The organism is Actinoplanes sp. L3-i22 (assembly GCF_019704555.1).
In the GTDB taxonomy this organism is placed as follows: Bacteria; Actinomycetota; Actinomycetes; order Mycobacteriales; family Micromonosporaceae; genus Actinoplanes.
On the sequence record NZ_AP024745.1, the window covers coordinates 7,018,535 to 7,937,979 of the forward strand.

Sequence of the window (919,445 nt, forward strand, 5' to 3'; positions counted from 1 at the left end):
CACTCAGTTTTCCACGCTCGACGGCGTGGTCTCCGACCCGGACGGGCGCGGCGGCACCGGATACGGCGGCTGGGCGTTCCGCTACGGGTCCGGGCCGGTCGCCGACGACAAGTTCCGGCTCGGCGACCGGATGGACCGGGGCGTCCAGCTGTACGGCCGGCGCACCTGGGAGGCGTTCGCCGCCCTGTGGCCGGGGCGCGACGGTGCTTTCGCCAAGCGGATGAACGACGTACCGAAGCATGTCGCGACCCGGACCGGCATCGACCCGCAGCGGTGGCAGCACTCCCGGGCGATCGGCGGCGACGCCGTCGCCTGGGTCGAGAAGACCCGGGAGAGCACCGACATCGTGGTGATCGGCAGCCTCAGCCTGATCCGGCAGCTCGCCGCGGCCGATCTGGTCGACGAGTACCGCCTGGTCACGTTCCCGCTGGTGACGGGCGAGGGCGACCGGCTGTTCAGCACGCCGGGAAGCTTCGAGATCACCATGGTCGAGCAGGTCGGCCCGACGGTCCTGACCCAGCTCCGGCGGGTCCGCGACTGATCATCGCATTTGCGGTGGCCGATATGGTCGGCGGCGTGACCAAGGCCTTCTCGGTGCTGCTGTTCATCCCGTTCCTGGCGGTGACCGTGCTGGCGTTCGCCGCGGTCATCCGGCGGCTGCTGGGGGTCCGCGTCGGTCCCGGGCGGACCCTGCTGGCCGGCGTCCTGGCGACGCTGGTGACCTCGCCGATCCTGGCCGCGCTCGCGCCGCCCGACCCGGGGAGCGTGACCGCGCTCGAGGGCACCCTGCTGGTCCTGGCGGCGGCCAGCATCGCCGCGCTGCTCGCGATGACCGCCCTGGTCGTGCTGGAGGTGCTGCTGCCGGCCGGGTCGCTGCCCGGGCCGGTGGAGACCTGGCGCGGGCTGCGGCGGCGGGTCGAGCGGACCCGGCGGTACTCGACGATCGTGCGGATCGCGCTGCGGCACGGGCTCGGCCGGTTCCTGCGCGGGCCGGCCCGGCCCGGGCCGACCTCGGCCGCCGCGCGCCGCAAGCTGGCCCGGTCGCTGCGGGAGGCGCTCGACGAGGGCGGGGTCACCTTCGTCAAGGTCGGGCAGCTGCTGTCGACCCGGCGGGACCTGCTGCCGGCCGAGTTCGTCGAGGAGCTGACCGCGCTGCAGGACCGGGCCGCGCCGGTGCCGTGGGCCGAGATCGCCCCGGCGCTGGCCGGGCTCGGCGCCGGCCTCGCCGAGGTCGACGAGCAGCCGCTGGCCGCCGCGTCGGTGGCGCAGGTGCACGCCGCCCGGCTGGCCGACGGCACCCCGGTGGTGGTCAAGGTGCGCCGGCCGGGAGTCGCCGCGGTCGTCGAACGGGACCTGGACATCCTGCTGCGGCTGGCCGGGGTGCTGGAGGCGCGCACCTCGTGGGGGCGGTCGCTCGGTGTGCGGCGGCTCGCCCTGGGCTTCGCCGACGCGCTGCGCGAGGAGCTCGACTTCACCGTCGAGCGCGACAACCTGCAGACCATGGCGGCGGCGCTGGCCACCTCACCCGGGCGCGGGGTCGAGGTGCCGTTCGCGTACGCCGAGCTCAGCTCCGAACGCGTGCTGGTGATGCGCCGGCTGCCCGGCACGCCGCTGGGTGCGGCCGGGACCGTCCTGGACGGGCTCGACGACGAGCGCCGGCACCGGATCGCCGCCGGACTGCTCGACAGCCTGCTCGACCAGGTGCTGGTGCACGGGATCTTCCACGCCGACCTGCACCCCGGGAACCTGCTGGTGGCGGCGGACGGGTCGCTGGGGATGCTCGACCTCGGCTCGGTCGGCCGCCTCGACGCGGTCACCCGGGCCGCGGTCGGCCGGCTGCTCGCCGCGGTCGGGCGCGGGGACGCGGTCGGGGCCAGCGACGCGCTGCTCGACCTCGCCGACCGGAACGAGGACGTGGACGAGCGGGACCTGCAGCGGGCGCTGGGCATGCTGCTGGTCCGCTACGCGGCCCCGGGCAGCAGCGCCGGGGTGGCGGCGGTCTCCGCGCTGCTGCGCACGTTCACGGCGTACGGCCTGGGGGTGCCCGCCCCGGTCGCCGCGGTCTTCCGGGCCTTCGCCACCCTGGAGGGCACGCTCGGGCTGCTGCGGCCCGGGTTCGACCTGATCGCCCAGGCCCGCGAGTCCGGCAGCCGGCGGATCCTCGGCACGTTCGCGCCGCGGGCGGTCGAGGAGGAGCTGGTCGCGCTGCTGCCGATGCTGCGCGGGCTGCCCCGCCGCCTGGACCGGCTCGGCGACGCGGCCGAGAACGGGCGGCTGCGGCTCAACGTCCGGCTGTTCTCCGACGACCAGGACCGGCGGGTGGTCACCGGGCTGGTCCACCAGGCCCTGCTCACGGTGATCGGCGCGGCCGCCGGGGTGATGGCCACGCTGCTGCTGGGCAGCGGCGACGGGCCGCGGGTGACGGCGTCGGTCGGGCTGTTCCCGGTCCTGGGCTACGGCCTGCTGGTCGTCTCGGTGGTGCTGGTCCTGCGCGTGCTGGCGATCATTCTGCGCCGGGACTGACACCCGGTATCCGCGTGGTCATCACGCGGGGGCCGGCGGGCCCGCGGGCGGCGGCACCGGGCCGGCGTCGGCGAACCAGCCGGCGTCCAGGGCCGGAGCGGTGTCGCGGACCACGTAGCGCTCCTGGACCTCCAGGATCTCGTGGCCGGCGGCGGCCAGCTCGCCGCGCAGCGCCATGAACCGGGCCAGCGCGGTGGTGCGGCCCGCGCGGTGGAAGCGTTGGGTCACGAACCGGTGGCCGGTTCCGCCGGCGCTGCGGGACAGGCGCGCGCGGTGCGGGGTGACCAGCGCGCCGAGCGCCGCGACCGGGCCGGGGTCCAGGCGGACCTTCACGTGCTGCTCGAAGTAGCGCTCGCCGGTGGCCTCGGCGTCGCGGACCGGCACGCCGCCGGCCTCGGGGCCGATCGCGATCTTCGTTCGCACCACGTCGAGGCCGGTGTCGCGGAGACGGGTCTGTTCGTCGTGGACGGCCTCCACGACGTACGCCCAAGGGCCGTTGATCTTGAAGTTGATCATGGGTTGGCCCGGATGCCGGCCGCGGTCGAGGACGATGTCGCGGAATCGCAGGCCGTCGCGGCGGGCGGTCGCCTCGGCTTCGCGGCGCTGGACGGCCGGCGTGGTCAGGTGCACGTCGAATTCCCCGTTCATGCCGGCAGATCCTATGGACGACCACCGACAAAAATTTCCTACGACGTGGTGACCGGGCGCGCCCGGCCGACGCCGTACCGGGAAAGGGTCTTAGATTGGTCTTGCGTAAAAGTTGAAGGAGCAAGCATGTCGAGTCCGGTTCTGCAGATCATCGCCGCCAGCACCCGGGACGGGCGCAAGGGCTTCGCGGTCGCCCAGTGGGTGCAGCGCGTCGCCGAGGCCCACGGCGGCTTCGACGTCGAGCTCGTCGACCTCGCCGAGGTCGGCCTCCCGCTGTTCGACGAGCCGAACCACCCTCGGCTGGGACAGTACAAGCACCAGCACACCAAGGACTGGAGCGCGATCGCCCGGCGGGCCGACGCCTACGTGTTCGTCACCCCGGAGTACAACCACTCCTTCCCTGCGTCGCTGAAGAACGCGCTCGACCACCTGTACGTGGAGTGGAACGACAAGCCGGCCGGGCTGGTCTCCTACGGCGGCGTCTCGGCCGGGCTGCGCGCCGCGACCGCGATCAAGCCGGTGCTCGCCTCGCTGAAGATCGTGCCGGTCACCGAGGCGGTGTCGGTGCCGATGTTCACCCAGTTCATCGGTGACGACGGCCGGTTCGCGCCGTCCGCGCAGGTCGAGGCGTCCGGCAAGGCGATGCTCGACGAGCTGGTGCGCCTCACCGGCGCGCTGCGCCCGCTGCGCGGCTAGACCGGGCGGTGCCGCGGTGACCAGCCGGCAGGCCGGCCACCGCGGCGGAACGGATCAGTGCTCCGGCCAGCTCCAGTGGGTGCCGGCCGGGGTCGTCGCCGGCTCCGCGGCCAGTGCGGTGGAGGCCGTCGCCGCCATCGCCGTCGCCGCCGTCGCCGTCGTGTCCGGCGGCGTCACCCCGGTGCAGCCGCCGGAGTCCGGGCGGCCGGTCAGGAAGTACGCCGCCAGGTGTTCGGTGCACTCCGGAACCCGCGCGACCGAGCCGTGGATGTCGTCCTGGACGGTGAACACCGTGCCGCCGATCGCCGCCTGGACCTGGGCGATCCACGGGTACGGCGTCGGGCTCTCCCACACGTGCCCGGACAACTGCAGCGACCCGTTCGAGCGGCGCAGCCGGAACGGCTCGTCCGCCGGGATCGGCCAGCCGGCGCACCGCTGCGTGGGGATGCTCAGGCTCCCGGCCACCGGGAAGTCCCGCTGCCAGCTCTGATAGGTCTTCCAGAAGGTCGGGAAGTCGTGCGGGCTGGTGTCGTCGTTGCACAGGATCGCGGTGCCGGCCACGTCGTTGAACTGCTCGGGCAGGTCGGCCGGCGGCTCGCTCGGATCGGTCGGTTCCGCCGGATCGGGCACGATGATCGGCCGGAGCGCGTCCGGCACCGGGTCACCGGACTTCGCCGTGGCCAGCGCGGCCAGGCCGGCCGCGGCGTCCGCCCACGCCGGGCTGGGCGCGACCGCCAGGAACGCGGCGAGGCTGCCGTCGATCTGCTCGTCCAGGTCGCTGAACACGATCGGCGACGCGTCGAGTCGCTTCTTCAGCCGCTTGACCAGGGCGACCACCTCGCCGGTGGTGTCGCCGAGGTGGTAGGTCGCGTCCCGCTGCGCGACCCAGGCGGCCCAGTGCGACACCTTGCGCTCGTCGGCGGCGGTCACGTCGTGGAACCGCGAGTCGAGCCGGTTGGCGGTCGGGCCGACCACGCTGTCCAGCCACATCCGGTCCACCGATCGCGGGTAGAGGCTGCGGAACACCTGGCCGAGCAGGGTGCCCCAGGAGACGCCGAAGTAGCTGATCCGCCGCAGCCCCAGCGCGGCGCGCACCCGGTCCAGGTCGCGGGCCACGTTGGCGGTGGTCAGCTGGGCGAGGAAGGTGGCGTTGCTCTGCCAGCAGGTCCGGTTCACGGTGGTCTGGAAGTCGTAGATCTGCTTGGCGGTCGCCTCGGTGAGCGGGCCGGGCGGGATCTCCGGCGGGACGACGTCGCCGCCGGGGTGGGCGCACTCGGCCCGGGTGCTGTAGCCGACGCCGCGCGGGTCGAAGCCGATCAGGTCGTACTTCTCGCTCAGCGTGGCGAACTGCGGGCTGGTCAGGGCCAGCTCGTGCGGCATCAGGTAGCCGCTGCCGCCCGGGCCGCCCGGGTTCACCGCGATGCTGCCCAGTTTGTGGCGCTGGTCGGTGGCCCGCAGGCGGCTGATCGCGACGGTGATCTGCCGGCCGTTCGGGTGGTGGTAGTCGAGGGGCACCTGGACGGTGCCGCAGTCGGTGCGGGCGAGCAGGGCGCGGAAGCGGGGTAGCTCCTCGGCCGGTACGCCCATCGCCTCCAGCGTCGCGTCCGGGTACGCCACGCACGTACCCCAGGTCACCTGTGGTGACGCCGTGCTGGATGACGCCGCGCCGGCTTGAGCGGCCGGTGCGGGCAGGACCATCGCACCGGCGGCGACGACGAGCACCCCGATCCCGGCGGCCAATCGCTTGTGTCGTGTCATGAGGAGATTGATACCGGTGTACGTGTCACGTCGCGGTCACCAAAATCGCCCAGGCTCCTCACAGCCGGAGCTCTGCTTTCGCACGGCCTGCGCTCGGGGCGGCCGAAAGTGAATAGACTGACATTCATCGATTCGATTGAGGTGGATGCGTGCCGGACCCGACCGCAGTGCGGCTGCGTGCCACCCCGTTGCGCCGGCCGGCCTTCCGCACGTTCCTGGCCGGGCACTTCGTCTCGCTGATCGGCGACCAGCTCTACTTCCTGGCGCTGCCGTGGACCGCGCTGCGGCTGGGCGCGTCGCCCGGCACGGTCGGCGTGCTGCTGGCCGCGGCCGCGGTGCCCCGGGCGGCGCTGATGCTCGGCGGCGGCGTGCTCGCCGACCGGCTCGGCGGGCGCCGGGTGATGCTCGGCAGCGACCTGTTGCGGGCCGCCGTGATGACCGTCGCCGCGCTCGCCGCGTTCGCCGGGACCGGTGGACTGCCCGGCCTGTTCGCGGTGGTGATCGTCTTCGGCGCGGTGGACGCGATGTTCCAGCCGGCGCTGGCCACCATGCTGCCGCACCTGCTGCCGGCCGAGGCGCTGCCGACCGGCAACGGGCTGCGCACCCTGGCGACCCGGTTCGCCCAGTTCCTCGGACCGCCGATCAGCGGCGTGCTGATCGGCTTCGGCGTGGGCTGGGTGTTCGCGGCCAACGCGGCGACCTTCCTGGTCTCGGTGCTGGCGCTGCGCGTCGTGCCGATCGCGCCGCCGGCCCGCGCTCCGGACGGCCCGGGCTTCACGGCGGAGCTTTCCGCCGGGCTGCGCTATGCGCGGGACCACCGTACGCTCGCCCGCCTGCTGCTCTTCACGATCCTGGTGGGCGCCGGGCTCACCGGGCCGCTCAACGTCGGCCTGCCGCTGCTGGCGCATGCCGTCGGGTGGGGCGCCGGCGGCCTGGGCCTGATGCTGGGGGCGCTGGGCGCGGGCGCCACCACCGGGGCGGCGCTGCTCGGGTTCGGTCTGCTGCCGGGGGCCGGCACCGGGTCGCTGATGATCGGCGCGACCGCCGGGCAGGCGCTGCTCACCACGGTCGCCGGGCTGGCGCTGCCGTTGCCGGCGACGGTGGCGGTGCTGGCCGGGCTGGGTTTCTTCCTCACCCTCGCGGGCGGCTCGGCGACGAGCCTGGTGCAGGCGGCCACCGCGCGGCCGATGCTGGGCCGGGTGGGCAGCCTGATGTCGTTCGCCATCTTCGGGCTTCTGCCGGTGACCTACGCGGTGTGCGGGGCGGTGGCCGGCTGGACCGGGGCGCGGCCGCTGCTGCTGGCCGGCGGTGTGATCCAGGGGGCCGCTACGGTGTGGGCGCTGTGCTCGCCGCCGCTGCGGCGCGTCTCGATCGCCTCCGGTGCGGACGCCTGACCGCTCTCCTCCGGCGCGGACGCCTGGCCGCTCTCAGGTGTCCTGGGCCAGCTCCCGCAGGACCTGGACCAGCGCCGCCACGCTGGGCCGCTGGTCCGCCGAGGTCCGGACCACCGCGGCGATGTGCCGCTCGAACGTCTCCGCCAACGGCAGGACGTCGAAACGCGACGGCCGCAGCCGCAGCATCAGCCCGGTCACCGTGCTCACCCCGATCCCGGCCTCGACCAGGGCGAGCGACGCGGCCGTGTCGTTCACCTCGTGCCGCAGCTCCGGCTCGATGCCGGCGCGCCGGCAGACCACCCGGATCGCCTGGCCGTAGTGGGTGTCCTCGGGCGGCAGGATCCAGCCGACCGGCGCCCCGGTCTCCGCCAGGCTCACCGCCCCGGACCGCGGCATCGACCCGGTCGGCACCGCCAGCGAGAACCGTTCCCGGTAGAGGCGCACCACCCGCAGCGCCGGGTCGCGGCGGATCGGCACGTCCGGGTACTCCAGGCCGATCGCCAGGTCCGCGGCGCCCGACGAGACCGCGTCGTAGACGTCGTCGACCACCATCTCCCGGCTGCGCACGACCAGGCCGGGATGCCGCTGCCGGACCCGGGCGAGCAGCACCGGCAGGATGTCCGCGGCCGCGGTGGCGAAGAGCGCGACCTGCAGCTCACCCGCGATCGCGCCGTGGCTGCGCTCCAGGGCGGCGGTCGCCGAGGCGTCGATGTCCAGGATCCGCTGGGCGTGCTCGACCAGGGCCAGGCCCGCCCCGGTCAGCTCCACGCGACGGCCGGCCCGGCGCAGCAACGGCACACCGGCCGCCCGCTCCAGCGCGCTGAGCTGCTGCGAGATCGCGCCGGGCGTGTAGCCGAGGGCGGCCGCGACGGCGGTCACCGTCCCGCGCCGGCGCAGCTCGACCAGCGATCGCAGCTGCACGCTCGACCAGTCCACGCCACCTCCGACCGTTCAGAGGAATTAAACATTTCCGCGTACGAATTGAGAATGGACCTGCACGAAAATCCCGCCCCATGATGGGTTCATGAACGTCCCCGGCTCCGCTGCAGTGGTCGTCATCGGTGGTGGCGCGATCGGCGTCAGCACCGCCTTTCACCTGGCCGAAGCCGGTGTCCGCGACGTCGTGCTGCTGGAGCGCGACGACCTCGGCGGCGGCTCGACGTGCAGGGCCGCGGGCGGCGTCCGCGCGCAGTTCTCCGACCGGATCAACATCGAGCTGGGCGCGCGCAGCCTGCGGGCGTTCGCCGACTTCACCCGGCGCCCGGGGCAGGAGATCGACCTGCACCGGTCCGGCTATCTGTTCCTGCTGTCCACCGCCGAGGATGTCGCCTCCTTCGAGCGTGACGTCGCCCTGCAGAACTCGCTCGGCGTGCGCAGTCGCATGATCAGTGCCGCCGAGGCGAAGGCGCTCTCCCCGCTGATCGAGACCGACGGGCTGCTCGGCGCGGCCTGGTCGCCCGACGACGGGCACTGCACGCCGGAGTCGGTGGTGCTCGGCTATTCCCGGGGCGCCCGGCGGCACGGGGCGACCCTGCTCACCGGGGTGGCGGTGACCGGGATCGACATGGCGGGTGGCACGGTCACCACCGATCGCGGGACGATCGCGGCGGGGGCGGTGGTCTGTGCCGCCGGGGCCTGGTCGGGGGCGCTCGGGGAGCTGGCCGGGACGTCGCTGCCGGTCACTCCGTTGCGGCGGCAGATCATTTTCACCGAGCCGATGCCGGAGTTGACCGGGGCGGTGCCGTTCACGATCGACTTCGCCAGCACGTTCTACTTCCATCGCGAGGGGCCGGGGCTGCTGATGGGGATGTCCGATCCGGATCAGGAGCCGGGCTTTCACCTGGACTACTCGGAGGAGTGGTTGCCGCGGTTCGGGGCGGCGATCGGGGTGCGGGCTCCGCGGCTGCTCGACGTCGGGCTGCGTAACGGGTGGGCCGGGCTCTACGAGGTGACGCCGGATCACAACGCGCTGATCGGCCGGGCGGCGAATTTCTTCTACGCGACCGGGTTCTCCGGGCATGGTTTCCTGCAGGCGCCGGCGGTCGGCGAGGTGATCCGGGATCTTTATCTGGACCGGGCGCCGGTGGTGGACGTCGGGCCGCTCACCGCGGAACGATTCGTCGCGGGGGCCGGCGGGCGGCCCGAGTCGCACATCGTCTGACGGCCGCCGGCGCACACGTCGTCTCGTGGTCTCCGTATCGGACATCGTCCGGTGGCTTTCGTCGAGCGGGTTTCGCCCGGCAGGTTTCGTGCGGTGGTTTCTTCCGGTGGTTTCTTCGGGTGGTTTCGTGCCGCAGGTTTCTTCCGGTGGTTTCGTGCGGTGGTTTCTTCCGGTGGTTTCGTGCGGTGGTTTCTTCCGGTGGTTTCGTGCCGCAGGTTTCTTCCGGTGGTTTTCGTCAGCACTTCCGGTGGTTTTCGTCAGCAGAAGGGGAACGGCAATGGTTCCGCAATGGCGGCTCCGGGCGAGGTTCGCCCAGGAGCTCTCCACGATGTACGGGCGGGAGGTTCCCGCCTACACCACGCTGGTCCAGGTCTCCGAACAGGTCAACACCGATGTGGTACGCCGGGACGGCCGCGCCGCCGAACGCCTGGGCTCGATCGGCCGGATCACCGCGGAGCGGCACGGCGCGATCCGGGTCGGCACGCCGGCCGAGCTCGGGCAGGTCGCCCGGATCTTCGGGGCGCTCGGCATGCATCCGGTCGGCTTCTACGACCTGCGCGACGCCGCGAGCAGTTCGGTGCCGGTAATTTCCACCGCGTTCCGGCCGATCGACGCCGGGGAGCTCGCGCGCAACCCGTTCCGGGTCTTCACCTCGATGCTGACCCCGGCCGACCCGCGGTTCTTCACGCCGGAACTCCGCAAGCGGCTGGAGACGTTCCTGGCCGGCCGGCAGCTGTTCGGGCCGGAGCTGCTGGAGCTCGCCGACCGGGCCGAACGCGAGGGCGGCCTGGCCGAGGACGACGCAGAAAACTTCCTTCGCCGCGCGGTGCAGGCTTTCGAGCTGTCTCCCGAGCCGGTCGACCGGGCCTGGTACGGCGAGCTGGAGAAAATTTCCGCCGTCGCCGCAGACATCGGGGGCGTCCGCAGCACGCACGTCAACCACCTGACGCCGCGTGTGCTGGACATCGACGAGCTCTACCGCCGGATGACCGGCCTGGGCATCTCGATGATCGACGAGATCCAGGGGCCGCCGCGCTGGCACGGCCCGGACGTGTTGCTGCGGCAGACGTCGTTCCGGGCGCTGGCCGAGGCTCGGACGATGCGCGAGGCCGACGGCACGATCGGCACCGGGGCGCTGCGGGTGCGCTTCGGCGAGGTGGAGGCGCGGGGCATCGCGCTCACGCCGGCTGGGCGGGCCCGCTACGACGCGCTGCTCACCGAGGTGGACCGGCGCCTCGCCGCTGCCGATCAGCGCCCGGCCACCTCCGATCGGCGCCCGCCTTCGTCCGACGGCGTGCGCGCCGAGGTCGCGGGCCAGCGCCCGGCTTCGTCCGACGGCATGCGCGCCGAGATTGCGGGCCGCCGCCTGGCGTCGTCCGACGGCGTGCGCGCTGAGATCGCGGCCCCGGGCTCGGCTTCGCCCGGGGGCCTGCGCGCCGAGATCGCGGCCGATGTCTGGGCGCAGGGCCTGCCGGACACCGAGGCGGGTCTGCGCGAGGCCGATCTCGCCTATTTCGCGTATACCGTGAGCCCGGTCCGGCCGAGCGCCGCCACCCCGCCGCGCAGCCTCGCCGAACTGGTCGACCAGGGCTGGGTGACCGCCACCCCGATCGTCTACGAGGACTTCCTGCCTCGCTCGGCCGCCGGGATCTTCCAGTCCAACCTCAGCGCGGAGGGCACCCGCGACACCACCCAGGCCGCCGTCGCCTACGACCAGGACTGGCTCGCCGGGGCGGTCGGCCGGGACATCCACGACCCGTTCACGCTCTACGCCCAGGAACAGGCCGCGTCGATCGCGGCGGTCGCCACCCAGCTCGGCACAGTCATCACCCAGCCCGGCGCAGGCGCCACCCAGCTCGGCACAGCCGTCACCCAGCCCGGCGCAGGCGCCACCCAGCTCGGCACAGCCGTCACCCAGCCCGGCGCAGGCGCCACCCAGCTCGGCACAGCCGTCACCCAGCCCGGCGCAGGCGCCACCCAGCTCGGCACAGCCGTCACCCAGCCCGGCACCCCGGAGGTAACCCGATGAACACCGACCAGCTGCGCGAACGCGCCCGGACCAGTCTTGCCCGGATCGGCGCCACCGTGCCCGACGGGACGGATCTTTTCGCCCGCTCCCCGATCACCGGTGACAATCTCTTCGGGCTCCGAGCCACCACCGCGGACGAGGCGATCCGGGCGATCGACGAGGCCGACGAGGCGTTCCGGACCTGGCGGACCACGCCGGCCCCATTGCGCGGCGAACTCGTCCGCATCCTCGGCGAGCTGCTGCGCGAGCACAAGGCCGACCTCGCCGACCTGATCACCATCGAGGTCGGCAAGATCCGCTCGGAGGCGCTCGGCGAGGTCCAGGAGATGATCGACATCTGCGACTTCGCAGTCGGATTGTCCCGGCAGCTCTACGGCAAGACGATCGCGTCCGAGCGGCCCGGTCACCGGCTCGCCGAGACCTGGCATCCGCTCGGCGTCGTCGGCGTGATCTCGGCGTTCAACTTCCCGGCCGCGGTCTGGTCCTGGAACACCGCGCTCGCGCTGGTCTGCGGCGACGCGGTGGTGTGGAAGCCCAGCGAACTGACCCCGCTGGTCTCGCTGGCCACCAGCCACCTGCTCGACCGGGCGATCGAGCGGGCCAGCGCGCCCGCCCACCTGCACCGGCTGCTGCTCGGCGACCGCGACCTCGGCTCCCTCCTCGTCGAGAGCCCGCGGGTCAGCCTGGTCAGCGCGACCGGCTCGACCCGGATGGGCCGGGAGGTCGGGCCGCGGGTCGCCGCCCGGTTCGGCCGGGTGCTGCTCGAACTCGGCGGCAACAACGCGGCGATCGTGGCCCCATCGGCGGACCTCGAGCTCACCCTGCGCGGTGTCGTGTTCGCGGCGGCCGGGACAGCCGGGCAGCGCTGCACCACCCTGCGCCGGCTGATAGTCCACCGGGACGTCGCCGACCAGTTCGTGGAGAAGCTGGCCGCGGTCTACGGACGGTTGCCGATCGGCGACCCGTTCGACGAGAACACCCTGGTCGGACCGGTGATCACCGAGGCCGCCGCGGCGTCGATGACGGCCGCGCTGGACCGTGCCCAGGCCGAGGGCGGCAAGATCGTAGCGGGCGGAGCACGCGTAGCCGCTGACGGCGGAGCACGCGTAACCACTGACAGCGGAGCACGCGTAGCCGCTGACAGCGGAGCGCACGTGGCCGCTGACGGCGGCACCTCCATCCAGCCCGCGAGCGGTGGCGGGGCTTATGTCCAGCCGGCGATCGTGCGGATGCCGCGGCAGACCGCGGTGGTCCGGGAGGAAACTTTCGCCCCGATCCTCTATGTGCTCACCTACGAGACATTCGAGGAGGCGGTGGCGCTGCACAACGACGTACCCCAAGGGTTGTCGTCCTCGATCTTCACCCGGGATGTGCAGGAGGCGGAGCGCTTCCTGGCCGCCGACGGATCCGACTGCGGGATCGCGAACGTCAACATCGGCACGTCCGGGGCGGAGATCGGCGGCGCGTTCGGCGGTGAGAAAGAAACCGGCGGCGGGCGCGAGTCGGGATCGGACGCGTGGCGCGCCTACATGCGACGGGCCACCAACACGATCAACTATTCGAGCGAGCTGTCCCTGGCCCAGAACGTAAGTTTCTTCAGCTGACCGGCTCCCGGCGCGGGTTCGCACGGCGCGGCCATGAAGGAAACTTCCTGCCGCGGTGGCGCCGTCGCGAAATGCACCGTCCGGACCGGGCCGACCGGGGAGAACATACTGCCGGGCGCCGAGGCCTTCAGCGCGCCCGGCTCGGCACCACGCAACTTCGTCGTGCGCGTCCACCGCGGTCACAGCGAGATCTACGTGCCGCTAGTCCCCCAGGAGGTCCCATCGGTTGCCGGCGATGTCCAGGAAGACCGCGACCTTGCCGTACGGCTCGGCGCGGGGCTCGCGCACGAACGTGACGTCGGCCTCGGACATCCGCCGGTAGGTTGCGTCGAAGTCGTCGACGCGAAGGAAAAAACCGACACGGCCGGCCGTCTGGTCGCCGACGGCGGCGCGCTGGTCCTCGTCGTCGGCGCGGGCGAGCAGGATCCCGGTCTGCGCGCCGGGCGGGCGGACCACCACCCAGCGCTTGGGCAGCCCGTCGGTGGTCAGCGACGGCGAGTCCTCGACCAGGTCGAACCCGAGCACGCCGGTGAAGAACGCGATGGCCGGGTCGTACTCGTCCACGATCAGCGCCACCAGGTCGATCCGCATACCACCAGCCTAGAGCCGTCGAGGGCCCGAACCCTGGCAATGCCCGTCCCGGCCCGGCCCCGCCTGGGCCCCTCATCGGGCCGCTCTCGGACGAGCCCATCAGCCGAGGCGGGCCAGTCACCCGCATCGCCATCGCCATCGCCACCGCCACCGCCACCGTCGCCGCCGCCACCGCCGCCGCCACCGCCGCCGCCGCCACCGCCGCCGCCACCGCCGCCGCCGCCGTCGCCGTCGCCGCCACCGTCGCCGTCGTCGCCGCCGCCACCGCCGTCGTTCCAGGATCAGGCCGTGATGGCGACTGCGTGGAGGTGGCCGACGACCTCGCGGACACCGTCGCTGTCCGGGACACCGAGAACCGTGCTGGCGGAGTTCTGGTCTCCACGCACGATCGGTGGTCGGCGTTCCTGGCCGGGGTCAAGCGGGGCGAATTCGGCGTGACCGGCTGACGCCGTACGGCGAAATGGGGAAGCCCGGCCGGAAGCGGCCCGGCGGCGGACCGCGTGATGGAGCGGCGTCCTGCCTGATGGGCTGTGATTGACTAGCACGCATGACCGCTGAGCCGACCGCGGCCACCCGCCCCCGCAACCGCAAGCAGTTGATCATCGAGGCGGCCGGACAGGTGTTCAGCGAGCGGGGCTACCACGCGGCCTCGATGGAGGAAATTGCCGCCGGGGTCGGGATCAGTGCCGCCGCTTTGTACCGGCACTTCCCGAACAAGTACGCGCTGTTCGCCGAGTGCGCGAACGTGATGGTGGATCGGCTGGTCGCGGCGGTCGCCGAAGCGCCTCCGGAGGCGAGCCTGGCCGACGTGTTCACCGCCGTCATCCGGGTGACGGTCGCGCACCGGGCCTCGGGCGGGCTGTACCGGTGGGAGGCCCGGTACCTGGAGCCGGCCGATCGGCGGACGCTGCGCGCGAAGTTCGGGCAGGTCGTCGAGCGGATGACCGAGATGGTGCGGCGCGAGCATCCGGGGCCCGACGACCGGCTGCGGGCGGTGGCGGCGCTCGGCGCGATCGGATCGATCGCCATGCATCACACCTCGATCGCCCAGCGGCGGATCGAGGATCTGTTGCTGACCTCGGCGCTGCGGGTGGTCACGGCGGATCCGGCGGCGGCCGCGGGCAGTGCCCTGGTGGTCCAGTTGCCCGAGCGGCCGGTGCCGCGGACCCGGCGGGCGGAGATCCTGGCGGCGGCGATCCCGCTGTTCGCGCGGGACGGGTTCGCCAATGTGACGAACGTGCAGATCGCGCAGGCGGTGGGGCTCGCGCCGTCGGCGATCTACCGGCACTATCCCGGGAAGGTCGACATCCTGGCGGCGGCGTGTCTGCAGGCGGCGGGGCTGCTGGCGCAGGCGGTGGACCGGAGCCTGGACCCGGCCGCCGGGCCGCGGGCGACCGTGGTGGCGCTGGCCGCGGCCTACGTCGCCTACAGCTTCGAGCACAACGCGCTGACCAGCGTCGCCGAGGCGGAGATCGCCGGGCTGCCGGCCGGGCTGCAGCGGCCGCTGATCCTCGCGCAGCGGGAGCACATCGCGGTCTGGGAGCAGCAGTTGCGCCGGGCGCGGCCGGATCTGGACGCGCGCCAGACCCGGCTGCTGGTGCATGCCGGGTTCGGCGTGGTGGTCGAGGCCGGGCGTGCCCTGCGCTGGCAGAACACGCCCGCCCATCGTGATGCGGTGACCGCGCTGGTGATCGGCGCGCTGACCCTGTAAGAAAGTTTCAGGGGCGGTTCCCGGTCGGGATGGTGATCGGGGTGTAGCTGGTCGACGTCCCGTTGTTCAGGAACAGCATCGCCAGACCGCGCACGAACTGGTCGAACAGCGAGAACCCGGTCGGGATGATCGGTGACAGGCCTTCGCGGAACGCGACGTACGCCGGCCACCCGACCTCGATCAACGTGCGGGAGGCGTAGTCGCGGGGCAGCTTCAGCCAGTCCCCGATCTTGTCACTGAGCACGTACCGCGCGAACTCGCGCTGGAAGCCCTGGGTGACGCCGAGGTCCACCTGCGAGACGAGTCCGAGCAGGACGTCGGCGAGATTCACCCCCTCCGGGGTGGCCGCCATGATCGGGGTCAGCACGTACGCGGACTGCTGTTTCGCCGCCGCCCAGCTGGCCGGGATGAAGTCGTCGCGCACCCCGAGCAGGTGCAGCGCGACCTGCCACATGTGCAGGAACGCGTCCGACTCGGCGGCCGAGATCCGGATGCCCCAGGAGCTGAGCTTGCCGTACACGTAGGTGCCGAGGCTGTGAAAGGTGACCAGGATGTCGCCGTTGCTGATCGGGATGAAGTCCTGGTCGTTGGTGACCGCCCGCCACGCCGGGGACTGCGGCAGCAGGTGCCGCACGGCGGCGTGGGTCAGGCGGGTCTTGTTCGACGTGACGACGAAGTGGCCGGTCGGCTTGAACGCGTCGATCGCGCTCAGGTCGTACCCGTAGGTAAAGGTTTTCGCCGCCCGGGACTGCATGTCGGCGCCGCCGGCCGAGTAGTAGACGTTGCGGGCCTCGCGCGGGATGACCGTGCTCATGATGCCGCTGCCCAGGCCGTACAGCAGGAACAGGTACATGCTCATGCGCTTGTTGAACTGGGCCGCGCGCTCCAGCTTGACCGGGTCGGCCCACGACGGCAGCGTGTTGACCTGCCGCAGGTAGGCGGCCAGGTTCGCGGGCAGGCCGGCCGGGAGCGCGTCGCCGTTGTTCACCCACGTCTCGAACGCCGTGTTGACCGCCGGGATCTGCCCGCTGTCCAGGAGCGAGGCGACGAGCGGGTCGGTGGCGTCGTCCCAGACGCTCCACGGATCGGTGATCGTGTCGGTCGCGGCGATCGAGTCCTTCGACGACCACGCCCAGGCCGCGGACGGCTCCGCGACGCCCGCCAGGCCCAGCGCTGCACCAAGGGTCAGGACGCGCCTTCTGCTGAGATTCTGCATTCGCTTACCTCTTTCCCGGTCGGCCCGTCATCGCCTTGAACACCGGCTCGTGGCTGCGATACGAGCGTGTTTCGGTGTTATCCGGTGTGTGATTTTCCATTAACATAGACGGGCCTGAGGGAACCGGCAAGGGTCGAAGTTTCTCGATCTCCGAAGCCAGGCCGCCGGCAGGGTCAGCGGGCGTTGAGCCGGGCCGCCTGCCGGTTCAGGTGATCACGTTCGGACGCGTTGGTGGCCTTGCGGGCGGCCTCGGCGTAGCGCCGCGCCGCCGTCGCCAGGTCGCCGTCGCGCTCGTGCAGATACGCCGCCACCGCCGTCCAGCGCGGGAGCGTCGCGTCCAGCTCGGCCAGGGCGGCCAGGCCGGCGCGCGGGCCGTCCGCCTCGCCGACCGCCACCGCGCGGTTGAGGCGGACCACCGGGCTGCCGGTCAGGCGGGCGAGCTCGTCGTACCACTCGACGATCTGCACCCAGTCGGTCTCCGCCGCGGTCTGCGCGTCCGCGTGCAGGGCCGCGATCGCGGCCTGCGCCTGGAACTCCCCCAGCCGGTCGCGGGACAGCGCCAGCTGCAGGACGTTCACGCCCTCGGCGATCAGCGCCGTGTCCCACCGGCTCCGGTCCTGTTCGGCGAGCGGCACCAGACTGCCGTCGGGCGCGGTCCGGGACGCGCGCCGGGCGTGGTGCAGCAGCATCAGGGCGAGCAGCCCGGCCACCTCCGGATGATCGATGACGGTCACCAGCTGCCGGGTCAGCCGGATCGCCTCGGCCGCCAGGTCGACGTCGCCGGAGTAGCCCTCGTTGAACACCAGGTAGAGCACCCGCAGCACGGTCGCCACGTCACCCTGCTTGTCGAAGCGGACCCCGGCGACGGTGCGCTTGGCGCGGCTGATCCGCTGCGCCATGGTCGCCTCGGGCACCAGGTACGCGTCGGCGATCTGCCGGGTGGTCAGCCCGCCGACGGCCCGCAGGGTGAGCGCGACCGCCGACGACGGACTCAGCGACGGGTGCGCGCACAGGAAGTACAGCCGCAGCGTGTCGTCGGCCGCGGCGGCCGGGCCGGCCGGTGGCTCCTGGTCGACGAGGTCCTCGCGCCGGCGACGGGCGGTGTCCGCCCGCGCCACGTCGAGGAACCGCCGCCAGGCGACCGTCACCAGCCAGCCCTTGGCGTCCCGCGGCGGGTCGTCCGGCCAGGCCCGGACCGCCTCGACCAGCGCGTCCTGGACGGCGTCCTCGGCCGCCGCGAAGTCGGCTCCGCGGCGGACGAGGACCCCGATCACGCTGGGCGTGAGACTCCGGAGGAGCTCCGCGTTCATTCCGTGATGGTAGGCGGCTCGGTCAGGAACGGGCGCAGCTCGAGCCACTCGTGGATCGGCTTGCCACCGGCGCCGGGCGCGGCCGACAGCTCGCCGGCGAGCTCGACGGCCCGCTCGTAGCTGTCCACGTCGATGATCATCCAGCCGGCGATCAGGTCCTTGGTCTCGGCGAACGGACCGTCGGTGACCGGCGGGCGCCCGGGGCCGTCGTAGGACACCCAGGTTCCCTCCGGCGCCAGGGCCTGACCGTCGACGAACTCCCCGTTCGCCTCCAGCCGGGCCGCGAAGTCGTTCATGTACTGGATGTGGGCGGTGATTTCCTCCGGCGCCCACTTGTCCATCGGCACGTCGTTGACCGGAGCCGGGGCGCCACGGTAGTGCTTGAGCAGCAGGTACTTGGCCATCTCGTTGTCTCCTCGGTGCTCGTCCTCGGTGGTTCTCTGCCCCGGGGACGGAGCCGCACACGGGTTCTCGACATCCCCCGGCAAAATCTTTTCAAGATTTTCCTTGACCCCGACCTGAGGGTACGGGTTTAGCGTCGCCCTCATGATCCGTGACTACCTGCGGGCGTTGCCGGTGTTCGCCGGCGAACTGCCCAGCTTCAACCCGTCCGGGGCTCCGGGCCGGCCCGACGAGCTGTTCGTGACCTGGTTGTATGCGGCGGTCTCGGCCGGGGTGCGGGAGCCGCACGCGACGACGCTGTCGACGGTCGGGGCTGATGGCATACCGTCGGCACGGATTTTGATCGTGAAGAATGTCGACGCGGACGGGTGGCAGTTCGCGGTGCACGGGGCCAGTCCGAAGGGTCAGGATCTGGTGCGTCACCCGGCTGCGGCGCTGACGTTCCACTGGCCGGCGCAGGCTCGGCAGATCCGGCTGCGTGGTCCGGTCCGGGCCGCATCTCCCGCCGAGAGCGCCGCCGATTTCCTGGCCCGGCCGCCGGCTTCCCGCGCGGAGGCGTCGCTGGGGCGCCAGAGTCAGCCGCTCGACGACCGTGCCGACCTCGACAAGGCGCTTGCCGCGGTTGACCTCCCGGCCGGGCGGGCCATTCCGGAGTGGACGCTCTACACGCTCGCCCCGAGCGAGGTCGAGTTCTGGCAGGGCGACAAGCAGCGCAAGCACACGCGCTTGCGCTACATCCGCGCTGCTGCCGGCTGGAGCCGTGAGCTCCTCTGGCCGTAGCCGTTGGAAATTTCCTCCGGCCTCAGCCGCCGCCAACTTCCTTCGGCCCCAGCCCCTGGTGACTTTCTTCGTTGCCAGCCGCAGGTAATTTCCTTCGTTGCCAGCCGCAGGTAATTTCCTTCGTTGCCAGTCGCAGGTGATTTTCTTCGCCGTCAGGCTCTGGTGAGGACTACGTGATCGTCGCGGACTTCGCCGACCATGGCGAACGGTGATCGGTCGACATCCCGGCAGAAGGCGAGATCCTCGGACAGGTCTACGCGTGCGCGCTCGGGCAGTAGCGCGTAGGCCCGCTCGTGCTCGGCGGCACCGGCCACGATGCCCGCGACCAAGTCGGCGCGTTCCGGCGCTCCACCGTCGAGAAGATCGTTCAGGTAGTTCGCACAGGCCCGATCCTCCGCGGTACGGCCGGTGCAGATCAGCGTCCGCGGAACTCCGGGATGGTGGCGCGCGATCCAGCCAGCGGTGGCGCTGACGTTGCGCGCCGACGCCGCGAGCAGGGCGACCGGCCTCTCGGCCCGGGCCAGGCCGACCGTGCCGTTCGACGTAGCCTGAATGAGACGCCGGCCGCGCAGTTCCGCCGCCGACATCTCGAGCGGCGAGTTCCCGAAGTCGAAGTCGGCCGGCTTGAGCCCGTCGACCTCCCCGACGAGCAACCGGTCCGGGTACCGCCGCCGGAGATCCCGGCCGCCCCGGACCGACGGGGCGCAGGAAATTTCCGTCACGCCGCGCTCGAAGGCGACCGCGGCCGTCGTGAAGGCCCGGATGACGTCGATGACGACGACGACCGTGCCGGCCGGAACGACCTCATCCATCCCCGTGATCGACACAGCAGTGATCGTTCGCCACCGAGGCCTCTCCCGCAACGGAGATCTCACAACGGTCGTTCATCAGCGGTTTCAACTTGTCGGTTGACATCGGCGAGCCCGCGACATACGTTGACTTTCAACTGCTGGGTTGAAAGATTTTCTACCCGGCGAGACACCGAGGAGATGGTCACCGATGGCACTGCCCGACGAGCCCGCTGAGCGGCACCGGCAGATCGGCCGAGGGTTCACCGAGCGGGTGCGCGGCGCCCAGTCGTGGGATGCGCCGGCCCCGGTCGCCGGGTGGACCGCCCGCGACGTCCCGCGTCACCTGATCGAGTGGTTGCCGGCGTTCCTGGCGGGCGGCTCCGACGTCCGGCTCCCGGCCGGGCCGTCGGTCGACGACGATCCGGTCGCCGCGTGGCAGGCCCACTGCGACGCGGTGCAGGCCGTGCTCGACGACCCGGCGACGGCCGGCCGCGTGCTGACCAACCCGCACCTCGGCGAGCTGCCGCTGGATCGGGCGATCGACCAGTTCTACACGTCCGACGTGTTCATGCACACCTGGGACCTGGCCCGCGCCACCGGCCAGGACGAGCACCTCGACCCGGAGTTCTGCGCGCAGCTGCTGGCCGGCATGGAGCCGATGGAGGAGATCATCCGCTCGTCGGGGCAGTACGGCCCGGCCGTGCCGGTGAAGGAAGGTTCCGACGCCCAGACCCGGATGCTGGGCTTCATCGGCCGCGATCCGGAGTGGACTCCCTGACCCGGTGCGGATCCTCCGGGGACAGCCAGGCGTCCGGGTCGTCGAGGCAGTGCCGGTCGACGGCCCGGGTCAGCGCCGCCACCGCGGCCCGGACCACCGGCCGCGGCTCGTCCCCCCGCGACACCAGTGACCAGGTCCAATAGGGTGCCGGGTGATGGATCGGGCGGGCCACCAGATCCGGCGGGACCGGCACGGTCTGGCTCTTCGGGTTGTTGACGACCGGGCGGCCCAGCCGCCGCACGTGGTGGTGGAACGCCGGCCCGGTCGACCCGCCCTCGGCGACATTTTCCACCGTCGCGCCGGTCTCGGCGGCCAGCGCCAGGGCCCAGCGGTTCCAGGACGACCAGCTGTTCTCGTCCGCGTCGACGATGATGACGGTGTCCCGGGCGCGGACCGGGCCGGTCTCGGAGCCGGTGCTGATCGCGTAGAGCCGGTCGGCACCGAGCAGCCGTGCTTCCAGCTTCTCCTGCGCCAGCACCGGCGCGGGAACCCAGCAGATCGCCAGGTCGAGGCCGCCCTCGACGACCCGGGCGGCCTGGGCGTGCGAGGGCAGCACCCACGCGTCCACGATCAGTTGCGCGGTCCCGGCGACCTGCTCCTCGAGGTCCGCGGGACGCCAATTGACGTAGCCCAGGCGCACCGGGCCCGAGGCGGACAGGCCCGTCGCCGTACGCCGCAGCTCGTCGGCCTGGTCGAGCAGGGCCTTGACGCGCGGCAGCAACAGCGCCCCGGCCGGGGTCAGCGCGACCGTCCGGCGGTCCCGGTCGAACAACCGCGTGCCGAGGTCCCGCTCCAGGGTCTTGATCTGCTGCGACAGCGACGGCCCGGCGATCCGCAGGCGCTCGGCCGCCCGCGCGTAGCTCAGCTCCTCGGCGACCGCGACGAAGTACCGCAGCTGACGTAGCTCCATCGGCCCAGCTTAAGACGCTGATAGGCCGGGCCTCTCAGCCGAGAGGAAGCCGGTCGTGCCGGACGTCCGTATCCCGAGAGATGGTCTTGGCAGAAAGGTTCTTCCAGCTCATCGAGGGAGCACGAAAATGTCGAAGGTTGTCGTCGTCACCGGGGCTTCGCAGGGCATCGGCGCCGCCACCGTCGCCGCCTACCGCAAGCTCGGCTGGAACGTGGTCGCGAACTCGCGGACCATTCCGGCATCGGACGACCCCGGGGTGCTCGCAGTGCCGGGTGACATCGCCGATCCGGCGGTCGGCGCCCGCGTCATCGAGGCCGGCCTGACGGAATTCGGCCGCATCGACACGGTCGTGAACAACGCCGGTGTCTTCATCGCGAAACCGTTCACCGATTACACGGCCGACGATTTCGACGCGGTGGCCGGCGTCAATCTGCGCGGATTCGTCAGCGTCACCCAGCCGGCGATCGCCGCGATGCTGGAACAGGGCGGCGGGCACGTCATCACGATCACCACCAGCCTGATCGATCACGCGCTGAGCAGCGTGCCGGCCTCGTTCGCGGCGCTCACCAAGGGCGGGCTGAACGCGGCGACCCGATCGCTCGCGGTCGAATACGCGGGCCAGGGCATCCGGTTCAACGCGGTCGCGCCCGGCATCGTGCGCACCCCGATGCACCCGGCGGAGACGCACGAGTTCCTCGCCGGGCTGCACCCGATCAGCCGCCTCGCCGAGCCGGACGAGATCACCGACGCCATTCTCTTCCTGGAGAACGCCACCTTCGTCACCGGCGAGATCCTGCACGTCGACGGCGGCCAGAGCGCGGGTCATTAATTCTTCTTCCGGTCGCGGCCACTTACCGGGCCGGGTTTTGGTTTGACCGCCACCAGCCACGGACGTCGCCCTTCCGGGCCTCGCGTTCTGGGCGCGCCAGCGCCCTGCGAGGCCCGGAAGGGTCCCCGCGGGAGCGACGATCTGTACCCCGGCGGACATAGGAAAAAGTGAATTAAAATCTGTTCTTTGGTTTGGAGACAATGATGTCCACTCGCACCTATGCCGAAAAGGCTCTGCGGGACGTACTCGACGCCTGGCAACAGGCGATCGGCGTGCACGACTTCGACCGGGTCGCCGCCCTGTTCACCGTGGACGCGGTCTTCCAGGGCCTGCGGCCCTACAGCGTCGGCCGCCCCGGGGTGGCCGCCTACTACGAGTCCCAGCCACTCGGCATGACCGTCGACTACCGCATCGTGACGGCGGAACAGCTCGCCGACGACGTCGTCCTGGGCTGGATCGCGGCGGACTTCAGTTTCGCCGAAGAATTCCGCCCGCCGCTCCCGGTCAGCCTGACCGTGGTCGTCCGCGCGGGCGCGATCGCCCACTACCACGTCTCCCCACGCATCGATGCCCACTGATGGCACCTAGGTGCTGCGGTCGCCCTGGGTGCGGGTGAGGGCGAGGAACTCGCGGATCGTCAGGGCCTCGCCGATGATCTTCTCGATCGGCAGGTCGACACCGAGCTCCCACTGCACCCGGACGATGAACCGGGACGCCGCGGTCACGTCGAAGTCCGGGAAGATCGTGGTCAGCGGGTCGTCGAGGATCCCCGGGCGGCCGTCGACGTGACCGCCGAGCTCGGTGGCGAGGCGCCGGATCCAGAGCGGGATCTGGAAGTGCTCCATCACGTCGTCCAGGAACTGGGCCCACGCCGCAGTCTGGTCGGTGGCGTGGTTGCCGGCGACGTCGAAGGTCCGCAGACCGTACCGTTGCTCAAGAAATCGTCTCTCCGGGAGTTCGAGGCCGTACCCGACGAAGTAGCCGTTCGGAGTGTCGTCGCCGAGCCGGAACCGCAGTTGGTGCAGGGCGTTCAGCAGGTCCCAGTCGGTCAGGGAGTAGCCGAGGAACAGCACCGGCCGGCGGGCGAGCAGTTCGCCGAGACCCCGCTCCACCTGCTCGTACGCGGTGCTGAACGACAGCAGGTCGTCCTCGGAGAGGATCAGCCGGTCCCGGCTGTGCCCGATGCACCCGTGCACCTTGAGTACCCACGGTTCGGCCGGTGACTCCGGAATGTAGCGCCACGGTCCGGGCTCGTGCAGGGACAACACCCGCGGGTCGGCGCCCCGGGTGGTCCGCAGCGACCGTTCGAGCAGCTGGTCGAAGTTGGTGGTGGCGAAGAGGCTGACCGGCAACTGGCTGATCTTGGTGTGCAGGATGCCGGGGTCCCGGACCCGGCCGATCTCCTTGGCGATCAGCTCGGTGAAGGCGCGCGCCCCGAGCACCTGCCGGCACAGGTCGGCGGTGCGCAGGTTGCTGTACTCCCGGGTGAGTCTCGCCCGGGCCCGCATCAGCCGGACCAGGTCGGCCCAGGACGGCAGCCCGGCCGCGATGGAGATCCCGGCGCCCAGGAACACCACGCATTTCCCGGTCTCGATCTCCTGGGCCAGAACCGTGAGATTCGGGTCCTGCGTGTAGTCCTCCGCCATCTGCCACCGGCCCGTCCGTCAGCGGTCCCGAATCTGCTCCAGGATGCCGGCGGTCCAGCTCGCCGCCAGCACACTGCGGTCGAAGGCGCGGCTCTTGCCCGCCCGGATCGCGTCCAGCCAGCGGTCCTGGGCGGCCGCCGGATCGGCCGGCAGCACCGCGCCGGGACGGAACGGGGCGGTGGCACCGGCGCCGTCCGGCTCGCTGGGATTCAGGGTGAGTTGCCCGGTCATCGAGACCGTGGCCGTGCCCCGCGAGCCCATCACCACGCACATCTCGCCGGACGGGTACTGGGACCAGCCGAGCTCGACCGAGCACAGGGCGCCCGAGTCCGGGAGGATCAGCGAGAGCAGGAACATGTGCTCCAGGGCCGGGGCGCTCTTCCGCACGCCGACCAGCTCGGCCGGGCCGAACAGGTGGTGGACCAGGGACAGGGCGTACGGCCCCATGTCGGCGGAACAGCCCATGCCGAGCGCGTACGCCGGGTCGAAGATGGAGCCGGGGTCGTCCACCGGCTCGTGGAAGAACCGCCGGACGTCGCGGTGGTAGTCGACCGGCCCGGGGATGCTGACCCGGACCCGGACGAAGCTGATCTCCCCGAGCGCGCTGCCGGCGAGGAGCCCGGCGAGCTCCTGGACGCCGGGGACGAACTCGACCAGCGGCAGCGTCAGCACGTTGCGGTCGCTCGCGGTCGCGGCCGCCACCAGCGTGGCGCCGTCCGCCGCGGTGAACGCCACCGGTTTCTGCACCATCACGTGCTTGCCGGCGGCGATCGCCGCCAGGGCCAGCCGCAGATGGCTCGCCGGCCAGGCCGCGATGATCACGCCGGCCACCTCGTCGTCGGCCAGAACCGTGTCGACGTCGGCGATCGCGGACGGCGGGATCCGGCACCGCAGCCGCAGCGCCTCGGCACGGGACCGGTCCGGATCACAGAGGTACCGGATGGTCAGGTCGTCGGGATTGCGCCAGAGGGCGGGGACGTGCGAGAGGGCCGCGATGCCGCCGCACCCGATGATCGCCACGTTGGTAGCCGGCACGATGCCCCCGTCCCCCAGATCTCTCTAGGGCTTACCACGTCCACCCCGGCGATCGAGAGAGTTGGACGTGCCATTACGCCGGACGGACGACATCACGTGCCACCCGCTCCGGCACACCGGCGGCCGGTTGATCCTGTCGTACGCTGCGAGGATGGACGTTGCCGGGCTGTGGGCCGAGATGGCCGATCGGGTCCTCCCGGAGCTGCGGGAGTGGCGGCGGCGACTGTCCGAGGTGGGCGTGCGCCGCAAACCCGACGACACCTTCCTGACCGATGCCGATCTCGCGGTGCAGGAAAGCATCGTCGCCCTGATCCGCGCCGCGGACCCCGGCGCCCCGATCGTCGCCGAAGAGGGGCGGGACGATCCCGAGCGGGCGTCCTGGGCCGGGCGGGTCTGGGTCGTCGACCCGATCGACGGGACCAGCCAGTTCATCCGGCCCGGGGCCACCGAGTTCTGCAGCGTGATCTGCCTGGTCGAGGACGGCATCCCGGTCGCCACGCTGGTACTGGCACCGGAGATCGGCCCGGACCGGTCGGCGGTGCGGATCCAGGTCGACGGTGACGGCGCGCCCGTCACCGTCAACGGCGGGCCGGCCGCGCCGGTGCCGCGCGGGATCCGCGAGGCGTCGGTCACCCGGAGCGCGTCGGCCGGCGCCCAGTTCGCCGACGAGCGGCTCGCCGCCGACCGCTGGACGATCAAGGAGAAGGCCACCTCGCAGACCCTCGACCTGGTCCGGACGTGCGTGGACCTGCGCGCGGTCACCGCGCCCGCGCTCACGCCGTTCGCCCTGTTCTACCGGGAACGCCAGAAGATCTGGGACGGCGCCGCCGGGATGTGCCTGGCCCGCGCCGCCGGCCTGCGCGTCACCGACCGGGACGGCCGGGACCAGCTCCCGCTCCGGCTCGGCCTGGACGTGCCCGAACCGGTCCTGGACAGCGTGCTCGTCGCCCCGGCCGACACGACCGATTGGCTCCTCGGCCGCTGATGATCGGCGGGGCGCGGGCTACGCGGGCAGGCGGACCTCGAAGCGGCAGCCCCCGGCGATGTTGCCGGCCCGGACCCGCCCGCCGTGCGCCTCCACCAGCCCGCGCACGATGGCCAGCCCGAGCCCACCCCCGCCGGCCCCGTCCGGGGTCCGCGCCCGCGTCCCCCGGAACGCCACGTCGAACAGCCGCGGCAGATCCTCCTCGGGGATCCCGCCGCAGCTGTCCGACACCGCGAACCACACCTCCCGGGTGTCCCGCCCGGCCTCGATGTGGATGGTCCCGTTGGCCGGCGTGTACCGCACCGAGTTGGTAAGTAAGTTACTGACGATCCGGTTCAGCTCGGCCGCCCCGCCGGACACGATCGGCCAGCTCCCGCCGGCCGCGACGACCCGGATGCCGCGCCCGAGCGCGATCGGCGTGACCGCGGCGACCGCGTCGGACACCAGGTCGCCGAGCGGCAGCACGGTCGGGGTCAGCACCAGCGCCCCGGCGTGGATCCGGGACAGCTCGAACAGGTCGTCGACCAGCCCGCTCATCCGGCCGGTCTCGGCGCCGATGCGCCGGTGGTACTCGGCGACGGTGGCCCGGTCGGTGACCACGCCGTCCTGCAGCGCCTCGGTCATCGCGCGCAGCCCGGCGAGCGGGGTGCGCAGGTCGTGCGACACCCAGGCGACCAGGTCGCGGCGGCCGGCCTCCATCCGCCGTTCCCGGTCGCGGGCCTCGGCGGCCCACATCGCGGCGGCCGCCAGCCGCCGCCCGAAAACGGTCCCGAGGCCCAGGCTGACCAACGCGGACGCGACCACGGTGAGCAGCACCACCTGCATGTCGTGGGCGGAAAGAAACATCGCCCGGGCGACCGTGACGACACCGGCGACGACCGCGGTGACGGTAATTACCAACAGCACACTGACGTGCACGGCGATCGACCGGCCGCGCAGCAGCCGCAGCACGCCGGCGCCGGCCAGCCCGACGAGAGCGCCGGCGGCCAGCGAGTACAGGCCGATCAGCAGGATGTCACGCATGGCCGGCCGTCTCGTACCGGTAGCCGACGCCCCACACGGTGACCAGCCGGGCGGGCGCCGCCGGATCGGTCTCGATCTTCTCCCGCAGCCGGCGGACGTGCACGGTGACCGTCGACTGGTCGCCGAACCGCCAGCCCCACACCTTGTCGAGAAGTTCCGCCCGGGAGAACGCCTGGGCGGGATTCCGCAGCAGGAACTCCAGCAGGTCGAACTCGCGCACGGTCAGCGCGAGGGTCTGCCCGCCGAGTTCGGCGGTCCGCCGCCCGGTGTCGGCGACCAGGTCACCGTCGCGCAGCAGCGCCGGGCGCGGCGGGACGGCCGGCGCGGTCCGCCGCAGCACCGACCGGACGCGCAGGGTCAGCTCGCGCGGGCTGAACGGCTTGGTCACGTAGTCGTCGGCGCCGACCTCCAGACCCAGCACCCGATCACTCTCCTCGCCCAGCGCGGTCAGCATCACCACCGGGAGTCCGGGCTGGTCACGCTGGAGACGGCGGCACACCTCGATGCCGTCGATGCCGCCGAGCATCAGGTCGAGGACGACCAGATCGGGGCGTTCGGCGTCGACGGCGGCGAGCGCGGCGAGGCCGTCGGCGGCCAGCCGCACCCGGCAGCCGTCCTGTTCGAGGTAGCGCCGCACGACGTCGCTGACGGTCGGATCGTCGTCGACGACGAGCACCTGGTGGGTCACCCTCGCAGGCTACCGACGCCGCGCCCCGCGGAACCTTTCGATTCCCTTACGGCACGTCAGAGCGACCAACGGCACCAAGATCAAAATCAAGAGCAGGCCTTTCCCGTACGGGCGGGGCAGCACCGTGGGATTGCCGGCGTCCCGCCCGAAGCCCAGCACGAGCGGCAGCGCCACCACGATCACCGCCAGGTCGGTGATCGCCGCGAGCCGGACGGTCGCCTGCCAGCGCGCCGGGACGAACCGGCGCAGCACCCGGCCCACGCCCGCGACCAGTGGAAGGAAAAATCCGTCGTGCAGCACCAGAAGCACGGCGCCGAACACCAGGACGCCGACGAGGTTGACGTCGGCGTCGAGGATCGCCCCGAGCACGCCGTACCCCATGATCAGTAACCCCGCGCCGATCAGCGGACGTCTCATGACGCCCTCCGCACGACGATCCGGCCGACCCATTTGGTCTGCAGGACGCCCGGCCGGTTCGGCGCGATCAGCCGCGCCGGGAAGCCGTGGTCGAGCGCGAGCGGCTCACCGCCGAGCCGCAGCGCGATCAGGGCCCGCGCGTCGGCCGGATCCTCCAGGACGGATGTCCGATAACGGCCGCCCGCCTGCAGCGACTCGACCTCCGCGGTGCAGTCGCCGGGGTCGGCTCCGAGTAAACCCAAAAGATCCTTCATCCGTACGCCGGTCCAGGTCCCGACCGAGCTCCAGCCCTCGACGCAGGCGATCGGCAGGACCGTGGTGTGCTGCGGCAGCGCCTGCAGGTCGGCGAGGCTAAGTGCGACAGTCCGTCCGAAACCGGTCACGGTGAGCCGGTAGTCCGGGTGCAGCGCGGCGTCGCGGACCCCGGCCGAGGCGGCGGTGCGGTTGACGGGCAGGCCCTGCGGTCCGGTGCCGGGGCGGCGGGGCGCGAGCAGGGCGATCGGGGACAGGAACCGGACGGTCTGGCCGAGCGTGGCCAGCGTGATCACCCCGGCCGCGACACCGATCGCCACCAGAAAGTTCCGGCGCTCGTTTGCGGGGTCCCGGCGGCTTTCGGCGATGCCCCGACTGCCGTCGGTAATGTCCTGGCTGTTTTCGACGACGCCCCGGCGGCTTTCTTCGACGGCGCCCCGGCGGTCTTCGACGCCGCGCTGACGGTTTCTTTCGACGGCGCCCCGGCGGTTCTCGGTGGCGCTTTGACGGTTCTTTTCTTCGACATGCTGGCGGTTTCTTTCGACCACGCTCGGGCGGCTTTCGGTGACGTCCTGGCGGCGCAGTGCCTCACGGACCACCGGCAGTTGCACCCCGATGTGGCTGACCAGCGCGCCGGTCACCACCCAGGCCACCCAGTAGTGGGCGTCGGTAAAGAAGAACGGCATCGGGCCGTACCAGTGGGCAATGTTCAACACGCCGCTGACCAGCTGGATCAGCGCCGCCCCGACCAGCGCCGCGACGCTGATCCGCTCGGCGGCGTGCAGAACGCCGCGGACCGGCGGCCAGGCGAACAGACGCGGATAGACCGACCAGAGTTTCGCGCCGAGCAGCGGCACGGTAGCCAGCCCGGTCGCGACGTGCAGGCCCTGCGTGAACCGGTACAGCCCAGCCGGCCGGGACGGCAGCCACAGCCAGGCGGGCGGATGCTGCAGCACGTGGCTGTACAGGCCGGTGACAAAGCAGATCCCGAACGCGATCCCCAGCGCGATCCCGAGTTGGCTGGTCAGCCGCGTGGACCGCAGCGGCGACGTAAACGACTCCGGACGCACCGGCGGTTGGTTCAGCCAACTCCCAAGCCGCCTCAACCGTTCCACGCGTCCCACGCCCGCAAGACGTCCCACCTTCCCAAGGCGTCTCACACGCTCGAGAGGTCCCGTGCTTCCAAGGCGTGCCACATTCCCGAGCCCTCTCATGTTCCAGAGACGTCTGACGCTCCCGAGGCCTCTCAAGCTCCCGAGACGGTTCAAGCGCCCGAGATGGCTCAAGCGGTCAGGCTGGCGAACCATCGCCCCTCCTCGGACCAGCTCGCGGCCAGGCGCAGGCCAGCCGCCCGCGCCGGGCGGACCACCTCATCGGCGGCGACCTGAGCCCAGCGCAACGGCGCCCCGGAAGCGGCACCCCCGGTGTGCAGAGTGGCCGGACCAGCCCAACTTCCGGCACCGGGCGGGGACAACTCGACGTGGACGCGACCGCCCACCGCGAGCAGTTCCCGGCAGCGCCGCAACAGCGCAACCGGGTCACCCCCGATACCGATGTTGCCGTCGGCCAGCAGCAGGTGCTCCCAACGGCCATGCCCCGGCAGCGGCCCGAACACGTCCCGGCGCAGGGCCAGAGCTCCGCGGTCCCGGGTGAGCCGCACGGCGGCGGCGCTGACGTCGATACCGAGCGCCGTCCGTCCCCGCTGCAGCAGCGCCGCAGTGAGCCGGCCGGGCCCGCAGCCAACGTCCAGGGTCGCGCCGGCGCACCGGTCGAGCAGACCGTCGTCGCCTGGCCGATGCGCGCCACACCAGTCAGCCGCGTCGATCCGGTACTCGCGCCCGCCGGCGTCCCGCAGGATCAGCGGACTCGGATACCCGGCCGCCGCCCGGTGCAGCGCCCGGTCGAAGGCATCGAGAGCGGCCCGGTCGCCAGGTGGGCAGACAACGGCAGGCGCGGTCACGAGCGGCTCCCGGCAACAATTGTCGTCGCCGCGCCCGCCCCGACGGCGATCGTTTTCGCCGCACCCACTCCCGCAGCGGTTGTTTCCGCCGCACGCGTTCCCGCGGCAGTTGTCTTCGCCGCACCCACTCCGGTGGCAGTTGTTTTCGCCGCCCCCACTCCCGTGGCGGTGGCGGTGGTCTCCGCCGCATCCGCTCTCGCGGTGGTTGTTTTTGCCCCGGCCGCTTCCACGGCGGTTGTCTTCGCCAGGTTCGCTCCCGCAGCGGTTGTTTTCGCACCGCTCGCTCTCGCGGTGGCTATTTTTGCCGCGCTCGCTGTTGTGGTGGTTGTTTTTGCGGCACTTGTTTTCGCTCCGGGGGCGGAATCACTTCTGTCCGGTATTGACCGGCCGATCGTGTCGGCGACGATTGCCGGGAAGCGGTGGCCGGGCTCGCATGCGGCTGCGACCGCGAGTGCGTCGGCGGCGGTGTCGACATCGCGCAGGCCGGGCAGCGGCGCCGGCCGTACTCCGCGTGCCCGGAGCGCCCGGAGAGTGCGCTCACCGGTGTCCGCGGCTGACATCGGCACGTCCGGCAACACCGCGGCATCAGCCGGGTCGCTCAGGCCCAGCGCCCACCATCCGCCGTCGTCGGCCGGTCCGAGCACGGACCCGGCGCGGCAAAGCGCCTCCGCCGCGTCGCGCAACAGGGCGACGGTCACCTGCGGGGTGTCCATGCCGATCAGCAGGCTCGGGACTCCGGGGAGCGCGGTGTCGGCGAACGCGTTCGCGAGCCGTTCGCCCAGTCCGTCCCCACGCTGCGGGACCAGCGCCCAGCCGCTCGGCGCCGGGTGGGCACCCTCGATGACCAGCGTATGCCGTACGAAAGAAAGTTTTTTTGCGGTTTTGAGGGTGTCCTCGAGGGCGGCCGCCGCGATCGCGGCCGCCTGCTCCGGGGTGCACGGCGGGCAGAGCCGCGTCTTGACCCGGCCCGGGACCGGCGCCTTCGCCATCACCAGCAGCTGGATCATCGGGCCAGCACCGCCCGCATGTCGGCGACGGCCCGCAGGGTGCCGCGCACCGTGCCGGTAACTTTCGACCGGGTGCCGGACGCCCGCGGGCGATAATCGACATCGGTCTCGGTGATCCGCCAACCGGTACGGGCCGCGGCCAGCAGCAGCTCCAACGGGTAGCCGAAGCGGCGATCGGTCAGGCCGAGCGCGAGCAGGGCGTCGCGGCGTGCGGCCCGCATCGGCGCGATGTCGTGCACCGGCACGCCGGTCTCGCGACGGATCCGGCGGGCCAGCACCGCGTTGCCGAGCCGGGCGTGCGGCGGCCAGGCGCCGGCCGTGGTCGGCCGGCGCCGCCCGCAGGCCAGGTCGACGTCGCCGGCCCGGACCGGGTCGGCGAGCAGCGGCAACTGGGCCGGGTCGAACGAGCCATCGGCATCCATCACGCACACCACGCCGTCGGCCGGGTCGGCGGCGAGCAGCCCGGCGTGCACGGCCGCCCCGTAACCGCGCCGCGGCACGTCGACGACCCGGGCACCGAACGAGCGGGCCACCTCGGGCGAGCCGTCGGACGAGCCGTTGTCGGCCAGGATCGGCCGGTAGCCGTCCGGCATCCGGGCCAGCAGCCACGGCAACGCCGCGGCCTCGTTCAGACAGGGCAACACCACATCGGTCATGAACGGCAAGTTATCCCTGGTCAGGAAGGAAAAATCTTACGAAGTACGGACGTCGGCGGCAGACCTTACGAACCGCTGACGGATCGGCCCGGACGGCTGCCGGGAGCCGTCCGCGGCCCTACGGTCGCTGTCGTGACTCATCTCCTCGTGACCGGCGGCGCCGGCTTCATCGGCTCGCACGTGACCGCCGCGCTGCTGGCGGCCGGCTATGACGTGTCCGTGCTGGACAGTGGCCATCCGGCGGTCTGGGACGCGCCGCCTCCGGTGCCGGACGGGGTGCGACTGCATCGGGCCGACGTGCGTGATGGCGCCGCGGTGCGGGCGGCGCTGCGCGGGGTCGACGCGGTGCTGCACCAGGCGGCGCTGGTCGGGCTCGGGGCCGGGCCGGACGACCTGCCGGAGTACGTGGGCTGCAACGACCTGGGCACCGCGGTGCTGCTCGCGGCGATGGGCGCGGCCGGGGTGAAGCGGCTGGTGCTGGCCAGCTCGATGGTGGTGTACGGGGAGGGCGCGTATCGGTGCGAGGTGCACGGGCCGGTGCGCCCGGGGCCGCGTACGCCGGATTCTCTGGAGGCGGGCCGGTTCGAGCCGCCCTGCCCGGAGTGCGGGCGGCCGCTCGGGACCGACCTGGTCGGCGAGGAGGCGCCGCTCGATCCGCGCAGCGTGTACGCCGCGACGAAGGTGGCGCAGGAGCACCTGGCGGCGGTGTGGGCGCGGGAGGCCGGCGGTTCGGTGGCGGCGCTGCGGTACCACAACGTGTACGGGCCGGGGATGCCCCGGGACACGCCGTACAGCGGGGTGGCGGCAATTTTCCGGTCCTCATTGGAAGGTGGGGCGGCACCGCAGGTGTTCGAGGACGGCGGGCAGCGACGGGACTTCGTGCATGTCACGGACGTGGCGGCGGCAAACCTGGCGGCGCTCTCGGCGGTGCCCGGCTTCCGCGCCTACAACGTCGCGTCCGGGGAGCCGGTGACCATCGGCGAGGTCGCCGGGATCCTCGCCGACGCGGTGGGTGGGCAGCGGCCGGTGGTGACCGGGAAGTTCCGGCTCGGCGACGTGCGGCACGTGGTGGCGTCGCCTGATCGGGCCGCGCGGGAGCTCGGGTTCCGGGCGGCGGTCGGGCCGGGTGCCGGGTTGAAGGAGTTCGCATGCGCCCCGCTGCGCGGCTGATCCCGGCCTTCCGGGCCGGCAGAGCTCGGCTGACAGCGGGCCGTCTTCGCCCGCGTACCGGTGGCCGTCTTCGCACGCGCCCTGCGGGGCGTATTCGCATGCGCCCCGCAGCGCGGCTGAGCCCCGACCGGTGGGCTGCCATAGCGGCGTTCGTGCTGGTCGGGGTCGCGGTGCTGGTCGGGGCGGCGTTCGGCTGGGCGGGGCATCCGGTGCACGCGCCGGCCGCTCCCCTGTTCGGGCACTTTTTGCCGCATGTGGGGCCGGGCACGCCGTTCGCGCTGGCCGTCGCGGTGGCGGTGATCCACTGGGGACCGGTGCTCGCCGATCGGATGCCGTGGCGGCGGCTGCTCCTGGCCGGGTGGGTGGCGTCGGTGGCGTGGACGTTCGCGCTCGCCCTGGTCGACGGCTGGCAGCGCGGGGTGGCCGGGCGGCTGACGACACCGTTCGAGTATCTGACCGAAGTGCCCGGGGTCACCGACGTCCACGCCATGCTGCGCGGATTCACCGGTCACATCCTGCTCTTCTCGCCGGACAACTGGACCACGCACGTGTCCGGGCACCCGCCGGGCGTACTGCTGGTCTTCGTCGGCCTGGATCGGCTCGGCCTGCACGGGGGAGGCTGGGCCGCGGTGCTCTGCGTCCTCGTCGGCTGCGTGGCGACGGTGGCGGTCGCGGTTACCCTGCGTGCCCTCGGTGACGAGGCGGCGGGCCGGGCCGCGTTGCCGTTCCTGGTGCTGTTCCCGGGTGCGGTGTGGGTCGGGGTGTCCGCGGACGGCCTGTTCATGGGGGTGGCGGCGACGGCGTTGGCGCTGCTCGCGGTGGGTCTGACCCGGCCGTCGTGGTGGTGCGCGGGGCTCGGCGGGGCCGGGCTGGCCGCCTGCGCGTATCTTTCCTACGGCCTGATCCTCCTGGCGCTGCCCGCGGCGGCGGTCACGGTCGCGGCATGGCAACGTCAGCGGCTCCCGGCCACCCCGGCCCCACAGCGGCTCACACCCACCCCGGCCGCGCCGGGGCCCTCGTCCGAACCGGCGCCGCCGCAGCCGGCCTCCGCGACAGCTGATCCGATGCGGCCAGGACCGGCAGCCACCGCTACGGCCAACCCAGCCCGGCCGGCAACTGCCACAACCGGCACTGCACCGCCGGCAACCGCCACAACCGGTCCGACACCGCCACAACCGGCAACCAACCCAGCCCAGCCGGCCCCGGCGACCACCACTCTCGACCCGGTTCGGCCGCGGCGGGCCTCCGGAACAACCGATGCGGCGCGAGCGCGGCGCCTGCCACGGGCAACGTCCCCGGCGGCCGGCACGACAACGGTGCGACAACTGTCGCGGCTCGCCTGCGCCGTTGTCGGAGCAGCGCTGGTGGTAGCCCTGATGACTGGGCTCGGGTTCGACTGGCTGGAGGGCTACCGCCTGGTCAAGGTGCGCTATTACCAGGGGCTGGCCAGCGCACGGCCGTACACATATTGGGTCTGGGGCAATCTCGCGGCACTCGCCGTCAGTGCCGGGCCGGCCGCCGCCGTGATCCTGCGCCGGGCGGTCGTGCAACTGCGGACGGCCCGGACACCCCCGGTGCTGCTGTGCCTGGGCGCGGTCGCCGCAGTCGTCGCGGCCGACCTGTCCGGGCTGAGCAAGGCCGAGGTGGAGCGCATCTGGCTACCGTTCGCGATCTGGCTACCGGCCGCGGCGGCTTTGCTGCCGGCCAGGGATCGCCGCACCTGGCTGTATTGGCAGGCAGCGACCGCGCTGGTGGTGAACCATCTGGTCCTGACGAGTTGGTAGATCCCCGTTCCCCCGCCAGGTCGGTCATCACCCTGATCAGCGCATCTCCGCGGGTACCCGACGGAGCTTCTCCTGAAGGAAGCCGATGATATGGGCGCGGGCCGGGCGGGCCTGCCGCACCAGGCCGGGCAGGCTGAGGAACCCGTGCGGGGCGCCGGGATATTCGACGAGCTTCGCCGGGGTGCCGGCATCACGGAGCCGCTCGGCGTAGGCGCGCCCCTGATCGGCAACCGGGTCGGCGGTGGGTACCACCACGAGCGCCGGCGCGAGACGGGTGTGGTCATCGGCGTACAGCGGCGAAATCTTTCTTCCGTCGGAAACCGCCATCCGGCGGAAGAAAACGATCTGCGGCACGGTGAGCATCGGGCTGTCGGTAAATTCCTTCATGGACGGGTAGTCGAGCGCCGTCTCCGTCAGGTCGGTGCACGGGTTGACCAGGACCTGCGCGCGCAGGTCGAGCCCTTCGTCCCGTGCGCGCAGCGCGGCCATCGCGGCGACCAGCGCGCCCGCGCTCTCGCCGAAGACCGCCACCCGGGCCGGGTCCACGCCCCACCGTGCGGCGTCTTGCACCACGTGGTGCAAGACGTCCCAGCCTTCGTCGACCGCGGCGGAGAGCGGCGTCCCGGCGCTGACCAGGCGATGCTCGACCGAGACGACGACGGCCGGCAGCCGCGCGGCGACGTGGCTGCTGATCCAGTCGCATTGCACGGCGGTCCCGACGAACCCACCGCCATGAACGTGCAGCACCAGCGGCAGATCGCCTGCCTTCACCCTCGGCCGATACACCCGAAGCGACACCGTCCGGCCAGGCACCGCTCCACCCCGCACCCTCCGGCTCGGCAGGTCGCCGCCCGGCACTACTCGGTCCGACAGGTCTCCGCCCGGCACGACTCCACCCGGCACCCTCCGGCCCGGCACCTCCTCGCGCGGCGTCACCCCATCCGCGAACTCCGCGCCCGGCAATGCCCAGTCCAGTGCCTCCCCGCTCGGCACCACCCGGTCCGGCACCTCCCCACCCGGCACCCTCCGATCCGGTAGCTCGCCATCTCCCAGGGTCAGCCGCTTCCAACCGATCGCGACTCGCCGGGCCGGGAATCCGCTGATCAAACGGGTCAGCGGGGCGGAGCGGCGCCGATTCTCCGCCTGCTGGAAGGTGATCAGTTCCGCCTCGGACATCGCCGACCAGTCCGGTTCCTTCCGTAGCGCCTTCAGCAATCGCACGCTCATGGACCCTCCCCGATCAAGTAACGCTACTTTAGGTATCGATACTAGAAGTAGCACAACTCGATAGGGTGTGACCATGCCTCGACCGCCCGGCCGTCCCCGCTCCGGCATCGACGCCGCCGTTTTTGCCGCGACCCTGGAGACGGTGCACTCGCTCGGCTACGCCCGGGCCACGGTGGACCGCATCGCCGCCGCGGCCGGCATCGCCAAGACGACGGTCTATCGCCGCTGGCCTACGAAGGGCGCCCTGATCACGGCATGCCTGGTGGACGCGTTCGGCCCGGCCCCACTGACCGGCGCCGACCGAGCGGAGATCCTGGCGTCGGCGATCCGGTGGATAGCCGGGAAGATCGGCGAGCCGGGTATCGGCGCCGCGTTCGCCGGTGTCTTCACGGACGCGGTGAACGACCCGGACCTACGCCAGATTCTTTCCACCCAGATGCAGGACCCTTACCGGCTGGCACTCCAGGAGGTCCTGAACGAGCCGGAGCAGAGGGTGCTTTTCTTCATCGACGTAGTAGTCGGCACCTTGCTCCACCGCCTGGGAATGACCGGCACCCCGATGTCCACCCCCGACGTAGACGCCCTGGTCAGCATGGTCCTCGCCACCCTCAGCCACGCACCCGGCTGACCCCGCCCCGCATCGCGCGAGGGTTGCCGTTCCACGCAGACTCCTTGCCGACCAGGACGGACCTCAGCTCCGCCAGGTGTGCTGGGGGTCGTAGCCGAGCAGCCGGCGCGCCTTGTCGATGGAGAGCAGAGTCTCGTGGTCGCCGAGTTCCCGGGTGACCGGGACCTCTGGGAAGTACTCGGCGGCAAGGTCGGCGGTCCGGCGGCTCATCACCGTGTCGGCGTTGGCGATGACGAAAATTTCCACCCCAGGGCGGTCATACCCGAGGGCGAGCCGGACTGCCTGGGCGCCGTCGCGAGCGTCGATGTAGCCCCACAGGTTCCAGATCCGCTGCGTCGGATCGGCGTCGAAGGCCGGGAAGGCGGCGTAGTCGGAAGGTTCCATCACGTTGGAGAAGCGCAGCCCGACCATCGTCAGCGAAGGATTCCACCGGCAGAACTGCGCGGCCATCTGCTCGTCCAGGTGCTTGGCGAGCGAGTACGACGTCTCCGGGCGCGCCGCGTACTCCTCGTCGACCGGCAGGTACGGCGGCGGCGTGTCGAACGGCAGCCCGAGCAGGGTCTCGCTGGATGCCCACACCACCCGATGGATCCCGGCGGCCCGCGCGGCGGCGAACACGTTGTAGCTCGCCGTGATGTTGTTGGCAAATGTCGCCGCGTTCGGCACGACGCCCGGCCCCGGGATCGCGGCGAGGTGCACGACGGCATCGATCCCGGTGTAGCGACTGTCGATCGCGGTCAGCGCCTCCACGACCTGGCCATAATCGGTCAGATCCACCCGGATGTACGGGCACGCCGGCTCGCGGGGCGCGACCAGGTCGAGGTTGACCACCTCGAACCCGTGGTCGACGAGTTCCTGGACCACGACGCGGCCGAGTTTGCCGCTGCCACCGGTCACCGCGATGCGCGCCATGTCACTTCCCACCCTCAAGATCGGATCCTCAGGCTACGCCAGATCCCCGCGCCCACGGGTGACGGAACCCCAGCCGCGAACAGCAAACAGCGAACCGCGCCGAAGCCCATGCCCACGGCCGCGAACAGCGCCCGGGCCCGCGCCCGCGCCCGCGTACAGCAAAAGCAAACCGCGCCCATGCCCACGGCCGCGAACAGCGCCCGGGCCCGCGCCCGCGAAAGCAAACCGCGCCCACGTCCGCGGCCGCGAACAGCACCCGCACCCACGCCCACGCCCGCACCCGCGAACAGCGACCAGGTCTGGACGTAACGCGGCGGCCGGTGCCGCCGACAACGACACCGGTCGGTGGCTGGACGAGGAGATCCGCTCCGTCAGCAACGAGCCCAGGACCCGTCGGCGCAGCAAGACCGCAGCACCGAGGACCTACTGCTCCTGCGGTCGACGCGATCGTCGACGTCGCGGTCAGCCGCTGCCCGCCGCAGCCCGCTGCTGACCGTCGGGCCGGGCGTGCGTGCGAACCCGGATCATCGGTGAGCGCCGAACACCGCCACAGGCCCGCTCCTCACACGTCGGCAATGACGGAGGCGCGCAACCGGCGGAGCGCCTCCGTGCGCACGCCGGCCCAGGCAGGAGATCCGGTCAGCGACGCCGCACGCACCGGCACCTGCCGGGGCATCCGCGCCATCGCCGCCCGGATCTCGCTGATCAGAAACGGCCCCCACGACCCACCGACAACAATTTCCTTCGGATCGGCGAGGGCAATGACGGCGGCGATCACCCCGCTCACGGCGATGGCGATCGTCTCTCGTTCGACGGTGGAACTTTCCTTCAGGCGTGCGACGTCGACGGCGGTCGAACCAGGTCGCCGCAGCCCCAGTTCCCCGAAGAGCTCGATGAACGGAATCGCCCGCCCGCCCGGCCCGACGGTCAGCAGATGCGAGATCTCCCCGGTCAGCCCGCTCGACCCACGCCGGATCTCGCCGTCGTCGACGATCGCCGCCCCGAGCCCCTCCCCGAGGTAAAGGTAAGCGAAGTCGCGCTGCCCCTCCGCGGCCGCCGCCCAGTTCACGTCGTTGTCGACAACAACCGGCCCGTCCACGTAGCCGGCAAGAATCGCCACCGGATCCAGCGCCCCCACCAGAAACGGCGAGTCCGGCAACTGCACAAGCCGCCCCGTAGCCCGATCCACCGGATCCGCAGCGCTGACCACCGCCAACCGAATCGGCTGCTCCCCGGCACCCCAGGAAGAACCGGCCAGCTCCGCCGGCCGAGCCTCAGCAAACTCTTCCCGCCGGACATCGGCGCCCAACGCACCTCCCACGCCTTCCCGCCGGACATCGGCGCCCAACGCACCTCCCACGCCTTCCCGCCGGACATCGGCGCCCAACGCACCTTCCACACCATCCCGCCGGACATCGGCGCCTCCTGCGCCTCCCCGCAGGACGCGGGCCATTCCTGCCTCTTCCGGCCGCAAACCGGCAGCGCCGCCGCGCAGGACCCCAGCCACCTCCGCCAGCACCGCCCCAACCCGGCTCGCCTCGGTCTGCCTGGTCACGGAGGCCACGCTGTCGCCGTACACGTTCAGGCACTCCGCGACGACACCCTCCGGAGCGATCGTGACGGCCAGTGCCACACCGACCGCCGGCGCCAGCGCGTAATACGACCCCACTCGCCCCCGCCCGCGCCCACCTTGGGTCCGCTCCCCGGTGTCGGTGACCAGCCCCCGCTCGACCAGGCGCCGCACACTCTCCCCCGCCGTCGGCTTGGAGATACCGATCTCCACCGCCAGTTCCGCCCGGGTCAGACGCCGATGCCGGGTCAACGCACGAAGCACGTGCTCGTCCGTGAGCGAACGAACCAGATCCTGCGAAGCCACTCGGCCAGTTTCACCCGCCCCTGAACGACCAGGGCCGTCCGGTGCCGGACGGCCGGCTTCACCCACCCCTGAACGACCACGGCCCTCCGGCGCCAAACGGCCGGCTTCACCCACCCCTGAACTACCAACGACCTCAGGCGCCGGGCGGCCCGGCTCCCCCACCTGCGACCCGGCCAGATCCTGCGCTGGCGCGCGCACGAGTTCCCCTGACCGCGGGCGACCCAGATCCTGCGACGGCTCGGCGGTATCCACACGACGATTCTAGTCAGGGCCCTTGCCTTGAAAGCTCTCGCAGCCCTATCGTCGTACAAGTAAAGGCATTTGACTTGAAAGGGATCACCATGGGACTGCCGCACTGGGAAGAGCCGCCAGCCGACCTGCAGGCGGCGACACGCGAGGTCAAGACGGCCCTGCGCGAGCAGATCGCCGCCTCCGGCCGCACCGTGGAGGAAGTTTTCGCCGTAGTCGAAAACCGCGTCCAAGCCGCGATCGACGACATCACCGCGACCCGCCACCGAGGCGAGGCGATCTGGCCGGTCATCGACTACGCCGACATCGCCGCGAAGAAAGTTTCCGCCGAGCAACTCGACCTGCTGCGCCGCCGCGGCTGCCTGGTCGTTCGCGGACACTTCGAGCGCGAACAGGCGCTGCAGTGGGACGCCGGCATCGTCGACTACGTCGAGAGCAACCAGTTCTTCGAGAACTATCGCGGCCCCGGCGACGACTTCTTCGGCAGCGTCGGCTCGAAGCCCGAGATCTACCCGATCTACTGGTCACCGGCGCAGATGCAGGCGCGGCAGAGCGAGCGGATGGCGGCCGTCCAGGCGTTCCTGAACAGTCAGTGGAAGCACGAGTCCGATGGTGTTCAGTGGTTCGACCCGACCCGCGACTCGCTCTACCCGGACCGGATCCGGCGCCGCCCGGCCGGTGCCGACTCGGCCGGCCTGGGCACGCACCTCGACCCCGGCACTCTCGACCTGTGGCTGACCAAGGCCTACCAGCAGGCCTTCCGGCACCTGTTCGACGGCAGCGTCGAGGAGTACGACCCGTGGGACGCAGCCCACCGCACGGCCGGCCCGCAGTACCCGGGCTCGACCATGTGCTCGGCGTTCCGGACGTTCCAGGGCTGGACCGCGCTGTCCGACATGGATCACGACCAGGGTGTGCTGCACACGGTCCCGATCCCCGAGGCGATGGCCTACCTGATGCTGCGGCCGCTGCTGTCCGACGTGCCGGATGACGACATGTGCGGCGTCACCGTCAACCAGGTCTTCCCGGCCGGCCACAAGTGGCACGCGCCGCTGATGGAGGCGCTCTCCGGCATCCCGGACGTCCGGGCCGGCGACTCCGTCTGGTGGCACTGCGACATGATCCACAGCGTCGCGCCGGTGGCGGATCAGCGGGGCTGGGGCAACGTCATGTACATCCCGGCCGCGCCGTGGTGCCCTCGCAACGAGCGGTATGCCGATTCCGTACGCAAGGCCTTCCTGTCGGGCGAAAGCCCGAGTGATTTTCCGGCGGAGCACTACGAGCGCGATTGGCCGAACCGCTTCCAGCCCGACGACCTGAACGACATCGGCCGCCGAGGCCTGGGTCTCGTCTGACGGGGCGCACCCCGAACACCGCCCTCGAAAGAAACCAGCGGCGGAGAAATCCAACGGCGGAAAGTACCCAGCGGCAAAAGCCAACGGCGGAAGAAATCGGCGGCGGAAAGAACCCTACGACGACCGCCCGACCACCTCACCCACCTCGGTGCGCGAGGAGACCCCCAGCTTGCGCAGGATGTTCGACACATGCACGGCAGCCGTCTTCGGCGAGATGTACAACCGCCGCGCCAGTTCGGTATTGGTCAGGCCATCACTGATCAGCACCGCCACCTCCCGCTCCCGCGGAGTCAGCGCCGCCACCCCGGTGACCGCCGGCCCCGCGTCCACCGGCGCCATCCCCAACCGGGCCCGCACCTGCGCAAGCTGAGCCGCCCGCCATCCACCCCAGCCCGCCAGCAACGACGCCGCCACCTCCACCTGCGCCGCCGCCTCCTCCCGCCGATCCCCGGCGAGGAGGCAGCGAGCCGCCCCGACCCGCACGGTCCCGCAGGTGGCCGGCCCGAGAATGTGGGCGTCGACGATGGACAGATATCCGGCGAGCGCCTCCGCCGGCCGCCCGTGCGCCTCCGCGAGCTGCGCACCGACAAGCGTCCGATACGCGTCCCAGACATCACTCTCGTTGATAAGTTCCGCCGCCATCGCGTCGAGCCGCGCAACCGGCAACCCGATCTCCACGGCGGCCGAGATCAGGTCGTGCGCCTGCTCCCCGCTGCGCCACGGCTGCGCGGCCAGCGCCGCGATGAACTCGTCCAGCGCCGCCTCGGCCCGCGGCAGGTCCCCGCGACGGCAGGCCACGTGGAACACCAGGCCGGGAAGGACGGTCGGCGGATTGTCCGGCACCGTCGCCAGGTCGGCGATGACCTGCTCGGCCAGGTCGAACTCCCCGGCCTCCAGGTAGAGCCCGGCAAGGAACACCCCGTGGTAGTCGGCCCAGCGCCCCGGACGCCGATAGCCCTGATCCTGCCCGCGCCCCTCTTCGAGGGCCACGATCGCGGCACGCAGATCCCCGGCCCGCAGCGCGAGCCGGGCCCGCCCCTGGAAGTACGAGGCCACCGCCAGCGACTCGAACCCGGCCCGCTCGGCGTCGACCCGCATCCGCTCCAGGTTCTCGGCGTGCTCGGCCGGCGAGGTGGGCGGCTCGCCGTGCACCAGCCGGTTGAGCGCCCGCGCGGCCAGCACCCACTCACCGGCCGCCTCGGCCTCACCGACCAGCCCCGAAAGAATCTTTCTGCCGTCAGCCGCGGTGTGCGGGCGTTCGCTGAGCGTCGAGCCCTTCTCCAGCAGCGCCGCCAGCCGCAGCACCGGCATGTCGAAATCTTCCGCCAACGCCAGCGCTCGGTCGGCCCAGATCAGCGCCGTGTCGAGCTCGTCCCGCAGGTACGCCGACTGGGCAATAGCGGTCATCGCCCGGGCCTGGCCGGCACCCGGCGGAAGCTGCTCGATGAGCGTCTCGATCTCCTGCGTCAGCGCCCACATCTCGGCCGGCTCCCGCGACTCCCACGCGCAGCGGACCAGCAGATACAGCGACTCGGCTCGATCCGTCGGGTCGACCGCCAGGTCACGCCAGCGCCGCCCGTACCGCAACGCGTCGTCGAGCAGACCGGCCAGCCAGGCCGCCCGGGCCGCCGCGCCGAGCAGCTCGGTGTCGTCGGGCGCCTCCCCCAGACCCATCTCGGCCAGCTGTAATGCCTGGTAGGCGGAGCCGATCGACAGGTACAACGCGGCCCCGCTGCGCGCGGCGGCGATCAGATCCTCGTACCGCCCGGCGCCGTGCGCGTGATGCGCCACCATCGCCGGATCCGACGCACCGCTGCCGAGCAGCACGTCCAGCGCCGCCTCGTGCAGACGCCGCCGCTGCCGCCCGAGCATCTGCGCGGCGATCGCCTCCCGCACCAGCGCATGCCGGAACGCGAACTCGTCCTCCCCGGACTCCACCAGCACACCCCGCGTGACCAGGTCACGCAGCACCGCGATCAACTCGTCCTCACCCGCGCCGGTCACCTCAGCGAGCAGGTCGAACGGAATCCGATGACCGAGCACGGTGGCCGCCTCGACGATCCGATGGCTCACCGGATCAAGATCGTCGACCTGCCGGCGCAACACGTCCGCAAGGCTCCACGGCAGCGGCTGATCCACCAGCTCATCGAGATCAAAATCGGGCAGCGCCCGCAGCAACTCCTCCAGGAAGAACGGGTTGCCGCCAGTGCGATGGTGCAGCGCCGTCGCGGCACGCAGGGAGGCGGGGGCACCGGTTGCGGCCGCGAGCAGGGCTGCGGTCTGCGCCGGACCAAGACGATTGAGACGTACGTGCGTGACCGCGTGCCGCCGTTCGAGCTGCGCCAGCAGACCGGCCACCGGACGCCGGCGGGTCACCTCGTCCGGCCGGTACGTCCCGATCAGCAGCCGTGATCCGTGCTGGTCGGCGATCCGCTCGAACAGGGCGGCGCTCTCCGAGTCGGCCCAGTGCAGGTCCTCGAAGACAATTACCGCCGGCGCCTCGCCGATCAGGTCGGAAACAATCGCCAGGCCGGTGTGCAGGCGCTCGACCGGGCTCCGCTTCGGGTCGGCGAGCGCCGCCAACTGCTCCTCGTCGACCTCGGGACGGCTGTCGATGGCGTCGAGCAACACCTCGTACGGCCGCGAGAGCGAGCCCGGCTCGGCCTGCCCGACCAGCACCACGGTGCCGGCCGGCACCGTCTCCAGCAGTTCCTGGACCAGGCGGGTCTTGCCGATGCCGGGCTCCCCCGCGATGATCGCGACCGCCGGCTCACGAGCGGCGGCGAGCCGCGCCAACCGGCGCAGCTCGCTGTCCCGCCCGATCATCACCGGGCTGGCACCGCCGCGGACGCTTCGCACCCCGCCAGGGTACCGGTGGGATGTCCCCGCACCGTGTCCCCTTTCCCACTCCTGAGGATCCGGCGCGCGGAGGCCAGCAGCCGCCCCTTCTCCGCTTCCGCGACAAGCTCCCGGTGCCGCTCGTTGGCGATGGCCAGCATCAGATCCGGATGCATCAACATGGTGTTCTCCTCGTCGATCGGTGATGTCCCAATCCTCGATCGACAAGGCCCGCGCCACATCGGACGCCTTTACCTATCTTCGCTGCTCAGAATGCTTTAGCCCGGCTCCGGGAACCGCCTAGGCATACCTAGATCCACCTAGCTGAACGCCGGTGCGTGGCGCCGTGCCCAGTCGAGGAATGACCGCGGTGGCCGCCCCAGAATCTGTTCGACGTGCGGGCTGATCCGCTGTTCCGCGGCGGTGGGCCGGCCGACGATGTCGAGAGTTCCGTCGACCACCGGCTCGGGCATGAATTGCAGCATCTGCGCGCGGGCCTCCTCGCGGGTCTGTTCCACGAAACGAACCGGCTCGCCCACCGCCTCGCCGATCATTGCGGCCCGCTGTCGCGGGGAGGTCAGCGCCGGCCCGGTCAACTCGTAGGTACCGCCGGAATGATTTCGCTCCCGCAGAATTGCCGCCGCGACTTCGGCGATGTCGCCCGGATCGACGATCGGCAAACCGATTTCGCCGTACGGCGCGAAGACCGTTCTCCGCGTCCGCACGGAATCCGCCCAGGCATAGGCGTTGGAGGCGAAGCCGCCCGGCCGCAGGATCGTCCAATCCGTACCGGACCGGCGCACCGCCTCCTCCAGGACACGCAGCGGCGCATGCGAGACCGAGTCCGGCCGGGTCGCCGCGGCCTGCGACGACAGCAGCACCACCCGGTCCACGCCACCGGCCTTGGCCACGTCGAGAACGGCGCCCGCGTTCACGTGGTCGCCGGCGCCCGAGACCATCAGGAACAACGCGCGTGCCCCGTCCAGCACCGGCCGCAGGCTCTCCGCGTCGGAGAGATCCGCCCGGCGATGCGGCACCCCGCCGGGCAGCGTGATCGGCCGCGTCCCCCGGGACACCGCGGTCACCTGCTCGCCCGCCGAGCTCAACGCCTCCACGAGCACGCGACCGACGTTTCCGGTGGCCCCCGTAACCACGATCATTGAATAGCTCCTTCTGCTGCGACGGCACGCTCCGCGCCGTACCGAAGGGAAGCTAACATCCTGGATATAGTAGGTACCTACAGGAAAGTGACTATCCCTGAGGAAGTCGATATGGCAGATGATCGGGCGTCCTGGACGCCGTCGGCAAGCGACGATCCGGAGCTGGCCTGCCCGGTCGCTCCGGTCGTCGATCTGGTGTTCAGCCGGTGGACCACGCCGATTCTGTGGACCTTGAACTATCGGGGCCGGCAACGTTTCGTGGAATTGCAGCGGCAGATCGGCGGCATCACGCCGAAAGTGCTGACCCAGCGGCTCCGGCAACTCGAACGCGACGGCCTCGTCGTGCGGACCTACTTTCCCGAGGTCCCGCCCCGGGTCGAATACGAGATCAGCGACCTCGGCCGCAGCCTGGCGCCGCTCTTCGCGCACCTGGCCGAATGGTCCTCGGCACATCTTCCCGATGTGGCGAAGGCCCGGCGCGCCCATGACGAGAAATCGCAAACGAGCGCCGCCACGCTTGGGCCGGGACAGTCCGGGTAAGGAGACATTGTTGCCCGATGCTGTGCTGAGGAGTACTGAGATGATTCCGAATCTGATTCGCCGCTTCGTCATCATGGCGATCGCCGTGCCTCTGGCGGCGGCGGGCGCCCGCAAGCTCAGCGACGGTCTCGAATCGAGGCGCGGCTCCAATCGCGCGAGCCGGCTGCTGCGGCAGGGCGCGGACGTCCTGCAGGGATTCAAGAAGCAGCCCAAGAAGCGCCGTTTCTCCTTCAGCCGCTGACGCCTACGTCATTTCCGGCCGCAGACGTCACTCCCCGTTCGCGGCCGTAGTTTCCGGCCGCAGACGTCACCGGCGTCCGCGGCCGTCATTGGGTTCGCCGGTTCCCCGGTAAAACCTTCCTTCGGCTGCCGGCACCGCTGTGCCCAGCCCTGGAGTCAGGCGTCCTACGTCGCCGGCTCGAGGACCGGCTCGAGGACCGGCTCGGCCGTCCGGGAGCGGACGATGGCCCAGCTGACCAGCGCCGCCGCGGCACCGGTGAGGATCACCGCGGCCAGGGTGACCGCCCCGTGGAACTGCGCGGTCTGGTGCGAGGTCCAGTTCGGCGCCGCGATGGTGCCGGTGAACATGGCGGCCAGGATGGTGCCGGTGACCGCGATCCCGGCGCCGGACGTCACCTCGGTGGCGGTGTCGACCAGTGCCGCGCCGATCGTGGTGCGGTTCTTCGGCAGGCCGCGGATCACGTTGACGGCCGCGACCACGCCGACCACGCGGAGCCCGGCGGCCACCAGCGCGAGGGCCACCGCGACCCACACGTAGCCGAGTCGGCCCAGCGCGCCGTAGACGGCGAGACCGGCCACCACCGACACGGCGCTGATCAGGGCGGCCCGTTCGAGGCCGACCCGCTGCACGAACGGATTGACGAACGCGCCACCGGCGACGAGCACGATGACCTGCGGCAACAGTCCGAGGGCGGCACGCACCGGCGACCAGCCCCAGTCGAGCTGCAGTTGCAGTGTGACCAGGTAACCGAGACCGGCGGTGGCCAGCCCGGCGGCCGCCTTGTACGCCAGGCCGCTGGCGACGAGCGGGCGGGCGACAAGTTTCAGGTCGAGCAGCGGGTACCGGGCCGAGCGCTCACGGCGTACGAAGAAAATTGCCGCCAGAATCGCCGCGACCGTCGCCGCCCAGGGCGCCCACGCGCCGGCGCCCTGATTGACGAACAGCGTCGGCGCGATCAGCGCGAAGACAATCGTCACCGTGCCCAGCAGCGCGCCGGAGACATCGACCGGATCACGGTGCAGGTCCGCCGGGTCGTCGGCGGCGATCCCGGCCCGGATACCGATCATCGCGAGTACCGCGATCGGCGCGTTCACCAGCAGCAGGACCTGCCACGGCGCGATGGCCAGCACGAAACCGCCGGTCGTCGGCCCGATCGCGAGCCCGATCAGCCCGACGGTCGAGATGAGCGTGGTCGCCCGTACCCGCAGGGTGTCGTCCTCGAACAGCCGGAAGGCCAGCGCCATCGACCCGGGGGTCGTCATCGCCGCGGCGACGCCCATCACCGCCCGGACGGCGATCAGTTGCTCGGCGGTGGTGACGAACGCGGTCGTCAGGCTGGCGAGGCCGAGCAGGAACAGGCCGATCAGCATGACCCGGCGGCGGCCGAACCGGTCGGCGACCGCGCCGAAGGCCAGCATCAGGCCGCCGAAGACGACCGCGTAGGCGCCGGTCACCCACTGCAGGGCGACGGTCGAGGCGTGCAGGTCGCGGCCGATGGTGGGCAGCGCGACGTTGAGGATCGAGTTGTCGAGCATCTCGAAGAGGAAGACGGCCGACAATCCGGCCAGGGCCACCCAGGCGGCCCTCAGTGAAGTGGCGCTCATGCGAGCTCCTTTCGCGAGGTCAGTAGATACGAACACCGTTCTACTCTGGTACGGCGTTCGTAGCAATACGAACGGTGTTCCGAGTGAACTAGAACACCGTTCGCCAGATCCGCTAAACTGCGCGTATGCCGCCGACTCCGCAGGACCGCCGCGCCGCACGACACCAGGCCGGGCCGGCCACACCCGCGGGTCGGCGCGGCCCGTCCGGCGGGCGCAAACAGCCGATCACGGTCGACCTGATCATCAGCACCGCGTTCGGCATCATCGAGACCGAGGGCTACGAGGCGCTGACGATGCGGCGCCTGGCGGTCGCGCTGGAGACCGGCCCGTCGTCGCTCTACGCCCACGTGGTCAACAAGGAAGACCTCGACGAGCTGCTCATCGGCCGGCTGTGCGCCGAGATCCCGCTGCCCGCGCCGGACCCGGCCGCCTGGCGGACCCAGATCGCCGGCGTCTGCACCCGGCTGCGCGATCAGTACCTGCGGTACCCGGGCATCTCCCAGGCCACCTTCGCCGCCGCCCCGTCCAATCTGGACACCCTGCGGGTGAGCGAGGGCATGCTCGCCATCCTGCTGGCCGGCGGCATCCCACCGCAGGTCGCGGCGTGGGCGATCGACTCACTGACGCTGTATGTCAACGCGTACAGCCTCGAAGTCTCCCTGGCTAACCGCCGCGCCGCCCGCAGCGACGACGGCTGGGTGATCAGCCGCGACGAGATGCTGCGGCGAATCGCCGCGCTGCCAGAAACTTTCCCCCAAACCAAGAGGTACGGCGCGGAGCTCACCGCCGGCACCACTCACGACCGCTTCGACTTCACCATCGCCCTGCTGCTCGACGGCCTCCCCGCCGCAAACCCCCACAGCACCGGCACCTGAGTCGCAGCTCGCCCTCGCCCTCGCCCTCGCCCTCGCCCTCGCCCTCGCCCTCGCCCTCGCCCTCGCCCTCGCCCTCGCCCTCGCCCTCGCCCTCGCCCTCGCCCTCGCCCTCGCCCTCGCCCTCGCCCTCGCCCTCGCCCTCGCCCTCGCCCTCGCCCTCGCCCTCGCCCTCGCCCTCGCCCTCGCCCTCGCCCTCGCCCTCGCCCTCGCCCTCGCCCTCGCCCTCGCCCTCGCCCTCGCCCTCGCCCTCGCCCTCGCCCTCGCCCTCGCCCTCGCCCTCGCCCTCGCCCTCGCCCTCGCCCTCGCCGACCGAGTAGGCCAGACCGGCGCGGCCGCTGCTTGTTGTGAAACGTTTCATTTCCGAAGAAAGTCTTCGCCTCGGAGGCGCGCAAGAACATGACACCCGGCACCTCGTGCAAGGCATCCTAGGAGGATAGGAAGTGACTGATGCCGTCGAATGACCTGCCTGTCTCCGGCACCGTTAGGGCACGCCTTCCGAGCACCGCACGTTGACAGGCTTCCCCTGGCCGAGACGGAGGAAGTCCGGGCAACGACGACTGCGGCCCGGCCACGACAAGCGTGACCGGGCCGTCAGCTACGGCAACGAAGGAAAGAAACCACCGGCGGGTCGGACTCAGCGGGCGCCGTATCGCCTGTTCGTCAATCCATTCAGCAAGGCCGCGAAAACAAGCACCGCGCCCAGTGCGAGCAGCTGATACTGCGAGCCCTCGTTCCCCACGAAGGCGAGCAGGATCCCGGCGTTGAGCCAGACGATCAGCAGCGTGGCCAGCACAACTCCGGCGACCCGGCCGATGCCGCCGGTGATCGCGACGCCGCCGAGCACCGCGATGGTGATCGCCGGCAACGCCATCCCGTTCCCGGACACCCCCGCATCCGGCCGGGCCGAGGCGAACTGGCCGACCGTCACGACGGCGACAAGACCCGAGATCAAACCCGCATAGACGTACGCCTTCATGCGCGTGTCGCGCACCGGCAGCCCGGCCCAGCGTCCGGCCACGTCGTTGGTGCCGATCGCGTACAGCCGGCGCCCGTAGGTCGTCCGGTTCAACAACAACCACACCGCCACGACCGTGGGCAGCAGGAACGTGAAAATACCCAGCGGCACGTTCGGCACGTATGCGCCGAACAGCGGCAACTCCACCGAGCGGGTGATCGAGTACAGGTCCTGAATCGGTTTCGTGCTGATCGGCTGCTGATTGTTGATCACGATGGCGATCGACTTGTACGCGTAGAACGTGGCCAGGGTCGCGATCAGCGCCGGGAACCCGACATACGACACCAGGAACCCGTTGACCGCCCCGAGCAGGGCCCCGAACACCGCGGTCAGCACGATCGCGGCCCACAACGGCCAGCCCCACTGCCCGTACGCGAACCCGAAGACCATGCCGGCCAGGGACACGATCGCCCCTACCGACAGATCGATGCCACCACGCCCGGAGAGGATGACGAAAAGCTCCGCCAGCCCGAGCATCGCCAGCGGCACCGCGTTGATCAGCGACGCCGACATGTAGTCGAAGTCGTAGGACGCGGTCAAATACCCACCCGCGTCCTGGATGAAGAAAATAACCACCACGGCGACGATCAGCACCGCGAGCAGCGCGATCCGCTGTGTGAGCAGGATCCGCAGGGCACGTGCGCCGAACGACTCGCGGGAGGTGGCGGAGCTTTCCTTCGACGGGGCGGGCTGTGCTTCGACGATGGTCATCGGCTTCTCCTGGCCCGGGCGCGCAGCAGGTCGGCGCCCACCGCGACGATGATGAACACGCCGACGAACAGGTCGGACAACTGCGATTTCCAGCCCAGTTGGGTGACGCCGGAGCTCACCGACTGCACCAGCAGGGCGCCGAGCAGGGTGCCGAGAACCGAGCCACGGCCACCCATGATCGAGGTGCCGCCGATGACGACTGCGGCGATGACGGCAAGTTCCTTCCCGGAGCCGACCGACTGGTCGAGTGTCGACGTGCCCTGCGCGATCAGGAAGCACGCGGCCAGGCCGACGAGCACGCCGGTGATCGTGTAGGCGAGCAGGATGCGGCGCTGCACCCGGACCCCGGCGAGCCGGGCCGCGACCGGGTCGCCGCCGATCGCGAAGAAGTGCCGCCCACCCGCGGTGTGCCGCAGGTACCACCAGACCGCGGCGGTGATCAGCACCGTGATCAGGAAGGCGTGCGGGATCCCGAGGGTGCGGCCCTCGGTGCCGCGGCCGAAGAACGCCAGAGTGCCGGGGATGCCGTTGACCGTGGTCGATCCGAAGATGCGCAGGCCGAGGAAGGTGAAAAGATTCGCCGTGCCGAACGTGATGATGATGGCGTGCACCCGCCCGTAGGCGATCAGCACTCCGTTGACCAGCCCGAGCACCGCACCGGCGACGACCGAGATCAGTACCGCCACGCCGAGGTTCACGCCCGAGTCGACCAGGGCCTTGGCGGTGAGGACGGAGCAGACCATCATCGCGCCGCCGACCGAGACGTCGATGCCGCCGGTGATGATGATGATCGTCATGCCGACGCCGACCAGAGCGACCGGCGCGGTCGCGACCAGCAGCGGCTGCAGCGATCCGGAGGTCAGGAACGCCGGGGTGGTCAGCGCGAGCGCGATCCACAGCAGGGCGATCACCGCGACCAGGACCAGTTCCTGGCCGGAGACCGGGGCGGGCAGTACCCGCCCGCGCGGTTTCGGTGGGTCGGTGGCGGCCGGCGGCCGCACAGCGGTGGTCGTCATCCGACCTTCTCCTTCACGGAATCATCGTCCTCACCAGCACCGATCTTCCCCCGGGCGTCCGTCACCGAGTCCCCCGCGGAACTCCCCGGGCCGTCTCCGTCAGAAATCTCAGCCACCGCCTCGCTGCCGGAAACCTCCGCCGAAGCCTCGCTGCCGGAATCGTCCGCCGCGGGCTGTGTGTCGGAAACCTCCGCCGTGGACTCGCTGGTGGCAACCTCCACCGCGGACTTGCTGTTGGGAAGTTCCGCCGCGACCTCGGTGGGGGAACTTTCCGAGACAGACGCCTCCGGATTGGTGGGGCTTGAAGTGGTTGCCGGGTCGTCCTTGGAGCCCGCGGCGGCGGCCAGCAACTCCACCTGGGTGGCGTCCGGGCCGAATTCGGCCGTCGTGGTGCCGCCGCGGACCACCTGGATGCGGTCGGCGATGCGCAGCGCCTCCGGCAGGTCGGAGGTCACCACCAGGACCGCGGTGCCCTCGTCGGCGAGCTCGGTGATGATCCGGTGGATCTCCTCCTTGGCGCCGACGTCCACGCCCTGGGTCGGCTCGGCCAGGATCAGCACGTCCGGCCGCTCGACCAGCTGCCGGGCGAGCACCACCTTCTGCGCGTTGCCGCCGGACATCGCGCTGATCGGCTGGCGCTCGTGCGGGGTCTTCACGGCCAGCCGCTTGATCAGGCCCAGCGCGACCTCACGCTCCCTACCGCGGTCCAGGAACGCGCCGAAGCGGGACAGCAGCTTCAGGTGCCCGGCGGAGATGTTGAACGCGATCGACTGGAAGCCGAACATGCCCTCCGCCTTGCGGTTGGCCGGCAGCAGCGCGATGCCGAGCCGCTGGGCTTCGCGGGGCGAGCGCGGGCTGACCGGCTTGCCGTGCAGTCGCAGGTCGCCGGCGGTAGCGCGGTCGATGCCGTAGACGCAGGCCGCGATCTCCGAGACACCGGAGCCGACCAGGCCGTAGAGAGCGACGATCTCACCCTTGCGGACGGCGACATCAACCGCATGAAACTTTCCGTCGCGGGCGAGGTTGCGCAGCTCCAGGACGGCCGGGCCATCGGGGACCGCTCGGTGCGGGCGTGCGTCGGAAAGGATCCCACCGACCATCAGCTCGGCGATCCTGCGGACGGTGAGGTCGCTGATGCCGTACGTCCCAATGGTTTGCCCGTCTCTCATCACCGTGACCTCGTCGGCGATGCGGAACAGCTCGTCCAGGCGGTGCGAGATGTAGACGACCGAGACGCCGGCGCTGGTCAGGCGGCGGACGACGTCGAAGAGCACCTCGATCTCGGCGTCGGTGAGGATGGCCGAGGGCTCGTCGAGGATCAGCACGCGAGCGTCGCCGGCCAGGGCCTTGGCGATGGAGATCTGCTGCTGCTCGGCGATCGAGAGCGTGCCGACCGGGACGGTGGCGACATGTGCGGGCAGGCCGAGCAGGTCGAGCAGCTCGACGACCTTGGCGTTCTGGGCGGACCAGTCGACGCGGCCGTGCTTCTTCAGTTCGCGGCCGAGGAAGATATTTTCCGCCACCGTGAGCTCGGCAAAAAGTTGCGGCTCCTGGTAGACCGTGGCGATACCCAGGGCGAGCGCGTCGGTGGTGGAACGGATGGCCACCTCGGCGCCGTCGAACTCGATCACGCCGGTGTCCGCGGCCTCCACCCCGGAGACGATCTTGATCATCGTCGACTTGCCGGCGCCGTTCTCCCCCACCAGGGCGTGCACCTGCCCCGGTCGTACCGTCAGATCTGCCTGGCGAATCGCGCGGACCGCGCCGAACCGCTTCGAAATGCCGGACAGCCGCAACCGCGGGGTTTCGTCTTCTTCTGCCACTGCTTGCTCTTCCGTTCGGCGGACCCGGGCGTGCCGGGGCTGCGATTTTACGCAGCCCCGGCGGGCGGCATCAGTAGTTGAACTGGTCGACGTTCTGGTCGGTGATCGCCAGCGCCGGGCCGAGCAGCAGCATCTTGCTCGACGCGTCGTAGGCGACGGCCGGCAGCTTGTCGCTGACGTTGTTGCTCGCCTGCAGCGGCTTGCCCTCGGCGATCTGCGCACCGGCCCACGCGGTCAGGTAGCCCAGGTTCTGCACGTCCCAGAGGATCGCGGCGGTCGACGACTTGTCGGTCAGGTACGGCTTCATCGCCTGCGGCGTGCCCAGCCCGACGGTAAAAACCTTCCCAATCTTGCCGGCGTCCTTGACCGCTTGGGCCACGCCCGGGGCGGAGGACGTGCACTCGCCGACCAGACCGGTCAGATCCGGGTGGGCGTTCATCAGGTCGGTCGCCATCTGCGTGGCCTTCGCCTGATCCTCACCGGCGTAGACGACATCCACGATGCTGGCATCCGGGTACTTGGTCTTGGTGTACGCCTGCTGCACCTTGATCCAGGCGTTGAGGTTCTCGGCGGTCTGGCCGCAGGAGACGATCGCGTACTTCCCCTTGCCGCCCATCGCGGTGAGCAGCGAGTCGGTGAGGCCCTGACCGATACCTTCCGCCGTGGCCTGGTTGACGAAAACCTCCCTCACCGAGTTCGGGGCGTCGGTGTCGGCGGTCGCCACGTGGATGCCGGCGTCCTTGGCCTGCTGCAGCAGCGGGGCCATCGAGTCCGGATCGTTCGGGGCGACGATCAGCGTGTCGACCTTCTGCTGGATGTAGGACCGGACGATGTCCGCCTGCGCCGCGGCGTCGGCCTGCGTCGGGCCCTGGTAGAGCCACTCGACGTTGCCGAGCGCGGCCGCGGCGGCCTTACCGCCCGCGTTCATCGCCTCGAAGTACGGAACGCCCTGGAGCTTCGGGACGAAAGCAATCTTGTACGTCTTCGTGCCGCCGCTGCTGGTGCCGCTCGCGGTGTCGTTGTCGTTCTTCTTCGTACAACCGGTCAGGGCGAGGGTCGCGGCGGTCGCCATGGCGACGGCGATCTTCACATTGGCGCGCATGGATTCCTCAAGAGTGAGTGGGTGAGGTAAGGGGATCGAGCCGTCATAATGAAACGTTTCACGGTGTGAATGCGCTCACGTTACGTCTTGGTAGCGGGAGTGTCAACAGTCACTACCGCCAGTGGATCTTGAGGTTTAAAACCTTTCACCCGGCGCGATCACGGCAGCCCGGGCGGCACTTCCACCAACGCGTCGCGCTGATCCGGGCGCGCGATCTCGACTGCCGCAGTGCGGCAGTCGCGCTCCACACGTCGGCGCGGCGCCCGGGCAGCCCGACACCAGGGAAGGCCATTCACGGCGCAAACCCAAACCCGGTCAAGGCGCGGCGCGACGCGGCACGGCACGGCACGACGCGGCACGACGAGGCACGACGCGGCACGACGCGGTTGGGATCAAGGGCAGGGCCAGGTGCTGTCAGGGCTCGGCGGTTAGGCGGCCCAGGAGGGCAACCAACTGTGCCAGATCGTCGGTGGACCAGTCTTCCGTGCGGGCGTAGAACTCCTTGCCACGCTCGCCCATCGTGGCGGCGACTCGGGTACGACCGTCGGGGGTGAGTTCGACGGTGATGCTGCGGCGGTCGCCCGGGGACTGTTCCGCGGCGAGCAGGCCCAGCGTGCGCATCTTTCCGATCAGCGTGCTGGTCGAGCTGCGGTCCATGCCGACGGCTTCGGCGATCACGCTGGGCTTCGCCGGGCCGTACGCATACAGCCAGCGCGCGATGTGGAACGCGGCCGGCTGGAGCTGCGGGTGGAAGTGGGCGGCGCTGCGCTCGCTGAGCGACCTCGTAGCGCTGAGCAGGGCATTGATCCGCTCACCTAACGCCAGCTGTAGATCATGGCGGTCAGGACTGGTTTGCATATCCACACTATATCCGCCTACCGTAGTGGGCATCAGCAAACTATTTTTGGAGCGGCTCGCCATGGGACCGACCATCGTCATCACCGGCGCCACCAGCGGGATCGGGCGCCTCGCCGCCGTCGAGCTGGCCCGGCGCGGCGCTCGGGTTCTGATCACTGCCCGGGACGCGGAACGGGGCGAGCAGGCTCGTCAGCAGATCGGTGCCGACCGCGTGTTCCTCGGGGATCTCGGCAGACTCGAGGACGTGCGCCGGATCGGGAAGGAAATCTCCGACGGCTATGGACGCATCGACGTGCTTGTCAACAACGCCGGTCTGCACGCGTTCGAGTCGCGTACTACGGTCGACGGCTTTCCGGAGATGGTGGCGGTCAACTACCTCGCGCCGTGGCTACTCACCCGGGCGCTGTTGCCCGCGCTGCGCCGGTCGCCGGCGGCACGGATCGTCAACGTCGCATCCGAGGCGTCCCGTCGGCACGGAACTTTCCACCTGCCGGACGACCTGACGACGACGGTGCCGTTCACGGCGAAAGGTTCCTCCGTGCACTACGGGCGGAGCAAGCTGCTCGACATCATGTTCACGATGGAACTGGGCCGCCGGCTGGGCGGGAGCACGGTCACCGCCAACTGCCTCGATCCCGGCTTCAATACGACGGGGCTTGGCCGTGAGCTGCGCCTTTCCGGCGTACTGAAGAAAGCTTTTACCGCCCTCCGCATTGGCGACCCTTCGCGTGGGGCGGACCTGATCGTCGCCCTCGCCACCGATCCGGCACTCGACGGACAGAGCAGCGGGTACTACAGCCGCCGGGTGTCGCGGCAGATTCGGCCAGCAGCGCCCGGAGACGACGCGGAGCGGCAGGCCGAGCTCTGGCTGCACACCGAGCGGCTTCTCGCCCCATGGTTCGCCCGCTGATGGCGAAAGTTTTCGCCATCAGCGGGCCGGTGGCGAACGGATACACCCAAGCGGTGTGAGCACGATGGGTTCGGCCGGAGGCGCTGGTAGTGATTGGACGGATAGCCGAGGTGCACGGGCCAGCCCGAAGGCGCGAAAGGCGGACAGGCCCCGGAACGAGGACGGCAAACGCAAAGCGACGGGCTGGGCACCAAAGCCGGCGGGCGAAGACGGGTGGGCCGACGCCGGCTGGGGCGGAGATGGCATGCCGGGCCGAGGTGGAAGCCGCGCCGAGTCCGGCGGCGAACCAAGGCGCGAACCGGGCCGAGGCAGGGCGCAGGCCGAGGCAGGGCGCAGGCCGAGGCAGGGCGCAGGCCGAGGCAGGGCGCAGGCCGAGGCAGGGCGCAGGCCGAGGCAGGGCGCAGGCCGAGGCAGGGCGCAGGCCGAGGCAGGGCGCAGGCCGAGGCAGGGCGCAGGCCGAGGCAGGGCGCAGGCCGAGGCAGGGCGCAGGCCGAGGCAGGGCGCAGGCCGAGGCAGGGCGCAGGCCGAGGCAGGGCGCAGGCCGAGGCAGGGCGCAGGCCGAGGCAGGGCGCAGGCCGAGGCAGGGCGCAGGCCGAGGCAGGGCGCAGGCCGAGGTGGGAGCAGGCCGAGGCAGGGCGCAGGCCGAGGTGGGAGCAGGCCGAGGTGGGAGCAGGCCGAGGTGGGAGCAGGCCGAGGTGGGAGCAGGCCGAGGTGGGAGCAGGCCGAGGTGGGAGCTGGGTGGGTTTGAGTATTTGTAACGGCTGGTTGATGTATGTGAAACGGTGGCCTTACAGTCGGCCGACTTGACTCCGCGGGTGGAAGGGGTGTCACGGTGTTTCTGGACTCGTCAGACTGGCAGGGCAAGATCTATGTCGGTGGCTCTTGGGTCGCCGGCTCCGGTGGGGCTCGGGATGTCGTCGAACCGGCGACCGGGCAGGTGCTCGGCAGCGTCGGGGTAGCCGGGCCGGACGACGTGGCGCGGGCTGCCGAGAGTGCGGCGAAGGCCCAGCGCGACTGGGCGGCCACCCCGCACACCGAACGGGCCGCGGTGCTGCGCCGGGCCGGGGCGCTGTGGGCGCGGCACGCCGACGACATCGCCTGGTGGAACATCCGCGAGGTGGGCGCGGTGCCCGGGATGGCCGGGTTCGCGGTGCACGTCGCCGAGCAGGAATGTTACGAGGCTTCCGGGCTGCCGGGGCGGCCGTACGGGGAGCTGCTGCCCAGCGAGCAGCCGCGGCTGTCGATGGCCCGTCGCGAGCCGGTCGGCGTCGTCGGCGTCATCTCGCCGTTCAACGTGCCGATCATCCTGGGCATCCGCTCGGTCGCGCCGGCCCTGGCCCTCGGCAACGCGGTCGTCCTCAAGCCGGACCCGCGCACCGCGGTGACCGGCGGCGTGACCATGGCCCGGATCTTCGAGGAGGCCGGGTTGCCGGCGGGCCTGCTGCAAGTCCTGCCCGGCGGCGCCGACGTGGGCGAGGCCATCGTCACCCATCCGCTGATCCGGGTCATCTCGTTCACCGGGTCGACCGCGGCCGGCCGGCGCGTCGGTGAGCTGGCCGGCAAACACCTGAAACGGGCCCACCTGGAGCTCGGCGGGAACTCGGCGCTGATCGTGCTCGACGACGCGGACGTGGACGAAGCCGTCAACCTCGCCGCCTGGGGTGGTTTCTTCCACCAGGGCCAGATCTGCATGACGACCGGCCGGCACCTGGTGCACGAGAGCATTTACGACGACTTCGTCGAGCGGCTCGCGGCCAAGGCGGCGAAACTTCCCGTCGGCGACCCGGCCCGGGATCAGGTGGCGCTCGGCCCGGTGATCGACGCCGGGCAGCGGGACAAGATCCACGCGCTGGTGGAGGCGAGCACCGCGGCCGGGGCACGGCTGGCGGCCGGTGGCACGTACGAGGAGCTTTTCTACGGCGCGACCGTGCTCGCCGACGCGACACCGGACACCCCTGCCTTTGCGCAGGAAATTTTCGGCCCGGTCGCGCCGGTGGCACGTTTCGCCACCACGGACGACGCGGCCCGGCTCGCCGCTCACAGCGAGTACGGGCTGTCGCTGGGCATCGTGACCCGGGACGTGATGCGCGGCCTGGCGCTGGCCGACCGGCTGCCGACCGGCATCGTGCACATCAACGACCAGACGGTGAACGACGAGGCCAACGCACCGTTCGGCGGCGTGGCAGCGTCCGGCACCGGCTCGCGCTTCGGCGGCGCGGGCGCCAACGTGGACGCGTTCACGGAGACGCGCTGGGTGACCGTTCGCGGACAGGCGCCGACCTACCCGTTCTGAGCCGGACCACGGCGCGCCGCGACATCCGGCCGCGGCGCGCCGCACCTGGAGTTCCGCTCCCGGAACGCCACGTCACGAGGCCGGACCGCATTTCGACAGAGCGCAGCGCGCGACCGGGCAGCGACGCCCGGCCGCGCCGCAGCGCGTGGCCGCGAGGCGACGTGAGACCGCGAGACCGCAGGTGATCGCCGGATAGCGGTCGACCACGAGCGACGGTTGGTGGTGCGGGGATGCGGTGGTGCGGCCATGCGGCGACGGTTGGTGGTGCGGCCATGCGATGGTGCGGCCATGCGGCGATACGCCGGCGCGGCGACGCGATGCGGTGCCGCGATGCGATGCGGCGACGCATCTCGGCGATCCGGCGGCGCGATCCGGCGGCGCGGCGCGATCCGGCGGCGCGGCGCGATCCGGCGGCGCGGCGCGATCCGGCGGCGCGGCGCGATCCGGCGGCGCGGCGCGATCCGGCGGCGCGGCGCGATCCGGCGGCGCGGCGCGGTCCGGCGGCGCGGCGCGATCCGGCGGCGCGGCGTTACCACCGACCGCGACGTGGGGCGCTTCCGCGGATGACCTAGTCTCCTCCCGGCGCATCGGGAGGGACGACTTATGGCCAACGAGTCCGAGAACGCATCATCCATACCCCCGCACCGGCCCCGGGACATGACGCCGGCGCAGCTGGGCTTCACCCCGGCCAAGCCGGTGGCCTGGCTGTCGCCGGTGCAACTGGCCGGGACCGGGCTGCGCGTGGCGCTCGCCTCGATCCAGGGCAGCTATCTGGACAAGCGCGAACTCCAGGGAGCATTTCCGGACGAGGTGGACCGCGAGGTCGGGCCGGACGGCGACTGCTGGATCGACTTCGTGGCCGACCTCGGCGACGGGTTCGACGCCACCTACTCGGTCGCCTACCTGCTCGCGCAGCCGCAGATCACGGTCGGTGACCACGTGTTGCCGCGGGGACGGGCGCTGGTGCTCGGTGGCGACGAGGTCTACCCGACGCCGAGCACCGAACGCTACGAGAACCGGCTGATCGGACCGTACCGGGCGGCGCTGCCGTCGGTGCCCGAGGGCGTCGACACCCCGCGGATGTACGCGCTGCCCGGCAACCACGACTGGTACGACGGGCTCACCGCGTTCCTGCGCCTGTTCACCGGCACCCGCCGTACCGAGATCGGGGGTTGGCATCTTCCGCAGAACCGCTCCTACTTCGCGGTGGAACTTCCCGGCGGCTGGTGGCTGCTGGCCGTCGACGACCAGGCGTCGACCTACATCGACGACCCGCAGTTGGAATATTTCAAACGGGTGGCGACCGGCTTCGGGCCGGACACCAAGGTGATCGTCGCGTCGGCGAGCCCGACCTGGGTGCAGGGCGCCGACCTGCCGGCGGTCTACGAGTCGTTGGATTATTTCCTTCGGTCGGTCATCGCCCCGACCGGCGCCAAGGTACGGCTGATGCTCTCCGGCGACTGGCACCACTACGCGCGCTACAGCGGACCGGACCGCGAGTTGATCACATGCGGCGGGGGCGGGGCGTACCTCTACCCCACCCATCAGCTGCCCGAGTCGATCGAGGTCCCGCCCGCGCCGCTGCAGACCACGTCGCCCCGGGAGACCTACACCCTCGAGTCGCGTTTTCCGAGCAAAAGACTTTCCCAGGCGTACGCCGCAAGCATTTTTGCTCGTCTCCCCAAACACAATCCGAGCTTCATCGGCATGCTGGGCGCCGTGCACACCGCCATTCTGCTGGCCGTCGGTGGAGTCATCAGCAGCGGATTCGGCAGTCCGTTGCAGAAGTTCGCGCTGGTGCCGCTCTTCATTCTGATCGCGACGGTAATGGCGGGGACCTATGCGTTCGCGCACCTGAGCGACTCGGAACTGGGCCGGACCCGGCGGCAGGTGCTCGGTGTGCTGCACGGCGTCGCGCAATTGGGGCTCGCCGCGCTGCTCAGCTGGGCCTGGTGGGAATTGCCGCTGCACGACTGGCGATGGCCCTGGTCGCTGCTCGCGACGCTGGTCGTCTACGGGGTGGTGTCCGGGCTCGCGGGCACCGAACTGGTGGCGGTCTATCTGCTGTTCGGCGCGCGATTCGGCGTCAATCTGAACGAGCTGTTCTCCGCGCAGGGAATCGTCGACTCGAAGTCGTTCCTGCGGATGCACATCGCCGCGGACGGCACGCTGACCATCTATCCGCTCGGGGTGCGGCGGACGGTCCGGAAATGGCGGACGGCGCCGGACGGTGGCCCGCATTCGTCGTGGATCGTGCCGGCGGATCGCCTGCACGCGCACCTGATCAGCGAGCCGATCGTCCTGGCGCCGACCCCGGCGCAACCCGCCGCCGAGCCGATCCGCTGATCGGCGACGCCTGATCTCCGAGGCAGAAAAACCCACAGATCAAAACACGATTTCGGCGTACGGACGGAGCCCCGTCCCGATCGAGCGAACGGGTTCGGTCACGACGGATAGCCGGGACGGGGCGGTCCCTGACGAGGCGGGTTGTAGGGATCGTCCGGGTCGTCGTCGATCGGCTCGCCGTATTCCGTGGTGCGCGGCGGCTGCTGGGCCGGTCCCGGCGTGGCGGGATAACCGGTGTCCGGGGTGGTGCCATGGGCGGGGCCCGAGGCGGACGACGGCGGGGCTCCGTAACCAGTGGTGGGCGGCGGCGTGGTTCCGTAACCAGTGGCGGATGGCGGCCTGGTTCCGTAACCGGTAGCGGACGGCGGCGGGGTTCCGTAACCGGTGGCGGTGTCAGTGCCGGTGGCGGACGACGGCGTGGTGGCGTAGACGGTGTCCGGGGTGGGTGCCGGTTCCAGGGCCGCGCTCAGGGCCGCGATGATCGCGTCCAGGCGGGGGCGCAGGAGCTGCCAGTTCCGGCCGGCGGCCATCGCCTCGTTCTCCGCGTCGACGGCGTTGACCAGGTCGCGCAGCATGCCGGCGACCTGGCTCGCGTAGGCATGCCGTTCGCCGTCCGGAGTGGTCTCCAACAGGGCCGCCCAGCGGGCCTCCAGAGCGGTGAGGTCGTCGCGGACCGGCGGCCAGGCCAGCCCTCGTTCGCCGGCATCCGTCATGGTCAGCAGCGGCGGAAGGCGGACACCGAGCACGGTCCGGGTCTCCCCCGCCAGGCCGCGCGCCGTGCCGTCCCACGTGGTGACCTTGCGGTTGCGGTTCAGCATCAGCAACGCGACCAGGCCGGTGAACAGCCCGATCAGCAGCAACCAGCCCCACGCGCCGCCGCTGTCCTCCTCGGCCACCGGCACCACCGCCACGGCGGAGGTGGACGTCGCGGTGGCGACAGGTTCCTGCGGCTGCGCCGGCTTGGTAGTGGTTTCTTTCGTCGGCTCGGTGGTGGTTTCCTTCGTCGGCTCGGTGGTGGTTTCTTTTGTCGGCTCGGTGGTCGGCTTGTTGGTGGTTTCCTTCGTCGTCTCCCGGGTGCGGGTAGGCTCGGGCCTCTCGGTCTTGGTGGTCTCGTCGTCGGTGGGCGTCGGCTGGGTGGTCCGGTCCGTGGTCCTTTCCACGGACGGCCGGTTCGACGGCAGACCTTCCGGAGTTCCTTCCCCGCTGCAGGCCGCGACTCCGCCGAGCAGCAGCAGCGCCGCGGCCGAGAGCCGGATTCGCACAGACACCATCGGTTGCTCACTCCTTGCGAGAACACTCGAGAAGCACTGAGAACTGTTGAAAAAAGTCTTCGTCGTGGGTAGGGCACCGGCCGGTACTGGTGGCGACAGTCCGGCCGGTGCCCCGCACGCCGCGGGCGACCCCCATCGGCCGCGGCGTTCCACTGCGGTGGAAAGTTTCATGCGGCGCCGGCGAAGGGCGGCGCCAACGAGGGGCGGCACAGGCAAAGGGCGATGTAGGTATGGATGACGGGGACGACGAACGGTGCGCATGGCGGGTGGGCCGTGGGCGGCGGGTGCCGCGCGTGACCAGCGCACCGCGGGACCGGTGCCGCGCGTGGCCCGCGTCGCACGTGGCCGGTGGACGCGTGGCGGCTGGCCGGCGGCCGGTGGATGCGCGAGTGGTGGACGCGCGAGTGGTGGACGCGCGAGTGGACACGAAACCGGTGAGCGCGCGGGCGAACCCGAAGCCGGTGGGCGCGCGAGTGCCAGGCGCGCGACCGGTAGACGCGCGGGTGGTGGACACGTGGGTGGTGGACACGTGGGTGGTGGACACGTGGGCAGTGGACACGTGGGTGGTGGACACGTGGGTGGTGGACACGTGGGTGGTGGACACGTGGGCAGTGGACGCGCGAGTGACAGGCGCGCGGCCGGTGGACACGTGGGTGGTGAGCGCGCGACCGGTGGGCGCTTGGGAGGTGGGCGCTTGGCGGGTGGGGGTGGTGGGGGGCATTGGCTTGGGTTCAGGTGACGATTTGCAGGGCGTGGCTGGTGTTGTTCAGGCGGCGGCCGCCGGTTTCGGTCACCGTGACGATGTCCTCGATTCGGACGCCGAAGCGGCCCGGTAGGTAGATTCCCGGTTCGATGGAGAAGCACATTCCGGGGACCAGGACCTGTGACTCGCCCTCCACCAGGTACGGCGGCTCGTGGGTGGTCAGGCCGATCCCGTGGCCGGTCCGGTGGATGAAGTACTCGCCGTAGCCGGCCTCCTCGATCACCCGCCGGGCCGCCCGGTCGATCTCCTGGCAGGGCACGCCGGGGCGGACCGCCGCGAACGCGGTTTCCTGGGCGCGGCGCACCACGTCGAAGATTTCCTGCTCGGCGGTGGTCGGCGGGCCGACGTGGACGGTCCGGGTGGTGTCCGAGCCGTAGCCGTCCTTGAGGCCGCCGAAGTCGAGGACCACCATGTCGCCGCGCTCGATGACCCGGTCGCCCATCTCGTGGTGCGGGTTCGCGCCGTTCGGGCCGGACCCGACCACGGTGAAGTCGACCTGTGAGTGACCGTGCCCGGTCAGCAGACCGGCGAGGTCGGTGCCGACCTGGTGTTCGGTGCGGCCTTCGAACCGTACCGAAATGATCTCTTGATAGGTCGCGTCAGCGGCCGCGCCGGCGGCCGCGAGCCGGTCCACCTCCTCGGCGCCCTTGATCGCCCGCAGCATCGGCAGGGCGCTCGACATCGCCAGGAACGACGCGCCGGGCAGCGCCTGCTGGAGCCCGAGCAGGTGCATCGCCCAGGCCGAGTCGGAGATCGCGTAACGCCCGGCCGGGTCCAGCAGGCGCGCCGCGGCCGGGTAGGGGTCGCTGCCGTCGGCCCAGTCGGTGATCGCCACCGGCACGCCGGCCGCGTCGCCGCGCTCGAGGACCGGGAGGATCAGGTGCGGGTCGTGGTCGGCGTCGAGGACCAGCATGGTGATCCGCTCGGTGATCGCGGTCGGCCGGTAGCCGGTGAAGTAGGTCAGGTCGGGTCCGGGCGTGACCAGCAGCCCGGTCAGTCCGGCGCCGGCGGCCTGGGCGACCGCGCGCTCCATCCGCTGAAGGTGTTCCTTGCTGCTGAACGGGATCACCGCGTACCTCCGAAGCCGGCGAAAGAAACCAACACGCGCCTCCCGCGGAGACACGCACTCCCGGGAGAGATCAACGGGCACCTCCGGAGGGCGGGACGGACCCGGCGACGGGCGGGGTGGCCCGGGTGGGGATGGTGTGGCTGGTGGCCGCCGCGGCCGCCGCCAGGTGCACGGCGGTGACCGGCTCGGACCGCTGCCGCCGCAGCAGCAGCACCAGGGCGACCCCGCCGGCCGACATCACCGCCAGCAGCACCGCGCCCCCGGCCAGCCCGGCGGTCAGCGCCTCGGCGGCGCCCGCCCCGGACGTGGTCCGCCCGTCGGTGACCGCGGTCGAGACGGTCGCCGCCGCGGCGACCGCGAGTGATCCCCCGACGTACCGCGCCATGTTGGAGATCCCGGAGGCCTGACCCACCTGGTCCTGGTCGACCGCGCTGGTCGACGCCGCCGACGCGGGGCCGTTGGCCAGCCCCAGCCCGATCGACAGCACGATCAGCGGGAGCACGAAGGCGCCGTACTCCCAGGACGGTGAGACGAACGCCAGGGCCACGAAGCCGGCCGTGGCGAGTCCGAATCCGATCGCCACGGCGTACCGCGGCCCGATCTTCACCGCGAGCGGCGTGATCAGCGGGGTGATCGCGATCATCGCGGCCGCCGCCGGGAGGGTGGCCAGGCCGGCCTGCAGGGCCGTCATGCCGAACCCGTCGGGGTCCTGGAAGTAGAGGCTGAGCAGGTACATCAGCGCGTTGATCACGCCGGCGACGAGCAGGATCGCGGTGGCCGAGCCGACCAGCACCCGGTTGCGCAGCAGGGTCAGGTCGACCAGCGGCGCGGTGGCGTGCCGTTCGGCCTGGACGAAGCCGATCCCGCCGAGCACCGACAGGACCAGGCAGGCGATCGTCGGGAAGGACAGCCAGCCCCAGCCGCCGCCCTCGCTGAGCGCCAGCACCAGCGGGACCAGTGCGACCGCGACCAGCACCGTGCCGAGCAGGTCGATCTCGCGGGGCCGGTCCGGGTCGCGGGACTCCTTGACCGTGAAGTAGGTGAGCGGCACGCAGAGCGCGGCGATGGCCGCGTCGATCCAGAACAGGCCCTGCCAGCCGGTGGAGCCGACCAGGACGCCGCCGATCAGTGGCCCGGCCGCCCCGCCGATCGCCGACGCCGCGCCCCACCGGGTGATCGCCTTCAGCTGTCCGGTGCCGGCGGAGCCGACCGAGAGCAGGCTCATCCCGCAGGCCAGGATGGTGGAGCCGGCCGCGCCCTGGATCATCCGCCCGGCGATCACCCCGGCGGCGGACGTGCTGAGCGCGATCAGGCCGCAGGAGAGCACGAACAGGACCAGGCCGGCCAGGAAGATCCGGCGGCGGCCGAAGACGTCGCCGAGCGCGCCGGAGGTGACGATCACCGCGGCGCCGACCAGCATGTACCCGGTCACCGCCCACTGCAGGGTGGCCACCGGGGCGCCGACGTCCTGGCTGATCGCCGGGAGCAGGATCGTCACCGCGGACGTGTTGGCGTTCACCACCAGCGCGGACACGCATGCCGCGAGCAGGACGCCGAGTCCCGCCGCGCGGTCGGCCTGGATCGGTGAGCCGGTCGCCGCCATCTGCCCTCCTTCGTGAAGATGCCGTCAGCCTGTCGGGCGGCGGGGTGATCGAGCATCGCTCGCGCCGGATGAATCGCCGGGCCGCCCGCTCCGCCTACGGTCCTCGCCATGGACGAGCAAGAGCTGCAGCAGTTCCTGCTCTATCTGGGCAGCGCGCTCACCGCGGCCGGGGAGGCCGTCAATCAGATCGAGGAACACCTGGTGAAGGTGGCGGCGGCCTACGGCGCGCCGCACGCCCGGGTCAGTGTCCTGCCGACGTACGTCGTGGTCTCGCTGGAGCCCGGGCGGCCGGCGACGCTGGAGCCGACCCGCCAGCTGCGCGGCGGGTTGCGGTTGGATCAGACCGCCGCGGTGTACGACGTCCTGCGCGTCGCCGAGCGCGGCGAGGTCACCCCGCGGGACGGCAGCGAGCAGGTGCTGGCGGCGGTGAACATGCCACCCCGGTTCAGCGCCGTGGTCCGGACCGCCGGGCACGCGGTGCTGATCGGCGGGATCTGCCTGATCCTCGCTCCGACCTGGGGGGACGTCCTGCTGGCCGTGCTGTTCGGGGTGGTGGTGGGGTTGATGCGGCTGTTCGGCGGGCGCTGGGCCAGCGCCCAGATGATCATGCCGGTGATCGCCGCGTTCACCGTCTCCGCGGCGACGTTCGTGCTGGCCGGCACCGGCTGGGCGGACGCCGACCTGCGGGCCATGGTCGCGCCGCTGGTGACGTTCCTGCCGGGGGCGATGCTGACGATGGGCGTCGTCGAGCTGTCCGCGTACGAGATGGTCACCGGCTCCAGTCGTCTGGTCGCCGGCGCCCTGCAGCTGCTGCTGCTGGCGTTCGGGATCATCGGTGCCGCCCACGTGGTCGGCGTGCCGACGCCGGCCGCCGCGGACCACGTCCCGAACACGATCGGCTGGTGGGCGCCCTGGCTGGGCCCGCTGGTCGTCGGGGTCGGCAACTACCTGCTGCTGGCCGGCCCACCGCGCTCACTGGGCTGGCTGCTGCTGGTGCTCTACGCCGGATGGATCAGCCAGTACCTGGGCAATCTGGTGCTCGGCGGCTATCTGAGCGGGTTCGTCGGCGCGCTGGTGCTGACGATCGTCGCGTACGAGGTGGAGCGGGTGCCCGGCGGGCCACCGGCGCTGGTCTCGTTCCTGCCCGGGTTCTGGCTGCTGGTGCCGGGCGCGCTGACGCTGATCGGGATGACCGAGTACCTCGGCCAGGACACCGTCCGCGGCGCCGAGGACCTGATCGGCGCGACCGCGTCGATGGTGTCGGTCGCGCTCGGCGTGCTGTGCGGGCATCCCCTGTTCCGGGCGGTGTCCCGGGTCGGCGAGAAGGCGGTGTCCCGGTGACCGGCGAGCGGGCGGTGTCCCGGTGACCGGCGAGCGGGCGGTGTCCCGGTGACCGGCGAGAAGGAGTTGCTGGGGCTGCTCGGGCCGCTGACCGAGTGGCTGCTCGGCTCCAGCTTCGAGGGGACCGTGCGGTGCGAGGCGATCGTCGAGGACCTCGGCCGGCACTACGGCCACCACGTGGAGGCGACGTTCCTGGCCGACGCGGCGCTGCTGACCGTGGGCGAGCGGACCCTGTCGTTCTCCCGGGCGCCCGGCGTGCCCCCGCTGCACCAGGTCACCCAGGTGAAGCAGCTCCTGCACCGGATCCATCGCGGCCTGCCGGCGGCGGCCGCCGCCGAGCGGCTGGCCGCGATCCGGGCGCTGCCGCCGCGCTGGTCGCGGCCGTGGCAGGTGCTCGGGCTGGTCGCGTTCACCGTCGGCTTCGGGATCTCGGTGCAGGCCACCTGGCAGCAGGTCGGGGTCTCCGCGCTGACCGGGCTGCTGATCGGGTTGCTGGTGGTGGCCGGCGGCGGGCACCGGCGACTGCTGCTGATCGAGCCGTTCGTGGCGTCCCTGCTGGTCTCGGTGGTGGTGCTGACGCTCGACCGGCACGGGGTGATCGCCGGCGGCCCGATCCAGCTGATCCTGCCGGCGCTGTTCTACTTCATCCCGGGTGACGCGATCAGCGCGGCCGCCCTGGAGCTGGCCGCGAACCGGATGACCGCGGGCGCCGCCCGGCTGGTCTACAGCACGGTGGTGCTGCTCGTGCTGGCGTTCGGCGCGCTGATGGCGACGGTGGTGCTGGGCGTGCCGCGCAGCGCGCTGTTCGACGTGAGCGTGCCCGGCAACCTGGGGCCGGTCGGCGTGTGGGGCGGCTGGGTGCTGTTCGCGCTCGGGGTGATGCTGACGTTCTCGATGGCGTTGCGGGACTTCCCGTGGGCGCTCGGGCTGGTGCTGCTGACCGCGGCGGTGACCGAGGTGGGCACCCGGGCGCTGGGTGATCCGGCCGGGACGTTCCTGGGCGCGGTGGTGATGATGACGGTGGCGCTGTGGCTCGGGCGCCGGCCCGGGTCGCCGCCCGCCTACGTGCTGTACCTGGGCGCGTTCTACGTGCTGACGCCGGGTTCGCACGGGTTGCGCGGGCTGGAGAGCTGGATCGGCGGGCACCCGATCCAGGGCGTCGGCGGGGTGGCCGACATGGTGTCGCTCCTGGTCGCGATCGCGGTCGGGATGCTCGTCGGGGCCGCGGCGGCCGCCCGTTTCATCCGTACCGGATGACGCTCTTGATCTTGATCGGAAGCACCGTCGGAAGGCATGCAGAGCCGCAACCCGGTGCAACCGGTGCTCCTGATGTTTCCGCTCGGGCTGTTCGCGGTGGCGATCATCCTGGACCTGGGCACGTTGCTCGGGGCGCCCGCGATCATCGGCACCCTGGCCTACTGGAACATCGTCGCCGGGCTGTTCGGCGGGATCTTCGGCGTGGTGGTGGGCCGGCCGCGGGTGGTGATCCTGCTGCTGGACATGGGGGTGCTGTTCTACTTCGCGACCCTGGCCCTGGTCCGGGTGCGTTCCGGGGACCGTCTGGCCGACCCCGGGCTGCTGCTGCTCGAGCTGCTCGGATTCGCCGCGGCGCTGACCGGTTCCTGGTTCGGCGGCCGCCTGGACCCGAACCATTCAGCAGGGATGAGACGCACCGCATCCAGATCAACCGATGATTCCGCCGGACTCTCGACTACCCGAAGAAGGGGGGCGGCGTGAGCGCAGAGGCGGAAAACCAGGCGAGCTCGCCACCGAAGACCGCGCAAACGATGAAGTACATCTCCTGGGTGGCGCTGGCACTGATGACCACCAGCTCGGTGGCCAGTCTGCGCCCGTCACCGACGATGGCCGTCTACGGGCTGGCCAGCATCTTCCTCTACATCGTGCCGGCCCTGGTGTTCCTGCTGCCGACCGCGCTGGTCTCCGCGGAGCTCGCCTCCGGGTGGGACGGCGGCGTCTTCAACTGGGTCAGCCAGGGCCTGTCGAAACCGATGGGCTTCCTGGCCGTCTGGTGCCAGTTCGCGATGACCATCTTCTACTACCCGAGCCTGCTCGGGTTCGTGGCCAGCACGCTCGCCTACGTGATCAACCCGGATCTGGCCTCCAGCGGGCTCTGGACGGCCATCGTGATCATGGTCTGCTACTGGGCCGGGGTCTGGGTGTCCTCCCGCGGCACCAGCGGCGTCGCCGGCCTGGCCAGCGGCGGCCTGATCATCGGCACCCTGATCCCCGGCGCGCTGCTGGTGATCCTGGGCATCGCGTTCCTGGGCCAGGGCAACGAGTCGGCCGCCCCGATGACCTCCGACCACCTGCTGCCGGCCTGGGCCGGGCTGTCCAGCCTGGTGCTGATCGTCAACAACTTCCTGTCGTACTCCGGCATGGAGATGAACGCGGTGCACGTCTCCTCGCTGCGCAAGCCGGGCAAGGAGTTCCCGCGGGCGATGTTCCTGGCGATGGGCCTGGTCCTGCTGATCTTCATCCTGCCGGCGCTGGCGATCAGCTGGATCGTGCCGGCCGAGGAGCTGTCCCTGACCGCGGGCGTGATGCAGGCGTTCGACGCGGTGTTCGCCGCGTTCGACTCGCAGTGGCTCACCCCGATCCTGGGCATCATGCTGGTCGCCGCGTCGCTGGGCGGCATGCTCACCTGGCTGGCCGGGCCGTCCCGCGGGCTGCTGCTGATCTCGCGCCGGGAGGGCTACCTGCCGCCGTTCCTGCAGAAGCTCAACAAGCACGGCGTGCAGCAGAACATCCTGGTCACCCAGGGTCTGGTCACCACGGTGATCGCGCTGGCGTACGCGTTCATCCCGGACGTGTCCAGCGTGTACTGGATCTTCTCGGTGATCACCACGCAGGTCTATCTGATCATGTACCTGCTGATGTTCGTGGCCGCCGTACGGCTGCGCCGCAGCCAGCCGGACCACCCGCGCGGCTACCGGGCGCCGATGCTGACCGGGCTGTGCGGCGTCGGCTTCGCCGCGTCGCTGGCCGCGCTGCTGATCGGCTTCGTCCCGTCGTCCCAGTTCGGCGGCGGCAGCGTGGGCGTCTACCTGGCGATCGTCGCCGGTGGCGCGCTCGGGCTGGGCCTGCTCGTGCCATGGCTGTTCTACCGATTCCGCAAGCCGTCCTGGAAGGAGGCCGCCGCGTGAACCGCTGGGTGTACCTCACCATCGGCATCGTGTTCCTGCTGCTCACCGGGGCTGCCCTGGTCTCGTACCACGGCAAGAAGGAGACCGAGCAGGCGAACGTCAAGGCGGAGCAGCTGCAGACGGCGCTGGCCACCGCCGGGTTGCGGGTGCCCTACAAGAGCAGCATCGTCCGGGTGCTCGGCGACGACGGCGGCGCGGTCTGCCACGACCCGCGTGACGCGCTGCGCCGCGGCGTGCTCTACGGGATGATCACGAACGGCGCGGCCGGCCCCGGCCAGCGCCCGGTGCTCATCGACAACAAGCTGCTGCAGGGCCAGGCGCTGATCATCAAGGTCTACTGCCCGCAGTACGCCGACGCCTTCCAGGACGTCATCGCCGACCTGAAGGACGCCTGACATGGACCTTCGTGAGCAGATCGACGAACTGATGCCACGGGCCCGGGCCGACCTGGCCGACCTGGTCGCGATCCGGTCGGTCGCCGACCCGCGGCAGTTCCCGGCCGTCGAGTGCGAGCGCGCGGCGACCTGGGTGGTGCGCAACTTCGCCCAGGTCGGCTTCACCGACCTGGGCACGCACCTCACCGCCGACGGGAGCAAGGCGGTCTTCGGCGTACGGCCGGCCGCCGACCCGGACGCGCCGACGGTCCTGCTGTACGCGCACTACGACGTGCAGCCGCCGCTCGACGAGAAGGCCTGGCGGACCCCGCCGTTCCAGCTCACCCCGGTCGGCGGGCGCTGGTACGGCCGGGGCGCCGCCGACTGCAAGGGCAACATCGTGATGCATCTGACCGCGCTGCGGGCGTTGGGAGACGACGTACCGGTCAATCTGAAGTTGATCGTCGAAGGGTCTGAGGAGCAGGGCACGGGCGGCCTCGAGGACTTCGTGACCCGCAACCCCGAGCTGCTGCGCGCCGACGCGATCCTGGTCTGCGACACCGGGAACGCGGCGGTCGGCGTGCCGGCCACCACGGTCACGCTGCGCGGCCTGGTCAACGTGGTGGTGAGCGTGTCGGCGCTCGGCGGCGAGCTGCACTCCGGGATGTTCGGCGGGGCGGCGCCGGACGCGCTCGCCGCGCTGATCCAGATCCTGTCGTCGCTGCGGGACCGGGCCGGGAACACCACGATCGCCGGGCTCGACAACGAGCAGACCTGGCTGGGCGCGCCGTATCCGCCGTCCCAGTTCCGCGCCGACGCCGGCCTGATCGACGAGGCACGGCTGCTCGGGGACGGCTCGGTCTCGGACATGATCTGGGCCCGGCCGGCGGTGACCGTGCTCGGCATCGACTGCCCGCCGGTGGTCGGCTCGGCCGCGGCGATCCAGCCGCGCGCCCGGGCCCGGCTCAACCTGCGGGTGCCGCCGGGGATGGACGCGGTGAAGGCGCAGGACGCGCTGATCGCCCAGCTGCACGCGGTGGCGCCGTGGGGGGTCCGGGTCGAGGTGACCCCGGAGGCGGTCGGGCAGCCGTTCGCGGCGCGCACCGGCGGGCCCGCCTACCAGGCGCTCGGCTCGGCGATGCGGGAGGCCTACGGCCGGGAGATGACCGCGCTCGGGCAGGGCGGGTCGATCCCGCTGTGCAACGTCCTCGCGGACACCTACCCGGCCGCGGAGATCATCCTGATGGGGGTCGAGGAGCCGCTCGCCCTGATCCACGCCCCGAACGAGAGCGTGCACCCCGGGGAGATCGCCCGGCTGGCGTACGCCGAGGCGCTGTTCCTGCAGCGCTACCGGGGCTGAACCACCCTTGTGACGGGCCCGGCACCGGTGTGCCGGGCCCGCCGCGTGTGCACCGGAAACGGGACGGACAGCGGGGCCGCACCGGGATTACGATCTTGCCGCCCGGTTCTCCAGGAGGCTTCGCGTGATCCGTCCGACCCCCGTCCTGCTTCTCGCCGTGCTCGCCCTCGGCGCGTGCCGGGCGCCGGCCCACCCGGTGGCCGCCCGCCCCTCCGCGAGCCTGTCGCCGTCCCCGTCGATCTCGGTGTTGCCGCCGACGACGGCCCCGGTCAAGCCGGTGATCAGCAAGGCCGGGCTCGCGTACTTCAACACCGTCGCGCTCGGCGTGGCGACCGGCGACAAGTACAGCGTCGTCACGAAGTGGACCCTGCCGGTGGTCACGGTCCGGGTCCAGGGCGGCGACGCGCGGGCCCGCACGTGCGTGAACACGGTCATCGCCGACTTCAACGCGCTCACCGCGACCAGCGACCTGCGGCTCAGCGCGAACCCGGCCGACATCGAGGTGCACCTCGCCCCGGTGTCGAAGTTCAAGTCGCTCCTGCCGCAGTACGAGTCCGGCAACGACGGCTGGGTCAACGTCCAGTGGTCCCGCCTGCACTACATCACCGGGGCGACCGTGCTGGTCCGCTCGACCGGCAACAACGCGACGGACCGGTGCCACCTGCTCCGGGAGCAGCTGACCGAGGGCATGGGGCTGCTGGGCGCCACCAAGAAGTACCGGAGCAGCATCTTCTACGGGGAGTACTACCCGACGGTGACGAAGTACTCGGCGATCGACAAGGAGGTCATCCGGCTGCTGTACAGCGAGGCGGTGCAGCCGGGCGACGACAAGGCGCGGGTCCGGGCCTCGGTCACCGTCAAATGACGACAATTCACACCCTTGCTTCGGTACGACCTCAGCCCGCGGCCCCGAAGTCTCCCGGCCAGGCCGCGTCAAGTCGTCTCGGAAGCGCCTCAGGTCAGGACCGTGACCGAGTCGCCGCGAGCAGGGTCGATACCGGCGGCCGTGCTGACCAGTCGCGCCACCTGGGCAGGGTCGACATCGCCGGCGACAGCGATGTTCATCCGAACGACGATGACGAGCCGCTTGACCACACCAGGCGCGCTGGTGCGGACCTCGTTGGCCTCACTGACCGCGTTGTCGATGGTCTCTCCCCGTCCGGCAGCCGCTGAACCGCTGCCGTCGGGAACCTGAATGTCGTCCGGGCCGAGCACCCCTGGGTCAACCGGAACGAAGTCGAGCGTGGCGGTCGTGGTGACCACGCTGTTTCCTGGGCCGAGCAGGCTGTCCAGCATGGTCTGCAGCGACTGGTCGAGCCGAGTTTGGAATGCGAGCGTCCGCGGGTCGGTGACGGTGACCGGCCCCGTGCTCGCTACCGGCTTCGTCGTCCGCGCCGTGAGGGCAGTCGGTCCAGACGGCCGGGTGGCCAGGAAGACACCCCCGGTGAGCAGGGCAAGGACTGCGACAATGGTGAGGATTTTCCACCTGAGCCGGCTGCGTGCCTGACCCGTGGGTGACTGAAGATCGCGGGGCGTGTCAGTCATCCACTCCTCGACCTCCATCGGCGCGTCAGCCAGATGAACTGTTTTCGCCCGCTCGCCGGGCTCCGGACTTGTCAACGGCACGAGCCCTCAGGCTATGACCGCTCGCGACGTTGCCATTGCGTGGTAATTTTCCTCAACCCACTGTCGCCTGAGCGTCGAGTGCTTCTCCGAGGCTGCCCCTTGTGCTGAACCGCCGATGAGCGGGCCCGGAATGACTGCTGCGGTCTCGATTCCGCGCCGGCACCGGTCCTGCCACCACAGGACCGTGTCGATCAGGGCTGACCACCGGCAGGGGCGCCGAGCGGCACGGCGACTGCCCCTGCCCTGGCCGGAGCGCACGACGGCGGGCCGCGTCCGGGGTGGACGCGGCCCGCTGGGTCGAACGCGGAACTCAGGCCGGGCGGGAGCGCAGCCCGGCGATGCCGATGAGGATGCCGGCGATCCCGACGAAGCACAGCGTCGTCGCGCCGATCAGCACGAACGTCGCCAGGCCCAGGCCCGGCCACACCAGGATCGCGATCGAGACCAGGACCACGCACAGGCCCAGCGCGATCCGCCAGCCCGCGCCCGGCTCCCGGTCCCCCACCGAGGTGAAGATCTCGGCCAGGCCGTCCAGCAGCCAGCCCAGCGCCACGATGAGCAGCAGCAGTTTCAGCGAGCCGGTCACGTTGCGCAGGCAGAGGATGCCGAGCAGCGCGACCAGCACGCCGAAGATCACGCCGAGGATCCGCCCGGTGACCGGGGCGTCCGGGACGAACAGGAACTGACATGCCCGGACCACGCCGAGCAGGAGCAGGTTCAGCCCGAACAGGAAGCCGACGACCTGCAGTGTCGCGGACGGCCAGGCGAACGCGACGATCCCCAGGATCAGCGCGAACACCCCGGCGACCAGACTGACCCAACCAGAGCTTCGCATCACGGACGCTCCCTAACGCTGACGGACCTCACGGCCGTGCACGGCCAGGGCGTAGATGACCAGGACGTCGGTGGCGATCACGATGGTGCACCAGACCGGGTACGCCGGCAGGAACATCATGTTCGCGAGCGCGCTGAGGGCCGCGGCGATGATGCCGAGGACCCGGGCCCACATCTGCCCGAGGAACACGCCGATGCCGGTCAGCACCAGGAGCAGGCCGAGCACCAGGTGGGTCCAGCCCCACGTGGTGTAGTCGAAGGTCAGCACCAGCCCGGACCGGGTGGTCACGTAGTAGTCGTCCCGGAGGATCGCGACGAACCCCTCGATCGCCTGGAACGCGCCGCCGAGCAGCAGCATCACCCCGGCGAACACGACCATGCCGATCCAGGCGGTGGGCTCCCCCACCCGCCCCGGCGGGACATAGGGCTGCTCGTCGGTGTACGCCGACCCCTGCTGTGTCTCAGACATGTCGAACTCCCTCGATTCAGTTCTCGTGGCGGCGCCGGACCGGCGCCTGTGGCAGGTCGATGCAGGCCGCCGCCAGGTACGGGCCGACCAGCTCGGTCCGGGACGCGGCCTCGGTGGCCATCTCGAGCACCTCGTGGGCGGTCCGGATCCGGACCGCGACCAGGAACCGCTTGCGGACCCGCCGGCGCCGTACGCCCTCCGGCAGCACCACGCCCGCCAGTCGCAGCGTCCGGTCGAACACCGGGCCGCGCCGGATCACCAGCAGCTCCCCGGACCAGCGCGCCCACATCCAGCGGGACCAGCGCCGCCCGCGGCGCCGGATCCGGCACCGGAACGTGCCGAGGTCCTCGGCGAACCGGCGGCGGTTCCGCCGTTCCCGGCCGGCCGCGACCAGCACCAGGCCGACCAGGAAGAACAGCACCAGCATGGTCATCGGACCTCCCGTGGACTCGCGTCATCCCCGGTGGATGAGCCCCGGGTCCAGTTCCGGGGCCGCCAGTTCTCGACCACCTTGGCGACCGCGGTGACCAGGAAGAGCTGGCCGGTGAGCGCCTCGAAGACGGCGATCGTCTGGGCCGGGTTGCCGGCCGGGACGAGGTCGCCGTACCCGGTGGTGGTCACCGTGACGAAGCTGAAGAACAACGCCTCGGACAGCGGCGGGTCACCGCGCTCGCCGAAGAGCGGGCCGGACTGGATCGCCGCCAGGCACTCGTAGGAGAACGCGAACGCCATCCCGATCAGCAGGTACGCGGCCAGCGCCCCGAGCATCGTCTGCAGGTCGACCCGCTCCCGGCGGCCCAGGTCGCGGACGATCGCGATCGGCGCCAGCAGGTACAGCACCGCGGCCGCGGAGAACGCGATCCCGGTCAGCGGGCCGATCCGCAGCGCGCTGGCCAGGCCCGCGGCCAGGGCCAGCACGAACACGACCGCGCCGGCCACCCGGAGCCCGGGCCGGGCCCGGGCCACCCGCAGCGACTGCCAGACCGTGGCGGTCTGCACGGTGAGCAGGACCGTCACCACCCAGCGCCGCTCGGCGAACAGCGCCAGCACGTAGGTGCTCACGATCAGGAGCAGGACGACGCCGTACCCGAAGCGGGGTTTCATCCGGCGGGATCGTCGTCCGCCGGCAGGCGGCGGACCTCGATCAGCCGCAGCCCCAGCCCGTGGATCCGGGAGATCAGGCCGACCACCGCGGACTGATCCGGGAGACTGCCGTGCAGCACGGTCTCCGGCGGCTCGACGCTGACGGTCAGGTCGCGCAGCTCGTCGAGCACCTCGTCGGGAATCACCCCGGAGACCCGGACCTGGTAGGTCGCGTCGGACATGGTGGCCACCTCCTAGTCAGCGGCGCGGAGCAGACCGAGCCGGAACAGCCGCTCGATGCGCCGGACGGTGTACGGGTGCGACTGCGGGAGCTGGGCCAGCTCGACCCAGAACCCGCGCAGCGCCTGGCCCTGCCGGATCAGCTGGTGCACGTCGGTGGTGTGCTCGGTGTGCCGCCCGGAGGCGAGCAGCACCAGCCCGGTGGCACCGGACGGGCACAGGTGCGCGCCCTGCCGGTCGCAGGAGTACTCCCGCAGCCGGGACAGGGTCGGCCCGAGCACCGGGATCCGTTCGGAGTAGGCGACCGAGAGCTGGTACCACAGCGAGACGTGGTGCAGCCGGATGTGCCCGAGCTCGTGGCCGAGGATGAACTTCAGGCCCTCCCGGTTGTTCTGCTGCAGGTTCGCGAACAGCTCGTTGGAGAGCACCACGTAGTCGTGGCCGGTGGCCTGGGCGGCGAACGCGTTCAGCGTGCCGTTGCCGTTGGCCAGGTAGAGGGTCGGCCGGCGGGGCAGCCCGAGCCGGTGGGCGAAGTCGTCGGCGGTCTTGTACAGCTCGCCGTACTGATGTGGACTCAACTCGACCGCGGTGCCGCGCACCGAGGCGCGCTGCGTCTCACGGATCACCACCAGGACCGGAACCAGCAGCAGCAGCCCGATGAAGGCGCTGCGCACGGCGGTCGCCCAGCCGGTGTCCACCAGCCGATCCGGCAGGTAGGGCAGGGTGATCGCGGCCTGCAGGATCAGCCAGATGATGATCAGGTTGAGCACCACCATGAACACGTAGAACGGCATCTCGGCCGGGTGCCGCAACCGTTGGGACACGGAGTCCTCCTTCCCCCCGCGGTCCGGGACGCCGCGGCTCGCTGCCGACTTTCCGCGTCGCCGCGCCGCGCCACCTCATCCCGCCGGAGTGAGGCCGGTGGATGGCGCCCCGGGGAGGCTTTCCAGAACACAAAGACCGGAGACCCTTTTTCGTACGTACGGACGGGAGGCCGCCATGGCCGGCGAGGGACGACCGTGGATGGCCCGTCTGGCGTTCGTCGCGGCGGCCGCCGCGACGGCGGTGCTCCTGCTGGCCGCCGGGCTGGCCGCCAGCCTCGCGCTGCTGCTCACCGCGGCGCTGGGCAGCGCGGTCACGCTGACCGGCGCGTGGTGGTTCCTGACCCACCGGGGGCCGGTGCGCTGGGCGGCCGGGGTGGTCGTGGTGCTCGCCCCGGTGGTGGTGGCGGTGCTCTACGCGCGCGCGAACCTGGTCGGCGAGGTGGTCCTGTTCGGCCTGCTGTGGGCCGGCGCGGTGGCCGCCGGGCGGCGCGCCCTGGCGGTCGCCGCCGAGCCGGTGGTGCTGCGGACCCCGCCGCCGGCCCGGCCGTTCCTGATCATGAATCCGCGGTCCGGCGGCGGGAAGGTCGCCCGGTTCCGGCTCGACGAGCGGGCGGCGGCGCTGGGCGCGGAGGTGTTCCTGCTGGACGGGCCGGCGGTCGACGTGGCCGCGGTCGCCCGGCAGGCCGTGCTGGACGGCGCGGACCTGCTCGGCGTGGCCGGCGGCGACGGGACCCAGGCGCTGGTCGCCGGGATCGCCGCGGAGCACGACGTCCCGTTCCTGGTGCTGGCGGCCGGCACCCGCAACCACTTCGCGCTGGATCTCGGGCTGGACCGGGACGACCCGGCGGCCGGGCTGGACGCGCTCACCGACGGCGAGGAGGTCCGGATCGACCTGGGGCTGATCGGCGACCGGACGTTCGTGAACAACGCGTCGTTCGGCGCGTACGCGGCGGTGGTGGGCAGCGCGGACTACCGCGACGCCAAGCTGAGCACCGCCCTGGACCTGCTGCCGGCCGTGCTGAACCGGCCCTCGCCGCTGCGGCTGACCGTCGGCGGCGCCACGCTGAGCGGGCCGCAGGCCGTGCTGATCAGCAACAACGCCTACCGGATGGATCTCGGGCGGCGGTCCGGGCTGGACCACGGGGAGCTGGGCGTGCTGGCCGTCGCGGTGCACCGCCGGCGCCCGCTGACCGTCCGGGCCGCCCGCGAGGTGGTCGTGGACGCGGACGGGCCGACGGTTCCGGTGGGGGTGGACGGCGAGGCACTGGCGCTGGCCACGCCCGTACATCTGCGAATCTGCCCCGGGGCTCTGCGGGTGCGGCTGCCCCGGCAGCGGCCGGGGGTGCCCGCCGCTCCCCCGCATCTGGACTGGAGACGGTTGCGGCGGCTGGCTTTCGCCGGCCGCCGCGGGACTCCGTCGATCAGCGGCGGCGTCCGACCCGCCGGGTGACGCGGCGGGCGGTACGACGGCCGGTACGGCGGGCGACCCTGCGTGATCCGAACATGATGAACTCCTTCCTCGGCCGGGTCCGACTAGGACCCGGCGTTCTCCAGGTCGTGCAGTTCCTTGGCCTGCTCGGCGCTGATCAGTCCGATCCCGATCAGGTCGAACGGGCTGATGAAGCCGTCCCCGATCCGGTATCCGCCGGCCCGGGCGATCGCGTCGCGCAGCGGCACCGCCCAGTGGTGCTCGATCATGATCAGGGCGGCCGCGCTGTCGTTCGGGATCTCCGCCAGGACGTCCCAGGCCTGCGCGTCGTTGAAGACCTCGACCTTGCCGGCGGCGTCGGCGGCGGCGGCCCCGAGGGCGGCGCCGGCCTCCATCCCGGTCTCGCCCTCGATGCCCAGGCCGACCAGGGCGCCGATCTTGCTGCCCAGCTCGATCGCCTCCTCCCGGGTGAGGTTGCTCAGGTGCTCGACCTCCATCGCACCTTCCGGGTCCTTGTAGACGGCGAGCGCGTCGATCACCCGCACGGTGTCGTTCTGCCGCAGGCGTTCCAGCTCGGCGATGACCTCGCCGTGGAAGTCCGGATTCCGGAAGCCCAGGACGATCAGCTGAACGGGTCCGATGGCCATGTGATGCCCCTTTCGTCGCCCTCGATCCTGGGTCGGGGCGGCCCGCGACCGCCTCATCCGGTGCGGGTGAGGACCGGGCACCGCGGGCGGGCGACGCTGACGCCATGAAGCGTTTCCTGGCCCTGCCCGTCCTGCTGATCCTGTCCGGCTGCACCACCACCGCCGAGGCCACGATCGCCCCGCCGCCGGTCTGCGAGAGCTGGGACGCCGTGCAGAACACCGTGGACCACATCCGTGACGTGAACGTGTCGGCGAACGGGCTGTCCGCGCTGGGCCCGTACCTGACCCAGCTGCGCGACGAGCTCAACCAGCTCGCCGCCGACGCGAGGGCGCAGTTCAGCACCGAGGCCGACGCGCTGCGGGCCGCCACCGACCAGCTCGGCGCCAGCCTGCGGGCCGCCAAGGACAACCCCGACAGGCAACACCTTTCCGCCGTACGGGCGTCGGTCGCGGACGTCCGGACCACCGCGAACACCCTGCACAACGTCATGCTGTCGACCTGCTGAGAGAGGAACAGGGCCATGGAGGTCGAGGAAAGCCGGGCCACCGGCTGGGTCGCCTGGGTGCTCTTCGGCGGGATCCTGCTGGTCCTGCTCGGCGCGCTGCACCTGTGCCTGGGCGTGGTCGCGCTGGTCCGGCCGGAGTTCATCGCCGGCGACCGCGCCGACCAGCTGACCGACCTGTCGCCGGCCGCGATCGGGTGGATCCACGTGGTGCTCGGGGCGCTCGCCCTGATCACCGGGCCGGCCCTGATCCGCGGCCTGGACTGGGCGCGCGCGGTGTCGGTCGGGCTCGCGGTGCTGGCCGCGCTGGTGAACTTCGTGTTCCTGGCCGTCTACCCGGCCTGGTCGGTGATCGGGATCGGGCTGGCCGGGCTGATCGCGTGGGCGGTCGCGGCGCACGGCCGCGAGGTCGCCGACGCGTACGGGTCGTGATCCGCGGTCTCGACGAGTGGCAGCGGCGGCACCGGGCGCCCGGCTTCGGCTGGGCCGTCGTCCGTAAGTACCTGGACGACGGCGGGCCCCGGGAGGCCGCGCTGATCACGTACTACGGGTTCCTCAGCCTCTTCCCCGCGCTGCTGCTCGGCGTGGTGGCGGTGTCCCGCGCCCTGACCACCCGGCCCGAGCTGCGCCAGGAGGTGGTCACCGCGATCGTGCCGCCGACGCTGCGGGCCGACGTCGACGCCGCGATCGCCGCGCTGCCGACGTCGACCGCGGCCCTGGTGATCGGGCTGGCCGGGCTCGCGTACACCGCCGCCGGGGTGGTCATGTCGGCCTACGCGACCCTCAACCACCTGGCCGCGGTCCCCCATCGGCGGCGCTCCGGCCTGCTCTCCTGGGCCCTGCGGGTGCTGGCCGGGCTGGCCGTCCTGCTGGTCGGCGTGGTGACCGCCGCGCTGCTGCCGCCGGTCGGCGCGTTCGGCACCGCGTTCGCCGTGCTGCTGCTGGTGGCGTGGCTGCTGCTGGACCGGCCGGCGCCGCTGCGGGCGCTCTGGCCGGCCGGGCTGCTCGGCGCCGCGGCGGTGACGCTGCTGCTCGAGGTGGGCTCCTCGGTGCTGCCCCGGCTGATCCGCCGGGCCGGACCGGTCTACGGCGGGTTCGCCACCGCGGCGGCCATCTTCACGCTGCTCTACCTGCTCAGCAACGCCCTGGTGCTGGCCGCCGAGGTGGCCGCCGTGCGGTGGGGCCGGCTCTGGCCGCGAGGCCTGGACACCGGCCGGCCGACGGCGGCCGACCTGCGCGCGTACGAGCTGCTCAGGCGGGAGCAGGAGCGGATCGATCCGGGCCCGCCCCGGCCGGCGCGGGAGCCGGCCGATCCGGCAGGAACCACGCCGCCACCAGGCCGATAGCGCCGGTCACCCCGACCGCCAGCATGGCCAGGACGTACGCGGTGCCCGGCTGGGTGCCGAGCCCGGCGACCAGGATCGTCCCGGCGACCGCGCCACCGAGCGCCGACCCCAGGTTCGAGACGCTGCGCGACAGCCCGGAGATCTCGCCCTGCAGGTTCTCGCCGAACGCCGACTGCACCACGTTCACCGACGGCGTCAGCATCCCGCCCAGACCGAAACCGATCACGAACAGCCCGGGGATGAACGCCCACACCGAGCCGGACGCGAAGACCAGCGTCAGCAGCAGCACCACCCCGACCACGGTGATCAGGAAGCCGGCCAGGATCAGCGTGCGCTGCGCCCGGCGCCGGGCGAACCGCTCCGCGGCCAGCGACGAGAGCAGCAGACCGGCGGTCGTCGCGGTGAACACCACGCCCGTCTCGATCGCGTTGTAGCCGCGCTCCACCTGCAGATAGGCCGAGACCACGAAGGACGTGCCCATCAGCATCAGCCACTGGGCGCACTGGGTGACCATGCCCAGGTTGGACATCCGGTTGCGGAACAGCTCGGTCGAGAGCAGCACCGGTTTCCCCACCCGTTCCTTCGCCCGGATCATGAAGAACAGCCAGGTCAGCACGGCCGCACCGGCCACCAGCAGGCCGAGCATCAGCCAGCCGTTGTTGTCCGCGGCGAGGATCCCGGAGACGACCAGGATCAGCCCGAGCGCGGAGAGCACGGCGCCGACCGGGTCGGTGGGCCGGGTCGGGTCCGGCGGCAGCGGGTCCCGCACCCAGCGGCGGCTGAGCACCGCGATCAGCAGCACCACCGCGGCCTGGAACACGAACGCGGCCCGCCAGCTGATCGCCGTGGTGATGAACCCGCCGATCAGCGGGCCGGCCGCCGCGCCGATCCCGCCGAGCGCGCTGATCGCCCCGAACGCCTTCGCCCGCGAGGTCACGTCGGTGAACAGCAGCGTGGTCAGGATGTAGACCGGCGGGATCAGCATCGCCGTGCCGATGCCCTCCAGGATCGAGTTGCCGATGATCAGCACGCCCAGCCCGGGGGCGGCGGCGCTGAGCAGGGCGCCGACCGCGTACACCAGCAGGCCGACGGTCAGGCAGCGCTTGCGGCCGACCCGGTCGGTCAGCTTCCCGCCCGGGATCATCAGGGCCGCCATCACCAGCAGGAAGATCGTGATGGCCAGCTGCACCCCGGCGACCGTGGTGTCCAGGTCCTCGCTGATGTCGTTGATCATCACGTTCATGTTGGAGCCGGCGAAGCTGCAGATGAACTGCGCCAGGGCGAACGGGATCAGCGCCCGGCGCAAACTCGACGTCTCAGTAGCGTCCACTGTCACGACTCCATCTCGGTCCGACCTCGAGCCATTCCCGCGTCCAGGCCCGCTCGCGCCGCCGGTCCAGCAGCGCCCGGGCGATCCGATGAAGACCGGCGAACGCGGCGGCCACGCACAGGAACACCGCGATCCCGATGGCCACCGCCTGCGCGGCCGGATCGTGGTGCACCGGCGGCGCCCGCAGCGCTCCCGACCGGTCCACCCAGATCGGGATCCGGGTCCCCGCCCGGTCACTGACCGTCGCCTGCACGATCCCGTTGCGGGACGAGCCGTCCGGCGCCGTCCAGATCGCCTTCGCGGTCTCCACCGCCGCGTTCTCCACCAGCACCGCGTCGACCGGGAACAGGTTGTCCCGCTCCCATTGCTGGGCCCGTAGATCGGAGCGGTAGCCGGCCTTCCCGGCCTGCCAGGCCAGCAGCGGCGCCCCGGCCAGAAACGTGAAGACCAGTACGAACACCAGCAGGCTCTCGAACCGATCCGAGGTCCGGCGCAGCCGGTTGCGTTCCCGTCGCCTGAACATGCCGTTGAGCGTGTCCGGGCCGGGCGGGCCCCGAATCATCCCGGCAGGGTGAGGGTCCGGGCAGGCGGTTCGGTGACGCTTCACCCCATGGCCGGTACGCGCATTCGTCTCACGCACGAGACCGAGGAGGCCACCGCCTCCGGCATCTACGGCATCATCGTGGGCGCGGCGGTGCTGGTCACCGCCCACGCGGTCGCCGCCTGGCGGGAGGTCCTGGCGGTCCTGGTGACCCTGATCGTCTACTGGGTGGCCGAGCGCTACGCCCGGATCGTGGCCGAACGCATCCACGAGGGCCACCGCCCGGCCTGGCACGTCGTCCGGGAACAGCTGACCAGCGGCTGGGAGATCGTCACCGCCTCGGTCCTGCCGCTACTGGTGCTGATCGCGGTCCGGGCGTCCGGCGCCCCGCTGCTGACCGCGGAGATCGTCTCGCTCTCCGTCAGCACGCTCCTGCTGTGCGTGGCCGGCTGGCGGATCGGCGCCGGCGGCCGCCTGTCCACCGCCGAGCGCATCGTCTCCACCCTGGTCGCCGGCACCTTCGGCGTCGCGCTGATCCTGCTCAAGACCCTCCTGCACTGACCCGGGGCCGGTACGGGAGGGGGACGGTGATCAGGCGGCCGGTGCGCCAGCCGTCCGGCAGGAAGTGGCGTTCGGTGACGGTGACCATGCCCTCGGCGACGCTGATCCGGCTCCACGAGCTGGGCGTGCCGCGTGTGCGGCGGCTGGTCGACGTGCCGGCGACGACGACCACGGTGCCGTGCATCGTCCGTACGTCGGGATGGTGGGTGTGCCCGGCCAGCAGCAGGTCGGCGCCGGTCCGCAGGAGCCCGCGCCCGTTGATCAGCATCCGCCCGAAGGGCGGGTGGTGCAGCGCGACCAGCCGCAGGTCGCCGGCCGGCGCCGCGGCGAACGTGGTGGTGACCGCGGTCAGCTGGGCGCGCCGGACCAGGCCGTCCTTCCAGCGCCAGCGCGGCATCGACTGCAGGCCGGCGGCGGTCAGGCCGGGGACCCGGACGACCGGGTCGAGGTCGGCGGAGATCCAGGTGCGGTAGCGGTCGTAGGGGTGGAACAGCCGCTGGGGGCTGTCCAGCGGCAGGTCGTGGTTGCCGGTGACCACCAGCACCGGGGACGGCAGCCGGTCGAGGAACGCCCGGGCCAGCTGGAACTCGCCGGCCCGGGCGCGCATCGTGAGATCTCCGGTGACCACGGTCAGGTCGGGCGGCGCCGCGACCACATCGGCCACCAGGGACGCGGCCGCGTCCTCGTCGTGCACCCCGAAGTGCAGGTCCGACAGGTGAGCGATGTTCACCTGGCGAGATGGTAGTCCCCGGCCGGGGTGACGACCGTGCCCGCCTTGCCGGCCAGGATCGCGGCGGCCTCGTCGAGGGCGCCGATCGCGGCCAGGCCGCCGGTCAGCTCGACGAACCGGCAGACCGCGTCCACCTTGGGGCCCATCGACCCGGCCGGGAACCGTTCCCGGCGCAGCTCGGCCGGGGTGGCCCGGGTGATCGGCGCCGGGGCCGGGCCGCCGAAGCCGCGCAGCACCGCCGGCACGTCGGTGAGCAGCAGCAGCGCGTCGGCGTCCAGCGACTCGGCGAGCACCGCGGTGGCCAGGTCCTTGTCGACGACGGCCTCGACGCCGCGCAGCCGGCCGTCCTCGTCGCGGACCACCGGGATGCCGCCGCCGCCGGCGCACACCACGACGGTCCGCTCGAACAGCAGGGACCGGATGATCCGGGTCTCCACGATCCGCTGCGGCCGCGGGGACGGCACGACGCGCCGCCATCGGGTGCCGTCCTGGGCCACCTGCCAGCCGCGTTCCCCGGCGTACTGTCGCGCGGTCTTCTCGTCGTAGACCGGCCCGACGAACTTGGTGGGTTTGCCGAAGGCCGGGTCGGCGGCCGAGACCAGGGTCTGGTCGAGGATCGCCGCGACCTGCCGGCCGGGCAGCGCGTTCTGCAACGCCTGCAGCAGCCAGTAGCCGATCATGCCCTGGGTCTGCGCGCCGAGCACGTCGAACGGGTACGGCATCCGCAGGCTGGCGTCCGCCGCCGACTGCAGCGCGAGCATCCCGACCTGCGGCCCGTTGCCGTGCGTGATGACCAGCTCGTGCTCGGCGGCGAGCGGCGCGAGCGCGTCGACGGCCCGGATCGCGTTGGCCCGCTGCACCTCGGCGTCCGGGCGCTGTCCGCGTTCGAGCAGCGCGTTGCCGCCGATCGCGACGACGATCCGCATCGTCAGACCCCCAGGGTGGCGACCATGATCGCCTTGATCGTGTGCATCCGGTTCTCGGCCTGGTCGAAGACGATCGAGTACGGCGACTCGAAGACGTCGTCGGTGATCTCCAGGGCGTCGAGTCCGGTGTGCTCGTAGATCTCCTCGCCGACCTTGGTGCGCCGGTCGTGGAAGGCCGGCAGGCAGTGCATCACCTTGACCGCCGGGTTGGCCGCGGCGCGGACCACGTCGGCGTTGATCTGGTACGGCTTGAGCAGCCGGATCCGCTCGTCCCAGGCCTCCTTCGGCTCGCCCATCGACAGCCACACGTCGGTGTAGAGGAAGTCCGCGCCGCGCACGCCGTCGCCGACGTCCTCGGTGTGGGTGATCCGGGCGCCGGTGGTCTCGGCGATCGCCTTCGCCGCCTTGATCACCTCGTCCGGGTTCCACCGCGACTCCGGGGCGACCATCCGCACGTCCATGCCCATCATCGCGCCGGCGATCAGCAGCGAGTTGCCCATGTTGTTGTGCGCGTCGCCGAGGAACGCGAACGCCACCTCGTTGTCGTGCTTGACCGTGTGCTCGCGCATGGTGAGCAGGTCGCAGAGGGTCTGGGTGGGGTGCCACTCGTCGGTGAGCCCGTTCCAGACCGGGACGCCGGCGTACCGGGCCAGGGTCTCCACGCCCTCCTGGCCGAAGCCGCGGTACTCCAGCGCGTCGTAGAAGCGGCCGAGCACCCGCGCGGTGTCCTTGACCGACTCCTTGTGGCCGAGCTGGGTGCTGCCCGGGTCCAGGAACGTGACGTGCGCGCCCTGGTCGTGGGCGGCCACCTCGAACGCGCAGCGGGTGCGGGTCGAGGTCTTCTCGAAGATCAGCGCGATGTTGCGGCCGGTCAGCCGGGGCACCTCGGTGCCGGTGTACTTGGCCGCCTTGAGCTGCGCGGCGAGCCGCAGCAGGAAGCGCCACTCGTCGGGGGTGAAGTCGAGTTCCTTGAGGAAGCTGCGGTTGCGCAGGTTCACTGACACGTCAAAAGCTCCTTATCCGGTACGGGCGTGAAGGGCGCGACGAGCTCAGACGGCGTCGCGCTCGATCGGACAGGTCATGCAGCGCGGCCCGCCGCGGCCCCGGCCCAGTTCGCTGCCCGCGATGGTGATCACCTCGATGCCGTGCCGGCGCAGGTACGTGTTGGTGGTGACGTTGCGCTCGTAGCCGACGATCACCCCGGGCTCGACGGCGAGGAAGTTGTTGCCGTCGTCCCACTGCTCGCGCTGGGCCGCCCGTACGTCCTCGTCGGTTTCCAAGATTTGGATCTTGTCGATCCCCAGGGTCTCGGCGATCGTGGCGAACAGGTCGTCGTTGCGGACCACGTCGAGCCCGTCCTCGTCGTCGCCGGGCCGCACGGTCCACGACCGCAGGGCGTCGTGCAGGTACGGGTACATCACGAAGGTGTCCCGGTCGATCATGGTCATCACCGTGTCGAGGTGCATCATGGCGTGCGAGTGCGGCAGCTCGATGGCGATCACCTTGGTGGCGGCCCCGGCCAGGAACAGGTTGCGGGCCAGGTTCTCCACGCCCATCGGGGTGGACCGCTCGCCCAGCCCGATCATCACCGCGCCGTTGCCGAGCACGTGGATGTCGCCGCCCTCCAGGGTGGCCGGCTGGTGCGGCTTGTCGTCGGCGCCGTACCACATGTCGAAGTCGGCCATCGTGAACATCGGGTGGAAGCGGTAGATGGCCGAGCTGTGCACCGACTCGCGGTGCCGGGGCGCCATCGCCATCGGGTTGACGCTGACCCCGCCGTAGATCCAGGCCGAGTTGTCCCGCTGGAACAGGTGGTTGGGCAGCGGGGTGAGCACGAAGTCGTCGGCGCCCATCAGCTCCCAGCGCAGGCTGTTCACGGTGAAGCCGGCCAGCTCCTGCTTGAGCACGCCGCCGATCAGGTACTCGGCGAGCTTCCCGCTCTCGGCCTGCTCGGCGAGCCGGCGCAGCGGCCCGGCCAGGGTCGGCCCGACGGTGTCCTCGGTGATGATCCGGTCCAGGATCCAGGCCCGGGCGTGCGGGATGTCCAGCACGTCGGCCAGCAGCTCGGCGAAGTAGTGCACCTTGATCCCGCGTTCGCGCAGCACCTCGGCGAACGCGTCGTGCTCCTCGCGGGCCTTGCGCGCCCAGAGGATGTCGTCGAAGAGCAGGTCCCTGACGTTGTCCGGGGTGAGACGGCTGAGCTCGACACCGGGGCGGTGCAGGATCACCTGGCGCAGCCGGCCGGTCTCGGAGTCGACGTGGAATGGCATGTGCTCTCCCGGGTCATTCGTGGGCGGGGACCGGCGGCGGCGCGGTCATGTGCTTGCGGACGGCGAGATAGACCGGCACGCCGAGCAGGAACGCGGCGCCGGCCATCAGGAACGGGCCCCAGACCACGTACCAGTGGTCGTGCCCGGTGTTGCGCGAGTACCAGACGAACAGGATCGAGAAGGCCAGGGCGAGCACGGCGATCACGGCGTCCCGGGTGAGCCGGCCCTTGACCCGCCACTTGAGCTGGGCGAGCGCGGAGAACGCGTACGGGATGGCGGCGGTGATCCCGGTCATCAGCACCAGCGTGTTGAAGACCGTGGCCCCGCTGGTGCCCATGTAGCTGACCGTCATGGCCAGGCTGCCGAACACGGTCGACGACAGGATCCCGGCGGTCGGCACCCCGCGCTTCGACAGCTTCCCGAAGAGCGCCGGGAACACCCCGTCCTTCGCCGCGGCCAGCGGCATCTCGGCGCAGATCATGGTCCAGCCGTTGAGCGCGCCGAGCCCGGAGACGATCACCGCGAGCGCGGTCAGGTCGCCGGCCCAGGTGCCACCGCCGGCCATGATGTTCGCGGCCGCCGAGTAGGACGCCTTGTCCTCGCCGAGCGTGGTCAGCGGCACGATGCCGAACACCGCGATCATCGAGAGCAGGTAGACCACGGCGCTGCCGAGCGTGCCGAGCACGGTGGCCCGGGGCACGTTGCGGGCCGGGTCGCGGACCTTGGCGGCGGCGACCGCGGCGCACTCCACGCCGAGGTAGCTGAACAGGCAGATGGCCATCGCGCTGCCGATCGCCTGCCAGTCGCTCTCGCCGCTGACGTTGGCCGGGTGGAAGTTGGCCGTGCTGATGAAGAACAGCCCCATCGTGGACATGATCAGCAGCGGGACGAACTTGATCACGGTGGTCCAGAGCTGGACCGCGCCCATGTTCTTCACGCCGGACAGGTTGATCATCGCCGGGACCCAGAGGCCGACCAGGGCGATCAGGATGGACCAGCCCTTCGCGCCGTCCTTGTTGACGAAGTGCTCGACGTAGAAGACCCAGCCGGTGACGATCGCGGCGTTGCCGGCCCACGCGGTGATCCAGTACGACCAGGCGTTGACGAAGCCGACCGTGTTGCCGAACGCCGCGCGGGCGTACGCGTACGGCCCGCCGTCGGCCGGCAGCCGCCGGGACAGCACCGCGAACATCAGCGCCAGGGCCAGCGCGCCGACCGTGGTCAGCGCCATCGCGACGATGCTGATCGGGCCGATCCCGGCCAGCGAGTACGGCAGGTTGAAGATCCCGACCCCGATGATCGTGCCGAGGATCAGCGCGGTGGCCTGCGGCAGGCCGAGGGTCCGGGTCTCGGCGCCCACGGCGCTGTCGGCGCTCACGGCGCGGCCGGTTCGAAGCGGCCCAGCTCGTCATCGCCCTTCTGGATGATGCCGTAGGACGACTCCGGGACCGGCTGCCAGGCGCCCTCCAGCTCGCCGAGCGGCTCGGAGACGACCAGCCGGGTCTCCTCGGAGAGCCGCTGGATCTGCTGGTTCTCCGGGTAGAGCGCGCGCAGCGCCCCGGTCTCGGTGCTGTAGTACAGCGACCGGCTGTGGCCCTCGCTGGAGTAGCGGAAGCACCAGACCCGGTCGCCGTCGGTGGTGGCCACGGTCATCTGCAGCGGGTCCGGCACCCCGTGGGTGCGGCCGACCGCCTCGACCAGCCCGGCCATCCGCTCGACCGCGGCGACCGGCCGGTCCCGCAGCCCGAACGTCAGCGCCAGGTGGAACATCACCTCGGAGTCGGTCGACCCCTCGATCGTCGGGAACAGCCGCGGGTCGACGGCGAGCAGCAGGTCCCGCCGGAGCTTGGCGAACTCGCGGATCGACCCGTTGTGCACCCACAACCAGTTCTGGTGCCGGAACGGGTGACAGTTGGTCTGCTGCACCGCGGTGCCGGTGCTGGCCCGGATGTGCGCCAGGAACAGCGGCGACGAGGTGGACCGGGCGATCTCCCGCAGGTTGGCGTCGTTCCAGGCCGGGCCGACCCCGCGGAACAGGGCCGGCTCGCCGGGACCGTCCACCGGGTACCAGCCGACGCCGACGCCGTCACCGTTGGTGGTCTCCACGCCGTACCGGGAGTGCAGGCTCTGGTCGATCAGCGAGAAACGCGGTCTGTAGAGCAGTTCTTCGAGGCGGATCGGCGTGCCCGAATAAGCCAGCCACCGGCACATCGCGGCTCCCTCTCTAGGTTGATGCCGGTCATCGTCATCGCCGTACCGGCCGGGGGGTTCACCCCGGCGGGGTGAGCTTGCCGAGACAGCCGCGCAGGTACCGGTAGACCTCGTCGGCGCCGGCCAGCTCGCCCGGCGGCGCCCAGTCCCGCGGGTGGATCAGCACCGGCCGGCTCTGCCCGCCGCCCAGCCCGCCGTGGCAGCCGATCAGCTCCTCGAACGCCGCGACCTCCTGGGTGACCGGGTCCCAGAGGCTGTTGACGACCAGGTCGCCGGTGTTCGCCAGCCGGTCGTGCCGGCGCAGGTCGCCGGCGGCGTGCGGCCCGAAGTCGAGCAGCGGGTCGACGCCCTCGACGTGGTCGTCGTCGAGCCAGCGGCGCCCGTCGCGACCGATCACGATCGGTCCCTCCCGCTCGGAGCGGACCAGCACCCAGCCGATCCCGGGATGCCCGGCCAGCCCCGGAATCAGTTCCGGGAAGGACTCCTCGATCGCCTCCAGCGTCACCCGTCCCTTTCGCTGCGCGAAATAGATCAGGGCGAGGTTTCCCGAGGCGGCCACGACGATCTCCGCCGGGTCCGCCGTGGCTCGCGGTGGTTCGTTTCCGGTACGGACCAGCCCCGCGACCAGCTCCTCGAAACCGGTCCCGTAGCGCTGGGCGAACGTCGCGCCCAGGCTCTGCCCGTGGTCGGAGAGCACCACGAACCGGTACGGCCGGGGCGCCGCCGCGGCCACCTCCTCGAGGATGGCCAGCGCCGCGTCGATGCCCTCCAGCGCGGCCAGCGCCTCCGGCCGGGCCGGCCCGGCGTGGTGCGCGATCTCGTCGTAGTCGACGAAGTCGCAGTACACCACGGGCGCGCCGCGCATCGTGTGCTCGGCGAGCACGGCCAGGTTGAGGTGGCGCAGCAGCACGTTGGTGGCGCCCCGCAGCAGCACGTAGGACCAGACGCGGCGCATCCGCGGCCGGACCCGGCGCAGCCGCTGCCGGCGGGCCTGGTGCAGCTCCTTGAGGATCTCGCCGCAGGTCAGGATCAGCGACCGGGTCAGCCCGAACGGGTCGAGCAGGTAGGTCGACACGTACCGCCGCGGCCCGGACCGGGCCCGGCGCGCGGTGCTCATGGTGAACAGCGAGGTCGGCGCGTCGCCGGAGAACACGTTGCTGACGCTCACCCCGCCGGCGGCGAGCAGCCCGTGCCCGTCCGAGCAGCGGGTCTCGACCAGGGCGGCGTCGCGCGGGCGGTTGGTGACGATCATCCGGCCGGTGTCCTTCTCGTACCAGCGGAAGGCCGGCACCTGGTCGCTCGCGCCGTGCAGGATCCCGGCCTGGCTGGCCGGCGTGGTCGCGGGCAGCCGGGCGTACCACTCGGCCATCGCGTGGCTGCCGTCGGCGAGCCAGCGGCCCAGCGTCGGCAGGTTCCCGGCCTCGATCGCCCAGCGGGCCAGCGGCGCGGACAGCCCGTCGATCTGGATGATCAGCAGACCGGGCTCGTCGGTGTGCGGCACGCTCGACCGGAAGTGCCGGTTGACCCGGAGCAGGTGCTGAGTGACCACGCCGTCCTGTCCCGCCGTGACCACCCAGAGCCCCGTGCTCGTCAACCCCGCGCCCAGCCAGGCCGCCCCGAACGCCGCCGCGAACCCGTCGACGTGCACGCCGGGGGTGAGCAGCAGCACCGCGTAGACCAGCAGCGCCTGGCAGAGCAGCCAGCCGCCGACCACCCCGATCCAGCCGACCGCCGAGAGCAGCCGGACCAGGGCCGGGCGCAGCGCGGCGCCGAGCAGCCCGATGGTGACCGCGGCGACGAGCACCGCCCGGCCGTCGTCCGCGCTGACGCCGGGCAGCAGGGCGATGGTGAGCCCCAGTGCGCCCGCGCCGAGCGCCACCGTGAACACCAGCGCCGTGACCCGCATCGCCCCAGCCTGGCGGCCGGGCGGCGGACGGGCGTCACTCCGGCCGGATGAACCGGGGGGCGGGCGCGGGGCTACGGCCGTACCCCCGAATGGGTCTCACCCGCCCGGGATGGGGCGGCCCGGCGCCGGATCGCGGAGATTGGCGCGGAAACCACGGCGGAGCTGGAGGTTACCGCGATGCCCGAGCCCGCTGGTCCGCTGGACCGGATTCCCCTGTGGCTGCGGCCGCGGGCCGCGCTGATCCTCGGCAGCCGCCTCGGCCGGGTGCTGCTGCACGGCGCCGGCGAGCTGGTCCGGGTGCAGATCTTCGACCGGTCGATGACCCTCGCCGCGCAGTCGTTCACGTCGATCTTCCCGCTGCTGATCATGCTGGCGGCGCTGCTCGGCCCGGCCTACCGGGAGCGGCTCACCCGGCTGCTGCAGCTGCCGGACACCAGCGAGCAACTGGTGCAGACGGCGCTGAGCGGCAGTCGCAGCAACGCGTTCGGCGTGGTCGGCTGCCTGATCGTGATCCTGTCGGCGACCGGGCTGAGCCGGGCGCTGGTCCGGTCCTACCGGGCGGTGTGGACGGTCGAGCGGGGGCCGGCCGGCGCGGCGGCGACCGGGCGGCAGATCGGGACGGTCCTGGCCCTGGTCGGGTTCCTGCTGTTCGCGCGCCTGCTGGGCTGGGTGGCGTCGCTGCTGCCGCTGCCGAACGTGACCGGGGTGGTGGTGAAGCTGGTCGCGGACGTGGCGCTGGCCGTCCTGCTGCCCTGGCTGCTGCTGGGCGCGGGCGCGCCGCGCGGGCCGCTGCTGGCCGGCGGGGTGGCGTTCGGGCTGATGATGGTCGCGGTGCGGGCCGGCGGAGCGATCTACCTGCCTCGGGCGCTGCAGTCCAGCACCGACCGGTACGGCACGATCGGGCTCGCCTTCAGCTACCTCGGCTGGCTCTACGTCCTCTCGTTCTGCCTGCTGCTGTCCGCCGTGATCGGCGGCATGGTGACCGGCGGCCGGTTCACAGATGGCCCAGCTGACGGGCGATGACGACGGCCTCGCGACGGCGACCGGCGCCCAGCTTGCGGTAGATCGAGCGCATGTGCGCCTTGACCGTGTTCACCGAGATCCCCAGGTTCTCGGCGATCTCCCCGGCGGTCAGCACGGTCGGCAGGTACTGCAGGACCTCGATCTCGCGTTCGCTGAGCGGGCCGGCGGTCGGCGGGGTGCCGATCGGGATCTCCCCGGTGATCTCGGCGAGGACGCTGTCGCCGGCCGGGCCGCGCGACTCGACCAGCCACTGCTGGCGCTCGGCCAGCGCCATGATCCGGCCGGCGTCGAAGCGGCGGAACGGCCGGCGGATCCGGTCCGGCTCGGCGGCGGCCAGGGCCCGGCCGAGCGCCTCGCCGGCCCGCGCGCCACGGCCCTGGGTGTCCGCGGCCAGGGCGGTGAGCAGCCACGCCGACACCGCGGCGATCCGGTCCGGGCCCTCGTGCAGCACCGACAGCACCGCCTCGGCCCGGCCCGGATGCCCGGCCATCTGGTACGCCTGGGCCAGCCGCAGCTGCTCGGGCGGGTAGAGGCCGTCCTGGTGGGCGTAGCGGGTGAGCACCGGCCACGGATCGTCCAGGGCCAGCTCGACGTCGCTCTGCGCCAGGTCGGCGATGCGCCGCAGGATCGGCGCGTCCAGTCGCGCCCCGGCCTCCTCCATCACCTTGCTCAGCACCGCCCGGGCGGTGTGCGGCTCACCGCGGTCGAGCAGCAGGTTGGCCCGCAGCGTCCCGGTCAGCACGGTCAGCGCGGCCTCCGGGTTGTCGCCGCTGGCGTGCAGGGCGTGCCGCAACGCCTCCTCGGTGCCGGCCTCGTTGCCCCGCTCCCGCTCGATCACCGCCTGGGCCAGGTACGCCGGGGCGGCCGTCATCCGGTTCTCCGCGTCGACCCGGCGGGCCACGCCGAGCGCCGCGGCCGCGTGGTCGCCGGCCTCGCCGAGGGCGCCCTGGACCGCGCCGAGCAGGGCCAGGTGGCCGAGCGCGTTGGCCTCGATCAGCGGGGTGCCGGCCGCGCGGGCGCCGGTGGCGGCGGCCCAGAGGTAGCGGTCGGCGTGGTCGAGCTGACCCGACCAGAGCAGACTGATGCCCTTGTTGGCCAGCGCGATCGCCCGGTACTGCGGCATCGCCGGCACCTGGTCCCAGCGCAGCCCGGCCAGCTGGGTGAGCACCCGGGTGGTGTGCTCCAGCAGCCGGGGCATGTCGCCCTGCCACCGGGCCACCATGGTCGCCTCCAGGATGTCCAGCGCCATCCCGACCGAGCGGCGGCAGGCGTCGTCGCGACCGTTCAGCAGGCGCCGGACCCGCAGGATCTGCCGCTGCACCCCGGCCACGTCGCCCATCGCGTAGGTGGACAGCGCCGCGCACAGGGCCAGCTCCGCGGTCTCCGGCAGCCGGTCGAACGGGATGCCGCGGATCAGCTCGGCCAGCTCCGCCCGGTCCGACGACACGAACAGCGGGATCCCGTAGTCGGCCACCAGCCGGCTGACCGCGGTCCAGTCGCCGGCCGAGGCGGTGTGCACGAGCGCGGTGAGCGGCCGGCCCTCCTTGGCGTGCCAGCCGGCGGCGAGCAGGTGCAGCCGGTTCAGGCCGTCGGTCTGCTCCTCGCCGAGGCGGCGGCGCAGCGCGGCGCGGAACTGCCGGTGGTAGCGGAACCAGCCGCCGCCGCCGGCCCGGTCGAGGAAGAGGTTGGCACGCTGCAGCTGATCCAGGACCTGCTGCCCGTCGCGCCGGCCGGTGAGCGCCTCGGCCAGGCTCGCCGAGATCCGGTCCGGCAGGCTGGTGGAGAGCAGGAACTCCCGGATCTGCGGCGGCTGCGCGGTCAGCACCTCGCGGATCAGGTAGTCGGCGGCCGCCTCGTCCGGGGCCACGCCCGGCGGCGCGTCCAGGGCCAGCCGCAGCCCGGCGCCCCAGCCCTCGGTGATCCGGACCAGCGCGGCCAGCTCGGCGGCCGGCATCCGGTCGCCGCGCAGTGCGACCAGCTCGGCCGCCTCCTCGACCCGGAACGCCAGGTCGGCCGCCCGGATCTCGGTGAGCTCGCCGGCCGCCCGCAACCGGTGCAGCGGCAGCTCCGGCTCGGTGCGGCTGATCAGGACCAGTCGCAGCCGCTCCGGCGGGTTGCGCAGCAGGCCGGCCAGGGCGCTCAGCACCCGCGGCTCGGTGATCTCCTGCAGGTCGTCGAGGACGATCACGACCGGGGCGGGCGCGCCGCCCAGACCGGAGCCGAGCCGGCGCAGGAAGGCCGGGCCGTCCACCCCGAGCAGCGGCCCGCGGTCCGGGACGACCTGGCCGGGACGCACCACGCCGCTGGTACGCAGCGCGCGCATCAGGTCGGACCAGAAGACGTACGGATCGTTGTGCCCCGCGTCCAGCTCGAGCCAGGCGATCGGCCCGGCGATCGAGCGGGCCCCGGCCCAGGCGGACACGCACGCGGTCTTGCCCCAGCCCGGGCCGGCGCAGACCAGCGTGACCGCGTGCCGGATCCCGGTGTCCAGCGCCTCGGCGGTCCGGGCCCGCCAGATGACTCCCCGTGGCAGCCGGGGACGGGCCACCCGGGCCGTCGCCATCACCGTCGGCGGGCCGTTGCCCCGGTGCTCACGCATGTACCCTCCCACCCCCGAATGAACAGAAACGGGCGGCATCACCCTCTGTCACTTGAAGCCGCAACTTACTGGTACGGAACACCACCCTCGTAACGCCACGGTGACGATCAGTGACGGACCGCCTGAACCACCCCGACACGCAATCACAGGGGGTGCACACTCAGCAACCCCCCGTATTCGCACGAGAGGAGCATTCCGTCGTGCAAGTTGCACGATCAAGCACGTTCACCCCTGACGTGTGAGGCGCCGATCCGCGCCACGACGTCTCCTGGAAACCATGTCGAACAGTTATGTGAGTGAACGTCCGGCCGGCGCCGACGCCCCGGCCCCGTCCGTCACCGGCTGGTCCGGTGTGGTGATCTTCGCCGGCATCATGATGTTGTGCCTGGGCGTGTTCCAGGTGACCGAGGGCGGAGTCGCCCTTTACCACGAGGAGTACTACCTGGTCACGTCGAGCGGCTCGCTGCTCCAGATGGACTACGCCGCCTGGGGCTGGACCCACCTGCTGTTCGGCCTGGTGTCGCTGGCCGCCGGCGCGGGGGTGCTGCTCGGCAAGCTGTGGGCCCGGATCATCGGCGTCCTGATCGCCTTCCTCGGCGCCCTGCTGCACTTCCTGTTCCTGGCCGCCGCCCCGGTGTGGTGCACGATACTGATCGGCATGGATGTGCTGATCATCACAGCGCTGTGCACACACGGCCGGGACGTCCGCCGCTCCTAGATCAGATTTTCCTAGATCAGATTGAGGGCCCGCGCCCGGCGCACCGCCTCGTTGCGCCGGGACGCGGACAGCTTGCGCAGGATGCTGCGGACGTGCGTCTTGACGGTGTTGACCGAGACGTACATCGAGGCGGCGATCTCCTCGGTGGGCAGCATCTCGGACATCCCGCGCAGCACGTCCAGCTCGCGCTTGCTGAGCGCCTCGACCACGACCGGGTCGGTGACCGGCTGGTGCTGGCCCCCGCCCAGCGCGGCCAGCTTCTCGTCGTCGCGCAACACCCGGCGCAGCGCGCCCCACGCCTGGTGCACCGGCCGCCGCAGGTGCTCCGGCCCGGCCACCCGCAGACCCCGGCGCAGCGCCTCCCGCGCGCCGGCCGCGTCGTCCGAACCGGCCGCCAGCATCGCCAGCAGCAGCCACGCGTCCAGGGCCACCGGCGCCGCCACCCCTGCGGCGTCGGCGACCGTCCGGGCGACCTCGTGCGCCCGGTGCGGCTCACCCCGGGCGAAGGCCAGCGCGGCGTCCAGCATGGCCACGTCGGCCGGGTACGGCATCGGCTGATCGGCGAGCACCACGGCGGCCTCCTCCGCCCGGCCCGCGCCGATCAGCAGCCGGGCCCGGCCCAGGTCGATCTCCCGGCGCAGCCACGGTGGCGCGTGCGGGATCGGCGCGAGGGCGTTCAGCGCGCCGCGCAGCTCGCCGCGCACCTGCAGGCGGCGGGAGCGCACGACGGCGTAGGCGGCGACCGCGAGCGGGTCCTCGCTGAGCTGGGCGCCGCGCAGATGCCGGTCGGCCGTCTCGATGTCGTAGCGCTCCAGGGCCACCCAGGCCAGCACCACCTCGGCCGCCACCGGCCGGTGCGCCCGGTCGAGACCGCACTGCCCGGCCAGGTCGAGCGCCTGCCGCGCCGCGCTCTCCGCGCGGGTCAGCCGGCCCCGGTACGCCTCCAGCACCGCGATCGTCCGCAGACAGTCCATGGTGAGCGTCTCGCACCCGGCCGGGGCCGCCGCCACGGCCCCGGTGAGCGTCTCCACCGCGCCCTCGACGTCGCCGCACGCACTGCGCGCGGCCCCCTCGGCGGCCAGCAGCAGCGCCCGCAGCTCGGGGTGCCGGGCCAGCTTCCGGCCCGGCGCCACCGCCAGGAACGCGTGCGCCACCGGCGCCAGCTCCTGGGCCCGCTCCGGCTCGGGGCCGCCGGCCAGCAGCAGCAGTTGCAGCAGGAAACAGGAGAGGGTCAGCCCCTCGCCGCAGTCGCTGCCCTGGATCGCCAGCAGGTTCCCGGAGAGCGCGAACAGCTCGCGGGCCTCGTCGACGCGGCCGTCGCCGTAGGCCAGCGCGGCCCGGACCATCACCACCTCGGGCAGGTCCAGGTGGTCCGGCAGCCCACCGAGCAGTCCTCCGAGCCGCCCGGCGCTGCCCTCGACGATCAGTCGCCCGATCGCGAAGTCCTCGACCACCATGGCCGCGGCGGTCGCCCAGTCCCCGGCGATCACGGCGTGGCCGACCGCGTCGTTGAGCCGGCCGTGCTCCGACAGCCAGCGTGCGGCCCGCTGGTGCAGCATCGCCACGTGCTCCGGCTCGGCCCAGGCCAGCTGGGCGCGCAGCAGCTCGGCGAACAGGCGGTGGTAACGGAACAGGTCGGCGCCGTCGCCGACCGGCTGGATGAACGCGTTCTCCCTGGTCAACGCGGCGAGCATGCGGGCCGCGTCGGGCCGGGCGGTGACCGCCGCGGCGAGGTCGGCGGAGAACGTGTCCAGCACGCTGGTCTCCAGCAGGAACCGCCGGATCGCCGGCGGCTGGGTGCGCAGCACCTCGCCGATGAAGTACTCGGCGATCGTCGACTCGTCACCGGAGATCGTGGTGACCATCCGCGTCACGTCCGCGCTGCCCTGCATCGCGCAGGCGCAGAGCCGGATCCCGGCCGCCCAGCCCTCGGTCCGGTCGAGCAGCGCGGCCACCTCCGGCCCGGCCAGCGGCACGCCGTGCAGCTCCATCAGCCGGGCCGTCTCGTCGGCGGTGAACGCCAGGTCGGCGGTGCGCACCTCACGCAACTGGCCGGCCAGCCGGTAGCGGTAGAGCGGCAGCGGCGGATCCCAGCGGCCGGTCAGGATCACCCGCAGGCCGTCCGAGTGCGCCAGCAGGAACTCCAGCCCGGCCGCCCACTCCCGGCCGGGCAGCTGGGCCGCGCCGTCCAGGATCAGGACGACCGGGGTGCGTTGCTGGTCGATGATCGCCGCGAGCCGGGCGAGGACCGCCCGGCTCGCGGCGGCGCCGGGAACGGCCGGTTCCGGGGCCGGCACGCCGGCGCGGCGCAGGCCCTCCAGAACGTACGACCACAGGGTGGCCGCCGGTTCGTCCCCGTTCTCGCAGGTGACCCACGCTATCGGCCAGTCCACCGGCCGAGCGCGCACCCACGAGGCCAGCAGCTGCGTCTTTCCGCTGCCGGCCAGCCCGGTCACCAGGGTGACCGGGCCGCGGACGCCCTCACTCAGCCGGGTCAGCAGGGCCGGCCGCGCCACCATGAACGGCGGAGCGGCCGGAACCGCGAACTTCGAGGCGAGCAGGGAACCGTCCGCGTCGCAATCAGATATGCCAGGTGAGTCAGCGATCAGTTCGATGGACACGTTTATCTACCTCCGAGGCCGACCCCATTTCGATCTCCTCGTTCAGACTCCCGGCACTAGCACCCCCGCGCATCGTCCGGATCGGATAATCCATAACCTTCAGTATCGAGAACGTCACCCGATGGAGAGGACATGCGTTCCCCAGGGCGGCAGGTCGACATACAGCCCCGAATCGGCCAAATCGGCGCCGGATCGCTCGAAGACCCGGCCGTCGAGCCGGTCGGTCAGCCGCCGGTCCCCGTGGCGCGGCCCGGTCCAGGGCATCTCGACCCGCCCCTGCACCGGGTGGTCCGAGAAATTGATCACCACGACGGCCGAGTCCCAGGCCCAGGCGAGCAGATCCTGATGGGACTGGTTGTCCGGCCAGCCCGTGGTGTTCAGCAGCCGCCACGTGCCCTGCCGCACCTGCTCGGCGGCGGCCACCAGCCGGCGGTAGAAGGCACGCAGCTCGAGATCGGCCGGCTCCTGCGGGAACCGGGCCAGCTGGACCGCCAGCCGGATGTGCCGCCCCTCGAACTGCCCGTCGTGCCACAGCGTCGCGCCGGGCAGCGTGGCGATCGCCACCGCCGCGGCCCGGGCCCGCCCGGCCGGGAACGTCGCGGCGGCCCGCGGCTCGTCGTGGTTCTCCAGGAAGCGGATCAGCTTGTCCTGGTACTCCAGCCCGGCGCCGAGGTGCTTGCGGATCGACCCGGCGTCCTCGTGCACCAGCCGGTCGTAGAGCCGTTTGTCGTAGCAGTGGTCGAAGCCCTGGCTCTGCAGCAGCCACTCGGTCTCCCAGTAGGCCTCGGCGACCAGCACCACGTCCGGGTGCCGCTCGCGCAGCCGCCCGATCACCAGCGGCCAGAACTCCTCCGCCGGCGGCGGGCCGGCCGAGTCGCCCCAGGTCCGCGCGAAGATCTCGTTGATCATCAGCATTGCCATGTCGCAGCGGATCCCGTCGCACTGCTCGGCGATCCCGGACAGCGCGGCCACCGTGGCGTCCCGCATCCCCGGCGCGAACGCGTTCAGCTGCAGCACGTCCGGCCACGGCGGGAAGTACGGGTCACGGCCGTGCGCGATCACCCCGTGCTCGTGGACGAACCACTCCGGATGCTCGGTCACCGCCGGATGGTCCGGGGCCACGTGGTTGGGCACGTAGTCCAGGAACAGCCGCACGCCCCGGCTGCGCAGCTGCTCGCGGGCCCGGGCCAGGCCCTCCGGCCCGCCGAGCCGCTCGTCGACCCGGTAGCCCCGCACGCAGTAGGGCGAGCCGGAGATCTCCTCCGGTGGCGTCTCCGGGGACCGGTCGCGGAAGATCGCGGTCCCGGCCGGGCTGCGCTCCCAGACGCCCATCAGCCAGACCGCGTCCACCCCGGGCGCGGCCACCTCGTCCCAGACCTCGTCGGGCACCTCGCCCAGCGTGACGCCCAGCCCGGCCAGCCAGGGCCAGGCGTTGATCTCGTAGATGACCGGTCCCATCACGCCTCCCCGGAGAACTTGTGGAAAACCCCGGCCATCCCCTGGGCCAGCAGGTCCCGGCCGTCCAGGCCGGCGAACAGGTTCGGGAACACCGCCACGAGGCCGGTCCAGCCGGTCTGGTGCGCGGCGCCGAGACCGGCCCCGTTGTCGCCGTGGAAGTACTCGGCGAACAGGATCATGTCCCGCCAGTGCTCCCGCGCGAACGTCTCCTGCCCGCCGTAGCAGGGCCGCTGCCCCCGGGCGTCGGGCAGGAAGATCCCGGTGAGCCGGTCGGAGATCTCCCGGGCCACCTCGAAGAGCGTCATCTGCCGGCCGGAGCCGGTCGGGCACTCCACGGTGAACTCGTCGCCGTAGGCCACGTACAGGTTCAGCAGGGCCCGGATCATCAGCGCGTTCACCGGGAACCAGACCGGGCCGCGCCAGTTCGAGTTGCCGCCGAACATGCCGCTGTCCGACTCGGCCGGCCGGTACGGCACCTCGTACACCTCGTCGCCGACCCGGAACTCGAACGGGTGCTCCTGGTGGAACTTCGACAGTGACCGGAGCCCGTACGGGCTGAGGAACTCCTGCTCGTCCAGCATCCGCGCGAGGATCCGGCGCAGCCGGTCCGCGTCGAAGAGCGCGAGCAGCCGCCCGTGCCCGTCGCTGACCCGGATCGTCTCGTGCCGGGCCAGGAACGCCCGCCCCTCGGTGATCATCTCCGGGTGCAGGGCGACCACCGCGGGGTCGTAGACGGTCGCCGCGGCCAGCGGCAGCAGCCCCACCATGGACCGCACCCGCAGCCGCTGCGACGACCCGTCGGGCAGCCGCAGCAGGTCGTAGTAGAAGCCGTCCTCCTCGTCCCACATCGTCGCGCTGCCGGTCGCGATGTACGCGAAGTGCTCGAAGTAGGTCTGCGCCTCCTCCACGTAGACCGGGTCCTCGACCGCCAGCTCCAGCGCGATCTGCAGCATGTTCTGGCAGTACAGGGCCATCCACGCGGTCCCGTCGGCCTGGTCCAGGTGGCCGCCGGTGGGCAGCGGCGCGCTGCGGTCGAACACCCCGATGTTGTCCAGGCCGAGGAAGCCGCCCTGGAACACGTTGCGCCCGTCGACGTCCTTGCGGTTGACCCACCAGGTGAAGTTCTTGGCCAGCTTGTGGAAGGCGCGCTCCAGCCAGTCGTGGTCACCGCTGCCGGTCCGCGCCTTCTCCAGCTCGTAGACCAGGTGGGTGGCCCAGGCGTGCACCGGTGGGTTGACGTCGCCGAAGTTCCACTCGTACGCCGGGATCTGCCCGTTCGGGTGCAGGTAGCGGCGGCTCAGCAGCAGGTCCAGCTGGCTCTTCGCGAACGCCAGGTCGACGACGCTGAGCGCGACCGCCTGGAACGCCAGGTCCCACGCGGCGAACCAGGGGTACTCCCAGGTGTCCGGCATCGAGATGATGTCGTGCGCGTCCAGGTGGAACCATTCGCCGTTGCGGATGCCGGGCGCGTGCAGCGGGTCCCGGCCGTGCTCGGTCAGCCACTGCTCGACGTCGTACCCGAAGTACTGCTTGGACCAGATCATCCCGGCCAGCGCCTGCCGGGCGACCTGGCGTTCCGGCTCGCCGAGCGCGGGGGCGAACAGGTCGCGGTAGAACTCGTCGGCCTCGGCGCGGCGGGCCTCGACGATCTCGTCGAAGGCGGCGGCATCCCGGTCACTCGCGCCGGGCTGCCGGTCACCGAGCCTCGTCCGTACGGAATGAGAACCGCCCGCCGGAATGGTCACCGTGACCACCGCGGCGGCCTTGGTCCCGGCGCCGCCGGGGTTGACCGCCTCCTTGTCCCCCTGGATCAGGTACCGGCCGAACGCGTCCTTGCGCCCGTCGGCGTTGTCGGTGAACAGCACCGTCGCGTCGTCCAGGCAGGTCCACCACCGCTCGCCGAGCCGCTCGTGGTTGGCGCGCACGGTGCCGTCCGCGCCGTCGGCGGACAGTCGCGCCTGGGCGCCGGTGTTGCGGAACCAGACCGTCGGCAGCACGTGCAGCTGGGCGTCCTCGGGCCCCCGGTTGTGCACGGTGACCCGGGTGAGGATCTCCTCCGGGCCGGCCTTGGCGTACTCGACGACCACGTCGAAGTACCGGTCGTCGGCGAAGATCCCGGTGTCCAGCAGCTCGTACTCGAAGTCGCCGCGGCCCCGCTCCCGGTTCGTGGCGACCAGGTCGTTGTAGGGGAACTCGGCATGCGGGTACTTGTAGACCATCCGCAGGTAGGAGTGCGTCGGCGTGGCGTCGACGTAGAAGTAGTACTCCTTCACGTCCTCGCCGTGGTTGCCCTCGGCGTTGGTCAGGCCGAAGAAACGTTCCTTCAGGATCGGGTCCCGCCCGTTCCACAGCGCGACCGCCAGGCAGAGCTGCTGCCGCTCGTCGCTGAACCCGGCGATCCCGTCCTCGCCCCACCGGTAGGCCCGCGACCGTGCCTGGTCGTGGGTCAGGTAGTCCCACGCGTCCCCGCCCGGGCTGTAGTCCTCCCGGACCGTCCCCCACTGCCGCTCGCTCAGATAGGGACCCCAGCGCCGCCAGTGCACGGCGCCGCTGTCGGCGTCCCGAAGGCGCCCCTGCTCGGCATTAGTCGTCATGCCGTCAGGCTCGGCAGCCGGGCGTCAGCCGGCATCCTCCCGCAGGGCTGAAACCGCGTCCCCGACCGTCGGGTAGAAGTGCGCCGGATCGATCGTGCCGGTCAGCTGGTACCGGTCCACCTTGGCCCGCACCGGCGTCTTCATCCCGGCGAAGACCAGCGAGATCCCGGCCGCGTTCAGCTCCTCGTCGAGGTCCTTGAGCATGTCCGCGGCGGTGGTGTCCACGTCGGTGATCGGCTCGGCGGCGATCACGATGAACCGCGGCGGCGCCGGGGCGTGCGCGAGCACGCGTACCTCGTCGCGGAACGTCCGGGCGTTCGCGAAGATCAGCGGCGCGTCGAACCGGAACACCACGATGCCCGGCACCTGTTCGGCGTCCGGGAAGACCTGCAGGTCGTGGTAGCCGTTGACGCCGGCCGGGCGGCCCAGCACGGTCCGGTACGGCCACCAGGTGCGCCGGAACACGTTGAGCACGGACAGGCTGACCGCGACCGCGATGCCGGCCAGCACGCCGGCCACCGCGACCCCGGCGAAGGCCGCCACCGCCAGGGCGAACTCCATCCGCCGCTGCCGCCACAGCCGCCGCATGCCGGCCACGTCGGCCAGCGACAGCGACGCGGCGATCACCACCGCGGCCAGGATCGGCTGCGGCAGGTTCCGCAGCAGATCCGGCGCGACGACCAGCAGCAGGGTGATCGCCGCCGCGCCGACCAGCCCGGTCAGCTGGCTGCGCGCCCCGGCCTGGAACGCGACCGCGGTCCGGGAGCCGCTGGTGCTGACCGGGAAGCCCTGGAAGAGCCCGGCCGCGAGGTTCGCCGCGCCGATGCCGAGCATCTCCCGGTTGCCGCGCAGCTCCTGCCCGGTCCGGGCGGCGAAGGCGGACGCCGTGGAGATCGTGTCGGTGACCGACACCAGCGTGATGCCCAGCGCGCCGATCGCGAGCGGCCCCAGCACGTCCCAGCCCACCGCCGGCAGCGTGAACGGCGGAAGACCCGGCGGCAGGGCGCCGACGACGTGGACGTCCAGATCGAACGCCGGCACCGCGACGGTCGCGCCGACCACGACGAGCAGAATGCCCGGGACCTTCGGGAACCAGTGCCGCAGCAGCAGGATCACCAGCAGCCCACCGGCGCCGATCGCCAGCGCGGCCGGCACGGTCTCCCCGGCGGCGACCCCGCGGGCGAACCCGGCGGCCTCGGCGAACAGCCCGTCGCCGTCCACCGAGAACCCGAACAGCTTGGGCAGCTGCCCGACCAGGATGGTCAGCGCCAGCCCGTTGAGGTAGCCCAGCTGGGTGGGGTGCGACAGCAGGTCGGCGACGAAGCCGAGCTTGGCGACCGCGGCGATGGTCATCATCGCCCCGGTCATCAGGGCCAGCGTCGACGCCAGCGCGACCGGGTCGTGGCCCCGCGCGACGATCGGCAGGAGCACCGCGGCGATCATCGGGCCGAGCGACGAGTCCGGGCCCAGGACCAGCACCTTCGACGGGCCGATCAGCGCGTAGGCGACCAGGCAGAGGATCGTGGTGTAGAGCCCGGTGATCGCGGGCAGCCCGGCCAGCTCGGCGTAGGCCATGCCCTGCGGGACCAGCAGCGTGGTCAGCACCAGCCCGGCGAGCAGATCCCGGCCGGGACGGGTGACGCCGCCCGGCCAGGCCGGGCGGCGTCGACTCGTCATGCGGGGAAACTTACTGGACCGGGGCGCCGTGCAGCGCCTCCTGCAGTTCCTCCTCGGTCTCCTTCGGCAGCGACGACTTGAGCACCGTGCCGCCGAACTTGCTCAACGACTCGACCGCTTTGTCGGGCGTGACCGATTCGACCACCAGGAACAGCGCCGATGTTCCCGGTTGGAGCTCCTCGCGGATCCGTTCCTGGAACTCCTTGTTGATCGCCCCCTTGGCGATCTTGCCGGTGAGCGCGCCCAGGCCGGCGCCGACCGCCATGCCCAGGACCGGGATGAAGAACAGCATCCCGAACAGCAGACCCCAGAACATGCCCCAGGTCGCGCCGCCGCCCACCGCGTGATGGTTGGTCGTCACGTGGAACTTGCCCTCGCGGTCCCGGATGATCACGGCGATCGCGTCCGGTTGGATGATCATGTCCTTGGCCAGCCGGTTTGCCTCCAGCGACGCTGCTGTCGCCGTGGTCTCGTCGGGATATCCGATGGCGACCAGTGTTGCCATGACGTGCTCCTTCCGATTGATGCCGATAGTCAGCCACGTCCCGCCGCCACGATCCTCATTCCACGCGGATGACTTCCCCGGCCGGCCGGGCGGGCTTTCCCCCCGGGCCACGACGCCGCTGCGGGTCGTTCATCCCCGGCGGGCGATGCCCCGGCCGGTCCCGGCCGCGAAGATCGAAAAACCATCTATTTCCGTACGACGGGAGCCGGTCATGTACGAGCGCTACGAGATCCGGGTCCGCGGCTTCCTGGGCCCGCTGCTCCGGCGGACGCTCGGCGACCTGCGGATCCGGACCATGCCACGGCAGAGCACGATCCGCGGCCGGCTCTCCGACGACGACCTGGAACGCCTGCTCACCCGCCTGGACCACTCCGGTGTCCAGGTGGTCTGCCTGACCTCGCTGGGAGAGAGACGATGACGTACGCCGAACGAACCCGGAACGTTCCCCCGCCGTCGCCGTGGGTCGGCATGGTGCTGTTCGCCGGGGTGATGCTGCTGATCAACGGCGGGTTCGAGGTGATGGAGGGGGTCGTCATGCTGGCCCGCGACGACCTCGCCCAGGCCACCGCGGACGCCCTCGCGATCCCGGCCGACTTCACCTTCTGGGGCTGGGCCCAGCTGATCCTCGGGACGATCACCGTACTGGCCGGCATCGGCGTGCTCTACGGGCAGGCCTGGGCCCGGATCATCGCGATCGTGATCGCCGTGTTCAGCGCGTTCTCGAACATGATCATGTTGCCGGCCTATCCGTTCTGGTGCTCCATCGTGATCGCCATCGACGTGCTCTGCATCTGGGCGATCGCGGCGCACGGCCGTGAGATCCGCGCCTGAGGCACGCCCGGGCAGCCCGCGGCCGAGCGCATTCGCGCCGGCCGCGGTGCTGCCGCGTGGCGTGCTGGTCCTGCTCGGCTGCGCCTGCCTGGTGATCGTGGTCGCCGGGCTGCGCTGGGTCGCCGACCTGGTCGGCCCGGTCTTCCTGGGCCTGATGCTGGTCGTGACGGTCAGCCCGCTCACCGAGTGGCTGCGCCGCCGCCGCACGCCCGGCTGGCTCGCCGCCGTGGCGACCGTGCTGGTCATCTACCTGATCCTGGCCGCGCTCGGCGGGGCCCTGGTGGTCTCGGTGGCCCGGCTGATCGACCTGATGCCGCAGTACCAGGCCCAGTTCGCGAACCTGCGCGAGGACGTGGTCAGCGGTCTCGGCACCCTCGGGATAAGCGCCGAACAGGTGCGCTCCGCGGTGTCCGGGGTCGACTCCGGCGCGGTCGCGCACGTGCTGGGATCGCTGGCCGGCGGACTGGCCGGGCTGCTGTCCAACACCGTGTTCGTGGTGGCCGTGCTGCTGTTCATGTGCCTGGACGCGGTCGGCTTCCCGGCCCGGCTCAACTCGATCGTCGGCGAGCGCCCGCAGGTGGTGGCGGCGCTCGGGTCGTTCGCCCGGGGCACCCGCCGCTACCTGGTGGTGTGCACGGTGTTCGGGCTGATCGTGGCGACCTTCGACACGCTGCTGCTGTGGGCGCTCGGCGTACCGCTGCCGTTGCTGTGGGGGTTGCTGTCGTTCATCACCAACTACATCCCGAACATCGGCTTCGTGATCGGGGTGATCCCGCCGGCGCTGCTCGGGCTGCTGCAGGGCGGGCCGGAGCTGATGCTCACCGTGATCGTGCTGTACTGCCTGGTCAACTTCGTGATCCAGTCGGTGATCCAGCCGAAGGTGGTCGGCGACGCGGTCGGCCTGTCGGCGACCGTGTCGTTCCTGGCGCTGATCTTCTGGGCCTGGGTGCTGGGCGGCCTCGGGGCGCTGCTGGCGATCCCGCTGACCCTGCTCGCCAAGGGGCTGCTGGTCGACATCGACCCGGGCACCCGCTGGATGAACGTGCTGCTGTCGGACTCGCCCGTACCGGATGGGCTGTCGGATTCGCCCGTACCGGATGAGGCCGTCGAGGCGCAGTAGTCGGCACGCTGACGCGATGACGACCTTCACTGTCTGGAAGTACGACGATCCCCAGGGCGCCGAGCAGGCCTTCGACGCCATCAAGTACGCCGCCGCGGACGATCTCGTGAAGATCGTCGACCATGCGATCGTCAGCTGGCCGGTCGGCGCGTCCAAGCCCGTCTCCCACCACGCACACGACACGAACTGGCGCGGCACCGGCTGGGGCGCGTTCTGGGGCGTGGTCCTCGGCAGCCTGTTCTTCATCCCGGTGATCGGTGGTGTGGTCGGCGCCGGGCTGGGCGCGCTCACCAAGGCCACCGAGGGCACCGGGATCACCCGCGAGCAGCTGGAACGGATCCGGACCGGGATCACCGAGGGCACGTCCGCGCTGTTCCTGGTCACCGACCACGGCAACCTGGACCGGCTCGGCGAGCGCTTCCACGGGCTGGGCAGCCGGCTGATCGAGACCAACCTGACCGAGGCCGAGCGGGACACCCTGCTCGAGACGTTCGGCGACCACCGCCCGTAGGTTCACCCCGCGACGGCCGGCTCGTGCGGGACGCGGCGGGCGATCAGCGTCACCGCGGCCTCGTAGGCGGCCAGCAGGATCACGATGACCAGCAACGATGTCCACGACGACAGGATCAGGGCGAGGATCGCGGCGACCACCACCCCGGCGATACGGACCGGGTCGAGGTGGGCCGCGATCCAGCCGGGCGCGTGCGCACCCACCACGCGGGCGCCGCGCCAGGTCGCCCGGCCGCCCCGGGCCACCTGCCCGCGCAGCCAGGCCGGGATGCGGCCGGGGCCGACCAGATACGCCGCCAGGGCGAGCAGCGCGCCGATCACGATGATCTGTACTCCGCGCTCGCGCAGCAGGCCGAAGACACTGGTCATCGCCGCGTCCACCCCGTCCCGGTAGGTACCGCCGGGCACCTGGGCGAGGATCTCCCGCCGGACGGCGCGCAGGATCGCGGTGATCGCGACCGCCGCCACCACCAGCCACAGACCGAGCTGGACCGTGGTGCGCCGGCGGCCCGGGGACACCAGGTACGCCGCGATCAGCAGCACGATCGTCGCCGCGACGAACAGGCCCAGGTCCCGCTTCGCGGTCGCCACCGCCTGCTGCGCGGCCCACAGCTTGCCCGCGTCGTAGACGGTGAACTGGGCGAAGTTCGCCGGCAGCGTCACCCCGAGCTGCTCCTGGATCCGGTCGCGCAGGTTCGCCGGGATCTCGCCGCTGCTCAGGTCGGGCAGCGTGATCTGCTTGCCGAACATCGTCGGCAGCTCCGCGCTCAGCTCCCGCAGGGCCTGGTTGATCAGCGGCAACATGTCGATGTCGATGCGGTCGGAGTGGGCCCGGATGACGTCGCTGTTCCCGTTGATCACCGCCAGCACCCGTTGATGGACGCGCCGGTTCAGCTCGACCCAGACGGTCTGGAAGCGGTCGCTCTGCAGCACCTCCCCGACGATCTTGCGGACCTGCTCGCGGATCTGCCCGGTCAGCGGGCCGGCCAGGAACGCCGCCTGTTGCGGCAGGACGGTCCGCAGCCGCTGCTCGACGTCGAGCACCTGCAGCAGCTGGGTGCTGGTGTACTCGGCGACGGCCGCGGACACCTTCGGGTCCTGCGGCAGCGGGGCCACCGTCGCCACCCAGCGGTCGGTGTTCAGCACGGTTCGTGCCCCCCACAGCCCGACGACGCTGGTGACCAGCGCGAACGCCGCGATCGCGGCCAGCACGGCGGCGAGCGTGCGCCGGACGGCCCCGCTGCCGGGGCGACGGCGCGGCGGCCGCTGCCCGAGCTCCGCGCGCAGCGACTGAACCTCGGCGCGCAGCCGAACCAGTTCGTCCGGCTCGGCCGGATGCGTTTCGTCCGGCTCGGCCGGATGCGTTTCGTCCGGCTCCGCCGGGTTGGTTCCGTCCGGCTGGTAGGGCTCCTGGCCGGGCGGCGCAGCGGGCGACGGCTGTGCGGAACTGGTCATGATGATCTCCCCCTCGGTCCACGGCCGGTGGTCCTGCCGACAGTGACCCGGCCGGGACGACCCGCGCGTCACCCGGCGCGGATGAGCCCCCGGCGGCCCGGCCGCCGACCGGCCGTTCACCCCCGGTGGATGAGGCTCGCCCGGGCCCGGGCCAGCAGGCTGTGGCCATGGCACTGGGGCCGCTCGAACTCATGATCATGTCCTTCCCCGCCGACCGGCTCAACGACGGCGTGCTGACCACCCTGGACCGGCTGACCCGGGCCGGGCAGCTGCGCGTCGTCGACGTCCTGGTGATGCGGACCGGCCCGGCGGGCGGGGCGTGCACCGTGGAGCTCTGCGACCTGCCGGGGCTGCCGGGCGACCTCGCCTGGGCACGGCTGGCGACCGGGCTGATCACCGAGACCGATCTCGACGAGGTTGCCAGGCTCGTCGACCGGGACACCGACGCGCTGGCGGTGCTGCTGGAGCACCGCTGGCTGAACGAACTGGCCGGCCGGGTCGCGGCGTCCGCGGGGACGATCGTGGCGCTGACCCACATTCCCGGGGCGCCCGGCCACGGACGAGTGCTGACCACGACGAGCTGAGGGGAATCATGACCAGGAGACAGATCGCCGAACGGCGGGCCGCCGTCGCCTACGACGTGCTGCGGGGACGTCCGATCCGTCCGGACTACGGGTATCTGCTGGTGCTGCCGCTGCTCGCGGCGGCCGGTGGCGCGCTGATCGCGTGGGGCATCGAGACCCTCGTGGTCCACCGCGGCGGCCGCGGCCGGCCCGCGCCCGGGCAGGAGCCGGCCGAGGACCGCCGGCTCGAGGCGGTGAGCGCCTGATGAGCGACCTCGACGAGATGGGACCGGTCGACTACCTGTGCATCGAGTTCCCGCGCGGCAGTCTCGACGGCAAATCGCTGCCGCTGCTGCTGGACCTGGTGGACCGGCGGATCATCCGGCTGCTGGACCTGCTGTTCGTCCGCAAGTCACCGGACGGCGCGGTGGTCGCCCTGGACGGCCGTGAGCTGGACCTGAACGGGCTCGGCGCGTTCCACGGCGCCGCCTCCGGCATGCTCGGCGGCGACGACCTGCGCGAGGCCGGCTCGATCCTGGAGCCGGGAGCGGCCGCGGTGCTGCTGGTCTACGAGAACCTGTGGGCCGCACCGCTGGCCCGGTCGCTGCGGCACGCCGGCGCGCACCTGGTCGCCGGCGGCCGGATCCCGATCCAGGAGCTGCTCGCCGCGCTCGACGCGACCGAGCCGGCCGCCGGAACCGGAACCGGACCGGCGGCCACGCCGGCCTCGGTCACCGGTGGGAGGTGAGGGGCGATGCCGGGTCTGCTCAGAGGAATCGCACGCACCGCGGTGATCGCCGGGACGGCGACCGCGGTGTCCAACCGGGTGTCCCGCCGGCAGGCCGGACGCTGGGCACGACAGGAGGACGAGCAGTACTACGACGAGCAACCGGTGGACGAGCCGGAGCCGGAGCCGGCCGTGGACCCGATGACGGCGAAGCTGGACCAGGTACGGCAGCTGGGTGAGCTGAAGTCGCAGGGCCTGATCACCGACGCGGAGTTCGAGGTACAGAAGTCGAAAATCTTCAACTCCTGATGACGCGACATTGACGTGTTGACTTGACATGACGGTCTGAGTCAACGATGACGCTGCGTCGATCCACAACGTCAAGTCAACACGTCAACATGTCGATGCGACAGGCGGGGCCGCTCGTACCTGAGCGGCCCCGCCTGTCGTGTCGTGTACCGGCCGTCGCTGGACGACGCCGGCAGCGTCCTCATCCCTCCCGGATGACCGCTCCCTCCCGGACGACCGCGGTCATGGCGATCTTGTCGGGCAGGCCCTGGTGCCGGCGGTCGACGATCAGCCACAGCGCGCCGACCGGGAAATACGCCAGCAGCAGCGCCCGCACCAGCGCGGCGAGCCACCGCACCGGCCCGCCGTCGGCGCGGACCACCCGGACGCCGACCACGGCCATCCCCGGCGTCCGCCCGGCCAGCACCCAGAACAGCGCGCAGTACACCGCGAGCAGCGCGGGCAGCACCACCAGATAGGACGAGAGGATCAGCCGGGCCAGCTCCCGGGCCTCGTGGCCGACGACCGAGGCGACCAGCCCGAAGGCGGTCGCCCCGGCCGCGGCGAGCACCGCGACGGTGAGAGTGTCGATCAGGTACGCCAAGGTCCGGCTGACCAGCCCGGCGTACCCGCTCATGGGGCGTCGCCGCGCCTCGACATCTTCAGGGTGAGCCGGTCGACCGCGCTGTCGCCGGCCGCCGCCCCGGACCGGACCCGGCCGAGGGCCTCGCCGACGATGCTCTCCCGCTGGCCGCGGATCAGCCCGCGGACCCGGTCCGGCTCGTTCTCCAGCAGCGTCAGGACCCGTTCCAGCTGGGCGTCGACGAGCCGTTCGACCAGCTCCGAGTGGGCCAGCCGGTCGACCGCCGTGTCGACGGCCCGCCGCGCGCCGCGCTGGCCGCGCTCGCGCTCCGCGGCGCCCCGCTCGGCGAGCACGGTCCACCGGGCCCAGACCTCCGCCGCCGTACGCAAACTCTCTTGATCCCACCGTGAGCGAAGAGCGGACAGCTTGTCGGCGCTCTTCTCCCCGGCGCGGAACACGGCGCCGATCGCGACGTCGCCGAGCTGGATCAACGCGATCATGATGGCCTCCCGGCCCGGCGCCGCAGCACCGCTTTGCGGATCTCGGTGGGCACGATGACGGTGAGCGCGGCGAGCAGGCAGATCCCCCACTGGCCGAGGTCGAGGCTGACCGTGCCGAGCAGTCTCTGGATCAGGCCGAGCTCGGTGGCCAGCACGATCGCGGCCAGCGACATCCCGCTGGTGATCAGGAACCGCCGGTCGTCGAAGGTGTCCCGGCTGAACACCGATCGGATGTCGCTGCGCACGGTGACCGAGAAGATCAGGTTCATCAGCGAGAACGCGGTCAGGCCCATGGTCCGGGCGACGTGGATGTCGTGGTCGCGTTCGGCGAACCAGAGCACGAGCAGCGTGATCGCGCCCATGAACACGCCCATCAGGCCGAGCCAGCCGAGCACCCGGTTGGTCAGCAGCGGCTCGTCGGAGCGGCGCGGCGGCCGGCGCATGATGTCCGGCTCGGCGGTGCCGTAGCCGAGGCCGACGGACTGGAAGACCTGCGTGGTGAAGTTCAGCCAGAGCGTCTGCAGCGGCAGGAACGGCACGCCGCCGGCGATGTTGCCGATGCTCGCCGCGAGGAACGTGACGATCATGGCGGCCAGCACGCCCATCTGGAAGAAGATATATTTCTTCAGGTTGGCGTAGAGCGCCCGGCCCAGCTCGACGGCCTTGACGATGGTGGCGAAGTCGTCGTCGGTGAGGATCATCGCGGCGGCTTCCTTGCTCACCTCGGTGCCGGTGATCCCCATCGCGATGCCGATGTCGGCCTTCTTCAGCGCCGGCGCGTCGTTCACCCCGTCGCCGGTCATCGCGACGATGTGGCCCTTGCGCCGGAGCACCTCGACCAGGCGCACCTTGTGCTCCGGGGTGACCCGGGCGATCACGCCGATGCCGTCGATCTCCCGGTCGGCCTCCTCGTCGCTCATCGCGCCGAACTCGGCGCCGGTGATCGCGCGGCCGCGGATGCCGAGCTTGCCGGCGATCGCGGCGGCGGTGATCGCGTGGTCCCCGGTGATCATGCGGACCTCGATGCCGGCCGCGTGGGCCTGCTCGATCGCGTCCTTCGCCTGCGGCCGGGGCGGGTCGACGATGCCGACCAGGGCCAGCGGCTCGAGGTTCTCCAGCATGCCGAGCAGGTCGTCCCCGACGGCGTCGGCGGTTCCGCGCGCGGTCGCCATCACCCGCAGGCCCTGCCGGGCCAGCCGCTCGTTCTCGGCCAGGTAGCGCTCGTGCTGTTCGGGAGTCACCGAGCAGCGGGCCAGGACCTGGTCCGGAGCCCCCTTGACGAAGAACTGCACCTTGCCCGAGATCTCATGGAAAGAAGCCATCATTTTGTACGCGGCGTCGAACGGCAACACGGCCACGCGGGGATATTTCTCCCGGGTCGCATCGGCGTCCAGTCCACCCTTCTCGGCGAGCACCACCAGGGCGAGCTCGGTCGGGTCCCCGATCAGCCGGCCGTCCTGGACCACCGCGTCCGACGCGAGGATCATCGGCAGCAGGTACTCGTCGAGCGGCACGTCCGGCTCGCCCGCGACCCGCTTGATCGTGCCCTCGGTGGAGTAACCGCCGCCGGAGATCACGTACCGCCGGCCCGGGATGGCCATCTCGGTCGCGGTCATCTGGTTCAGCGTCAGCGTGCCGGTCTTGTCCGAGTTGATCGCCGACGTGGAGCCGAGCGTCTCGGTCGAGCGCAGCCGCTTCACGATCGCGTTCGCCTTGGCGAGCAGCTGGGTGCCCATCGACAGGATCGTGGTGACCACCGCCGGCAGGCCGGTCGGGATCGCCGAGACGGCGAACGCGACCGCGGCGGTGAAGACCACGGTGAACTCGTTGCCACGGGCCAGGTTGATCAGCACCGAGGCCAGGAGCGCGAAGCCGGCGACGTACAAAATCTGGTTTGTCAGTTTGGCGAGTTGCCGGGTGAGCGGCGTCGCCGCGTCCTTGTCGGCCTGCAGCATTCCGGAGATCCGGCCGACCTCGGTCGTCATCCCGGTCGCGGTGACCAGCAACTCCCCGGCGCCGCGGGTGACGTTGGTGTTCATGTAGGCCATGTCGGACCGGTCGCCCAGGTCGGTGTCCGGCTCGGTCAGCGGGTCGACGTTCTTGGCGACCGGCAGGCTCTCCCCGGTCAGCGCCGACTCGTCGATCTCCAGGCTGGACGCGCGCAGCAGCCGCCCGTCCGCCGGGATCACGTCGCCGGCCTCGATCTCCACCACGTCGCCGGGGACCAGCTCCTCGGCGGGCAGCTCGGTGAGCTTGCCGCCGCGGCGCACCCGCGCCTTGACGATCATCATCTTCTGCAGCGCGTCGATCGCGGCGGCGGCCTTGCCCTCCTGGTGCAGGCCGAGCGCGGCGTTGAGCAGGGTCAGCGCGATCAGCATCACGCCGGTGCCCCACTGCTTCAACGGGTACAGGCTGCCCAGGCCCGCGATCAGCAGCACGATCTGCATCGGGTCGGCGTACTGGCGCACGAACGCCCGCCACCACGGCTCGCGTTTGGCCTGGGTGAAGCGGTTCGGGCCGTACTTCTCGCGGCGGGCAGCGGCTTCCGTGTCGCTCAGACCGTGCTGCTGGTCGACATTTTCGACTTCAAGCGCTTCCGGTACGGAGAGGGTGTGGAAGATCGGGGTCTCCGGCGGCGTGGTCATGGTCGCCATCGGGCGCCTACCGGTACTGGGGCGGGTAGGGGCGCGACGACGCCGGCCGGGTGTCGACGCGGACCAGGCGGGTCGCCGACCGGGCCACCCCGGCGATCAGCGAGCCGATCGCGATCCCGATGATCATGTTCAGCCCGGACGTGTAGAACTGGGCTGCCCGCTCCGCGTCGGTGACGAACGGCGCGAGCATCGCCGAGACCGTGGCCAGCCCGATCACCCAGCCGAAGAAGCGCATCGGCCGTGGTGTGGTCAGGATCAGCACGTGCACCAGGCCGGTGGCGAGCAGGGCGGCGAGGGCGGCGCCGAGCGCGTACCAGCCGGTGCTGGCGTCCCCCCAGGTCCCCTGGCCCTTGGGGGCGAGGACGTCGATGTCGAAGATCCCGCGCCCGAGCAGGATCCCGGCGACGGCGATCAGCGCGGCGACGGCCGCGGTCGCGCCGCCCCCGGCCCACAGTTTGCCGGCGTTGACGGTGGGTTTCACAGATTCGGTGGTCATCCGGTTCTCCTCGGTCGCACGGGAGGTGCCGCGCTGAGAATCGCCGGGGGCGGCGGTTGCCGCCTCATCCAGCCGGGATGAGTCTCGGTGGGGTGGGTGGTCCGGGTCGGGCGTGACCTGCGCGTCTTGCGTTCCGGAGCGGTGTTTCTTTCGTTTCGGGGGCGGCGGGATTCGCGTTCCGTCCGCTTCGCGCCTCGCCGCCGTGCGCGTCCTGGCGGCCTGCGTCCTGCCACCGTGCGCGTGCCGGCGGCCCGCGTCTTGCCCATCGTGCGCGTCCTGGTGGTCTGCGCCTTGCCACCTTGCGCGTCCTGGGGGCCCGCGTCTTGCCCATCGTGCGCGTCCTGGCGGTCTGCGCCTTGCCACCTTGCGCGTCCTGGGGGCCCGCGTCTTGCCGGCATGCGCCAAACTGTCGCCGTGAGCAGCGAGTTTGAGAGTTACCCCTGTCCGCATTGTGCGGCGATCGCATCGACGGTCAGCGGGTGCCCTCAGTGTGGGCGCGGGCCGGACACGGACGCCATCGGGGTGATCCGCCTGAACGCGGAGCTGACCGGGCTCGGTGAACGCCTCCGAGCGGCTCGGGCCGAGGTCAGCGCCGTGGAGACGGCGATCGGGAACGTGCGGGGCCGTCGGGACGCGCTCGCGTTCCGGGTGCGGTCTGCGGTCGAGGCCGCCCGCGCGGGATCGCCCGTTCCCGGCCCGATCCCGGCGCCGCCTCACGCCGGGCCGTTCCCCGGGCCGGGGCACTCCGGCCCTCTTCTCGGGCCGGGACATTCCCCGGTCGCTCCGTCCGCCGAGTCCTGGCCGATTCCCGGCTCGCCTCTCGCCACGCCGGGGCATGTTCCGGCCGCTCCCTTCGCCGGGCGTGGGTCCGGTCCGGCTTCGCCCTTCGGCGGGCCGACACCGGCGCAGGTTCCGCCCTTCGCCGGGCCGTTCGCCCCGGCCACCGAGCGGCGCCTGACCACGCTGACCGCGCAGAACGTGCTGTTCGCACTGGGCGGGTTGCTGCTCGTGGTAGCGGCGGCAGTTTTCACCGCGGTGGCCTGGGCCCAGGTCGGCGTGGTCGGCCGGGCGGCAATTCTCGCCGTGGCGACCGCCGCCGTGCTGGCGGTGCCGCCCTTCGCGGTACGACGTCAGCTGACCGGCGCGGCGGAAACTTTCGCCGCGGTGGGCGTGCTGATGATCCTGCTCGACGGCTATGCGGCCTGGACCGTCGATCTCCTGGGCGTGACGGATCTGCGGCCGTCGGCCTACGCAGCCGCGGTCGGGACGGCGACCGCGGGAATCGCGTTCGGTTACGGCCGGCTGGTCGGCCTGCCCGGCCCGAAAATTTCCGCCTTGGTGATCGCGCAGCCGGTGTTCCCGCTGGTGGCCGCGGCCGTCTCGGCCGGCGCGACCGGCTGGTCCCTCGCCCTGACCGCCGCGACCGTGGTGAACGTCGCCGCGCTGTGGCGGGTCCGCTTCACCGCGACCGCGGTCGGCGTGGTCGCGTACCTCTGCGGCAGTGTTTCCGCGTTCGTGGCGGCGATGCTGGCCCTCGCCGGCCTGGGATCCGCCGACACCGCAGGCCGGGCCGCGGCGGCAGGCGGCGCCTTGATGCTGCTCGCCGCGGTTGCCGCCACCGGCGCGGTACTCGCCCGGCACCCCGTCGCCCAGACCTGGACCACCGCCCTGCTCACCGTGGCAACCGCCGTCACGGCAGCCGGCTGGCTGCTGCAGCTGGGCGACGGCACCGAACTCCTACGGCTGTCCACCGTCGCCCTGGCCATCGCAGTCGCCACCGCAGCCGCAGCCGGCCGCTTCCCCAGCCTGGCAAAGCGCGCAGACCCGGCCGCTCCCGTCACGGAGCGCCCAGCCGGTAACCCCGCACAGCCCGCAACCCGCGAACCATCGGCCGATCCCCTCACCGCCGCCGCAGGCACAGGCCCCATTCACCCCGCAAGACGCGAACCATCGGCCGATCCCCTCACTGCGGCTGCGGAAGCACAGCCCTCGCCGCCGACAAGACGCGGGCCTTGGGCTCGCGTGCTTGCCGTGGTCGCCGATGGGCGCCTCCCCGAGCCGTTCCGGCGTGGATCGTGGGCCGGAGCGCTCGCCGTAGCCGGTGTGCCCACACTCGGGCTCGCCTGGAGTGTGCTGATAGCTGCGACGAACAGCATGGCAGCGGCACAACCAGTACTGGGAGCCGCGCTGACGGCCACCGTCGCCGGCCCGGGCAATTCCGCCGCCCGAACCGGCACGGGTCCCACGACCTCCTGGGTGGGAACGGGTGCGGATTCCGGAATCCCCTGGGTAGGAACCGGCCCGGGCTGGGACCTTCTTGTCGCGACGGTTGCCCTGCTCGCCGCATTCGTGATCCTGCTGCCCGCCCGATTCCGCCCGGATCTGTCCCTGTCCGCCCTCACCGCGGTATGCCTGCTGCTCCCCGCGGCATTCGGCCTCCCGTGGTGGACCGCCGCAGCTCTCGGAATCGCAGTTTCCGCACTCGCACTCGCCCTGGCAACCCGCACACCGAGCACCCTCCGCCTCACGATCACCGCGCTCGCCGCGACCCACGCCTTGATCACCAGCCTGGGCGACCCGGGCGTAGCCGCCGCCGTATGCGGCACCATCGCCACACTCGGCATCAGCGCAGCCCTGTTCCTCCAGCGCAACCACCTCACCGCAGCAAGTCTCGCCACCACCGGACCCACCACAGCCAGCCTCACCACCACCGGACCCACCACAGCCAGCCTCACCACCACCGAACCCACCACAGCCAGCCTCACCACCACCGAACCCGGCACCACCGGACCTGCCGCAGCTGGAGCCGCAACCAGCGCGGCTCCGCTTGCTGAATCCGCGAAGGAACCTTTCGCCGCGAGTCGGGCCCGGCTCCTCGGTGCGTGGGCCATGACCGTGGGCCTGCTCGCCATCGTGCCGACCGTCTGGCTCGGACTCCTGGCGGCGGAACTTTCCGTCACCACGCAGGTCCGCGCCTTGTTGGTAGTGACCGCGGTGCTGTGCCTGGTCGCTCGCCGGGTCCGCGGCTATGAATTGCAGGCATCCTCGGTCGCACTACTGCTGGCGGCCGCCACTCCCCTGTGGAGCCTGCCCGGCGACGATCCGGCGCAGCTCTACGTGGGCGCGGCCCTGATCCTGGTCGCCACGCTGAGGTCCGCGCCGGCCACTCCGTTCGCCGCGTCCGCGCTGGCCGTAGGCCTACTGGCCTGGACCGCCGACGACCTCGCAGCCCTCTTGACGTTCCAGGAACCCGTCACGCCAGCGGTTTCATGGGCGACAGTCGCCGCGACACTGATGGCCGCGGTCGCGACCTGGCTCTTCGCCACCAGGTGGATCGCGGCACCGTTCGTAGCCCTCGCTGTCCCGCTCACTCTGGCCGCCGCCCACGCACCCTGGCCGTCAGTACCCCTGTCCGAAGTCGTAGTCGGCCTCGCCGGCCTGACCACCCTCCTCTTGACCACGCGGCACCCCACCCCAGCGACCGCGTCCCGCCCTGTCACGCCTATCCCGGCCACACCTCTCTCACCCACGGGCCGCCCCGCGCCTGCGGCCGCGCCCTTCCCTGCCGCGCCCTTCCCTGCCGCGCCCTTCCCTGCCGCGCCCTTCCCTGCCGCGCCCCTCGATGCCGGACCCCTCACTGCCTCGCCCCTCACTGCCGGACCACTCACTGCCGCGCCCCTCACTGCCGCGCCCCTCACTGCCGCGCCCCTCACTGCCGCGCCCCTCACTGCCGCGCCCCTCCCCACCACGCCTGTCCCGGCTACACCTCTCTCGACCGCGGGCCGGCCCGCGCCTACGGCTGCACACACCTTCGACCCGGAACAACTGGCGGCTGCGGCCCTCCGCGCCCCTGACCAATCCGCGCATCCAGCCACACCGGCATCGGCATCGGCATCCGACCACACCCTGGACCCGGAGCGTCCCTCGGCCGCGGCCGCACCTCGCCCGGCCGTGGGGTCGCCTGTGCCGCCGCCGGTTTTCGCAGCGGCAGCCGGGCGGCCTGTGTCGGTGGGCCGGCCCGCCCTGGATCGACAGACATCCGGCGCGGGTGTCGTGGTTTCCGGATGGTCGGTGCTCGTGGCCGCGTTCGGCGGGCTTGCCGCGGCCGGCGTAGCCGGAACCAGTCCGCGAGCCGGGGCGCTGCTGGCGGCGTTTGCCCTGGTAGCCGTGGCCGGCGCGGTGGTCGGTGCCGCCGGGCTGGACCTGTCCGCCAGGATCGCCGGCTGGGTGGCCGGTTCCGGGGCAGTGGTCGTGGTGGCGTACCTCGGGGCAAGCAACCTCGCCCAACTCGAACCCGGCGGCGTCGCGCGGACCGTGCTCTGCGCCGCCGGGCTTGCCCAAGCCCTCGAATGGGTCCTGGCCACCCGTCGCCCGCGCGAAGCGCCGGCGGTGGCCGCGATCGCGCAGTCGGGTGCGCTGATCGCCCTCCTGACCGCCGGATCGCTCCGGCAGGCGGCCCTGATCGCCACACTGTGGGCGGCCGTTGTCGCGGTGCGCGCGCTGCGGCCGGACGAGACGTTGAAGGTCCGGTTCGGGTACGCGCTCGCCGCCGCCGGCTGTGCACTGCTCGGCTGGTGGTTGTTTCTTTCCGCCAGGCAGGCCGGCACCGTCGAGCTGTACACGGCGCCCGCCGCCGCGCTCGCCCTGCTGGCCGGTTGGTGGGCGCGCCGGAGCCGTGCTGAGCTGCCGTCCTGGACCGCCTACGGGCCGGCGTTGGCAGCCGGTTTCCTTCCGACCCTGGCGGTAATTTCCAACAGCAGTGCCGACGAGCCGCAGTACGCGCGGCGGTTGCTCCTCGGCGTTGCCGGACTGGCGGTGCTGATTTTCGGCGCGCTGGCGCGGCTGCAGGCGCCGGTGGTCTCCGGTGGGATCGTGGTGGTGCTGGTCGCCCTGTACGAGTTGGCGCAGGTGTGGGACCTGGTGCCGCGATGGGTGCCGCTCGCGGTCGGCGGTCTGCTCCTGGTCGGCATCGCCACCACCTTGGAGCAGCGGCGGCGCGACCTGCTGAGGCTGCGCGATGCGGTCGGGCGGATGGGCTGACCCCGGCATCGCTTGCCGGTACCGGTACGGCACCATCATCGGCACGGGTGCCGGTATCGGCCCAGCAACACCCATCGGCAGAGACGCCGGATCCGGTGGTCCACCGCCACCGCCATCGGCAACGGTTTGTGGGTGTCGGCCCGGCACCATCAATGGCCACGGTCTACCGGCGCCGGTCCAATCGGCACGTCCTTGCCACCGGCCCAGCCACCACCTGCGCTACCCGCGGAGACCGCATGTCGCCGCGGCTGCGGGAGGCGGCCGGCAGCGAAGGGCGTGCAGTATCTCTCGCCGGTGCTGCCCGGGTGGCCTCGCCAACGACGGCGTGATCTGGTGGGATGGCGCGACGCGGTGGCCCAAAAAGTTGAACCGCGACAAAAATCGGCCGATTGAACTGCGCGAACCAGAGCGCGTTGGATGGATGGTATGAGCGACACGGGTAATGGCATGCTGGCGCGGATCCGGGACGGTCTGGTCGGGGCGGGACAGGTCCTCGACGGGCCGTTCGGTCAGCGGCGGATCACCTACGCCGACTACACGGCCTCCGGGCAGGCGCTCGACTTCGTCGAAGATTTCCTTCGTGAGCAGGTGCTCACCCGGTACGCCAATACGCACACCGAGGCGTCCGCGACCGGCGCGCAGACCGGTGCGCTGCGCGAGGAGGCCCGGGAGATCATCCACCGCAGCGTGGGGGCCGGGCCGGAGCACGTGGTGATCTTCTGTGGCTCCGGCGCCACTGCCGCGGTGGCCAAGCTCGCCGGAATCCTCGGCCTCCGCGTTCCGGAGAACCTTGACGACCGGTACGGCTTGAGCGCGCGGATCCCCCGCGACGAGCGACCGGTGGTCTTCGTCGGGCCGTACGAGCACCACTCCAACGAACTGCCGTGGCGCGAGTCGGTCGCGGACGTCGTGGAGATCGAGTCCGACCACACCGGGCACGTGGACCTCGGCGCGCTGCGGGCGGCGCTGATCGCGTACGCCGACCGCCCGGTCCGGATCGGCAGTTTCTCCGCCGCCTCGAACGTCACCGGCATCCTCACCGACACCGCCGCGGTCTCGCAGGTGCTGCGCGAGCACGGCGCGCTGTCGGTCTGGGACTACGCGGCCGCCGGGCCGTACGTGCCGATCTCGATGGCCGACAAGGACGCCGTCTTCCTGTCGCCGCACAAGTTCGCCGGTGGGCCGCAGACCCCGGGCGTCCTCGTCCTCGACCGGCGGCTGATGACCAACCGGGTGCCGGTCACCCCGGGCGGTGGGACGGTCGCGTACGTCGATCCGACCGGTCACCGCTACCTCGAGGACCCGGTCATCCGGGAGGAGGGCGGCACCCCGGCGATCGTCGAGTCGATCCGGGCCGGGCTGGTCTTCGCGGTGAAGGAGTCCGTCGGTACCGACCTGATCGGCGCCCGGGAGCACGTGCTGTGGCAGCGCGCCAAGGAGCGCTGGACCGCCGAGCCGAGCATCGAGATCCTCGGTGACGTCGAAGCCGACCGCCTGTCGATTGTTTCCTTCCAGGTCCGGGCCGGCGAAAAGTACCTTCACCACAACTTTGTGGCGGCGCTGCTCAACGACCTGTTCGGGATCCAGGCGCGCAGCGGGTGCTCGTGTGCCGGGCCGTACGGGCACCGGCTGCTCGGCATCGACGAGGCCCACTCGCGGGAGTTCCGGGACGAGATCCTGGACGGCTGGGAGGGGATCAAGCCGGGCTGGTCGCGGCTCAACTTCAACTACTTCATCTCGGACACGGTCGCGGACTATCTGGTCGAGGCGGTGCTGCTGGTCGCCCGCTACGGCGCACGGATGCTGCCGGACTACCGGTTCGATCCGCGGACCGGGCGGTGGACGCACGTGCGACACGCTCCCCCGCTGGTGCGGCTCGCCGACCTGCGGCTGGGGGCCGATGGCACGGTGACGTCACCGCCCGCGCCGACGGTCACCGTCGGTGAGGACGTGCTGGCCGGCTACCTCGACTCGGCGCGCGCGGAGCTGACCGCCCGGGTGGACCCGGCTGACGGCGAACGCCTGAGTCTGCCCCTGGGTTTCGAGAAGCTCCGCTGGTTCCTGCTACCGGACGCCTGCCTACCGACCTGACCGCCGCACGGCCGGGCGTTGCCACGGAGGCGAGGCGGCAGGCCTGGAGCCCGAGGCAGAAGTCCGACCGGACCGCCACCGCCGTCGGTGGTTACTTTCCGACGGTGAGCGAAGGCCGGTCCAGGCCGCCGCTGCCGCCGGTGGTTAGTTTCCGGCGGCGAGCGGTAGGTGGATCCGGAACGCCGCGGCGACTGGTGGGTTAGTTCCCGGCGGTGAGCGGGAGAAGGAAGGCGTCGCCGGATTCCCAGGCGCAGCTGCCGGTGGGGGCACCGTCGGGCTGGTAGTACACGCGGATGTGGTAGCCGCCGTCCTTCGCCTCGTTCAGGACGAACCACCACGGGCAGTCGCCGGTCGGTTTGGTGGCCGAGAACAGGCCGGTCGGGCGCTGGTCGGCCTGCCAGCCCGAGCGGCGGGCCAGGTCGGTGTAGAAGGTGCGGACGTTGATGCCCGGCGGGCTGGAGAGCCGGGTGCCGACCACGCCGGCGGCAATTGCCTCGATGCCGGAGCTACCGGGCGAGGACGTGTCGCCGCAGCTCAGAGACTCCTCGGCGGCCTTGTCCAGGTCCGTCGAGGCCGGGTGCTGGGTGAGCATCGGGTCGGCGGTGATCGCCCGGATGGTGTCCGGCTTGGCGGTGCATCCGCCGATGCTGGCCGGGCCCGGCTTCGCGGCGAGCAGCGGGTAGATCACGGCTGCCAGCAGAAGTCCGGCCACCAGGGCCGGCCCGCCCCACCGCGCGATTCGGGATGGCGTGCTCATTGACGGCGATCATAAGGCTCCGCTGCTTTTCGGGGTATCCCCGCGCACCGCCGGAAGCGGTCGTCGAAGGCCCGGACGGCGCCGCACCGACGACCACGACCGACCCGCGGGTCCGTGCAATCAGGAACGATTGACGACGCCGTCCCCGCACACCGTCAGAGACGGCTGACCGGGTCACGAAGAAAAATGTTTTCGCGCGCGGTCACGGGCGGTTCTGGTGGACGAAGTCTCGGCCTCGGGTGAACGTCTCGACCGGGTCTCCGCAGTAGAGCCACGGCCACTCGGTGACCTGCTCGCCGAGCAGGTCGTGCGCCCGGCCGGCGATCTCGAACGCCTCGGTGAACTCGCAGGTCAGCGCGAACGTGGCGATCCGTGGCGCCCAACCAACCGCCCTGCGGTAGGACGGGTCCAGGAAGGACTTCTGAGCGGCGGCGACGAGCTCGTCGCGGATCTCCGGCGCCGAGATGTACGCCGCGTCCTCTCCGCTGGGCAGGGACATCCACTTCTCCAGGTGCGCTACCGCGATCAGCTCCGGGAGCAGGCTGCCGGGCGGCGCGGCGGCGGTGGCCTCGCGAGCGAAGGCGAACATCTTCTCGTCGCTGCCGGACCACTTGGCGCACAGGTGCTGCAGGCGCTGCTCATGGGCGATCACGTGCAGCGGGTACCGCTTGATCACCTCTTGGAAGCGCCGTTCCCCCTCGACCGGGCCGACCTGACGGCCGCGGGCCGACGTGACCAGCCACGCCCACGCGGTGACCTGTTCCGGATCGCGTTCGGTGACCTCGTCGAGGAGGTTCTCGGCGAGCCGCAGCCGGCGGGCGAACTCCTGGAACTGCTCCCGGCTGGTGTTGCGCGCCGACTTGGCGCCGCGGGCCTCCCACGCCCACTGCACCGCGTGGCAGCCGCGGACCAGGACCGGCAGGGTCGAGTCCGGCTCGGCGGCCACCCACTCCTCGATCCAGTCCTGTACGCCGTCCACGCCGGTCGCGGCCTCCATCAGGAAGGCGTGCGTGTCCGGGTCAGTGGCTTCGGCGAAGACGTCCCGGGCGGTCCGCCAGTCGCGCGCCGCGAGGGCGTCGATCAACCGGCGGGGCTGCTCGTCGCCGTATGCCGGGTCGATCGTGAAAGCCGGCTGACGGTTCTTTTTACCGAACGGCCACATCTGGAACGTCCTCCCCCTCGTTGGCGGAAGATTTTAACTACACCTCTATGTACCTTGCCGGGTATGTAACTGGGTGGGTACATTGGCGCGGTGGATGCGGTGCTTCAAGCGTTGACGGACCGGAGCCGGCGGACCGTCCTGGACGCGCTGGCGGACCGGCCCGCCACGGTGAACGAGCTGGCGGAGCTGCTGCCGATCGCCCGGCCCGGGGTGTCGCGACACCTGCGGGTGCTGCGCGAGGCCGGCCTGGTCGACGTGCGGCAGGACGCGCAGCGCCGGGTCTATTCGCTGCGGCCCGAGGCGCTCATCGACCTGGACCTCTGGCTGGGCCGGTACCGGGACCTGTGGCAACGCCGGCTCACCGACCTGCACGCCGAGATCGCCCGCCCGCGGACCACCAACAGCGGCCCCGGCACCGGCCCAGGCCGCGACACCGGCCCCGACACCGACACCGACACCGACACCGACACCGACACCGACACCGAAGGGTGACACATGACCAGCGCGAACCCTGGGAAACACCTGCTCGGCAGCCTGTATCGGCTGCCCGACGGGCGCGGCGGCGTCCGGGTCGAGGACGTGTACGACACCGGTATTGACGATCTCTGGTCAGCCGTCACCGACCCGGCCCGGCTCGTGAACTGGATCGCCGAGGTGACCGGCGACCTCACCGTCGGCGGCGCCGTGAAGACAATCTTTACCAGCGGCTGGTCCGGCCCGGGACGTATCGACGTGTGCGAGGTGCCGCACCGCCTGTTGGTCACTTTGGCGCCCGGCACCGACGAAGAGACCGTCATCGAGGCGGAGCTTTTCGCCGAAGGCGAGCGGACGCGATTGGTCGTTGAGGAACGCGGGCTGCCTGCGGAGGAAACTTTCTACCACGGCGCCGGGTGGCAGGCGCATCTTGAGGATCTCGCCGCCCACCTGGCCGGGCAGCCGGCCGGGCCCTGGAAGGAACGGTGGCAAGAGCTGACGCCGGCCTACCGCGAGCTGGCATAGGCGCGCGAGCAGCCGCAGAGCCGCGCGACCGGCCGCGAAGCCGCGCGAGCAGACGCAGATCCGCGCGAGCAGACGAGCAAGACGCCGATGGGCGCACCAGCCGCGGGCGGACGCCGACGTGAGCAACGTCCACCCGCGGCTGCCCGGCGGCGAGTCGCGAGCGGCGGGCGGGCCGCCGGCGAGCCGACTGCCGGGGCCGGGCAGCCAAGGGCGACCAAGTAGCCGAACAGCCGGGCGGCGACCGCGGGACCGGCTGGAGGCCGGACGACCGGGCTGCCGGCGAGCGGGCTGCCGGGCGGCGGCGAGCAGCGGGCGGCAGGGTCAGGGCTGCAGGTTCTCCAGGTCTTCCAGGAGGCTCGGGTGCACCGGCTTCCAGCCCAGCGCCTCCCGCGTGTGCACGCTCACCGACGGCTGATCCGTGGCGAAGATCTGCCCGAGCGGCCCGAACGTCTCCTCCGCCACGGAAGCGACCGGCAGGCCCAGCCGGCGGCCGATCACCTCGGCGATGTCGCGGACCGCGTCACCTTCGTCGGCCACCGCGTGCCAGGCCGTCCCGGCCGGGGCCTGCTCCAGCGCGAGCCGGAACAGGACCGCCGCGTCCAGGGCGTGGACGGCCGGCCAGCGCTGGGTGCCGTCGCCCGGGTAGCCCGACACGCCCGACCCGCGGGCGATCTGGGTGAGCAGGCCCGCGAAGCCGCCGGCGCCGTTGTTGTGCACGGTTCGCGGCAGCCGCACCGAGGTGCTGCGCACCCCGCGAGAGGCCAGGGTCAAAATCTCATTGACGGTACGGCCTCGGCCACCGACCGGGCCGTCGGTCGGCAGCGGGTCGGACTCGGTGGAGGCGGCGCCCGGCACCCACGGTGTGCCGGAAACCGTCACCAGCGGGCGGTCGCTGCCGATCAGGACCTCGCCGAGCGCGAGCAGGGCGGCGGTCTCCTCGGCGACCGAGCGGGCGACGGCCTCGGCGCTGCTGAAGTCGTTGCCGAACGCCAGGTGGATCACCCCGTCGGCCTGGGCGGCGCCGGCGCGCACGACGTCCAGGTCGGCGAGGCCACCGCGGATGGTGGTGGCGCCGGCCGCCTCGGCGGCCTGTGCGGACGCGTCGGAGCGGGCGAGCGCGAGGACGGTGTGACCGTTGGCGAGCAGCTCGGCGACGACGGCGGAACCGATCAGGCCGGTGCCGCCGGTGACGAATACGTGCATGGAACACTCCCGAAGTGATGGGACTCTTGTCCCGTCACAGTACCAGAGTGATGGGACAAGAGTCCCATCATCTATGATGGCCACATGGCTCGATGGGAACCCGGCGCACGCGAACGCCTGGTCATGGCGGCCGTCGAGCTCTTCACCGAGCAGGGGTACGACGCCACCACGGTCGCGCAGATCACCGAGCGGGCCGGGGTCACCAAGAGCACGTTCTTCCGGCACTTCCCGGACAAGCGGGAGCTGCTGGTCGCCGGGCAGGAGACACTGAGCCGGCTGCTGGCCGAGGGCATCGCGGAGGCGCCGGCCGGGGCGAGCCCGCTCGACGCGGTCGCCGCCGGGCTGGAGCGCGCGTCCGGCGCGATGGGCCCGATGAGCCGCGAGATCGCACCCCGAATGAAGGCCGCCGTCGCCGCCAGCGCCGAGCTCCGGGAGCGGGACGCGCTCAAGAGCGTCAGCCTCGCGGCGGCCATGACCGCCGCCCTGGTCGCCCGCGGCGTCCCGGACGCGACCGCGGCGCTCGCCGGCGAGCTGGGACTCCTCGCGTTCAAGCGCGCCTACGCCGCCTGGTCCGACGGGAACCCGGACGACGACATGGCGCCCTACGCACGGGCGGCCCTCGACGAACTCCGCGCGGCAAGCGCCGCCCTCAGCTAATCCCAAGCCCCCCGGGACAGCCAGCCGGGCACGGAAGGACGAAGCCGGACGCGGAAGGACGAAGCCGGGCCGGGATGGGCGCGACCGGGCCGGGATGGGCGCGGCCGGGGCACGGCCACGCTGGGGCGCGGCCAAGCCGGGCTGGGCCGGGGCACGGCTGGGCTTGGAGCGCGGCTGGGCCTGGAGCGGCCGCCGGCGGGCGTTGGTTCTTTTTACCGCAACCACCCTCGGACGTCGCCCTGGAGGGCTTCGCGTTCAGGGCGCGCCAGCGCCCTGCGAAGCCCGGAAGGGTCCCCGCGGGAGCGACGATCAGTTATCGGCCGCAGCCCAGGACATGAATTCAAAGATCTTGATCTGCCGCACTTGTTCTAGTTCACCTATAACAACTAGAGTCAGTTACATGCTCTGGAGGATCGACCCGGCGAGCGACGAGCCGCTGTATACGCAGCTCGTCGCGCAGGTGCATCTCGCCGCCGCCCGTCGCGATCTCGCGCCCGGCGATCGGCTTCCGGCGGCCCGCGAGCTCGCGGAATCGCTTGATCTCAATGTCCACACCGTCCTCAAGGCCTACCAGCAGCTGCGTGACGAAGGCCTGATCGAGCTGCGCCGGGGGCGCGGCGCGGTCGTCACCAGCCGCGCCGCCACCGACCTCTCGCCCGTCGAGAACGCGCTGTCCGCCCTGGTCAGCGCCGCGCGCGAGGCGAAACTTTCCCCCGAAACCCTGACCGTGCTCCTTAAGGAGGCGATGAGCCGATGACCAACCATCACTGGCGGACTCCACTGTGGTCCTCCGTTGCCGCGCTGGCACTTTTCTCCGCCGGTGCCGCGACCGTGCTGAGCTGGCGCGACACGCTGCCGGACCCGCTGGCCACGCACTGGCGGGCCGGCTCCTCCGTACCAAATGAATTCATGTCTTTGAATGCTCTGCTGCTCACCGCGGCAACCCTGGTGATCGCGGGGTGTGTCCTTTTCGGAGCGATCGCCTGGTTCTGGGGCAGCGCGGTGATCACCCGCCGCATGGTCGCCGCGTCCACCGTCTGGATGGGCGGGCTCGGCGCCGGCCTGCTGCTGGTCACGGCCGGTGCCCAGCGTCATTTGCAAGATCCGAACCAGGCTTCGGTACGGGGGTGGGCGGTCGCCGCCACCATCGTCCTCCCGCTGATCCCGGCCGTGGTCGCGGCGCTGCTCGTGCGGGACGACCCGCACGTGCCGGCCACCGAGCCGGTCGCCGCCGACGCCCCGCGCCTCGGCCTGGCCGACGGCGAGCGCGCGGTCTGGATCCGCCGCGCCGACGGTGGTCCCGGTCTGGTCGTCGGCGCGATCGCGACGGTGCTTACCTTCCTGCTTGCCGTCGCGCTGCGGGAGTGGGCGCTGCTGGTCGTCCCGGTCCTGCTCGCGGGCCTGTTCACGGCGATGTTCGCGTTCACCGTCCGGGTCGACACGACCGGTCTCACGGTGCGCTCGCTGGTCGGCTGGCCGGGCACGCACGTGCCGGCGGACGAGGTGGAGCGCGCGTCGGTGACCGAGGTCCGGCCGGTGCGCCAGTTCGGCGGCTGGGGCTGGCGGGTCGGCCGCGGCGGCCGGGTCGGGGTGGTGCTGCGCTCCGGTGACGGCCTGCTCGTCGAGCGCAGCGGGGGGCGCTCGTTCGTGGTGACCGTCGACGACGCCGCCACCGGCGCCGCCCTGCTGAACACGCTGGCGGACCGCGCACGACGGTGACCGTCCGGTTCGCCGGCGCCGCACGTCCGGGCGCCGGCGAACCGCGTTTTACCTGATCGTGCCGCGTGGAAGTGCCTTGCCGGAGGCCCCGCGAGCCTAGAGTCGGGGGCATGGCAACCGGCACCAAGGACGACCCGTGGGCGCTGCGGACCCCGCCCGGATCCTCGGCCTACACGATGTATCGCGACCCGGACGCCGACCCCGCCGCGCTCGTCTGCCAGGTCGGCGCGACGAAACTTTCCTACCTGGCGCGGGCCGTCGAGGACCTGCACGCCTGGCTGCGCGAACAGGGTGACTGGGTGCCACTCGGTGCCGCCGACGAGAACAAGCCGGTCACCGACGGCACCGTCGAGGCGTGGGGCCGCTCCCCCGGCAATCCGGTCGGCGGCTGGTACGGCCTGCGCAAGGGCTACCGCGGCCGGTTCGGCATGTACCTGCCCCCGCTGCTGGAGGAGTTGGGCCTGGCCGAGCTCACCCACGACGCCCGCAACAACCGCGTGCGAGCCGTCTGACTACTACTGGAGTGGTAGTCGCAATAACTGCTGCCGGTGGATGCCTCGGGCTCCCGGAAACGGCACGCTTGACGAGCCTGAGACGACATATCCGGGCTCGCGGACAACGGAATTCAGAATCGCCGGACAGCTGATTCACAGGCGATTCACACCATTCCCTGTTCACGGCTGCCGCCTCCCCGAGAGAGAGACCCCCACCATGGCACTGCGCAGGCGAACCCTCCTTCAAGGCGCCACCGCGGCCTCGGCGATCGGCGTGCTGGGCCTGGCCGGGTGCAGCGACGACAATGACTCGTCCCCGAGCGCTCCCGCCGGGTCCGGCACCGGGTCGCTGGCGTTCAGCGCGGCGACCTGGAGTTACGACGCGACGAACGACGTCTATTACCAGATCGGCCGGTATTACGTCACCAAGCCGGCCGCGACCGATTACGAATCACTCAGCGTCTTCGTGCCGGGAAAATTCTTCACCGGGACGAAGAACAGTGACGGCACGTACACGGTGAAGGTAAATTCCACCGGGACGGTCGGTGATTTCACCGCGGCGACCGCGCCGATCGTGCTGCCGGTCAACACGCCGGGCTACGCCGCGCAGAAGCCGCTGACCGAGTACAGCTTCGACACCGTCTCGGAGTACATGGCGGCCGGCTACGTCTACGTGCACCCGGGCCTGCGCGGCAAGGACAGCAACGGCGACGGCTACGCCGGCAACGCGCCGTGGGGGGTCACCGACCTGAAGGCCGCGGTGCGCTACGTGCGCTACAACGCCGCCACGATCCCGGGCAGCCGGGACCGGATCGTGGTGTTCGGGATGAGCGGTGGTGGGGCGCAGTCGGCGGTGATGGGGTCGTCCGGGGACAGCGAGCTGTACACGCCGTATCTCGAGAGCCTCGGTGCCGCCATGACGGACGCGAGCGGCGCGACGATCAGTGACGCGGTGGCCGGGGCGATGTGCTGGTGCCCGATCACCAGCCTGGACTACGCGAACGCGTCCTACGAGTGGAACCTCGGGCAGTTCTCGACGGCCGACACCCGGGCGGACGGGACCTGGACGAAGAGTTACTCGACCGAGTTGGCGAAAGCTTTCGCCGCGCACCAGAACAAGCTCGGCCTGAAGGATTCCGCTGGCAAGACGTTGTCGCTGGAGAAGAGTTCCGACGGCGTGTATCTGGCCGGCAGTTACTACGACTACCTGGTCAAGGTGATCAACGAGTCGCTGAACAACTTCCTGAAGGACACGAAGTTCCCGTACACGCCGTCGAACTCGTTCATGGCGGGGATGACGCCGGGCGGCGGCGGGGCTCCGGGCGGCGGGGCTCCGGGCGGCGCGGGGATGCCGAGTGGCGCCGCGCCCGGTGGTGCCGTCCCTGGTGGCGCGGGGCTGCCGAGCGGTGCGGCGGGTGGCGCGGTCCCTGGCGGTGCGGGGCTGCCGAGCGGGGCGGCGGGTGGCGCGGTTCCTGGCGGCGCGGGGCTGCCGAGCGGGGCGGCGGGTGGCGCGGTTCCTGGCGGCGCGGGGCTGCCGAGCGGTGCGGTGCCCGGTGGCGCCGGGATGCCGAGCGGGGCGGCGGGTGGCGGGATGCCCGGTGGCAACGGGCAGCAGACCGACACGACCACCTACAAGACGGTCGCGGAGTACTTCAAGCACCTGAACAGCACCGGCCAGTGGGCCACCTACGACGCGGCCACCAACACCGCGAAGGTGACCAGCCTGGCAGGTTTCGCCAAGAGCCAGAAAGTTCCTTCCAAGGCGGTCGGCGCGTTCGACGGCCCGGATCGCACCGTCGGCGAGAACGTCGTCTTCGGCAGCGGCACCGCCGGGCTGCACTTCTCCCCGGTCGCCGAGCAGGTCACCGCCGCCAACGAGGCCGCCTTCGCGAAGCTCTCCGGCTGGAAGGAAGATTTCGCCTCGTCGGCCTACACGACCGATTTCGCCAAGACCGACACCGTGGGTCAGGCGATGGCGGCCCGGGTCAACGCGTACACCCCGCTCTACTACCTGAACGCCGCCTACGCCGGTTACCAGAAGAGCACGGTCGCCAAGCACTGGCGGATCCGCACCGGCATCATGCAGGGCGACACCGCCAACACGACCGAGGTCAACCTGGCGCTCGCGCTGCAGAACTACGGCGTCGGCGACGTCGACTTCGCCACCGTCTGGGGGCTGGGCCACACCATGGCCGAGCGCACCGGCGAGGCGACGACCAACTTCATCGCCTGGGTAAAAAGCACCGTCGCAAAATAAAACCAACACCATTGCCGGGTACGGCGTGGGCGGTGCCCACGCCGTACCCGCAAAAGGTTTTTACCGATAGCCTCGCTGGCTTCGCCGGGCCCGGGCCTTCTCGATCTCCCGGATCCAGCTCTCCGACGCCCGCTGGGCGCTGCTGGTCCACCAGCCGGCCGCGCCGAGCGCGATCACGACCGCGCCGGTCACCAGGTCGTTCCAGGTCACCGCGGGTACGTGGGAGTAGCCGCGGACGAACGGCGACATCATCACCCAGGCGCCGATGACCGCGGCCACCAGGCTCAGCCGGGTGGTCCCGGCCGGGTGCACGGCGCGCAGGTAGCCGAGGGCCACCAAGGTCAGGCCGGCGAGGACGTCGCTCCAGGCGGCGTAGGTCGCCACCGCCACGTGATGGTCGAAGACCAGGGGTGCGACGGTCAGCCAGACCGCGGCCACCACGAGCAGTTCGCTGGGGGTGTGGCTCATCTCGGCCACCGCCCGCCGCCCGTCGCGGATCGGGTGCCAGTGTCGTAGAGGTGGACTGAGGTGCATGGCTCTCCCCGTTGCGATGCGGCCGCCGGACTCTGACGAGAGCTTCCCACGCGACGGCGCCCGTTCGGCGCGATTCCGCCACGCCGGTCGGCGACCCGCTTGGTCGCGGCCCTCTTTCGGCCCGGCCCGGATCCCGGCGCTTTGTCGCGGCCTTTCATCGCCCTCTGTCGTCGCGGCCCTGCCTTCCGTGGCGCGGATCGCGGCCCATCGTCGCGACCCGGCGTTCCGTGGCGCGGAACGCGGCCTGTCGTCGCCGCCCGGCGTTCGTGGCACGGATCGCGGCCTGTCGTCGCCGCCCGGCGTTCGTGGCACGGAACGCGGCCTGTCGTCGCCGCCCGGCGTTCGTGGCACGGAACGCGGCCTGTCGTCGCCGCCCGGCGTTCGTGGCGCGGATCGCAGCCTGTCGTCGCCGCCCGCATCGCGGCCTTTCGTGGTGACTCGGAGCGCGGCTGGGTGGTGGGCTCGCCGCGCCCTCTGCCCGAGCCGGCGCGGGCGGAACTAGGCTCTGGGGAATGACGACCCTTGCCGGCCGCACGATCGCGGCCCTGCGCAGTGAGCACGACACCCTCGCTGGCACGGTCCCCTCGCTCACCACCGATCAACTCACCGGGCCGTCCGCCGCCTCCGAGTGGACCGTCGCCGACGTCCTCTCGCACCTGGGCAGCGGCGCCGAGATCACCCTCGGCGGTCTCCGCGCGGCGCTGGGCGAGACCGAGAAGCCCGGGCCCGGCTTCAACCAGGGCATCTGGGACCGGTGGAACGCGCTCAGCCCGCAGGACCAGGCGGCCGGCTGGCTGGCCTCCGACGAGGCGCTGGTCGCCGCCCTGGAGTCCATTCCGGAGGACCGTCACGAGGACCTCAAGGTCGACATCGGGTTCCTGCCCGAGCCGCTGTCGCTCGCGTCGTTCGCGGCGATGCGGCTGAGCGAGGTCGTGCTGCACAACTGGGACGTCCGGGCCGGCGTCGACCCGGCGGCGGCGCTGTCCGACGAGTCCGCTCAGCTGCTCGCCGAGCACCTGAGCGCCGGGATCAGCTTCCTGCTCGGCTTCATCGGCAAGCCGGCGGCGGAGCGCGAGTCCGCGGTCGTCGAGGTCGCCAAGACGCCGTATCGGATCGTCCTCGACGACCAGGCCCGCCTCACGACCGAGGACGTTCCGGCGACCGCGACGTTCGACGGGCCGCTGGAGGCCGTGATCCGGCTCATCTACGGGCGCCTGGCGCCGCAGTACACCCCGGCTGGCACCGACACGACCGGCAACATCTCGCTCGACGAGCTGCGCACCACCTTCCCCGGCTTCTGACCGGTCGGCGTCAGGCGGGACCGTTCCCGCCTGACGCGGCCGGCGCGGGCGACGGAGGACAGCGGCGCGATGCTCGGCTCACGAGGTCACCACGACGGCACCGGGCGGCGCGGCGCGGCGCGGCTCGGCTCGGCTCGGCTCGGCTCGGCTCGGCTCACAAGGTCACCACGACGGCGCTGGCCGGGCCTACGGTCAGGGTGAGCGTGCCGGTGGTGACGTGGGCCGGGGACGGGGTCGGGTGGAAGCGGCCGGCCGCGTCGACGGTTGCGCCCTGGATTGCGGTGGGCTCCTGGTCGAGGGCGGGGCCGGTCATCGCCAGGACCGAGGCGGGGCGGTTCCGGCCGCCGACGGTCAGGGTGACGTCGACCGGGGCGGTGCTGTCCTTGTGGATCAGGGCGATGCGGGTGTGTCCGTCGTCGCCCCTCACCGCGTACGCCGAAATGTTCTTGTCGGTGTTGATCTTGATGGGCAGGAAGCGGCCCGGGCCCATCTGGCGGGCCATCCAGATGCCGTAGTAGATCGGCATCACCTTGTACTGCTGGGCCAGTTCGTAGGCTTTGCTCGAGGCGCAGATCGGGGTGTAGCGCTGGAACTTGCCGTTCCAGATCGGGTCGTTGCAGACGCCGAGGCCGCCGTGGATGTTGACGCCGGACATACCGGCCTGGGCCATCGACAGTCCGTAATCGATCACCCAGAGCGCGGAGGCGTATTTGTTGCTGACGCCGTCCACGCCGCCGCTGTACGCCGAGTTCGCCTCGTCCACCCGCATCGGCAGGCCGTTGGCGGTGGCCGCGGCCAGGTTGCCGGCGACCGCGTTGAGCTGCGACGTGATCTGGGCGGGGGCGAGCATCCGGTCGATGGTGAGGTCCGGGCCGGACGCGTACTGGTGGACGGTCAGCATGCTCATCCGGTCGTGCTCGTCGGCGGCGAGCGACGACGCCCACGACGACGAGGTGCCGGCGGTGTCCGGGCCGGCGATGCGGTCGCGGGCGGTGCCGTCGTGGGCGACGACGTCCGCGCAGGCTGACCAGTCCGCGTGGTACTGCGGGTACGCGTAGCCGGGCGGGCGCAGCGCCTTGCCCTCCCACTGGTCCGGCTCGTTGCCGCACTCGACCGCGAGCAGGCGTTTTCCGAGGATCCGGTCCATCGCGCGGACCTGGTCGGCGGCGAGCGCCGGATCCCAGCGGCCGACGTTGACGCCGACCTCGGCCTTCCAGCCGGTGGTGTCGAGCAGGCCGCGCAGGCGCTGGAGGTCGTTCGGGGTGACGACGTCCTCGACCCAGGTGGGCTTGGGGTCCGGGGGTGACTGGCCGGCCGGTACCCAGAGGGTGTCGCGGTCCAGGGTGTTGCCGCCGATCCGCAGGTTGCTGGGACCGAGCGTGCGCATCAGCTGGGCCATGTTGCCCCGGGCCGGGTCGAGGTTGCCGATGCCGAGCTCACGCATCTCGAACGACAGGCCGACGGCGTCGGCGGCCAGGCGCCCGGCGGGATGCGTGGCGTCGATGGTCACGACGGCGGTGCCGGCGGCGAGCGAAGTGCCACTGCCGGTGGCGGCGGTGCTGGCGGCGGCGAGCGCGGTGCCACTGCCGGTGGCGGTGGTGGTGGTGGTGGTGGCGGCGGAAGGGGAACCCGGAGCGGACGAGGCGGTGGGGGTGGAGGCGTGGACGGGGGAGGCGGCGAGGACGGTGAAGCCGACGGCGGCGAGGGCCGCTGCTTTGCGGAACACGGTGGACTCCGTCAGTCGAGGGCGGTGAAAAGTTCCTGACGCCAGGCGGGAGCGAGGCCCAGGTGGTACAGGCTCAGCCGGGTCGCGCCCGCGGCCCGCAGGGCCTGGACGTGCGGGCGGACCTCGTCGGGTGCCATGGGGTGCAGCAGGGTGACGTAGGCGTCGACGGGTTTGCCGTGCTGGGCCGCGGCGCGCACCAGATCCGCCGAGCCCGGTGGCCAGCACGGCACGAGCAGCGTGTCGACGCCGGAGGTCGCGGCGGCCGCGGCCGGGGTCAGGCCGGGCGAGGGGCCGGTCGCCCACGGGTCCGGGTGGGCATGCAGCGTGACCGGCAGCCCGGCGGTCCCGGCGAGAACCTGCGCGCGCAGCAGGTCGGTGTGCCGGTGCCGGATCTCCAGCACCGTCGACAACACCTCGTCGGACGGGTTCCCGGCACGCAGCGCGGCGACGACGGCGGACGGGTCGAGGCCGGCGTCCGTCCACGCGCGGCGGCAGGCGGTGCAGCAGCAGATCGACAGCAGGCGGGCGGTCTCCGCGGAGAAGGCGCCGTCGGTCTTCTCGTGGTGGCCGAGATGGCTGACGCCCAGTTGACCGCACGCTTCCAGGGAGACTCCGTCGAGGTCCAGGTCCAGGACGGCTTCCGCGGCGAGGGTGGCCGCGTGGTCGCGGACCTCCTGGTGGGCGGGGCACAGTGCGTACGGATAGATCTCGCCGAAGGAATTTTCCACCGCGACGTCGGGCCTCAGCGTCCCGAGCCGGGTGTTGTGCGTCAGCACGATCCACGCGCTGACCTCGCGCCCGGCCCGCTTGAGCAGCCGGGCCGCGTCGCCGAACGCGTCCGGCGAGGACACCCAGGTGGGTGGGAGGGGCCGCAAGTTCTGGCCCTTCCACGCCGCCTCGCGGACCGGGCGGTAGAGCGCCGCCCAGCGCGCGTCGACGATCCGGTGCGCGGGGTGCATCGGCGTCGCGGCCCGGGTCGAGTGGTAGGCGGCCGCGAGGGTGACGCGCTGCGGTGCCCGGTCGAGGAACCCTGGATCGCCGAGCACATCCCAGGGATACGCGTGGCCGCTCGCCGCAGGAAAGAAACCACCGCTCGCCGTAGGAAAGAAACCACCAGCCGCCGTGGGAAAGAAACCACCGGCCGCCGTGGGAAAAGAACCACCGCTCACCATCGGGGGCGCCGTTTTACGTAGTCCGGCTCGAACTGCTGCCGGTACTTGGTGTCGTCGCGTTCGGTGATGCCGCACCGCAGGTAATTTTCGTGCAGCCTCGCGAGTGCGTCCTCGTCGAGGGTCACGCCCAGCCCCGGCCGGTCGGGCACGGTCACCGCTCCCCCGGTGATCGGCAGCGGGTCCGCCACTACGTCCACCCCGGACTGCCATGGCGTGTGGGTGTCGACGGCGTATGTCAGCAACGGGGTCGACGCCGCCAGATGGACCATCGCGGCCAGGCTGATGCCGAGATGGCTGTTGGAATGCATGGATACGCCGATGCCCCAGGTGCGGCAGATCGCGGCGAGCTCGGCGCAGGCCCGCAGCCCGCCCCAGTAGTGATGGTCGGCGAGCACGACCTGGACCGAGTTCCGCCGGATCGCCTCGGGCAGGTCGGCGAAGGCGACCACGCACATGTTGGTGGCGAGCGGCATCGGCGCGAGCGCGGCGACCGTCGCCATGCCGGACAGCCCGCCGGTCGGGTCCTCCAGGTATTCGAGCAGGCCGGCGGTCTCCTCGGCGACCTTGATCGACGTCTCCGGGGTCCATGCGGCGTTCGGGTCGAGGCGCAGCGGCAGGCCGGGGAACGCGTCGCGGAGTGCCCGGATCGCCGCGATCTCCTCGTCTGGCGGGAACACGCCGCCCTTGAGCTTGATCGACTCGAAGCCGTACCGGTCGATCATGGTGCGGGCCTGAGCGACGATCCCGGCCGGGTCGAGCGCCGGTCCCCACGCGTCCGGCTCGGTGGCTGATCCCCACGCGCCCGGCTCGGAGGCTGATTCCCACGCGCCCGGCTCGGAGGCTGATTCCCACGCGCCCGGCTCGGAGGCCGGGCCCCGAGCGACGTCCGGGTCAGGGACCGGGCCTCGGGCGGCCGGGGCGGCGCTGGGATGGCCGGCCCACTTGTAGAACAGGTAGGCCGAAAACGGCACCCGGTCGCGGACCTTGCCGCCGAGCAGGTCGTACACCGGGCGCCCGATCGCTTGTCCCTGCAGGTCGAGCAGGGCGACCTCGAACGGCGAGACCACCCGGGCCAGGGTCTTGGCGGCGGTGGAGTCACCCGTGAGACCGTGCCGATCCGGAGCGTCGACGACTCCGAGAATCAAGCTGATTTTCCGGACAAGTCCCGCTAAATCGAAAATGTCCAGACGAGGCAACGCCGCCGCGGCTTGCGCCAACAACGCCAGGTGCGGCGCGTCGCCGTAGGTTTCTCCCAGCCCGACCGTCCCGTCGGTGGAAATTACCTGCACGATCGCGCGCAACGCCCACGGCTGGTGCACGCCGGCGGAATTCAACAACGGCGGGTCGGGGAACGCGACCGGGGTGACGGTCACCGAACGTACAAAAGTCATCCTTTGATCGCTCCTGAAGTCAGACCGCGCATGAACTGGCGCTGCAGCGCCAGGAAGACCACCACCGACGGCAACAACGCGAGCAGCGCCGACGCGATCAGCACGCCGGTGCCGACCTGCTCGTCGGCGCGCAGGCTGCGCAACGCCAGGGCCAGCGTGAACTGCTGCGCGTCGGAGGCGACCAGCAGCGGCAGGATGTACTGGTCCCAGATCATCGTGAAGCCGAAGATGCCGAGCACACCGAGCGCCGGCCGGCACACCGGCAGGATCACCGACCAGAAGATCCGCAGGTCACCGGCGCCGTCGATGCGGGCCGCCTCCTCCAGCTCGATCGGCACGTCGCGCATGAACTCGGTCATCACCAGGATCGCGAACGCCCACGCGCCGACCGGCACGATCATCCCGGCCAGGCTGCCGACCAGGTTGACGTGCACGATCGGCACGTCGGAAAGCACCAACGACAGCGGAATGGCAAGAATCTCCTCCGGCAACATCATGGTCGAGAGGATCAGAAACAGGATCAGGCGTACGCCCGGAAATTGCTTACGGGCCAGCGCATACGCAGCCGTGACACTGACCGCCATCTGCAGCAGCAGGCCGCCCCCGACCACGATCAGCGAGTTCGCCAGGTAGTGGAGCACCCCCTGGTCGACCGCGGTGCGGAAGTTGTCCAGGGTCAGGTCGTGCGGGATCAGCGACAGCTTCGTCGGATCGGTGACCCGGCCGAACGCGCTGACCAGCAACGCCAGCAGCGGCCCGGCGAAGACGAAGACCACCAGGGCGTACAGTCCGATTTTGATGATCCGGCCGAGCGGCCCGCGGACCGCGCCGAGCCCCAGCGCCGTGTCGAGCTGCCTCACGACCGCCGCCTCAGCAGCTGCGCCAGCAATGTCAGCCCGACCGTGGCCACCAGCAGCAACATCGAGCCGGCCGACGCGACGCCCAGCTCGTTGCGCTCCAGGCCGAGCTTGTAGACCAGCGTCATCACCACCTCGGTGGAGCCGTTCGGGCCACCGTTGGTGAGCAGGAAGATCTCGGTGAAGACGCGCAGGCCGCGGATCGCGGCGAGGGTGAGCACGATGCCGAACACCGCGCGCATCGCCGGGAACGCCACGTGCCAGAGGCGCCGCAGCGGCCCCGCGCCGTCGGCCGCGGCGGCCTCGTAGAGGGTGCGGTCGACGCCGGCCAGCCCGGCAATGAAGATCATCATGTCGTACGGGGCACCGCGCCAGATCCCGACCGCCATCACCGACCACAGTGACGTGTGCGGCGAGTCGAGGTACTGCCCGGGGCCGAGTCCGATCCAGCCCAGCACCGAGTTGAGCGCGCCGTCCGGCGCCGGGTAGTAGAGGATCCGCCAGAGCGCGGCGACCACCGCCATCGCGGTGACCGTGGGCAGGAAGACCACGGTGCGGACGAACCACAGGTGCCGGGCGGTGCCCTCGAGCAGCAGGGCCAGGGCGAGGCCGACGACGATCGAGCCGAGGGTCTCGCCGAGCGCGAGCACGACCGTGTGGCCGGCCGCGGCGCGGAACGCCTCGTCACCCAGGACGGTCCGGTAGTTGTCCAGGCCGACCCAGCGGTCGCCGAGGTACGGCCGGACCTCCTGGAAGCTCATGCTGATCGCCCGGGCCATCGGCACGAACTTGAACAGCGCGAACAGGATCAGCGCGGGGGCGAGCCAGAGCCATGCGCTCGTGTTGGTGGAAAGTTTCCTCCGGCGGGCCGCCGGGGCCGCTCGCACCCGGTCCGGCGGCGCGGCCAGGGTGGTGGTCACCCCTTGGCTCCCTGCTTGGTCAGTTCGTCGGAAAATGTCTTCGCGAGCTCGGCCAGGGCGGCCTTCGGGTCTTGCGAGCAGTCCGCGACCAGGGCGTTCAGGGTGTCGGCCGAGGACTGGCGGAACGGGGTCCAGTCCGGCACCACCGGGACGTAGCGGGCGCCGTTCTGGTAGATGCCGGCGAACAGCTGCCAGCGGGTGTCCTTGCGGACGGCGGCCATGTCGACCTTGCTGTTCACCGGCAGGCGCACCACGTTGCCGTCGGTGTCGCCGGCCATGCCCAGCGTCTGACCTTCGGGCGAAACGGCGTACGTCGCAAATCGGTTTTGACCCTCGGGGTTGGCGGAGCCTGCCATCAGGTAGACGTTCTCCCCCTCGGCGAGCGACACGCTCGTGCCGCCGGGGCCCGGTGGGAGCGCGACGACCTCGTATTTCTCCTTGCCGAGGTTTTTGTCGAACCGAGCCATGTTGTACGGCCCGGTCAGATAGATCCCGCCTTTGCCGGTCTCGAAGAGCGGGTGGGCCTGGGTGGTCTCGGCGGTCACCGAGCCGGGCACGACGCTCTTGTCCGTGCAGAACTGCTTCTGGAACTCGGTGGTCGCGGCGAGCGCCTGCGGACTGTCGATCGCCGGGGTGAGTTTGCCGGTCGTGCCGGTGAGGAAGTCGCCGCCGGCCGAGAAGAGGAAGCTCGCGAAGTACCACGAGGTGTAGCCGCGTTTGGTGGAGGCGGGGACGACGTAGCCGTAGGTGTCGGCCTTGCCGTTGCCGTCCGGATCCCCGGTGGTGAACGCCTTGGCCAGCGCGTCCAGGTCGGCCCAGCTCTTCGGCACCGGCAGGCCCAGCTTCTCGCGCCAGTCCTTGCGGAGGAACAAGGCGAACGACTGCGCCGAGAACGGGACGCCGTAGATCTTGCCGTCCGCGCCGGTCGCGGCCGACCAGGAGGCCGGGGTCAGGTCGGCCTGCCCGGCGATCGATTGCCGGTCGACCTCGCGGACCAGGCCCTGCTTGACCAGGCCGCCGAGCCGGTCGGTGTCGTTGATGACGATGTCCGGCAGCCTCTTCTGCGCGGCCGCCTGCTGCAGCTTGGTCTCGAAGTCGTCGAACAGCGCGGTCACCTTCGTGGGCACGCCGGTCTTGGCGGTGAACGCGGCGGCGAGCTGCTGGTCGGTCTTCTCGGTGTTGGAGCCGGGCGGCTTGCGGACCCAGATCTGCAGCTCGGCCTTGGCATCGGACCCAGCGCTGTCGTCGCCGCCGCACGCCACCAGGCAGCCGGCCGCGACGGCGGCGGTCACCGCCATCGCGAGCACTCTCCGACCAGTCACGTGCCTGCCTCCTGTCTACATATATGGACGCGTGTTTTGTGTGTGTCACGCGAGTAGGGACAAGCTAGCTGCCGGTATGATGACCGTCAACACTCTGGAAACAAACCTTCGTGATGGCGGGTATCAATGGCTTCGGTTCTCGACGGATCAACGGCGGCCAATGACGTCTCACCGGTGAAATCGGCCGAGCGGACCGTGAAGATCCTGGAGACGCTCGCCGCGTCGCCGACCCGGCTGACGCTCTCCGAGCTGCAGGAGCGGATGGGCTATCCGCGGTCCAGCCTGCACGCGCTGGTGCGGACGTTGCGCGAGCTCAAGTGGGTGGAGGCGGACGAGACCGGCTCGGCGTTCGGGGTGGGGCCGCACGCGCTGCTCTCCGGCACGGCCTATCTGGACCGCGACCCGGCGCTGCGGTTCGCCCAGGAGACCATCGAGGACCTGCGCGGCGAGGTGGGGTACACGTTCCACTACGCCCGGCGCGACGACGCGCACGTGTTGTACCTGGCCAGCCGGGAGGCGCGGGACTCCAGCGGGCGGGTGTCCCGGGTCGGCCGGCGGCTCCCGGCGCACGTGACCGCGCTCGGGCAGGCGCTGCTCGCCGAGCTGACCGAGGCCGAGGTCGACGCGCTGCTGCCGCCGGCCCTGGCGGGGATGCGGCCGGGCAGCATCACCGACCGGTCCGCCCTGCACGAGGAGCTGGACGCGGTCCGCAAGCGGGGCTGGGCGTTCGAGCGGGAGCAGAACACCGAGGGGGTGGCTTGTGTGGCGGTGGCGGTGGGCTACCGGATCCCGGCCAGCGACGCGGTGTCCTGCTCGATGCCGGCCGGCCGGGCCACCCCCGAACACGTGCAGCAGGTGGCTGACGCGGTGACCCGGCACGTCTCGGCCCTCGCGCGCACCCTGCGCCGCGAAGGAATCCGCTGAAAGATTTGCGGCCTCTGCAGCGGCTGCGGAGTGATCAGCCCATGCGCTGGGCCAGGGGCCAGTCGCACCACCACGATCCGACCCGGTTCAGCTCCGGGTTCTCGTCGAAGTCGGGCTCGCCGAACTCGGCGATCCGCTCGGCCGCGAACACCTCGGCGTCGTCCTTCGGGAAGTAGCCGATCGCCTCACCCTCCGCGAGCGACCACCAGCGGCGGGTGTTGCGACTGACGCCCCAGACGATCCGGAAGCCGGGGCTCGGCGCGGACAGGCACGCCTCGACCAGGCGGGCGCCGTCGTCCGGGGAGAGCCAGGTGGCCAGGCCGCGGTTCTGCGGCGGGGTCGGAAACCACAATCCGATGCGTACGCAGATCACGTCCAGGCCGAACCGGTCCACGTAGAGACTGGCCAGGGACTCGACGGCGGCCTTGCTCCAGCCGTACAGGGTGTCCGGGCGCGGCGGCAGATCGGCCGGCAACCCGTCCGGGTACGCCGCGACGTCGCGCACGTGGAACCCGGCGGCATGCGACGACGAGGCCAGCATCAGCCGGGTGATGCCCAGGCGGCGCGCGGTCTCCAGCAGGTGGTAGGTGCCGAGCGCGTTGGAGCGCAGCACCTCACCGGCGTCCGCCTCCTTGCTCTGGCCACCGAGGTGGACGATCGCGTCCACGTCGGCGCAGGCGGCGGCCACCGCGTCCGGGTCGGCGAGCGAGCCGAGCACGGCCTCCTCGGCGCCCGCGCCGTCGATCGCGGGCGGCCGGACCACGTCGAACAGCCGCAGCACCCGCCCGTCGGCGGCGAGCCGGGTCCGCAAGGACGTGGCGACCTTGCCGGCGCCGCCGGTGACCAGGATCCGCATCGATACTCCTCCATCTCGGTGGTCGCCGAGCCTAACAGACATCCTCGTACGTAAATGGCGCTTGACCGAAGCAGAGCTATTTCCTATGTTGGGCCGCATCCAACTACACGTTAGGCATCTACATATGTGGACGATCGGCTTCATCGGCCTCGGCGTGATGGGTGCGCCGATGGCGGACAACCTGGTGAAGGCCGGCTTCGACGTGGCCGGCCACACCCGCCGCCCCGGCGGCACCGACCGGCTGGTCGCCGCCGGCGGCCGGCACGCGGCGTCGGTCGCGGAAGCCGTGCGCGGCGCCGACGTGGTGATCACGATGCTGCCCGACTCCCCCGACGTGGAGGAGGTGGTGCTCGGCCCGGACGGGGTGATCGAGCACGCCGACCCGGGGGCGCTGGTGATCGACATGAGCACGGTCCGGCCGCAGACCGCCCGGGCGATCGAGAGCGCGGCCGGGGCGGCCAGCCTGCAGGCGCTCGACGCCCCGGTCTCCGGCGGGGAGCAGGGCGCGATCGACGCGGTGCTGTCGATCATGGTGGGTGGCGCGGCCGTCGCGTTCGAGCGGGCCCGGCCGGTGTTCGAGGCGCTCGGCACCACGATCACGCACGTCGGGCCGGCCGGCGCCGGGCAGCTCGTCAAGGCGGCCAACCAGCTGGTCGTCGGCGGCACCATCGAGCTGGTCGCCGAGGCGATCGTGCTGCTGGAGGCCAGCGGCGTCGACCCGGCCCGCGGGCTGCGGGTGCTCGGCGGCGGCCTGGCCGGCAGCACCGTCCTGGACCGCAAGGGCGCCGCGATGCTGGAGCGGCGCTTCCAGCCCGGCTTCCGGGTCGATCTGCATCACAAGGACTTCGGCATCGTGCTGGACGCGGCCCGCTCCGCGAAGGTGGCGCTGCCGGTCGGCGAGCTGGTCGCCCAGCTGATCGAGGCGGTCCGCGACCTGGGCCACGGCGACCTCGACCACGGGGTGCTGCTGCGCGGCGTCGAGCAGCTCTCCGGCCGTAACCGATGAGCGGCCCGCAGACCTCCGGCCCGCAGGTCTCCGGCCCGCCGTCGATGAGCGGGCTGCGGGCTCGGCTCGCCGCCGGGGACACCCTGTTCGGCACGTTTCTCGGCCTGGGCTCGGCGCTCGCGACCGAGGCGTGCGCGGTGGCCGGCTTCGACTGGCTGCTGGTCGACCTGGAACACGGCGGCGGCGACGAGCAGGCGCTGCTGCACCAGCAGCTCGCCGGCGAGGCCCGCCGCACCCCGATGCTGGCCCGGGTCGAGTCGGCCGAGCGGATCCGCACCGGGCGGCTGCTCGACGCCGGGGTGGCCGGCGTGATGTTCCCCCGCCTCGAATCGGCCGCCGAGGTCCGCGCCGCGGTGCGGCACCTGCGCTACCCACCCGAGGGCGACCGCGGCGTCGCCACCTACAACCGGGTGTACGACTTCGGCCTGCGCCCCGACCGCCTGGCGACCGCGAACGATCACGTCGTCGGAATCGTGCAGATCGAGAGCCGCGGCGCGCTGACCGCGGCCGCGGAGATCGCCGGCGTGCCCGGCGTCGACGTGCTCTTCGTCGGCCCGCGCGACCTCTCCACCGACCTGGGCTGCGCGGGTCGCTTCGACGCGCCGGAGTTCACCGCGGCCCTGGACCAGGTGCTCGCCGCCGCGAAGGACGCCGGGATCGCCGCCGGCATCCTGGCCGGGGACGCGCGGCAGGCGGCCGCCCACACCGCGCTGGGCTTCCGCTTCGTCGGCGTCGGCTCGGACGCCTCCCTGCTGGCCCGGGCCGCCTCCGACGTCGTCCGCGAGCTGCGCCCGTTCCACTGATGGCAGGATCGTCGTGTGCATCTGGACGACAACACGACCGCGCGGCCGGTCGCCCTGCCGCCGAGCCCACCCGGTGACCTGGCCGGCGGCATCCGCGACTGGATCACCTCGGCGCCGCTGCGGGAGCTCGTCGCGGCGTCCGGTGGCCGGCTGCCCGGCGGCGGAACCGCCGAGCTGCTCGCCTGGCTGGACGACTTCTCCGGCGCCCACTGGGACTTCCGCCGAGGCAGCCTGGAACGACACATGATGGACCCCCAGGATTTCGGTACGCCGGTGCTCGCCGCCATCGACCGCGCGGCGACCGCGCTCGGCCTGGTCACCGCCCACCCGCCGAGCCGGCGCGAGTACACCCACCTGCTGGTCCTCGGCGGTCTCGGCGCCACCTGCCTGCAGCGTGCCGACTACGCCGCCCGGCTGTGGCGTTCCGGGGCCGTCGGCTCGCCCCGGGTCGCCGGGCTCGGCAGCTTCCGGCCGCTGCACGAGACCGAGCTGGCCACGCCCGGACTGGCCGGCTGCGTCACCGAGGTGGACGCCATGCGGGCCGGGCTGCGGGCGAGCTTCGCGCTGGGCGAGCCGGTCGAGCACCGGGGCACCACCGGCCCGGCCGGCCACGACTCCTGGTCGATCACCGATTTCACCGCGCCCGGCGCGACAACGATCCAGGCCGCGGCCGGGGCGACAACGGTCCAGGTGCTGGCCGCGCCGTCGGCCGAGCCGGAGCTGCGCCGGGCGGACACTTCGGACACCTACCGCTTCTGGGCCGGCGAGCACCGCCCGGGCCCCGGTGACGCCGTCCTGATCGTCACGTCACCGATCTACGTGCCGTTCCAGCACGCCGACGCGATCCGGCTGCTGAACCTGCCGTACGGCTGCCCGGTCGACACGGTCGGCCTGGACTCCGAGCAGAGCTTCGGGCCGGAACGCTATCTGCAGGAGATCCGCTCGGCGGTCCGCTCCCTGCGCAAGCTGCACCAGACGTACGAGCCCCCGCCCCGCTGATCCGGGCACGTCCGTCGGCCGTGGACGGACCGGACGTCTTGCCGCGGGCCGGTCGGCCGGGAAGTATTGTCGCGATCACCCTGTGCTCATGAGGTGCGCTGCGACAAGGAGATGATCCGTGACCGATCGCCGGCTCGTCTGGGGTTCGGCAACCGGCGTGACGCTGGCCGCCGTCAACAGTGCGGTCATCAACGAGCTGCACGGCGGCCGGCTGTGGTGGGTCGCGGCCGCCGGTTGCACCGTCGCCGGCGCGGTGCTGGCCGGCTGGCTGGCGACCGGGTCCGCGGCCCGCCGGATCGGGCGCGGGGCCGTCGTGGCCGGCCGGGACATCGCCGGCAAGGTCCGGACGGACGGCTCGGCGCCGGCCGGCACCGGGGTCCAGCCGCCGCCCGAGGTGGATTCCGGAGCCGTGGTCGCCGGGCGGGACATCGCCGCCGGAGCCGAGATCGACACCACCGGGCGGGGTACGACCGGCCGATGAGAGCCGGCAACTGGCAGGTCGCGCCGGGCGCGGTGGTCGCCGGGCGGGACATCAGCGGGACGGTCCACACCGGGCCGATGTACGTGCGGGTCGTGGCCGGCACGTTCGACTCGGTGCAGGATGCGATCTTCGACCCCGCACCGCTGGCCGACCAGTTGGAGCTGTCCCGATTCCACGGCCGGAAGGCCCTGGTCGCGACGATCGAGGAGACGATCGGCCGACAGGACCGGGGATACATCGTGGTCCGCGGCGAGGCCGGCGTCGGCAAGAGCGCGCTGGCGGCCCACCTGGTCTGGACCCGCCCGTGCGTCCATCACTTCACCCGCATCGAGGGCGGCGCCCGTAACCCGGTCGAGGCGCGGAAGAGCCTCGCGGCCCAGCTCATCGGCGGCTGGGGTCTGGCCGACCGGTTCACCCCCGGGGACGCCTTTCCCGCCGCCGCCCTGCGCCCGGACTGGCTGGCCAAGGTGATCCGGGCGGCCGCGGCCGCGCGGGACGCGGCCTGCCCACCGGAGCAGCGGCCGCCGATCGTGCTGGTGATCGACGGCCTGGACGAGGCGGAGCCGGACGCGCCGGGCATGGGCACCGGAATCCCCCTGGGGCTACCGGCCCCGGACGCGCTGCCCTCCGGGGTGCACATCGTCGCGACCAGCCGATACGGACTGCCACTGGTCGCCCTGCGGGATCCGCTGCGGGTGGGCTGGTCCCAGATCGAGGTGGCGAGCGACAGCAACCTGGCCGACATGGCGGCCTACCTCCGGGCGGCCGCCGGACTCGACCGGGAGGCGCCGGCAGCGCACCGGGACGCCGCCCTGACCGCGGTCCTCGCCCGGCACGGCGTGAACGCTGAAGCGTTCACGTCGGCGCTGCTGCGGAGATGCGGCGGTGTGTGGATCTACCTCCGGTACGTGCTCGACGAGATCCGGGCGGGGATCCGGCCGCCGGCCGACGTGTCGTCCCTGCCGGGACGGCTGCGGGGCTTCTACGAGCTGCAGGTTCAGCGCTGGTCGGCCCACCCGGACTGGGACCGCGTCCACCTGCCCGCCCTGGCCCTGCTGACCTCGGCGACCCGCCCGTTGACCAGCGTCGAGCTGGCCGGGATCATGGGCGACCCGGCCGCCCGGGACCGGCTGACCGACTGGCTGAACGGGTCCGCCCGGGCGTTCCTCGACGTCCTCGCCGGACCTGATCGGGCACCGACCTATCAGGTCCGGCATCAGAGTCTCCGGGATCTGTTCGCCGGCGATCCGGACGGCGATGCCGCGCCCGTGGACGCCGGCCTCACGGAACGACTCGCCCTGGCGCGCGCGACGGCGCATCGGCTGCTCACCGCCTGGCTGGTGCCGGCGGCCTGCCCGGTCACCGGCCGCCGGGACTGGGACGCCACCGACGACTACACCCGCCTGGAACTCCCCGCCCACGCGGCGGGCGGTGGGGTTCTCGACGGGTTGATGACCGATCCCGGATTTCTCCTCACCTGCTCCCAGGGCCACATCCTGCGCTACCGGCACACCCTGTCCGATCGCGCCGCGATCGCCGCGGCCGCCGCGCTGGAGGCGGCGGCGACCAGCGACTGGCCCGCCTGGTCCCCGGACCGGCGGGCCTGGTGGTTGCACATCTGGGCCGGCAAGACCCGCTGCACGGACCTGGTGCGTGCCCTCGCCGCGGCCCACCCCGGATGGTCCTGGCATGTCGAGGCGGCGATCTGGTCCGGCACCACACATCGGACGCTCGCCGGCCATCAGGGCGGCGTGTCCGCCCTGACCGTGGTCCCGGCCGCGAACGGCGCCCGGCTGATCATCTCCGCTCACCAGCGGACTCTGAGTGCCAAAAATGCCGCGATCCGGGTCTGGGATGCCGACAGCGGCACCCGGCTCGCCGAGTTTCGCGAGCACCGCGCCACCGTGACGGCTCTGACGATGCTGCCCACCGCCGACGGCGGAAATCTCGTCGCCTCCGGCGACACCGACGGGATGGTGACCGTGTGGGATCCGGCCAGCGGCGCGCGGATCGCCGAGTTCACCGATAACCGTGGCGGGGTGACGGCGCTGACGACGTTGCCGGCGCCGGACGGGCGCCGACATCTGGTGTCCGGCCATGACGACGTGTGGTCCGAGGACGACGGGCCCATCCAGGTATGGGATCTCGAGGCAGGCGAGTGCGTCGCCGAGTTCACGGGCCACGGCCGGGTGACGGCGCTGGCGACGATTCCCGCACGGGACGGGCGGCATCACCTGGTGTCCGGGGACCGCGGCTCGGACTTCGGCGACGACGGCACGGTGCGGGTGTGGGACCCCGAACACGGCACCCAGGTGGCCGATCTGCCCGGGCACAAGGGTGGGGTGACCGCACTCGCGATCCTGCCCGGCCCGGATCCGCGGCACCGCATCGTGACCGGCGACGGCCGAGGTGACATCCGGATCTGGGAACCCGGCAGCGACGTCCCGCCGGTCACGTTCCACGCGCACGGCCGCGGGGTGGGTTTTCTCGCCTTCATGCCCGGCCCGGACGGCCGGCGATGGATCGTCTCCGGCGACGGCGAGGGATTCTCGGACCGGGACGGATCCGTCCGGGTCTGGGATCCGGAGACCGGCGTCCGGTCGGCCGAGCTGACCGGTCACCGGCTCGGCGTCGGCGCGCTGGCCGTGCTGCCGGCTCAGGACGGGCGGCACCGGGTGGTCTCCGGTGACGGTACCGGGTCGGTGCGGGTGTGGGATCCCGACAGCAGTGTCCAGGTCCGGGATCTGGTCGGCCACGACGGTGGGGTGACGGCCCTGGCTCTGCTGCCCGCCCCGGGCCACCGCTACCGGATCGTTTCCGGCGACGGTGGTGGGTCGGTGCGCGTGTGGGACCCCGACCGGCAGGTTCAGGTCGCCGCCCTGGCCCGGCACGATCATGGAATTTCGGCGCTGGTGGCGGCGATCGGGCCGGGCCGGAAGACCCATGTCGTCTCCGGCGACAGCAACGAGATCTTCGATGACATCGGCACCCTGACGGTCTGGAACGTCGATGACGACACCCACGTCGCCGAGTTCCCCGGCGAGGACGGCGGGATCATGGCCCTGACCGCGATCCCGGCCCCCGGCGACGGTTTCCGGATCGTGTCCGGGCAGGCGGGCCGATTCCAGTCCCGCCGTAGCTCGGTTCGCACGTGGGATCCGCATACCCAGACCGAGCCGGGCGAATACGCCTACGACCACGGCGGAGTGACGGCGCTGACCTCGGTCCTCGACGCGGACGGCCGCCGGTGGATCGTGTCCGGCGACAGCGAGGGAACGATCCGGATCGCCGACGCCGACCGGGGCGACGTGATCGAGGAGTTCGCGGGCCAGGCGGGCGGAGTGACGGCCCTGGCCGTGCTGCCCGGCGCCGACGGCCGGCACCGCATCGTTTCCGGGCACAGCGACGCCGGCGCCGACCGCGGTCACCTCAACGTCTGGGACCTCGACTGGGACTTCTGGGGTGACGGCTGCACCGCCCGGCTCGCTCGGTCCAGAGAATTTCGGTCCGGGGTGACCGCGCTCGCCCTGCTGCCCGGCATCGACGGGCTGTGCGGTGTCGTCGCCGGGGACTACCTGGGCTCGGTGCATGTCTGGGATCCCGAGGACGACACTCCGCTCGCCGAGTTCCACGGCCACATGGGGCCGGTCAGCGCGGTGCTGACCATGCCCCACCTGGACGGGCACCGCATCGTCACGGCGAGCTACGACAACACCCTGACCATCTGGGCGCCCAGCCCGGGTGCCGGGTTGTGGTAGCGATCGTCAGCGGTCCGGATCCGCAGCCCGGAACAGGTAGTTGTTGGCGTGGGCGCAGACCAGGTCGGTCGGTTTCCAGCCGCGGTGCCAGGCGTGCATGCGGTAGCCGCGGGCGGTGAGCCAGTCGACGATGTCGGCGGGGGTGTAGTCGTAGCGGTCGGTGTGCCGGGCCTCGATCTCGATGAAGATCGTCGGCCGGAACCGGTCCACGGTCGCGGACGCGCCGTGCAGGACGTGCAGTTCGCCGCCCTCGACGTCGATCTTCATGAAGTCCAGGCGGGTCAGGCCGGCCCCCTTCACCAGGCCGTCGATCGTCTCGACGTCGACCAGGATCTCCTCGTGCCGGTCGAACTCGGCGTTGGAGCCGACCCCGTGGCTCTGCCAGTCCAGGAAGGATCGGCTGGTGGCCGGGCCGTGCGGGGTGTACGGCACGCGCATCGCGGCCCGGCCGGGCCGCGCGCCCAGCGCCACCGCGTGGTGGTGCACGTTGGGCCGGCGCCGGGCGCCGAGGACCCGCGACCAGAACGGGTGCGAGAACGTCAGTGGTTCGACGGCGTGCACCACCCCGGTCGGCCCGGCCAGCCGGGACAGCGCCTGGGTGTAGAGGCCGGCGGCCGCGCCGGCGTCCAGGCAGACGTCGCCGGGGCGGACCAGGCCGCCGAGGGTGTGGAACTCGTCGTCGAGGTAGCGGGTGTGCCGGGACAGCGCCCGGGCGGCGGCATTGATCACCCTGAGCACGCTAGGCGGCGACGGCGCCCGGCGAATCGGCCCGCGGACGTAAGCCCACGGGCTAATCCGTGACCGCGACCAGGCCCATCTGGTACGCCAGGATCGCCAGGTGCACCCGGTCGCGGGCGTCCAGCTTGGTGAACAGGCGGGCCACGTGCGCCTTGGCGGTGGCCGGGCTGATGTGCAGGTCGGTGGCGATCTCGGCGTTCGACCGGCCGCGGCCGACCAGGGTCAGCACCTCGCGTTCCCGCCCGGTGATCCCGTCCGACGTCCGCCGGGGCACCGCGGTGGTGGCGGGCTCCGGTGGGCGGTCGACGAACTGCTCGATCAGGCGGCGGGTGACGCTCGGCGCGATCAGCGCGTCCCCGCCGGCGACGACCCGGACGGCGGCCAGGATGTCGTCCAGGGCCATGTCCTTGACCAGGAAACCGCTGGCGCCGGCGCGGAGGGCGCCGTACACGTACTCGTCGTCGTCGAACGTGGTCAGGATCAGCACCCGGGCCGGGTCCGGGCCGGCCAGGATGTGCCGGGTGGCCTCGATGCCGTCCATGATCGGCATCCGGATGTCCATCACCACCACGTCCGGCCGCAGCTCACGGGCCAGCCGGACGGCCTCGGCGCCGGTCGCCGCCTCGCCGATCACCAGGAGATCACCGGAGTCGCTGATCAGCACCCGCAGGGCGCTGCGGATCAGCGGCTGGTCGTCGGCCAGCACCACCCGGACGCTCACCAGGCCGGCATTTCCGCCGCGCGGAGGGTGGCCGGGCCGGTCGCGGGCAGCGGAATCGTCGCGGTGACCCCGAAGCCGCCGCCGTCGCGCGGCCCGGCGGCGAAATCCCCGCCCAGCAGGCTGACGCGTTCCCGCATGCCGGGGATGCCGTAGCCGGCGCCGAGCCCGGTCCCGCCGCGACCGTCGTCGGTGACCTCGATGGTGAGCACCCCGGCATCCTCCCGGACGGCGACGTCGCAGTGGCCGGTGCCGGCGTGCCGGATCACGTTGGTGACCGCTTCCTGGACGATCCGGAACGCGGACAGGTCGATGTCCGGCGGCAGCGCCGTCCGCTCGCCGAGCCGGCGCAGGTCGACCCGGACGCCGGCCTGCGCGGTCCGGGCGACGAGACCCTCGAGATCATCCAGCCCCGGCGCCGGCTCGCGGCTGGCCGGGGCCGCCTGCGCATCGGTACGCCGCAACGTGCCCAGCATCCGGCGCAGTGCCGCCGCGGTCTCCCGGCCGGTGTCCTCGATGTTGGCCAGGGCGGCGCGCGCCTCCGCCGGCTGGGTGTCGATCACCCGGCGGCCCATCCCGGCCTGCACGGCGATCACCCCGATGCTGTGCGCGATCATGTCGTGCAGCTCGCGGGCGATCCGCAGCCGCTCGGCCTGCACGGCGCGGGCCTCGGCCTGATCCCGCTGGGCGGCGGCGTACTGCCGGCGCTGCCGGACCGAGTTCCCGATCACCCACGCGGTGATGACCGCCAGGAACAGCGCGGTAGCCACGGTCAGCCCGGTGCCGGGCTGGTTGATCACGAAGAGCAGCAGCAACTCGGCGGCGGCCACCACCACCGCCGCCGGGATCGAGACCCGCCGCGACCTGGTGGCGGCCACCTTGCCGGCCATGATGTCGGCGGTGACCGCGAGGACGATCGCGAGCGCCAGGACGAAGGCCTCGTTGTGGACGGCCAGCAGCACGGCCGTCCCGCCGACCAGGAACAGCAGCAGCGCCGGGATCGGCGCCCGGCGCAGCAGGGGCATCGGCATCAGCAGGGCCAGCACGATCGCCGGCGCCTGCAGCACGATCGGGCCGGCCGGCACGACCACCGCGAGGAACAGGCCGGCCGGGAACAGCAGCGCGCCCAACCAGGCGAACACGCTGCCCAGGCACTTTCGAAGAGCGGGCATGCGGCCGATCGTATCGACGCGGAACGGCCCCGGCATCGGCCCACGGTCTTACATCCCCGGGCGTAGACCGGTGTGAACCACGAGCCGATGTGGACAGTGCGGTGGTTTCGGCACCTTGTGCGGCATGGTCCTGAACAAACGGCTCCGAGCCGTGCTGGCGATCACCGCGATCATCGTGACGCCGTCCGCCGGCACCGCGCTCGCCGCACCCACGACCGCCCCGGCCCTGCCTCCGGCGGGCACCGCCGCGTGGCGGGCCGACCGGCGCGCCCTGCCCGATCCGGTGACCGCCGAGCCGGCCGTGGTCCACGCCCGGCTGGCCGCGGCTTCCCCGGCCGAGCGGCGCGACCTGGTCGCGGAGTTCCCCGCGGTGCTGGGCAACCTGGACGGGGCGCCGGTCGAACTGCGGTACGCCGCGAACGAGCGGGCCATGCGAGCGTCCGGTTTCGATCATCCGGCCGGCGACTACCTGCTGTTCGATCCGCGCGGCCGGGGCCGGATCGCCCAGGTCTTCGGCGACCTGGCCACCGCGCGCCGGATCGTGGTGCTGGTGCCCGGCATGAGCAACCGGCTGGCGAACTTCTGGACCGGGGTGGGCGGCCGGTCGTATCGCTCCACCGCACTGCAGGCCGCCGATCTGCAACGGGCCGCGGGCAGCGGCGTCGCGGTGATCGCGTGGCTCGGCTACGACACCCCGCAGGGGGTCGCCGAGGGCGCCCGGGACGGCCTGGCCCGCGCCGGCGCCGCCGCGCTGATCCGGCTGGTCGACGGCCTGCTCGCGGTCCGGCCGGAGGCCACGGTCGCGCTGTTCGGGCACAGCTACGGCTCGACGGTGATCGGCCGCGCCGCCGCCCGGCTCCCGGCCCGGGTCACCGACATCGCCGTGTTCGCCAGCCCCGGGATGGGCGTGGACCGCGCCGCCGACCTGGGCACCGGGGCCCGGATCTGGGCCGGGCAGAGCGCGCGGGACTGGGTCCGGTGGGTGCCGGCGGTCCGGGTGGCCGGCCTCGGCCACGGGGCGCGACCGACCGCCGCCGGGTTCGGCGCCCGGGTGTTCGCCACCGCGGACGTGCCCGATCACGATCACTACCTGGCGCCCGGCACCGACTCCCTGGCCGCGCTGGCCGCGATCGCCGGTGGTGGGTCATGAGCCTGGTCGCGCGGATCGAGGCGGCCACCCCGGCGGGCCGGGACCGGACCGTGGACGCGCTGCGGGCGGTGGCGATCCTCGGCGTGGTCCTCGGGCACTGGCTGGTGTCCGCGGTGGTGAGCGACCCGTACCGGCCGGCGGTGTGGCACGGCGCCAGCCCGCTGCAGGACCGGCCGGCGCTGATCCCGGTCAGCTGGGTGCTGCAGACCCTGGGACTGTTCTTCTTCGCCGGCGGGTACGCGTCGGCGCGCGCCCGGCCCGGCCTGGTCGCCCGGCTCGCCCGGCTGGTCCGGCCGGTCGCGGTGCTGGCCGCGGTGTGGCTGCCGGCTCTCGGGTTGCTGCGGCTCAGCGGCGCTCCGGAGAGCACCCGGCGGCTGGTCACGGCGCTGCTCGTACATCCGCTCTGGTTTCTTCTGGTCTTCGTGTTCCTGACCGCGGTCGCCGGGCCGCTGCGGGCCGCCGTCGCCCGGTGGGGCCTCTGGCCGGTGCTGCCGCTCGTCGCGGTGGTCGCGGTCAGCGACGTGTGCCGCCACCACGGCATGACGTTCTCGCTGGTCACGGTGGTGGGGTGGGCCGTGCCGTACGTCCTGGGCATCGCCCTGGCCGAAGGCCGTCTCCCCCGGTGGACCGGCCCTGCCCTGGTGTTCGCCGGGGTCGCCGGGGGCATCGCCCTGGTCCGGCTGGCCGGCTACCCGGCGAGCGCGGTCGGCGTGCCCGGCGACGGCTGGTCCAACCTCGACCCGCCGTCGCTGTTCGCGCTGGCGCTGGCCGCGGCCCAGCTCGGCGTGTTCCTGCTGGTGCGGCCCCGGCTGGCCGGGTGGCTGCGGCGGCCGCGATGCTGGGCGCCGGCCGCCGGGCTGAACCTGGTCGCGATGACCGTCTACTGCTGGCATCAGAGCGCCCTGCTGCTGGTCACGTTCGCGGCTCAGCTCGCCGGCCGGCTGCCCGGACTGCTCGACGAGCCGACCGGCGACTGGCCGGTGCACCGCCTGCTCTGGCTGCCGGTCCTCGCCCTCACGCTGGCGGCGCTGGGCTCGGTCTTCCATCCCCGGGAGCACCGTCCGGCATCGGCTCGGCCAGCGCCGCCCGCCAGGCCGGCGCCTCGAACGGATCCGCGAAGTACTGCGTCTCGTGCACCACGTGACCACTCGCGAACTCCATGACGCTGACCGAGTGCGTCGGCACCCCGTCGTAGGTGATCACCACCTCGCTCACCCAGAGGTCGCCGCTGCCGGAGATCCGCCGCACGGTGAAGTGCCGGTCGGCCGGATGCCCGCCGCGCTGCGCCACGATCGCCGCCCGGCCCCGGTATCGCTCCCCGGACTGCGGATAGTCCAGGATCGCGTCCGCGGCGTAGATCGCGTGCTCGGCCTCGATCTCGCCGGCCTCCGAGGCCCGCCAGTGCGCCACGACAGCGGCCCGGATCGACGAATCGGCATCCATCACGGTGTCCCTCTGTTGGCCGGGCGTGGGTCACCACGACCCTAGCCCGGTCAGCCGGGCAGCAGGACCAGCTTGCCGGTGACCTCGTCGGCCTCCATCAGCCGGTGCGCCTCGACGACGTCGGCCAGGCGAAGGACCCGGTCGACCGCCGGGCGCAGGGTGCCGGCCTCGACCGCGGCGACCACCCGCCGCAGGGCCGCCGCGCCGGCCCGGCCGGTCATCGTGCCGCTGTGGAAGGCGGTCAGCCGGGTCCCGGACGGGATCGCCGCGATCGGCTCGAAGTCCGGCAACGCCCATCCGCTCAGGGAGCCGCTCACGCACACCGTCCCGCCGCGGCGGACCAGCCGCAGCGAGTCCGCCACGGTCCGTGCCCCGACCAGTTCGAGCACGTGGTCCGGGCCGCCGGGCCAGATCGCGTGCATCCGGCCGGCGAGCGAGCCGCCGTCGTCGATCAGGACGTGCCGGACGCCGGCCGCGGTCAGGGCCGCGGCCTTGCCGGGCTGCCGGGTGGTGGCCGCGACCTCGATCCCCTGGGCGGCGGCGAGCGCGGCGGCGGCCAGCCCGACCGACGAGGTCCCGCCCCGGATCAGCAGGCGTCCCGGCGCCTCGGGCAGGCCGAGCACGTCCAGCGAGCCGCGCGCGGTCAGGTAGGTCTCCGGCAGGGCGGCCAGCACCTCCCACGGCAGCCGGGTGCGGACCGGCATCAGCAGGGCGTTCGGCAGCAGCGCGTACTCGGCGTAGCCGCCGTCGAAGGCCCGGCCCATCTCCCCCATCACCGCGGCGACGGTCGTCCCGGCGGGCCGGTCCGGGTCGGTCGAGACCGCGACCACGCCCACGCACTCGATGCCGAGCACCCGGGGAAACGTCACGCCCGGCGAATGGCCCTGCCGCGTGCGCAGTTCAGACCGATTGAGACCGACACCCTTCACCTGTACGAGACTCCAGCCGTCCCGTACGTCGGGAATCTCCCGGTCTTGCATCTCCAGCACCTCCGGGCCGCCCGCCCGCACACAGACCGCCGCACGCATCGTCGTCATGGCGGCAACTCTTCGCCGGGCCGGGTGCGGCGGGCCACCGCTAGAATGCCAACCCATGCCCGTTGGCCGCCAAGCATCGGAGGACGGCCCGGTCTCGCGGATCTGGCCGTCCGGCGGCGCGCACCTGTGGCCGTCCGGCGCGATCAGCGCCGAGGACGCGCATCCGCGAGGGCACCTGGTCTACGCCGCGCGGGGCGTGCTGTCGGTGCACACCGCGCGCGGCACCTCGATCGTGCCGGCGAACCGGGTCGGGTGGACGCCGGCCGGCGTCGCGCACCGGCATCGCGCGCACGGCGAGACCGACATGCGGATCGTGTTCCTACCGGCGTCGCTCGCCCGGCTGATGCCGGAGCGGCCGGCCGTGTTCCTGGTCTCCGGCCTGGCCCGGGAGGTGCTGCTGGCGCTGACCGGGGCGGACGAGCGCGACCGCGCGGCGACCGGCCGGCTGCGCCGGGTGCTCATCGACGAGCTGCGCGAGGCCCGGGAGCAGCCCCTTCAGCTGCCGGAGCCGCGCGACGACCGGTTGCGGGCGATCGCCCGGCGGCTCTACGACGACCCGGCGGACACCACCGCGCTGGCCGGCCTCGGGCGGTCGGCCGGCGCGAGCGCCCGGACCCTCAGCCGGCTCTTCCACGACGAGCTCGGGATGACCTTCTACGAGTGGCGGACCCAGCTGCGGATCTGCCACGCGCTGGTGCTGCTCGCCGACGGGCACGACGTGGTGCGGGTCGCCGGGGCCTGCGGCTGGGCCAACCCGAGCGCGTTCATCGCCGCGTTCACCGCGCTGGTCGGCACCACGCCCGGCCGTTACCGCAGCGGGTCGGTGGTCGCGACGTAGACGGTGTTGGCCGACCGGCCGGCGGTCAGCGGGTTGGCGAACGTGACCACGTGCGCGGCCGCGGTCGCGAAGCACTGCCGCAGCAGGGCCAGGAAACCCTCGTCGGGCGCGTCGTCGGACCACAGGCCGAACACCCCGCCCGGGTGCAGCCGGGCGGCCAGCCGGGTCAGGCCGGTGGCGGTGTAGAGGTCGGCGTGCGCCGGGTTCAGCACGTTGACCGGCGAGTGGTCGATGTCGACCAGGATCGCGTCGAAGCGCCGGTCCCGGTCGGCCGGGTCGAAGCCGGCGCCGTCGCGCAGCAGGGCGAAGAAGTCGCCGTGCAGCATCGTGGCCCGGGGGTCGGTGGTCAGCGCCCGGCCGCCGGGGATCAGGTCCTCGCGGTGCCAGTCGATCACCGGTTCCAGGGCCTCGACCACGGTCAGCGACCGGGCCCGCGGGTCGGCGAGCACCGTGTGCGCGGTGTAGCCGAGGCCCAGGCCGCCGACGACCACGTCGCAGGGACGGTCCGGCAGGGCGCCCAGGCCGAGCCGGGCCAGCTCCTCCTCGGCGACGGTGAACATGCTGGACATCAGGTACTCGTCGCCGAGCTTGACCTCGTACACGTCGGTTTTCGTCATCGGCTCCAGGCGCCGGCGCAGGCTGATCTCGCCGATGTGGGTCGAGGCGAAGCCGAGTTCGGCGAATCGCATGGGTGTCCTTCCGGGGCGGTGGATCGCGCCGGCTGGCCGATGATGCGCGACGCCGCCGACCCTAGTCGTGCCGGGGCGCCGCGCATCCTCCGCCCGCCGGGTGATCCTCCGATCCGGGGACGGCAGGTGCCCAGGGACGACCGCTATCGGGGACGGTGCCAGCGCAGCCAGCCGGCCTGGCCGCCGTCGAGCAGCACGTCGGTCCCGGTCAGGTAGAGCGAGTCCGGACCGGTCAGGAACGCGACCACCTCGGCCAGCTCGCCCGGGGTGCCGGGCCGGCCGATGCCGCAGGCGTCCAGAGTGGCCAGCATGTGCGCGCCGGACTCGCCGTCCTGCTCGGCCCGGGCCATCGGGGTGGCGATGACGCCGGGGCTGACCGTGTTGATCCGGGCGCCGCGCCGGTTGTAGGCCAGCGCGGCGGCCTGCACCCGGACCTGGTTGGCGCGTTTGGCCAGGATGTACGCCTGCACCGGCGGCGCGTCGGCGGCCGCCGCGACCACGTCCAGGGCGAGCAGGTCCGCGGCCGGCGCGGTGGCCAGGCCCCGCTCCTGGTCCTCGGTCAGCCGGGCGACGTGCCCGGCCATGCTGGCGACGCAGACCACCGCGGTGCCCCGGGTCGCCACCGGCTCGAACGCGTCGATGACGTGGGCGGTGCCGAGCAGGTCCACGTCCAGGATCGTGCGGACGGTCGAGGTGGCCGCCGAGACGCCGGCGGTGTGCACGACCGCCGCCAGCCGGCCGGTGCCGGCCGCGGTCTCGGCCAGCGTCGCCACCGACCGGGCGTCGGAGACGTCGGTGAGCTGCCCGGTCGCGGCGTAGCCGGCGGCGCGCAGGTCGCCGACGGCCCGGTCCAGGGCGGCCGGGGCCGCGTCGGCCAGCAGGATCGTGCGCCCGCCGCCGAGGCGCCGGGCCACGGCCAGGCCCATGCCGCCGGCTCCGGTGATGACGACGACGTCCGGCCCGGTCATGACTCCTCCTGGGTGAGCAGGGCCTGCCGCCACGGGCGCAGGGCCTTGGGTGGCAGGCCGGCGGCGAGCACGCCGACCAACCGGCCGGCTCTGCGGTACGTGGCCAGGAACCGCCGCTCGCCGAGGTCGCCCTCGGTGATCTCGACGGTGTCGTGGCCGCGCAGGTAGCCGTACGCGTGGATCTTCAGGTCGTACTGGTCGGACCAGAAGTAGGGCACCGGCGCGAACGGCTTGCCGGCGCCCGGGTGCAGCAGGTTGCGGGCGGCGGCCAGGCCCTGCTCGGCGGCGTTGGTACGGTGCTCGATCCGCATCGCGACGCCGTAGCGCGGGTTGTGCCAGCGGGCCACGTCGCCGGCGGCGTAGACGTCCGGCGCGGCCCGGCTGTACTCGTCGCAGATCAGCCCGTCGTCGACCGGCAGGCCGCTGCTCTCGAGCCATTCGGTGTTGGGCCGCGAGCCGATCGCGACCAGCACCTCGTCGGCGGTCACCCGCTCGCCGCCGGCCAGCTGCACGCCGTCGCCGGTGATCGCCGTGACGGCGACGCCGGTCCGCAGGTCGACGCCGTGCTCGGTGTGCGCCGCGGACAGCACCCGGCCGACCCGCTCGCCGACCGCGTGGGCGAGCGGGACCGGGGCCGGTTCCAGCAGGACGACCTCGCAGCCCAGGCCGCGGGCCACGGCGGCGCACTCGGCGCCGAGGAAGCCGGCGCCGACCACGGCCAGGCGCACGCCCGGGGCGAGCCGTTCGCGCAGGGCGAGCGCGTCGGTCACCCGGCGCAGCACGTGTCCGCCGTCGCCGGCCAGGCGGCGGGGCCGGACGCCGGTGGCGACGATCAGCCCGTCGTAGGGGACCTCGGTGCCGTCGCCGAGCCGGACGATCCGGGCCGCCGGGTCCAGCCCGACGGCCCGCACGCCGAGGCGCAGGTCCAGCCGCAGGGCGGTGAGCTGGTCCAGGGTGCGCAGGGCGAGCCGCTCGGCGGCCCACTCACCGGCGAGGATCTGTTTGGAGAGCGGCGGACGGTCGTACGGTAATTCGATCTCCTCGCCGATCAGGGTGAGCGACGCGTCGTAGCCCTCCCGGCGCAGGGTTTCGGCGGCCGAGAGGCCGGCCGCCGACGCGCCCACCACGACGATCCGTCTCACGGCTCGACCAGGCGGATCGCCGCGGCCGGGCAGACCGCGGCGGCCTCGCGGACCTCGGCGGCGTGCTCCGGGCCGGGCTCGGCGTCCAGCACGATCGCGACGCCGTCCTCGTCGCGCTGGTCGAAGACGTCCGGGGCGATCATCGCGCACTGTCCGGCCGCGACACACTTCGGTTCGTCGAACTCGACTCGCATGATCGTCTCCCTTACCAGGTGACCGGAAGTGACTTGAGGCCGTAGGCGACGCCCTCCATCGCGAACGGCACCTCCTCGAACGGCACGGCCAGGGCCAGCGTGGGGATCCGCCGGTAGAGGGTGCCGTACGCGACCTGCAGCTCGACCCGGGCCAATGACTGGCCGAGGCACTGGTGCGGGCCGTAGCCGAACGCGTGGTGCGAGCGGGCCGGCCGGGTCAGGTCGAGCCGTTCGCCGTCCGGGAACTCGCGCTCGTCGTAGTTCGCCCCGGCCAGCTCGAAGATGATCCCGTCGCCGGCCCGGATCGTGGTGCCGCGCAGCTCGATGTCCTCGTCGGCGATCCGCCGGATCCCGGAGTGCACGATGGTCAGGTAGCGCAGCAGCTCCTCGACCGCGTTCGCGACGAACTTCGGGTCGTCGCTCCGCTCGCGCAGCAGGGCCAGTTGCTCCGGCTCGCGCAGCAGCGCCAGGGTGGCCAGGGAGATCATGCTGGCGCTGGTCTCGTGGCCGGCGATCAGGATCGCCGAGCTCATGATGACCGCCTCCTCGAAGGTCATCTCACCGGCTTTGACCCGGCCGCCCATCTCGGACATCACGTCGTCGGCCGGCTCGGCCATCTTCTTCTGCAACAGCGCCGCGAGGTAGCCGCCGAGCGCCCGGCTGGCCGCCTGCGTCTGCTCGGCGGTCGACTCGTGGCTGATCGCCGCGGTGCTGTTGGCCTGGAAGAACTCGTGGTCCTCGTACGGCGCGCCGAGGATCCGGGTGATCACCAGTGTCGGCACCGGCAGGCCGATCGCTCGTACCAAATCGGCGGGTTTAGGTCCTTCGAGCATGTCGTCGACCAGGCTGTCGAACGTCTCCTGGATCCGCGGGCGCAGCGCCTCGACGCGTTTGACCATGAACGGGCCGTTGACGGTACGGCGTAGCCGGGTGTGCTCCGGCGGATCGGTGTTGGTGATCAGATCCGGGTGGTGCGGCGCCCCCGCGGCCCGGCCCCGGGTCATGTGCGGGTACCCGGCGCGCTTCTCGTCGATGCTGATCCGCGGGTCGTTGAGCAGCGCGCGCTGGTCGGCGTGCCGGGTGACGAACCACGGCGTGCTGCCGTCCCAGATCCGCACCTTGCCGATCCCGTCCGCCCTGGTCATCGCGCGGATGACCGGGGCCGGCGCGAACGGGCAGCGGGACTCGCGGACGGCCGGGTACTCGGGTACGTCGACGGTGTCTGACATGGGTCTCCTCGGGCTGTGCCTGCGCCACGAAAACTGCTGAAAACCATGCAAACAAAGCTTCCGGACAAAACCCGGACAACGGTACGGCCTCAGCGGCCGAACCCGAGCCGATAGCCCAGCCCCCGATGCGTGAAGATCAGCGCCGGCCCGCTCCGGTCCACCTTGCGCCGCAGCCGGGACACCAGCCGGTCCACGGTGGCGTCGGCGCGCGGCTCGTCCCAGACCTGCCGGGCCAGTTGCCCCTTGGACAGCACCCGGCCCGCGTTGCGCAGCAGATGCCGCAGCAGCCGGTACTCGGCCGGGGTCAGCTCCAGGGCCCGCCCGCCGCGCCAGCCCTGCCGGGTGGCCCCGTCGAGCAGTAGGTCGCCGTGCCGCAGCACGTCCGCCGGGCCGCGGTCGCGCAGCAGGACCTGGGCGCGGGCCAGCAGTTCCGGGCCGCGCCACGGCTTGGTGACGTAGTCCTCCACCCGGGTGCCGAGCACCGGCACCAGCTCGCCGAGGAACTCGCAGGCGGTCACGCAGAGCACCGGCGGGCGCGCCGGGAACGCCGAGCGCTGGCGGCCCAGCCGGGCCAGATCCGGCGTGTCCCGGTCGACCACGACCAGATCGATCACCCGCTCGTCGAGGACCCGGACCGCCGCCGCGCCGGTGGCGAGCGCGGTGACCCGGTAGCCGCCGCCGGTCAGGTCCGCGACCAGCTCGGCCCGCAGGTCCGGCTCCGGCGCCACGACCAGCACGTCCGGCTCCGCCATCGCTGGGAAGGACACCCCGTCACCTCACTCCGGCCGCGACCCGTCCCCCGGCCGGCACCCGGTCGGCATCGGGGTATGTCGATACCATCATCCCCGTCACTCTTCGGCGCCGCCCGCCGCGGGTGGTCCGCGGGTAGACTGGGCCCGCGACTGACCGTAGCGCCGTGTCACGGCGTACGCCGCACCGGCCTTTTGCCGTCGGTCATCCGGTCCTCCTTCATCGCTTCCGGCCCCAGACCCGGCCTGGTGTTCCCGCCGTTTCTGCTCCCGGGCCATCGCACGCCCCCTTATCTGAAGGCAGACCACACACATGGCCACGCGTTACGGATTCCTCAGCACGCACCCGCCGACCTTCTGCGGCCTCGCCAGCTTCAACGCCGCCCTGGCCGCCGGGCTGCCCGACACCGGCGTGGTCCGCGTCGTCGAGCCCGGCGACACCAGCCCGGCCGGCCCCGAGGTGACGCACACCTGGGCGACCCGCGCCGAGGGCGGCTGGCGCGCCGCCGCCGACGCGCTGAACAGCTTCGACGTGGCGATCATCCAGCACGAGTACGGTATCTACCCGGGCGCCGACGGCGCGGACGTGCTGCGGCTGATGCGGCGGCTGTCCACGCCCAGCATCGTCGTGCTGCACACCGTGCTCAGCCGGCCGACGCCGCGGCAGAAGTCGCTGCTGGAGCAGATCGTCGCGGTCGCCGGGGCCGCGGTCACGATGACCGCCACCGCCCACGAGCGGCTGCTGGCCGGGTACTCCGTCGACCCGGCCAAGGTGTCGATCATCCCGCACGGCGCCGCCGAGCACACCGCGGAACCGGCCGCCCGCACGGCGCGGCCGCACATGCTGACCTGGGGTCTGCTCGGGCCGGGCAAGGGCATCGAGTGGGCCATCCGGGCGATGGCCCACCTGGGCAAGCTCGACCCGGTCTACACCGTCGCCGGGCGCACCCATCCCAAGGTGCTGGAGCGGCACGGCGAGACGTACCGGGCCGGCCTGCACCAGCTCGCCGCCCAGCTCGGGCTGGCGCAGTCGGTGCGCTTCGAGGCGGACTACCTCGACCCGGCCACGCTCAGCGGCCTGATCCGCTCGGCCGACGTGGTGGTGCTGCCGTACGACTCGGTCGAGCAGGTGACCTCCGGCGTGCTGATCGAGGCGGTCGCCGCCGGAGTCCCGGTGGTCGCCACCGCGTTCCCGCACGCGGTCGAGCTGCTCAGCGACGGGACCGGCCTGGTCGTGCCGCACCAGAACCCGCGCGCGCTCTCCGTCGCGCTGCGCAAGGTGCTGTCCCGGCCCACCCCGGCCGCCGAGCGCCCGGACGGCACCGTGCCGCGCTGGCCCGCCGTGACCGCCCGCTACGAGGCCCTGGCCGCCCGCCTGATCGCCGCGCGGACCCCGGTCCCGGTCGGCGCGCCCGCGTGACGGCAACCGTTCCCGTTCCGGTCGCGTCGGCGGGCTTCGCGCACCTGCGCCGGCTCACCGACGACACCGGCCTGCTGGAGCACGCGCGGCACGCCGTGCCCCGGCGCGCGCACGGCTACTGCGTCGACGACGTCGCCCGCGGCCTGGTGGTGACCTGCCGCGAACCCGACCCGGAGCCGGAGGTGCTCGAGCTCGCCGAGCGCTACCTGGCCTTCCTGACGCACGCGCAGGACGAGCACGGCGCGTTCCACAACCGGCTCAGCTACGACCGGCGCTGGACCGACCAGCCGCAGCTGGGTGACTGGTGGGGCCGCGCCCTGTGGGGGCTGGGCACCGCGGCCGCCCGTGGCCCGGCGCACCGGATCCGCGCGGACGCCCTGGTCGCGTTCACGGCCGGGGCCGCCCGGCGCTCCCCCGCGCCGCACGCGATGGCCTTCGCCGGCCTCGGCGCCGTCGAGGTGCTGCGCGCCGACCCGGGCAACGCGCTGGCCACCGGCCTGCTGATCGACGCCGCCGCGGCGATCGGCCGGCCCGGCGCCGACCCGCGCTGGCCCTGGCCGACGCCGTCACTGAGCTATGCCAGCGCCGCGCTCGCCGAGGTGGTCCTCGCGGCCGGGCACCTGACCGGCGACGACGGCCTGCGGGTCGCCGGCCTGCGGATGCTGAGCTGGCTGCGCGACATCCAGGTGGTCGACGGCCGGCTCTCGGCGCTGCCCGCGGCCGGTTGGCGGCAGGGCACCCCGCGGCTGCGGTACGACCAGCAGCCGATCGAGGTCGCCGCGTTCGCCGATGCCTGCGCGACCGCGGCCGAGCTGACCGGCGACGACCGCTGGCACCTGGGCGTCCGGCAGGCCGTCGACTGGTTCCTCGGCGCCAACGACGGCGGCGCGGTGATGTGGGACGAGGAGACCGGCGGCGGCTACGACGGGCTCACCCCGGACGGGCCGAACCTGAACCAGGGGGCCGAGTCGACGCTCGCGCTCGTCTCGACCCTGCAGCTCGCCCGTCGTCAGGCGCTGGTGGCCTGACGGATCCCGTCGGCGTCCCGGGCCACCGCTTTCGCGTCGTGCGCCAGGTCCGGGTCGGTCTCGGGTCGCGGAACACAGAGCAGAAGAGCCTTCGGCCGTACGGTGACCAGCAGTTCCGTGCCGGGATCGATCAGGTCGCCGTCGAGCTGCCGCGGCTGGGGCCGGCTGCTGCGGATCGCCACGGTGGCCGCGGTGAACGTCTCCATCCGCGGGACCGAGCTCCGGCGGCGCAGCACTCCCCAGGCCAGCGCGGCCCAGTGCCGCAGGCTGCGCGGGCTGAGCACGGCGACGTCGAGGCGCCCGTCGTCCGGCTCGGCCTCCTGCAGCAGCCGCATGCCGCCCTGGAGCCGGCCGACGTTCCCGACGATCACGGTCCGCGGCCGCCGGGTGAACGCCGGCCCGTCGTCCAATGAGATCGTCACCCGCATCGGCCGGTCCCGCAGGTGCTTGACCGCCCCGGCGACGTAGGCCAGCCAACCGACGTGCTTCTTCGCGGTGTCGTTGGTCGCGTCCAGCATCTGCGCGTCGAAGCCCATGCCGGCCATCACCGCGAAGCTCTGCTCGCCGACGCAGCCGACGTCGATCCGCCGCCGCCCGCCCTGGCGCACCACCTCGATGCCGGTGGCCAGGTCGGTGCCGAGCCCGAGGTTGGCGGCGAGCAGGTTGCCGGTGCCGGCCGGCAGCACGGCGAGCGCCACGTCGGTGCCGGCCAGCGCGCCGACGCAGGCCATCACGGTGCCGTCCCCGCCGCAGACGAAGACCAGCTCGGCACCGTCGCGGATCGCCTGGGCGGCCTGTCCGGCGCCGGGGTCCTCGGCGGTGGTCTCCAGCCAGATCGGCTCGGGCCAGCCGGGCAGGGACTCGGTGAGGGTCCGGCGCAGGTTGTCCAGATCGGGCACTTTCACCGGGTTGACGACGACAGCTGACCGCAGCGGGGTGTCCATGCCCTCGCCCTTACCCAGGACGGCCGCCGGGCAGTCCCGGTGTTAATCGACCGTGAGCGCCCGGTCCGCCGGGTCGGACGGCCGACGTGGCTTGCCGACCCGGACCCGGACCCGGCGCGGCCCGAACAGGTCGCCGTCGCCCTGCTCCACGCTGGAGCGTTCCACCGTCCGGCGGATCAGCGCGCGGGCCGGTGGCAGCAGCAGGACCAGGCCCAGCGCCGCGGTGAAGAATCCCGGCAGCGCGAGCAGGGCGGCGCCGGACAGGCCGACGACGAAGGTGACCACGGCCGGTCCCGGTGGCCGGCCCTGCGCCCCGGCGGTCCGCAGCCGCCGCCGGCCGGTGACCCCCTCGCGGACCAGGAGCAGCAGGCCGGCCGCACTGCAGGCGATCAGCGCCAGGAGCGCCCAGGTCACGCCGATCATGCGGACCACCGCGAGGAACGTCGAGATCTCGAGGAACCCGACCACCACGACCGTGCCGGCCGCGGTCAGCAGCACGGCCGGCCTCGACGAAACACCACTGTGCATGGTCGACATCCTGCCATCCCCGCCGGCATCGACGTTCGGTGATCATCGCATGACGCCGAGCGACCGCTCGGCCCGCCGCGACGACCGCTCGTCGACCTCGACCGACCGTTCGACCGTTCCGGTTATATCGACGTTGACAGATATAAGCGGGGACGACAGGCTTCGGGCACCGCAATCCATCACGAAGCAACAGATTCGATCGTGATCAAACGCGGTTCCCCCACCCCCTGCCCAAGGAGTGGCACATGCGTCTCCCAGCCATGGCCGCACTCGTCCTCGGCCTCGGCCTCCTGCTGATCCCGAACCCCGCCGCGGCGGCGCCCGTCACGTCCGTCGCGATCAACGGCGGCATCACCGGCCGCACGTTCGACGGGGTCGGCGCGATCAGCGGTGGCGGCGGCAACTCCCGTCTGCTCATCGACTACCCCGAGCCGCAACGCGCGCAGATCCTCGACTACCTGTTCAAGCCGGACTACGGCGCCGCGGTCCAGCTGCTCAAGCTGGAGATCGGCGGGGACGCCAACTCCACCGACGGCTCCGAGCCCAGCCACCAGCACGTGCGCGGCGACGTCGACTGCGACGCCGGCTACGAGTTCTGGCTCGGCGAGCAGGCCGTCGCCCGCAATCCGAACCTCCGGCTGGTCGCGCTGCCGTGGACCGCGCCGGGCTGGATCGGCGGCGGCAACTTCTGGTCGCAAGACATGATCGACTACGACGTCTCGTGGCTGACCTGCGCGAAGCGGCACGGGCTGACCATCAGCTACCTGGGCGGCTGGAACGAGCGCGGCCACGACAGCGCCTGGTACAAGAGCCTGCGGACCGGGCTGAACAACGCCGGCTTCGGCGCGGTGCAGATCGTCGGCGACGACAGCGGCTGGGGCATGGCCGACGAGTTCGCGGCCGATCCGGCGCTGAAGAGCGCGGTCGGCGTGCTCGGCAACCACTACGTGTGCGGGTACCTGTCGCAGGCCGACTCGTGCGGCGTCACGGCCAACGCGCGGTCGAGCGGGAAACCGTTGTGGGCCAGCGAGTTCGGGTCGCAGGACGACAACGCCGGGGTGGTGCCCTACATCCGTACCGTCAATCGGGGTTATCTCGACGCGGAGATCTCCGGCTACCTGAACTGGCCGCTGATCGCGGCGATCACCCCCAATCTGCCGTACGCCACGGTGGGGTTGATGGACGCCGGATCGCCCTGGTCCGGTGCCTATCGAGTGGGCAAGAACCTGTGGGCGAACGCGCACTACGCGCAGTTCACCCAGCCCGGCTGGCGCTACCTGAACAGCTCGGCCAGCGGCTATCTCGGCGGCAACCGGGCCAACGGCAGCTACGTGACGCTGAAGTCGCCGAACAACAGCGACTACAGCACGATCTACGAGACCAGCGGCAGCACCGAGGCGCAGACCGTCAACGTCACCGTCTCCGGCGGCCTGAGCACCGGCACCGTGCACGTCTGGTCGACCGCGATGGGCTCGGCGAACTCCGCCGACTGGTTCGTCAGGCAGGCCGACGTCACGACGTCCGGCGGGTCCTATTCGCTGACCCTGCAACCGAACCGGATCTACACCGTCACCACCACGACCGGCCAGGCCAAGGGCACCGCGACCAGCCCGGCCACGCACGGGCTGGCACTCCCCTACGCCGACACCTTCGACGGCTATCCGGCACGCAAGCTGCCGAAGTACACCGAGGACATGCAGGGCTCGTTCGAGACCCGGGCCTGCGCCGGCCGGTCCGGCACGTGCCTGCAGCAGGTCGCCCCGCAGCGCCCGATCAACTGGCAGGACGACAGCGACGCGTACACGCTGATCGGCGACGCCGGCTGGACCAACTACACGGTCAGCCTGGACGTGAACCTGCGGCAGGCCGGCACGGTCACCCTGCTCGGCCGGGCCAACCTGCAGCTGCGCCCGCAGAACCGGCAGGCCGCCTACCAGCTGCGGGTCAACGAGGCCGGCACCTGGTCGATCGTCCGGCATGCGAACACCAACACCGACACCACGCTCGCCACCGGCACCCGGGCCGCGCTCGGCCTGAACACCTGGCACAACCTCAAGCTGGCGTTCTCCGGCAGCCAGATCACCGCGTCGATCGACAACACCACCATCGGCACCGCGAACGACCTCGCCTTCGGCAGCGGCCAGGCCGGCATCGGGGTGATCGGCTACCAGACGAACCAGTTCGACAACCTGAGCATCACCGCCAACCCGGGCACCGTGTCCAGCTCGCTGCACGGCATCGCGTCCGGCCGCTGCGCCGACGTCCCCGGCGCGTCCCAGACCAACGGCACGCAACTCGCGCTCTGGGACTGCACCGGCGGCGCCAATCAGAGCTTCAACCCCACAAATTCACAAGAATTGCGGGTGTACGGCACCAAGTGTCTCGACGTCGACGGCGCCGCCACCACCGACGGCGCCAAGGTGCAGATCTGGGACTGCAACGGCGGCGCCAACCAGCAGTGGACGCTGAACGCCGACGGCACGATCGTCGGCGCCGGATCGGGGAAGTGCCTGGACGCCACCGCGAACGGCACCGTCAACGGCACGCTCCTGGAGATCTGGACGTGCCACGGCGGCGACAACCAGAAGTGGTACCGGTCGTGAGGGCGCTCGCGGCGCTGCTGCTGCTCACGCCGCCGGCCGTGGTCCTGGCCGGGGCACAACCGGCCGCGGCCGCCACCACCTGGACCGTGGCCGGGAACGGAACAGCCGCCGCCCAGGTCAGCCTGGACAACGGGGCGCTGACCTTCGCGGTGACCAGCTCGGGCCGGAGCGTGCTGTCGCCGGCCCCGATCGGGATCGTCACCGGCGCCGCGGACCTGACCCGCGGCCTGACCTTCACGTCCCGCGCCGACCGGAGCGTGACCGAGTCGTACACGATGACGACCGGGAAGCAGCGCAGCCGGCAGACGACCTACGCCGAGTCGACGCTCTCCTTCACCGGCACCGGCGGAGCCCGGCTCGACGTGGTGGTCCGCGCGTCCGGCACCGGCGTCGCCTACCGGTACGTGCTGCCCGGCAGCGGCCCGGTCAGCGTCACCCGGGAGGCGTCCTCGTGGTCGGTGCCGGCCGGCTCGAACGCCTGGCTGGCCCCGCCGCACGACGAGGACCAGGGCCGCTGGATCACGACCACCGCCGGGGGCGCGCCGACCGGAAGTGACTACCGGATCCCGGCGCTGTTCGAGGTCGGCGGGACGTTCGCGCTGGTCGCCGAGACCGATCTGGACGGCCGCTACGCCGCCGGGTACCTGACGCACCCGGCCGGCTCCGGCACCTACACCGTCGCGCTGGCCGGTGCGATCAGCACCGCGCTGCCGCTGCGGACGCCGTGGCGCACGGCCGTGGTCGGTGACCTGGCGAGCGTCACCGGCTCGACCATCGTCGACGACCTGGCCGGGCCGTCCCGGGTCGCCGACACCTCGTGGATCAAGCCCGGGACGGTCGCCTGGTCGTGGCTGACCGAGCACGCCAGTCCGTCGAACGAGGCACGGCAGCGACAGTACGTCGACTTCGCCGCCCGCCACGGATGGAGCGCCGTGCTGATCGACGAGGGGTGGTCGGCGAGCTGGGTTCCGGCCGTCACGACGTACGCGAAAGCCAAGGGTTTGAATGTTCTGCTCTGGTTCAACTCGGCCGATCTGCGCACGGCGCAACAACGGGAGAGCCGGCTGCCACAGCTCAAGGCCTGGGGCGTGGCCGGCGTCAAGATCGACTTCATCTACGCGGACACCCAGCCGACGCTGCAGTGGTACGACGCGCTGCTGGCCCGGACCGCCGACCTCGGCCTGATGGTCAACTTCCACGGCGCGGCCACCCCGCGCGGGCTGCAGCGCACCTGGCCGCACGTGCTGACCGCGGAGGCGGTGTTCGGGGCCGAGCAGTACCTGCGGGCCGACTTCAACACGATCCTGCCGTTCACCCGGAACGCCGTCGCGAGCATGGACTTCACGCCGACCGTGTTCAGCCTGGCGAACCGGGACACCACCGACGGGCACGAGCTGGCGACCGCGGTCGTCTTCGAGTCCGGTTGGCAGCACCTGGCCGACAACCCGGAGAGCTACGAGGCGCACCCCGAGGCGCTGCGGATCCTGGACCAGCTGCCGACCGCGTGGGACGAGAGCCGGCTGCTCGGCGGGCGGCCCGGGCAGGAGGCGTACTTCGCGCGCCGGGCCGGGAACCGCTGGTTCGCCGCCGGGATCTCGGCACTGGCCGCGAAGACGTTCACGGCGCCGCTGACCTTCCTGGGCGGTGGACAGTGGCTGGCCGAGACCGTGCGGGACGGCTCGGGCGGGTTGCTGCGCGAGACGCGGGTGGTCACCGGCGCGGACACCCTGAGCGTGCCGGTGGCCACCCGGGGTGGCTTCGTGACGGCGCTGTGCCCGTACGTCGAAGGCCTGTCGTCCTGCAACGCTCGCGGGAGCACCGGGTTCCTCAAGGGCAAGCAGTCCGGGATCTGCGTCGACGTGCCGGACAACTCGCAGGCCAACGGGGTCGCCGTGGCGCTGTGGGACTGCCACGGCGGGGCGAACCAGACCTGGGTCGAGACGCCGTCCGGGCAGCTGAGCGTCTACGGCGCCAAGTGCCTGACCGCAGCCGCCCAGATCGGGGACTGCACCTCGGCGACCGATCAGAAGTGGACGGTCAACACCGACGGCAGCGTCGTCAACCGGGGCACCGGCCGGTGTCTGGACGCCAACGGCACCGTCGTCCAGACGTGGCCCTGCAACGGCGGCGCCAACCAGCAGTGGTGGCGGTCGCCGGCGACCGGCGCCTTCCGCGGCACCGGATCCGGGCGCTGCCTGGACCTGCCGAACGGCAACCAGGCCAACGGCACCCGGCCGGCGCTCTGGGACTGCAACGGCGGCAGCAATCAGCAATGGACCTCCACCGCTACCAACCAGCTGACCGTGCTCGGCCGCTGCCTCGACGCGACCGGCAACGCCACCACCGACGGCACCCCGGTCGAGATCTTCGACTGCAACGCCAACGCCGGGCAGCAGTGGCGGGTCCGCTCCGACGGCAGCGTCGTCGGCGTCGGCTCCGGCAAGTGTCTCGACGCGATCGGCAACGGCACCACCAACGGCACGCTGCTCCAGCTCTGGCCCTGCACCGGAAACCCCAACCAGAAATGGATCCGGTCATGAGAAAACTGGCATTCGTCCTCCCCCTCGTCCTCGCCACGCTCGGCCTGCCCGCCGCCCCGGCGCAGGCGGCGGAATCCAACGGCGGCGTGCGGGTCATGCCGCTCGGCGACTCGATCACCGACGGCTACAACGTGCCCGGCGGCTACCGGATCGGGCTGTGGCAACGGCTCGCCGCCAACGGCACCCGGACCGACCTGGTCGGATCCGGCTCCAACGGGCCGTCGAACCTCGGCGACCACGACCACGAGGGACACTCCGGCTGGCGGATCGACCAGCTCGACGCGAACATCGTCGGCTGGATCCAGCAGGCGAACCCGCGCACGATCCTGCTGCACATCGGGACCAACGACATCGGGCAGAACTACGACGTCGCGAACGCCCCGGCCCGGCTCGGCGCGCTGATCGACAAGATCCGGGCGAACGCGCCGCAGGTGCAGCTGTTCGTCGCGCAGATCACGCCGACCGCGAACGCGGCCAACGAGCAGAAGACCCAGACGTTCAACGCGGCGCTGCCCGGCCTCGTCGCGGCGAAGGGCCCGCTGACCCACCTGGTCGACATGCACTCCGCGCTGACCACCGCCGACCTGGCCGACGGGCTGCACCCGAACGCCGGCGGCTACGACAAGATGGCCGCCCGGTGGTTCGCCGCCCTGCAGTCGGTGCCGGGCAGCCTGGCCACGCTGACCACGCCGCCGGTCGGGGGCACGGTCGTGCTGTCCAACCCGCAGTCGACGCGCTGCCTGGACGTCAGCGGTGGCTCCACCGCGGACGGCGCCACGGTCCTGACCTGGGACTGCCACGGCGGCGCCAACCAGAAGTGGACCCGGACCAGCGCCGGCGAGCTGCGCGGCGTCGGGGGCAAATGCCTCGACGTGTACGGCAACGGCACCGCCGACGGGACCCGGATCGTCACGTGGACCTGCAACGGCGGGGCGAACCAGCGGTTCACGTTCGCCGACTCCGGCGCGATCACCGGGGCCGGATCCGGCAAGTGTCTCGACGTCAGTGGCACGGCCGTGCGGTTGTGGGCCTGCAACGGCGGCGCGAACCAGGTGTGGTCCGCGCGCTGACCCGCGTCACCGGACCTGCGCGGCCGCTTTGTCTCAGGCCGCGCAGGTTCCGGGCGGGGCGGTGGGCTCGCCGAGGACCGCCAGGGACTGGTTGACCTCGGTGAACGTGGCGAGCTGGCGGTACTGGGCGCCGACCACGACGTCGACCACGTCGGTGGTCCGGGCCGGGTCGAACCGGGGTTCCGCCTCGCCCAGGAAGAACGCCCGGATCCACTGCGCGGCGCCGGCCGTCCTGGGTCCGTACTCGATGATCGCGGTCTGGTCCTTGACCGTGGTCTTGTTCTTCGCGGGCTTCTGCATGACGAAGCCGCGGTTCTCGAAGTCCGAGGTGACCCGGTCGGCCAGCCCGGCCGTGGCCGTCCCGTTGAGAACCCGCAGTTTCACCTGCCCGGCGCTGTCCGGCAGGGTGAGATCGACCTTGGTGCTGCAGCTCTCGCTGGCGATCGCGGCGCTCTGGGTGTCGTGCACCATCGCGATCGTCGCGACGACGGCCGCGCCCGCGGCCATGGCGCTGATGACGCGGTAGGCCCGCGTACGCGTGTCCGTCATGCCGCTCTTGTGCCCACTGATCGATCCGCTGAACCTCGGCGTGACGGTGCTCTCAGGTGACCAGGCCGCGGCGGTAGGCGTAGACCACGGCCTGGACCCGATCGCGCAGGTCCAGTTTGGTGAGGATCCGCGAGACGTACGTCTTCACCGTCTCGTGGCTGATCACCAGCGTCGCCGCGATCTCGCTGTTGGACAGGCCGTTCGCGATCAGGCGCAGCACCTCCAGCTCGCGGGCGCTCAGCGGCACCCCGGCCGGGACGTCGCCGGGCGGGCGGATCCGGGTCGCGTACCGGCCGACCAGCTGCCGGGTCACCTCCGGGGCGAGCAGCGCGGCGCCGGCCGCCACGGTCCGGATGCCGGCCAGCAGGTGGGCCGGCGGGGCGTCCTTGAGCAGGAAGCCGCTGGCGCCGGCGCGGAGCGACTCGTAGACGTACTCGTCGAGGTTGAACGTCGTCACGACCAGCACCTTGACCGGGTGCGGCACGCCGGCGCCGGCCAGCCGGGCGGTGGCCTCGATGCCGGTCAGGCCGGGCATCCGGATGTCCATCACCACCACGTCCGGGTCGAGCCGGGCGGCGAGCTCGACCGCGGTGTGGCCGTCGCCGCACTCGCCGGCCACCGCCATGTCCGGCTGGGCGTCGATGATGGTGGCGAAGCCGGTCCGGATCAGCGGCTGATCGTCACAGACCAGCACCCGGATCACGACGCCGCCCCGACCGGGCTCCGGGCGGTGACTCCGTCGCCGGTCAGCGCCCTGGTCATGACGCCGCCCCGACCGGGCTCCGGGCGGTGACTCCGTCGCCGGTCAGCGCCCTGGTCATGACGCCGCCCCGACCGGGATCCGGGCGGTGACCAGGAAGCCGCCGCCGGCGGCCGGGCCCGCGCTGAAGTCGCCGCCGAGCGTGCCGACCCGCTCGCGCAGCCCGGTCAGGCCGCGTCCGCCGCCGCCGGGCGACGCGCTGCTCGACCCGGTCCCGTCGGTGCTGATCCGCACGTCGATCTCCTCGGCTCGATAGTGGACGATCACGCTGGTCCGGGCACCGTGGTCATATTTCAGGGCGTTCGTCAGCCCCTCCCGCGCCACCCGGTAGACGGTGACGTCCGCACCGCCCGGCGGGCCGCCCCGCTCGACCAGGTCCACCGGCTGCCCGGCCCGCCGGGTCTGCTCGACCAGCGCCCGGAGCTCCCCACCGTGCCCGGGATCGAGCAGGTCGAGCAGGTGCCGCAGGTCGGTGATCGCCTGCCGCCCGGCCCCGGACACCGCGGTCAGCGCCCCGTCGAGCCGCTCGGGCGCGGCGGTCAGATAGCGTGCCGCCTCGGCCTGCACCACCATCGCGGTCACGTGGTGCGTCACCACGTCGTGCAGTTCGCGGGCGATCCGGGTGCGCTCGCCGGCCCGCGCCGCCTCCGCCACGTGCCACCGGTTGCGCCGCAGCCCGGCGCCGACCACCCACATCGAGCCCAGCACCAGGTAGAACAGCACGATCACGTCGAATCCGAGCTGCCCGGCCCGGGCCAGCGCGGCGGCGAGCCCGAGGAACCCGGCGGACGCCACGACCGCGAGGGCCGGCCGGCGCCGGGTCACGTGCGCGCCCGCGCTGACCAGCGCGATCGGCAGGGCGGTGCCGCCGAGCGTGTTCCAGCCGCACAGCTGATCGGCCGCGAACCCGGCGAACACCAGGACCAGCGCGGCGACCGGCCACCGGCGGCGGATCGCCAGCGGCAGGCACTCGACGGCGATCGCCAGCACGCCCCACCCGCCGAACGGCCGGACCGGCACCAGCTCGGCCAGCCGGGTGCCGTGCCGGTGCCAGTCCGGGACCAGGGCCAGGGCGGTGAGCAGGAGCGCGAGCGGAAGGTCCTGGACGGTGACGTCGTAGCGGCGCCACCGCTCCCGCACCCCGGCGAAGCTCATCACCGCGCGAGCGTAAGGGTTCGATCGGCGCGGCGCATCGGCACCAGGTGGCCGCGACGCCGGGCCAGCCACAGGAACGCGGCCGTCACCAGCACGCCGGCCGCCACGGTGTAGACGCTGGCCTCCGGGCCGAACCGCCCGCCGCTGATCCAGGCGTTGCCGGCCGACTCGGACGCGAGGAGGCCCTGCTGGGCGCCGTTGCCGGAGACCTCCGCGCCGAAGATCGCCGACTGCGCCCAGTTCCAGCCGAAGTGCAGGCCGATCGGCAACCACAGACCACGACCGGCGATGTACGCCGCGGTCAGCATGCCCCCACCGGCGATCGCCACGCAGAGCGCACCCCACAGCGTGGCGTCCTGGTTCAGCAGGTGCACGCCGCCGAACGCGCACGCGGACAGCACCAGCGCGAGCCAGGTGCCGGTGACCCGCTCCAGGTGCCGGAACAGCACGCCCCGGAAGAGCAGCTCCTCGGTCGTCGCGGCCGCGGCCATGAACCCGGCCAGGCCGACCGCGTTGACCGGGTCGGCACCGAGCCCGGTGATCCGGTAGCCGCCGTTGACCGCGATGTTCCCGATCACCGCCGCGAACAGCACGATCCCGAGCAGCGCGCCGCGCAGCAGCCCGGACGCGGCGGTCCGGCCGGCCACCTCGGTCACCTCGCGTTTCTCGGTGGCCCGGACCACCGCGTAGTAGACGAGCACGGCGATCGCGGCGGCCGCCACCCCCACGACGAGCGACAGCCAGACGTTGCCGTCGGCCAGACCGACCGCCTGACCGGCCCCGAACGAGACCGCGACGACCGCGACGAGCTGGAGAACGAACCGCATGACATCCCCTCCGCAGAACCCGCGGCAGCCCGCCGCGACTGCGGAGAAAACTACGGATCGGCGCGCCGGAAAACGTCCCCGCACAGTGGACATCCGGGTGTGGCTCGCGCGAGCTACAGCGCTGGCGGGGGGATGGAATGATCCGGGTTATGACGGACACCGCGCCACCAGCCATCCTTCCGCCCCGCGCCGCCGTGGTCGGGATCGTCACCGGGCTGTTCCTGATGGCGTTCTTCACGCTGTTGTGGGCCGGCAACACGTTCGCGGCCTGGTCGCCGGCGGTGGCCGGGCCGATCTGGGCGGTGTTCGCGGTGCTGGCCGTGGGTTTCATCGTGCAGGGGGTGCGGCTGCTGCGGGCGCGCGGGCGGTTCCCGGCCGCGCTCTCCGAGGCGGACAGCCGGCGTCAGCGCGGCACCGGCCGGGCGTACGGGATCACCTTCGGGCTCGAGGGCCTGGCGATCGGGATCGTGGCGGCGCTGCTCAACGTGACCGGTCATCCCGACTACGTGATGCCGGCCATCGCGCTCATCGTCGGCCTGCACTTCTATCCGATGGCGCGGATCTTCGGGCGCAGCCTCGACCTGTACATCGCCACCTGGACGACCCTGGCCGGACTGGCCGGGATCGTGGCCATCGCCGCGGGGGCGCCGGTCGAGCCGGTCACCGGGTTCGTCGCCGTGGGGGCGGCGCTGGCCACCAGCGCCTACGGCGTCTACATCGGCCGGGACGCCCAGCGGCTGCTGCACCGGTCCGCAGGGGACTAACTTTGGTCGATGCGTACGCGAATCGCGGTCTTGATCTTGATGGTTCTCGCCGGTGCGGGCCTGTTCGTGGCCGGCCGGGCGACGGCCGGCGACAAAGCGACCGCCGGCAGCGAAAAGACCGCTGGTGATTATGCGGCGGGGCATGCCGACGGGCTCCTCGAAGGGCGCGCCGAGCAGGCACCCGTCGCCGCCCGGGATGCCTTCGAGGACGGCTACCGGGCCGGCGCCGACGACGTCTTCGGCGGCTACGACGGCGGCTGGGGCTACTCCGCCTACGCGATCACGCTGGTCCGGGGGACGAACGGGATCACCTACCGGATCGCGAGCCGCACGGAGATGACCGCCGGGGCCGAATACCACCTGTGCCCCGACGGCAGGTCCGTCTGCCGGGGTTAGCCGGCCTTGGCGGCGGACGCCACGCTCAGCGCCTCGACGGCGTGCTCGTTCATGTCCAGCTCGCTGTGGATCACGTCGAGGATCGTGCGGTCGGTGCCGATCACGAACGTCATCCGCTTGGTGCTCAGCGGGCCGAGGGCCAGCTTGCGCTTCACGCCGTACGCCGCGATGGTGACCGACTCCGGGTCGGAGAGCAGCGGATAGTCGAACGTGTTGGTCTCGGCGAAGAGCTTCTGCTTCGCCACCGGGTCCTTGCTGATGCCGACCCGCTGCACGCCGGCCGCTTTGTATTCGGTGGCCAGGTCACGGAAGTGACAGGCCTCCGCGGTGCAGCCACGGGTCATCGCGCCGGGATAGAAGAACAGCACGACAGGCCCGTCGGCGAGCAGGTCGGTCAGCCGCCGGGGCGTGCCGTCCTGGTCGGGCAGTTCGAAATCGGGCGCGATGTCACCTTTACCGATGCTCACGCCACGAAGACTACGTCAACGAAAGAGGATTCACGTCCGCCGCGGCCTGGACGAACGCGCGGATCAGCGGGGTCGCCGCCGCGGTGCGCCACACCGGGGCGTACCGCAGGACCGGCCCGTCGGTGATCGGCACGAAGACGACGTCGCTGCGGCGCCGGGACGCGGCCGCGTACGCCCCGAGCGGCGTCACCACCTGCCCACCGGCCACCGCGGTGAGGGCCTCCTCGACGGTGGTCACCGCCGGGCCGCGCCGGATCGGCCGCCCGGCCGGGGTGGTCAGCGGCGTGTGCTCGTGCCAGACGTAGGCCGGCACCGGCCCCTCCAGGTCCACCACCGCGACGTCACCGAGGTCCTCCATGGTGACCCGCTCCCGGCCGGCCAGCGGGTGCCCGGCGGCGACCGCCAGCACCAGCTTCTCGGTGTGCAGCGGCGGCCCGGCGGTCAGATCCGGCTCGCGGACCGGCAGCCAGAGCAGCGCCACGTCGACCCGGCCGGCGCGCAGGCCGCCGAACGGGTCGGCCGGCAGGATCTCGCGCAGGTGCACCGGGTTGTCCGGATGCCGCTGCCGGAACAGGCCGAGGACGCCGGCGATCTCCTGGTGGTGGGTGTCGAACGTGCCGACGGTCAGGGCGCCGGTCAGTCCGCGCGCGGTCGCGGTGGCCTCGGCGATCCCGGCCCGGATCTCGGCGTAACCGGCGGCGAGCCGGTCGCGCAGGCGCTCGCCGAGCGGGGTGAGCCGGACGCTGCGGCTGGTCCGGTCGAACAGGGCGCCGCCGATCCGGCGCTCCTGCTGTTTGATCGACTGGCTGACCCGGGCCTGGGAGACGTGCAGGCGCTCGGCGGTCCGTCCGAAGTGCAGCTCGTCGGCGAGGGCCAGGAAGATCTCGATGTCCCGGAGCTCCACCCGGGCAGTGTACGGCGATCGATAACCCGTGGGTTATCCAGCGGCGCGATCCCGGGCGTTGTTCGGGGCGGGCGGCCACGCGATCGTGGGATCAACGCCGTACCCAAGGAGATTTTGATGTCTGAGAAGTTGCACGACGTGCTGGTGCGCCATGTCGAATCCGGGCGGATCCCCGGGCTGGTCGCCCTGGTCGGCATCGGTGACCGGACGCGGGTCGAGGTGCTCGGCACGATGCGGCACGAGGGCGGCGCCCCGATGCGCCGGGACACGATCTTCCGGATGGCCTCGACGTCGAAGCCGGTCACGGTCGCCGCCGCGATGATCCTGATCGACGAGTGCCGGCTGCGGTTCGACGACGTGGTCGAGCCGTGGCTGCCCGAGCTCGCCGACCGGCAGGTGCTGCGGCGGCCGGACGGGCCGCTCGACGACACCGTGCCGGCGCGCCGGCCGATTACCGTCCGGGACGTGCTGACCTCGACGTTCGGGCTCGGCATGGACATGACCGCGCTGGGCACGCCGATCATGAACGCGGTCTTCGCGCAGGGGCTCACCCCGGACCTGCCGGCGCCGATGCCCGCGCCGGACGAGTGGATGCGCCGGCTCGGCACGCTGCCGCTGATGCACCAGCCCGGCGAGCGCTGGCAGTACCAGATCAGCAGCGACCTGCTCGGCGTGCTCGTCGCCCGGGTCACCGGCCAGTCCTTCGGGACGTTCCTGCACGAGCGGCTCTTCGGCCCGCTGGGGATGACCGACACCGGGTTCGACCTGCCGGACAGCAAGATCGACCGGCTGCCGCCGCTGTACGCCCCGGACCCGAAGACCGGCGAGTTCCACGTCTGGGACGAGGCCGCGGGCGGGCGGCACAGCGCGCCGCCGGCGTTCGAGGGCGGGGGCGGCGGGCTGGTCTCGACGGCCGACGACTACCACGCGTACTTCCGGATGCTGCTCAACCACGGCATGCACGGGGGCGAGCGGATCCTGTCCCGGCCGGCCGTCGAGCTGATGACGAGCAACCGGCTGACGCCCGCGCAGCAGGCCGCCCGCACCGCGATGGCCAGCGAGAACGTGCACGTCTCCTACGGCCAGGGGCAGCACGGCGGGTGGGGGCTGGGCATGGCGGTGCGCACCTACCGGGGTGACTACGCGCCGATCGGGCAGTTCGGGTGGGACGGCGGCAGCGGCGTCTCCACCTACGCCGACCCGGCCAACCGGCTGACCGGGATCCTGCTCACCCAGGTCGGCATGTCCGTCCCCGACCCGGCCCGGCTGATCCACGACTTCTGGACCACGCTCTACCAGGAGGCCGGCTGAGGCGTCACGAGCCGAGGCTGCCGACGCCCTTCGCGATCACCAGCACCGAGATGACCAGCGCCGAGGTGGACTCGATGCCCATCAGGATCTTGGCGCGGGTGGAGAGCGGCATGGTGTCGGTCGGGCTGAACGCCGACGAGTTGCTCAGCGACACGTACAGGTAGTCGACGATCGCCGGCACCCAGTCGCTGACCTTGCTCGAGCCGGCCTGCACCTCGGCCACGGTGTCGTGGTCCTCGTCCTGCGGGAACCGGAAGTCGGCCCGGGGCAGGGCGTCCCGGTCGACGTGGGTGCGGGCCACCGGGCCGCCCCGGTCCAGCTCCCAGAACGCGAGGCCGTAGACGATCACGTTGGTCAGCCACACCTGCCCGGCGGCGATCAGCAGCTCGACGGCCCGCGAGTCGTCGGTGGTGACCAGCTGCCGCAGCAGCAGGACCAGCGCGACCGCGTTCGCCACCGCGATCAGCCCGACCAGGGTCAGCGCCGCGGCCCGCTCCCACGGACTGTCCCGGGTCATCCGGTACGGGTTGACGATCAGCAGGGCGACCAGCAGCAGCACCTCGAGCGCCGGGATGACCAGGCGGGGCCCGAGGATCAGCTGGTCGGGCAGCAGCGCGTAGAGGGCGATCGCCACGACGACCACCAGCGCGGACGGCAGCCGCGCCTCGCCGCGCCGGGCCTTCCCTGTCTTGGTCACCGCCGCGGCATGCCCCGGCCGCCAAAAGACCAAACCACAAAACCCGCGACGGTACGGCGTCAGCCCAGCTCACGCGGGTGGAGCACGATCCCGCCCGCCCGAGCGGCCGCGGCGTAGGACGCGGCCAGCACGTCGAGGCTCGCGTGCCGGTTGAGTCCGCTCGGGTTCGGCACCACCCACAGCTCGGCGCCGCCCAGCGGCTCGGGCTGCCGCCCGGTCACCGCCCCGGGCTGCCCGAACCCGACCCGGTACGCGCTGATCCCGAGGAACGCCACCACCGCGGGCCGGATCGCGGCGACCCGGGCCGCCAGGTCCACCGCCCCGGCCCGCAACTCGTCCGCGGTCAGCTCGTCGGCCCGGGCCGTCGCCCGCGCCACCAGGCTGGTGATCCCGATCCCGCGCCCGGTCAGGTACGCCACGTCCGCCGGATCGAACCCGCCCGACGCGTCGATCACCCGGTCGATGATCCCGGCCCGGTACAGCGCCGGATAGAACCGGTTCCCCCGCCGCCCGAAGTGGCTCTGCGTGGCCACGGTCAGCAGCCCCGGGTTGATCCCGACGAACAGCAGCCGCACGTCCGCGCCGAGCAGGTCGGGCAGCGTGCCCCCACGGTAGGTGGCCAACTCGGCCGGGGTGAATCGCATCAGGCGGCGGTATCCCGCTCCCGGGGCCGTTCACCGAGATCGCGGACCCAGGAGATGGTCGAGGACGCCATCGCGGCCTCCAGCTCGGCGCGCGCGTGCCGGGCCGACAGCACCGACTCGCGCCTGCGGGACCGGGGTCGTGGGCGCTGCGCCTCCAGCACGGCCAGGCAGGCGGCCACCACCGCGTCGAACGTGGCCCGCTCGCTCGCCACCATCGCCAGCAGCACCCGGTCGAGCACGTCCGGGGCGCTGCTGCCGGCCGGCACATCGAGGATCCAGGTGCGCTGCCGGGCCAGGCCGGCATCGGTCGGGGTGTACAGCCGGGGCGCCTTCGGCAGCGTCTTGCGGGTGCTGGTGCGCACGTGCCCGAGCCGCTCCTGGCGGTTCAGGGCGGCGACCACGCGGAGCACGTCGACGGAGCGGGCCGAGCCGAACGTCTGCGCGTGGCGCTGGGTGAGGTCGTACGCGGTCCCCGGCCGGTCGGCCAGGAAGACCAGCAGGATGTCGCCGAGTGTCGCCGTCATGACGATCCGCCGCCCTTCCGGTCGGCAGCAGCTTCTACAGACGAATAGAAGCTAACACGGCCTCCGCGATCGCCTCGTGCCCGGCCGCGTTCGGATGATCACCGTCCGCGGCGAGCAGCCCGGTCGGGTCGCCGGCCCGGTCCGCGCCCTTGAACAGCACGTCGGTGGCCAGGTACGACGCGCCCGTCGCAGCGGCGGCCGCCTGCAGTGCCGCGTTGCCGGCCCGGGTGGCCGCCGCGGCCGAGCGCACGCCGTCCGGGCCGTACTCGGCGCGTCCGACGGCGCCGTCCTTGACCACGTTCCAGTAGCCGAGCACCAGGATCCGGACCGGCGAGCCGTGCGCCTGCCGGATCCCGCCGACGATCGTGGTGACCGTCGCGCGCACCCGCTCGGCCGCCGCCGGATAGTCCCGGTCCTGGCCGAACACCGCGGCCATGTCGTTCGCGCCGACCATCACCAGCACCACCGACGCCTCGCGGAGACCGTCCACGACCTCGGAATCCAGAATCCCTTCGCGTACGTCGTCAGCCGTGAACCCGGGCTGCGCGAAGTTCAGCGACCGGGCCTCCGGGGACCGCATCCGGGCGTACCGATCGGGAAAGGGGGTGCAACCGCAAGCGGTGCCGGCCGGCACCGAATCGCCCAGGGTGACCACCAGCGGCGCGGCCGGCAGCGCCGCCGCGTGGCAGCCGCCCAGGCACAACACCATCAGGAGCCGGACCAACCGGCGGAGCAACACCGTCACACGGTAACCGGTTCGACGACCGCGATCGGGGCGGCGGCCCGGCCGATCGGCAGGAACGCCTCCGCGGTCAGCGCCGCCACCGCGATCCGCGGCAGGTCCCGCGCGGTCGGGAAGCACAGGTAGCGCGGCTGCCAGGTGGGCAGGTACTTGGCGTTGGCCCGGTACAGCGACTCGATCTGCCACAGCCGGGACAGCGCCCGCAGCAGCCGGTGCCACAGCCGCAGCACCGGCCCGGCCCCGAGCTCCTCGGCGCGGGCGAACACCGAGCGCAGCACGGCGAAGTTCAGCGACACCCGGCGCACGCCGAGCGCCGGCCCGGCCTCGACCGCGGTGACCACCATCAGCTCGGTCAGCCCGTTGCCGGCGCTGCGGTCGCCGCGCATCAGGTCCAGCGACAGCCCGTCGTCGCCCCACGGCACGAACTGCAGCACCCCGCGCAGCCGCCCGTCCCCGTCGTGGGCGAGCACCAGCAGGCAGTCGCCGTCGCGCGGGTCGCCGAGCCGGGACAGCGCCATCGAGAAGCCGCGCTCGACGTTGCCGTCCCGGAACACCTCGGCCGCGCGCAGCACCGCGGCCAGTTCGTCCGGCACCAGGTCGCGTTGCCGCGCGACCCGGCACGTGTAACCGGCCCGGCGCATCCGGCCGACCGCCTGCCGCACCCCGCGCATCGGCCGCCCCTGCAGGGTGAACGCGCCCACGTCGAGGACCGCCTCGTCGCCCAGCTCGATCACGTCCAGCCCGTGCCGCCGGTACGCGGTCCCCCCGGCCCGCCCGCAGCCCAGCACCGCCGGCGTCCAGCCGTGCGCCGCGCAGTCGGCCAGCCACGCGCCGATCGCCTCCGGCCAGGCCGCCTCCACGCCGATCGGGTCCCCGGCGGCCAGGCTGACCCCGCGGACCACCCGGTACGCGACGGCTGCCGACCCGGACGGCGCCCAGAGCAGCGCCTTGTCCTCGCGCAGCGCGAAGTAGCCCAGCGAGTCGTTGCCGCCGTAGCGTGCCAGCAGGTCCCGCAGCCGCCGCTCGTCCTCGCCGGTCCGGGACGGCCGGCGCTCCGCGGTCTGCAGCAGCAGGACCGCGGCGGCGAGCACGGCCAGCAGCCCGAACGTGCCGGTGGTGAGGCTGACCGTGTCGGCGGCCCACGGGCGGGCGAACCGGACCGGCCCGGTGACGCCGATCAGCCCGAGCGCGGACTGCTGCGCCCAGAGCCGGACGCCGGGCGCGCCGACCAGGCGGTCGGCCCGGATCGCGATCTCGGCGAGCCCGAGCACGAACCCGGTGGCGGCGAACCCGGTGAACGCGGTCACCGCCCGCCAGCGGCTGCGCGGGCCGGGCACCGCCCGGAACCGGCCGCGGACCGCGACCAGCAGGAGCAGCAGCGCCCCGGAGACCGCCGCCGCGTCGAAGTCCAAACCCTTGAGCACGTGCAGCGCCACGCCCACGCCGGCCAGCGCGACCGCGAGCTGCCAGGCCCGGCGCTTGCCGCGGCGCAGGCCGTTGCCCAGGTAGACGAGCAGGACACCGGCGGCCGCGGTGCCGGCCCGGGCGGACAGTATTCCGGCGGCCGGCATGAACTCGACCAGCTCCGCCATCCGCCCCCGCTGCTCCGGGAAGACGGCGGTCACCACGTCGAACAGCCCGGCCAGCTGCACCAGGCGGGCGACGGCCGCCCGGGACAGCGGCGGCCGGGACTTCCAGGCTGCGGTCATGCCCCGCAAGCTAAACCGCGACAGGTGAGAAAACGATGAGAACGCCTCTCACGGGTCTCTCATCGTCGCCGCGCGATGCTGGGCCCCATGAGCCTCACCGGTGTTCCGCTGATCGTCGTGGCGGTGCTGGCCACCGGGATGGCCGCGGCCGGCACGGTCGCCCTCTGGTCGCGCGGCGGCCGGGCCCGGATCCCGCTGCGCGCCGCCACGCTGCTGCTGACCGAGGTGCTGCTGCTGCTCGGCGTGGGTCTGGTGGTGAACCGGTCGGAACGGTTCTACCCGACCTGGGCGGCGCTGTCGCAGTCGGTACGGACCAGCGGGACGACGTACGCGGTGGCGCCCGGCGGGCTCGACGGCTGGGTCCGGGCGAACGGCACCACCTTCAGCTGGCAGCCGCCCGGCTGGACCGGATGGCATCTGGCCGGGGTGCCGACCGTGGTCGTACCGGCCGGCTACCTGGCGCACCCGCGCTGGCGGTACTCGGCGGTGCTCGTCCTCGACGGGGACGCGACGCCGCCGGCGCCGGACACCGTCGCCGTCTACGCCCGGACCACCGCGGCGACCGGTGTGGACACGCTCGCCCGGGCGATCCCGGCGGTGCTCGGGCACGACCTGCGGGTGACCGGGCGGCGGTGGGCGCTGGTCGCCGCCGCGTCCGCGACCGTCCTGGGCCGCCGGGTCGTGGCCGCCGCGCCGGACCGGTTCCCGGCGATCGCGACCGTCCCCGGGACCGGGCGGTATCCCCCGGTGCCCCGGGTGCGGCTGCCGGCCGGGGTCAGCGCCCGGGTGATGGGCCCGCTTCCGGACGCGTTGACCTGGGCGTGCGCGCAGACGCCGCCGCCGCTGGCCGCCTCTACGCCGACCGTCGGCCGGCTGCCGGTCCAGCACCGCCACCCGCATCCCCACCCTGGAGACAGTCATGGACCTGGACAGCGTCGGCACTGAGTGGACCGCGGTCGCCGTCGCGGTGGTCGCGGTCGTGGGGTTCAGCCTGGTCTGGGGCACGGGGCGGGTGCTCGTCCGTACCGTAGCCGGGTTTGTCTGTGTCCTTTCCGCGGCCGCGGCGGGACTGACCTGGGTGAATCGGCAGGTCGACGCGTATCCGACCTGGTCGAGCCTGGTCGGGTCGTCGGCGGCCGCGGACACGCCGGTGACGGCCGGGCGGGTCGGGGCCGGGCAGATCGTGACGCTGACCGTGAATGGTCAGGCGAGCGGTCTAAATTTGCCGGTCTACGCCTACCTGCCGCCCGGCTACTCCGATACCGGGAGCACGCGGTATCCGGTCGTCGAGGCGCTGCACGGGTATCCCGGGTCGCCGTCGCACTGGATCAAGCGGCTCGATGTGGCGACCGTTCTCAACCATGAGATCCGGGCCGGGCGGATGGCGCCGACCGTGGTGCTGTTCCCCTATCAGACGCCGGATCCGCTGATCGACACCGAGTGCGCGAATCTGGTCGGTGGGGCGCAGGCGGAGACGTTCCTGACCCGGGACGTGCCGGCGGCCGCGCGGGCCCGGTTCCAGGTCCGCACCGACGCGGCCGGGTGGGGGCTGATCGGCTACTCGGCGGGCGGGTACTGCGCCACTGACCTGGCGCTTCGTCATCCGGACGAGTACACGGCGGCGGCCAGCCTGTCCGGTGACGCGACGCCCGGCATCAAGATCGGGGACGGCAGCGAGAACACCACCTACAACGATCTCTGGCGGCTCGCGCATCTGCCGGTGCCGGCGGTCTCGCTCTACCTGGCCAGCGCGCGGACCGATCGGACGCCGCTGCGGGACACCCGGGCCCTCGTGCGGGCGGCTCGCGCGCCGCTGTCGGTGACCACCTCCTACATCGACGGCGGCGGGCACAACGTGCAGACCTGGCAGGCCATGGAGGCGCCCGCTTTCGACTGGCTCTCCACCCAACTCGCCCGCCCGCTCCCCTAACTTCCAGATCAAATTCTTGCTTGGGTACGGCGTCAGCTCCGCCCTCCGCCGCCGCCAACGCCCGCCCCGCTGCCCCGCCCTCGCCCCGCCTCGCCCCGCCTCGCCCCGCCTCGCCCCGCCTCGCCCCGCCTCGCCCCACCAACGCGACCATTTGCCCCGCCCGTGCCGCCAACGCGACCGGCAGCCGCGCCTGTGGTCGCCGCCTTGAGCGATCGCTCAAATTGTTCTACGCTGCCTTTTGAGCGACTGCTCAACCGACTTCGGAAGGCGACGACGATGAGAACTCCTCGGCTGGTGAGCGCCATCGAGCGCCGCCTCCTGATCAACTACCGCACCGACCCGGAGATCACCGCCCGGCTGCTGCCGGCACCGCTGCGGCCGCAGGTCGTCAACGGCTGGGCCGTCTCCGGCATCTGCCTGGTCCGCCTGGCCGGCGCCCGCCCGTCCTTCGTGCCCGCTGCGGTCGCCGGGCTCGGCTTTCGTAGCGAGAACGCGGCCCACCGGATCGCCGTCGAGTGGGACACCCCGGACGGCATCGCCCTCGGCGTCTACATCCCCCGCCGCGACACCGCCTCGCGGCTCAACTCCTGGGTCGGCGGCCGGCTGTTCCCCGGCCGGCACCACCACAGCCGGTTCGACGTCCGGGAGAACCGGGACGAGCTGCGCATCAGCGTCGACGGCCCCGGCGTGGACGTGCACGTCCGCACGGCCACCGACCTGCCCGCAAGTCAGCTCTTCCGGAACGTGGACCACGCCTTGGAGTTCTTCCGCCGCGGCGCGGCCGGCTTCTCCACCACCCCGGACCCGACCCGGCTCGACGGCCTGGAGCTGGTCACCGAGGACTGGAACGGCACGCCCGCGGAACTGCTCTCGGTCCGCTCCACGTTCTTCGAGGACCCGGCCCGCTTCCCGCCGGGATCCGCGATTCCCGACTGCGCCCTGCTGATGCGCGACCTCGCCGCCACCTGGAACCCCCTGCCCCCGATGACCGTGCGCCCCACCACCGGCCAGCTCACCCGCACAAACCGATGACGGCCGATCAGCCAACTCCCCCGCTCACCAGGGCGACCCGATGATTTTTTTTTTCCTCGCCCCGCCTCGCCCCGCCTCGCCCCGCCTCGCCCCGCCTCGCCCCACCAACGCGACCATTTGCCCCGCCCGTGCCGCCAACGCGACCGGCAGCCGCGCCTGTGGTCGCCGCCTTGAGCGATCGCTCAAATTGTTCTACGCTGCCTTTTGAGCGACTGCTCAACCGACTTCGGAAGGCGACGACGATGAGAACTCCTCGGCTGGTGAGCGCCATCGAGCGCCGCCTCCTGATCAACTACCGCACCGACCCGGAGATCACCGCCCGGCTGCTGCCGGCACCGCTGCGGCCGCAGGTCGTCAACGGCTGGGCCGTCTCCGGCATCTGCCTGGTCCGCCTGGCCGGCGCCCGCCCGTCCTTCGTGCCCGCTGCGGTCGCCGGGCTCGGCTTTCGTAGCGAGAACGCGGCCCACCGGATCGCCGTCGAGTGGGACACCCCGGACGGCATCGCCCTCGGCGTCTACATCCCCCGCCGCGACACCGCCTCGCGGCTCAACTCCTGGGTCGGCGGCCGGCTGTTCCCCGGCCGGCACCACCACAGCCGGTTCGACGTCCGGGAGAACCGGGACGAGCTGCGCATCAGCGTCGACGGCCCCGGCGTGGACGTGCACGTCCGCACGGCCACCGACCTGCCCGCAAGTCAGCTCTTCCGGAACGTGGACCACGCCTTGGAGTTCTTCCGCCGCGGCGCGGCCGGCTTCTCCACCACCCCGGACCCGACCCGGCTCGACGGCCTGGAGCTGGTCACCGAGGACTGGAACGGCACGCCCGCGGAACTGCTCTCGGTCCGCTCCACGTTCTTCGAGGACCCGGCCCGCTTCCCGCCGGGATCCGCGATTCCCGACTGCGCCCTGCTGATGCGCGACCTCGCCGCCACCTGGAACCCCCTGCCCCCGATGACCGTGCGCCCCACCACCGGCCAGCTCACCCGCACAAACCGATGACGGCCGATCAGCCAACTCCCCCGCTCACCAGGGCGACCCGATGACGGCCGGCGCGCCCGCGGTCCTCCGGCGTGGCGGCTCGCCCGGCCGGGGCAGCCGCCGCTGAGGTCGCGGTGTTAGCGTGCGAAGGCGAGCCGAGAGGCGCTGCGACGGACCGATGTCCGCCACGCTCGGCTCGTTCCCGACCGCAAGGGCGCCTCCCGCCGGAGGCTGCCCACGCACGCACCCCGGCGGATGACCCGCATCCAGGGGGACGCACATGACGACGGACCTGACCGAGTTCATCGCCGGCCTGCCCAAGGTGGAGTTGCACGTCCACCACGTCGGCTCGGCGACACCGCAGACCGTGGCCCGGCTGGCCGAACGCCACGCCGGCACCACCTCGGTACCGGCCGACCCGGACAAACTGGCCGAGTACTTCACGTTCACCGACTTCGCCCACTTCGTCGAGGTCTACCTGTCGGTCGTGGACCTGATCCGCGACGTCGACGACGTGGCCACCCTGACCTACGACATCGGCGCCGGCCTGGCCGCCCAGTCGGTGCGCTACGCCGAGGTGACGCTCACCCCGTACTCGTCGGTCACCCGCGGCATCCCTGCCGAGGCCTACTGCGAGGCGGTCGAGGACGCCCGCCGCCGGGTGGCCCGCGACCACGGCACCGAGTTGCGCTGGTGCTTCGACATCCCGGGCGAGCCCACCATGACCGGCGCCGACATCACCCTGGACGTGGCCCTGCGCCACCGCCCGGACGGCCTGATCAGTTTCGGCCTCGGCGGCCCGGAGGCCGGCATTCCCCGCGCGCGCTACGCCACCCACTTCGCGGCCGCCCGAGCCGCCGGCCTGCACAGCGTCCCGCACGCCGGCGAGTCCACCGGCCCGCAGACCGTCTGGGACGCCCTGCACCACCTCGGCGCCGAACGCATCGGCCACGGCATCGCCGCCGCCCAGGACCCGGCCCTGATGGCCCACCTACGCGACCACGACATCCCGTTGGAGATCTGCCCGACCTCCAACATCTGCACCCGCTCCGCCCCGTCCCTGGCCGAGCACCCGCTGCCCACCCTGGTAGCCGCCGGAGTCCCCGTCACCATCAACTCCGACGACCCCCCGATGTTCTCCACCACCCTCAACCACGAGTACCAGGTAGCCGCCGACCTGCTGGAACTCGACAAACACGGCGTAGCCGACCTGGCCCGCCAGGCCGTCCGCTACTCGTTCCTCGACCCCTCCGGCAAGTCCGCGATCCTCGCGGAGATCGACGCCCACGTCGCCGACCACACACCCGCCTGACCCACGCCGCCTGACCCGGCGGGCGAAAATCCGGCCGCTCCCGCCGGGCCAGGCCGTTAGCCTGGCCGCGTGTGCCGGTACTCCTCGATCGTCTACAAGGTTCACTACGTGTGCGTGCCGTGCCGCCGCAGCAGCAAGCTGCCGTGGGACGGGGTGACACACCCGTGCCCGCGATGCCGCGTACCCATGGCGTACGCGGGCCACGACTTCGCCGCACCCCGGCGCCGGAACACCTCCGCCTGGATCGCCGTGGCCGCGGTCCTCACCGCGGGCCTGCGCTACGACGGTTTCGAGACGTGCGGCTGTGGCCGGGACCCGAAGTTCCGCCCCCGCACCAGCGCCAGGTCCGCGTGCGACGCCAGCTGGCCGCCCGCCACGGCGTCCCGATCGCAAACCTGCTGTCCACCCGCGATCCCCACGCCGCGATCGGATCGGCATCGCCCTATCGGCGGCAGATCCGGATGCCGTCCGGAAGGTGCGATGATTGACGCGTGGATGATCGCCGCACATACTCGGCCGTCGACGTTGTGCCTCTGACTTTTCGCGAAGCCGTGGCGCGCCGGCCGGCGATGTATTTCGGGAGCTGTCCGGCCGAGGATTGGCCCTTGGTGATTGCCGCCCTGATGAGCATCGACATTCTGGATTACGCGATCGCGCCCGAGCCTCGTGCGACGGTGACGCTGCACCGAGACGGTGACGTCTCGGTCGCGGTCACCGACGCTCGGCTGCGCCGGCCGGTGAGCGCCAAGCCGTGGCCGGTGGAAGACTTGATCCGCCGGCGAATGTGGTGGCTCCAGCTCGGCTCCGCCATGACGGTGGCCGTACTCCGCGACGGCACGCCGCCGGAGACGGCCGAAGTCGTCCACGACGAACTGGTCTGGAACGACCTCGACATCGCGGTGCGGTTGACTTTCGATGCCGAATTCCTCCGTGTCCCGCCTCAATCATGGTGGCGGGATGGCGTGGCGAGGCTTCGAGCCGTCCTTGACAGCGGAAGCGTCCGATTGCCGCCCGGCCGGCGGCTTCTGGTCACTGACGAGGCCGCCGGGACTACGGTGTCCATACCCTGAGACAGGGCCACGAAACAGCGCATGCGGCAACGGCCCGGCACCACCTCTGATCAGTAACGGTCCCGCCGCACGACGTGCGCGTCGACCAGGTCGAGGAAGGCCCGCACCGCCGGACTCGGCGCGCCGCCGCCGAGGCTGGCCGCGGCCAGGGTCCACGACGCGGCCGGCGGATCCAGTTCGACGGACGCGACCCGATGACCGTCCTCGGCCGCCAGCGGCGGCACCAGCGCCAGGCCGATGCCCGACTCGACGTACCCAGGAATGGTGGTGATGTCGCTGACCTCAACCGCAATGGTCCGGGTGACCCCCGCCCGCCGGAAATCGTTGTCGGTGCGGATCCGATTGCAGAAGCCGGGCGGAAGATCGATGAACGGCTCATCCGCCAGCTCGGCCGGACTCACCGCCCCCCGCTCGGCCAGCGGATGCCCGACCGGCACGAGCAGCCGCGGCTGGAACTCGGCGATCGGATCCAGACGCAGGTCAGGCACGCTCGCGACCTGCACACCGACGAACGTCACGTCGAGCTCGCGAGCCCGCAGCGCGGCCAGCAGCCCGTCGGTCCCCCCGGCCGCCATGCTCAAGCTCAGCCGCACGCCGGGATGGCGGGCCCGGAAGTCACTGACCAGCCCCGGCAGGTCAACCGCGGTCAGCCCGGACAGCGTGCCGACGCGCAGGCTCCCGGTCAGCCCTTCGTGCAGGCCGGCGACCGCCGCCCGGGCCTGATCAAGGGCGTCGAGCGCCCGGCGCGCCTCGGGCAGCAGCGCCTTACCGGCCTCGGTCAACGCAACCCGGCTGGTGCTGCGTTCGAACAGCGGCGCACCCAGCTGCCGCTCAAGCGCCCGGATGCTCGCCGAGACCGTCGACTGCACGGCATGGCTGCGCTGGGCGGCACGGGTGAAGTTGAGTTCCTCGGCGACGGCCACGAAGTACTGCAGTTGACGCTGTTCCACCCCGCCGATGGTAATCGCCCAGGACGATAAGCCAAATCGGAACTATTCGTTGGCGGCGAATACCCGGCCCCGGCAGTCTTGGCCCCGACATCCGATCGTGAGCGAGGAGCTCGTCCCATGAACGTCTTCCTGACCGGCGCCACCGGCCACATCGGCTCGGCGGTCCTGCCCGCCCTGATCTCCGCGGGCCACTCGGTCACGGCGCTGGTGCGCTCCGCGGAGAAGGCGGCGACCGTCCGCGCCGCCGGCGCCGGGGCAGTCATCGGCGACATTCAAAACCATGATTTGGTACGCCGTCTGGCCGCCGATGCCGAAGCCGTGCTCGCCACCGCCTCGCCGGGCGACGCGACCAGCAGCACGGTCGAGACCGCGTTCGCCGAGGCCGTCCTCGACGGCCTGCGGCCGGGCGCCACGTTCCTGCGCACCGGTGGCGTCTGGGTGCACGGCGCCGGGCCGGACCTCACCGAGGACACCCCGCGCAACGCCCCGCCCCTGGTCGCGTGGCGCGAGGAGCTGGACTCGCGGGTCCTGACCGCGGCCGGGATCCGGTCGATCCTGATCGAGCCGGGCCTGGTCTACGGCAACGGCGCCGGCATCCCCACCCTGGTCTTCGCGGGCGAGCGGACCGGCGACCCGGCCGCGCTGCGCCTGGTCGGCCCGGGCACCCAGCACTGGACCAGCGTGCACGTCGACGACCTGGCCGAGCTGTACGTGGCGGCGCTCGACCAGGCCGAGAGCGGTTCGGTGTACCTCGGCGTCAGCGGCGACAACCCGACGGTCCGCGAGCTGGGCGAGGCCGCCTCCCGCCGGCTGGGTCTCGACGGCCGGGTGGTGCCCGAGGACGCCACCGCGCTGGTCGAGCGGCTCGGCGGCTTCGGCGCGGCCCTGCTGCTCGACCAGCAGGCCACCGGCGAGAAGGCCCGTCGCGAGCTGGCCTGGAAGCCGTCCCGCCGGTCGCTGATCGAGGAGTTCGCCGCCGGCGCCTACGACCCCGCCTGACCTTCGAGGGCGGAGTGGGCGATGGCGGCCAGGCCCGCTGACGCGATTCGTTCGTCGTCGCTCCAGTGGCCGCCGCTGACCCCGATCCCGCCGACCGTCTGCCGACCGGCGGTGATCGGAAGCCCGCCGCCGAACGTGACGATCCGCTGGATCTGGGCGGGCACGCCGAGCGCCAGCGGCGCGTCGCGCTCCAGCATCTCGTGCCAGGCCGCGGTGGACAGCCCGAATCCGGCCGCGGTGTACGCCTTGTCGGTCGCCACCTGCACGGTGATGACCGGCGCGCCGTCCATCCGGGCGAACGCGGTCAGGTGCCCACCGGCGTCGACCACGGCGATCGACGACGGGATGCCGCTGCGCTCGGCCGCGGCCAGGGCGGCGTCGAGCATGGCGCGGGCGGCATGCTCGGTCAGGGCGGGAACGGTACGGAAGGGGTTCATGACATCTCCAGGATCTGAGCGGACGAGGGTCAGGCGCGGGCGGTCACCGGCGTGCCGGGACTTACCGGTCGACGCGTGCCGGGGCGTGGCTCCACCGGGATGACGGCGGCGGCCAGCAGCGGAAAGATCAGGATGGTGGCGAACGCCGGCCCGTACCCGATCGCGCCGATCAGCGCGCCGATCGCCGGCGGGGTGGCCGTGCCGACCGCATTCTGGGCCGTGTTCTGGATGCCGAGCGCCCGGCCCGACCAGTCCCGTCCCGCGTACTCGGCGACCGCGGTGAACGCCAGACCGTTCGGACTGACCGTGAGGACCGCGGCGGCCAGCAGCACGGCGACCGAGAATCCGGTCGGCGCGGTGGCGGCCAGCAGGGCGACGACGGCGACGATCGCCAGCGCCACGGTCCGCATCGGACGCAGCCGGGAACCCGCCCGGTCGGACCACCAGCCCGCGGCCAGCCGGGCGACCGCGCCGCCGATCTGCCCCGCGGCGAGCACGCGTCCGGCCGCGGTGGCCGTGAAGTGGTGCTGGTCGACCAGGAAGACCAGCGCGAACGTGGCGACGGTGAACTGCGGCACGATCAGCAGCGCGCTGGCGGCGTGCACCCGCCACAGCACCGGTGTGCGGTAGGGCGAGCCGGTTCGTGCGGCGTCCCCGGTCGTCACCCGGGCCGGGTCGCGGACCAGCACGGCGACCAGCCCGGCCGAGGCCAGGCTCAGCACGGCGAGCAGCAGGATCGCGGGCGCCACCCCGGACCCGGAGAGCGCGGGCAGCGCCACGGCGGCGACCGCGACCCCCGCGGGCTGAGCGGTCTGCCGCAGGCCCATGGCCAGCCCGCGCTCCTCGGCCCGGAACCACCCCATGATCAGCCGGCCGCTGGAGGCGTGCACGGCGGCGCCCGCGGCGCCGGCCAGCAGGAAGCACAGCCCGAGCCGGACCGGGTCGTGCATCCGGGTGGCGACCAGCAGGATCGCGCCGGACCCGGCCAGCCCGGCGGAGAGCACGAGACGCTCGCCCCACCGGTCGGCCGCGGCGCCCCAGGCGATCAGCGTGGTGAGCAGCCCGGCGGTGGGCGCGGCGGCGATCAGTCCGGCGGTGGCCAGGGACAGGCCGTCGGCGCGCAGGGCGGGGATCAGATAGGCGAGGCCGAACTGGAAGGCGCAGCCGCTGGTCATGGCGATCATGCCGATCGCCAGGACGAGCCAGCGCCGCGGTGAGGGTTGCACGAGACTCTCCCGATGCCGATGGTTATCAGATGTCGAATAGCCAACAGCATGCTGATAGCAATGCGCAACCTGTTAAGGTGGGTGACGTGCACTACTCCGAGCGCCTGCTGGGCTACGTCAAACGCGCCGAGCAGACGACTCAGGCCGCCAAGGAACGGGTGCTGCGCGAGTTCGCGATGACCCCGGCCCAGCAGAGCGCGCTCGCCGTCCTGTCCGACAACGACGGCATCACGGCCGCCGAGCTGGCCCGCCGGTGCGCGGTCACGCCGCAGACGATGAACAGCACGCTCGGCCGCCTGGAGCAGCGAGGCCTGATCGAGCGCCGCCCGCACCCCGTGCACGGCACCCTCATCGAGATCCGCCTGACCCCCGCCGGCACCGACCTGTTCACCCGCGCCGACGCCCGAGTCGCCCACCTCGACGAACGACTCGCCCAGGCCCTGCACCCCCACGAGCTGGCCACCCTCAAGTCCCTGCTCGACAAGGTCACCGAAACAGCCCGCTCCGAACCAGAAACCCCCTGACCAAAACCCATTTCCGGGTACGGGCGCGGAACGAACGTACGGGAAAGCCTTTGGTCGTTTGATTTGCGAGATGGCACGCACGACACAGGGACTCAGCTTGTCGCCGACCCGCATCGCCTACCGGGAGCTGCCGGACTCCGTCCAGGAGCACGTCGGCGCGATCATCGGGCCCGTCATCGCCGCCGACTCGGCGGCTGAAGGGCTCAACAGCTCCGTCGCCGCCAGGCTGCACACTCCCGGCGGCCGCTACTTCGTCAAGGCCCTGCCGGTCGCGCATCGCTGGGCCTGGACCCAGCAACGCGAAGCAGAGGTCGCGCCGCACGTCGCCACCGTCGGAGCGGCCCTGATCGCGCGGATCGTCGAGGCCGGCTGGGACGTCCTCGTCTTCGAGGCCCTCGAAGGGCACCGCGCCGACTACACGCCGGGCTCGCCGGATCTCGGACACGTCGCCCGGCTCCTCGCCCGCATCGGCGAGCTGCGCTGCCCGGACACGACCCTGCGACTGGCCGAGCAGCGGCTCGCCGCCTACACCAGCAAGGATCTGCTGCACCACTTCGCCGGCGAGAGCCTGCTGCACACCGACCTGAACCCGGCCAACGTCCTCGTCACCGGCGAAGAGGCCCGCATCGTCGACTGGGGCTGGGCCACCCGCGGCGCTGCCTGGCTCGACGCCGCCTACTGGGTGAGCTGGCTGATCACCGCCGGCCACCGCCCCGCCCAAGCCGAACAGCAGGCCGGGCGGATCCCGTCCTGGCGGGCCGCGCCGGCCGCGGGGATCACGGCGTTCGCCGAGGCCAACGCGAACGTGTGGGCGGAGATCGGGACGGGAAGCACCGATCCCTGGACCCTCGGCATCATGGCAGCGGCCGAGACGTGGCGGCGGCATCGGCACGATGGACCCGCGGCCGGGCCACCAGCTGGGACCGGCGCGAGGCAGCCGGTCAGCTCGGGATCAGGCGGCGCCGAAGGACAGGGCCATCAGGGCAACGTCGTCGTCGATGTGGCCGAGGGTGGTGAGGAGGCCGGTCAGCGCGTCGACCGCAGCCGGAGCCGTGGTGGGCGCGAGCCCGGCCAGGAAGGCCTGTAACGCCTCCTCGCCGTACCGCTCCGGGCTCGGCCCGGCATGCGCTTCGAGCAGCCCGTCGCTGTAGAGGATCAGCGTGTCGCCGGGTGCCAGGTCGAGGGTCCGCGTCACGATGCGCGGCGTCCGCAGGCTGCCGATCAGGGTCCCACCGGTGGTCGGCTGGGCTTCGACCGTGCCGTCGGCGCGCAGCAGCATCGGGGCGGGATGCCCGCCCCCGGCGATGGTGATCGAGCAGCCGCCCGCGGTGGGGACCAGCGTCCCGAAGACGACCGTGCAGTGCCGGTGCGAGTCGCTGTCATAGCCCTGGCGCAGAACGGTGTTGAGGTGCGCCAGCACCGCGGCCGGCGCCGGCTCGTACGCCGCCGCGGTACGCAGGGTGTACCGGGCCGCCGCCGTGGTGGCCGCCGCCGCGAGCCCTTTGCCGCACACGTCGCCGAGGAAGAACCCCCATCGCCCGCCGTCGAGCGGGAACAGGTCGTAGAAGTCGCCGCCGATCCGATCCGCGGACGCCATGTGGTAGTACGCGGCGGCCCGCATCCCCGGCGGCGCGAGCAGCATGTCCGGCAGGAGACTGTGCTGCAGCCCGGCGATCAGCCCGCGCAGGCGTTCCCGCTCGGCGTCGGCCTCGCGCCGGGCGTGCAGCAGTTCCTGCTCGTACGCGCGACGTTCGCGCGCGTCGAAGACGGTGGTGCGGATCAGCATCGGCTGGCCGTCGATGCCGGTCTTGATCGCGGACGTGACGAGCACCGGCAGCCGGGAGCCGTCCGCGCGCCGGAGTTCGAGGGCGATCCCGTTGACCTCACCCCGCATCTGCAGCAGCGGCGCGAAGTGGGTCTCGTGGTAGAGCCGCCCGCCGACGGTGAGCAGGTCGCTGAAGCGCTTTTGCCCGACGAGTTCTTCGCGGGTGTACCCCAGCCAGCCCAGCAACGTCGTATTGATCTTGGCGATCGTGCCGTCCAGCAGCGTCGACAGGTTGCCGCACGGCGCGGTGTCGTACAGGTCGTCGATGTTGTCCTCCAGCATCGCCGGAAACGCCGACGCCTGCACCGGGATGCGGCGCGACCCGGTGCGCGGTGCGGGCTCGGTCACCGGCGCCCGGTCACGGAAGCCACGAAGGCGGCGATGGCCTGGGCGGTGGCCTGCGGCGCGCTCAGCTGCGGGCAGTGTCCGGTGGCGTCCAGGGTGACCAGCCGGCTGCCCGGGATCCGGGCGTGGACGTACGCGCCGACCTCGGGCGGCGCGATCGCGTCGTTCGCCGACTCCAGCACCAGCGTCGGCACGGTCACCCGGGACAGGTCGGCGCGCTGGTCGGACAGGAAGGTGACCCGGGCGAACGACCTGGCGACGGCCGGGTCGGTGCGGCAGAAGCTGTCGGTCAGCTCCTGGCCCAGCTCCGGCCGGTCCGGGTTCCCCATGATCACCGGGGCCATGGTGGCCGACCAGCCCAGGTAGTTGCTGTCCAGCGAGTCCAGCAGCTCGTCGATGTCCGCGCGGCTGAACCCGCCGCGGTAGTCGTCCTGGTCGATGTAACACGGCGACGGCGTCAGCAGGACCAGCCCGGCGAACCGGTCCGGCTCCGCGGCGGCGGCCAGCACCCCGATCATCGAGCTGACCGAGTGGCCGACGAAGATCACGTCACGCAGGTCGAGGTCCCGGCAGATCTCCAGGACGTCGCGGGCGTAGCCGTCGAGGGTCGAGTACCGCTCCGGGTCCCAGGCCGCCGGGTCGGAGCGGCCCGCGCCGACGTAGTCGAAGAGCAGCAGCCGGGACTGCTCGCCCAGGCGGGCGGTGACCTGCCGCCACATGTTCTGGTCGCATCCGAACCCGTGGGCGAGCATCACCACCGGACCGTCGGCCCGGCCCGCGAAGGTGATGTTGCTCCGTGCCCGAACGTCCATGCCGGTAAGTGTCGCACCCGGCCGGCCGGGGCGATGAATCCGATGATCCGCCCCGAGACGCCCCCGAATATCGGTAATGCGGCACTTAACCACCCGATACCACATAAATTGGGAGAAATATAGCCCTGAAGGTAGGAAAATGATCAAGACACGCAAGACTCTGCCGCTCCTCGCCACCCTGGTGGCGCTCACCGTGCCCGCGTCCGTGCTGCCCGCGAGCCCGGCCGGGGCCACGGCCGGCTCACCGTCCGCCGAGACCTCGCCGGAGAGCATCCTGGTCACCGGCACCGGCCAGGTGTCCGGCAAGCCCGACACCCTGACCGCGAACTTCGGGGTGGAGACCAGTGCGTCCACCGTCGGCGACGCGCTGAACCGGGCCAACGCCGCCACTGCCAGGATGCGCGACGCGCTGGTCCGCGGCGGACTGTCCACCGCCGACGCGCAGACCTCGGACATCGGCATCACCGCGCGGCGCGGCAAGGACGACCGGATCACCGGCTACACGGTGAACCAGGGCCTGGTGGCGAAGATCCGGAACCTGCCGAAGGCCGGGGCGCTCATCTCCGCGGCCGTCGCGGCGGGCGGGGACGCCGCGCGGCTCAACGGCGTCTCGTTCGCGATCGAGGACGACGCCGCGCTGCTCACCGAGGCCCGGAAGAAGGCGTTCGCCGACGCGCGCGCCAAGGCCGAGGTCTACGCCCACGCGGCGGGCCGCCCGCTCGGCCGGGTGGTCCGGGTCAGCGAGGACGCTCCCGGCTACAGCGGCCCGATGGGCCTGAAGAGCATGACGTACGCCGACGCGAGCGTCCCGATCGAGCCGGGCCGCCAGCAGCTGTCCGTCACCGTCACCGTGGAGTGGGCCCTGAACCCGGTCGCCCCGGCGCCGAAGCCGTAAGCCGCACGGTCACCACCGCGCCACCCAGCGGCGGCCCGTTGCGCAGCTCGACGGTGCCGCCGTGGCCGGTGACGACCGCCCGCACGATCGACAGCCCGAGCCCGGCCCCGCCGGTGGCCGACCGGGCCGCGTCCCCGCGGACGAACCGTTCGAACGCGGAGTCGAGCAGGCCGGGCGGGAAGCCGGGCCCGTCGTCGGCCCATTCCAGGTCGACGGCCCCGCCGCGGCCGGCGGTCACGGTCACCCGGACCTCGCCGGCGCCGGCCGCACCGCTGTTCGCGGCGAGGTTGCCCAGCACCTGACGCAGCCGGTCGGTGTCCGCCTCGGCGAGCGCCGGGTCGCCGTACACGGAGATCCGCAGTTGATTTATCGGCGCGAGGACGCGCGCCTCGGCCTGGGCAAGATCGGTCACGTCGGTCGGCGCGCGGTGCACCACTAGGGTGCCGGCCCGCTCCCGGGCGAGCAGCAGCAGGTCCTCGGCGAGCCGGCCCAGCCGGACCACCTGGCCCTGCGCGGCCAGCAGCGACTCGCGGACCTCGGCCGGGTCGTCGACCGCGGCGAGGGCCAGGTCGATCTCGCCGCGCAGCACCGCGATCGGGGTCCGCAGCTCGTGGCTGGCGTCGTCGACGAACGCGCGTTCCCGGTGGAAGGCGACCGACAGCCGGGACAGCATGCCGCTGAGCGTGGCGGCCAGCCGGGCGATCTCGTCGTCGCCGGGCACCGCCGGCAGCCGCCGGTCGGAGTCCAGGCTGGAGATCGCCGCGGCCTCCCGGGTGAGCGCGTCGACCGGGCGCAGCGCGGCCCGCAGCAGCAGCCGGCCGAGCGCGGCGAGGGCCACGATCAGCACCGGGGTGGCCAGCGCGAGGACGATCAACTGGCGGGTCCCGGCGCGATCGATCGCGGACAGCGGCAGGGCCACGGTGAGGACCTGGCCGGTGCTGCCGACCGGCCGGGACAGCAGCCGGACCGGCATCGGGACGCCGGTCGGCCGGGACGGCAGGGTCCCGTCGGTGAAGGTGCGGCCCCGCACCGCGCGGACCTGCTCGGGGGTCAGCAGGATCTGGTCGCGGATCGCGGCCGCGGTGGCGACCGGCGTGCCGTCGGCGGCGTAGAGCTGGGCGATCGGATCGCCGTGCACCGCGCCCAGGTCGTGACCGCGGACGCTGGCGAGCAGGTCGTCGCTGCGCGCGGTCAGGTCGGTGTCGACGGCGGCGTCGAGCTGGTGGGCGAGCGCGACGTAGAGCAGCGACAGCGAGACCAGGAGCACGGCGGAGGTGCCGAGCCCGAAGACCAGGGCCAGCCGGGCACGCAGGGACGTGGGGATCAGACGCCGCACAGGGTCGACCTTACGTGCCCCTATGCTGGCTGCTGTGCGCGTGCTGGTGGTCGAGGACGACGCGGCCATGGCGTCGATGGTGGTGCGCGGGCTGCGCCGGGCCGGCTATGCCGTGGACACCGTCGGGACCGGCGCGGACGCGGTCTGGTCGATCGTCGAGAACGACTTCGACGCGGTGATCCTGGACGCGATGATCCCGGCCCCGGACGGTTTCGAGGTCTGCCGGCGGATCCGGGAGCGGCAGCGCTGGGTCCCGGTGCTGATGCTGACCGCCCGCGACGGCACCGACGACAAGGTCCGCGGCCTGGACGCCGGCGCCGACGACTACCTGACCAAGCCGTTCGCGTTCGACGAGCTGCTGGCCCGGGTGCGGGCGCTGACCCGCCGGGAGCCGGCCCAGCGGCCGGTCGTGCTGCGCGTCGGCGATCTGGCGCTGGACCCGGCGACCCGCTCGGTGCACCGCGGCACGACGCCGATCCCGCTGTCGGCGAAGGAGTTCGCGCTGCTGCACGAGCTGATGCGGCGGGCCGGCGAGACGCTCACCCGGACCTATCTGATCGAGCACGTCTGGGACGTCGCGTACGACGGCGGCTCGAACGTCGTCGACGTGTACGTGCGCTACCTGCGCGACAAGGTCGACCGCCCGTTCGGCCGGGACACCATCCGCACCATCCGGGGCGCGGGCTACCTGCTGGACCCGGAGGCCTGATCAGGCCGCGGCCGGCGCGTGCCGCTCGGCCAGCCAGTCCCGGAACGCGGCGGCCGGGATCGGCCGGGACACCAGGTAGCCCTGGACCGCGTCACAGCCGTGCTGCCGCAGGTAGTCGAGCTCGGCCTGCTCCTCGACGCCCTCGGCGACCACGGTCAGGTCCAGCGCGCGGGCCAGCTGCAGCGCGGCGTCGGTGACCGCCCGCCGGTTCCGGTCGGTCACGATGTGCCGGATGAAGCTCTTGTCGATCTTCATCTCGTGGATCGGCAGGTGGGCGAGCCGGCCCAGCGACGAGTGCCCGGTGCCGAAGTCGTCGATCGACAGGGTGACACCGAGCGCGAACAGGGTGTCCAGGGTGCGACGGGCGTTCTCCGGGTCGGCCATGATGCCGTTCTCGGTGATCTCCAGGGTGAGCGCCCGGGCCGGCAGCCCGTGCCGGTCGAGCGCCTCCTGGACCTGGCCGGCCACGGTCTGGTCGGCGAGCAGGTCGGGGGACAGGTTGACCGCGACCGACATGTCGTGCCCGCCGGCGCGCCAGGACGCGCACTCGGCCAGCGCGGTGTCCAGCACGTGCCGGGTCAGCGGCCACATCAGCCCGGAGCGTTCGGCGAGCGGGATGAACTCGTCGGGCGGGACCGGGCGGCCCTCGTACTGCCAGCGGGTGAGCGCCTCGGCGCCCAGCACCCGCCCGGTGCTCGGCGAGACCTTGGGCTGGTAGACGACGGTCAGCGCGCCCGCGGCGACGTCGGCGCGCAGCGCGGTCATCAGGATCAGCCGGCGGGCGGTGTCCCGGTCGTCGTCCGGGTCGTAGATCCGCACTCCGCTGTGCGAGTCCTTGGCGGCGTACATCGCCAGGTCCGCGCGGCGCAGCAGCCGGTCCGGGTCGGTGCCGTGCTCCGGGGCGACGCAGACCCCGATGCTGGCCTGCGCGACCAGGCTGAGGCCGCCGACCGGGGCGGGCCGGGCGACGGTGCGCCGGACGTCCTCGGCCAGCGCGAGGATCTCCCGCTCCCCCGGCAGGTCCCGGATGATCAGGGCGAACTCGTCCCCGCCGAACCGGGCGACGGTGCCGTGCCGGGCATACCGCTCCCGCAGCCGCCGCCCGATCCGCCGCAGCAGGTCCTCGCCGATGTCGTGCCCGAGCGCGTCGTTGACGTCCTTGAACCGGTCCAGGTCGAGCAGCAGCACGCCGACCACGCCGCCGTGCTCCCGGGCCGCGTCGATCGCCTCCCGCAGGGCGGTCAGGAACAACTACCGGTTGGGCAGGCCGGTCAGCGGATCGTGCGAGGCGATGTGCTGCAGCCGCTCCAGCAGGCGCGCCTCGGAGAGCGCGGCGCCGGCGTGCGCCGACACCGCCTGCATGAGCTGCAGGTGCTCGGCGGTGAAGTACTCCGAGTCGGACAGGCTGCCCTTGACCATCAGCACCCCGACGGTCTGGCCGAGCCGCAGCGGCACCGCGATCGCCCCGGGCCACAGCACCGGCTCGCCGGCCCGGGCCGGCATCCACCACTGCAGGGCCAGGGTCACCGGTACGACCTCGCAGTCCTCCGGCCCGTGCAGCCGCATCAGCACCGGCTCGCCGTCCTCCGGGCCGGTCACCATCAGTGCCGCCTCCTGCGCCCGCAGCAGGTCCCGGGCCTGGCCGAGGACCGTGCGGGCCACCTCGTCGGCGCTGGTCAGCCCGTCCAGCGACCCGGTGAACCGGTACAGGTTCTCCACCTGCTGATGGGTGGTGGTCTGCTGGGCGTAGCGGTGGAACACCCGCTGGGCGGCGAAGGCGAGCACCGCGAGCAGCAGCGCCGCGTAGCCCTCCTGCCGCACCAGCAGCGCGGTGACCAGCGCGAGCGTGGTGGTGACCGCGACCAGCGGCATCTGGAACAACTGCTGGACGTCGGCGGTCAGCAGCCGGCGCCACTCCTGGCTGTCGTCGTGGATCGCGATCACCGCGGTGACCAGCACGATCGACACCAGGTCGGCGGCGAACGCGGCGGCGTAGGCGGCCAGCCAGCCGAGCGGGCCGTAGGGGTCGGCCGTGCCGTGGCAGACGTCGAAGACCACCGCGGCCACCGCCGCCTGGATCAGGTAGAGCGCGGTGTTGAACAGCAGCTTACTGCCGCGCTGACCGCGCAGCAGGGCCAGCCCGGCGAGCGCGCCGACCAGCCGGACCGGCACCAGCAGCACCGGGTGGATCATCAGCAGGGCGAGGATCAGCGGGATCTCGCTCAGGCTCATCGAGTGCGTGCCGCGCCGCACCGGGAACGTCACGTTGAACCGCTCCACCAGGGCGAACAGCACCGCGAGGGCGGCCAGTAGCGACACGTTCAGGTGGTGCGCCGCCGGGGTGCCGGCCACCCGCCAGATCATCACCTGCACGACCACGACGACCAGCACCAGGACCGCCGAGAGGATGCGGACCCGCGCCGTCGGCGTCAACCGCCGCCCGCGTGCCATGGCCCTCCCCTCTCCTGACCTTCCTGTCGGCCTGCGGCCGGAAAGATTGAGCGATCGGCTGCGGCCGCACCTCCCGGTTCACGACAAAACAAAATCGGATTGGGTACGGCACCAAGCGCGCCCGTGCGCGGCTACGCCCGTACGGAAAGAATGGTCTGGTGTGGGCTCGTGTCTCTTATGTCCTGCTCAGTGTCTGGGTGACCGGTCAGCTGTGGGCCGGCCCGTCCACCCGGCTGCTGGCCGGCAACCGTGGTGATCACGCGTTCTTCCTGTTCGTGATGGCGCACGGGGAACGCGTGGTGTTCCACGGCGCGGCGCCGCTGCACTCCGACCGGCTGAACGTCCCGGCCGGGGTGAACATGATGGCGAACACCTCGATGCTGGCGGTCAGCCTGCCGCTCGCCCCGGTCACGCACCTGTTCGGGCCGGGCGTGAGCGTCGCGGTGGTGGTCACCGGCGGGCTGGCCGGGACCGCGGCGGCCTGGCACTGGCTGCTGCGGCGGCGGCTGGGCGCGAGCCCGTGGGCGGCCTGGGCCGGCGGGCTGTGGGGCGGGTTCGCGCCGGGCTGGCTCGCGCACGCGGGCGGCCAGATCAACTTCACCTGCGGGTTCGTGCTGCCGTTCCTCGTCGACCAGGCGCTGCGGCTGCGCGAGCCCGGGCGGGTCCGGCGCGGCGGGATCATTCTCGGTCTGCTGATCGTGGTCCAGGTGTTCCTGCACGAGGAGCTGCTGCTGATGACCGCGATCGCGCTGGCCCTGTTCGTCGCGGCGTACGCCGTGCAGCGGCCCCGGACCGCGCGCGAGGCGGCCCCGCGGATGGCCGCCGGGCTGGGCGTCGCGGCCGGGCTGTCCGGGCTCCTGCTCAGCTATCCGCTCTACTACCAGTTCGCCGGACCGGGCCACTACCGCGGGCAGCCGTTCGTCCTCGACCAGTTCGCCACGTCGCTGGGCTCGCTGGTCACCCTGCCCCGCGGCGCGGTCTTCGGCTCGGCCGCGGACGCGGCGCGGGTCAGTCTCGCCCCCAGCGAGGAGGCCGCGTTCTGGGGCCCGGCCGCCACCGTGATGATCATTCTGGCGGCCGGGGTGCTGTGGCGCTCGGCCGCCGCCCGGGCCGGCGCGTTCGCCGGGCTGGTGCTGCTGGTGATGTCGTTCGGCTCGCACTTCCGCCCGGGCGGCGCGCCCGGCGGGCCGCCGTCGCCGCTGGCCTGGACCCTGCACGTGCCGATCCTCGACCTGGTCACGACGCCCCGCTACGCGCTGGGGGCGACCGCGATCGCCGGGCTCCTGCTGGCCCTCGCGGCCGGCCGGGCGCCCCGCGCGCTGGCCGTCGCGGGCCTGGCGGTGGCGCTCGTGCCGCTGTTCCCCCGGCCGCTGCCGACCTGGCCGGCCCCGCCCGTGCCGGCCTTCTTCGCCCAGCGGATGTGGCGGCCCTACCTGCACGGCGACGCGCGGAGCGTGGTGATCGTGCCGCTGCCGGACCGGACCACCGGGCGGGAGGCGATGCGGCTGGGCGCGATGAGCACCTCGGCGTACCCGATGCCGAACGGCTACTTCATGGGCCCGAAGGACCCGCCGGCCGACATCACCGCGGCCTGGACCTCGCCGCCGCGCTTCACGACCACGCTGCTGGACCAGGTCCGGGCGACCGGGACGGTACCCGAACTGACCCTGGCCCAGCGTGCCGACGTCCTCGAGGACCTCGGCCACTGGAAGGCCGCGATCGTGGTGCTGTTGCCCGGTTCCACCCACCCGGCGGCCCTGACGAAGCTGCTCAGCGCGGTGCTCGGCCCACCGGCGACGGTCGGCGGCGTGCCGGTCTGGAACACCTTGCGTGCGGATACGTGCCCAATCGGGTGCCCGCGCGTGAGCTGATCACGCTCCGGGCCGCATCCTGGGGACCGGGGGTGCGGGATGCGAATCTACTACCAGGACGCCGACGTGACGGTGGCCGCCTCCGGCCTCGAGGTGCACGGCCGGAAGTATCCGCTCGGCGAGATCGAGCAGGCCTGGCGCCGCGGTCGCCGCGCGGCCGGGCGCAAGGCCGTCATCGCCGGCGTGGTGCTGGCGGCGATGGTCGCGGTGGAGATCTCGGTCGGGCTGCTCACCAGCTGGATCTGGGCCGGCCCGGGCCTGCTGCTGGTCGCGGTCATCCTGCTGGTCCGGGTGGTCGCCCACCTGGCCGCCGGGTCGACCGGCTTACAGGCTCTGGAAGACCTTCGGAGGTACGGCCGTCTGCACGAGCTGTGGGTGACCGTCGCCCACGCCCCGATCCTGGTGCTGAGCACCGACGACGCGATCCGTTACGGACAGGTGTGCCGGGCGCTGTCCCGCGCCCTCAGCGATCACGAGGACGCCCTGGGAGGTTACCCGCGGCGATAAGCGGGCACAGGTACTGCACAGCGCCCGCCCGGGTTCGACGGCTGAGATCCCCGTTCCCGGTCGAGACAATGACAACGGCCCCGCCGCTTTCCGCGAGCGAGGGCCGTCGTCACGCCCGGCCCGATCAAGGAGACCCGACCGGCCCGGTCGAGGAGGCGCGCCCGGCCCGGTCGTGGAAACGCTGCGCCTTGCGCGGCCGGCCGCCACGACTCGCGCGGGCCCACGCCGGACCGCGGGCCACCGGATCCGAATCGTCAGCGCCGCGGCCCTCGCCGACGCCACCTGAATGGCCTCGGCGTGCGCGAGTGAGCCACCTGCGCGGCGCCGGGAACGTCACGCCCAGCGCCGGCAGGACAGGCCGTTTCACCGGTGGCTAACCGCCGAGGACCGAGACCTCGGCGCGGCCGCTCGCGGTGCCGCTCTTCTGCACCACCACGAGGTCCTGCTTGCCGTCGGTGTTGAAGTCGTCGACCAGCAGCTCGTGCCGGTCGTCGAGAGTCCCGGTCGCGGGACTGGCCTGGGTCAGCGACTTGCCGAGCCCGGCCGCCCCGTCCAGCACGTGCAGCGCCGCCGTCCCGGACGTCCGCAGCACGACCAGGTCCGGGTGCTTGTCGTTGTTCCAGTCGGTGACCGCGATCCGCAGGTTGTCGGCGGCCGGCTCCGCGGTGGTCAGCGTCGCCCCGATCGGCTGCTGGAAGTTGGTCGCCCCGTCCAGCACCTGGACCTCGACCTTCTTGCTGACCGTGCCGGCGGTGTGCGCGCTGACCAGGTCGAGCTTGCCGTCACCGTTCCAGTCGGCCACCGCGAACCGGGTGTGCTCGTCGGCCGGGGCGGCCCCCGTGGCGGTCGTGTCGAGCAGGAACTTCTGGAAGTACGACGCGCCGTCGGCGATCCGCACCTCGGGCCGCCCGCCGGCGGTGCCGGTCTTCTGCACCACGACCAGGTCGGGGCGGCCGTCGGCGTTGACATCGGCGACCTGGTACTCGTAGGTCGCGTCGGTCGGCCCGACCGCGGTCGCCGTGTTCAGCAGCAGCGACGAGAAGTTCCGGGCGCCGTCCATGATGCGCACCTCGGTCTGCCCGGTGACGGTGCCCGCGCCGCGCACGACGACCAGGTCGGCGTGCTTGTCGCCGTTCCAGTCGGCCATCAGCAGCGCGTGCGAGCCGTCGAGCGTGCCGAGCTCGGTGCCGGCGGTGGCCAGGGTGCGCTGGAACGGCCCGGCCGGCACGGCGGGCGCGGGGTCGCCGGGCTGCGCGGCGGCGGTCGCGGGCTGGGCCCACAGGCCGGCGACGATCAGCTGGGCGTCGTGCGCCTCCGGCGCGTAGGCGCCCGGGAAGCGGGAGGTCTGCACCTTCTGGACGATCGCCCCGATGTCACCGGACTGCCATTTTCCGCCCGGGTACTTGCGGACCATCGCGTTCAGGAACGCGTTGGTCGCGTACACCGGATTCACCAGCTGCCCGGGCGTGCCCCAGCCCTGCGACGGCCGCTGCTGGAACAGGCCGAGGCTGTCGTGGTCGGTCGCCTCGAGGTGGTTGTTCAGCGTGCTCTCGGCGATCGCCGCGGTCACCGCGATGATCGCGGCGCGCATCCCGAGCCCGCGCTTCTGCACGGTCCGCACGATGATCCGGGCGCAGGCGATGTTGACCCCGCCGATCAGCGAGCCGAGCCGCGGCCCGGTCATCGACGACCGCAACTGGGCGGCGAGCATCCGGTCGGCCGAGGTGACCTCGCCGGGACGACAGGTGACCGGCGTCGTCGACGTGCTGGTGTCGGGCTGGGCCTGCGCCGCGCCCGGCAGCAGCACCACCGCTCCGGCGGCCAGGGTCAGGGCGACGAACATCCGCCTGACGTACCGCGGACCTGACCCGTTGCTCTGCTCCAAAGCCGTTCCCCCCGCACACATCCAACGCGCCGCATCAATCTGCCACACGCCCCGGTATACGCGAAAGGCGGAAAGATGGATCATCGGCGAACATCGGCCGTCGTCGCCGTCATTCCTGCAGCGTGAGTGGCGGGAAGAAAAAATTCTTCCAGATCAAGAGCGAGGAGATTTCCGGGTACGGCGTGAGCCCGTCCACCCGATCGAAGACCCGGGTCGCCCGCTCCGCCTCGTCGAAGGCGGCCCAGCCGGGGTTCCCGCTCGTCGCGAACCCGGTCCACGCCGCCCGCATCCGCGCCGACAGCGCCACCGCGTCCGCCCCCGGATCGTCGCCGAGCAGCACCGCCGGCAGCCCCGTGCCCAGGTTGCCGAAGACCAGCGGAACGTCCAGCCCGTGACACGCCCCGAGCGTCCCGCCGAGCCCCGGCGCCGGCCAGGCCAGCTCGAACAGGTGCGCCCGCCCGCCCCCGGCGACCTGCGCCGCGGCCAGTTGCACGCTCGGCATCCGGAACGACCAGTCGGAGTTGACCAGCTCGTGCAGCGCGCCGGCGTCCGCGTCCGGGTAGGCCCGCCGATACCGCGCGGCCCCGTCCGGCCCGGGCGCGAGCGCGTCGAGCGCGGTCGCCGCCTGTTCCGCGGTGATCCGCCCGAGCTCCCCGCTGAGCATGCTGAACAGCCGATGTTCGTCGCGGGTGTGCCCGGCGAGCAGCGCGACGTCCCGGCCCGCGCCCGCGGCGAGCGCGGCCCACGGCGTCGCCGGCAGGACGTCCCCGTCGACGACCGGCGCGAAGAAGAGCGACCGGTATCCGGCCGCGCCCCACCGGCCGCGCGGCGTGATCGCCTGCCCGGCCGCGGCCAGCTCGGCCGGGCTCAGCGTGGCCAGGTCCGGCGCCACCGACGCGGCGATGTCCGCGGCCAGCTCCGGCGCGAAGAAACTTCCCTGCACACTCTGCGCGATCGCGGCCCGGAACAGTCCGGCCGCCCGCGGCATCGCCAGCAGCGCGGCCACCGAGCCGCCTCCGGCCGACTCGCCGAAGACGGTCACCCGGGCCGGGTCCCCGCCGAGCGCCGCGATGTTGTCCCGCACCCACTCCAGTGCGGCCACCTGGTCCAGCAGCCCCCGGTTGGCCGGCGCCCCGGCGACGTGCCCGAAGCCCTCCAGCCCGACCCGGTAGTTGAACGTCACCACCACCACGCCGCCGTCCCGGGCCAGCCGGGCGCCGTCGTACTCCGGCAGCGACGACCGGCCGATCGTGTAGCCGCCGCCGTGCACCCACACCATGACCGGCAGTCCCGCGCCCGGCCCGGGGTCGGGCGACCACACGTTGACCGTCAGCCAGTCGTCCCCGGACGCCACCGGCCCGCTGCCGAAAACGTCCGGCTGCGGTGGCGGCGGCCCGAACTCGTCCGCCGGCCGCACCCCGGCCCAGCCCGCGGCCGGTCGCGGCGCCGCGAACCGGTGCACCCCGACCGGCGGCGCCGCGAACGGGATCCCGCGGAACACCGCGACTCCCGACTCCCACCGGCCGCGCAGGGCGCCGGCGGAAACCCGTACGTCAGGCGGATTTTGATCCTCAGGCATTTCGGTCTCCTCGGCAGAGCGCGGGCAGCGGAATCGTCACGCAACCCGCGCCTGCCGCGCCACCGAATACCGCGGCGCCGAACCCCGGGTCAGGCCTCGAACCGGGTCCGGCGGCGGCGGGCCAGCATCAGCCCGAGCAGACCGAGCGCGACGACCAGGGCGCCGCCACCGGCGAGCAGGCCGGTCCGCGGGCCGGTGATCGGCAGGGTCGGACCGCCGCTCGCGCTCGGGCCGGCACTGACGCTGGGCTGGATCACGTGCACCCGGACGCCCTGGAAGCTCCGGCCGAACTGCTTGACGGCGCCCTCGGTGACCGGCGCCGCGGCCGGCGTCAGCTCCAGGACCGGGCCGGTGCCAGGGTGGGTCTCGGGGGTGGTCTCGCGCAGCTGCAGGGACTTGTCGTACTTCACGGTGCCGGCGGTCAGCCAGAGCCAGCTGACGACGGTCCGGAAGGTCGCGCCGTCGTCACCGGCGTCGGCGAGCACCTGGGCCGGCATGTCCGCCTTGACGGTCGCGCCCGGCTTCAGGTCGATGTCGAAGTGGCAGAGCACCAGGCCGCTCGTGTACGGCGGGGTGTCGGAGTACGTGCAGTTCGAGAAGCGCTCGGGGAACGTGACGGCCGAGTCGAAGCTGTTCACGACCTCGGGCTCGGCGGCCAGCACCAGCCCGTGCACGGTGGAGCCGGAGGTGTTGGTGATCGCCAGGTGCACGTCGAACCTGTCGCCCGGGTGCAGGGTGACCTCCGGCTGCGTGCCGCCCTTGAGGCCGATCCCCTCGGCCACCTCGAACGTGGTGCCGGCCGTCACCGGCGCCACGCCGTCGGCCGTGAACGTCGCCCGCACCGCGCCGCCGGGACCGGCCTTGGCGTTCTGGTCCGCGGCCACCTCGAGGACGACCGTGTTGGTGCCGATCCGCAGCGAGACGCCGGTGCAGGTCACCGTCGTCGCCGAGGTGTTCGTGCACTGGATCGGCGCGAAGTTCGGGCTACCGCTGACCTTGACGCCCGCGGCCAGGCCGCTCGCCTCGAAGGTCATCGTCGGATTGACGTAGGTTCCCGCGTCAGCGTCGATCTTGGCGAAAATCTTCGCCGTGGCTCCCTGGCCGACGACGGTCCCGGCCATGGTGAGCACCGGAGCGGCGGCGTGCGCGGGGGCGGCCAGGCCGAGGGTGGCGACGGCGGCCGCGGCCAGCGTGGCCAGCAGGCGCCGGACCGAACGGGATGGCATGAAAATTTCCTCCACGACAGGGATCGACAACGAGCGCCCACCGTAGATCACCCGTGATTCAGCCCGCGACCCCGTGGCTACGGCGGCAGGTAGGCGGCCGCGAGCGGCACCCGGACCGTCCAGCCCAGCCGTTGATAGAGCGCGCGCCCGTCATCGGTGGCGACCAGGACCCCGGCCGCCACGCCGGACGCGAGGGCATGGTTCGCGAGCGTCCGCATGACGACGCTGCCCAGCCCCCGCCGCCGGTGCCCGGCCACGGTCTCCACCCGGTCGACGATCCCGAACCCGCCGGCCAGCGCCAGCGTGGCCGACGCCGCCACCTGCCCTCCGTCGTCCAGGACCACCGCCGTCACCCGCTCGCCGGAGCCGTCCAGCCGGGCCGTATAGGGCGCGGGCGGCGTCACCTCCGGCGCCGGCCGCAACGTCGTGGTCATCACGTGCAGCGTCTCGGCCGGCTTCCATCCGGCCGGCAGGGCGGCGTGCAGCCGGTCCGCGTCCCCGACGGCCTTGATCCAGGTCCCGGGCGTGGCCTGCTCCCGCCCGAGCCGGGCCAGCAGGTCCGGACCCGGCTCGTCCAGCACGTACCGCCGCCGGTGCCAGGGCAGACCCACCTCGATCAGCCACCCGCCCTCCACCTCAGCGGGGGCCGGCACGCCCCGCGAGATCGCCCACCCGTGGACCCACGCGCGCAAGGTCGCCGGCCTCACTCCGGGCTCCGGCGCAGCCCGGCAACCAGAAGATCAACCATTCGGCGTACGTCGTAACGCGGTTTCCCCCCACCCGCGCAGAGGCTCCCCACCCCGCGCATCAACTCGTAGGGATCCTGCCCCGCCACGATCTCCCCCGCGTCCGCAGCCGCGTCGAGCAACCCCGCGCAGACCGGTTCGAGGCGTTCCAGGAAGTACGCGTGCAGCGGGTCGTAGCAGGGATCCTCCGACTGCAGGACCCGGGCCAGCCCCTGCTTGGTCACCACGAAGTCGACGAACAGGTCGATCCACGCCCGCAGCGCGGCATAGGGCCCGGCCGCCGACGCCGACAGCGCCGGCCCGGCCCCGGCCAGGTGCTCCACCTGGTGCCGGTAGACCGCCACGATCAGGTCCGCCCGGGTCGGGAAGTGCCGGTAGATCGTCGCCGTCCCCACGCCGGCCCGCACCGCGATGTCCCGGATCGGCACCTCCACGCCCGCGTCCACGAACACCGCCGCGGCCGCGTCGAGCAGCGCCTGCTCGTTGCGGCGCGCGTCCGCCCGCCGCGGTCGTTCCCCCTCGCCCATCAGCTCGGACTCCCGTCGTTGCTAAACGGGACAACGTCCCGTATACCTAATCGGGACAGCGTCCCGTTTCGAGGGATGCTACCGGAAGGACTGCGCCATGCCCCCGATCGTCTCGGTGAAACCGATCCTGCTGCCCGCGCCCGGCCGCGGCGCCGACCTGCCCGTGAAGGTCACCGCCCCGGTCACCGGCGAGGGCCTGCCGATCGTCGTGTTCTCGCACGGCCACGGGTCCTCGCTGGAGGGCTACGGCCCGCTCACCGACCACTGGGCCGCCCACGGATTCGCCGTCGTCCAGCCCACCCACCTGGACTCCCGCACGGTCGGGCTGGCCCCGGACGACCCGCGGATCCCCGGCCTGTGGCGGACCCGGGTCGAGGACCTGCGGCTGATCCTGGACTCGCTCGACGTGCTGGCGGCGGCGGTGCCCGGGCTCGGCGGGCGGCTCGACCACGCGCGGATCGCGGTGGCCGGGCACTCGTTCGGCGGGCAGACCGCCGGGAACCTGCTCGGCCTGCGCGTGGTCGACCCGGTCACCGGCGAGCGGACCGACTACGCCGATCCGCGGGTCACCGCGGGCGTGCTGCTGGCGACGGCCGGCACCGGCGGGGCCGACCTGACGCCGTACGCGGCCGAGCACTTCCCGTTCATGAACCCGGACTTCACCCGGATGCACAAGCCCGCCCTGGTCGTCATGGGCGACCGGGACGACCTGCCGCTGACCGTCCGCGGACCGGAGTGGACCGCCGACCCGTACCACCTGAGCCCCGGGCCGAAGAGCCTGCTCACGCTCTTCGGCGCGGAGCACTCGCTGGGCGGGATCGCCGGCTACGAGGCGGCCGAGACCACCGACGAGAACCCGGCGCGGGTGGCGCTGCTACGGCGGCTGACCACGGCGTACCTCCGCAATGCCGTTGATCTTGATCGTGGCCCCTGGGAAGAGCCGGTCGGCGCGCTGGGCCGCCTGGAGTCTCACTCGTAACGCAGCTCCTCGGTCCGGGTGACCCGGCGGATCGCCGGCAGCAGCACGACCACCGTGGTCACCAGCACCAGCGCGCCGCCGGCCGCCACCGGTCCGAGCACCGCCGACGCCCGGATCAGCACCGGCACCTGCGACATCCGCATCAGCAGCACGCCGAGGTAGGTGCCGGTGGCGACGGCCAGGGCCAGCCCGGTCAGCACCGGCACGACCGCCTGCAGCAGCACCGACCAGAGCACCGTGGACCGGCGGGCGCCGACCGCGCTCAGCACACCGAGCAGCCGGCGTCGCTCGTGCAGCCGGTCGGCGACGTCCAGCAGCAGGCCGGCGCCCATCATCAGCAGGATCAGCGCCGAACCGAGGTCCAGGGCGGTCCGCAGCGGCGCGAACTTGTCGGCCTCCGGGGCGAACGCGGTGAACATGGCGAGCGGGTCGACCTCGGCGGCGACCCCGCGCAGCCGCGGGGCCACGGTCGCCGGGGTGACCGTGGTGAACATCCGCGTCTCGACGAACCACGGCTCGATCCCGGCCAGGGTCGCGGGCGCGGCGCGCGGTGTCATCAGCACGGTCGGGCCGGTGTACGCCGCGTCCGACCCGATCAACCGGATGCGCCGGGCGGTGGCGGGGACCGGCACCTTCGTACCGTCGGTGCCGTCCAGGACGACCGCGCGGCCGACGTCCGCGGTGGTGAAGACGTCACCGTCGGCGCACGCACCGGTCGCCGCGATCTGGGCCAGCGCGGCGCAGTCGCCGACGATCAGATAGCCGTAGTAGCTCCCGGCGCCGTCCGGGGCCAGCGCGTACTTGGTGACGGTGCCGGCCCGTACCCCGGCGATCCGTTCGAACTGGGCCGTGCGCCGGCGCATCGCGTCGGCACTCTGCCGGCCCGGCGCCTGCAGCAGGAACGCCGGGTCGGCGGCGTCGTCGGGGGTGGCCCGGCGCACCGCCGCCGCGGCGAAGAAGCTGTGCAGCGCGATCGCCCCGGCGACCGCGACGACGATGCCGGTGACCGCCCGGGTCGAGCCGGTCGGATTGCGGCGCAGCTGCTGGGACGCGAGCTGCCAGGACGCCGGCCCGGCGGGCAGCGCCCGGGCCACCAGCGGCACCAGGTACGGCAACAGCGGGATCATGGCGACGACCAGGACCACCACGCCGAGGCCGGTCCGGTCCTCGCTGATCCCGGGGCCGCCGCGGATGGCCGGGTAGAGCAGCGCGAGGCTGGCCGCGAGCGGGATCAGCCGCCACCACAGCCGGCCACGCCAGACCGCCGAGCGGCGCAGCACGCCCAGCGGCTCGACCGTCACCCCGCGGAAACCGAGCAGCGCCGTCCCGGCCGACAGCGCCACCACGGCGGCGACGACGAGCGCGGCCAGGATCGGCACCGGGCGTACGTCGGCCGGGTAGACGCTCACGTCGAACAGTTGCAGGCGCGCGGCGAACCCGCGCACGACCAGGTACAACGCCGTACCGAGAAGAAGCCCGCAGGCGGCCGGGACCAGGCTCTCGCCGAGCGCGATGCGCAGTATCGCCCGGCGGTCCGCGCCGATCAGCCGGATCGCGGCCAGCCGCCGGTCCCGGACGTCCGCGCCGAACCGCAGCGCGGCGCCGATGAAGATCGCCACCGGCAGCAGCAGGGTCGCCAGCAGCGCCACGACCAGGACGTAGGTGCTGGTCGACGGGCCGTCCTCGATCACCACGAGCCCGAACCCGGCCACCCGCCAGGTGGTGCCGCCGACCAGCTCCTGAGCCCGCCGATACCCGGCGTAGTAGGCGAACTCCTTCGGCCCGGCCAGCCCCGCCGGCCCGATCTCGCCGATCACCCGGTAGGGCATCTGCCGGCGCAGGGCGTCGCCGTCCGGCCCGGCCAGCGCCGCCCGCAGGGCGGGCGACACATACATTTCCTGATCCGCGGGGAAGGCGGGCACACCGGGCGGCAGGGGCGCGTCCGGCGAGTCCGGCCACAACAACCTTCCGCGTACGGGGTCAGCCCCGGCCTGCGAGTCCACCGCGCCGATCGCCACCGTCCGCCCGACCGGCACCTCCTGCCCGCCGGTGCTGTCCGAGCGGGCGTCGACGCGCGCCTGGCGGGCGTCGAGCAGCACCGGCACGGACGCGCCGAGCAGCAGCGCGAGCGCCCCGATCGCGACCCCGATCGTCGCCATCGCCGTCCGGAGCCACCCGCGCCGCCCACCGGCGAACGCCAGCCGAACCCCGAGCCCCAGCTCGGCGAGGATCCGGCTCATCGCCGACCCACCCGAACCGCGACACGGACCCCGAGCGCCAGCTCGGCAAGCACCCGGCTCATCGGATACCCGCCCGCACCGCGGACCCCGACGGCCGGCCCGACAAACACCCGGCTCATCGGATGCCCGCCCGGACCGCGGTGCGGCCGTCGCGGACCACGACGCCGCGATCGGCGTATGCCGCGACCCGCGCATCGTGCGTGACCAGCACGACCGCCGCGCCGGCCGCCCGCGCCGCGCCGGTCAGCAGGTCCATCACCTGTTCCCCGGCGACCGAGTCGAGCGCACCGGTCGGCTCGTCCGCGAAGATCACCTTCGGGTCGGTGACCAGCGCCCGCGCCACCGCCGTCCGCTGCTGCTGCCCGCCGGACAGCTCGGTGGGCCGGGCGCCCGCCTTGTCGGCCAGCCCCAGCCGATCCATCAGCCCCGCCGCGCGACGCTCGGCCGCCCGCCGCGGCACCCCGTCCAGGCGCAGCGGCAGCGCCACGTTCTGCAGCGCGGTCAGCTCCGGCACCAGCTGCCCGAACTGGAACACGAACCCGAACTCGCGCCGCCGCAGCGCACTGCGCCGCCGGTCCCCGAGCCCGGCGAGCTCCTGCCCGGCATACGTCACCAGCCCCGCGTCGGGAGCGGTCAGCCCCGCCGCGCAGTGCAGCAGCGTCGACTTACCGGAACCGGACGGCCCCATCACCGACACGATCTCCCCGGCGTGCACCGCCAGATCCGCCCCGGCCAGGGCGGTCGTCGCCCCGTACACCTTGTGCAGTTGCTCAGCCACCAGCAGCGCACTCACCGCCGCACCTCCCCGGCCACCGGCAGCACACTCGCCACCGGACCTCCCCGGCCACCAGCAGCGCCCACGGCCGCGCCTCCTCGCCCACCAGCACCGCTCACCGCCGGACCTACTCGGCCACCAGAAGCACTCACCGCCGCACCTCCTCGGCCAGCTCGTCGAGAACCGTCGCCGTGTGCTCCAGCCAGCGCAGATCGGCCTCCAGGTGGAACAGCGCGTGGTCACAGATCAGCCGGTCGGCCAGATCCCCGCCACGCTTGCGCCGGGTCAGCTCCCGCATCGCGACCAGATGCTCCTCCCGCTGCACGTCCAGCACGTCAGCGGCGGGCCGCCCGGTCAGCAGCGCACCGATCACCTTGGCGTAGAGGGCGCTCTGCAGATACTGATCGGGCTTCTCCGGCTCATCGAGCCACCGCTGCACATCGGTCACCCCACTCGCGGTGATCGTGTACCGCTTCCGGTCCGGCCCGCCCTCCCCCTCGGCCCCGTCCACACTGACCAGTCCGTTCTTGAGCAGCTTCGCCAGCGTCGTGTAGACCTGCCCGTAGTGCAGCGGCCGCTCCCGGCCGAAGTGCTGGTCATAGGCCCGCTTCAGGTCATAGCCGTGCTGCGGCCGCCCCTCCAGCAGTGCCAGAAACGCCGTCCCGATCGTCATGGCGCGCCACTATACACACAGGTGAATAGCGCCAGCCCTCACTCGCCCGGCCTGGTCGCCCACCCGATCGCCCGCTCGACCAGACCCCAGGCCAGGAACCCGGCCACCGCCAGCCCCGTCAGCACATACCACCTCCCGAGCACCCCGAAATCCCCCGACCGCCCCATCGTGTGCAACACGCTGACCAGCACCAACGGCGCACAAGAAACCCCGATCACCACCCGCCGGACCCACATCTTCGCCATGCCGAAAAGTCTGGCAGCGAAACCCGATCGACGAATCTGGCTGAAGTCATATCCGCGCCTATAACTATCGGTATAGAACGGCGCGACGCCCGTCACACTTCCCCCATTTCGCCCATATACCCCCGCCCCGGGGATAGCGTGGAAAACGGAAACGCCCGTACAGAAAGAAAGCTGTTCCGTTGCCCCGTTCGCTCGCCGTCGTCGCCCTCAGCCTCCTCCTCTGCGCGATCACCGCAGCCCTGCTCCGCCGCACCGTCCGCCCCGCCGTCGAGTCCGCGACCCGCGCCGTCTACACCCGGATCAGGCCATTCATCCCGGCCCGGATCCGGCGCCTGGCCAGCCGTTGCCGGAACCGCGTCGACCCCGAGGTCGCCCGCTCGGCGGTCGTCACCTCGGCCGCCGCCGGCATCGCCTGGTCCGCGGCGAGCACGCTGCACCTGGCCGGCCCGGTCGTCGCGGCGATCTCGGCCACGCTGTCGGTGCAGCTCAGTTCGCACGCCTCGCTGCGCGAGGGCACCCAGCGCCTGGTCGGCACCCTGGCCGGCCTCGCGCTGACCGTGGCCGTCTGGGGAACGTTCGGCCTGACCCCGCTCTCGATCGCGGTGATCACCGGGTGCGGGCTGCTCGCCGGCCGCCTGCTGCGCCTGGGCGACAGCTCGGTCACCGTCCCGGCGACGTCGCTGGGCATCCTGGTCGCCGGCAGCGCCGTCACCGAGTCGTTCGTCTGGCAGCGCGTCGCCGCCACCGCCCTCGGCATCCTGGTCGGCGTGATCCTGTCACCGCTGGTCGGCGGCGCGACCCCGCTGGAACGGGCCCGCCGCGAGCTCGCCGATATGTCCACCGGGATCGCCCTTCTGCTCGGCCATCTGGGCGCCGGGGTCCGCGACGGCTACACCCGCGACCAGGCCGCCGAGTGGCTGGCCCGTTCCCGGGAGCTGAGCGAGGAGCTCGACGACGCGGTCACCGCGGTCGACGACCTGCTCCGCCAGGCCCGCTGGTCGCTGACCACCCCGGTGACCCGGGTCGCGCCGCTGCGGCAGACGCTGCGCGCGCTCGAACACGGCGTCCACCAGGTCAATTCGGTCGCGCGCTCGATGTTCGACGCGACCGCCACCCCGCACGCGCCGGGCGTGCCGGAGCAGATCGGCCAGGTCCTGACCGCGGCATCGGAGGCGTTCGCGGCCCACGCCGACCTCACCCAGGACACCGAAAAACTTCACCACCTTTTGGAAAACCTTCGCGACGTACGGCGTCAGACCCTGCGCAAGGTCCGCACCGAGGTCGACGACACGGGCGTCCTGGTGCTCACCGGTTCGATCATCACCGACATCGACCGGATGGCCGGAACGCTCGAACGCTCCGCCCCGGCCCTGACCGTCGGCGTCCGCGAACCGGGTCCCGGCATCCCGGCCGTCTCGGAGGTGCTGCCGGCCGTCAAGCTCATCTGGGAGAAGGCACTGACCACGAAGTCCGGCCGCTGAATCAGCGTTTTTGCCGCCCGGCCTCTTCCGCCACGCAAATGTGAATCTTGGTAGCACGGGAATATGCGGCGCGCATGGGTATAATGAGAATCGCTCCATGCATACCCCCGACGAGCCAGAGGGCCTCTCCGCAGCGCTTCTCCTCCGGCTGCGATGCCTCCGTAACCAGCCGGAGTTGATCCCGTGACTGCAACGATCGACCGCGCCCGCCCGGCTGAGGACTCCGACGACGACCAGCAGGAACCCTCGCCCGTCACGCAGGCCTATGTGGACGTCGACACCGTCAAGGCCTATCTGCGCGAGATCGGCCGGGTCCCCCTGCTCACCGCCGAGCAGGAGGTGGCGATCGCCAAGCGCATCGAGGCCGGGCTGTATGCGACCGAGCTGCTGCGCGCCCATGACGAGTCCGAGCAGAAAGTGGCCGCCGACCGCCTGCGGGACCTGCGATTCATCGCCCGTGACGGGGAGCGCGCGAAAAGCCATCTGCTGGAGGCGAACCTGCGTCTGGTCGTCAGCATCGCGAAACGCTACAGCGGCCGGAGCATGCCGTTTCTCGACCTGATCCAGGAGGGAAATGTCGGCCTGATCCGCGCGGCCGAGAAATTCGATTACACCAAGGGCTTCAAATTCTCCACCTATGCGACATGGTGGATCCGGCAGGCCATTTCCCGCGCGATGGCCGACCAGGGCCGCACGATCCGCATCCCGGTGCACATGGTCGAGCTGATCAACAAGCTGGTCCGCGTCCAGCGGGAGATGCTGCACCAGCTGGGCCGCGAGGCCACCCCGGTCGAGCTGGGCCAGGAGATGGACCTCCCGCCGGAGAAGGTGCTCGAGATCCAGCAGTACGCCCGCGAGCCGATCTCGCTCGACCAGGGCGTCGGCTCGGAGGGCGACGCCCAGTTCGGCGACTTCATCGAGGACACCGACGCGGTCGTCGCGCTGGACGCGGTGAGCTTCGCCCTGCTGCGTGACCAGTTGGAGACGATCCTGGCCACGCTCACCGAGCGCGAGGCCGGCGTGGTCCGGCTCCGCTTCGGCCTGAGCGACGGCGTGCCGCGCACCCTGGACGAGATCGGCCAGGTCTACGGCGTCACCCGCGAGCGCATCCGCCAGATCGAGATGAAGACCATGTCAAAACTGCGCCACCCGGCCCGCTCCGGCACCCTGCGCGACTACCTGGTCTAAAGGCCAAGGACAAAACCCTTCCGCCGTACGGCGTCAGCCCCGCCACGCCGCCACGCCGCCACGCCGCCACGCCGCCACGCCGCCACGCCGCCACGCCGCCACGCCGCCACGCCGCCACGCCGCCACGCCGCCACGCCGCCACGCCGCCACGCCGCCACGCCGCCACGCCGCCACGCCGCCACGCCGCCACGCCGCCACGCCGCCACGCCGCCACGCCGCCACGCCGCCACGCCGCCACGCCGCCACGCCGCCACGCCGCCACGCCGCCACGCCGCCACGCCGCCACGCCGCCACGCCGCCACGCCGCCACGCCGCCACGCCGCCACGCCGCCACGCCGCCACGCCGCCACGCCGCCACGCCGCCACGCCGCCACGCCGCCACGCCGCCACGCCGCCACGCCGCCACGCCGCCACGCCGCCACGGATCATTATGAAAAAACGATCGTGTGGTTACCGTCGCGGATCACCCGATCCTGGCTGTGCCACAGAACCGCTCGCGAGAGCACGTCCCGCTCCACGTCAGCACCACGTCGTTGCAGCTCAGCGACGGTATGCGCATGACTGACCCGGACCACGTCCTGCTCGATGATTGGCCCCTCGTCCAGATCCACGGTGACGTAGTGCGCGGTAGCACCGACGAGTTTGACACCCCGAGCCTTGGCCTTGGCATATGGACCGGCACCGATAAAAGCGGGCAGAAAGCTGTGATGGATATTGATGATCGGAACACCGACACGCTCGATGAAGTCGCCGGAAAGAATCTGCATGTACCGGGCGAGAACCACGAAGTCGACGTTCCCAGCAAGCAGCCGCAGATGCTCGGCCTCGGCGGCGGATTTATCCGGCCCCGCGGACGGCACATGAAAGAACGGAATACCGAAAGACCGAACCTCGTCAGCCGTGTCCGGATGGTTGGAAATTACCATCGCAACGCTGATCGGCAGCTCACCGCGACGGTGCCGCCAGAGCAGGTCCACCAGGCAGTGGTCGGCCTTGGAGGCGAAAATTGCCACCCGCTTCCGAGCCCCGGAGTCACGTAGCGTGAATTCGAGCTCCAAACCCTGCTCCAGCAGGTCCTTCTCGATCCTCGGCAGAACAGCTTTGAGCCCGTCGCAAGTGAAGACCGTGCGCTGAAAGAAAGCTCCGCCATGCGGATTGTCCGAGTACTGATCCAACGAAACGATGTTCGCCCCGCGCCGGGCGAGCACCGCGCTGACCGCCGCGACGATCCCAGTGCGGTCGCGGCCGTGCACGATCAGGACAGCCTGTTCCGCAGTGACCGGAGCGGGACCGACGAACCTGGCGCTACCGGCGGCGCCAACGGCCCCGGCGACGTCGGCGGCGTCGGCGGACCCCGCGCTGCCGGCTGACCCGGCGGTATCTGCGGACCCTGCAATACCTGCGGTGCCTACGGCGGCGGACCCCGCGGTGCCGTCAGACCCAGCGATACCTGCGGTGTCGGCGGACCCGGCGATACCTGCGGACCCAGGGATACTCGCAGTGCCAGCGGCAGACCCGGCGGCACCGACGGACCCGGCGACACTCGCAGTGCCGGCAGCAGACCCGGCGGCACCGACGGACCCGGCGACACTCGCAGTGCCCACGGCAGACCCGGCGGCGTCGGCGGATCCCGCGGTGCCGATGGACCCGGCGGAGCCAGCGGTGTCGGTGGGGCCGGTGGGGCCGGTGGGCTGGCTGGTGAGCGTCAACGTCAGCTCGCTTTCCGGAAGTCGTGGATCCAGTCCGAGGTCGCGCGCAGCCCACCGAAGGTGTAGAAGTGCAGCTTGACCTGGCCATGGACGTCGGGGTGGTAGTCGGTCGCCAGCGCGCGAAGGAATTTTTCGGGGCCGGCGGTGCCCATCAGGTTGGTAAGTGACAGGCCGTACTTCTTGGCGATCGACGCGCTGGTGCCGACACCGAATCGCGCCGCGTAGCGCATCAGGCGCCGGACTCCGGCCGGCCCGGGGACGCCGACCCGCACCGGCAGGTCGATGCCCAGCTCACGGACGCGGGCGATCCAGTCCAGCACCGGATCGACGTCGAAACCGAACTGGGTGATGATCTCCCCAGCCAGCCCGTGCGCCTGCAATGCGGTGGATTTTTCCTTCAAAGCCGACCACAGCGCGGAATCCGCGATGTCAGGGTGGCCTTCCGGGTAACCGGCGACGCTGACCCGCCGTACGGCGAAATCTTCCAACAACCCGGACTCGATCAGCGAGAGCGCGTCGGGAAATGGGCCGTGGGGTTCGGCGGGGTCGCCGCCGACGGCGAAAATTTCCTTCTGGGTGCCGTCCGCGCTCAGCGCGGCGAGAAATTCCTTCAGGTCTTCGCAGGAGGTCAGACGGCGGGCGGAGACGTGCGGTACCGGCACGAAGCCCTGTTCGCGGACCGTGCGGGCGGCGGCCCGGCGCATCGGCAGATCCTCGTTGCCGAGGAAGGTGACGTTGATCCTGGTACCGGGTGGGATGGCGCCGCGGGCGTCGATGACCTCGGCGGCGTCCTTGCCGGTCATCTCCAGGGAGAAGTCGCGCAGCAGCAGGGCCGGGCGCGTGATCGCTGTTGTCATTCCGCTCCTCAGAGGAGGGCTGCTCAGGGGTTGTTCTGGTCATCCGGGCCGTCGCGCAAGCCACGTCGACCGCGAGCTGTGGCCGTCCTCGCGGGGTGGCGGCGCGAGCTCGCCACCGAGAACTGACCGGAAACGCATATGGGCAAGCCAATCAGGAAGGCAGTCCGTCGAATCGCAGGGAGCAGGCGGGCCCGAGCCGGATGGACGGGGCTGGATGAACCGGTCGGACAGGCGCGGCCGGACAGGCGCGGGCAGATCGGCGCGGGCAGATCGGCGCGGGCAGATCGGCGCGGGTGGGGTCAATCCTGGCGGTAGCGGGTGCGGGCGTGCTCGTTGTAAGGGGCGGGCTGGACCGTGGCTCGGATGCGTGGGAACTCGGGGCTGCTGCCGTCGCCCGGATGCTCGCCCCAGACCACCTCCACCTGCGTGCCGGGAGTTGCGAACTCCGGGCTGACCAGCGATAGTGCCAGGACGGATCGGTACGGGTCGAGGGTGGCGAGGTGGTAGGTCGTGCCGGCCAGGCCGTGGTTCGTCTCGATCCGGTGCCGGGAGTAGCTGAGGACGAAGCCGGGGTCGTCGCCGAGCACCCGGCGGACGTCGTCGTTGTCGAGCACGAGGGTCACCTTCTGCCACCGCACGTTGTCGCGGGCCTTCAGTAGGGCGTCACGGCCGATGAAGTCGTGACCGAGATGGATCAGGCGGCCGTAGCCCAGTTCGTACGGAGTGACGTAGTAGTCCTCGATGTCGGCGGAGTGGAAACTTCCGTGCAGCGGCCGCTGTCCCTCGATGCCGAACAACGGGACCCACCGCCGGTAATCCTCGAGCGCCGGATCGGTGTAGATGCCCGGGGTCGGCGACGGGATCCAGCCGGACTCGACCGACGCGGTGGTGTAGGCGAGCGCGCCGACCCGGATCACGCCGAGCGGCTCACCGGCCGTGAGCAGCGATTCCAGGACGAAGTCGCCGTCGGCCCAGTCGCCGATGAACTCGTATCCAGCCTGGCCGGCCATCCCGTGCCGGAGTGCCTTGAAGGTCCGCCCGCCGAGTGCGACCGGTGTCCAGTGGAAAAATTTCGTCGGCTGGAGCGGACCGTCGAAGACGCTTTCCACCAACTGTTGGGCGAGCGGACCCTGCACCTGGTAGCGGAAGAGCCCGGGGTCCGCGTGGTCCCGGCGATAGGCCGACGACGGGTCGGTGGTGAAGCTGACGTCGTATCCGCCCTGCTCACCGTGGTACTGGACCCAGTGCTGCGAGGCCGGGATGCCGGAGAGCAGGTAACGCTGTTCGGCTTCGCGAGCCAGGATGCCGTCGGTGACGATGAATCCGCGTTCGGTGACCGGGACGATCTGCTTGGCCTGGCCGATCGCGAACGTCTCGTAGTTGTTGGCGCTGACCGCGGCGAGAAGTTTCGTCGCGTCCGGGCCCTCGATGACCATGTCGTACATGTGGTGGGACAGGTTCGAGACGGCGACGCCCTCGTGCCAGGCGCGCTGTTCGGTGCGCCAGCCGGCGTACTCGCGATCGACGACCTCCGGGGTCCAGGGCACGGCGCCCGGTTTCCACAGCAACCGGACCGGTGAACCGGCCTTGTCGATGCCGTCCTGAAGGGTGGGTGCGGTCATTTGCTTCGCCTCCTGCGGTCCTGGCCTGCGCTACTGAATCGAGCTAGCGCTAAACCGATCTAGTTGCGAAAGCTACAGCCGTGTTACGAGACGACGCAAGACACGCCTCGGGCCCCCGACCGCACCTCTGCCGCAAGCAAAGCTTGTGCGCCACGTCGGCCCCAAAACGGCGCGCCCAAGGCGGGCGGGGCGAGGGCGAGGCGGGGCGGCGCGGCAGAGGGGCGCGGCGCGGGGCGCAGGAATGCGGCGCTGCGCGGGGCGGCGCGGAGGAATGCGGCGCAGGGCGGGGACGGCGCGAGGCGGGGACGGCGCGGGGCGGGGCGGCGCGGGGCGGGGCGGGGCGGCGCGGGGCGGGGTGTCGCTGGGGTCAGGCGGTCTGGCGGATCAGGACCTGGGCGGGGGCAGAGGACAGGCCGGCCGCGTCCAGGCCGAGGAGCTCGCGGGCCGCCACCCGGCCGTGGGCCTCGGCGTCGATGTGGATCGTGGTCAGGGCCGGCGTGAACAGCGCCCCGTACTCGTTGTCGTCGAAGCCGATGACCGCGCAGTCCCCCGGGACCCGCAGTCCGAGATCGGTCAGTGCGGTCACCGCCCGCAACGCCACGTCGTCGTCGTGGGCGGCGATCGCGGTCACCGCCGGCTCCTGCTCGCGGAACGCCCGCACGGCGTCCACCGCCGCCGGGCGGGAACGCGGGATCACCAGGCAGCGCAGCGCGGGCAGGCCCAGCCGACCGGCCGCCAGCTGCGAGAACTCGAGGCGGATCTCGCGCAGCGGCGCCTCGTCGGGCAGCGCCAGCGCGACCTCGGTGTGCCCCTGTTCCGCGAGGTAGCCGATCTGCAGCGCGGTGTGCGCGGCGAGCCCGTCACGCCAGCCGCCGCTGAGGTCCTCCAGCGCGTGACCGGTCCGGTACACCTCCCCGAACCGCAGGACCGCCCGCGGACTGATCGCGTCGAGCACCTGCTCGGCGGCCTCCGGAGCAGTCGGCCCGTGCCGCACCACCAGCACGTAGCCGTGCGCGGAGAGCTCCTGGTCGAGGCCGCGGAGGTAGCTCCGGGAGTAGTTGCCCTCGAGCCCGCTCTCGATGAACAGCACCACGATCCGGGACGATCCCTCGCGCAGCGCCCGCGCGATCCCGTGCGGTTTGTACCCGAGTTCCCGCACCACTCGCAGCACTTTTTCCCGAGTCGCCGCGGAGATCGTCTGGTTCGGGGTGTCATTGAGCACGAAGCTGACCGTCGCGCGCGAGACCCCGCTCGCCGCCGCAACGTCCTTCAGCGTCGCCCGTCGCCCCTCTGCCACGCCCTGACAGTACCGACCACCACACCGCGCGAGGTCGGCGCACCGGAAATCAGGCATGCCACACATTACCCATTTGTTTCCACCAATTCCCCATTAAGAACTTACGTTGACCTTGGCAAATGCAAGGCCATAGGCTGCGGGGAATTTGACACTATTTTCGGGAAGGGAACGAGCACACGATGCGGATTCCGATAGCAGGCGCCGCGGCGGTCCTGATGGCCGTCGCCCTGGCACCGGCTCCAGCGAGCGCCACACCCCCGGGCGCCTCCTGCAGCACCGATCCGTCCGCCCACCTGAGCACGGTGCCGAGCCCCGAGAGCGTCCTCGGGTTCCCGCTCGGCGCGGGCCAGCAGCGGGTGGTCACCAACGGCGAGATCCGCGACTATCTGGGCGCGGTCGACAAGGCGTCCGACCGGGTGATCACCGGCACGATGGGAACCAGCGTGCTCGGCCAGCCGCTGCAGTACGCCGTGGTATCCAGCAGCAAACAGGCCAAGAAAAGCACCTTGAAGGAAATCTCCGACGAGATCCGCGGCCTGCGGGATCCCCGCACCCTCAAGGCGGACCGGGCGCGCCGGATCGCGGAGGGCCGGCCGGCCATCGTCTGGATCGCCGGGAACGTGCACGGCGGCGAGACCAGTGGTGCCGACGCCTCGCTCAAGACCCTGTACGAGCTGGCCGCCGGCCTGTCCTGCGCGGTGCAGCAGCGCAACGACAACCTGATCACGGTCATCCTGCCGACCCAGAACCCGGACGGGCGCGACGCGCTCCGCCGGCAGAACGAGTTCGGTTTCGACCTGAACCGGGACTGGTTCGCCCGTACGCAAAAAGAAACCGACAGCAAGATCGCGCTGCTGCGGCAATTTCCGCCGCAGGTTTTCGTCGACGCTCACGAGATGGGCGGGCAACGGTACTTCTTCCCGCCGAACGCGGATCCGATCCACCACGAGATCGCCGACGCGCCGGTCGACTGGATCAACCGGATCGGCGCCGCGAACAAGGCGGCCTTCGGCTACAACGGCGCCTGCACCGCGACCGTCACCACCGAGTGCTACTTCAACTACGACACCTATGACCTGTTCTACATGGGTTACGGCGACACCGTTCCGGCGACCGGGTTCGGGGCGGCCGGCATGACCTACGAGAAGGGCAGCGCCTCCGCGGTCCAGGACCGGGTCCAACAGCAGTTCAACACCCAGTGGGCGACGCTGGGCTGGGCGGCCGCCAACAAGCGTGAGGTGCTGACCAGCTACTACAAGATCTGGACGGACGCGCTCGCTGAGGGCCGGGCCGGCGCGCTCGAGCCCAACCAGGTGGTCCAGCCGGAGAACACGGTGCAGTTCCCGGTCCCGGACATCAAGATCAAGTCCTACTTCCTGCTGCCGGGCCGCCAGCTCGGTGACGTCCGGCGGCTCGTCGAGCGGCTGCGTGGGATGGACGTCGAGGTCTACGAGGTCACCAAACCGGTCACGGTGCGTAACGCCCGGATCTTCGGCGGCCGCACCGGCACGAACGTCACGGTGCCGTCCGGCGCGTACTGGATCCCGATGGAGCAACCGCAGAAGCACTGGATCCAGGCGATCATGGGCGAGGACCCGTACGTGCCGTTCCCGTACTTCTACGACGTGTCGTCCTGGAGCAACCCCCTGCTCATGGGCATCGACACCATCTACACCGGCGACGACGTACGGCCCAGGTCCGCTCTGGTCAAGCACATCGAGGGCGGCCGTACGGGGATCGCGCCGCGCACCGGCTCCTACTCGTTCCCGCTCGACTCGGCCTCCGCCGCCCAGCTGACGTTCCAGCTGCTCGGCCAGGGTGTCCCGGCGGTCCGCGACGGCAACCTGGTCCGGGTGCCGGCCGCCAGTGTCACGCCGGCCGTCGACCGGCTCGCGCGGTCACTCGGCGTCACGTTGGAAATTTCCTTCAAACCCGCCCGAGGTACGGCGATCACCCGGCCCGACGTCGGATTGTTCCGCGGCACCGGAGTCGCCACCACGTCCGGCTCCTACGGCGAGGCGCGCTACGTGCTCGGCGAGCGGTGGGGCCTGAACCTGACGCCGATCACCACCGCCGACATCAACGACAACACGGCCGCGTTCACCGGCCGGACCGTCCTGATGGTGCCGGACGGCAGCAGCGCCACCGGCGGGCTCACCGCGGCCGGCCAGACCAACCTGCGGAACTGGATCGCGCAGGGCCACACCTACATCGGGCTCCGCAACGAGGGCACCCGGGTGGCCCGCGCGGCCGGGCTGACCTCCACCACCGAGAAGCCCAAGCCGGCGGACTACCTGGTGATCGGCTCGCATCTGCGGGTCGACGTGGACACCAGCAGCCCGGTCGCGGCGGGCCGGCCCGCCGAGGACTTCCAGTTCAACAACGGCGACCCGATCCTCAACCCCAGCACCACCGGCACGAACGTCGTCGCTTATCCGTCGGATGAAACTTTCTGGCACAACGGCTATACGGTGCACGAGGACGTTCTCAAGGGGACGTCGGTGGTGGTCGACGAGCCGACCGGAGCCGGACGGGCGGTGCTTTTCGCCTTCAATCCGCTGTTCCGGGCGTACAACGAAAACGGTCTGCAGCTGGTCGCGAACGCGCTGCTCTACCCGGCGGGCACGCCGTCGGCGCGGCGCTCGGCCAGTGCCGATCCGGCCCGCGCGACGGCCGCGGCCCAGCCGGTGGCGCCGAACCTCGGCGGCGAGTGGCGCCCGGACCGCATCCAGGTGCCGGCCGCCGACCTGGCCCGGGCGCAGGCCGTGGTCAGCCGGTACACGAACACCGCGACGGCCGCGGTTGTGGGCGACTCGGCGTATCTGACCATTCCGAACCCGGAGGGTCTGCAGTTCGACGAGCACCCGTTCCTGCGTGACCTGATCGCCGACCTGAAGGCGACCGGAATCCCGCTGCGGTCAATCGTCGGCTGACGTTTCCGCACCACCGCGCCGGACCTGGACGAAAGTTCCCTGCCGCGTCCAGGTCCGGCCGGAGGTTTCCGCCCCACCGACCGGGGCCCGGACGAATGTTTCTCCACCGCCGCTCCGGCCCCGGAAGGAAATTTCCACCCCCACCGACCCCGACCCCGACCCCGACGAAAACATCAAACCCCACCAGTCGAAAACTTTCACCCGGACCAATCCGGGCCCAGACAAAAACCTTTTGCCCGCAACCGACCCGGGCGCAGGCGGAAACTTCTAACTGCGACCACCTGGGTGGCAATCGCCGCACCATCGACCGCGCGCCGCTGCTGCGGCAGCGGCAGCGGCGTGGGCCACGGCGTGCCCGCCGGCCCAGGCCACAGCATGCCCGCCAGCGCGGACTACGCCGTGCCCATCGGCGGGGGCCACGGCATGCCCGCCAGCGCGGACTACGCCGTGCCCATCGGCGGGGGCCACGGCATGCCCGCCAGCGCAGGTCACGGCATGCCCGCCAGCGCAGGTCACGGCATGCCCGCCAGCGCAGGTCACGGCATGCCCGCCAGCGCAGGTCACGGCATGCCCGCCAGCGCAGGTCACGGCATGCCCGCCAGCGCAGGTCACGGCATGCCCGCCAGCGCAGGTCACGGCATGCCCGCCAGCGCAGGTCACGGCATGCCCGCCAGCGCAGGTCACGGCATGCCCGCCAGCGCAGGTCACGGCATGCCCGTCAGCGCGGACTACGCAGTGCCCATCGGCGCGGGCCATGGTGTGCCCGTCGGCGCGTCCCAGCGGCGCACGGTCGAGCCGTCCACGCTGAACAGTGTCGGTCTGCCATCGATCACGGCGGCGGCGATGCCGCGGATCTCGCGCCGATGCCCGACCAGCGGCGATCCGGCCGCCTCGCCGGTCTCCGCGTCGAAGCGCAGAATCTGCCGACCGGAACTGATCGCCAGATACGGTCGCCCGCCCACCTCGTAGGCGCATGCCCCGTCGAGACGCGGCATCGGAATGGGCACACCGATCGGGGTGCCGGCCGCCGCGTCGATCCGGCGCACCCGGTCATCCGTCGTCTGCACCGCGAGGCAGGTCCGGCCGCGAAGCTGGAAGGTGCTCAGGACGGCATGGACACCCTCGATCGGTTCCTGAACGACGCCGCGGCCCAGATCCAGTCGGAGCAACGACCGACCATTGCCGAGCGCCACCATTCGACGATCGCCGATCCGATAGGGATGGAGTCCGTATTTCTCGCTGCCCGGCACCCGAACAGCGAGCCCGATCTGCTTCCCGGTACGACCGTCGAGACAACCGATGTCCCCACCCGACGTCCGCACATATATTTCGTCGCCGCTGACCGCCACCGCCGCGACCCGGAATCTGATCCGAGCCGATTTCCACACGCCGTCCCGATGACGCCACCGCCGCAGCCCACGCCAATTCGCGATGGTCAGCACACCCGGCCCGGCCGGGTCACCGAACGGCACCGACCGACCCTGTCGGTGATACTCCGGAAACGACGCCACGGTCTCGCCGGTGCCCGGATCCAGGAACCGCGCGGCCCCACCCCAGGAGGACACCACCACAAACCCAGGAACAACATCGATTTGGTACGCGGAATCGCGCGCGAACGGCCGCGCGACGCCCCGCCAGCGCGGTTCGTAAGCGCCGCCTCCGAGCCCGGCGAACAGCTGAGCGACGGTCGGCTCGACCACCGGGAACAGCCGAGCCACCTCGTCGAGCGCGCCTCGGCTGTCGACCAGCGCCGCCCGCACCCCGTCCACCGCGGCGTCCAGTTCCGCCTCGGTCGCCCCGTGCCGTTCGATCGGCGCGCCGACCATTTCCCCGATCAATTCGACAATGGACTCACTCGTACCCCGGGAAGGGTTTGATGCGGCAATCCGCGCAAGAAATCGGATTGCCGGGCCCAAGGCCGCCACATATCCACCGTCCTGCCCGTACTCGGTGTAGAAATAGTCGGCGTCCGCGTAGAGCAGATCCTCGATCCGGCCGAGGCCACCGTGCCCGGCGGCCAGATCCCGGAGCACGCCGACCAGAATCGCTCCGGTCGCGCCGGCTTCCGACGACCCGGCGAGCAGTTCGTCCCACGGCACGTCCTCGACGCCGTCCAGCGGCCGTTCCCACCCCATGATCAAGAAGATAGCCGCAGGTCCATTCCGCCGTCGCGACTATTACCTGTAGGCGATCGCCTAATGGGTGTAGGATGATGGCATGGAACGTGCCGCACTCACCTCCGCCGTGGTGGTCGCCGACGCCGCCGCCCTCGCCGACGAGGCCGGCTTCGAGGCCGTCACGCTGTCGGCCGTCGCGCGGCGGCTCGGCGTGCAGGCCCCCAGCCTGTATTCGCACGTCCGTGACCGGGAGGCGCTGCTCGACGGCGTCACCGCGCTGGCGCTCGGCGACCTGTCCCAGCGCATCGCCGCGGCGATCGCGGGCCGGGCCGGCCGGGCGGCGCTGGAGGGCTACACCGGGGCGTATCGGGAGTTCGCCCGCGACGCGCCCGGCCGCTGGCAGTCGCTGCAGCGGCGCTCCGGCGACATCGTCGTGCGATCGGACGCCGCCCGGCAGGTGGTCACCCTGACCCGGGCGGTGCTGCGCGGCTACCCGGTCCCGGAGGACCAGCACGTCCACGCCATCCGCGTCCTCGGCGCCACCATCAACGGCTATCTGGCGATCGAGCGGATCGGCGGTTTCGACCACAGCACCCCGTCGCCCGAGGTGTCCTGGCGCAAGACCGTCCAGGTCCTCGACGCACTCCTGAACAACTGGCCTGGAGACCCCCAATGATCACCACAGCAATCACCGCCGACCTGGTGCACGGCATCGCCGAGCTGGAGCGGACCGCCCGCGGCGTCCGGCCGCACCGGCTGCCGGCCGCGGCGCTCGCCCGGTTCACCGATCCGCAACTGTCGATGGTCGAGGCGCAGCCGTCCGGCGCCCGCGTCACCGTGGCGACCGCGGCCCGCACCCTGGAGCTGGTCCTGCACCCGAGCCGGGTCGGTTACCTGGGCGCCGTCCGGCCGCGCGGTCAGGTCGACCTGGTCATCGACGGCGAGCTGCTGCGCAGTGACCCGCTCGGCGGCGGTGACCTGGTCGAGGTGGACCTGCGGACCGGGGCGTCCGCGTTCCACCCCGGGGACGCGCACGTCGCCACCTTCCCGGACCTGCCCGCCGGCGACAAGGTCGTGGAGCTCTGGCTGCCGCACAACGAGTCGGTCGAGCTGGTCGAGCTGCGCTCGGACGAGCCGGTCCGTCCGGTCGTGACGACCGGCCGGCGGCTCTGGGTGCACCACGGCAGCTCGATCAGCCACGGGTCGAACGCGGCGAGCCCGGGCCGGATCTGGCCGGCCGTCGCCGCCCGCCGTGGCGGGGTCGACCTGCGCAACCTCGGGCTGGGCGGGAGCGCGCTAGTCGATCCGTTCACCGCCCGGGTGATCCGGGACGCGCCGGCCGACCTGATCAGCGTGAAGTTCGGGATCAACGTGGTGAACCTGGACGGGATGCGGCTGCGGACGTTCGTGCCGGCCGTGCACGGGTTCCTGGACACGATCCGGGACGGTCACCCCCGTACACCGCTGATGTTGATCTCGTCGATCTTCTGTGGCATCCACGAGGACACGCCCGGGCCCGGGGCGATCGATCCGGCGTCGCTGGGCACGGATCAGGTCCGGTTCACCGCGACCGGCCGGACCGGGGACCGTGAGCTGGGCCGGCTCTCGCTGCAGGTCATCCGCGAGGCGCTGGCCTCGCTGGCCGAGCGGCGCGCGGACGACCCGAACCTGCACTACCTGGACGGCACGCTGCTCTACGGCGAGAAGGACGCGGCCGAGCACCCGCTGCCCGACGCGCTGCACCCGGACACCGCGACGCACCAGCTGATCGGCGAACGGTTCGCCGAACACGCGTTCGGCGCCGACGGACCGTTCGCTCAGCGGCAGTAACTTTCCAACGGCCGTCCGACCTCGCGAGCAACGGCGGTAAGTTTCCAACGCCGCCGGACCTCGCGAGCAACGGCAGAAAGTTTCCGACCGCCGCCCGATCCCACGCTCAGCGGCAGAAAGTTTCCAACCGCAGCCCGGCTTGCCCCTCAGCGGCGGGAACTTTCCTACTGCCGCTCCGCACGGCGGCGGGCGGCAAGTTCCCAACCTCCGCGCCAGACCGCCCGCTCAGCGGCCGTAGGTTTCCAACAGCCGCGCCAGACCGCTCGGTCAGCGGCCGTAAGTTCCCAACAGCCCCGCCAGACCGCTCACTCAGCGGCCGTAGGTTTCCAACAGCCGCAACCAGACCTCGCTGACCGTCGGGTAGGCCGGAACCGCGTGCCACAGCCGATCGATCGGCACCTCCCCGACCACCGCGATCGTCGCCGCGTGCAACAGCTCGGCGACGTCCGGTCCGGCCAGGGTGCATCCGACGAGCACCCGGCGGTCCTCGTCGACGACCATCCGGGCGTGCCCGTGATAGTCGTCGGCGTGCAGCGCGGATCCGGCAACGGCGCCCAGGTCGTAGTCGACGACCCGGATGCGCAGTCCGGCGGCTTCGGCGGCAGCCGCGGTCAGGCCGACCGACGCGATCTCCGGTTCGGTGAAAATTACCTGCGGCACCGCCCGCTGGTCGGCGGTCGCCACGTGCCGGCCCCACCGGCCGTCGTCGACCGGCGCCCCCGTGGCCCGCGCCACGATCACGTCGCCGACCGCGCGAGCCTGGTATTTGCCCTGGTGGGTGAGGAGCACCCGATGGTTGACGTCCCCGGCGGCATAGAGCCCGTCGGCAACCTGCAGCGTGTCATCCACGGCAAGCCACTCCCCCGGCGTCAGGCCGACCGTCTCCAGTCCGATGTCCCGGGTGTTCGGCGTCCGCCCGATCGCGACCAGCACCTCATCCGCGATGACCTGCGCACCGTCGGTCAGCGTGATCCGCACGGTGCCGTCGGCCTCGCGGCGCACCGACGCGGCCTCCACGCCGGTCCGCACCGACACCCCGGCCTCACGCAACGCCTCGGCGACGAGTTCCCCGGCGAAAGTTTCCACCATCGGCAGGATCCCGTCGCGGGCCAGTACGGTGACCGACGAGCCCAGCGCCGCGTAGGCGGTCGCCATCTCGGTGGCCACCACGCCCCCGCCGATCACCGCGAGCCGCCCCGGCGCGACGCTCGCGGCGGCCGCCTCCCGGCTGGTCCACGGCGCCGCGTCACGCAGCCCGTCGATGTCCGGGACGAGCGCGCCGCTCCCAGTCGCGATCACGACCGCGTGCCGCGCGGTCAGGGTCACCGCGGGTTCGTTGTCCCGCACGACCGCGTGCCGCGCGGTCAGGGTCACCGTGGGTTCGCTTTCCCGCACGACCACGGACCGCGCGGTCAGGGTCACCGCGGGTTCGCTTTCCCGACCGATTTCGACGGTACGGGCGGAGGTCAGCCGACCATGCCCCCGGTACAGCGTGATCCCGGCCTTGCGCAGCCACTCGACCTGGCCGTCGTCCTTCCAGTCGGAGGCGAACGAGTCCCGGCGGCGGAACACGGCCGCCACGTCCAGGTCACCGGTCACCGCCTCGCGGGCGCCGGGCAGCCGCCGGGCCGCCCGCAGCGCGGCCCCGCTGCGCAGCAGGGCCTTGGTCGGCATGCACGCCCAGTAGGAGCACTCGCCGCCGACCAGTTCCCGCTCCACGATCGCGGCGGTCAGGCCGCCCTTGACCACCCGGTCGGCGACGTTCTCGCCGACCGGGCCCGCACCGATGACGATGACGTCGTAGGTCTCGCCGCTCATTCAACTCTCCTTGGCAGCGTGCGCCCGGGCGCAGCGCCGCGATGGTGGTGTCGCCGCTCATTCAGTTCCCCCCGGACAGCGCGCCTGAAGCGCCGCACCGGGACGTCAGTGTCGCCACTCAACCAGCCCCCGTGCGTAGCCCGCGTAAAGCGCCACCCCAGGACGTCAGTGTCGCCGTTCAAAAGGCGCCACGCCGGGACATCGGTGGCGCCCGCCGGCACCGAGATACCCCCACTGATGATCATCGGCCACCGGCCGCCGCGCGGCCGCCTCGCACGGCGGATCACCGCGCGTGGTTCGTCGGCCGGGGGAACCGCGCCTACGGATTCTCGACGTCGAACAGGCTGTCGTCGTGGGCGCTGCCGCCGGGCCCACGCTGCTCGGAACTCGGCACGATGTCCGCATAGCAGCCGAGCCGATTTCCCCACGGATCCTCGAAGTCGAGGAAGCTGACCACGCCCGGAAGGGTGGTCACCGGCGAGGGAATCACCCCGAGCTCGGACGCCACCCGCCGCGCGGCGGCCCGGACATCGTCGACCCGCAGTCTGACCCGCGTGGTCAACGGCGAAACCGGCCCGGCGATCGCGATCACCTGCCACCACAGTTCGACGCCGGGCAAGACCCGCCATTCGAGGAAATCCTCGTGCGGGGCGAAGTCCGGCTCTCGCGCGAACAGCGTCGCGTAGAACCGGCGGCCGGCGTCGATGTCGCCCACCGGAATCTGCAACGTCATCCCACTGGGCCGCATCCCGCCAGTCATAGGACCCAGTCGAGCAGAGATCCCGTCACCCCGCAACGCCCGCCGCTGCCGGTCCGGCCCGCTGCAGGTCGAGGGAACGGTCGCTGTTCTGCCGCGTCGCGAGTCCTGCCATCGTGGCCTCCGCAGTTCGATGCGACGCCACTGTAGCGAATACCACGCTGAGCTACCCAATGGTGGCTCTCCGTCTGCATCGGCTCCGGTCAGGACGACGTCCGGGCATCCGTCATGATTGGCGCGAATCACCTTGTCGACGGAGCGCGGCCCGGAAGAGGATCCATGACAGTTCTGCGGCATCTCGAGCGGCGGGCGGACGCGTTTCAGCAGCCGGTCGGGGCGGCGGAGATCCAGGCCGTCGGTGTCCGGGTCTTCGGGCCGGCGGCCCGGCTGGTCTCGGCCGTCGAGCTCGGTCTCGGGATGTACAACAACACGTACCGGCTGACCGTCGAGGGCCAGGAGCACGACGTCGTGTTGCGGGTCGCGCCGGAGCCGGGGCGGCAGTTCCGGTCCGAGCGGCAGCTCATGCGCAACGAGTACGCCACCCTGCCCTGGCTGTCGCCGATCGCGCCGCTGCTGCCGCGGGTGATCGCGGCCGACTGGTCGCACGAGGTGATCGGCCGGGACTGGATGGTCGAGACACTCGTCGCCGGGGTGCCGGCGGCCGGACCGGACGGCCTGGTCGCCTATCCGCGGGAGAGCTGGCGCGGCTTCTACCGGCAGATCGGGGCCGTCACCGCGAAGGTGCACGCCGTCCGGGGTCCGCATTTCGGCCCGATCGGCGGGCCGGGGTTCGCGAGCTGGAGCCAGGCGCTGGCCGCGGCCTTCGCCGACATCGTGGCCGATGTCGAGGGCTGCGGGCTGGACGCCGCCGACCTTCGCGCGGTCGCCGCGGCGGCGGCCGGCCGCGCCGAGGTCCTCGATCGGATCACCGAGCCACGCCTGCTGGCCGGTGACCTGTGGACGGTGAACCTGATGCTCGCCGAGGGGGCCCCGGAGCCGACGATCAGCGGGGTGCTCGACCTGGACCGGACGCTGTGGGGAGATCCGGCGGCGGACTGGACGATCCGGATGGCGCTGGCCAAGCCGGGTACCGACCGGGACGCGTTCTGGGCGGACGACAGCTACGGGCCGATGGACCGTTCGCCCGAGGCACGGTGGCGTGCGCAGGTCTACGAGGCACGGCACCTCGGCGCGATCCGGCTGGAGTGTCACCGGCTGGGTGATGCGGAGGGTGTGCAAAACACGTACCGCGAAATGGGTTTGATCTTCGGGTGAAAAAACGCGCCGCGCGGAGAAGAGCCTCCGCGCGGCGCGATCGATCCAGGATTACTTGGCGAAGCCGATGTTCTCGTAGATGTTGTCGGCGAAGCCCTTGGCACCGAAGTTGACCAGGTCCTTCTTGCTGGCGATCAGCTCCGGGCGCTGGTAGAGGGTCAGCGAGTGAACCTCCTGCCAGATCTGGGCGTCGGCCTGGTTGGCCAGCACGGCCGCCTTGGCCGGGTCGAGCTCGGCGGCGGCGTCGACGAGCAGCTTGTCGAGCTCGGGCGAGCCGATGCGGGCGTAGTTCTGCTGGATGTCCAGCTCGCCCTTGGCGTTCTTGGTCGGGTTGGCGTAGATCGACTTGACCGAGCTGACCGGGAACTGGGTGCCGAGCCAGGCGAAGACCGTCATGTCGAAGTTGCCGGGGGTGACGTACTTGTCGAAGAAGTCGTCGACCGGAACCGCGTTGATCTTCACCTTGACGCCGGCCTGGGCCAGCATGTTCTGGATCAGCTGCGACTCCTGCTCGGAGGACTTGACGCCGGTCGGGATCACGAAGTTGATCTCGAGGCTCTTGCCGTCCTTCTTGCGGACGTCGCCGTCCAGCTTCCAGCCCGCCGCGTCGAGGTCGGTCTTGGCCTTCTCCAGGTTGTACTTGCCGATGTCGCCGGAGTTGTCCTGGTAGCCGGTCTGGTTCGACATGTAGATGTGGTTGTCGAGCGACTTGGGCTCGATGCCCAGCGGACCGAGCAGCGCCTTGGAGATCGCGGTGCGGTCGATCGCCTCGGCGACGGCCTGACGGACCTTGACGTCCGAGAGGCTGGCGCTGGTGCCGTTGATCGTCAGGTGCCGGAAGTTCGGGCCGGCGGCCTGGCGGATCTCGGCGGTCGAGATCTGCTTCGCGCGCTGGTACGAGTCGACGTTGGAGCCGATGTCGACGAAGTCGATCTCACCGTTGGCGAGCGCGTCGACCTGCGCGTTCGGCTCGATCGCCCGGTAGACGATCTTGTCGAGCTTGGCCGGGTCGCCCCACCACTTCTCGTTGCGGACCAGCGTGATGGTCTTCGCGGTGGCGTCCGCGGAGTCGAACTTGAACGGGCCGGCCGTGGTCTTGAGCGGGGTCTTGGCCCAGCCCTCGTTGAAGACCTTCGGGTCCTTGTTCGTCGACGCCGGGTAGAACGGGACGAACAGCGACTTCCAGTCGGCGAACTTCGTCTTGAAGGTGACGACCGCTTCCTTGTCGTCCTTGCCCTTGACGATGCTCTCGATGTTCTCGTAGCCGTTGGACGCCGAGATGTTGTAGGCCTTGTCCGTGCCGCTGGTCGACTTCCACTGCCAGAGCAGGTCCTCCCAGGTGATGGGAGTGCCGTCGTCCCAGGTCGCCTTGGGGTTGAGGTCGTAGGTGACGACCTGCTTCGGGTCGGTCACCAGCGTCGGCTCGGCGGCGAGGTAGTTCTTGTTCACCACCGGGGTGGCGTCGGCCTCGAAGTTGTACAGCGCCGGCAGCGTGGCAAGCACGACGCTGCTGGCGTCGGCGTCCGTACCGTCGAGCTCGTAGTAGTTGAAGTTCGCCGGGTAGCCACTGAGAGCCCAGGTGAACGTGCCGCCGTCCTTGACCTGGTCGCGCGGCTTCGGGTTGATCTGGTTCTCGCTCGCCTTCGGCGGCGCGGAGGCCTGATCGGTGCCCTTGTCGCTCGTCCCACTGCACGCGGCGGTCGCGACGAGGGTCGCGACGACGACCGGGGCGAGGAGTGTCCTGACACTCCAGAACTTGCTCACGAATTCCTCCACAACTTGGCGTCTGATCCAGACGCGATTTCTTTCATTTCCACCGGTCCACGCGGACAAGGCGCGTGGACCGTCAGATCGCCGCGACGGGTGCCGGGTAGTGGCAGGCCGCCTCGTGATCCGAGCCCGGGGTTTCCCGGCCCGTCAGCACCGGGGACTCGTCGAGGCAGCGCCGTTGCCGGTCGTCGTCGAGCTGGTTGGCGAATTTGGGGCACCGGGTCCGGAATCGGCACCCGGAGGGGGGATCCGCCGGGCTCGGCAGGTCGCCGGTCAGCAGGATCCGCTTGCGCTGCCGCTCCTTGACCGGATCCGGCAGCGGGATCGCGGAGAGCAGCGCCTGGGTGTAGGGGTGCGTCGGCGCCTCGAAGACCTGGTCGGCGGTGCCGATCTCGACGATCCGCCCGAGGTACATCACGGCCACCCGGTCGGCGATGTGCCGGACCACCGAGAGGTCGTGCGCCACGAACAGGTAGGAGAGCCCCAGCTCGGCCTTGAGCCGGTCGAGCAGGTTGATCACGCCGGCCTGGATGGAGACGTCCAGGGCCGAGACCGGCTCGTCGAGCACCAGCACCTTCGGCTCCAGGGCGAGGGCCCGGGCGATGCCGATGCGCTGCCGCTGCCCGCCGGAGAACTTGGCCGGGTACCGGTCGGCGTGCTCGGGGCGAAGACCGACAAGGCGAAGAAGCTCCCGTACGCGTTTCTCGCGTTGCGCGGCCGGGACGCCGTGCGCCGCCATCGGCTCGGCCAGGATGTCGCTGATCGGCAGCCGGGGGTCGAGCGAGGCCATCGGGTCCTGGAACACCACCTGCAGGTCGCGGCGGATCGCGAACCGCTCCTTGGCGCTCATCGTGGCGGTGTCCTTGCCGAGCACCGCGATGGTGCCCGCGGTCGGCTTGGCCAGCTCGAGGATCTGCATGATGGTGGTGGTCTTGCCGCAACCCGACTCGCCGACCAGGCCGAGCGTCTCACCCTCGCGGATGTCGAAGCTGATCCCGGCGACCGCCTGCAGCGAGCCGACCCTGCGCCGCAGCACCGAGCCCGTGGTCAGCGGGAACTCCTTGACCAGGTCGCGCACCTGCAGCACGACCGGCCGCTGCTCCCGGGGGAGCCGCGCCGCGCCGGCCGGCTCCGGCACCGTGGTGGTGGGGAAGACGTCGGTGTTGCTCAGCCCGTCCCGGGCGATCTCCTCGCTGCGGTGGCAGGCGGCCAGGTGCCCGGCGTCGTCGGAGACCACGCCGAGCAGGGCGGGCTCGGTCTGCTCGCAGGTGTCGATCTTCATCGGGCAGCGCGGCGCGAACGGGCAGCCGACCGGCAGGGCCACCATGGACGGCGGAACCCCCTCGATCGGCGTCAGCGGCTGCCGCTCGCCCATGTCCAGGCGGGGAATGGACCCGAGCAGACCCATCGTGTACGGCATTCGCGGCTGCCCGTAGACGGTCTCGACCACGCCGGACTCGACGACGCGGCCGGCGTACATGACCATCATCCGGTCGGCGAAACCGGCGATCACCCCGAGGTCGTGGGTGATCATGACGATGGCCGCGCCGGTGGCCTCCCGGGCGGTCTGCAGCACCTCCAGGATCTGCGCCTGGATGGTGACGTCGAGCGCCGTCGTCGGCTCGTCCGCGATGATCAGCGCCGGGTCGTTCGCGATCGCCATCGCGATCATGACCCGCTGGCGCATGCCGCCGGAGAACTCGTGCGGGAAGCTCTTCGACCGCTGCCGCGGGTTCGGGATGCCGACCAGGTCGAGCAGCTCGATCGCCTTCTCGGCGGCGGCGTCCTTCTTGATCCCCTGGTGCACCCGGATCGTCTCGGCGATCTGGTCGCCGACCGTGTAGACCGGGGTCAGCGCGGAGAGCGGGTCCTGGAAGACCATCGCGAGCCGGCTGCCGCGGATCCGGGAGATCTGCTTGTCCCCCAGGCCGAGCAGCTGCTGGCCCTGGAACGTCGCCGAGCCGGTGATCTTGGCGTTGCCGGGCAGCAGGCCCATCACGGCCAGCGACGAGACCGACTTGCCGGAACCGGACTCGCCGACGATGCCGAGCACCTCGCCGGGGCGGACGTCGTAGCTGATCCCCCGGACGGCGGTCACCGGACCGGCCGGGCTGCGGAACGTCACCGTCAGGTCCTCGACCCGCAGCAGCGGCTCGACGACGGCGGGTCCGGGGCCCTCGGCGGGCTCGGGTGCGCCCTCCCGGGTCGCGATCGCGTCGATCACTTGGCACCTTCGATCTCGGAGTTCGGGTCCAGCGCGTCACGCAGGCCGTCGCCCACCAGGTTGACGGCGAGTACGAGCAGCACGAGGACCCCCGCGACGAAGTAGAACTGCCACCAGTTGGTCAGCGCCGCGCCGGAGCCGTCGGCGATCAGGGTGCCGAGCGAGACGTCCGGCGGTTGCACGCCGAAGCCGAAGAAGGAGAGCCCGACCTCGGCCAGGATGATGCTGCTGACCCCGACGGTCGCGTCGATGATCAGGAACGACGCCATGTTCGGCAGGATGTGCCGGAGGATGATCTTCCAGCCGGGCACCCCCATGAAGCGGGCCGCCTGGACGAACTCGCGCTCGCGCAGCGACTGGGTCATGCCGCGGACCACCCGGGCGGTGATCATCCACTGGAAGCCGGCCAGCAGCACGATGAACAGCAGCCAGCTGCCGTCGCGCAGGGCGGACGAGAAGATCGCGATGATCAGGAAGCCGGGCAGCACCAGCATCAGGTCGGTGACGATCCGGACGACCGCGTCGGTGGCGCCCCGGAAGTAGCCGGCGAAGGCGCCGGCCACCGCGGCCAGGGCGGTCGAGAGCAGCGCCCCGAGCAGGCCGATGACCAACGACTTCTGCAGACCGCGCAGGGTCCGGGCGAAGACGTCCCCACCGGTCTGGTAGGTGCCGAACCAGTGCTCCGGGGTCGGCGGCGACTGGAACGCCTCGAAGTCGAGCTGGTCGTACTTCCAGGAGTAGAACAGCGGTCCCAGGTAGGCGACGGCGATCATCAGCACGACCACCGCGAACCCGAGCACGGCCATCCGCTGGCGCAGGAAGCGCCGCAGCACCAGGCGGTTGCGCGAGACCGAGCGGCTCGGCTGGAGAACCTCGTCCACGACGAGGTCGGTGTTGACAGTCATCTCGGTCTCCTCAGCTCGCCCGGACCCGCGGGTCCAGCGCCGCGTAGACCACGTCGGAGAGCAGCCCGGCGATCAGGACCAGCACGGCGACGAAGAGGGTCACCCCGGCCGTCGAGTTGATGTCGTTCTTGGTGATGGAGTCGACGAAGTACTCCCCCATCCCGTGCCAGCCGAAGATCTTCTCGGTGAACGTGGCACCGACGAAGAGCAGCGCGAACTGGTACGAGAAGAAGGTCGCCATCGGGATCAGCGCGGTCCGCAGTCCGTGTTTGGTCAGCGCCGACCAGCGCCGCAGACCCTTCGCCTGAGCGGTCCGCAGGAAGTCGCTGCCCAGCACGTCGAGCATGGAGTTGCGCTGGTAGCGGCTGTAGAAGGCGAAGCCGTTGACGCCGATCGCGAGCACGATGGTCGGCAGGATCAGGTGCCCCATCCGGTCGCTGAGCCCGGCCCACGACCAGGTGTCCAGCCCGGGGGTGATCTCCCCGGTGGTGAACAGCAGCGGTGTCGATTCGTTCCCGGTCGCCTGGTTGAACCAGATGCCGCCGTTCTTCACCAGGACGGCCAGCACCACGGTGGGCACCGACAGCAGGACGAACGAGATGACGGTCAATGTCTGATCGGACCATTTGTGCTGTTTGATCGCGCCGTAAGCGCCGGCGATCACCCCCAGCAACGTGCCGAGAATCGAGCCGACCAGCATCAGCCGCAGGCTGACCCACATTCGCCGGCCCATCTCGGTGTTGACCGACTCGCCGTCCACGGTCCGGCCCAGGTCGCCGTGCGCGACGCCCTTGGCCCAGGTGGTGAATCGCTCGATCAGCGGCGTCTTGTCGTTCATATTCAGCTCGCTGAGCCGCTGATCGACGACGGCCTCCGCGGGTGCCGGGTTACGGCCCTCGTACCTGCTTCGCGGATGCAGCTGGGTTGCCGCCAGTACATACGCCACGATGGTCGCGACCATCGCGAGCAGCACGAGGTACCCCACCCTACGCAGGAGGAACTTGCCCATTACGCCTTTGCCTCCGGCCGGGTCTCCCAATATCTGGCGGGGACGCTAGCAGAGGGGCAGACGGCCGCCAAGATCGCAACCGAATTATTGTCCGGAACGACGCCTGAGCCTGCGCGAACCCACCCCGCGGCCGGAATGTTTCACTTATGAGACGCGACTATTAAATATTCAGAAGCGCCTACCCGGACGCCCGGCGCAGGATGATCGCACGGCCGGCGCCGTTTGATCAACGACAGCGTGGCGGGTGGCCGATTTGTCCGCGATCGACCGGGTATTTTGCCAGACCGATGAGCCTTCGCCCGTTATGCGCGCCCAATGCCGTCAATCGTAATGGCACGGATCACGACCCTTGGCGCCGACCGGCCCGGCCACCCCGGGGAGTCCGCGCCCTTCAATTCCCGGAAAGTCCGCAAAACGGTATTATCAAATCGACAGACATAAATCAAAGAATCGATTACGGTACGGCTCGGCAGGCGCTTCTGAGCGGCTGAATTCCCGAGCTGCCGAGCGAAGCTCCGAGCGGGCCCGGCGAGCGCGCCACCGCGTCCCGGCATGCCGCTCGAAGCCCGGAAAACGGGGATTTTTCCTGGACAAACCTCGACAAAGAGGGTCGCATCTCGCTCGTCATCGGCGTTCATCGACCGGCCCGGAGGAATTTGGCCGGTGAACCTTGACCACGACACAAAGGATTTCGGCGCTCGGCGTTCCGAACCTACGAAATTGCTGTGCGCCCGGCCCGGCGGACGGTACGGGTGCGGATTGACGGAATGGCTGACCGATTCTGATATCCCGGAGGGGCAGCCCCGGGATCACGGCCGGGCGGGTGCCTCGGCCGGCGCGTCGCCGACCGCCGCGGGCCGCGGGGCGCCGGCCGCGACGACCCGGTCCCGGCCGCTGTGCTTCGCCTCGTAGAGGGCGGCGTCGGCGCGGGCGATCAACTCCTCGGACGTCTCGGCCCGGTCCCAGGCCGCCACCCCGGCCGAGAACGTCTGCGCCCCGGGCGTGACCTGCCGGAGCCGCTGCATGATCGCGCCGGCGGCGTCCAGGTCGGTGTCCGGGAGCAGCACGATGAACTCCTCACCGCCGTACCGGGCCAGGATGTCGGACCGGCGCACCTGGTTCAGCCAGGCCGCGGCGGCCTCCTTGAGCAGCCGGTCGCCGGCCTGATGCCCGTGGGTGTCGTTGAACGCCTTGAAGTGGTCCAGGTCGACCATGCAGACGCTGACCGGCCGCTCGTTCTGCCGGGCCTGCTCCAGCACCCGGGGCAGCTCGTCGGTCCAGGCGCGCCGGTTGGGCAGGCCGGTCAGCTCGTCCCGGCGGGCCAGCTCGCGCACCTGCTCGGTCTGCCGGCCCACGAACCGCAGCAGCACCGTGAGCCGCGTGACGACCAGCACCGACATGATCGTGGAGCCGGTGGCGATCGCCGCGCCGTGCTGGAACGCCCCGTGCGACATCTCCAGGACCAGCACGGCCGGGGCCATCAGCAGCGCGAGCAGCAGCGTCAGCATCAGCGGGATGCCCGGCGGGCCGGGCACCGCGGTGGCGCGCTGCTCGTCGGTCGCGGTGGCGTGCCGCACCGCGTAGCCGAGGATCACGAACGCGGCGAAGTAGGCCGAGTCGGTGCCGCGCGACACCCAGCCGGGCACGGTGTTGTTGCCGACGATCAGCCAGAACAGGTCCCCGGCGAGGAACGTGATCAGGCCGGTGGCCAGCCACGGCGGCGAGAGACCCCAGCGGTCGCGGCGGGGGCCGGTGGAGCCTCCGCTGCGCACCAGGATCAGCGCCAAGAAGATCAACAACAGATCACCGACGAGGTACGCCACCCGGACCAGCTGCCCGAACCGGGAGTAGTCGGTGTCCCGCAGCGCCGGTTCGATGGCGTACACCCAGGCCAGCACCCCGATTCCGGAGGTGATGGTGGCCGCGTCGAGCAGCGCCGCCCGGATCAGCAGCGGCGGCCAGCGCCGGATCATCAGGCCGACACTGGTCAGCACGGCCGGATAGAACAGCAGGTAGAAGGCGTCGGCCACGGTCGGGTAGGCGTCGCTGCCGAGCACGTCGTAGACGATCGTGTTGGGCACCACCGCGGTGCCGTTGGCGAAGATGCCGAACGCCAGCAGGTACCAGGCGACCCGGGCGTTGCGCGGCAGCCGCCGGGCGGCGATCACGATCACCGCGGTCGGGCCGACGGTGTTGACCAGCGACCAGGCCAGCTCCACCCACTGGCCGATCGCCAGCAGCAGGTATCCGGCGATGGCGAGCGCCATCGCCGCGACGGACGTCCGCCACCAGTGCCGACCCACACCGCCAAGCGAATCGCATTCCGGGCGCGCGCACCGCCCGAATCGGGTGCAGAACGGGAGCGAACTCGCTCAGGGGGCGCCCTGGTCGTAGACCTGGATCAGGGCGTCGAGGAACTTGAGCACGGTCGCGCTCTCCTGCTCCGACAGGGAACCGACGAGCGTCTCGACGCCCCCGATCAGCGGCGCCACCAGGCGGTCGGCCGCGTCGACCGAGTCCTCGGCCGCGGTCACCACGAGCTTGCGGCCGTCGGTGGGGTGCCGTTCGCGCCGGATGTGCCCGGCGGCCTCGAGACGGTTCAGGACCAGGCTGGTCGCGGCGGTGGAGATGTCCAGCCGGCGGGCCAGCTCGGTCGGGCTGCTCGGGCCCGCGGAGATCAGATGGTCCAGCGCCTCCAGACCGGGCAGGTCGACGCCCAGGTCACGGGCGACCCGCCGCTCGAAGCGCTGCTGGCGCAGGGTCAGTTGCTGGATCCGGGCCCGGATGTCGCCATCCGCCGGCGGGCCGGCGTGGTGACGGTCGGCGACACGTTTGACGTCCACGCCGACCATGGTAATACTTGTTATTGCTAACATCGTTGATTATCAAGAAACGAGATGAAATGACGTACCGATGGCGGTGGCTGATCCTCGTGGTGATGCTCGCCGCGGAGATCATGGACCTGCTCGACGCGACGATCGTCAACGTGGCGGGTCCGTCGCTGGAGCAGTCCCTGGGCGCCACCCCGCTGGGCCTGCAGTGGGTGATCGGCGGGTACGCGCTCACCCTCGGCGCGGGCCTGGTGGTCGGCGGGCGCCTCGGTGACCGGTTCGGGCGGCGCCGGATGTTCCTGTTCGGCCTGGCCGCGTTCACCGTCGCCTCCGCGCTGTGCGCCGCCGCGCCGACGATCGAGCTGCTGATCGGGTTACGCCTGGCGCAGGGCCTGGCCGGCGCGATGCTGCTCCCGCAAGGGCTCGGCCTGCTGCGGGAGAACTTCTCCGGTAAAGAGCTCGCCCAGGTCTTCGGGGTCTTCGGGCCGGTGCTCGGGCTGGGTGGCATCGTCGGCCCGGTCCTCGGCGGCGGCCTGATCCAGGCCGACCTGTTCGGCTGGGGCTGGCGCACGGTGTTCCTGGTCAACGTGCCGATCGGGCTCGCCGCCCTGGTCGTGTCCTGGCGCATCCTGCCCCGGCGCCCCGGGGACCGGGCGGTGGGTGTCGACCTGCTCGGCGCGGCGCTCGTGGTGGCCTCGTCCGCGCTGCTGGTGCTGCCGCTGAACTTCGGTCAGGAACGGGACTGGCCGCTGTGGACCTGGCTGAGCATCGCCGCCGGGCTGGCCGGCTTCGCCGGGTTCGCCCTGCAGCAACGCCGGGCCGCGGCCGGTGGGCGTACCCCGCTGGTCCTCCCGGCCATCTTCGGCCGGGGCGCGTACACGGTCGGCCTGGCCGGGATCGCCCTGTTCTTCAGCGCGCTGATCGGCACGCAACTGGTGCTCACGCTGTTCCTGCAGATCGGCCACGACTTCACCGCCGGCCAGGCCGGGCTGGGCAACCTGCCGGTCGCGATCGGCACCGCGGTCGGCGGCGCGATCAGCGGCGCGATCCTCGCCGAGAAGCTCGGCCGGGTGGTGCTGCAACTGGGCGCGGTCGTCCAACTGGGCGGGGCGGCGCTGCTCTGGACCGAGCTCGGCCACGGCGGCGCGTTCTCGATCTGGCCGATCGTGCCCGGCATCGCCCTGATCGGGGTGGGCTCGGGCGCGGTCATCGCCGCCCTGTTCAGCGTGATCCTGGCGGCGGTCCGGGACGACGAGATCGGCTCGGCGTCCGGGGTGCTGACCGCGGTGCAGTCCATCGCGAGCTCGATCGGGGTGGCGATCTTCGGCTCGATCTTCTTCGACGGTGTCACCACCGGGACGGCTGAGCACGCTTTCCGCCGTACGTTAATCGCTTTGGCCTTGTTGCTCGTCGCCTTTCTCGCCCTCACCTTCGCCTTCCCGAGGAAGGCGCGGCCGGAGAACCACGGGGACGACCCGGTTGCGGCCGAGCCGGCGGCCGCGGCGGCGCCCATCGCCTGATCGCGGGGGTCCGCCGGGTTCGGGGTTCGGCCGATCCGTGCCCGATTCGGCTACCGGCTCACCCGCGCCGTCGGGGTGTGCCGGCCGCTCGGGCGCGGTGCCGAGGCGTGGTGCACGAACGCCGGCGGCAGGTTGCGCCACACCACCCGGCTGGTGCCGGTCACGCCGAAGCGCTGCCGTAGCTCGGCGGCGAACCGGCGCCCGGGCGGGGTCCAGGCCGCGTGGGCGTACGCGAAGGTGGTGAAGACGCCGCCCGGCGCGAGCACCGCGGTGACCGCGTCCAGGATCCGCAACCGGACCGGCTCGGCCATCACCGTCCACGGCAGACCGGACACCACCGCGTCCACCGGATACCGCACCAGTCTCGCCAGGTCGGCGGCGGAGCCGTGGACGATCTCGACCGGCTCCCCGCGGTACCGGCGGGTGAGCTGCTCGGCCAGGTGACCGTTGAGCTCGACGGCGACGATCCGGGTGCCCGGCGCCACCTCGCGCCGGATCGCGTCGGTGAAGACGCCGGTCCCCGGGCCGAGTTCGACCACGGTCCGGGCCCGCTCCAGACCGATGCCGCCGGTCATCATCCGGGCGAGTGCGGGTGAGCTGGCGGCGACCGCGCCGGTCAGCAACGGGTGGCGCAGGAACTCGGTGAGAATGGACATGACCGGGACGCTAGAAGCGAAGATCGTCGCCGCTCGTCCTGCCGCCGGGCCGCTGTCGTCCTCCTGGGGGAGGACCATTTCCGCCGTACGGAACGACGCCCGCACCCGCCGTGGTGGATAGCGTCGGGTCATGCGCCCCCTGGCAAATCCGCTGCTGGCCGCGGGTCTCGCCGCGCCCGCGATGGTGGCGCCGCCGGACGGCCGCCCGTTCTGGGTGCAGGCGCTCGTGCTGGCCGGGCTGGTCCTGCCGTTGCTCGGGCGGCACCGGCGCCCGGCGGCGATGACCGCGATCGTGCTCGCCGCCGCCGGGCTCGGCCTGCTCACCCGGGCCTGGGCCGGGCACCTCCCGCTGGCCCACCTGTCCCTGCAGGTCATGCTCTACACGCTGGTGGTGCGCGGCCGGCGGCGCGCGGCCCTGGTCGCCGCCCCGGCCGCCGCCGCGTTCTACGCCGTCTGGTCGGTGAGCGGCTGGAGCGCCCTGACCTACGGCCTGTCGATCGGCACGGCCTGGCTGCTCGGCGAGTACGTCCGGGTCCGGCGGGCCTACCTGCGCTCGCTCGAGACGCGGGCGGACCTGGCCGACTCCGAACGCCGGGCGCTGGCCCGGGCCGCGGCCGCCGAGGAACGCACCCGGATCGCCCGGGAACTGCACGACGTGCTCGCGCACAGCGTGAGCGTGATGGTCGTCAACGCCGAGGGCGCGCAGCTGATGCGGCATGCCGATCCGGCCGCGGTGGACCGGACGCTCGCCCTGGTCAGCAACGTCGGGCGGCAGGCGCTGACCGAACTGCGACGACTGCTGGCGATGCTGGGCACGGATGGTCCTGCGGCCGTACCCCAGCCGATTTTGACTGATCTGCATCGGCTGGCGGCATCGGTGGGCGGGACTGCGATGCGGGTCCTGGGACGCGGTGACGACGTGCCGCCCGGGGCCGTGGTGCAGACCTGCCGGATCGTTCAGGAGGCGCTGACCAACGTGGTCAAGCACGCCGGAACGGGCGCTGCCGTGCAGGTCACCGTGGATCTCGGCGAACCCGGACCGGGCCGGACGATCCGGATCGAGGTGGGTGACCGGGGTGGTGCCGCGCCGGCGCGGCTGCCCTCGTCCGGGCGCGGCCTGGCCGGGATGCGGGAACGGGTGGCGATGTTCGGCGGCACGCTCGACGTCGGCCCGCGACCGGGCGGCGGCTTCCGGGTGCTCGCCACGCTGCCCCTCGACCCGCCGGGCACAGCCCGCTCACAGCCGGTCCCCGGCAGCATCGGGGCATGCTTGCACGGGTGCTGATCTGTGACGACCAGGAGATGATGCGGGTCGGGCTGCGCATGGTGGTCGACAGCCAGCCCGATCTGACCGTCATCGGCGAGGCCGCCGACGGCTTCCAGGCCGTCGACGCCGCCGCCCGGCACCGCCCGGACGTGGTCCTGATGGACGTCCGGATGCCCGGGGTGGACGGGATCACCGCGGCCGGCCGGATCCGCGCCGAGCTGCCCGCCACCCGCATCCTGATGATCACCACGTTCGACCTGGACGAGCACGCGTTCGCGGCGCTGCGGGCCGGGGCGGACGGCTTCCTGGTCAAGGACGTGCCGGCGGCCGAGATGCTGGTGGCGATCCGCGGCGTGCTGCGCGGCGACCCGATGGTGTCGCCGTCGGTCACCCGGCGGCTGCTGGCCCGCTTCGTCACCGAGGGCACCGAGCCGCGGCCCGACCCGCGACTGGACCGGCTCACCGGGCGGGAGCGGGAGGTGCTGGGGCTGGTCGCGCGGGGGTTGAACAACGCCGAGATCGCCGGGCGGCTCTACCTCGGGGAGACCACGGTGAAGACGCACGTGAGCCGGATCCTCGGCAAGCTCGGCGTGCGGGACCGGATCGGGGCGGTCGTGATGGCCTACGAGAACGGCGTGAGCCGCCCCGGCGGGTGACCGGCTCGTGAACACGGCCACCGGCGAGGAAGGCGGCCGTACCGACCGAAGACCCGCAGCGCCACCCGGCGGAGCGAGCACGGATCCTCCTCGCCGCAGACCCCGCAGCGGCCGTCCTCGCTCGGCGCGACGTGCCGGTCGAGCTGCATTTGGGCGAAATCCGGTTCCTCGCGGACCACGGCAGACAGGAAGACGCTCACTTGCTGCTCCCCACGTTCGGCCGACCAGGTTGAGGGCGGTAAAGGCGCAGGCCCGCGCAACGAACGAAGATCTCCCGGCGCTCGTCTCGGATTTTGCCGCGGTTGCTATGCCTGGTGGTCACAGCTACTCGAAACCATCATGTGAGGCATGAGATTCGAGACCCTGGTTGTGCTGGACGTGGTAGGTCGGCCAGCAAGCTACTCCTCCACTGCGGAGAAGCCCTGGAAGACGGCCGTCCGTGGCGCGGGTCGGCACAGGCCGCTGATGACCGGGTGGATCACCTTGAGGCATGCAAGCGAACTGTCCGGGAGGGCGAAGTCCCCGGCGCCCGGATCGAGGTTCGGCGCGTAACCCTGTAGAACCCCATCGAAGGCCGTCGGTTGTCGACGACGCAATCCGTGGGTCACCACCGCATGGCTGCCGCGCCGCTTCGCGGCTTGCCGCTGGGAAGGGTGGTCGCCGTGGGCGGGACGCCGGCGGGCCGGCGAGGTGGGTGCGGGCGTGCCAGGAGCGTGCCATTGAGGCGTGCCGTCGGGGGCTCAAGCGGTCATGATCGGGCAGTGGTGATCATGGGCTGAGCAGGCAATCCGGGCGGATAGCGACAGGGCGCAGCGATCTTCCAGACTGATCAGAGCAGGTTCGCGGCGAGCAGGCCGGCCAGCCACTGCTCGTAGCGGGCACCGTCCCAGCCGCACCCCACGGTGAGGTCGGTGAACGGCCGCGGCCCGGTGAGCACCCACCAGCCGTCCGCGGCGGAAGCCGGGTCGACGCCGGCCCGCAGCACGCCGGTGTCCGCCAGGTGCGCGGTGAACGCGCCGACGCCGGCCCGCCGTTCCCGCTCGCTGTCGGCCAGCACCTCGGCCGCCTCCGGGCCGGCCTGCGCGAGAAGGGCGGCCAGGCCGGCCAGGCGCTCGTTGACACCGCGGACGAAACCCGCGTACCGCAGCATCTTCGCCTCGGGGTCCTCGGTTGCCCAGACCTCGCGCAACTGTTCGCGCTCCGCCATGACGACCGGCTCGTCGTCGCCGGCCACGGTGACGTCCCACAGGGCCTTGGTGAGCCCCGCCTTTCCGCCGAACGTCTTGTAGACGGTCTCGGGCGAGACCCCCGCGCGTGCGGCAACCGCCTGGATGGTGGTGCCGCGATAGCCCTCGGCGAACAGCAGCTCGCCGAACGCCGTCAGCACCGCGGCCCTGGTCTGGCGGGCGGCGTCCTGGCGGCGACGCGCGTCATACGGCCGACGGTCCTTGCCTGGCAATGACACGGCACACACTCCTCACGCTTTCGATACAGCGTACTGTACCGAATATGCCTCCTATTCACCGCCTCGGCGACGACTTCGTCGCCTTCTACCTGGTCGACCACCCCGACGGTCTCGTCCTCGTCGACGCCGGTCTGCCCGCGCACCTGCCGCGGTTGCGCGATCATCTGTCGCGGTCCGGCCGGTCGCTGCGCGACATCCGTTCGGTCCTGCTCACCCACGGGCATCCCGACCACACCGGCCTCGCCGCCGCCCTGAACGACGCCGGCGCCGACGTCTGGATCCATCGACTGGACGCGGCGATCCTGGCCGACGGCCCGCGCAGCGCGCTACGCCACGCGAAGCCGGAACGCTCGATGCTGCCGTACCTGCTGCGCCGGCCCGGCGCGATCGGCGCCCCGCTGCATCTGGCCCGCAAGGGCGGGTTCACCGCCAAGCCGGTGCGAACCGTGCGGACCTTCGACGGCGACCAGCGCCTCGACGACGTCCCCGGCCGGCCGCAGGCCATCAGCTTGGCCGGGCACACGCCGGGTAGCGCCGCCTACCACTTCGCCGATCTCGGCGTGCTGTTCACCGGCGACGCGCTGGTCACGCACGACGGCCTGACCGGGCGGACCGGCCCCACCCTCGTCTGCCGCGGTTTCACCCACGACAGCAAGGCCGCTCTCGCCTCGCTCGACCGGCTGGCCCGGGTGCCCGCGTCGCTGCTGCTGCCCGGGCACGGTGAGTCGTTCGACGGAGGCCCGCTAGCCGCGGCCGACCACGCCCGGCGGCTCGGCGTGCGGTGAGATCAGGCCGCGGCCGGGCGATGGGTCTTGGCGTGCTTGTGGTCGTACATGCGCCGGTCCGCGGTGCGCAGCAGGTCGGCGAAGGACGCGCCGACGCCCGGCGGCCGGTGCGCGACCCCGACGCTGACGCCGACGCGGGCGACGCCGTCGCCGACGTCCACCGGCTGCGTGACCGTTCGTGCCCAGTCCTCGACGGCTGCCGCGGCCTCCTCGGCCGGCATGCCCGGTAGCAGGACGGCGAACTCGTCGCCGCCGAGGCGGACCAGCAGGTCGCCGGGGCGCAGGCCGGCCCGCAGCCGGGCGGCCACCGTCGTCAGCAGCAGGTCCCCGGCGTGATGGCCATGGGTGTCGTTGACCTGCTTGAAGCCGTCCAGGTCGAACAGCACCACGCTCAACGGGCCGGGCTCGGCCCCGGCCAGTGCCGTCTCGTACTCGTCGAGCGCCGCGCGGTTCGCCAGCCCGGTCAGCAGATCGGTCCGGGCCTGACGGGTCATCGCCAGCCGGACGTCGTGCAGTTCGGTCACGTGGCGGTCCAGGCTGTTCGCCTGCACGCCGGACGTGGCCGCCGCGACCAGCAGCACGACGACGGCCAGCGCGATCCCGGCCCCGTGCGGGGAGTCCGGCGCCCCGTCGCCGAGGGCGACCCCGGCGACCAGCGCGGCCGCCACCACGCCCCAGGCGATCAGGACACCCGCCAGCCGGTGCCGGGTCGCCGCGGACAGCAGGGCGAGCACCGCGCTGGGCCACACCGGCACGCCGGCGACGCTGTCGATCACCAGCATCGGGCCGGCCACCGCGAGCACGTCCATCACGGTCTGCGCCGGCGCGACCCACCGGTACCGGCCGCTCGCGGCGTGCCGCAACTGGACGACGGCCAGCGCCATCGCCGCGATCAGCTGCACGCCGATCCCCGCGGACACCTGCCACAGGGCCGGGTGCCAGGCGGTGGTCCAGCGGACGTCGTCCGGGGCGCCCAGCACGACGGCGGCCACCATGGCCATCACGCAGACGCGCGACCACAGGGCGATCCGTTCCAGGCCGTGCCGGTGTGACGGTTCGGGGTGGGCCGCTGCTGTCCCGCCGCTCATCAAACGTCCTCCGCAGTGTCGACCTGGCGGTCAGATCGGCCGGCCGGGACGGAACGTGACGGAATGCGGCCGAGGTCTCCCCGACGAGGCGCACAGTTCCGGAACCGTGCCGCCCGGGCTCCCGGCCAGAAGCGATGGCCAAGGCTGTGAGCTGCACGGACGCGTGCGGCGACGGGTCTTGAGAGCGATTCTCGGGGCGGCCGGAGCCATTGACAGTCATTAACGGGACATTCACAGTGGCGACCAAGAGAGCGCTTTCACGCGCATCGCTGTAACAGCTCCGACACATCCCCCGCCCTGAGGAGCAGCTTCATGGATTCCCCCGTCCCCGCGACCTCGCACTCCCCTGCGCTCCGCCGGAACCGCGGTATGCGTCGCGCCGTTCTCGGTGCGGCGCTGACCGGTGCCCTCGTGGCCGCCGGCATCGCCGGCACCTCCGCCTCGGCCGCGACCCCGGTGACCGTCCAGGCCGAGTCGTACGCCGCCCAGTCCGGAGCGCAGCTCGAAGCGACCGCCGACACCGGTGGCGGGCAGAACGTCGCCTACCTGGCCAACGGTGACTGGCTGCGGTACGACAACGTGGACCTCGGCGCGGCCGGAGCGATCACGGTCGGCGCGCGTCTGGCCTCCGACAGCGCCACCACCGGCAGCATCCAGGTCCGGACCGGGTCGGCGACCGGAACCGTGCTGGCCAGCATCCCGGTGACCCGGACCGGTGGCTGGCAGACCTGGGTCACCACGTCCGCGGTGGCGAACACGCACCCGACCGGCGCGCAGACCGTCTTCCTCACCATGACCAGCGCGCAGGCGGACAACTTCGTCAACCTCAACTGGTTCTCGGTCGCCGCCGGCGGCAGCACGACGCCCTCCTCCCCCGCTCCCACCGGGACGTCCGGCGCCGGCTGGCCCACCGTCGACCCGGCGCAGCAGGCCGCCGACACGGCCGCGTTCTTCGCGCTCACCCCGCGGCCGATCACCGGCGACGTGGTGCGGGTGCCGGAGTTCAACGCCGGGTGCACGGTCAGCCATCACCTCAACGACGACCCGATCGTCTTCCCCGGGCTGGCCGGCGCGTCGCACGCGCACACCTTCCTCGGCAACACCAGCACCAACGCGAGCTCGACCAACCAGTCCCTGCTCGGGCACTCGGCGACCACCTGCACCCCGGCCGAGGACCTGTCCGCGTACTGGATCCCCTCGCTGCTGCAGAACGGCACGGTGATCGACCCCGCCGGGGTCACCGTCTACTACGGCTCGCGGCTCAAGGACCCGAGCCGGACCCAGCCGTTCCCGCCGGGCTTCCGGATGATCGCCGGTGACGCGAAGCTGCAGGTGCCCAGCAGCGGCAACCAGTTCTGGTGCGCCGGACCGGGCGGCCAGACCGGCCGCAGTGCCGACGGGAACTGGCCGATCTGCGCCCCGACCGCGAACCTGACCTACCAGCTCGTCTTCCCGGACTGCTGGGACGGCGTGCACCTGGACAGCCCCAACCACAAGGACCACGTCGGACCGGCCGGCCCGGACGGCACCTGCGCCAGTGGGAACTTCCCGGTGGCGATCCCGTCGCTGTCGTTCGTCATCGACTACCCCGTCCACGGCACCACGGCCGGGTTCGCGCCGGCCTCCGGGATGGCGTCGTCGATGCACGGCGACTTCATGAACGCCTGGCAGCCCGCCGCGCAGGCCGCCCGGGTCCGCAACTGCATCGACCAGTCCGTCAAGTGCAACTCCGCCGGCAACAACTGACCCACTGACCCTGGCCCCGGGTCAGCCGCCTGCGCCGAGGCGGTTGGCCCGGGCCAGCAGCCACAGCAGGTAGGGGGCGCCGACCACGCCGGTGATCACCCCCACCGGCAGCTCGGTCGGGGCGGCCACGGTCCGCGCCAGCAGGTCGGCGACCACCACCAGCAGTGCGCCCAGCAGCGCCGCCGGGATCAGCGTCACCGACGTCCGGACCAACTGGCGGGCGATCGCCGGGGCGACGAACGCGACGAACGGCACCGGCCCGGCCGCGGCGACACCGACCGCCGCCAGGCCGACGGCGGCCAAGATCAAGATCAACCGATTGACTTCCAGGGGTACGCCGAGGGCCCGCGCCGTGTCGTCGCCCAGTTGCATGACCCGCAGCGGCCGCGCCGCCCACACCGCCACCGGGGTCAGCACGGCCAGCGCCCCGACGACCGGCCACAGGTGCTCCCACCCACGTTCGTTGAGGCTGCCGACCAGCCAGATCATCGCCTGCTGCGCGTCCCAGATCTCCGAGCGGGTCAGCAGGTACGCGGTCACGCTGTTGAGCACCGCGCCGATCCCGATGCCGACCAGCACCAGCCGGTACGGCGACAGCCCGGCCCGGTAGGCTAGCAGGTACACGGCCGCCGCGGAGAGCACCGCCCCGATCGCCGCCGCTGACGACACCACCGCCAGCCCACCGGCCGTGGTGACGATCGCGGCCACCGCCACGGTCGACGCCCCGGCCGTCACCCCGAGCACGTCCGGGCTGGCCAGCGGGTTGCGGGCCAGGCCCTGGAACAGCGCGCCGGAGAGCCCGAACGCCGCGCCGACGACCGCCCCGGTGAGCACCCGCGGCAGCCGCAGCGTCTGCACGACGAACGTGGTGCCCGCGTCGCCCGTGCCGAACGCAGCAGCGGCCACGTCCCGCAGCGGGATCCGGTACTCCCCCACGCTGACCGCGACCGCGCAGGCCAGCGCCAGCAGCCCGGCGACGGTCACCGACAGCAGCAGCGCCCGCCGGCGCGCCACCCGGCCCGGGGCGGTGACCAGCGCGGTCACAGCTGGGCCAGCCGGCGCCGGCGGACCAGGGCGACGAACACCGGCGCCCCGATGACCGCCGTGACGATGCCGACCTGCAGCTCCGACGGCCGGGCCACGGCCCGCCCGAGGATGTCCGCGGACAGCAGCAGGATCGGGGCGAGGACCGCCGAGTAGGCCAGGATCCAGCGGTGGTCGGCGCCGACGATCGCGCGGGCGACGTGCGGCACGGTCAGCCCGACGAAGCCGATCGGCCCGGCCGCCGCGGTCGCCGCGCCGACCAGCAGGACGACCGCCGCCGCGCAGAGCGCCCGGGCCCGGCCGAGCCGCTGGCCCAGGCCCCGGGCGACGTCGTCGCCGAGCGCCAGGGTGTTCAGCGAGCGACCCGCCCACAGGGCCAGGATGGTGCCGGTCGCGAGGAACGGCAGCAGCGCCCCGACCACCGAACCGCCGCGCCCGGCGAGCGAGCCGACCACCCAGAACCGGTACTGGTCCATGGTGACCCGGTCGAGCAGCAGCACGCAGGTGGTCGCCGAGGCGAGCAGCGAGGTCACCGCGGCGCCGGCGATCGCCAGCTTGACCGGGGACGCGCCGTCGCGGCCCATCGAGCCGACGCCGTAGACCAGCACCGACGCGGCCAGCGCGCCGAGGAACGCGAACCAGACGTAGCCGTGGACGTCGCTGACGCCGAGCACGTGGATGCCGATCACGACGGCGAGGGCGGCGCCCGCGTTCACCCCGAGGATCCCCGGGTCGGCGATCGGGTTGCGGGTCAGGCCCTGCATGATCGCGCCGGCCAGACCCAGGGCAAGACCCACGACCAGACCGACGACGGTACGGGGCAGCCGCAGCGTCCGCACCACGAGATGGGCGTCCACAGTGGGGTCGAAGTGCCGGAACGCCGCGGCCACGGTCCGCAGCGGGATCGAGGTGGACCCGTAGGCGATGCTGGCCGCGGTCACGGCGACCAGCACCGCCACGGCCAGCAACCACCCCAGCAGCCGGGTTCGGTCACGCACGGGGCCGGTGCCAGTAACCCTGGAGGCTGACCTCGTCGCGGCCGAGCCCGCGCTCGGTCAGCAGGTGGGTGCGGATCACCTGGATGACTCGGGTCTCCGCGCCGCCGAAGACCTGGGCGCGCCCGGCCGGGAACTCCACCGACCGGACCACGCCTTCCAGGCCGCCGCGGGCGGTCCAGTGCACGGTCAGCCGCGAGGTGTCCAGGTACGCGCGGTCGGCCGGGTCGTCCACCTCGAGCACCGCGATGATCGGCTGATCCGCCGGGAGCGTCTCGACGATCGCGGCGACCGAGGGCAGCACGGTCTCGTCGCCGAGCAGCAGCGTCCAGGCCGCGCCCGGGTCGTGGACCCAGTGCACCCGGGTGCCGCCGAAGCCGAGCCGGTCGCCGGGCTGCGCGGCGGCGGCCCAGCGGGCGGCCGGGCCGTGCTCGCCGTGCAGGTAGAAGTCGACGGTCAGGGTCGCGGTGGCCGGGTCCCAGGCCCGGACGGTCAGGTTCGCGGTGTGCTGGCGGGGCGCGTCCGGCGGGAACTTCCAGCGGCCGACCTCGGGCAGGACGACCCGGTCGGCGCCCTCGGCGGGCCAGATCGCGGTGAGCGTCTCGGCGGGCTCGGACAGCGGCAGGGGCGCGGCTCCGTCCGTACGGAAATCGATCCTGCGCAGTTGGGGGGTTTGATCTTCGACGCGGACGACGTGGAGCTCGCCGACGGACAGCGGGAACGCGCGGACGGCGCCGCGCGGACGGGCGGGCGCGGCCTTCTCGGCGGGCAGCGGGCGGCGGGCAATCACCCGGACGTTGTGCGGGTTCAGCGCGCCGGCCTCGAGCAACGCCTGGATGACCTGGTCGATGAAGTCGTCGGCGTCGTCGCCGAGAACCTGGGCCTGGTCGTGGAAGGCCGCGGCGCGCAACGCCCGGCGCAGCGACACCAGGTCCTCGCCGCCCGGGACGCGCACGGCGTCGTCGGTGAGCAGCACTTCCAGACCCTCCGCGGTGAGCGTGGCGCACGTCTCGTCGAGCGGGTGGTGGTTCATCCGCAGCGGCACCGCGGCCAGGCGCTCGCGCCAGCGGGGCCGGTCCACGACGGACGCGGTGACGTCGCGCAGCGCGAAGCCGGCCGCGCGCGGCTGACCGCAGCTGTACTGCAGGACGACCAGGCCGCCGGGGGTGGTGGCGCGGGCCATCGCGCGCAGGGCCGGTCCGGCGTCGGCGAGCCAGTGCAGCATCCACGACGAGTGGACCACCTCGAAGCTGGTGGCGGGCAGGGTCAGCTCGTGCGCGTCCTGCACCTCGGCGGTGACCGGCAGGCCGGCGCAGCGTTCGCGGACGGCGTCGACCATGGACGGGGACGCGTCGTTGGCGGTCACCTCGAAGCCGCGCTGGGCCATCGCCGCGGCCAGCTCGCCCGATCCGCAGCCGATGTCGGCGAACCGGCCGCCGGTGTGCAGATGCGCTCCGGCCTGCATCAACGCTTCGAGCGCGGTCTCGAACTGGCCGGTGTTGTCGGCCTGGTAGGCGTCGGCCTTCCAGGTCGGCGTGGTCGCGGTCATCGTGCCTCCGGTTCGGCGATCCAGGTTTGACATCGTTGTAGATGTTAGGTGAGGCTAACCTATATGGACATCCTTCGACCGTCGCGCCGCGCCACGGCCGCCACCCTTCTCGCCCTCACCGTCGCGATCGGACTCACCGGTTGCGGCGGCGACGAACCCGCGACCACCACCGCCGAGGCCGGCGCCGCCGCCACCGGTTTCCCGTTGACCATCACGCACGCGTTCGGCAGCACCACGATCGCGAGGAAGCCGCAGCGCGTCGTGGCGCTGGGCTGGAACGACCTGGCCGTCGCGAACGCGCTCGGCGCCGACGTGGTCGGCGCGGTGAAGTACTTCGACCCGGCCAGCCCGAACCTGCCGTACATCAAGAAGCCTTTGCCGGAAGAGGCCCTCGGCCTCGACGCCGCGCAGATCAACCTGGAGAAGGTCGCGTCCTACAAGCCGGACGTGATCCTGGCGACCTCCAGCAACCAGCTCAAGCCGGAGACCTACGCGACGCTCAGCAAGATCGCGCCGGTGGTCGCCTACGCGAAGAGCCTGTACGGCTCCACGATGGAGGAGGACGCGCAGCTGATCGGCAAGGCGATCGGGGACGACGCCGGCGCCCAGAAGCTGATCGACGAGGCGCACGCGGCCATCGAGAAGACCAAGACCGACCTGCCCAACATCGCCGGGAAGACCTATCTGTACGGGCAGGCTCGCGGCGAAGTGATCCCGCTGGTCGTCGGCGCCGACAACCTGTCGACGAAGTTCATGGGCGCGCTCGGCCTCAAGGTGCCGGACAAGTTCGCGAACGCGCCGGCCAGCGACACCCTGGCGCCCGGCACGATCGGCATCAGCTACGAGCGGGTGCCCGACCTGGACACCGCGAACGTGCTGTTCATGACGTTCCCGAGCGCCGCCGACCAGCAGACCTTCGAGGGCAACGCGCTGGTCAAGAAGCTCAAGGTGGTCTCCGGCGGGCACTACCTGGCCACCCCGCTGCCGGCCGCGCAGCTGCTGCAGGGCCCGAACGTGGCCGGCGTCTCCTGGCTCGTCGAGCAGCTCAAGCCGACGCTGCAGAAGCTCTAGTCCTCCCTCCCCCAGGTGCGGCCGCGGCGACGCGGCCGCACCCCGGCACGCCCCCAAGGAGCTCCCGTTGGTGCAGACCGCCGATCGTCAGGAACTGCGGCGCAAGCTGCTGGCCCGGCGCGGGATGGCGGCCACCGCCGCCGTCGCGGCCGTCCCGGCCCGCCCGGACGGTGTGCCGCTGCCGCTGTCGCACGCCCAGGAGCGGATGTGGTTCTTCCACCGGTTCGACCCGGCCGCCTCGGCGTACAACGTCTGCGTGCTGTGGCGCCTGGACGGGCCGCTCGACGTCGAGGCGCTGCGCGGCGCGTTCGACCGGATCTGCGCCCGGCACGAGGTGCTGCGCACGCTGTACCCGGTCGACGACAACGGCGTCGCCCACCAGCTCGTCCTCGACCGTCTGCCGCCGCTGTGGTCCCGCACCGACCTCCGCGAACTCGCCGGTGAGCAGCAGGAGCAGGCGCTGCACCGGATCGCCGCGGAGACCGGGCGGGAGCCGTTCGACCTGACCGCGGCCAGCCCGCTGCGGCTGCGCCTGGTCGACCTCGGACCCGGCCGGCACGCGCTGGTCATGGTCGCCCAGCACATCAACTGGGACGGGCCGTCGTTCGGGATCTTCTCCCGGGAGCTGTCGGCCGCCTACGCCGACCTGCTCAGCGGCCGGCCCGACTCGCTGCCCGCGCTGCCCGCCCAGTACGGCGACTTCGCGGCCTGGCACCGCGACCGCTGGACCGGCCGCCGCGACGACCCGCAGCTCGACTTCTGGCGGCAGACCTTCGACCCGCTGCCGGAACCGCTCGACCTGCCGACCGACTTCGAGCGCCCGGCCACGCTCACCGAGGACGGCGGCTGGCGCACCCACTGGCTCGACGCCGGGCTCACCACCCGGCTCGCCGACCTGGGCGCCGCCGAGCACGCCACCCCGTTCATGGTGCTGATCGCCGGGATCGCCGCGCTGCTCGGCCGCTACGCGCAGGCCGACGAGGTGACCATCGGCACGGTCACCCAGAACCGCGACCACACCGGCCTGCAGTCGCTGATCGGCAACTTCGGCAACACCCTGCCGCTGCGGGTCGATCTTTCCGGCCGGCCCAGCTTCCGGCAGATCATTTCCCGGGTACGGGCGGTGTGCACGGACGCCTACAGCCACGCCGACGTGCCGTTCGACCTGATCCTCGACGCGCTGCGGGTGGAACGGCGCCTGGACCGCAGCCCGCTGTTCGACGTGAGCGTGATCTTCCTGGCCCAGGACCTGGCCGGGCCGACGCTGCCCGGCGTCGACGTGCGGTGGGAGAAGTTCCACAACCGGACCACGCAGACCGACCTGTCGTTCGACGCGCTGCTCAAGGACGGGCGGCTGGGGCTGCAGGCCACCTACCGCACCTCGCTGTTCCGCGACGACACGATCCGGCGGCTGCTGGAGCGGCTGGCCGGGGTCTACGCGCAGGCCGCCGACGATCCCGAGCTTCGGCTCGACGAGCTCGACCTGCTGCTCGACGACGAGCCGCGCGGGGTGGACCGGCCCGCGCTCGGTGCCGGCGGCACGGTTCTCGACCTGTTCGACGCGCAGGTCCGGCGCGATCCGGCCGCGCTCGCGCTCGTCTTCGGCGCCCGGAAATGGACGTTCGGCGAGGTGGACGTGGCGGCGAACCGGCTCGCGCGGCTGCTGCGCGAGCACGGCGCCGGGCCGGAGCGGCGGGTCGGGATCGCGCTGCCCCGGTCGGCGGACGTGCTGGTCACGATCCTCGCGGTGCTCAAGTCCGGGGCCGCCTACGTGCCGCTCGACCCGGCGTATCCGGCCGAGCACACCGCGCGCGTGCTGGCCGACGCCGCGCCCGACGTGGTGGTGTCCGATCGGGCGCTGCCGGACGGCGGGTGGACCGTGCTGCGCACCGACGATCCACGACTGCCCGAGCTCGACGACACCGCTCCTGAGATCGGCCTTCGGCAGGATCATCCGGCGTACGTCATCTACACCTCCGGGTCGACCGGACAGCCCAAGGGCGTGGTGGTGACGCACGCGAACCTGGTCAACCTGTTCCACAGTCACCGCGCCGACCTGTACGACGAGGCGCGCCGGCGGACCGGGCGGGAGCGGCTGCGGGTCGGGCACGCCTGGTCGTTCTCCTTCGACGCGTCGTGGCAGCCGCAGTTGTGGCTGCTGGACGGGCATGCGGTGCACGTGGTGCCGTACGAGACGTATGCGGATCCGCGGGCGCTGGCTGACGTCGTACGCCAAGAAGGGTTTGACTTCATTGAATTGACCCCGACTCTGCTGGACGAGACGCTGCGGTGGCTGGCGCCCGAGGACGTGCCGGCCGTGCTGGGGTTCGGGGGTGAGGCGGTCGCGCCGGCGCTGTGGAATCGGCTGGATGCGGGCTTCAACCTCTACGGCCCGACCGAGGCGACCGTGGACTCGCTGATCGCGCGGACCGATTCCGGTGGTGGGCCGGCCGTCGGTGGGCCGGTGGCCGGGGCTCGGGTCACGGTGCTCGATGCCGGGTTGCGGCCGGTGCCGCCGGGGGTGCCCGGGGAGCTGTACATCGGCGGGGCCGGGCTGGCTCGCGGGTATCTGAACCGGCCGGAGCTGACCGCGTCCCGGTTCGTGGCGGATCCGCACGGGCCGGCCGGATCGCGGGTCTACCGGACCGGTGACCTGGTGCGCCGGCGGGCCGACGGGCAGCTGGAGTTCCTCGGGCGGATCGACGACCAAGCCAAGATCCGCGGCTTCCGGGTGGAGCCGGCCGAGGTGGAGGCGGCGCTGCAGAAACTGGTCGGGGAGCGGCAGATCGCGGTCGTCGTGCGGGAGGACCGGCCGGGCCTTCGGCGGCTGGTGGCCTACGTGGTCGGCGAGGTCGACGTCGACGAGGTGCGGGCCGGGCTGGCCGGGCTGCTGCCCGAGCACATGGTGCCCAGTGCCGTCGTCGCGCTGGCGCGGCTGCCGCTGATGCCCAACGGGAAGCTCGACCGGAGGGCCCTGCCGGCGCCGACCCGGACCGGTGGTGGGCCGGCCCGGGCCCCGCGCAACCCGGCCGAGAAGCAGTTCTGTGCGCTCTACGCCGAGTTGCTGGGACTCGACGAGGTCGGGATCGACGACGGGTTCTTCGACCTGGGCGGGGACAGCATCCTCGCGATGCGGCTGGTCAGCCGGGCCGCCCGGGAAGGGTGGACGATCCGGCCCCGGGACGTGTTCACCTGCCGGACCGTCGCGGCGCTGGCGGAGGTCGCGACCGCGTCCACCGTTGCGGCGGCGGTCTTCGTGGACCCGGGTGGGCCGTTCCCGGCGACGCCGATGATGCGGTGGTTCGACGGGCACACCGGGCGGGCCGACCGGTATGCCCAGAGTGTGCAGGTCGCCGTGCCGGTCACGCTGGACGTGGCCACGTTGACCGCCGGGCTGCAGGTGCTGATCGACACGCACGACGCGCTGCGGATCCGCTGGGACGCGGACGGCCCGCGGATCGCCGCCACTGTGGACGCGGCCCGATGCGTCGCGCCGTCGGCGGCTTCCGCACTCGAACGGCTCGACCTGGCGGCCGGGATCGTGATCCAGGCGGCGCTGATCGAACCCGGTCAGCTGGTGCTGGCCGTCCACCATGTGGCGGTCGACGGGGTGTCGTGGCGGATCCTGCTGCCCGACCTGGCCGCGGCCTGCGCCGGGCAGCCCGTGGAGCGGCCGGCCGTGTCGATGCGGCAGTGGGCGCTCACGGTGGCTGACTCGCCGGCGCCCGTTCCCGGCACCATCGCGGACACCGTCGCGACCGCCCGGGTGCACACCGTCGAGCTCGGGGTGGCCGAGACGCGGGCGCTGCTCGGGGAGGTGCCGGCGGCATTCCGGACCGGGGTCGAGGACGTGCTGCTGGCCGGGCTGGCTCTCGCGCTCCGGGAGGAGACCCTGGTCGACGTCGAGGGTCACGGCCGCGACGGCGACCTGGACCTGTCCCGGACCGTCGGCTGGTTCACGAAGATCACCTCGGTTCGTCTGCCCGGCGGCCTGACCCACCCGGCCCGCGCTGTGGAGCAGGTGAAAGAGCAGGTGCGCACCACCGGCGAGCACGGGCACGTCGGGTTCAACTACCTCGGGCGGTTCGGGGCCTCGCAGCCTGATCAGATGTGGACACCGCGGCTGAACCTGGAGCGGGCCGCGTTCGACGCCGACCTGCCGCTGACCCATGCCATCGAGATCAACGCCGTGGTGCAGGACTCCCCCGGCGGTCCCCGGCTGACCGCCCACTGGACGTGGCCCGGCCGGCTCGATCTGGAGGTGCCCCGCCTGGCCGCGGAGTGGGTGCGGGCGCTCACGGCGATCGCCGACCCGGCCACCCGGGCCGCGGCCCGCGCGACGCCGTCGGACTTTCCCCTCGTCGCGCTGACCCCGGCGCGGCTGCGGGCGCTGCCGCCGGCCGAGGACGTGCTGCCGTTGACGCCGCTGCAGGCGGAGGTGCTGGCGGCGATGCGGTCCGATCCGGGGGCGCACCTCACGCACGTGTCGTTCGACCTGCCCGACGAGGTGGAGCCGGCGGCGCTGCGGGTCAACGCCGAGGCGCTGCTGCGGCGGTATCCGAACCTGCGAGCCGGCTTCGTCGACGGGGTGCAGGTCATCCCGGCCGAGGTGCGGGTGCCCTGGCGGGACGTGCGGGTGGACTCGCTGGCCGAGCTCGCGGCGCTGCAGGGCACCGACCAGACCCGGCCGTTCGATCCGGCGGCGGGGCCGCTGCTGCGGTTCACGCTGGTGCGGGTGCCCGGGCGGGCGCCGCGGCTGCTGCTGGCCAGTCACCACCTGCTGCTGGACGGGTGGTCGGTGCCGATCGTGCTGACCGAGCTGCTCGGCGGGGCCGGTGGGCCGGCGGTGGCGTTCCGGGACGTCCTGGCCTCGGACGCGGCGGCGGATCGGGCGGCGGCGCTGGCCGGCTGGCAGGAGGTGCTGGCCGGGGTCGACGGGCCGACACTGGTCGGCGGCGGGTCCGGGGCGCGGGCCGATCTGCACTGGGAACTTCCGCAGCGGCTGACGACGGATCTGCAGGGCTTCGCGCAGCGGGCCGGGGTGACCGTGAACAGCGTGGTGCAGGTGGCGTGGGCGATCGCGCTCGGCCGGGTCACCGGGCGTACCGATGTGGTGTTCGGGGCCAGCGTGTCCGGCCGGACGCGGCCGGTCGCCGGGATCGAGCGGGTGGTCGGGCTGTGCCTGATGACCGTGCCGGTCCGGGTGCGCCTCGGCGGGGTCTCCGCTCGTGACCTGGTCCGTGGGGTGCACGCCCGGCAGGGCACGATGCGCGACCTGCCGCCGATTCCGGCACCGCCCCTGTTCGACACGCTGCTGGTGTTCGAGAACTTCCCGGGCAGCACCGAGGTCTGGCCGGCCGGGGTGCCGCGGCCGCGCAACGTGGTGTGGCGGGACGCGCCCCATCACCCGGTGGTGCTGTTCGTCTACCCGGGCCGGCCGACCCGGATGCGCCTGGCGTACCGCGCCGGCCAGGCCGGTACGGCGACCGCGGAGCGGTTGAGGGCCGAGGTGACCGCCGCATTGACCGATTTGGTGCGCTGAGGCAGCGGGATGGGCGATCGCTTGGCTGGTCGGCTCTCGCCTCCTCGGCCGATCGTATATGCCCAACCTCGACGGTCGGTGACACACTGGACCGGCTTGCTAACGGAAGGTGATCTTCGTGTCTGAAGTCGAGCTCATCCTCACGGCGTTGATGACCGGCGCGGCCGCCGGCACAACGACGGCGGCCCAGTCCGCGGTTGCCGATGCCTATGCCGGGCTACGGCAGGTGCTGCGCCGGATGCTCACCCGTGAGGGCCGCCCGGCGACAGTTCTGGACACGGTCGAATCAGCGCCCGGCAGTTGGCAGGTGAAGCTGAGTGAGGTCCTCACCGCGGCTCGCGCCGACCACAACACACAGGTGCTGGCAGCGGCGCAAGCGGTCCTGGCCGCAGCCGACCCGGCAGGCAAAGGCGCGGGCATTCGGGCCGGCGACCATGTCATCCACATCGACGCCAACTACGGTGCCGCCGCCGGCACCATGACCGGGCCGGTAACGGTGTCCTACGGGCAGGTGCCGAACCCCCCATCGCCGCCGGGAGCATGACCAGGTCGACTGCTCCCGGCACGGCCGATCAGCCGACCAGCGCACGCGATAACTACGGTGCCACAGGAACCTTCCACGGCCCCGTCAATTTCGGTGGCCACCCATCGATCTCGTGGCCGCACCGGGTCGGTGTGGTTCCTCCGGTCGCCATCGGTCGGCTGGAGCGCCCCGCCGACACCGCTCTGGAGACAGCCGCTGCGGCGGGAAGCACGACCGCCGTCGTATATCAGGTGGTGGCCGGCTTCGGCGGAGTCGGCAAGACGCAGTTGGCGGCGACCCTGGCGCATCGCTGGTGGCAGGAGCACAGGGTCGATCTGCTGATCTGGGTGACCGCGACGTCCCGGACTGCGGTGATCACCCGCTACGCGCAGGCTGCCGCCGACGTCACCGGCGTGGAGGACCCGGATCCCCGCGATGGCGCACAGCGACTGCTGGCCTGGCTGGCCGGCACGACCAGGGCGTGGTTGCTCGTGCTCGACGATCTGACCGACCCGACCGACCTGCAAGGATTGTGGCCGCCGGTCACCACCTCCGGCCGCACCGTCCTCACCACCCGCCGCCGTGACTCCGCGCTGCTCGACGGCCGGGTCCTGATCGATGTCGGCCCGTTCACCGCTACAGAAGCCGTCGACTATCTGCATGGCAAGCTCGGCAACCACCCGCACCGGCTGGATGAGGCCGAAGACCTCGCCGCGGACCTCGGCCGGCTACCGCTCGCGCTGGCGCAGGCGGCCGTCTACATCGCCGATCAGGATCTGACCTGCTCCGCCTATCGACGCCGGCTGCATCGCCGCCGTCTACGGACCCTCAGGCCGCCGACTCTCCCCGACGATCAGCACACCGCCGTCGCCGACACCTGGGGCCTGTCGATCGACCTGGCCAACGCCGCCACGGGCGGCCTCGCCGAAATTCTGCTCCAGCTCACCGCGTTGTTGGACCCCAACGGCATACCGGCGCGCCTCTTCGCCACCACCGCCGTGACCCGGTATTGCACCGCCCAGGCTGGTCAACCGGTCGGCGACGACGATACCCACGACGCCCTGCGTGCCCTGCACCGTCTCAGCCTGATCACTGTCGCACCGACCGATTCCAACGGCGATGTCATCCGTGTGCACTCGTTGCTGCAACGTGTCGTGAGGGAGGACGTCCCGGCCGACCACGAGCAAGATCTTGCCCTCGCTGCCGCCGACGCCATCGATGAAGCCTGGCCGGCCCGCGAACCCCATGCCACCACCGCGCAATGGTTCCGCGCCAACACCATCATCCTGCACCGCCACACCGCGGCGCGCCTGTGGACAGCCTCCGGCGCCCGCCATCCCGTCCTGTTCCGCGTCGGCACCAGCCTCGGCAACACCGGACTCCCCGCGGCAGCCTTCGAGTACTACAACCGCCTTCACCTCACCGCAACCGGCCTGCTCGGCGCCGACCACCCCGACACCCTCGCCACCCGAAGCAATGTCGCCTCCTGGCAGGGGCACGCCGGCGACCCGGCCGGCGCGGCGGCAGCATTCGAACAGCTATTACCCGACCAGCTACGGGTGCTCGGCCCCGACCACCCCGGTATCCTCACCACTCGCACCGCGCTCACCAACTGGCGCGGACGGGCGGGAGACCCGGCGGGTGCCGCCGCCGCCCTCCAGCAACTACTCCCCGACCAGTTACGGATGCTCGGCCCCGATCACCCGGACACCCTCGCCACCCGGGCCAATCTCGCCAATTTCCGCGGCAACGCCGGGGATCCGGCGGCTGCCGCCGCTGCGCTCGGACAGCTTCTCGAGGAGCGCATGCGGATCCTGGGCCCCGACCATCCGCACAGCCTCAGCACCCGAAACGACCTTGCCTACTGGACCGGGCTCGCCGGGAACCCCGCCGGCGCGGCCGCCCAATTGCGGCGGCTGGTCGAGGACCGCCTGCGGGTCCTCGGACCGGACCACCCGGACACCTTCACCAGCCGCAACAACTTCGCCTACTGGCTCGGCGAAGCCGGAAATCCGGCGGAGGCCATAACCGCCCTCCGACATCTACTCGAAGATCGCCTACGAGTGTCCGGACCAGACGACCCCGGCACTCTGCAGACCCGTCACAATCTTGCCCGCAAGCTGGGGGACGCCGGCGATCCGGCCGCCGCTGCGGCAGCCCTCGAACAGGTTCTCGCAGATCGGCTACGAGTCCTCGGCCCCGACCATCCCCGCACCCTGCACGCTCGCCACCATCTGGCCTACTGGCGCGGCGAAGCCGGTGAGCCGACCAGCGCCGTCACCAGCTACCAGCAGCTTCTGGTGGATCGACGGCGAGTCCTTGGGCCGGATCACCCGCAGACCCTCACCACTCGCCACCACCTTGCCCACTATCAAGGGCTCACCGGCGACCCGGTCGGCGCGGCCGGCGCCTTCGAACAGCTACTGACCGACCAGATACGAGTACTCGGTCCCGACAACCCGGACACCATGCGTACCCGCAAGGATCTTGCCCGATCGCACGGATCGTCCGGCGATGCCGACAAGGCCGTCGCCGCATACCGACAACTGCTCGACGACCAGCTACGAGTACTTGACCGAAACCACCCACACCTTCTCAGCACACGCGGCGACCTCGCCCACTGGCAGGGAAAGGCCGGCGACCCGGCGGGTGCCGCAGCCGCACTCGAGCAACTACTCACCGACTCGTTGCGGATCCTCGGTACCGACCACCCGTATCTCCTCGCCACTCGCGGCGCACTCGCGTACTGGCAAAGCCGCAGCGCTACTCAACTCCGATAAGAGCCACGAGGTGGGTCAGGCGGATATCCGGGTGGCCAGGGCCTTCTTGTCGATCTTGCCGACTGCGGTGAGGGGCAGGTCGTCCAGGACGATCAGGCGGTCCGGGAGTTTGAAGCGGGCCAGGCCCCGCCCGCCCAGGAAGGCCTTCAAGGGCTTGAGGCGAGGCGCCTCCGGGCCGGTCACGGTGATCACCGCGCAGACGATTTCGCCGTGGGTGGGGTCGGGCAGGCCGATCACCGCCACCTGGGCGACCGCCGGATGGGCCAGCAGGTGCTCCTCCAGCTCCCCAGCGGCCACGTTCTCGCCGCCGCGGTTGATCACGTCCTTGCTGCGGCCCTCGACGATCAGGTGGCCGGACGGCAACTGCCGGACCAGGTCGCCGGTGCGGTAGAAGCCGTCGGCGCCGAAGGCCAGGGCGTTGTACTCCGGGACCCGGTAGTAGCCCCGGATCGTGTACGGCCCCCGGGTCCACAGTTCACCGACCTGCCCGGCGGCAACCGGTTCGCCGTGCGGGTCCACGATCCGGATCTCGTCGTCCGGCGAGAGCGGCCGCCCCTGCGTGGTCAGGATCAGCCCGTCCGGGTCGTCGAGCCGCGTGTAGTTGAGCAGCCCCTCGGCCATCCCGAAGACCTGCTGCAGCTGCCGCCCGACCGCGGGCCGCAGCCGCCCGGCCAGCGCGGCGTCCAGTTTCGCCCCGCCCACCTGCAGCAACCGCAGGCTGGACAGGTCCCGGGCGTCCCACCCGGTCGCGTCGCGCCACAGCCGGGCCAGCGGCGGCACCAGCGCGGTCACGGTCACCCGCTCCCGGGTGACGATCCCGAACGCGGCGTCCGGGCTGGGCGACGGCGCCATCACGACCCGGCCGCCGACGGCGAGGGTGCCGAGGATGCCCGGGCAGGCGAGCGGGAAGTTGTGCGCGGCCGGCAGCGCGACCAGGTAGACGTCGTCCGCCGTCAGTTCGCAGACCTCGGCGGAGGCGATCGCGTTGTAGAGGTAGTCGCGATGCGTACGCGGAATGAGTTTGGGTTTTCCGGTTGTCCCCCCGGAGATCAGCAGCAGCGCGACGTCCTCCGGATCGGCCACCGGCAGGTCGACGACGTCGGCGTCGGGCAGGGTGACCACGACGTGCCGCAGCGACGGCGCGTCCAGCTCCGCCGCCAGGTTCCGGTAGTCGAAGCCGCCGAACCGGTCCGGGATCACGTAGGCGACGGCCTCGGCGTGCCGGACGAAGTGCTCGATCTCGGTACGCCGGTGCGCCGGCAACGCCATCACCGGCACCGCCCCGGCCCGGATCAGCCCGAACAACGCGACCACGAAGTCGGCCGTGTTCGGCAGCTGCACCACGACCCGGTCCCCGGGCGAGATCCCGAGCGCCGCGAACCCGGCCGCGGTCCGGTCGGCGCGGGCGTCGAGTTCCGCGTAGCTGATCCGCAGCTCGCCGTCCACCAAAGCGATGTCGTCACCGGACCGGACGGCCCAGTCGTGCAGAAGTCCACCCAGGGTCGTCACGCCGATTCTCCTTCGAGCTGGGCGCGGACCTCGTCGTCGGACAGCCCCTCGATCTCCAGGAAGACCGCCGCCACGTCGCCGAGCCGCGGGTCGAGGTCGAGCAGGGCAGCCGCCAGCCCGGCCACCGTCGGCGCGTTCAGCAGCGCCCGCACCGACACGGCCTCGCTGTCGAGTCCTTCGCGCAGCCGGGCGACAATCGACGCGGCCAGCACCGAGTCCCCGCCGAGCGCGATGAAGTCGTCGTCCGCCCCGATCTTGGCGGCGGGCAGGTGCTCGGCCCAGACCAGCGCGATCGCCCGTTCCAGGTCGCTCGCCGGAAGCCGCCGCCGGTCGACAGGGACCGAGGAGGCACCCCCACCGGCAAGGAGGTGAACAAGGCCGTCAGGGTGGAGGAAGGCCCGCTGTCCGGTGTCGTGACCGTCGAGGAGCAGCGTCCCCGGCACCCACCAGGTGCGGTCGCGCCCCTGCGGGTCCACCACCCGCGCGGTCACCGTCACCGCGCCGGCAGCCGGAGCGACCACCGGCGAGTCCCACGCCGGCCCGTCGGAGACCAGGTCGTCGAGCAGCCGCCCGAACATCGCGAACATCGCGTCGAGCACCCCTTCGGCGAACTGCTCCTCCCGGCAGTCCCAGTTCACCAGGATCCCCCCGGACAGCTCGGTCACCTGCGCGTCGAGCAGCACCTGCGGCCCCTGCGAGATGATCCACACCGGATCGCCGAACGTCTCCCGGACCGACCCGTCGAACAGCTCGCCGAGGCTGAGCGCGCTGGTGAACACGACCGGCGCGAGCACCTGCTCCGCACGGTGCCGCGCCAGGTCGCGCAGCACGTCGAGCCCGGCGTGCCCGGCGTGCCCGACACCGGCGTGCAGCCGCGACTGGATCGCGGTGGCCCGTTCGGCGAAGGTCGCCGCCAAGCGCAGGTCCACGGCCAGCATCACCGAGCTGCTGAAGTCGCCGACCACCTCGCCGACCGCCGGGTGCAGCGGCGCCCGGTCGAACAGCGGCACATTCAACAAAAACCGAGGGCTTTCCGCGTACGCGCCCACCACCTCGGCAAACACAGTCGCGAGCGCGACCGCCGGGGTCAGCCCGCGCCGTTTCGCCGCGCCGCTGAAGGATTCCCGGCGCGCCGCGTCCAGGTGCAGGTGACGCCGGCGGACCTGCGGCGGACCCGCCGGGGCAAGCGCCAGCGGCAGCCGAGGGCCGTCCGGCAGGTCGGCGAGCCGCGAGCGCCACCACTCGGCGGCCACCGGATCGCCGGCCGGACGGTCGGCGCGGTACCGGCGGTAGCTGTACCCGACCGGCGCCAGCGTGCGCGACGGATCGGTGTAGCGCTGGGCCAGCTCGGCGAGCAGCAGCCGATAGCTGGCCGCGTCGGCCGCGACCATGTCGACGTCCAGGTGCAGCCGCCCGCGCCCACCCGGCAGCAGGCTCAGCTCGACGGTGAACACCTCGCCGGCCTCGACGTCGAGCTTCTGGTGGGACAGCCGCTCGCGGATCCGGTCGAGCGCGGCGGCCGGGTCGCCGGCGCGCAGGTCGTGCACGGTCAGGCCGCGCCAGCTCGCGGTGTCGCCGACGATCTGCTGACCGTTGTCGGTCAGCCGGACGCGCAGCATGTCGTGCCGGGCGGCCAGGCCGAGCACCGCCGCGGTCAGTCGCTCCGGGTCGAGGGCGGGGCCGTCGAACTCGGTGTACAGGTGGGCCGCCACGCCGCCGAGCCGGTGGGCGTCGTCGCGCCCGATCCAGTACGCGTGCTGCATGAGCCCCAACGGGAAGGGACCGGCTTCGTCCGTACCCTCAATCGGGTTTTCTGGTTTGAAGGAATTGCCGGTCAGTCGAGCCCAGGCGGCCAGGGTCGGCTCGGCGGCCAGCTCGGCGAAACCGACCGCGAGACCGGCCCGGCGCCACTCCCCCACGGCGGTCATCAGGTCGAGCGAGTCGAGGCCGAGCTCGAACAGGTTGGCGTCGTCGGCGATCGTGCCGGGCTCCTCGTCGAGCAGCCGGGCCACGGTCTCGCGCACATCAAAATCGGTCATCGGTGCTCCTGTCGAGCGAGCCGGCGGCGCAGCAGCTCGCGCCGCTCGACACGCCCGGCCGGGGTGGCGGGGATGGGCAGGGCGGCGGTGTCGAGCTTGCCGTTGACGGTCAGTGGCAGCGCTTCCAGCAGCACGAACTCGCCCGGCACCTCGTGGGCGGGCAGCCGGGCGGCGAGTCCGGCGCGCAGCACGGCCGGTTCGACGGCGGTGACCACGTAGGCGATCAGCGCGCCGTCCCGGGCGACGACCGCGCAGCCGCTGACGCCGGGCAGGGCGGCGAGCGCGGATTCGACGGCGCCGAGTTCGATCCGGAAACCGCGCACCTTGACCTGGCTGTCGGCCCGGCCGGCGAACTCCAGGGCACCGTCCGGGGTGCGGCGGGCCCGGTCGCCGCTGCGGTAGAGGCGGCCGCCGCCACCGGCCGGGTCGGCGACGAAGCGGCTCGCGGTCAGGGCCGGCCGGTTCAGGTAGCCGCGGGCGAGCTGCGGGCCGCCGACGTACATCTCGCCCTCGATGCCGGCCGGGACCGGCCGCAGCCGTTCGTCGAGCAGGTGGACGGTGAGGCCGGGCAGCGGCGTCCCGATCGGGGAGACGCCGGGCGTCGCCGTCGCCGGATCGACGAGCAGGTGCGTGACGTGCACGGTGGTCTCGGTGATCCCGTACATGTTGACCAGGTCCGGCGGGTCCGGATGCCGCCGCCACCACCCGGCGATCCGCGACACGTCCAGCGCCTCCCCACCGAAGACCACCGTCCGCAACGTCGATGGCGCCGGCTCCACCTGCGTGAGCTGGTAGAACGCCGACGGCGTCTGGCTGAGCACGGTGACACCCTGGTCATCGAGAAGCCGGGCGAAATCCGAAGAAGACCAACAAACCTTCTTGGGTACGACCACAATCCGCCCGCCCGTGAGCAGCGCCCCGAACATCTCCCAGACGGAGAAGTCGAAGGCGTACGAGTGGAACAGCGTCCACACGTCGTCCGGCCCGTGGTCGAACCGCCGCGCGCAGGCGTCCAGCAACGCGAGCACGTTCCCGTGGGTGACCTGCACGCCCTTCGGCGTCCCGGTCGAGCCGGAGGTGTAGATGACGTACGCGAGGTCCCGCGAATCGACGGTCACCGGCGCGGCGGGTTCCCCGAGGTCACGCAGGTGCGCGCCGGTCAGGGTGAAGACCGGCGCGGCGTCCTCGACCGTGAACCGGATCCGCTCGGCCGGGTAGTCCGGGTCGATCGGCAGGTAGGCGGCCCCCGCCGCGAGCACCCCGAGCACCGCCGCGACCAGGTCGGCGTCCCGCGGCAGCAGCAGCGCCACGAGATCACCGGGCCGGGTCCCGTGCCGGGCGAGCAGCCCGGCGACGCGCCGCGCCCGATCCGCCAGCTCCGCATAGGTGAGGTCGCCGACCGCGATCCGGTCCGGCGTGCGCCGGGCCTGCTCGGCGAAGGCCGCGAAGATCGTCACGCGGGCACCACGAACCGGCTGATGCTGCGCAGCTTCTCGCAGGTCTCCTCGAACTCGCGGTCCGGGGTGGACTGGTCGACGATGCCGGCGCCGGCCCGCAGCCAGGTCCGGCCGGCCTGCTGGAAGATCGACCGCAGCACCAGGGCGGCGTCGATCGAGCCGTCCGCGCCGACGGTGAGCACCGCGCCGCTGTAGAGCCCGCGCGGCTGCCGCTCGTAGCGGCGGATGGTCGCGCACGCCGCGGCCTTCGGCACGCCCGACGCGGTGATCGCCGGGAACAGCGCGGCCAGCGCGTGCCAGCCGTTGTTGCCGTCGGCGAGCCGCCCGCTGACCCGGGACGCGAGGTGCTGGACCGAGCCGCGTTCGGCGACGTCCATGAAGTCGTCGACCCGTACGGTGCCGGCCGCGCAGACCTGGCGCAGCTCGTCGCAGGCCAGCCGGACGCTGATCGCGTGCTCGAAGATCTCCTTGCTGTCGTCGAGCAGGTCGGCGCGCAGCCCGGCGTCGACGGCCGCGTCGCCGAAGAACGCGCGGGTGCCGGCCAGCGGCTGGGTCGAGACCCGGCCGTCCGCGCCGACCTCGACGACCGTCTCCGGGCTGAACCCGGCGCTGCGCAGCCCGCCGACGTCCAGCAGGAACGAGCGGGCCGGGGTGTTGGCGCGCCGCCCGGTCTCGTAGGTCGCCGGCAGGTCGACGTCGTGCCCGATCTCCACGACCCGGGACAGGATCACCTTCTGCAGGCGGCGGGCCCGGATGTCGGCGACCGCGCCGGCCACCGCGCGCCGGTACTCCCCACCGGGTTCGACGGTGTCCACGGCAACCGGCGCCGGCATCGAGCGCGCCGCGATCCCGTCGCCGGGGTCGGCCCCCTCGCTGATCATGACTTCCCGCTCGGGCACGAACAGGTGCAGCAGCGGCTCGTCGGTCTGCGGCACCGGCAGTCCGTGCAGCAAGAAGCTCAGATCAAAACCGATCCAGCCGTACGCGGTGAGCCCCGCGACCGCCGCCGCGACCTGTTGCAGGGGCTGGTCGCCCACCGGCTCGGTCCGTCGCGTCCCGTCGGCCGCGCGCACGGTCAGGCCGCGGGCGGTCAGCACCACCTCGCGGACCGCGCCGCTGGCCAGCGTCCAGGTGCCCGCGCGTTCGTAGAGCAGCGCCGGCTGCTCGGCGGCGGCGAACAGCTCGGTGGCCAGCCGCAGCGGGTCGGCCACCCGCCGGGCCGCGGGGGCGGTGATCGTGGTCTCGGTCACGACGCCTCCCGCAGACCGCGCGGGCGCTGGTCGGTCCAGGTCGCCTCGACCCAGGCGGCGCAGGCGGCGCGGTCGCCGTCGTGCACGATCCGCCATCCGCCGGGCACGTCGATCGCGGCCGGCCACAGCGAGTACTGCTCCTCGTCGTTGACGAGCACCTGGAACGGCGCGTCCTCATCGTCGAACGGGTTTTGGGGCACGTGGTCGCTCCTTGGTTCCGTGTCTCTCAGTCCGGGATCAGCTCGTGCGCGGTCCGGCGGGCGGCTATCGCGGCCACGATCTCGCCGGCCCGGACGGCCACGTTGGACAGCAGCGACGACGTGATGCCGTGGCTGTGCTCGGTGCCGCCCTGCAGATAAATCCCGGCGTGCAGGTCGTCGTCGCCGCCCCACCGGTAGTCCCGGCCGACCCGGGCCCGGCCCAGCTCGTCGGTCGCCAGGTACCGGCCCACCGGGCCGAGCAGGGCGAACGGGTCGGCCGGGCGGTAGCCGGTGGCGCAGACGACCACGTCGGCGTCGAGCACCTCGCGGCGGCCGGTGGCCAGCGCCTCGACGGTCACCTCGACCCGGTCGGCGCGCTCGCGCACGCCGGTGAGCCGGGAGACGTTGTGCATCCGCAGCCGTTCGGCGCCGAGCACCTTCTCCCGGTAGACGCGCTGGTAGAGCTCGCCGATCAGGTCGGCGTCGACCACCGAGTAGTTGGTGTTGGCGTGGTAGTTCACCAGCATCGCCTTGACCTCGGCGGGCGCGCCGAAGTACGCCTCGACCGCGGCCGGGTCGAAGATCCGGTTGGCGAACGGGGTGTCGTCGGCCGGGCTGTAGCCGTACCGGGCGAAGACCGCGCAGACCTCGGCGGCCGGGAACCGGTCGTGCAGGAACGCGGTCACCTCGGCGGCGCTCTGCCCGGCGCCGACCACGACGCAGCGGCGCGGCTCGGCGGTCAGCCCGGCGACGTTGCCGAGCAGGTCCGCGCTGTGCCAGACCCGGCCGGAGGGCCGCACGGTCGCCGGCAGCACCGGTTCGAGCCCGGTGGCCAGCACCAGGTTGCGGGTGCGCAGGACGCTGAGCGTGCCGCCCCGGCGCACGCTGACGTCGAGGGCCACCACGGCGTCGCCGTCGTGCACCGGCTCGACCCCGATCACCTCGCTGCCGTAGCGGACCAGGTGATCCAGTCGCGCGGCCACCCATTCCAGGTAGTCGTGGAATTCGACGCGCAGCGGAAAGAAACTCTTGTGATTGATGAAATCGAGCAACCGCCCGCGCTCGTGCAAATAGCACACGAAACTGAATGGGCTGGCCGGATTCCGCAGCGTGACGAGATCTTTCAGGAACGCGACCTGCATGGTCGCGTCCCGCAGCAGCATTCCGCGATGCCAGCCGAACTCGGCGCGGCGCTCCAGGAAGACCGCGGTCAGGTCGTCGCGCTCCTGCACGGCGATGGCCAGCGCCAGGTTCGACGGCCCGAAGCCGACCCCGATCACGTCGTAGACCGGCATCGTGTCCCGCAAATCGGACATCAGGTCGCCCGGATGGGTGGGCTGATACCTCGCAAAACACTCCCTCCTCGACGCTTGGATTAGGTTAGGCTACCCTAATCCAGTCCACTCAGGACTGACCCCGCGAAACGATGGGAATGAGGGCAGCACAATTGATCCGCGCGCTATTCCGGGGCACCCGAACGGCACCCCGCACACGCGGTCGGAAATGGCATCCCGGCGGGCCCGCAATAGGCTGCGAGCCTCGCTAAGGTATGCCTAACCTAACTACGAAGGGAGGCTACTTCTACATGCTTGTAGATGTCAACCGACACCGATGCCGGCGCAATGGCGCCGATCAGTCCGCGGATTCCTCGTTCAGCAGGCCGCGCAGTATCCGCTCGTCGTCGGGAGCGAGCGTGCTGATGAACCGGCGCAGCACCGACGCGCGGTCGGGCTGGCTGGTCAGCATGCGGTTCATCCGGTCGGCGACCAGACCGGCCGAGTCGCTGAACGCGCCGTACCGGAACGATCGGCCCTGCCGGTACCGCGCCACCAGGTTCTTCTCGAACAGCCGGGTGAGCACCGTCACCACCGTGCTGTACGACAGGCCGGCCGCCGGGCCCAGGGCGTCGCGGACCTCGTTGGGACTCATCAGATCGGACGATGCACTCAGGATGTTGATCACCTGAGCCTCGAGCTCGCCCGGACGCCTGCGCCCCGGACCACCCGGGCCCGTCGCGGAGTCCGTCCTGATCATCGCGTCACTCTACCCGCCCCGGAGGGATCCCCGTGTTCGACCATTTCCTCGTCTCCGTCGTCATCATCCCCCCGCTGCTGGTGCTCGCCGTCCGGCTGATCGCCGACCGGCTGACCCCGCAGACCGCCGCGGTCGCGGTGACCTGGTCGGCCGCCGGTGCCGCGTTGGCCGGCCTGCTCAACGTGCTGGTGTTCGCGCTCAAGGCGGTGGCCGAGATCCCGGCCGTGGGCCTGCTGTTCGGCTGGTCCGCGCGGATCGTGCGGGCCGACACCGGGCACGTGCCGTGGGTGTCCTGGCTCAGCGTGGCCCTGCTGGCGGCGATCGGCGTGCGGGTCATCGTGGTCCACCGCCGGCAGCACCGGCTGCTCGCGCTGGCCGGGATCGGCGCCGCGCCGGCCGGGCACGTGCAGGTCGTCCCGGACGACGTGCCGCGCGCCTTCGCGGTCCCCGGCGACCCGGGACACGTGGTGGTCACCACCGGCATGCGCGAGCTGCTCTCCCCCGAGCAGTTCGAGGCGCTGCTCGCCCACGAGCACGCGCACCTGGCCGCCCGGCACCACCGTCTCATCCAGCTCAGTGAGCTGGCCGCGGCCGCGCACCCGGCACTGTGGTGGGTCGCCCGGCACGTCGACTACCTGGTCGAACGAGCCGCCGACGAGTACGCCGCGACCCGGATCGGCTGCCGGCGGACGCTGGCCCGGGCGATCGGCACCGCGGCGCTGGCTGCGTCCGCCGCATCACCGGCCGGGCCCGGGCTGCACGCCGCGTCGCCGGGCGGGGTGGTGCCGCGCCGGGTGGCCCGGCTGCTGAAACCCCGCGCCGGGCGGGGCGCCGCGATCCTCTACCTGGCGCCGATCGGGCTGGCGGTGTTCTCGCTGGCCTGGACCGCGGAGGCGGCCTACGACCTGGGCGAGCTGATCCACGCCGCCTGGGACCGGCCCTGATCCGGGCGCGCTCCGGGCGTGCTCCGGTCAGGCCGCGGCGTCGCGCTCGCGTGGTTGCGCCGCCAGGTCGTGCAACCAGACGACCAACGACGTGCTCACCGCGTCGTCGAACTTCGCCCGCGCCCGCAGCGGCGACATCACCCGCACCGCCGGCAGGCCGCTGACGTCGCGGCGCTGCGCCGCCACCACCGCCAGGCACGCGGCGACGACCGCGTCGAACGTCTCCCGGTCGGTCGCCGTCATCGCCAGCAGCACCCGGGCCACCAGGTCGGCGCCGCCGGCGTTGCCGGGGACGTCGACGATCCACGCCCGCTGCCGCCGGCGGCCCGCCTCGGTCAGCGCGTAGACCCGCTGCTTGCCCGACCGCACCGGGGCGAGCCGCACGTTGCCCAGCCGCTCCTGCCGGGCCAGCGCCTGCATCACCCGGGTGACGTCCACGGCCTCCTGCGGGCCGAACGTCTGCCCGTGCCGTTGCTGCAGTTCGTACGGCGTACCGAACCGATCGGCCAGGAACACCAGCAGGATCTCCCCGAGGGTCGCCGCCATGATGATGCTGCTCCTCCCCGGATCAGCCCAACATCTACACGCTGTAGAAGTTAACATGAGGCCCGACCGGATCATGGGCCGCAGGCACGCGAAACAACCAGGGTGATCGATGAATGTCGTGACGGCATGGCTGGCCGACCGGTCGATGCGGACGAAGGTCCTCGCGCCCGTGCTGATCGCGGCCCTCGGCCTCGGCGCGGTCGCCTGGTACGCGACGACCGCGCTCAGCACCGCCGGCCAGCGCACCCGGGCGATGTACGCGAACACCGCCCGGCCGCTGGCCGACCTGGCCGCCCTCCGCGACGCCCAGGGTGACCTGCGGGTCGGGGTCCGCAACGCCATCCTGTTCGACCCGGGCCCGGCCCAGGAGGAGGCGATCGCCGGCTTCCAGGACACCGACACCGCGCTCGACGCCGCCCTGGCCGCGTTCGTCACGGACAGCGGCAGCCTCGACGCGCAGCGCGCCGACCTGGTCACCCAGGCCCGCGCGGGCATCGCCAGCTGGCGCGGCGCCCGCGACGACCAGCTGGTCCCGCTGGTCCGGGCGGGCAAGGCGGCCACCGCGGAGGCGCTGCTCACCGACGCCGGGGCGCTGGGCAAGGCCAACGCGACGTTCGGCGGGGCGCTGGACACGCTGCTCACCGCCGAGACGGACGCCGCCGCCCGGGTCGCCTCCGCCGCCGACGCGGCCCAGCGCCGGGCCGGCGTGATCCTGGTCGTGGTCGCCCTGATCTGCGTCCTGCTCGCCATCGTGATCGGCGTGCTGGTGGCCCGGATGGTGGTCCTCCCGCTGCGCCGCGTCCATCACGTCCTGGACCAGCTGGCCAGCGGGGACCTGACCGGGGATCCGCAGGTCAGCTCGCGCGACGAGGTCGGCCGGATGGCCTCGGCGCTGCTGGCCGCCGGGGCGTCGCTGCGCCGGACGGTCGGCACCGTGATCGACTCCGCCCGGACCCTGGACGACGCCGCGGACCGGCTGCAGGACAGCAGCACCCAGATCACCCGGCGGGTCGCCGACTCGGCCGACCGGGCGGCCCAGGTCGCCGACGCCGCCGGCACCGCGTCGAACAGCATCAACACGGTCACCGCGGGCGCCACCGAGATGACCTCGGCGATCGCCGAGATCGCCGAGCGGGCGGCCCGGGCCGCCGCGGTCGCCAGCGGCGCCGTGCAGGTGGTCACCAGCACCACCGCCACGGTGTCCGACCTCGGCCGCACGTCGGCCGACATCGAGCAGGTCCTGAAGGTCATCACGACGATCGCGGAGCAGACCAACCTGCTCGCGCTGAACGCCACCATCGAGGCGGCCCGGGCCGGCGAGACCGGCAAGGGCTTCGCGGTGGTCGCCGGCGAGGTCAAGGAGCTGGCCCAGCAGACCGCCGCGGCCACCGAGGACATCGCCCGGCGGATCACCGCCATCCAGGCCACCAGCCGCGAGGCGATCGGCGCGATCGCGCAGATCGGCGAGGTGATCGCCGAGATCAACGATCACCAGGGGGCGATCGCGGCCGCCGTCGAGGAGCAGACCGCGACCACCGGGGAGATGCGCCGCAACGTCACCGACGCGGCCGCCGCGAGCACGCAGATCGCCTCCACGGTGACCGAGGTGGCCCGGGCCGCGCGGGCCGCGGAGGCCGAGGCCGAGCAGTCCCAGCAGGTCATCGCGACGGTCGCGACGATGGCCCGGGACCTGCGCCGGACCATCGACCACTTCCAGCACTGAGCCGCTCCGCGGCCACCCGTCCGGCCGCGGCCTATCCGTTCGACCCGCGGCCGCGGCCTATCCGTTCGACCCGCGGCCGCGGCCTATCCGTTCGGGCGGCTGGCCGCGGCGAGCAGCAGGTAGCTGCTCGCGGTCCAGGTGTAGGCGCGGTCCCGCAGGCCGGCGCCGGTCTCGGCGTCGAAGTTCTCCGCGAAGCCGGACTTCTCGCACAGCGCCCGGAACCGCCGGCTGATGCGGTCGGCGAGCTCGACGTGGCCGGAGCGGCGCAGCCCGTCCTCGATCAGCACGGTGGCCGGCGCCCAGATCGGGCCGCGCCAGTAGCCGTCGGCGGCGTAGCCGGGTGAGTCGACCGGCTCGGTGGCCAGGCCGTGCTCGGTGAGATGGCCGGCGATCCGGGCGGCCAGCTGCGCGCTGATCTCCGGGGGCAGGTCGGCGCCGAGCACGATCGGCATCAGGTCGAGCAGGCTGCGGCTCTCGTGCGGGCGCCCGGTGGCCGCGGAGCGGGCCACGAACCGGCCGTCCTGCCAGAGTTCGCCGAGCAGGGCCGCGCGCATGGCGCCGGCGCCGTCCCGCCACTGCCGGGCCTCGTCCGGGCGGCCGAGCTCGGCGGCGAGGGCGCTCAGCTCGCGCAGTTGCAGGACCAGGAAGGCGGCGAGGTCACCGGTCTCCAGGACGCGGTCGCCGTCGAAGGTGGTGGCGTTGTCCCAGCCGCTGTCGTTGCCGTGCTGGTAGTGGGCGAGCCGGTGGCCGGGCACCCGCCGGTGGTCGAGCCAGAACCGGGTCCAGGCGGACAATCGGCCGTACCCCTCAAGCAGTTGATCTTGGTTTAGCGGTAGCTGTTCGCGCAGCCGGCGCAGCGCCCAGCCGTGGATCGGCGGCTTGACGAAGTTGTGGAGCACCTCGGAGTGGGTGACCGAGTCGGGCAGTGCGCCGGCCGGGTCCTGGTGGTCGAAGGGCAGCTGGAACTGGTCCCAGGCCAGCTCCGGTTCGCCGCCGGCCAGGGCCAGGGCGTTGAAGCAGTGGTCCCAGCTCCAGATCTTGTCCATCCAGTGCTTGGACATCAGCACGCCGGGGCGGGCCAGGAAGCCGGCCGGGCGGACGGTGGCCGACCAGAGCACGTAGGCGGCGAGCTCGGCGGCCGGTGTGGTGTCGTCGCGCCACGGCGCCACGGCGTCGGCGAAGGCCTGGAACCGGCGTGCGACCGCACCGACCGTGTCGTCGAAGGAGGTGGAGATGACGTACGGCGGGCGCGCGGTCTCGTACTCCTCGATCGCGATCTCCCAGACGCCGCCGGCCGGCAGGGTGAGATGGCGGTCGGCGGCGCCGAGCGCGCCCACGCCGGCGACCTCGGCGGGGGTCCCGGTGAGCACGGTGATCCGGTAGCGGCGGCCGGTCTCGTAGGAGGTGAGCACGTACGCGCCGTCGACCGGGTCGTGCAGCAGGTAGCTGCCGGTGAACGGGGTGAGCCGGCTTGCGGCGACCTCGACGCGCAGGCCGAGGCCGGTGCCGCGGACCCGGACGGTGCCGGCGTCCTGATACGCCAGCGCGATCCGCCCGTCGTCGTCGGCGTCCCAGGTCAGCACGGCCGGCGTGGCGGTGACCCGGGTCTCGGCGCGCCGGCCCCCGGACAGCGGGACGAACCGCAGCACCGGGTGCATGCCGGTCTGGTGGGAGACCAGGTGCAGGTCGTCGGCGTAGGTCTTCTCGGCGACGACCGGGGAGATGTCGAACCACGATCCGCGGTAGGAGAACGGAATGTCGTGGATGGAGAACACGGTGCCTGCCTTCATGGGTACGGGGCCGGGTCAGTCCTTGACCGCGCCGGCGGTGACCCCGGCCGCGACGTACCGCTGAGCGATGATCAGCAGGAGCGCGGCGGGGATGGAGGCGATCACGGCGGTGGCCATGATGGCGTTCCACTGCTGGTTGTTGTTGCCGATGTAGTGGTAGATGCCGAGGGTGACCGGTTGGTGGGCGCCACCGCCGTCGAGGGTGCTGGCGAAGACGAAGTCGGACCAGGCCCAGAGGAAGGCGAACAGCGAGACCGTGACGATCGCGTTGCGGGAGACCGGCAGGATCACCGAGACGAAGGTGCGCCACCGGGAGGCGCCGTCGATCAGGGCGGCCTCGCCGAGCTCGGCCGGGATGCCGGCCATGAACGCCGTGAAGATCAGTACGCCGAACGGGACCGCGATGGTCGAGTCCGCGACGATCAGGCCGGGCAGGGTGTTGAGCAGGCCGGCCTTGAGGTAGATGGCGTAGAAACCCATCGCCATGATGATGCCGGGGATCATCTGCGCGATCAGCAGAACGAAGCTGATCGCGGTCCCGCCCCGGGGCCGCAGCTTGGCCAGGGCGTACCCGGCGGGCGCGGCGAGCACGACGGTGAGCAGCACCGTGCCGGCCCCGATGAGCAGGCTCGTCCCGAGGTACGGCAGTTGCTGGTGCAACACGGCCCGGTAGCCGTCGAGCGTCCCGTGGACCGGGAACAGGTAGGGCGGGTCGTGGCGCATGTCGGTGTCCCGGGTGAAGGACACGTTGATCATCCAGTAGAGCGGGAACAGCATCACCGCGGTGAGCAGGATGCCGATCGTGGTCTTGAGCGGGCGGGTCATGCCGCCTCCTGCCGGCGTTGCACGCGGATGTAGATCAGGCCGAAGACCAGGGCCAGGACGATGAGCAGGTTGCCGACCGCGGCGCCGGGCCCGAACCGGGGCAGCAGGTTGCCGAAGCCGAGCCGGTAGGACCAGGTGGCCAGAGTGGTGGACGAGTCGACCGGGCCGCCCTTGGTCATGATCCAGATGATGTCGAAGACCTTGAGCGTGTAGACCAGCCCGAGCAGCACGGTGATCGCCGAGACCGGACGCAGCAGGGGAAACGTGACCCGCCAGAACCGCTGCCAGCCGTTCGCGCCGTCGAGCGCGGCGGCCTCGTCGATCGTGGCCGGGATGGCCTGCAGCCCGCTGTAGAGCACCACCAGGTTGAACGGGATGCCGATCCAGACGTTGGCGATGATCACCGAGACCAGCGACCAGTTCGGCGAGGTGAGCCAGTGCACCTGGTCGGCACCGGCCAGCCCGAGCGCCCAGTTCACCACGCCGGAGTCGCTGTTGAGCATCCAGGACCAGGTCGAGGCCGAGACGATCAAGGGCAGGAGCCACGGTACGAGAAACAACGCCCGCAGCGTCGACGAGAGCGGGAAGTGCTGGACGAAGAAGACCGCCAGGGCCATCCCGATGGCGAACTGGAACACGATCGACACGACCGTGAACACCAGCGTGTGGGTCAGCGCCGGCCAGAACGTGGGGTCGGCGACGACCCGCGTGTAGTTGTCCAGGCCGATGAACGGGGCGTCGCCCCGCACGAACGAGCGCACCGTGTAGTCGCGCAGGCTCAGGTCGAGGTTGCGGTAGAGGGGGTAGGCGTAGAACGCCACCAGGTAGACGACGACCGGGGCGACGAATGCCCAGGCCGCCGCCCGTCCGGAGAACCGGCGGCGGCCCGGGGCGGAATTCGATCGGGTCACTTGGCGGCGGCCGCGGTCTGCTGGGCGGCGTGGAGGGCGTCCTGCGGGGACTTCGATCCGCTGAGCGCCGCCTGCACGGCCCCCCACAGCGGTTCGGAGATCTTCGGGTACCGGGTGCCGAGGTTGTCGCCGGTGCGGCCCTTCGCCGCCTTTACCGCGTCGACCCAGACCGTGAGCTCGGGGTTCGCGGTGATCTGCTGCTGCTGGACGGCGTCGGTGGGCGCGACGTACGACAGGGTGGTGTCGGTGGCGAGCAGGTTGTCGCTGCCGGTCAGGCAGGTCACGATCTTCGCCGAGGTGGCGTAGCGGCCGGTCGCGGACTGGACCGGGACGGTGACGAACTCGCCGCCGGTCGGCGCGGGCGCGGTGGCGCCGGTGCCGGCCGGGATCGCGAGAACGCCGTACGCGAAGCCGGTTTTCTTGGCATTTGCCAGTTGCCAGGTGCCGTTCTCGGCGAAGGCGTAGTCGCCGGTCGCGAACTCCTGCCAGCTGGTGGTCTGGGTGTTGTTGAGGACCGAGTTGGGCGCGTAGCCGTCCTTGAGCCAGCCGGTCCACAGCTGCAACGCGGCGACGGCCTGGGCCGAGTCGAGCTGGGTCAGGTTCGCGCCGGAGCCCCAGTACCAGGGCAGGAACTGGAACGAGCCCTCCTCGGTGCCGATCGCCGAGAACGTGATGCCCTTCCTACCGGCCGCCTTGACCCGGCCGAGGGCCGCGGTCAGCGACGCCCAGTCCTTGATCGAGGCCGGGTCGACCTTCGCCGCGTCCAGCACCTTCTTGTTGTAGTACAGCGCCAGGGTGTTGGCGCCGATCGGCACGCCGTAGGTCTTGCCGCCGCTCTGGCCCGCGCCGAGCAGGTTGGGCAGCATCGCCGAGGTGTCGATCCTCGTGTCGTCGGTGGTGGCCAGCGAGCCCGCCTCGGCGAGCGTGGAGACCACCGGGTTGTCGACGACCAGCACGTCCGGCGAGTTGTTCTGCTGGGCGGCCAGCAGCGCCTTGCTGGTCAGGTCCGAGGTGTCGTAGCCGGTGCGCTTGACCGTCACGCCGGCGTCGGCGCCACACTTGGTCAGCAACTTCACCCAGGCCGAACCGTCGTCGAACTGCGGGTACGGGTCCCAGATCTGGTAGGTGCCGCCCGCGGTGTCCCCGGCGGGTGCCGAGCCGGTGGAACCGGACGAGCAGGCGGCCAAGGTGGTCAGCGCGACGGCCGCCGCGATGACCGCGACCTGCCTTCCCCGGCGGATGTTCTTCATGGCGTGGTTCCCCTTCGCTCTGGGGTTTCGAACCGATTCGACGAATCGGTTCGACGGGACAGTAGGACGCGGCGCTTTGCCCGGTCAAGCGTTTGAGCAACATCGTCCTTACCTGAGCGTCACGGTATTGACATCTTTCAGCGAACCGTTCACCGTTGCTAGCGAATCGGTTCGACGCCGAGGTCCGGCGGCGCGACCGGGCATGATGATCGCGGAGGTGGACGGATGAACATCGGCGAGATCGCCCGCCGGGCCGGGGTGTCCCGCAGCACCGTTTCGTACGCGCTCAGCGGCAAACGGTCGGTCACCGAGGAGACCAAGCGGCGCATCCAGGCCGTGATCGACGAGCTCGGCTACCGGCCGAACGCCGCCGCCCGCGCGCTCAAGGAGGGCCGCACCCGCACCATCGGGCTGGTCATCCCGCCGGCCAGCCTCCGCCTGACCGACATGCAGCTCGGCTTCGTGGCAAGCGTCGTCGACGCGGCCGCCCGGGCCGACCTCGACGTGCTGCTCTCCCCGTCCGGCGGCGACCACGACCGGTCGTTCGAACGGATGCTGTCCGGGCGCCGCGTCGACGGCGTCATCCTGATGGAGATCCGCCTGGAGGACGAGCGGGTCGCCCGGCTGGGCCAGGCCGGCCTGCCGTTCGTCACCATCGGGCACACCGCCCACCCGCACGGCACCTGCTGGGTCGACGTCGACTACGCCACCCTCGTGGCCCGCTGCGTGCACCACCTCGCCGACCTCGGCCACCGCCGGGTCGCCCTGATCAACCGCTCCCCCGAGCTGTTCGCCGCCGGCTACGGCCCCGCACACCGGGCCCTGGCCGGCTTCACCGAGGCCGCCACCCAGCGCGGGCTCACCGGTCTGCCGCTGACCTGCGGCGACGACGCCCGCGCGGGCGAGAGCTGCGTCGAGCGGCTCCGCGAGGAGCACCCCGAGATCACCGCCGCCGTCACCCTCAACGAGGCCGCCCTGCCCGGCATCCAGCGCGCCTTCGAACGCGCCGGCCTGGTCATCCCGCGCGACTTCTCGCTGGCCGGGGTCGCCGCCCAGCACTGGGCCGAGGACTTCCGGCCCCCGCTCACCGCCGCCGACGTACCGGCCCTGGAGATGGGCGCGAACGCGCTCGAGCTGCTCCTGGAACGCATCGCCGCCCCGGACACCCCGGCCCGGCACCTGCTGCTCACCCCGCCGATCTCGCTGCGCGCCAGCACCGGCCCGGTTCCCGCGGCCGGCTGACCGAACCGCTCCTCCCCAGCACACCGCCCGCGGTGTGCCGATGACCCCTGCCCGCGGCCCACCCCCGCACGCCCGCTCCCCGGCGTGCCGATGACCCCTGCCCGCGTCCGCTACCCGGGCAGGTCCGCCTCCGCACCGAACCGAAAGGTGATCCCCGATGAGAATCAGATCGAGACTCGGCCGGTATGCCGCGGTCCTCGCCCTCGCCACCCCACTGCTCGCCGCGCCCACCGGCCCCGCCAGCGCCGCCGCCGACGTGAAGGCGTTCAGCGTCGACCTGGCCGCCACCACCGGACCGGCCACCGGGGTCGGCCAAGGCCTGCTCTACGGCCTCACCGAGGACGGCAGCCAGCCCGACGACCAGTACCTCCGGCCGCTGCACATCAACGCGTTCCGCGGCGGCGGCTGGTTCTCCGGCGGCTGGATCAAGGACGGCTACCGGTACGGCGACGCCACCCGCGCCGACATCGACTCGATCGTCGCGCAGGCCAAGCGGCTGCGGGCCGCCTCCGACCGGCCGGTGCACTACCAGGTGCTGCTCAGCGACCTCTACGGCGCGAACGGCGGCCAGCCCGGCGACACCGTCTGGCCGTGCGCCGGCGGGGACTGCTCGAACTACGTCACGTTCCTGGACACCACGATCGGCGCGCTCGAAGCCTCCGGTGTGGACTTCGCCTACGACATCTGGAACGAGCCCGAGTTCGGCTTCTTCTGGGGCCCGGGCGTCAACACCACCCAGTACTTCCAGATGTGGGACACCGCCCACCGCGAACTGCGCCGTCTCGCCCCCCACGGCCACCGTCGCCGGCCCGTCGTTCGCCTACACCCCGCAGCGCATCCCCGAGGAGTGGACCACCTGGCTCGCCCACGTCAAGGCGGCCGGCACCGTGCCCGACGTGATCAGCAACCACCTCGAGGGCGACGTCGACGACCCGGTCGACGTCGGGCAGGCGATCGACGCCGACCTCACCGCGGCCGGACTGCCCCGGCTGCCGCTGTCGGCCAACGAGTACCAGCCGGCCGACCGGCAGACCGCCGGCGTCACCGCCTGGTACCTCGCCCGCTTCGCCCAGTCGCGCTACTCCACGGCGATGCGCGGCAACTGGCAGTGCTGCATGATCCCCAACCTCACCGGCCTCCTCAGCCAGACCGCCAGCGGCTGGGCCCCGAACGGCAACTGGTGGGCCATGCGCGCCTACGCCGACGCGACCGGCTCCCTGGTCCGGACCTCCGGCCAGGTCGGCACCAGCGCGATCACCGCCGCCAAGGACCGCGCCCACCAGCGCGCGGTCGCCGTCCTCGGGGACTCCGACGGCTGGACCGGCAGCGCCGCGGTCACCTTCACCGGGCTGGACTCCACCCCGTGGCTGCTGCGCGGCAACCAGGTGCGGGCCACCGTCTACCGCATCCCGGACCAGACGCCGCTCTACGCACCCCAGGTCGTCGCGACCCGGACCCTCACCGTCTCCGACGGCCGGGTCAGCGTGCCGCTCACGTTCCAGGACAGCCATGACGCGTTCGCCGTCTACCTGTCCTGGAGCGAGCCGCAGACCGTGACCGTGCGGGCCCCGGAGCAGCTCACCGCGGGCACCACGTACACCGTCCCGGTCACCCTCACCAACCGCAGCGGCGTCCTCGACCGCGACGTGAAGCTGGCCCTGACCGCCTCGGCCGGCGACCTGCTGACCGTCCGCTGCGCGGCGAACGGCGCCGCCACCTGTCCCACCCGGGCCGTACTGGCCCCGGGCGGCACGGCGACCGCCGTCTACCGGGTCACCGTCGAGTCCACGCTGCCGCAGGGCGGCTACCGGCTGACCGGAACCGCGACCGCCGCCCTGCCCACCGGGGCCCTCAGCACCAGCGACGCCGCCGACATCGTCGTGCCGTGCGGGCTCGGCTCGATCTGCGAGGCCGAGGCCGGCACCCTGGCCGGCGGCGCCTGCCCGGCCACCGACCACCCCGGATACACCGGCGCCGGCTTCGTCGCCTGCTTCACCTCGGCCGGCCCCAGCGCCACCCAGCAGATCGGCGCCCCGGCCGCCGGGACCTACACCCTCGACCTGCGCTACAGCGCCGGCCCGGACGGGCCGGCCGGCACCCGCACCGCCTCGGTCTCGGTCAACGGCACCGTCCAGCAGCAGATCGCCCTGCCGCTGACCGGCGACTGGAACACCTGGGCCGACGCCACCACCACGCTGCGGCTCGCCGCGGGAACCAACGCGATCACCGTCTCCTACGGGGCCGCCGACACCGGCTGGTTCAACCTCGACCACTTCGTGGTCACCGACTGATCCCGTCCGTCCCGGCCCGGCAACGGGCCGGGACGGCTCTTCAGGGATTCCTCAGGCCTCGATCGTCAACATTCTCGTCAGCATTTGCCCGCCGGACCGAGGAAGTTTGCGATGAATGACGGAAGAATCGTCGTCTCCGGGCTGACGAAGCAGTACAAGAGCCTGACCGCCGTCGACGACCTGTCGTTCACGGTCGAACCGGGACGGGTCACCGGATTCCTCGGCCCGAACGGCGCCGGCAAGACCACCACGCTGCGGATGCTGCTCGGGCTGGTGATGCCGACCGCCGGCACCGCCACCATCGGCGGGCAACGGTACGTCGACCTGCCCGAACCGGCCCGAGTGGTCGGCGCGGTCCTGGAGGCGTCGTCGGCGCACCGCGGGCGCACCGGCCGCAACCACCTGCGGGCCGGCTGCCTGACCAACGGGCTGCCGATGACCCGTACCGAAGAAGTTCTTGATCTGGTCGGCCTGATGCCGGCCGCGGACCGCAAGTTCAAGGGTTACTCGCTCGGCATGCGCCAGCGGCTCGGCATCGCCGCCGCCATGCTCGGCGATCCGAAGGTGCTGATCCTCGACGAGCCGGCCAACGGCCTCGACCCCGAGGGCATCCGCTGGATGCGTGAGCTGCTGCAACGGCTGGCCGCCGACGGCCGGACGGTGCTGGTCTCCAGCCACCTGCTCTCCGAGATGCAGGCGCTCGCCGACGACGTGGTGATCGTCGCCGCCGGGCAGCTCGTCCGGCAGGGCACGGTGACCGAGGTGCTCACCTCGATGGGCGGCGACGGCGTGGTCCAGGCCCGCACCCCGGAGCCGGAACGCCTGGCCACCGCCCTGCGCGCGATCGGCGCGACGGCCACCGCCGACGGGCCCGAACGGCTGCTGATCCTCGGCGTCACCCCCGCGCGGGTCGGCGAGACCGCGCTGGCCGCCGGCGTCGTCCTGCACCACCTCAGCGTCGACCAGCCGGATCTGGAAGACGTCTTCCTCGACCTCACCCACACGAAGGCGGCGATCCGATGACGCGCTTGATCCGCGCCGAGATCTTCAAACTGCGCACCACCAACATGTGGTGGCTCTTCGGGGTCGCCACCCTGATCAGCACCGCGGTCATGCTGACCGTCGACATGGTGGCCGCGCACTCGCTGCTCAAGCCGTTCGACCAGTACGTGAACACCGAGACGCACGGGCACGGCGGCACCATCCCGGCCGAGTTCCTCGCCCACCTGAAGTCCGACTGGGCGCTGGGCCACGACGTGGTCACCCAGGCGGCCACCATCTACACCGCCGGGCAGATGATCGGGGTGCTGCTGGCCTGCCTGCTCGGCATCGTCCTGATCACCAGCGAGTACCACGAGCAGACCGCGACCACCACGTTCCTGTGGACGCCGCACCGCAGCCGGGTGGTCGGCGGCAAGCTCGGCACCGCGGTCCTGATGGCCGGCCTGGCCTGGCTGATCTCCACGGTGCTCAGCGTGATCGCCGGCGCGGTGTTCCTGCACGGCGAGGGCTACGGCACGCAGCTCGGCCACTGGGGGGTGCTGCGGGCGATCCTGCTGAACCTGGCCGCGTACGCGATCTGGGCGGTCTTCGGGATCGGGTTCGGCGCGCTGATCCGCAACCAGCTCGGTGCGACCGTGTCGGCGACCGTGCTCTATCTGATCGGCACGACGGCCGGGGCGACGGTGTTCGAGCTGCTCAACACGTATGTTGTTCCGAAGGACTGGGTGTTGACGGCGCAGGTTGTCGTGCCGTCGATCGCGTCGGCTGTGATGATCTCGCCGACCAAGACGTTCGACCAGAGTCCGGCGCAGTGGGTCGGCGCGGCGGTCCTGATCGGGTACGGCATCGTCGCGGGCGTGGTCGGCACCGCGATCCTGCGCCGCCGCGACGTCGCCTGACCCGTTCCGACCTGTTCTGACCTGTTCTGATCTGTCCTGTCCTTCCGGCGAAACGGCCGGGGCGCGCTACGGCGTGTCCCGGCCGTTCTGTCGTCCGCCGCCCTTCCCACCCCGCACCACCAGGTCGCCGCCCTTCCCACCCCGCCACCACCCAGTGCGCATCAGGCCCAGCGCGCACCGCCCCGTCCACGTGTCGCCCGGCGAGCTCGCCGCCATGTGGGTGGTGGCACCGCCCGCCATCGAGCCCAGGATCAGCCGGCACACGGCCGAGATCCCCGGAGCCGAGCCGCACGATCCCGTCCCGGAGCCGGCCGCCCGACGCTCAACGGCCGGGCGCGGCGGCGCTCGCCGACGGCACGGGCGAGCTGATAGCGGCCGCCGGCCACAGCGGTCGCCGGTCACGCAGCGGCCGCCGACCACGGTCTGCGCAACGGCCCACACCCCACGGCACACGGAGAACGGCCCGTCCGCCCGGCATGGTGCCGGGCGGACGGGCCGCAGATGGTCCGCGGGTTGGCCGCAGACGGGCCGGTCAGAGGCCGTCGAACTGGTTCAGCGTCGCGATCAGGGCGGCCGTCGCGGCAGCGCAGTCCGCCTGGCTCGGGCTGCCGGCCCGCAGCGAGGTCAGCACCGTGTCGATCTCCCCGTCGAGCTGGTGCCACTTGCCGGCGTCGCGCGGCTTGAGGCCGGCCTCCGAGTCGTCCCAGGCGACCTCCAGGTCCTTGACCCGGGTCTTCGCCCCGGTCAGGTCGTTCTTTCCGACCTTGGCCTGAACGTCGGCGCCGATGGTCGCGAACTTCGTCAGGTTGCCCAGCGCCGTCGCCGGGTGCACCTGGCGGGTCACCGGTGCGACCGCGGCGGCACCGGAGCTCGCACCGGTGACCGGCGCGGCCTGATCGGCAACGGTCGCGGTGTCACTCGCCGGCGTCGACTGCAGGCTGCTGAAGCCGAACCCGAGCACCACCACCGCGGCGATCCCGGCGCCCGCCCAGGCGTAGTCGCCGCGGCGTCCGCCGAGCGGCCCGTCCCCCTTGAGCGCGACCCCGTGCCGGGCGGCGAGCACCTGCTCGCGGGTGACCAGCACCAGGATGACCGCGAAGAACAGCAGGCTGGTGGCGCTGGCGCCCAGGTTCAGCCCGCCGAAGTCCTTCGACTGGGTGAGCAGGTCACCGAGGGAGGCGCCGAGCGGACGGGTCAGCACGTAGGCGATCCAGAACGTCAGGACCAGGCTCGCGCCGGCCCGGCGGGCCAGGAAGGTCAGCAGGATCGCCCCGCCGAAGATCAGCACGCCGTTGCGGAAGCCCAGGCTCAGCGCCTCGGTGGCCAGGTCCCCGGCGGCGGTGCCGAGCGCGAACGTGGTCAGGATCGCCGCCCAGTAGAAGCCCTCGCGGCGCGGGGTGTCCACCGAGGTGATCGCGAGCGTGCCCTCCTGGCGGTACCAGACGGTGAAGACGATCGCGAGCACGACCGCGAACACCGAGGTGCTCACGTAGAGGCTGACGCCCAGGGTATCGGTGAAGAAGTCGGTGATCTGGGTGCCGACAATGCTCACCAGCACCACGCATGACCAGTAGATCCAGGGCGTGTACTTCGCGGTGCGGAATTGAATGACGAATGCGATGGCCAGCACGGTCAGCATCAGCCCGTCGGTCACCAGCGGGCCGAGTCCGACGTTCACCGACAGATAGTCGGCGAACGTCTCGCCGATGGTCGTGGACAGCACCTTGATGACCCAGAAGGTGGCGGTGATCGCCGGCACCTTGGTCAGCCAGGTGCGGGTCCGCACCGCGCTGGAAATCGACATCTGATTTTCTCCCGAGAATAGTGGGCGATTCGCGATGGGAATGTTTCCACCGAGGTCCTTAACGGCGGCTGAACCGGGATACCGACCTTTTCAGGGTTTCCTCAGGAATGGTCGCCAGAACGGCGACCAGCACGACGATGACCAGCGCCCAGCCGGCGGTGACCGGACCGGTCCCCCAGCCGAGGCCGCCGCGGGCGGTCGGCACGCCCATCCAGTCGGCGAACGAGGCGCCGAGCGGCCGGGTGATCACGTAGGCCGCCCAGAACGCGGCGATCGCGTTGAGCCGGCCCACCCGGAACAGCAGGGCCGGCACCGCGATCGCCACTCCGAAGACCAGCCCGGAGGCCAGGTAACCCCAGCCCAGGGTGGCCGCGGTCAGGTCGCCGACGGCGGTGCCCAGCGCGAACGTGACGAGCACGGTCGCCCAGTAGAACAGCTCCGGCCGCCCCCGTGTCACGGTGTGGATCGACAGCGTCCGCTCGGTGCGATACCAGACGCCGAGCACCAGGACCAGGGCAAAGGCGAAGAACAACACCGAGATGGCGTACGGGATCCCGAGCGCCACGTGCAGCACGTCCGCGGCCATCGTCCCGAAGATGCTGACCATCACCACCGCGATCCAGTACACGCCGGTCCGGTATCGATCGGAGCGCAGCTGCACGAGCAGCGCCCCGGCCAGCGCCAGCGCGGCGCCGGCCACCGCCACCGGCGGGTCGATGGTCCGCGCCAGGAAGTCCGAGGCGGTCTCGCCCATCCCGGTGGTCAGCACTTTGATCACCCAGAAGAGCGCGGTCACCTGGGGTACTTTCACGGCGAGCAGCGCCGGCCGGGTCTGTTCATGAACGGTCACGGCGGGAAGGCTCTCCACCCGCCGCTGAGAAACCGCTGAAACGCCGTCACCCGGGACCGGTGGTCCGGCGCGTGTAGAGCACCATGGTCCCCCGCTTGACCTGCCACTCGCCGCTGCGCTGGAAACCGCCGCGCGACAGCGCCTGCCGCAGGTCGGGGCGGACGGTCGTCGGGTCGGCGTGGCGGCCGTAGACGACCAGCCAGATCCGCGCGGCCCCGGCCAGGCGTACGTCCGGGTCGGGGTATTCGCCGGCCTTCAGGGTGGCGGTCTGGGCCGCCGAGTGCTGCATCAGCCGGTCCGCCGGCCGGGACCGGTCGCGACGCAGGTAGTAGCCGACGCCCGCGCGCATCGTGCGGTCCTTGCCGTAGACGATCACGTCGCCGGGCCGCTGGTCCCGGGTGATCACCGCGGCCAGGGTCCGGTAGTCGCTGCCGTTCTTCACCGTCGGCCGGCGCACCGCGGCCTGCCCGGGCAGCGCGGCCACCGCGATCACCGCCAGGGCCGCCACCGGCACGAGCCGGTGCGCACGGATCCGGGTGAGCGCCGCGGCCGCCACGATCATCGCCGGCAGCAGCGCGAACAGCAGGTACCGGTTGACCCAGAAGGACGTGCCGGCGAACGCGGCCACCGCGACCACCGCCGGCGGCAACAGCGCGACCGCGGCCAGCTCCAGCACCGGACGTGCGGGCCGGAACGCCGCGCTCAGCAGCACCACGGCCAGCAGCACGGCGACCAGCTTCGACCCGACCAGCCGGCCCGGAAAGGCGTAGACGGCGTGCGGCGTCATCGGCGCCACCCAGTACAACTGCGCGGCCCGCTGCTGCAGCCCCCACCAGATCAGCGGGGCCAGCAGCGGCAGGACCCCCAGCACCACGGCCAGCCAGGGCAGCAGCAGCCGGCGGCGCCGGATCAGCACGACCGCCAGATGCCCGGCCAGCGCGGTCATCGCGACCAGGCTGAACGCGCCGATCCCGAGCACCGCCGCGGCGTACGCCAGCCACCGGCCGGCGCCCGGGCGCTCGATCACCCGGTGCAGAAACAGCACCGACAAGATCGAGAACAGACAGACGATGGCGTACGGGCGGGCCTCCGCCGCGTATCGCGAGATGTTCGGAAGGAGGCAGAGCAGGACCCCGGCGACCAGCCCCGTGGTGGCGCCGAACAGCCGCCGGGCCAGCTCACCGGTGAGCGCGGCGGCGCCCGCCATCGCCAGGATCGACGGCAGGCGCAGACTCAGCACCGAGTCGCCGAACAGCGCCGTCCACCCGTGGATCGACAGGTAGTAGACGCCGAAGACGGCGTCGATGTGGTGCACGAGCTCCCAGATCTGCGCCGGGGTCCGGTGCGCCACGTCCGCGGTGGCGACCTCGTCCCAGCTCAGCACCGGGCGGGTGGCCCGGAACAGGCCGGCCACGAGCATCAGCAGGCCCGGCACGGCGGGCGGGAGCCAACGCCGTACCGAAGCCCGGGTTTGATCTTTCACCAGGGCACGATCTCCAGCCGGGGCTGAGAACGGGCTGAAACGGGGACGCGATTCAGCACACTGTCAGGTTCGGCGGCCTACCTTGCCCGGATGAGCGTTTGGCGAGGTGGGGTGCGGGTGCGCACGGCGCTCGCGGCGGCGATCGTGGTCGGGGTGGCCGGGCTCGCGGCGGCGGCCGGGTTCGTGCAGGTGACCGGGACGATCCTGACCCACAACGTGGACAGCACGGCGCGGCAGCGGGCCGCCGAGGTGACCGCGGGACTGCGCGACGACGAGGCCACCGACGTGCTGGAGACGATGTCCGGGAACGCCACCCTGGTGCAGGTGCTCGACGACACCGGCCGGGTGGTCGCCTCGTCGTTCCCGGCCCGGTCCGACCCGCCGCTGGCGAGCCGGGCGGTGGCGGCCGGCGCCGGCGTGTGGGCGACCCGTCCGTGGCCGGGCGCCGACGACGATCCGTACCGGATCTGGGCCACCGGGGTGACCACCCCGGCCGGGCCCCGCACGGTCGTGGTCGCCCAGTCGCTGCGGCCGGTGCGGGAGAGCACCGCGGCGATGACCCGCACCCTCGCCGTCGGCATGCCGGTGCTGGTGCTGGTCGTCGGCGTGGCGACGTTCGGGTTCGTCGGCCGGTCGCTGCGGCCGGTGGAGGCGATCCGGCGACAGGTCGCCTCGATCACCGCGCAGGACCTGCACGCCCGGGTGCCGCTGCCGCGCGGCCGGGACGAGGTGGCCGCGCTGGCGACGACCATGAACGCGATGCTGGATCGGCTCGAAGCGGCGGCGGCCGACCAGCGGCGATTCGTCGCGGACGCCGGGCACGAGCTGCGCAGCCCGCTCGCCACCATCCAGGTCGGCCTCGACCACCTGGCCACCCGGGCCACCGCCGAGACCGGCCTGCCGCAGCTCAAGCTGCTGCGCGGGGAGGCCGAACGGCTCGGCGCGCTGGTCGCCGACCTGCTGCTGCTGGCCCGCTCGGACGAGCACGGGCTCGCGCCGGGCCGCGCCGAGGTCGACCTGGACGACCTGGTGCTGGCCGAGCGGGACCGGTTCGCGGCCCGCTTCCCGGCCGTGCGGCTGGAGGCCCGGCTCGAACCGGTCCGGCTGACCGGCGACCCGGCACGGCTGCGGCGGGCGCTGCGCAACCTGCTGGACAACGCGGCCCGGCACGCCCGGTCCGCGGTGGCGGTCTCGGTGTGGGCCGACGACTGGGCGCACCTGGTGGTCACCGACGACGGCGACGGCATCGGCCCGGGCGACCGGGAGCGGGTCTTCGGCCGCTTCGTCCGCCTCGACGACAGCCGGGCCCGGCACGACGGCGGCTCGGGACTGGGCCTGCCGATCACCCGCGAGATCATCACCGGTCACGGCGGCGAGGTCCGCATCGACGACGGCCCCGGCGCCGTCTTCCACGTCCGCCTCCCCCTCGACCCCCACCCGGACCCGGTGCCCGATCAGCGCGGTTCGGGCCGCACACCGTCCTCGCCGAGGTAGCGGACCCCGACGGAGTTGAGAATTCGCTGAAGATGGCCCTGGGCGCGCCTCGCCCGGCCGGCCTCCCGCGCACCGACACGATGTGGCCATGAATCGGACAAAACGCTCGGCGGTCGGCGTGCTGCTCGCCGCCACCATCATCGCGGTGCCGGCGCCGGTCACGGCCGCGGCCCCGGGCCGGCCGGACCACGTCGTGATCGTGATGCTGGAGAACAAGCGGTACGACAGCGTGGTCGGCAACCGGGAGACGCCGTGGATCTCCGCGCTCGCCCGGAGCTCGGCGAACCTGCTCGACTTCTACGCCGAGACCCATCCCAGCCAGCCGAACTACCTGGCGCTGTTCTCCGGCTCGACGCAGGGCGTCACCGACAACAACTGCCCGCACGACCTGGGCGACCGGCCCAACCTGGCCCGGCAGCTGCTCGACGCGGGCTACACCTTCACCGGGTACGCCGAGGATCTGCCGGCCGCCGGCTTCCGGGGCTGCGGGCACCTCGGGTACGTCCGCCGGCACACCCCGTGGGTGAACTTCGCCAACGTGCCGGCCGCGGCGAGTCAGCCGTACACCGCCTTCCCCGCCGACTACCGGCGGCTGCCGGCCGTCTCGTTCGTGATCCCGAACCTGTGTCACGACATGCACGACTGCCCCAAGGCCAAGGCCGACGCCTGGTTGCGCGGGCAGTTCGCCGGCTACGTGGCCTGGGCGCGCACCCACAACAGCCGGTTCATCCTCACCTTCGACGAGGACAACAAGACCGATCACAACCACATCGCGGCCGTGCTCGCCGGCGCCGGCGTGGCACCCGGGCAGTACCACGGCCGGCGCGACCACTACGACCTGCTGCGCACCCTGCAGAGTTGGTACGGCCTCGCCCCGCTCGGCGCCGCCACGCACCGCACCGGCATCCCGGGCGTTCAGTCCAGGGGTGAGCGGGCGATCCCGGCCGGCTCGCGACCGGCGGCCAGCCAGCCGGCGACGACCGCCAGCAGCGGCAACCCGAGCAGCAGGCCGGCCAGCGGGACGATCGGCACCGGAACCAGCAGGTGAAGATCGTGGTGGTAGAGCGCGATCACCGCGGTGTACGCACCGACCACGCCGAGCACCGCCCCGAGCACCGCGAGAGCCGCGGCGGTGGCCGCGGTCAGCGTGCGCCGGGTCCCCGACGGTGCGCCGGCCGCGGTGAGGGTGCGCAGGTCACGCCCGGTCTCACTGCGGATCAGCCCGACCGTCATGGCGAGCACCCCGAGCGCGACCACGATCCCGGCCAGCACCGCCCAGAGCCGCAGCGCGGACAGGTCGGCCCTGGCCGGCCGGGTCTCCACGGTCAGCCCGGCGCCGCCGGCCACCGACCGCATCTGATCGACCTGGTCCGGGGTCAGCGGCCGCGGCGCCCGCAGCAGCCAGGCGGTCGGCATCGCCCGCACGCCCAGCGCACGCATCCCCTTCGGGGTGATCAGAACCGAAGGCCCCGAGGTGTACGCGGGCAGCGCCACCCGTTGCCGCACCGGCTGCCACCGGTCCTCGCGCCGACCGCGGCCGAGCAGGTCGTATCCGTCCAGCGATGCCCGGGACGTCAGCACCTCGGCCCCCGGGTCGACGGCGCCGATGCCGTAGTACCGCAGCAGCTCGGGCGTCGCCACGTAGACCGGGATCAACTCCTCCCCGCTGTACCTGGTGCGACCGCCGTCGACCCGGTGCGGCAGCCCGAACGTGAGCACCGGATGCCCGCCGTCCTGCAGCGGCGCGTCCGGCGAGTACGCCACCTGCAGCGGCAGCGCCGACCCCGCCCCGACGATCGCGGCGACCGCCGAGACCGCGCTGTCCGCGCTGTGCAGCCGATCGGCCGGCAGCTCGGGGACCGGCCCCTCGATCCGGGACGCCGAGGACCACACGATCACCTGGTCGGCGGCGAGGTTCCCGGCGGTCGCCGGGATCACCGCGGCCGCCTGGACGGCCGCGGAACCGAGGACGATCGCCGCGGCGATCCCGGCGGCGAGGCTGACCGCGGCCAGCGCGGCACCCGAGCGGGCCCGGTACCGCGCCAGGTCCCGCAGCGCCAGCCGGACCGCGACCGGCGCCACCCGGGCGACCAGGCCCAGCAGCGTGATCCCGAGCGGCGCGAGCAGCAGCATCCCGGCGACGATGGCGACCACGCCGGAGACGATGAACACCGGCTTCTCCCGCTGCGCCGCCGCGAGCAGGCCGAGCCCGGCCGGCAGCAGCACCAGCCCGGCGATCGCGAACCGGTGGGCCGGGCGCGGCCGGGCCGGCCGGGACGCCAGCGCCGCCACGATCGGCACCCGGGCCACCGCGCGGGCCGGCCACCAGGCGGCGACGACCGCGGTGAGCACGGCGAGACCGGCGGTCAGCCCGACCGCCCACCAGGGCAGGGCGAACCGGTCGATACGGTGCTCGACGACACCCTCCAGAGCGGGCGCCAGCAGGAACCAGGCGCCGAGGCCGAGCACCGTCCCGGCCAGCGCGGCGACCACGCCGGTGGCCGCGCCGTTGGCGATCGGGACCAGCCGGACGTGCCGCGGGCTGGCACCGACCGCGCCGAGCATGCCGAGCGCGCGCAGCCGCCGCTGGGCGAGCACGGTGAACCCGGCGACGGCCAGCAGCCCGACGAAGAGCAGACCGACCGTGGCCATCCCGAGGACGGCGGCGGTGGCGGCGGCCCGCTCACCGGCGGACCGGACCTCGACCGCGGCGCCGTCCGGCAGCGCGGCCCGGCTGAACTGCTGGTCGGTGGCGCTGAGCAGCACGATCACGTCGGTGAGCGGGCCGGCCTGCCCCGGCGCGACCAGGACGAACGTGTCGAGCAGGTCGTTCGGGTTCTCCACCGTGCCGACGATCGACCAGGTGTGCCCGTGCTCCGTCCAGGCGCCGCCCAGGTGCAGGCCGAACGCGCGGGCGGCCCGGGCCGTGACCGCGGCCTCGCCCGGGCCGGCCGGGAACCGCCCGGCGGTCAGCCGGAGCATCGGGGCGCTCAGCGGGCCGTGGGCGGCCTGACCGCGTACGTCGATCGGGGTGGCCGAACCCGGCACGGAGATCTGGCGGCGGTCGATGGTCTCGACCGTGCCGAACGTCGCCCGCAGGGCGGCGAGGTCGCCGGGCAGATCCGCGCTGCGGGCGTCGAGGGTGAGCCGGTGGTCGGCGGCGCCGAAGACCCCGGCCTGCCCGACCGCGAAACCGCTGACCACACCCAGGCCGGCGCAGGTGACCGCGACCGCGAGACCGAGCAGGACCAGCACGAGCAGCTGGCGGCGCCACTCCCGGCGGAACATCCGCCACGCCCAGCGGGTGACCGCGCGCCGGGCCGCCAGGCCGCCCTCGGCGGGGCGCTCCAGCACCGTCGCGCTCATCGCCCGAGCCCCGGCGTCATCGCCCGAAACCCGACGCCCATCGCCCGAGGCCCAGCGCTCACCACCCGGAACCCGGCGCTCACCACCCGGAACCCGGCGCTCACCGCCTGCGATCCGGCGCTCACCGCCCAGAATCCGGCGCTCACCGCCCGGAACCCGGCGCTCACCGCCCGCGATCCGGCGCTCATCGCCCGGAACCCGGGGTGAGCAGCGACTCCGGCCCGGACGGCGGCGCGGTCCGGTCGATCACCCGGCCGTCCCGCAGGAAGATCACCCGGTCCGCCCAGGACGCCAGCTGGGCGTCGTGGGTGACGACGACGGCCGCGACGCCGCGCCGGCTGGCCGCGTGGATCAGGCGCATCACCGCCTCGCCGTTGACCGAGTCGAGCGCGCCGGTCGGCTCGTCGGCGAGCAGCAGCCGGCGTTCACCGACGACGGCGCGGGCGATCGCGGCCCGCTGACGCTCGCCGCCGGAGAGCTGATCGGGGAACCAGCCGGCCCGATCGGCGAGATCCAGCAGCTCCAGGGCCTGCATCCCGGCGTCGCGGGCGGCGCGGGCGCCGGTGCCGTCCAGTTCCAGCGGCAGCGTCACGTTCTCCAGCGCGGTCAGCCCCGGAAGCAGGTTGAAGTCCTGGAACACGTAGCCGATCGACCGGCGGCGCACCCGGGCACGCTCGCGGGCCGGCATCGCCGCCACCCGCACGCCGGCGATCAGCACGTCACCGGTGGTCGGCTGCTCCAGCGTGCCGGCGATGGTGAGCAGGGTGCTCTTGCCCGAGCCGCTCGGACCCATCACCGCGACCATGCTGCCGGCCTCGACCGACAGGTCGACCTCGTGCAGGGCGGTGACCTGGGCCGCCCCCTCCCCGTGCACCTTGGACACCTGCCGCAGTTCGAGGACGCTCATCCCCACACCCCCACTCGCCAGGCCGAGGCAGCTTCGACGCCACTCATCGCCGCGCCCACCAGTCGCCAGACCAGGGCGGTCTCGAAGCCGCTCATCGCCGCGCCCCGCAGCCGCCGGGCCGGGGCGGTCTCGAAGCCGCTCATCGCCGTGCCCCCAAACGGCGGGCCAGCCGGGCCGGAGCGGTGGTGCCGGGCGTCGTCGCGGGCGGGTCGAGCTCGGCGCGACGGACCCGGCCCTCGGCCGCGTCCAGCCAGCGGATCACCGAGTCGAGCCGGAACAGCTCGGCATCGACGACCAGGGCCAGCCCCAGGTCGGTGCCCGCGTCCTCCTTGAGCCGGGTCCACTGCTGCATCAGCTCGACCAGCGCCCGCCGGTGCACCTGAATCACATCGCGAACGTCGACACCGGGCACCCGCAACGCGGCCAGCACCTTGATCACCAGCTCGTCCCGCGGCGGCGAGGACAGATCCGGCGGGGTCCGCAGCCAGTCGGCCAGCTCCCGGGTGCCCGGATCGGTGAGCCGATAGCCCCGCTGCGGCCCGGGCTCGGCGGTGTCATCGGCCTCGACCAGCCCGTCCCGCTCAAGACGCTGCAGCGTCGTATAGACCTGGCCGACGTTCAACGGCCACACCTCGCCGGTGCGGGCTTCGAACTCCTCCCGCAGCTGAAGCCCGTATTTGGGCCCCTCGGCGAGCAGGGCGAGCAAGGCGTGCCGGACGCTCATGACATGTCCCCCTCATGCGATTATGCCCAGTAGAATACTCAGTATATAGAGCACCGGCAACACCCGGATCCCGGCACGCCCGCGCCCTACCGCTCGGCGAGCCCGCACTCGTAGCCCAGGATCACCGCCTGCACCCGGTCCCGCAGGCCGAGCTTGGCCAGGATCCGCCCGAGATGCGTCTTGACCGTGCTCTCCGACAGCACCAGCGCCACGGCGATCTCCGGATTGGACAGCCCTCGCGTGACAAGCGTCAGCACCTCCCGCTCCCGCCCGGTCAGCGCGTCCAGCCGCCGGTCGGCGTCCGCCCGTGGCGGCGCGCTGCCCAGGTAGTGCGCGATCAGCCGCCGGGTCACGCTGGGCGCGGCCACCGACTCCCCGGCCGCGACGACCCGGACCGCGGAGATCAGGTCGGCCGCCAGCGCATCCTTGAGCAGGAACCCGCTGGCCCCGGCCCGCAGCCCGGCCAGCACATACTCGTCCAGGTCGAACGTGGTCAGAATGATCACCCGCGCCGGATGCGGCCCACCCCGGATCCGCCGGGTCGCCTCGATCCCGTCGAGGCCGGGCATCCGCACGTCCATCAGCACCACGTCCGGCCTGGTCAGCGCGACCACGGCCAGCGCCTGCGCCCCGTCGGCCGCCTCCCCGACGACCTCGATGTCCCCGGTCTCGTCCAGCACCAGCCGAAACCCGGTCCGCACCAGCGTCTGGTCATCCACCAGCACCACCCGGACGCTCATCCCGCGCCGCCCACCGCAAGCGCCACACCCACCTGCCCGCTCATCGCGCGCCGCCCACCGCAAGCGCCACACCCACCTGCTCGCTCATCGCGCGGCACCCACCGGCAGCGTCACGCCCAGCCGGAACCCACCCGGAAAGCCGGGCCCGGCCTCCAGCACCCCGCCCAGCATCGCCACCCGCTCGGCGATGCCCCGAAGCCCGTTGCCGTGCCCAGCCTCGAACGAGGCCGCGACCGAGGGCAGGTCCGACACCGAAGGCCAGCCCGGCGGCGAAGAGGAGTCCGACGGCGAAGAGGAGCCCGGCGTCGAGGACCAGCCCGGCGCCGCGGACGAGGGCGACAGCGCGCCAGAAGGCACAGCCGAGGACCAGCCCAGGGCCGAGGGCGAGGGCACCTGCGCGCCCGGCTGCAGGGCCACGAGGTGCGGGGCCGCCAGGTGCGGGGCCGCTGAGGGTGGGGCCGCTGAGGGTGGGGCCGCTGAGGGTGGGGCCGCTGAGGGTGGGGCCGCTGAGGGCGCGGCCGCTGAGGGTGGGGACGGGCCGCGGCCGTCGTCGACGACCTCCACGCGGAGACGCGAGGGGGAGAACTCCAGGCGGACCTGGGCCGACGCGCCCGCGCCGGCATGCTTGAGCGTGTTGGTCAGGGCCTCCTGCACGATCCGGTACGCCGAGAGGTCGACCGCGGCCGGGATCACGTCCGGCACGCCCTCGATCCGCAGGTCGATCCGCATCCCGGTGGCGCGCAGCTGGTCGACCAGGGCCGGCACCGCGCCGACCCCGGGCAGCGGGGCCAGCTCCACGTCGCCGGCCGGCTCGGTGCGCCCGGCGGCGATCAGCCGGCGCATCTCGGCCAGCGACGAGCGACCGGTCTCGATCACGTGCCGCAGCGCGGTGGCGGTGCGCTCCGGGTGCCGGTCGAGGGCCGCGGCCGCGCCCTGGGCCTGCACCACGATCACCGACATGCCGTGCGCGACCACGTCGTGCAGCTCGCGGGTGATCCTGGTGCGTTCGGCGGCGACGGCCAGCGCGGCCCGCTGGCGCTCCTCCCGGGCCAGGTCGGCGGTGCGCTGCTCGACGGCGGCCAGGTGGGCGCGGCGGCTGCGCATCCCGTCGCCGACCGCGAACGCGGCGACCAGCAGCAGCCACATCTCCAGCACGGCCTGGCTGGTGTCGACCAGGATGCTGACCGGGATCACCTTGTCCGGTGTCGCCTTGGTCCGCTGGACGACCGCGACCTCCTGCTCGATGCGCTGCTGCTCCTGTTTGACGGTCATCGCCGCCTTCTGATCGTCCTGCGTGTTGATCCGGCTGGTCAGGGTCGCGGCGTAGACCAGCGCCATGGTCACCACGAGCACGGCGATCGAGCGCCGCCGGTGCCGGGCGGTCGCGGCGACCGTGTAGACCACCAGCGGCAGGGCCAGGTCGAGCAGCTGCCACTTGGTCTGGATGAACAGGTGCCCCAGCGTGCCGGCGCCGACCAGGCCCAGCGCCACGGCCGGCCGGTGCTGGCGCAGCAGCAGGCCGCCGAGGATCAGCGTGGCGAACAGCCACCAGGGGAGGTCGACCGGAATGCCGGAGCGTTCCAGATAGGACTGCACGACCTCCGGTTTCGGCGTGACGAGCATCCCCGACGCGAGGCCGGGGCCCACGGTCAGCAGCATCAACGCCAGCGCGAGCGCGGCGTCGGTGAGCAGTCGGCGAAGCATCTGCCCATCGTAGAAAGCGAATCCGGCCACCGCGTCAGACTCAGGTCCTACATCGGGCGTACCACAGCGGGATGAAGGGCCGACCACGGTCCGACGAGATCGGCCGTCGCGACCGCCACCGTGGGACGCATGAGCAGAAAAGCAGCGCTTCTCGCCGTACTCCTGGTCGCCGGATGCCACTCCGGCGGCTCACCCACCGCCACGCCGAGCGCCTCGGCCAACCGTCAGCAGCTGCTCGCGCTCGGCCAGCAGTGGGTCCAGTGCCTGCGGGACAAGGGCCTGACCCGGATGCCGGACGCCCAGCTCAGCCAGGACGGCTACCTGGAATTCCCGGCCGTGGGCACCTTCAACTGGAAGGACGAGCTGCGCAAACACCAGAACATCATCACCGCCTGCCAGTCCATCGAGGACAGCTATCCGCCGAACGCGTTCCGCCCGAAGAACCAGTTCAGCGCCGACGACCTGCGCAAGCTCGCCGAGTACGCGAAGTGCGTGCGCGAGCACGGCCTGCCCGCCTTCCCCGACCCGAACGCGCTCGGCGAGTTCGACCTGAGCGGGACGTCCCTGGCCAACGGCATCCCGGCCAAGCTGCACGACCAGGCCGACGCCGCCTGCCACAGCGTCTGGTCCGGCGAGGTGCGGATCGCCGGCGTCAGCGGCGGCAAGAAGTGAGGCGCGCCGCCGGCACGGTGCTGGCCATCGCGGTGACCGCGCCGCTGGCCGCCGGGGTCGCCTGGGCCGCCCGGTCCGAGCCGGACGCCGCCGCGCCGCCGAGCGCCGGGGTGGCGACCGGGACGGCCACCGTCGCCACCGCCAAGTTAACGCAGACCGTGCAGGTCAGCGGCACATTGTCGTACGTCGGAAGCCGTTCTGTTGATTTTCAGGGTTTGCCGGGCATTCTTTCCGCCTCGACCGCGCCGGGCGCGGTCATCGGCCGCGGCGGCATTCTCTTCCGGGTGGCTGATCAGCCGGTTCGCTTGCTGCTGGGCGCCACTCCGGCCTACCGCGATTTCCGGTACGGCATGACCGACGGCCCCGACGTCCGCCAGTTGGAGGCGAACCTGGTCGCGATGGGTTTCGACCCGCATCGCCGGATGACCGTCGACCGGCACTTCAGCGCCGCCACCTCGGCCGCGATCCGGCGCTGGGAGGCCGCCCGGGGCCGCCCGTCCGGGCAGCGGACCGGGCGGATCCCGCTGGGGGAGGTGGTCTTCCTGCCGTCCGCGCTGCGGGTCACCGCGACGCCGGCCACGGTCGGCGCCTCGATCGGGCCGGGCGCCACGGTACTCACCGGCACCTCGCCGAACCGCGCGGTGACCGCCCAGCTGGACACCTCGGAGCGGAACACCGTGCACGTCGGTGACCGGGTCGAGGTCTCGTTCCCGGACCTGGATCCGGTGCCCGGCCGGGTCACCGGGATCGGCCGGGTGGCGAGTGCGCCGGCGGCACCGGACCCGGGCGTCCCGGCCGACGTGAACGCGGCGACCGTGCCGCTCACCATCGCGGTCACCCTGCCGCGCGGCTTCGGGCTGGACCAGGTCCCGGTCACCGTCGACATCACCACCGGCGCCGGGGAGGACGCGCTGCTCGCGCCGATCGCCGCGCTGCTCGCCCGGCCCGGCGGCGGGTATCAGGTCCGGCTGGCCGGCGGCGCGCTCGTCCCGGTCGAGCTGGGCCGGTTCGACGAGAGCACCGGCCGGGTCGAGATCGTCAGCGGGCTGACCGCCGGGCAGAGCGTGGAGGTGCCGATCTCATGACCGCCGTGCTGGAACTGCGGGACGTCCGGAAGGTCTATCCGGGCACGCCGCCGGTGGAGTCGCTGCGCGGCGTCACGCTCGCCGTGCACCAGGGTGACCTGGTCGCGGTGGCCGGGCCGTCCGGCTCGGGCAAGACGACGCTGCTCAACCTGGCCGCCGGGCTGGACCGGCCGTCCAGCGGGTCGGTGCGGATCGCCGGGGAGCCGGTCGAGCGGCTCAGCGACCGGCAGCTGTCCGGTGTCCGCGCGCACCGGCTCGGCGTGGTCTTCCAGCAGTTCGTGCTCCTCGAACGGCTGACCGCGGCCGACAACGTGGCGACCGGCCTGCTCTACCGGGGCGTGCCGGCCGGCGAGCGCCGCGCCGCCGCCCACGAGGCGCTGGACCGGGTGGGGCTCGGGCACCGCGCCGGCTTCCCGGCCGCGCACCTGTCCGGCGGCGAACGGCAGCGGGTGGCGATCGCCCGGGCGCTGGTCGGGCGGCCCGCGGTGGTGCTCGCCGACGAGCCGACCGGGAACCTGGACTCGGCCGCCGGCGAGGGCGTGGTGGCGCTGCTGCACGAGCTCAACGCGGACGGCGTCACGATCGTGGTGATCACCCACGACGCGCAGGTCGCCGGCGCGATGCGGCGCCGGATCGACCTGCGGGACGGGCTGGTCGTGCGGGACACGGCGGGTGCGGCATGAGGTCGCGGCTGCGTTTCGCGGATCTGCTGCCGGTCAGCACGGTCGGGCTGCGGTCGCGGCCCGGGCGCACCGCGCTGTCGGTGCTCGGGGTGGCGATCGGGATCGCGGCGATGGTGGCCGTGCTCGGCGTGACCCGGTCCAGTCAGGCCGACGTGCTCGCCCGGATCGACCGGGTGGGGACAAACCTGCTGACCGTCGCGAACGGGAAGACGTTGCGGGGCGGGGAGGCCGAGTTGCCGGTGACCGCGGGCGCGGGCATCGCCCGTACCGAAGGGGTGCTCTCCTCGGCCGCGACCGCGGCCCTGCCGGTCCGGGTCTATCGCAGCGACCGCATTCCCCCTGGTCGCACCGGCGGCCTCGCGGTGCGGGCGACCGATCCGGGGCTGCTCACCACGCTCGACGCCCGGCTGCTGCACGGGCGTTTCCTGGACGCGGCGCTGGTCCGCTATCCGGCGGTGGTGCTCGGCAACTACGCCGCCACGGTGCTCGGCATCGGCGACGTGCGCGACCAGCCCCGGATCTACCTCGGCGACCGCTGGTTCACCGTGGTCGGCATCCTCGCCCCGGTCGAGCTGGCGCCGGAGCTGGACACCGCCGCGCTGATCGGCGCCCCGATCGCCGCCGCCGACTTCGGCTATCAATTCAACCCCACCAGAATTTTCGTACGGGCCCAGACGTCCCGCACCACCGAGGTCGCCGCCCTGCTCGGCCGGGCCGCGAGCCCCGCCCACCCGGAGGAGGTGGCGGTCAGCCGCCCGTCGGAGGCGCTCACCGCCCGCCTCGCGGTCACCGGCGGCACCACCGTCCTGCTGCTCGGCCTCGGCGCGGTCGCGCTGCTGGTCGGCGGGATCGGGATCGCCAACGTGCTGGTCATCTCGGTGCTCGAACGCCGCGGCGAGATCGGGCTGCGGCGGGCCCTGGGCGCCACCCGCGGTCACGTCGGCGCCCAGTTCCTGACCGAGTCGCTGCTGCTGGGCGCGGGTGGCGGGGCGGCCGGGGTGCTGCTCGGCACGCTGATCACGTACGGGATGGCGGTCGCCCGTGGCTGGCAGCCGCTGGTCCCGGCGGCCGCGGTCGGGGCGGGGCTGGCCGCGGCCGTACTGATAGGTGGGTTTGCCGGTCTTTATCCGGCGCTGCGCGCGGCCCGCCTGTCCCCGACCGAGGCCCTGCGCACGATGTGACCCGGCCCGGCCCGTGGTTCAGGCGATCGCGGCGATCTGGATCGCGGGCCGGCGCCGCTCGCGGAGCGAGGCCCAGGCCATGAACCCGGCGAGGACGGCGAGCAGCACCGCGGAGGCGCCGTAGGTGCCCAGGCCCAGGCCGCCCTTGACGGCCGGCTTGGTGAAGAAGTCGCCGACGGTGGCGCCGAGCGGGCGGGTCAGCACGAACGCCAGCCAGAAGACCAGCACGTTCGGGATCCAGCGGACCTTGGTGCAGACGGCGAGGACGGCCAGGACCGAGGTGATCAGCACGGCGCCGCCGAGGTAGCCGAGGCCGGAGCTGTCGGCCAGGAAGTCGCCCATCGAGGTGCCCAGCGTGTTGGAGATCAGGATCGCGGTCCAGAACAGCGCCTCGCCCCGGAACGTGCTGATCCGGTTGATGTCGAACGGCAGGCCGCTGGCCTTCCACACCAGGAAGACGATGACCAGCAGCGAGCTCAGGATCGCGGCGCCGGCCGGGTAGCCCAGGCCCAGGCCCTGCGGTCCCCAGCCGAGCGAGGTGGTGCCGGCGGCCAGGTTGTGGGTGTCGCGGTTCATGAAGTCGGACAGCGTGGTGCCGGCCATGCTCGTGGAGAGGATCACCGTCCAGTAGTAGATCGGGTTGTACCGGCTCGACCGCAGCTGGACCACCAGGGTCACCACGAAGATCGCGAAGAGCGTGACCGTGCTGAGGAAGTACCCCAGCTTCAGGGTCTGGGAGATCATGTCGCCGGCGGTCTCGCCCAGCGTGGTCGCGGCGATCTTCATGACCCAGAACGCGAGCGTGATCTCCGGCAGCTTCTTCAGGACGGCCTTCGCGTGATCCGTAGCGGTCATCGGTCCTCCTCAGGGGTTCGGGCGGTGGGCTCGTTCGGTGCATAGCGTCGGCGACGAACCCTGAAGAATCCCTGAAGATACGGATATATCCGGGCAGTCCCGAATACTCAACGAGGGGCGGCCCGCGCCGACGACTTCTGGCATCCCCCGTCGGAAGGCAGGCACCATGCACCTACGCCGCATCGTTCTCAGCGCCGCAGCCGGCGCCGCCCTCCTGGCCACCGGCGCCTGCGGGACGAGCACCGCCACCCCCGCCGCCGCCGCTTCGCCCGCGCCGCTCTCCGCCGCCTGGTACGCCGGTGGCGCCGCGCCCGCCCCCAGCGTCGCGCCGGCCCAGGTCGCACCGGGCGCCTACCACCCGGTGGCCGTCTCGACCGGGCAGTACCTCGCGGTCTCCCCCGCCGCCACCCGGACGACCGTCCCGGCCTCGGTCGCCGCCACCGCCAACTGCTCCCCCGCGCTCGGGCCGGCCACCACCGTCCCGGTCACCGCGACCGCCGGAACCGGGACGATCACCGCGCGCTGGACCGAGCTGAGCGACCCGGCGGTGCTCACCTACCGGGTCGCCGCGATCCCGGACTACGGGCCGCCGACCCGGTGGCTGACCGTCGCCGCCACGCACACCTGCAACCCGATGAGCGTCGCGATCACCGGCCTGACCAAGGGTGCGCACTACCAGGTCTGGGTGGACGCGGTGCACACCGGCACCACGTACGGGACCAGCGGTGTCGTGCTGGAAACCATGATCGGCCGTTCGCTCACCGTCACCGTCAACTGAGGACTCCCCATGTCTGCTCCGCGCCTCGTCACCGCCGGTGTCATCGCCCTCGTCGCGCTCTCCGGCTGCGCCACCACCACGACCACGACCACCGCGGTCGCGGCCCCGGTCGCCGCCAAGGCCGCCCTGGTCAAGGCCGTTCCGGCCGCGCCGGTCGGCAAGCCGCCGGCGCTCGCCACCACCGGCAGCAACTGGCCCAAGGTCGTCGGCTCGCTGGTCACCTACGGTCAGTGGCTGCTGGCCAACCCGAACCCGGCGCTGGCGAGCGGCATCACGGTCGCCGGCTGCGCCGCCGACAACACCTTGACGGCGGAATTGCGGACGTACGTCGAACAGGGCGCCTACGTGCAGCCGACCGCGCCCGTCCTGACCAGCATCGTCGGACCCACCGGCACGATCGGCGGCCAGGTGACGGTCGACATCCAGGCGGTGCGCGGCAGTGAGCCGGTCTACGTCCGCACCAGCTCCGGCAGCACCACGCACGTGGTCGCCGCGCGGGCCGCGCTCGCGCCGACGAGCATGAGCCTCACCCTGATCCGGGGCGCGGACGCCCGCTGGCGGATCTGCACCGGCACGGACGCGGTCACCACCCTGCTCTGACGGTCACGCGTCGCGCCGCCGGAAGACCAGGAACGCCGCGCTCAGGAAGGCGAGCGGCCAGCACAGGTAGGCGAGCCAGGCCTCGGCGGCCGGCGGGTAGGTGTCCCCGAGGAACTGCGGCGGGCCGTACGCCTCGGTCAGCCGCTGCCAGGCGGACAGCACCATGGTGTGCCGGATCTCCGCGCCCGGATGCTGCTTGGCCGTGAAGAGCTGCGGCACGAGCACCAGCAGCACGATCGCGGCCACGTAGCTGGCGCCGCCGTGCCGCAGCAGCACCGCGATGCCCAGGCCGATCAGCGCCGCCACCGGCGCGACCAGGGTGGCGCCGGCCAGCGCGGTGAGCGTGCCCGGGTCGCTCAGGGCGGCGTTCGCGTCCCGGCCGGACAGGATCCACTGGGACACCGCGAACCCGCCCGCCGCGCCGCACACCCCGGTCACGGTCCAGGCCGCGGCGACCACGATCACCTTGGCCAGCAGCACCCGGGACCGGGCCGGGACCGCGACCAGGGTCACCCGGATCAGGCCCGAGCCGTACTCGCTGACCATCGTGGCCGCCCCGGAGCTCGCGGCGATCACCAGCAGGATCAGGTACGCCATCAACGGGAACGCGTCGCTGAGCGCGAAGCCGTGCTCCAGCTGCTGCTGCGGGCTCAGGCGCGGGAAGTTCGCGTACTCCTCCCGGGCCGACATCGCCGCGCCGACGATCACGGTGAGCGCCGTGAGGCCCAGCGTCCACCAGGTCGAGCGCAACGAGCGCAGCTTGAGCCACTCGGCGGCGATCAGCGCGGTCATCGGGCACCGCCGGCCCGGTAGTCGACGTTCGCCGCGGTCAGCTCCAGGAACGCGTCCTCCAGGGAGTCGTACGAGCCGGTCAGCCCGGCCACCGAGCCGGTCGCCAGCAGCCGGCCCTGACCGATCACGACCAGGTCGTCGGCGGTCGCGGCCAGCTCGCCGATCAGGTGGCTGGAGAGGAACACCGTCCGGCCCTCGGCGGCGAGCCGGCGGAACAGCAGGCGCACCCAGCGCACCCCCTCCGGGTCCATCCCGTTGACCGGCTCGTCGAAGATCAGCACCGGCGGGTCGCCGAGCAGCGCGGTGGCCACCCCGAGCCGCTGCCGCATGCCGAGCGAGAACGTGCCGACCCGGCGGCCGGCCACCTCGGTCAGGCCGACCTCGCCGAGCACCTCGTCCACCCGGCGCCGCGGCAGGTCGTTGCCGCGGGCGAGGGCGGCCAGGTGCACCGCGGCGCTGCGGCCCGGGTGCGCCTGCTGGGCGTCCAGCAGCGCGCCGGCGTGCCGTAGCCCGCGGCGGTGCCGGCCGAACGCCGTACCGCTGATCGTGGCGGTGCCGCCGTCCGGCCGGTCCAGGCCGAGCAGCACGCGCAGGGTGGTGGTCTTGCCGGCGCCGTTCGGCCCGAGGAACCCGGTGACCCGGCCCGGGCGGGCCACGAACGACAGTCCGGCCACCGCGGTGGTCCGGCCGTACCGTTTGACCAGCTCGTCGACTTCAATCATGGCGATACCGTGGCCCGCCCGGGCGGGTGTCGTCATCGGACCGCGGACCGGCCCGGGATCCGCCCGTGGACGGCATACCTTGGTCGGATGCCGGCCGGTCCGGCGGTCGATACGCTCGGCGCATGTCTGGCTCACCGCATCGCCGATCGATGCCGCTGGGCGCCTGGGTCGCGCTGCTCTGGTGCGCGGCGACGTTCTGGGTGCTGCGCGGCTTCTCCGGCGTGCCCGGCATGCCATCGGGGCTGCCGCAGCCGGCGGCCTGGGTCTGGGCGGTGACCGCGGTGTGCGCCGGGAGCGGGATCGTGGCCGGCGTGCTGGCCCGCCGCCGGCCGCTGACCGCGCTGTACCTGCTGGTCGCCGCCGGGACGGTGATGGTCCTGGCGCTGGGCCACCACGCGATGGCCGCCTCGCTGGACAGCTCGCTGGCGATGCTGCTGCTCTCCGCCGACGTGGTGATGGTGCATCTGGTGGCGAGCCGGCCCCGCTGGACCTGGCCGGCCGGGCTGCTGCCGGTGCTCGCCGTCGAGCCGGCCGGTGTCGCGCTGCGGACGTTCGCCGGCCACCCGGACGACCACGGGCAGCTCGGGCCGGATCTCGACTGGACCGCCTGGGTGGCGTTCGTGGTGCTGCCGCTGCTGGTGGCCGGCCTGGTCGGCTACTCGGTGCGCCAGGCCCGGGGCAACGCGCGCCGGCTCAGCGAGCAGGCCGCCACCCAGGCCGTGCTGGCCGAGCGGCTGCGCATCTCCCGGGAACTGCACGACCAGGTGGCGCACAGCATCGGGATCATCGCGCTGCAGGCCGGTGCCGCCGCCCGGGTCCTGGGCACCCAGCCCGAGCAGGCCCGGGCGGCGATGCGGGCGGTCGAGGCGACCGGCCGGGACACCCTGGCCGGCCTGCGCCGGATGGTCGGCACGCTGCGCGAGACGGACCAGCCGCGGCCGGCCCGGCTCGCCGACGTCGACCGGCTGATCGCGGCCGTCGTCGCGGCCGGGGTCGACGTCGATCTGAGCTGGCACGGCGCCCGGCGCCCGCTGCCGGAGGAGGTGGAGCTGTCGGCCTACCGGGTGATCCAGGAGTCGCTGACCAACGTGCTGCGGCACGCCGGGGTCACCGGCTGCCGGGTGTCGGTGGCCTACCATCCGGCCGAGCTGGCCATCGAGGTGCTCGACGACGGTCCGGGCGCCGCCGCCACGGCGCCCGCCGGGTTCGGCCTGATCGGGCTGCGGGAGCGGGTCGCCCTGCTCAACGGCACGTTCGCGGCGGGCACCCGGGCCGGCGGCGGCTTCCGGGTGGCGGTCCGCCTGCCCGCCGCCGCAGGAGCGAGCGGGTGATGCCGGAGCGCAGTGGAGGTGGCGGCGTGAACGGGCCGGTGGCGGCGTGAGCGCGGCGGAGGCGGCGGTGTGAGCGGGCGCGTGGCGGCGGAGGGCGGCGGAGGTGGCGTGAGTGGGCGGGTGGCGGCGGTGCGGGTGTTGCTCGCCGATGACCATGCGCTGGTCCGCACGGCGCTGCGGATGGTGCTGACCGACGCCGACGACATCGAGGTGGCCGGCGAGGCGGGGTCCGGCGCCGAGGCGGTCCGGCTCGCCGGTGAGCTGCGGCCGGACGTGGTGGTGATGGACATCCGGATGCCCGGGATGGACGGGATCGAGGCCACCCGCCGGATCAGCGCGATCCCCGACGCGCCGTGGGTGGTCGTGCTGACCACGTTCGACGACGACGAGTACGTCTACGGCGCGCTGCGGGCCGGCGCCTCCGGCTTCCTGGTCAAGGACATGGCGCTGGAGGAGATCGTGGCGGCGATCCGGGTGGTCGCGGCCGGTGACGCGCTGGTCGCCCCGAGCGTCACCCGCCGCCTGATCGCGCTGGTCGCCGCGCATCCCGAGCCGGCCGGTACGCCGCCCGCGCTGACCGGTGTCACCGACCGGGAGCGTGCGGTGCTGACCCTGGTCGGGCGGGGCGCCTCGAACGCCGAGATCGCCGTCGGCATGCACATCACCATGCCGACGGTGAAGAGCCACGTGAGCCGGTTGATGACCAAGCTGGGCGCCCGGGACCGGGTGCAACTGGTGATCATCGCCTACCGCACCGGCCTGGTCCTGCCCTGACTCCTCAGGAGGAGGCGGCCGGGACGGGCGCGGTCGCCGCAGGCGCTGTCGCTGCCGGCGCGGTCGCCGCAGGCGCTGTCGCTGCCGGGGCGGTGCTGCTGGAGGTCGACGGCGCCGGGGTGGACTGGTCGTCGCCCCGCTGGCCGTGGTTGCCGTTCCGCTCGCCGCGGCCGTTCTGGCCGTCGCGGTCGCGGCCGTTCCCGTTGGTCCCGCCGCGGCCGTTCTCGCTGTTCCCGCCGTTGTCGTCGTCGCTGTCTCGGCCGTCGGCTCGGGTGTCGCCGCCCTGGTGGTTGCCGCGGCCGTTGCCGTGGCCGTCGCCGAACTCGGCCGCCGCAGCGACCGCGCCGGCGCCGAGCACGACGCCGAGGAACAGGGCCGCGCCGGTGGTCACCAGCGGCAGTCGGCGCCGGTACCAGCGTTCGCGGGGAGCCGCGGCCACCGGAACGGCAAAGACCGGCCCCAGCGCGTGCGCCGTGGAGGGCTGGTGGGCCACGGAGGGCTGGTGGGCCACGGAGGGCTGGTGGGCCGCGGCCGGCTGGTCGGGCGACGCCGCGGGCTGATGCGCCGCAGCCGGTTGGGCGGGCGTCGCCGCGGGCTGGGCTGCCGCACCCGACTGGTCGGGCGCCGCCGCCGGCTGGGGCGCTGCGGCCGGGTGGGCGGGCGTCGCGGTGGGCTGGGCGGGCGTCGTGTCGGCCGGGGTGGTGGCGTTCGTGCCGGCGACGTGCTCGGCGCCGGGCGCTTCGTCGCTGTCGTGGGGCTGGCGCGGGGTCAGGTCGCTCATGGTCTTGCTCGCTCTCTCAGGTGAGTGGCCGACAGGGTGCGCTATCGATCCGTACCAAAAAATCGGGGTTGATCGTTGGTTTCGGGTCGGTGGGGGCGTGCGGCGGCGCTGTGTGGTTCACGATCGGCGGCGCGGCTAAGAACATCTGTCGGACCCGCCTAAGAGCGGCGTAAGAACGCCGTCACCCAGCGCAAACCCGTTCAGCGTCCACTCAGCATCGATGTGCTTCGACGCGACCTACCTCGCGGGTATATACGCGAGGTATACACCCGGTGTATGGTCGCCGCATGAGTGTTCCGCTGACCCTTCTCGGCCTGCTCGAGCGAGCCCCGAGCCACGGCTACGACCTCAAGCGCGACTACGACGCGTTCTTCGGCGTCGGCAAGTCGCTGCCGTTCGGGCAGGTCTACGCGACCCTGAGCCGGCTCTCGCGGGACGGCAAGGTGGTGATGGACGAGGTGGCCCCCGGCGACGGGCCCGAGCGCAAGCGCTACGTGATCACCGACCAGGGCGCGACCGAGGTGAACACCTGGCTGGCCGACCCGGTCGCGCCCGAGCCGCACCTGCAGAGCGTGCTGTTCACCAAGGTCGTCCTGGCCCTGATGCTGGACCGCCCGGCGGAGGCCTATCTGGACGCCCAGCGCGGCGCCCACGTCGCCCGGATGCGCGAGCTGACCGAGATCAGGCGCACCGGCGGCCTGATCGAGAAGATGCTCGCCGACCACGGCCTGTTCCACCTCGAGGCCGACCTGCGCTGGATCGACACCACGGCCGCCCGCCTGGACGCGCTGCGCACCGAGATCACCGGGGGGAAGCCGTGACCGCCGCGCTGTCCGCCACCGACGTCCGGCTGTCGTTCGGGGCGACGCCGGCGCTGCGCGGGGCCGACCTGGACGTCGCCGAGGGCGAGATCGTCGCGGTGATGGGCCCGAGCGGCTCCGGCAAGTCGACGCTGCTGCACTGCCTGGCCGGCATCCTGGTCCCGGATGCCGGGGAGATTCACTGCGATGGCGTACGGATCGACAACCTGACCGAGAAGGCCCGCAGCGAACTGCGCCGCGACCGGTTCGGGTTCGTGTTCCAGTTCGGACAGCTGGTCCCCGAGCTGACCGCGGTGGAGAACGTCGCCCTCCCCCTGCTGCTGGGCGGCACCCGCCGCGCCGCCGCGATCGAGCGGGCCCGCGCCTGGTTCACCCGCCTCGGCCTGGACGGCCTGGAGCTGCGGCGGTCCGGGGAGCTCTCCGGCGGCCAGGCGCAACGGGTCGCCCTGGCCCGCGGCCTGGTCGCCAGCCCGCGGGTGCTGTTCGCCGACGAGCCGACCGGCGCGCTCGACTCGCTCACCGGCGAGCAGGTGATGGACCTGCTGGTCGCGGCCGCGCGGGAGCAGGGCACGACGGTGGTGCTGGTGACCCACGAGGCCCGGGTCGCCGCGTACGCCGACCGCCTGGTGATGGTCCGCGACGGACGGGTGACCACGCCGGCCGGGGTGACCGCGGCATGATCACGCTCGGACTGAGGCTCGCCGTGGCGGGTGGCCGCGAGGCCGTGCTGCGCCTGGCCGTGCTGGCCGCCGCGGTCGCGATCGGGGTCGGCATGCTGCTCGCCGCCGTCGCCGGGGTCAACGCGGTGCACAGCCAGAACCTGCGGTATGCCTGGCTCAACAGCCAGGTCACCAGCGCCGCTACCGGGCCGGAGGCGCCCGACCCGGCGCTCTGGGCGGTCCGCGAGGGCTACTTCCACGGGCATCCGATGGCCCGGGTCGACGTGGCGATCTCCGGCCCGCACGGCGCGCTCCCGCCCGGGATGACCGCGCTGCCCGCGCCGGGCGAGTTCTACGTGTCCCCCGCGCTCGCCCGGCTGCTCCGCGACTACCCGGCCGACCAGCTGCGGGACCGGTTCCCGGGGCGGCAGGCCGGCCTGCTCGGCCGGGCCGCGCTGGCCTCGCCGGACTCGCTGGTCGTGGTCATCGGGCAGACCCGGGAGCAGGTCAGCCGGATCGAGGGCGCCGGCGAGGTCACCAGGCTCGTCACGATCTCGCCCGACGACTGCGACGGCTGCGTGATCGGGATCGGCTCCAACGGCATCGCGCTGACCCTGTCGGTGGTCGCCGCGGCGCTGCTCTTCCCGCTGGTGATCTTCATCGGGACGGCCACCCGGCTCTCCGCCGCCCGCCGCGAGCAGCGGTTCGCCGCGATGCGGCTGATCGGCGCCACCCCACGGCAGATCACCCTGTTCGCCACCGTCGAATCCGCGGCGGCCGCGGCCGCCGGCACCCTCGCCGGGTTCGGGGTGTTCTTCGCGATCCGCGCCGGGCTCGCCCAGATCCCGTTCACCGGTGAGCCGTTCTTCTCCGACGACCTGTCGCTGACGCTGACCGACGTGCTGGTGGTCGCGCTCGGAGTGCCGCTCGCCGCGGCCCTGGCCGCCCGGGTCGCGCTGCGCCGGGTCCGGATCTCCCCGCTCGGGGTCACCCGGCGGGTCACCCCGAAACCGCCGCGGGCCTGGCGGGTCCTGCCGCTGCTGGCCGGGCTGGGCGAACTCGCCTACCTGCTCGGCGACCGGCCGCGGACGACCCACGGGCAGATGATCGCGTACCTCTCCGGGATCTTCGCCGTGATGATCGGCCTGATGATCGCCGGGCCGTGGCTGGCGATGGCCGGGTCCCGGCTGCTGGCCCGCCGCGCGCAGCGGCCCGCGACGCTGATCGCCGGGCGGCGGCTCGCCGACGACCCGCGGGCCGGGTTCCGCGCGGTCAGCGGCCTGATGCTGGCCCTCTTCGTGACCAGCGCGGCGACCGGCGTGATCACCACGATCATGGCCGAGCGCGGGGGTGGCGCGGCCGGCGCGGCCGCGCACGACTTCGTGTCGATCAACGCCCTGCCCCGCGACCAGGGTGTCCCGGCGGACTCCCTGCGTCTGCCGCCCGGCCTGGCCGCGCACCTGATCCGGATCAACCCCGAGTCACGGCCGGGAAGCCTGAGCCTGCCCGGGCTGATCTCCTGCGCCGAGTTGGCCGCGATCCCGGCCGCCGGCACCTGCCCGTCCGGGGCGCGGGTCGCCGAGGTGTACCCGGGGCTGACCGGCCCGAAGAACCTCGCCGGCACGGCCACCGGCCCGGTCTGGCCGGCCGCGACGACGAGCGAGGACCGGTTGGCCGGGCTCAACGTGATCAGCGCGGTGGTGGCGACCGACGGCTCGCCGGCCGCGATCGAGCGGGCCCGGACCGCGCTCAACGGGATGCTCCCGGACAGCCGGACGGCCGCCACCGACGCCGAGCACTTCGGCGACTTCACCCGGCTGCTGGCCCAGTTCCAGCGGCTGGCCGACGTGGCGATCCTGTCCAGTCTGGTGATCGCCGGGTGCAGTCTGGCGGTCAGCGTCGTCGGCGGGCTCACCGAGCGGCGCCGGCCGTTCGCGATGTTGCGCCTGACCGGCGTGCGCCTGGCCGAGCTGCGCCGGGTGGTGGCGCTGGAGACGGCCGTACCGTTGCTGGTCGTCTCCGCCGTCGCCGTAGGCGTCGGATTTCTGGCCGCGCATCTGTTCCTGCGCTCCCAGATGCGGTACGACCTGCACGCCCCCGACCCGGTCTACTACCTGACCGTGGCCGGGGGCCTGCTCGCCTGCCTCGGCGTCGTCCTCGCCACGATGCCGCTGCTGGCCCGGATGACCGGCCCGGCCACGGCCCGCAACGAATAGCCGCCTCAGAGGTCGCGCAGCCGGGCGGCGTCGACCCGGTTCGCCCAGCGGGCCGAGCCCAGCGTGGCCAGCAGCGCCGTGGCGGTGACCGCCGCCGTGACCAGCGCGACGAACGTCCACGGGATCGCCGGCTGTTCCGGCGGCGGGTCGAAGATGCCGGTCAGCACCTTGATCAGCTCGGCGGCGAGCAGCGCCCCGGTGACCAGTCCGCCGAGCACCCCGGCGGCGGTCAGGATCCGCGCCTCGGTCCACAGCAGCCCGGCCCGCTGCCGGGCCGAGGCGCCGAGCACCGCCAGCGCGGTGATCGATCGGCGGCGCTGGGTGGCCCCGACCACCAGGACCAGGCCAGCGCTGGCCGCGGCCAGCAGCACCCCGAAGGCCAGGGTGAGCCCGGACAGCCCGGCGAGGCTGCCGGCGGCCAGGCCGGACGCGGACGGCACCGCGACCCGGGGCGCGGTGATGTCGTTGACCAGCGCGGCCTGCGGCGCGTGGATCGCCGCGGCCACCGCGGCCGGCGCCGGGGTGCGCACCAGCAGGGTCTGCACGGCGGTCAGGCCGGTCGCCGCGGCGACGTACGAGCGGTTCGCCAGCACGAAGCTGTCCCGGGGCGCGGTGGCGAACTCGGTGACCACGCCGACGACGTGGAACGACACCGCCCGATAGGCGCCGGTCGCGTCCTTGAGCCGTAGCCGCACCTGGTCGCCGGGGTGCAGCTGGTAGTCGTGCAGCGTCTCCTGGGACAGCAGCGCGCCGTCCGGGGTGGCGGCGAGACGGGCGAACACGTCGCGGATCGAGCTGCCCGGGGTGAACGCGTCCTGCAGCGGGGCGGCCCGGCCGACGGTGGCGGGGTCGATGCCGTACAGGTCCTGCAGGTCCGGTCCGACGTAGACGAGCCGGTGGCTGACCTGCTCGACGGCGCTGACCCCGGGCACCGCGGCGATCGCCGGGTCGAGGCCGGTGGTGCTGTCCGGGGCGACGGTGACGGCGACGTCCGAGCCGACGGTCAGCGCGGTGTCCAGGCGGGCCTGCTGGTCGTAGGTGTGGGTGAAGACCGCGGCCGAGACGGTCACCGCGACCGCGACCGCCAGCCCGGTCACCCCGCGGGCGATCAGCACCCGCCGGCGGCGGACCACGTCGTGGCGCAGGTCCCGGAACCGGCCGCCGGGGTCCGCGGCGGGTGTCCGCGCCGGGCGGTCGAGGATCAGCACGGTCACCCGCCAGATCAGCAGGGCCATGCCCGGCCAGGCCAGGGCCGGGGCGAGCAGCGCGGCGTAGTTGACCGAGGTGACCGGAACGCCCTCCGGGACCACCACCACCTGGTACTTGCCGCGGGCAGTCAGCCAGAAGACGATCGCCGAGCTTGCCAGCAGCAGCAGGTCGAGCCCGAGTCGCAGGGGCAGCGGCAGGCGGGTGGGTGGCATCCGGTGCACCGTGTCCGCGATGGTGGGCGCGGTGCCGCGCAGCGTGCCGGCGACCGGGGCCAGCTCGGTGCCGGCCGCGAGCAGCACCCCGGTGATCGCGCCGGCGGTCAGCCAGCCGGGCGTCACCGGCCCGAACGGCCCGGCCCGGGAGGCCACGATCGCGGCGGCGACCCCGAGACCGGCGCCGAGCAGCCCGTCGAGGACGGCGGTACCGCCGAGCAGCAGGGCCGCCCGGCGCGGGGTGACCCCGCGCAGCCGCAGCAGGGCGAGGTCGCGGCGCTGCCGGTCGTTGCGCAGCGAGACCACCAGCGCGGTGACCACCGCGGCGAGGACCAGGCCGGGCACGCCGAGCAGCAGCACGAGCAGACGGGCGTAGATCGCGTCCTCGCGCGCCGCGGACAGTGCGACCTGCAGGTTGTCGCCGATCAGGGCACCGCCGGCCACCGCCGCGGCGTAGTGGTTGGCCCGCTGGGTGTCCTCGGCCGCGGCCCGCGCCGGGTCGGCGGGCAGGGACGCGCGGTCCAGCCGGACGTGGAACTGGTGCACGACCGTGGCGCCGGCGGTCAGGGCCGCGAATCGCTCCGGGCCGACCAGCAGGACGTTGTCCGGCGGCGCGGTCGCGCCGGAGCCCGCCGGGGCGCCGACGACCTGGAAGAACGAGTCGGCGTTGGGCAGTTCGGCCACCCCGGTGACCGGGACGGGCCGGCCGGCGCCGAGCACGGTGACCGGGTCGCCGGGGGCGGCGCCGAGGTTGGACGCGGTCTGCTGTTGCAGCACCGCCCCACCGGCGCCGAGCAGCATCCGGATCTCGCTCGGGGCGAACGCCGGGTAGTCCGCGGGCAGGGCCACCACGTAGGCGGCGCCGGTGGTCCGGGTGCCGTTGCCGGGCGAGGTCGCGGTCAGGCCGGGGACCTTGGCGTAGTCGACGGCCCGGAAGCCGGTCAGCCCCGGCACCGCGGCGAGCGCGGTGCCGGGGCTCGCCGGGTCACCACCCGCGGTGACCTGCACCTGCCAGTCGACCGGCACCCGGGCGGCGGCGCGGTCGGTCAGCCGGGCGCCGGTCTGCGCGGTGAACGCGCCGAGCAGGACGAGGAAGGCGACGGTCAGCGCGACGGCGACGGCCGCCGCGACGGTCTCGGCCGGGCGGCGCAGCAACCCGCGCAGCACGTAGCGGAAGGTCATCGGAGCGCCTCCTGGGCGGCGATCGCGGTCCGGGCCGGGAAGCGCGCCGCCAGGGCCGGATCGTGGGTGGCGACGATCAGGGCGGCGCCGGAGTCCCGTGCGTACCCGGTCAGGACGTCGAGGGTGTGCGCGCCGGTGACCTGGTCCAGCGCGGCGGTGGGCTCGTCGGCGAGCAGCAGTCGCGGGCGCACGGCCAGGGCGCGGGCCAGTGCGACCCGCTGCTGCATGCCGCCGGACAGCTCGGCGGGCAGCGCGTCGTCCACGCCGTCCAGGCCGAAGTCGGTGAGCAGCGCGCGGGCCCGGTCCCGGGCCTCGGCCGGGGCGACGCCGCGGATCCGCAGCCCGAGAGTGGCGTTCTGCACCGCGGTCAGCTCCGGGACCAGGGACGGGGCCTGCGGTACGTACATCACCTCGGCCGCCCCGAGTCGCAGGTCGACGGTCCCGGTGGACGGCACGAGCAGCCCGGCCAGCACGAGCAGCAGGGTGGTCTTGCCGGAGCCGGAGCGGCCGGTCACCGCGTGCTGCTCGCCGGCGGCCACCTGGACGGACACGTCGTCGAGCACGATCCGGCCGGCCATCGCGACCGTGATGCCGGTGGCGGACAGGATCACGTCAGTCTCCCGTCGACCAGGTGCAGCACCCGGTCCGCGTGCTCGGCGACGGCCGCGGCGTGGGTGACGATCACGGTGGCGCCGTGCGCCGGGCGCCAGTGCGTGAGCAGGTCGAGAATGGTGCTCTCCTCGTCCCGGCTGACCTCGGCGGTGGGCTCGTCGGCGAGCAGCACGTCCGGGGCGCCGGCCAGGGCGACCGCGAGCCCGGCGCGGGCGGTCTCGCCGCCGGACAGGGTGCGGGGCAGGCTGTCCCGGACGGCGGTCAGCCCCAGCCCGTCGATCAGGTCGGCCGGCGACGGGCCGCCCGGGCCGCTCAGCGACGCGGCGAACCGGATGTTCTCCCGCACGCTCAGGTGCCCGAGCAGGCCGCTGCTCTGGGTGAGGACGCCGAGGTGCGCCGCCCGCAGCCGGGCGGCCCGGGCCGGGCGCTGATGGCTCAGCCGGTGCCCGGCGACGTCGATCCAGCCGCCGTCCGGGTCGTCGAGGCCGGCGAGCAGGTGCAGCAGCGTGGACTTGCCGGAGCCGGACGGGCCGGTGACGGCGACCGTCTCCCCGGCCGCGCAGGTGAGCGAGACGTCCCGCAGGGCGGCGATCTCGGTGCCGCCACGCCGGTAGAAGCGATGCAGGCCGTACGCAAGAAGGGGGGTCATGAGATCTTCAGGCTTTTGATCATCGTGCGGTACGCGTCGACGTTGTCGGCGCCGACCGGGCCGAACAGCTCGACGATCACCTCCCGGCCACCGGCGACGATCTCGTAGCGTTCCACCTCGTCGCGGTACTGCCGGCCGGTGACCGGGTCCGGGGCCGAGTTGCGGCGGTAGACGATCCGCACGCCCGCGCCGGCCGGCACGCTCACCTCGGTGATGCCGCGCAGCTCGAACGCGGCCTGACCGCTCCGCAGGGCGGGCACGTCCTGCTCGGTGGCGGAGGCGCCGGTCGGCGTGGTGGTGGCCGAGCCGACGGTGGCCTGGACGCCGTTGAGCTTGTCGGTGAAGGTGACCGTGGCGCCCTGGGTCTTCTCGGCCCAGCCCTCCGGATGGGTGAATCGGTACTTCCCGGCGGCGTTGGTGTATTCGACGAAGGCGATGTTGTCCGGGATGTCGCCGGGCGGGTTCTGCTCGGCCGGCACGGCCTTCTCCGGACCGGCCGGCGCGCCGCTGGACGCGGCCGGAGCTGCCGAAGCAGTGGTCGGAGCTGCCGGAGCGGTGGCCGGGGCGGTCGGTGTGCCGGAGTGGCCGCACGCGGCGAGGAGGAGCACGAGCGCGACCCAGGGGTTGATTCGTGGCATGCCGGCGACGCTAGGGAAGCCCCGGCCAGCGCCCGGTCAGCGAAAGGTAAAGGAGCATTTTGCCTGCCGCCTTCCTACAGTACGTAGGTGATGCGAACCCGGGTGCGCAACGCGATCCTGCTCGTCGTGGCGTTGTCCCTGATGCTGTTCGGCCTGCCGCTGGCGATCGTGCTGGACCAGTTGGTGACCAGTCAGGCCCTGGCCCGGCTGCAGCGCGACGCCACCCGCGCGGTCGCCGCCGTGCCGGACGACTTCCTCGGGCCCGGCACGTCGCTGCGGGTCCCGGCCGGCATCGCGGTCTACGACGCCCGGGGCGACCGGCTCGCGGGCACCGGGCCGGCCCGCTCGGCGCTGGCCGCGCAGGCCGTCGACGGGCACGAGCACGACGGGGACGACGGTGCCGACCTGGCCGTCGTGATGCCGGTCATCTCGGACACCACGGTCGCCGGCAGCGTCCGCGCGGCGGTACCGCTGGACCGGCTGCGGGCCAGCAGCTACCGGATCTGGGGGCTGCTCGCCGGCCTCGCCCTGCTGGTGATCGCGGTGGCGATCCTGCTGGCCCGGCACTCGGCCGCCCGGATCGCCCGGCCGTTCGAGATGCTCACCGGGGCGGCCCGTGGACTCGGCGACGGCCGCTACGACCTGCGGCTGCCACGCTGGGGCAGCACCGAGGCGGACGCCGCCGGGGACGCCCTGCGGGACAGCGCCGCCCAGATCGAGGAGCTGGTCCGGCACGAGCGCGAGTTCGTCCGGGACGCCTCCCACCAGCTGCGGACGCCGCTGGCCGGGCTGGTGCTCGCCCTGGACCGGCCGGAGCCGGACGTGCCGGCCGCGCTGTCCCGGGCCCGGGACCTGGAGACGACGATCGCGGACCTGGTCGCGCTGCGCGGCCGGACCGGGGCCGGGGCCGGCGACCCGGGCCGGATCGCCGCCGAGGCCGTGCGGCGGTGGCATGCCCCGGAGCGTCCGGTGCTGCTGCGCAGCGACGTCGACGACCTGGTCACGCTGAGCGGGCCGGCCCTGCGGCAGAGCCTGGACGTGCTGCTGGACAACGCGATCCGGCACGGGCGCGGGACGGTCACGGTGACCGTCGAACCGTACGGGAAATCGGTGTTGATCAGTGTCACCGACGAGGGTGACGGGTTCACGGACGGGGCGCCGCTGGGCAACGGCCTGACCATGGTGACCGGGATGGTGGAGCGGGTCGGCGGGTCCCTGCTGATCCGCCGCCGCGGGCCGCACCCGCGCGTCGCCCTGCTGGTCCCGTTTCAGTCCGTCTCGAACCGGTAGCCGTAGCCGCGCAGCGTCGCGATCCGGTCCCAGCGGTCCCCGGCGTCGGCGAGCTTGCGGCGCACACTGGCCACGTGCACGTCGAGGGTCTTGGTCGAGCGCGACCAGTGCTCGTCCCACACCACGTCCATCAGGTGCTCCCGGCGCACCGCCTCGCCGGCCGCGGCCACCAGCACCGCGAGCAGCTCGTGCTCCTTCGGCCGCAGCTCGATCTCCCGGCCACCGACCCAGGCCCGGCGGGCGCGCTGGTCCAGCCGCACCGGCCCGGCGGACAGCTCCGGCGGCCCGGTGTCGCCGCGGCGCCGCAGGTGGGCCCGGAGCCGGGCGCGCAGCTCGACCGGCCGGAACGGCTTCATCACGAAGTCGTCGGCGCCGCCGTCGAGGGCCCGGACCGCGTCGGCCTCGTCGGTGCGGGCGGTCACCACCACCACGACGACCTCGGCGGACCGTTCCCGGATCGACGCGCACAGCTCCAGGCCGTCACCGTCGGGCAAACCGAGATCCAACAGAATCAGATCCGGTACGCGGTCACCCACCAGCCGTGCCGCGTCCGCCGACGTGCGCGCCCACCGGACCTCGTAGCCGTCCAGGGCCAGCGCGCCGGCCAGTCCCGAGCCCACGTCCCGGTCGTCCTCGACGACCAGGACCCGGGGTGGTGCGTCCACGCTGTCGCTCACCGTCGCACCGTAGCGCCGTGGGCCGCGCCGCTCCTATCGACCCGATTCAGGGAATCCTCAGGAGCCCCCTGTCGCTATATCGCCCCGCGTAGTACGTTGGACGATATAGCGACGGACGGAGTAGAGATGGTGGACGACCTCGGCCGCTGGGCCGAACCGGGCCTGCTGATCCTGGCGAGCCTGGCCGACGGTGCGAAGCACGGCTACGCCATGACCACCGACATCGCCGAGCAGGTCGGCGTGACGCTCGGCCCCGGGACGCTCTACGCGGCGCTGACCCGGCTGGAGAAGAGCGGCCTGATCGAGGGCCTGCCCGCGGACGGGCGGCGCCGGCCGTACCGGCTGACCGCGGCCGGCGCCGCCGAGCTGTCCGCCCAGGCGACCCGGATGCAGCGGCTGGCCGCCCTGAGTCTGGGCCGGCTCGGGACGGCGCCGGCATGAGCGGCGACGGGCGTCTGGTGCGGACGCTGGTGGCCTGCTACCCGGCCGCCTGGCGCCGCCGCTACGGCGAGGAGTACGCGCAGCTGCTGCACGACCTGCGGATCCACCGGCGACCGGGACTGATCGCCGACTCGGTCCTCGGGGCCGCCCGAGCTCACGGAGGTGCACTGATGTCCGACGGAGTGGTGTGGGCGACCGGCCTGTTCACGGTCGCCGGGATCGGCTTCGCGAAGCTGGCCGAGGACTTCACCGGCCGGGCGACCGGCACGTACGCGCTGCTGGTGGCCGCGGCCGCGGTGGCCCTGCTCGCGCTGGCGCTGGCCGCCGCGCCCGCGCTCCGGCAGCCGGGCGCGTGGAAGTACCTGGCCGTCCCGCTCGCCGGCGCGGCCGCCTGGTACGGCGTCCTGCGGCTGGTCCTGGCCACCTCGGCCGGACACGCCGGTTTCCTGGTGCTCGCCGCGGCCGGGATCGCCGTGGTCGCCGCGACCGCCTGGGCCGCCACCCGGGCCCTGCGCCAGGCCGCGCCGGCCCGGATCGGCCTGCTCCGGACGGTCGCCGGCGCGATGGCGGTGGCCACCGTCGCGGTCGCGGCGTGGGGTCCGCAGGTGCACTCCGGCGTCCACGACCAGCACGGGTTCCTGGCCACGCCGTCGCTGTACAGCTGGGCCGCCGTCGTCGTCGCGCTGGGCGCGTCCACCGCGATGGCCACCCTCGGCCTGCGTCACCGGTCATGATCCGGGCGGACGGGCTGTCCAAACGGTACGGCCGGCGGCACGCCGTCGACCTGCTCACCTTCTCGGTGCGCGCCGGCCAGGTCTGCGCCCTGCTGGGGCCGAACGGAGCCGGCAAGACCTCGACCATGCGGATGCTGGTCGGCCTGGCCAGAGCCGACGCCGGCACGGTGCGGATCGCCGACCAGGCGGTCCACCTGGGCGCGCCGGTCCTGCACCGGGTCGGCGTGCTGATCGACGGTCCGGCGTTCGTCCCCCATCTGAGCGGGAACGCGAACCTGCGCCTGCTGTGGGGCGCGTCGCGCCGGGCCTGGCCGCCACCCGGGCTGACCGACGCGCTGGAGCTGGCCGGCCTCGGCTCGGCGCTCGATCGCAAGGTCAAGGGCTACTCGATGGGCATGAAGCAGCGCCTCATGCTGGCCGCCGCGCTGATGCGCGACCCGGACGTGCTGATCCTCGACGAGCCGGCCAACGGGCTCGACCCGGCCGAGGTCCGGGCCCTGCGCCGGCACCTGGCCGCCCGGGCCGGGGCCGGAGCCGCCGTCCTGATCTCCAGCCATCAGCTCGCCGAGGTCCAGCAGCTGGCCAGCCACATCGTGGTGCTCAACCACGGCCGGCTGGTGACCGCCGGCCCGCTCGACTCGTTCCTGACCGCGGACCGGTCCCTGGAGGACGTCTACCTGGCGATGACCGAAGGAGCCGGCGATGCTGCGCGGTGAGCTCCGGACCCAGATCCTGCGTCTGCGGACGATGATCGCGCTGGCCTGCCTGGCCGCCGTGCCGATCGCCGCGGGGTGGTCGTTCGCCTCGTCCGCCGGGCACCGCAACGGCACCGAGAGCGGCCTGTTCGGCGCGTCGCCGTTCTCCGCCCTCAACCACGCGATGGCCAGTCAGCAATTCATCGGCCCGCTGCAGCTGCCGATCGTGGTGGCCTTGCTGGCGGCCACGATCGCGTCCGCCGACCGCGACTGGGGCATCCTGCGCTACCTCTACGTCGCCCCGGTCACCCGCGGCCGGCTGCTGGCCACGAAACTGGCCGCCACCGCCGTCGCCACCACGCTCGCCGTGCTAACCGTGCCGGCGGCCGGCCTGGCCGCCGGCACGGTGCTGTTCGGCTGGCATCCGTTCCACGTCATCGGCGCCGCCGACCTCACCGCCGGGGGCGCGGCGGCCCGGTCGCTGGCGGCCACCGCGTACCTGCTGCTGTGCATGCTCGCGATGGCCGCCATCGCGTTCACCCTGGGCCTGCTGCTGCCCCGCGGCGCGGAGGCGCTCGCCGCCGCGATCGGCTTCGTCGTGCTCGCCGGTGTGCTCAACGGCCAGGACGCCCTGCACGCGGTCGCCGTCGTCCTGCCGGTCCACTACTGGCAGAACTGGGTGGGCCTGTTCGATCCGGCCGGGGCCACCGGCCTGGGGACGGGCGTCCTCGTCCAGACCGGCACGATCGCCCTGTGCGTGGCCGCGGGTTGGGTGATCCTGCTCCGCCGCGACCCGGCGGCCTGATCGTTCGCCAGGTTTACCGTGTCCGGCATCGGAAACCTACATCGTGTAGGTTTTTGCGTTCCAACCCCTGACGAAGGACGCCTCGATGCCGCAGTTCCTGGATCCGAACTGGCTGATCTCGACGTTCGGCCTGGCCGGCATCCTGGCGATCGTCTTCGCCGAGTCCGGGCTGCTGTTCGGTTTCTTCCTGCCCGGCGACTCGCTGCTGTTCACCGGCGGCCTGCTGATCGCCGACGGCACCTATCTGCACCAGCCGCTGTGGCTGATGTGCCTGCTGGTCTCGATCGCCGCGATCGCCGGTGACCAGTTCGGCTACCTGTTCGGCAGACGCTTCGGTCCCGCACTGTTCCGCCGCCCCGACTCCCGCCTGTTCAAGCAGGAGAATCTGACCAAGGCCCAGAACTTCTTCCAGAGGTACGGGGCCCGCTCGATCGCCCTGGCCCGCTTCGTACCCATCGTGCGCACGTTCACGCCGATCGTGGCCGGCGCGAGTCACATGCACTACCGCACGTTCCTGCTCTACAACGTGCTCGGCGGCACTCTCTGGGGCTGCGGGGTCACCACGCTGGGCTACTTCCTCGGCCAGATCCCGTTCGTGAAGAACAACATCGAGTTCATCCTGATCGGCATCGTCGCCGTCTCGGTCCTGCCGATCGGCATCGAACTGCTCCGCGCCCGCCGCCGCGACCGGGCCGAGCCCCGCTGATCGTCTCTCAGCGTGACCTCAGCGCCGGTTGACCAGGATCACCTGGTGACGATCGTCCTCGCCCTCCTGGCCGTGGCCGCGGCGCTGCTCTCGATGTGGGTCCGCCGGCCGCGCAGCTCACCGACCCAGCCCGGCATCAGGCACGGCCGGGCCCCGGCCCGATTCCGATCAAAACCTTCCCGGGGGTACGGCCGTACCCGGCGCCCCAGCTCTCCCCGTTCACCCAACCGGAGCCCCTGACCGCGCGTCGAGCAACCGCCGCAGCGCCAGGTCCAGGCCGCACACCATCGTCACCGTGAACAGCCAGGCCCCGACCACGTCGCTGGGCCAGTGCACGACCAGCGCGACCCGGCTCACCCCGACCGCCACCGCCCACGCCCCGGCGAGCACCGCCAGCGCGACCCGGGCCCGCCGGCCGCGCAGCATCGGCCCGCAGACCAGCACCAGGACCAGCGCCGCGGTCGCCGAGGCGGTGCTGTGCCCGGACGGGAACGACCAGCTCGACGCGGGAGCGAGCTGGTCGAGCGGGCGGGGCCGGGCGATCAGCGCGAGCACGATCAGCCGCACGCTCGGCACGACGGTCAGCGCCACGGCGACGAGGACGGCCTGCCGCCACCGGCCGGTGACCAGCAGGATCACGCAGCCGAGGACGGCCAGCGGGCCGAGCACCGACAGGCTGCCGGTCACCGTGATCGCCGACATGATCGCCCGCCAGAGCGGATGGGCGAGCGCCACGGTGTGCGCCCATTCGCTCACCCACGCGTCGAAGCTCAGCAACGGCCCGAACCCACCGGCCACCGCGAGGGCGAGCAGTGCGAACGCGGCGCCGGTGCAGCCAAGCAGGATCATGCCGTCGAGCCTATCTCCTACACCATGTAGGTGCTCATGTCTGGCTATCCTGACGGGGTGAAGGACAGACGACGGCCGGGCACCCTCGAGGCGGCGGCGATGGCCGCGTTGTGGGCGGCCGGCGCTCCGATGACGGCGGCCCAGGTGCAGCAGCAGGTCGGCGACGACCTGGCGTACAACACCGTGCAGACCATCCTGATCCGCCTGCACGAGAAGGGCCAGGTGCACCGCCGTCGCGCCGGCCGCGGCCATGAGTACTGGCCGGTCGAGGACGCGGCGACCGCCGCCGCCGCGCAGATGCGGGCGGCCCTGCCGGACGGCACCGACCGGCACGCCGTGCTCCAGCAGTTCGCCGCCTCGCTCGACGCCGCCGACGTCGCCATCCTGCGGGAGCTGCTCGAACAGCCGCCGGCATGACCTTCGCGGTCTACCTTCCGCTGCTGCTGGCGCTGCCCCTGGCGCTGGTCGCCCGGTGGGTCGCGGGCCGCGGCGCCCCCGGCCCGGCCGCCTGGACGCTGACGATCACCGCGGTCGTCGCGGCCGCCGCGTCCACCTGGTCGCTGACCATGCTGGCGCTGACCATGCTCGACGACGTCCCGCCGCTGTCCGCCCTGGACGACTCCCCCACCCTGGAGCTGCCCGAGCCGGTGCCCGGCCCGATCGCGCTGATCGCCGGGATCCTGCTGCTCGTGGGTGGTTTTCAACTGCTTGCCGAGGTACGACGAAGGGCCGTCACCCACCGTGCCCTGCGCGCGGTCGGCACCGTCCAGAACGGCATGGTCGTCGCCGACTGGACCAGGCCGATGGCGGTGGCCGTCCCCGGCACCCCCGGCCGCCCCGGCCACCTGCTCGTGACCACCGGCCTGCTCCGGCTGCTCGACGCGACCGAGCGCGAGGTGCTGTTCGCCCACGAGCAGGCCCACCTGCGGCACCGGCACCACCGCCTGACCACCGCCACCGCCGCAGCGGCCGCCCTGAACCCGCTGCTGATCCCGGTCCGCGACGCGGTCGCCTACCTGGTCGAGCGCTGGGCCGACGAGGAGGCCGCGGCCCAGGTCGGCGACCGCCGGCTGACCGCCGCGGCGGTGGCCCGGGCCGCCCTGGCCGCCTCCGGCCCGGGGCCGGCCACCGCGCTGGGCATCGACGGCGGCGCCGTGGTCCGCCGGGTCCGGGCCCTGCACCAGGCGACCCCGGCCCGCCTGCTGCGCCGCCTGATCCTGCCGGCCCTGCTCGGCACCGGCCTGATCGCGATCGCCGCGGTCGCCACCGAGGCCTTCGTGGACCTGGCCCGCGCCTGGCTCTGAGCTTCCACCATGGTCGGAGTTGACGAACACCTACAACTTGTAGGAGATTCGGGGAGTTAGGCAAGCCTTCCCTCAAGGAGTCCTCCCCATGCGTACCTCCCGGCTGCTCACGGCCGCCCTCGCCACCGGCACCACCGCCGCCTGCCTGACCGCCTGCTCCGGCACCGCCACCCCGGCCGACCCCGCCGCCACCGGCAAGATCGCGATTCACGCCGCCGACACCAGCTGCACCGCGGCCGCGAGCACCGCGCCCGCCGGCACCGCGGTCTTCGCGATCAGCAACGAGGGCTCCAAGGTCACCGAGTTCTACGTCTACGCCGAAGGCGACCGGGTGCTCGGCGAGGTGGAGAACATCCTGCCGGGCGTCACCCGGGACCTGCACGTCGAGCTGCCGGCCGGCGCCTACCAGCTGACCTGCAAGCCCGGCATGGTCGGCGCCGGCGTCCGCACCGCCCTGCACGTCACCGGCTCGTCGGCGCCGCTGACCGCGGACGCGGCCCTGGCCGAGGCCGCCGCGAGCTACCAGCGCTACGTCACCACCGAGAGCGCCGGCCTGCAACAGAAGACCAAGGAGTTCACCGACGCCGTCAAGGCCGGCGACCTCGCCAAGGCGAAGGCGCTCTACCCGGTCGCCCGCACCTACTGGGAGCGCATCGAACCGATCGCCTCCAGCTTCGGCGACCTCGACCCGAAGGTCGACGGCCGGGCGGACACGATCGAACCCGGCGCCGAGTTCACCGGCTTCCACCGCCTGGAGAAGGACCTCTGGCAGACCGGCGACATCAGCGACTCCGGACCCATCGCCGACCGGCTGACCACCGACATCGCCGAGATCGCCGCCCGCTCGACGGCCGTCCGGCTGTCCCCGCTGGCCCTGGCCAACGGCGCGAAGAGCCTGCTCGACGAGATCGCCACCGGCAAGATCACCGGCGAGGAGGACCGCTACTCGCACACCGACCTGTGGGACTTCGCGGCCAACATCGAGGGCTCCAAGGCCGCGATCGCCGCGCTCCGGCCGGTCCTGCAGCAGCGCTCCCCCGACCTGATCGCCCAGGTGGACGCCGGTTTCGCCACGGTCGACGCGGCCCTGGCCAAGCACCGCGCCGGCGACGGCTACCGGCTGCACACCGAGCTGTCCAAGGCCGACCTGAAGGAGCTGTCCGACGTGATCAACGCCCTGGCCGAGCCGGTCAGCCGGGTGGCGGCCGCGATCACCCGTCAGTGATCCGGGCGGCGCTTTCAGCGTTTTCTCACCTGGCGGCCGGAACGATGCCCGACCATGGCCGTGCCCTCACTCACGTACCCCGAAGCGGTGGTCATCGGACTGCTGCAGGGCGTCACCGAACTCTTCCCCGTCTCCAGCCTCGGGCACAGCGTCCTGCTGCCGGCCGCGATCGGCGGCAGCTGGGCGCGCGACCTCAGCCTGGGCGCCGACCAGTCGCCGTACCTGGCCTTCCTGGTCGCCGTCCACGTCGCCACCGCGGGCGCGCTGGTCTGGTTCTTCCGCGCCGACTGGGTCCGGATCGTCCGCGGCCTGTTCACCTCGGTCCGCGACCGCCGGATCAGCGACCCGGATCAGCGGCTGGCCTGGCTGCTGATCGTCGCCACCATCCCGGTCGGGATCGCCGGCCTGCTGCTCGAACACACCGTCCGCACCACCCTGGGCAAACCCCTCCCGGCCTCGGCCTTCCTGCTCCTCAACGGGCTCCTGCTGGCCACTGTCGAAAGAATCCGCCGACGTACGGCGGAGCGCCGCGTCCCGGTGCCGGCCGGCCACGGCGCGACCGGCGTGTACCTCGGGGCGTCGGCGCAGACCGGCGTGTCGGCCGGCCACGGCGACACCGAGTCCGACCACCGTCTGGCCCGCCTGACCTGGAAACAGGCCACGGTGATCGGCGCCGCGCAGATCCTCGCCCTGCTGCCCGGCATCAGCCGCTCGGGCGTGACCATGGGCGCCGGCCTGCTCCGCGGACTGTCCCACGAGGACGCCGCCCGCTTCGCCTTCCTGCTGGCCACCCCGGTGATCCTGGCGGCCGGCGTGCTGAAGCTCCCGGAGCTCGCCGGGCCGGCCGGCCACGGGGTCGCCGGGCCGGTGCTGGCCGGGAGCCTGGTCGCGGGGCTCGCCGCGTACGTCTCATTGAAGTTTTTGACCCGGTATTTCGAGACCAGAACCCTGAACCCGTTCGCCCTCTACTGCATCGCCGCCGGCCTCGCCGGCCTGGCCTGGTTCGGCACCCACTGAAGCCGGCCACCGGCGGCCGTCAGCCGGACCGAACCAGGTGGTCAGTGCCGGGATGAGGCCGTCGTCGCCGGTCTCGTGCGCCCAGGCGACGTAGCCGTCCGGGCGGACCAGCAGACCGGCCAGCGGCTCGGCGGCGGTGGCCGGGACGATGTCGACCCGGTCCTTCCAGCCCGCGGCGGCCTCCCCCAGCCGCCGGTCGGTGGTCAGGTCCAGCAGCACCGGCCGGCCGGCGTGCAGCAGGGTGCCGAGCGTCGTGCCGCCGTCCAGTTCCAGGTCGGGCGCCCAGCCGCCGATCAGCGGGTGGGGGCCGGGCCGGTAGCGGATGTCCAGGCCGGTCAGCCGGTCGGCGACGGTCCGCAGTGTGGTGGGCTCGGTGAGCAGCCCGGCGAAGACCTCGCGCAGCGCGTCGACGTGCGGGCCGGGCGAGAGCAGCAGGCCCTGGGCGCGGACGAAGGTGAGCATCCGCTCGGCGACCGGATGCCGTTCACCGTGGTAGGTGTCCAGCAACCCGGCCGGCGCGTCGCCGCGGACCCGGGCGGCGAGTTTCCAGCCGAGGTTGGCGGCGTCCTGAAGACCGGTCGTCATGCCCGGACCGCCGGCGGGCAACTGGATGTGCGCCGCGTCCCCGGCCAGCAGCACCCGTCCGGCTCGGTACCGGTCGGCCTGGCGGGCCGCGTCGGTGAACCGGGACAGCCAGCGGGGCGCGCTCATCCCCACCTCGGCACCGAGCACCCGGCGGACGGCCGCGCGCAGGTCGTCGAGGGTCACCGGGGCGTCCCGGTCGCCGTCGGTCCGCCATTCGGAGACGACCACCCGATGCACCCCGTCGCCGAGCGGGAACGCGGTGAACAGCCCGGTCGGGGTGCGCCGCATGCCGGGCGGCACCGCGTCCGGATCGGTCAGCGTGACGTCGCCGAAGCGGGAGATCTGGGTGGCCTCGGTGCCGGTGAAGCCGATGCCGGCCGCCCGGCGGACCAGGCTGCGGGCGCCGTCACAGCCGACCACGTAGCGGGCGTCCAGCCGGTAACCGCCGTCCGGGCCGTCGACCTGGAGGGTGACCCGCTCCTCGGTCTGGGTCAGCGCGGTCACCTGATGGCCGCGGCGCAGCTGCGCGCCGAGCTCGACCGCCCACTCCTGCAGCACACGCTCGACTTCCGCCTGCGGCGCCGTCAGGGTGAGTGCGCCCGACGCCGGCAGCGGGATGCCGCCGAAGTGGGCAAAGCGGGCCGAGCCCCGGGCCGCGCCGTCGAAACGGTCGAGCAGACCGCGATAGTGCAGCGTCTGCGCGCCGCGACCGGTCACGCCGGGCGCCTTGGAGAGCCCGGTCGGCGCGGCCAGCCGCTCCAGCACGATCACCTCGACGCCGCCGAGCCGCAACTCGCCGGCCAGCAGCAGGCCGGTGGGGCCGCCACCGACGATCACCACCTCGACCGGGCTCATCTGCCCAGCTCCGCCCGGATGGGCAGGCCGGCCGCGACCTGGCCGAGAGCGTCGCGCAGCACGGCCGCCAGGGGCTGGGCCGCTCCGGACTGCCGCCAGTGCTCCATCGTCACCCGGATCGCGCTCAGCACGGCGCCGGCGACCAGCCGTGGATAGAGGTCGCGGTCGGCATCCGCGCCGATCCGGGACGCGACGGCCGTGGCGACCCCGCTCTCGATCACCGCATACGTCTTGAGGTGCTCGTCGGTGAGCAGCGGGGCGCTCTGCAGCAGCACCATCTGGCGCATGTCGCTCTCGTCCACGACGAAGCCGGCCACGATCGCCTCGGTCAGCGCCGCCCACAGCGGCTCGCCGGCCGGGCGGGCGGCCAGCGCCTGGATGATCCGCTCGGCCCGCTGGTGGCCGGTGGCCAGCAGCGCTTCTTCCTTGGTGGCGAAGTAATTGCTGAACGTGCGAACGGAGACGCCCGCCTCGGCGGCGATGTCCTCGACCCGCACCTGGCCCCAGCCGTGCAGCCCGGCCAGCCGCAGGGCGGCCAGTCGCAGGGCGTCGCGGGTGGCCTGCTTCTTACGCTCACGCAGTCCGGGTTGACTCACACGTCGACCCTACTCAATATTGCATCCCTCTGCAATATTGCAGCCAACTGCACGATCAGCCGCGGGGTGGCACCGGGGCGGCCGGGCGGACCGCCGTGAACTGGCTGTGCTCGTAGCGGGTGGCGGCGAGCAGCAACAGCCATTCGTCGCAGCCCTGCCACGGGTACAGGTCGGCGGCACCGCCGCGGACGACCCGGGGGCCGTCGCCGAGGCGTGGACGAGCGTCCGCCGGGGCGTCCGCGAACCCGGGAATCCACACGTCGGCGCAGAGCTCGTTCGCGGAGCCCACCCCGGCCAGGCCGAAGGCGTTCTCGGCCGCGGCGATCCGGTCTTCAGCACCGAAGTCGTCGAGCAGCTGATCCTCGCCGGGTTTGCCGTCGCCGCGGAAGGTCAGGGTGGTCGTGCCGGCCCGCGCCGCGTACTCCCACTCGGCCTCGCTGGGCAGCCGGAACGGCAGCGCCGCCAGCAGCTCGTCCAGGTCGTCCTCGAGCCGGGCGGCGCTGGAGTCCGCGTCGGCGTAGTCGTCCTCGTAGTCGGGCAACCGGTGCTGGACCTGCTCGACCGTCAACGGGTGCCGGGCGATCAGGAACGGTTCGACCCGCACCTCCCGGACCGGCTGGGCCTCCGCGGCGGCGGCGAAGAACGGCTCGAGAGTGTCCTCGGCGTCTCCGCTGCGCTCGATGGCGCGCACTGCCGCCAGCTCCGCCTCGGACAGCCCCATGCGGTAGGTGCCACCCGGCACCTCGCGAAAGACCACGCCGGAGGCGGTATGCCGCCAAGCCGGTCGCCCGGCCACGACCTCTTCGTTCCACATGGCGCCGAACGCTACAACCGCGACACCCTCAACCGCCTGGCGGCATCGCGCTCGGCGCGCAGTAGCCGATCCGATCGCTCAGGGCAGATCGTCGAAGAATTGCGCTACCGGATAGTTGGCGATGAGGCGCGCCAATCCCACCGGTGTCATTCCGGAGGTGTTGACCGCGAACGGATCTGCCCCGTGCTGCCGCAGCAGCGTGATTACCGCGCCATCCCCGCCCGAGTTGAAGACTGCCGTGAACAAGGGTGTGTTGCCGTGAATGTTTACCGGATCCACCGCCGCACCGGCTTCGAGCAGGGCGACCGCCGCCTCCAGGGAACCCTGCTGGGCTGCGCAGTGCAACGGCGTGAAGCCTTGCTTGTCCGCGACGTCCGGATCGGCCCCTGCCTCCAGGAGTTGCCGAACCGCGGAGACTTCGTTCACCAGAGCCGCCTGGTGCAGAGGATGACGCCCGCCTCGGTCGCTCATCATTCTTGCCTCTCAGCAGGTCGTGCCCCGTGAGCACGAGTTCCGCCCGCGTTCAGGTGATCGGTGCGCTGGTCGTCAATCACGTCGCCGGAAGGTTCAGTCCCGGGTACCGGCGGCGGAACCAGCGCGGAAGCTTCTGCCGTGGGGCGAACGAGCCGACGTCGTCTGCGGCATGACCGGCATAGCCACGGATCTGAAAGCCGCCGACCCGGGTCCGGTCGGTCAAGGCGCGACTCAGCAACGCCATCAGGTCCGGGTCGACCGACGCGTGCAATCGGGCGTAGTGGCCCGTGCACTGCAACGCGTTGACCCTGGTCTGGGCGCGGGGCGAGACCAGGGCACGCTTGATCCGCGGAAGCGCGACGGCCGGATCAGGGTGGTTGAGCACGAGCGCGAGCAGAGCAACGCCCGCGTATTCGTCGACCCGGTCGAGGGCCTCGTCGACGATCTCCGGTCGGTCAACCACGTCCATCCAACTGCTGATGTGCCAGGGCTCCTCGATCGTCACATCCGAGATCCTGGCAGACGTTCAGCGGCAAACGGGGGCGACGCTATATCGGCCCGGTTCGGAGCTGAGGTAGGTGTTCGGCGCCGGACAGGAGCACCACCAGGAATTGCAGGAAGCCTGTCTCCAGTTCGCGATCCGGCAGGTGCGGCGCGGTGACCTTCAGGCCGCTCCACCGCGGGAACAGGATCGCGGACACCTCCGCCCCGTCCGAGGTGGTGGCCAGCGGCAGGGTCTGGTGCCAGCTGCCGGTGACCGTCAGCGGGCCGAACCGCGGCTTCGGTAGATCGGCTGGCGCGGTCAAGGTGAGGTAGCCGCCGAACGTGCCGGGTCCGTAGTTCTCCAACAGCCAGCGGTAGTCATCCGGCAGGTCGAGCCCGACATACGCCGAGATTCCCGCCCAGTCGACCGGATGGTGTCCGGACGGCGGCCCCACCAACTGCGCCAGCCGGCCGGGGAGGTCGGCGCCGTAGGCGAGGCTCACCTCCAGAATGATCGGCAGGTCAGGGTCCTCGTGTACGACGGCGACGGCCACCGCCCAATGCCCCGTCCGCAACAAGATCCGCTCGCCGTAGTCCGCACGCACGTCGATCGCGAGCGGATCGGCCGGCTGCAGGCCGAGCATCCCGGCCACGATCCGCATGGCCGTCTCCGCGTCGCGATAGAGCTGATCGCGGGCGGCATCGTAGGCCTCACCGGTGTCGTAGTCGTCGAAGTCCAGGTCCCCCGGACAGCCGAACTCGTCCAGATCGACGTGAATGGCGACGGTGCCCCAGTCGGCGAACACGGCGGCCGTGAGTCCGTCCACGGTGAAACGCCCCGGCCACCCGGCACCCCATCCCACCTCGGCAAAGATGTCGGCGAGCTGTCCCGCGGACGGGAGATCGACCACAGAGGCCAAACGCGACGCCAACGCACTGATCCGAGCCACAGCCGTCTGGTAGATGTCAACTCCGATCACGCCGGCTCATGACACCTCGCCCGGAAGACCCGTGTCGGGCAGGGCGAAGACGTCATCCGTGCGAAAACAATCCCCACGGGGCCGGGCAGAAAGAGGCCAAGGCTCATTTGGTACGACCTGAGCACGTGACCCACCCGCATCCAGCCCGTCACCCAGGTAGCCGGCGAGCCGGTCGTCCACCGCCTCGCCGAGCAGGCCCGCGTGTTCCAGGACGACGAAGAGCGCGTCCGCGGCACACGTCACCATCGCCTCGGCCTCACCGGCGCTCGCACCCGGGTCGAGCTCCTGGTAGAGGCGACGGGCCGCGGAGAGGAGACGGCCGGCGTCGGTCACCGAGAAGTCGTACCGCAGCCGCACGGACAGACGCATCCCGTCGACCAGCGGGTCGTCCCCGAGCACGCCATCGCTCTCAGCCACCCCGACACGATACGGCGCAGGACACCGTCTCGGGCGGCGCAATCCCGGGCACCGGCGGCGGAGCCCGACGACCCGGCCCCGCGAAGCGGGCGCGTCGCAGTGGGAGCAGGAGATCCGGGTGGTGTTCTCGCCGCTTCAGCTGATTCCGGGTCGGGCTGCCAATGCTTGTTCGACGGAATCAACCGGATGAAGTGGTCGCTCACGGAGCGAGCATGGCGGTCCACCCCAGCTTGATCAACTCGACGCACCACACTGTTCTTGGCACGGCGTGCGTCGGCCAGCCAGCAGCCGGGATGCTCCATCGGCCGTCGCTTCCGGCCTTGTCTCGCCAGGTCGCGGGTTGCCCGGCCCGAATAGGGTCGCCGGGTGCCCCATCTCCGCTTCGAAGCAGTGCAACCAGACGGCGACGACGCCCTTCGCGCGGATTGGCAGCACGCCCACAACCTGATCATCCCGACGAGTCCGCTCTCGGCCGATGAGATCCGCGTGCGCGCCCGCCGCAACCACCTGACCGTCACCTATCGCGGCGACATGCTGGTGGGCTGCTCGACGATCCGTCCGCCCAAGGACGACCGGGCCACGGCGACGGTCATCGTCCGCGTCCTGCCGGAGCATCGGCGACAAGGCTTCGGCGCGCAGATGTACGACAGGGCGCTCACCGCGGCGTACGAGATCGGCGCCCGGGTCATCGAGACGGTCGTCCTGGCCTCGAACGAGGAGGGTCTACGGTTCGCGGAACGGCACGGCTTCGTCGAGATCGACCGATACACGCTCGAAGGTGACACGATCCCGTTCATCGACCTCCGGCTGGCCGATGCCGCAGGATGATTTCCTTCGCACTCAACTCGGCAGTTCGGGACGACGGCGTGCAGAGGAGTGGCGGTAGCCGGGAGGCCAAGGTGTGGGTGTTCATCTCCCGGGTAGCAACTGGTGCGCGAAGGGCACCCGCCGGATTTCAACGGTGACGGCGAGAGTGGCAGCGACGGGCGGGAGGTGACGCTGTGACGGACGGTGAGCAGGAGATCGGACTTGGCCGGATCGGCGAGGAGATCGAGCGCTCCGGTGTCAGTCTGCAGTTCGTGCCGCAGCCGATTCCCTTGGAGACGTGCTGGTACACGATCGGCCTCACCGGCCACGGGCATCCTGAGATGATCCTGTTCGGGTTGCCTCCGGACATTTCCCGGCCCGCCCTGCGCGCCGTTGCCGCTGAGGTCATCGCGGGGCGACGGACATTCACCGCCGGCCAGTGCGTCGACGACGTTCTCGAAGGTCATCCGGTTCAGTTCGTCGCGGTGACCGAGCCGGACCGCCACCTGCCCGCTGCCGCGCAGTTCTACGCCGGCACCGGGTCCGCCGTGGCGGCCTTGCAGATCGTCTGGCCGGACCGGTACCTTCGCTGGCCCTGGCAGCCCGGCACACACCTGGACGACATGCCCGTGCTCGGCCGGCCGGCGTCATCCGGCTGACGGCCGTCGGCGGCGGGCCGCGAGCGCCGGGGTGCAGCGCGTGACCGTGACGGCTGAGCTGGAATCTTGACCGCTGGGGCCTGCTCGGCTCAGGTGTTCTGGGTCAGGGCGTATCGGTTCAGCGCGGCGGCCCACATCCGGCCGATCATCCGGTTCGGGACCAGGTGCAGCAGCGGGAGCAGGAGCCGCTGCCGGCGGGGCGAGGTGTTGGTCCACTCGGCGTGTACCCGGCTGCCTCCGCCGGCTCGGGGGACGATCCGGACGACGCCCTGGCCGCCGCCACCGTAGCTGCTCTCGACGACGGTCCAGCGGACCACGTACGGGTCGGTCCAGTCGTAGCGGGCGACGACCCAGAACGGCGACCGAGGGGTGCTCTCCCGCGCGACGGCCCAGCCGGGTCCGTGCGCACGCAACTCGTACGTCTTCGGGTCGAGAGTGCGATGCCAGATGCGCAACCGCTCGGCGGTGAAGTCCGTCAGGGCGCGGTGGACCTGCTCGGGGGCGGCCCGGGTCTCGATGTCGAAGCGCATGATCCCTCCCCTCAGGCGGCGGCCCGGCGGAGGGTGTCCGCGCCGGGGCCGTCCAGGTGCGCGATCCGCACGGTGCGGCCGGTGAGGAGCAGGAACAGGTCGGTCATCGTGCCGGTCACCGGCTCGCCGTCGCCCGTGCACCAGGGGTGGTCCGTCGCGGTGAGCTGGAACGTCGCCCACGGCAGCGAACGGAAGACCTTCGCGTTGCCGCGGCCGTGGTAGGAGACCACCCGGCCGGCCGCTTCGGCCACCTCGGCGGCGGGGATCGGGAGCTCGCGGCCCAGCGGGATGGCCATGTCGAAGGTGTGGCCGACGGCGTCGATGAGCGACTCGCGGCAGGTCAGACCGGGGAACGGGCGGTGCCGGCCGACCAGCAGGCCGAGGCGGTGGACGAGTTGCCCGGGGTCGTGGCGCCGGGCGAGGGCGATCGAGCCGTCCCGGATGAGGCGGTTGGTGCGGCCCGGATACCGGAGGGCGAGCAGCGCCAGCTGCGGCACGGTCAGCAGCGGCATGGTCAGGTGCGCCGCGACGTCCCGGACCGTCCAGCCGGCGCACAGCGACGGGGTGTCCCACTCGTCCGGGGACAGGCCGGACAGGAACTCCAGGATGGCGCGGCGGCGCCGGTCGACGGCCGACCAGACCTCGGTGTCGTCCATGACATTCGATCCCTCCACCCGACCGAATCAAGTACGAGGATGGTACTAAAATTTGGTCCTGATCGGGACTACCTGGAGGGTGATGGGTGGAACGTGACATCTCGTCCGGCTGGCTGATGTTCCTCGGCTTCCGGGCGGCCGAGGACCGGATCGTCGCCGCGGTCGCCGCGGCCGGCTATGCCGACATCACCCGGGCGCAGGCCCGGCTGCTGGCCGGTCTCGACCTGGACGGCACCCGGCTGGTCGTGCTCGCCGACCGCGCCCGGATCCCGAAGCAGACCGCCCTCGCCCTGGTCAACGGCCTGGCGGCGGCCGGCTACGTGGAGCGGGTCCCGGATCTCTCCGACGGGCGGGCGCGACTGATCCGGCTGACCGCACGCGGCCGGGGCGTCCTGCCCGTCGCGATCGCCGAGGAAGCGCGGATCGAGGCCGAGTGGCGGGCCGTGCTGGGTGCCCGGCGGATGCGGGCGTTCCGCAGCGCCCTGTGGGAGCTGGCCCTGAACGCCGACCCCCACCTGCGCCCGCCCGGAACGCCGGACCGGGAAGAACGCGACTGACCCGAGGCTGCCAGGGCAGCGTTTCAGGAGCGGTTCAGGTGCGGGGACGCATCGTGGGCGGCGTGCAGAATTCAACGCTGGTGGAAGGGTGGGGCCGGGCCACCCGCAGCCGGGCCACCGTCGTGACGCCCGGCCAGGGCGGTACTGACGAGGACTGGGCCGCGGTGTTCGCCGGGGCCGGGTCGCGGGGGCTGATCGCCCGCGGGGGTGGCCGCTCCTACGGGGACGCGGCGCAGAACGCCGGCGGGCTGGTCCTGGACATGCGCGGTCAGGGCGGCATCGGGACCGTGGATCCGGTGACCGCGACCGTCGAGGCCGGCGCCGGGGTCACCGTCGGGGAGCTGGTGCGCCATCTCGCCCCGCGCGGCTGGACGCTGCCGGTGGTGCCCGGCTCGGCCGGGGTCACCGTGGGCGGGGCGATCGCCGCCGACGTGCACGGCAAGAACCATCGGCGGCACGGGACGTTCGGGGCCCAGGTGGCCGCGATGTCCGTGCTGACCCCGGCGTACGGGCCGATGGAGATGAGCCTGACGGTCAACGCCGAGCAGTTCTGGGCGACCGTCGGCGGGCTGGGCCTGACCGGGATCATCCGGCGGGCACGGCTACGGCTGATCCCGCTCGGCTCGTGGTGGGTGACCACCGTGGACGACGAGCAGCCCAGCCTGGACCGGGTGCTGGAGCGGCTGCGCGCGGTGGCCGCGACCAGCGAGCACGCGGTCGCCTGGGTGGATCACGGCGGGGCGGGCGTGGTGACCGGGGCCCGGCCGGCCCGGCTCGGGGCGCTCGTTCCGGGGCGGGTCGCGGCGGGGCGGCGGACGCCGGTGCTGCCGGGGCGTGGGATCGCCTGGCCGCCGGTGAGCGCGGCCGCCGACCGGGTGCGCCGGTTCGCCGCGCGGATCCGGCCGCGCCACGAGCGGTCCCTGGCCGAGCTGCACTTCCCGCTGGACGCGCTGCCCGGCTGGGCGGGGCTGCACGGGCGGCGGGGGCTGGTCCAGTACCAGTTCACGGTGCCGTTCGGGGCCGAGGACGTGCTCGCCGAGGCGCTGCACGGGACGCGGTCGGCCGGGTTCGCGCCGTCGTTGTCCGTACTCAAATTGTTTGCCGAGGCGAACCCGGCGCCGCTGTCGTTCCCGGCACCGGGCTGGAGCCTCGCGATGGATTTTGCCGCGCGAGCGGCCCTGGCGCCGGTGCTGGACCGGTTGGACGAACGGGTCGCCGCGGCCGGCGGCCGGGTCTATCTGGTCAAGGACAGCCGGGTGCGGCCGGATCTGCTCGATGCGATGTATCCGGGACTGGCGCGCTGGCGGGCGGTCCGGTCGATGCTCGATCCGGAGCACCGGCTCGTCTCCGATCTGGCGCGCCGGCTGCGGCTGACCGATCAGCGGATCAGCGACCTGGTCGAGGCCGGCCATGCGTGACGGGCTGGGTCGTCCGCAGACCGTCCTGCTGCTCGGCGGCACGTCCGGCATCGGGCAGGCGATCGCCGGGGAGCTGCTGCCGTACGCCGGGAATCTGATTCTCGCCGGCCGCGATCCGGAGGCGCTGGCCGAGGCCGCGCAGCGGCTGGACGGGCCCCGGCGGCAGGTGTCGACGCTGCACTACGACGCGCTGGCCCCGGCCGCCGCGACGGTCGACGCGCTGGCCACGGCGGCGGCCCGGTACGGCGACCTGGACGTGATCGTGCTGGCCGTCGGGGTGCTCGCCGAGGAGGCCGCGCTGACCGACACACCGGCGGTCGAGCAGGCCATGCGCACCAACCTGCTCGGGCCGTTGCTCGCCGTGCACGCCGCCGCCGCCCGGCTGCGCGCGCAGGGGCACGGCACGCTGGTCGTGCTCTCCTCGGTGGCCGCGGTCCGCACCCGCGACGGCCTGTTCAGCTACGGCGTCGCCAAGTCCGCGCTGGACGTCTACGCCCGCCGGATCGGCCGGTCGCTGCGGGGCAGCGGCGCCCGGGTACTGGTGGTCCGGCCCGGCCACGTCCGGACCCGGATGACCGCCGGGCTGCCCGAGCCGCCGTTCACCACCGGGCCCGCCGAGGTCGCCGCCCGGGTCGGCCGGGCGCTGAACGGGCGGGCCTCGCTCATCCACTCCCCCGCCGTGCTGCGGCCGGTCACGACCGTGCTGCGCATGCTGCCCACCGCGCTGTACCGGCGCCTGCAGGAAGGAACAACGTCGTGATTCCACCGTTGACCATCGTCGACCCGCCGCGGGTGCTGAGGCTCGGCGACCCGGGCGTCGCCGGGCGCGGCGGGGCCGCGATCTGGGACCTCGACGGCACGCTGACCAGGACCGACACCCTGGTGCCGTTCCTGCGCCGGGTGGCCGGGACGGCCGCGGTGTTCCGGGCGCTGGCGGTCGGCACCGCCCGGGAGATGCCGCACCGGGACGCGGTCAAGGCGCTGGTGCTGCAGCGGCTGCTCGGCGGGCGGGACCTGGCCGAGGTGGACCGGGTGGCCCGGCGCTACGCCGAGCGGCTGATGGCCGCCCAGGTGCGCGCCGACTCGCTGCACCAGTGGCTCTGGCATCGCCGCAACCAGCACCGGATGGTCATCGCGTCCGCCTCGCCCGGCCTGTACGTCCGGCACCTGGGCCGGCTGCTCGGCGCGGACGAGGTGATCTGCACCGAGATGGCGGTGGTCAACGGGCGGCTCACCGGCGCGATCGCCGGCGGCAACTGCCGAGGGGCGGAGAAGGCCCGGCGGGTACGGGCGTACCTGGCCGCGCGTCCGGCCGGGCAGGTGTGGGCCTACGCGGACGGCGAGGTCGACCGGCCGTTGCTGGAACTCGCCGACGTCGGCGTCCGGGTCCGCCCGTACCGCCGGATCCGGACCGGGGAGGCGCGATGAGCCGGCGGCGGGTGCTCCGGATCGTGGCGGTCGTCCTGGTGCTGCTGCTCGTATGGCCGACCGTGTCGTACGCCCGGGCGCTGACCGCGCCGGGCAGCGCCACCTTCACGATGCGCACCGTCGACTGGATCCGGTCCAACAACGGCAACAGCGTGGTCAACGCGATCGAGAACTGGTGGTACACCCGGCACAAGCCGGCCACCGGGCCGCCGGACGTCAGCACGCTGCCGTCGGCCGGGACGAACGCCGTGCCGGTGGTCGGGCCGCCGACGTTGCCCCTGCTCAAGGGCGTTGCCCCGCTGCCGGGTGAGGGGACGTGGTCGGCCGGGCGCACCGGCGCGAACGGGCGGCCGCTGATCTACACCGGGTTCCTGCGGCCGGACCCGCAGCACCTGAGCATCGTGGCCGGGGTCGCCTGGATCCGGGCCGCCGGCACCGTCACGCACCTGGTCGCCGGGACCGCGCAGCCGGGCGGGGCGGCCTGGCCGGGCAACGCCGCGGTCCCGGACGGGGACGTCGGCAAGCTGGTCGCCACGTTCAACTCCGGGTTCAAGATGAAGGACACCCCGGGCGGGTTCTACCTGAACGGCCGGTACGCGCGGCAGCTGGTCGACGGGCAGGCGTCGCTGGTGATCGACCGGTCGGGGGCGGTGCGGATCGGCGCGTGGGGGCGGGACGTGTCGATGTCGGCGGCGGTCGTCGCCGTACGTCAGAATCTGCAGTTGATCGTCGAGAACGGCCGTCCGGTGAGCGGGCTGAGTGGCAACGCGAACGGGCGATGGGGCTCACCGCGCAACCAGTACCAGTACACCTGGCGGTCCGGGGCCGGACTCGACCGGAGCGGCAACCTGATCTACGTCGCCGGCGACAAGATGACCCTGAGCATGCTGGCCACCGCGATGGCCGACGCCGGGGTGGTCCGCGGCATGCAGCTGGACATCCACACCGGCATGTCGAGCTTCGCGTCCTGGCGGCCACCGGGGACGCCGACCAAGCTGCTGCCCGCGATGACCCGCTCGGCCAGTCGCTATCTGCAAGCCGACCAGCGCGACTTCTTCTACGTGACGGCGGGCTGAGATGGCGCTGACCACGTTCGCCACCCCGGCCGCGCCGCCGCTGCTGGTGACCGCCCGGCCCCGGCAGTGGATCAAGAACGTGCTGGTCTTCGCGGCGCCGCTGGCGGCCGGCGTGCTGGTGCGGCCGGGCAGTCTGGTGGCGCTGGCCGCGTTCATCCTGGCGTCGGCCGGCACCTACTTCGTCAACGACGCGTCGGACGTGGCCGCCGATCGGCGGCACCCGGTGAAGAGCCGGCGGCCGGTGGCGGCCGGACTGGTCCCGGTCCGGACGGCGTGGCTGATCGGGCTCGGCCTGTCCGCGGCGGCGCCGCTGGTCGCGGCCCTGGCCGGCCCGGCCACCGCCGGGTGCGTGGCGGCGTATCTGGCGCTGACGTTCGCGTACAGCTCGGGGCTCAAGCGGATCGCGGTGCTCGACATCCTGGCCGTGGCCGGCGGGTTCCTGCTGCGCACGATCGGTGGCGCGTACGCGGCCCGGGTGCCGATGTCGAGCTGGTTCCTGCTCACCGCGTTGCTCGGCTCGCTGTTCCTGGTCACCGGCAAACGGCTGAGCGAGCTGCGCCGCGACGGCACCGGGCGGGCCGTGCTGGCCGGCTACTCCACGTCCTGGCTGCAGCAGACGATGACGATGACGCTGACCGGGGCGGTCCTCGCGTACGCCGGATGGGCCTTCGACTTCGCCGGGGACGACTCGTCGCTGCCGCTGCTCGGGCTGTCGCTGGTGCCGTTCCTGGCCGCGCTGATGCGCTACAGCCTGCTGGTGTCCCGCGGGGACGGCGAGGCGCCGGAGAACCTGCTGGTCTCCGACCGGTTCCTGCTGGTCGCCGGGTTCGCGTGGGCGGTCCTGGTGACCGTCGCGATCTACTTCGGATAGGGACGGTCATGCGGATCCTGCTGGTCGAGGACGAGGCGGCGCTGGCCGCGATGCTGCGCGACGCGCTGGCGGCCGAGGGGCTCGCGGTGGACGTCGCCGGGACCGGGCCGGACGGGCTGTGGGCGGGGATCGAGCATCCGTACGACGTGATCGTGCTCGACATCATGCTGCCCGGACTGTCCGGCTACGAGGTGTGCCGGCGGCTGCGGGCCCGCGGGATCCGCACCCCGATCCTGATGCTGACCGCCAAGGACGGCGAACACGATCAGGGCGACGCCCTCGACCTGGGCGCCGACGACTACCTGACCAAGCCGTTCTCCCTGGTCGTCCTGCTGGCGCGGCTGCGTGCGGTGGTCCGGCGGGGCGGTGCGCAGCGCCCGGCCGTGCTGACCGCCGGGGACCTGAGCGTGGATCCGGCCACCCGGCGGGTCAGCCGGGCCGGGCAGGACGTCACCGTGACCAGCCGGGAGTTCGCGCTGCTGGAGTTCCTGATCCGGCACCGCGGCGAGGTGGTCTCCAAGCGCGCGATCATCGACGGGGTGTGGGACTGGAGCTTCGACGGGGACCACAACATCGTCGAGGTCTACATCCGCTACCTGCGCCGGAAGATCGACGAGCCGTTCGGCCGGGCCACGATCGAGACCGTGCGGGGCGCCGGCTACCGGCTGACGTGAGTTCACAGACGCCGCTCAGGACGGGCACAGGGCGTGGCGAACCGGGCCGCGCATCCTCGGTGACAAGCCGACCGAGGGGAGCACCGGATGAAGCGGGAAGCCGGACTGCGCAGGACATCGCTGATCACCGGCGTGCTGGTGGCCGCCAGTGTCGCCGGCACGGTGGCGATCGGGGTGGCCGCGCACGCGTCGGACTCGGTCACCACCGCGTCCTCGACCGCAACGAGCAGTACCACCAGCACCAATAGCGACAGCTCGCCGACGCTGTCCAGCGGAAGCAGCGACGACGCGCAGGCGACGTCGGGCGGGTCCTGAGATGCCACTCGTCGAATCCCTGCCGGTCCGCGCCGACACCGCCCAGTGGTCCGTGTGGGGCACGGTGGCCCGGATCGTGGTCACCGATCCGGCCCGGCTCGCCGAGGCGACCGACCTGGTCAAGGCCGAGCTCGCCGCGGTCGACCGGGCCTGCAGCCGGTTCCGGCCGGACTCCGAGTTGAGCCGGGCCGGCGGGCGGCCGGTACGGATCAGCCCCGTGCTCCGCGACCTGATGGCCGCGGCCCTGCGGGCGGCCGAGGAGACCGGCGGCGCGGTCGACCCGACGGTGGGCGGGGCGCTGTGCGGGCTCGGCTACGACCGGGACTTCGCGTCGCTGACCGGGCGGACGGCCCCGCCCTCGGTGCGGATCTTCCCGAGCCCGGACTGGCGGTCGGTCCGCCTCGACGAGGACGGTCTCGAGCTGACCGTGCCCGACGGCGTGCTGCTCGACCTGGGCGCGACGGCCAAGGCCGTGACGGCCGACCGGGCCGCCGCCCGGGTGGCGGCATCGCTGGACGTGGGTGTGCTGGTCGCGCTGGGCGGCGACATCGCCACCGCCGGGCCGGCCCCGGACGGCGGCTGGCAGGTGCTGGTGCGGGACCGGCCGGGTGACCCGTCGTGCACGGTACGGTTGCCGGCCGGGGCCGCGCTGGCCACGTCGAGCACCGCGGGCCGGGTCTGGGGGCGGACCGGCGAGCTGCTGCACCACATCGTCGATCCCCGCACCGGGCGCCCGGCCGAACGGGTCTGGCGGACCGTGTCGGTGGCCGCGTTCACCTGCCTGCGGGCCAACACGCTGAGCACGGCGGCGATCGTCGCCGGCCGGCGGGCCCCGGAGCTGCTGCGGGACGTGCCGAGCCGGCTGGTCGGCCGGGATCTCGACGTGCGCCGGCTGGGTGGGTGGCCGTCGTGACCGAGGCGCTCTGGTACTTCGCGCGGGGCAGCGGGGTCGTGTCGCTGGTGCTGCTCACCGTGGTGGTGGCGCTGGGCGTCGGCACCCGGTCCGGGCGGCCGGCGTTCGGGCTGCCCCGCTTCGCGGTCAGCCTGCTGCACCGCAACGCGGCCCTGCTCGCGGTGCTCTTTCTGACCGGTCACGTGCTGAGCCTGCTGTTCGATCCGTACGCCCAATTAAGGTTTTTCGATCTTTTTGTGCCCTTTGCCGGCAGCTACCGGCCGGTCTGGCTGGGGCTCGGGACGCTCGGCCTCGACCTGGTGCTGGCGCTGGTGGCGACCAGCCTGCTGCGGCACCGGATCGGCGTGCGCGCCTGGCGGGCCGTGCACTGGCTGGCCTATCTGTGCTGGCCGGTGGCGTTGACGCACGGCCTGGGCACCGGCACCGACCGAGGCACGTGGTGGCTCTGGACGCTCTCGCTGGGCTGCGCGGCGGTCGTCGCCGCGGCCGTGGTGTGGCGGCTCTCGGCCGGGTTCACCGGGTTCCCGCAGCGGGTGGAGCGCCGGGTCGCTCCGAAACTGCGCCAGATGGAGGAGGTTCGATGAACCGGCTGCTGGCAGGAGACAACGGTCCGATGCCGGACCTCGGCGCCGAGCGGATCGTCGCCCTGGCCCGGGACGCCGGGCTGACCGGCCGCGGCGGCGCGGGCTTCCCGGTGTGGCGCAAGCTGGCCGCGGTGGCCGGGGCCGGGCGACCCGCGGCGGTGATCGCCAACGCGGCCGAGGGCGAGCCGGCCAGCGGCAAGGACAAGGCGCTGATCGCGGGCCGGCCGGATCTGGTGCTGGACGGTCTGCAGCTCGCCGCCCGGGCGACCGGCGCGCGCTCGGCCCACCTCTATGCCTCGAACGCCGTGCTGGACCCGCTGCGTGCGCTGGTCCGGGCGCGCCGGGATCCGCTGCCGGTCAGCCTGCACCCGGCCCCGGAGGTCTTCGTCGCCGGGGAGGAGTCGGCGGTCGTCTCCGCGGTCGGCGGCCGGGGTGCGATCCCGGCGGACAAGCGGATCCGGATCACCGAGGCCGGCACCCTGGTGCAGAACGTGGAGACGCTGGCCCACCTGGCGCTGATCGCCCGGCGGGGAGCGGCCTGGTTCCGCGAGGCGGGCACCGGCGAGGAGCCGGGCACGTTCCTGGCCACGGTGAGCGGCGCGGTCAACCAGCCCGGCGTGGTGGAGGCCGGCTACGGAGTGCCGCTCGGCGAGCTGCTCGCCGCGGCCGGCGGGACCACCGCCCGGTTGCGGGCGGTGCTGGTCGGTGGGTACCACGGCGGCTGGGTGCCGGCCGACCCGCGGCTGCCGGTGAGCCGGGCCGGGCTCGCCCGGTACGGCGCCTCGCCGGGCGCTGGTGTCGTGGTGGCCCTGCCGGAGCGCGACTGCGGGCTGGTGGCGACCGCGCGGATCGCCGGCTACCTGGCCGGCGAGGTGGCCGGGCAGTGCGGGCCGTGCGTCAACGGGCTGCCCCGGCTGGCCGGGACCCTGTCCGACCTGGCCCTGCGCCGGAACCGGCCGGGCCTGCCGGCCGAGGTGGAACGGCTGGCCCGGCTGGTCACCGGCCGGGGCGCCTGCCGGCATCCGGACGGGACGGCCCGGATGGTGCTCAGCGGCCTGCGGGCCTTCGACGCGGACGTGCGGGCGCACCTGGCCGGCCGCTGCCTGGCCGCGGAGGCCATGCGATGACCCGCCGCCTGCACATCGACTGGACCGCCTGCGACGGGCGGGGCACCTGCACCGAGCTGCTGGCGGAGGTGCTGGTCGAGGACGACTGGGGGTTCCCGCTGGCCCGGGACGGCTCGCCGCGACCGGCCGTGCCGGCGGGCCTGGAGGCGGCCGCGCGGCAGGCCGTGGATCGGTGCCCGCTGCTGGCGTTGCGGCTGGTCCAGGACTGACGCGCGGTCACTGCGGCGACGCCGGGATGCGGATCCGCATGGCGGCGCCGTCGGCCAGGTCGTCGACGGTGAGCGTGCCCAGGTGGGTGGTGATGATGTCGCGGGCGATCGCCAGGCCCAGCCCCGCGCCGCCGCCGTCCCGGGAGCGGCTGTCGTCGAGCCGGACGAAGCGGTCGAAGATCCGCTCCCGGTCGGCCCGCGGGATCGGCGGGCCGTCGTTGCCGACCACGATCTCGCCCTGCCCGTCGCGGGTGGCGAGGCTGACGGTGACCCGGTCGCGGGCGTGCCGCACGGTGTTGTCGACCAGGTTGCGCAGCACCCGGGTGAGCTGGTCGCGGTCGCCGGTCACCCGCACCGGCGACACCCCGCCCTCGATCCGCAGCCGCGGGTGCTCCACCCCGATCCGCTCCCGCTCGGCGAAGACCAGATCGTCCAGGTCGACGTCCTCGCGACGGACCGCGATCTGCCCGTCGTCGACGCGGGCCAGCAGCAACAGGTCCTCGACCAGCCGGGACATCCGGGCGCTCTCGGCCTGGATGCGCTGCACCGAGGGCGACCGGTCGGTGCCGGCCAGCAGGTCGGCGTTGGCCCGGATGGTGGTCAGCGGGCTGCGCAGCTCGTGGCTGGCGTCCGCGACGAACCGGCGCTGCACCGCCGCCGACGCCTCGATCCGGTCCAGCATCGTGTTCATCGTGGTGGCCAGCGCCGAGATCTCGTCGTCGGCCTCCGGCAGCGGCAGCCGGGCGTGCAGGTTCGTGGCGGTGATCGTCGCGGCCTGCACCCGCATCGCCTCGACCGGGCGCAGCGTGCGCCCGACGAAGAAGAACGTGGCCACCCCCACCACCACGGCCAGCACCGGCAGCCCCAGCAGCAGCGCGGTGAGGATCGCCTCGGTGCTGTCGGTGACCGCGTCCATCGACTCGGCCACCAGCACGATCCGCTTGCCGTCGGCGGTGGCGACGCCGGTCGCCACGACACGCCACGGCTCGCCCTCGCCGACCGGCAGGTTCCGGGTCTCCTGCAGGCGGCGCCCGACCGCCGGGCGCAGCTTCGACATCGCGGGCAGGTCGGCGATCGTGGTGGACGCGCCGACCACCCGGCCGTCGGTGGTCACCACCTGGACCAGGCTGCGGCCGGCCTTCGAGGAGCGCAGGGCGACGTCGAGCGCGGCCGAGTTCTGCGCGGTGAGCGCCGCGGTCACCTGGGCGGTCCGGTCGCTGGCGGCCGAGTTGACGTTGTCGAGCAGGATGCCGCGGGCCACCACCAGCAGGATCGCGCCGGCGAAGACCGAGGCCAGCACGACCACGATCCCGGCGGCCAGGGCGGACCGCATCCGCACACCGAGCCGTTTCCGCAACAATCGGAGCATGAGCGTCACGTTAACCGGGCCTTTCCGAGGTCGTACCGGAAGCGGAGTTCAGCGGTTTCTCAGGTCTGACGAAGAAGGGTGCGCCCCATGCGGGTACTGGTGATCGAGGACGAAGTGGCGATGGCGGAGACGATCCGCGACGGGCTCGGTCCGGAGGGTTTCACGGTCGATCTGGTGCACGACGGGGCCGAGGGACTGTGGACCGCCACCGAGCGGCCGCACGGCTCCTACGACGCGATCGTGCTCGACATCATGCTGCCCGGCCTGTCCGGCTACGAGGTGTGCCGGCAGCTGCGCGCCCGCGAGGTGTGGACGCCGATCCTGATGCTGACCGCCAAGGACGGCGAGTACGACCAGGCCGATGCCCTGGACCTGGGCGCCGACGACTACCTGATCAAGCCGTTCTCGTTCGTGGTGCTGATCGCCCACCTGCGCGCGCTGATCCGCCGGGGCGCGCCGCAGCGGCCGGCCGTGCTGCGCGCCGGCGACCTGTCGCTGGATCCGGCCGAGCGGCGGGTGCTGCGCGGCGACACCGCGGTCTCGGTGACCCCGCGCGAGTTCGCGCTGCTGGAGTTCCTGATGCGGCACCGCGGGCAGGCGATGACCAAGACCGCGATCATCGAGAACGTCTGGGACGCGCACTTCGACGGCGATCCGAACATCGTCGAGGTGTACATCGGTTACCTCCGCAAGAAGATCGACCACCCGTTCGGCCGCACCGCGATCGAGACGGTGCGCGGCGCCGGTTACCGCCTGGCCGACGAGGGCTGAGCCTTCCGGGCCCGCAGCAGCTCGATCGCGACCGGGATCACCGACACCGCGACGATGCCGATCAGGATCAGTTCGATGTTCGATTTCACGAACGCGACCTGCCCCAGGAAATAGCCCAGCGTCGTCACCCCGCAACCCCAGAGCACACCCCCAAGAACATTGAAGACAAAGAATTTGCCGTACGGCATGAGCGCCGCCCCGGCCACCACCGGCGTGAACGTCCGGATCACCGGCACGAAGCGGGCCAGCACCAGCGACTTGGCCCCGTGCCGCTCGAAGAACGCGCCCGCCTTCGCCAGGTTCTCCTGCTTGAACACCCGCGAGTCCGGCCGCCGGAACAGCGCCGGCCCGACCTTGCGGCCGAACAGGTAGCCGGCCTGGTCGCCGAGCACCGCGGCGATCGACACCAGCAGGCAGACCAGCCACAGCGGCTGGTGCAGCAGCGTCCCGCCGGCGATCAGCAGCCCGGTGGTGAACAGCAGCGAGTCGCCCGGCAGGAAGAACCCGACGAGCAGGCCGGACTCGGCGAAGACGATCGCCAGGAGGCCGGCCAGGCCGACCGTGGTGATCAGCGACTGAGGATCGAGCAGCGAATGCATGTCCCGCAAGGTAGGAGCGGGAAGCTGAGAAACCGATGAAGGCGACGGCATTCAGGAAATCCTCAGTCCGTCGCGGCCATCGTTCCGGCCATGACAGCGCGACCGCCCCAGGTCACGATCTCCTTCTGGATCATCACGGTCCTGTCGACCACGGTCGGCGAGACGATCGCCGACGTGCTCAGCGGCACCCTGGGCTTCGGCCTGACCCGCACCACGATGGTGATGACCACCGTCCTGGCCTGCCTGCTGGTGATCCAGTACCGGGCCCGGCGGTACGTACCGGCGCTGTACTGGCCGCTGATCGTCCTGGTCAGCATCGTCGGCACGCTGATCACCGACAACCTCACCGAGCTCTTCGACGTCCCGCTGCCGGCCAGCACGACCGTGTTCGCGCTGCTGCTGGCCGCGACCCTCGGCCTCGGACACGCCCGGCACGCCCCGGCCGGGGAGGACTTCTACTGGCCGGCCGTGCTGTTCACGTTCGCGCTCGGCACGGCCGTCGGTGACCTGGCCGCCGACGAGCTGGGCCTGGGCTACGGGGTCGCCGCGCTCGGCTTCGCGGTGCTGGTCGCCGGGATCTGGGCGGCCCACCGGCACCTGGGACTGCCGGCGGTCGCCGCGTTCTGGGGCGCCTACGTCCTGCTCCGCCCACTCGGCATCGCCCTCGGTGACCTGCTCGCCCAGCCGGCCGACGCCGGCGGCCTGGGCGCCGGACCGTTCCTGACCAGCGCGCTGTTCCTCGCCGTCATCGTCGCCGTGGTCGCGCACCTGAGCGCCACCCGGGTCCGGCACCACCGCGACGCCCCGGCGTCGAACACCGAAACGAGGTCGTCATGTTGAACCCGGACCCCGCCCGCCCCGTCGTGATCTTCTCCGCGAGTATCGGGGCCGGTCATGACGGCGCGGCCCGGGAGCTCGCCCGCCGGCTCGCCGCGCGGGGCGTCCCGTCGGTCCGCCACGACTTCCTCGACATGCTCCCGGCCGGGCTGGGCGGCACGCTGCGCGACACCTACGCCCGCCAGCTGCGGACCGCGCCGGAGAGCTGGGGCTGGCTGCTCGACCGGATGGCCGGGCCGCGGCTGTCGGCGGGCGCGGCGGCGCTCTCGTCCGGGCTGGCCGCGTCCCGGATGCTCGCCGCGATCGGCGCCGACGCGTGCGCCGTCGTGTCGACGTATCCGCTGGCCAGCCAGGTGCTGGGCCGGCTGCGCCGGACCGGGCGGCTGAACGTGCCGGCCGCCGCCGTGATGACCGACCCCTCGGTGCACCCGCTCTGCGTCGCCGACGGCATCGACCTGCACCTGGCGCCCGGCCGGCACACCGCCGCGCAGATCCACGCGATGAACGCGCCGGTGCTGACCGTCTCGCCGATCGTCGACCCGGCGTTCCGGCCCGTCCGCGACCGCGACGAGAAGCAGGCGATCCGGCGGCGGCTGGGCCTGCCCGCCGACGAGCGCCTGGCCCTGGTGATCGCCGGATCGTGGGGCGTCGGCGACGTCGAGCGGACCGCGGCCGACATCGCGGCGACCGGGGTGGCGCTGCCGGTCGTCGTCTGCGGCCGCAACGAGACCTTGCGGCGGCGCCTGCACGAGACCGGCATCGCGGTCGCCCTGGGCTGGGTCGACGCGATGCCCGACCTGCTGCGCGCCGCCGACGTCGCGGTCACCAACGCCGGCGGGCTGTCCAGCACCGAGGCGATGGCCGGCGGCCTGCCGGTGATCAGCTACCGCTGCCTGCCCGGGCACGGCGCGGCCAACGCCGCGGTGCTCGCGGCGAGCGGTCTCGCCCCCTGGCCGCAGACCCCGGTCGAGCTCGCCGCAGAGTTGCGCGCCGCGCACGGCGGGCAGTCCGGCCGCCGGTTCGTGGCCGCGTGCGACGACCTCGACGCCGCCGACGTCGTCGCGCTGCGGGACCGCCGTACGTCGTCGTTGATTCTCGCCTGAAAGGCATCGCTATGAAGCTTGCCGTCACCGCCGGCGTCGTCGCCGCCCTCGCCGCCGCGCACGCCGGACCCGCGCTCGCCGCGATCGGGCCGCTGCGGCGCCGGCTCCTGCCCGGGCTGTCCGGGATCGGCTCCCCCGGCCACGTCGCGCTCACCTTCGACGACGGGCCGCACCCGGAGGCCACGCCGCGCCTGCTGCGGATGCTCGACGCGAACGGCGTCCGGGCGACGTTCTTCCTGCTCGGCCGGATGGCCGAGAAACATCCCGAGGTGGCGAGATCGGTCGCGGCCGCCGGCCACGAGATCGCGATCCACGGGTACGACCACCGCCTGCTGATCAAGCGCACCCCGGCCGAGACCGTCGAGGACCTGTCCCGGGCCACCGCCGCGATCACGGCGGTCACCGGGCAGGAGCCGCGCTGGTGGCGCCCGCCCTACGGGGTGGCCAGCACCGCCGCGCTGCTCGGCGCCCGCAGGCTCGGCCTGACGCCGGTGCTCTGGACGGCCTGGGGCCGGGACTGGACCCGCTCCGCCACGCCGGACTCGGTGTTCCGGGCGGTGCGGCGCGGGCTGACCGGCGGCGGCACGATCCTGCTGCACGACAGCGACCACTCGGCCGCGTCCCGCTCGTGGGAGTCGACGCTCGGCGCGCTGCCGGCGATCCTGGTGCACTGCCGGGCCCGGGGGTTCACGGTCGGGCCGCTGAGCGAGCACGGCTTGACAAACTCCTACGCAGTGTAGGAGCTTGTCGGAATAAGGTTAGCCTCACCTAGGAGCGTTACGTGGGCGGCGCGTTCTTCGCCAGCTATCTCATCGGCCTGCGTGACGGCCTGGAGGCCGCGCTCGTCGTGTCCATCCTGGTCACGTTGCTGGCCCGGTCCCAGCGCCGGGACGGCCTGCTCCCGCTCTGGGCCGGCGTCGCGCTGGCGATCGTCTGCGCGGCCGGGCTCGGCGCGATCCTGACCTACGTCGCCACCTCGGTGCTCTCCGGCGTGCGGCTGGAGCTGTTCGAGGCGATCACATCGCTGATCGCGGTCGCCATGGTCACCTGGATGATCTTCTGGATGCGGGCCAGCGCCCGCACCATCAAGACCGAGCTGACCGGCAAACTCACCGAGGCGCTCGGGCTGGGCCGGTTCGCCGTCGCCGCGCTCGCGTTCGTCGCGGTCATCCGGGAGAGCGTCGAGATGGTGCTGCTGGTCTTCTCGGCCGCCCAGGCCGCCAGCGAGACCGTCGCCCCGCTGCTCGGCATGCTCGCCGGGGTGGTCTCGGCGGTGCTGCTCGGCGTGCTGATGTACGCGGCGGTCGCCCGGGTCAACCTGGGCCGGCTGTTCACCGGCACGGGGGTGCTGCTGGTGCTGGTCGCGGCCGGGATCGCGAAGTACGCGGTGCACGGGTTCCAGGTCGCCGGGTACCTGCCCGGGTCGACGACGGTCGCCTACGACTGGTCGGCGACGATCGAACCGACGTCCTGGTACGGGACGTTGCTCGCCGCGACGATCAACGTCACTCCATCGGCGACGGTCCTTGAGGTCGGGGCTTTCACGGCGTACGTAATCGTGGTCTTGATCTTGTTCTTGCGTCCTGCCGGGAAGCGGACCGTGGTCGCCGCCTGAGCCTTTCCCCCTCCCCCGGAAAGGTCCGCCCCTGGAAGCAGCCTTCCGGGGGCGGACTCCTATGGGCGGCGTTCTTTCGGGGCGGACTCCTATGGGCGGCTGACCAGGCCGTTCGCGACGAGTTCGAGCATCAGCGCGGCGGCGATCGCCTCGGCGGCCAGCAGGCCGACCAGGACGAGCAGCTGGGTGGCGCCGGCCTGGACCGCGGAGCCGCCGCCGAGCAGCACCCCGACGAACGCGCCCGGCAGCGTGACCAGGCCGACCGTCCGGGTCTGATCCAAGGCGGGCATCAGGGCCTGGCCGGCGGTCGGCCGGCAGACTTCGAGCGCGGCGTCGCGCGGCAGGAAGCCCAGGGCCAGGGCGGCCTCGAACTCGCCGCGCCGATCCCGCAGCTCGTCCAGCGCGCGGCGGCCGGACAGCGACGTCGCGGTCATCGCACCGCCGACCAGGATGCCGGCGATCGGCAGGACCGCGATCTCGGTCGCCGGAACCGTGCCGGCGGCGACCACCACGACACCGGCCACCCCGGCACCGGCCACGATCGGGAGAATCGCCGGCCACCCGAGCCGCAACGTGCTGACCCGCCGGGCCGAGGTGAGCGCCGCGACCAGCACCATGAGCAGGATGAACGCGGCCGTCGACCACCACGACCGCAGCACGGCGGTGATCAGCAACGACACCAGCGCCAGCTGCGCGACAGCCCTGATCGACGCGGTGACCACGGCCCGCGACACCCCGAGCCGCCCGACCGCAGCCGCCGTCGCGGCGACCAGCACGAGCCCGGCGAGCACCACACCCAGAACGGGACCGATCGAGATCGTTGCCTGGTTCATTCAGGAACTCTCGCAGATCCGTTCAGGAAGATTCGCATCCAGCGGTACGCCCGGAATCTGCCCGCGGGCGGTCTTCCAGGTTCACTCCGAAGCGGTCCCGAACCTGGTCCTCCAGCGCCGCACTCTGCTCCGGGGTCAACTCCGCCGCCCAGCGCAGGTACCGCTCGACGCCCTCCGCCATCGGGTCGGCATACACCGAACTCGTGGCGAGGTCACGCAGCCGGATCCGGCCCGCCAACAGATCTCTCGCCATCTCCGCCATGCTCGGGCCGGCCGCACCGCCGGTCATCCGGGCCAGGGCTTCCTTGACCTCCCGGACCACCATGTCAGCGACGCTACCTCGCCCGGGTCGCCGACGTGATCCTGCTCGGCGCGGTCCCGCCGATCATGCTGCGGTCACCGGAGAACCCCGGAGAGCACGCCGCTGTCCGCGGCGTGCTCGCACCGGCCCGCCGTGCCTGCGGGTCAGGCGTCCGCGGTCAGGGTCCGGGCCACGTCCCGCCGCAGGGTCAGAGCCGTCGGCAGCAGCGTCGCGGTGAGTGTCAGCACGAGGCCCGCGCCGGTCACGGTCGCGACGGCGGCCGCCCCGAACGCCGGTGCGGTCCCCGCCGCCCACGCCCCGATCAGCGCGGTCGTCACCACCGCGGTCCCGCCGAGCAGGGCCGCGGTGCCCACCTGGATGACCGCCTCGGCGGCGGCCGCGGCGAGGACCGTCGCCGGGGTCCCGCCCGCGGCCAGGATCAGGGCGTACTCCCGCTCCCGGCGGCCGCCGGCCATGAAGCTGGTGGCCGCCGCGCCCACCAGGGACAGCAGCAGCGGCCCGCCGAGCAGCAGCCCCACCGAGCCGGCGCCCGGCGAGTCGCCGCCGGTGACGGTGGCGTCCGCCGCGTACAGGCCGCCGGTCAGGGCGATCGCCACCATCACCGGGGTGATCGCGGCGGTGCTCCGGGACGCCTGATGGGCGGCGCTGTTGCGGGCCAGGAACCAGGAGCTGGACGCGGTGGCCGGCACGAGACCGGTCCAGCCGCGCAGCAACGGCGTCAGCAGCAGCGGCCCGAACGCGGCGAAGACCGCGGCGATCAGCGGCGCGACCAGGCTCAGCGGGGTGACCAGCCGTTGCGGGTCGGTGCCCGGCAGCCCGGCGACGAGGGCCCCGGTGACCGCCACGGTGGCCAGGCCGGCGACCCAGCGGCCGGGGCTCATCCGGCGGCCGGGCGGCTCCGGCTCGCGCAGTGACCGGATCGGCGGCGTGCGGCTCGCCCGGGCCGCGCTGCGGGCGCCGCCCAGCGTCATGACCAGCACCACGACGGTGATCACCGGCGCGGCGGCCCACGCGTCGAACCGGACGTGTAACCCGGCCAGCGCGATCCGCAGCAGCGGCTGCAGCACCGGCACCGCCGCGACGCAGCCGAGCACCGCGCCGGCCACCGCGACGATCGCCAGCTGGGTCGTCACCACGGCCCGGACCAGGCCCGGGCCGACCCCGGCGAGCTGCCACAGCGCGTAGACGCGCTGCTGCAGGGCGACGGTGAGGTTGGCGACCGTGCCGGTCACGATCAGCGTGGTGACGGCGGTGAAGGCGAGGACGGTGCCGCTGATCCCGTACAGGGCGAGGGCGTCCTGACCACCGATGACGACGGCGGTCTCGATGCCGGCGGCCACCACCGCGCCGACCGCGGCGGTGGCGACGGCGACGAGCAGCGCGCCGACCCAGACCCGGAGGTTCGCGAGCAGGTCCGTGAAGATCAGTTTGAGCATGTCAGCCGGCCACCGCGGCGAAGACCGCACCGGCGGACGGGCTGACCAACTCCCGGTGCACGACGCCGTCGCGCAGCACGAGCACCCGGTCGGCGCGGGCCGCGGCCTGCAGGTCGTGGGTCACCATGACCACCGCCCGGCCCTCGCCCGCGAACGCGACCAGCAGCTCCAGCACCTGCACGCCGGCGGCGGTGTCGAGCGCGCCGGTCGGCTCGTCGGCGAACAGCACGTCGGGCCGCAGGGCCAGCGCCCGGGCGATCGCCACCCGCTGCTGCTGGCCGCCGGAGAGCGCGGACGGCAGCGCGGCGGCCCGGTCGGCCAGTCCGACCCGGTCCAGCGCCCGGTCGACGTCGGCGGCGCTGATGCCGCGCCGGGCCAGGCGCGCCGGCAGCGCCACGTTGTCCCGGGCGGACAGCGACGGGATCAGGTTGTAGGACTGGAACACGAAGCCCAGATGGTCGCGGCGCAGCCGGGCGAGCGCGCCGCGGCTCAGCGACCCGATCGGCGTGCCCAGCAGGCGCACCGTGCCGGTGGTGGCCGGCTCCAGGCCGGACATGCAGTAGAGCAGCGTCGACTTGCCCGAGCCGCTGGGGCCGACGATCGACAGGAACTCGCCGGGCGCGACGCCGAGGCTGACGCCGCGCAGCACCGGACCGTCGTCGAACGACTTGGTGAGACCCTCGACCGCCACGATCGGCGTGGTCGCGGGCGTACTAATGATCATGATCGCCAACCTATCCAGTGGTCCCGCCGGAACCGGGCCGGGCCCGCTGGTGTGCCCCGGCGGGCAACCGCCGGTTCCCTCTCGGGTGCGGCCCCGCGGGCAAGGCCGGTTGCCCGTGCGGGAACGGCCGCCGCGGACCTACCGGAGCCGGCCCTTCCCGGGTGCTTGACTCGGGCCCTGACTTGCACGAACTCCAGAAAGCGACACCCTCATGAGCGACCTCGCGAACGCGATCGAGATCCCGGCCGGGCACACCTTCGACATCGACTTCCAGATCTTCCGGTCGCGGATCACCTTCGGGTCGGCGTCCCGGCTGACCTTCGAGATCCTCGGCGGCAACGCCGGCGGTCTGGCCCAGACGGTCGACTTCCAGGTCGTCGTGCTGCGCCCGGGGCTGTTCGCGGTGACCTGGCAGGAGCCGGACAACACCACCGTGGTGCACCTCGAGGACTTCGCCGAGGGCCAGGTCCACGCGAGCATCACCCAGCCGGACGGAAAGTTCCTGCGCCTGTCCGGCAAGATCATTTCCTGAACCCGGGGACCGGGCTCACGCCGTACCAAATCAGCGATTTTGATCTTGAAGTTGGGGTGAGCCGGGCCGTCCGGCGACGGACGACCCGGCCACCATCGACGCTCAGCCTTAGCGGGCCGCGCCGCACGGGGAGCAGGACGGCCGGGTGCCGCGGACCTCGTAGCGCCAGTAGTGCTGCGCCACCGTCGCGCCGCTGGTCACGTAGACGTTCATCGTGCCGGCGATGTCCGGGCTGTTGTGCGACGCGCTCAGTGCCGGCGAGCCCCCGTAAAGCGCCTGCACCAGGCGCTTGCCGGAGGTGGTGGAGGCGTCGCCGAGGTCCCACACGTGGGTGTTCGAGCTGCTGGACACCGCGGTGTACGCCTTCGTCCCGTTCTGACTGAGCTCCCAGACCTTGCCGCCGAAGTTCTGGTAGTTCACCAGGTGGACGATGTCCGTGAAGGTCGACGAGGTGCGCTGCGAGTACCACCACTGGGCCGGCGTGTTGGCATTGCACACCGCCAGGTAGACCGCGTGCGTGTTGGAGCCGATGTCGTTCGCGTTGGTGCTCAGGCAGTACGTGTAGTCGTTGAAGCCGTCGTAGTAGTCATTGACGATCATGTACCAGCCGTTCGACGGGTACGCGGCCTGCGCCGGCGACGCCACCGCCAGCGTGGCCAGCGTGGCAACGGCGGCCAGAAGCCCGGCGAGCAGCGCTCGCAGTCTCCCGATACGTACGGTCATCATCATCCCCCATGTCGGTTACCAGTTGCGGGTCCATGATCGTCGATGGGTTGTCGATCATGTTGCCCCGATACGTGGCCGCCAGGTGAACAACGAGGGCCTATCCGACCAGCGGGCCGGCGGCCTTGACGCGAAGGCGGACCGCGGGGGTGGACAGGTAGCTCAGCGGCGTCTCGGTCACCTCGGTCACCCGCACCCGGGCCGGATCGGCGCCCGCCGCGACGGCCCGGGCCACCGCCTGGCGCTCCGCCGCCGCCATCGCCGGGCCGTGCCGGACGCCGAGCGGCACCACCGCCTCGGCCCGCCCGCCGGCCTCGGCGGTGGCCGCGCCGACCGCCGCCGCCACCCCGGCATGCTCCGGCCGGATCACCTCGCCGGCCGGGTCGGCGATCGGCGCACCCCCGCCGACCAGCACCAGCGGCAGCCGGCCGCGCCCCCCGCCGATGACGTCGACGGCCTCCGCGAGCCGCGCGTCCAGCAGCGGCAACGCACCCCGCAACAGGTCGTGGAACCGCCGGCCGGGGGTGGTGTGCCCGATCCCGGTGCGCCCCGCGTGCCGGGCCACGTCGGTGAGCGTCGGCGTGCCGCCGCCGAAGACCAGCGCCTGCGAGGTGATCGCGTGCGCCACCGACCGCGGACCCAGCCGGGGCTCGGCGGCGGTGCCGTGCACGATCGTGCCGCCGCCGATCGGGACGGAGAGGACGTCCGGCATCGGCACCGCGAGCCGGATGCCGCCGATCGTCACGCCGACCGTGCTCTGCCGGGGCTGGCCGCCGGTCAGCACGCACAGGTCGGTGGTGGTGCCGCCGATGTCGGCGACGATCGCGTCCCCGATCCCGGCCAGGATCGCGGCGCCGCGGACCGAGTTCGCCTGGCCGCTGCCGATGGTCAGCACCGGGAACCGGGCGGCGTGCGCGGCGTCCATCACGGTGCCGTCGTTCTGCGCCAGGTAGCAGGGAATTCCCGGGTGATGTCCGTCGACGGCCGCGGTCAGCATCCGCACGACCTGGGCGAGGGCGGCGTTCAGGATCGTCGCGTTCTCCCGTTCGAGCAGTCCCGGCCCGCCGATCTCATGGCTGAGCGAGACGGGCACCTCAGGACCACATCGGATCAACACCCTTTCGCGTACGGCGTTCTCCTGCGAACCGTCCGAGGTGGCGAAGACCCCGGTGACCGCGACCGCGTCCACCCCACCGCCGTCCGCGACCTTGTCCAGGAACCGGTCGATCGCGTCCTCGTCGAGCGGGGTGAGCGGCCGCCCGTCGAGCAGCACCCCGCCCCGCACGTGCGCCACCCCGCCGTCGACGCTCGCGCGCAGATCCGCCGGCCAGCCGGTGAACGGCGGGACCGAGGCGCCGGAGGGCGCGCCCAGCCGCAGCACCGCGACCCGCCCGAGCCCGCGCCGCTGGACCACCGCGTTGGTGGCGTGCGTGCTGCCGACCACGATCCGCGAGGCCCGGGTGACGTGCTCGCCGAGCGCGTCCAGGGCGGCCCGCACCCCGCCGGTCACGTCCTCGGTGGTGGGCCGCTTCACCGCGGCGAGCACCCGGCCGGCGGCGTCGAGCGCCACCGCGTCGGTGTTGGTGCCGCCGACGTCGACGCCGATCACCGTTTTCGGGCTCATGCCGGCTCCAGGTGGTATCCGAAGGCGGCCGGGCCGGCGATGGCCAGGCCGCGCGGGGTGCGCCAGATCGGGTCGCCGGGCCAGGCCAGGACGCTGACCCGCTGGCCGTAGCGCAGCGCCTCGGTGGCGATCGGCACCCCGCTGTCCGCGTCGACCACGGTGATCAGGTCGGGCACGGCGGCCAGCACCACGCCGTCGCGGCGGGCGATCAGGTTCTCGTTCTGCACGTCGATCACCACGTCGCCGACGGTCACCGTGCCGCGGACGAAGCCCCCGGCGGTCTGCCGTTCCACCGCGGTGACCTTGCCGGTGACCAGCAGGTCCGCGCCGAGCTCGGCGAGCAGCGCGGGCACCGGGTCGGTGGCGCCGGCCAGCCGGTGCCCGATCGCCAGGGCCCGGCTCACGCTGCCGGTCACCACTCCCCCGGCGGCCTGGCCGGCGGTCATCACGTAGTCGGCGAGGACCGCCGCCGAGCCGGAGGCCACGCAGAGCGCGCGGGCCCACTGCTCGGCCCAGCCCGGGTCGACGGTGTCCAGCGTGGCCACGTTGCCGACCACGTCGGCGAGCACCACGACGCTCGGCGGGATCTCGGCCACGTGCATCGCGACCATCTGCAGCTCGGGGTAGGCCCGGCCCATCCCGTCCGCGTCGAGCAGCGGCAGGCCGAGGCCGGCCGCCCAGCCGAGCGGGGCGACGCCGTTCGCGCCGCCGATCTCGGTCGGCATCACCGCGGTGACCGGCCGGCCGTACCGGGCCTCGACCGCCCGCCGGATCGCGGCCGGCTCGTCGCCGCTGGCCAGCAGTTCGTCGGCGACGGTCGGGGCGCCGATCGAGGAGAGCGGCAGGATCAGCGCGTCCGGGTCGAGGTCGTCGAGGGTGAGCAGCGGGACCGGCCCGTGCTCCCGCAGCGCGCGGGCGGTGGCGAGGATCTCCGGCTCGATGCCGCCACCGCCGCCGGTGCTGAGCACCGCGCAGCCCAGCGCGAGCGGCCGGACGTCGTCCTCGGTCAGCCGCCTCACCGGTATCGCCGCCCGGCCAGCAGGTAGGTCAGGCCGCCGACCAGCGGGCCGGCCAGCCAGGCGAGGTCGAGGCCACCGAGCGCGGTGGCGACCGGGCCGCTCCACTGGGTGGTGGTGACACAGAGCGTGCCGGCCACCGTGCCGGTGATCATCGCGGCCAGGCCGGCCAGGTTGACGCCGCCGTCGTACCAGAACGGGCCGCCGCGGGACTCGTCGTGCAGCTCGGCCGGGTGGTAACGGTTGCGCCGGACCAGGATGTCGACCACGTAGATCGCCATCGACGGGCCGAGGAAGGTCACCGTGAACTCCAGGACGCCGTTGAGGGTGTCCAGGAAGTTCGCCGCGAGCAGCGCGTAGACCGCGATCGCCCCGCCGACCGCGGCGTCGATCAGCACCGTCCAGGCCCGGCTGGCCCGGACGCCGAGCGCCTGCAGGCAGAACCCCGACGAGTACGCGGTCAGCACGTTGTTCGTGATCGAGCCGAGCACCACGACGGCCAGGAACAGCGGGTAGAACCAGCCCGGGACGAGCGCCGCGATCGCGGTCTGCGGCTCGGTCATGTCGATCCGGGTGCCGGCCAGCACGCCGAGGGCGGCGATCACCACGGCCGGCAGGAACCCGCCGAGCGCGGTCCAGCCCAGCACCCGGGCCGGCGAGACGTCCCGGGGCAGGTAGCGCGAGTAGTCGGCGCCGGTGGCCCAGGACAGCGGGATCGACGCGATGATGGTCAGCCCGGCGCCGGCCGTCGCGATCAGCGCGGTCCCGTGCAGCGGCTCGGCCGGCTGATAGCCGGGGTCCGCCCGGCCCAGGACGAAGACACCGAGCACGACCATGCAGACCGCGAGCAGGCCGGACAGGACCGGGCTGAACCGGGCGATGGTGGCGTGCCCGTAGACGCTCAGGCCGAACGTGGCGGCCGCGACCACCGCCACGATCACGGCCTTCACCGGCACCGACGCGGTCAGTCCGAGCTGCCCGGCGAGGGCGAAACCGGCCAGCGAGCCGATCGCGAGGTTGACGCCCTCGAAGGCGACCGCGATGACCCAGCCGACCCCGGCACTGAGCACCCGGTTGCCGCGCACGCCGAACATCGCCCGGGTGATCACCACCCCGGGCGCACCGGCCACCGGGCCGGTGACCGCCAGCGCGCCGACGCCCAGCCAGAAGAGGTTGCCGGCGACGACCACCGCGAGGGCCTGCCAGAGCGAGAGCCCGAGCAGGATCATCGTGCCGCCGAGCACGAAGTAGAGGTAGGTGATGTTGGCGGAGAGCCAGACCCAGAACAGCTCGCGGGGCCGGCCGTGCCGCTCGGATTCCTCGATGTGGTCGATGCCGCGGGTCTCGATCCGCCCGGGGACGTCGATGGGTGGCTGATGCGTGGTCAGGTTCAAGGCGACCCCTTATTGAGCAGGTGCTCGATAAGATGCCGGTGCGGGGCGCACCTGTCAAGATCCGTACCACGGCGTGGCCGATAGGGTCGGCACATGCGCGAACGCAAGGACCCGGCCGCCCGGCGCGCCGAAATCGTCGCGACGGCGGCCGGCGTGGCCCGCGCCGAGAGCCTGGAAGCCGTCACGCTGCGCCGGGTCGCCAACCTCCTCGGCGTGACGTCGAGCCTGGTCAGCCACTACTTCCCGGTGGCCGAGCAGCTCGTCGCGGAGGCCTTCGGCACGCTCGTCACGGCCGACCTGCAGGGCCACTTCGCGGTGGTCGAGCGGCAGGCCGGCGCGGTCGCGCGATTGCGCACGCTGCTGCGCCGCTGGGTCACCGCCGACACCGAGCCGTCCGCCGCCGTCTGGCTGGACGCGTGGGGGCAGGCCCGCACCAACACCGCGCTCCGCGAGGAGGTCAACCGCCGGATGCTGGCCGGGCACCGCCGGGTGGTGGACCTGCTCACCGCCGGTGTCGCCGAGGGCGCCTGGTCGCCGGCCGACCCGGACGCCACCGCCTGGCGGATGCTCACCCTGCTGGACGGCGTGATCGTGCACGTCACCCTGCGGGTCAACGTCGTGGTGGCGGACACCTACCGCGCGGTGGCGACCACCATGGAGACCGAGCTCGGGTTGCCACCGGGCACCCTCTGAGCGTTTTCGACAGGCTCCGCACCCACCGGGCCCCGCTGGGCGATGCGTATCCCGGTGTCCATTCTTCAATAACGAATTGATGATGGCGTGCGGGCCGAACGGACAGTTTCGTGTACCGTTCCAGCCATGTTCGATTTCGAGTACGAGTCCGATGTAACAATCCAAAGTGAACCCCGCTGGGGCCGAATAGGCTCGCTTTCCGGCACGCTGTTCGCCATGGTCGGAGCCACCTTGGCGGCGATGACACTGCCCAGCGTCGCGCTGGTCTGGGCGGTCCGGGTGATTAGCGGCTGACCATTGCGCACAATGGACGAGCGGTTCGCAGTCGAATAGTCACGGCCCGCAATTGCCGTGACCATTGAATGACTCGCCGTAATGAAACGGCAACGTTCGATCACGTCACATTCGGGTAGCGGTCGGCGCGTCGCCCGCTGTTCACCTCCGGCGTGTAGCAGGCTCTGCGGGTGCTGCCCGAGGAAGAGTTCGACACGTCCGTCCTGCCCGAACGCCTGCGCCGGATCCTCACCGTGATCCGCGACGCGGCGGTGAAGTACGGATACGCGCCCGCCACCCGGGAGATCGCCGACGCGCTCGGCATGTCCACGTCCTCGGTCAGCCGCCACATACGCACCCTGGAGGAGCACGGCTTCCTGCGCCGCGGGCGGAGCGTCGGCCGCCCGGTCGACATCCGGATGTTCCTGCGGCCGGCCGACGAGTCCCGGCCGCCGGCCGACACGGTCGGGGTGCCGCTGGTCGGCACGATCGCGGCCGGCTCCCCGATCCTGGCCGCCGAGTCGGCCGAGGAGCTGCTGAACCTGCCCCGCGAGCTGGTCGGCCGGGGCACCCTGTTCAGCCTGCGGGTCCGGGGCGACTCGATGGTCGACGCCGCGATCTGCGACGGCGACATCGTGGTGATCCGCCAGCAGGCCGAGGCGTGGAACGGGGACATCGTGGCCGCGATGATCGACGAGGAGGCCACCGTGAAGGTGTTCCAGCGCCGCGGCGGGCACGTCTTCCTCGACCCCCGCAACCCGGCCTACCAGCCGATCCCGGGCGACGACGCGGTCATCCTGGGCAAGGTCGTCTCGGTCCTGCGGCGGGTCTGATCCCCCGGCCCCGGGTCAGTCGACCAGGGCGTTCAGACGGGCGAGGGCGTCGTCGGGCAGCTCGACATCCGCGGCGGCGACGTTCTCGCGCAGGTGCGCCACCGACGACGTACCGGGAATGAGCAGGATGTTGAAAGATCGTCGCAGGAGCCAGGCCAGCGCGGTCTGCTGCACCGACGCGCCGACCGAGGCGGCCACCTCCGTCAGGACCCCGGACTGCACCGGGCTGAAGCCGCCGAGCGGGAAGAACGGCACGAACCCGATCCCGTCCGCGGCCAGCTCGTCGATCAGGGCGTCGTCGGTCCGCAGCACGATGTTGTAGAGGTTCTGCACGAAGACGATCGGCGCGATCGCCCGCGCCTCGGCGACCTGCTCCGGCGTCACATTCGACAGACCCAGATGGCGTACGAGGCCTTCGCGCCGCATCTCGACCAGCTCACCGAACCGATCGGCGAGCGACTCCGGCCCCGCGACGCGCAGGTTGACCGCGTCGAGCGTGTCCAGCCCGAGGTGCTTGAGGTTGTCCAGCACCTGCTCGCGCAGGTTGTCCGGCGACGGGTCCCAGCTGCCGTCCGGTCCCCGGCGGAAGCCGATCTTGGTGACAATCCGAAGATCATTACGGTACGGGTGCAGCGCCTCCCGGATGATCTCGTTGGTCTCCACCGGACCGTAGAAGTCGCTGGTGTCGATGTGCGTGATGCCCAGCTCGACGGCGGTCCGCAGGACCCGGACCGCCTCGGCCCGGTCCCGCACCGGGCCGAACGCGCCGGGGCCGGCGAGCTGCATGGCGCCGTAGCCCATCCGGGTCAGGACCAGGTCGTCGGCGAGAGTGAGTGCGTCGTGGTTCATGCCGACGATCCTGCTGCGCCGGACCCGATCCCGGCAGCTACGGATCATCCTGGTACCGGCCGTACCAGGATGATCCGGCCGGGCGGTGGCAGCATGGTGGCCATGGATCAACTCGGTGCGACGCTGCGCTCCTGGCGCGACCGCCTCGACCCGGCCGCCGCCGGGCTCGCGCACCACTCGCCGCGCCGCGTCCCCGGCCTGCGCCGCGAGGAGCTCGCGGTGCTGGCCGGCATCTCCGCCGAGTACGTGGTCCGCCTCGAGCAGGGCCGCGCCCCGACCCCGTCGGCGCAGGTCTGCTCGGCGCTGGCCCGCGCGCTGCGCCTCTCCGACGACGAGCAGGCCCACCTGATGCGCCTGGCCGGGCACGCCGCCGGCCCGGCCCGGGTCCCCCGGATCATCCCGAGCAGCCTGTACCGGATCATCGAGCGGCTCGACGGCCACCCGCTCGCGGTCTACGACGCGGCCTGGCAGCTGTTGCACTGGAACCCGCTGCTCGCGGCCACCTTCGGCGACCCGACCGTGCGCGGTGCGGACGGCCGCAACGTGCTGATCCTGCACTTCGAGGGCGCCATGGACCGGATCCGGCAGAGCCCCGCCGAGCGGGCCGCGTTCGAGGAGTCCCTGGTCGGCGACCTGCGCGCGACGACCAGCCGCTACCCGGACGACCCGGCCGTGACGGCCCTGGTCGCCCGGCTGCACCGCGGCGCCCGCTTCCGCGAGCTGTGGACCCGGCGGTCGGTCGCCCCGCACCGGAGCGCCAGCAAGATCGTCGAGCATCCGGCGGTCGGCGACATCGCCCTGGACTGCGACGTGCTCACCACCCAGGGCTCCGACCTGCACCTGGTGGTCTACACACCACGGCCGGGCACCGACGCCCGCGGCAAACTCGACCTGCTGGCCGCCATCGGCACCCAGGAGATGTCCGCCCGCTAACCGGCGAGTTCCGCTTCCAGCGCGCGCATGACGTGCGACCGCCAGCCGCCGCCCATGATCCGCAGGGCCTGCCGCTGGAACGGATCGCCCGGATCGAACCCGTCGTGGCGCAGGAACAGCCGGGTGCCTCGGCCCTCGGCCGTGAGCGTCCAGGTGACCGTGCTGTCCAGGGTGCCGCCCTGCCAGGCCCACCGCAGCAGCCGCTCCGGCTCCAACGCGAGCACCCGGCAGTGCACGATCCCGTCGAAGCCCGGCCGCGGGGTGGTCCGGAAGGTGAAGCGGTGGCCGAGGACCGGGGTGAAGTCGTTGGGCATCAGCCACCGCGCCAGCCGGTCGGGGTCGGTCAGCGCCCGCCACACCTTCGCCGGCGGATGCGGCAGGTACTGGTCGACCTCGATGCTGGTGGCCTCAGTCGTCATCGTCGGTTTCCAGGAAGTCGGCCAGGCCGTGCAGCCGGTCCCGCCAGAAGCGCTCGTAGGGCGCCAGCCAGTCGGCCAGGTCGTTCAGCGGTTCGGCACGCAGCGAGTACACCCGCTGGCGGCCGGCCCGGCGCTCGGTGACCAGTCCGGCGTCCTTGAGCAGCCGCAGGTGCTCCGAGAGGCTCGGCCGGCGCATGTCGAACCGTTCCGCCAGGGCCGCCACCGGGTGCGGCCCCTCGTCCCGGAGCAGCCGCAGCACCTCGCGCCGCGCCGGGTTGGCGATCGCGGTGAAGACGTCCACCTCAGGCACGGGCGGGCCGGCCGCGCAGGACGAGCCGGTTGCCGTCCGGGTCGGCGAAGACCGCGAACCGGCCCCACGGGGCGTCCTGGACGCCGTCGGGCACCGCCACCCCCTTGCCGGTGAGGTCGGCGACCTCGGCGTCCAGGTCGTCGGTGTGCAGGACCAGCCCCTGCAGTGATCCGGGCGGCATGGTGTCGAACCAGGTCACCAGCGTGATCGAGGTCTGGCCGCCCTTCGGCGCGACCTGGACCCACTGCTGCGCCGGACCCATCTCGTTCTGCCGGACGAGCTCGAAGCCGAGGGTGCCGACGTAGAAGTCGCGGGCCCGCTCCTGATCACGGACCGGCAGGGACAGCACGTCGATGTGAGTAATCGCCATGCCGCCAAGAATAGGTAGGGAAAAACCTACCGGTCAAGCGTCGTGGAACGGGGCCGGCTCCGCCGGGATGCGTTTGGACATCAGGCAGAACTCGTTGCCCTCGGGATCCTCCAGGACGATCCACGAGCCACTGCCGACGATGGCCGACCGGGTCGCGCCGAGATCGAGCAGCCGGGCGAGCTCCTCGTCCTGCTCACGGTCAGTGGGACACACGTCGAAGTGCAGCCGGTTCTTCCCCGTCTTGCCTTCCGGGATCCGGATGAACAGGATGTCGGGGCTGGTCGTCGCGCCGCGAATGGCGACGCCGGTCCGGTCCCGGGCGAAGATCCGGTAGCCGAGGGCCGCGCTCCAGAAGGCGGCCATCAACTCCGGGTCCGCGCAGTCGACGACGATGTCCCCGATCCGGCTGGTCATGCGCCGGATCATAGGCCGAGCGGCACTGGTAAGAAGATCACGGCCGAGGGGCGTCAAGGTCCCTAGAACGTCCTGAGCACAAGGAAGTTCCCGTGTCACGCTCACGCACAGCGCCTCGGTTCGCGAAGTCGACCGAGCCGGGCCGGGTCGGTTTGCCGGCCGCGGCCCTGGCCGGTGCCCTTGCCGTGCTTGCCGCCTGCAGCGCCGGACCGACCCGTCCGACCGCGAACACCACTGTCCCGGCTGCGACGCAGGCGGCAACGCCGGCGGGAAGCAGCGCCGCCACACCTCGCGCCACCTGCGCCGCCCCGGCCCCATCGGGCGGTGCCATCCAGGACGCGCCCGCTCCTGATCCGAGGGTGTGGAACTTCGATGCCATCCCCGGCGCCTGCGCCGAGCCGATCACCGGCGAGCTGGTGCCGAAGTGGGACCTCACCCGGTCGTACCGAAAGAAGAGAGGCCGATACGTGGAGTCCTTCTTCTACGCGGGCACGGCCGGTCCTCTCAAGGGTCGAACGATCAACGCGACCGTCGATGTCGGCGTGACGGACGGCCTTCCGCACTATGTCGCCTGCGCCGGCGGCGGCACAGGTGTGGACCGCTTCCAGGACGCGGCGCTGCGTGACTTCATCGTGGACTGCTGTCGGACGGTCGTGCCGCCGGCCGAGCTGGCGAAGTTCCAGGAGTGGTTCGACACGTCGTTCCGCAAGCTCGGCCTGTCCACCTATCAGTACAACGGCACGGGCTTCGGATCCCAGCTGGAACTGCACGACAACTGGATCAAGCTGGAGATGGTCGGCCACGATCCGAAGAACGTCCCCGGCCCGCCGCCCCTGTGAGACCTGAGCCGGGTGCGGGGAGGGCGAGAACCAGCAGGCGCTGCGTCGAGACGGCGTCGGCGAGGGCTTCGGCCCGCTCGCGGACCTGGTGGTCGAACGGGGTCTGCCGGTGCTCACCCTGGTCCAGGTAGTCCGCCCGGGACGCCACCCGGTACTGCTCGATCAGCAGGCCGGGCTCGGTCGCGTCGCTGAGCAGCGCCCAGTGCGTCGCGCCGGTGCGCAGACGGCTGGTCCGCAGGTCGTGCAGCGCGTCGAGGAAGGCGTCGCGGCGCTCGTCCGGAACCTGATAGCGGACGACGATCTCCATCGGGTCGTCGGGCCGGCCGGCGAGGGTGGCCTCGGGCAGCACGCCGTCCGGGATCGCGGTGCGGTCCCCGAGGTCGGTGCGGCGCAGCGGCAGCCGCGTGCCGGCCACCGCCGTCACCAGCAGCAGCACGCCGGCGACGGCGAAGGTCCGGCCGATCCCGGCCCAGGTGGCCACGGCACCCCAGGCGGCCGCGCTGCCGGCGAAGACACCGAACAGGACCATCTGGTAGACCGCCAGCGCCCGGGCCCGTACCCAGTCGGGCAGGAACGCCTGGGTGGTGGCGTTCAGGCCGGCGATCACGGCGATCCACGCCACGCCGACCGGTACCAGTACCGCCACCGCCACGGCCGGGTCGCGGGTGACCGCCAGGGCGAGCAGGCCCGCGCCGTAGACCAGCCCGGCGAGCGTCAGCTGACGCGACGCGGAGAGCCGGCCACGCAGCGCCGGCAGCAGGATCGCGCCGCCGACCGCGCCGGCCCCGGCCGCGCCGAGCAGGATCCCGTACCCGGTGGCGCCGAGCCCGAGGCGGCCCTCGGCCAGCGGTGCGAGCAGCGCCCACAGCACGTTGGCGGGCACCGCGAACAGCACCAGGCGCAGCAGGATCCGGCGGACCGCGGGGGCGTGCCGGACGTAGCGGGCGCCGGCCTCCAGACTCGCCCAGGACACCGCCCGGACCGCGGACGCGGCCGTCCGCCCGGCGGCGGGCGCGGCCAGCAGGGCGATCCCGAACAGCGCGAAGGAGACCGCGTTCAGCGCGAAGAGCCAGGCCACCCCGAGGTGGGCGAGCAGCAGGCCGGCGATCGCCGGGCCGACCGCCCGGGCCAGGTTGACCCCCAGCGAGCTGAGCGCGGCGCCCTGCCCCAGCTCGGCGCGGGGCAACAGATCAGAGACCATTGCCTGGTACGCGGGTAGTTGCGCGGCCGCCCCGCAGCCCAGCAGGAAGGTGAACAACAGCAGCACCCCGGGGGTGGTCTGCCCGGCCGCGGTCAGCAGCGCGAGCAGTCCGGCCAGGACGGTCTGCACCCCTTGCACGACCAGCAGCAGCCGCCGCCGGTCGAGGAAGTCGGCGACCACCCCGGCCGGGATCACCAGCAGCAGGACCGGAACGCTGGACGCGCTCTGCACGAGCGAGATCAGCAGGCTGGTGCTGTGGTGCTCGATCAGCAGCCACTGCCCGGCGACGGTCTGCATCCAGGTGCCGACGTTGGCGACGAACGCGGCGAGCCAGATGGTCCGGAACACCGGCCGGCGCAGCGGCGCCCACGCCCCGGGCGACGGCTCAGTGCCGGGTGGCGGCATGCGGTGCTCCCTCGGTGGTGGACGACCATGCCGACAGCCGATGACCGGGCTCGGTGCCGTCACCGGGAGCACGCCGGTCACGACGTACGTCGTCATCGTCTTGTTGTTGATCTTTGTTTCCTCGATGGAGAACCGCGGCCACTCGGACCGGACGCCGGCAGCGGAGTTTTCGCATGGGTCGAGCCTGCGGCCGCACCGGCGCGCTGCCATCGGTCGGTCGACTGACGGATGCCGGGCGGCGGGCCGGGCCACAGGCTGGGGCGATGGGAAACACACTCGCCGACGATCTCGTCGGTTTGCTGGTCCAGGCCGGCGTCACCCGGATCTACGGGCTGGTCGGGGACAGCCTCAACGCGTTCAGCGACGCCGTCCGGCGCAGCGGCGGCGCGGCGCACGGCGGCATCGACTGGATCCACGTGCACAACGAAGAGGCCGCCGCGTTCGCCGCGTCCGCCGAGGCGCAGCTCACCGGGCGGCTCGCGGTCTGCGCGGGCAGCTGCGGGCCGGGCAACACGCACCTGATCCAGGGGGTGCTGGATGCGCACCGCTCCGGGGCGCCGGTGCTGGCCCTGGCCTCGCACATCGCCGCCCGGCAGATCGGCTCCGGCTTCTTCCAGGAGACCCGGCCGGAGGACCTGTTCCGGCAGGCCAGCCACTACTGCGAGCTGGTGTCGACGCCGGCGCAGCTGAGCCGGTCGACCCGGCTGGCGATCCAGAACGCGGTGGGCAAGGCCGGCGCGTCCGTGCTGGTGCTGCCCGGCGACCTGCTGGCCGCGGAGAGCACCGGGGATCCGTTGCCCAGCGCCACGGTCACCGCCCGGCCGGCGACGCTGCCGACCAGCGACGGCATCCGGGAGCTGGCCGAGCGGTTGAACGCCGCGGACCGGGTGGCGATCTTCGCCGGCATCGGCTGTGCCGACGCTCGCGAGGAGGTGCTCGCGCTGGCCGGGCGGCTGAACGCGCCGGTCGGGCACACCCTGCGCGGCAAGGACGTGCTGCAGCACGACAATCCGTACGACGTCGGGATGACCGGGCTGCTCGGGTACGGGGCCTGTTATCAGGCGCTGCACGAGGCGGATCTGGTGCTGTTGCTGGGGACGGATTTTCCGTACGACGACTTCCTGCCGCAGCGGAACACCGTGCAGATCGACATCGACCCGGCGCGGCTGGGCCGGCGTACCCCGCTGGTGCAGGGCGTGGCCGCGGACGTCGGCGAGGCGGCGCGGGCCGTGCTGCCGCTGCTGCGCGAGCGGACCGACCGGTCGTTCCTGGACGCGATGCTGCGCAAGACCGAACGCGATCTGCGGACCAGCGTGGACGCGTACCGTACGGCCCGCCACCAGCAGACCCCGATCCACCCGGAGTACCTGGCCGGCCTGGTCGACGAGCTGGCCGACCCGGACGCGGTGTTCACCGTGGACACCGGCATGTGCTGCACGTGGGCGGCCCGCTACCTGACCCCGAACGGGCGGCGGCGGATCCTCGGCTCGTTCGTGCACGGCTCGATGGCCAACGCGCTGCCGATGGCGATCGGCGCGCAGATCGCCGCACCGGGCCGGCAGGTGGTCACGTTCTCCGGCGACGGCGGGCTGGCCATGCTGCTCGGCGAGCTGCTCACGGTCAAGACGCACCGGCTGCCGGTCAAGATCGTGGTGTTCAACAACTCCAGTCTCGGCATGGTGCGCCTGGAGATGCTGGTGGCCGGCGACCCGCCGTTCGAGACCGATCACGACCCGGTCGACTACGCGGCGATCGCCGCGCCGATGGGTTTCCACACCCGGCGGGTGACCGACCCGGGCGACCTGCGGGCGGCGATCACCGAGATGCTCGCCCACGACGGGCCCGCGCTGCTCGACGTGGTCACCACCAAGGACGCCCTGGAGGTGCCGTCGCACGTGACCTTCGCCGAGGCGCGCGGCTTCGCGCTGGCCCTGGGCCGGACCGTGCTCTCCGGCGGGGTCGGTGACGTGCTGCGCCTGGCCGAGACCAACGTCCGCAACATTCCGCGCCCCTGAGAAACGACCGTGCCCGCCGGTGGCGACCGGCGGGCACGGAGTCCTGCGACGTGCTCAGCTCTTCCAGAACTCCAGAAGATCAAGATCCAATTCTTGCTGGTACGGGCCGGCGATACCGTGCGGGGCTCCCGGGTAGACCTTGAGCGTCCCGTTCTTGACCAGGTCGATCGACTTGAGCGCGGCGTCGGCGATCGGCACGATCTGGTCGTCGTCCCCCTGCGCGATGAAGATCGGCACGTCGAGGGCCTTGAGGTCCTCGGTGAAGTCGGTCTCCGAGAACGCCTTCACGCAGTCGTAGACCGAGGTGAACCCGGCCTGCATCCCGAGCCGCCAGAACTGGTCGCGCTGCCCCTGCGAGATGGTCGAGCCGGGCCGGTTGGTGCCGAAGAACGGCCCGGACAGGTCCTGGAAGAACTGCGACCGGTCGGCGAGCACGCCGGCCCGGATGCCGTCGAAGACCTCGATCGGCGTGCCGTCCGGGTTGGTGTCCGACTTGACCATGACCGGCGGGACCGCGCCGACCGTGGCGACCTTCACGACCCGGCCGACGCCGTGCCGGGCCGCGAACCGGACCGCCTCGCCGCCGCCGGTCGAGTGCCCGACCAGGATGATGTCCCGCAGGTCCAGGGCGCGGACCAGGTCGTCCAGGTCGGCCGCGTAGGTGTCCATGTCGTTGCCGTGCCAGGTCGGCGTCGACCGGCCGTGGCCGCGCCGGTCGTGCGCGATGGCCCGGAAGCCGTTGTCGGCGGCGAGCTTCATCTCGACGTCCCAGGCGTCGCCGCTCAGCGGCCAGCCGTGACTGAAGATGATCGGCTGCCCGGTCCCCCAGTCCTTGTAGAAGATCTCGGTGCCGTCGGCGGTGGTGATGAAAGGCATGGAGGTGGTCCTTCTCAGAGAGCGACGGTGGCGAGGGCCTCGCGGATGATGTCCGCGACCTCTTTCGGGTGCGACAGCATCACCAGGTGCGACGAGTCGATCTCGGTGACCTTCGCGCCGGCCCGCTGGTAGCCGAACCGCTCCACGTCCGGGTTGATGGTGTGGTCGGAGCTGGCGACGACACCCCAGGACGGCTTGGTCCGCCAGGCCGCCACCGGCGCCGGCTCACCGAACGCGAGGCCGGTCAGCGGGCGCTGCGCGACGGCCAGCACCCGGGCCAGGGCCGGGTCGACGTCGTGGGCGAAGACGGCCGGGAACTTCTCGATGTCCACCGACACGTCGGTGCCGTCCTCGGCGCCGGGCACCGGGAACTTCGTGTAGACCAGCGCCTGCGCCAGGTCGGAGTCGGGGAACCCGCCCTGCAACTGCCCCAGGCTCTCGCCCTCGGCCAGCGCGTAACCGGCGAGGTAGACCAGGCCCGCGACGTTCTCCTCGGCGCCGGCCACGGTGATCACCGCGCCGCCGTAGGAGTGCCCGACCAGCAGCACCGGCCCGTCGATCTGCCGGACCACCGAGGCGATGTACTCCGCGTCGCCGGTCAGGCTGCGGTTCGGCACCGCCGGGGCGACGACCTTGACGCCGCTGTCCAGCAGCTCCGGAATCAGCTTCGCGAAACTGGACGCGTCCGCGAACGCGCCGTGCACGAGCACGAGCGTGGGTGTGGTGGACATCTGGATGCTCCTTCGTCGTAGAACAACTACGACGAGATCGTGTCCCGGAATCCGCCCGCTGCCGTCCGTCAGTCGACCGCTCCGCCGCTGCCGGCCGTCACATCAGGAGAGCTTCACGCACGGTGCGCCACCCTGCTGGTCGTCCTTTTCCCAGAAGAAGCCGCACAACCGCGTGCCCCGCGGGAAGTCGTAACCCAATTTCTTCCAGTTGAACCACCCGCGCCCGACCGCACAGCTGCTTCGGCTCTTTTTCGGCTCGATCCAGGCACGCGTACCGTCCGGGAATCGGGCCTCCATCTGGGCGCTGTAGTGGCACACCAGATCCCAACTTCCCTTGTCCCGGGAGATCTCGAATTCCCGGACGCGGGTCCGGGTCGCCCAGACGTGCACGCACACGATGCCGGCGGGGGCCGCGGTGCAGCCTTCCGTCCCGTGGGCCTGCGCCGGCGTGGCGGCGGAAATCGAAATCGAGACCCCGATGACCAACGCGGCGGCCACCGAGAGAGCACGCCTCATGATCCCCGATCCGGCGAGTTCTGCGCGCATTTCTGAATCATCTCCAGACCTGATTTCCTGCCCCTACTTCTGCTCCGCAAGAGCATCACGGAAACCGGTGCACGACAAGCCATTTCCCTCGAACGGGAAGATCCAATTCAATGCGCCGACACGCGTTTTATCCCGGCTGAATCAACGCTCGCAACTGGTGGCGATTTCCGACGCCCAGTTCCGCGTAGATCCGGTACAGGTGCGAGCCGACGGTCCGCGGTGACAGGCAGAAGCGGTCGGCGATGTCCCGGTTGCTCATCCCGGCCGCCGCCATCCGGGCGATCGTCTGCTTCTGCGCGGTCAGCGCGTGGAAGCCGGCCGTCTCCGGGGCCGGCTCACCGGCCGGGCGCAGCGCGACCGGCAGCGCGCGGTGCGCCTGGTCGGCGTGCCCCGCGGCGCCCACGCGCAGAAAGGTGTCCCGGGCCGCGAGCAGGTACGGCCGGGCGTCCAGCGGCCGCTTCCGCCGGCACAGCCAGATGCCCAGGTTGAGCTGCGCCTCGGCGAACTCCACCGGCCAGTGCAGCGCTCGTTGCGGATCGGCGAGCACGCGGCCGAACGACTCCTCGGCCCGGTCGGTGTCGTCCAGCAGCGCTTCGGCGTGCGCCAGCAGCATGATCATCCGCCCGGTCGGCTGGGTGCCGGCGGCCGTCCGGGCCCGCGCCAGGATCCGCGCGGCCTCCGGAACGTGCCCGGTACAAGCCGCGGTGAGGGCGAGTTGCGGCAGGCTGCGCGGCCCGAGGAAGTAGTGCCGGGGCTCGCCCTCGGCGTCGAAGAGCCCGCGGAAATGCCGGTAGGCCCGCTCATGGTCACCGGCGGCGAGCACCGACAGCCCGGCCGCGCGCAGCTGGACGCTGTCGGCGAACGCACTGGTACAGGACGGCGGCGGCAAGATGTCGAGGCCGGTGGCGTCGTGGCGCAGGGCCCGCACGGTGGCCCGCAGCGCCGGCACGAGGCTGTCCAGCAACGGGACCCGGCACACCGCCGCCAGCCGTTCGGCCCGGTCCAGCGTCCGATCGGCCTCGGCCCACCGGCCGCTGTCGATCAGGGCGAGCGCCAGCAGCGGGTACGCGGCCAGCGCGGAACCGGGCGCACCGGCCGCCCAGACCGCGCCCAGTCCGACCGCCGCCCTGGTCGACTCGTCCCGCAGGAACGCGACGGTTCCGGTGAGCAGCCCGGCCGCTCCCGGGGCCGCCGGCTCCGGGCCGCCGCCGGCCGGGTCGCCGATCGTCCGGACGACCCACCGGGCGAGACCGGCATCCGCGAGCGGGATCATGCTCGTCCCGAGCTCCCCCGCACCGCCCTCGCCGGCCGGCGCCAGCAACGCGGGCAGCTGCTCCCGGTGGGCCCGCACCCCGGACAGCAGCGCGGCCGACGCCGCGACCAGCACCGCGCTCAGCGTCACCAGCCCGTCCCGCGGCCCCCGCCGGACGGCCCGCGCGGCCGTCTCGAAGGCCCGCTCAGGTTGCTCGCGGTGCAGCAGGGCGAGCCCCGCGCTGCACGCGGCGACGGCGGTCAGATCGGCGTCGCCGGTGGCGGCGGTGACCTTCGCGGACAGTTCGAGCGCCCATTGTGGCCGGCCACCTCGGTGGGCGGCCAGGGACGCCCGGGCGTAGCGGCGGGCGGCGTCGAGGTCGCCGATGCTGTGCTCGGCGGCGGACTGCAGCGCGGCGGCCTCGGCCAGGTGGCCGCCCGCACCTTCCGCGGCCACCTCCAGTTCGGCGGCGACCCGCGCATCAGGGCCCGGGGTCACCGCCGCGCGATGCCACGCCCGGCGATACCGGTCGCCGGTGGCCGCGGCCAGGTCACGATGGGCCCGGGCGATCGCCGCCGGGGTCGCGCCGGTCACGCACGCGGCCCGCGACAGCGGATGCCGGAAGTGCACGGAGCCGTCCCGTACGACGACGATCCCGGCCCGCTCGGCCTCGGCCCAGTCGGCCACCCCGGCGGCCCGGTTGAGGATCCCGGGGTGCTCGGCGTCCCCGGCCAGCGCCGCGTGCAGCAGCAGCCGGCGGGTCGGCGGCGACAGCGCCCGGACCTGGGCCTCGAACTCGTACGGCAGCCGCTGACCGGGATCGCCGAACACCCGCAGGGCCAGCGGGTTCCCGGCGGCCCGGCGCAGGATCTCGTCCCGGGCCCGGGCGTCGCCGGGCGGCCGGCGGGCGTCGAGGAGCCGGGCGGCCGCGTCCTCGGCGAGCGGCCCGACGTCGTACCGGGGAATGCCGTTGATGAGCGGGCCGGGCAGGTCGCCGTCGCGGGCGGCGAGCAGCAGCGCGATCCGTTCGGTCGAGGTGTGCCGCAGCGCGGCGACGAGCAGCCGCAGCGACTGTTCGTCGGCGCGGTGCACGTCGTCGGCCACGATCAGCAGCGGTGCCCGGCGGGCCGGCCCGTCCAGCGCGAGCAGCAGCGCGGTCACCACCGCCGGCTCGTCGACCGTACGGCCCGGTGGCAGCGGCGCCCACAGCTCGGTCAGCCGTGGGCGCAGGTGCCCGGGGAGCCGGCCGAGGTCGGGCCCGAGCAGACGCCGGAGCAGGGCGAACGGGCGGGGACAGACCGGCGGGGTGGCGTGCCGGATCCGGTGGCCGCGGCGCCGAGCGTCGGCGGTGGCGGCGTCGAGCAGGGCGGTCCGGCCCACCCCGGCCGGGCCGCAGAGCAGCAGGGCGGCCGGGCCGAAGGCGGCGGCGTCCAGCACCGCGCCGAGGTCGGCCAGTTCCCGGGCCCGTCCGATGAGTGCCGTGTCCGCCGAGTTCACCACGCTCGGCAGTCCATCATCGGCGCCGGGGCGGCACCAGGAAGGAAGCATGAAGTTCGGCTACCCGGCGAGCAGGCTCTCGGCCGTCTCGACCCGGTCCTGGATCGCGCCGTACAACCCGAACGCGCTGTCCCCGGCGTTCTTGCGGATCTCGGCCAGCGCGTCCAGGTCCGCCCGGGCCTCGGTCGACCGGCCGAGCCGGGCGTAGACCAGCGCCCGCCGTGACAGCGTGACGAGTTCCCGGGTCGGCGCGTAGGCCAGCGGCGCCGCGGCCCGCACCGACGCCTCGACGTGGCCGAGCGCCGCGGGCCAGTCCTCGGCGGTGATCGCGATGTCGGCCAGGATGGCGTACGCGGTCACCTCGACGAACCGGGCGATGTGCTCGGGCGGCGCGGTCGCCGGGCCGGTCACCAGCTCGATGGCGTCGTGGAGCCCGGCCGCGGCCTCCTCGTCGCGGCCCAGGGTGTGCAGCATGATGGCGTGCAGGATGACCGCGTTCGGCCGCCCCTCGCGGTCGCCGGCCTGACGCATCAGGTCGGCCGCCGTCCGGGCGTAGGGCAGCGCCTCCACGTTGCGCCCGTCCTGCTCCAGGGCCCAGGCGAGGTAGTAGTTCGACCAGCCGGCCAGACCCGGATCCGCCGTCCGGCCGGCGAACTCGATCGCCTGCCGCGCGTAGGTCACCGCGGTGGCCGGATCGGCCAGGCAGACCAGGTGCACCCAGGCGAGGTAGCCCAGATGCACGGCCTGCAGCCGGTCGTCGCCGAGCCGCCGCGCGGCCTGTGCCGACAGCGTGTACACGTCCTCCCAGTGCGGCCAGAACGACCAGTTGTCGGAGAACCAGTGCACGGCCTCGGCGACGTCGATGACCCGCTGGTCCGATCCGTCAGCGGCCGCCTGCCGGAACGCCGGCAGCCAGTTCTCCGCCTCGGCGCGCAGCCAGGCGTCCGCGGCGGCCGGGGAGCTCAGCTCGGCCGGGACCGTCGCGCCCGGCGGTGGCGGGCCGTGGCCCGGCTCGAAGAACCGGCCGGCGAGGATCGCGGTGTCCAGCAGCCAGGCGTCGCGCCGGGCGGCGACCGCCGCCCGCTCCCCGGCGTCCTCGGCCCGCTCCAGTTCGGACGCCGCGTAGAGCCGCAGCAGGTCGTGGAACCGCAGCCGCCCGTCCGAGCCCTGCTGCAGCAGCCCCAGATCGACCAGTTCGTCGAGCGCGTCCTCGGTCGCCGGCAGCGGCTGCCGGACCAGGATCGCCGCCAGGCCGGCCCCGGTGGACGTGCCGGGGATCAGCGCCAGCCGCCGGAACAGCCGTTGCCCGGCGTCGGACAGCTGCTGGTAGGAGAGCGTGAACGCGGCCTTGATCTGCAGATCCTCGGTGGCCAGGGTGTCCAGCCGGCGTTCGTGCGAGGCGAGCCGGGCGATCAGGTCGTCGGCCGTCCACCGCGGGATGCTGACCAGCCGGTTGCCGGCGATCCGCAGCGCCAGCGGGACATGGACGCACAGGTCGGCGATGGCGCGCAGCCCGGCCGGGGCGATCGCCCGGTCGTCGACGATCGCGGCGAGCAGCGTCACCGCGTCCTCCGGCGGAAAAGCCGCCAACCGCAGCCGGCGTACGGACTCCAGCCCGCTGAGCGCCCGGCGACTGGTCACCAGCACGGCCGCCGGCCCCTCCCCCGGCAGCGCCGGGCGCACCTGGCCCTCGCTGATCGCGTTGTCCAGCACCACCACCACGGGCCGGTCGCGCACCAGCGAGCGCCACAGCGCGGACGCCTCCTCGACGTCGCGGGGCAGCGCCTTGGCGGCCGGGTCGATCGCGCGGATCAGTTCACCGAGGACCGCCGACGGGGTCAGCGGCTCGTCGTCGAGGCCGCGCAGATCCACGAACAACCGCTGGTCGACCGGCCAGGCCGCGGCGGCCTGGACCGCGAGGGCGGTCTTGCCGAAGCCCGGCGAGCCACTGATCACCACGACCGGGGACGGGGTGTGGGCGATCCACTCGCGGATCCGGGCGAGTTCCGGTGCGCGGCCGATGAAGTCGGCCAGCGGCACGAGCGCCGGCCGCCCGGCACCCCCGGCCCGGCCGGCCCGGGCCGCGGCGAGGAAGGCGGCCTGGTCGGCGCCGGTCAGGCGCAGGCCGTCGGCGAGCGCCTGCACGGTGCGCGCCCGCGGCCGCTTGCTGATCTCCCGTTCCATGTCGCTGATCGCCCGGTCGCTCACCCCGGACGCCGCGCAGAGCCCTTCGAGTGTCAGCCCGGCGGCGAGACGAAAATGCCGCAGCAGCACGCCGAAGGAGTCCATGCCCGCCAGCCTTGCACGCACGCTGGCCTGCGCGTTTCCTTCATGATGAAGCTCTCACCAGGTCGGCCCGCAGCTCGTGCCGGCCGGTGACGCCGATCTTGCGGTAGACCCGGGACAGGTGGGTGCCGACGGTCCGGGCCGAGAGGAACAGCCGCTCGGCGATCAGCCGGTTGTTCAGCCCGGCCGCGGCCAGCTCGGCCACCTGCCGCTCCTGGGCGGTCAGCGCGGTCACCGGCGTGTCAGGGCCGCCCGGCGCGCCGACGGCGATCTCCCGGTGGGCGAGCTCGGCGCTGCCGGTCGCACCGAGCCGGGTGAAGATCTCCGCGGCCGTGCTGAGCGCGGCCCGGGCGTCGCGGGTGCTGCGGTTGCGGCGCAGCCACACCCCGTGGTGCAGGTGGGCGAGCCCGTGCTCGTGCGGCCACCGCGCCCCGGCCGGGTCCCCGGCGGCCCGGCGGAACCCGTCCTCGTCCTCGCCCAGCAACGCCCCGCCGAGCGCCAGCAGGATCCGCATCCGAGGTCCGGGATCGGCCCCGGCCGCCCGCCGGACCTGGTCCAGCACGGGTCGTGCGTCGTCGTGCCGTCCGCTGCGCGCCGCCGCGGCCGCCAGGTCGGCCACGGCACGGGCGGACAGGTACGGATGCAACGGCCGCCCGTCCTGGCCGAACATCGACCGCAGGTACCGGTAGCCGCTGTCGTGATCCCCGTCGTTCCCGCAGGCCAGGCCGCAGGCGCGGAGCAGCCGGACGTGCGCCGGCCGGTTGCTCTGCGGGTCCAGCCGCCGCCAGGTCTCCCGCGCCAGCCGCAGCGCCTGCCCATTCTCGCCGCGCAAGGCGTGCAGCAACGCCCGCAGCGCGGCCAGGCCGACCGCCATGGTGGGCATCTCACCGGCCGTGGGCATACTGGCGTACCGGTGCGCGAGCTCCCACTCGCCGGTGTCGAGCAGCGCGTTGACCAGGGCGAGCTGCATCCCGAAGCCGGGCGACGGCGAGTCCTCGAACAGGTCGCCGGCGAGCGCGCGGCGCAACGCCGCGACGGCCGGCCGGCTGCGGTCCTCGGTCCAGGCGACCATGCCGAACAGCGCCAGGCGGTACCGGTCCCGCCGGCTCAGCGGCGCGCCGTCCGGAGGCAGGCCGGCGGCGTCGCCGAGGACCCGGCCCGGGTGATCCTCCGGGGCGATGATCTGCCGGACGTACGCCGTGGCGATCGGATCCGGTTCCGGCGCGACGGCGGCGAGCAGCGGGATCAGGCCGAGCCGATGCTCCTCGTCGCCGGTCAGCCAGGCGGCGGTCGCGGCGAGCGCGGCCAGGTCGAGCGCGTTGCGCGGGCCCGGCCCGCCGGGGCGCGGCACACCGGCGAGGATGCCGTAGGCCTCGTGCGGCCGGCCGCTCCACAACGTGGCCGCGGCCGCCGGCCAGGCCGCCTCGGCGAGCAGGTCGGGGTCGCCGGTCAGGTCCCGCACCCGGGCGTACAGCTCGGTGGCCCAGGCCGTGTCGCGCAGGTCGCGGGCGTCGGCGACGGCCCGGACCAGACGGCGCGCCGCCTCACCGGGCACCGGCGACCGGTCCGCCGACTGCTGCATGGCCGCGGTGGCCCGGTAGAGCTCCCCGCGGTCGCGGAAGATCCCCGCGGCGGCCTCCAGCCCGGCCGCGACCTGTTCGTCCGCGCCGGATCCGGCGGCGGCCAGCTGCCCGGCCCGCTGCTCCGGAACGGCGATCAGCACCGCCGCGAGGTCCCGGTGCGCCCGCACGCGCAGGTGGATCGACGCCGACCGATAGGCCGCCTCGGACACCAACGGATGAGAAAAAACCATGTCCTTTCCGGTACGGGCGACGAGCCCCGCCGACAGCGCCGCACGCCACCCGCCGGCATCGGTAACCCGCGCGGCACGGCCGATCAGCTCCGGGTCGGCCGGGACACCGGCGGCGGCCAGATACCGCAGCAGCACCCGGGCATCGGCCGGCAGCCGGCCGATCTCGGCGCCGAACACGGACAGCAGCCCACCCGCGAGCGAACCCGGATCGCCCAGCTCGATCAGCGCCGCCGGATTCCCGCCGGCCCGGTGCCGGACCGCCGCCCGGTCCGCAGCCGTCAGCGGGCGGCCACGCCCGGCGATCAGCCGGTCGGCGTCTTCGCGGCCCAGCGGCGACAACTCCAGGACCGGCAGGCCGGCCAGCGGACCCGGCAGCGGGGCCCGGCTCGCGGCCAGCACGGCCACCGACGGTACCGCCGACAACCGCGCCACCGTGGCGAGCACCCGCGGATCGAGGTGGTCCGCGTCGTCGACCACGATCAGCACCGGCGACCCGGCCGCGATCGCCGTGACGGCCGCCGCCACGACCGATGGCAGCTCGCTGTGGTGCGGCGCCCGGGTGCCCGGTTCGAGGCCGAGAAAGGCCAGCGCCGGCCCGCCGATCGCGGCCGGCAGCGCGGCGAGGTCGTGCCGCACCGCCAGGAGCAGGTGCAGATACGGCCGTTGCGCGGGGCCGGCCGACCCGGCCAGGGTGAGCACGCGATGCCGGCCGGCGCGACGGGCCGGCTGGATGCCGGCGGCGAGCAGACTCGACCGGCCGGAGCCACGGCCGCCGGTGATCACCAGCGCCGGGCGGTCACCGGGCGGGGCCGCCAGCAGGCGGGTGATCCTGGCGAGCTCGACATCGCGGCCGGTCAGCTGCTCGCCGGCCGATGACGACGTCATGGGGTGCATGAGCCCAGTCGATCACCAGGGCGGCAGGCCGCACCAGGAAGGAGCCATGAAGTTTCGTTGCGCGCGGGCGTGTTCGGCACCGGCGTACAGGCGCAGCAGCTCGGGAATCTCCAGGCGGCCGTCGGGCCGCCGGCGCACCAGGTTGAGCTCGGCCAACTCGTCCACCGAGGTCCGCTCCGCCGTCGGCGCCGGGTCCGGTTCGCCGCTCATCGCCAGCCGGTGCAGCAGTCGTCGCGCGGGCCCGGTGGCCTGCCGGTAGGAGAGCCGGAACGCGGCCGTGAGTCCCAGGTCGCCCGCGACCAGCGTGTCGAGTCGCCGCTCCGGCGCCGCCAGCCGGTTCAGCAGGTCCCGCGGCGTCCAGCCCGGCCGGCTGAGCAGCCGGTTCCCGGCGATCCGCAGGGCCAGCGGGAGGTTGCCGCACAGCCCCGCGATCCGCCGCAGCACGTCGTCGGCGGTGGCCTCGTGGTCCTCGACGATGGCGGCGAGCAGCCGGACCGCGTCGTCGGCGGGCAGCGCGTCGACGGTCAGCCGGCGCACGCCGTCGAGCCCGCTCAGCCTCCGGCGGCTGGTGACCAGCACGACGGCCGAACCCGCCGGGGGCAGGAGCGGCCGGACCTGGCTCTCGCCGGCGGCGTTGTCGAGGACGACGACCCACCGCTGCCCGTCGAGCATGCGGTGCCACAGCGCCGCCGCTTCGGCCGGGTTCCCGGGCACCGCGCGGATCCCCGGGTCGGCCGCCCGCAGCAGCCGCCCGAGGACGGTCACCGGCTCCGGCGGCGCGACGTCGAGGCCGTGCAGGTCGACGAAGAAGTACCGGTCGGCGGGGCAGGCCCGGGCGGCCCGGACGGCCAGCGTGGTCTTGCCCGTACCCGGCGCCCCGCTGATCAGTACGGCCGGCGCCGGCCGCTCCGCCGTCCAGCGGGCGAGCCGGTCGCGCTCGGCGGCGCGCCCGGTGAAGTCGAGGACCTGCCGGGGCAGCGGAAGGCCACCGGCGACCGCCGGGCCGGCCCGGGCCGCGGCCCGCAGCGCCGAGCGATCGTCGCCCACCAGGCCCAGCCCGTCGGCGAGCACCTCCACCGTGCGGGCCCGGGGGCTGCGGCTCACCCCGCGTTCCAGGTCGCTGATCGCCCGGTCGCTGACCCCGGACGCCGCGGCCAGTTGCGGCAGGGTCAGGTCAGCGGCCACCCGCAGCTGCCGCAGCAGCGCCCCGAACGTCCGATCCCCGGCCATGTCCCAGCAGCCTGACAGGTCCGCGGCAGCCGGTCGTCGGGTCGTGACGCACGGCTCAGCCGAGGGTCTGTTCCAGGTCCAGCTGCCATCGGTACGGGTTGGGCCCGGTCGGCGCGCGCGGCGGCAGGGCGGCCCCGGGCAGCGTGAAACTGATCCGGGTGCCGGCCCCGGCCGGGTTGTCGGTGGCCGCGATCGTGCCGCCGTGGCGTTCCACGATCCGCTTGCAGATGGCCAGCCCCAGCCCGGTCCCGGTGTAGCCGGCGTCCCGGTGGGCGCGGTGGAAGTTGCCGAAGACCGCGTCGTGCTGGCCGGCCGGGATGCCGATGCCGTTGTCGGTGATCTCGACCCGGACCAGCCCCGGCTCGGCCGGATCGGCGCCGGTGGTGACGGTGATCGCCGGCGTGACGCCCGGGGCGGTGTACTTGATGGCGTTGCCGATCAGGTTCTCCAGCAGTTGCCGGATCAGCACCGGATCGCCGTCGACCGGGGCCAGCCCGCCGAACTCGAACGACGGCACGGCGACCCCGGCGCTCTGCGCGTGGTCGGCCCGCCCGGCGGTGATGTCCTCGACCAGCGCGTCGAGGTCGCAGGGCATCCGGATCAGGGTGGCGTCGCGCGCGGTGGTGTAGGCGAGCAGGTCGTCGATGAGGGCGCGCATCCGGGTCGAGGCCCGCTGGATGCGGGTGATGCCGTCGACCAGGGCGTCCGGGTCGTCGAGGTCCTGCAGCAGGGCCTCGCTCCAGCCCTCGACGGTGGCCAGCGGGTTGAGCAGGTCGTGCGCGACGACACCGGCGAAGTTCGCCAGCTCGTCGCGGTGCCGCCGGTCCGCGGTGATGTCGTGCAGGGCCACCACGGCGTACTTGCGGTCGTAGATCTGCCCGGGCATCAGCACCGCGTTGACCTTGACGATCCGGCCCTCGGGGACGCCGTCGTTGCGGATCATGAGTTCGAGCGGGTCGAGGTGCTCCCCGGCGAGCACCCGCTTGTGCGGCAGGTCCTGCTCGGCGACCGGCGTGCCGTCCAGGTGGAAGACGCCGTAGTAGCTGGCCGCCTCGACGTGCGCGCCGGGGCTGGTGAAGCCGCCGAGCATCCGGGCGATGGCCGGGTTGCGCACCAGGAACTCGCCCTGCTCGTCGACGACGCCGATGCCCTCGCTGATCGACTCGATCACAGTGGTCAGCAGTTGCGCCTGTTCACGCAGCCGGGTGGTGAGGGCGTCGCGTTCCTCGCGCGACACCGCCAGCGCCAGGCCGACGACCGCGATGGTGCCGACGAACAACTGGGCGACCAGGGCCCGTACCGAATGGGAGGGAATTGATGCGAACGGACCGTCGCCGTTGAGCGTGAACAGCACCGCCACCGTGCCGAACACCAGGTCGTGCAGCACCACGAAGGTGACGCCCAGCCGCAGCCCGGCCCACACCGTCAGGGCGATCAGCGCGAACGCCGCGGGCAGCGAGTCCGCGACACCGAACATCAGGTAGTAGGCGAGCACGGACGAGACGATCAGCGCCGCGTACTCGATCCGCCGCCCGGCCGGCAGCGCGGGCCAGGGCATCCGCCGGTGCTGCCACGCCCGCCGGACGAGGTCGCCGACCCGCCGGCTCGCGATCCCGATCAGCAGGATGCTGACCACGTTGCGGATCAGCCAGATGACCGAGGCCAGCGCGGGCCAGCGCCCGTCGAGCAGCCACACCCCGGCCGGGCCGATCACCGCGCCGGGGCCGCTCGCGACGGCGGCCGCGGCGATCAGCCGCCACAGCTGCCGGGACCGGGACCGCCCCTGGCCGTCGTCGCCGCCGGCCGCGTCCTCCGGCAGCCAGCGCCGGAACAGGGCGGTGAACAGGTAGGCCTGGGTCAGGTTGGCGGCCAGGAAGAACGCCGCCAGGCCCACGCCCGTACCGGTGGCGAGGTTGACCGCCATGGTGATCGCGGCCAGGCTGAGCAGGTCCAGCCACCGCCATCGGGAGTCCCGCTGCACGACGAACCAGACGGCCAGCAGCCCGGCGGCCGGCCAGACCAGACTGAAGTTCGTCCAGTCCATCATCGTCAGCCGGCTCAGGCACGTCGCCGCCACGAACAAGATCGAAAATCCGACGGTACGGGCGGACGAACGGCGCAACGTCAGGCCGGTGTCGCCCAGCGAACGCGCCATCGCAGCTTCTCCCCTCGTCTGCCGTTCGGCCGCCCCCGCCCGAACCTGAGCGTTCCCGGCAACAAAACGATCAGCCGCAGAGTGCGGCGACGATGAACCGGGCGCGGGCCGCGGCGATGCCGGGCGCGGTGTACTGGATCAGGTTCTCGTCCAGGGTGACCTGCCGGGTCCCGTCGGCCAGGTGGAAGGTGTAGGTACTGTGCCCGATCACGGTCCCGGTGTGCCCCCAGGCCGGGCCGCAGGGCAGTGCCGCGTACGAGAGACCGAGCCCGTTGGGCGTGCCCGTCGTCATCTCGGCGAGCTGCGCCGGCGGCAGCAGTCGCCCGGCCAGCAGCGCCCGGTAGAACACGTTCACGTCGTGCGGCGTGGACACCATCGCGCCGGCCGCCCAGCCCCAGGACATGTCGTAGTCGGTGAAGTCGCGCGGGAGCCCGTCGGCCATCTGGACGTAGGCGCGATCGTGCGGCCCGCGCAGGCCGGCCCGCGTACCGGGAAAATAGGTGTGTCCCAGCCGCAGCGGCCGCAGGATGCGCCGGTCGACCTCGGCGGCGACGGTGTGCCCGGTGACCTTCTCCACGAGCATCCCGGCGAGGATGTAGTCGGTGTTCGAGTAGTGGTAGGCCGCGCCGGGCTCACCGGTGCGCGGCTGCGCGAGCCCGATGGCGGCCAGCTCTGCCGGTCGGAACGTCCGGTGGCGGTTCGCCTCGAAGTCGGCCTCGGTGCGGAAGATCCCGTCCGGGTAGTCGCCGATCCCGCTGTAGTGCCCCAGCAGCATCCGCACGGTCGTCCGGGCGCCCAGATCGGCCGGCAGGACACCGGGCAGGTAGTCGGCGACCGGCACGTCCAGCCCGACCCGGCGCTCGGCGACGAGTTGCAGCACGGTCGTCGCGACGAACGTCTTGGTGACGCTGCCGATCCGGTGCTCCAGCCCCGGTCGCGCCGGCCGTCCGGTCCGCAGGTCGGCGACCCCGGCGGCGCCGCCCCAGACCGCGGAGCCGACCCGGACCTCGGCCACCAGCCCCGGCATCCCCGCGGCGTGCTCAGCCTCCAGCAGCCCCTGCAACTCGGCGAACGAGCTGGTCACGGCCGCGGCGGGCGCGATGGTCGCACCGGTCGCGAGAAGTCCGGCCACGGCCCCGGCCAGGAGCCGATTGATGATCGTCATAGACATGGCCCGACCCTAGAAAAGCAGGGCCCAGCCGGAATCCGGTGAATCCCCGACCACACCCCCTAATGCCACTCCCCCGGGACGTGTCGATGACAGGCTGAGGAGAACCACTGTCCCGCTGATCATTAGGGGTGACGGCATCGCCAAAGCCCTGGTGATCGTGGCCGCGGCGGTGATCCTCGGGATCCTCACCGCGCTCGCCAACCACCTGCTTCTCGACGACGACACCCCGAAAGCGATGCGGTCCGGGGTGGTGACGGCGGTGGTGGCCGCTCTGGTCCTCGTCTGGCAGGACCGCCGAGGAAAGAACAAGCGGTAACCGGCACACCACGTCCGGGCCAGACCGCGCGGCACGGACCTTCCGAGGTGCTGTGTTCAGCCCCGCGGACGGCTCGCCCTGCGCCGCCGCACCGCTTTCCGCGCTCGGAAGTAGACACTCACCGCGACCGCGAACATCACGCACCCGCCGATGGTCTCCCTGGTGAATGACCAGTCCCCGGTGCCAACCCCGTACCCGACCGCCACGATCGAGACCAGGACCTGCGCGGCCAGCAGACTCTGCCAGGTGCCGTCGTCCTCCCCGGCGATCGCCGGCGGGTCCGCCGCGCCTGGAGCAGTTCCGGCCGGCTCCGCCGTCATGGCATTTCGCCCTTCTGCCCAGCTCGTTGATCAGAGTCGTCGAAGTGTTGCGACCGGTTCACAAAGTATTTCAGCGCGGCCGGGCGAGCGCCTTCGCCCGATCGTGGCCGCCGGGCCTCATCGGACAGCGCGCCTCGTCCGTTCGGGCTGGTATCTCTGTCGACTGGTTTGGCGACACAGGTATGTACCAGCACGATGGATCGCCATACATTCGGTGCCGTGACGGCGTGGCCCGTAGTGCCGCCCACCGCTCGCCTCGATCGTTCCCGCGCGACGATCACGTTGTTGCGTGCCGAGATCGGCCAGTGGTTCGACACGCGTGCCGCCGACGAGCGCTTTGCACTGTTCAAGCAGCATTTCGTCATTCTCCGGCAGGTGTTCGGGACGATCGTCGACCGCGTCGACGAGCAGTTCGACGCGCTGGCCGGCTCCGGTGGCACGGCCGGTGAGATCCACGCCGCCTGCCGGGACCTGGACCGGCGCCGGGACCTGGTAGCCCGCACCTTCCGGTGGTACCGGGCGAAGTACGACCAGCGCGACCGCCAGGACCTGCCGGGGAAGGTGATCCGGGCCGCCGACCAGCTGGTCCGCAGCTGCTGGGAGGAGCCGTTCACGGTGGCCGGGGTGGACCGTCCGTCCGGCCCGCTGGCCTATCTGGACGACCGCTTCGACGCGGTCTCCACCCCGCGCGTGTCCGTCCCGTCGGACCTGCGGGCCCCCGACGACGAGCTGATCGGCGAGTTCGTCCGCCAGCTGCCGATCCCGGTGGTGGCCCTGCCCGCGACCAGTGTCCACGAGCCCTGGTGGCTGGTGCTGTGCGCGCACGAGGTCGGGCACCACGTGCAGTTCGACCTCGATCCGGGCCTGGTCGGCCGGACCCGGGAGGCGATCTCCGGCGCCGTCCTCGACCGGGACGAGGACGTCCGGACGCTCTGGCCGTCGTGGTCGCTCGAGGTGTTCGCGGACGCGTTCGCGGTGCTCAGCGTCGGGACCGCCGCGGCGTACGCGGTGACCGATCTGGAATACGGTCCACCGGCCACCCTGGCCTACTGGCCCGGGGACGGCGACCGGTATCCGCCGCCGGCCGTCCGCCTCGCCCTGCACGGCGAGCTCGCCCGGGCGGCCGGGCTGAACGATCCCGGGCCGGGCGCCCAGGACGTCACCGGCTGGCTCGACCGGCTGCCGGCCGGTGGCGTGGTGCCGGCCGTCGCCGACCTGACCCGCCGGCTGCTCGCGGCCACCGCCGCGGTGGCCCGGGCCCTGCTCACGGTCGAGGTCGGCGGGCGCGACCTGCCCCGGCTCTGCGGCCTGTCGGCCGGGCAGTTCACCACCGCCGATCAGTGGCGGAACCTGCTCGTCCAGCAGCGGCCGGTCTTCGCCGGCCTCAAGACCCGGCCGGCCGCCCGGTCCGCGATCGCCGCCGGGGTCGCCGCGTTCGCCGGGGCCATCGACGATCCGGTACGCCGTGACCTGGCCGGCCGCAACCTCGTCGACCTGCTGGTCCGCTGCGGCCCGCCGGGCACCCTGGCCGCGAGCCGGGAGCCGGACCTCGTCGCGATCGGCGGCCGGCTCGCCGATCTCCTGGTCGGTGGGGTGCCGCGATGATCCGGGTGGTGGTCGAGGTCCGCCCGGCGGCGCCGGGGAGGAGCTCCGGGTACGCCTCGCCGAGCCCCCGATCGTCATCCGCCCGTTCTGACCGGGTGTCCCGCACCCCGGAAGGCGCGCCCTTCCCCGCCCTCGACCCGCCCGCCGAGCTCGGCGCATGAGCATCTCCGAACAGCAGGTGACGGACTGGGTCAACGGGTACGTCACCGCGTGGCGCAGCACCGACCCGACGGACATCCGCCCCCACCTGCAACTGCTGACCGGGCGCATCCCGTACGTCGAAGGTCTGATAGGTCAGATCGATGCGGCCGGCGTCCGGATGGTGGAAGGTCTTGTCCATCCGGGCGAGCGCGCCGACGCGCTGCCGCCCCCAGCGCTCGGCGAACTCCGGCTGGTCCGCGAGGCCGTCCAGCACGGCCAGCACCTCCGGGTCGGCCGGGAACAGCCCGGCGTTGAGGCGCAGCGCGTGCACCACGGCGTCGGCCGCCGCCGGCCAGTCGTCGAAGAACGTGCGGGCCCGCGGGTCGGTGAACACCACCCGCACCATGCTGGGCCGCGGCCCGAACGGGGCCAGCAGCGCCGCGCCGAGCGGGTTGGCCGCGAGCACGTCGAAGGCCGGGCCGAAGACATACGCCGCCGCCTGCGGGAAGCCGTCCATCAGGTCCCGCAGCGCCGGGTGCACGACGGCACCGGCCACGGCCGGGGTGCGGTCCGGATGGAGGCCCGCGAGCCGGTAGAGGTGCCCCCGGGTGTCTCACCTCTGCCATCACCCGATCCTGGAAAGCTCGTCCGGGTCCTGCCAGGGAGTGCCGCTCCCCGGCAGGACCGGCCCGATCAGTCCGACGGGCCGGCGTTCCCGGTCAGCCCCTGCTCGATCTTGTGCATGGTGTGCACGTACGCCTCGTTGATGTCGATGCCGAGCTTGTCGGCGAGCACGAACGTCCACCACAGCGACTCGGCGAGCTTGTGCTCGAGTTCCGCGTCCACGTCACCGTCGATCGGCCAGGTGCCGTCCTTGGCCAGCAGCAGCCGGCCGAGGTAGCCGACGTCGTTCGAGAAGCCGATCATGAGTTCGTGCATCGACCAGGTCTTGCCGTTGACGCGCTGCTCGATCGTCTCGTACAGCGCGCGGACGGCCAGCGCCTGCTTCCGTGCGTCGTCGAGGATGGGCCAGGCCTCTTTCATGGTGGTGTCCTTTCGCCGGTGTTCGCGCTGGATGGGGCGGGGTCAGACGCCGGCGAGCACGGACGGGTCGCCGTCCAGCCAGACGTTGTCGACGGTGAGCCGGTGCAGCACCCAGACGTCGCCCTCGCGGATCAGTTCGGCGTCGTACCGGTTCGTCATGAGCAGGTGCCGCGAATGGTCGGCCTTCGGCAGGTGCTGCGCGGACACCACCGCCTCCAGGTGGGCCTTGTCCCCGTCGATGGTGACCCGCGGGTTCGACACCAGGTGGGTCGTGTCGAACGGGGCGAGCGAACCCAGCACCGCCGAGACGATCGTGTCCCGGCCGTGCATGGCCGGGTAGTCGAGACCGATCTTGGCCGTGGCCGGGCTGTTGTCGGAGATCGCGTCGACGGCGAGCGACGAGGCGAACAGCGACTCGTCCTTGAGGTCGACCCCGGCGGCGTACCGGTAGAGGGCCTCGGTCACGGCAAGCTGGTCCGCGAGCAGGTGGAGAACGGTGTCTGTCATGCCTCGATCGTCGGCCGCCGGGCGCCCGGCGCCCATCCCGCGATCGCGGGGATTCCTAGAAAGCGGCCAGGCGGGCGGTGAGCTCGGGCCGCGTCCGCACCCCGACCTTGGCGTAGATCGCTTTGACGTGGTCCCGGACGGTGTGCAGCGACAGCGTCAGCTGCGTGGCCATCTCCTCCAGTGACCGGCCCTCGACGACCAGCTCGGCCACCGTCCGCTCCCGCGCCGTCAGGTCGTGCAACGCCAGCAGCAGCGGAAACAGCGACCGCGCGCCGGCCGGCTCCAGCGACATGACCACCTTCGGCGAGGCCGCCCCGTGCAGCGCCTCCGCCCGCACCGCGACCAGCCCGCCGGCCGTGGTGCCCAGCCGCGACCGGGCGGGCCGCTGAGCCCGGGCCGCGAGCGAGATCCACCGCAACGCGGTCGGCAGCGGCGCGCTCAGGTCGGCCATGCCCAGCCGGGCGAGCCAGGCCCGGGCCTCGGGCGTGTACCCCTCGATGGCATCGCCGTCACCCAGCACCAGCGTCCCGGCGCCCGGCGCGGACCGCCGATCGGCCTGTGCCGCCAGCGCCGTCCGCAGCAGATCGGCCCGCAGCGCGACGCCCACCTCCCGGGCGATGTCGCCCACGTAGCCGGCCTCCGCCGCGCTGAACGGCCGATCACCGGTGTCCCGGGTCAGGCACGCGGAACCCCAGGCGCTCTGCCCGCTGCGTGCCACCACCCGCAGATCATGCGGACCCGGCTGGTCCGGGTCGTCCAGACCGCGCAGCTCCCGCTCGACCGCTACCAGGTCGAAGTTCCCCGACTCGGTGGGCAGCATCGTCTCCGGATCAGAGGTCCACCAGGCGCCGAGGTCGAAGGAGATCACCCGCCGGAGCCGGGCCTCGACCGCGTCGAGCAGCTCCCGCGCCGGCGGCTCCTCGGCCGCCAGGTCACTGATCGCCCGGCGAACCGCCCGGGCCCGGGACCCGTGCACCGACAAACCGGACTCCGCCATGCGCGCAACGGTACGTCGCCCCACCGGCCCGGTCAGCCGGACTTTCCCGACAAGGGCCAGACAAAGATCAAAACCTCGATTACGGTACGACCGCAGCACCGTCCCCGCGCGGTCCCGAAGCCCCGGGGGCGAGCGTCCGGGGGGGACAAACTCAACCCCGCACCGCCCCTGGCCGGTGACGTAGCGTCGTCGGCATGGACCACCGAGCCGAGATCCGCGAGTTCCTCGCCACGAGGCGCGCCAAGATCACGCCGGAGCAGGTCGGCCTGCCCGCCGGCACCGGCCTGCGCCGGGTCCCCGGCCTGCGCCGGGAGGAGGTCGCCGTGCTCGCCGGCGTCTCCACCGACTGGTACGTCCGCCTGGAGAAGGGCCACATCGACGGCGTCTCCGACGACGTCCTGGACGCGGTCGCCCGGGCCCTGCGGCTCGACGACGCCGAGCGGCTGCACCTGTTCAACCTGGCCCGGACGGCGAAACCCCAGCGGGTGGCCCGCCGCCGCAAGGCCCCGCCCACGGTCCGCGACAGCGTGCGCCGGATCGTGGACTCGATGAGCACCCCGGCCTTCGTCCGCAACGGGCGCCTGGACGTGCTGGCCGTCAACCCGCTCGGCCGGGCGCTGTACGCGCCGGCCTTCGAGGACGCCGGCCGGCCGGTGAACATGGCCCGGTTCTGCTTCCTCGACCCGGCGGCGCAGACCTTCTACCCGGACTGGGCGGATGTCGCCCGGGCCACCGTCGCCGTGCTGCGCGCCGCGGCCGGGCGCGACCCGCACCACCGGGAGCTCACCGACCTGGTCGGCGAGCTGGCCACCCGCAGCGAGGTGTTCCGCACCGAGTGGGCCTCGCACAACGTCCTCCTGCACCAGCACGGCAGCAAGCACTTCCAGCACCCGCTGGTCGGGCTGATCGACGTCACGTTCGACTCGATGGATCTACCCGCGGACCCGGGGCTGACGCTGACCGCGTACAGCACCGAGCCCGGTTCCCCGTCCGAGGACGCGCTCCGGCTGCTCGCCAGCTGGACCGCCGCCCCGGCCGATCACCACTGAAGGAGCCCCATGATGCGGAAACGTGTCCTCGGCCGCAGCGGCCTCGAAGTCTCCGCCCTCGGCCTCGGCTGCATGACCATGACCGGCGGCTACAGCGGCACCCCGGACCGCAAGGACATGATCGCCCTGCTGCACCGGGCGGTGGACCTCGGTGTCACCCTCTTCGACACCGCCGAGATCTACGGGCCGCACGTCAACGAGGAGCTGGTCGGCGAGGCCCTCGCGCCGTACGCCGACCGGGTCGTCATCGCCACCAAGTTCGCGCAGGACATCGACCCGGTGAGCCGCGTGCCGCGCGGCCGGATGCTGCGCCCGGAGGATCTCCCGGCCGCCGTCGACGGGTCGCTCCGGCGCCTCGGCCTCGATGTGATCGGCCTGTACTACCAGCACCGGGTGAACCCCGACGTGCCGATCGAGGAGATCGCCGGCGCGGTCCGGGAGCTGATCACCGCGGGCAAGGTCAAGCACTTCGGGATGTCCGAGGCGGCCGAGGAGACCATCCGCCGCGCCCACGCCGTGCAGCCGGTGACCGCGGTGCAGAGCGAGTACAACCTGTGGTGGCGCCGCCCCGAGCAGGGGGTGCTCGCCGCCTGCGCCGAGCTGGGCATCGGCTTCGTGCCGTTCAGCCCGCTCGGCAAGGGCTTCCTGACCGGCACCGTGGACACCTCGACCGCCTTCGCCGCCGACGACCTGCGCGCCCGGATCCCCCGGTTCGCCGGGGAGGCGCTGGAGCACAACCTCGCCCTGGTCGACGCGGTCAAGGCGGTCGCCGCGGACCGGGGCGTCACGCCCGGCCAGATCGCCCTGGCCTGGCTGCTCGCCCGGCAGCCGTGGATCGTCCCGATCCCGGGCACCACCAAGGCGCACCGCCTCGAGGAGAACCTCGCCGCCGCCGACCTCACGCTCACCCCGGCCGAGGTCGAGCGGCTGGACGGGCTGTCGGCCGAGTTCGAGATCCGGGGCGGCCGGTACCCGGATGCCCTGGAGGCCCAGACCAACCTCTGACCGGCGACCGGTCAGAAGCGGAACCGCTGGACCAGGTTCTGCAGGCCGGTGGCGGCCACCGCGAGCTCCTCGGTGGCGGCCCGGGCCTGACGCATGCCGGTGCTGGTGGTGGTCGCTCCGGCGGCGACCTGGCCGATGGTGCCGGCGATGTCGGTGGTGCCGGCCGCGGCGTGGGCGATGTTCCGGCTGATCTCACCGGTGGTCGCGGTCTGCTCCTCGACCGCGGCGGCGATCGTGGTCTGGTACTGGTTGATCTCCTCGATCACCCGGGCGATCTCGTTGATCGACGTCGCCGCGGCCTGGGCGTCGGCCTGGATGGCGGCGACCCGCCCGGAGATGTCCTCGGTGGCCCGGGCGGTCTCCTGGGCCAGGTCCTTGACCTCGGAGGCGACCACCGCGAAGCCCTTGCCCATGTCGCCGGCCCGGGCCGCCTCGATGGTGGCGTTCAGGGCGAGCAGGTTGGTCTGCTCGGCGATCGAGGTGATCAGGTTCAGCACGTTGCCGATCTCGGCGCTGGACGTGTCGAGCTGGGCGACGGTGCGCGAGGCGCTGGTCGCGGCGGTGACGGCGGCCGCGGCGACCCGGGCGGCGTCGGACGCCGACTCGGCGATCTCGCGGATCGCGGCGGACATCTCCTCGGCGCCGGCGACGACCGACTGCACCCGCTCGGAGACGTCGGTCGCGGCGGCGGCGACCGTCTGGGTCTGCCCGGACGCCCCTTCGGCGGTGCCGGCGATCGTGATGGTGGTCTGCGCGAGCTCCGAGGCCGAGGTGGCGACGCCGGCCGCGGTCCGGGACACCTCCTGCACGGTGTCGCGCAGACTGGTCGTCGCCGTGTCGAGGGCGTCGGCCATCCGGCCGATCTCGTCGCGGGACCCGGTCGAGGCGACCCCGGTCAGGTCGCCGCCGGCCAGGCCGGTCAGCACCGCGCCGACCTGCCGCAGCGGCCCGACGATCCGCCGCACGGTGTACGCGGCCACGACCGCGCCGATCAGCACGCCGAGGCCGACCAGCAGGATGACCTGCAGGCGGGCCCGATGGTACTGGGCCTGCGCGTCGGCGATCTTCCGGTGCGCGTCGGTGGTCTCCGCCTCGCGGGCCGTGTCCAGCGCGGCGAAGGCCTTGTTGACCAGCGGGACCAGGGTGTTGGTGGCGAGATCCTCGAACAGCACGAGGTTGTCGGCGCGCGCGGCCGGGATCTGCTTGGCGTCGCGGATGCTCAGGTACTGCTGCCAGATCTGGCTGAACTCATCGATCGCGGCCGGATCGTTGGCGTGCGGCCGGTAGGTGGCGACCGCCGCGGTCACCGCGTCGTCGGCCTTCTGCAGCGCGGCCACCGCGGCCGCCTTGTCCGTCTTCAGGGCGACGTCCCGGACCGCGATCCGGGCCCCCAGCGCCGCGGTGTGCAGATCGGCCAGTTCCAGCGCGGGCGCCATGTTCTCCCGCACCACCGCCTCGCTGCTGGCGTACACCGTGGCCAGGCTGGCGACCGCCAGCACCCCGGCGGCGACGGCCGCCGCGGCGACCACACCGACCGCGGTGAAGATCTTCGCCGCGACCGGAAGGTCGCCGAACCATCCTGAGGCGCGACCCCGGCGCGGCCGAGCGCTACTCGTTGCGGACATCAGCACGGTCCTCCCGATCCCCGGCACCACGCCGAGGCCCTGCGATCACAGCGCCGACAGTCCTATCGGCCCGCGGCCGGAACTGCTGAACCCGTGGCTCACCGGACGGCGTCGCGCAGTCCCTCGACCTGCAGCAGCCGTTCCAGCAGGTTGACCCGGAACGCCACGGTCAGCAGCGCGAACCACAGCACCAGCGTCGGCAGCACGGTGGTGAAGACGATCGGCCCGGGTCCGGTGAGCTCGAAGTAGTCCGACAGCGCCGGGGTGAACAGCACCGCGATGAAGGCGAGCAGCAGCACGATCACGAGCAGCGCGGGCCGCCGGTCGGCGATCGGGGCCCGCCAGGCCGCGAAGAACCGGTTCGGCGGGGCGAGGAACAGCAGCAGGATGAACGAGGCCAGGCAGAAGAACGTGGTCAGGCCGGTCTGCGCGCCGATCGACGCGGCCGCCGCCACGAAGTCCGCGCCGCCGTAGGTCAGCCCGGTCAGGGCCTCGAAGTCGGCGATCCGGTCGGCCGGGGCGGTGCCGACGGTGAACAGCTGGGTGACCGATTCGTACAGAATGGCATAGATCGCCGTGCCGAACCCGGCGGTGACGATCGCGGCCGGCAGGACGAACCGGGCCAGGTTGGTCAGCGGGTGCCGGTCCGGCGGGGTGTCCGGGGCCCACATGGTGAGGAAGAACGTCGGCACGCCGACGGTCAGCAGGGTCAGGCCGACCTGCGCCGGGGCGTAGGGAAAGCCCAGGCCGAGCATGGTCACCGCGAGGATGACCAGCCCCTGCGAGGCGACCCGGGCGAGGAACACGTACATCGAGACGGTGATGCCGTTGACGATCCGCCGGCCCTCGTGCTGGGCGGGCAGCAGCGCGGCGAACGAGTCGTCGAGCAGCACGATGTCGGCGACGTCCCGGGTGACCGCGCTGCCGCTGCGCATCGCGACGCCGACGTGCGCGCCCTTGATCGCGCGGGCGTCGTTGACGCCGTCCCCGATCATCGCGACGTAGTGGCCCTGCCGGCGCAGCGAGGCGACGACGCGTTCCTTCTGCTCCGGCGCGACCCGTCCGAACACGGCCGTGCCGGCGACGATCCGGTCGAGGGCGGCGTCGTCGAGGCCGTCCAGGGCCGGGCCGGCGACCGGATCACCGGCGTCGAGTCCGGCGCGGGCGGCGAGCGCGGCGACGGTCCGCGGGTCGTCGCCGGAGAGCACCTTCACCGCCACCCCGCCGGCCCGGAACCGGTGGATGCTGTCGGCGACCTCGGGCCGCAACTGATCAGCGAGCGCGACCAGCCCGACCACCTCCAGCGGCGACAGCGCGGGCCCGCCGGCACCGTCGCGCAGCCCGGCGTCCGGGACGCGAGCCAGCAGCAACACCCGCAGGCCGCGCGCCGCCAGGTCCGCGACCACTTCCGCGAAAACCGGATTGCCGACGTACGGCGTGAGCGCGTCCGGCGCACCGAGCACCCAGCTGCCGTCCGCGACGGTCACCCCCGACCAGCGCAGCGAGGACGAGAACGGCACCTCGTCCCGGACCCCCGGCCAGGCCGTGCCGGGCAGGCCGGCCGCCAGTGCGACGGTGGTCAGGTTCGCGCTGGTCACGGTGCGGGCGAACGCCCCGAGCAGCGCCTCGGCATCGCACTCCCCGAACGCCCGGACCCGCTCGACGGTGAGCCGCCCGGTGGTCAGCGTGCCGGTCTTGTCGGTGCACACCACGTCGACGTTGCTGACCGACTCGACCGCGTTCACCTGCTGGACCAGCGCGCCGCACTTGGCGATCCGGGCCGCGCCCCCGGTGTAGGCGACCGCGATGAGCAGGAACAACCCGTACGGAATCAGCCCGGACAGCACCGCGGTGATCTGCACCGTCCGCAGCACGCTCAGCCCCTCGATCATCGCCTGGCCGAGGATCACGCCGCTCATCAGCACGGTCAGCGTGATCACCAGCCGGACGACGAACTCGACCCGCCGCTGCAGCGGGGTCCGGTCGGTGGTCGATCGGCGGGCCTCGGCGGTCAGCCGCCCGGCGTAGCTGTCCGCCCCGACGTCCCGGGCCAGCTGGTAGCCGTCCCCGGCCACGCAGAAGCTGCCCGAGCGCAGGTCGTCCCCGGGGTTCTTGAGCACCGGGTCGGACTCGCCGGTCAGCAGCGACTCGTCGGCCTCGACCCGGCCGCCGTCGAGCAGCGGGCCGTCCACCACGATCTGGTCGCCGGCCCGGACCCGCAGCAGGTCACCCCGGACCACCTCGGTCACGGCGGCCTCGACCTCCCGGCCGTCGCGGACCACCACCACGGCGGCCCGGTCCAGCAGTTGGAGCCGGTCCAGCTTGCGCTTGGCCCGGATCTCCTGAACGGCGCTGATCACCGCGTTGATCAGGCCGAGTCCGACACTGATCAGCGCGTCGCTGTACCGCCCGAGGGCCAGCAGCGCGGCGCCGATGACGAACAGAATCGTGTTGAAGAACGAGAAGACGTTGCTGCGCAGGATGTCGGCGTAACCGCGGGTACTCCCACCGGCGGCGACGTTGCCTTCCCCGCGCCGCCGCCGGGCCTCGGCCTCACCACTGGTCAGACCCGCTCGGACGTCCATTCGGCTCGCACTCCCGGGCTGCTCTCCGACACGCTGTAGGGCCATGGTCGCCCACCACCACCGCCCCCGGAGGTCATTTCCCCCGGCCCGGGGAGCGCGGCGTGCGGATCGGGGGCGCGGGCGTGGCGCTCAGTTCTTCTGCTCCAGGAAGGCCAGGGTGACTGCGGCGAACAGCGGTGAGTCGACGATGTTGTAGTGGGTCAGGCCGGGCAGGATGGCCAGCGCGTGCCCGCCGGCGGGCCGGCCCTCGTTCATCCAGCCGCCGTCCCGGAGCCCGCCGTCGAGCAGCTTGAACACCTCGACGAAGTGGCTCGGCGGCGCCATGTCGGCGTCGGCGGCGACCACCAGGGTCGGCACCCGCAGGTTGCGGACCTCGTCGGTGAAGTCGAAGTCCTTGGCCATCCACTCGCCGGCCTTGTCGAGCAGCTTCGGGAAGTCCTCCGGGCGCGGGGCGACCCGCTGGTAGAGCTCGTACATCGGCGTTTCTTTCATGAAGTCGGCCGCCGCGGCGGTGACCTGGCCCTGCTGCTGAAGGATCTCCGGATAGGTGGCGGCCCGGCTGATGTGCGCGGACGCCGCCACCAGCCGGCCCACCTTCGCCGGGTGCCGGAACGCGACGTGATAGGCCACCCCGCCGCCGAGCGAGAAACCGGCCACGGCCGGCTGGTCCAGGCCGAGGTGGTCGATCAGCGCGGCCACGTCGTCGGCCATCAGCCCGAGGTCCAGCGGCCGGTCGATGTCGGCGGTGCGGCCGTGCCCCTGCAGGTCGACCAGGATCACCCGGTGCTTCGCGGCCAGCGCGGGCAGGATCGGCCCGAACATCTCCCCCGAGCCGAGACCGCCGTGCAGCAGGACCAGCGGGCTGCCCTCGCCGTGCGTCTCGTAGTAGAGGTTGATGCCGTTGACCTCGGCGTACTGACCCGAACCAAAGCTCGTCATGATGTCTCCCTCGTTGCTCACGATCGACTGTTGCCGGTTCAGACCGGGCGTGTGCCGCAAACTCATCGGCGCGCGCTAGGTTTTCTCGCGTGGCCGACACGACGATGCAATCGCGGCAGCTGGAGGCGTTCCGGCCGGAGCTGACCGGGCACTGCTACCGGATGCTCGGCTCGGCCTTCGAGGCCGAGGACGCGGTCCAGGAGACGATGGTCCGGGCCTGGAAAGGGCTGGACCGGTTCGAGGGGCGCTCCGCGCTGCGGTCCTGGCTGTACCGGATCGCGACGAACGTCTGCCTGACCATGCTGACCAGCGCGCAGTTGCGGGTCCGGCCGATGGATCTCGGCCCGGCCGGGTCCGGGCACGCCACCGACCCGGGCGAGCCGCGGCCCGAGCAGATCTGGGTGGGCCCGGTGCCGGACGCCCGGGTGCTGGCCGCGGTCGCCGACCCGGCCGACGTGGTCGCCGGGCGGGAGTCGATCCGGCTGGCGTTCATCGCCGCGCTGCAGCACCTGCCGCCCCAGCAGCGGGCGGTGCTGATCCTGCGGGAGGTGCTGGCCTGGTCGGCGCAGGAGGTGGCCGACCTGCTCGACACGTCGGTGGCCGGCGTCAACAGCGCCCTGCAGCGGGCCCGCGCCACGATCGCCACGGCCGAGGTCACCGCCGACGTGCACGATCCGCTGGACAAGGAGCAGCAGGCGCTGCTCAGCAGCTATGTGCGGGCGTTCGAGGCGTACGACCTCGACGCGCTGACCACGCTGCTGCACGACGACGCGAAACTGTCGATGCCGCCGCTGCCGCTGTGGCTGCGCGGCCACGACGACATCTCGGCGTGGATGGCCGGCACCGGCAGCGGCTGCCGCGGCTCCCGGCTGGTGCCGGTGGTGGCCAGCGGCCTGCCGGCGTTCGGGCAGTACCGGCCGAGCCGGACCGGCGCCGGGCACGACCCGTGGGCGCTGATCGTGCTGGAGATCTCAGCCGGGCGCATCGCCGGGGTCAACAACTTCCTGGACACCGCCCGGCTGTTCCCGCTGTTCGGGCTCCCGGCCCACCTCGGGTAACTCGCCGGCCAGCCCGAGCAGGCGGATCAGGCCGCGCAGGTCCGGGCGGGCGCCGGCGAGCAGCAGGCGCCGGCCGTGCCGGCGCGCGGTCAGCCGGAGCCGGGCCAGGGCCTCGACCGTCACGACGGTCGGCCGGGTCACGCCGGACACGTCGCAGAGCACTACTCCGCGGTCCCCGGCGTCCAGCAGCGCGGACAGGCCGGCGCACAGGCCGGGGATGTCCGCTCGGGTGACCGTCGAACCGACGGCGAACAAGACCGCCACGTGATGAGGACCGACCGGGGCGCGCAAACTCATCGGCACTGCGTCACCAGTCGAGGGCCGCGGGAGTGAACGGCTCGTCCTCCGGGGCCGCCTTCCGCGCGGCGAGCTGGGCGACGGCGGCGTCGCCGACCGGGATACGCAGCGGAGTCCGCTCGTCCTCCAGCGCCGCCGCGACCGCCCGCGCGACCTCCGCCACGGTGATCGGCGCCGACCGGAACCTCGGCAGCTGATCGAGCAGCGGACGGTACGGATTGTCGTCGTCGAGGTACATCCGGGCCCGCTCCGCCCCGCCGGAGGCGACCGCGCCCGGCTGGAACACCTGCACCGCGACGCCGAAGTGCCGCGCCTCGATCGCGAGCGTCTCCGCGAACGCCTCCAGCGCCCACTTGCTGGCCGCATAGGTGCCGATCAGCGGGATCACCAGGCGGCCCTGAATGCTGGAGACGAACAGGATCCGCCCCGCCCCACGCTCGCGCATCCCGGGCAGGACGGCCTGCGCCACCCGGAGCGCGCCGAACGTGTTGAGCTCGAAGATCCGCTGGACCTCGGCCATCGGCACCGTCTCGACCGGGGCCCGGAGCGTGTCGCCGGCGTTGCTGATCAGCACGTCGACGCGGCCGGCGGCGGCCACGGCGGCCCCGACCGACTCCGGCACGGTCACGTCCAGCGCCAGCCGCAGCACCGCCGGCACGCCGGTGAGCGCGGTGACGTCGCGGGCGGTGGCGATCACCTCGTGGCCGCGCTCGGTCAGCTCCTCGGCCAGGCCTTTCCCGATGCCCCTGGATGCTCCGGTGATCAGAATCCGGCTCACGCTGTGCCCCGCCCTCTAGTCGGTTCGATTTCTGGACTCACCATAGGCCGCCCGGGGCGGCCGCACGCTAGGGTTGCGGGGTGAGTCACAAAATCGAACCGACCAACCTGGGTGGCCCGCGGGTGTGTTCGATCGCCGACGCGCTGCAGATCCTCGGCGACCGCTGGAGCCTGCTCGTGATGCGCGAGATCAGCTTCGGCGTCCACCGCTTCAGCGACATCAAGACCAACACCGGCGCCCCGCGCGAGACGCTGACCCAGCGGCTGCGCCGGCTCGAGGACGCCGGACTGCTCCGGCGCCGGCCCTATCAGCAGCGGCCGCCGCGCGACGAATACCTGCTGACGCCGGCCGGCGAGGACATCGTGCCGGTCCTGCAGGCGCTGCGGCGCTTCGGCGAGCGCCACGTCACGCCGCTGCTCCACACTCCCGCGGAGCGCTAGCCGGCGAGCAGCACGAGCTTGCCGCTCGCCGCGCCGGCCTCGATGGCCCGGTGCGCATCAGCGACCTCGGCCAGCGGGAAGCCGCGGACGGGCGGGAGCTGGAAGCGTCCCGATGCGATCAGCGGGCCGATCTCGGTGAGCGCGTGCAGGGCGCGCCCGGAGTCGCCCCTGCTGAACCGCACGCCGTACTGCTGCGCGCCCAGGAAATCCGCGACCGTCAGCACCTGCTGCGGACCACCGGCCAGGCCGATCAGTTCGGGCAGGATGCCGCTGCCGGCCACATCCAGCGCGAAGTCGACGCCGCCCGGAGCCAGCTCCCGGACCCGCCCGGACAGGCCTTCGCCGTAGACGACGGGCTCGGCGCCCAGCAAACCCAACAGCTGCTGGTTCGCCGCGGCCGCGGTGCCGATCACGCGAGCGCCCCGGGCCACGGCAAGCTGGACCGCGGCGCTGCCGATGCTCCCGGACGCGCCGCTGATCAGCACGCTGCTGCCCGCGCTGACGCCGAGCTGGTCGAGCGCCCGCATGGCCGTCTCGATCGCGGCCGGCAGCGCGGCGGCGGACGCGAAGCCGATCGACGACGGGATCGGCGCGTAGAACGACAGCACCGCCGACTCGGCCTGGGCCGCCCCGGCGCCGCAGAACCCGAACACCTGGTCGCCGACCGCCACGTCGGTGACGCCCTCGCCGAGCTCGTCGACGACGCCGGCCGCCTCGTAGCCCAGGGTCTGCGGTAGCTCCTGATCCATCAGCCCTTGGCGTTTGCGCGCGTCGCTGAGGCTGATGCCGGCCGCGCGCACCACGATGCGAACCTCACCGCTCTCGGGATGCGGCTCCGGAAGATCCGCGAGCTCGAGGACCTCCGGACCGCCGAACCTGCTGAATCGCACTGCTCTCATCGGGCGAGCATACCCATTTCTGGAGTGAGCTCCAAGTTTATGGTTTGCTACAGTTAACCGATGCCTGAACCGGGACTTCGTGAGCTCAAGCGGGCGCGCACCCGCCGACTGATCGCCGACACCGCGGCGCGGCTCTTCGCCGAGCGCGGGTACGAGCAGGTGACGGTCAGCGAGATCGCCCGCGCGGCCGAGGTGGCGGAGCAGACCCTCTACAACTACTTCCCTACCAAAGAGCAGTTGATCCTCGACCGCGAACAGGAGATCGAGCAGCGGCTGACCGACCTGATCCGCTCCCGGCCCGCGGGGGTCAGCCCGGCGGCCGCCATCCGCGACTACGTCCTGCAGACGGTGGCGAACATCCGCGACAGCCCGCCGGAGAGTGCCCGGGGAGCGCTCGGATATCTGGCCGCGATCAGCCCGGCGGTCAACCGGCTGGCCCTGGAGCTGACCGACCGTCAGGCCGGCGCCCTGGCCGCGGCGATCGCCGAGACCAGCCCGGTTCCCCCGGCGGTCGCCGGCTTGCAGGGCATCGCGGTGGCCGGCGTCTTCCGGCTGATCATGACCGAGGCGGGCCGGCGCACGCACGAGGGCCAGACCCCGGCCGCGATAGCCGACGCGCTGCAGCCCGAGATCGCGAACGTCCTCACCGAGCTCGACCGCTGGCTGACCCGATAGGCGAACTCGTAGTCGCACGTGAGCAGCACCAGCGAGCGTGCCGCACGGAACTCAACCGGCCTTGGCAGCGAACCGGCTCTCTCTGCCCTGCTCGGGTGTCGGGCCGAGTCACGGTGTTCGGTGGGCGATGGCGAGCCGGGTCCGGTACTGCTTGGTGATCGCTCCGTCGTAGACGTCGTCGATCAGCTCATGCGCACGTCGGGGTCAAGCCAGTGGAAAGCGGTCGCGGAGAGGATCGCGCCGAAGGTTCCGTTCGAGGGCTGCCAGTCCTCGAAGGCCGCCGCGACGACGGTGACCTTCGGGAACTGCGCGAGGTTGCGCCGGGCGATGGCGGCCTCGCCCGAGGATCGCTCCTCGGGCGAGCCTGGGCGGCCGCGCCTACGGGACCACCGTGACCGGCCAGCGGCCGCAACGGACCAGGCGGTGCGCGACCGAGCCGGCGATGCGGTGCAGCGGGCTCCGCGAGCGGCCGACGATCACCGCGTCCGCCCACATCCGCGTCGCCACCTGGCACAACTGGGCGAACGGGTCGCCGTGCCGGGTGAAGATCTCGCAGTCCACCCCGAACCGGGACAGCTGCAGCGTGTCGTGCAGCTCGGCCGGCAGGGTGTCCCCGTTCGCGAAGGACGCCGCGATCGAGGCCGCGAACGGATCGGCGAACGACAGCATGCCGCCCGCCACCGGTCGCACGTGCACGCCGACCAGCCGCCAGCCCTGCCGCCGGGCCATCCCGGCCGCGTAGGCGCCGGCGCGCATCGACGTCTCCGACTCGTCCAGACCCACGACGATCACGCCGGGCATGTCAGCGGTTCTTGCACGTCGACTCCCGGGGGACGAGCCGCAACGACAGGTGAGCTTGCTGCCGGGGACTGTAATCTCGCGGAAATCGTTCGGCAATACGCAGAGCCGACCGATGCCGCCCCGGCCCGCTGGATTCGCGGGCGGGGCAGCGGCGAGCGGCTCACCGATACAGGTAGGCGTGCCCGTCCCGGTTGGTCAGGATGAGAATCGTGTCGGTGATCTGGACCGGGTCGTCACCGGCGGTGAAGCCCTGCTCGGTCAGGTCCCGGACCTGCCCCAGGCTGTCCCACGCCACCGGAACCTCGGCCGGATCATGGTCGGTCCGCGCACGGCCGACGATCATGAAGCCGCCCGGCGAGACGTCACGGGCGATGCCCTGGGCACCACCGAGCACCGGCAGCTGGATCAGCGCGCCGTCATGCCAGAGGAACGGACGCGACGTGCCGCTCTGATCGATCGCCGCGGCGCCGACCACGTCACCGTCGTCGTTCGCACCCGACGGGCGGCTGACCGGATCCGGCACGCCGGTGACGAGCGCACCGAACGTGGTCACCGCCCCGTCGTGCAGGACGCCCGCCGAGACACCGCACTCGCACGGGTCGCCGGCCGGGACCGGGTACGTGCCGAGCACGTCACCGGCGTCGGTCAGCCCGGTCGTCTCGGTGCCGGGCGCACGGACACCCAGATCGGTGAACTCCCCGTCCTGCCAGAGGAATCGGTGGGTCTCCGTGCCGACCGGCCGCTCCACCAGGACCTGGCCAGGGTCGTTGACGGCGAACGCCACCCCAGGGCCGAGATCGGTCAGAAGGTGGTCGCGCCAGACGACGGCATGGCCCACCCCGGTCGCGTCGGTGCTGTTGCCGGCGATCAGCCCCGAGTCGTTGATGCCGACCGCCGCGGAGATGCCACCGTCGAGCGCGCCCAGGTCGACGATCCGGCCGTCCGACCAGCTGAAGGCATGCTCGCCGCTCGTGCCGACGACTGTTCCGCCGTCGTTGACCGCGACGCCCGTGGTGGCGGAGCCGTTCAGGCCGACGACCTCGGTCGGGGCGTATTGCACCTTCTGCGGAGTTCCCGGAGGTCCACCCGGGCCGGACGGCGCGGTGGGATGCACCGGCACGCCGGGCCCGCCGATCACCGGCGGATCATCGGCCAAAGCCGGCTCGGCGCCGGCGACCAGCACGGCACCAGCTATGACAGGCAGCAGGTAGTGATGGGATCTCATCTGGTCTCCCCCGTTGTCCGGCAGTACATTGTGGACTTTAGAACACTTGTACGGCCGGCGGGAAGCCCGGAACCTACTGAGGTCACCGTCCACAGTCGATTTGACGTGTCGATATCGGCTGGCGATTCATCGGTTTCCGGTGAGAAAGTCTCATCGATCGGTTCGATGATCTTGGATCTGGGCTGTTCTTGTCGATCGATCTTCACGGGGAAGGTTTCATGATCAACAAAAGCTCGTGGTCCGGAACGGCCCGCCGATTCGCGCTGGGCCTGGTCCTGACCGGTACGACCGCTCTGCTCCCACTCACTCCCGCCGCAGCCGCGGCGCCCGACATCGACCGGCTGACTCCCCCCTCGGCGAGGTGGCTGCTGCAGACGTTTCCCGGGATCGACCAGGCCGGGGCACTGGCCGACTCGCAGCCGGCCATCAACGACACCCCGCTGACCGGCACCAACATCAGCTGGGAGAACGACGTCCGATTCCTCGGCGGCCAGGCGGTGGCCTTCAACGGCACCTCGTCGTCGCTGTCGGCGTCGCCCTCGGCCCTGAACACCGCCGGGACGTTCTCGCTGGCGGCCTGGGTGCGACTCACCGACACCAGCGTCAGCCGGGTCTTCGCCAGCAAGGCCGGCGCGGGCCGGTCCACGTTCTCGGTCGGCTACGACAAGGCCGGCAACCGCTGGCAGGTGCAGCTGCCGGCGAAGTTCGGCAAGGGCAACAAGGCGTCGATCGCGCGGTCGGCCTCCGCCCCCAAGATCGGACTGTGGACGCACCTGGCCGTCGTGCACGACGCCGGCACGCAGACGCTCACGCTCCTGGTGAACGGGGTGGCCGAGGCCACCGTGCACAACGTGACCTCGATCGACGATCCGGCCGGCGAGGTCCGGCTGGGCCGCGGTGACACGTCCTGGTGGAAGGGCAACCTGGCCGAGGTCCGGCTCTACGACCAGCCGCTGGTCGCCCGGGACTTCACCGGCATCCCCGGCGAGCCGGGGCTGCTGCGGCCGTGGCTGATCGGGTCGTGGGACTTCCAGGCCGCGAGCCCGTGCTACGAGGAGGACCTCGACCCGACGTTGTGCTCCGCGCCCGACTCCACCACCGGTTTCGGACGCCGGCTCGCCCTGACCAAGGGCAGCTACGTCGACTCCTCCTCCCGCGGGTCCCAGGCCCTCGTCCTCGACGGGACGCACTGGATCGACGACCCGTCCGACCCGCACTTCGGTGAGGCGACCCAGGAGTACGGCCGCAGCCAGATCAACGTGGGCCCATGGAACAACCCGGTGTGGCAGGACGGGCCGGTGCTGCTCACCACCCAGTCGTTCACCATCGCAACGTGGGTACGCCTCGACCCGGCGCACGGCGCGCAGACGGTCGTCTCCCAGGACGGCGCCGGCCGCAGCGCCTTCCGGGTGGCCTACGACCCGGCCGACGGCGGCCAGTGGGTGTTCGCCGTGAGCGCCGGCACCGACGACTCGGCCACCACCACCGCGACCGCGCCCGCGACCGGCGCCGACCAGTGGCACTACGTCGTCGGCGTGCTCGACGCCACGAACCGTCAGACGCGGCTCTACGTCGACGGGACGTCGGCCGGGCCGGTGGCGCTCGACGCCACCTGGCAGCCCTACCAGACGTCCGGCGCCCTGCTCGTCGGCCGGGCGACCACCCCGGCCGGGCCGGCGGAATGGCTGTTCGGCCAGGTCGACGAGGTCGACGCGTACCAGGGCGTACTGAGCGACGCGGACGTGCAGAGCCTGTTCACCGCGTAGGCAGTGCGGTGACCGGCCCGTCCCGCCTCACCGGCGCGGCGGGCCGGTCGTCGTCATGGCGCCGAGCAGGGACAGCTTGCGTGAGGGGGCGGCTCACGGGTCGAGGTCGCGCACCGACCATCCTGGAGCGTCCAGCCGGATGGCCCCGTCGCCGACCAGGTTCTGCAGTGCGCCCTCGAGGCTCGCGACGACCCCCGCGCCCACCTGCCGCTCCCACTGGGCCCGCATCTCGTCGAAGATCGACTCCCCCTCGCGCAGCAGCGCCAGCCCCCGCTCGGTGACGATCAGCCGCATCCGCCGCCGGTCGACCGCGTCCGGCTCGCGGGCCACATAGCCGCGCTCCTCCAGGGTCGCGATCGTCTTGGCCGCCGACTGTTTGGTGACCGACATCCGCCGCCCGAGGTCCGAGGCGCTCTCCGCCCCGGACTGGATCGCCCGCATCGCGAAGTCGTGCACCGGCCGGAAGTCCTCGTACCCACGGTCGGCGAGTTCGGCGGTGGCGCGATCGGCCAGCGCACGAAACCCGCCGAGCAGCAACAGGGCCAGGTCGGCGCCGGATCGGGACACCCGCTCAGCCTAGTCACACCTTGACTTCGACAACCAAGCTGTCTATCTTTTTGGACAACCAAGTTGTCGATTTCAGGAGCGCTCCATGATCGCCACCATCCCCGAGGTCAGTCACCACACCGCGGACCTCGACGGCGCCCGGATCCACTACGTCACCGCCGGCGAGCAGGGATCCCCGATCCTGCTCGTGCACGGCTGGCCGGAGACCTGGTGGGCGTTCCGCAAGCTGATCCCGCTGCTCTCCCCCACGCACCGGGTCGTCGCGCTCGACCTGCGCGGCTTCGGCGACTCGAGCAACGCCCCCGGCGACTACCACGAGGCCGCCTCGGCCGAGGACCTGCACCGGCTCGTCGAGCACCTCGGCCTCGGTCCCGTGCACGTCCTCTGCCAGGACATCAGCGGTGGCCTGACCTTCCGGTTCGCCGCCACGCACCCGGCGGACGTGCTGAGCTTCACCGCGGTCGAGTCGACGATCGCCGGGTTCGGGCTCGAAGCCCTGGCCGACGTCAACCACGGCGGGTCCTGGCACGTCGGCTTCCTCGGCGCGCCGGGCATCCCGGAGATGCTGCTCCCCGGCCACGAGCGCGAACTGCTCGCCGGGTGGGCCTACCCGATGATGGGCGCGGCCGACGGCTCGGTCACCGACGCCGACTTCGACGAGCTCGTCCGCACGTACGCGCGGCCCGACGCCTGGCGCGGAACCGCGGGGCTGTACCGATCGCTGTTCTCCGACGGCGGCACGACGCGGGCGCTCGCCGAGCAGTACCCGCTACGGGTCCCGGTCCTCACCGTCGACGCCGCCGCCCACCCGTTCACCCGGGAGACGTTCCGCCGGGTCACCACCGGCGAGGTCAGCTCGGTTCACCTGGACGGGGTCGGGCACCTGGTCGCTCAGCAGGCGCCCGAGCGGCTGGCGGCGGCGCTCCTGCCGTTCGTCGACCGGCTCGATCGATGAGGCGGCGGGCGCCGGCACGCCGTACGCAAATCGTGGGTTGATCTTTGGGGTTGATCTGGGCCGTGGCTCAGCGGGCCGCGTGCTCGGCGCGGGCTGGCTCGCCCACCTCGTGCAGGTACTGCAGCGCCTGCCGGTACGAGGTGACCAGGCTGGTCTGCTCGTACGAGACCCCGATCTCCGCGCAGTACGCCTGCACGATCGGCTGGGCCTTGCGCAGGCTGGGGGTCGGCATCCCGGGGAACAGGTGGTGCTCGATCTGGTAGTTCAGGCCGCCCAGCGCCACGTCGGTGAGCCAGCCACCGTGCACGTTGCGGGAGGTCAGCACCTGCTTGCGGAGGAAGTCCTCGTCGCCGGTCGGGTGCGGCATGCCCTTGTGGTTGGGGGCGAACGTCATGCCCAGGTAGACCCCGAACAGGCCCTGGTGCACCAGCACGAAGGCCAGCGCCTGCAGCGGCGAGAGCACAATCAGCAGCGCGGACAGATACGCCACGGCGTGCAGCACCAGCAGCGCGATCTCCACGCGGCGACGCTTGACGACCCCGTTGCGCAACGCCTTGATGCTGGAGACCTTCAGGTCGATGGCGAGCAGCGTGAGCAGCGGGAAGAACAGGCCGGCCTGGTGCCGGGTGATGAACCCCTTGAGGCCGCGCCGGCCCAGCGCCGACTCGGTGGCCCAGATGAGCACCTCGGGCGCGACGTCCGGGTCGAGGTCGTCGTGGTTCGGGTTGTTGTGGTGGCGGGTGTGCTTGTCCATCCACCAGCCGTAGCTCATGCCGACACCGACGTTGCCCGCGATCAGGCCGGCGATCTCGCTCGGCCGCTTGGTGCGGAAGACCTGGCGGTGGGCGAGGTCGTGGGCGACCAGGGCGAGCTGGGTGAAGGTGACCGACAGCAACACCGCCGTCAGCAGCTGCCACCAGGACGAGCCGATCAGGAAGAACGCGGTCCAGCCGGCGACGAACATGGCCGCGACGACGCTCAGCCGGAGCAGGTAGTACGCCGGCCGGCGCTCCATCAGTCCCTCGGCGGTGATCCTGCGGGACAGGACGGCGAAGTCGCTCCCGGCGGTCCGGGTCGGCACCTGTGCGTCGGTGATGGTCATGCTATCCAGCAAACCTCCGATCACCGGCCCTGTCAGGAGTGCTACCGCTTACGGCATGGTGGTGCTGGCACCACCATCGAATGGCGCACCGGGCACGATAGGAGGCGTGAAGGTCCACGAAAGCGTCCGATGGGTGGGCCGATGGCTCCGGCGGGGCGTGGCCGGCGTGCTGCGCGGTGGGGCCTCGATCGGCCTGGCCCTCACCAACATCGGTCTGCTGGCCATGACGCTGGTGGCGCTGGCCATGACGCCGGTGCCGTACCTCGGGCTGGCGCTGGTGCCCTGGACGATGACGCTGGTCCGGATGCGCACCGACCTGGAACGCCGGCGCGCCTCGACGATCGGGGTGCTGGTGTCCCGGCCGTACCATCCCCGGCCGCCCGGCCTCGTCGCCGGCGGATGGCAGCATTTCCGGTGGACCGTGACCGACCCGGCGACCTGGCGGGACCTGGCCTGGCTCGGGCCCGGCGCGCTGGTCGGCCTCGGTCTCGGCCTGATCGACACGCTGATCACACTGTACGGGCTGATGGGCGTCACGCTGATCCCGGTGTGGATCTGGCTCGGCACCGGTTGGTTCGGTTACGGCGTCACCTGGTCGGCCGGCAACTGGACGGACGCCCTGTTCTGTCTGCCGCAGGGCGCCGTGGTCCTGGCCGTCGCGCTGTCGGTGGCGCCGTGGCTGCGCCGGGTCGACGCCCTGTTCGCCCGGCTGTTCCTGGCCCCGACCCGGTCCACCCAGCTGCGGCTGCGGGTGACCCAGCTGACCGCCACGCGCGCCGACACCGTCGACGCCCAGGCCGCGGAGCTGCGCCGGATCGAACGGGACCTGCACGACGGCGTACAGGCGCGGCTGGTGTCGTTGAGTTTGATCATCGGGCTGGCCGACGAGCTCATCGACCACAACCCGGCCGGGGCGCACAAGCTGCTCGCCGAGGCCCGGGAGTCCAGCGGCACCGCGATGGTCGAGCTGCGGCACCTGGTCCGCGGCATCCACCCGCCGGTGCTGGCCGAACGGGGCCTGGCCGGCGCGGTCCAGGCCCTGGTGCTCAGCCTGCCGCTGGCGCTCACCGTCGAGGTCGACCTGCCGGGGCGGCTCGACGCGCCGGTGGAGGCCGCGGCCTACTTCGCGGTCGCCGAGACGCTGACCAACATGATCCGGCACAGCCGCGCCCGGACCGGTTCGGTGTCCCTGCGGCACACGGCCGGATTGTTGACGATGGTGGTCGCCGACGACGGCGCGGGGGCCGCCGATCCGGCCGCCGGCACCGGGCTCAGCGGCATCCAGCGACGTCTGGCAGCCTTCGATGGCACGATCACGCTGTCGAGCCCGCCCGGAGGTCCGACCGTCATCACCATGGAGGTGCCGTGCGCGCTGTCATCGCCGAGGACCATGCCCTCCTCCGGGACGGGCTGACCCGGCTGCTGCAGGCCTTCGAGTTCGAGGTGGTCGCCGTGGTCGACAACGGCCCGGCACTGCTGCCCGCGCTGACCGAGCACCGGCCGGACGTGGCCGTGCTCGACGTCCGGCTCCCGCCGACCTTCACCGACGAGGGCCTGCAGGCGGCGATCGCGGCGCGGGCGGTGATCCCCGGCCTGCCGGTGCTGATGCTCTCCCAGCACGTCGAGCCGCTGTATGCCCGGGAGCTGCTCAGCTCGCCGCACGGCGGGATCGGTTACCTGCTCAAGGACCGGGTGTCGCACGTCGGCGAGTTCGTCGACGCGGTCCGCCGGGTGGCGAGCGGCGGCACCGCGATGGATCCGGAGGTGATAACCCAACTGCTCGCCCGCCGGGAGCCGCTGGCCGTGCTCACCGCCCGGGAGCAGGAGGTGCTCGGCGAGATGGCGCAGGGCCGGTCGAACGCCGCGATCGCCACGAAGCTGTGCATCGCCGAGAAGTCGGTGAGCAAACACATCAACAACATCCTCAACAAACTCGACCTGCCGCCGTCCGACGACGACAACCGGCGGGTCCTGGCCGTCCTCGCCTACCTCAATTCCTGACCCAAAACCCGATTTCGACGTACGGCGTCAGCCCCGCCACCGGCTCAGTGGGCATCGCCCCGGCCGGCCAGCCGGACGAACAGGTCGTGGGCCGCGTCCACCTCGCCGGGATCGTCCCCGGCGAGCAGGTCGATCAGCAGGCCCCGGCTGACCGCGACCCCCAGCCGCAGCATCGCCGGGTCGGTCGTGACCCCGAGCCGCTCGCCCGCCTTCGCCGCGTCGGCCAGCCAGCCCGCGGTCAGTCCACCCGTCCCGGGCGCCGCCGGACGGGCGGCCAGCAGCTCGAAGAACAGCCGCACGAACGGCCGGGCCTCGGGACTGGAGACGGCCCGCCAGACCCCGGTCATCAGCTCGGCGGGCTCGGACACGGACTCGGCCAGCGCGGTCATCGCGGCCCGCTGCCGCTCTTCCATCGCCCCGACCACGGCGGCGAGCAGCCCCTCCCGCGAGCCGAAGTGGTACAGCAGCATCCGGTGGCTGGTCCCGGCCCCGCTCGCGATCTCCCGCAAACTCCGATCGGCCAGCCCGTCGCGCGCCGCGAAGTCGAGGATCCGGGCCAGCAGCTCATCGCGAGGGTCGGCCATGTACCGCACGGTACATCGAAGCCGTACCTCACGGCCGCCCGGCGTCGGCCTCCTGCCGGCGGCGGCGCTCGTCGATCTCCCAGGTCATCACGTAGAGCCGGATCATCCGGGCCAGGCCTTCCCCGGTGTCGAAGGTGAGCACCACGTGCTGACCCGGGTCACCGTGCGGAGCCTCGCGAACCGTCAGGATCCGGCCGGTCACCTCGACCTCGCCGACCGCCCCGAGCGACACCGCGGCCCGCAGCTCGTCGCCCGGGGTCAGCACCGCCGGCTCGTCGATCCAGCACCGCAGGCCACCCTCGCTGATGTCCAGCAGGGCGCCGTCGATGCCCTGGTCGCCGCGGGTGAGGCGGACCGCGGCGCCACCGCCGCCACGGACGAACTCACGGCGGTTGCTCTGGCGCGCGGGCCCGGCCGGCGCCAGGACCCAGCGGAACGGGGCCTCGTCGGAGATCGCGACCAGCCGGGCAGGCAGCACGACGCGGGTCCGGGGCGGCGCCCAGAAGACGTCGAGCTGGTGGCCGGGGCCGGGCGCGGCCGGCCCGACGGTCTCGAGCGGAGCGGCAACCGTGAAGATGTCGCCGTCGACCGACTCCAGACGCGAGCGGACGTTCACTCCCGCATCGAGCACGAGGAACATCGGCGTGCCGGTGACGGGCAGGTCGGTGATGGCGGAGACCGCAGCGATCATTATGGGCACCTCGGGAAGGGAGAGACGGTCGCTGGTCATGTTCGGCCGCCGGGGCGCGCAGGTGAGTATTTCGGTAGCGGCCCGGGAGTGATCCAGGTCGCGCCGGCCGCCGGGCACCACGCCGGCGGCTCCGGTGGCATCGGACTTGCATCCGGTACCCAGGTACAGGCTTACCGTCTTGTCATGACCACCACCGAGGACGAAACCTGGGTGCCCGAGGCGTGCACCCTGCCGACCGCCGAGCGTCCGCTGCGGCTGGCCGAGTTCGACGACCTGTTCACCACCGCGCTGCGCGACCAGCGGCGGATGTCCGCCACGGCGCTGCGGTGGGACCTCGATCCGGCGGCCGAGGCCCTGGCCCGGGACCTGACCCGGCGCGAGAGCGGCTGCTGCTCGTTCTTCACCTTCACCTTCCACCCCGGCGACGGGGTGCTGAGGCTGGACATCGAGGTCCCGGCGGCGCAGGTCGCGGTCCTCGACGCACTCGGCGCGCGCGCCGCCGCGGGGCTCCGGCCGTGACCGGGCTCCGCAGCGGCCAGGTCGCCGACGCGGCCGGGGTGAACCTGCAGACCCTGCGCTACTACGAACGTCGCGGCCTGCTGGCCGAGCCGGACCGCAGCCTCGGCGGGCACCGGCTCTACCCGGCCGAGACGGTGACCGTCCTGAAGGTGATCAAGGCAGCGCAGCGGCTCGGGTTCACCCTGGACGAGGTCGCCGACCTGCTCACCGCCGGCGGCCATCGGCACGGCACCCCGGACGCCGGCCTCCAGCAACGGGCCCGGGAGAAACTCACCGAGGTGGAGACGAGGATCGCCGACCTCCAGGTGATCGCCGCAACCCTGCGCGCCGCGGTCGCCGCGGGCTGCGACGACCTGATCACCTGCGCCGGCGAGCCCTGCTGCCCGATCCCGTTCGCCACCATCGCCTCGAACCCACCCGCCGCCTCCACCCCACCCGTCGCCTCCACCCCGCCTGTCGCCTCCACCCCGCCTGTCGCCGCCGAAGGAGCACCCGATGCCGACTCTCGCTGACCGGTTACGCCGCCTGCTGCCGTCCGGCCTGACCGGCCTGGCCGGGATCGCCTGCGCCGCCTGTTGCGTGCTGCCGATGCTGCTGGCCGCCGGGGCACTGTCCGGCGCGGGCTGGGCGGCGGCCGGAAACTGGATGCCCGGCATCGCCGTCGCCCTCGCGGCCGGAGCGGGTGCCGCCTGGTGGTGGGCGGCGCGCCGCCGGCACCGCACCGCCTGCGCGGGTGGTGGCTGCACCTGCGGCACCTGACCTCGGCAACGGCGGCCGACCCGGCGGCGGTTCGCGGGTGCACGTCAGGTGACTGAGTTGTTGGTCATTACTGGCCGCTGTCGAACGGATGTACTATTCGCCGGGTGACAACGAGGCGGCGGAGGAAGGCGTTGCGGCCGATCGCGGCGCCGTTCGTCGTCGCCCCGCCTGCGGGCACCCGCATCCGGACGAGGCTGCGGCCCAGCACCGGGGAGGCTGCTGTCCTGACACAGGTCGCAACCTTTTTGGGTGGGCTGTACCGGGCTGATCTGGCCAGGCGTGTCCAGCTCGGCAACGTGTCCGGCAAGGACACCCAGCGCACGCGACGTAAGCGGGAGTTGACCGCGGTCACGACCTCCCGGTGGGCCGGCTCGATCACCCGGACCGCCGAAGACCAATACCAACTCGGGATCCGGGCGCTCAAAGCCGATGTGTCGAGCCTGGGCCAGGCCCTGATTACCTTGGACGCGCGGATCGCCGCCCCGGTCGGCGGCCGGGCCGGCCGGACATCCGGTTATGCCAGCCGGCGCGAGCGGGCCGCCAAGCAGCAGCGCCGCCAAGTCCTCGCTGCCCGCCGGACCGCAGCACAAAACCGATTGGCTGCCGGTCGTCCGGCGATCGTTGCGGGCGGACGGCGGCTGGCCAAGACCCGCCACCGGCTCGGCAGCGCCGGGCTCACCCAGGCGCAGTGGCGGGCCCGGTGGGACGCGGCCCGCATGTTCCTGACCGCCGACGGCGAGACCGGTGCCCCGCACGGCAACTACACGATCACCGTCACGCCCGACGGCATCGTGTCAATCGCCCTGCCCGCCCCGCTCACGCATCTGGCGAACGCCGGACGCGGGCGATACCGGCTCACCGAACCGGTCGCGTTCACGCATCGGGCCGGGCAGTGGGCCGACCGGGTCGCCGCCGACCGGTCGGTGCGTTACGACATCAGCTTCGATGCGGTGCGGGGCCGCTGGTACCTGGACGCTTCCTGGACAGTTCCGGCCTACACGCCAGGCCTGGACGCGCTCGCCGGCGGCAGGCTACTGGGTATCGACCTGAACGCGGATCATCTTGCCGCGCATGTCATCGACGCGCACGGCAACCCGGTCGGCACCCCGATCACCATCCCGCTCAACCTTTCCGGCCCGGCTTCGCAACGCGACGGACGGCTGCGTGCCGCGATCAGCCACGCTCTGCACCTGGCCGAACAGCATGACTGCCCGGCGATTGCGGTCGAGAACCTGGGCTTCGCCGACGCCCGTGCCACCGGCCGGGAGACCATGGGCCGCGGTGCGCGGGGCAAGCGGTTCCGGCGCGCGGTCGCCGGGATCCCCACCGCACAGTTCCGCGACCGTCTCGCCGGCATGGCCTCCACCGCCGGGATCGCGGTGATCGCTGTCGACCCGGCCTACACCTCCAGGTGGGGCGGGCAGCACTGGAAACCCGCCCTAGCAACGAAGACTTCCACCGCGACCCGGCATCACGCCGCGGCGGTGGTGATCGCACGACGCGCCCACGGCTTCAAGGCGCGGCGACGGTCAGGTGTCACCCGGACACGACCAGCGGATCGTGCCCGGGAAACTACCGGCCAGGCCGCACCCCACACCATGGGCGTCAGGGAACAACAGTTCGGGCTGGTCGAGACGGCACGCACCACACCCGTGGGCAAGACGCGCCCGGCCCCGACCAGAGACCCCGGCGTTCCCCGGCCTCGAAGACCGTTCGCGAGGCCCCCGACCCCCGGTCGGGACCAACGCATTGACCAACTATGGCCAATACGCTGAGGAACGGTCAGTCCGGGGTCATGTCGTATTCGTCGACGTCCAGGACCGCTCCGGTGGCCTGGAGGAAGTCGAGCACCGCACGCCCGAGATGCCAGCCGAACAGATTCGAGGTGTCGCCGCGACCGTCCTCGTTGAAGTAGCGCACGACTTCCAGGACGGCGCCGCCTCCGTCCTCCTCGGCGCCCAACCGGCCGACCAGCGCGGCGATCGCCGCGGTGTGCGGCCCGAGCCGTTCGACGATGTGGGCGACCTGCTCGTCGACGCTCAGCCCCGGCTCGCGGCAGACCACCCGCCAACAGTGCCGGACCGGAACGACCTTGGGTTCGGTGCGACGGCTGCCACGGACGGTGATCTCGTCGGGCTCGATGCCGAGAACGGCCGCCATCTCCGCCGCCGAGATGCCGCGACTGAACAGCCCGAAGTAGGCATACTGACTGACCTGCACCGATGAAGGATAGAGGCGGTCCGGGTCGGAAGGATGCGCCGGTCGGCGGCGGCGGGCACACTCATCCGCATGCCGCGCCGCCTCATCAAACCTCGCCGATGGACCCCGCCCGCCCTGATCGACTCCGGACAGACCGCTCCCCTGCAGGTCCGGCGGCGGCTGCCGACCGGCGGCCACGGCCCCGAGGACGTCAAGTTCGACCACCTCGGACAGATCGTCACCGGCACCGCCGACGGCCGGATCGTGCGGCTCGATCCGGCCACCGGGGAGCGCACGACGCTGGCCGAGACCGGCGGACGCCCGCTCGGCCTGCACCCGCGTGCGGACGGTGCCGTGCTGGTCTGCGATCAAATTCAAGGGCTGATCGAGGTACGCCCGGACGGCAGCACCCACGTCCTGGTGGACCGCGTCGACGGCGAGCCGCTCACCTTCCCCAGCAACGTGGTGCAGGGGCGGGACGGCACGATCTGGTTCACCACGTCGACCAGCCGCTGGAGCCTGGCCGAGTACGAGGGCGACATCCTCGAGCACACCAGCACCGGCCGGCTGCTGCGCCGTGACCCGGACGGCACGGTCACCACCGTGCTGGCCGACCTGAAGTTCGGCAACGGCCTGGTCCTGTCCCCCGACGAGTCGTTCCTGCTGGTGGCCGAGACCGCCGGGTACCGGATCCGCCGGCACCACCTGACCGGGCCGGCGGCCGGCCGCACCGACATGTTCGCCGAGAACCTGGCCGGGTTCCCGGACAACATGTCGCTGGGCAGCGACGGCCGGCTCTGGGTGGCGATCGCCGCGCCGCGCAACCCGCTGGTCGACCGGCTGCTGCCGCTGCCGGGCTGGCTGCGCCTGCTGGTGTGGAACCTGCCGGCGGCGGTCCGGCCCAAGGCCACGCCGATCGCCTGGGTGCTGGCGTTCGACCTGGACGGCCGCCTGGTGCACGACCTGCGCGCCGCCGACGGCTCCTACGGCTTCGTCACCTCGGTCACCGAGCACGACGGCACGGTCGTCGCCGGCAGCCTCACCGAGAACGACGTGGCCGTCCTGACCACGCCGGAGTAACGAGCCGCGGGCGGGATAGCCTGGCGGGCGTGACCGGACAAGCCGAAACGGCGGGGCGATCCAGGCCCACCCAGGACGACGTGCTCGGCTACTTCGACACGCTGTCGAACTGGGGCCGCTGGGGTGACGACGACGAGCGCGGCACCCTGAACCTGATCACCGACGACGTCCGGCTGGCGGCGGCGCGGTCCGTGCGGCACGGCCGGAGCGTGTCGTGCGCGTGGGACGTCACCGTGCCGCAGGAGATGGAGCGGTCGACGACCTCGTGCCCGTGCGCCGCCGAGATGCCCGGCGCGGAGCACATGCCGGCCGCCTTCCACGCCGACCGGCGCTGGGGCTTCTCGAACGAGCGGCTCGGCCTGATGTTCCACGGCAACACCGTCACCCACGTCGACTCGCCGTGCCACCTGTTCTGGGACGGCGCGATGTACAACGGGCGGTCGCACGCGCTGGTCGACGCGGCGTCCGGGTCGGCCTGGGCGGCGGTCACCGCGGCGGCGGACGGGATCGTCACCCGGGGTGTGCTGCTGGACGTCGCCGGCGCCCGCGGGGTGCCGTGGCTGGAGCCGGGCCAGGGCGTGTTCCCCGAGGACCTCGAGGCGGCCGAGCGCCGCCAGGGTGTCCGGGTGCGGGCCGGCGACGCGGTGCTGCTGCGGACCGGGTACGGCCGGGCCCGGCGGGAGGGCGCCGAGAACCACGGCTTCACCCAGGCCGGCTGGCACGCGTCCTGCCTGCCCTGGCTGCGCGAGCGCGGCGTCGCGCTGATCGGCGCCGACACCCCGCAGGACGTGCAGCCGTCGGGCTACCCCGGCGTGCTGATGCCGGTGCACGCGGTGGGCCTGGTGGCGATGGGCCTGTGGCTGCTCGACAACTGTGACCTGGAGGCGTGCGTGCGCACCGCGGCCGAGCTGGGTCAGTGGGACTTCCAGCTCGCGGTCGCGCCGGTCCGGCTGGCCGGGACGTCCGGCAGCCCGGTCAACCCGATCGCGACGTTCTGACCCGGGCCGGCGCGCTGACGCCGTACGTCGCAATCGGCCTTTGATCCTCGCTCTTGATCTTCAGCGGGCCGAGCCGGCCAGCACGAAGCGGCCCTTGCCGGCGGCTTTCGCCTGGTACATGGCCTCGTCGGCGCGGCGCACCACCTCGTCCACGTCGTCGCCGGACGTGCCGGCGGCGATGCCGACGCTCGCCCCGACCCGCAGGTCGACGCCGTCGAGCAGGATCGACTCGGCGACGGCCCGGACGATCCGGTCGGCGCAGTGACGCGCCTCGTCGACGTCGGCCAGGTGCTCGATCAGCACGGCGAACTCGTCGCCGCCGAGCCGGGCCACGGTGTCGCCGGCCCGGGTGCACCCGGTCAGCCGGGCGGCCACCGTCTGCAGCAGGCGGTCGCCGATGGCGTGCCCGAGCGCGTCGTTGATCTGCTTGAACCCGTCCAGGTCGATGAAGAGCGCGGCGTACGGCCCGGTCGCGGCCGCCCGGATCCGGTCGTAGAACAGCAGCCGGTTGGCCAGGCCGGTGAGCGGATCGTGGAAGGCCAGCCGCCGCAACTCCTGCTCCCGCTGCCGCAGCAGCGTCTCGGCCCGCTCGCGGCGCACGATGTCCTTGCGCAACGCGGCGGTCGCCTCGTCGACCCGGGCCAGGGCGCGGTCGCGGGCGAAGGCGAGCGTGCCGACCAGCGCCCCGATCAGCAGCGTGACCAGCACCCCGCACCACAGGGTGAGCTGAATCAGCCGGCGCCCGGCGGACTCCAGCGCGACCCGGGTCGGGCCGACGGTGACCTGCCACTGCCGCCGGCCGGCGGTGACGCTCGTCGTGCGGTTCAGCGAGCTGCCGGCCAGCCGGGCGCCGTGCGGGACGGCGGCCACCTCGGTGCTGGTGCCGTCGTCGAGCCGGGCCTTGAGTCCGTAGCCGGAGGCGTTGCGCAGGGTACGGTCCAGGAAGTCGCCGCCGCGGACCCCCGCCACGATCCAGCCCAGGAACGCCCCCTTCCGGGTGCCGTGGTAGGTGTAGACCGGCACCGTGAAGGTGAACGAGAGCTGCTGCTTCCCCGGGGCGGTCTTGTCCCGGACCAGCACGTAGGGCGCGCTGACCACGAACTGGTCCGAGTCTCGCGACAACTGCAGCGCCGCGGCGGAGTAGGCCGCCTGGCTCACGTCCCGGCCACTGATCCGCGGCCCGCCGTCCAGCGGCCGGTCGAAGATCACGAACATGTGCTCGACGTTCGTCCCGACCGGCTGCAGCAGCAGGTCGGGGCTGCCCAGCGCCCGCCACCGCCGCTGCACCGCCGGGACCTGGCCGTCCGGCGCCGGCACCACGAAGGTCACGCCGCCGGCGCCGGGCAGCCGCTCGGTGGTCAGCCCGGACGTCAGGTTGTCGTAGTCGGCCAGGGTCAGCGTGGTCTGCGAGCCGACGGCCCGGCTGAGGTCGTCGAGGGAGTCCTGGAACTGACTGATCTCGTTGATGATCGTGCGGGTGACGTCCTGGGAGCGGCGGTCCATGGTCTGCTCGGCGGCGTCGCTCTCGCCGTTGCTGAACACGGTCACCGTGGCCCAGGTGACGCCCGCGCCCAGGACCAGCGCGCAGAGCATGGCGGCGATGCCCGCCGAGAGCCGCCGACGCGGTGCGGTGGAGCGCATGCGCACACCGTTCGTATCGGCCCGGGTCAGGGTCGAATGAGCGATAAGGGACGGGCCTCCTACGGCGACCCGAGCAGGACGAGCCCGGCGACGCCGGCGACGACCAGGCCGGCGAGGGCGCCGACACCGGCCGCCGCGGGGGCCGGACACCCGGCGCGCCACACCAGGACCGCGAGCGCCGGCACCGCCACGACCAGCGACAACACCGTCGCGAGCACCGTGATCGTCGCCGCGAGCCAGACGTGCAGCTCGGGACCGGGCCAGAAGCTCGCCGCGGCGATGCCCGCCACCACCACGTGCCAGGCCAGGAGGATGGCCAGTCCGCGCCCGAAGACGGGCCATCGGCGGCTCGGCAGCGTCTGCGTCATCCGGGTGACGGTAGCCGTCGATGCCGGACCTGGGCTTCGGCGAAGCTCACGCCGAACCTACAACCGATGAATCTTCGGCTCCTCGGGCTCGGTCTCCGGCTCCGGCTCGGCCGCGGACAGGTCGGACGGGGTGCCGGTGGTGCTCGTCGCGGTCAGGGCGGCCGCGAACAGCAGCACCTGGTTCACCGCGTTGAGGAAGACCAGCAGCCCGACCGACCCGGCGACCAGCTGATACACCGGATTGGCCTCGGTGGCCCGGACGTACAGGCCGCCGATCGTCTTGAGCAGCTCGATGGCGACCCCGGCCAGCACCGCCGGGCCGAGCAGGCGGGGCCACGCCATCCGCACCCGGGGCAGCCCGGCCAGCGCGCCGCAGGCCAGGGCGGTGTTCATGCCGGCGCCGACCAGGAAGCCGACCACCGAAAGCCCCAGCCGCGACAGGCTGTCCCCGACCCCCGCGACCTCGGAGACCCGGCTCGCGACGGTGTTCGTCGCATAGGCCGCGGCGAGCGAGGCGACCAGCAGCACGCCCAGGCCGAGCAGCACGAGCAGATCCGCCAGCACCCGGGCCGGCAGGCGGCCCGGATACTCGGGCAGCCGCCAGATCCGGCGGATCGAGGAGCGGAACGCGTCGGTCCAGAACCAGCCGGTGATCGGCAGCCCGATGAACGCGATGACCCCGGCGGTGGTCCGGGCCTGGCGCAGCGCCTGCAGGTCGAGCCGGGGCAGGTCGAGCGCGAGATAGCGGGCCACCGCGCGCAGCACCTGCGGGTCGTCGAGCACGAACCCGAAGACCGCGAACCCCATCAGCCAGGCCGCGAACGTCCCGAAGAACGCGTAGTAGGTGATCGCGGCGGCCAGCCGGCCACCGTCGGCCTCGTCGTACCGCACGCCGGCCCGGGCCAGGTGATCGACCCAGCCGACCCGGTCCCGCAGGCGCTGCCAGCGCGCCCCGGTCCGCTCGGAGAAACGCCTGACCGCCATGAGCCGCGTCCCTACCCGCTCGGCTCGCCGGTTACGCCTACCGGTCCGCGGTTCACCGCAGTGCGCTCAGGGCCCCGCGCAGGGCGGCGTTCATTTCCGGATCGGTGCGCAGGTGGCCGGCATTGACCCAGTCCAGGCGCAGGCCGTCACCGTAGGCGCGGGCCAGTTCGTCGGCGCCGATCGGCGGGGTGCACATGTCGAACCGCCCCTGCACGACGACGCAGGGCACGTCGCGCAGCTTGGCGACCCCGTCGAGAATGTGGTTCTCCGGCAGGAAACAACCGTTGGTGAAGTAGTGGGTCTCCAGCCGCGCCACCGCGACGGTCGCCGGATCGGTGGTGACGTCGAGCTCGTTGCGGGCGGGATCGTATTCGATCGAGCAGAGCGCCGTCTCCCAGAGCGTCCATTCCACCGCATAGAGCCGGGCGACCTTCGGATCCACGTCGTCGAGCCGTTCCCGGTAATAGGCCGTCATGGTGCCCGGATCGGTGCGGTGCTCCACCGGAATCATCGCCAGGAACCGTTCCCATTCCCGGGGGAAGAAGAATCGGGGCGGCCCACCCAGCACCCATTCGTCATCGAACCGCCGAGCCAGATAAATACTCCAGAGCAACAGACTGAAAACCCGATTTGGGTACGACATGGCAAACAACAACCCGAGCGTCGACCCCCACGACCCGCCGACCACGTGGGCGGACTCCCAGCCCCGGAGCGCCAGCAGCGCCGCGATGTCGTCGACCAGGTCCGCGGTCGTGTTGTGCTCGGTGCCGGCGAACGGCGTGCTGAGCCCACACCCGCGCTGGTCGTGGAAGAGCACGTGATGCCGGGCCGGATCGAACAGCGCCTTGTGCGTGTCGTCGAAGCCCGCGCCCGGCCCGCCGTGCAGGAAGACGATCGGGACGCCGCCCGGCTTCCCCCAGTCCTGCCAGCGGATCCGATGACCGCCACCGACCTGCAGAAATCCTTCGTCGTTCACCGAGTCCGTCACCCGCGAAGTCAACCACCGCCCGGCGGTCGGCGGGGTGTCCGCGGCGTCGCGGCACCCCTGCGCGCCGGCAACCGGTCAGGAGGCGCGGACGACCAGCGTCTTCGCGGCCATGTCGCCGAGACGCCGGCGGCGCGACGAGTTGACCACGATGATCAGCGCCACCAGGTAGGCGAAGATCCCGTCGATCATCCGCAGCAGCGTGCGGACCAGCGCCGACACGAAGCCCGGCCGGTTGCCGTGCTCGTCGACCACCCGGATCCCGGTGACGAGCTTGCCGACCGTCCAGCCGAACCAGCCCTCGAGCACGATGTAGTAGGCGAGCACCACCACGGCGGTCAGCAGGCTGCCGCCGAACGACAGCGTGGTCAGGTCGAGGCTGCCGGTCGGCACCTCGACGTCGAAGATCCGTCCCAGGATGTTGAGCACCACGCTCAGGACGACGCCGTCGATCAGCGTCGCGAAGATGCGGCGCCGGGTGACGTGGACATTCAGCGAGTTCTGCTGCGCATTGATCACGGCCGGGATCCTAGTGCGGCCGCGCACCCCCGGCCGCGCTCTACCCCGCCGCCCGGGCCGGGCTCGGGTCGTGCTTAGCCGGCTGCCCGGTGGCCGAGTGCTCCACCTCCATCAGGCTCATCTCGTGCCGCTCGGCCTCGTACGCCCGGTGCCCGCCCCGGATCCCGAACAGCCGCTTGGAGATCAGCAGGTAGAGCACCGCCGCCACGTTGATCACCAGGGCCGCGACCCGGAACCAGGTCAGCCGCTCGGTCAGCTCGTAGATCTCGATCGGCAGGCCGAGCGACGTGGCGATCAGCGCGAAATACTCACCCCAGCGCTTCAGCAGCCACAGCCCGGCGCCCTCGGTGAGCTGCAGCGCCCCGTAGACGAGCAGCGCGATCCCGGCCCAGAGCAGCGTGCTGGCCTGCGCCTCGACGACCCGCCGGATGGTCTCCACCACCGCCGAGTTCTCCAGATTCCAGCCGATCTTGTCGGTGAACGGCTTGAGCAGCGGGACGTCCTCGTGGAAGGCCCGCTCGATGGCGTCCCGCCGCCCCCGGAACTGGATCACCCCGTAGCCGGCGGCGAGCACGAACACCCCCTTGACGAACCGCTCGACGGCCAGCAGCCGCAGAATGATCGCGTCGCGCAGCGCCCGCCCCCGCGGCACCAGCGGCGCGTCCGCGGCCGGCCCGGACATCCGCGGCTCCCCCAGCACGAAGTCGCCGCAGCGCAGGCACCGCCAGGCCACCCCCAGCGCCGTCGTCGCGTGCAGCCGGGCCCGAAGGTCCTCCTCGGCCGGCGCATACGTCAGGTGCCCACGACGCCCACACACCCACAGGTTCAGATCCACAGCACAGTTGATACAGCACGCAGTCACGCCCCGCGGCGCAGCACCCCGTTCCGGTGGCTCGCGACGACCGGCCGGGCAGCCGACCCTGGGCGGGTGAAGAACGACACCGGTCGCGCCCGGCATTTCCGGGCCACTCGAACGAGGTATTCGACAGAACTGATCGATGAATAGCATGAGCCGAATGACTGCTCTGCCGGCGGAACCGTTGATCGCCACGCGACCGCGGCGCCTCTCGGGATTTTCCGGCACCGTCTGGCTACTGCTGATCAGTGATCTGACAACCGCGCTGGGAATCGGCCTGACCCAGCCGTACATAATCGTGTTCTTGCATTCTGTCCGGGGTATTCCGCTCGCGGTGGCGACCGCGATGATGGCGGTGGCGGCCGTCGCCAGTCTGGTGGGCAGTCCGCTGGCCGGCGCGTTGATCGACCGGCGCGGCCCGGTGGTGGTGATGGTCGCCGGGCTCGGGCTGGCGGCCGGTGGGCTGCTGATGGTGGCGTTCGGCGCGGCGGCGGTCGGCGTCGCGGTCAACGGGCTGGGGCTCTCACTGTCCATTCCGGCGCTGACCGCCGGGATGGCCGCCGGGCCGCTGCTCACCGCGGGCGCCGCGGCCACCGGCGCGACCGTGGCGCTGTTGTGCACGGCGGTCGCGCTGACCGCGGTCGCGGGCGTGCTGTGCCGCCCGGCCCGGGCTATTCGCCCGTGACCAGCAGGCGCAGCCCCAGCTCCGCCGCGTCCAGGCCGACCAGTTCGCGGTTGCGCTCGGCCCACCGCCCCGAGGCGAGATCGGCGCGCAGTTCGTCCACCGCCCGCCGCTCGGCCGCCGTCCCGACCCGGGTCCACACCGACACGGCCCGGCGGACCGGCTCGTCCAGGTACGCCTCGGGCCGCCGCCAGTACGCCTCGAAGAAGCCGTCCGCGCAGTCCCACGGGATGAGCACCGGCTCGATCCGCGCCCCGATCGCCTCGGCCAGCCGGACCACCGACGGCCGGCCCGCCACGATGTCACCCACCTCCGGCAGGTAGTCCCGGGTCAGCCAGAACCGCTGCAACCAGCCGGACGCGCTGTCGTCGTGGGTGAACACCACCACCCGGCGGGCCACCCGGCGCATCTCGCGCAACCCGGCGATCGGATCCGCCCAGTGGTGGACGGTGCTGAACGCCATCGCCGCGTCGAAGGACTGATCCTCGAACGGCAGGCTCTCCGCGCTGCCGGCCACGCACGGCGCCGCGCCCGCCGGCCGTTGTGCCCGCATGACCGCCGACGGCTCGACCGCCGTGACCGCCCGGTCGGCCGGCTCGTAGGAGCCGGTGCCGGCCCCGACGTTCAGCACCGTCCGCGCGTCGCCGAGCGCCGCCCAGACCCGCGCGGCGATCCGCGGCTCGGTGCGCCGCGTCGCCGGGTAGGCCGCTCCGATGTCGTCGTACAACCGTGCCCCGAACATGGTCAGCTTCTCCTCGGATGTCGTCCCGATCCCCATGGCCCGTGCCTCCAGTTCCCGGTCGATGGCCGTCACCATCACGCCGGCCCGATCACGCTGCTCCCGCAGCAGGCCGCGCAACCGGCGCAGGTGCGCGACCGCGTCGGTGGCCGGGTCGCCGACCAGGTCCGCGATCTCGCGCAGCCCGAAGCCCAGCCGCCGGTAGGCCAGCACCTCCCGCAGCCGCTCCACATCGGCCGCCGAATAGGCCCGATAGCCGCCCGCGGTCCGCCCGGACGGTCGCGCGAGCCCGATCTCGTCGTAGTGGTGCAGCGTTCGGACGCTCACGCCGGCCAGTTCGGCCACGCGCCCCACGGTCAGGTGCTCTGCCACGCCGTCGACTATGTCGCCTGACGCCGCGTGAGGGACAAGTGCCCGGCTTTGGCATGATCGCCATATGATCGATTTCCGGACGCCGGCGCCGGTCCCGGGTTCCCTCGACGTCACCTGGAACCACGGCCGTCGCGGCGAGCCGCAGATCCAGACGCACGTCTACGACGAGCACACGGTGATCCTGCGGCAGAGCAAACGGCTCAACTACGAGGCGCCGTTCATGTTCCTGCTCTTCGGCAACGAGCGGGCGCTGCTGCTCGACACCGGCGCCACCGAGTCCTTCCCGTTGCGGGCCACCGTGGACACGCTCATTCAGGACTGGCTCAAGATCAACCCCCGATTGACGTACGAGCTGATCGTCGCCCACACGCACGGCCACGGCGACCACGTGGCCGCGGACCCCCAGTTCGCCGACCGTCCCGACACCACGACGGTGGCCCACGAGCCGGCGGCCGTCCGCACGTTCTTCGGCTTCGGCGACGAGTCGACCGGCGCGGTCCCGTTCGACCTGGGCGGCCGGGTCCTGGAGGTCCTCGGCACCCCGGGCCACCACCAGGCGTCGATCACGATCTACGACCCGTGGACCGGCCTGCTGCTCACCGGCGACACGATCCTGCCCGGCCGCCTCTACATCGAGGACCAGCAGGCGTTCCGGACGACGATGGACACGCTGGTCGCCTTCGCCGAGACGCACCCGGTCACCCACGTCCTCGGCTGCCACGTCGAGATGACCCGCCGCCCCGGTCGCGACTACGCCCTGGGCGCCCAGTTCCAGCCCCGCGAGCGCGCCCTGCAGATGCCCCCCACCGTCCTCACCGACATCCAGCGCGCCACCGCGAAGGCCGCCGGCAAACCCGGCATCCACCCTCACCCGGACTTCATCCTCTACCTGGAGCCGGGCCAACGCGAACAGCGCCACCTGCTGCGCCGCGCCCGAATCCGTCAGCTCCAAGAAAAATTCCTCAACCCCTGACGACGTACGGCGGATTTGCCTCGTCGCGGCCTGCATCAACACACCTCAATCGACCCCGAGGTTGTTAGCCTTCAGATCATGGAGCTGAATGAAAGCGCCATGATCGACCCGGACGCCGTTGGGCATGATTCCGTCTACGTTCCGGTCTGGCAGGCGACTCCGTTCGGACGGTTGAGCTCCGGGCTCTTCTGGGAAGCGCATCGTGCCTGTCTGCGGCACCGGCGGCTGGCTCGCGTCTGGATGTGGTTGCACTATCTCCTCGGCATCGCCGGGGTCACGCTGGCGGCTGTGTCCGGATTCGGCGGGCTGACCGAAGTCCTCGGCGTCACCCAGGCGGCCACGATCGCGATCCTGTCCGCTGTCGCCAGCGGTTTGGCCACGTTCCTCAAGACCGACGAGAAGCGCAGGGAGCATCTCGTCCTCGCCGCCGCCTGGGACAATCTGCGGGATGACATCAGCGTGGTCTACGAGACGCGGCCGCCTGGCCCCTCGGACGCCGATCCCGCCAGCTGGCGGGAGGTCGTGGACGCGTTGCAGGCAATCGCCCGGGCACTGCGAGCGTCCAACGCCGAGCACGGCGCGAAACCACCCCCATGGCCATCGGCCGGGCCCGAGCCGGCGTGAGGGTCCTGGCGCTGCCGCATGGACTGATCGAGCAGTACGGCGAACCGGCCGGCCCGACATTGCTGCGTCGGCAGCCCGCGGGACCGGCGGGTGCGTCCAGGCCGGCTTACTACTCGTACCGGTACTTGAGCATGTCCACCTCGGCCTGCTCGATCTCGGCGATCGTCAGCCCCGGCATCCGCAGCTGGGCCAGCGTCACCTCGGCCGAGGTCGGCTGGGCGTCGGCCGGCAGCCACTGATCCGGCTTCCACGCCGACCCGCGCAGCAGCGACTTCGGGCAGTGCGGGTAGACCTCGTCGATCCCCAGCACCAGCGCACTGGCCGGCGGCTTGCCCACCGCGGTCAGCTGGGACAGCAGGTCCGGCCGGGTCGAGACGCAGGCCCGCCCGTTCATCCGCAGCGTCGTGGTCCGCCCCGGGATGACGAACAGCAGCCCGGCCCGGCCGGTCGCGACGACGTTCTGCAGGGTGTCCAGGCGCTTGTTGCCGGTCGCGTCCGGAATCGCCACGGTCCGGGAATCCAGCACGCTGACGAACCCGGCCGGCCCGCCACGCGGCGAGACGTCACAGTTCCCGTCGGCGTCCACGCTGGCCACGAAGACCAGCGACGAGCAGGCGATCAGTTGCCGGGTCTGCTCGGTGAGCTCGGTCATCTGCTTCCGCACCGCCCCGTCACCGGGACGTTCATAGATCAGCCGCAGCGCCTCCTGATCAGGCACGGCATCACAACGCAGCGCCTCGAAGACGCTGGCAGCCCGGGTTTGCGTCATACCGCCGACCCTAATCGACCAACCTGAATGCGGGAACGGTACATCGCGGGGATGAGGGCGCCCCCGGCTTGCATCCGCAGACGGATTCGCCGGCGCGTGGTCGCCCGTAGCTTTTCGGCATCCCTTTCGAATGGAGGCCGGAAATGGTCACTCGCCGAGGAACGCTGAAGATCGCCGGAGCGGCCGGGATCGCCACCGTACTCATCACCCCGGGCCGGGCCGTCGCGGCGCACCCGGCAGCCGGCACCTGGCAGGCCGCGCTGGACGCGATGGTCACCGCCGGGGCGGTCGGCGTCCTCGCGGAGGTTCACGACCGGGCCGGTGTGTGGATCGGCAGCAGTGGCACCGCCCGCCTGGGATCAGAGCAACCGGTGCCACGCGCCGGCCTGGTGCGGGCCGGCAGCATCACGAAGTCCTTCGTCGCCACCGTGGTGCTGCAGCTGGCCGGGCACGGACGGCTCCACCTCGACGACGCCGTACAGCGATATCTGCCCGGTCTTCTGCCGGACGGCGCCCGAATCACCCTGCGTGACCTGCTGCAACACACCAGTGGCCTGCACGACTACACCAGAACCGACGCGTTCGCGGCGCTCTACGAGGTCGAGGGCGGCGTCGAGCGGATGCGCTCGCACACCTGGCAGCCGCAGGACCTGATCGCGCTCGTCGCCGACCGGCCGCTGCTGTTCGAGCCGGGCACCGACTGGCGCTACGTGAACACCAATTTCCTGCTGCTCGGCATGGTGATCGAGCGAGTCACCGGCTCCGACTACCGCGCGGAGATCCGCCGCCGGGTGCTCCGCCCGCTCGGCCTGGACCGGACCGCCGTGCCCGGCACCGACCCGTACCTGCACGGTCCGCACCCCCACGGCTACGTCCCCACCCCCGAGCCGATCGACGTCAGCGTCTACAACCCGTCGGTGGCCGGCGCCGCCGGCGAGCTGGTCTCCTGCCCGCACGACCTCAACGTCTTCTTCCGCGCCCTGGTCGGCGGCCGGTTGCTGCCACCAGCCGTACAGCAGCAGATGCTCGCCTACCGGACGACGCCGGTCGACTACGACTACGGACTGGGGGTGATGACCCGAGTCCTGCCGGGCGGCACCCGGCTGTGGGGCCACCGCGGCGACTTCCTCGGCGCCTACTGGACCGAGACCTGGGTGACCGAGCCGGGCGGACGCCAGCTGACCGTGTCGATGACCCCCTGGGGCGACGTCAACCCGAAGGCCGTGATCAGCGCGTTCGCCGCGACCGTCATCGAGGGGACGGAACGTTAGAGCGGGATCCGCCCCACCGACTGACCGGTCCGGTCAGCAGCAGCCACTGACCGGCAGTTCGCTGCCGACGATGGGCTTGTCGCCGACCGCCGAGTCACCCTTGACCACGTACACCTCCCACGGCTCCTGCCCGGGACCACGCACCCACACCTTGTCCTGCAGCGCATAGCAGCACTCGGTGTCCCCCTCGGCCAGCGTGACCAGGCCGGACCCGGTCAACCGGGCGGTCGCCGCGTCGACGTCTGCGCTGGTCCCGACCTCGACGCCGAGGTGATCCAGCGCCGTCGACCGGCCGGGCTCGCCCTCCAGCAGGACCAGTTTGAGCGGCGGCTCCGCGATCGCGAAGTTCGCGTAGCCGGGGCGGCGCTTGGCCGGTTCGGTGCCGAACAGCTTCGAGTAGAACTCCACCGAGGCTTCGAGATCGGAGACTCGCAACGCGAGCTGGACACGGGACATCGTCGTACCTCCGCGATTTGGTGTTTAGAGAACTCTCTAAGCAGAGTTGCGCACTATCTAGAGAGCTGTCAACCTAGAGACGTGTCTAGTCAACCGCTTCCGCTGGTCGGGTGCTGCGAGCCGATGGTCAGCGAGGCCCTGACCCCGGCCGGCGCGGCCGAGCTGGCCGGCGCGTTCAAGGTCCTCGGCGACCCGGTCCGCCTGCGCGTGCTGTCGCTGATCGCGGCCCGCCGGGGCGGCGAGGTCTGCGTCTGCGAGATCACCGACGCGTTCGACCTGACCGGCCCGACGATCTCCTACCACCTGCGGCAGCTGCGCGAGGCCGGCCTGGTCGACTGCCAGCGCCGCGGCACCTGGGTCTACTACTGGATCATCCCGGCGAAACTGACCTGGCTCTCCCGGTTCCTCGACCCGGCCGCCGCCCCCGCGACGGCGACCCCGTGAGCCTCGCCCGCCGCGCCGGCGCCGAGTTGACCGGCACCGGCCTGCTCGTCGCCGTGGTGATCGGGTCCGGCATCGCCGCGGCGCAACTGCTCGGCGCGATCGTGGCCGTCGCCGCGATCGCCTGGTGGTTCCCGCTGCCCGCCCCGGCGACGGTCGCGGCCGCACCGACGCGGAAGGCGGTCCGATGACGACCATCCTGGCCATGACCGACGAGCACGCCGACCAGGTGCTCGACATTTACCGGCTCGGCATCGCGACCGGCGACGCCACCTTCGAGACCGAGCCGCCGGACTGGGCCGGGTTCACCGCGAGCCGCCTGCCCGAGCACCGGTTCGTCGCCCTCGACCCGGCCGGCGCGGTGGTCGGCTGGGTCGCCTGCAGCGCCGTGTCGGACCGGCGCGTGTACGCCGGCGTCGTCGAGCACTCGGTCTACGTCCACCCGGACGCCCGCGGCCGGGGCATCGGCCGGGCCCTGCTCGAAGCGTTGATCGCCGCCACCGAGGCGGCCGGGATCTGGACCATCCAATCCGGGATCTTCCCGGCGAACACCGCCAGCCTCGCCCTGCACACCGCCTGCGGCTTCCGGATCATCGGCACCCGCGAACGCGTCGGCCGGCACCACGGCACCTGGCGCGACGTCCTGCTCGTCGAACGCCGCAGCCCGATCATCACCTGACCGCGGAGACCACTCATGACCACCAAGCCCAGCGTGCTGTTCGTCTGCGTGCACAACGCCGGCCGCTCCCAGATGGCCGCCGGCTGGTTGCGCCACCTGGCCGGCGACACCGTCGAGGTCCGCTCGGCCGGCTCCGAGCCCGCCGAGACCATCAACCCGGCCGCGGTCGAGGCGATGCACGAGGTCGGCATCGACATCACCGACCAGACACCGGCCGAGCTCACCTGGGACACCGCCCAGGACTCCGACGTGATCATCACGATGGGCTGCGGCGACGCCTGCCCGGTCTTCCCCGGCAAACGCTACGAGGACTGGAAACTCGACGACCCGGCCGGCCAGGGCGTCGACACCGCCCGCCCGATCCGCGACGACATCCGCGCCCGAGTGGAGCAACTGCTCATTTCGCTGCCCCGCCCCGCCGGGAAATAGCGCCGGGGGCCGCGGCGTTCAGCCCAGTGCGCGTGGCGGAAGTCAGCGCCGGCGCGGAAAGAGGTCACCATCATGAAGGTTCGCAATTCTCTCCGCTCCCTGAAGAGCAAGCCGGGCAGCGTCGTCACCCGCCGCCGCGGCCGCCAGGTCGTCATCAACAAGAAGAACCCCCGCTGGAGCGGCCGCCAGGGCTGACCGCCCCGGTCTCAGCTTTGCGTCGAGGAAGGCCGGGGCACGCCCTCGGCCTTCCTCAGGAAATCCACGAACCGCAAAAACCAACACCACAATTATTTGGTACGGCCTGAGCACCGCCCGTCCTATTCCGCCAGGCTGGGTGCCCGCCGCGACCATTCGTGGGCTTCGAGCTCACCGACGATGAAGCGCGCGACATCGGTGCGGGTGATACGCCAGCCGCCCTTCGGCGTGCTGTTGTCGACGGCCCGGTAGGCGCCGGTCGCGTCGCGGTCCTGCAGATAGGTGGGCCGGACAAAGGTCCAGTCGAGCCCGCTCTCCCGCACGATCTGCTCCATCCGCGCCATGTCGGCGTACAGGTCGGCGCCGATCGGCCGGATCAGCCCGCGATACCACCAGGCGTGATGCGGGTCGTCGTGCCGCACCCCGACCGACGTGATGGCCAGCAGCCGCTCCACCCCGGCGGCCCGCATCGCCGTCACGGTGGCCCGGGCACCGTCGGAGTAGAGGTCACCGGCCTTCCGACCGGACGGCCCGATGGCGCACACGACCGCGTCCTGGCCGGCGAACACGGCGCTCAGGCTGTCCGCGTCGCGGACGTCGGCACGCTCCACCCGCAGGCCGGGCGCCGCCGCGACGCTGTCCGGGTTGCGGACCGCGGCGGTCACGGAATGCCCGCTGCGCAGGGCCTCGGCGACGATCAGGCGGCCGGTCCGGCCGGCGGCTCCGAGAACTACGACGTTGCTGCTCATGCTGCGTTCCTTTCGAGAGTGGGCAGGGCGAGGACGGCGATCGCACACAGGACGCAGGAGGCGGCCACCACCAGCGCCCCGGCGACCAGGGCGTGAGCGGGAACGCCACCCGCGAAGAAGACGGTGCCGAGGACGGCCACCCCCAGCGCGGTGGCGAGCTGCTGGACGGCGTTGATGGCTCCGGACGCGCTGCCGACCTCGTCGGCGGCGGCGACCGACAGCGTGCTCTGGATCAGTGGCCCGAACAGCAGCCCCAGCCCGAGCCCACTGACCAGGGCCGCGACGGCGAACGCCGGATCGCTCGGCCCGGTGGCCGCCATGACGGCGAACCCGAGCACCCCGAGCAGTTGCGTACCGAGCCCGACATGGAGCAGGCGCCGCCCCAGCCGCGGGAACAGGGCCGGGACCAGCAGCGAGGAAACCCCGATGCCCACCGCCAGCGGAGCCAGCGCCAGCCCGGTGTGCAGCGCCGAGTAGTGCAGGCCGAGCTGCAGGAACAGCGACAGGATGAGCATCAGCCCACCGGACCCGGCGAACAGCACCACGGCCACCGACAGCCCGGCGACGAACGCCCGCTTGCGCAACAGACCCGGCGCCAGGATCGGATGCGGACTCGTCGACTGCCGCCGGGCCAGCGCGGCGAACGCGAGCACCGCCAGGCCCAGCAGCGCGAACGACCACCACGGCCAGCCCGCCTCGCGGCCCTGGATCAGCGGCAGGACCAGCGCCGCGGACCCGGCCGCGACCAGCAGCGCACCGAGCGGATCGAGGCGCGCCGCGGGGTCGCCCCGGTCGGCCGGCATCCAGGCGAGCGCGCCCAGCACGGCGAAGAGGCCCAGCGGCACGTTGATCAGGAAGATCAGCCGCCAGTCGAGGCCGCCGAGATCCCAGGCGATCAGCACCCCGGCGAGGATCGGCCCGCCGATCCCGGCCAGTGCACTGACCGGCCCGAACAGCGAGAACGCCCGGCCGCGCTCCCGGTCCCCGGTGAAGACGGCCGACAGCACCCCGAAGCCCTGCGGAATCATCAGGGCGCCCAGCGCGCCCTGCGCCACCCGGGCCGCGATCAGCGTCGCCGGGGACCCGGCGAGCGCGCAGGCCAGCGACGCGAGCGTGAACCCGGTCGCGCCGATGAGGAACAGCCGGCGGCGTCCCCACCGGTCACCGAGCCGGGCACCGATCACCAGCAGCACCCCGAAGGCGAGCGCGTAGCCGGCCGTCAGCCACTGCAGCGTGGCCTGCGTCCCACCGAGCCCGGCCCGCACCGAGGGTCCCGCGACGGTCATCACCGTCGCGTCGAGCAGATCCATCACGGCACCCGTCAGCACTACGACGAGCACCCACCAGCGTCTTTCCATCAAAGCCTCCCGACGAACGTTGTTCGTGACGAACTATGTTCGTTGCGAACCACGTTCGTCAAGCGATAGGCTGGCGCAGTGACTGACAGCACCGGCCGGGTCCGGGACACCCCGCGCACCCGCCCCGCCAAGGCCCCCCTGAGCCGCGCGGCCATCACCACCGCCGCCCTGGCACTCGTCGACGAGGTCGGCTACCCGGCGGTGACCATGCGCCGCGTCGCGCAGGCGCTGGACACCGGCCCCGCGTCGCTCTACGTCTACGTCGCCGACCGCGACGAGCTGATGGCCGAGGTCTACGACCAGGCGCTGGCCGGCGTCCGGCTGCCCGGCGCGGCCGACGGCGACTGGCGGGCCCGGCTGGAGCTGCTCGTCGGCCGGGTCATCACCACGCTCGGCGGCCACGACGACCTCGCCCTGGTCGCCATCACCCGGGTGCCGACCGGGCCGCACGCGCTGCGCATCCTCGAGGCGACCCTGGCCCTGCTGCGCACCGGCGGCATCGCCGACGAGCTGTGCCCGTGGGCCGCCGACCTGCTCGATCAGTACGTGACCTCGTCCGCCCTGGAACTCGCCGCCCGCCTGCGCGAGCAGCGGGCCGCGACCGCCACCAACGGCCCCGCCGCCGCGACCGAGCAGGCCCTGTCCGGCGCGGCCGGCTCCGAACTCGACGCCGTCTACGGCGAACTATCCGCCGACACCCACCCGACCATCCACGCCCTGCTCCCGGCCATGACCAGCGCCGGCCGCGACAGCAACACCTACGCCACCTGGAAACTCAACGTCCTCATCGACGGCCTCCTCACCCACCGCCACAACCAGCCATAGCCCCCGCCAGCCGCCCGCGCCTGCCGGCCGCCACGAGTCCAGCGCGTGCGGCTCGGCCCGCGCCCGTCACGCCGCTCGACGGCAAGATGCGGTCAGTGGACCGAACCGGCCGCCACCTCCGCCGCCACAAAGCCGGTCGGAGCACCGTCTGGGCGGTATCCGATCTGCACACCCACCGCCGCAGCCAGCCGTAGCCGTTCGCGGCATGGTCGAATGCAGGTCCGAGGTCGGGTTCAGCGGCAGCCTGGAGGGCGCGTGTCCTACTCCCCCGATTTCACGGCGCTGCTGACGAGCGGTGGCCGTGTCGTCCGCGATGGCGTCGAGTACGTCATCGAAGACCGTGTCGTCGGCATCGTGACGGCACCGTCCGGGCAGATCGTCGGCTGTGATCCGCTGACGGATGCCCACGAGGCGCCGCCTTTCACCGCGACGGTGCCGCCCGGACGGTACGAGTTGCACGCGTGGGTCGCGACGATCCACCAGGGCTTCAGCGAACCGGATGTGCGCACTGTCGCGCTGCAACTCGTCGCCGGCGAGCAGCCGGCCGTCCGGTGGGAGCCTGCTCTGACCGACGGCCGGAGTCCGGCCGGGTTGGGGGCGGACGGGTTCTTCGGCTATCCCGTCGACGCGGGGGTCGGCACTCTGGCGGACGTGGTGGCCGTGCGCGCGTTGGCCGACTGGGACTTCGACCGCTTGGACGACGTTTACATCCCCGCTCAGGTTCCGCCCGCCCCGGCGCCCATCGACGCGATCACCGATGAGGCCACCGAGGCGAATGTGATTGTCGTCAGCTCCGGGTGGGGCGACGGCGTCTATCCCACCTTCGTCGGACGTGCTGCCGACGGGCAGGTCACCGTGTTCGTCACCGACTTCATGGTGATCCCGGAGGCGGCTGCGGGCGATCCGGCTCGCGCCGAGTGAGGTCTATCGGCCGGGGTATTCCGCGTGGAGGTCGCCGTCGTAGAGGCGGGCGCAGAACTCGTTCATGCGGGCGGCGGCGGGCGCGTGCCGCGCGACGATCTCCGCCACCGGCGGCGGCACGTCCGGTGGGATGTCGCCGGTCGCGCAGCGGCGCACGAGCCGGTCGCGGGCGACGGGACGGCCGCCGGCCGGCACGGTCACCCGGCACACCGCGGCGACCAGCCAGTTCACCAGCCGCATCGAGGCGTAGTCGGCATCGTGACCGGCGTTGCGGGCGACGAAGGCCCGCTCGGCGTCCGCCAGTTCGAAGCGCGGCGAGGTGGCAAGCCCGAAGTCGACCAGGTAGAGCCGGTCGTCGTCGGCCCGGACGTTGCCGAAGTGTCCGTCCAGGTGCAGCAGCTGCCGCCGGCGCAGGAACGTCACGATCTCGAACAGCTGCCGCTCCATCGTCGAGGCCCGGCCCACCGGATCCGCCAGCCACCCGGGCAGCCCGTCGGGCAGGTGCTCGAGAAACAGCACGAGGCTCGCGGTGGCGCCGGCCAGCGCGTCGAGGCGGGCGCGCACGGCCCGGTCCCCGCCGAACTGGGCGACGACCGCCTCGATGTCGAGGTGCTCGGCCGCGACCGGCGGCCGGCCGGGCAGCACCCGCCAGTGGTGGAGCAGCGGAAAGGACTTCGTCTCCCCGGCGAGCACGCCTTCGGTGACGCGCTGGTTCGCGGCCAGCTCACGCCACGCGCCGTAGCCCGGGCCGGCCAGCCGGTACATGCCGTACTGCCAGCGGACCGGCACGCCGAACAGGTTCGCCGTGCTCTGCGGATGGGCCAGCTCCAGATCGGTGATCGGGATCCGCTTGACGAACACCGGCACGCCGTCGACGTCGGTGATCGACGAGCCGCCGCCCACGCCGACCAGGTCGAGCGAGGTGTCCTGCAGCAACGCCGTCAGATCACCGTCGGCGCGGGCGGCGAGCGACGCCGCGACGCGTTCATGACGGGACCTCCGGGCGACTTCGAACCGGGTCAATCGCGTTCCTGACCGTGGTAGCCGAGGCGGCCGAAGGTGACCGTTCCCTCGGTGGCGAAGATCCCGGTGACCCGGCCGGTGAACGAGGCAGCGGTCTCACTCGACCAGTACCGTCCGTCGAGCTCGGCCAGCCGGACGCCCCCGGCGATCAGCACGATCCGGTCGGCCCCGTCGTTCGCCGGGCTCAGCCCCGGCTCCGGCAGGCGGGTCTCGATGCGCAGCTCGACCCCATCGGCGGGAACCGAGGCGGCGGGAACCGGAGCGGTCCAGCTCTGCTCCAGATCGGCCAGCTTGGCGGTGGCGGTCACCGTGCCGCCCCGGACCTCGATCGCCACATGGATGTGCTCATCGTAGCGACAGGCGAGCCCACCCGCGCCCCGGCTCGCGTCGACCGTGGCCACGAACGTACTGATCAGATGTCGTTGTCTGCGGCCGATGAAGGCCGGCCGGAAGGCCCGCAGGCCGCCGGCGACCCCGCGCAGGGTGAGCCGCCCCGGCGCCTCGGTGAGTGAGCCGACCTCGTGGGGAGTACGGGCGATCGCGAGCCATCCGGGATCGTCGAGCACCTCCGGGTCGGCGAAGTCGAAGCTCTCCTCGACCACGCCGGGGCGGGCCTCGGCGGCCGGCGGACTCGCCCGTGGCCAGCCGTCGTGCCAGGTGACGGTGGTCCCGAAGGTCTCCCGCCCGAGCGGTGAGAAGGCCGCGGTCCGGCCCAGCGTGCGCACCCCGAGCAGGATCAGCACGTCGTCGCCGTCCGGCCCGGCGACCAGGTCGGCGTGCCCGACGCACTGGATCGGCCCGCCGAAGCCGGCGGCGGTCAGGATCGGGTTGGCGGGCGCGCCCTCGAACGGGCCGGTGATCGCCGGGCCGCGCGCGATGCTGACCGCGTGCCCACGCTCGGTGCCGCCCTCGGCGATCATCAGGTACCAGTGCCCGCCCCGCCGGAAGACGTGCGGAGCCTCCGGGAACTGCCGCCCGGTGCCGGACCACAGCGACCGTGGCGCCTCCAGGGCCTTGCCCGCGGCCAGGTCGACCCGGACCTGCTGGATGCCGTGGTGGGTGCCGGCGTCCGGGCCGGTGACCACGAACCCGGCGTACGTGACGTACGCGGTCCCGTCGTCGTCCCAGGCCAGGTCGGGGTCGATGCCCTCGATCCCGTCGAGCGTGACGCCGTCGTCCCACGGCCCGGCCGGGTCCTCGGCGGTGAAGACCACGCACCCGCGCGGGCTGCCGGTAATGATCACGATGAGGTGGAACCGGCCGTCGTGGTGGCGCAGGGTCGGCGCCCAGACACCCAGCCCGGAGGCGGCATGCTCGATGCCGAGCTGCTCGGGCCGGGTGGCGACGTTGCCGATCTGCTCCCAGGTGACCAGGTCACGGCTGCGGTAGACGGGCAGGCCGGGCAGGTATTCGAAACTCGACGTGACGACGTAGTAGTAGCCGTCGACGAGCACCACGCTGGGATCCGGGTTGAAGCCGGGGATCAGCGGGCTGGGCAGGGCGGGCATGACAGTTCTCCTCAACGGGCGTCGCGGACGCGGAAGATGGCGATCGCGGCGACCGCGGTCAGGACGGTGGCGACCGCCCAGACGCCGCGATAGCCGCCGGTCAGGGCCACCACCTGCCCGGCGAGCACCGGCCCGAGGGCCTGGCCGAGGTTCGAGCCGAGCCCGGCGATGCCCAGGTCCCGGCCGGCCGCCGCGCGGTCCGGCAGCACGTCGATGAAGAGGGCGCCGTCGACCGGCAGGTAGATGCCGAACGCGATGCCGGCCAGGATGCTCTGCAGGAACAGCGCGGGCAGGGCCGGCCAGCACAGCGGGACCAGCATCGAGACGGCCATCAGCACCGAGGACGCGATCACCAGCGGCTTGCGGCGGCCGGTCCGGTCGGAGATCCGGCCGGCCAGCAGCAGCGCGACGATGGTGCCGGGCAGCGAGGCGGCGGTCAGCAGCGGCGCGGTGCGGGTGGCGTCGGCGAGGCTCAGCGCCGGGCTGATGTAGCTCTGCAGCATGTACAGGGCCAGCGCGGTCGACGCCGCGTAGCCGAACGTCAGCACGATCCGGGCCACCCAGACCCAGCGGAAGTCGTGGTCCCGCAGCGGCACCAGGAAGCCGCGGAAGAACGTTCCCCACCGGTGCGGCGGCACGACCAGCTCGGTCGACGGCCGGTCCCGCAGCAGCACGACAAACCCGACAACCCCGATCAAGACCAGGATTGCGTACGCGTAGATCACGTCGAGTCCGAGCACCGGCAGCAGCACCCCGGCCCCGACGCCACCGACGATGCCGCCGGCGAAGTTGCCGAGCCCCCCGATCCCGGACGTGACCCCGACCCGGTCCTCCGGGATCCGGTCCGGAACCGTGGTCTGCAACGTTCCGGGGATCATGTTGAGCACGGTCTGCGCGCACGTCCAGAGCAGGGCGAGGATCGCGATGGTGGGCGCGTGCCGGACCGCGATCAGGAAGCCGGAGCCGACCACGGCGCCGAACAGCATCCACGGCGCGCGCCGGCCGAACCGGCTGCGGGTGCGGTCGGAGAGCACCCCGATGACCGGCTGCACCAGCATGGTGACGGCCACCGCGAGCGAGGTGACCACGGACAGCGCCTGGGCCCGGGCGGCGTCGAAGTCACCGAGGATGCCGAGCAGGCGCTGCTGCTCCGGGGTGGCGATGGTGGTGCCGGCGGCCACCGCGGCCTTGAGGTCGTTGAGCGCGGTCAGGTCGACGCCGGCGTCGGCGCCGGTGAACCAGTGCGCGAACTCGATCATCTGGACCTGGTTGGGCAGCAGCACGCCGAGCATGCCACCCCAGACCGCGGTGATCGCGGCGAACGCGAGGGTGTACCAGAGCAGGTAGCGGCGGAACGGCTTGCCGCCGCGGTAGGTCATCGAGGTGCCGGGTTCGGCGGGCTCGACCATGTCGGCGCTCGGTGGCGCTTGATCTGCTATCACGGGGATCCCCTTGAGGATGAGCGTGCACTGACCGCGGCTGAGGAGTCGCCGGGAGGGGAGTCAGCGGCGCCCCGGGCGGGGGCCCTGCGAGCTGGCTCACATGAAAGCTGAGTAAAGAACCAGTTCGGCTTCTGTGTCAAGGATGTTTCCGGGGATATTGCCGAGCTGCCTTCACGATTGCTAGCTTTCACTCAACATTCGCGTCGGAGGTTGGCATGAGCACCGCACCGTCCCGCAAACGCGGCCCGTACCAGCGCTCCCGGGAGCGCCGCGAGCAGATCGTCCTGGCGGTCGTCGACCTGGTCGACGAGCTCGGCCACGACGGCGTCACCACCGCGCTGGTGGCCGCCCGGTCCGGCTCCAGCGAGCCCACCGTGCTCTACCACTATCCGACCAAGGATCACCTGCTGGTGGCCGCTCTGGAACGGATGGACGACCTGGAGGCGCAGATCCAGGTCGACACCGAGGAGGGCGCGATGCTCGACCTCGACAAGCTCCGGGCGAACGCCGACGCCACCCAGGTGACCAGTGAGCACCGGCTGCGGCTGTTCGTGGTGCTCAAGGGCCAGGCGGCCACCCCCGGCCACCCCGCCGGGGAGTACTTCACCCGCCGTACCGAAATGGCGATGTTGATCTTTGCTCGGTTGATCGCCGGCCGGCAGCGGGCCGGGCTCGCGCATCCCGGCCTCGACCCGCGGGAGACCGCGCGGCAGGTCATCGCGCTGTGGGAGGGCCTGACGTTCATGCGGCTGACCGACCCCACGTTCGACGTCGGCCAGTCCCTGATCGACGGCATCCGCCGCCTGACCGGCGAGAACTGGATGCGCGCGCTCGCCGTCCTGAACGACCCCGCCCACGGATTCTAGGAACCACGATGACTTTCGAGCACCCCTACGTCGACGTCGACGAGCACCGCGAGACGCCGCACCCGCACCGGTACGTGCACGGTGGCTTCACCGGCACCGAGACCCGGTTCTCGATCTACTTCCCGCCAGCAGACGCCTACCAGGGGCGGTTCTTCCAGCACATCACGCCGGTGCCGGAGAGCGAGCACCTCGCGCAGACGGCCACCGGGCAGGAGGACAGGATCGCGTTCGCGTTCCGGGCCGGGGGCTACTTCCTGGAGACCAACGGCGGCGGGCAATCCGGCGGGCCGGGCTCCGGCGCCGACCCGACGATCGCCGGGTTCCAGGCCAACGCGGCCGCCGCCGAGCACTCCAAGACGGTGGCCCGGCAGGTGTACGGCGAGCACCGGGTGCACGGTTACGCCTACGGCGGCAGCGGCGGCGCCTACCGGACGATCGGCGGGGCCGAGAACACCAGCGGGGTCTGGGACGGTTTCGTGCCCTACGTCCCGGGCAGCCCGGTCGCCGCGCCCAATGTGTTCAGCGTGCGGATGCACGCCCAGCGGATCCTGCGCGACCAGCTCGACCGGATCGCCGACGCGTTCGACGCCGGCGGCGATCAGGATCCCGGCCTGACCGGCGAGCAGCGCGACGCGTTCGCCGAGGTCACCCGGATGGGCTTCCCGCTGCGATCGTGGTTCGGGCACCGCACGATGGGCTCGCACGCGTTCTCCACGATCTACCCCGGCGTCGTCGCGGTCGACCCCGGCTACTTCACCGACTTCTGGAGCGTGCCCGGCTATCTCGGCGCCGACCCGGACTCGTCGGTGCACCGCGACCGGGTCCGGCTGACCACCGCGGTCACCGCCACGCTGACCCGCGCCGACCGCCCCGACCTCGGCCCCTACGCCGAACCCGAGCAGGTCCCGCAGGGCGGCGTCGACGAGGCGTTCAAGGGCGCGCACACCGGGCCGGACACGGTCGTCGCGGTCCGGCTGGCCCGCACTCCGGAGGTCGCCACCCAGGGCGCCGAGCTGATCCTGCCCGGCGGCGTCCGGCTGCGTCTCAAGGGCGTGCACGGCGACCTCGCCGTGCACGACATGCCCGACCTGGACGACGCGGCGGCCAAGCTGGTCCCGGGCGATGAGATCAAGGTCGACAACAGCAACTTCCTGGCCGCGCAGACCTACCACCGGCACCAGGTCCCCGGGCCGGAGTTCACCGTCTGGGACCAGTTCCGCGCAGCCGACGGCACGCCCCTGCTCCCCCAGCGCCCGATGCAGCTCGGCCCGATGTTCGCCGCGGGCGCCGCCGGCACCGTCCAGACCGGGCGGATCACCGGCAAGATGATCATCGTGGCCGCGCTGCTCGACCGGGAGGCGTTCGCCTGGCAGGCCGCCTGGTACCGGGACCGGGTCGCCGAGCACGCGCCCGGTGACGTGCGGCTCTGGTACGTCGACAACGCCCTGCACGCCGACTCCGAGCTGCAGGAACATCCGGACCACACGGTCAGCTACCTCGGGGTGCTGCACGAGGCGCTGCGCAGCCTGGCCGACTGGGTGGAGAACGGGGTCGAACCGGCCGCGGACACCCGTTACACGATCGCCGACGGGCAGGTCACCGTGCCGGACACGGCCGCCGAGCGGGGCGGCGTCCAGCCGGTGATCTCGCTGGTCTACGCCGGCGGCGTGCTGCGGGCGTCTGCCGAGACGCCGGTGGGCGGGGCTCCGATCGTACGGATGCAATGGGATCTTGATGGTGACGGCGAGTTCGAGATCGACGAACCGCTACCACCCGCCGCCTGGTTCGTCCGGGAACGCACGCACGCCTACGACGTCCCGGGCACGCACTTCGCGGCCGTCCGGGTCAGCGCCCAGCACGACGGCGACCCGGACACCCCGATCGGGCGCATCGACAACATCGCCCGCGTCCGCATTGTGGTCGGCTGACCGCCCGCGCTCACCGGAACATCGCGGCCAGCGCCGCGTCCGAGGCGTGCAGGGCGTCCCGGTCGAAGGTGCTGCCGGCGGCGACCAGCTCGGCGGCCCCGGTCCGCTCGACCAGCTCGGCGAGCCGGCTCGCCACCCGGTGCGGCGGGCCGGCGACCGCCGCCGCGGCGGTCTGCTCCAGATACTGCTGCTGGCGCGGGGTCCGGGCGGCGGCCCGGACCGCCGCCACCGGTTCCAGGGCAGGAAAAATCCCGGTGGTACGACTTCGGGCCATCGCCCACGCCTCGGGCAGCAGCAGGTCGGCCGCCTCCGCGTCGGTGTCGGCGACCAGCACGTCGAGACTGATCGCGACCCACGGCCGCGGCTGCTGGTCCGAGGGCCGGAACGTGCGCCGGTAGTCGGCCAGCGCCTGCTCGCCGCCCGCGGCCAGCAGCGGGCCGCCCACGATCACCGGCAGCCCGAGGTCGGCGGCGATCCGCAGGCCGGTGCCGGTGGCCAGCACGTACAACGGGACGGGGTGCTCCGGACGCGGGTGCAGGGTGATCTCCGCCGTACCGGTCAGGAAGCCCCGCAGCTCGGCCAGGTCGGCGGCGAAGTCACCGTCGGCCTGCCGCAGCGCCCGGCGCACCGGCGCGGTAAACCCGGGCGACCGGCCCAGCCCCAGATCGACCCGGCCCGGCGCGAACGCGGACAGCGTGGCGAACTGCTCGGCGACGACCAGCGGCTGGTGGTGCGGCAGCATCACACCGGCCGAACCGACCCGGATGGTCGTCGTGGCGCCGGCGACCGCGGCCAGCAGCACGGCCGGGGCGGCGCCGGCGATCCCCGGGACGCCGTGGTGCTCGGCGACCCAGAACCGGTGGTAGCCGAGTTGCTCGGCGCGGACGGCACGCGCGACGGTGCCCCGTAGCGCCGCCGCGTCGGCCTCCCCGGCCCGGGTGCGGGACCGGTCGAGCAGGGAGAGTCGAACCTCGGCGTTGCTCACAACGGGCCCAGCGTTCCAGGCCAGGGCCTTGTTCCCGGTACGCCGGCCGGAACGATCGTCTCGACGAGAAGGGCTACTCGGGGTAGCGCAACTCACGGCAGATCCGTGGGAGATCGCGTTCCCGGGCACGTGTCACAGCCGGATCAGATCGGCGATCTCCTCGGGCAGGCCGGGTGACGTCATGACATGGCCCATCCCCGGCACCACGTGCAGCACCGCGCCCGGGATCGCGGCCGCCAGGGCCTCGCCGTGCCCGAGCGGAAGAAGCGGATCCTGATCGCCGTGCACGACCGAGGTCGGCGCGGTGATCGACCACAGCGGGGCGAGCAGGTCGGGTTCGGGCCGCCACGCGGCCCGCTCGTGGTTGGCGGCGGCCGCCGGATCGGTGGCCCGCGACAGCGCCAGCTCCAGCATCGCCCGGGCGGCCGGCTCGTCGAACGGGCGCACCGGCCCGTTGAAGACCCGGAACAAGGCCACGTCGGACTCCACCCCGGGCGGCAGCCCGGCGGCCTGATGCGCGAGATACGCCGGTGCCGGCGGCGGCAGCCGATCCAGGTCGGCCGGCTCCCCGGCCAGCGCCCGGGCCCACGCCTGAACCGGCGAGCTGGAGATCATCGTCAAGGACCGGACCCGGTCCGGTGCGTGCACCCCCAGCCACTGCGCGATCATGCCGCCCAGCGAGGCCCCCGCCACATGGGCGGACCGCAGGCCGTAGCCGTCCAGCACGGCCAGGCAGTCACGGCCCAGGTCGGCGATCGTGTACGGATGAGCGTCGAAGTCCACGACGCTGGACCGGCCGGTGTCCCGATGATCGAATCGGATCACCTGGACCCCGCGCTCGACCAGCCGGCCGACCAGCGCATCGGGGCAACTGACACCCTGAGCAGCCGACCCCATGACCATCAGGACAGCGGGAAGCTCCGGATCCCCGACTCGCTCGGTCCATATCCGTAACGGTCCGGAAGCCACGAATCGCTCGTGCGTCTCCAACACGGCGGAACTGTAGCGGCTACCTGCGGACAACCACCCGATATTTCCGCCTGGCCAGGCCGAGGCACCGCGGTAGACACCGGTCACCAGAAGCGCAGTGCGTAGACGACCGTCAGCACGCCGCCGACGGCGATCACCAGGGCGCGGACCGCGGCACGCGGCACCACCCCGGCGAGCCGGCCGCCCGACGGTACGGGGCTGCGGCGGGCACCGCGCGGCTGTCATCATCCGCTCTGTGACGGACCACGGTCTCTGGTACGCGATGCCGACCTTCGTGGGCGAGCGGATCCGGCTCGAACCGCTGACCCTTGACCACGCCCCCGGATATCTCGCCGCGGCCGGCAGCCCGGAGCAGGCCGCCGAGATCTTCCGCTGGCAGAGCCCGCCCGCCGGCGCGCTGGCGGCCCCGGCCACCGTCGAGGACGCGCGCGGCCACATCGTCGCCGCGCTGGAGGCCAAGGCTCGTGGCCGGCGGCTGCCGTATGCCCAGATCGACGTCGCGACCGGCGAGTTCGCCGGGACGACGTCGTTCGCCGACCCGGACCCGGCGCTGCGCAGCATCACGATCGGCTACACCTGGCTGGGCCGGCGGTGGTGGCACAGCGGGGCGAACGCCGAGGCGAAGCTGCTGATGATGACGTTCGCCTTCGAGGAGCTGCATGCCGTACGGGTCGTCTGGGTCACCGACATCCGCAACGTCGGCGCCCAGGCGGCCATCGAACGCCTGGGCGCGACCCGGGAGGGCGTGCTGCGCAAGCACCGCCGCCGCGCGGACGGCACCTGGCGGGACACCGTCCTCTACGCCATGGTCGACGACGACTGGCCCCGGGCCAAGCAGCAGCTCGCCGCCCGCCTGACCGCGAAACGCTGACCGGGGCACACCCGGGGTGATCGTCGGCGTCCCCCAGGTCCGCTGTTCCGCCCGGCATCGCCGGCCTCGCGGCGGCGGCCGATTCGGGGGTACGGGGCAATGGCCGTACCGAAGCAATCTTGTGAGCCCGCACCGCGCCTCGCCGCAAGCGAATCGATGGCCGCGCCGAAGGCGGCGGGCCGTCTCAGGGGATGTCGCGGCGCATCGGGAGGATGACGGCGATCGCGGCGGCCGCGATCGCGTAGGCGGTGAGCAGCAGCGCGCCGGCGGCCGGCGGCAGCAGCTGGATGCCAGGGCTGCCGAGTTTCTGGGACACGGCGTCGGCCAGGTAGGTGAAGTCGGTGAGGGCGGCCGTGGCGCCGCCGGGCAGCACCGGGTAGAGCGCGTTGACGCCGGGGATCGTCATGAGCAGCGGCTCGCCCAGGTAGACGTAGCCGATCACGACGCACAGGGCGGCGACCTGGTTGCGCAGCAGAGCGCCCACGCCGACCCCGATCAGCAGGTAGACGAGCATGGCCAGGCCGATCCGGGCGAGCAGCCCGAGGACCGTGCCGGCCGGCAGGCCGAGCGGGACGCCGCGGGCGGCGGCGACGGCGAACAGGGCCGCGGCGGCGGTGCCGGCCAGGAGCAGACCGTACGCGAGCCCGACGGCGCCGTAGGTGGCGAGTTTCGCGGCCAGCACCTGCCAGCGGCGGGGCGCGAACAGGAAGGTGACGGCGGCGGTGCCGTGCCGGTACTCCGAGGTGACGGCGAGCGCGCCGACGGCGGCCGGCACGAACGCGGTGTAGCCGAGGATGCCGAGGATCGAGCGGATTCCGGTCTCGGTGTCCAGGCCGGGCATCGGCGGGTCGAAGTTCTCCGGGCCGACGAGCGCCATCACGCCCATCATGCCGCCGCCGATCACGACCGCGGCGAGCAGCAGCCCGCCCCACATCCGGGTGGCGAGCAGCCGGCGGAGCTCCGCGATGACCAGGTGTCTCATGACAGGGCCGCCTTTTCGCTGGTGAGGTCCAGGAACAGCTGTTCGAGGCTGGTGCTCTCGGTGATCAACTCGTGCACCCGCAACCGGTGCTCGGTGGCGAGGTCGCCGACCGTGGGCGCGTCCAGGCCGTGCACGCGGAGCCGGCCGCCGCCGACGGCCTCGACCCGCGGCGCGCCGTCGCCCGGCCGGCTCTCGCGCAGGACGGTGGTCAGCCGGTCGGCGTCCGGGGAGCACACCCGCACCGCGGGCGGGCCGGCGAGCCGCGACCAGGGCCCGGCGGCGACGAGCTCGCCGCGCCGGATCACCACCACGTCGTCGACGAGCTGCTGGATCTCGCTGAGGACGTGGCTGGAGATCAGCACGGTGCGGCCGTCGTCGGCCAGCCGGCGCAGCAACCCGCGCAGCCACAGCATGCCCTCCGGGTCCAGGCCGTTGCTCGGCTCGTCCAGCAGCAGCACCCGGGGGTCGCCGAGCAGCGCGGTCGCGAGGTTGAGTCGCTGGCGCATGCCGGTGGAGAACTCGCGGGTGCGGCGGTCCGCGGCGTCGGTGAGGCCGAGCAGGTCGAGCAGCCCGGTGATCCGGCTGTCCGGGTAGCCGCCCATCGCGGCGTAGACGCGCAGGTGGTCCCGGGCGGTGTGGCCGGGGTGGAACCCGCCGGTGCCGAAGACCGCGCCGACCGTGCGGGAGGGCTGCCGCAGCTGCCCGTACGGCCGGCCGCCGATCGTCGCGGTGCCGGACGTGGGTGTGACCAGGCCGGTCAGCATGCGCATGGTGGTGGTCTTGCCGGCGCCGTTCGGGCCGAGGAAGCCGGTGATCACGCCGGGCTCGACGGTGAACGTCAGGTCGCGGACGGCGGTGACCGTCCCGTACCGCTTCGTCAGGTGGGCGATCTCGATCCGCGGGCTGTCGTCGCCGATCGTGGTCGATGCCATCAGTCACTCCTCGGGCTCGTGCCGGAGTCGTCGTCCCGTTCCGGCGGCGGTGGTGCGGGCGCGGTGGCGGCCGGCTGGTCGGCCGGCAGCAGGATCGTGGCGAGCAGGCGGGGCACCCGGTCCCCGCCGGGCTGGTTGCCCAGCAGCGGACCGATCACCCGGTTGAGATCGGCGGCGAACCGCGCCAGCTCCGCGTCGCTCAGGTGCAGGACGAGCTGCTGGTAGCCGGCCCCGTCGGCGACGAAGTCGACCCGCTCGCGGGTGAGATAGCGGGCGAAGTCCGAGAGCAGGCTCGACACGAACGCGGTGAAGTACCGCGTGTGGTCCTCGGGGGTCGCCGTGGCCAGGGCGGCCGGGTCCAGCGTCGCGCCGTGGGCGGGAAGCGCGTAGACCCGCTCGACGGCTCCCCGGATCCTGCGGGTCTCGACCACCTCGATCAGGCCGGCCTTGACCAGGGTGGCCAGGTGCCGGTACAGCGTGGCGTGCGGGATGTCGGGCAGCAGCTCGACCAGGTCGTGCGTGGTCAGGCGGGAGCCCGCGACGGCCCGCAGGATCCGGATGCGCACCGGGTGCAGCGCCAGTTCGGCCCAGCGTTCCCTCGGGAGTTCCACAATAGAACGCTATCACTATCGATAGTGATAGCGAAGACCTATTCGGTGAACTCGCAGAAGGACAGCGCCTGGTCGAACCGTGCGGCGGCGAGGTCGTCGTGGCGGATCAGGAAACGCCCGTGAATGTAGTCCTGGCGCGGCACGGCGAACTGGGCGAGCGGCACCCACTCGCGCATCATCCGGGCCTCGTCGGCGGCGGGGTCCCGGGCCGCCAGCTGCTCCTCGGGGCTGTCCTGCGCCGAGACCGAGTACCCGCCGAGGACCAGGTCGTCGCCGATCCACGGCACCCGGCCGGGCCAGGTCCGCTCGACGAGCGCGCACAGCTCGGCGTAGTGCGGCAGGTCCGCCATCAGCTGCTTCTGGTCGTCGGTCCACCAGGCCGCGGGCCGGTCCGGCCAGTCCGGCAGGTCCGCCTCGACCCGGGCGAACAGGTCGCGCTCGGGAAGGGGCGGGGGCAGGTCGTCCGGCGCGGCGACCGCCGTGGTCGCGGCGCCGGCGGGCACGTGGACGACCTTCGCTAGCGACTGCTCGGACTCGATCGAGCAGGCCTCGACCGCCGCCGCGGCGGCCAGGAAGAACAGCAGCGAGCCGGTCTCCGGAAGCGCGAGGCCGGCGATCCTCGGTAGCGCCGCGCAGTCGGCGGACGCCAGATAGGCCAGCCCGGACGGCCACGGGGTCCCGGCCGGCAGGTGCGGCAACCCGCCGAACCGGCCGGCCCGGGCACCGCCCGGAGTGCCGCCGGCGCGGATCCGGAACCGGAGGAGGCCCGCGAACCGGGCCGACTCGGCGGCCGGCACACCCGACTCGGTCGCGGTCTGCCGAAACTGCTCATGAAAGTCCATGGCCGGACAATACGGAACCCGCGCTTTCCGTGGCACCTCAGCGCCGCGTCAGGGACGTTTCCGGGGTTCTCGGCAGGATTCGAGCTGTTCCCGCAGCCCCCCTTGCCGACGTGACAGGACGCGAACATGGAGCAGCATCTCGAGTGGATCCACTGCCTCGCCGACGACGAGTTCTACGACGCGCCGGACCGCATGCGCGACCACGACAGCCGCTTCGACGCGGCGAACCGCGACGCGCCGGACGGCTGGCTGCGCGGCGAGGCCGACCTGTGGGTCGGGCTGGAACCCGCGGCCGGCCGCGGGCCGCGGCAGGGCTGGAAGATGCACGTCTCGGTCACCCTGGACGACGCGCCCGGCTGCCTCGACCTGGTCTGGGAGTACTGCGTGGCCAACGAGCTGGCCTTCAAGTTCCTGCGCAGCCTGGACGCCATGGTGGTGCTCAACGCCAAGTACGCGGGGCGTGGCTCGAGCGGGAAGCTGGTCACCTTCTACCCGCGTGACGAGCAGCAGTTCGAGAAGGCGATCACCGACCTGTCCGTGCTGCTCGACGGCATGCCCGGCCCGTACGTGCTGGGCGACCTGCGGATCGGCGCGGGCCCGCTGTACGTCCGCTACGGCGCCTTCACCCAGATGTGGTGCCCGGGTGAGGACGACGAGCCGGTGCTCGCGATCGAGAACGCCGACGGCGAGCTGGTGCCCGACCGCCGCGGGCCGGTCTTCCAGGTGCCGCCGTGGGTCGAGCTTCCGCAGATCCTGAAGCCGCATCTGGAGGCCCGGCACGCCGGCGGCCCGATCGACTTCCCGTACCGGGTGGAGGAGGCCCTGCACTTCTCCAACGCGGGCGGCGTCTACCTGGCCCGCGACGCGGCCGGCGAGAAGGTGGTGTTGCGCGAGGCACGCCCGTACGCCGGCCTGGATCGTAATCACGAGGACGCGGTCGCCCGGCTGCGCCGCGAGCACCGGACGCTGACCCGGCTGGCCGGGCTCGGCTGTGTCCCGGCCGTCCACGACTACCGGATCGTGCAGGGCCACCACTTCCTGGTGGAGGAGTACATCGAGGGGCCGACGCTGCTGCGCGCGGTGCAGACCCGGGGCCCGGCCCTGTTCCCGGACACGCCGGCCGAGACGAACGCGGCCGAGCTGGCGGAGTACCGGCGCTGGGTGCTCGACGTGCTCGACCGGGTCGAGGCGGCGCTGGACGACATCCACGCGCGCGGGATCCGCTTCGGTGACCTGCATCCGTCCAATGTGCTGCTGGGCCCCGGCGGCCGGGTGGTGCTGATCGACTTCGAGTTCGCCGCCGAGCTCGACGACGACCGGCCGCCCGGGCTGGGCGCGCCCGGCTTCGCCGCCCCGGCCGGGCTGACCGGCGCGGCGATCGACGACTTCGCCCTGGACAGCCTGCGGGTGTTCCCGTTCATGATGCTGACCCCGCTCCTCGACCGGACCCGGGCCAAGGCCGGGACCCTGGTCGAGGAGGCGACCGGCACGATGGGGATGCCCGCGCGGTTCGGCGCGGCGCTGCTCCGCACGTACGAGGTGCCGGAGGGGCTGGACGAGGCGGCGCGCTGGTTCGCCGGCGCCGACCCGTCGTGGCCGCGCATCCGGGACTCGATCGTCGCCGGCATCCACGCCGCCGCCACGCCGGAGCGCGACGACCGGTTGTTCCCGGGCAGCCCGGCACAGTTGGGCACCGGCGGCTTCGACCTGTCGTACGGCTCGGCCGGCGTCCTGTTCGCCCTGCACCGGGTGGGCGCGCCGATCCCGGCGGAGTACCTCCGGTGGACCGCCCGCGCGGTCGAACGGGCGCAGCCCCGGCCGGCCCAGGGCCTGTTCAACGGCCCGCACGGCGCGGCCGCGGTGTTCGCGGCGCTCGGCCGGCGCGACGAGGCGCTCGCCGCGCTGGAGGTGGCCCGCCGGTTCGACCGGCTGCCCACCTCGGACACGCTCGCCGCCGGCCGGGCCGGGCGGGCGCTGAACCTGCTCGGCCTGGCGCGGCTCACCGGCGACGACGCGGTGCGCGCGGAGGGCCTGCGGACGGCCGTGGAGATCGGGCGGCGGGTCGAGGCGGGCACCGCCGCGCTGCCGGGTCACGGGCTGCTGCGCGGGCCGTCCGGGGCGGCGCTGCTGTTCATCCGGGCCTACGAGCAGACCGGGGAGGACCGCTACCTGGACTGGGCCCGGCGGGCGCTCGAGCAGGACCTCGACGTCGGCCAGACCCGCGACGACGGGTCGTTCCAGCTCGCGGTCGGCAGCAAGCATCTGCCGTACCTGGACGGCGGCAGCGGCGGGGTCGCGCTCGTGCTGCACGAGTACCAGCGCCACCGCGACGACACCGACGTGTGGCACCTGCTCACCGGGATCCGGCTGGCCTGCAAGGCGCCGACGGTCTACCAGAGCGGGCTGTTCACCGGGCGGGCCGGGTTCATCGCCGTGCTGGCCCGGCTGGGCCACGACGAGGACCGGGCCGCCATCGGGCAGCACGTCCGGCGGCTCGGCTGGCACGCGCTGCTGCGCGGCGGGGACCTGGTGTTCCCCGGGGACCAGCTGTTGCGGCTCTCGCTGGACCTGGCGACCGGGTCGGCGGGGGTCCTGCTCGCGCTGCGCGCGGCGTTCGACGGCGCCACCGGTGTCCTGCCGTATCTCGACCACCGGGTGTGACACCACATCCGGAAGCTCCGGGGGAGGACGGGAAGGGGGTGAACGCAATGGTGAACGTATTGGATCTGCAGTCCCTGCAGGTCGAGGGCTTCGCCCCGTACTGCCCGAGCAACAAGTCGGTGGTCATCGTGGTGACCACGTTCCGCCTGGCGTGACAGCGCACCGGGCGATCCCAGCGGACGCGCAGAGGAGGTGAACAACATGGCGAACGTTCTGGACCTGCAGGCGATGCCGGCTCCGAGCTTCGAGCCGAGCTGCCCGAGCAGCAAGTCGGTGATCATCATCGTGACCAACTTCCGCACGGCGTGACCACACGCCCCGGACCGACCCACTCGCGTGCACGGAGGTAGCCATGTTCCACGTGCTCGACCTGCAACAGCTGCCGCTCTCCGGCGGCGAGGACGAGATCAAGTGTCCCAGCCACGTTTCCATCATCGTGGCGTGACGTAGTGGCCGCCGGTGCGCTCGCCGCGCCGGCGGCCCCTGCCGCGCCCGGATCGGAGGTGACCACATGCTCGACACACCCGCCCATCCGCCGCTGCGGCGCAACCGCGACTTCCGGCTGATCTGGCTCGGCGGCGTCCTGGCCGGGCTCGGCTCGATGATCGGCAACCTGGCCATGCCGCTGCTGGTGCTGCACGAGACCGGCTCACCGGCGAAGGCCGGGCTGCTCGGCACGGTGTCGGCGGTGACGGTGCTGATCGTCATCATCCCGGCCGGCTCGATCGTCGACGCGACCGAACGGCGCCGGCTGATGATCCGCTGCCAGGTGGCCGGCTCGCTGATCGCCGCGGTGATCGCGGTGTTCGTCCTCGCCGGGCATCCGGTGCTGGTCCTGCTGCTGATCGCCACCGCCGTGGTGAGCGTGCTGGGCAGCCTCTACACGCCGGCGTCCAGCGCCCTGCTGCGCGACGCCGTGCCGGCCGGCCAGCTCGGCCTGGCGATCTCCCGGCTGCAGGCCCGGACCGCGGCGCTGCAGATCGCCGGCCCGCTGATCGGCGGGGCGCTGTTCAGCCTCGCGCCGGCGCTGCCGTTCGGCGTCCGCGCGCTCGCGCTGCTGGGGTCGGTCGTCTGCCTGCTCCTGCTGCGGACCCGCTCGGCGCCCGGGCCGGCCGACGGCAGCCCGATGACGCTGGGCAGCCTGACCGCCGGGTTCCGGTTCGTCTGGGGGCACCGCTACCTGCGGGTCGTCCTGTTCGTCTACGGCGCCGGCCTGACCGCCGTCTACAGCGCCGTAATGCTGGTGGCGATCAGCGCCAGCGCGGAGCGGGATCCGAGCGGACGCTCCAGCGGCCTGCTGGTCGCGGTGGTCGCGGTCGGCTCGCTCGCCGGGGCGCTGCTGGCGCCCCGCCTGGGCACCCCGCGGCATCCGCGGCTGCTGACCGTGCTCAGTTGCTGGGCGTTCGCGGCGGCGATCCCGGTGCTGGCGCTGCTGACCCGGCCGGCCGCGATGGGCGCGGTGCTCGGCGCCGCGATGTTCCTGTCCGCGATCGGCAACGTGGCCTTCGAGACCGAGATGATCCGGCTCACCCCGTCCGACCTGATCGGCCGGGCCGAGGCGGGCGCCATCTTCATCTCGCTGCTGGCCCAGCCGCTGGGTCCGCTCGGCGGCGGCCTGCTGGTCGAGAACCTCGGCTCCCGGCCCGCTTTCGTTCTGCTCGGTGGTGTGGTCGCCGTGCTGGCCACCCTGCTCACGGTGTTCCTGATACCTCGAACCCGGTCAATATAGCGACTGACGCGGGCCCCGGAGCGTGGCTAGCCTGCCGGGGTGAACGAGGACACCGAGACGCAGGTTCGGCTGCTGGGTCCGGTCGACATCGTGCTGGGCGGCATCGATCAGCAGGTCAGCGGGCTGCGCCGGAAGGCGCTGCTGGCCGTGCTCGCCCTCCACCACCGCCAGGTGGTCGCCACCGATCAGCTCGTCGACATCGTCTGGGGCGAGGCCGCCGGATCGGTGAGCGTCAACACCGTGCAGCGGCACATCTCGTACCTGCGGGCGCTGCTGGGCGGGCGGCGGGCGGTCGTCGCCCGGCCGCCGGGCTACCTGCTGGCGCTGCCGCCCGGGGCGGTCGACGCCGGGCTCGCCGACGAGCTGGTCGACCAGGCCGGCCGGGCGGACGCGCCGGCCGACCGGGCCCGGCTCGCCGAGCGGGCACGCCGGCTGTGGCGCGGCGAACCGCTGGGCGGGGTCACCGACATCGCCTGGCTCGGGGACGCCGCCCAGCGCCTGAGCGGGCTGTTCCTGCGCGCCACCCACATCCTGATGGACGCCCGGCTGGCGCTGGGTGAGCACGCCGGCGTGCTGCCCGAGCTGGACCGGCTGGCGGCCGGCAATCCGCTGGACGAGCGCCTGCAGAGCCAGCTCATCCTGGCGCTCTACCGCAGCGGCCGGCAGGCCGACGCGCTGGACCGCTACCGGCGGCTGCGCCACACGCTCGCCGAGGAGCTGGGCATCCTGCCCAGCGGCGAACTGCGCGAGCTGGAGACGGCGATCCTGCGCCAGGATCCGGCGCTGGCGCCGCCGCGGCCGGCCGTCGCCGTCCGGCCCGCCCCGAGCGCACCGCAGCCGCCCCGGCCGGGCCTGGTCCGGCTCACCGGCACGCCCGTGGTGGGCCGGGCCGGCGAGCTGGCCACGGTCCGGGCCGCGGTCGAGTCGGTGGCCCGCGGCCACGGGGGCGCGATCTTCGTGCTCGGCGAACCCGGGATCGGCAAGAGCCGCCTGGCCACCGAGGCGGCCGGGCTGGCCGAGCGGGCCGGGCTCACCGTGCTGCGCGGCCGGTCCGCGACCCCGGAGGCCCAGTTCCGCGCGCTGGCCGAGGCGTTGCAGTCGGTGCTGCGCCGCGCCGGGGCGCCGGCCGGGCCGGAGCTCGGGCCGTACCGGCCGGCGCTGTCGGTGCTGGTCCCGGAGTGGCGCGACGAACGCGGGCCGGCCTCGGACACCTCCCTGGTGGTGCTGGCCGAGGCGGTGCTGCGGCTGCTGGCCACGGTGGGCCGGCCGCACGGCTGCGTGCTGATCGTCGAGGACCTGCACGACGCCGACGCGGACACCCTCACCGTCCTGGACTACCTGATCGACAACCTCGGCCGGGAGCGGCTGCTGGTGATCGGCACCAGCCGGGCCACGCCGGGCGCCGCGCTGAACCTGATCCGCACGGCCCAGCACCGGCGGGTGGCCACCGTCGCCGACCTGGGCCGGCTCGGCGACGACCAGGTCCGCGACCTGGCCGCCAACTGCCTCGGCGTGGACGCGAACGAGGTGCCCGGCCCGGTTATCGAACGCCTGCTGGCCACCGCGGACGGCGTGCCGTTGCACGTCGAGGAGCTGCTCGCGGCGATGGCCGGCGACGGCGTGCTGGCCTGGACCGGCACCGGCTGGGCGGTGACCGGGCCGGTGCCGGCCGGCGTGCCGGCGAGCCTGCGGACCACTCTGGTCGGCCGCACCGACCGGCTCGGTCCGGCGGCGGCCGGGCTGCTGCGGGCGGCCGCCCTGTTCGGCCGGCGGTTCCCGGCGGTGGCCGCCGGCGCCGCCGCCGGGCTGTCCGGCCCGGACCTGATCGCCGGCCTGCGGGAGGTGGTCGACAGCCAGCTGGTGGTGCCCGAGGACGATCCCCAGTGGTACGCCTTCCGGCACGTCCTGACCGCCGAGTCGCTGCTCGCCGTCTCGCTGCCGCTGGAGCGCGCGGCGCTGGCCCGGCGCGCCGCCCAGGCGCTGGAGAGTCCGCCGGTCCCCCACTTCGACGGCACCGACCAGCTCGCCGGGACACTGTGGAGCATCGCCGGGGAACCGGTGCTCGCCGCCGAACGGTTCGCCCGTGCCGGTCGCCGGGCGATCGGGCAGGGCGCCGTGTCGACCGCCGTCACGCTGCTGGAACGGGCCGCCGGGCTACTGGCCGGCGACTGCACCGGCGACACCGCGCTGGAGGTGCGCGAGGCGCTGATCGACGCGTACGCGATCGCCGGCCGGGTCGCCGACGCCTACCCGATCGGCGACCGCCTCGACGAGCGGGCCGCCCCGCACCGCCGGGCCCGCCTGCACCTGCGACTGGCCCACGTCGCCGTCGCCGCCGGGCACTGGGAGCGCGGCTCGCGGGAGTTGTCCGCCGCCCGGCGCGCGGCCGGCGATGCCCCCGACCCCGGCCTGACCGCCCGGATGGACGAGGTCCAGGCGCAGCTGGCGTTCGGCGATCCGGCCACCCCGGACCGGCTGGCCACCACGGTCGCACTGGCCGGGCGGGCGCTGCGCGGCGCCCAGGCGGCCGGCCTGCCCGAGGTGTCCTGCGGCGCGCTCAAGACGCTGGGCCGCTGCGCCCGCCTGCGCGACCTGGCCGAGGCCGACGACCTGTACGAACGGGCGCTGGCCATCGCGACCGAGCACCACCTGCTGACCTGGCGGATCACCCTGCTCTACAACCTGGGCGCCGGCCACGGCATCCGGCACGCCGACGACAGCCGGCTGCGCGAGGCGCTCACCCTGGCCACCGAGGCCGGCGCGGTCGCCACCGCCCTCGACATCCGGCTGGAGCTGTCCATCCTGCGGCTGTGCCGGGGCGAGTTCGAGGCGGCCGACGCCGACGCCCGGCACTGCGAGGAGACCGCCGGCCGGCTGCGGCTGACCCTGACCCAGCAGATCGCGGTGGGCGTGCGCGCGATCGTCGCCGGGCACCGCGCCCGCCGCGCCGACCTCGCCGCGCTGCTGGCCCGCTTCGCCGGGCTCGGCGCCGCCGACGACGACTTCTCGTCGGCCACCCACGGCCTCGGGACCGCGTTCTGTCACCTGCTGCACGAGCAGCACGGGCCGGCGCTGGCCGAGCTGGACGAGGCGAGCGCCCGGGAGGCGCGGCAGCCGACGCCGTACCTGTCGCTGATCCACGGCCCGCACCTGCTGATGTCCGTGCGCGCCGGGCGGGCCGGCGCCGCCGAGTGCGCCGCGTTCGCCGGGTCCGCACAGCAGCAGGCCGCCTGGAACCGGCAGTTCCTGGTACTCGCCGAGGCGTTCGTGCACGGCCGGGCCGGCCGTGCGGACGACGCGACCCGGGCGGTGGCCCGGTTCCTGGCGGTCTCCGCGCCGTACCCGCTCGCCCGGCACCTCGGGCTGCGGCTGGTCGCGCAGGAGGCGCTCGACGGCGGGTGGGGTGACCCGGTGGCCTGGCTGCGCACCGCCGACACGTACTTCCACGACGCCGCCCCGCACGTGGCCCGGGCCTGCCGCGACCTGATGCGCAAGGCCGGCGCCCCGGTGCCGCAACACCGCCAGGGCAGCGCCGCGCTGCCCGCCCGGCTGCGCCGGCACGGTGTCACCGTCCGCGAGTACGAGGTGCTGGACCTGGTGGTGGCCGGGATGACCAACCAGCAGATCGGCGACCAGCTCTACCTCTCGTCGCGGACCGTCGAGAAGCACGTCGCCAGCCTGCTGGCCAAGACCGGCGCCGAGCGACGTGGCGCCCTGGCCGCCTTCACCCGCGAATCTGGGTAGCGCCCCGGACAACGGTGGTAGCCCTCAGTCATGTGCCCCTCCCCCACGTCCCCACAGGATGGCCGTAGTCACCTTCGTCGAAAGGACCGTCATCATGCGTACGAACCGGGCCGGCTCGCTCCTCGTGGCCGGCATCGTCGTCGCCGGAACACTGGTCCCCGGCAGCGCGGGCGCGGCCGCACCCCTGTGGAAGACGCCGCCGGCCACCCCGCTGCCCCCGGGTGCGACCAACACCGTGCTCCAGGACGTCTCGGTGATCGCCCCGAACGACGTGTGGGCGGTCGGCACCTGGTGGAACGACGACCAGGTCGGCCCGTTCACCGTGCACTGGGACGGCACGGCCTGGAAGTCGGTGCCGGCGCCGGAGCTGTCCCAGCCGACGTACCTGACCGGCGTCGACACGCTCGCGCCCGACAACGTCTGGGCGGTCGGCAGCGGCGACGACGACGCGCCCGGCGCACCGGTGCCGACCACCGGCGTGCTCCTGCACTTCGACGGCACGGCGTGGAGCTCCGCGCCGGCGCCGGCGGCCGCGGCCGGGGTGGAGACCGACCTGGACGACATCGACATGCGCACCCCGGACGACGGCTGGGCGGTCGGGCACACCGAGAAGAGCGGCGCGAGCGATCCGCTGATCCTGCACTGGCACGCCGGGACCTGGACGCAGTCCGCCGCGCCGGCGCTGCCCGGCGTCGAGCTCACCTCGGTGGTCGCGGCGGCTGCCGACGACGTCTGGGCGGTCGGATCCGGCGCCGTACTGCACTTCGACGGCGCGACCTGGACCCGGGTGGACGTGCCGATCATCGGCACGGTCGTGATGAACAGCGTCGCGGCGGTCTCCGGGGAGGTCTGGATCGGCGGCGCCACCTGCGTCACCACGCTGGTCTGCGCCCCGATGGTGCTGCACCGGACGGCGACCGGGTGGAAGTCCGAGACCTCGGCCGGCGGCGGCTCCGTGGTGACCGAGGTGGTGGCGTCGAAGGCGGGCGTCTGGACGTTCGGCTACCACCGCACGGTGACCGGGCAGGAGAGCGGCCACGTGGAGCGCTGGACCGGACAGGGTTTCCAGGCCGACAACTCGGTCGTGGTGCCGGGCGGGCCGGTCGACCGCGCCCACCCGCAGGGCGAGATCGCGTCGGCCACCCCGCTCGCCGGGGCCTCGAACGACCCGGCGGGCAGCATGGTCTGGGCGGTCGGCTGGCAGGCCGGCCCGCCCCGCTCCCCGAACGTCATCTACTGGTCCTGAAGACCCCCGGCTTCCGCCGGAAAACCAAACCCGATTTGGCGTACGGCGTGAGCTAGCCGATCGCCGTCGCCAGGTCGGCCGCGGTCTCGAAGGCGGCGGCAGCCCGAACGGTCTGGTCCGCGTCGAGCGCAACCCGCTCGGCGCGGGCCAGCATCGTCACCGCCGTGTCATGCTCGCCCAGCGCCACCGCCAGTTCAGCCCGGTAGACCAGCACCTCCACCTGCGCAACCGGGTCGTCGTCAGGCTGCGACCGGGCCAGCGCACTGTCCAGGATCCGCACGGCCTGGTGGAGGTCACCCCGCGAGTCCCCCTGCACGACGGCGTTCGCCAGCGCTTTGGCGAGACGCCCGGCGGGCTCGGAAGCCGGCGCGGGCGGCTCGTCGACCTTCTGCACGACCCGGATCCAGTTGCCACCCGGATCGACCACGCTGAACCCGCCCACGCCGTCGTAGTTCTTCCGCGCCCGCGGCCGGGTCATCCGCGGTGTCCCGGACACCAGCACCTTCCCGTACGCGGCCCGCATACCCGCCGCGAACGCCCGGTGCAGCTCCCCGAGGTCCGAGGTCAGCACCAGGCACGAGCCGTAGGAGTCCTGCGGGTCGAACCCGGCCATCTCGAAGAAGTGCAGGTGCAGATCCTCGCGCCGCAGCGCCACATACGGGTTCGGCTTGCGCTGCCGGTAGGTCACGCCGAAGCCGAGCACCTGGTAGAAGGCGGCAATGTCGTCGATGGACGCACAGGGCAGCAGTGGAACGGTCACCTCGTTGGCCATTGCTCCTTCCTAGGCGTCGCGACGCGTCACTCGCACATGGAAATAGCCGATCGACGCCGCAGCCTGACCGTTCAGCCGGGCCGCCCGGTCAGCAGCTTCAGCAGCAGCACGAGATGCGGCAAGGCGGCCGCACGCCGGGTGGTGACCGCGGCGACGTGCCGGACCAGCCGGTACGGGCCGAGCTCGACGACCGCCTGCTCCGCCGACTCCGCCAGGGCCACCCGCGGGATCAGCGACACCCCGACCCCGGCCCGGACCAGGGCCTGGGCGAAGAAGTAGTCCGTGGTGGCGGCCGCCACGTCCAGCTCCACGCCGACTCCCGCGGCGTACCGTCGCAAATGCTCCTCGGTCTTGAGACAGCCCAGCACCCAGCGCTCGCCGGCCAGCTCGGACAGGTCCAGCCGGGTACGGCCGGCCAGCGGGTGCCGGCGCGGCAGGACCGCGTACATCGGATCGTCGGCCAGCGGCGCCCAGATCAGCCGGCGCTGCTCGCCCGGGGTCAGCGGCCGCGGCTCGCCGAGGGTGTAGGTCAGCGCCAGGTCGGCCGAGCCGTCGCGGACCAGCGGCAGGCTGTGCTCGGGCTCGCGTTCCAGCACGGTCAGCTCCAGCTCCGGGTGCACCGCGAGCAGGGCGGTGAGCGCGTCCGGGAGCAGCGCCCGCCCTCCGCTGCCGAACGTGGCGATCCGCAGCGGGGTGCGCCCGCCGGCCAGCCGGTCGATGCGCTGCCGGGTGGCGGCCAGCTCGGCGGTGACCGTCTCGGCCGCCTCGACCAGCAGCCGGCCGGCCGCGGTCAGGGTCACCCCCTTCGAGGTGCGGATCACCACCGCCGTGCCGACGTCGCGTTCCAGGGCCGCGACCTGCTGGGAGATCGCCGAGGCGGTCAGGCCCATCGCGGTCGCGGCCCGGCTGAAGCTGCCGTGCAGCGAGACCTGGTGCAGGATCCGCAACCGGCCGGTGTCGATCATCAGCGTTAAGCCCTCCTTACGGCGGCACCAGTAGATCATTACTTCTGCTGCAGGGTGACGGGCGGCAGGATCGGTGCTCGTGAGAGTTCTGATCATCGGGGGGAGCCGGTACTTCGGACGCCGGCTCGTTCACGACATGCACGCCGCCGGGCACCGGGTGACCGTCCTGAACCGCGGGTCGAGCCCGCCGCCGGACGGGGCCGGCCACCTGATCGCCGACCGCGACGACGAGACGGCCATGCACACCGCGCTCGCCGGGCAGGAGTTCGACGTGGTCCTCGACCAGGTCTGTTACACGCCGCGGCAGGCCGAGATCAGCCGCCGGGCGGTCACCGGGCGGGTCGGCCGGTATGTGATGACCTCGACCGTCGAGGTGTACTTCCCGTTCGCCGGCCCCGAGCCCGCCCTCACCGAGAGCCTGCGCCCGCCGTCCGCCCCCGCCGGGGACTACGGCGAGGACAAGCGCCGGGCCGAGGCGATTTTCCAGCAAAAACCAGATTTTGTGTACGCCTCGATCCGGCTCGCCCACGTCCTCGGCGGCGGCCCGGCCGACTTCACCGGCCGGCTCGCGCACTACGTGTCCCGGATCCGCGCCGGCGAGCCGATCGCGATCCACGCCCGGCCGACACCGGCCTCGTTCATCCGGGACCGCGAGGCGGCACGAGTGCTGGCCTGGGCGGCCGGCGCGACCGTGACCGGCCCGCTCAACGCGGCCTCCGACGGCCCGGCCGACGTGCGCGACCTGTGCGCGGCGATCGGCGCCCACGTCGGCCGCGAGCCGCGCTACCGCGTCGTCGCGGACGGGGAGACCGCCTCGCCGTTCTCCTTCCCGGCGTCCCGCCCGATGGACACCGCCCGCGCCGCCCGGCACGGGTTCACCTTCGGCACGCTGCGCCACTGGCTGCCCGACGTGCTCGACGAGGTGCGCTGAGATGCGACTGCGACAGCTGGGCCGATGGCAGGTCGGCGCGATCGGGCTGGGCGCGATGCCACTGTCGATCGAGAACCGGCCGGACGAGGCGCGGGCCCTGGCCACCATCCGGGCCGCCGTCGACGCCGGGGTGACCCTGATCGACACCGCCGACGCCTACCACTGGCACGCCGGCGAGGCCGGCCACAACGAACGGCTGATCGCCAAAGCCCTCTCCGGGGTGCCCGGGGTGCTGGTCGCCACCAAGGGCGGACGGGGCCGGCCCGGCGACGGCTCGTGGACCGTGGACGCCCGGCCCGAGCATCTGATCCGCGCCTGCGAGGCGTCCCTGCGCCGGCTCGGCACCGACCGGATCGGCCTGTATCAACTGCACAAACCGGACCCGGCGGTGCCGTGGGCCGACTCGGTCGGCGCGCTGCGCACCCTGCTCGACGACGGGAAGATCGCGGCGGCCGGCCTCTCCAATGTGACGGGTGCGCAGGTCCGCGCGGCCCACGAGATCCTCGGAACCGGCCTCGTCTCGGTGCAGAACCGGTTCTCCCCCGCGGTCCGCGAGCACGCCTCGGTCCTGGCGCTGTGCACCGCGCTCGGCCTGGCGTTCCTGCCGTGGAGCCCGCTCGGTGGACTGTCCCGCAGCGCCCTGGACGGCCCGTCGGACCGGACCGGGATCCTGCCCGCGTTCGCGGCCGTGGCCCGGGCCCGCGGCGTGAGCCCGCAGCGGGTGGGGCTGGCCTGGCTGCTCGCGCTGTCCCCGGCGGTCGTGCCGATCCCGGGGGCGAGCCGCCCGGAGAGCATCCGGGACTCGGCCGCCGCCGCGGACCTGATCCTCGAACCCGGCGAACTTCAGGAGCTTCCGGCCGCCGGTGGCTGAGGTGCGCGGGCCGGTTGCGGTTGTCGCGTTTTCCCGCCGTACGGCAATCGGCAGTGCCCCACCGCGACCAGCGGCGAACCCGGACGTGATCGCCCACCGCGCCCCGCGAAACGCCTTCGCGTAAGCGCGCGGGATCGTACGGTGAGCAGGTGCCTGGCGCCTCGGCGAAGCACACCCGCCGACGCATTGGAGTCACCGCTGATGACCGTGCCGACCCGTCGTTCCCTGGCGGATCTGAGCGTGCGGATCAAGATCCTCGCCGCGATCGGTGTCGCCGCCGTGGTCGCCCTGGTCGTCGGCCTGGTCACGCTGGTGGCGCTGAACAAGGCCGCGGACTCCGCGCAGGCGATCTACGACAACAACGTGGCCAACACCGCCCAGATCGGGCTGGTCCGGTCGGCGATCACCCAGGCCCGGCTGGACATGGCGACCTCGATGATCGCCCCGGACGACGCCACCAGCAGCAGCTACAACACGGCCTACGCGGCGGACCTGACGGCCGTCACCGACGCCATCACGAACTACCGCAGCGGCACCTACGCCGGTGATCCGGCCACGGTGACCGCGCTGGAGCAGGACTGGGCGACCTACCAGCAGATCGCCAAGGACCACCTGGCGTCGGCCGCCGACGCCAACGACGCCACCGCCTGGACCAAGGTCAACGAGCAGGAGATCGGGCCGGTGATCACGAAGATCCTGGCCGGCGTCGAAGCGCTGAGCACGGCCGAATCCGCGGACGCGCAGACCAACGCCGAGGCCGCGCAGTCCAGCTCGTCGTCGTCGCGGACGCTGTCGATCGTGTTGCTCGGCCTCGGTCTGGTGCTCGCGCTGGGCCTGGGCGCGGTGGTCGCCACCGCGATCGTGCGCTCGCTGAACCGGGTCAAAATGGTGTGCGAGGCGCTCGCCGACGGCGACCTGACCCGCACCAGCGGCCTGTCCTCGCGGGACGAGCCGGGCAGCATGGGCCGCGCCCTGGACGCCGCGATGACCCGGCTGCGCGCCACCGTCGCCACCATCGACGGCTCCGCCACCTCGCTGGCCGGCGCGACCCAGCAGATGGAGGGCGTCTCCGCGCAGATCGCCGCGTCCGCCGAACGGACCACCGCCGAGGCGCGGAACGTGTCGGCCGCCGCCGACGAGGTCTCCCGCAGCGTCGGCACGGTCTCGGCCGGCGGCGAGGAGATCGGCGCCTCGATCCGGGAGATCTCGCAGAACGCCACCGAGGCCGCCCGGGTCGCCGGGGAGGCGGTCGACCTGGCCGCGCGCACCTCCCACACGATGGGCAAACTCGGCGAGTCGTCCAACGAGATCGGCAACGTCATCAAGGTGATCACGGCGATCGCCGAGCAGACCAACCTGCTCGCCCTCAACGCCACCATCGAGGCCGCCCGCGCCGGCGAGCTGGGTAAGGGCTTCGCGGTGGTCGCCTCCGAGGTCAAGGACCTGGCCCAGGAGACGTCCCGGGCCACCGAGGACATCTCCCGCCGGGTGCAGACGATCCAGGCCGACACCACCGGGGCGATCACCGCGATCGAGGAGATCTCCCGGGTCATCGCCCGGATCAGCGACTTCCAGACCACGATCGCGTCGGCGGTCGAGGAGCAGACCGCCACCACCGCGGAGATGAACCGGAGCGTCACCGAGGCCGCCTCCGGGACGTCCAGCATCGCCCACACGATCACCACGGTCACCGACGCGGCCCGGGTGACCAGCGAGGGCGCGTCCCACTCCCAGCAGGCCACCGGCGAACTGGCCCGCCTCTCCACCGAACTCAGCGGCCTGGTGTCGACGTTCCGCTACTGAGCCGCGCTCCGGTGGTGAGCCGCGCTCCGCTACTGGGCCGCGCTCCGGTGGTGAGCCGCGCTCCGCTGGTGAGCCGTCAGATCACCGGAACGGCAGGCGGGTCGAGCAGCGCGCGGTCGCCGTCGGCGCCACCGCTCAGGGCGGCGGCCACGTCCTCGTGCGGGGTGCCCAGCCGGACCGCGCTGACCTCGTCCAGCCGCCGATAGTGCCGGTCGTCGAGTTCGAGGTCCAGCGACTTCAGGTATTCGTCCAGCTGGGCCGGGGTGCGCGGGCCGACGATCGGGACCAGGGCGGTGGCGGCCAGCGCGGCCCGGCGGCGCAGCCAGGCCAGCGAGGCCTGGACCGCGGTGACCCCGAGCTCGCCGGCGACGGCCAGCACCGCGTCGACGACGGCGGTGCGCTGCGCGTCCCCCTCGATCGCGTCGCCCCGGGCGCTCAGCCGGCCCGGCTCACCCTGCCGGTACTTGCCGGTGAGCAGTCCTCCGGCCAGCGGCGAGTACAGCACCACGCCGAGGCCGTGCGCCTGCGCCATCGGCAGCAACTCCCGCTCGGCGGATCGCTCGGCCAGGCTGTACTCGGTCTGCACCCCGACCAGCGGGGTCAGCCCGCCCAGATCGGCCCGGATCGCGGCGCCGGCGACCCGCCAGGCCGGGAAGTTGGACAGGCCGGCGTGCCGGATCTTCCCGGCCCGGATCAGGTCGTCGAACCCGGCCAGGATCTCCTCGATCGGCGTGACGCCGTCCGGGAAATGCGGCATGAAGACGTCGACGTGGTCGGTGTCCAGCCGGCGCAGACTCGCCTCCAGCGACCGGATCATGATCTTGCGGCTGTTCCCGGTCGTGCCGGGGCGGGGCTCGGCCTGCCGGGTCCCGCCGTACTTGGTGATCACCACGAAGTCGTCCCGGCGACCGCCGAGCAACCCGCCGAGCACCGCTTCGGCCTGCCCGCCCTGGTAGATGTCGGACGTGTCGAACGTCGTGCCACCGGCGGCCACGAACGCCTCGAAGATCTGCCGGGCGGCGTCGGCGTTCGCGGTGCTGAAGTTCGCCGTCCCGAGCGTGTACTCCGACACGCGCAGCCCGGTCCGGCGACCGAAGGTCTGGTAACGCAAGGCAACTCCCGAAGTCGGTAGGCTGCCGACAGTAACACCTAAAAAGAGGAGTCACTCTTTTATGCCCAGGGTCAGCCAAGCCCATCTGGATGCTCGCCGCCAGCAGATCGTGGACGCCGCCCGCGCCCGGTTCGCCAGTCACGGCTTCGCGCACACCTCGATGGCCGACATCATCGCCGAGTCCGGGCTCTCCAACGGCGCCATCTACCGGTACTTCAGCAGCAAGGAACAGATCGTCATCGCGGTCTGCGAGCAGGGCACCGAGGCCCTGCCGAGGGCGCTCACCGCCGAGGCCGTGGCCGGCTTCCTCGACCACATCCGGGCCCGGGCGCACGGCACCAGGCACGCCCAGCTGGTCGCCCAGATCTACGCCGAAGCCGCGGTGTCACCGCCGCTGGCCGCGGTGGTGCAACGACAGCTCGCCGCCATGCGGGCCGCGGTCGCCGAGCTGGTGCCGGACTCCCGGCGTCCGCGGGCCGCGCAGATCGCCGAGGCGTTCGTGGCCCTGTGCGTCAGCTACAACCAGCAGCTGGCGATCCGCGGCGACCTGGATCCGGCGCCGTACACCGCGGCGCTGATGGCAATCATCAACGGCTGACCGAGCCCGCTGGCCGCCTCTCGGGGAGTAGTTGCTCTTTTTGGCTCCGCGCATTGCCGCTTCACAGCGACGACGTGCCAGACCGCACAGCCGCTGCAGCATCCTAGGAACCTGGGTCATTTCTGGTAGCGTCCGGGGATCATGACCGACGATTCGTTCCCGGCAGCGGCGCAGGTCGGCGAGATCCTGGCGGGAACCGTTGCCGAAGTCACGCCGCACGGTGTCGTGGTGCGGCTCGACAACTTTGCCGGCGACCCGGTCGGCTTCATCGACAGCCACAACTACTCCTGGCGGTTCTCCCGGCAGCCGTCCGCCGATGACACCCTGCAGCTCGGCGACCGGGTTTCCGGCGAGGTCATCGCGGTCGATCAGCCGGGGCGGCGGGTCACCCTCTCCCGGGCGGCGACCGAGCATCCGCAGTTGTGGGCCTTCCTCAAGGCTCTCCACCGGGGACAGCGGATGTCCGGGACCGTGGCGGCCATCGAGTCGTTCGGCGTCTTCGTGGATCTGGACGACGGGCCGAAGCACCCGGCCTTCCCCGGCGTCGGATTCATCACCATCCCCGAGTTGTCCTGGCGCAGCTTCGAGGACACGTTCGCGATCGTCGCCATCGGACAGCGCGTCACCTGCGAAGTTCTCGCCTTCGACACCTACAACGGGGAGGCCCGGCTGTCGCTGCGCGCTACGGAGCCCGACCCGTTCCAGGACTTCGCCCGCACCGTCCGGGTGGGGCAGATCCTGCGCGGCCCGGTCACGAAGCTGGTGCCGTTCGGAGCCTTCGTCCGCGTCACCGACGCCGTCGAGGGCCTGATCCACCTCAGCAAGCTCTCCCCCACCCCGATCGAGACACCGGACCAGGCAGTCCGGGTCGGCGACGAGGTCACCGTCGAGATCACCGAGATCGACACGATCCGGCGCCGTCTCTCCCTCTCCCGCCACCACTGAACGGTTGCCGGAGCCGGCGCGGACAGGTTGGCGGTGTGATGCTGTCCGGAGTCCTGGTGGCCGCGGAACTCGTCGGGAGCTCGGGCTTCCGGGCCGAAACGGGCAAGTGGACCACGCTGTCGCTGGAGTCCTACGGCGCCCGCTGGTCCCCCGCCTCGGACCGGGCCGCCTCGGCCGTCGAGCCCACCGAGCTGCTGCTCACCGGTGTCCTGCTGCCGTTCGCCCGCCCGTGTCTCCTCGGTGGGTGGGTGCTGGACGTCGACGGTGTCCCGATCCACGTCGGCGCCTCGCCGCCGGATGCGCCGCTCCCCCGGCCCGGGCAACGGGTCGAGGTCCGCGGCCCGGTCGGTGTCGCCGACGACTACGTGGTCGACGAGGTGCAGCGGGCGTTGCAGCGCCGCACGGCACGGGAGTGGCTGGTGCGGCGCATCGTGCGGCACAGACCGTTCACCGCCGGCGGCGTGCGAAGGATCCGCCCGGAGGTGGTCCCCTCGATCCGGCACACCGCGGACACCAGCAGCTACCTGATCGATCTGCGGGCGCCGTGAGCGGGTTCACCTGTGCGAGCGGCTCATCGCGGCCAGGCCGAGCACGGCGAGCAGGGCGAAGGCGGCCGGGAGCAGGAACACCAGCGGCAGCCCGATGGTGGCGGCGCCGAGGCCGCCGGCCAACCCGCCGAGCGCCGAGCTGATCGCGGCCGAGCTGAGGAAGATCGCCGACGCGGTGGCCACGGCCGTCGGCAGCAGGCCCTGGGCGACGATGATGCCGAGCGCCGCGAAGATGCCCCAGACCCCGCCCATCAGCACCTGCCCGGCGAACAGTCCGGCGGCGGTGCCGGTCAGGGCGAAGCAGAGGTTGGCGCCGACGCCGCAGGCCGCCCCGAGCACCAGGAGCCGCATCGTCCCGATCCGGCGGGCCACCAGCACGGCCAGCGGCATGAGCACCAGTTCGACCAGCGGCTGGATGCCGATCACGGCCCCGCCGAGCCCGGACCCGAAGTGCAGCTGATCGCGCATGTAGATGGGCAGGTACGCGTACTTGATCGATTCTCCGGCATAGACCAGGACGTACAGCGTGGTGAACGCGAGCAGCGGCAGCATGGCCGGCAGGCCGGGCCGCAGCGCCGGGATCGCGGCGGTCGGCGCGGACCGCGTGCTGAGCATCCCGAGCGGGACGATCTGGGCGAGGGTGGCGACCGCCGTCGCGAGCAGCATCACCCGCAGCGAGGTGTGCGCGGCCAGTACGGACCCGGCGACGGGGCCGACGACCCAGCCGCCGGTCAGGGCCATCCGGACGATCGCGACCACGCCGTCGTTCGCCGGGTGCGGACGCGCGATCGTCTCGTCGTGGATCGCGGCGAACAGCTGGGAGGTCGCGGCGCCCCCGAACGCCCCGAGCACCGCGCTGAGGACGAACGGCATCCACAGCTGGGTGGCGAACGCGATGCCCACCCAGCCGGCGAACCCGGCGACGGCGCAGAGGCGGAACAGTCCGAGGCGCCGGCCGCTGCGGTCGGATCGCGCGCCGATCAGGTAGCCGGCGATCGGCGCGGTCAGGTTGGTCAGGTAGAACAGCCCCGCGGCGGTGAGCGAGCCGCCGAGGTCGTCGACCAGGAACGAGGCGATCTGCGGTGCGGCCGCGGAGAACCCGAGGCCGGACAGGAACATCGCGACGGTCGCGCCGCGGTAGAGCGGCGACCGCAGGGTGAGCTGAAGCGCCGACGAGCGCGGCGTCGCCTCGGTGACCGGGACCATGAGCTGTGCCTCCGTATGAGCAGGTCGGTACGGAGCCGCACGCTAGGGGTGAGAGCGCTCCCAGCAACAGCGGGGCGCCCGTCACGTACTGCCGCGCACCACCAGCTCGACCGGGAAGCGCTGCCGGTAGCCGCCGGCCACCGAGTCGTCGAGCAGCAGCCGGGTCGCGGTCGCGGCCATCTCCTCCACCGGCATCCGCATCGTGGTCAGCGGCGGGTTCGCGCAGACCGCGGCGATGCTGTCGTCGAAGCCGATGACGCTGACGTCGTGCGGGACGCCGCGGCCGGTGGCGCTGATCGCCTGCACGGCCCCGGCGGCCATCAGGTCGCAGGCCACGAACATCGCGTCGAGGTCCGGATACCGGTCGAGCAGCCGGTGCGCGGCGTCGAAGCCGACCTCCCGGCGGAACCGGCCGCCGTCGCTCAGGTCCGGCAGCCCGAGCTCCTCGATCGCCCGCAGGTATCCGGCCCGGCGGTTGACGCCGCACGAGGTGTCGTCCGGGCCGTGGATCGCCGCGATCCGGCGGCGGCCGAGACCGTGCAGGAACGTGACGGCGGCGTACGCCCCGCCGGCGTTGTCCGCCTCGACGGTCGGCACCGAGTTCGCGGTCGCCACCAGCGACACCACGCGCTTGCAGCGCCGCCGCAGCCGCGCCGCGAGCCCCGGCGGGGCGTCGGCCAGCACGATGCCCGCGGTGGCCCGCTCGGCGATGGCGTCGACGGCCGCGTCGTCGTCGCCGACCGAGTGCACCCGGAGCTGCACGTCGCGGCCGTCGAGCACGGTCATCACCCCGGCCAGGACCCGGCTGTAGTACGGATGCGAGCCCAGCCAGCCGAGTGCCGACCCGTGCGTGACCGCCACCACGTCGATGGCCGGATGCTGGCGCGACGCCAGTGCCCGGGCGGTCTGATCAGGCACGTACGCCAAGTCGGTGATGATTCTCTTGACCTCGCGCCGGACCGCCTCGTTGACCCCGGGGAGGTTGTTCATCACCCGCGACACCGTCGACCGGGACACGCCGGCGGCCCGCGCCACGTCCTCGATCGTGAGCTTGAGCTGCGCCTTGGCCATGGGTACGGATGATCCCCCGACATCACCGCTTCACAAAATGGAAACGAAACTGTTCAATGTCTGGGAGCGCTCCCACTCCCCGAAGGACACCATCATGCGTCGTGTCTTGCTCGTCGCCGTCGCCCTGGCCCTCGCGGTCGCCGGGCTTCCGCTGCTCAGCGGCCCGGCCGGCGCCGCGGCCGGCTACAACTACGGCGAGGCCCTGCAGAAGTCGATGTTCTTCTACCAGGCCCAGATCGCCGGCAAGAAGCCGTCGTGGAGCCAGGTGTCCTGGCGCGGCGACGCGGCCGTCACCGACGGCGCCGACGTGGGGCGCGATCTCAGCGGTGGCTGGTTCGACGCCGGTGACCACGTGAAGTTCGGCTTCCCGATGGCGTTCAGCACCACCATGCTGGCCTGGGGCGCGGTCGAGTACCGCGACGCGTACGCCGCGTCCGGCCAGCTGACCTCGCTGCTGAACAACCTGCGCGTGCCGAACGACTACTTCATCAAGGCGCACCCGTCGGCGAACGTGCTCTACGGCCAGGTCGGCAGGGGCGACGACGACCACAAGTGGTGGGGACCGGCCGAGGTGCTGCCGATGGCCCGGCCGTCCTACAAGATCGACGCCAGCTGCGGCGGCTCGGACCTGGCCGGCGAGACGGCGGCGGCGATGGCGGCCAGCTCCATCGTCTTCCGGCCCACCGACCCGGCGTACGCCGACCAGCTGCTCACCCACGCGCGGCAGCTCTACACGTTCGCGGACACCGTGCGGAAGGCGTACAGCGACTGCATCACCGACGCGGCCGCGTACTACAAATCCTGGAGCGGCTATCAGGACGAGTTGGTCTGGGGCGCGATCTGGCTGTATCGGGCGACGGGCGAAACGACGTACCTCAACAAAGCGGAGAGTGAGTACGACGCGCTCGGAACCGAACCGCAGAGCTCGACCCATTCCTACAAATGGACCATCGCCTGGGACAACAAGCAATTCGGGGCGTACGTGCTGCTGGCCAACCTGACCGGCAAGCAGAAGTACGTCGACGACGCGAACCGCTGGCTGGACTGGTGGACCGTCGGGGTCAACGGCGAGAAGGTGCGCTACTCCCCCGGCGGCGAGGCCGTGCTGGACAGCTGGGGATCGCTGCGTTATGCCGCCAACACCGCATTCGTCGCGCTGGTCTACAGCGACAAGACCACCGATGCCGCCCGCAAGACCCGGTACCACGACTTCGCGGCGCGGCAGATCAATTACGCGCTGGGCGACAACCCCAGGCAAGCCAGCTATCTCATCGGCTTCGGCGCCAATTCCCCGAAAAACCCGCATCATCGTACGGCCCACGGCAGCTGGTGGGACAACATGACGGTGCCGACCGAGACCCGGCATGTGCTGTACGGCGCCCTGGTCGGCGGACCGTCCGCGCCGGACGACGCGTACACCGATCAGCGCTCCGACTACGTGATGAACGAGGTCGCCACCGACTACAACGCCGGATTCACCTCCGCGGTGGCCCGGCTGTACCAGGAGTACGGCGGCAGCCCTCTCGCCGGTTTCCCGCAGGCCGAGAAGCCCGACCTGGACGAGATCACCGTGGAGACCACGGTGATGCAGGACGAGCCGCGCGACACCGCGCTCAAGGTCATGATCTACAACAAGTCGGCGTACCCGGCACGTGCGCTGACCAGCGCGTCCTACCGGTACTACTTCCGCCGCGAGGGCACCGCGGCGATCCAGGTGACGCCGGGGTACACGCAGGGCTGCCCGGCCCCGGCGACGGCCACACAGGCGAACGGCGATCTTTGGTACGTCGAGGTCAACTGTGCCGGCTACCGGATCGCGCCGGCCGGGCAGTCGGCGTACCGGATGGAGGTGCAGTTCAAGGTGGGGGTGGCCGACGGCGGCACCTGGAGTCCGGCGAACGACCCGTCGTACCTGGCCGGGACCGCGGTGAACCGCAACGTTCCGCTGTACGAGGCGGGCGCGCTGATCTGGGGCCAGGAGCCCGGCACCACCTCGCCGTCCCCGTCTCCCTCATCCTCGCCGTCCTCCTCGCCGTCGCCGTCGCCATCGACTTCGCCCTCGCCGTCGACCAGCCCGACTCCCGGCGCCGGATGCCGGGTCACCTACACGACCAGTGACTGGGGCAGCGGGTTCACCGGGACGGTCACGATCGCCAACACCGGCACCGCCGCGTGGACGGCGTGGAACCTGGGCTTCGCCTTCCCCGGCAACCAGAAGGTCGGACAGGGCTGGTCAGCGGTCTGGTCGCAAACCGGAGCGCAGGTCACCGCGACCAACCAGTCGTACAACGGCGCGGTGCCGGCCGGCGGCTCCACCAGCGCCGGCTTCAACGGCACCTACAGCGGCGCCAATCCGCCGCCGACCGCCTTCACGGTCAACGGCATGACCTGCGCCCAGGGCTGAACCGGCGCGGGTCAGGGATTGTCGATCCCGGTCAGCGTGGTGACCTCACCGTTGGTGGTGGTCACCGCGACCAGGCCACCCTCCTTCCCGGCCAGCCACTTGGTGAACGTGGCCGCGGAGACGGCGTGGCCGGCGCCGGCGCGCACCGAGACGATGCCGTCGCCGCCGCCGACGTTCTCCCACGACGTCAGCTTCGGCGCGGCGCGGACCGGGATCGTCATCTTGGTGTGGCTCTCGACGATCTGAAACGGGTCGCTGCATTTGATGTCGCTCGGATCGATCTTGAACTGCTCGCAGTAGTCCGCACTGGCCATCACCAGCACCGGCTGGGCCACCGCGGAGTGCGCGACCGGGTCGTACGAGTAGAGCTCCACCATCGACCGGCTCGATCCGGTCGCCGGATCGGTGAAGTGCGCCGCCTGACCCACCACCGGCGACCGGAGCTCGGCGTTCGCGAAGGCCACCGTGGCGTCCCCGTCGCTCGCGTCGTTGAGCACCCCGAGCACGACCCGGCCCGCGACCAGCTGCGGGTCGGTGACCGGCAGGCTCAGTGCGGGCGTGCCGTCGACCGTCACCCGGGCCGTGCCGTCGTGCACGGTGATGCCGGCCCGGTGCGTCTGCCCGGCCCGGAACGCGGTCGAGGCGACCCGCTGCTCCGAGTTGAACCCGTTCCCCGAGCTCTCGTCGATCCCCAGCCGGATCTCGTGCTCGCAGAACGAGGCCACGTAGCCGCGCTCGTCGACCCATCGGAACCAGATCGCCGCGCAGGCGCCCTTGGTGACGATGCCGACGTCGACCACGATCGTCTGGTCACCGGCGAACGAATTCGACGGCCCCGTGCACCGGTAGCGGCTGGACGTGTGGGTGGTCGCCAGCATCCGCTGGTGGAACGTGCACCAGCCGGCGGCGCCGGCGACCGCCCGGTCGGCCTTCCACAGGCCGCGCCGGTCGAGTCGGTCGGACACCCCCGGCCCCTCGATCCGGGGCTCGCCCGCGGCGGGCGCCGCCGACGACGCCGACGGTGACGTGCTGGGCCCGAGCGAGGCCAGCGCCTCATCCGGTTGGTGGCGCGACAACGCGTACCCGATGCCGGCACACAAGACGGTGGCCGCCGCGGCCGCGGCCACCAGGCGGCGCACCCGCCGGCGAACGGGCGCGGCCGCCCGCACCCGGCCCGTGTGCTGGGCCGCCTCGGCCGCCCTGAGCAGCTCCGGCCGCTGGGCGAGCGCGCCCCCGGTCTCCGCCTCCAGCAGCAGGTCGAGCAGCTGATGGGCGGTCGGCCGGTCGGCCGGGTCCTTGGCCAGCGTGCGCCCCACCAGGTCACGCAACGAGCCGTCGAGCCCGGTCAGGTCGGGCGGCTGGGTCAGGATGCGAGCCGCCGTGGCCGCCGGGGAGTCCCCCCGGAACGGGGTACGCCCGGTCGCCGCGTAGGCCACCACCACACCCCACGCGAACACGTCCGCCGCCGGCCCCACCGTGGAATCCGGGTCGTCGCCGAACCGCTCCGGCGCCATGTACGCCACCGTGCCGACCATCTGGTCGGTCCTGGTGTGCCGGCTGGTCACCTCGAGCGCCCGCGCGATCCCGAAGTCGATCACCTTGGGCGTACCCAGCGAGAACAGCACGTTCTGCGGCTTCAGATCCCGGTGGATGACCCCCACGCCGTGGATCGCCGCCAGCGCCGTGGCCACCCCGACCGCCACGCTGTGCAGCGTGCCGCCGTCCAGCGGCCCCCGCTCCCGGATCACCTCGGAGAGGCTCGGCCCGTCGACGTACTCGACCACCAGATACGGCGTCGCGTGATCCGGGTCGGCGTCGAGCACCGCCGCCGTGCAGAAGCCGGGCACCTCGCGAGCCCGGTTGACCTCGCTGCGGAAGCGCCCCCGGAACTCGGTGTCCCAGGCGTGCTCGGCCCGCAACATCTTGACCGCCACCAGCCGTTCATCCGGTGAGCGTCCAAGGAAGACGGTGCCCATCCCACCCTCGCCGAGGCGGCCGAGCAGCTCATACTTACCAAGCCACCGTGGATCGTTCGGCATCAGCGGGTGGGTCACACCGGGCAGGATAGCGGCTTCCGCTCGGCGCGCGACGGGGGTTGTTCAGGTAGATCATGATGGATGGGTGAATCTACGCCGTCCGCTCAGCTCACGGGTGATCTCGATGGTCGTCGGGGTATCGATGGCGGGATTCGCCGGTTATCTGGTGAAGCCGCAGCTCACCCCCGGCGGCTCGGTCTCCGGACGGATCTCCCTCGGGGTGATGTCCCTGGTCGCCCTGTTCACGGCGGCCGTCTCGCTCTGGTTCTCGGTCCAGCGGTTTCAGGTCGGCGTCGACGGGGACGGCTGGACGGTGCGGATCGGCCGGTACCGGCGGGACGTGCCCTGGACCGAGATCTCGGCGGTGGTGATCGAGAACCAGGTGCGGGAGGAGCGGCGGGGCCGCCCGCTCGTTGCCGCGCTCTACCTGGTGCCGGAACCGGGCGTCAGCCTGGACGCCCCGAGTGACATGGACGCCACCGTGGACGGCCGGCCGGCGGTGCGGCTGTTCGACCTGGACGAGGTGAAGAACGAGAAGAAGCAGCTCGTCCGCGAGCTCGCGGGTCTGGCCGGGGACCGCCTGGCGGTCCGGGTCTTCCCCCTCGGGCTGGCGGCGCAGGGCGCGGAGTTCCAGGAGCGGGTGGACCGGGATGCCGCGGCCTGGCTGAACGCCGGGCGGTCACTGCCCGCGTTCCCGCCCGGTGTCGAGGGAGTGCGGACGCTGCGCTGGCTGAACCGGCGGCGCGCCCTGCTGTTCGCCGGCTGGTACCTGTGCGCCGTCGTCCCCGCACTGCTGCTCACCGGCTTCGCGGCCGAAGTGCACGAGCTGCTCGGCGCCGTGGTCGCGGTACTGGGCCTGATCGCGGTCGTCGCCGCGTACTTCCGTTTCGTCCGGTGGTACGCCGGCGCCACCGACCTCCTCGACGACCAGGCGGCGATCTTCGGCACGGAGCTGGTGCTGGGGATCGGCAACCCCAACCGCCGCCACGACATGCACGCCGGTAAAGCCGTCGTGCTGCCGCCGGGAACGGAACGGGGTTACGGCAAGGCCTGGCTGCTCGGGTTCCCGCGCCCCGTGACACTGCTCGGCGATCCACGGACCGGGCGGCTTCGTGACCACGACCACCTGGGCGCGCTGTCGGCGGTGCTGCGCGAGTCACCGCACGAGGCGGACCGGATCGCCGCGCGGGAGATCGACAGCCTGGCCGTGCAGTCCCAGCTCGGCGACCCGCCGGAGGCGGGCGACCCGGCGAACGCTCGCCTGTGGACGGTGGTGACCAGGGCCGGCCGTACCGTGGCCTGGGCTGTGGTCGTGGGCTCGGTCCTGCTGGCCGGCGACTGGATCTGGCAGAGCCACCCGCACCTGGGCAATCTGGTGATCTTCCTCGGCGTGCTTCTGATCATCGTGTGGGCGCCGTACACCCTGTATCGGGTATTCACGCTGCTCGGCGCGGTCTGGAAAGCGATGCGGCGGAATCAATAGGATGCCCGGATGAACGGGGCGGAACTCAAGGACGTCGGCACTGCCGGCGCGGTCGTCAGACTCAACGGTGTGGATCTGTTCGTGCGACGGCTCGGGGATCCGGTCCGGCCGCCGCTCGTGGTCATTCACGGCGGGCCGACCTGGGACCACAGCTATCTGGCGCCGGCCGTCGAGCAGCTGACCGACGTCGCCCACGTCGTGCTCTTCGACCTGCCCGGCTGTGGCCGCAGCCACCGCACTCCCCCGCTGGGCGACCTGCCGGACAGCCAGTTGCAGGCCGACGTGCTGGCCGACGACGTCGCCGCCCTGATCCGCGGGCTGGGCGCGCCCGCCGACGTGCTCGGCTTCTCCTACGGCGGCCGGATCGCGATGCGCCTGGTGCACCAGCATCCGCGGGTCGTGAACCGGCTGATCCTCGCGTCGACCACGGCGTACACCGACTACGACGACGAGCTGCACGCCTCGGCCGACTACCAGGAGCGGCGCGCGGCGAGCGTGGAGGTCGGCTTCGACGACCCGGTCCTGTCCGCGCCGGACGCCCCGGACGGCGCGTTGAGCCGGGCGATGGCGTTCGGCGAGGCGCCGCTGCAGATCTGGCGGCTGGACCGGCTCGACGCCTGGCACCGTGTCCTCGAGCAGACGCGCTTCACCAGCGACTACAACCAGCTCTACAACTCCGGTGAGATGCGGTCCGGCGCGCCGGACGACCCGGTCGCGGTGCTGCGCGACTGGGGCCGGCCGGTGCTGATCGTGCAGGGCGCCCGGGAGATGAGCTTCCCGATCGGTGTCGCCCGGCGCCTGCACGCCGAGTTGCCCGGCAGTGTCCTGGCGGAGATCCCGGAGGCCGCGCACATGGCCCACTTCGACGATCCGGAGCGCTGGCTGACCGCGATCCGGGAGTTCCTCATCGGCCGGCGACAAGACGACCGACGGTGAGGCGGCCGCCGTCGATCCGGGTGCCGACCTGCTTCACCTGGCGGGAGATCGGGCTGACCTCCAGCGCCTCCAGGCCGGGCAGCCCGCCGACCCGCTCGGTGGTGAACTCGAACAGGCCGTCCAGGTCGCGGCAGTGCACGACCGCGTGCAGGTTGTGCGACCCGGACACGGCCGCGGCGAACGCCACCTCCGGCATCCCGGCCAGCGCCCGCCCGGCCGCCTTGAGCCGCGCCGGGTGCACCCGCATCGACAGGTTCGCCCGGGCCAGGTAGCCGAGCGCCGCCGGCGCGATCTCGACGTCGAGGTAGAGCACCCCACCGGCCAGCAGCGCCTGCATCCGCCGGGACACCCGGCCCGGGGTGAGCCCGGTCGCGCCGGCGAGCTCGACCAGGCTGGCCCGGCCGTCCACGGCCAGCGCCGCGATCAGCCGGTCGTCCTCGGCACTCGGCGGCGCGACCCGGTCCCGGACGACCGGGCGCTCGACGAACGGACTCTGCCCGGTCGAGCCCAGCGCCGCCTCCTCCGCCGGGGTCAGCACGCCGGCCAGCGCCGCCCAGTAGTGCCCGCGCCCGGCCACGAACTGACGCAGCTGCACGGCCGTCTGGATGTCCAGCACCGCGGCGGCCCGGGGCAGCCGCCGCCCGAGCAGGTCGTCGCGCTGCTCCCGGGTCCGCGACCGGACCGCGCAGAGCACCTCCGACCCGGTCAGCGCGACCCAGCTGACGTCCTCCCGCAGGGCCAGCGACTCGGCGATCGCGGTGACGCTGCCCGGCCGGCAGCGCAGCCGGACCAGGAACTGGCTCTGCCCGAGCGCGCCCGGATCGACGACGCCGACCACCCGGATCGCGCCGGCCCGGCACATCCGCCGGTACCGCCGGGCGACGGTCAGCTCGGAGAGCCCCAGCACGCTGCCCGCCGACGCGAAGCCGACCCGCGGATCGATCTGCAGGGCCCGCAGGATTCGCACGTCATCGGGCTCCAGCGTGACGGATTCCGCGACTTCGACGTCATCCATGACGGCGATCCTACGTCCGGAGCCACTCCGGCGACGGACCCGTCCAATGCTTGAGTCATGACTCTCATCGCCATCGAAGAGCACTGGATCATGCCGGAGCTGACGTCCGCCCTCGAAGCCGGAGCGGACGACGACAGCCTCGCCTTCAACGACCTCGGCGACCACCAGGAGCGGCTGCGGGACCTCGGCGCCGGCCGGCTCGCGGCGATGGACGCCCAGGGCATCGACCTGTCGGTGCTCGCGCTGACCCCGCCGGGCACCCAGCCGCTCGACCCCGGCCAGGCCGTCCGGCTCAGTCGCGCCGCCAACGACCTGGCCGCGTCCGCCGTCGCCGCGCACCCGACCCGGTTCCGCGCGTTGTCGACGCTGCCGATGTCCGCGCCCGAGGCGGTCGCCGCCGAGCTGGAGCGCGCGGCCGGCCTGGGCCACGTCGGCACGATGGTCTACGGCCGCAGCGGCGACCGCTTCCTCGACGATCCGGCCTACGAGGACTTCTTCGCCGCCGCGGCCCGGCTCGGGCAACCGGTGTTCCTGCACCCGCAGCTGCCCTCGCCCGCGGTGCGCGACGCGTCCTACCGCGGGTTCGGCCCGCTGACCGACCTCGCGCTGGCGACGTTCGGCTGGGGCTGGCACCTCGACGCCGCGACGGCCGCCCTGCGCCTGATCCTGCGCGGCACCTTCGACCGGCATCCGGACCTGCGGGTCGTGCTCGGGCACTGGGGCGAGATGCTGCTGTTCTGGCTCGACCGCGCGGACAGCCTGTCGCGGGTGGCCGGCCTGCCCCGGAAGGTCTCCGACTACCTGCGCACCAACTTCCACATCACCACGTCCGGCATGCTCAACCCGGCGCTGCTGCGGCACGCGCTCGCGGTGACCACTCCGGACCGGCTGATCTTCTCGACCGACTACCCGTTCCAGCACCCCGGCCGCGCCGACATCGCCACGTTCCTCGACCATTTCCCGACCGAAAAACAAAAGGCCGATTTCGCGTACGGCAATGCCTGTGCCCTTTTCGGAATCACTCTCTGACCGTCGCTCGCGGGTGCTGGCGCACCGGGGCGATGATGCAGGGTGTGCAGATCAATCCGGTGGAGGAGCGCGTCGTCTGGGAGGGCCGGCCGGTGCGCCGCCGGCTGTCCCGGCCGACCGACATCGTGCGCGTCCCGATCGACCTGGCGATGCTGGCTTTCGCCGGGTTCGGGGGCGTCTACATCGCGGCCCGCGGCTCGTCCGGCGGCATCGTGCTCGGGGTGGCGCTGGTGCTGCTGGGCGTGGGCAACGCCGGCTTCCCCTTCGTCCAGCGGGCGGTCGCGTTCCGGACCGCCCGCTTCACCGTCACCACGCACCGGCTGATCATCCGCAGTGGCTGGAACGGCAACTGGACGATGGCGGTCGACCTCAACACGCTGCCGCCGCCGGTGATCGAGGTGGAGCCGGACGGGTCCGGCAGCCTCGCGTTCGGCGCGTTCCCGACCGCCCTGGACGCCTTCTTCAGCCGCCGCGAGCTGCTCCGGACCCGCCGGATGCCGGGCGAGTGGTCGCTGACCCCGGTCCTGTGGGACATCCCGGACGTCAAGCGGGTCCGCGGCTTCGTCACCCACGCCCGCAAGCAGCCCGACGGCGTCTACAACGTGGACCAGTAAGCGCCTACGCCACCGCGTCGGCCGTCAGCGTCCGGTACCAGGCGGCGTCCGGCGTGTTCGTCGCCGGGAAGTTGGCGAGCGGGACCGTGGCCAGGCCGGCCGAGTCGAAGTCCCAGCCGCGCACGCTCACCCCGGCCGCCCGCCCGGAGAGCACGAACGACTTGTTCGACGCCGTGGCCGCCCAGAACAGCGACCCCGACTTGAGCGTCGCGCTGTCCCCGGCCTGGTACTCCACGAACGCCAGCTGCGGCAGCCGGATCGGGGCCGCCGCCACCCGGTCGGTCGCCGCGCTCAGCGTGCCCCCGGTGACCGTTACCGATCGGCCGCCCGACGTCGCCGTGGTGGTCGGGAATCGAGCGTCGGAGGTCGTCGCGTGCGCGCCCCAGGTGATCGAGGTGGCGCCGGCGGTGCCTTTCCAGTCCCAGTTCTGCGTGCTGCTCTGACTGCGGTGGATCTCCCGGATCGCGGTGCCGTCCGGATCGGTGAACGCGATGGTCGGCAGCACGCCGGTGTCGTACTTCGCGGACGCCGACCAGGTGATCTCACCGGCGTCGTCGAGGCGTCCGACGCGCGACCACAACGCGTTCCCGCTGGGCGCCTGGTGCACTTCGACGACCGTGCCGTCGTTGTTGAGCGCCACCGCCGGAGCCTTTCCGGTGTCGTATCTCCCGTGCCGCCGCCAGGTCAGACTGCCGTCGGACTGATAGACACCGGTCCAGTACCAGAGCACGCCGGAACCGTTGTCGTGCACCTCGACGACCTGCCCGCGCCCGTTGACCGCCACCGCCGGATTGCTGCCGTTGTCCTGCTTGTAGCCGACCCGGGCCGTCGCGTTCCCGGACAGCACGGTCAGCACCCGCCCGCGCAGCGCGGCCACCGGCCCGAGCTGGGCGGCGGTGTCCTGGCTGCGCACCAGACGATCGCCGAAAACGTCCCCGAGCTCGGCATTCATAGAAACGAAATTCCCGTTCGCGTACGACGTCCGCCCCGTCACGTCGTCCTTCAGGTCGAGCAGCACCGTGATCGGCGCCGCCGCCGGATGCGCCTCCGACCAGGTGTTCACGGTCGTCAGCCAGGCCCGCAGCTGATCCCCGGCCGGATTCCCGTTCGAATGATCGACCTGATCCCCGGCCTTGGCGTGCCCGATCCGATAGTCGCCGGCGCTCGCGTAGTCGCCGCTCCACACGTCGAGTTCCAGGAAGCGCACGCCCGCGTCGAGCTGCTGCGTGATCGAGCCGCGCGCCCCGGCCACGTTGCCCGAATAGGAGTTGTGGGTGGCCCGGAACACCGCCGAGGCGAACGGCAGGTCGTCACCGGAGGCGGCGTGCGCGAGGTGCGGAACGGCGGCGAGAAGCGTCACGGCGGTCGCCACGGCCACCGTGAGTCGCCCTTTTACCCGGGAGTCGGTCATGGCCGAGACGGTAGAAGCCATCGCCGTACGTCGATGATCTGATTGTCTAACAGGGAATGAAGAGCATGCGCCCGGGACGTGCGGCGGGGGTCACCGCACGCCCCGGGAGTCCGGTTCGGATCAGCTCGCCGGCGGGATGTTGTGGTTGATCCGGAACAGGTTGGCCGGGTCGAAGCGGCGCTTGATCTCGGTCAGCCGCTGGTAGGCCTCCGGCGCGTAGGCGAGCGCGGCCGTCTTCGGGTCGGCGTCCCGCTCGAACATGAAGTTCAGGTACCGGCGCCCGGTCGTCCACGGCCCCAGGTCGTCGATCAGCTTCTGCTGGTACGCGTGCAGCGGCTCGGCGTCCGGCGGCCCACCGGCCGCCACCAGGAACACGTTGAACTGCGTCGCGTCCCGGTTGCCGACCGCGTTCGGCACCTCGGGCGCGCGGCTCAGCGCCCCGCCCAGGTGCCGCACCTCGGCCAGGATCAGCGGCGACTCGGCGCCCGGCCCGGCGTGCCGCAGGATCGTGTCGACCGCCTCGGCCGGCAGCTCGGACAGCAGCGTCGCGCTCTCGTAGGTGGGCAGCGGGTCGACCGGGTCGTTGTGCACCGCGGCCACCGCCGCGTACGGCATCGGCCCGACCGCGTCGATGATCGGCGTGCCGAGTTTGCGGAACGGCTCGACCAGCAGGGCGCCGTCGGACGGGCCACCGAGGTACGCGATCCGCAGGTGGGCGACGAGTCGGTCGCGCAGCGGCTCGGGCACGAACGGCGCCGGCGGCAGGTGCAGCAGGCCGACCGACGCGGTCATCTCCTCCGGCACGGTCTTCACCCACTCGCGGAACAGGTGCAGCACGTCCCCGGCCAGCTCGCCCGGGAAGAAGATGCCGCCGCCGTAGAACGCGGCGATCGGGAAGACGGTGAACTCGACGGCGACCACCACACCGAAGTTGCCCTTGGCGCCACGCAGCGCCCAGAACAGGTCCGGCTCGCTCGCCGCGGTGACGTGCCGCAGCTCGCCGTCCGCGGTCACCACGTCCAGCGCGGTGACGTGGTCGGCGGCGTAGCCGTGCTTGCGGCCGAACGGGCCCAGGCCACCCCCGAGGGTGTAGCTGACCACCGTGACGGTCGGCGACGAGCCGTTGAGCCCGGCCACGCCGAGCTTGCCGGCCTGCTCGATGAACTCGGCCCAGCGCACGCCGGCCTCGACCCGCGCGGTCATCGCGCCGGCGTCGATGGTCAGGCCGGTCAGCCGCCGGGTCGTGATCATCACCGAGCCGGCCGAGGACACCGAGCTGCCGTGCCCGGCGCCGAGGACCGAGACCGGCAGCTGACGGGCGGCGGCGAAGCGGACCGCCGCCTGGACGTCGGCCACACTGGTGGCGCCGACGACGACCGCCGGCTGGTGCACGACGGTGAGGTTGTAGGTGGCGATCTCGTCGGCGTAACCCTCGTCCCCGGACACGAGGACGGGGCCGGCGACGCCCGCCCGCAGCGCGACGAGGTCGTCCGCGGAGGAGACGCCGGGAGAGTGGAGTGTGCTCACGAGAAACGGCCTTTCCGGAAGTACGCGGCCCGGCGGGTGCCGGGCAGCTCACCCATTGAGCGGCCGCAACGTCGACGAAGGTTTGGCGAAACGTAGATGCCCTGGTCAGGCCGGTGGCGAGCGAGGAAACACGCCAGCTTGAATGGTTGTTGCACCAGACCGGTCACGACGAAGGATTGAGGAAGACGATGCTGCGGATCTCGGTACTCGGCCCGGTGCGCGCCTGGCGGGGCGACGACGAGCTCGACCTCGGCGCCCCGCAGCAGCGGGTCGTGGTGAGCGTCCTGGCGCTGCGGGAGGGCCGCCAGGCGACCCTCGACGCGCTGATCGACGCGGTGTGGGACGGCGATCCCCCGCGCACCGCCACGCTGACGTTACGCACCTACATTTCCCGATTACGACAAATTTTCGGTACGGACGTCATCGAAACGGTCAACGGCGGATACCGCATGCGTCTGGAGCCCACCGCGCTGGACCTGACCGCGTTCACGGCCGCGGTGACCCGGGCCCGGACCGCGCGGGACAGCGGCGACCACGGCGCCGCGGCCCGGGCGTTCCACCGGGCGGAACGCCTCTGGCACGGGTCCGCCCTGGCCGACGTGCCCGGCGCGTACGCGGCCGCCCAGCGCGTCCGGCTCGAACGGGACCGGCACACGGCCACCGAGGAGCGGCTCGCCCTGGACATCGGCACCGACCGGGCCGGCACGGCGGTCACCGAGCTGACCGCGCTGACCGAGAAGCACCCGCTCGACGAGGGCCTGAGCGGGCTGCTGATGCTCGGCCTGTACCGCACCGGCCGGCAGGCCGCGGCGATCACCGAGTACCAGCGGATCCGGACCCGGCTCGCCGACGAGCTCGGGCTCGACCCGGGCGCCGCGCTGCGCGACGTCCACCAGCGGATCCTGACCGGCGAGGCGGTCCCGGCGCTGGCCGCACCGGTCTGGGACCAGCCGCCGGCCACCGTGCCGGAGCAGCTGCCGCTGGCGATCAAGGACTTCGTCGGGCGTACGGACCTGATCGAGCAGCTCACCGGCGTGCTCGTGACGGACCTGCCCGGCGCGCCGCTGGTCGGCATCGTCGGGCTCGGCGGCATCGGCACCAGCGCGCTGGCCCTGCACGTCGCCCACCGCATCCGGCCCGACTTCCCGGACGGCCAGCTCTACGCCGACCTGCGCGGCGAGCGGAACCGTCCGGCCGACGCCGGGGTGGTGCTGACCGGCTTCCTGCGGGCGTTCGGGGTGGCGTCCGCCGACATCCCGGAGGACCTGGCCGAACGGTCGGCGCTGTGGCGCACCGTCACCTGCGGCCGCCGCCTGCTCCTGCTGCTCGACCACGCGCAGACCCGGGAGCAGGTGCGCCCGCTGCTGCCGGCCGGCACCGGCAGCGCCGTGCTGCTCACCGGCGGCGCGCGCATCCCCGAGCTGCCGGTCACCCAGTGGGTCTCGCTGTCGCCGTTCGAGCCGGAGGAGTCGGTCGAGCTGTTCCGCCGGGTGGCCGGCCGCGAGCGGGTCGACACCGAGTATCAGGCCGCCCTGCAGTTCGCCGCGGCCTGCTCCCACCTGCCGCTCGCGGTCCGCCTCGGCGCCGCCCGCCTGGCCGCCCGGCCCGCGTGGTCGGTCGCGTCGATCGGCGAGCGGCTGCGGGTGGAGATGCGCCAGCCGGTCGCGGTGCACGAGGACTGCATCCGCGTCGAGGCGCCGTTCGAGCGGGACCTCGCCACGCTGCAGGTCGCCGATCCGCTCGCCGCGGTCGCGTTCGGCCTGGTCGCGCTCGTGGACGACGACGAGGTCACGATCGACACCGCGGCCCGCCTGCTGGACCTGCCGGAGACCGAGGCCGAGCGGCTGATGGAGACGATGGTCGACGCCCACCTGGTCGAGCCGACCGGCTACCAGCGCTACCGCTACCTGGACATCGTCCGCTGGTTCGCCCGGCGCAAGGCGATCGCGGCGCACACCGTCGCCTACCGCGAAGCGGTGCTCGGCCGGCTGGGCAGGCCGATCCCGGCCTCGCTCCCGAAGCGGTCCCTGCGGGCGGTCTAGGCCTGGCACGAATCCGTGATCTTCGCTGTCTCGCGTTCCCCTAGGTTTAGGTCCACCACAGCGAACGACCTACGGAGGATCCATCATGTACGCACGTAACCTCGCCCTGCTGGCCGCCGGCGCCGGTCTCGTCCTCGGTGCCGCGGCCTGCGGTGACGACGCCGCACCGGTCGCCGGCGCGACCACCACGCCCACCGCCACCGCCGCCGTGCCCGCGGTCTCCAGCGCGCCCACCGGCCCGCCCGGCGCCGCCGCGTGTCCGGCCGCGGAGGCCGACCTGCTGAAAGCGGTGAACAAGAAGACCGGCGGCACGGGCGCCGCCACCAAGCTCGACGACATCGTCTGCTACCAGAGCTACGCGATCGGCACCCGCCCCGGAACCGTCGCCGACGACGAGCCGGCCGTCTTCCACTTCGCCGACGGCTCCTGGACCATGATCGCCAGCAACACCAGCGACGACATCTGCACCGACGTCCCGGCCGACGTCATCAAGCACTTCCACCCCGAGTACGGCGCCTGCCGCTGACCGTCGGGGCAGGTCACCTCTCGTTTTCCCGGATATGGCGGCGGCGAATCGCTACTGTCGGGCGAAGACGTGAGGGGGCACCGTGCCGAGGCCGTTGGCGAGCTCTCTTCGACGCCAGTTCGCTTGGCTGGTGCTGATCCTGTCCGTCACGGGCATTCTGCAGCTGGTGTCCGGTCAGGCCACCATGGCCCGCTACCAGAGCGAGTTCACCCGGATCCGGACCGCGGAACTGGCCAACCAGCAGGTGCTGCAGACGCTCACCGACGCCGAGACCGGGGTCCGCGGCTACCAGCTCACCGGCGACCGCCGCTTCCTGGACCCGTACCGCGCCGGTGTGGCGGCTCTGCCGGACGCCCTGCGCAGCGCCGCCGTCGCGGCCCAGGGCACGACCCGGCAGCTGCTGGCCGACCAGCAGGCGGCGGCGCAGTCCTGGCTGACCGGGTTCGCCGCCCGGATCGCGGACGCGGTGCCCGGCCGCCAGGAGGCCGTCCCGGACAGCTCGGTGGGCAAGGCGATGTTCGACACGGTGCGGCGGGCCAACGCCGCCGTCGCCGCGGCCCTGCGCGCCGATCAGCACCGGACGTCCCGGCACATCCGGCAGATCACCGCCTGGGCCCAGGCCGGCATCGGCCTGCTGAGCCTGGCCGCGGTCGGGCTGGCCCTGCTCACCGCGGTCCGGACCAGCCGGTTGCTGCTCTCCCCGCTGCAGGCGCTGGGCACGGTCCTGCGCCGGCTCACCGACGGTGACCGGACGGCCCGGGCGCCGGTCCTCGGCCCGGTCGAGGTACGGCAGTTCACCACCACCCTGAACGGGGCCCTCGACGCCACCGACGCCGCCGAGGCCGGCCTGCGCGCCGCCCGGGACTACGTCGAGCAGGTCCTCGACACCCTGGGCACCGCCGTGGTCAGCTGCGACAACGACGGTGTCCTGGTCTTCCGGAACCGGGTCGCCCGGGACACCACCCAGGCCGCGGACCCGCCCCGGCACGTCGACGACCTGGCCGGGCTGCACGAGGGCGATCCACGGCATCCGCTGGCCCGGGCGCTGGCCGGGGAGATCGTCGTGCACCAGGAGATGACGCTGCACCGGACCGGCCGGCGCGGCCGGGCGGTGATGGTCGACGCCTGTCCGCTGATCGGCACCGGCGGCACGATCATCGGCGCGGTGGCGTCCGGGTACGACGTCACCATCCTGCGCGAGCGGGAGGCGGAGCTCGCCACCTTCGCCGGGGTGGTCGCCCACGACCTGAAGGCCCCGCTGGCCGGCGTCCGCGGCTACCTGGAGCTGTTCGCCGACGAGTTCGGCCCCGGCCAGGCGCCGGACCTCGACGAGGTGCACACGCTGTGCCAGCGGATCGCCCGCAACGTCGACCGGATGGGCCAGCTGATCGACGACCTGCTCGGCTACGCCACCGCCCGCGACAAGCCCCTGCACCTGCGGGCGACCGACCTGAACGACCTGGTCACGCAGGTCAGCGCGGACCGCGTCGCGGGCGCTGCGCTGCCACCGCGGATCCGGGTCGACCCGCTGCCCGAGGTCGACGCCGACCGGGTCATGCTCCGCCAGCTGCTGGACAACCTGATCGGCAACGCGATCAAGTACACCCCGCCGGGCGAGCCGGCACGCATCCACGTCTGGGCCGACGACGCCGGCCCAGAGGCGACCGTGCGGCTGCACATCGACGACCGCGGCATCGGCATCCCCGCCGACCAGCAGGCCGACGTCTTCACCGCGTTCCACCGCGCGCACGCCGGCCAGTCCTACGCCGGCACCGGCCTGGGCCTGGCCATCTGCGAGCGGGTCGTGACCCGCCACCACGGCACCATCACCGCCCACACCAACCCGGCGGGCACCGGCACCCGGATCACCATCACCCTGCCCACCCACCAGCCCGCCGACCCGGACACGTCCCCCTTCGCGCTGTCCGCCTTCGCCACGTCCACGAGCTGACCGCACCCGGTCAGCCGGCCGGCCGGTCGATCAGACCGGCGAGCACCTCGCGGGCCACGTCCGGAGCGACCTCCGCCAGCCCGTACAGCGGAACCGCCCAGTCGCCCTGGGCGAAAGCCCGCGCCAGCACCCGTCGTGCCCGCACCGGCCGACGGTCCTTCGCCAGCGCCCGCGCGACAGCGGTGAACGCGGCCGCGCGTTCCACCGGGCTGTGGATGCGCTCCGCGATGGCCAGGATCTGCTCCGGGCGCGAACCGGCCTCGGCGTGCGCCGCCACCACCGACAGCAGCGCCTGGTCACGGTGGTCGACGTGGGTCGGCGCCAGCCGGATCTGCGGGCTCCGCGCCCAGGACCGGTCCTCGATCCCGTCGGCCACCCGCTCGGCCCGGTCGAGGTGCCCGGCCTCGGCGAGACCGGCCGCCAGCAGCGCCCGCATCTGCGGATCCGGCCCGCCGGACAGCAGGGTGTCCGCCTCGAACAGCTCCTCCGCCCGCTCCGGCGCGCCGGCCTTGAGCAGCGCCCGCATGCCGCGCTCCAGCACCGGCGGGAACCAGTAGGCGTCCTCCTCGTCCCGCATCCACCCACTCACCTCGGTCATCATGTCGACGGCCCGGCCGGTGTCACCGTGCGCGGCAGCCGCCTCGGCCAGCCGGACAAGGACAAGAGCCTGTTGCTCCGGTACGTCGATGCCCTCCAGCAGGCGCAGGGCGACCCGCGCGTGACCCGCGTCGATCCGTTCGGCCAGCGCGCCGTGGAACAGCGCCCGCTGGATCGGGCTCAGCAGCTGTTCCACGCTCCGCAGCTGGGCCGGGTGACCGGTCCGGATCTCGACCGCCACGAGCGCCGCCGCCGATTCGGCGAACCGGGAGACTTCGTTCGGGGTCAGCCGCCCGATCGCGTCCGCCGCCATGGAGTGCGCGAAGTCCGCGTCGCCGCCGAGCCGGACGACCTCCACGACGGCCGCCATGCTCATCGCGCACTAGACACCACGCGACCACCAGTCAGATTCGGTCGTTGTGGTGGTTGAACGGCCTGACAGAATGTCAGGGGTGAGCATCACGCCGCTTCTCGCTCTTGGGCTTCCCCTGGTCCGGATCCTGCTGAGGTTGCAAGAGCCATCAGCGAGCGACCTAGCCGACTCCATCAAGGACTTTGACGAGCTGCTGACCTCGGTCAAGGATGACGGCGACCGTCGCGAGATCGGCCGCAACCTGGAGCACATCTCCGACCGCGTCGTGAAGCGCCTTGCCCAGTTCATCCAGGTGGAGTTCCGGAACGTCAGCGAGGGGGATGTTGCGGCATCCGCGCAGGTGGTGTCACAGGCATTGGCGCAGGCCGGCACGGCCGACCTAACCACGGTGGTCCGGAGTGACGTCCAGGTACGAGCGCTTGAACAGCACACTCTCGCGCACAGTGAGTTCCGGGAACAGGCCACCCAACTCGGCGGTGACGCAGATCGATTGGCGTACGCCCTGCTCCGGGAGAGTTGCTACGAGGTCGTCGATCTCGCCCGCCGTCATCCGAGCCTGACAGCAACAGCGTTGACCAGCTTGCTCACCCGATCGAATGAAATGCGCGAACTACTGGACTCGGTCGAGCGCTCGCTCAACGATCTGCCGGCCCGAATCGCCGACCGCGACGGCGAGGACCGCCGCTCAGATCGCCAGCGGGAGGTGGACGAGTTCACCGTCGACTACCGACGTGCGGTAGCCAACGATTACGACCGGCTGGATCTGTACGGCGTGGATCTGATCCGTGACCTCCGGCGCTATTCGCTAACGACGGCATATCTCTCGCTACGGCTGGAGGTGCCGTCCTGGCATACCGCGACCACCGGGCCAAGCGACCTTGCCAAGATCCTTCCTAAGCACGGACTCGCCATCCTGCGAGGCTCAGCCGGCGCCGGGAAGACCACGATCCTTCAATGGCTGGCCACGAACGTGGCACGCCAGACACTGGTCGGCGACCTGGAACACCTCAACGGCCACATGCCCTTCGTAGTTAAGCTACGCAACTACGCCGATAGTCCGTTCCCGCGGATCGAGGAATTGGCCGCGGTCACCACCCGCAGCAATCTCGCGGCAGAACCACGCGCCTGGAGCGCAGAGTCCTTTCAGGAGGGCGAAGCACTTCTACTAGTCGACGGCCTGGACGAGCTGCCCAGGAACCGCCAGCGAGACCTGATCGACTGGCTCGAGGGCTTCCAGCGATTCCGCCGCCGTATATTAGTGGTCGTCACATCACGGCCGACCGCGTGGACTTCGCTGGGCGAGCTCAAACGGCTTCGCTTCGGTAAGGTAGCCGTTGCTGACGTTCTACCGCTCGACCGTGAACAGATCCGCAGCTTCGTGCTGCACTGGCACACAGCCATAGCCTCCCAGATGACCGGCGCCGAACGCTCAGCCATCGAGGGCCAAGCAGCCAAGGTCGCCGGAATCGTGTCCAATGCACGGGAGTATCGGTTGCTCGCGTCTTCCCCCTTGTTGTGTGCGGTGTTGTGTGCGCTCTTCCATCTCAAGCGGGGCGTACTTCCGGCGAACCGGATCGAAATCTACGACACGCTGCTTAATCTGTTGCTCGGAGAGCGCGACGCGCACAAACGGGTCGAGGTAGACGAGGTACGACTCACGCCGACGGAGAAGCGGCTGGTTCTGGAGGACGTAGCAGACTTCCTACTCACCAACGGCCTCTCCGAAGCACCCATGCGCCGCGTAGAGGAAGTGATCGCACGCAGCCCGCTCGCCCACCGGTTCGGTGATGCGACAGCAACGGACATCCTTCAGCACCTCCTCGCCCGATCGGGCGTACTGCGCGCGCCGAGCGAGAAACGCATCGACTTTGTGCACCGCACCTTCCTTGAATACCTGGCCGCGCGCTCGTTGGTACGCCACGACCGAATCGAGATGCTAGCCGCACACGTGCTCCAGGCGAATTGGAACGAAGCGGTTGTCCTAGCTGCGGGGATCGGCATCGATCGTCAGGTTGCGGCGCTGGTCGAGGCCGTACTGACGATGGTGGAGTCGGCCACGGACGATTGGAGGAACAATCGGCGAATACTCACTGCCACGTGCGCCGGGTTCCTCGATACCGCTACCATTCTGCCGCAAAGTTCACGATCCCGAATCCTTTCGGCGATCGCAGGCGTAGTGCCGCCGACCGACGAGCAGGATGCTCGCGCCTGCGCATCGGCAGGTAACAGCGTGCTGCCGTATCTCCGGTCCGCACTCGCGCGGCCGGATCTGCCGGATCCGGTACTACGCATGTCCATCCGGACGCTCGGCGAAATCGGAACACCGGAGGCACTCGCCGTGCTCGGGTCAATGGCTGCCGAACGGCGCATCGAAGCCATCGAATCACTGGTCACGGTGTGGTCGTGGTTCGACCCGGAAGCCTTCGCCAACATGGTGCTCCGGGATCTCGCACCACCGGAACCACAGAACATCGTTCTACGGAGCTCGACTCTGCTTCCCCACCTCAGAGGTCTACACGAAAATTTCGTATGGGCGTGTGATGTCGAGGTTCCGGAGGAGTCCTTCGTCGATAACTGCCGCAGCACGCCCATCCGGAGTCTCTCAGCTGGGAATTTGAATATCCTCCATGATCCACGCGCCAAGGCAGGCGGATTTCTGTGGACCATGCCAAATCTGCACAGCGCGTATCTAGGAGGCCTTAGAAACCTGGGAGGGATGGCTGGGGGCATCACGCAGCTTCAGATCCTCGGGGTGAACTCCACTTTTTGCCGCATCTCTCCTGATTTATGGCCGTCACTTCCCCACCTGACAAACCTCGAACTCTCAGGCGAATTCGATTGCGACCTTCGAGGCGTGGAGGCGACGCGCCTATCCACGCTCTGGGTCGACGGAATGATCTACACGCCAAAAAAGATCATCTTTGGCCTGCCGCATCTGAAAAGTCTCCATTGGCATCGCGCCGACAACATGGACTTGCTAATCCACATCCTCAACGCTGCGCCACATCTCGAGAACCTCATTATTTCAAACGTCTCGGCTCTGTCCACCCTTTCAGCCCTTACCAACGCACCTCAACTCAAAAAGATTGAACTGGGCGATCTTAACCGCTTGGCCAACATTGACGAGCTGCTGACCATGACCAAGCTGTCCATCGTAAAGATCACAGGCAAACACCAGCTGGCCTGGTCCGATGACCTTGAACGACTCGCTCGGCGGGGGATCGAGTTGACTATTGAGGGATTCGATCTGGAGATCGCTATGGCAATGACGGACGACACTCGATCGAGCTGAACTCTTCTGCGAGGCTTTTCTATCTGAGTGCAACCATCTGCGCTATTACTCAGAGCAACTCCGCTGCAGGCACGCTCATCATGTCGACAAAGTTGCATTTGGCGACATGGGTGGGTGACAGACGAGCCTCAGACGATCCGGAGCCGCCCGCTGGGTCACAGCTGGGCGGCGCCGGACGGGTCGGTTACGGCAGGACCCAGCGCTGGTTGTCGCCGGCGAAGCAGTCCCAGAGCTGCAGCTTCGTGCCGTCGGCCGAGGACGGGCCGGTGGCGTCGAGGCACTTGCCCAGCGAGCGCAGGGTGCCGTCGGTGCCCGCGGTCCACTGCTGGGCCGCGCTGCCGTTGCAGTCGTAGATCTGGACCTTGGTGCCGTTGGTGGTGGACGCGGCGTTCACGTCGAGGCACTTGCCGAGCGCGCGGACCGTGTTGTCCGAACCGATCGTCCAGGTCTGCGCCGTGGAGGCGTTGCAGGTCCAGAGTTGCACCTGGGTGCCGTTGGTGGTGGACGCGCTCGGGACGTCGACGCACTTGCCGCCGAGGCCGGTGATCGGGCCCGAGCGGGACGGGGTGGTGCCCGCGTCGCCGGCGCCGGCCCACACGTACGTCCCGGTGGTCTTCGCCGGCAAGGTGCTGGTGAACTGTCGCGTGCCGGCCCGCAGGGTGAAGGTCTGGTTCCCCGCGGTCTGGTTGACCACGACGGTGACCAGCGAGTTGTCCGGGTTCACGAAGGAGACGTCGGTGACCGTGCCGGTCGAGCCGTAGCCGGTGGCGACGCGCTTCGCGCCGGCCTGCACGAACTTGGAGAACTGGGCGATCATGTTGTAGTCCGGGGTCTTCCAGAACGTGTCCGGGTTCGACGCGCTCTGCACCAGCATGGTCGGGTCGGGCGAGCCGCTCCAGCGCTCCGGCGAGCGGTTCTGGTCGAGCATCGAGACCCAGCCCTCGTAGAGGGTGGCCTGGTTGCGGAAGTACTGGACGACCCGGTCGGCGCCCGAGGTGCCCCAGACCGAGCGCTCGGTCATCAGCACGTCCTTCTCCGGGAACTGCGCCTTGACGGTCGCCATCGCGGACGGGTCACCGGCGTAGTCGTGGAACGCGATCCCGTCGACCGAGGCCCGCGCGTCGCTGGTCAGCACCCCCTGGGTGTACGAGACACCCTCGCTGAAGTTGTGGTCGAACGCCCAGATCTTGGTCGCCCCGAGCCCGTTGTTCGTCAGCTCGGTGCGCAGCGCGATCGCCAGACGCCGTTCCTGGTCGGCGGAGACCTTCATGCCCGGGTAGTCGGCGGGCTCGAACAGCGGCTCGTTCTGCAGGGTCAGGCCGTAGATCGGGATGCCCTGCGCGGCGTACGCCTGGATCGCCTTGCGGTAGTAGGTCGCCAGGGTGGGCACGTGCTGGTCGAGCAGGCTGCCGGTGATGATCGCGTTGCTGGTCTTCATCCACGGCGGCGCCGACCACGCACTCGCGAAGATCTTCAGGTTCGGGTTGATCGCCAGCGCCTCGCGCAGCGTCGAGATGATCTTGTAGTCGATGTCCCGCTGGATCGAGAAGCGCGACAGCGACGGATCGGCGGCGCCGTCGTCGTAGGTGTAGAAGTCGTGCGAGGTGAAGTCGCTGGTGCCGAACGTGATCCGGGCGACGTTGAAGCCCGCCCCGGCGCTCGGGTCGACCAGCGCGCGCAGGGCGTTGGTGCGGCCGGTCGCGCTCATCCGGGCCAGGTTGAAGACCGTCGACTCCTCCAGCGAGGACCCGACGCCGAGCACGGTCTGGAACTTCTGCCCGGTGTCGACCGAGATCGTGGCGGTGCCGCCGGCCGCCGCGGTGGCGATGTCGGCCTGCCTGCTGAGCTGGTAGGGGGTGCCGGCCAGGCCGGTGGCGGGGCTGGTGTACCAGTTGGCGTTCTTCGGCTCGTAGCCCGCGGTGCGCGACTCGGAGCTGAACCACGCCTGCACACTCGCGGCGGGGGCGGCCTGGGCGGCGGCCTGCGGGACGAACAGGCCGGCGGTGGCGAGCAAGCCCGCCATCAGGCCGGCGAGACGGGGACGGGTCATTCGGCGGTGACCTCTCGACTGAGTCCTAATCGTAAAGAAACTTGCCGGAAATCTTTGCCACCTGATCGAACCGAGTCAATGATCTGAGCTCCGGCCGATGGAACAAACCCAAGAAATTCCTGAAACACCGCAGCCGTACGGCGTTCCGCCGCGGCCATCACACAAAAGTGGACAGTAGGCTCAATTCGGGCATGAATGCGGCACGGATCGCGGATAGTGATCGCGCTACCTGACAGTGCGGTCACCGCCGAGTGGAAAGTTGATGGCCGATGGTCGTTCGTCTCACTGTTCGTGGCCTGCTCGCCCTCGCGGTCACCCCGGTGCTGGGTGTCGCGTCCGCGGTCTCCGCCGACCTGCCGCGCTCCGCACCCGCGACGGCGGCTCCCGCTCCCTCGGCAGTGGACCATCGGTCGGCGGTGACGACCGGCGACGCGGGCCGGCGACATCGGCACCGGTGGCTGCTGTGGCGGCTGTTCGCCAGCGCGGCCGACGGTGACCCCTGCACCTATTCCGGGCCGATCGCCGGAAAGACCGCGCTCACCGTACGCATCGAACGCCTCGATGCCCTGGAGTTGTGCGGCGAGGGCTTCGCCCGCGGTGACCGGGCACTGCTTCGGTTCACCGGCCTCGGCCCGACCCGGTGGCCCGGTCGCGACGACACCGGCGGTCCGGGTGACCGGACGTGGTCCTGGGATGCCGTCGAGGCGGCCGCCCTGTTCCCCCGCCCGGGCGCGTATCCGTTCGTCGTCACGGTGAACGGCACGGTCACCGGCGGCGGCCGGGTGGTCGTCAGCCGCGCGACCGCGCCGGACGCGGTGTTCGCCTACCCCGAGCCGGCCGACGACGACGGGAACCGGATGCGGCCCGGCGAAACGTTGACCATCACCGCGGCGGGATACCGGCCCGGCGCACCGATCTTCGCCAGCATCTACGGCGAGGAGCGCGAGCACCGGCGGCCCCTGCTCCACGACCTACCGGAGGTGACCGCCGATCAATTCGGCGAGGGCGTCCTGACCTGGACGGCGACCTCGGCGGACAAGCCCGGTCCCCGGGTCGCGTTCGTCGAGTCGCCCGGCGACGCGCTGGCGTGCTGGTTCACCAAACCGCAGTGCAGCAAGTTCCGGATCGACCCTTGGGCCGGGTGACGGCGCGGCCGGGACGACGGGCCGCCGAGCCGCCCACCAGGCCCCTGGACTGGCTGGCGAAGTATGCGATCCCGCTGCTCACCGTCGGCGGCGCCGTGCTGTTCGGGGCGTTGCGGCTGGCCTACTTCTTCTTCTATCAGCAGCTCCGGGCCACCCCGGAAGAGGTCGGCTACGGCTACCTGGAGATCCTCTCGTCCCAGCTCGTCGGCACCGTCGAGCTGGTGGCGCTGCTGACCGCGGCCCTGGTCATGGTCAACCTGGGTGTCCGGGCCCTGCGCCACGCGGCCGGGCGACGGTGGCAGTCCATGGTGTCGCTGCCCCGGCGGGACGTGCTGGCCCGGCTCGTCCAGCGGTGCGGCGCCGTCGCGCTGATCGTGGTGCTGACCTGCCTGCCGATCCTCGCCTGGATGTTCGGGACCGAGGCCGGCAACGGCATCACGGTGCGCAACATCTACCTGCTGCACACCGTCCGGATCCCGGTGCTCGCGGTCCAGGCCAGCCCCGCCACGGTCGCCTGGACGTCACCGGACAAGCCGGGGCCGGCGGATCTGAGCCGGCGGCGGTGCCTGCTCTACCTCGGCAAGGCGGACGGCATCACCGTCTTCTACGACGTGGCGACGCAGGAGGGCCTGCGCGTCCCGTCCACCCAGATCATGCTCGACCTCCCCAACGTCGACAGCGTCCCCGAGCACTGCTGACCGGATCACCGCGGGCCGCCTTCGAGAGTGTGGAAACCGCCCTCGCGTCCGAGCGCCTGCGACCAGCGCGCGGCGTCGCCCACCCCGGCGGAACCACCCAGCGCGGCGGCGGCCAGCCCGGCCGGCTGCCAGCCGGTGGCCAGCAGATCCGTCCACTGGCGGCCGTCGAGGGTCAGCACGCGCAGCGCGGGGAGGCCGGCAATCACCCCGATGTCCGGCACCGCCGCCCCGGACAGGTCCAGCCGGGCCAGGTTCGGCAGGCCGGCCAGGGCGGCGACCGGCGCCGGCTGGTCGTTGCCGCTCAGCGTGAGGTCGACGACGGTCGGCGGCAGCGCGCCGAGCGTCCAGCCGGCCGCCGCCACGTGCAGGCGCTCGATCGGCAGTCCGGCGGCACCGGTCAGGTCGACCGTCGAGGCCGTTGCGCGGATCACCACGGATCGAAGGCCGGCGAACGGCGCGAGGTCGGCGAGCCGGACCGGAGCGTCCGTGCGCAGCACCACCCCCTGGGCCGTCGCCGGCACGTCCGCGAGGCGGTCGACCCTGACCTCCGGGTCGGGCGGCTGCGGGCGCTCGTCGTCCAGGGTCGCGATCGCGCGGCGGAGCAGGTCGGTGACCGAGGCCGCGACGTAGGCGACCGGCGCCCACACGTCCCGCCCGTGCGTGACGACCTGCCCGACCCGGCCCAGCGGCCCCGGATCGAGGTCGACGGCCGCGAAGTTCATGCCGTAGTCGCGGGCGAACGTGATCCAGCCGCTGCTCGACGACACCCGGCGGACGTGCCCGGCCGGGACGCAGTCGTAGATCACGGCGTCGTCGAACGGGCCGTCGTGGTAGCCCGGATGGTTCTTCCGGTTCCACTCGACGAGCACGTCGAGTGGAACGAGCACGAACGGGTCGAGCAGCCCCGACTCGCCGCTGTCGTCGTGGACCAGCCGGTAGAGGGCCCGCAGATCCTCCGGCAGCCGCACCCCGAGTCGCTGCTCGGCGTCCCGGATCTCCGCCTCGGACCAGCCCGGCGCGTACCCGTCCGGATGGTGGCGGGTCACGAACTCGCCGACCAGGCGCTCGACCTCGGCCAGCACCGCCGGATCGGTGCCGCCCGGGTCGGTGCCGCCGGGTTCGCGGGCGGGCGGCAGCTCGTGACCGGGCAGGCGGTACCGCTCGTCGAGGACGATCCGGGCCGGCAGCGACGGCACGTCCCGCGACCAGTGGATCGTGTAGGTCCGGTCCGGACTGCCGATCATCTCGACGACCAGGCCACCGCCGGCGACGCCGGGCAGTGCGGCCATGGCGTCGTTCAGGTCGAGGGTGTTCCACCGGCCGAGCAGGGCCGGCGCACCCGCCATGGTGTAGGTCTGGCTCCGGGTGCCGTCCGGACGCACGGTGGTCAGCTGGTAGCCGGGCTCCCGCAGGCCCGCCACGAACGCCCGGCCCAGCCGGTGCAGCGCCTCGTCGATCTCGGTCACGCCGGGATTGTGCCAGCCGCCGTCCCGGGAATTTCGGTTCCGGCCGCGGGCGGGCGGCTCTACGCTGCTTGACCATGCCGCACGTGACGCTCTACGCGCTCGAAGACGATCTCGCCGGGCGCGAGCCGGGCATCATCGGCGGGCTGACCGACGCCGTCGTCTCGGTGTACGGCGAGTGGGCCCGCGCCTCGGTCGACGTGCGGCTGATCGGCATCCCGGCCGGGCGCTGGGCCCGGGGCGGCGTGCCGGTGACCACGGCCGCGCCCTCGGTCACCTTCGGGCTGCGGGAGGAAGTGTTCGCGCGCCCGGACGCGGCCGAGGTCACCGCGCGGCTCGTCGCGGCGTTCACCGACGCGGTCACCGCCGTGTTCGGCGACGGCTACCGCGAGGACGTGCTCGTGGAACTGGTCGGCCAGCCGACGACGCGGTCGGGGCTCGGTGGCACGCTGATCAGCGAGGGTGGCGCTCGCCGATAACGCGCGGGCGCGTGGGTTGCCGTACCCGATCGAGCTTCAGACTTTGATCTTGGCGATCGCCCGCGGCTCACCCGCTGCGGCCGGCCGAGGCCGTGAGACGCGACAGAGCCGATCCTCAATCCTCGTCTTCGAGGTAGAAGAATTGCTGCTCGATCAGCCTGGACAGCATCCTGTCACGAAGTCTTTCGGCCTCGCCCAAGAGCACATCCTTCGCGGCCGCCAAGTCAACGTCGGGACGGTTCGTCGTGTGGCTCTGGGCGAGCATGGCGATCCAGTTCAGCAGGGGATCGTAGTTCCGCCGCAAGGATCGGCGAGTCACCACGGCGACCGCAGCCCGGCTGATATCGGAGACCAGGTCGTTGACCGTGCTGCCGTATATGTGAGGGGGGCGTAGGACTTTGCCGAACGCCTCGACAGCACGGTTGACGGCGTCCTCCGCTTCACTCCACCATTTTGCCCGGCGGTACGCATTGGCAAGGCGCACGCATGCTGCCGCCACATCCGCTGACGAGTGGTCGCTTCGCATCTGGAGATCCAGGGCTTCCTGAAGAAGAGCAACGGCCTCCCTGGGATCCGTCGCCCGGCAGCCGAGAACGTAGACCATGTGGGCGAGTCCGTACGTGTACGGACCCAATCCGGCGTCGGAGAGGCGACGCAGGAGAGCGAGGGACGGCGCCGCGGAAAACCTCGCGTCGCCCGCATCCGGCACGGGAAGCCAGTAGGGAAACTCGCGGCCATCGCGAAAACTGTCGAACTTCGGCCCCCGGATCCTGCGACCCCCGAAATCAGCACGTTGCGAGCCGGAAGCCTCTTGGAGCCGGCTTGCCAACGACACCAGCACCGCGACGCATTTCTGCGGCAAAACGGTACCCAGATTCTCGATCACCTCCTCAGCTGAGGCGTCATGATGGCGATCCGCCCAGAAGGCAAGGAATCGAGCGGGAAAGTTGCCTCCTTCAGGCATGACCAGCGCGCTGGGGTTCGCGAATTCGCGAGTGATCATCAAAAGTGCGATTGCGCCGGAAATCGCCTCCGGCGTAGAATCCGCATGGTCCGGGAAATTGCGATCAAATAAACTGCTTACACCCAGGAAGTCGCGGTAATTGATCAGATCCCGATTAATGTCGAGGCCTTCAGCAACCCGCCGGAAGACCACCTCCATAAACTCGCCTTCACGCCCCATAGCCGCTTGGCTGAGAACCCTCCTGACCGCAATATGGCCAATCGAGTAGTCGGCCTCGCACAGCGGGTTGAGTGGGTTGAGCATAAGGACGGACAGCCCATACCAATCAATGAGGCTCTCCAGTGTGATTATGTTTGCAATAACTGCCATGACTGCCAGCGACGGATCGGATCGCGCTTCACTCTCGACATCCGGATGCAGCTCGTCGAATACCTCGCGCGTCAGTTTCCGAATGTCGATGACTTCCGGGGATCTGAAATCCGACTGCTGATAATAGGGAAGGATATCCCTCAGGGCAATACCAAGGAAAACGCTGATTGCCGGCCGGTTCACCACCACTTCTCGCAGAGCCACTCGCGTGGCGTCGAGAAAAACAGCACGGGAGACGATGCCATGAAGTCCGGTGGAGAGCAGCCGATGGATCAACTCTCTGGGCAGGTCGACATTGAAGTCGCCAGCTTGACCGAGGCTCCGATACTCGAACCAGTTTGTGCTCTCGTACATGTCGTATCCGTTGGCGGTCCAGACAGCCACGCTTCCCATCTGCCCGAGACTCACCGCGGTCGTGAGGCAGAACTTCACCACCTCGCCGACGCTGGTCCGCTCCAGGGGAACCGCACTCAACAGCGTGGCAAAGAAATCCGCGGCGACGATCCGGTGCTTGAGCGGTGTATAGGAAGCCACGTCGATCATGATCGCCAGGGCAGCCGTCACATCGTCCGGTCGCGCCCGACCACAGATCTGGAACACCAGTTGAGCTACGACGATCTGGCCCTCGGCCGAGAGAGCGGAGAGACCGAACTCGGCAAGGTCCGCGGGATTCCGCAGCGTACGAACCGCATGCTCGGCGGCGAAGTACTCCAGAAAGGTCCGGTGAGTGAACTGATAGAGGACGGCGCCCTGGTCGTTACGGCCCACCTTGTCCACAAGCCATGCCCGACCGGAGACAAAGTCGGCGAAGGCTTCCGCAACAGCGCCCTCCTCGGCTTCGTCCAAAACGCGGCGACTCTGAAAGAACTGACGGAGATTCGCCGTCAGTTGCATCATGGTCACACCCGAGCGGCTTTCGGAGTCGTCCCTCAGCATCGACGCGGCCAGTGCGCTGAAAGCCTCAAAGATGATGGAGCTCGGCAATCGCCCGATGGCCTCGGTGGCCCTGATCCGGCGCCGGGAGTCCCAGTCCCTGAAGTACAACTGGGCGCATTTCTGGTAAATTTCGCTCAAGGTGGATGGAATGTCGCCCTCGACGGCGAAGATCGAGCACATCAGGGCAAGTAGCAATGGAATCCGACGCAGTTCGTCAGCGGCCTCGCTCTGCTCGATAAATTCCGCGGCGTACCTCGCGTGCTCCGACGGAAGTAGCGACTCGTCGAGTTTGAACCAGCGCTGGACATAGGTGCTCAGCTGCTGCGGGTCAAAAGGCGAAAGTGCATAAATAGTAAAGGTCGGGAAACGCGCCCCATCGAAGCCGTGCCGCCGAGATGTCACGGTAACTCGCGCGGCGCGGTACTCCAGACAGAAGTTGTCGATCGCGCGGCACGCCCAGTCATAATTCGCAGGGTCGACGATCTCGTCCAGCCCGTCGAAGATGACGTGGATGTCCCCGCCGAGCAAAAAATATCGCAACGCATCGATGGACAGCGAGCCGATTTGCATGTCGGTCCGTGCGTGACTCTCCATGAATTCTACGATGCTCAGTCGGGAACGCTCGCGCTCCGAAACAAGGTCGCGCAGGATCACGACGAAAGGAACCGGTTCTCGCGCCCATTCCGGGTCACTTCCGTCATAGGATAGTTTCGTCGACAGCGTCGACTTTCCGATGCCGGGCTGCCCGAGAACAATCGATCGACTGCCGGTTATTTGACGCAACGGCGAGGCGCGCACGCCTCGCATTCCGAGCAGATCCTCGTCGATGGTGTTGCGTATCCGCGGAATCAGCGACCACGCCTGCTGCTCGTACGGCGCCACATCGGCGGCCCCCTGAGCGGAGGTGCCGTCGGCGAGGTGCGGCTCCAACGGCGGCCGATCGATGGTCAGCGTCGGTTCAACATAGATATCGGTCAGTGGCAGGCTTCTGTTCTGCCCCAACATCGTCAGCGAGATCCGCGCGTTCGCCCGGCGTACGTGCTCGCGCAGATGCTCCAGGACCTCTCCCGCCTTGGTGGCCGGCTCCGTGCCCACGTAGTGCAGGAGCGCCTCCGCCTGGTCGCGGAGGGCATCGGCGCTGTACAGCGGCAGTATCCGGTCGGCGTCGATCAGCGAAGCGAGACCGCCGGCGAGAATTCTGACCCAGGCCCGCATGGATTCGAACAGGCCACGTCGGGTGTCGGTCTCCGGCAACACTCCGAGAACGTCACACATATTGGTGAATGACGCTCGAAGTAGTTCCCCGGCCTCGTCGCCATCGCCGCGCAGCGTCCGGCCCACCATCTGATCGAGAAGGGTGGCGAGTTGGGGCGATCGAAGCAGTTTGGCCAGGCCCTCCGGGCCGGACTCCGACTCACCCGCCGGTGCTGCGCCGATCTCGCAGGCACGGGCAAGCAGTCCGTATGCCAGATCCGGGTGCGGGCCGCCCGGCTGCCCATCAGCTTCAAGCCGTGCAACCGTCTGCCCGGGCATCGTCGCACTGGCCGGTGCAACAGCGATGCTGGCACGGACTGCCGCCTCCGCCAAGGGCTGGATGAACAGATTCGGCTGCCCCGCGCCGAGGGTGCCCGCCAGCGCGAGATCGAGGTGCCCCGCCGCCTGCGGACCGAGCAGACGTATCCAGTCGGCGGCGTCGTCCAGATCCCGGACCGCAGCCAGCGGCTGAACCGCAAGCGCCGACGCGCCGGCTGCCACGGTGTGTTCGCTCAGCACACCGATCAGGCGCGGCTCGTGCGCCGAGCCGGTGACGAAGACTCCGGCGCCCGACATGCCTACCCACGGGCTACGAACGAGTGACCTGGCACCTGGATTGTGGCTCGGAGCGGTGGTAACCATCAGCTCCAACTGAGGCTCTCCGCGCATCCGAGAGCCCGGCAAGATATATCCCCAAACCTGAGCCGTCTGCCGTACTTGCCGGTTGTACCCGCTGATGGACGTCCGGCCACCGAACCGCGGAAACCCCACCGCCCAGCAGCCACAGACCGGATCCGGCCGGGTACGGTCGATCCTCGCGAGACTCAAAAAGGGCAGGAACTCACCGGCTGCGACCCGGAGCAACGCAAGATCAAGGCCGCCGTCCGCCGGACTGAGTAGTTCGACGGCGGCAGCATGCTCCTCGCCGTCGATTGTTCGAATCTTGATCGTCGCCGACGGTCGAGTGTCGATGACGTGAGCGCAGGTGAGCACGAAACCGCTGCCGGTAAGTGTCCCGGTGCCCGCATACCAGCGCTCTTCTTGTATATCTTCACCCCGGTCGCAGATCACCTCGACGACGCGGGAGAACAGCTCCAGACCGCTCGGCATGGATTTTACGGCTCCTGCGAGAAGCCCTGACGGACCTTGATCGGGTCACCCTTCTCGTCCACGGGCGCCCCCAGCTTCACGGTCACCGTGTGGACCTCCTCTTTCGAGAGTTTCCCCGTCGTGCCGAGTTGCACCACCCAAAAGTTGACACCGGCCTTGCCGTCCACGCCTTTCTTCACGGCAACCTTGACCTCGACCTCAACGCCGTCGACCGGAAACCGGAGTCCGCTCTCGTCCGGTGCCTCCATTGCCGCCACCAGGTCGCTGCGCAACGCTGACAGCATCTCGACGAGACCAAGTCCGGGGGAGTCAGCCATCGGTGTGCCCTCAATTCCGGTAGGCATAAAAAATTGCTCCGGCTACGTGATTTACCCGCTCGGAGCTTCCTCCATACTCACTCAAGCCACGCGGCCGGCACTCAGCCGTTCGTCCGCATCTGCCGCCCTCCCCATCACTTCTGACCGCCACAGTGGAGCTTGACGAATAGGTAGAAAGGCGTCGACTGAACCGAAGTACCGGCGCCGCGAGGTGTCGCATCACGGCCGCTGCGGGCCGGTCGAAGACCAGCGCGCATCGGCCCGTCGAGATCCCACCGCTCCTCGGTCGGGTCGGACGGATACCGCCGCTCACGCTCCACCAGAACAGCTTCAGACCGCTCCGGCAGGATCCGGGGACACGCCGTGCGACAGCCCTCGCGAACCCACGCCTTAGATCGATGCTTGACACGGTCATGCGCCGAGGAAACACTAAGGAAACATTTCTGAGAGCGCTCTCACGCTCGGCAGAATTCCCCCTCGGGCAGGCATTACGGAAGTAGGGCAGCAAAGTGAGAGTTGTCCCCCGACGGCGGCACCGCGGCCTGCTCGCGGCGCTCGTGTTCATACTTGTGGCGGCCGGGCTCAGCGCCGGCGGCGGCCAGGCCGCGCTCGCCGCGATCACCGGTAACACCATCACCGGTCCCGGCGCGAAATGTGTCGACGTCAGCGGCGACGACACCGGCGTCAACGGCACCGCGATCCAGCTCTGGGACTGCCAGACCGCCAGCGTCGACCAGCACTGGAGCTGGAGCGGAACGGCACTGACCACGATCGGCCGCTGCCTGGACGTGACCAGCGCCGGCACCGCCAACGGCACCGTCCTGCAGCTGTGGGACTGCAACGGCACCGGCGCACAGCAGTGGGCCCAGCAGGCCGACGGAAGCCTGAAGAACCCGGCCTCCGGCCGCTGCATGGACTCCCCGAGCGGCGCCACCGCCAACGGCACCCGCCTGCAGATCTGGGACTGCAACGGCAGCGGCGCGCAGAAGTTCGCGGTCGGCACCACGCCGACCAACCCCGGCACCTGCCCGACCTACTCGGACACCCCGGACTTCGGCGCGAACGTGCACATCTACGACCACTCGATGTCGGACGCGGCGATCCAGTCCTCGCTGGACAGCGTGTTCAACGCGACCAAGGACACGCAGTCGGCGCAGTTCGGCACCCGCCGTGACGCGCTGGTCTTCAAGCCGAGCACCACGCCCTACAACGTCGGCGCGAACATCGGCTTCAACACCTCGATCCTGGGTCTGGGGCAGAACCCGGATGACGTACGGATCAACGGGGCGGTCACGGTCGACGCGTTCAACGCCAGCGACGCCGGCAACGCGACCCAGAACTTCTGGCGCTCCGCCGAGAACATGTCGATCAACACGAACGGTGGCACGAACCGCTGGGCGGTCGCGCAGGCCGCGCCGTACCGTCGCATGCATGTGATCGGGGGTCTCAACCTCTACCCGGCGAGCTACGGCTGGGCCAGCGGCGGCTACATCTCCGACACGAAGGTCGACGGGACCGCGGAGTCCGCGTCCCAGCAGCAGTGGTACACCAAGGACAGCACGCTCGGCGCGTGGAGCGGCTCGAACTGGAACATGGTGTTCTCCGGGACGAACGGCGCCCCGGCGACGAACTTCAACACCGACCCGGCCAGTGGGCCCCGCTACACGACGCTCGCCACCACGCCGGTCTCGCGTGACGTGCCCTACCTGTACCTCGACTCGGCCGGCAAGTACCGGGTCTTCCTGCCCTCGCTGCGCACCAACGCCACCGGGCCGAGCTGGGCCGGCGGCAGCACGCCGGGCACCTCGCTGCCGATGAGCAACTTCTTCGTCGCCAAGCCCACCGACTCGGCCGCGACGATCAACACGGCGCTGGCCAACGGCTGCAACCTGTTCTTCACGCCGGGCATCTACCACGTCAACCAGACCCTGCACGTGACCAAGGCGAACACCGTCGTGCTCGGCATCGGCTACCCGACGATCGTCCCGGACAACGGGGTGAACGCGATGGACGTGGCCGACGTCGACGGCGTACGGCTGAAAGGTCTGCTCTTCGACGCCGGCACCACGAACAGCGACACGCTGCTCAAGGTCGGCCTGGCCAAGACCGGGGTGGCACACGCGGCCAACCCGACCACGGTGCAGGACGTGTTCTTCCGGATCGGCGGCATGGTCGCCGGCAAGGCCACCAACAGCCTGGTCGTGAACACCAACAACACGATCATCGACCACACCTGGGCGTGGCGCGCCGACCACGGCGCCGGCATCGGCTGGACGGTGAACACCGCGGACAACGGCCTGACCGTCAACGGTGACAACGTGCTCGCCACCGGGCTGTTCGTCGAGCACTACCAGAAGAACGAGGTCGTCTGGAACGGCGCCAACGGCAAGATCGTTTTCTTCCAGAACGAGATGCCGTACGACCCGCCGAACCAGGCCGCCTGGATGAACGGCACCACCAACGGCTACCCGGCGATCAAGGTGGCCAGTGGCGTCACGGCCTTCGAGGCGTGGGGGCTCGGCAGCTACTGCTTCTTCAACGTGAACAACGCGGTGGCCTCGGCGCGGGCGTTCGAGGTGCCCGCGGTGGCCGGCGTGAAGTTCCACGACATGGCGGTGGTCTCACTGGGCGGCGTCGGCACCATCTCGCACATCATCAACAACACCGGAGCGGCCGCGAACGCTAGCTACAACAACTCCTATCTGGTCAACTTCCCTTAGCCGTACGACGATGGCCGGGCCCCGCAGCTCGGGGCCCGACCACTCGTCGTCGACGAGCGGGGACAGGTGCTGCTGGTCCGCCGCCCGGACACCGGCGCCTGGGCGCTGCCGACCGGATGCCTGGAGCCGGGCGAACAGATCGGTCAACGGCGCACCCGATAGCGCAGATGAAGCACCCGGTCGCCCTGAACAACTACGTCTGGGCCGTCCAGCAGGTGCTGCGCGTCGAAGGAGCCGAAGTAACGCTTACCGGACCCGAGCACGACGGGTGCCACGTCCATGCGTACCTCGTCGACCCAACCCGCGGCGAGCGCCTGGCCGCCGACGTCGCCGGCCGCGAACTCGACGGTGCGGTCGCCCGCGAGCTCCTGCGCCTTGGCCACGGCCGCCTCGATGCCGTCGACGAAGTGGAACGGCGCCTGGAGATCCCAGCCCTCCGGCGCACCACGGTGACTCACCACGACCACATGGTCGATCCCACTCGGCGGCGTCCCGTCCCAGCCGTCGGTGATGTCGAAGGCGTGACGGCCGGAAATGGTCACCCCGACCTCGTCCCAGTACGGCCGGACGTAGTCGAACGAAGCCTGCGACACCTTCAGCACGCCGCTGTCGTCCAGCGGCACGTCACCGCTGACCAGCCACTCGAAGATCGGACCGGGATCGTCGTTCTCGGCCGCGATGAAACCATCCACCGAGACCGACGCGTTCAGGACCACTTTCCCCACGGATTCCTCCTCTGTTCGCCGGTCCCCAGTCTGGTGCGACGTGAGCTGTCGCTCTTGTACGAAATCAATCGGCCGGGAGCGGCCAGCCGTCCAGGACGTGGTCGGGATGATCGCGCAGGAATCGTCGCCGGACCTCGGCGTACCGGGTCGGCGTGAGCCCGGTGAACTCCCGGAACTCGCGCACGAAGTGGGCCTGGTCGAAGTAGCCCGCGCCGGCGGCGACGTCGCCCCAGTCGATCGGTGCGGCCACGTCGAGCGCCAGCACGGCGGAGCTGAAGCGGTAGCTGCGAGCCAGCCGTTTCGGCGTGACACCGACCACGGCCTTGAACCGCTTGGCCACATACGTGCTGCTGGCACGGGCCGCCACACCGATGTCGCTGATCGGCACCGTCCCGCCTGTCGCCGCGACGGCGCTGCTCAATTGGCGGACCAGGTCAAGACCGTCGATCACCCGCAGCCGTCGCGCCAGTTCCTCCTCGAGCGACCTCAGCATGTCGTGCGGTGCGTCCGCCGAGGTCAGCCGGTGTCGCAAGGCGGCGACGGCGGGCCGGCCCCAGATCTGCTCCACCGTCGCAGGCCGGTCGCACAACTCGGCCGCGGGCATCGGCAGGAACGGTGCCAGACCCCACGGCCTGAAGTGGACGCCCACGGACCGGGTCGGGGTCGGGTAGCTGAACTCCCACGCACGCGTGGGCGTGGTGACCACGCAGCCGTCGGCGTACTCCACGGCGTCCACGGCGGTGCCCGCACGGATGAGAAACGGCGCCCCGAGGTTGACGATGAGCAATGGCGCCGGCGCCGCCGGCAGCATCAACCGGGAGTACGGCGGGGTGCCCTCCAGGTAGTAGAGGTCGTCGATCAGCCCGTCCAGCGGTGGACCGGGCGTTCTGGATACGTACTCCACGCCGACATCATCATCGCCGACGGCCCCTCCGGCATCACGCCCCGCCGCCGGCATCGAGCCGGCGCCGAGCCCTGACGGGTGCCCCGGCGCATTTCGGTCGGCGGATCTCGATGGCCGTCAGGTGCTTGAACGGCCTACGCTCGTTCTCCATCGACGCGAAGGACGGGTGCTGAGGCGGCCATGGAACAGTCCGGGCGAGGGCGGTATCGGTGGCGGACGTGGCTGCGGCGGCGGATTCCGTGGTTTCTGATCGATCGTGGCGTGGCCGACAAGGGCAAGGGCGACTGCGGCGACCACGAGTGGTACAACTCGGACAATGTGGTGGAGCGTTGCTACCACTGCTCCGTCGGCGAGCGACGCCGTTCCGCATAGGGCGCCGCGCTGATCGGGTAGCCGCGCCGGCTCATCGGTCGGGGACGGCCGCCAGGATCAGTGCGGTGACGCGGGTGGTCAGCTCCCCCGCGCCGACCGGAAAACGCGCCGGTGGCTGGTCGCCGAAGAGCAGCTCCTGCTGCACCAGCGCGAGGGCGGCGCGCACGGCGAAGTCCAGATCCCGCTCGACCGCGTCGGGCACCGGGTGCACCCGCCGGGCCAGCGCCTCGGACACGGCCCGGGTCAGGTCGGCGGCCCTGGAATACATCACCGGGTTGTCGGCGAGCAGGACGCTGCGCAGCAGGTGACGGTTGGCCCGGTAGAGGTCGACGAGCTCGCCGACGGCGGTGGCGACGAACCGGTCGATCGGCCAGTCCCGCCGCTCGGCCGAGCCGAACGTGGTGTCGATCGTGCCGGTCACCCGCTGCTTGAAACGATCATGCACCTCGAGCAGGAGCGCGCCCTTGTCGGAGAACCGCGCGTAGATCGCGGTCGGTGCGCTGCCGGACCGGGCCGAGATCTCGGCGATGGTGATCTGCTCGAACGGCTTGCCGGCCAGCAGCTCCTCGGTGGCCGCCACGATCCGTTCCATGGTCGCCCGGCTGCGCGCCTGGCGGGGAGCGACCACCTGCGGGTCGGGCGACGGTCGGGCCATGCGGATCACTCTAGCGCTTGACGGTAACGGTAGTAGCGTTACCGTTTGTGTCCCGGCTCGTCGTCGCCGGGCCGTCGAAGGAGACACCTGATGAAACTCGTCGTTCTGGGCGCCACCGGCCGTACCGGGCTGCTGCTGGTCCGGCAGGCCCTGGCGGCCGGGCACCGGGTCACCGCGTACGTCCGCGGCCGCGGTGACCTGCCGGAGCACCCGGACCTCACGGTGGTCACCGGCACGCTGACCGACGCCGGCGCCCTGGCCGCGGCGTTCGCCGGCGCGGACGCGGTGGTCAGCTGCCTCGGCCCGGCGAACTCGCCGACCCTGCCGTTCACCCGGCAGACGCTGATGACCGACACCCTGCCGGTGGTCGCCGACGCCATGCGCACGGCCGGCGTCGACCGGCTCGTCGTGCTCTCCGCGCTCGGCGTCGGCGACTCCGCCCGCCGGACCAGCCCGCTCGCCCGGTTCGCCTACGCCACCTTCACCCGGACCGTGTATGCCGACAAGGCCACCGCCGAGGGTCCGCTGATCGCCTCCGAGCTGGACTGGACGCTGGTCTATCCGGGGGTGCTGACCGACGGCCCGGCGAAGACCCCGGCCGAGGTGCGCGACCTGGCCGAGGTCGACGCCGTTCCCGGCCTGCCCCGGGTGACCCGCGGCGAGGTGGCCCGGGTGCTGCTCGGCGCGGCCACCACCGGCACGTGGTCCCGCAGGATCGTCACCGTGGTCTGACCACGCGGCGGAGGTGTGGGCGCCGTCGAGCCCGACGGCGCCTCTTCCGGCCGGGGGCGTTGATACGATCCAGCACGTGACCGGTTTGCCGGATCCATCCCGCTCGGGGTACGCCGACGCGGTCGACTTCCAGGCGTTGTTCGAGTCGGCCCCCGATCTCTACCTGGTCCTGGATCCGGGCCTGCGGATCGTGGCGGCCAGCGACGCCTACCTGAGCGCCACCATGACCCGGCGCGAGCAGGTGATGGGTCGTGGCATCTTCGAGGTGTTCCCCGACAATCCGGACGACCCGGACGCGACCGGCACCGCGAACCTGCGCGCCTCCCTGGAGCGGGTGCTGGATCTGCGGACGCCGGACACGATGGCGGTGCAGAAGTACGACGTTGAACGCCCGGCGGAGGCCGGTGGCGGGTTCGAGGTTCGCTACTGGAGTCCGCGCAACAACCCGGTCCTCGACGCCGACGGGCAGCTGATCTACATCCTGCACGAGGCCCGGGACGTCACCGAGTTCGTCGCGATGCAGGAGCACGGCGAGCGGGAGACCGACGAGCTCCGTGAACGTACCCAGCACATGCAGGCCGAGATCCTGCGCCGCTCCCAGGAGTTGCACGAGGCCAACCAGGCGCTGCGGGCCGCCGACGACGCCAAGAACGGCTTCCTGTCCCGGGTCAGCCACGAGTTGCGGACCCCGCTCAACGCGATCCTGGGCTTCAGCGAACTGCTCACGCTCGGCGAGATCGACGACGAGCACCGCACCTGGGCCGGCCTGATCCACAACGCCGGGCGGCACCTGCTCGCCCTGCTCGACGACGTCCTGGACATCACCCGGATCGAGGGCGGCCACCTGGCGCTGACGATCGTGCCGGTGCCGGTCGGCCCGCTGCTCACCGAGGTCCTCGACCTGGTCCGGCCGATCGCCGACGCGGTGGCCGTGCAGCTGACCCCGCTGTCGCCGATCCCGCTCGAGTGGTGTGCCGCCGCCGACCGGCAACGGCTGCGGCAGGTGCTGATGAATCTGCTGTCCAACGCGATCAAGTACAACCACCCGGGCGGCACGGTGACGGTCACCGTGCAAGCCCGGCCGGCGCAGCGTCTGCGGATCGCGGTCGCCGACACCGGGCGTGGCATCGCCGCCGAATCCCTGGGTGTCCTGTTCACCCCGTTCGAGCGCCTCGATGCCGCGAAGGCCGGTTTCGAGGGCACCGGGCTGGGCCTGTCCCTGTCCCGGCATCTGGTCACCAGCATGTACGGCCGCATCGACGTGACCAGCACGCACGGCGAGGGCAGCACGTTCGGAGTGGACCTGCCGAGCATCGCGCCCCCGGACGACGAGCCGGGCCCGGGCGCGGCCATCGGCCTGCCCGCCGCCGCGCGCGACGCCCGCCCGATCCGGGTGCTCTACATCGAGGACGTGGCCGACAACGTGCGCCTGGTGACGGACATCCTCGCCCATCGCCCGTCCGTCACGCTCACCTCCGCGACGCACGCGGCGCCCGGCCTCGACCTGGCCCGCGAGCAGCATCCGGACCTGATCCTGCTCGACCTGCACCTGCCCGACCTGCCCGGCGAGGAGGTGCTCGCCCGGCTCCGGAGCGACCCGGCCACCGGCGACATCCCGATCGTGGTGCTCAGCGCCGACGCCACCGACCACAGCCGGATCCGGCTCCGGGAGGCCGGGGCCACCGCCTACCTCACCAAACCGGTCGCCGTCCGGGACCTGCTCGCCGCCGTCGACAGTGTCCTGCGGGCCGGCACACCCGCCCGGGAGCGTTGACAGTGGCCGGCGTCATGCAGTGTGACCAGCGCGACCATGGCCCTTAAACCTACTTGAGGGCTAGGGTTTCCTCAGTTACTCGCAAGATCAACTGAGGGATCACCCGATGACGCAGGATCTGGCGGCGCGCGAGCACGCCACCTGGCAGGAGACCCGCCGGCGCGCGGTGACCGCGCCCACCGGCAACCTGGCGCTGGTCGAGACGCGCTGGGGCGCCGACGACCCGGACGCCGCGCTGGCCGGGCAGCCGGCCACCGTGACCGCCACCCGGCTGCGCCGGTGGAACCCGCTGACCAGCAGCGCCGAGCAGGGCGTCCGGCTGTGGGACGCGGCCTCGCCGGCGGTGCGGGCGTTCGAGCGGATCGACACCTTCGCCTACGACCCGGCCTGGGTGCTGGAGGCCCGCTACGCCGAGGTCGCCGACGACCGCAAGGTGCCGTTCGCGCACGCCCAGGACGCCGGGTTCACCCGGGACCTGCCCGTCCCCGGTGACCTGCACCTGAGCCTGGACGGGCGGGACTACACGCTGAGCGCGTTCGACGACGACGGCACGCTGCTGCTGGTGTTCGGCGACCCGACCAACTTCACCGTGACGTACGGCGCCGGAAGGTTCCTGTTCGTCGAGCGCGAGGCGGGCAGCGATCGCGTCGTCCTCGACTTCAACCGGGCGTTCGTGCCGCCGTGCGGCTTCTCGTCGCACTACAACTGCCCGCTGCCGCCGCCGCAGAACCGCCTCGCCGTGCCGGTCGAGGCCGGCGAGAAGCTTCCCGTGTTCCGAACCGAGCTGGAGAAATAGCCGTGCGAAAGATCCTGGCAGCGGTCACCGCCCTGAGCCTGGCCGGCCTGCTGGCCGCCTGCGGCGGTGGCGACGACGACACCACGAGCGGCGCCGGCAGCGCGTCCGCGACGATCCGGATCGGCTCGGTCTACGAGCCGCAGAACCTGGACAACACCGCCGGCGGCGGCCAGGGCGTCACCGAGGCCCTCAACGGCAACGTGTACGAGGGCCTGTTCCGGCTCACCGACACCGGCGCCGTCGAGCCGCTGCTCGCCCAGGACCAGAAGGTCAGCGACGACGGCCTGACCTACACGTTCACCCTGCGGCCGAACGTCAAGTTCCACTCCGGCAAGGCGCTGACCTCGGCCGACGTCAAGGCCAGCATCGAGAAGGTGACCGCGGAGAACTCCAAGTCGGCCCGCAAGAGCAACCTCAAGGTGATCAAGTCGATCGCCACCCCGGACGACGCGACAGTGGTGGTCACGCTGTCCAGCCGGTCGATCTCGTTCGTCTACAACCTCAGCTACGTCTGGATCGTGAACTCGGCCGCGACCGACCTCACCACCACCGCGGACGGCACCGGCCCCTACAAGCTGGGCGAGTGGAAGCGCGGCTCGACGCTGAGCCTGACCCGCTTCGACGGATACTGGGGCACCGCGGCCAAGAACGCCGGCGTGGTCTTCCACTACTACACCGACGCGACCGCGCTGAACAACGCGCTGCTGACCAACGCGGTCGACGTGGTCACCAGCGAGCAGAGCCCGGACGCGCTCACCCAGTTCAGCAGCAACGCGGCCTACAAGGTCAACGACGGTAGGTCCACGACCAAGCTGCTGCTGGCCTTCAACGACAAGGTCGCGCCGTTCAACAACGTGGCCGTGCGCCAGGCGGTCAGCCAGGCGATCGACGACAAGAAGCTGCTCAACTCGGTCTGGGGCGATTACGGCACCCTGATCGGCTCGATGGTCCCGCCCAGCGACCCCTGGTACGAGGACCTGACCTCGGTCAACGCCTACAACGTGGACAGTGCCAAGCAGCTGCTGACCACGGCCGGCTTCCCGAACGGCTTCACGTTCACCCTGGACACGCCGAACTACGACCCGCACCCGACCGCGGCCACGTTCCTCAAGTCCGAGCTGGCCAAGATCGGCGTCACGGTGAACATCAACACGATCACGGCCGACGAGTGGTACACCAAGGTCTACCAGAAGCACGACTTCGCGGCGACGCTGCAGGAGCACGTCAACGACCGGGACGTGGTCTGGTACGGCAACCCCGACTTCTACTGGGGCTACGACAACAAGCAGGTCACCGCCGAGATCGACCAGGCCGAGCAGGCGAAGACCACCGACGAGCAGACCGCGCTGCTCAAGCAGGCCAACAAGACCATCGCCCAGGAGGCGGCCAGCGACTGGCTCTACCTCTACCCGCAGATCGTCGTCGCCTCGGCGAAGCTCTCCGGATATCCGGTCAACGGCCTCAATGCACAATTCTTCGCGTACGGCATCAGCAAGAGCTGACGTGAGTCGTTATCTCGTGCGGCGGACAGCGATCCTGATCGGGTCGCTGTTCCTCGCCGCGGTGGCCCTGTTCGTGCTGCTCCGGATGCTGCCCGGCAGCCCGGCGAACGCCCTGTTGCCGGTCGGCGCCACCGCTGAGCAGATCGAGGCGGCCCGCCGCCAGCTGGGCACCGACGGCCCCTGGCTGTCCCAGTTCCTGGACTGGCTGGGCGGCGTCGCCACCCTCGACCTCGGACACTCGCTGATCAGCACGCTCCCGGTCGGCCCGGAGATCTCCGCCCGGCTGCCGGTCACCGTCCCGCTCACCCTGACCGCGTTCGTGCTGGCCGTGCTGATCGCGGTGCCGGCCGGCGTGCTCGCCGCGACCCGGGCCGACCGCTGGTACGGCCCGGTGCTCAACGCGATCGCCCAGCTCGGCATCGCCGTCCCGGCGTTCTGGCTGGGCCTGCTGCTGATCACGGTGTTCGCGCTGAACCTGCGGGTCCTGCCGGCCGGTGGCTTCCCGCCGGACGGCTGGGCCGACTTCGGCACGGCCGTGGAGTCGCTGGTCCTGCCGGTGGTCACGGTCGCGCTGGTGATGTCCGCGTCGCTGATCCGGTACGTCCGGGCCGCCACCCTGGACGTGCTCGGCGCCGACTACCTGCGCACCGCCCGGGCGCTCGGCGCGACCGCGCGCGAGGCGTTCTGGCGGCACGGGCTGCGTAACGCGGCCGTGCCGGTGATCGCCGTGCTGGCCATGGAGCTGGCCACCACGTTCCTCGGCGCCGTGGTGGTGGAGAGCGTCTTCGCCCTGCCCGGCCTGGGCAGCCTGCTGGTCCGCGCGATCAGCCAGCACGACTACCCGGTGATCCAGGGCGTGATGCTGGTCAGCACGGCCACCGTGCTGGTCGTCGGGTTCCTCGGCGACGTGGCCCAGCGCCTGGTCGACCCCCGGCTGCGGTTGCGGAGCGCGTCGTGAGCCGCCGATCCGCGCACCTGGCCGTCGGCCTCACCCTGGTGCTGGTCGTGGTGGCGGCGGTGGTGATGTCGTACGTCTGGCTGCCCTTCGCCCCTGATGACACCTCCGGAGGGCGTCTCGCTCCGCCGGGCGGCGACCATCTCCTCGGCACCGACAAGCTCGGCCGGGACCTGTTCACCCAGCTGCTGATCGGCGGGCGGATCGCCCTGGGCACCGCGCTCGGCGCGGTCGCCGTCGGCGGGGTGCTCGGCGTCACCGCCGGGCTGCTCGCCGGGTTCGCGAGCCGCTGGCTCGACGACGCCGCCGCGGTCACCCTGGACATCCTGATCGCGTTCCCGACGCTGCTGCTGGCCATGCTGATCGTGGCCGGCACCGGGGCGTCGCTGGGCACCGCGATCCTGGCGATCGGGCTGGCGATGGCCGCGATCGTGGCCCGGCTGACCCGGGTGCTGGTCAAGCAGGTGCTGGCCCGCGACTACATCACCGCGGCGCGGATCGCCGGGGTCTCCTGGCCGCGGATCGTGCTCGACCACGTGCTGCCCAACATCGGCCCGGTCGTGCTGGTGAACCTGGCTCTGCAGGCCGGGCTCGCGGTGCTGGCCGAGGCGAGCCTGTCCTACCTGGGGCTGGGCACGCCGCCACCGAACGCGTCCTGGGGCCGGATGCTCTTCGAGGCGCAGGCCACCGTGCTGACCGCGCCGGCCGCCGCCCTCGCCCCCGGGATCGCCCTGGTGGTCCTGGTCATCGGGATCAACCTGAGCGCCGACGGACTGCGCGACCTGACCGACCCGACCCGCCTCCGGAGCGACCGATGAGCCTTCTCGAGGTGGCCGGCCTCACCCTGCGCAACCGGGCCGGGAAGGCCCTGGTCGAGGACGTGTCGTTCACCGTCGGGGCGGGCGAGCGGGTCGGGCTGATCGGTGAGTCCGGGTCCGGCAAGTCGCTGACCGCGCTCGCGGTGGCCGGGCTGCTGCCGGCCGGGATCACCGCGACCGGTTCGGCGCTCGTGGACGGGGTGGACATGGTGGCCGCCCCGGAGCGTGGGCGAAACGCCGTACGCGGAAAGGTCGTCAGCACTGTCTTTCAAGAGCCGCTGACCGCTCTCGACCCGTTGATGACCGTGGGCCGGCAGATCAGCGTGCCCCTGCGCAGGTTCCGTGGGCTGCGCGGGAACGCGCTGCGGGCGGCCGTGCGGGACGCCCTCGACGAGGTGCGGCTGACCGACACCGATCGGATCGCCGGGTCCTATCCGCACCAGCTCTCCGGCGGGCAGCGGCAGCGGGTGGCGATCGCGGCGGCCCTGGCCTGCCGGCCGCGGCTGCTGCTGGCCGACGAGCCGACCACCGCGCTCGACGTCACCGTCCAGGCGGAGATCCTCGACCTGCTCGACCGGCTGGTCACCGCGCACGGGACCGCGCTGCTGTTCATCACGCACGACCTGCCGGTGGCCGCGCGGGTCGCCCGGCACACCCACGTGCTGCGGGCCGGCCGGATCGTCGAATCCGGGCCGATCATCGACCTGGTGACCCGGCCCGCGCACGAGTACACCCGCTCGCTGGTCGACGCGGCGCGCCGCTTCGACGCCGCCCTGAAGGGCCTGACCCGTGCCTGACCCGATCCTCGCCGCCGAACAGGTCGGCTACGCCTACGGCAAGGGCGCTCCGGCCCTTGTCGAAGTGTCCCTGGCGGTGCATCCGGGGCGCAACGTCGCGCTGGTCGGCGAGTCCGGGGCCGGCAAGACCACGCTGCTGCGGCTGCTGCTCGGGCTGACCCGGCCGACCGGCGGCGTCCTCCGGTACGACGGTGAACCGCTGGTCGCGGCCCGGATGCGGGCCTATCGGCGGTCCGTGCAGGCGGTGTTCCAGGACCCGTACTCGTCGCTGGATCCCCGGCAGCGGATCGCCCGGATCGTCGCCGAGCCACTGCGCGGGCTGGGGCTGGGCGCCGACCCGGCCAAGGTCGCCGCCGCTCTGGACGCCGTCGGGCTGCCGGCCGACGCGGCGAGCCGGTACCCGCACGAGTTCTCCGGCGGGCAGCGGCAGCGCATCGCGATCGCCCGGGCCATCGTCTGCGACCCGCGGCTGCTGCTGGCCGACGAGCCGGTCAGCGCGCTCGACCTGACCACCCGGGTCCGGATCGTGGACCTGCTCGCCTCGCTCCGCGCCGAACGGAACCTGACCATCCTGCTGGTCTCGCACGACCTCGGGGTGGTCGCCGAACTGTGCGAGCACACCGCGGTGCTGCGGCACGGCCGGATCGTCGAGCAGGGCGACACCGCTGCGGTGCTGGGCGCGCCGGCGCACGCCTACACCCGTACGCTGCTCGCCGGCGTCCCCCGACTGCCGCACTGAACCCCGGTCAGCTGAAGGGACCACCATGCCGGACGACATCGGCACCACGCGCCCGGCCCGCACGTCCGACCGGCGCGTCGCCGGGTTCGGGCGCCGGGCCGTGGTCGTCGCGGTAGCGGCCGCCGTGCTCGGTGGGCTGAGCGGTATCGCGCTGGGCTCCTGGCTGGCCTGGCGAACCGTGGACCCGCTGGCGCCGGACACGACCACCGCGCTCAGCCTCGCGCCCACGGTGCTGCCGGGTCCGTTCGACGACCGGGCCGACCACTACGGGCGGCACACGTTCTGGAATCCGTACAGCGACGACAGCCTGCACGGCGGCACCGGTGTACGCGCCGGCCGGACCACGGTGACCGGCACCGTTCCCGCCGATGCCGACTTCGAGCAGGTGGCCGCCGCCGTCCACCAGCAGATGCTGAGCCAGGGCTGGCAGGACGTCCGGACCACGGTCCAACGGTACGGGCCGGACACGTCACCCGCGGCGAACGCCGAGGTGACCGGCACGCGTGCCGGCTACCTCGCCGCCGTGCAGATCACCCCGGCCGACGAGACCGATCCGCCGTCGTTGAGTCTCGCGCTGATGTGGGCCGAGCCGCCCGGCCACGTGCGCGACACCGTCCTCGGCGGGGTGGCCGGTGCTCTGCTCGGCGCGCTGCTCGGGCTGTTCACCTCCCGGTGGATGCGCCGCTACGGCCGGGGAAGGCAGCGGGTGTACTCCTGGCTGTGCCTGGCCACGCTGCTGATGCTCGCCCCGGCCGGCCTGGGCAACCTCCCGACCGCGACGGGCTCCCTGCTGGCCGCCACTGATCGCGACGGCACCGGTCCCGCGGTCTACTGGGGCGGCTTCGTGATCTACGGGGCGGAACCGCTGGCCATCCTGTCGCTGGTGCCGATCCTGGCCATCCTCGTCGGATGCCTGTGGCCACGCCGGCGACCGTCCGCTCATGGAGATGAAGTCGCCGGTAACTGTTCGTAAAGAGCGGCGGGGCACCCTGACGGTGCGGCATCAGCGTGCGCTGACGCCATTATCGAAAACGGGTGGGAAATGAAGAAGAGCACTGTTCTGCGGGGCCTGCTCGGTTCCGCCGTGGCGGTGGGCGCGAGCCTGGTCGTGCTGCCCTCCGCCGCGCAGGCCGTCTACTACTGCAAGGCGAAGGAGGTCTGCGTCTACTCGGAGCACAACGCCCGGGGCAGCGTCCTGGTCATCAAGGGCGGCACGCACAACTTCCTGCCCGGGTGGGTTTTCCAGAACGGCCTGGCCGCGAACGACAACGCGTCGTCCATCGTCAATTACTCCGGCCACAATGTCATTGTGTCGTCGGACTACGACAGCCAGGGCATCCGGGCTCTGGCCATCACCGGCTACATCACCGAATTCTACGGCCAGGCCGGGAGCCTGCCGGACAACAGCATGTCGTTCGTCACCTACACGCAGTAGATCCGAGTGCGGCGAACGGGCGGCTCACGGCGTACGCCAAATGCGCCTTTGATCGTCAGCCTTTTCCCCGCGAGTCATGAAGCGAGCGAGGCCGTGGCGCGACGCCCGGTGGCCGAGCCTCTGCGCCTCGCACGGCCCTGAGCCACGACTGCACGGCGGGCTGGCCGAGCAGGACGCCGATCAGGACCAGCACGAGGCCGCAGATCTGCCGGGCGCCGAGCGTCTCGCCGGCGATCGCGGTGCCGAGCAGGACGCCGGTCACCGGGTTGAGCAGGCCGATCAGCCCGACCGTGCCGGCGCTCAGGTGCCGCAGCCCGGTGAACCAGGCGGAGAACGCGATCGCGGTGGCGACGACGGTGACGTAGCCGAAGGCCAGCAGCGACCGCCCGTCCACCGGCGGCGGACCGCCCTCGACCAGGACCGCGGCCGGGACCAGGAGCACTCCCCCGGCGATCAGCTGCCACGACGTCAGCGAGAACACGTCGATGCCGGCGCTCCACTTCTTCGCCAGCACGTAGCCGAGCGACGACATCGTCATCGCGGCGACCGAGGCCAGCACGCCGCGGAAGTCGATCGCGACCGGGCCGGACAGCAGCATCAGGCAGACCCCGGCGACGCCGATCCCGGCGCCGGCCAGGTGCGCCGCCTTCGGCCGCTCGGCGAGCGCCGCCCAGGCCATCAGCATCAGGCCGACCGGCGAGGTGGCCATGATCGTCGAGGCGATGCTGGTCGGCAGCAGCTGCGCGGCCAGGTAGATCAGTGCGAAGAACGCGCCCATGTTCAGGCTGCCCAGCACCATCGAGCGCCACCACCACGAGCCGGTCGGCAGCCGCCGGTGCACCAGCAGGAGCAGCAACCCGGCCGGCAGCGCCCGGATCGCCGCGCCGTAGAACGGATAGCCGGCCGGCAAATACTGGTGCGTGACGAAGTAGGTCGTGCCGAACGCGATCGGCGCGGTCGCGGTGACCAGCGCCCACCGCAGATTAGCTTCCATGGAAGCGACTATAGCTTCCCCGGAAGCTATCCTCGGATCATGGCCGAGAAGCTGGACCACGTCGCCCGCATTCAGCAGGCTTGGAATCAAGAAAGACCCGATTTGGACGTACGTCCACAGGGCGTCATCGGCCGTTTGCACCGTCTCGCCGGCTACCTCACCGAGGAGTTACGCCTGGTGTACCGGCGCTACGGCCTCGGCGAGGGCGAGTTCGACGTGCTCGCGGCGCTGCGCCGGGCCGGCGAGCCGTACGAGCGCGCCCCGGGCGAACTCGCCGCGCACACCATGGTCACCACCGGCGCGATGACCAAACGCATCGACCGCCTCGAAGCCGGCGGACTGGTCACCCGGCGCCGGGCCGGTGGGGACGGGCGGGCCCGGGTGGTCGCGCTGACCGAGGCCGGCCGGAACCTGATCGACCAGGCGTTCGCCGAACACATGCGCAACGAGCGGCGACTGCTCGACCTGCTGACGCCGGAGGACGCGGCCCGGCTGGAACCGATCCTGGCGACCTGGCTCGCCTGCTTCGAATCGCCGTTGCCGGTCGACCCCGATCCGCGCTCGGCGTAACCGGTCGCGCCGGCCGTCGTCGAGAATCGGCGCATGGACGATCTGGTGGCCGAAACCCCGGCGCTGACCCGGCTGCGCTGGTTGCTCGACGGCCTCGACGGCCGGTGGCCCGCGGACGTCGACGTCGACGACGCGCTGACTCCCGGCTTCGCGGAAGCGATCGGGGGCTCGGCGGCACTGCGGGACATCACCGGCAGCCGGGCGGCCGGGTTCGCGCCGATCCGGGTCGTCGGGGCCGACGCCGACGGGACGGCGGCCACCGCCCGCTTCCGCACCCGCGACGACGACCTGTGGGTGTCGCACGTCGAGGTCGAGGCCGGGCCGCCGCACCGGATCACGCTGACCCACACGCAGCGCTGGGTGCCGGACTATCTCACGCCCGGACTCCCGGCGGACTTCACCGGGGCGGCGATCCCGGCCGGGGACGGCGCGGCGCTCATCGTGTTCAGCGGCGTGCCCGGCAGCGGCAAGAGCGCGGTCGCCGAGCGGGTCGGCGCGGCGCTCGGCGTCCCGGTCTTCGGCGCCGACTGGCTGCTCGGCGCGCTCACGCCGTTCGGGATGCGCCACCGCCGCGACCTGACGGGCATCGGCGACGAGCTGCTGACCACGCTGGCCTACCGGGAACTGTCCGCCGGACGGCCGGCGATCCTCGACACGACCAGCGAGGACCCGGAGGTACGGGCCCGCTGGTCCTCGCTGGCGTCGGCGGCCGGCGCCGCGTTCGTGCCGGTGGTCTGCGCCTGCCCGGACGAAGATCTGCACCGCTCGCGGGTCGAGACCCGGGTGCGCGGCATCCCCGGCTGGGCCGACGCCGGCGACTGGGCGAACGTTCGCGCCCGGCTCGCGGCCTTCCCGCCGTGGCCGGACGCCCTGCTCGTCAACACGGCCGAACCACTGGCCGACTGCGTCACGCTGGTCCTCGACCACGTCGATCGCCGGCGTCAGGCTTGACGTCCGGACGGCTGTCGCACCACCGCGGCTACGTACGGTGGCTTCTCGGCCTGCTGATCGCGCCGCTCGACGTGATCCTGATGAGGTACGAGACGCGTGTCGTCCCGGGCGAGCTCACCGGCTGGGTGCTCTTTGCCAACGAAGTACGTCCGCGCCGATGAAGAGCGTGCGACGCGGGGTTCTTGCCAGCGAAGTCGGAGTTGTGCTACCTCAGTACCCATCCGCCCTCGGGGGTCCCGAACCCGCCTCGAAGAATGTCGTTGAAGGCGTCCAAGTTTCCGTGCCAAGCGTAGTGGCAGAGCAACGTCGAGAACTCGCGGGCGAAGCCGTCGAAGTCTGAAAAGTTCGCCCCAGTGGCACAAAGACAGACTTCGTTGGCAAAGGACGCCGGGTGACCAGCGTGGTCACCTTCCTGGCCTAGTCGCTGACGTGGCTCGGCCCGGCTGGCGCGGGCTTCCTCGCCGCGGCGTTCGGGGCGCCGGTCGCCGGTCTGATCGTGGCCGGCTTCCTGGTCGCCCTCTCGGTCGTGAGCCGCTTCGTGACGGGCCTGCACCTCTTCGACCGCCCGCTGGCCGAGGTCCCGGCCGGCTGACGGCCGCGCTGCGGAGCCACCGGTGCTGCCTGGGCCGCGCCGCTCGGGCGGGCGTTTCTCGCTTGATCGACAACGCTACGGGCGACACGATGGCGACGTGAGCGGTCGGCGGTGGGACGACGTCAAGGACTGGTTCGATCCGGTCGAGAACGGCAGCATTCCGGGCCTCGTGATCGCCGACACGGCGCTCGGTGACTTGCAGGCGCTGCTCACGTTGATCCGCACGGCCGGCTGGCGGGCCGAGCTCGAGCAGCGGGATCGTCGCGGCGAGGTGCCTGCCGCGGCGGGCGACCTGTTCGTGGCCGACTCGGAGGGGTGGCTGAAGTACCTGGGGATCTGGCCGGCTGATGCAGGCGCACCCTCGTCGAGCGTGGTGTCAGGATGCGGGTTCGTTGCTGGTCAGGGCGGTCAGGGACGGGCGGGTGACGATGCCGGTGATGCGGCCGTCGGTGAGGACGGCGAGCCGGGTGGTGTCGGGCGGGGTACGGGCGAGGGCTTCGATGGCCGGCTCGTTGATGCCGACCGGGGGTAGTGGGGGCTGGGCGAACGTGGTCAGCGGGGTGTCCGGGGCGGCGCCGGCGGTCGCGGCGAGCGGGACCGCGCCGATGACGTCGCCGGGGGCCGGGTCGCTGATCGGGCGGCCCCGGCGGGGTAGCACCAGGATCGCGACGGTGTCCGGGCCGGTGCGGGCGGGCAGGTCGCGTACCGTCGCGTCGGCCGCGAGCAACAGCGGAGCTGTCGCCGGGACGTCGCCGACCAGTGGGCCCGGCGCCGGTGGAGCCGGGAAGCCGGCGCGCCGCAGCCAGCCGTCGTCGAAGTACTTCGACAGGTAGGCGCGGCCGGAGTCCGGGGCGAGCACCACGACCAGCGAGCCCGGGTGCAGGCCCTGCGCCACCCGCAGGGCCGCGACCACCGCGGTGCCGGTGGACGCGCCGGCCAGGATGCCCTCCTCGCGGGCGAGGCGGCGGGTCATCTCGATCGACTCGCGGTCGCTGACGCGTTCGATGCGGTCGACGACCTGCGGATGGTACGACTGCGGCCAGACGTCCTGATCGGTCGCCGGGTGCACGTAGTGGCCGATGCTCTCCACGTAGTACGGACTGCCGTCGCCGCCGCCGTAGACCGAGTTCTCCGGGTCGGCGCCGACGATGGTGACCGTGCCGGTCTTGCGGAGGAAGGCGCCGGCGCCGCTGATCGTGCCGCCGGTGCCGATGCCGGCGACGAAGTGGGTGATCCGGCGGCCGGTCTGGCGCCAGATCTCCGGGCCGGTGGTGGCCAGGTGGGCGCCGGGGTTGGCGGGGTTGTCGTACTGCCCGGCGAGCCAGCCGCCCGGGGTCTCGGCGGCGAGCCGGGCGGCGACCTGGGACACGTGCCGCGGGTCCTCGCGGGGGACGCCGCCGACGGTGATCACGACCTCCGCGCCGTACGCCCGCAAGGTTTTGATCTTCTCTTCGCTGCTCTTGTCGGGGACGACGACCAGCGCCCGGTAGCCGCGTTGCGCGGCGATCATGGCCAGGCCGATGCCGGTGTTGCCGGAGGTGCCCTCGACGATCACCCCGCCGGGCAGCAGTTCGCCGGACTCCTCGGCGGCCTGGACCATGGCCAGGGCCGCGCGGTCCTTGACGCTGCCGCCGGGATTGAGGAATTCGGCTTTGAGATGGACCTCGGCGGCGAGGCCGGCGGTGATCCGGGTGAGCCGGATCAGCGGCGTGTCTCCGATGGCATCGAGCACACTCATTCAAAAACCCTATCAAACATATAGGTACGATATGGTTTAGCGCCCTACGGCCGACTTGCTCGTGACAGGATGATCTCATCCTGACCCCGCCCCGCCGGCTGTTTGACGGCCTCGTTCGTGTCCCAGGTCGGCAACTGGCTGACGTTCCTCGGGCTCGCCCAGTTCGTGCAGGTCCAATACGGCTCGGCCGCGACCGCCGCCGCCTTCGCCGCGCAGAGCCTGCCGAGCCTGCTGTTCGTGCGCGCCGCGGTCGCCCGGATCCCGCCGCGGCGCCGCCCGGGCGCCTACTACCTGACCCAGTTCGCGCTCGCGGGGCTGAGCCTCTCGCTCGTCATCGGCACCCCGTTGCCGTACGTGCTGGTGTTCTTCGCCCTGTCGGCGCTGCTGCGGGGCATCGCCAACCCGCTCTACCTGGCGCTCGTGGGGGAATGGGTGCCGTCCGCGGACCGGTCGGCGCTCTACATCTCGCTCGGTGCGGTCGGCTCGGTGACCCTGGCCCTGTCGCCGGCCGTCGGGGGTGTCATCGCCGCTCTGTTCGGCCTGCACTGGCTGGTGCTCATCGATGCGGTGAGTTTCCTGCTCGGACTCGCCGTGCTGCGCACCGGTCCGGCCTGGCGGCCGGTCGCCGAGCCGGGCCCGCGGGAGCCGGGGGCGTCGCTGTTCACGCTGCGCGGGCTGTTCGGCCGGCCGGTGGAACTGGCCGGCTCGTCCGCGCGGACGCTGACCGCCTGCACCTGGCTGAGCGTGATCGGTGCCGCGCTGAACGCGGTCGAGCTGCCGGTGTTCGCGGTCATCCATCATTTCGACACGCGGCTGTTCGGGTACGCGCTGTCCTGCTACGGGCTCGGCGGGTTCGCGACGCTGCCGCTGCGCCGCTTCGTCGCCGACCGGTCGTGGTTGCTGCCGTGGCTGGCCGGGGCGTACCTGGGGTCGATGGTGGCCTGGGTCTTCGGTGCGGACATTGGCGCATATGCCGGATTTTTCGGGGCAGGATTGACGTACGGGCTGGTCAACGGCGTGTTGCGGGGGCTGCTGGACCGGTCGGCGCAGGCCGGTGGGGTCGACTCGGTGCCGCTGTGGGCCTGGGCGAACCAGGTGGTCGTGGTCGCGAACCTGGTCGTCTATGCCGCTGCCGCCGCCGCGTTCGCCGCCGGGATGGCCCCGGTCGCCGGGGCGCTCGTGATGATCGGCCTCTGCGCTCTGTTCGTGGCCCAGTCGACGCGCGTGACCGCCGACCTTCCCCGGCCGGTCACCGGCCATCCGTAATCGGTCGTCCCTCCTGGTTACCTGGTCGTGCCGCGGCGAATGGACTCGGCTCGGCGGACGCGGTCGGGGGTGAACGGCAGGGCGGTGCCCGCACCCACGCGACGGCCCGGGTGCTTGGCGTCGGTGTCCAGGCGCTTCGCCAGGGCGCGCAGCTTGGCGTCGGCCGCCGGGACCGCGAGCTGGAAGCGGCCCTCGCGCGGGGCCGGCACGGCGTCGCCGCCCCAGCTCAGCAGGCCGTCGCACTGGGCGACGATGTCACGCACGACCGTCAACTGGTACGGCAGGAAGTTGCCCCGCGCCCCGGGCGGATACCACCCCGGCCGGACGTCCAGCACGACCCCCGTGGCGTCCGCGACCAGGTCCCCCGGGTGCAGCGCGTCGATCTCGTAGTGGAAGCGCCGCGCCGCGTACAGCAGCACCGTCGCCGCCGCCCCGGGCAGCAGCGCCACCGAGATGTCGGTGCCCTGGACCGCGAAGGACCGCAGCGCGGCCCCGGACACGGCCTGGGCCGGGGCCGCCTGGGCCGGGGCGGCCGGCAGGCCGGACGTGGTCAGCAGGGCTCCGGCTCCCGCCGAGGCCAGCAGGGTACGACGCCGCATCAGGACACCTTCCGGTTGAGCTGGGTCTGTTCGGTCTCGGCCAACGCGGCCAGCCGGTCCGCGAACGCGCGGCAGAACTGGCGTAGCTGGTCGTCCACGGTCACCGGGGTGACGGCCAGGCCGCGCAGCAGCAGCGCCCGGGTCGAGGTCAGCACGTCGTCCCCGGTGTCGGTGAGCAGGCCCTGCGCCGCGGTCGCCGCCGCATTCGGGTCGCCGCTGAACCGGCCACGGTAGAACAGGCTGTACCGGACGCCGCGGTCGGCCGCGCGCAGATGAGCCCCCAGCGCGCCGCCGGAGCGCAGCGCCGCCGCGGCCAGGTACGCGTCCACGTCCGCGACCAGCCCCGCCAGATCCAGGGCCGACGGTGCCCCGGCGGCCAGGTTCGCCGCGCAGTAGTCCCGGGCCGCGGTGTCCGGCGCGGTGAACCGCCAGCCGCCGTAGAACGCGATCAGGTCACCACCCCACCCCGCGAGATCCCCGCGATCGCGCAGCGCACCCAGCGCGGCCGCGCCGAACCGGCTCACGTCCACGTCCACACCGGCGACCGGGTCCCGGTAGGTGCGGACGCGCGCCAGACCGGAACCGTCCACGTACGCGACGAAGGCTCCGTCCGTACCCCCGCTGATTTTTCTGGTTTGCCAATAGGCAAGGTATTCCAGGACCCGCTCGCCCGGATCGCCCTGGCCGTAGGCGACCGCCAGCTCCTGCAACCGGTCGATCCAGTCGAGGTAGTCGGCGAGCGGCCGGGCGGCGGAACCGAACGCGGGCTCCCCCAGGTCGGTGCCCACCCGCTGCACGCACTTGTCGATCTCGAGGCCGGCGCTGCCGGTACCGCCGACCCGGATCGTGGAGATCTGGTCGTAGGCCCAGTTGGCCGGCAGCGGATAGGTCACGTTGCCGGTCCAGCCGGAGGTGATGCCGCTGACGAAGCTCCACCGGGTGAACGCCTCGGCGGCCAGCCGGCTGCAGACGTTGCGGGCGCCGTAGACGCCGTGGGCGTAACGGCTGCCGCGCTGGCGCAGTCCGGAGTCGACGCCGAGGAAGTACGGGATGACGCGCTGGGTCACCTCGGTGTCGGTCGCGTCGTAGTCGACCGCGAAGTAGACGACCGCCCCCGCGTCGATGCCGTGCCCCAGCGCCGTGTCGTGGGCGGTGAGCGCGTCCGCGTAGCCCTGGGCCCAGGTGAAGTAGCCGGCCGAGTCCGCATACGTCTGGTAGATCGGGAACAGGCTCAGCCCGTTCGCGGCCATCGTGGCCAGCTCGCCCGGCTTGATCTTCTTGTCCAGGCTGGTGCCCTCGACGTTGGTCAGATAGCGGCCGATGGTCCGGTAGCCGGCCGCCCGCAGCGACTGGGCGCGGGCCGCGGTGACCTCGTCGATGGTGTCCGCGGCCGTCCCCGGGCGGGCCTGGTCACCGGTGCTGATCAGCAGCGACGCCCAGGTCGGGAAGTCGCCCTCGCCGGTCACGGTGAGCTGGCAGAACGTCTGCAGCGCGCGGGCGCCGGCGGCCAGCGTGTCGTCGAAGTCGGCGGTGAAGACCTGCGCGGCCGGGTAGTGGCTGAGCGCCGCCGCGAACAACCGCACCCACGGGCCGGACGAGCCCGGCTTGATCAGGCCCTTCGCCTTGAGCCCGGCCTGGGTCAGCGGGCCGAAGTTGCCGTTGGCCTGGGCGTCGGTCAGGCCGCCCTCGTACTGCACGGCGAAGATCAGGGCGGTGAGCAGCTCGCGGGAGCGCCGGCCGTCGCAGGCCAGCACGACGAACGCCGACCGGTTCAGGTAGCGGCCGTTGAGCCACTGCTGCGCGGCCCGCAGCTGCGGGGATCCGCCGGCGGCCAGGGTGTAGCCGTCGGTGCTGAGCACCGCCTTGCAGACCTTCGGGAGGACGGTGCCGTCGATCCGCTCGGCGAGGCCGGCGTCGGTCATCAGGGCGGCGACCGGGCCGGCCGGCGCCGTACCGAAGCTGCCGGAATAGCCCTTGCAGACCAGGCCGCCCTGGACGATCTTGACCAGGTTCTGGTTGGTCTCGGCCGGGCCGATCGGGCCGTGCGCGGTCAGCGCCGCCAGCGTGGCCGGGCCGAAGTTGTCGGAGAGCGCCGTGATCCCCAGTTCGTGCTGCAACCCCCGGGTCAGCGCGGACATGGTCAGCCGGCCCGGGCTGCCGTCCTCGTCGATCGGCTCGTACCCGGAGACCCCGGTGTACGTGGCGTTGACCCACTGCTGCACTGCCAATACCGCGGCATCCATCGGCACCTCTGCTCCCCCAGCGCCGCGGATTCACGAAGATCGCTGCGCGGCTGGGCGACACCATACCGGTTTGCCGCAAACCTGGCCGTCTGTGCCACTTGACCGGAGACTCCGTCAATGGCCGGTGGAAAAGTTCCGCACCGAACTTGCCCGGGAACCGCCACCGTCGTCATCACCCAAACAAGCGCCGGGCGGGTTATTCTTGCCGCATATGGCTACTTTCCGCAGCGCCTCAGTGCTTCTATCCTCCGACGGCAGCAGGACTCCCGGCACCGCCGCCCTCTTCGCCGAGCCGTCCCGCAAGGGTGGAGTTCCGCCGTGGGCCGGTGACTTCCGCCCCGCGAACAGCGCCGGCAGCGGCCCCAAGAACGCGGTCGGCAAGACCTTCACCCTGGAGCTGCCGGACGGCAGCACCGGCAAGGTCGTCGTCCAGAGCCTCAAGCGGGGCAAGGGCGGCGTCGTCCTGGCGCTGATGGGCGAGGACGCTCCCCCGTTCTGATCGTTCCCGGTCACGGGGCGGGCCTTCACCCGCTCCGTGCCGTTTCTCCACCGCCTACCCGTCCCGGCCCTGCCAGGTCGTGATGCACGCCTCGTTGCCCTCCGGGTCGGCGAGCACCCAGAACGCGGGCGCCCGGTCCGCCGACAGCAGGCGGCCGCCCGCGGCCAGCGCCGCTTCGAGCCGGCCCGGCGCCTCGTCGTGCGGCACGCAGATGTCGAAGTGGATCCGGTTGCGCTGTGGCCGCGGCCGATCCATCTGCTGGAACCAGAACGCCGGCCCCTCCCCGGCCGGGTCGACGAGCGGGTCCGCGGGCCCGTCCGCGCCCGCCTCGCCGGCATAGCCGAGGACCGCCGCCCAGAACGGCCGGATCGCCGGGATGTCCAGCGCGTCGACGGCGATCTCCAGAACCTGGACCGACCGCGACGCGCCGGTGCCGACGCCCGGCTCGGTCCGGAGACCCGCCGCACGCACGGCGGCCGTGAGCCGGCGGGCGAGATCGACGTCCCGGGCCGTCAACGCCGCCCGATCGAGGGACTGCAGGCTCAGCACGACCTGCTCCGGCCGGAGATCGACCCGCAGGTGACCGTCGGCGTCGTCGCCGCAGACCGCGACCGCCCGCGCCGCCACCCCGGCCGCCTCGGCCAGTGATCCCACCCGCACCGACGTGCGCAGGGTGCCGAGCAGCAGCCGCCACCCCTCGTCACCGACCGCGTCCGAAGCCTCTTGCCGACCCAGGGTTCGCTCCACCCCGACATCCTCGCACCGCTCCGCGGGCGTGGCGGGGCTCCTCACTGGAGGGGGTCGGCGAGGGTGCGCCAGCGGCCGGTCGCGCGGGCCCGCCGGAACCTGGCCCGCCACGACCAGGGCTGCAGCACGAGCAGGCCGATCGTCAGCGGGATGAGGCCGATGCCGAGGAAGCCTGCCGGCGACCGCCAGGCGTCCCGGTCGCCGAGCCGGTAGGCCTGCGCCGAACTGCCGGTGTCGAGGGCCGCGATCGTGTCGCCGACCCGGGCGCCCGGCGGGAGTCCATCGGCGAGCTCCAGGCGGTGCCGCACGGTCCGGCCGTCGGCGCTCCGGAAATCGCCGAACCAGCCGCACCGCTGCCGCGGGGGCTGCCAGCGGTCGCACGACATCGCCTCGGTGAGCGTGAACGTGCCGGTCACGCCACCACCGTGGGCGGCCCGCCAGGCCGGCACGAGCATCGTGGCCGAGCCGAGCACGATGACCCCGCTGACGATGACCCAGACGATCATGATGTTCATCAGCCGCAGCCGCATGTTCGGCCGCCGCCGCGCGGGCTCGACCTCCACCGCCACCATCTCCTTCCACACCGGACAACACCATCAAAGACCTTCCCGACGTACGGCGGAATGGTCTTGAATTTTTGTTTCCGCCGGACCGCGTACCGGGCCGTCCGGGACTTCTGGCCCTGACCGGCGCGTCGTTGCCCCGCCAGGCTGGAGGGAGACGCAAGGAGGGGCCATGGCCACCACTTCCCACGACGCCTGGCGAGGATTTCGCGGCGACGGATGGCGCGAGAGCATCGACGTCAGCGGATTCATCCACGACAACGTCGACCCCTACGCCGGCGGCCCGGAGTTCCTGACCGGCCCGACCGACCGCACCACCCGGATCTGGGACGGGCTGCGGGACATGTTCGTCGAGGAGCGCCGGCGCGGCATCTACGACGTGGACGCGCACACCCCGTCGTCGATCACCTCGCACGAGCCGGGCTACCTGGACCGGAACCGGGAGCTGATCGTCGGGCTGCAGACCAGCGCGCCGCTGCGCCGGGCGATCATGCCGGCCGGCGGGCTGCGGATGGTGCGGAACGGCCTGGCCGCGTACGGCTACAGCCTCGACCCGACGGTCCAGACGATCTTCAGCCGGTACCGCAAGACGCACAATGACGGCGTGTTCGACGCCTACCCCGCCGACGTGAAGGCGGCCCGTAGCTCGCACATCATCACCGGGCTGCCGGACGCCTACGGCCGCGGCCGGATCATCGGCGACTACCGGCGGGTCGCGCTCTACGGCGTCGACCGGCTCATCGCCGAGCGCCGGGCGGTCAAGGCGTCGCTCGACGACCGGCTCTCCGGTGAGGCGGTGGTCCGCGACCGGGAGGAGCTCGCCGAGCAGATCCGCGCCCTGGCGGAGTTGCGGTTCATGGCCGACCGCTACGGCTACGACATCTCCGGGCCGGCCACCACCGGCCGCGAGGCGATCCAGTGGCTGTACTTCGCCTACCTGGGCGCGACCAAGGAGCAGAACGGCGCGGCGATGTCGCTCGGGCGGACCGCCAGCTTCGTCGACGTCTACCTGCAGCGCGACCTCGCCGAGGGCACGCTCACCGAGCAGCGGGCGCAGGAGCTCGTCGACGACTTCGTGATCAAGCTGCGGATCATCCGGTTCCTCCGCACCCCCGAGTACGACCAGCTGTTCTCCGGCGACCCGACCTGGGTGACCGAGGCGCTGGGCGGCCTCGGCGACGACGGCCGGCCACTGGTGACCCGGACCAGCTTCCGGTACCTGCAGACGCTCTACAACCTCGGCCCGGCGCCCGAGCCGAACCTGACCGTGCTCTGGTCGCCGGCCCTGCCCGCGGGCTTCAAGCGGTTCTGCGCCCAGGTCTCGCTGGACACCAGCGCCATCCAGTACGAGAACGACGACCTGATCCGCCCGGCCTACAGCGACGACACCGCGATCGCGTGCTGCGTCTCGGCCCTGCGGGTGGGCAAGGACATGCAGTTCTTCGGCGCCCGCGCCAACCTGGCCAAGGCCCTGCTGTACGCGATCAACGGCGGCCGCGACGAGATGACCGGCGCACAGATCGCCCCGGCCACCGCGGCGATCACCGACGACGTGCTCGACTACGACACCGTGCTCGACGCGTACGACCGGATGCTGGACTGGCTGGCCGAGACGTACGTCGACGCGCTCAACGTCATCCACTACATGCACGACAAGTACGCGTACGAGCGCCTCGAGATGGCCCTGCACGACTACCCGGTGCACCGGTTCCTGGCGACCGGGATCGCCGGCCTGTCGGTGGCCGTCGACAGCCTGTCCGCGATCCGGCACGCCCAGGTGAAGGTCCTGCGGGACCCGACCGGCCTGGCCGTCGACTACGCGATCGACGGCGAGTTCCCGGCCTTCGGCAACAACGACGAGCGCGCCGACGCGATCGCGGTCGACCTGGTCGAGCGGTTCATGGCGAAGATCCGCCGGCAGCCGGCCTACCGCGACGCGGAGCCGAGCCTGTCGGTGCTGACGATCACCTCGAACGTCGTCTACGGCAAGCACACCGGCAACACCCCGGACGGGCGGCGGGCCGGCGAGCCGTTCGCGCCCGGCGCCAACCCGATGAACGGCCGCGACCGGCACGGCCTGGTCGCCGCCGCGCTCTCGGTCGCCAAGCTGCCCTACCGCAGCGCCCGGGACGGGATCTCGCTGACCATCACGGTCACCCCGGACGGGCTCGGGCACTCCCGCGACGAGCGGATCGGCAACCTGGCCGGCGTGCTCGACGGCTACACCGACGCGGGCGGCTTCCACCTGAACGTCAACGTCCTCGACCGGGCCACCCTCGAGGACGCGATGGCCCACCCGGAGAAGTATCCGCAGCTCACCATCCGGGTCTCCGGCTACGCGGTGAACTTCGTCAAGCTGACCGCCGAGCAGCAGCGCGACGTCCTCTCCCGCACGTTCCACGGTTCGCTGTGACCGGCTCGGTCCACTCCTTCGACATCTCCACCGGGGTGGACGGGCCGGGCACCCGGTTCGTCGCGTTCCTGGCCGGCTGCCCGCTGCGCTGCCGGTACTGCCACAGCCCGGACACCTGGCACCGGCGCACCGGCCGGCCCACCACGGCCGACGACCTGATCCGGGAGATCGCCCGCTACGAGCGATTCATCAAGGTCGCCGGCGGCGGCGTCACGCTCAGCGGCGGAGAGCCTTTGGAACAACCCGATTTTGTACGGGAGGTGCTGCGCCGCTGTCACGAGCGGGGCCTGCACACCGCCCTGGACACCAGCGGCTTCCTCGGCGACCGGGCCGACGACGAGCTGCTGTCGTACACGGATCTGGTGCTGCTCGACATCAAGGCGGGCGACCCGGCGACGTACCGCGAGGTGACCGGAACCGGCCGTCTCGAACCCACCGTGCGGTTCGCCGAGCGGCTCGCGAAGCGCGGCGTGCCGATCTGGGTCCGCTTCGTGCTGGTCCCCGGCCTGACCGACGCCCCGGCCGAGGTGGACGCGGTCGCCGCGATCGCCGCGTCGGTGCCCACCGTCGAACGCGTCGAGGTCCTGCCGTTCCACCGCCTCGGCGCCGCGAAGTACACCGCGCTCGGCCTGCCGTTCCCGCTGGCCGGCACCCCCGCGCCCGGCCCGGAGCTGCTGGACCGGGTCCGCGACCAGTTCCGCGGCCACGGCCTCAGCGTGTACTGACCGGTCCCCAGCCTCGTGGCCGGCGCCTCGCGTCACACCGGCCAGGCGGCGGGGTCCTTGTAGTGGTTCGCGACGCCCTTGCGCAGGACCGCACCCAACTGGGGCAAGTGCTCGGTGTCGGCGGGCAGGTGCAGGCTGTCCAGCAGGGTCAGGGCCGCGGCCGGGTCAAGCCGGCCCGAGACGGCGTGATAGCTGCCGAGCAGGGCGCGGAAAACCGCCGGACGAAGCTCGGCGACCGTGGCGGCGGCCTGATAGACGTCCCGCTTGTCATCCCAGCCGACCGAGCCCGAGTCTTCCAGGACGTGGCGGGCGCGCAGGTGCAGCGGGCCGGCGGCCAGCTCGGGCAGGCGGCCGGTCGCTGCGAGGTGGCGCACATCGTCGCCGAGCAGCGCGTCGAAGGCGGTTCTGGCGGTGTGCCCCCAGAACCAGTAGGTCCTCAAGTGCAGCCGCAGGTGCTCGATCGGCTCCGGGACGGCCATCCGGGCGCGGAAGCCGGCCCAGAAGGCGTCGATGACCGCCGGGTCGGCGTTGTCGCAGACGTAGGCGTTCAGATGAACCAGCACCTCGAAGGCGCCGGTCAAGTCGAGCAGACCGAGCGCCGTGCGGACACGCCGCACGGCATCCAGGCCCTCGTCGAGGGTGATCGCGAACGCGGTGTGAAAGGCCACGTCCTCGCCCGACATCTCCTCCGGGGGCGTGCCGTCCCACCTCCACCGATCGGGTCCGCTCGGCGTGAAACCGCTGTCGGCCAGATATCGCAAGGCCAGGTCGGCATCCGTCGCACTCACCCGCCGGAGTTGCGAACCCGGGCGGCCAGGAACTTCGGGGCCATCTCGCGGTAGCTGTCGGTGACCAGCTCGGCGATCTCGGTCCAATCGGTGTGCTCGCCCAGGATCACCGCGGCGACGTTGTCGCCCCACGGCGCGCGGAAGAACGGGAAGCCGCCCGCGGTCAGCCCGAGCAGGTCCTCGAGCGGCGCCCGGAACGTCATCACGGCCGGCATCTCGCCGCCGGTGACATGCTCGGCGTAGACCGGGAAACGGTCCGGATCCGGCACGTAGACGTGCGCGACCGTCCGCGCCCGGATCCGCCAGCGGACCCCGATCCAGGCCACTTCCTCGTACGCCTCGGGCAGCTCGGCGCAGATCGGCCGCAGCCGCCCCAGAATCTCCGGCGGCACGTCTCCAGGACCCGACATGCGCCGACAGTAGCGGCTACCGGCGATCAGGCGCGGAACCGTGCCGTGATGACGGTGCCGGCCGCCTCCGGCAGCGACACCCCCTGCTCGGCGGCGCGCAGCCGCAGCCGCAGGTAGGCGGCATCCGTCTCGACCCGGTCGGACGCGGCGATCAGCACCAGGGCGAACTGGATCGTCTCGCGCACCGACAGCGCCTGCAGGAAGCCGGCGACCAGCTCCTCGCCGCCGGCGTCCAGCGGCTGCAGGCTGTCGTCGTCGCCGGGCCAGCGCAGGTCCGGGTCGTAGACGGCGCAGAGGTCGGCGCTCAGCGGCGCCATCGCGGCCGGGTCGTGCCCGTACAGGTCGAGGGTCGCGACCGCGGCGCCGCTGCCGGTGAACAGCGGGATCGAGACCGCGCCCAGCCCCATCCGGGCCGCCGTGTCCCGGAACCCGGGCCAGGTCATCGTCGCGTCGTCGGCGCCGGCGGCGGCGGCCACCCCGCCCTCGATCTCCCCGATCAGCTCGCCGCTCGCGGCGACGAAACAGCGGTCGTCGTCGGGCCGCATGGTCACCGCCGCGTAGTCGACCGCCGCCACCCGGTCGGCGGCCAGCTGGGCCAGGTGTCGCAGGCGCTGATCGATGTCGGGCACGTCGTCCGGGGTCTCGGCGAGCGAGACGATGGCTTCCGTCAATCGGGTAGTCATCAGCTGTGTCCCTCCGTGGTCAGGACCTCGACGTACCCCAGGGGTGATCTTTCACGCTTTTGCCCCGGGTTCGGTCTCCGGCGCCCTCGGGACGGTGAACCAGATCGACGTGCCCTGCTCGACGTCGAGGTCGAGCCAGATCCGGCCGCCGTGGTACTCGACGATCTTCTTGACGATGGCCAGGCCGATGCCGGTGCCCTCGTAGGCGTCCCGCGAGTGCAGCCGCTGGAAGATCACGAAGACCTTGTCGGCGAACTCGGCCTCGATCCCGATCCCGTTGTCCCGGACGTTGATCTTCCAGTGGTCGCCGTCCGGCTCCGCGGTCACCCGGATCACCGGCGCCACGTCCGGGCGGCGGAACTTCAGCGAGTTGCCGATCAGGTTCACGAACAGCGTGGTGAGCAGCGGCTCCTCCCCCTCCACCACCGGCAGGTCACCCCAGGTGATCTCGGCGTCCGCGCCCGCCCGGGCCTCCAGCTGCGACGCGACCTCGGGCAGCACCCGGGAGAGCTCGACCGGCTTGAAGCCGGTGGTGATCCGGCCGATCCGGGAGAACGCCAGCAGGTCGTTGATCAGCCGCTGCATCCGCTGGGCCCCGTCGACCGCGAACCCGATGTACTGCTCGGCGCGCTCGTCCAGCTGACCGGCGTACCGTCGCTGCAGCAGCTGGCAGAAGCTGGCCACCTTCCGCAACGGCTCCTGCAGGTCGTGCGAGGCGACGTAGGCGAACTGCTCCAGATCCCGGTTCGACCGGGTCAGCTCCTCGGCCTTCAGCTCCAGCTGGGCGTTGATCGCCAGGACCTCCGCCCGGGCGTCGCGGACCACGGTCAGCTCCGCCGCGATCTGCCGGCGCATGCCGTCCACGTCGGCGGCCAGCGCGCGCAGCTCGGGCGAGCCGGAACTGGTGATCGGCCGCTCGAAGTCCCCGCCGGCGACCTGCCGGACCTGCTCGGCCAGCTCGGTCACCGGCCGGCTCACCAGCCGGTCCAGCAGCAGCATCAGCATCGCGCCGACCAGCAGCACCACCGCCGCGGCGACCGCCATCAGGGTGACCAGCGTCGAGCCGGTGCGCCGGGCCGCCGCGACCGCGCTGTTGCGCAACTTCAGGATGTCGGCCTGCAGCCGGTCGACCGCGGCGCGCAGCCGGTCGAACCGGTCGGTGCCGGTCGTCCCGGAAGCCGGCCGGCCCTCCTTCGCGGCGGCGATCGCCGGCTCGGCCACCGTCTGGCGCCAGTCGCCGGACCGCTCCCGGACCGCCGCCAGGTCGGCCCGGATCGCCGCGGTGCCGTGCTCGTCGTTCAGCGCCTCGATCTGGGCGAGCAGCCGCAGCTCGGTGGCCACGCCGTTCTCGTACGGCCGCAGGTTCGCGTCGGTGCGGCTGAGCGCGTAGCCGCGCACGCCGGTCTCCTGATCCAGGTAGGCGGAGTACAGCTCCTGGCCGGCGATCCGCATCGGACCGGTCTTGTCCAGGATCACGTCGAGATTCTTGTTGCTGTTCACCGCGGTCACCGAGGCCAGCCCGCCGATCAGCCCCAGCAGCACACCGGCCACGGCGAACAACACCGCGACGCGCCGCCGCAACGTCCACGAGGTCGGGTGGGCGCGGCTCATCGAGGCCTCCAGGCAACGGACGGTGACAGCGGCACCGCAGTATGCCGCACCACCCCCCACCAACAATCACGAAGCCACGCCCGACCTCCCCTCGCCGACGCGGCCGAGCAGCACCCGCCGTGGGCAAGCGGCCTGTTCGGCGAGGCCTGGCGCCCCTCGCCTACGTCTTCGCCGCTCGACGAGGGGCCGTCGCGCGTTGAACCGTGCTCCGTCGACGGCCGTACCTTTCAGCGATGGTCGTCTGTGGTTGCCGTGACTCCACGCCCTGCTGCGGCATCTTGCCGACAACCGGGGCAGCTTTGCTTGAGCGCCGATGATTCTGGGCCGGTGGCGACTGGCCATGCCGTTCATCGTCTTCAGCCTGCTCCTGCTCGCGGCCTCGGCCGGCGGCCTGTGGTTGTACTGGGATCTCGACAGCCCGATCCGCAGGGCGCTGACCGCGTTCATGTGTTTGATGCTGGGCCTCGCCGTGTACGTCAGCTTCTCGATCGCCCTCGATCGGAAGAGCGACGGCATCCCGTGGTGGCGGATGGGGGTCGTGGTGCTCTTCATCGCCCTCACCACGGGTGTCGCCTGGGTCAGGACCATGGTCTGAGCGGGCCGCTGCTTTTCACCTGGTTGCGGTAGATTTGCCGGGTTGCGGCTCGCTAGTGCGTTGACCACGAACGTTCACCGGGTCGGTGACACGCCGGATCGCCTCCGTCGGTAACTGCTGACGACGGCTCACTCTCAACGGCGGTGACATGCGTTGTTGAGAGTGAGGTGGCAGGTTGGCCGAGCCGGTCAGGGCACGGCGGTTGACGCAGGATGAGGGCCGCAAGCTGCAACAACTTGTCCGTAGGGGCAAGCATGATTCGGTCCGGGTACGCCGGGCGTTGATCATCATGGCGTCGGCGTCCGGGACGCCGGTTTCGGCAATCGCGAGCCTGATCGCCGGGCATGAGGACACCGTCCGGGACGTGATCCACTCGTTCAACGAGATCGGTCTTCGTGCGTTGGACCCTCAGTGGGCGGGAGGCCGTCCCCGCCGGATCAGTGACGACGATGAGGCATTCATCGTCGCGACGGCCACGGCCCGCCCGAGCACGCTCGGGCGGCCCTTCACCTGCTGGAGCCTGCGTAAACTCGCCGACTACCTGGCTACCGGCGCCGCCCGGCCGATCATGATCGGCCGGGAACGGCTGCGGCAGATCCTGCGCCGTAACGAGGTCAGCTGGCAGCGGACCCGCACCTGGAAGGAATCGAAGGACCCGGACTTCGACGCGAAACTCGACCGGATCGAGGAAGTCACCACCCGATTTCCCACCCGGTGTTTCGCGTTCGACCAGTTCGGGCCGCTCTCGATTCGTCCGCACCACGGCCGCGGCTGGGCACGACAATCGCATCCGGACCGACTGCCGGCGACCTACCACCGCACGCACGGCATCCGCTACTTCCACGGCTGTTACAGCCTCGGCGACGACCAGCTCTGGGGCGTGAACCGGCGCCGCAAAGGCGCAGATCACACCCTGTCCGCACTGAAAACGATCCGCAGGACGCGGCCGGACGGCGCCCCGATCTACGTCATCCTGGACAACCTGTCGGCGAACAAGACGCCGACGATCCGGGCCTGGGCGGCCCGGAACAAGGTCGAGTTGTGTCTCACGCCGACCAGTGCGTCCTGGGCGAACCCGATCGAGGCACAGTTCGGGCCCTTGCGCATGTTCACCATGGCGAACTCGGACCACCCGAACCACACCGTCTTGGCCCGCAAGCTGCAGAAATACTTGCGATGGCGTAACGCCAACGCCCGCCACCCCGACGTCCTGACCGCACAACGCCGTGAACGAGCCCGGATCCGCAGCGAACGACAACAACGCTGGGGCCGACCCCGAACGAAGGCCGCCTGACGGATCAGACCCGGCGAACGTTCATGGTCAACGCACTAGTGGTTACGGCTGGCTTGCCAGGCGGCGCCCGCTGTCGGTCGGGGCTGCGGCCGCCGCTCGAGCTTCGCTGCTGGTTGCGGTGGCTTCGTGGGTACGTCGTGGGGCGCGGTCCGCGGTCGGCGCGAGCGGGCTCACGGCGTACCTCTCAGGCAGTTGTGTTCTGCGTGAACCGTGACCGGCGGCCGCAGCCGTGAGCAGCGACGGGCGCCGAAAAGGTCTCAGCCGGCCCGCCTGCGCAGATCGGCGGCGAGTTCCTCGGCCAGGGCGCTCAGCTCGCCCGCCGACTCGATCGGGCCTGCGGTGAAACCGGGCCGCATCCGCTTCGACAGTTCCCGCAGCAGCGCGGCGATCACCGTCGCGCGCTCGTGCGACAGCACCGCCGTGTGGGTGGTGAGCGCACGCCCGGCCGGCTCCCGCGACCGGCCGCGCTCGACCGCGGCCCGCCAGCCGGCCACCTTCGCGTCGAGTGGCACCGGCGGGTCGCTGCCGTCGGGCGGCTCGGGGAGATACCACAGTGGGGTGTGCCAGTCGGCGGCGGCGAGGTGCCGGGCCGGGTGGTAGGCGCTCATTCGTAGCCGTCCGCGCTGCGGGTCCGCTCACTGTCCAGGAAGGCGGCGAGGTTCGCGGCGGTGCGGGCCATCGTGCCGTCGCTGTCGATCGGGCCGGCGTCGGTGCCGGGCCGCAGCCGGATCGCCAGCTCCTGCAGCAGGCTCGCCATCGCCGACGCGCGGGCGTGACTGACCGCGACGACTCCGCTCTGCCAGTCGTTGTCGAACGCCTCACGGACCCCGGCGAGTCCACGATCGAGGTCGGCGGCGTACCCGTCCAGGCTGATCGGGGTCTTGCGCCGGGTGCCGTCGGGCTGCCGCCGGTAGTCCCAGTGCACCAGCAGGTCGTGCGCCGGATCCCGGGCCGGCTCCTCGATCTGGGTCATGGCGCTCGACTCTAGACGGACGTCACATCTGGGCCAGATCGACCTCGATGAGGAAGGGCGCGGTCAGTTTCACGACGCCGGTAAAGACTTCGCCGTCTCGGTAGCAGCCGTCCGCCGGGTCGAGAACGTAGGTGTAGACGAGCGGGGCGCCGGTGACCGCCTGCTCGACCCGCCAATAGAACTGGATGCCGGCCTTCGCGTACTGCTCGGCCTTGACCACCCGGTCGGTCGTCTCCGAGCCGGGTGAGACCACCTCGACGACAAGAAGCACGTGCTTGGGTCGCGTCGGAGTGACGTCGAGGGTCTCCGCCCGGTACACCGTCACGTCCGGACGACGGTTGTTCAACGGCACGTCCTGGAGTCGGACGTCGAAGTCGGTGTCCGCGTTCCAATCCGGGCCGGCCGCGGCATCCAAGGCGTTCGCCAGCAGCCGGGCCAGGCGGTTGTGCCGCTTGGACGCGCTCGGACTCACGAGGACCATCCCATCCACGATTTCGATGCCCGCACACTGCTCTTCTGTCCATGCCGCGTACTGCTCGGCCGTAACCTGCTGATGCATCCAGGCCGGCGCGACCATCTCAGCAGTCATACACACCTCCGGGAATGCGATCGAGTCCAGGAATCAAGATACCTACCCCGGTTAAGAGTGGTCGACGGTCAGGACGGCTTTGCCGGTGATCTGGCCGGCGGCCAGGCGGGCCATCGCGGTCGGCGCCTCCGCCAGCGGGTGCACCTCGCCGATCAGCGGGGTCACCCCGGTCAGCGTCTCCAGCACGTCCCGCCGGGTCAGCACGATCGGCGCGCCGAGCCGCTGCTTGACGAACGGCGCCAGCGCGAACAGCCGCAGACTCCGCTCCATCCCGCCGAGCCAGCGGCCCCCGTCCTCCCCACCGGCCAGCATCAGCCGGCCGCGCGGGGTGAGCAGCGCGCGCAGCTCCCGCAGCGACCGATTGCCGGCGACGTCGACGATCAGTTCGTACCGGCCGGTGAGCGGCTCCCGCGTGTAGTCGATGACCTGGTCGGCGCCGATCGAGCGGACCGCCGCGACCTTGCCCGTGCTGCACACCCCGGTCACCCGGTCGCCGCGCGCCGTGGCCAGCAGCACCGCGAACGACCCCACGCCCCCGCCCGCCCCGATGATCAGGGTCTGGCCGCCGTCCGCGGCGTCGCCGATCATGCGCCGGGCGGTGCAGGCCGAGGTCGGCAGCGCGGCCGCCTGCTCGAAGCTCAGGTGGGCGGGTTTGCGGGCGAGTTTGCCGGGGCGGGCCAGCGCGTACTCGGCCCAGGTGCTGGTGCCGCTGCCGAACACCTCGTCGCCGACTTTCAGATCGCCGGCCTCGGCGCCGACCGCCTCGACGACGCCGGCCAGGTCCATGCCGGGGGTGGGGTTGCGGGGCCGGCGCGGGCCGAAGCCGGCCCGGGCGATCAGCGGCAGGCCGGTCATGGCGTGCCAGGCGCCCCGGTCGACACCGGCCGCGTGCACTCTGACCAGGACGTCCTTCGGGCCGGGGGTGGGCGGGTCGACGTCGGCGAGGCGGAGCACGTCCGCGTTGCCGTACACGTCCTGAACGATGGCTTTCATGGTCACTCCGGGGGTGGGAAGACGTACGCCAACTGCCGATCCAAGGTAAAACATGTTTTACATCAAGTCAAAGATTTTTGACATGATCCGACTCCGGAGGATGCCGAAGGGGCCGGAGCGGGTGAACTACCGGGACAGGTAGGGATCGGCCCAGGCGCTGATGATCCGGGCCGCCCGCGCCGCCTGCCCGGGCGCGGCCAGCAGGTGGTCCGAGCCCTCCAGCGCGATGAAGCTGCGCGGATGCCGCGCGGCCCGGAAGATCCGGCTGGCGTTGGCGACGCTCACCGTGCTGTCCGTCGGCGAGTGCATGATCAGCAGGGGCAGCCCGAGCCCGACCACGTGGTCGCGCAGCTCGGCCCGGCGGGTGTCCTCGACGAAGGTCCGCTTGAGCACCAGCGCCTTGCCGCCGACCAGCCATTCGGCGTGCCCGCCGCGCAGCACCCGGTCGACCAGCGCCTGGTAGTGCCGCTCCACGTTCTTCGGCTCGAACGGCGCGCCGATGGTCACCACCGCCCGGACCCCGGGCACGCGGGCGGCCGCGGCGATCACCGCGGCGCCGCCGAGCGAGTGGCCGACGAGCAGGTCCGCCGGGGTGCCGCGGGCGGCCATGAACTCGGCGGCCCGGACCGTGTCGTCCACCTTCACCATGACCGAGCCGTCGCCCCAGTCGCCCTGCGAGTCGCCGAGTCCGAGGTTGTCGAAGCGCAGCATGCCGATCCCGTCGGCGGCCAGCTGCTTGCAGGTGCGCGCCGCGGCCGGCGAGTCCTTGCCGAGCACGAACCCGTGCGCGAACACACCCCAGCCACGGACCGGCTCGGCGGGCAGGTCGACGAGCCCGGCCAGCTCGGGCCCGAGGCTGCTGGCGAATCGCACATGCTCGGCCATCACCGTCCAGGATCGCCGAACGCGCTCGACCCGATCCGGCAAACCAGAAGAAAATTCCCACCCGGATTTGCGTACGGGTTCAGCACACTGACCAGCACGCGAGGGCGTCGGAGCGAAACGAAGCAGCCCAGACCCTATGTAGCGAAACTTGCCGACCCTATGTAGCGTATCGAGCCATGGCGTCATCCCCTCGTATGACGGCCGCCGTGGCAGGTGTGCTGGAGGCGTTCCTCGTCGATCCAGCGGCCGAACGGTACGGCCTCGACATCATGCAGGCGACCGGCTACCCCAGCGGCACCGTCTACCCGATCCTCAGCCGGCTGCAGCACGCCGGCTGGCTCAGCACGCACTGGGAGGACATCGACCCGGCCGTCGCCGGCCGACCGGCCCGGCGCTGGTACCAGCTCAGCGCGGACGGCCTGGTGACCGCCCGGACCGAGCTCGCCGCCTACCGGCAGCGCACCTCCGCGCCTGGCCAGGCTGTGCGGGTGAAGCCGACATGGGCGTCGTAGACCGGCTGATCGCGGCCTGCCTGCGGGCGGCCGCCCGGCGCTGGCCGGCCGACATCCGCGACGACATGGCCCGCGAGTGGGCGGCCGAGATCGGCATGCTCCGGCAGCGCAACGGCACCGCCTGGCAACGGCTGGCCTTCGCGCTCAGTCTCGCCGTCACGCCGCTGACCGTCGACGAGAGCGGGGCGCCGCGCGGCCGGTGGGAGTGGATGCGGGCCGGGGCGACGCTGCGGACGGTGACCCGGGTGGCGCTGGCCGGCGCCTTCGGCTACGGACTCGCGCTGGTCGTGCGGTCGATGGCGAACAGCCTGATCGACTTCGACTTCACCGACGACGTCCAGTGGCTGCTCGGGCGCACGCTGGCCGCCCTGGTCACCGCCGCGGTGATCACGGTCTACGCGGTCCTGGTCGGCCGGTGGGCCGGGCTGCGCGCGGCGCCGGAACCCGGTCCGACCGGCAGCCTGGGCGTCGCCGCCACGGTGGTCCTGCCGCTGGCCGTGCCGATCCCGTTCGTGCTGGCCGTGCAGACCGACTCGCTGTTCCCGGCCGGCCTGGTGATCGCCGTGGGCTGGGCGGTGGCGACCGGCCTGCTGGTGGTCGCCGGCATCCGGGGCGCCCGGCTCTGGTCGCTGGCCGGGATCCCGTTCGCCGCGGCGCTGCCGGCCGCGGGCCTGATCCTGCAGGGGATCCCGGACCTGTCGGTCTACCTGGTCGCCGGGATGGCCGAGATCGCGCTGTTCCTGCTGCCCTGGACGGTGTGCGCGGTGGTGTTCGGCCGGGCGGTGGTGCGCCGCTGGTCGATGCCGGTCGAGTACGAGCTCCCGCAGGACGTTCCGGCCACCCACTCCACCGCCCCGGCCCGGTTCACCGTGGAGCGGGTGCTGCTGGCGATGCTGGCGGCGGCCTCCGCGGTGGTGTGGGCGATCGGCATGACAGTGTGGCAGCCGTTGAGCGAGCCGACCGGCCCGGACGCCACCGGCGAGAACAACACGTACTGGGCCCGCGAGCTGCGCTGGGGCGCGCTGATCGCGATCGTGCTGGTGCTGCTCGTCCAGGTGCGCGGTGACCGGCGGGCGACCCGCGGGGTGCTGCTCGGTGGCGTCGCGGGGCTGGCCGCCGACCTCCTGGTCGACCGGCTGAACGCGGGCCCCGGGGCCACCGTCGTACTCGCCGTCGTCGCGGCCCTGGCGGCCGTCGCCGCCTGCGTCGTCGCTGGTACCGCCGCACTCGCGCCGCGCCCGCCGGTGCTGCTGACCGTGGCGGTCGTCGCCGCCGTGCTGTCCGGCACGACGACCGGGACCGAGTCGCCGACCGACGTCGAGACCGGGCTGAACCTGGGCAGCGCGGCAGCCGGCTCGCTGCTGGCGGTGATCGCCGTGATCGCGGCGGTCCGCGCGGCCGGCCCGGTCAGCCGCCGGCGGGTCCTCGCGGCGGTGCCGGCCGGGGTACTCGCGGCGACCGGCCCGTGGCTGCTGCGCCTGCGCAGTCCGCAGCCGACCGACGGCCGGCTCTACGGGATCCTGCTGTTCCTGGTGCTGATCCTGCTCACCGTCGTGGTGCTGGCCGGGCCGCGGCCGCGCACCGCACGGCACTGGTTGCGCTACCCGGCGGCGGCCGCCGTCGCCGCGGTGGCCGTCCCGGTGCTGATGGTGCCACTGATCTACGTGTCGATCGCGCTGCCGATCGGCGGCCTGCTCACCATGCTGGCCGGCAGTCCCCCGATCAACGGCGCCGACGAGGACATCGTCACCGCACTGGTCGCGGTGCTGGTCGGCCTGGTCGTCGGGCGATTGCTGCGGCCACTGGCCCTGAGCCCGGCACCCCGGCCGGAGGCGTCGCGGTCCACCGCCCCGGCCACCCGCGTCGAGCCGTTCCTACGCCGGGTCTTCCAGGGCTCCTGACCCCGCCGGACGCCGTGCCCCGCCGGAGCGACACCTCCGGCGGGGCACGGCGGGCACGTTCTTCACGCCGTACGGCAGCAGGCTGTTGATCTTGAATCGCACGTGCTTACATGGACGCTTGCGGTACGCGATGCCGGCGTTGAACACCACCGACCTGCGGGTTCTGGATGAGATCAACGCGATGAGCGCCGACCTCGAGGTGCGTCTGCGCCCCGAGCCCCGTTGGGAAGGCACGTTTCGCCGCAGCCTGTTCGCCGCGGCTGTCCGGGGCCGCGATCTCGCCCGCGCACAGCTTCGCCGCCGGGCCGGCCGGGTAGCCGGGCCAGATCGTCGCGGCCAGGAACCCTGGAGGATCGCGGCGGGGCGCCGTTCCGGGGCGACTCGGACGGGTGAGGGGCGCCGGGGCGGGCTGCGGGCGTGCGGCAAAATGGCCGGATGAGTCCCGTGAGTCGCGGCCGGAAGAGAGCGAAGTCTCGCCGGAGTGAGCAACGTGTCCTGCGGACGGTGGCCGCCGCCCCGGAGCCGTGCGACTGTCCGGAGTGCTCGGAGCAGGACGTCGACCCCATCGCGATCCTGAACGACCTGGCCGCGATCGGCGCCGAGCTGCTCACCGCCGAGGATCCGGTCGAGGCCGAGCTGCTCGGCGCGAGCATCCTGGCCGTGGACGAGGCGGCCGGCGCGGACTTCCGGGAGGCGCTGCTGGAGACCATCGTCCCGGCGCTGGAGCAGTCGCCCGCTCCGGAGTCGCTCGCCCTGCTCGTCGCGATCGACGCGATGAGCGGCAGCGCGCGCACCGCGGACGCGGTCGGCCGGCTGCGGGCGGCCGGGGTGCCGGCGCCGGCCTGGGTGACCGAGTTGTCCGAGCCGGTGACGCCGACCGTCTGCCGCCGGTACAGCGACCCGACCGGCGAGACCTCGATGCTGCTGTGCGCCTTCGACCGCGCCGGGCGCTCGCACGGGTTCGTCGTCTACGTCGACGATCTCGACTGTCACGCGGCGGCGGACCTCATCCTGGTCCCCGGCGACATGCTGGCCGACCTCACCCGCATGATCAAGAAGGATGCCCGCCGTTCGGGCGCGGCGCTGACCATCGAGGAGCTGGATCCGGCCGAACTTCGCCGGCAGGTCGAACGGGCGCTGGACGCCCGCGCGGTCCACGATCGCGAGGACGGCGAGCTCGACCCGGATGACCTCGACACCGAGAACGGGCCCGGTTATCAGACGCTCGCCGCCCTGCTCCGCGCCCGGATGCGCGCGCTGCCCGCGCCGCCCCGGCCGCCGGCCCCGCACGCCGAGGGCGGTCAGCCATCCGTGGCGGAGTTGCTCGGGCCGGTCGCCGGCGGGCGCCGGGCCGCCGCGGCGGCGCCGAAGCTGCCGGCGAAGCGGACGAAATCCGCCGGCCCCGCCCCGATCTACCAGGTCAAGGTAACCCTGCTCGGCGCGAGACCGCCGATCTGGCGGCGCCTGGAACTGCCCGGCGACACCGGCCTGACCGAGGTGCACGAGATCCTCCAGACGGCGTTCGGCTGGACGGACAGCCATCTGCACGTCTTCGAGACGCCGTACGGCGTCTTCGGGGTCGCCGACCCGGAGCTGGGGTACCGCTCCGAGCGGCCGGTCACCCTGGAGCAGGTCGCGCCCGGGGCCGGCGCCAAGGTGCGGTACCTGTACGACTTCGGTGACGACTGGGACCACGAGATCGTCGTCGAGAAGCTGCTCGACCGTCAGGAGGTGGCCTACCCGCGATGCACCGGCGGCCGGCGTGCCGCCCCACCGGACGACTGCGGCGGCATCTGGGGATACCAGCAGCTCATGCAGGTTCTGAGCGATCCCGGTCACCCCGATCATGCGGATCGGCTGGACTGGCTCGGTCTGAAATCCGCCGCCGGCTTCGATCCGGCCCGTTTCGACGCCGCCGAGGTGACCCGGGAGCTGACCGAGCGGTGGTGACCGTCGGCCATGGGGTGTACCAGCAGTGCATCGCATCGGGCGGTGGCGGGCCGTACCGTCACGAGCGTGGACAACCGAGCCGAGGTGCGGGACTTCCTGACCACCCGCCGCGCCAAGATCAGCCCGGAGCGTGCCGGGATTCCCGCGGTCGGGCAGCGCCGCGTGCCCGGGCTGCGCCGCAGCGAGGTCGCCGCGCTGGCCGGCATGAGTGTCGAGTACTACGCCAAGCTCGAACGCGGTCAGCTGGCCGGGGTCTCCGCCGGGGTGCTCGACGCCATCGCCCGCGCCCTGCAGCTCGACACCGCCGAACGCGCCCACCTGCTGCGGCTGGCGCACGCGGCCAACGGCAGCGACAACCTGATCCGCCCGGTCCGGCGGCCGCGGCAGTGGACCGTGCGGCCGAGCCTGCAGTGGTCGCTCGACACGATCACCAGCCCGGCGATCCTGGCCAACAACCGGCAGGACCTGGTCGCCGCCAACCATCTGGGCCGGGCGATGTACAGCGACATCTACGCGTCGGCCGAGGGCGCGCCGAACTTCGGCCGGTTCACGTTCCTGGACAGCGCGGCGCACCACTTCTACCCGGACTGGAACCTGGCCGCCGAGATGCTGGTGGCGAACCTGCGCACCGCCGCCGGCAAGGACCCGCACGACAAGGGCCTGCACGACCTGGTCGGCGAGCTCTCCACCCGCAGCGACGACTTCCGCCGGCGCTGGGGCGCGCACAACGTGCGGATCCACGGGACCGGCGTCAAGACGTTCCATCATCACGTGGTCGGCCACCTCGAGCTGGCCTACGAGAGCATGGACCTGCGCGCCGACCCGGATCTGACGCTGACCATCTATGCCGCCGAGCCGGCGTCGCCGTCCGCGCAGGCCCTCGCGCTGCTCGCCTCCTGGGCCGCCACGAGCGCCCCGTCACAGACACACTGAGGCAGCGGAGGAGCAGGCGCCGGCCGGCCGGATGCTAACGTCGCCAGCCGTGACAATCAGCGACGACTATGCCGACGCAGTTCCGGAACACGCCGAATCCCTTCCGGAACACGCCGAATCCCTTGCGGAACCGGCCGTGCCGGCCCCCGAGAAGGCGCCCCGCCGCCGGCAGTTCCTGTACATCTTCGCCGTGGTCGCGGCGTCGATGCTGATCGGCGCCGCCGCAGCGACCGGCGTCTTCCTGGTCACCGGCCTGCCGGGCCGGCCGGAGCACCGGTTCACCGTCAACGTCTACCTCAAGACCGACGCCACGGCCGAGCAGAAAGCCGCGGTCGAGGCGGCGCTTCCGGCCTTCGACCCGATCGGCGAGGTCACCTTCACCGACCACGAGAAGGCCTGGCAGCGGTTCCAGGAGATCGCCAAGGGTCACGAGGACGTGTTGACCGGCGTCACCTCGGCGGACCTGCCCGAATCGTTCAGCCTGGAGACCAAGGGCTATCTGTTCGACTGCGCCGGCTACACGAAGGTGCGGCACATGCCGGGCGTCGACAAGGTCCAGGTGGTCCAGAACCTCGTGCACGAATACGTCGCCACCGTCACCTGCCAGGCCGAGTACGCGAACCCGTAGCACCGCGTGGCGGAGGCGCGGGCCGGGTAAGGCGGTGGCCATGACTCCCCGCCCGGTCCGCGTCCTCACCGGCCTGCTGATCGCCACGGCCGCGGCCACCGTCGTGGTCGAGCTCCTCGCCTTCCGGTACGCGCCGGACCACGGCACCGGATTCGCGGTGCGGACGGCCTGGGCTCTCGCCCGTACCCTCGGGTGGTTGGTCTTGATGGCCCAGGTCCGGCGGGCGCGCGCCACCGCCAAGCCGTTGAGCCTGATCCTGGCCATGACCACGCTGTTCGCCGTCGGCCGCCTGATCGTCCCGGCGTCCGGCCGCCCACCGCTGCCCGGCCTGATCGGCTTCGGCGTGCTCACCGTGCTCTGCGTGACCGTCGTCGTGCTGCTCTACCGCCACCCGGCCGTCGACGCCCACCTGAGCCGCCGGTCGCGCCGCCCGGTCCTGACCCGCGAGGGCCTGAGCCTGCAGGACGCCCCGCCCGGCGACCCGTGGGTGCTGACCGCCCGCCTGGCCTCGTTCAGTTACAGCCCGTTGATGCTGGTCCCGGCCCTGACCGCGGCCGGCACGCTGCGTCATCGTCAGGAGTGGGTGCTGGCCGTGCTGCTCTGGGTCCTGGCCGGGATCGCGGTGAGCTACGCCGCCCTGCTGTGTGCCTTCTTCCTGCGCCGGGGCAGCCACCGCGCGCGGACCGCGCTGACCTCGATCACGCTGGCCGTGCTGGCCTTCGACCTCCCGCTGTGCGGCATCCTGCTGGGTCTCGACGGGCTGATCCGGGACGGCGCGCCGCTGGTCGTGGCGGCCGCCCTCGCCCTGTACGCGGTCCGCCGGACCGGTCGCGCACCGGACCGGCCGCCGGTCGGCACGCCGCGGTGATCACATACGCTCTGTGCGTGTTCGAGACCTCGCGGATCTGCCGCTGTGTGCTGTGCCAGGACTACGGCGATCGCGACGAGTACGACGCGGCCGACCATGGCGTGATCGGTAACGTGGAGAAGTTCGGCTGGAGCGTCACCGGTGTCCCGGCCGACGAGAAGGGGCCGGGCTGGTCGTACACGATCGGCCGCTGGCACAGCCGGGGCGGCCCGGAGCTGGTCATGTTCGGGCTCGACCTGACCACCATGCAGTCCTGCCTGAACATCCTCGGCAAGCGGGACGACCTCGCCGACGGCCAGGACCACGACGACGTGATCAACGGCTACCCGGTTCGCCTCCGGACCGTCGAGCCGGCCTGGTTCCGGGCCTTCTTCGGGCACGCCATGTGGTTCTACCGGCAGCCGCCGATCCCGTTCCTCGAGGTCCTCTGGCCGGACCGGGACGGAAAGTTCCCCGAGGAGACCGGCAGCCTCGCCCAGCCGCACCTGTGGCTCGCGCCCGGCGAGCACCCACAGGGCGTCTGGACCCAGGACGTCTGAGCCGGCCGGATCCGTCAGGCCGCCGGGGCGGCGGAGGCGTTGTAGGCGTTCTTCGCCGCGACGACCGCCGGCCGGACGTGTTCGGGGTCGACGCCGGAGACGTTCAGCGGCGGGTGCAGACGCCGGACCAGCGCGGCCTCGACGTTGTCCGGCTCCGGCTCCTCGGCCCAGGTCAGTCGCAGGTTCGCGTGCATCCACGCGGTCAGCCGCGTCTCGTCCTCGGGCACCAGCACGACCCGGTCGGTCCAGGTCGTCCGATACTTCTCGGAGACCAGAAGACCGGCCAGCGTACGACGCAGGGTCGAGCTCCCCGACCGCCGCAGATGGTTGCGCAGGATCCGGCCGCGCAGGTTGCCGGCCCGGCCGAGGTACAGCAGCCGCAGCCCCGGGTCGACGTCGTTCGGCTCCCCGGTCAGCTCGGGAAGGACCGACGGAGCGGCCCACCACGCGTAGACCCCACCGCCCCGGCCGAGTCGCTTGGCGGCGACGTCGAGCGCGAACGGCGCACCGAACAGCAGATGCTGCGCATCGTCCGCCCGGTCCCAGTCGTCGTCGGAGAGGTGGTCATCGGGTCGCATCGCAGAAGTCGTCATCGCGCCCCATGCTAGGCCGACCGCCGGGAAGAAATTCGGCCGGAGTTGTCGGATCCGGGTGGCGCGGTTCGTTGCCCGGGTGAACGGTGTCCGTCAGGGGCGCCGCCACGAGCACAGGGGAGATCGACCGATGTCGCACCCGCAAGCCAGGATCCACCGGATGTTCGAGCTCGTCGAGCCGATCGGGGCGGTCACCTTCTCCGACGTCCCGAACGAGGCCTTCCTCGCCGTCGGCATGCGCAACTACTGGGACGGCTACTTCGCCGGCCGGGCCGCGCCGCTGGGTCTGGCCCCGGCCGAGGTGGTCCACGCGGTCTTCTACAACTTCGCCGACGGCGAGGTGGCCCGCCACATCCCGTGGGTCTGGGGGAAGATCACACCCCAGGAAGCGCTTACGGTACGGCAACAGGGCAGTTCCGCCGCGCTGCGCCAGTGGATGGGCCCACTCGTCGACTCGCTCGACCTGACCCGGATCACCGACCTCGCGACCCGGGCCGGAGTCAGCGCGCCGACCGTCGGCCGGCCGCTGTACGCCGGGCTCCGGGCGCTCGCCCTGCCCGAGGAGCCGGTCGCCCGGCTCTGGCACGCGGCCACGCTGCTGCGCGAGCACCGCGGCGACGGCCACAACGCCGCGCTCGTCGCCCACGGCATCGGCGGGACCGAGGCGCACGTCCTGCTCGCGCTCTCGATGGGGATGCGGGCCGAGGAGTTCGGCCGGGTCCATCACCTGCCCCGGCCGCGGCTGGCCGCGGTGGTCGACGGGCTGCGTGCCCGCGGCCTGGTGACTGCCGAGGGCGGGTTCACCGACGCCGGCCGCCGGCTCCGGGAGCGGATCGAGACCGTCACCGACGAGTTGGCGGCGCCGGCCTACGACGTGCTCAGCCCGGACGAGCTCGACGAGCTGATCGCCGGCCTGGAGCCGATCGCCGCCGCGGTGAACGCCGCCAACAGCCACACGCCCTAACGCCGGGTGAAGGTCAGGTGGGTGACGCCGCTCGGGGTGGTCACCGCCTCGACCGTGAACCGCTCCTCGAGGCTCTCCAGGCCGTCCCACAGCCGCACGCCCCGGCCCAGCACGATCGGCACCAGCACCACGTGCAGGTGGTCGACCAGGTCGGCGTCGAGGAACTGGCGGACCGTGCTCGGGCCGCCGCCGATCCGCACGTCCAGGCCGCCGGCCGCCGCCCGCGCCGCGGCGAGCGCCTCGGCCGGGCTCGCGTCGAGGAAGTGGAAGGAGTTGCCGCCCGCCAGCGTCAGCGCCGGCCGCGGGTGATGGGTCAGCACGAAGACCGGGGTGTGGAACGGCGGGTTGTCCCCCCACCAGCCCTGCCACGTCTCGTCCGCCCACGCGCCGCGCTGCGGCCCGAACTTGTTGCGCCCCATGATCTCGGCGCCGATGCCCGGCCCCCACGCGGCGGCGAACGCGTTGTCGACGCCCTCGCTCCCGCCGTCCTTGCCGTTCATCGACCGGAACGCGCGGGTCTCGAAGAACCACTCCATGAGCCGCACGCCCGCGTGCCCGAACGGCGCTTCCAGGCTCTGCCCCTCCCCGGTGGCGAAGCCGTCCAGCGAGACCGCGAGGTTGTGCACCCGTACCTTCGACATGGCCCCACCCTAGATCCAGGGCCGCACCTCCGTGTGAGGCAAGACACCAACCATTCATATGTACGGGCGTACATACCGCTTGTGTACGCTCGTACGCATGAGCTCCCAGACCCACCCCGCACCGGATCGCGCCGCCCGCCGCGCGCGTCTCGCGGTGGCCGCGATGTTCTTCACCAACGGGGCGCTGTTCGCGAACCTGATCCCCCGCTATCCGCAGATCAAGGCCGACCTGGGACTCAGCAACGCCGCCTACGGCCTGTCCGTCGCCGCGTTCCCGACCGGGGCGATCGTCGCCGGGATGGCCGCGGGCCTGCTGATCCGCCGGTTCAGCTCGGCCCGGGTCGCCGTCGCCGGGACCGTGCTGACCGGCGCCGGCGTCCTGGCCGCCGGCCTGGCCCCGGTCGCCGCGCTGTTCGCGCTCGCGCTGTTCCTGGCCGGCGCGATGGACGCGATCACCGACGTGGCGCAGAACGCGCACGGCCTGCGGGTGCAGCGCCGCTACGGCCGCTCGATCATCAACTCGTTCCACGCGATCTGGTCGATCGGCGCGGTCACCGGCGGCGCGATGGCGGCCGGCGCGATCGCCCTGGACCTGCCCCTCGGCGTACATCTCGGGGTTTCCGGTCTGCTGTTCGTGATCGTCGCCCTGGCCGCGCTGCGGCTCGCGCTGCCCGGCCCGGACACCGAGCCGGTCGAGGAGCAGGTCGCCGGCGAGCGTCCGGCGAGCCGGGCCGGCGCCCGGATCTGGCTGACGATCGGCGCGCTCGTGGTGATCGCGATCGGCGGCGCCCTGGTCGAGGACGCCGGCAGCTCCTGGGCCGCGCTGTACCTGTCCGGCTCGCTGCACTCCGCCGCCGCGGTCGCCGCCTGGGGTTACATCGCGCTGGTCGGTGCGCAGTTCGTCGGCCGGACCATCGGTGACCGGCTGGTCGACCGCTTCGGCCAGCGGACGGTGGCCCGCGCCGGCGGCGTGATCGTCGCGGCCGGCATGGGCATCGCGCTGGCCTTCCCGAGCGTGCCGGGCACGATCCTCGGGTTCGCCGCCGCCGGTTTCGGGGTCGCCACGCTGGTGCCCGCCGCGATGCACGAGGCCGACGAGCTGCCCGGCCTCAAGCCCGGCACCGGCCTGACCGTGGTCTCCTGGCTGATGCGGCTGGGTTTCCTGCTCTCGCCGCCGGTGGTCGGCGCGGTCGCCGACCACAGCGGACTGCGCGCCGGCCTGCTGGTCGTGCCGATCGCCGGCCTGCTCGTGATCGCCCTGGCCGGCGTCCTGCAGCCGCGCCGAAAGACGACAGAGACGCCCGCGGTGCTGGTCGCCTCCTGAACGGGCCGGGCACCGCGCCATCGGGCATATAAGTGCTGCTTGACATTCATGGTCATGAATCGTCAAAGTGACCTGGAAACCACATCTGAGCCGCCCCGTCCAGGTCCGATGCACTACGTGTTCGGAAAGGAATCGCGGTGCCCCCCTTCTCCGCTCACCGTCTTCCGCTGGCCCTCGGCCTGACCGCCGTCCTGCTCACCGGCTGCGTTCCGAGCCGCGACACCAACCACGACAACAATTCCTCCGGTACGGTCGACAAGATCGTCATCGGTTCGACGCTGCCGCTCACCGGCACCGAGTCGAAGACCGGCGCCCGCTTCAAGCAGGGCTTCGACCTGGCCTTCGAGCTGGCGAACGCGGACGGCGGCATCGACCTGGGCGGTAAGAAGGTGCCGGTCGAGCTCAAGCTGCTCGACGACACCACCGACCAGGCCAAAGCGGTCAATCTCGCGCAGCGACTGATCACCCAGGACAAGGTGAACGCGTTCCTGGGCACCTACTCGACGTCGCTGGTCGAGGCGCAGAGCACGGTCGCCGAGCAGAACAAGATTCCGTACGTGACCGGCGGCGGTGCCGCGACCTCGATCTATGCCAAGGGCTACCAGTGGGTCTTCGGCACCCTGGCGCCGGTGGCCAACCTGGCCGGCGCCGAGATGAGTTGGATCGACACACAGCAGGCCGCCGGCAGCCTGCCCAAGCCCGCTAAGCTCGCCATCGTCTGGGAGAACTCCTCGCACGGGCAGGACTTCCGCAAGGGCATCAAGGACTTCGTGGCCGCGCACAGCGCCGGCTACCAGATCGTCACCGACGAGTCGTTCGCCCTGGACGGCAAGGACTTCTCGGCGATCCTGAGCAAGGTCCGCACCGCGAGCCCGGACCTGTTCATGGTCGACGCGCACCTGCCGGACTTCATCACCATGCAGCGGCAGTACCTGAGCTCCGGGATGTGCAACAAGGTCATCACGTACGGGGCGCGGGGCACCGAGTCCGACGCCAAGGCCGCGCTCGGTCAGGCCGGCGTCAACTACATCCTGTCCGCGGTCTGGTGGAACAAGCAGCTGGGCAACGCCGGGCTCAACAAGGAGTTCGTCGAGAAGTACAAGGCCAAGTACGGCGCCGACCCGGAGTGGTACCAGGCGTTGGGCTACGAGGCGGCCCGCTCGCTGTTCACCGCGATCGGCCAGGCCGGCTCGGTCGACAAGGAGCAGATCCGGCAGAAACTGTCCGCGCTGGACATGGACTCGATCCTGCCCGGCGGCAAGCTCAGCTACCCGGCGGCCAAGGGCGGCCAGGCCGACTACCCGTTCGTGGTGCAGCAGAACCTGCCGGACGGGACGTCCCCGATCATCTACCCGGCGCAGGTCGCGACCGGCAAGGGCGTCGCTCCGAATCCGAACTGCAAGGGCTGACCGGGCATGGGCGAAGTCGTCGTCCTGGCGATCTCCGCGGTGCTGCTCGCCGGGTTCTACGCGGCCATGGCGTACGGCCTGGGTCTGATCTACGGGGTGCTGCGGATCGTGAACCTGGCCCACGGCGGCATCATCATGGCCTCGGCGTACCTGACCTGGCAGCTGTTCGACCGGCTGGGCCTCGACCCGTTCCTGGCCATTCCGCTCGCGCTGGTGGTGTTCTTCGGCGTCGGCGCCGGCATCTACCTGGGCCTGGTCCGGTTCCTGCCGCGCGGCCCGGCCGGGGCGGTGCCGTCGCTGCTGCTGCTGTTCGGGCTGTGGCTGGTCATCCGGAACGTGGCCTACCTGCTGTTCACCGGCAACGAGCAGGTCATCCACACCTCGTACGCGACCTCCTCGCTGCGGCTGGCCGGCGGGAGCTTCTCGGTGGCCCGGATCGCGGTGTTCGCGGTCGCGGTGGTCGCGCTGCTCGCCCTGCACCTGCTGCTGACCCGCACCTACCTGGGGAAGGCGATCCGGGCCGTGGCGCAGAACCCGGACAGCTGCACGCTGGCCGGCGTCAACGTGGAGCGGATCTACGTGCTCACCTTCGGGCTGGGCACCGCGCTGGCCGGCCTGGCCGGGGTGCTGGCGTCGACGCTGTTCGCCTTCACCCCGTCGTTCGGCGCGAGTGAGCTGCTCAAGAGCTTCGTCATCATCGTGCTGGGCGGGCTCGGCAGCATCGTCGGGATCGCGCTGGGCGCCCTGGTGCTGGCGTTCGCCGAGGTGTTCGCGGTCTACGCCGTGCCGCCGTACCTGACCTCCGCGGTCGGGTTCGTGCTGCTCGTGCTGGTGCTGGTGCTGCGGCCGGGCGGCCTGTTCGGCCAGCGGGTCCTGCGGTGAAGCCAGCCGGTCTCCCGGTGCGCTGGCCGCCGTGGCTGAGCCGCCGCGCTCTGCTCCTGTTCGGGCTGGTCATCGTGCTGCTCTACGTCGCGCCGCTGGTGCTGCCGGTCAGCGACTACACCCACGATCTGGTCGGCCTCACCTTCATGTTCATGGCGGCCGCGCTGGCCTGGAACTGGCTGGGCGGCTTCGTCGGGCAGATCAGCTTCGGGCACGCGGCGATGTTCGGCGTCGGCGGGTTCGTCGCGGCCCGGGCGATGCCCGCCCTGCACCTGCCGTTCGCCCTGGCCTGGCTGCTGGGCGGCCTGGTCGCCGGCGGCTACGCGCTGCTCTGGGGGCACCCGACGCTGCGGCTGCGCGGACCGTACTTCTCGATCGCCACGATCGGCGTCGGCGAGGCCACCCGCCTGATCGCCACCTACTGGTCGGACTTCACCGGCGGGTCCTCCGGCCTGTCCCTGCCGCTGGCCACCAACCCCACCAAATACGAGCTCTACTGGTACGGGTTGTACCTGCTCGCGGTGGCGGTGGCGATCTCCTACTGGCTGCGCCGTTCCCGGATCGGGCTGGGCCTGCAGGCCATCAAGGAGGACGTCGAGGCGGCCGGGGACCTGGGCGTCAACCCGACGCTGCACCAGGACCTGGTGCTGTTCCTGTCCGGCGCGATGGTCGGCGTCTGCGGCGGCTTCTACGCCTCCTACCAGGCCTTCATCGACCCGCAGGACATGTTCAGCTTCGACCGTTCGATCGGGCTCATCCTGATGGCCGCGATCGGCGGCATCGGCACGATCCTCGGGCCGGTCTGGGGCGCCGTGGTCTTCGTGATCATCCAGGAGTTCCTGCTGGCCAACTACTCCGACCTGTACCTCGGGCTGTACGGCGGCCTGCTGATCCTGATCATCCTGTTCGAGCCGCTCGGGCTGACCGGGCTGGCCCGGCGGCTGCGCCGGCTGGTCCCGGCGGCGGCCCGGAGCACCACGTGAGCGCGCTGCTGGTGGGCGAGTCGGTCAGCCGGCACTTCGGCGGCCTGCGCGCCGTCGACGAGGTCGACTTCCACCTGGACGAGGGCGAGATCCTCGGTCTGATCGGACCGAACGGCGCCGGCAAGACCACCCTGTTCTCGGTCGCCGCCGGCTCGATCCGGCCGACCGGCGGCCGGGTGCTGCTCGACGGCCGGCCGGTCAGCGGCCGGGCCGCGCACCGGGCGGTGCACCACGGCATCTGCCGGACCCACCAGCTCGTCCGGCCCTTCGCCCGCCTCACCGTGCTGGAGAACGTGCTGGTCGGGCACCACTTCGGCCGGCCCGGCGGACCCCCGCGCGACCCGCGCGCGGCGGCCCTGGAGATCCTCGACCTGATCGGCCTGGGTGGGTCCGCCGACCGGCTGCCGGCCGAGCTGACGCTGGCCGGCCGCAAACGGCTGGAGGTGGCCCGGGCGCTGGCCACCGGCCCGCGCGTGCTGCTGCTCGACGAGGTGGTGGCCGGGCTCAACCCGGCCGAGGCCAACCGGTTCGTCGGCCTGATCCGGGAGATCCGCGACCGCGGCATCGCCATCATCATGATCGAGCACGTCATGCACGCGGTGATGAGCCTGTCCGACCGGGTGGTCGTGCTGGACCACGGCCGCAAGATCGCCGAGGGCCCGCCCGGCGAGGTCGCCAACGACCCGGTCGTCATCGAGGCCTACCTCGGGAGCGGACGACATGCTTGAGGTACGGGACCTCCACGTCCACTACGGCGACGCCCAGGCCCTGTACGGCGTCAGCCTCACCGTCGGACCGGGCGAACTGGTCACGCTGCTCGGCGCGAACGGGGCCGGCAAGACCACGACTCTGCGCGCGATCGCCGGCATCCGGCCGGTGACCCGCGGTGACCTGCTGTTCGAGGGCTCCTCGCTGCTGACGGTCCCGGCCCATCGCCGGCCAGGCATGGGCATCGCCCTGGTCCCCGAGGGCCGGGAGCTGTGGCCGCAGATGACCGTCCTGGAGAACCTGGAACTGGGCGCCTACGACCGGGGCGCCCGAGCCGTCCGGACCGTCGCCCTGGATCGTGTCTTCGACCTGTTCCCCAAGCTCAAGGACCGTTCCGGGCAGCTGGCCGGCAGCATGTCCGGCGGCGAGCAGCAGATGGTCGCGATCGGCCGGGCGCTGATGAGCCGGCCACGGCTGCTGATGATGGACGAGCCGAGCCTCGGCCTGGCCCCGATGGTGGTGGACCAGATGTTCGACATCATCCGCCGCCTGCACGCCGACGGGCTGACCATCCTGCTGGTCGAGCAGAACCTGGCCCGGGCGCTGGAGGTGGCCGACCGCGGCTACGTGGTCGAGACCGGCACGGTCTCGCTGCGCGGCACCAGCGCCGAGCTGCTCGCCGACCCGGCGGTCCGCGCCGCTTACCTCGGCATCTGAGCCCGGCCGGGCCGGATCGGCGGATAACGATCACCCGTCGCCGGCGTGATCGAATCACGATTACCGCAGGCGACGAAGGCAACCGTTCGGATCGTGAACAGATAGGTCCGACCGCCGGCCGAAGACCGAAAATGAATCCACCGATCGAGCACCCGATCAAATGCTGCGCTTGCACAGAACGCCGGTAGGTTGTTTGATGGAGATATCTTCCACGACTGAAAAGCTGAGATGATGATCGTGCTGGGCTGATGTCGCGAGCATCAGCCCAGCGTCTTCCCTTGCCCGATTTTGACCGGTTGCCGCCGGTCAGGAAATGAATCTTCACGCGGTTCTACTTGATCCCGATAGGCATCAACCTCCCCGATCTTCATCAGGCGCGCGCGACATTTTATTGGGATACCATAATTGTCACCCAGGATCAAGTCAATTGCCAAGAGTCCTATACCAAGATATCTTCATCGCACGTAACTGCCATATAGCTAATTGCCAACTGGCGCTACACCGCACCACCAGAGGGGGCATCGCATGCCCACACCGCTCGGCCCGACCGTGCGCCGCCGGCAGGTCGGCAGCGCGCTCCGGCACTACCGAACCGAGGCCGGCCTGAGCGTTCAGGACGTGGCTGAACTCCTGCTCTGCTCCCCCGCCAAGATCAGCCGAATCGAGACCGCGCAGCGGAATCCCACGCTCCGCGACGTCCGCGACCTGTTGCGGATCTTCGGCGTGACCGACGCGCGGGTTCATGACCGGCTGATGTCCATGACCCGCGAGAGCCGGGACCGCGGCTGGTGGCAAACGCTCAATCTGCCGCCCGGGTTCGAGGTCCTGATCGGCATGGAGCGCGCGGCCACGCACATCAAGGAATTCGAGATCATGGCCATTCCGGGGCTGCTGCAGACGCGTGAATACGCGACCGAGATAACGTTCCCGGTGAATCCGGACGAGCGCCAATCAAGGGTGGACGTGAGAATGCGGCGGCAGCAGGTTCTCAAAGAATCGGCGCCGCGATTCACGGTAATTCTCGACGAGGCGGCCATACATCGGCTCGTGGGCGGGGCCGAGATTTTCAAGAAGCAGCTGGATCATCTGATCCACATGATCGACTCCGAGGCGCTGGAGCTGTTCATCATCCCGTTCAGCGCCGGCGTCCACGCCGGGATGCTGAATGGTTTCACTCTTCTTGAATTCGGTCCGCGGATGACCAACAACGCCGAGCCGGACATCGATCCGGTGGTCTACATCGAATATCATCAGACCGATACGATGTCGTTCGACGAAACCGCGGTCGTGGACGAGTACACCCGGACCTTCACCACCCTGCGGAACAGCGCCCACTCGCAGCGCGCCTCGCGGGGCCTGATCCTGTCCGCGATTGAAACGTCTTAAACCACGCGGTTCACCTTTTCGAGTGGTTCTGGGGCCAAACGGACACGCCGCGTGTTTAGACTCCGTTGTCCCGGCACCGGAGAGAGGGAACTGACGTGCAGCACTCCTCACGGCAGAACGCCGAGCAGTGGATCACCTCAAGCGCCTGCACCCAGAACAACTGCGTACAGGTGGCGGCCTTCGGCATCGACACGGTCGCCGTGCGGGACTCGAAGGACCCGGACGGCGCGATCCTCAGCTATACCACCGACGAGTGGCGCGATTTCATCATCGGCGCGAAGCGCGGCGAATTCGACTTCCTGTTCGAAGGTTGATGCGGTAGCCACCCGGCGCTGAAAACAAAGCCCGCGCACACCGGGCGCGGCGTCGGCATTCCGGTGCTCCTGGGACCGGTCGCGACCTGCCCGGCCGCCCGGCCCCGCCGGCCGCGATCCCGCTGCGCCCGATCATCGAACCGGCAGCGGCCCACGGCTCTTGATCGTGCGGATCGCGAACGTGCTGCGGGCGTCGACGACGTGCGGGACGGCCAGGATCTGGTCGAGCAGGATCCGTTCGTACTCGGCCAGGCTGCCGGCAGCGATCTCGATCAGGAAGTCCGTCTCCCCGGAGATCAGGTAGCACGCCACCACCGCCGGGATCGCCGTCAACGCCGCCTCGACCTGCGTCGACGTCTCGTGCGAGTGCCGGTTCACCTTCAACTGCACGAAGACCGTCAGCTCCAGCCCGAGCCGCTCCCGGTCCAGCTCGGCCCGGTACCCGGCGATCACCCCGGCCTGCTCCAGGGCCCGCAGCCGCCGCAGGCACGCCGACGGCGACAGGTTCACCGCCTCGGCCAGCTCGTTGTTCGCGATCCGCCCGTCCACCTGCAGCCGGCTCAGAATCGCCCGGTCGGTGGCATCAAAAGAAGACATCACAACATTATTTCCCGTACGGCCGTAGCCGCCGCACGAAGTTGCGCCGCCCCGCCCGCAGGCGCCGAAGTTTGCCATCGCGTGCGGCCCGGATGTCGCGAGGATTGCGTCATGCTCAGCACCCCGCGTGGCATCGCGCTCTACGTCGGCGCCCTCCTCGGGCCCGGCCTGCTCGTCCTGCCCGGCCTGGCCGCCGACCGGGCCGGCCCCGCCTCGATCGTCGCCTGGGCCCTGCTGCTGGTCCTGTCCGGCCTGGTCGCCGTGGTCTTCGCCCGGTTCGGCACCGAGCACCGCTCGGCCGGCGGCGTCGCCGACTACGTCACCGCCGGCCTCGGTGAACGCGCCGGGCGCGCGGCCGGCTGGTGCTTCCTGGCCGGCATCGTCACCGGCGCCCCGATCGTCTGCACGCTCGGCGCCGGCTACCTGACCGGCGGCCACACCGGGCAGGCGCTGCTCGCCGGCGCGATGCTGGCCCTGCTGATCGCGGTCAGCCGGCGCGGCCTGCGCACCTCGACCGGTGTCCAGCTGGCCATGGTGGCCGTCCTGCTGCTGGTCCTGGCCCTGGCCGTGGGCGGCGCCCTGCCCGGCTCGGACCCGGCCAACTTCCGCCCGTTCGCCCCGCACGGCTGGTCGGCGATCGGCGACGCGGCCGCCGTGCTGATGCTCTCGTTCGTCGGCTGGGAGGCGGTCGCCCCGCTGACCGGGCGCTTCGCCGACCCGCGCCGCCAGCTGCCGCGGGTGATCGGCGCCGCCTTCGCGATCACCGCGGTGCTCTACCTGGCACTGGCCGGCGTCACGATCGCCGCGCTCGGGGCCGGGGCGGGCACCCGGACGCCGATCGCCGCCCTGCTCACCGTGGCGATCGGGCCGTCCGGCCAGGTGGTCGCGGCGGTGGCGGCGGTGCTGCTGACCCTCGGGACGGTCAACGCGTATCTGAGCGGGGGCGCGGAGCTGGCTCGTACCCTCAGTCGGTCTTCGTGGTGGTTTCCGGTCAGCCTGACCGGCGCCGGAGTCGTGATCCTCGCCCTGATCGGCCTCGGGGTCGTCCCGGTCGCCGCCGCGGTGACCATCCCGGTCTCGTTCTTCCTGCTGGTCTACGTCGGCTGCATGCTGTCCGCGGCCCGCTCGATGCACGGCCCGGTGCGCCTGATCGCCGCGGTCGCGGCCGCCGCCAACGTGATCATTCTCGGCTACGCGGGCGCCGCCGCCCTCCCGGCGATCCTGGTCGCCGCGGTCGTCGCCGGCACCGCCCGCCCGGCCCGCCCGACCCGTCAGCTCACCTCCACCGCCTGACGCTTCACCTCCACCGCCCGGCGATCCACCTCCACCGCCGGGCGGATCGCCTCCGCCGCCGGGCGGTGGGGCCGGGTTCAGCCCTTGGCGAGCTCGGCGCGGGCGGCCTGGACCAGCTCGGCGTTGGTGTGGGCGTGGCCCCACAGGCCCCAGCCGCCCTCGGCCGCCTCGGTGAGCAGCACCCAGGTGCGCTGGGCCAGGGACGGGTCGCCGGCCGCCGCCGCCACGACGGCGGTCAGCCGCTCGACGACCGCGACCTGCTTGTCCCGGTCGAGCGCGCCGGCGTTGGTGAGCACCTGGACCCGGACGTAGTCGCTGTCGCCGTCGACGTTGGCGATCGCGTCGGCGGGCAGGTCGTGCACGAAGGCCGCCGTGTTCTTGCGGAACATCGCGATGTCCGGCACCTGCTCCACCTCCTTGACCGCGGTGGCCAGGTCGATCGCCAGCTGGTGCCGGTCGGCGAAGGTGCCGGGCGCGGCGTAGACATCGATCATCGGCATGTTCGTGGGTCCCGTCAGAAAGTGCCTGGTGGCGCTACCGCCCCGGCAACACAATGTCGATCGACATCATGTCTACGCGCCACCCGCCGCCGCTGTCAATGTCGAGTGACATTGTGATCCGGCATGGCGTCGCCCGTAGTTCCGGCGGGCGCCGGCGGATCAGGGCGAGCGGACGGGACGGGGCTCACGCCGTACCCAAATCGCGGTTTTGATCTTCTAGGTTTGTGGGGTGAGACGGCGGGCCAGGTCCTCGCGGGAGCGGTCGAGGAGCTCGGCGGCCAGGGCGGGGTCGCTGTCGCGGACCGCGCGGGAGAGCAGCAGTGCGCCGACCATCTGGCTGAACACCGCGACCGCGGCGGCCCGGGCAGTGGCCCGGTCCAGGCCGGGCCGGGCCTCGAAGGCGGCCGTGAAACGGTCCAGGTTGCGGGCGAAGCCGTCGGTGTACCGCTGCTGCCCCGGCCCGCTGAGCCGGGGCGCCTCGCCGGCGAACCCGGCATTCGAGCAACCGTGGTCGATGTCGTCGCGGTGCCGGGGCGACAGGTAGTAGGTCATCTGCTCCAGCACCGCGTCCCGCCCGTTCGCCTCGGCGTCGGTGATCGCCGCGTCCAGGCTGGACCAGCCATTCGCCATCGCGCGCGCGATAACCGCTTCGACCAGGGCATCCTTGGAGGCGAAGTGGTTGTAGAAGCCGCCCCGGGTCAGGCCGGCCGCGGCCATCAGCTCGTTGAGACCGACCGCGTCGGCGCCCTTCGCCCGGAACAGGCGCTCGGCGGCGGCGATGATCTGCTCACGGTTCTGCGTGACCACTTCCCTGGCGACACCCACCAGCGGTCCCCTCCCCGGCCGTCCACCGCAACGAGCCAAGACTACCCAGCGTCGATGTCGTTCAGATCTTCGCTCCGACCGCGGCCCCGTTGGCCGGGACCAGGAACGTCGAGGTCGCGATCGAGCCGTCGGCCGCCCGCGGGCCGGTGATCGTGGTGGTGCTGGTGCTCAGCAGCGTCCAGGTGCCGCCGAGGTTCCACGAGTTCCCGGAGGCGGTCGACGAGCCGAGCGCCACCGCGGTGGCGTTGCCGACGGCGAGGTTCGCGGTCAGCTTCGCGGTCGAGCCACCATCGAAATCAAAACCGGTCTTCACATTCTGGTACGCCGTGGACCGGTTCACCACGATCGCGCCGGTGTTGCCGTTGTCGGTGAACCCGTGCGCCGCGTTGCCGAACGCCATGCTGTTGCCGACCACGTGGCTCGCCGCCGGTCCGGTGCCGCTGCTGCCGCCGAGCTTGAACCCGTTGCCGTCACCGGAGAAGTCCGGGATGCTCCAGCGGTTGTACCCGTTGCCGTACGCGATGGAGTTCTGGATCGTGATCGGGGAGCTGAAGCTCCAGGCGTCGAAGCCGTCGTCGACGTTGTTCCAGAGCCGGGCCCCGCGCACGATGTTGGCGGCGCCGCTGCCCTCTTTGACGCCGAGACCGTCGGCGCTCTCGCCGTTCTTGCGCGGGTCCCGGTTGTCGTGGCTGTCCAGGTTCAGGATCAGGTTGCCGGCCGACGCGCCCTGCAGCTGGAAGCCGGTCTCGTAGTTGTCGTGCGTGATCAGCTGGTCGAAGGTGTTGCCGGTGCAGTTGTCGCAGTACACGCCGTAGGGGCCGTGCGCGATCTCCAGCCCGGTCAGCTTCCAGTAGGACGCCGCCATGTGGATCGCGCCGCGCTGCGCGGCGGGGATGGTCGACCCGACCGCGCCCGGGGTGTAGCCGAGCGCCTCCCCGTCGATGACCACCTTCTCGGTGCCGTACCGGGTCAGCGTGATCGGCGCGGCGGCGGTGCCGCTCCTGGTGATCTGCAGGTTGGTGGCGAGCGCGTAGGTGCCGCCGCGCACCGCGACCGTGCCGCCGGCCGCGACCACGTCGATCGCCTTCTGGATCGTGGCGAACGGCGCGGCGAGCGTGCCGGCGTTGCCGTCGCTGCCGGTCGTCGCGACGTAGTAGGTGGCGGCGGTCGCGGCGTCGGCGGTGCCGACCGCGGCGGCGCCCGCACCCACCACGGTGAGCACGGACGCCGCGGCGAGCAGAAGCCTGCGCCCGGGGACTACCTTCATGGGGACCTCCTGGGGGAAAGGGGTTTCCTCCAGTAGTGTCCGCGTCGGGCGGAAAGGTTGCTCAGGCGGCCGCGAGCATCGCCGCGCCGGTCAGTTCGACCGAGTGGACGCGGGCCTCGACCGACTGCGCGTGGTGCGCGGTGATCAACTCGTCCGCCTGGCACGACTCGGCGAACGCCGCCAGATAGTCCCGCACCTCGTCGGGCGTGCCGACCGCGGTGTACCGGGTCATCGACGCGAGCTGCTGGCCGCCCGCCGAGGCCAGGAACGCGTCGATCTCGGCGTCGGTGTAGTTGCGGCCGACGCCGCCGCGGCTGATGAACGCCCGCGTCCTCGACCGGTACGACGACGTCATCTGCGCGACCGCCTCGTCGTGGGAGTCGGCGGCGATCACGTTCACCCCGGCGATCACGTACGGCTCGGCGAGCTGCGCCGACGGCGTGAACGTGCCGCGGTAGACGCGGACCGCCTCGTGCAGCGCGTCCGGGGCGAAGTGCGACGCGAACGCGTACGGCAGGCCGAGCTTCGCCGCCAGTTGCGCGCCGAACAGCGACGAGCCGAGGACGTAGAGCGGCACCGGCCGCTCGGCGCGCGGCACCGCCTGCACGCCCGGGATCACCGACTTCCCGGCCAGGTAGCCCTGCAGTTCCAGGACGTCCTGCGGGAACGACTCGGCGGACTGGTGGTCGCGGCGCAGGGCCCGCGTGGTGACCTGGTCGCTGCCGGGCGCCCGGCCCAGCCCGAGGTCGATGCGCCCCGGGAAGAGCGTCTCCAGCGTGCCGAACTGCTCGGCGATCACCAGCGGCGAGTGGTTCGGCAGCATGATCCCGCCGGCGCCCAGCCTGATCGTCTCGGTGTGCGCGGCGACGTGCCCGATCACGACGCTTGTCGCGGAGGACGCGATCGTGGCCATGTTGTGGTGCTCGGCGTACCAGACCCGCTCATAGCCGGCCCGTTCGGCGGCCCGGGCGAGCGCGATGCTGGCCTGGAAACTGTCGCGCGCGCTCTGCCCGGCGGAGATCGGCGCCAGGTCGAGCAGGGAGATCACGGTGGGCATGTGGGTGCCGCCTTCCAGAGTCACAGATCGTGGTGCACGCGTGCGGCGAAGGCGCGGATGCGCTCCTCGTCCCGGCGGTAGTAGGTCCACTGCCCGCGCCGCGTCGAGCGCAGGAAGCCGGCCCGCTGCAGGATGGCCAGATGCGCGGAGACGGTCGACGCGGAGCAGCCGGCCCGGCGCTGGATCAGCCCGACGCAGACGCCCGCCGCCCCGTCCTCGATCTCGGGGAAGTGGGCGGCCGGGTCCTTCAGCCAGTCCAGGATCGCCAGGCGCGTCTCGTTGGCGAGCGCCTTGCACTCCTCCAGCATCTCGTCGCACCATCCTTCGGCATTTCGCTGATTAACGAAATTACGTCACCCAGCGTGGATGCCGCTAGTCGCCATGACGCGCCTCACCCTCCCTTCGCCGCGCCTCGCCCTCCCTTGGCGGCGCTCCTCACCTTCCCTTGGCGGCGCTCTGCCCGATCTGGGCGTAGAGGCTCTTGATCGCCGCGACGTAGATCTCGGAGAACGTCGGGAACGGCTGGATCGTGTCGCGCAGCACGGCCAGCGGAATCCGGGCCCGGATCGCCAGCGTCGCCTGCTGCAGCCACTCCCCCGCCTCCGGGCCGAGCGCGTACGCCCCGGTGACCACGTCACCGTCGCTGACCAGCGTCAGGAACCCGTTCGACGTCGCGTACGCCCGGGTGTACGCCGCGGTCTTGGCCACATCGGCCAGTGCGATCGTGGCGCTGAACCGGCCGTCGCCCACCCCGACCGCGGCGGCCTGCGGATCGGTGTAGACCACCCGCGGCACCGCCGTGTAGTCGGCCTCCCGCGGCTCGCCCAGGATGTTCGCCGCGACGATCCGCCCCTGGTACTTGCCGACGTGGGTGAGCAGGAACAGCCCGGTCGCGTCGCCCACCACCCAGAGCCGGTCGGCGGCGCGCAGCCGGGAGTCGACCGGGATGCCGTGCGCCCCGGGCGTGACCCCGACGGTCTCCAGGCCGATGTCGTGTACCCGGGGGCTGCGCCCGGTCGCCACCAGCAGTTTGTCGCCGCGCAGCTCGGTCCCGTCGTCGAGGCCGAGCACGTACTCGTCGCCGTCGAGGCGCGCGGCGGAGGCGGCCGGCCCCAGCGCCAGCTCGATCCCGTCGCGGCGCAGCACCTCGCCGAGCGCCTGCCCCAGCGGCGCCGGCTCGCGCGGCAGCACCCGGTCGCCGCGCGAGGTGAGCACCACCTCGCCGCCGAGCCGCCGCACGGCCTGGGCCATCTCGACGCCGACCGGGCCGGCGCCCAGCACGATCAGCCGCCGGGGGACCGCCGTCATGCCGGTGACCTCGCGGTTGGTCCACAGGCCGGGCAGCTCGCGCAGGCCGGGCACCGGCGGGATCACCGGGTCCGCGCCGGTGGCGACGACCACGTGCTCGGCGGTGTACCGCCGGCCGGCCACCTCGACCACGCCCGGCCCGGCCAGCCGGCCCGTCCCGCGCAGCAGGTCGATCCCGTTGGCGGCGAGCCACCGTTCCTGCCCGGCGTCCGAGTAGCCGGAGACCATGAAGTCCCGCCAGGCGAGGGCCTGCCCGACGTCCACCTCCGCGGTCGCGGCGGCGTCCCGGGCGCCCCGCACGGCCTCGCCGGGCCGCAGCAGCGTCTTCGACGGGATGCACGCGTAGTACGAGCACTCCCCGCCGACCAGGTGCGGCTCGACGACGGCCACCCGCAGGCCGCCGTCGGCCAGGGCGCCGGCGGTGTGCTCGCCGGGTGAACCGCCGCCCATGATGATCACGTCGTAGTCGCTCATCGCCGGGTCCCCGAGCTCACCGCGGCAGTTCGGTGCCAGCCTGTTCCGCGACCATGTACGCCGCATACCAGTCCGGCCAGTTCTCGTCGGCCTCGCCGGTGCGCGCCTCGTGCTCGCCGTGCGCGGCCGCGGCCCGGCGCATCGCGTCGGCCAGGTCGGACGACGACGCGTACGTCGTGGTCGCCGGGTCGACCCGCCCCGGCAGCCGGGTGGTGACCTCCTGCAGGATCCACCCGTTGCCGTCCGGGTCGTCGAACGACAGGTACGAGCCGTAGCTGCCCCGCTCGGCGGCCGGACCGGGCACCCGGGCGTCGGTACCGCCGTGGTGGAACACGCCCCCGGCGTCGTGCCAGACCTCGCTGGGCTCGGCGCCGAGCCGCTTGAGCTGGTCATGGGCCGCCGCGATGTCGGTGACGACCAGCTGCAGGCCCTCGGCGGTGCCGGGCCGCTGCTTGGTGACCGACGTGCCGAAGATGACCGACGCCGGCGAGCCGGGCGGGGTGACCTGCACGACCCGCAGGTCGTCGGTGGCGAAGTCGGCGTCCAGCCGCCAGCCGAGCCGGGTGTAGAAGGCCTTGGCCCGATCGACGTCGGAGACCGGGACGACGACGACTTCCAGCTTCATGTCCATGTTCCGCAACCCTTCCGCATTCATCCGAAGTTGCCGATGAAAGCAGGTTCTCGCGGCAGCCCCGATCTGTCACCCACCGGAGCGGGTGAACCGCCAAGCCACCTGCTGCACCACCAGCGTCAGCAACCCGGCGACCACGATCGCGGCCAGGTTGATCGCCAGTTGCAGGGCCGACCCGGCGAACTCGTCCCAGGCCCCGTAGGCCACCGCCACCGCCGCGTTCGCCGCCGCCGGGATCGTCGTCACCGAGATCAGCACGCCGACCAGCGTGCCGGCCTTGGCCGAGGTCAGCGACAGGATCCCGGCGACCCCGCCGAGGAAGCCGATCACCCAGGAGAGCGCGTCCGGCCGCCAGATGAAGTCGGTCAGCGGCCGCTCGGCCGTCAGCATCGACTTGTCGACGAGCCCGGCCCAGGTCAGCAGCCACACCGCCACGACGGTGACCGCCATGCCCACCGGAAAGCCCACCCCGAGCGCCAGCCCCGACCGCCGCACCAGCGCGAACTTGCGCTGCACCACCCCGACGCAGAACGCCGCGAGCGGCCCGAACTCCGGCCCGACCACCATCGACCCGACGATCAGGATCGGCTGGTCGAGCAGCACCCCGACGGCCGCGATGATCATCGCAATGATCATGAAGGCGAGGTAGGAGGCGGACAGCGCGGCCTCTTCCCCGGTCTGCTGCTCGATCTCGTGCCACACCACCGCGTCGACACCGAGCCCGGGAACCCGCCGGGCCGCCCGATCCGCGGCGTCGGACAGCGTCGTGTCGATGCGCTCCATGACGATCGCACCGTCCCGCTCCAGCCCGAACTCCCGGAGCCGGTCCAGCACCGAACTGGCCCCCTCCCGCACCACGTCGAACTCGATCAGATCCCCGGCCGGCGACAGGGCCGCCCCCGCCAGCACCACCACGTGGGTGACCGCCACGTCCCCCGCGAGCATCTCGACAACCCGCGAGGAAACCAGCTCAGGCGCGATAACACGAACATGCAGCATGGCCCGAGAGTCTAGGGACAACCCCGAACCCAAAGATCAAATTCACTTCGCCGTACGTACGAAGTGGTCCCGAGCACCCCACGGCAGTCCCGGCGTCACGGGCGGGTCGATGCCCGGCCAACAGCACTCGGAGAGTCACACCGTCGGGGTGGCCGAGCGCTCAGCTACGCGCTGCGCCACGACCCCCGGCTCAACTTATTCGGGCTCAGCCGATGCCTGGAGCTCGGCCTGCCAGGCTCGGAATCGTTCACGCAGTGCCGCGATCCGGGCGGATTCAAGACCGTAGTCCATGAAGTCCTGATCGTCGAAACGATCGATCATGCCGAGCATCTGGGCAAAGAATTGCCTGTCGAAACCCGCGTCAGCCTCCGAGGCCAGCGTGCAAAGCTGCTCCCCCGTGTATCGACCGCGGGTCATGGCGGCGTCGATGTCGATGAAGTCCCGTGCCGCGGCGCGGTTGTTCAGGGCGTCCATCTTGCCCGCCATCACATCGTCGGCATGCAGAACGGGACCGATCTGCATCTCAACGGGCGGCTGAGCACGCCAGTTGGCGACGAGTTCCACCCGGTGCTGCTGATCCGGTTCGGCCGCCCGACTGATGAGCAGCCTCGCAAAGGTCTCCAGGCGAAGATCGACTACGACGCTGAATCCCGCGCCTTCATAGGCCGCGACAACCGCATCCACGGCGGTGGGAAAGTCCGCTCGCCGCTGCCAGTCAGCGAAGAGGTCGACATCTTCACTCGGCCGGTCGATGATGCCGTGTGCCGCGACAGCGTGGCCACCGGCGAGAGCAAAACCGAACGGACCGCCCGCGCGCAGACCGATCTCGGCAAGAACACGGTGCAGTGGCTCCGCCTCGTGCGGCACTACGCGGCCGCTCGGCGGGCGTCGGCGAGGGCCGGGTGCTTGGCCTCCCAAGCAAGTCGCACCTGTGGGGGAAGGACCAGCCCGGCCCACAGGCGCAGAAGCGTCGGTCCGTCCAGCCAGAGTTCAAGATCTTCGCTGCCGGTGGCCTCACGCAGGACGGTTTCATACATGCTGGCCAGCCGGCGCGGGTTGCCGAGGTCGTATCGCGCCCGCCCGGACCAATCAAGCCGTCGGCCGAGCACGACTTCGCCGGTGACCGGCCCGGACAGATCCTCGAGCCGCTCGCTCACGACGTACGGCCGCTGATCGGCATAACGCGACCCCCGCGGCGCGCCTCGCACAGGCTCGGTCGGCTCAACCACAACCCTGTTCCCCTTCATCCGCGTGCCCGGCAAACGATCAGGATCCGACCCAGATCCTATCGCCCGGATACCTGACGAATTCGGACGGCCGCAGGTCATGTCCTTCGGCGGGCATCTCGTCGCTCGTTCCGGCCGCCGGCAATGGCGCCTCACCCCGCGCCGATCGCACCGAGCGCGGGATGAGGACCTGTATGGGAGACGGGGCCGGGCGGGGCCGATAACCGAAACGGCGTGACAGAGATTCAAGAGCGACTCGACAGTGATGATCGCTAATTTGCCGGCAGGGCTTCACCCAGCGATGAAGGAGCAACCGTTGATGAGAAGACTGCTGGCACTGGCGGTCTCGCTGATCGTCCTGCCGACCGCCACCGTCCTCACCCTGAGCAATCCGGCTCTCGCCTTCAACTACGGAGTTTGCAAGTTCGCCAGCGGCTCGATCAAGTGGAAGGACGCCACGAGGACGGCCGGCTACAGCACCGCCGCCCAGAACGCGATCAACGCCTGGGACAGCGCGGCGAACTCGCTGCTGACCTTCACCAAGGTGACCTCGGGCGCGGACCTCGTGGTCGCGGACGGCAACTTCGGCCGCGGCTTCGGCTACGAGAGCATCGCGCTGGGTCCCAACCAGACGAATCTCGTCAGCAACTGCGGTGTCGACGGCACTTGGATCAACCCCATCTATGCCTGGGTGAACACCTATATGGCTGACGCCTACAGCGTGCCCAAGCGACAGAGCGCGTTCGCTCACGAGATCGGCCACGCGCTGGGTCTCGATGACTCCTCGGCGCAGAGCTGCCCCAACATTCCCATCATGCAGCCGTCGACATACCCGCGGTTCGACGTCTGTGGCTACACCGGGCCCCGCCCGGACGACATCGACGGCATCGAGGTCCTCTACTGAGTCCTGGCCGCGCTACGCGGGGTTGTCGCGGGCGGCGATGGCGTCCGCGATGAAGGTCTGGAAGCCGGCGAACCGTTCCGGGGTCATCTTCCAGCGGCGGCCGCCGACGATGTCGTCCGCCCCCGAAGCCCGGCCCAGCCGGACCTTGTAGCCGTCCCCGGCCGGCGTCGCGCTGATCCGCAGGAAGGCCACGTGGTACCGCGTGCTCTCCTCGGTGCCCCGGTGAAAGATCTCCAGCACCCGGCCGTCGAGAAGCAGGATCTCGTCGTCGAACGCGAACTCGGTCGCCATGCTGCTGCCCCCGCCCCGGTCACCGGCCCGACCGGCGGCGACTGCCTGATGGTAGACCGCCGGGACCGGCCTCAGCCCGGGTCGGCCCAGGCGGCGGCCAGGCCGGCGTACGGGCCGTCCTCGGTCACCAGCGTCCGGTGCGGGCCGGCCTGGACCAGGCGGCCGTCGGCGAAGACCAGGACCCGGTCGGCGGCCTCGGCCATCGGCATCCGGTGCGCGATCGAGATCGTGGTCCGTCCCCGGGTCAGCGTGGTCAGGGCGCGCTGCACGGCCGCGTCGGTCGCCGGGTCGATGCCGGAGGTGGCCTCGTCGAAGATGACCAGGTCCGGGTCGGCCAGGGCGGTCCGGGCGAGGGCGACGAGCTGACGCTCGCCGATGGAGAGGCGTTCCCCGCGTACGCCGACCCGCGTCGACAGTCCGTCCGGCAGGGTCGACAGCCAGTCGCGCAGCCCGAGTCGGGTGACGATCCGCAGCGCGTCCTCGTCGGTGGCCCGGTCCGCGCCGAGCCGGATGTTGTCCGCGATGCTCCCGTCGAACAGGAACGGGTCCTGCGGCACGATCACGACCCGGCCGGCCAGGTCACCGAGCCGCGCCAGGGGTGTCCCGGACAGCCGGATCCGCCCACCGGCCGGTTCCAGGCGCCGGGTGAGCAGCTTGGCGAAGGTCGACTTGCCGGACCCGGTCCGCCCGACGACGGCCACGTGCTCGCCCGGTTCGATCCGCACCGAGACGTCCCGCAGCACCAGCGGCCCGCCGGCGTAGCGGGCCGAGACGTCGTCGAGCCGCACCCCGACCGGCCCGGCCGGCAGCGGAACGCCGTCGTCGCCGAGGGCCGCCGGGGTGGTGACCAGCTCCAGGGCCCGGCGCCACCCGGTCAGCGCGTTCTGCGCCTCGCCCAGGCTCTGCACCACGAACTGCAGCGGCCGGACGAAGAACGTCACCAGGAACACCATCGCCACCACCTCGCCCGACGTCAGCCGCGGCGCCGCGGGATGCCCGGCCAGCGCGAACCACACCCCGCCGAGCAGCACGGTCACCGTCATCGTCGAGATCGCCAGCTCGCCGAGCGACGCGTTGGAGTGCAGCGGGATCTGCGTTCCGATCAGGCTGTCCCGGGAGCGATCCACGGCGGCGTCGAGCTTGGCGCGGGTGCGGTCCGCGGTCCCGGTCGACCGGATCAGCGGTCCGCCGAGGACCGACTCCGCGACCGCCCCCTGCAGCGCGGACAGGTCCCGGCGGGCCCGGTCGAAGCGCCGCGCGATGATCCGCTGGGTCCGGCTCATCGCCACCAGCAGCACCGCGGTGATCAGCAGCACCGGGATTGCGAGCTGCCATCCGTAGACGAGCAGGATCCCGGTGGCGATCAGCAGCTGCGCCGTGTTGGTCAGGAACTGGATCCCGCCGCCCTGCAGGAACGTGGTGACCTGGTCGAGATCGCTGGTCAGCCGGGTGACCAGGTCCGCGCTGGGCAGCCGGTCGGCGCCGGCCGCTGCCATGTCGTGCACCCGGCGCAGCCCGTCCCGGCGCAGCCCGGCGAGCGCCGCCTCCACCCGGCCCTGCAGCCGCCGGTTGAGCAGCAGCGACGACCCGCCGGCGAGCACCACCGCGCCGGCCCCGACCGCGATCGCCGGCCCGACCGTGTCCGGGTCAAGTCCAGAATCGATCACGTGCTGCACGGTCAGCGGCGCGATGATCCGCCCAGCGCCGGCCAGCAGCGCGAGCAGGAACGTCACCGCCAGTCCCTGCCGCAGTTGCGGTGACACCCGGACCGCGGTGGCGACCAGCCGGCGCGGCCCGCTCCGGCTCAGGTCGGCGAGCAGCTCAGTGGACACCGCTGGGTTCTCCCTCGGAATAGGCGTTCACGATCCGCCGGAACTCCGGGCTGTCGCGCAGTTCGTCCGGGCTGCCGGCGGCCACGATCCGCCCGCCGGCCAGCACGATCACCCGGTCCGCGACCCGCACCGCGCCGGGCCGGTTGGTGCTGATCAGCACGGTCGGCCCGCCGCCGGCGACGAGCTCGGCCAGCGCCGAGAGCACCTGCCGCTCGACCCGGGAGTCCAGCGCCGACGTGGCGTCGTCGAGGATCAGCAGCCGTGGCTCCCGGAGCAGCGCCCGGGCCAGGCAGATCCGCTGCCGCTGCCCGCCGGAGAGCGTCGCGCCGCGCTCCCCCACCACCGTCGCCAGGCCGTCCGGCAGCCCGCGCACGATCTCCTCGGCGGCCGCGCAGCGCAGCGCCCGCCACAGGTCGGCGTCCGCATATGATCCGCCGAGCACGAGGTTGTCCCGGATCGACTCGGCGAACAGGAACGGGCTCTGCGACACCGTCGCGACGTGCGCCGGCACCGCCGCCCGGGTCAGCGACCGCACGTCCACCCCGTCCAGCAGCACGATCCCGCGGTCCGCGTGCGCCTGCCCGCCGGCCAGGTCGAGCAGCGTGGTCTTGCCGGAGCCGACCGCGCCGACGACCACGGTGATCGTGCCGGGCGCCAGCACCAGGTCGGCGTCCGCGACGATCCGCCGCCCCTGCCGGCTCACCCCCGCGCCGCGCAGTTCCACCCGCATCGGCCGGGCAGACCCAGGATCAAAATCAAGATCCCCATGGGGTACGACGTGAGCACTGCCCAGCACCCCCTGGATCCGTTCCCGCCCCGCCGACGACATCGGCAGCATCGACAGGAACCGGCTGATCACGTTCAGCGGGATCGCGATGGTGATCAGCAGGTACACGACGCCGACCAGATCTCCCACGCTGAGCCGCCCGTCCTGCACGCGCGGCGCCCCGAACCCGAGCACGACCAGCACGGCCGCGGTCGGCAGCAGTTCCAGCAGCGGGTCGAAGACCGAGCTGACCGACGCCATCCGCAGGTCGGCGGTGCGCAGCCGCTCCACCCCGGGGGCGAACCGGGCGTCCTCCTTCTCGATCAGCCCCAGGCTGCGGACGACCGGTCCGCCCTCGATCGACTCGTGCGCGACCCCGCTGACCACGCCGCGGGCGGCCTGCGCGTCGCGGGCGCGCGGCGCGAGCAGCCGCTGGTAGGTCAGGTTGAGCCCGAGCACCGCCACCACCAGCGCCAGCCCGACCAGACCGAGCACGAGCGCCCGGCGGAACAGCTCGGTCAACGCCAGCAGCAGCATGAAGACCATGCCGACCGCGAAGTAGGCGAACTGCATCGGCGACCAGAGCGCGTCCACGTCCCCGCCGGCGTGCGCGAGCAGCTTGCCGGGTGGTCGCTCGCGGTGCCAGTCCGGGTGCAGGTCGAGGTAGCGGCGCACCACCGCGCGCCGGGTCTCGGCCTGGGCCCGGTACTGCACCCGGCCGGTGCTGACCCCGCGGACCAGGATGGTGAGCCACCGGGTCGCCGAGACGCCGAGGATGAACAGGGCGCTGAGCCACCAGGCGCGGGCCGGCACCGGCTCGCCGGCCAGCGCCGGGACGACCAGGTGGTCGGTGGCCCAGGCGATCGCGGACGCGCCGGCCACCATGGTGGAGCCGTTGACCAGGCCGGTGACCGTGGCGACCAGCGCGGTGCCGGGGTTGGCGCGGGCGCCGGCGAACTGGGCCGCGAGGGCGGAGTCGCGTCGCAGGTCAGGCGGCGACACGGCGGCCCGGGATGGCGTCGATCAGCTCGCGGGTGTACGAGCTCCGCGGGTCGCTGAACACCCGCGCGACCGGGCCCTCCTCGACCACTTTGCCGGCGTTCATCACCGAGACCGTGTGCGAGATCTGGGCGACCACGGCCAGGTCGTGCGAGACGAACAGGTAGGAGAGTCCGAGCCGGTCCTGCAGGTCGGCGAGCAGTCGCAGGATCTGCTCCTGGACCAGCACGTCGAGGGCGGAGACCGGCTCGTCGAGCATCAGCAGCTCGGGTTCGAGCGCGAGCGCCCGGGCGATCGCGACCCGCTGGCGCTGCCCGCCGGACAGCTCGGCGGGCAGCCGGTCCAGGTAGGCGGCCGGCAGCGCGACCTGGTCGAGCAGCTCGCGGGCGCGGGCCTCGCGGCTGCGCCGGTCGCCGATCCGGAACGAGACCAGCGGTTCAGTCACCGACTGGCGGACGGTGAACTTCGGGTCCAGGGTGGCGAACGGGTCCTGGTGCACGAGCTGGGCCTTGCGCCGCAGCGGCCGCATCCGGCTCCAGGACAGGCCGCTGATCTCGGTGCCGTCCAGCACGATCGAGCCGGTGGTCGCCGACTCCAGGCCGAGCGCGATCCGCAGCGTGGTGGTCTTGCCGCAGCCGGACTCGCCGACCAGGGCGTGGGTGCGGCCGCGCGGCACGGTCACCGTCACGTCCTCGAGGGCGTTGAAGCCGCGCCGGCCGCGCCGTGGATCGGTGACCGCGAACGTCTTGCCGACCCCGATCAGGGTCAGGATCGGGTCGGGCGCGGGCTCGTCCCGTACGTCGAAATGGGCTTGAAGTTGCCCGCCGTGCGCCAACCGGGGCGCGGCGGCGATCAGCTGACGGGTGTAGCCCTCCCGCGGCGCGGACAGGATGGTCGCCGGGTCGCCCTCGTCGACCTTGCGGCCGTGGCGCATCACCACCACGCGGTCGGCGCGGTCGGCGGCGACGGCCAGGTCGTGCGTGATGATCAACAGCGCGATGCCCTGCTCGCGGACCAGGCCGGTGAGGTGGTCCAGGATCCGCTTCTGGACGGTCACGTCGAGGGCGCTGGTGGGCTCGTCGGCGATGATCAGTTTCGGGCGGCCGGCGAGCGCGATGGCGATCAGCACGCGCTGCCGCAGGCCGCCGGAGAGCTCGTGCGGGTACTGCCGGGCGCGCAGCTCCGGCTCCGGCACGCCGGCCTGGGTCAGGTGCTCGATCACCTCGGCGGTCGCGGCCGGCCCGACGATGCCGCGCAGCCGGACGGCCTCGGCGATCTGGGCGCCGACCCGCTTGGTCGGGTTCAGGCCGACCATCGGGTCCTGCGGGATCAGGCCGACCGTGGAGCCGCGCAGCCGGCGCAGGGTGCGCTCGCGGGCGCCGGCGACCTGAACTCCGTCGACCAGGATCGAGCCGGCGGTGATCTTGCCGGCGGCCGGCAGCAGGCCGATCAGCGCGTTGCCGGTGGTGGTCTTGCCGGAGCCGGACTCGCCGACGATCGCGACCACCTCGCCCTGCCCTACGGTCAGATCCAATCCGGTCACGGCGGGCTGGATGGCGCGGTGCCGGACGTACCCGACGTCCAACCCGGAAATCTCGACCAGACTCATCGGTTCAGCTCCTGGAACGTTTTGGCGATGTGGTTGAGGCTGAGCACCAGCAGGGCCACGAACAGGCCCGGCAGCAGGCTCAGCCACCAGGCGGTGACCAGGTAGTTGCGGCCGTCGGCGATCAGCGTGCCCCACTCGGCGGCCGGCGGCGCGGCGCCGAAACCGAGGAAGCTCAGCGACGCGATCGCGATGATCGCCACGCCCGCGTCGAGGACGGCGAGGGCCGCGACCGGGCCCCACGAGTTGGGCAGGATGTGCCGCAGCAGGACCCGGCCCCAACTGGCTCCGCCGGCGCGGGCCGCTTCGACGTACGGCAAAGTCTTGACCCTGAGCACTTCGGCCCGGGTCGTCCGGGCGAAGCCCGGGACGATGCCGACCCCGACCGCCACCGCGACCGGGATGGTGCCGTAACCGAGCGCGGTGACGATGCTCAGCGCGAGCAGCAGACCGGGGATGGCCAGCAGCACGTCGATGACCCGCATCAGGAACGAGTCGGTCAGGCCGCCGAAGAAGCCCGAGACGATGCCCAGCCCCAGCCCCGCGACCAGCGCGATGGCCAGGGCGATCAGGGTCGCCCGGATGGTCAGCGGCGACCCGTGCAGGACCCGGCTCCACAGGTCGCGCCCGTAGACGTCGGTGCCGAACAGGTGACTGCCGCTGGGCGCCTGCATGGCGGTCGCTGGATTGGTCGCGTAGGGATCCTGCCCGGTGAACAGGCTCGGCCGGAAGGCGACCGCGACGACAAAAGCCACATAGATTGCTGCCAGCAGAAAGCCGGGATTGCGAATCAACGTCCAGATTTTTCCGACACGCCGGACAGTGCGCTCTTCGGTAGCGGTGACAACCGCCTCGGTGACCACGGCGGTCATACGGGAACCACCTCCGGGGTGTGCGAGATCCGTGGATCCAGCAGCGGATACAGCAGGTCGACGATCAGGTTCACCGTCACGAAGACGGTCGCCGCGAGGGTCACGACGGCCAGGACGACCGGGACGTCCTGGGCCAGCACCGCCTCCTGGGCGAGCTTGCCGACGCCCTCCCGGGTGAAGACCGTCTCGACGACGATCGAGCTGGTCACGGTGAGGCCGACGATCACGCCGAGGATCGTCATGGCGGGTAGCGCCGCGTTGCGGAAGGCGTGGCGCAGGTGCACCGCCGTACGGGAGAGGCCTTTTGCCCTTGCCGTGGTGATGTAGGCCTGGGTGAGCGTCTCGTCGAAGCTCTTGATCAGGACCTGGGCGAGCACCGAGGAGGTCACCACGGAGATGGTCAGGACCGGCATGATCAGCGACTGGGCGCCCTCGTTGCCGGTGGCCGGGAGCCAGCCGAGCTGGAACGACAGGAACTGGATCAGGAACAGCGCGATGAAGAACTGCGGGAACGACGCGCCGAGCGCCGGCAGCCGGGTGAGCACCACGCGCAGCGGGTTCCAGCGGACGAACGTGGCGAGGTAGGCGAGGGCCGACCCGGCTATCAGCGTCACCACCGCGGCGGTGACGCTGAGCAGCAGGGTCGGGCCGATCCGCTGGCCGATCAGGTCGGTGACCGGCACCTGCTGGGTCAGCGAGTCGCCGAAGTCGCCGTGCAGCACGCCCGCCAGGTGGTGCCGGTACTGCGCCCAGATCGACTCGTCGAGACCGAACCGGTGCTGCATCGCGGCGAACTGGTCCGGGGTGAGGCTGTCCTCCTGGATGCCGGCGGCGGCCAGCTGCAGCTGCATCGGGTTGCTCGGCAGCAGGTACAGGATCGCGAAGGTCAGGGTGAACGCCGCCCAGAGGACGGCGCCCGCCTGCACGACGCGACCCACGACGTAGCGGATCATGGGTCGCGTCCTCTCAGTCCTTCGTGACGTCGTTGAGCTTGAGGAAGCTCTCCGAGGTGAACGCGAAGCCGTGCACCTTGCTGCTGACACCGGCCTTCTGCAGCCGTTCGAACAGCGGGATGGTGACGCCCTGGTCGACCAGGTAGTCCTGCAGCTCGGCGTACGTCTGCTCGGTCTGCTTCTCGTCGGTGGTCTGCAGCGCCTTGGCGAACAGGTCCTGGATCTTCTTGGTGACGTCCGGGGTGGTCGCGTTGGTGGCGAGCGCCTTGGAGTTGGCCACCTCGGGGTTCAGGATGAACTGCAGGGCGCCCGGGTCGGCGCGGGTGAAGTAGGTGCTCGTCAGGTCGTACGAGCCCTCCTTCAGGTAGGTCGCCTGCTGGGCGGTGGTCAGCGTGCGCAGCGCCAGGTCGATGCCGGCCAGCTTGAGCTGGGCCTGCAGCAGCTCCGGCCCGGCCGAGCCGGCCGTGATCGGGAAGTCGATGGTCAGCTTCTTGCCGTCCTTGGCCCGGATGCCGTCCGCGCCCGGGACCCAGCCGGCCCCGTCCAGCAGCTTCTTCGCGCCGTCCACGTCGTAGGCCAGCTTGTCCGCGAGGGACTTGAAGTACGGCGTGGTGGTCTCGAACGGCCCCTCGACGGTCGGGTAGTCCGCGCCGTAGATCGTGGTCGCGTACGTCTTGCGGTCGATCGCCTTGCTCAGCGCCTGCCGGACCGCCGGGTCGGCCAGCACGTGCCCGGCCGACGTGTTCGCGTACAGGTTGTAGGCGACGCCGGGCAGCGAGCGGCTCTCCACCGTGTCACCGGACTTCTTGATCAGCTGCTCGTCCTGCGGCGAGAACGGGTTGCGCGGCCAGGCGATGTCGGTCGCGCCGCTGACCAGGTTGCCGGTGCGGACGCTGTCCTCGGCGACGTAGTTGAAGACCGCCTTGTCGATCTGCGCCTCGCCGCGGTTGGCCGACGTCCCCGAGCCCCAGGTGTAGCCGGCCCGCTTGGTCAGCACCGTCTCGACCTTGGCGGTGTAGTGGTCCAGCGCGAACAGGCCGGAGCCGACGACGCCCTTGCCGGTGCACCGGTCGGCCGGGCTGAGCGCGAACTCCGCCGGGTCGGTGATGGCCAGGTTCGTCGTGGACGTGGCCTGCAGGAACGACGAGTTCGGCCGGCTCAGGTCGAACTCGACGGTCAGCGGGTCGACGACCTTGGCGCCGGTCAGGCCCTGGATGTACGAGGCGCCGTAGGCCGCGCCGTTGGTCGCCTTGACCGTCGCGATCCACCCGGCCGCGTCATCGGCGACCGCCTGCGCGTCCAGCTTCTTGCCGTTGGCGAACGTCACGCCGTCCTTGAGGTGGAATGTATACGTCTTGCCGTCCGGGCTGATCTCCCACTTCTCGGCGAGCCAGGGGACGATCTCGCCGGTCTTCGGGTCCTGATCGGTCAGCGAGTCGGCGAAGTTGCGGATGATCGTGCGGCTCTCGATCCAGTAGACCTGGAACGGATCGATGCAGGAGAACGTCGGGTTGTCCGGCCAGAACGAGACCTTGAGGGTCTTCCCCTCGGCCGAGGTCGCGGAGTTCCCGCCGCACCCACTCAGGGCCAGCAGTCCGGCCGCCATCACTACTGCAAATTTTCTCACTATTTATCCTTTTTGAGTACGCGGCGTCCGCTGGCCAGGAGCACGGCGTCCTCCTGGGGTGGGTGGACCCGGATGCAGAGCGCGTCGCGCAGGTGGCGTTCCAGGGGGTGGTGACGGGAGAGGCCGGGGTTGCCGAGGGCGGCGACCGCGGTCTGGGTCGCGGCGATCACCGAGCGGGCGATCGCGACCTTGATCGCGGACAGGTCCGGCTGGTCGCCGGCGGCCAGGCGCAGCAGCGCGCCGTGCAGCAGCGTCTCGGCCTGGGTGATCTGCAGCTCGATCTCGCCGGCGACCGACTGGATGCGCTCGGTCTCGGCGATCGGGCGGCCCAGGGCGGTGGGCACCCGGCTGCGGGCGTAGTCGGCGAACGCGCCGCGGGCCGCCCGGGCCACCCCGAGGTAGAGCGCCGGGTGACCGAAGCTGCCCGGCCCGGTGGCGGCGGCCGGATCCCGGTAGACGCCGTCGGCGCCGCGCGGGATCTCGACGAACGCGTCGGCCGGCACGCGGACGTCCGCGTAGACGACGTCGTGGGTGTTGGAGGCGCGCAGCCCGATGTGGTCCCAGGTGTCCACCCAGGTGATCCCGGCGCTCTCCCCCGGGACGATCACGTGCCCGACCCGGCCGTCGTCGGCGGTCGCCCACACCACGTGGTAGGCCAGGGCCGCGCCGCCGGTGGCGTAGGCCTTGTGGCCGTTGAGCAGCCAGCCGTCCCCGACCCGGGTGATCGTGGTTTTGGGCAGCCCGCCGCGGGCCGGGGCGCCGAGCTCGGGCTCGGCGCGGATCGCGTTGGCCAGCGCCGGGCCCTCCGCCGAGCGGCGCAGCAGGTCGTCGTAGTACCCGGCCGGCCAGGTGGGGTGGGTGGCCTGGGCGGTGTGGGTGTTGAGCAGGTTCGCGGCGAGCAGCCCGACCGAGGCGTCACCCTCGCCGATCGCGGTCAGGATCCGGGCCGTGTCCCTCGGGCCGAGCCCCGGGCCGCCGAACTGCGTGCCGACGGTCGCGGTGAGCAGGCCGGCCCGGTGCGCGGCCTCGAGCCCGGGCCACGGGATGTCGCCGGTGCGGTCGAACTCGGCGGCGTGCGCGGCGATCTCATCGGTGACCTTGGCCAGCGCGTCACGGGAGAGATCGGGGGCGGCGAACCTCACGGCTGGCCGGCCGTGGCGAACTCGCGGTACTCGGCGCCGTAGTTGCCCAGGTGCTCGGCCTGCAGGCGGCCGCGCTGACCGGTCGACTTGCGGTGCGCGAGCTCCTGGCGGACCAGCGGCAGGACCTGCTTGCCGTAGTCGGCGGCGTCGGCGAGCGTGTCGTAGCCGCGGATCGAGACCAGCGACGCGCCCCGGTCGATGTAGTCCAGGATCGCGGCGGCGACCGTCTCCGGGGAGCCGACCAGCGCGGTGGAGGCGCCGGCCGCGTTGGTCACGGCCGCGGTCCGGGTCCACAACGCGCGGTCGTAGAGCTCCTTCTCGTTCGCGAAGGCCAGGGCCCGCTGGGAGCCGACGTTCTGCGGGTTGGTGCCGGCCAGCAATGGCCGTACCCTCGCGAAGTTTTTCTCGATCTTGGTGACGTAGTCGTGGGCCTTGGCCCAGGCGAGCTCGTCGGTGGCCGCGGTGATCGGGCGGAACGTGACCCAGATCCGGGGCAGCGTGGTCCGGCCGGCGTCCCGGGCGATGCCGTGCACCCGCTCGATCTCGCTACGCAGGTCGTCGAGCGGCTCGCCCCAGAAGCTGAAGATGTCGGCCTTCGCGCCGCCGACCGCGAACGCCTCGTCGGACTGCCCGCCGATGCTGATCGGAATCGGACCCGCGTACGGCGCGAAGCCCGGCCCGAACTCGTCGAACTTGTAGAACTCGCCCGCGTGGCTGAACGGCGCCGGCTCGGTCCACGAGCGGCGCAGCACGTCGATGTACTCCGAGGTGCGCGCGTACCGCTGGTGCTTGGGCAGGTAGTCGCCCTGCCGGGCCTGCTCGGCGTCGCTGCCGCCGGAGATCAGGTGGACCACCGCGCGGCCCTGGGTGAGCTGGTCCAGGGTGGCCAGCTTCTGCGCGCCGACGGTCGGCGGCGTGGTGTTCGGGCGCAGCGCGACGATCGGCCGGATCCGCTCGGTGAGCTGGCCGACCGCGGCCGCGGTGACGAACGAGTCGGCGCTGTTCGAGCCGTAGGGCAGCAGCGTGTAGTCGTAGCCGGACTCCTCCAGCGTGGCCACGTACCGCTTGAAGAAGTCGAAGTCGATGCCGCGCGACGGGAGCGGGTTCAGCTCGGTCGACGGGTTCAGGTGGGTCAGGCTGATGAACTCGGCCTCGGGCGACGCGGTGGCGGGCAGGTCCGTACCGAAATCGGGGGTGCTCATGAGAAGGTCCTCTCCTTGGTCGCCAGGTCGTTGCCGGCCCGCAGCCGCTCCAGGAAGAGCACGACGGTGGCGGCAACAGTGCGGTGGGTCTGGTCGTTGAGCACGTCGTGCGGTGCGCCGGCGATGCTGACGAGCTCGGCGCGGGGCACGGCGGCGTACCACCCGCGGATGCTGTCGAGAGGGCTGATCGGGTCGAGCCGGCCGTGCAGGCCCAGGACCGGGACGGTGATCTCGCCGGGGACGTCCGGGTCGAACCACCCGGCCGGCAGGTCGGTGAAGAGCTCACCGGGGCGGACCCCGGCGTCGCTGATCCGGCCGCGGTGGGTCGGACAGAGGCTGCGGGCGTCCAGCTCGCCCGCCCAGTCGAGGGTCACCGCGGCCGTCGGCGCGGCCGGCAGACCGGCCAGGATCAGCGCGGAGGCGCGGGGCAGGCGGTGGGTCGCGGCCAGGTGGGCGGCGTACGCGGCGCCGGCGTCCGAGCCCACCACGATCCGCGGCTTCTCCGGGTCGGCGGTCTTGAAGATGTCGGTGATCTGCTCGGCGGCCAGGTCCGGGTCGTCGCTGGGCGCCGTGATCGCGTGCACCCGGTACGCGTCGGCGGCCAGCCGCCGCCCGAAGCGCTCGTAGACCTGGGCGGACTCGCCGCGCCCGGGAAGCAGGACCAGCGTCCCGCGCAGCGGGATCGGGGTGGGTTCGGTCCAGGTGAGGACGGTGTCCTCGGAGGCGAGAGTCATGGGGCGCGGACCTTCCGTAGGCAAACCCTAGAACGCCCACCAAACTAGTAGGTTTTAGTTTCGCCTGTCCAACACCAATCCGCGATCGTTACGATCACGCCCGCTTATCGATCCCCGATGGACCGCTACGCCGCCGGGGCGAGGACTGCCTGCAGGCCTTCGCGGACGGCTTCGGCCAGGTGCGGGTCAGCGCCCGCGCGCACACGCAGGCTGACCGGGGCGGGGGTGACGGTGGGCAGGTCGGCGCGTTCGGTCAGGCCCTCCGGAGTGGAGGCCGCCGTGGCCATCAGGGCGACGCCGAGGCCGGCGCGGACCGCGTCGAAGACGCCGGCGACGTAGCCGCTGTCGCAGACGACGTAGGGGTCGCGGCCGTTTGCGGACAGCGCCGCGACCGCCCGCCGGCGCAGCACGCACGGCTCCTCGATCGCGACCAGCGGGACCGCCGGGCCGGCCGGGGCCTGCCAGGTCGACGCCGCGTACCAGGTGAGCGGCAGGGCGCCGATCGGCACGCCGTCCACCGACGACGCCTCGGCCAGGTGCACGGCCAGGTCGAGCACGCCCCGGTCGACGGCCGCGTCCAGCCGGCGGGTCCGGTCGATCCGGAAGCGCACCTGGTGATCGGGGAGCGCCGCGGTGACCGCGGACAGGATCAGGTCGGCGGCGTGCTCGGTGGCGCCGACCGTGATCGTCGGGCGACCGGGACCGATCAGCCGGCGCAGCGCCTCGTCGTGCGCGGTCAGGATCCGCCGGGCCTCGCCGAGCAGCGCCTGCCCCTCCGGCGTGAACACGGCCGCCCGGCCCTGGCGTTCGACGGCGGGCCGGCCGAGCACCTTCTCCAGCCGCCGCACGTGCTGGCTGACCGCGGACTGGCTGATCCGCAGGGTGGCCGCGGCCCGGTGGAAGCCGCCGCAGTCGGCCACCGCGACCAGGCTGCGCAGCGCGACGATGTCCAGGATCTGCCCCATGCGCCGGACGCTAGCAGCGCACCGATAAGCAAACGCGCTCGATTCCGATCGGAATTCAGTGTTGGACAGAGGCGTCGGGCGGCATCCATGCTGACCTGCATGACTTCGGCTTCAATTCCTACTGAAACTATCGGTGATATCGGCCACTCTTCTCGGTATGTGGTCATCGGCGCGGGCGCGGTCGGCGCCTCGATCGCCGCCGAGCTGCACCGGGCCGGAGTCGAGACGCTGCTGGTCGCCCGAGGCGCCCAACTCACCGCCCTGCGGACCGAAGGGCTTTCCTACGTACGGCCGGACGGCACGCACCAGCTGCGGATCCCGGTCGCGGCCGGCCCGGACGAGGTCGAGCTGACCGGGAACGACATCCTGCTGCTGGCCACCAAGAGCCAGGACACCGAGGCCGCGGTCCGCGCCTGGGCGTGGCGCCCGGTGAAGCGGGCCGACGGCGGCACCGGGGTGGCGGCCACCGATCTGCCGCTGGTCACCCTGCAGAACGGCCTGGCCAGCGAGCGGATCGCGCTGCGCTCGTTCGCGCAGGTGATCGGCGGGGTGGTCTGGATCCCGGCGACCTACGTGGTGCCGGGCGAGGTGGTCAACCACGCCGACCCGGTCCCGGCCGTGCTGTTCCTCGGCCGCTACCCGGACGCCGCCTCACCCGCAGCCTCACCCGTGGCCGAGCGGGTCGCCGGCGGGCTGCGACAGGGCGGCTTCGTCGTGCACGTGGTTCCGGACATCACCGCGCACAAGGCCGCCAAGCTGCTCGGGAACCTGGTCAACACGCTCGACGCGCTCTACCTGCCGAGCCCGCTGCGGGACCGCGCCGTCGAGGTGCTGCGCGCCGAGGCCCGGGCCGTCTACGCCGCCGCCGGGATCGTGCCGGCCACCCCGGACCAGCGGGGCTTCGGCGTCGCCGAGATCCCCACCCACCCGCGGGCCGGCAACTCGACCCGGCAGAGCCTGACCCGCGCGGCCGTGCCCGAGACCGACTACCTGGACGGGGAGATCGTGCTGCTCGGGCGCCTGCACGGGGTGCCGGCCCCGGCCGCCGCGGCGATCCAGGCCCGCGTCCACCGCGCGATCGCCGAGGGCACGCCGGCCGGGTCGCTCGACGACACCGACCTGGCCGTCATTTTCGGACAGCCCGCCGAGCGGCCCGCCGTGCTGATCTCCGCCGAGGACGTCTACCGGCAGGCCGCCGAGCCGAACCCGCCGGTACTGCTCGACGTGCGGTGGGCACTCGGCGACCCGGACGGCGAGCAGCACTACCACGACGGGCACCTGCCCGGCGCCGTCTACGTGGACCTGGACACCGAGCTGGCCGGGCCGCACGAGCCGCTCGCCGGGCGGCACCCGCTGCCGTCGCCGCGGCAGCTGCAGGCGGCCGCGCGGCGGTGGGGCATCAACGCGGGGACCACGGTCGTGGTCTACGACAACAGCGGTGGACTCGCCGCGGCCCGGGCCTGGTGGCTGTTGCGCTGGGGCGGGGTCGCCGACGTACGCCTGCTCGACGGCGGCCTGGCCGCGTGGCGTGCCGCCGGTTACGCCGAAGCCTCGGGATCGGCGCGGCCGCGGGCGGCCGGCGACGTCGTGCTCGACGGCGGCCACCTGCCGGTGCTGACCGCCGACGAGGCGGCCGCCCTGCCCCGGACCGGGACGCTGCTGGACGCGCGGGCCGGCGAACGCTACCGCGGCGAGGTCGAGCCGATCGACCCACGGGCCGGGCACATTCCCGGGGCGGTCAGCAGGCCGACCGGGGAGAACCTGCAATCCGGGATCCCTTACTTCAAGACCGCCGACGAGCTGCGGGAACGGTTCGCGGACGTGCGCGGGACGGTCGGCGTCTACTGCGGATCCGGGGTGACCGCGGCGCATCAGATCGCGGCGCTGGCCGTCGCGGGGATCGACGCGGCGCTCTACCCGGGGTCGTGGTCGGCCTGGTCGGCGGACCCGGCGCGGCCGGTGGCGACCGGGGACCGGCCGTGAGCCTGGAGTGGCTGGCCCGGACCGGGGTGCCGTGGAGCGCCGCGCCCGACGTGGTCGCGGCACGGCGGCTGGACCGGTCCGGGTGGGAGCCGGACGGGGCTCCGGCGGCGGTGGTCTTCCCGCGAGACGTGGAGGACGTGCAAGCCGTGTTGACGGGCGCGTTCCTCACCCGTACCCCGATAGTCCCGCGCGGAGCCGGAACCGCGCTGACCGGCGCAACCACCGCAGGGGCCGGCGAGGTCGTTCTCGACCTCGCCGGAATGAACCGGATCCTGGACATCCGCCCGGCTGACGGCGTCGCCGTCGTCGAACCCGGGGTGATCACCGCGGACCTGGACCGGGCCGCCGCCGAGCACGGGCTGCGCTACGCGCCGGACCCGGCCAGTCTGGAGATCTCCACGATCGGCGGGAACATCGCGACCAACGCCGGCGGGTTGCGCTGCGCGAAGTACGGCGTGACCCGGGACGCGGTCCTCGGCCTGGACGTCGTGCTGGCCGGCGGCGAGCGGCTCTCGACCGGGCGCGCGACCCTCAAGGGCGTCGCCGGCTACGACCTGACCGGGCTCTTCGTCGGCTCGGAGGGCACGCTCGGGGTCATCGTCTCCGCGACGCTGCGGTTGCGGCCGCTGCCCGCCGCGACCTCGACGATCGCCGCCTACTACCCGGACATCGAGGCCGCCGCGGAGGCGTCGGTGGCGCTCGCGGAGGCCCGGATCCAGCCGGTCCTCGCGGAACTTCTCGATCAGGCGACGCTGGACGCGATCGATCCCGCGCTGCGGTCCTCCGGGTCGGCGCTGCTGATCGTGCAGCTCGACGGCGGTCCGGCGGAGGCGGCTGACGCCGCCTCGGTGCTGGGCAAGGGGGCGGTCTCGGTCCAGGTCTCTCAAGATCCAGAGCATTTGCTGTACGCCCGCAGGCAGGCCCTGCCGTCGATCGAGCGCCTCGGGCGGCCGTTGATCGAGGACATCGCCGTACCCCGGTCCAAGCTCGCCCTCGCCGTGCGCGAGATCGGCGCGATCGCGGCCCGGCACGACGTCCCGATCTGCACCCTGGCGCACGCCGGCGACGGCAACCTGCACCCGATCATCGTGGCCGGCTCCTACGGCTCCCCGATCCCGGAGGCGGCGTCGCGGGCGGCCGACGAGATCTTCGAACTGGCCCTCACCCTGGGCGGGACGGTGACCGGCGAACACGGCGTCGGCGTGCTCAAGCGGCAATGGCTGGCACGCGAGGCCGGGCCGTTCTCGCTCGGCCTGCAGCAGCAGATCAAGGCCGTCTTCGACCCGCACGGCATCCTCAACCCGGGAAAGGCCCTGTAGCCCGGCGGCCGGTGCCGCGGGTCCGGTCGGGCCATCGGGGATTGATCCAACGGGTACGAACGGTGTCACGAACGCGACAGACCTCTGGTAACCGCCGAGGTCACGGACCACTTTGGGGCGTGCATCGACGAACTCCCCCGAGAACCGCAGCGCTGATCATGGCCGCTGTCCTGCCGGTGCTGATGACCGCCGCGCTGGTCAGCCGCGATGCGGTCGTTCCGGCGGAACCGGCCCGGGCGCCGTTGCCGTCCGGTGGGCTGGTGACCGTCTGGGACATCCCGATCGGCGAGTTCAGCGAGGCCGCGCTGGACGAGCGCTCGGGCAGCGTCGCGCTGCTCGACCTCGCCGACCCGCTGGACCGGATCAACGGGATGCAGGTCGTCGACGCGCACAACGGCCTGCGGCGCTGGGGTGGCCGGACCGACGGTCAGTGGGTGCACAACCCGGACGGGAGCCTCGCCGCCGTCGCCGGGATCGGGTTTCTCACCTCGGACAAATCCCGGATCTACGCCGTACGGCTGTCCACCGGGCGCCTCGCCTGGAAGTCCGATCCGGGGCTGGGCACCGCGATCGCCCTCACCGGTGAGCACCTCATCCTCCGGACCGGCACCGGCGTCGTCGCGCTCGACCCGGCGACGGGTGCGACGCGCTGGCAGTGGACGGCGCAGGGCACCTGCAGCGACTCCCGGTTCTTCGTCGACAACAGCGCGGTGACCAGCGAGTGCGGCGAAGCCGTCGTCCGCGTCGGCCTGAACGACGGCGGCGTGCGCTGGAGCCGGCCCACCCCGGACGGTTGCACGCTCCACGACATGGTCACCGGGCCGGGCGTCGTCGCGCTCTCCGAGATCTGCGGACCGGCGCTGCGGCTGGTCCTGCTCGACGGCGACACCGGCGCGGAGCGGGCGTCGCGACACGTCGCCGGCAACCCCGCCGAGGGGGACGACGGCCTGGCCTACCTCACCGCGTTCCCGGCCGGGACGACCACGCTGGTCCGGGTCTCCACCGAGCGCGGCGTCCTGTTCCGCGCTTCGGACGGCACGCCGCTGCCGCTCCTCGACGGACAGGCCCCGATCGCGCCGGACGGCGGGCCGGCACCGGACGGGCTCCTGCTGGAACGCGGCGGGGCCGGCGGGGAGGTGACGCTCAGCCTGGTCGACCCGGGGACCGGGGTAGCCCGGTGGGAGCGGGTCCTGCCGTACGCCGGGACGCGTCTCGACGGGTCGGAGGGATATCGGATCCGCGCCGCCGGCGGCCTGCTGTACCTCGTCGGGACGGTGCCGACCCTGTGGCCGAACGTGGTCGGGCTGATCGATCAACGCTCCGGTGACCTGGCCCTGTCCGCCACCGGCCGGGCCGACGTGGAGATCGCCGGCGTCTTCGCGGACGGCTCGATCCTGCTGCGGTCCGGCGTCTACGACGACGGCCGGCTCGCGAGGATCCGGCTGACCGGCGGCGCCACCGGCTTCCTGGGCACCGACGTCGCGGCCGCCCGGTGGCCCGACGCCTGCCGGCTGCTGTCCGCGGCCGACTACCGCGACGCCTACCCGGCCGGGAAGCCGGTGGTCACCCCGGTGACCACCCAGCGGCGCGACGCCGCGCTGCCCGGGCCGGCCCGCTGCCGGTTCCTGCCCTCGTCGATCGCCGGCACCGAGGTGACCGTGTCGGTGAACTGGCTGTTCGGGAACGACGACGAGGCGGCGAAGGCGGTCGAGCTGTTCAACCTGTACAGCCGGGATCCCACGCCGGCCACCGTCGGCACGGCCCGGCGGCCCGCGCTGCGGTGGGACGATCTCAGCGGCGACGGCAGCGAGACCGGCGACCATCATCGACTGTCGTTCTCGGTCGGTCCCTGCCTGGCCTCGGTGTCGGCGATCGGGGACACGCGGCCGCTGCAGCGGCTGGCCGACACCGTCGCGGATCGCCTGGCCGATCCCGCCGTCGCCGCCGGATGTTCCGCCTAGTGCCGCCCCGCAGGTCGAAAGGACGTTCGTGACCAGCAAGAAGAACAAGAAGCCGCCGCAGAGCCGTGGACCGGGCCGCGCCGCGCCGCCGGCTTCCGAGCCGCCGGCGCCGACTTCCGCGCCGCCCGCCGGTGAGGAGAAGCAGCCCTGGTACAAGGCGATGACAGCCAAGATCGGCGGGGCGCTCCTGGCGATCATCGTGATCGCCGTGGGCGCCTGGGCCTCGAAACAGGCCGAACGCCACGTGCCGCCCGCCCCGGATCCCAAGCCCACGCCCGGCAGCGGCTTCGAACCCGCGGTCACGGTCATCCCCCGGTGCGGGCAGATCTACGCGATCGACCGGGTCGTCGACCCGGACACCGACGCCGCCCAACTGCTCGGCCTGGCCGGTTCCGGCGCCGCGGGCTTCAACGACTTCCTGCGTACGGAGCGGGCCGCGCCCGTCGGCTCGATCACCGTCGAGGTCGTCTTCACCGGCCTGCTGGAACGCCCCACCCGGATCCTCGACGTGCGCGTCGACGGACTCGCCACCACCCCCAGCACGGCCGGCACCGAGCTGCAGACCTACTGCGGTGGTGACCCGCCGACCCGGTCGGTCACCCTGGACATGGACACGCCGCCGCGATCGCTGATGAGCGCCGGCAAGGCGTACTTCACCGACCGCGACCTGGACGTCTCGGTCACGGAACGGGAGACCCTGCGCATCTCCGTGTCCGCGGCGCGCCAGAACTACCGCTGGTACTTCGCGATCGACCACATCGACGCCACCGGGGCCCGCGCCACCAGCTACCTCGACGCCGCCGGACACCTGCACACCGACCCCGCCCGGGTGCCGGTCGCCGACTTCTTCGCCGTCACCGGCGCGGCGAAGTCCTACGGCGCGCGATACACCGAGACCGGCGGGCGCTTCCGCGTGCACGACCGCTGAGGGCAGACCCGCAAGCCCCCGAGGGGCCAGGATGGGCGGATGGACGATCAAGAACTGATCCGCGACATGATCCGGCGCATCCAGGAGGACAACCACGAATACGCCTATGTCGCGAATCAATTCGGCCCACACGCGCTCCTCAACAGCCATCTGCCGATGCTCGACCTGATCGAATCGCTGGCGGCCGAGTGGCTGATCATGGATCCGGCCGACGACCGCTATGTCGGCCTCGCCCACGCCCTGCGGGTGATCGCCCAGGCCTACGCCGAAGACCAGGACAACTGACTTCGGGGCGGGAGCTGTCGGGCCTCGGTGGCGGCGGAGCGAGGACACCGCGCCACCCGGACCGGATGGCCGCGGTCAGGACAGGCGGACGCGGCTCCCGAGAACGGCGGGCAGGTGGGCGAAGAGGACGGCGTGGGCCGGGTCGTTGTTCAGCCAGAGGAGTTTGTGCCGGGTGCCGTCGTGCAGGGTGATCCGCAACGCGCCCGAGACGGTGCCCTTGACCAGCTGGGCCGCGGCGATCGAGTCATACAGGATGAATTTGTTGGTGTGATGCTCGGACAGGATCGTGCCGGGATTCAGCCAGGCCGCGTCGAGCTGCGGGAGCGGCAGGCGGACGGTCGGGCCGTAACCGTTGCTCATCGTCTCAGCGAGGGTGAGGCGGCGGCGGACCAGCGCCCAGGGGGTCAGCCACAGCTCGCCGTGGATCCAGTCGAGCCAGCCGGTGGTGCAGCTCCTGCTCACGCACTCCGCGACGTCGGGCACCCGGTGATCATAGAGAACAGTGACCCAAGTCCCGAGCTGCGGGAAGGCTCCGACGGGTCGGGCCGGCATGTCGGTAATGTGCGGGGACTGCCCGACTACAGATTGCACTGGAAACAACGTGACGACCGCTGCGATTTCGACCGACCTCGTGCAGAGCCTGAACCGGGCCGGCGTGACCGATGTGCTGACCGACGCGGCGCATCGCTCCGCGTATGCGAGCGACGCCTCCCTGTACCGGATCGTGCCGCAGGCGATCGTGCGGCCGCGGCACGACGACGACGTGCTGGCCACCCTGGCGGTCAGCCGGGAGCTGGGGATCCCGGTCACCGCGCGGGGCGCCGGCACCTCGGTGGCCGGCAACGCGATCGGGCCGGGGGTGATCCTGGACTTCAGCCGGCACATGAACCGGGTGCTCGAGGTCGACGGCGACGCGCGGACCGCGCGGGTGCAGGCCGGGACGGTGCAGTCGGTGCTGCAGGCCGCGGCGAAACCGTTCGGGCTGCGGTTCGGGCCGGATCCGTCGACGCACACACGCTGCACGATCGGCGGGATGATCGGGAACAACTCCTGCGGGTCACGGACGCTGGGCTACGGCCGTACGTCGGACAATGTCGTTGATCTGAAAGCCTTCACGATCGACGGCGAGGACCTTTTCGCGTCGAAGATCGTCGATTCGCTGCGGGATCTGATCGGGGCGAATCTCGCGGTCGGGCGGACCGAGTTCGCGACGTTCGGGCGGCAGGTGTCGGGGTACGCGGTCGAGCACCTGCTGCCGGAGAACGGGTTCAACCTCACCGAGTTCCTGGTCGGCAGCGAGGGCACGCTCGCGGTGGTCACCGAGGCGACGGTACGACTCGTCGCCGACCCGAAGTTCCGCACGCTCGTGGTCCTCGGCTACCCCGACTTCGGCACCGCCGGCGACGTCATCCCGGGCATCCTGGAGTTCAAGCCGACCGCGTGCGAGGGCCTCGACCACCGGATCTGCGACGTGGTGCGCAGCCGGCGCGGGCCGGACGCCGTCCCGCCGCTGCCCGGTGGCACCGCCTGGCTGATGGTCGAGATCGCCGGCGACGACGCGGACGAGGTCCGGTCGCGGGTCGACGCGCTGATCCCGGCGGCGCACGCGATCGACCACCTGGTCGTCGAGGATCCGGCGCTGGCCGCGCCGCTGTGGAAGATCCGCGAGGACGGCGCCGGGCTGGCCGGGCGGGCGCCGAGCGGCCTGCCCGCGCACGGTGGCTGGGAGGACTCGGCGGTGCCGCCCGCCAAGATCGGGGCGTATCTGCGGGACTTCGACGCGCTCGGCGCGCGGCACGGACTCTCGGTGATGCCGTACGGGCACCTCGGCGACGGCTGCGTGCACGTGCGGCTGGACTTTCCGCTGGACAAGCCGGGTGGGCCGGGCAAGTTCCGGGCGTTCCTGGAGGACGCCGCCGACCTGGTGGTCAGCTACGGCGGGTCACTGTCCGGCGAGCACGGGGACGGGCGGGCGCGCAGTGAGCTGCTCAGCCGGATGTACTCCCCCGCGGCGATGACGCTGTTCCGGCAGATCAAGCACACGTTCGACCCGGCGAACCTGCTCAACCCGGGCAACCTGGTCGACCCGGATCCGGTGGACGCGAACATCCGGGTCGCGCAGGCCCGGCCGGTGACGACGAAACTCGCCCTCGCCTATCACCACGACGGCGGAGATTTCAACCAGGCGGTGCACCGGTGCACCGGCGTGGGCAAGTGCCGTGCCGACACCACGGTGCTCGGCGGCGTGATGTGCCCGTCGTTCCTGGCCACCAAGGACGAGAAGGACTCGACGCGCGGGCGGGCGCGGGTGCTCCAGGAGATGCTCGACGGGGACCTGGCGCCGGACTGGCGGGCGCCGGCCGTACACGATGCGCTTGATCTTTGTTTGTCCTGCAAGGGGTGTGCTTCGGACTGCCCGACCGGGATCGACATGGCGGCGTACAAGTCGGAGGTGCTGCACCAGAGCTACCAGGGGCGGGCTCGGCCGCGGTCGCATTACTCGCTCGGGTGGCTGCCTCGGTGGTCCCGGCTGGCCTCTCGTCTTCCCCGCCTCGCGAACCTGATGACCAGCCTGCCGGGGATCCGTGGGCTGGCGCTTTTCGCCGCCGGCGTCGACTCGCGACGATCGATTCCGACATTTGCTCCTAAGACTTTCAAGTCGGGTTTCAAGCCGATCAAGACCGGCAAGCCGGTGATCCTGTTCGTGGACAGCTTCACTGATCATTTTGCGCCGGAGATCGCGCAGGCGTCGGTCGACCTGCTCGTCGACGCCGGTTACGCGCCGCAGGTCACCAGCCGGAAGGCCTGCTGCGGGCTGACCTGGATCAGCACCGGCCAGCTCGACGCCGCCCGGCGCATCCTCGGCGCCACCGTCGACGAGCTGCACCGCGCGGTCAAGCAGGGCATCCCGATCGTCGGCCTGGAACCGTCCTGCACCGGCGTGCTGCGACAGGACGCGGTCGAGCTCGTCGACACCGAGGCCGCCCGGGAGGTCGCGGCGGCCACCAGGACGGTGGCTGAGCTGCTTGCCGCCACTCCCGGTTGGTCTCCCCCCTCACTTGCCGGGGTACGGGTGATCGCCCAGCCGCACTGTCATCACCATGCCGTGATGGGCTGGGAAGCCGACGCCAAGCTGCTGAAACAGACCGGGGCGACGGTCAAGCGGCTCGGCGGGTGCTGCGGGCTGGCCGGGAACTTCGGGGTGGAGCGCGGGCACTACGAGGTATCAGTAGCGGTCGCCGAGCAGCAGCTGTTGCCGGCGCTCGCCAAGGCCGAGGAGGGGGACATCTTCCTGGCGGACGGGTTCTCCTGCCGGACCCAGGCGGACGATCTCGCCGACGTGTCGGGGGTGCACCTCGTGCAGCTGCTCGCGAACGCGCTGCCCCGCACGTGATCCGGGCGTTTCGCTGGGACGACTACGACGCGGTCGCGGCGGTGTGGACCGCGGCCGGGGCTGACGTCGTACCCAAATCGGAATTGACTGTGAAGTTGACCCGCGATCCGGAGTTGTTCCTGGTTTTCGAGTCCGGAAATGATGTCGTCGGGGCGATTCTCGGCACGTGGGACGGGCGGCGTGGGTGGATCTTCCGGCTCGCCGTCGATCCGGGTCGGCGCCGGCAGGGGATCGCTACGCGGCTGGTCCGTGAGCTGGAGACGCGGTTTGCGGCGCTGGGGTGCCCGCGGATCAATCTGCTGGTGCTGCCGCACAACGAGGCCGGGCTGCGGTTCTGGCAGGAGCTCGGGTACCTGCCCGCGCCGGATGTGCTCTGCACCAAACCGCTTTGACGTCTTTTCGCGACGTGGCGCGGGCGTGGTCGAATGGGGCATGCTGCTCGCTCCGATGCTCGTGGCCGCGGTCGCGGCCGGCCCGGTCTGCAAGATCGACGACAAGCGCATGGACGAGCTGTCCGGGCTGGTGGCCACCGACGACGGTTACGTGGTGGTGAACGACGGGGCCGACGAGGCGTCGCATCGGAAGATCTTCTACCTGAAGAAGGACTGCTCGGTACGGCGGACCGTGTCCTACCCGTCGCGGCCGCGGGACACCGAGGACCTGCAACTCGGGCCGGACGGGACGCTCTGGGTCGCGGACATCGGCGACAACGGGGCGTCGCGGGACACGATCGCGCTGTGGAAAGTGGCGCCGGGATCGTCCAAGCCCAAGCTGTACCGGATGTCGTACCCGGACGGGGCGCACGACGCCGAGGCGCTGATCATCGCGCCGGACGGCACGCCGGTCATCGTCACGAAGACGCCGGGAGCGGCGGGTGTCTACGTTCCGACCGGCGCGCTGAAGCCCGGCGGGACGACGGTGCTCAAGCCGGTCGGCTCGGTCTCGGTGCCGATCACGACGACCAGCAACCCGTACTCGTTTCCCGGCCGCATGGTCATCACCGGGGCGGCGACCAGCCCCGATCGGACACGCGTGGTCCTTCGGACCTACGCCGACGCTTTTGAGTACGACGTGAGCGGCGGCGACGTCGTCAAGGCGCTCACGTCCGGAACGCCGAAGCAGATCCCGCTGCCGGACGAACCGCAGGGCGAATCGGTCGCCTACACGGTCGACGGCACCGCGCTGCTGACCGTCTCCGAGGGGACGAAGCCGACGCTGCTGCGCTATCCCCTGCCGGACCCGCCTGCCCCGGTGAAGTCGCCGCCGCCGGTCGTGGCCGGTTCCCCGGGCCCGTCACCGGCGGTCGCCGCCGCCAAGTCGTCGTCCTCGGCGCTCCCGCTCTACGTTTTCCTGTTCGCCGCGTTCGGGATCGGCATCCCGGTCGCCGCCGTCCTGGTCCGCCGGTTCAGGAGGCGGACAGGACGTCCACGATGAAGCGGAGCGTGCCGGCCGGCTGGCCGCCGGTCGGGGCGGTGCCGTAGGCCAGGGCGGCCGGGATGTCGAGCTGCACACGGCTGCCCACCTTCACGCCGATCAGGCCCTGGTCCCAGCCCTTGATGACGCTGCCGGTGCCGACCTGGAAGCTGAACGGCTCGGAACGCTTCCAGGACGAGTCGAACTCCTTGCCGTCGGCGTACGTGACGCCGACGTAGTTCACGTCGATCGTCTGCCCCTGCTGGACGGCGGCGCCCGTACCCTGGATCAGGGTTGTCGTCTTGAGCTTGGTGATCGTGCCGGTGCCGGCGGTGGCCGCCGGCTTCTTGGCCAGGGCCGGGTCGGCGCCCGCGGGCAACGACGGGAAGGCCGCGGCCGACTCGGCCGGGGCGGCGGCGCTCGGGGCCGTGCTGGCGGCCGGGGTGCTCGCGGTCGACGTGCTCGAATTCGACGAGGTGCTCACCCAGTAGATCAGGCCGACCAGGAGAGCCAGCACCACCGCGGCGGCGCCGGCGACGGTCAGCGTCTGGCGGCGTTTCTGCATTGCCCGGGCTCGGGCCTTCGCGGCTTTGGCCTCGGCTCGTTTCTCGGCCTTGGTCTTGAGGGGCGGGCCGCTCCGGCGGGGCGGAGTGGGGACGGCACGCCTGGTGACCGCGGTGTCGCGGCTCGTTACGGGATCGGGCACAGGCCGACGATACGACACTCCGCTGTGATCGGAGGTACTCGACACAAGGGCTTTCACATCCTGCTCTGTTGGCAGTTCGTCCGCGCTTCCTGTCGTTCGCCCGCGCTGCTGTCGTTTCTGTGCCTCGGTCGTTCGGCCCGCGCTCCCGGCCCGCCCGGCCCGCCCGGCCGGCGCTCCCGGCCCCGCCCCGCCGGCGCTCCCGGCCCCGCCCCGCCGGCGCTCCCGGCCCCGCCCCGCCGGCGCTCCCGGCCCCGCCCGGCCGGCGCTCCTGGCCGCTCGGCCGCGCTCCTGGTCGTTGGGGTGCGCGCTCCCGGTCGTTGGGGTGCGCGCTCCCGGTCGTTGGGGTGCGCCTCGGTCGTTGGGGTGCGCTTCTCGGAAAGTACGCTTCGACCGGGGGTGGAAATCTTGGAAGCCCGACGCGCCTGGCAACCGCCTCGGCCGGCCGGTCAGCGACGTGCCGACCACACCGCCATCGTGGGCTGCGACCTGTTCGTCGACGGGGTCGTCGCCGAGAGTCCCGACTCGGCCGCGGACCTGGTGCAGCTCTACGCGAGGGCCCGGGAGCAGGACGACGCCTTCGTGTGGCTCAGTCTGCACGAGCCGACCGAGGCCGCGCTCACCCGCGTCGCCGACGTGTTCGGCCTGCATCCCCTGGCGGTCGAGGACGTCCTGCACCGTGAGCTGCGGGTGAAGATCGAGCGGTACGAGGACGTGACGTTCCTCGTCGTGCGGGCCGCGCACTATCTCGACTACGAACGGGAGATCGTCAGCACCGGGTTCGTCCGCGTCTTCGTCGGCCCGCACTTCATCATCACCGTGCTGCAGGGCAGCGTGATGGAGCTGAACTCACTGCGGGCCGGGCTCAGTTCCGAGCCGGGACTGCTGACCCAGGGGCCGTGGTCGGTGGCGCACGCCGTGCTGGACCGGCTCGTCGACGCGTACGTCGACAGCGCGGCGGCGATGCAGATCGACATCGACCTGACCGAGGCGGCCGTGTTCGCGGCCCGGGCGCCGGTCTCCGTCGAGCAGATCTACCAGCTCAAACGCCAGCTGATGAAGTTCAAGGCGGTGGTGCTGCCGCTGCAGCGGGCGCTGGCGTTGCTGGTCGGCCGGCACGTCAGTGACGTACCCAAGGGGATCCGCCGCTACTTCGGCGACGTCGCCGACCATCACTCCGCGGTCGTCGAGCAGGTGGCCGCGTTCGACGACGTGGTCAACGCGCTGCTCCAGGCCCGGCTCACCCAGGTGACCGTCGACCAGAACAACGACATGCGCAAAATCGCCTCCTGGGCCGCCATCGGCGCGGTCCCGACCACGGTCGGCGGCATCTACGGCATGAACTTCTGGCACATGCCCGAACTCCACTCGCGGTTCGGCTACCCCAGCGTCGCCCTGTTCATCCTGCTGAGCGCCGCCATCCTCTACTACCTCCTCCGCCGCGCCGGCTGGCTGTAACTCCGCCGAGCCCCGCCCCGCCGCGCCCCACCAGCCCCGCCATGCCTCGCCCCACCAGCCCTGCCCTCCCCCGCCTCGCCACGCCAGCCCAGCCCCGCCTCGCCAGCCCCGCTTCGCCATGCCAGCCCAACCCCGCCTCGCCAGCCCTGCCCCGCCCCGCTCCGGCCGTTCTCGGTCACGCCACGCCACGCCACGGATGGTTAACACCACCCACCAGCCGCGCCATGCTGGATGGCTTTAACGCCGCCCATCAGCCGCGCCGTGGCGATCCCGCCCGGGCGGGGCATCCGCACGCCTCGCCCGCCCATCCCCGGGGCGCCGCGCCGGTGGTCGGCCGCGGCGGGCCTTCGCTCACCAACCAGTCGTGCCGGGACCGCCCTTGAACGGGCCGATGATGTCCGCGGTGATCCAGCCACCGTAGAAGTCGCCCTCCTGAGGCCGGACCAGCTCACCGCCGACCCGGCACTCGTCGACCCGGCTCGGATAGAAGGCGACGGCACCGGCCATCTCCACGTATGCCGGCGTGGGCTGCTCGTAGGACCAGCCGACCCGCTCCACCCGGACGTTCCCGATGACCAGATCCCAGTAGCTCGCCATGCCCTTGAACTCGCAATACGAACTCCCGCCGACCGGCTCCAGCACCCCGTCGGCGATGTCGTCCCGGGGCACGTAGTAGACCGGCGGGTGCGAGGTCTCCAGGACCCGCCAGCACCGATCGCTCTCGACAACCACCAGCCCGCCATGCGTCACCGTCACCCGAGCACCAACGCGCTCCAGCCGCGGCGGCCGCGGGTAGTCCCAGACCGACTCCATCACCCCAGCCTGCCAGCCCGGCCGTCCCACCGCAGAGCCAAGCCGGGCCGGCCTCCGCGGACCCGAGCCAGGACAGCCTTCGCGAGCAGCGTCAGGCCAGCCTTCGCGAGCAGCGTCAGGCCAGCCCTTCCCGGAGCAGACCCAGGTCAGCCCTCGCGAGCAGCGTCAGGCCAGCCCCTCGCAGAGCAGACCCAGGTCAGCCCTTCCCTGGCAGCGGCAGCGAGAGCGGGACGACCCGGCAGCGTTGCGCGAGCGGGAACCGAGGCAGCACCTCGGCCCGGGTCACCAGCCGCCGTTGACGAAGGCCTGGAAAGCGGGCTCGGGGTTGATCGCGACGGACGTGTTCGCCACCGCCAGCACGATCATCCCAGCCGACAGCAGGGCGGCAACGGCACCGAACGAGCCGACCGCGAGGCGTCTCCGACGGTCGGACGGCTCCACCCGCGCAGGACGGCTCTGCCGGTCGGACGGCTCCACCCACGCAAAACGGCTCTGCCAGTCGGACGGCTCCACCCACGCCAAGCGACCCCGGCGGTTGGACAGTTCCGTCCGTCCCGCCCGCGCGAGGCGACTCCGGCGGCCAAACGGCTCCGTCCGCGCGAGGCGACTCCGGGGGTCGGAGGGCTCTGTTCGGGCGAACCGGCGGCCGGCCAGAGCTGTCGCCCCGATGAACGTGGCCGCCAGGACGGCGGCGATGACCGCCATCGCAACGTGATAGCGCGCGAAGTCGTCGACCATCACGGCGACCGCCGCCGGCGGATGCGCGCCCGCGGCCAACTGCGGAGCAACCTGGGCCAGCGCGTCGCCCGGCAGCATCGGGAGCAGCGAGGACAGCGGCGCGATCGCGCCCTGGAGGTTGGCCATCACCGCCACGAGCGCGACCAACGCGAGCAGGCCGACGGACACGCCGGCAAACGCCCGCGCGGGCCCGCCGGAGCGCACGAACGCCCGGGTGATCAGCACGCCGAGCGGGATCAGCACGCCCAGCAGCAGCGCGGCGATCGCGCCCTTGGCTATGTGATAGCGGAACCAGTAGTCGACGACGGTCTGCAGATGGGCCTGCTGATCAGCACGCCAATACTCCTCGAAGGACTCGCGGAGGGCCGCCCCGAGGCCGCCCGGCAAGCTGCCGGCCAGCGCCCCGGGAGCGACCACGAAGGCCGCGATGAGAATCGCGGCGAGTGCGGTGAGCGCGGCGGGAATCCGTGACGTCATGCACCCGAGCCTGCCGGGCCCGCCCGGCCGAAGCCATCACGCCAGGGTGAGTCTTCTTGGTAATGCCAGCACTACCGACAGGCTCACACCACGTCGATGAAGATGGGATTCGCGTACAGCCAGGTGTCCAGCCACGGGTCGCCATCACCCGGGGTGTGGGCGATCGGGCCGTGCGGGTCGATGCGGGCGCCGAGCAGGCCGGCGCCGTGCCGGTTGCCGTCCGAGCCACGGACGCGAACATAACCTGAGGAGGAGACCTTGCCCAGCGAGATGCGAATCGTGAAGCGGCCGCTGCGCCGGGACACGTCCACGGTCTCCACGACGCGCGTGTCGGGCGCGCGCCAGGAGTCCGGGTCCGCCGGCGGCCGCCCGGTGACCACGCCGCGGATGACGTCCAGGTGGGCGAGTCTCGGCAGGACTCCGTGGAAGTTCGGCCGGGACGCGCTGTCCACGGTGACGGTCAGCGTGATCCGCTCGCCGCGGCGGGCTCGCAGCCGGCCACCGAGGGTCGCCGACCGGCCGTGCTCGGAGGAGAGCCGCACGTCGAGGCCGTCCACGAGCTGGCCGTGGTCGACCCAGACCCGTCCGGCGCGGAGACCGGCCATCACCTCGCGGTATCCGTATCGGGTGACGCCCACGTGCGTCCGGCTGAACTGTCCCGGCCAGAAATCGCTGCCGGCCTGCTCGACGCCGGTCTCGATCGGGTCGGGCACCTTGCCGAGGCTGTCGAAGGTAGCGCCGGCCGGGAAGTCGCCGTTGCGCAGAGTGTCGTGGACAGTCCGATGATTGTCCGAGTTGGTGGTGATCGAGAAGAGCCGGCCCTCGGCGAGCAGCGCGTCCCACATGCCGCCGACGGTCGCGGTCATCCAGTCGAAGCCGCCGTAGGTGACGTAGGCCTCGGCGGGGTAACCGGGGTGCGACTGGGCGGACGGCTTGTTCTCGTACTCGCCGCGGATGCTGTTCGGGCCGCGCAGGCCGGGCAGGGCAGCGCCCTGGGCGCCGGGTGCGCCCTCCATCCCGATCATGAGTTCGGGCGCGGCGTCACGCCAGGCGCGGATCTCGTGCGGGGCGTCGATGCCGAGCCGGGACGGGTGGTTGGCCAGCATCAGGGCGTCACTGACGTATCCGGACGACTTCTGGACGGCGAGCCACTTGATCGCGGCGACGGCCAGCGCCTCGTTCGTGGCGGTGCCCTCGGTGCGGGCGTTCAGCTTCCCGTCGTAGACCTGTTCGAACTGCCGGAGCACGTCGACCTCGTGCTCGCCGGGTGGCGTGAAGACGGTCGCGTGCTCGGCGCCCGGGATGTACCACTCCAGACCTTGGAAGATCAGCAGCCGCGGGTTCTCAGCGCGCGCGTTCAGGATCTCGGTGTGCTCCTGGGCGGCGCCGATGTTCTCGTGACCGAAGTTGCTGTGCTCGGTTACCACCATCCAGTCCAGGCCGAACTGGGCGCCGCGGCGAGCGGCCTGCGCGAGGGTGTATTTCGCGTCGTGGCTGTACTGGGTGTGCACGTGGTGGTCGCCGACGAGATAGACCAGTTCGGGGTCGTGATCCGCGGACGAGGTCGCCGACGGCGCGGGCGACGTGGCAACGCGCGCGGCGGCAGCCGATGTGGCGGCAATAGAGGTGGCGTCAGCAGGCGCGGCGGCAACGGGCGCGGCGGCAGCGGGGGCGGCGGCCGGCAGGGCGCTGGTCGCGGCGAACGCCGCGCCGAAGAGTCCGGCCCGCTTCAGGAGGCCGCGGCGGTTGAGACCCTGAGGGTCAAGATCATTTTCCGGTACGGCGGGATCGGCCCACTCGGGCAGCGCGGTCATGACCCCCGACCGTAGGCACACGCCCAGATCCCGCGGCGACCCACACATGTCGATTCGATGATCTCCTCGTGACCACGCGTCTCCCCCACAGCCCCACCCAGGGCGCTACCACCGACGCGGCGCCCGGCGGGCGCGGCGAGCCCGGCTAGGCGCGGCCGGCTCGGCTGGCGTGGCGGGCGCGGCTGGCGCGGCTGGCGCGGCTGGCGCGGCCGGCTCGGCTGGCGCGGCCGGCGCGGCCGGCTCGGCTGGCGCGGGAACGGTTGGCGCCGCAGCCAGCGCGGCACGGACGGCGTGGCGGCCAGGTAGGCACGGACGCGGTGGGGGTGGTGGCGGCTGAGTGAGGGGTGGGCGGGCCGGGTGAGGGTGGGGCGGGCCGGGTGAGGGCGGAGAGGGCCGGGTGAGGGCGGAGAGGGCCGGGTGAGGGCGGGCCGGGTGAGGGTGGGGCGGGGCTTGGGGGCGTGCGGGCAAGTTCTGGTTTTTCGGGGGTCTGTTTATTTCTTGCATTGACGAGTTGAATACTTGTAGCGTTCGGTCGTGGATGACACGGGGGCGCTGGTCAGCGCACGGGGACTGACCAAGGTCTATGCCGGGCCGCCGGAGCACGTCGCGGTTGGTGGGATCGACTTCGACGTGCTGCGCGGGGAGGCTTTCGGGTTCCTCGGGCCGAACGGCGCGGGCAAGTCGACGACCATGCGGATGATCGGGTGCGTGTCGCCGCGGAGCGGGGGTGAGCTGAGCATTCTCGGTCACGACGCGGGGCGGGAGCGGAGGGCGATCAAGGCGCGGATCGGGTCGGTGCCGCAGGACGACACGCTGGACACCGAGTTGACCGTGCAGGAGAACATCCTGATCTACGGGCGGTACTTCGGGCTGCCCAGGGCCGTGATCCGGGAGCGGACCGACCGGCTGCTGGAGTTCGCGCGGCTCACCGACAAGCGCACGGCCCGGGTGCAGGACCTGTCCGGCGGCATGCGGCGGCGCCTGACCATCGCGCGGTCGCTGATCAACGAGCCGGACCTGCTGCTGCTGGACGAGCCGACCACCGGGCTCGACCCGCAGGCCCGCCACCTGCTGTGGGAGCGGCTGTTCCGGCTCAAGCAGGACGGCGTCACGCTGATCCTGACCACGCACTACATGGACGAGGCCGAGCAGCTCTGCGACCGGCTCGCCGTGATGGACGGCGGAAGGATCGTCGCGCACGGGTCTCCGCGGGAGCTGATCGAGCGGCACGTCACGCGCGAGGTGCTCGAGCTGCGATTCGCTCTTGACCAGCACGACCAGGCAGCGGAGAAGGCGCGCGGCATCGGCGAGCGGATCGAGGTGCTGCCGGACCGGCTGCTCTGTTACACCGCCGACGGCGAGGCCGCGCTGGACGAGGTCCGCCGGCGCGGGCTCGATCCGCTGACCGCGCTGGTGCGCCGGGCCGGGCTCGAGGACGTGTTCCTCACCCTGACCGGACGGACGCTGGTCGAGTGAGCACTGATCGAATGAGCGCTGATCGAATGAGCGCCGGCCGAATGAGCGTGCTCGCGGTCCACGAGTTCGGCTACTGGTGGCATCGGTACCGGCGGACCTGGCGCGGCACCGTCGTGATCAGCATCGCCAACCCGCTGCTGTTCGTCACCGCGCTCGGCTTCGGCCTGGGCCAGCTTGTCGACGCCGGCAACAGCGCCTACCTGCACGGCGGGTCGTATCTGGACTTCGTCGGGCCCGGTCTGCTGGCCGCGTCCGCGATGCAGATGGGCTTCGTGCACGGGGCCGGGCCGGTGTTCCAGTCCGCGCGGCCCGGCGGAAACTACCGTGCCGCGGTGACCACGCCGATGGAGCCGTCCGACATCTTCGCCGGGCACCTGTTGTTCACCGCTTTCCGCGCGACGCTGGACTCCGCGGCGATCCTGCTCGTGCTGATCATTTTCGGCGCGGCTTCGCCGGCCGCCCTGGTGGGCGCGGTGCTCACGGCCCTCGCGTTCGCGGCACCGATTTCCGCGTACGCGGTCAGCACCGACCGCCCCGCGAAACTCACCGCGGTCTTCCGCTTCGTGATCATGCCGCTGTACATGTTCTCCGGCACGTTCTTCCCGGCGTCACAGCTGCCCGGCCCGCTGCGGGAACTGGTCTGGCTCAGCCCGCTCTGGCACGGCACCGAGCTGTGCCGCGGCTCCTCCTACTACGCGGTGCATCTGGCCGTCCTGATCGCGCTGATCCTCGGCGGCTTCCTGGCCGGGCGGCGCGCCTACACCCGGAGGCTCACCGCATGAGCAGGCTTGGCAGCGAACGGCGACGCCGGGGAGCAGCGGGGGTGCACGAGTGAGCGCCGCGGTTCTGGTCGAGCGCAATCTGATGATCTACAAGCACACGTGGTACGTGCTGCTGGCCGAGATCTTCGAGCCGATCTTGTACCTGCTCTCGATCGGTGTGGGGATCGGGGTGCTGGTCGGCACGGTCACCGACGTCCCCGGCGGGGAGCCGGTCCGCTACGCGGCGTTCGTCGCCCCGGCCCTGCTCGCCACGGCCGCGATGAACGGCGCGATGAACGAGACGACCTTCCTGATGTACGGAAAATTGAAGACCGACCGGACGTACGAGTCGATGCTCGCCACCCCGCTGACCGAACGTGACGTGGCACTCGGCGAGATCGGCTGGGCCGTTCTCCGCGGCACCGTCGTGAGCCTGGCGTTCCTCGCGGTCATCACCGCGCTGGGCCTGGTCCGGTCGCCGTGGGCGCTGCTCGTCGTGCCCGGCGCCGCGCTGATCGCGTTCGCGTTCGCCACCGCGGGCGTGGTGGTCGTGACGTATCTGCGGGACTGGCAGGACATGCAGTACATCCAGCTGGTGATGCTGCCGATGTTCCTGTTCGCCACGACGTTCTATCCGCTGTCGGTCTATCCCCGGCCGGTGCAGGTCGCGGTGCAGTGGCTGCCGCTCTATCAGGCGATCGAGCTGCTACGGAACCCGGCGCTCGGGATCCTCACCCCGAAGATCCTGGTGGCCGTGCTCTACCTGACCGCGATGGGCGCGCTCTGCCTGGTGATCGCGGTCCGCCGGCTCGGCCGAACCCTGGCCGGCTGATCCGGCGGCCTGTTCGCCGACGGGTGCGCCGGCAGTCCGGGCCCCGGGCGGGGGGCCGGTCAGGCGGGCTTCAGGCGCTTGCGCTCGACGATGCTCGTGGCGGTGACGACGCTCATCGGCGGCACGTCCTTGGCGACGACCGCGCCCGCGCCGACGACCGAGCCGCGACCGATCGTCACGCCGGGCGTGACCGTCACGGCCGCGCCGATCCACACGTCGTCCTCGATGACGATCGGCGCGGACGTGATGAAGGCGAACCGTTCGGCGACCTCGACCGGGTGGCCCGCCGTGCTCAGCGTGACCCGCGGGCCGATCATCACCCGGTCACCGATGGTGATTCCGCCGTAGTCCAGGAAGAAGCAGCCCTGGTTGATGAAGACGCGGTCGCCGAACGTCGCGCCCAGCCCGTAGTCGCAGTGGAACGGCGGCAGGATCGACAGCGACTCCGGGATCGGCCCGCCGAAGATCTCGGTCAACGCCGCCCGGCGCGCGTCCAGGTCGTCGAACGGCAGGGCGTTGAGGCGGGCACTCAGGGTCATGGCGACCTGGACCCGCTCGGCGAAGGCCCGCGACTCGGGGGTCCGGGTGGGGAGGCGTTGCTCGTTGCGCACGCGGCCATGCTGACACAGGGGACGGGGCTCACGACGTACCCAAGCGATGGCCGCAGCCCGGACCGGCGGCGAAGGGTGAGCGAAGGCCGGAGCCGAAAATCTATGCGGGGTTTTCGCGCAGCGGGCGGACCGCGGCCGGCACCGGTGTCCCGCCCGGCAGGAACGCGGCCCGGAAGCTGCCGTGATAGCCGAACAGCGGCCCGAACCGCCGGTTCGTCACGGTCACCCGGATGTCGAAGCGCTCGGCCCGCTCGTCCCACGACTCGCGCACCTCGGCCTCGGCCATCACCAGGCCGGGGCAGCGGACGCCGCCGCGGAAGATCTGGGCGCCGCTGCGGATCCGCAGGCCACCGCGGTCGTCGACGGACACGTCGAGGTCGACGGCGAGGTGCTGGGTGGTGCCGAGGTAGTCGACGACCACCTCGCGGCCGGGGTGGTAGACCATCGTGGCGTCGAAGCGGCGGCGCCGGTGCGGGCGGACCTGGAACGTGCGGACGAAGGTGAGCGTCGGCCGGTCGTAGGTGTCGCGGTAGGCGTAGTTCTCGATGGTGAACGGGATGTTCGTGCCGGTCTCCGGGAACAGGATGTGCCGCAGCGTCCCGAAGTACAGGAACGGGGCGGTGAACGCGCCGCCGCGCCACACCCGGTCCATCGTGCCGGTGCCGACGCAGCCCTGGTCGCGGTCGCCGTCCACCCCGAAGCGGCGCTGCAGTCGCGGGTGGAGGCGGTCGAAGTCGTCGCCGAGCGCCTGTGCGAAAACGGAGGTCATTCCTGGTTGTCCTTTCCGGGCCGACGCTTGCAGCGACGGGCGGCGGGGGTCGAGGGGTGCGGGGGCAGCACGACGGCCAGGGCCGCCAGGATCCACCAATGGGCGCCGACCGCGACGGCGATCAGTGCCGCGCGCAGCAGCGCCTCGGTGACGGCGTGCCGGCGGGCCCGCTCGGGCGGGATGCCGCGTTCCAGCCAGAGCCGCAGGCGGTCGAACGACCAGGCGGTGGCCCAGCCGAAGAGCGGGCCGAAGACGGTGTCGATCAGCCGGCCGAGGCGGCCCCAGCGGGGGCGGTAGGAGTACCCGGTGAGGAAGCGCACGCCGCCGTGGACCGGAACATAACGCCAGTAGCCGGAGCCGTCGCGGATCAGCGACCGCACGTCGTCGGAGCCGAACCGCAGCGCCGAGACCGCGGCGCCACCGTCCGGCCGCCGGTCGCCGCTGTGCACGCCGTAGCCGGCGATCTCGACGCCGGGCAGCACCGCGGTGGCGTAGGTGAACGCGGCGGGGACGGCGCCGGGCACCGGATCGATGCGCCCGAACCGCGCGTCCCAGCGGGCGTGCTCGCCCGGATCCTGGGTGGCTGCCCAGATCCGGTCCATCGACGCGGCAATGATCGTCTCGACGTAGACCCTGGCCACGACACCTCCCCGTTCGGTTTGAGCGACCGCTTAAATCTAGCAGTTTTGAGCGTTCGCTCAAGACCCAATTTTTGGCGTACGGCGTGGAGCCGCCCGAGTTTTGTCACACCCCTCCGGTATCAAGGTCACTGTCCGGTGAGTCCGGCGAAACGAGTGCCTGATGCCTGCCGAGCCCGAGATCGCCCCCGTCGTCGACGCAGCACACGCCGAGCCGTTCGACGCCGAGCCGGCCTGTCACGCGGCGATCGGGCGGCGGCCGGCATGGCGGTGTGCACGACCGCCGACGAGCTGATCGGCTCGATGACGGCGCGGTGCGCGGCCACCGTCGAGCAGCTGGAGGAGGTCGAGGGGGCCTGACCCGCAACGAGGGCAACGAGGCGGTCGAACACCTGGGTGGTAAGTCGTCCGGCTCGGTCTCCAAGCGGACCGACCTGGTCGTGGTCGGCGACGGGGCCGGCTCGAAGGCGGCCAAGGCCGAGGAGCTGGGCCTGCGCATCATGCCGTCGGACCGGTTCGCGGCGCTGCCGGCCGCCCACCACGCCGGCGAGGAGCCCGCCCTCGACGACTTCTGACCTGTCCCGTACCGGCGCGACGTCGTAGCGGTGGCCTCGCCGGTCCCGGTACCGTGGGCTCGAAATCCGCCGAGAGGTGGAGGATCCCTGTCTCGGTGGAATGCCGGCGGATGCGGTGCCGGATTCGAATTCGTCGCAGCGGCCCACGAGGCAGGAACGTGAGGTTCTTCTGCCATGACCGATGACCAGCAGATCCCCGACCTGTCGCCAGAGGGCGACAAACCGTGCCACGGCAACGCCGAACAGGTGTGGCATCTGGTGAAGACCTACGGGCCGGAGGTGACCGGCCTGTGCCGGGCCGGCTCGACCGTGCTCCCCAGCATCGGCGGGCTCGGCCTGTCGACCAGTCCCATCGGGGCCGGCCTGCCGGTCCTGCCGCGGACCAGGTTCAGCAGCGACCGGGCCAGCGAGCTGCTCGAAGCGGCACAGCACACCTGGAACGAGGGCCCGTGCCGGGACGCCGCCGCCACCGGCCGGCCGGTGCAGGCCGTCGACCTGACCGGCCGGCCGTGGGAGCGCCGGTGGCCCGGGTTCACCCCGGCCGCGCTCGACGCCGGCGTCCAGGCGGTCCTCGCGCTGCCGCTGCACGCCGGCGCGGTCCGCCACAACGGAGCCGTCGACCTGTCCCAGCCGCGACCGGGCGGGTTCGCGGCGGAGTACACCCTCGCGACCGCGTTCGCCGCCGCCACCGCCGAGCTGCTCAGCCTGGAACGCCTCGAACTGGACTGGCTCGGCGCCTTCACCGCCGCGCGCCGCGACAGCGACATCCTCGACGTCGCCGGCGGGGCGACGGCCGAGGCACGACCGGCCCTCGCGTCGGAGACCACCACCGACCTTCCGCTGGCCCGCTGGTTCGACCGCGCGTCGCTGGCCGCGGTCCGCCGGCAGGTGCACGGCATCGCCCGGAAGCGGGGACTGCCCGGTGCCGCGGCGTACCCGTTCAGTCTCGCGGTGCACGAGGCCATGGCGAACGCGGTGCAGCACGGCGGCGGCTGCGGCCAGCTGCTGCTGTGGCTGCGTGACGACCGGCTGTGGTGCGAGATCAGCGACCACGGCCCCGGTATTCCCGACGCCGTCCTGCCCCGCAGCCACCCCGGCCACGCGCCGACCGGCGAGGGGCCACCGGAACGCCACGGGCTCTGGATCATCGAGCGGGCCTGCACCAGTCTCGACATCATCACCGACGCCACCGGCACCCGGCTGTTGCTGAGCCACCGCATCGAATATCTCAACGGGCACCACACTCCACGGTGACCGTCCGGGTTGGTGCGCTGACTGCCAGGCGTCGCGAAGCCGCCGGACGGATGGCAGCGGTAGCGGCCGCCATGCGGTAACTTGACAGCAAGCTTGCCGGCCCGGACCCAGCCGCGCATGTCGGCGCGTCTTTCTCACACCGAGACCTCTCGACGCGTTGATGGCCGTTGCGGCGACAGGGGGTTCCCGGTGACACGCTCGGACAATCAGCCTCAGAACGGCGACGGGGCCCTACCGCCGGCGCGAACGGCATCGGGGTGGCGGACCTCGTGATCGACATAACCGTCGGCGAGACTCCGCTGAGCGCGGTCGTGAGCGCCGAGGCCGGCCGGGTCCGGGTCGCGCTGCGCGGGGAGATCGATCGCCTGACCGGGCCGGCGCTCGCCGATCTACTGTGCACGACGCTGGACGACGGCATCTCGCTCGTCGAGGTGCAGATGGCCGATGTCGCGTTCGTCGACCTCGAGGGCGTTCGCATCCTGGTCCAGGCGCACGCCTACGGCGCCAAGCGCGGCATCCCGCTGACCCTGCGGCAACCGGCTTCGGAGGTCTGCTGGCTGCTGGAGCTCAACGGTGCCGACCACCTGCTGCCGAGCGAGGAAGACGACGCCGCGTAGCGGAACCGGTCAGGGTGTGCCGGGATCGGCGAGCTCCGGCAGGCTGGCCAGGTCGGTCACCACCGTGTACGCGACGTCGCTGAGCCGGCGGTTGGTGCGCCGCGCATAGCCGCGGATCAGCTGGAACGCCGCGTCGACGTCGATGCCGTGGGTCTGCGCGATCGCGCCCTTGGCCTGCTCGATGACGATGCGGCTGTTCAGCGCGCCCTGCAACTGCTCGGTCAGCACCTCGGCGCGGCGAATCGTGCGCTCCTGCAGCAGGCTGATCGCGGCGACGTCGGCCAGGGCCTGCACGATCTGCACATCGCCGCCGCCGAGGTCACCGACGGTGTCGCCGAACAGGCCCATCACGCCGATGATCTCCTGCCGCAACCGCAGCGGGAACGCCCGCACCGACCGGAATCCGGCGGTGGCGGCCTGCGGCGCGAACCGCGGCCACCGCACGGACGCGGCGGCCGCGGCGAGGTCGGTGCCGACCACCGACTCGCCGCTGTGGAACGCGTCGACGCACGGCCCGTCCTGCGCCCGGACCTGGAACAGCTCGAGAAACCTGGTGGTCTCGTCGGAGGCCGCCATGAAGTGCAGGCGCCGCCTCGGGTCGGCGAGCAGGATCCCCACGGTGGCGTCGTCGGTCAGCCCGGCGACCCGGTTCGCGAGCATCTGCAGAAACTCGATCAGGTCGAACTCGTCGACGAGGGTGTCGGCAACCTCGACGAAGACTTTCGCGAGGCGCTCAGCGGAAACGGTGGTCATGGCTGCCTCCCGGCCTGACTGCCCGGCGACGGGCGTTCACGAGTGATCACGATCGAAGTGCAGCCGGCCGGCGACGATGTCCGCGGCCACCTCGCCCAGGCGACGGTCGGTGCGGTAGGCGTATGCGCGCAGTCGAACCAGCGCCTCGGCGAGGGTGACGCCCAGCATCACCATCACCATGCCCTGCGCCTGCCACACCACCGCGCCGTGCTCGATGACCTCGTCGATGTCGTCGTCGCCGTGGACCCGGCCCTGCCCGTCCAGCAGGGTCGCCACCGCGAGATCGCTGAACGTGATCGCCCGGCCGAGCTCGCCCCGGGACAGCGGCCCGACCTCGGTGCGGAACACGTCGAGGACACCGAGGCGGGCCGCGCCGACCTGCAGCGGGAACGCGAACACCGCACGGATCCCGGCCTGCCGCACGGCCGGGGTGTAGACCGGCCACCGCCGCACCGCCTCGCCGTCGAGATCGGCGATCAGCACCGGGCGCTGCGAGGAGAAGGCGTCGACGCACGGGCCCTCACCGAAGGTGAACTGCAGCTCCTCGATGCGTTCGGTGGCCGGATCCGAGGCGGCCGCCATGCCGTACCCACCGTCGGTGGCCTTCATGCTGACGCCGACGCCGGCGGCGGACAGCTCCCGGGTGGCGTCCGCGCAGAGCGCCCGCAGGCGGCTCACCGCGCCACGAGGTGACGGTGTCTCCATGTCGTTCAGCCCGGCCGGCCCGGCGTCGACACGACCCGGCGCACCCTGTCACGACCTCGACCTGCGCGCATGATTTCACCCTTCCGAGTAATGATCATCGCTGGGTCTGAGGAAGCCGACAACGACCAGAAACCGCTCCCAACACTAGTCGCCCGGGACGCACCGCGATATGCCGACCCGCCGTCAGGCCGTGGCGCGGAGGAAGACGTAGTGGCCCAGGGTCCGGCGGCCCCCGCCCCGGCCGTTCCCGGTCGCGCCGGACAGGCCGGCCTCGGTCATCACCTCGACGAGGTGGGCGGGCGTGTGACCCGCGAGCCGGGAATGCCCGTGGTGGTTCGAGCCCTCGCGCGGGGTGCCGTCCGCGTCGACCACGTGCAGCTCACCGCCGGGGCGGAGCACCCGCCGGACCTCCCGCATCGCCGCGACCTGCGGTTCCGGGTCAAGGTGGTGCAGCATGTAGGAGGACAGGACCCGGTCGAAGCTCGCGTCCGGGAAGGGCAGCTCGTCGGCGTACGCCCGCTCGAAGCGGACCTCGACCCGCCGCCGCCGGGACTTGCGCCGGGCCCTGCGCAGCGCGGCCGGGTCCGGGTCGATGCCGACCAGCTCGACCCGCGGCACCCGCCGGCCGAGCTGCAGCAGCAGGTCGCCGGGCCCGCAGCCGATCTCCAGCACCCGCTCGCCGGGCTGGACCCCGGCCCGGTCGAGCAGCTCGCCGTGCACCCGGTGCAGGCCGGCGATCCGGGTGAACGGTTCGTAGAGGAACAGCATCCAGTGTCGCCCCATCGCCGGGATGTAGGGCCGGACAGTCTCGGTCATCGCGCACTCCTGATGGTGATCAGACGAAATTCGGTCGTACGCTCAGCGTCATGCAGCGCGACACCAGTGGCATCACCGATTCTTCGGCCGGGATGCGACATTCCTCGGATGTTCCGCACGCCCGGCCGACACGGCTGGACCGGCGCACCGCCGAGGGCGTGCCGGTCGCGGTCTACCGGCGCTCCCCCGGCACCCCGCCGGTCGCCGTCGCGCGCCTGCCCGACGTGTCGCTGACCCCGCACCCGCTGCCCGGCCCGCAGACCCACACCCACGACTTCCTGGTCCTCTTCTACGCCCACCGGGCCGCCGGCACGTTCCTCATCGACGACCGGAAGTGGTCAGTCGCCGACGGGGACCTGTTCGTCATCGCGCCCGGCCAGGTGCTGTCGTTTCCGGTCACGACGGCCGACGTCGTCACGGACGGCCGGGCCGTCTTCTTCCCCGCCGACGTGATCCGCGCCGGGGCGTACCCGTCCTGGCGCGCCCACCCGCTGCTGTTCCCGTTCGCCCGCGGCGCCGACCGCGCCCAGCGCCTGCGCATCCCGCCGGCGGAGCGGGCCGGCTGGCTGGACCGGCTGACCGCGCTGGAGGCCGAGTTGCGGGCCAGGCGGACCGGTTACGCCGAGGCCGCGCTGGCCCACCTGACCCTGCTGCTGGTCACCGTCGCCCGGCTGACCGGCGACGTCGCCGGCGACCTGCGGTCGGCCGACGAGCCGCTGCTCGCTGCCGTCTTCGACGTCATCGAGCAGCGCTTCCGGGACCCCATCTCACTGTCCGACGTCGCCGCCGAGGTCGCCCTGACTCCAGGCCATCTGACCACTTTGGTACGGCGTAAGACCGGCCGCACGGTCCAGCAGTGGCTCACGGAGCGCCGCATGCAGGAGGCCCGCCGCCTGCTGACCGAGACCGATCTGACCGTGGCAGCGATCAGCCGCCGGGTCGGCCACCCGGACGTCAGCTACTTCATCAAGCGCTTCCGCGCCGAGCACGACGCCACCCCGGCCCAGTGGCGCCGCCCCACCGACTGACGCCTCAGGGTCTGTCCAGGTCGCGGCGGATGTCGCGGACCTCGGCGCGGATGTCCTCCAGTTCGCGGCGCAGGTCCCGGCGTTTGCGCCATTTGTTCCAGCGACGCCGACGCTCGCGGTACTCGGTAGCGATGTCCTTGCGGCCGCGGTAGATCCCCACTCCGCCCGGGACCGTCATCATGAACAGGCCGGCGATCGCCGAGCCCAGCAGCTGGACGGCGCTGGTGTCGGTGTAGGCCTGCGTCGCGGACGGGCCGCTGACGGTGGCCGGCACCGGGCCGGTCGGGCGGTCCCACGGCCGCGGGGTGATCCGCACGTTGTTCACGCGCAGCCCGCCGCCGGTGAAGACGCCGCGGCACTCCCAGCCGGGGTCCTTGTCGGAGCTGGTCCGCTCGACCCACCGGCAGTCCGCGAACGGCGCGACCTTGCCCGGCTGCCCGACGAAGTACGCCTTCGCCGGATCCCAGCCGTGGTAGAGCACGACGGCACCGGCGACGATCGGGGCGCAGAAGACGAGCACGATCGCCGCCAGTGCCCAGTCCCAGGATTTCACGCCTCGGTGAGCGCCTCGGTGAGCGCGCCGCCGGCCTCGACGTACGAGGCGCCGGTCTCCGGGCACACCCAGACGCCGTCGCCCTCGGCGGTCAGCGGCTTGCCTGCCTTGCCGACCCAGCCGATGCGGCGCGCGGGCACGCCCACGACCAGCGCGAAGTCCGGCACGTCCTTGGTCACGACCGCACCGGCCGCGACGAGAGCCCAGCGGCCCACGGTCACCGGGGCGACGCAGACCGCGCGGGCCCCGATCGCCGCGCCCTCGCCGATCGTGACACCGACCGCGACCCAGTCGTGCCCGTCCTTGAGCTTGCCGTCCGGGGTGACCGAGCGCGGGTACTCGTCGTTGGTCAGCACCGCGGCCGGGCCGATGAAGACCCCGTCGGCGAGCCGGGCCGGCTCGTACACCAGCGCGTGGTTCTGCAGCTTGACGTTGTCGCCGATGGTGACGCCGGGGCCGACGTACGCCCCGCGCCCGATGTTGCAGTTGGCACCGAGTGTCGCGCCCTCGCGGATCTGGGCGAGGTGCCAGACCCGGGTGCCGGCGCCGATCTCGGCACGGGAGTCCACATCGGCCGTCGCGGCCACTGTCACATCGGACATGGAATGCCTCTCACGTAAGGTCGGGCACAGGGTAGCGGAGGCGATCGAGGGAGGATGTCGGGAAGTCGACGGCTCACTCCGAAGTGGCCGTTGGTCTACCTCGAACGGCCGAACGGATCGGCTTCCCCCTCCGGGCGCGCGGGAATGCGACACCGGTCTGGCGTCGCTCCTAAGGGGATGGATAGCTTCCCAGGAGTCTGTGAGTCCTGACCAGAGAGACGGGAAGTCTGTTGAACGCGTCCGAGCCGATCGGGATCGCCGTCATCGGGGCCGGGTACTGGGGCCCCAACCTCGTCCGCAACTTCCAGGGGAGCACGCAGTTCCGACTGCGCTGGCTCTGCGACCTCGACGTCGAACGGGCCAACCGGGTCCTCGGCGGGTACTCCACCGTCCAGGTCACCGCCGACCTCGAGGAGGTGCTCGCCGACCCGTCCGTGCACGCCGTCGCGATCGCCACCCCGGCCGGCACCCACCTGAAGGTCGCCCTGGCCGCACTGCGCGCCGGCAAGCACGTGCTGGTCGAGAAGCCGCTCGCGGCCACCTACGAGGAGGGCCTGCAGCTGGTCGAGGAGGCCGACGAGCGCGGCCTGACCCTGATGTGCGACCACACGTACTGCTACACCCCCGCGGTGCTGCGCATCCGCGAGTTGCTGCACTCCGGCGAGCTGGGCGAACTGCACTTCCTGGATTCCGTACGGATCAATCTCGGTCTCGTGCAGAAGGACATCGACGTGCTGTGGGACCTGGCGCCGCACGACCTGTCGATCCTGGACTTCGTGCTGCCCGAGGGCCTCACCCCGGTCGCGGTCGCGGCGCACGGCGCGGACGGGATCGGGGCCGGCCGGGCCTGCGTCGCGTACCTCACGCTGCAGCTGAGCAACGGCGCGATCGCGCACATCCACGTCAACTGGCTGTCCCCGGTGAAGATCCGCACGGCGATCTTCGGCGGTTCGAAGCGGACCCTGGTCTGGGACGACCTGAACCCCAGCCAGCGGCTGGCCATCTATGACCGGGGCGTCGACGTGGCGTCCCCGGACGAGCTCGGCGACGAGCAGCGCCGGGACATCCTGATCTCGTACCGCTCCGGCGACATGGTCGCGCCGGCGATCGGCGAGCGGGAGGCGCTGCGCACCATGGTCGACGAGTACGCACGGGCGATCACCACCAAGACGCCCGCGCTCACCGACGGCCGCTCCGGCCTGCGGGTGCTGGAGCTGCTGCAGGCGGCCTCCCGTAGCCTCGCCGAGGGCGGCACGATGATCAAGCTCAACGAAGGGCACATGGCGTGACGGCTGTATCGATCGAGGGCGCGCGCGCTCTGGTCACCGGCGGAGCGGGCACCATCGGCTCGCACGTGGTCGACGAACTCGTCCGCGGCGGCGCCGCCGAGATCGTCGTCCTGGACAACTTCGTCCGCGGCCGGCGGGACAACCTGGCCTGGGCGCTGGCGAACGGCCCGGTCGAGCTGGTCGAGGGCGACATCCGCGACGTCGACCTGGTCCGCAAGGTGACCGAGGGCAAGGACCTGGTGTTCCACCTGGCCGCGATCCGGATCACGCAGTGCGCCGAGGAGCCGCGGCTGGCCAACGAGGTGCTCGTCGACGGCACGTTCAACGTGATCGAGGCGGCCGCCGAGGCGGGCGTCAAGAAGCTGATCGCGTCGTCGTCGGCGTCGGTCTACGGCCTGGCCGAGGAGTTCCCGACCACCGAGCGTCACCACCCGTACAACAACGACACGTTCTACGGCGCGGCCAAGGCGTTCAACGAGGCCACCCTGCGCAGCTTCAAGGCCATGAAGGACCTGGACTACGTCGCCCTGCGGTACTTCAACGTGTACGGCCCGCGGATGGACATCTTCGGTCTCTACACCGAGGTGCTGATCCGCTGGATGGAGCGCATCGAGTCGGGCACCCCGCCGCTGATCCTCGGCGACGGCCTGCAGACGATGGACTTCGTGCACGTCGCCGACATCGCCCGGGCCAACATCCTGGCCGCCCAGGCGGACGTCACCGACCAGGTGTTCAACATCGCCCGCGGCGAGGAGACCAGCCTCAAGGAGCTGGCCGCCGCGCTCTCCGCGGTGATGAAGGCCGACCTGGTGCCCGAGCACGGCCCGGCCCGCGCGGTCAACGGGGTCACCCGCCGCCTGGCCGAGACCGAGCACACCGCGCAGGCGATCGGCTTCCGCGCCGAGATCGGCCTGCACGAGGGCTTGGAAGGGCTCGTCGACTGGTGGCGGTCCTCGAAGTGAGCGACCTCCGCAAGATCCCGGTGATGATCCCCATGCTCGGCGAGGAGGAGGCACAGGCCGCGGCCGATGCCGTCCGCTCCGGCTGGGTCGCCCAGGGTCCGCGGGTCAAGCAGTTCGAGCAGGAGTTCGCGGCCACGGTCGGCGCCGGCCACGGCGTCGCGGTCAGCTCCTGCACGACCGGCCTGCACCTGTCGCTGGTCCTGCTCGCCCTGCAGCCGGGCGACGAGGTCATCGTCCCGTCGCTGTCGTTCATCGCGACCGCGAACGCGGTCCGCTACGTCGGCGCGACGCCGATCTTCGCCGACGTCGACCTGGCCACCGGCAACCTGACCGTGGAGACGATCGACGCGGTCCGCACCGACCGGACCCGGGCGATCATCGCGGTGCACCAGGGCGGCGTGCCGTTCGACACGGCCGGCCTGCGCAAGGCCGCGGCGGACTGGGGCCTGGCGCTGGTCGAGGACGCCGCCTGCGCCGCCGGCTCGACCGCTTATGGTCAGCCGGCCGGCACCGGCGCCGCGATCGCCGCCTGGTCGTTCCACCCGCGCAAGGTGCTCACCACCGGCGAGGGTGGCATGGTCACCGTCGACGACGCCGAGGTCGCGGTGCGGCTGCGTCGGCTGCGCGAGCACGGCATGAACGTGTCCGCCGCTGATCGGCACGCCAGCTCCCAGCCGGTGCTCGAGGCGTACCTGGAGACGGCGTACAACTACCGGATGACCGACATCCAGGCCGCGGTCGGCCTGGTGCAGCTCGGCCGGCTGGCGGGCCTGGTCGAGCAGCGGCGGTCGCTGGCCGCCAACTATCAGCAGCTGCTGTCCGGCATCGACGGTCTGGTCCCGGTCCGGGACCCGGCCCACGGGACGACGAACTACCAGTCGTTCTGGGTGCTGATCAACGAGCCGTACCGGACCGGTCGCGACGACGTGCTGGCTGAGCTGGCCAAACGTGGCGTCTCGGCCCGGCGCGGGATCATGGCGTCCCACCTGGAGCCGGCCTACGCCGACGTCACGCCCGGGCCGCTGCCGGTCACCGAACGGATCACCAGCGACTCACTGATCCTCCCGCTGCACCACAAGGTGACCGAAGACGATCAGAAGTACATCGTCGACATCCTCCGCGAGCTGGCATAAGAGAAAAGAATGCGGCGGGCGCTCATTCCGGGCGCCCGCCCATTACCCATTTAATTCACATACCTTTTTGCCGATGTCCGCCGGGGTACAGATCGTCGCTCCCGCGGGGACCCTTCCGACCCTCGCAGGGCGCTGGCGCGCCCAGAACGCGAGGCCCGAAAGGGCGACGTCCGAGGGTGGTTGCGGTCAACCCGCAAACCGCGAGCCGCGTCACCGGCCGGGTCACAAATCGCTCGCGTAGGCTGTTTTAGTCCGCGGGTGGGCACGGTTTACCCCAAAACCTGGAAAACCACGCCCTCGCCGTTCGGGATGCGGTCGTAGTCGGTGTTTCCCTTCTCCCGCATCCAGGCGTCGAAGTAGTCGAAGCCGATGTCGGTCGACAGCATCCGGTCGTGGATCGGGAACGCCCGCTCCGGAGCCACCGCGCGGACGAAGTCCAGCGCCTCGCTCAGCTTGAACCACGGCGCCGCGGCCGGCACGAGCAGCGTCGTCACCGGCTGCGCGGGGACGAAGAACGAGTCTCCCGGGTGGTAGACGCCCTCGACCAGATAGCCGACGTTCGCACAGCCGGGCAGGCCCTCGTAGACCTCGGCGTGCTCCCCGCCGACCGCCGTCACCGCGAACCCGTCGGCGGTGAAGGTGTCACCGGGAGCGACCGGAGTGATCGCGTCGGCAACCCCACTCGCGCCTTCCCGCACGGCCAGCTCCCGGACCGCCGACGGCGCGAAGATCCGCAGCTCCCGGTCGATGAGCAGCGCGCCGATCCGCTCCAGGTCGATGTGGTCGTCGTGTTCGTGGGTGACCAGCACGTCGGTGACACCCTCGAACGCCGCCGGCTCGGTCCAGATGCCCGGGTCGATCAGCAGCCGCCGATTCCCGTCCTCGATCCGGACACAGGCATGGGTGAACTTGCTCAGCCGCATCGGCTCACCCTACTGATCGGCCGGGCCCCGCACCGCCCCTCGTCAGGCCGCCGCCAGCAGGTTGAGCAGGAACGCGACCGTGGCCGGCTCCGGCGTGACCCGCCCGGCCAGCATCTCGTCCAGCCACGCGTCCCGGACCAGGCCGGTGTCGCGCAGCGGGGCCGCCACCGACGGCTCGGCCCGCAGGTGCGCGACCACCAGCGACGCCATCTCGGCCGCGCCCAGCTGGGGACGGCCCTGGCCGCGCACCTTCTGCCGGATCTTGCGGGCCGCCTTCTGCGCGGTCACCCGGTACGCCGCGGTGCGGGCGGCCAGGCCGGGCCTGCCGAGCCGGTTCGGGACCAGCCCGGAGTCCAGCGGGACCGCGGCCAGCGCCGGGTCGAGCAGCGTGATCAACCGGCCGGTGAGCAGACCGTCCCGCTTCTCCGAGGGCCGGACCGCGTGGGCCAGCTGGATGAACCGGCGGTCGAACATCGGGTTGATGAAGTGCCGGTTCGCCGCGGCGACCGAGCCGTGCGCGCCGGACCAGCGCTGCATCCGCTGGTACAGGTAGAAGTGATCGGTCGCGGCCAGCCACTCGTCCGGATAGCCCTCGAACGACTCGGTGATCAGCTCCAGCGCGGTGGCCCGGGCGGACGCCGCGAACTCCGGCGCCAGCGCCTCGGTCTGCACGGCCTCGTTGGCGTAGAGCCGCCAGGTCGCCAGCTTCTCGATCAAGCGAGGGCCGGTCGTCGCGCCGGACGGCTGGCCGAAGTAGTAGAACCCGCGGCACGTCTCCCCGCCCAGCCCGGACAGCCGGTGCCCCTGGTCCAGCTGGGCCTCGGCGCGCAGCAGCGGCGCCAGCGCGAGCGGGCTGGCCATGCAGTCCAGCTCCCGCGCGGCGCGCAGGGCCAGGTCGAACGCCGCGGCCGGGGGAACCGCCGGGCCCTCGTCCATCCAGTGGATCTGAAGTTTCATCCCGGTCAGGTCGGCGAGCCGGGTCGCGAACCGCGAGTCGGTGCCGCCGTGCGTGTCCAGGGTCAGCGCGGGCAGCCCGGCGCGCAGCTCGGCCGGGATCGCCGAGAGCAGCACCCGGGTGTCCTGCCCGCCGGTCAGCTGCAGCACCGACCGCGGGTGATCGCGCAGGTAGGCCCGGTGGAACTCGGTCATCAGGGCGGCCTGCTCGGTGGCGGCCTCCTCGACCGACGGCGGCGGGCCGTCGACGGCGAGCGACTCCGCCACGTACCGGTGCAGGGTGACCCGGCCCTCGTCGAGGACCGCGACGTTGCCGGCCGGGACCTTGTGCACGCCGGCGAAGACCGTGCGCAGGCCGACCTGCCAGCCGACCAGGCTCTGCACGGCCAGCGCCGGCCGGTCGAGCTCCGCCCCGGCCAGGGCGGCGAGCGCGAGGGCGCTGGTGGAGACCGCGGCGACGCCCGGCCCCTGCCACCAGAACAGCTGCTGGAAGCCGAGCCAGTCGGTGGCCACCACGACCGGCGCCGCCGGCCCGTCGCGGTGCGCGGCGGCGAACGGCGGGACCAGCGCGGCGAGCGGGCCGCCGTCGACCTTGGCGCCGTCCCGCAGCAGGATGCCGAGGGCCTCGGTGGAGACGTCACCACCACGGGTCCGGGCGGCTTTGCCGAGCCGGACGGTGAACGCGCCCGCGTCGACCCGGTCGGTGGACTCGGCGCCGCCCATCGCGACCCAGCCGGTGGCGGTGCGGGTGACGACCGGATCGCCGGTCAGACGAGCCAGGACGGTGGGTGTCGGAGCGAGCTCCCCGGAAACCGCGAGGAACGACCTCACCGCTCAATTCCAATCATGCGAGCCAGCCTAGTATCCACAGTGGGTTACGAAAAGCGCCGGGACGACAGCCGAATCAGACATTCGGCCCGCATTTCCCGTACGTCCGCTGTCTTTGTTCTGACGAACTGGAATTTGACGAAGAGGGCGTGGTCTAATCCTCTGATGCGGGCTCCAATCTGGACGCGGCGAACCGTCGACACGGCCTTCTCCGGCCCGGAGAACAGTTTCGGTTTCCTTCGCCTGTTGTTCGCCTTCGCGGTGCTGGTCTCCCATTCCCTGCCGCTGGGTTACGGCCGGGAGGATCCGGGCGGCGGCCTCACCCACGGGCAGACCGCGCTCGGCGAGATCGGCATCCTGGGCTTCTTCACGATCTCCGGGTTCCTGATCACCCGCAGTGCCGGCCGGGTCCCGCTCCCCCGCTACCTGTGGCACCGCGGCCTGCGGATCCTGCCCGGCCTGTGGGTGTGCCTGATCGTCACGGCGTTCGTCTTCGCCCCGGTCGTCGCGTTGATCGAGCGCGGCAGCCTGACCGGCCTGTTCACCGAGCCCGGCGGCCCGTTCGGGTACGTGGTGAACAACGCCGCCATCGCGATCCGCCAGTACGGGATCGCCGGCCTGCTGCTCCACACGCCGTATGGTCGGCTCACCGGCACGTCGGTCTTCGACGGCTCGCTGTGGAGCCTGATGTACGAGGTGCTCTGCTACTTCATGGTCGCCGGCCTGGCCGTGATCGGCGTGTTGAAGCGGGCCCGCTGGGTCGTCGCGGTGCTGGCCGCCGGCCTGTTCGCGGTGATCGTGCGGGACTTTCTGACCGCGCCGCACCTCCCCGGCCCGCAGGGCGACCACGGCCCGTTCCTGGGGATCGGCGGCCTGGACTCGTACTCGCTGGTCTACCTCACCTACGTGTTCCTGCTGGGCGCGCTGTTCGAGGCGTACCGCAAGCGGATCGTCCTCAACGACGGCTTCGCGATCGTCGCGGCGGTCGTGCTGCTGGCCAGCCTGCAGTTCGGCGGCTTCGACGTGGTCGGCTACCCGGCCTTCGCGTACCTGGTGCTGTGGCTGGCGATCCGGCTGCCGAAGCCGTTGCAGCGGGTCGGCCGCCGGCACGACTACTCGTACGGCTTCTACATCTACGCGTTCCCGGTCCAGCAGCTGCTCGCCCTGCTCGGCGTTCCGGACCTCGGCCTGTTCGTCTACATCGTGCTGGCCAGCATCGGCACGTTCGCGCTGGCCATCCCGTCCTGGCACCTGATCGAGCGCCCGGCGATGTCACTCAAGCACTGGAAGCCGCGTCAGCGGACGACCGCCGGCGACCAGGCATCCGGGATGAACACCGCCGGCGTGCCGCTGCCGTCCGCCGGGACCACCCAGACGTCGCTGGCCGACGGCCCGCTGCCGGAGCGCGGCAGGCCGTAGAGCACCCGCGAACCGTCCAGCCACTCGATCTGGTCGTCGACGCTGCGCTTCTCGGTGAGCAGCGTGGACTTCCCGGTCGCGAGGTCGTAGACGGCGATCATCCACTGGCCCTCGGGCTGCCCGTTGCGGGTCTTGAACGCGACCCGGGTGCCGTCCGGCGACAGCGACGGGCACTCGGCGTCCTCGCGCAGCGCGGTCAGCGTGCGATCTTTCAGACTGCCGCGGACGAGCCAGGTCTTGTCGCCCGACGCGGCGGTCGCGTAGAAGTGGTCGTCGTCGCCGGTGAAGGTGACGCCCCACAGGTTGCGGTTCTGCGCGGTGATGCGCCTGCCGTCGACGTACAGCCGGAAGTCGGTTTCCAGGTTGAGGGGTTTGCCGGCGCCGGCGCCCAGCGGCGTCACCAGGGTCTCGGTGGAGAAGTCGCCCGGCGAGGAGTAGGCGTGCCCGGAGACGAACGTGGTGGTCGCCGCCCAGGTGCCGTCCGGTGACAGACGGGTGCGGCTCGGCACCCCGGCCAGCTCGAGCTCCCGGCCGGCCGTCCACGAGGCGTCGAACATCTCCGCCTTGTACGTGGTGACCAGCCCCGGCTTCGAGTAGAGGCAGACCGCCTCGTCCCGGTGCGCGTAGACGCGCTCGCAGGTCGCCTTCGTGAACGCCCGCGGCCCGGCCGGGTCGGCGAGCGGCACCAGCGCGACCCGGCCGTAGTCGTTGCCGATCGCGGTGCTCCGGAACACCACGTGCGCCTGACCGGAAACGGTCGCCAGGTCGGTGACCGGGACCGGCGGCGCGGCCGCGACCGCCGCCGCCTGCTCCTGCCGGGTGTGCACGATCGAGAAGACCGTGCCGCCGATCGCCAGCACGAGCACGACGGCGAACGTCGCCAGTTTGGTCCGCGGACTCACGTGTCGATGCCCTTCAGCAGCCACCCGGCCACCCCGATGCCGACGGTCAGGAAACCAGCCGCCAGGAACAGCGCCTGCGACGGCCCCATCGCCTCCCACAATCCGGCGAAGGCCAGCGAGACGGCGAACCGGGCCAGCACCACGACGGTCTGCGCGGCCGCGATGCCGCTGCCCCGGGCGGCCGCCGGGACGCGCTTGCTGATCAGCGCGGGCAGCACGCCGTCGGTGGCCGCGTAGTACGCGCCGACCAGCGCGAGCGCGACGAGCGTGGCGACCAGGCCACCGCGGGAGCCGCCCGCGACCAGGTAGGTGACCAGCAGCGCGAGGTGCCCGCCGAGGAACACCCGGGCCCGGCCGATCCGGTCGGCGAGCCGGCCGAGCGGGATCGCCAGGGTCAGGTAGACCAGGTTGGCGCCGACGTACATCAGCGGGAACCAGCGGGCCGCGAAACCGCCGCTGTGCTGCAGCGACAGGTAGAGGAAGCCGTCGCTGACGGTGAACAGGCCGAGCAGTCCGGCCGCGAGCAGCGGCTTGCGCAGGCGCGGACTGGCCAGCTCGTGGAACAACCGCTTCGCGGCCAGACCCCCGCCCGACGTACGGCGATCCGGCACGAACAGCACCAGCACCGTCACGCCGAGCAGGCCGAACGCGAACGACGCCACGAAGACCGAGGAGTACCCGCTCGGGACGAGCAGCAGCAGCCCGAACGCGACCAGCGGCCCGAGCGCGGCGCCGATCGTGTCCAGGGTGCGGTGCACGCCGAACGCGCGGCCCAGCATCGACGGCTCGGACGCGTCGGCGATCAGCGCGTCGCGCGGGGCGGTCCGGAAACCCTTGCCGAGCCGGTCGGCGGTGATCACGCCGGTGATCGCGGCGAAGCTGTGCGCCGGGATCAGCGCGATCCGGCTGATCGCCGAGATGCCGTAGCCGAAGACGGCGACCCACTTGGGGCGGCTGGTGCGGTCGTTCAGGTAGCCGCCGAAGATCCGGACCAGGGCGCTGACACCCTGGTAGAGGCCGTCGACGACACCGTAGGCCAGCAGGCTCAGCCCGAGCTCGGCGGTCATGTAGAGCGGCAGGATCGCGGTCACCATCTCCGAGGAGATGTCGGTGAGCAGGCTGACCACGCCGAGCAGGACGACCGTGGTCGCCACCCGAGCCTTGGGACCGGCCGCCCTGTCCTTGGCCGGCCGGTCCCGGATGGTGATGTACACGCTGTTACCTAGTTCTCCAGAGCTTTGGCGAGCGCTCGCGCGGTCGTCTCCTGCTGGTCCACGGTGATCTGCGGGTACAGCGGGAGCGACAGGATCTGGCCGGCGGCCTGCTCGGCGAGCGGGAAGCTGCCGACCGGGTACTTCTCGTCGGCGAAGGCGGGCGTCAGGTGCAGAGGGTACGGATAGTGGATGCCGGCGCCGACGCCCGCCTCGTGCAGCTTGGCGAGAACGGCGTCGCGCCGGGCCGGGCCGCCGGGGATCCGGACGACGTACAGGTGCCAGACGTGCTCGTTGCCGGCCAGGGTCTGCGGCAGCACCAAGTCCAGGTCGGCGAGCAGCTCGTGGTAGCGGGCGGCGGCGGCGCGGCGCAGCCGGTTCCAGGTGCCGAGGCGGGCCAGTTTCGCGCGCAGCACGACGGCCTGCAGGGCGTCGAGGCGGGAGTTCACCCCGACCAGGTCGTGCACGTACTTCTGGAGGCCGCCGTGACTGCCCAGCGTCCGTACCGTAATCGCTTGATCTTGATCGGGGGTGAGCACCGCGCCGGCGTCACCGTAGGCACCCAGGTTCTTGCCCGGGTAGAAGCTGGTGGCGGCGATGCCGTCGGCGCCCGCGGCCCGGCCGTGCCGCAGCGCGCCCTGCGCCTGCGCCGCGTCCTCGACGACCGCCACGCCGGTGCCGGCCAGCGCCTCGCGCAGGCGCGGGGCGTCGGCGAGCTGGCCGTAGAGGTGGACCGGGACGACCGCCTTGGTCTTCGGGCCGACCGCGGCGAGCATCCGGTCGACGTCGACGAGGTAGGTGGCCGGATCGATGTCGGCCAGCACCACGTGGGCGCCGATCCGGGCGACCGGCTCGGCCGTGCCGACGAACGTGTTGGCCGGCACGACGACCTCGTCGCCCGGGCCGACACCGGCCGCGCGCAGGGCGAGCTCGACCGCGTCGGTGCCGTTCGCGACGCCGACGACGTGCGCCGCGCCGGAGAACTCGGCGAACTCGCGCTCGAACGCCGCGACCTCGGGACCGCCGACGAAACCGGTGGTGGCCAGCACCCGCTTGAAGCCGGCGTCGACCTCCTCGGCGACCTCGGCGTGGGCGGCTTGCAGATCGACGAGCGGAATCATGTCAGCGTAACTCCTGCGAAGAGGGGTCTGGAGTGGACGGACGCTACTACCGGGGCGACCCCTGCGGCAGAGCTGTGACGGCTATCCGGCAGGCCGGTTTTCGTCACGGTACGTCGCGATCGGCTCGTCTACTGTAGTCAGCGCCACACGCACGCCGGTGCCATCCGTTGGGTGGGGCAGACCGGCCGTTCGGCTCGTATTCGACGATCCCCGTCGGCTCCACGATGGCTGAAGGTGTCTCCAATGGAGGCCCGCCCATCGGTAGGGTCGGGCGCGATGGATCACCGCCCTCGGGGAGGCAGATAGTGACTTCGACGGCGCTCGCGCCGGTGCGGACCGACCAGCTGCTCACAGGAGTCGCCGGCGAACCGCTCGACCACCGGCGTTACCGGCGGATGCGGTTCATCCGGCGATTCGAGGAGACGCTGCTCCAGCTGTTCGAGGAGGGTGCGTTGAACGGGACCACGCACGCTTGCATCGGGCAGGAGGCGGACGCGGTCGCCGTCACCGAACACCTCACCGAGGGCGACCACATCTTCAGCAACCACCGCTGCCACGGGCACTACCTGGCCCACTCCGGGGACGCGCTGGGGCTGCTGGCCGAGATCATGGGCAAGACCGCGGGCGTCTGCCGCGGCATGGGCGGCAGCCAGCACATCTGCGCGCCCGGCTTCAAGTCCAACGGCGTGCAGGGCGGCATCGTGCCGAACGCGGCCGGCATCGCCCTGGCCAACCAGCTCGAGGGCAACGACGCGGTCAGCGTGGTCTTCATCGGGGACGGCACGCTCGGCGAGGGCGTGGTCTACGAGACGCTCAACATGGCCGCGCTGTGGAAGCTGCCGCTGCTGGTGGTCTGCGAGGACAACCGGTGGGCGCAGAGCACGCCGATCGCCGCCAACATGGCCGGGTCGTTCGCGGGGCGGTTCGCCGCGTTCGGCGTTCCGGTCCGCTCCCTGGACTCCACCGACGTGGTCGAGATCAGTCAGGCCGCCGGTGAGGAGATCGCCGCGGTGCGGGCCGGCGAGGGGCCGCGGGTGCTGCTGATCCACACCTACCGGCTGTGTCACCACTCCAAGAGCGACGACGAGCGGCCGCAGGCCGAGATCGACGCGCACTGGCTGGTCGAGCCGCTGGTCGTGCACGGCCGGCGGCTCGCCGACGACGACCGGGTGCGGATCGACGACGAGGTGGAGACCGCGCTGGGCGAGGTCGTCGCGACGGCGAGGGCCCTGCCGTGATCTTCGCGAAGGAGCTCGGGGACACGCTGCGCGGGGCGCTCAGCGACGACCGGCGGGTCGTGCTGCTCGGGGAGGACATCGCCGATCCGTACGGCGGGGCGTTCAAGGTCACCCGTGGGTTGTCCACGGCGTTCCCGGCCCGGGTGCGGACGACGCCGATCAGCGAGGGCGCGATCGCCGGGATCTCGGCCGGGCTCGCGCTGGCCGGATACCGGCCGATCGCCGAGGTGATGTTCGGGGACTTCCTGACGCTGATGTTCGACCAGGTGGTCAATCACATCGCTAAATACCAGGCGATGTACGCGGGGCAGGCCACCTGTCCGGTGATCATCCGCGCGGCGACGGGTGGGCATCGCGGGTACGGGCCGACGCACAGTCAGAGCCTGGAGAAGCACTTTCTCGGGGTGCCGCATCTGCGGGTGGTGGCCGCATCGCTCTATCACGACCCGCGGGTGGTGTTCGCGGACTTCCTGGGGCGGGACGAGCCGGTGCTGTATGTCGAGCACAAGCTGCTCTATCCGCAGCATCTGACGCTGCCCGTCGACGGGATGGTCGGAGAGCTGGTGGCTACCAGTGACTCCTCGCCCGGGATGCTGCCCACCGTGCGGCTGTCGGCGGTGCCGGCTTCGGACTGTGTGGTCAGTGTGCTCGCCTATGGGTATCAGGCGCTGCTGGCGGCGAAGGTGATCGAGCGGCTGGCGATGGAAGAGGAGATCTTCGCGGAGCTGGTGGTGCCGGCTCAGATCGCGCCGATGGACTGGGGGCCGGTGGAGCGGTCGGTTTCGGTCACCCGGCGACTGGTGACCGTTGAGGAAGGGGCCGATGGGTGGTCGTGGGGGGCTGAGGCGGCTTCGGTGATCTCTCGGCGGCTGTTCGAGCGGTTGGATCGGCCGGTGGAGGTGGTGGCGAGCGCTCCTACGGTCATTCCCTCGTCGAAGACTCAAGAGGCCGAGGTTCTGGTCGGGAGTGCGCAGATCGAGGCGGCGATTCGTGCGGCTGTTCGCTGATTCGGTCGCGTTCGCTGGGGTTTGGCGCTCCGTGCGGGCGCTTGTGGCGTCGCGGGGCCTGCTGCGGTCGTACGGGGAAATCGGATTTGTCGGTTTTTTGGGTTTTTCTTTTGAATTAGGAGACTTGCGGTGAATCCCGTCCTGGTGCCCACCAACGACGTCAACAGCGAGCACGGCATCCTGGTGATGTGGTTCGCCGAGGACGGCGCCGAGGTGGAGAAGGATGAGCTGCTCGCCGAGGTGGAGACGAGCAAGGCGGTCCTCGAGGTGCTCGCGCCGGTCGCGGGGGTGCTGCTGCACGGCGCGGCCAAGGGGACCGAGGTTCCGCTGTCGCAGCCGATCGCGCAGCTCTTTCCCGACGCGGCCTCGCGGGACGCGTTCACTGCCGCGCAAGCTGCCGCTGCGGCGGCCACTCCCGCGTCGGACGGGCCGCGGGCCACGATGAAGGCTGTGCAGCGGGCCGCTGAGCTCGGGATCGACCTGGCCGGGCTCGGGCTGGACCGGCTGATCACGGTCAAGGATGTGGAAGCCGCGGTACAGCCCGTGGCGGCCGAGCCGGTTGATCTGCCCGCTCCGCTGGCCGGCGCGCCCGGGCGGCAGCGGATCCTGATCGTCGGGGCGGCGCTCGGGGCGACCCAGGTGCTGGACATCCTGGCCGGGAGTACGACCCAGCAGGTCGTGGCGATCGTGGACGACGACTCGTCCCGGTGGGGTGCGTCGGTGCACGGGGTGCCGGTGGTCGGTGGGTCCGCGCTGGTCGGCCCGCTCTTCGCGGACGGGCGGTACGACGCGGCGATCATCGCGATCGGGCGGTCGCCGGCGGTTCGGGCCCGGTTCCGGGAACTTTGCTCCGAGGCCGGGGTTCCGCTGGCCAACGCGATCGATCCGACGGCGAAGATCGCTACCGACGTGACGATGGGGCAGGGGAACATCATTTGCGCGTTCTGCCACGTGGCTACGGGTGTGCGAGTCGGGGACAACAACTTCTTCTCGGCGTACAACTCGTTCGACCATCACAGCGTGATCGGGGACGACAACGCCAGCGGGCCGTCGGTGGTGACGTCGGGCAAGGTGACGATCGGCTCGCGGATCCGGTTCGGGACCGGGATCTACATCGAGCCGGATGTGCACATCGGGGATGACTCGGCGGTTGCTTCGGGGGCGGTGATCGTCAGTTCGGTGCCGGCGGAGCATGTGGTAAAGACGAAGATCGTGACTACTACGGTCGTACCGTTGCGTCGTTAGGTTTGTCATGCCGGTGGGTCGTCTGCATCATCTGATTTTCGACTGCGCGGATCCGGCGGTGTCGGGGCGGTTCTGGAGTGCGGTGCTTGGGCTGCCGGTGACCTACGCCGACCCCGATTTTGTGGTGGTTTCCGTCGATACCAGCACGTCGGGGCTTGCCTTTCAGCGGGCGGCCGATCATCGGGCGCCGACCTGGCCGGATCCGGAGGTGCCGCAACAGTCGCACCTCGACGTGATGGTCGACGATCTGGCTGTTGCGGCGGAGGCGGTACTCGGGCTCGGCGCTCGGCGGTTGCCGGGTGGGGAGGATGTCTTCGCTGATCCGGCCGGGCATCCGTTCTGCCTGATCCCGCGGCCGGGTTGGGCGTCACCCGTGAACTGACCGCACCCGGTTGCCGCCGGGTGCGGTCAGCGTTCGTCGTGCTGTCTTTATCAGGGCCGGATCGGCCTCTATCGGTGCTGGATCGGTCTTTATCAGGGGCCGGATCGGCCTCTATCAGGGCTGGATCGGTAGGAGCGCGCAGGTGGAGAGGGCCGGGACGCCGGCCAGGCGCAGGCCGAGCCAGTCGACGGCGGTGCCCTGGTCGGTCAGGAGCGGGCCGAAGTGGTTCAGCAGCGGGCTGATCGTATTCGGCAGGATGACCGGGGCGTAGACGACCTTGCCGCCCAGCTTGCACCAGTCCGCGGCCATCGTGCGAGCCTGCCCGTGCGGGACCAGATTGTCGTTGACGCCGGTCGCGACGCGGACCACACCGGCCGGTTTGCGCGCGCCGATGCGCTGATCGTCGATGAACGACTTCAGCTCGGGCTCGGCCTTGATGATGTCGCTGACCGTCTGACCCGTCGTCGTCCACGAACTGCTCTTCTTGCCGGCATACGAGAGGATCGCGTCCCCGACGCACATCGTGGACAGGCTCTTCAGGACGGTTCGGCCGCTGTCGCTCAGATACCGGTCGAGGACCGTCTGCAGGGCCGGGGCGGACTGGGCGAAGCCGTTGATCGACCAGCCCAGCGCGCCCGCGAGCTCACTGCCGTCGATCCCGGCGACGACCTCGGCCAGGTTCGCCGGCGGCGCGCCGGCGTAGGTGGCGGTCACCTTCACGTCCGGGGCGTAGCCGGCCTGCAGCTCCGCCGCCGACGCGACCGCGCCGCCGCCCTGGCTGTAGCCGTACAGTCCGATCAGGGACTTTGTGGTGACCGAGGTGCTCGGCAGCGCTCGGGCCGCGCGGGCGGCGTCGAGCACGGCATGACCCTCGTCGACCCGGTTCACATACGTGTGCAGCCGGTCGGGCGTGCCGAGACCCACGTAGTCGGTCTGGACGACCGCGACGCCCTTGAGCAGGAGGCGGTACATCGCGAGCACCTCGTACCCGATCGACAGCGTCAACTGATCGTTCTCGGTCCCGATGATCAGGCCGCGCTGCAGGGCGAGGGATGTCGAGCACTGGTCGCCCTGGCCCATCGTGCCGGGCGCGAGCACGACCAGCGGACGGGCGCCGGCGCCCAGCCAGGGGAGGGCCGGCTCGACGTACGAACCGGTGACCGCGACCGCCTGCCCGGTCGAATCGGTCGACTTGTACATGATCCGGGTCGCGGTGCCCGGCAGTGTTCCGGTGATCCCGGGCAACGAGAACGCGAGCGGGAGCGGCTCGCTACGGATCAGTGCTCCGTCCGCGGCCGGCAACGTCGCCGGCGGCGTATAGAACGTGGGGATGGTGACGGCAGCTTCCGCCGGCACTGCCGCACCAACCGCAAACGCGGTCGTCACAGCAGCCACTACGGCAAAAAAGCGCAGGCGAATGGGCATGTCCGGCCTCCGGTGGAGTTGGCTCGGCTCTGGTTACCGGACGGTAACCAGGTGAACCGAGACAAACCAGTAGCCGAACTTCTCACTCCGTCACCCACCCAGCCCCAACCCCAGCCCCAGCCCCAACCGCAGCGGCAGCGGCAGCGGCAGCCGCAGCCCCAACCCAGGCCCAGTTCCAGGCCAGGCCCGCCCCCGACCGCAGCCGCGGCCGCAGCCGCAGCCCCAGGTCCAGGCCCCAAAGCAGCCCAGCCCCAGACCCAACACAGCCCCACCCGCGCAGCGCTCCCCCGCACCGCGCGCAGCGCTGCCCCGCACCGCACCGCGCGCGCCGCACCGCACGCACCGCGCTGCCCCGCACCGCGCGCAGCGCTCCCCCGGCACCGCACCGCGCTGCCCCGCACCGCGCGCGCCGCCCCGTGCTGCACCGGCATCGGCCGGCAAAGCCATGCCCACCCCGCCAGGCGCAGTCCCCCCAGCGCGGCCGGGAGCGGCGCGACGCCGGGCGGCCAACGCAGCCCCGTGCGTCACGTCACGTCGCAACGCGTCCCGGCGTGAGCAGGTTGTGGGGCGGGTGGACCTACTGCTGGAGGTAGCGGAGGACCGCGAGGACGCGGCGATGGTCGTTGGCTGACGCGGGCAGGCCCAGCTTGGTGAAGATGCTGGTGATGTGCTTCTCGACGGAGCCGCTGGCGAGCATCAGATACTCCCCGATCGCCGTGTTCGAACGTCCCTCGGCCATCAGCGCCAGCACCTCACGTTCCCGCGGGGTCAGCACCGCCAGGTGGCCGGCCTGCCGGCTGGCGCCGAACATCTGGGTGACCACCTCGGGGTCGAGCACCGTCGCGCCGGCGGCCACCCGGGTCAGCGCGTCGATGAAGTCGCTGACGTCGGCGACCCGGTCCTTCAGCAGGTAGCCCACCTTCTGCGCGCCACCGGCCAGCAGATCGGCGGCATACCGCGTCTCGATGTACTGCGAGAACACCAGCACCCCGGTGCCCGGATGGTCACGCCGGATCGCGATCGCGGCCCGCAGCCCCTCGTCGGTGTAGGTCGGCGGCATCCGCACGTCGGCGATCGCCACATCCGGCCGATGCTCGGCGACGGCCGCGAGCAGATCGGTGGCGTCCGCAACCGCGGCGGCCACGTCGTGCCCCGGCTGGTGAGGATGTGGGTCAGGCCGTCCCGCAGCACCGCGGCGTCCTCAGCGATCACGACACGCATGGCAGCTCCACGGTCACCACGGTAGGCCCACCGGCGGGACTGCTGATGTCGAGCCGGCCGTCGACTGTCCGAACCCGATCAGCGAGCCCCGCGAGCCCGCCCCGAGGCTGGGCGCCACCCCGGCCATGATCGGTCACGCGCAGCCACAGTCTGCCGCCGACCTGCTCGACGTCGACCACGGCACGCGATGCCCCGCTGTGCTTGGCGACGTTGGTGAGCAACTCTGCGACACAGAAGTAGGCGATGGTCTCGACCGCCGGCGCCGGCCGGTAATCGATCGCGACCGTCAGATCGACCTGCATCGAGCTCCGAGCCGCGAGGGTGGCCAGCGCGACGTCGAGCCCGCTGTCCAGGATCGGCGGATGAATGCCACGGACCAGGTCACGCAACTCCACCAGCGCGGCCTTCGCGTCGCGGTGAGCGCTGCCGACCAGGTCACGGGTCAGCGGATCGGCATCGCTCTGCTCCAGCTGCTCCTTGGCCGCGCCCAGGTTCATCGCCAGGGCCACCAGCCGGGCCTGTGCTCCGTCATGCAGGTCACGCTCGATCCGACGCAGGGCCGCAGCGGACTCCTGCACCGCGAAGTCCCGGCTCGCCGCCAGCTCGCGGACCCGTTCGTTCAATCGGCGCGCGTCGAGCAGGTCGGAGACGAGCATCCCGTCGAGCAACAGCACCGCTCGCAGGGCGAACGGGGCGAGCAGCAGCAGGACCACGCCGACGCCGGCCGTCAGCAGCGCCCGTGGCCAGGTGTCCAGGAAGACGTCGCCGGGCAGCGGCAACCCGGCACGCAGCACGCCCGCGGCATCGGCCTGCGCCGGAACCAGCCGCCACCAGACCGGATAGGTGAGCGCGCCCAGTCCATATCCGTAGCCGACGATGACGACTGCCGTCGACAGCACGGCGAGCGGCGCCTTCAGCACCAGGTAGCCCACGGCGCGCCAGGCACCGCCGTCGCTCAGCCCGGCCCAGACCCAGCCGGTGAGGCCGGGGCGGCCGCGTGGCGGCGGTGGCGCTGTGGTCGCCACGCCGAGCAGGCGCCGGGCGAGCGCACGGTGCAGCCCGCCGAGAAGGCGGGCGCCGCGGAGCCCGGCGCTCAGCACCGGCAGGCCGACCACGGTGAGCGACAGCACGGCGCCGCCGACCACCACATACACCGTGTAGGCCAGGCCGAGCAGGCCCAACGGCAATCCGGTCAGGGCATAGAGCAGGTGGCGGAAGATGCTGTCGCGATTTGGCATGCGTCCAGGATGGACGACCGGCGTCCGGGGCGGCAGCCGGTAGTCCCCCGGTTTGACACCGGGTTATCCCCAGGGTCGAAGACGGGGGCTGGCCTGGTCGAAACGCGGCCGCCGCCCCGGCAGAGTCAGCGGCGTCAGCAATTCGCCGACCCGGAGGACAGAGACATGTCGAGCAGGAGAGTGACGGCGGCCGTGATCGCCGCGGCGCTGACCGCGTCGTTGACGGCCGGCGGCGGAGCACATGGGAGCGAGCCGCCGACACGTGCCACGGTGCGCGAGGCAATCGACCGAGCGGTCGCCGCCGGCAATCCCGGAGTTATCGCGTATGTGCGGCGGGGTCGACAGCAATGGCAACTCGCCGCGGGCGAGGCCCGGCCACAGGATCACTGGCGGATCTTCAGCAACACGAAGTCGTTCGTGTCGACCGTGCTGCTCCAACTCGTCGCCGAGCGCCGGATGAGCCTCGACGACAGTGTGGAGAAATGGCTGCCCGGCGTCGTCCGGGGCCAGGGCAACGACGGGCGGACGATCACCGTCCGGCAGTTGCTGAACAACACCAGCGGCATCTATGACCCCGAGATCGGCACCGATCGTGGTGGCGAGACACCGCAGGAGGTGATCGCCGCGGCGATGGCGCACCCGCCGCTCTTCCCGCCTGGGCAGGGGTGGAGTTACTCGAACACCAACTACCTGCTGGCCGGCCTGATCGTCGAGGCGGTCACGCACCACCACGCGGACATGGAGATCCGCCGGCGGATCATCGAGCCGCTCGGGCTCCAGGAGACGTCCTTCCCGCTCGACGATCCGGCGCTGCCGGGGCCGTTTCTACACGGGTACGACCTGAGCCATCGCGACGTCACCGACTTCAATCCGTCCGGCGAGTGGACGGCCGGCGCGATGGTCTCCACGGTCGCCGACCTGGCACGGTTCGACGCCGCTCTGTTCGGCGGCCGGCTCCTGCCCAGGGCCGAGCAGCGGGAGCTGCAGACTCTCGTGCCAGAGGAGGATTACGGACTGGGCGTGCAGCGGATCACTGTCCCCTGCGACGCTGGGGACGTGGCTGTCTGGGAGACCGACGGTGGCGGCCCGGGCTTCAACAGCGTGTCGATGACCAGCGCGGACACGTCCCGGCAGCTCGTCCTGGTGGCCAACGTCTTCGACCTGGCGATCGACAAGAAACACGACCCGGCCCAGCCACCTGTCCCGGACGCGCGGGCCGCGTTCTACGCAGCAACCACCGCCGTCTTCTGCCCCTGACCACCAGCGCCACGAGCCGAAGCCGGGGCGGCGAGCCGAAGCCGGGGCGCGGCGCGGCGATCGGGGCGCGGCGCGGCGATCGGGTGGGGTGAGCCGACGCTCGGCTGCGGCTCTCACCGCAGCCCGGCCCGTTGCAGGGCTCGGCGGGCAGCGTCGGGACGCGTCGGAGTGCTTCGCGGTGCCGCCGTCGCGCGTCTGACGCCGCAGCTTCAGGTGCTGCGGCGTCAGATCCCGCGGCGCCGGATGCTGCGACGTCAGATGCTGTGGCCTCAGACACCGCGACGCCGGATGCTGCGACGTCAGATACCGCGGCGTCAGATGCTGCGGCGTCGGATCCTGCGGTATCAGATGCCGCGGCGTTCCCAGGAGCGCCACCAGAGCCACTCGCGGCCCTTGGCGGCCACGGCGGAGAGGACCAGCGGCTGGAGGTAGGGCATTGTTTTGGCGCCGACGCGGCGGCGGACCTGGAGGCCGCGGTATTCCGGGAGGGTTCGGTACTGCGGCCAGCACTCGGCGGCGAACGCGACCAGTTCCTCCTCCGGCACGGTGCCGGTGCGGCCGCGGTCGTAGGCGCGGACCGCGCGGCGCAGGGCGAAGCGGGCCAGGCGGCGGTGGACCATGTCGTCCCAGCGGTCCGCCTCCGGTAGGAGGTCACGGGTCTTGCGCAGCACCGCCTCGTAGGCGGTCTTGCGCTGGCGCAGGTCGTCGAGCTGGCCGGCGAAGTCGACCTGGGACATGTTCTGGCCGTGCAGGCGGTAGTACGCCTGGTCGGCCTGCACGTAGCCGACGTCGGCGTGGGCGGCGAGCCGCATCCACATCTCGATGTCGCCGGCGTGCGGGAGTTCCGGGTCGTAGCCGCCGACCTTGCGCTGCAGGTCGGTGCGGACCACGACCTCGGGCGACGTGATGCAGCCGGTGCCCTCGCGGAAGCGGCGCTCCAGCCACCAGTGGCCGGGGTAGACCGCGGTCCCGCCGGTCCCCTGGTTCGCCGGCGGCGGCGGGCCGGGGTGCTGGAAGTGGACCGGGTGGCCGTAGGCGAAGCCCACGTTCGGGTTCGCGTCGAGCAGCGCGACGGCCCGGGTCAGCGCGCCCGGGGTCAGCATGTCGTCGGCCGAGAGCAGGGCGACGTAGTCACCGTCGGCCCACTCGAGCAGGCCCTCGTTGTAGGTGGCGATGTGCCGCTTGTTCTGCTCGTGCACCCGGACCTCGACGCGCGGGTCGCTCGCCGCGATCGCGCGCGCCTTGTCGGCCGAGTCGTCCGGTGAGGCGTCGTCGATGATCAGCACCCGGACGTCGACGCCCGGGTTGTCGAGCACGCTGTCGACGCAGGCACGCAGGTAATCGCCGTACTTGTAGCACGGGATCACGACGCTGACCGAACTCACTCTGTTCCCCCTAGAGAGGGGCCCGGCACCGACCGGTGCCGGGCCCGCCTGCAGTTACGGTGCGGTGTTGGTGAAGACGACGTCGACCCAGTAGTTGGTGGCATTCCAGCTGGAGTCCGGGAATGCCGTGCCGGCGCTCGCCTTGAACAGCCCGTTGTGCCCGGTGGCGGAGTCAGCGACCCCGGTCAACGGGTACGAGCTGCGGGCCTGCGAGAAGTAGCCCCCGCTGTACGAGTAGAAGCCCACGTTCGTGTGGTAGGAGACCACGTACGCCGTGTCCGCCTCGACCGCCACCGGAGTGGCGAAGGTCAGCGTCTGCCACCCGCTGGCCGTCTCGTTCTGGAACGTGCCGGTCGCCAACTGCTGGCCGGTGGCGCTCCACAGCGTCCCGGTGTGTTCCCCGGTGTTCCGGTCCCCCTTGTAGAACTTGACACCGGTCACCCACCCGTCGACGTCGGAGGTGAACCTCGTGCCCAGTTCAAGCGCGTTGGCCTCGCCCGCGCTCTCCACGTCCGGCGTCGAGGCCGGGCTGAACAGCGTGCACGGGCAGGACACCCCGGCCCCGGTCGTGAAGCTCCACGTGGTCGGCGCGGTCATCGCGTTGCCCCACACGTCGGTCGCCTGGACCGACGCCGTGTACTGGGTGTTCGCGGCGAGCGCGGCGTCCGGCCGGAGCGTCGCCTTCCGGGTGGTGTCGTCGTAGGAGACCTTGGCCGCGACCGTGTTCCCCCCGGTCTTGAGCGTGAACGCCAGATGTTCCGGGTCCACGTCGTGATCGAAGGTGGCGGTGACCGCCGCGTTGCGGGCCACCCCGACGTCCCCGGCGGCCGGCGACTTGACGGTGACCACGGGCGGCGTGGTGACCGCCGTCGAGGTGTCGACGACGACGTCCACCCAGTAGTTGGTGTCGCCCCAGCTCAGGTTCGGGAACCCGCCGCCGGTGCCGTACTTGTAGACACCGTTCGGCCCGGACACCCCGGACTGGAGTTGTTTGACGATGCCGTCGCCGGCGCCCTTGGCGGTGAAGTAGGCGCTGCTGTAGGAGTAGTGCCCGGTCGGCGTGTAGTACGACACGATGTACGGCGTGTTCGCCGAGATCGTCACCGGCGTGCCGAACTGCAGGGTCTGCCAGCCGCTGGCCGTCTCGTTCACGAACGTGCCCTGTGCCAGCAGCTTGCCCGCGGTCGTGTAGAGGCGTCCGAGGTGCGTCCCGGTGTTCGTCGCCGCCTTGTAGAAGCGGACGCCGGTGACCGTCGCCGGCACCGACACCTGGAACTTGGCGCCCAGTTCGTTCGGCGACGCGTCGTACGAGTCGACGTTCGCCGGCACGTCACTGGTCTTGTACGTGGTGCACGGGCACTGCTGCGGCCCCACGGTCACGGCGACGTTCTTGACCGTCCCGAAGTTGAGACTGTCGTCGACCGCCCGGACCTTGATCGTGGCGCTGCCCTGGGCGACCGGCGTCCAGGTGTACGTCCAGTTCGCCAGCCCGGTGGCGGCGTTCCAGGTGGTGCCGTTGTCGGTGGAGACCTCGACCCGGCCGAGCTGTCCGCCACCGGTGTCGGCGGCGGTCCCGGTGATCGTGATCGCGCCGAGGACGGGCACGGTCGCGCCGGCCGCCGGGGCGGTGACGTTGACGGTCGGGCCGACGGTGTCGGTGGACTTGGCCACCGCGTGCAGGTTCGACTGCAGCGTCTTGGGCAGCGCGCCCATGTCGGCCAGCAGGTTCGCGGTGGCCTGCTGCATCCGCGGGTCCTCGGAGCTCGCCAGCCCGTTGTGCCGGATGCTCAGGCCCCACGACCACTGCACGGTGCCGGAGCCGAAGACCAGCGCGCCGGACGACTCGTCGCGGTACATCATGATGTTGTGGGTGGCGACGCCGTTGCCGTAGTTGTTGCCCTCGTCGAGCAGCATCGTGCCGTCGGTGATCTGCAGGGTGGTCGAGGAGAACTGGACGGCGCCCGGTGGCCGGGCCGCGTTCTCCACGTCGGAGTCCCACTCGTAGCCGAGGGTGCCGATCGGGAACGTCGCCACCTCCCCGGTCCCGAGGTTCTCGATCGACGTCCAGTCCCACAGTCGCAGGTTCTTGAACTGCGAGGACACCGTGATCGCGTCGTGCCGGTAGCCGTTGACCGAGAAGAGCGTGCCGGTGATCTGGTTCTGCGGCTTGTTGCCGCCGGTCCCGGCGCCGGCCGGGTCCTGCCAGGTGCCGGTCCACTGCCCGCTCGGGTCGGCGATGCCGTTCGGCGGGTTCTGCGCCAGCTTGGTGGTCTTGTAGCTGACCAGGGTCCGGTTGGTGCCGCCGTCACTGGCGATGGACGGTTCCCAGCGGGTCCGCCAGAACGCCTCGTTGCCGCTGAAGAACGCCAGGTTCACGCCGGCCTCGCGGGCCGCCTTGACGTTGTCCCAGATCCCCTGGTCCCAGTATTCGTCGTGGCCGGAGGACAGGTACACCTTGTGCTTGGGCAGCAGCGCCGGCTTGGTGGACACGTCGAGGTTGGACGCGTAGCTGACGTCGTACCCGTTGCGCTCCAGCCACTGGATCATCGGGTATTCGCTGCCGAGGATCGAGTTGTCACCGGCGATGCGCAGCGGCCGGTTGTAGCTGACCTTGTAGGCGCGGCCGTCGGGCGCCGGGCCGCCGCCCTCGTACAGGTTCTGGCCGCCCCACGAGTTGTAGGCCTGCCAGGTCTCGTCCGAGGTCTGCACCACGATGTTCGAGGTGCTGTTGTCGTTGGCCACGACGAACGGGTACGGCATGTAGCCCTGCCCGCCGCCCTGGTCGAGCAGCGCCATGTAGACGCCGGAGACCGCGTCGGCAGGCACGGTCCAGGTGACGTTGGTGGTCCAGTTGCCGCAGTCGACCAGGCCGGTGGCCGGGTCCTTGAGGCAGGTGTCCTGCACCTTCGCCGGGAACGTGGTGGTCGGTGACGTCGGCATCTTCCGCGCGCCGTCGCCGTTGTAGTAACCGAGGCGGATGAACGTCACCGTGAACGTGGTCGGCGAGTTCACCTTGAGCTTGAGGCTCTCCCCCGGCTGCACGCTGACCTTGGTGGTGAAGCCCTCGATGTCGCCCCAGGAGGCGTCGCCGTACCAGTCGTCGAGCGGCAGTCCGGTCTTCGAGTTCTCACAGACGATCGGGTTCGAGTTGACGCCGCATGGGTCGTCGGCCGCGAGGACCACGCCCGGAAGCGCGATCACCGCCCCGACGATCAGCGCCGAGATGACGCCGGAAATTATTCTCGATCTCAATTCTGGCTCTTTTCGTGGCAGAACTCAGTTGGGCTTCGGTACCTGTTTCTTGGTGGGCACCCCGTCGATCGTTCCCACCACGTTGTTCGACCATTCGCCGAACGTCACGGAACAATTCGAGTCACATCCGCCGGCCGCGTCCCAGTGGGTCGGGCCGAAGACGTTGTCAGTGATGCGCAGGTCAGACCCGGTTTGGGCATAAAGACCATAAGCACCAAGAGAAATAAAACTATTCCGTACGGAGTAATTGCGCAGCACCGAGCCGTCGACGCTCTGCGTGAACAGAACGGCGGTGATGGCCTTCCAGTAGTTCTTGACCTCTTTACCGGTGTGCGCGTCGACACCCGGTTCCAGTCGACTGTTCTCGATCGTGACCGGGCCGGTACCGCCGTACGGGAAGACGCCGCCGGTGTGTGCCGCCGCCGGATCGCTGAGGTTCGCGATGTAGTTGTCGTGCAACCAGCTGTTGCGGATCGTGGTCCGCGCCCCGCAGAGACACATGCCGCCGGTGTTCGCGACGTCCACCCGGTTGAACGTGATGGTGCAGGTGGCACAGTCGTTGACGGCGTGGTCGTTGAGCGGGGTGCTCTTCTCACCGAGTCCGACCGGTTCCGGGCGGATGGTGACGTTGGTGAGGTTCAGTTTCAGGCTGCCGGAGCCGTCGGTGTTCACCAGGACCGCGCGGTTGGTCGAACCGGCCGGCGGCGCGATGATCGAGTTGGTGATGTTGACGGTCCCGTGGCAGCCGGTGCCGACGTAGATGAACGCCTTGAAGTACTTGTGGTCGAGGTTGACCGTGCCCTTGCAGTCGTACAGGTCCCATTCCTTGCTGTCCTTGTTGCTGGGGTTGACGACCTTGTACCCCTTGGGGACCGGCAGGGACTTGTCGGACTGCTTGTAGGGCTGCACGCCGGGCGCGCCGACGGTGAACCGGGCCGGGTAACGGCCGCCGCCGGTCGCGGTGACCGGCAGGACCCGCGGCTTGGTCGGCGCCCCGGTGGGCTCCTTGGCCGGGGTGGACGCCGACGGCAGGACCGAGCCGCTCGGGGCCGGGGACGAGCGCGGCCCGCTGGTGGCGGCCGGGCCGGAGGCGCCGGGCGTGCCGTTGTCCGACCGCGCCAGCGGGTCGGTGTCGTCGCCGCGCATCAGGACCACCCCGATCGCGACCGCGAGCAGCAGCACCGCCAGCGCGGCGGGCAGCAGGATCTTGCGCTTGCCGGTCATCACGACATCTCCCAGGCGGTCCAGTAGCTGTCCGGATTGATGGCGTAGTCGACCGTCGGCTCCGGGATGTGCTCGACCCGGCGCCGGCGGCTGAACCGGTAGACGAACTCCCAGTCCTCCTTGGGGTTCACCTTCCCGTGCCGGCGCAGGCGGCTGAACCGCACGCCCGGCAGCCGCCGCACGACCAGCGGGTTGGTGTCCAGGAAGCAGCGCTCCCAGGCGAGCTTGCGGTCGAACTCGACGGAGAGGACGTCGCGCTGGGTCCCGTCCGGCAGCACCCGCCGCATCGCGGTGTAGACGGCGTCCGGGCCACCCTGGTCGAGCCGCTTCAGGGTGGTCTCCAGGTGGTGCGGGTACCAGGTGTTGTCGTCGTCGAGGAACGCGACGTACTCCGACTCGGTCAGGGCCATGCCCACGTTGCGGCTGACGCCGAGCACGTTGATGTTGTGCCGCAGGCTCACCACGAACAGCCGCGGGTCGGCCGGGAAGTCCGGCAGCTGCCCGCCGCCGTCGTCGACCACCACCACGACCTGGTCCCGGATGGTCTGCGCGAGCACCGACTCGACCGCGCGCAACACGCCGTCGGGCCGCTTGTAGGTCAGCACGACGGTGGCGACCTTGGCCCGTGGCCGGACGCCGCCGGGCAGCGTGGCCAGCAGCCGGCGCACCTCGGAGCGCTCGAACCGGCCGAGGCCGACCGCGGTGTGCCCGAGCATCACCTTGTTGCGCAGTTCCTCGAGGGGCAGCCAGCCGTAACGGGCTCGCAGGTGCCGCTTCAACGAACGCATCTGTCTCGATCTCCTCAGGAATGCGGTCTAGGCGAGCGCGGGCTCGGCGGTGACCGGCTCCTCGGTGCCGGCGCCGCCGGACCGAAGGCGTTTGATGATCGGGAGCACGAACGGGACGTACGTGGCGAAGGACGCGACCCCGGCCACGGCCAGGCCGAGGAAGCCCCCGCCGAGCCAGTGGTGCGCGAGCCAGGCGACCACGCCCATCGCCACGCCGCCCAGGGCCGGGCGGACGCAGGCGAGCAGGATCTGGCCGGCCGGGATGCCGAGCCGGCCGAGCACCACCACGAACACCGGGGAGACCAGTACGGCGGCCACCACCACGTGCCCGGCGGCGACGCCCGGGACGCCCCACAGGTGGGCGCCGAGGATCAGCAGCGGGATGAGCGTGAACAGCCACCAGGCCTGCATGAACATCAGCGTCTTGCGGACCCGGGTGGCCAGGCAGTCGTAGGCCAGCTCGACCGCGGTGCGCAGCAGCCCGAGCGCGACCAGGAACTGCAGCGGCAGGCCGGCGGCCGCCCACTGGTCGCCGTAGACGAACACGATGATCGGCGTGGCGAGCACGCCGAGGACCACACAGATCGGCACGGCGGCCGCGATGACCAGGGTGAACGCCCGGATGAAGCCGCTCGCGAACTCGGCCTGCGAGGAGTCGGCCAGCCGGGAGAAGCCGGCGAACGACACCCGGCGCGCGGTCTCCGAGACCATCCGCACCGGCCAGCTGGACATGTTGAACGCCATCGCGTAGATGCCGAGCGCGGCGGGGCCGAGGATCGAGCCGACCACGACCGAGTCGACGTTGACGATCCCGAGCGTGAGCAGACTCGCGGACGCGAGCGGAAGCCCGTACCGAAGCAATTGTTTTGCCTGTTCGGTGTTCCATCCGAAGCGGAGCATGCCGGGCGCGCAGAGCCCGAATCCGACCAGGGCGACCAGGTTGCCGATCAGCGAGCCCCAGGCGAAGCTCATCGCGCCGACGCCGGCGGCGGCGAACGCGATGGTGGCCGCGGTGTTGATCGCGAAGTTCAGGATGTCGACCACGGTGCGCGGGAATTGCCGGAACTCGCGGTTGAGCTGACCGAGTGGCAGGCACGCGATGCCGTCGATGATCACGCTGACGCACAGCACCCGCAGCATGAGCGTGGCGTCCGGCGAGCCGAGCGCCTTCGCCAGGGCCGGTGCGGAGAACCAGAGCAGTACGTAGAACGCCGAACTGGACAATGTGGACAGTGTGAGCACAGTGGGAGCGAAGCGGCGGATGTCGCCTTTCCAGCGGACCAGCGCGAGACTGACGCCCATCTCGTTGAGCGACAGCAGCATCGCGAGCACGAGCAGGCCGACGGCGTAGAGGCCCCACTCGTAGGGGCCGAAGAACAGGCGGGCCAGCACCACGCCGGAGGCGAACGTGCCCACCCGGCGGACGATGGTGTTTACCAGGCTCCAACGGGCCGCGGTGGCCACCCGTCGGTTCAAATCCGTCACTGTGGAAGGTCTCCCATATTCGCCTGTTCGCGGCGGGCCACGCTCAGGTACGCACCCGACAGGCCCAACATCAGGAAAGTGGATCCGGCCACGATCGGGAAGCTCAGAGTGTCGAATGTGGCCGTTACGACGAGCATCACGAACCCGACGGCCACAAAGGCCTGACCGGTCTCCCGGCGCTCGGGATCGGCGAAACGGCGGCGACCGGCCCCGCCACAGTGGATGGTGGTCACGTAGAGGCACACGATGGCTACCAGGCCGACCACGCCGACCTCCAGCAGGGCCAGCAGGTACTGGTTGTCGGTGTACCGGTAGAGCAGCGGCAGGAACGTGCCGGGGCCGCGCCCGAACCACTCGTGGCCGGACAGGAACTCGCCGACGTCGGCACTCGTGGCGGTCCGCGAGTTGGTGCTGTTGTCGCCGCCGTTGAGCATCGCGGTGAACAACCCGAGCAGCGTGCCGACCAGGCCCGGCACCAGCACCCGGGTGGCGCCCAGCGCCGGGATCATCACCAGCAGGGCCTTGCCCACCCGCGCGGCCGGCCAGGTCGGCAGCAGCACGAACAGGATGATGACCAGGCCGATCACCGAGGTGCGGGACACCGTCATCACGGTGGCCAGCGCGATCAGGAAGACCGGCGCCCAGCGCCGCCAGGGCTTGCGATCGGTGTGGTAGAACGCCTGCTGGATGGCGAACGGCAGGGCCATCGACAGGGTCGCGGCCAGCTCCAGGGTGTTCGACGCGGTGGCCGTCGGCCGGACGAAGTCGCCACGGGCGATCAGCTCGGACGCCGAGCCGGAGGAGAGGCCGGGGATCACGATCCAGGCGGTCAGGCTCTGCTTCAGCACGAACTCCGCCATCGCCAGCACCGCCACACCCGTGCACAGCTTGACGAACAGCTTGAGCAGGCGGTCGATCTGCGCGTACTCGGTCAGCGACGTGGTGAGCAGGATCAGCGGCAGCCAGATGAGCAGCTGCAGCAGGCCCCGGTCGGCGGCGCTGTACTCCAGCGGATCGGCGTCGCGGCGCCCGACCGCCACGTACGCCAGCAGGATCGCCACCACGTAGAACAGCAGCGCGACGCGCGGGGCCCGGGTGTACGGCGCCGACTGCACCCGCCGCATCAGCCAGCTCACCGCGTACCAGAGCAGCGCGACGAGCAGGAACAGGTTGGCCACCGTGCCGGTCGCGCCGATGCTCGCGACCACCAGGCGGGCCGGGACGACGAGCAGCAGGACCAGGTAGATCGCGAGGAGCGAGTCCGGCCCGAGCGTGCGCAGCCGCTGCTGCGAGCGGTAGAGGCGACCCGGCCGGGACGCCGGTGCGGTGGTGGTGCCCGGACGGTCCCGCCCGGTCGGTCTGCGAACGTCAGCTGCCGTTGACCCGGTTGACATTCTGGCCCCCACGCTCGCCGTTCGACTGGTACGTCGTGGAGAGGCCGGGCCGGCGCTGCTGGCTCTCCTTCTGACTGGTGGCCTGATTGGTGGCGGCGGCCTGGCGTGGGGGCACCTGGATCCGCTGGGTCTTCTCCGCGTCCGAGGTCTTCTCCTTCGGCGGGAGCGGCCGGACCGGCGGGGACACCGGCGGCAGCTGGATGACCATGGTGCCCTCGATGTCCGGCGTCGCGGTCGCCGTGCCGGACGCGGCCGTGCCGATCGGCGCGTCGGCCGGCTCGGCCTCGGCGAGCGCGGCCTTGCGGCGGCGCGAGCGGCTGACGCTCTCCACCACGAACGCCAGGATGAAGCCGATCGCCGCGGTGCCGCCGCCGGCCACGATGACCAGCTTGAGCTTCTCCTTGGTCTCGACCTTCGGCGTCTGCGGCGGGATGACCTGGGTCAGCTTGATCCGGTCCTTGTCGGCGACGCCGTTCTGCTGCTGCATCAGGTCGAGCGTGGTGCCGGCGTAGGCGGCCAGCTGCGCGGCCGAGGCGAGCAGGTGCGGCTTGTCGGTGCCCTTGAGGGTGAGCGTCAGGAACGGGCCCTGCGCGTTCTCGGCGAGGGCGACCTCGTACTTCTCGGTCAGGCCCTTGCTCTTGAGCTCGAGGACCGTGTCGGTCGACTGCAGGCGGCGGCCGAGGAAGTCGGCGGTCGCCACGAGCGATCCGTTGAAGTACAGGAACGGGTTGTCCTGGCCCTGCCCGGTCTGGGTGGCCGAGGCCTTGGTGGCCGCCGGCGCGCTGAGCAGGCTGACCATCGTGTAGGTGGAGTAGGTGGTGGGCACCATGATGAACGCGCCGATGCCCAGGCCCACCGCCAGGACCAGCATGGGCACGACGATGAGCCAGCGGTTGCGCAATACGCGCAGAATCTCGCCGAGGTCCACGGACGCCTCTCCAAATTTCCGCCAGGACGTCTTCAGTCGCCACGGAGTTCCACATCAGGGCACCGCACGGCGGCCCCCGACACCAGCGCCAAGTTATACGACGATCGCAACGGTGGCTATTGGACATCCGATCGAAATCGAAGTTGACGAGATCAGGGGTAACGCGCTAATGAGTCCCTCAGCAGGTCAGACCCAGGGAACGGAATAGCGATGTTTCTGTCCGATATGGCCGGAGTACTGGAAAGACGATGGTATGTGATTGTGGTCGGGGCGCTCGTCACCGCCGGCGCGGCCAGCCCCGCGGTGCACACCACCGACCGCTACCTGTCCTCCGAGGTGCTGATGATCCAGCCCCCGGTGTCCGAGTACGCGCCGAACCCGGTGACCGGGCTCTACCCGTCGATCGCGGTGACCGCGGCGACCATCGCCAACCGGCTCAACACCCCGGACTCGCAGGACGAGCTGCGGTCCAAGGGGGTCACCGGGACGTACAAGTTCGAGCCCCGCAACACCGGGACCAGGCAGGAGCCGCGCTACGTGATCGGCTCGATGTCGATCACCAACATCAGCTCGGACGAGGCCGACGGGCTGCGCTCGCTGCAGATCCTGAGCACCACATACGCCCAGGAGCTGAAGAAGATCCAGGACGACTGGAACGTCAAGAAGGACCTGCGGATCACCGTGGCCACCCTGGTCCCGCCGACCGCCACGCTGCTCACCCACTCGCCGCTGCGCTCGCTGATCGGCGTCGCTCTGCTGGGGACGGTGCTCACGTCGGCTGTCGCATTGTGGACAGACGTCGCCCTGCTGCGGCGCCGCCGGCGGGCGAAAGGCGCACTGTCCACGGCAGATTCACCGAATTGGACTGATCAGCTGGTCCGTTCAGCCCCTTAGCTGTGGACGCCCCGGCATCGCTACGCGAGAACATCTCTGGAATGTTGTTCGCGTCAGCAGGTGCCGAACGGGGGATCATGGTGAAGCGACCGAGCGTCACGATTCTGGTGGCCAACCTCCCGGCCGAGAAGGACCGCCGCGTCATCCGCGAATGCCTCAGCCTCGAGGCCGCCGGGTTCGACGTGACGGTCATCGCGCCCCGGGGCGACAAGAGCCTCACGATCCTGCCGGGCAGCGACCGGACCCGGCTGCGGCCGTACCCGATCGTCGTCTACGGCAGCGGGGTGCTCTCGTTCGCGGCCGAGTTCTTCTGGTCCTTCATGTGGATCACCATCCGGCTGCTCGGCGAGATCTTCCGCGGGCGGGCCCAGGCGGTCCAGGTGTGCAACCCGCCGGACATCTACTTCCCGCTCGCGCTGCTGGTCCGGGCGCTGGGCCGGCCGTGGGTCTTCGACCACCACGACCTGTCCCCCGAGGTCTACGTCTCCCGCGGCGGGTCACCCAATCCGGTCGTCTCACGGTTGCTGGTCCTCTTCGAAAAACTGACTTTGCGTACGGCGACAGCCGTGTTCGCCACCAACGAGTCGTTCAAGGAGAACGCCGTCCGGCGTGGCGTCGCCCCGGAGAAGGTGACGGTCGTCCGCAACGGGCCGGCCTTCGCCGAGATCCGTGGCCGGGACGACGACCAGGAGCGGGCCGAGGGTCCGCTGCGCGTGGTGTACCTGGGCGTCTTCGGACCGCAGGACAACGTCGAGGGCTCGGTGCTGGCCGCCGAGGAGCTGATCGCCCTGCGCGGCCGCGACGACTGGCGGATGATCCTCGCCGGTGACGGCGAGACCGCCGCCGGCCTGCGGAAACTGAGCGCCGATCGGGGCCTGACCGACGTCGTCGAGTTCACCGGCTGGCTCAACGGCCCCGAGGTCGACGCGCTGCTGCGCGACGCCGACGTGGCCCTGCAGCCGGACCTGCCGACCCGGATGAACCAGCTCTCCACGATGGCCAAGACCGTGGAGTACCTGGGCCGCGGCGTCCCGGTGGTGGCCGCCGACCTGATCGAGACGCACGCCACGGTCGGCGACGCCGGCCTGTACGTGCCGACCGGCACCCCGGCCGAGTTCGCCGAGGCCGTCAACACGCTGCTCGACGACCCGGCGCTGCGCGAGCGGATGCGCAAGGTCGGTCAGGAGCGCTTCCGCGACTTCCTCTCCTGGGAGCACCAGGCCACCGAGTACATCGCGGTCTGGCACCGGCTGCTCGGCACGCCCGGCGCCACCCCGCGGATCCCGGCACAGCGCCGGCCCGCCGACGCCACCAGCCCGGTGGACGTGCCGTGACCAGTGTCGTCATCGCCGCGCACAACGAGGCCGCGGTCATCGGACGCTGCCTGGACACGCTGCTCGCGGACGCCGCGCCCGGCGAGTTCGACGTCACCGTCGTCGCGAACGGCTGCTCCGACGACACCGCCCGGGTGGCGCGTGATCACGGCGTACGCGTAATCGATCTTCCTGCGCCCGGCAAAGCCGGCGCTCTGAACGCGGCCGAGGCCGTCGCCGCGGGTTTTCCCCGGGTCTACCTGGACGCCGACATCAACCTGACCACTTCCGGTCTGCGCGATCTCGCCGCGGCCTGCGCCCAGGCCCCGGCGGCGACCGCGCTCCGCGGCCTCGACCTGGCCGGGCGACCGCTGCTGGTCCGGGCGTACTTCAGCGTGCACCGGCACCTGCCGGCGCTGCGGACCGGCCTGTTCGGCCGCGGCGTGATCGCCCTGTCCGAGGCCGGCCGCGCCCGCTTCGACCGGTTCCCGGACCTGGTCGCCGACGACCTGTTCGTCGACTCGCTGTTCACCGTTGACGAGAAACAGCAGGTCACGACGGTCACCTCGGTGGTCGCCACGCCCCGGCGGACCGGCGACCTGATCCGCCGACTGATCCGGGTCCGGGCCGGCAACGCGGCGATGCGGGCCGCCGCCGCGCGCGGTGAGATCACGGCGGACGTCCGCGCGGCCGGGCGCTCGTCCTGGCTCAAGGACGTGGTGCTGCGCCGGCCCTGGCTGGCGCCGGCGGCGGTCGCCTACGTGGGCATCACCGTGTACGCGGCGCTGCGGGCGCGGCGCTCCGGCCCGGTCGACTGGGGCCACGACACCTCGACGCGGGAAGAAGCGCATGCCTGAGCACATCAACATCCTGTTCCACGGCATCGGCGCCCCGCAGCGCGAGCTGGAGCCGGGCGAGGCCGGCTACTGGATCACGGAGGCCGCGTTCGAGGCGATCCTGGACGAGATCACGTCCTGGTCCTTTCCGGTCAACCTGAGCTTCGACGACAGCAACTCCTCGGACGTCGAGATCGCCCTGCCCGCGCTGCTCGAGCGCGGCCTCACCGCCGAGTTCTTCGTGCTCGCCGGCCGCCTCGAAGCCGCCGGCAGCCTCGGCGAGGACGACCTGCGTGAACTGCTGAAACACGGCATGGCGGTGGGCACCCACGGCATGCACCACCACCCGTGGCGGGGCATGTCCGCGGCGACCACCGAGACCGAGCTGGCCGAGGCCCGGGACCGGATCGCGGGCGTCACCGGCCGCCCGGTCACGCGCGCGGCGTGCCCGCTGGGCCGTTACGACCGCGCGACGCTTTCCGCGCTGCGCCACCTCGGCTACACCACGGTCTTCACCAGCGACCGGCGCCCGGCCACCCCTGGCGCCTGGTTGCAGCCGCGCTTCAGCGTCTACGACAACGACACCCCCGCTTCGGTACGGGCTGCCGTACAGCGCTCCCGCCGCCTGCCGATCCGCGCCCGCAACGCCGCGGCGACCCTGGTCAAGAGCCTGCGTTAGCCGTACTGCTGGTGCATCTGGCCCATGATGGTCAGCACGACGACGAACTGGAACACCTGGATCTCGTCCACCGCGAAGCTGCCGGTGATCATCGGCGGCGGCGCCCAGGCGTAGACGTCGTCCGGGCCGAGCTCCAGCCCCCGCCGGTGGAACGCGCCCAGCGCCAGCCCGCCCAGCAGGTACCGGTCCTGCCCGTCGTCGGTGTCCAGCTCCGCGGTCATCGAGGCGGCGTCCGGCCACTGCGGGACGAGCGCGCCCTCGAACGTGTCGAGCAGCCACCACCCGCCCCGCCGGTCCTCCAGGAACACGTCACCGAACAGCGACGTGAACCGGGGCGTCTTCCCGTCCAGGTCGAGCCAGGACCAGGCGGCCAGCGCGTTGGCGTACTGGTCGGCGCTGAACTGCTTGGTGAGCTCCACTCACTTATTCGACCACGCCGATCTCGCCGTCGGTACGCCGCCGGGTGGCGATCCCGGCGATCAGCGCGGGCAGGAACGCGGCGATCGCCAGGGCGGCGACCGGGTTGACGGTGTCGAAGCCGAGGTCGGGCCACGGGGCGACCTTGTCGTACAGCCCGACGAAGACGCCCTCCGGCCAGGGCCGGCCGACCTGCTGGTCGAGCGGCAGCGCCGTACCCAGGGTCAGCGGGAGGGCGCACAGCCAGGCGGGCAGGACCGCGAGGCCGGTAGACACCCCGTTGCCCTCGGTCCGGCGGCTGATCCAGCCGCTCAGCAGCCAGCCCACCGCCGCGCCGAGCAGCGCCCCGGCCACCGTCATCGCCCAGAGCCACCACGGGGCGGACCGTGCGACGGTGAACCGCGCCGTCACCGACGAATCCCCCGGGCCGTAGTCGGCATCCGTGCCGCTCGCGTCGAAGAACTCCAGGACCAGGCCGTTCCGGCTGGCCCAGAACGTCGCCTCGCGGAGACTCCCCGGGCTGCCGGCGCTCGTCCCGTCGAGCTCGCTGGTGTCCAGGTCGTCGAGGCCGGCGTGCACGCGGATGTCCCCGCCGATCCGCCAGCCGTCGGCGACCAGCCGATCGCGGACCCCGGTGGTGAAGGTCAGCATGTCGAGCGTCGCCGGGGTCGGGTCCACCCGGTACTCGGCGAACCCGACCCGGGTGCCCTCGCCGTCCGGGTTCGGCACGAACTCCGGCACGTCGGCGCAGCTCGCCCCGTAGTCGTCCGGCGAGTAGACCTCGTCCGAGCCGTCCTCGCAGCCCTCCGCCCGCATCCCCGGGAACACCACCCGGTCGATCCCCTGCGCCCGCACGGTGCCGCTCAGCTTCGGCGCGAACTGCCAGCCCAGCACCGACATCCCGGCTGCGCCGAAACACCCGAAAACCAGCGCGGCGAGGGCGGCCAGCACGACCACGCTGCGCGACTTCGGCCGCCCGAGGCGGGCTCGCAGACCATGGCGTACGAGGTTGGCCACCTCCCGCACGGTCGGCCACCGCCGGTCGTCAGGCGCACAGTCCAGGAGCGTCAGCAGCAGCTCCTCGCGGCGCGGCCCCTTCGGGTAGACGCGGACCACCCGCCGGTAACGCCGCTCCAACGCCTCGCTCATGCCGGCGCCGTCCCGAGGCCCTTGCGGGCGGCGAGCTGCGCCCGGGCGGCGTCCGCGCTGGCCCGCAACCGGGCCTGCTCGGCGTCCAGGGCCGCCGCGCCGTCCTCGGTCAGCCGGTAGTAGCGCCGCGCCCGCCCGTCGACGATCTCCTCCCGGTCCAGCTGGACGAGCCCCTCGGCGCCGAGCCGGTCGAGCGTCGCGTAGAGCGTGCCCGGCTGCAGCCGCACCCGTCCGTCGGAGAGCCGGGCAGCCGCCTGGATCAGGCCGTATCCGTGGTGCGGCCCGGAGGCCAGCACGGTCAGGGCCCAGAACGTCGGCTCCCGCATCGATGAGGTCACGACCAGCAATATAGAGATGATCTGACTATCCGGCAATCCCGGATCAGCGATCGGCGTCCATGAACCCCGGGCGCAGCGTCACCTGCAGGCGGCCACGGTCGGTGCCGGGCGGGAACCAGGTCCGGTACGTCGCCGATCCGGTCGAGTCGCCCGGTGGCAGGGTCAGCTCCCGGACGCCGATGCCGCGGTTGGGCTGCGCGCCGAGCAGCTTGCCGGCCTTGTCCCGGTAGATCACCAACCCGGCCGCCATCACCGGCTGGGCAGACGCGTTCACGGCCGCCCAGGTCACCGTGGTCAACCCCGGGACCGCGTCCGGCAGCACCTTGACATCGCGGGCGGTCAGCCCGGCGAACCCGACCGACGGTTCGCCGGCCGGCAACCAGCTCGCGGCGGTCACCTCGACGGTCATCCGGCGCACCCGGACGCTGTCGATGCTGAGAAACCCCGCGTACGTGACCGACGCCCCCGGCATCACCGGCCCGGTCCACGTCCAGTTGGCGTCCCGCGCGCCGACTGCCCGGTTCTTGTCGTCGTAGTAGGTCACCTTCACCACCGGCCCGAACGCGATGTCCCGGGTGCTGGTGTTCTGCAGGGTGAAGGCCGAATACACCGGCTTGTACGGCTCCGGACGGCCCGGCCCGAAGCCGGGCGTGAACGTGCGCTCGGTGGTCTGATCGCGTTGCGTGAAGCCCTGCTCGGTGACCCGCAGACCGCCGTCAGCGGGGCTGCTCCTCGGCGCCGGCGCCGCCCGGGTCGCCGGTGCCTGCGGGTGCGCCCGCGCGCCGGTCACGACCGGGGCGCCGGTGGCCGTCCGGACCACGATCACGAGCCCGGCCACAACGGCCGCGACCACCGCCCAGCGCCACCGTTTCATGGACACGCATCTTAGCGATGCTCGGCTATTGTCTTGACTCGACATGAGCCGGAAAAAGATGATTTCCCTGGTAGCAATGGCCGTGGTCGCCGTCGCGATATCGACCTTGATCATCGTGAGGGTGACCGCCGACGGCCCCGACGACGTGGTGCGCGCCTACCTCGAGGCGGCGCGCGGCGGTGACCCGGCCGCCGCGGTGCGGGCGGGCGGGCTCGTCATACCGCCCGCCGGTTCGGCCGCGGCGCTGGCACGCGTGCCGTGGACGGTCCGCTCGGTCGGCGAGCCGATCAACGACTCCGGCGACGACGCCGAGGTGCAGGCGGCGATCACCGACGGCTCGGTGGTCGGCGAGGGCCGGTTCGCGCTGCACCGCAGCGGCGGGCGGTGGCACATCATCAACCCGTACGTCACGGTGGACGTCGACCCTTCCCCGGTGCGCTTCGCGCCCGGGTCGGTCGGCAAGCAGGAGCTGCTGCCCGGCGTCTACACGCAGCCCGGTGTCGCGGCGGAGCTGGTCCACGGCACCGACGCCGCCCACCTGGTGGCGCTACCTCCGGTGTTCGCCGACGGCCTTCACGTGCAGCCGCAGTTCGCCCCGACGGCCACCGCCCAGCAGCGCTTCCAGCAGCTCAGCGACGCCTACCTGGACCGGTGCCGGACCGATCCCGGATGCGCGCCCCGGCCCGCCGACACCATCGTCCGGGCCGCCGGGGGCGACGTCTTCGGCGCCGGCCTGCGCGAGACGGCCTGGCGGGTGGTGCGTTACCCGGCGGTCAACCTGCCCGGCGCGATCGACCGGAGCACCGACAGCGCTCCGGCGTTCACCGGGCAGGTCACCGTGCCCGGCGTGCTGCACGTCGACGGGGTGACCGCGACCGGTAAGACGTTCTCGGCGACGTGCCTGCTGAGCGGCGCCCGGTACACCTTGAGCGCCTGGGTGGACGCCGCCGGCGCGCTGCAAGCCGGCTGGACCGGCACGAGCCCGGGAATCCCGGTCGACTGCGGGTCCTGGGCTTAGGGCCGGCGCAGCAGGGCCAGATGTCCGAGGTCGATCTCCACGGTGCGGATCAGCTCGAAACCGGCCGCTGTCACCTCGGTGACCAGGTCCGCCATCGGCCGGGCGAACGGCAGCCCGCCGGCCTCGGCGACCAGGCGGGCCAGGGTGAACGCGGCCCGTTCCGGCTCGCCGGCCGGCTCCGCGTCCAGCTGCTGGATCGCCAGGATGCCGCCCGGTCGCAGGCTGCGCCGGATCATCGCCAGGGTCGCGGCCCGGGTCGGTTCGGGGAAGAACGGCTGCGCCCAGAACGCCGAGTCGAACGCGGCCGGCTCGTCGAAGTCGCGGGCGTCCATCACCCGGATGTCGGCCCGGCCGGCCACCCCGAGGTCGTGGGCGCGCTGCCGGGCCACCGCGGCCACCTCCGGGATCAGCTCCAGCGTGGTCGCGCGCATGCCGGGCAGCAGGCTGAGCGCGGTCAGCACGTAGCCGCCGACCCCGGAGCCGACGTCGAGCATCCGCCCGTTCGCGATCGCGTCCCGCACCTCGGGGACCGCGCTGTGCAGCTTGTCGACGATCATCCGGGACGGCTCCCCCGGCTGCATCGCCACCGACAGCGCCACGACCAGGCTCTCGTCCCCGGTCAGCGGCGCCGTCCCGGTGTGCACCACCTCGGCCACCTGCCGGGCGAGAAGGTGCGCCCGGGCGATCCGGGCGGCCAGCCCGAGCGGCGCGTCCCCGGCCAGCCCCTCGGCGACCTCGTCGTCCAGCCGGAACCGCTCCCCGTCGCGCACCACGAACCCGTGCGCCTCGAACGCCGCGAGCAGATCCCCCGCCGGATGCCCGGCGAACCCGTCCACTTCGGCCCGCGTCCGCGGCGTGGCCAGAAAATCCAGGTAGCCACGCTCTAGCGCGGCGTTGATCAGGGCCAGCGCCTGGGCGCCGTGCTCCCACGCGGACAACGAAGAGATCGACATCCCTGCATGCTCTCCCACCCCGGCCCATTGATCCAGGGTCAGTGGCGGGTGACGCTGGCCGGGCCGGGGGTCTCGCGCAGGCGGGACGGGGAGAGCAGGTCACGGGTGGCGGCGCGGCTGGGCTTCTTGCCGAGCAGGGCCCGGCTGGACTCGCGCAGCAGCAGGGCGGCCCAGAACGCGGTCGCCCGCACAGCGCCCTTGCGGCGGCGGTGCAGCCGGACCTTGTTGAGGGTCAGCAGCGCCCACAGCCCCGGCGACACCCGCGAGTCGCCCTCCAGGTGGACCGCGTGCGCGTCCGGAAGGTAGCGCGTGCGCAGACCCGCGTCCCGGGCGCGCAGCGCGAAATCCGTCTCCTCGGAATACAGGAAATAGGACTCGTCCCAGGGCGAGATCCGGGTCCAGCATTCCGCGCTGATCAGCTGCGTGGAGCCTTCCGCCCAGTCGGTGAACGTCTCCGTCTCGTACGCAAGCGGGTTTGTCACCACCTCGCCCAGCAACCGGAAGCGGCCGGCGCGCCGCGCCCCGAGAATGGCGTCGCCCAGCGTCCGGAGGACGCTCGGTTCCCGGCGCTGGGTGTGGATGAGCGCGCCGGAACCGTCGACCAGACGCGGCACCGCGATCCCGGTCTCCGGTTCCCCGAGCGCCTCCAGAAGGCGCGGAATGCACCCGGGCGTGAGGCGAACATCGGGATTCAGAACCAGGATCGCATCGTACGAGGGAGACGCCGCGACCGCCGCGTTGATCCCGGCCGCATAGCCCGCGTTCCGCCCCATCTCGACGACTGTCGCGTCCGGTGCGAGTTCCCGGATCAGCGCGACACTGTTGTCCCTGGAGGCGTTGTCGGCGACCGTGAGGTGCCATTTCAGGCCGTCCAGGCCGGTGCGGAGACCGGCGATCAGGTCGGGGATCAACCGTTCGCTGTTGTAGGAGACGACCGCAACCAGAATCGTCATCGCGACGCCAGCCTCGCTTTCAGTCCGCGGAGCACCTTTCCGGTGCGGCCGCTCTTGAGTTTCTCGCCGAGCGCGCCCTGCTTGAGCGAGCGCGACACCGCGGTCTGGGTGCGCCGGGCGGTGGTGACCGACCAGGACCGGCCGACCCGGCCCGCGGCGACCGGGGTCTCGTCGTTCATCAGCCGCGTCTTGTAGAGCGCCTCGGATTTGCCGAGGTCGATCTGGCGGATGCCGTCGGCGGCGCCGGATTCGGCCATCCGCAGGCAGAGCAGAATGCCGGCGGAGTATTTGGACAGGTCCATGTCGTAGGACGGGAACCAGTAGGCGAGCACCGACTGACTGCGCAAGCCGAGGTGCGCGGCGACCGGCCGGTCCCCGGCGTAGATCGTGGAGACCACCGCGCGGCAGTCGTCGTTCGCCGACGCCTGCAATTCCTCCAGCACGCCGGAGATCCACGGGGTGGAGAACCGGTCGTACTGCTGGGTCCGCAGGTACTGCGCGGATTTCCAGTCGCGCAGCGCGGCGAGGCCGGCCGGGTCGCGGTCGTCCCAGACGAATCGTTCGTCGCCGACCTCGCGGACCATTTTCCGCTGTTTGCGCAGCGTCTGCTTGACCACGTCACCGGATTTATTACGATCCTCGACGTACGCCGGATAACCGTCCCCGAGATTCATCAGCGGCGACGGCATCGTCGACGTGTGAAAGCCGGAGAATTGCGCGGCCATCAGGTGGTCGAATTCCCAGACCGGCAGTTTGCACGCCTTGAGCAGCGCCATCGGGTCGACGGCAAAACCATTCCTGGCGACCATTCCCTGGCAGTCGGTGATCCCGAATCCGATCGGCACCCCGATCACCCGGTTGCGCACCTCGAACGGGAAGAATCCGGCGATCCCGTCGGCGTCCTCGAGCACCGCCACCCGGGCGGTGGGCCGCTGCCGGGCGACCGCGACGCTGAACTCCGGGGCCAGGAACGGGTTCTGCAGCTCCGGCCGGTCCTTCTGGAACTGGCGCCAGGCGGTCAGCTCGGCGGGGCCGAGTTCGTCCGGCCGGACCACGCTGATCTTCATGAACGTACGGCTCCCTGGACGGAGGGGCGGCCGAGGGCGCGGTAGTCCCAGCCCGCGGCGGCCCAGTGGGCGGGGACGAGCGCGTGGCGCCCGTCGACGATCCGGGTGCGGCGGACCACCGCGGCCATCGCCGACGGCTCGATCTCGCGGAACTCGTTCCACTCGGTCAGCAGGACCACCACGTCCGCGTCCCGGGCAGCGTCCAGCGCGCTTGTCGCGTAGCCCAGCTCGGGGTGCACCCGGCGGGCGTTGTCGAGGGCGGCCGGGTCGTAGACGATCACGTCGGCGCCCATCCGGTGCAGCGTGGCGGCCACGTCCAGGGCGGGCGCGTCGCGGATGTCGTCGGAGTTCGGCTTGAACGCGGCGCCGAGCGCGGCGACCCGCTTGCCGGCGACGTCACCGCCGCAGAGCTCGACGACCAGATCGACGGTACGGGCGCGGCGCCGCCGGTTGATGCCGTCGATCTCGCGCAGGAAGCCGACCGCCTGGCCGACGCCGAGCTCCTCGGCCCGGTGCGCGAACGCGCGGATGTCCTTGGGCAGGCAGCCGCCGCCGAAGCCGAGCCCGGGGCGCAGGAACTTGCCGCCGATCCGCTCGTCGTACGCCAGTGCCTCGGCCAGGTCGTGAACGTCGGCGCCGGTCGCCTCGCAGACCTCGGCCATCGCGTTGATGTAGGAGATCTTGGTGGCCAGGAACGAGTTCGCGGCGACCTTGACCAGCTCGGCGGTCTGCAGGTCGGTGACCTTGACCGGCACGTCCTGGGCCAGGACCGGCTGGTACGCGGCGCGCAGCTGCTCCTCGGCCCACTCGCTGGTGACCCCGAAGACCAGCCGGTCGGGCTTCATCGTGTCGTCGACGGCGAAGCCCTCGCGCAGGAACTCCGGGTTCCAGGCCAGCTCGATCCGGTCCCCGGCCGGGGCCAGCTCGTGGAGCAGGGCGGCGAGGCGGGCGGCGGTGCCGACCGGCACGGTGGACTTGCCGACCACCAGGACGCGACGGTCCAGGTGCCGGGCCAGCGCGGTGACCGCGGCATCGACGTACCGCAGATCGGCGGCCTCGGAATCCGCTTGCTGGGGCGTACCCACGCAGATGAAATGGACGTCGCCGAAGGCGGCGGCCTCGGCGAAGTCGGCGGTGAACCGCAGGCGGCCGGACTCCAGGGCCTTGGCGAGCAGCTCGGGCAGGCCGGGTTCGAAGAACGGGACCTCACCCGCGGCCAGCTTCCGGATCTTCTCGGTGTCGACGTCGACACCGAGAACCTCGAAGCCCATGACGGCCATGCAGATCGCATGGGTGGCGCCGAGATAGCCGGTGCCGATCACGGTGAGACGGGGACGTGCGGTCATCAATAGGCTCCCGAACTACGCACTACCGCGCTGACGGTACGGAACAGAATGGCCAGGTCCATGGCGAGCGACCAGTTCTCGACGTAGCTGAGATCCAGCCGGATCGACTCCTCCCAGGACAGGTCGGAGCGGCCGGACACCTGCCACAGGCCGGTCAGGCCGGGCTTGACGACGAGCCGGCGCAGCATGTCCGACGGGTAGCCGGCCACCTCGCGGGCCAGCGGCGGGCGCGGCCCGACCAGCGACATGTCGCCCTTGACCACGTTGAACAGCTGGGGCAGCTCGTCCACCGAGAAGCGGCGCAGCCAGTGGCCGATCGGCGTGATCCGCGGATCCTGCTTGATCTTGAAGAGCTCGCCGTCGTGCTCGTTGAGCTTCTGCAGCTCGGCAAGCCGGGCCTCGGCGTCGACCACCATGGTGCGGAACTTGTAGAGCATGAACGTGCGGCCGTCCTTGCCGACCCGCTCCTGCTTGAAGATCGCCGGGCCGCGGCCGCCCTTGCCGAACATCACCAGGCCGGCGACCACGAGCAGGATCGGCGACAGCAGGGCGAGCAGCAGCAGGGCGCCGACCCGGTCGAAGGTGGCCTTGAAGAAGCGGGCGCTGCCCTTGAGCTTGGGGTGCTCGACGTGCAGCATCGGCAGGCCGTCGACCGGGCGGATGGTGGTCCGGTCACCGGCGACGTCGACCAGGGTGCTGGCCACGATCAGGTCGATCTCCTCGCGCTCCAGCTGCCAGGCGAGCCGGCGCAGGGCCGGGCCGTCGATCTCCGGGCAGGCGAGCACGATCACGGTGTCCGCGTCGGCGCGGGTGACCGCCGAGTCCACCTTCTCGAACGTGCCGTAGACCGGCGGCATGCCGGCCGCGAACGTCTTCGGGGTCGGTGCGGCCGGCAGCACCGCGCCGATCACGCCGAGCCCGTGGAAGCGCTCGCGGCGCAGCCGGCGGGTCATGTCGGAGACCGCCTGCTCGTGCCCGACCAGCAGCACCCGGTGCAGCCGGTTGCCGCGGCCCCAGGAGCGGTGCAGGCGCTGGCGGTAGAGGTAGCGCGCGCCGAGGTCGACGACGATCGCCAGCGGTAGCGCGATGCTGACGTAACCGCGGGCCAGGCGCAGGTCGAAGGCGAAGGAGACGATGGCCAGCATCGCGGTGAGCGCGACGCCGGAGCGGAACACCCGGGCGTACTCGTCGGTGCCGACGAACAGGTGGCGCGGCTCGTAGGCCCGGTTCGCCGAGAGACAGACGATCCAGGCGATCGGCAGCAGCGCCGTCAGCAGGATGTAGCCCCGCATGTTCGGCTCGTCGCCGTCCGGCCCGAAGCGCAGGACCAGCGCCCAGCTCGCGGCACCGAGGCCCACCACGTAGTCGATCAGATACAGCATCCGGGCGTAGCGGTTCTGCCACCCCACCCGGGTCTCGCCGGCCCGTTTACCCCGCCGGACGCCGAGCGCTCTGTCGCTCAGGTCGACGGTGGCCAACGACTCGATTGTCTGCACGCCTCTGCCCCCATTGGCTGCGGTCAATCCAATACCAAGGAATTAGTGGGAATCCGGACAAGCCGGATCCGTCAGGCGTCGAAGCCCACGCCCAGCTTAGAGTGATCGATCGGTCACACAACGGAGACCCACCGGACACATGAGACAGACTCCCGAACCGTGACCCTTCCGCGCTACACCTTTCCGGCCGCCGCGATTGGCGGTTCGGCTGAGGCTCAAAGGCGTCCGTCCAGTTCGGAGACGACACCCATACTACGGGGATCTACGCAGGTCAATCGCTCGCAGCGGACTATTGACTGTCGTCATCTCGACGCATTGTTTCCACGTAGTCACGGCACGTGTCATACCGCGGAAGCAGCTCCGCCGCAAGGGCCTCGGACAGCGACGGCGCGGCCGCGTCCTTCGGCGACAGCAGCGGCACCTCGGCCGGCCAGGCGATGCCCAGCTCGGGGTCGAGCGGATGAACGCCGTGCTCGTGACCCGGCCGGTACGTCGACGAGCACAGGTACGTCACGACGGCGCCCTCGGTCAGCGAGCAGAACGCGTGCCCCAGCCCCTCCTCGAGGTAGACGGCCCGCCGGTCGACGTCGTCGAGCCGCACCGCCTCCCACTGGCCGAACGTCGGCGAGCCGGCCCGGATGTCCACCACCACGTCGAGGACCGCGCCCGAGACACAGGTCACGTACTTGGCCTGGCCGGGCGGGACGTCGGCGAAGTGCACGCCGCGCACCACGCCCTTGGCCGAGACGGACAGGTTCGCCTGGGCCAGGTCGAGCGGGTGCCCGACGGCGGCGGCCAGGTGGTCGAAGCGGTACCACTCGAGGAAGGTGCCGCGGTCGTCGCCGTACTGGGTGGGGGTGACCTCCCACCCGCCCTCGATGCTCAGCGGCCGGATCTTCACAGCGCTCCCCCGAACGGCCCGGTCTCCAGCAGGCGCTCCAGGTAGACGCCGTAGCCGCTCTTCAGCAGCGGCCGGGCCACCTCGCGGAGCTGGTCGTCGGAGATGAACCCCAGACGCCACGCGGCCTCCTCGACACAGCCGATCTTGAGGCCCTGCCGCTCCTCGATCACCCGCACGTACTCCGAGGCCTGCACCATCGACTGGAACGTGCCGGTGTCCAGCCACACCGTGCCCCGGTCCAGGACGGTCACGTCGAGCTTGCCGCGCCGCCGGTACTCCTCGTTGACCGCGGTGATCTCCAGCTCGCCCCGTGCGCTGGGCTCCAGAGCGTTCGCGATCGCCACCACGTCGGCATCGTAGAAGTAGAGGCCCGGGACGACGTACGTCGACTTCGGCTTCTCGGGTTTCTCCTCGATCGACAGCACCTTGCCGGCCTCGTCGAACTCGACGACGCCGTACCGCTCCGGGTCGGCCACCGGATAGGCGAAGACCCGCCCGCCGACCGGGTCGGCGAACCGGGCCAGCTGCCGGCCGAGCCCGACGCCGTGGAAGATGTTGTCGCCGAGGATCAGCGCGACCGGATCGTTCCCGATGAAGTCAGCGCCGATCCGGAAGGCCTGGGCGATCCCGTCCGGTTTCGGTTGTTCGGCATAAGAAAGGGACAGACCGAAACGACTTCCGTCACCGAGCAACCGCTCAAAATGCGGTTGATCCTCGGGAGTGGTGATGACCAGGATCTCCCGAATTCCGGCGGATACCAGGGTGGTCAACGGGTAGTACACCATCGGTTTGTCAAAAATTGGCATTAACTGTTTCGACATGGCCATCGTGATCGGCCAGAGCCGCGAGCCGGTGCCACCGGCCAGGAGGATTCCACGCACCGACGCAGACTATGCACAGTGGAGGCGGTAGTACACTCGGCCGTCGTGCAGATTCTCGTGACCGGAGGCGCCGGTTTCATCGGTTCGGCCTATGTCCGGGCGGTACTAAAGGATGAATTCGCAGGTGCGGTCGGCGCCTCGGTGACCGTCCTGGACCTGTTGTCCTATTCCGGCAACCTCGCCAATTTACCCGTGACGGATTCCCGACTGAACTTCGTCCGCGGCGACATCACCGACGCGGCGCTGCTGCGCGACCTGCTGCCCGGGCACGACGCGGTCGTCCACTTCGCCGCCGAGTCGCACGTGGACCGGTCGATCAACAGCGCGGTGCCGTTCGTGACGACCAACGTGCTCGGCACCCAGATACTGCTCGACGCGGCGCGGGCGGCCGGGGTCGGGCGGTTCCTGCACGTCTCGACCGACGAGGTGTACGGGTCCATCGAGGAGGGATCATGGACGGAGGCGTGGCCGCTGGCGCCGAATTCGCCGTACGCCGCCTCGAAGGCCTCTTCTGATCTTCTCGCCCTCGCCGCGCACCGCACCCACGGCATGGACGTCGTGGTCACCCGCTGCTCGAACAACTACGGCACGCACCAGTTCCCGGAGAAGGTCATCCCGCTGTTCGTGACGAACCTGCTGGACGGCAAACCGGTGCCGCTCTACGGCGACGGCGGCAACATCCGGGACTGGCTGCACGTCACCGACCACGTCCGCGGGATCCAGCTCGCCCTGGAGAAGGGCCGCGCCGGCGAGGTCTACAACATCGGCGGCGGCACCGAGCTGACCAACCTCGCCCTGACCCGCATGCTGCTCGACGCCTGCGGCGCGGACTGGGACATGGTCACCCGGGTCCAGGACCGCAAGGGCCACGATCGGCGCTACTCCCTCGACATTTCCAAGATCAAAAACGAATTGGGGTACGAGCCGCAGGTCACCCTCGAGCAGGGACTCGCCGACACGGTCACCTGGTTCCGCGACAACCGGGCCTGGTGGGAACCGCTCAAGACCCGGGCCGGCCTCTGATGCGCTGGCTGATCACCGGCGCCGGTGGGATGCTCGGCACCGACCTGCGGACGGTGCTCGCCGGGCAGGACGTCATCGCCGCCACCCGTGCGGACCTCGACATCACCTCGGCCGACGCGGTCCGGGACGCGGTCGACGGCGTGGACGTCGTGCTCAACACGGCCGCGTGGACCGACGTCGACGGCGCCGAGACCGCGGAGGCGGCGGCCACCGCGGTCAACGGGCACGGCGTGCGCAACCTCGCCTCCGCCGCCGGCAAGCGGCTCATCCACATCTCCACCGACTACGTCTTCGACGGGACCGCGACCACGCCGATCCCGGAGGACGCGGCGCGGGCGCCGCTCAACGCCTACGGGCGGGGGAAGGCGGTGGGCGAGGAGGCGGTATTGGCGGCGGGTGGCTTCGTGGTCAGAACGGCTTGGCTGTACGGCGTACACGGGCCGAACTTCGTCCGCACCATGCTCCGGCTGGCCGCCGACCGGAACACGCTCGACGTGGTCGACGACCAGGTCGGGCCGCCGACCTGGTCGTACGCGCTGGCCACGCAGTTGGTCGCGCTGGCCCGCTCGGGCGCCGAGCCGGGGGTCTACCACGGCACGGCGGCCGGGTCGACCAGCTGGTTCGGGCTGGCCCGGGCGGTCTTCGAGGAGGCCGGCCTGGATCCGTCCCGGGTCCGGCCGACCACCAGCGACCGGTTCGTGCGGCCGGCGCGGCGGCCGGCCTACAGCGTGCTGGGGCACGACGGCTGGGCCGGCACCGGCGTCGCGCCGTTGCCGGACTGGCGCGCGATGCTCACCTCGGCGATGCCTGCTCTTCGGTCGTGACCGCGCGTTTTTGTCATACCCCCGGCCCAGAATGTGGGTATGGGTAACGACGCGCTCACTCTTCTGGTGTCTGTGCTGCTGGCCGTGCTGGTGACCCGGCTCTTCGGCCTGCTGATCGCCGCGATCATCGACGAGCGGCGGCCGGCTTCGACGACGTGTCCCGGGCCGCTGCTGAGGCGGCGCGCCCGGTCCGGAGCAGCACGATCGAGAGGATCAGCGGGACCGACAGCGCCACCATGCTCGCCACCTGGTGGAATCGGGGGAAGACGGCCAGGTGGAAGGCGTGCCAGAGGAGGTGTTCGGCACTGAAGACCAGCCAGGCGCCACCGGCGGTGGTGGCCAGCGACGGCCGGCGCAGGGTCGCGACCGACAGCACCAGCAGCCCGAGGTAGAGGCCGCCCACGTCGCGGACCAGGTGCTCGTTGTAGGGGCCGAGCGCGGAGACCCAGTGCGCGCCGGGGAACGGGAAGTCACGGTAGAACGAGAGCGGGAAGGCGCCCGCCCAGACGCCGACGAGCGCGGCGTTCAGGGCCAGGACGGCCGCGGCTATCGCCCTGACCGTCGCCCCTGGCGCGGTGTTCGGAGCCGGTGCGGTGTTCGGGTCTGTCGTCATCGGAGCTCGCTCAGCCACTGGTCGAAGGTCTGGGTGCCGCGCAGGCCGGGGCCCTGCGGCAGGGCGCCGCCGGACTTCATCGCCTTGCCCGCCTCTCCCGGCAGCGGGAAGCTCAGCACCCACTTGCGCGGGCCGTGCGCGCGGGCGACCTTGCGGACCAGGTCGGCCATCTGCAACGGTTCCGGGCCGGCCAGCTCCGGGGCCAGGCCCGCCACCGGCTCGGCCGCCGCGAGCCGGACCAGTTCGGCGGCGACCTCGCGGGCCGCGACCGGCTGGCTCAGCATCGCCGGGACCACCGCGACCGGGCCGCCGAACCGGGTCAGCGACTGCTGGGCGAACTCGTGGAACTGCGCCGCCCGCAGCACCGTGGTCGGCACCGGACCGGCCAGCGCCACCTTCTCCTGGTTGAGCTTCGCCGTGTAGTAACCCCACTCCACGCGGTCGATGCCGATGATCGAGACCAGCACGTGGTGCTTCACCCCGGCCCGCGCCTCGGCCGCCTGCAGGTTCCGGGTGACCGTCTCGAAGAACCCGGTCGCCTTCGCCCCGCTCACCGTCTCGATGTTCGACACGTCGATCACCACGTCGACGCCGGCCAGCGCCTCGTCCAGGCCCCGGCCGGTGATCAGGTCCACCCCGCGCGAGCGGGCGATCACCACGACGTCATGGCCGGCCTCCGTCGCTTCCGTGACCACCAGTTTGCCGAGCCAGCCGGTGCCACCGGCCACCGCGATCCGCATGTTGTCCCTCTCCCGTACCTGTTCAGGTTCGGGAGAGGGACGAGACGGCGAGCCCGGATGTGACAGTCGTTCCGGCTACGGAGTCTGTTCGCAGTTCAGATCCGGGTAGTACGTCTGCATCAGCTCCAGGTACAGCGCGCCCAGCTCCTCGCGGGCGCTGCTCGCCTCCGGCATCCGATCCGGCACCGGGATCTCCCGCCGCTCGCCGTCGATCGTCATCCAGGCCCGGACCACCCGCCCTTCGGCGCGTTCCACGGTCAGCTGCGGCCCGGGGTCCCGCGGGGCGACCGGCTCCAGGGTCATCGGCAACTGCGGCGCATCCCGGAACAGCAGATCGGCCTGCTCCCGCGGTTCGAGGCCGTCCTGCCCGACCCCGAGCGGCTCGGGCCGGTCCTGGTCGTGCACGAGCGGCTCGGGCCGGCCCTGATCGTGCACGAGCGGCTCGACCGGGCGGGGGTCCTCGTCGAAGAACGCCGGCGGGATCGCCGGGCCGAGGCCGCTCGGCTGTGCGAGCACGGGCGCGGAGCCGAGCACGGACGCAGGCGCGGGCGCTGAGCCGAGCACGGGACCGAGCGCGGGCGCGTTGGCGGGCAGGGGCGGCTCGTTGACCACCTCGATCAGGCGGGATCGGCCGTCGAGGACGACCCGGTTCCGGGGCGCCGCGATCGCGCCGCCGGTCGAGCCGCGTAGTGCGGTGAGCGCGTCGGCGAAGTCCTGCTGGACCGCGTCCCGGTCCAGGCTGAGCAGGGTGAGCCGGTGGGTGTCCGGCACCCCGAGCGACCCCAGCAGGACGTGCAACTGGGCGGGCGTGTGAGCGACGATCCGCTCGGCGCCGCCCGGATCCCGCACCGCCACCAGCACCGCCGGCCGCTCCGCGGTGGCGGTCGCGTCCCGGTGGACCAGGACGGTGGTCCGGCCGGCGGTCAACGGGATCTGCCTGAGGTCGAGGGTCCCCCAGTCCTCGCCGGTCAGCAGCGCGACCAGGCCCGGCGGGTCGTCCGGAGCCGCGTCACGCCGGCGCTGGTGCACCACCGCGGCCGATTCGCCGGCGTCCCGGGTCTCGGGCGGGACGATGACGATCTCGGGACGTGGCTGGTCATTATCGGTCAGCGGGTCATCGGTCGGCGCGCCCACAATCGTCGGTGGGACGTATCCGCCCCGGGCCGGAGACCCGTGGGACCGCAGATCCGGCACCTCGTCGTCGGAGAGCTCGTCGTCGCTGTTCGTGATGACGAACCGCGGCTCGTCGGTATCCGTGAGCTCGTCGTCGGTGTCCCCGTCCGAGATGACGAACCGCGGCTCGTCGTCGCCGACCAGCGCGGCCGCCGGGTCCGTGGTGACGATCTCCGCAGCCGGGGTGGCGGTGACGATCTCCGCAGCCGGGATCGCGGGGACGATGTCCGGGGCGGCCGGTGGCGCGGCTGGCGCGTCCTGGCCGCCCATCGGGCCCATCGGCACGTAGGTGGCCGGCGGCGGGACGGCCCGCACGACCGCCCGGTCCGCCCACATCTCGTTGATCGCCCGCTGGGCCCCGGCCGTCCCCTCCCCGACCCGCCGGGTGAGCCAGGTCCACGGTGACAGCGCCGGGACCGACGGCACCGGGGCCGGGTTCGCCGTCGCGTCCAGGCTCAGCCCGGCCGGGTCCAGCGCGCTGAGCGCGAGCAGCGCCCCCGGGCTGAGCACGGACAGCGTGCCGGCCCGCCCGGTCAGGTACAACCGCAGGTCGAAGCGGTAGACCCGGAACGGCCGCCGCTGCTCGACGTTGCGTTCGGCGACCGCGCTGGCGCTGATCTCCAGGGCCCGTTCGGTCTCGTAGCCGACGCCCGGGCCACCGGCGAACTCGGCCTTGTCGTCCAGGCCGAACCGCTGGTTCGAGCCGCCGGCGACGCCGCCCCGCGCCTCGTACTCGAATCCGCTGTGGTGCGACCCGCTGGTCGCGGTCTCGGTCTGCTGGTAGCTGCGGCCCTTCATGGTGTCGCCGAGCGCGACGTCCGCGCCGGTCACCTCGTCGTGGATCTGCCAGTAGTGCCCGGCCTCCACGTCGACCCGGACGGTCAGCCCGGTGCCGGGGATCCGGTAGCCGCCCGCGCCGAGCATGGTGTGCAGCCGGGTACGCAGCATCGCGTCGTCGGCGCCGCCCTTGACCAGGGTCCACAGGTCGGAGCCGAAGCCCGAGCCGGCGACCTGGTGGGCGGTGCCGGCCAGCAGGTTCGCCGGCCGGTTCGTCGCGGGCAGGCTGACCGCGCCGGCCCAGGTGCCGATCAGCTCGGCGATGTTCAGCTGGGTGAGCGGGTGCAGCGACGCGTCGTCGAGCAGCACCGCGTTGCGCCGCGCGCGGGCCGACCCCGGCACCGCCCGGTCGGCCGGCAGATCGATCCAGCCGGGCACCGGACGACCGGCCGCCGGGATCGGCGCCCGGACCGGGCCGGCCAGCGCGGTCCACCCGGCGTCCGCCCCGGCCGGCCGGACCAGGAAGTCCGGCACCAGCAGGCGGGCCGAGCCGGTCAGCCGCACCGGCTCCTGGCCCGTGCCGCGGGTGACCCGCCACTCCCAGACCCGCAGCCGGTTCTCGTGCCAGAGCTCCCGGGCGCCCGCCCCGACGCCGAACAGGTCGCCGGCGCCCACCACCAGCCCGCGGAACACGTTCCCGGCCAGCCGCAGGACCTCCGGCTGCTGCCGGGTCAGCGCGATGTCGACGGTGAAGGTGAGCGGCAGCCGGAACTCGTACGAGCTCCGGCCGCCCTTGCGGAAGATGTCCTTCACGGACGTCTCGGTGGTGCTCTCCGACGCGCCGCCGTACCCGGCCTCGACGGCGACCTGCCCGCCGCCGAACTCCGGGATCATCGGGAGGTTGTTCTCCGCCGAGCGCGCGTGTTCCAGCCGGCGGGCGCCGCCGCTGATCCCGCCCTTGACCTTCCAGCTGCGCGACGCGGAGACCGAGTCGCCGCTGGTGCCCTCGGCACGCAGGGTCAGCCCGACGTCGGCGCGCGGCCGGGCGTCGGCGGCGTCCCCCTCCCGCGCCCGGACGTTGAGGTAGAGGAACCGGGTGCCGTACGGCGTGATGATCGGAATCAGACCGCTCACGCCGGAGCCGGTCAGCGCGAAGTAGCGGTTCTCCAGCGCCCACGAGGTGAACCGGCGGATCAGGTTGCGCCGCAGCGAGTCCGGGGCCAGGTCGTCCCGGTCGATCACCCCGTGGTCGTGCAGCTCGTCGAGGATCACGTCGACCAGCCCGTGGTGGGTGAGCAGCTCGGGGTGCCCGACGGTACGGAACAGCGCCGGGTCGATGACCGTCACGCCGTCCACGGTGTCCGGGACCGCCGTGTGCCCGGGCAGGCCCAGGTCGGTGGCCCGGCGCTCGGGCAGCACGAAGTCGACCGCCGCCCGCATCCGCAGGTACCGGCTCACCTGCTGGGTACGCCGCAGCCCGGTGGCGCCGGCCGGGGCCGGGTGGATCGGCAGGCTCGACCACCGCTGCAGGGTGACCTCGAAGATCGGGTCGGCCCGGTAGCCGCGGACCGGCCCGCTGTACGTGGCCCGGCTGACGTCGATGGTGCCCCGCGCGTGCCCCTCGCCGTGACCGCGCCCGGCCTCCCACGCGCCGGACCCGCCCATCCGGCCGAGATATTCGACGAGCTCGACGTGCTGCGTCTCGGGCAGCGCCCGCGAATGCTGCTGGGGCTGGGCCTGCGGCGCGTCCGGCTCCGCGGCGCGGGTCGGGAAGCCGCCGCCGGCCGAGACCTTGACGCTCCCGCCGTGCGAGCGGCCCGAGGACAGCTCCACCGACTGGTTCGACATCGCGTACTGCTCGATCTCGATCTCGGTGGTCGGGTCGATGATCGGGCGGACCTCGGCCGGCGGGATCCGCAGCCGCAGCCGCAGCGCCTGGTGGTGCAGCCCGTCGTCGGGCAGCGCGATGATCCAGCCGTGCTCGTCGCCGGCCTCGGCGAAGTGCGCGCTCCACTGGCTCGGCACGCCGGCCGCCCACAGCTGCGCCGGCCACCGCATCGGGTCGGCGCGCCAGTCGTCGCCGAGGTGGTTGAGCTCGGCGTAGGCGTCCGCCGCGGCCGCCACCAGCTCCGGCATGACCAGGAAGTTCGGCAGTACGGCGCCGGTGCCGTGCCGGTCGAACCGGACGTGCCCGGCGGCCCAGTCGGCGGCGGTCGCGGCCGTGGTGTGCCCGGTCGTCTCGATCTCGGCCATCGGCACCGCGGCGGCCGGCCGGTACTGCTCGGGGTGGGCGAAGATCGCCACCACCGCGTCGGGATGGTCGCGCACGTCCTCGGCCGCGACCGGGTCCGCGGCCGGCGGCACGGTCGCGAGCGGGTCCGCGGCGGCCGGCGCCGGGACCCAGCCGATCCGGTACCGGTGGGTCCGGGACCCGGCCCGGATCGTCGCCTCGAAGGTCAGCAGGTAGTGCAGCTGGTCGACCTGCCCGGTGGTCTCGGTCCGCCGGTACAGCTGCACGTCGTCGCTGATCGCCCGGCCGCTGTCGCGGGAGTGGTCGTAGCCCACCTCGATCTCCGGCGCGGTGATCCGCCGCCGGTCCGGGGTGCGCACCACGAGGGCCCCGTCGACCCCCGCCCCGCCGCTGAGCGAGTCCCCGACCGACGCCTCGCTCGACTCGCCGACCAGCGAGCGGGTGTTGACGTCCATCGGATACCGCGAGCGCCCGGCGATCCGCTGCTCCAGCCGCCCGGTCAGCAGGATCCGGACCGTCCGGCCGCCGATCCGGACGTCGAAGCGCAGCCCGGCCAGCGACCGGCTCAGGTCGGCCTCCAGCGCGTCCCGGCCGGCGTGCGCGCGCACCACCTTGACCGCCTCGGCCGGCAGGTCGGCGTGGCCGGTGATCTGCCGCAGCGCGGTCAGGATCGTGGTGGACACCCGCTCGGCGCCGGGCAGCCGCAGCGTGGTGGCCGCGCCCATGCCCCGGCGGGCGGCCAGCGGCCGCGGCTCGTACGCGGCCGGGGTGGCCCGCAGCCGCGGCCGGGCCTGCGGGGTCACCGTGCCGGGGGCGATCCGGCCGGGCGGCACGGCCGTGCCCGGCGCGGTCCGCCGCTCGCCGAGCAGCCGGTCCAGGTCACGTTCGGCGCGCGCGGCGGCGCCGGGCGCCGGTTCGGGCCGGGTCCGGGCCGGCTGCCCGGCGAGCAGCCGCCGGCCGGTCATCGCCGTCTCGAAGTCGGCGCGTTCGTCGACCGGCACGCCGAACTCGGTGGTCAGCCGCTGCTCGATCGGCTCCGCACCGACGTTGCCGTGCGCGGTCAGCACGGCCCGGACGGTGACCCGGAACCGGGACTGGTCGGCCTCGCGCTTGAGCACGGTGTGGTTGGAGATCTTCTCGCCGAGCTTGGCGCCGGTCTCCCGGCTGTGCCCGGCGTGCAGGCTGCCCTCGATCGAGCCCTGCACCCGCGGGCCGGGGTAGTCCTCGGCCGGCCGGTGGGTGCGCAGGCCACTGGCGCCGCCGGAGATCTCCAGGCCGACGCCGCTGGTGCCGGCCCGGCCCTGCGAGCCGCCGGCGCCGATGCCCTGGTCGTCGCGGACCGCGACGGCCGGGGTGTCGCCCAGGTACTCGATCTCCAGCGGTTGCAGGTCGAGGTGCAGCCGCATCCGGTGGCGGCCGAACCGGCCGTCCGCGGTGATCTCGTCGGAGATGTCGCCGCCGTTGAGCAGCTGCCGGTTGCGGTTCAGCACGGCCCGCTCGTTCAGCAGGCCCCGGACCGCCTCGCTGACCAGGTGCGCCGCCGCCTCGGCGCCGGTCCGCGGGGTGAGCCGGGCGGCCAGGTCCAGCACCAGCGGCCGGAGGTTGATCGCGTTGAGCACCTCGTGCGCCCAGGACGACGTGCGCTCGCCGGTGTTCGCCGGGGGCGCGGACGCGACCGGTGGCGCCGCGGTCGGCCGGACCGTGGCGGCCTCGGACGCGGTGTACTGCGCGGGGAACTGCGCGGTCACCTCGAACCGGGCGGCCGGGACCGGATGGATGCCCTGGTGCGCGCCGTCGACCGCGACCCGGATGTCGATCCCGGCCCGGAACCGGTTGGTGCCCTTGACGAACATCTGCCGGCCGGCGACCACCCGCCAGGCCTCCGAACGGCTGTTCTTGGTGCCCGCCTCGAACGACACCGGGAGCCCGGTGGTCCCGCGCGCCACGTGCTCGAAGAACCGCAGGAACAGCAGCTCGACGCCGAGCCCGAGACTGCCGGAGAGCTCACCGGCGCGCTCCGCGGCGACCTCGGTCGACCCGAAGTTGACCTTGAAGACGGTCGGCTCGTCCCGGCCGGGCGGCGGCAGCGCGTTGGCGTCGTTGAGCGACAGGTGCAGCGACACCACGCGGCCGCCGGCCGCGAAGTGCAGACCCTCGTGGAAGGCCCGGTCCCAGCGCTCCAGGAACTCGTCGCGCTCGGTGTCGCGGCGCGCCCCGGTCGGCGGCACCTGCCGCAGCAACGGGCGCAGCTGCCGGATCACCTCGGCCGTGATCGGCTCGCCGGCGAGCAGCGCGATCGCGGCGGCGGCCTGCTCGACCGTGCCGGGCGCCGGGTCGAGCCGGGTGTCCCGGACGCTGAACTGCCCGAGCGCGCCCTGCTCGACGTACCAGGGCAGGCCCGGCTCGGGCGGGGCCGGCGGAACGACCGGCGGGATCACGACCGGCGGCGGCGCCAGCGGATGATCGACCACCGGCTGCCGGCCCGGCGTGGCAGCCGACGACGGCCCCGGCTGACCGATCCCGATCACCGGCGCGGCCGGCGGCACGGCCGAGCTCGACGGCGGGGCCGGGTCGGTCGACTCGGACGGGACCTCGCCCAGATAGAACACCTCGAAGTCGAGGTCCTGGTCGGTGAACTCCTCCACCCGGGCCCAGATCCCGGCCGGGACGTCCACTCCGGGCAGGCCGACCGCGACCGGCGCCCGCGCGCTCACCGACTCGTCGATCCGGGCGCGGATCAGCGTCGCCCAGTCCGCCGGAACGCTCGCCGGACGAGCCCAGAGCCCTTCCTCGCGCAGCTCCAGCACCCATCCGTCGGGCAGGTCCAGCACCTCGACGACACCGTCGGAGTCCGGCTCGGCCGGGGCGGGCTCGGCCGGCTCGGCGGGGGCCGCCGGGGCCAGCGCCGCGTACCGGCCGCCGTCGTGCAGCACATGGACCGAGGGCAGCCCCGGGTCCCCGGTCGTCGCCAGCACGGCGCCGTCCGGACCGATTTCGACCACTCGCCACCCCAGCGCGAGCGCCGCCGCGCGCAGGAGCAGCGGATCGGTCCACGACGTGCGCAACTCCGGGTTCCGCAGCGCGTCCAGGACGAACTGCGCCGGGCTCGGCAACGCGGTCTCCTCCTGCGCCGCCCGCAGATACTCGATCAGGGTCCGGCGCCCGGGGTCAGCCGGATCCGCGGTGTTGGCGACCGCCCAGGTCAGCGGCACCGGGCCACCGGAAACCAGCTGGGCGAAGTCGGGTGGCAGATAGTCCAGGATCGCATCGCCGAGCGCGTCGAACACCCCGAGACCGGCCCCGCCGCGCCGGGCAGCCTGAATCCGCCGCATGGTCAGATCCCGCAGGCCGGCGACCGGGTCACCCTCTGCGGTCGCCGCCGGGCCGCTTCCGCTTGCGCTTGCTTCCTGGGGTACGGCCGCAGCCGTCACGTCCAGCCCCTGCGCCCCGGCCGCGGCCAGCAGCGCCACGAACGCGTTGTCGGCACCCGCTGGGACCTCGACCACCGCCCGGTCGCCGGCTACCCGGCCCGGCGCCGACGGCTCCCCCGGAGCGGTCCGGCCGAGCGCGACGCCCTCGACCGCCGGGTCGTCCTCGGCGACGACCCCGTCGAACGCGTGGACCACCGGTGGGTCGTCCAACCGAAGTCCCGGGACGCGGTCGTTGACCACGTCCCAGGATTCGTCGCTCTCCTGCGGCGGGGCGTACTGGTACAGGTGCCACGCCCGGCCCTCCTCGGTGACCAGCGTGATCTCCCGCGACCGGCCGGTGCCCACGACGATCCGGGAGCGCGGCGCGACGATGCTGCCGCCGGCCGGTCCGCGCAACCGCGCCAGGGCGGTCGCGAACCCGCCCGGCACCGGCTGGGTGTCGCAGCTGACCAGGGTGAGCTGCAGTTCGTCGGGGACGCCTTGGGCGCGCAGCAGTCCGAGCAGCTGCTCGGGGGTCCGGGGCACCCGCACCTCGGAGTCGGGCCCGGCCGGGCGGACCGCCACGTCGACGAGCGGGCGCTCCGGCGTGGAGTCCGGCGACTCGTGGACCAGCAGCACCGTGCGGGCGTCGGTCAGGGTGATCGCCGAGTGGTCCAGGGCCGCCCACTCCGCCGACGGGAGCAGCGAGAGCAGCGAGGGCGGGCCGGTACGGTCGGCGGCGGCACGCCAGTGCGTGTGCACGACGGGCGCCGGCTCCGCCGTACCCAAGGAATCTGATCTTGGGGAAGCGAAGCCGGCGGCGGCCGGCGGCGCCTGCGCACCGGCGGACCCGGCGCCGATCCTCGGCGCTCGCGGCGGGGGCGGCAGGATGCGCAGCGGGGCGGGCCGGGGCGGCAGGGCGGCGCGGATCGGCGCCGGACGGGTGCGCGGCAGGTAGATCGGCAGGGCGAGGTCGGGTTCGAAGACGCCGCGGGCCGAGCGGATCCAGCGCGGGATGGCCGCGAGCCGCCGCAGCAGCTCGGGCACGCCCCCGGCCAGCTCGAAGTTCCGCAGATCGAAGTTCGGCAGCAGACCGGCGAGGGCGGGCGGCGCCGGCCGGGTTCGCGGGCCACCGGTGTGCGGGGCGGGCGCGGTGATCGGCGGATGCATCTCGCCCGGCGTGGTGGCGCTGAGTGCCAGCAACTCCTCCGGCACGTCGACGATCAGGGTGCCGGCCGCACCGGTCAGGTAGAGCGTGGCCCGGAACTGGAAGACGTGGTACGGCTGGCTCTGCTCGACGTTGCGCTCGGCGACCGAGCTGCCGGCGATCTCGAGGGAGCCCTCGGTGGCGTAGTCGTAGCCGATCTCCCCGCCGAGGTCCGGCTTGAAGTTCGGCCGGCGCCACTCCAGGCTGCTGCCGCCGGCGCCGACCACGAACCCGTGCCGGGAGCCGGCCGACGTCTCCTCCGCCGGCGCGGTCTTCACCTGCTGGTAGTTGCGGCCCTTGTGGACGAAGGCGAGCGGGTTGCCGTCGGCGTCCCGCCAGTACTGCCCGCCGGTGACGTCGAGGCGGGCGGTGATCCCGGTGCCGGGGATCTGGTAGCCGCCGGCGCCGAGCAGCCGGGACATCCGGGTACGCAGCATCGAGTCGCTGGCCCCGCTGCGCAGCCGCAGCCCCAGGTCGGTGGCGAAGCCGGCCAGGCCGGCCGGCGCGTCGCGGGCGGCCGGGTCGGGTACCCGGCTGCGCACCGGCATGGTCACCAGGCCGGCCCACTGCTGGACGGCCCGGGCGATCGGCAGCGTGGAGAGCGGGTGCAGGGTGCGGTTGTCGGCCAGCACCGCGTTGAGCGGGCGGCCCCGGCCGGCCAGGTCACCCCAGCGGGCCCGGCCGGCCGGCGGCGTGGCCGGGACGTGCGGCAGCGGGGTCCAGCCGGCCCGCGGCGCGGCAGCGCCGTGCGGCACGGTCAGGTAGCTCGGGACCAGCAGCCGCACCGATCCGGCCCGGACCGCGGGCAGCGCGTTCTCGTTGGTCCAGTGGAAGAACGGCAGGTGCCAGGCGTTCCCGGCCCGGCGCGCCCAGCCGCCGAAGCCGGCCAGGTCGGCGGCGCCGCGGAAGAGCCGGCCGAGCCCGGCGAGCGGCGCCTCGACCAGGGCCGGCTTCTGCCGGGTGATGCCGATCCGGACGGTGAAGGTCAGCGGCATCTCGAACTCGTGCGAGACCTTCACGCCGGCGCGGTAGATGTCCTTCTCGACGGTGTCCTCGGAGCGGGTGGCGGACCGCTCGTACGAGCCGTGCACCCCGCCCTGCGCCCCGCCGAACTCGGGTCCGCGGTTGTGCGGCGGCTGCGGCATCTCCTCGTGGTCGAGCACCCGGTCACCGCCGGACACCGACCAGCTCTTGCCGAACGAGCGCGACCGCGACTCGGAGCGCCCCTCCTGGCCCTCGCCGCGCAGCGTCAGCGAGACCCGCGGGCGCGGCCGGTCGGCGGTGACCGGTCCCTCGGCGGCGGTCACGCTGATGTACACCCACCGGGTGCCGAACCTGGTCAGCACCGGGATCCAGGCGTTGACGCCGGTGCCGGTCAGCGCGAAGTACCGGTTCTCCAGCGCCCAGCCGGAGTAGCGCCGGGTCAGCGCCCGGTCCAGCCGGTCCGGCACCGGGCGACCGGGATCGATCAGGTTCTGCTCGGTCAGGATCCGGCGGATCGCGGGCAGCACGTCACCGGCGTCCAACCGCTCCGGGTGACCGGTCGCGCGCAGCAGCCGGGGGTCGATGACGTCGCGCTGCCGGACCGCCGGGGTGCCCCGGTCCGGGTCGGCCCGCAGGCCCAGGTCGATCGCCCGGCGCTCCGGCAGGATGATCTCCAGGCCGCCGTGCACGGTGAGGAACTGCTGGTAGGAGACCGCGGGCGGGGCCGGCTGGTGCAGGGGCAGGCCGCCGGGCGGCACCGGCGTCTCGGCGGTGTCGGCGACGTCGTCGTCCCAGCGCAGCGCGGTGACCTCGAAGACCGGCGAGCCGCGGTAGTGGTCGACCGCCTCCTCGTAGGTGGCCCGGGTGATGTCGAGGTTGCCGTGGTTGCGGGCCGTGCTGTGGCCGGGCTCGTAGCTGAGCCCGCCCTCGGCGCTGACCCCGCCCAGGAACCGCATCGGCTCCTGGTGCGGGGCCTCCTCGGCGCGGCGCTCGACCTCGGGCGCGGCCTGTTCGTGCAGGTGGTTGTAGCCGCCGCCGAGCTTGCCGGCGAACTTCTGGGCGCCGGCGGTGGTGTACTTGACGGTCGGGGCGGACATCGCGTACTGCTCGACCTCCACCCCCTTGGCCCAGCTCCGGACGCGGGTGGCGGCGGTCCGGGGCAGTCGCATCCGCAGCCGGACGGCCTGCCGGAACCCGTTCGCGTCGGGCAGCGACAGCACCCAGCCGTCCGCGCTGACCAGCTCGGTGAAGTGCGCGGCCAGCTCGCTCGGCACGCCCAGCGCCCAGACCTCGGCCGGCCAGTTCATCGGGTCCCGGGCCCAGTCGTGCAGCGGGTCGTGGGCGTCGCCGGTGTCGGCGTGGCCGTTGAGGTTGCCGTAGGCCCGCGCGCCCGCCGCGACCAGCTCGGGCAGCGCCGCGAAGGTCGGGAAGAGACCGGCCACGCCCTGCTCGAACGGCACCCGATCGGCGGTGAAGGCGGCCGGCGGCGCGGCGGCCGGCCGCATCTGATCGGCGGTGGCCGACTCGGCCGCGTCCGGGGTGTACTCCACCGGCACGGCGAGGACGCCGACCACGGCGCCGCCCGACGCCGACACCGCGGCGGCCGGCACCGGGCGGGCGAGCGCCGGGCCCTTGCCCTTGCCGGGCGCGGCGGCCGGCGGGGTCCAGCCGATCGAGTGCGTCTCGGTGGCGCCGCCGTGCCGGATCGTCGCCTCGAAGTTCAGCAGGTAGAGCAGCTCGTGGACGTCGCCGGTGGTCTCGGTACGCCGGTACAGCTGCATCGCGTCGCCGACCGTCAGCTCGTCCTCCCAGCTGCGGCCGTACCCGAGGTCGACGTCCGGGAACGTGCCCCGGTCCGCCTCGCCCCGCCGCATGGTCGCGCTGCCGCCGATCCCGCCCTCGACCGAGTACCCGGTGGCCAGCGACGCCTCGTTGCCGGCGCCGAGCAGGGCCCGATGGTTGACGTCCATCGGGTACCGGGTGCTCGCGTCGATCCGGTTCTCGATCCGGCCGGTCAGCAGGACCGCGAACGTGCGGGCGCCGATCCGGACGTCGAACCGGACCCCGACCAGGGCCCGGGTCAGGTCCGCCTCCAGCGCGGAGCGGCCGATCCGGGCGTACACCTGCTCGGCGGCCTCGGGTTCGTAGGCCGCGTCACCGGCGTGCCGGTGCAGCGCGGCGAGCACCGTCTCGGCGACCCGCTCGGCGCCGGGCAGGTGCAGCACGGTGGCCGGGCCGAGCCCGCGCCGGGCGGTCAGCGCCGGCGGCTCACCGTCCGCCGCGGTCGACACCAGCAGCGGCCGGGCCTGCGGGATCGGCACCCGCGCCGGGCGGCGGCCGGGGACCGGGAGGTTGGTGGCCCGGGTCTCGCGGGGCCCGAACCGCGCGTCCAGGCCGGCGTCGGCGGCCGGGTCGACGGTCGCCGCCGGCCGGGGCGCGAGCGCCGGGGCCGGCACCCGCACGGTCAGGTCGCGGCCGGTCAGCGCGTGCTCGAACCGCTGCCGCTCGGCGGCCGGCACGCCCATCTCGGTCACCAGGACCTCGACGACGTCCGGGATCCCGGCGTGCCCGTGGGTGGTCAGCTCGGCGCGGACCCGGACCCGGTAGCGGGCCTGCTCGGCCACCCGCTTGAGCACGGTGTGGTTGGCCGACTCGGCGTCCAGGCCGCCACCGGTGGTGCGGTCGATCCCGCCGCCGAGCGTCGCCTCGATCGCGCCACGGGTGCGCAGGTCCGGTTCCGGCAGGTCGGACTTGAGGCCGGACGCCCCCGCGGTGCCCTTCAGCCCGACACCGCTGGCGCCCTTCTGCCCGTCCGAGCCGCCCGCGCCGATGCCGTGGTCGTCCCGCACCGCGACCCCGCCGGTGGTGCCGAGATAGGTCACCTCGACCGGGACGAGCCGGAGCCCGAGCCGCACCTGATGTTCCAGGATCGGCACCCGGTGACCGTGGATCCGGCGCTCGGCGGTCAGCTCACCGGAGATGTCGCCGCCGGTGAAGAGCCGGCGGTTGCGGTTCAGCGCGGCCCGCTCGTTGAGCAGCTGGGTCACGCCGGCCCGGGCGATCGAGGTGGCCGCCTCCGGGCCCAGCGCCGGGACCAGGGCCCGGTGCCACGCGGTGATCAGCGGTTCCAGGTCGGCCGCGGTGAGCACCTCGTGCGCCCAGGACGGCTCGGCGCGACCCGCCTCGGGCAGCGGCGCCGCGGGCACGGCGGCCGGGTCCGGGCGGATCGCCTCGGCGGCCTCGGTCACGTACTGCGCCGGGAACTGCGCGGTGAGCCGGTAGTCGGCCGGGCGCAGGACGGCGTGCGCGGTGCTGGCCACGCCGTTCAGGTGCACCTCGAACCGCAGGCCGGAGTCGAACCGGGCGCGCCCGCTGACGAACATCTGCCGGCCGGCGACCAGGCGCCAGTCCGACGAGCGGGAGCCGCCCAGCGCGGCCGAGGCGGTCAGCGGGATCCGCAGCTGGCCCCGGGCGATGTGCTCGAGGAACGCCAGGAACAGCAGGGTCGCGTCGGCGCCCGGCCCGGCCTCGTGCTCGCTCGCGTGGCCGGCCGAGATGTCCGACGACGAGAAGTTGACCTTGAAGACCGAGGGCTCGCCCTTGACCGGCGCCGGACCCGGCCGGCTGTCGTCGAGCCGGACCCGCACCCAGACCAGCCGGTCGCCGGCCCACAGGTGCAGGCCCTGGGCGAGCGCGGCGTCCCAGCGGTCCAGGAACTCGTTGAACGCCGTCTCCCGGCGGCCGGTCGCCCGCGGCGGGACCGCCAGCAGGTCGGTCAGCTCGGCGGTGATCGCGTCGCGGATCGCGGCCCGGGCGGCCTCGTCCAGGTCACGCACGTTGGCCAGGCTCCGGTGGAGCCGGGCGGCGACCCCGGCGGCCAGTCCGGCGGCGGTCCGGCCGGGTCGCATCTCCGCCGACCCGACGCCGATCTGGCCGAGGGCGCCGTGCTCGACGTACCAGGGCAGCCGGGTCGCCGGAGCCGGACCGGCCGGCGGCGCGGGCGGCGGCGGCGCGGGCGGCAGGCCCGGCGGCGGGGCGGCGACCGGCACCCAGGCCTGGTAGTGCTGGGCCTCCCGGCTGTACGCCACGTAGATCGGCTCGGTGCCGGGCTGGTCGTGCATCACCACGGGCTGATCGCCGGCGTCCGTACGGACCTGCACCAGGGTGCGGCCCAGCGCGATGCCGAGGACCGCCATCAACGCGCTGCCCAGGTCGACGCCCTCGTCGCCGAGCTCGGCGGTGGCCGGGCCGGTCGAGCGCCAGTTCCAGTCCAGCGCGGCGGCGGCCAGCTCGGCCGGCAGGTCGGTGCCGGGCGGCAGGCCCGGGAACGCGATGAGCAGGCGGTTCACGTACTGCGTCACCGGCGAGTCGGGCACCGCGCCGAGCAACGTGTCGACCACGTGCCACTGCAGGACGGCCGCGATGTCGTCGATCCGGGGGCCGGGGGCCGCGGCCGGCGTACGCAGGGCGCGCAGCCGGGCCAGTGCGTCCTCCGGCATGCCGGGCAGCGCCGCGACCACCTCGGGGGCGCTGACCGCGGTGGCCAGCAGCAGGCAGCGTTCGCCCGCGCCCGGCACGTCGACCGCGGCGCCCGCCGGGGCCACGATCCGGGTCTCGGGCAGCAGCGTGCGGAACTGCTCGTCGCCGCGCGTGGTCCGGACCCGGGACGGGCCTGCCGTCGTCGGCCCGGGCAGGTACTGGCCGCTCCGGTTGCCGGTCAGACGGATCCGGACGTGCTCGCGGACGGCCCGGGAACGCTGCTCCCGGCCCTGCCGCACGAGCGCCGCCGCGGCGGCGAGCTCGTCCGGGTCCTGCGGCGCCCGGGGCGCGGCGCCGCTGATCGGAATCGGACGGTCGACGCCGTGGTAGTGCCCGTCGACGCCGGGCTCGCCGACGATCGCCTCGAGCAGTTGCAGATGCCGTGGGCGCAGGCCGCGCCACGCCAGGCCGGCCTCCTCCGGCAGCTCGTGGTACCGGCCGAGCAGGCTGCCCGGGACGTTCGCCCGGCCCGGCGTCGCCCGGCTCCGGGACTCGTCGCGCAGGCCGAGCTGGTGCAGCAGCTCGTGCGCGGCGTCGACCGGGCGGGCGTCGGCCGGCCAGTGGTAGAGGTCCATCGCCGCGCCGGGCTCACGCACGGTGATCGGCAGGTGCGCGCCGTCGGCCGACTCCACCCACTCCATCGTGACGTGCAGCAGGTCACCGCTGGTGGGCAGCCGGTAGCCGGGCTCGTTCAGGTAGGTCGCGACGCCCCGCTCGGCGACCGCGCGCAGGGCCGGGTCGGCCAGGTGCGCCCGGATCGTCACGGCGGTGACCATCCGATCCCGGTAGGCGACCCGCCGGACGGCGAAGTAGGACCGCACCAGCTCCGGCTCGCCGTCCCGGGTGCTGGTCGGATCGGTCCAGCCGTGCGACCGGACCGCCTCCGGGGCGTCCTCGAACGCCTCGATCCAGGCCGTGTCGGCCGGATCGACCCGGACCGGGAGATCGCCGACCAGGCCGACCCGCAGCGCACCGCGGGTCGCCGGCGGCATCGCCCGGACCAGGTCGGCGACCACGTCCAGCACCGCGGCCGGCACCTCGCGGCCGGGCACGCCCAGGGTCAGCGTGCCGATCACGTCCGGGGACGCGGCACGGATCCACTCGGCGGCGGCCGGGTCGGGGTAGGCCGGGCGGGCCCAGACACCGCCGGCCAGCTCCTCCAGCAGCCAGCCGCCGGGCAGCGTGACGTTGGCTTCCACGGCCTGGCCGGCGGGCACGACCCACTGATGGGTGGCCCACGGGCGCAGGGTGAGACCGCCGTCGGCGTCCACCGGGACGACCCGGACCGACTCCGGCAGCGGCGCCGTGGCACGGGCGTTGCCGGGCACCCGGACGGCGAGGCCCAGCTCCGCCGCGAGCGGCCCGGCGGCGTCCACGGTCAGGTCGTCGGCGAGCAGCTCACGGCCGATCAGCGGGGCCGGGCGGCGACGGTTGCGGGAGGCGATCCCGAGACGCTCGCCCTCCAGCCGCGCGCCGGACGGACCGAGATGCCAGTAGGCGTGCGCCAGCCGCACCGCGTCGGACGCGAACGTCCGGGGGCCGACCGGGATGCCGTCGCCGGGCTCGATCGGGCCGGCGGTCTCCGGGAAGATCCGGGTGATCAGGTCCAGCAGACCGGAGCGGTGGGCCGGCGCCAGCGTCGCCGCCCAGGCCTCGAGCTCGCCGAACGGCATGGTCGCGGCGCGACCGGGCCACGACGCCACCGGCGGAAGCCGAAGAACCCCTTCCGGTGCGCTGATCGCTTCCGGTCCGGCGGTCCCTCGCGGTTCGCTCCATTCCTTCGGTACGCCGATGGCCGCCGGCACGTCCTCCCGGAGCGGTCCCGCCGAAGCCGAATCCGCGCGGGCCCGCCAGGCGGCACCCAGCTCCTGCCGGGCCACGACGAGGGCCTGCCGGGCCGTCTTGACGTTCCGCCTCGCCGTGACCACGGCCGCCCGGTCGGCGGGCAGCCCCCGGGTCAGCGCCGCGACCGTCCGCAGCTCACCGGGCGACAGCGCACCCCTCGACCGGAGGGCGCCGAGCTCGCTCTCGTGCCCGGCCAGCCGATCGACCGCGACCCGCCACTGCCGGACGGCCGCCCGCGCCCTCGCCGCCACGGTCGCCTCGTGCCGGCTCGCCTGCGCGAACGCCTCCTGCTCGGGGCTCCGCGCCGGCCGTACCCCGGCCGAGCCCGCCTTGACCGGGGCCGCCTTGACCGGGGCCGCCTGGGCTTGCTCCAGCCGGGCCCGGGCCGCGTCCAATCGTTGCCGGGCGGCGGCCAGGTGCTGCTCCGCGCTCTGCAGGCGCTGCTCGGCGTCCCGCACCCGGGCGCCGCTCACCTGCTGCGCCCGGGCCCAGATCAGGTCCCGGCCGGTCGCCGCCCGGGTCGCCCGCTGGGCCGGGTCCAGCCGGGGCCGCCACCGCAGGCCGGTCAGCACCCGCTGGTCCCGCCGGACCCGCTGCGGCAGGTCCCGCTGGACGTCCCGGGCCCGGGTCGCCTCGGACCGGGCCGCCTCGACGTCCCGGCTCGCCTGATCGACCGCCCGATCGTGCCCGGCCAGCGGTCCGCCGCCACCCAGCGCAGGGGTCTTCGCCGGTTTCGGGGCCGGCGCGGGTTCAGCCGCCGGGCCGGGTTTGGCCGCGTTGATCGCGGCCAGGCGGTGCTGGGCGGCGGCGAGGCGCTGCTCGGCGTTGGTCAGGCGCTGCTCGGCGGCGCGGACCACGGTTCTGGTCGATCGCTGGTCGCGGACCCAGGTCAGGTCCCGGCGGGTCGCGGCCCGGGCCGCGTGCTGCGCGGGGGTGTCCGGCTTGCGGCCTCTCAGGATCTGCTGGTCCTGCCGCTCGCGCCGGGGCAGGTCGCGCTGGATCTCCCGGGCGCGCAGCAGGTCGGTGCGGGCGCTCGCCACCTCGTGGGTCGCGGCCCGGATCGTCTCGGGCACGCCCGGCTTCCCGGTCGCCGGCTTGCTTCCCGCGGCCGGCTTGCCCTCAACCGCCGGCCTGCCGCCGGCAACCGGCTTTCCCTCGACAACCGGCTTTCCGTCGACAACCGGTTTGCCGTCAACGACCGGTTTGCCGTCAACGAGCGGTTTGCCGTCAACGAGCGGCTTCGTGGCAACCACCGGCTCGGCGCCGGCAACCGGCTTGGTGCTGGTGGAAGGCTTGCCTCCGGTGGTTTCGGTGGCGGGCCGGGCGGCCTCGGCCCGCGGCGCGCCGGAGCCGTCGTGCGTCCCGGAGGTGGCCCGGGGCGGAGCCGGGCGTTCCGGGGCGACGACGGTGACCTCGGAACGGCCGGGCCGGGCCACGGTCGTGCCGGACGGTCCGGGCCGTTCCGAGGTCGCGGTCAAGGCATCGGAGCCACGCCGCCCACCGCCGGTCAAGGCATCGGAGCCACGCCGCCCACCGCCGGTCACCGCCTCGGGACCGGGGCGGCCACCGCCGGGCAGGGCGCTGCCCGGGTCGGGCGTGCGGGTCGGGCCGGGGATCCGGCTCGGGTCGTGGGCGGCCGGGGCGGCGTCGCGGTTCGGGCGGGCCGGCAGGTGGCTCGGGTCGCCGCCGGTGTTGCGGGTGGTGGCCGGTGGGGGCTCGGCGATCCCGGTCTTCGTGGACTCCTCGGTGAACCGGATGGTCCGGGTCGGGGCGGTCGTGGTGTGCGAGCCCTCCCCACGGTCGGCCAGTCCCAGGCCACCGGATCCGCCGCCACCGCGCGGGGCGCCGCCGGGGCGGTCGCTGCCGGGGCGCGGGCCGGCGACCGGGCCGCCGTGGCCGCCCATGTCCGGGGCGCGCAGGGTCAGGTCGCCGGAGGCCGGGTCGTAGCGCAACGCCCGTACGTCAATCCTGCCTGGATTTTGATTGACCAACCGACCGTCGGCACCGATCGCGAGCTGCGGCCGGTCGTCACCGGTCGCCGCGAACCGGACCTCGCCGGGCCTACCGGTCCCCGGCTCGATCTTGATCGCGGTGAGCTTCTCGCCGGCGCCGCGCGGCACCGGGGTCGCGTCCGGACCGTTGTCGCCGAACCGGAAGTAGCGGCTCTCCGCCTGCGGCGTGGTGACCGCGGCGCGGCCCGGCTCCGCGCCGCGGACCACGGTCCAGCGGCCGGTGTCCGGGTCGCGGATCAGCACGCCCGCCTCGCCCGGGCCACCGACCCGCTCGACGTGCGCGGTGCCGTAGGGCGTCCCGCCGTGGAACTCGCCGATCCCGTCCGGGCCGAGCCGGGCGTATCCGGTCTCGCCGTTCTTCGGGGGCGAGGTGGTCATCGCGGCCGGGTCGTGCTGGTAGGTCTCCAGGTGCGTGCTGCCGTCCGCGTCGCGGCGCAGGAACTGGAACGGCCGCGTCCCGCTGGACGACGTCACCGGGCCCCGCGCCGGACCGGCCGGCGCGCTGTCGTGCACGGTGACCGTGGTGACCTCGAAGCGGTGACTCTGCGTGTTGTAGGTCAGGATCCGGTCGCTGCGGCTGCCGTAGCCGAACTCGGCGCCCTGCCGGTCCCAGGCCCGGTTGGTGTACACGCTGTCGCCGACCACGGCGGGGTCGTGCGCGGTCTCGCCCGGGCGCAGGGTGATCTCGGTGGCCTTGCCGGTCTGCGGGTCGATCTCGTAGAAACGGGTCTTCGACGGCGTGCTCGCGGACTCCGGGACGTCGCGGACCGGGGCCGGGTTGCCGCCGAGCCGGTTGCCCTCGCCGGGGAACTGGTTCCGGGTCTGCAGGGTGACCAGTTCCCGCTGGTCACCGGTGACCCGGATGGCCTGGCGGACGACCGGTTCGGCGGCCTGGGTGCGGGCCAGCTGCAGTTCGTGCCGGGCCTTGGCGTCCTTCCACAGGCCGGCCAGTGGGTCCGATTTGTCGCCCTTCGAGGTGGTCGGCGGGGTCTCCGCGACACCGGGGGACGTCTCGTTGTGGGTGGCGGAAGTGGCCGTGCGCCCGGGCGTGGCGGTCGCGCCGGGACCCGTGGAGGTCCGGGTAACGGGCGGCCCTTCCGCAGCCGTTGTCGTGCCCCGGGTGATCGGCGGGGCATCGGTCGCCGCCGTCCCGCGGACCCCGCCCGGCGGCGTCACGCTCCCCCGGTTCACCGTCACCGGCTCGTGGACGCTGCCCCGGGTCCCCGGCAACTCCCCGACCGGCACGGTCCCCCGGGTATTACCGGGTGTGATCCCGCTCCGGGCCGGATCCACCGGCCGCGCGACCACCGGCACGTCCCCGCCACCGCGCACCACGACCGGCGCCGGCGTCGCCACCCGGTCCGGCGCGATCGGGGTACGCACCCCGGTCCCCCGCGGCACCAGGTCCGGCGTCTGCAGCCGGATCTGGTTCCCGTTGACCCCGAGCGGGTCGAGCCGCCCGATGTTGGTGTGCGGCACCCCCGTCGACAGGTGGATCTCGTCGATCGCGGGGGTCCGGACCCCGGTGACCTGACCGACCCGGCCGGGGATGCCGTCCACGCCCCGGGGCACCAGTTCCGGCCGCGAGCCGATCCCGTGGATCCCGCCGTAGAGTCCGCCGAACCCGGCCGCCATCAGCCCGTCGGCGACCGTGTAGTGGTTCTGGACGTGCTCGATGCTCGCGCCGATCTGCCGCGCGACCCAGTCGGTGCCCACGCCGACGCCCGCGCCGACCACCGCGTTGCGGCCGAACAGGACGGTTTCCTGGGCCAGCGCCGGCAGGTTGCGGTAGACGCTCGCGCCGTAGTTGACGCCCCGGGCGATCTGCACGATGGCCGGCGAGTTGTGGAAGACGTCGGCGACGAACGTGACCGACCGCATGAACGGGGTCGCGACGAACCGTTCCAGGTTGGTGAGGAACGTGCCGAGCGCCTCGAACCGGCTCACCACGTTGGTCACGAACGTCGAGATCCGGGCCAGCTGGGTGGCGAGCCGGCTGGCGATACCGATCAGCACCGCCCCGATCGCGAACGTCTCGGCCAGCATGGTGGCGAAGCCGAACAGGGTCAGGATGGCCACCGCGATCGCCATCGCGGCCTCCTGCCGGCGCAGCTCGGCGAGCGCCTCGTCGACCTGCTTGGCGTAGCGGTGCAGGGCGTACCCGATCTCCCAGCAGTTCCGGGCCTGGGCCACCAGCAGCGCGTACACGCTGTTCTCGCCGGCCGCGAGGACCATGTGGGCCTGGAACGCGGCCTTGCCGTTCCACGTCGCGAACAACGCGTTGCCGTCGTTGAGCATCGACACGGCGGTCTCGAACAGGGTGTCGCCGGCGGTGATGAAGTCGTTGCCGAGCTGGACGATCGGCCCGGTGTCGAATTCGGCGCCCACGACTACTCCTCCTCGTCGGCGGCGCGGGCCGCCTGGATCACCTGGGCGCCGGAACGGCTGACCAGCACGCCCCGGCCGGGGTCGCGGCGGGCCGCGCGCTGGTCGCCGAGCAGCACGCCCTCGCGCGGGTCGCCGGAGAGGATCAGGCCGGTCGCGCCGTACTCCTTGAGCCGGCTGACGATCGGGTCGGACATCATCGACCGGGCCGAGCCGCTGACCCGGCGGGCCAGCACCAGGTGCAGGCCGATGTCGCCGGCCTGGCCGAGCGCCTCGGCGAGCGGGGCCAGCGGGCCACGGCCGCCGGGGCCGGCGACCAGGTCGTAGTCGTCGACCACCACGTACAGCTCGGGGCCGGTCCACCAGCTGCGGGCCCGCAGCTGGGCGGCGGTCACGTCGGCCGGCGGGCGGCGCCGGGCCACGGTGCCGAGCAGCTGGGTGACGTAGGCCGCGACGTGGTCGGGGTTGCCGGCGCGGGCGCCGACGTACTCGTCCGGAACCGCGCCGAGCAGCCCGGCCCGGTAGTCGATCAGGAAGAACCGGGCCTCCCGCGCGGTGCGCCGCCGGGCCAGCCCGGCCATCCAGGCGCGCAGCACCGACGTCTTGCCGGCGCCGGAGTCCCCGAAGACCATCAGGTGCGGATCGACCGGGGTCAGATCAAGACCGACCACATCAAGATCGATTTCCCGTACGCCGATGGGCACGCCCGCCCGCTCCGGTCCGAACCGGGCGTCCAGCTCGGCCGCGGTGACCACCTTCGGCAGCGTCCGCACCGGCGGCGCGGACGCCCCGGGCCACCCGGCGATGATCTCGTCGAGCACCGCCTGCTGCGCCTTGGCCAGGTTCTCGGTGCCGGCGTCCCCGTCCAGCCGGGGCAGCGCGGCCTGGAAGTGGTCGCCCGGCGGGCAGACCCCGCGCCCCGGGATCGCCACGGTCAGCGCCTTGGCCGCGGTCCGGTTCACCTCGGACTCGGCCGGCTCGTTGAGCCGCAGTTCGAGCCGGATGCCGATGTTGTCGCGCAGGCTGGTCCGGATCTCGGTCCACCGGTTCGCGGTCAGCAGCAGGTGCACGCCGACGCCGGCGCCGCGCGCGGAGATCTCGGTGACGATCCGGTCGGCGGTGTCGACGCCGGTCCGCAGCGCCGCCCAGTTGTCCACGACCAGCACCCAGTCGGCGGCGTTGACCCCGGCCGGCAGCTCGCCGGCGTCGCGGCGGCGGCGCAGCTCGGCCACCGAGTCGATGCCGTGCTCGGCGAAGAACTCCTCGCGGGTGGCCAGCAGCTGGTGGGCGACGGCCAGGGTGCGCCGGACCCGTTCCTCGTCGGTGCGCACCGCTACGCCCGCGACGTGCGGGGCGGCGGCGAACGGGGCGAGCGTGCCGCCGCCGAAGTCGATCACGGCGAACTGCAGTTCGTCCGGGGTGTGCGTGAGCATCGCGCTGAGCAGGGCGGTGCGCAGCAGGGTGCTCTTGCCGGACTGCGGGGCGCCGACCAGGCCGGCGTGCCCACCGGCGTCGTCCAGGCGCAGCATCAGCACCCGCTGCTCCTGCACGGCGGGCAGGTCCACCACGCCGACCGGGAAGGTGAGCAGGCCGCCGGCCAGACCACTGGCGTGGTAGCCGCGCTCGTCGTCGGTCTCCAGTACCCCGACCAGCGGGTCCAGGTCGAGGTAGGGCGGCAGCGGCGGCAGCCACACCTGGTGGACCGGGGTGCCGCAGGGCCGGACCCGGTCCACGATCACCTGCAGCGCGGTCCGGCCGCCGACGGTGACCGGCAACGGCGCCGGGGCCTCGTCCGGTTCCTCGGCCGCGTCGGCCGCCCGGCGGGCGTCCTCGGCGGTCCGCAGCCCGAACGGCTCCGGGGCGGCGAAGCTGGTCACCGGCGCGGGCGCGTCCGGGTCCGGGGCCAGGTACGGCGCGGACGCGTGCGCCACCCGGAACCGTTCGTAGACCGTCTCGCCGACCTTGAAGTACGCCGAGCCGGGGATCGGCGGCAGCTTGTACGCGTCGGCCGTGCCGATCACCGCCCGGCTCTCGGCCGCGCTGAACGTGCGCAGGCACAGCCGGTACGACAGGTGCGACTCCAGCCCGCGCAGCCGGCCCTCGTCGATCCGCTGGCTGGCCATCAGCAGATGCATGCCGAGGCTGCGCCCGAGCCGCCCGATCTGGACGAACAGGTGGATGAAGTCGGCGCGCCGGCTGAGCAGCTCGGCGAACTCGTCCACGAAGATCATCAGGTACGGCAGCGGCTCCAGCGCCCGGCCCTGCGGATCGGTGCCGCCGGCCGCCCGGTGCAGCTGGTACTCCCGGACGTTGTCCAGGTTCCCGGCGTCGCGCAGCAGCTGCTGACGGCGCTGCAGCTCGCCGTGCAGGGCGACCCGCATCCGCTCGATCATGGTCTCGTCGTCGGCCAGGTTGGTGATCAGGCCGGCCACGTGCGGCAGGTCGGTCACCCCGGCGAAGGTGGCGCCGCCCTTGAAGTCGACCAGCACCATGCCGAGCTCGTCGGGCGAGTGCGTGATGGCGAGCGAGGCCACGAGCGTACGCAATAATTCGCTTTTTCCTGATCCGGTCGCACCGACCAGCAGGCCGTGCGGGCCGACCCCGCCCTGCGCCGACTCCTTCAGGTCGAGGACCAGATCGGCGCCGTCGCCGGTGATGCCGATCGGCACCCGCAGCAGCTCGGCGGCGTCCGGGCGGCGCCACATCGCCGTCGGGTCCAGGGTGGCCAGGTCGCCCGCGCCGACCAGCTCGGGCAGACCGAACGCGCGGGTCAGCACCTCCTCGCGCTCGGCGGTGAGCAGCAGCGGGGCGAGCGCGCGGGCGATGTGCTCGCTGAGCACCACGTCGGCCGGGTCGGGCACCGCGTCGGTGACCGCGCTGACCACACCGGGCAGCCGGCTCTCCACGGTCAGGCCGCCGGTCGCGCCGAGCCGGATCCGGGCGTCGACCCGGCCGGGCTCCTCCGGTTCCCGGGCGACCAGGCAGATCACGTGCAGGCCGCCGGCCTTGCCGGAGTCGCCGATCAGGTTCTCGATCAGCGGGTGCCGGCCGAACGGCGCGTCCGGCCGGTAGCCGTCCAGCACCACGACCAGGTGCTGGCCGGGGGCCGGCTCGGTGCGGGTGCTCAGCCCGATCCGGGCCACCAGGCCGGCCCGTTTCTCCTCCAGCCGGCGTTCCAGCAGGTCGGCGAGCCCGTCCAGGCCGGTCGCGATCATCGGAGCCGGGTGGCCGGCCGGGGCGCCCGGGTCCTGCGTGTGCGGGAGCCACTTCGCCCAGTCCCAGGAGCCGTCGCCGGCCAGGATCATCACCCGGACGTCCTCCGGGCCGTGCAGCACGGCGAGCTGGGTGAGCAGGTTGGCGGCGACCTCGCGGGCGCGTTCCGGCGCGCCCAGCACGCTGAGCACGCCGATCTTGCCGAGCGCCACCCAGGCGGGCTGGTTGCCGACCGCGGCGTACTCGTCCATCAGCCGGGTGGCGGCCCGCTGCGCGGTCTTGTCGTACTCCGCGGTGGGGTCCTGCCGGGGTGGCAGCTGCATCCGCAGCGCCGCCTCGGCCCGGCCCAGCCCGACCCGCAGCTGCAGGAAGTCCGGGTCGCCGGCGCGGCGCTCCCAGATCCGCCGGCGGTTGCGGGTGATCGCCCAGAGCCGTTCGATCGACGGGTGCCCGAACGCGGCGGCCAGCCGCTGCGCCCGCGCCGAGGCGCGCGCCTGGGCCCGCAGCTCGGTCAGGTACTCCTGGTAGCGCAGACGCTGGCGGGCCGCGGCCCGGCGCGCGGCCCGGCTGGTCTGCTGGCGCACCAGCAGCGTGATGGCGGCCGAGGCGAGCACGAACACCACGCCCAGCGCGATCATCCAGGTCTTGCCGAAGGTGACCAGGTAGGCGCCCATGCTGACGCTGCTGAGCAGCGGCAGCAGCAGGTAGAGCCACTGCTGGGCGCCGGACTCGGCGGCCTTCTGCGGCGGCGGCGCCAGGGTGACCCGTTCCTCGGGCACGGCCGGCGCGAAGGTACGGGCCGGACGGTGGAATTTCGTGTTCGCCATGTCTCGCCCTAGCTACGGATGACCGGGTCGTTGGGGTCGGTGCCACCGGTGGCCGGGGCCGGGGTGGGGGTGGCGGTGCCGTTGAGTCCGTTGAACATGTCGGTGAAGTTCTTCAGCAGCTCGGTCTCGGCCTCGTTGAAGCCGGCCAGCACCGCCTTCACCCCGGCGGCGAGCACGTTGAGCACGCCGTCCTCGGCGTCGAAGTCCTTGTCGTCGTTCGCCGCCTTGGTCCCGAACAGCGCGACCGCGATCGCGTTCCACCGGTCGATGAAGTCGGTGGCCTCGCGCTGGGACGCGCCGGCCCAGGACAGCTTGAGGCCGGACAGCCCGCCGTTGATCGACGAGATGCTGTCCGCGACCGCCTTGGCCTGGGTCTGCAGCGCGGTGACGGCGGTGTCCAACTCGGCGCCGTGCACCTCGATCCGGGTGGCGACGTCGTAGTCGTGCTCGCCGCCGGCCGAACCGAAATAGTCATGAGACATCGTTCAGCGCCGCCTGTTCCATGTCGTGATAGGTGTTGTAGGCGGCGTCCAGCCGGGTGATCATGTCGCCCAGCACGGTCGACAATTCGTCCTGGCATTTCTGGAACCACGTGCTGAGCTCGGCGAAGGTGAGCGCGGACGGACTCTTCCAGGCCGCCTCGACACTGGTGAACTGTCGCTTGATCTCGGCCATCGCCGCGTTGATCGCCCCGGCATCGCCCTTGACCTGGCCGATCACCCCGGCCATCTCGGCCAGATCGACCCGGAACTCCTCGAAAGAAATCTCATCAGCCATCGCCGAACACCATTCTCTCAAGCGGCGTGGAAACGATTCTCAGGCTTGCCAGGAAACTTATTTTCATGGCACGATGCCTTTGCTGGACACGTATTCTGGAGGTAATCGATAATGGTCGACCCGATCGAGTCCCACTATTTCCCCCGCCCGTCCGACGACGGTGGCGACTCCGGGGGCAGCGACAGCAGCGACCCGACCTACGGCGCCGGCGACGTGCCGAACCTGGCGATGGGCTGGGACTCCTCGGACGACCTGCCGTCGTACAACCTGAACCCGGCCGGCGCCGCGACCCCGCCCGCCGCCGGCACCCCCACCGGCACCCCGCTCAACGAGCAGGCCCTGGTGGTCAACCCGCTGACCATGCGCAACACCGAGCGCAGCATGCTGGCCGCCACCGACCGCGGCGTCGAGGCGTACATCGCGCTCAAGGCCAAGGTCGAGGCGGCGATCTCCGGCGGCGCGATCTACGGGCAGATCGACACCGACGAGAAGTGGGTGGACACCACCACCGTCGGCGCGCCGCCCGGCCAGGGCTACTGGATGGACGTGGACAGCCCGCTGCAGGGCGGCGCCAAGGAGTTCGCCGCGAAGATGGACAACTACCAGCGCGGCGCGCTGATCGGCATGGCGGCCGTGCTGGACGTGGCCGGGGCGTACATCGCCGGGCTCAACGTGGCCGGCACCACGTACTCCTACATCGACCGGCAGGCGAAGTTCCCCGAGCCGCCGGCCGCGCCCTGACCGGCGGGCCGTCACGCGACGTTCCACGGCAGGTCCTCGGCGCGCAGCGTGCTCAGGTCGTCGTTGGTCGGGTCGGCCCGGGTGGCGACCCGGCCGGCCTGCAGCTCGGTCATCCGCTGGAACAGCTGCCGGGCGCTGCGGCCGTTGCCGAAGTGCTCGGTGCGCTCCACCCCGTCGAAGTAGTCCAGCAGCGCCGCGTCGGTGTCCGGGTCGAGCCGGTACTGGTGCTGCGCGGCCTGCGCGGCGACGATCGCCACCAGCTCGGCCGAGGTGTAGTCCTCGAACGTGAGCACCCGGGTGAACCGGGACGACAGGCCCGGGTTGGAGGCGATCAGCCGGCCCATGTCCTCCGGGTAGCCGGCCGCGATCACCACCACCTCGTCGCGGTGCTCCTCCATCAGCTTGACCAGCGTGGCGATCGCCTCGTGGCCGAAGTCGCCCGGCTGCCCGGCCGGCACCAGCGAGTACGCCTCGTCGATGAACAGCACCCCGCCCAGCGCCCGGCGGAAGATCGCCTGGGTACGCGGGCCGGTGTGCCCGACGTACTCGCCGACCAGCGCGGCCCGGTCCGCCTCGACCAGGTGCCCGCGCTGGAGCAGGCCGAGCGCGGCCAGGATCCGGCCGTACAGCTTGGCGACGGTGGTCTTGCCGGTGCCCGGGTTGCCGGCGAAGACCAGGTGCCGGCTGACCGGCGGCGCGGCCAGGCCCGCCGCCAGCCGGCGCCGCACCATCAGGGACAGGTCGATCATCGCCTTGACGTCGCGCTTGACGCCGTCCAGTCCGATCAGCCCGTTGAGCTCGCCGAGCAGCACCGGCAGGTCGAGCTCGGCGGAGATCGGCGTGCCGGTGGCGGTGCCGGACGACGCCGCGGGGCCGGCCGGCCTGGTCTCCCGGACCCCGTCGGCCGGCATGGTGCTGGTCGCCACGTCCGCGACCCGGCAACCGCTGAAGACCGGGGCGGCGCCGGCCGCCAGCGACAGGTCCTCGGCGGTGTCGTGCACGAAACAGCCGGTGATCTCCGGGGTGGCGTCCGCGCCGATGTGCAGCGCCGGGAAGCCGGTCGCCGACAGCTCGCAGTCGACCAGCCGTCCCCCGGCGCTTTCGTGCAGGTAGATGCCGTTCTTGCCGGTCCGGGCGACGGTCATCCGCTCGAGCAGCGGGGTCGCCCCGGACCAGATCACCACGCCGCCGCCGGTCGTCTCGACGACCCGCAGGCCGTCGATCCACGCCTCGCTGCCGGCGTCCAGGAACACGCCGCTGCCGCCGGACCCGGTCACCTCGCCGCCGTGGACCAGCACGCCGGTGTCCGCGCCCACCTCCAGGCCGGCGCCACCGGTCGGGCCGATCAGCAGGCCGGCCAGCAGCGGCCGGTGCCGGGTCAGGAGCCGTACCCCGATCCGGGTTCCGGAGATCACGCAGTCGCGCAGCGTCCCGTCACCGCCGGCGATCTCCACGCCGAACTCCCGGGCGCCGGCCACCGTGCTGTCCCGCGCGTCGAGCACCGCCGCGTCCGCGACCCGGACGCCGGACTCGGCGCTGTCCCGGATCCGGGTGCCGGTCAGCTCCCCGCGGGCCCGCCCGCCCAGGTGCACCGCGGTGAACCCGGTCCCGGTCAGCTCGCAGTCGTGCAGCGCGACCACGCTGTCGTCGATGGCGTGCACCCCGTTGCCGCCGGTCCGGGCGACGGTGCTGGCCGTCGCGGTGACCCGGGCGGCGCCGAGCGCCGCGATCGCGCTGTCCCCGGTGTCGACCAGCCGGCAGTCGTCCAGGACCACCTCGGCCGTGCCGGTGGCCAGCAGCGCCGTGCCGCCCAGCACCCGCAGCTGGGAGCCGGTCACCCGGACGGCCGCGCCGTCGACCCGGATCCCGCCGGTCGCGATCTCGAACAGGTCGCAGTCCTCCAGGCGGGTCCACCGCTCGTCCGCGCCGACCGTGTCACCGGCGCCCGGATCGGGCCGGGCCGGCGCGTCGATCGCCACCCCGAACCCGCTGTCGGACAGCCGGCAGCCGCGCAGCGTGGAACCGGCCGAGCCGCGCAGCGCCACGGCCGCCTCGCCGCAGCCGGCCACGTCCAGGTTGACCAGCAGGCCGGCCGCCGCGCCGGTGAGCAGCAGGCCGCACCCGGTGACCGTCCGGATCCGGGTCTCCCGGACGGTGGCCCGCGCGGCGTCCGCGAGAACCAGCCCGTGCCCGGCGATCCGCTCGACCACGCAGTCGGTGACGGTGACCGTGGCCGTACCGGTGGCGTGCAGCGCGGCCCGGCCGCTGTCGCGCAGCGTGCCGGCCCGCAGGGTCAGCGCCGCGTCGTGGGTGGCCTCGACCCGGCCGGTGCCGACCACGCACTCGTCCAGGGTGAGCCGGCCGGAGCGGGCCAGCACCGCGGGCTGCTCCGGGTGCGGGCCGGTCACGGTCAGCCCGCGCAGCACCACGGTGCCGCCGGTGACCAGCACCGCCGGGCCGGTGACCGCGCGCAGCTCGACGGTGCCGGCGCCCTTCTCGGCGAGCAGGGTGACGTCCCGGTCGAGCACCAGCGACTCCGGGTAGGTCCCGGGCCGGATCGAGACGACCGCGCCCGGACCGGCGGCACGCAGCGCCGAGCCGATCGTCCGGTGGGTGCCCCACCCCTTCCCGCCGACCCGGAGTGTCCCGGAGCCGGTGATCGCCGAGCCGTTCACGCGACCACCTAGTCGAACAGCGCCGGAGGCGGACCGAGCTCGACGGCCTGCAGGTCGTTGAGGTTCGCGATCTCGGTGTCGCGGTAGTTCAGGTACGTGCCGTGCAGCCCGCTGGAGATGCCGGCCAGCGCGTCCTGCAGCGTCCGGGCGAACGTGTCGTAGTCGTGCATCAGCTGCTGGAACTGGTTCGACGCGACGCCCTGCCAGACGTCCTCCAGGCTGACCACGTACGTCCGGATGTCCGCGATCAGCTCGGCCATCTCCTGCGCGGTGGTCTGGGTGTCGGTCGCGGCGCCGCTGACCACGTCGGGGGTGACGTGGTAGGTCACACCGCCGACGACGACGGGATCGCTCATGGTCGTGGCCTCTCGTGCTGGGGGAAACTGGTCACATCCGGCCGCCGGCCGCGAAGAGCAGGGCGAAAACCCCGAAAACCCCAAGAGCCAGCGGTACGCACAGCGTGGTGAGCAGGCCGGCCACCGTCCCGGTCCAGCCGGCCGGCTCGTTGGCCAGCTCGTCGGCGTCGGCCCCCTCGGCCGCCGCCCGGAACGCGCCGGCCAGCCCCGATCCGGCCACGCTCAGCCCGGTCACCACGGCCAGCAGCGGACCGCCGGCCGCAGCGGCGGATCCGGCCAGACCGAGCCGGCCGGCCAGGTCGTCGCCGCCCAGCAGCGCCGTGGCGACCAGTGCGGCGCCCCCGGCCAGCAGCATGCCCAGCCGCGCCGGCACCACGATCAGCCGACCGGCCCGCAGCAGCAGGATCAGGCCGAGCGCGGTGGCCATCGCGATCGCGTACGGGTCCCCGGAGAGCGCGAGCAGCACGACACAGCCGACCAGCACCGCGCCGCAGCCGAGCACGATCCCGGCGAGCACCAGCCGGCCCCGGCCGACCAGCGCCTCGATCTCGTCGGTGCCGGTCCGGCCGGCCGGCGGCTCGGCCGAGGCGACCAGGTGGCCGGCCAGGCTCGGGGCGAGTTCCAGCAGGCCCAGGGCGAGCAGCGCGACCGCCGCGGCCGCGTCGTTGCGGCCGGCGTGCGTCAGCACCAGCATCACCGTGGCGCTGAGCGCGAGCAGACCGCCCGCCACCAGCACCGTGGTGATCAGCCGGGGCAGCGCCAGCCGCGCGGTCAGCGCGCCGAGGACCGCGCCGCAGCCCAGCCCGATCAGCGCGGTGCCCGGGTTGGTCCGGGTGGCCGGCAGGAAGGTCGGCGCGAGGGCCAGCAGCGGCACCGCGGCCAGGGCCAGGGCGGTGACCGCGAAGCCGGGCAGCGGCCAGGCCCGCCGGTCGGCCCGGCGCGCGAGCACTGCCGAGGCGACCCCGGCGGCCAGCGCGACCAGCAGGAACAGCGGCGCCGGGGCGCGGCCGGCGGAGAGCGCGGCCAGCCCGGCGACCAGCGCGCCGAGGCCGCTGGTCAGCATCACGCCGGCGCCGAGCCGGGCGTCCCAGCCCCGGCGGGACCGGCTGGCCGTGTCGACCAGCTCGACGATGTCGGTGATCGACGGCTCGTCGAGCTCACCGGCGGCGTGGTCGCGCAGGTAGAGCACGGCGCCGTCGGCCACGCCGGCCTCGGCGAGCGAGGCGGACGGCGGGTACGGCCGGATCCCGGCCGGGGCGAGCGACCACACCGGGGGCAGCGCCCCGTCGTCCTCCTCGGTGCCGCACAGGTCGAGCAGCCGGGCGCTGTACTCGGCGATCGCCGCGCGGGCGGGCACCGTCAGGTCGACCCGCCGGCGGGCGCCGACGACGGTGACCCGGAGTCGTTCGTCGGTGGCCACGGTGCTCAGTGCCGCCAGTTGCTGATGTTGGTGGACTCGGCCTCGAAGTAGTTGGTCCAGGCCACGTTCATCTTCTGGGAGATGATCCCGAGCACGCCGTCCGGCCCGAACAGGCCGACCGCGCTGAGCTGCCACTCGTCCTTGAGGTCCTGGAAGTACTCGGCGGCGACGCTCTGCCGCCAGTCCTCCTCCAGCGGCGCCAGCCGCGTGGCGAGCGCCTGCAGCTTCTCCGACGCCACCTCGGCCTGGCTGTTCAGGAACGAGCCCGCGGCCTCGAGTCCCTCCCCGACATAGATCGGGTGACCGTCCACCTCAGCTGCCATGTCCGCGCTCCACCTTCCGTGCCGGGCCCGGCGTTTCGGGACAGGGGTCCCCCGGTCGGGGGAGAGCCTGCCACGGGGGTCTTGACAAACCGTTGCCGATTTCTTGTCGATCTCTTGCCGGATCCTTGGCGGCCCGTTTCGCCGCTGGAGGACCCGGCCCGGCACCCGGTAGCGTCCACCGCGATCGATGGCGGCCACCCGCGGGGAAGAAGAGACACCAGTCGTGAGTGACCAGCAGAACCCCACCCGTCTGACCGGCTTCGCGGCCAGTTTCGCCGGCGCCTCGCGGCGCTCCGGCGGTGGCGGCGAGAAGCCCGGCATCGTGCGACGCCTGCTGGTGATCGGCGCGGTGACCGGGGTCGTGGCCGCGGCCGTGGCCGGCGCCGGCTTCATCGTCAGCCGCGGCACCAGCGACGCCGCCCAGCAGCCGGTCGGCGCGATGCCCTCGGCGAGCGGCGGCCCGGCGAGCCCGGCCACCGTCCCGGGCGCGACCACCCGGCCGGTCGGCACGATCCCGCCGGCCGGCGGTGGCGGCGCTCCGGTGCCGCTCGGCAACCCGGTGTTCCCGGCCGCGCCCGCCGCGGCCGGCACCGTTCCGGCCACCAAGGCCACCACCAAGGCCACCACGAAGGCGACCGGCACCGCGACCGCGAAGGCCGCGGCCACCACGGCGAGCGGCTATTCGATCATCAGCTATTCGTCCGGCCGCTGTGTCGACGTGACCGACGGCGGCGGCGACGGCACCCCGCTGCAGATCTGGACGTGCAGCGGGGCGGCCCGGCAGAAGTGGACCTTCACCGGCGGGACGATCCGGTCGCTCGGGCTGTGCATGGACGCGGCGAACGCCAGCGCCTCCGACGGCACCGCGGTCCAGGTCGCCAAGTGCAACGGCGGCTGGGCCCAGAAGTGGACCGTCAACTCCTCCTACGACCTGGTCAACACGGCCACCGGCAGGTGCGCCGACCTGCGCGACAACGGCACCGGCAACGGCACCCGGCTGCAGCTGTGGGAGTGCTCGGGCACGTCCAACCAGAAGTTCCACAAGGGCTGAGCCCGGGCGGTCACCGGCCGGCCGGCACCGCGTCCTCCAGCTCCGGGTCCTGGCGCAGCACCGCCAGGTGCAGGCGGCGCAGCGCCGGGCCGGGCTCGGCGCCCAGATCCTCGTTGAGCCGGGCCCGCAGCCGGCCGTACTGGTGCAGCGCCTCGGCCGGGCGCCCGGCCCGGTAGAGCGCCCGCATCAGCAGCTCCCAGGCGGACTCGCGCAGCGGATGGGTGAGGGTCAGGTCGCGGGCGGCCACCGTCGACGCCCGGATGTCCCCGGCCGCGAGCAGGATCGCCACGTGCAGCTCGGCCGCCTCGGCGCGGGTCTCCTCCAGCCGGGCCGCCGCGGCGCGGGCGAACGGGTACGCGGCGACCTCGGCGTACGCCCGGCCGCGCCACAACTCCAGGGCCGGCTCGATCCGGCCGCGGGCGGCGGCCGCGTGTCCGTCGGCGAACAGCTCGCGGGCCCGGTCGACGGCCCCCTGGAAGCGCGCGGTGGTGAGCATCGCGGGCTCGGCGAGCAGCGCGTACCCGGCGCCGTCCCGGACGATCATCGGCGTGTCGGCGACCAGCAGCGACCGCAGCCGGCTGATGTGCGCGTGCAGTGACGACGTCGCGCCGGCCGGCGGCTCGCCGCCCCACAGCTCGTCGAGCAACGCGTCCCGGCCGACCGGGGCACGACCGGCGACCAGCAGCCGGAGCAGCAGCAACCGCCGTTGCGGCGGCCCGAGCACGACCGGTGTTCCCGAGCGGCGAACCTCCAGGGGACCGAGCGCGTCGAAGGTCAGGGCAGGCGCGACGTGGGGCACGCCGGAATTGAAGAGAGCTTTGATGGAGAAAACATAGACGACCAGGTGGAGCGCTCCCACGACCCTGACCATTACCAATACGTGAAATCTCGGACGCCGGTTTCCTCAGTGGACGACCCGGTCCGTAATGCGATCATGGGCCGGTGGAGATCACTACCTGGTACCTGGAACAGACCGCGCCCGACCGGCTCAACCGCGGGAGCGACCCCGCCGTGCCGGTCGAGATCGTCCGCGCCGAGCTGCCCTCCCCCGAGCTGAACCGCTTCCTGTACGCCGCGGTCGGCGGCGACTGGTCCTGGACCGACCGGCTGGCCTGGACCTGGCCGCAGTGGCAGGAGTACCTGGACCGGCCCGGCGTGGAGACCTGGGTGGCGTACGTGCGGGGCACCCCGGCCGGGTACATCGAGCTGGACGGCACCCGGCCCGGCGAGGTCGAGGTGGCCTATTTCGGGCTGCTGCCGCGCTTCACCGGGCAGCGGATCGGCGGGCACCTGCTCGGCGCCGGGCTGGAGCGGGCCTGGTCGCTGGCCGACCGCTGGCCCGGGCTGCCCGCGGTCACCCGGGTCTGGATGCACACCTGCAGCCTGGACGGGCCGGCGGCGCTGGCGAACTACCAGGCGCGCGGAATGACCATCTACCGCACCGAGACGGAGACCGTCGAGCTGCCGGCCGAGACACCGGGCCCGTGGCCGGGCGCGCTCCGCCCACGCTGAGCAGCACCGGACCGGGCCCCGCGCCGTGGCCGAGACACCGGGCCCTTGGCCGCGAGCGCTCCGCCCGCGCTGAGCAGCACGGGACCGGGCACCGCGCCGTGGCCGAGGCGCCGGACCCTTGGCCGCGAGCGCTCCGCCCGCGCTCAGCAGCACGGGACCGGGCACCGCCCGTACCTCCGAATGAAGTCCCTAAAAATCGGTATAAAAGTAGCATCATTCGATGTGGGTGAGGAGCTGCTGTACCAGAGTGACCGTACGCAGGTCACCCGGCGCACCCCACCCGGCGCCCCGGCCGTAGTCGGCAAACGCGCCACCGGCCCCGGCGCCGTCCGCCGCACCGAACACGAGCGCGCCGTCCTGGAACGGCTCGCCGGAATCCCCGGCGTCCCCCGGCTGGCCCCGGTCCAGCAGCGGCAGACCATCGTCCTGTTCGACGACCGCGGCACCCCGCCGCTGCCCGGCCCGATGCCGGTGCCGGACCTGGTCCGCGTCGCGCACGCGCTGGCCGGCACGCTCGCCTCGGTGCACCGGGCCGGCGTGCTGCACCGCGACATCACCCCGGCCAACATCCTGCTCCGGCCGGACGCTCCCCCGCTGCTGATCGACTACGACCTGGCGATCACCGGCCCGCCCGAGCCCGACGAGGGCCCGGTCGGCACGCTCGGCTACCTCTCGCCGGAGCAGACCGGCCGGACCGGGCTGGCCACCGACCGGCGCGCCGACCTCTACGGCCTCGGCGCCACCCTGTACGCGCTGGCCACCGGCGGGCCGCCGTTCCCGGCGACCGACCAGCTGGAGCTGGTCCGCGACACGCTGGTGCACACGCCGGCCGTCCCGGAGCTGCCGGACCGCCTGGCCGGCATCGTGATGCGGCTGCTGGAGAAGGACCCGGACCACCGCTACCAGAGCGCCGAGGGACTCGCCCACGACCTGGCGCGCTTCCGGGACGACCCGGACGGCGCCTGGGCGCCGGGCGAACGCGACTTCCCGGCCGTCCTGTCGCCGCCGCCCGTGCTGGTCGGCCGGGACCGGGAGATCCGCGCGCTGGCCGGGTCGCTCACCGAGGCGATGACCGCCGGCGCACCGGCCGTGCTGGTCAGCGGCCCGCCCGGAATCGGCAAGTCGGCCCTGGTCCACACGCTGCGACCGGCGATCACCGCGCGCGGCGGCTGGTTCGTGTCCGGCAAGTACGAGCAGTTCCGCACCGGCACCGACAGCGGCGGCATCGCCCGGATGGTCCGCGCGCTGGGGCGCCTGCTGCTCGCCGAGCCGGAGTCGGACCTGACCGAGGACCGCAAGCGGGTGCTGGCCGCGCTCGGGCCGAACATCGCGGTGCTGGCCGGGGTCATCCCGGAGATGGCGGCGTTCCTGAACGTCTCCACGCCACCCTTCCCGGGTGACCCGCTGACCGCTCCGGATCGGCTCAGCGCGACCGTGGCCGCGCTGCTGCGGGCGGTCGCCGAACGCCGCCGGCTGGTGGTGCTGATCGACGACCTGCAGTGGGCGACCGCGTCGTCGCTGCGGATCCTGGACGGGGTGCTGGCCGAGGGGCCGATCCCCGGGCTGCTGGTGGTGGCCGCGTACCGCGACGAGCAGGTCGACGCCGAGCATCCGCTCGCCCCGCTGGCGGCGCGCTGGCAGCGGGACGGCCTGGTCGGGCGGCCGCTGCGCCTGGGCGGGCTGAGCCGGGCCGGGCTGGCCGCGCTGACCGCGACGGTGCTGCGCCTGCCGCACGTGCTGGCGGCCGAGCTCGCGGACCTGATCGGGGCGGCGGGCGCCGGGAATCCCTACGCGACCGTGGAGCTGATCAACGCGCTGCGCGCGGAGGGCCTGCTGACGCCGGCCTCCGCCGGCTGGGTCTGGAACCCCTCGGACGTACGGGCGTTCGTCGCCCGGCATCGCCTGCCCCAGCTGCTCGCCGTCCGGCTGGCCCAGCAGGCGCCGCCGACCCGTTACCTGCTCACCGCCCTGACCTGTCTGGGCGCCGACGTCCGCCCCGAGCTGCTGGCGCTGGCCACCGGAACGCTGCCGGCCACCCTCCCGGCCCGGCTCTCCCCGGCCGTCGCGGACGGGCTGATCAGCCTGGACACGGTGGTCCGGTTCCGGCACGACCTGGTGCTGCAGGCGGCGCGGGAGCTGCTGCCGGCCGACGAGATCGAGCAGCTGCAGCTGACCATGGCCCGCCGGCTGGCCGGGCACGACGAGTTCACCCGGGAGGCCGCCGAGCAGTACCTGGCGGTGACCGCGCTGATCGAGAACGACGCGGAGCGGCGCTCGGCGGCGGCGCTGCTGCACCGGGCCGGGCGGCACACCACCCGGCTGACCAACTACCTGGTCGCCGAGGAGTTGTTCGCGGCCGCCGACCGGATCTTGGCGCCGCTGCCGACCGCCGCGGACCGGGCGAGCCGGCACGCGCTCGCGGTGGACCGGCACGCGGCGCTGTACTACCTGGGCCGGCATGCCGAGGCGGACCGGATCTACCGGGAGCTGTCGGTCCGGGCGCACGACGCGGTGGAGCTGGCCGGGGCCACCGCCGTACAGATCAATTCTTTGACGCAGCGCGGAGAGTGCCGCGCGGCAATCGCTCTCGGCCTGGACACCCTGCGTCGGTTCGGCCTGGAGCCGCCCGCCGACCTGGACGCGGACAACCTGCGGGCCGTGGGTGCGTTGCGGGACTGGGTGGCGGCGAACGGACCGGCCTACCCGGAGACCGAGACGAGCGATCCGCGGGTCCAGGCGATCGCCACGATCCTGCACCGGATGCTCCCGCCGGCGTTCCTGATCGACCCGGCCCGGCACGCCTGGGTGGTCTGCCAGGCGCACGAACTGTGGCTGCGCAACGGGGTGTGCGCGCCGCTGACCGGCACCCTGGGCGCGGCGATCTGCGTGACCGTCGGGCTGCTCGACGACTACCGCACCGGCTACCTGCTGACCCGGCACGCGGTGGCGACCGGGCGGCGGCACGGCTACCAGGCGGAGACCGCGATCGCCGCCTATATGCACCTGCTGCTGGCCGCGCACTGGTTCACGCCGCTCGAGGAGATCATCGAGCCGGCCCGGCAGGCCCGCGACGACCTGCTGGCGGCCGGGGACGTGCAGGTGGCCGGGCTGCACTGGGCGCGGATGCTGTCGCTGCTGCTGGAGACCGAGGACTCGCTGGAGACGTGCGCCGACGAGACCGAGGCGGTGCTGGCGTACGCGGGCCGGACCGGGAACCGCTACGCCCGGCTGATCGCGCTCGCGCACCGGCAGCTGATCCGGCTGCTGCGCGGGCGCAGCGGGGCGCCCGGGTCGTTCGCCGCCGACGACTTCGACGAGGAGACCTACCTCGAGGAGGTGGCCGGTTACCCGCCGGCGCTCGCCACCTACCACCAGCAGCGGGCCCTGGCCGCGCTGCTCGGCGACGACCCGGCGATGCTGGCGGCGCACTCGGCGGCGGCGATGAAGCACAGCGGGGCGATCCGCGGCTTCTACGCCTCGGCGCTGACCCGGGTGACCCGCTGCCTGAGCCTGGCCGGGTCCCGGTCCGCCGAGCTGACCGACGCCCGGAATTGGCTGGTCCGCCGGGCCGCCGACGCGCCGCACAACCTGCGGCCGCTGTTGCTGCTGGTGGACGCGGAGATCGCCCGCGGCCGCGGGGACGCGGTGACCGCGATCCGCTGCTTCGACGACGGGCTGCACGCGGTCGACGGCCGGCCCTGGCACCACGCGCTGCTCGCCGAGCGGGCCGCCCGTTTCCACCTGGCGCAGGGCCTCACCCACACCGGGCACCAGCTGCTCACCGAGGCGCGCGACACCTACCGCGCGTGGGGCGCCGACGGGCCGGTCGCCCGGCTGGAGACCGAGCACCCGTTCCTGCGCAACACCGCGAGCAGCGCGCCGGGCAGCGGCGCCGACCGGATCGACCTGATGGCGATCCTGCGGGCATCCCGGGCGCTCAGCTCGCAGACCTCGGTGTCCGGGCTGACCGCGCAGGTCGGCGACGTGCTGAGCGCGATGACCGGGGCCACCGACGTGGGGCTGTCGCTGCGCTCGGACGCGGGCGAGGACGATCAGCCATGGTCCGCCGTCCGGTACGTGCGCCGCACCCGGCAGCCGCTGCTGGTGGCCGACGCGACCCGGGACGACCGGTTCGCCGGGGATCCGTACCTGGCCGGGCTGGACGTGTGCAGCCTGCTGGTCCTGCCGATCGCCTGCAACAGCACCGAGGACGCCGTCCTGGTCCTGGCCAACCGCCGGCAGCGCGGCGTCTTCTCGACCGGCCGCCTGGAGACCGTCGAGCTGATCGCCGGGCAGCTCGCGGTCTCGCTGGACAACGCGCTGCTCTACGACTCGCTGGAGAGCGAGGTGCGGGCGCGCACCGCCGAGCTCGCCGACCGCAACCGCGATCTGGAGGCGGCCAACCAGCTCAAGGCCGACCTGATCGGCATGCTCGGACATGAGATCAACAACCCCCTGGGTACGATCCTGGGCTACCTCGACCTGGTGCTGGACGGTGACCCGCTCCCGCCGGACGCCGCCGGGATGGTCACCCGGGTGCAGATCACCACGCGTCGCCTGGTCACCATCGTCGACGAGGTGCTCGCGCTGGTCAGCATCGACGCCGGCCGGCTCACCGCGGCGCCGCGCCCGGTCCGGGTCGCCGACCACATCGAGGCCGCGCTCGGCGCCACCGGCACCACCGCCGCGGACGTCTCCTGCCCGCGCGACCTGACCGCCTCCGCCCAGCCCGGTCACCTCGACCAGATCCTGACCAACCTGATCAGCAACGCCGCGAAGTACGGCGGCGGCGTCAGCACGATCGTCGCCCGCGCCGACGGCGACGACGGGCCGGTCACCGTCGAGGTGTCCGACCGCGGCCCGGGCGTCCCGCCGGAGTTCCGCAACCGCCTGTTCGACCGGTTCGCCCGGGCCGACACCACCGCGAACAAGGTCGCCGGGACCGGCCTGGGCCTCTACATCGTCCGCGAGCTGGCCCGCGCGAACGGCGGCGACGTCCGTTACCGCCCGGCCCCGGTCCGCGGCTCGGCGTTCATCGTCACGCTTCCGGCTGTCACGATGGGGGCGCACCCGGACATGAGGTGACTGTGCCCCAAGACGACGAGTTCCGGCAGATGTACGCGGCCAACTTCCCGCCGCTGCTCGGTTACGCCCTGCGCCGGGTCGAGCAGCCGGCGGACGCGGCCGATGTCGTCGCCGAGACGTTCCTGATCGCCTGGCGGCGCCGGCACGAGGTACCGGGCGGCCCGGAGACCCGGCTCTGGCTCTACGGCGTGGCACGGCGTGTCCTGGCGAACCACCACCGCGGCGACGAACGGCGCGAACGGCTCGGCGACCGGCTGCGCAAACGGCTCGCGGCCGTGGTCCCGGACCCGGGCGCCGAGATCCCCGAGCGGCTCGCCGTCCGCGAGGCGCTGGCCCGGCTCGGCGAACTGGACCGCGAGGTGCTCACGCTGACCGTGTGGGAGGGCCTGGAGCCGCGCGAGGTCGCCGAGGTGCTCGGGGTGAACCCGGCCGCCGTCCGCACCCGGTTGTCCCGGGCCCGCGCCCGGCTCCGCGAACTCGTCGGTGACGATCTGCGCCGACCCGGACATGTCTCCAGCGTCCTGACCGTACCGACCCCGGAGGAGGGCCGATGACCGACGACCGCCTGGACCGCGTGCTCCGCGCCGCCGATCCCTATCGTCCAGCCGACCTTCATGGGGCTGACCAGGAGCTCCTGGAGGAGATCATGTCGTTTGAGAGACCGCCGCGCCGGTTCCTCGTCCCGATGGCCACCGCCGCCGCGGTGCTCGCCGTCGTCGCCGGCACGGCCGTGTTCGTGCACGGGCGTTCGACCACCGATTACGCCGCTCCGCTGCCGCACATCTCGATCTCCGCGCCGAACGCGGCCGACTCGGTCGCGTTCGCGCTCAAGGCCGCCGAGGAGAACCCGCGCCTGCTGATCGGCGAGCCGGGCTGGAAGATCACCAGCGTCTACGGTTTCGCCGACGAGAACGGCGACATCTTCTTCGCCAACGGCGATCGCTCGATGAACATCACCTGGTACCCCGCCAAGGAGTACGACGGCTACTACCAGGACCGGCTGGGCGTCAGCAAGCCGCAGCCGGCGGCGATCGGGGACTGGCAGGGGGACGTCTTCACCTACAGCGCCTCGGACTTCGCGCTGATGCTCAAGCCCCGCGACGGCATGTTCGCCGAGCTGCGCACCGGTGGGAAGAACTGGACGCGGGCCACCTTCGACGCGCTGCTGACCAAGGTCGAGCGGGTCGACGCCAAGACGTTCCTGGCCGCGATGCCGCCCGAGGTGGTCACCCCGGACAAGGCCGCCGAGGCCGCCAACAAGATCCTCGCCGATGTCCCGCTGCCGCCGGACTTCGACGCCGACACGCTGCTGACCTTCGGCACGAACGACCCGTACCAGTTCGGCGCCGAGGTCACCTCGAAGATCGGCTGCGCCTGGATCGCCGAATACCAGCGGGCCGACAAGGCCGGGGACAAGGCCGCCCGGACCAAGGCCCAGCAGGCATTGCGCAGCAGCCACAACTGGAAGGTCCTCAAGTCCATGGTCGACGAGGGCGACTGGGCCGAGGCCTTCTGGGAGGTGGCCGACAAGGTCGCCGGGGGCAAGATCCCCCAGGGCTACCGCGAGAGTCTCGACTGCAGGTGATTCAGAAACCCCATGCGACGGTACGGGCGGTGCCAACGCACGTACCGTCGCCGGGTTTCGGTCTTGTCGTTGTTTCGCCACTTCCTCACCTCCGGCTCGCTGTGTGACGCCGCCATCCTGACCCGCGGCTCGCCGCGCTGCCAGGGAGCGTCGCTCCTGGGATAAACGCTCTCTTCATGCGGCCGGCGAAAGCTGTGACAGTCGATGCGTCACCTTTCCGCCGACGCATCGAGGGGTCATCATCATGGCGCGCACCAGGGCAGACATCACCGTCGCCGACCAGTCCGGCAAGCTCGCCGTCGTCACCGGGGCCAGTGACGGCCTCGGTCTCCTCTTAGCCCAGCGGCTGGCCGCGGCCGGTGCCGAGGTGGTCATGCCGGTGCGGAACGCGGTCAAGGGCCGGGCCGCCGCCGACCGGATCCGCTCCCTTGTCCCCGGCGCGCGGCTCACCGTCCAGTCGCTCGACCTGGCCTCGCTGCGGTCGGTGGAGACGTTCGCCGGGCAGCTGCTCGCCGACGGGCGGCCGATCGACATCCTGATCAGCAACGCCGGGGTGATGAACCCGCCGTCGCGCCAGGAGTCGGCGGACGGTTTCGAGCTGCAGTTCGCGGTCAACCACCTGGGTCACTTCGCGCTGATCACCCGGCTGCTGCCGCTGCTGCGGGCCGGGCGGGCCCGGGTCACCACGCAGACGTCGTTCGGCGCCAACTCGTTCGGGGTGAACTGGGACGACCTCCAGTCCGCCCGGAGATACCGTGCGAACCGCGCCTACAGCAGCTCGAAAATCGCCGGCGCGCTGGTCGCGATGGAGCTCGACCGGCGCAGCCGCGCCGAGGGCTGGGGCATCATCAGCAACGTCGCGCACCCCGGCATCGCGGCCACCAATCTGCTCGCCGCCCACCCGGAGATGGGCCGGTCTGGCGACACCCCGCAGGTGCGGGTCATCCGTTTCCTGTCCCGCTTCGGCGTTCTCGCGCAGACCGTTGAGGAGGGTGTGCTGCCCGCGCTGTTCGCGGCGACCAGTCCGCTCGCCGCCGGGGGCGCCCTCTACGGCCCGTCCGGGCCGTTCCATCTGACCGGCGCCCCCGCCGAGCAGAAGCCCTATCGGAACATCGCCGACCCGGCCGCGGCCACCCGCATCTGGGCGCTGTCCGAGCGATTGACGGGCATCCACGTCACCGCCTGAGCCCCACCACGCCCGGGGCAGCCCGTCGGCCGAGAGCACGCCGCGCGGCAATCCCGGCAACCGGCTGCGGCCTCGCCGGCAGGCCCCCCGCTGTCCTGCCCGGGCTGTCCTGCCCGGCCTTGCTACCCCGGGGTTGGCGGGCCCCGGCTGACGCCGAACGGCTGCATTCGCCCGCGAGACAACCCCAGCGCCAGCCGTGAGCGGGCCGCGCGGTCGCAGCCGGGGCGCGCCGCGGCGGCTGCGCGGCGACCGCGCGAGGGCTGCGCGGGGACCGCGCGGGGACTGCGCGAGGGCTGCGCGAGGGCTGCGCGAGGGCTGCGCGAGGGCTGCGCGAGGGCTGCGCGAGGGCTGCGCGAGGGCTGCGCGGGGGCTGCGCGAGGGCTGCGCGGGGGCTGCGCGAGGGCTGCGCGGGGGCTGCGCGGCGTCGGGCGGGGGCTGCGCGGGACTTGTGTGGGGGTGGGAGCTGATGGCCGTACCGAGGGATGAAGTGACGCCGGGTGGGGCGGAGCCGGCGGCGCGCAGGAGGGCTGTCCACGGGAGACCTTGCGCCGAACTTTTGCACGGAGCGACAAAAGTTAGGTCCAAAGAGAACGAAGCTATGGACCACGCCGACGGAAGGGTCCTAACGTGACGGCGAACACAGCACGGATAGTGAGGTGCGTTTCGTGTTATCGATTCTTCGTGCGCTCCGGGACGACGGCGCGGTCTCCCGGGCCGAGCTCGGTGATCGGCTCGGGCTGACCCGCCCGAGACTGACCAGCGAGATAGAGCGCCTGATCAAGGCCGGTTTCGTCACCGAGGCCGGGATGGCCGCGTCCCGTGGTGGACGCCGGTCGACGCTGGTCGAGATCCACCCGCGGCTGCGGTTCGCGGCGGTGGATCTCGGTGCCGGCTCGATCGACGTCGAGGTCGTCAACGGGCGGCTGGAGACGCTGGCGGCCTATCGGGAGCCGGCGGACATCCGCAAAGGACCGAAACCGATCCTGCACCGCGTCGGCGAGCTGCTCGCCAAGGCCCGCGCCGAGGGCGTCTACGACCGGCTGGACGGCATCGGGATCGGTGTGCCGGGCCCGGTGAGTTTCCGCGACGGCGTGCCGGTGTCGCCGCCGATAATGCCGGGCTGGGACCGCTATCCGGTCCGCGAGCTGCTCGCCCGCGAGCACGGCTGCCCGGTCGTGGTCGACAACGACGTGAACATCATGGCGGTCGGCGAACGGCACGGCGGGGTGGCGCGTTCGGTCGACGACTTCCTGTTCGTGAAGATCGGCACCGGCATCGGCTGCGGCATCCACCTCAGCGGCGGCGTCTACCGGGGTGTCGACGGGTGCGCCGGCGACATCGGGCACATCCAGGTCGACGCGAACGGCCCGACCTGCTCGTGCGGCAACTCCGGTTGCCTGGAGGCGGTCTTCAGCGGCGCCGCGCTGGCCCGCGACGCCCTGGCCGCGGCCCGCTCGGGCGCCTCCCCCGCGCTGGCCGAGCGCCTGGCCAAGAGCACCAAGCTCAACGCCAAGGATGTCGCGGACGGCGCGGCCGAGGGCGACGTGGTCTGCATCAAACTCATCCGCGAGGGCGGGCGCCGGGTCGGTGGCGTGCTGGCCGCCCTGGTGAGCTTCGCCAACCCGTCGATGATCGTCATCGGGGGCGGGCTGGCGCAGCTCGGCCACGTGCTGCTGGCCGAGATCCGCAGCGTGGTCTACCGGCGTTCGCTGCCGCTGGCCACCGGCAATCTGCCGGTCGTGCTCTCCGAGCTGAGCGGCCGCGCGGGGGTCACCGGCGCGGCCGTGCTGGCCAGCGACGCGGCGTTCGAGCAGGTGCCATGAGCGACGACCCAGGTCGGTCGATCCTGCGACTGACAGATGTGGTGAAGACCTTCCCCGGGGTGCGCGCGCTCGACGGCGTACACCTGGAGGTCTTTGAAGGTGAAGTGCACTGCCTCCTGGGGCAGAACGGCGCCGGCAAATCCACCCTGATCAAGGTGCTGGCCGGGGTCCACCACGCCGACTCCGGCGAGATCCTCTGGCAGGACGAGCCGTTCGCCCCGGCCAGCCCGCAGGCCGCGATGCGCGCCGGGATCGCCACCATCTACCAGGAGCTGGACCTGGTCGACGACCTGTCGGTGGCGGAGAACGTCTTCCTCGGGCACGAGCAGAGCCGGTTCGGTTTCACCAGGCGCCGCAACGCCGCCGCCGACACCCGCGCGATCCTGACCAAACTCGGTCACCCGGAGATCCCGCCCCGGCGCCTGATCAAGGACCTCCCGGCCGCCGGCAAGCAGATCGTCAGCATGGCCCGCGCCCTGTCGCACGACGCGAAGCTGATCGTGATGGACGAGCCCAGCGCCGTCCTGGCCCACGACGAGGTCGAGAACCTGTTCCGGATCATCCGCGACCTGACCGCGAACGGCATCGCCGTCGTCTACATCTCCCACCGGCTGGCCGAGATCCGCGACATCGGCGACCGCGTCACGGTCCTCAAGGACGGCCGCACCACCGCCGCCGGCCTGCCGGCCAGCACTCCCACCCGGGAGCTGGTCGGAAAGATGACCGGAAGATCCTTCGAGTACGCGTTCCCGCCGCGCGTCGCCCGCGAGGTCGCCGAGCCGCTGCTCACCGTGCGGGGCCTGAGTCGTGCCGGCGAGTTCGCCGAGGTCAGCCTCGCCGTCCACCCGGGCGAGATCGTCGGCATCGCCGGCCTGGTCGGTTCGGGCCGTTCCGAGCTGCTGGAGACGATCTTCGGGGCGCGCCGGGCGGACAGCGGCGCCGTCACCCTCAACGGTCACCGGATCACCAGCGTCGGCGGCGCCGTCCGGCACGGCATGGGCATGGCGCCCGAGGAGCGCAAGAGCCAGGCCCTGCTGCTCGACGAGCCGGTCTTCAAGAACATGACGCTGTCGTCGTTCGCCGGGTTCGCCCGGGCCGGTTTCACCGCCGCCCGCGACGAGCGCGCCGCCGCCCGGCGCACCGCGGAGACCCTGGACCTGCGCCCGCGCGACGTCGAGCGCCCGGTCCGCACCCTGTCCGGCGGCAACCAGCAGAAGGTGGTGGTCGGCCGCTGGCTGCTCGCCGGCCGGACCCGGCTGCTGCTGCTCGACGAACCCACCCGCGGCGTCGACGTCGGTGCCCGCGCCGAGCTCTACCAGGTCGTCCACGACCTGGCCGCGGACGGCGTGGGCGTGCTGCTGGTCTCCAGCGAGGTGCCCGAGGTGCTCGGATTGTCCGACCGGGTGCTGGTGATGCGCGAGGGCCGGCTGATCCACGAGGCGCCGGCCGGCGAGTTGGACGAGGACACCGTGCTCGACCTCGTGATGGCGGGGTCGCTGATGGAAGGTGAGGCGGCGTGATGGCGGGGTCGCTGATGGAAGGTGAGGCGGCATGATCGCCGAGACGGCGCTTCCGAAGCCACCACAGCGGTGGGACGAGGGGCTGGTCCGCAACCTGGGCCTGGTCGGGGTGCTGATCATCCTGGTGCTCATCGGGATCATCACCAAGCCCGAGCTCTACTCCGACCCGGCCTGGGTCCGGAACAACTTTCTGATCATCCTGCAGCAGGCGTCCGGGATCGGCGTGGTCACGGTCGGCATGACCTTCGTGATCATCGGGGGTGGGATCGACCTGTCGGTCGGGGCGATCATCGCGCTCGCCGGGGTCTGGGCGACGACGGTCGCCACGCAGAGCTACGGCGCGGGCGGGATGGTCTTCACCGCACTCGTGGTCGGGCTCGCGGTCGGGCTGGTCAATGGCGTGCTCATCGCGTACGGAAAATTGGTCTCGTTCATCGCGACCCTCGCGATGCTGGTCGCGGCGCGCGGCCTGGCCGCGCAGATCTCCGGCAAGCAGACGCAGGTCTCCACGAACGACACGATCAACAGCATCGCCACCACCAAGCTGCTCGGCATCCCGCTGCTGGTGTGGATCCTGGGGCTGGTCGTCGCGGCCGGCTGGGTGCTGCTGAACCGGACCACGTTCGGCCGGCGCACGGTCGCGGTCGGCGGCAACCCGGAGGCGGCCCGGCTCGCCGGGATCAACGTCAAACGGCACACCGTGCTGCTGTTCATGCTCTCCGGGCTGTGCTGCGGCATCGCCGCGATCATGCTCACCTCGCAGGCGACCAGCGCCCAGGCCGCGATGGCCAACCTCTACGAGCTCGACGCGATCGCCGCGGCGATCATCGGCGGCACGCTGCTCTCCGGCGGCCGCGGCACCATCATCGGCGCCCTCTTCGGGGTGCTGGTGTTCTCCACCATCACCAACCTGTTCGCCATCAACAACCTCGCCACCGAGGTTCAGAACATGGTCAAGGGCGGCATCATCGTGGCCGCCGTGCTCCTTCAGCAGTTCCGTTTCCGCTCCCTCACCAACCTCCTCAGGAGGAGAGATGTCTCCGATAAACCGTAGGCGGATCCTTCTCGGCGGCGCGGCAGCCGGCGCCGGCCTGGCGCTCACCGCCTGCACCAGCAACGACTCCGGCGCACCCGCGCAGGTGAATGTCGGCGACCGCAACGGGAACGCCGCACCCGGTCAGAAAGTGGTCATCGGGTTCTCCGCCCCGGCCGCCGACCACGGCTGGATCGCCGCCATCACCGACAACGCCAAGGCGCAGGCCCAGGCGTACTCCGACGTGGAGCTGCGCCCGGTCGAGGCCGGCGCGGACGCGGCGGCGCAGCGGGCCGCCCTGTCCACCCTGATCGCCCAGAAACCGAACGTGATCGTCATGCTCCCGCACGACGGCAAGGAGTTGAACGCCACCGGGCTGGAGGCGATGAAGGCCGGCATCGCGGTGGTCAACCTGGACCGGGCGTTCCCGTCCGCGGCCGCGTACCGGTTGCAGATCAAGGGCGACAACTACGGCATGGGCCTGGCCGCCGGGCAGTACGTCGGCCAGCAGCTCAAGGCCAAGGGCGTGAGCAGCCCGATCATCGGCGAGATCCCCGGCATCGACTCCCTGGAGCTCACCCAGGAGCGCACCAAGGGCTTCAACGACGCGCTCGCCGCGTTCGGCTTCAAGGTCGCCAACCGGCGCCCGGCCGAGTTCACCGCGGACTCCGGCCAGGCCGCGGCGACCGCGCTGCTGCAGGCGCTGCCGAAGATGGACGCGCTCTGGAACCACGACGACGACCAGGGCATCGGGGTGCTCGCCGCGATCAAGCAGGCGAACCGCAACGAGTTCTTCATGGTCGGCGGCGCCGGCTCGAAGTCGGCGATCGACGCGATCGCCAAGGACGACTCGGTGCTCAAGGCGACGGTCACCTACAGCCCGTCGATGGCGTCGTCGGCGATCAGCCTGGCCCGGCTGATCGGCCAGGGCAAGGGCATGTCCGACCTGGTCGAGCTCCAGGTGCCGAAAGAGATCACGCTCGCGTCCGAAACGATCACCAAGGAAAACGCTTCGAAGTACGCGAAGCTCGGCTTCTAGGGGAGCTCATGTCGGAACCGCTGCGGGTCGGCATGGTCGGCTACGCGTTCATGGGCGCCGCGCACTCGCAGGCGTGGCGCTCGGTCAACCACGTCTACGACCTGCCCATGCCGGTCCGGATGCAGGCGGTCAGCGGCCGGTCCGCGTCGGCGGTCGCCGCCGCCGCGGACCGGCTCGGCTGGGCCGATTCCACCGACGACTGGCGCACGCTGATCGGCCGCGACGACATCGATCTGATCGACATCTGCGCGCCGGGCGACGTGCACGCCGAGATCGCGATCGCGGCGCTGGCCGCCGGCAAGCACGTGCTCTGCGAGAAACCCCTGGCCAATTCGGTGGCCGAGGCCCGCAAGATGGTCACGGCCGCGGCCGCCGCAAGAGATTCCGGCGTACGGGCGATGTGCGGCTTCAACTACCGTCGCGTCCCCGCGGTCGCGCTGATGCGGCAGATGATCGCGGCCGGCCGGCTCGGCACGATCCGGCACGTCCGCGCGTCGTACCTCCAGGACTGGATCGTGGATCCGGAGTTCCCGCTGGTCTGGCGGCTGCGCCGGGAGGTGGCCGGCTCCGGGGCGCTGGGCGACATCGGCGCGCACATCGTCGACCTGACCCAGTTCGTGACCGGCTTGTCGATCTCCTCGGTGTGCGCGCTGACCGAGACGTTCGTCAAGTCCCGCCCGCTGCCCACCGAGTCCGCCGGGCTGTCCGCGGCCGCGTCCTCCCCGGAGCACGGCGAGGTCACCGTCGACGACGCCGTGCTGTTCCTGGCCCGGCTGGGCGACGGGGTGGTCGGCACCTACGAGGCGACCCGGTTCGCCACCGGCCGCAAGAACGGCCTGCACGTGGAGATCAACGGCTCGCTGGGGACGCTGGTCTTCGACTTCGAGCGGATGAACGAGCTGCAGTTCTACTCGCTCGATCAGCCGGTGGAGGAGCAGGGCTTCACCCGGATCCTGGTGACCGAGCCGACCCATCCGTACATGGCGGCGTGGTGGCCGCCGGGGCACCTGATCGGCTACGAGCACACGTTCACCCACCAGGCGCACGACCTGGTCCAGGCGATCGCCGCCGGCACCGACCCGACGCCGTCGTTCGCCGACGCCCTCCAGGTCCAGCTGGTCCTCGACGCGGTCGCGCGCTCCGCGGAGACCTCGTCGTGGGCCGTCGTTGAAACCTTCCAGGAGTATTCATGAGCCGCCCGGTAACGCTGTTCACCGGCCAGTGGGCCGACCTGCCGTTCGAGGAGGTCTGCCGGCTGGCCTCCGGCTGGGGTTACGACGGATTGGAGATCGCCTGCTGGGGCGATCATCTCGACGTCGCCCTGGGCGCCACCGACGACGCGTACGTCGCAGGCCGTTTATCGATCTTGGAAAAATACGGCCTCAAGGTGTTCGCCATCTCGAACCATCTGACCGGTCAGGCCGTCTGCGACGATCCGATCGATCAGCGCCATCAGGACATCCTCTCCCCCGCGATCTGGGGCGACGGTGATCCGGAGGGCGTCCGGCAGCGTGCCGCCGACGCGTTGAAGGACACCGCGCGCACCGCCGCCCGGCTCGGCGTGGACACGGTCGTCGGCTTCACCGGCTCGTCCATCTGGAAATACGTGGCGATGTTCCCGCCGGTGACCGCCGCCATGGTCGACGCCGGTTACCAGGACTTCGCCGACCGGTGGAACCCGATCCTCGACGTGTTCGACGAGGTCGGCGTGCGCTTCGCGCACGAGGTGCATCCTTCGGAGATCGCGTACGACTACTGGACCACCCGCCGCGCGCTGGACGCCATCGGCAACCGTCCCGCCTTCGGCCTGAACTGGGACCCGTCCCACTTCGTCTGGCAGGACCTGGACCCGGCCGGCTTCATCCTGGAGTTCGCCGGCCGGATCTACCACGTCGACTGCAAGGACGTGAAGCTTGCCGTCGGCAACGGCCGCAACGGCCGGCTCGGCTCGCACCTCCCGTGGGCTGACCTGCGGCGCGGCTGGGACTTCGTCTCCACCGGCCACGGCGACGTCCCGTGGGAACGCTGCTTCCGCGCGCTCAACTCGATCGGTTACACCGGCCCGATCTCGGTCGAGTGGGAGGACGCCGGCATGGACCGTCTCGTCGGCGCCCCGTCGGCGCTGGAATTCGTTCGCAGGAACCTGTTCGACGCCCCGTCGGCCGCCTTCGACGCCGCCTTCAGCAGCCGCTGACGGCTACCGTTGATCCCGGCGGCGAGCCCGACCGCCGGGATCCGCGTAACCTCCGGGGCCCCTCACCAGTAATAACCGTTGTGTCAGGTCAAATCCTTCGCAACGTCGCCTTCCCGTTCCCGGACGCTCGTTTCCCCGACCGCCTCGGCGTCGTGGTCCAGCGAACCGTCCTCGAAGGCCGTGAGCCGGTCCGCGTCGTCATCCACGACGAGGAGAACGACTGGCTGGTCGGTGACGGCGTCACCGACCCGAACCTGCCGGGCGCCACCGTGCTGGCCTGCATCAGCCAGATCGCCGCCGCCGACCCGGCCGTCGCCGACCTGGCCACCCTGCCGGTCGGCCACGCGGCGACCCGGGACCACCCGGACAAGCCCTGGACCGTCACCCCGCACGAGTGGCCCGACGACGACCACTGACCCGGTCAGCGCCCCGGGGTCGCGGACAGGTGGACCGGCAGCTCCAGCAGGCCGTGCATCAGCAGGCCGGTCCGCCAGCGCAGCTCCTCCGGGGGCACGGCGAGGTGGGTCTCCGGGAAGCGGGCCAGCAGCCGGGTCAGCGCGACCCGGGCCTCCAGCCGGGCCAGTGGGGCGCCCAGGCAGAAGTGGATGCCGTGCCCGAACGCCAGGTGCCCGCCGTCGTGCCGGTTCAGGTCGAAGTCGTCCGGGGCGGTGAAGCGGGACTCGTCGCGGTTCGCCGACAGCAGCGAGACGAGGACCTGCTCGCCGGCCGGGATCGTGGTGCCGCCGACGGTCAGCGGACTCGTCGTGACCCGGTAGGTCGTGGTCGCCGACGGCCCGGCCAGGCGCAGGGTCTCCTCGACCGCGACGGGCACCAGCGCCGGGTCGTCGAGCAGGCGCTGCTTCTGGGCCGGCCAGCGGCACAGCAGGTAGACCGCGTTCCCGATCAGGTTCACCGTCGTCTCGTGCCCGGCCACCAGCAGCAGGATCGCCATCGAGACCAGCTCGTCCGAGGAGAGGACGTCCGCGGATTCGGCGCCGACCAGCGCGCCGAGCAGGTCGTCGGACCGGTCGGCCCGCTTCCGGTCGAGCAGCTCCCGCAGGTAGTCCACGATCGACTCGATCGCCAGGGTGAACGCGTCGGTCCCGAACTCCCCCAGGATGATGGTGTTCGACCACGCCCGGAACGGACCCCGCTCGTCCGCGGGGATCCCGAGCAGCTCGCAGATCACCTCGAACGGCAGCGGAAACGCCAGCCCGTCGATCAGGTCGCCGTCGGTCAGCCCGTCGAGCAGCCGGTCGGTCAGGAGAACGATCCGCGGCTCCAACTCGGCGATCCGCCGGGCGGTGAACGCCGCCGACACCAGTTTGCGCAGCCGGGTATGCACGGGCGGATCCTGGAGCAGCATCTGGGTCGACATCGCGGCCCGCAACGCCGGTGGCAGCCCGTCGACCGGTTGTCGTTTCGACAGCGACGGCTCGGTGAGCACCTGCCGAGCCTCGTCCCACCGGGTCACCATCCAGAACGGAATCCCGGCCTCGGACTCCACCCGATGCACCGGACCGGCCTGCCGCAAGCGCCCGAGCGCCGCATGATCGAACAGAACCATCGCGCACCTCCCGCCCATGACCATATCGACGGGTGAAAATGGCGAACCGTCAGGCGGCGACGGCGGCGATCTGCTGGGAGCGCAGCCACGCCGTGGTGATCGTGGCGTCGTGCGGGCGGGCGATGCCGTAGCCCTGGGCCAGGTCGCAGCCGTACTCGTGCAGTTTGGCCAGGGTGGCCGCGTCCTCGACACCCTCCGCGATGATCCGCATGCCGAGGCTGTGCGCGAGTTGGACGGTGCTGTGCACGATCGCGGCGCTGCGCGGGTCGGTGGTGCAGCGGGACACGAACGCGCGGTCGAGTTTCAGGTCGTCGACCGGGAGCAGCTGCAGGTAGCTGAGGCTCGAGTAGCCGGTGCCGTAGTCGTCGACGGCGAGTTTGTGGCCCATCGCGCGGAGCCGGCCGAGCTGCGCCAGCGCGTGATCAGCATCGGTCATCAGGACGCTCTCGGTGACCTCCAGCTCGAGCGCGTGCGGCGGCAGCCCGTACCTCGCCAGGAGCTCCTCGACCTGCGCTGGGAAGGTCGGATCCCGCAGGTCCGACACCGAGAGGTTGACCGCTATCGACACCGCCAGGCCCTCGTCGCGCCAGGCCCGGCTCTGCCGGCAGGCCAGGTCCAGCACCGCGGCGGTGATGTGCCGCATCAGGTCCGCGCTCTCCGCCGTGTACAGGAACATGTCCGGATAGATCAGCCCGCGCTCCGGGTGCTGCCACCGGACCAGGGCTTCCACCCCGGCGACCTGGTGCCCCGGCGCCACCGCGACCTTCGGCTGGTAGTGCAGCACCAGCTCGCCGCGCCCGAGACCGGTGCGCAACTCCTCGAGCATGGTCAGCCGGGCCCGCGCCTGGTCGTCCAGGCCGGTCGCGAACGTCAGGCCCTCGTGACCGTTCTTGGCCGCGTACATCGCGACGTCCGCCCGGCGCAGCAGGGTGGGCCGGTCGGCGCCGTCGTCGGGGCAGACCGCGACGCCGACGCTCGCGTCGACATGCAGATCAACTTCGGGCAAGGCAAAAGGCTCCCTGAGCGTACGGAGGATCCCCTCGACAACCGCACCCGCCCCGCCCGCATCCCGCCCCGGCATGATCATCCCGAATTCGTCGCCGCCGAGCCGGGCCAGCAGCACGTCGTCGGGCAGCGCCGCGCGCAGCCGCTCGCCGACCATCCGCAGCAGGCTGTCCCCGACGTCGTGCCCGAAGCTGTCGTTGACCTCCTTGAACCGGTCCAGGTCGACGAACGCGACGGCGAGCGGGCAGACGGCCGGCAGCGACCGGTCCAGCACCTCGACGAACCGGCGCCGGTTGGCCAGCCCGGTCAGGTCGTCGGTGCGGGCCTGGCGGCGGGCCGTGCCGAGCGCCTCCGCGCTGCGCACGCTGAGGATCATGCGCAGCAGGGCGGCGGCGACCGCGATCCCGGCGAGGAAGCTGCTGACGTCGGGGACGGTGTGGTCGCTGATCGACTCGTAGACGAGCAGCGCCAGGCAGAGCAGGGCCAGCCCGGACGGCACCGCGGTGCTCACCCACACGCTGGGGACGTCGCCGGCGACCGGGCGTTCCCGGGCCGGCAGCCCAGCGGCGAGCGCGAGCAGGGCCAGCCCGATGGTCCAGGTCAGTTCGAGCATGGCCGGCCACGGGTCGGTGCCCTGCCAGATCAGCACCATGCTGAACGCGTCCCCGGTCGCGAACAGCCCCATCCCGGCGATCAGCAGCACCAGCGTCCGGTCGGCGCGCCACCCGCACAGCGCCCACGCGCCGAGCAGGCAGCCGGCCACCACGATGTCGGAGACCGGATACGCCGCGTTGACCACCACGCCGGTCAGGGTGGCCTGCGGCGACGGCTCGACGGTGGCCAGGATCGGGATCGAGACCAGCGCCGACACCGCACCGGCCGCGATCACCCCGTCCAGCCAGGCCGCCACGCCGAGCCGGGTCAGCCGCCGGCGCAGCAGCAGCACGAGCGCGGTCGCGAAGCACGGGTAGAACATCAGCCACAGCGCGTCGGCCGCGGTGACCAGCGGTTCCGGGTCGAGCTGACGGATCCGGAAGTACCAGTAGAGGTTGCCGGCGGCGTAGGACAGCATCCCCGCGGCAAGGAAACCCCAGGCCATCCGGTCCGGGCCGGGCGTGCGGGCGACCCGGACCGCGACCAGCACCCCGGGCAGCGGATAGGCCAGGTTCGCGACCACGCCGGCCAGCACCCCGTCAGCGAGCGCGACCGCCCCGGTGTCGTTGAGCGTGACGATGACCGCCTGGACAAGCAGCAGCCCGCCCAGGATCCACCACGCCGCCGACCGTCGCATATCCGCAGTATCGGGACCCACACCCCGATCTTGAGACGGATTCGCACCGGATCGGTGACTCAATGGCCCGGTCCCCCTGCCGACCGTGCTGTCGTGGACATCGCTGACCTGGACATCGCCGCCTTCACCTCCGCCTGGTACGTCCGTCACCCGGACGGCTCGCTGAGCGCGATCGCCGTGCCGAGCGCGGGCACCCGGGACCGGAAGGCCACCCTTCCCAAGAAGGTTGTGGCCGAAGGTCCGGAATAGCCCTCATCACCCACCCCCGAAGGCCGATCATGGGGAGCGAGGGGGTGCGCCATGCGCTGGATCGTCGCCGCGTCGATGGTGCTGGTCACGGCCGCCGGCTGCAGCAGCAGTGCCGACGAGACGGCCGTCGTGCAGCCGGATCGGGGCACCATCGGCATCGCCATGCCGACCACCAAGTCGGCCCGCTGGGTCGGCGACGGCAAGAGTATCGAGCAGCAGTTCCAGCTGCTCGGCTACAAGACCGACCTGCAGTACGCCGAGGACGACGTCGACAAGCAGATCAGCCAGATCAAAGCCATGCTCAGCGGCGGCGAGAAGGCCCTGGTGGTCGGCGCGATCGACGGGACCGCGCTCAAGGACGTGCTGGCCAGCGCCGCCACCGCCAAGGTTCCGGTGATCTCCTACGACCGGCTGATCCGGGACACCCCGAACATCACCTACTACGCCACCTTCGACAACTTCAAGGTCGGCGTGCTCCAGGCGACCTCGATCGTCAAGGCGCTCAAATTGAACAGCACCGGGGGCAGCGACAACGTCGAACTGTTCGCCGGCTCGGCCGACGACAACAACGCGACGTTCTTCTTCAACGGGGCGATGAGCGTGCTCACCCCGTACCTCAAATCGGGTCGAATCAAAATTGCCTCCGGCGAGACCGCTTTCAAGACAGTGGCGACGCTGCGCTGGGACGGCGCGGTCGCCAAGAAACGCATGCAGCGCCTGCTCGCCGGGCCGCTTCGCGGAAAAACACTGAATGCGGTGCTGTCACCGTACGACGGATTGAGCCGCGGCATCCTCGAAGCGATCCAGGAAGCCGGTTACAAGAAGATGCCCGTGATCACCGGCCAGGACGCCGAGCTGGACTCGGTGAAACTGATCGCCGCGGGCACCCAGACCGAGACCGTCTACAAGGACACCCGCGAGCTCGCCAAGGTGGCCGTGCAGATGACGAACTCCCTGCTGCTCGGCGGGGTGCCCGAGGTCAACGACGAGAAGCAGTACGACAACGGCGTCAAAGTGGTCCCGACGTTCCTGCTCCAGCCGGTGAACGTGGACCGCACCAACTACAAACGGGTGCTGATCGACGGCGGCTACTACACCGCCGACCAGCTGGCGGGATGAACCGATGATCCAGCGCTTCCTCGACCTCTCGGTCCGCACCAAGCTGACCGTCCTGGTCGCCGCCAGCCTCGCGGCGCTGGCCATCTGTCTCGGCGTGACCGTGGTCAACAGCAACACCGCCGACAACACCGCCCGCGACCTGGAGAACCTGAACACCGCCAGCGCCCTGGTCCTGCAGCTGGACCGCGAGGCCAGCGAGATGCGCGCCAACGGCATCCAGTCGATCGTCCGCAGCGACCCGGCCAAGCAGGCCGAACTGCTCAAGGAGCGGGTCGCCTCGGCCGACGCGCTGCTGGCCAAGCTGGCCGGGATCGCCCTGCCCAGCGGACTCGACGCGGCGGTCGGCCGGATCAAGGACGTGACCGCCGACTACACCGCGACGCTGACCCGGTTCGTCGCCTCGGCCGCCGTCGACCAGGCCGGCGCCCGGCTCGCCTGGGAGCAGGTCGGCGTCGACAACTACCTGATGAGCGCGGTGCTGGCGAACGAGCGGGCGCTGTTCCTGGACACCGTCGCCCGGGCCAACAAGAACGCCGGCGATCGCCGGGCCGCCGCCGAGCACATCCTCTGGCTGGCCGTCGCGGTCGCCACGATCGCCGTCATCGTGCTGGCCAACCTGATCGTCCGGTCGATCACCCGGCCGCTGCAGCGGGTCCGGACCGCGCTGCAGGCGATGGCCGGCGGCGACCTGACCGTCGCCGCCGACGTCCGCGGCCAGGACGAGGTCGGCCAGATGGCCCGCGCGCTCGACGAGGCGCAGGCCAACACCCGCCGGGTGGTCTCCTCGGTGGCCGGCTCCGCGCAGGCCGTCGCGGCCGCCGCCGAGCAGCTCACCGCCACCGCCAGCACCATGTCGCTCTCCGCCGAGCAGGCCTCCGCCCAGGCGCAGACCGCGTCGGCCGCCGCCAGCAGCGTCAACGACAACGTCTCGAACGTCGCCCAGGGCACCGACCAGATGGGCGTCTCGATCCGCGACATCGCCCACAACGCCACCGAGGCCGCCCGCGTCGCCGCCCAGGCCGTCGCGGTCGCCGACGCCACCACCGCCCAGGTCGGCAAGCTCGGCGAGTCCTCGGCCGAGATCGCCACGGTGATCAAGGTGATCACCAGCATCGCCGAGCAGACCAACCTGCTCGCCCTGAACGCCACCATCGAGGCGGCCCGCGCCGGCGAACTCGGCAAGGGCTTCGCGGTCGTCGCCGGCGAGGTCAAGGAACTCGCCCAGGAGACGGCCCGCGCCACCGACGACATCTCCCGCCGCGTCCAGGCCATCCAGGCCGACACGGCCGGCGCGGTCAGCGCGATCGGCGAGATCACCTCGGTCATCGCCAGCATCAACGAGTTCCAGGCGACAATCGCGACCGCGGTCGCCGAACAGACCTCGACCACCGAGCAGATGAGCCGCAACGTGGCCCTGGCCGCCGCCGGCGCCGGCGACATCGCCGCCAACATCACCGGCCTGGCCACGGCGACCCAGGTGAGCACGGAGGGGATCGCCCAGTCCCAGCAGGCGGTGACCGAACTGAGCACGATGGCCAACAACCTGCAGACCCTGGTCAGCCACTTCCGCTACTGACCCACTCAGTTCACCGCCTGATCCGGCCCCGGGTCGGCGGAGGCCGGCCCGGTCACGTCGCAGAACACGGTCGCCTGGGTCCGCCCGAGGTCAGCCCCCGCCGGAACGGACGGGAACGACAAGATCTCGCGGTGGCTCGTCGGCGTCCGGCACAGTCCCGCCTTGCTGTACAGGTCGAACGTGCCCCCGACAATCTTTCCCGCGGCATTGCGGAACACCAGGCTCACGCCGCGATCGACCAGGTCATGGCACGCGTCTGAGGTAGTCGTGACCGGGATGCCGCCCGTTTCCGCGGAGCCGGCCGCAGTGGCGTTGATCGCCGGGTAGGACGCGGTGTCCCCGGCCGGGATCCACTGGGTCCGGATCAGCTCGAGACCGGCCTTCGTGACCCGCGACCGGACGTTGGCGAAATCGCCGATCACGGCCCGTTGTCCCGGCCGGAGGATCGGGATCTCGAACATGTGCCGGTAGGTCTCCGCCTGGCCGATGCCGGCGCTGCCGTCGGCAGCGGTCGCGCGGAAGATCACCTGGGTCTGGTAGGCGACCTGCGTCGTCGCATTCTCCACGACCGCCCCGATCGTCACCTTGCTCGCGCCGTCGAACATCGTGAAACCGGCGTCGATCACCTTCAGCGTCCCGCTGCCGCCGGGTGGCGCCGTAATTGTCTGGCCACCGGTGCCCGCGATACCGATCGGCACCTGTCCCGGCGTTGGTGGCGCGGGAAACGGGCAGGACGCGGTGGCCGCCGGCTCGTCCTCCCGGCCACGAAGCATCACCCAGCCGCCGACCACGACCAGCGCCACGGCGATGATGACCGCGGGAATCCAACGTTTCACCCGTACACGCGCCCTTTCAACTCGATGATCTGCCGCGACTGATCGGCGATGAGACACACGACCGCCGTGCGCAGTCCCGCTCGGAAGTCATGTTCGCTCAGGAGGCGGACCGTACCGTCGGCCACCGAGACGCGCCACCGGCGCATCCCCTCCGTCGACACGGAGATCCGCCCGTCATCGGACTGCCCGGTCGCGGTGATCCGGTCACGTTCGCACGTGAAGCGGGTGTCCCGAACCGGGTCGTCCACAAACTCGAAGATGCCCAATTCGCTGCGAATGGCGCGCTGCTCGCGGAGATATTCCACCCAGAGAAGTTGGGCGATCTGTCCGAGACGACGTTCGAGCTCGGAATCGGCGACCGATCCGTAGAAGCCGGAGGAGAAGTGGATGTCGACGTCACCACGTCCACGAATCTCACCGTGCACACCACCACCCGGCGCGGAGGCATGGACCAGCACACGATCCAGCCGAGCGGACAACTCGCCCACGACCCACCTCCTCAGCTCGCGAAACCCAGATAGTCCTGATCGGTGATGTTCCACCGGTTCGCGTTCGCGAGCAGCGGCGACGGTGGCACATAGGAGCTCCGCTGATCGGTCACGACCGCGACCGCCGAGTCGAGGACCCGGGCGATCTTGTGTTCCTGTTCGTTGATCCGGGTGTAGAGCTCGGCGATCGCCTGTTCCACCGCAGTGATCACCCCGTAGGCAGTCGGTGCCGGAAACGCCACATACCGCTCCGGATCCTCGGGCAGCAGTGTCGCGCCGACGGAGGCGGCGCCGTCGGTCACCGCCAGTCCGACCGCGAGACTGGTGCCCAGCGGCGACAGCGGAACGGCGGCGATCGTCGCGAAAGCCGCGACGGTTGTCAGGACCGTGGTCAGGCTGTCCTTCCCGCACCAGCCCGGCATGTTCCGTAACGTGTCGATCGCGTCGTTCAGAATGCGAGTGATGTCGGTGCGGGCTCCACGCCAGATGCCCTGTTCGAGTTCGATCAACTTGATCGCGAAGACGATCGCGTTGTACGTGCTCGCGAGCTGTGTCGGCATCGGATCCAGGTAGTTCCGCTTGAACTCACGAGCCGCCGCGCCACTCCAACTCCCGAGGTGGGAGCTGACCGTGGTCGCTCGAGAGAAGTCCAGGTCCGCCGGCTTCAGCCCGATCTGGGGATCAGCCGTGCTCTGGGTCGAGGTCAAGCCCCTGGCCGCTTGTCGCAGCCAGTCGAGCAACAGATCGAAATCATCAGGTGCCGGCATGGACGACATGAACGGCCAGAACATATTGTGCACGCCCGCGAACATCGCCTCGATCGTGACTTTGTCGGCCCGCTGTTGAGCGGAATGACTCGTCTCGTCGGGCGGGATCGCCGCCTGCATGCAGGCGGTCTCGATCGCAAGCTCCCGCAATTCGGCCACACCGAGCGGCAGGGTCTCATAGGTCCACATCCATTGAGGCGCGCCCATGGTCAGAATTCACCTCGCCCCGGATCCCGCCGGATGGCTCTCAACTCTTCCGCAGCGCGCTCGTCGGCCTCCCCGTATACCTGAGAGGCCAGTTTCAGGGCATCTCCGGCGGCGCGAAGGTTCGCGCCGCCGTCGCGGAGCAGCTCCGCGAGTGTTTCGCGCAGATTCCGGAACGAGTGATAGACCGGACCGGTGTCACCGCTGTGGAACTCGGCCGGCCGCCTGAAGCAGGTGTCCAGCTGCTCCGACTGATGCAGGTCGTTCCGCGCCAGGTCGAACTGCCCCGCCAGCACGGGAAGGTCTTTGTCGCCGGCCAGCCACAAATGGTAGAGCTCGACGCCCAGTTCCTCGTGCTCCTTCGGCATTCCGACCCCCGTGATCTACTCCCCCGGTGCTGGCGCATTCACCCGAGTGAACGCCCCTGACCGGGAACCGGTTCACCTCAGCGCGTTGCGCTGGGTCGAGACCGTTCGCGAGCAGGTCCGGCGGGCCGGGTGTGGTGCCCGGTCAGGTGTTGATCAGGAGCCAGGAGCGGACGGCGGCGAAGTCGGCTTCGGTCAGGCCGGTGAACGGGTGGACGCGGCGGAGCAGGGCGCGGCCCGGATGGTGGGTGGCGATCCACCGCTGATCGGCCTCGGTCACCTCGTCGTCGAGCCAGACGAACGGGCGGCCGGCCGCCCACGCCACCAGAAAGCCGGTCTTCCAGTGCAGGTTCGGCAGCGGGTTCTCGTCCGGCCAGTCCACGACCGGCAACGGCGGCAGGCCCAGGCGCGGGCTGATCACCTCGTTGGCCTCGTCCATCCAGGTGGTGGCCCAGATCAGCTCGCCGCCGAGGGAGCGCAGGCGCGGGCCGTCCGCCGGGTCGATCCGGGACAGCAGGGGGTTTCCGCCGGCCGGCTCGCGGGGCACGCCCGGCACGACGCGGGAGCGCAGCGGGATCACCGTGCCGTCCACGTCGAGGAATATCAGGGCGCGAGCCGTCACCGGCCGCACCCTACCGGTCAGACGCGGACCAGGGCCAACAGTCGCTGGCCCCACCACACCGCGACGGCCAGGCCGATCCCGACGCCGAACACGCCGACCGCGCGCGGGTCGGCGATGAAGAAGCCGAAGACGCCGAGGACCACCGCGGAGATGCCCTGCAGCACCCGGATCCGGAACAGCAGCAGCGCGATGCCGACGCCGATCAGCGCCCCGCCGAGCCGGCTGGCCCACTCGAAGAGGCCGCCGAGCGAGACGGTCAGCGTGAACAGCACGCTGCCGACGCTCAGGATCAGCGACGCCACCAGCGGGAACTCCACGATGACCGGCGGGCTCAGGCGCCGGATCAGGACCGCGACCGCGGCGGCGAGCAGGGCGGCCGGCAGGACCGGCAGCAGCGCCCACTGCAGCGGCTCGCCGAACGGCGCGACCAGGTAGAGGCCGGCGGCGACCGCGTACAGCGCGGCCACGGTGACCCCGAACGCGTCGCCGGTCAGCAGCCCCGCCGACATCTGGCCGGCGCCGTCCCACCGGCCGCGCAGCCCGGCGTCGCGCGCGAGCGCCACCCCGATCCACGGGCCGGCGGCCAGGCACAGCACTAGCGCGAGCACGCCGGCGATGGCCAGTTCGCCCCAGCTGGACGCGGTCGCCCCGCGGGCGGTGAAGACGAAGTGGCCGAACAGCCCGACCGACGCCAGCCCGGGCAGCAGCAGTGCGAGCACCCGCAGGACGGTCAGTTGCGGGACTTTCGGCGCCGGTTCGGCGGCCGGCGCGGCCGCTCCCTCGGCCTCGGCGACGCCGAGCACGATCGCGGCGCCGGGCATCGTGGCCACCCGGATCGGCACGCCGAGCTGCTGTTCCAGGGCCCGGGGCACGGCCGGCATCGCGGCCGTCGCGCCGACCGCGTACACCTCGGCCAGGTCGGCGATCTCCACCGCGGCCGCCTTGAGCGCGTCCGCGGCGAGCTCCGCGACGCGCCGCAGGACGGGTTCGGCGGCGCGCTCGATCAGGGTCGTGCTGAGCACGACGGCCGCTCCGGGTGCGGGCAGCGGGACGGTCACGGCCGGCTGCTGGGAAACTGCTTCCTTGCCCGTACGGAGGACTGCCACGGTGCCCGCTGAGGCCCCTCGAAGAACCGCACCGACCCCGGCGTCCTGAGTGTTCAGCAGCATCGCGGCGAGCCGGTCGTCGACGGCCCGGCCACCGGTGTCCGGGTCGGCGACCGTCGCGAGCACCTCGGCGCCGCCGGGTTCGTCACGCAGCACGCTGGCCTCGACGGTCGCGCCGATGTCCAGCACGAGCACGAGCCGGCCGGGCGCCGACCGGCCGTTCTGGGTGGACAGCAGCGCGGCGACCGGCGCCTCGACCAGCTGCGGGCGGCCGAGCCCGGCCTGGTGCGCGACCAGGCGCAGCCAGGTCCGGCGGGCCGGGTCCCAGCCGGCCGGGACGCTCATCCGGACGTCGGCCGGCAGCACCCCGGCCATCCGTTCCGCCTCCGCGACGACCAGCTTCAGCGTGGCCACGACCAGGTCGGCGACCTCGACGGCCCGGCCCCGGACGCGGACCGTCCCGGTCCCCTCGGCCAGCGGCGCCACCACGAAGCCGTCCGGATCGTCCTCGGCCAGCCGCCACGCCGCCGCCCCCGCCGTGATCGTCCCGTCCTTGGCGACGTGCACGGCGCTGGACGGCTCGGTCGTCCCGTCGACGACGAGGGCCTGCCAGTGCCGTTCCGGCCAGGCGAGCACCGCACGGGTGCACGCGGTGCCGTAGTCGATCGCCAGTCGCGGCCCGGTCTGCATGGGCACAGTGAAACAGAAGATCACCGATTGGTCGATCGGCTCACGCCGTACCCGAGCATGGTTGAAGAGGGACCACAGCGGACCCGGCGGCGATCAGCGGCTGGGGGAAGCCGACGGAGTCGGCGCCGACGCCGGCGGCGAGGGCAGGACGGACGGCGACGGGGGCGCGGACGGCACCACCGAATCGTCCGACGGGGACGGCGACGGGGACGGCGAGCGGAACGGGTTCGACTCCGGACACCGGGGATATCCGCGGTGCCAGCTGGTCCAACTGGTCCCGTTCTCCGGGTCGTCGCAGTACTGACTGCCCAGCTGGATCGGGTTCCCGACCTGGTCGTAGAGCTGCGCGTCCTCGACCGGCCGCCCCTGCCCGTCGTAGACGAAGACGTCGCGCACGTTGTCGTAGCCGGAGTTGCCGCTGTAGGTCGCCTGCATGTACGGGCTGTTCCGCGCGTCGTTGTCCGCGCCGAAGAACCCGAGCGTCGCCACCAGGATCAGCACCGCGGTGCCGGCGTGGAAGGTGAACCGCGGCCAGAACGTCACCGGGGTCCCCCGCCGGCCCAGCCAGATCGAGCCGATGATCCCGGCAGCCGCCAGCATCAGCGCGACCAGTTCGCTGCCGCCGATCCGGGGCAGCAGGCCGATCGGCTCGGACCCGGTGTCGAGGATCTGGGCGACGACCATGGCGACCAGGTAGCCGCGCAGCACCCACCAGGCCGGCCGGAGCAGCACCAGGAACTCGCTGGCCTTGGCATATCCGAGGACCGGGCCGACCCGGACGTCGGCCGCCGCCAGCCACACCGCGCTCCGCTCGCGGACCTGGACCGCCCACTCCCGCAACTCGGTCACCTGGTCGCGGCGGGCCGGCGGCTCACCACCGAGACCGGCCGCGGCCAGCAGCTCGGCGGCGTACGCCGACGGCGACCCGAGCCGTTCCACCAGCGAGCCGTTGCCCTCGGCGAGGACCTCGGTCAGATGCTCGGGAAGATCGTCGAGCAGCTCCTCGCGGGTGCTGTCCGGCACCCCGCCGAGGGCCTCGCGCACCTGCGCGACATACCCGGCGATCTCGTCCTGTGCGGTGTCGTTCACGCGGTCCCCCGGTCCCCGAGCAGGTCGTTCATGGTCGAAGCGAATTCGCGCCAGGTCTTGCCGTTCCGCTCCAGCTCGGCGCGGCCGGCGGCGTTGAGCGCGTAGTACTTGCGGTGCGGGCCCTCGTCGCTGGGGACCACATAGGTGTTCAGGAAGCCGCCGCTGAACAGGCGGCGGAGAGTGCCGTAGACCGAGGCGTCGCCGACGTCCTGCAGACCGGTCGCCCGGAGGCGGCGCAGGATGTCGTAGCCGTAGCCGTCCTCGTCGCGCAGGGCGGCGAGGACGGCGAGGTCCAGCACTCCTTTGAGGAGCTGCGTGGTATCCACGGACCGCACAGTACTGCGCAGTCCGAAGTACCGTCAACGCCGCAGTACCTCTCAGGCGGACGCGTCGGTCACGGCTTCCTCGATGGACATCGCGGCGCCGGATCGCCACGCCGCCGCAAAGCCCCGATCGCCGAGCGCCTCCCGAGCCGCCGCACAGACCGCCTCCCGCCGCTCCCCGGCCCCCGCCGGATCCGCGAGCCGATGCCGCCGCCGCAGCTCCCCAGCCGCCGCCACCAGCCGCGCCGCCCGGGCCGGCTCGCTCCCGGCAAGCGCCACCGCCAGGCAGTCGAACGAGTTGGCCAGATCCTCCCGATCCCCGATCTCGTGCCGCAGCGCCATCCCCGCCCGGAACATCCGCACCGCCCCGGCCAGGTCCCCGTCCGCGAGCGCCGCCAGCCCGAGCTGATGCTGCGCCATCGCCTCCCCGAACAGGTCGCCGAGGTCCCGGCTGAGTTCGAGCGCCTCCCCCGCCGACTCCCGGGCCCCGCCCGAATCCCCCTGAGCAAGACGCACGTCGGTCCGACATTCCAGCCCGAGCAGCACCCCGCGACTGTTCCCGGCGGCCCGCTCCAACTCCAGGCATTGATCCACATACCCGGCCGCCGCCCCGGCATCGCCCTGCCGCAGCGCCAGCTTCGACAGATTCCCGAGCGCGATCGCGATCCCGGCCGGCTGCCCCAGCTCCCGGCAGACCTCCAGCCCGAACCCAAAGTGATCAGAAGCAGCCACATACTCACCGTTCCGGAGAGCCGCCACCCCCAGGATGTTCCGCGCCTGGGCCTCGGTCGGCCGATCCCCGAGCCGGATCGCGAGATCGAGGCACCGCGTCCCGTACGCCGCCGCGGTCACGTTGTCGTCCTGCGTGGCGGCCAGCACCGCAGCCGGGTAGAAGAGCTCCTCGGAGCCGGGCATCAAAAGCAGCCGGTCAAGCCACTCACGCCCCTCAGCGATGTGGTTGCCGTTCCGCCAGTACCGCCACAACCCCTGACAGATCCGCGCCGCCGTCCGCACGTCCCCGGCGTCCAGCGCCCCACCCACCGCATCCCGCAGGTTCGCATACTCGAGATCCAGCCGAGCCGCCCACTCCTGCTGATCGCTTCCGGCCATACCCTCGGCCGCCAAGGCGGCAAGATCGGCGAACCAGGTGGCATGGCGGCGGCGGACCGGCGCGAGGTCCGCCTCGTTCGAGGAGAGCAATTCCTTGGCGTACGTCCGAATCGTCGCCAGCATCGAGAAGCGTCCCGAGCCGGTCTCCACCGTCAGCAGGCTCTTCGCCACCAGCCGGGCGAGCCCGGCCGCCGCCCCGGGCAGCACCGCGTCGGCCGCCTCCTCGGTGCACCCGCCGGCGAACACCGCCAGCCCGGTGAAGATCCGCCGCTCGTCCGCGTCGAGCAGCGCATAGCTCCACCCGATCGCCCCGCGCAGCGTCTGCTGCCGCTCCGGCCGGTCCCGGGGACCGTGCTCACCCGGCATGTCCAGGCGCTCGTCGAGCAGCGCCCGGAGCCGCGCCGGCGAGTACGTCCCGGCCCGCGCCGCGACCAGCTCGATCGCCAGCGGCAGCCCGTCGAGGCGCGCGCACAGCGCGGCGACGTCGGCCCGCTCGGCCGCGGACGGCTCGAAGTCCCCGGCGGCGGCCCGCGCCCGCTGGGCGAAGAGCTGGGCCGCGTCCTCGGCCGGCAGCGACGGCACCCGGTAGACCTGCTCGCCGTAGATCCCGAGCGGCTCCCGGCTGGTCGCGAGGATCCGCAGCCCGGGCGCCTCGGCGAGCAGCCCGGCCAGGGTCAGCGCCAGCCCGGGCACCTGCTCCAGGTTGTCGGCGACCAGCAGCATCTCGCTCGCGGCGACCGCCTCGCGCAGCCCGTCCACGAGGTCCACCCCGGGTACGTCCTCGACCTGCAGCGCGGCGGCGAGCGCGCGGACCGCCTCGTCGGTGCCGGTGGCGTCCGCGAACGGCACGAACACCACCCCGTCCGGGAAGCCGTCGGCGACGTCGCGCGCGACCGCGACGGACAGCCGGGTCTTCCCGATCCCGCCCGGCCCGGCGAGCGTGACCAGCCGGTTCTCGCGGAGCAGCGCGGCCGCCCGGTGCCGTTCCGGGCGGCGGCCGACCAGCGCGGTCAGCTCGGCGGGCAGTCGCACCTTGCGGCTCGGGCGGGCGGTGACCGCCGCGGTCAGGGTCCAGCCGCCGGCCCCGTCCGGGATCACCTCGACGCGCTCGCGGAGCCGGTCCAGGGTCCGCACGGCCGCCGCCGGCAGCCCGCCGCTGCGCCGGACCACCTCGCTGACCAGGGCGGATGACGGCTCGCCGGCCAGTGCGGCGCGCAGCCAGATGTGCACGGTCGCCGGGGACCACGGCTCCAGCCGGGCCACGCCCAGCTCCGGGACCGGCAATTGCGCCGGGGCGCCCGTGGTGGCGTACGCAATCCCGGTCTTGATCTGTTGAATTTCCGCCTCGGGATTGGTGTCCAGGTCGGCGAGGATGAGCTGGGCCGGGGTGAAGCCGCGCAGGCGGGCGATCCGGCCGACCTCGGTCAGGAAGCGGGTGTGCCCGGCGCCGGGCTGGCCGGTGATCCGCAGCGCGCCGTGGCCGTGCGCGGCGAGCCGGGTCAGGAAGTCGTGGACGGCGGTGAGCGCGGTGTCCCGCTCCCAGAGCCGGGACGAGCCGGCCTCGGCGGGCGTGTCCGCGTCGTCGGCCACCACCCCGCCCCGGCCACGGCGTTTGGCCAGGTAGTTGCGCCGGTCGGCGGCGGCGATCAGGGTGTCGGGCGCCGAGCCGGTAGCGACACCGAGGCTGACCGACAGGTGCAGCGGCGGGTCGGTGCCGAACGGCACGTCCCGGATCGCGCCGCTCAGGCGCAGGGCGAGCCGCAGCGCCTCCGGGGCCGGCGTGTGCGGGAGCAGGACGACGAACTCGTCACCGCCGTACCGGAAAACCGTGCCGGCCGTGCCCACCGCGGACATCGCGCGTTCCGCGATGGCCCGGAGCACCTCGTCGCCGCGCTGGTGACCGTAGACGTCGTTGACCGTCTTGAAATGGTCGACGTCGAAGAGGAACAGCGAGCAGCGGCGGTCGCCGCGGACCGCGTCGCGCAGCGCTCCGGCCAGGTCGGCGCGGGTCGCGGTGCCGGTGACCGGGTCCAGCGTCAAAGTTCCGCGCACACCTTTCAGAGTGCACGCCCATCGGCGACCCGTTCCGCAACCTGAGAAATTCCTCCGGAACCCGCCCGCCGCACCCCGACCTGGCTCGGCCGAAAGGGCGGAAGCCCTGCTCAGGGCTGGACGGGAGCCCGTTCCGTTACCGATCGTGGAGCACCTGAACACAGTAGGAAAGGACCACCTGGTGCGCCCCTCACGGATCTCCCGGGCAACCGCCGCGGCGATGCTCTTGATAGTTCCCGCCGTACCCGCCTCCGCCGCGGGCCGCGGCACTCCCGCTGGCGGCTGGTCCGGCTCCTGGCTGAGCACCAGCACCACCGGCACCGGCACCTCGCTCAAGGACGTCCGCCGGATCGTCGGGGCGGACTCCGGCGCCGCCGCGTCGCTGACCGGCGCGGGCGTCGGCGTGGCGCTGCTCGACACCGGCGTCGCGCCGGTCCCCGGAATACCCGCATCGCAGCTGGTCAACGGGCCGGACCTGTCGTTCGAGTCGCAGTCCGACGAGCTGCGGTACCTGGACACGTACGGTCACGGCACGCACATGGCCGGCATCATCATCGGCAACGACACCGCCAGCGGCAGCGTCGGGCTCGCCCCGAAGGCCAAGCTGACCTCGATCAAGCTGGGCACCGCGAACGGCGCGGTCGACGTCTCGCAGGTCATCGCGGCGATCGACTGGGTGGTGCAGCACCGCAACGACGATCCGGCAAACCCGATCAAGGTCCTCAACCTTTCGTACGGCAGTGGCGGCAACCCGGAAGCGTGGACCGATCCGCTGCAGTACGCGGCGGAGCAGGCGTGGAAGGCCGGCATCGTGGTCGTCGCCGCGGCCGGCAACGACGGCAACGCGACCACCACCCTGGCGAACCCGGCGACCGACCCGTTCGTGCTGTCGGTCGGGGCGACCGCGACCAAGGGCACGGTCGCGACCTCCGACGACGAGCTGGCCGCGTACACGAACCTGGCCACCCAGGAGAAACAGCCGGACGTGCTGGCCCCCGGCGAGTCGATCGCGTCGCTGCGCGACCCCGGCTCGAACATCGACAACACCTACCCCGGCGCGCGCACCGGCACCACGCTGTTCCGCGGCAGCGGCACCTCCCAGGCCGCCGCGGTCACCTCGGCCACCGTCGCGCTGCTCCTCCAGGCCCGCCCGTCACTCACCCCGGACCAGGTCAAAGACCTGCTCAAACGGGGCACGGCGGTGTCCGGCAAGGCTGCGGCCCTCGGCCTCAAACAAATCAACTTGGGTACGGCGTTGGACCTCGCCCCGTCCGTGACCAGTAAGCAGACGTGGGCCCCGTCGAACGGCAGCGGCAACCTCGACGACGCCCGCGGTGACAGCCGCGTGGTCAGCAACAACATCCCGCTGAGCGGCGAATTCACCATCTTCGGGCCGTTCCACAGCGCGAACTGGGCGGCGTTCACCGCGGCCGGCCAGGCCTGGAAGGGCGGCGTGTGGATGGGCATGCGGATGGCCGGCGACGGCTGGACCGGCACGTCGTTCGCCTCCCGCACCTGGGCGGCGGCGGACTGGAACGGCACGCCATGGGGCGGCGCGACGTCGTGGGACGACCCGGCGTGGACCGGGCGGTTCTGGTCCGGGCGCTTCTGGTCGGCGGGGTCGTGGACGGGCCGTTTCTGGTCGTCCGAGGACTGGTCCACCGCCACCTGGGGCTGATCGTCCTTCGATCCGACCTTTGCTCGACCTGCCCTTTGCTCGATCTGCCCTTTGCTCGATTCGGCCCGGCGGCCAGCGTGTCGCCGGGCCGCGCTGTTTGTGCCGCCCACCATGATGGGGCGATGAGCGAACGTGAGGTGCTGGTCGGCGGGGTCAACGAGGTGGTCCGGCTCGGTGACCGGGTGCACCGCCCCACCGGCCCGTGGTCGCCCCGGATCCACGCGCTGCTCGAGTTCCTGGCGGCGGAGGGTTTCACCGGAGCTCCCCGGTTCCACGGAACCGTCGACGGCCTGGAGGTCCTGGACTTCCTGCCCGGCGAGGTGGGGAACTATCCGCTGAGCCCGGCCGCGGCCTCGATCCCGGCGGTCGAGTCGGCGGCCTCGCTGCTCCGGGCGTATCACGACGCGACCGCCGGCTATGCCCGGACCGCACCGCGCGACGGCTGGCAGGTCCCGGCGATCGAGCCGGTCGAGGTGATCTGTCACGGGGATTACGCCCCGTACAACTGCGTCCTGGACGGCGACCATGTCGTCGGCATGTTCGACTTCGACCACGCCCGCCCCGGCCCGCGCCTGTGGGACGTCGCCTACGCGGTCTACCGCTGGTCCCCGCTGACCGCCCCCGGCAGCGCGGACGCGCTGGGCTCCCCGCCCGAGCAGGCCGCCCGCCTGCGCCTCTTCTGCGACCGGTACGGACTGGACGCGCCGTCCCGCGCCGCCCTGCTCGACATGGTGGCGCACCGCCTGGACACCATGGTCGCCCACATGCGCACCGAGGCCGCCGCCGGAAACACCGCCTTCGCCGGCCACCTGGCCGCGGGCCACCACCTGCAGTACCTGGGCGACGCCGACTACATCCGCGCCCAGCGCCCTCTGTTCGAGGAGGCGCTCACCCGCGGTTTCAGTATTTGAGGTACTGGCGGGTCAGCTTGGCGACCTTCTCGACCAGGGCGATCCCGGCCGGCATCGACTTGTTGTTGTGCGAGAGCACCGCGACCGAAACGTCCACGTCGTCCCCGTCGGTGACCCGGCCGATCGTGTTGATCGCCCACAGCCCGCCGTCCGCGGAACGGGTGTCCCAGCCGTTCTTGACCGTGAACGTCTCCCCGGTCTTGGCGATCGCCGGCACACCCCAGTCCTGGGCGGCGTTGACCGTGTTCATCAGCTTGAACGCGGCCTTCCGCGAGTCCGTGTCGAGCGGCCCCTTGGTGTCGACGAACTCGGAGAGCAGCTTGACCTGGTCGTCGACGGTGGTGCGGGTCAGGCCCCACGAGGTGTTGACGACGGTGTCGCTCAGCCCGAGCCGCTTGTTGCACTTGCCGACCGCCGTCTTCCCGCCGATCCGGGTGAACAGCGAGGTCGTGGCATTGTTGTCGCTGAGCTGGATCATCGGCTTGGCCAGCGTCATCTCGCCGGTGCTCGGGTCGCGGCCGGCGTCCTGGTCCTTGAGCAGCATGCAGGCGAGGATCTGGGCCTTGACGATGCTGGCCGTGTCGTAGTGCTCGTCCCCGCGATACGCGAACGTCTCGCCGGTCTTCTTGTTCAGCACCGCCACCGAGAACTCCGGCGAGGTGGCGGTCAGCTTCTTCAACGCAGCGGTGAGCTGGCTCGCCCGCTTGACCTGCGCCGCCTTCGCCAGCTCCGCAGGACTCGGCCCGGTCGGCGTAGGCGACGCGGACGGCTTGGAGTCGCCGATGTTCAGCGCACTCGGCAGCACTCCCCCGCCGTCGGAGCCCCCGTCGCTCAGACCTGTGTAGATCAGGCCCCCACCGCCGAGAACCACGACCGCCGCACCAGCCAGGATGCCAACTCGGTATCGCTGCACCCGTGCATACTGCCGCGTACCAAGCCTCTCGACAAATCGCCACACTCTGGGCACTCAGTCGATCACCTTCCGTGACCAAAAAGCAGCCCACCCAACAGCCCAGCGCAGCCCAGGCGCCCAGCGCCCAGCGCCCAGCGCGGCGCAGCCCAGCCCAGCCCAGCCCAGCCCAGCCCAGCCCAGCCCAGCCCAGCCCAGCGCGGCGCGGCGCAGCCCAGCCCAGCCCAGCCCAGCCCAGCCCAGCCCAGCGCGGCGCGGCGCGGCGCAGCCCAGCCCAGCCCAGCCCAGCCCAGCGCGGCGCGGCGCGGCGCGGCGCGGCGCAGCCCTGCCCAGCCCAGCCCCGCCCAGCGCGGCGCGGCACGGCGCAGCGCGGCGCAGCCCAGCGCGGCGCAGCCCAGCGCGGCGCAGCCCAGCGCGGCGCAGCCCAGCGCGGCGCAGCCCAGCGCGGCGCAGCCCAGCGCGGCGCAGCCCAGCGCGGCGCAGCCCAGCGCGGCGCTGGGCCAGCCACCACGCCAGCCCCGACGCCGACCGCGCCCAGCGCGCCAGCCCCGACACCGACCCCCAGCACGACCGAGCCGGCACGCCAGGCCCAACGCCGACGGCGCCCGCGCCAGAGCCGCTGCGGGGTGGCTGTCCCGGCGTTCATGTTCCTATTAGGATCTCGGCGTGACGATCGACAAGCTCGACACCGGGGTGCCGCACCCGGCCCGCCGCTACAACTACTGGCTGGGCGGCAAGGACAATTTCGCCGCCGACCGCGAGTCGGGCGACCTACTCGCCAAGTCGTACCCCGCAGCCCGAGTCGCAGCCCGCGCCAACCGCGCGTTCCTCCAACGCGCAGTCGGCTTCCTGGCCGGCGAGGCAGGCATCCGCCAGTTCCTGGACATCGGCACCGGCCTACCCAGCGCCGACAACACCCACCAGGTAGCCCAGCGAATCGCCCCCACCAGCCGGATCGTCTACGTCGACAACGACCCGATGGTCATGGCCCACGCCCGAGCGCTCCTGACCAGCACCACCGAGGGCCAGACCCGCTACCTGGAGCAGGACCTCCGCAACCCCGCCCAGATCCTCGAATCGGTCGAGATCCTGGACCTGTCCCAGCCGGTAGCCCTGATCCTGGTCGCAGTAGTCCATTTCCTCCCCGACCACCCCCAGTCGGTAGAAATCGTCCACACCTTGATCGACGCCCTCCCTCCCGGCAGCTACTTGACAATGACCATGGCCACCACCGACTTCCTGACCCCGGACCTAAAGGCCAACTGGGACGAGTCCCTCCGCTCCGGCCGCTCCGACGTCTACCCCCGAACCCACCCCCAGTTCGAGGAGTTCTTCACCGGCCTGGACCTGATCACCCCAGGAATCTCCGCCATCAGCGAATGGCGCCCCAACCCCGACTCAGACGAACACCCAACCCCAGTCGAGGCCTCCCTCTTCGGCGCCGTAGCCCGCAAGCCCTAACTCACCCACCCCACCCGGCACCCCCAGCAACCGCACCAAACATTCCCCTCAGCCCCAAAGACCCCCACCTCCACCCGCCCGCACTGCCCCGCCCGCGCCCCACACCCGCGCACCCCGCACCACACCCGCGCACCCCGCACCACGCCGGCGCACCGCGCACCGCGCCGGCGCACCGCGCACCGCGTTGCGTCATCCGCACGGCCCGCCCCGCGTTGCACCGCGCAACGCCGCCCCGCACGCGGCATGGCGGGCCGCGCACCACGCCGGGCCGCGCCCAGACGCCGCGCTGCAACCGCACTGCGCTGAGCCGCGCCACTCCGCCCGGCCAACCTGCCCCGCCCGAGCCTCGCGCCTCGGCCGTGTCGCCTCACCTCGCTGACCGCTATCGTTCGTCGGATGGAATCACCGCAGGAGCAGGCCACACTTCCGGAATGGGAGCGCCTGCGGCTGCTGCGCGCCGAATCGGAATTCGAATCAATAAAGAAGAACCCGAAAATCGCGTACGCCCTCTGGTGCATCACCGGCATCTTCGGCGGCCACCGCTTCTACCTGGGTGACACCGCCCGTTCCATCGTCATGCTGTTCACCCTCGGTGGCCTGGGCCTCTGGACCTTGTTCGACGTCTTCTTCATCGCCCGCCGAGTCCGAACGGTCAACCACACCCGCCGAACCGCAGTAATGGCCCGCTACGGAATCCACGAGGCATAGCCACCGACCGCGCAAACCACCAGTTGTGCAAACCATCAGCCACGCAAACTACCCGCCGCGCGAACCACCGGTTGTGCAAACCACCCGCCCCGCAGACCGCCCTCCCCCCGGTAAGACCCCCGGTAGCCGACTCCCGCATCTCAATCTCCGGATGCACCAGCACCAGCACCAGCACCAGCACCAGCACCAGCACCAGCACCAGCACCAGATCTATCGTCCAAGCCAGCCGGCGACAGCGGTGCCATTGGTTTGATCGCTCGTTCCGACGATCACCCCCTGACTCGGCGTGCCGCGAGGCAGACGAACAGCAGAATCAGGCCGAACAGCGGCAACCAGCCGACCCTGGCAAGCACCCACACCGCACTGTCCGGCGTCGTGTGCAGACCCGTCAGCGGTCCCACCAGCGTCCGCGCCAGAACCGTCCCGGTGATCATCGCGGTCTGGTGCCACAGGAAGATCGTCATCGCGAACAGGTTCACCATCACGACCGTCGCCCACCACGCCGGGCGCCGCATCAACCGTCGCAGCGGCTCCCGCACGAGGCCGGCGAGTCCGCACTGGGCCAGGCCGAAGGTGACCGCTGCCAGGCTCGGCGGCGCCAGGTTGGAGAACCCCGCACCGGGAACGCCGACCATCGAAGCCGGATAACCTGCCCAGAGCACCAGCCCCACGGTCGCAACCACGCCGCCGATCAGCAGAGCCCACAGCGCACGCCGCGACATCCTCCCCCATCGCGCACCGAGCGCGAACGGCACCAACCATCCGGCAGCCAGGTTGATCCACCCCACCCAGGCAGGCGCACCGAGCCCGAGTCGGAGCAGGTCGACGACCACCACGACCGCAAACGGCACCACCGGGTGCAAGCGAACGACCAACGGTGTAGCCGCGGTCAGCGCCGCGAACACGAGCAGGAACCACATCGGGGACAGCACCAGCTTCACCAGCGTGCCCACGGCTTCCCCACTGGCGCCGAGGGCCAGCAGGAAGCCGGCCACCACCGTCCAGACGACGAGCACCAGGAGCACCGGGCGAAACAGTCGTTTGAGTCGGTGCGCGACCCAGTCCTCATACCGAACAGCCCGCCGCGACCAACTGCCGGCCGCGACCTGGCCGCCCACCAGGAAGAAGACCGCGAGGGTCTGAAAGACCCAGGAGACCGGGGTCAGCGCTTGCATGTGCTGCAGTGGGCTGACCACCTGGACCCGCCCCTCGTCGAAGACGAGTGCGGTCACCAGCCAGTGCCCGAGCACCACGCCGAGGATGGCGATCGCCCGCAGCGCGTCGATGGCTCGATCCCGGTCGGGCCTGGTGGCGGCCTCGATCCGGCGAGTTGTGAGATGGGTTGCGACGACCATGGCGGCAAAGGTAATCAGCCGGCGGCCGGGCCGCGTCAGACCACGGTATGAATCTCGAAGTACCACCCTGGTCTGATGCATTGGCCCATCCACTTGCGGCACGATTGGCACCCGGACCGGCCGATCAAGGCTCTAGCGTTGGCACGGCAATTCAGTGAGGAGCAATTTGATGACCACCGTCGACCTGTATTTCGACGCCGCCTGTCCGTTCGCCTGGATCACGTCCCGCTGGATCCTCGAGGTGCGCCCGCTGCGCGAATTCGACCTGCGGTTCCGTCCCATGAGCCTGTATGTGCTGAACGAGAAGCGCGAGCTCCCGGAGTGGTACCGGGAGCTGGTCGACCGCTCGCTCGGCATGGCCCGGGTGGTGACCGCCGCCGCCCAGCAGCACGGCGAGGACGTGCTCGGCGACCTCTACACCGCGCTCGGCACCCGCATTCACAACCAGGACAACAAGGACTTCGCCGTGGTGATCCCGCAGGCGCTCGCCGAGGCGGGCCTGCCGGCCTCCCTGGCGGAGGCCGCGGAGTCGGCCGAGTGGGATGAGGCGCTGCGCAAGTCCCACCACGAGGGCATGGACCCGGTCGGCGAGGACGTCGGCACCCCGACGATCCACATCGACGGGGTGGCGTTCTTCGGCCCGGTGCTGAACCGGATCCCCCGTGGTGAGGAGGCCGCCCGCCTCTTCGACGCCGCCCGGACGATGGCGAGCTATCCCGGCTTCTTCGAGCTCAAACGCACCCGCACGGGCGGCCTGCACTTCGACTGACCGCATTTGCGGTGCCGGCCCGAGACGGCCGGCACCGCCCACACGCCGTGCCTGAGCCTCAGCCACGCCCACGCCTCGCGGCCGCGCGCGCAGGCCCGCAGCGCAGGGCCGCGGCACAGACGCAGGGCCGCGGCACAGACGCAGGGCCGCGGCACAGACGCAGGGCCGCGGCACAGACGCGAACGCAGTAGAAGACCCATGCCGTTCCAGGCTTTCTGGCGGATCATCCTGTGCATGGAGATCAGCATCAGCAAGGCTGGAGTCGAGATCGTCGACCGATTGGAGCCGCTCTGGCTTTCCCTGCACGAGCACCATCAGAAGGTCGTTCCGGACGCCGTCTACCAGCCACGGGACGCCTCGTGGACGGCGCGCCGCTCCGCGTATGTCGAGTGGCTCGCCTCGCCCGGTTCCTTCGTCCTGCTCGCGGAAGCAGAGCCTTCGGAGGGCGTCGCGCCGGAGGCAAAGCCGGACGGAGAAGCGATGCCTGACAGGGCCGTGACCCCGCGGGCCGGGCTGCCCCAGGGCGATCACCGCTCTGCGCCGGCGGGAAATGCCCTGGTGGGAAATGCGCTGGTGGGATATGCCCTGGTGCAGGTCCGGCCCGGGCCGGACGACACCTGGGTCACCGGCAACCGGATGGCCGAGTTGCAGACACTGTCGGTCGCTCCGGGGGCGCGCGGTCAGGGCATTGGCACCCGACTCCTGGACCGAGTGGACGCTGAACTGGACGCGGCCGGGATCGGCGACCTGTTCATCGCGGCGCTGCACGGAAACGACGATGCCATCCGCCTCTACCAGCGCCGCGGCCTTCGACCGGTCGCCATCCACCTGGCCCGTTTCGCCGCCGACCAGCGGCCTGAATGACGATCCGATCGGACGACCGCCGCGAGAGGCGGCTCAAGAACCCGGTCTCAGTAGAGAACTCAGAGCCCGTCTCAGCAGCGAAAGCTCAGGGCGGATCCAGCAGCGAGAACTGAGAGCGGATCCAGCAGCGACCCGGGCGCTGTGCCCCGCCGCGGGGCGGGATCTCAGTGGGAGGACTCCGCGAGCTCGGCCCGAGCCCGCCTCGGTAACACCGATCTGATCGGGAGTTCCAGAGCCCGGGCCGGCACCCGCCGCAACCCGAGATAGGTGAGCAGCCCGACCGGCAGAATCAGCCAGAACGAGATGATGCGATAGAGAAGGACAGCCGCGGCGGCAGTGGCCGTCGAGGCACCCAGACTCAGCGCGGTGACCAGGCTCGCCTCCACGAACCCGAGCCCGCCGGGGCTGATCGGGATCTGCCGCACCACCTGCGCAACGAGGTAGGCAGCCCCGACGGTCCGCCAGCCGGCCGGCAGACCACATGCCTGAGCGGCCGCGACCAGGCAGAACGCGTCCGCCGCCCAGTTCAGCGCCGACCACAGGACGGCCGCGGCCCCGTCGCGCGGCCGGATGGATCGGGCGGCCGTGACCGCCGCCGTCCACTCCTGGTGAACTCGGGACCCGAGGCGCCGCAAAGCGGAAGGCGCCTCGACACGTTCGCCTTCGACCTGCGACGACGACTGCTGCGACGACCGCGCTGAGTGCTGCGGCGAGGACTGCTGCGACGACCGCGCTGAGGGCTGCGGCGACGGTTGCCGTGGGGATTGCGGCGACGACCCGGCCAAGGACTGCGGCGATGACAAAGCCGAGGACTGCGGAAATTCGGGTTCGGGTGACGGCGATGGGCCGGGCCGCGAGCGGAACGCGGTGACAAGTGCCGTCACCAGCACCACCGCAGCCGCGATCGCCTCGTAGGAAGCGCCATGCCACCAGCTCAGGAACGGCCGCTGCCCGAACGCGAGCGCACAAACCGCGAGCAGCCCGCTCATCGAAGCCACCACGGACAGCACCGCAACCGTGGCAGCGGTCGCCCCGCCGGCCCCGCGCCGACGGTACTGCTGCACGGCGTAGGCGGCCGACATCGCCGACCCGGCGGGCAGCGCAAGGCTGATCGCCGACCGGCTGTACGTGATCGCCAGCGCCGCGATCCGGGACACGCTCACCCCGACGGCCCCGAGCAGGTGGCGCTGTTGCAGGGCGAAAGCCGCTTGGGAAACGACCTGGGCGGCGAGCGCCGCGACCACCCAGAGGGCATCCGCCGTACGCAAAATGGTCCAAATCGCACCCGGAGCCGGAAGCCGACCGCGGACCGTGAGCCACACGGCGGCCGCGGCGATGGTGATCACGGCGAGCCGTGCCAGCCATCGCCAAGCACGCCGCCGGTCGGCGGCATCCCCCCAGGCGCTCACGCTCTCAGCCTCGTCTTTGTTTGCACTCTAGGCAAGTTTGCACTTTGAGAAGTGGGTCACGTCGCACTAGGGTTGCGGTGTGGAGGAAAACCTCGGGCTGCGCGAACGCAAGAAGATGGCCACCCGGATGGCGTTGCACGACGCTGCCGTCCGCCTGGCCGCCGAGCGCGGCGCCGACAACGTCACGATCGACGCCATCGCCGAAGGCGCGGGGGTTTCGCGGCGAACGTTCACAAACTATTTCGCGAACAAGGAAGAAGTCTTCTACTACCGCGACGCCTACCGGATGCGGCGGCTGTGCGAGTCGATCCGTCAGCAGCCGGCCGCCGATCCGTGGACGGTGCTCACCGGCGCGGCGCAGGGCCTGCTCACCGAGGCTTTCGCCGACGCGGACACCTCGTGGCTGACGCAGCGCCGTGAGCTGCACCGCGACCCGAGCCACCTGGCCCACCAGATCGCGGCCTACACGGCGATCGAGCGTGACCTGGCCGCCGAGCTCGCCACCCGCGTCGCCGGCCCGGATGCGGAACTCCGCGCACGGGTCCTGGTCGCCACGTTCATGACCGCGCTGCGGACGAGCGTGCAGTACTGGTTCGACAACCCGGAAGTCTCGCTCCCCGACACTTTCCGCAAAGTCGCCGACATGGTCGCCCCTTCCGGCTTCGCCAAGGCGATCTAGCGGGGGCGGACGAGCCCCGAGTCATAGGCGATGATCGTCGCCTGAACCCGGTCACGAGCGCCGATCTTGGAAAGTAACGCGTTCACATGCGCCTTGACCGTGCCCACGCCGATCCCGAGCGCGTCGCCGATCTCCGCGTTGGACAGTCCCTGCGCGATCCGCAGCAGCACGTCCCGCTCACGCGCGGTAAGGCCCGCCAACCGGCGATCAACATCCGGAGCAGCGGAAACAGCCCCGGTAGCGAACGCGTCGATCAAACGCCGGGTGACCGCCGGGCTGAGCATGGCCTCGCCGGCCGCGACCGTGCGGATCGCGGCGATCAACTCGGCCGGCCCGGCGTCCTTGAGCAGGAAGCCCGAGGCCCCGGCACGGAGCGCCGCGAACACATAGGCATCCTGATGAAAGGTGGTCAAAACCAGGACCTTGGGGGGTTGCGGTCCGGCGGTCAGCCGCGCGGTCGCGGTCAGACCATCAACCCCGGGCATCTGTACGTCCATAAGTACTAGATCAGGTGCCAGCCGCTCGGCACTCGTCAGCGCGGAGGCGCCGTCCCCTGCCTCGCCGACCACCTCCAGGTCCGGCTGGGAGCCGACGATCGCGGAAAGTCCCGCCCGAACCATCACCTGATCGTCCACGATCAGCACGCGAACTACGATGACCGCACCTCCTGATCCGAAACGGTCGCTGTCGAAGTGTCCAGGCCGTCGAGAAGCGCCCGCATCGCGGTCAGCGCGTCCCGGGCCGAGACCAGCACACCGGACAGGTCACCCTGATCCGCCGCCCGGGGCAGCGCGGCGGCGGGCTGAAGAACCGCGGCCCGCAGGCCGTCGGCGATCCGCGCCCGCTCGGCCCGGGCACGCAGTGCGGCCAGCGCCGTCGCCGACGCGACACCCGCCTCCTCGTGCTCCCGGCGACGGTCCCGGCGGGCCCGGGCGGCCCGGCCGGCGGCGCAACTGCCGAAGATCGGCCCGGCCAGCACGACGGCGGCCACCATCACGAGCACCGCGACCATCACCACGAGGAACACCGCCCCGGAGAGGCCACCCGTCAGCTCTTCAGGATCATCTTCGGTCAGCATGAGCGCCGTGACGAGGACGGCGAGAGCCGCCGACGAGGAGAACGTGGCGATCACCGCGGCGAGCCACATCAGCCGTTCCCGCGCGCCCCAGGCCGCGACCGCGTAGACCGCCACCACCTCGGCACCGGCGCTGAACAGGAACACCCACGAGTCGTCCGAACCGACCGTCCCGACCGCGACCAGCAGCGGACCGAGCCACGTCGTCGCCACCACCGCGAACAGCACCCACCACGGCCGGTGCCGTCGCCACAGCAGCGGCACCACGTGCACCACCAGGGCGGACGCGACGAGGGCGACCGCGGCCGGACCGATCGCCGGATCCTCACCCGGCGCCAGCAGCCCGCCGAGCGGCAGCACCAGCGCGAGCAGCGCAAGACCCGCGTCGACCACGGCCTGGCTGCGCAACCACTCGATCCTCCGGGAAGAGCTTCGGGGGTACGGCAATGAAGCACGCACCCGCCAGCCGCCCCCGTCCCGTGGTCCGGCCTCGAGCGTCCCGCCGAGCGCCTGGGCACGGTCCCGCATCCCGCTGATCCCACGGCCACCGCCGAGCCCCGGAGCGCCGGTCACCCGAGCCGCTCCCCCGTTGTCCTCGACGACGAGATCGGCGGTGTCCCCTTCGTACGCAAGTCTGATTTTGATCTGGGCCTTGGGCGCGTAGCGCAGCGTGTTGGTCAACGCCTCGCGGACGATGCCGTGCACCGCGGCGGCGAGCGCCCGGGGCGGCTCCCCGCCCGGAATCTCCACGATCACGTCCTGGCCCAGTTCGCGGAAACCCGCGGTCAGCTCGGCCAGTGGCGGCGCCTCGTCCTCCTCGGCCTGAGCAGGCAGGACGGCAACCAACCGGCGCAGCGCGTCGAGGGTGTCCCGGCCGGTCCGCGCGGCGAACGACAGCGCCTCCACCCTCAGTTCGGGACGCTGCTCGGCGAGCAGATCGGCCGCCTGCGCATTGACCACGATCGACGTAAGGTGGTGCGCCGTGACATCGTGCAACTCGCGGGCGAGACGACGGCGCTCCGCCTCAGCGGCCTCCCGATGTGCATTCTGAGCTGCGGAAAGACGGCGAGCTGCGGCGGCTCGCTCAGCGGTCCACCGGCCCCGGATCCGCCCGAGCGCGGCGACCACCCCGTTCGCGACCGCGGCGACCAACACCTCGTAGACGGCATCGGCGCCGGCGCCGTCCTGGACCGCGCCGAGCGCGCCCTGCCAGGCGATCAGGCCGCCGAGCACGATCAGCATGGTCCGCGGCGGGCATCGCGCGGCCACGCTGAACAGGGCAATCAGGTCGGCGATCCCGATCGGGAACAGCACGAGCTGGTCGTCGGCCGGCACCACCGAGGTCGCCACGGCCAGCGCCGCGGAAACCACGATCAGGCTCCACACCGGACGCCGGCGCCGCAACCCGAGCCCGGCGGTGACCCCCACGGTGGCGATCATGACCGCTATCAACCATGCAGGTGAGACGGTGTCCCCGCGCAGCAACGGCAGGCCGGGCCAGACGACGAGCTGCGCCAGGGCGAGGACGGCGGGCAGCAACCAGGTGACCATGGTGGGATCACCTTAGGTCAGGACGTCTATATCGTTGGTTAGGGATCAGATACCGACTTCCGTCGGATTCGCGATGGGGTCGCCGCCGAGCACAATTTCGGCATGCCTTTTCATCTCCTCGCCCGCACTCCCGGAAATCGCTGGTGGCGAACTGTCCTGGGCACGTTCTTCCTGGCCGCCGCCGCTCTCGTCATGGGCATCGGCCTCTACCTGGCGGTGCTCATCCCGGCGGATCTCGCCGGCCGGCCGGTGAACGCGGACGGCGATCCCAGCTTCGGCCCGCTCAGCGACCTGGCGCTGATGTTCCTGATGGTCGCCACGCTGCTGCCGGCCACGATGCTGGCGGCCCGCTGGTTCCAGCGGCGGCCACCGGGCACGCTCTCCTCGGTCGACGGGCGGCTGCGTTGGGGCTGGCTGTGGCGGTGCATGGGCGTGGCGACCGCGGCGATCACCCTGTTCCTGCTGGTCGGGCTGTTGCTGGAGGACGGCCCGGAGAGTCTGGGCACCGACGGTGACCTGGTCGGCTGGCGGCCGTTCCTGATCTCCATGCTGGTGTTGGCGCTGGTCGTGCCACTGCAGTCGGCGGCCGAGGAATATCTGTGCCGCGGCTGGCTGCTGCAGGCGGTCGGCACGTGGGTGCGGTCGCCGTGGCTGCCGATCGGGTTCCAGGCGGTGGTGTTCGCGTCGTTGCACGGCTGGGGCACGCCGTGGGGCTTCGCCGACCTGACCGTCTTCGGCGCGGTCGCCGGGTGGCTGGCGATCCGCACCGGCGGGCTCGAGGCCGGCATCGCCCTGCACGTCTGCAACAACCTGTTGAGCAGCGTCCTCGCCGCGGCGTTCGGCGAGCTGACGCTGGACGAGACGGCCGCCGACATGCCGTGGCAGTTCGCGATCGTCGACATCGTGATGCTGATGTCCTACGGCGCGGTCATCGGCTGGATGGCCCGGCGCCGGCAACGCGTCCTGGCCGGGCCATCCCTGGTCACCGTCTAAATGCCGCGAGGCACGATCATCCCGAGGAGGTGCAGCGGTGCGGCGTCGACCTTCGCAAGATCGAGAGCTTTGCCGTACGCGGTGACGTGCTCCACCGTGACCGGGCCGCAGACCAGGGGCAGGTCCGGGCAGGTCGCGTGGAGCAGCGACTCCAGCTGGCACGACGCGATCGCGCCGGGCAGCCGGCCGGGGTGCGCGGAGATCGGCAGTCCGTCGGCGACCGTGCGGGTCGCCGGGCCGGCGTCGAGCAGGCCGCCGCCGACGATCAGCACGTCCCGGCGGTCACGCATCCGGGCCAGGGCACGGCCGGTGTCGAAGCAGTGCGGGAACGAGTCGTCGACCAGCACGGTGCCGGGCCGCAGCCGGTCGACGTCAACGGTCCGCGGGCCACCACTGGTCGCCGCGATGATCACGTCCGCGCGGTAGAAGCCGTCGCCGGCGATCTCGATCGTCCCGGGGTATCCGTTCTCGCGCAGTTCGGCGGCGAGCCGCGCAAGGCGCCCGGCGGCGGACGGCAGGTCACAGAGGATCAGGGCGGCCGGCGGTTCGGTTGCCTCGGCCAGCAGCAGCGACAGCGAGGAGGTACCGATCGAGCCCACCCCGACCACGGCCAGCACCAGACCGGAAAGATCCCGCCCCGCGGCGGACTCAGCGCTGAGGTCCCGACCGGAGAGACCGCCGCCTGCCTCGGGCTCAGCGCCCGGGTCACGGCTGGAGAGACCGCCGCCTGCCTCGGGCTGAGCGCCCGGGTCACGGCTGGAGAGACCGCCGCCTGCCTCGGGCTGAGCGCCCGGGTCACGGCTGGAGAGGTCTCGTTCCGGGTCCGGCTGCGTGTTCGGGTCGCGGCTGGAGAGATCTCCTCCGGCCTCGGGCTGAGTGCTCAGGTTGCCGGTGGAGAGGTCTCGTCCCGCGTCTGGCTGAGCGGTCAGGTTGCGGCTGGTGGCGAGGGCGGCGAAGGTGGTGCGGACTACTGACGCGGCAGTGACCGCGTGGCCGCTGGTCACCTGGACATCCCGGGTGACCAGCCTCGCGACGGCAGTGCCGTAGCCGGTGTGCGCCGGGATCATGCCGGCCAGTGACACGCTTCGGGCGCCGTGATCAGCCGCGTGGTCGGCGGCGGCCGCGGCGTCTGCGGCCAGGCCGGGGGCGGTCAGCTCGTCCGCGAACCGGGGCAGGCAGACGAAGCCGGACCGTCCCAGTGCGGTGTCCACGGTCTCCAGCAGACGGGATCTGCCGTCCGGGAAGAGCAGCTCACGGATCGTCTCCCGGGACATTTGCGGCAGCATCCGCCGCACTGATTCCGGGAGTTCACCGGCGATGGCCGCGAGTTGCGACGGGGCCGGCAGGTAGCCGACGAGCGCGGCGTCCAGCTGCCCCACCAGCACGCCGTTCGGACCAGGCTTCGCCGCAGTCCGCAACGCAGCATCCGCCTCTGCGTCCGCCCTCGGGATGGTTCCGGACTTCGCGTTCGGCCGCGATGGCTCCTCAGCGTCCGCATTTGGGTCAGCGGCAACGCCGAACTCGACGTCCGCGTCTGCGGCGGCGTTGGTGTTGGCGTTGGTGTTGGCGGCAGCGGCGGCGTTGGTGTTGGCGGCAGCGGCGAGTTCGGCGTGGACCTGGGTGGCTAGGGCGGTGAGGGTTGGTTCGGGGAGGCGGCCACGGACGGTGAGGCGGAGGCCGCCGTCGACCGGGCGGGCGGCGAGGAGCACGTCGGTGCCCGGCGGGACGGACATCTCCGCGTCGGTCTCGTCCCAGGTCAGGCGGAGGGTTTTGCCCTGTAGCGGGCCGAGCGCGCCGAAGTCCAGGTAGGTGAAGAAGAACTGCCATCCGTGCGGCGCGATGAAACTGCGGCCGCGTGCCTCCGTCATTGCGGCCGCCATCGACTCAAGGTGCGCCTCGAATCCACGGGGCTCGGCAGGAACATCGGATACCGGGATGGGGCGGACGGCTACGGCGGTGGCGCAGGGGCCGAAGATCCGGGACAGGTCGGGTAGGGCGTGATCGCGGCCGGTCACTGCTACACCGATGGCCGGGTTCGGCCGGTTCAGGATCTTGCTCAGGGCGCGGTGATAGGCGGTGAGGACCGGCATCACCGGCGTGGTTCCTCCGGTGGCTGCCAGTTCGCGCACGCGTGACATCAGTGCAGGTCCAAGCGTGATCCCGGCCGTTGCGGTATCGGCACCTCGGCCGAGCGGCGGCCCGTCATACGGTGCGACCGCCGGTTCCTGGCTGCTCAGCAGGGCGACGTAGTCCCGGAACGAGGATCGGAGCGGCGGCAAGGGCACCTGGTCATAAACGGCCAGGAGTTCCCGCACCAACAACGCCACGCTGTACCCGTCCCCGACCAGGTGGTGAGCGTGCAGCACCAGGATGTGTTCCTCCGCCCCGGCCCGCAACAGCCGCATCCGGACCAGCGGCCACCGAGCCGGATCAAACCGGTGCTCCCGCTCCGCGGCCAGCTCTTCGGCAATCGACCCCGGTTCCGGGACATACTCGACAACCAGCCGCTCGCCCACCGCATCGCCCGACGACCCCAGCGATCCCGACAAGACCGACGAGGCCACTGAGGCCAACGAGGTCGGCGAGACCACTGAGGGCGACGAGGTCAGTGAGGTAGACGGGGCCAATTCGACCTGGACCGGCGGCCGGCCTGGACGGAACACCGTGCGCAACATGGCGTGCCGTCTCACCAGCACATCCACGGCCTCCTGGAGCCGCGCGAGATCCAACGGCCCGGACAGCCGAGGCGCGGCCAGCCACGTCGCCCCGGCTCCGACCGCATCAGCCAGCAGGAACCCTCGCTGGCTCGGCGTAAGCGGAAACCCTGCCGGATCTGCTGCGGAAACATCGGAGGCCACGACACCACCCAGCGCGGAAACTTCGGACACAGCGGCGTCGCCCAGCGCGGAAACATGGGGCACAACAGCATCGCTCAACGCGGAAACTTCGGACACCGCGGCGTCACTCAACGCGGAAACAACCTGCGGCCCCGCGATGGCCACGGGCGCCGCGGCCGCGGCATCGATCGCGGCGGCGAGGGCGGCCACGGTCCGGTGCCGATAGATCACCGCCGGCCGCGGCAACACCGCGATCTCCTCCTCCAACGCCGCGAACATCTCCAGCACGCCGATCGAGTCACCCCCCAGCGCAAAGAAGTCGTCCTCACGCCCCACGCCCACCACGTCGAGCTGCCCCTCCCAGACCCTGGCAAGCACCCGCTCAGTCGGCGTCCAAGCAAACTCAACCGCCGCCGAAGCGGAACCAGCCGCCAGTGCAGAGGGAGCAGACGCCCCCAGCGCAGAAAACGCAGGTGCCGCCGTCGAAGCGGGACCAGCAGCCTCCAACGCAGAGGGCACAGGTGCCCCAAGCAGAGCGGGCGCAGGTGCCCCAAGCGGACCAGAGCCGACCCTCGCCCCGAGCGCAGCCCGATCAATCTTGCCGGTGACAGTCAGCGGCAGCGCCTCCACCACCTCAACCCGCGCCGGAACAAGATAAAACGGCAAAATTCCTTCGAGATACGACCTCAGCGACGCCCCATCCCGCCCCGACTGCACCCACGCCACCAGCCGCTTCCCGTCCACCCGCACCGCAGCCGCGACCACCTCCGGATGCCCGCGAAGTACCGCCTCCACCTCACCCGGCTCCACCCGATACCCGTGCAGTTTCACCTGGTCATCAACCCGCCCCCGGAACCACAGCACCCCGTCCGAGTCCCGCACCCCGAGGTCCCCGCTCCGGTACCACCGCCCCACGAACGCCGCCGCTGTCTGTTCCGGATCATCCAGGTAGCCGTCCGCCACCCCCACCCCGCCGATCCACAGCTCCCCGACCTCACCAACCGCGCACGGCACCCCGTCCGCCCTGGTCACCTGGACGATCGCGCCACCCACCGGCCGCCCGATCGGCAACTGCCGCACGTCGTCCGCCGGACGCGCGTCGACCACATGGCACGTCGCGTTGATCGTCGTCTCGGTCGGCCCGTACAGGTTGGCGATCCGCTGACCCGCTCCGACCAGGTCGAACCACCGCCGCACATGCGCCGCGGAGAGCTCCTCACCCCCGACATGCACCCACCGCAGGGCGGAAAGATCCACCGCCAACTTCTCCGCCGCCGAAAGTAGCCGCTCCCACAGCGTCGGCACCGAGCTCCACACCGTCACGGCATCCTCGGCAACCCGCCGGACCAGCACCTCCGGGTCCCGCAGCGTGTCCCGGTCCCAGCACACCACGGTCGCCCCGACCATCAGCGGCGCCAGCAGCTGCCGCACCGACGCGTCGAAACAGATCGATGCCGTCTGCGCGAGCCGATCCCCGGCCCGATACCCGAAGACCGAAATTGCCCACTCCAGGTAGTTGGTCATGGCACGGTGCCCGATCGGTACGCCTTTGGGCCGCCCGGTCGACCCGGACGTGAAGATCACGTACGCGTCGTCGCCCGGCCGCGTGACGACCTCCGGCGGTTCCCCGGCCACCCCGTCCCACGGATCGATCAGCGTGAAGCCGTCATGAAGGAAAGTTCCGTCACTGACGACCACGTCCACCCCGGCCCGGGACAACTGCCCCGCGAGCCGCCCCGGCGGATGCGCCCCGGCCAGCGGAACCCACGCCGCGTTCGCCTTCAGAATCCCCACCAACCCGACAACCGTCGCCGCACCCGGCGCCGTGACCAGCCCGATCCGCCGCGCCCCGAACCCGGCCAGCCGCACCGCCAGCCGATCCGACGCCTCGTCGAGCTCGGCATAGCTCAGCGATCGACCATCAGAAGAAACGGCAACCCCATTGGGCGTACGACGTGATTGCGCCCGAATCCGCGATGCCACCGAAATCGTGCGCTCGGGCGCGGCCAGCCCCGTGACCTCAACCAGATGTTCCGCGGCGAATCGCTCGACGGTCGCCGAACGGAACAGCGCCACCGGGTAGTTCCAGGAGAAATGCAGAGCCCCGTCGACTTCGAAGCACACCAGTCCCAGCCGGGTCGCCGCCGACGCCGTTCCCGCCGTGGTGGCGACCACGTTCGCGACGGCCCCGCCGGTACCGGGAAAGCGCGCGAAACTGAAGCTGGCCGGACTCACCGTTCGCGGCCCACCGCCCTCGGCAGCCAGCATCCGCGCGAGATCCACGGTCGAGACGGTCCCGTGCCGCTCACTCTCCAGCCAGGCGTCCCGCAGCTGCTCGGCGAGGCCCGGGCCGACCCGCGCGAGCACCGGCAGGGTGTCCGCGAACGGGCCGACCATCCGATCGATTCCGGGCAGGCGAGCGGTGCGCCCCGCCCGGGCCACCAGCACCGGGACGTCGTCCTGCCCGCTCCACCGCGCCAGGCACCGCACGTAGCCGGCCAGCAGCAGGTGGAACAGCGACACCCCGGCGTCCCGGGCGGCCGCCTCGAGCCGCCCGGTCAGCTCGGCGCCGATCGCGACCTGGTGCACCGCGTACGGCGGCGCGGGATCGTCCCCGGGATCGCCGTCGAACGGCAGCGCCAGCCCCGGGTAGCCGCGCAGCGAGTCCCGCCACCAGTCGAGATCCTGCTGGTGGGGCTCGCCGCGCAGCGCCTCGTGGTCGGCGAACGTCGTCTCCGGCGCGGCCGGCAGCGCGGCGCCCGCATACCGCGCCCAGAGCTCGTCCCCGAGGATCGCCAGGCTGAAGCCGTCCGCCACCGCGTGGTGCGCGACCAGGATCAGATGCGCCGTCCCGGACCTCTCCACGGCCAGCACCGCCCGGACCGGCGCCTCGGTCGCCAGGTCGAACGTCCGGTTGCGAAGTTCCGCGTCGAGCTCCGCCACCGGCTGATCAAGCTCGGTCACGCTGAACCAGGCCGGCCAGTCCCCACCGGCCGCCTCGAACCGCTGCCCCTCGGCGTCGAGCCGCGCTCGCAGCATCGGATGCCGCCGCTCCAGCTCGGCGAAGGCCGCCGCGAGCCGCCCCGCGTCGATCGGCCCGGCCAATGTCTGCCGCACATAGGCATAGGCGGGGATCTCCGGGTAGAGCCGCCCGTTGGTCCAGAACGCCCGTTGCACCGGGCTGAGCGCGAACGTCCCCGCTTCCTCGCCGAGATGCCCGGCCAGTTCCGCAATCGTCCGGAATTCGAAGAACAGTGTCGTCGACAGCGTCCGCCCGAGCCGCGTCTCCAATTCCTTGACGAGGTCGACCGCGGTCAGCGAATCCAGCCCGAGCGAAAGAAACGGCTCGTCGATCCCGATCGATAGCGGCTCTTTCGCCAATGCCCCCGCCAGCAGTTCCCGAATGACCGCGACCAGTTCATGGCCGCCTCGGCCCACGGTCGCGCCCAGCCCCGCCGGAGCACCACGGTTGACGGAAATTTCCTTCGCAACCGCGGCTCCACCGCTGACGGCGGCATTCGACTCCGGAGCACCACCCCGGCCGACGGAAATTTCCGCCGCCGGGACGCCGCCGTCTGTCTTCCGCCGCACCGACCGCGCTCCCGCGGACCGCGACCGGGGTGGGCTGACCAGCACCTGGGCGGCGTTCAACGCGACGGCCGACCACAGCACCTCGGGCAGGCGATCGAGCGGGAGCGCGTCGCCGCCGACGGCATGTCCCGCGGCCAGGCCACCGCCGGCCAAAACCGGAAGATCAACCGCGATCGACGTACGGCCGGAGGCGCGCTCGGCCGCCGCGAACGCATCGAGGTACGCGTTCCCGGCGACGTAGTCCCCGACCGCACCGGCCAGTCCCGGCACGACCGCGGAAACCGACGACAACAAAATCACCAGCGGCTGCGCACCGACCTCGGCCTCGGTCGCGGTGCCGGTCGCAATGCCGACCGGGGTCGCGGCCGGGATGACGGTTGGGGTGGCGGCCGGGATGACGGTTGGGGTGGCGGCCGGGATGGCGGCCGGGATGGCGGCCGGGATGGCGGCCGGGATGGCGGCCGGGATGGCGGCCGGGATGGCGGCCGGGATGGCGGCCGGGATGGCGGCCGGGATGGCGGCCGGGATGGCGGCCGGGATGGCGGCCGGGATGGCGGCCGGGATGGCGGCCGGGATGGCGGCCGGGATGGCGGCCGGGGTGGCGAGAGCGTTCCGGAGAGCGCGGGTCAGCAACTCGGTACCACTGACCTTGGCGGCGATACCGGCGGCCAGGTCCGCTGAGGACTTCGCGCGCAGGCTGCCCGGGCGGGCCACTCCGGCGGCGTGGATCACGACGTCGAATCGCCGGCCGGCTACCAGGGCGGTCACGTCCTCCGCTACCGCGACGTCGGCCTGCCGATATTCCGCGGTGGCACCCAGTTGGCGAAGCTCCTCCAGCAGCTGGGACGGCTCCGATGAGCGGCCGGCCAGCAGCAGGTGCGGGTGCCCGCGTCGAGCCAGGTGCCGGGCGATCGCGGCGCCGGCCGCGCCCGCACCGCCGGTGATCAGGTACGTGCCGTCCGGGGGCAGGACCAGCGGTTCCGTCGCGGGTGCCGGGGTGAACGTCCGGGTCAGCCGCTGTCCGTTGCGCCAGGCCACGATCGTCGCGGGGCCGGCCGCGGGCGGATCGGCGGCCTCCCGCTCGATGACAGCCTCTCGCACGTGCTCGGGAGTTTCCGCGGTGACGTCCAGGATGCGTACGCCAAGGTCGGGGTTTTCGTCGGCCAGGGCCATCGCCAGGCCGGACCAGACCGCATGGCCCGGGTCGGGAGTTTCCGCACCGACGCCGGTCGCGTAGAGATCCTGGGTGACGATCAGCAGGTGGCCGGAGGTCGGCAGGGTTGGCACGACTTCGATCGCGCCACGTTCCTCCTGGTCGGCGCGGACCACGGTCACCCCGGGCCGGTCCGCGAGCCGGTCCGCCAGCCGGTCTGCGGGGGCAGCGAGGGGCTGGTGTGATCCTGGGATGGGAGTCGGAGTCCGGCTCGCGGGATCCTGGTTGCCGAGCGGCGCTTCGATCCAGGTCGGCAGCGACAGCGTTGGCGGAATTGGATCAGTCACCCAGTGCCGGCGGCGCTGGAACGGGTAGGTCGGCAGCTCGATCCGGCGCGTTCCCGCGTCCAGGAGCGTGCGGTCCAGCGTGGCGCCTCGACGCCACAGCTCGCCCGCGGTGGTCAGGAGGTCGCGCTCGCTGTACCCGGCCGCCAACACCTCGATCCGACCAGCCTCGAGCTGATCAGCTTCGACGGTCAGGCCAGCACCGACGGTGACGACGATGTCGTAGCCGGCCGTGGTCAGGTCGGCGAGAAGCTGCCCGACCTGCGGTTCTGGTGCGGCCTGAGTCGGCTCCCAGGACGGGATCCGGTGGCCGGAAGCCGGGTCGAGCAGCGGGATCCGCGCGGAAGGAGTCTCCCGCGAAGGGTGCTCCGTCGGGGCGTCGGCGCCCGGCGGGCCGGCCGCCAGGCGGAAGGCGCTCGCCGTGCTGAGGGTCCCCGCGGCGGCCAGGCGGAGGGCGCTCGCCGTGCTGAGGGTCCCCGCGAAGGTGGCTGCGGCCAGGGAGGCGGGGCCGACTCCGGTGACGGCGTCCGGCCGTACCCCCGAGGTTGTCAATTGCGCGGCAAGCGCGAGTCCGAAAGCGACCGTGACCACATCGGACGTCTCGGGATTCTGGCCGACGGTGGCGCGGAACTCCGGATCGGCGGCGGACAGGTCGGCGATCTGGCGGGGAGTGGGCGCGGTGAAGAGCAGGACGGTCCGGGGCGCGCGGGTCGTCGGCTGGTGAAAGGTGGTCGAGGTCAACCGGTCGGCCAGGTCACCTTCGGTGACGATCGCCAGCCGGTAGGGGCCGTCGTCACGCGCTGTTGATGCGGTCGCGCAGACGTCGGCTTCCCGGAGCGACGGATGGGCGCGCAGGTGGTCGGCGAGGTCGTCGGCCGCGGCACGCAGACCTTCCGGCGATCTCGCCGACAACGTCAGCAGATGCGGGCCGCTGGGGTCGGGGGCGCGGAAAAGAGCAGATGGGGGCACCGGGAGAACGGCATGCCCGGCAGGAGCAGGCGCGGCAGGAGCAGGGGCAGCAGGGGCAGGCGCGGGAGCGGCGAGGATGGCGTGGGCGTTGGTGCCGCCGAAGCCGAAGCTGTTGATCGCCGCGACGCGCGGGCCCGGCCACGGGCGGCGTTCCGTCAGGACCTCGAAACCCGCCGCGACCAGGTCGAATCGCGGGTTCGGACGGGTGTGGTGCAGGGACGGCGGGAGCTCGCCGTGCTGAATGGCGAGGATGACCTTGATCAGCGCGGGCAGGCCGGCCACGTTGAGCAGGTGGCCGATGTTGGTCTTGACCGAGCCGACGAGGCGCGGGCGACCGTCCGGGAAGGCGTGGGCCAGGGAGCGGGCCTCGATCGGGTCGCCGACCGCGGTGCCGGTGCCGTGCGCCTCGACGTAGGTCACCTCGGCCGGGTCCACCCCGCACGCACCGTAGGCATCGATGATTACCTGCTGTTGCCGGAGCGGGTTCGGGGCCATCAGGCTGAGGGAGCGGCCGTCGTTGTTGACGGCGGTTCCGCGGACCACCGCGAGCACCCGGTCGTCGCCGGCGTCGGCGAGACGGGTCAGGACCAGGGCGGCGCCGCCCTCGCCGGGGACGAAACCGTCCGCGTCGGCGTCGAACGCCCGGCAGCGACCGGTCGGCGAGAGTGCCTGGGCGCCCGTCAAGAGGCGGTGGGCGGTATCGGTCAGGTTCAGGTTCACGCCGCCGACGACGGCGATGTCGCACTCGCCGGCGGTCAGGCTGCGGCGGGCCAGGTGCAGGGCGACCAGGGCCGAGGAGCAGGCGGTGTCCACGGCGAGGGCGGGGCCGTGCAGGTCGAGCAGGTGGGCGACGCGGGCGGCGGTGAGGTTGCGGAGGGTTCCGGTCAGGGCGTGTGCCTGATCGAGATCGGACTCGTCGAAGAGCTCGGAGTAGGCGCTCTCGCCGACCGCGGCGAAGACCCCGATCCGGCGGGTGTGGCGGCGGGGGCCGGCGTAGCCCGAGCGTTCCAGCGCCTCGTGGGCCAGTTCCAGGAAGATCCGGGCGTGTGGGTCGAGGTAGCGGGCCTCGTTCTCGCCGATTCCGAAATATCCGGCATCGAACTGGGCCGGGTCGGCGAGGAAGGCGCCGTGGCGGTCGGCGGCGCGGAAGGCGCCGTCGCTGGCAGGGGTGCGGAAGGCGCCGTGGCCGTCGCGGTCGGGGGTGCGGGTGACGCTGTCCCGGCCGGCGATCAGGTTGTCCCAGAACTGCTCGGGAGTTTCCGCGTCGGGGAATCTGCAGGCCATCCCGATGACGGCCACGTCGCCACCGGTCGACGCGGCCGGAGCAGGCGAGACTGCGGCCGGCACAGCCGAGACCGCGGCCGGCGCCGGCGAGACCGCCGCAGGCCCCACCAGGGCGGGCGGGACCGGCGCGGGCGAGGGAACCGGGTCGGGCGCGGTCGCTTCGAGGGCGAGCAGCCGATCGGCAAGCGCGGGGATGGTCGCACAGTCACGCAGCGTCGACGGGTTCAACGGACGCCCCACGGCGTCCTCCAACTCGGCCAGCACCTCCATCGCCGACAACGAGGTCCCACCGATCGCCAGGAAGCGATCATCGGGCCCGAGACGCTCGGCCGGCACTTTCAGGACCTTGGCCCAGGCGGCGCGGACCACGTCTTCGGCCTGGGCGCGCGTGTGCAACGGCCGTACCGTCGCAATCGTCGCGGAGGTCTCCCCGAGCGGCCGATCGTCGGCGCCCACCCCGACCACCGGCGGGATTTCCGAAGGAAATTTTCCTTCAACGATGCGGTCGCGCAGCAGGTGGCGGCGGAGCTTTCCGCTGGTCGTGCGGGTGAAGGCGCCCCGTGGAACAATCTGGACGGCGACCGCGTCGTAACCCAGCGCCTCGGCGACCCGGACCCGCGCCAGCTCAGCGGATTGCGGAACATCCCGGACCGCGGGCGCGGAAAGAAACACCACCACCCGCTCCCGGCCACTGACCGGATCGGTCGCGCCCACCACCGCGACCGGCCCCTCCACCAGCCCGGGAGTCGCCGCCACGACCTCCTCGAGGTCGGCCGCATGAAAGTTTCTCCCGTGGACGAAGACAACATCCTTCGCCCGCCCGGAGACGCAGAGCCGGCCGTCGCGGAGGAACCCGACGTCCCCGGTTCGGAGCCAGCCGTCGACCAGAGTTTCCGCGGTGGCGGCCGCGTCCCGGTGATATCCGCGCATCACGTGCGGCCCCCGGACCTGGATGTGCCCGACCAGACGGTCCTCCAGAGGCACCCCGGCGTCGTCCACGATCCGGATCGAGCACCCCGGCACCGGATGACCGAGATCCATCACCTCCGCCTCCGACGCCGCGCCACCCGCGAGCGCCACCTCGGGCGACGCCTCCAGGGCGACCCCGCCCGCGAGCGCCACCTCGGACGATGTCTCCAGGGCGACCCCGCGCGCCAGCGCCGCCCGACTGAGCCGAACCGGCCGGGCCAGCTCCCCCATCGGCGGAAACGCGACCGCCAGCGTCGCCTCAGCCAGCCCGTAGACCGGTTGCAGAGCCCGCGGATCCAACCCAGCCCGGATCATCCTGTCCGAAAACGCCCGCCACACCACCGCCGAGATCGGCTCCGCCCCCACCATCACGAGCCGGACCGAACCGAGGTCGAGCGAGTCGAGAACCGAGTCCGGAACCCGCCGCCCCACCAGCGCCAACGCGAAGTTCGCCGCGGTCAGCACGGTCGCCCGATGGGCGTGCGCCGCCCGCAGCCACGTCTCCGGCCGCTTCGCGAAGGTCATCGGACTGATCCGGACCTGCTTACACCGCGCGAACAGCGGCCCCAGATGCGTGCCGATCAGCCCCATGTCGTGGAAATAGGGCATCCAGGTCAGAATCACATCGTCCGGATTGGTCCCGGACGCCCGGGACGCCTGCTCCAGGTTCGCGAACAGGTTGCCGTGGGTGAGCTCGACACCCTTGGGCGTCCCGGTGCTGCCCGACGAATACTGCAGAAACGCCAGGTCAGAAGCGTCCACCGCGACCGGTGAGCGCAGCGGCGGCCCGACCCGCAACTCACCGAGCGTCAGCCCCGGCGAGGGCGACATCGCCGGGGAATCCAGCTGCCGGGCGACCGCGGAAATCCGCTCCGGCTCGGGCGGCAACGGAACCGGCACGATCCCGGCCACCACCGCGCCCCAGAACAACGGAAGGAAATCTTCTTCCGCCACGATGAGCAGATAGTCACCCTGCGTGAGCCCGGCCGCGAGGAGACCGCCGCCCACCCGGAGGGCGTCCGCATATAGCTCCGCGTACGTGATCCGCCGCTCGGCGCCGTCGCCATCGACGAACACCACCATCTGCGACGGTGCATGGGTCGCGGCCGTCACCAGGACGTCGGTCAGCGTCATCGTCGCACCCTATCGGTGCCGCTCAACCCACACGAGGTAGCGCTGAGTGACGAAACCCTTGCGACGGTACAGCGTTATAACTATGCATCCGCCCGCGAAAAACCCACCCGCCAGGGGCAGAACGGACGTTCCGTACATCACACTGAGCTACCCCGAGCCGGGGCCGGAGCATGATCAGCGGGTAGCCTCCCGCACCATGCGTGGATCCACCATCGCAGCTGTCGCCACGTGCACCCTACTGGCGATCACCGGCTGCGCTAACAGCGAAGAAGCTCCTACGACCGCCACCGCGGCCGGGGCAGCGAACATGGCCGGCCTGGACAAGGGCACTGCCGGAGCGTGCACGGTGGCCTACGACGCCACCCATGGCCAGAATGGACGTGATCTCGACCTCGCCACCGCGAAGCAGATCGTCATCTACGGCAAGACCGCGAAGAGCACGATCGTCACCGCGGCCACCGACGTGCTCAGCACCGTCGTGGCGCGGGCGCAGGCGGCGGCCGGCAATCCGGACGAGGACGTGCTGACCGCCGAGGTCGGCACCGCGATCCTCAAGGTCCAGACCGTCTGCCAGGACACCGACGCGGTCAAGGCGAGCATCACGACGCCGAGCACCGGCGGCGAGGGCGCGTCGGCCGAGGCCACCTCGACCACCGACAGCAAGGTCAACTGACACAGCCGTCATCTTCCGGGCCGGGGCGCTGAATCTCAGCGATCCCGGCCTCATTTTTTGTCGTACCCCTGCCCTACTGTCCCTCGCATGGTCGAGGTCGAGGTGCGCAGCCGGGTCACCGGCACGTCCGACGGGCTGCCACCGGTGCTGGTGCGGCTCGCCGAGGAGCGGGTTCGCGCGCGGGAGCTGATCCGCCGCGCGGTCGAGGAGCAGATCCGCCTGGTCGGAGCGGATGCCGCGCGATGCCGTCAACTTCTCGACCGACAATTCTTAACCCCTGCTGACGTACGGATCCAGGCCCCGACCGGCGTGATCCGGCTCCCCCGGCAGTCGCCTCCGGGTGCGCCGGTCCCGACGGCCGAGGTGGCTCGCGCCCAGCGGGCGTTCGCCGAGGGCACGTTCCTGATGTTCGCCGGCGGCCGGCAGGTGACCGGGCTGGACGAGGAGATCGTGATCCGCCCGGGCGAGCCGGTCACGTTCCTGCGCCTGGTCGCCCTGGTCGGTGGCTGACGTGGAGCCGCTGATCGAGGAGTTGTCGCCCCTGCTCGAGCAGGCCCGCGTCGCCGGGGCGCGCGGCGACCGGGCCGCCCTGCGGGAGGTCGCCGACCGCATCCGGCTCCGCGTCGAGCAGGCCGACCACCTGCGCCCCGGCGACCTGGAGTGGAGCCTCGACGGGCTCGGCCCCGAGCTCGACCCGATCTACGACACGGCCTTCCCACCCGGCGCCGGCGACGTCGTCGAGCTGCTGACCGCGCCGTGGCCGACCGCCCGGCGGAAGAAGCTGCTGGCCGTCGCCCTCCGGCGGGACTACTACAGCCGGGTCGTGCTGGACGAGGTGGCCGAGCGGGCGCTCGCCGACGTCGATCTGCCGGTGCTGCGAGCGGTGCTGCTGCACCGGTTCGGCGTCGTACAGAATCGGGGTCTCCTGGTCCGGGTCCTGGCGACCCTGCACGAGCACGGCCAGCTGGACGAGCGGCTGATCGACCGGGCGTTCGTCCTCGATCAATATCTGGGGCTCCAGCTCTTCGCCGGGCCGCTGACCCCGTTCGTCCGCGCGGTGCGGGACCGGGTCGACGCGCTGGTCTGGCAGCTGGTCACCGGTCCGCACCCGGTCGCGCCCAGCCGGTTGCCGTTCCTGCCGCCCCGCGGCCTGCGCTGGGTCCGCCTGGCGATGGGCTGGTCCGGTGACGCGGCGACGGCCGCCGGGTTCGGCGCCGCCGCGCTGACCGACGAGGAACGGGCCGAGCTGTTCGACCTGCTCCGCGACCGGACACCCGACGAGCAGCGCCGCGTCTACGCCTGGCGGCTGCGCGCCGGGGACGCCGACGCGCTGGTGCCATTGGCCGGCCTCGACGCGTCGGCGCGGCTCGTCCGGCTGGTCCGGGGAATGCCCGAGAACGACGCGTTCCGGCAGGACCGGGCCGACCTGCTGGCCGCGATCGAGGCGGCCGGTCTCGACACCACCCGGCGGTTCCTCCAGCTGCAGCCGAACGAGATGGTCGCCGCCGTCCTCGGCGACAACCGTGCCGCGGTCCTGAAACGGGTCAAGAACAATGCCTTACAGGGCATCGCGGCGTACGGGATGATGCCGCTCGCCCCGGGCGAGTCCGTTTTGGATCGCTACCTGGCCCTGCGCGCGTCCGCGAAGAAGGGCGTCAAGCTCGGCCCGAACCGCCGGCACAGCCACGCCGCCGCGATCGGGATCGCCCTCGACCACCTGGCCCAGGTCACCGGCTTCCCGGACGCGAGCCGCCTGGAGTGGGACTGCGAGGCCCGCCTGGTCAGCGACACGCCGACGTCGGCGCGCGCCGGGGATTACGACCTCGCGCTCCGCTTCGACGGCGCCGACCCGGTGTTGACCGTCAGCCGTGGCGGCAAGGCGCTCAAGTCGGTGCCGGCGGCGGTCCGCGCCGATCCGGCGTACCAGGAGTTGCGCGACCACCAGGAGCTGCTGCGCGATCAGGCCCGCCGGATGCGTACCGGCCTGGTCGAGAGTCTGGTCGCCACGTCCGGCTCGCTGCAGCCGGAGGAACTGGCCCGGTTGCGGACGTTGCCGGCCGGCGCGGCGATGCTGCCGGCCCTGCTCTGGCGGGACCACACCGGCACGATCGGCCTGCTCGACGACGTCGACACCACCGGGCCGGTCACCGCGGTCCACCCGGTCGAGCTGCTCGACCGGGGACTGCTCGCCCACTGGCAGCGGGAGATCGTGCACCGCCGGCTGCGGCAGCCGGTCAGACAGGCGTTCCGCGAGGTGTATGTATTGACCCCGGCCGAGCAGACCTCCGTCGACGTGTCCTACCGGTTCGACGGCCAGACCGTGCACGGCAAGGTCGCCGCCCAGCTGCTCTCGTCCCGTGGCTGGTCCCTGCACGGGGAGTATGGACAGTTCGGCGCGACCCGCCCGGCCGGCGACGGTCTGGTGGCCGGGCTGCGCTGCGACATGCACGGCTACTTCGGGATGGGCGACGTCGTCGTCCACGGTCTCAGCATCCTGCGGGGTGCTGTGCCGATGCCGCTCGCGGAGGTTCCGGCGGCGGTGTTCTCCGAGGTCATGCGGGATCTGGACCTGGCCGTGTCGGTGGCCGGCACCGAGCCCTACGGGTCCGCGACGCAGGCCGAGTCCCGGGCTCAGGTCCTCGCCGCGCTGATCACCGACCTGGGCCTGGAGCGGGTCACTGTGGAGGGGACGTCGGCGGTGGTCCGGGGCGGGCGGGCGACCTATCGGGTGCACCTGACCAGCGGGAGCATCCACGTGGAGCCGGGTGGTTACCTGTGCGTGGTGCCGGCCGGCTTCGGGTCGACCGGGCATCGACGGCTGTTCCTGCCGTTCGCCGACGAGGACCGGATGACCAGCGTGATCCTCAGCAAGGTCCTGCTGCTGGCCGAGGACGAAAAGATCACCGACCCGTCGATCGTCGCCCAACTGGAGCGCCTCATGACCACCTAGAAGAAGGCTTGAGCAGAAAGCCGGCACCGGCAGACGAGCCTGCGGCCGGCCGGCTCGCGGGCGGGTTCCGGCAGAGGTTGCGCAGCGGGCGGTCGGGTCACGCGTCGGTGCGCCGCCACGGGCGGTCGGCCTGGGTCGGCTTGGCGTCCGCGGCGACCTCGACGGCATAGGTGGGCCGCTCCCCCGGGACCGGGCCACGGTAGATGTGACCGGTCAGGTGGCACCACGCCGGCAGGTCCAGCGGCGCGGCCGGGTCCGTGGCGATCAGGTGCACCACCGCGCCCGCCGGCAGCGTCGCGATCATCTTCCGCAGCTCGATCAGCAGCAGCACGCACCGCCGGTCTCCGCCGTCGAGCACGGCCGGACTCACCTGAGCTTCCACCCCTGGATCATCCCTCGCCGCGAACAGCTCCCGCCGATGGCATCGGTCACCAACCCCGGCCCGCCCCGCCACTCCAGCCACCGGCGCTACCTGGCGCTCCCACCGGCGCGGCGCGGCAGCGCGGGCGGCGCGGCGGCGCGGCAGCGCGGGCGGCGCGGGCGGCGCGACGCGGGGCGGCGCGACGCGGGGGGGCGGCGCGACGCGGGGGGGGCGGCGCGACGCGGGGGGGGCGGCGCGACGCGGGGGGCGGGCGTGTGGCCTCAGCTGGTGGCGACGACGGTTCGGGTCATCGGTGGGCGGTTCCAGAGTGCGAGCAGCTCGTTCGCCAGCTCCATGATCATCAACGGGTGCCGATTCCTGGCGTTGATGGCGGCCGCCTTCAGCGTGCGCGGGACCGCGCCAGCGTCCAGCAGCACCCGCCAGTCCTCCGGGCCGAGCTCCAAAAACTCCAGATCGGTCAACCGAGTGATCTCCAACGGATCAGCGAGCGTCCCGGGATACGCCGAAAGGGTCCGCAGCCGGGGCAACCCCACAACCGGCGCAAGGCGGATCGGCTCCCCCTTCCACACCCCGATGGTGAGCACCTCGAGATCGGGATGCACCACCCCCTCGACCCCGTTCACGCTCGCGTAGTTGACGGTGGCCACCACCGGCGCCAGGTCAACGCCAGCCCTCGACTCCGCACGCTTACGACCATGCACGATCAGCTCAGTGAGCGAGTCAGCGACCAGCGACGCCCCCACGTACTCCTCATGACTGATAAGGATCACCTGCCCCAGATGCCCACCGGGACCGGGAGTCAGGTCGATCGCATACCGATCGCCACCCCCGTTGCCGGCGAACGCGATCCACCCGGGCGACCCGGCCACCCCTTGAACCGCCGCATCCGGCCCGGTCACCACGGCCTCCGAAGCCGCGAACACCCAGGGACACGGCCGCGACGCCGCATCCGCGACGTAGACGTCGTCGATCGACAGCAACTCGAACCCCATGACCGAGGCCACCCGAGCCGACGCCTCGAGGCCCTCGACAGGATCCTGCCCCCGATACACCTGGTAGATCGCCTTCAGCTCAGCCGGCAGCACCACACCGAGCCGCTCCTCAACCGCAGCGATCTCCGACGCACTCGCCCCGACGAGAGCACCCCCGGCGCCGCCCAAATCGCCCAAATCGGCCTCCAAAGAGCCACCCACCGCCGAGCCGGCCTCCGAAGAGACGCCAACCGCCGAGCCGGCCTCCGAAGAGACGCCAACCGCCGAGCCGGCCTCCGAAGAGACGCCAACCGCCACCCGAAGCCGCTCAACCAACGCCCTCCCCAACAGCCCCGCATCCGCCGCCCCAGAACCCCGAACCGCCCCCTCCACCACAGGCAAACGACGCCAAGGCTCCGGAACCGCCCCCTCCACCAGCAGCAGCGCCCCGGGATACATCCCCACCCCGACCTCCACCGCCGCCCCGAAGTCGATCAGATGCAGCCCACCCTCATCGAGCACAAAGGCAACCTGCTCCAACCCGGCCTCGCGCAACGCCCCCATCACCCGCTGAGCCGCCGCGAACTCCACCTTCCACCGGCGCTCAGCAACCGGCACACTCCACGACCCCCGCCCGACATACCCCGCCACGAAGTCGCCATCGGAATGCATCAACTCGACCAGCGGCGCCCAGGTCGCAAAGTCATAGATCAAGGCCATCGCCGAATTATCACGGATGCAGCGCCGGACTGAGCAGCCGCAGCGCCGCCGCCACGGTCTCCGCCATGGCGCTGCGCGCCGGGGTCAGATACCGCCGCGGATCCACCAGATCCGGCCGGTCCCCGAGGGTCGCCCGAACCGCCCCGGTGAACGCCGTGTTCAACGCCGTCCCAATATTGATCTTCACCATCCCACCCCGGACAGCCGCGCTCAGTTCGTCATCGGGAACGCCGGACGACCCGTGCAGCACCAGCGGCACCCCCACCGCGTCCCGCAGCCGCACGATCAGCCCCTGGTCCAGCCGCGCGGTCCGATCGATCATCGCGTGCGACGACCCGACCGCGACCGCGAGCGCGTCCACCCCGGTCGCCGCGACGTAGGCCGCCGCCTCGGCCGGATCGGTCCGCACCCCGGGCGCGTGCGCCCCGTCCTTGCCACCGACCTCCCCGAGCTCGCTCTCCACCCAAAGACCGGCGGCATGGCAGGCTGCGGCGACACTCGCGGTCAGAGCAACATTTTCGCCGTACGGCCGTTTCGACGCATCGAACATCACCGACCCGAACCCGTTCGGCGCCGCCTCGTCCAACAGTTCCCTCGACTCGACGTGATCGAGGTGCAGGGCGACCGGCACGCCCGCGGCCATCGCGACGGCCCGCGCCGCGGCGGCGATCGGCGCCAGCCGCCCGTGGTGGAAGCGCACCGCGTTCTCACTGATCTGCAGAATCACCGGGCAGCCGGCCGCCTCCGCCCCGGTCACGATCGCCTCGGCATGCTCGACGGTGATCACGTTGAACGCGCACGCCGCTCCCCCACGAGCCCGCACGTCCGCGACCAGTTCCCCGGTCGGCGTCAGCATCCGGCACGATCCGAGCCGAGCAGGGATCCCGGCCGGGCGGCAGCGGCCCCGGCCGACACGAGCATCTCCTGGTAGACGGCCGGATCGAAGGCCCCGGCCACCGGGCTGGCCACCGCGGCCGCCCCCAGCGCCACCGCATCCACCAGCAGCGACGGCCACGCCGTCCGATCCCGGAGCCCCCGAGCCAGCGCGGCCGCGCACGCGTCCCCGGCCCCGGTCGGGTTCCCGGCCACCGGCACCGGCGGCGCGCACCGGAACTCCGCGTCCGGCGTGATCGCCCGCAGTCCGGCCACCCCGTCGGTGACGACGACGGCTCCACTGGTCAACGCTCGCAACGCACCCACATCCCAGTCAGGAATCAGCGCGGCGAGTTCCGACGCGTTCGGTTTGGTGACGGCCGGGCCGGCGGCCAGACCTTCCCGCAGGGCGGGGCCGCTCGTGTCGAGCAGCACCGGCACCCCGGCTTCGGTGGCGGCACGGGTCAGTACGCCGTACGCGTCAATCGGTAGTCCCGGCGGAAGCGAACCGCAGAGGGTGACCACCGAGGCGCGGCCGATCAGGCCGCGGAAGTGGTCCACGAACCGCAACCATTCGGCGGGCGAGACTATCGGCCCGGGTTCCCAGAAGCCGGTCGCGTCCTCCCGGTCGACGACCGCGACGGTCCGCCGGGTGCCGCCGGTGATCGGGCTGAACGACGCCGGCACCCCCTCGGCGTCGAGGAGCCCGGCGACGACGCCCCCGGTCGGCCCGCCGAGCAGCCCGGTCGCGAGGACGGGTTCGCCGAGTGCGTGCAGCACGCGGGCGACGTTGAGCCCTTTGCCGCCGGCGCGTTCGGAGACCGCGGTGACCCGGTGGGTGTGGTGCGGGACGAGGGCGTCGACCGGGTACGTGAGGTCGAGCGCCGGATTGAGCGTGACGGTGACGATCATGTCGGGCTTCCGTCGCAGTGAGGATCTGCCCCGCCTCGGGCTGTCCACGGGACGGCCCTGGCGACCTGACGGCCGGACTGGTTACCGGCTGGGCGGCGATCGTTGGCTCGATTCCAACTGATCGAACGTGCACGTGTCAATAGTCGATCGTGCGCGTATCGTGCTCCGGGATTGTCCATATGAACATCGGAGGGCGCGCATGCGCGAGTTCGACGTGCTGGTGATCGGTGACGCCAACCCCGATCTGTTGCTGCGCGGCGACGTGCGCCCGCGGTTCGGCCAGCAGGAGCAGCTGTTGACCGGCGCCGATCTGGTGCTGGGCGGCTCGGCGGCGATCACCGCGACCGGCTGCGCCCGCCTCGGACTCCGGACCGCCCTGCTCACGGCCATCGGCGACGACTTCTTCGGGGCGACCGTCCGGGCGCAACTGGCGGCCCGCGACGTCGAGGTGATCGCCGCGCACACGCCCGGCGTCCCGACCGGCCTGACCGTGGTCCTCAACGAGCCGGACGACCGGGCGATGCTCACGCTGCCCGGCACGATCGCCGCGCTGCGCCCCGCCGACGTCACCGACGAACTGCTCGAACGGACATCGCACGTGCACGTCGCGTCGCTCTACCTGCAGCCCGTGCTGGCCGCCGGGCTGGCCGCGATCTTCGCCCGGGCGCGGCAGCTCGGGGTGACCACGTCGCTGGACACGAACTGGGACCCGGCCGAACGCTGGGCGTGGGTGCCGGAGATCCTGCCGTACACCGATGTGTTCCTGCCCAACGCCGCCGAGCTGAACGCCGTCACCGACGGCGCGGGCGCGGAGAAGTTGCTGGTCAACGGCGTGACCGTGGTGATGAAGGACGGTGCCCGCGGCGCCCGCGCGTGGTGGCCGGGCGGGGCGTGCGCCGCCCCGGGCCGCGCGGTCGAGGTGGTTGACGCGGTCGGCGCCGGGGACAGCTTCAACGCCGGCTTCCTGGCCGCCCGCCTGACCGGCCGGCCGATCGAGGAGGCGGTGGCCTGGGCCGCGATCGCCGGGTCGCTCAGCACCCGCGCGGCCGGCGGCACCGCGGCCCAGGCCGTCCCCGCGGAGCTGCTCGCGCGCCCTTAGTGCCATCGTGATGCCATTGCCTTGCGCGTGGCATCACGGTGATGCCATAGTGGCGTCATGGAACTGCGCCCCTACATCGAAGCCGTGCGTCATGAGCTCTCGCTCGCGGCCGCGGCCGGCGGCGACGACGCCCGCGAGCTGGCCGAGCGGCTGACCGCGCCGCTCGAGTCCGCGATCCGGCTCGCCCTGCTGGACGCCCTCTCCGAGGCGGCCACCGAGATCACCCGCGATCTCGCGCCCGGCTCGGTCGACCTGCGCCTGCGCAACCGGGAGCCGGCCTTCGTGGTGACCCCGGCCCCCGCCGACACCTGGACCGACCAGTCGGCGCCCACGCCGGAGCCGGCGCCCGCACCCACGGTGGGTGAGGACGAGGCCACCGTCCGGATCAGTCTGCGCCTCCCCGAGCACCTGAAGGGCCGGGTCGAGCAGGCCGCCACCCGCGCCGGCGTCTCGATCAACACCTGGCTGATCCGGGCCGCGGCCGCCGCGGCCGACGGCGACGCGCCCCGCCCCGCGGTGATCAGCCCGGCCACCGGCGGCCAGCGCTACACCGGCTGGGTCCGCTGACCCCCCTCGAAGGACCCCCTCGCAGGAGAACGGAGCTTCCCATGCCCATTTTCGACACCACCGGACCGATCACCGCCGTCGTCGACGTCGTGATCGGCGACCTCCAGGTGGTCGCGACCGACCGCCCGGACACCGTCGTCACCGTGCGCCCCGCCTCCGCCGCCAATGACCGGGACACCCGGGCCGCCGAGCAGACCCGGGTCGACCTCGTCTCCGGCATCCTGACCGTCCGTGGCCCCCGCCAGCCCGGCCTCGGCATGTTCGGCAAGGTCGGCTCGGTCGACGTGCTGATCGAGCTGCCGGTCGGCTCCGGCCTGGACGTGAAGCTCGGCGTCGGCGGGGCCCGCTGCACCGGCGCGCTCGGCGCCTGCCGGCTGCGCACCGGCGCCGGCGACCTGCAGGTCGAGCAGGCCGAGACGCTGTCCCTGGTGACCGGGATGGGCCTGGCCCGGGCCGAGTCGGTCACCGGCGACGCCACCCTGACCACCGGCTCCGGCCGGCTGGAGATCCGCTCGGTGGCCGGCCCGGCCGTGCTGAAGAACGGCAACGGCGAGACCTGGGTCGGCCACGCCGGCAGCGAGCTGCGGATCAGCTCGGCGAACGGCGACATCGGCGCCGACCAGGCCGCCGACGGCATCACCGCGAACACCGCGAACGGCAACATCCACGTCCGCGAGCTGATCCGCGGCGCGGCGACGCTGCGCAGCGCGGCCGGCCGGATCGAGGTCGGCATCCGGTCCGGCACCGCGGCCCGCCTCGACGTGCACACCCACTACGGCAAGGTCCGCAACGACCTGACCGCCGCCGACGGTCCGGCCGAGACCGACGAGCGGGCCGAGGTGCGCGCCCGGACGGCGTTCGGCGACATCCTGATCCACCGCTCCTGATCCACCCCTCCTGATCCACCGCACCATCCCCGGCCGGGGAGCCCGTGCCCCGGCCGGCGATAGCCCCTGCCCAAAAATGGGAGACGCGAATGACCGCGACAGTCACCACCCGGCCCGCCGTCTCGGTGGCCGGCCTGCGCAAGACGTTCGGCACCAAGACCGTCCTCGACAACATCGACCTGACCGTCACCGAGGGGACCGTGTTCGCCCTGCTCGGCCCGAACGGCGCCGGCAAGACCACGATGGTCCGGATCCTCGCCACCCTGCTGCCGGCCGACGGCGGCTCGATCCGGGTGGCCGGGCACGACCTGGCCCGGGACCCCGACGGGATCCGTGCAGCGATCGGCCTGACCGGCCAGTTCTCCGCGTTCGACCGGCTGCTGACGGTCCGGGAGAACCTGCGGCTGATGGCGAACCTGCACCGGCTCGGCAAGGCCGAGGGCGGCCGCCGGGTGGACGCCCTGATCGAGCGGTTCGACCTGGCCGAGTCGGCGAACAAGCCGGTGTCGCTGCTCTCCGGCGGCCAGCAGCGCCGCCTCGACCTGGCGATGACCCTGGTCGGCAACCCCCGGCTGATCTTCCTGGACGAGCCCACCACCGGCCTCGACCCGCGCAGCCGGCACACCATGTGGCAGATCGTCCGCGGCCTGGTCGCCGAGGGCGTCACGGTCTTCCTCACCACCCAGTACCTGGACGAGGCGGACGAGCTCGCCGACCGGATCGCGGTGCTCGACCACGGCCGGATCGTCGTCGAGGGCACCCCGGACGAGCTGAAGCGCCGGATCCCGGGCGGGCACCTGCGGCTGCGCTTCGCCGACCCGGCGGCGCTGCAGGCGGCGGCCTCGGTGCTGGACGGCACGCAGCGCGACGACGAGGCGCTGACCCTGCAGGTGTCCAGCGACGGCGGCGTGGCCTCGCTGCGCACGGTGCTGGCCACGCTGGACCGGGCCGGCGTCGAGCCGGCCGACCTGACCATCCACACCCCGGACCTGGACGACGTGTTCTTCGCCTTCACCGGCGCGCCCGCCACCACCCCTGCCGAGCACGAGGACGAGGAGACCCGATGACCACCCTGGCGCACACCATCACCGACTCGCGGACCATGTTCCAGCGGCAGTTGCTGCACCTCAAGCGCTACCCGTCACTGACCCTGATGCTGATCGGGCTGCCGGTGATCTTCCTGCTGCTCTTCGTCTACGTGTTCGGCGGCACGCTCGGCGCCGGGCTGGGCAGCGGCGGCGGCCGGTCCGCGTACGTGAACTACCTGTCCCCCGGCATCCTGCTGTTCACCATCGCCGGCGCGGTGGCCGGCACCGCGATCTCGGTGGCGATGGACATGAACGAGGGCATCGTCGACCGGTTCCGCAGCATGGCCATCGCCCGCGCGTCGCTGCTGACCGGGCACGTCCTGGGCAGCCTGGTGCAGATCTTCATCGCCCTGTTCTTCGTGCTCGGCATCGCGCTGGCGATCGGCTTCCGCCCGAACGCCACCCCGGTCGAATGGCTGGCCACCGTCGGCATGCTGCTCGCGATCTCGTTCGCGCTGACCTGGCTGGCGGTCGCGCTCGGCATGGTCGCCGACAGCGTCGAGACGGCCAGCAACACCCCGATGATCCTGAGCCTGCTGCCGTTCCTGGGCAGCGGTTTCGTCCCCACCGAGACGATGCCGGCCGGCCTGCGCCAGTTCGCCGAGTACCAGCCCTTCACCTCGATGATCGAGACCCTGCGCGGCCTGCTGCTCGGCACCGGCATCGGCAACAGCGCCTGGATCGCCCTGGCCTGGTGCACCGGCATCTCGGCCCTCTCCTACCTGTGGGCCAAACGCAAATACAACCAAAGAGCCACCCATTAAAAACACCATTGCGACGGTACGGCGGTAGCCCCGCCCCGAGGCCCAGCCGGAACCTCCCGGCTGGGCCTCGCACCCGCGGTCAGTCCCGCCCCGGGCCACCCCACCGGTCCTCGTGCCGGGCGAGCCGCAGTGGCCGCCGGCTCCGCCACCCGTGCCGTTCCAGGTCCGGGACCTCCGGCACCCGGCTCACCGGTCCCAGGCACAGCCAGGCGACCGGCCGGATGCCGTCCGGGATGCCGAGCAGTCCCCGCAGGAACTCCTCGCGGTAGAACGACACCCAGCCCACGCCCAGGTCCTCGGCCGTCGCGGCCAGCCACAGGTTCTGGATGGCCAGGCACACCGAGTAGAGCCCGGCGTCGGCGATCGCATGCCGCCCCAGAACCGCGGGACCCCCGCGCTCCGGGTCATAGGTCACCACGATCGACAGCGTCGACTCCAGCACCCCGTCGATCTTGATCCGGGCGAACCGGGCGGCCGCCTCCGGCTCCAGGGACGCGGCGAACACGTCCCGCTCCGACCGCACGTGCTGGTGAAACGCCTCCCGCAACCCCCGGTCCCGGACGACGACGAAGTCCCACGGCTGGGACATGCCGACACTGGGCGCGGCGTGCGCGGCGGTCAGGATCCGGTCCAGCACCGCCGCCGGCACCGGCCCACCGGTGAACTCGCCCCGGACATCACGGCGGCGGTGAACGATCTCGTACAGGTCGTGCGTCATGGCAGGCTCCCGCTGCGCTCGGCCCCGGGCATGCCGGGGCGATCAGGCGCGAGGCCGGTCTTCGGACTCCCGGATCGTCACCTCACCGCCCGCCTTCCCAGCCGTCCCCGGCCAGTGGCTACGCGCGAACGCGTATGGGCGGCAGCTCCCCGGTCACCGCGGCGGGCCCGTGCCGGATTCCCACCGGCTTCCCAGATTCTCCCCACCAGCGGCGGGGCACCTCGCAACAGTTCATGCCGTCGCCGACCCTATCGCCCCCGCAGAGCCGCCTCCGGGGACCGCCGGTCCCGGCCGTAAAATCCGGCCGATCACCACCCTGCCGGGAAGGCCGCATGCACCTCTACGGCTACGACGAACAGCCAGTGACCCCTGTCGACGAGTGGCTTGATCCGGAGCGTCTGATGAAGACCTTCGGCGTCGACCGCGCGGCCGCCGATCGCATCATCGAGGAAGAACGCGATCGCCCTTGTCCGTCGAGCACGGAATTGGCGGTCGACGGGTCGTACCTGTTCGAGGAAAAAGCATTCTGGCCGGCCCACCTGTCCTATACCGTCGGCGAGGAAACGGCTGCCGAGCCGGCTTTCGGTCTTTCCTGGGCCGACATCGAGAGCATCGGTCGACCGCTGATCGAGCGTCCCGATCGGTGGCCGGCATTTACCGTGCCCCTTCCGCGCGGCGGGGTGATCCTCATCATCCACCGGACGCAGGTGCCCCGGTCCTTGGGCCGAGGCGGCAGATGGGTGCGGCGTAAAGCGGAACACCACATGGAGTTCTGGCTCGCTCCCCCGAGCGGCGACGGCATGCTTCTGGCCGATGTGTCGGCTGAGCGCCTGGGGCCGGGCCTGCGCTGGCCGGAGCTCAAAGGCATCGCTCAGGCCGGCGCGCCGGATCGCCGGGAGATCGCCCGCCGGCTTCTGCTGCTGGCGCCGATCCTCGGCGACAAGGAGCAGAGCGACGAAGCCGTCGCCTGGTTCGCCCGGGCATTGTCGCTCATGGGCGGACTCGACCGGCTGTCAATGCCGGTCCGCCGCGCCGCCGACGGACTCGCGAACGGCAATGAACTGTTCGGATACGCGAGCTGGCGGCACGACGACGACATCTGGATCTGCGACGGCATCGACAGCGCCAGAAATCCGGCCGGCCACCTCGCCCTGCCGCCCCGGGACCTCCGGCGAGCCGGCGAAACGCTGCAATCCCTGGTCGAGAATCCCTAGGATTCGCCGGCGCGGGCCACAAAGCCGCGAGATCAGCCCGGTGGTCCAGCCGACACCGGTCGGCTGGACCACCGCATGGTCAGGCGGGGCAGGTCACATCGTGCGCCGGGCGGGTGCCGTCGGTCAGGAACGCGGTCACCCAGGCGTCGCCGCAGGGGTTTCCGTTCTCCAGGTAGGAGCCGTGGCCACCCGCGTCCACGGCGACCATCCGGGCGCGGTCGCCGAAGGCGGTGCGCAGGTTCAGCGCCTTGCGATAGGGCGTGGCCGGATCCCGCAGGTTCTGCACGAGCAGCACGTTCGACGGACCGTCCGGGGTGACCCGCACCGGCGGCTCGACCGGGGCGGGCGAGAACGCGCAGGTGTAGATGTTGACCGGCATGCCGGCCGTGAGCGGGAACGCCTGCCGGTTCGCCGACACCCCTGCGGCGTACGACCGGATGTCCCGCGGCCAGCGCACGTCGTGGCAGATCGTCGCGTTCAGCACCGCGAACGTGTTCTGCAGCGCCGCCTCGGGCGCGGCCCCGGTCGGCGGCAGCGGGCCACCCGCGAGCGCCGCACTCATCAGCCCGGCCAGCTGCGGGAACCGCGAATCCGAGTAGAGCCCGTTGAGCAGGTTCGACCGCAGCGTGTTCCCGTCCAGCACCGGCGGATCGGCTCCGGTCCACGGCAGCGGTTCCCGGTCCAGCGAATCGGCCAGCCGCAGGTAGGTGCCACGCACCGCCGCCGGGTCGACGCCGAGGTGGTACTGGCCGTCGCGGGCGGCGGCCCAGGCCGCGAAGTCCGGGAACCGGTCCTCGACCCCGATCGCGTAGTTCGCCGCCCAGCCCCGTTCGACCAGCTCAGGATCCGGGTCGTCGTTGCTGTCGAGCACCACGCGATCGGTGTGGGCGGCGAACATCGTGGCGTAGACCGCGCCCACGTAGGTGCCGTAGGAGACGCCCCAGTAGGAGATCCGCCGCTCGCCGAGCGCCTGCCGGATCGCGTCCAGGTCGCGAGCCTCGTTCCGGCTGCTGATGCTGTCGTAGACCGGCCCGCCGTTGTCCGCGCAGGCCGCGGCCGCCCGCCGGGACCAGTCCACGGTCGGCGTGATGTCGCCGCCCGCGCCGGGCCACGGCATGATCCGGGTCTGGGTGATGTCAGCCGGCTGCAGACCGCACGAGACCAGCGCGCTCGCCCCCACCCCGCGCGGGTCGAAGGAGACCAGGTCGTAGCGATCGAGAACGGACTGCGGCAGCTTGCCCACATAGGCGCTGGGCCGGTTGACGCCGGAGTTGCCCGGGCCGCCGGGGATCAGCACCAGCACCCCGCGGCGCAGGCCGGGCGCGGCCGTCCGGAGGCGGGAGATCGCCAGGTCGAGGCGCGGCCCGCCGGGCCGGGCGTAGTCGACCGGGACGGACACCGTGCCGCACTCCTGGCGCGGATCGACGGCAGCGGACGCCGGGCAGGCCGACCAGGCCGGGCCGGGTGGGGTGGCGGACCAGGCCGGCACCGGCACCGCGAGGCCGGTACTGACGAGAGCGGCGATCAAGACCGTTTTCATACGGTCGAGCCTCGTCACCCGATCGCCCGGGGTCGATAGACCTGGCTCCCCGCCGATGGTCGGGCTAACCCCACCACGGACCTCAGGACGCGATGATCACCTCGGTGCCGGTACGGCGGATCGCGTCGATGCCGGCCGGGTCCGCGCTGGCGTCGGTGACCAGCGTGGCCACGTCGGTGACCGGGCAGATGCCGGCCAGGCAGACCTTGCCCACCTTGGAGCCGTCGGCGACCACGATCACCCGGTCGGCGCGGCGGATCATCGTGGCGTTGGTGTTCGCCTCGATCTCGTCGTGGGTGGTCAGGCCGCCGCGGGCGCTGATCCCGTCGACGCCGACAACCGCGACCGCCATGTTCAGCCCCTGCAGCGCGTGGTCCGCGATCGGCCCGACCAGCTCGTACGACTGGGTCCGGGACACCCCGCCCGTCATGATCAGTTTCAGCCGGGGGCGCAGCGCCAGCTCGGACGCGATGTTGAGGGCGTTGGTCACCACGGTCAGGTCGACGCGCTCGGCGAGCAGCCGTGCGAGCAGGTGCGTGGTGGTGCCGCCGGTCAGACCCAGGGTGAGCGGGCCCTTCGGGAGCAGCCCCGCGACCGTACGGGCAATGAGGGTTTTCTCTTCCCGGTGTTGACCTGTGCGGTAACGGACCGGCAGCTCGTAGGCGACGTCGACGGCGACCGCGCCGCCGTGGGTCCGCGAGAGCAGCCGCTGGTCCTCGAGGATCTGCAGGTCACGCCGGATGGTGGCGGCCGAGACGGCGAACTCGTCGGCGAGGTGGCCGGCGTCGACCGACCCGGTGGCGGTGACCCGTTCGAGGATGGCCGACACTCGGTCGGCGCGACGCAGAGACGACATGGAACCTTCCGAAGTCCGGTGATCAAACGCGCATTCAATATAGTTCGTTTCCGAGCGATCCTTGCACGAGCGTGCAGGCGGCCCCGAGACTCCTCCCATGACCGTGATCGCTTTCCTGGGCGCGGGCAGCGTGGTGTTCACCCGCGAGCTCCTGGCCGACATCCTCTCCTTCGACGAGTTACGCGGCGTCACGCTGGCCCTGCACGACATCGACCCCGAACGACTGGAGACGGCGGAGCTGATCGCCCGCCGTACCGCGTCGCAGTTGAATGCGACGCCGAAGATAACCGCCCACCTGGACCGGAGGCAGGCCCTGGACGGGGCCGACTTCGTGATCAACGCGATCCAGGTCGGGATGTACGCCGCGACCGTGCGCGACTTCGAGATCCCGGCGAAGTACGGCCTGCGCCAGACCATCGCCGACACGCTCGGCGTCGGCGGGATCTTCCGCGCGCTGCGCACCTTCCCGGTGCTGGACGGGATCGCCGCGGACATCCGCGCGATCTGCCCGGACGCCTGGCTGCTCAACTACACCAACCCGATGGCGATGAACGTCGCCTACCTGGGCGCGATCGCCCCCGACCTGAACGTCGCCGGGCTCTGCCACTCGGTCTTCTGGACCGTGCACGACCTGGGCGCACTGCTCGGCGTGCCGCACGAGGAGATCGACTACACCGGCGCCGGGGTGAACCACCAGGCCTGGCTGCTGCGCTTCGAGCATCGAGGGGAGTCGCTCTATCCGCGGCTCGACGAGCTGCTCGACCGGGACCCGGAGTTGCGGCGGCGGGTCCGAATGGACATGTACCGGCGGCTCGGCTGGTTCCCGACCGAGACCAGCGAGCACTCCTCCGAGTACGTGCCGTGGTACCTGCGCCACGACAGCGAGATCGACCGCCTGCGCATCCCGGTCGGCGATTATCTCGGCATCAGCGCGGACAACGTCGCCCAGTACCACCAGACCCGGCGTGGCCTGCTGGCCGGCGAGCCGCTGGATCTGACCCGCGAGGCCACCGAGTATGCCCCGCAGGTCATCCACAGCATGGTCACCGGCACCCCGCGCCGCATCCACGCAAACCTCATCAACAAGGGATTGATTTCCAACCTTCCTGAGGGGTACGCCGTGGAGGTCCCGTGCCACGTCGGAGCCGACGGGCTCCACCCGGAACCGGTCGGCGACCTGCCGCTGCAGTGCGCCGCGCTCAACCGGACGTTCGTCAGCGTCGGCGAGCTGACCGTTCGCGCGGCGGTCGACGGCGATCCCCGGATGGTCCGGCAGGCCGCGATGACCGATCCGAACACCGCCGCGAGCCTGACCGTGGACGCGATCTGGGAGCTGTGCGACGAGCTGACCGCGGCCCACGGCGACCTGATCCCACCGGCGCTGCGCGGCTGACCGGCCGGCGCCGGGCGGCCGCGGTGATGATCAAGCGCGCATCCTGGAATGCTCGTTTGCTGCGCGCATCTTGCAAAGCGATCACAAACGAGCATAATCCACGAGCATGAATAACACGCTCGCCGAGGTCGCCAGCCAGCCCGAGGTGTGGCGGCGGACCGCGCCGCTCGCCTCCCTGGCCCGGCAGGAACTGGCCGCGCCGGGAGAACGGATGTTGCTGCTCGGCTGCGGCACGTCGTGGTTCGTCGCACAGAGCATCGCCGAGCTACGGGAGAGCGCCGGGCTCGGCGAGACCGACGCGGTCTGCGCTTCCGAGTACGTGCCGCGCCGGCGTTACGACCGGGTCGTCGCGGTCACCCGCTCGGGCACGTCGACCGAGGTCCTGGCGGCGCTGCGGCAGGTCCCGGCCGGGACGCGGCGGATCGCGATCACCGCGGTCCGCGGGGAGCCGGTCGACGACCTGACCGACGCCCAGCTCCGGCTCGACTTCGCGGACGAGCGGAGCGTCGTGCAGACCCGATTCCCGACGTCGGTGCTGGCGCTCGCGCTCACGACGTACCGAAGCAAGGCTCTTGATCTGATCGTCGCCGACGGCGACGCCGCTCTCGCCGCGCCGCTGCCCGCCGACCCGGCGGACATCGACCACCTGGTGTTTCTCGGCACCGGATGGACCATCGGGATCGCCCACGAGGCGGCCCTGAAGGTCCGCGAGTCGGCGCAGGCCTACTCGGAGTCCTACCCGGCGATGGACTTCCGGCACGGGCCGGTCGCGGTGGCCGGGCCGCGGAGTCTGATCTGGTCGTTCGGCGACGTGCCGGTCGGCCTCGACGACGTGGCGCGGCAGGCCGGCGCCACCGTGCACCGGGACGATCTGGACCCGATCGCGCAGCTGGTCCTCGCCCAACGATTCGCCCTGGCCCTGGCCGCCCACCGTGGCCTGGACCCGGACCGCCCCCGACTGCTCACCCGCTCCGTAGTACTGGCCTGACCGCTTTTGATTTTTCGCTCCGTCCTCACCTGACCCGCCACTGTTGCCGCGGAGGTGTCCCGATATGAGACCTGGACTGTTGACCGGCGGCGCGGCCGCCCTGTTGCTGCTGACCGCCTGCATGGGCGGCACCGCCGAATCCGGCAAGGACGCCGCCGCCGGCTACGACCCGGCGGCGACCGTGGAACTGACCTGGTGGACCGGGCAGACCGAGGAGGCGGAGAAGGTCGCCGAGTCGCTCGCGGCCGAGTACCACACCGCCCATCCGAACGTCACGATCAAGACCTCGCCCGGCGCCCCGACCACCGACGACCTGCTCACCAAGCTGTCCGCCGGCTTCACCGGCGGGAACTACCCGGACATCTCGTACGCGTTCGGCAGCTGGGCCGGGGAGCTCGGCGGCAGCGGCAAGACACAGGACCTGACCGCTTTCGTTCAGGACCCGGCGTTCCAGTGGACCGAGATCCCGGAGGCCGCCCGGCTGACCGCGACCGCGGGCGGCAAGGTGATCGGCGTCCCGGCACTGGTCGACAACCTCGCGCTGATCTACAACAAGCCGTTGTTCGACAAGGCCGGCCTGGCCTATCCGACCGATCAATGGTCGTGGGAGGACTTCCGGGCCGCGGCCAAAAAACTGACCGATCCGAAGACCAACACCTACGGAACCGCCTATTCGGTTTCGGGCAGCGAGGACACCACCTGGCACCTGTGGCCGCTGCTCTGGCAGAACGGCGGAAAGATCCTCGACGGCACCAAGCCCGCGTTCAACTCCGACGCCGGGGTGAAGGCCCTGGAAACGCTGCGGCAGATGGCCGTCGACGACAAGTCGATGTATCTGGACCAGACCGACGAACGGTACTGGCGCCTTTTCAACAGCGGGCGGATCGGCATGATGATGTCCGGCCCGTGGTCCCTGCTCGACCTGAAGGAATCCAAACTCTCCTACGGCGTCGCGGATCTGCCCGGTGTCAACGGCGACCACCAGACCGTTTCCGGGCCGGACCTGTGGGTGCTCTTCGACCACACCGACGTCAATCGGGCCGGCGCCTCGCGCGCCTTCATCAGCTGGCTGACCAGCAGCGCGATCGACGCGAAATGGAACCTGGCGGTCGGTAACCTGCCGCTGCGGACCACCGAGTCGACCACCCCGGAATTCGCGAACTACGTCAAGGAGTACCCGGGCGGCGACAAGTTCTTCGCGAACCTGTCCAACGCCAAGCAGGCCCGCCCGACCGTGCCCGGATACGAGGAGATGTCCCGCAACGTCGGGGACGCGATCGCCTCCGTACTGCAAGGAAAATCGCAGCCCAGGGAAGCGCTCGACGCCGCCGCCAAGAAGTCCGAGAACGCGCTGGTGAACTGATGGCGGCACTGACCTTCGCGGTTCCCCGGACGGTCCGGGTGCCCCGCCCGAACGCGCGGCGGCACCTGACCGGCTGGGCCTTCGTCGGCCCGGCCACGCTGATCGTCGTCGGACTCTCGCTCTTTCCGGCGGTGTGGGCGTTCTTCATCTCCCGGGCCAAGTGGAACGGCATCACCGCCGGGGTTCCGGTCGGCTGGCGCAATTACCAGCAACTCGCGCAGGACCCGGACATGCTCGCCGCGGCCCGGCACACCCTGCTGCTGACCGCGCTGTTCGTGCCGGCGTCGATCGTGCTGGGCATCATCGTGGCGATCGCGCTCAATCAGCGGATCCGGCTGATCGGGTTCTATCGCACGTGCATCTTCGTGCCGTACGTCGCCTCGGCCGCGGCCACCGGCATTCTCGCCTCGTTCGTCTTCAATCCGCAGTTCGGCGCGGCCAACGACGTGCTGCGCCATCTCGGCATTCCGCAACAGCAGTTCCTGGAGAGCCCGTCGCAGGCGCTCTACGTGATCGTGCTGATCGCGCTCTGGGGCGAGGTCGGCTTCACCACGGTCATCTATCTGGCCGCGCTGCAGGACATCCCGAAGGAGCTGGTCGAGGCGGCGACCATGGACGGCGCCGGGCGCTGGCGGGTGTTCCGGCACGTCACGCTGCCGGAACTGCGGCCGGTGACGGTCTTCGCCGCGGTCTGGCAGACGATCACCGCGGTCCAGCTGTTCGACCTGATCTACACGACCACCCGGGGCGGGCCGTTGAACAGCACCCAGACGGTCGTCTATTACATCTACGAATTGGCATTCCAGACCCAGCGATTGGGGTACGGCGCGGCGGCGGCCTATCTGCTGTTCGTCGTCACGTTGCTGCTGACCCTGGGAATCATCTGGTACAGCCGCCGGCGCGGTTCGGAGGTCTTCTAGTGCTGCGGAAACTTCCGTTCAGTCCCTGGCATCTGCTGCTGATGCCGCTGGCATTGTTGTTCGTATTACCACTGGTCCAGATGGTGCTCACCTCGTTCATGAGCAACGCGGAGATCAACCAGTTCCCGCCGAAACTCATCCCGACCACGCTGCACCTGGAGGGCTGGCGGGCGCTGCTCGCCGAGACGAACGCGGTGCGCTGGCTGCTGAACTCGATCCTGGTCTCGGCCGTCTCGGTGGTCGCGCACCTGGTGCTCTGCTCGACGGCCGGCTACGGCTTCGCCCGGCTCAAGTTCGCCGGGCGGGGCATCGCGTTCGTCGTCGTGGTCGCGACCGTCATGATCCCGATCCAGCTGCTGATGATCCCGACCTACCTGATGTTCGCCCGGATCGGCATCGTGGACACCCTCGCGGCCGCGTTCGTACCGTGGCTGGCCTCTGCCTTTGGCATTTTCATGATGCGCCAGTTCTTCCTGTCGCTGCCCGCCGAGCTGGAGGAGGCGGCCCTGATCGACGGGTGCGGCCGCTGGCGGACGTTCCGCAGCATCGTCCTGCCGCTGGCCCGGCCGGCGATGGCCACGCTGGCCGTGTTCACCCTGCTGTCCAGCTGGAACGACCTGCTCTGGCCGCTGATCGCGATCTCCGACGACAGCCGGTTCACGCTGCAGGTCGGGCTGGCCACGTTCCAGGGCACCCGGCACACCGAGTGGTCCCAGTTGATGGCCGGCAACGTGCTCGCGACGATGCCGCTGATCCTGGCGTTCCTGCTGGCCCAGCGCCGGTTCATCGCGACCATGTCGTTCAGCGGGCTCAAGGGCTGACCGGAATTGTCCGGCCCGGTGGCCGGCGGACGGCTGCTCCGCCAGGTGCGGGCCACCCGGTACCGGGCCTGCCCCGCCTGCGGGCGGGGACGAGGCCCGGTGAGTGGTTCCGGGCAGGCGGGAAGCTCGGGCACCACCTGCGGACGCGACACCGGGGCACCGCCGGCCGTCGCGCGACGGCGGGCTATCGGGCGGACAGGACCTCGTCGGCCAGCCAGCGGGCGACGCCGATCGGGTACGGGTCGGGCACGCTGAGGACGAAGTGCTGGAAGCCGGCCTCCACCGCCTCGGCGATCTTGGCTCGGGTGGCGGCCGGGTCGTCGTAGGAGACGCCCAGGTGGATCGAGCGGGTGATCTCCGCCGGGTCGCGGCCGATCTCGGCGCAGTAGCGGTCCAGCAGGGCGCTGCGGGACGCGACGTCCTCGATCGGGCCGCCGCCCGGGATGTTCCACAGATCGGCGTGCTCGGCGACGATCCGCAGGGTGGCCGAGGCCCGGCCACCGATCATGATCGGCGGGTGCGGCCGCTGCACCGGCTTCGGGTTCCCGAAGGCCCCGGTGACCTGGACATACTTCCCGTCGAAGTCGAACGGCTCCGGCGACGTCCACAGTCGTTTGATCACGGTCAGGCCCTCGTCCAGGCTGCCGACCGCGTGCTCCACGTCGTGGAACGGCAGGCCGTGCGCGCTGTACTCCCGGCGGGCCAGCGGGTGGCTCGGGCGGGAGCCGACCCCGATCCCGAAGTCGAGCCGGCCACCGGAGACCACGTCGACCGTGGTGGCGATCTTGGCGAGCAGCGCGGGCGGCCGGAACCGGTTGCTGGTGACGAGCAGGCCCAGGCGCAGTCGCCGGGTCTGGGCGGCGAGCGCGGAGAGCAGCGTCCAGCCCTCGAGGATCGGGCCGCCGGGGTCGCCGCCGATCGGCATCAGATGGTCGAAGAGCCAGGCGTGCTCGATCTCCGGCACCGCGTCGGCCTCCTGCCAGACACGGAGAATGTCCTGGTAGTCGACCTGCTGCGGGGCTGTCATGATCCCGAATGAGGGCATGGTTGTCTCCTGACGTGACGAACCGGAACGTGGTTCCGCTCAATGATACGGAACCACGTTCCGCTTTGCTTCGCAACCGCGGGAATCGAGTGACCGGCGACACGCGGTCGGACTACTACGATCGTAGTAGATTGGCAGGCATGAGAAACGTGGTGATCGTGACGATCGGGACGCGGGGCGACGTCGTTCCGAGTGCCGCGATCGGCGCCGCGCTCGCCGCGCGAGGCGACCGGGTGACGATCGTGACCCACGCATCGCTGCGCGGCCTGGTCGAGAAGGCCGGTCTCGGCTTCGCGGCCCTGCCCGTCGAGTTCGGCGCCGGCCCGCTGTCGTCGGCGCGCTTCGCCAGGGTGCTGGCCGGGCGCTGGGTGGCGATCGGCCGGGCGATCGCCACCGCGGCCCGCGACGCGGACCTGCTGGTCCTCGCCCCGATGGCGATGCTCGGTCACCACGTCGCCGAGGCCCGGGGGATCCCGAGCATGGGCGCGTTCCTGCAGCCGCTGGAGCCGACCCGGGCGTTCCCGCCGCCGCCGCTGACCACCCGGTCGCTGGGCGGCTGGGGCAACCGGTTCGCGGCGCGGGCCTTCCGCGGTCTCGGGCAGCTCCCGTTCGCGCGGGCCACCGCCGAGTTCCGCCGCGAGCTGGGCCTGCCGCCGCTGGGCACCCGGGCGATGTTCCGCCGGCTGGACGAGGAGCGCTGGCCCGTGATCCACGGCTTCAGCCCCGCCGTCGTCCCGCCACCACCGGACTGGCCCGCGCACCGCCCGATGACCGGCTACTGGCAGCCCCCGCCGACCGGAGCGCTTTCCGCCCGGGTCCGAACCTTCATGAACGACGGCGAGCCGCCGATCTTCCTCGGGTTCGGCAGCATGACCGCGCCCGGCCTCACCGACGCCGTGCGCGCAGCGCTGAGCCACCTCGGCCGGCGGGCCGTCGTTCAACGGGGGGCGGCGGGCCTGTCGGCCGAGGGCCCGAACCTCCTGGTCATCGACGAGGAGCCGCACGACGAGCTGTTCCCCGGGATGGCCGCGGTGGTCCATCATGGCGGCGCCGGCACCACCGCGGCGGCGTTACGGGCCGGCGTGCCGTCGGTGGTCGTGCCGTTCACCGCCGATCAGCCGTTCTGGGGGCACCGGATCGCCGCGCTGCGGGCCGGTCCGCCGCCGGTGCCGGTCCGCGGGCTGACCGCGCGGCGGCTCGTGTCGGCGATCGACGCGGCGCCGGCCTTCCGGCCCGGTGCACAGGCGGTGTCGCGGCAGCTCCGGGCCGAGGACGGGGTCGGCGCCGCGATCACGGAGATCGGGAAAGTATGGTGACCGTGTGCCGCACCCGACCGCCGTCCGGATCGCCGACGCGGCCCTCGAGGTGCTCGGCACCGGGGGCATCCACGCGCTCAGTCACGCCCGCGTCGACGCGACCGCCGGGCTGCCCAGCGGCTCCACCTCGAACTACTTCCGGACCAGGGCGCGGCTCGTCGACGGCGCGGTCGAGCGGCTCCGGCAGATCGACACGGAGAGCTTCCAGGCCAGGCTCGCCGCCGGCTTCCCCGGGTCCGTCGACGAGCTCATCGCGGCGTATGTGGCGTTCACCGACGACGCCCTGGGCCCGTCCCGGGTCCGGACCGCGGCGCGGTTCGTCATCTTCGCTCAGGGCGTGGTCGAGCCCACCCTGCTGGAGCAGCTCAACGCCGACCGCAGACTCCTGTCCGAATGGACCGCCGCGGCCCTGGTCTCGCTGGGCGTCCGGCAGGCGACGGAGGTCGCGCCGCTGCTGCTGGCCGGCATCGAGGGCCTGCTGCAGCACCACCTCTCCGGCTTCACCCCGGGCCCAGCCGAGCCCGACGTCCGCCGCCTGATCACCGCCCTGACCAACAGCCGCGCCTGACAAATCGGCGCCCACCGCCGGCCTGACCACCACCCCGACCAACAGCCGCGGCGGAAAGGGCCGGCACCCACCGCCTGGCCACCGCCCCGACCAACAGCCGCGGCTGAGAGGTCGACGCCCACCGCCCGGCCACCGCTCGGCCGGCGGACGCGACCGACAGGTCGATGCCCGGGACGATGTCCGCCGCCCGGTCATGGCCCTGGCCGACGTTCAGGTCGGACAGGCCGGCGTCCCGGCTGCTGTACGCAGCGCGTGCCCAGAGGCAGCTCCCCCGAGACACGACCGCCGTCCTCGCACAGCTGAGCCCGCCGGCCGGCGGCCGCCGAGACCCGGCCGCCGTCCTCGCGCAGCTGAGCCCGCGGGCCGACGGCAGCCGAGACACGGCCGTCGTCCTCGCGAGGCGAAACCTGCGGGGCGGCGGGCGGCAGCGGCCGGCGTTGCTGGAGGTTGGGGGTGCCGGAGCCGTGTCACCAGCTGTGCAGGGTGCCGTCGGTGAGGCGGTTGATCGGGAGGGCGGCCGGGCGGTAGGGGTATTGCGCCGCCAGCTCCTCGTCGATGTCGACGCCGAGGCCGGGGGTCTCCGGTGGGTGGAGGTAGCCGGCCTCGAAGTGGTAGCCGTGCGGGAAGACCGCGTCGGTCTCCGGGGAGTGCGGCATGTACTCCTGGAGGCCGAAGTTCGGGATGGCCAGGTCCACGTGCAGGGCCGCGGCCAGGCAGATCGGCGACAGGTCGGTGGCCCCGTGCGAGCCGCTGCGAACGTGGTAGAGGGCGGCCAGGTCGAAGATCCGGCGCAGGTGGGTGATGCCGCCGGCGTGCACGACCGTGGTGCGGATGTAGTCGATCAGCTGGCCGGTGATCAGCTGCTGGCAGTCCCAGACGCTGTTGAACACCTCGCCGACCGCGAGCGGCGTGGTCGTGTGCTGCCGGATCAGCCGGAAGCCCTCCTGCAGCTCGGCCGGGACCGGGTCCTCCAGCCAGGTCAGCGCGTAGGGCTCCAGGCTCTTGCCGAGGCGGGCGGCCTCGATCGGGGTGAGCCGGTGGTGCACGTCGTGCAGCAGCCGCAGACCCGGGCCGAACTCGGCGCGGACGTCGGCGAGGACGCGCGGCATGTGGTCGAGGTAGAGCGCGGTGTCCCAGACCGACTCGGCCGGCACCGCCGCGGACGCGGGCTCGTAGGTCTCCCCCGGCTTGCCGACGCCGTAGACCGACTCCAGCCCCGGAATGCCGGCCTGAACCCGCACCGCCCGATACCCTAAACCGACATATCGCGATATTTCCGAGAGCAGCCCCTCCTCGGTGTCCGCGTTCGCATGACCGTAAACGGTCACGCCCTCCCGCGACCGCCCGCCGAGCAGCTGATAGACCGGCAGCCCGGCCACCTTCCCCTTGAGATCCCACAGCGCGGTGTCCACCGCCGCGATGGCGGTCATCGTCACCGGCCCCCGCCGCCAGTAGGACCCCTGGTACAGGTACTGCCAGGTGTCCTCGATCCGAGCCGGGTCGCGCCCGAGCAACGCCGGCACCACGTGCTCCCGCAGGTAGGCGGCGACGGCCAGCTCCCGGCCGTTGAGGGTCGCGTCCCCCACCCCGTACGTACCCTCGGAAGTAATGATCTTCAAGGTCACGAAGTTGCGGCCCGGGCAGGTCACGATCACCCGGGCGTCCACGATCCTCACTCCGGGTCCTCCTTGACCCGGGCCACCAGCTGCGTCGGATTCACGAAGCGCAACGCCACCACCAGCAGGATCAGCATCATCACGCAGTAGATGACGGCCATCGCGTCGACCGACTGCTGGGCCCGGATCCCGGCCGCCGACATCGAGTAGAACAGCGCCACGACCAGGGTCTGCGAGTCCGGCCCGGCGGTCAGGAAGGTCAGCTCGAACATCCCGACGGTCCGGACCACGACCAGGATGGACGCCGCCAGGATGCCCGGGACGAGCAGCGGCGCGAGGATCGAGGTGAACACGTGCCGGGTGCGCGCGCCGCACATCCGGGCGGCCCGTTCGACGGCCGGGTCGATCTGCTCGATGAACGGGGTCATCGTCAGGATCACGAACGGGACCGAGGGCACCAGGTTGGCGAGCACGACGCCGGAGAGGTGACCGGCGAGGCCGTACTTGTAGAGGACGGTGGCCAGCGGGATGCCGTAGGTGATCGGCGGCATCAGGATCGGCAGCAGGAAGAGCAGGTAGAGCAGGCGGCTGCCGGGGAACTTGCGGCGGGCCAGCACGTACGCCGCGGGCACCCCGACCAGCACCGAGATGCCGGCCACCAGCAGGCAGACGACGAGCGTGACGGTCAGCACCGGCAGCAGCGTGAAGTCCGTCCACGCCTGCCCGTACCACCGGGTGGTGAACGCCTCCGGCAGCCACGTGTCGAACCACCGCACGCCGAACGAGTTGACCAGCACCGACCCGATCACGCCGGCCAGCCCGACGAAGAAGATGACGACCAGTCCCCAGACCACCCAGGCGCCCGGCCGGGCCACGATCCGCCGGCTCATCCTTTGCCTCCCGCGGTCGAACCGGTGTAGAGCAGGCTGCGCAACCCGAGCACGACGCTGATGACCACGAGCTCGACCGCGCCCATGATGATCGCCGCCGCCGAGGCCGCCGCGTAGTCGTAGTGGACGTAGGCCGCCTCGTACGCCGCGATGCTGATCACCCGGGTGCTGCCGGACGGGTCGCCGACCAGGATCGCCGACGGGAAGACGCTGAACGCGAGGACGAACGTCAGGCAGAACGTGGTGGCCAGGCCCGGCGCGAGCAGCGGCAGCGTGATCCGGAAGAACCGCTGTGCCCAGCCCGCCCCGAGCGTCGCCGCGGCACGTTCCAGGCTCGGATCGATCCCGGACAGGTAGGAGAGCACGAGCAGGAACGCGAACGGGAATCCGGTGATCACCAGCGAGAAGAACACCCCCCAGTAGTTGTGGGTGAGCGTGACCGGCTGGTCGACCAGGCCCAGCGTCAACAGGAACCGGTTGAACCACCCGGTCGGCCCGAGGAAGTTCAGCAACCCTTCCGCGGTGAGCACCGTCCCGAGCGTGATCGGCACGACCAGGACCGTGGTGAGCAGCCGCTTGCCGCGGAACCGGCCGCGCATCCGGTACGCGATCGGCACCGCGGCGAGCACGTTGAACAGCGCCGCCGGCAGGGCGATCGCGAGCGTCGTGCCGATCGTGTCGCGCTGGTAAGCATCGGTGAAGAAGGCCCGGTAGGCGGCGAGCGCCCCGCCCTGCGCCGGCTGCAGCGACACCGCGATGCCGTAGCAGAACGGGTAGACGAACAGCACGACGACGAACACCGTGGCCGGGACCAGGAGCAGCAGTTGCGGGTCGACGCCCCGCTCGGCGAGCCGGTGCCGGATCGCCAGGGTGGCGGTGGTCATGCCGGAAACACCAGCAGCCGGTCGGGCGGGAAGGTCACCGACACCTTGTCGCCCGGCGCCAGGCGCTGTGACGTGCGCAGATGCAACGTCAAGCCGTCGGCTGTCCGGGCTTCGGCGGCGATCTCCCGCCCGTGGTACTCGGCGACCTCCACGGTCACCTCGACTCCCGAGGGGTCGAGCACGATGTCGTCGGGACGGATCGCGGCCACCACCGGATCACCGGGTTGGACCGGGCCGGCCGGGCTTCCCGCCGTACCTCCGAATTGGTCGATTTTGATCTCGGCGGCCGAGAGAAAGATGCCGGGCAGCAGGTTGCGGAAGCCCATGAAATCGGCGACGTGCCGGTTCGCGGGCCGGGTGTGCACCTCCTCCGGAGTGCCGATCTGCTGGACCCGCCCGGCGCGCAGCACCACCAGGCGATCGGCCATCGACAGCGCCTCCTCCTGGTCGTGCGTCACATAGACCGTGGTCAGGCCCAGGTTCTGGTGCAGCCGGCGGATCTCGGTGCGCATCTCCAGCCGCAGTTTCGCGTCCAGGTTGCTGAGCGGCTCGTCCATCAGCACCAGCGACGGCTCGACGACGACCGCGCGGGCGATCGCGACCCGCTGCTGCTGACCGCCGGAGAGCTGGCCGGGCAGCTTGCCGGCGTGCTCCTCCAGGTGCACCAGGCGAATCGCCTCGTCGGTCCGGCGCCGCGCCTCGGCCCGCGCCACGTTCCGCATTTTCAGACCAAAGGAAATATTCTTGCGTACGGACATATGCGGGAAAAGTGCGTAGTTCTGGAAGACCATCCCGAACCCACGGCGCTCCGGCGGCAACGTGTCCAACCGGTCCCCGTCCCGCCAGATGCTGCCGGCGCTGAGCGGGAGCAGCCCGGCCAGGCAGTTCAGCGCGGTCGACTTGCCGCACCCGGACGGGCCGAGCAGCGCGATGAACTCGCCCCGCCGGATCTCCAGGTCGAGCCCGGTCAGGGCGTCCGCACCGGCGAACCGGCGGGTCACCCCGTCCAGGCGCAGCGACGCGAACGTCGTCATTTCTTGACCTTGGCGCCGCCGACCTCGCGGTCCCACCGGTCGAACGCGGCGACCAGGGCTTTCGCGTCCAGCGGGACCTCGATCGGGTTGTTCGCGATGAGCTTGAGGTACTCGGGCCGGCCGTACTCCCGGATCGCCTGCTGGCTCTCCGCGGGCGCCATCTCGATGGTCACGCCGTCGACCGCCGGGCCCGGGAAGAAGTAGCCCTTGTCGTACGCCTTGGCCTGCTGTTCCGGGGTGAGCATCCAGGCCAGCAGGTTGAGGACCGCGGACTGCTTGTCGGTGGAGACGCCCTTCGGCACGACCGCGTAGTGCGCGTCGGTCACCCAGTGGAAGCCGTTGAGCGTGCCGATCTCGGCCTCCTTCGGCACCGTCCCGAGCACCCGCGGGTTGATGTCCCAGCCGGTCGTCGACGCGATGATCTTCGCCGAGCCGTTCGCCAGGTTCTTCATCGTCTCGCTGGTGGTGGACGGGTAGAGCGTGACCGTCTCGCCGAGCTGCTTGAGGTAGTCCCAGGTCTTCGCCCAGCCGTTGACCGGGTCCTTCGGGTCGGTGTCGCCGAGCAGGTAGGGCAGGCCCATCAGGAACGTCCGGCCCGGACCGGAGTTGGACGGGCGGGCGTACTGCACCGCGCCCGGGTTCGCCTTGGCGTAGGCGAGCAGGTCGGCGGTGTTCCGCGGCGGGTCGGGCACCTTGGCCGGCAGGTACTCGATCAGCGGCCCGGACGGGTAGTAGGTGACCGTCACGCCCTGGTCGCCGGCCAGTTTCTGCATCGCGGCCGCGCCGTGCAGGTAGTTGTTCATGCCGGGGAGGCGGCTCGCGTAGGTCGGCAGCAGCGGCACCCACAGCTGCTGGTCGATCCCGGCGGCCAGGCCGTCCACCCCGGTCAGCACCAGGTCGATGTCCACCCGGTTGGCCGCCTGCTGCGCCTTGATCTTGCCGACCAGCTCCGGGGCGGTCGCCTTGGTGTAGGTGACCCGCTCGATCACCCCGCTGTTCTTCGCCACGAAATCGTCGATCATGCCCTGGGTGAGCTGCAGGTCCCCGGCCACGTCCAGCACGTTGAGGGTGACCGCCTTGGCCGGCTTGTCCGGGACCGGGCCGGACGCGCTGGTGGCCGGCGTGTTGTTGTCCGGCGGGCTGCACGCGGCGACGGTGACCGCGGCGGCGGTGAGGGTGAGGAGTTGGCGGCGACTGGGCGACATGGTCGTTCCCTTCTTACCGAACTGGACCGGTTGATCCACGCACGATCAACTGGGTGGGCAGCACCCGGCGGGTGGCGCCGTCGTCCCGGTCGGCCATCAGCTCCAGCAGCAGATCCACCCCGACCCGGCCGATCTGCTCCTTGGCGATCGCGACCGTGGTCAGCGGCGGGCCGACCAGCCCGGCGACCAGGATGTCGTCGAAGCCGACGACGCTCATCCGCTCCGGGACGGCGACGCCCCGGACGTGGAACCGTTGCAGCAGCCCGAGCGCGACCAGGTCGTTGTAGGCCAGGACGGCGGTGGCCGCGGAGGCGAGCACGAGGTCGGCGGCGGCCGCTCCGCCGTCGACGGTGGGCGCGACGTTGCCGGCCTCGACCAGGGTCATCTCCCGGGCGGCGGTCGCGGCGCGCAGGCCCCGCAGCCGGTCGCGGTTGGACCAGGAGGTGCGCGGGCCGGCGACGTACGCGATGGTGCGGTGACCGAGCGCGTGCAGGTGCGCGACCGCCTGCCGCATGCCGTCGGCGCTGTCCGCGGTGACCGACGGGAACGGCGTGATCCGGCGGTTCAGCACGACGATCGGCTTCTCCCCGGCGAACGACCGCAGGTCCTCGTCGGGCGCCCGCGGCGAGCAGAGCAGGAACCCGTCGACCTGCTTGGCGAGGGCCCGGATGGCCGGCACCTCGACCGCCGGGTCCTCGTCGGTGTCGCTGAGGAAGACCGCGTAGTCGAAACGGCGCGCCTGGGTCTGGATCGACTTCACCACCGACGGGAAGAACGGGTTGGCCAGATCGGGCAGGACCACGCCGATGTTCAGGGTGCGCCCGGTGATCAGGCTGCGGGCCACCCGGTTGGGGTGATATCCGAGCTCCCGGGCCGCGCTCTCGACGCGCTCCCGGGTCTCCGGCCGGACCCGTGCGGGATCGGCCAGGGCCCGGCACACCGAGGACTGCGAGACCCCGGCGAGCCGGGCGACGTCCTTGATGGTCACCGCCACGACAAACCCCTTGATCATTCGATGTCGATCGATCAATGGAGTCAGTCTGGAATCGTTTCCAGAATATTGTCAAGAAGTTGCGCACAGACGGTCAGACCGGTGTGGCAGGGTGTGGCCCATGTTGTTGCTCGCCCGGCTGGCCGGGTTCTTCGCCGCGCACGGCATGTGGTCGATCGCCGACGGAGGCGGGCCGATCACCCCGCTGCTCGGACACGAGAAGGCCGACGGGCGGCGCGGCGGCGCCCGGTTCGCCGACGAGGACCTGGAGCTCGCGGTCAAGGCCGGGCAGGCCGCCCTGGCCGGGAACGCCGAGCTGGCGGCCCGGGCGGTGCTGGTCTTCGACGGCTATGTTCCGCTGCCGAGCGGGCGCACCGACGCGCTGATCATCGAGGGCGCGGAGTACGAGCCGGCGCTCCGCACGCTCCGGATGGCGGTGCCGTACCGGCCGTCGCCGTTCGCGGTCTTCCGCCCGAAATTCCTGCTGGCCGACGGCGTCGAGCGGGACGGGTTCGCGGCGCTGGGCGACGCGTTCTACGCGGGTGTCGACTCCCACGAGCAGGCCGGCCCGCTCTGGAACGCGAGTCTGGATCAGTCCATCTAGTTCTCCGGCAGGGACGTGGCCAGCTGGGCGCGGCTGCTGACCGCGAGCTTCTGGAAGACGTGGGTCAGGTGGGTCTCGACCGTGCGGCGGGTGACGTAGAGCTGGTCGGCGATCTGCTTGTTGCTGTGCCCCAGCGCGGCCAGGACCGCGACCCGGTGCTCGGCCGGCGTCAGCGCGCCCGGGCCGGTGATCACCGTCCGGCGCGGGCGCCCGCCCGCGGCGAGCAGCTCCTGCCGGGCCCGCCGGGCGATCAGCCGCATCCCGCCGTGATCGGCCAGGTCCAGGGCCTGGACCAGGGGATCCCGGGCGGCCGCGCGCTGGTTCGCCCGGCGTAGCGCGGCGCCCAGGTCGGTCAGCACCCGGGCGTACTCCAGCCGCATCGGGGACGCGGCCAGCAGGTGGGCGGCCTGGGTCAGCAGCGGGACCGCCTCGACCGGCGGGACCGTGCGGGCCAGCGCGCGCAGGCCGGCGCCGCGCGGACCGGCCAGGCCGACCCGGGCGGCCAGGTCCAGGTGCTCCTCGGCCAGCCGGCGGGCGGCCGGGAAGTCCCCGAGCGCGGCCAGGGCCAGGCAGTCGTCGACCCGCCAGGCGGCCAGCCCGGGGTGCCGCGCGCCGAGCGCCTGCCAGATCGCGGCGGCCGCGGTCAGGTCGGCGTGCGCGTCGGCCGGGCGGTGCTGGGCCAGGCGCAGGCGGGCCCGGCGCTCCAGCAGCAGCGCGGTCCGCAGCTTGCCCGGCGCCAGGCTGCCGAGCCCGGCCACCGCGGCGGCGCTGGGCCGCGGCCGGTCCGGGCTGCCCCAGCCGGCCGCCTCCGCGGCGGCCAGGGCGGCCTCGGCGGACGGCAGGTCGTCGGCCTCGGTCAGCGCCTCCACCAGCGGGAACACCGTCCAGACCAGACCCGGTGCGGGCGGGTTGGCGAGCTTGAACTCGAACGCGAACCGGGCGTCGGCGACCGCGTCCCCGACCCGCCCGGCCGGGACCAGGGCGTGCGCCCGGACGAAGCTGCCGTGCGCCAGCGCGGTCATCCAGCCCCGCGGGCGGACCTGGTCGATCAGCGCGTCGCACAGCCCCCGGACGATGTCCAGCTCCTCCGTCGCGACCAGGGCGAACTTCAGCACGGTGGCGAGCAGCGACCCGATCTCGGCGTCCAGGGCCGGGCGCAGGATCGCGGCGGTCTCGGCGGCCGGCCGGCCCTCGATCGCCGCGAGGTGCCCGTGGTGCACGCCCCACACCGGCGCCACGTCCGGGCCGGTGTGCCGCAGCGTGCGCCGCCGCGCGTCGGGGACGGTCGCGGCGTCCAGCCAGGCGGAGCAGACCAGTTCCGCCTCGATCTCGTCGAGGACCGCCGGGGCCGCGCCGGGGGCCGGATCGGCGTCCAGGATCCGGTGGCAGAGCCGCAGCGCCTGATCGTGGTAGCCGGCCATGCCCAGCGCCCGGGCACCGGCCAGGGTGATCCCCGCCTGCTGATCAGGATCGGTCGCCCGCTCCACCGCCGAGGCCAGCAGCGGGTAGGCCTCCGGCTTGACCTGCTCGGCGGTGACCAGGCCGAGGCGACAGAGCAGATCGGCTTCGGCGTACGCCTCGATCGGCCCCTCGGTCAACGCCCGGCGCAGGAAGGTCGCCGCGTTCTGCGCCGCGCCCCGCCGCCAGGCGCGGTCGGCAGCCGTGCTCAGCGCGCTGACCGTAGCGGGCTCACCAGCGGGTTCGGTACGCAGCAGGTGGAGCGCGACGGTCTCCGGGTCGGCCCGGGACGCGGCGAGCAGCCGGGCCGCCCGGCCGTGCCACAGGGCCCGCTCGCCCGCCGGCAGCCCGGTGTAGAGCGCCGCGGCGACCAGCGGGTGGACCAGCGCGTACCCCTCGATCCCGCCCTCCAGGAGCCCGGCGGACCGCAACCGGTCCGCCAGGAGCGAGGCGTCGGAATGATCCAATCCGGCCAGCTCGCGGGCCTGCCGCAGGGACGCGCCGCGCCCGAGCACGGCGAACGCCCGGGCCAGCGAGGCGGTCCCGGCGGGCAGCCGGGCGAGCTGGCGGTCGACCGCCCGGGCGACCTGGTCCGGGCCGAAGTCACTGAGCCCGGCGGCGACCTCGTCGGACGGTTCGAGACGTTCCGCGGCGAGGTGGTCGAGCAGCGCGCCGAGCAGGAACGGGTTGCCGGCGGTGGCGGCGTGGCAGGCCGTGATGAACGCCGGACCGGCCGCGGGGAGGCGGTCCAGCACGATCGACCGGACCGCCTCCGGTCGCAGCGGGCTCGGCCGCACCGGCGCGCCCGCCGCGGCCAGCAGCTCGGCCAGCAGGTCCGGTTCGGCCGGCGGCTCGCCGGAGCGGACCGCGCACAGGATGCCGAGCGGCAGCCCGGTGATCCGGCGGGTCAGCTGACCGAGCCAGCGCAGCGACGGGGCGTCCGCCCAATGTACGTCGTCGACCAGCAGCAGCGTCGCCGCCCGGGCCGCGAGTCCGCAGGTCAGCCAGGTCAGTCCGTGCGCGGCGGCGTGCATCGCGTCGCCGGTCGGGGCGTGCGTGGCGCCCTCGTCGTCGAGCGCCCGGCGCGCGGGGGCGGCCGCGCCGACGGCCAGCGCGTCCCACTCCGAGGTCTGTCGCAGCGGCGCGAACAGCTGCCGGGCGATCCCCCAGCCGGCGTCCCGTTCCAGCGGGCCGCCCCACGCGGACAGCACCCGCAGGCCGGCCGCCGCCGCGTCGAGGCCGGCGGCGGCGAGCAGACTGGACTTGCCGATCCCGGCCGGGCCCTCGACGACGATCACCGCACCGGTCCCGGAGCGCACCTCGCCGAGCCGGTGGTCGAGCATCGCCAGCTCAGCATCGCGTTGCACGAGGGTGCGCGGCATGGCGCTGACCGTACGTGGTGGCGGCCCGCCGCGAAACCTCGTGGTCGGAACCACGATTGAACGGATCCGCCGCGCGTCCAGCATCAGGGCATGGAAACCACTGAGTACGCCCTCGGGCACACCGACGAGGAATTCGAACGGGTCCGCGCGCAGGCGCGGTTGTGGTCGGCCGACACGGCCCGGCTGCTGGATCGTCTCGGGCTGGCGGCCGGCGCCCGATGCCTGGACGCGGGGTGCGGGCCGGGCGAGACGATGCGGCTGATGGCCGAGCGGGTCGGGCCGACCGGCGAGGTGACCGGCATCGACCTGGACCCGGTGATCAGCTCCTTGGCCCCGGGCCGGGTGATCATCCACGACCTGACCGCGGACGAGCCGGTCCCGGGCGGGCCGTACGACCTGGTCCACGCCCGCCTGCTGCTGTTCCACACGCCGCGGCGGGCGGAGGTGCTGCGGCGGCTGTGGGACGCGGTCGCGCCCGGCGGGCACCTGCTGGTGCAGGACTACGACCTGGGCGCGGTCGGGCTGAACCCGTCGCTGGACATCGTCGAGGAGATGACCGCGCTGGTGGTCGCGGCGTTCGGGGCGGCCGGGTGCGACGTGCGGGCCGGCAGCCGGTTGCCGTACCTGATGGCGGAGGCCGGCATCGGCGCGCCGGACGGCACCGACGTGGCCGGCCGGCTGGTCCCGGCCGCGGCCGGCACGCCGATCCTGGAGAGCGTCTACCTGAGCCTGCTCCCGGTCGCCTACGCGAAGGGCCTGATCACGCCGCCCGACGCCGAGAAGGCGATCGACACGCTGCGCCGGGAGACCGCCGCGAACCCCGACCGGTACGTACTGCTGCCCCTGCTCAACGGGGCCTGGAAGCGCAAGGGAGAAGCACGATGAGCATCGTCCTGCACGACATCCCGGCGGCGGTCCGGGAATACCTCGACGACCTGGTGATCGTGAAGATCACCGCGGTCGTCCCGACCGACCCGGACCAGAACGTGCTGACCACGGATCAGGTGGGCGCGTTCACGGTGAGCGCGTTCAACGGCGGGGTCCCGAACGGCGTCCGGGTGATCAACGTGCTCTACCACGTGGCGATCGCCGACGCGGCCGGCACGAAGGGCGTCGTCGCCAAACTGCTCGTGCCCGACCTCGCCGTCGGCGAGACCTTCGCCGACCAGGAGGCGACCCGGCCGCTCAAGCCCGGCACCAGGCACACCGACTACTTCGTCCGGCTGCCCGACACCGACCTCGGCCAGGGTGACACCAGCGAGCTGCCGCTCACGCTGATCTGCCTGGACGACGGCGACGCGAAGATCAGCTGCCACGTCCACGCCGACGTGGACCGGGACGCGCTGTTCCCGAACAGCGAGAGCCACAGCACCGGGCAAGGTCTGACGGTGCTGTGAACACCTTCGACGTGCAGCGGCTCCGGTGGCACTTCGACTTCGCGCGGACCGGCCGGGTGGTGACCAACAACGCGGCCAGCACCCAGCCGCCGCGCGAACTCGTCGAGCTGTACCGGAGCCTGATCCCCTGGTACGAGAACGTGCACCGCGGCCAGTCGGCGGCGTCCCGGTACACCACCGAGCTGTTCGAGCTGGCCTACGACACCATCGCCGGCTGGCTCAACGCGCCCGGCCGCGGCAGCATCGTGACCTGCCGGAACACCACCGAGGCGATCAACACGGTGATGTATTCGCTGCTCACCGAGTTCCGTGACGGCGACAACGTGGTGACCACGGCGCTGGAGCACAACTCGAACTTCGTCCCCTGGTACGCGATGTGCCGGGAGATCCTGCCCCGCTTCGGGCGGCACGTCGAGTACCGGGTGGCCCGCTTCGACCCGGTCACCGGGCAGCTCGACCTGGAGCACCTCGCGTCGCTGGTGGACGCGCGGACCAAACTCGTCGCCTGCACCGGCGCGTCCAACTTCCTGGGCACCAGGCCCGATCTGGCGGCGGTCCGCCGGATCACCCTGGCCAGCGGATACCGGCAGCCCGACGGCGATCACCGCAGCCTGCTGCTGGTCGACGGCGCGCAGCTCGTACCGACCGCCGCGATCGACGTGCGGGCGCTCGGCGTCGACTACCTGGCCTTCTCGTTCCACAAGCTGATGGCCCCGTTCGGCGTCGGCGTCCTCTACGGCCGCGAGGAACTTCTCAACACCACAAGACCGTTTTTGTACGGCGGTGACATGGTCGCCGAACAGGGCGTCACCGCCGAGCACGTGCGGTACAACCGGCTCCCGTGGAAATACGCGGCGGGGACCCCGAACATCCTCGGCGTGATCGTCTCGGCCCAGGCGTTGCGGCTGCTCGTGGACCTGGTGGCGCCCGAACCGGCCGGCTATTTCGGCACCGGGCGGCCGTTGGGCCGGGCCACGATCGAGCGGGCGATGGACCGGGTCGCGGCGCACACCCGCGCGCTGACCGGGCGCGCGCTCGACGCCGTACGGGAAATCGATGGTTTGAAGGTCTTTGGCCCGGAGTCGGCGGCGGACCGTGCGCCGCTGATCTCTTTCGGTCTTTCCGGGTGGAGCCCGATGCGGCTCGCGGAGGAGCTGGACCGGCGCGGCGTCGAGTCGCGGGCCGGCTGCCACTGCGCGACGCTGGCGCATCGGGCACTCGGCCTGGACCCGCCGGCGAGCTGCCGGTTGAGTTTCGCCGTCTACAACACGGCCGGCGACGTGGACCGCGCGACCGGCGCGCTGCGGGAGATCGCCGCCCGGCGGCTCAGTCCGGCAGCAGGTTGAGCGGGCGCTCGAAGAACGTCTCCAGGACCACGACGGTCTGCGTGCCGGAGACGCCGTCGATCGCGTAGATCTCCCGCAGCGCGGCCTGCAGCTGCTCGTTGGTCGCCGTGCGCAGCTTCACCAGCAGCGACGACGCGCCCGCGACGACGTGCGCCTCCTGGATCGCGGGGATCGCCAGCAGCGCGTCCCGGGTCGGCGGATCCCCCATCCAGGAGGCCGCGCTGATCATCACGTAGGCGGCGACGCCGCGCTCGACGGCGGCCGGATCGATCTCGACGGTGGTGCGGCGGATCACGCCGCGGTCGCGCAGTTTCCGGACCCGATCATGGGCCGAGGCCGCGGAGAGGCCGACCGCGCGGCCCAGCTCGGCATAGGACCGCGTCGCGTCCTCCTGCAGCCGCGTCAACAGCTGCCGATCGATCTCGTCCACATCGACCCCCTGATTGCGTTCGGCCAAATATGCCCTTGACCTTATCAGGTAAGGCCAAGCTACTCTCTGGACGTGATCGCTACGGAGTTCAAGAAGCTCGACGACCGGTTCCGGTATGTGGACGGCGACTACGTCCTGGAGCGCCTGCACACCGGCTGCCGCAAGACCGAGGGGCCCGCCTGGTTCCCGGCCGGCCGCTATCTGGTGTGGAGCGACATCCCCAACGACCGGCTGATGCGCTGGGACGAGACGACCGGCGCGGTCGGCGTGTTCCGGCCCGGGTCCGGGTACGCCAACGGCAACACCGTGGACGGGCAGGGCCGCCTGGTCACCTGCGAGCAGGGCAACCGCCGGGTCACCCGCACCGAGCACGACGGCACCGTGACCGTGCTCGCCGACACGTTCCAGGGCAGGCGCCTGAACAGCCCGAACGACGTCGTGGTCCGGTCCGACGGGACGATCTGGTTCACCGATCCGGGGTACGGCATCGACAGCGACTACGAGGGACACCGGGCCGACAACGAGTTCGGCGGCGCGTGTCACGTGTTCCGGCTCGACCCGGCCACCGGCGACCTGCGCATCGTCGCCGACGACTTCGCCCGCCCCAACGGCCTGGCCTTCTCCCCCGACGAGCGGCTGCTCTACATCGCCGACACCCGCCAGGAGCCGAGCCACATCCGGGTCTTCGAGGTCGCCGAGGACGGCACGCTCGACGGCGGCGGCATCTTCGCGACCTGCGACTTCGGACGTTTCGACGGGATGCGCGCGGACACCGCCGGCCGGATCTGGGCGGCGTCGTGGGACGGCCTGCACTGCTTCGCGCCGGACGGGACCCTGATCGGCAAGCTGCTGACCCCGGAGCCGGTCGCGAACCTCACGTTCGGCGGCCCGGCGCTCAACCAGCTGTTCCTCACCGCCGGAAGGTCGGTCTACTCACTCCGGGTCACGTTCAACGGGGCCCGCTGACCGCCGCCTCAGGGATGCCCGGCGCCGGGCGCCGGCGCCGGGACGGACCAGACGCGGCCGGTGCGCTCCCCCGCATCGCCGCCCCAGGTCTGACCGACAACGAGCAGGCGCGGACGCTCCTCGCGGCTGACCACACAGGCGAACGCGCCCCGGTCGAACAAGACCGTCGCCAGCACCTCCCCGCCCTCACGAACCCGCAGGCAGCGCTGGTTGCCGACATCCGCCAGCCAGACCGCGCCGGCCGCGTCGACACAGATCCCGTCGGGGTGATCCCCCGGCGTCGCGGCCCACACCCGACGATCATTCAAAAGACCATCAAGACCGATTCGGTACGCCGTGAGCCGCTCCGCGTAGGACTCCGCCACGATCAGCGTGCCGCCGTCCGCGGTGACCGCCATGCCGTTCGGGAACGCCAGGTCGTCCGCCACCGGCACCACCTCGCCGTCCGGCCGGACCAGCACGACCAGGCCGGGGGCGAACTCCCCGCCGGGGAAGTCGAAGCCGATGCTGTTGACGTAGGCGTTGCCCCGGCCGTCGACGACGATGTCGTTCCACGGCTTCCGCGAGACCCCGCCCAGCTCGGCGTGCGTGACCAGGGACCCGTCCGGCTCCCGCCGGAGCAGCCGCTGCCGGGCCGAGTCCACGATCAGCAGCCGCCCGTCCGGCAGGAAGTCGATGCACATCGGGAACGACGGGACGCTCGCCATCACCTCCGGCCGGCCGTCGCCGCCGAGCGCGATCACCTGGTTCGCACCCCAGTCGGAGAACCACAACCGGCCGTCGTGCCAGCGCGGCGACTCCCCGAACGCCACGCCGTCCAACAGGACCTCAGGCTCGCTCGTCATCGTTCCATCAGACACCGGTCGCGCTCGTACCGCTCGATGATCCGCAGCGCCAGTTCCGGCCACAGCTCGGCGACCGCGCCGAGCGGCTGGTACCACTTGCCGATGGCGAACGCGTGCGCGAGCGGCGTGGCGGCCCCGGCCCGGCCGGCCGCCCGGCCGATCTCGATCAGCGCCCGGACCCGATCGCCCGGGTCGGGCAGGCCGAGCGCGATCCGCTGGGCCGGCTCGATCAGCCCGGCCGCCGCCATCGCGCGGGCGATCGCGGTCAGCGCCGCCGGCCGGCCCAGCGGGTCGGAGATCCCCCGGGCCACCCGCTCCGCCTGCGGGTAGGCGCCGACCGTGGCCATCGCCGCGGCGACCGCCTCCGGAGCCAGCGTGTGCGGGCTGATGTTGGCCAGCAGCCGTTCGGCCCGGTCGCACTCGCCGGCCGCGGCCAGCCCGGTCGCCACCCCGGCCCAGGCGAGATCCCGGGTGAGCGGGTCGGTGGCCTCGCCGGCCATCCGCTCGGCCCGCCGGTGGTCGCCGGTCGCGATCACCGCCTGGACCACGGCGGACAGCAGCAGACCCCGGCGGTACGGGTCGAGCACCCGCCCGAGGATCCGCACGGCCTCCCCGAGATGGGCCTCGGCGCGGGCCCGGTCACCGGCCGCGGCCTCGGTGCGCGCGAGCGCGGCCAGCGCCTCGCCGCGCAGGACGAAGTTGCCGATCCCGCCGAGAATCCGGTCGACCTGGTCGTGCTCGCCGGCCAGGGCCAGCCGGACGGCGATCGCCAGGTACGCCTCGGCGCGCCGGGCGGCACGGCCGATCCGGGCGGCGACCTGCCGGGCCTGGCCGGGCTCGCCCGCCGCGATCAGCGCCCGTACCGCGCCGACCTGGGCCTCGGCCCGCAGCTCCGGGTCGACGATGCCGTTCGCGATCCGGGCCGCCTGCACGCCGTGCCCGGCGGCCGCGACCGACCGGACGATCGGCATCAGCGGCTCCGGGACGGCGAGCAGGCTGACCCGGCTGCCGAGCCGCTCGGCCCGCTCGACCTGGCCGAGCGTGACCAGGGCCCGGGCCACCTCGACGTCGGACGTCGCCCGGGCGGCGGGATCGTCGATCCGCCGCGCGATCCGCTCCGCCTCGCGGAGCAGGTCCTCGGCCGCGTCCGGCCGGCCGGCGCCGGCCAGGGCACGGGCCACCGCGGTCAGCGCCCCGGCCTGGTCGCGCGGCTCGGGCAGCTCCCGGGCGAGCCGCGCGGCCCGGTCCCGATCGCCGATCGCCGCGGCCGCCTCGGCGATCACCAGCAGCGCCTCGGGCTCACGGCCGGCCCTTTCCCGGCCTTCTTTGCCGGCCCATTCCAGGCCTGCCCTTTCCAGCCCGGCCAGGATCTCCCCGGCCCGCGCGGAGGCGTCCCCGGCGTGCATCGCGACCGCGACCGTGGCCAGCGCCTGGACCCGCCAGTACGGCTCGGTGATGGTCCCGGCGATCCGTTCCGCGTCCGGCAGCAGGTCGCCGGCCCGCTCCCCGGACCCGGTCGTGGTCATCGCCCGCACCAGCTCGGCCCGCAGCCGGGCCCGGTGGAGACGGTCCGGATGCCGGTCGACGGCGGCCTCGGCCTGGCGGATCATCCGGGCGGCCCGGTGCCGCACGCCCCGGGCCGCGATGGTCACCGCGATCCGGGCCAGCGCCAGGGCCTGCCGGCGCGGGTCCGCCGGCGACGCCACGATCCGCTCGGCGCGCCGCAGGTCACCGGAGGCCGCCACGACTCCGGCGATCGCGATCCAGACCGGTTCCGCCGCGTGCCGGTCGGTGAGCCCGCGGGCGGCCGTCTCCGCCCCGTCCGGATCCCCGGCCAGCGCCGTCGCCTCGGCGATCGCGGCCCGCACCTGCTCCCGGGCGGCCGGATCGGCGACCCCCGCGGCGATCTCGGCGGCCCGCCCGGCCGCCCCGTCGCGGACCAGACCGGCCACGATCGCGGTCTGTGCGGCGGTCCGGCCCGCCGGGTCGGAGATGCTCTCGGTGATCATCTCGGCCCGCTCGTACAGTCCGGCGGTCGCCAGCACCTCGGCGACCGCGCTCAGCGCGGCCTCCGACGCGCGGCTGTCGGTGAGGCTGCGGGCCAGCGCCTCGGCCCGGACCGGCTGGCCGAGCAGCGCCCAGACCGCGGGCAGCCCGGCCGGGATGTTGGTGTTGCGCTGCTCGATCCGCTCCAGGTCGATGCCGAGGCAGGCCATCGCCTCCAGATCGGGCTCCGGGCGGCCCAGGCACAGCTGGTGCGCCGCGCGGATCTCGCCCAGCGCGACGGTGTCCCCGCCGGTGGCGTCGAGCAGCCGGTGGTGCCGGTCCGGATCGGTGGCCAGCTCGGCGGCGCGGCGCTGGTCGTCGCTCGCCCGCAGCACCCGGAAGTAGGCGCGCAGCAGGTAGTCCGGGGTGTCGGCCGGCCAGCCGCGGTCGCGGTAGGTGTCCGCCCAGGTGTGCAGGCGGTCGCGATAGCCCGGCATCCGGGGCTCGAGATACTGCTCGGCGGTCCGCTGCAGTTCCTCGTGCCCGAGCAGGTAGCCGTCCTGCCTTCCGAAGGTGCGGCCGGTGGCGGTGTGCAGCACGGTCACGATCTCGGCCAGGTCGGAGCCGGTCAGCTCGCGCAGGTCCGGGCCGGTCAGCCCGCCCCGCGCGGCCGTGATCAACCCGAGCACGTCCTGCTCCAGCGGCGAGCCGCGGAGCAGCCGCAGCAGCTCCGACTCGCTCAGCCGCTGCAGGTCACGGGCGTGCGGCGAGGCGCCGAGCAGGCGGACGATCCCGGGATCGCGCAGCGGGTGCCAGTCCCGCACGTCGTCCGGGATCGGCGGATTCGCCCGCCCCGCGACGATCACCCGCATCCCGGCCGGCGGCTCCCGGGGCAGCAGCCCGGCGATGCTCTGCGCGTCCCGGCCGGTGGTCACGCCCCGGTCCTCGTCCGAGCCGTCGACGACCAGGACCAAGCGGCCGCCGTCCGCCCGGCACTGCTCCGCGGCCTGCGTCAGCAGCTCCAACATGATCGACTCGCGCTGGACCGCGCCGACGACGGTCGGCAGCTCCTGCCCGGTCAGCGCGCACAACTGCTCGGTCAGCACGGTGACGAAGGCGTCCCGGTTGTCCGCGAGCCGGGCGGTGATGAAGAACGAGATCAACCGGACCCGGCCGGCCCGGACCGGCTCCGGCGGGCGCAGGACGAAACTCGAGAGCAGCGCGGATTTCCCGGCCCACGGGCCGGCCCGCCACCAGACGTACGGCCCACGATCTTCCTGAAGGCAGAAGGCGGCGAGCTCGCCCAGCTCGGGACCGCGATCCAGGAGCCGCGGCGGGGCGATCCGCTCGACCTGGCGCAGGTACGCCGACCGCACCGGCCGGGCACCCGGGAGCGAGCCGGACTGATAGACGTTGACCTGTCCGGCGCGCGCGATGCCGATTCCACCGTCGCGGCCCAGGCCGTACCACCGTGACGCTGCGCCGGGGTCGGAGGGTGGTGCTACCGGCCCGGCTGGCGAGGGTCCCCGACGTACACGTCCCCGGCGACCTGCCCGAACGCGAAACCCCCGGCCCGCGCGTCGGCGTGCACGTCACCACCGATGAAGATCCGGGCGCCGCCGTTCGCCGCCAGCTGCTCGACCAGGTCGGCCACCGACTGCCCGAACGCGTCGTCCCGGCGGGCCGCGGCGGTGACCGCGAGCTCCAGCTGCTGACGGGTCAGCTCGCTGACCTCCCCCTGACCGGCGGCGGCCCGCGCGGCCTCCTCGTCGAGGTCGGTCAGCACCGGGTGCGCGCCGAGCTTCGCGGTGACCGTCTCGGAGAGCTTGTCCATCCCGGCGTCGATCACCGTGTCCACATCGGCGTCGAGGCGGCCGGCCACCCGCCGGGCCTTCTGGACGGCCCAGGCGATCACGTACCCGGCCACCAGGCTTCCTTCAATCACCATGCCCTCATGTTGCCGCCGGACCGGACCGGTGTGCCGTACCCCGGGTGCGGCGGTCCAGGGCCGAGACCAGCGAAACCAGCGTGACAACGGTCACCGACAGGACCAGCGGGAGCCGGCCGCCGACGCCGATCAGCGCCCCGGCCAGCGCGGTCCCGGCCGACCCCGCGGTGATCTTGACGGCGCCGATCCAGACGAAGACCTGACCGCGGGCCCGCGCCGGGGCGAACTCGCTGCGCGCGGCCAGCGTCGCGGCGAAGAAGTGCGCGTTCAGAACCCCGGTCACGAAATAGGCGACCACCGCCGGCGAGAAACCGGGCGCGAGCGCGACCCCGCCGAGCGCCACCGCCACGACGAGTCCGAGACGGGTCATCAGATGGTCGGCGTCGCCGCGCAGCGGGCGGATCATCACGACCGCCGACCCGGCCAGGTTGCCCAGACCGTAGGCGGCGGTCAGCACCCCGGCCAGCGCCGCCGCGACCCCCACGCTCGCGACCGCCGTGATCGGCAGCGCGGCCAGGGCGAACGCCACCGTGACGGTCATGTACAGGGTGCGGCGCAACGGACCGGAGGCCAGCATCAGCAGCAGCGTCCGCGCCGGTCGCGGCACCTCGGACGGGGCGCCCGGCGGCGGCGCCCACGGCAGCATCCGGACCAGGATCGCGGCCAGCGCGGTCGCCGCCGCGAGCAGCAGCGCGGCGGCGGTCGGGCTCGCCCAGGCGGAGACCGCGGCCACGATCGCCGGGCCGACCGTGCCGCCCAGACCGTAGGTCGCCACGTCCCAGCCCTGCGCGCGCCGCTGCGCGGTCCGGTCCGGGCCGGCGATGGCCGGCAGGCGACTGCTGATCCCGCCGGTCAGCAGCGGCCCGACCAGACCGGAAGCGATCAGCAGCAGCCCGGTGACCACGGCCGGGACGTGCGGGAACACCAGCACCGCGGCGGCCAGGGTGGCGCCGTGCGCGACACAGGCGGCGGCGATCACCGTGCGGCCGTCGCGGGCGGTGTCCAGGCGGCGGGCCACGAACGGGCCGAGCAGGTGCGGCGCGGTGACGCAGGCGCCGAGGAGCCCGGCGAGCCAGCCGGGAGCGCCGCTCACGGTCACCATCAGCACCACGGCCACGACGGCTCCGCCGTCCGCGGACCGGGCCATGGTCGCGGCGGCGACGTACCGCGCGAGGTCCGCGGGGCGATTCGGGGGTACGGCCGTGTCCGCGCCCCCTGACCTGCCGGAACTCACCGAGTCGAGCATCAGGAACTGTCCAATCGTGGGGTGGTTTGTGTGTTGCTCTTGGAATGGACCGCGGCCCGGCGATCATGGGTCCGGGTCTTCGTCGGCCAGGACCGCAATCGACACTCGCGGCAACCGTGAACCCCAGCCCACCCGACCCAGCTGGCCGCTACGGCTGCACCAGACGCCCTCCACAACCCTGAACACCAGCCCACCCGACCCAGCTGGTCGCCACGGCTGCACCAGACGCCCTTCACGACCGTGAACACCAGCCCACCCAGCCCAGCTGGTCGTGAGGGCTGTTCAATCGCGCTGGGACAGCCCTGCGTGCCAGCCGGGAGTTCGCGGCGACGGTGGGGCGCGCCCACGGCGTACCTCCGAAGCCACCGCAATCGGCAACTTCCGCCAGTGGCGGCCGCAGCGGTGACCGACAGCGGGCGGTGCCTGGCAAGCAAACAGCGAACAGGCCGCAGCCGCGCCCAGCCGGCGGCCGCCGAGTCGGCAAACGGCCGCCGAGTCGGCAAGCGGCCGGTGAGTCGGCCGCGGCGACGGTGACGGCGCTTGGCAAGCCGATCGCGGGCGGGTCGCGGCCGTGATCAACGGCGGGCGGTGCCCGGCAAGCAGGCCGTGACCAGGGACGGAAGCCGTCCGGCAAGCCGGAAGCCCCGGTTCGGGTTATCCACACTGGCCGGTTGTCCACAGGCCGTCCGCGTGATCATGGCCCGGGCCGCGACAATGTGCTTGGGCAGGCCCCCGTGGCGGGTGGGGACTCCGACGTGGGCGGCTGGGGGCTGGTCACCGGGCAAGATCCAGAGCCGTCAGCACGGCGCTGACCTCGGCCCGGGCGCCGTCGTCCAACCCCCGCAACGGCCGCGGCAGACACGACCGCCGCGCCAGCCCCAACTGCTCCGCGATCGCCGCGGTCACCCGCAAACTCCCGTACCGAGCAAATAATTCAAACAGCGAACCGAGACGCCCGGCCGCACCCGGCACCGAGCGCGCAACGGGTACCGCCGCCGCAGGCAGCGTCCCACCAACCACCGAGTACCAGACATCGCACCCGTTCGCGAGCCCGTCTGCCGCATGCACATCCCCGGAGATCCCGATCGCAACGCCGACCGGCAGCAGTTTCCGCAGCTCCTCGACCCGCTCCCGGGTCACCGGCCCAGGGATCTTGAGGGAGGCCACCTTCGGCAGTTTCGCAACCGCCGCGTACAGGTCATCGGTGAACGTCACATGCGTCGTCCCCGGGTTGTCATAGACGATCAGCGGCACGGAAAGTTCCGCGGTCACATCCTCGAACAGCCCGTACACGTCGTCCGCGGTGAGCGGCTGATACGTCATCGGCGCCAGCAGCACCGCCGCCGCCCCGGCCGCCTGCGCGTCCGCGGCGTACGCCAGCACCTGCGAGGTCCGCAGCGCGCCGATCCCGGCGAAGACCGGCGTCGGCCCGGCCTCGGCGATCGCGACGCGCAGCGCGCGGGACCGCTCGCCGGCGCTGAGGTACGGATAGCTGCCGGTCGACCCGAGCGCGGTGATCGAGTCGACCCCGGCCGCGGCCAGTCGCGACACCAGTCCGGCGTAGGCGGTCTCGTCGAGCCGGTCGTCGGCGAGCGGGGTGAGCGGGAAGGCGCTGAGCCCGGTGAACATAGTGGTGCCTCTCTTAGCGGAGCGCGGCCAGATCCGCGGCGAACGCGGTGGCCTGAACTGGCGTGATCGTCGAGGTGGTGACCCGGATGGCCGGTTGCCGGGCGGCGAAGTCCCGGCCGTCGCGCACGGCCCAGCCCCGGGCGGCGAGGGCGGCCACGAAACCGTCGCCGGGCACCGGGATCCACACGTTGAGCCCGTCCGGCCGGGGCAGTGCGATCCCGACGTGCCCGAGCTCGTCGACGAGCGTCCCGGAGCGGGTCGCGTACGCCGCCCGGGCCCGCGCGAACCGGCTCTCGTCCCACGCCGACGCCACCACGTGCTGCAACAGGTGGCTGACCCAGGTCGCGCCGCTCTCGAGCCGGGCCGCCGTCACCGGGTCGGCCAGCACGAACGCCGTCCGCAGGTCCGGCCCGAGGAATTTCGACACCGACCGGACCAGCGCCCAGCGCGGATGCCCGGGCGGGGTGACCCGGTGATAGTCCCGTGCGGAGATCATCGAGAAGTGGTCATCCTCGACAACCAGGATTTCGGGGTACGCCGTGAGCACCGCCCGGAGTTCACCCGCCCGCCCCGCCGTGAGACTCGCCCCGGTCGGGTTGTGTGCCCGCGGCGTGATGATCACCGCCCGCGCCCCTCCGGCGAGCGCCGCCGCCAGCCCGGACGCCGACATCCCGTCGGCGTCGGTCGGCACCGGCACCGCCCGCAGCCCGTTCACCCGCAGTGTCCCGATCGCCGCGAGGTAGCACGGATCCTCGACCGCGACCTGGTCGCCGCGGGTCAGGTGGGTGGTGAGCAGCCGTTCCATCCCGTCGGCGGCGCCGTTCGCGAGCACCAGCCGATGCGGGTCGGGCAGGTCGCCGGCGAGCCGGTGGAGCCGGTCGTCGACCGCGGGCGCGCCGTAGAGGACCGGCTCGTACCCGGCGATCGCGTCGGCCAGGGACGGCAGCAGCGCCGGGTCCGGGTTGCCGCCGGCCAGGTTGACCAGGTCGCCGCCGGCCGCTCGCCCTTCACCGTCGACCTCCGGCAGGCCGAGCACGACGGTCCCGCCGCGCCGCCGGGTCTCCACCACGCCGGCGGTGGCGAGCTGCGCGTACGCCGCCGCGACGGTGTTCCGGTTGACGCCGAGCCGGCCGGCGAGGTCGCGGATGGCCGGCAGCGCGACGCCGGCCGGCAGCTGCCCGGCGTGCACCAGCCCCCGCACCGACCGCACGATCTCCGCCGCCGAGTTCCCTTCGATCACCCCGCCCACGCTACCAGTTATGTCCTAGGACATAAATCTCCGCCAAGTTGATCTACCCTGTCGCGATGCAACTCCGGGAAGCACGCCTGCTCGCCATACCGTTTGCCCTGCTCGCAGTGCTTTTGCGCCTCGCCCAGGGGCTCTGGGTCCACCCGTCGACCCGGGACACCGGCCGGCTCCTGCAACTCGCCGTCTCCGGGGCGGCGTTCGCCGTCAGTCTCTTCCTGCCGGTCCTGATCTACTGGCTGATCACCCGGCAGTTCTGGAAACGCCCGGCCGCCTGGTCGCCGGGCTTCTCGGCGGGTCCGTCGCTGTCCCAACGCGGCATCTTCACGATCATGCTGGGCTGGCAGGCCGGCAACGCGCTCGACTTCGCCCGCGAATCGAGCCTCGGGTGGGGTGGCCTCGTCTTCCTGGCGGCCGCCCTGGTCTTCCTCGCGGGCGCGATCGCCGCCCCGATGATCAACCGCCACTCGGTCCGGCTGGATCCGGACGGGATCACGTACCAAGGGTTGCTGCGGCGCCGCCGCACCCGCTGGGACGAGCCGTTCCGGGTGCCGACCGGCGGGCTGCACATCGACCCGGCCTACCTGTCTGTCAGCCTCAACTTCTACCGCACCCACCCGGAGCGCCGGGCCGAGCTCGCCGAGGTCACGGTCTGATCCGGGCGGGCACCGGTGATCTACGCTGCGGCCGTGTCCCCTCGCACCGCCCGGCTGCTCGTCCTGCCGTTCGCCCTGGCCGCCTGCGCCCTGGACTTCGCCACCCACCTCTGGATCCAGCCGCTGGCCTGGCGGCTCGGTTCCGGCAACCTGGCCTTCGTCACCGCCATGGCGATCCTGGCCGCCTCCGCCTTCCTCCCACTCGGCCTCTATCTGCTGGTCGCCCGGCGGGCCCGGAAACCGCCGGCCGTCTGGCAGCGGCCCGGCGCCGGCCCGGTGTTCTCCGCCGGTCCCGCGGCCCGCGTGTCGCTGATCTGGGTCGGATGGGTCATAGGCAGTGTCGTGCCCACCGAACGGGTGCCGAACGAGGCCCGCGCCCGGCTCGTCGAGATCGACCCGGTCGTCACGGTCTTCCTGGTGATCGGCCTGTTGACGCTCATTCTGCTGGTGGTGACGGCGCTGAGCGACCGTCCCGTCCTAGAGCTCACCCCGGACGGAATCACCGGCCGCGACCTGCTCCGCCGCCGGCGGGCCGGCTGGGACGACGAGCCGTTCAAGACGCCCAGGTGGCTGCACATCGACCCGGCGTTCCTGGCGTTCACGCTCGACTTCTACCGGACCCGGCCGGAACGCCGCGCCGAGATCGGCACCGAAGCCGGCGCGGCGGCCCTCGCGGCGGCGTACCGCCCGGCCTGACCGGCTCATTCTTCGGGCAGGGTGGCCGATCAGGGCAATATGAGTGTCGGGTTCCGGCCGGGGGTGACAGGCCGGCGGCTGGCGGGCCAGCCGGTCGAGCTGCTCGCGCACGCCTTCGACCGCAGCCCCGTCCCGAAGCTCGTGCTCAGCCTCACCGGCGCCGACCAGGGCACCTTCACCGCGGTCAACGACGCGTTCTGCGACCTGGTCGGCTACCCCCGGGACGCGCTGCTCGGGCACTCCTGCCTGATGCTGCTGGACGAGGACGGCCCGGGCCCGGTCACCGCGCTGTTCGAGGCGATGGTCCGCGGCGAGCTGAGCGTAACCGCGATGGAGCGGGTGCTGATCCGCCGGGACGGCTCGCGGGTCTGGATCGTCAGCCAGAACGTGATGGTCCACGACGACGCCGGCCACCCGTTCCTGGTCGCCGAGATCGTGGAGAGCAGCGCCCGGCCCGCGCTCGCCGACAGCGAGGCCCGGTTCCGCACGCTGGTCGACTCGTCGCCGATCGGCATGGCGGTGCTGAACACCGACGGCGCGTGGGTCCGGGTGAATCCGGCCGTCTCCGCGATGCTGGGCTACACCGGCGCCGAGCTGGCCGCGCTCACGCTCGGCGCGGTCACCCACCCGGACGACCGGGAGGCCTGCGCGGCGATGCTGCGGGGCATGGCGAGCGGCGCGACTCCGGCTTTCCGGCAGGATTTCCGGTACGTGGGCAAAACCGGTCACCTCCTCTGGTGCCACCTGACCGTCACCCCGCTGCGCTCGGCGTCCGGCGCCCCGTTGCAGCTGCTCGCCCAGCTGGCCGACGTGACCACCGAACACCGCACCCGGGAGCTGCTGGTCACCGCGGCCGACCGGCTGCGCACCACGATCGCCGTGCAGCGGGAGATCAGCGCGGTGGCCGCCGACCGGGACGCCCTGGTCCAGCTGATCGCCGACCGCACGTTGCAGGTGCTGCCGACCGGGGACACCGCGGCGGTCCGTCTGCTGGACGCCGAGGCCGGGCTGCTGCGCTCGGCCGCCGCGGTCGGCCCGCCGCTGCCGGACGTGCCGGTCACCGACTCGCTGGCCGGGGTGGCGATCACCAGCGGCGCCGCGGTCCGGTGTGACGACACCACCGACGATCCGCGGGTGAATCCGGGGATCGCCCGGTCCACCGGGATGCGCTCGCTGGTGATGGCGCCGCTGCGGGCGCCGGGCAGCGGCACGTTCGGGGTGCTGGTGGTCGGCAGCAGACGGCCGGACGCGTTCTCCGACGGCGACGATCAACAGCTCACCCTGCTGGCCGACGCGGTCGGCAACGCGCTGCGGCACGCCGAGGACACCGCGATCCGGCAGGATCTGCTGCGACGGACCACCGCGGCGGTCGAGGCCCTGGAGCGCGAGCAGGCCGCGACGCTGACCGCGATGGCCCGCCTGGAGCGCAGCGAGCGGCAGTTCGCCGAGGTCGCCGACAACAGCCCGATCGCCCGGATCGTGCTCGGCGTCCGGGGCGAGCAGCGCGGCCGGATCCTGCTCACCAACCCGGCGTTCTGCCTGCTGTTCGGCTACACCGACGGGCAGGCCGCCGGCATGCGCTTCGAGGTGCTGGTCCCCGGCGGGCCGAGCGAGGAGCTGGAGCGCAACCTGGACATCATGGCCGCCGGCGAGCGGATCCGCGGGGCCCGCGAGATCGTCCTGCAGCGCTCGGACGGCACCCCGCTGACGGTGGCCGCGCACACCTCGGTGATCGCCGACGAGCACGGCCCGGCCACCGCGGTGGTCCAGTTGCGCGACGTGACCGCGGAGCGGGCCGCCGACGAGGCGACCGAGCGGGAGGTGCGGCGGCTGCGGGCCACCCTGGCGGTGCAGCGCGAGGTCACCGCGGCGGCCACGGACCGGGATTCGACGGTACGGGTCGTCGCCGCCCGCGCGGTCGACCTGTTCCCGGCGGCCGACGGCGCCGCGGTCGAGCTGGTCGAGGGCGACCAGCTGGCGTACGTCGCCACCGCCGGCACCCTGTCCGCGTTCACCGGCACCCGGATCCCGCGGGCCGGGTCGCTGAGCGGGATCGCCCTGGCCACCGGCGCCCCCGCGCACTGCGCGGACACCGCCGACGACCCGCGGGTCAACCGGGCCATGTGCGAGCAGCTGGGGATCGGCGCGATGCTGATCGCGCCGCTGTACGCGGACCGGGAGGTGATCGGCGTCCTGAAGGTCTCGGCCGCCCAGCCCTACGTCTTCGGCGAGACCGACGAGCAGCAGCTGGCCCTGCTCGCCGACAGCCTGAGCGCGGCGCTGCGGCACGCCGACGACGCCACCCGCAACGCCGCCGCGCTGCGCGAGCTGGAGATCAGCGAGCAGCGGTTCCGGCTGACCTTCGACAACTCGCCGCTCGGCCTGACCCTGTGCAGCCTGCGGCCGGCCGACTTCGGGCGGTATCTGCAGGCCAACCCGGCGATGACGGCGATCACCGGGTGGTCCGCGGACGAGCTGACCGGGATGACGTTCGCCGATCTGACCCATCCGGACGACGTGGCCGGCACCCACGAGTTCGCCCGCCGGATGATCGACCGGGAGATCGACACGCTCACCGCCGAGCGCCGCTACCGGCACAAGGACGGCCGGGTCATCTGGGTGTCGGTGCGGGTCGCCGTGGTCACCGACGAGTTCGACCGGCCGCGCTACGTGGTCAACCAGGTCGAGGACGTCACCGCGGCCCGGGAGGCCGACGCCGAGCTGCGCCGGACCGCCCGGTTGTTCGAGCTGATCCCGGCGGCGGTCATCGTCCGCGATCTGGACGGGACGATCCGCTGGTGGAACGACGGCGCGACGCGCCTCTACGGCTGGCCTCTCGCCGCGGCTTCCGGCCGCTCGGCGCACCGGTTGCTGCACACCACTTTCCCGTACGGAGGGAGCGCGCCGGAGCAGGAGGACGCGCTCCGCACCGGCGGCTTCTGGAACGGCCGGCTGGATCACGTGACGGCGGACGGCCGTACCGTCAATGTCCTGAGCCGTCAGGTGTTGCACCACCTCGACCCGGACCACTCCCAGGTCCTCGAGGTGAACGCGGACCAGACCGCGGCCCGGGAGGCGGAGCAGGCCCTGGCCGAGAGCGAGGAGCGGCTGCGCGCCCAGTTCGCGAACACCGGCGTCGGGCAGACCATCTCGGCCCTGGACGGCGCCCTGATCAGCGCGAACCGGGCGTACGCCGCGATGATCGGCCGGGCCGACGCGGAGCTGGCCGGCCTGCACGACCGGGACCTGCTGCACCCGGACGACCTGGTCGCGCACCGGGCGCTGCTGGCCGGGCTGTTCGCCGGCGACAGCGAGTCGTACACGACCGAGGCGCGGATCGCGCACGCGGACGGCCGCTGGGTGCCGGTCGAGGCGACCATCTCGCTGGTCCGCGACCGGGACGGGAATCCGAAGCTGATCGTCGGCGTGCTCACCGACATCACCGCCCGCCGCGCCGCCGAGCAGGCCCGGGACGCGGCATCCGCCGTGCTGGCCGAGCGCAACACCGAGCTGGAGGCCGCCAACCAGCTGAAACTCGACATCATCGGGATGCTCGGCCACGAGATCGGCAACCCCCTGACGTCGATCCGGGGGAACGCGGAGATCCTCGTCGACGACTGGGCGGCGCTGACCGACGAGCGCCGGGGCCGGGCGATCGACGCGATCGCCCGGCAGGCCGGAAACCTGGACGAGATCGTCCAGGAGGTCCTGGCGATGGTCACCATCGAATCCGGCAAGATCCGGGCGGACCGGCGGCCGCTGGACGTGCGGGCGGAGATCGGCCGGGCGCTGTGGGCGGCGGACGCCGCCGCGGTGCCGGTGTCCGGGCCGGCCGCGCGGGTGCTCTGCCACCCCGGCCACCTGCAGCAGATCCTGGTGAACCTGCTGACCAACGCCCGCAAGTACGGCGGCGGCGCCACCGCCGTGCGGGTCGCCGGCACCCCGGAGCGGGTGGAGATCACGGTCGAGGACAGCGGTCCCGGTGTCCCGGAGGAGTTCCGGGACCGCCTCTTCGAGCGCCTGGCCCGCGCCGACCGGGATGCGACCTCGGTCAAGGGCACGGGCCTGGGCCTCTACATCGTCCGCGGGCTGGCGCAGGCCAACCACGGCGACATCCGGCACGAGCCGAACCCGGCGGGCGGCTCGCGGTTCGTCATTTCGCTGGAATCACCAGGACCTGACCCGGGATGATCCGGTCCGGGTTGGACAGGATGGCCCGGTTCAGGTTGAAGATCTCCGGGAACCGGCTCTCCTTGCCCAGCAGCGCCTTCGCGATGCCGCTGAGCGTGTCGCCCTTCTTCACCGTGTAGAGCCGCGGGATCGTGCCGACCGGCGTCTTCGGCGGCAGGTGCAGCACCTGGCCGGGGAAGATCAGGTTCGGGTTCTTGATGATGGCCCGGTTCTGCACGAAGATCTGCGGCCACCGGTTGGTGTCGCCGAGCTGCGCCTTCGCGATGCCGCCGAGGGTGTCCCCCTTCTTCACCGTGTACGTCGTCGGCGCCGGCGGCTGCTGCTGGGGCGGCTGCTGCGGCGCGCCACCGGAGAGCACCCCGGCGAAGCGCAGCAGGTCGGCCAGCTCGAACGTGCCGGCCGTGGCCGACGCCAGCGACGGCTTCCAGCCCGGCTGCCGCAGGAACGAGTCCTGGCTGCGGCGGACGAGTCCGATCAGCACCTCGGCGACCAGCGTGCTGCCGACCGGGCCGAGCCGCTCGCCGCCGTGCGCGTGGTTCGCCTCGGCCAGGACGTAGAACCACAGCGGCGTACGGGACTCGAAGCCCCCGTTCGTCAGCGCGGTCACCTGCTCCGGGCTGCCCGCCGCCGCGATCACCTCGTCCTTGGTCATCACCGGCAGGCCGAGCGCCTGCGCCACGGCCTGCCCGGTCGGCAGCCGCAGCCGGTAGCCACGCAGCAGGTTGCGCACCGCCAGGCGGCCCGCGTCCGGCGGCGTCTCCGGCGATCCGTCCACCTTGCGCAGGGCGAACAGCGCCCGCTCCCCGATCGCGGCGACGTTGGTGTCGAGCTTGCGGGCCTTCATCACGCCGGCACTGCCGATGATGTTCTCCCACTCGATGATCCAGTTGTCCGGCAGCCGCTCGAAGGTGCCCAGCTCCCCGCTGAGCGCGGTGAACGTGAAGAGCAGCTCCAGGCTCGCCTGCCGGCCGCCGGGCCGGGTGTTGAAGTTGACGTTGAAGTCGTACTCGGCGCGCACCATCGTGTGGCCGAGCCGGTAGCCGGCCACCGAGAACTCCAGCGGCATCCGCAGCGGCTCGGCCGCCGGGTCGAACCACCGGTTGCCGTGGTCGACGATGTCGTCCACGACGGCCGGCTCGGCGATCCGCTTCAGGAAGTCGTGCACCACGATGTACTGGTAGTGCTGGCGCAGGATCCGGCCCGCCTCGTTGAACGAGAACCCCTGGTCGACCAGCTTGTTGTGGGCCTTGAGGAAGGCCACGTGCAGCTGGGCGATGATCAGGTTCTCGTCGTTGCGCGGGTCCCCGGTCAGGGCCGCGCGGTCGTGCTCGATGTCGTCCGAGGTGGGCTCGCGCGGCAGGTCGTTGTCGTCGCTCTTGCCCGGCGGGCGCCGGAACGGCAGGTTCGGGTTGTTCAGCGAGACGACGTTGCCGAGCAGCATCTTCGACGCGTCCGCCGGGTTCCGCGGCGCGGGCGCGCCGTAGACGCTGTCCAGGTCCAGCTCACCGGTGCGCAGGTTGCGCAGGGCGTAGCGGATGTCGCTGAGCGACAGCGGGGTCATACCCGGGTCGAGCAGCTGTTCCATCGTCGCCGAGGCCCCGGACTCCAGGGTGATGTCGTGGTCGACGAACTGCCCGAAGTACGTGTACGCCGCCGGGATCGGGCTGTCCTGGCCGGCCACGTCGGCGTCGACCATCGTCGCGCCGAGCTTCTTCAGCAGGTCCGGCGTGTTCGCCGCTTCGGGCAGGAGGTTCGCGTCGTCGTCCTGCAGCGTCGGGAACAGGAAGTCGAAGTGGTGCGATTCGACCGGCTTGGTCACCGCGAAGAGCGACGCCGACCGGGCGCTGAAGCCGGCGAGTTCGCCGTTCGCCTTGGCCAGTTCTTCGTCGGTGACGATTTTTCCGTGCAGGAGACGCGGCATGGCCGCCCCCTTCCCCCTCGGAGGTGCATGACCGATGCACGAGTGGTGCAACGCCGCACACCATAAGCACGAATTCCAGATACATGGAGTCACCAAATAGACAATTGGCAATGGTCAGACATTCGCGACAAAGATCCACCACATCGACGCTCCTGCAACAAACCTGCAAATGAGAATCGTTGACTGGCCTCTTCCGGTGGTGGGAGATTCGGTCACGGCAACACTTTCGTTCCCCCGTACCGCCGGCATTTCATCCCCAGAAATCAGGCCGCGGCGCAGGTCAGAGCCGCGCCGTCATGCAAACGACTGCAAATAGAGCAGCGCCTGAAGAATGCCCGGCGGTATCTCTTTCCGACAGGGAGAAAATCGCATGGCACCATCCGTACGCGCGCGCCGGATGCGCCGGCTGGCCGGCGCCTCCGCACTCGCCGCACTGGTCATTGCCGGACTCGCCGTAACCGTGGCGACCGCCGAGGCAGCGACCGTGTTCAGCGCGGACTTCGAATCCGGATCGACCAGCGCCTGGTCGAAATCGGGCGGCACCTGGTCGGTGGTCACCGACGGCACCCAGGTCCTGCAGCAGTCCGACACCACCAGCGAGCGGGCCCGCGAATTCGGCGGCACCGCGTCCTGGACCAACTACGCCGTCCAGGCCCGGGTCAAGGCCACCGCGTTCGGCTCGACCAGCGGGGTGGTCGCGCTGACCGCCCGGGCCGCCGGCGCGACCAAGATGTACCGGCTGTCGCTGACCGGCGGCAACAAGGTCCAGCTGGAAGCCATGAACGGCAGCGCGATCACGGTCCTGGCGAGCCTCGCCCAGACCATCTCGACCAGCACGTTCTACACCCTCAAGCTGACCGTCAACGGCACCACGATCAGCGGCTCGGTCAACGGCACGAGCGTCGGCAGCGCGACCGACTCGTCGATCGCGAGCGGGCGGATCGGGCTGCTCACCGAGTACGCGGCCGGCCGCTTCGACGACGTCGTCGTGGACGACAGCGCGGGCGGCACCGCGACCAGCTCGCCGACCACGGCGCCCTCGTCGTCCTCGCCCTCCCCCACCCCGTCCACCTCCACCACGCCGACCACCGGCGCCGTCTACGTGTCCCCGAGCGGCACCGACGGCGCGGCCGGCACCCAGTCCGCGCCGACGACGCTGACCTCGGCGATCACCCGGATCGCGGCCGGCGGGACGATCTACCTGCGCGGCGGGACCTACAACTACGCACAGACCGTCACCATCGCGGCCGGGAACAACGGTGCTTCGGGCTCGCTCAAGACTCTCTCGGCGTACCCCGGCGAAGTTCCGGTCTTGAATTTCTCGGCCCAGACCGAGGACTCGGCGAACCGCGGCCTGGCCCTGAACGGCAACTACTGGCGCCTGTACGGCCTGGTCGTCGAACGCGCCGGCGACAACGGGATCTTCGTCGGTGGCAGCAACAACATCGTCGAACGTACCGTGACCAGGTTCAACCGGGACAGCGGCCTGCAGATCTCGCGGATCGCGTCGGACACGCCGAACGCGCAGTGGCCGGCGAACAACCTGATCCTCAGCTCCGAGTCGCACGACAACGCGGACTCCGACGGCGAGGACGCGGACGGCTTCGCGGCGAAACTGACCGTCGGCAGCGGCAACGTCTTCCGTTACGCGGTGTCACACAACAACATCGACGACGGCTGGGACCTCTACACCAAGACCGACACCGGCGCGATCGGCGTGGTGACGATCGAGGACTCGCTCTCCTACGACAACGGCACGCTGACCGACGGCTCGCAGGCCGGCGCCGGCGACCGCAACGGCTACAAGCTGGGCGGCGAGGACATCGCGGTGAACCACGTGGTGCGGCGCAGCATCGCCTACCAGAACGGCAAGCACGGTTTCACCTACAACAGCAACCCGGGCTCGCTGACCATCTCGAACAACCTGAGCATCGACAACGGCGAACGAAACTTCAACTTCGACGCCGGTACGTCGGTGTTCCGCAACAACACGTCGTGTCGCTTCAGCAGCGGCACGAACGACCGGATCATCGGTGACTCGGACAGCTCCAACCAGTTCTGGTCCGGCACCAACGGCTCCCGCTGCGCGTCCTACAGCGGCGCCCTGGCCTGGTCCTTCTCCTCCACCGGCACCCTGGTCGTCACGATCGGCGGCAAGACCGTCTCCCTCTGACCCTCGCGAACCCGGGCCGGCGCGAGTTCAGCGCGCCGGCCCGGCCCGTCGTCAGGCCCCGGCCGTGCCCGCCGGAAGGGCGATGATGTCGGCGGCGGCCGGGACGTCCAGCCCGGGGAACGTCGCGCCGTACTCGGTGAACTCCACCTTCCCGGCGCGCGGCGCGCCCGGATAGATCAGCACCAGCGGCACGGGCTCGCCGACCGCCGAGACGAGCAGCGTCGCGCCGTATCCGGCCGACGAGCGCAGACCGACCGCCGGCCGGTCCCCGACCTTCGCCGGTTTCAGCTGCTCGAGGTCGCCCTCCAGAGTGACGAGCTGGTCGCGGGCGAAGGACCGCCCCAGCGCGTCGAAGTAGGTGAGCCCCGGCGCCGGCTCGATCCACGAGGCGGCGAGCCGCGGTGCCAGCCGGTGCGCCGCAGCCGCGCCGATCACCGGAACCAGCGCCTTCTCCGGCACCTTGAAGAACGTCCGGCCACCGGACACCAGCACCTGGATCTCGCTCCCGGCGATCGTCATCCGGCCCAGTTGGTTCGCCCCGGAAACCTTGAGGTCGATCGGGACCGGCGTGCCGTCCCCGAACTTGGAGCCGCCCCGGAAGACTCCGGGCAGCTCGCCGGAGGCGTGGAACGACGTAGCCTCGGCCAGCGACTTCCTCGCCTGGCTGAGGATCTCGGCCGGGGCCTTGCCGCTGATGCCGTTGTCGGACGTCGAGGAGACCGCGGCCGGCTTGTCGGCCTCCGCGGCGGTGCAGCCGGCGAGCAGCAGCGAGCCGACGGCCACCGCGACGGCGGCCGATCTGATCATGTTCACGTGTGGTGTTTCCCCCGGTTGCGGTAGATCGAGCGATGGGACTGTATCGCTCTGCCCCGCCGGCCCGGGATCAGGTGTTCGGCACCACGATGATGTCGCCGCTCGCCGGGCGCATCAGGCCGGTGAAGCCTTCGCCGTACTCGGTGAAGACCACCTTCGCCCCGCCTGCCCCGGTCATCGCCAGCGGCACCGGGTCGCCGGTCGTCGACACGTACAGCGACGTGAAGCCGCCGCCCGCGTCGTGCAGCACGATCGCCGGATGCCCCTCGTAGGTGGTCGGCCGCTCGTCCTTGGTCACCGCGCCCAGAGCTTTGACCAGCTGGTCGCGCTGGAACGGGACCGTCAGCGCCGCGAAGACGGTGTATTCCCGAGCCGGCTCGACCCAGGACTCCGCGAGGTACGGCGCGAGCCGATGCGCCTCTTTCGCCCCGACGGCGCCGGCCAGCAGCCGCTCGTCCACCTTGAAGTAGGTCCGCTTGCCGGAGACCAGCATCTGCACCGGGCTCCCGGTCTCCGGCGTCAGCGTGCCGAGCCGGTTCTCGGCGGACACCTTGAGGTCGTAGCCGGCGGTGCGACCGGTGATCACGATGGTCCCGGCCACGTGGAACGACGAGGACTTGTCGAGCGCGTCCTTCGCCTGCCCGAGGATCTCGCCCGGTTCCAGCGCGGCCACCCCGTTGTCGGCCGGCCCCTGGTTCTTGCGCAGGTCACACCCGCCGAGCAGCAGCACCACGGCCACCGCGACGGTGACCTGTCTGAGGATGTTCATGTGTGGCGTTCCCCCGTGTGCGGCGATCGAGCGATGGGACTGTAGCCCCGGCGGCGATCTCGGCGCGCGCCCGATTCCGGCTCCACTCAGGAACGGTTATCTTGCTGCAATGAAGCGCACCGCCCTGGTCACCGGGGCATCGTCGGGCATCGGTCTCGCCACCGCCACCGCGCTGGTCGCGCGCGGCTACCGGGTGATCGGCACCAGCCGGGACCCGGACACGGTGAAGCATCCGGTGGACGGTGTCGAGTACGTCGCGCTGGACCTGAACTCCGACGACTCGATCGCCGCCCTCACCGCGACCCTGCACGGCGTCGACATCCTGGTGAACAACGCCGGGGAGAGCCAGTCCGGCCCGTTCGAGGAGCTGCCGATGGCGGCGCTGCGGCGGTTGTTCGAGGTCAACGTGCTCGGGCCGGTGCGCCTGGCGCAGCTGGCGCTGCCCGGGATGCGCGAGCGCGGCTACGGCCGGGTGGTCATGGTCGGGTCGATGCTGGCGTCGTTCCCGCTGGCGTACCGGTCGTCGTACGTCGCCTCGAAGGCGGCGATCAAGGGGTTCGCCAACGGGGCCCGGCACGAGTACTCGCCGTACGGCGTCTGGCTGACCACCGTCGAACCCGGCTCGATCAACACCGGGATCAGCGAGCGGCGCACCAAATACATCGCCGCGGACTCCCCGCACCGCGCCGAGTTCGAGAAGATGCTTGCCGCGCTGGACCGCAACGAGAAAGCCGGCACCTCCGCCGAGCGCGTCGCGGCCACCATCGTCACCGCGATCGAGGCCGAGAAACCCAAGCAGCGGTACGCCGTCGGCAGCAACGCCCCGTTCGTCTTCGCCCTGCGCCGGCTCGTCCCCGTTGGGGTGGTGGAAAAGATCACTCACCGTAAGCACGATCTGAGCCGGTAAGCTCGTCGGGTGCCGGACACGGGTGGGTTGCTGCTGGTCCTCGATGGCAACAGCCTGCTGCACCGGGCCTTCCACGCCAGCGACGGATCCCTCGAGCCCGCGCCCGCGCTGCGCGGCCTGATCGGCTACCTCGCGCGCGCCGCCGCCCAGCTGCGGCCGGACGCGGTGCTGGTCGGCTTCGACTGCCCGCGCGACTCGGCCCGCCGCGTCGACCACCCGGACTACAAGGCGCACCGGCCGCCCAAGCCCGCCGACCTGACCCGGCAGCTGGAGCTCGCACCCGACCTGCTGCGCGCGTGCGGCGTGGGCACGGTCGTCCCGCCGGCCTGGGAGGCCGACGACGTGCTGGCCAGTTCCGCCGCGGCCGCCCGGGAGCTGGGCTGGAGCTCGGTGCTGATGACCAGCGACCGGGACGCGTTCGCCCTGATCGACGACACCACGTCGGTGCTGCGCATCCGCAACGGCGGCTTCGACCGCTCGGTCCTGATCGACGCCGAGTCGCTACCCGCCCTCTACGGCGTCCACCCCTGGCAGTACACGGATTTCGCCGCGTTGCGTGGCGACCCTTCCGACAACCTTCCGGGGGTACGTCGTTTCGGCGCCCGAACCGCAGCCCGCCTGCTGGAGGCGTTCGGCTCGGTCGACGAGGCCTGGGCGGCCGACCCCACTACCCTGCGTGACGCCGTCGGCGAGCAGGCGGCGGTGAGTTTCCGCGCCCCCGAGGCCCGGGAGATCGTCGCCCGCAACCGCCGCCTGATGGGCATGCGCCGCGACCTGCCGATCCCGGCCCTCGACTCGGCCCGCCTGCCGCTGGACTACCTGGTGATCCGCCGCGCCCTGCGCGAGCACGGCATCAACCTCGGCCCGTCCCTGTGGGCCCTGACCGGCGGCGACGCCCCACTCGAAGCCCTGCCGGAGGCCCCGCCGGAGCCGGTCCCGGCCTGGGCGCACACGCTGAAGCCCCGGGTCCTGCACGGCTCGATGTCCGGCCGCCGCGACCCGATCCCGGGCCAGACCGCCCTCTTCTGACCCGGCGGCCCCGGCCCGCCCCTGTCCGCCCATTTCCCTGTCCGAATTCGCGAGGTCACGGGCCTGCCTGGTGGGCGGCCCCGCCCGGGATTAGCGTCGACCGTGACGAACGGGGGTTCGCACATGCGCGAGGTCACTCTCACCGCCGGGACGGTCGAATACGACGACACCGGCGGCGACGGCCCGATCCTGGTCTTCCTCACCGGCATCTTCGTCAGCACCACCCTGTGGCGGCACGTCGTCGCCGCCCTCGCCGACGGTCACCGCTGCATCGTCCTGGAGGTCCCGCTCGGCGCGCACCGCGTCCCGATGAACCCGGACGCCGACCTCAGCTCCCCCGGCCTGGCCCGCCTGGTCGCCGACTTCCTCGACGCGCTCGACCTGCGCGACGTCACCCTGATCGGCTGCGACTGGGGCGGCGCGCAGCTGGTCGCCGCACACGGCCTCGGCAAACGCCTGGCCCGCCTGGTCCTGCTGCCCCAGGAGTCCTTCGAGAACTTCCCACCCGGCCTGCCCGGCCGCACCCTCCACCGCTCCTCGAAGATTCCCGGCGCCACGTTCCTGGCCCTGCAGACCCTGCGGATCCGCGGCCTACGCCGCTCCCCGATCAATTTCGGCCTGATGTCGAAACGCCCGATCCCGAACGACATCCTGGACGCCTGGTTGCGCCCATCCCTCACCGCCGGCCCGATCCGGCGAGACCTACTGAAATATTTACGTACGACGAGAGCCGGCGAATACGTCGACGCGGCCGCCCGCCTGACCACGTTCGACCGCCCAGCCCTGGTCCTGTGGGCCCCCGAGTCCCGCATGATGCGCCCGGAGAACGGCGCCCGCCTGGCCAGAGCCCTCCCGAAGGGCCGCCTGATCGAGGTCCCGGACAGCTACACCCTGCTGCCGGAGGACCAGCCCCAGCTGTGCGCCACCCACCTCCGAGACTTCATCGCCGCCACCTGAACCCGCACCGCCCGGCCACCGAGCCCTGCCGGCCCACGCCCCGTGCCGGCCACGCACCGTGCCGGCCACGCCCTGCGCCGGCCCACGCCCCGTGCCGGCCACGCACTGTGCCGGCCACGCACTGTGCCGGCCACGCGCCGTGCCGGCCACGCCCTGCGCCGGCCCTCCGCTCCATGCCGGCCCTCCGCCAGGGCCAGAAGCAGACCCCGCCCTCCCAGAGGGGGCTGACCGCCTCAGGTTCCATTGTCCCGGAAAGCCTCAAGATCATGACGGCCGCCTGTGGATAACCCAGCAGTGTGGACAAACGACGTTCTCCCAGGCCAGCCTGCTACGGTCTGGTGCCGCAACATCGGCCCAGCACGCGCCAACGCCCCCGGACCGCGGGCCGGACGGGCCACCGCTCGGCAACGAGCCGGCGCCCAACCACGAGCCAGCCCCCGACAACAGGCCGGCGCCCGACGACAAGCCGGCGCTCGACGACAGGCCGGCGCTCGACGACAGGCCGGCGCTCGACGACAGGCCGGCGCTCGACGACAGGCCGGCGCTCGACGACAGGCCGGCGCTCGACCGCGGGTCAGGCCCCGGCGACAGGCAAGCGCTCGACCGCGGGCCAGCCCCCGACCGCGAGCCAGCCCCCGACAACGGGCTAACGCTTGACGGCGCGGTAACGACGCAACAGCTCAGTGATCCGATCCGGATCGGCAGCCCCGTTCAACTCACTGAGCAGCTCATCCGGGCAGACCTCATAGTGGTCTCCCCACCACCGGCGCCCCTTGTTGTCATAGATCCGGTAGCCACCAGGCACCCCACGCGCCACATATCGCCGTCCGGCCATGAACGAACGCTATCCCGCAACCGTGGAACCTTTACGCAAGCCGATGCCTTTCGAAGGGTGACAAGGCATCGACCAGCGGAGGGCACTCGGTGACGGAACGCATCAGGCAGTTGCTGGACGACGCGGTCGCCGGCCTCGAACCGGCGCACCGTGACCCGCTGGCGGCCGTGGTCCGGCGCGGCCGAGCGGCCCGGCGAAAGACCGCAGCCCTGGCCGGGATCGTAACGTTCGCCCTGCTCGCCGGCGGTCTGGTCGCCGGCCAGCGGCTGATCGGCGCCACCCCGCAGCCGGCCGCGAACGGCGGCGTCGAGCAGTCGGCCACGCCGCGGGTCGTGAACGGCATGGTCGTCGCCGGCGCGATGCAGCTCCCGATCCCGGAGGGCTGGAAGGTCGTCAAGGCCAGCCCCGCCAACAAGTGCGTGACGATGGCCCGGACCATCCTGCTGATCGGCTCCGGCAACCGCGGCTGCCAGAACGCGGCGGTCGAGGTCTCCCGGGCGCGCAGCCGCAATCCCGGCGGAACCCTGATCCCCCCGGCGGACGGCACCTCCCCGCTCGACTCCGGCCTGATCACCCCGCCGGTGTCGATCACCCTGGCCGGTGGCGAGCCGGGCTGGCTGGAGTCCGGCCTGGACTCTGCGGAGATGAAGACCGGCCGCTACCCGGAGCTGAACTACTCCAACGCCCTGCTCCTGCCCTGGTCGCAGGTGCTGGTCCAACTCCGGATGGACGGCACCGGCGACCGCCCGATCATCGAGTCGATCCGGACCAGCCCGCGCCGCAGTGGGGTCCTCACGCTGCCCGCGAAGGTCGGCGCGGTCGTCCTCGTGCTCTCCGACCGGCAGGCCAGGGTGACCGCCCCGGGGACCGTCGACCAGGTGCTGCGGCTGCTGCGCCGGCAGACCGACGTCGTGCGGGACGCGGACGCCTGCGCGAGCCCGGGTCAGGAGAGCATCCGGCTGGTCGTGGACCCACCCGATCCGGTCGGGGCGAGCCCCGCGTCGTCCGGATCCCCGGTGTCGCTGTGGGGCACGAGCACGGCGGACGCCACCACGGTGATCATCGCGACCGGCGACGGCTGCCAGGAGGCGGTCTCCTCGACCGGTGGACGGGTCCGGCTGAGCGCCGCGACGCTGGGCCAGCTGACGAACCTGCTCGGGCTCGGTACGCGGTGAACGACCCGTTCGGCGAGTTCGTCGCCGCCCGATACGCCGCGCTGGTCCGGTACGGCGCGCTGCTCACCGGCGACCCCGGGCACGGCGAGGACCTCGCCCAGGACGCGCTGGTCAAGACGTACCGGGCGTGGCGCAAGCTGCACCCGGAGGGCGATCCGGAGGCGTACACCCGGCGGGTGATGACCCGGGCGGCGTGGCGGGCCGGCCGCCGGTTGTGGCGTTTCGAGATCCCCGCCGCGGTGCTGCCCGACCGGCCGGCAGAAGGCGACTTCTCCGAGCGCCAGGGCACCGCCGACGTGGTGCTGGCCGCGCTGCGGGCGCTGCCCGGCGCGCAGCGGGTGGTGCTGGTCCTGCGCTACTGGGCCGGGCTCTCCGAGCAGGAGATCGCCGTCCAGCTCGGCTGCTCGATCGGCACCGTGAAGAGCCGGGCCAGCCGGGCGATCGCGGCGCTGCGCCGGGCCGACGGGCCGCTCGCCGACGCGTTCATCCTGACCGAGGACCGACGGCGGTGACCCGGGGGAACCGGGTCGCCGGCCTGGACGGGCTGCGCGGCCTGGCCGCGCTGTACGTCGTCCTGCACCACTGCTACCTGCTCTGCTACCCCGGCTACCCGGCCAACACCGGCCCGGCCTGGGGCGGCTGGCTGATCCACGGCCGTCTGGCCGTCGTCGCGTTCATCGTCCTCTCCGGCTTCTCCCTGGCCCTCGCCCCGGCCCGGGACGGCTGGCGCCTCGGAACGGGCTTCGCCCGGCGCCGCGCGCGGCGGATCCTGCCCGCCTACTGGGCGGCGCTGCTGGTCAGCCTGGCGCTGGCGACGCTGGCCGGCCCGCTGCCGATGATCCACCCGGCCGACGGCCGGTCCGCGGTGGTCTACGCGCTGCTGCTGCAGGATTTCGTCGCCGCACCCGCCCCGAACGGCGCGTTCTGGTCGATCGCCGTCGAGGCCGCCCTGTACCTGGTGTTCCCCCTGTTGCTGCTGGTCCGCGCCCGGTTCGGCGCGGCGGCCACGATGGCCGTCGCGTGCCTGCCGGTGATCATCGCCGGCCCGGCCGGCACGACCGGTTTCACCTGGGAGATGGCCCCGCTGTTCACGCTGGGCCTGCTCGCCGCCGGGGTCGCCGCCCGCCCGCCGCGGCTGCCCTGGTGGTGGCTGACCGCCCTGGCCGCCGCCCCGGTCCTGACCGTGATCGCCTGGCGCGGCCCGGTCTGGACCGAGCGGCACTACTTCTGGATCGACCTGGCCATCGCCCCGGCGTTCGCCCTGCTGCTGATCGCGGTCGCCACCGCCCGCTCGGCCGTCGCGACCCGCCTGCTGACCGCCCGCCCGGCCGCGCTGCTCGGCCGTTGCTCCTACAGCCTGTATCTGATGCACGTCCCGGTGATCGCCCTGATCACCCACCACGTGCACCGATCATTCCCGGTCACGGTAGCCCTCGCCGCCCCCGCCGCGGTGCTCACCGCCACCCTCTTCGCCCGAGTCTTCGAGCCGCGCACCGGGAAGCAACCTGACCGGAACTCAGCCGGCGGCGGCTCCCGCCGATCGGAGGTGACGCGACCACCACCGACCGCGGAGGAATACCCATGCGTTCCGTACGATCCTCGCTCCGCCGCCGCGGTGGCCTGATCGCCACCGGCGCGGCCGCCACCGTGGTCGCGATCGTCGCCGCGCTGATGCTGAACACCGGCTCGGCCGCGGCCACCTGGAAGACCCTGGCCGGCACCCCGACCTGCGACTGCGTGCTGCAGAACAGCAAGGACAACACGTACCGGGCGGTCTTCGGCTACGTCAGCACGGCGAACTCGGCCGGCTCGATCGCGGCCGGCGACAACAACCGGGTCGTGGTCAGCGGCGGCAGCACGAAGAGCACCGCCGCGGACGTCACCACGCGTTTCGAGCCGGGCACCCACAAGGCCACGTTCGCCACCGGCTGGCTGAGCAAGGACACCGCCGCGACCTGGAACGTCGGCGGCAAGACGGTCACCGCGAACTGGCACAAGCCGACCTGCGGCACCGACGTCAGCCTGCCGGCCGGCGGCAACGGCACCGGACCGCTGATCGCGCTGATCATGGCCGGTCTGGTCGCCACCTTCGTCTTCTGGCGCAAGCGCCGTAGGGCGGTCTGACCGATAATGATGCGCAGCGTACTGGCGATCGGGGCGCACCCCGACGACATCGAGCTCGGCGTCGGCGGCACCCTGGCCGCGCACCGGGCGGCCGGCGACGCGGTGACCATGCTGGTGGTCACCGGCGGCCAGAACGGGCCCGGCGAGGTCACCGGGCGGCGGGCCGAGGCCGAGGCGGCCGCCCGCAACCTGGACTGCCGGCTGCTCTGGGGGCGCCTGCGGGACTGCGCGGTCGTCGCCGACGCGGACACCATCATGGTGATCGAGAACGCGATCCGGGAGACCGAGGCCGACGTCGTCTACGTGCACGCGCCGGACGACTCGCACCAGGATCATCGCGCGGTCGCCGCCGCGACGCTGTCCGCGGCCCGGCACAGCCGTCGCGTGCTGCACTACCGCAGCCCGTCCACGATCAAATTCGAGCCTTCCCTGTACGTCGACATCTCCGCCCACCTCGACCGCAAGCTCGCCGCCCTGGCCTGTCACCGCAGTCAGGTGGAGAACTCGGCGATGGTCGACCCGGAGGTGGTCGCCGCGTCCGCCCGCCACTTCGGCGCGCAGGCCCGGGTGCGGTTCGCCGAGGCCTTCGTCCCGTCCCGGTTCGTCTGGGACCTGGCCCCGTTGCCGCAGCTCACGATGGCCGAAATGCCCGCCTACGAGGAAGAGGCCGAGATGCCCGCCTACGAGGAACAGAGCGTGCGATGACCGCCGGCGGACGCCACCGGCCTCCGCGGACGCACTTCCGGGTCGCGCTGGCGGTGCACCTCGTCGTGTTCGCGGGGGCGCTGGCGCTGTTCGGCGTCGACCGCACGCTCGGCTGGGTCGCCACCGTGCTCAACCTGGTCTTCCTGGTCTTCTTCTTCCGGCACCTGGGCTTCGCCGTGTCCGCCGCCCGCTGGGCCGAGCGGGACCTCAACGCGCCGCTGGTCGGCGTGGAGACGTTCACGCCGACGGTCGCCGTGCTGGTCGCCTGCAAGGACGAGGAGCTGGTCGTCGACGGCATGCTCACGGCGCTGCTCGGGCTGGACTATCCGGCGCACGCGCTGACCGTCGTGGTGGTCGACGACGCGTCCACCGACGGGACCGGCGCGCGGCTGGACGCCCGGGCGGCGGCCGACCCGCGCCTGCGGGTGCTGCACCGCCGGCCGGGCGCCGGCGGCGGCAAGTCCGGGGCGCTCAACGACGCGCTGGCGCTGACCGACTCGGAGATCGCGGTGATCTTCGACGCCGACCATCAGCCGGAGCCGGACGTGCTGCGCCGCCTGGTGCGCCACTTCCGGGACGAGAAGGTCGGCGCGGTGATGGGCCGCTGCGTCGTGCGCAATGGCGTGGAGTCGTCGCTGGCGTCGACGATCTTCATCGACTATCTGTCCGGTTATCTGGTCAACGAATACGGACGGCAGGCGCTTTTCGAACTGCCCGCGTACGGCGGCGCGAACTGTGCCGTCCGCACGTCGCTGATCCGCGCGCTCGGCGGCTGGAATCCGGACACCGTCACCGAGGACACCGATCTGACGTTGCGGCTGCTGCTCGACGGGTATCGGGTGCGATACGACCCGTCGGCGGTCGACTTCGAGGAAGCGGTGCTGTCCTCGCAGCGGTTCTGGAAACAGCGCTACCGCTGGGCTCGCGGGCATCAGAAATGCCTGCGCGATTACTGGCGGCCCATTCTGCGCACCCCGCACCTGACCGCGATGGAGAAGCTGGAGACCATTCTCTTCCTCTGGGTCTACCACGTCCCGGTGCTGTGTGGCCTGGGGCTTCTGCTGATCGCGCTGCACGCGTTCGGCATCGGCGACTCGTCGGCGATCCAGATGATCTCGCTGTCCGCGCTGCTGTTCGCCGGGCCGTTCTGCGAATTGGCGGTCGGCCTGGTGCTCGGGCGGGTGGAACGGCGGGCGGTGTGGACGCTCGTCGGTTTCATCCCGGCGTTCGGCATGTCGATCCTGACCGCGACGAAAGCCTATTTCGAAGGCATGTGGGGCACCACCTACGCCTGGGTGAAGACCGCGCGGTCGGGGGCGACATGAGCGACCGGTTCACCCGCCGGCTCGCGGCAGAGGCAAAGACCAGAAAGACGACTTCGACGGTACGGCGTAGGCAGCTCGTCCTTTTCGAGATGTTCGCCGCCGTGGCCGGCTGCGTGGGTGGCTACGTCCTGCTGGTCGACCACGCCCGGCATTTCGAGGTCTCGCTCGCCGCCCGGATCATCGACCTGATCGGGGTCGACCGGATCTCCGGCGTGCTCGGCGACTCGTTCGTGGTCTTCGGGCCGGGGATGGAACCGGTCGTCGCCGAGATGACCGGCTCCTGCACGATCCTGAGCAGTGTCCTGGCCCTGGCCGCGCTCGCGTCCGTCGCGCTCCGGCAGCGGCCCCAGGTGCTGCCCGGGTTCCTGCTGGCCAGCCTGTTCGTGCTGGCCGCCAACCAGGTGCGCCTGGTGCTGTCCCTGCTGGCCGGCCGCTACCTGGCCGTCGACGCGCTGATCTTCTTCCACGACTGGATCGGCGCGGTCATCAACTTCGCGTACACCCTTTTCGGATTGCTCATCATGATCGGACTGACCATGTACGACGCACAGCGCGCCGAGCAGGACCGTTCCGGCCGGCACACCGCCGACCGCCCCGCCGCGTGGGCCAAGCCGGGCCTCGGGCACCGGGTGCCGGTCGCCAAGGAGGAGCCCGAGCCGGGCCTGCGGGTGGCCGCGTTCGTGCACCGGCGGGTGCTGCCGAAGGCCCTCTCGAAGCGCCTGGCCAAGCGTCGTGAGCAGCGCCGGATCGACTACCGGGTGGGGCACGAGAACGTCGCGCGCCGGGCCGAGATCATCCGGGAGCTGGCGGCGAAGGGGCTCGGGGTGCACACCGCCACGTTGCTGGCGGTGGCGTCCTACGAGACCGACACCTCGGTGCTGGACGCGCTGGCGTCGGCGGTCGCCGAGCGGCAGTGGGAGCCGGTCCACTCGGGCGACGTGATCGCGCTGCGCCTGTGGGCCCGCGCCTGGCTGATGCGCTCCCCCGCCCTGCCCGCCGCCACCCTGCCCAGCTCCACCGCGCCCGCCGGCACCCTGCCGACGTCGCCCGCATTCCCCGCCGCTTCCATGCCCGAAATTTCGGGTATTTACGGCCAAGGTCCGGCTGGACACCGCGTCGCGGCGACCGGCCGGCTCGTCGCCGTCACCGGGGCCGGTGGCCCCGCCGGGGTCGCGGTGATCCACGCGCTGCAGGCGGCCGGCGAGGAGGTCCTCGCGCTGGACGCCAACCCGGACGCGGTCGGCCTGCGCCTGGCCGGCCGGGCCGCCGTGCTGCCCCGCGCCGACCAGCCCGGATACGCCGAAGCCCTGCTCGCGATCGTCGCCGAGCACCGCCCGGCCGCGCTGGTCTGCACGGTCGCCGAGGAGTACGCGGCGCTGACCCCGCTCACCGGCCACCTCGCCGAGCTCGGCACCCGCACCTGGCTGCCGGAGCACGCCGACGTCTGCCTCGACAAGATCACCTTCGCGACGACCCTGCACCAGGCCGGCGTGCCACACCCGGTGACCGCCTGGACCGCGGAGACCGCGCACCAGGTGCCCGGCCCGTGGGTGGTCAAGCCGGCCCGCGGCCGCGGCAGCCGGGACGTCGTGCTGGTCGACGACCCGCGCGAGCTGTCCCACGCGTTCGCGTCGGTGCCCGGGGCGATCGTGCAGACCCGGCTGGGCGGGCGCGAGTTCACCGCGGACGCCCTGGTCGACCGGGACGGCCGGCTGGTCGCCTGCGTGCCGCGCTGGCGCGAGGAGACCCGCGGCGGCATCTCGGTGCAGGGCACGACGTTCGGGTCGGTCACGGTGACCGAGGTGGTGGCGGCGACGCTCCGGGCGGTGCGGCACACCGGGCCGGCGAACGTCCAGGGCTTCGTCTCCGAGCACGGCGACGTGACGATCGTCGAGGTCAACCCGCGCTTCTCGGGTGGGTTGCCGTTGACGCTCGCGGCCGGGGCCGATGTGGTGAACACGTACCTCCAAGGGATGGTGAATCCGGACGACGCGCTGCCCTCGCTGGGCTTCCGGGAGGGCCTGCGGATGGCCCGCCACTTCGCCGAGGTCTTCTACGACGCCCCGGCGCCCGAGCCTGTCTCCGCTGCTCCCGCCGCTTTCGCCGCCCCCGCCGCCTTCCCCGCTCCCGGCACCGCCGCCACACCCGGCGCCTTCGCGGCGCCGCCGATGCCGGATATTTCGGCTTTTGCGAACCACGCGCCGACCGGCGCGCCCGCTGAGCTGGGCCTGGGGCTGGCCCGATGACGCGCCGCATCCTGGTGCCGTTCGGCACCCGCCCCGAGGTGATCAAGCTGGCCCCGGTCGTCCAGGCGCTGCGCGCCGAGGGCCACGACGTCACCACCGTCGACACCGGCCAGCACCGGGACGCCGCGATGAGCGGCGACGTCCAGCGTGCCCTCGGCCTGCTCCCGGACGTCCGCCTGACCCTGCCGGACGGTCCCAGCCGCCTGGCCGCCCTGATCACCGGGGCCACCCGGGTGCTCGCCGGCCACCCGGTCGATCTGGTGCTGGCGCTGGGCGACACGCACACCGTCCCCGCCTACGCGCTCGCGGCCCGCGGCGCCGGGATCCCGTTCGGTCACCTGGAGGCCGGCCTGCGTAGCTTCAACCCGCGCAGCCTGGAGGAGGTCAACCGCCGGGTGGCCGCCGCCACCGCCCAGCTCCACTTCGCCCCGACCGCGCGAGCCGCCGCGTTCCTGGCCGCCGAGGGCGTCCCCGACCAGCGGATCTTCGTGGTCGGCAACCCGGTCGTCGACGCCCTGCGCCTCCAGGGTGTCCGCCCGGTACCGCCGGTGGACCGCACCGGCGTCCTGGTCACCGCCCACCGCGCGTCCAACGTCGACGACCCGGACCGGCTCCGGCGCCTGGCCGGCGTCCTCGAGCGGCTGACCGGAATCGGTCCGGTCCGCTTCCCGGTCCACCCCCGGACCCGGGACCGCCTGACCCGGCTCGGCCTCCTGCCCCACCTCACCGCCCTGCCCGGTCTGACCTGCGAAGATCCGCTTCCGTACGACGATCTGCTGCACGCCCTGTCGACCAGCCGCGTGGTGGTCACCGACTCCGGCGGGCTCCAGGAGGAGGCCGCCTACCTGGGCGTCCCGGTCGTCGTCCTGCGCCGGTCCACCCCGCGCTGGGAGGGGGTCGAGGCCGGCACCGCCGTGCTGACCGGCATCGGCTCGGACGACGAGGCCGCCCGCGCGGTCGCCGCGGCCCACCGCCTGAGCGCGCCGGCCGAGCTGGCCCGGATCGCCGCCCTGCCCTGCCCCTACGGCGACGGCCACACCGGCACCCGGGTCGCCCGGCTGCTCGCCGACCCGGCCCTCGACCCGCTGCTGGCCCTGGACGAGCCGGACTACACGGACGGCACCTTCCCCTGGACGGCCGGGAGCAGCCTGGCGGGGACCGCGTGATCGGCCTGGGCCGGCGACCCGCCGCGGTCGTCCTGGACCTGGACGACACCCTGTATCCGCAGGCCGCCTACCTCTACGGGGCGGCCCGCGCGGTCGCCCGCGCGGGGATCGCCGCCGGGCTGGACCCGATCCGCCTGAACCGCGCGGTCCGCCGCGAACTGCTGGCCGGTTCCGATCGGGGCGGGACCATCGACCGCGCGCTCACCGGCTACGGCCTCCCGCCCGGCCGCGCCGCCGAGCTGATCCCGGCGCTGGTCGCCGCGTTCACCACCTACCGTCCCCGGCGGCTGCCCTGCTACCCGGGCGTCCAGGAGGCGCTGGCCGAGCTCCGGGCCGGCTACCCGCTGGCCTGCCTGACCGACGGCAACCCGGTCATCCAGCGGGCCAAGCTGGACGCGACCGCGCTGGCCGGCGCGTTCACCACGATCGTGATCACCGACGAGCTCGGCGGACGCGCCGCCCGGAAGCCGCACCCGGGCGGCCTCCAGAAGATCGCCGCGGACCTGGGCGTCGACCCGGCGGACCTGGTCGTGATCGGCGACCGCCCCGGCAAGGACGTCGCCGTCGCGGCCGCCGTGGGCGCCCGCTCGATCCGGGTCCGGACCGGCGAGTACGCCGACGCCCCCGACGACCCGAGAGCCACCGCCGTGGTGGCCGACCTCGCCGCCGCCGCGGCCCTGCTCAGCTGACCGGATCCGGTCAGCCGGGTCCGGCGTTCTCGTGCGCCACGAACCGGTCAGCCCGGCCCGGCGTTCTCGTGCGCCACGAACCGGTCAGCCCGGCCCGGCGTTCTCGTGTGCGACGAGCCGGTCGGCCAGGTCCGAGCGGCGGTACAGCACCGAGCGGCCGTGCCGCGCGCTGACCAGCAGGCCGGCCGCCCGCAACGCCCGTAGATGCTGGTTCACCGCGGTCGTCGTGACCCCGAGCCGCACGGCCAGCTCGGTCGACGACGCCGGCGTCGCGAGCTGCACCAGCAGCCCGGCCCGAGGCGCGCCGAGCAGCCCGGCCAGCGCGCCCGGCGCGGGAAGCGGTTGCGGCTCCCACAGCGTCCCGAGCCCGCGCGCCCGATAGATGATCATCGGCGGCTCGTCCGGCAGGATCGGCGCCGACGCGCTGCTCGTCCACATCGACGGCACTAGCGTCACGCCACCGGTCGCCGCCCGCGTGTACTGCACCCGGGACCGCACGTGCACCTCGACCGTGTCGCCGACCATCCGCACCCGGCCGGCCAGCCCGGCGAACATCCGGGCCAGGCCGTGCTGGGCGATCTCCCGCCCACGGAAGGTCACGTCGCCGTCCAGCAGCGCGCGCATCCGCGGCCAGTGCGGCGCGAAGCAGACCTCCCAGTAGCCGGTCAGCGCGTCCAGGATGCGGTCCAGCACCGCCGGGCCGCGCAACGGCGCGGGCAACCCGGGTCCGTGCAGCAGCCTCAGGTCACGGTCGACGACATCATCCGGCGTACGGCGGATCGCTGCCAGCTCGTCCGCCAGCGGCGTGAGCGGCGACCACGGCCGGGGCGTCAGGAAGTCCGGCGTCCACAGGTCGTCGTTGACCAGCTCGACCAGCAGATCCGCGGCGAGCCGCCCGCGGACCCGCTGCAGCTCGCGGATCCACGGCAGGTGCAGCGGATAGCGCCCCGGATCCCGCCACGCGTGCAACGACAGCACCAGCTCGTTCAGCGGCGAGATCGCGAACCGCACCTCGCCCAGATCCGGCCCGGCCAGCTGATACCGCACGACCATGAAGCGGAACGCTACATCAATCGCGGCGCCGGCCGGTCGATGACAGAACTGACCGCGTGACCATCACCGCCACCCGTCTGACCATCACCGCCACCCGGCTGATCGGAACCGGTCCGGTCGAGCGCGCCCTGACCCTGTCCATCGCCGCCTCCTCGCTGGCCAAGGGCGTGCTCTTCGGCGTCAGCGCGCTGTTCTTCACCACCGTCATCGGACTGTCCCCGGCCACCGTCGGCCTCGGCCTGACCGTCGCCGGCGCCGCCGGGATGGCCGCCGCGTTCGGCGCCGGCCACCTGGCCGACCGGGTCGGCGCGCACCGGGTCCTGGTCGCGGCCACGCTGGTCCAGGGCGCGGCGCTGGCCGCCTACGGCTCGGCGGCGTCCGCGGTGACGTTCACCCTGATCGCGGGCGCGGCGGTCGGCGCCCAGGGCGCGCAGCGCACCGCCCAGGCGACCCTGCTCGCGCTGCACTTCACCGGCCCGGACCGGGTCGCCGTCCGGGCCCGGCTGCGGGTGGTCACCAACGTCTTCGTCGGGCTGGGCTCGGCCGCCGCGACCGCCGCGCTCGCCCTGGGCACCGCGACGGCCTACGTGATCGCGATGCTGATCGCGTCGGCCCTGGTCCTGGCCTCGGCCATCCCGCTGCGCGGCCTGCCGGCCCCGATGAGGTCCGCCGATCGGTCGCGGTCCGCCCGTTCCCCGCTGCGAGATTTCCGGTACGTCGGGATCGCCGCCCTCTACGGGGTCCTGACCATCCAGTTCGGCCTGCTCACGGTCGGGATGCCGCTGTGGGTGACGCTGCACACCCGGGCGCCGGCCACCACCGTCGCCCTGTTGCTCGTGCTGAACACGGCGCTCGTGGCGGTCTTCCAGGTCCCGGCGGCGCGGCTGGTCACGGACGTGCGCGCGGCCGGCCGTACCGTAATCGTGTCTTCGATCTTCTTGGTCTTGACCTGCATTCTGTATGCCGCGGCGGGGCCCTTGCCGGCGCTGCTGGCCGTCGGCGTGCTGGTCCTGGCGCTGCTCGCGGCCAGCGCCGCCGAAGTGTTGTCCGAGGCCGGTGCCTGGTCGCTGGCGTTCGAGCTGGCCGACCCGCGCAACGCGGGCGCCTACCAGGGGATCAGCCAGACCGGCTTCGCGGCCGGCACCATGCTGGCCCCGGCGGTCGTCACCGGGACCGCCATCGCCCACGGCACGGCGGGCTGGCTGGCCCTGGCCGCCCTGTTCCTGGCCGCCGGCCTCGGCACCCACCGCCTCGCCACCCGCCCCGTCGCCACCAGCTCGTTCGCTCACCCTGGTGGCGCAGGCGGGACCGATGCTGAATGATCCGCGGGCGCGCTGACGGTGCGGTTCCAGTCGATCCGGTGCCGATGCACCGGACCGAACATCTTCTCCGGGGTGAGGAAGGTCTTCAGGAAGATCGGGGCCAGGAGCCGGGTCAGGGCGCGGGCGACCGGTCCGCCGGACTTCTGGCTGTTGGTCCGCGCCGCCGTGGCCGCGATCGACTCGACCCGTTCCCGGCGCAGGCCCTCGTACGCCGCGAACGCGGCCGGCAGACCGGGCAGGTCGCGCAGGCAGCGGGCCAGCTCGACGGCGCTCTCGACGGTCAGCGAGACCCCCTGGCCGGAGCTCGACGAGGGGGCGTGCACCGCGTCGCCGGTGAGGACCATCCGGCCGCGGTACCAGTGCGGCACGGGCGGCATGGCCTCCATCGACCCCAGCACGATCAGATCGTCCGGGTCGGACAGCCCGATCACCCGCTCCGCGGGAAGGTCGCCCGCATAAGCCTCCCGGAGCTGCCGCCGCCACTGCCCCGCCGCCACGGCACGGGCCTGTGCGCTGGTCAGATGCCGCTCGTAGGGCAGGTTGCTGAACCACATCGTCCGGCCGTCGGGCAGCCGCCAATACCCGAAGAAGGCTTTGCGACCCTGCACGAAGTACATCTCGTCGCACTTCGCCCAGGCCGGTGTCGCCGCCTCCGGTGCCGGGCTGCCGAAGCTGATCAGGCCGGTGTGCTGCGGTACGGGCGCCGCCGGGTCGATCAGGGTGCGCACGGTCGAGTGGATGCCGTCGGCCCCGATCAGGATGTCCGCCCGCGCGCTGGTGCCGTCGGCGAACCGGGCGACGATGCCGTCGGGTTGCTCGTCGACGCCGACCAGCCGCTTGCCGAACTCCGTCGGGATTCCCCGGGACCTCGCCTCGTCGTGCAGGATCCGGCACAGGTCGCCGCGCCGGACCACGAGGCTCGGCTCCATCCCGGGCAGCACCGGAACCGTGCCGAATCGCCGGCCCGTCCCGTGCGCGAACACCTGCGTGCGGATCGGCTGGCCGGCCGCCGCCAGCGCGGCGTCGACGCCGACGATGCGCAGGGCGGCCAGCCCGTTGGGCGCGATCATCAGCGCGCCGCCCGTCCCGCCGGCCGGCTCGTCGTACGCCTCATGGATGGTTGCGTCGATGCCCGCCTTGCGCAGGGCCAGCGCGGCCACGGGGCCGCCGATGCCGCCGCCGATCACCAGCGCGGTCTTGACCGATGCCATGTTCAGCCTCCTTCTGTCCCGTGCCGCGGACTACTTGGGCGGGGCCGGACGGGACGGGCCGTCGACCGTCGGCTCGGTCCTGGTGTGGTCGGCGTGCCCGCGGACCGTGGTCGAGGTGTCTTCGTGGGTCGTCATGCGGCGATAGTGTCACGCCAACTAGTTTCCTGGCAACTATTATCCGAGGGAACTAGTGTAACTTCAGCGCGTGACCACGAACTTTCGCCGCTCGCCACTCGCCCTCGCCGTCCTCGGGCTGCTGGAGGACGGCCCGCTGCACCCGTACGGGATGCAGCAGCTCATCCGGCAGTGGGGCAAGGATCAGGTGATCAACGTCGGGCAGCGGGCCAGCCTGTACAAGGTGATCAACAGGCTGGACGAGGCCGGCCTGATCAAGGTCTGCGAAACCACCCGCGACAATCAATATCCGGAGCGGACGAGCTACGAGCTCACCGCCGACGGGCGGGCCGCGAGCCGGCAGTGGATGGACGAGATCCTGTCCACGCCGCGCAACGAGTTCCCCGAGTTTCCCGCGGCGCTGTCGTTCCTGCCCATGCTCACCCCGCAGGTCACCATGGACCTGCTGGGCAGAAGGCGGGAACTGCTCGTCCAACGGCTCGCCGAACGCGACGCGACGATCGCCACCGAGCTGGACGGCCTTCAGATCCCCCGCGTCACCATGCTGGAAACCGAATACCTCCGCGCGGTCACCGACGCCGAGCTGCACTGGGTCGACGCCGTCCTGGCCGGCCTGCGGGACGGATCGATCACCTGGAGCCGCGAGGAACTGCGGGCCATCGCCGCCCAGTTCAAGGCCTGAGCGCGCGCAACCCCGACGGCCCGGAACGTCACTGCGGGTCGAGGTAGGCGACCGCCGGGGAGCCGGTGGCGAGGCGGACCGGGTAGCCCCAGCGGCGCAGGGTCCGGGCCATCCTGGTGGCGCCGGACGGGTTCGCCGAGTGGATCAGGATGACGCCGATGTCGAACGGCCGCTCCTCGAACGCGGCCCGCTCCAGCACCTCGACCACCGGCCAGATGGTGTCCTCCCCGCCCAGGTCGTGATCGAGCCACAGTTCGTCGACCCGCCCGTCCCGGTGCCGGTCGAGCAGCGCGACCCCGGCCGCGCTGGTCCGCGCGACCGAGGCGACCCGCCCGTCGGTGAACGAGCGGAGGTCGTCGATGAGCAGCACCGTCACGAGTTCTCCCGGGCGAAGTGCTCGCTCCACCGGATCCGCTGCGCGGCGAGGTCCAGGCTGCCGTTCGCCTGCCAGGTCACCTGGGGCTCGCGGCCCTCGGCGGCCAGCCGGCGGGCCCGGAACCAGACCGCCCGCTGCGCGTCGACGACCTGTTGCAGCAGGCCGTCCGGGGCGATCCCGTACGCCTCGGCGAACAGCGCCACCCGCCGCAGCCGGTCCGGGGGCGCCGGATGGTGCAGCCACTCCTGGCTGTACCGGTCGGTGCGGAACGGGGTGACGAACTCCAGGGCGTACGCCACGTCGTGCACCGGCGGGCGCGGCCAGGCGTAGTCCCAGTCCAGGATGCCGATCGGGGTGGCGCCGCGCCACACCAGGTTCCACGGCCCGAAGTCGCCGTGGCACACCAGTTCGCCGGGCCGGGGCGGCTCGGTGTGCCCGCCCCAGGTGGCGTCCGCCGACGGCCGGAAGTCGCGGACGGCCTCGTGGTACTCCCGCAGGAGCCGGGCCATCGCGGTCAGCCCGGACTCGTCCACGACGCGTTTCCAGCCGTCGCCGCCCGAGGCGCCGTCGAGGTAGGTGAGCACCTCGCGCCCCTCGTCGTCGATGCCGAGCAGCCTCGGGGCGTACGGAAAATTCTGGTTTTCTAGGTGTTTGAGCAGTTCATGAATGGTGGGTGACCACGCGTGCGTCGGGCGCCGGACGGTGTCGCCGATCCGCACCACGCGCCGGTGCGGATCGTCCTGCAGGATCTCCTCGCTCATACGCCGTCGAGCGGATCCCAGTCGGCCGCGTAGCGCAGCAGGGACGCGGACAGTTGCGGGTACGCCGTGCTCCACGCCGTGTCGAACAGGAACCACTGCTGGAAGCCGAACTCGGTGCTGCAGTGCATGGCCATCTGCGCCAGGTGCGGACCGACCCTGATCAGCGACGCCCCCGGGTCGCGATTCTCCGGCGCCGGGGCCCGCAGCGCGTTGCCGAGCGCGTTCGTCAGGTCGCCGTCGAGCAGCGGGTCGCGGGCGCTCAGGCTGAAGCCCGGCCAGCGGTTGGCCCGCTCCAGCGCGGCCCCGAGCGGGTCGGTCACCGGGCCGGCCGGGCCCGGGAAGAGCTCGCCCTGACCGGGCGCCGGCAGCTCCTTCGCAGCCTGCGTGACCAGCGCGGCGAGCACCCGCAGCTCGGGCGGCCAGCGCTCGTCGGCACCGCGTTCCAGCTCGGCGGCGAGCCCGGCCAGCCCGACGCCGGGGAACGTCACCGGCACCGCCACCTCCAGGCTCGAACCGTCGTAGAAGGTCAGGAACACCGCGTACGTCGTGAGCGGGACGGCCGGCTCGGCACCGGGCTCGTCCGGCAGCGGCCAGGCCTCGTGCACCAGGTAGGCCAGCCGCGACGGGTGCCGGGCCAGGGTCTCCTCGTCGAAGAAGTAGTAGGCCAGCTCGACCTCGTCGTCGTCGGTCCGCACCCGCAGGCTGTGCTCGTCCAGCCGGATGAAGTCGGCGTCGCCCTCGACATACAGATGCTCGTGCAGCATCGTCCGCAACTGATCAGTGCTCTCCGGCCGGGGCAGCGCGTGCTTCCGCGCCGCCTCGAAGATCGTCGCCAGCCCGTAGACGTCCGCGCCGAGCTCCTCCGGGAGCCAGCCCCGCGGATCGTCGCGGGTCCAGTTGCGCCGGAACCAGTCCAGCACGCCGGCATCCGGCAGCCGGCGCACCAGCTTGCTCAGCGGGCCGTCGTAGTGCGACCGGTAGACGAAGTACACCCACCGAATCTATCCGCCCGGCCGGGCCCCGGAATACCGGCCGGAAGTCGGGACTTGGCGAAAGATATGACGACCACATTCGATCCGCACGCGCTGATCGCGGAGAGCCGCCTCGGCATCCTCGCCACGATCCGGAAGGACGGGCGGCCGCAGCTGTCGCCGATCCTGCCGTACTACGACCGGGCCGCCGCCACGATCTACGTCTCGGTGACCGACGGCCGCGCGAAGACCGCCAACCTGCGCCGCGATCCGCGCGCCGCGATCGAGGTGACCAGCGCCGACGGCCGGGCCTGGGCGACCGCGGACGGCGACGCGACGCTGATCGGCCCGGGCGCCGACCCGCACGGCCCCGAGGTGGAGGCGCTGGTCGACTACTACCGCCGGGCCGCCGGCGAGCACCCGGACTGGGACGACTACCGCGCCACGATGGTCGCCGATCGGCGGGTGCTGCTCGCCCTGCACGTGACGCACGTCTACGGGCAGGCCATCTGAAACCTTGACCCGGACCCTGGGGTACGGGTTTAGGGTCGCGGCATGCGGGTGGGAGAGTTGGCGCGGCGGACCGGGACGACCGTGCGCGCGTTGCGGTACTACGAGTCGACCGGGCTGGTCGTGCCGCGCCGGCTCAGCAACGGCTACCGGGAGTACGAGCCGATCGCCGAACGCCAGGTCGCCCAGATCCGCGAGCTGATGGCCCTCGGCCTGGCCGTCGAGGAGACCCGGCCGTTCGTCGAGTCGATCGCCGAGGGCGAGGGTGACGTGTGCGCCGCGGCGATCGCCACGTTCCGCAGCACGGTGACCGGCCTGCAGGCGCGGATCGGCGAGCTGACCGCGCAACGGGACGCCCTGGACGCCCGCATCGACTCGGCCGCCCGCCAGGTGGTGACCGCCGCGCCGTCGTCCGGAAATGATCCGATGCGGCTGGTCGGGTCGCGGCTGCCGGCGCTGCGCTTCTACGCCAGCGACGGGCGGCCGGTCGACCTCGGCGACCTCGGGCCGGGGCGGACGGTGGTGTTCGTCTACCCGCTGACCGGCCGGCCCGGCGTGGACCTGCCGCGCGGGCTGCTCGAGGTGCACGGGGCGCGGGGCAGCACCGATCAGGCCATCTGGCTGCGGGATCATCACGCGGAGCTGCTCGCCGCGGGCGCCTCCCGGGTGTACGGACTGTCCGCGCAGTCGACCGGATACCAGCGGGAGCTGGCCCATCGGCTGCGGCTGCCGTACCCGTTGATCCCGGACCCGAAGCTGACGCTGGCCGCGGCGGCCGGGCTGCCGACCCGTACGTCGGCGGATCTTGCTCTTTATGATCGTCTGACGTTGATCGTCGCCGACGACGTCGTCGAGCACGTCTTCCACCCGATCCCGGACCCGGCGTCGCACGCCCTCGACGTGATGGCCTGGTTGTCCCGGCGCCGGTTCACGCTCGTGTCGTGAGCCGGGCGTGCTGTGGTCGCCCGGCTCAGGCCGATGCCCGCACGGTGATCCCGACCGGCAGCACGACCCCGGACGGCTCGTCGCCGTCGAGTTGCCGCCAGAGCTGGCGCACCAGCTCGCCCGGGTGCCGATCCCACTGCACGTGCACCGTGGTCAGCGGCGGCCAGACCGCGCTCGCCACCGGCGCGTCGTCGAACCCGGCGACCGCGACGTCCCCCGGAATACTCTTCCCGGCCCGGTCCAGCGCCTCGATCACGCCCGCCGCCATCACGTCCGAGGCGGCGAAGATGGCGTCGAGATCCGGTGCCTGGCGCAGCAGCCGCTCCGCGGCCTCCAGACCGCTTCGGTACGTGTAATCGCCGTGCGCCACGAGCGCCGGATCGCCCGCCCCGACCACGTCCAGGTAACCCGCCAGCCGCAGCGCCCCACTCGGCAGATCCAGTGGCCCGGTCACCGTCGCGATCCGTCCCCGGCCCCGTTCCCGCAGGTAGGAGACCATCTTCCGAGCCCCGCCCCGGTCGTCGGAGGTCACGTACGCCACCTCGTCCTCGTGCCCGGCCGGCAGCCCGCAGGCGACCAGCGGCAGGTGCCGCCCGGCCAGATCAGCGACCTCCGCGGCCCGCGCCGAGAACATCAGCGCCGCGTCGACCTGACCGTTCCCGATCGGCAGGATCGTCATGATTCCCTGCTCGCCGAGCGCCCGCGAACAGCCCAGCCACAGCCGGTTGATGTTCGGGTCCGCGAACAGCCGCTCGATCTGGACACAGTGCAGGAACGCCACGACGTCCGGTCGCGCGCCGGCCAGTCGCCGGGCATGGGCGTTCGGGGTGTACCCGGTCCGTTTCAGCGCCCGGTCGACGGCTCGGCGCGTGGTGGTGCTCACGTCGCGCCCGCCGTTGATCACCCGCGAGACGGTGGCGTGCGAGACGCCGGCCGCGCGCGCCACATCCCGGATGGTGACGCGTCCGCTCCCGGCGTCGGGCATCCCGCCACAGTACACAGCGGCCCCGTGCCCATCCCGTTCTTTAACGGCCTCGCGCCCCGTTTCCCGTCGGGGAGGTCAGTTCCCGACAGCTCCCTCGGCGACGTCGATCTTCTCGTTCTTCGTGGCCCCGACGACCTCGATGCCGATCATGCCGTGTTCGGCGCCTCGGCCGGCAGGGTGATGCCGCCGGTGGAGGGTCGGCGGCCTGGCCTGGTCGGGGCGGGCCTCGCCGAGACTCCGGCCGGCTGATCCGGGACCGGGGTGAGATAGACGCGGACGAAGAAGTCGCCGACGACGGCCCGGTGCAGGTGACCGGCGACGATCAGACCCTCGCCGGCCAGGGTGACGTGCACGTGCACCCGCCCGTCGACCACCTCGCCGGTGCCGGACAGCTCGAACGGCTGATCGTAGGTCCGCAGCAGGTCGGTCTGGGCGTCGTCCCTGCGCATCACCGAGACGTCGGCGTGCTGCACCGCCCCGATCAGCGTGATCGCGGCGGCAACCGTGCCGGTGGCGGTCACCGTCGCCTGGATCGTCTCCAGGACTTCCTCGCCGCGGTTGACCGTGATTACTCGCATGCCACCATCATGGGCGGATGAGCGACGAGACTCCGCTGCACGGCGCGGGCCTGCAGGATCGCGGCCTGGTCACGGTCGGCGACACGGTTCGCCGGCCGAGCGGCGCGTGGAGCCCGTCGGTGCAGCACCTGCTCGGCCATCTCCGGGCCACCGGGTTCACCCGGGCGCCGGAGCCGCTGGGGTTCGACTCCCAGGGACGGGAGGTGCTCGGCTTCCTGCCCGGCCACGACGCGGGCTGGCCGATGCGGCCGCGCATCCGCACCGACGAAGGCGCCTACGACCTGGGACTACTCGCCCGGCAGCTGCGCGAGGCGCTGGCCGCCTACCCGTGCCCGGCGGACGCGCGGTGGCAGTTCGTGACCGGCGCACCGGATCCCGGGCAGGCCGTGCAGCACGGCGACCTCGGCCCGTGGAACCTGCTGTGGGACGACGCCGGGGCGGTCGCCGGCGTGCTGGACTGGGATCTCGCCGAGCCGGGCGACCCCTGGTACGACACCGGCTTCCTCGCCTGGTTCACCGTCCCGTTCATGGACGACGAGCGCGCCCACGCCCGCGGGTACCCCGCTCCGCCGGACCGGCCGGCCCGGCTGGCGGCGTTCGCGGCGGGCGCCGGGCTGACACCCGCGGAACTGATCCCGATCGTGCACCGGACGCAGTCCGAGTTCGCCCGCCGCGCCACCACCCGCGACGGGATCTGGCGCACGATCCGCGACCGTGGTCTCCACGAAAGCACCCGGGCCGACCAGCGCTGGAGCACCCGCGCCTGGGAGAATTGACCGGTGTTGCTGGATGATCGGGCGCTGCACGCGTCGTCGGTGGTGGCCAACTGTGCGATGAACCGGGAGCGGCAGCTGGCCGGGGTGAACAGCTACGCCCGGGTGCTCGGGTTCGACCCGGTCGACGGGCTGACCGGCGCCTGGCTCGACCTCTGCTGCGGGAGCGGGCGGGCCCTGATCCAGGCGGCCGACCGGCTGGCCGGGGCGGCAACCCTGGTCGGGGTCGATCTCGTCGACGCGTTCGCCGGCGGGGCGCCGCCGGGCGTGACGTTCGTGGCCGCGCCGATCGAGACGTGGGCTCCGGATCGGGTGTTCGACCTGATCACCTGCGTGCACGGGCTGCACTACGTCGGCGACAAGCTCGGGGTGATCACCCGGGTCGTGCGCTGGCTGGCGCCCGGCGGCCGGTTCGTCGCGGATCTCGACCTCGACGCGGTACGCCTCGAGGACGGGCGACCGGCCGGACGCCGGCTCGTCACGCGGCTCCGGGCCGCCGGGATCGACTACGACGGGCGCCGGCGGCGGATCACCTGCGAGGGGCCGAAAGAGCTGATTTTTCGGTACGAATATCTGGGCGCCGACGATCGTGCCGGCGCCAACTACACCGGCCAGCCCGCGGTCCATTCCTACTACCGGGCGTGACCAAACTTGGCATGCTCACGAGATGCGCCCGCGTCTCGTGCTCGCCGCCGTCCTCACCGCGGCGGTGAGCGCGGCGGCCGGCTGCGGCGCGGATCAGCCGGCCACCCCGCCGCAGGCCGTGTCCCCGACGCCCGCGCCGAGCCCGTCAGCGTCCGCTCTCACCTCGCTGGGCACGCCGCTGACCACGACGGCCGGGAAGACGACGACGGCCACGGCCGGGTGGGAGATCACCGTCTACTACACCGCGGTCGAGGACTTCCACAGCGGGGCCGACACCGACGTCACCGGGTGCACGAAGCTGGACTGCACGAACGGACAGGACGATCTGGGCACGTACCCGTCCGATTTCGTTCAGGCGGTGAAGGACGAGGGCACCGGGCACACCTCGGCCGGGCCGTACCTGAACTGGTCGTACGACATCGGTTTCTGGCTCGACTCGGAGCCGCGCACGAGTGACGGCGAGCGGCTGACCCCGTTCGCCTCGGCGGCCGCGGATCCGACCGTGCTGCCACAGGGCACGCACTTCACGATCGCGAGCTGCGGCACCCAGGACGACGGCTCCGCCCCGCAGGAGGCGGTCTGCGCGGCGCTGCGGGACGGCGCCTGGGAGATCACCGACGAGTTCACCCCGGGCCTGGGCGGCTCGCACCACATCGACGCCTACATCGGGCCGGAGACCGGCGCGGACTTCACCAGCTCGGACTGGTACATCACGCTCACCAACGCCCGGCTGGCGATCGGTTGATATACGTGGGCGCGTGGAGATCGACGCGACTGCGCTGGAACGGTTCTGCGACACACTTCCGGAAAAAGACGCTTCGCACGTACGCGGTCTGGCCCTCCCGTCCGTCGAACTGCGCCCCGGCCCGGCCGGCTCGGCCACCCGGTTCGGTGGCGTGCCCCTGGCCGGGCCCGGTTTCGCCTGGCCGCGCGCGGACGACGGGCGCCCGCTGGCGCTGCTCGGCGAGCTGGACACCGACCAGGTCAATCAGTGGCTGGGCGCGACCGCGCTCCCGGCCGGGACGCTGCTCTCGTTCTTCTTCGCCGACGACGAGGACCAGGGTTTCTGGGGGATGCGCCCGGATTCCGCGCAGTACTGGCGGGTGATCGCCACGCGGAAGACCGACGCCGCGCCGGCCACCCCGCCCGACCGCACGACGATCTTCCCGGCGCACCCGCTGACCGGCCGGTCGACGCTGACGGTTCCGGACTCCTGGGATCCGGCGATCGCGGAGTTCGCCGGCTCGAACAGCGGTTACGTGCAGTTGTGGCTCGACTGGGACGGGCCGCTGCACCGGGTCTTCGGCTGGCCGGAGGTCGCGCAGAACCCGATGCCGGAGGACCTTCAGCTGGTGTCGAACGGGGTGGACCTGTTCGGCCCGCTGGACCGCCGGGAGCCGCGGATCCGGGAGCTGATCGCGGGCGGCGACGACTGGCTGCTGCTCTGGCAGATCGACTCCGACGAGCGCAACCTCGGCTGGATGTGGGGCGACATGGGCCGCCTCTACTACTGGATCCACCGGGCCGACCTGGCCGCCGGCCGCTTCGACCGGGTCTGGGTTCTCGTCCAGGGCTGACGCTCGTCCGCTCCCGCTGTCACCTCACTGTCACCTTCGGAATGGGAGGATCAAAACCATGGATTTCCGGTACGTGGGTAGCAGTGGCCTCAAGGTCAGTGAGCTCTGCCTGGGCACGATGACGTTCGGCAACGAGGCTGACGAGGTCACCTCACACGCCCTGCTGGATCGGTACGTCGAAGCCGGCGGCAACTTCATCGACACCGCGGACGTCTACAACGACGGCGCCTCGGAGGAGATCATCGGCCGCTGGCTCGCCCGCACCTCACGGGACGACGTGGTCGTGGCGACCAAGTTCTTCTGGTCCACCGGCTCCGGGCCGAACGACAACGGCGCCGGCCGCAAGCACATCCTCGCCGCCGTCCGGGACAGTCTGCGCCGCCTGCGGACGGACTACATCGACCTGTATCAGATCCACGCGTTCGACGAGGGCACCGCGCTCGAGGAGACCCTGTCGACGCTGGACGGTCTGGTCCGCTCCGGGCTGGTCCGGCACCTGGGCGTCAGCAACTACGCGGCCTGGCAGCTGCAGAAGTCGATCGACGTCGCCCGGTTCCGCGGGTGGGAGCCGTTCGTCGCGTTGCAGCCGCTCTACAACCTGCTCGACCGGGAGATCGAGCACGAGCTGGTCCCGGTCTCGCTCAACGAGGGGGTCGGGATCATCCCGTGGGCGCCGCTGCGCGGGGGCTGGCTGACCGGGAAATACCGGCGCGGCATGACCTCGGCGCCGCCCGGCACCCGCTGGGAGGCGGACAAGCAGCCCTGGCTCGGTGACTGGGACCGCAGCGTCGACGAGCGGACCTGGTCGGTGACCGACACGCTGCTCGCGGTCGCGGCCGAGCTGGGCCGCACACCGGCCCAGGTCGCGGTCCGCTGGCTGCTGCAGCGGCCGGGGGTCACGGCGCCGATCATCGGCGCGCGGTCGGTGGCGCAGCTCGACGACAACCTGGGGGCGGTCGGCTGGTCCCTGGACGACAAGTCGATGGAGCTGCTGACCGGCGCCGGCGACCAGCCGCTCCCCTACCCCTACGGCTACCTGGCCGGCTCGCCGCGCCGCCGGGAGCGCTGAGGCCTCCCCGGCGGGATCCGCCGTCGGTCCCCGCTGCGGCCGCCGGTTTTGCTGGGCGACGGGTTGCGGCTGCGCTTGCCAGGCGGCACCCGCCGCCGGTCCGTGCTGCGGCCGCCGGGCGCGGTTCGTGACGGCTTACGGTCGGCTCGCCAGCCAGCGCCCGCCGTTGGTTCCTGCTGCGGCCGCCGGGCGCGGGGCAACGCGGGGCAGCGCGGGGCGGCGCGGGGCGGCGCGGGGGCTACACCAGGGCGGGTTCTCTTTCTGGGGCCGGGGTGCGGTCGGAGCGGAAGTAGAGGATGGCCAGGAGCAGGCCGGCGAGGGCCAGGGTGACGCCGAGCCAGGCGGAGGAGAGGTAGCCCCAGCCGGCGGCGATGGAGGCGCCGCCGATGGCCGCGCCCAGGCTGTTCGACAGGTTGATGGCGGACTGGTTGACCGCGGCGCCCATCAACTGGGTGCCCGGGGCCGCGGCCATCAGCTGGCTCTGCAGGGCCGGGACGATGAACAGGCTGGCGGCGCCGACCAGGAACGCGCTGAGGAACAGGCCGGCCGGGTGGGCCGCGGTCAGGGCGAACAGGATGACCGCGAGGACCAGGCCGGTCAGGCCCCAGAAGACGGTGCGGCGCACGTCGCGGTCGGCGGCGATGCCACCGGCCGCGATGCCGGCGGACATGCCCAGGCCCATCACCGCGAGCACCCACGGGACGGTTGACGCGGACAGGCCGGTGACGTGCGTGGTGACCGGGGCGACGTAGCTGTTGACCGCGAAGAAGCCGGCCGGGCCGACCGCGACGACGGCGGCGGCGAGCCAGACCCGGGGGCTGCGGAAGGCGGCCAGTTCGGCGCGCGGGGAGCCGCCCGGTGCGGCGGCGACCGGCGGGACGACCAGGGCGGCGGCGAGCATGGTGAGGGCGAAGACGGCGGCGACCGCGAGGTAGGCGACCCGCCAGCCCTGGGCCTGGCCGAGGCCGGTGATCAGCGGGACACCGAAGATGTTCGCCGTCGCCAGGCCGCCGATCACCAGGGCGGTCCCCTTGCCCTGGTTGCCCGGGCCGAGGATGGACGCGGCCAGGATGCCGGCCGCCCCGAAGTAGGCGCCGTGGGCCAGCGCGGCGATGAACCGCCCGGCCAGCACCAGCTCGAACGTCGGTGCGAGGGCGGAGGCCGTGGTGCCGGCGACCATCAGGCCGAGCAGCCCGAGGACCAGGCGGCGGCGCGGGACGCGGGCGGTCAGCGCGGCGATCGTGGGGGCGCCGGCGACGACGCCGAGCGCATACGTCGTGATCGTCCAGCCGGCGTGGGCGACCGCGTCGGAGGCGCTGGCGGCGTACTCCGAAGGCAGTAGGTCTTTGGCGATCTCCGGCAGGAGACCCATGGCGACGAACTCGGTCAGCCCGAGGCCGAAGCCGCCCAGTGCGAGGGCGAGCAGGGCCGCCCAGCGGCGGCCGGCGGTCAGTGTGTCCACGCCCGAAACTCTAGAACGTTCTAGTAGCCGCGGCGATAGAACGTTCTAGGAATCACATCGCTAGGATCGGGGGCATGAGCGAGCTTGCAAGCGAATCATCGAGCTCGGTGAACAGCTCATGGCGACGCCGGAGCGCAGCGGAGGTGGCGCCATGAGCCGGACCACCCTGGCTGACGTGGCCGCCGAGGCCGGGGTCTCGGTCGCGCTGGTGTCGATCGTGATGCGGGGCGCGCCCGGCGCCGGCGCCGCCACCCGCGAGCGGGTCCTGGCCGTCGCCAAGCGGCTGGACTACCGGCCGGACACCCGGGCCCGGCTGCTGCGCAGCGGCCGCAGCCAGCTGCTCGGCGTGACGTTCGACGTGCGGCACCCGTTCCACGTCGACGTGCTCACCGGGCTCTACGACGCGGCCGGCCGGGCCGGCTACCAGCTCACGCTGAGCGCGATCACCCCGCGGCGCGACGAGCGGACCGCGGTGGCCGAGCTGCTGGACGACCGGTGCGAGGCGTTCCTGCTGCTCACCCCGCGGATGTCGGCGTCCGGCCTGGCGAGCCTGGCCGAGCAGCGGCCGGTGGTGGCGATGATGCGGAACGTGCGGCGGGCCGGGGTGGACGTGGTGCGCACCGACGAGACGCTCGGCTCGCACCAGGCCGTCGACCACCTGGTCGGTCTCGGTCACCGGCGGATCGCGCACGTGGACGGGGGCGCGCTGCACGAGTCGGTGGAGCGGCGGCGGGGCTATCAGGAGGCGATGCGGCGGCACGGGCTGGCCGATCTCGTACGGATAATTCCGGGTGGATCGGGAGAGGAGGACGGCGCCCGCGCCGCGGAGGTCCTGATCGGGGATCCGCCGACGGCGGTGACCGTGTTCAACGACCTGGCCGCGACCGGCCTGCTCGCCGTCGTGCGCGGGCGCGGCCGGGCGGTGCCCGGTGAGCTCAGCGTGGTCGGCTACGACGACAGCTCGTTCAGCCGGCTCGCGCACCTCGGCCTGACCACGATCGCGCAGGACATCGGTGCGATGGCCACCCACGCCGTCACCCGCGCGGTGGACCGGATCGAGGGTGAACCGGTCGCCGAGCGAGAGATCGTCGTCGCTCCGCGCCTGGTCGTGCGGGACACCACCGCGGCGCCGGGATAGGACCGGCTACCGGCGGGGTAGAGCGGATGCGTATTTTGAATGCGGTCTGTACCGGTGAGGGGATATTCGTACGGTGAACGACGTCTTCACAGCGGATGCCGAGATCGGCCGCGATCTCGCCGCCGTCGACTGGGACCGCACGCCCGTCGGCCCGCCGGAGCAGTGGCCGCAGAGTCTGCGGACCGCGGTCAGCATCCTGCTCTCCTCGCGGTTCTCGATGTGGATGGCGTGGGGCCCGGAGCTGACGTTCTTCTGCAACGCCGCCTACCGCCGGGACACCCTGGGCGGGAAGTACCCGTGGGCGCTCGGCCGCCCGGCGCGCGAGGTGTGGGCGGAGATCTGGGAGGACATCGGCCCGCGCATCCAGAACGTGCTCGACACCGGCACCGCCACCTGGGACGAGGACCTGCTGCTGTTCCTGGAGCGCTCCGGCTACCCGGAGGAGAGCTACCACACCTTCTCCTACAGCCCGCTGCGCGACGACGACGGCGCCCTGGTCGGCATGCTGTGCGTGGTCAGCGAGGAGACCGATCGGGTGGTCGCCGAGCGGCGGATGGCGACGCTGCGCGACCTCGGCTCGGACCCCAGCGTGATCCGCACCGAGGAGGAGACGCTGGGCTTCGCCGCCCGGCAGCTCGAGAAGAACCGGCGCGACCTGCCGTTCACCCTGACCTACCGGTACGACGAGGCCGGCCGCCCCGAGCTGCGGTCGTCGACCGGCATCGCGGCGGACCATCCCCTGGTGGCCGACTTCACCGGCCAGGACGGGCTGGCCGACCTGGCCCGGCCGGACCTGCCGACCGGCGACTGGCCGGACCCGCCGCGGCAGGCGCTGGTGGTGCCGCTGCCCGGGTACGGCTTCTTCGTCGCCGCCCTGAACCGCTACCGCCCGGCCGACGAGGCCTACCTCGGCTTCGTCGAGCTGACCGCCGGTCACGTGGCGGCCGGGATCGCCGGCGCCCGCAGCTACCAGGCCCAGCAGCGCCGGGCCGAGGAGCTGGCCGAGCTGGACCGGGCCAAGACCACGTTCTTCGCCAACATCAGCCACGAGTTCCGGACCCCGCTGACCCTGATCATGGGTCCGCTGGACGAGCTGCGCGCCCGGCTGGGCGACGCCGACCCGGAGGTCCGTGACGAGCTGGAGGTGATGCACCGCAACGGGCTACGGCTGGGCAAGCTGGTCAACGCCCTGCTGGACTTCTCCCGGCTGGAGGCCGGCCGGATGCAGGCGCGGTACGAGCCGGTCGACCTGGCCGCCACCACCGCCGAGCTGGCCAGCGTCTTCCGGTCCGCGGTCGAGCGGGCCGGCCTGGTCTTCGCGGTGGACTGCCCGCCGCTGCCCGAGCCGGTGCTGGTCGACCGCAGCATGTGGGAGAAGGTCGTCCTCAACCTGCTCAGCAACGCGCTGAAGTTCACCTTCGACGGGTCGATCCGGGTCACCGTGCGGGCCGGGGACGGCGCGGCGGTGGTCACCGTCGCGGACACCGGCATCGGGGTCGCGCCGGCGGAGATGCCCCGGCTGTTCGAGCGCTTCCACCGGATCGACAACGCCCGCTCCCGGTCGAACGAGGGCAGCGGGATCGGCCTGGCCATGGTGAAGGAGCTGGTCGGGCTGCACCGGGGCACGGTCACCGCGGACAGTACGCCGGGCCGGGGCACCACGTTCACGATCCGGCTGCCGTTCGGGGTCGCGCACCTGCCCCCGGGCGCGGCGATCGGGCCGGCCGAGACCGCGCCGGTCGCGGCGACCGCCGAGCCGTTCCTGCAGGAGGCGAACCGCTGGCTGCCCGGGGACACCCCGCTCGACCCGCCGCCGGCCGTCCCGCTGACCGGCAACGCGGCCGACATCGTGGTGGCCGACGACAACGCGGACATGCGCGACTACCTGACCCGGCTGCTGCGCTCGGCCGGGCACCGGGTGACCGCGGTCGGCGACGGCCGGCAGGCGCTCGACGCGGCCCGTGCCGAGGCGCCGGACCTGGTGGTCAGCGACGTGATGATGCCGGTGATGACCGGGCTCGAGCTGGTCGCCGCGCTGCGCGGGGACACCCGCACGGCCGGGGTGCCGGTGCTGCTGCTGTCCGCCCGGGCCGGCGAGGAGGCGTCGATCGAGGGCCTGGAGGCGGGCGCCGACGACTACCTGTTCAAGCCGTTCTCGGCGGCCGAGCTGCTGGCCCGGGTGCGGGCCAACGTGGAGCTGGCCCGGCTGCGCAACCATCACGCCCGGTGGCGGACGGCGCTGGTCGACTCGCTGCAGGAGGCGTTCTTCGTCTGCGACGAGGCGGGCGCGGTCATCGAGATCAACGCGGCGTTCACCGAGATGATCGGGTACGGGCCGGAGGACCTGCCGTACGCCGCGGTCCATCCGTGGTGGCCGGACCCGGCCACCGACGGGGAGGCGTTCGCCCAGGTCCAGGCCGCGTTCGACCTGCTGGTGGGCCGGCAGCACGGCGACTACACGATCCCGGTGCGGCACCGCGACGGCCACCGGGTGTGGGTCGCGGCCACGTTCAACCACGTCCGGGACCCGGAGAGCGGGCGCCGGGTGATCGTGGGGACGTTCCGGGACGTGACCGACGAGCACTACGTGATCCAGCGGGAGTCCGCGCTCGCGTCGCTGAGCATGCGGCTGTCCGAGGCGGATCACCTGGAGAACGCGCTCGCCGTGGCGCTCGGCGAGCTGCGCGGGCTGTGGCAGGCGTCGTACGTCGTGGCCGCGGTCTTCGACGGCGCCGAGACGCCCGCCCTGACCGCCACCGACCCCGCCCTGACCTGGGAACATCTCCCGCAGAAGCGGATCCTGGCGCTGCGCGACCGGCCGCTGCTCACCCCGGTCGCCGAGCGGGGCGCGGGCGCCGGCATCACCCTGGAGCACCCGCGGGGCACCATGGTCCTCTGGGTCGAGCCGAGCGCCCAGCGGCCGTTCACCGAGCAGGACCAGACGCTGCTGGCGCTGCTCGCCGGGCATCTCGGCCAGGGGCTGAGCCGGGTGCACCAGATCGACCAGCAGCGGGAGACCGCGCTGGCGCTGCAGCGGGCGATCCTCGGGCCGGCGCAGCTGCCGGTCGGCTTCGCGGTCCGCTACGAGCCGGCCACCCGGCCGCTGAAGGTCGGCGGCGACTGGTACGACACGATCCCCCTGCCGGACGGCAAGATCGGCATCGTGGTCGGCGACTGCGTCGGCCACGGCCTGCGGGCGGCCACCGTGATGGGCCAGCTCCGGTCCGCGTGCCGGGCACTGCTGCTGCAGGACTCCAGCCCGGCCCGGGCGCTGTCGGCGCTCGACCGGTTCGCCGAGCTGCTGCCCGGCGCGAGCTGCGCGACCGTGTTCTGCGGGGTGCTCGACCCGGTGAGCGGTCACCTGCGCTACTCGGCGGCCGGTCATCCGCCGCCGATCGTCGCGCTCGCCGACGGCACCACCCACCTGCTCGACCAGGGGCGGTCGCGGCCGATCGCGGTCCGGCCGGCGGACGAGCGGCCGGAGGCGACGTACAGCCTGCCGCCGCGGACCACGCTGCTGCTCTACACCGACGGCCTGGTCGAGCGCCGCCGCCAGCCGCTGACCACCGGCATCGACCAGGCGGTCGCCGCGGTGCGGCTGGGCCGGCGGACCCCGATCGAGGACCTGGCCACCGAGGTGATGGAGCACCTCGCGCCGGCCGGTGGCTACGACGACGACGTGGCGCTGCTGCTCTACCGCCAGCCGGGGCCGCTGGAGCTGGAGTTCCCGGCCGACTCGTCCCGGCTCGCCCCGATCCGCTCCGCGCTGCGCGGCTGGCTGGAGCGCTGCGGCGTGGACCCGGTCACCGCGCAGAACGTCCTGGTCGCGGCCGGTGAGGCGTGCGCCAACGCGATCGAGCACGGGCACCGCGACCTGGCCGGCGGGTCGATCCGGCTGCGCGCGGCGGCGACCGCGGACGCGCTGCGGCTGATCGTCACCGACAACGGCCGCTGGCGGATCCCCCGGCCGGGCGAGAACCCCCATCGCGGCCGCGGGATCATGCTGATGCGGGCGTTCATGGGCGAGGTCACCATCACCACCGGCACCACCGGGACCATCATCGAGATGCAGACGAGGATCGCGTCATGACCACCGCGCTCACGCTGACCACGGGCCAGGATCCCGACGGCGCTCCGGTTCTCACCGCGACCGGCGAGATCGACATGAGCAACGCGGAGACGTTCGCGGCGGCGCTCGCCGAGGCGGTGCGGCCGGCCGGGCCGGCGCTGCTGGTCGACCTGACCGCGGTGCAGTACCTGGACAGCGCGGGACTGGCCGCGCTGTTCCACCACGCGGACCGGATCGAGGTGGTGACCGGGCCGCTGCTGGCGCCGCTGCTGGCCGTTTCCGGTCTCGCCGACGTCACCACGGTGCATACCCGCTGACCCGGTCCGCACATCACGGGTGTGCGTTCATGTTGGAATCCAGATCCTCACGGAAAGTGACGATCTGCTCGCTCCGTTCGGCGCGCCCGTTACCCACCCGTTAACGGACGCGGCCTTGACGCACCCTTCGACCCAGGGTTGACTCTGCTTGTTCGTGAGTGAACGCGTCGGAATTTGTGCGCTCGTCATCCGGTATCGAGCCTGCGAGGAGGAGCCGTATGCAGCCCCTGACCTCCCCCCGGCCCACGGCCGCATGACCCGGATGCACGCGAGCCTCGCGGCCGGCCGGTCGATCACCGTCGGCCTCGGCGACGCGACCCTGTTCCGGTACTCCTACGGCGCCGCGCTGCCGCGGCTCACCGGTCTGCGCACCACCGCCGGCGCGGAGCTGGCCGCCACGGTCGCCTGGACCCCGCCGCACGCCGAGCCCGGCGACGCCGTCCACGACACGCTGACCGAGCTGTCCGCCACCGCGTCCACCGCGACGATCGCGCACCACCTGCGCTGGGCCGCGGTCGACGAGTGGCGCTCGCTGACCGCGTCGGTGAGCGGCGACGCCTGGCTGCTGCTCTTCGAGAACACGATCACCAACGTCTCGGGCCGTCCGCTCCCGCTGACCGGCCCGTCGCTGTCACTCCGGGCGATCGCGGCACCGTCCGCCGCCCGCTCGGAGTGGCAGGCGGCCACCGATCCGGCCGGCACGCTGGTGGTCGTCGACGACTCGGCCAACCTCCAGCATCCGCCGCGCTGGTCGGCCGGCCTCAGCCCGGCGCCCTTCGGCGCCGAGGTGGTCACCCTGGGCACACACAAGACAATTGCTTTCCGGTACGCGGTGCTCACCGCCCCGCCCGGCAGCGACGCCCCGGATCTGGCCGCCCGCGGTCGCGACGCCCTCACCGGCCCGCTCCCCGCGGCCCGGGACGCCGCCCGCGGTCACCTCTGCCACGGGGAGCACACGCGCCGCGGCCCGCTGCACCGGACCCGGGCCCACGCGCTCCCCCGGCAGTGCGAGAGCCGCACCGGCGGCACACCGCCGCTCGCCTAGCGGGCGACGGAGTGGCGGGTCTCGATCGCCTTCACGGTGTTGTGCAGGGCCTTGCCCAGCGCGCCCTTGGCGACCGAGCCGAGCAGCAGGCCGGTCACCTTGCCCTTGACGTTCTTGCCCTCGCGGATCACCACCGCGTCCAGGCGGGTGGTGCCGTCGGGCTGCGGGGTGAGCGTGTAGGTGTGGCCGGACTCGCCGCCCCAGAGGTTCGAGTCGGTGGTGGTCATGACGATCCGGCGCGGGTCCGACCAGTCGTAGTGCAGCCGCTCCCAGACGCCGCCCCCGCCCTCGGTGACGTCGGCGAAGTCCGGGCCGGTCGCGTGCACCCGCAGGCCGGCGTCCGAGCTGTTGGCGAACAGCTCCTGGCGGCCCGGGCCGAAGTCGGTGATGCCGGCGAGCAGCTGCTCGGGGGTGGCGGTGCTGATCTCGGTGAAGTGGATCGTGGACATTGCGGGCTCCCTGGGGTCTCGGGCTCTGGCGTTGACAGGGAGAACACTGCCGGGTGCACCCGGCCCTTCGAGCCCGTGCCGGCCCCTGGTCGCCCCGGGCCGGTCCCTGGCCCGACCCCGGGCAGGCCCGCCGGCGCCGGCTGCCCGGCTGGGCGGGACCGGGCTCACGCCGTACCCGAGCAGGGTTTTTTGGGGTGAAAGATGCCCTCCCCGGCGGTGCGGAGAGGGCATCATCAAGGGGCGACCACGGGTGGGTGTGGCGCAGAAATACCCTGCCGGGCAGACCAGGAACCGCACGCCGCGTGGCGGCTACGAGACGCCCTGTTCATGGCGTACGCAATAAGAAGGGTGACAGAAACGGCTTCGCCGCCGCCCTCTAGCATTTGCGGCGGTTCGGCACGCGGTGTGGAAACGAGGCGACATGCGCTGGCTGCGAGGGCTCGGTAAGCGACGGATTGAGCAGGATCCCGCCCGGCAGCGGGAAATCCTGCGGGAAATCCGGCAATTCGGGCCACACGGGCCGGGCAAGCTCAGTGATCAGGCGGTCCGGACGGCCGCGATGCTGGACGGCATCGACGGGGTCGCGGTCGCCGGGGTGGTGATGCGGGACTTCGCCGACGGGGCGTTCGCGAACTTCGCGCGGCAGAGCGCGGCGCTCGGCATGACCGCCGACCGGCGCAACTACCGTGAGTTGTGGGAGAGCGCCGGGAAACGGCTGAAGTCGCCGCTGTTCACCACGCGGGGCGAGCTGCATCCGTACGTGCACGTCGCCGCCGCCGTCAGCGTCGTGGGTGGACAGGCCGCCACCACGGTCCGGGTGGTCGACCCGCTGCCGCTGCTCTCGCACATGTTCGAGGTGCTCGACCTGACGCTCGCCGGGTGGGAGTTCGGCCGGGTCCTGGTCGACGTCGACGGCGCCACCCTGGCGGTCAACCTGATCACCGCCGCCACCGCGATCCGCGGCGAGATGTCCGACCCGCCGCCGCTGCCGATGCCGGCCCGCACCCAGATGCGCAGCAACAAGAGCGTGAACGTGCTCGACCCGGCGGTCAGCCGGATCGTCGGGCAGTGGAACCCCGGCAAGCAGATGCGGGAGTGCCTGCTCGCGTAGGGCTGACTTTTTCCTCAAGCCGTGGGGCCGCGGACCGATGTTCGCGGCAGTCCCATCCACGGAAGGAGGAGACATGGAGCAGGATGCACCACGCCCGGTGCCGGCTCGCGCGGACGGCTGGCGGCCGAACGACGAGATCCTCAACAACCTGATCCACAAGAGCATCGAGCAGGCGCACCGCAAGAACGCCGAGACCGGCAGCATGAATGCGTTCTTCGGTGGCGCCATCGTGCTGATGGTGCTCGGCGTGATCCTGGCGATCGGCACCGGCAACCCGATGCTCGCGATGGTCGTCGTGGTCCTGATGGCCGCCGGCGGCCTGATGTACGCCGGGCTCAACGCCCCGGCCCCGAAGGTCGACCCGATCCGGATCCTGGACGTGCTGGGCGGCCCGGGCAACCTGCCGGCCGGCTACCTGGTCTACGCGGCGGCCTGGCGGGCCGGGATGCCGGAGTTCCTGACCAAGGTCAGCGACCGGCAGCTCGCCGTGGCGACCCGCCTGTGCCGGGAGCACCCCGGTTCGGTGTCGGACCTGGTCCGGCTGGTGATGACCGCGGAGGCGCACGCCCACGAGCACTCGTACGGCAAGACGGTCACCGACGCGGACATCTACCGCTACGCGCACCGGGCCACCGTCGAGTGGGCCCGGGTCGCCCCGGCGGCCATGCTGAACGCCGCCTGAGAGACACGCGACGGCCCGGTTCTGGACTCCCCAGGACCGGGCCTTTCCTTGTCAGTCGTAGGGGGCCGCGGCCTCGACGAAGGCCCGGAAGCGCTCCGCGGCCGGGGTCAGCCGCCGGTCGGCCCGCCAGGTCAGCCCGACGACCCGTTCCCCGCCGGGCACGCTGAGCGGCACCCCGACCGTGCCGGACGCGCCGACGAACCGGTCCGGCACCAGCGCCACACCCAGCCCCACCCCGACCAGGCTCGCCACCGTCGCCAGGTCGCCGATCTCCAGGGTGACCCGCGGGGTGACGCCGGCCGCCGCGAACAGGTCGTCGACCAGCGTCCGGAAGCCGTAGCCGGGCGGGATCGTCACGAAGTCCTCACCGGCCACATCGGCCAGGCGCGCCCGCCGGCGGCCGGCCAGCCGGTGCCCCGGCGGCACGATCAGGGCCAGCGCCTGCGTCTGCAGGGGCAGCCAGGCGTACGGCGTGGCCTGCGGCCCCCAGTTCAGCGCGAGCTCGGCGACCCCGGCGTCCAGGTCGGCCATGATCTCGTGACCGGGCTCCTGGCGCAGCTCGACCCGCAGGCGCGGGAACCGCTCCCGGACGTCCCGGAGGATCCGCGGGACCAGCGAGGTCGCGATCGAGTCCAGGAACGCGAGCCGGACGGTGCCCGAGTCCGGGTCCAGCGTCCCGGCCAGGTCCCGGCGCAGGCGGTCGTACCGCTCGACCAGCTCGCGGGCCGCCTCGATCACGGTCGCGCCCAGCGGATTCGGATGCACGCCCCGGGCGTCCCGCTCGAACAGGCGGGCGCCGAGCTCGGCCTCGACCCGGGAGAGCAGCCGGGACAGCGTCGGCTGGCTGGTGCCGAGCGCGGCGGCCGCCCCGGTGACGTGGTGATGCTCACTCAGGGCCAGGAGCGCGCGGAGGTCGTCGATCTGCACGGCGCTCATAATACGTACAGCGCATGGGTTTGATGATGGTGATGCATTGGACGTATGAGCAGTTCCGGACCACGGTAGGGCGGTGAGACGCACCTCGTTCGCCCTGTTCGCCGCCGGTGTCGCGACGTTCGCCCTGCTCTACAGCACCCAGGCGGTGCTGCCGGAGCTGTCCGCCGCGTTCGGCGTCACCCCGGCGCAGAGCGCCTGGTCGCTGTCGCTGGCCACGGTCGGTCTCGGGGTGGCGCTGCTGATCACCGGCCCGCTGTCCGAGAAGATCGGCCGCACCCCGCTGATCCACCTCTCGCTGACCCTGTCCGCGCTGGTCGGGCTCGCCTGCGCGGTCGCGCCCGGCTGGCACACGCTGCTCGCCCTGCGGCTGCTGCAGGGGATCACGCTCGCCGGCCTGCCCGCGGTGGCGACCGCCTACCTGCGCGAGGAGTTGCCCGGCGACGTCCAGGCCCGGGTGGCCGGCCTCTACATCGGCGGCACGGCGCTGGGCGGCATGGCAGGCCGGCTGGTCACCGGCACGGTCGCACAGGCCTTCGGGTGGCGCTGGGCGCTCGCCGCGGTCGCCGGGATCGGCCTGCTCTGCGCCGCGTTCGTGCTGGCCACACTGCCGAAGTCCCGGAACTTCGTCCGCCGGCCGTCGGCGGCGATGACCTGGCGGGCACTCGCCGACCCGGCGCTGCTCAGCCTCTACGCGGTCGGCGCGTGCGCGATGGGCGCGTTCGTCGCCGTCTACAACACGATCGGCTTCCGCCTGACCGGCGCGCCGTTCGGCCTCGGCACGGCGGCGGCCGGCGCGGTCTTCCTGGTCTACCCGGTCGGCACGCTCAGCTCCACCGTCGCCGGCCGGCTCGCCGACCGGTTCGGGCGGCGGGCGGTGCTGCCGTTCGGGTCGGTGCTGATGGTCCTCGGGCTGCTGCTCACCCTCCCGGACAACCTGCCGGTGCTGGTCACCGGCCTGGCCGTGCTGACCGCCGGGTTCTTCTGCGTGCACGGCCTGGCCAGCGGGTGGGTCCCGGTCCGCGCGCACGCCGGCGGCGTGCCCGCCGCCCAGGCGGCGTCCCTCTATCTCTTCGCCTACTACGCCGGGTCGTCCCTCTTCGGGAGCCTTTCCGGTACGGCGTGGTCCGCCGGCGCCTGGCCGGCCGTGATCGCCCTGGCCACCCTCTTCGTGACGGTCAGCGGCGTCCTGGCCACCGCCCTCCGCCGAGTCCCGATCCTGGTCCCGCGCTGATCAGGACTTCCAGGTGCACTCGTCGGCGGAGACGCCGGTGGGGAGGTAGCTGACGCGCAGGTCGAAGCCGTAGCTCGCCGGATCCACGACGAACCACCACGGGCAGCCGCCGTCCGCGTCCTTCAGCGCCGCGTAGACGTGGTCGCCGCGGCCGATCGTGCGCCAGCCGGAGCGTTCGGCCAGGTCGGCGTAGAAGTCCCGGACCTCGTCGCCGGAGAGCACCCCGGTCAGTGGCCGGATCACCGCGGCCAGCGCCGGCGTCGCGCACTGCAGCTGGTGGTCGTCCACCTCGCTGAACCGGTCCGGCGGGGGCGCCTGCAGCAGGATCTGCTCCTTGCGGATGTCCCGGACGGTGTCCGGCTTGACCCGGCACTCGCCGATCGCCTCCGGCCCGGTCTTCGCCTTCTCCGGGAAGTACCGGCTGCCGAGCAGCCCGTACGCCACCAGCCCGGCCACCAGGACCGGCCCGACGGAATACCGTATCCACCTGGGCACACTCACTCGGCACTCCCCCGTCGGTCCCACGATCCGCAAAGCCGTGATCATAGATCGATACGATCGGTGAATGTCCTGGTACCGGGGTGACTTTCACGTTCACACGAACCGGTCCCACGGCGGGGAGCTGACGCCGGCCGAGATCACCGTGGCGGCCCGCGCGTGCGGCCTCGACGTCATCGCGGTCACCGAGCACGACCGGCCCGCCGAGTGGCCGGTCACCGACGACGATCTGCTGGTCATTCCCGGTCGGGAGAACCTCACCCCGGGCGGTCACTGGCTGGCGCTGGGGCCGGACGTGCTGCGCGTCGTGGCCCACCCGCACGCGCCGTATCCCGGGGGCACGTTCACCGGCCCGCTCGACGGGTTCGACCTGGTCGAGGTCTGGAACGGGCGATGGACCTCCGACCTGCCGTGGAACGCCGACAACGAGGCCGCGCTGGCCGACTGGGGACGCGCCCTCCCGGCCGGCGTCCGGGCCGGCTCGTGGCGGCCGGCGATCGGGAACAGCGACGTCCACCTACGGGATCAGATCGGCACGCCGCAGACGGTCGTGCGGGCCGGCGAGCTCAGCGCCGCGGCCGTGCTCGCCGCGCTCCGGGCCGGCCACTGCTGGATCGCCGGATCCGCCGCGGTGGACCTGTCGTTCACCGCACGCGCCGGCGGCCACGTCGCCGGGATCGGCGAGATCCTGGCCACCGGCGGGGCTCCGGCCGTCGTCGAGCTGCGGGTCACCGGCGTGCCGGCCGGCGAGGTCACCGTCCACACCGAGTGCGGGCCGGTGCTCGCCGTGCCGATCAGCGGCGAGCCGATCACCTGGTCGGGCCGCGCGGAGCTCGTGCGCGTGGAGATCCGTCACCCGAGCGGTCACCCGGCGGCACTCACCAACCCGATCATCCTGGTCTGAATCGGTCACGCCTCCGGGGCCGGGCCGCGCCGTCCCCGATCAGGTGGACCGGGCCGCCGGCACGGGCGAAGGTCATCGATCAAAACCTTCCGGATTCCGTACGTCGTGAGCACCCAGCCGTCCGCACATCCCCCACCCCCGGCTCGCACTCTCCGGCGCACTGAACACGCCCGCTTCCCACAGGTGGCGAGCGTCCCCACCGGCGAGCGCGTCGAGCACGGCGTCGGACCGCGGCGGCTGGGCGGCGACGATCGCCCGCCACTGGTCGATCCGCGGGCGGACGAGCGCGGCCGCCCGCGCGTAGAAGACGTCCAGCCCGTCCGTCCGGAGCCGCTCGAAGCCGTCCAGCGCGAGCGCCCGGCGGGCCCGCACCCGGTCCTCGGTGACCGGCGGGACGAGCGTCGCCGCCGACCGGTAGCGCTCCGGGTCGCCGACCACCTCCGGCGGGAAGGTCATCACCGCGTCGCCGGACTCGGGCAGCCCGGCGTTCGACATCACCACGATCAGCTCCAGGCCGCCGTGGTTGATCGCGCGGTGGATGACGCCCGGGGTGAACCAGACGGTGCTGCCCGCCGCCAGGGGCGTCTCGCGGAAGCCGGACGGGTCGAGCGTCTGGACCGCGCCGGTTCCGCCGATCACGACGTACGCCTCGGTGGACGTGGTGTGCAGGTGGGGAGTGCCGCCGCCGTCGTACACGGCGACCCGGGTCACCGAGGTGCCGCCCGGGAACGTGGTCACGGCGTCGCCGCCGTGCGCAGCGCGGATCGCCCCTGCTCGGCCAGCGTCTCCGCGTCGGGGTCCCCGGCGGCGATCACCACCGCGTAGCGGAAGCCGACCGTCCCGCCGTCGGGCAGGTCGAGCTCCTCACTGAAGAACGGGGCCGGGTTGAGGCAGGCGAACTCCTCGCTGCGGGCGAACCACTGCGGCGGGTGGTGCGGATTCGCCGGGTCGTCGACCATCAGGACCGTCGACCGATGGTCGTTGCCGTCGTGCCGGCCACGGAACGCGAACCACGCGGCGCGCTCGCCCCGCAGTTCGTCACCGCCCCTCGCGGTCGGCGACTGGATCGTCCCGCCGGTGAAGGAGCGTGGCCCGCGCCAGAACAGTCCGCCGTACCCGGCGTTCTCCCGGCCTTTCGTGGTCGGCGATCCGAAGGCCAGCGCCTCGCCGGAGACGTTGGTGAGCGACGTCGCGAACGTCAGCACCCAGCTCACGTCGTCGAGCACCGCGAACGTGAGCCGACGCTCCTCGGTGAGCACCGTGGTCCCGCCCTCCGCGATCCAGTCCAGGTGGTGCGCCAGGACATTCCCGGCCAGGGTGCGGAAGGCCCGGTGCACGGCGCTGCCGTTGTTCGGCCGCTGCACGTAGGACCGGCCGTGCACATAGGTCGGCCCGCCCCAGAAATTGTGCTCGCCGACGTACGGCAGGGACCAGGCGATCCCTTTGTGCCACACGTGGTCGTGCGGCCGGAACAGCGAGACGAGATCCCCGGCGAGGGTCCGGATCGGGTGCAGATAGGGCTTCGGCGATTCGAGTCGGACGGTGTCCGGCCGGTAGACGTACGTGCAGAGCGGCACGTCCCCGGCGGAGACCGTCACCGACCGTTCGAGGGCGTGGTCGACGCGTAGTTCTGCCATCTGATCCCGGTTCCGTTCATGGCGGCGGCGAAGGGGTGGTCCGGGCCGATCTCGCCCCGGCGGACCGGCTTCCCGGTGGCCGCCGAGGCGTAGAGCGCGGCGATGAACTCCATGGTCAGGCGGGTTTCGGCGAGGGTGACCGGCAGTGGCTCGCCGGCGTCGAGCGCGTCCAGCACGGCGGCCAGCTGGTCGGCGTGCCCGCTCCGCGCGGTGCTGTCCCGGGGGAACAGGCGCGCGAGGTCGTCGTACGTCGGAGCCGGGGTGATCGTCCAGTCGGCGTCGCTGTACCCGTAGAGGTGCTCCAACTCGACGGTGGCGTGCTCGAAGTCGAAGCGCAGCGCGGACGTCTGGCGGGGCGAGACGACCGAGTTGACCACCGAGGCGACGGTGCCGTCGGCGAACTCGACCAGGGCCATCGAGACGTCCTCGGTCTCGACCGGGCGGGACCGGCGGGCGGCGATCGCGGAGATCCGCTCCCACGGGCCGAGGATGGAGAGCAGCAGGTCGAACTGGTGGATGCCGTGGCCCATGGTCGGGCCGCCGCCCTCGGTCGCCCATCGGCCACGCCAGGGGACCCGGTAGTAGGCGTCGTCGCGGAACCACAGGGTGTGGCAGGTGGCCAGGAGCGGGCGGCCCAGGTCACCGCGCTTGATCAGTTCGCGGAGGCGGACGGCGCCCGTACCGAATCGGTGTTGAAAGATCGTGCCCACCCGGTCCGAAATTTCGGATATAGCGTCTATTTCGCGAAGCGAAAGAGTCGGCGGCTTTTCGACCAGTACCGAAACCCCAGCTCGCAGGCACTCCTGAGCCATCGACGCATGGGTCGACGGCGGCGTGCACAGGTGGACCAGGTCCAACTGCTCCGCGGCCAACAAAACGGTCAAATCGCGATATGTTTCGACGTTTCCCCAGGACTCGGCGAAGGCCCGGGCCCGCTCGGGCACCAGGTCCACCACCGCGACCAGCTCGACCCGGCCGGCATGCGCCCGCAGCGCCTCGGCATGAGCGGTCGCGATCGCCCCCGTCCCCACGATCGCCGCGCGGTACCTCATGCGGCATCGATCGCGGCCTGCAGCTCCTTGACGAACCCGGTCGCCGCGTCCGCCGGAGTCTTCCGCGCGAACAGCACGTCCTCGGTGTACCGCTTGAGGATCTGCTCCACGTCGCTGGCGCCCTTCGGCGTGACCCGCGGCGAGTCACCCACCTTGATCGCGTCGAGGTACTCCGCCGCCGCCTTGTCGGTGGCGGTCAGCTTCGGCACCAGCGCCGACCGGATCTTCGTGTTCGCCGGGACCCCGCGGTCGGTCTGCAGGATCTCCGCGGCCGCCTCGCTGTTCGCGAGGAAGTCCACGAAGAGCGCCGCCTCGGCGGGCTGCTTCGACCGGGACGAGACCGACCAGAACATCGACGGCTTGTAGTACGCGCCCGGCGTGGTGGCCTGCGACTCCCCCGGCAGCTTGAGCAGCTTCAGCTTCTGCCCGCTGGCCGCGGCGAGCGAGGTCAGCTGGCTGTTCCACCAAGTGCCGAGGGCGGAGGCGTTGGTCGCGGTGCCGGACTGGTCGAGGGCCGCGCCGGCCCGCTCGACGGTGACCGACGCCTGCGGTGCGCTGCCGTCCTTGGCCAGGTCCAGCTGGAACTGCCAGAACGACGCGAGCACGTCCGGCGGGAGCGCGACCTTGCCCTCCGGCGAGTACAGGGTGGCGCCGTGCTGACGGGCCCAGACGTTGACGCCGCCGATGTCGAAGCCGAGCGACTGGGTGCCGGTGACCTTGCCGCCGGAGGCCTTGGAGATCTGTGCGGCGACGGTCTTGAGGTCGTCCCAGCTCCAGGTCGCGTCGTCGGGCAGGGTCACCTGGTACTTGTCGAGCAGGTCGGTGTTGGCCACGAACGAGTACGCCGCCAGGCCGGTCGGGACGCCGTACTGTTTGTCGCCGATCGCCCCGGTGGCCAATGCTTTCGTGTCGAAGTCCGCCGTGGTCAGGTGCTTGTCCGCGGTCTTCAGATCGAGAAGAGCACCCCGTTCGGCGTACGACGCCAGGTAGAGCTCGTCCATCTGGATGACGTCCGGGGCGTCGTTGGCGGCGACGGTGGTCGCGAGGGCGTCCCAGTAGCCGTTCCAGTCCTTGAACTCGCCCTTGATCGTGATGGTCGGGTGAGCCTTGGTGAACGCGTCGATGACCTGCTGGGTGCGCTTGTGCCGGGCGTCCGAGCCCCACCAGGTGAACCGCAGGGTGACCGGTTTGTCGGAGATCTCCCCGCCGGCGTCACCGCCACCGCTGCCACCGCAGGCGGCCAGCGCCGCGCCTGCGGAGAGGGACAGGCCCATCAGGAGGGCCTCGCGACGAGAGAATCGGTGCGTGAATCGTTTCATACTCGAGACACATCCTTCGATCCGTACCCAATAAATGATCTTGAAGTTCGGGTTTGCTACTTGATGCCGGTGGTGGCGATGCCCTTGATCAGGAAGCGCTGGCCGAGCAGGAACGCGAGGAAGACCGGGAGCAGCGACACCACGCTCATCGCGAACATCGAGCCCCAGCTCGTCGACACGGTCGCGTCGACATAGGAGCGCAGCGCCACCGGGACGGTGTACTTGTCCGGATCGGTCAGGTAGATCAGCTGGCTGAAGAAGTCGTTCCAGGTCCAGATGAACGTGAAGATCGCGGTGGTGGCCAGCGCCGGGACCATCAGCGGCAGCACCACCCGCAGGAAGATCAGCGGATGCCCGGCGCCGTCGATCCGGGCCGCCTCGTCCAGCTCGCGCGGCAGCCCGCGGATGAACTGGACCATCAGGAACACGAAGAACGCGTCGGTGGCCAGGAACTTCGGCACCACCAGCGGCAGGAACGTGTTGATCCAGCCGAGCTGCGAGAACAGGATGTACTGCGGCACGATGATCACGTGGATCGGCAGCATGATGGTGCCGAGCATGATCGCGAAGAACACCCGCTTGCCGGAGAACTCCAGCCGGGCGAACGCGTAGGCCGCGAGCGAGCAGGACACCAGGTTCCCGATCACGCAGCCGGCCACCACGATCGCCGAGTTGATCAGGTAGTGCCCGAACGGGGAGGCCAGCGCGTTCCAGCCCTCGCTGTAGTTCGCGATCCGCAGCCCGCTCAGGGCCAGGCCCGGCGAGCGGAAGATCTCGTTGTTCGGCCGCAGCGAGCTGACCACCATCCACAGCACCGGATACAGCATGACCAGGGCCAGCAGGCACAAGCCGACGTGCTTGCCCACGCTGCTCAGCCTGGTGCGGGGCCGGATCGCCGGCGTCGCCAGCACGGCCGGGGCCACCCGTTCCCTGAGGTCAGTCATCGTAGAAGACCCATCGCTTCGAGGCCCAGAAGTTGATCGCGGTGAAGATCGCGATGATGACCAGAAGCAGCCACGCCAGGGCCGACGCGTATCCCATGTCGAAGCTGTGGAAGCCGCGCTGGTACAGGTAGAGCGTGTAGAACATGGTCGAGTCGGACGGGCCGCCGGTGCCGCCGGACACCACGAACGCCTGGGTGAACGACTGGAACGCGTGGATGATCTGCAGGACCAGGTTGAAGAAGATGATCGGGGACAGCAGCGGCAGCGTGATGCTGCGGAACTGACGCGCCCTGGACGCGCCGTCGACGGCCGCCGCCTCGTAGTACATCGCCGGGATCTGCCGCAGGCCGGCCAGGAAGATCACCATCGGGGCGCCGAACGTCCAGACGTTCAGCACGATCAAGGTGGACAGCGCCGTGCCCGGGTCGGAGATCCAGCTCCGGCCGCTCCCCCCGAACACCTGCAGAGCCTGGTTGACCAGGCCGTCCGCGCCGAAGATCTGCCGCCACAGGACCGCGATCGCCACGCTGCTGCCGAGCAGGCTGGGCAGGTAGAACACCGAGCGGTAGAAGGCGAGCCCGCGCATCCCCCGGTCGAGCAGCAGCGCGAGGCCGAGGGCGAAGGCGAGCTGCAGGGGGACCGAGACGAAGACGTACGTGCAGGTGACGCCGAGCGCGTGGTGCAGCCGCTCGTCGGTGAGCATCCGCCGCAGGTTCGCCAGCCCGTTGAACTCGGGCGGCTGGATCAGGTTGTAGTCGGTGAACCCGAGCACGAACGACGCGGCGACCGGCCCCGCGGTGATCAGAATCAGCCCGGCGAACCAGGGGGACAGGAAGAAGAACGCGGCCCGGTTGTCCCGCTTGCGCGGCGGGCCGGCCGAGGCGGTGCCGAGTCGCCGGAGTTCGCCAAGACTGCTCACACCGACCCCCATCGTTGCGGGAAAACGTATTCCAAAGTCTGGGTGTGGCGCGGGCCACCCGTCAAGTGTTTCCGCGAGATCACAACAAACTCATCAATACATAAATCTTTGCTTGGGTACGGCCGGAGCACCCGCCCCGCTGCTCAGAGGCGTGGGGCGCAGCTCTCCCGGGCGATGAACCGGCCCACGATCACCTCGCGCAGCGGCTCGCGCCCGCCTTCGCCCTCCGCACGCAACGGCTCGCGCCCGCCTTCGTCTTCCGCACGCAACGGCTCGCGCCCGTCGAGCCCGTCCGCGTCGGCGAGCGCCATCTGCACTGCCCGGGCGCCGCTCGCCGCGTGCGGCAGGGCCAGCGTCGCCAGGCGCGGGGTCAGGTCGGAGGCCAGCGGCACGTCGTCGAAGCCGGTCACCGAGAGTTGCCCCGGCACGGCGATCCCGGCGTCCCGGCACGCCGACAGCGCCCCGATCGCCACCACGTCGTTGACCGCGACGATCGCGTCGACGCCGTCCAGACCGCCGCCGGCCTGCGCGTCCAGCACCGCCTGGTAGCCGCCCTGGCGACTGACCTCGCACTCCACCGCCCGGACGGCACGGACCCCGTGCGCGGCCAGGCCCGCCTCGAAGCCGGCCTGCCGTTCCGCGGCGAACGCCCGATCCGGCGTACCGGACAGGATCAGGATCTTCCGGTGCCCGGTGGTGGCCAGGTGCTCGCCGACCAGCCGCGCCGAGGTCCGGTCGTCGAAGCGGACCGAGTCGAACGGCAGATCCACGCTGCCGTAGATCACCACCCGGCCGCCGTTGCGCTGGTAGGCGCGCAGCTCCTCGATCAGCCGGACGTTCCGGGCGGTCCCCTCGACCCGGGTCGAGGTCAGCACCAGCGCCCGCGGGCGGAACGCGCACAACGTCCGTACCGTGTCGAACTGCCGCTCCGGGACGCCCCGGGTCTGCGCCACGCTGACGAACGCCCCGACCGTGCGGGCCTGGCGCTCCATCGCGGCGACGACCAGGCCGATCGACGGGGTGGTCAGATCGTCGGCGACCAGGGCGACGGTGTCGGTCGGGCCGCGCATCGCCCGCGCCGACAGGTCCGGCGTGTAGTTCAGCTCGGCGGCGGCGGCCAGCACCTTGCGCTCGTACTCGGCGGCGACCTTGCGGGCGCTGCCGCCCAGCACGCGGGAGGCGGTGGCCAGCGAGACGCCGGCCGCGCGGGCGACGTCGTGGAGGGTCACGGTCGGCCTGGCCGGATGCGGCACACCTCCCCCTCCCCGACTGCAGCGCCGTTTCCTACTGCAGCGCCGCTCCTTACTGCAGCGCTGAGAATACTGTCCGTGGCGGGGGTGTGCGATCACGGGTTGCTGGCACAATCGGCGCCGTGGAGCAGGGTCCGAGGCGGCGACGGGTGACGCTGCACGACGTCGCGCGCGAGGCCGGCGTGTCCTACGCGACCGCGTCCCGCGCGCTCAACGGCAGCGACCGCAGCGTACGCCGGGAGAACGCCGACCGCGTCCAGGCCGCCGCCGCCCGGCTCGGCTACCTGCCGGACCTCCCCGCGCAGGCGATCGCGAAGGGTTCCAACGGCACCGCCGCGCTGGTCGTGAACGGCGTCGACGACCCGTACTTCGTGACGATCGCGGCCGGCGCCGGCGCGGCCGCCGAAGAGGCCGGGATCATCCTCACGCTGGCCGTTTCCGATCACTCCCCCGATCTCGAGCTGCAGATCGTCCGCACCCTGCGCGGCCAGCGCCCCCGCGCGATCCTGATCGCCGGCACCCGGGTCGAGGGCGCGCCGTCCGCCCCGCACCTGATCGCCGAGCTGGAGGCCTACCGCACCGCCGGCGGCCGGATCGCGCTGCTGACCCAGCCGCAGCTGCCGTTCGCCACCCTGGCGGTCGACAACCACGGCGGCGCCCACCAGCTCGCGACGGCCCTGATCGAGCGGGGCTACCGCAGGTTCGCCCTGGTCCACGGCGACGACCGGCTGCTCACCTCCCGCGAACGCCGGGACGGGTTCACCGCCGCGCTGCGCGACGCCGGCCTGGCGCCGCCGGTGCCGGTCCCGGCCGAGTTCAGCCGCGACGGCGGCGAGGCGGCCGCCGGTCGGCTGATCGCCGGCGGGCTGGACGGCATCGAGGCGATCGTGGCGGTCACCGACGTGATGGCGATCGGGGTGATGTCCGCGCTGCGGGCGGCCGGGCTGACCCCCGGGCGGGACGTCGGGGTGGCCGGTTTCGACGACATCGCCCCGGCCGAGGACGTCACGCCGACCCTGACCACGGTCCGCGTCCCCCTGCACGAGATGGGCCATCGGGCGCTGCGTACCGCCCTGGATTCGGACACCCGCGAAACGGTCACCGTCCCGACCGAGGTCATCCTGCGCGACAGCACCCCGCCCCTGCGCTGACCCCGCCCCGTCCGCGCAAGCCCCCGCAAGGCCGCGACCACTCCCGGCTCAGCCGCGGGCAAGGCCCGCCGGCTGGCGCTCAGGGTCGCTTCAAGAGGGCTTTGACAACCCTCAGCACCAGCCGGCCCCACCCACGGCTCAGGCCCGCCCTTGGCTCAGCGCCACCCTCGGCTCAGCGCCACCCTCGGCTCAGCGCCACCCTCGGCGCAACCCCGCAAGGCCGCGCCCACTCCCGGCCCAGCCGCGGGCGCGGGCCTTCGGCTGGTGCGCAGGGCTGCTTCGAGAGGGTTTTGACAGCCCTGCGCACCAGCCCGCGAGCGGGGCGCGGCCGGGCCTGGGGTGGTCGCGGCCTTGCGACGGATGCCACGGACGGGCGGGGCTGACGACGTACCAAAGCGGAATTGAGGGTGAGTGGCAGCGGCCCGGCGGCGGCGGATGGGTTTTCAGGGGTCCGGTGGCGTGCCAGGATGGTCGATGGAAACGTTTCCAGTATTTTTCAGCGGACGCTAGGAAGGCCCCATGCCGGATCGTGCCGAGCCCGCCGCCCTGCGGAATGTGGCGTTGCTGCTGAGGGACGGCGATGACGTCGCCGTCGCCACCGAGGACCTGGCCGGGGGGCGGACGCTGCGGCACGACGACGGCGATCTGACCGTCGCGGCGCCGGTGCCGCGCGGGCACAAGATCGCGCTGCGGGATCTGGCCACGGGGGCACAGATCCACAAATACGGTCAGGTCATCGGGCGGGCGACGGTGCCGATCCGGGCCGGTGAGCACGTGCACGCGCACAACCTCGGCATGGACGCGGTCGAGCACGACTACGAGTTCGGGACCGGGGTCGTCGCCATCCCGCCGGCCGCCGAGGTGCGGACGTTCCAGGGGTTCAAGCGGGCGAACGGCGCGGTCGGGACGCGGAACTACGTGGGCATCGTGACCTCGGTCAACTGCTCCGCCTCGACCGCCCGGATGATCGCCGACCAGTTCCGCGGCCCGATCATGGACCTGTATCCGCAGGTGGACGGCGTGGTCGCGCTCGCCCACGACTCCGGCTGCGGGATGGTCCCGGCCAGCGAGGGCGGGCAGATCCTGCGGCGCACGCTGCGCGGGTACGCGACCCACCCGAACATCGGCGGCCTGATCGTTCTCGGACTCGGCTGCGAGATGCTCGGCGTCGAGACGCTGCTCGCCGACCTGGACGCGCCCGCCGACACGCTGATCGAGCGGATGACCATCCAGGAGACCGGCGGCATCCGCGCCACCGTCCGGGCCGGCACCGAGGTGGTGCGCTCGCTGCTGCGACAGCTGAACGAGCGGCGCCGCGAGACGGTCCCGGCGTCGGCGCTGATCCTCGGCCTGAACTGCGGCGGCTCCGACGGCTACTCCGGGATCACCGCGAACCCGGCCCTCGGGCGCGCCTCCGACCTGCTCGTCGCCCAGGGCGGCGCGAGCGTGCTGGCCGAGACGCCCGAGGTGTTCGGCGCGGAACATCTGCTCACCCGGCGGGCGGTCAGCCGGGAGGTCGGCCAGCGGCTGCTCGACCGGATCGCCTGGTGGCACAAGTACGTCGAGGCCGGCGGCGGCACCCTGGACAACAATCCGTCCCCGGGCAACAAGGCCGGCGGGCTGACCACGATCCTGGAGAAGTCGCTGGGCGCGGTGGCCAAGGGCGGCGCGGCGCCGATGTCCGCGGTCTACGAGTACGCGGAGCGGATCACCGCGCCGGGATTCGCCTTCATGGACACCCCCGGCTACGACCCGGTGTCGGTGACCGGGCTGGTCGCGGGCGGGGCGACGGTCGTCTGCTTCACCACCGGGCGCGGCTCGGTGCTGGGCGGCAAACCCGCCCCGGTCATCAAGATCGCGACGAACTCGGAGGTCTTCGAGCGGATGCGCGACGACATGGACCTGGACACCGGCGGCATCGTCACCGGCACGACGACGATCGACGCGGCCGGCGACGAGATCTTCGAGACGATCCTGGCGGTGGCCTCCGGCCGGCTCACCGCGAGCGAGGACCTCGACCTGGGCCGCGACGAGTTCGTCCCCTGGCAGCTCGGCGCGGTCACCTGAGGCGCGCAGCCGCCCCTCGCCCGGCCCGCGCGCGGCCGGGTCAGGAGAGCTTCGAGCCGCTGATCTTCGGGTTGCCGGAACCCAGGTAGAAGATGCCGGGCAGCCCCGTGGTCTCGAACCCGGCGCTCGGATTCTTCCGCAGCGTCGAGTTCCGGATCACGACCGTGCCGGTGCGGTCGTTGCTGACGAAGAAGATCGCGCCGCCGCCCTCGACCGCCTTGTTGCCGGTGATCACCGTGCCGTCCAGGGTCAGCGTCATCCTGTCGCCGTCGTTGTAGATCGCGCCGCCGCTGCCGCCGCCGGTGGTGCCGGAGCGGGCCGGGTTCGCCCCCTTGCCGACCGCCGAGTTCCCGGAGAAGTAGCTGTTCAGCACGGTCCAGGAGACCCCGATGCTGCTCAACGCGGACCCGTTCGAGCAGACCCCGCCGGTGAACGTGCTGCCGACGACGTAGACCGGCGTGTCCCCGCCCTGGTCCAGCACCCGGATCGCGGCGCCGCCCAGGTCCGGCCCGGTCCGGTCGCACTTGTTGCCGGTGAACCGTGAGTTGATCACCTTGAGATGCCCGCCGCGGACGAAGATCGCGCCCCCGCCGCCGCCCTCGGTCTTGTCGCCGGTGCTGTTGCCGTTGCTGAACGCCATGTTCTGGATCGTCATGCGGGGTGTGTCCTGATCCTGGCAGTGCGAGGTGGTCCAGCCCTGCGCCTGGTCACACGTGTTCATGTACAGGATCCGGCGCTTGCCGCCACCGCTGAGCGTGACCTTGCTGCCGCCGTCGAGCACGAGCGTCGAGTGCGCGTTCTTCACCTTGGCGGTGGCGGTCATGGTGATGGTGACCGGCGCCGGGCCGCAGTCGAACGTGACGATGCCGCCGGCCGCGACCGCCTTCACCACCGCGGCGGAGGTGCAGCTCGCCGGGGCGCCGGTGCCGATCGTCCGGTCCGGCTTGCGGGTGTCGACCGGCTTGGCCGCGGCCGGGATCGACGCCCTGCCGCCCGGGTTGCCGGGCTTGGGCAGGGTCGTCTCCTTGACCGGTTTCGACGCGGACGGCGACGGCGCGACCGACGACGGGACGGCCGACGACGGCGCCGGCAGCCCGGCACCGGCGGACACGGCGGCGGACGGCCCGGCCACGAAGTCGACCGGCTCCTCGCCCTTCGACCTGGAGCACGCGCCGATCATGAGCAGGCTCAACAGCCCGGCTAGCAGCACCCGTCGATTTCGCACCGGGCGATGCTACGGCCTGGGACGTGCGCTCCGCACTCCCCTACTGACCGCCTGTGGACAACGGGGCCACGCCCGAGGAGGCCCGCACGACCAGGCCGGTCGGCAGCACCACCTCGCCGCCGGTCACCCCGCTGCGGCCGAGCAGCAGGTCCAGCCCGACCACCCCGGCCCGGCCCTTCGGCACGGCGACGCTGGTCAGCGGCGGATGACTCATCGCGGCCAGGCTCACGTCGTCGAACCCGACCACGCTGACCTGCTGAGGCACCGCCGCGCCCCGGGCCGCCAGCCGGTGCAGCACGCCGAGCGCGACCAGGTCGTTGTAGGCGATCACGGCCGTGGCCGGGCCGGCCAGCAGCAGATCTCCGGCGAGCAGCCCGCCCTCGAACGTCGGCGCCACCGCCCCCAGCGCCGCGATCGACAGACCGGACAGCGCCTCGACCCGCCGGCGCGCCGCCCAGGAGTCCGCGGGGCCGGGAACGTACGCGATCCGCTCGTGCCCCAGCGCCCGCAGATGCTCGACGGCCTGCCGGATCCCGTCCGCGATGTCCGCCACCACGGACGACATCCCGGGCACCCGCCGATGCAGCAGCACCGTCGTCGCCGGGTCGGCCGCGGCGAGAATCTCCGCGTCCGAGGCCCGCGGCGAGCACAACAGCAGTCCGTCGGTGTTCCGCCCGAGCGTCGCGATCGCCTCCAGCTCGGCCACCGGGTCCTCGTCGGTGTCCGCGATGAAGACCCCGTGGTCTACCGCCCGGGCCCGCGCGCTGACCCCCTTCGCCACGTCCGCGAAGAACGGATTGCGAAGATCAGGAACAATCAACCCCAGATTTCCGGTACGGCCGGTGATCAGCCCCCGGGCCGCCCGGTTCACCCGGTAGCCGAGCCTATTCGCCGCTTCCAGCACGGTCTCCCGGGTGGCCGCACTGACGGTCCCCCCGGTCAGCGCCCGCGACACGGTCGACACCGAGACCCCGGCCTCACGCGCGACGTCCTGCACGGTCGTGCGCCCCAACCCGGCCCCCCATTTTCGGCTCGCGCCAGCATAACGACCACCCAGCTCACCCCCGCAGTCCCGCCACACCAAACCTCGAGCCCCGCCAGCCGCCGAGCCGCATGCCCGAGCCGCATGCCCCGAGCCGCAAGCCGCAAGCCGCAAGCCGCAAGCCCCGAGCCGCGAGCCGCGAGCCGCAAGCCGCAAGCCGCAAGCCCCGAGCCGCGAGCCGCAAGCCGCGAGCCGCGAGCCGCGAGCCGCGAGCCGCGAACGCAGCCCCAACAGCTGCCAAGAGCACAAGCCACCCGCTGGTTCCAAACCGCACGAAACGACCGTTTTCACCAGCCATAGGGCCAAGAAGCGGGTAAAAAAAAAGGGCCCGCCCTCCCTAAGGGGGGCCACCTCCTCTGACGTAATTGTCGCGTGATTCGCCAAGATCATGCTGGTGGCCTGTGGATGACGCTGCAGTGTGGATAACTCCCACGGGTTCGGATCTTGGGGTAGCGCGCAACCGCCCTCGGAGCCGAGACAGCCCCGGTGGCCGTTCGGGTTTTGGGGTAAACCGTGCCCACCCTCGGACGTCGCCCTTGCGGGTCTCGTGTTCTGGGCGCCCCGCGCCCTTGCGAGGCCCGGAAGGGTCCCCGCGGGAGCGACGATCAGTTATTGGCCGCAGCCGAGGCAATGAAGAATTTGAATTCAGGCCGGAATGATCGCGACGCCCGCCGAGCGCAGCGCCCGCAACGCCGGATGATCCGGGTCGGCGTCGGTGACGATGCCGGTGACCTCGGCCGGCGGCAGGACCGTGAACGGCGAGGCCGTGCCGATCTTCTCCGCGCTGGCCAGCACGTAGGTTTCCGCGGCGCGTGAGGCCAGGGTCCGCTTCATGGCCGCCTCGTCGGCGTCACCGGTGGTGAGGCCGGCCTCCTGGTGCACCCCCGTCACGCCGAGCAGGAACACGTCGGCGGAGACCCTGAGGGCGGCCTCAGCTGTCGCCGCGCCGCAGGTCACGGCGGAGTGTTTGAAGAGGCGGCCGCCCAGGACGTAGACGTCGACCGTCGGATGGGCCACCAGGGCCGCCGCGACCGTGGGACTGTGCGTGACGATTGTCGCGGAGAGATCGTCGGGCAGGGCGGCGGTCACCGCCAGTGCCGTGGTCCCGCCGTCGAGCAGGATCGTGCTGCCGGGGCGGATCAGCTCGGCGGCGGCCGCGGCGACGCGCTCCTTGCTGGAGGTGGCGACCGTGGTGCGGGTGGCGTAGTCGGCGGCGGCCGGCGAGACCGGCAGGGCGCCGCCGTAGACCCGCTGGCAGAGGCCGGCGGCGGCGAGCTCGCGCAGGTCCCGCCGGATCATGTCCTCGGTGACGCCGAGCCGGGCGGCGATCTCCTTGGCGACCACCTTGCCGTCGGACCGCAGGTGGGCCAGCAGCACATCGCGTCGCTCCGCGGCCAGCATCCGTGTTTCTCCTCATTGTTGTCGACTGTTGCGTGTTTCCTGACCTAGATTAGCCCCATGACCGCACAACCCGGCATCGACACCCCTGACGCCCGCGGGCGCACCGGCCTGGACCGGGCGGGCCGCGACCTGGCCGGCAATCCGGACGTCGTGGTGCGGGAGGTGGAGCTGCTCGCCACGGCGTGGCACGTGCTCCGCCGGACGACCTATGACTATCGGGGGCGCGACGGCGGCTGGAGCCGGCAGCAGCGCGAGACCTATGACCGCGGCGACGGCGCGACCGTCCTGCTCTACGACCCGGCGCGGCGGACCGTGCTGCTCACCCGGCAGTTCCGCTATCCGGTGTATGTGAACGGCCACCCCGACGGCATGTTCGTGGAGACCGCCGCCGGCCTGCTGGACGGGGACGATCCGGCGGCCGCGATCCGGCGGGAGGCGAGCGAGGAGCTGGGCGTGGTGATCGGCGAGCTGGAGCCGGTCTTCGCGGTGTGGACGAGTCCGGGATCGGTCACCGAGCGGGTGCACTGTTTCGCGGCGCCCTATTCGGCGGCGTCGCGGGTCGGGCCGGGCGGCGGGCTGGCCGACGACGGTGAGGACATCGCCGCGGTGGAGCTGCCGTTCGCGACCGCGCTGGAGCGGATCGAGACCGGCGAGATCGCCGACGCCAAGACGATCATGCTGCTCCAATGGGCGGCATTGCGCGGGCCGTTCCGGCAGGCCGCCCCAGCAGAGCGATAGGAGTGCCATATATTTGCGCGATGGCAAAGACCGAGCGCGTCCTGGACGTCCTGATCGTCGACGACGATGACGCCGACACCCTGATGATCGAGGAAGCGCTGATGGCCGCCAGCCCCGCGCCGGAGGTGCACCGGGTCGCCGACGGCAGCGAGGCGATCGAGTACCTGCGCCGCCGGGGCCGGTACACCGAGGCCCGCCGTCCGGATCTGATCCTGCTGGACCTCAACATGCCGCGGATGAGCGGGCACGAGGTGCTGGCCGAGGTGAAGGGCGACGACCAGCTCAAGAGCATCCCGGTGGTGGTGCTGACCACGTCGACCGCGCTGCCGGACATCACCGCGAGCTACACGCGGCACGCGAACGCGTTCGTCACCAAGCCGATGGATCTCGACGGGTTCGAGGCCGCGGTCGGCAAGATCAAGAAGTTCTACAACGAGACCGCGGTCCTTCCGGGGGACACAGAATCGTGAAACGCCTCACTCTCCGTAGAGATTAGGCGAGCCTTACCAGCGCTTCTAGCTGCGCAAACACCGGTTCGGCGGGATCCCGGCCGGCAGGACGAAACTTGATCTGAACCTAGGTTGAAGTTTTACAGTTCCTGTTCGCCCGGAGGTCGATCTTGGCTGGGCGGGTTTCGCTGCTACGAGTTGAGTGAGGGAAGCGCCATGGACCGCCCCCTGAGGGTCGCCGTCATCGGAGCCGGCCCAGCCGGCATCTACGCCGCCGACCACCTCATCAAAGCCGACCCGGACGTCACCGTCGACATCCTCGACAAGCTGCCCACCCCCTACGGCCTGATCCGGTACGGCGTGGCACCCGACCACCCGCGGATCAAGGAGATCATCAACGCGCTGTTCCGGGTCCTCGACAACCCGCGCATCCGGTTCATCGGCAACGTGGCGTACGGCGTGGACGTCAAGCCGGAGGAGCTGAGCCGCTTCTACGACGCCACGATCGTCTCGACCGGCGCCGAGAAGGACCGGGCCCTGGACATCCCGGGCATCGACCTGCAGGGCAGCTTCGGCGGCGCCGACTTCGCCTCCTGGTACAACGGTCACCCGGACGTGTCCCGCGAGTGGCCCCTGGAGGCCACCGAGGTCGCCGTGATCGGCGCCGGCAACGTCGCCATCGACGTGGCCCGGATCCTCGCCAAGACCGCCGACGAGCTGCTGGTCACCGAGATCCCGGACAACGTCTACCAGGCGCTCAAGGCCAGCCCGGTGACCGACGTGCACCTGTTCTCCCGGCGTGGCCCGGCGCAGGTCAAGTTCACCCCGCAGGAGCTGCGCGAGCTGGACCACTCGCCGAACGTCGAGGTGATCATCCACCCCGAGGGCATCGAGTTCGACGAGGGCAGCCTCGAGGCGATGCGCAAGACCCGGCACGTCAAGATGTGCGTGGACATTCTGCAGAACTGGGCCGTCCGCGACCCGCGGGACCGGCCGCGCCGCCTGCACCTGTACTTCCTGCAGGCGCCGGTCGAGGTGCTCGGCGAGGACGGCAAGGTCGTCGGCCTGCGCACCGAGACCCAGGAGCTGACCGGCGACGCCTGGGTGCGCGGCACCGGCGAGTTCACCGACTGGCCGGTCCAGGCCGTCTACCGCGCCGTCGGCTACCTCAGCAGCGCGCTGCCGGACCTGCCGTTCGACACCAAGACCGGCACCATCCCGCACGCCGCCGGCCGGGTCCTGGACCTGGACGGCGAGCACATCCCCGGCATGTACGTGGCCGGCTGGATCAAGCGGGGCCCGGTCGGCCTGATCGGCCACACCAAGGGCTGCTCCGGCGAGACCGTCACCAGCCTGCTCGCGGACATGGACAAGCTGCAGCAGGCGCCGCAGCACGACCCGTCCGAGGTGATCTCCTACCTCGAGCAGCGGGGCCTGCCGTACACGACCTGGCAGGGCTGGCAGAAGCTGGACGCACACGAGATCGCGCTCGGCGAGCCGCACGGCCGCAAGCGCGTGAAGGTCGTCCCCCGTGACGAGATGACGACCATTTCCAACGGCTGATATGGGTAAGGCCCGTCCGGAAGGACGGGCCTTACTGGAAGGCGGCCGACCGGCACGGGAGCTCACGCCAATGTAGCGGATCTCGACCGTGGCGATCGGCCGCCACCTAGCCCGGCGACCCGAACCGGGTCACCGGACAGCTTTCTTACTTCAGAGCGGACGGATGTTCTCCGCCTGCAGGCCCTTCTGACCCTGGGTGACCTGGAACTCCACCCGCTGGTTCTCCTCGAGGCTGCGGAAGCCGGAGGTCGCGATCGCGGAGAAGTGCGCGAACACGTCGGGGCCGCCGTCGTCCTGAGTGATGAAACCGAAGCCCTTGTCGCTGTTGAACCACTTGACGGTGCCGGTCGCCATGACCACTCCTTGTCGATTTTCGTGCTGACTACTTGGTGCTGGTGAATGTTGGTGCTGGTGGAGCCGGTCTTGCAGGTACATCTTGGTGCGAACTTCTCGATGTGAACAAACAAAAAACGCCTGTCGGGCCGAGATGCCCATCAGGCGTTTTGAGAACGTCTCAGGAAACCAGAAGTTGCAACGCCGTCACCGTAGCACGACGCGGGCTCAACGAACCGACCCGAGGACGGAAACCTCGGTGATCCCGGAGTCCTCCGCCGCGCCCAGACCGGTGATCCGATAACTGCGCAGCAGCTGCAGCCAGTGCTCCGGAACGTGCCCCCGGCCCGGGTCGCCGACCAGGACCGCCGCGCCGCGGGCCATCGCCCGGCGCAGGAAGCCGGCCATCCGGGCGGCCAGGTCACGGTCGTAGAAGACGTCCCCGACCAGGACCACCTCCGCGTCGCCGCCGTCGCCGTCGAGCAGGTCCCCCTCGACCAGCCGTAGGCCCACACCGTTCACGTCGGCGTTCATCCCGGCCGCCGCGCAGGCGAACGGATCGATGTCGTTCGAGGTCACCGACGCCGCGCCGGCCTTGGCCGCGGCGATCCCGGCCACCCCGCAGCCGCAGGCCACGTCGAGCACCCGCCGCCCGGTCACCAGGTCCGGATGGTCCAGCACGTACCGGGCCAGGGCCTGACCGCCGGCCCAGGCATTCGTCCAGAACGGGTAGAACGTCGTCCCCGCCTGGATCTCCAGGCGCGCCTGGAGCACGATCGCGTCGTCCGCGAGATGCATCAGCAGCTCCGGTACGAACGGCAGGCGAACCAGCCGTAAGCCGTCGTATCCGTCGTCGCTGGAGGTCGCCAGAAAGCGCTCGAGCTGGGTTCCACTGGTACGCGGCACGGCACGCTCCGATCGTGAGTGCCGCCACAGGGCGCAGAACGGCCCGTCCGACCTTACGCGACCGCGCCAGGTCCCACCCGCGGCGTGGTCACGAATGACACGTCGGGGTGTAACCTGGGCGGCCGCTTCCGATCAGGCGGTTTCCGCCGGGTTGTACTGCAGGGTCCACCGGTACGCCTGCACCAGCCGGGTGTCGAAACCGGACGCCGACCCCCACAGGAAGATCCGGAACCGGCGGTAGAGCTCCTCGCCCCACCGGGCCACGATCTCCTCCCGCCGGTCGTCCAGGCGCTTCGCCCATTCCCGGCACGTCAGGTAGTAGTTGTGCCGGTCGTCCTGCACGCTGAGCAGGTCGAACGGTGACCGGGCCACCTGGCGGAGGTACTGGTGCAGCAGCAGCGGCGCCGAGCGGCCGGGGTAGACGTACTGCTTGAAGAACGTCGACGCGGTGTGCTTGCGCCGCATCGCGAGCGCGTCGAGATAGACGCGCCCGCCGGGCTTGAGCAACCGCGCGTACGTCTTCAGGGTCGCCTCGTAATCCGGCAGGTGCTCGGTGACGCCCATGTTCACGATCGCGTCGAAGCGTTCGTCCGTTCGATACCGCAGGATGTGCTCGCGCACCACGGTGACCGGCAGTTTCTCCCGCGCGAACAGGTCGGTGAGGAACCGCTCGGACTCGACCGCCAGGGTGACAGTTGTCACGTCGATGCCGCGGCGGGCCGCGTACTCCGAGAAGGCGCCCCAGCCGCCGCCCACCTCGAGCACCCGGTCACCCGGTTTGACCTGCAGGTCGTCGAGCGCGATGTCGAGCTTGCGGGTGACCGCGTCCTCCAGCGGCTCGTCGTCGCCGGCGAACACGCCCTGGGTGTAACAGCGGTGCCGCTCGTCGAGGAAGGTCAGGAAGAAGTCCGACTCCTCGTCGTAGTGCTGGGAGATGGCCCGCCGGTCGTGGTCGGTCTTGCCGTGCCACAGCGACGGCGCCCAGCGGCCGAGGAACGCGACGGGATGGAAGTCGGAGAAGAACCTGCGCATGTTGAGCGCCGCGCCGAGGTCGCCCTCGACGTCGACGTGCCCACCCAGGTACGCCAGAGCGACCTGCAGTTGATCGAGGGACGCCAGCGCGTCGTGGCCCGCGTCGTCACGGACCACGATGCGGAACCTGGACGGGGTGGACTCGCTGACGCCGTACGACCGGGTGACGCCGTCGCGGGTCAGGATCTCGAAGGGGATCGGTGTGCGGTCACGGAAGAACTCGTCGTAACGCCGGCTGAAGACGTCGGCCAAGGAACGCCGCCTCATGCCGAGATCTTCTCACCAAATTCCGCGCCGCACACCCGTCAATATCGACGGATCCCCGGGGTCACACCCCGGCCGGCGCCGGAGCGGGCACCGCCTGCTCACGAAGGCCCCAGGGCGAGCCGTACGCGGTGAGCAGATCCAGGAACGGCCGCGGCGGGAACGCCTCCGGGCCGAGCACGCCCGCACCGGTCCACGCGCCGGTCGCGACCAGCTCCAGGGCGACCACCGGGTTGATCGCGGTCTGCCAGACCACGGCCTGACTGCCGTACTCCGCCATCGACCACTCGTTGTCGACCACGTGGTAGAGGTAGACCTCGCGCGGCACGCCGTCCTTGGTGCCGGTCACCCAGGTGCCGGCGCAGGTCTTGCCGCGCATCCGGCTGCCCAGCTGCGCCGGGTCGGGCAGGCTGGCCGCCACCACGTCCCGCGGCGACACGGTGACCGGGCCGTTCGGGCCGGGCACGATCACGCCGTCGGTCTTGTCCAGGCCGATCTGGTGCAGGGTCCGCAGGGTACGGATGAAGTCCTCGCCCAGGCCGTACTTGAAGGTCACCCGGCGGGCGTCCACCCAGCGCGGGATGAGCAGCACCTCCTCGTGCTCCACGTTCACGCACTGGACCGGGCCGATCCCCTCGGGGAAGTCGAACATCTCCGGCTCGCTGAACGGCGCGGTGGTGAACCAGCCGCGCTCGGCCTCCCACACCACCGGTGGATTCAGACACTCCTCGATGGTGGTCCAGATGTTGAAGCTGGGCGCGAACTCGTAGCCGTCGACGGTCAGGTTGCCGCCGTCGCGTACGCCGATCTCCTCGATCTCGTCGAACAGCTCGTCGGCCGCGTAGCGGGCGAAGACGTCCGAGAGCCCGGGCTCGACACCCATGCCGACCAGTGCCAGGGCGCCCTTGCTCGCCCAGACCGTGTGCTCGGCGAACTGGGCGTCGCCCAGCTTGACGCCGGTCTTCCGGTACGGCGCGTCGGGGTGCGGCTTGGACAGCGACATCGCCATGTCCAGATATGTCACGCCGGACTCCTGCGCCGCCTCGAACAGCGACACCACGAAGCGCGGGTCGGTGGCGTTGAGCAGCACGTCACAGCCGGTCCGGCCGATCAGCTCGACAACGCCGGCCGGGTCGGCCGCGTCCACCCGTTCGGCGCGGAAGCGGGGGTCACCGACCGATGCCACCGCGGCTTGCGCCCGGCCCAGGTCGTAATCGGCCACCACCATCTCGTCGAAGAACCGGCGCCGCGCCGCGATCCGTGTGATCGCCGTGCCGACGCCGCCCGCACCTACCAGCAGGACACGCATGACCTGCTCCTTCCTTGCCTTTCAAACGCCAGAGTTATCAGGGGCCCCGCACAGATCAAACTGTCTCGGAGGTCGTAAGGTCAACTGTGTTGGCATAAGAAGGTCGAGGTGAGCGATGCCGAAGGCAGTGGTCAGCGAGGAACGGCGGCGCCGGCGCCGGCCCACGCGCAGCGGCAAGGTGCTGTCCGAGCAGTTGATCATCGATACGGCGTTGCGCCTGCTCAGGGAGCACGGCAGCACCGGGCTGAGCGCCCGCCGGCTGGGCCTCGCGCTGGACTGCGACCCGAGCACGCTGTACCGGTACTTCCGCGGCATGGACGACCTGACCCTGGCGATCGGCGACACCCTGATCGGGCAGGCGCTGGAGGGCTGGTCCCCGACCGGCGCGTGGCGGGCCGACCTGCGCCGGCTCGGCATGCGGATCCACGCGGCGTACGTCGCGCACCCGCAGGCCGCGGTGCTGACCACCAGCCGGGTCACCGGGCGGGCCAACGAGCTGGCCGCCGACGAGGCGGTGCTGAGCGTGCTGCGCTCGGCCGATCTGCCGGTCGCCGAGGCGGTCCCGGTGTACCACGCCTTCATCGACCAGACGCTCGCCTTCGCCGCCCTCGACGCGGCCTCGCTCGCCCTGCCCAACGCGGCCCTGCGCGCCGAGGACGAGGTGTGGCGATCGACGTACGGACATCTGCCGGCCACCAGCCACCCGCACATCGCCGAGGCCGCTCCCCTGCTGGCCACCGAGATGGTGAACAGCGCCTATCCGTCCGCACTGGAGCTGCTGCTGGACGCCGTGGCGGCCCGGTTGTCCGGCCGGCCCTGACCCGGCGGCGGCTATCGTCGGACCGTGCCGATCCGCAAGGTCCGACCATTGGTGCTGCTCGCGCTCGTGTTCACCTGCCTGCGCGGTGACCCGGTCGCGGCGCCCGCTCCGGCACCGGCACCACCGGCTCCGGTACCGGTACCGGTGAGTCCGTCCGTTCTGGACGCTCTGGCCGGGCCGGCCGCGCCCTCCGATCTGGACGTGATGACGTTCAACCTGCGGTACGCCAGCAGCGTCGGGTCCAACACCTGGGCGCAGCGGCGCCCGGTGATGCGCGACCTGCTGCGCGACGAGCGGCCGGACCTGATCGGCACCCAGGAGGGGCTCACCTTCCAGCTGAACGACATCCGGGCCGACCTGGGCCCCGCCTACGACTGGACCGGCAAGGGCCGGGACGGCGGTGACCTGGGCGAACACATGGCGATCTTCTTCGACACCACCCGGTTGAGCCCGGTCCGGTCCGGCGACTACTGGCTCTCCACCACGCCGGAGGTGCCGGCCTCGCGCAGCTGGGACACCGCCCACGTCCGGATGGTCACCTGGGTGCTGTTCGAGGACCGGCGGACCGGGCGGCGGTTCTACGCGGTCAACACCCACCTGGACAACATGAGCGAGAGCGCCCGCGAGCACGGCGCCCAGCTGATCCTCCGGCGGCTCGCCGCGTTCGACCCGCTGCCGGTGGTGCTGACCGGCGACTTCAACAGCCCGGGCGAGGCGAGCCCGGTCCACCGGCTCCTGACCGGCGCGGGCGGCCTCCGGGACACCTGGACCGGCGCGCCGTTGCGGGGCCCGGCGTACGCGACGATCCACAACTACCAGGCGCTGATCCCGGACGGGGAGCGCGACGACTGGATCCTGACCACCTCGGACGTCGGCGCGGTGGCCACCCTGATGAACACGTACCGCGGCGGCGGCACCCAGTACCCGAGCGACCACCTGCCGATCCAGGCCCGCCTCCGGCTGCCGTGAGCGGCGCTCAGACCGCCGTGCCCGGTGGGGACTTGAGCAGCGCCGCGGCCTCCGGCAGGTAGCCGCCCCGGCCGGACCGCACCGCCGCGCCGGCCAGCCGGACCAGGTCGATGTTGACGCCGGCGGCGCCGGCCGGGTCGTGCACCTTCAGATGGACGTCCAGGCTGACCGCGCTCCCGGCCCAGCCCCGCGCCTCGATGTTGAGGTGGGCGATCTTCTGCGAGCCGAGGTGCGGCAGGTACCCGAGCGGGGCGATCCCCACCAGGTCCGAGCCGAGAGCGTTCGCCTTGGACCGCTTCTTGGCGTCCGGGTTCGCCACCAGGTTGCGGAAGTCCTCGGTGCCACCCAGGTTGACCTGGTACGAGCCGGCCAGCGTGAGACCGCGCGCCGCCAGCAGGTCCAGCAGCGTCCGGTGCAGCACCGAGACGCCGAACTGGCTGGCCAGGTCGTCGCCGATGAGCGGCAGCGCGGCGGCCGCGAAGCGCCCGGCCAGACCGGCGTCCCGGGCCACCGGGTCGGCGGTGGTGTTGACGAACGCCGCCCCGGCCGCGAGCGCCGCCTCGGCGTAGGCGAGCGCGATCTCCGGGCGACCGCTCGGCGCCGAGTAGAGCACCACCTCGGCGCCCGTCAGCGCGCCGGCGATGCGCTCGATCCCGGTCGCGTCGAACAGGCCGCGCTGCACGGTCACGCCCGCCGGCGGCAGGTCCGCCTCGACGCGCGGGAAGTTGTTCGGCGCCGCGAAGATCGCCTCGTGCAGGTCCTTGCCGACCTTGCCGTCGGAGCGGGCGAACGCGGCGACCACCCGGACGTCGCCGACCGCGAGCCCGTCCACCTCGGGGCGGGCGATGCCGATCAGGCTGCCGGTGTTCCGGTAGAACGCGAGGCCCTGCACCAGCGCCGACGTGTTGTTCCCGACGCCGATCACCGCGACGCGCAAGCTATCGATCATGGTCAGCACGGTAGACGACTGTCGATCATCGCAGAGGGCTACCTACCGGTAACACTCGGGCGTAGCGTGACGGCCAGGCACGTCCGACGTCGGAGGGATGTGGACCGATGACCACGACGCACGGGAAACCGGCAGACGTCTCCGAGAAGCAGGCCCGGCAGGTCGCCGAGGCCGCCCGCGAGGCCGAGTGGCGAAAACCGAGCTTCGGCAAGGAGCTCTTCCTCGGCAGGTTCCGGCTCGACCTGATCGATCCGTGGCCGTCCGCGCCGGCGAGTCCGGACGCGGACGATTTCCTTCAAAAGCTCGAGGCGTACGTCCGGGACGGCCTGGACGGCGAGCAGATCGAGCGGGACGCCCGGATCCCCGACGAGGCGTTCCACGAGCTGGCCCGGCTCGGCGCGTTCGGCATGAAGATCGACAAGGAGTACGGCGGGCTCGGCCTGTCGAATCTGCACTACTGCAAGGCGTTGACGCTGATCGGCTCGGTGAGCGCGTCGACCGCCGCGCTGCTCTCCGCGCACCAGTCGATCGGGGTGCCGCAACCGCTGAAACTGTTCGGCTCCGACGTACAGAAGCAATCGTTCTTGCCCCGGCTTGCCGGGGGTGAGGTTTCCGCGTTTCTGCTGACCGAGCCGGATGTCGGGTCGGACCCGGCGCGACTGGGCACGATCGCGGAGCCGGTCGACGGAGGTTTTCGCCTCAACGGGGTGAAGCTGTGGGCGACCAACGGGACGCTGGCGACGCTGCTCGTGGTGATGGCGCGGGTTCCGGAGAAGGGCATCACCGCCTTCGTGGTCGAGGGCGACTCGCCGGGCATCACCGTGGAGCGGCGCAACGCGTTCCTGGGCCTGCGTGGCCTGGAGAACAGCGTGACCCGCTTCCACGACGTGTTCGTGCCCGCCGAGAACGTGATCGGCGGCCTCGGCCGGGGCCTGCGCATCGCGCTGACCACGCTGAACACCGGCCGGCTGTCGCTGCCCGCGATGTGTGTCGGCGCCGGCAAGCGGTCCCTGGCGATCGCCCGCGAATGGTCCGCGGACCGGGTCCAGTGGGGCCGCGCGGTCGGCAGCCACGAGGCGGTCGCGAAGAAGATCTCCTTCATCGCCGCGACCACGTACGCGATGGAGTCGATGCTCGACCTCTGCTGCCTGATCGCCGACGACAAGCGCAACGACATCCGGATCGAGGCGGCGCTGGTGAAACTTTTCGCCAGCGAGATGGGCTGGCAGATCGCCGACGAGCTGATCCAGATCCGGGGCGGGCGCGGCTACGAGACCAGCGACTCGCTGCGGGCCCGGGGCGAGCGCGGCGCGGAGGCCGAGCAGCTGCTCCGCGACATGCGGATCAACCGGATCTTCGAGGGCTCGACCGAGATCATGCACCTGCTGATCGCCCGGGAGGCGGTCGACGCGCACCTCTCGGTCGCCGGCGACATCATCGACCCCGACGCCGGCCTGGCCCGGAAGGCCCGGGCCGGGGCGCGGGCCGGCGGTTTCTACGCCCGGTGGCTGCCGACGCTGGCGGTCGGCAAGGGGCAGAACCCCGCCGAGTTCGGCCGGTTCGGCCCGCTCGCGGCCCATCTCCGGTACGTCGAGCGCGCCTCCCGCAAACTGGCCCGCTCGACGTTCTACGCGATGTCCCGCTGGCAGGGCAAGCTCGAGCGCAAGCAGGGCTTCCTCGGCCGGATCGTGGACATCGGGGCGGAACTCTTCGCCATGTCGGCGACGTGCGTGCGCGCCGACGCGTCCGGGCAGGCGCCGCAGCTGGAGCTGGCCGACCTGTTCTGCCGGCAGTCCCGGATCCGCGCCGAGGCGCTGTTCGCCGCGCTGTGGGACAACACCGACGCGCTGGACGTGAAGGCGGCGAAACGGGTCCTCGACGGGCGGTACGCGTTCCTCGAGGAGGGGGTGGTGAATCCGGCCTCGGATGCCGCCTGGGTGGCCCCCTGGGAGCCCGGACCGGCCACCGTCGAGGACGTCCGGAGGCGGTTTCCTCAGGTCAGCGACCCCGCGGACGATCATTGACGAAGACCACAGTGATCTTGGGAAAGGCGTCCGGTAGGGTTAACCCCAGGTGAACGACGAGTGAATCGCAGAACGGGGAGCCAGCCGGGGTGCCAGCCAATGAACTTGCCATGCCGCGCGCCCGGCGTCTCGACCCGGCCCGACCCGGGAAACGGCACTTCGCCAAGAACACCGGCAAGTGGGGCTACTGGGTGCCCCCGGCCGGCCGCACCGTGAAGCTGGCCGACCAGGCCGAACGCGTCGAGCTCAAGGTGGTCTCCAGCGAACGGCAGTGCCGCTCGCTGGCGATCGACCGGGCCGCCGCCGAGTCCCGCCGGGTGTTCTTCCTGGACACGCCGGACCTGGCGCTCTACCGCGCCGGGCTGGTCGTGCGGGTCCGCGACATGGGCGACCGCCCGGACGACGTGGTGGTCAAGCTCCGGCCGATGGACTCGCACACGGTGCCGAAGTGGGTGCGCCGCAAGAACATGCTCGAGGTCGAGATCGACGCGATGCCCGGGCAGCGGGTCTGCTCCGGCTCGCTGAAGGTCCGCCTCGGCCGCGGCGTGGTCGCCCGCACCTGGTCCGCCGGGCGCCCGCTCACCAAGCTGCTGCCGCAGCCGCAGCGCCGGCTGCTCGCCGCCTGCGGCCCGGACCGGCTCTCCCTCGACGACCTGGTCGTCTTCGGGCCGGTCGAGGTGCGGAAATACCGGTTCGAGCCGGACGGCTTCGACCGCCGGCTCGCCGCGGAGAAGTGGGCCTTCCCGGACGGGTCCACCGTGCTGGAACTGTCCACCCGCTGCCCGGTGGGCAAGGCGCCGGAGGTCGCGGCCCGGCTGACGGCGACCCTCAGCGCGCACGGGGTGGCGCCGGCCGCGTCCCAGATGACCAAGACCGAGATGACGCTGCGCTACTCCGCCGCCGACTGGGCAGCCTGATCCCACCCGATCACCGCCCATCGAAGATCGTCGTTTGCAAGCCGGCATCAACCTCCTGAAGACCTCCTAATGAATCGTTGATCGTCAATCAAACTTTGGTTCCTAGCCTGAGTTCCAGGCGCCACACCGGCGTCGCAACTCGGGAGGAACCCCATGCGTCAGCAAGCCGCCGCCGTCCTCACCGGCATCACCCTCGCGGTCCTCGCGACATCCCCGGCCTACGCCGCCGAGGCGACCGGCACCGTCCTGAACGCGGACAGTGCCACCGCCGTGGATGGCACCTACCTGGTCACCCTGACCTCCGACGTCGACCGGGCGCGGGCCGACCGGCTCGCCGCCCGCTACGGCGGATCGGTCGACCGGATCTTCGGGCACGCCGTCGAGGGCTACACCGCGCACCTCTCCGCCCGTCAGGCCGCGCGACTGGCCGCCGACCCGTCGGTGGCGAGCGTGGAGGCCGACCAGACGGTCCGGATCGCCGACACCCAGAGCTCCGCGCCGTGGGGCCTGGACCGCATCGACCAGCGGGCGTTGCCGCTGAGCGGGACCTACACCTACGGTCCGAGCAGCGGGACCACCGTCTACGTGATCGACACCGGGATCCGGATCACGCACCAGGACTTCGGCGGCCGGGCGAGCTACGGCTACGACGCGGTGGACGGGGACACCGTCGCGCAGGACGGCAACGGGCACGGGACGTTCGTCTCGGCGGTCGCGGTCGGTAGCACGTACGGCGTCGCCAAGAGCGCGAACGTGGTCGGCGTCCGGGTCCTGGACAACAACGGCTCGGGCACGACCGCGGGCGTCATCGCCGGCATCGACTGGGTGACCGCGCACGCGGTGGCCGGCCGCTCGGTCGCCAACCTCAGCCTGGGCGGCGGCACCAGCAGCACGCTCGACGCCGCGGTCCGCCGGTCGATCACGGCCGGGATCCCGTACGCGATCGCCGCCGGCAACTCCGGCGCCAACGCGAGCACCAGCTCACCGGCCCGGGTCACCGAGGCTCTCACGGTCGGCGCCACCGGCAAGACCGACGCCAAGGCCTCCTGGTCCAACTACGGCTCGGTACTGGACCTCTTCGCACCCGGCGTCGACATCACCTCGGCCTGGCGGACCAGCGACTCCGCCACCTACACCGGCAGCGGCACGTCGTTCTCCTCGCCGCACGTCGCCGGCGCGGCCGCCCTCTACCTCACCGCCCACCCGGGCGCCTCGGTCGCCACCGTCAACGCCGCCGTCGTCGCCGCCGCCACCACCGGCGTCGTCACCGGCGCGGGCACCGGCTCCCCCAACCGCCTGCTCTACACCAGCACCCTGAGCAGCTGAAAGATCAAGAGATTCATTTCCGACGCTGCGGCCAATAACTGATCGTCGCTCCCGCGGGGACCCTTCCGGGCCTCGCAAGGGCGCGGGGCGCCCAGAACACGAGACCCGCAAGGGCGACGTCCGCGGGTGGTTGCGGTCAGAGCACAAAACCTGAACACCGGAGGGCTTCGCGTGCGGAACGCGAAGCCCTCCGGTTTGTCGCTAAACTTCAGTGCGGCAGTTCAACTGTGCGTCACGAGTGATCGCGGCGCGGCCTCGGGAAGGTGTTCCAGCACCTTCTCGGGGCTCTGCCCGCGCGGCGACGGACAGGTAGCCGCGGGCGGACAGGTAGCCGCGGGCGGACAGGCTGCGGACCGGCAGGCAGCCGACGGACCAGGAGCCGGCGGGCAGCCCGCGGTCAGTCACAGAAGACCCGGACCTTCGCGTCCGGCTGGTCCACCTCGACGGTCATCTCGCCCAGGTGCTCGACCAGCTCCTCCAGCTGCTCCGGCTTGAGCTGCGTCAGGTCGAACGGGATCCCGTTCTTGCTGAGCTCCTCGTTCGCCTTCCCCAGCGCCTGCGGCGGGATCAGCGCGGCCAGCCGCACCCCGGCCCGCAGCAGCTGCAGCGGCACCCGCACGTTGACCCGGCCCGGCTCGCCGCCCTCCATGGTGTCGACCTCGACCCGCAGATACTTCGGCGCGGCGGCCGGCCGCACGTCGGAGCTGGTCGCGTTGGCCGGCCGCGACCGGTCCAGCGCGGCGATCAACTGCTCCGCCTCGTCCGCCGTGATCTTGCCCTCGGCCAGCATGTCGAGGATGTCCTTACGCTGTTCGTTCATTGCTTTCTCCCTTCCGGAGAACTCATCGGATGTTCACCAGCACGGTCGACCGCCCCTCGTGGACGTCGACCAGGGTGCCGCGCAACGCGCAGAAGAACCGCCAGCCCGCGAGGAACGCCCGCAGCACCGAGACGCGGTAGACCACGCACGCGACGACGGCCACCAGCGCGGCCAGGATCAGGAGCGGCGAGAACACGAGCGCCACCGGCAGCACCGGCACCCAGATCCGGATCGGCCGATGATCCGGCTGCTCGACCCGCACGGTGAGCAGCTGCGGCATCATGACGGGCCCCCGCCCAGCTCGGCCAGCGCCTGCTGCGCGGTGATCTCGCCCCGCCGCAGCCGGTCGATGACCTCCGACCGGGGTGGCGCCGGATCGGTCTCGACGAAGTCGAGCAGCTGGGAGACCCGGTTCAGCCGGGACTTGATCGTCGGGTAGCTCACCCCGAAGATCCGCTCCATCTCCTTGATGGAGCCGTGACACCGCACGAACGCCGTCACGAACACCTGGTCCTCGACGCTGAGCTGAGCCAGCTGCGGCGGCTCGAACCCACCCTCGACAGCCACGCCGTTGTCGGCCAGGCGCACGCGCTCGACGACGAACGGCCTGCCTCTGGTCAGGTTGGTGAGCTCCTGCCAGTCCATCGCCCGCTCTGTCATAACTCAAGTTATAGGCCGTACCAAATTGATTTTCAAGAAGTTGATCTTAAGATTTTTAATCCCGGGGCCAGCCGGCGTTCGGATGCTCGGGTCCGCCGAGTCCCGTCGAGACCAGATCGGCGAGCATCCAGACCTGGAAGTCGCCGGTCTGGTAGCCGCGGAAGGCGAGCCCGCCGACGATGTCCTCCCAGGTCGTGGCCGGGAGCGTCACCGGGACCCGGGCGGCGGTCGGGGACACCGACGTCAGGATGCGCTCGATCCGCGCGTGGGCGTAGCGGCCGGCGGGCCACTCGATCGGCTCGAGGCTGCGGCGGATCGCGCGCCACTTCGCGGCCGGGAGCACGACCTGATAGCTCCGCGTCGTGTCGAGGCCCAGGTCGTCCGAGGTGACCTTGCCGACGGTGAACTCGCACCACGGCGACCAGCCGCCGGAAGCTCCGCGAACCCGCCATTGGTACGACTCGCCGTGCGCGAGCATGGGGCCACCCGTGAAGTGCAGGTCGGCAACCGCCTTCCCGCCCTCGCTACGGCCCGGGAGTGTGCGGTCCTGCGCGGTCGACCGGTCGACCCCGGTGATCTGGAAGGTCGAGTCGGTCCCGGCGGCCGACGTGGCGGACAGCTTCGGCCAGACGGTGTCCAGGACGGGCCGGTCCGCGCCACGCACGCAGAGGTACCCGTCGGTGTCCATGGTCGGCTCCGCGAGCGGAAGGACCGGGCGGGTTGTCGCGGGACCGCACTGCTCCGGTCCGTACAGGAGCCGGCACCGATCGATCGACCGCAGCAGAAAGTCGTCCGTCGCGGCAATCTCGGCCGACGGCTCCCGGCCGCGGTCCGCCGGCCGGGTCGCGACGACCGTGACCAGGCACAGCACCACGACGACGGCCGCGGCGACGGCCATCCGGACCAGCGACCGGGACGCCCCGGACGGCTCGACGGGCGGCAGACCGGGCGGCGGATCCGGCTCAGCGGAGGGCGGCGGCACGGAAACCGCCGGCCTCCGATGCCGGATCAGGCGGGCGGTGGCGACCCCGCCCACCGCCAGCCCGGTCAGGGTGAGCAGGATCCCCCACCCGGTCGCACGGCGCGTCGTCACGGCCCGCCGGATCGGCAGCTCAGCCCAAAAACTGAGGTGAGCGTCAGCCCACCGGCTCCCGGACCGCGTCGGTGACCCGGTCGTGCCGCAGCGAGGACCGCGCGGTCTCCTTCGCGGCCAGCACCGCGATCACGGTCAGCACCGACGCCACGGTCATGTAGATCGCCACCGCCGTGGTGTTCGGGTGGTGCACGTCGCCGAGCAGCTTCAGCGCGATGATCGGGGCGAGCGCCCCGGCCAGGATCGAGGCGAGCTGGTAGCCGACGGACGCGCCGGTGTACCGCACCGACGTCCCGAACAGCTCGGCGAAGAACGCGGCCTGCGGGGCGTACATCAGGGAGTGCAGGATGAGACCGACGAGCACCGCCAGGATGATCTTCGGCTCCGACCTGCTGCCGATCAGATCGAAGAAGACGTACGACCAGATCGCGATCCCGATCGCCCCGGCCAGGTAGAGCGGCCGCCGCCCGACCCGGTCGGAGACCGCCCCGAGGATCGGGATGAGCACGAACTGCACGGCCGAGCCGATCAGCAGCGCGGTCAGGATCTTGCTCTTGTCCGCGCTGGTCCCGGCGAACGTCGTCAGATACGTGATCGAGATGACCGTGACCAGGTAGTACGCGATGTTCTCGGCCAGCCGCATGCCCATCGCCAGGATGATCTCCCGCGGGTAGCGCCTGATCACCTCCAGCAGCGGCTGGTGTTCCTTGGCCGGCAGCTTGGCGCGCGCCTCCTGGAAGAGCGGGGACTCCTCGATCTGCAGGCGCACCCAGAGGCCGACCAGGACGAGCACCGCGCTGAGCAGGAACGGGATCCGCCAGCCCCACGCGTTGAACGCCTCGTCCGGCTGGACCAGCGCGAGCACCCACAGCACCCCGGTGGCGAGCAGGTTGCCCAGCGCGACACCGGCCTGCGGCCAGGACGACCAGAAGCCGCGGCGCGCGTCGTCGCCGTGCTCGGCGGCCATCAGCACCGCGCCGCCCCACTCCCCGCCGACCGCGAAGCCCTGCCCGAGGCGGCAGACCAGCAGCAGGATCGGGGCGGCGACGCCGATGCTCGCGTAGGTGGGCAGCAGGCCGATCGCGACCGTGGCGACGCCCATCATCATCAGCGAGACGACGAGCATCTTCTTGCGGCCGACCCGGTCGCCGAAGTGGCCGAAGACCACCCCGCCGAGCGGGCGGGCGAGGAACCCGAGGGCGTAGGTGCCGAAGGCCAGCAGCGTTCCGGTGACCGAATCGGATTTCGGGAAGAACAGGGTGCCGAAGACGAGAGCGGCGGCCGAGCCGTAAAGGAAGAAGTCGTACCACTCGACGGCGGTGCCGACCAGGGAAGCGAAGACGACCTTGACGATCGGGGCACGTGCGGTGGTCGACATGTGCATCCTCTCCAAAGGTGTGACGTAGGTTACGGGGACGCTACGTCCGCGCAGGCCACGAAGCCCATGGATCGGATCCACACATCCAACTCGCGCTATGTGTGGTCGGCGCCCAGCGAGAGGCGGTTCAGGCGCAGGGCCAGCTGGAGGTCCAGGACCCGGCGCGGGTGCTGCCAGTCGTCGCCGAGCAGCTGGGCCACCCGGTCCAGGCGCTGGGTGACCGTGTTGACGTGCACGTGCAGCGCCTCGGCCGCCTTCGCCAGGCCGCCGCCGTGGTCGAAGTACACCTCCAGGGTGGTGATCAGCGCGGTGCCGCGGCGGGCGTCGTAGTCGAGCACCGGGCCGAGGATGCCCTGCACGAAACCGGTGACGTCGCGTCGTTCGCCGAGCAGCAGACCGACGTACCCCAGCTCCTCGGTCCCCGCCCCGGACCCGGACCGGCCCAGCGTGATCAGCGCGCTGAGGCATTGATCGGCCTCGCGGTACGCGGGCGCGACAGCGGCCGCGCCGCGGGCCGGACCCGCGCCGCCCGCGGTGACCGGTCGGCCCAGCGCGCGGCCCAGCTCCTTGGCCACCTGCCGCGCGGTGCCGGCCGGATCCTCCCCGGCCAGCAGCAGCGTGATCCGGCCGTCCCGGGTCATCGCCAGCCCGCGCCGGCCGGCCGCGAAGCTGCGCGCCCAGGAGACCGCGCGCTGCCGCAGGCCGTCGCCGGTGTCGTCGCCGGCGGTGACGATCACGTACGGCGCGTCCACGTCGAGCCCGAGCCGGGCGGCCCGGTCCCGCACCGCGTCCGGATCCCGGACCGGCCGGCTGATCAGGTCGTCCAGCAGGTCGCCGCGGACCTGCGCCTCGGCCTCGGCCACGGTCCGCCGAAACAGCAGCAGCAGCGCGGTGACCTGCGCGGCGCGCTCCAGGATCCGCTGGTCGGCGGGGGCGAGCGGGGTGTCCGGCCGGAAGACCAGGGCACCGAGGTTGTCCGCCCCGGCGACGACCGCCGCGATGATCAGGTCGTTGCGCCGGACGCTGCGGCCCTCCCCGCGCGACGCCGCGACCGCCTCGCCGACGGTCGTCTCGTCCGGCTGCGGCAGCAGCACCGCGGAGCCGGGCGTCCGCGCGGTCGCCAGCGTCCGGCCCTGCGCGTCGATCACCAGCAGCGCCCCGTTCAGCACGTCGACCAGGTCGGCGGCGACGTCGTCGACGCCCCCGCCGCGCAGCACCAGCGCGGTCATCCGGTCGTGGGCGTCGGCGGCCCGCTCCACCGACTCGCTGTGCGCCTGGATGGTGGAGTTCGCCGCGGAGAGCTCGGCGAGCGCGGTCTGGGTCTCGGTCAGCAGCCGCGCGGTGTCCAGCGCGACCGCCGCGTGCGCGGCCAGCGAGAGCAGCAGCGCGACCTCCTCGCGGGCGAACGGCCGCTCGGCCCGGTTGGCGGCGAAGAGCACGCCGATCACCGCGGAGCCGAGCCGCATCGGCACGCCGAGGATCGCGATCAGGCCCTCGTCGCCGACCCCGTGGTCGATGTCGCTGGTGTGCGCGAACCGGGCGTCGGCCGGGTAGTTGGCGGTCGCGTACGGCGTCCCGGTCAGCGCGACCAGCCCGCCCAGCCCGGCGCCCGGCGGCAGCCGCAGCTTCTGGAAGCTGGCCGCGACCGACCCGTCGGTGATCCGCATGTACGTGTCGCCGCGCTCGGCGTCGTTCAGCGTCATGTACGACACGTCCGCGTTGAGCAGCGTCCGCGCCCGGTGCACGATCGCCCGCAGCACCGCGTCGACGTCCCGCAGCCCGGCCAGGTCCCCGGCGGTGTCGTAGAGCGCGGACAGCTCCTCCTCCCGCCGGCGCCGGCGTTCGAGCAGCGCCCGCACCTTCAGCGCGAGGAGTTTCGCCTGCTCCAGCTCGTCCAGCCGGGCGGCCGGGGCGCCGGTGGCCCGGGCCGCGATCAGCGGGCGCTCGAATTCGACCAGGGCGGCCTCGCGCGCGAGCAGGTCCAGGTATTCGAGTCCACGCGACATGTGCGCCACCCTACGGCCGGGTGGCGATCGCCCACATGTGCCCGCCGGCCATGCCGGGGCCACCCCGGATGGGCTCCGGCGACATGACCCGGCGACTTTCCTCGATCGGCTCGCCGGCCTGCCGATAGAGGCAGCCGAACTCCCCCCGACACGGAAGGGCCACCACGCCCGATGCGATCACCGTCCCGACCCGTCCGAGCGGCCGGCCGATTCGTCGTCGCCGCGGGCGGATGGTTGCTGGTAGCCGTTCTCGTCGGCGCCCTCGGCACGCTCGTCCCCCTCCCGGTCTGGGTGATGTGGCCGCTCGCCTGGGGCGCGGTGTTCACCTCGGTGGCCGGCTGCCTGCTGGCCGCGCGGACCGGCGCGGACGCCGCCCGGGCGTTCTGGCGGCGGCTCGGCACCGCGGTCGCGGTGCTCGGGGCCGGCGCGGTCGCCCAGTGCTTCGACACCGTGCGGCACCCGGAGGAGATGGTCGCGCTGGGCCCGGTCGCCGGCGTCCTGTACTTCGTCGCGCTGACCCTGGCCGTGCTGGCCCTGGTCCGCCTGCCCGGCCGGAACCGCAGGTCACGGGCGCGAGCCACGTTCTGGATGGACGTGGCGATCGTCGGGGTCGCGACCGGCATGGTGACGTTCGAGGTGCTGGCGGTGATGCCGGTCCCGGCCGCGCACGGGCTGCTCTCCGGCGTGCTGCGGGTGATGGTCCTGGGCGCCGCGTGCGCGGCCGTCGTCGCGATCGTCAAGGTCGGGATGACCGGCGCCGGGCCGGTGCACGGGCGGGCGCTCTGGATCCTGAGCCCGGCCGGGCTGCTCGGGCCGTACGCCATGCTGCTCGCCGCCGCGTTCCACCACTGGCCGCATCTGAGCCCCATGGTCGCCACGCTGCCGCTGCTCGCGCTGCTGCTGACGCTGTCGGCACGGGCGCAGGTCCGGGCCGACCTGGCCGGGGCGGAGCCGGCGCCGGCCGGACGTCGCGGGCGCCGGGCGATCAGCCGGGTCCCGTACGTCACCGTCGCGGTCACCGCGGCCATGCTGCTCGCCGTCACGCTGCGGGCCGGCTACCTGCCGGCCGGGCTCGCCGCCGGCGCCGTGGTCCTGATCCTGCTGGTGCTGGTCCGGCAGCACGCGGCGCTGCGGGACAACGGCCGGCTCGCCGACCGGCTGGCCGACCAGGCCCGCCGCGACGACCTGACCGGGCTGCCGAACCGCCGGTTCTTCACCGACGCGCTGCACGAGCGGACCGGCGAGGCCACCGTCGCGGTCTGCGACCTGGACGACTTCGCCGCGCTCAACGACCGGCTCGGCGACGACACCGGCGACGAGATCCTGCGCCAGGCCGCCGCCCGGATCACCCTGACCGTCGGCGGATCGGCGCTGGTCGCCCGGCTGCTCGGCGACGAGTTCGGCGTCCTGCTGCCAGCCGGGCACCCGCTCGCCGGGGGCAGCCGGCTGGCCGAGGCGCTGGTGCAGGCGTTCCAGGCGCCGCTGCCGGTGGACGTGCACGACCTGCTGGTCACCGTGACGGTCGGGTCGGCGGCGGGGCGGGACGAGGCCGTACCGGATCTGCTGCGCCGGGCCGAGCTCGCCCTGCAGGCCGCCCAGCGGGTCGGCGCGAACCGCCACCAGGAGCACACCGCCGACCTGGACGCCTCCGCCCAGCACCACGCCGACCTGGCCGCGGCCCTGCGCCGGGGCCTGGAGCTCGGCGAGTTCCGGCTGGTCTACCAGCCCATCGTGGAGCTGCCGCTGGGCACCCTGCACTCGGTCGAGGCGCTGGTCCGCTGGCACCCGGACGGCGGCGCGGCGGTGTCGCCGGCCGAGTTCATCCCGGTCGCCGAGCAGACTGGCCTGATCGTCGAGCTGGGCGCCTGGATCCTGGACACCGCCTGCGCCGACGCGGCCCTCTGGGGCCGGCGGTACGGCGACGCCGCCCCGCGGATCAGCATCAACGTCTCCGCCCGGCAGCTGCTCGACCCGGAGCTGCCCGGCCTGGTCCTGTCGGTGCTGCACCGGCACGAGCTGCCGGCCCACCAGGTCACCCTGGAGATCACCGAGACCGCGGTGTTCGCCGGCGGCCCGGCCCTGCACACCGTCCGGGCGCTGCGCGGCCTCGGCGTCGGCATCGCCCTGGACGACTTCGGCACCGGCCACTCGTCGCTCACCCTGCTGCGCACCTGCCCGGTCACCACCCTCAAGGTCGACAAGTCGTTCATCGACGAGCTGAACGGCGGCCCGGAGCAGGAGGCGATCGCGGCCTCGCTGAGCGGGATCGCCACGACGCTGGGCCTGCGGGCGGTGGCCGAGGGCGTGGAGACCCAGGACCAGGCCGATCGCCTGCACGACCTCGGCTACCGGTTCGCGCAGGGCTTCCACTTCGCCCGTCCGGTGCCGGCCCGCGAGATCGACGCGTCCCTGCTGGCCGCCGTATAGCCACCGGACGGGCGTGGTGAGACGCAGATCAAGCGCGGGCCGGTGGCGGATCGAAGTAACGTGATCGCGTGCTGACTACTACTACGGAGCTGACCAGCGCCGACCTCGACGAGATCCGGCAGACCGCGCTCGGCGCGGCCGACCCCCTCGGCATCGCGGCCGGCCTGGCGGAAGCGGTCGACGCCGGGCGGCTCGCCGACCCGGACGACGCCGGAAACGCGCTGGCCCTGGCCGCCGAGATCGCCGAGAGCCGGTCGAAGCTGGACGCCGCGCTGCGCTACGCCGATCGGGCCGTCGAGGCGTTCGGGACGCGGGACGACAGCGCGTCGACCAACGCGAAGGCCGTGCACGCCCGGATCCTGTTCCGGGTCGGCCGCGCCGACGAGGCGCTGGCCGAGCTCGAGCCGCTGCGCCCGGCGCTGACCCGGCACACCGACGCGGCGGCCTACGTCACCGCGGCGCTGGCCGCGGGCGGGCGGCACCAGCTCGCCGAGGAGTGGCTGACCGAGGCGGTGCAGGCCGCGCTGGCCGAGCGGGGCTCCGACCCGTCCTCCGCGGAGGACGCCGGCCTGCTGTTCTTCCTGCTGCAGCAGCGCCACCGGACCCGGCACCAGCTGGGCCGCTCGCACGACGCGCACGACAACCTGGCCGACCGGCTGGAGACCCGGCTGGCCAACGCCACCACCACCGGCGGCGGCGACGAGCTGCTGTTCTGGCCGCAGGCCGAGTTCGACCGGGTGATCAAGGAGTGGCCGGCGCTGGCCGAGGTCTACGGCCCGACCTGGGACGAGCACCGCGCCCGCCTGGAGCGCACGCTGGTCGGCAAGGGCGGCACCCCGCTGTCCGGCACCGCCGACGGCCTGACCCGGTTCGCCGGCGACGACGACCCGGCCGAGGCCAAGGCCCGGACCGGCTACGCCCGCCAACTGGCGACGCAGCCGGCCCAGATCACCTGGCCGCCGGAGCGCAACGGCTCGTGCTGGTGCGGTTCCGGCCTGAAGTACAAGAAGTGCTGCCTGCCGCGGGCGCGTGGCTGACCGATGCGAGCGCTGATCGTCCGGGGTGGCTGGGCGGGACACGAGCCGGTCGCCTGCACCGAGCTGTTCCGGGACTTCCTCGAGGGCAACGGGTTCACCCTGCACATCGCGGAGACCCTGGACGCCTACACCTCGGACGATCACTTCGACCTGATCGTCCAGTGCTGGACCGGGGCCCGATTCACCGAGGCCCAGGAGACGGCGCTGGTCGACCGGGTCCGGGCCGGCGCCGGGTTCGCCGGCTGGCACGGCGGGATCGTCGCCACCGGCTACGAGGCCCCGCGATATCAGTTCATGGTCGGCGGCCGCTTCGTCTGTCACCCCGGCGGCTTCGTCGAGCACACCATCAACATCAACAAAACCCATTCCCTTGCGTACGGCCTGAGCACCTTCCCGGTCCGCACCGAGCAGTACTTCCTGCACGTCGACCCGACCCTGGACGTGCTGGCCACCACCACGTTCACCGGTGACCACGGCGCCCCGGAAACCGCCGGCGCCGTGATGCCGGTCGCCTGGACCCGCCGGTTCGGCGCCGGCCGGGTCTTCGTCAACACGCTCGGGCACAGCCCCACCGACCTGCAGGTTCCGCCGACCCGGAAAATCACGGAGCGCGGGATGCTGTGGGCGTGTGGGATAGTTCCCGACCATGATCGAGACCATTGATCTGACCAAGGCGTACCGGAAGGTACGCGCGGTGGACGGCCTCTCCTTCACGGCCCGGCCCGAGCGGGTCACCGGTTTCCTCGGCCTGAACGGCTCGGGCAAGACCACCACGCTGCGCATGCTGCTCGGCCTGACCCGGCCCACGTCCGGCACCGCCCTGATCAACGGGACGCCGTTCGCCGAGCTGGCGAACCCGCTGCGCGCGGTCGGCGCGGTCCTCGACCAGGGCATCAGCCACCCGGGCCAGAGCGGTCGGGCGCACCTGATCGGGCAGGCGATGCTGGCCGGCGCGAGCCGTGCCCGGGTCGACCTGCTGCTGGAGGCGGTCGGCCTGGCCGACGCGGCCCGGCAGCGCACCGGCGACTACTCGCTCGGCATGCGGCAGCGGCTCGCGGTGGCGACCGCCCTGCTCGGCGAGCCGCAGGTGCTGGTCCTCGACGAGCCGGCGAACGGCCTCGACCCGGAGGGCATCGCCTGGCTGCGCGGCCTGCTGCGGGCGCACGCGGCGGCGGGCGGCACGGTGCTGATCTCCAGTCACCTGCTGGCCGAGCTGGCCCAGCTGGTCGACGACGTGGTGATCATCGCGAACGGCCGGCTCCGGTGCGCGATGCCGCTGGCCGAGCTGACCGGCGCGGAGGGGCTCCGGCTGCGGGTGCGCGGCCGGGATCCGGTGCGGTTGTGGCGGGCGTTCGAGGAGGCCGGCGCCGTGGTCACCGCGGAGGAGCAGACCCTCGAGGTGGCCGGCCTGTCGCCCGAGGACGCCGGCGAGATCGCGTTCGCGGCCGGGATCCCGCTGTACGAGCTGTCCTCGGACGCGCCCAGCCTGGAACAGATCTTCCTGGAGCTGGCGGCCGCCCGATGATCAGTCTGGTCCGCAGTGAGCTCTACCGGATGGCGACGATTCGCTCCAGCTGGGTGTCGCTCGCCCTGTTCGGCGCGGTGACCGCGGCCGCCGGCATCGTCGACGACACCTGGTGGGCGCTGTTCGCCGGGCTGGGCGCGTTCGGCATCTCGGTCCTCACCGTCACCCAGCACTACCAGCATCGGACCCTCGCGCTGCTGTACCTGGCCCGGCCCCGGCGCTTCCGGGTGCTGCTCGCGCAGGTCGTCACGACGGTCGTGGTGGCCTGGCTGCTGGCCGTGTTCAGCGGGATCCCGGCGTACGCCAAGTTCGGCGGGCTGGTGTACTTCCGGACCCTCGACGTCGTACCGGTGATGGCGGTCTTCGGCGCGGCCCTGGCCGCCACCGTCCGCCGGTCCACCTGGCTGCTCGGTGGCTTCGGGGTCTGGTTCGTGATCGTCGAGGGCATCGCCACCCAGTTCAAGTGGCCGCTGCCGATGACCAGCTACCTGGACGCCTCCCGGGGCGACGCCTTCGGCCTGGAGATCTTCATCGTCTGGGCGGTCGCCGCGCTGGGCATCGCCGCGGTCGCCCTGCGCCGCGACCTGACCGGCGACTGATTCCCCGCCGAGCGGCGAGAATGCGGCGGCTCCCCGCCCAGCGGCGAGAACGCAGCGGCTCGTCGCGGCGATGGCCGGCGACAAGAGCCTGCTGCAGAGCTGGTCCCTGCGCGGTTCACCGTTCTTCTTCCCGGCCGCCGACGCCGCGGTCTTCACCACCGGGGTGCTCCCGCCGACCGAGGCGGCGACCCGCCGGTTCCTTCTCGGCCGACGAAACTCGGGCTGGGTCTGATCGAGATGGCCGATCTGACCGCCGCGGCGATCGGCGAGGTGCTGGCCGGCGACGGGCTCGACACGGCACTCGCCGGACGGATCGCCCCGGAGCCGCCGAAGAAGCGGCGTGCCGGCTGGGAGCGCGAGGGGCCGCTGATCGGCGAGGCGATGGTGCACTTCGACCCGGGGCGGTGCTCGTCGACGGTGCGATCGCGGGGACGTGGCGGCCGCGCACGAGCGGCCGGAAGCTGACCGTCACGGTGCGCATGTTCGGCACCCTGCCGAGCCGGCATGAGACGGCGCTGCGGCGGGAGGCCGGGCAGATCGCCGTACTGAAGAATGCCCGGTCTTTTGATCTGCAACGGGAGTGACCCCGGAACGGGTGATTTCCGGGTTCAATCACGCACAACGCCGCCTTTATGGCCCAAAATGTGCGCACGATGGAACTTTCCCGGCCTTCCCGGTCCCCCGAATCCTCGACGCGCCGCCGTCTCCCCGGTCTGCTCGCCGTCCTGATGGCGTCGCTGCCGCTCGCGGTCTCCCCGCAGACGGCCGGCGTCGCGGCTGTGCCCGTGTCCTACGACGTGGCGCCGGACGGCCACATCCCCCTGGCCACCTTGCGCGAGGCGACGCTGGACGTCCCGGCCTGGCCGGCCGACGACGTCCAGTGCACCTCGGGGCGACTGCGCTTCCACGACGGCTCGTCGCCGGTCCCGCCGCACCCCGTTCCGGACGGGCAACCGCCGTACGGCGACTCGGTCCTGATTCTCGGCGCCACCTACGGTGATGTCGATCATGATGGGGCGGACGAGACCGTCGCGCTGCTCGGCTGCATGATCGAGGGCGGCAGCAAGCAACTCGTCGCCTACGACCGGGACCGGGCCGGCCACATCGTCCCGCTCGGCCAGGTCACCGTGACCACCGGCCCGATCCGCGACATCCGCGACGCGAGCCCCCGGTTCAGCCCGGCCGGCGTCGTCACCGCGCTGGTCGGCGACTACCAGCGCTGCTGCGCCGACCGGACCCCGCAGATCTGGCAGACCCGCGGCTACGCCCTGCGCGACGGCCGGTTCGAGCAGGTCAGTGGCCCGGACCGGATGCCGGTCAACCGGCACGTCACCGACCTCCAGGTCACCACGGGAGACCTGGAACTCGGCCCGGCGACCGGCGGGTACCGCACCGGCGGCGTCGACGTGACGATCACCCACCGTCATGGCGCGCACCCGTCGAAGGTCACCGTCTGGTTCTACGCGCCGCCCGGCCTGGAGCGCACCGGCCCCGGATGGCCGCCGGTGATCACCCGGCCGGAGTCGTTCGGCGTCACCGTGGCGGCGCCCGCGGCGGGCGGCAGCGTCACCCACCGCTTCACGTTCCGGCAGCGGGCCACCACCGCCGGCAGCGAACTGCCCGTCGAGATCATCCCGGTCCCGGCGATGAGCCCGGCCGTCCCGTGGAGCACCAGCGCGACGGTCCAGATCCGCACCACCCACTGACCCAGGACACCGGCAGACCGGCGTGACGCCTCTGTGTCCGTGCCGCCCACTGACCCAGGACACCGGCAGACCGGCGTGACGCCCGCGTCCGTGCCGCCGGCCGATCGCCGGACATCGACGGGCCTGCACGCCGCTCCGGCAGCGCGCAGGCCCGCCGTCGGTTAGATTGTTCATCGTCAAGAATAAATATTCCCTGCACAGTCGGGAGCGATGAACATGCAAAGGACATCCCTGCGACGGCTGACCGGCCTCGCCGCCATCGCACTTCTCGGCGGCGGCCCGCTCACCGTTCCCGGCCAGGCGTCGGCGGCGCCCGGCACGCCCTTGGCGCGGCAGGTCCACACGGCCGGTCGGGTCACCCCCACCGGCACCGGCGTCGCCTTCACCTGGCCCGGCGTCTATTTCGAGGGACGATTCCGGGGCAGCAGCGTGGGAATCCGGCTCGACGACACGGTCAACGACTACGACGTGCGGATCGACGACGCGGCGCCGATCACGCTGGTGACTCCCGGGAGCACCACGCGCTGGATCACCGGATTGCGCGGGGGCGAGCACACCGTACGCCTGGCCAAGCGGACCGAAAGCCCCTGGAACCTCGCGCAGTTCGGCGGCCTCGTCGCCGGTCCCGGCGGACGGATTCTGGCCGCGCCCGCGGCGCGGCACCGGCAGATCGAGTTCATCGGCGATTCCTGGACGGCCGGCTACGGCGACATGTCGGTGAGCCGCGATTGCTCCGGCGCCGGAGTGCTGACCCGCAACAGCAACGCCGACCAGGCCTTCGGCGCCCGCACGGCCAAGGCCCTGAACGCCGACTACCAGATCAACGCCTGGTCGGGCATCGGCATGGTCCGCAATTACAACGGCAGCAACCCGGGAACCGACTACCGCACCTACTATGACCGCGCCCTGCAGGCGGTCGACGAATCGGTGTGGAAACGCCCGGCGTCCTGGCATCCGCAGGTGGTCGTCATCGGTCTCGGCATCAATGATTTCTCCACGCCGCTCAACCCGGGCGAGAAATGGGCCGACGAGGCCGCGCTGACCGCCGACTACATCGCGGCCTATCAGGGATTCATCGGGACACTGCGACACCGGTACGGCCTGGGCACCCATCTCGTGCTCACCTATCCCGACCTGAGTTACCGCACCACCGCGCTGGCCGACGCGATCGCGCGGATCGTCCGGGATCGCGCCGCGAGCGGAGACGAGCGGGTGTCGTCGGTCTACTACGACAACGCTGCCCTGGGCCTGGACCTGCTCGGCTGCGACTGGCATCCGAGCCTGCACGACCACGAGGTCCTGGCCGGAACGCTGACCACCGCGATTCGCGGGCTGATCCCCTGATCCATCCGCTCACCTCATCCGATCACCCCTCGGCCCGCACCGATGACCAGCGCGCTCCGACCATCCTCGCGGGACTTCCGAGATCACGCCGACGGCCTGTGGACCACCCATCAGTGTGGACAACCCTACCGGCCGGCGACATGTGCTAAGGCAGCAGCGCCGCGAGGTCCGGCTTCGCAGTCAACAGTTGGTCGGTCACGGCCAGGTCGGCCAGCGTCTCGACCGACGCCCGATTGATCTCCGCGGGCCACTTGGGCAGCACCAGCGCCGACCGCACTTCCGGCGCGATCTTCGTATACGACCCGAGCGCGTCCCGCACCTCGTCCGGGTGCCCATCGGCGTACGTCAGAGATGTGCGTATCGCCTCGGTGAATCGCCGGACCAGATCGGGGTTGGCCGACAGCAATTGCTGGGAGGTGAAATACATGGCAACGGTCAGATCCGGCGCCGCGTCGACATAACTGGACGCGATCTTCCGGGCCCCGGCCCCGACCGCGGCCTGCTGGAACGGCTCGACCACGAAAATCGCGTCGACCCGCCCGGACTGGAGCGCCGGAACCTGATCGGGAAAGGCGAGCTCGGTGAATTTCACGGCGGCGGCGTCACCGCCGTCCTTGCGCACCGACGCCCGTACCGTCGTCTCCACAATGTTTTTCAGGGTGTTGGCGGCAACCGTCCGCCCGGCGAGATCCTTGGGCGACCGGATCGGACTGTCGGCCCTGACGAACAGGCCGGCGAAATCCTTGCCGTCGACGCCGGTCGAATTGTTGCCGTTCGCGACGACCTTCACCGGAAGGCCTTTTGACGCGCCGAGCAGCAGCGAGATCGTGTTGCTGAAGCCGAACTGGTATTGGCCGCCGAGCACCGCCGGCACGATCGCCGCGCCACCCTGGGCGGTGGTCAGGGTGAGGTCGATGTTCTGGTCCCGGAAGAAGCCTTTCGCCCTGCCGAGATAGATCGGCGCCACGTCGACGATCGCGATGACCCCGGTGTTCACCTTGTCCGCCTGCCCGGACGCGGCCGGCGCCGGTTCATCGGGGCCGCCGCAGCCGGCAGCCAGCAGGAACGTCGCGGCCAGCGCCGCGAGAAGCCGGGTCCGACGCATGTCGCTGCCCCCATTCCTCGGTTTCCCCGAAACGTAGGTCAGCTATTCGCACACGTCAATTGCCGAGACCGGCCTCCCGCCGCCACCGGGCGATCTCGTCGGCATGCTCCCCGGCGGCCGTCACGGACGCCACCACGTCCGCGTCCGCATCCCCGTCCAGCAGGGTCAACGGCCAGGCCGGCGCCCCGCTCCCGCCGTCGAACGCGGTCCACGCGAACGGCCCGCCGAAGCGCCACGCCCGCTGATCAGAATCAGCCACGTCATCGCCGAGTTCCAAAAAGGCATAAGGCCGGAACACCATTTCGTACGTGATCGGCACACCCCCGTCCACCTCGATGGCGGTGCCCTGGAACTCGGCACGCGGATCGGGCGCCTCGCCGGCCGTCAGGACCAGCAGTTCCAGGCTCGAACGGGGCAGCCAGCCGGACACCTGGGGCGGGTCGTACTCCTGCACCTCGAGCACGTGCACGATCCGCGGCGGAAGTCCGACCCGGCAGATCTGGCCGGAAACCAGGTTGCCGACCGGCGGTTCGGTCGTATAAAGCTCACCCGGATCGCGCAGGCTCAATGCCACCTCACCGTTCCAGCGAATGAAATCGGAATCCGGATCGATCTCCCACCACGGCCACCGAATGATCACGTCGTATTCACCGACCCGGGAGACGAAGGTGGTCGCGAATGGACACGAGATGCGCAGCACGTCGCCGGCACGATAGGTCACGTTCGGCACCCTACGACCGCGGTGCGGCCTGCGCCAGCGCATCGATCAGCTTGTCCAGAACACCCGGGAACGCGGACGCGGTGATCTGCGGCAAATGTTCGCGCACGGCGGCCAGATTCGGATATTCCTCGGGCGGGAATGACGCGTACAGCTGAGTCAGTGCCTCTTTGTCGGCCTCCTCCTGACCGGGCGCCAATTCGGCGGCGTCCATCGCGGCCAGGGCGAGCACCGCGTCGATGAAGTCGCGGAAGTGCCGGACCGCGTCGGCCGGGGCGAAACCGGCGCTGAGCAGCAGTCCGATGCCCATGTCGTCGGCCCGCAGCTCGTTGGGCCCGGCGGTGAAGCGGCTGGCCCGGAGCTGGGCCAGGCGCGGGTGCCGCAGCATCGAGTCGTGCACGCCGCGGCCCATCTCACGCAGCGCGGCCCGCCAGTCCGGCCCCGGCTCGAAGCCGGCCAGGGTCTCGCTGATCAGCCGGTCGGCGATCGCGATCAGCAGGGCGTCCATGTCCCGGAAGTAGCGGTAGATCGCCGACGGGTCGGCCCCGAGCTCGACGCCGAGGCGACGCACAGTGAGCGCGTTGCCGCCCGGCGCCTCGATCAGCCGCAGCGCGGCATCGATGATCATGCGTGGATCGAGCACCACGCCGCTGCGCGTCGGCCGCCGCCGGACCCGGTCGGAACTTCCCCGCGTCGTCGCCATCTGGAAACTCCTTATGTCAACGCATTGACCTAAGCGTAGCGCATCAAGTTTGCTATGGCCCTGACCAGGGAGGATCAGCATGCGGGCGGATACACCGGCCTATGATCTCGACATCCGTATCGATGAGAAGCGCATCCGCGAGGCTCTCGCCGACGCGGCCCGGACCCCGTTCTGGCTCGAGGATCCCGGTCGGCCCGCGCCCCAGCCCGCTCTCATCGGCGCCATCGAGACCGATCTGCTGATCATCGGCGGCGGTTACTGCGGGTTGTGGACCGCGCTGCAGGCGAAGGAGAACGATCCCGGCCGCGACGTCGTCCTCGTCGAGGGCGAGGAGATCGGCTGGGCGGCCAGCGGACGCAACGGCGGATTCGTCGAGGCGAGCCTGACGCACGGCCCGGAGAACGGGCAGCGCTACTTCGCCGGCGACCTCAGCGTGCTCGCCGACCTGGCCGGGGAGAACTTCGCCGCGTTCCGGGACGCGCTGGTCCGGCACGGCATCGACGCCGAATGGGAGGACGTCGGCTCGCTCTCCGTCGCCACCGAGCGTCACCAGGTCGAGGAACTGCGGTCCGACGGCGGCCGGTTCTACGACCAGGACGAGCTCGCCACGCTGGTCCGCTCGCCGCTCTACCGCGCCGGCTCGTTCCGGGAGACCGGCTCCGGGCTCGTGCACCCGGCCAAGCTGGCCTGGGGCCTGAAGGAGGCGTGCCGCAAGCTCGGCGTGCGGATCTTCGAGCACACGCCGGTCACCCGCCTGACCGATCGTGGTCGCACCGTCCGGGCCACCACCCGGATGGGCACCATTCGCGCCCGCAAGATCGTGCTCGCCACCAACGGCTTCCCGTCACTGCTGCGCCGCAATCGGTTCCTGACCATTCCGATCTACGACTACGTGCTGATGTCGGAACCGCTGACACCGGCGCAACTCGACAGTATCGGCTGGCACGGGCGCTTCGGCATCGGCGATTGTTCGCGGCAGTTCCACTACTACCGCAAGACCGCCGACAACCGGATCCTGTGGGGCGGTTACGACGCGGTCTATCACCGCGGCGGCGGCATCCGGCCGGAATTCGACCAGCGGCCGGAGACCTTCGCCCGCCTCGCCGACCATTTCCTGCGCACCTTCCCACAACTCGGCGACATAAAATTCAGCCACGCCTGGGGCGGCATGATCGACATGTCGACCCAGCTGGCCGCGTTCCAGGGCCTGGCGATGGGTGGCAAGGTGGCCTACAGCAGCGGATTCACCGGCCTCGGCGTGGCGGCGACACGCTTCGCCGGCTCGGTCATGCTGGATCTGCTCGCCGGAGCGGACACCCCGCGGACCCGCCTGCGCATGGCGACAAAGCGCCCGTTGCCCATCCCGCCGGAACCGATCGCCTACCCCGCGGTCCAGGTGATTCGCCGGGCAATCGCCCGGGCCGACCGCAACGGCGGCCGCGACGGCGTGATCCTGAAAACCGCCAATCTCCTGGGTTTCTCCTTCGATTCCTAAACCCCGATTTGGTACGGATTCCGCCCCGTCCCGCAACCGCCACACAACGCCGGTCCGCCGGTCAGCGATCCGCACCGACCGGCGGTCGCATTTCAAGGCCGACGCCCCGGTCAGCGCCGCATTCCCCAGCCATTCAGCCGGCCGCCGGTCCTTTTAGCCGGCCGCCGGTCCTTTTGGCCGGCCGCCGGTCCTTTTGGGCGGTCGCCGGTCCTTTTGGGCGGTCGCCGGTCCTTTTGGGCGGTCGCCGGTCCTTTTGGGCGGTCGCCGGTCCTTTTGGGCGGCCAGCCCGTCGACTCAATGCCGGTCGGGGCTGGTTGCCGGGGTGAGTCGCCACGCGGTCCGGGCATTGCCGCGGGTCCGGTCCAGCAGCGCCGCGGTGCCGGTGATCAGCAGAAGGGTCACCGTCACCGCGTTCAGGGCCGGCCAGTGCAGCGAGTGGTCGTGACCGGAAAGGGTCATCAGGGACGGATGCAGGGCCAGCATGACGCCGGTCATCCCCGCCGTCATCCGCCACGTCGCGGCCGTCGGGCCACGCCACAGCCGGACCGCGCACGGCAGGCACAGCGCCGTCATGCCCAGTGCCACTCCGGCCAGGGCAAGGTTCCCGCCACGCAGCCCGGACCAGGCGATCGCAACGTGGGCGAGGGCGCAGATGACGCTCAGCCCAGCGGCCACCCGGCCCCAGAACTTCCGCATGACACCTCCATCCCGACAAGCCATCACTTCTGTGACGATCGGGCCCGTCCAGAATCACCGCTCCAGCCCAAGAAAGCGACCACGCCTTCGCTTCCGCGACCACGCCGCGACCGTCCTGACGCGCGGCGCATACCCCCCGTTCGCCGCACGGCCCGGCCTCCCCCGTTCGCCGCACGGCCTGGCCTCCCTTTTCGTCGCACGGCCTGGCCTCCCTTTTCGTCGCACGGCCTGGCCTCCCCGCTCGTCGCACGGCCTGGCCTCCCTTTTCGTCGCACGGCCTGGCCTCCCCGCTCGTCGCACGGCCTGGCCTCCCTTTTCGTCGCCTGACCACGCCTTCTCCGGTTGCATGGACTCGGCCCTCGACGCACGGGTCGTGACCTGCTGCTTTGCCGGCCGGCTAGGGCACGAGCGGTACCTTGTGGCTGGGCTTCCGTGCGGGGTGGATGCGGTTGGCGCGGTACCATTCGTACCGAAAGCAGGGTGGGTTTGGTCGTTCCTTGGTCGTCGCAGGGATGTGGGGGCTCGGGTGACCGGACAGACGCGGCGACGCGGAGCCGCGCTGGAGGATGCGATCCTGCGGGCGGCCGCCGACCAGCTGGACGAGACCGGTTTCGCCGGGCTGACCATGGACGCGGTGGCACGGCGCGCCGGGACGAACAAGAACGCCATCTATCGCCGCTGGCCGGACCGCCTGGCCCTGGGGGTCGCGGCCTACCGGCAGATCGCGCACACGGTCCAGCCACCGGACACCGGAAACCTCCGCGACGACGCCCTCGAGATGCTGCGCCGGGCGAACCGGCACTGGAGCTCCCCCCTCGGCGGCATCCTGCGGGAACTGATAGCCGCAGCCGGCGGCACTCAACAGCTGCTGGGCCAACTCACCGACCAGTCCGCCGAGGCAACGGCCGCCCCCTGGCTGATCATTCTCGGCCGAGCGGTAGCCCGCGGCGAAGCTTCACCGGAGTCGCTGCACCCCCGAGTCGCCACCGTCGCCATGGTCCTGCTCCGCAACGAGTTCGTCACACGCGGCGCCCCAACCGCCCCCGACGAAACCCTCACCGAAATCGTCGACGCCGTCTACCTCCCCTTAATCAGAAACCGAGCCATCAGCTAACCCAGCCCAGCCACCAAGCACAGCACCCCGCCCCTGCCGCCCCTGCCGCCCCTGCCGCCCCTGCTGCCCTGCCGCCCCGGCCCGGCCCGGCCCGGCCCGGCCCGGCCCGATAGCCTCCGGGCACCCCGCCCCAGTCCGGTCCGGCAGTCACCGAGCACAGCGCCCCGCCCCGGCCCGTCAGCCACCGAGCACGACGCCCCAGCCCCGGCCCGTCAGCCACCGAGCACGACGCCCTAACCCGGCCCGTCAGCCACTGCGAACCGTCACCGCCCCGCGAACTGGCGCCATCCCGCAACTCGCCCCGCGAACCGTCGCCGCCCCGCACCACGCCCCGACGAGCGGCCTCCGCCCCGCACCGTGCGGTGCCCACGAACCCGTCTCCCACCCGGCGCCGCCTCCGCCGAACTGCCGCCGCCCCGCAACTCACCGCGCCGGACTCGGCCGCCACCACGCAGCTCGCCGCGCCGACGGCCGGCGATGCCGGATCGTCAGGCAGACCAGCCGTGCCAGCTCGTCACCTGGATGCGGAGGAACGGGCCGGGTGGCGGCTCGACCTCGTACTGCGGGTACCGGGTGATCAGCGCCGGCTCCGGATCGTCCGACACCGTGGCGATGCCATCCGCTCGAACCCACCAGAGCTGCGACCAGTCGTCGTCATACCGATCCGCAAGGACGCTGACGCGCGGCTCATGGGCGATGTTCATGAGCCTGCGCAGGTTGCGATGCCGCTTCGGCTTACCGTCAACCGCGGTGTGGATCACGTCGCCGACCAGCGCGAACACGATCGGCACCAGGTGCGGCGCGCCGTCCGGGGTGACCGTGGCCAGGCGTGCCACCCGCACACTCGCGAAGCGTTCCTCCGGGCTCATCAGCGGTTGTACTCGCCGATCGTCGTCGTTGTCGGTTGATTCGTCGGTTGCCTCCCTGAGGTGGGCTGGGACTGCGGGTCGGGTGCGGTGATCGAGGCCAGTAGTTGGAGCTTCTCGGCTGCCTCGGTGGCCTGGTCGGGGTGGTAGATGACCAGCAGTTGGCCGCCGGCGCCGCCGATCATGAGCTTCTCGCGGTTCAGCGTGAGAGGGCCGACCACCGGGTGGTCCATGGTGACCGAGGCGCCCTCGCGGGTCTGGACGTCGTGGCGGGCCCAGAGCTGCCGGAAACGGTCACTGGCCAGCGACAGCTCACCAACGAGCTCGATGCAGCGCGGATCGCTGGTGTCGGTGCCGACGGACGCCCGGAAACCGGCGACCAGGTGGCGGCTGGCGTGCTCCCAATCCGGATAGAGGGCCTGCTCGGCCTGGTCGAGGAAGACGTCGCGCAGCCGGTTGCGGCCCGGGACCAGCCGTGGGGACAGGGCGGTGGCCAGCGGGTTCGCGGCGAGAACGTCGAAGTGGCGGCCCTCGACGAAGGCCGGCAGCGCCAGCGTGGCGAGGAGCTTGCGGATACCGGCGGGAGCGGTCTCCCGGCGCGGGCGCCTCCGGGTGCTGCGTGGGCGTTCGATGCCGAGGCTGAGCAGGTATTCAGTGGCGGCTTCGTCCAGGTGCAGGACGCGGGCCAGCGACTCCAGGACCTGCGCCGACGGATGACGGTCGCGGCCCTGCTCGAGCCGCAGGTAGTAGTCGGCGCTGATGCCGGCGAGCATCGCGACCTCTTCACGGCGCAGGCCCCGGACGCGGCGCTGGCCGGAGGACGTCAGGCCGGCGGATTCCGGGCTGACGAGCTCACGGCGGGCCCGGAGGTAGGTCCCGAGGGCGTTGGTCTCGTCGGTCATGCCTCGACCGTATGCCGTCGCCGGCCGATGTGCCTGGCCCTGTCGTTCCTAGGAAGACTCCGCTCTGCCTAGGGCGTGTTTTAGAAGTTGGGTTTTGCCGGTGAGGGTCACGGCGTGGCGGTCATCGATAACTGAAGAGGTCTCCGGTAAGTGGTTCAGCGACCAAGCTAGAACTTCATACCGGAGACCTCGTGGCCACCTTAGCGGTGACGACGCGGCATGACCTCACCGACGCTCAGTGGCAGCGGCTTGCTCCGTTGCTGCCGGCTGTGTCGGGGAACGGGCGGCCGCCGAAGTGGACGAAACGGCAGCTCATCAACGGGATCCGCTGGCGGATCCGGAACGGGGTTCCGTGGCGGGACGTCGCCGCCGTCTATCCGCCCTGGCCTACCGTCTATGGACTGTTTCGCCGCTGGCAACGCGACGGCACCTGGGACAGCATCCTGGCCGCTCTGCAGGCCCATGCCGATGCGGCCGGCCGGATCCGCTGGGACATCAGCCTCGACTCGATGACCAGCCGCGCCCATCAGCACGCGGCCGGTGCTCGCCGCGACGGGCAGTTGCAGAAGGAGCCGCCCGGCGGCGTGCACACCGAACCTGATGATCACGGCCTGGGGCGGTCGCGGGGCGGGTTGACCACCAAGACGCATCTGGCCTGTGAGCAGGGGCAGAAGGTCATGGCGTTCATCGTGACCGCCGGGCAGTGCGGGGACAGTCCGCAGTTCATCCCGGTCCTGTCCAGGATCCGGGTCGGCCGGCCCGGCGGTGGCCGGCCCCGGACCCGCCCCGACACGGTCCTCGCCGACAAGGCCTACACCTCGAAAGAAAACCGTTCCTACCTGCGTAAACGCGGAATCCGGGCGTGCATTCCCAGCAAGAGTGACCAGGACGCCCACCGCAAAGCCAAAGGCCGCAAAGGCGGCCGGCCACCCGCTTTCGACCGGCTCGTCTACCGGCAACGCCACGCCGTCGAATGCGGCATCAACCGCCTCAAACGCCACCGCGGCGTCGCGACCCGCTACGACAAACTTGCCGTCCGCTACCAGGCAGTTCTGACCATCACCATCATCTGCGAGTGGCTCTGACCTGCTTATGAAACACGCCCTAGGAGCGGCTCTCCTCTTTTTAAGCCCGGCGCGACCCGGCAGGGTGAGCGCATGACCGAGACGAAGATGCGGCAACACTCAGCGAAAGCCTGCGGCGCGAGCCGCCCCGACACCCGAGGCGGCCGCCCGCAACGCCGACCAACGCCGCCCGGCCGCGGTGGCGCGCTAATCGACGACGGAGAAGGTGTGGATCGTGGTGGAGGTGTAGGTCTCGCCCGGCCGCAGGACCGTGGACGGGAAGTCGGGCTGGTTGGGGCTGTCCGGGAAGTGCTGGGTCTCCAGGGCGAACGCGTCGCTCTGGCGATACTGGCGGCCGGAGGTTCCGCGGAGCTTCCCGTCGAGGAAGTTCCCGGAGTAGAACTGCAGGCCCGGCTCGGTGGTCTCGATGGCGAGCTGCCGGCCGGTCCGCGGGTCCCGCACCACGGCCGCCTCCGGGCCCGACAGGACGTAGTTGTGGTCGTAACCGAGGCCGAAGGCCAGCTGCGGGTCGTCCTCGTGCAGACGCTCGCCGATGGCGTGGACCGTCCGGAAGTCAAACGGAGTGCCGGCCACCGGGGTCAGCTCACCGGTCGGGATCAGCGTCGCGTCGACCGGCGTGAAATGCCCAGCGTTGATCTTCAGGAGGTGGTCGTTGATGGTGCCGCTGCCCTCCCCCGCCAGGTTCCAGTAGGCATGGTTGGTCAGGCTGACGACCGTCGCCTGGTCGGTGGTCGCGTGATAGTCGATCCGCAGGCGGTTCTCGTCGTCGAGACCGAACGTCACGGTCGTCTCGACGGCGCCGGGAAATCCCTCCTCACCGTCCGGCGAAAAATGCTTGAGGCGTACGCCGCCGGTGACCGCCTCGGCAGACCACACGCGCTTGTCGAAGCCCCGCACACCGCCGTGCAGGGTCGTCTCGCCCTCGTTCTGCGTCAGCTTGTGCACCTGCCCGTCCAGCGTGAACGTGCCGTTCGCGATCCGGTTGCCGTAACGGCCGATGGTCGACCCGAAATACGGGTTTGCCGGGTCGATGTAGCCCGCCAGGTCCGAGAAGCCGAGCGTCACGTTGCCGAGCGCGCCGTCCCGGTCCGGGACCAGCACGGACTGGATCGTCGCGCCCCAGGTGAGGATCGACACCGACGCCCCGCTCGCGTTGGTCAGCGTCCACTTCTCGATCACGGTGCCGTCGGCCAGTGCACCGAACGGAGAGCTGTCGATTCTCGTCATGATCTCGTTCTACGCTGATGAGCCAACCCCTGACAACGGAGGCCCACTATGCGCGCGCTGGTCTTCACCGGGCCCGGCCGGGCCGAGGTCCAGGACGTACCGGAGCCATCGGCCGGCCCCGGGCAGGTGATCGTCGAGGTGGAACGGGTCGGGGTCTGCGGCACTGACGTGGAGCTGTTCACCGGTGAGATGAGCTACCTGCACACCGGTGCGGCCTCCTATCCGTTGCGGCCCGGCCATGAGTGGTCCGGCACGGTGATCGCCACCGGGCAGGGCGTCGAGGAGAGCTGGTCGGGCCGGCGGGTCACCGGGGACACGATGATCGGCTGCGGGGACTGCGCGCGCTGCCGCGCCGGGCGGCACCACGTCTGCCCGGCCCGGCACGAGCTGGGCTGCCGGGACGGGCTGCCGGGCGCGCTCGCGGAACGGCTCACGTTCCCGGCGGCGTATCTGCATGCGCTGCCCGATGCGGTGGACGCCACGCTCGGTGCGCTGGTCGAGCCGGGCGGGAACGCGCTGCGGGCGGTCCGGGCAGCGGCGGTCGCGCCCGGCGAGCGGCTGCTGATCTTGGGTACGGGCACGATCGGGCTGCTCGCGGCCATGTTCGGGAAGGCGCTGGGGGCCGAGGTGCACCTGCTCGGGCTGACCGGGGAGCCGCTCGCGGAGGCGCCGGTCTGGACCCGCGAGACACTGCCCGACCTCGCCTGGGACGGGATCGTCGACGCCACCAACGCGGCAGTAATGCCGGGGCTTGCGGTGGAGTTGGTCGAGCCCGGCCGCACGGTGGTCTATATCGGACTGTCGGGGGCGCCGAGCATGGTCGATACGCGCGAGATCGTGCTCAAGGACGTGACGACTGTCGGCATCCTCGGGGCGTCGTCGGGGCTGGCCGGTGCGATCACGGCGTATGCGGAGAAGGAGGCCGATCCGCGCGGGCTCGTCGCCGGCACCGTGAGTCTTGAGGAGATCGTCGACGTGCTGGCCGGGAAGCGCCCGGACGGCTCGGGCCCCGGCCCGAAGTTCCACGCGGACCCACGGCTATGAGCGGCGAGCGGCGAGCGGCGAGCGGCGAGCGGCGAGCGGCGAGCGGCGAGCGGCGAGGGCCAACGAGCACCCCGGCCAAGCACTACCGTTTCAAGAGCTTCCACACATGCCCATCGGCGCCTGGTCGAGGTCGTTCCGACGCCGGGCGTCAGCTATCTGAGATACGAGGTTGAGCGATGAGTATCAATGACGATATCCGTGAGATTCTCGACGGCACCGCTACCGCGCATCTCGCGACTGTGCTGCCGGACGGCTCGCCGCATTCCGTTCCGGTCTGGATCGGTACGCATGGCGATCATGTTGCCTTCTTCACCGGGCCGGGGTCCCGCAAGGCCAGGAATCTGCGCCGGGATCCGCGGGTGGCAATCTCGCTCACCCCGGACGGAAATCCGTTCCTGCCGGTGATCATTCGCGGGCGGGTCGTCGAATGGGTCACCGGGGACGCCGGGTGGGAGATCGTCGACCGGATCGCGGCGAAGTACACCGGTGGTTCCTACCCGCGCGAGGAGGAACGGATCATCGCCCTGATCGAACCCACAGCTCAGAAGCTGGGCCTCGGCTGAGGCCGGCGCTCGAGCCGCCCGACGCCGGGTCGGTGCCGGTGCCGGCGTCGGTGTCGGTGTCGGTGTCGGTGTCGGTGTCGGTGTCACCAGCCTGGTGAACCGGTGTGCAATACGTCCAGCCGGGAGACGGCGCGGGTCAGGACGACGTAGAGCCGGTGCAGGCCGCGCGGTTCGGCGGCCACGATCTCGGCCGGCTCGACGACGATCACGTGGTCGAACTCGAGGCCCTTCGCCAGCGTTGCGGGCAGCAGGGTGACCCGGTCGTCCGCGAGCGCCGCGAAAGCCCCGGCGACCGCAGCAGCCGCGGCGGGCGCGGCGGGCGCGACCGGCCCCGCCGCCATTGGCGGTGCGGCTGGCGCGGCTGGGTTGGCGGCTGCGGGCAGCGCGGGCAGCGCGGTGGGAGAAGTGTGGGCGGCGGAAGCGGCTGGTGGGAACGGGGTGGCCGCGGTGTGGGTGAGGGTGAGGGTGGCGATTCGGTGGGCGGTGGCGATTACGGCGATGGAGCCTTCCCGTTTCAGGGCCGCTTCTAGGTGAGTGAGGACGGCCGTGGTCAGGTCTGGGACTTCGCGGATGGTGAGTTGGCCGTCGGTGCGGACGGACCTTGCTGCGGGGACGGGGACGTTCAGCAGGGGTAGGAGGTGGTTTGCGTAGGCGAGCACGCTTGCCGGGACTCGGAAGCCGAGCGTCAGGGCGGTGATCGGGGCGGTCGGCTTGCCGAGGTGGGTCAGCTGGGTGGGCCAGTCCGGGGCGGACCACGGGGTTGTGCCCTGGGCCAGGTCGCCGAGGACGGTCAGGGAACCGTGCCGGCTGCGGCGGGCCAGGGCGCGGCACTGCATCGGGGACAGGTCCTGGGCCTCGTCGACGACGATGTGGCCGAAGCCGTCCGGGTGCTGGATCGCTCCGGCGATCTCGTCCAGCAGGACGATGTCGGCGGCGGACCACTTGGCGCTCTTGAAGCTGCGTGGGGGCTTCGCCCAGCGCAGGGTTGCCTGCTCGGAATCGGTCAGGATCCCTTCGGCCGCGTGGCTCAAGAATGATGCGTCGCCGAGCAGTCTGGTCAGCAGTTCCTCGGGACGGGTCCGGGGCCAGCACGTGTCCAGGGTGTCCACGACCGGGCGGGCCCGGCCGGTCTTGTCGAGCCACTTTCGGTTCGGGGACTCGCCGTGGTACTCCAATTGGCGCTGTAGCAGGGCCACGATGCGGGTGCGGAAACGTTCGCGGCCCAGGCCATATGGGAGATTCTCGGCTCTGATCTGGGTGAGTTCACGCAGCAGGGCGGGACGAGCGACCCGGAGCCGGAAGGAGCCGTCGGCGACGACGATGCCTTCGGCGGGTGGGCTGATCAGGCCGTTCAGCGCGCGGCGGACTACTTCGGCCATCCGGGCGTCGTGCTTCAGGCGCGCGGTGTCGTCGCTGTCGGTGGCGGCCGCCGGGTGTTCGGAGAGCAATCCCCTGGTCGCAGCCGGCGGGTGAGCGGAGCGTGGTTCCACGCTCGCGGCCGACGGGCGAGCGGAATGCGGCTCCAAGCTCGCAGCCGACGGACGAGCGGAGCGCGGCTCCACAGTCGCGGCCGGCGAGCGTGCGGAATGCGGCTCCATAGTCGCGGCTGGCGGGCGAGCGGAGTGCGGTTCCACGGTCGCGGCGGACGGACGGGCGGCGGGTGATCTTCTGGTGGTGGCTGGTGGGCGTTCGGCGAGCAGGCCTTCCAGGGTTCGTTGTTGTACGTCGACCTCGCCGAGTGCTGGTAGGACTGCGGAGATGTACTGGAGGAATGCCGGGTTCGGGCCGACGACCAGGACGCCGGTGCGCTTGAGCTGCCGGCGGTGGGCGTAGAGCAGGTAGGCCGCTCGGTGCAGGCCGACTGCGGTCTTGCCGGTTCCTGGGCCGCCCTGCACGCACAGTGACTGATCGAGATCGGCCCGGACGAGTTCGTCCTGGTCCGGCTGGATGGTCGCGACGATGTCTCGCATCGGGCCGACTCGGGGGCGTTCGATCTCCTCGGTGAGCAGGCGGCTGGACGTGCCGAACTCCTCGCCGAGGTCGAGGCGCTCGTCCTCGAAACCGGTCAGGCGGATCGGTGGGCGGTTCGTCCAGCCGTAGCGGCGGCGGACGGAAACGCCGCGGCGGTCGCTCGCGCTGGCGCGGTAGAACAGCGACGACACCGGGGCGCGCCAGTCGATCACCAGGGGTGGGCCGTCCTCCTCGGTGATCCGGCGGCGGCCGATGTAGTACCGCTGATCCTGATGATCACCGGCTCCGGTGCTGTCGTCGAAGCTCAGCCGGCCGAAGAACGGCGCGCCATCCGGCTCCTCGGCGAGTTCCTTGACGTAGCTCTTCAGCATCCGGCCGAGAGTTTCCGCGGTGTAGCGGTCGCCGGCGACGTGCGCGCCGGTCGCGACCCGCATCCGCGCGTGGTCGAGCATCCAGGCCTGCGCGGCGTGGACGCGATCCAGAAAGACCAGCTCAGAGGCAAGATCCATGACAAAACCCCTTGCGATGTACGGGCGGAGGCGCTCGACCATATCGCAACCTGGTCAATAACGTTACTCGGTTACAAGTTTAACCGAGTGATAGGGTCGTGGGGTGAGCGAGGTGGGCGAACAGACACCGGCCGGGGCTGCGGCGGCGCCGGAGCCGATCAAGCAGCCTGCAGGCGGGGCGGTGTCGGGGGCGCGTGCGCGAACTGAGCGCGCGTCGCTCGAACCGCGGGAGCGCGCTCAGGGCGGGGCGACGCCGGAAGTGCGGGAGCGCGCTCAGGGCGGGGCGACGCCGGAAGTGCGGGAGCGCGCTCAGGGCGGGGCGACGCCGGAAGTGCGGGAGCGCGCTCAGGGCGGGGCGACGCCGGAAGTGCGGGAGCGCGCTCAGGGCGGGGCGACGCCGGAAGTGCGGGAGCGCGCTCAGGGCGGGGCGACGCCGGAAGTGCGGGAGCGCGCTCAGGGCGGGGCGACGCCGGAAGTGCGGGAGCGGGCTGGGAGCGTGGCGGCGGTGGGGCTGCGGGAAATGAAGAAGCAGCGGACCTTCGACGTGGTGTCCGAGATTGCGATCGCGATGTTTCTTGAGCGCGGGTTTGATCGGGTGTCGGTGAACGACGTTGCGGCTGCTGCGGAGATCTCCAAGCCGACGCTGTTTCGGTACTTTCCGTCGAAGGAAGACCTGGTTCTGCATCGGTTCGCGGATCATGCCGGGGAGCCGGCCCGGGTCGTGGCGGGACGGGGTGACGGGGTGTCTCCCGTGGACGCTCTGCACCGGCATTTTCGGGACGGGCTGGTTGCGCGGGATCCGGTGACCGGGCTCAACGACGTACCGGAAATCCTGGCTTTTCATGATCTTGTTTTTTCGACGCCCAGCCTGGCAACTCGGGTGCACGAATATCAGGTCAGGGATGAGGAGAGTCTGGCCGCGGCGCTGGGGCCGGTGCTTCCGGACGGGCTCGGGGCGCGGGTGGCGGCGGCGCAGGTGCTGGCGGTTCAGCGGGTTCTGGCTCGGGAGAACTGGCGGCGGTTGAACTCGGGGGCGTCGGCGGACGATCTCTACCCGGTGGCGGTGGATGACGCGGATCGGGCCTTTGCCCAGCTCCGGAGTGGGATCGGAGTCACGATCGGCCGGCTCGGGAAAACCTGATGACGGTGAGCGGCGGGCGGCGGGTTGCGGGTTGCGTGCGGCGGGTTGCGGGCGGCGGGCGTCCCGGTCTCGGGGCCATGGTCGTTCACGGCGGGGTCGGTCGGTTCCGCGATCCGGGGCTTTATCACTGTCGCCGGGGCCACGCCGCGGGAACGGGGTCTGGGCGCGGCGCGGATGACGACCGTGGCGCGGCTTTCGCGGTGGCTGAAATCGGCCCGGAGTCGGAAGGACGTGCTGGTCACGATCGCTGCGCTGCGGGCGTCGCTCGACTCCTGAGGGGCGCCGGGCGGGCTGCGGCGGAGCTGATCTTGTCGGCTGCAAGTCGTCGTCAAGTGGGCTGATCCACAATGGGCGCCGATGTCCACGTATCTGCTGGCGACCATGCCCACGACCGCCCATGTCACCGCGATGGCGCCGATCGCCCGCGCCCTGATCGGGGGTGGTCATCGGGTCCACTGGTACGGCAGTCGGTCGTCTCGGGCCGCGATCGAGGCGGCCGGAGCGATGCTGGAGCCGATGGACTCCACGGCCGGGGTGGACGAGGCGGACCTGGCGGCCCCGCATCCACGAGGCGGAAACGGGCGGTCGAGTGGTTGGTGGACGCGGCGCCGGACGGGCGGGGAGGATCGGCGGCGGGCGCTGGAGCGTCACTACCTGGATCCGGTGCCCCGGCACCTCTTGGAGCTGGGCCGGCTGACCGGTCTGCTGATCCCGGATGCCCTGATCACCAGCACCGACTTTGTCGCCGGGGCGCTGTATGCCGAGCAGACCCGCTTCCCGTGGATCTCGGTCGGTATCGATCCGCTGCCGCTGACCCGGCGTGACGCCGGTGTGCTGGGGCGCTACCAGGCGATCCGCGCTCAGCTGGGGCTGCGCTCGGTCACGACCTGCCCGTTCACGGCGATCTCCGGGCTGTTGCACCTGCAGAACGGGGTACCGGCGCTGGATCCGCCGCGTGAACTGCCGCCGCAGATTCAGCATGTCGGGGCGCTGACCCTGACCGGCTGCCTCCAAGGGCAGATCCTGGTGACCGATCGCGGCTTCAGCACCGTGCAGACCGCGCTCGCGCACGGGATCCCGGTGCTGGTGACCGGTGGTGACCCGGAGGTGGCCGACCGGATCATGTGGACCGGGGCCGGGCTGCACCTGCGTCGGGCGTCGGCTCGCCGGATCGGTCGGGCGGTCGCGCGGATCCTGGATGAGCCGTCGTTCCGTAATGCCGCGATGAGCTTGCGCGACATCTACCACGGTTATGACACCCCGGCGGTGATCCTGAAGCAGGTCGAGCAGACCACCATGGCACTGATGCTGCAACGCTGACCAAAGGCACAGGCCGGAGGGCACAAGCCGAAAGGCACAGGCCGGAGGACACAGGTCGGAAGGCACAAGCCGAAAGGCACAAGCCGAAAGACACAGGTCGAAAGGCACAGGTCGAAAGGCACAGGCCGGAAGACACAAGCCGGAAGGAAGGCTTCAGGCCAGCCACTCCGTGACCTTCGAGGCTGCTTCGCGCACGCTCTCGGCGCTTACCCGGGTTCGCCGCCGTTCGAGCTCGAACGGCGGTGCGCCGCCCGGGGACGTGTCCACCTGGACCTCCTCGCGGTGACCGCGGCGGCCCAGGTACCACACGTTGTCGTCGTCGGTCCGGTGCCCGATCGGCAGTCTTTCGATCCGTAGATCGGGAAAGATCTCTCGCAGGATGAGAATCAGGTCGTTCATCATGATGGCCTCCCAATGAGGAAACCCAGCCATGGACGACTACACCGCCGTGGGCGAACCGGTTCAGTCGGCCGCGCGGCAACGGCAGAACGCAGAGCTCGTCGACCGGCCGCGCGGCGACGGCATGGCGGCGGCCGTGGCAGGGCGGCGGTGGCCGTGGCAGGGCGGCCGTGGCAGCGGCGGGAGCGGTGGCCGTGGCGGGAGCGGTGGTGGCGGCGCGGTGGTGGCGGCGGCGCGGTGGTGGCGGCGGCGCGGTGGTGGCGGCGGCGCGGTGGTGGCGGCGGCGCGGTGGTGGTGGTGGCGCGGTGGTGGCGGCGGCGCGGTGGTGGTGGTGGCGCGGTGGTGGTGGTGGTGGCGCGGTGGTGGTGGTGGCGCGGTGGTGGTGGTGGTGGCGCGGTGGTGGTGGTGGTGGCGCGGTGGTGGTGGTGGTGGCGCGGTGGTGGTGGCGCGGTGGTGGTGGCGCGGTGGTGGTGGCGCGGTGGTGGTGGGAGAACGTAGAGCATGGGACAGGGTGCGGGGCCTGCTCAGCCGGCCTCCCGGCGCCGCTGCTCGGTCGGGCGCTGCTGCTCCGCCGGGCGCCGATAGTGTTCCAGGGCCTGCAGGCCCGGCCCGTAAGCCCGTTCCAACTCGGGCCCGAAGCCGGCGTAGATCTGCTGCAGGTCGATGTCGTGCCGCACGTACCCTTTGATCGCCGCCACCAGCAGATCGTTGCGGCTGTGCAGCCCGTGCCACTGCCGCCCGTCGCGGGCGAGTGCCCAGATCACCTCCCGCGAGTCCCCGACCAGGGCGAGGTGCCGGGCCTGATGGTGCCGGTAGATCGCCTTCTCGGTGCTCTCGTGGCGGAAGACGTGGGCGCCGTCGATGGTGAACGGCAGTTCGCGGAAGTGCAGGATCACCAGGTCGACGCCGCGGCCGGCGGCGGTGCGCAGCGGGTCGGCGAGTGCGCCCAGGTCGGGGGCGGTGCCGGAGAGGTAGACGCGGCGTTCGGCGGCGGCGAGCAGGGTGGTCGCGGCGGCGAGTACCGCGGGGCGGTCGGCGAGCAGGGGCAGGAGTTCCGCGGACTCGTCGGCGGGGGCGGGCCGGTTGGACACGGCGGCTTGACGGGCGGCGGCGATCTTCACCGCGTACGTCTCCTGCATCTGGTCGAAGAGCGTGCCCGGCGGCACCGCGACGAACCTGGCCGGGTCGCCGGCCAGCCGGACCGCGGCGCCGCGCGCCGCGAGGCGGCGCAGCGCCTCGTAGACCTTCGGCTGCGGCACGCCGGTGATCTGGGAAACCGCATATCCGGTACGGGGTTCACCCCCGACCAGCCCCGCGTAGCAGCGCGCCTCGTAGGCGGAGAACCCCAGCCCGAGCAGCAGCCCCGCAAGGTCATCAGCCATCTGAACAGCCCGCCTCGTGGGCGGAAGTCGCGAGGTCGTCAGTCATGCGAGCAGACCGCCCGCGCGCTGAGAACCCCAGCCCGAGCAGCAAGGTCATCAGCCAGGAGAGCGGGCGGAGAGTCGCGAGGCCGTCAGTCATGGCCGTGACCGATCAGGCGGTGGATCTCCCGGCGGTAGTCCTGGAACAGCGGCAACGCCCGGGTCTCCACCTCGTCCCGCGGCCGCCCCAGGTCGATCGGCACCTCGCGCAGCACCCGGCTGGGCCGAGCGGACAGCACCAGCACCCGATCCGCCATGAAGATCGCCTCGTCGATGTCGTGCGTGATCAGCAGGACGGTGAGGCCCAGCTCCGCGGTGATCGTCACGGTCAGCTCCTCCAGGACGGCACGGGTCTGCGCGTCGACCGACGCGAACGGCTCGTCCATCAGCAGGAACCGGGGCCGGGACACGATCGCCCGGGCGATCGCGACCCGCTGCTGCATGCCCCCGGACAGCTGGAACGGCCGGTGGTCGGCGAAGTCGGCGAGCCCGACCCGGTCCAGCGCCTCCCGGGCCCGCTCACGCCCGGCGGCCCGGCCGAGCGAGCGGATCGGGAAGCGGACGTTCTCCGCCGTGCTCAGCCACGGGAACAGGCTGCGGTTGTACTCCTGGAAGACCACCGAGACGGCGGCCGGGATGCCGGTGACCGGGCGGCCGTCGAACTCGACCGTGCCGCTGTCCGGGCGTTCCAGGCCGGCCAGGCAGCGCAGCAGTGTGGTCTTGCCGCAGCCGGACGGCCCGACGACGCCGAGGAACTCGCCTTCGGCCTGTTCGAAGCTGATGTCGCCGATGGCCTGGGTCGCCGAGCGGCGGCCGCGGTAGGTCTTGCCGATGCCGGCCGCGCGGACGAGCGGCGTCTCAGCCATGGACGATGCCCTTCTGCTCCCGGTACCAGCCCAGCACCCGGCGCTCCACCAGCGAGAACACCGTGGTGACGAGCCAGCCGAGCAGGCCGAGGACGATGATCCCGGCGTACATCTGGGCGATCGCGTAGGTGCGCTGGGCCTGCAGGATCAGGTAGCCGAGGCCCGCGGTGGCGGCGATCATCTCGCTGATCACCATCATGATCAGGGCCAGGCCGAGGGCGATCCGGGCGCCGGCGACCAGGGCCGGCAGCACCGCGGGCAGGATCACCGAGGCCGGGTGGGCGCGGCTGATCCGGGCCACGTCGAGGTAGCCGGGCTCGACCGCGCGGGTGGCGTCGATGCCGGCGATCAGTACCGGCCACATCGCGGCGGCGGCGATCACGGTGACCCGCATGCCGCCGGTCGCGCCGAGGGCCAGGACCGCGACCGGCAGGACGGCCGGCGGCGGGATCGCGCGGAGGAACTCCAGCGCCGGGCGGACCCACGGTTCCAGGCCGCGGAACCAGCCGATGGTCACGCCGAGCAGGGCGCCGAGCGCGGATCCGATCGCGAAGCCGGCCAGGGCGCGACCGGCCGAGGGCAGCACGTCGGTCCACGGGTCGATCGAGGCCAGCTCGGTGAGCGCGTCGCTGACCGGCGGGAACAGGCCGGTGTCGCTGTGCCGGCCGGCGAACTCCCAGACGACCAGGAGCAGGGCCACGACCAGGTATCCGAGCAGCCGCTTCACCGGACGACCAGGTGGATCAGGTAGCCGAGCAGGCCGGCGACGACGATGCCGGCGTACGCGGCGGGAAGCTGGCCGGCCTGCTGCTGCTGGGCGATGTACGAGCCCAGCCCGGGGCTGCCGGACGCCAGCTCGGTGGCGACCGCGACGACCAGGCCGAGCGAGGCGGCGGTCCGCAGGCCGGTGCGGATGGCCGGCAGCGCGGCGGGGGCGGTGACCGTCGCGGCCAGCCGCCAGCCGTTCGCGCCGAAGACCCGGCCGGTCTCGACGAGGAGCGGGTCGATGTCCCGTACGCCGAATCGGGTTGAGATCAGAAGCGGCCAGAGAGTCGCGAAGCCCACCAGGACCGCCGGCATGCTCGCGCCCAGGCCGATCACCACGACGGCGACCGGGATCAACGCGACGGCCGGAATCGGGCGCAGCAGGTCGACGGTGGTGTCCAACGCCGCGTCCGCCCAGCGGGACAGGCCGAGCAGCACCCCGAGCGGGATGCCGATCAGCGCGGCCAGCAGCAGGCCGCCGGCCCAGGCGAGCAGGGTTTCGCCGACCGCGCCGGCCAACTCTCCATCCCCCAGGCGGCCGGCGATCTGCCAGCTGGCCGGCGCCGAGTTCGCGGGCAGGACGTGCGCGAGCCGGCCGAGTTCCCAGAGCAGCACCAGGGCGACGAAGCCGGCGGCGCCCTTCACCGCAGGTACGCGCCGTCGAGCTCGATCGGCTTCTTGGCGATCTTCTGCTGGGTCAGGATGTCGGCCCACTTCTGCCACCCGGCGGCGTCGGCCGTGGTCGTGTAGACCGGCAGCCGGATCGTGCCGGCCAGGGCGGCCGGGACCTTGGTGTACGTGGGCAGCACCGCGCGCAACTCGTCCGGATGCGCCTGGGCGTACTCGCACGCCTTGGTCAGCGCCGTGCGGAACTTGTCGATCGTCGCCCGGTTCGAGCTCACGTACTTCGCCGAGGAGAGGAAGACCGACTGCGGCATCGTGGTGGTCTGCCCGACGCTGTCGGAGAGCAGGTTGCGGGCGCCGCCGGCGAGTCCGAGCGCGACGAACGGCTCGGCCGGATTGGTCGCGTCGACCTTGCCGGACTTGAGCGCGTCGGCCATCGAGGCGAACGGCAGCTCGGTGAACTTCACCTTGGCCACGTCGACGCCGGAGGCCTGCAGCGCGTTGCGGATCGACACGTCCGGCAGCTGGTAGAGGGTGTCGACCGCGATGGTCTTTCCTTCCAGCTCCTTCGGCGTCCGGATCGGACTGTCCGCGGCGACCTGCAGCTGGATGAAGTTCTGCGCCGGGTCGGCCGGGTTGCTCGACGTGCTGCTGATCGCGGTGACCGGCACGCCGTTCGAGCGGGCCAGCAGCACCGCCGGGGCGTTCAGGAAACCGATCTCGGCCTGGCCGCCGACCACGGACGGGATCACCGCGGGCGCCTCGGCCGGCACGACCTGCACGTCCAGCCCGGCCTCGGTGAAGATGCCCTTGCTGACGCCGAGGACCATGGCGGCCGCGCCGGAGACGCCGATCGTCGCGACCCGCAGCTTCGGCGGCCCGGACTGTTCCTCGTCGGAGGAGCCGCAGCCGGCCGCGAGCAGCGCTGCGATCGCCACCACGGCCACGGACACGCGCGGGAAGCTCATGGATCCCTCCCTACTCCGGTAGGTAGCAACCTTCAAGAGATCAATGGAGATCTATCGCCAGACGTCAGAGCGGTTGCAAGATCGGCACTTATCGATCAGTTTGGGCGGGTGCGCCGGATCGATCTGCACTGCTACCCCGGTACGCCGGAGTGGGTCGCCTCGCAGGGCCCGTTCGCCGAGGCGCTCGCCGCGTACTGGAAGAAGCCCTGGGTCGGGCGGCCGGAGGCGGACGTGGTCGCGGATCTCGCGGCGGCCGGCGTCGAGGCACTGCTCGTGGCGTTCGACATCTCGGCCGCCACCGGGGCGCCGGCCTGCGACAACGCCTATGTCGCCGGGATGCGCGACCGGCACCCGGCGGTGTTCCCCGGCGCGTGGGGCGCGGTCGATCCGCTCCGGGGCCCGGCGGCGCTGACCGACGCGGAGACCGCCGTCCGGGAGCACGGGGTGATCGGCTTCCACTTCCACCCGATCATGGGCCGGTTCCGGGTGGACGATCCGGCGCTGCGGCCGCTGTTCGAGACGATCACCGGGCTGGGCGTGCCGGTCATGATCGACGTCGGGACGACCGGGATGGGCGCCGGGCTGCCGGGCGGGCTCGGGACCCGGATCGACCACGCGCACCCGCTCGCCGTCGACGTGCTCGCGGCGACGTTTCCGCGGCTCACCATCATCGCGTCGCATCCCGGCTGGCCGTGGATCGACGAGATGACCGCGGTCGCGCTGCACAAGGGGAACGTGTTCTGGGAGCTGTCCGGATGGGCGCCGAAGTACTTCCCGCCGCAGCTGCGCAGCGACATCCGGGGGCGGCTGCGCGACAAGATCATGTTCGGCAGCGACCACCCCAGCATCCCGTTCGAGCGGCTGCTGCGGGAGTGGGACGAGCTGGGCCTCGGCGCGGAAATTCAGGACGCCGTCTTCCACGGGAATGCGGAAAGAGTGCTCGGGCTGTGAGAGGGGTGCGCCGTGCCGGTCGCGTTCATCACCGGGTCGTCCAGCGGGATCGGCCGGGCGGCGGCGCTGCGCTTCGCCGCCGCGGGCTGGGACGTGGCGATCAATTTCAGTCGCTCGGCGAAGCGTGCGGCGGCCGTGGTGGCCGAGCTCGACGCCGTCGGCGCCGAGGGGCGCCATCAGGCGCTGCGCGGAGACGTGCGCGATGACGTCGCGGTCCGCTCGGTGCTGGGCTCCCTGATTGCGGCGTACGGCCGTCTGGACGCCCTGGTCAACAACGCCGGCACCACCTCGCCCACACCCCCGGACGACCTGGACGGCGTCGATCCGGCCGACTGGGACCGGGTGTTCGCGGTCAACGTCCGCGGCCTGTTCCAGGTGACCCGGGCCTGCGCGCCGCTGCTGCGGACCAGCCACGGCAGCGTCGTCAACGTGGCGAGCGTCGTCGGGTTGCGGCCCGGGCCACAGCCGCTCGCCTACGCCGCGAGCAAGGCGGCCGTGGTCAGCCTGACCCGCACGCTGTCCCGGGTGCTGGCGCCGGAGGTGCGGGTCAACGCGGTCGCGCCCGGCTGGATCGACGGGGAGTGGATGCGGCGGACGCTCGGGGACGGGTACGACACGCTGATGGGGCGGCGGGCCGCCCGTACGCCGATGGGTCGTAATGTCCGCGAAGCGGATGTGGCGGAGGGCATCTTCGCGCTCGCCACGTCGCACCCGTTCATGACCGGCGAAACCCTGGTCATAGACGGCGGTTACGCCGCGACCAGCTGATCGACCAGGGCTTTCTTGGAGATCTTGCCGATCGGGGAGAGGGGTAGCTCGTCGAAGAACGCCAGCCGCTCGGGCAGCTTGAACGACGCGATCTCGGCCGCCCGCAGGAACGCCACCAGCTCCGCCAGCGTCGGCGCCGGCACGCCCGGCCGGAGCTGGACGCACGCGCACATCCGCTCGCCGAGCAGCTCGTCCGGCACCGGGACGCAGGCCACGTTCCGCACCGCCGGATGCCCGAGCAGCAGGTTCTCCACCTCCTCCGCGCTGATCTTCTCGCCACCCCGGTTGATCAGGTCCTTGACCCGGCCCTCGACCACGTAGTTGCCGCTCGGATGCCGGCGCATCAGGTCCCCGGAGCGGTAGAAGCCGTCCGGCGTGAACGCCCGCGCGTTGTGCTCCGGCGCCCGGAAGTATCCGCGCAGCGTGTACGGCCCCCGGGCCAGCAGCTCCCCCACCTCGCCGGCCGGCACGTCGTGGCCGGCCTCGTCGACCAGCCGCACCTCGTCGTCCGGGCAGACCGGCCGCCCGACCGTCGCCAGCCGCACGTCGGCCGGGTCGTCGAGCCGGACGAACATCAGCAGCCCCTCGGCCATCCCGAAGTTCTCCTGGACCGTGCAGTTCGGCAGCAGGCGCTCGGCGAGCAGCCGGGTCTCCGGTTGCAGGCGCTGGCCGCCGCTCTGCACCACCCGCACCGAGGACAGATCGAACTCGGACAGCGCGGGGTCGTGCAGCCAGCGGATCAGCAGCGCCGGCACCAGGTGGATGTGGGTCACCCGGTGCCGCTCGATCAGCTCGAACACCTCGCGGGCCCGGGTGCTCGGGTGCAGCACGGTCCGCGCGCCGGCCAGCAGGAAGCCCTGCAGTCCCGGGCAGCCGAGCGGCAGGTTGTGCTCGATCGGCAGCACGTTCAGCAGGCAGTCGTCCGGGCGGATGTCGCAGACCGAGGCGGCCATCCGGGTGTTGTAGACGTAGTCGTCGTGCGTGCGCGGGATCAGTTTCGGCACCCCGGTCGTGCCGCCGGAGAGCAGGAACAGCGCCGGGCCGGCCGGGTCGGGACGCACCGGGTTCACCGCGCCGAACGGCGGCCGGGCGATCAGCTCGCGCAGGTCGATGCCGGCCGGGCCGGGCTCCCCGAGCACGATCGTCCAGCGCAGCCCCGGGATCCGCGCGGTCATCTCGCGGAAGTCGAAGTCCCGGTAGCGGTCCGGCACGAAGCAGGCCACCGCCCCGGACAGCGCGACGAACTGGGCGACCTCCCGGAACCGGTGCACCGGCAGCGCCATCACCGGGATCACCGCGATCTTCTGCAGGGCCAGGTGCAGGTAGGCGAACTCGGCCACGTTCGGCAGCTGGACCACCACCCGGTCGCCGGGGCGCAGACCGACCGCGGTCAGGTTCGCGGCCAGCCGCGCGGCGCGTCGTTCGAGTTCCGCGTACGTGACGTCGACGCCCCCGGAGTGCAGCGCGACCCGGTCCCGGTGCCGCCGGCAGGCCTCGTCCAGCACGTCGCCGAGGGGCCGGCCGGCCCAGTAGCCGGCCGCGCGGTAGCGCCGCGCGAAGTCGTCCGGAAACGGCACCACCCCGTCGAGCGACATGCCGCCACCATAGCCGGACATCGATTCCCCGGCGGGTCACTCGTCGGCCGGGACGGTCTCCAGGAGGGCGGCGGCGACCTCGGCCGCCGGGGCGTCGAGCCGGCCGTTCAGCTGGAAGAAGTGCTGCTGGGCGGGCACCGCCGGCCAGTCCGCGGGCAGGTGCGGCAGGGGCAGCCGCGGGTCCCGGCGGATGATCTGCAGCCAGTCGGTGACCAGGTGGAGCTTCGCCGCCAGGGGGTCGCCACCGGACACCGGCGCCGACCAGCGGGACCGGAAGTCGGTGTACCGCGCGGCGAGCGCCGGCAGGTCGTACGCGTGGGAGATCATCTCGCCGATGTCGGTGGCCGGGTCGGCCTCGGCCCGGAAGACCCGCAGGTGCGGGCCGAGCCCGGGGTCGGCCAGGACCGGCCGGACGTCGGGGTGGCCGGGCGCGATCCACAGCCCGCCCTGCACCGGCCCGAACCCGGCCCAGGCGAGCTGTGCCCGCAGGTCGTGGCGTTCCCGGCGGCGCTCGGCGGGCAGCGAGAAGGCCAGCAGCGTCCAGGTCCCGTCCCAGTCGTCGTTGACCGCGCTGGTCCGCCACAGCCGCGCCGACCCGTCGTGCAGTATCCGCGTCGAGCGCTCGGTCAGCCCGAAGTACATCCGCCGCCCGTGCCGCTGGCGGCGCAGCAGCCCGCGCGCGGTGAGCCGGGTCAGCGTGGAGCGGGTCGCCTCCTCGGAGACGCCGGTCCGGCCGAGGACCTCGATGACGCTTCCGGAGTAGACGCACACCCCGCGATCGAGCACGTGGTCGCCGAGAAACGTGAGCATGACGGAGGAGGAGCGCACGGGCGCACGGTACCGCCGATGTTGGCGGCATGTGCGGCGATGTCGGGCAGTTTATTGACCAGCGTCACATCGACGCCTAACTTTGCGGCACCACAATTCGATGGAAGCGGAGACATGAAACGTCTTGGGTCATCCCTCGCCGCGCTCCTGATCATCATCACCACCGCGGCCTGCGGCGACAGCGGCAGCGACACCAGCACCGGCGACGGCCCCCTGAAGGTCGGCGCGATCCTCTCCCTGACCGGCAACTACGCGCCCCTGGGCAGCGAGGACAAGAAGGCCGTCGAGCTCGCCGTCCAGCAGATCAACGGCGCCGGCGGCCTGCTCGGCCGGTCGGTCGAGCTGCTCGTGCGGGACGACAAGAGCCAGCCCGAGCAGTCCGTGCTCAGCTTCAACGAGCTCGAGGGCAGCGGCGTGGTCGCGGTGCTCGGCTCGCCGTTCTCCAACTCGGCGCTCGCCACGATCCCGCAGGTGGACCGCGGGAAGCTGCCGTACGTCTCGCTCACCCCGGCGGACGAGCAGGTGAACCCGATCCATCCGGGCGTCTTCGTGGTCCCGGCGACGTCCGCGACCTACGCCGACCGGATCCTGCAGTACTACCGGGATCAGGGCTACACCAAGGTCGCCGTGGCGCACGACTCGCGCAGCTCCTACGCCAACGCCGGCACCGCCGGTATGCGGAGCAAGGCTTCCGGGTACGGGATCACGCTGGTCGCCGACGAGGAGTTCCAGACCACGACCACCGAGTTCAGCGCGGTGCTCAACCACGTGAAGGCGTCCGGCGCGCAGGCGCTGACCGTCTGGTCGACCGGCGCGCCCGCGGTCGCCTTCGCCAAGCAGTACGCCACCGCCGGCCTCGGCCTCCCGCTGATGTTCACCGGCTCGCAGGCCAGCACGCTCTGGCTGAAACCGACCGGCGCCGCCGCCGAGGGGGTCTTCGTCGCCAGCTCGATCGCCGTCGTCGGCGACGCCCTGCACGACGGACCGCAGAAGACCGCGATCCAGGACCTCTCCAAACCCTTCATCGGCCAGTACGGATACCCGCCGCCCCAGTTCGCCGCGGACGGCTACACCGGCATGAAACTCCTGGCCGGGGCGATCATCAGGGCGAACAGCGCCGACCCGGAGAAGATCCGCGCCGGGTTCGAGGGCCTGTCGCTGATCACCCCGAACGGCGACTACCACTACACCGCGTCCGACCACGCCGGCCTGACCGCGGACTACATCTCGATCAACGTGGTGAAGGGTGGTCAGTTCGTCGCCACCGACTGGGCCCTGTCGAAGCTGGGCAAGTGACCGCGCTGCTCCGGGCCGAGGGCGTCACCCGCCGTTTCGGTGGCGTCCACGCCCTGCGACAGGTCGCGCTGGACGTCCGCGAGGGCGAGACCCACGCGGTGATCGGCCCGAACGGCGCGGGCAAGTCCACGCTGTTCAAGCTGATCGGCGGGCAGCTGGCGGCCACCTCCGGCACGATCCGGTTCGCGGACCGCCGGGTCGACCGGCTCGCCCCGCACCGGCGCGCCCGGCTGGGCATCGCGATCGCGTTCCAGGACTCGCCGGTCTTCCGCGGCCTGACGGTCGCCGAGAACGCCATGGTCGGCGCGCACGCGGTCACCTCCGCGGGTCCGCTCGCCGCCGTCCTGCGCCTGCCCCGACATCGAAAAGACGAGATCCGCATCCGTACGGCGGCGGCCGACGCCCTGGCCCGGACCGGTCTGAGCGACTGGGCCGATCGGCCGGCCGAGGACCTGCCGCTCGGGTTGCAGCGGGCGCTGCAGGTGGCCCGCGCCCTGTCCGGACGGCCCCGGTTGCTGCTGCTGGACGAGCCGGCGTCCGGGCTGCGCGCGGCCGAGCGGGCGGCGCTGGCCGGCCTGATCGAGGAGCTGCGCGGCGCGGGGATGTCGATCCTGCTGGTCGAGCACGACGTCGCGTTCGTGGCCCGGCTCGCCGACCGGGTGACCGTGCTGGATCTGGGCCGGGTGATCGCGCACGGCACCTTCGCCGAGATCCGGGCGGACCCCGCGGTGATCACCGCCTACCTGGGCGGGCCCGGGTGATCGCCGAGGTCCGCGAGCTGACCGTCCGGTACGGGGCGGCGACGGCGCTCGACGGCGTGTCGCTGACCGTCGCGGCCGGCGAGCTGGTCGCGCTCATCGGGCCGAACGGGGCCGGCAAGACCACCCTGGTCAACGCGCTGTGCGGGATTCTCGCGCCGGCGGGCGGGCGGATCGCCGTACCGGGAAGCCTGGCTCTTGTCCCGGAGAACCGGCATCTGTTCGGCTCGCTGAGCGTCGACGACAACCTGCGGCTCGGCGCGTGGCGGCGCCGGGAGCGGGACACCGGGCACGTCTACGCCCTGCTGCCCGAGCTGGTGCCGCTCCGCGATCGGCCGGCGGCCCGGCTGTCCGGTGGGGAGCAGCAGATGGTCGCGCTCGGCCGGGCGCTGATGGCCCGCCCCGACCTGCTGGTGATCGACGAGATGTCGCTCGGCCTGGCCCCGAAGATCGTCGGCAGTCTCGTCGCGCACCTGCGCGAACGCAACACCGTGGACGGGCTCGCGGTGCTGCTGATCGAGCAGAACGCCCGGCTCGCGCTGGAGCTGTGCACCCGCGCCTACGTGCTGGAGGCCGGCCGGGTCGTCGCCGAGGGACCGTCCGCGGAGCTGGCCGGCAGCCCCGAGGTCGCCACCGCCTACCTGGGCCTGGCGGAGGGGTGATGGCCGAGCTGGTCCAGTACGTGCTCACCGGGATCGGGGTCGGTTGCGCCTACGCCCTGCTCGGCAGCGGTCTGGTGGTCATCCACCGGGTCACCCGGGTGGTCAACTTCGCGCAGGGCAGCTTCGCGGTGCTGGCCGCGTTCACGGTCACCACGCTGCTCGCGGCCGGCCTCCCGCACGGCGTGGCGGAGGGCCTCGGCGTGCTGCTGGCCGGCGGGGCCGGGCTGCTCACCGGGCTGATCGCGACCGGGAAGCCGGGCACCACCCCGCAGGCGGGACTGATCGTGACGCTCGGGCTGGGGGTGTTCGCGTACGCGGTCGAGATCCTGCTCTGGGGCGATCAGCCCCGGTCCTTCCCCGGGCTGCCCGGCACGGTCGCCGGGGTGCAGGCCCACTACCTGCTGATCATCGGGGTGACCGCGGTGGTGCTCGGCGCGACCGCGCTGCTGTTCGCCCGCACCGACCTGGGGCGGGCGCTCACCGCGACCGCGGAGGATCCGTACGCGGCCCGGATCGTCGGGATCGACGTGCCGCGGATGGGACTGCTCGCGTTCGCGGCCGGCGGCGCGCTCGGCGGGCTGGCCGGGGTCCTGGTCACGCCGGTTCAGCAGGTCACCTTCGACGCCGACGTGGCGCTCGTGGTGAGCGGGTTCGCCGCGGCGGTCCTCGGCAACCTGACCCGGCCCGGACTCACGCTGGCCGGCGGGCTGCTGCTCGGTGTGGTGCAGGCGCTGGTGGGTGGTTACTGGAGTACGTCGTACCAGACGGAAGTGTCCTTGATCTTCATGTTGGCCGTGCTGATCGCGCGCGCCGGCCTGGCCCGCACGGCTCTGGAGGCGGCGTGAAGTGGCTCCCGCCGGCCGTGGCCGTGCTGGTGGCCGCGGCCGTGCCACCGTTCCTGGGGCCGGGGCAGCTCACCGTCTACGTCCTGCTCGGGCTCTCGGCGATGGCGGTGGTCGGGTTGTCGCTGCTGATGGGCTATGCCGGGCAGGTGTCGCTGGGGCAGGCGTCGTTCACCGCGATCGGGGCGTACACGGCCGGGCTGCTCGCCGTACACAAGTTTCCGCCGTTGCTCGGCCTGGTGGCGGCGCCGGTCGCGGCGGCCCTCGCCGCGGTCGTCGTCGGCATCCCCATCCTGCGGCTGCGCGGGCACCAGCTGGCGTTCGCGACGCTCGCGCTGCAGCTCATCCTGCTGTCCGTGCTCGGCGACGCGGACTGGGCGGGCGGCGCGATCGGCCTGCAGGGCCTGCCCTACCTGTCGATCCTCGGGTTCGAGCTGAACCAGGACCGCCAGTACGCCTACCTGGTGCTGCTCGGCGTCGCGCTGACCACGCTGGTCGCGTCGCTGCTGATCCGGTCGCGGACCGGGCGCGGGCTACGCGCGCTGGCCACCGCACCGGCCGCCGCCGAGGCCAGCGGCGTGCCGGTCGGCGCGTACCGGCTGCTGGTCTTCGCCGTCTCGGCGGCGTTCGCCGGCCTGGCCGGTGGCATCTACGCGTTCTACGTCGGCTACCTGGCGCCGGGCTCGTTCCCGGTGCTGCTCTCCATCGAGTACGTGGTGATGGCGGTCGTCGGCGGCCTCGGCAGCATCGCCGGCGCGCTGCTCGGCGCCACCCTGATCACCCTGGTCGTCCAGGCCCTGACCACGCTCGCCACCCAGCCCGGCATGCCCGGCTACGCGCCGAGCGTGCTGTCCTACGCGGTCTACGCCGTGCTGCTCATCGTGATCGTCCTCTTCGTCCCGCGCGGCATCGTCCCCGCGCTCCGTCTCCGCCGGAGGTCCCCGTGAAACGTCTCCTGGCCGTTCTGCCCCTGCTCCTCGCCCTGCTCGGCCCCGCCCCGGCGCGGGCCGCCACGGTCACCCACTACACCGGCACGCTCGCCGACGGCGCGACCTGGATCGCCGACGTCCCGGCCGGCTGGCACGGCACGCTGATCCTGTTCAGTCACGGCTTCGGCACGCTGACCGCGGCCGACGCCCCCTCCCCGGCGGCCGGGCAGGCGCTGCTCGACCGCGGGTACGCGCTGGCCGGGTCCTCCTACGACCCGCACGGCTCGCTGTGGGCGCTGGAGAGCGCGGCCCGCGACCAGTTCGCGACGCTGGCCGCCGTCGAGCGGATCATCGGGCCGGCCCGGGTCACGATCGCCTACGGCCAGTCGATGGGCGGCCTGGTCAGCACCCAGGAGGCCGAGCACCCGCGCGGCGGCCTGGACGCGGCGGTCTCCACCTGCGGGCTGCTCGGCGGCGGCATCGACCTGAACAACTACCAGCTCGACGGGGAGTACGCGCTGTCCCGGCTGCTCGCGCCGGACCAGGACATCCCGCTGGTGAACTACGCGTCCCCGGCCGACGGCGCGGCGGCGGCGAGCCGGCTCGTCGCGGTGGCGGCCGCGGCCCGGGAGACGGCGGCCGGACGGGCCCGGGTCGCGCTCGGGACCGCGCTGCTGAACATGCCGACCTGGTCGGCGGCGCAGGCCACGCCGCCGGCCGACGCGGCGGGGATCGCGCAGGCGCAGTACGACTGGTTCGCGGCCGCGGCGCCGTTCATCATGCCCGCGCGCTACTTCATCGAGCTCAGCGCGGGTGGCAACGCGTCCTGGAACACCGGGGTGGACTATGCCGCGCTGGTGGCCCGATCGCCGTACCGGGAAATGGTCGTGACCCTGTATCGCGCGGCGGGCCTGGACCTGCGCGCGGACCTGGCCGACCTGACCCGGCACGCCTCGGTGCGCGCCGACCGCGCGGCCGTCGCCGACCTGACCCGCAGCTCGACGGTGACCGGGCGGCTCGGCGTGCCGATGCTGACCATGCACACGATCTACGACCAGCTGGCGCCGGTGGAGTTCGAGAACCGCTACGCCGCGCAGGCGCGGACCGGGCTGCTCCGCCGGTCCTACGTGGCCCGGCGCGGGCACTGCGCGTTCACCACGTCCGAGCAGATCGCCGCGATCCAGGCCGCCGAGCACCGGGTGCGCACCGGCCGCTGGGACGACACCGCGACCACGGCCGGCCTGCAGCGGGCCGCCCTGGACCTGAATCTCGGCGACAGCCCGGCGTTCACCGACTTCCGCCCCGGGCCACTGGTCAGCCACCGGCGCACCGACAAACTGTGAAATCCGCGTTGACTTAACCGCACGAACGTATCGTGACCAGGCCTTGAGGCCCTACAGTACGGCGGTGGCAAAGATAGATATCAAGAACAGTGGCGATGGATGGTTGGTCGTGTGGCTCGAGCCGCTCGGCGAGGACCGCTGGCTCAAGCCCGGCGAGAAGTTCCAGATCCAGGACGACTACGCGGGCCCCGAGTCGCCGTTCACGATCGACCACTGGTTCGACCGGGACGACCGGGCGGCCGGGATCGAGCACCTGTCGGTCTGGGTGGAGTACGGCGACCTCTACGCCAAGGTCACTGACGAGACCGGCTCGGTGATCGAGTGCGGGCACCAGCGTCCGTCCGACGTCGACCACAAGTGGGCGGACGCCCGCGAGCGGTAGGAGACACTGTCGCCATGGTCCTCGACGTGACGGCACTCCGCGCCCACTTTCCCTCCCTTGATCACGGCCTGGCGTTCTTCGACGGGCCGGGCGGCAGCCAGACCCCGCGACCGGTCGCCGAGGCGATCGTCGCGACGATGACCGGGCCGCTGTCGAACCGCGGGACGATCAGTTCGTCCGAGCTCAACGCCGAGCGCGCGGTGACCGA

The 919,445-nt window shown here is 72.1% G+C and carries 825 protein-coding genes, 9 pseudogenes and 2 riboswitches (2 of these 836 running past the window's edge); of the genes and pseudogenes, 398 read left to right on the top strand and 436 right to left on the bottom strand.

Translation table 11 applies throughout. From position 1 onward, the window contains the following. Positions 1-541, top strand: partial view of a dihydrofolate reductase family protein gene (locus tag L3i22_RS31570; protein WP_221321142.1) — the 3' portion only. 17 nt of this gene lie to the left of the window's left edge; the window shows 541 of its 558 coding nt (coding positions 18-558); its start codon lies off the left edge, out of view; the stop codon is at positions 539-541. Positions 542-576: 35 nt separating this feature from the next. Next, entirely contained in the window at positions 577-2,523 is a 1,947-nt protein-coding gene (locus L3i22_RS31575; RefSeq protein ID WP_255657313.1) for an AarF/ABC1/UbiB kinase family protein, read from the top strand. A gap of 21 nt (positions 2,524-2,544) precedes the next feature. On the opposite strand, the gene L3i22_RS31580 is transcribed toward L3i22_RS31575, so the two are convergent. Beyond that, positions 2,545-3,171, bottom strand: coding sequence for a hypothetical protein (locus L3i22_RS31580; RefSeq protein WP_221321143.1), 627 nt, complete (start codon positions 3,169-3,171; stop codon positions 2,545-2,547). A gap of 126 nt (positions 3,172-3,297) precedes the next feature. On the opposite strand from L3i22_RS31580, the gene L3i22_RS31585 reads away from it, so the two are divergent. After that, positions 3,298-3,867 (top strand): NADPH-dependent FMN reductase, encoded by a 570-nt coding sequence (locus L3i22_RS31585; RefSeq protein ID WP_221321144.1) that lies wholly within the window; start codon positions 3,298-3,300, stop codon positions 3,865-3,867. Between the two features lie 54 nt (positions 3,868-3,921). Here the strand turns inward: L3i22_RS31585 and L3i22_RS31590 are convergent, their stop codons facing one another. After that, positions 3,922-5,625 carry an alpha/beta fold hydrolase gene (locus tag L3i22_RS31590; RefSeq protein ID WP_221321145.1) on the bottom strand — a complete coding sequence of 568 codons (1,704 nt, stop codon included), beginning with the start codon at positions 5,623-5,625 and terminating at the stop codon, positions 3,922-3,924. Positions 5,626-5,774: 149 nt separating this feature from the next. On the opposite strand from L3i22_RS31590, the gene L3i22_RS31595 reads away from it, so the two are divergent. After that, positions 5,775-7,019, top strand: a complete 1,245-nt coding sequence (locus tag L3i22_RS31595) for an MFS transporter (RefSeq protein WP_221321146.1) — start codon at positions 5,775-5,777, stop codon at positions 7,017-7,019. Positions 7,020-7,052: 33 nt separating this feature from the next. Here the strand turns inward: L3i22_RS31595 and L3i22_RS31600 are convergent, their stop codons facing one another. Beyond that, positions 7,053-7,955, bottom strand: coding sequence for a LysR family transcriptional regulator (locus tag L3i22_RS31600; RefSeq protein WP_221321147.1), 903 nt, complete (start codon positions 7,953-7,955; stop codon positions 7,053-7,055). Positions 7,956-8,043: 88 nt separating this feature from the next. Here L3i22_RS31600 and L3i22_RS31605 point away from each other — a divergent pair, with 88 nt between their 5' ends. The 3 genes from L3i22_RS31605 to L3i22_RS31615 all read left to right on the top strand — a co-directional run bounded on the left by L3i22_RS31605 (position 8,044) and on the right by L3i22_RS31615 (position 12,813). Continuing rightward, positions 8,044-9,180: an FAD-binding oxidoreductase gene (locus L3i22_RS31605; protein WP_221321148.1), complete on the top strand. Its 1,137-nt coding sequence runs from the start codon at positions 8,044-8,046 to the stop codon at positions 9,178-9,180. A gap of 277 nt (positions 9,181-9,457) precedes the next feature. Then, on the top strand, positions 9,458-11,209 hold the full coding sequence (locus L3i22_RS31610) for a 2-oxoadipate dioxygenase/decarboxylase family protein (protein ID WP_221321149.1): 1,752 nt from the start codon (positions 9,458-9,460) through the stop codon (positions 11,207-11,209). Further along, positions 11,206-12,813 (top strand): aldehyde dehydrogenase family protein, encoded by a 1,608-nt coding sequence (locus L3i22_RS31615; protein WP_221321150.1) that lies wholly within the window; start codon positions 11,206-11,208, stop codon positions 12,811-12,813. The genes L3i22_RS31610 and L3i22_RS31615 overlap by 4 nt, the downstream gene beginning before the upstream one ends. A 201-nt stretch (positions 12,814-13,014) precedes the next feature. Here the strand turns inward: L3i22_RS31615 and L3i22_RS31620 are convergent, their stop codons facing one another. Then, positions 13,015-13,404, bottom strand: a complete 390-nt coding sequence (locus L3i22_RS31620; RefSeq protein ID WP_221321151.1) for a VOC family protein — start codon at positions 13,402-13,404, stop codon at positions 13,015-13,017. Between the two features lie 137 nt (positions 13,405-13,541). Between L3i22_RS31620 and L3i22_RS54690 the strand changes: the two genes are divergently transcribed. Then, entirely contained in the window at positions 13,542-13,850 is a 309-nt protein-coding gene (locus L3i22_RS54690) for a DUF397 domain-containing protein (RefSeq protein WP_221330251.1), read from the top strand. A gap of 101 nt (positions 13,851-13,951) precedes the next feature. After that, positions 13,952-15,115: a TetR/AcrR family transcriptional regulator gene (locus tag L3i22_RS31630; RefSeq protein WP_221321152.1), complete on the top strand. Its 1,164-nt coding sequence runs from the start codon at positions 13,952-13,954 to the stop codon at positions 15,113-15,115. Positions 15,116-15,122: 7 nt separating this feature from the next. Here the strand turns inward: L3i22_RS31630 and L3i22_RS31635 are convergent, their stop codons facing one another. From L3i22_RS31635 to L3i22_RS31645, 3 genes are all read right to left on the bottom strand, one after another. Beyond that, positions 15,123-16,331: an oxygenase MpaB family protein gene (locus L3i22_RS31635; protein ID WP_221321153.1), complete on the bottom strand. Its 1,209-nt coding sequence runs from the start codon at positions 16,329-16,331 to the stop codon at positions 15,123-15,125. Positions 16,332-16,504: 173 nt separating this feature from the next. Continuing rightward, positions 16,505-17,641 carry an RNA polymerase sigma factor gene (locus L3i22_RS31640; protein ID WP_221321154.1) on the bottom strand — a complete coding sequence of 379 codons (1,137 nt, stop codon included), beginning with the start codon at positions 17,639-17,641 and terminating at the stop codon, positions 16,505-16,507. After that, a complete protein-coding gene (locus L3i22_RS31645) occupies positions 17,638-18,045 on the bottom strand; it encodes a YciI family protein (RefSeq protein WP_221321155.1) in 408 nt (135 codons plus the stop codon). Before L3i22_RS31645 ends, L3i22_RS31640 begins: the two co-directional genes overlap by 4 nt. A gap of 142 nt (positions 18,046-18,187) precedes the next feature. On the opposite strand from L3i22_RS31645, the gene L3i22_RS31650 reads away from it, so the two are divergent. Next, positions 18,188-18,823, top strand: a complete 636-nt coding sequence (locus tag L3i22_RS31650; RefSeq protein ID WP_221321156.1) for a pyridoxal 5'-phosphate synthase — start codon at positions 18,188-18,190, stop codon at positions 18,821-18,823. 152 nt (positions 18,824-18,975) lie between these two features. On the opposite strand, the gene L3i22_RS31655 is transcribed toward L3i22_RS31650, so the two are convergent. After that, positions 18,976-19,635, bottom strand: a complete 660-nt coding sequence (locus tag L3i22_RS31655; protein WP_221321157.1) for a 2-phosphosulfolactate phosphatase — start codon at positions 19,633-19,635, stop codon at positions 18,976-18,978. Between the two features lie 187 nt (positions 19,636-19,822). On the opposite strand from L3i22_RS31655, the gene L3i22_RS31660 reads away from it, so the two are divergent. Further along, positions 19,823-20,392, top strand: a complete 570-nt coding sequence (locus tag L3i22_RS31660; protein WP_221321158.1) for a TIGR03086 family metal-binding protein — start codon at positions 19,823-19,825, stop codon at positions 20,390-20,392. On the opposite strand, the gene L3i22_RS54430 is transcribed toward L3i22_RS31660, so the two are convergent. Continuing rightward, positions 20,361-21,302: a LysR family transcriptional regulator gene (locus L3i22_RS54430; RefSeq protein WP_221321159.1), complete on the bottom strand. Its 942-nt coding sequence runs from the start codon at positions 21,300-21,302 to the stop codon at positions 20,361-20,363. The two genes, L3i22_RS31660 and L3i22_RS54430, sit on opposite strands and share 32 nt — an antisense overlap. 127 nt (positions 21,303-21,429) lie before the next feature. Between L3i22_RS54430 and L3i22_RS31670 the strand changes: the two genes are divergently transcribed. Both L3i22_RS31670 and L3i22_RS31675 read left to right on the top strand, forming a co-directional pair. Continuing rightward, a complete protein-coding gene (locus L3i22_RS31670) occupies positions 21,430-22,131 on the top strand; it encodes an SDR family NAD(P)-dependent oxidoreductase (RefSeq protein ID WP_221321160.1) in 702 nt (233 codons plus the stop codon). A 203-nt stretch (positions 22,132-22,334) separates the two neighbouring features. Next, positions 22,335-22,709 (top strand): hypothetical protein, encoded by a 375-nt coding sequence (locus tag L3i22_RS31675; protein ID WP_221321161.1) that lies wholly within the window; start codon positions 22,335-22,337, stop codon positions 22,707-22,709. 6 nt (positions 22,710-22,715) lie between these two features. On the opposite strand, the gene L3i22_RS31680 is transcribed toward L3i22_RS31675, so the two are convergent. After that, positions 22,716-23,777 (bottom strand): SIR2 family protein, encoded by a 1,062-nt coding sequence (locus L3i22_RS31680; protein WP_221321162.1) that lies wholly within the window; start codon positions 23,775-23,777, stop codon positions 22,716-22,718. A gap of 18 nt (positions 23,778-23,795) precedes the next feature. After that, a complete protein-coding gene (locus L3i22_RS31685; protein ID WP_221321163.1) occupies positions 23,796-24,812 on the bottom strand; it encodes a Gfo/Idh/MocA family protein in 1,017 nt (338 codons plus the stop codon). A 151-nt stretch (positions 24,813-24,963) separates the two neighbouring features. Between L3i22_RS31685 and L3i22_RS31690 the strand changes: the two genes are divergently transcribed. Then, on the top strand, positions 24,964-25,797 hold the full coding sequence (locus L3i22_RS31690; protein WP_221321164.1) for an inositol monophosphatase family protein: 834 nt from the start codon (positions 24,964-24,966) through the stop codon (positions 25,795-25,797). An 18-nt stretch (positions 25,798-25,815) separates the two neighbouring features. Here the strand turns inward: L3i22_RS31690 and L3i22_RS31695 are convergent, their stop codons facing one another. The 7 genes and pseudogenes from L3i22_RS31695 to L3i22_RS31725 all read right to left on the bottom strand — a co-directional run bounded on the left by L3i22_RS31695 (position 25,816) and on the right by L3i22_RS31725 (position 31,809). Further along, positions 25,816-26,820 carry a sensor histidine kinase KdpD gene (locus L3i22_RS31695; protein WP_221321165.1) on the bottom strand — a complete coding sequence of 335 codons (1,005 nt, stop codon included), beginning with the start codon at positions 26,818-26,820 and terminating at the stop codon, positions 25,816-25,818. Continuing rightward, the gene (locus L3i22_RS31700) at positions 26,813-27,508 is read right to left on the bottom strand and encodes a response regulator transcription factor (protein ID WP_221321166.1); all 696 of its coding nucleotides are present in this window, start codon (positions 27,506-27,508) and stop codon (positions 26,813-26,815) included. The genes L3i22_RS31695 and L3i22_RS31700 overlap by 8 nt, the downstream gene beginning before the upstream one ends. A gap of 9 nt (positions 27,509-27,517) precedes the next feature. Beyond that, complete coding sequence (locus L3i22_RS31705) at positions 27,518-27,925, bottom strand: hypothetical protein (protein WP_221321167.1); 408 nt, start codon at positions 27,923-27,925, stop codon at positions 27,518-27,520. Next, a complete protein-coding gene (locus L3i22_RS31710) occupies positions 27,922-29,373 on the bottom strand; it encodes a molybdopterin-dependent oxidoreductase (protein WP_370644262.1) in 1,452 nt (483 codons plus the stop codon). The genes L3i22_RS31705 and L3i22_RS31710 overlap by 4 nt, the downstream gene beginning before the upstream one ends. A gap of 86 nt (positions 29,374-29,459) precedes the next feature. Further along, positions 29,460-30,071, bottom strand: a complete 612-nt coding sequence (locus tag L3i22_RS31715; RefSeq protein WP_370644552.1) for a class I SAM-dependent methyltransferase — start codon at positions 30,069-30,071, stop codon at positions 29,460-29,462. 473 nt (positions 30,072-30,544) lie between these two features. Further along, positions 30,545-31,144: pseudogene (locus tag L3i22_RS54695) on the bottom strand (TIGR04282 family arsenosugar biosynthesis glycosyltransferase); the annotation flags it as partial. After that, positions 31,141-31,809 carry a glycosyltransferase family 2 protein gene (locus L3i22_RS31725; protein ID WP_221321171.1) on the bottom strand — a complete coding sequence of 223 codons (669 nt, stop codon included), beginning with the start codon at positions 31,807-31,809 and terminating at the stop codon, positions 31,141-31,143. The gene L3i22_RS31725 and the pseudogene L3i22_RS54695, both read right to left, overlap by 4 nt. A 123-nt stretch (positions 31,810-31,932) precedes the next feature. Between L3i22_RS31725 and L3i22_RS31730 the strand changes: the two genes are divergently transcribed. Beyond that, entirely contained in the window at positions 31,933-32,970 is a 1,038-nt protein-coding gene (locus L3i22_RS31730; RefSeq protein WP_255657314.1) for an NAD-dependent epimerase/dehydratase family protein, read from the top strand. A gap of 98 nt (positions 32,971-33,068) precedes the next feature. Then, the gene (locus L3i22_RS31735) at positions 33,069-34,754 is read left to right on the top strand and encodes a hypothetical protein (RefSeq protein ID WP_221321172.1); all 1,686 of its coding nucleotides are present in this window, start codon (positions 33,069-33,071) and stop codon (positions 34,752-34,754) included. Positions 34,755-34,790: 36 nt separating this feature from the next. Here the strand turns inward: L3i22_RS31735 and L3i22_RS31740 are convergent, their stop codons facing one another. After that, positions 34,791-35,981, bottom strand: a complete 1,191-nt coding sequence (locus L3i22_RS31740; RefSeq protein WP_221321173.1) for an alpha/beta hydrolase — start codon at positions 35,979-35,981, stop codon at positions 34,791-34,793. 73 nt (positions 35,982-36,054) lie between these two features. On the opposite strand from L3i22_RS31740, the gene L3i22_RS31745 reads away from it, so the two are divergent. Next, on the top strand, positions 36,055-36,609 hold the full coding sequence (locus L3i22_RS31745; protein ID WP_221321174.1) for a TetR/AcrR family transcriptional regulator: 555 nt from the start codon (positions 36,055-36,057) through the stop codon (positions 36,607-36,609). 63 nt (positions 36,610-36,672) lie between these two features. Here L3i22_RS31745 and L3i22_RS31750 read toward each other — a convergent pair whose 3' ends face one another. Together L3i22_RS31750 and L3i22_RS31755 are read right to left on the bottom strand one after the other, a co-directional pair. Then, entirely contained in the window at positions 36,673-37,521 is an 849-nt protein-coding gene (locus L3i22_RS31750) for an NAD(P)-dependent oxidoreductase (protein ID WP_221321175.1), read from the bottom strand. Between the two features lie 562 nt (positions 37,522-38,083). Then, on the bottom strand, positions 38,084-39,397 hold the full coding sequence (locus L3i22_RS31755; RefSeq protein WP_255657315.1) for an ROK family transcriptional regulator: 1,314 nt from the start codon (positions 39,395-39,397) through the stop codon (positions 38,084-38,086). Positions 39,398-39,738: 341 nt separating this feature from the next. On the opposite strand from L3i22_RS31755, the gene L3i22_RS31765 reads away from it, so the two are divergent. Further along, entirely contained in the window at positions 39,739-41,001 is a 1,263-nt protein-coding gene (locus L3i22_RS31765; RefSeq protein WP_255657316.1) for a DUF1479 domain-containing protein, read from the top strand. A 114-nt stretch (positions 41,002-41,115) separates the two neighbouring features. On the opposite strand, the gene L3i22_RS31770 is transcribed toward L3i22_RS31765, so the two are convergent. From L3i22_RS31770 to L3i22_RS31780, 3 genes are all read right to left on the bottom strand, one after another. Beyond that, complete coding sequence (locus L3i22_RS31770) at positions 41,116-43,860, bottom strand: AAA family ATPase (RefSeq protein WP_255657317.1); 2,745 nt, start codon at positions 43,858-43,860, stop codon at positions 41,116-41,118. Further along, complete coding sequence (locus L3i22_RS31775; protein WP_221321176.1) at positions 43,827-44,021, bottom strand: hypothetical protein; 195 nt, start codon at positions 44,019-44,021, stop codon at positions 43,827-43,829. Before L3i22_RS31775 ends, L3i22_RS31770 begins: the two co-directional genes overlap by 34 nt. A gap of 138 nt (positions 44,022-44,159) precedes the next feature. Next, a complete protein-coding gene (locus L3i22_RS31780; RefSeq protein ID WP_221321177.1) occupies positions 44,160-44,999 on the bottom strand; it encodes an NAD(P)H-binding protein in 840 nt (279 codons plus the stop codon). Between the two features lie 111 nt (positions 45,000-45,110). Between L3i22_RS31780 and L3i22_RS31785 the strand changes: the two genes are divergently transcribed. After that, positions 45,111-45,539, top strand: a complete 429-nt coding sequence (locus L3i22_RS31785; RefSeq protein ID WP_221321178.1) for a helix-turn-helix domain-containing protein — start codon at positions 45,111-45,113, stop codon at positions 45,537-45,539. Between the two features lie 40 nt (positions 45,540-45,579). Next, positions 45,580-45,780, top strand: coding sequence for a hypothetical protein (locus L3i22_RS31790; protein ID WP_221321179.1), 201 nt, complete (start codon positions 45,580-45,582; stop codon positions 45,778-45,780). A gap of 164 nt (positions 45,781-45,944) precedes the next feature. Here the strand turns inward: L3i22_RS31790 and L3i22_RS31795 are convergent, their stop codons facing one another. Continuing rightward, a complete protein-coding gene (locus L3i22_RS31795) occupies positions 45,945-47,384 on the bottom strand; it encodes an MFS transporter (RefSeq protein ID WP_221321180.1) in 1,440 nt (479 codons plus the stop codon). Positions 47,385-47,509: 125 nt separating this feature from the next. Between L3i22_RS31795 and L3i22_RS31800 the strand changes: the two genes are divergently transcribed. Beyond that, positions 47,510-48,259: a TetR/AcrR family transcriptional regulator gene (locus L3i22_RS31800; RefSeq protein ID WP_221321181.1), complete on the top strand. Its 750-nt coding sequence runs from the start codon at positions 47,510-47,512 to the stop codon at positions 48,257-48,259. Here L3i22_RS31800 and L3i22_RS31805 read toward each other — a convergent pair. From L3i22_RS31805 to L3i22_RS31830, 6 genes are all read right to left on the bottom strand, one after another. Beyond that, positions 48,198-48,617, bottom strand: a complete 420-nt coding sequence (locus tag L3i22_RS31805; protein WP_221321182.1) for a hypothetical protein — start codon at positions 48,615-48,617, stop codon at positions 48,198-48,200. The two genes, L3i22_RS31800 and L3i22_RS31805, sit on opposite strands and share 62 nt — an antisense overlap. A gap of 276 nt (positions 48,618-48,893) precedes the next feature. Continuing rightward, positions 48,894-49,985: an ABC transporter permease gene (locus tag L3i22_RS31810; protein WP_221321183.1), complete on the bottom strand. Its 1,092-nt coding sequence runs from the start codon at positions 49,983-49,985 to the stop codon at positions 48,894-48,896. Continuing rightward, positions 49,982-51,001: an ABC transporter permease gene (locus L3i22_RS31815; protein ID WP_255657318.1), complete on the bottom strand. Its 1,020-nt coding sequence runs from the start codon at positions 50,999-51,001 to the stop codon at positions 49,982-49,984. The genes L3i22_RS31810 and L3i22_RS31815 overlap by 4 nt, the downstream gene beginning before the upstream one ends. Beyond that, positions 50,998-52,824, bottom strand: coding sequence for a sugar ABC transporter ATP-binding protein (locus L3i22_RS31820; protein ID WP_255657319.1), 1,827 nt, complete (start codon positions 52,822-52,824; stop codon positions 50,998-51,000). The genes L3i22_RS31815 and L3i22_RS31820 overlap by 4 nt, the downstream gene beginning before the upstream one ends. 70 nt (positions 52,825-52,894) lie before the next feature. Next, entirely contained in the window at positions 52,895-53,926 is a 1,032-nt protein-coding gene (locus L3i22_RS31825) for an autoinducer 2 ABC transporter substrate-binding protein (RefSeq protein ID WP_221321184.1), read from the bottom strand. A gap of 414 nt (positions 53,927-54,340) precedes the next feature. Continuing rightward, positions 54,341-54,784, bottom strand: a complete 444-nt coding sequence (locus L3i22_RS31830; protein WP_221321185.1) for a MarR family winged helix-turn-helix transcriptional regulator — start codon at positions 54,782-54,784, stop codon at positions 54,341-54,343. A gap of 25 nt (positions 54,785-54,809) precedes the next feature. On the opposite strand from L3i22_RS31830, the gene L3i22_RS31835 reads away from it, so the two are divergent. Both L3i22_RS31835 and L3i22_RS31840 read left to right on the top strand, forming a co-directional pair. Further along, positions 54,810-55,694, top strand: coding sequence for an SDR family NAD(P)-dependent oxidoreductase (locus L3i22_RS31835; protein ID WP_221321186.1), 885 nt, complete (start codon positions 54,810-54,812; stop codon positions 55,692-55,694). An 832-nt stretch (positions 55,695-56,526) separates the two neighbouring features. Further along, a complete protein-coding gene (locus tag L3i22_RS31840) occupies positions 56,527-57,987 on the top strand; it encodes a benzaldehyde dehydrogenase (protein WP_221321187.1) in 1,461 nt (486 codons plus the stop codon). Positions 57,988-58,059: 72 nt separating this feature from the next. Here the strand turns inward: L3i22_RS31840 and L3i22_RS31845 are convergent, their stop codons facing one another. After that, complete coding sequence (locus L3i22_RS31845) at positions 58,060-58,575, bottom strand: hypothetical protein (RefSeq protein WP_221321188.1); 516 nt, start codon at positions 58,573-58,575, stop codon at positions 58,060-58,062. A 15-nt stretch (positions 58,576-58,590) separates the two neighbouring features. Between L3i22_RS31845 and L3i22_RS31850 the strand changes: the two genes are divergently transcribed. Then, complete coding sequence (locus L3i22_RS31850; RefSeq protein ID WP_221321189.1) at positions 58,591-60,333, top strand: metallophosphoesterase; 1,743 nt, start codon at positions 58,591-58,593, stop codon at positions 60,331-60,333. Between the two features lie 98 nt (positions 60,334-60,431). Here the strand turns inward: L3i22_RS31850 and L3i22_RS31855 are convergent, their stop codons facing one another. The 3 genes from L3i22_RS31855 to L3i22_RS31865 form a co-directional block, all read right to left on the bottom strand. After that, entirely contained in the window at positions 60,432-61,604 is a 1,173-nt protein-coding gene (locus L3i22_RS31855; protein WP_221321190.1) for a hypothetical protein, read from the bottom strand. 731 nt (positions 61,605-62,335) lie between these two features. Beyond that, positions 62,336-63,400, bottom strand: a complete 1,065-nt coding sequence (locus tag L3i22_RS31860) for an aminopeptidase P family protein (RefSeq protein WP_221321191.1) — start codon at positions 63,398-63,400, stop codon at positions 62,336-62,338. A gap of 106 nt (positions 63,401-63,506) precedes the next feature. Beyond that, a complete protein-coding gene (locus L3i22_RS31865; RefSeq protein WP_221321192.1) occupies positions 63,507-65,039 on the bottom strand; it encodes an MFS transporter in 1,533 nt (510 codons plus the stop codon). Between the two features lie 108 nt (positions 65,040-65,147). Between L3i22_RS31865 and L3i22_RS31870 the strand changes: the two genes are divergently transcribed. The 7 genes from L3i22_RS31870 (at position 65,148) to L3i22_RS31900 (ending at position 72,143) form a co-directional block, all read left to right on the top strand. Next, positions 65,148-66,380: a threonine/serine exporter ThrE family protein gene (locus L3i22_RS31870; protein ID WP_221321193.1), complete on the top strand. Its 1,233-nt coding sequence runs from the start codon at positions 65,148-65,150 to the stop codon at positions 66,378-66,380. A 48-nt stretch (positions 66,381-66,428) separates the two neighbouring features. Further along, on the top strand, positions 66,429-67,637 hold the full coding sequence (locus L3i22_RS31875) for a threonine/serine exporter family protein (RefSeq protein ID WP_221321194.1): 1,209 nt from the start codon (positions 66,429-66,431) through the stop codon (positions 67,635-67,637). 36 nt (positions 67,638-67,673) lie between these two features. Continuing rightward, positions 67,674-68,117 carry a hypothetical protein gene (locus tag L3i22_RS31880; RefSeq protein ID WP_221321195.1) on the top strand — a complete coding sequence of 148 codons (444 nt, stop codon included), beginning with the start codon at positions 67,674-67,676 and terminating at the stop codon, positions 68,115-68,117. Then, positions 68,114-69,544 carry an APC family permease gene (locus L3i22_RS31885; RefSeq protein WP_221321196.1) on the top strand — a complete coding sequence of 477 codons (1,431 nt, stop codon included), beginning with the start codon at positions 68,114-68,116 and terminating at the stop codon, positions 69,542-69,544. Before L3i22_RS31880 ends, L3i22_RS31885 begins: the two co-directional genes overlap by 4 nt. Then, a complete protein-coding gene (locus L3i22_RS31890) occupies positions 69,541-69,939 on the top strand; it encodes a hypothetical protein (RefSeq protein ID WP_221321197.1) in 399 nt (132 codons plus the stop codon). The genes L3i22_RS31885 and L3i22_RS31890 overlap by 4 nt, the downstream gene beginning before the upstream one ends. A gap of 1 nt (position 69,940) precedes the next feature. Next, a complete protein-coding gene (locus tag L3i22_RS31895; protein WP_221321198.1) occupies positions 69,941-71,278 on the top strand; it encodes a dipeptidase in 1,338 nt (445 codons plus the stop codon). Positions 71,279-71,402: 124 nt separating this feature from the next. Continuing rightward, on the top strand, positions 71,403-72,143 hold the full coding sequence (locus L3i22_RS31900; protein ID WP_221321199.1) for a DUF2927 domain-containing protein: 741 nt from the start codon (positions 71,403-71,405) through the stop codon (positions 72,141-72,143). Positions 72,144-72,232: 89 nt separating this feature from the next. On the opposite strand, the gene L3i22_RS31905 is transcribed toward L3i22_RS31900, so the two are convergent. From L3i22_RS31905 to L3i22_RS31935, 7 genes are all read right to left on the bottom strand, one after another. Beyond that, complete coding sequence (locus L3i22_RS31905) at positions 72,233-72,841, bottom strand: flagellar M-ring protein FliF C-terminal domain-containing protein (RefSeq protein WP_221321200.1); 609 nt, start codon at positions 72,839-72,841, stop codon at positions 72,233-72,235. Between the two features lie 373 nt (positions 72,842-73,214). After that, positions 73,215-73,739, bottom strand: coding sequence for an HdeD family acid-resistance protein (locus L3i22_RS31910; RefSeq protein ID WP_255657320.1), 525 nt, complete (start codon positions 73,737-73,739; stop codon positions 73,215-73,217). Positions 73,740-73,751: 12 nt separating this feature from the next. After that, entirely contained in the window at positions 73,752-74,207 is a 456-nt protein-coding gene (locus tag L3i22_RS31915) for a hypothetical protein (protein WP_221321202.1), read from the bottom strand. Between the two features lie 16 nt (positions 74,208-74,223). Continuing rightward, entirely contained in the window at positions 74,224-74,640 is a 417-nt protein-coding gene (locus tag L3i22_RS31920) for a hypothetical protein (protein ID WP_221321203.1), read from the bottom strand. Beyond that, the gene (locus L3i22_RS31925) at positions 74,637-75,311 is read right to left on the bottom strand and encodes a potassium channel family protein (RefSeq protein WP_221321204.1); all 675 of its coding nucleotides are present in this window, start codon (positions 75,309-75,311) and stop codon (positions 74,637-74,639) included. Before L3i22_RS31925 ends, L3i22_RS31920 begins: the two co-directional genes overlap by 4 nt. Continuing rightward, positions 75,308-75,532 (bottom strand): hypothetical protein, encoded by a 225-nt coding sequence (locus tag L3i22_RS31930; RefSeq protein ID WP_221321205.1) that lies wholly within the window; start codon positions 75,530-75,532, stop codon positions 75,308-75,310. The genes L3i22_RS31925 and L3i22_RS31930 overlap by 4 nt, the downstream gene beginning before the upstream one ends. 12 nt (positions 75,533-75,544) lie before the next feature. Further along, a complete protein-coding gene (locus L3i22_RS31935) occupies positions 75,545-76,354 on the bottom strand; it encodes a M48 family metallopeptidase (RefSeq protein ID WP_255657321.1) in 810 nt (269 codons plus the stop codon). 199 nt (positions 76,355-76,553) lie between these two features. Here L3i22_RS31935 and L3i22_RS31940 point away from each other — a divergent pair, with 199 nt between their 5' ends. Beyond that, positions 76,554-77,804 (top strand): diacylglycerol kinase family protein, encoded by a 1,251-nt coding sequence (locus L3i22_RS31940; protein ID WP_221321206.1) that lies wholly within the window; start codon positions 76,554-76,556, stop codon positions 77,802-77,804. Between the two features lie 83 nt (positions 77,805-77,887). On the opposite strand, the gene L3i22_RS31945 is transcribed toward L3i22_RS31940, so the two are convergent. Then, entirely contained in the window at positions 77,888-78,430 is a 543-nt protein-coding gene (locus L3i22_RS31945) for a hypothetical protein (protein WP_221321207.1), read from the bottom strand. Between the two features lie 104 nt (positions 78,431-78,534). On the opposite strand from L3i22_RS31945, the gene L3i22_RS31950 reads away from it, so the two are divergent. Genes L3i22_RS31950 through L3i22_RS31960 form a run of 3 tightly spaced genes read left to right on the top strand, consistent with a single transcriptional unit; the run spans position 78,535 to position 80,279 of the window. Further along, entirely contained in the window at positions 78,535-78,936 is a 402-nt protein-coding gene (locus tag L3i22_RS31950; protein ID WP_221321208.1) for a hypothetical protein, read from the top strand. 15 nt (positions 78,937-78,951) lie between these two features. After that, positions 78,952-79,365, top strand: coding sequence for a hypothetical protein (locus tag L3i22_RS31955; RefSeq protein WP_221321209.1), 414 nt, complete (start codon positions 78,952-78,954; stop codon positions 79,363-79,365). Further along, complete coding sequence (locus L3i22_RS31960; RefSeq protein WP_221321210.1) at positions 79,362-80,279, top strand: YihY/virulence factor BrkB family protein; 918 nt, start codon at positions 79,362-79,364, stop codon at positions 80,277-80,279. The genes L3i22_RS31955 and L3i22_RS31960 overlap by 4 nt, the downstream gene beginning before the upstream one ends. On the opposite strand, the gene L3i22_RS31965 is transcribed toward L3i22_RS31960, so the two are convergent. After that, entirely contained in the window at positions 80,185-81,609 is a 1,425-nt protein-coding gene (locus L3i22_RS31965) for an MFS transporter (protein ID WP_255657322.1), read from the bottom strand. The genes L3i22_RS31960 and L3i22_RS31965 overlap by 95 nt on opposite strands. Then, positions 81,596-82,132, bottom strand: a complete 537-nt coding sequence (locus L3i22_RS31970; protein ID WP_221321212.1) for a hypothetical protein — start codon at positions 82,130-82,132, stop codon at positions 81,596-81,598. The genes L3i22_RS31965 and L3i22_RS31970 overlap by 14 nt, the downstream gene beginning before the upstream one ends. A gap of 87 nt (positions 82,133-82,219) precedes the next feature. On the opposite strand from L3i22_RS31970, the gene L3i22_RS31975 reads away from it, so the two are divergent. After that, entirely contained in the window at positions 82,220-82,711 is a 492-nt protein-coding gene (locus tag L3i22_RS31975) for a hypothetical protein (RefSeq protein WP_221321213.1), read from the top strand. Here L3i22_RS31975 and L3i22_RS31980 read toward each other — a convergent pair. From L3i22_RS31980 to L3i22_RS32010, 7 genes are read right to left on the bottom strand one after another with little or no spacing between them, the layout of a single operon-like run. Beyond that, positions 82,692-83,441 carry a metallophosphoesterase gene (locus L3i22_RS31980; RefSeq protein ID WP_221321214.1) on the bottom strand — a complete coding sequence of 250 codons (750 nt, stop codon included), beginning with the start codon at positions 83,439-83,441 and terminating at the stop codon, positions 82,692-82,694. The genes L3i22_RS31975 and L3i22_RS31980 overlap by 20 nt on opposite strands. Next, a complete protein-coding gene (locus L3i22_RS31985; protein WP_221321215.1) occupies positions 83,438-84,367 on the bottom strand; it encodes a carbamate kinase in 930 nt (309 codons plus the stop codon). Before L3i22_RS31985 ends, L3i22_RS31980 begins: the two co-directional genes overlap by 4 nt. A 2-nt stretch (positions 84,368-84,369) precedes the next feature. After that, the gene (argF, locus tag L3i22_RS31990; RefSeq protein ID WP_221321216.1) at positions 84,370-85,371 is read right to left on the bottom strand and encodes an ornithine carbamoyltransferase; all 1,002 of its coding nucleotides are present in this window, start codon (positions 85,369-85,371) and stop codon (positions 84,370-84,372) included. Positions 85,372-85,416: 45 nt separating this feature from the next. After that, on the bottom strand, positions 85,417-86,637 hold the full coding sequence (locus L3i22_RS31995; RefSeq protein ID WP_221321217.1) for an arginine deiminase: 1,221 nt from the start codon (positions 86,635-86,637) through the stop codon (positions 85,417-85,419). A 13-nt stretch (positions 86,638-86,650) separates the two neighbouring features. Then, complete coding sequence (locus L3i22_RS32000) at positions 86,651-88,015, bottom strand: amino acid permease (RefSeq protein ID WP_221321218.1); 1,365 nt, start codon at positions 88,013-88,015, stop codon at positions 86,651-86,653. Continuing rightward, positions 88,012-88,848, bottom strand: a complete 837-nt coding sequence (locus L3i22_RS32005; protein WP_221321219.1) for a class II glutamine amidotransferase — start codon at positions 88,846-88,848, stop codon at positions 88,012-88,014. The genes L3i22_RS32000 and L3i22_RS32005 overlap by 4 nt, the downstream gene beginning before the upstream one ends. 58 nt (positions 88,849-88,906) lie before the next feature. Continuing rightward, positions 88,907-90,754 (bottom strand): alkaline phosphatase family protein, encoded by a 1,848-nt coding sequence (locus L3i22_RS32010; RefSeq protein ID WP_221321220.1) that lies wholly within the window; start codon positions 90,752-90,754, stop codon positions 88,907-88,909. 177 nt (positions 90,755-90,931) lie between these two features. Here L3i22_RS32010 and L3i22_RS32015 point away from each other — a divergent pair, with 177 nt between their 5' ends. Then, positions 90,932-91,777 (top strand): YhjD/YihY/BrkB family envelope integrity protein, encoded by an 846-nt coding sequence (locus L3i22_RS32015; RefSeq protein WP_221321221.1) that lies wholly within the window; start codon positions 90,932-90,934, stop codon positions 91,775-91,777. Here the strand turns inward: L3i22_RS32015 and L3i22_RS32020 are convergent. After that, entirely contained in the window at positions 91,749-94,376 is a 2,628-nt protein-coding gene (locus tag L3i22_RS32020; protein ID WP_255657323.1) for a LuxR C-terminal-related transcriptional regulator, read from the bottom strand. The two genes, L3i22_RS32015 and L3i22_RS32020, sit on opposite strands and share 29 nt — an antisense overlap. A gap of 277 nt (positions 94,377-94,653) precedes the next feature. Between L3i22_RS32020 and L3i22_RS32025 the strand changes: the two genes are divergently transcribed. Continuing rightward, a complete protein-coding gene (locus tag L3i22_RS32025) occupies positions 94,654-95,094 on the top strand; it encodes a hypothetical protein (protein ID WP_221321222.1) in 441 nt (146 codons plus the stop codon). A gap of 11 nt (positions 95,095-95,105) precedes the next feature. Here L3i22_RS32025 and L3i22_RS32030 read toward each other — a convergent pair whose 3' ends face one another. The 5 genes from L3i22_RS32030 to L3i22_RS32050 form a co-directional block, all read right to left on the bottom strand. Beyond that, positions 95,106-97,715, bottom strand: a complete 2,610-nt coding sequence (locus L3i22_RS32030) for a LuxR C-terminal-related transcriptional regulator (protein ID WP_221321223.1) — start codon at positions 97,713-97,715, stop codon at positions 95,106-95,108. A 114-nt stretch (positions 97,716-97,829) separates the two neighbouring features. Further along, entirely contained in the window at positions 97,830-99,173 is a 1,344-nt protein-coding gene (locus tag L3i22_RS32035; protein WP_221321224.1) for an alpha-amylase family glycosyl hydrolase, read from the bottom strand. Beyond that, positions 99,173-101,767 carry a glucosidase gene (locus L3i22_RS32040; protein WP_221321225.1) on the bottom strand — a complete coding sequence of 865 codons (2,595 nt, stop codon included), beginning with the start codon at positions 101,765-101,767 and terminating at the stop codon, positions 99,173-99,175. The genes L3i22_RS32035 and L3i22_RS32040 overlap by 1 nt, the downstream gene beginning before the upstream one ends. 24 nt (positions 101,768-101,791) lie before the next feature. Then, positions 101,792-103,444: a SulP family inorganic anion transporter gene (locus tag L3i22_RS32045; RefSeq protein WP_221321226.1), complete on the bottom strand. Its 1,653-nt coding sequence runs from the start codon at positions 103,442-103,444 to the stop codon at positions 101,792-101,794. A 10-nt stretch (positions 103,445-103,454) separates the two neighbouring features. Further along, a complete protein-coding gene (locus L3i22_RS32050) occupies positions 103,455-103,949 on the bottom strand; it encodes a DUF1269 domain-containing protein (RefSeq protein ID WP_221321227.1) in 495 nt (164 codons plus the stop codon). Positions 103,950-104,160: 211 nt separating this feature from the next. Between L3i22_RS32050 and L3i22_RS32055 the strand changes: the two genes are divergently transcribed. Genes L3i22_RS32055 through L3i22_RS32070 form a run of 4 tightly spaced genes read left to right on the top strand, consistent with a single transcriptional unit; the run spans position 104,161 to position 106,411 of the window. Beyond that, the gene (locus L3i22_RS32055; RefSeq protein WP_221321228.1) at positions 104,161-104,367 is read left to right on the top strand and encodes a hypothetical protein; all 207 of its coding nucleotides are present in this window, start codon (positions 104,161-104,163) and stop codon (positions 104,365-104,367) included. Further along, entirely contained in the window at positions 104,364-104,780 is a 417-nt protein-coding gene (locus L3i22_RS32060) for a hypothetical protein (protein ID WP_221321229.1), read from the top strand. The genes L3i22_RS32055 and L3i22_RS32060 overlap by 4 nt, the downstream gene beginning before the upstream one ends. Beyond that, the gene (locus L3i22_RS32065) at positions 104,764-105,900 is read left to right on the top strand and encodes an AI-2E family transporter (protein ID WP_221321230.1); all 1,137 of its coding nucleotides are present in this window, start codon (positions 104,764-104,766) and stop codon (positions 105,898-105,900) included. Before L3i22_RS32060 ends, L3i22_RS32065 begins: the two co-directional genes overlap by 17 nt. A 16-nt stretch (positions 105,901-105,916) precedes the next feature. Beyond that, entirely contained in the window at positions 105,917-106,411 is a 495-nt protein-coding gene (locus tag L3i22_RS32070; protein ID WP_221321231.1) for a DUF1269 domain-containing protein, read from the top strand. A 2-nt stretch (positions 106,412-106,413) separates the two neighbouring features. Here the strand turns inward: L3i22_RS32070 and L3i22_RS32075 are convergent, their stop codons facing one another. Further along, positions 106,414-107,865, bottom strand: a complete 1,452-nt coding sequence (locus tag L3i22_RS32075; RefSeq protein WP_255657324.1) for a hypothetical protein — start codon at positions 107,863-107,865, stop codon at positions 106,414-106,416. 167 nt (positions 107,866-108,032) lie between these two features. Here L3i22_RS32075 and L3i22_RS32080 point away from each other — a divergent pair, with 167 nt between their 5' ends. Genes L3i22_RS32080 through L3i22_RS32095 form a run of 4 tightly spaced genes read left to right on the top strand, consistent with a single transcriptional unit; the run spans position 108,033 to position 109,464 of the window. Continuing rightward, on the top strand, positions 108,033-108,449 hold the full coding sequence (locus L3i22_RS32080; RefSeq protein WP_221321232.1) for a DUF6325 family protein: 417 nt from the start codon (positions 108,033-108,035) through the stop codon (positions 108,447-108,449). 8 nt (positions 108,450-108,457) lie between these two features. Continuing rightward, on the top strand, positions 108,458-108,694 hold the full coding sequence (locus tag L3i22_RS32085; protein WP_221321233.1) for a hypothetical protein: 237 nt from the start codon (positions 108,458-108,460) through the stop codon (positions 108,692-108,694). After that, entirely contained in the window at positions 108,694-109,176 is a 483-nt protein-coding gene (locus L3i22_RS32090) for a DUF6325 family protein (protein ID WP_221321234.1), read from the top strand. The genes L3i22_RS32085 and L3i22_RS32090 overlap by 1 nt, the downstream gene beginning before the upstream one ends. A gap of 6 nt (positions 109,177-109,182) precedes the next feature. Next, positions 109,183-109,464 carry an SHOCT domain-containing protein gene (locus tag L3i22_RS32095; protein ID WP_221321235.1) on the top strand — a complete coding sequence of 94 codons (282 nt, stop codon included), beginning with the start codon at positions 109,183-109,185 and terminating at the stop codon, positions 109,462-109,464. Positions 109,465-109,645: 181 nt separating this feature from the next. Here L3i22_RS32095 and L3i22_RS32100 read toward each other — a convergent pair whose 3' ends face one another. From L3i22_RS32100 to L3i22_RS32115, 4 genes are read right to left on the bottom strand one after another with little or no spacing between them, the layout of a single operon-like run. Beyond that, on the bottom strand, positions 109,646-110,080 hold the full coding sequence (locus L3i22_RS32100; protein WP_221321236.1) for an RDD family protein: 435 nt from the start codon (positions 110,078-110,080) through the stop codon (positions 109,646-109,648). Then, on the bottom strand, positions 110,077-110,526 hold the full coding sequence (locus L3i22_RS32105; RefSeq protein ID WP_221321237.1) for a hypothetical protein: 450 nt from the start codon (positions 110,524-110,526) through the stop codon (positions 110,077-110,079). The genes L3i22_RS32100 and L3i22_RS32105 overlap by 4 nt, the downstream gene beginning before the upstream one ends. Next, complete coding sequence (locus L3i22_RS32110; RefSeq protein WP_255657325.1) at positions 110,523-113,171, bottom strand: cation-transporting P-type ATPase; 2,649 nt, start codon at positions 113,169-113,171, stop codon at positions 110,523-110,525. The genes L3i22_RS32105 and L3i22_RS32110 overlap by 4 nt, the downstream gene beginning before the upstream one ends. Positions 113,172-113,187: 16 nt before the next feature. Continuing rightward, positions 113,188-113,676 (bottom strand): DUF6069 family protein, encoded by a 489-nt coding sequence (locus tag L3i22_RS32115; protein ID WP_221321239.1) that lies wholly within the window; start codon positions 113,674-113,676, stop codon positions 113,188-113,190. 522 nt (positions 113,677-114,198) lie between these two features. Here L3i22_RS32115 and L3i22_RS32120 point away from each other — a divergent pair. Then, a complete protein-coding gene (locus tag L3i22_RS32120) occupies positions 114,199-118,716 on the top strand; it encodes an SCO7613 C-terminal domain-containing membrane protein (RefSeq protein WP_221321240.1) in 4,518 nt (1,505 codons plus the stop codon). Positions 118,717-119,142: 426 nt separating this feature from the next. After that, the gene (locus L3i22_RS32125) at positions 119,143-120,807 is read left to right on the top strand and encodes an aminotransferase class V-fold PLP-dependent enzyme (RefSeq protein ID WP_221321241.1); all 1,665 of its coding nucleotides are present in this window, start codon (positions 119,143-119,145) and stop codon (positions 120,805-120,807) included. A 199-nt stretch (positions 120,808-121,006) separates the two neighbouring features. Here the strand turns inward: L3i22_RS32125 and L3i22_RS32130 are convergent, their stop codons facing one another. Both L3i22_RS32130 and L3i22_RS32135 read right to left on the bottom strand, forming a co-directional pair. After that, positions 121,007-121,564: a hypothetical protein gene (locus L3i22_RS32130; protein ID WP_221321242.1), complete on the bottom strand. Its 558-nt coding sequence runs from the start codon at positions 121,562-121,564 to the stop codon at positions 121,007-121,009. Between the two features lie 202 nt (positions 121,565-121,766). Further along, a complete protein-coding gene (locus tag L3i22_RS32135; protein ID WP_221321243.1) occupies positions 121,767-122,726 on the bottom strand; it encodes a DUF4034 domain-containing protein in 960 nt (319 codons plus the stop codon). Positions 122,727-122,816: 90 nt separating this feature from the next. Between L3i22_RS32135 and L3i22_RS32140 the strand changes: the two genes are divergently transcribed. Both L3i22_RS32140 and L3i22_RS32145 read left to right on the top strand, forming a co-directional pair. Then, entirely contained in the window at positions 122,817-123,218 is a 402-nt protein-coding gene (locus L3i22_RS32140) for a helix-turn-helix transcriptional regulator (RefSeq protein WP_221321244.1), read from the top strand. A gap of 3 nt (positions 123,219-123,221) precedes the next feature. Next, the gene (locus L3i22_RS32145) at positions 123,222-123,725 is read left to right on the top strand and encodes an SRPBCC family protein (RefSeq protein WP_221321245.1); all 504 of its coding nucleotides are present in this window, start codon (positions 123,222-123,224) and stop codon (positions 123,723-123,725) included. Positions 123,726-124,046: 321 nt separating this feature from the next. Here the strand turns inward: L3i22_RS32145 and L3i22_RS32150 are convergent, their stop codons facing one another. Continuing rightward, positions 124,047-124,928 carry an SDR family oxidoreductase gene (locus tag L3i22_RS32150; RefSeq protein ID WP_221321246.1) on the bottom strand — a complete coding sequence of 294 codons (882 nt, stop codon included), beginning with the start codon at positions 124,926-124,928 and terminating at the stop codon, positions 124,047-124,049. A gap of 84 nt (positions 124,929-125,012) precedes the next feature. On the opposite strand from L3i22_RS32150, the gene L3i22_RS32155 reads away from it, so the two are divergent. The 5 genes from L3i22_RS32155 to L3i22_RS32175 all read left to right on the top strand — a co-directional run bounded on the left by L3i22_RS32155 (position 125,013) and on the right by L3i22_RS32175 (position 130,055). After that, positions 125,013-125,585 carry a TetR/AcrR family transcriptional regulator gene (locus L3i22_RS32155; protein ID WP_221321247.1) on the top strand — a complete coding sequence of 191 codons (573 nt, stop codon included), beginning with the start codon at positions 125,013-125,015 and terminating at the stop codon, positions 125,583-125,585. Between the two features lie 400 nt (positions 125,586-125,985). Next, positions 125,986-126,342, top strand: coding sequence for a GntR family transcriptional regulator (locus L3i22_RS32160; protein ID WP_221321248.1), 357 nt, complete (start codon positions 125,986-125,988; stop codon positions 126,340-126,342). Next, positions 126,339-127,304 (top strand): hypothetical protein, encoded by a 966-nt coding sequence (locus tag L3i22_RS32165; RefSeq protein WP_221321249.1) that lies wholly within the window; start codon positions 126,339-126,341, stop codon positions 127,302-127,304. The genes L3i22_RS32160 and L3i22_RS32165 overlap by 4 nt, the downstream gene beginning before the upstream one ends. A gap of 110 nt (positions 127,305-127,414) precedes the next feature. Beyond that, the gene (locus tag L3i22_RS32170; protein WP_255657326.1) at positions 127,415-127,816 is read left to right on the top strand and encodes a DUF6855 family protein; all 402 of its coding nucleotides are present in this window, start codon (positions 127,415-127,417) and stop codon (positions 127,814-127,816) included. Between the two features lie 199 nt (positions 127,817-128,015). Next, positions 128,016-130,055, top strand: a complete 2,040-nt coding sequence (locus tag L3i22_RS32175) for a subtype A tannase (RefSeq protein ID WP_221321250.1) — start codon at positions 128,016-128,018, stop codon at positions 130,053-130,055. Positions 130,056-130,115: 60 nt separating this feature from the next. Here L3i22_RS32175 and L3i22_RS32180 read toward each other — a convergent pair whose 3' ends face one another. Further along, on the bottom strand, positions 130,116-130,523 hold the full coding sequence (locus tag L3i22_RS32180) for an SPW repeat protein (protein ID WP_221321251.1): 408 nt from the start codon (positions 130,521-130,523) through the stop codon (positions 130,116-130,118). A gap of 578 nt (positions 130,524-131,101) precedes the next feature. On the opposite strand from L3i22_RS32180, the gene L3i22_RS32185 reads away from it, so the two are divergent. After that, complete coding sequence (locus tag L3i22_RS32185; RefSeq protein ID WP_221321252.1) at positions 131,102-131,890, top strand: maleylpyruvate isomerase family mycothiol-dependent enzyme; 789 nt, start codon at positions 131,102-131,104, stop codon at positions 131,888-131,890. Positions 131,891-132,044: 154 nt separating this feature from the next. Here the strand turns inward: L3i22_RS32185 and L3i22_RS32190 are convergent, their stop codons facing one another. From L3i22_RS32190 to L3i22_RS32215, 6 genes are all read right to left on the bottom strand, one after another. Next, a complete protein-coding gene (locus tag L3i22_RS32190) occupies positions 132,045-133,616 on the bottom strand; it encodes a hypothetical protein (RefSeq protein ID WP_221321253.1) in 1,572 nt (523 codons plus the stop codon). Between the two features lie 11 nt (positions 133,617-133,627). After that, positions 133,628-134,662: a hypothetical protein gene (locus L3i22_RS32195; protein WP_221321254.1), complete on the bottom strand. Its 1,035-nt coding sequence runs from the start codon at positions 134,660-134,662 to the stop codon at positions 133,628-133,630. Positions 134,663-134,781: 119 nt separating this feature from the next. Next, entirely contained in the window at positions 134,782-136,179 is a 1,398-nt protein-coding gene (locus L3i22_RS53860) for a glucarate dehydratase family protein (RefSeq protein ID WP_255657327.1), read from the bottom strand. Next, a complete protein-coding gene (locus tag L3i22_RS32205; protein WP_221321255.1) occupies positions 136,176-137,039 on the bottom strand; it encodes a carbohydrate ABC transporter permease in 864 nt (287 codons plus the stop codon). The genes L3i22_RS53860 and L3i22_RS32205 overlap by 4 nt, the downstream gene beginning before the upstream one ends. Further along, complete coding sequence (locus L3i22_RS32210) at positions 137,036-137,956, bottom strand: carbohydrate ABC transporter permease (RefSeq protein ID WP_255657328.1); 921 nt, start codon at positions 137,954-137,956, stop codon at positions 137,036-137,038. The genes L3i22_RS32205 and L3i22_RS32210 overlap by 4 nt, the downstream gene beginning before the upstream one ends. Then, positions 137,953-139,278, bottom strand: a complete 1,326-nt coding sequence (locus tag L3i22_RS32215; RefSeq protein ID WP_255657329.1) for a sugar ABC transporter substrate-binding protein — start codon at positions 139,276-139,278, stop codon at positions 137,953-137,955. The genes L3i22_RS32210 and L3i22_RS32215 overlap by 4 nt, the downstream gene beginning before the upstream one ends. Positions 139,279-139,452: 174 nt before the next feature. On the opposite strand from L3i22_RS32215, the gene L3i22_RS32220 reads away from it, so the two are divergent. Further along, positions 139,453-140,202 (top strand): IclR family transcriptional regulator, encoded by a 750-nt coding sequence (locus tag L3i22_RS32220; RefSeq protein WP_255657330.1) that lies wholly within the window; start codon positions 139,453-139,455, stop codon positions 140,200-140,202. Positions 140,203-140,236: 34 nt separating this feature from the next. Here the strand turns inward: L3i22_RS32220 and L3i22_RS32225 are convergent, their stop codons facing one another. After that, positions 140,237-141,058, bottom strand: a complete 822-nt coding sequence (locus tag L3i22_RS32225; protein ID WP_221321257.1) for an NAD(P)-dependent oxidoreductase — start codon at positions 141,056-141,058, stop codon at positions 140,237-140,239. 85 nt (positions 141,059-141,143) lie between these two features. Between L3i22_RS32225 and L3i22_RS32230 the strand changes: the two genes are divergently transcribed. The 5 genes from L3i22_RS32230 to L3i22_RS32250 all read left to right on the top strand — a co-directional run bounded on the left by L3i22_RS32230 (position 141,144) and on the right by L3i22_RS32250 (position 148,105). Further along, a complete protein-coding gene (locus tag L3i22_RS32230) occupies positions 141,144-142,064 on the top strand; it encodes a 2-hydroxy-3-oxopropionate reductase (protein WP_255657331.1) in 921 nt (306 codons plus the stop codon). After that, complete coding sequence (locus L3i22_RS32235; RefSeq protein WP_221321259.1) at positions 142,061-142,867, top strand: HpcH/HpaI aldolase/citrate lyase family protein; 807 nt, start codon at positions 142,061-142,063, stop codon at positions 142,865-142,867. The genes L3i22_RS32230 and L3i22_RS32235 overlap by 4 nt, the downstream gene beginning before the upstream one ends. 15 nt (positions 142,868-142,882) lie before the next feature. Further along, positions 142,883-143,866, top strand: a complete 984-nt coding sequence (locus L3i22_RS32240) for a hypothetical protein (protein WP_255657332.1) — start codon at positions 142,883-142,885, stop codon at positions 143,864-143,866. A 118-nt stretch (positions 143,867-143,984) separates the two neighbouring features. Beyond that, entirely contained in the window at positions 143,985-144,347 is a 363-nt protein-coding gene (locus L3i22_RS32245) for a hypothetical protein (RefSeq protein WP_221321260.1), read from the top strand. Then, a complete protein-coding gene (locus L3i22_RS32250; protein WP_221321261.1) occupies positions 144,344-148,105 on the top strand; it encodes a WD40 repeat domain-containing protein in 3,762 nt (1,253 codons plus the stop codon). Before L3i22_RS32245 ends, L3i22_RS32250 begins: the two co-directional genes overlap by 4 nt. A 6-nt stretch (positions 148,106-148,111) precedes the next feature. Here L3i22_RS32250 and L3i22_RS32255 read toward each other — a convergent pair whose 3' ends face one another. The 3 genes from L3i22_RS32255 to L3i22_RS32265 all read right to left on the bottom strand — a co-directional run bounded on the left by L3i22_RS32255 (position 148,112) and on the right by L3i22_RS32265 (position 150,733). Beyond that, positions 148,112-148,834, bottom strand: coding sequence for an FkbM family methyltransferase (locus tag L3i22_RS32255; RefSeq protein ID WP_221321262.1), 723 nt, complete (start codon positions 148,832-148,834; stop codon positions 148,112-148,114). 61 nt (positions 148,835-148,895) lie between these two features. Next, positions 148,896-149,564: a response regulator transcription factor gene (locus L3i22_RS32260; RefSeq protein ID WP_221321263.1), complete on the bottom strand. Its 669-nt coding sequence runs from the start codon at positions 149,562-149,564 to the stop codon at positions 148,896-148,898. After that, entirely contained in the window at positions 149,561-150,733 is a 1,173-nt protein-coding gene (locus tag L3i22_RS32265; protein ID WP_221321264.1) for a sensor histidine kinase, read from the bottom strand. Before L3i22_RS32265 ends, L3i22_RS32260 begins: the two co-directional genes overlap by 4 nt. A 124-nt stretch (positions 150,734-150,857) precedes the next feature. Here L3i22_RS32265 and L3i22_RS32270 point away from each other — a divergent pair, with 124 nt between their 5' ends. Both L3i22_RS32270 and L3i22_RS53865 read left to right on the top strand, forming a co-directional pair. Continuing rightward, complete coding sequence (locus tag L3i22_RS32270) at positions 150,858-151,883, top strand: alpha/beta hydrolase (protein ID WP_221321265.1); 1,026 nt, start codon at positions 150,858-150,860, stop codon at positions 151,881-151,883. After that, positions 151,880-152,854: pseudogene (locus tag L3i22_RS53865) on the top strand (acyltransferase family protein); the annotation flags it as partial. The gene L3i22_RS32270 and the pseudogene L3i22_RS53865, both read left to right, overlap by 4 nt. 43 nt (positions 152,855-152,897) lie before the next feature. On the opposite strand, the gene L3i22_RS32275 reads toward L3i22_RS53865, so the two are convergent. Both L3i22_RS32275 and L3i22_RS32280 read right to left on the bottom strand, forming a co-directional pair. Continuing rightward, complete coding sequence (locus L3i22_RS32275) at positions 152,898-153,326, bottom strand: nuclear transport factor 2 family protein (RefSeq protein ID WP_221321266.1); 429 nt, start codon at positions 153,324-153,326, stop codon at positions 152,898-152,900. A 50-nt stretch (positions 153,327-153,376) separates the two neighbouring features. Next, on the bottom strand, positions 153,377-154,363 hold the full coding sequence (locus tag L3i22_RS32280) for a zinc-binding dehydrogenase (RefSeq protein ID WP_221321267.1): 987 nt from the start codon (positions 154,361-154,363) through the stop codon (positions 153,377-153,379). Positions 154,364-154,418: 55 nt separating this feature from the next. On the opposite strand from L3i22_RS32280, the gene L3i22_RS32285 reads away from it, so the two are divergent. Continuing rightward, entirely contained in the window at positions 154,419-155,201 is a 783-nt protein-coding gene (locus tag L3i22_RS32285; RefSeq protein ID WP_221321268.1) for a helix-turn-helix transcriptional regulator, read from the top strand. On the opposite strand, the gene L3i22_RS32290 is transcribed toward L3i22_RS32285, so the two are convergent. The 6 genes from L3i22_RS32290 to L3i22_RS32315 all read right to left on the bottom strand — a co-directional run bounded on the left by L3i22_RS32290 (position 155,171) and on the right by L3i22_RS32315 (position 160,190). Continuing rightward, a complete protein-coding gene (locus L3i22_RS32290) occupies positions 155,171-155,890 on the bottom strand; it encodes a spermidine synthase (protein WP_221321269.1) in 720 nt (239 codons plus the stop codon). The genes L3i22_RS32285 and L3i22_RS32290 overlap by 31 nt on opposite strands. Before the next feature lie 143 nt (positions 155,891-156,033). Then, entirely contained in the window at positions 156,034-156,858 is an 825-nt protein-coding gene (locus L3i22_RS32295; protein WP_221321270.1) for an SDR family oxidoreductase, read from the bottom strand. After that, positions 156,855-158,000 carry an NAD(P)/FAD-dependent oxidoreductase gene (locus tag L3i22_RS32300; protein WP_221321271.1) on the bottom strand — a complete coding sequence of 382 codons (1,146 nt, stop codon included), beginning with the start codon at positions 157,998-158,000 and terminating at the stop codon, positions 156,855-156,857. Before L3i22_RS32300 ends, L3i22_RS32295 begins: the two co-directional genes overlap by 4 nt. Further along, a complete protein-coding gene (locus tag L3i22_RS32305) occupies positions 157,997-158,194 on the bottom strand; it encodes a ferredoxin (RefSeq protein WP_221321272.1) in 198 nt (65 codons plus the stop codon). Before L3i22_RS32305 ends, L3i22_RS32300 begins: the two co-directional genes overlap by 4 nt. 11 nt (positions 158,195-158,205) lie before the next feature. Continuing rightward, on the bottom strand, positions 158,206-159,423 hold the full coding sequence (locus tag L3i22_RS32310) for a cytochrome P450 (protein WP_221321273.1): 1,218 nt from the start codon (positions 159,421-159,423) through the stop codon (positions 158,206-158,208). Between the two features lie 89 nt (positions 159,424-159,512). Further along, positions 159,513-160,190: a response regulator transcription factor gene (locus L3i22_RS32315; protein WP_221321274.1), complete on the bottom strand. Its 678-nt coding sequence runs from the start codon at positions 160,188-160,190 to the stop codon at positions 159,513-159,515. 295 nt (positions 160,191-160,485) lie between these two features. Between L3i22_RS32315 and L3i22_RS32320 the strand changes: the two genes are divergently transcribed. Continuing rightward, positions 160,486-161,592, top strand: coding sequence for a glycosyltransferase (locus tag L3i22_RS32320; RefSeq protein WP_221321275.1), 1,107 nt, complete (start codon positions 160,486-160,488; stop codon positions 161,590-161,592). Beyond that, on the top strand, positions 161,589-162,620 hold the full coding sequence (locus L3i22_RS32325; RefSeq protein WP_221321276.1) for a glycosyltransferase: 1,032 nt from the start codon (positions 161,589-161,591) through the stop codon (positions 162,618-162,620). Before L3i22_RS32320 ends, L3i22_RS32325 begins: the two co-directional genes overlap by 4 nt. Here L3i22_RS32325 and L3i22_RS32330 read toward each other — a convergent pair. Together L3i22_RS32330 and L3i22_RS32335 are read right to left on the bottom strand one after the other, a co-directional pair. After that, positions 162,602-163,564, bottom strand: coding sequence for a diacylglycerol kinase family protein (locus L3i22_RS32330; protein WP_221321277.1), 963 nt, complete (start codon positions 163,562-163,564; stop codon positions 162,602-162,604). The genes L3i22_RS32325 and L3i22_RS32330 overlap by 19 nt on opposite strands. 42 nt (positions 163,565-163,606) lie before the next feature. Further along, positions 163,607-164,092, bottom strand: a complete 486-nt coding sequence (locus tag L3i22_RS32335) for an FxsA family protein (protein ID WP_221321278.1) — start codon at positions 164,090-164,092, stop codon at positions 163,607-163,609. A 245-nt stretch (positions 164,093-164,337) separates the two neighbouring features. On the opposite strand from L3i22_RS32335, the gene L3i22_RS32340 reads away from it, so the two are divergent. From L3i22_RS32340 to L3i22_RS32350, 3 genes are read left to right on the top strand one after another with little or no spacing between them, the layout of a single operon-like run. Next, positions 164,338-166,695, top strand: a complete 2,358-nt coding sequence (locus tag L3i22_RS32340) for a ricin-type beta-trefoil lectin domain protein (protein ID WP_221321279.1) — start codon at positions 164,338-164,340, stop codon at positions 166,693-166,695. After that, entirely contained in the window at positions 166,692-169,235 is a 2,544-nt protein-coding gene (locus L3i22_RS32345; protein ID WP_221321280.1) for a glycoside hydrolase family 97 protein, read from the top strand. Before L3i22_RS32340 ends, L3i22_RS32345 begins: the two co-directional genes overlap by 4 nt. Further along, positions 169,232-170,305 (top strand): ricin-type beta-trefoil lectin domain protein, encoded by a 1,074-nt coding sequence (locus L3i22_RS32350; protein WP_221321281.1) that lies wholly within the window; start codon positions 169,232-169,234, stop codon positions 170,303-170,305. The genes L3i22_RS32345 and L3i22_RS32350 overlap by 4 nt, the downstream gene beginning before the upstream one ends. 33 nt (positions 170,306-170,338) lie before the next feature. On the opposite strand, the gene L3i22_RS32355 is transcribed toward L3i22_RS32350, so the two are convergent. The 4 genes from L3i22_RS32355 to L3i22_RS32370 form a co-directional block, all read right to left on the bottom strand. Then, positions 170,339-170,854: a LytR C-terminal domain-containing protein gene (locus L3i22_RS32355; RefSeq protein ID WP_255657333.1), complete on the bottom strand. Its 516-nt coding sequence runs from the start codon at positions 170,852-170,854 to the stop codon at positions 170,339-170,341. Positions 170,855-170,906: 52 nt separating this feature from the next. Beyond that, complete coding sequence (locus L3i22_RS32360; RefSeq protein WP_221321282.1) at positions 170,907-171,557, bottom strand: response regulator transcription factor; 651 nt, start codon at positions 171,555-171,557, stop codon at positions 170,907-170,909. Between the two features lie 114 nt (positions 171,558-171,671). Next, on the bottom strand, positions 171,672-172,769 hold the full coding sequence (locus L3i22_RS32365) for a sensor histidine kinase (RefSeq protein WP_221330266.1): 1,098 nt from the start codon (positions 172,767-172,769) through the stop codon (positions 171,672-171,674). Continuing rightward, positions 172,769-173,596 (bottom strand): CPBP family intramembrane glutamic endopeptidase, encoded by an 828-nt coding sequence (locus L3i22_RS32370; protein WP_221321283.1) that lies wholly within the window; start codon positions 173,594-173,596, stop codon positions 172,769-172,771. The genes L3i22_RS32365 and L3i22_RS32370 overlap by 1 nt, the downstream gene beginning before the upstream one ends. 149 nt (positions 173,597-173,745) lie before the next feature. Here L3i22_RS32370 and L3i22_RS32375 point away from each other — a divergent pair, with 149 nt between their 5' ends. Further along, complete coding sequence (locus L3i22_RS32375; protein WP_221321284.1) at positions 173,746-174,360, top strand: hypothetical protein; 615 nt, start codon at positions 173,746-173,748, stop codon at positions 174,358-174,360. A gap of 9 nt (positions 174,361-174,369) precedes the next feature. After that, on the top strand, positions 174,370-174,756 hold the full coding sequence (locus tag L3i22_RS32380) for a hypothetical protein (protein ID WP_221321285.1): 387 nt from the start codon (positions 174,370-174,372) through the stop codon (positions 174,754-174,756). On the opposite strand, the gene L3i22_RS32385 is transcribed toward L3i22_RS32380, so the two are convergent. Next, entirely contained in the window at positions 174,753-175,223 is a 471-nt protein-coding gene (locus L3i22_RS32385; protein ID WP_221321286.1) for a peroxiredoxin, read from the bottom strand. The genes L3i22_RS32380 and L3i22_RS32385 overlap by 4 nt on opposite strands. 10 nt (positions 175,224-175,233) lie before the next feature. Further along, a complete protein-coding gene (locus tag L3i22_RS32390) occupies positions 175,234-176,127 on the bottom strand; it encodes a LysR family transcriptional regulator (RefSeq protein ID WP_221321287.1) in 894 nt (297 codons plus the stop codon). 117 nt (positions 176,128-176,244) lie between these two features. Between L3i22_RS32390 and L3i22_RS32395 the strand changes: the two genes are divergently transcribed. Beyond that, on the top strand, positions 176,245-177,438 hold the full coding sequence (locus tag L3i22_RS32395) for a serine hydrolase (RefSeq protein ID WP_221321288.1): 1,194 nt from the start codon (positions 176,245-176,247) through the stop codon (positions 177,436-177,438). 4 nt (positions 177,439-177,442) lie between these two features. Here L3i22_RS32395 and L3i22_RS32400 read toward each other — a convergent pair whose 3' ends face one another. The 5 genes from L3i22_RS32400 to L3i22_RS32420 are packed head-to-tail and all read right to left on the bottom strand — an operon-like array spanning position 177,443 to position 181,754. Next, complete coding sequence (locus L3i22_RS32400; protein WP_255657334.1) at positions 177,443-178,135, bottom strand: hypothetical protein; 693 nt, start codon at positions 178,133-178,135, stop codon at positions 177,443-177,445. Positions 178,136-178,194: 59 nt separating this feature from the next. Further along, positions 178,195-178,779 carry a mismatch-specific DNA-glycosylase gene (locus L3i22_RS32405; protein WP_221321289.1) on the bottom strand — a complete coding sequence of 195 codons (585 nt, stop codon included), beginning with the start codon at positions 178,777-178,779 and terminating at the stop codon, positions 178,195-178,197. Then, positions 178,779-179,303: a hypothetical protein gene (locus tag L3i22_RS32410; protein ID WP_221321290.1), complete on the bottom strand. Its 525-nt coding sequence runs from the start codon at positions 179,301-179,303 to the stop codon at positions 178,779-178,781. The genes L3i22_RS32405 and L3i22_RS32410 overlap by 1 nt, the downstream gene beginning before the upstream one ends. A gap of 34 nt (positions 179,304-179,337) precedes the next feature. Beyond that, positions 179,338-180,042 carry an SGNH/GDSL hydrolase family protein gene (locus L3i22_RS32415; protein WP_255657335.1) on the bottom strand — a complete coding sequence of 235 codons (705 nt, stop codon included), beginning with the start codon at positions 180,040-180,042 and terminating at the stop codon, positions 179,338-179,340. Positions 180,043-180,044: 2 nt separating this feature from the next. Next, on the bottom strand, positions 180,045-181,754 hold the full coding sequence (locus tag L3i22_RS32420; RefSeq protein WP_221321291.1) for a phosphatidylglycerol lysyltransferase domain-containing protein: 1,710 nt from the start codon (positions 181,752-181,754) through the stop codon (positions 180,045-180,047). 87 nt (positions 181,755-181,841) lie between these two features. Between L3i22_RS32420 and L3i22_RS32425 the strand changes: the two genes are divergently transcribed. From L3i22_RS32425 to L3i22_RS32450, 6 genes are all read left to right on the top strand, one after another. Then, a complete protein-coding gene (locus tag L3i22_RS32425; RefSeq protein WP_221321292.1) occupies positions 181,842-182,699 on the top strand; it encodes a hypothetical protein in 858 nt (285 codons plus the stop codon). Further along, positions 182,674-183,684 carry an esterase family protein gene (locus L3i22_RS32430; RefSeq protein WP_221321293.1) on the top strand — a complete coding sequence of 337 codons (1,011 nt, stop codon included), beginning with the start codon at positions 182,674-182,676 and terminating at the stop codon, positions 183,682-183,684. The genes L3i22_RS32425 and L3i22_RS32430 overlap by 26 nt, the downstream gene beginning before the upstream one ends. A 276-nt stretch (positions 183,685-183,960) precedes the next feature. Next, positions 183,961-184,716 carry a DUF2071 domain-containing protein gene (locus L3i22_RS32435; protein WP_221321294.1) on the top strand — a complete coding sequence of 252 codons (756 nt, stop codon included), beginning with the start codon at positions 183,961-183,963 and terminating at the stop codon, positions 184,714-184,716. 242 nt (positions 184,717-184,958) lie between these two features. Further along, positions 184,959-185,714: a DUF2071 domain-containing protein gene (locus L3i22_RS32440; protein ID WP_221321294.1), complete on the top strand. Its 756-nt coding sequence runs from the start codon at positions 184,959-184,961 to the stop codon at positions 185,712-185,714. A gap of 130 nt (positions 185,715-185,844) precedes the next feature. Beyond that, a riboswitch (S-adenosyl-L-homocysteine riboswitch) is annotated at positions 185,845-185,920 on the top strand. A gap of 53 nt (positions 185,921-185,973) precedes the next feature. Further along, a complete protein-coding gene (locus L3i22_RS32445; RefSeq protein ID WP_221321295.1) occupies positions 185,974-187,005 on the top strand; it encodes an adenosine deaminase in 1,032 nt (343 codons plus the stop codon). 491 nt (positions 187,006-187,496) lie between these two features. Beyond that, entirely contained in the window at positions 187,497-188,075 is a 579-nt protein-coding gene (locus L3i22_RS32450) for a hypothetical protein (protein WP_221321296.1), read from the top strand. Positions 188,076-188,125: 50 nt separating this feature from the next. Here L3i22_RS32450 and L3i22_RS32455 read toward each other — a convergent pair whose 3' ends face one another. Beyond that, positions 188,126-189,025, bottom strand: a complete 900-nt coding sequence (locus tag L3i22_RS32455) for a LysR family transcriptional regulator (protein ID WP_221321297.1) — start codon at positions 189,023-189,025, stop codon at positions 188,126-188,128. A gap of 117 nt (positions 189,026-189,142) precedes the next feature. Between L3i22_RS32455 and L3i22_RS32460 the strand changes: the two genes are divergently transcribed. Beyond that, a complete protein-coding gene (locus tag L3i22_RS32460) occupies positions 189,143-190,024 on the top strand; it encodes an NAD-dependent epimerase/dehydratase family protein (protein WP_221321298.1) in 882 nt (293 codons plus the stop codon). On the opposite strand, the gene L3i22_RS32465 is transcribed toward L3i22_RS32460, so the two are convergent. Both L3i22_RS32465 and L3i22_RS32470 read right to left on the bottom strand, forming a co-directional pair. Continuing rightward, positions 190,009-190,461, bottom strand: coding sequence for a heme-binding protein (locus L3i22_RS32465; protein ID WP_221321299.1), 453 nt, complete (start codon positions 190,459-190,461; stop codon positions 190,009-190,011). The two genes, L3i22_RS32460 and L3i22_RS32465, sit on opposite strands and share 16 nt — an antisense overlap. 29 nt (positions 190,462-190,490) lie before the next feature. Beyond that, the gene (locus L3i22_RS32470) at positions 190,491-191,687 is read right to left on the bottom strand and encodes an MFS transporter (protein WP_221321300.1); all 1,197 of its coding nucleotides are present in this window, start codon (positions 191,685-191,687) and stop codon (positions 190,491-190,493) included. A gap of 86 nt (positions 191,688-191,773) precedes the next feature. Here L3i22_RS32470 and L3i22_RS32475 point away from each other — a divergent pair, with 86 nt between their 5' ends. Next, positions 191,774-192,211, top strand: coding sequence for a MarR family winged helix-turn-helix transcriptional regulator (locus L3i22_RS32475; RefSeq protein WP_221321301.1), 438 nt, complete (start codon positions 191,774-191,776; stop codon positions 192,209-192,211). Between the two features lie 952 nt (positions 192,212-193,163). On the opposite strand, the gene L3i22_RS32480 is transcribed toward L3i22_RS32475, so the two are convergent. Further along, positions 193,164-194,384 carry a PP2C family protein-serine/threonine phosphatase gene (locus L3i22_RS32480; protein WP_255657336.1) on the bottom strand — a complete coding sequence of 407 codons (1,221 nt, stop codon included), beginning with the start codon at positions 194,382-194,384 and terminating at the stop codon, positions 193,164-193,166. Next, positions 194,381-195,193, bottom strand: coding sequence for an alpha/beta fold hydrolase (locus L3i22_RS32485; protein WP_221321302.1), 813 nt, complete (start codon positions 195,191-195,193; stop codon positions 194,381-194,383). The genes L3i22_RS32480 and L3i22_RS32485 overlap by 4 nt, the downstream gene beginning before the upstream one ends. Before the next feature lie 139 nt (positions 195,194-195,332). On the opposite strand from L3i22_RS32485, the gene L3i22_RS32490 reads away from it, so the two are divergent. Next, complete coding sequence (locus tag L3i22_RS32490) at positions 195,333-196,088, top strand: SIMPL domain-containing protein (protein ID WP_221321303.1); 756 nt, start codon at positions 195,333-195,335, stop codon at positions 196,086-196,088. On the opposite strand, the gene L3i22_RS32495 is transcribed toward L3i22_RS32490, so the two are convergent. Next, a complete protein-coding gene (locus tag L3i22_RS32495; protein ID WP_255657337.1) occupies positions 196,039-197,424 on the bottom strand; it encodes a cell wall metabolism sensor histidine kinase WalK in 1,386 nt (461 codons plus the stop codon). The genes L3i22_RS32490 and L3i22_RS32495 overlap by 50 nt on opposite strands. A 34-nt stretch (positions 197,425-197,458) precedes the next feature. Between L3i22_RS32495 and L3i22_RS32500 the strand changes: the two genes are divergently transcribed. After that, positions 197,459-198,133, top strand: coding sequence for a response regulator transcription factor (locus L3i22_RS32500; RefSeq protein ID WP_221321305.1), 675 nt, complete (start codon positions 197,459-197,461; stop codon positions 198,131-198,133). Here the strand turns inward: L3i22_RS32500 and L3i22_RS53875 are convergent, their stop codons facing one another. Continuing rightward, positions 198,134-199,384: a bifunctional diguanylate cyclase/phosphodiesterase gene (locus L3i22_RS53875; RefSeq protein WP_255657338.1), complete on the bottom strand. Its 1,251-nt coding sequence runs from the start codon at positions 199,382-199,384 to the stop codon at positions 198,134-198,136. Further along, complete coding sequence (locus L3i22_RS53880) at positions 199,385-200,584, bottom strand: GAF domain-containing protein (protein WP_255657339.1); 1,200 nt, start codon at positions 200,582-200,584, stop codon at positions 199,385-199,387. A 158-nt stretch (positions 200,585-200,742) separates the two neighbouring features. Between L3i22_RS53880 and L3i22_RS32510 the strand changes: the two genes are divergently transcribed. Together L3i22_RS32510 and L3i22_RS32515 are read left to right on the top strand one after the other, a co-directional pair. Beyond that, positions 200,743-202,455, top strand: coding sequence for a hypothetical protein (locus L3i22_RS32510; protein WP_255657340.1), 1,713 nt, complete (start codon positions 200,743-200,745; stop codon positions 202,453-202,455). Positions 202,456-202,494: 39 nt separating this feature from the next. Further along, positions 202,495-202,962, top strand: a complete 468-nt coding sequence (locus L3i22_RS32515) for a DUF6232 family protein (protein WP_221321306.1) — start codon at positions 202,495-202,497, stop codon at positions 202,960-202,962. 373 nt (positions 202,963-203,335) lie between these two features. Here the strand turns inward: L3i22_RS32515 and L3i22_RS32520 are convergent, their stop codons facing one another. From L3i22_RS32520 to L3i22_RS32540, 5 genes are all read right to left on the bottom strand, one after another. Next, positions 203,336-204,805: a VCBS repeat-containing protein gene (locus L3i22_RS32520; protein ID WP_255657341.1), complete on the bottom strand. Its 1,470-nt coding sequence runs from the start codon at positions 204,803-204,805 to the stop codon at positions 203,336-203,338. Between the two features lie 151 nt (positions 204,806-204,956). Beyond that, positions 204,957-206,426, bottom strand: coding sequence for a carboxylesterase/lipase family protein (locus tag L3i22_RS32525; protein ID WP_221321308.1), 1,470 nt, complete (start codon positions 206,424-206,426; stop codon positions 204,957-204,959). Between the two features lie 89 nt (positions 206,427-206,515). After that, the gene (locus L3i22_RS32530) at positions 206,516-207,652 is read right to left on the bottom strand and encodes a hypothetical protein (protein ID WP_221321309.1); all 1,137 of its coding nucleotides are present in this window, start codon (positions 207,650-207,652) and stop codon (positions 206,516-206,518) included. A 77-nt stretch (positions 207,653-207,729) separates the two neighbouring features. Next, complete coding sequence (locus L3i22_RS32535) at positions 207,730-208,305, bottom strand: GNAT family N-acetyltransferase (protein ID WP_221321310.1); 576 nt, start codon at positions 208,303-208,305, stop codon at positions 207,730-207,732. Between the two features lie 50 nt (positions 208,306-208,355). Continuing rightward, complete coding sequence (locus tag L3i22_RS32540) at positions 208,356-208,925, bottom strand: TetR/AcrR family transcriptional regulator (protein WP_221321311.1); 570 nt, start codon at positions 208,923-208,925, stop codon at positions 208,356-208,358. A 97-nt stretch (positions 208,926-209,022) separates the two neighbouring features. Between L3i22_RS32540 and L3i22_RS32545 the strand changes: the two genes are divergently transcribed. Beyond that, positions 209,023-209,904 (top strand): chlorophyllase, encoded by an 882-nt coding sequence (locus tag L3i22_RS32545; protein ID WP_221321312.1) that lies wholly within the window; start codon positions 209,023-209,025, stop codon positions 209,902-209,904. On the opposite strand, the gene L3i22_RS32550 is transcribed toward L3i22_RS32545, so the two are convergent. From L3i22_RS32550 to L3i22_RS32565, 4 genes are all read right to left on the bottom strand, one after another. Beyond that, on the bottom strand, positions 209,895-212,144 hold the full coding sequence (locus tag L3i22_RS32550; protein ID WP_221321313.1) for an ABC transporter permease: 2,250 nt from the start codon (positions 212,142-212,144) through the stop codon (positions 209,895-209,897). The two genes, L3i22_RS32545 and L3i22_RS32550, sit on opposite strands and share 10 nt — an antisense overlap. Before the next feature lie 115 nt (positions 212,145-212,259). Then, positions 212,260-212,937 (bottom strand): ABC transporter ATP-binding protein, encoded by a 678-nt coding sequence (locus L3i22_RS32555; protein WP_221321314.1) that lies wholly within the window; start codon positions 212,935-212,937, stop codon positions 212,260-212,262. Positions 212,938-213,067: 130 nt separating this feature from the next. Beyond that, positions 213,068-213,592 (bottom strand): PadR family transcriptional regulator, encoded by a 525-nt coding sequence (locus L3i22_RS32560; protein WP_221321315.1) that lies wholly within the window; start codon positions 213,590-213,592, stop codon positions 213,068-213,070. Between the two features lie 38 nt (positions 213,593-213,630). Then, the gene (locus L3i22_RS32565) at positions 213,631-213,837 is read right to left on the bottom strand and encodes a hypothetical protein (protein WP_221321316.1); all 207 of its coding nucleotides are present in this window, start codon (positions 213,835-213,837) and stop codon (positions 213,631-213,633) included. A gap of 179 nt (positions 213,838-214,016) precedes the next feature. Here L3i22_RS32565 and L3i22_RS32570 point away from each other — a divergent pair, with 179 nt between their 5' ends. Then, on the top strand, positions 214,017-215,318 hold the full coding sequence (locus tag L3i22_RS32570; RefSeq protein WP_221321317.1) for an aromatic acid exporter family protein: 1,302 nt from the start codon (positions 214,017-214,019) through the stop codon (positions 215,316-215,318). Positions 215,319-215,531: 213 nt separating this feature from the next. Further along, a pseudogene (locus L3i22_RS32575) lies at positions 215,532-216,506 on the top strand (RNA polymerase sigma factor); the annotation flags it as partial. A 33-nt stretch (positions 216,507-216,539) separates the two neighbouring features. Here L3i22_RS32575 and L3i22_RS32580 read toward each other — a convergent pair. The 5 genes and pseudogenes from L3i22_RS32580 to L3i22_RS32600 all read right to left on the bottom strand — a co-directional run bounded on the left by L3i22_RS32580 (position 216,540) and on the right by L3i22_RS32600 (position 221,991). Continuing rightward, the gene (locus L3i22_RS32580; protein WP_221321318.1) at positions 216,540-216,935 is read right to left on the bottom strand and encodes a hypothetical protein; all 396 of its coding nucleotides are present in this window, start codon (positions 216,933-216,935) and stop codon (positions 216,540-216,542) included. Continuing rightward, a pseudogene (purU, locus tag L3i22_RS32585) lies at positions 216,935-217,795 on the bottom strand (formyltetrahydrofolate deformylase); the annotation flags it as partial. The gene L3i22_RS32580 and the pseudogene purU, both read right to left, overlap by 1 nt. A 422-nt stretch (positions 217,796-218,217) precedes the next feature. Beyond that, positions 218,218-219,072 carry a methylenetetrahydrofolate reductase gene (locus tag L3i22_RS32590; protein WP_221321319.1) on the bottom strand — a complete coding sequence of 285 codons (855 nt, stop codon included), beginning with the start codon at positions 219,070-219,072 and terminating at the stop codon, positions 218,218-218,220. A 299-nt stretch (positions 219,073-219,371) separates the two neighbouring features. After that, on the bottom strand, positions 219,372-220,694 hold the full coding sequence (locus L3i22_RS32595; RefSeq protein WP_221321320.1) for an aminomethyl transferase family protein: 1,323 nt from the start codon (positions 220,692-220,694) through the stop codon (positions 219,372-219,374). 367 nt (positions 220,695-221,061) lie between these two features. Then, positions 221,062-221,991, bottom strand: coding sequence for a LacI family DNA-binding transcriptional regulator (locus L3i22_RS32600; RefSeq protein WP_255657343.1), 930 nt, complete (start codon positions 221,989-221,991; stop codon positions 221,062-221,064). A 179-nt stretch (positions 221,992-222,170) separates the two neighbouring features. On the opposite strand from L3i22_RS32600, the gene L3i22_RS32605 reads away from it, so the two are divergent. Then, entirely contained in the window at positions 222,171-224,924 is a 2,754-nt protein-coding gene (locus L3i22_RS32605) for a M14 family zinc carboxypeptidase (protein WP_221321322.1), read from the top strand. 728 nt (positions 224,925-225,652) lie between these two features. On the opposite strand, the gene L3i22_RS32610 is transcribed toward L3i22_RS32605, so the two are convergent. Then, positions 225,653-227,059, bottom strand: coding sequence for a PQQ-like beta-propeller repeat protein (locus tag L3i22_RS32610; protein ID WP_221321323.1), 1,407 nt, complete (start codon positions 227,057-227,059; stop codon positions 225,653-225,655). An 82-nt stretch (positions 227,060-227,141) separates the two neighbouring features. Here L3i22_RS32610 and L3i22_RS32615 point away from each other — a divergent pair, with 82 nt between their 5' ends. Together L3i22_RS32615 and L3i22_RS32620 are read left to right on the top strand one after the other, a co-directional pair. Then, positions 227,142-227,717, top strand: coding sequence for a TetR/AcrR family transcriptional regulator (locus tag L3i22_RS32615; RefSeq protein WP_221321324.1), 576 nt, complete (start codon positions 227,142-227,144; stop codon positions 227,715-227,717). Next, positions 227,714-228,871 carry a GDSL-type esterase/lipase family protein gene (locus tag L3i22_RS32620; protein WP_221321325.1) on the top strand — a complete coding sequence of 386 codons (1,158 nt, stop codon included), beginning with the start codon at positions 227,714-227,716 and terminating at the stop codon, positions 228,869-228,871. Before L3i22_RS32615 ends, L3i22_RS32620 begins: the two co-directional genes overlap by 4 nt. 309 nt (positions 228,872-229,180) lie before the next feature. On the opposite strand, the gene L3i22_RS32625 is transcribed toward L3i22_RS32620, so the two are convergent. Next, entirely contained in the window at positions 229,181-230,689 is a 1,509-nt protein-coding gene (locus L3i22_RS32625) for an NAD(P)/FAD-dependent oxidoreductase (protein ID WP_221321326.1), read from the bottom strand. 319 nt (positions 230,690-231,008) lie between these two features. Further along, entirely contained in the window at positions 231,009-231,437 is a 429-nt protein-coding gene (locus L3i22_RS32630; RefSeq protein ID WP_221321327.1) for a VOC family protein, read from the bottom strand. Between the two features lie 288 nt (positions 231,438-231,725). Between L3i22_RS32630 and L3i22_RS32635 the strand changes: the two genes are divergently transcribed. Beyond that, a complete protein-coding gene (locus L3i22_RS32635) occupies positions 231,726-232,721 on the top strand; it encodes a phosphotransferase family protein (RefSeq protein WP_221321328.1) in 996 nt (331 codons plus the stop codon). 51 nt (positions 232,722-232,772) lie between these two features. Here the strand turns inward: L3i22_RS32635 and L3i22_RS32640 are convergent, their stop codons facing one another. From L3i22_RS32640 to L3i22_RS32665, 6 genes are all read right to left on the bottom strand, one after another. Beyond that, the gene (locus tag L3i22_RS32640; RefSeq protein WP_221321329.1) at positions 232,773-234,485 is read right to left on the bottom strand and encodes an ABC transporter family substrate-binding protein; all 1,713 of its coding nucleotides are present in this window, start codon (positions 234,483-234,485) and stop codon (positions 232,773-232,775) included. Between the two features lie 82 nt (positions 234,486-234,567). Beyond that, positions 234,568-236,715: an ABC transporter ATP-binding protein gene (locus L3i22_RS32645; protein WP_221321330.1), complete on the bottom strand. Its 2,148-nt coding sequence runs from the start codon at positions 236,713-236,715 to the stop codon at positions 234,568-234,570. Then, positions 236,712-237,620, bottom strand: coding sequence for an ABC transporter permease (locus L3i22_RS32650; protein ID WP_221321331.1), 909 nt, complete (start codon positions 237,618-237,620; stop codon positions 236,712-236,714). Before L3i22_RS32650 ends, L3i22_RS32645 begins: the two co-directional genes overlap by 4 nt. A 10-nt stretch (positions 237,621-237,630) precedes the next feature. Continuing rightward, complete coding sequence (locus tag L3i22_RS32655; protein ID WP_221321332.1) at positions 237,631-238,629, bottom strand: ABC transporter permease; 999 nt, start codon at positions 238,627-238,629, stop codon at positions 237,631-237,633. Between the two features lie 809 nt (positions 238,630-239,438). Continuing rightward, the gene (locus L3i22_RS32660; RefSeq protein ID WP_255657344.1) at positions 239,439-240,932 is read right to left on the bottom strand and encodes a diguanylate cyclase; all 1,494 of its coding nucleotides are present in this window, start codon (positions 240,930-240,932) and stop codon (positions 239,439-239,441) included. A 69-nt stretch (positions 240,933-241,001) separates the two neighbouring features. Next, on the bottom strand, positions 241,002-241,472 hold the full coding sequence (locus L3i22_RS32665; RefSeq protein ID WP_221321333.1) for a MarR family winged helix-turn-helix transcriptional regulator: 471 nt from the start codon (positions 241,470-241,472) through the stop codon (positions 241,002-241,004). A gap of 59 nt (positions 241,473-241,531) precedes the next feature. On the opposite strand from L3i22_RS32665, the gene L3i22_RS32670 reads away from it, so the two are divergent. Then, positions 241,532-242,980 (top strand): MFS transporter, encoded by a 1,449-nt coding sequence (locus L3i22_RS32670; RefSeq protein ID WP_221321334.1) that lies wholly within the window; start codon positions 241,532-241,534, stop codon positions 242,978-242,980. 50 nt (positions 242,981-243,030) lie between these two features. Here L3i22_RS32670 and L3i22_RS32675 read toward each other — a convergent pair whose 3' ends face one another. Next, a complete protein-coding gene (locus L3i22_RS32675; protein WP_221321335.1) occupies positions 243,031-243,636 on the bottom strand; it encodes a class I SAM-dependent methyltransferase in 606 nt (201 codons plus the stop codon). A 130-nt stretch (positions 243,637-243,766) separates the two neighbouring features. Here L3i22_RS32675 and L3i22_RS32680 point away from each other — a divergent pair, with 130 nt between their 5' ends. Continuing rightward, the gene (locus L3i22_RS32680; protein WP_221321336.1) at positions 243,767-244,921 is read left to right on the top strand and encodes a sensor histidine kinase; all 1,155 of its coding nucleotides are present in this window, start codon (positions 243,767-243,769) and stop codon (positions 244,919-244,921) included. After that, positions 244,903-245,559: a response regulator transcription factor gene (locus L3i22_RS32685; RefSeq protein WP_221321337.1), complete on the top strand. Its 657-nt coding sequence runs from the start codon at positions 244,903-244,905 to the stop codon at positions 245,557-245,559. Before L3i22_RS32680 ends, L3i22_RS32685 begins: the two co-directional genes overlap by 19 nt. Before the next feature lie 829 nt (positions 245,560-246,388). Here the strand turns inward: L3i22_RS32685 and L3i22_RS32690 are convergent. After that, complete coding sequence (locus L3i22_RS32690) at positions 246,389-247,024, bottom strand: TetR/AcrR family transcriptional regulator (protein WP_255657345.1); 636 nt, start codon at positions 247,022-247,024, stop codon at positions 246,389-246,391. Positions 247,025-247,068: 44 nt separating this feature from the next. On the opposite strand from L3i22_RS32690, the gene L3i22_RS32695 reads away from it, so the two are divergent. Continuing rightward, positions 247,069-247,809: an MBL fold metallo-hydrolase gene (locus tag L3i22_RS32695; RefSeq protein ID WP_221321338.1), complete on the top strand. Its 741-nt coding sequence runs from the start codon at positions 247,069-247,071 to the stop codon at positions 247,807-247,809. A gap of 2 nt (positions 247,810-247,811) precedes the next feature. On the opposite strand, the gene L3i22_RS32700 is transcribed toward L3i22_RS32695, so the two are convergent. Beyond that, positions 247,812-248,897, bottom strand: coding sequence for a GGDEF domain-containing protein (locus L3i22_RS32700; protein ID WP_255657346.1), 1,086 nt, complete (start codon positions 248,895-248,897; stop codon positions 247,812-247,814). Between the two features lie 369 nt (positions 248,898-249,266). Here L3i22_RS32700 and L3i22_RS32705 point away from each other — a divergent pair, with 369 nt between their 5' ends. Further along, the gene (locus L3i22_RS32705; protein ID WP_221321339.1) at positions 249,267-250,643 is read left to right on the top strand and encodes a DUF1996 domain-containing protein; all 1,377 of its coding nucleotides are present in this window, start codon (positions 249,267-249,269) and stop codon (positions 250,641-250,643) included. Positions 250,644-250,664: 21 nt separating this feature from the next. Here the strand turns inward: L3i22_RS32705 and L3i22_RS32710 are convergent, their stop codons facing one another. Genes L3i22_RS32710 through L3i22_RS32720 form a run of 3 tightly spaced genes read right to left on the bottom strand, consistent with a single transcriptional unit; the run spans position 250,665 to position 254,264 of the window. Continuing rightward, entirely contained in the window at positions 250,665-251,687 is a 1,023-nt protein-coding gene (locus L3i22_RS32710; protein WP_255657347.1) for an iron chelate uptake ABC transporter family permease subunit, read from the bottom strand. Then, the gene (locus tag L3i22_RS32715; protein ID WP_255657348.1) at positions 251,684-252,685 is read right to left on the bottom strand and encodes an iron ABC transporter permease; all 1,002 of its coding nucleotides are present in this window, start codon (positions 252,683-252,685) and stop codon (positions 251,684-251,686) included. Before L3i22_RS32715 ends, L3i22_RS32710 begins: the two co-directional genes overlap by 4 nt. Then, a complete protein-coding gene (locus L3i22_RS32720; RefSeq protein WP_221321340.1) occupies positions 252,678-254,264 on the bottom strand; it encodes an SIP domain-containing protein in 1,587 nt (528 codons plus the stop codon). The genes L3i22_RS32715 and L3i22_RS32720 overlap by 8 nt, the downstream gene beginning before the upstream one ends. Positions 254,265-254,294: 30 nt before the next feature. On the opposite strand from L3i22_RS32720, the gene L3i22_RS32725 reads away from it, so the two are divergent. The 4 genes from L3i22_RS32725 (at position 254,295) to L3i22_RS32740 (ending at position 264,147) form a co-directional block, all read left to right on the top strand. After that, the gene (locus L3i22_RS32725) at positions 254,295-255,302 is read left to right on the top strand and encodes an ABC transporter substrate-binding protein (RefSeq protein ID WP_221321341.1); all 1,008 of its coding nucleotides are present in this window, start codon (positions 254,295-254,297) and stop codon (positions 255,300-255,302) included. A 70-nt stretch (positions 255,303-255,372) separates the two neighbouring features. Then, a complete protein-coding gene (locus L3i22_RS32730) occupies positions 255,373-260,844 on the top strand; it encodes a non-ribosomal peptide synthetase (RefSeq protein WP_255658735.1) in 5,472 nt (1,823 codons plus the stop codon). Between the two features lie 118 nt (positions 260,845-260,962). Further along, positions 260,963-261,388, top strand: coding sequence for a hypothetical protein (locus L3i22_RS32735; RefSeq protein WP_221321343.1), 426 nt, complete (start codon positions 260,963-260,965; stop codon positions 261,386-261,388). After that, positions 261,385-264,147: a tetratricopeptide repeat protein gene (locus L3i22_RS32740; RefSeq protein ID WP_221321344.1), complete on the top strand. Its 2,763-nt coding sequence runs from the start codon at positions 261,385-261,387 to the stop codon at positions 264,145-264,147. The genes L3i22_RS32735 and L3i22_RS32740 overlap by 4 nt, the downstream gene beginning before the upstream one ends. A gap of 15 nt (positions 264,148-264,162) precedes the next feature. On the opposite strand, the gene L3i22_RS32745 is transcribed toward L3i22_RS32740, so the two are convergent. The 7 genes from L3i22_RS32745 to L3i22_RS32775 all read right to left on the bottom strand — a co-directional run bounded on the left by L3i22_RS32745 (position 264,163) and on the right by L3i22_RS32775 (position 272,636). Beyond that, entirely contained in the window at positions 264,163-265,656 is a 1,494-nt protein-coding gene (locus tag L3i22_RS32745; RefSeq protein WP_221321345.1) for a (2,3-dihydroxybenzoyl)adenylate synthase, read from the bottom strand. Beyond that, positions 265,653-267,695 carry a phosphopantetheine-binding protein gene (locus L3i22_RS32750; protein ID WP_221321346.1) on the bottom strand — a complete coding sequence of 681 codons (2,043 nt, stop codon included), beginning with the start codon at positions 267,693-267,695 and terminating at the stop codon, positions 265,653-265,655. The genes L3i22_RS32745 and L3i22_RS32750 overlap by 4 nt, the downstream gene beginning before the upstream one ends. Next, on the bottom strand, positions 267,692-269,152 hold the full coding sequence (locus L3i22_RS32755) for an amino acid adenylation domain-containing protein (RefSeq protein ID WP_304523433.1): 1,461 nt from the start codon (positions 269,150-269,152) through the stop codon (positions 267,692-267,694). Before L3i22_RS32755 ends, L3i22_RS32750 begins: the two co-directional genes overlap by 4 nt. Next, positions 269,149-270,402: a salicylate synthase gene (locus tag L3i22_RS32760; protein WP_255657349.1), complete on the bottom strand. Its 1,254-nt coding sequence runs from the start codon at positions 270,400-270,402 to the stop codon at positions 269,149-269,151. The genes L3i22_RS32755 and L3i22_RS32760 overlap by 4 nt, the downstream gene beginning before the upstream one ends. Then, on the bottom strand, positions 270,399-270,602 hold the full coding sequence (locus L3i22_RS32765) for an MbtH family protein (RefSeq protein WP_221321348.1): 204 nt from the start codon (positions 270,600-270,602) through the stop codon (positions 270,399-270,401). Before L3i22_RS32765 ends, L3i22_RS32760 begins: the two co-directional genes overlap by 4 nt. A gap of 26 nt (positions 270,603-270,628) precedes the next feature. Further along, the gene (locus L3i22_RS32770; RefSeq protein WP_221321349.1) at positions 270,629-271,918 is read right to left on the bottom strand and encodes a lysine N(6)-hydroxylase/L-ornithine N(5)-oxygenase family protein; all 1,290 of its coding nucleotides are present in this window, start codon (positions 271,916-271,918) and stop codon (positions 270,629-270,631) included. Between the two features lie 316 nt (positions 271,919-272,234). Further along, the gene (locus L3i22_RS32775) at positions 272,235-272,636 is read right to left on the bottom strand and encodes a BlaI/MecI/CopY family transcriptional regulator (RefSeq protein WP_221321350.1); all 402 of its coding nucleotides are present in this window, start codon (positions 272,634-272,636) and stop codon (positions 272,235-272,237) included. Between the two features lie 32 nt (positions 272,637-272,668). Here L3i22_RS32775 and L3i22_RS32780 point away from each other — a divergent pair, with 32 nt between their 5' ends. After that, complete coding sequence (locus tag L3i22_RS32780; protein ID WP_221321351.1) at positions 272,669-273,580, top strand: M56 family metallopeptidase; 912 nt, start codon at positions 272,669-272,671, stop codon at positions 273,578-273,580. Between the two features lie 27 nt (positions 273,581-273,607). Here L3i22_RS32780 and L3i22_RS32785 read toward each other — a convergent pair whose 3' ends face one another. Beyond that, complete coding sequence (locus L3i22_RS32785) at positions 273,608-274,126, bottom strand: PadR family transcriptional regulator (RefSeq protein ID WP_221321352.1); 519 nt, start codon at positions 274,124-274,126, stop codon at positions 273,608-273,610. A gap of 109 nt (positions 274,127-274,235) precedes the next feature. Here L3i22_RS32785 and L3i22_RS32790 point away from each other — a divergent pair, with 109 nt between their 5' ends. Next, complete coding sequence (locus L3i22_RS32790) at positions 274,236-275,849, top strand: methyl-accepting chemotaxis protein (RefSeq protein WP_221321353.1); 1,614 nt, start codon at positions 274,236-274,238, stop codon at positions 275,847-275,849. Positions 275,850-275,932: 83 nt separating this feature from the next. Here L3i22_RS32790 and L3i22_RS32795 read toward each other — a convergent pair whose 3' ends face one another. The 4 genes from L3i22_RS32795 to L3i22_RS32810 are packed head-to-tail and all read right to left on the bottom strand — an operon-like array spanning position 275,933 to position 280,625. Then, entirely contained in the window at positions 275,933-277,624 is a 1,692-nt protein-coding gene (locus tag L3i22_RS32795; RefSeq protein WP_255657350.1) for an amylo-alpha-1,6-glucosidase, read from the bottom strand. 30 nt (positions 277,625-277,654) lie between these two features. Continuing rightward, complete coding sequence (locus L3i22_RS32800; protein WP_221321355.1) at positions 277,655-278,464, bottom strand: carbohydrate ABC transporter permease; 810 nt, start codon at positions 278,462-278,464, stop codon at positions 277,655-277,657. Beyond that, positions 278,461-279,375, bottom strand: coding sequence for a carbohydrate ABC transporter permease (locus L3i22_RS32805; RefSeq protein WP_221321356.1), 915 nt, complete (start codon positions 279,373-279,375; stop codon positions 278,461-278,463). The genes L3i22_RS32800 and L3i22_RS32805 overlap by 4 nt, the downstream gene beginning before the upstream one ends. Next, positions 279,372-280,625 carry an extracellular solute-binding protein gene (locus tag L3i22_RS32810; protein ID WP_221321357.1) on the bottom strand — a complete coding sequence of 418 codons (1,254 nt, stop codon included), beginning with the start codon at positions 280,623-280,625 and terminating at the stop codon, positions 279,372-279,374. The genes L3i22_RS32805 and L3i22_RS32810 overlap by 4 nt, the downstream gene beginning before the upstream one ends. Before the next feature lie 225 nt (positions 280,626-280,850). On the opposite strand from L3i22_RS32810, the gene L3i22_RS32815 reads away from it, so the two are divergent. The 4 genes from L3i22_RS32815 to L3i22_RS32830 all read left to right on the top strand — a co-directional run bounded on the left by L3i22_RS32815 (position 280,851) and on the right by L3i22_RS32830 (position 286,059). Continuing rightward, positions 280,851-281,867, top strand: coding sequence for a LacI family DNA-binding transcriptional regulator (locus L3i22_RS32815; RefSeq protein WP_221321358.1), 1,017 nt, complete (start codon positions 280,851-280,853; stop codon positions 281,865-281,867). A gap of 896 nt (positions 281,868-282,763) precedes the next feature. Beyond that, complete coding sequence (locus L3i22_RS32820) at positions 282,764-284,158, top strand: CBM35 domain-containing protein (protein ID WP_221321359.1); 1,395 nt, start codon at positions 282,764-282,766, stop codon at positions 284,156-284,158. Positions 284,159-284,269: 111 nt separating this feature from the next. Next, a complete protein-coding gene (locus L3i22_RS32825) occupies positions 284,270-285,181 on the top strand; it encodes an ABC transporter ATP-binding protein (RefSeq protein ID WP_221321360.1) in 912 nt (303 codons plus the stop codon). After that, positions 285,178-286,059, top strand: a complete 882-nt coding sequence (locus tag L3i22_RS32830) for an ABC transporter permease subunit (RefSeq protein WP_221321361.1) — start codon at positions 285,178-285,180, stop codon at positions 286,057-286,059. Before L3i22_RS32825 ends, L3i22_RS32830 begins: the two co-directional genes overlap by 4 nt. A 66-nt stretch (positions 286,060-286,125) precedes the next feature. Here the strand turns inward: L3i22_RS32830 and L3i22_RS32835 are convergent, their stop codons facing one another. The 4 genes from L3i22_RS32835 to L3i22_RS32850 all read right to left on the bottom strand — a co-directional run bounded on the left by L3i22_RS32835 (position 286,126) and on the right by L3i22_RS32850 (position 290,196). Continuing rightward, positions 286,126-286,323: a hypothetical protein gene (locus tag L3i22_RS32835; protein ID WP_221321362.1), complete on the bottom strand. Its 198-nt coding sequence runs from the start codon at positions 286,321-286,323 to the stop codon at positions 286,126-286,128. Between the two features lie 268 nt (positions 286,324-286,591). Next, positions 286,592-287,863, bottom strand: coding sequence for a hypothetical protein (locus L3i22_RS32840; RefSeq protein ID WP_221321363.1), 1,272 nt, complete (start codon positions 287,861-287,863; stop codon positions 286,592-286,594). Positions 287,864-287,921: 58 nt separating this feature from the next. Further along, complete coding sequence (locus L3i22_RS32845; RefSeq protein WP_221321364.1) at positions 287,922-288,713, bottom strand: hypothetical protein; 792 nt, start codon at positions 288,711-288,713, stop codon at positions 287,922-287,924. Positions 288,714-288,759: 46 nt separating this feature from the next. After that, complete coding sequence (locus L3i22_RS32850) at positions 288,760-290,196, bottom strand: glycosyltransferase family 39 protein (RefSeq protein ID WP_221321365.1); 1,437 nt, start codon at positions 290,194-290,196, stop codon at positions 288,760-288,762. Positions 290,197-290,286: 90 nt separating this feature from the next. On the opposite strand from L3i22_RS32850, the gene L3i22_RS32855 reads away from it, so the two are divergent. Both L3i22_RS32855 and L3i22_RS32860 read left to right on the top strand, forming a co-directional pair. Beyond that, positions 290,287-291,690 carry an ATP-binding protein gene (locus L3i22_RS32855; RefSeq protein ID WP_221321366.1) on the top strand — a complete coding sequence of 468 codons (1,404 nt, stop codon included), beginning with the start codon at positions 290,287-290,289 and terminating at the stop codon, positions 291,688-291,690. An 88-nt stretch (positions 291,691-291,778) separates the two neighbouring features. After that, a complete protein-coding gene (locus L3i22_RS32860) occupies positions 291,779-292,738 on the top strand; it encodes an alkaline phosphatase family protein (protein ID WP_221321367.1) in 960 nt (319 codons plus the stop codon). A 1,259-nt stretch (positions 292,739-293,997) separates the two neighbouring features. Here the strand turns inward: L3i22_RS32860 and L3i22_RS54700 are convergent. From L3i22_RS54700 to L3i22_RS32885, 6 genes and pseudogenes are all read right to left on the bottom strand, one after another. Next, positions 293,998-295,056 (bottom strand): annotated as a pseudogene (locus L3i22_RS54700) (ABC transporter permease); the annotation flags it as partial. Positions 295,057-295,240: 184 nt separating this feature from the next. Then, entirely contained in the window at positions 295,241-295,963 is a 723-nt protein-coding gene (locus L3i22_RS32865) for an ABC transporter ATP-binding protein (RefSeq protein WP_221321368.1), read from the bottom strand. Further along, a complete protein-coding gene (locus tag L3i22_RS32870) occupies positions 295,960-296,106 on the bottom strand; it encodes a hypothetical protein (protein ID WP_221321369.1) in 147 nt (48 codons plus the stop codon). Before L3i22_RS32870 ends, L3i22_RS32865 begins: the two co-directional genes overlap by 4 nt. Further along, entirely contained in the window at positions 296,103-296,687 is a 585-nt protein-coding gene (locus tag L3i22_RS32875) for a helix-turn-helix transcriptional regulator (RefSeq protein WP_221321370.1), read from the bottom strand. The genes L3i22_RS32870 and L3i22_RS32875 overlap by 4 nt, the downstream gene beginning before the upstream one ends. An 86-nt stretch (positions 296,688-296,773) precedes the next feature. Further along, positions 296,774-297,427: a response regulator transcription factor gene (locus L3i22_RS32880; protein ID WP_221321371.1), complete on the bottom strand. Its 654-nt coding sequence runs from the start codon at positions 297,425-297,427 to the stop codon at positions 296,774-296,776. 84 nt (positions 297,428-297,511) lie between these two features. Next, positions 297,512-299,131 carry a sensor histidine kinase gene (locus tag L3i22_RS32885; protein WP_221321372.1) on the bottom strand — a complete coding sequence of 540 codons (1,620 nt, stop codon included), beginning with the start codon at positions 299,129-299,131 and terminating at the stop codon, positions 297,512-297,514. A gap of 129 nt (positions 299,132-299,260) precedes the next feature. Here L3i22_RS32885 and L3i22_RS32890 point away from each other — a divergent pair, with 129 nt between their 5' ends. After that, positions 299,261-299,803 (top strand): hypothetical protein, encoded by a 543-nt coding sequence (locus L3i22_RS32890; RefSeq protein ID WP_221321373.1) that lies wholly within the window; start codon positions 299,261-299,263, stop codon positions 299,801-299,803. Here L3i22_RS32890 and L3i22_RS32895 read toward each other — a convergent pair. After that, entirely contained in the window at positions 299,784-299,942 is a 159-nt protein-coding gene (locus L3i22_RS32895) for a hypothetical protein (RefSeq protein WP_221321374.1), read from the bottom strand. The genes L3i22_RS32890 and L3i22_RS32895 overlap by 20 nt on opposite strands. Before the next feature lie 145 nt (positions 299,943-300,087). On the opposite strand from L3i22_RS32895, the gene L3i22_RS32900 reads away from it, so the two are divergent. Genes L3i22_RS32900 through L3i22_RS32910 form a run of 3 tightly spaced genes read left to right on the top strand, consistent with a single transcriptional unit; the run spans position 300,088 to position 302,752 of the window. After that, positions 300,088-300,888: a peptidoglycan-binding domain-containing protein gene (locus L3i22_RS32900; protein WP_221321375.1), complete on the top strand. Its 801-nt coding sequence runs from the start codon at positions 300,088-300,090 to the stop codon at positions 300,886-300,888. Next, a complete protein-coding gene (locus L3i22_RS32905; RefSeq protein WP_221321376.1) occupies positions 300,885-301,571 on the top strand; it encodes an ABC transporter ATP-binding protein in 687 nt (228 codons plus the stop codon). The genes L3i22_RS32900 and L3i22_RS32905 overlap by 4 nt, the downstream gene beginning before the upstream one ends. Then, complete coding sequence (locus L3i22_RS32910) at positions 301,568-302,752, top strand: ABC transporter permease (protein ID WP_221321377.1); 1,185 nt, start codon at positions 301,568-301,570, stop codon at positions 302,750-302,752. Before L3i22_RS32905 ends, L3i22_RS32910 begins: the two co-directional genes overlap by 4 nt. An 18-nt stretch (positions 302,753-302,770) precedes the next feature. On the opposite strand, the gene L3i22_RS32915 is transcribed toward L3i22_RS32910, so the two are convergent. After that, complete coding sequence (locus tag L3i22_RS32915; RefSeq protein WP_221321378.1) at positions 302,771-303,607, bottom strand: hypothetical protein; 837 nt, start codon at positions 303,605-303,607, stop codon at positions 302,771-302,773. A gap of 166 nt (positions 303,608-303,773) precedes the next feature. On the opposite strand from L3i22_RS32915, the gene L3i22_RS32920 reads away from it, so the two are divergent. After that, complete coding sequence (locus L3i22_RS32920; RefSeq protein WP_221321379.1) at positions 303,774-304,385, top strand: fibronectin type III domain-containing protein; 612 nt, start codon at positions 303,774-303,776, stop codon at positions 304,383-304,385. Positions 304,386-304,394: 9 nt separating this feature from the next. Then, the gene (locus tag L3i22_RS32925; protein WP_221321380.1) at positions 304,395-304,985 is read left to right on the top strand and encodes a hypothetical protein; all 591 of its coding nucleotides are present in this window, start codon (positions 304,395-304,397) and stop codon (positions 304,983-304,985) included. 3 nt (positions 304,986-304,988) lie between these two features. On the opposite strand, the gene L3i22_RS32930 is transcribed toward L3i22_RS32925, so the two are convergent. Both L3i22_RS32930 and L3i22_RS32935 read right to left on the bottom strand, forming a co-directional pair. Further along, a complete protein-coding gene (locus tag L3i22_RS32930; RefSeq protein ID WP_221321381.1) occupies positions 304,989-305,777 on the bottom strand; it encodes an ABC transporter permease in 789 nt (262 codons plus the stop codon). Beyond that, a complete protein-coding gene (locus L3i22_RS32935) occupies positions 305,774-306,499 on the bottom strand; it encodes an ABC transporter ATP-binding protein (protein WP_221321382.1) in 726 nt (241 codons plus the stop codon). The genes L3i22_RS32930 and L3i22_RS32935 overlap by 4 nt, the downstream gene beginning before the upstream one ends. Positions 306,500-306,621: 122 nt before the next feature. On the opposite strand from L3i22_RS32935, the gene L3i22_RS32940 reads away from it, so the two are divergent. Next, complete coding sequence (locus tag L3i22_RS32940; protein WP_221321383.1) at positions 306,622-307,830, top strand: histidine kinase; 1,209 nt, start codon at positions 306,622-306,624, stop codon at positions 307,828-307,830. A 108-nt stretch (positions 307,831-307,938) separates the two neighbouring features. Next, positions 307,939-308,604, top strand: a complete 666-nt coding sequence (locus L3i22_RS32945; RefSeq protein ID WP_255657351.1) for a response regulator transcription factor — start codon at positions 307,939-307,941, stop codon at positions 308,602-308,604. 4 nt (positions 308,605-308,608) lie between these two features. Here the strand turns inward: L3i22_RS32945 and L3i22_RS32950 are convergent, their stop codons facing one another. After that, entirely contained in the window at positions 308,609-309,385 is a 777-nt protein-coding gene (locus tag L3i22_RS32950) for a hypothetical protein (RefSeq protein ID WP_221321384.1), read from the bottom strand. A gap of 287 nt (positions 309,386-309,672) precedes the next feature. On the opposite strand from L3i22_RS32950, the gene L3i22_RS32955 reads away from it, so the two are divergent. From L3i22_RS32955 to L3i22_RS32965, 3 genes are read left to right on the top strand one after another with little or no spacing between them, the layout of a single operon-like run. Beyond that, positions 309,673-310,206: a PadR family transcriptional regulator gene (locus tag L3i22_RS32955; RefSeq protein ID WP_221321385.1), complete on the top strand. Its 534-nt coding sequence runs from the start codon at positions 309,673-309,675 to the stop codon at positions 310,204-310,206. Next, positions 310,203-310,886, top strand: coding sequence for an ABC transporter ATP-binding protein (locus L3i22_RS32960; protein ID WP_221321386.1), 684 nt, complete (start codon positions 310,203-310,205; stop codon positions 310,884-310,886). The genes L3i22_RS32955 and L3i22_RS32960 overlap by 4 nt, the downstream gene beginning before the upstream one ends. Next, positions 310,883-313,081, top strand: coding sequence for an FtsX-like permease family protein (locus L3i22_RS32965; RefSeq protein ID WP_221321387.1), 2,199 nt, complete (start codon positions 310,883-310,885; stop codon positions 313,079-313,081). Before L3i22_RS32960 ends, L3i22_RS32965 begins: the two co-directional genes overlap by 4 nt. A gap of 5 nt (positions 313,082-313,086) precedes the next feature. Here the strand turns inward: L3i22_RS32965 and L3i22_RS32970 are convergent, their stop codons facing one another. Genes L3i22_RS32970 through L3i22_RS32985 form a run of 4 tightly spaced genes read right to left on the bottom strand, consistent with a single transcriptional unit; the run spans position 313,087 to position 317,583 of the window. Further along, positions 313,087-315,684, bottom strand: a complete 2,598-nt coding sequence (locus tag L3i22_RS32970; RefSeq protein WP_221321388.1) for an ABC transporter permease — start codon at positions 315,682-315,684, stop codon at positions 313,087-313,089. Continuing rightward, complete coding sequence (locus L3i22_RS32975; protein ID WP_221321389.1) at positions 315,681-316,295, bottom strand: ABC transporter ATP-binding protein; 615 nt, start codon at positions 316,293-316,295, stop codon at positions 315,681-315,683. The genes L3i22_RS32970 and L3i22_RS32975 overlap by 4 nt, the downstream gene beginning before the upstream one ends. Beyond that, the gene (locus L3i22_RS32980) at positions 316,292-316,945 is read right to left on the bottom strand and encodes an ABC transporter ATP-binding protein (RefSeq protein WP_221321390.1); all 654 of its coding nucleotides are present in this window, start codon (positions 316,943-316,945) and stop codon (positions 316,292-316,294) included. The genes L3i22_RS32975 and L3i22_RS32980 overlap by 4 nt, the downstream gene beginning before the upstream one ends. Further along, the gene (locus L3i22_RS32985; protein ID WP_221321391.1) at positions 316,942-317,583 is read right to left on the bottom strand and encodes a hypothetical protein; all 642 of its coding nucleotides are present in this window, start codon (positions 317,581-317,583) and stop codon (positions 316,942-316,944) included. Before L3i22_RS32985 ends, L3i22_RS32980 begins: the two co-directional genes overlap by 4 nt. A 90-nt stretch (positions 317,584-317,673) precedes the next feature. Between L3i22_RS32985 and L3i22_RS32990 the strand changes: the two genes are divergently transcribed. Beyond that, positions 317,674-318,873, top strand: a complete 1,200-nt coding sequence (locus L3i22_RS32990) for an ATP-binding protein (RefSeq protein ID WP_370644553.1) — start codon at positions 317,674-317,676, stop codon at positions 318,871-318,873. Here L3i22_RS32990 and L3i22_RS32995 read toward each other — a convergent pair. After that, positions 318,852-319,550, bottom strand: coding sequence for a response regulator transcription factor (locus L3i22_RS32995; protein WP_221321393.1), 699 nt, complete (start codon positions 319,548-319,550; stop codon positions 318,852-318,854). The two genes, L3i22_RS32990 and L3i22_RS32995, sit on opposite strands and share 22 nt — an antisense overlap. A 126-nt stretch (positions 319,551-319,676) precedes the next feature. Between L3i22_RS32995 and L3i22_RS33000 the strand changes: the two genes are divergently transcribed. The 5 genes from L3i22_RS33000 to L3i22_RS33020 all read left to right on the top strand — a co-directional run bounded on the left by L3i22_RS33000 (position 319,677) and on the right by L3i22_RS33020 (position 322,931). Beyond that, entirely contained in the window at positions 319,677-319,991 is a 315-nt protein-coding gene (locus tag L3i22_RS33000) for a PadR family transcriptional regulator (RefSeq protein ID WP_221321394.1), read from the top strand. Continuing rightward, positions 319,988-320,725: a hypothetical protein gene (locus L3i22_RS33005; RefSeq protein WP_221321395.1), complete on the top strand. Its 738-nt coding sequence runs from the start codon at positions 319,988-319,990 to the stop codon at positions 320,723-320,725. The genes L3i22_RS33000 and L3i22_RS33005 overlap by 4 nt, the downstream gene beginning before the upstream one ends. Further along, complete coding sequence (locus L3i22_RS33010; RefSeq protein WP_221321396.1) at positions 320,722-321,441, top strand: ABC transporter ATP-binding protein; 720 nt, start codon at positions 320,722-320,724, stop codon at positions 321,439-321,441. Before L3i22_RS33005 ends, L3i22_RS33010 begins: the two co-directional genes overlap by 4 nt. Then, positions 321,428-322,225, top strand: a complete 798-nt coding sequence (locus L3i22_RS33015) for an ABC transporter permease (RefSeq protein ID WP_221321397.1) — start codon at positions 321,428-321,430, stop codon at positions 322,223-322,225. Before L3i22_RS33010 ends, L3i22_RS33015 begins: the two co-directional genes overlap by 14 nt. An 85-nt stretch (positions 322,226-322,310) precedes the next feature. Next, positions 322,311-322,931, top strand: coding sequence for a DedA family protein (locus tag L3i22_RS33020; RefSeq protein ID WP_221321398.1), 621 nt, complete (start codon positions 322,311-322,313; stop codon positions 322,929-322,931). 219 nt (positions 322,932-323,150) lie between these two features. Here the strand turns inward: L3i22_RS33020 and L3i22_RS33025 are convergent, their stop codons facing one another. Further along, complete coding sequence (locus L3i22_RS33025; protein ID WP_221321399.1) at positions 323,151-323,780, bottom strand: phosphatase PAP2 family protein; 630 nt, start codon at positions 323,778-323,780, stop codon at positions 323,151-323,153. Between the two features lie 57 nt (positions 323,781-323,837). Here L3i22_RS33025 and L3i22_RS33030 point away from each other — a divergent pair, with 57 nt between their 5' ends. From L3i22_RS33030 to L3i22_RS33045, 4 genes are all read left to right on the top strand, one after another. Further along, positions 323,838-324,197 (top strand): BlaI/MecI/CopY family transcriptional regulator, encoded by a 360-nt coding sequence (locus tag L3i22_RS33030; RefSeq protein WP_255657352.1) that lies wholly within the window; start codon positions 323,838-323,840, stop codon positions 324,195-324,197. After that, the gene (locus L3i22_RS33035; protein WP_221321401.1) at positions 324,194-325,084 is read left to right on the top strand and encodes a M48 family metalloprotease; all 891 of its coding nucleotides are present in this window, start codon (positions 324,194-324,196) and stop codon (positions 325,082-325,084) included. The genes L3i22_RS33030 and L3i22_RS33035 overlap by 4 nt, the downstream gene beginning before the upstream one ends. 88 nt (positions 325,085-325,172) lie before the next feature. Next, positions 325,173-326,309 carry an iron uptake system protein EfeO gene (gene efeO / locus L3i22_RS33040; protein WP_221321402.1) on the top strand — a complete coding sequence of 379 codons (1,137 nt, stop codon included), beginning with the start codon at positions 325,173-325,175 and terminating at the stop codon, positions 326,307-326,309. 54 nt (positions 326,310-326,363) lie between these two features. Then, entirely contained in the window at positions 326,364-327,326 is a 963-nt protein-coding gene (locus L3i22_RS33045; RefSeq protein ID WP_221321403.1) for an undecaprenyl-diphosphate phosphatase, read from the top strand. Here the strand turns inward: L3i22_RS33045 and L3i22_RS33050 are convergent. From L3i22_RS33050 to L3i22_RS33080, 7 genes are all read right to left on the bottom strand, one after another. Further along, complete coding sequence (locus tag L3i22_RS33050) at positions 327,219-328,766, bottom strand: FAD-dependent monooxygenase (protein ID WP_221321404.1); 1,548 nt, start codon at positions 328,764-328,766, stop codon at positions 327,219-327,221. The genes L3i22_RS33045 and L3i22_RS33050 overlap by 108 nt on opposite strands. Beyond that, positions 328,763-329,362 (bottom strand): TetR family transcriptional regulator, encoded by a 600-nt coding sequence (locus L3i22_RS33055; protein WP_221321405.1) that lies wholly within the window; start codon positions 329,360-329,362, stop codon positions 328,763-328,765. Before L3i22_RS33055 ends, L3i22_RS33050 begins: the two co-directional genes overlap by 4 nt. Positions 329,363-329,417: 55 nt before the next feature. Further along, the gene (locus L3i22_RS33060) at positions 329,418-330,176 is read right to left on the bottom strand and encodes an SUMF1/EgtB/PvdO family nonheme iron enzyme (RefSeq protein WP_221321406.1); all 759 of its coding nucleotides are present in this window, start codon (positions 330,174-330,176) and stop codon (positions 329,418-329,420) included. Positions 330,177-330,254: 78 nt separating this feature from the next. Next, on the bottom strand, positions 330,255-330,650 hold the full coding sequence (locus L3i22_RS33065) for an ankyrin repeat domain-containing protein (RefSeq protein ID WP_370644263.1): 396 nt from the start codon (positions 330,648-330,650) through the stop codon (positions 330,255-330,257). Positions 330,651-330,726: 76 nt separating this feature from the next. Then, positions 330,727-331,155, bottom strand: a complete 429-nt coding sequence (locus L3i22_RS33070; RefSeq protein ID WP_221321408.1) for a hypothetical protein — start codon at positions 331,153-331,155, stop codon at positions 330,727-330,729. Between the two features lie 43 nt (positions 331,156-331,198). Beyond that, the gene (locus tag L3i22_RS33075) at positions 331,199-331,960 is read right to left on the bottom strand and encodes a hypothetical protein (RefSeq protein WP_221321409.1); all 762 of its coding nucleotides are present in this window, start codon (positions 331,958-331,960) and stop codon (positions 331,199-331,201) included. 159 nt (positions 331,961-332,119) lie between these two features. After that, positions 332,120-332,530: a hypothetical protein gene (locus L3i22_RS33080; RefSeq protein ID WP_221321410.1), complete on the bottom strand. Its 411-nt coding sequence runs from the start codon at positions 332,528-332,530 to the stop codon at positions 332,120-332,122. Between the two features lie 366 nt (positions 332,531-332,896). On the opposite strand from L3i22_RS33080, the gene L3i22_RS33085 reads away from it, so the two are divergent. Beyond that, complete coding sequence (locus L3i22_RS33085) at positions 332,897-333,358, top strand: GNAT family N-acetyltransferase (RefSeq protein ID WP_221321411.1); 462 nt, start codon at positions 332,897-332,899, stop codon at positions 333,356-333,358. Positions 333,359-333,531: 173 nt separating this feature from the next. Next, positions 333,532-333,996, top strand: coding sequence for a DUF4262 domain-containing protein (locus L3i22_RS33090; protein ID WP_221321412.1), 465 nt, complete (start codon positions 333,532-333,534; stop codon positions 333,994-333,996). An 89-nt stretch (positions 333,997-334,085) separates the two neighbouring features. On the opposite strand, the gene L3i22_RS33095 is transcribed toward L3i22_RS33090, so the two are convergent. After that, positions 334,086-334,526, bottom strand: coding sequence for a hypothetical protein (locus tag L3i22_RS33095; protein ID WP_221321413.1), 441 nt, complete (start codon positions 334,524-334,526; stop codon positions 334,086-334,088). 11 nt (positions 334,527-334,537) lie between these two features. Beyond that, entirely contained in the window at positions 334,538-335,182 is a 645-nt protein-coding gene (locus tag L3i22_RS33100; protein WP_221321414.1) for a maleylpyruvate isomerase family mycothiol-dependent enzyme, read from the bottom strand. An 86-nt stretch (positions 335,183-335,268) separates the two neighbouring features. Between L3i22_RS33100 and L3i22_RS33105 the strand changes: the two genes are divergently transcribed. From L3i22_RS33105 to L3i22_RS33160, 12 genes are all read left to right on the top strand, one after another. Next, a complete protein-coding gene (locus tag L3i22_RS33105) occupies positions 335,269-335,739 on the top strand; it encodes a MarR family winged helix-turn-helix transcriptional regulator (RefSeq protein WP_221321415.1) in 471 nt (156 codons plus the stop codon). Between the two features lie 62 nt (positions 335,740-335,801). Next, positions 335,802-337,157 carry an FAD-binding protein gene (locus L3i22_RS33110; RefSeq protein WP_221321416.1) on the top strand — a complete coding sequence of 452 codons (1,356 nt, stop codon included), beginning with the start codon at positions 335,802-335,804 and terminating at the stop codon, positions 337,155-337,157. Then, on the top strand, positions 337,150-337,917 hold the full coding sequence (locus L3i22_RS33115) for an SDR family NAD(P)-dependent oxidoreductase (protein WP_221321417.1): 768 nt from the start codon (positions 337,150-337,152) through the stop codon (positions 337,915-337,917). Before L3i22_RS33110 ends, L3i22_RS33115 begins: the two co-directional genes overlap by 8 nt. Next, the gene (locus L3i22_RS33120) at positions 337,914-338,585 is read left to right on the top strand and encodes an HAD-IB family hydrolase (protein WP_221321418.1); all 672 of its coding nucleotides are present in this window, start codon (positions 337,914-337,916) and stop codon (positions 338,583-338,585) included. Before L3i22_RS33115 ends, L3i22_RS33120 begins: the two co-directional genes overlap by 4 nt. After that, on the top strand, positions 338,582-339,661 hold the full coding sequence (locus L3i22_RS33125; RefSeq protein WP_221321419.1) for a phosphodiester glycosidase family protein: 1,080 nt from the start codon (positions 338,582-338,584) through the stop codon (positions 339,659-339,661). The genes L3i22_RS33120 and L3i22_RS33125 overlap by 4 nt, the downstream gene beginning before the upstream one ends. 1 nt (position 339,662) lies before the next feature. Continuing rightward, positions 339,663-340,532 (top strand): decaprenyl-phosphate phosphoribosyltransferase, encoded by an 870-nt coding sequence (locus tag L3i22_RS33130; RefSeq protein WP_221321420.1) that lies wholly within the window; start codon positions 339,663-339,665, stop codon positions 340,530-340,532. An 8-nt stretch (positions 340,533-340,540) separates the two neighbouring features. Next, positions 340,541-341,206: a response regulator transcription factor gene (locus L3i22_RS33135; protein WP_221321421.1), complete on the top strand. Its 666-nt coding sequence runs from the start codon at positions 340,541-340,543 to the stop codon at positions 341,204-341,206. Between the two features lie 87 nt (positions 341,207-341,293). After that, a complete protein-coding gene (locus L3i22_RS33140) occupies positions 341,294-341,521 on the top strand; it encodes a hypothetical protein (RefSeq protein ID WP_221321422.1) in 228 nt (75 codons plus the stop codon). Position 341,522: 1 nt separating this feature from the next. Then, positions 341,523-342,434 carry an FAD:protein FMN transferase gene (locus L3i22_RS33145; RefSeq protein WP_221321423.1) on the top strand — a complete coding sequence of 304 codons (912 nt, stop codon included), beginning with the start codon at positions 341,523-341,525 and terminating at the stop codon, positions 342,432-342,434. Next, positions 342,431-343,018: a ferric reductase-like transmembrane domain-containing protein gene (locus tag L3i22_RS33150; RefSeq protein ID WP_255657354.1), complete on the top strand. Its 588-nt coding sequence runs from the start codon at positions 342,431-342,433 to the stop codon at positions 343,016-343,018. The genes L3i22_RS33145 and L3i22_RS33150 overlap by 4 nt, the downstream gene beginning before the upstream one ends. Beyond that, entirely contained in the window at positions 343,015-344,145 is a 1,131-nt protein-coding gene (locus tag L3i22_RS33155; RefSeq protein ID WP_221321425.1) for an NADH-ubiquinone oxidoreductase-F iron-sulfur binding region domain-containing protein, read from the top strand. Before L3i22_RS33150 ends, L3i22_RS33155 begins: the two co-directional genes overlap by 4 nt. Further along, on the top strand, positions 344,142-344,354 hold the full coding sequence (locus tag L3i22_RS33160; protein ID WP_221321426.1) for a ferredoxin: 213 nt from the start codon (positions 344,142-344,144) through the stop codon (positions 344,352-344,354). The genes L3i22_RS33155 and L3i22_RS33160 overlap by 4 nt, the downstream gene beginning before the upstream one ends. A gap of 7 nt (positions 344,355-344,361) precedes the next feature. On the opposite strand, the gene L3i22_RS33165 is transcribed toward L3i22_RS33160, so the two are convergent. Next, on the bottom strand, positions 344,362-345,723 hold the full coding sequence (locus L3i22_RS33165) for a cell wall metabolism sensor histidine kinase WalK (protein ID WP_255657355.1): 1,362 nt from the start codon (positions 345,721-345,723) through the stop codon (positions 344,362-344,364). Between the two features lie 87 nt (positions 345,724-345,810). Between L3i22_RS33165 and L3i22_RS33170 the strand changes: the two genes are divergently transcribed. Continuing rightward, positions 345,811-346,494: a response regulator transcription factor gene (locus tag L3i22_RS33170; protein WP_221321427.1), complete on the top strand. Its 684-nt coding sequence runs from the start codon at positions 345,811-345,813 to the stop codon at positions 346,492-346,494. On the opposite strand, the gene L3i22_RS33175 is transcribed toward L3i22_RS33170, so the two are convergent. After that, positions 346,470-347,093, bottom strand: a complete 624-nt coding sequence (locus L3i22_RS33175; RefSeq protein WP_221321428.1) for a DedA family protein — start codon at positions 347,091-347,093, stop codon at positions 346,470-346,472. The two genes, L3i22_RS33170 and L3i22_RS33175, sit on opposite strands and share 25 nt — an antisense overlap. 90 nt (positions 347,094-347,183) lie before the next feature. Here L3i22_RS33175 and L3i22_RS33180 point away from each other — a divergent pair, with 90 nt between their 5' ends. Genes L3i22_RS33180 through efeU form a run of 4 tightly spaced genes read left to right on the top strand, consistent with a single transcriptional unit; the run spans position 347,184 to position 350,648 of the window. Then, positions 347,184-347,933, top strand: coding sequence for a hypothetical protein (locus L3i22_RS33180; RefSeq protein WP_221321429.1), 750 nt, complete (start codon positions 347,184-347,186; stop codon positions 347,931-347,933). After that, on the top strand, positions 347,927-349,033 hold the full coding sequence (locus L3i22_RS33185; protein ID WP_221321430.1) for a glycosyltransferase: 1,107 nt from the start codon (positions 347,927-347,929) through the stop codon (positions 349,031-349,033). Before L3i22_RS33180 ends, L3i22_RS33185 begins: the two co-directional genes overlap by 7 nt. Positions 349,034-349,044: 11 nt before the next feature. Continuing rightward, entirely contained in the window at positions 349,045-349,773 is a 729-nt protein-coding gene (locus tag L3i22_RS33190) for a polysaccharide deacetylase family protein (protein ID WP_221321431.1), read from the top strand. A 41-nt stretch (positions 349,774-349,814) separates the two neighbouring features. Continuing rightward, a complete protein-coding gene (gene efeU / locus L3i22_RS33195; protein WP_221321432.1) occupies positions 349,815-350,648 on the top strand; it encodes an iron uptake transporter permease EfeU in 834 nt (277 codons plus the stop codon). An 89-nt stretch (positions 350,649-350,737) separates the two neighbouring features. Here efeU and L3i22_RS33200 read toward each other — a convergent pair whose 3' ends face one another. The 4 genes from L3i22_RS33200 to L3i22_RS33215 all read right to left on the bottom strand — a co-directional run bounded on the left by L3i22_RS33200 (position 350,738) and on the right by L3i22_RS33215 (position 353,963). Further along, positions 350,738-351,481, bottom strand: coding sequence for an ABC transporter permease (locus L3i22_RS33200; protein ID WP_221321433.1), 744 nt, complete (start codon positions 351,479-351,481; stop codon positions 350,738-350,740). A gap of 22 nt (positions 351,482-351,503) precedes the next feature. Next, positions 351,504-351,806, bottom strand: a complete 303-nt coding sequence (locus tag L3i22_RS33205) for a hypothetical protein (RefSeq protein WP_221321434.1) — start codon at positions 351,804-351,806, stop codon at positions 351,504-351,506. A gap of 140 nt (positions 351,807-351,946) precedes the next feature. Continuing rightward, positions 351,947-353,239: a hypothetical protein gene (locus L3i22_RS33210; protein WP_221321435.1), complete on the bottom strand. Its 1,293-nt coding sequence runs from the start codon at positions 353,237-353,239 to the stop codon at positions 351,947-351,949. A 1-nt stretch (position 353,240) separates the two neighbouring features. Beyond that, positions 353,241-353,963 (bottom strand): ABC transporter ATP-binding protein, encoded by a 723-nt coding sequence (locus L3i22_RS33215; RefSeq protein ID WP_221321436.1) that lies wholly within the window; start codon positions 353,961-353,963, stop codon positions 353,241-353,243. Positions 353,964-354,174: 211 nt separating this feature from the next. Between L3i22_RS33215 and L3i22_RS33220 the strand changes: the two genes are divergently transcribed. Beyond that, complete coding sequence (locus tag L3i22_RS33220; RefSeq protein WP_221321437.1) at positions 354,175-354,495, top strand: hypothetical protein; 321 nt, start codon at positions 354,175-354,177, stop codon at positions 354,493-354,495. 108 nt (positions 354,496-354,603) lie between these two features. Here L3i22_RS33220 and L3i22_RS33225 read toward each other — a convergent pair whose 3' ends face one another. The 4 genes from L3i22_RS33225 to L3i22_RS33240 all read right to left on the bottom strand — a co-directional run bounded on the left by L3i22_RS33225 (position 354,604) and on the right by L3i22_RS33240 (position 359,252). Further along, entirely contained in the window at positions 354,604-355,218 is a 615-nt protein-coding gene (locus L3i22_RS33225; protein ID WP_221321438.1) for a hypothetical protein, read from the bottom strand. Between the two features lie 100 nt (positions 355,219-355,318). After that, positions 355,319-356,842, bottom strand: coding sequence for a hydantoinase/oxoprolinase N-terminal domain-containing protein (locus tag L3i22_RS33230; RefSeq protein WP_221321439.1), 1,524 nt, complete (start codon positions 356,840-356,842; stop codon positions 355,319-355,321). Next, positions 356,839-357,861, bottom strand: coding sequence for a DUF917 domain-containing protein (locus L3i22_RS33235; protein WP_255657356.1), 1,023 nt, complete (start codon positions 357,859-357,861; stop codon positions 356,839-356,841). The genes L3i22_RS33230 and L3i22_RS33235 overlap by 4 nt, the downstream gene beginning before the upstream one ends. Further along, positions 357,858-359,252, bottom strand: a complete 1,395-nt coding sequence (locus L3i22_RS33240) for a cytosine permease (protein ID WP_221321440.1) — start codon at positions 359,250-359,252, stop codon at positions 357,858-357,860. The genes L3i22_RS33235 and L3i22_RS33240 overlap by 4 nt, the downstream gene beginning before the upstream one ends. Before the next feature lie 93 nt (positions 359,253-359,345). On the opposite strand from L3i22_RS33240, the gene L3i22_RS33245 reads away from it, so the two are divergent. The 3 genes from L3i22_RS33245 (at position 359,346) to lexA (ending at position 361,051) form a co-directional block, all read left to right on the top strand. Continuing rightward, on the top strand, positions 359,346-359,945 hold the full coding sequence (locus L3i22_RS33245) for a TetR/AcrR family transcriptional regulator (protein ID WP_221321441.1): 600 nt from the start codon (positions 359,346-359,348) through the stop codon (positions 359,943-359,945). Positions 359,946-360,071: 126 nt separating this feature from the next. Next, complete coding sequence (locus tag L3i22_RS33250; protein WP_221321442.1) at positions 360,072-360,239, top strand: hypothetical protein; 168 nt, start codon at positions 360,072-360,074, stop codon at positions 360,237-360,239. A gap of 170 nt (positions 360,240-360,409) precedes the next feature. Next, on the top strand, positions 360,410-361,051 hold the full coding sequence (lexA, locus tag L3i22_RS33255; RefSeq protein WP_221321443.1) for a transcriptional repressor LexA: 642 nt from the start codon (positions 360,410-360,412) through the stop codon (positions 361,049-361,051). A gap of 15 nt (positions 361,052-361,066) precedes the next feature. Here lexA and L3i22_RS33260 read toward each other — a convergent pair whose 3' ends face one another. Then, positions 361,067-361,900, bottom strand: coding sequence for an oxidoreductase (locus tag L3i22_RS33260; RefSeq protein ID WP_221321444.1), 834 nt, complete (start codon positions 361,898-361,900; stop codon positions 361,067-361,069). Between the two features lie 102 nt (positions 361,901-362,002). On the opposite strand from L3i22_RS33260, the gene L3i22_RS33265 reads away from it, so the two are divergent. Beyond that, the gene (locus L3i22_RS33265; protein ID WP_255657357.1) at positions 362,003-362,833 is read left to right on the top strand and encodes a helix-turn-helix transcriptional regulator; all 831 of its coding nucleotides are present in this window, start codon (positions 362,003-362,005) and stop codon (positions 362,831-362,833) included. Here L3i22_RS33265 and L3i22_RS33270 read toward each other — a convergent pair. From L3i22_RS33270 to L3i22_RS33285, 4 genes are read right to left on the bottom strand one after another with little or no spacing between them, the layout of a single operon-like run. Beyond that, positions 362,830-363,252, bottom strand: coding sequence for an SRPBCC domain-containing protein (locus L3i22_RS33270; RefSeq protein WP_221321446.1), 423 nt, complete (start codon positions 363,250-363,252; stop codon positions 362,830-362,832). The two genes, L3i22_RS33265 and L3i22_RS33270, sit on opposite strands and share 4 nt — an antisense overlap. After that, the gene (locus L3i22_RS33275) at positions 363,242-363,562 is read right to left on the bottom strand and encodes a helix-turn-helix transcriptional regulator (RefSeq protein WP_221321447.1); all 321 of its coding nucleotides are present in this window, start codon (positions 363,560-363,562) and stop codon (positions 363,242-363,244) included. Before L3i22_RS33275 ends, L3i22_RS33270 begins: the two co-directional genes overlap by 11 nt. Continuing rightward, the gene (locus L3i22_RS33280; RefSeq protein ID WP_221321448.1) at positions 363,555-363,932 is read right to left on the bottom strand and encodes a VOC family protein; all 378 of its coding nucleotides are present in this window, start codon (positions 363,930-363,932) and stop codon (positions 363,555-363,557) included. Before L3i22_RS33280 ends, L3i22_RS33275 begins: the two co-directional genes overlap by 8 nt. 33 nt (positions 363,933-363,965) lie before the next feature. Continuing rightward, positions 363,966-364,346 (bottom strand): VOC family protein, encoded by a 381-nt coding sequence (locus L3i22_RS33285; RefSeq protein WP_221321449.1) that lies wholly within the window; start codon positions 364,344-364,346, stop codon positions 363,966-363,968. A 185-nt stretch (positions 364,347-364,531) separates the two neighbouring features. On the opposite strand from L3i22_RS33285, the gene L3i22_RS33290 reads away from it, so the two are divergent. Beyond that, positions 364,532-365,185 carry a hypothetical protein gene (locus tag L3i22_RS33290; RefSeq protein ID WP_221321450.1) on the top strand — a complete coding sequence of 218 codons (654 nt, stop codon included), beginning with the start codon at positions 364,532-364,534 and terminating at the stop codon, positions 365,183-365,185. On the opposite strand, the gene L3i22_RS33295 is transcribed toward L3i22_RS33290, so the two are convergent. Continuing rightward, positions 365,127-366,791 carry an MFS transporter gene (locus L3i22_RS33295; RefSeq protein WP_221321451.1) on the bottom strand — a complete coding sequence of 555 codons (1,665 nt, stop codon included), beginning with the start codon at positions 366,789-366,791 and terminating at the stop codon, positions 365,127-365,129. The two genes, L3i22_RS33290 and L3i22_RS33295, sit on opposite strands and share 59 nt — an antisense overlap. Positions 366,792-367,054: 263 nt before the next feature. Between L3i22_RS33295 and L3i22_RS33300 the strand changes: the two genes are divergently transcribed. Next, entirely contained in the window at positions 367,055-368,806 is a 1,752-nt protein-coding gene (locus L3i22_RS33300; RefSeq protein ID WP_221321452.1) for a thiamine pyrophosphate-dependent enzyme, read from the top strand. A gap of 54 nt (positions 368,807-368,860) precedes the next feature. Here L3i22_RS33300 and L3i22_RS33305 read toward each other — a convergent pair whose 3' ends face one another. The 9 genes from L3i22_RS33305 to L3i22_RS33345 all read right to left on the bottom strand — a co-directional run bounded on the left by L3i22_RS33305 (position 368,861) and on the right by L3i22_RS33345 (position 383,257). Beyond that, positions 368,861-369,682: an alpha/beta fold hydrolase gene (locus L3i22_RS33305; protein ID WP_221321453.1), complete on the bottom strand. Its 822-nt coding sequence runs from the start codon at positions 369,680-369,682 to the stop codon at positions 368,861-368,863. Positions 369,683-369,696: 14 nt separating this feature from the next. Next, positions 369,697-370,413: an alpha/beta fold hydrolase gene (locus tag L3i22_RS33310; RefSeq protein WP_221321454.1), complete on the bottom strand. Its 717-nt coding sequence runs from the start codon at positions 370,411-370,413 to the stop codon at positions 369,697-369,699. A 102-nt stretch (positions 370,414-370,515) separates the two neighbouring features. Next, the gene (locus L3i22_RS33315; protein WP_221321455.1) at positions 370,516-370,959 is read right to left on the bottom strand and encodes a hypothetical protein; all 444 of its coding nucleotides are present in this window, start codon (positions 370,957-370,959) and stop codon (positions 370,516-370,518) included. Positions 370,960-371,086: 127 nt separating this feature from the next. Further along, entirely contained in the window at positions 371,087-373,759 is a 2,673-nt protein-coding gene (locus L3i22_RS33320; protein ID WP_221321456.1) for a LuxR family transcriptional regulator, read from the bottom strand. 9 nt (positions 373,760-373,768) lie between these two features. Next, the gene (locus L3i22_RS33325; RefSeq protein ID WP_221321457.1) at positions 373,769-375,997 is read right to left on the bottom strand and encodes a helix-turn-helix domain-containing protein; all 2,229 of its coding nucleotides are present in this window, start codon (positions 375,995-375,997) and stop codon (positions 373,769-373,771) included. A 40-nt stretch (positions 375,998-376,037) separates the two neighbouring features. Then, positions 376,038-378,692, bottom strand: coding sequence for a LuxR family transcriptional regulator (locus tag L3i22_RS33330; RefSeq protein ID WP_221321458.1), 2,655 nt, complete (start codon positions 378,690-378,692; stop codon positions 376,038-376,040). A 21-nt stretch (positions 378,693-378,713) separates the two neighbouring features. Beyond that, positions 378,714-379,931, bottom strand: a complete 1,218-nt coding sequence (locus tag L3i22_RS33335) for a helix-turn-helix domain-containing protein (RefSeq protein ID WP_221321459.1) — start codon at positions 379,929-379,931, stop codon at positions 378,714-378,716. Positions 379,932-379,986: 55 nt separating this feature from the next. Next, the gene (locus L3i22_RS33340) at positions 379,987-382,086 is read right to left on the bottom strand and encodes an ATP-binding protein (RefSeq protein WP_255657358.1); all 2,100 of its coding nucleotides are present in this window, start codon (positions 382,084-382,086) and stop codon (positions 379,987-379,989) included. A 70-nt stretch (positions 382,087-382,156) separates the two neighbouring features. Continuing rightward, entirely contained in the window at positions 382,157-383,257 is a 1,101-nt protein-coding gene (locus tag L3i22_RS33345; protein WP_221321460.1) for a serine hydrolase, read from the bottom strand. 151 nt (positions 383,258-383,408) lie between these two features. Here L3i22_RS33345 and L3i22_RS33350 point away from each other — a divergent pair, with 151 nt between their 5' ends. Beyond that, positions 383,409-383,573, top strand: coding sequence for a hypothetical protein (locus tag L3i22_RS33350; RefSeq protein WP_221321461.1), 165 nt, complete (start codon positions 383,409-383,411; stop codon positions 383,571-383,573). A 56-nt stretch (positions 383,574-383,629) separates the two neighbouring features. Here L3i22_RS33350 and L3i22_RS33355 read toward each other — a convergent pair whose 3' ends face one another. Further along, positions 383,630-383,893 carry a hypothetical protein gene (locus L3i22_RS33355; protein ID WP_221321462.1) on the bottom strand — a complete coding sequence of 88 codons (264 nt, stop codon included), beginning with the start codon at positions 383,891-383,893 and terminating at the stop codon, positions 383,630-383,632. A gap of 219 nt (positions 383,894-384,112) precedes the next feature. On the opposite strand from L3i22_RS33355, the gene L3i22_RS53890 reads away from it, so the two are divergent. Further along, positions 384,113-385,498 carry a hypothetical protein gene (locus L3i22_RS53890; RefSeq protein ID WP_255657359.1) on the top strand — a complete coding sequence of 462 codons (1,386 nt, stop codon included), beginning with the start codon at positions 384,113-384,115 and terminating at the stop codon, positions 385,496-385,498. A 304-nt stretch (positions 385,499-385,802) separates the two neighbouring features. Here L3i22_RS53890 and L3i22_RS54705 read toward each other — a convergent pair. The 4 genes and pseudogenes from L3i22_RS54705 to L3i22_RS33375 form a co-directional block, all read right to left on the bottom strand. Continuing rightward, positions 385,803-386,156, bottom strand: a pseudogene (locus L3i22_RS54705) (transcriptional regulator); the annotation flags it as partial. Between the two features lie 176 nt (positions 386,157-386,332). Then, positions 386,333-386,683, bottom strand: a complete 351-nt coding sequence (locus L3i22_RS33365) for a hypothetical protein (protein ID WP_221321464.1) — start codon at positions 386,681-386,683, stop codon at positions 386,333-386,335. A 42-nt stretch (positions 386,684-386,725) separates the two neighbouring features. After that, complete coding sequence (locus L3i22_RS33370) at positions 386,726-387,190, bottom strand: nuclear transport factor 2 family protein (protein ID WP_221321465.1); 465 nt, start codon at positions 387,188-387,190, stop codon at positions 386,726-386,728. A gap of 55 nt (positions 387,191-387,245) precedes the next feature. Then, positions 387,246-388,187, bottom strand: a complete 942-nt coding sequence (locus L3i22_RS33375; protein ID WP_221321466.1) for a helix-turn-helix transcriptional regulator — start codon at positions 388,185-388,187, stop codon at positions 387,246-387,248. A 194-nt stretch (positions 388,188-388,381) separates the two neighbouring features. Between L3i22_RS33375 and L3i22_RS33380 the strand changes: the two genes are divergently transcribed. Continuing rightward, positions 388,382-389,236, top strand: a complete 855-nt coding sequence (locus L3i22_RS33380) for a helix-turn-helix transcriptional regulator (protein ID WP_221321467.1) — start codon at positions 388,382-388,384, stop codon at positions 389,234-389,236. Between the two features lie 12 nt (positions 389,237-389,248). Continuing rightward, complete coding sequence (locus L3i22_RS33385) at positions 389,249-390,241, top strand: aldo/keto reductase (protein ID WP_221321468.1); 993 nt, start codon at positions 389,249-389,251, stop codon at positions 390,239-390,241. Between the two features lie 11 nt (positions 390,242-390,252). On the opposite strand, the gene L3i22_RS33390 is transcribed toward L3i22_RS33385, so the two are convergent. From L3i22_RS33390 to L3i22_RS33400, 3 genes are all read right to left on the bottom strand, one after another. Then, positions 390,253-391,866 carry a methyl-accepting chemotaxis protein gene (locus L3i22_RS33390; RefSeq protein WP_221321469.1) on the bottom strand — a complete coding sequence of 538 codons (1,614 nt, stop codon included), beginning with the start codon at positions 391,864-391,866 and terminating at the stop codon, positions 390,253-390,255. A gap of 98 nt (positions 391,867-391,964) precedes the next feature. Next, complete coding sequence (locus tag L3i22_RS33395) at positions 391,965-394,451, bottom strand: HAD-IC family P-type ATPase (protein WP_221321470.1); 2,487 nt, start codon at positions 394,449-394,451, stop codon at positions 391,965-391,967. 129 nt (positions 394,452-394,580) lie between these two features. Then, the gene (locus L3i22_RS33400; RefSeq protein ID WP_221321471.1) at positions 394,581-395,390 is read right to left on the bottom strand and encodes an alpha/beta fold hydrolase; all 810 of its coding nucleotides are present in this window, start codon (positions 395,388-395,390) and stop codon (positions 394,581-394,583) included. 104 nt (positions 395,391-395,494) lie between these two features. On the opposite strand from L3i22_RS33400, the gene L3i22_RS33405 reads away from it, so the two are divergent. Continuing rightward, positions 395,495-396,448: a sigma-70 family RNA polymerase sigma factor gene (locus tag L3i22_RS33405; protein ID WP_221330283.1), complete on the top strand. Its 954-nt coding sequence runs from the start codon at positions 395,495-395,497 to the stop codon at positions 396,446-396,448. On the opposite strand, the gene L3i22_RS33410 is transcribed toward L3i22_RS33405, so the two are convergent. Then, complete coding sequence (locus tag L3i22_RS33410) at positions 396,362-396,745, bottom strand: STAS domain-containing protein (RefSeq protein WP_221321472.1); 384 nt, start codon at positions 396,743-396,745, stop codon at positions 396,362-396,364. The two genes, L3i22_RS33405 and L3i22_RS33410, sit on opposite strands and share 87 nt — an antisense overlap. Before the next feature lie 10 nt (positions 396,746-396,755). After that, the gene (locus tag L3i22_RS33415) at positions 396,756-397,523 is read right to left on the bottom strand and encodes an SDR family NAD(P)-dependent oxidoreductase (protein WP_221321473.1); all 768 of its coding nucleotides are present in this window, start codon (positions 397,521-397,523) and stop codon (positions 396,756-396,758) included. Positions 397,524-397,603: 80 nt separating this feature from the next. Between L3i22_RS33415 and L3i22_RS33420 the strand changes: the two genes are divergently transcribed. Beyond that, positions 397,604-397,963, top strand: coding sequence for a helix-turn-helix domain-containing protein (locus L3i22_RS33420; RefSeq protein WP_221321474.1), 360 nt, complete (start codon positions 397,604-397,606; stop codon positions 397,961-397,963). On the opposite strand, the gene L3i22_RS33425 is transcribed toward L3i22_RS33420, so the two are convergent. Continuing rightward, complete coding sequence (locus L3i22_RS33425; RefSeq protein WP_221321475.1) at positions 397,960-398,862, bottom strand: NADP-dependent oxidoreductase; 903 nt, start codon at positions 398,860-398,862, stop codon at positions 397,960-397,962. The genes L3i22_RS33420 and L3i22_RS33425 overlap by 4 nt on opposite strands. A 60-nt stretch (positions 398,863-398,922) precedes the next feature. Here L3i22_RS33425 and L3i22_RS33430 point away from each other — a divergent pair, with 60 nt between their 5' ends. Next, positions 398,923-399,537, top strand: coding sequence for a TetR/AcrR family transcriptional regulator (locus L3i22_RS33430; RefSeq protein ID WP_221321476.1), 615 nt, complete (start codon positions 398,923-398,925; stop codon positions 399,535-399,537). A gap of 378 nt (positions 399,538-399,915) precedes the next feature. Here L3i22_RS33430 and L3i22_RS33435 read toward each other — a convergent pair whose 3' ends face one another. Together L3i22_RS33435 and L3i22_RS33440 are read right to left on the bottom strand one after the other, a co-directional pair. Continuing rightward, positions 399,916-400,338: a universal stress protein gene (locus L3i22_RS33435; protein ID WP_221321477.1), complete on the bottom strand. Its 423-nt coding sequence runs from the start codon at positions 400,336-400,338 to the stop codon at positions 399,916-399,918. A 160-nt stretch (positions 400,339-400,498) separates the two neighbouring features. Next, on the bottom strand, positions 400,499-401,563 hold the full coding sequence (locus tag L3i22_RS33440) for a hypothetical protein (RefSeq protein ID WP_221321478.1): 1,065 nt from the start codon (positions 401,561-401,563) through the stop codon (positions 400,499-400,501). A 218-nt stretch (positions 401,564-401,781) separates the two neighbouring features. Between L3i22_RS33440 and L3i22_RS33445 the strand changes: the two genes are divergently transcribed. Continuing rightward, complete coding sequence (locus tag L3i22_RS33445; protein ID WP_221321479.1) at positions 401,782-403,329, top strand: LamG domain-containing protein; 1,548 nt, start codon at positions 401,782-401,784, stop codon at positions 403,327-403,329. Positions 403,330-403,422: 93 nt separating this feature from the next. Here L3i22_RS33445 and L3i22_RS33450 read toward each other — a convergent pair whose 3' ends face one another. Then, the gene (locus tag L3i22_RS33450) at positions 403,423-403,896 is read right to left on the bottom strand and encodes a MarR family winged helix-turn-helix transcriptional regulator (protein WP_221321480.1); all 474 of its coding nucleotides are present in this window, start codon (positions 403,894-403,896) and stop codon (positions 403,423-403,425) included. 85 nt (positions 403,897-403,981) lie between these two features. Between L3i22_RS33450 and L3i22_RS33455 the strand changes: the two genes are divergently transcribed. Next, the gene (locus L3i22_RS33455; RefSeq protein WP_221321481.1) at positions 403,982-404,851 is read left to right on the top strand and encodes an alpha/beta fold hydrolase; all 870 of its coding nucleotides are present in this window, start codon (positions 403,982-403,984) and stop codon (positions 404,849-404,851) included. Between the two features lie 67 nt (positions 404,852-404,918). On the opposite strand, the gene L3i22_RS33460 is transcribed toward L3i22_RS33455, so the two are convergent. Next, entirely contained in the window at positions 404,919-405,953 is a 1,035-nt protein-coding gene (locus L3i22_RS33460) for an acyl-CoA desaturase (protein WP_221321482.1), read from the bottom strand. Positions 405,954-406,059: 106 nt separating this feature from the next. Between L3i22_RS33460 and L3i22_RS33465 the strand changes: the two genes are divergently transcribed. Continuing rightward, positions 406,060-407,367: a sensor histidine kinase gene (locus L3i22_RS33465; protein ID WP_255657361.1), complete on the top strand. Its 1,308-nt coding sequence runs from the start codon at positions 406,060-406,062 to the stop codon at positions 407,365-407,367. Further along, the gene (locus tag L3i22_RS33470; protein ID WP_221321484.1) at positions 407,319-407,954 is read left to right on the top strand and encodes a response regulator transcription factor; all 636 of its coding nucleotides are present in this window, start codon (positions 407,319-407,321) and stop codon (positions 407,952-407,954) included. Before L3i22_RS33465 ends, L3i22_RS33470 begins: the two co-directional genes overlap by 49 nt. Positions 407,955-407,998: 44 nt before the next feature. Here the strand turns inward: L3i22_RS33470 and L3i22_RS33475 are convergent, their stop codons facing one another. Both L3i22_RS33475 and L3i22_RS33480 read right to left on the bottom strand, forming a co-directional pair. Next, the gene (locus L3i22_RS33475; protein WP_221321485.1) at positions 407,999-408,538 is read right to left on the bottom strand and encodes a TetR/AcrR family transcriptional regulator; all 540 of its coding nucleotides are present in this window, start codon (positions 408,536-408,538) and stop codon (positions 407,999-408,001) included. Between the two features lie 28 nt (positions 408,539-408,566). Beyond that, positions 408,567-409,229: a PilZ domain-containing protein gene (locus L3i22_RS33480; protein WP_221321486.1), complete on the bottom strand. Its 663-nt coding sequence runs from the start codon at positions 409,227-409,229 to the stop codon at positions 408,567-408,569. 183 nt (positions 409,230-409,412) lie between these two features. Between L3i22_RS33480 and L3i22_RS33485 the strand changes: the two genes are divergently transcribed. The 4 genes from L3i22_RS33485 (at position 409,413) to L3i22_RS33500 (ending at position 412,282) form a co-directional block, all read left to right on the top strand. Then, entirely contained in the window at positions 409,413-409,748 is a 336-nt protein-coding gene (locus tag L3i22_RS33485) for a hypothetical protein (RefSeq protein ID WP_221321487.1), read from the top strand. Continuing rightward, positions 409,745-410,260, top strand: a complete 516-nt coding sequence (locus L3i22_RS33490) for a MerR family transcriptional regulator (RefSeq protein ID WP_221321488.1) — start codon at positions 409,745-409,747, stop codon at positions 410,258-410,260. The genes L3i22_RS33485 and L3i22_RS33490 overlap by 4 nt, the downstream gene beginning before the upstream one ends. After that, positions 410,244-410,507 (top strand): hypothetical protein, encoded by a 264-nt coding sequence (locus L3i22_RS33495; RefSeq protein ID WP_221321489.1) that lies wholly within the window; start codon positions 410,244-410,246, stop codon positions 410,505-410,507. The genes L3i22_RS33490 and L3i22_RS33495 overlap by 17 nt, the downstream gene beginning before the upstream one ends. 131 nt (positions 410,508-410,638) lie before the next feature. Then, a complete protein-coding gene (locus L3i22_RS33500) occupies positions 410,639-412,282 on the top strand; it encodes a hypothetical protein (RefSeq protein ID WP_221321490.1) in 1,644 nt (547 codons plus the stop codon). 7 nt (positions 412,283-412,289) lie between these two features. Here the strand turns inward: L3i22_RS33500 and L3i22_RS33505 are convergent, their stop codons facing one another. Beyond that, complete coding sequence (locus tag L3i22_RS33505) at positions 412,290-412,727, bottom strand: DUF4279 domain-containing protein (protein ID WP_255657362.1); 438 nt, start codon at positions 412,725-412,727, stop codon at positions 412,290-412,292. A gap of 69 nt (positions 412,728-412,796) precedes the next feature. On the opposite strand from L3i22_RS33505, the gene L3i22_RS33510 reads away from it, so the two are divergent. Together L3i22_RS33510 and L3i22_RS33515 are read left to right on the top strand one after the other, a co-directional pair. Beyond that, positions 412,797-413,786: an SMP-30/gluconolactonase/LRE family protein gene (locus L3i22_RS33510; RefSeq protein WP_221321491.1), complete on the top strand. Its 990-nt coding sequence runs from the start codon at positions 412,797-412,799 to the stop codon at positions 413,784-413,786. A gap of 29 nt (positions 413,787-413,815) precedes the next feature. Next, a complete protein-coding gene (locus L3i22_RS33515; RefSeq protein WP_221321492.1) occupies positions 413,816-414,784 on the top strand; it encodes a cyclase family protein in 969 nt (322 codons plus the stop codon). A 60-nt stretch (positions 414,785-414,844) separates the two neighbouring features. Here L3i22_RS33515 and L3i22_RS33520 read toward each other — a convergent pair whose 3' ends face one another. The 6 genes from L3i22_RS33520 to L3i22_RS33545 all read right to left on the bottom strand — a co-directional run bounded on the left by L3i22_RS33520 (position 414,845) and on the right by L3i22_RS33545 (position 420,116). Then, on the bottom strand, positions 414,845-416,425 hold the full coding sequence (locus L3i22_RS33520) for a diguanylate cyclase domain-containing protein (RefSeq protein ID WP_221321493.1): 1,581 nt from the start codon (positions 416,423-416,425) through the stop codon (positions 414,845-414,847). Positions 416,426-416,484: 59 nt separating this feature from the next. Further along, positions 416,485-416,793: a hypothetical protein gene (locus L3i22_RS33525; RefSeq protein WP_221321494.1), complete on the bottom strand. Its 309-nt coding sequence runs from the start codon at positions 416,791-416,793 to the stop codon at positions 416,485-416,487. A gap of 57 nt (positions 416,794-416,850) precedes the next feature. Beyond that, positions 416,851-417,777, bottom strand: coding sequence for a YihY/virulence factor BrkB family protein (locus L3i22_RS33530; protein WP_221321495.1), 927 nt, complete (start codon positions 417,775-417,777; stop codon positions 416,851-416,853). A gap of 52 nt (positions 417,778-417,829) precedes the next feature. Continuing rightward, entirely contained in the window at positions 417,830-418,765 is a 936-nt protein-coding gene (locus tag L3i22_RS33535; RefSeq protein WP_221321496.1) for an alpha/beta fold hydrolase, read from the bottom strand. Positions 418,766-418,840: 75 nt separating this feature from the next. Next, the gene (locus L3i22_RS33540) at positions 418,841-419,281 is read right to left on the bottom strand and encodes an RDD family protein (RefSeq protein ID WP_221321497.1); all 441 of its coding nucleotides are present in this window, start codon (positions 419,279-419,281) and stop codon (positions 418,841-418,843) included. 40 nt (positions 419,282-419,321) lie between these two features. Further along, positions 419,322-420,116 carry a DUF2127 domain-containing protein gene (locus L3i22_RS33545; RefSeq protein WP_255657363.1) on the bottom strand — a complete coding sequence of 265 codons (795 nt, stop codon included), beginning with the start codon at positions 420,114-420,116 and terminating at the stop codon, positions 419,322-419,324. 325 nt (positions 420,117-420,441) lie between these two features. On the opposite strand from L3i22_RS33545, the gene L3i22_RS33550 reads away from it, so the two are divergent. Next, the gene (locus L3i22_RS33550) at positions 420,442-420,822 is read left to right on the top strand and encodes a hypothetical protein (RefSeq protein WP_221321498.1); all 381 of its coding nucleotides are present in this window, start codon (positions 420,442-420,444) and stop codon (positions 420,820-420,822) included. Here L3i22_RS33550 and L3i22_RS33555 read toward each other — a convergent pair. After that, positions 420,809-421,930: a MerR family transcriptional regulator gene (locus L3i22_RS33555; protein WP_221321499.1), complete on the bottom strand. Its 1,122-nt coding sequence runs from the start codon at positions 421,928-421,930 to the stop codon at positions 420,809-420,811. The two genes, L3i22_RS33550 and L3i22_RS33555, sit on opposite strands and share 14 nt — an antisense overlap. A 64-nt stretch (positions 421,931-421,994) precedes the next feature. On the opposite strand from L3i22_RS33555, the gene L3i22_RS33560 reads away from it, so the two are divergent. Both L3i22_RS33560 and L3i22_RS33565 read left to right on the top strand, forming a co-directional pair. After that, positions 421,995-422,903, top strand: coding sequence for an MBL fold metallo-hydrolase (locus L3i22_RS33560; RefSeq protein WP_221321500.1), 909 nt, complete (start codon positions 421,995-421,997; stop codon positions 422,901-422,903). A gap of 78 nt (positions 422,904-422,981) precedes the next feature. Continuing rightward, positions 422,982-423,527, top strand: a complete 546-nt coding sequence (locus L3i22_RS33565; RefSeq protein WP_221321501.1) for a hypothetical protein — start codon at positions 422,982-422,984, stop codon at positions 423,525-423,527. A 109-nt stretch (positions 423,528-423,636) separates the two neighbouring features. Here L3i22_RS33565 and L3i22_RS33570 read toward each other — a convergent pair whose 3' ends face one another. Continuing rightward, complete coding sequence (locus L3i22_RS33570) at positions 423,637-424,296, bottom strand: MSMEG_1061 family FMN-dependent PPOX-type flavoprotein (protein ID WP_221321502.1); 660 nt, start codon at positions 424,294-424,296, stop codon at positions 423,637-423,639. Between the two features lie 143 nt (positions 424,297-424,439). Here L3i22_RS33570 and L3i22_RS33575 point away from each other — a divergent pair, with 143 nt between their 5' ends. Beyond that, entirely contained in the window at positions 424,440-425,567 is a 1,128-nt protein-coding gene (locus tag L3i22_RS33575; RefSeq protein ID WP_221321503.1) for a serine hydrolase, read from the top strand. Between the two features lie 33 nt (positions 425,568-425,600). On the opposite strand, the gene L3i22_RS33580 is transcribed toward L3i22_RS33575, so the two are convergent. Continuing rightward, positions 425,601-426,023: an ArsI/CadI family heavy metal resistance metalloenzyme gene (locus L3i22_RS33580; RefSeq protein ID WP_221321504.1), complete on the bottom strand. Its 423-nt coding sequence runs from the start codon at positions 426,021-426,023 to the stop codon at positions 425,601-425,603. A gap of 123 nt (positions 426,024-426,146) precedes the next feature. Here L3i22_RS33580 and L3i22_RS33585 point away from each other — a divergent pair, with 123 nt between their 5' ends. The 5 genes from L3i22_RS33585 to L3i22_RS33605 all read left to right on the top strand — a co-directional run bounded on the left by L3i22_RS33585 (position 426,147) and on the right by L3i22_RS33605 (position 427,767). Beyond that, complete coding sequence (locus L3i22_RS33585; RefSeq protein WP_221330286.1) at positions 426,147-426,467, top strand: helix-turn-helix transcriptional regulator; 321 nt, start codon at positions 426,147-426,149, stop codon at positions 426,465-426,467. Beyond that, positions 426,464-426,655, top strand: coding sequence for a hypothetical protein (locus L3i22_RS33590; protein WP_221321505.1), 192 nt, complete (start codon positions 426,464-426,466; stop codon positions 426,653-426,655). Before L3i22_RS33585 ends, L3i22_RS33590 begins: the two co-directional genes overlap by 4 nt. Next, positions 426,652-427,143 carry a GNAT family N-acetyltransferase gene (locus tag L3i22_RS33595; protein ID WP_221321506.1) on the top strand — a complete coding sequence of 164 codons (492 nt, stop codon included), beginning with the start codon at positions 426,652-426,654 and terminating at the stop codon, positions 427,141-427,143. The genes L3i22_RS33590 and L3i22_RS33595 overlap by 4 nt, the downstream gene beginning before the upstream one ends. 15 nt (positions 427,144-427,158) lie before the next feature. Further along, the gene (locus tag L3i22_RS33600; protein WP_221321507.1) at positions 427,159-427,572 is read left to right on the top strand and encodes an arsenate reductase ArsC; all 414 of its coding nucleotides are present in this window, start codon (positions 427,159-427,161) and stop codon (positions 427,570-427,572) included. A gap of 72 nt (positions 427,573-427,644) precedes the next feature. Further along, positions 427,645-427,767, top strand: a complete 123-nt coding sequence (locus L3i22_RS33605; RefSeq protein ID WP_221321508.1) for a ribosomal protein bL36 — start codon at positions 427,645-427,647, stop codon at positions 427,765-427,767. A gap of 122 nt (positions 427,768-427,889) precedes the next feature. Here L3i22_RS33605 and L3i22_RS33610 read toward each other — a convergent pair whose 3' ends face one another. Both L3i22_RS33610 and L3i22_RS33615 read right to left on the bottom strand, forming a co-directional pair. Further along, complete coding sequence (locus L3i22_RS33610; protein WP_221321509.1) at positions 427,890-428,516, bottom strand: NAD(P)-dependent oxidoreductase; 627 nt, start codon at positions 428,514-428,516, stop codon at positions 427,890-427,892. After that, a complete protein-coding gene (locus L3i22_RS33615; RefSeq protein ID WP_221321510.1) occupies positions 428,513-429,874 on the bottom strand; it encodes an MFS transporter in 1,362 nt (453 codons plus the stop codon). The genes L3i22_RS33610 and L3i22_RS33615 overlap by 4 nt, the downstream gene beginning before the upstream one ends. Positions 429,875-429,952: 78 nt before the next feature. On the opposite strand from L3i22_RS33615, the gene L3i22_RS54435 reads away from it, so the two are divergent. Next, a complete protein-coding gene (locus tag L3i22_RS54435; protein WP_221321511.1) occupies positions 429,953-430,699 on the top strand; it encodes a TetR/AcrR family transcriptional regulator in 747 nt (248 codons plus the stop codon). A gap of 255 nt (positions 430,700-430,954) precedes the next feature. Then, entirely contained in the window at positions 430,955-431,620 is a 666-nt protein-coding gene (locus L3i22_RS33625; protein WP_255657364.1) for a DUF4241 domain-containing protein, read from the top strand. A 3-nt stretch (positions 431,621-431,623) separates the two neighbouring features. Here the strand turns inward: L3i22_RS33625 and L3i22_RS33630 are convergent, their stop codons facing one another. The 3 genes from L3i22_RS33630 to L3i22_RS33640 are packed head-to-tail and all read right to left on the bottom strand — an operon-like array spanning position 431,624 to position 435,593. Beyond that, positions 431,624-432,643: a serine/threonine protein phosphatase gene (locus tag L3i22_RS33630; protein WP_255657365.1), complete on the bottom strand. Its 1,020-nt coding sequence runs from the start codon at positions 432,641-432,643 to the stop codon at positions 431,624-431,626. Next, positions 432,640-434,151 carry a glycoside hydrolase family 43 protein gene (locus tag L3i22_RS33635; RefSeq protein ID WP_221321513.1) on the bottom strand — a complete coding sequence of 504 codons (1,512 nt, stop codon included), beginning with the start codon at positions 434,149-434,151 and terminating at the stop codon, positions 432,640-432,642. The genes L3i22_RS33630 and L3i22_RS33635 overlap by 4 nt, the downstream gene beginning before the upstream one ends. 11 nt (positions 434,152-434,162) lie before the next feature. After that, the gene (locus tag L3i22_RS33640; RefSeq protein ID WP_221321514.1) at positions 434,163-435,593 is read right to left on the bottom strand and encodes an MFS transporter; all 1,431 of its coding nucleotides are present in this window, start codon (positions 435,591-435,593) and stop codon (positions 434,163-434,165) included. A 215-nt stretch (positions 435,594-435,808) separates the two neighbouring features. On the opposite strand from L3i22_RS33640, the gene L3i22_RS33645 reads away from it, so the two are divergent. Together L3i22_RS33645 and L3i22_RS33650 are read left to right on the top strand one after the other, a co-directional pair. Continuing rightward, positions 435,809-436,459, top strand: coding sequence for a TetR/AcrR family transcriptional regulator (locus L3i22_RS33645; RefSeq protein ID WP_221321515.1), 651 nt, complete (start codon positions 435,809-435,811; stop codon positions 436,457-436,459). Positions 436,460-436,467: 8 nt separating this feature from the next. Further along, positions 436,468-438,387: a hypothetical protein gene (locus tag L3i22_RS33650; RefSeq protein WP_221321516.1), complete on the top strand. Its 1,920-nt coding sequence runs from the start codon at positions 436,468-436,470 to the stop codon at positions 438,385-438,387. A 10-nt stretch (positions 438,388-438,397) separates the two neighbouring features. On the opposite strand, the gene L3i22_RS33655 is transcribed toward L3i22_RS33650, so the two are convergent. Both L3i22_RS33655 and L3i22_RS33660 read right to left on the bottom strand, forming a co-directional pair. Next, positions 438,398-439,372: an MsnO8 family LLM class oxidoreductase gene (locus L3i22_RS33655; protein WP_221321517.1), complete on the bottom strand. Its 975-nt coding sequence runs from the start codon at positions 439,370-439,372 to the stop codon at positions 438,398-438,400. Positions 439,373-439,504: 132 nt separating this feature from the next. Beyond that, the gene (locus L3i22_RS33660; protein WP_221321518.1) at positions 439,505-440,365 is read right to left on the bottom strand and encodes an alpha/beta fold hydrolase; all 861 of its coding nucleotides are present in this window, start codon (positions 440,363-440,365) and stop codon (positions 439,505-439,507) included. Between the two features lie 232 nt (positions 440,366-440,597). Here L3i22_RS33660 and L3i22_RS33665 point away from each other — a divergent pair, with 232 nt between their 5' ends. After that, the gene (locus L3i22_RS33665; protein ID WP_255657366.1) at positions 440,598-441,233 is read left to right on the top strand and encodes a GNAT family N-acetyltransferase; all 636 of its coding nucleotides are present in this window, start codon (positions 440,598-440,600) and stop codon (positions 441,231-441,233) included. A gap of 184 nt (positions 441,234-441,417) precedes the next feature. Here L3i22_RS33665 and L3i22_RS33670 read toward each other — a convergent pair whose 3' ends face one another. The 4 genes from L3i22_RS33670 to L3i22_RS33685 are packed head-to-tail and all read right to left on the bottom strand — an operon-like array spanning position 441,418 to position 444,600. Next, positions 441,418-442,215, bottom strand: a complete 798-nt coding sequence (locus L3i22_RS33670; protein ID WP_221321519.1) for an ABC transporter permease — start codon at positions 442,213-442,215, stop codon at positions 441,418-441,420. Further along, positions 442,212-443,147 (bottom strand): ABC transporter ATP-binding protein, encoded by a 936-nt coding sequence (locus tag L3i22_RS33675; RefSeq protein WP_221321520.1) that lies wholly within the window; start codon positions 443,145-443,147, stop codon positions 442,212-442,214. Before L3i22_RS33675 ends, L3i22_RS33670 begins: the two co-directional genes overlap by 4 nt. Further along, the gene (locus tag L3i22_RS33680; RefSeq protein ID WP_221321521.1) at positions 443,147-443,758 is read right to left on the bottom strand and encodes a helix-turn-helix domain-containing protein; all 612 of its coding nucleotides are present in this window, start codon (positions 443,756-443,758) and stop codon (positions 443,147-443,149) included. Before L3i22_RS33680 ends, L3i22_RS33675 begins: the two co-directional genes overlap by 1 nt. 38 nt (positions 443,759-443,796) lie before the next feature. Continuing rightward, positions 443,797-444,600, bottom strand: a complete 804-nt coding sequence (locus L3i22_RS33685; protein ID WP_221321522.1) for a DUF1963 domain-containing protein — start codon at positions 444,598-444,600, stop codon at positions 443,797-443,799. Positions 444,601-444,726: 126 nt separating this feature from the next. On the opposite strand from L3i22_RS33685, the gene lanKC reads away from it, so the two are divergent. The 4 genes from lanKC (at position 444,727) to L3i22_RS33705 (ending at position 453,980) form a co-directional block, all read left to right on the top strand. After that, on the top strand, positions 444,727-447,261 hold the full coding sequence (lanKC, locus tag L3i22_RS33690) for a class III lanthionine synthetase LanKC (RefSeq protein WP_221321523.1): 2,535 nt from the start codon (positions 444,727-444,729) through the stop codon (positions 447,259-447,261). A 511-nt stretch (positions 447,262-447,772) separates the two neighbouring features. Beyond that, positions 447,773-448,990, top strand: coding sequence for an MFS transporter (locus L3i22_RS33695; RefSeq protein ID WP_221321524.1), 1,218 nt, complete (start codon positions 447,773-447,775; stop codon positions 448,988-448,990). A 39-nt stretch (positions 448,991-449,029) separates the two neighbouring features. Next, positions 449,030-452,734, top strand: coding sequence for a BTAD domain-containing putative transcriptional regulator (locus tag L3i22_RS33700; RefSeq protein WP_221321525.1), 3,705 nt, complete (start codon positions 449,030-449,032; stop codon positions 452,732-452,734). 94 nt (positions 452,735-452,828) lie between these two features. After that, a complete protein-coding gene (locus L3i22_RS33705; RefSeq protein ID WP_221321526.1) occupies positions 452,829-453,980 on the top strand; it encodes a hypothetical protein in 1,152 nt (383 codons plus the stop codon). Positions 453,981-454,032: 52 nt separating this feature from the next. Here L3i22_RS33705 and L3i22_RS33710 read toward each other — a convergent pair whose 3' ends face one another. Both L3i22_RS33710 and L3i22_RS33715 read right to left on the bottom strand, forming a co-directional pair. Continuing rightward, positions 454,033-454,752, bottom strand: a complete 720-nt coding sequence (locus L3i22_RS33710) for a VOC family protein (RefSeq protein ID WP_221321527.1) — start codon at positions 454,750-454,752, stop codon at positions 454,033-454,035. Positions 454,753-454,823: 71 nt separating this feature from the next. Next, positions 454,824-455,717 (bottom strand): LysR family transcriptional regulator, encoded by an 894-nt coding sequence (locus L3i22_RS33715; RefSeq protein ID WP_221321528.1) that lies wholly within the window; start codon positions 455,715-455,717, stop codon positions 454,824-454,826. Between the two features lie 79 nt (positions 455,718-455,796). On the opposite strand from L3i22_RS33715, the gene L3i22_RS33720 reads away from it, so the two are divergent. The 3 genes from L3i22_RS33720 to L3i22_RS33730 all read left to right on the top strand — a co-directional run bounded on the left by L3i22_RS33720 (position 455,797) and on the right by L3i22_RS33730 (position 459,322). Next, complete coding sequence (locus L3i22_RS33720; RefSeq protein ID WP_221321529.1) at positions 455,797-456,648, top strand: NAD-dependent epimerase/dehydratase family protein; 852 nt, start codon at positions 455,797-455,799, stop codon at positions 456,646-456,648. A gap of 1 nt (position 456,649) precedes the next feature. Continuing rightward, complete coding sequence (locus L3i22_RS33725) at positions 456,650-457,519, top strand: aldo/keto reductase (protein ID WP_221321530.1); 870 nt, start codon at positions 456,650-456,652, stop codon at positions 457,517-457,519. Between the two features lie 201 nt (positions 457,520-457,720). Then, the gene (locus tag L3i22_RS33730; RefSeq protein WP_221321531.1) at positions 457,721-459,322 is read left to right on the top strand and encodes a methyl-accepting chemotaxis protein; all 1,602 of its coding nucleotides are present in this window, start codon (positions 457,721-457,723) and stop codon (positions 459,320-459,322) included. Positions 459,323-459,398: 76 nt separating this feature from the next. On the opposite strand, the gene L3i22_RS33735 is transcribed toward L3i22_RS33730, so the two are convergent. Next, the gene (locus tag L3i22_RS33735; protein WP_221321532.1) at positions 459,399-460,433 is read right to left on the bottom strand and encodes an aldo/keto reductase; all 1,035 of its coding nucleotides are present in this window, start codon (positions 460,431-460,433) and stop codon (positions 459,399-459,401) included. 61 nt (positions 460,434-460,494) lie between these two features. Here L3i22_RS33735 and L3i22_RS33740 point away from each other — a divergent pair, with 61 nt between their 5' ends. From L3i22_RS33740 to L3i22_RS33750, 3 genes are all read left to right on the top strand, one after another. Then, the gene (locus tag L3i22_RS33740; protein ID WP_221321533.1) at positions 460,495-461,031 is read left to right on the top strand and encodes a TetR/AcrR family transcriptional regulator; all 537 of its coding nucleotides are present in this window, start codon (positions 460,495-460,497) and stop codon (positions 461,029-461,031) included. Positions 461,032-461,172: 141 nt separating this feature from the next. Then, the gene (locus L3i22_RS33745; RefSeq protein ID WP_221321534.1) at positions 461,173-461,976 is read left to right on the top strand and encodes a S1 RNA-binding domain-containing protein; all 804 of its coding nucleotides are present in this window, start codon (positions 461,173-461,175) and stop codon (positions 461,974-461,976) included. A 35-nt stretch (positions 461,977-462,011) separates the two neighbouring features. Next, positions 462,012-462,524 (top strand): hypothetical protein, encoded by a 513-nt coding sequence (locus L3i22_RS33750; protein ID WP_221321535.1) that lies wholly within the window; start codon positions 462,012-462,014, stop codon positions 462,522-462,524. A gap of 6 nt (positions 462,525-462,530) precedes the next feature. Here the strand turns inward: L3i22_RS33750 and L3i22_RS33755 are convergent, their stop codons facing one another. Next, a complete protein-coding gene (locus L3i22_RS33755; protein ID WP_221321536.1) occupies positions 462,531-463,730 on the bottom strand; it encodes an MFS transporter in 1,200 nt (399 codons plus the stop codon). A gap of 81 nt (positions 463,731-463,811) precedes the next feature. Then, on the bottom strand, positions 463,812-464,801 hold the full coding sequence (locus L3i22_RS33760) for a LacI family DNA-binding transcriptional regulator (protein ID WP_221321537.1): 990 nt from the start codon (positions 464,799-464,801) through the stop codon (positions 463,812-463,814). Positions 464,802-464,895: 94 nt separating this feature from the next. Between L3i22_RS33760 and L3i22_RS33765 the strand changes: the two genes are divergently transcribed. After that, on the top strand, positions 464,896-467,205 hold the full coding sequence (locus tag L3i22_RS33765; RefSeq protein WP_221321538.1) for a glycoside hydrolase family 9 protein: 2,310 nt from the start codon (positions 464,896-464,898) through the stop codon (positions 467,203-467,205). Between the two features lie 11 nt (positions 467,206-467,216). On the opposite strand, the gene L3i22_RS33770 is transcribed toward L3i22_RS33765, so the two are convergent. Continuing rightward, positions 467,217-469,259: a serine/threonine-protein kinase gene (locus L3i22_RS33770; RefSeq protein ID WP_221321539.1), complete on the bottom strand. Its 2,043-nt coding sequence runs from the start codon at positions 469,257-469,259 to the stop codon at positions 467,217-467,219. 67 nt (positions 469,260-469,326) lie between these two features. On the opposite strand from L3i22_RS33770, the gene L3i22_RS33775 reads away from it, so the two are divergent. Both L3i22_RS33775 and L3i22_RS33780 read left to right on the top strand, forming a co-directional pair. Further along, a complete protein-coding gene (locus tag L3i22_RS33775) occupies positions 469,327-470,724 on the top strand; it encodes a hypothetical protein (protein WP_255657367.1) in 1,398 nt (465 codons plus the stop codon). 9 nt (positions 470,725-470,733) lie between these two features. After that, on the top strand, positions 470,734-471,660 hold the full coding sequence (locus tag L3i22_RS33780) for an alpha/beta fold hydrolase (protein WP_221321540.1): 927 nt from the start codon (positions 470,734-470,736) through the stop codon (positions 471,658-471,660). Here L3i22_RS33780 and L3i22_RS33785 read toward each other — a convergent pair. After that, complete coding sequence (locus L3i22_RS33785; RefSeq protein ID WP_221321541.1) at positions 471,629-472,675, bottom strand: Lrp/AsnC family transcriptional regulator; 1,047 nt, start codon at positions 472,673-472,675, stop codon at positions 471,629-471,631. The two genes, L3i22_RS33780 and L3i22_RS33785, sit on opposite strands and share 32 nt — an antisense overlap. Before the next feature lie 57 nt (positions 472,676-472,732). Between L3i22_RS33785 and L3i22_RS33790 the strand changes: the two genes are divergently transcribed. Both L3i22_RS33790 and L3i22_RS33795 read left to right on the top strand, forming a co-directional pair. Further along, positions 472,733-473,704: an amidohydrolase family protein gene (locus tag L3i22_RS33790; RefSeq protein WP_221321542.1), complete on the top strand. Its 972-nt coding sequence runs from the start codon at positions 472,733-472,735 to the stop codon at positions 473,702-473,704. 44 nt (positions 473,705-473,748) lie between these two features. Then, entirely contained in the window at positions 473,749-474,318 is a 570-nt protein-coding gene (locus L3i22_RS33795; protein WP_221321543.1) for a hypothetical protein, read from the top strand. 4 nt (positions 474,319-474,322) lie between these two features. Here L3i22_RS33795 and L3i22_RS33800 read toward each other — a convergent pair whose 3' ends face one another. After that, the gene (locus tag L3i22_RS33800; protein ID WP_221321544.1) at positions 474,323-475,729 is read right to left on the bottom strand and encodes a hypothetical protein; all 1,407 of its coding nucleotides are present in this window, start codon (positions 475,727-475,729) and stop codon (positions 474,323-474,325) included. A 120-nt stretch (positions 475,730-475,849) separates the two neighbouring features. Continuing rightward, positions 475,850-477,256, bottom strand: coding sequence for an FAD-binding oxidoreductase (locus tag L3i22_RS33805; RefSeq protein ID WP_221321545.1), 1,407 nt, complete (start codon positions 477,254-477,256; stop codon positions 475,850-475,852). 188 nt (positions 477,257-477,444) lie between these two features. On the opposite strand from L3i22_RS33805, the gene L3i22_RS33810 reads away from it, so the two are divergent. The 3 genes from L3i22_RS33810 (at position 477,445) to L3i22_RS33820 (ending at position 481,775) form a co-directional block, all read left to right on the top strand. Beyond that, positions 477,445-479,298, top strand: coding sequence for an AfsR/SARP family transcriptional regulator (locus tag L3i22_RS33810; RefSeq protein ID WP_221321546.1), 1,854 nt, complete (start codon positions 477,445-477,447; stop codon positions 479,296-479,298). 85 nt (positions 479,299-479,383) lie between these two features. Beyond that, positions 479,384-479,824 (top strand): hypothetical protein, encoded by a 441-nt coding sequence (locus L3i22_RS33815; RefSeq protein ID WP_221321547.1) that lies wholly within the window; start codon positions 479,384-479,386, stop codon positions 479,822-479,824. A gap of 130 nt (positions 479,825-479,954) precedes the next feature. After that, positions 479,955-481,775 carry an ATP-binding protein gene (locus L3i22_RS33820; RefSeq protein ID WP_221321548.1) on the top strand — a complete coding sequence of 607 codons (1,821 nt, stop codon included), beginning with the start codon at positions 479,955-479,957 and terminating at the stop codon, positions 481,773-481,775. A gap of 10 nt (positions 481,776-481,785) precedes the next feature. Here the strand turns inward: L3i22_RS33820 and L3i22_RS33825 are convergent, their stop codons facing one another. Continuing rightward, on the bottom strand, positions 481,786-482,748 hold the full coding sequence (locus L3i22_RS33825) for a hypothetical protein (protein ID WP_221321549.1): 963 nt from the start codon (positions 482,746-482,748) through the stop codon (positions 481,786-481,788). Between the two features lie 76 nt (positions 482,749-482,824). Between L3i22_RS33825 and L3i22_RS33830 the strand changes: the two genes are divergently transcribed. Then, a complete protein-coding gene (locus tag L3i22_RS33830; RefSeq protein ID WP_221321550.1) occupies positions 482,825-486,037 on the top strand; it encodes an NACHT domain-containing protein in 3,213 nt (1,070 codons plus the stop codon). Between the two features lie 184 nt (positions 486,038-486,221). Here the strand turns inward: L3i22_RS33830 and L3i22_RS33835 are convergent, their stop codons facing one another. After that, on the bottom strand, positions 486,222-488,087 hold the full coding sequence (locus tag L3i22_RS33835; RefSeq protein WP_221321551.1) for a ricin-type beta-trefoil lectin domain protein: 1,866 nt from the start codon (positions 488,085-488,087) through the stop codon (positions 486,222-486,224). Between the two features lie 269 nt (positions 488,088-488,356). Between L3i22_RS33835 and L3i22_RS33840 the strand changes: the two genes are divergently transcribed. Continuing rightward, positions 488,357-489,232 carry a hypothetical protein gene (locus tag L3i22_RS33840; protein WP_221321552.1) on the top strand — a complete coding sequence of 292 codons (876 nt, stop codon included), beginning with the start codon at positions 488,357-488,359 and terminating at the stop codon, positions 489,230-489,232. Further along, on the top strand, positions 489,229-489,930 hold the full coding sequence (locus tag L3i22_RS33845; RefSeq protein ID WP_221321553.1) for a hypothetical protein: 702 nt from the start codon (positions 489,229-489,231) through the stop codon (positions 489,928-489,930). The genes L3i22_RS33840 and L3i22_RS33845 overlap by 4 nt, the downstream gene beginning before the upstream one ends. A gap of 5 nt (positions 489,931-489,935) precedes the next feature. Here L3i22_RS33845 and L3i22_RS33850 read toward each other — a convergent pair whose 3' ends face one another. Continuing rightward, entirely contained in the window at positions 489,936-491,396 is a 1,461-nt protein-coding gene (locus tag L3i22_RS33850; protein ID WP_221321554.1) for an SMI1/KNR4 family protein, read from the bottom strand. A gap of 74 nt (positions 491,397-491,470) precedes the next feature. On the opposite strand from L3i22_RS33850, the gene L3i22_RS33855 reads away from it, so the two are divergent. Then, the gene (locus tag L3i22_RS33855) at positions 491,471-491,872 is read left to right on the top strand and encodes a hypothetical protein (RefSeq protein WP_221321555.1); all 402 of its coding nucleotides are present in this window, start codon (positions 491,471-491,473) and stop codon (positions 491,870-491,872) included. Positions 491,873-491,987: 115 nt separating this feature from the next. On the opposite strand, the gene L3i22_RS33860 is transcribed toward L3i22_RS33855, so the two are convergent. Both L3i22_RS33860 and L3i22_RS33865 read right to left on the bottom strand, forming a co-directional pair. Next, positions 491,988-496,505, bottom strand: a complete 4,518-nt coding sequence (locus L3i22_RS33860) for a serine protease (protein ID WP_221321556.1) — start codon at positions 496,503-496,505, stop codon at positions 491,988-491,990. Between the two features lie 5 nt (positions 496,506-496,510). Next, positions 496,511-496,822, bottom strand: a complete 312-nt coding sequence (locus L3i22_RS33865; RefSeq protein WP_221321557.1) for a trypco2 family protein — start codon at positions 496,820-496,822, stop codon at positions 496,511-496,513. 557 nt (positions 496,823-497,379) lie between these two features. On the opposite strand from L3i22_RS33865, the gene L3i22_RS33870 reads away from it, so the two are divergent. Together L3i22_RS33870 and L3i22_RS33875 are read left to right on the top strand one after the other, a co-directional pair. Further along, positions 497,380-499,542 carry a ricin-type beta-trefoil lectin domain protein gene (locus tag L3i22_RS33870; protein ID WP_255657368.1) on the top strand — a complete coding sequence of 721 codons (2,163 nt, stop codon included), beginning with the start codon at positions 497,380-497,382 and terminating at the stop codon, positions 499,540-499,542. A gap of 42 nt (positions 499,543-499,584) precedes the next feature. After that, positions 499,585-499,704, top strand: a pseudogene (locus L3i22_RS33875) (NUDIX domain-containing protein); the annotation flags it as partial. Here L3i22_RS33875 and L3i22_RS33880 read toward each other — a convergent pair. From L3i22_RS33880 to L3i22_RS33890, 3 genes are all read right to left on the bottom strand, one after another. Beyond that, positions 499,686-500,267: a dihydrofolate reductase family protein gene (locus tag L3i22_RS33880; protein ID WP_221321560.1), complete on the bottom strand. Its 582-nt coding sequence runs from the start codon at positions 500,265-500,267 to the stop codon at positions 499,686-499,688. The pseudogene L3i22_RS33875 and the gene L3i22_RS33880 sit on opposite strands and share 19 nt — an antisense overlap. 64 nt (positions 500,268-500,331) lie before the next feature. Beyond that, a complete protein-coding gene (locus L3i22_RS33885) occupies positions 500,332-501,171 on the bottom strand; it encodes a helix-turn-helix domain-containing protein (RefSeq protein WP_255657369.1) in 840 nt (279 codons plus the stop codon). A gap of 403 nt (positions 501,172-501,574) precedes the next feature. Further along, positions 501,575-502,198, bottom strand: a complete 624-nt coding sequence (locus L3i22_RS33890) for a TetR/AcrR family transcriptional regulator (RefSeq protein WP_221321562.1) — start codon at positions 502,196-502,198, stop codon at positions 501,575-501,577. Between the two features lie 90 nt (positions 502,199-502,288). On the opposite strand from L3i22_RS33890, the gene L3i22_RS33895 reads away from it, so the two are divergent. The 10 genes from L3i22_RS33895 (at position 502,289) to L3i22_RS33940 (ending at position 511,746) form a co-directional block, all read left to right on the top strand. After that, positions 502,289-502,930 (top strand): NAD(P)-dependent oxidoreductase, encoded by a 642-nt coding sequence (locus L3i22_RS33895; RefSeq protein WP_221321563.1) that lies wholly within the window; start codon positions 502,289-502,291, stop codon positions 502,928-502,930. A 76-nt stretch (positions 502,931-503,006) separates the two neighbouring features. Next, a complete protein-coding gene (locus L3i22_RS33900) occupies positions 503,007-504,704 on the top strand; it encodes a PAS domain-containing sensor histidine kinase (protein ID WP_221321564.1) in 1,698 nt (565 codons plus the stop codon). A 106-nt stretch (positions 504,705-504,810) separates the two neighbouring features. Further along, complete coding sequence (locus tag L3i22_RS33905; RefSeq protein ID WP_221321565.1) at positions 504,811-505,500, top strand: DUF1684 domain-containing protein; 690 nt, start codon at positions 504,811-504,813, stop codon at positions 505,498-505,500. A 2-nt stretch (positions 505,501-505,502) separates the two neighbouring features. Further along, on the top strand, positions 505,503-507,002 hold the full coding sequence (locus tag L3i22_RS33910) for an ABC transporter substrate-binding protein (protein WP_221321566.1): 1,500 nt from the start codon (positions 505,503-505,505) through the stop codon (positions 507,000-507,002). A gap of 1 nt (position 507,003) precedes the next feature. Next, entirely contained in the window at positions 507,004-507,960 is a 957-nt protein-coding gene (locus L3i22_RS33915) for an ABC transporter permease (RefSeq protein ID WP_221321567.1), read from the top strand. Further along, positions 507,957-508,775, top strand: coding sequence for an ABC transporter permease (locus L3i22_RS33920; RefSeq protein ID WP_221321568.1), 819 nt, complete (start codon positions 507,957-507,959; stop codon positions 508,773-508,775). Before L3i22_RS33915 ends, L3i22_RS33920 begins: the two co-directional genes overlap by 4 nt. After that, on the top strand, positions 508,772-509,572 hold the full coding sequence (locus L3i22_RS33925) for an ABC transporter ATP-binding protein (protein WP_221321569.1): 801 nt from the start codon (positions 508,772-508,774) through the stop codon (positions 509,570-509,572). The genes L3i22_RS33920 and L3i22_RS33925 overlap by 4 nt, the downstream gene beginning before the upstream one ends. Next, positions 509,565-510,311: an ABC transporter ATP-binding protein gene (locus tag L3i22_RS33930; protein ID WP_221321570.1), complete on the top strand. Its 747-nt coding sequence runs from the start codon at positions 509,565-509,567 to the stop codon at positions 510,309-510,311. Before L3i22_RS33925 ends, L3i22_RS33930 begins: the two co-directional genes overlap by 8 nt. A gap of 25 nt (positions 510,312-510,336) precedes the next feature. Beyond that, on the top strand, positions 510,337-511,284 hold the full coding sequence (locus tag L3i22_RS33935) for a hypothetical protein (protein ID WP_221321571.1): 948 nt from the start codon (positions 510,337-510,339) through the stop codon (positions 511,282-511,284). 69 nt (positions 511,285-511,353) lie between these two features. After that, positions 511,354-511,746: a peptidase inhibitor family I36 protein gene (locus L3i22_RS33940; protein WP_221321572.1), complete on the top strand. Its 393-nt coding sequence runs from the start codon at positions 511,354-511,356 to the stop codon at positions 511,744-511,746. A gap of 55 nt (positions 511,747-511,801) precedes the next feature. On the opposite strand, the gene L3i22_RS33945 is transcribed toward L3i22_RS33940, so the two are convergent. Next, positions 511,802-512,740 carry a DMT family transporter gene (locus tag L3i22_RS33945; RefSeq protein ID WP_221321573.1) on the bottom strand — a complete coding sequence of 313 codons (939 nt, stop codon included), beginning with the start codon at positions 512,738-512,740 and terminating at the stop codon, positions 511,802-511,804. Between the two features lie 39 nt (positions 512,741-512,779). Between L3i22_RS33945 and L3i22_RS33950 the strand changes: the two genes are divergently transcribed. The 3 genes from L3i22_RS33950 to L3i22_RS33960 are packed head-to-tail and all read left to right on the top strand — an operon-like array spanning position 512,780 to position 514,422. Then, positions 512,780-513,310, top strand: a complete 531-nt coding sequence (locus L3i22_RS33950) for a MarR family winged helix-turn-helix transcriptional regulator (protein ID WP_221321574.1) — start codon at positions 512,780-512,782, stop codon at positions 513,308-513,310. Positions 513,311-513,343: 33 nt separating this feature from the next. After that, positions 513,344-514,261: an AAA family ATPase gene (locus tag L3i22_RS33955; RefSeq protein WP_221321575.1), complete on the top strand. Its 918-nt coding sequence runs from the start codon at positions 513,344-513,346 to the stop codon at positions 514,259-514,261. Then, positions 514,258-514,422, top strand: a complete 165-nt coding sequence (locus tag L3i22_RS33960) for a hypothetical protein (RefSeq protein WP_221321576.1) — start codon at positions 514,258-514,260, stop codon at positions 514,420-514,422. Before L3i22_RS33955 ends, L3i22_RS33960 begins: the two co-directional genes overlap by 4 nt. An 807-nt stretch (positions 514,423-515,229) precedes the next feature. Here the strand turns inward: L3i22_RS33960 and L3i22_RS33965 are convergent. After that, complete coding sequence (locus L3i22_RS33965; RefSeq protein ID WP_221321577.1) at positions 515,230-516,591, bottom strand: pyridoxal-phosphate dependent enzyme; 1,362 nt, start codon at positions 516,589-516,591, stop codon at positions 515,230-515,232. 117 nt (positions 516,592-516,708) lie between these two features. Here L3i22_RS33965 and L3i22_RS33970 point away from each other — a divergent pair, with 117 nt between their 5' ends. After that, the gene (locus L3i22_RS33970; protein ID WP_221321578.1) at positions 516,709-517,857 is read left to right on the top strand and encodes an MFS transporter; all 1,149 of its coding nucleotides are present in this window, start codon (positions 516,709-516,711) and stop codon (positions 517,855-517,857) included. Between the two features lie 17 nt (positions 517,858-517,874). Here L3i22_RS33970 and L3i22_RS33975 read toward each other — a convergent pair whose 3' ends face one another. Together L3i22_RS33975 and L3i22_RS33980 are read right to left on the bottom strand one after the other, a co-directional pair. Beyond that, positions 517,875-518,456 carry a hypothetical protein gene (locus L3i22_RS33975; RefSeq protein WP_255657370.1) on the bottom strand — a complete coding sequence of 194 codons (582 nt, stop codon included), beginning with the start codon at positions 518,454-518,456 and terminating at the stop codon, positions 517,875-517,877. Continuing rightward, positions 518,456-520,699 (bottom strand): glycoside hydrolase domain-containing protein, encoded by a 2,244-nt coding sequence (locus L3i22_RS33980; protein ID WP_221330290.1) that lies wholly within the window; start codon positions 520,697-520,699, stop codon positions 518,456-518,458. The genes L3i22_RS33975 and L3i22_RS33980 overlap by 1 nt, the downstream gene beginning before the upstream one ends. A gap of 235 nt (positions 520,700-520,934) precedes the next feature. Between L3i22_RS33980 and L3i22_RS33985 the strand changes: the two genes are divergently transcribed. Beyond that, the gene (locus L3i22_RS33985) at positions 520,935-521,198 is read left to right on the top strand and encodes a hypothetical protein (protein ID WP_221321579.1); all 264 of its coding nucleotides are present in this window, start codon (positions 520,935-520,937) and stop codon (positions 521,196-521,198) included. A gap of 54 nt (positions 521,199-521,252) precedes the next feature. Here the strand turns inward: L3i22_RS33985 and L3i22_RS33990 are convergent, their stop codons facing one another. Continuing rightward, the gene (locus tag L3i22_RS33990; protein WP_221321580.1) at positions 521,253-521,945 is read right to left on the bottom strand and encodes a VOC family protein; all 693 of its coding nucleotides are present in this window, start codon (positions 521,943-521,945) and stop codon (positions 521,253-521,255) included. A 41-nt stretch (positions 521,946-521,986) separates the two neighbouring features. After that, positions 521,987-522,529, bottom strand: a complete 543-nt coding sequence (locus tag L3i22_RS33995) for a hypothetical protein (RefSeq protein ID WP_221321581.1) — start codon at positions 522,527-522,529, stop codon at positions 521,987-521,989. A gap of 151 nt (positions 522,530-522,680) precedes the next feature. Here L3i22_RS33995 and pflB point away from each other — a divergent pair, with 151 nt between their 5' ends. After that, positions 522,681-524,921, top strand: coding sequence for a formate C-acetyltransferase (gene pflB, locus L3i22_RS34000; RefSeq protein ID WP_221321582.1), 2,241 nt, complete (start codon positions 522,681-522,683; stop codon positions 524,919-524,921). Beyond that, positions 524,918-525,646, top strand: a complete 729-nt coding sequence (gene pflA, locus L3i22_RS34005; RefSeq protein WP_221321583.1) for a pyruvate formate-lyase-activating protein — start codon at positions 524,918-524,920, stop codon at positions 525,644-525,646. Before pflB ends, pflA begins: the two co-directional genes overlap by 4 nt. A gap of 32 nt (positions 525,647-525,678) precedes the next feature. Here the strand turns inward: pflA and L3i22_RS34010 are convergent, their stop codons facing one another. Genes L3i22_RS34010 through L3i22_RS34025 form a run of 4 tightly spaced genes read right to left on the bottom strand, consistent with a single transcriptional unit; the run spans position 525,679 to position 529,138 of the window. After that, the gene (locus L3i22_RS34010) at positions 525,679-526,434 is read right to left on the bottom strand and encodes a hypothetical protein (protein WP_221321584.1); all 756 of its coding nucleotides are present in this window, start codon (positions 526,432-526,434) and stop codon (positions 525,679-525,681) included. Further along, the gene (locus L3i22_RS34015; RefSeq protein WP_221321585.1) at positions 526,431-526,844 is read right to left on the bottom strand and encodes an MmcQ/YjbR family DNA-binding protein; all 414 of its coding nucleotides are present in this window, start codon (positions 526,842-526,844) and stop codon (positions 526,431-526,433) included. Before L3i22_RS34015 ends, L3i22_RS34010 begins: the two co-directional genes overlap by 4 nt. A 26-nt stretch (positions 526,845-526,870) precedes the next feature. Continuing rightward, positions 526,871-527,527, bottom strand: a complete 657-nt coding sequence (locus L3i22_RS34020) for a hypothetical protein (RefSeq protein ID WP_221321586.1) — start codon at positions 527,525-527,527, stop codon at positions 526,871-526,873. A gap of 51 nt (positions 527,528-527,578) precedes the next feature. Continuing rightward, positions 527,579-529,138 (bottom strand): ATP-binding protein, encoded by a 1,560-nt coding sequence (locus tag L3i22_RS34025; protein WP_221321587.1) that lies wholly within the window; start codon positions 529,136-529,138, stop codon positions 527,579-527,581. 313 nt (positions 529,139-529,451) lie between these two features. Between L3i22_RS34025 and L3i22_RS34030 the strand changes: the two genes are divergently transcribed. Both L3i22_RS34030 and L3i22_RS34035 read left to right on the top strand, forming a co-directional pair. After that, positions 529,452-529,733, top strand: coding sequence for a hypothetical protein (locus L3i22_RS34030; RefSeq protein WP_221321588.1), 282 nt, complete (start codon positions 529,452-529,454; stop codon positions 529,731-529,733). Positions 529,734-529,908: 175 nt separating this feature from the next. Next, the gene (locus L3i22_RS34035; protein ID WP_221321589.1) at positions 529,909-531,027 is read left to right on the top strand and encodes an IS630 family transposase; all 1,119 of its coding nucleotides are present in this window, start codon (positions 529,909-529,911) and stop codon (positions 531,025-531,027) included. A gap of 257 nt (positions 531,028-531,284) precedes the next feature. Here the strand turns inward: L3i22_RS34035 and L3i22_RS34040 are convergent, their stop codons facing one another. The 5 genes from L3i22_RS34040 to L3i22_RS34060 all read right to left on the bottom strand — a co-directional run bounded on the left by L3i22_RS34040 (position 531,285) and on the right by L3i22_RS34060 (position 534,467). Then, on the bottom strand, positions 531,285-531,635 hold the full coding sequence (locus L3i22_RS34040; RefSeq protein WP_221321590.1) for a hypothetical protein: 351 nt from the start codon (positions 531,633-531,635) through the stop codon (positions 531,285-531,287). Then, positions 531,632-532,000, bottom strand: a complete 369-nt coding sequence (locus L3i22_RS34045) for a hypothetical protein (protein ID WP_221321591.1) — start codon at positions 531,998-532,000, stop codon at positions 531,632-531,634. The genes L3i22_RS34040 and L3i22_RS34045 overlap by 4 nt, the downstream gene beginning before the upstream one ends. A gap of 22 nt (positions 532,001-532,022) precedes the next feature. Beyond that, positions 532,023-532,589 carry a Uma2 family endonuclease gene (locus tag L3i22_RS34050; RefSeq protein ID WP_221321592.1) on the bottom strand — a complete coding sequence of 189 codons (567 nt, stop codon included), beginning with the start codon at positions 532,587-532,589 and terminating at the stop codon, positions 532,023-532,025. A gap of 51 nt (positions 532,590-532,640) precedes the next feature. Then, positions 532,641-533,582: an NAD(P)-dependent alcohol dehydrogenase gene (locus L3i22_RS34055; protein WP_255657371.1), complete on the bottom strand. Its 942-nt coding sequence runs from the start codon at positions 533,580-533,582 to the stop codon at positions 532,641-532,643. Between the two features lie 126 nt (positions 533,583-533,708). Next, complete coding sequence (locus L3i22_RS34060; RefSeq protein ID WP_221321594.1) at positions 533,709-534,467, bottom strand: S9 family peptidase; 759 nt, start codon at positions 534,465-534,467, stop codon at positions 533,709-533,711. A 206-nt stretch (positions 534,468-534,673) separates the two neighbouring features. Here L3i22_RS34060 and L3i22_RS34065 point away from each other — a divergent pair, with 206 nt between their 5' ends. The 8 genes from L3i22_RS34065 (at position 534,674) to L3i22_RS34100 (ending at position 541,798) form a co-directional block, all read left to right on the top strand. Further along, positions 534,674-534,979, top strand: coding sequence for a PadR family transcriptional regulator (locus L3i22_RS34065; protein WP_370644264.1), 306 nt, complete (start codon positions 534,674-534,676; stop codon positions 534,977-534,979). Continuing rightward, entirely contained in the window at positions 534,967-536,880 is a 1,914-nt protein-coding gene (locus L3i22_RS34070; RefSeq protein ID WP_221321596.1) for a hypothetical protein, read from the top strand. The genes L3i22_RS34065 and L3i22_RS34070 overlap by 13 nt, the downstream gene beginning before the upstream one ends. 139 nt (positions 536,881-537,019) lie before the next feature. Beyond that, positions 537,020-537,319 carry a hypothetical protein gene (locus L3i22_RS34075; RefSeq protein ID WP_221321597.1) on the top strand — a complete coding sequence of 100 codons (300 nt, stop codon included), beginning with the start codon at positions 537,020-537,022 and terminating at the stop codon, positions 537,317-537,319. 65 nt (positions 537,320-537,384) lie between these two features. After that, positions 537,385-538,830, top strand: a complete 1,446-nt coding sequence (locus L3i22_RS34080; RefSeq protein ID WP_221321598.1) for a hypothetical protein — start codon at positions 537,385-537,387, stop codon at positions 538,828-538,830. A 66-nt stretch (positions 538,831-538,896) separates the two neighbouring features. After that, positions 538,897-539,763, top strand: a complete 867-nt coding sequence (locus tag L3i22_RS34085; protein WP_221321599.1) for a helix-turn-helix domain-containing protein — start codon at positions 538,897-538,899, stop codon at positions 539,761-539,763. 49 nt (positions 539,764-539,812) lie between these two features. Beyond that, a complete protein-coding gene (locus L3i22_RS34090; RefSeq protein WP_221321600.1) occupies positions 539,813-540,391 on the top strand; it encodes a permease-like cell division protein FtsX in 579 nt (192 codons plus the stop codon). 40 nt (positions 540,392-540,431) lie between these two features. Continuing rightward, positions 540,432-541,259: a hypothetical protein gene (locus L3i22_RS34095; protein ID WP_221321601.1), complete on the top strand. Its 828-nt coding sequence runs from the start codon at positions 540,432-540,434 to the stop codon at positions 541,257-541,259. A 17-nt stretch (positions 541,260-541,276) separates the two neighbouring features. Next, positions 541,277-541,798, top strand: coding sequence for a DUF4262 domain-containing protein (locus tag L3i22_RS34100; protein ID WP_221321602.1), 522 nt, complete (start codon positions 541,277-541,279; stop codon positions 541,796-541,798). A 14-nt stretch (positions 541,799-541,812) separates the two neighbouring features. Here L3i22_RS34100 and L3i22_RS34105 read toward each other — a convergent pair whose 3' ends face one another. After that, on the bottom strand, positions 541,813-542,391 hold the full coding sequence (locus L3i22_RS34105) for a GIY-YIG nuclease family protein (RefSeq protein ID WP_221321603.1): 579 nt from the start codon (positions 542,389-542,391) through the stop codon (positions 541,813-541,815). A 160-nt stretch (positions 542,392-542,551) separates the two neighbouring features. On the opposite strand from L3i22_RS34105, the gene L3i22_RS34110 reads away from it, so the two are divergent. Next, complete coding sequence (locus L3i22_RS34110; protein ID WP_255657372.1) at positions 542,552-543,355, top strand: MarR family winged helix-turn-helix transcriptional regulator; 804 nt, start codon at positions 542,552-542,554, stop codon at positions 543,353-543,355. Here the strand turns inward: L3i22_RS34110 and L3i22_RS34115 are convergent. Beyond that, positions 543,352-543,996 carry a dihydrofolate reductase family protein gene (locus L3i22_RS34115; RefSeq protein ID WP_221321605.1) on the bottom strand — a complete coding sequence of 215 codons (645 nt, stop codon included), beginning with the start codon at positions 543,994-543,996 and terminating at the stop codon, positions 543,352-543,354. The genes L3i22_RS34110 and L3i22_RS34115 overlap by 4 nt on opposite strands. A gap of 97 nt (positions 543,997-544,093) precedes the next feature. Between L3i22_RS34115 and L3i22_RS34120 the strand changes: the two genes are divergently transcribed. The 8 genes from L3i22_RS34120 to L3i22_RS34155 all read left to right on the top strand — a co-directional run bounded on the left by L3i22_RS34120 (position 544,094) and on the right by L3i22_RS34155 (position 551,719). Beyond that, entirely contained in the window at positions 544,094-545,320 is a 1,227-nt protein-coding gene (locus L3i22_RS34120; RefSeq protein ID WP_221321606.1) for an MFS transporter, read from the top strand. Between the two features lie 137 nt (positions 545,321-545,457). After that, on the top strand, positions 545,458-546,729 hold the full coding sequence (locus tag L3i22_RS34125; RefSeq protein WP_221321607.1) for an amino acid ABC transporter substrate-binding protein: 1,272 nt from the start codon (positions 545,458-545,460) through the stop codon (positions 546,727-546,729). Positions 546,730-546,735: 6 nt separating this feature from the next. Further along, complete coding sequence (locus L3i22_RS34130) at positions 546,736-547,611, top strand: branched-chain amino acid ABC transporter permease (RefSeq protein WP_221321608.1); 876 nt, start codon at positions 546,736-546,738, stop codon at positions 547,609-547,611. After that, positions 547,608-548,594, top strand: a complete 987-nt coding sequence (locus tag L3i22_RS34135) for a branched-chain amino acid ABC transporter permease (RefSeq protein ID WP_221321609.1) — start codon at positions 547,608-547,610, stop codon at positions 548,592-548,594. The genes L3i22_RS34130 and L3i22_RS34135 overlap by 4 nt, the downstream gene beginning before the upstream one ends. Beyond that, entirely contained in the window at positions 548,591-549,322 is a 732-nt protein-coding gene (locus tag L3i22_RS34140) for an ABC transporter ATP-binding protein (protein WP_221321610.1), read from the top strand. The genes L3i22_RS34135 and L3i22_RS34140 overlap by 4 nt, the downstream gene beginning before the upstream one ends. After that, entirely contained in the window at positions 549,315-550,019 is a 705-nt protein-coding gene (locus tag L3i22_RS34145; RefSeq protein WP_221321611.1) for an ABC transporter ATP-binding protein, read from the top strand. Before L3i22_RS34140 ends, L3i22_RS34145 begins: the two co-directional genes overlap by 8 nt. A gap of 525 nt (positions 550,020-550,544) precedes the next feature. Then, a complete protein-coding gene (locus L3i22_RS34150) occupies positions 550,545-551,405 on the top strand; it encodes a helix-turn-helix transcriptional regulator (RefSeq protein WP_221321612.1) in 861 nt (286 codons plus the stop codon). A 95-nt stretch (positions 551,406-551,500) separates the two neighbouring features. Further along, complete coding sequence (locus tag L3i22_RS34155; RefSeq protein ID WP_255657373.1) at positions 551,501-551,719, top strand: DUF397 domain-containing protein; 219 nt, start codon at positions 551,501-551,503, stop codon at positions 551,717-551,719. 132 nt (positions 551,720-551,851) lie between these two features. On the opposite strand, the gene L3i22_RS54440 is transcribed toward L3i22_RS34155, so the two are convergent. Further along, a complete protein-coding gene (locus L3i22_RS54440; RefSeq protein ID WP_221321613.1) occupies positions 551,852-552,316 on the bottom strand; it encodes an Lrp/AsnC family transcriptional regulator in 465 nt (154 codons plus the stop codon). A gap of 111 nt (positions 552,317-552,427) precedes the next feature. Here L3i22_RS54440 and L3i22_RS34165 point away from each other — a divergent pair, with 111 nt between their 5' ends. Continuing rightward, on the top strand, positions 552,428-553,609 hold the full coding sequence (locus L3i22_RS34165; RefSeq protein ID WP_221321614.1) for an APC family permease: 1,182 nt from the start codon (positions 552,428-552,430) through the stop codon (positions 553,607-553,609). A gap of 77 nt (positions 553,610-553,686) precedes the next feature. Here L3i22_RS34165 and L3i22_RS34170 read toward each other — a convergent pair whose 3' ends face one another. The 10 genes from L3i22_RS34170 to L3i22_RS34215 form a co-directional block, all read right to left on the bottom strand. After that, complete coding sequence (locus L3i22_RS34170; protein ID WP_221321615.1) at positions 553,687-554,109, bottom strand: hypothetical protein; 423 nt, start codon at positions 554,107-554,109, stop codon at positions 553,687-553,689. A gap of 216 nt (positions 554,110-554,325) precedes the next feature. Further along, positions 554,326-554,934, bottom strand: coding sequence for a TetR/AcrR family transcriptional regulator (locus tag L3i22_RS34175; protein ID WP_221321616.1), 609 nt, complete (start codon positions 554,932-554,934; stop codon positions 554,326-554,328). A 61-nt stretch (positions 554,935-554,995) separates the two neighbouring features. Then, positions 554,996-556,201, bottom strand: a complete 1,206-nt coding sequence (locus L3i22_RS34180; protein ID WP_255657374.1) for a right-handed parallel beta-helix repeat-containing protein — start codon at positions 556,199-556,201, stop codon at positions 554,996-554,998. A 61-nt stretch (positions 556,202-556,262) separates the two neighbouring features. Then, entirely contained in the window at positions 556,263-557,258 is a 996-nt protein-coding gene (locus L3i22_RS34185) for an LLM class flavin-dependent oxidoreductase (protein ID WP_221321617.1), read from the bottom strand. 20 nt (positions 557,259-557,278) lie between these two features. Beyond that, positions 557,279-557,566 carry a helix-turn-helix transcriptional regulator gene (locus tag L3i22_RS34190; protein ID WP_221321618.1) on the bottom strand — a complete coding sequence of 96 codons (288 nt, stop codon included), beginning with the start codon at positions 557,564-557,566 and terminating at the stop codon, positions 557,279-557,281. 127 nt (positions 557,567-557,693) lie between these two features. Further along, entirely contained in the window at positions 557,694-559,040 is a 1,347-nt protein-coding gene (locus L3i22_RS34195) for an NAD(P)/FAD-dependent oxidoreductase (RefSeq protein WP_221321619.1), read from the bottom strand. A 16-nt stretch (positions 559,041-559,056) separates the two neighbouring features. After that, entirely contained in the window at positions 559,057-559,671 is a 615-nt protein-coding gene (locus L3i22_RS34200) for a VOC family protein (protein WP_221321620.1), read from the bottom strand. 69 nt (positions 559,672-559,740) lie between these two features. Further along, the gene (locus tag L3i22_RS34205) at positions 559,741-560,670 is read right to left on the bottom strand and encodes a DUF389 domain-containing protein (RefSeq protein WP_221321621.1); all 930 of its coding nucleotides are present in this window, start codon (positions 560,668-560,670) and stop codon (positions 559,741-559,743) included. Between the two features lie 195 nt (positions 560,671-560,865). After that, positions 560,866-561,537 (bottom strand): nucleotidyl transferase AbiEii/AbiGii toxin family protein, encoded by a 672-nt coding sequence (locus tag L3i22_RS34210; RefSeq protein ID WP_221321622.1) that lies wholly within the window; start codon positions 561,535-561,537, stop codon positions 560,866-560,868. Continuing rightward, entirely contained in the window at positions 561,537-561,827 is a 291-nt protein-coding gene (locus L3i22_RS34215) for a hypothetical protein (RefSeq protein WP_255657375.1), read from the bottom strand. Before L3i22_RS34215 ends, L3i22_RS34210 begins: the two co-directional genes overlap by 1 nt. Positions 561,828-562,215: 388 nt before the next feature. Between L3i22_RS34215 and L3i22_RS34220 the strand changes: the two genes are divergently transcribed. Next, positions 562,216-562,800 (top strand): reprolysin-like metallopeptidase, encoded by a 585-nt coding sequence (locus tag L3i22_RS34220; RefSeq protein ID WP_221321624.1) that lies wholly within the window; start codon positions 562,216-562,218, stop codon positions 562,798-562,800. A gap of 12 nt (positions 562,801-562,812) precedes the next feature. On the opposite strand, the gene L3i22_RS34225 is transcribed toward L3i22_RS34220, so the two are convergent. From L3i22_RS34225 to L3i22_RS34275, 11 genes are all read right to left on the bottom strand, one after another. Then, a complete protein-coding gene (locus L3i22_RS34225; RefSeq protein WP_221321625.1) occupies positions 562,813-563,091 on the bottom strand; it encodes a hypothetical protein in 279 nt (92 codons plus the stop codon). Positions 563,092-563,162: 71 nt separating this feature from the next. Next, on the bottom strand, positions 563,163-564,923 hold the full coding sequence (locus tag L3i22_RS34230; protein ID WP_221321626.1) for an ABC transporter ATP-binding protein: 1,761 nt from the start codon (positions 564,921-564,923) through the stop codon (positions 563,163-563,165). Next, positions 564,913-566,691, bottom strand: coding sequence for an ABC transporter ATP-binding protein (locus L3i22_RS34235; protein WP_221321627.1), 1,779 nt, complete (start codon positions 566,689-566,691; stop codon positions 564,913-564,915). The genes L3i22_RS34230 and L3i22_RS34235 overlap by 11 nt, the downstream gene beginning before the upstream one ends. After that, positions 566,678-568,297 carry an ABC transporter ATP-binding protein gene (locus L3i22_RS34240; protein WP_221321628.1) on the bottom strand — a complete coding sequence of 540 codons (1,620 nt, stop codon included), beginning with the start codon at positions 568,295-568,297 and terminating at the stop codon, positions 566,678-566,680. Before L3i22_RS34240 ends, L3i22_RS34235 begins: the two co-directional genes overlap by 14 nt. Further along, a complete protein-coding gene (locus tag L3i22_RS34245; RefSeq protein WP_221321629.1) occupies positions 568,294-569,088 on the bottom strand; it encodes an ABC transporter permease in 795 nt (264 codons plus the stop codon). Before L3i22_RS34245 ends, L3i22_RS34240 begins: the two co-directional genes overlap by 4 nt. A 74-nt stretch (positions 569,089-569,162) precedes the next feature. Beyond that, complete coding sequence (locus L3i22_RS34250; RefSeq protein ID WP_221321630.1) at positions 569,163-570,119, bottom strand: ABC transporter permease; 957 nt, start codon at positions 570,117-570,119, stop codon at positions 569,163-569,165. Positions 570,120-570,132: 13 nt separating this feature from the next. Continuing rightward, on the bottom strand, positions 570,133-571,725 hold the full coding sequence (locus L3i22_RS34255; RefSeq protein ID WP_255658739.1) for an ABC transporter substrate-binding protein: 1,593 nt from the start codon (positions 571,723-571,725) through the stop codon (positions 570,133-570,135). A 20-nt stretch (positions 571,726-571,745) separates the two neighbouring features. After that, positions 571,746-572,888, bottom strand: a complete 1,143-nt coding sequence (locus L3i22_RS34260) for an acyl-CoA dehydrogenase family protein (RefSeq protein ID WP_221321632.1) — start codon at positions 572,886-572,888, stop codon at positions 571,746-571,748. Beyond that, the gene (locus tag L3i22_RS34265; RefSeq protein ID WP_221321633.1) at positions 572,885-574,090 is read right to left on the bottom strand and encodes an LLM class flavin-dependent oxidoreductase; all 1,206 of its coding nucleotides are present in this window, start codon (positions 574,088-574,090) and stop codon (positions 572,885-572,887) included. Before L3i22_RS34265 ends, L3i22_RS34260 begins: the two co-directional genes overlap by 4 nt. Then, positions 574,087-574,824: an alpha/beta hydrolase gene (locus tag L3i22_RS34270; protein ID WP_221321634.1), complete on the bottom strand. Its 738-nt coding sequence runs from the start codon at positions 574,822-574,824 to the stop codon at positions 574,087-574,089. Before L3i22_RS34270 ends, L3i22_RS34265 begins: the two co-directional genes overlap by 4 nt. Positions 574,825-574,949: 125 nt before the next feature. Continuing rightward, positions 574,950-575,789, bottom strand: a complete 840-nt coding sequence (locus L3i22_RS34275) for a LysR family transcriptional regulator (RefSeq protein ID WP_221321635.1) — start codon at positions 575,787-575,789, stop codon at positions 574,950-574,952. A 99-nt stretch (positions 575,790-575,888) separates the two neighbouring features. Here L3i22_RS34275 and L3i22_RS34280 point away from each other — a divergent pair. The 6 genes and pseudogenes from L3i22_RS34280 to L3i22_RS34305 all read left to right on the top strand — a co-directional run. Further along, positions 575,889-576,848: pseudogene (locus tag L3i22_RS34280) on the top strand (ketopantoate reductase family protein); the annotation flags it as partial. A 99-nt stretch (positions 576,849-576,947) separates the two neighbouring features. Continuing rightward, entirely contained in the window at positions 576,948-577,772 is an 825-nt protein-coding gene (locus L3i22_RS34285; RefSeq protein WP_221330294.1) for a sulfurtransferase, read from the top strand. Beyond that, positions 577,769-579,091, top strand: a complete 1,323-nt coding sequence (locus tag L3i22_RS34290) for an FAD-binding oxidoreductase (protein WP_221321636.1) — start codon at positions 577,769-577,771, stop codon at positions 579,089-579,091. The genes L3i22_RS34285 and L3i22_RS34290 overlap by 4 nt, the downstream gene beginning before the upstream one ends. A gap of 158 nt (positions 579,092-579,249) precedes the next feature. Continuing rightward, entirely contained in the window at positions 579,250-581,052 is a 1,803-nt protein-coding gene (locus L3i22_RS34295; protein ID WP_221321637.1) for a PQQ-binding-like beta-propeller repeat protein, read from the top strand. Between the two features lie 28 nt (positions 581,053-581,080). Continuing rightward, positions 581,081-581,980 (top strand): hypothetical protein, encoded by a 900-nt coding sequence (locus L3i22_RS34300; protein WP_221321638.1) that lies wholly within the window; start codon positions 581,081-581,083, stop codon positions 581,978-581,980. 39 nt (positions 581,981-582,019) lie between these two features. Further along, entirely contained in the window at positions 582,020-582,265 is a 246-nt protein-coding gene (locus L3i22_RS34305) for a hypothetical protein (protein ID WP_221321639.1), read from the top strand. 75 nt (positions 582,266-582,340) lie between these two features. Here L3i22_RS34305 and L3i22_RS34310 read toward each other — a convergent pair whose 3' ends face one another. Further along, on the bottom strand, positions 582,341-582,748 hold the full coding sequence (locus L3i22_RS34310) for a hypothetical protein (RefSeq protein ID WP_221321640.1): 408 nt from the start codon (positions 582,746-582,748) through the stop codon (positions 582,341-582,343). Positions 582,749-582,866: 118 nt separating this feature from the next. Between L3i22_RS34310 and L3i22_RS34315 the strand changes: the two genes are divergently transcribed. From L3i22_RS34315 to L3i22_RS34325, 3 genes are read left to right on the top strand one after another with little or no spacing between them, the layout of a single operon-like run. Further along, on the top strand, positions 582,867-585,659 hold the full coding sequence (locus L3i22_RS34315) for an FAD-binding and (Fe-S)-binding domain-containing protein (protein WP_255657376.1): 2,793 nt from the start codon (positions 582,867-582,869) through the stop codon (positions 585,657-585,659). Beyond that, entirely contained in the window at positions 585,656-586,051 is a 396-nt protein-coding gene (locus L3i22_RS34320) for a GNAT family N-acetyltransferase (RefSeq protein WP_221321641.1), read from the top strand. Before L3i22_RS34315 ends, L3i22_RS34320 begins: the two co-directional genes overlap by 4 nt. A 40-nt stretch (positions 586,052-586,091) precedes the next feature. Then, a complete protein-coding gene (locus L3i22_RS34325; protein WP_221321642.1) occupies positions 586,092-587,093 on the top strand; it encodes a hypothetical protein in 1,002 nt (333 codons plus the stop codon). On the opposite strand, the gene L3i22_RS34330 is transcribed toward L3i22_RS34325, so the two are convergent. Beyond that, positions 587,065-587,778, bottom strand: coding sequence for an FKBP-type peptidyl-prolyl cis-trans isomerase (locus L3i22_RS34330; protein WP_221321643.1), 714 nt, complete (start codon positions 587,776-587,778; stop codon positions 587,065-587,067). The two genes, L3i22_RS34325 and L3i22_RS34330, sit on opposite strands and share 29 nt — an antisense overlap. A 396-nt stretch (positions 587,779-588,174) precedes the next feature. Here L3i22_RS34330 and L3i22_RS34335 point away from each other — a divergent pair, with 396 nt between their 5' ends. Next, positions 588,175-589,233, top strand: a complete 1,059-nt coding sequence (locus L3i22_RS34335) for a magnesium and cobalt transport protein CorA (RefSeq protein ID WP_304523435.1) — start codon at positions 588,175-588,177, stop codon at positions 589,231-589,233. Positions 589,234-589,584: 351 nt separating this feature from the next. On the opposite strand, the gene L3i22_RS34340 is transcribed toward L3i22_RS34335, so the two are convergent. From L3i22_RS34340 to L3i22_RS34350, 3 genes are all read right to left on the bottom strand, one after another. After that, positions 589,585-589,989, bottom strand: coding sequence for a DUF427 domain-containing protein (locus tag L3i22_RS34340; RefSeq protein WP_255657377.1), 405 nt, complete (start codon positions 589,987-589,989; stop codon positions 589,585-589,587). A gap of 339 nt (positions 589,990-590,328) precedes the next feature. Continuing rightward, positions 590,329-591,261 (bottom strand): hypothetical protein, encoded by a 933-nt coding sequence (locus L3i22_RS34345; protein ID WP_221321646.1) that lies wholly within the window; start codon positions 591,259-591,261, stop codon positions 590,329-590,331. 83 nt (positions 591,262-591,344) lie between these two features. After that, positions 591,345-593,075, bottom strand: coding sequence for a PHP domain-containing protein (locus tag L3i22_RS34350; protein ID WP_221321647.1), 1,731 nt, complete (start codon positions 593,073-593,075; stop codon positions 591,345-591,347). 534 nt (positions 593,076-593,609) lie between these two features. On the opposite strand from L3i22_RS34350, the gene L3i22_RS34355 reads away from it, so the two are divergent. From L3i22_RS34355 to L3i22_RS34365, 3 genes are read left to right on the top strand one after another with little or no spacing between them, the layout of a single operon-like run. Then, a complete protein-coding gene (locus L3i22_RS34355; protein ID WP_255657378.1) occupies positions 593,610-594,551 on the top strand; it encodes an ABC transporter ATP-binding protein in 942 nt (313 codons plus the stop codon). A 26-nt stretch (positions 594,552-594,577) separates the two neighbouring features. Then, a complete protein-coding gene (locus tag L3i22_RS34360; protein ID WP_221321648.1) occupies positions 594,578-595,333 on the top strand; it encodes an ABC transporter permease in 756 nt (251 codons plus the stop codon). A gap of 49 nt (positions 595,334-595,382) precedes the next feature. After that, a complete protein-coding gene (locus L3i22_RS34365) occupies positions 595,383-596,144 on the top strand; it encodes an ABC transporter permease (RefSeq protein WP_221321649.1) in 762 nt (253 codons plus the stop codon). Between the two features lie 59 nt (positions 596,145-596,203). Here L3i22_RS34365 and L3i22_RS34370 read toward each other — a convergent pair whose 3' ends face one another. The 3 genes from L3i22_RS34370 to L3i22_RS34380 all read right to left on the bottom strand — a co-directional run bounded on the left by L3i22_RS34370 (position 596,204) and on the right by L3i22_RS34380 (position 598,165). Continuing rightward, a complete protein-coding gene (locus L3i22_RS34370) occupies positions 596,204-596,755 on the bottom strand; it encodes a sugar O-acetyltransferase (protein ID WP_255657379.1) in 552 nt (183 codons plus the stop codon). A 100-nt stretch (positions 596,756-596,855) separates the two neighbouring features. After that, positions 596,856-597,524, bottom strand: coding sequence for a DUF4166 domain-containing protein (locus tag L3i22_RS34375; protein WP_221321650.1), 669 nt, complete (start codon positions 597,522-597,524; stop codon positions 596,856-596,858). Next, a complete protein-coding gene (locus tag L3i22_RS34380; RefSeq protein ID WP_221321651.1) occupies positions 597,521-598,165 on the bottom strand; it encodes a hypothetical protein in 645 nt (214 codons plus the stop codon). Before L3i22_RS34380 ends, L3i22_RS34375 begins: the two co-directional genes overlap by 4 nt. A 311-nt stretch (positions 598,166-598,476) precedes the next feature. On the opposite strand from L3i22_RS34380, the gene L3i22_RS34385 reads away from it, so the two are divergent. The 3 genes from L3i22_RS34385 to L3i22_RS34395 all read left to right on the top strand — a co-directional run bounded on the left by L3i22_RS34385 (position 598,477) and on the right by L3i22_RS34395 (position 600,608). Then, positions 598,477-598,737, top strand: coding sequence for a BRCT domain-containing protein (locus L3i22_RS34385; RefSeq protein ID WP_255657380.1), 261 nt, complete (start codon positions 598,477-598,479; stop codon positions 598,735-598,737). Positions 598,738-598,911: 174 nt separating this feature from the next. Beyond that, on the top strand, positions 598,912-599,991 hold the full coding sequence (locus L3i22_RS34390; protein WP_221321652.1) for an ATP-binding protein: 1,080 nt from the start codon (positions 598,912-598,914) through the stop codon (positions 599,989-599,991). Positions 599,992-600,260: 269 nt separating this feature from the next. Next, a complete protein-coding gene (locus L3i22_RS34395) occupies positions 600,261-600,608 on the top strand; it encodes an STAS domain-containing protein (protein ID WP_221321653.1) in 348 nt (115 codons plus the stop codon). A 9-nt stretch (positions 600,609-600,617) separates the two neighbouring features. Here L3i22_RS34395 and L3i22_RS34400 read toward each other — a convergent pair whose 3' ends face one another. The 3 genes from L3i22_RS34400 to L3i22_RS34410 form a co-directional block, all read right to left on the bottom strand. Then, a complete protein-coding gene (locus L3i22_RS34400) occupies positions 600,618-601,361 on the bottom strand; it encodes a GAF and ANTAR domain-containing protein (RefSeq protein WP_221321654.1) in 744 nt (247 codons plus the stop codon). Between the two features lie 36 nt (positions 601,362-601,397). After that, positions 601,398-602,066, bottom strand: coding sequence for a GAF and ANTAR domain-containing protein (locus L3i22_RS34405; RefSeq protein ID WP_221321655.1), 669 nt, complete (start codon positions 602,064-602,066; stop codon positions 601,398-601,400). A 183-nt stretch (positions 602,067-602,249) separates the two neighbouring features. Beyond that, positions 602,250-602,882 (bottom strand): class I SAM-dependent methyltransferase, encoded by a 633-nt coding sequence (locus tag L3i22_RS34410; RefSeq protein ID WP_221321656.1) that lies wholly within the window; start codon positions 602,880-602,882, stop codon positions 602,250-602,252. A gap of 158 nt (positions 602,883-603,040) precedes the next feature. Here L3i22_RS34410 and L3i22_RS34415 point away from each other — a divergent pair, with 158 nt between their 5' ends. Next, a complete protein-coding gene (locus L3i22_RS34415) occupies positions 603,041-603,910 on the top strand; it encodes an AraC family transcriptional regulator (protein ID WP_370644555.1) in 870 nt (289 codons plus the stop codon). A gap of 4 nt (positions 603,911-603,914) precedes the next feature. Here the strand turns inward: L3i22_RS34415 and L3i22_RS34420 are convergent, their stop codons facing one another. Next, positions 603,915-604,463, bottom strand: a complete 549-nt coding sequence (locus L3i22_RS34420; protein WP_221321657.1) for a hypothetical protein — start codon at positions 604,461-604,463, stop codon at positions 603,915-603,917. Continuing rightward, positions 604,460-605,065: an acyltransferase gene (locus tag L3i22_RS34425; RefSeq protein WP_221321658.1), complete on the bottom strand. Its 606-nt coding sequence runs from the start codon at positions 605,063-605,065 to the stop codon at positions 604,460-604,462. Before L3i22_RS34425 ends, L3i22_RS34420 begins: the two co-directional genes overlap by 4 nt. 230 nt (positions 605,066-605,295) lie before the next feature. Between L3i22_RS34425 and L3i22_RS34430 the strand changes: the two genes are divergently transcribed. Genes L3i22_RS34430 through L3i22_RS34440 form a run of 3 tightly spaced genes read left to right on the top strand, consistent with a single transcriptional unit; the run spans position 605,296 to position 608,449 of the window. Next, on the top strand, positions 605,296-606,354 hold the full coding sequence (locus L3i22_RS34430; RefSeq protein ID WP_221321659.1) for a Gfo/Idh/MocA family protein: 1,059 nt from the start codon (positions 605,296-605,298) through the stop codon (positions 606,352-606,354). Continuing rightward, positions 606,351-607,316 (top strand): NAD-dependent epimerase/dehydratase family protein, encoded by a 966-nt coding sequence (locus L3i22_RS34435; RefSeq protein WP_221321660.1) that lies wholly within the window; start codon positions 606,351-606,353, stop codon positions 607,314-607,316. Before L3i22_RS34430 ends, L3i22_RS34435 begins: the two co-directional genes overlap by 4 nt. Then, positions 607,313-608,449, top strand: a complete 1,137-nt coding sequence (locus L3i22_RS34440; protein ID WP_255657381.1) for a DegT/DnrJ/EryC1/StrS aminotransferase family protein — start codon at positions 607,313-607,315, stop codon at positions 608,447-608,449. Before L3i22_RS34435 ends, L3i22_RS34440 begins: the two co-directional genes overlap by 4 nt. A gap of 269 nt (positions 608,450-608,718) precedes the next feature. Here L3i22_RS34440 and L3i22_RS34445 read toward each other — a convergent pair whose 3' ends face one another. Beyond that, entirely contained in the window at positions 608,719-609,372 is a 654-nt protein-coding gene (locus L3i22_RS34445; protein ID WP_221321661.1) for an MBL fold metallo-hydrolase, read from the bottom strand. Positions 609,373-609,414: 42 nt separating this feature from the next. Continuing rightward, positions 609,415-611,157: a hypothetical protein gene (locus L3i22_RS34450; RefSeq protein WP_221321662.1), complete on the bottom strand. Its 1,743-nt coding sequence runs from the start codon at positions 611,155-611,157 to the stop codon at positions 609,415-609,417. 162 nt (positions 611,158-611,319) lie between these two features. Here L3i22_RS34450 and L3i22_RS34455 point away from each other — a divergent pair, with 162 nt between their 5' ends. Continuing rightward, positions 611,320-612,573, top strand: coding sequence for an acyltransferase (locus L3i22_RS34455; RefSeq protein WP_221321663.1), 1,254 nt, complete (start codon positions 611,320-611,322; stop codon positions 612,571-612,573). 898 nt (positions 612,574-613,471) lie between these two features. On the opposite strand, the gene L3i22_RS34460 is transcribed toward L3i22_RS34455, so the two are convergent. Together L3i22_RS34460 and L3i22_RS34465 are read right to left on the bottom strand one after the other, a co-directional pair. Next, positions 613,472-614,689: an MFS transporter gene (locus L3i22_RS34460; RefSeq protein WP_221321664.1), complete on the bottom strand. Its 1,218-nt coding sequence runs from the start codon at positions 614,687-614,689 to the stop codon at positions 613,472-613,474. Positions 614,690-614,697: 8 nt separating this feature from the next. After that, positions 614,698-615,807: a DegT/DnrJ/EryC1/StrS aminotransferase family protein gene (locus tag L3i22_RS34465; RefSeq protein WP_221321665.1), complete on the bottom strand. Its 1,110-nt coding sequence runs from the start codon at positions 615,805-615,807 to the stop codon at positions 614,698-614,700. 305 nt (positions 615,808-616,112) lie between these two features. Between L3i22_RS34465 and L3i22_RS34470 the strand changes: the two genes are divergently transcribed. From L3i22_RS34470 to L3i22_RS34485, 4 genes are all read left to right on the top strand, one after another. Beyond that, on the top strand, positions 616,113-617,045 hold the full coding sequence (locus tag L3i22_RS34470; protein WP_255657382.1) for a thiamine pyrophosphate-dependent dehydrogenase E1 component subunit alpha: 933 nt from the start codon (positions 616,113-616,115) through the stop codon (positions 617,043-617,045). Then, a complete protein-coding gene (locus L3i22_RS34475) occupies positions 617,042-618,052 on the top strand; it encodes an alpha-ketoacid dehydrogenase subunit beta (protein WP_221321667.1) in 1,011 nt (336 codons plus the stop codon). The genes L3i22_RS34470 and L3i22_RS34475 overlap by 4 nt, the downstream gene beginning before the upstream one ends. A gap of 129 nt (positions 618,053-618,181) precedes the next feature. Beyond that, entirely contained in the window at positions 618,182-619,297 is a 1,116-nt protein-coding gene (locus L3i22_RS34480; protein ID WP_221321668.1) for a biotin/lipoyl-containing protein, read from the top strand. A 7-nt stretch (positions 619,298-619,304) separates the two neighbouring features. Further along, positions 619,305-619,679: a VOC family protein gene (locus tag L3i22_RS34485; protein ID WP_221321669.1), complete on the top strand. Its 375-nt coding sequence runs from the start codon at positions 619,305-619,307 to the stop codon at positions 619,677-619,679. Positions 619,680-619,793: 114 nt separating this feature from the next. Here L3i22_RS34485 and L3i22_RS34490 read toward each other — a convergent pair whose 3' ends face one another. The 3 genes and pseudogenes from L3i22_RS34490 to L3i22_RS34500 all read right to left on the bottom strand — a co-directional run bounded on the left by L3i22_RS34490 (position 619,794) and on the right by L3i22_RS34500 (position 623,563). Beyond that, positions 619,794-621,035 carry a lipase family protein gene (locus tag L3i22_RS34490; protein WP_255657383.1) on the bottom strand — a complete coding sequence of 414 codons (1,242 nt, stop codon included), beginning with the start codon at positions 621,033-621,035 and terminating at the stop codon, positions 619,794-619,796. A gap of 646 nt (positions 621,036-621,681) precedes the next feature. After that, a pseudogene (locus L3i22_RS34495) lies at positions 621,682-622,325 on the bottom strand (response regulator). After that, positions 622,313-623,563, bottom strand: a complete 1,251-nt coding sequence (locus tag L3i22_RS34500) for a sensor histidine kinase (RefSeq protein WP_221321671.1) — start codon at positions 623,561-623,563, stop codon at positions 622,313-622,315. Before L3i22_RS34500 ends, L3i22_RS34495 begins: the two are co-directional and overlap by 13 nt. A 165-nt stretch (positions 623,564-623,728) precedes the next feature. On the opposite strand from L3i22_RS34500, the gene L3i22_RS34505 reads away from it, so the two are divergent. Beyond that, on the top strand, positions 623,729-624,820 hold the full coding sequence (locus tag L3i22_RS34505) for a serine hydrolase (RefSeq protein WP_221321672.1): 1,092 nt from the start codon (positions 623,729-623,731) through the stop codon (positions 624,818-624,820). A gap of 344 nt (positions 624,821-625,164) precedes the next feature. On the opposite strand, the gene L3i22_RS34510 is transcribed toward L3i22_RS34505, so the two are convergent. The 7 genes from L3i22_RS34510 to L3i22_RS34540 are packed head-to-tail and all read right to left on the bottom strand — an operon-like array spanning position 625,165 to position 635,276. Next, the gene (locus tag L3i22_RS34510; RefSeq protein WP_255657384.1) at positions 625,165-626,205 is read right to left on the bottom strand and encodes a glycosyltransferase; all 1,041 of its coding nucleotides are present in this window, start codon (positions 626,203-626,205) and stop codon (positions 625,165-625,167) included. Positions 626,206-626,259: 54 nt separating this feature from the next. After that, complete coding sequence (locus L3i22_RS34515; protein WP_255657385.1) at positions 626,260-629,457, bottom strand: DUF4082 domain-containing protein; 3,198 nt, start codon at positions 629,455-629,457, stop codon at positions 626,260-626,262. A gap of 24 nt (positions 629,458-629,481) precedes the next feature. Beyond that, complete coding sequence (locus tag L3i22_RS34520; RefSeq protein ID WP_221321673.1) at positions 629,482-630,681, bottom strand: hypothetical protein; 1,200 nt, start codon at positions 630,679-630,681, stop codon at positions 629,482-629,484. After that, complete coding sequence (locus tag L3i22_RS34525; RefSeq protein WP_221321674.1) at positions 630,681-631,469, bottom strand: glycosyltransferase; 789 nt, start codon at positions 631,467-631,469, stop codon at positions 630,681-630,683. The genes L3i22_RS34520 and L3i22_RS34525 overlap by 1 nt, the downstream gene beginning before the upstream one ends. 27 nt (positions 631,470-631,496) lie before the next feature. Further along, positions 631,497-632,954 (bottom strand): oligosaccharide flippase family protein, encoded by a 1,458-nt coding sequence (locus tag L3i22_RS34530; protein ID WP_370644265.1) that lies wholly within the window; start codon positions 632,952-632,954, stop codon positions 631,497-631,499. After that, the gene (locus L3i22_RS34535; RefSeq protein WP_221321676.1) at positions 632,951-634,348 is read right to left on the bottom strand and encodes an O-antigen ligase; all 1,398 of its coding nucleotides are present in this window, start codon (positions 634,346-634,348) and stop codon (positions 632,951-632,953) included. The genes L3i22_RS34530 and L3i22_RS34535 overlap by 4 nt, the downstream gene beginning before the upstream one ends. Continuing rightward, entirely contained in the window at positions 634,323-635,276 is a 954-nt protein-coding gene (locus L3i22_RS34540) for a hypothetical protein (protein ID WP_221321677.1), read from the bottom strand. The genes L3i22_RS34535 and L3i22_RS34540 overlap by 26 nt, the downstream gene beginning before the upstream one ends. 255 nt (positions 635,277-635,531) lie before the next feature. On the opposite strand from L3i22_RS34540, the gene L3i22_RS34545 reads away from it, so the two are divergent. The 4 genes from L3i22_RS34545 (at position 635,532) to L3i22_RS34560 (ending at position 638,998) form a co-directional block, all read left to right on the top strand. Then, positions 635,532-636,170 carry a hypothetical protein gene (locus tag L3i22_RS34545; protein WP_221321678.1) on the top strand — a complete coding sequence of 213 codons (639 nt, stop codon included), beginning with the start codon at positions 635,532-635,534 and terminating at the stop codon, positions 636,168-636,170. Between the two features lie 77 nt (positions 636,171-636,247). After that, on the top strand, positions 636,248-637,504 hold the full coding sequence (locus tag L3i22_RS34550) for a glycosyltransferase family 4 protein (protein ID WP_221321679.1): 1,257 nt from the start codon (positions 636,248-636,250) through the stop codon (positions 637,502-637,504). After that, a complete protein-coding gene (locus L3i22_RS34555) occupies positions 637,501-638,340 on the top strand; it encodes a glycosyltransferase (protein ID WP_221321680.1) in 840 nt (279 codons plus the stop codon). Before L3i22_RS34550 ends, L3i22_RS34555 begins: the two co-directional genes overlap by 4 nt. Next, the gene (locus tag L3i22_RS34560) at positions 638,333-638,998 is read left to right on the top strand and encodes a polysaccharide deacetylase family protein (RefSeq protein ID WP_221321681.1); all 666 of its coding nucleotides are present in this window, start codon (positions 638,333-638,335) and stop codon (positions 638,996-638,998) included. Before L3i22_RS34555 ends, L3i22_RS34560 begins: the two co-directional genes overlap by 8 nt. Here L3i22_RS34560 and L3i22_RS34565 read toward each other — a convergent pair. The 4 genes from L3i22_RS34565 to L3i22_RS34580 are packed head-to-tail and all read right to left on the bottom strand — an operon-like array spanning position 638,995 to position 641,776. Continuing rightward, positions 638,995-639,417: a DUF1851 domain-containing protein gene (locus L3i22_RS34565; RefSeq protein ID WP_221321682.1), complete on the bottom strand. Its 423-nt coding sequence runs from the start codon at positions 639,415-639,417 to the stop codon at positions 638,995-638,997. The genes L3i22_RS34560 and L3i22_RS34565 overlap by 4 nt on opposite strands. 4 nt (positions 639,418-639,421) lie before the next feature. Then, the gene (locus L3i22_RS34570; RefSeq protein ID WP_221321683.1) at positions 639,422-640,564 is read right to left on the bottom strand and encodes a hypothetical protein; all 1,143 of its coding nucleotides are present in this window, start codon (positions 640,562-640,564) and stop codon (positions 639,422-639,424) included. Continuing rightward, entirely contained in the window at positions 640,561-640,890 is a 330-nt protein-coding gene (locus L3i22_RS34575; protein WP_370644556.1) for a PadR family transcriptional regulator, read from the bottom strand. The genes L3i22_RS34570 and L3i22_RS34575 overlap by 4 nt, the downstream gene beginning before the upstream one ends. Before the next feature lie 55 nt (positions 640,891-640,945). Further along, positions 640,946-641,776, bottom strand: coding sequence for a hypothetical protein (locus L3i22_RS34580; protein ID WP_221321685.1), 831 nt, complete (start codon positions 641,774-641,776; stop codon positions 640,946-640,948). Positions 641,777-641,897: 121 nt separating this feature from the next. Between L3i22_RS34580 and L3i22_RS34585 the strand changes: the two genes are divergently transcribed. Next, positions 641,898-642,794: a hypothetical protein gene (locus tag L3i22_RS34585; RefSeq protein WP_221321686.1), complete on the top strand. Its 897-nt coding sequence runs from the start codon at positions 641,898-641,900 to the stop codon at positions 642,792-642,794. On the opposite strand, the gene L3i22_RS34590 is transcribed toward L3i22_RS34585, so the two are convergent. From L3i22_RS34590 to rfbA, 7 genes are all read right to left on the bottom strand, one after another. Further along, positions 642,791-643,747, bottom strand: a complete 957-nt coding sequence (locus L3i22_RS34590; RefSeq protein ID WP_221321687.1) for a cyclopropane-fatty-acyl-phospholipid synthase family protein — start codon at positions 643,745-643,747, stop codon at positions 642,791-642,793. The two genes, L3i22_RS34585 and L3i22_RS34590, sit on opposite strands and share 4 nt — an antisense overlap. Before the next feature lie 38 nt (positions 643,748-643,785). Next, positions 643,786-644,700 (bottom strand): glycosyltransferase, encoded by a 915-nt coding sequence (locus L3i22_RS34595; protein ID WP_221321688.1) that lies wholly within the window; start codon positions 644,698-644,700, stop codon positions 643,786-643,788. Then, the gene (locus L3i22_RS34600) at positions 644,697-645,767 is read right to left on the bottom strand and encodes a GNAT family N-acetyltransferase (RefSeq protein WP_221321689.1); all 1,071 of its coding nucleotides are present in this window, start codon (positions 645,765-645,767) and stop codon (positions 644,697-644,699) included. The genes L3i22_RS34595 and L3i22_RS34600 overlap by 4 nt, the downstream gene beginning before the upstream one ends. Further along, positions 645,764-647,113: a UDP-glucose/GDP-mannose dehydrogenase family protein gene (locus tag L3i22_RS34605; RefSeq protein ID WP_221321690.1), complete on the bottom strand. Its 1,350-nt coding sequence runs from the start codon at positions 647,111-647,113 to the stop codon at positions 645,764-645,766. Before L3i22_RS34605 ends, L3i22_RS34600 begins: the two co-directional genes overlap by 4 nt. Further along, a complete protein-coding gene (locus L3i22_RS34610; protein ID WP_221321691.1) occupies positions 647,113-648,609 on the bottom strand; it encodes a sugar transferase in 1,497 nt (498 codons plus the stop codon). Before L3i22_RS34610 ends, L3i22_RS34605 begins: the two co-directional genes overlap by 1 nt. A gap of 289 nt (positions 648,610-648,898) precedes the next feature. Further along, positions 648,899-649,510 (bottom strand): dTDP-4-dehydrorhamnose 3,5-epimerase family protein, encoded by a 612-nt coding sequence (locus tag L3i22_RS34615; RefSeq protein WP_221321692.1) that lies wholly within the window; start codon positions 649,508-649,510, stop codon positions 648,899-648,901. Beyond that, complete coding sequence (rfbA, locus tag L3i22_RS34620) at positions 649,507-650,391, bottom strand: glucose-1-phosphate thymidylyltransferase RfbA (RefSeq protein ID WP_221321693.1); 885 nt, start codon at positions 650,389-650,391, stop codon at positions 649,507-649,509. Before rfbA ends, L3i22_RS34615 begins: the two co-directional genes overlap by 4 nt. A gap of 45 nt (positions 650,392-650,436) precedes the next feature. Here rfbA and rfbB point away from each other — a divergent pair, with 45 nt between their 5' ends. Then, a complete protein-coding gene (gene rfbB, locus L3i22_RS34625) occupies positions 650,437-651,414 on the top strand; it encodes a dTDP-glucose 4,6-dehydratase (protein ID WP_221321694.1) in 978 nt (325 codons plus the stop codon). Continuing rightward, entirely contained in the window at positions 651,414-652,238 is an 825-nt protein-coding gene (gene rfbD, locus L3i22_RS34630; protein WP_221321695.1) for a dTDP-4-dehydrorhamnose reductase, read from the top strand. Before rfbB ends, rfbD begins: the two co-directional genes overlap by 1 nt. Before the next feature lie 124 nt (positions 652,239-652,362). Here the strand turns inward: rfbD and L3i22_RS34635 are convergent, their stop codons facing one another. The 6 genes from L3i22_RS34635 to L3i22_RS34660 all read right to left on the bottom strand — a co-directional run bounded on the left by L3i22_RS34635 (position 652,363) and on the right by L3i22_RS34660 (position 678,991). Beyond that, positions 652,363-652,851, bottom strand: a complete 489-nt coding sequence (locus tag L3i22_RS34635; protein WP_221321696.1) for a hypothetical protein — start codon at positions 652,849-652,851, stop codon at positions 652,363-652,365. Then, entirely contained in the window at positions 652,848-653,591 is a 744-nt protein-coding gene (locus tag L3i22_RS34640; RefSeq protein WP_221321697.1) for an SDR family oxidoreductase, read from the bottom strand. Before L3i22_RS34640 ends, L3i22_RS34635 begins: the two co-directional genes overlap by 4 nt. Positions 653,592-653,666: 75 nt before the next feature. Beyond that, positions 653,667-674,177 carry a hypothetical protein gene (locus L3i22_RS34645; protein ID WP_221321698.1) on the bottom strand — a complete coding sequence of 6,837 codons (20,511 nt, stop codon included), beginning with the start codon at positions 674,175-674,177 and terminating at the stop codon, positions 653,667-653,669. Positions 674,178-674,179: 2 nt separating this feature from the next. Then, positions 674,180-678,214, bottom strand: a complete 4,035-nt coding sequence (eccCa, locus tag L3i22_RS34650) for a type VII secretion protein EccCa (RefSeq protein WP_221321699.1) — start codon at positions 678,212-678,214, stop codon at positions 674,180-674,182. Positions 678,215-678,222: 8 nt separating this feature from the next. Further along, complete coding sequence (locus L3i22_RS34655; protein WP_221321700.1) at positions 678,223-678,696, bottom strand: hypothetical protein; 474 nt, start codon at positions 678,694-678,696, stop codon at positions 678,223-678,225. Next, complete coding sequence (locus tag L3i22_RS34660) at positions 678,686-678,991, bottom strand: WXG100 family type VII secretion target (RefSeq protein ID WP_221321701.1); 306 nt, start codon at positions 678,989-678,991, stop codon at positions 678,686-678,688. The genes L3i22_RS34655 and L3i22_RS34660 overlap by 11 nt, the downstream gene beginning before the upstream one ends. Before the next feature lie 111 nt (positions 678,992-679,102). Here L3i22_RS34660 and L3i22_RS34665 point away from each other — a divergent pair, with 111 nt between their 5' ends. Next, on the top strand, positions 679,103-679,732 hold the full coding sequence (locus L3i22_RS34665; protein WP_221321702.1) for a hypothetical protein: 630 nt from the start codon (positions 679,103-679,105) through the stop codon (positions 679,730-679,732). A gap of 11 nt (positions 679,733-679,743) precedes the next feature. Here the strand turns inward: L3i22_RS34665 and L3i22_RS34670 are convergent, their stop codons facing one another. From L3i22_RS34670 to L3i22_RS34685, 4 genes are read right to left on the bottom strand one after another with little or no spacing between them, the layout of a single operon-like run. Then, positions 679,744-682,407 carry a right-handed parallel beta-helix repeat-containing protein gene (locus L3i22_RS34670; RefSeq protein WP_221321703.1) on the bottom strand — a complete coding sequence of 888 codons (2,664 nt, stop codon included), beginning with the start codon at positions 682,405-682,407 and terminating at the stop codon, positions 679,744-679,746. Between the two features lie 8 nt (positions 682,408-682,415). Continuing rightward, entirely contained in the window at positions 682,416-682,763 is a 348-nt protein-coding gene (locus tag L3i22_RS34675; RefSeq protein WP_221321704.1) for a WXG100 family type VII secretion target, read from the bottom strand. 31 nt (positions 682,764-682,794) lie between these two features. Next, complete coding sequence (locus tag L3i22_RS34680) at positions 682,795-684,183, bottom strand: EsaB/YukD family protein (protein ID WP_221321705.1); 1,389 nt, start codon at positions 684,181-684,183, stop codon at positions 682,795-682,797. Between the two features lie 5 nt (positions 684,184-684,188). Beyond that, on the bottom strand, positions 684,189-684,506 hold the full coding sequence (locus tag L3i22_RS34685; protein WP_221321706.1) for a WXG100 family type VII secretion target: 318 nt from the start codon (positions 684,504-684,506) through the stop codon (positions 684,189-684,191). Positions 684,507-684,729: 223 nt separating this feature from the next. Here L3i22_RS34685 and L3i22_RS34690 point away from each other — a divergent pair, with 223 nt between their 5' ends. Further along, on the top strand, positions 684,730-685,557 hold the full coding sequence (locus L3i22_RS34690) for an RICIN domain-containing protein (protein WP_221321707.1): 828 nt from the start codon (positions 684,730-684,732) through the stop codon (positions 685,555-685,557). 10 nt (positions 685,558-685,567) lie between these two features. On the opposite strand, the gene L3i22_RS34695 is transcribed toward L3i22_RS34690, so the two are convergent. Then, positions 685,568-686,356 (bottom strand): AfsR/SARP family transcriptional regulator, encoded by a 789-nt coding sequence (locus L3i22_RS34695; protein ID WP_221321708.1) that lies wholly within the window; start codon positions 686,354-686,356, stop codon positions 685,568-685,570. Between the two features lie 143 nt (positions 686,357-686,499). On the opposite strand from L3i22_RS34695, the gene L3i22_RS34700 reads away from it, so the two are divergent. From L3i22_RS34700 to L3i22_RS34755, 12 genes are all read left to right on the top strand, one after another. Next, positions 686,500-687,069, top strand: coding sequence for a GNAT family N-acetyltransferase (locus tag L3i22_RS34700; RefSeq protein ID WP_221321709.1), 570 nt, complete (start codon positions 686,500-686,502; stop codon positions 687,067-687,069). A gap of 222 nt (positions 687,070-687,291) precedes the next feature. Beyond that, on the top strand, positions 687,292-692,154 hold the full coding sequence (locus tag L3i22_RS34705; RefSeq protein WP_255657386.1) for an AAA family ATPase: 4,863 nt from the start codon (positions 687,292-687,294) through the stop codon (positions 692,152-692,154). Next, complete coding sequence (locus L3i22_RS34710) at positions 692,151-692,708, top strand: RNA polymerase sigma factor (protein ID WP_255657387.1); 558 nt, start codon at positions 692,151-692,153, stop codon at positions 692,706-692,708. Before L3i22_RS34705 ends, L3i22_RS34710 begins: the two co-directional genes overlap by 4 nt. Then, a complete protein-coding gene (locus L3i22_RS34715; protein ID WP_221321710.1) occupies positions 692,705-693,739 on the top strand; it encodes a hypothetical protein in 1,035 nt (344 codons plus the stop codon). The genes L3i22_RS34710 and L3i22_RS34715 overlap by 4 nt, the downstream gene beginning before the upstream one ends. A 244-nt stretch (positions 693,740-693,983) precedes the next feature. Further along, positions 693,984-694,925 (top strand): SDR family oxidoreductase, encoded by a 942-nt coding sequence (locus L3i22_RS34720; RefSeq protein ID WP_221321711.1) that lies wholly within the window; start codon positions 693,984-693,986, stop codon positions 694,923-694,925. Between the two features lie 665 nt (positions 694,926-695,590). Then, positions 695,591-696,748 carry an ROK family transcriptional regulator gene (locus tag L3i22_RS34725; protein WP_255657388.1) on the top strand — a complete coding sequence of 386 codons (1,158 nt, stop codon included), beginning with the start codon at positions 695,591-695,593 and terminating at the stop codon, positions 696,746-696,748. Beyond that, a complete protein-coding gene (locus L3i22_RS34730; protein ID WP_221321713.1) occupies positions 696,745-698,268 on the top strand; it encodes a sugar ABC transporter ATP-binding protein in 1,524 nt (507 codons plus the stop codon). Before L3i22_RS34725 ends, L3i22_RS34730 begins: the two co-directional genes overlap by 4 nt. A 31-nt stretch (positions 698,269-698,299) precedes the next feature. Beyond that, positions 698,300-699,322 (top strand): ABC transporter permease, encoded by a 1,023-nt coding sequence (locus tag L3i22_RS34735; RefSeq protein ID WP_221321714.1) that lies wholly within the window; start codon positions 698,300-698,302, stop codon positions 699,320-699,322. Beyond that, positions 699,303-700,340, top strand: coding sequence for a substrate-binding domain-containing protein (locus tag L3i22_RS34740; RefSeq protein ID WP_221321715.1), 1,038 nt, complete (start codon positions 699,303-699,305; stop codon positions 700,338-700,340). The genes L3i22_RS34735 and L3i22_RS34740 overlap by 20 nt, the downstream gene beginning before the upstream one ends. 8 nt (positions 700,341-700,348) lie before the next feature. Then, positions 700,349-701,533 (top strand): Gfo/Idh/MocA family protein, encoded by a 1,185-nt coding sequence (locus L3i22_RS34745; RefSeq protein ID WP_221321716.1) that lies wholly within the window; start codon positions 700,349-700,351, stop codon positions 701,531-701,533. Then, positions 701,530-702,534: a sugar phosphate isomerase/epimerase gene (locus L3i22_RS34750; RefSeq protein WP_221321717.1), complete on the top strand. Its 1,005-nt coding sequence runs from the start codon at positions 701,530-701,532 to the stop codon at positions 702,532-702,534. Before L3i22_RS34745 ends, L3i22_RS34750 begins: the two co-directional genes overlap by 4 nt. A gap of 80 nt (positions 702,535-702,614) precedes the next feature. After that, positions 702,615-702,950: a hypothetical protein gene (locus L3i22_RS34755; protein WP_221321718.1), complete on the top strand. Its 336-nt coding sequence runs from the start codon at positions 702,615-702,617 to the stop codon at positions 702,948-702,950. A 5-nt stretch (positions 702,951-702,955) separates the two neighbouring features. On the opposite strand, the gene L3i22_RS34760 is transcribed toward L3i22_RS34755, so the two are convergent. Beyond that, positions 702,956-704,101, bottom strand: coding sequence for a cytochrome P450 (locus L3i22_RS34760; protein ID WP_221321719.1), 1,146 nt, complete (start codon positions 704,099-704,101; stop codon positions 702,956-702,958). A 49-nt stretch (positions 704,102-704,150) separates the two neighbouring features. Next, entirely contained in the window at positions 704,151-706,397 is a 2,247-nt protein-coding gene (locus L3i22_RS34765; protein WP_221321720.1) for a bifunctional diguanylate cyclase/phosphodiesterase, read from the bottom strand. 93 nt (positions 706,398-706,490) lie between these two features. Between L3i22_RS34765 and L3i22_RS34770 the strand changes: the two genes are divergently transcribed. From L3i22_RS34770 to L3i22_RS34780, 3 genes are read left to right on the top strand one after another with little or no spacing between them, the layout of a single operon-like run. Next, positions 706,491-706,646, top strand: a complete 156-nt coding sequence (locus L3i22_RS34770) for a hypothetical protein (protein WP_221321721.1) — start codon at positions 706,491-706,493, stop codon at positions 706,644-706,646. Positions 706,647-706,697: 51 nt separating this feature from the next. Beyond that, complete coding sequence (gene chvE, locus L3i22_RS34775) at positions 706,698-707,765, top strand: multiple monosaccharide ABC transporter substrate-binding protein (RefSeq protein ID WP_221321722.1); 1,068 nt, start codon at positions 706,698-706,700, stop codon at positions 707,763-707,765. 4 nt (positions 707,766-707,769) lie between these two features. Next, positions 707,770-709,341 (top strand): methyl-accepting chemotaxis protein, encoded by a 1,572-nt coding sequence (locus L3i22_RS34780; RefSeq protein ID WP_221321723.1) that lies wholly within the window; start codon positions 707,770-707,772, stop codon positions 709,339-709,341. Positions 709,342-709,346: 5 nt separating this feature from the next. Here L3i22_RS34780 and L3i22_RS34785 read toward each other — a convergent pair whose 3' ends face one another. The 9 genes from L3i22_RS34785 to L3i22_RS34825 all read right to left on the bottom strand — a co-directional run bounded on the left by L3i22_RS34785 (position 709,347) and on the right by L3i22_RS34825 (position 718,993). Then, positions 709,347-710,177, bottom strand: a complete 831-nt coding sequence (locus L3i22_RS34785) for a hypothetical protein (protein ID WP_221321724.1) — start codon at positions 710,175-710,177, stop codon at positions 709,347-709,349. Next, entirely contained in the window at positions 710,174-710,665 is a 492-nt protein-coding gene (locus tag L3i22_RS34790) for a hypothetical protein (protein WP_221321725.1), read from the bottom strand. Before L3i22_RS34790 ends, L3i22_RS34785 begins: the two co-directional genes overlap by 4 nt. Before the next feature lie 11 nt (positions 710,666-710,676). Beyond that, a complete protein-coding gene (locus tag L3i22_RS34795) occupies positions 710,677-711,621 on the bottom strand; it encodes a hypothetical protein (RefSeq protein WP_221321726.1) in 945 nt (314 codons plus the stop codon). A 20-nt stretch (positions 711,622-711,641) separates the two neighbouring features. Then, positions 711,642-712,004, bottom strand: coding sequence for a hypothetical protein (locus tag L3i22_RS34800; protein ID WP_221321727.1), 363 nt, complete (start codon positions 712,002-712,004; stop codon positions 711,642-711,644). A gap of 142 nt (positions 712,005-712,146) precedes the next feature. Beyond that, positions 712,147-712,632, bottom strand: a complete 486-nt coding sequence (locus L3i22_RS34805) for a hypothetical protein (protein WP_370644266.1) — start codon at positions 712,630-712,632, stop codon at positions 712,147-712,149. A gap of 8 nt (positions 712,633-712,640) precedes the next feature. Then, a complete protein-coding gene (locus L3i22_RS34810) occupies positions 712,641-714,419 on the bottom strand; it encodes an Hsp70 family protein (RefSeq protein WP_221321729.1) in 1,779 nt (592 codons plus the stop codon). 93 nt (positions 714,420-714,512) lie between these two features. Then, a complete protein-coding gene (locus L3i22_RS54445; protein WP_221321730.1) occupies positions 714,513-715,508 on the bottom strand; it encodes a hypothetical protein in 996 nt (331 codons plus the stop codon). Further along, positions 715,505-715,834 (bottom strand): PadR family transcriptional regulator, encoded by a 330-nt coding sequence (locus L3i22_RS34820; protein ID WP_221321731.1) that lies wholly within the window; start codon positions 715,832-715,834, stop codon positions 715,505-715,507. The genes L3i22_RS54445 and L3i22_RS34820 overlap by 4 nt, the downstream gene beginning before the upstream one ends. 51 nt (positions 715,835-715,885) lie before the next feature. After that, positions 715,886-718,993, bottom strand: coding sequence for a diguanylate cyclase (locus tag L3i22_RS34825; protein WP_221321732.1), 3,108 nt, complete (start codon positions 718,991-718,993; stop codon positions 715,886-715,888). 181 nt (positions 718,994-719,174) lie between these two features. On the opposite strand from L3i22_RS34825, the gene L3i22_RS34830 reads away from it, so the two are divergent. Further along, positions 719,175-720,671 (top strand): S8 family serine peptidase, encoded by a 1,497-nt coding sequence (locus L3i22_RS34830; RefSeq protein WP_221321733.1) that lies wholly within the window; start codon positions 719,175-719,177, stop codon positions 720,669-720,671. Positions 720,672-720,793: 122 nt separating this feature from the next. Continuing rightward, positions 720,794-721,582, top strand: coding sequence for an aminoglycoside phosphotransferase family protein (locus L3i22_RS34835; RefSeq protein WP_221321734.1), 789 nt, complete (start codon positions 720,794-720,796; stop codon positions 721,580-721,582). Here L3i22_RS34835 and L3i22_RS34840 read toward each other — a convergent pair. Continuing rightward, positions 721,572-722,495 carry a serine hydrolase gene (locus L3i22_RS34840; protein ID WP_255657389.1) on the bottom strand — a complete coding sequence of 308 codons (924 nt, stop codon included), beginning with the start codon at positions 722,493-722,495 and terminating at the stop codon, positions 721,572-721,574. The genes L3i22_RS34835 and L3i22_RS34840 overlap by 11 nt on opposite strands. A 663-nt stretch (positions 722,496-723,158) precedes the next feature. On the opposite strand from L3i22_RS34840, the gene L3i22_RS34845 reads away from it, so the two are divergent. Further along, the gene (locus tag L3i22_RS34845) at positions 723,159-723,953 is read left to right on the top strand and encodes an SAM-dependent methyltransferase (protein ID WP_221321735.1); all 795 of its coding nucleotides are present in this window, start codon (positions 723,159-723,161) and stop codon (positions 723,951-723,953) included. A 396-nt stretch (positions 723,954-724,349) separates the two neighbouring features. Beyond that, positions 724,350-724,661, top strand: a complete 312-nt coding sequence (locus L3i22_RS34850; RefSeq protein ID WP_255657390.1) for a TM2 domain-containing protein — start codon at positions 724,350-724,352, stop codon at positions 724,659-724,661. Positions 724,662-724,930: 269 nt separating this feature from the next. On the opposite strand, the gene L3i22_RS34855 is transcribed toward L3i22_RS34850, so the two are convergent. Beyond that, a complete protein-coding gene (locus L3i22_RS34855) occupies positions 724,931-726,016 on the bottom strand; it encodes an acyltransferase (RefSeq protein WP_221321736.1) in 1,086 nt (361 codons plus the stop codon). Between the two features lie 169 nt (positions 726,017-726,185). On the opposite strand from L3i22_RS34855, the gene L3i22_RS34860 reads away from it, so the two are divergent. Next, positions 726,186-726,785: a DsbA family protein gene (locus L3i22_RS34860; protein WP_221321737.1), complete on the top strand. Its 600-nt coding sequence runs from the start codon at positions 726,186-726,188 to the stop codon at positions 726,783-726,785. A 234-nt stretch (positions 726,786-727,019) separates the two neighbouring features. Continuing rightward, on the top strand, positions 727,020-727,649 hold the full coding sequence (locus L3i22_RS34865; protein ID WP_221321738.1) for an N-acetyltransferase: 630 nt from the start codon (positions 727,020-727,022) through the stop codon (positions 727,647-727,649). A 164-nt stretch (positions 727,650-727,813) separates the two neighbouring features. Here L3i22_RS34865 and L3i22_RS34870 read toward each other — a convergent pair whose 3' ends face one another. Next, a complete protein-coding gene (locus tag L3i22_RS34870) occupies positions 727,814-729,058 on the bottom strand; it encodes a YbhN family protein (protein WP_221321739.1) in 1,245 nt (414 codons plus the stop codon). A gap of 79 nt (positions 729,059-729,137) precedes the next feature. Here L3i22_RS34870 and L3i22_RS34875 point away from each other — a divergent pair, with 79 nt between their 5' ends. Then, the gene (locus tag L3i22_RS34875) at positions 729,138-729,737 is read left to right on the top strand and encodes a TetR/AcrR family transcriptional regulator (RefSeq protein ID WP_221321740.1); all 600 of its coding nucleotides are present in this window, start codon (positions 729,138-729,140) and stop codon (positions 729,735-729,737) included. On the opposite strand, the gene L3i22_RS34880 is transcribed toward L3i22_RS34875, so the two are convergent. Both L3i22_RS34880 and L3i22_RS34885 read right to left on the bottom strand, forming a co-directional pair. Further along, a complete protein-coding gene (locus tag L3i22_RS34880) occupies positions 729,734-730,381 on the bottom strand; it encodes a response regulator transcription factor (protein WP_255657391.1) in 648 nt (215 codons plus the stop codon). The two genes, L3i22_RS34875 and L3i22_RS34880, sit on opposite strands and share 4 nt — an antisense overlap. A gap of 5 nt (positions 730,382-730,386) precedes the next feature. After that, complete coding sequence (locus L3i22_RS34885) at positions 730,387-732,363, bottom strand: sensor histidine kinase (RefSeq protein ID WP_221321741.1); 1,977 nt, start codon at positions 732,361-732,363, stop codon at positions 730,387-730,389. A 102-nt stretch (positions 732,364-732,465) separates the two neighbouring features. Between L3i22_RS34885 and L3i22_RS34890 the strand changes: the two genes are divergently transcribed. Next, positions 732,466-733,356, top strand: coding sequence for a CPBP family intramembrane glutamic endopeptidase (locus L3i22_RS34890; protein WP_221321742.1), 891 nt, complete (start codon positions 732,466-732,468; stop codon positions 733,354-733,356). Here the strand turns inward: L3i22_RS34890 and L3i22_RS34895 are convergent. Then, positions 733,353-745,637 (bottom strand): non-ribosomal peptide synthetase, encoded by a 12,285-nt coding sequence (locus L3i22_RS34895; protein ID WP_221321743.1) that lies wholly within the window; start codon positions 745,635-745,637, stop codon positions 733,353-733,355. The two genes, L3i22_RS34890 and L3i22_RS34895, sit on opposite strands and share 4 nt — an antisense overlap. A 196-nt stretch (positions 745,638-745,833) precedes the next feature. Here L3i22_RS34895 and L3i22_RS34900 point away from each other — a divergent pair, with 196 nt between their 5' ends. The 3 genes from L3i22_RS34900 to L3i22_RS34910 all read left to right on the top strand — a co-directional run bounded on the left by L3i22_RS34900 (position 745,834) and on the right by L3i22_RS34910 (position 749,260). Further along, positions 745,834-746,310, top strand: coding sequence for a hypothetical protein (locus L3i22_RS34900; RefSeq protein ID WP_221321744.1), 477 nt, complete (start codon positions 745,834-745,836; stop codon positions 746,308-746,310). Between the two features lie 87 nt (positions 746,311-746,397). Continuing rightward, a complete protein-coding gene (locus L3i22_RS34905; RefSeq protein ID WP_221321745.1) occupies positions 746,398-746,820 on the top strand; it encodes a hypothetical protein in 423 nt (140 codons plus the stop codon). Beyond that, positions 746,813-749,260 (top strand): DUF4132 domain-containing protein, encoded by a 2,448-nt coding sequence (locus L3i22_RS34910; RefSeq protein ID WP_221321746.1) that lies wholly within the window; start codon positions 746,813-746,815, stop codon positions 749,258-749,260. The genes L3i22_RS34905 and L3i22_RS34910 overlap by 8 nt, the downstream gene beginning before the upstream one ends. Before the next feature lie 97 nt (positions 749,261-749,357). Here the strand turns inward: L3i22_RS34910 and L3i22_RS34915 are convergent, their stop codons facing one another. The 4 genes from L3i22_RS34915 to L3i22_RS34930 form a co-directional block, all read right to left on the bottom strand. Then, on the bottom strand, positions 749,358-749,642 hold the full coding sequence (locus L3i22_RS34915; RefSeq protein WP_221321747.1) for a sulfurtransferase TusA family protein: 285 nt from the start codon (positions 749,640-749,642) through the stop codon (positions 749,358-749,360). Positions 749,643-749,902: 260 nt separating this feature from the next. Then, complete coding sequence (locus tag L3i22_RS34920; RefSeq protein ID WP_221321748.1) at positions 749,903-751,333, bottom strand: SMI1/KNR4 family protein; 1,431 nt, start codon at positions 751,331-751,333, stop codon at positions 749,903-749,905. Positions 751,334-751,343: 10 nt separating this feature from the next. Beyond that, the gene (locus tag L3i22_RS34925; protein WP_221321749.1) at positions 751,344-752,189 is read right to left on the bottom strand and encodes a class II fructose-bisphosphate aldolase; all 846 of its coding nucleotides are present in this window, start codon (positions 752,187-752,189) and stop codon (positions 751,344-751,346) included. Beyond that, positions 752,183-753,118: a 1-phosphofructokinase family hexose kinase gene (locus L3i22_RS34930; protein ID WP_221321750.1), complete on the bottom strand. Its 936-nt coding sequence runs from the start codon at positions 753,116-753,118 to the stop codon at positions 752,183-752,185. The genes L3i22_RS34925 and L3i22_RS34930 overlap by 7 nt, the downstream gene beginning before the upstream one ends. A gap of 199 nt (positions 753,119-753,317) precedes the next feature. Here L3i22_RS34930 and L3i22_RS34935 point away from each other — a divergent pair, with 199 nt between their 5' ends. From L3i22_RS34935 to L3i22_RS34955, 5 genes are all read left to right on the top strand, one after another. Then, positions 753,318-754,217: a carbohydrate kinase family protein gene (locus L3i22_RS34935; RefSeq protein ID WP_221321751.1), complete on the top strand. Its 900-nt coding sequence runs from the start codon at positions 753,318-753,320 to the stop codon at positions 754,215-754,217. 57 nt (positions 754,218-754,274) lie between these two features. Next, on the top strand, positions 754,275-754,784 hold the full coding sequence (locus L3i22_RS34940; RefSeq protein WP_221321752.1) for a hypothetical protein: 510 nt from the start codon (positions 754,275-754,277) through the stop codon (positions 754,782-754,784). A 41-nt stretch (positions 754,785-754,825) separates the two neighbouring features. Further along, positions 754,826-755,671, top strand: coding sequence for a DUF4097 family beta strand repeat-containing protein (locus tag L3i22_RS34945; RefSeq protein ID WP_221321753.1), 846 nt, complete (start codon positions 754,826-754,828; stop codon positions 755,669-755,671). A gap of 89 nt (positions 755,672-755,760) precedes the next feature. Continuing rightward, a complete protein-coding gene (locus tag L3i22_RS34950) occupies positions 755,761-756,738 on the top strand; it encodes an ATP-binding cassette domain-containing protein (RefSeq protein WP_221321754.1) in 978 nt (325 codons plus the stop codon). After that, positions 756,735-757,523 (top strand): ABC transporter permease, encoded by a 789-nt coding sequence (locus tag L3i22_RS34955; RefSeq protein WP_221321755.1) that lies wholly within the window; start codon positions 756,735-756,737, stop codon positions 757,521-757,523. The genes L3i22_RS34950 and L3i22_RS34955 overlap by 4 nt, the downstream gene beginning before the upstream one ends. A 79-nt stretch (positions 757,524-757,602) precedes the next feature. On the opposite strand, the gene bluB is transcribed toward L3i22_RS34955, so the two are convergent. Continuing rightward, positions 757,603-758,241, bottom strand: a complete 639-nt coding sequence (gene bluB / locus L3i22_RS34960; protein WP_221321756.1) for a 5,6-dimethylbenzimidazole synthase — start codon at positions 758,239-758,241, stop codon at positions 757,603-757,605. 34 nt (positions 758,242-758,275) lie between these two features. Then, positions 758,276-758,480, bottom strand: a riboswitch (cobalamin riboswitch). A 93-nt stretch (positions 758,481-758,573) separates the two neighbouring features. On the opposite strand from bluB, the gene L3i22_RS34965 reads away from it, so the two are divergent. Continuing rightward, complete coding sequence (locus L3i22_RS34965; RefSeq protein ID WP_221321757.1) at positions 758,574-759,455, top strand: hypothetical protein; 882 nt, start codon at positions 758,574-758,576, stop codon at positions 759,453-759,455. 79 nt (positions 759,456-759,534) lie between these two features. Here L3i22_RS34965 and L3i22_RS34970 read toward each other — a convergent pair whose 3' ends face one another. Then, positions 759,535-760,995 (bottom strand): alpha/beta hydrolase, encoded by a 1,461-nt coding sequence (locus L3i22_RS34970; RefSeq protein WP_221321758.1) that lies wholly within the window; start codon positions 760,993-760,995, stop codon positions 759,535-759,537. Between the two features lie 82 nt (positions 760,996-761,077). After that, positions 761,078-761,851 carry a DeoR/GlpR family DNA-binding transcription regulator gene (locus L3i22_RS34975; RefSeq protein WP_221321759.1) on the bottom strand — a complete coding sequence of 258 codons (774 nt, stop codon included), beginning with the start codon at positions 761,849-761,851 and terminating at the stop codon, positions 761,078-761,080. A 97-nt stretch (positions 761,852-761,948) separates the two neighbouring features. Between L3i22_RS34975 and L3i22_RS34980 the strand changes: the two genes are divergently transcribed. The 5 genes from L3i22_RS34980 (at position 761,949) to L3i22_RS35000 (ending at position 767,336) form a co-directional block, all read left to right on the top strand. Beyond that, complete coding sequence (locus L3i22_RS34980) at positions 761,949-763,244, top strand: alpha-glucosidase/alpha-galactosidase (RefSeq protein WP_221321760.1); 1,296 nt, start codon at positions 761,949-761,951, stop codon at positions 763,242-763,244. A gap of 106 nt (positions 763,245-763,350) precedes the next feature. Next, positions 763,351-764,232, top strand: coding sequence for an SIS domain-containing protein (locus tag L3i22_RS34985; RefSeq protein ID WP_221321761.1), 882 nt, complete (start codon positions 763,351-763,353; stop codon positions 764,230-764,232). 64 nt (positions 764,233-764,296) lie between these two features. Further along, on the top strand, positions 764,297-765,595 hold the full coding sequence (locus tag L3i22_RS34990) for an ABC transporter substrate-binding protein (protein WP_221321762.1): 1,299 nt from the start codon (positions 764,297-764,299) through the stop codon (positions 765,593-765,595). After that, positions 765,595-766,515, top strand: a complete 921-nt coding sequence (locus L3i22_RS34995; protein ID WP_221321763.1) for a carbohydrate ABC transporter permease — start codon at positions 765,595-765,597, stop codon at positions 766,513-766,515. Before L3i22_RS34990 ends, L3i22_RS34995 begins: the two co-directional genes overlap by 1 nt. Then, a complete protein-coding gene (locus tag L3i22_RS35000; RefSeq protein ID WP_221321764.1) occupies positions 766,515-767,336 on the top strand; it encodes a carbohydrate ABC transporter permease in 822 nt (273 codons plus the stop codon). The genes L3i22_RS34995 and L3i22_RS35000 overlap by 1 nt, the downstream gene beginning before the upstream one ends. A 184-nt stretch (positions 767,337-767,520) precedes the next feature. Here L3i22_RS35000 and L3i22_RS35005 read toward each other — a convergent pair whose 3' ends face one another. After that, entirely contained in the window at positions 767,521-768,381 is an 861-nt protein-coding gene (locus tag L3i22_RS35005; RefSeq protein ID WP_221321765.1) for an LLM class flavin-dependent oxidoreductase, read from the bottom strand. 140 nt (positions 768,382-768,521) lie between these two features. Between L3i22_RS35005 and L3i22_RS35010 the strand changes: the two genes are divergently transcribed. Then, a complete protein-coding gene (locus tag L3i22_RS35010) occupies positions 768,522-769,697 on the top strand; it encodes a glycosyltransferase (RefSeq protein ID WP_221321766.1) in 1,176 nt (391 codons plus the stop codon). Positions 769,698-769,701: 4 nt separating this feature from the next. Continuing rightward, positions 769,702-770,265 (top strand): TetR/AcrR family transcriptional regulator, encoded by a 564-nt coding sequence (locus L3i22_RS35015; protein ID WP_221321767.1) that lies wholly within the window; start codon positions 769,702-769,704, stop codon positions 770,263-770,265. 467 nt (positions 770,266-770,732) lie between these two features. Here the strand turns inward: L3i22_RS35015 and manD are convergent, their stop codons facing one another. The 6 genes from manD to L3i22_RS35045 are packed head-to-tail and all read right to left on the bottom strand — an operon-like array spanning position 770,733 to position 776,888. After that, entirely contained in the window at positions 770,733-771,941 is a 1,209-nt protein-coding gene (manD, locus tag L3i22_RS35020) for a D-mannonate dehydratase ManD (protein ID WP_221321768.1), read from the bottom strand. Continuing rightward, entirely contained in the window at positions 771,938-772,771 is an 834-nt protein-coding gene (locus L3i22_RS35025) for an ABC transporter permease (protein WP_221321769.1), read from the bottom strand. The genes manD and L3i22_RS35025 overlap by 4 nt, the downstream gene beginning before the upstream one ends. Then, on the bottom strand, positions 772,768-773,655 hold the full coding sequence (locus L3i22_RS35030; protein WP_221321770.1) for an ABC transporter permease: 888 nt from the start codon (positions 773,653-773,655) through the stop codon (positions 772,768-772,770). The genes L3i22_RS35025 and L3i22_RS35030 overlap by 4 nt, the downstream gene beginning before the upstream one ends. Then, entirely contained in the window at positions 773,652-774,689 is a 1,038-nt protein-coding gene (locus L3i22_RS35035; RefSeq protein WP_221321771.1) for an ABC transporter ATP-binding protein, read from the bottom strand. The genes L3i22_RS35030 and L3i22_RS35035 overlap by 4 nt, the downstream gene beginning before the upstream one ends. After that, positions 774,686-775,894, bottom strand: coding sequence for an extracellular solute-binding protein (locus L3i22_RS35040; protein ID WP_221321772.1), 1,209 nt, complete (start codon positions 775,892-775,894; stop codon positions 774,686-774,688). Before L3i22_RS35040 ends, L3i22_RS35035 begins: the two co-directional genes overlap by 4 nt. A 13-nt stretch (positions 775,895-775,907) precedes the next feature. Further along, a complete protein-coding gene (locus tag L3i22_RS35045; RefSeq protein ID WP_255657392.1) occupies positions 775,908-776,888 on the bottom strand; it encodes a LacI family DNA-binding transcriptional regulator in 981 nt (326 codons plus the stop codon). A 118-nt stretch (positions 776,889-777,006) separates the two neighbouring features. Here L3i22_RS35045 and L3i22_RS35050 point away from each other — a divergent pair, with 118 nt between their 5' ends. Then, on the top strand, positions 777,007-777,489 hold the full coding sequence (locus tag L3i22_RS35050; RefSeq protein ID WP_221321774.1) for a hypothetical protein: 483 nt from the start codon (positions 777,007-777,009) through the stop codon (positions 777,487-777,489). Here the strand turns inward: L3i22_RS35050 and L3i22_RS35055 are convergent. Further along, positions 777,486-780,329, bottom strand: a complete 2,844-nt coding sequence (locus L3i22_RS35055; protein WP_221321775.1) for an AAA family ATPase — start codon at positions 780,327-780,329, stop codon at positions 777,486-777,488. The genes L3i22_RS35050 and L3i22_RS35055 overlap by 4 nt on opposite strands. A 90-nt stretch (positions 780,330-780,419) precedes the next feature. Between L3i22_RS35055 and L3i22_RS35060 the strand changes: the two genes are divergently transcribed. Genes L3i22_RS35060 through L3i22_RS35070 form a run of 3 tightly spaced genes read left to right on the top strand, consistent with a single transcriptional unit; the run spans position 780,420 to position 783,072 of the window. Continuing rightward, positions 780,420-781,214, top strand: coding sequence for a trans-aconitate 2-methyltransferase (locus L3i22_RS35060; RefSeq protein WP_221321776.1), 795 nt, complete (start codon positions 780,420-780,422; stop codon positions 781,212-781,214). Continuing rightward, positions 781,211-781,726 (top strand): hypothetical protein, encoded by a 516-nt coding sequence (locus L3i22_RS35065; RefSeq protein WP_221321777.1) that lies wholly within the window; start codon positions 781,211-781,213, stop codon positions 781,724-781,726. The genes L3i22_RS35060 and L3i22_RS35065 overlap by 4 nt, the downstream gene beginning before the upstream one ends. Further along, entirely contained in the window at positions 781,723-783,072 is a 1,350-nt protein-coding gene (locus tag L3i22_RS35070) for an aminotransferase class V-fold PLP-dependent enzyme (protein WP_221321778.1), read from the top strand. Before L3i22_RS35065 ends, L3i22_RS35070 begins: the two co-directional genes overlap by 4 nt. Here the strand turns inward: L3i22_RS35070 and L3i22_RS35075 are convergent. Continuing rightward, entirely contained in the window at positions 783,053-783,502 is a 450-nt protein-coding gene (locus L3i22_RS35075; RefSeq protein WP_221321779.1) for an Lrp/AsnC family transcriptional regulator, read from the bottom strand. The two genes, L3i22_RS35070 and L3i22_RS35075, sit on opposite strands and share 20 nt — an antisense overlap. Before the next feature lie 72 nt (positions 783,503-783,574). Here L3i22_RS35075 and L3i22_RS35080 point away from each other — a divergent pair, with 72 nt between their 5' ends. Continuing rightward, the gene (locus L3i22_RS35080; RefSeq protein ID WP_255657393.1) at positions 783,575-784,468 is read left to right on the top strand and encodes an SMP-30/gluconolactonase/LRE family protein; all 894 of its coding nucleotides are present in this window, start codon (positions 783,575-783,577) and stop codon (positions 784,466-784,468) included. 8 nt (positions 784,469-784,476) lie between these two features. Here the strand turns inward: L3i22_RS35080 and L3i22_RS35085 are convergent, their stop codons facing one another. The 6 genes from L3i22_RS35085 to L3i22_RS35110 all read right to left on the bottom strand — a co-directional run bounded on the left by L3i22_RS35085 (position 784,477) and on the right by L3i22_RS35110 (position 793,362). Next, positions 784,477-785,313 carry an SMP-30/gluconolactonase/LRE family protein gene (locus tag L3i22_RS35085; protein WP_221321780.1) on the bottom strand — a complete coding sequence of 279 codons (837 nt, stop codon included), beginning with the start codon at positions 785,311-785,313 and terminating at the stop codon, positions 784,477-784,479. Further along, the gene (locus tag L3i22_RS35090) at positions 785,310-788,675 is read right to left on the bottom strand and encodes a hypothetical protein (RefSeq protein WP_221321781.1); all 3,366 of its coding nucleotides are present in this window, start codon (positions 788,673-788,675) and stop codon (positions 785,310-785,312) included. Before L3i22_RS35090 ends, L3i22_RS35085 begins: the two co-directional genes overlap by 4 nt. 125 nt (positions 788,676-788,800) lie before the next feature. Beyond that, a complete protein-coding gene (locus L3i22_RS35095; RefSeq protein WP_221321782.1) occupies positions 788,801-789,247 on the bottom strand; it encodes a chromosome partitioning protein in 447 nt (148 codons plus the stop codon). Positions 789,248-789,251: 4 nt separating this feature from the next. Then, positions 789,252-790,481 carry an MFS transporter gene (locus tag L3i22_RS35100; protein WP_221321783.1) on the bottom strand — a complete coding sequence of 410 codons (1,230 nt, stop codon included), beginning with the start codon at positions 790,479-790,481 and terminating at the stop codon, positions 789,252-789,254. A gap of 786 nt (positions 790,482-791,267) precedes the next feature. Then, positions 791,268-792,122 (bottom strand): dihydrodipicolinate synthase family protein, encoded by an 855-nt coding sequence (locus tag L3i22_RS35105; protein WP_221321784.1) that lies wholly within the window; start codon positions 792,120-792,122, stop codon positions 791,268-791,270. A 13-nt stretch (positions 792,123-792,135) separates the two neighbouring features. Further along, positions 792,136-793,362 (bottom strand): aminotransferase class I/II-fold pyridoxal phosphate-dependent enzyme, encoded by a 1,227-nt coding sequence (locus L3i22_RS35110; protein WP_221321785.1) that lies wholly within the window; start codon positions 793,360-793,362, stop codon positions 792,136-792,138. Positions 793,363-793,427: 65 nt separating this feature from the next. On the opposite strand from L3i22_RS35110, the gene L3i22_RS35115 reads away from it, so the two are divergent. The 3 genes from L3i22_RS35115 to L3i22_RS35125 are packed head-to-tail and all read left to right on the top strand — an operon-like array spanning position 793,428 to position 798,911. Then, positions 793,428-794,024 carry a hypothetical protein gene (locus L3i22_RS35115; protein ID WP_221321786.1) on the top strand — a complete coding sequence of 199 codons (597 nt, stop codon included), beginning with the start codon at positions 793,428-793,430 and terminating at the stop codon, positions 794,022-794,024. A 33-nt stretch (positions 794,025-794,057) separates the two neighbouring features. Beyond that, the gene (locus tag L3i22_RS35120; protein WP_221321787.1) at positions 794,058-794,720 is read left to right on the top strand and encodes a hypothetical protein; all 663 of its coding nucleotides are present in this window, start codon (positions 794,058-794,060) and stop codon (positions 794,718-794,720) included. A 39-nt stretch (positions 794,721-794,759) separates the two neighbouring features. Continuing rightward, positions 794,760-798,911 (top strand): PAS domain S-box protein, encoded by a 4,152-nt coding sequence (locus tag L3i22_RS35125; RefSeq protein ID WP_221321788.1) that lies wholly within the window; start codon positions 794,760-794,762, stop codon positions 798,909-798,911. Here the strand turns inward: L3i22_RS35125 and L3i22_RS35130 are convergent. Continuing rightward, complete coding sequence (locus tag L3i22_RS35130; RefSeq protein ID WP_221321789.1) at positions 798,874-800,832, bottom strand: LysM peptidoglycan-binding domain-containing protein; 1,959 nt, start codon at positions 800,830-800,832, stop codon at positions 798,874-798,876. The two genes, L3i22_RS35125 and L3i22_RS35130, sit on opposite strands and share 38 nt — an antisense overlap. 370 nt (positions 800,833-801,202) lie before the next feature. Here L3i22_RS35130 and L3i22_RS35135 point away from each other — a divergent pair, with 370 nt between their 5' ends. Further along, positions 801,203-803,005 carry a cellulose-binding protein gene (locus L3i22_RS35135; RefSeq protein WP_221321790.1) on the top strand — a complete coding sequence of 601 codons (1,803 nt, stop codon included), beginning with the start codon at positions 801,203-801,205 and terminating at the stop codon, positions 803,003-803,005. 51 nt (positions 803,006-803,056) lie between these two features. Here the strand turns inward: L3i22_RS35135 and L3i22_RS35140 are convergent, their stop codons facing one another. Next, positions 803,057-803,818, bottom strand: coding sequence for a hypothetical protein (locus L3i22_RS35140; protein WP_221321791.1), 762 nt, complete (start codon positions 803,816-803,818; stop codon positions 803,057-803,059). A gap of 70 nt (positions 803,819-803,888) precedes the next feature. Next, a complete protein-coding gene (locus L3i22_RS35145; protein ID WP_221321792.1) occupies positions 803,889-804,587 on the bottom strand; it encodes a hypothetical protein in 699 nt (232 codons plus the stop codon). Between the two features lie 109 nt (positions 804,588-804,696). Here L3i22_RS35145 and L3i22_RS35150 point away from each other — a divergent pair, with 109 nt between their 5' ends. The 3 genes from L3i22_RS35150 to L3i22_RS35160 all read left to right on the top strand — a co-directional run bounded on the left by L3i22_RS35150 (position 804,697) and on the right by L3i22_RS35160 (position 807,480). Then, positions 804,697-805,494, top strand: a complete 798-nt coding sequence (locus L3i22_RS35150; RefSeq protein WP_221321793.1) for an SDR family oxidoreductase — start codon at positions 804,697-804,699, stop codon at positions 805,492-805,494. Positions 805,495-805,503: 9 nt separating this feature from the next. Continuing rightward, complete coding sequence (locus L3i22_RS35155; RefSeq protein WP_255657394.1) at positions 805,504-806,523, top strand: 5'-3' exonuclease H3TH domain-containing protein; 1,020 nt, start codon at positions 805,504-805,506, stop codon at positions 806,521-806,523. A gap of 123 nt (positions 806,524-806,646) precedes the next feature. After that, the gene (locus L3i22_RS35160) at positions 806,647-807,480 is read left to right on the top strand and encodes an alpha/beta fold hydrolase (RefSeq protein ID WP_221321794.1); all 834 of its coding nucleotides are present in this window, start codon (positions 806,647-806,649) and stop codon (positions 807,478-807,480) included. Between the two features lie 646 nt (positions 807,481-808,126). On the opposite strand, the gene L3i22_RS35165 is transcribed toward L3i22_RS35160, so the two are convergent. Beyond that, a complete protein-coding gene (locus tag L3i22_RS35165; RefSeq protein ID WP_221321795.1) occupies positions 808,127-808,315 on the bottom strand; it encodes a hypothetical protein in 189 nt (62 codons plus the stop codon). 89 nt (positions 808,316-808,404) lie between these two features. Here L3i22_RS35165 and L3i22_RS35170 point away from each other — a divergent pair, with 89 nt between their 5' ends. From L3i22_RS35170 to L3i22_RS35210, 9 genes are all read left to right on the top strand, one after another. Then, positions 808,405-809,490, top strand: coding sequence for a hypothetical protein (locus L3i22_RS35170; protein WP_221321796.1), 1,086 nt, complete (start codon positions 808,405-808,407; stop codon positions 809,488-809,490). Beyond that, positions 809,487-810,002, top strand: a complete 516-nt coding sequence (locus L3i22_RS35175; RefSeq protein WP_221321797.1) for a SigE family RNA polymerase sigma factor — start codon at positions 809,487-809,489, stop codon at positions 810,000-810,002. The genes L3i22_RS35170 and L3i22_RS35175 overlap by 4 nt, the downstream gene beginning before the upstream one ends. Next, the gene (locus L3i22_RS35180) at positions 809,999-811,114 is read left to right on the top strand and encodes an acyltransferase (protein WP_221321798.1); all 1,116 of its coding nucleotides are present in this window, start codon (positions 809,999-810,001) and stop codon (positions 811,112-811,114) included. The genes L3i22_RS35175 and L3i22_RS35180 overlap by 4 nt, the downstream gene beginning before the upstream one ends. After that, a complete protein-coding gene (locus L3i22_RS35185; RefSeq protein WP_221321799.1) occupies positions 811,072-811,614 on the top strand; it encodes a hypothetical protein in 543 nt (180 codons plus the stop codon). The genes L3i22_RS35180 and L3i22_RS35185 overlap by 43 nt, the downstream gene beginning before the upstream one ends. A gap of 9 nt (positions 811,615-811,623) precedes the next feature. Continuing rightward, a complete protein-coding gene (locus L3i22_RS35190; protein ID WP_255657395.1) occupies positions 811,624-812,319 on the top strand; it encodes a PIG-L deacetylase family protein in 696 nt (231 codons plus the stop codon). Beyond that, on the top strand, positions 812,316-813,644 hold the full coding sequence (locus tag L3i22_RS35195) for a glycosyltransferase (protein ID WP_221321800.1): 1,329 nt from the start codon (positions 812,316-812,318) through the stop codon (positions 813,642-813,644). Before L3i22_RS35190 ends, L3i22_RS35195 begins: the two co-directional genes overlap by 4 nt. Before the next feature lie 89 nt (positions 813,645-813,733). Continuing rightward, positions 813,734-815,890: an ATP-grasp domain-containing protein gene (locus tag L3i22_RS35200; protein ID WP_221321801.1), complete on the top strand. Its 2,157-nt coding sequence runs from the start codon at positions 813,734-813,736 to the stop codon at positions 815,888-815,890. Next, positions 815,887-817,056: a non-hydrolyzing UDP-N-acetylglucosamine 2-epimerase gene (gene wecB / locus L3i22_RS35205; protein WP_221321802.1), complete on the top strand. Its 1,170-nt coding sequence runs from the start codon at positions 815,887-815,889 to the stop codon at positions 817,054-817,056. The genes L3i22_RS35200 and wecB overlap by 4 nt, the downstream gene beginning before the upstream one ends. Next, positions 817,053-817,745 carry an HAD family hydrolase gene (locus L3i22_RS35210; protein ID WP_221321803.1) on the top strand — a complete coding sequence of 231 codons (693 nt, stop codon included), beginning with the start codon at positions 817,053-817,055 and terminating at the stop codon, positions 817,743-817,745. Before wecB ends, L3i22_RS35210 begins: the two co-directional genes overlap by 4 nt. An 84-nt stretch (positions 817,746-817,829) precedes the next feature. On the opposite strand, the gene L3i22_RS35215 is transcribed toward L3i22_RS35210, so the two are convergent. Further along, the gene (locus tag L3i22_RS35215; RefSeq protein ID WP_221321804.1) at positions 817,830-818,798 is read right to left on the bottom strand and encodes a DUF5937 family protein; all 969 of its coding nucleotides are present in this window, start codon (positions 818,796-818,798) and stop codon (positions 817,830-817,832) included. 56 nt (positions 818,799-818,854) lie between these two features. Here L3i22_RS35215 and L3i22_RS35220 point away from each other — a divergent pair, with 56 nt between their 5' ends. Then, a complete protein-coding gene (locus L3i22_RS35220) occupies positions 818,855-820,120 on the top strand; it encodes an MFS transporter (protein WP_255657396.1) in 1,266 nt (421 codons plus the stop codon). Here L3i22_RS35220 and L3i22_RS35225 read toward each other — a convergent pair. Continuing rightward, positions 820,084-821,331 carry an NAD(P)/FAD-dependent oxidoreductase gene (locus L3i22_RS35225; protein ID WP_221321805.1) on the bottom strand — a complete coding sequence of 416 codons (1,248 nt, stop codon included), beginning with the start codon at positions 821,329-821,331 and terminating at the stop codon, positions 820,084-820,086. The two genes, L3i22_RS35220 and L3i22_RS35225, sit on opposite strands and share 37 nt — an antisense overlap. Before the next feature lie 205 nt (positions 821,332-821,536). Between L3i22_RS35225 and L3i22_RS35230 the strand changes: the two genes are divergently transcribed. Further along, the gene (locus L3i22_RS35230) at positions 821,537-822,148 is read left to right on the top strand and encodes a PadR family transcriptional regulator (RefSeq protein WP_221321806.1); all 612 of its coding nucleotides are present in this window, start codon (positions 821,537-821,539) and stop codon (positions 822,146-822,148) included. Positions 822,149-822,176: 28 nt separating this feature from the next. On the opposite strand, the gene L3i22_RS35235 is transcribed toward L3i22_RS35230, so the two are convergent. From L3i22_RS35235 to L3i22_RS35245, 3 genes are read right to left on the bottom strand one after another with little or no spacing between them, the layout of a single operon-like run. Continuing rightward, a complete protein-coding gene (locus tag L3i22_RS35235) occupies positions 822,177-822,524 on the bottom strand; it encodes a cyclic-phosphate processing receiver domain-containing protein (RefSeq protein ID WP_221321807.1) in 348 nt (115 codons plus the stop codon). Then, positions 822,521-823,285, bottom strand: a complete 765-nt coding sequence (locus tag L3i22_RS35240) for an aminoglycoside phosphotransferase family protein (RefSeq protein ID WP_221321808.1) — start codon at positions 823,283-823,285, stop codon at positions 822,521-822,523. Before L3i22_RS35240 ends, L3i22_RS35235 begins: the two co-directional genes overlap by 4 nt. Next, positions 823,282-824,277, bottom strand: coding sequence for a hypothetical protein (locus L3i22_RS35245; RefSeq protein ID WP_221321809.1), 996 nt, complete (start codon positions 824,275-824,277; stop codon positions 823,282-823,284). The genes L3i22_RS35240 and L3i22_RS35245 overlap by 4 nt, the downstream gene beginning before the upstream one ends. A gap of 66 nt (positions 824,278-824,343) precedes the next feature. Between L3i22_RS35245 and L3i22_RS35250 the strand changes: the two genes are divergently transcribed. Both L3i22_RS35250 and L3i22_RS35255 read left to right on the top strand, forming a co-directional pair. Beyond that, entirely contained in the window at positions 824,344-824,769 is a 426-nt protein-coding gene (locus L3i22_RS35250; protein WP_221321810.1) for a PPOX class F420-dependent oxidoreductase, read from the top strand. 42 nt (positions 824,770-824,811) lie between these two features. Beyond that, a complete protein-coding gene (locus tag L3i22_RS35255; RefSeq protein WP_221321811.1) occupies positions 824,812-825,711 on the top strand; it encodes a MerR family transcriptional regulator in 900 nt (299 codons plus the stop codon). 25 nt (positions 825,712-825,736) lie between these two features. On the opposite strand, the gene L3i22_RS35260 is transcribed toward L3i22_RS35255, so the two are convergent. Together L3i22_RS35260 and L3i22_RS35265 are read right to left on the bottom strand one after the other, a co-directional pair. Further along, positions 825,737-826,696: a LacI family DNA-binding transcriptional regulator gene (locus L3i22_RS35260; RefSeq protein ID WP_221321812.1), complete on the bottom strand. Its 960-nt coding sequence runs from the start codon at positions 826,694-826,696 to the stop codon at positions 825,737-825,739. 146 nt (positions 826,697-826,842) lie between these two features. Next, entirely contained in the window at positions 826,843-827,274 is a 432-nt protein-coding gene (locus tag L3i22_RS35265) for a PCC domain-containing protein (RefSeq protein ID WP_221321813.1), read from the bottom strand. Between the two features lie 17 nt (positions 827,275-827,291). Between L3i22_RS35265 and L3i22_RS35270 the strand changes: the two genes are divergently transcribed. The 5 genes from L3i22_RS35270 to L3i22_RS35290 are packed head-to-tail and all read left to right on the top strand — an operon-like array spanning position 827,292 to position 831,338. Beyond that, complete coding sequence (locus L3i22_RS35270) at positions 827,292-828,050, top strand: aminoglycoside phosphotransferase family protein (RefSeq protein ID WP_221321814.1); 759 nt, start codon at positions 827,292-827,294, stop codon at positions 828,048-828,050. Between the two features lie 3 nt (positions 828,051-828,053). After that, the gene (locus tag L3i22_RS35275) at positions 828,054-828,692 is read left to right on the top strand and encodes a trans-aconitate 2-methyltransferase (RefSeq protein ID WP_255657397.1); all 639 of its coding nucleotides are present in this window, start codon (positions 828,054-828,056) and stop codon (positions 828,690-828,692) included. Positions 828,693-828,714: 22 nt separating this feature from the next. Further along, positions 828,715-829,437 (top strand): hypothetical protein, encoded by a 723-nt coding sequence (locus L3i22_RS35280; protein WP_221321815.1) that lies wholly within the window; start codon positions 828,715-828,717, stop codon positions 829,435-829,437. Positions 829,438-829,450: 13 nt separating this feature from the next. Beyond that, positions 829,451-830,269, top strand: a complete 819-nt coding sequence (locus L3i22_RS35285; RefSeq protein ID WP_221321816.1) for a YwqG family protein — start codon at positions 829,451-829,453, stop codon at positions 830,267-830,269. A 58-nt stretch (positions 830,270-830,327) separates the two neighbouring features. Then, on the top strand, positions 830,328-831,338 hold the full coding sequence (locus L3i22_RS35290) for an aldo/keto reductase (RefSeq protein ID WP_221321817.1): 1,011 nt from the start codon (positions 830,328-830,330) through the stop codon (positions 831,336-831,338). Positions 831,339-831,576: 238 nt separating this feature from the next. On the opposite strand, the gene L3i22_RS35295 is transcribed toward L3i22_RS35290, so the two are convergent. Next, positions 831,577-832,800 carry an MFS transporter gene (locus L3i22_RS35295; protein ID WP_221321818.1) on the bottom strand — a complete coding sequence of 408 codons (1,224 nt, stop codon included), beginning with the start codon at positions 832,798-832,800 and terminating at the stop codon, positions 831,577-831,579. Positions 832,801-832,951: 151 nt separating this feature from the next. Here L3i22_RS35295 and L3i22_RS35300 point away from each other — a divergent pair, with 151 nt between their 5' ends. From L3i22_RS35300 to L3i22_RS35315, 4 genes are all read left to right on the top strand, one after another. After that, entirely contained in the window at positions 832,952-833,938 is a 987-nt protein-coding gene (locus L3i22_RS35300; protein WP_221321819.1) for a LacI family DNA-binding transcriptional regulator, read from the top strand. Between the two features lie 73 nt (positions 833,939-834,011). After that, positions 834,012-838,028 (top strand): SpoIIE family protein phosphatase, encoded by a 4,017-nt coding sequence (locus tag L3i22_RS35305; protein WP_221321820.1) that lies wholly within the window; start codon positions 834,012-834,014, stop codon positions 838,026-838,028. Next, positions 838,025-838,324, top strand: a complete 300-nt coding sequence (locus L3i22_RS35310) for an STAS domain-containing protein (protein WP_221321821.1) — start codon at positions 838,025-838,027, stop codon at positions 838,322-838,324. Before L3i22_RS35305 ends, L3i22_RS35310 begins: the two co-directional genes overlap by 4 nt. Before the next feature lie 262 nt (positions 838,325-838,586). Further along, entirely contained in the window at positions 838,587-839,369 is a 783-nt protein-coding gene (locus tag L3i22_RS35315; protein ID WP_221321822.1) for a hypothetical protein, read from the top strand. Here the strand turns inward: L3i22_RS35315 and L3i22_RS35320 are convergent. Further along, on the bottom strand, positions 839,366-839,818 hold the full coding sequence (locus L3i22_RS35320; RefSeq protein ID WP_221321823.1) for an SRPBCC family protein: 453 nt from the start codon (positions 839,816-839,818) through the stop codon (positions 839,366-839,368). The two genes, L3i22_RS35315 and L3i22_RS35320, sit on opposite strands and share 4 nt — an antisense overlap. A 421-nt stretch (positions 839,819-840,239) precedes the next feature. Between L3i22_RS35320 and L3i22_RS35325 the strand changes: the two genes are divergently transcribed. Then, positions 840,240-840,929, top strand: a complete 690-nt coding sequence (locus L3i22_RS35325) for a hypothetical protein (protein ID WP_221321824.1) — start codon at positions 840,240-840,242, stop codon at positions 840,927-840,929. A gap of 73 nt (positions 840,930-841,002) precedes the next feature. Beyond that, the gene (locus tag L3i22_RS35330; protein WP_221321825.1) at positions 841,003-841,611 is read left to right on the top strand and encodes a hypothetical protein; all 609 of its coding nucleotides are present in this window, start codon (positions 841,003-841,005) and stop codon (positions 841,609-841,611) included. 51 nt (positions 841,612-841,662) lie between these two features. Here L3i22_RS35330 and L3i22_RS35335 read toward each other — a convergent pair whose 3' ends face one another. Continuing rightward, entirely contained in the window at positions 841,663-842,538 is an 876-nt protein-coding gene (locus tag L3i22_RS35335; RefSeq protein ID WP_221321826.1) for a LysR family transcriptional regulator, read from the bottom strand. Between the two features lie 82 nt (positions 842,539-842,620). Between L3i22_RS35335 and L3i22_RS35340 the strand changes: the two genes are divergently transcribed. Continuing rightward, complete coding sequence (locus tag L3i22_RS35340) at positions 842,621-843,778, top strand: MFS transporter (RefSeq protein ID WP_221321827.1); 1,158 nt, start codon at positions 842,621-842,623, stop codon at positions 843,776-843,778. Here the strand turns inward: L3i22_RS35340 and L3i22_RS35345 are convergent, their stop codons facing one another. Further along, positions 843,779-844,279 carry a hypothetical protein gene (locus L3i22_RS35345; protein ID WP_221321828.1) on the bottom strand — a complete coding sequence of 167 codons (501 nt, stop codon included), beginning with the start codon at positions 844,277-844,279 and terminating at the stop codon, positions 843,779-843,781. A 64-nt stretch (positions 844,280-844,343) separates the two neighbouring features. Here L3i22_RS35345 and L3i22_RS35350 point away from each other — a divergent pair, with 64 nt between their 5' ends. Next, positions 844,344-845,180 carry a PHP domain-containing protein gene (locus L3i22_RS35350; protein WP_221321829.1) on the top strand — a complete coding sequence of 279 codons (837 nt, stop codon included), beginning with the start codon at positions 844,344-844,346 and terminating at the stop codon, positions 845,178-845,180. A gap of 72 nt (positions 845,181-845,252) precedes the next feature. On the opposite strand, the gene L3i22_RS35355 is transcribed toward L3i22_RS35350, so the two are convergent. From L3i22_RS35355 to L3i22_RS35385, 7 genes are all read right to left on the bottom strand, one after another. Then, a complete protein-coding gene (locus tag L3i22_RS35355) occupies positions 845,253-845,918 on the bottom strand; it encodes a cupin domain-containing protein (RefSeq protein ID WP_221321830.1) in 666 nt (221 codons plus the stop codon). Further along, entirely contained in the window at positions 845,915-846,817 is a 903-nt protein-coding gene (locus L3i22_RS35360; RefSeq protein WP_221321831.1) for a PmoA family protein, read from the bottom strand. Before L3i22_RS35360 ends, L3i22_RS35355 begins: the two co-directional genes overlap by 4 nt. Next, positions 846,775-847,869 carry a Gfo/Idh/MocA family protein gene (locus L3i22_RS35365; protein WP_221321832.1) on the bottom strand — a complete coding sequence of 365 codons (1,095 nt, stop codon included), beginning with the start codon at positions 847,867-847,869 and terminating at the stop codon, positions 846,775-846,777. Before L3i22_RS35365 ends, L3i22_RS35360 begins: the two co-directional genes overlap by 43 nt. Next, on the bottom strand, positions 847,866-849,188 hold the full coding sequence (locus L3i22_RS35370) for an ABC transporter substrate-binding protein (RefSeq protein ID WP_221321833.1): 1,323 nt from the start codon (positions 849,186-849,188) through the stop codon (positions 847,866-847,868). Before L3i22_RS35370 ends, L3i22_RS35365 begins: the two co-directional genes overlap by 4 nt. A 56-nt stretch (positions 849,189-849,244) precedes the next feature. Then, on the bottom strand, positions 849,245-850,132 hold the full coding sequence (locus tag L3i22_RS35375; RefSeq protein ID WP_221321834.1) for a carbohydrate ABC transporter permease: 888 nt from the start codon (positions 850,130-850,132) through the stop codon (positions 849,245-849,247). Continuing rightward, positions 850,125-851,051 carry a carbohydrate ABC transporter permease gene (locus L3i22_RS35380; RefSeq protein ID WP_255657398.1) on the bottom strand — a complete coding sequence of 309 codons (927 nt, stop codon included), beginning with the start codon at positions 851,049-851,051 and terminating at the stop codon, positions 850,125-850,127. Before L3i22_RS35380 ends, L3i22_RS35375 begins: the two co-directional genes overlap by 8 nt. Positions 851,052-851,194: 143 nt before the next feature. Continuing rightward, the gene (locus tag L3i22_RS35385; protein ID WP_221321836.1) at positions 851,195-852,280 is read right to left on the bottom strand and encodes a LacI family DNA-binding transcriptional regulator; all 1,086 of its coding nucleotides are present in this window, start codon (positions 852,278-852,280) and stop codon (positions 851,195-851,197) included. Positions 852,281-852,423: 143 nt separating this feature from the next. On the opposite strand from L3i22_RS35385, the gene L3i22_RS35390 reads away from it, so the two are divergent. Beyond that, positions 852,424-853,452, top strand: a complete 1,029-nt coding sequence (locus tag L3i22_RS35390) for a LacI family DNA-binding transcriptional regulator (RefSeq protein WP_221321837.1) — start codon at positions 852,424-852,426, stop codon at positions 853,450-853,452. Between the two features lie 519 nt (positions 853,453-853,971). Next, entirely contained in the window at positions 853,972-855,519 is a 1,548-nt protein-coding gene (locus L3i22_RS35395) for a UxaA family hydrolase (protein WP_221321838.1), read from the top strand. A 40-nt stretch (positions 855,520-855,559) separates the two neighbouring features. Here the strand turns inward: L3i22_RS35395 and L3i22_RS35400 are convergent, their stop codons facing one another. From L3i22_RS35400 to L3i22_RS35410, 3 genes are all read right to left on the bottom strand, one after another. Further along, on the bottom strand, positions 855,560-856,699 hold the full coding sequence (locus tag L3i22_RS35400) for a hypothetical protein (RefSeq protein WP_221330312.1): 1,140 nt from the start codon (positions 856,697-856,699) through the stop codon (positions 855,560-855,562). An 85-nt stretch (positions 856,700-856,784) separates the two neighbouring features. Beyond that, on the bottom strand, positions 856,785-857,756 hold the full coding sequence (locus L3i22_RS35405) for a LacI family DNA-binding transcriptional regulator (RefSeq protein ID WP_221321839.1): 972 nt from the start codon (positions 857,754-857,756) through the stop codon (positions 856,785-856,787). A gap of 675 nt (positions 857,757-858,431) precedes the next feature. Then, positions 858,432-859,187, bottom strand: a complete 756-nt coding sequence (locus L3i22_RS35410; protein ID WP_221321840.1) for a DeoR/GlpR family DNA-binding transcription regulator — start codon at positions 859,185-859,187, stop codon at positions 858,432-858,434. A gap of 57 nt (positions 859,188-859,244) precedes the next feature. Here L3i22_RS35410 and L3i22_RS35415 point away from each other — a divergent pair, with 57 nt between their 5' ends. From L3i22_RS35415 to L3i22_RS35425, 3 genes are all read left to right on the top strand, one after another. Beyond that, positions 859,245-859,925 carry an NUDIX domain-containing protein gene (locus tag L3i22_RS35415; RefSeq protein ID WP_221321841.1) on the top strand — a complete coding sequence of 227 codons (681 nt, stop codon included), beginning with the start codon at positions 859,245-859,247 and terminating at the stop codon, positions 859,923-859,925. Between the two features lie 20 nt (positions 859,926-859,945). Next, on the top strand, positions 859,946-860,395 hold the full coding sequence (locus L3i22_RS35420; RefSeq protein ID WP_221321842.1) for a response regulator: 450 nt from the start codon (positions 859,946-859,948) through the stop codon (positions 860,393-860,395). A 195-nt stretch (positions 860,396-860,590) separates the two neighbouring features. After that, positions 860,591-861,937, top strand: a complete 1,347-nt coding sequence (locus tag L3i22_RS35425) for an FAD-dependent oxidoreductase (RefSeq protein WP_221321843.1) — start codon at positions 860,591-860,593, stop codon at positions 861,935-861,937. A 150-nt stretch (positions 861,938-862,087) separates the two neighbouring features. Here L3i22_RS35425 and L3i22_RS35430 read toward each other — a convergent pair whose 3' ends face one another. The 4 genes from L3i22_RS35430 to L3i22_RS35445 form a co-directional block, all read right to left on the bottom strand. Beyond that, positions 862,088-862,291, bottom strand: coding sequence for a cold-shock protein (locus L3i22_RS35430; RefSeq protein WP_203683803.1), 204 nt, complete (start codon positions 862,289-862,291; stop codon positions 862,088-862,090). A gap of 207 nt (positions 862,292-862,498) precedes the next feature. Beyond that, the gene (locus L3i22_RS35435; RefSeq protein WP_255657399.1) at positions 862,499-863,176 is read right to left on the bottom strand and encodes a methyltransferase; all 678 of its coding nucleotides are present in this window, start codon (positions 863,174-863,176) and stop codon (positions 862,499-862,501) included. Positions 863,177-863,308: 132 nt separating this feature from the next. After that, positions 863,309-864,475: a class I SAM-dependent methyltransferase gene (locus L3i22_RS35440; protein ID WP_221321844.1), complete on the bottom strand. Its 1,167-nt coding sequence runs from the start codon at positions 864,473-864,475 to the stop codon at positions 863,309-863,311. Between the two features lie 61 nt (positions 864,476-864,536). Continuing rightward, a complete protein-coding gene (locus L3i22_RS35445) occupies positions 864,537-865,781 on the bottom strand; it encodes a saccharopine dehydrogenase family protein (protein ID WP_221321845.1) in 1,245 nt (414 codons plus the stop codon). Between the two features lie 115 nt (positions 865,782-865,896). Here L3i22_RS35445 and L3i22_RS35450 point away from each other — a divergent pair, with 115 nt between their 5' ends. Both L3i22_RS35450 and L3i22_RS35455 read left to right on the top strand, forming a co-directional pair. After that, entirely contained in the window at positions 865,897-866,601 is a 705-nt protein-coding gene (locus L3i22_RS35450) for a TetR/AcrR family transcriptional regulator (RefSeq protein WP_221321846.1), read from the top strand. A gap of 24 nt (positions 866,602-866,625) precedes the next feature. Next, on the top strand, positions 866,626-867,570 hold the full coding sequence (locus tag L3i22_RS35455) for an endonuclease/exonuclease/phosphatase family protein (RefSeq protein ID WP_255657400.1): 945 nt from the start codon (positions 866,626-866,628) through the stop codon (positions 867,568-867,570). Between the two features lie 7 nt (positions 867,571-867,577). Here the strand turns inward: L3i22_RS35455 and L3i22_RS35460 are convergent, their stop codons facing one another. Then, a complete protein-coding gene (locus tag L3i22_RS35460) occupies positions 867,578-868,519 on the bottom strand; it encodes an inositol-3-phosphate synthase (RefSeq protein ID WP_221321847.1) in 942 nt (313 codons plus the stop codon). 107 nt (positions 868,520-868,626) lie between these two features. Between L3i22_RS35460 and L3i22_RS35465 the strand changes: the two genes are divergently transcribed. The 3 genes from L3i22_RS35465 (at position 868,627) to L3i22_RS35475 (ending at position 872,786) form a co-directional block, all read left to right on the top strand. Next, positions 868,627-870,543 (top strand): acyl-CoA dehydrogenase family protein, encoded by a 1,917-nt coding sequence (locus L3i22_RS35465; RefSeq protein WP_221321848.1) that lies wholly within the window; start codon positions 868,627-868,629, stop codon positions 870,541-870,543. A gap of 110 nt (positions 870,544-870,653) precedes the next feature. Further along, positions 870,654-871,460, top strand: a complete 807-nt coding sequence (locus tag L3i22_RS35470) for a hypothetical protein (RefSeq protein ID WP_221321849.1) — start codon at positions 870,654-870,656, stop codon at positions 871,458-871,460. Positions 871,461-871,613: 153 nt separating this feature from the next. Next, positions 871,614-872,786, top strand: a complete 1,173-nt coding sequence (locus L3i22_RS35475) for a S8 family peptidase (protein ID WP_221321850.1) — start codon at positions 871,614-871,616, stop codon at positions 872,784-872,786. 397 nt (positions 872,787-873,183) lie between these two features. On the opposite strand, the gene L3i22_RS35480 is transcribed toward L3i22_RS35475, so the two are convergent. The 6 genes from L3i22_RS35480 to L3i22_RS35505 all read right to left on the bottom strand — a co-directional run bounded on the left by L3i22_RS35480 (position 873,184) and on the right by L3i22_RS35505 (position 878,743). Then, entirely contained in the window at positions 873,184-873,606 is a 423-nt protein-coding gene (locus L3i22_RS35480) for a DUF2089 domain-containing protein (protein WP_221321851.1), read from the bottom strand. Positions 873,607-873,628: 22 nt separating this feature from the next. Further along, positions 873,629-873,889: a hypothetical protein gene (locus L3i22_RS35485; RefSeq protein WP_221321852.1), complete on the bottom strand. Its 261-nt coding sequence runs from the start codon at positions 873,887-873,889 to the stop codon at positions 873,629-873,631. Beyond that, a complete protein-coding gene (locus L3i22_RS35490) occupies positions 873,886-874,266 on the bottom strand; it encodes a DUF2089 domain-containing protein (RefSeq protein WP_221321853.1) in 381 nt (126 codons plus the stop codon). Before L3i22_RS35490 ends, L3i22_RS35485 begins: the two co-directional genes overlap by 4 nt. Before the next feature lie 55 nt (positions 874,267-874,321). Continuing rightward, positions 874,322-875,359 (bottom strand): hypothetical protein, encoded by a 1,038-nt coding sequence (locus tag L3i22_RS35495; protein WP_221321854.1) that lies wholly within the window; start codon positions 875,357-875,359, stop codon positions 874,322-874,324. Positions 875,360-875,402: 43 nt separating this feature from the next. Then, the gene (locus L3i22_RS35500; protein ID WP_221321855.1) at positions 875,403-876,737 is read right to left on the bottom strand and encodes an MFS transporter; all 1,335 of its coding nucleotides are present in this window, start codon (positions 876,735-876,737) and stop codon (positions 875,403-875,405) included. A 95-nt stretch (positions 876,738-876,832) separates the two neighbouring features. Next, positions 876,833-878,743 (bottom strand): helix-turn-helix domain-containing protein, encoded by a 1,911-nt coding sequence (locus L3i22_RS35505; protein WP_221321856.1) that lies wholly within the window; start codon positions 878,741-878,743, stop codon positions 876,833-876,835. 234 nt (positions 878,744-878,977) lie between these two features. Between L3i22_RS35505 and L3i22_RS35510 the strand changes: the two genes are divergently transcribed. The 9 genes from L3i22_RS35510 (at position 878,978) to L3i22_RS35550 (ending at position 887,381) form a co-directional block, all read left to right on the top strand. Then, the gene (locus tag L3i22_RS35510; protein WP_255657401.1) at positions 878,978-881,170 is read left to right on the top strand and encodes a bifunctional diguanylate cyclase/phosphodiesterase; all 2,193 of its coding nucleotides are present in this window, start codon (positions 878,978-878,980) and stop codon (positions 881,168-881,170) included. 68 nt (positions 881,171-881,238) lie between these two features. After that, the gene (locus tag L3i22_RS35515) at positions 881,239-882,207 is read left to right on the top strand and encodes an SEC-C domain-containing protein (protein WP_255657402.1); all 969 of its coding nucleotides are present in this window, start codon (positions 881,239-881,241) and stop codon (positions 882,205-882,207) included. A gap of 3 nt (positions 882,208-882,210) precedes the next feature. Further along, positions 882,211-882,870, top strand: coding sequence for a ThuA domain-containing protein (locus L3i22_RS35520; protein WP_221321858.1), 660 nt, complete (start codon positions 882,211-882,213; stop codon positions 882,868-882,870). After that, positions 882,854-883,732 (top strand): ATP-binding cassette domain-containing protein, encoded by an 879-nt coding sequence (locus L3i22_RS35525; protein WP_221321859.1) that lies wholly within the window; start codon positions 882,854-882,856, stop codon positions 883,730-883,732. The genes L3i22_RS35520 and L3i22_RS35525 overlap by 17 nt, the downstream gene beginning before the upstream one ends. Next, the gene (locus tag L3i22_RS35530) at positions 883,729-884,331 is read left to right on the top strand and encodes a hypothetical protein (RefSeq protein WP_221321860.1); all 603 of its coding nucleotides are present in this window, start codon (positions 883,729-883,731) and stop codon (positions 884,329-884,331) included. The genes L3i22_RS35525 and L3i22_RS35530 overlap by 4 nt, the downstream gene beginning before the upstream one ends. Positions 884,332-884,401: 70 nt before the next feature. Then, positions 884,402-884,563: a hypothetical protein gene (locus L3i22_RS35535; RefSeq protein WP_221330609.1), complete on the top strand. Its 162-nt coding sequence runs from the start codon at positions 884,402-884,404 to the stop codon at positions 884,561-884,563. A 5-nt stretch (positions 884,564-884,568) separates the two neighbouring features. Continuing rightward, positions 884,569-884,796, top strand: coding sequence for a hypothetical protein (locus tag L3i22_RS53925; protein WP_255657403.1), 228 nt, complete (start codon positions 884,569-884,571; stop codon positions 884,794-884,796). Between the two features lie 188 nt (positions 884,797-884,984). Next, positions 884,985-886,037, top strand: a complete 1,053-nt coding sequence (locus L3i22_RS35545; RefSeq protein WP_221321861.1) for a hypothetical protein — start codon at positions 884,985-884,987, stop codon at positions 886,035-886,037. Between the two features lie 216 nt (positions 886,038-886,253). Continuing rightward, a complete protein-coding gene (locus L3i22_RS35550) occupies positions 886,254-887,381 on the top strand; it encodes an SGNH/GDSL hydrolase family protein (protein ID WP_221321862.1) in 1,128 nt (375 codons plus the stop codon). A 145-nt stretch (positions 887,382-887,526) separates the two neighbouring features. Here the strand turns inward: L3i22_RS35550 and L3i22_RS35555 are convergent, their stop codons facing one another. Genes L3i22_RS35555 through L3i22_RS35565 form a run of 3 tightly spaced genes read right to left on the bottom strand, consistent with a single transcriptional unit; the run spans position 887,527 to position 889,907 of the window. Then, positions 887,527-888,486, bottom strand: a complete 960-nt coding sequence (locus L3i22_RS35555) for an ABC transporter substrate-binding protein (protein ID WP_221321863.1) — start codon at positions 888,484-888,486, stop codon at positions 887,527-887,529. Between the two features lie 55 nt (positions 888,487-888,541). Further along, positions 888,542-889,207 carry a hypothetical protein gene (locus L3i22_RS35560; RefSeq protein ID WP_221321864.1) on the bottom strand — a complete coding sequence of 222 codons (666 nt, stop codon included), beginning with the start codon at positions 889,205-889,207 and terminating at the stop codon, positions 888,542-888,544. 10 nt (positions 889,208-889,217) lie between these two features. Further along, positions 889,218-889,907, bottom strand: coding sequence for a TetR/AcrR family transcriptional regulator (locus L3i22_RS35565; protein ID WP_221321865.1), 690 nt, complete (start codon positions 889,905-889,907; stop codon positions 889,218-889,220). A gap of 79 nt (positions 889,908-889,986) precedes the next feature. Here L3i22_RS35565 and L3i22_RS35570 point away from each other — a divergent pair, with 79 nt between their 5' ends. Beyond that, entirely contained in the window at positions 889,987-891,402 is a 1,416-nt protein-coding gene (locus tag L3i22_RS35570; RefSeq protein ID WP_221321866.1) for an FAD-binding oxidoreductase, read from the top strand. Positions 891,403-891,696: 294 nt separating this feature from the next. Here the strand turns inward: L3i22_RS35570 and L3i22_RS35575 are convergent, their stop codons facing one another. Continuing rightward, on the bottom strand, positions 891,697-892,098 hold the full coding sequence (locus L3i22_RS35575; RefSeq protein WP_221321867.1) for a hypothetical protein: 402 nt from the start codon (positions 892,096-892,098) through the stop codon (positions 891,697-891,699). A 526-nt stretch (positions 892,099-892,624) separates the two neighbouring features. Here L3i22_RS35575 and L3i22_RS35580 point away from each other — a divergent pair. Then, a complete protein-coding gene (locus tag L3i22_RS35580; protein WP_255657404.1) occupies positions 892,625-893,212 on the top strand; it encodes a TetR/AcrR family transcriptional regulator in 588 nt (195 codons plus the stop codon). A 488-nt stretch (positions 893,213-893,700) separates the two neighbouring features. Here L3i22_RS35580 and L3i22_RS35585 read toward each other — a convergent pair whose 3' ends face one another. Both L3i22_RS35585 and L3i22_RS35590 read right to left on the bottom strand, forming a co-directional pair. Beyond that, positions 893,701-894,081 (bottom strand): TIGR03668 family PPOX class F420-dependent oxidoreductase, encoded by a 381-nt coding sequence (locus L3i22_RS35585; RefSeq protein ID WP_221321869.1) that lies wholly within the window; start codon positions 894,079-894,081, stop codon positions 893,701-893,703. Next, on the bottom strand, positions 894,081-894,980 hold the full coding sequence (locus L3i22_RS35590; protein ID WP_221321870.1) for a helix-turn-helix domain-containing protein: 900 nt from the start codon (positions 894,978-894,980) through the stop codon (positions 894,081-894,083). The genes L3i22_RS35585 and L3i22_RS35590 overlap by 1 nt, the downstream gene beginning before the upstream one ends. Positions 894,981-895,171: 191 nt before the next feature. Here L3i22_RS35590 and L3i22_RS35595 point away from each other — a divergent pair, with 191 nt between their 5' ends. After that, positions 895,172-896,065: an IS5 family transposase gene (locus L3i22_RS35595; protein WP_221321871.1), complete on the top strand. Its 894-nt coding sequence runs from the start codon at positions 895,172-895,174 to the stop codon at positions 896,063-896,065. A 186-nt stretch (positions 896,066-896,251) separates the two neighbouring features. Here L3i22_RS35595 and L3i22_RS35600 read toward each other — a convergent pair whose 3' ends face one another. After that, positions 896,252-897,292 (bottom strand): aldose epimerase family protein, encoded by a 1,041-nt coding sequence (locus L3i22_RS35600; RefSeq protein WP_221321872.1) that lies wholly within the window; start codon positions 897,290-897,292, stop codon positions 896,252-896,254. Between the two features lie 48 nt (positions 897,293-897,340). Between L3i22_RS35600 and L3i22_RS35605 the strand changes: the two genes are divergently transcribed. After that, positions 897,341-898,336: a zinc-binding dehydrogenase gene (locus tag L3i22_RS35605; RefSeq protein WP_221321873.1), complete on the top strand. Its 996-nt coding sequence runs from the start codon at positions 897,341-897,343 to the stop codon at positions 898,334-898,336. A gap of 176 nt (positions 898,337-898,512) precedes the next feature. Continuing rightward, on the top strand, positions 898,513-898,899 hold the full coding sequence (locus tag L3i22_RS35610; protein WP_221321874.1) for a PPOX class F420-dependent oxidoreductase: 387 nt from the start codon (positions 898,513-898,515) through the stop codon (positions 898,897-898,899). 83 nt (positions 898,900-898,982) lie between these two features. Here the strand turns inward: L3i22_RS35610 and L3i22_RS53930 are convergent, their stop codons facing one another. Further along, on the bottom strand, positions 898,983-901,379 hold the full coding sequence (locus L3i22_RS53930; RefSeq protein ID WP_255657405.1) for an AAA family ATPase: 2,397 nt from the start codon (positions 901,377-901,379) through the stop codon (positions 898,983-898,985). Between the two features lie 103 nt (positions 901,380-901,482). On the opposite strand from L3i22_RS53930, the gene L3i22_RS53935 reads away from it, so the two are divergent. Both L3i22_RS53935 and L3i22_RS35630 read left to right on the top strand, forming a co-directional pair. After that, positions 901,483-902,520, top strand: a complete 1,038-nt coding sequence (locus L3i22_RS53935) for a TetR family transcriptional regulator (protein ID WP_255657406.1) — start codon at positions 901,483-901,485, stop codon at positions 902,518-902,520. Between the two features lie 357 nt (positions 902,521-902,877). Beyond that, on the top strand, positions 902,878-903,840 hold the full coding sequence (locus L3i22_RS35630) for a glycosyltransferase (RefSeq protein ID WP_221321875.1): 963 nt from the start codon (positions 902,878-902,880) through the stop codon (positions 903,838-903,840). A 153-nt stretch (positions 903,841-903,993) separates the two neighbouring features. Here L3i22_RS35630 and L3i22_RS35635 read toward each other — a convergent pair whose 3' ends face one another. Then, positions 903,994-904,242, bottom strand: a complete 249-nt coding sequence (locus L3i22_RS35635; RefSeq protein WP_221321876.1) for a hypothetical protein — start codon at positions 904,240-904,242, stop codon at positions 903,994-903,996. A gap of 147 nt (positions 904,243-904,389) precedes the next feature. On the opposite strand from L3i22_RS35635, the gene L3i22_RS35640 reads away from it, so the two are divergent. After that, positions 904,390-904,737 carry a hypothetical protein gene (locus L3i22_RS35640; protein WP_221321877.1) on the top strand — a complete coding sequence of 116 codons (348 nt, stop codon included), beginning with the start codon at positions 904,390-904,392 and terminating at the stop codon, positions 904,735-904,737. A gap of 26 nt (positions 904,738-904,763) precedes the next feature. Here the strand turns inward: L3i22_RS35640 and L3i22_RS35645 are convergent, their stop codons facing one another. The 5 genes from L3i22_RS35645 to L3i22_RS35665 form a co-directional block, all read right to left on the bottom strand. Then, entirely contained in the window at positions 904,764-905,621 is an 858-nt protein-coding gene (locus L3i22_RS35645; protein WP_221321878.1) for a TrmB family transcriptional regulator, read from the bottom strand. A 131-nt stretch (positions 905,622-905,752) separates the two neighbouring features. Continuing rightward, on the bottom strand, positions 905,753-906,526 hold the full coding sequence (locus L3i22_RS35650; RefSeq protein ID WP_221321879.1) for an ABC transporter ATP-binding protein: 774 nt from the start codon (positions 906,524-906,526) through the stop codon (positions 905,753-905,755). Further along, on the bottom strand, positions 906,519-907,253 hold the full coding sequence (locus tag L3i22_RS35655) for an ABC transporter permease (RefSeq protein WP_221321880.1): 735 nt from the start codon (positions 907,251-907,253) through the stop codon (positions 906,519-906,521). The genes L3i22_RS35650 and L3i22_RS35655 overlap by 8 nt, the downstream gene beginning before the upstream one ends. After that, on the bottom strand, positions 907,250-907,936 hold the full coding sequence (locus tag L3i22_RS35660) for an ABC transporter permease (RefSeq protein ID WP_221321881.1): 687 nt from the start codon (positions 907,934-907,936) through the stop codon (positions 907,250-907,252). Before L3i22_RS35660 ends, L3i22_RS35655 begins: the two co-directional genes overlap by 4 nt. Further along, complete coding sequence (locus L3i22_RS35665) at positions 907,933-908,883, bottom strand: ABC transporter substrate-binding protein (RefSeq protein ID WP_221321882.1); 951 nt, start codon at positions 908,881-908,883, stop codon at positions 907,933-907,935. Before L3i22_RS35665 ends, L3i22_RS35660 begins: the two co-directional genes overlap by 4 nt. Positions 908,884-908,991: 108 nt before the next feature. Here L3i22_RS35665 and L3i22_RS35670 point away from each other — a divergent pair, with 108 nt between their 5' ends. Both L3i22_RS35670 and L3i22_RS35675 read left to right on the top strand, forming a co-directional pair. Further along, positions 908,992-909,834 (top strand): amidohydrolase family protein, encoded by an 843-nt coding sequence (locus L3i22_RS35670; protein ID WP_221321883.1) that lies wholly within the window; start codon positions 908,992-908,994, stop codon positions 909,832-909,834. Between the two features lie 12 nt (positions 909,835-909,846). Continuing rightward, a complete protein-coding gene (locus tag L3i22_RS35675) occupies positions 909,847-910,602 on the top strand; it encodes an SDR family NAD(P)-dependent oxidoreductase (RefSeq protein ID WP_221321884.1) in 756 nt (251 codons plus the stop codon). Here the strand turns inward: L3i22_RS35675 and L3i22_RS35680 are convergent. After that, positions 910,584-912,197 (bottom strand): (2,3-dihydroxybenzoyl)adenylate synthase, encoded by a 1,614-nt coding sequence (locus L3i22_RS35680; RefSeq protein ID WP_255657407.1) that lies wholly within the window; start codon positions 912,195-912,197, stop codon positions 910,584-910,586. The genes L3i22_RS35675 and L3i22_RS35680 overlap by 19 nt on opposite strands. Before the next feature lie 36 nt (positions 912,198-912,233). Then, entirely contained in the window at positions 912,234-913,025 is a 792-nt protein-coding gene (locus L3i22_RS35685; protein ID WP_255657408.1) for a PaaX family transcriptional regulator C-terminal domain-containing protein, read from the bottom strand. A gap of 114 nt (positions 913,026-913,139) precedes the next feature. Here L3i22_RS35685 and L3i22_RS35690 point away from each other — a divergent pair, with 114 nt between their 5' ends. The 8 genes from L3i22_RS35690 to L3i22_RS35725 form a co-directional block, all read left to right on the top strand. Continuing rightward, positions 913,140-914,321: an ABC transporter substrate-binding protein gene (locus L3i22_RS35690; RefSeq protein ID WP_221321886.1), complete on the top strand. Its 1,182-nt coding sequence runs from the start codon at positions 913,140-913,142 to the stop codon at positions 914,319-914,321. Then, positions 914,318-915,082 (top strand): ABC transporter ATP-binding protein, encoded by a 765-nt coding sequence (locus L3i22_RS35695; protein WP_221321887.1) that lies wholly within the window; start codon positions 914,318-914,320, stop codon positions 915,080-915,082. The genes L3i22_RS35690 and L3i22_RS35695 overlap by 4 nt, the downstream gene beginning before the upstream one ends. Then, positions 915,079-915,741 (top strand): ABC transporter ATP-binding protein, encoded by a 663-nt coding sequence (locus L3i22_RS35700; protein ID WP_255657409.1) that lies wholly within the window; start codon positions 915,079-915,081, stop codon positions 915,739-915,741. The genes L3i22_RS35695 and L3i22_RS35700 overlap by 4 nt, the downstream gene beginning before the upstream one ends. Beyond that, entirely contained in the window at positions 915,741-916,586 is an 846-nt protein-coding gene (locus L3i22_RS35705) for a branched-chain amino acid ABC transporter permease (protein WP_221321888.1), read from the top strand. Before L3i22_RS35700 ends, L3i22_RS35705 begins: the two co-directional genes overlap by 1 nt. After that, entirely contained in the window at positions 916,583-917,530 is a 948-nt protein-coding gene (locus L3i22_RS35710; RefSeq protein WP_255657410.1) for a branched-chain amino acid ABC transporter permease, read from the top strand. Before L3i22_RS35705 ends, L3i22_RS35710 begins: the two co-directional genes overlap by 4 nt. Continuing rightward, positions 917,527-918,855 (top strand): hypothetical protein, encoded by a 1,329-nt coding sequence (locus tag L3i22_RS35715; RefSeq protein ID WP_221321889.1) that lies wholly within the window; start codon positions 917,527-917,529, stop codon positions 918,853-918,855. Before L3i22_RS35710 ends, L3i22_RS35715 begins: the two co-directional genes overlap by 4 nt. A 64-nt stretch (positions 918,856-918,919) precedes the next feature. Further along, positions 918,920-919,237, top strand: coding sequence for a hypothetical protein (locus L3i22_RS35720; protein ID WP_221321890.1), 318 nt, complete (start codon positions 918,920-918,922; stop codon positions 919,235-919,237). Positions 919,238-919,251: 14 nt separating this feature from the next. Next, positions 919,252-919,445, top strand: the 5' end (the start) of a protein-coding gene (locus tag L3i22_RS35725; protein ID WP_221321891.1) for a cysteine desulfurase-like protein. It continues 1,006 nt past the right edge of the window; 194 of the gene's 1,200 nt are visible here — the first part of the coding sequence; it begins with the start codon at positions 919,252-919,254; its stop codon lies off the right edge, out of view.

Coding starts and splice junctions, on each gene's coding strand:
- L3i22_RS31580 (WP_221321143.1), bottom strand. CDS start 3,171: ATGAACGGGGAATTCGACGTGCACCTGACCACGCCGGCCGTCCAGCGC.
- L3i22_RS31585 (WP_221321144.1), top strand. CDS start 3,298: ATGTCGAGTCCGGTTCTGCAGATCATCGCCGCCAGCACCCGGGACGGG.
- L3i22_RS31590 (WP_221321145.1), bottom strand. CDS start 5,625: ATGACACGACACAAGCGATTGGCCGCCGGGATCGGGGTGCTCGTCGTC.
- L3i22_RS31605 (WP_221321148.1), top strand. CDS start 8,044: ATGAACGTCCCCGGCTCCGCTGCAGTGGTCGTCATCGGTGGTGGCGCG.
- L3i22_RS31610 (WP_221321149.1), top strand. CDS start 9,458: ATGGTTCCGCAATGGCGGCTCCGGGCGAGGTTCGCCCAGGAGCTCTCC.
- L3i22_RS31615 (WP_221321150.1), top strand. CDS start 11,206: ATGAACACCGACCAGCTGCGCGAACGCGCCCGGACCAGTCTTGCCCGG.
- L3i22_RS31620 (WP_221321151.1), bottom strand. CDS start 13,404: ATGCGGATCGACCTGGTGGCGCTGATCGTGGACGAGTACGACCCGGCC.
- L3i22_RS31630 (WP_221321152.1), top strand. CDS start 13,952: ATGACCGCTGAGCCGACCGCGGCCACCCGCCCCCGCAACCGCAAGCAG.
- L3i22_RS31635 (WP_221321153.1), bottom strand. CDS start 16,331: ATGCAGAATCTCAGCAGAAGGCGCGTCCTGACCCTTGGTGCAGCGCTG.
- L3i22_RS31640 (WP_221321154.1), bottom strand. CDS start 17,641: ATGAACGCGGAGCTCCTCCGGAGTCTCACGCCCAGCGTGATCGGGGTC.
- L3i22_RS31645 (WP_221321155.1), bottom strand. CDS start 18,045: ATGGCCAAGTACCTGCTGCTCAAGCACTACCGTGGCGCCCCGGCTCCG.
- L3i22_RS31650 (WP_221321156.1), top strand. CDS start 18,188: ATGATCCGTGACTACCTGCGGGCGTTGCCGGTGTTCGCCGGCGAACTG.
- L3i22_RS31655 (WP_221321157.1), bottom strand. CDS start 19,635: ATGGATGAGGTCGTTCCGGCCGGCACGGTCGTCGTCGTCATCGACGTC.
- L3i22_RS31660 (WP_221321158.1), top strand. CDS start 19,823: ATGGCACTGCCCGACGAGCCCGCTGAGCGGCACCGGCAGATCGGCCGA.
- L3i22_RS54430 (WP_221321159.1), bottom strand. CDS start 21,302: ATGGAGCTACGTCAGCTGCGGTACTTCGTCGCGGTCGCCGAGGAGCTG.
- L3i22_RS31670 (WP_221321160.1), top strand. CDS start 21,430: ATGTCGAAGGTTGTCGTCGTCACCGGGGCTTCGCAGGGCATCGGCGCC.
- L3i22_RS31675 (WP_221321161.1), top strand. CDS start 22,335: ATGTCCACTCGCACCTATGCCGAAAAGGCTCTGCGGGACGTACTCGAC.
- L3i22_RS31680 (WP_221321162.1), bottom strand. CDS start 23,777: ATGGCGGAGGACTACACGCAGGACCCGAATCTCACGGTTCTGGCCCAG.
- L3i22_RS31690 (WP_221321164.1), top strand. CDS start 24,964: ATGGACGTTGCCGGGCTGTGGGCCGAGATGGCCGATCGGGTCCTCCCG.
- L3i22_RS31695 (WP_221321165.1), bottom strand. CDS start 26,820: ATGCGTGACATCCTGCTGATCGGCCTGTACTCGCTGGCCGCCGGCGCT.
- L3i22_RS31705 (WP_221321167.1), bottom strand. CDS start 27,925: ATGAGACGTCCGCTGATCGGCGCGGGGTTACTGATCATGGGGTACGGC.
- L3i22_RS31735 (WP_221321172.1), top strand. CDS start 33,069: ATGCGCCCCGCAGCGCGGCTGAGCCCCGACCGGTGGGCTGCCATAGCG.
- L3i22_RS31740 (WP_221321173.1), bottom strand. CDS start 35,981: ATGAGCGTGCGATTGCTGAAGGCGCTACGGAAGGAACCGGACTGGTCG.
- L3i22_RS31745 (WP_221321174.1), top strand. CDS start 36,055: ATGCCTCGACCGCCCGGCCGTCCCCGCTCCGGCATCGACGCCGCCGTT.
- L3i22_RS31750 (WP_221321175.1), bottom strand. CDS start 37,521: ATGGCGCGCATCGCGGTGACCGGTGGCAGCGGCAAACTCGGCCGCGTC.
- L3i22_RS31765 (WP_255657316.1), top strand. CDS start 39,739: ATGGGACTGCCGCACTGGGAAGAGCCGCCAGCCGACCTGCAGGCGGCG.
- L3i22_RS31775 (WP_221321176.1), bottom strand. CDS start 44,021: ATGTTGATGCATCCGGATCTGATGCTGGCCATCGCCAACGAGCGGCAC.
- L3i22_RS31780 (WP_221321177.1), bottom strand. CDS start 44,999: ATGATCGTGGTTACGGGGGCCACCGGAAACGTCGGTCGCGTGCTCGTG.
- L3i22_RS31785 (WP_221321178.1), top strand. CDS start 45,111: ATGGCAGATGATCGGGCGTCCTGGACGCCGTCGGCAAGCGACGATCCG.
- L3i22_RS31790 (WP_221321179.1), top strand. CDS start 45,580: ATGATTCCGAATCTGATTCGCCGCTTCGTCATCATGGCGATCGCCGTG.
- L3i22_RS31795 (WP_221321180.1), bottom strand. CDS start 47,384: ATGAGCGCCACTTCACTGAGGGCCGCCTGGGTGGCCCTGGCCGGATTG.
- L3i22_RS31800 (WP_221321181.1), top strand. CDS start 47,510: ATGCCGCCGACTCCGCAGGACCGCCGCGCCGCACGACACCAGGCCGGG.
- L3i22_RS31805 (WP_221321182.1), bottom strand. CDS start 48,617: ATGAAACGTTTCACAACAAGCAGCGGCCGCGCCGGTCTGGCCTACTCG.
- L3i22_RS31810 (WP_221321183.1), bottom strand. CDS start 49,985: ATGACCATCGTCGAAGCACAGCCCGCCCCGTCGAAGGAAAGCTCCGCC.
- L3i22_RS31815 (WP_255657318.1), bottom strand. CDS start 51,001: ATGACGACCACCGCTGTGCGGCCGCCGGCCGCCACCGACCCACCGAAA.
- L3i22_RS31825 (WP_221321184.1), bottom strand. CDS start 53,926: ATGCGCGCCAATGTGAAGATCGCCGTCGCCATGGCGACCGCCGCGACC.
- L3i22_RS31830 (WP_221321185.1), bottom strand. CDS start 54,784: ATGCAAACCAGTCCTGACCGCCATGATCTACAGCTGGCGTTAGGTGAG.
- L3i22_RS31845 (WP_221321188.1), bottom strand. CDS start 58,575: ATGCGCCGGGAGGAGACTAGGTCATCCGCGGAAGCGCCCCACGTCGCG.
- L3i22_RS31850 (WP_221321189.1), top strand. CDS start 58,591: ATGGCCAACGAGTCCGAGAACGCATCATCCATACCCCCGCACCGGCCC.
- L3i22_RS31855 (WP_221321190.1), bottom strand. CDS start 61,604: ATGGTGTCTGTGCGAATCCGGCTCTCGGCCGCGGCGCTGCTGCTGCTC.
- L3i22_RS31860 (WP_221321191.1), bottom strand. CDS start 63,400: ATGGAGCGCGCGGTCGCCCAGGCCGCCGGCGCCGGACTGACCGGGCTG.
- L3i22_RS31865 (WP_221321192.1), bottom strand. CDS start 65,039: ATGGCGGCGACCGGCTCACCGATCCAGGCCGACCGCGCGGCGGGACTC.
- L3i22_RS31870 (WP_221321193.1), top strand. CDS start 65,148: ATGGACGAGCAAGAGCTGCAGCAGTTCCTGCTCTATCTGGGCAGCGCG.
- L3i22_RS31880 (WP_221321195.1), top strand. CDS start 67,674: ATGCAGAGCCGCAACCCGGTGCAACCGGTGCTCCTGATGTTTCCGCTC.
- L3i22_RS31895 (WP_221321198.1), top strand. CDS start 69,941: ATGGACCTTCGTGAGCAGATCGACGAACTGATGCCACGGGCCCGGGCC.
- L3i22_RS31905 (WP_221321200.1), bottom strand. CDS start 72,841: ATGGAGGTCGAGGAGTGGATGACTGACACGCCCCGCGATCTTCAGTCA.
- L3i22_RS31910 (WP_255657320.1), bottom strand. CDS start 73,739: ATGCGAAGCTCTGGTTGGGTCAGTCTGGTCGCCGGGGTGTTCGCGCTG.
- L3i22_RS31915 (WP_221321202.1), bottom strand. CDS start 74,207: ATGTCTGAGACACAGCAGGGGTCGGCGTACACCGACGAGCAGCCCTAT.
- L3i22_RS31920 (WP_221321203.1), bottom strand. CDS start 74,640: ATGACCATGCTGGTGCTGTTCTTCCTGGTCGGCCTGGTGCTGGTCGCG.
- L3i22_RS31925 (WP_221321204.1), bottom strand. CDS start 75,311: ATGAAACCCCGCTTCGGGTACGGCGTCGTCCTGCTCCTGATCGTGAGC.
- L3i22_RS31930 (WP_221321205.1), bottom strand. CDS start 75,532: ATGTCCGACGCGACCTACCAGGTCCGGGTCTCCGGGGTGATTCCCGAC.
- L3i22_RS31940 (WP_221321206.1), top strand. CDS start 76,554: ATGGCCCGTCTGGCGTTCGTCGCGGCGGCCGCCGCGACGGCGGTGCTC.
- L3i22_RS31945 (WP_221321207.1), bottom strand. CDS start 78,430: ATGGCCATCGGACCCGTTCAGCTGATCGTCCTGGGCTTCCGGAATCCG.
- L3i22_RS31950 (WP_221321208.1), top strand. CDS start 78,535: ATGAAGCGTTTCCTGGCCCTGCCCGTCCTGCTGATCCTGTCCGGCTGC.
- L3i22_RS31955 (WP_221321209.1), top strand. CDS start 78,952: ATGGAGGTCGAGGAAAGCCGGGCCACCGGCTGGGTCGCCTGGGTGCTC.
- L3i22_RS31970 (WP_221321212.1), bottom strand. CDS start 82,132: ATGTTCAGGCGACGGGAACGCAACCGGCTGCGCCGGACCTCGGATCGG.
- L3i22_RS31975 (WP_221321213.1), top strand. CDS start 82,220: ATGGCCGGTACGCGCATTCGTCTCACGCACGAGACCGAGGAGGCCACC.
- L3i22_RS31985 (WP_221321215.1), bottom strand. CDS start 84,367: ATGCGGATCGTCGTCGCGATCGGCGGCAACGCGCTGCTCGAACGCGGA.
- L3i22_RS31995 (WP_221321217.1), bottom strand. CDS start 86,637: ATGCCATTCCACGTCGACTCCGAGACCGGCCGGCTGCGCCAGGTGATC.
- L3i22_RS32005 (WP_221321219.1), bottom strand. CDS start 88,848: ATGTGCCGGTGGCTGGCTTATTCGGGCACGCCGATCCGCCTCGAAGAA.
- L3i22_RS32010 (WP_221321220.1), bottom strand. CDS start 90,754: ATGCGGGTCACGGCGCTGGTGTTCACGGTGGCGCTCGGCGCGGGCGCA.
- L3i22_RS32015 (WP_221321221.1), top strand. CDS start 90,932: ATGCCCGAGCCCGCTGGTCCGCTGGACCGGATTCCCCTGTGGCTGCGG.
- L3i22_RS32020 (WP_255657323.1), bottom strand. CDS start 94,376: ATGCGTGAGCACCGGGGCAACGGCCCGCCGACGGTGATGGCGACGGCC.
- L3i22_RS32025 (WP_221321222.1), top strand. CDS start 94,654: ATGTCGAACAGTTATGTGAGTGAACGTCCGGCCGGCGCCGACGCCCCG.
- L3i22_RS32035 (WP_221321224.1), bottom strand. CDS start 99,173: ATGGGACCGGTCATCTACGAGATCAACGCCTGGCCCTGGCTGGCCGGG.
- L3i22_RS32040 (WP_221321225.1), bottom strand. CDS start 101,767: ATGACGACTAATGCCGAGCAGGGGCGCCTTCGGGACGCCGACAGCGGC.
- L3i22_RS32045 (WP_221321226.1), bottom strand. CDS start 103,444: ATGACGAGTCGACGCCGCCCGGCCTGGCCGGGCGGCGTCACCCGTCCC.
- L3i22_RS32050 (WP_221321227.1), bottom strand. CDS start 103,949: ATGGCAACACTGGTCGCCATCGGATATCCCGACGAGACCACGGCGACA.
- L3i22_RS32055 (WP_221321228.1), top strand. CDS start 104,161: ATGTACGAGCGCTACGAGATCCGGGTCCGCGGCTTCCTGGGCCCGCTG.
- L3i22_RS32060 (WP_221321229.1), top strand. CDS start 104,364: ATGACGTACGCCGAACGAACCCGGAACGTTCCCCCGCCGTCGCCGTGG.
- L3i22_RS32070 (WP_221321231.1), top strand. CDS start 105,917: ATGACGACCTTCACTGTCTGGAAGTACGACGATCCCCAGGGCGCCGAG.
- L3i22_RS32075 (WP_255657324.1), bottom strand. CDS start 107,865: ATGACCAGTTCCGCACAGCCGTCGCCCGCTGCGCCGCCCGGCCAGGAG.
- L3i22_RS32080 (WP_221321232.1), top strand. CDS start 108,033: ATGGCACTGGGGCCGCTCGAACTCATGATCATGTCCTTCCCCGCCGAC.
- L3i22_RS32085 (WP_221321233.1), top strand. CDS start 108,458: ATGACCAGGAGACAGATCGCCGAACGGCGGGCCGCCGTCGCCTACGAC.
- L3i22_RS32090 (WP_221321234.1), top strand. CDS start 108,694: ATGAGCGACCTCGACGAGATGGGACCGGTCGACTACCTGTGCATCGAG.
- L3i22_RS32095 (WP_221321235.1), top strand. CDS start 109,183: ATGCCGGGTCTGCTCAGAGGAATCGCACGCACCGCGGTGATCGCCGGG.
- L3i22_RS32100 (WP_221321236.1), bottom strand. CDS start 110,080: ATGAGCGGGTACGCCGGGCTGGTCAGCCGGACCTTGGCGTACCTGATC.
- L3i22_RS32105 (WP_221321237.1), bottom strand. CDS start 110,526: ATGATCGCGTTGATCCAGCTCGGCGACGTCGCGATCGGCGCCGTGTTC.
- L3i22_RS32110 (WP_255657325.1), bottom strand. CDS start 113,171: ATGACCACGCCGCCGGAGACCCCGATCTTCCACACCCTCTCCGTACCG.
- L3i22_RS32115 (WP_221321239.1), bottom strand. CDS start 113,676: ATGACCACCGAATCTGTGAAACCCACCGTCAACGCCGGCAAACTGTGG.
- L3i22_RS32125 (WP_221321241.1), top strand. CDS start 119,143: ATGAGCGACACGGGTAATGGCATGCTGGCGCGGATCCGGGACGGTCTG.
- L3i22_RS32130 (WP_221321242.1), bottom strand. CDS start 121,564: ATGAGCACGCCATCCCGAATCGCGCGGTGGGGCGGGCCGGCCCTGGTG.
- L3i22_RS32135 (WP_221321243.1), bottom strand. CDS start 122,726: ATGTGGCCGTTCGGTAAAAAGAACCGTCAGCCGGCTTTCACGATCGAC.
- L3i22_RS32145 (WP_221321245.1), top strand. CDS start 123,222: ATGACCAGCGCGAACCCTGGGAAACACCTGCTCGGCAGCCTGTATCGG.
- L3i22_RS32150 (WP_221321246.1), bottom strand. CDS start 124,928: ATGCACGTATTCGTCACCGGCGGCACCGGCCTGATCGGTTCCGCCGTC.
- L3i22_RS32155 (WP_221321247.1), top strand. CDS start 125,013: ATGGCTCGATGGGAACCCGGCGCACGCGAACGCCTGGTCATGGCGGCC.
- L3i22_RS32160 (WP_221321248.1), top strand. CDS start 125,986: ATGCTCTGGAGGATCGACCCGGCGAGCGACGAGCCGCTGTATACGCAG.
- L3i22_RS32165 (WP_221321249.1), top strand. CDS start 126,339: ATGACCAACCATCACTGGCGGACTCCACTGTGGTCCTCCGTTGCCGCG.
- L3i22_RS32170 (WP_255657326.1), top strand. CDS start 127,415: ATGGCAACCGGCACCAAGGACGACCCGTGGGCGCTGCGGACCCCGCCC.
- L3i22_RS32175 (WP_221321250.1), top strand. CDS start 128,016: ATGGCACTGCGCAGGCGAACCCTCCTTCAAGGCGCCACCGCGGCCTCG.
- L3i22_RS32180 (WP_221321251.1), bottom strand. CDS start 130,523: ATGAGCCACACCCCCAGCGAACTGCTCGTGGTGGCCGCGGTCTGGCTG.
- L3i22_RS32185 (WP_221321252.1), top strand. CDS start 131,102: ATGACGACCCTTGCCGGCCGCACGATCGCGGCCCTGCGCAGTGAGCAC.
- L3i22_RS53860 (WP_255657327.1), bottom strand. CDS start 136,179: ATGACTTTTGTACGTTCGGTGACCGTCACCCCGGTCGCGTTCCCCGAC.
- L3i22_RS32225 (WP_221321257.1), bottom strand. CDS start 141,058: ATGCGGATCCTGGTCACCGGCGGCGCCGGCAAGGTCGCCACGTCCTTG.
- L3i22_RS32230 (WP_255657331.1), top strand. CDS start 141,144: ATGTTGGGCCGCATCCAACTACACGTTAGGCATCTACATATGTGGACG.
- L3i22_RS32235 (WP_221321259.1), top strand. CDS start 142,061: ATGAGCGGCCCGCAGACCTCCGGCCCGCAGGTCTCCGGCCCGCCGTCG.
- L3i22_RS32250 (WP_221321261.1), top strand. CDS start 144,344: ATGAGAGCCGGCAACTGGCAGGTCGCGCCGGGCGCGGTGGTCGCCGGG.
- L3i22_RS32265 (WP_221321264.1), bottom strand. CDS start 150,733: ATGCCCGCTCTTCGAAAGTGCCTGGGCAGCGTGTTCGCCTGGTTGGGC.
- L3i22_RS32270 (WP_221321265.1), top strand. CDS start 150,858: ATGGTCCTGAACAAACGGCTCCGAGCCGTGCTGGCGATCACCGCGATC.
- L3i22_RS32275 (WP_221321266.1), bottom strand. CDS start 153,326: ATGGATGCCGATTCGTCGATCCGGGCCGCTGTCGTGGCGCACTGGCGG.
- L3i22_RS32280 (WP_221321267.1), bottom strand. CDS start 154,363: ATGACGACGATGCGTGCGGCGGTCTGTGTGCGGGCGGGCGGCCCGGAG.
- L3i22_RS32285 (WP_221321268.1), top strand. CDS start 154,419: ATGCCCGTTGGCCGCCAAGCATCGGAGGACGGCCCGGTCTCGCGGATC.
- L3i22_RS32290 (WP_221321269.1), bottom strand. CDS start 155,890: ATGCGATTCGCCGAACTCGGCTTCGCCTCGACCCACATCGGCGAGATC.
- L3i22_RS32295 (WP_221321270.1), bottom strand. CDS start 156,858: ATGACCGGGCCGGACGTCGTCGTCATCACCGGAGCCGGCGGCATGGGC.
- L3i22_RS32305 (WP_221321272.1), bottom strand. CDS start 158,194: ATGCGAGTCGAGTTCGACGAACCGAAGTGTGTCGCGGCCGGACAGTGC.
- L3i22_RS32310 (WP_221321273.1), bottom strand. CDS start 159,423: ATGTCAGACACCGTCGACGTACCCGAGTACCCGGCCGTCCGCGAGTCC.
- L3i22_RS32320 (WP_221321275.1), top strand. CDS start 160,486: ATGGCCACGCGTTACGGATTCCTCAGCACGCACCCGCCGACCTTCTGC.
- L3i22_RS32330 (WP_221321277.1), bottom strand. CDS start 163,564: ATGGACACCCCGCTGCGGTCAGCTGTCGTCGTCAACCCGGTGAAAGTG.
- L3i22_RS32335 (WP_221321278.1), bottom strand. CDS start 164,092: ATGCACAGTGGTGTTTCGTCGAGGCCGGCCGTGCTGCTGACCGCGGCC.
- L3i22_RS32340 (WP_221321279.1), top strand. CDS start 164,338: ATGCGTCTCCCAGCCATGGCCGCACTCGTCCTCGGCCTCGGCCTCCTG.
- L3i22_RS32350 (WP_221321281.1), top strand. CDS start 169,232: ATGAGAAAACTGGCATTCGTCCTCCCCCTCGTCCTCGCCACGCTCGGC.
- L3i22_RS32355 (WP_255657333.1), bottom strand. CDS start 170,854: ATGACGGACACGCGTACGCGGGCCTACCGCGTCATCAGCGCCATGGCC.
- L3i22_RS32365 (WP_221330266.1), bottom strand. CDS start 172,769: ATGAGCTTCGCCGGGGTGCGGGAGCGGTGGCGCCGCTACGACGTCACC.
- L3i22_RS32370 (WP_221321283.1), bottom strand. CDS start 173,596: ATGCGGTTCGTTCTCCAGCTCGTCGCGGTCGTCGCGGTCTCGTTCGGG.
- L3i22_RS32375 (WP_221321284.1), top strand. CDS start 173,746: ATGACGGACACCGCGCCACCAGCCATCCTTCCGCCCCGCGCCGCCGTG.
- L3i22_RS32380 (WP_221321285.1), top strand. CDS start 174,370: ATGCGTACGCGAATCGCGGTCTTGATCTTGATGGTTCTCGCCGGTGCG.
- L3i22_RS32395 (WP_221321288.1), top strand. CDS start 176,245: ATGTCTGAGAAGTTGCACGACGTGCTGGTGCGCCATGTCGAATCCGGG.
- L3i22_RS32405 (WP_221321289.1), bottom strand. CDS start 178,779: ATGCGATTCACCCCGGCCGAGTTGGCCACCTACCGTGGGGGCACGCTG.
- L3i22_RS32410 (WP_221321290.1), bottom strand. CDS start 179,303: ATGACGGCGACACTCGGCGACATCCTGCTGGTCTTCCTGGCCGACCGG.
- L3i22_RS32420 (WP_221321291.1), bottom strand. CDS start 181,754: ATGACCGCAGCCTGGAAGTCCCGGCCGCCGCTGTCCCGGGCGGCCGTC.
- L3i22_RS32425 (WP_221321292.1), top strand. CDS start 181,842: ATGAGCCTCACCGGTGTTCCGCTGATCGTCGTGGCGGTGCTGGCCACC.
- L3i22_RS32430 (WP_221321293.1), top strand. CDS start 182,674: ATGGACCTGGACAGCGTCGGCACTGAGTGGACCGCGGTCGCCGTCGCG.
- L3i22_RS32435 (WP_221321294.1), top strand. CDS start 183,961: ATGAGAACTCCTCGGCTGGTGAGCGCCATCGAGCGCCGCCTCCTGATC.
- L3i22_RS32440 (WP_221321294.1), top strand. CDS start 184,959: ATGAGAACTCCTCGGCTGGTGAGCGCCATCGAGCGCCGCCTCCTGATC.
- L3i22_RS32445 (WP_221321295.1), top strand. CDS start 185,974: ATGACGACGGACCTGACCGAGTTCATCGCCGGCCTGCCCAAGGTGGAG.
- L3i22_RS32460 (WP_221321298.1), top strand. CDS start 189,143: ATGAACGTCTTCCTGACCGGCGCCACCGGCCACATCGGCTCGGCGGTC.
- L3i22_RS32465 (WP_221321299.1), bottom strand. CDS start 190,461: ATGAACCCCTTCCGTACCGTTCCCGCCCTGACCGAGCATGCCGCCCGC.
- L3i22_RS32485 (WP_221321302.1), bottom strand. CDS start 195,193: ATGGACGTTCGGGCACGGAGCAACATCACCTTCGCGGGCCGGGCCGAC.
- L3i22_RS32490 (WP_221321303.1), top strand. CDS start 195,333: ATGATCAAGACACGCAAGACTCTGCCGCTCCTCGCCACCCTGGTGGCG.
- L3i22_RS53880 (WP_255657339.1), bottom strand. CDS start 200,584: ATGGCACGCGGGCGGCGGTTGACGCCGACGGCGCGGGTCCGCATCCTC.
- L3i22_RS32515 (WP_221321306.1), top strand. CDS start 202,495: ATGCGAATCTACTACCAGGACGCCGACGTGACGGTGGCCGCCTCCGGC.
- L3i22_RS32520 (WP_255657341.1), bottom strand. CDS start 204,805: ATGTTCGTCGCCCTGACCCTGGCCGCCGGAGCGGTGGTGCTGCTGCCG.
- L3i22_RS32525 (WP_221321308.1), bottom strand. CDS start 206,426: ATGCCTGAGGATCAAAATCCGCCTGACGTACGGGTTTCCGCCGGCGCC.
- L3i22_RS32530 (WP_221321309.1), bottom strand. CDS start 207,652: ATGCCATCCCGTTCGGTCCGGCGCCTGCTGGCCACGCTGGCCGCGGCC.
- L3i22_RS32540 (WP_221321311.1), bottom strand. CDS start 208,925: ATGGGCGAGGGGGAACGACCGCGGCGGGCGGACGCGCGCCGCAACGAG.
- L3i22_RS32545 (WP_221321312.1), top strand. CDS start 209,023: ATGCCCCCGATCGTCTCGGTGAAACCGATCCTGCTGCCCGCGCCCGGC.
- L3i22_RS32550 (WP_221321313.1), bottom strand. CDS start 212,144: ATGAGCCGGATCCTCGCCGAGCTGGGGCTCGGGGTTCGGCTGGCGTTC.
- L3i22_RS32560 (WP_221321315.1), bottom strand. CDS start 213,592: ATGACGATCGGGACGGCGTTTCTGGCACTGCTGGAGGGGCGGCCGCAG.
- L3i22_RS32565 (WP_221321316.1), bottom strand. CDS start 213,837: ATGGCGAAGATGTGGGTCCGGCGGGTGGTGATCGGGGTTTCTTGTGCG.
- L3i22_RS32580 (WP_221321318.1), bottom strand. CDS start 216,935: ATGATCCGTGGCGGCGTGGCGGCGTGGCGGCGTGGCGGCGTGGCGGCG.
- L3i22_RS32590 (WP_221321319.1), bottom strand. CDS start 219,072: ATGACAACAGCGATCACGCGCCCGGCCCTGCTGCTGCGCGACTTCTCC.
- L3i22_RS32595 (WP_221321320.1), bottom strand. CDS start 220,694: ATGACCGCACCCACCCTTCAGGACGGCATCGACAAGGCCGGTTCACCG.
- L3i22_RS32605 (WP_221321322.1), top strand. CDS start 222,171: ATGCGGATTCCGATAGCAGGCGCCGCGGCGGTCCTGATGGCCGTCGCC.
- L3i22_RS32610 (WP_221321323.1), bottom strand. CDS start 227,059: ATGGGGTGGGAACGGCCGCTGGACGGCGTCGAGGACGTGCCGTGGGAC.
- L3i22_RS32615 (WP_221321324.1), top strand. CDS start 227,142: ATGGAACGTGCCGCACTCACCTCCGCCGTGGTGGTCGCCGACGCCGCC.
- L3i22_RS32620 (WP_221321325.1), top strand. CDS start 227,714: ATGATCACCACAGCAATCACCGCCGACCTGGTGCACGGCATCGCCGAG.
- L3i22_RS32625 (WP_221321326.1), bottom strand. CDS start 230,689: ATGAGCGGCGAGACCTACGACGTCATCGTCATCGGTGCGGGCCCGGTC.
- L3i22_RS32630 (WP_221321327.1), bottom strand. CDS start 231,437: ATGCGGCCCAGTGGGATGACGTTGCAGATTCCGGTGGGCGACATCGAC.
- L3i22_RS32635 (WP_221321328.1), top strand. CDS start 231,726: ATGACAGTTCTGCGGCATCTCGAGCGGCGGGCGGACGCGTTTCAGCAG.
- L3i22_RS32650 (WP_221321331.1), bottom strand. CDS start 237,620: ATGACTGTCAACACCGACCTCGTCGTGGACGAGGTTCTCCAGCCGAGC.
- L3i22_RS32655 (WP_221321332.1), bottom strand. CDS start 238,629: ATGGGCAAGTTCCTCCTGCGTAGGGTGGGGTACCTCGTGCTGCTCGCG.
- L3i22_RS32670 (WP_221321334.1), top strand. CDS start 241,532: ATGACGTACCGATGGCGGTGGCTGATCCTCGTGGTGATGCTCGCCGCG.
- L3i22_RS32675 (WP_221321335.1), bottom strand. CDS start 243,636: ATGTCCATTCTCACCGAGTTCCTGCGCCACCCGTTGCTGACCGGCGCG.
- L3i22_RS32680 (WP_221321336.1), top strand. CDS start 243,767: ATGCGCCCCCTGGCAAATCCGCTGCTGGCCGCGGGTCTCGCCGCGCCC.
- L3i22_RS32685 (WP_221321337.1), top strand. CDS start 244,903: ATGCTTGCACGGGTGCTGATCTGTGACGACCAGGAGATGATGCGGGTC.
- L3i22_RS32695 (WP_221321338.1), top strand. CDS start 247,069: ATGCCTCCTATTCACCGCCTCGGCGACGACTTCGTCGCCTTCTACCTG.
- L3i22_RS32700 (WP_255657346.1), bottom strand. CDS start 248,897: ATGAGCGGCGGGACAGCAGCGGCCCACCCCGAACCGTCACACCGGCAC.
- L3i22_RS32705 (WP_221321339.1), top strand. CDS start 249,267: ATGCGTCGCGCCGTTCTCGGTGCGGCGCTGACCGGTGCCCTCGTGGCC.
- L3i22_RS32720 (WP_221321340.1), bottom strand. CDS start 254,264: ATGTCAAACCTGGATCGCCGAACCGGAGGCACGATGACCGCGACCACG.
- L3i22_RS32725 (WP_221321341.1), top strand. CDS start 254,295: ATGGACATCCTTCGACCGTCGCGCCGCGCCACGGCCGCCACCCTTCTC.
- L3i22_RS32740 (WP_221321344.1), top strand. CDS start 261,385: ATGACCAGGTCGACTGCTCCCGGCACGGCCGATCAGCCGACCAGCGCA.
- L3i22_RS32750 (WP_221321346.1), bottom strand. CDS start 267,695: ATGACCGATTTTGATGTGCGCGAGACCGTGGCCCGGCTGCTCGACGAG.
- L3i22_RS32770 (WP_221321349.1), bottom strand. CDS start 271,918: ATGTCCGATTTGCGGGACACGATGCCGGTCTACGACGTGATCGGGGTC.
- L3i22_RS32775 (WP_221321350.1), bottom strand. CDS start 272,636: ATGATCAGGACGGACTCCGCGACGGGCCCGGGTGGTCCGGGGCGCAGG.
- L3i22_RS32785 (WP_221321352.1), bottom strand. CDS start 274,126: ATGGCGGCGACCCTCGGGGAGATCCTGCTGGTGTTCCTGGCCGATCGG.
- L3i22_RS32790 (WP_221321353.1), top strand. CDS start 274,236: ATGAATGTCGTGACGGCATGGCTGGCCGACCGGTCGATGCGGACGAAG.
- L3i22_RS32800 (WP_221321355.1), bottom strand. CDS start 278,464: ATGACCCGCCCGCTCAAGACCACGATCGGCATCCTGCTCACCGCGGTG.
- L3i22_RS32810 (WP_221321357.1), bottom strand. CDS start 280,625: ATGAAGAACATCCGCCGGGGAAGGCAGGTCGCGGTCATCGCGGCGGCC.
- L3i22_RS32815 (WP_221321358.1), top strand. CDS start 280,851: ATGAACATCGGCGAGATCGCCCGCCGGGCCGGGGTGTCCCGCAGCACC.
- L3i22_RS32825 (WP_221321360.1), top strand. CDS start 284,270: ATGAATGACGGAAGAATCGTCGTCTCCGGGCTGACGAAGCAGTACAAG.
- L3i22_RS32830 (WP_221321361.1), top strand. CDS start 285,178: ATGACGCGCTTGATCCGCGCCGAGATCTTCAAACTGCGCACCACCAAC.
- L3i22_RS32840 (WP_221321363.1), bottom strand. CDS start 287,863: ATGTCGATTTCCAGCGCGGTGCGGACCCGCACCTGGCTGACCAAGGTG.
- L3i22_RS32855 (WP_221321366.1), top strand. CDS start 290,287: ATGAGCGTTTGGCGAGGTGGGGTGCGGGTGCGCACGGCGCTCGCGGCG.
- L3i22_RS32860 (WP_221321367.1), top strand. CDS start 291,779: ATGAATCGGACAAAACGCTCGGCGGTCGGCGTGCTGCTCGCCGCCACC.
- L3i22_RS32865 (WP_221321368.1), bottom strand. CDS start 295,963: ATGAGCGTCCTCGAACTGCGGCAGGTGTCCAAGGTGCACGGGGAGGGG.
- L3i22_RS32870 (WP_221321369.1), bottom strand. CDS start 296,106: ATGAGCGGCTTCGAGACCGCCCCGGCCCGGCGGCTGCGGGGCGCGGCG.
- L3i22_RS32875 (WP_221321370.1), bottom strand. CDS start 296,687: ATGAGCGTCCGGCACGCCTTGCTCGCCCTGCTCGCCGAGGGGCCCAAA.
- L3i22_RS32880 (WP_221321371.1), bottom strand. CDS start 297,427: ATGAGCGTCCGGGTGGTGCTGGTGGATGACCAGACGCTGGTGCGGACC.
- L3i22_RS32885 (WP_221321372.1), bottom strand. CDS start 299,131: ATGCTTCGCCGACTGCTCACCGACGCCGCGCTCGCGCTGGCGTTGATG.
- L3i22_RS32890 (WP_221321373.1), top strand. CDS start 299,261: ATGAGCAGAAAAGCAGCGCTTCTCGCCGTACTCCTGGTCGCCGGATGC.
- L3i22_RS32905 (WP_221321376.1), top strand. CDS start 300,885: ATGACCGCCGTGCTGGAACTGCGGGACGTCCGGAAGGTCTATCCGGGC.
- L3i22_RS32910 (WP_221321377.1), top strand. CDS start 301,568: ATGAGGTCGCGGCTGCGTTTCGCGGATCTGCTGCCGGTCAGCACGGTC.
- L3i22_RS32915 (WP_221321378.1), bottom strand. CDS start 303,607: ATGACCGCTACGGATCACGCGAAGGCCGTCCTGAAGAAGCTGCCGGAG.
- L3i22_RS32920 (WP_221321379.1), top strand. CDS start 303,774: ATGCACCTACGCCGCATCGTTCTCAGCGCCGCAGCCGGCGCCGCCCTC.
- L3i22_RS32925 (WP_221321380.1), top strand. CDS start 304,395: ATGTCTGCTCCGCGCCTCGTCACCGCCGGTGTCATCGCCCTCGTCGCG.
- L3i22_RS32930 (WP_221321381.1), bottom strand. CDS start 305,777: ATGACCGCGCTGATCGCCGCCGAGTGGCTCAAGCTGCGCTCGTTGCGC.
- L3i22_RS32935 (WP_221321382.1), bottom strand. CDS start 306,499: ATGATTGAAGTCGACGAGCTGGTCAAACGGTACGGCCGGACCACCGCG.
- L3i22_RS32940 (WP_221321383.1), top strand. CDS start 306,622: ATGTCTGGCTCACCGCATCGCCGATCGATGCCGCTGGGCGCCTGGGTC.
- L3i22_RS32950 (WP_221321384.1), bottom strand. CDS start 309,385: ATGAGCGACCTGACCCCGCGCCAGCCCCACGACAGCGACGAAGCGCCC.
- L3i22_RS32955 (WP_221321385.1), top strand. CDS start 309,673: ATGAGTGTTCCGCTGACCCTTCTCGGCCTGCTCGAGCGAGCCCCGAGC.
- L3i22_RS32965 (WP_221321387.1), top strand. CDS start 310,883: ATGATCACGCTCGGACTGAGGCTCGCCGTGGCGGGTGGCCGCGAGGCC.
- L3i22_RS32970 (WP_221321388.1), bottom strand. CDS start 315,684: ATGACCTTCCGCTACGTGCTGCGCGGGTTGCTGCGCCGCCCGGCCGAG.
- L3i22_RS32980 (WP_221321390.1), bottom strand. CDS start 316,945: ATGACCCCCCTTCTTGCGTACGGCCTGCATCGCTTCTACCGGCGTGGC.
- L3i22_RS32985 (WP_221321391.1), bottom strand. CDS start 317,583: ATGCCACGAATCAACCCCTGGGTCGCGCTCGTGCTCCTCCTCGCCGCG.
- L3i22_RS32990 (WP_370644553.1), top strand. CDS start 317,674: ATGCGAACCCGGGTGCGCAACGCGATCCTGCTCGTCGTGGCGTTGTCC.
- L3i22_RS33000 (WP_221321394.1), top strand. CDS start 319,677: ATGGTGGACGACCTCGGCCGCTGGGCCGAACCGGGCCTGCTGATCCTG.
- L3i22_RS33005 (WP_221321395.1), top strand. CDS start 319,988: ATGAGCGGCGACGGGCGTCTGGTGCGGACGCTGGTGGCCTGCTACCCG.
- L3i22_RS33010 (WP_221321396.1), top strand. CDS start 320,722: ATGATCCGGGCGGACGGGCTGTCCAAACGGTACGGCCGGCGGCACGCC.
- L3i22_RS33015 (WP_221321397.1), top strand. CDS start 321,428: ATGCTGCGCGGTGAGCTCCGGACCCAGATCCTGCGTCTGCGGACGATG.
- L3i22_RS33020 (WP_221321398.1), top strand. CDS start 322,311: ATGCCGCAGTTCCTGGATCCGAACTGGCTGATCTCGACGTTCGGCCTG.
- L3i22_RS33025 (WP_221321399.1), bottom strand. CDS start 323,780: ATGATCCTGCTTGGCTGCACCGGCGCCGCGTTCGCACTGCTCGCCCTC.
- L3i22_RS33035 (WP_221321401.1), top strand. CDS start 324,194: ATGACCTTCGCGGTCTACCTTCCGCTGCTGCTGGCGCTGCCCCTGGCG.
- efeO (WP_221321402.1), top strand. CDS start 325,173: ATGCGTACCTCCCGGCTGCTCACGGCCGCCCTCGCCACCGGCACCACC.
- L3i22_RS33045 (WP_221321403.1), top strand. CDS start 326,364: ATGGCCGTGCCCTCACTCACGTACCCCGAAGCGGTGGTCATCGGACTG.
- L3i22_RS33050 (WP_221321404.1), bottom strand. CDS start 328,766: ATGAGCCCGGTCGAGGTGGTGATCGTCGGTGGCGGCCCCACCGGCCTG.
- L3i22_RS33060 (WP_221321406.1), bottom strand. CDS start 330,176: ATGTGGAACGAAGAGGTCGTGGCCGGGCGACCGGCTTGGCGGCATACC.
- L3i22_RS33065 (WP_370644263.1), bottom strand. CDS start 330,650: ATGATGAGCGACCGAGGCGGGCGTCATCCTCTGCACCAGGCGGCTCTG.
- L3i22_RS33095 (WP_221321413.1), bottom strand. CDS start 334,526: ATGCGCTTCGACATCGAGACCCGGGCCGCCCCCGAGCAGGTCCACCGC.
- L3i22_RS33100 (WP_221321414.1), bottom strand. CDS start 335,182: ATGGACGACACCGAGGTCTGGTCGGCCGTCGACCGGCGCCGCCGCGCC.
- L3i22_RS33115 (WP_221321417.1), top strand. CDS start 337,150: ATGCGTGACGGGCTGGGTCGTCCGCAGACCGTCCTGCTGCTCGGCGGC.
- L3i22_RS33125 (WP_221321419.1), top strand. CDS start 338,582: ATGAGCCGGCGGCGGGTGCTCCGGATCGTGGCGGTCGTCCTGGTGCTG.
- L3i22_RS33130 (WP_221321420.1), top strand. CDS start 339,663: ATGGCGCTGACCACGTTCGCCACCCCGGCCGCGCCGCCGCTGCTGGTG.
- L3i22_RS33135 (WP_221321421.1), top strand. CDS start 340,541: ATGCGGATCCTGCTGGTCGAGGACGAGGCGGCGCTGGCCGCGATGCTG.
- L3i22_RS33140 (WP_221321422.1), top strand. CDS start 341,294: ATGAAGCGGGAAGCCGGACTGCGCAGGACATCGCTGATCACCGGCGTG.
- L3i22_RS33145 (WP_221321423.1), top strand. CDS start 341,523: ATGCCACTCGTCGAATCCCTGCCGGTCCGCGCCGACACCGCCCAGTGG.
- L3i22_RS33155 (WP_221321425.1), top strand. CDS start 343,015: ATGAACCGGCTGCTGGCAGGAGACAACGGTCCGATGCCGGACCTCGGC.
- L3i22_RS33160 (WP_221321426.1), top strand. CDS start 344,142: ATGACCCGCCGCCTGCACATCGACTGGACCGCCTGCGACGGGCGGGGC.
- L3i22_RS33165 (WP_255657355.1), bottom strand. CDS start 345,723: ATGCTCCGATTGTTGCGGAAACGGCTCGGTGTGCGGATGCGGTCCGCC.
- L3i22_RS33170 (WP_221321427.1), top strand. CDS start 345,811: ATGCGGGTACTGGTGATCGAGGACGAAGTGGCGATGGCGGAGACGATC.
- L3i22_RS33175 (WP_221321428.1), bottom strand. CDS start 347,093: ATGCATTCGCTGCTCGATCCTCAGTCGCTGATCACCACGGTCGGCCTG.
- L3i22_RS33180 (WP_221321429.1), top strand. CDS start 347,184: ATGACAGCGCGACCGCCCCAGGTCACGATCTCCTTCTGGATCATCACG.
- L3i22_RS33185 (WP_221321430.1), top strand. CDS start 347,927: ATGTTGAACCCGGACCCCGCCCGCCCCGTCGTGATCTTCTCCGCGAGT.
- L3i22_RS33190 (WP_221321431.1), top strand. CDS start 349,045: ATGAAGCTTGCCGTCACCGCCGGCGTCGTCGCCGCCCTCGCCGCCGCG.
- L3i22_RS33200 (WP_221321433.1), bottom strand. CDS start 351,481: ATGAACCAGGCAACGATCTCGATCGGTCCCGTTCTGGGTGTGGTGCTC.
- L3i22_RS33205 (WP_221321434.1), bottom strand. CDS start 351,806: ATGGTGGTCCGGGAGGTCAAGGAAGCCCTGGCCCGGATGACCGGCGGT.
- L3i22_RS33210 (WP_221321435.1), bottom strand. CDS start 353,239: ATGCTCAAACTGATCTTCACGGACCTGCTCGCGAACCTCCGGGTCTGG.
- L3i22_RS33215 (WP_221321436.1), bottom strand. CDS start 353,963: ATGATCATTAGTACGCCCGCGACCACGCCGATCGTGGCGGTCGAGGGT.
- L3i22_RS33220 (WP_221321437.1), top strand. CDS start 354,175: ATGAGCGACCTCGCGAACGCGATCGAGATCCCGGCCGGGCACACCTTC.
- L3i22_RS33225 (WP_221321438.1), bottom strand. CDS start 355,218: ATGACCGTACGTATCGGGAGACTGCGAGCGCTGCTCGCCGGGCTTCTG.
- L3i22_RS33230 (WP_221321439.1), bottom strand. CDS start 356,842: ATGAGCCCGAAAACGGTGATCGGCGTCGACGTCGGCGGCACCAACACC.
- L3i22_RS33245 (WP_221321441.1), top strand. CDS start 359,346: ATGCGCGAACGCAAGGACCCGGCCGCCCGGCGCGCCGAAATCGTCGCG.
- L3i22_RS33250 (WP_221321442.1), top strand. CDS start 360,072: ATGTTCGATTTCGAGTACGAGTCCGATGTAACAATCCAAAGTGAACCC.
- L3i22_RS33260 (WP_221321444.1), bottom strand. CDS start 361,900: ATGAACCACGACGCACTCACTCTCGCCGACGACCTGGTCCTGACCCGG.
- L3i22_RS33265 (WP_255657357.1), top strand. CDS start 362,003: ATGGATCAACTCGGTGCGACGCTGCGCTCCTGGCGCGACCGCCTCGAC.
- L3i22_RS33270 (WP_221321446.1), bottom strand. CDS start 363,252: ATGACGACTGAGGCCACCAGCATCGAGGTCGACCAGTACCTGCCGCAT.
- L3i22_RS33280 (WP_221321448.1), bottom strand. CDS start 363,932: ATGGCGATTACTCACATCGACGTGCTGTCCCTGCCGGTCCGTGATCAG.
- L3i22_RS33285 (WP_221321449.1), bottom strand. CDS start 364,346: ATGACCAGCCGGATCGGGGACATCGTCGTCGACTGCGCGGACCCGGAG.
- L3i22_RS33295 (WP_221321451.1), bottom strand. CDS start 366,791: ATGCCGCCACCCGGCACTGAGCCGTCGCCCGGGGCGTGGGCGCCGCTG.
- L3i22_RS33300 (WP_221321452.1), top strand. CDS start 367,055: ATGGGAAACACACTCGCCGACGATCTCGTCGGTTTGCTGGTCCAGGCC.
- L3i22_RS33305 (WP_221321453.1), bottom strand. CDS start 369,682: ATGCCTTTCATCACCACCGCCGACGGCACCGAGATCTTCTACAAGGAC.
- L3i22_RS33310 (WP_221321454.1), bottom strand. CDS start 370,413: ATGTCCACCACACCCACGCTCGTGCTCGTGCACGGCGCGTTCGCGGAC.
- L3i22_RS33315 (WP_221321455.1), bottom strand. CDS start 370,959: ATGCGCGCAGAACTCGCCGGATCGGGGATCATGAGGCGTGCTCTCTCG.
- L3i22_RS33320 (WP_221321456.1), bottom strand. CDS start 373,759: ATGCTTCCTTCCTGGTGCCGCCCCGGCGCCGATGATGGACTGCCGAGC.
- L3i22_RS33325 (WP_221321457.1), bottom strand. CDS start 375,997: ATGGACTCCTTCGGCGTGCTGCTGCGGCATTTTCGTCTCGCCGCCGGG.
- L3i22_RS33330 (WP_221321458.1), bottom strand. CDS start 378,692: ATGACGTCGTCATCGGCCGGCGAGCAGCTGACCGGCCGCGATGTCGAG.
- L3i22_RS33335 (WP_221321459.1), bottom strand. CDS start 379,931: ATGGCCGGGGATCGGACGTTCGGGGCGCTGCTGCGGCAGCTGCGGGTG.
- L3i22_RS33340 (WP_255657358.1), bottom strand. CDS start 382,086: ATGGCGCGTTCGCTGGGCGACACCGGCCTGACGTTGCGCCGTTCGTCC.
- L3i22_RS33345 (WP_221321460.1), bottom strand. CDS start 383,257: ATGTCTATGACGATCATCAATCGGCTCCTGGCCGGGGCCGTGGCCGGA.
- L3i22_RS33355 (WP_221321462.1), bottom strand. CDS start 383,893: ATGACGGCGGAGCCGGCCGGAACTGCTCCAGGCGCGGCGGACCCGCCG.
- L3i22_RS33365 (WP_221321464.1), bottom strand. CDS start 386,683: ATGAAAGAGGCCTGGCCCATCCTCGACGACGCACGGAAGCAGGCGCTG.
- L3i22_RS33370 (WP_221321465.1), bottom strand. CDS start 387,190: ATGACAGACACCGTTCTCCACCTGCTCGCGGACCAGCTTGCCGTGACC.
- L3i22_RS33375 (WP_221321466.1), bottom strand. CDS start 388,187: ATGGCGGAGTCCGGTTTGTCGGTGCACGGGTCCCGGGCCCGGGCGGTT.
- L3i22_RS33380 (WP_221321467.1), top strand. CDS start 388,382: ATGGACCACCGAGCCGAGATCCGCGAGTTCCTCGCCACGAGGCGCGCC.
- L3i22_RS33385 (WP_221321468.1), top strand. CDS start 389,249: ATGCGGAAACGTGTCCTCGGCCGCAGCGGCCTCGAAGTCTCCGCCCTC.
- L3i22_RS33390 (WP_221321469.1), bottom strand. CDS start 391,866: ATGTCCGCAACGAGTAGCGCTCGGCCGCGCCGGGGTCGCGCCTCAGGA.
- L3i22_RS33395 (WP_221321470.1), bottom strand. CDS start 394,451: ATGGACGTCCGAGCGGGTCTGACCAGTGGTGAGGCCGAGGCCCGGCGG.
- L3i22_RS33400 (WP_221321471.1), bottom strand. CDS start 395,390: ATGACGAGCTTTGGTTCGGGTCAGTACGCCGAGGTCAACGGCATCAAC.
- L3i22_RS33405 (WP_221330283.1), top strand. CDS start 395,495: ATGCAATCGCGGCAGCTGGAGGCGTTCCGGCCGGAGCTGACCGGGCAC.
- L3i22_RS33410 (WP_221321472.1), bottom strand. CDS start 396,745: ATGAGTTTGCGCGCCCCGGTCGGTCCTCATCACGTGGCGGTCTTGTTC.
- L3i22_RS33425 (WP_221321475.1), bottom strand. CDS start 398,862: ATGAGAGCAGTGCGATTCAGCAGGTTCGGCGGTCCGGAGGTCCTCGAG.
- L3i22_RS33430 (WP_221321476.1), top strand. CDS start 398,923: ATGCCTGAACCGGGACTTCGTGAGCTCAAGCGGGCGCGCACCCGCCGA.
- L3i22_RS33435 (WP_221321477.1), bottom strand. CDS start 400,338: ATGCCCGGCGTGATCGTCGTGGGTCTGGACGAGTCGGAGACGTCGATG.
- L3i22_RS33440 (WP_221321478.1), bottom strand. CDS start 401,563: ATGAGATCCCATCACTACCTGCTGCCTGTCATAGCTGGTGCCGTGCTG.
- L3i22_RS33445 (WP_221321479.1), top strand. CDS start 401,782: ATGATCAACAAAAGCTCGTGGTCCGGAACGGCCCGCCGATTCGCGCTG.
- L3i22_RS33455 (WP_221321481.1), top strand. CDS start 403,982: ATGATCGCCACCATCCCCGAGGTCAGTCACCACACCGCGGACCTCGAC.
- L3i22_RS33460 (WP_221321482.1), bottom strand. CDS start 405,953: ATGACCATCACCGACGCACAGGTGCCGACCCGGACCGCCGGGAGCGAC.
- L3i22_RS33475 (WP_221321485.1), bottom strand. CDS start 408,538: ATGGCCGACCCTCGCGATGAGCTGCTGGCCCGGATCCTCGACTTCGCG.
- L3i22_RS33480 (WP_221321486.1), bottom strand. CDS start 409,229: ATGATCGCTGCGGTCTCCGCCATCACCGACCTGCCCGTCACCGGCACG.
- L3i22_RS33485 (WP_221321487.1), top strand. CDS start 409,413: ATGACCACCACCGAGGACGAAACCTGGGTGCCCGAGGCGTGCACCCTG.
- L3i22_RS33495 (WP_221321489.1), top strand. CDS start 410,244: ATGCCGACTCTCGCTGACCGGTTACGCCGCCTGCTGCCGTCCGGCCTG.
- L3i22_RS33510 (WP_221321491.1), top strand. CDS start 412,797: ATGCCGCGCCGCCTCATCAAACCTCGCCGATGGACCCCGCCCGCCCTG.
- L3i22_RS33520 (WP_221321493.1), bottom strand. CDS start 416,425: ATGCGCTCCACCGCACCGCGTCGGCGGCTCTCGGCGGGCATCGCCGCC.
- L3i22_RS33525 (WP_221321494.1), bottom strand. CDS start 416,793: ATGACGCAGACGCTGCCGAGCCGCCGATGGCCCGTCTTCGGGCGCGGA.
- L3i22_RS33530 (WP_221321495.1), bottom strand. CDS start 417,777: ATGGCGGTCAGGCGTTTCTCCGAGCGGACCGGGGCGCGCTGGCAGCGC.
- L3i22_RS33560 (WP_221321500.1), top strand. CDS start 421,995: ATGATCGATTTCCGGACGCCGGCGCCGGTCCCGGGTTCCCTCGACGTC.
- L3i22_RS33565 (WP_221321501.1), top strand. CDS start 422,982: ATGGAGCTGAATGAAAGCGCCATGATCGACCCGGACGCCGTTGGGCAT.
- L3i22_RS33570 (WP_221321502.1), bottom strand. CDS start 424,296: ATGACGCAAACCCGGGCTGCCAGCGTCTTCGAGGCGCTGCGTTGTGAT.
- L3i22_RS33575 (WP_221321503.1), top strand. CDS start 424,440: ATGGTCACTCGCCGAGGAACGCTGAAGATCGCCGGAGCGGCCGGGATC.
- L3i22_RS33580 (WP_221321504.1), bottom strand. CDS start 426,023: ATGTCCCGTGTCCAGCTCGCGTTGCGAGTCTCCGATCTCGAAGCCTCG.
- L3i22_RS33585 (WP_221330286.1), top strand. CDS start 426,147: ATGGTCAGCGAGGCCCTGACCCCGGCCGGCGCGGCCGAGCTGGCCGGC.
- L3i22_RS33595 (WP_221321506.1), top strand. CDS start 426,652: ATGACGACCATCCTGGCCATGACCGACGAGCACGCCGACCAGGTGCTC.
- L3i22_RS33600 (WP_221321507.1), top strand. CDS start 427,159: ATGACCACCAAGCCCAGCGTGCTGTTCGTCTGCGTGCACAACGCCGGC.
- L3i22_RS33605 (WP_221321508.1), top strand. CDS start 427,645: ATGAAGGTTCGCAATTCTCTCCGCTCCCTGAAGAGCAAGCCGGGCAGC.
- L3i22_RS33610 (WP_221321509.1), bottom strand. CDS start 428,516: ATGAGCAGCAACGTCGTAGTTCTCGGAGCCGCCGGCCGGACCGGCCGC.
- L3i22_RS33615 (WP_221321510.1), bottom strand. CDS start 429,874: ATGGAAAGACGCTGGTGGGTGCTCGTCGTAGTGCTGACGGGTGCCGTG.
- L3i22_RS33635 (WP_221321513.1), bottom strand. CDS start 434,151: ATGCCCGCCCTGCCCAGCCCGCTGATCCCCGGCTTCAACCCGGATCCC.
- L3i22_RS33645 (WP_221321515.1), top strand. CDS start 435,809: ATGAGCACCGCACCGTCCCGCAAACGCGGCCCGTACCAGCGCTCCCGG.
- L3i22_RS33650 (WP_221321516.1), top strand. CDS start 436,468: ATGACTTTCGAGCACCCCTACGTCGACGTCGACGAGCACCGCGAGACG.
- L3i22_RS33670 (WP_221321519.1), bottom strand. CDS start 442,215: ATGAGACACCTGGTCATCGCGGAGCTCCGCCGGCTGCTCGCCACCCGG.
- L3i22_RS33675 (WP_221321520.1), bottom strand. CDS start 443,147: ATGGCATCGACCACGATCGGCGACGACAGCCCGCGGATCGAGATCGCC.
- L3i22_RS33685 (WP_221321522.1), bottom strand. CDS start 444,600: ATGGACTTTCATGAGCAGTTTCGGCAGACCGCGACCGAGTCGGGTGTG.
- lanKC (WP_221321523.1), top strand. CDS start 444,727: ATGGAGCAGCATCTCGAGTGGATCCACTGCCTCGCCGACGACGAGTTC.
- L3i22_RS33695 (WP_221321524.1), top strand. CDS start 447,773: ATGCTCGACACACCCGCCCATCCGCCGCTGCGGCGCAACCGCGACTTC.
- L3i22_RS33705 (WP_221321526.1), top strand. CDS start 452,829: ATGCGTACGAACCGGGCCGGCTCGCTCCTCGTGGCCGGCATCGTCGTC.
- L3i22_RS33710 (WP_221321527.1), bottom strand. CDS start 454,752: ATGGCCAACGAGGTGACCGTTCCACTGCTGCCCTGTGCGTCCATCGAC.
- L3i22_RS33715 (WP_221321528.1), bottom strand. CDS start 455,717: ATGATCGACACCGGCCGGTTGCGGATCCTGCACCAGGTCTCGCTGCAC.
- L3i22_RS33725 (WP_221321530.1), top strand. CDS start 456,650: ATGCGACTGCGACAGCTGGGCCGATGGCAGGTCGGCGCGATCGGGCTG.
- L3i22_RS33730 (WP_221321531.1), top strand. CDS start 457,721: ATGACCGTGCCGACCCGTCGTTCCCTGGCGGATCTGAGCGTGCGGATC.
- L3i22_RS33740 (WP_221321533.1), top strand. CDS start 460,495: ATGCCCAGGGTCAGCCAAGCCCATCTGGATGCTCGCCGCCAGCAGATC.
- L3i22_RS33745 (WP_221321534.1), top strand. CDS start 461,173: ATGACCGACGATTCGTTCCCGGCAGCGGCGCAGGTCGGCGAGATCCTG.
- L3i22_RS33755 (WP_221321536.1), bottom strand. CDS start 463,730: ATGGTCCCGGTCACCGAGGCGACGCCGCGCTCGTCGGCGCTTCAGCTC.
- L3i22_RS33760 (WP_221321537.1), bottom strand. CDS start 464,801: ATGGCCAAGGCGCAGCTCAAGCTCACGATCGAGGACGTGGCGCGGGCC.
- L3i22_RS33765 (WP_221321538.1), top strand. CDS start 464,896: ATGCGTCGTGTCTTGCTCGTCGCCGTCGCCCTGGCCCTCGCGGTCGCC.
- L3i22_RS33780 (WP_221321540.1), top strand. CDS start 470,734: ATGAACGGGGCGGAACTCAAGGACGTCGGCACTGCCGGCGCGGTCGTC.
- L3i22_RS33785 (WP_221321541.1), bottom strand. CDS start 472,675: ATGGATGACGTCGAAGTCGCGGAATCCGTCACGCTGGAGCCCGATGAC.
- L3i22_RS33790 (WP_221321542.1), top strand. CDS start 472,733: ATGACTCTCATCGCCATCGAAGAGCACTGGATCATGCCGGAGCTGACG.
- L3i22_RS33800 (WP_221321544.1), bottom strand. CDS start 475,729: ATGACCGACTCCCGGGTAAAAGGGCGACTCACGGTGGCCGTGGCGACC.
- L3i22_RS33810 (WP_221321546.1), top strand. CDS start 477,445: ATGCTGCGGATCTCGGTACTCGGCCCGGTGCGCGCCTGGCGGGGCGAC.
- L3i22_RS33815 (WP_221321547.1), top strand. CDS start 479,384: ATGTACGCACGTAACCTCGCCCTGCTGGCCGCCGGCGCCGGTCTCGTC.
- L3i22_RS33825 (WP_221321549.1), bottom strand. CDS start 482,748: ATGAGCATGGCGGCCGTCGTGGAGGTCGTCCGGCTCGGCGGCGACGCG.
- L3i22_RS33835 (WP_221321551.1), bottom strand. CDS start 488,087: ATGACCCGTCCCCGTCTCGCCGGCCTGATGGCGGGCTTGCTCGCCACC.
- L3i22_RS33840 (WP_221321552.1), top strand. CDS start 488,357: ATGGTCGTTCGTCTCACTGTTCGTGGCCTGCTCGCCCTCGCGGTCACC.
- L3i22_RS33855 (WP_221321555.1), top strand. CDS start 491,471: ATGCCGCACGTGACGCTCTACGCGCTCGAAGACGATCTCGCCGGGCGC.
- L3i22_RS33860 (WP_221321556.1), bottom strand. CDS start 496,505: ATGCCGAGCGGTCTGGAGCTGTTCTCCCGCGTCGTCGAGGTGATCTGC.
- L3i22_RS33865 (WP_221321557.1), bottom strand. CDS start 496,822: ATGGCTGACTCCCCCGGACTTGGTCTCGTCGAGATGCTGTCAGCGTTG.
- L3i22_RS33890 (WP_221321562.1), bottom strand. CDS start 502,198: ATGGCCCGACCGTCGCCCGACCCGCAGGTGGTCGCTCCCCGCCAGGCG.
- L3i22_RS33895 (WP_221321563.1), top strand. CDS start 502,289: ATGAAACTCGTCGTTCTGGGCGCCACCGGCCGTACCGGGCTGCTGCTG.
- L3i22_RS33905 (WP_221321565.1), top strand. CDS start 504,811: ATGACGCAGGATCTGGCGGCGCGCGAGCACGCCACCTGGCAGGAGACC.
- L3i22_RS33925 (WP_221321569.1), top strand. CDS start 508,772: ATGAGCCTTCTCGAGGTGGCCGGCCTCACCCTGCGCAACCGGGCCGGG.
- L3i22_RS33935 (WP_221321571.1), top strand. CDS start 510,337: ATGCCGGACGACATCGGCACCACGCGCCCGGCCCGCACGTCCGACCGG.
- L3i22_RS33940 (WP_221321572.1), top strand. CDS start 511,354: ATGAAGAAGAGCACTGTTCTGCGGGGCCTGCTCGGTTCCGCCGTGGCG.
- L3i22_RS33945 (WP_221321573.1), bottom strand. CDS start 512,740: ATGGAAGCTAATCTGCGGTGGGCGCTGGTCACCGCGACCGCGCCGATC.
- L3i22_RS33950 (WP_221321574.1), top strand. CDS start 512,780: ATGGCCGAGAAGCTGGACCACGTCGCCCGCATTCAGCAGGCTTGGAAT.
- L3i22_RS33955 (WP_221321575.1), top strand. CDS start 513,344: ATGGACGATCTGGTGGCCGAAACCCCGGCGCTGACCCGGCTGCGCTGG.
- L3i22_RS33965 (WP_221321577.1), bottom strand. CDS start 516,591: ATGAGTGTGCTCGATGCCATCGGAGACACGCCGCTGATCCGGCTCACC.
- L3i22_RS33975 (WP_255657370.1), bottom strand. CDS start 518,456: ATGCGGCGTCGTACCCTGCTGGCCTCGGCGGGAGCCGGAGCCCTGCTG.
- L3i22_RS33980 (WP_221330290.1), bottom strand. CDS start 520,699: ATGGATGCCGCGGTATTGGCAGTGCAGCAGTGGGTCAACGCCACGTAC.
- pflB (WP_221321582.1), top strand. CDS start 522,681: ATGGCCACCACTTCCCACGACGCCTGGCGAGGATTTCGCGGCGACGGA.
- L3i22_RS34015 (WP_221321585.1), bottom strand. CDS start 526,844: ATGTCGGGTCCTGGAGACGTGCCGCCGGAGATTCTGGGGCGGCTGCGG.
- L3i22_RS34020 (WP_221321586.1), bottom strand. CDS start 527,527: ATGACTACCCGATTGACGGAAGCCATCGTCTCGCTCGCCGAGACCCCG.
- L3i22_RS34025 (WP_221321587.1), bottom strand. CDS start 529,138: ATGAGCCGCGCCCACCCGACCTCGTGGACGTTGCGGCGGCGCGTCGCG.
- L3i22_RS34030 (WP_221321588.1), top strand. CDS start 529,452: ATGATTCTGGGCCGGTGGCGACTGGCCATGCCGTTCATCGTCTTCAGC.
- L3i22_RS34040 (WP_221321590.1), bottom strand. CDS start 531,635: ATGAGCGCCTACCACCCGGCCCGGCACCTCGCCGCCGCCGACTGGCAC.
- L3i22_RS34045 (WP_221321591.1), bottom strand. CDS start 532,000: ATGACCCAGATCGAGGAGCCGGCCCGGGATCCGGCGCACGACCTGCTG.
- L3i22_RS34050 (WP_221321592.1), bottom strand. CDS start 532,589: ATGACTGCTGAGATGGTCGCGCCGGCCTGGATGCATCAGCAGGTTACG.
- L3i22_RS34055 (WP_255657371.1), bottom strand. CDS start 533,582: ATGAAAGCCATCGTTCAGGACGTGTACGGCAACGCGGACGTGCTCCGC.
- L3i22_RS34060 (WP_221321594.1), bottom strand. CDS start 534,467: ATGGCCGAGCATGTGCGATTCGCCAGCAGCCTCGGGCCCGAGCTGGCC.
- L3i22_RS34070 (WP_221321596.1), top strand. CDS start 534,967: ATGGGCGTCGTAGACCGGCTGATCGCGGCCTGCCTGCGGGCGGCCGCC.
- L3i22_RS34095 (WP_221321601.1), top strand. CDS start 540,432: ATGACTCCCCGCCCGGTCCGCGTCCTCACCGGCCTGCTGATCGCCACG.
- L3i22_RS34105 (WP_221321603.1), bottom strand. CDS start 542,391: ATGACGACTTCTGCGATGCGACCCGATGACCACCTCTCCGACGACGAC.
- L3i22_RS34110 (WP_255657372.1), top strand. CDS start 542,552: ATGTTCGAGCTCGTCGAGCCGATCGGGGCGGTCACCTTCTCCGACGTC.
- L3i22_RS34115 (WP_221321605.1), bottom strand. CDS start 543,996: ATGTCGAAGGTACGGGTGCACAACCTCGCGGTCTCGCTGGACGGCTTC.
- L3i22_RS34120 (WP_221321606.1), top strand. CDS start 544,094: ATGAGCTCCCAGACCCACCCCGCACCGGATCGCGCCGCCCGCCGCGCG.
- L3i22_RS34130 (WP_221321608.1), top strand. CDS start 546,736: ATGGGCGAAGTCGTCGTCCTGGCGATCTCCGCGGTGCTGCTCGCCGGG.
- L3i22_RS34145 (WP_221321611.1), top strand. CDS start 549,315: ATGCTTGAGGTACGGGACCTCCACGTCCACTACGGCGACGCCCAGGCC.
- L3i22_RS34150 (WP_221321612.1), top strand. CDS start 550,545: ATGCCCACACCGCTCGGCCCGACCGTGCGCCGCCGGCAGGTCGGCAGC.
- L3i22_RS54440 (WP_221321613.1), bottom strand. CDS start 552,316: ATGTCTTCTTTTGATGCCACCGACCGGGCGATTCTGAGCCGGCTGCAG.
- L3i22_RS34165 (WP_221321614.1), top strand. CDS start 552,428: ATGCTCAGCACCCCGCGTGGCATCGCGCTCTACGTCGGCGCCCTCCTC.
- L3i22_RS34170 (WP_221321615.1), bottom strand. CDS start 554,109: ATGCCGATGATCGATGTCTACGCCGCGCCCGGCACCTTCGCCGACCGG.
- L3i22_RS34180 (WP_255657374.1), bottom strand. CDS start 556,201: ATGAAGGTAGTCCCCGGGCGCAGGCTTCTGCTCGCCGCGGCGTCCGTG.
- L3i22_RS34185 (WP_221321617.1), bottom strand. CDS start 557,258: ATGCCCACCGTGATCTCCCTGCTCGACCTGGCGCCGATCTCCGCCGGG.
- L3i22_RS34190 (WP_221321618.1), bottom strand. CDS start 557,566: ATGCTGGAGGAGTGCAAGGCGCTCGCCAACGAGACGCGCCTGGCGATC.
- L3i22_RS34195 (WP_221321619.1), bottom strand. CDS start 559,040: ATGAGCGACTACGACGTGATCATCATGGGCGGCGGTTCACCCGGCGAG.
- L3i22_RS34200 (WP_221321620.1), bottom strand. CDS start 559,671: ATGGACATGAAGCTGGAAGTCGTCGTCGTCCCGGTCTCCGACGTCGAT.
- L3i22_RS34205 (WP_221321621.1), bottom strand. CDS start 560,670: ATGCTGCATGTTCGTGTTATCGCGCCTGAGCTGGTTTCCTCGCGGGTT.
- L3i22_RS34220 (WP_221321624.1), top strand. CDS start 562,216: ATGAGAAGACTGCTGGCACTGGCGGTCTCGCTGATCGTCCTGCCGACC.
- L3i22_RS34225 (WP_221321625.1), bottom strand. CDS start 563,091: ATGGCGACCGAGTTCGCGTTCGACGACGAGATCCTGCTTCTCGACGGC.
- L3i22_RS34240 (WP_221321628.1), bottom strand. CDS start 568,297: ATGAGTCTGGTCGAGATTTCCGGGTTGGACGTCGGGTACGTCCGGCAC.
- L3i22_RS34250 (WP_221321630.1), bottom strand. CDS start 570,119: ATGATCCGCTACGTCGTGGGTCGCGTCGTGCAGGCGGGCGCCGTCCTC.
- L3i22_RS34255 (WP_255658739.1), bottom strand. CDS start 571,725: ATGGCGGCCGGACTGCTGGCCCTGAGTGGGTGCGGCGGGAACTCCGCG.
- L3i22_RS34265 (WP_221321633.1), bottom strand. CDS start 574,090: ATGAGCACCCCCGATTTCGGTACGGACCTGCCCGCCACCGCGTCGCCC.
- L3i22_RS34270 (WP_221321634.1), bottom strand. CDS start 574,824: ATGACTCTCGCCTCCGAGGACACCGTCCTCACCTGGACCGAACCCACC.
- L3i22_RS34275 (WP_221321635.1), bottom strand. CDS start 575,789: ATGGGGCAGATCCTGGACATCGTCGCGCTGCGCAGCCTGGTCGCGGTG.
- L3i22_RS34295 (WP_221321637.1), top strand. CDS start 579,250: ATGGCCGCTGTCCTGCCGGTGCTGATGACCGCCGCGCTGGTCAGCCGC.
- L3i22_RS34305 (WP_221321639.1), top strand. CDS start 582,020: ATGGACGATCAAGAACTGATCCGCGACATGATCCGGCGCATCCAGGAG.
- L3i22_RS34325 (WP_221321642.1), top strand. CDS start 586,092: ATGCTGCTCGCTCCGATGCTCGTGGCCGCGGTCGCGGCCGGCCCGGTC.
- L3i22_RS34345 (WP_221321646.1), bottom strand. CDS start 591,261: ATGACGTCACGGATTCCCGCCGCGCTCACCGCACTCGCCGCGATTCTC.
- L3i22_RS34350 (WP_221321647.1), bottom strand. CDS start 593,075: ATGACCGCGCTGCCCGAGTGGGCCGATCCCGCCGTACCGGAAAATGAT.
- L3i22_RS34360 (WP_221321648.1), top strand. CDS start 594,578: ATGAGCGCCGGCCGAATGAGCGTGCTCGCGGTCCACGAGTTCGGCTAC.
- L3i22_RS34375 (WP_221321650.1), bottom strand. CDS start 597,524: ATGACCTCCGTTTTCGCACAGGCGCTCGGCGACGACTTCGACCGCCTC.
- L3i22_RS34390 (WP_221321652.1), top strand. CDS start 598,912: ATGACCGATGACCAGCAGATCCCCGACCTGTCGCCAGAGGGCGACAAA.
- L3i22_RS34400 (WP_221321654.1), bottom strand. CDS start 601,361: ATGACCACCGTTTCCGCTGAGCGCCTCGCGAAAGTCTTCGTCGAGGTT.
- L3i22_RS34405 (WP_221321655.1), bottom strand. CDS start 602,066: ATGGAGACACCGTCACCTCGTGGCGCGGTGAGCCGCCTGCGGGCGCTC.
- L3i22_RS34410 (WP_221321656.1), bottom strand. CDS start 602,882: ATGACCGAGACTGTCCGGCCCTACATCCCGGCGATGGGGCGACACTGG.
- L3i22_RS34425 (WP_221321658.1), bottom strand. CDS start 605,065: ATGTCCGATGTGACAGTGGCCGCGACGGCCGATGTGGACTCCCGTGCC.
- L3i22_RS34445 (WP_221321661.1), bottom strand. CDS start 609,372: ATGCGGCTGAGCAAGTTCACCCATGCCTGTGTCCGGATCGAGGACGGG.
- L3i22_RS34455 (WP_221321663.1), top strand. CDS start 611,320: ATGCGGGCTCCAATCTGGACGCGGCGAACCGTCGACACGGCCTTCTCC.
- L3i22_RS34465 (WP_221321665.1), bottom strand. CDS start 615,807: ATGATTCCGCTCGTCGATCTGCAAGCCGCCCACGCCGAGGTCGCCGAG.
- L3i22_RS34485 (WP_221321669.1), top strand. CDS start 619,305: ATGCCGGTGGGTCGTCTGCATCATCTGATTTTCGACTGCGCGGATCCG.
- L3i22_RS34500 (WP_221321671.1), bottom strand. CDS start 623,563: ATGCCAAATCGCGACAGCATCTTCCGCCACCTGCTCTATGCCCTGACC.
- L3i22_RS34505 (WP_221321672.1), top strand. CDS start 623,729: ATGTCGAGCAGGAGAGTGACGGCGGCCGTGATCGCCGCGGCGCTGACC.
- L3i22_RS34520 (WP_221321673.1), bottom strand. CDS start 630,681: ATGACCGGCAAGCGCAAGATCCTGCTGCCCGCCGCGCTGGCGGTGCTG.
- L3i22_RS34525 (WP_221321674.1), bottom strand. CDS start 631,469: ATGCGTTCGTTGAAGCGGCACCTGCGAGCCCGTTACGGCTGGCTGCCC.
- L3i22_RS34535 (WP_221321676.1), bottom strand. CDS start 634,348: ATGTCAACCGGGTCAACGGCAGCTGACGTTCGCAGACCGACCGGGCGG.
- L3i22_RS34550 (WP_221321679.1), top strand. CDS start 636,248: ATGGTGAAGCGACCGAGCGTCACGATTCTGGTGGCCAACCTCCCGGCC.
- L3i22_RS34560 (WP_221321681.1), top strand. CDS start 638,333: ATGCCTGAGCACATCAACATCCTGTTCCACGGCATCGGCGCCCCGCAG.
- L3i22_RS34570 (WP_221321683.1), bottom strand. CDS start 640,564: ATGAGCGAGGCGTTGGAGCGGCGTTACCGGCGGGTGGTCCGCGTCTAC.
- L3i22_RS34575 (WP_370644556.1), bottom strand. CDS start 640,890: ATGCGGGAGCCGACGTTCTGGGCCCTGACCGTGCTGGCCTCCGGGCCG.
- L3i22_RS34580 (WP_221321685.1), bottom strand. CDS start 641,776: ATGAAACGGTGGCGCTGGGCGGTGGTCGCGGCCGTTGTGGCCGGGCTC.
- L3i22_RS34590 (WP_221321687.1), bottom strand. CDS start 643,747: ATGTCGATCTCTTCGTTGTCCGCGTGGGAGCACGGCGCCCAGGCGCTG.
- L3i22_RS34595 (WP_221321688.1), bottom strand. CDS start 644,700: ATGACGATTCTGGTTGCGGTCGTCTCCTACAACAGCGAACGGTTGATC.
- L3i22_RS34600 (WP_221321689.1), bottom strand. CDS start 645,767: ATGAAGATCAGCGTGGTCCGGCCGGACGAACTCGGCCCCGCCGAGCTG.
- L3i22_RS34605 (WP_221321690.1), bottom strand. CDS start 647,113: ATGACCGCACGTCCCCGTCTCACCGTGATCGGCACCGGCTATCTCGGC.
- rfbD (WP_221321695.1), top strand. CDS start 651,414: ATGCGCTGGCTGATCACCGGCGCCGGTGGGATGCTCGGCACCGACCTG.
- L3i22_RS34635 (WP_221321696.1), bottom strand. CDS start 652,851: ATGACGACAGACCCGAACACCGCACCGGCTCCGAACACCGCGCCAGGG.
- L3i22_RS34640 (WP_221321697.1), bottom strand. CDS start 653,591: ATGCGGATCGCGGTGGCCGGTGGCACCGGCTGGCTCGGCAAACTGGTG.
- eccCa (WP_221321699.1), bottom strand. CDS start 678,214: ATGGCGAACACGAAATTCCACCGTCCGGCCCGTACCTTCGCGCCGGCC.
- L3i22_RS34655 (WP_221321700.1), bottom strand. CDS start 678,696: ATGTCTCATGACTATTTCGGTTCGGCCGGCGGCGAGCACGACTACGAC.
- L3i22_RS34660 (WP_221321701.1), bottom strand. CDS start 678,991: ATGGCTGATGAGATTTCTTTCGAGGAGTTCCGGGTCGATCTGGCCGAG.
- L3i22_RS34665 (WP_221321702.1), top strand. CDS start 679,103: ATGGTCGACCCGATCGAGTCCCACTATTTCCCCCGCCCGTCCGACGAC.
- L3i22_RS34675 (WP_221321704.1), bottom strand. CDS start 682,763: ATGAGCGATCCCGTCGTCGTCGGCGGTGTGACCTACCACGTCACCCCC.
- L3i22_RS34685 (WP_221321706.1), bottom strand. CDS start 684,506: ATGGCAGCTGAGGTGGACGGTCACCCGATCTATGTCGGGGAGGGACTC.
- L3i22_RS34715 (WP_221321710.1), top strand. CDS start 692,705: ATGACCGACGACCGCCTGGACCGCGTGCTCCGCGCCGCCGATCCCTAT.
- L3i22_RS34720 (WP_221321711.1), top strand. CDS start 693,984: ATGGCGCGCACCAGGGCAGACATCACCGTCGCCGACCAGTCCGGCAAG.
- L3i22_RS34730 (WP_221321713.1), top strand. CDS start 696,745: ATGAGCGACGACCCAGGTCGGTCGATCCTGCGACTGACAGATGTGGTG.
- L3i22_RS34735 (WP_221321714.1), top strand. CDS start 698,300: ATGATCGCCGAGACGGCGCTTCCGAAGCCACCACAGCGGTGGGACGAG.
- L3i22_RS34740 (WP_221321715.1), top strand. CDS start 699,303: ATGTCTCCGATAAACCGTAGGCGGATCCTTCTCGGCGGCGCGGCAGCC.
- L3i22_RS34745 (WP_221321716.1), top strand. CDS start 700,349: ATGTCGGAACCGCTGCGGGTCGGCATGGTCGGCTACGCGTTCATGGGC.
- L3i22_RS34750 (WP_221321717.1), top strand. CDS start 701,530: ATGAGCCGCCCGGTAACGCTGTTCACCGGCCAGTGGGCCGACCTGCCG.
- L3i22_RS34760 (WP_221321719.1), bottom strand. CDS start 704,101: ATGGTTCTGTTCGATCATGCGGCGCTCGGGCGCTTGCGGCAGGCCGGT.
- L3i22_RS34765 (WP_221321720.1), bottom strand. CDS start 706,397: ATGCGACGGTCGGCGGCGTGGTGGATCCTGGGCGGGCTGCTGCTTGTC.
- chvE (WP_221321722.1), top strand. CDS start 706,698: ATGCGCTGGATCGTCGCCGCGTCGATGGTGCTGGTCACGGCCGCCGGC.
- L3i22_RS34780 (WP_221321723.1), top strand. CDS start 707,770: ATGATCCAGCGCTTCCTCGACCTCTCGGTCCGCACCAAGCTGACCGTC.
- L3i22_RS34795 (WP_221321726.1), bottom strand. CDS start 711,621: ATGTGGACCTATGAGACCCTGCCGCTCGGTGTGGCCGAATTGCGGGAG.
- L3i22_RS34800 (WP_221321727.1), bottom strand. CDS start 712,004: ATGCCGAAGGAGCACGAGGAACTGGGCGTCGAGCTCTACCATTTGTGG.
- L3i22_RS34810 (WP_221321729.1), bottom strand. CDS start 714,419: ATGCAGACCGGGCCGCGACTGGCGATCGACTACGGCACCGCGTGCACC.
- L3i22_RS34835 (WP_221321734.1), top strand. CDS start 720,794: ATGAGCGAACGTGAGGTGCTGGTCGGCGGGGTCAACGAGGTGGTCCGG.
- L3i22_RS34850 (WP_255657390.1), top strand. CDS start 724,350: ATGGAATCACCGCAGGAGCAGGCCACACTTCCGGAATGGGAGCGCCTG.
- L3i22_RS34855 (WP_221321736.1), bottom strand. CDS start 726,016: ATGGTCGTCGCAACCCATCTCACAACTCGCCGGATCGAGGCCGCCACC.
- L3i22_RS34860 (WP_221321737.1), top strand. CDS start 726,186: ATGACCACCGTCGACCTGTATTTCGACGCCGCCTGTCCGTTCGCCTGG.
- L3i22_RS34865 (WP_221321738.1), top strand. CDS start 727,020: ATGGAGATCAGCATCAGCAAGGCTGGAGTCGAGATCGTCGACCGATTG.
- L3i22_RS34885 (WP_221321741.1), bottom strand. CDS start 732,363: ATGGTCACCTGGTTGCTGCCCGCCGTCCTCGCCCTGGCGCAGCTCGTC.
- L3i22_RS34890 (WP_221321742.1), top strand. CDS start 732,466: ATGCCTTTTCATCTCCTCGCCCGCACTCCCGGAAATCGCTGGTGGCGA.
- L3i22_RS34895 (WP_221321743.1), bottom strand. CDS start 745,637: ATGACGCTGACCGACGTCCTGGTGACGGCCGCGACCCATGCACCGTCG.
- L3i22_RS34900 (WP_221321744.1), top strand. CDS start 745,834: ATGCGTGGATCCACCATCGCAGCTGTCGCCACGTGCACCCTACTGGCG.
- L3i22_RS34905 (WP_221321745.1), top strand. CDS start 746,398: ATGGTCGAGGTCGAGGTGCGCAGCCGGGTCACCGGCACGTCCGACGGG.
- L3i22_RS34920 (WP_221321748.1), bottom strand. CDS start 751,333: ATGGCCTTGATCTATGACTTTGCGACCTGGGCGCCGCTGGTCGAGTTG.
- L3i22_RS34925 (WP_221321749.1), bottom strand. CDS start 752,189: ATGCTGACGCCGACCGGGGAACTGGTCGCGGACGTGCGGGCTCGTGGG.
- L3i22_RS34930 (WP_221321750.1), bottom strand. CDS start 753,118: ATGATCGTCACCGTCACGCTCAATCCGGCGCTCGACCTCACGTACCCG.
- L3i22_RS34935 (WP_221321751.1), top strand. CDS start 753,318: ATGCGCGAGTTCGACGTGCTGGTGATCGGTGACGCCAACCCCGATCTG.
- L3i22_RS34940 (WP_221321752.1), top strand. CDS start 754,275: ATGGAACTGCGCCCCTACATCGAAGCCGTGCGTCATGAGCTCTCGCTC.
- L3i22_RS34945 (WP_221321753.1), top strand. CDS start 754,826: ATGCCCATTTTCGACACCACCGGACCGATCACCGCCGTCGTCGACGTC.
- L3i22_RS34950 (WP_221321754.1), top strand. CDS start 755,761: ATGACCGCGACAGTCACCACCCGGCCCGCCGTCTCGGTGGCCGGCCTG.
- L3i22_RS34955 (WP_221321755.1), top strand. CDS start 756,735: ATGACCACCCTGGCGCACACCATCACCGACTCGCGGACCATGTTCCAG.
- bluB (WP_221321756.1), bottom strand. CDS start 758,241: ATGACGCACGACCTGTACGAGATCGTTCACCGCCGCCGTGATGTCCGG.
- L3i22_RS34965 (WP_221321757.1), top strand. CDS start 758,574: ATGCACCTCTACGGCTACGACGAACAGCCAGTGACCCCTGTCGACGAG.
- L3i22_RS34970 (WP_221321758.1), bottom strand. CDS start 760,995: ATGAAAACGGTCTTGATCGCCGCTCTCGTCAGTACCGGCCTCGCGGTG.
- L3i22_RS34975 (WP_221321759.1), bottom strand. CDS start 761,851: ATGTCGTCTCTGCGTCGCGCCGACCGAGTGTCGGCCATCCTCGAACGG.
- L3i22_RS34980 (WP_221321760.1), top strand. CDS start 761,949: ATGACCGTGATCGCTTTCCTGGGCGCGGGCAGCGTGGTGTTCACCCGC.
- L3i22_RS34985 (WP_221321761.1), top strand. CDS start 763,351: ATGAATAACACGCTCGCCGAGGTCGCCAGCCAGCCCGAGGTGTGGCGG.
- L3i22_RS34990 (WP_221321762.1), top strand. CDS start 764,297: ATGAGACCTGGACTGTTGACCGGCGGCGCGGCCGCCCTGTTGCTGCTG.
- L3i22_RS34995 (WP_221321763.1), top strand. CDS start 765,595: ATGGCGGCACTGACCTTCGCGGTTCCCCGGACGGTCCGGGTGCCCCGC.
- L3i22_RS35005 (WP_221321765.1), bottom strand. CDS start 768,381: ATGCCCTCATTCGGGATCATGACAGCCCCGCAGCAGGTCGACTACCAG.
- L3i22_RS35010 (WP_221321766.1), top strand. CDS start 768,522: ATGAGAAACGTGGTGATCGTGACGATCGGGACGCGGGGCGACGTCGTT.
- L3i22_RS35025 (WP_221321769.1), bottom strand. CDS start 772,771: ATGAGCCGGCGGATCGTGGCCCGGCCGGGCGCCTGGGTGGTCTGGGGA.
- L3i22_RS35030 (WP_221321770.1), bottom strand. CDS start 773,655: ATGACCACCGCCACCCTGGCGATCCGGCACCGGCTCGCCGAGCGGGGC.
- L3i22_RS35035 (WP_221321771.1), bottom strand. CDS start 774,689: ATGACGACGTTCGCGTCGCTGCGCCTGGACGGGGTGACCCGCCGGTTC.
- L3i22_RS35040 (WP_221321772.1), bottom strand. CDS start 775,894: ATGTCGCCCAGTCGCCGCCAACTCCTCACCCTCACCGCCGCCGCGGTC.
- L3i22_RS35050 (WP_221321774.1), top strand. CDS start 777,007: ATGTTGTTGCTCGCCCGGCTGGCCGGGTTCTTCGCCGCGCACGGCATG.
- L3i22_RS35055 (WP_221321775.1), bottom strand. CDS start 780,329: ATGCCGCGCACCCTCGTGCAACGCGATGCTGAGCTGGCGATGCTCGAC.
- L3i22_RS35060 (WP_221321776.1), top strand. CDS start 780,420: ATGGAAACCACTGAGTACGCCCTCGGGCACACCGACGAGGAATTCGAA.
- L3i22_RS35065 (WP_221321777.1), top strand. CDS start 781,211: ATGAGCATCGTCCTGCACGACATCCCGGCGGCGGTCCGGGAATACCTC.
- L3i22_RS35085 (WP_221321780.1), bottom strand. CDS start 785,313: ATGACGAGCGAGCCTGAGGTCCTGTTGGACGGCGTGGCGTTCGGGGAG.
- L3i22_RS35095 (WP_221321782.1), bottom strand. CDS start 789,247: ATGGTGATTGAAGGAAGCCTGGTGGCCGGGTACGTGATCGCCTGGGCC.
- L3i22_RS35105 (WP_221321784.1), bottom strand. CDS start 792,122: ATGTTCACCGGGCTCAGCGCCTTCCCGCTCACCCCGCTCGCCGACGAC.
- L3i22_RS35115 (WP_221321786.1), top strand. CDS start 793,428: ATGCAACTCCGGGAAGCACGCCTGCTCGCCATACCGTTTGCCCTGCTC.
- L3i22_RS35125 (WP_221321788.1), top strand. CDS start 794,760: ATGAGTGTCGGGTTCCGGCCGGGGGTGACAGGCCGGCGGCTGGCGGGC.
- L3i22_RS35130 (WP_221321789.1), bottom strand. CDS start 800,832: ATGCCGCGTCTCCTGCACGGAAAAATCGTCACCGACGAAGAACTGGCC.
- L3i22_RS35135 (WP_221321790.1), top strand. CDS start 801,203: ATGGCACCATCCGTACGCGCGCGCCGGATGCGCCGGCTGGCCGGCGCC.
- L3i22_RS35145 (WP_221321792.1), bottom strand. CDS start 804,587: ATGAACATCCTCAGACAGGTCACCGTCGCGGTGGCCGTGGTGCTGCTG.
- L3i22_RS35150 (WP_221321793.1), top strand. CDS start 804,697: ATGAAGCGCACCGCCCTGGTCACCGGGGCATCGTCGGGCATCGGTCTC.
- L3i22_RS35160 (WP_221321794.1), top strand. CDS start 806,647: ATGCGCGAGGTCACTCTCACCGCCGGGACGGTCGAATACGACGACACC.
- L3i22_RS35165 (WP_221321795.1), bottom strand. CDS start 808,315: ATGGCCGGACGGCGATATGTGGCGCGTGGGGTGCCTGGTGGCTACCGG.
- L3i22_RS35185 (WP_221321799.1), top strand. CDS start 811,072: ATGCGTTCCGTACGATCCTCGCTCCGCCGCCGCGGTGGCCTGATCGCC.
- L3i22_RS35190 (WP_255657395.1), top strand. CDS start 811,624: ATGCGCAGCGTACTGGCGATCGGGGCGCACCCCGACGACATCGAGCTC.
- L3i22_RS35195 (WP_221321800.1), top strand. CDS start 812,316: ATGACCGCCGGCGGACGCCACCGGCCTCCGCGGACGCACTTCCGGGTC.
- L3i22_RS35200 (WP_221321801.1), top strand. CDS start 813,734: ATGTTCGCCGCCGTGGCCGGCTGCGTGGGTGGCTACGTCCTGCTGGTC.
- wecB (WP_221321802.1), top strand. CDS start 815,887: ATGACGCGCCGCATCCTGGTGCCGTTCGGCACCCGCCCCGAGGTGATC.
- L3i22_RS35215 (WP_221321804.1), bottom strand. CDS start 818,798: ATGGTCGTGCGGTATCAGCTGGCCGGGCCGGATCTGGGCGAGGTGCGG.
- L3i22_RS35225 (WP_221321805.1), bottom strand. CDS start 821,331: ATGGCATCGGTCAAGACCGCGCTGGTGATCGGCGGCGGCATCGGCGGC.
- L3i22_RS35240 (WP_221321808.1), bottom strand. CDS start 823,285: ATGAGCGAGGAGATCCTGCAGGACGATCCGCACCGGCGCGTGGTGCGG.
- L3i22_RS35250 (WP_221321810.1), top strand. CDS start 824,344: ATGACGACCACATTCGATCCGCACGCGCTGATCGCGGAGAGCCGCCTC.
- L3i22_RS35255 (WP_221321811.1), top strand. CDS start 824,812: ATGCGGGTGGGAGAGTTGGCGCGGCGGACCGGGACGACCGTGCGCGCG.
- L3i22_RS35260 (WP_221321812.1), bottom strand. CDS start 826,696: ATGCCCGACGCCGGGAGCGGACGCGTCACCATCCGGGATGTGGCGCGC.
- L3i22_RS35265 (WP_221321813.1), bottom strand. CDS start 827,274: ATGCGAGTAATCACGGTCAACCGCGGCGAGGAAGTCCTGGAGACGATC.
- L3i22_RS35270 (WP_221321814.1), top strand. CDS start 827,292: ATGAGCGACGAGACTCCGCTGCACGGCGCGGGCCTGCAGGATCGCGGC.
- L3i22_RS35280 (WP_221321815.1), top strand. CDS start 828,715: ATGCGCCCGCGTCTCGTGCTCGCCGCCGTCCTCACCGCGGCGGTGAGC.
- L3i22_RS35290 (WP_221321817.1), top strand. CDS start 830,328: ATGGATTTCCGGTACGTGGGTAGCAGTGGCCTCAAGGTCAGTGAGCTC.
- L3i22_RS35300 (WP_221321819.1), top strand. CDS start 832,952: ATGAGCCGGACCACCCTGGCTGACGTGGCCGCCGAGGCCGGGGTCTCG.
- L3i22_RS35310 (WP_221321821.1), top strand. CDS start 838,025: ATGACCACCGCGCTCACGCTGACCACGGGCCAGGATCCCGACGGCGCT.
- L3i22_RS35315 (WP_221321822.1), top strand. CDS start 838,587: ATGCACGCGAGCCTCGCGGCCGGCCGGTCGATCACCGTCGGCCTCGGC.
- L3i22_RS35320 (WP_221321823.1), bottom strand. CDS start 839,818: ATGTCCACGATCCACTTCACCGAGATCAGCACCGCCACCCCCGAGCAG.
- L3i22_RS35325 (WP_221321824.1), top strand. CDS start 840,240: ATGCGCTGGCTGCGAGGGCTCGGTAAGCGACGGATTGAGCAGGATCCC.
- L3i22_RS35330 (WP_221321825.1), top strand. CDS start 841,003: ATGGAGCAGGATGCACCACGCCCGGTGCCGGCTCGCGCGGACGGCTGG.
- L3i22_RS35350 (WP_221321829.1), top strand. CDS start 844,344: ATGTCCTGGTACCGGGGTGACTTTCACGTTCACACGAACCGGTCCCAC.
- L3i22_RS35360 (WP_221321831.1), bottom strand. CDS start 846,817: ATGGCAGAACTACGCGTCGACCACGCCCTCGAACGGTCGGTGACGGTC.
- L3i22_RS35365 (WP_221321832.1), bottom strand. CDS start 847,869: ATGAGGTACCGCGCGGCGATCGTGGGGACGGGGGCGATCGCGACCGCT.
- L3i22_RS35370 (WP_221321833.1), bottom strand. CDS start 849,188: ATGAAACGATTCACGCACCGATTCTCTCGTCGCGAGGCCCTCCTGATG.
- L3i22_RS35375 (WP_221321834.1), bottom strand. CDS start 850,132: ATGACTGACCTCAGGGAACGGGTGGCCCCGGCCGTGCTGGCGACGCCG.
- L3i22_RS35395 (WP_221321838.1), top strand. CDS start 853,972: ATGCCGGATCGTGCCGAGCCCGCCGCCCTGCGGAATGTGGCGTTGCTG.
- L3i22_RS35400 (WP_221330312.1), bottom strand. CDS start 856,699: ATGATCGGCGCGTGCTCCAGGTCGAAGGGCGAGGAGCCGGTCGACTTC.
- L3i22_RS35410 (WP_221321840.1), bottom strand. CDS start 859,187: ATGCTGGCCGCGGAGCGACGCGATGTGCTGCTGGCCCACCTGCGGTCC.
- L3i22_RS35415 (WP_221321841.1), top strand. CDS start 859,245: ATGACCGCACAACCCGGCATCGACACCCCTGACGCCCGCGGGCGCACC.
- L3i22_RS35420 (WP_221321842.1), top strand. CDS start 859,946: ATGGCAAAGACCGAGCGCGTCCTGGACGTCCTGATCGTCGACGACGAT.
- L3i22_RS35425 (WP_221321843.1), top strand. CDS start 860,591: ATGGACCGCCCCCTGAGGGTCGCCGTCATCGGAGCCGGCCCAGCCGGC.
- L3i22_RS35430 (WP_203683803.1), bottom strand. CDS start 862,291: ATGGCGACCGGCACCGTCAAGTGGTTCAACAGCGACAAGGGCTTCGGT.
- L3i22_RS35440 (WP_221321844.1), bottom strand. CDS start 864,475: ATGAGGCGGCGTTCCTTGGCCGACGTCTTCAGCCGGCGTTACGACGAG.
- L3i22_RS35445 (WP_221321845.1), bottom strand. CDS start 865,781: ATGCGTGTCCTGCTGGTAGGTGCGGGCGGCGTCGGCACGGCGATCACA.
- L3i22_RS35450 (WP_221321846.1), top strand. CDS start 865,897: ATGCCGAAGGCAGTGGTCAGCGAGGAACGGCGGCGCCGGCGCCGGCCC.
- L3i22_RS35460 (WP_221321847.1), bottom strand. CDS start 868,519: ATGATCGATAGCTTGCGCGTCGCGGTGATCGGCGTCGGGAACAACACG.
- L3i22_RS35465 (WP_221321848.1), top strand. CDS start 868,627: ATGACCACGACGCACGGGAAACCGGCAGACGTCTCCGAGAAGCAGGCC.
- L3i22_RS35470 (WP_221321849.1), top strand. CDS start 870,654: ATGCCGCGCGCCCGGCGTCTCGACCCGGCCCGACCCGGGAAACGGCAC.
- L3i22_RS35475 (WP_221321850.1), top strand. CDS start 871,614: ATGCGTCAGCAAGCCGCCGCCGTCCTCACCGGCATCACCCTCGCGGTC.
- L3i22_RS35480 (WP_221321851.1), bottom strand. CDS start 873,606: ATGAACGAACAGCGTAAGGACATCCTCGACATGCTGGCCGAGGGCAAG.
- L3i22_RS35485 (WP_221321852.1), bottom strand. CDS start 873,889: ATGATGCCGCAGCTGCTCACCGTGCGGGTCGAGCAGCCGGATCATCGG.
- L3i22_RS35490 (WP_221321853.1), bottom strand. CDS start 874,266: ATGACAGAGCGGGCGATGGACTGGCAGGAGCTCACCAACCTGACCAGA.
- L3i22_RS35500 (WP_221321855.1), bottom strand. CDS start 876,737: ATGTCGACCACCGCACGTGCCCCGATCGTCAAGGTCGTCTTCGCTTCC.
- L3i22_RS35505 (WP_221321856.1), bottom strand. CDS start 878,743: ATGTCGCGTGGACTCGAATACCTGGACCTGCTCGCGCGCGAGGCCGCC.
- L3i22_RS35520 (WP_221321858.1), top strand. CDS start 882,211: ATGCGAGCGCTGATCGTCCGGGGTGGCTGGGCGGGACACGAGCCGGTC.
- L3i22_RS35525 (WP_221321859.1), top strand. CDS start 882,854: ATGATCGAGACCATTGATCTGACCAAGGCGTACCGGAAGGTACGCGCG.
- L3i22_RS35530 (WP_221321860.1), top strand. CDS start 883,729: ATGATCAGTCTGGTCCGCAGTGAGCTCTACCGGATGGCGACGATTCGC.
- L3i22_RS35535 (WP_221330609.1), top strand. CDS start 884,402: ATGGCCGGCGACAAGAGCCTGCTGCAGAGCTGGTCCCTGCGCGGTTCA.
- L3i22_RS53925 (WP_255657403.1), top strand. CDS start 884,569: ATGGCCGATCTGACCGCCGCGGCGATCGGCGAGGTGCTGGCCGGCGAC.
- L3i22_RS35545 (WP_221321861.1), top strand. CDS start 884,985: ATGGAACTTTCCCGGCCTTCCCGGTCCCCCGAATCCTCGACGCGCCGC.
- L3i22_RS35550 (WP_221321862.1), top strand. CDS start 886,254: ATGCAAAGGACATCCCTGCGACGGCTGACCGGCCTCGCCGCCATCGCA.
- L3i22_RS35555 (WP_221321863.1), bottom strand. CDS start 888,486: ATGCGTCGGACCCGGCTTCTCGCGGCGCTGGCCGCGACGTTCCTGCTG.
- L3i22_RS35565 (WP_221321865.1), bottom strand. CDS start 889,907: ATGGCGACGACGCGGGGAAGTTCCGACCGGGTCCGGCGGCGGCCGACG.
- L3i22_RS35570 (WP_221321866.1), top strand. CDS start 889,987: ATGCGGGCGGATACACCGGCCTATGATCTCGACATCCGTATCGATGAG.
- L3i22_RS35575 (WP_221321867.1), bottom strand. CDS start 892,098: ATGCGGAAGTTCTGGGGCCGGGTGGCCGCTGGGCTGAGCGTCATCTGC.
- L3i22_RS35585 (WP_221321869.1), bottom strand. CDS start 894,081: ATGAGCCCGGAGGAACGCTTCGCGAGTGTGCGGGTGGCACGCCTGGCC.
- L3i22_RS35590 (WP_221321870.1), bottom strand. CDS start 894,980: ATGACCGACGAGACCAACGCCCTCGGGACCTACCTCCGGGCCCGCCGT.
- L3i22_RS35600 (WP_221321872.1), bottom strand. CDS start 897,292: ATGACGAGAATCGACAGCTCTCCGTTCGGTGCACTGGCCGACGGCACC.
- L3i22_RS35605 (WP_221321873.1), top strand. CDS start 897,341: ATGCGCGCGCTGGTCTTCACCGGGCCCGGCCGGGCCGAGGTCCAGGAC.
- L3i22_RS35610 (WP_221321874.1), top strand. CDS start 898,513: ATGAGTATCAATGACGATATCCGTGAGATTCTCGACGGCACCGCTACC.
- L3i22_RS53930 (WP_255657405.1), bottom strand. CDS start 901,379: ATGGATCTTGCCTCTGAGCTGGTCTTTCTGGATCGCGTCCACGCCGCG.
- L3i22_RS35630 (WP_221321875.1), top strand. CDS start 902,878: ATGTCCACGTATCTGCTGGCGACCATGCCCACGACCGCCCATGTCACC.
- L3i22_RS35635 (WP_221321876.1), bottom strand. CDS start 904,242: ATGATGAACGACCTGATTCTCATCCTGCGAGAGATCTTTCCCGATCTA.
- L3i22_RS35645 (WP_221321878.1), bottom strand. CDS start 905,621: ATGGCTGATGACCTTGCGGGGCTGCTGCTCGGGCTGGGGTTCTCCGCC.
- L3i22_RS35650 (WP_221321879.1), bottom strand. CDS start 906,526: ATGGCTGAGACGCCGCTCGTCCGCGCGGCCGGCATCGGCAAGACCTAC.
- L3i22_RS35665 (WP_221321882.1), bottom strand. CDS start 908,883: ATGAGCTTCCCGCGCGTGTCCGTGGCCGTGGTGGCGATCGCAGCGCTG.
- L3i22_RS35680 (WP_255657407.1), bottom strand. CDS start 912,197: ATGTCGCTCGACGGGGTGGTGCCGTTTCCGGACGACTTCGCGCGGCGC.
- L3i22_RS35690 (WP_221321886.1), top strand. CDS start 913,140: ATGAAACGTCTTGGGTCATCCCTCGCCGCGCTCCTGATCATCATCACC.
- L3i22_RS35705 (WP_221321888.1), top strand. CDS start 915,741: ATGGCCGAGCTGGTCCAGTACGTGCTCACCGGGATCGGGGTCGGTTGC.